864 protein-coding genes, 8 tRNA genes and 6 pseudogenes (1 of these 878 running past the window's edge) are annotated in these 913,032 nt (G+C 66.1%); 412 read left to right on the forward strand and 466 right to left on the reverse strand.

Going from position 1 to position 913,032, the window contains the following annotated elements; genetic code table 11:
* The 3 genes in view from G3T36_RS01725 to G3T36_RS01735 are tightly spaced (each overlapping or abutting the next) and all read left to right on the forward strand, a layout consistent with a single transcriptional unit that may run on beyond the window.
* Positions 1-651, forward strand: partial view of an NAD(P) transhydrogenase subunit alpha gene (locus tag G3T36_RS01725; RefSeq protein WP_205244985.1) — the 3' portion only. Its footprint begins 618 nt before the window's first position; the window shows 651 of its 1,269 coding nt (coding positions 619-1,269); its start codon lies beyond the left edge, outside the window; the stop codon is at positions 649-651.
* Positions 648-968 (forward strand): proton-translocating transhydrogenase family protein, encoded by a 321-nt coding sequence (locus G3T36_RS01730; RefSeq protein WP_163287686.1) that lies wholly within the window; start codon positions 648-650, stop codon positions 966-968. The genes G3T36_RS01725 and G3T36_RS01730 overlap by 4 nt, the downstream gene beginning before the upstream one ends.
* A complete protein-coding gene (locus tag G3T36_RS01735) occupies positions 965-2,380 on the forward strand; it encodes an NAD(P)(+) transhydrogenase (Re/Si-specific) subunit beta (RefSeq protein WP_163287687.1) in 1,416 nt (471 codons plus the stop codon). The genes G3T36_RS01730 and G3T36_RS01735 overlap by 4 nt, the downstream gene beginning before the upstream one ends.
* Before the next feature lie 67 nt (positions 2,381-2,447).
* On the opposite strand, the gene G3T36_RS01740 is transcribed toward G3T36_RS01735, so the two are convergent.
* The 12 genes from G3T36_RS01740 to G3T36_RS01795 all read right to left on the reverse strand — a co-directional run bounded on the left by G3T36_RS01740 (position 2,448) and on the right by G3T36_RS01795 (position 16,330).
* A complete protein-coding gene (locus tag G3T36_RS01740; protein ID WP_163287688.1) occupies positions 2,448-3,725 on the reverse strand; it encodes an MFS transporter in 1,278 nt (425 codons plus the stop codon).
* The gene (locus tag G3T36_RS01745; RefSeq protein WP_163287689.1) at positions 3,722-4,840 is read right to left on the reverse strand and encodes a JmjC domain-containing protein; all 1,119 of its coding nucleotides are present in this window, start codon (positions 4,838-4,840) and stop codon (positions 3,722-3,724) included. The genes G3T36_RS01740 and G3T36_RS01745 overlap by 4 nt, the downstream gene beginning before the upstream one ends.
* On the reverse strand, positions 4,837-6,099 hold the full coding sequence (locus G3T36_RS01750; RefSeq protein ID WP_163287690.1) for an ABC transporter substrate-binding protein: 1,263 nt from the start codon (positions 6,097-6,099) through the stop codon (positions 4,837-4,839). The genes G3T36_RS01745 and G3T36_RS01750 overlap by 4 nt, the downstream gene beginning before the upstream one ends.
* A complete protein-coding gene (locus tag G3T36_RS01755; protein WP_163287691.1) occupies positions 6,096-7,055 on the reverse strand; it encodes a ThiF family adenylyltransferase in 960 nt (319 codons plus the stop codon). The genes G3T36_RS01750 and G3T36_RS01755 overlap by 4 nt, the downstream gene beginning before the upstream one ends.
* 738 nt (positions 7,056-7,793) lie before the next feature.
* Entirely contained in the window at positions 7,794-8,048 is a 255-nt protein-coding gene (locus G3T36_RS01760) for a DUF6457 domain-containing protein (RefSeq protein ID WP_163287692.1), read from the reverse strand.
* A 35-nt stretch (positions 8,049-8,083) separates the two neighbouring features.
* Complete coding sequence (locus G3T36_RS01765) at positions 8,084-9,931, reverse strand: NTP transferase domain-containing protein (RefSeq protein WP_163287693.1); 1,848 nt, start codon at positions 9,929-9,931, stop codon at positions 8,084-8,086.
* A 6-nt stretch (positions 9,932-9,937) separates the two neighbouring features.
* A complete protein-coding gene (locus G3T36_RS01770; RefSeq protein ID WP_163287694.1) occupies positions 9,938-12,226 on the reverse strand; it encodes an FdhF/YdeP family oxidoreductase in 2,289 nt (762 codons plus the stop codon).
* On the reverse strand, positions 12,223-13,080 hold the full coding sequence (gene fdhD, locus G3T36_RS01775) for a formate dehydrogenase accessory sulfurtransferase FdhD (RefSeq protein ID WP_163287695.1): 858 nt from the start codon (positions 13,078-13,080) through the stop codon (positions 12,223-12,225). Before fdhD ends, G3T36_RS01770 begins: the two co-directional genes overlap by 4 nt.
* 33 nt (positions 13,081-13,113) lie before the next feature.
* On the reverse strand, positions 13,114-13,473 hold the full coding sequence (locus tag G3T36_RS01780) for a DUF488 domain-containing protein (RefSeq protein WP_163287696.1): 360 nt from the start codon (positions 13,471-13,473) through the stop codon (positions 13,114-13,116).
* A gap of 82 nt (positions 13,474-13,555) precedes the next feature.
* Positions 13,556-14,755 carry an ice-binding family protein gene (locus tag G3T36_RS01785; protein WP_240148295.1) on the reverse strand — a complete coding sequence of 400 codons (1,200 nt, stop codon included), beginning with the start codon at positions 14,753-14,755 and terminating at the stop codon, positions 13,556-13,558.
* 123 nt (positions 14,756-14,878) lie between these two features.
* Entirely contained in the window at positions 14,879-15,790 is a 912-nt protein-coding gene (locus G3T36_RS01790) for an alpha/beta hydrolase (RefSeq protein ID WP_163287698.1), read from the reverse strand.
* Between the two features lie 15 nt (positions 15,791-15,805).
* Positions 15,806-16,330 (reverse strand): beta-class carbonic anhydrase, encoded by a 525-nt coding sequence (locus tag G3T36_RS01795; protein ID WP_163287699.1) that lies wholly within the window; start codon positions 16,328-16,330, stop codon positions 15,806-15,808.
* Between the two features lie 297 nt (positions 16,331-16,627).
* Here G3T36_RS01795 and G3T36_RS01800 point away from each other — a divergent pair, with 297 nt between their 5' ends.
* The gene (locus G3T36_RS01800) at positions 16,628-19,501 is read left to right on the forward strand and encodes an alkaline phosphatase family protein (RefSeq protein WP_163287700.1); all 2,874 of its coding nucleotides are present in this window, start codon (positions 16,628-16,630) and stop codon (positions 19,499-19,501) included.
* Positions 19,502-19,575: 74 nt separating this feature from the next.
* Here the strand turns inward: G3T36_RS01800 and G3T36_RS01805 are convergent, their stop codons facing one another.
* The 7 genes from G3T36_RS01805 to G3T36_RS01835 all read right to left on the reverse strand — a co-directional run bounded on the left by G3T36_RS01805 (position 19,576) and on the right by G3T36_RS01835 (position 26,696).
* Entirely contained in the window at positions 19,576-21,363 is a 1,788-nt protein-coding gene (locus tag G3T36_RS01805; RefSeq protein WP_163287701.1) for an acyl-CoA dehydrogenase, read from the reverse strand.
* A 2-nt stretch (positions 21,364-21,365) separates the two neighbouring features.
* Complete coding sequence (locus tag G3T36_RS01810; protein ID WP_163287702.1) at positions 21,366-22,724, reverse strand: cytochrome b/b6 domain-containing protein; 1,359 nt, start codon at positions 22,722-22,724, stop codon at positions 21,366-21,368.
* 3 nt (positions 22,725-22,727) lie between these two features.
* A complete protein-coding gene (locus G3T36_RS01815; RefSeq protein ID WP_163287703.1) occupies positions 22,728-23,714 on the reverse strand; it encodes an electron transfer flavoprotein subunit alpha/FixB family protein in 987 nt (328 codons plus the stop codon).
* Between the two features lie 2 nt (positions 23,715-23,716).
* Positions 23,717-24,499 (reverse strand): electron transfer flavoprotein subunit beta/FixA family protein, encoded by a 783-nt coding sequence (locus G3T36_RS01820; RefSeq protein WP_163287704.1) that lies wholly within the window; start codon positions 24,497-24,499, stop codon positions 23,717-23,719.
* Between the two features lie 43 nt (positions 24,500-24,542).
* A complete protein-coding gene (locus tag G3T36_RS01825) occupies positions 24,543-25,694 on the reverse strand; it encodes an acyl-CoA dehydrogenase family protein (protein WP_163289019.1) in 1,152 nt (383 codons plus the stop codon).
* Between the two features lie 94 nt (positions 25,695-25,788).
* A complete protein-coding gene (locus G3T36_RS01830) occupies positions 25,789-26,319 on the reverse strand; it encodes a hypothetical protein (protein WP_163287705.1) in 531 nt (176 codons plus the stop codon).
* On the reverse strand, positions 26,319-26,696 hold the full coding sequence (locus G3T36_RS01835) for a glycosyltransferase 87 family protein (protein WP_163287706.1): 378 nt from the start codon (positions 26,694-26,696) through the stop codon (positions 26,319-26,321). Before G3T36_RS01835 ends, G3T36_RS01830 begins: the two co-directional genes overlap by 1 nt.
* Between G3T36_RS01835 and G3T36_RS20205 the strand changes: the two genes are divergently transcribed.
* Positions 26,685-27,131: a DUF6611 family protein gene (locus G3T36_RS20205; protein WP_420811027.1), complete on the forward strand. Its 447-nt coding sequence runs from the start codon at positions 26,685-26,687 to the stop codon at positions 27,129-27,131. The genes G3T36_RS01835 and G3T36_RS20205 overlap by 12 nt on opposite strands.
* A 149-nt stretch (positions 27,132-27,280) precedes the next feature.
* Positions 27,281-27,460, forward strand: a complete 180-nt coding sequence (locus tag G3T36_RS01845) for a hypothetical protein (RefSeq protein ID WP_163287708.1) — start codon at positions 27,281-27,283, stop codon at positions 27,458-27,460.
* 47 nt (positions 27,461-27,507) lie between these two features.
* On the opposite strand, the gene G3T36_RS01850 is transcribed toward G3T36_RS01845, so the two are convergent.
* A complete protein-coding gene (locus G3T36_RS01850) occupies positions 27,508-28,695 on the reverse strand; it encodes a metallophosphoesterase family protein (RefSeq protein WP_163287709.1) in 1,188 nt (395 codons plus the stop codon).
* Between the two features lie 189 nt (positions 28,696-28,884).
* On the opposite strand from G3T36_RS01850, the gene G3T36_RS01855 reads away from it, so the two are divergent.
* The 5 genes and pseudogenes from G3T36_RS01855 to G3T36_RS19650 all read left to right on the forward strand — a co-directional run bounded on the left by G3T36_RS01855 (position 28,885) and on the right by G3T36_RS19650 (position 31,414).
* Entirely contained in the window at positions 28,885-29,187 is a 303-nt protein-coding gene (locus G3T36_RS01855; protein WP_163287710.1) for a hypothetical protein, read from the forward strand.
* A 309-nt stretch (positions 29,188-29,496) separates the two neighbouring features.
* Positions 29,497-29,739 (forward strand): hypothetical protein, encoded by a 243-nt coding sequence (locus G3T36_RS01860; protein WP_163287711.1) that lies wholly within the window; start codon positions 29,497-29,499, stop codon positions 29,737-29,739.
* 208 nt (positions 29,740-29,947) lie between these two features.
* Positions 29,948-30,535, forward strand: a complete 588-nt coding sequence (locus tag G3T36_RS01865; RefSeq protein ID WP_163287712.1) for a type IV toxin-antitoxin system AbiEi family antitoxin domain-containing protein — start codon at positions 29,948-29,950, stop codon at positions 30,533-30,535.
* 68 nt (positions 30,536-30,603) lie between these two features.
* Positions 30,604-30,864, forward strand: a pseudogene (locus tag G3T36_RS20295) (nucleotidyl transferase AbiEii/AbiGii toxin family protein); the annotation flags it as partial.
* Positions 30,815-31,414, forward strand: a complete 600-nt coding sequence (locus tag G3T36_RS19650) for a nucleotidyl transferase AbiEii/AbiGii toxin family protein (RefSeq protein ID WP_163287714.1) — start codon at positions 30,815-30,817, stop codon at positions 31,412-31,414. The pseudogene G3T36_RS20295 and the gene G3T36_RS19650, both read left to right, overlap by 50 nt.
* Before the next feature lie 96 nt (positions 31,415-31,510).
* Here G3T36_RS19650 and G3T36_RS01880 read toward each other — a convergent pair.
* Positions 31,511-31,600: transfer RNA gene (locus G3T36_RS01880), tRNA-Ser, on the reverse strand.
* 105 nt (positions 31,601-31,705) lie between these two features.
* Between G3T36_RS01880 and G3T36_RS01885 the strand changes: the two genes are divergently transcribed.
* A complete protein-coding gene (locus G3T36_RS01885; protein ID WP_338031425.1) occupies positions 31,706-32,500 on the forward strand; it encodes an SGNH/GDSL hydrolase family protein in 795 nt (264 codons plus the stop codon).
* Here G3T36_RS01885 and G3T36_RS01890 read toward each other — a convergent pair.
* The gene (locus G3T36_RS01890) at positions 32,490-33,416 is read right to left on the reverse strand and encodes an alpha/beta fold hydrolase (protein WP_163287715.1); all 927 of its coding nucleotides are present in this window, start codon (positions 33,414-33,416) and stop codon (positions 32,490-32,492) included. The genes G3T36_RS01885 and G3T36_RS01890 overlap by 11 nt on opposite strands.
* Before the next feature lie 145 nt (positions 33,417-33,561).
* On the opposite strand from G3T36_RS01890, the gene radA reads away from it, so the two are divergent.
* The 4 genes from radA (at position 33,562) to G3T36_RS01910 (ending at position 39,932) form a co-directional block, all read left to right on the forward strand.
* Positions 33,562-34,923: a DNA repair protein RadA gene (gene radA, locus G3T36_RS01895; protein ID WP_163287716.1), complete on the forward strand. Its 1,362-nt coding sequence runs from the start codon at positions 33,562-33,564 to the stop codon at positions 34,921-34,923.
* Between the two features lie 526 nt (positions 34,924-35,449).
* Positions 35,450-37,171, forward strand: coding sequence for a glycosyltransferase family 2 protein (locus G3T36_RS01900; RefSeq protein ID WP_163287718.1), 1,722 nt, complete (start codon positions 35,450-35,452; stop codon positions 37,169-37,171).
* Positions 37,168-37,899 (forward strand): HlyD family secretion protein, encoded by a 732-nt coding sequence (locus G3T36_RS01905; protein WP_163287719.1) that lies wholly within the window; start codon positions 37,168-37,170, stop codon positions 37,897-37,899. The genes G3T36_RS01900 and G3T36_RS01905 overlap by 4 nt, the downstream gene beginning before the upstream one ends.
* Positions 37,899-39,932, forward strand: a complete 2,034-nt coding sequence (locus tag G3T36_RS01910) for a glycosyl hydrolase (protein ID WP_240148298.1) — start codon at positions 37,899-37,901, stop codon at positions 39,930-39,932. The genes G3T36_RS01905 and G3T36_RS01910 overlap by 1 nt, the downstream gene beginning before the upstream one ends.
* A gap of 17 nt (positions 39,933-39,949) precedes the next feature.
* On the opposite strand, the gene G3T36_RS01915 is transcribed toward G3T36_RS01910, so the two are convergent.
* The 4 genes from G3T36_RS01915 to G3T36_RS01930 form a co-directional block, all read right to left on the reverse strand.
* Positions 39,950-40,585, reverse strand: a complete 636-nt coding sequence (locus tag G3T36_RS01915; RefSeq protein WP_163287723.1) for a hypothetical protein — start codon at positions 40,583-40,585, stop codon at positions 39,950-39,952.
* A 60-nt stretch (positions 40,586-40,645) separates the two neighbouring features.
* Positions 40,646-41,161, reverse strand: a complete 516-nt coding sequence (locus tag G3T36_RS01920; RefSeq protein ID WP_163287724.1) for an amino-acid N-acetyltransferase — start codon at positions 41,159-41,161, stop codon at positions 40,646-40,648.
* A 189-nt stretch (positions 41,162-41,350) separates the two neighbouring features.
* The gene (locus G3T36_RS01925; protein WP_163287725.1) at positions 41,351-43,879 is read right to left on the reverse strand and encodes an ATP-dependent Clp protease ATP-binding subunit; all 2,529 of its coding nucleotides are present in this window, start codon (positions 43,877-43,879) and stop codon (positions 41,351-41,353) included.
* Between the two features lie 128 nt (positions 43,880-44,007).
* Positions 44,008-44,442, reverse strand: a complete 435-nt coding sequence (locus tag G3T36_RS01930) for a hypothetical protein (protein ID WP_163287727.1) — start codon at positions 44,440-44,442, stop codon at positions 44,008-44,010.
* A gap of 54 nt (positions 44,443-44,496) precedes the next feature.
* On the opposite strand from G3T36_RS01930, the gene G3T36_RS01935 reads away from it, so the two are divergent.
* The 3 genes from G3T36_RS01935 (at position 44,497) to G3T36_RS01945 (ending at position 46,485) form a co-directional block, all read left to right on the forward strand.
* On the forward strand, positions 44,497-45,516 hold the full coding sequence (locus G3T36_RS01935) for a pirin family protein (protein WP_163287729.1): 1,020 nt from the start codon (positions 44,497-44,499) through the stop codon (positions 45,514-45,516).
* A gap of 256 nt (positions 45,517-45,772) precedes the next feature.
* Positions 45,773-46,090, forward strand: a complete 318-nt coding sequence (locus G3T36_RS01940) for a FitA-like ribbon-helix-helix domain-containing protein (RefSeq protein ID WP_240148224.1) — start codon at positions 45,773-45,775, stop codon at positions 46,088-46,090.
* On the forward strand, positions 46,087-46,485 hold the full coding sequence (locus G3T36_RS01945; RefSeq protein WP_163287730.1) for a type II toxin-antitoxin system VapC family toxin: 399 nt from the start codon (positions 46,087-46,089) through the stop codon (positions 46,483-46,485). Before G3T36_RS01940 ends, G3T36_RS01945 begins: the two co-directional genes overlap by 4 nt.
* On the opposite strand, the gene cls is transcribed toward G3T36_RS01945, so the two are convergent.
* Both cls and G3T36_RS19490 read right to left on the reverse strand, forming a co-directional pair.
* Complete coding sequence (gene cls, locus G3T36_RS01950) at positions 46,486-47,949, reverse strand: cardiolipin synthase (protein WP_163287731.1); 1,464 nt, start codon at positions 47,947-47,949, stop codon at positions 46,486-46,488.
* A 64-nt stretch (positions 47,950-48,013) separates the two neighbouring features.
* Positions 48,014-48,187, reverse strand: a complete 174-nt coding sequence (locus tag G3T36_RS19490; protein ID WP_193570845.1) for a hypothetical protein — start codon at positions 48,185-48,187, stop codon at positions 48,014-48,016.
* Positions 48,188-48,293: 106 nt separating this feature from the next.
* On the opposite strand from G3T36_RS19490, the gene G3T36_RS01955 reads away from it, so the two are divergent.
* Positions 48,294-49,115: a cytochrome c oxidase assembly protein gene (locus tag G3T36_RS01955; RefSeq protein WP_163289022.1), complete on the forward strand. Its 822-nt coding sequence runs from the start codon at positions 48,294-48,296 to the stop codon at positions 49,113-49,115.
* Positions 49,116-49,166: 51 nt separating this feature from the next.
* On the opposite strand, the gene lysS is transcribed toward G3T36_RS01955, so the two are convergent.
* From lysS to G3T36_RS01970, 3 genes are all read right to left on the reverse strand, one after another.
* A complete protein-coding gene (gene lysS, locus G3T36_RS01960) occupies positions 49,167-50,687 on the reverse strand; it encodes a lysine--tRNA ligase (RefSeq protein ID WP_163287733.1) in 1,521 nt (506 codons plus the stop codon).
* Positions 50,688-50,730: 43 nt separating this feature from the next.
* Entirely contained in the window at positions 50,731-51,606 is an 876-nt protein-coding gene (gene panC / locus G3T36_RS01965; protein WP_163287734.1) for a pantoate--beta-alanine ligase, read from the reverse strand.
* 61 nt (positions 51,607-51,667) lie between these two features.
* On the reverse strand, positions 51,668-52,726 hold the full coding sequence (locus tag G3T36_RS01970) for an alpha/beta fold hydrolase (RefSeq protein ID WP_163287735.1): 1,059 nt from the start codon (positions 52,724-52,726) through the stop codon (positions 51,668-51,670).
* Between the two features lie 156 nt (positions 52,727-52,882).
* Here G3T36_RS01970 and G3T36_RS01975 point away from each other — a divergent pair, with 156 nt between their 5' ends.
* Positions 52,883-53,632, forward strand: coding sequence for a 3-hydroxybutyrate dehydrogenase (locus G3T36_RS01975; RefSeq protein ID WP_163287736.1), 750 nt, complete (start codon positions 52,883-52,885; stop codon positions 53,630-53,632).
* Positions 53,629-54,516, forward strand: a complete 888-nt coding sequence (locus tag G3T36_RS01980) for an alpha/beta fold hydrolase (RefSeq protein ID WP_240148225.1) — start codon at positions 53,629-53,631, stop codon at positions 54,514-54,516. The genes G3T36_RS01975 and G3T36_RS01980 overlap by 4 nt, the downstream gene beginning before the upstream one ends.
* A 35-nt stretch (positions 54,517-54,551) precedes the next feature.
* Here G3T36_RS01980 and G3T36_RS01985 read toward each other — a convergent pair whose 3' ends face one another.
* From G3T36_RS01985 to tilS, 11 genes are all read right to left on the reverse strand, one after another.
* Positions 54,552-55,298 (reverse strand): DUF2520 domain-containing protein, encoded by a 747-nt coding sequence (locus tag G3T36_RS01985; RefSeq protein WP_163289023.1) that lies wholly within the window; start codon positions 55,296-55,298, stop codon positions 54,552-54,554.
* Complete coding sequence (locus tag G3T36_RS01990; protein WP_163287739.1) at positions 55,298-56,863, reverse strand: PH domain-containing protein; 1,566 nt, start codon at positions 56,861-56,863, stop codon at positions 55,298-55,300. The genes G3T36_RS01985 and G3T36_RS01990 overlap by 1 nt, the downstream gene beginning before the upstream one ends.
* Positions 56,860-57,345 (reverse strand): PH domain-containing protein, encoded by a 486-nt coding sequence (locus tag G3T36_RS01995; protein ID WP_163287740.1) that lies wholly within the window; start codon positions 57,343-57,345, stop codon positions 56,860-56,862. Before G3T36_RS01995 ends, G3T36_RS01990 begins: the two co-directional genes overlap by 4 nt.
* A complete protein-coding gene (locus G3T36_RS02000) occupies positions 57,329-57,808 on the reverse strand; it encodes a DUF3180 family protein (RefSeq protein WP_163287741.1) in 480 nt (159 codons plus the stop codon). The genes G3T36_RS01995 and G3T36_RS02000 overlap by 17 nt, the downstream gene beginning before the upstream one ends.
* Positions 57,805-58,404: a 2-amino-4-hydroxy-6-hydroxymethyldihydropteridine diphosphokinase gene (gene folK, locus G3T36_RS02005; protein WP_163287742.1), complete on the reverse strand. Its 600-nt coding sequence runs from the start codon at positions 58,402-58,404 to the stop codon at positions 57,805-57,807. The genes G3T36_RS02000 and folK overlap by 4 nt, the downstream gene beginning before the upstream one ends.
* The gene (gene folB, locus G3T36_RS02010; RefSeq protein WP_163287744.1) at positions 58,401-58,787 is read right to left on the reverse strand and encodes a dihydroneopterin aldolase; all 387 of its coding nucleotides are present in this window, start codon (positions 58,785-58,787) and stop codon (positions 58,401-58,403) included. Before folB ends, folK begins: the two co-directional genes overlap by 4 nt.
* The gene (folP, locus tag G3T36_RS02015; protein ID WP_163289024.1) at positions 58,780-59,571 is read right to left on the reverse strand and encodes a dihydropteroate synthase; all 792 of its coding nucleotides are present in this window, start codon (positions 59,569-59,571) and stop codon (positions 58,780-58,782) included. The genes folB and folP overlap by 8 nt, the downstream gene beginning before the upstream one ends.
* A gap of 11 nt (positions 59,572-59,582) precedes the next feature.
* Positions 59,583-60,158, reverse strand: coding sequence for a GTP cyclohydrolase I FolE (gene folE / locus G3T36_RS02020; protein WP_163287745.1), 576 nt, complete (start codon positions 60,156-60,158; stop codon positions 59,583-59,585).
* 18 nt (positions 60,159-60,176) lie between these two features.
* Positions 60,177-62,180 (reverse strand): ATP-dependent zinc metalloprotease FtsH, encoded by a 2,004-nt coding sequence (gene ftsH / locus G3T36_RS02025; RefSeq protein ID WP_163287746.1) that lies wholly within the window; start codon positions 62,178-62,180, stop codon positions 60,177-60,179.
* An 82-nt stretch (positions 62,181-62,262) separates the two neighbouring features.
* Complete coding sequence (gene hpt / locus G3T36_RS02030) at positions 62,263-62,814, reverse strand: hypoxanthine phosphoribosyltransferase (RefSeq protein ID WP_163287748.1); 552 nt, start codon at positions 62,812-62,814, stop codon at positions 62,263-62,265.
* Positions 62,815-62,844: 30 nt separating this feature from the next.
* Positions 62,845-63,912, reverse strand: coding sequence for a tRNA lysidine(34) synthetase TilS (tilS, locus tag G3T36_RS02035; protein ID WP_163287750.1), 1,068 nt, complete (start codon positions 63,910-63,912; stop codon positions 62,845-62,847).
* 11 nt (positions 63,913-63,923) lie between these two features.
* Here tilS and ppa point away from each other — a divergent pair, with 11 nt between their 5' ends.
* Entirely contained in the window at positions 63,924-64,451 is a 528-nt protein-coding gene (ppa, locus tag G3T36_RS02040) for an inorganic diphosphatase (protein ID WP_338031507.1), read from the forward strand.
* A 375-nt stretch (positions 64,452-64,826) separates the two neighbouring features.
* Here ppa and G3T36_RS02045 read toward each other — a convergent pair whose 3' ends face one another.
* Together G3T36_RS02045 and G3T36_RS02050 are read right to left on the reverse strand one after the other, a co-directional pair.
* Positions 64,827-66,185: a C40 family peptidase gene (locus G3T36_RS02045; protein ID WP_240148226.1), complete on the reverse strand. Its 1,359-nt coding sequence runs from the start codon at positions 66,183-66,185 to the stop codon at positions 64,827-64,829.
* Positions 66,178-67,503 carry a peptidoglycan DD-metalloendopeptidase family protein gene (locus G3T36_RS02050; RefSeq protein ID WP_338031426.1) on the reverse strand — a complete coding sequence of 442 codons (1,326 nt, stop codon included), beginning with the start codon at positions 67,501-67,503 and terminating at the stop codon, positions 66,178-66,180. The genes G3T36_RS02045 and G3T36_RS02050 overlap by 8 nt, the downstream gene beginning before the upstream one ends.
* A gap of 248 nt (positions 67,504-67,751) precedes the next feature.
* Between G3T36_RS02050 and G3T36_RS02055 the strand changes: the two genes are divergently transcribed.
* The 3 genes from G3T36_RS02055 to G3T36_RS02065 all read left to right on the forward strand — a co-directional run bounded on the left by G3T36_RS02055 (position 67,752) and on the right by G3T36_RS02065 (position 68,074).
* A tRNA-Glu gene (locus G3T36_RS02055) sits at positions 67,752-67,827 on the forward strand.
* Positions 67,828-67,858: 31 nt separating this feature from the next.
* A tRNA-Asp gene (locus G3T36_RS02060) sits at positions 67,859-67,935 on the forward strand.
* 66 nt (positions 67,936-68,001) lie between these two features.
* A tRNA-Phe gene (locus tag G3T36_RS02065) sits at positions 68,002-68,074 on the forward strand.
* A gap of 136 nt (positions 68,075-68,210) precedes the next feature.
* On the opposite strand, the gene G3T36_RS02070 is transcribed toward G3T36_RS02065, so the two are convergent.
* Both G3T36_RS02070 and G3T36_RS02075 read right to left on the reverse strand, forming a co-directional pair.
* Entirely contained in the window at positions 68,211-69,362 is a 1,152-nt protein-coding gene (locus tag G3T36_RS02070) for a site-specific integrase (protein WP_163287753.1), read from the reverse strand.
* Complete coding sequence (locus tag G3T36_RS02075; protein ID WP_163287754.1) at positions 69,362-70,093, reverse strand: hypothetical protein; 732 nt, start codon at positions 70,091-70,093, stop codon at positions 69,362-69,364. Before G3T36_RS02075 ends, G3T36_RS02070 begins: the two co-directional genes overlap by 1 nt.
* A 91-nt stretch (positions 70,094-70,184) precedes the next feature.
* Here G3T36_RS02075 and G3T36_RS02080 point away from each other — a divergent pair, with 91 nt between their 5' ends.
* A complete protein-coding gene (locus G3T36_RS02080) occupies positions 70,185-70,394 on the forward strand; it encodes a helix-turn-helix transcriptional regulator (RefSeq protein ID WP_163287756.1) in 210 nt (69 codons plus the stop codon).
* 115 nt (positions 70,395-70,509) lie between these two features.
* The gene (locus tag G3T36_RS02085) at positions 70,510-72,312 is read left to right on the forward strand and encodes a DNA primase family protein (protein ID WP_163287757.1); all 1,803 of its coding nucleotides are present in this window, start codon (positions 70,510-70,512) and stop codon (positions 72,310-72,312) included.
* A 412-nt stretch (positions 72,313-72,724) separates the two neighbouring features.
* Here G3T36_RS02085 and G3T36_RS19655 read toward each other — a convergent pair whose 3' ends face one another.
* Positions 72,725-73,606 carry a hypothetical protein gene (locus G3T36_RS19655; protein WP_240148227.1) on the reverse strand — a complete coding sequence of 294 codons (882 nt, stop codon included), beginning with the start codon at positions 73,604-73,606 and terminating at the stop codon, positions 72,725-72,727.
* A 290-nt stretch (positions 73,607-73,896) separates the two neighbouring features.
* On the opposite strand from G3T36_RS19655, the gene G3T36_RS02095 reads away from it, so the two are divergent.
* The 3 genes from G3T36_RS02095 to G3T36_RS02105 all read left to right on the forward strand — a co-directional run bounded on the left by G3T36_RS02095 (position 73,897) and on the right by G3T36_RS02105 (position 77,181).
* Positions 73,897-74,259 carry a hypothetical protein gene (locus G3T36_RS02095; RefSeq protein WP_163287758.1) on the forward strand — a complete coding sequence of 121 codons (363 nt, stop codon included), beginning with the start codon at positions 73,897-73,899 and terminating at the stop codon, positions 74,257-74,259.
* Between the two features lie 883 nt (positions 74,260-75,142).
* Positions 75,143-75,661, forward strand: coding sequence for a plasmid mobilization relaxosome protein MobC (mobC, locus tag G3T36_RS02100; RefSeq protein WP_163287759.1), 519 nt, complete (start codon positions 75,143-75,145; stop codon positions 75,659-75,661).
* A 2-nt stretch (positions 75,662-75,663) separates the two neighbouring features.
* Entirely contained in the window at positions 75,664-77,181 is a 1,518-nt protein-coding gene (locus G3T36_RS02105) for a relaxase/mobilization nuclease domain-containing protein (RefSeq protein ID WP_163287760.1), read from the forward strand.
* Between the two features lie 311 nt (positions 77,182-77,492).
* On the opposite strand, the gene G3T36_RS02110 is transcribed toward G3T36_RS02105, so the two are convergent.
* The 3 genes from G3T36_RS02110 to G3T36_RS02120 form a co-directional block, all read right to left on the reverse strand.
* Positions 77,493-78,065, reverse strand: a complete 573-nt coding sequence (locus G3T36_RS02110) for a hypothetical protein (protein ID WP_163287761.1) — start codon at positions 78,063-78,065, stop codon at positions 77,493-77,495.
* 67 nt (positions 78,066-78,132) lie between these two features.
* Positions 78,133-79,338 carry an exonuclease domain-containing protein gene (locus G3T36_RS02115; RefSeq protein WP_163287762.1) on the reverse strand — a complete coding sequence of 402 codons (1,206 nt, stop codon included), beginning with the start codon at positions 79,336-79,338 and terminating at the stop codon, positions 78,133-78,135.
* 116 nt (positions 79,339-79,454) lie between these two features.
* Positions 79,455-79,838: a hypothetical protein gene (locus G3T36_RS02120; RefSeq protein ID WP_163287763.1), complete on the reverse strand. Its 384-nt coding sequence runs from the start codon at positions 79,836-79,838 to the stop codon at positions 79,455-79,457.
* 197 nt (positions 79,839-80,035) lie between these two features.
* On the opposite strand from G3T36_RS02120, the gene G3T36_RS02125 reads away from it, so the two are divergent.
* Positions 80,036-81,082: a PDDEXK family nuclease gene (locus tag G3T36_RS02125; protein ID WP_163287764.1), complete on the forward strand. Its 1,047-nt coding sequence runs from the start codon at positions 80,036-80,038 to the stop codon at positions 81,080-81,082.
* A 291-nt stretch (positions 81,083-81,373) separates the two neighbouring features.
* Here the strand turns inward: G3T36_RS02125 and G3T36_RS20210 are convergent, their stop codons facing one another.
* From G3T36_RS20210 to G3T36_RS02140, 3 genes are all read right to left on the reverse strand, one after another.
* Complete coding sequence (locus tag G3T36_RS20210; RefSeq protein WP_420811028.1) at positions 81,374-81,826, reverse strand: DNA translocase FtsK; 453 nt, start codon at positions 81,824-81,826, stop codon at positions 81,374-81,376.
* Positions 81,827-82,016: 190 nt separating this feature from the next.
* Positions 82,017-82,208 carry a hypothetical protein gene (locus G3T36_RS02135; RefSeq protein ID WP_163287766.1) on the reverse strand — a complete coding sequence of 64 codons (192 nt, stop codon included), beginning with the start codon at positions 82,206-82,208 and terminating at the stop codon, positions 82,017-82,019.
* A gap of 143 nt (positions 82,209-82,351) precedes the next feature.
* Positions 82,352-82,810, reverse strand: coding sequence for a hypothetical protein (locus tag G3T36_RS02140; RefSeq protein ID WP_338031427.1), 459 nt, complete (start codon positions 82,808-82,810; stop codon positions 82,352-82,354).
* A gap of 588 nt (positions 82,811-83,398) precedes the next feature.
* On the opposite strand from G3T36_RS02140, the gene G3T36_RS02145 reads away from it, so the two are divergent.
* Positions 83,399-83,845: a hypothetical protein gene (locus tag G3T36_RS02145; protein WP_338031428.1), complete on the forward strand. Its 447-nt coding sequence runs from the start codon at positions 83,399-83,401 to the stop codon at positions 83,843-83,845.
* Between the two features lie 342 nt (positions 83,846-84,187).
* Here G3T36_RS02145 and G3T36_RS02150 read toward each other — a convergent pair whose 3' ends face one another.
* The 6 genes from G3T36_RS02150 to G3T36_RS02170 form a co-directional block, all read right to left on the reverse strand.
* Positions 84,188-84,565 (reverse strand): hypothetical protein, encoded by a 378-nt coding sequence (locus G3T36_RS02150; protein WP_163287767.1) that lies wholly within the window; start codon positions 84,563-84,565, stop codon positions 84,188-84,190.
* A gap of 227 nt (positions 84,566-84,792) precedes the next feature.
* On the reverse strand, positions 84,793-87,960 hold the full coding sequence (locus tag G3T36_RS02155; protein ID WP_240148228.1) for a type ISP restriction/modification enzyme: 3,168 nt from the start codon (positions 87,958-87,960) through the stop codon (positions 84,793-84,795).
* Positions 87,957-89,522 carry a restriction endonuclease gene (locus G3T36_RS19665; protein ID WP_240148229.1) on the reverse strand — a complete coding sequence of 522 codons (1,566 nt, stop codon included), beginning with the start codon at positions 89,520-89,522 and terminating at the stop codon, positions 87,957-87,959. The genes G3T36_RS02155 and G3T36_RS19665 overlap by 4 nt, the downstream gene beginning before the upstream one ends.
* Positions 89,523-89,861: 339 nt before the next feature.
* A complete protein-coding gene (locus tag G3T36_RS02160) occupies positions 89,862-90,704 on the reverse strand; it encodes a hypothetical protein (protein ID WP_163287768.1) in 843 nt (280 codons plus the stop codon).
* 9 nt (positions 90,705-90,713) lie between these two features.
* The gene (locus G3T36_RS02165; RefSeq protein WP_163287769.1) at positions 90,714-91,637 is read right to left on the reverse strand and encodes a hypothetical protein; all 924 of its coding nucleotides are present in this window, start codon (positions 91,635-91,637) and stop codon (positions 90,714-90,716) included.
* The gene (locus tag G3T36_RS02170; RefSeq protein WP_163287770.1) at positions 91,634-92,206 is read right to left on the reverse strand and encodes a DUF6932 family protein; all 573 of its coding nucleotides are present in this window, start codon (positions 92,204-92,206) and stop codon (positions 91,634-91,636) included. Before G3T36_RS02170 ends, G3T36_RS02165 begins: the two co-directional genes overlap by 4 nt.
* Before the next feature lie 655 nt (positions 92,207-92,861).
* Between G3T36_RS02170 and G3T36_RS02175 the strand changes: the two genes are divergently transcribed.
* The 5 genes from G3T36_RS02175 (at position 92,862) to G3T36_RS02195 (ending at position 97,341) form a co-directional block, all read left to right on the forward strand.
* Complete coding sequence (locus tag G3T36_RS02175) at positions 92,862-93,518, forward strand: hypothetical protein (protein WP_163287771.1); 657 nt, start codon at positions 92,862-92,864, stop codon at positions 93,516-93,518.
* 3 nt (positions 93,519-93,521) lie between these two features.
* The gene (locus G3T36_RS02180; protein WP_163287772.1) at positions 93,522-94,022 is read left to right on the forward strand and encodes a hypothetical protein; all 501 of its coding nucleotides are present in this window, start codon (positions 93,522-93,524) and stop codon (positions 94,020-94,022) included.
* A gap of 7 nt (positions 94,023-94,029) precedes the next feature.
* Positions 94,030-94,866, forward strand: coding sequence for an HTTM domain-containing protein (locus G3T36_RS02185; protein ID WP_163287773.1), 837 nt, complete (start codon positions 94,030-94,032; stop codon positions 94,864-94,866).
* Positions 94,867-95,344: 478 nt separating this feature from the next.
* The gene (locus G3T36_RS02190) at positions 95,345-95,686 is read left to right on the forward strand and encodes a hypothetical protein (protein WP_163287774.1); all 342 of its coding nucleotides are present in this window, start codon (positions 95,345-95,347) and stop codon (positions 95,684-95,686) included.
* Between the two features lie 434 nt (positions 95,687-96,120).
* Positions 96,121-97,341 (forward strand): hypothetical protein, encoded by a 1,221-nt coding sequence (locus G3T36_RS02195; protein ID WP_163287775.1) that lies wholly within the window; start codon positions 96,121-96,123, stop codon positions 97,339-97,341.
* Here G3T36_RS02195 and G3T36_RS02200 read toward each other — a convergent pair.
* From G3T36_RS02200 to G3T36_RS02210, 3 genes are all read right to left on the reverse strand, one after another.
* Positions 97,240-98,667, reverse strand: coding sequence for an O-antigen polymerase (locus G3T36_RS02200; protein ID WP_163287776.1), 1,428 nt, complete (start codon positions 98,665-98,667; stop codon positions 97,240-97,242). The two genes, G3T36_RS02195 and G3T36_RS02200, sit on opposite strands and share 102 nt — an antisense overlap.
* 536 nt (positions 98,668-99,203) lie before the next feature.
* On the reverse strand, positions 99,204-99,779 hold the full coding sequence (locus G3T36_RS02205; RefSeq protein ID WP_163287777.1) for a hypothetical protein: 576 nt from the start codon (positions 99,777-99,779) through the stop codon (positions 99,204-99,206).
* A 799-nt stretch (positions 99,780-100,578) separates the two neighbouring features.
* Positions 100,579-101,244, reverse strand: coding sequence for a hypothetical protein (locus G3T36_RS02210; RefSeq protein ID WP_163287778.1), 666 nt, complete (start codon positions 101,242-101,244; stop codon positions 100,579-100,581).
* A 463-nt stretch (positions 101,245-101,707) separates the two neighbouring features.
* On the opposite strand from G3T36_RS02210, the gene G3T36_RS02215 reads away from it, so the two are divergent.
* Positions 101,708-102,466 (forward strand): hypothetical protein, encoded by a 759-nt coding sequence (locus tag G3T36_RS02215; protein ID WP_163287779.1) that lies wholly within the window; start codon positions 101,708-101,710, stop codon positions 102,464-102,466.
* A gap of 226 nt (positions 102,467-102,692) precedes the next feature.
* Here G3T36_RS02215 and G3T36_RS02220 read toward each other — a convergent pair whose 3' ends face one another.
* Positions 102,693-102,878, reverse strand: coding sequence for a hypothetical protein (locus G3T36_RS02220; protein WP_163287780.1), 186 nt, complete (start codon positions 102,876-102,878; stop codon positions 102,693-102,695).
* Between the two features lie 245 nt (positions 102,879-103,123).
* Between G3T36_RS02220 and G3T36_RS02225 the strand changes: the two genes are divergently transcribed.
* Positions 103,124-103,462, forward strand: a complete 339-nt coding sequence (locus tag G3T36_RS02225; protein WP_163287781.1) for a DUF1801 domain-containing protein — start codon at positions 103,124-103,126, stop codon at positions 103,460-103,462.
* Positions 103,463-103,560: 98 nt separating this feature from the next.
* Here the strand turns inward: G3T36_RS02225 and G3T36_RS02230 are convergent, their stop codons facing one another.
* Complete coding sequence (locus G3T36_RS02230) at positions 103,561-104,028, reverse strand: MarR family transcriptional regulator (RefSeq protein WP_338031429.1); 468 nt, start codon at positions 104,026-104,028, stop codon at positions 103,561-103,563.
* A gap of 58 nt (positions 104,029-104,086) precedes the next feature.
* Between G3T36_RS02230 and G3T36_RS02235 the strand changes: the two genes are divergently transcribed.
* A complete protein-coding gene (locus G3T36_RS02235; RefSeq protein WP_163287782.1) occupies positions 104,087-104,335 on the forward strand; it encodes a hypothetical protein in 249 nt (82 codons plus the stop codon).
* A 1,235-nt stretch (positions 104,336-105,570) separates the two neighbouring features.
* Here the strand turns inward: G3T36_RS02235 and G3T36_RS20070 are convergent.
* From G3T36_RS20070 to G3T36_RS20215, 3 genes are all read right to left on the reverse strand, one after another.
* Positions 105,571-106,215 (reverse strand): DUF1295 domain-containing protein, encoded by a 645-nt coding sequence (locus tag G3T36_RS20070; protein WP_163287783.1) that lies wholly within the window; start codon positions 106,213-106,215, stop codon positions 105,571-105,573.
* A gap of 4 nt (positions 106,216-106,219) precedes the next feature.
* Positions 106,220-106,687 (reverse strand): hypothetical protein, encoded by a 468-nt coding sequence (locus tag G3T36_RS02245; RefSeq protein WP_163287784.1) that lies wholly within the window; start codon positions 106,685-106,687, stop codon positions 106,220-106,222.
* Positions 106,688-106,899: 212 nt separating this feature from the next.
* Positions 106,900-107,088, reverse strand: coding sequence for a TetR-like C-terminal domain-containing protein (locus G3T36_RS20215; protein WP_163289031.1), 189 nt, complete (start codon positions 107,086-107,088; stop codon positions 106,900-106,902).
* Between the two features lie 486 nt (positions 107,089-107,574).
* Between G3T36_RS20215 and G3T36_RS02255 the strand changes: the two genes are divergently transcribed.
* The 4 genes from G3T36_RS02255 (at position 107,575) to G3T36_RS02270 (ending at position 110,068) form a co-directional block, all read left to right on the forward strand.
* A complete protein-coding gene (locus G3T36_RS02255; RefSeq protein WP_163287785.1) occupies positions 107,575-107,952 on the forward strand; it encodes a hypothetical protein in 378 nt (125 codons plus the stop codon).
* Positions 107,953-108,391: 439 nt separating this feature from the next.
* Positions 108,392-108,868 (forward strand): MarR family winged helix-turn-helix transcriptional regulator, encoded by a 477-nt coding sequence (locus G3T36_RS02260; protein ID WP_338031430.1) that lies wholly within the window; start codon positions 108,392-108,394, stop codon positions 108,866-108,868.
* 108 nt (positions 108,869-108,976) lie between these two features.
* Positions 108,977-109,609, forward strand: a complete 633-nt coding sequence (locus G3T36_RS02265; protein WP_163287786.1) for an NAD(P)H-binding protein — start codon at positions 108,977-108,979, stop codon at positions 109,607-109,609.
* A gap of 21 nt (positions 109,610-109,630) precedes the next feature.
* Positions 109,631-110,068: a hypothetical protein gene (locus G3T36_RS02270; protein ID WP_163287787.1), complete on the forward strand. Its 438-nt coding sequence runs from the start codon at positions 109,631-109,633 to the stop codon at positions 110,066-110,068.
* Positions 110,069-110,267: 199 nt separating this feature from the next.
* Here the strand turns inward: G3T36_RS02270 and G3T36_RS02275 are convergent, their stop codons facing one another.
* The 6 genes from G3T36_RS02275 to G3T36_RS02300 form a co-directional block, all read right to left on the reverse strand.
* Positions 110,268-110,597 (reverse strand): hypothetical protein, encoded by a 330-nt coding sequence (locus G3T36_RS02275; RefSeq protein ID WP_163287788.1) that lies wholly within the window; start codon positions 110,595-110,597, stop codon positions 110,268-110,270.
* A 692-nt stretch (positions 110,598-111,289) separates the two neighbouring features.
* A complete protein-coding gene (locus tag G3T36_RS02280) occupies positions 111,290-112,468 on the reverse strand; it encodes an FAD-binding domain (protein WP_163287789.1) in 1,179 nt (392 codons plus the stop codon).
* Positions 112,469-112,532: 64 nt separating this feature from the next.
* Positions 112,533-113,321, reverse strand: a complete 789-nt coding sequence (locus G3T36_RS02285) for an ABC transporter permease subunit (protein ID WP_163287790.1) — start codon at positions 113,319-113,321, stop codon at positions 112,533-112,535.
* A complete protein-coding gene (locus G3T36_RS02290) occupies positions 113,311-114,228 on the reverse strand; it encodes an ABC transporter ATP-binding protein (RefSeq protein ID WP_163287791.1) in 918 nt (305 codons plus the stop codon). The genes G3T36_RS02285 and G3T36_RS02290 overlap by 11 nt, the downstream gene beginning before the upstream one ends.
* A 15-nt stretch (positions 114,229-114,243) precedes the next feature.
* Complete coding sequence (locus G3T36_RS02295) at positions 114,244-114,462, reverse strand: hypothetical protein (protein ID WP_163287792.1); 219 nt, start codon at positions 114,460-114,462, stop codon at positions 114,244-114,246.
* 131 nt (positions 114,463-114,593) lie between these two features.
* Positions 114,594-115,097, reverse strand: a complete 504-nt coding sequence (locus G3T36_RS02300; RefSeq protein ID WP_163287793.1) for a MarR family winged helix-turn-helix transcriptional regulator — start codon at positions 115,095-115,097, stop codon at positions 114,594-114,596.
* 141 nt (positions 115,098-115,238) lie between these two features.
* On the opposite strand from G3T36_RS02300, the gene G3T36_RS02305 reads away from it, so the two are divergent.
* On the forward strand, positions 115,239-115,703 hold the full coding sequence (locus G3T36_RS02305; RefSeq protein WP_163287794.1) for a hypothetical protein: 465 nt from the start codon (positions 115,239-115,241) through the stop codon (positions 115,701-115,703).
* A 29-nt stretch (positions 115,704-115,732) separates the two neighbouring features.
* On the opposite strand, the gene G3T36_RS02310 is transcribed toward G3T36_RS02305, so the two are convergent.
* The 4 genes from G3T36_RS02310 to G3T36_RS02325 form a co-directional block, all read right to left on the reverse strand.
* The gene (locus tag G3T36_RS02310; protein WP_163287795.1) at positions 115,733-116,917 is read right to left on the reverse strand and encodes a redoxin domain-containing protein; all 1,185 of its coding nucleotides are present in this window, start codon (positions 116,915-116,917) and stop codon (positions 115,733-115,735) included.
* Positions 116,914-117,768 (reverse strand): cytochrome c biogenesis CcdA family protein, encoded by an 855-nt coding sequence (locus tag G3T36_RS02315; protein WP_163287796.1) that lies wholly within the window; start codon positions 117,766-117,768, stop codon positions 116,914-116,916. Before G3T36_RS02315 ends, G3T36_RS02310 begins: the two co-directional genes overlap by 4 nt.
* Positions 117,765-118,736: a cytochrome c oxidase assembly protein gene (locus tag G3T36_RS02320; protein ID WP_205244986.1), complete on the reverse strand. Its 972-nt coding sequence runs from the start codon at positions 118,734-118,736 to the stop codon at positions 117,765-117,767. The genes G3T36_RS02315 and G3T36_RS02320 overlap by 4 nt, the downstream gene beginning before the upstream one ends.
* A 374-nt stretch (positions 118,737-119,110) precedes the next feature.
* Complete coding sequence (locus tag G3T36_RS02325; RefSeq protein WP_163287798.1) at positions 119,111-120,889, reverse strand: chloride channel protein; 1,779 nt, start codon at positions 120,887-120,889, stop codon at positions 119,111-119,113.
* Positions 120,890-121,139: 250 nt separating this feature from the next.
* On the opposite strand from G3T36_RS02325, the gene G3T36_RS02330 reads away from it, so the two are divergent.
* A complete protein-coding gene (locus tag G3T36_RS02330) occupies positions 121,140-122,606 on the forward strand; it encodes a potassium/proton antiporter (protein ID WP_163287799.1) in 1,467 nt (488 codons plus the stop codon).
* A gap of 596 nt (positions 122,607-123,202) precedes the next feature.
* Here the strand turns inward: G3T36_RS02330 and G3T36_RS02335 are convergent.
* Both G3T36_RS02335 and G3T36_RS02340 read right to left on the reverse strand, forming a co-directional pair.
* Positions 123,203-123,862: a GntR family transcriptional regulator gene (locus G3T36_RS02335; RefSeq protein WP_163287800.1), complete on the reverse strand. Its 660-nt coding sequence runs from the start codon at positions 123,860-123,862 to the stop codon at positions 123,203-123,205.
* Positions 123,862-124,539: a GntR family transcriptional regulator gene (locus tag G3T36_RS02340; protein ID WP_163287801.1), complete on the reverse strand. Its 678-nt coding sequence runs from the start codon at positions 124,537-124,539 to the stop codon at positions 123,862-123,864. The genes G3T36_RS02335 and G3T36_RS02340 overlap by 1 nt, the downstream gene beginning before the upstream one ends.
* 1,248 nt (positions 124,540-125,787) lie before the next feature.
* On the opposite strand from G3T36_RS02340, the gene G3T36_RS02345 reads away from it, so the two are divergent.
* From G3T36_RS02345 to G3T36_RS02390, 10 genes are all read left to right on the forward strand, one after another.
* Positions 125,788-126,753, forward strand: coding sequence for a peptidoglycan glycosyltransferase FtsW (locus tag G3T36_RS02345; protein ID WP_240148230.1), 966 nt, complete (start codon positions 125,788-125,790; stop codon positions 126,751-126,753).
* A gap of 122 nt (positions 126,754-126,875) precedes the next feature.
* A complete protein-coding gene (locus tag G3T36_RS02350) occupies positions 126,876-127,649 on the forward strand; it encodes an IclR family transcriptional regulator (RefSeq protein ID WP_163287803.1) in 774 nt (257 codons plus the stop codon).
* A 122-nt stretch (positions 127,650-127,771) separates the two neighbouring features.
* Positions 127,772-128,650, forward strand: coding sequence for a branched-chain amino acid ABC transporter permease (locus G3T36_RS02355; protein ID WP_163287804.1), 879 nt, complete (start codon positions 127,772-127,774; stop codon positions 128,648-128,650).
* 3 nt (positions 128,651-128,653) lie between these two features.
* Complete coding sequence (locus G3T36_RS02360; RefSeq protein ID WP_163287805.1) at positions 128,654-129,679, forward strand: ABC transporter permease subunit; 1,026 nt, start codon at positions 128,654-128,656, stop codon at positions 129,677-129,679.
* On the forward strand, positions 129,676-130,500 hold the full coding sequence (locus tag G3T36_RS02365; protein ID WP_205244987.1) for an ATP-binding cassette domain-containing protein: 825 nt from the start codon (positions 129,676-129,678) through the stop codon (positions 130,498-130,500). Before G3T36_RS02360 ends, G3T36_RS02365 begins: the two co-directional genes overlap by 4 nt.
* Positions 130,481-131,236, forward strand: coding sequence for a branched-chain amino acid ABC transporter ATP-binding protein (locus G3T36_RS02370; protein ID WP_163287806.1), 756 nt, complete (start codon positions 130,481-130,483; stop codon positions 131,234-131,236). Before G3T36_RS02365 ends, G3T36_RS02370 begins: the two co-directional genes overlap by 20 nt.
* 17 nt (positions 131,237-131,253) lie before the next feature.
* Positions 131,254-132,519 (forward strand): ABC transporter substrate-binding protein, encoded by a 1,266-nt coding sequence (locus tag G3T36_RS02375; RefSeq protein ID WP_163287807.1) that lies wholly within the window; start codon positions 131,254-131,256, stop codon positions 132,517-132,519.
* A 108-nt stretch (positions 132,520-132,627) separates the two neighbouring features.
* Entirely contained in the window at positions 132,628-133,863 is a 1,236-nt protein-coding gene (locus G3T36_RS02380) for a CaiB/BaiF CoA transferase family protein (protein ID WP_163287808.1), read from the forward strand.
* Positions 133,853-135,040, forward strand: a complete 1,188-nt coding sequence (locus G3T36_RS02385; protein ID WP_163287809.1) for a hydroxymethylglutaryl-CoA lyase-like TIM-barrel protein — start codon at positions 133,853-133,855, stop codon at positions 135,038-135,040. The genes G3T36_RS02380 and G3T36_RS02385 overlap by 11 nt, the downstream gene beginning before the upstream one ends.
* Before the next feature lie 410 nt (positions 135,041-135,450).
* Complete coding sequence (locus G3T36_RS02390; RefSeq protein ID WP_163287810.1) at positions 135,451-135,675, forward strand: hypothetical protein; 225 nt, start codon at positions 135,451-135,453, stop codon at positions 135,673-135,675.
* Positions 135,676-135,871: 196 nt separating this feature from the next.
* Here G3T36_RS02390 and G3T36_RS02395 read toward each other — a convergent pair whose 3' ends face one another.
* From G3T36_RS02395 to G3T36_RS20075, 3 genes are all read right to left on the reverse strand, one after another.
* Positions 135,872-136,312: a hypothetical protein gene (locus tag G3T36_RS02395; RefSeq protein ID WP_163287811.1), complete on the reverse strand. Its 441-nt coding sequence runs from the start codon at positions 136,310-136,312 to the stop codon at positions 135,872-135,874.
* 185 nt (positions 136,313-136,497) lie between these two features.
* Positions 136,498-137,034 carry an NAD(P)-dependent oxidoreductase gene (locus G3T36_RS02400; protein WP_205244988.1) on the reverse strand — a complete coding sequence of 179 codons (537 nt, stop codon included), beginning with the start codon at positions 137,032-137,034 and terminating at the stop codon, positions 136,498-136,500.
* 75 nt (positions 137,035-137,109) lie between these two features.
* Positions 137,110-137,733 (reverse strand): LmrA/YxaF family transcription factor, encoded by a 624-nt coding sequence (locus G3T36_RS20075; RefSeq protein WP_163287812.1) that lies wholly within the window; start codon positions 137,731-137,733, stop codon positions 137,110-137,112.
* 256 nt (positions 137,734-137,989) lie between these two features.
* Here G3T36_RS20075 and G3T36_RS02410 point away from each other — a divergent pair, with 256 nt between their 5' ends.
* Positions 137,990-138,634 carry a hypothetical protein gene (locus G3T36_RS02410; RefSeq protein ID WP_163287813.1) on the forward strand — a complete coding sequence of 215 codons (645 nt, stop codon included), beginning with the start codon at positions 137,990-137,992 and terminating at the stop codon, positions 138,632-138,634.
* 69 nt (positions 138,635-138,703) lie between these two features.
* Here the strand turns inward: G3T36_RS02410 and G3T36_RS02415 are convergent, their stop codons facing one another.
* The 8 genes from G3T36_RS02415 to G3T36_RS02450 all read right to left on the reverse strand — a co-directional run bounded on the left by G3T36_RS02415 (position 138,704) and on the right by G3T36_RS02450 (position 144,305).
* Positions 138,704-139,372 (reverse strand): hypothetical protein, encoded by a 669-nt coding sequence (locus G3T36_RS02415; protein ID WP_163287814.1) that lies wholly within the window; start codon positions 139,370-139,372, stop codon positions 138,704-138,706.
* A gap of 8 nt (positions 139,373-139,380) precedes the next feature.
* Positions 139,381-140,094 carry a LysM peptidoglycan-binding domain-containing protein gene (locus tag G3T36_RS02420; protein ID WP_163287815.1) on the reverse strand — a complete coding sequence of 238 codons (714 nt, stop codon included), beginning with the start codon at positions 140,092-140,094 and terminating at the stop codon, positions 139,381-139,383.
* A 139-nt stretch (positions 140,095-140,233) separates the two neighbouring features.
* Positions 140,234-140,575 carry a hypothetical protein gene (locus G3T36_RS02425; RefSeq protein WP_163287816.1) on the reverse strand — a complete coding sequence of 114 codons (342 nt, stop codon included), beginning with the start codon at positions 140,573-140,575 and terminating at the stop codon, positions 140,234-140,236.
* Complete coding sequence (locus G3T36_RS02430; RefSeq protein ID WP_163287817.1) at positions 140,572-141,339, reverse strand: hypothetical protein; 768 nt, start codon at positions 141,337-141,339, stop codon at positions 140,572-140,574. Before G3T36_RS02430 ends, G3T36_RS02425 begins: the two co-directional genes overlap by 4 nt.
* Before the next feature lie 165 nt (positions 141,340-141,504).
* Positions 141,505-142,407 carry a DUF4190 domain-containing protein gene (locus G3T36_RS02435; RefSeq protein ID WP_163287818.1) on the reverse strand — a complete coding sequence of 301 codons (903 nt, stop codon included), beginning with the start codon at positions 142,405-142,407 and terminating at the stop codon, positions 141,505-141,507.
* A 448-nt stretch (positions 142,408-142,855) separates the two neighbouring features.
* Entirely contained in the window at positions 142,856-143,470 is a 615-nt protein-coding gene (locus G3T36_RS02440) for a hypothetical protein (protein WP_163287819.1), read from the reverse strand.
* Between the two features lie 285 nt (positions 143,471-143,755).
* Complete coding sequence (locus tag G3T36_RS02445; RefSeq protein WP_163287820.1) at positions 143,756-143,968, reverse strand: hypothetical protein; 213 nt, start codon at positions 143,966-143,968, stop codon at positions 143,756-143,758.
* A gap of 94 nt (positions 143,969-144,062) precedes the next feature.
* Positions 144,063-144,305, reverse strand: a complete 243-nt coding sequence (locus tag G3T36_RS02450; RefSeq protein WP_163287821.1) for a hypothetical protein — start codon at positions 144,303-144,305, stop codon at positions 144,063-144,065.
* Between the two features lie 25 nt (positions 144,306-144,330).
* Between G3T36_RS02450 and G3T36_RS02455 the strand changes: the two genes are divergently transcribed.
* Both G3T36_RS02455 and G3T36_RS02460 read left to right on the forward strand, forming a co-directional pair.
* Positions 144,331-144,816 carry a hypothetical protein gene (locus tag G3T36_RS02455; protein WP_163287822.1) on the forward strand — a complete coding sequence of 162 codons (486 nt, stop codon included), beginning with the start codon at positions 144,331-144,333 and terminating at the stop codon, positions 144,814-144,816.
* A gap of 317 nt (positions 144,817-145,133) precedes the next feature.
* Positions 145,134-145,700 carry a DUF2510 domain-containing protein gene (locus G3T36_RS02460; RefSeq protein WP_163287823.1) on the forward strand — a complete coding sequence of 189 codons (567 nt, stop codon included), beginning with the start codon at positions 145,134-145,136 and terminating at the stop codon, positions 145,698-145,700.
* A 773-nt stretch (positions 145,701-146,473) separates the two neighbouring features.
* Here G3T36_RS02460 and G3T36_RS02465 read toward each other — a convergent pair.
* From G3T36_RS02465 to G3T36_RS02475, 3 genes are read right to left on the reverse strand one after another with little or no spacing between them, the layout of a single operon-like run.
* Positions 146,474-147,388, reverse strand: a complete 915-nt coding sequence (locus G3T36_RS02465; protein ID WP_163287824.1) for a hypothetical protein — start codon at positions 147,386-147,388, stop codon at positions 146,474-146,476.
* The gene (locus tag G3T36_RS02470; RefSeq protein ID WP_163287825.1) at positions 147,385-148,074 is read right to left on the reverse strand and encodes a response regulator; all 690 of its coding nucleotides are present in this window, start codon (positions 148,072-148,074) and stop codon (positions 147,385-147,387) included. Before G3T36_RS02470 ends, G3T36_RS02465 begins: the two co-directional genes overlap by 4 nt.
* Entirely contained in the window at positions 148,074-149,351 is a 1,278-nt protein-coding gene (locus G3T36_RS02475; RefSeq protein ID WP_163287826.1) for a sensor histidine kinase, read from the reverse strand. The genes G3T36_RS02470 and G3T36_RS02475 overlap by 1 nt, the downstream gene beginning before the upstream one ends.
* A gap of 39 nt (positions 149,352-149,390) precedes the next feature.
* On the opposite strand from G3T36_RS02475, the gene G3T36_RS02480 reads away from it, so the two are divergent.
* Both G3T36_RS02480 and G3T36_RS02485 read left to right on the forward strand, forming a co-directional pair.
* Positions 149,391-149,858 (forward strand): hypothetical protein, encoded by a 468-nt coding sequence (locus G3T36_RS02480; RefSeq protein WP_205244989.1) that lies wholly within the window; start codon positions 149,391-149,393, stop codon positions 149,856-149,858.
* 366 nt (positions 149,859-150,224) lie between these two features.
* Positions 150,225-150,764 (forward strand): hypothetical protein, encoded by a 540-nt coding sequence (locus G3T36_RS02485; RefSeq protein ID WP_163287828.1) that lies wholly within the window; start codon positions 150,225-150,227, stop codon positions 150,762-150,764.
* Between the two features lie 28 nt (positions 150,765-150,792).
* On the opposite strand, the gene G3T36_RS02490 is transcribed toward G3T36_RS02485, so the two are convergent.
* A complete protein-coding gene (locus G3T36_RS02490) occupies positions 150,793-151,446 on the reverse strand; it encodes a hypothetical protein (protein ID WP_163287829.1) in 654 nt (217 codons plus the stop codon).
* Positions 151,447-151,531: 85 nt separating this feature from the next.
* Between G3T36_RS02490 and G3T36_RS02495 the strand changes: the two are divergent.
* Positions 151,532-152,226, forward strand: a pseudogene (locus G3T36_RS02495) (SOS response-associated peptidase).
* A 69-nt stretch (positions 152,227-152,295) separates the two neighbouring features.
* A complete protein-coding gene (locus tag G3T36_RS02500) occupies positions 152,296-152,589 on the forward strand; it encodes a hypothetical protein (RefSeq protein WP_163287830.1) in 294 nt (97 codons plus the stop codon).
* Between the two features lie 28 nt (positions 152,590-152,617).
* On the opposite strand, the gene G3T36_RS02505 is transcribed toward G3T36_RS02500, so the two are convergent.
* The 4 genes from G3T36_RS02505 to G3T36_RS02520 form a co-directional block, all read right to left on the reverse strand.
* Complete coding sequence (locus tag G3T36_RS02505; protein WP_163287831.1) at positions 152,618-153,103, reverse strand: hypothetical protein; 486 nt, start codon at positions 153,101-153,103, stop codon at positions 152,618-152,620.
* A 293-nt stretch (positions 153,104-153,396) separates the two neighbouring features.
* The gene (locus G3T36_RS02510; protein WP_163287832.1) at positions 153,397-153,780 is read right to left on the reverse strand and encodes a hypothetical protein; all 384 of its coding nucleotides are present in this window, start codon (positions 153,778-153,780) and stop codon (positions 153,397-153,399) included.
* 316 nt (positions 153,781-154,096) lie between these two features.
* Positions 154,097-154,456: a hypothetical protein gene (locus G3T36_RS02515; protein ID WP_163287833.1), complete on the reverse strand. Its 360-nt coding sequence runs from the start codon at positions 154,454-154,456 to the stop codon at positions 154,097-154,099.
* A gap of 353 nt (positions 154,457-154,809) precedes the next feature.
* Positions 154,810-155,025: a hypothetical protein gene (locus G3T36_RS02520; protein ID WP_163287834.1), complete on the reverse strand. Its 216-nt coding sequence runs from the start codon at positions 155,023-155,025 to the stop codon at positions 154,810-154,812.
* Between the two features lie 49 nt (positions 155,026-155,074).
* On the opposite strand from G3T36_RS02520, the gene G3T36_RS02525 reads away from it, so the two are divergent.
* Positions 155,075-155,551, forward strand: a complete 477-nt coding sequence (locus G3T36_RS02525; RefSeq protein WP_163287835.1) for a hypothetical protein — start codon at positions 155,075-155,077, stop codon at positions 155,549-155,551.
* A 43-nt stretch (positions 155,552-155,594) separates the two neighbouring features.
* On the opposite strand, the gene G3T36_RS02530 is transcribed toward G3T36_RS02525, so the two are convergent.
* Positions 155,595-155,816, reverse strand: a complete 222-nt coding sequence (locus tag G3T36_RS02530) for a hypothetical protein (RefSeq protein ID WP_163287836.1) — start codon at positions 155,814-155,816, stop codon at positions 155,595-155,597.
* Between the two features lie 207 nt (positions 155,817-156,023).
* On the opposite strand from G3T36_RS02530, the gene G3T36_RS02535 reads away from it, so the two are divergent.
* A complete protein-coding gene (locus G3T36_RS02535) occupies positions 156,024-157,499 on the forward strand; it encodes a recombinase family protein (protein ID WP_275689959.1) in 1,476 nt (491 codons plus the stop codon).
* 292 nt (positions 157,500-157,791) lie between these two features.
* Here the strand turns inward: G3T36_RS02535 and G3T36_RS02540 are convergent, their stop codons facing one another.
* The 12 genes from G3T36_RS02540 to G3T36_RS02595 all read right to left on the reverse strand — a co-directional run bounded on the left by G3T36_RS02540 (position 157,792) and on the right by G3T36_RS02595 (position 171,097).
* Complete coding sequence (locus G3T36_RS02540) at positions 157,792-158,349, reverse strand: hypothetical protein (RefSeq protein ID WP_163287838.1); 558 nt, start codon at positions 158,347-158,349, stop codon at positions 157,792-157,794.
* 140 nt (positions 158,350-158,489) lie between these two features.
* A complete protein-coding gene (locus tag G3T36_RS02545) occupies positions 158,490-159,326 on the reverse strand; it encodes a carbohydrate ABC transporter permease (protein WP_163287839.1) in 837 nt (278 codons plus the stop codon).
* Positions 159,327-159,338: 12 nt separating this feature from the next.
* Positions 159,339-160,253 carry an ABC transporter permease subunit gene (locus G3T36_RS02550; RefSeq protein ID WP_163287840.1) on the reverse strand — a complete coding sequence of 305 codons (915 nt, stop codon included), beginning with the start codon at positions 160,251-160,253 and terminating at the stop codon, positions 159,339-159,341.
* A 2-nt stretch (positions 160,254-160,255) separates the two neighbouring features.
* Positions 160,256-161,581 carry an ABC transporter substrate-binding protein gene (locus G3T36_RS02555; protein WP_163287841.1) on the reverse strand — a complete coding sequence of 442 codons (1,326 nt, stop codon included), beginning with the start codon at positions 161,579-161,581 and terminating at the stop codon, positions 160,256-160,258.
* A gap of 128 nt (positions 161,582-161,709) precedes the next feature.
* Positions 161,710-163,794, reverse strand: a complete 2,085-nt coding sequence (locus G3T36_RS02560) for an alpha-galactosidase (protein WP_163287842.1) — start codon at positions 163,792-163,794, stop codon at positions 161,710-161,712.
* Positions 163,791-164,687, reverse strand: coding sequence for an ABC transporter permease subunit (locus G3T36_RS02565; protein WP_163287843.1), 897 nt, complete (start codon positions 164,685-164,687; stop codon positions 163,791-163,793). The genes G3T36_RS02560 and G3T36_RS02565 overlap by 4 nt, the downstream gene beginning before the upstream one ends.
* Position 164,688: 1 nt before the next feature.
* The gene (locus G3T36_RS02570; protein ID WP_163287844.1) at positions 164,689-165,654 is read right to left on the reverse strand and encodes a carbohydrate ABC transporter permease; all 966 of its coding nucleotides are present in this window, start codon (positions 165,652-165,654) and stop codon (positions 164,689-164,691) included.
* Positions 165,654-166,967: an ABC transporter substrate-binding protein gene (locus G3T36_RS02575; RefSeq protein WP_163287845.1), complete on the reverse strand. Its 1,314-nt coding sequence runs from the start codon at positions 166,965-166,967 to the stop codon at positions 165,654-165,656. The genes G3T36_RS02570 and G3T36_RS02575 overlap by 1 nt, the downstream gene beginning before the upstream one ends.
* 194 nt (positions 166,968-167,161) lie before the next feature.
* Entirely contained in the window at positions 167,162-167,959 is a 798-nt protein-coding gene (locus tag G3T36_RS02580) for a FadR/GntR family transcriptional regulator (RefSeq protein ID WP_240148231.1), read from the reverse strand.
* Positions 167,956-169,155, reverse strand: a complete 1,200-nt coding sequence (locus G3T36_RS02585) for a mandelate racemase/muconate lactonizing enzyme family protein (RefSeq protein ID WP_163287846.1) — start codon at positions 169,153-169,155, stop codon at positions 167,956-167,958. The genes G3T36_RS02580 and G3T36_RS02585 overlap by 4 nt, the downstream gene beginning before the upstream one ends.
* 74 nt (positions 169,156-169,229) lie before the next feature.
* Entirely contained in the window at positions 169,230-170,009 is a 780-nt protein-coding gene (locus tag G3T36_RS02590; RefSeq protein WP_163287847.1) for a hypothetical protein, read from the reverse strand.
* 209 nt (positions 170,010-170,218) lie between these two features.
* The gene (locus G3T36_RS02595) at positions 170,219-171,097 is read right to left on the reverse strand and encodes an SMP-30/gluconolactonase/LRE family protein (RefSeq protein ID WP_163287848.1); all 879 of its coding nucleotides are present in this window, start codon (positions 171,095-171,097) and stop codon (positions 170,219-170,221) included.
* Positions 171,098-171,165: 68 nt separating this feature from the next.
* On the opposite strand from G3T36_RS02595, the gene G3T36_RS02600 reads away from it, so the two are divergent.
* Together G3T36_RS02600 and G3T36_RS02605 are read left to right on the forward strand one after the other, a co-directional pair.
* Entirely contained in the window at positions 171,166-171,939 is a 774-nt protein-coding gene (locus G3T36_RS02600) for an SDR family NAD(P)-dependent oxidoreductase (protein ID WP_205244990.1), read from the forward strand.
* A 65-nt stretch (positions 171,940-172,004) separates the two neighbouring features.
* Positions 172,005-172,787 (forward strand): IclR family transcriptional regulator, encoded by a 783-nt coding sequence (locus G3T36_RS02605; protein WP_240148232.1) that lies wholly within the window; start codon positions 172,005-172,007, stop codon positions 172,785-172,787.
* A gap of 15 nt (positions 172,788-172,802) precedes the next feature.
* Here the strand turns inward: G3T36_RS02605 and G3T36_RS02610 are convergent, their stop codons facing one another.
* Positions 172,803-175,610 (reverse strand): FAD-binding and (Fe-S)-binding domain-containing protein, encoded by a 2,808-nt coding sequence (locus tag G3T36_RS02610; RefSeq protein WP_163287851.1) that lies wholly within the window; start codon positions 175,608-175,610, stop codon positions 172,803-172,805.
* Positions 175,611-175,767: 157 nt separating this feature from the next.
* Here G3T36_RS02610 and G3T36_RS02615 point away from each other — a divergent pair, with 157 nt between their 5' ends.
* From G3T36_RS02615 to G3T36_RS20220, 3 genes are all read left to right on the forward strand, one after another.
* Positions 175,768-176,646 (forward strand): fumarylacetoacetate hydrolase family protein, encoded by an 879-nt coding sequence (locus tag G3T36_RS02615; RefSeq protein ID WP_163287852.1) that lies wholly within the window; start codon positions 175,768-175,770, stop codon positions 176,644-176,646.
* Positions 176,643-177,317, forward strand: a complete 675-nt coding sequence (locus G3T36_RS02620; RefSeq protein ID WP_163287853.1) for an SDR family NAD(P)-dependent oxidoreductase — start codon at positions 176,643-176,645, stop codon at positions 177,315-177,317. The genes G3T36_RS02615 and G3T36_RS02620 overlap by 4 nt, the downstream gene beginning before the upstream one ends.
* A gap of 533 nt (positions 177,318-177,850) precedes the next feature.
* The gene (locus tag G3T36_RS20220) at positions 177,851-178,072 is read left to right on the forward strand and encodes a topoisomerase DNA-binding C4 zinc finger domain-containing protein (RefSeq protein WP_420811029.1); all 222 of its coding nucleotides are present in this window, start codon (positions 177,851-177,853) and stop codon (positions 178,070-178,072) included.
* 156 nt (positions 178,073-178,228) lie between these two features.
* On the opposite strand, the gene G3T36_RS02630 is transcribed toward G3T36_RS20220, so the two are convergent.
* From G3T36_RS02630 to G3T36_RS02650, 5 genes are all read right to left on the reverse strand, one after another.
* Positions 178,229-179,260 (reverse strand): LacI family DNA-binding transcriptional regulator, encoded by a 1,032-nt coding sequence (locus G3T36_RS02630; protein ID WP_338031431.1) that lies wholly within the window; start codon positions 179,258-179,260, stop codon positions 178,229-178,231.
* A gap of 38 nt (positions 179,261-179,298) precedes the next feature.
* A complete protein-coding gene (locus tag G3T36_RS02635) occupies positions 179,299-181,629 on the reverse strand; it encodes a YyaL domain-containing protein (RefSeq protein WP_163287855.1) in 2,331 nt (776 codons plus the stop codon).
* Between the two features lie 50 nt (positions 181,630-181,679).
* Entirely contained in the window at positions 181,680-182,618 is a 939-nt protein-coding gene (locus G3T36_RS02640; RefSeq protein ID WP_163287856.1) for a carbohydrate ABC transporter permease, read from the reverse strand.
* Complete coding sequence (locus G3T36_RS02645) at positions 182,615-183,544, reverse strand: carbohydrate ABC transporter permease (RefSeq protein ID WP_163287857.1); 930 nt, start codon at positions 183,542-183,544, stop codon at positions 182,615-182,617. The genes G3T36_RS02640 and G3T36_RS02645 overlap by 4 nt, the downstream gene beginning before the upstream one ends.
* Before the next feature lie 79 nt (positions 183,545-183,623).
* Positions 183,624-184,946, reverse strand: coding sequence for an ABC transporter substrate-binding protein (locus G3T36_RS02650; RefSeq protein WP_163287858.1), 1,323 nt, complete (start codon positions 184,944-184,946; stop codon positions 183,624-183,626).
* 214 nt (positions 184,947-185,160) lie between these two features.
* On the opposite strand from G3T36_RS02650, the gene G3T36_RS02655 reads away from it, so the two are divergent.
* Positions 185,161-187,137, forward strand: a complete 1,977-nt coding sequence (locus G3T36_RS02655; protein WP_163287859.1) for a glycoside hydrolase family 127 protein — start codon at positions 185,161-185,163, stop codon at positions 187,135-187,137.
* A 660-nt stretch (positions 187,138-187,797) separates the two neighbouring features.
* Here the strand turns inward: G3T36_RS02655 and G3T36_RS02660 are convergent.
* A complete protein-coding gene (locus G3T36_RS02660; RefSeq protein ID WP_163287860.1) occupies positions 187,798-188,916 on the reverse strand; it encodes a hypothetical protein in 1,119 nt (372 codons plus the stop codon).
* A 175-nt stretch (positions 188,917-189,091) separates the two neighbouring features.
* Positions 189,092-189,478 (reverse strand): DUF898 family protein, encoded by a 387-nt coding sequence (locus G3T36_RS02665; protein WP_163287861.1) that lies wholly within the window; start codon positions 189,476-189,478, stop codon positions 189,092-189,094.
* Positions 189,479-189,752: 274 nt separating this feature from the next.
* On the opposite strand from G3T36_RS02665, the gene G3T36_RS02670 reads away from it, so the two are divergent.
* The gene (locus G3T36_RS02670; RefSeq protein ID WP_163287862.1) at positions 189,753-190,640 is read left to right on the forward strand and encodes a hypothetical protein; all 888 of its coding nucleotides are present in this window, start codon (positions 189,753-189,755) and stop codon (positions 190,638-190,640) included.
* A gap of 195 nt (positions 190,641-190,835) precedes the next feature.
* The gene (locus G3T36_RS02675; protein ID WP_163287863.1) at positions 190,836-191,141 is read left to right on the forward strand and encodes a hypothetical protein; all 306 of its coding nucleotides are present in this window, start codon (positions 190,836-190,838) and stop codon (positions 191,139-191,141) included.
* 347 nt (positions 191,142-191,488) lie between these two features.
* On the opposite strand, the gene G3T36_RS02680 is transcribed toward G3T36_RS02675, so the two are convergent.
* The 3 genes from G3T36_RS02680 to G3T36_RS02690 form a co-directional block, all read right to left on the reverse strand.
* Complete coding sequence (locus tag G3T36_RS02680; protein ID WP_205244991.1) at positions 191,489-192,103, reverse strand: hypothetical protein; 615 nt, start codon at positions 192,101-192,103, stop codon at positions 191,489-191,491.
* Between the two features lie 153 nt (positions 192,104-192,256).
* Positions 192,257-192,643: a DUF805 domain-containing protein gene (locus G3T36_RS19950; protein WP_163287865.1), complete on the reverse strand. Its 387-nt coding sequence runs from the start codon at positions 192,641-192,643 to the stop codon at positions 192,257-192,259.
* Positions 192,644-192,989: 346 nt separating this feature from the next.
* Complete coding sequence (locus G3T36_RS02690) at positions 192,990-193,946, reverse strand: YibE/F family protein (RefSeq protein WP_163287866.1); 957 nt, start codon at positions 193,944-193,946, stop codon at positions 192,990-192,992.
* 551 nt (positions 193,947-194,497) lie between these two features.
* On the opposite strand from G3T36_RS02690, the gene G3T36_RS02695 reads away from it, so the two are divergent.
* On the forward strand, positions 194,498-195,013 hold the full coding sequence (locus tag G3T36_RS02695; RefSeq protein WP_163287867.1) for a DUF6611 family protein: 516 nt from the start codon (positions 194,498-194,500) through the stop codon (positions 195,011-195,013).
* A 235-nt stretch (positions 195,014-195,248) separates the two neighbouring features.
* On the opposite strand, the gene G3T36_RS02700 is transcribed toward G3T36_RS02695, so the two are convergent.
* Complete coding sequence (locus tag G3T36_RS02700; protein ID WP_163287868.1) at positions 195,249-195,674, reverse strand: YybH family protein; 426 nt, start codon at positions 195,672-195,674, stop codon at positions 195,249-195,251.
* 120 nt (positions 195,675-195,794) lie between these two features.
* Here G3T36_RS02700 and G3T36_RS02705 point away from each other — a divergent pair, with 120 nt between their 5' ends.
* Both G3T36_RS02705 and G3T36_RS02710 read left to right on the forward strand, forming a co-directional pair.
* A complete protein-coding gene (locus tag G3T36_RS02705) occupies positions 195,795-196,673 on the forward strand; it encodes a MerR family transcriptional regulator (RefSeq protein ID WP_205244992.1) in 879 nt (292 codons plus the stop codon).
* A gap of 41 nt (positions 196,674-196,714) precedes the next feature.
* Positions 196,715-197,257, forward strand: a complete 543-nt coding sequence (locus tag G3T36_RS02710; protein ID WP_163287869.1) for a DUF2127 domain-containing protein — start codon at positions 196,715-196,717, stop codon at positions 197,255-197,257.
* 28 nt (positions 197,258-197,285) lie between these two features.
* Here G3T36_RS02710 and G3T36_RS02715 read toward each other — a convergent pair whose 3' ends face one another.
* Positions 197,286-197,663, reverse strand: coding sequence for a hypothetical protein (locus tag G3T36_RS02715; protein WP_163287870.1), 378 nt, complete (start codon positions 197,661-197,663; stop codon positions 197,286-197,288).
* A 224-nt stretch (positions 197,664-197,887) separates the two neighbouring features.
* Here G3T36_RS02715 and G3T36_RS02720 point away from each other — a divergent pair, with 224 nt between their 5' ends.
* On the forward strand, positions 197,888-199,003 hold the full coding sequence (locus G3T36_RS02720) for a glycerate kinase (RefSeq protein ID WP_163287871.1): 1,116 nt from the start codon (positions 197,888-197,890) through the stop codon (positions 199,001-199,003).
* Positions 199,004-199,128: 125 nt separating this feature from the next.
* Here G3T36_RS02720 and G3T36_RS02725 read toward each other — a convergent pair whose 3' ends face one another.
* Together G3T36_RS02725 and G3T36_RS02730 are read right to left on the reverse strand one after the other, a co-directional pair.
* On the reverse strand, positions 199,129-199,569 hold the full coding sequence (locus G3T36_RS02725; RefSeq protein WP_163287872.1) for an SRPBCC family protein: 441 nt from the start codon (positions 199,567-199,569) through the stop codon (positions 199,129-199,131).
* 47 nt (positions 199,570-199,616) lie between these two features.
* Entirely contained in the window at positions 199,617-200,597 is a 981-nt protein-coding gene (locus G3T36_RS02730) for a diacylglycerol/lipid kinase family protein (RefSeq protein WP_163287873.1), read from the reverse strand.
* Between the two features lie 286 nt (positions 200,598-200,883).
* On the opposite strand from G3T36_RS02730, the gene G3T36_RS02735 reads away from it, so the two are divergent.
* Entirely contained in the window at positions 200,884-201,552 is a 669-nt protein-coding gene (locus G3T36_RS02735; RefSeq protein WP_163287874.1) for an NlpC/P60 family protein, read from the forward strand.
* Between the two features lie 114 nt (positions 201,553-201,666).
* Positions 201,667-202,878, forward strand: a complete 1,212-nt coding sequence (locus tag G3T36_RS02740; protein WP_163287875.1) for a toxic anion resistance protein — start codon at positions 201,667-201,669, stop codon at positions 202,876-202,878.
* Positions 202,879-202,920: 42 nt separating this feature from the next.
* On the opposite strand, the gene G3T36_RS02745 is transcribed toward G3T36_RS02740, so the two are convergent.
* Positions 202,921-203,745 (reverse strand): hypothetical protein, encoded by an 825-nt coding sequence (locus G3T36_RS02745; RefSeq protein ID WP_163287876.1) that lies wholly within the window; start codon positions 203,743-203,745, stop codon positions 202,921-202,923.
* A gap of 267 nt (positions 203,746-204,012) precedes the next feature.
* Complete coding sequence (locus G3T36_RS02750; protein WP_193570847.1) at positions 204,013-235,878, reverse strand: beta strand repeat-containing protein; 31,866 nt, start codon at positions 235,876-235,878, stop codon at positions 204,013-204,015.
* Between the two features lie 61 nt (positions 235,879-235,939).
* Here G3T36_RS02750 and G3T36_RS19495 point away from each other — a divergent pair, with 61 nt between their 5' ends.
* The 4 genes from G3T36_RS19495 (at position 235,940) to mgrA (ending at position 239,631) form a co-directional block, all read left to right on the forward strand.
* On the forward strand, positions 235,940-236,491 hold the full coding sequence (locus G3T36_RS19495; protein WP_193570848.1) for a hypothetical protein: 552 nt from the start codon (positions 235,940-235,942) through the stop codon (positions 236,489-236,491).
* Between the two features lie 96 nt (positions 236,492-236,587).
* On the forward strand, positions 236,588-237,169 hold the full coding sequence (locus G3T36_RS02755) for a hypothetical protein (protein ID WP_163287391.1): 582 nt from the start codon (positions 236,588-236,590) through the stop codon (positions 237,167-237,169).
* Between the two features lie 625 nt (positions 237,170-237,794).
* Positions 237,795-238,388, forward strand: coding sequence for an SHOCT domain-containing protein (locus G3T36_RS19675; protein ID WP_163287878.1), 594 nt, complete (start codon positions 237,795-237,797; stop codon positions 238,386-238,388).
* A 199-nt stretch (positions 238,389-238,587) separates the two neighbouring features.
* Complete coding sequence (gene mgrA / locus G3T36_RS02765) at positions 238,588-239,631, forward strand: L-glyceraldehyde 3-phosphate reductase (RefSeq protein ID WP_163287879.1); 1,044 nt, start codon at positions 238,588-238,590, stop codon at positions 239,629-239,631.
* A gap of 194 nt (positions 239,632-239,825) precedes the next feature.
* Here mgrA and G3T36_RS02770 read toward each other — a convergent pair whose 3' ends face one another.
* Positions 239,826-240,542 carry an SOS response-associated peptidase gene (locus G3T36_RS02770; RefSeq protein WP_163287880.1) on the reverse strand — a complete coding sequence of 239 codons (717 nt, stop codon included), beginning with the start codon at positions 240,540-240,542 and terminating at the stop codon, positions 239,826-239,828.
* A 179-nt stretch (positions 240,543-240,721) separates the two neighbouring features.
* Positions 240,722-241,819 carry a fatty acid desaturase family protein gene (locus G3T36_RS02775; RefSeq protein WP_163287881.1) on the reverse strand — a complete coding sequence of 366 codons (1,098 nt, stop codon included), beginning with the start codon at positions 241,817-241,819 and terminating at the stop codon, positions 240,722-240,724.
* Between the two features lie 494 nt (positions 241,820-242,313).
* On the opposite strand from G3T36_RS02775, the gene G3T36_RS02780 reads away from it, so the two are divergent.
* The 5 genes from G3T36_RS02780 (at position 242,314) to G3T36_RS02800 (ending at position 247,017) form a co-directional block, all read left to right on the forward strand.
* Positions 242,314-243,852, forward strand: a complete 1,539-nt coding sequence (locus G3T36_RS02780) for a sugar transferase (RefSeq protein WP_163287882.1) — start codon at positions 242,314-242,316, stop codon at positions 243,850-243,852.
* 93 nt (positions 243,853-243,945) lie between these two features.
* Positions 243,946-244,251: a hypothetical protein gene (locus G3T36_RS02785; protein ID WP_163287883.1), complete on the forward strand. Its 306-nt coding sequence runs from the start codon at positions 243,946-243,948 to the stop codon at positions 244,249-244,251.
* Positions 244,248-244,604: a hypothetical protein gene (locus tag G3T36_RS02790; RefSeq protein ID WP_163287884.1), complete on the forward strand. Its 357-nt coding sequence runs from the start codon at positions 244,248-244,250 to the stop codon at positions 244,602-244,604. Before G3T36_RS02785 ends, G3T36_RS02790 begins: the two co-directional genes overlap by 4 nt.
* 11 nt (positions 244,605-244,615) lie before the next feature.
* Positions 244,616-246,007 (forward strand): MFS transporter, encoded by a 1,392-nt coding sequence (locus tag G3T36_RS02795; RefSeq protein WP_163287885.1) that lies wholly within the window; start codon positions 244,616-244,618, stop codon positions 246,005-246,007.
* Positions 246,004-247,017: a TolB-like translocation protein gene (locus tag G3T36_RS02800; protein WP_163287886.1), complete on the forward strand. Its 1,014-nt coding sequence runs from the start codon at positions 246,004-246,006 to the stop codon at positions 247,015-247,017. Before G3T36_RS02795 ends, G3T36_RS02800 begins: the two co-directional genes overlap by 4 nt.
* Positions 247,018-247,290: 273 nt before the next feature.
* Here the strand turns inward: G3T36_RS02800 and lhgO are convergent, their stop codons facing one another.
* Entirely contained in the window at positions 247,291-248,493 is a 1,203-nt protein-coding gene (gene lhgO / locus G3T36_RS02805) for an L-2-hydroxyglutarate oxidase (protein ID WP_163287887.1), read from the reverse strand.
* 252 nt (positions 248,494-248,745) lie between these two features.
* Between lhgO and G3T36_RS02810 the strand changes: the two genes are divergently transcribed.
* Entirely contained in the window at positions 248,746-249,948 is a 1,203-nt protein-coding gene (locus G3T36_RS02810; RefSeq protein ID WP_163287888.1) for a hypothetical protein, read from the forward strand.
* Between the two features lie 462 nt (positions 249,949-250,410).
* The gene (locus tag G3T36_RS02815) at positions 250,411-251,985 is read left to right on the forward strand and encodes a DUF4082 domain-containing protein (protein ID WP_163287889.1); all 1,575 of its coding nucleotides are present in this window, start codon (positions 250,411-250,413) and stop codon (positions 251,983-251,985) included.
* A 53-nt stretch (positions 251,986-252,038) separates the two neighbouring features.
* On the opposite strand, the gene G3T36_RS02820 is transcribed toward G3T36_RS02815, so the two are convergent.
* Positions 252,039-252,965: a GNAT family N-acetyltransferase gene (locus G3T36_RS02820; RefSeq protein WP_163287890.1), complete on the reverse strand. Its 927-nt coding sequence runs from the start codon at positions 252,963-252,965 to the stop codon at positions 252,039-252,041.
* Between the two features lie 62 nt (positions 252,966-253,027).
* Between G3T36_RS02820 and G3T36_RS02825 the strand changes: the two genes are divergently transcribed.
* Complete coding sequence (locus G3T36_RS02825) at positions 253,028-253,906, forward strand: glycosyltransferase family 2 protein (RefSeq protein ID WP_163287891.1); 879 nt, start codon at positions 253,028-253,030, stop codon at positions 253,904-253,906.
* Positions 253,903-254,556: a polysaccharide deacetylase family protein gene (locus G3T36_RS02830; RefSeq protein WP_205244993.1), complete on the forward strand. Its 654-nt coding sequence runs from the start codon at positions 253,903-253,905 to the stop codon at positions 254,554-254,556. The genes G3T36_RS02825 and G3T36_RS02830 overlap by 4 nt, the downstream gene beginning before the upstream one ends.
* Before the next feature lie 10 nt (positions 254,557-254,566).
* On the opposite strand, the gene G3T36_RS02835 is transcribed toward G3T36_RS02830, so the two are convergent.
* On the reverse strand, positions 254,567-255,169 hold the full coding sequence (locus G3T36_RS02835) for a hypothetical protein (RefSeq protein WP_205244994.1): 603 nt from the start codon (positions 255,167-255,169) through the stop codon (positions 254,567-254,569).
* A 128-nt stretch (positions 255,170-255,297) separates the two neighbouring features.
* Between G3T36_RS02835 and G3T36_RS02840 the strand changes: the two genes are divergently transcribed.
* Genes G3T36_RS02840 through G3T36_RS02850 form a run of 3 tightly spaced genes read left to right on the forward strand, consistent with a single transcriptional unit; the run spans position 255,298 to position 258,342 of the window.
* A complete protein-coding gene (locus tag G3T36_RS02840) occupies positions 255,298-256,125 on the forward strand; it encodes a hypothetical protein (RefSeq protein ID WP_163287893.1) in 828 nt (275 codons plus the stop codon).
* Positions 256,122-257,432, forward strand: coding sequence for an O-antigen ligase family protein (locus G3T36_RS02845; protein ID WP_240148235.1), 1,311 nt, complete (start codon positions 256,122-256,124; stop codon positions 257,430-257,432). Before G3T36_RS02840 ends, G3T36_RS02845 begins: the two co-directional genes overlap by 4 nt.
* A 10-nt stretch (positions 257,433-257,442) precedes the next feature.
* Positions 257,443-258,342 (forward strand): glycosyltransferase family 2 protein, encoded by a 900-nt coding sequence (locus G3T36_RS02850; RefSeq protein WP_163287894.1) that lies wholly within the window; start codon positions 257,443-257,445, stop codon positions 258,340-258,342.
* Positions 258,343-258,349: 7 nt separating this feature from the next.
* On the opposite strand, the gene G3T36_RS02855 is transcribed toward G3T36_RS02850, so the two are convergent.
* The 17 genes from G3T36_RS02855 to pip all read right to left on the reverse strand — a co-directional run bounded on the left by G3T36_RS02855 (position 258,350) and on the right by pip (position 281,902).
* Complete coding sequence (locus G3T36_RS02855) at positions 258,350-260,140, reverse strand: asparagine synthase-related protein (protein WP_163287895.1); 1,791 nt, start codon at positions 260,138-260,140, stop codon at positions 258,350-258,352.
* Between the two features lie 4 nt (positions 260,141-260,144).
* Positions 260,145-260,399 carry an acyl carrier protein gene (locus tag G3T36_RS02860; protein ID WP_163287896.1) on the reverse strand — a complete coding sequence of 85 codons (255 nt, stop codon included), beginning with the start codon at positions 260,397-260,399 and terminating at the stop codon, positions 260,145-260,147.
* 54 nt (positions 260,400-260,453) lie between these two features.
* Positions 260,454-261,680, reverse strand: coding sequence for a pyridoxal-dependent decarboxylase, exosortase A system-associated (locus G3T36_RS02865; protein ID WP_163287897.1), 1,227 nt, complete (start codon positions 261,678-261,680; stop codon positions 260,454-260,456).
* The gene (locus G3T36_RS02870) at positions 261,677-263,233 is read right to left on the reverse strand and encodes an acyl-CoA ligase (AMP-forming), exosortase A system-associated (RefSeq protein WP_163287898.1); all 1,557 of its coding nucleotides are present in this window, start codon (positions 263,231-263,233) and stop codon (positions 261,677-261,679) included. Before G3T36_RS02870 ends, G3T36_RS02865 begins: the two co-directional genes overlap by 4 nt.
* Complete coding sequence (locus G3T36_RS02875; RefSeq protein WP_163287899.1) at positions 263,230-264,576, reverse strand: glycosyltransferase family 4 protein; 1,347 nt, start codon at positions 264,574-264,576, stop codon at positions 263,230-263,232. The genes G3T36_RS02870 and G3T36_RS02875 overlap by 4 nt, the downstream gene beginning before the upstream one ends.
* Positions 264,573-265,841 (reverse strand): glycosyltransferase family 4 protein, encoded by a 1,269-nt coding sequence (locus G3T36_RS02880; protein ID WP_163287900.1) that lies wholly within the window; start codon positions 265,839-265,841, stop codon positions 264,573-264,575. The genes G3T36_RS02875 and G3T36_RS02880 overlap by 4 nt, the downstream gene beginning before the upstream one ends.
* The gene (locus G3T36_RS02885) at positions 265,841-267,286 is read right to left on the reverse strand and encodes a glycosyltransferase family 4 protein (RefSeq protein WP_163287901.1); all 1,446 of its coding nucleotides are present in this window, start codon (positions 267,284-267,286) and stop codon (positions 265,841-265,843) included. Before G3T36_RS02885 ends, G3T36_RS02880 begins: the two co-directional genes overlap by 1 nt.
* Positions 267,283-268,785: a lipopolysaccharide biosynthesis protein gene (locus G3T36_RS02890; RefSeq protein ID WP_163287902.1), complete on the reverse strand. Its 1,503-nt coding sequence runs from the start codon at positions 268,783-268,785 to the stop codon at positions 267,283-267,285. Before G3T36_RS02890 ends, G3T36_RS02885 begins: the two co-directional genes overlap by 4 nt.
* Positions 268,782-269,858, reverse strand: a complete 1,077-nt coding sequence (locus tag G3T36_RS02895; protein WP_163287903.1) for a glycosyltransferase — start codon at positions 269,856-269,858, stop codon at positions 268,782-268,784. The genes G3T36_RS02890 and G3T36_RS02895 overlap by 4 nt, the downstream gene beginning before the upstream one ends.
* 142 nt (positions 269,859-270,000) lie before the next feature.
* Positions 270,001-271,110, reverse strand: a complete 1,110-nt coding sequence (locus G3T36_RS02900) for a DegT/DnrJ/EryC1/StrS family aminotransferase (RefSeq protein WP_338031433.1) — start codon at positions 271,108-271,110, stop codon at positions 270,001-270,003.
* Positions 271,107-271,736 (reverse strand): NeuD/PglB/VioB family sugar acetyltransferase, encoded by a 630-nt coding sequence (locus G3T36_RS02905; protein WP_163287904.1) that lies wholly within the window; start codon positions 271,734-271,736, stop codon positions 271,107-271,109. Before G3T36_RS02905 ends, G3T36_RS02900 begins: the two co-directional genes overlap by 4 nt.
* Positions 271,733-272,866: a DegT/DnrJ/EryC1/StrS family aminotransferase gene (locus G3T36_RS02910; RefSeq protein WP_163289040.1), complete on the reverse strand. Its 1,134-nt coding sequence runs from the start codon at positions 272,864-272,866 to the stop codon at positions 271,733-271,735. The genes G3T36_RS02905 and G3T36_RS02910 overlap by 4 nt, the downstream gene beginning before the upstream one ends.
* 14 nt (positions 272,867-272,880) lie before the next feature.
* Positions 272,881-273,876, reverse strand: a complete 996-nt coding sequence (locus tag G3T36_RS02915; protein ID WP_163287905.1) for an NAD-dependent epimerase/dehydratase family protein — start codon at positions 273,874-273,876, stop codon at positions 272,881-272,883.
* On the reverse strand, positions 273,873-274,937 hold the full coding sequence (locus tag G3T36_RS02920; protein ID WP_338031434.1) for a Gfo/Idh/MocA family protein: 1,065 nt from the start codon (positions 274,935-274,937) through the stop codon (positions 273,873-273,875). Before G3T36_RS02920 ends, G3T36_RS02915 begins: the two co-directional genes overlap by 4 nt.
* A gap of 69 nt (positions 274,938-275,006) precedes the next feature.
* Complete coding sequence (locus G3T36_RS02925) at positions 275,007-279,521, reverse strand: DUF4082 domain-containing protein (protein WP_240148311.1); 4,515 nt, start codon at positions 279,519-279,521, stop codon at positions 275,007-275,009.
* 142 nt (positions 279,522-279,663) lie between these two features.
* On the reverse strand, positions 279,664-280,881 hold the full coding sequence (locus G3T36_RS02930; RefSeq protein WP_163287908.1) for an amidohydrolase: 1,218 nt from the start codon (positions 280,879-280,881) through the stop codon (positions 279,664-279,666).
* 61 nt (positions 280,882-280,942) lie between these two features.
* Positions 280,943-281,902: a prolyl aminopeptidase gene (gene pip / locus G3T36_RS02935; protein WP_163287909.1), complete on the reverse strand. Its 960-nt coding sequence runs from the start codon at positions 281,900-281,902 to the stop codon at positions 280,943-280,945.
* 34 nt (positions 281,903-281,936) lie between these two features.
* On the opposite strand from pip, the gene G3T36_RS02940 reads away from it, so the two are divergent.
* Entirely contained in the window at positions 281,937-282,920 is a 984-nt protein-coding gene (locus tag G3T36_RS02940) for a malate dehydrogenase (protein WP_163287910.1), read from the forward strand.
* A gap of 198 nt (positions 282,921-283,118) precedes the next feature.
* On the opposite strand, the gene G3T36_RS02945 is transcribed toward G3T36_RS02940, so the two are convergent.
* Together G3T36_RS02945 and G3T36_RS02950 are read right to left on the reverse strand one after the other, a co-directional pair.
* The gene (locus G3T36_RS02945) at positions 283,119-285,245 is read right to left on the reverse strand and encodes an acyl-CoA dehydrogenase family protein (RefSeq protein ID WP_163287911.1); all 2,127 of its coding nucleotides are present in this window, start codon (positions 285,243-285,245) and stop codon (positions 283,119-283,121) included.
* A gap of 251 nt (positions 285,246-285,496) precedes the next feature.
* Positions 285,497-285,952, reverse strand: coding sequence for a DapH/DapD/GlmU-related protein (locus tag G3T36_RS02950; RefSeq protein ID WP_240148236.1), 456 nt, complete (start codon positions 285,950-285,952; stop codon positions 285,497-285,499).
* Between the two features lie 194 nt (positions 285,953-286,146).
* Here G3T36_RS02950 and G3T36_RS02955 point away from each other — a divergent pair, with 194 nt between their 5' ends.
* Positions 286,147-286,740 (forward strand): YdeI/OmpD-associated family protein, encoded by a 594-nt coding sequence (locus G3T36_RS02955; RefSeq protein ID WP_163287912.1) that lies wholly within the window; start codon positions 286,147-286,149, stop codon positions 286,738-286,740.
* A gap of 39 nt (positions 286,741-286,779) precedes the next feature.
* On the opposite strand, the gene recQ is transcribed toward G3T36_RS02955, so the two are convergent.
* Positions 286,780-288,777 (reverse strand): DNA helicase RecQ, encoded by a 1,998-nt coding sequence (gene recQ / locus G3T36_RS02960; protein ID WP_163287913.1) that lies wholly within the window; start codon positions 288,775-288,777, stop codon positions 286,780-286,782.
* A gap of 210 nt (positions 288,778-288,987) precedes the next feature.
* Here recQ and G3T36_RS02965 point away from each other — a divergent pair, with 210 nt between their 5' ends.
* The 3 genes from G3T36_RS02965 to G3T36_RS02975 all read left to right on the forward strand — a co-directional run bounded on the left by G3T36_RS02965 (position 288,988) and on the right by G3T36_RS02975 (position 292,169).
* Entirely contained in the window at positions 288,988-289,866 is an 879-nt protein-coding gene (locus G3T36_RS02965; protein WP_163287914.1) for a DMT family transporter, read from the forward strand.
* A gap of 85 nt (positions 289,867-289,951) precedes the next feature.
* The gene (locus G3T36_RS02970) at positions 289,952-291,691 is read left to right on the forward strand and encodes an MFS transporter (RefSeq protein WP_163287915.1); all 1,740 of its coding nucleotides are present in this window, start codon (positions 289,952-289,954) and stop codon (positions 291,689-291,691) included.
* A gap of 19 nt (positions 291,692-291,710) precedes the next feature.
* Positions 291,711-292,169 (forward strand): MarR family winged helix-turn-helix transcriptional regulator, encoded by a 459-nt coding sequence (locus G3T36_RS02975; protein WP_163289042.1) that lies wholly within the window; start codon positions 291,711-291,713, stop codon positions 292,167-292,169.
* A 174-nt stretch (positions 292,170-292,343) separates the two neighbouring features.
* Here the strand turns inward: G3T36_RS02975 and G3T36_RS02980 are convergent, their stop codons facing one another.
* The 6 genes from G3T36_RS02980 to G3T36_RS03005 form a co-directional block, all read right to left on the reverse strand.
* Positions 292,344-294,638, reverse strand: a complete 2,295-nt coding sequence (locus tag G3T36_RS02980; protein ID WP_163287916.1) for an exo-beta-d-1,3/1,6-glucosidase — start codon at positions 294,636-294,638, stop codon at positions 292,344-292,346.
* Positions 294,635-295,708 carry an ABC transporter permease gene (locus G3T36_RS02985; RefSeq protein ID WP_163287917.1) on the reverse strand — a complete coding sequence of 358 codons (1,074 nt, stop codon included), beginning with the start codon at positions 295,706-295,708 and terminating at the stop codon, positions 294,635-294,637. The genes G3T36_RS02980 and G3T36_RS02985 overlap by 4 nt, the downstream gene beginning before the upstream one ends.
* 2 nt (positions 295,709-295,710) lie before the next feature.
* Entirely contained in the window at positions 295,711-296,784 is a 1,074-nt protein-coding gene (locus G3T36_RS02990) for an ABC transporter permease subunit (protein WP_163287918.1), read from the reverse strand.
* A complete protein-coding gene (locus tag G3T36_RS02995; RefSeq protein ID WP_163287919.1) occupies positions 296,781-297,593 on the reverse strand; it encodes an ABC transporter ATP-binding protein in 813 nt (270 codons plus the stop codon). Before G3T36_RS02995 ends, G3T36_RS02990 begins: the two co-directional genes overlap by 4 nt.
* On the reverse strand, positions 297,590-298,414 hold the full coding sequence (locus G3T36_RS03000; protein ID WP_163287920.1) for an ABC transporter ATP-binding protein: 825 nt from the start codon (positions 298,412-298,414) through the stop codon (positions 297,590-297,592). The genes G3T36_RS02995 and G3T36_RS03000 overlap by 4 nt, the downstream gene beginning before the upstream one ends.
* Before the next feature lie 86 nt (positions 298,415-298,500).
* Complete coding sequence (locus G3T36_RS03005) at positions 298,501-300,180, reverse strand: ABC transporter substrate-binding protein (RefSeq protein WP_163287921.1); 1,680 nt, start codon at positions 300,178-300,180, stop codon at positions 298,501-298,503.
* A 175-nt stretch (positions 300,181-300,355) separates the two neighbouring features.
* Here G3T36_RS03005 and G3T36_RS03010 point away from each other — a divergent pair, with 175 nt between their 5' ends.
* Positions 300,356-300,997: a TetR/AcrR family transcriptional regulator gene (locus G3T36_RS03010; RefSeq protein ID WP_163287922.1), complete on the forward strand. Its 642-nt coding sequence runs from the start codon at positions 300,356-300,358 to the stop codon at positions 300,995-300,997.
* Positions 300,998-301,162: 165 nt separating this feature from the next.
* On the opposite strand, the gene G3T36_RS03015 is transcribed toward G3T36_RS03010, so the two are convergent.
* Together G3T36_RS03015 and G3T36_RS03020 are read right to left on the reverse strand one after the other, a co-directional pair.
* Entirely contained in the window at positions 301,163-303,322 is a 2,160-nt protein-coding gene (locus tag G3T36_RS03015; protein WP_163287923.1) for a DEAD/DEAH box helicase, read from the reverse strand.
* Positions 303,323-303,543: 221 nt separating this feature from the next.
* Positions 303,544-304,659, reverse strand: coding sequence for a low temperature requirement protein A (locus G3T36_RS03020; protein ID WP_163287924.1), 1,116 nt, complete (start codon positions 304,657-304,659; stop codon positions 303,544-303,546).
* Positions 304,660-304,696: 37 nt separating this feature from the next.
* On the opposite strand from G3T36_RS03020, the gene G3T36_RS03025 reads away from it, so the two are divergent.
* The gene (locus tag G3T36_RS03025) at positions 304,697-305,176 is read left to right on the forward strand and encodes a GNAT family N-acetyltransferase (RefSeq protein ID WP_163287925.1); all 480 of its coding nucleotides are present in this window, start codon (positions 304,697-304,699) and stop codon (positions 305,174-305,176) included.
* Between the two features lie 103 nt (positions 305,177-305,279).
* Here G3T36_RS03025 and G3T36_RS03030 read toward each other — a convergent pair whose 3' ends face one another.
* Positions 305,280-306,077 carry an IclR family transcriptional regulator gene (locus tag G3T36_RS03030; RefSeq protein ID WP_240148237.1) on the reverse strand — a complete coding sequence of 266 codons (798 nt, stop codon included), beginning with the start codon at positions 306,075-306,077 and terminating at the stop codon, positions 305,280-305,282.
* A 58-nt stretch (positions 306,078-306,135) separates the two neighbouring features.
* Between G3T36_RS03030 and hutH the strand changes: the two genes are divergently transcribed.
* From hutH to hutI, 3 genes are read left to right on the forward strand one after another with little or no spacing between them, the layout of a single operon-like run.
* Entirely contained in the window at positions 306,136-307,689 is a 1,554-nt protein-coding gene (gene hutH / locus G3T36_RS03035) for a histidine ammonia-lyase (RefSeq protein WP_163287927.1), read from the forward strand.
* Positions 307,690-307,718: 29 nt separating this feature from the next.
* The gene (gene hutU / locus G3T36_RS03040) at positions 307,719-309,374 is read left to right on the forward strand and encodes a urocanate hydratase (protein WP_163287928.1); all 1,656 of its coding nucleotides are present in this window, start codon (positions 307,719-307,721) and stop codon (positions 309,372-309,374) included.
* 5 nt (positions 309,375-309,379) lie between these two features.
* Positions 309,380-310,573 (forward strand): imidazolonepropionase, encoded by a 1,194-nt coding sequence (hutI, locus tag G3T36_RS03045; RefSeq protein ID WP_163287929.1) that lies wholly within the window; start codon positions 309,380-309,382, stop codon positions 310,571-310,573.
* A gap of 158 nt (positions 310,574-310,731) precedes the next feature.
* Here the strand turns inward: hutI and G3T36_RS03050 are convergent, their stop codons facing one another.
* Complete coding sequence (locus G3T36_RS03050; RefSeq protein ID WP_163287930.1) at positions 310,732-311,712, reverse strand: arginase family protein; 981 nt, start codon at positions 311,710-311,712, stop codon at positions 310,732-310,734.
* Positions 311,713-312,301: 589 nt separating this feature from the next.
* Here G3T36_RS03050 and G3T36_RS03055 point away from each other — a divergent pair.
* Complete coding sequence (locus G3T36_RS03055; protein ID WP_163287931.1) at positions 312,302-312,823, forward strand: hypothetical protein; 522 nt, start codon at positions 312,302-312,304, stop codon at positions 312,821-312,823.
* A gap of 321 nt (positions 312,824-313,144) precedes the next feature.
* On the forward strand, positions 313,145-314,407 hold the full coding sequence (locus G3T36_RS03060; RefSeq protein ID WP_163287932.1) for an FG-GAP-like repeat-containing protein: 1,263 nt from the start codon (positions 313,145-313,147) through the stop codon (positions 314,405-314,407).
* Between the two features lie 15 nt (positions 314,408-314,422).
* Here G3T36_RS03060 and G3T36_RS03065 read toward each other — a convergent pair whose 3' ends face one another.
* The 4 genes from G3T36_RS03065 to G3T36_RS03080 all read right to left on the reverse strand — a co-directional run bounded on the left by G3T36_RS03065 (position 314,423) and on the right by G3T36_RS03080 (position 321,149).
* Positions 314,423-314,800: a VOC family protein gene (locus G3T36_RS03065; protein ID WP_163287933.1), complete on the reverse strand. Its 378-nt coding sequence runs from the start codon at positions 314,798-314,800 to the stop codon at positions 314,423-314,425.
* Between the two features lie 97 nt (positions 314,801-314,897).
* Positions 314,898-318,194, reverse strand: a complete 3,297-nt coding sequence (locus tag G3T36_RS03070; protein ID WP_163287934.1) for an efflux RND transporter permease subunit — start codon at positions 318,192-318,194, stop codon at positions 314,898-314,900.
* A gap of 256 nt (positions 318,195-318,450) precedes the next feature.
* The gene (locus G3T36_RS03075) at positions 318,451-318,750 is read right to left on the reverse strand and encodes a PDDEXK family nuclease (RefSeq protein ID WP_205244995.1); all 300 of its coding nucleotides are present in this window, start codon (positions 318,748-318,750) and stop codon (positions 318,451-318,453) included.
* A gap of 827 nt (positions 318,751-319,577) precedes the next feature.
* Positions 319,578-321,149, reverse strand: coding sequence for an aminotransferase-like domain-containing protein (locus G3T36_RS03080; protein ID WP_163287936.1), 1,572 nt, complete (start codon positions 321,147-321,149; stop codon positions 319,578-319,580).
* A 62-nt stretch (positions 321,150-321,211) separates the two neighbouring features.
* Between G3T36_RS03080 and yczE the strand changes: the two genes are divergently transcribed.
* Positions 321,212-322,084: a membrane protein YczE gene (gene yczE / locus G3T36_RS20080; RefSeq protein ID WP_163287937.1), complete on the forward strand. Its 873-nt coding sequence runs from the start codon at positions 321,212-321,214 to the stop codon at positions 322,082-322,084.
* Positions 322,085-322,139: 55 nt separating this feature from the next.
* On the opposite strand, the gene G3T36_RS03090 is transcribed toward yczE, so the two are convergent.
* The gene (locus G3T36_RS03090; protein ID WP_163287938.1) at positions 322,140-322,925 is read right to left on the reverse strand and encodes a MerR family transcriptional regulator; all 786 of its coding nucleotides are present in this window, start codon (positions 322,923-322,925) and stop codon (positions 322,140-322,142) included.
* A 99-nt stretch (positions 322,926-323,024) separates the two neighbouring features.
* Between G3T36_RS03090 and G3T36_RS03095 the strand changes: the two genes are divergently transcribed.
* The 3 genes from G3T36_RS03095 (at position 323,025) to G3T36_RS03105 (ending at position 325,237) form a co-directional block, all read left to right on the forward strand.
* Positions 323,025-323,630 (forward strand): antibiotic biosynthesis monooxygenase, encoded by a 606-nt coding sequence (locus tag G3T36_RS03095; protein ID WP_163287939.1) that lies wholly within the window; start codon positions 323,025-323,027, stop codon positions 323,628-323,630.
* A gap of 147 nt (positions 323,631-323,777) precedes the next feature.
* A complete protein-coding gene (locus G3T36_RS03100; RefSeq protein WP_163287940.1) occupies positions 323,778-324,629 on the forward strand; it encodes a DUF4097 family beta strand repeat-containing protein in 852 nt (283 codons plus the stop codon).
* Entirely contained in the window at positions 324,626-325,237 is a 612-nt protein-coding gene (locus tag G3T36_RS03105; RefSeq protein ID WP_163287941.1) for a PadR family transcriptional regulator, read from the forward strand. Before G3T36_RS03100 ends, G3T36_RS03105 begins: the two co-directional genes overlap by 4 nt.
* A gap of 181 nt (positions 325,238-325,418) precedes the next feature.
* Here G3T36_RS03105 and G3T36_RS03110 read toward each other — a convergent pair whose 3' ends face one another.
* Together G3T36_RS03110 and G3T36_RS03115 are read right to left on the reverse strand one after the other, a co-directional pair.
* Positions 325,419-325,679 (reverse strand): hypothetical protein, encoded by a 261-nt coding sequence (locus G3T36_RS03110; protein WP_163287942.1) that lies wholly within the window; start codon positions 325,677-325,679, stop codon positions 325,419-325,421.
* Positions 325,680-325,743: 64 nt separating this feature from the next.
* Positions 325,744-325,959 carry a hypothetical protein gene (locus G3T36_RS03115; protein WP_163287943.1) on the reverse strand — a complete coding sequence of 72 codons (216 nt, stop codon included), beginning with the start codon at positions 325,957-325,959 and terminating at the stop codon, positions 325,744-325,746.
* A 38-nt stretch (positions 325,960-325,997) separates the two neighbouring features.
* On the opposite strand from G3T36_RS03115, the gene G3T36_RS03120 reads away from it, so the two are divergent.
* Together G3T36_RS03120 and G3T36_RS03125 are read left to right on the forward strand one after the other, a co-directional pair.
* A complete protein-coding gene (locus tag G3T36_RS03120; protein WP_163287944.1) occupies positions 325,998-326,444 on the forward strand; it encodes a MarR family winged helix-turn-helix transcriptional regulator in 447 nt (148 codons plus the stop codon).
* 88 nt (positions 326,445-326,532) lie between these two features.
* Positions 326,533-328,698: an APC family permease gene (locus G3T36_RS03125; RefSeq protein WP_163289043.1), complete on the forward strand. Its 2,166-nt coding sequence runs from the start codon at positions 326,533-326,535 to the stop codon at positions 328,696-328,698.
* A 127-nt stretch (positions 328,699-328,825) separates the two neighbouring features.
* Here G3T36_RS03125 and G3T36_RS03130 read toward each other — a convergent pair whose 3' ends face one another.
* Entirely contained in the window at positions 328,826-329,890 is a 1,065-nt protein-coding gene (locus G3T36_RS03130) for a LacI family DNA-binding transcriptional regulator (protein WP_163287945.1), read from the reverse strand.
* A 415-nt stretch (positions 329,891-330,305) separates the two neighbouring features.
* Between G3T36_RS03130 and G3T36_RS03135 the strand changes: the two genes are divergently transcribed.
* Genes G3T36_RS03135 through G3T36_RS03150 form a run of 4 tightly spaced genes read left to right on the forward strand, consistent with a single transcriptional unit; the run spans position 330,306 to position 335,735 of the window.
* Complete coding sequence (locus G3T36_RS03135) at positions 330,306-331,559, forward strand: sugar ABC transporter substrate-binding protein (protein WP_163287946.1); 1,254 nt, start codon at positions 330,306-330,308, stop codon at positions 331,557-331,559.
* A 6-nt stretch (positions 331,560-331,565) separates the two neighbouring features.
* Positions 331,566-332,672: a carbohydrate ABC transporter permease gene (locus G3T36_RS03140; protein ID WP_163287947.1), complete on the forward strand. Its 1,107-nt coding sequence runs from the start codon at positions 331,566-331,568 to the stop codon at positions 332,670-332,672.
* A 2-nt stretch (positions 332,673-332,674) separates the two neighbouring features.
* Positions 332,675-333,580 carry a carbohydrate ABC transporter permease gene (locus tag G3T36_RS03145; RefSeq protein WP_163289044.1) on the forward strand — a complete coding sequence of 302 codons (906 nt, stop codon included), beginning with the start codon at positions 332,675-332,677 and terminating at the stop codon, positions 333,578-333,580.
* A 55-nt stretch (positions 333,581-333,635) separates the two neighbouring features.
* On the forward strand, positions 333,636-335,735 hold the full coding sequence (locus tag G3T36_RS03150) for a glycogen debranching N-terminal domain-containing protein (protein WP_338031435.1): 2,100 nt from the start codon (positions 333,636-333,638) through the stop codon (positions 335,733-335,735).
* A gap of 51 nt (positions 335,736-335,786) precedes the next feature.
* Here the strand turns inward: G3T36_RS03150 and G3T36_RS03155 are convergent, their stop codons facing one another.
* The gene (locus tag G3T36_RS03155) at positions 335,787-336,860 is read right to left on the reverse strand and encodes an NAD(P)-binding domain-containing protein (protein ID WP_163287948.1); all 1,074 of its coding nucleotides are present in this window, start codon (positions 336,858-336,860) and stop codon (positions 335,787-335,789) included.
* Positions 336,861-337,005: 145 nt separating this feature from the next.
* Here G3T36_RS03155 and G3T36_RS03160 point away from each other — a divergent pair, with 145 nt between their 5' ends.
* Positions 337,006-337,221 (forward strand): DUF3073 domain-containing protein, encoded by a 216-nt coding sequence (locus G3T36_RS03160; protein WP_163287949.1) that lies wholly within the window; start codon positions 337,006-337,008, stop codon positions 337,219-337,221.
* Positions 337,222-337,271: 50 nt separating this feature from the next.
* Here G3T36_RS03160 and G3T36_RS03165 read toward each other — a convergent pair whose 3' ends face one another.
* The 5 genes from G3T36_RS03165 to G3T36_RS19685 all read right to left on the reverse strand — a co-directional run bounded on the left by G3T36_RS03165 (position 337,272) and on the right by G3T36_RS19685 (position 342,316).
* Positions 337,272-337,886: a response regulator transcription factor gene (locus tag G3T36_RS03165; RefSeq protein WP_163287950.1), complete on the reverse strand. Its 615-nt coding sequence runs from the start codon at positions 337,884-337,886 to the stop codon at positions 337,272-337,274.
* Entirely contained in the window at positions 337,883-339,115 is a 1,233-nt protein-coding gene (locus G3T36_RS03170; RefSeq protein WP_163287951.1) for a sensor histidine kinase, read from the reverse strand. Before G3T36_RS03170 ends, G3T36_RS03165 begins: the two co-directional genes overlap by 4 nt.
* 64 nt (positions 339,116-339,179) lie before the next feature.
* Positions 339,180-339,923, reverse strand: a complete 744-nt coding sequence (locus G3T36_RS03175; RefSeq protein ID WP_163287952.1) for an ABC transporter permease — start codon at positions 339,921-339,923, stop codon at positions 339,180-339,182.
* Positions 339,920-340,960, reverse strand: a complete 1,041-nt coding sequence (locus tag G3T36_RS03180; RefSeq protein ID WP_163287953.1) for an ABC transporter ATP-binding protein — start codon at positions 340,958-340,960, stop codon at positions 339,920-339,922. The genes G3T36_RS03175 and G3T36_RS03180 overlap by 4 nt, the downstream gene beginning before the upstream one ends.
* A gap of 114 nt (positions 340,961-341,074) precedes the next feature.
* Positions 341,075-342,316: a Calx-beta domain-containing protein gene (locus tag G3T36_RS19685; protein ID WP_163287954.1), complete on the reverse strand. Its 1,242-nt coding sequence runs from the start codon at positions 342,314-342,316 to the stop codon at positions 341,075-341,077.
* Positions 342,317-342,561: 245 nt separating this feature from the next.
* Between G3T36_RS19685 and G3T36_RS03190 the strand changes: the two genes are divergently transcribed.
* Positions 342,562-344,472: a S53 family peptidase gene (locus G3T36_RS03190; protein WP_163287955.1), complete on the forward strand. Its 1,911-nt coding sequence runs from the start codon at positions 342,562-342,564 to the stop codon at positions 344,470-344,472.
* Between the two features lie 184 nt (positions 344,473-344,656).
* Here the strand turns inward: G3T36_RS03190 and purM are convergent, their stop codons facing one another.
* The 4 genes from purM to G3T36_RS03210 all read right to left on the reverse strand — a co-directional run bounded on the left by purM (position 344,657) and on the right by G3T36_RS03210 (position 348,369).
* The gene (gene purM, locus G3T36_RS03195) at positions 344,657-345,778 is read right to left on the reverse strand and encodes a phosphoribosylformylglycinamidine cyclo-ligase (protein ID WP_163287956.1); all 1,122 of its coding nucleotides are present in this window, start codon (positions 345,776-345,778) and stop codon (positions 344,657-344,659) included.
* 179 nt (positions 345,779-345,957) lie between these two features.
* On the reverse strand, positions 345,958-347,568 hold the full coding sequence (gene purF / locus G3T36_RS03200; protein WP_163287957.1) for an amidophosphoribosyltransferase: 1,611 nt from the start codon (positions 347,566-347,568) through the stop codon (positions 345,958-345,960).
* A gap of 31 nt (positions 347,569-347,599) precedes the next feature.
* Positions 347,600-347,935 carry a hypothetical protein gene (locus tag G3T36_RS03205; RefSeq protein ID WP_240148239.1) on the reverse strand — a complete coding sequence of 112 codons (336 nt, stop codon included), beginning with the start codon at positions 347,933-347,935 and terminating at the stop codon, positions 347,600-347,602.
* A gap of 65 nt (positions 347,936-348,000) precedes the next feature.
* Complete coding sequence (locus G3T36_RS03210; protein WP_163287959.1) at positions 348,001-348,369, reverse strand: sterol carrier family protein; 369 nt, start codon at positions 348,367-348,369, stop codon at positions 348,001-348,003.
* 54 nt (positions 348,370-348,423) lie between these two features.
* On the opposite strand from G3T36_RS03210, the gene purD reads away from it, so the two are divergent.
* Positions 348,424-349,680, forward strand: coding sequence for a phosphoribosylamine--glycine ligase (gene purD / locus G3T36_RS03215; RefSeq protein ID WP_163287960.1), 1,257 nt, complete (start codon positions 348,424-348,426; stop codon positions 349,678-349,680).
* 157 nt (positions 349,681-349,837) lie between these two features.
* On the opposite strand, the gene G3T36_RS03220 is transcribed toward purD, so the two are convergent.
* Entirely contained in the window at positions 349,838-351,079 is a 1,242-nt protein-coding gene (locus G3T36_RS03220) for an FAD-binding protein (protein ID WP_163287961.1), read from the reverse strand.
* A gap of 213 nt (positions 351,080-351,292) precedes the next feature.
* The gene (locus G3T36_RS03225; protein WP_338031436.1) at positions 351,293-351,814 is read right to left on the reverse strand and encodes a MarR family winged helix-turn-helix transcriptional regulator; all 522 of its coding nucleotides are present in this window, start codon (positions 351,812-351,814) and stop codon (positions 351,293-351,295) included.
* 74 nt (positions 351,815-351,888) lie between these two features.
* Between G3T36_RS03225 and G3T36_RS03230 the strand changes: the two genes are divergently transcribed.
* From G3T36_RS03230 to G3T36_RS03255, 6 genes are all read left to right on the forward strand, one after another.
* Positions 351,889-352,638 (forward strand): hypothetical protein, encoded by a 750-nt coding sequence (locus tag G3T36_RS03230; RefSeq protein ID WP_193570850.1) that lies wholly within the window; start codon positions 351,889-351,891, stop codon positions 352,636-352,638.
* A complete protein-coding gene (locus tag G3T36_RS03235) occupies positions 352,635-353,363 on the forward strand; it encodes an SDR family NAD(P)-dependent oxidoreductase (protein WP_163287962.1) in 729 nt (242 codons plus the stop codon). The genes G3T36_RS03230 and G3T36_RS03235 overlap by 4 nt, the downstream gene beginning before the upstream one ends.
* 175 nt (positions 353,364-353,538) lie before the next feature.
* The gene (locus G3T36_RS03240; protein WP_338031437.1) at positions 353,539-354,939 is read left to right on the forward strand and encodes an LCP family protein; all 1,401 of its coding nucleotides are present in this window, start codon (positions 353,539-353,541) and stop codon (positions 354,937-354,939) included.
* Positions 354,940-355,084: 145 nt separating this feature from the next.
* A complete protein-coding gene (locus tag G3T36_RS03245) occupies positions 355,085-355,999 on the forward strand; it encodes a phosphoribosylaminoimidazolesuccinocarboxamide synthase (protein ID WP_163287964.1) in 915 nt (304 codons plus the stop codon).
* A gap of 132 nt (positions 356,000-356,131) precedes the next feature.
* On the forward strand, positions 356,132-356,608 hold the full coding sequence (locus G3T36_RS03250; protein ID WP_163287965.1) for a hypothetical protein: 477 nt from the start codon (positions 356,132-356,134) through the stop codon (positions 356,606-356,608).
* Positions 356,609-356,680: 72 nt separating this feature from the next.
* The gene (locus G3T36_RS03255) at positions 356,681-357,508 is read left to right on the forward strand and encodes a VOC family protein (RefSeq protein WP_163289047.1); all 828 of its coding nucleotides are present in this window, start codon (positions 356,681-356,683) and stop codon (positions 357,506-357,508) included.
* Positions 357,509-357,534: 26 nt separating this feature from the next.
* Here G3T36_RS03255 and G3T36_RS03260 read toward each other — a convergent pair whose 3' ends face one another.
* Genes G3T36_RS03260 through G3T36_RS03270 form a run of 3 tightly spaced genes read right to left on the reverse strand, consistent with a single transcriptional unit; the run spans position 357,535 to position 360,762 of the window.
* Positions 357,535-358,647: a zinc-binding dehydrogenase gene (locus tag G3T36_RS03260; RefSeq protein WP_338031438.1), complete on the reverse strand. Its 1,113-nt coding sequence runs from the start codon at positions 358,645-358,647 to the stop codon at positions 357,535-357,537.
* A 55-nt stretch (positions 358,648-358,702) separates the two neighbouring features.
* Positions 358,703-359,566, reverse strand: a complete 864-nt coding sequence (locus G3T36_RS03265; protein ID WP_163287967.1) for a phosphonatase-like hydrolase — start codon at positions 359,564-359,566, stop codon at positions 358,703-358,705.
* Between the two features lie 20 nt (positions 359,567-359,586).
* The gene (locus G3T36_RS03270) at positions 359,587-360,762 is read right to left on the reverse strand and encodes a TIGR03364 family FAD-dependent oxidoreductase (RefSeq protein ID WP_163287968.1); all 1,176 of its coding nucleotides are present in this window, start codon (positions 360,760-360,762) and stop codon (positions 359,587-359,589) included.
* A 160-nt stretch (positions 360,763-360,922) separates the two neighbouring features.
* Between G3T36_RS03270 and kynA the strand changes: the two genes are divergently transcribed.
* The 7 genes from kynA (at position 360,923) to purL (ending at position 368,728) form a co-directional block, all read left to right on the forward strand.
* Positions 360,923-361,795 carry a tryptophan 2,3-dioxygenase gene (gene kynA, locus G3T36_RS03275; RefSeq protein WP_163287969.1) on the forward strand — a complete coding sequence of 291 codons (873 nt, stop codon included), beginning with the start codon at positions 360,923-360,925 and terminating at the stop codon, positions 361,793-361,795.
* Position 361,796: 1 nt separating this feature from the next.
* Positions 361,797-362,825: an amidohydrolase family protein gene (locus tag G3T36_RS03280; protein WP_163287970.1), complete on the forward strand. Its 1,029-nt coding sequence runs from the start codon at positions 361,797-361,799 to the stop codon at positions 362,823-362,825.
* 71 nt (positions 362,826-362,896) lie between these two features.
* On the forward strand, positions 362,897-364,270 hold the full coding sequence (locus tag G3T36_RS03285) for a kynureninase (RefSeq protein WP_163287971.1): 1,374 nt from the start codon (positions 362,897-362,899) through the stop codon (positions 364,268-364,270).
* A gap of 2 nt (positions 364,271-364,272) precedes the next feature.
* Positions 364,273-365,199 carry a PaaX family transcriptional regulator gene (locus tag G3T36_RS03290; protein ID WP_163289048.1) on the forward strand — a complete coding sequence of 309 codons (927 nt, stop codon included), beginning with the start codon at positions 364,273-364,275 and terminating at the stop codon, positions 365,197-365,199.
* A gap of 41 nt (positions 365,200-365,240) precedes the next feature.
* Positions 365,241-365,498, forward strand: coding sequence for a phosphoribosylformylglycinamidine synthase subunit PurS (gene purS / locus G3T36_RS03295; protein ID WP_163287972.1), 258 nt, complete (start codon positions 365,241-365,243; stop codon positions 365,496-365,498).
* A complete protein-coding gene (gene purQ, locus G3T36_RS03300; RefSeq protein WP_163287973.1) occupies positions 365,498-366,196 on the forward strand; it encodes a phosphoribosylformylglycinamidine synthase subunit PurQ in 699 nt (232 codons plus the stop codon). The genes purS and purQ overlap by 1 nt, the downstream gene beginning before the upstream one ends.
* Before the next feature lie 177 nt (positions 366,197-366,373).
* Entirely contained in the window at positions 366,374-368,728 is a 2,355-nt protein-coding gene (gene purL / locus G3T36_RS03305; RefSeq protein ID WP_163287974.1) for a phosphoribosylformylglycinamidine synthase subunit PurL, read from the forward strand.
* Here the strand turns inward: purL and G3T36_RS03310 are convergent.
* From G3T36_RS03310 to G3T36_RS03325, 4 genes are all read right to left on the reverse strand, one after another.
* Positions 368,707-369,615 carry an EamA family transporter gene (locus G3T36_RS03310; protein WP_163287975.1) on the reverse strand — a complete coding sequence of 303 codons (909 nt, stop codon included), beginning with the start codon at positions 369,613-369,615 and terminating at the stop codon, positions 368,707-368,709. The genes purL and G3T36_RS03310 overlap by 22 nt on opposite strands.
* Positions 369,616-369,721: 106 nt before the next feature.
* Positions 369,722-370,141, reverse strand: a complete 420-nt coding sequence (locus G3T36_RS03315; RefSeq protein ID WP_163287976.1) for an organic hydroperoxide resistance protein — start codon at positions 370,139-370,141, stop codon at positions 369,722-369,724.
* A 46-nt stretch (positions 370,142-370,187) separates the two neighbouring features.
* On the reverse strand, positions 370,188-371,135 hold the full coding sequence (locus G3T36_RS03320; RefSeq protein WP_163287977.1) for an SDR family NAD(P)-dependent oxidoreductase: 948 nt from the start codon (positions 371,133-371,135) through the stop codon (positions 370,188-370,190).
* Positions 371,132-371,485: a chorismate mutase gene (locus tag G3T36_RS03325; protein WP_163287978.1), complete on the reverse strand. Its 354-nt coding sequence runs from the start codon at positions 371,483-371,485 to the stop codon at positions 371,132-371,134. The genes G3T36_RS03320 and G3T36_RS03325 overlap by 4 nt, the downstream gene beginning before the upstream one ends.
* Positions 371,486-371,526: 41 nt before the next feature.
* On the opposite strand from G3T36_RS03325, the gene G3T36_RS03330 reads away from it, so the two are divergent.
* Positions 371,527-372,816, forward strand: a complete 1,290-nt coding sequence (locus tag G3T36_RS03330; protein ID WP_163287979.1) for a GNAT family N-acetyltransferase — start codon at positions 371,527-371,529, stop codon at positions 372,814-372,816.
* 83 nt (positions 372,817-372,899) lie between these two features.
* Here G3T36_RS03330 and G3T36_RS03335 read toward each other — a convergent pair whose 3' ends face one another.
* Positions 372,900-374,186, reverse strand: a complete 1,287-nt coding sequence (locus G3T36_RS03335) for an adenylosuccinate synthase (RefSeq protein ID WP_163287980.1) — start codon at positions 374,184-374,186, stop codon at positions 372,900-372,902.
* A gap of 133 nt (positions 374,187-374,319) precedes the next feature.
* On the opposite strand from G3T36_RS03335, the gene G3T36_RS03340 reads away from it, so the two are divergent.
* Both G3T36_RS03340 and G3T36_RS03345 read left to right on the forward strand, forming a co-directional pair.
* On the forward strand, positions 374,320-375,162 hold the full coding sequence (locus G3T36_RS03340) for a metallophosphoesterase (protein WP_338031439.1): 843 nt from the start codon (positions 374,320-374,322) through the stop codon (positions 375,160-375,162).
* Between the two features lie 90 nt (positions 375,163-375,252).
* Complete coding sequence (locus tag G3T36_RS03345; RefSeq protein ID WP_163287981.1) at positions 375,253-375,669, forward strand: dipeptidase; 417 nt, start codon at positions 375,253-375,255, stop codon at positions 375,667-375,669.
* A gap of 15 nt (positions 375,670-375,684) precedes the next feature.
* Here G3T36_RS03345 and G3T36_RS03350 read toward each other — a convergent pair whose 3' ends face one another.
* Positions 375,685-376,332 carry a TrmH family RNA methyltransferase gene (locus G3T36_RS03350; protein ID WP_193570971.1) on the reverse strand — a complete coding sequence of 216 codons (648 nt, stop codon included), beginning with the start codon at positions 376,330-376,332 and terminating at the stop codon, positions 375,685-375,687.
* A 96-nt stretch (positions 376,333-376,428) separates the two neighbouring features.
* Here G3T36_RS03350 and G3T36_RS03355 point away from each other — a divergent pair, with 96 nt between their 5' ends.
* Positions 376,429-377,226, forward strand: coding sequence for an HAD-IIA family hydrolase (locus tag G3T36_RS03355; protein WP_163287983.1), 798 nt, complete (start codon positions 376,429-376,431; stop codon positions 377,224-377,226).
* A gap of 91 nt (positions 377,227-377,317) precedes the next feature.
* Here G3T36_RS03355 and G3T36_RS03360 read toward each other — a convergent pair whose 3' ends face one another.
* Together G3T36_RS03360 and pyrE are read right to left on the reverse strand one after the other, a co-directional pair.
* A complete protein-coding gene (locus G3T36_RS03360; protein ID WP_163287984.1) occupies positions 377,318-379,495 on the reverse strand; it encodes a hypothetical protein in 2,178 nt (725 codons plus the stop codon).
* On the reverse strand, positions 379,495-380,043 hold the full coding sequence (gene pyrE, locus G3T36_RS03365; RefSeq protein ID WP_163287985.1) for an orotate phosphoribosyltransferase: 549 nt from the start codon (positions 380,041-380,043) through the stop codon (positions 379,495-379,497). The genes G3T36_RS03360 and pyrE overlap by 1 nt, the downstream gene beginning before the upstream one ends.
* A 43-nt stretch (positions 380,044-380,086) precedes the next feature.
* On the opposite strand from pyrE, the gene G3T36_RS03370 reads away from it, so the two are divergent.
* Positions 380,087-380,932 carry an exodeoxyribonuclease III gene (locus tag G3T36_RS03370; RefSeq protein WP_163287986.1) on the forward strand — a complete coding sequence of 282 codons (846 nt, stop codon included), beginning with the start codon at positions 380,087-380,089 and terminating at the stop codon, positions 380,930-380,932.
* A gap of 31 nt (positions 380,933-380,963) precedes the next feature.
* A complete protein-coding gene (locus G3T36_RS03375; RefSeq protein WP_163287987.1) occupies positions 380,964-381,779 on the forward strand; it encodes an alpha/beta fold hydrolase in 816 nt (271 codons plus the stop codon).
* A gap of 16 nt (positions 381,780-381,795) precedes the next feature.
* Here G3T36_RS03375 and G3T36_RS03380 read toward each other — a convergent pair whose 3' ends face one another.
* The 3 genes from G3T36_RS03380 to G3T36_RS03390 all read right to left on the reverse strand — a co-directional run bounded on the left by G3T36_RS03380 (position 381,796) and on the right by G3T36_RS03390 (position 384,130).
* A complete protein-coding gene (locus G3T36_RS03380; protein WP_163287988.1) occupies positions 381,796-382,353 on the reverse strand; it encodes a dihydrofolate reductase family protein in 558 nt (185 codons plus the stop codon).
* A gap of 29 nt (positions 382,354-382,382) precedes the next feature.
* Positions 382,383-383,279: an SDR family NAD(P)-dependent oxidoreductase gene (locus G3T36_RS03385; RefSeq protein WP_163287989.1), complete on the reverse strand. Its 897-nt coding sequence runs from the start codon at positions 383,277-383,279 to the stop codon at positions 382,383-382,385.
* Positions 383,280-383,398: 119 nt separating this feature from the next.
* Positions 383,399-384,130, reverse strand: a complete 732-nt coding sequence (locus tag G3T36_RS03390) for a DNA alkylation repair protein (RefSeq protein WP_163287990.1) — start codon at positions 384,128-384,130, stop codon at positions 383,399-383,401.
* Between the two features lie 185 nt (positions 384,131-384,315).
* Here G3T36_RS03390 and G3T36_RS03395 point away from each other — a divergent pair, with 185 nt between their 5' ends.
* The 7 genes from G3T36_RS03395 to G3T36_RS03425 all read left to right on the forward strand — a co-directional run bounded on the left by G3T36_RS03395 (position 384,316) and on the right by G3T36_RS03425 (position 390,219).
* Positions 384,316-385,752, forward strand: a complete 1,437-nt coding sequence (locus tag G3T36_RS03395; RefSeq protein WP_163287991.1) for a DUF6421 family protein — start codon at positions 384,316-384,318, stop codon at positions 385,750-385,752.
* Positions 385,753-385,762: 10 nt separating this feature from the next.
* Positions 385,763-386,437, forward strand: coding sequence for an SDR family NAD(P)-dependent oxidoreductase (locus G3T36_RS03400; protein WP_163287992.1), 675 nt, complete (start codon positions 385,763-385,765; stop codon positions 386,435-386,437).
* A gap of 27 nt (positions 386,438-386,464) precedes the next feature.
* Positions 386,465-387,535 carry a beta-eliminating lyase-related protein gene (locus tag G3T36_RS03405; RefSeq protein ID WP_163287993.1) on the forward strand — a complete coding sequence of 357 codons (1,071 nt, stop codon included), beginning with the start codon at positions 386,465-386,467 and terminating at the stop codon, positions 387,533-387,535.
* A 515-nt stretch (positions 387,536-388,050) separates the two neighbouring features.
* On the forward strand, positions 388,051-388,488 hold the full coding sequence (locus G3T36_RS03410) for a hypothetical protein (RefSeq protein WP_163287994.1): 438 nt from the start codon (positions 388,051-388,053) through the stop codon (positions 388,486-388,488).
* Positions 388,489-388,597: 109 nt separating this feature from the next.
* The gene (locus G3T36_RS03415; RefSeq protein ID WP_163287995.1) at positions 388,598-389,110 is read left to right on the forward strand and encodes a signal peptidase I; all 513 of its coding nucleotides are present in this window, start codon (positions 388,598-388,600) and stop codon (positions 389,108-389,110) included.
* Entirely contained in the window at positions 389,107-389,511 is a 405-nt protein-coding gene (locus G3T36_RS03420; protein WP_163287996.1) for a hypothetical protein, read from the forward strand. The genes G3T36_RS03415 and G3T36_RS03420 overlap by 4 nt, the downstream gene beginning before the upstream one ends.
* 117 nt (positions 389,512-389,628) lie before the next feature.
* On the forward strand, positions 389,629-390,219 hold the full coding sequence (locus tag G3T36_RS03425) for a nitroreductase family protein (RefSeq protein ID WP_163287997.1): 591 nt from the start codon (positions 389,629-389,631) through the stop codon (positions 390,217-390,219).
* 115 nt (positions 390,220-390,334) lie between these two features.
* Here G3T36_RS03425 and G3T36_RS03430 read toward each other — a convergent pair whose 3' ends face one another.
* The 3 genes from G3T36_RS03430 to G3T36_RS03440 all read right to left on the reverse strand — a co-directional run bounded on the left by G3T36_RS03430 (position 390,335) and on the right by G3T36_RS03440 (position 394,013).
* Positions 390,335-391,384: a zinc-dependent alcohol dehydrogenase family protein gene (locus tag G3T36_RS03430; protein ID WP_163287998.1), complete on the reverse strand. Its 1,050-nt coding sequence runs from the start codon at positions 391,382-391,384 to the stop codon at positions 390,335-390,337.
* 66 nt (positions 391,385-391,450) lie between these two features.
* Complete coding sequence (locus G3T36_RS03435; protein ID WP_163287999.1) at positions 391,451-393,664, reverse strand: ATP-dependent Clp protease ATP-binding subunit; 2,214 nt, start codon at positions 393,662-393,664, stop codon at positions 391,451-391,453.
* Positions 393,665-393,749: 85 nt separating this feature from the next.
* On the reverse strand, positions 393,750-394,013 hold the full coding sequence (locus tag G3T36_RS03440; protein ID WP_163288000.1) for a nuclear transport factor 2 family protein: 264 nt from the start codon (positions 394,011-394,013) through the stop codon (positions 393,750-393,752).
* 108 nt (positions 394,014-394,121) lie between these two features.
* Here G3T36_RS03440 and G3T36_RS03445 point away from each other — a divergent pair, with 108 nt between their 5' ends.
* Positions 394,122-395,606, forward strand: a complete 1,485-nt coding sequence (locus G3T36_RS03445; protein WP_163288001.1) for a carboxylesterase/lipase family protein — start codon at positions 394,122-394,124, stop codon at positions 395,604-395,606.
* A 105-nt stretch (positions 395,607-395,711) separates the two neighbouring features.
* Here the strand turns inward: G3T36_RS03445 and G3T36_RS03450 are convergent, their stop codons facing one another.
* From G3T36_RS03450 to G3T36_RS03495, 10 genes are all read right to left on the reverse strand, one after another.
* Positions 395,712-396,929, reverse strand: coding sequence for a class I SAM-dependent methyltransferase (locus tag G3T36_RS03450; RefSeq protein ID WP_338031441.1), 1,218 nt, complete (start codon positions 396,927-396,929; stop codon positions 395,712-395,714).
* 383 nt (positions 396,930-397,312) lie between these two features.
* Complete coding sequence (locus G3T36_RS03455; protein ID WP_163288003.1) at positions 397,313-398,518, reverse strand: glycine C-acetyltransferase; 1,206 nt, start codon at positions 398,516-398,518, stop codon at positions 397,313-397,315.
* On the reverse strand, positions 398,518-399,561 hold the full coding sequence (tdh, locus tag G3T36_RS03460) for an L-threonine 3-dehydrogenase (RefSeq protein ID WP_163288004.1): 1,044 nt from the start codon (positions 399,559-399,561) through the stop codon (positions 398,518-398,520). Before tdh ends, G3T36_RS03455 begins: the two co-directional genes overlap by 1 nt.
* Before the next feature lie 179 nt (positions 399,562-399,740).
* Entirely contained in the window at positions 399,741-400,157 is a 417-nt protein-coding gene (locus G3T36_RS03465) for a heat shock protein transcriptional repressor HspR (protein WP_163289050.1), read from the reverse strand.
* 10 nt (positions 400,158-400,167) lie between these two features.
* Positions 400,168-401,151: a DnaJ C-terminal domain-containing protein gene (locus G3T36_RS03470; protein WP_163288005.1), complete on the reverse strand. Its 984-nt coding sequence runs from the start codon at positions 401,149-401,151 to the stop codon at positions 400,168-400,170.
* A 148-nt stretch (positions 401,152-401,299) separates the two neighbouring features.
* Complete coding sequence (locus G3T36_RS03475; protein WP_163288006.1) at positions 401,300-401,980, reverse strand: nucleotide exchange factor GrpE; 681 nt, start codon at positions 401,978-401,980, stop codon at positions 401,300-401,302.
* 2 nt (positions 401,981-401,982) lie between these two features.
* Positions 401,983-403,833 (reverse strand): molecular chaperone DnaK, encoded by a 1,851-nt coding sequence (dnaK, locus tag G3T36_RS03480; RefSeq protein WP_163288007.1) that lies wholly within the window; start codon positions 403,831-403,833, stop codon positions 401,983-401,985.
* A gap of 552 nt (positions 403,834-404,385) precedes the next feature.
* Complete coding sequence (locus G3T36_RS03485; RefSeq protein WP_163288008.1) at positions 404,386-405,480, reverse strand: ABC transporter substrate-binding protein; 1,095 nt, start codon at positions 405,478-405,480, stop codon at positions 404,386-404,388.
* A 97-nt stretch (positions 405,481-405,577) separates the two neighbouring features.
* Positions 405,578-406,474: an ABC transporter permease gene (locus G3T36_RS03490; protein ID WP_163288009.1), complete on the reverse strand. Its 897-nt coding sequence runs from the start codon at positions 406,472-406,474 to the stop codon at positions 405,578-405,580.
* The gene (locus tag G3T36_RS03495) at positions 406,471-407,328 is read right to left on the reverse strand and encodes an ABC transporter ATP-binding protein (RefSeq protein WP_163288010.1); all 858 of its coding nucleotides are present in this window, start codon (positions 407,326-407,328) and stop codon (positions 406,471-406,473) included. The genes G3T36_RS03490 and G3T36_RS03495 overlap by 4 nt, the downstream gene beginning before the upstream one ends.
* A 164-nt stretch (positions 407,329-407,492) precedes the next feature.
* On the opposite strand from G3T36_RS03495, the gene G3T36_RS03500 reads away from it, so the two are divergent.
* The 3 genes from G3T36_RS03500 to G3T36_RS03510 all read left to right on the forward strand — a co-directional run bounded on the left by G3T36_RS03500 (position 407,493) and on the right by G3T36_RS03510 (position 411,377).
* A complete protein-coding gene (locus G3T36_RS03500) occupies positions 407,493-409,115 on the forward strand; it encodes an ATP-binding protein (protein WP_240148325.1) in 1,623 nt (540 codons plus the stop codon).
* Complete coding sequence (locus G3T36_RS03505) at positions 409,112-409,807, forward strand: response regulator (protein WP_163288012.1); 696 nt, start codon at positions 409,112-409,114, stop codon at positions 409,805-409,807. Before G3T36_RS03500 ends, G3T36_RS03505 begins: the two co-directional genes overlap by 4 nt.
* A gap of 67 nt (positions 409,808-409,874) precedes the next feature.
* Positions 409,875-411,377 (forward strand): MFS transporter, encoded by a 1,503-nt coding sequence (locus tag G3T36_RS03510; RefSeq protein WP_163288013.1) that lies wholly within the window; start codon positions 409,875-409,877, stop codon positions 411,375-411,377.
* Positions 411,378-411,544: 167 nt separating this feature from the next.
* Here the strand turns inward: G3T36_RS03510 and G3T36_RS03515 are convergent, their stop codons facing one another.
* Positions 411,545-412,099, reverse strand: a complete 555-nt coding sequence (locus G3T36_RS03515; RefSeq protein ID WP_163288014.1) for a dihydrofolate reductase family protein — start codon at positions 412,097-412,099, stop codon at positions 411,545-411,547.
* 45 nt (positions 412,100-412,144) lie between these two features.
* Positions 412,145-412,894, reverse strand: coding sequence for a MarR family winged helix-turn-helix transcriptional regulator (locus G3T36_RS03520; RefSeq protein WP_240148240.1), 750 nt, complete (start codon positions 412,892-412,894; stop codon positions 412,145-412,147).
* A 56-nt stretch (positions 412,895-412,950) separates the two neighbouring features.
* Between G3T36_RS03520 and G3T36_RS03525 the strand changes: the two genes are divergently transcribed.
* Both G3T36_RS03525 and idi read left to right on the forward strand, forming a co-directional pair.
* Positions 412,951-414,204: a MarR family winged helix-turn-helix transcriptional regulator gene (locus G3T36_RS03525; RefSeq protein WP_163288015.1), complete on the forward strand. Its 1,254-nt coding sequence runs from the start codon at positions 412,951-412,953 to the stop codon at positions 414,202-414,204.
* Between the two features lie 190 nt (positions 414,205-414,394).
* Entirely contained in the window at positions 414,395-414,940 is a 546-nt protein-coding gene (gene idi / locus G3T36_RS03530) for an isopentenyl-diphosphate Delta-isomerase (RefSeq protein WP_163288016.1), read from the forward strand.
* A gap of 106 nt (positions 414,941-415,046) precedes the next feature.
* Here the strand turns inward: idi and dcd are convergent, their stop codons facing one another.
* The gene (dcd, locus tag G3T36_RS03535; protein WP_163288017.1) at positions 415,047-415,652 is read right to left on the reverse strand and encodes a dCTP deaminase; all 606 of its coding nucleotides are present in this window, start codon (positions 415,650-415,652) and stop codon (positions 415,047-415,049) included.
* 141 nt (positions 415,653-415,793) lie between these two features.
* Between dcd and G3T36_RS03540 the strand changes: the two genes are divergently transcribed.
* A complete protein-coding gene (locus G3T36_RS03540; protein WP_163288018.1) occupies positions 415,794-416,660 on the forward strand; it encodes a slipin family protein in 867 nt (288 codons plus the stop codon).
* A gap of 62 nt (positions 416,661-416,722) precedes the next feature.
* On the opposite strand, the gene lepB is transcribed toward G3T36_RS03540, so the two are convergent.
* On the reverse strand, positions 416,723-417,451 hold the full coding sequence (lepB, locus tag G3T36_RS03545; RefSeq protein WP_163288019.1) for a signal peptidase I: 729 nt from the start codon (positions 417,449-417,451) through the stop codon (positions 416,723-416,725).
* A gap of 423 nt (positions 417,452-417,874) precedes the next feature.
* Here lepB and G3T36_RS03550 point away from each other — a divergent pair, with 423 nt between their 5' ends.
* From G3T36_RS03550 to G3T36_RS03560, 3 genes are all read left to right on the forward strand, one after another.
* Positions 417,875-420,601, forward strand: a complete 2,727-nt coding sequence (locus G3T36_RS03550; RefSeq protein WP_163288020.1) for a carboxypeptidase regulatory-like domain-containing protein — start codon at positions 417,875-417,877, stop codon at positions 420,599-420,601.
* 135 nt (positions 420,602-420,736) lie between these two features.
* Positions 420,737-420,810, forward strand: a tRNA-Gly gene (locus G3T36_RS03555).
* 302 nt (positions 420,811-421,112) lie between these two features.
* Entirely contained in the window at positions 421,113-423,488 is a 2,376-nt protein-coding gene (locus tag G3T36_RS03560; protein WP_338031442.1) for a glycoside hydrolase family 2 TIM barrel-domain containing protein, read from the forward strand.
* Here G3T36_RS03560 and G3T36_RS03565 read toward each other — a convergent pair.
* From G3T36_RS03565 to G3T36_RS03575, 3 genes are all read right to left on the reverse strand, one after another.
* Positions 423,485-424,732: a Bcr/CflA family efflux MFS transporter gene (locus G3T36_RS03565; RefSeq protein ID WP_163288022.1), complete on the reverse strand. Its 1,248-nt coding sequence runs from the start codon at positions 424,730-424,732 to the stop codon at positions 423,485-423,487. The genes G3T36_RS03560 and G3T36_RS03565 overlap by 4 nt on opposite strands.
* Positions 424,733-425,001: 269 nt before the next feature.
* The gene (locus G3T36_RS03570; protein WP_275689963.1) at positions 425,002-427,659 is read right to left on the reverse strand and encodes a GH116 family glycosyl-hydrolase; all 2,658 of its coding nucleotides are present in this window, start codon (positions 427,657-427,659) and stop codon (positions 425,002-425,004) included.
* Positions 427,660-427,712: 53 nt separating this feature from the next.
* On the reverse strand, positions 427,713-429,476 hold the full coding sequence (locus tag G3T36_RS03575) for a DUF5605 domain-containing protein (protein ID WP_240148327.1): 1,764 nt from the start codon (positions 429,474-429,476) through the stop codon (positions 427,713-427,715).
* Positions 429,477-429,597: 121 nt separating this feature from the next.
* Between G3T36_RS03575 and G3T36_RS20225 the strand changes: the two are divergent.
* Positions 429,598-429,693 (forward strand): annotated as a pseudogene (locus tag G3T36_RS20225) (LacI family DNA-binding transcriptional regulator); the annotation flags it as partial.
* Positions 429,694-429,732: 39 nt separating this feature from the next.
* Complete coding sequence (locus G3T36_RS03580) at positions 429,733-430,620, forward strand: substrate-binding domain-containing protein (protein WP_338031445.1); 888 nt, start codon at positions 429,733-429,735, stop codon at positions 430,618-430,620.
* On the opposite strand, the gene G3T36_RS03585 is transcribed toward G3T36_RS03580, so the two are convergent.
* From G3T36_RS03585 to G3T36_RS03605, 5 genes are all read right to left on the reverse strand, one after another.
* A complete protein-coding gene (locus G3T36_RS03585) occupies positions 430,601-432,109 on the reverse strand; it encodes a glycoside hydrolase family 43 protein (protein WP_163288026.1) in 1,509 nt (502 codons plus the stop codon). The two genes, G3T36_RS03580 and G3T36_RS03585, sit on opposite strands and share 20 nt — an antisense overlap.
* 179 nt (positions 432,110-432,288) lie before the next feature.
* Complete coding sequence (locus G3T36_RS03590; RefSeq protein WP_163288027.1) at positions 432,289-433,128, reverse strand: ABC transporter ATP-binding protein; 840 nt, start codon at positions 433,126-433,128, stop codon at positions 432,289-432,291.
* Positions 433,125-434,885 carry a dipeptide/oligopeptide/nickel ABC transporter permease/ATP-binding protein gene (locus tag G3T36_RS03595; protein ID WP_163288028.1) on the reverse strand — a complete coding sequence of 587 codons (1,761 nt, stop codon included), beginning with the start codon at positions 434,883-434,885 and terminating at the stop codon, positions 433,125-433,127. The genes G3T36_RS03590 and G3T36_RS03595 overlap by 4 nt, the downstream gene beginning before the upstream one ends.
* Positions 434,882-435,826 carry an ABC transporter permease gene (locus G3T36_RS03600; protein ID WP_193570854.1) on the reverse strand — a complete coding sequence of 315 codons (945 nt, stop codon included), beginning with the start codon at positions 435,824-435,826 and terminating at the stop codon, positions 434,882-434,884. Before G3T36_RS03600 ends, G3T36_RS03595 begins: the two co-directional genes overlap by 4 nt.
* Positions 435,827-435,847: 21 nt before the next feature.
* Positions 435,848-437,236 (reverse strand): ABC transporter substrate-binding protein, encoded by a 1,389-nt coding sequence (locus tag G3T36_RS03605; protein WP_205244996.1) that lies wholly within the window; start codon positions 437,234-437,236, stop codon positions 435,848-435,850.
* Between the two features lie 334 nt (positions 437,237-437,570).
* On the opposite strand from G3T36_RS03605, the pseudogene G3T36_RS20230 reads away from it, so the two are divergent.
* From G3T36_RS20230 to G3T36_RS03620, 4 genes and pseudogenes are all read left to right on the forward strand, one after another.
* A pseudogene (locus tag G3T36_RS20230) lies at positions 437,571-437,753 on the forward strand (LacI family DNA-binding transcriptional regulator); the annotation flags it as partial.
* 30 nt (positions 437,754-437,783) lie between these two features.
* On the forward strand, positions 437,784-438,626 hold the full coding sequence (locus G3T36_RS03610; protein ID WP_240148241.1) for a LacI family DNA-binding transcriptional regulator: 843 nt from the start codon (positions 437,784-437,786) through the stop codon (positions 438,624-438,626).
* A 63-nt stretch (positions 438,627-438,689) separates the two neighbouring features.
* On the forward strand, positions 438,690-440,312 hold the full coding sequence (locus G3T36_RS03615) for a glycoside hydrolase family 140 protein (RefSeq protein WP_163288031.1): 1,623 nt from the start codon (positions 438,690-438,692) through the stop codon (positions 440,310-440,312).
* Between the two features lie 188 nt (positions 440,313-440,500).
* On the forward strand, positions 440,501-441,481 hold the full coding sequence (locus tag G3T36_RS03620) for an alpha/beta hydrolase (protein ID WP_163288032.1): 981 nt from the start codon (positions 440,501-440,503) through the stop codon (positions 441,479-441,481).
* 414 nt (positions 441,482-441,895) lie between these two features.
* On the opposite strand, the gene G3T36_RS03625 is transcribed toward G3T36_RS03620, so the two are convergent.
* Complete coding sequence (locus G3T36_RS03625) at positions 441,896-444,010, reverse strand: beta-galactosidase (protein ID WP_163288033.1); 2,115 nt, start codon at positions 444,008-444,010, stop codon at positions 441,896-441,898.
* Between the two features lie 108 nt (positions 444,011-444,118).
* On the opposite strand from G3T36_RS03625, the gene G3T36_RS03630 reads away from it, so the two are divergent.
* Positions 444,119-445,207, forward strand: a complete 1,089-nt coding sequence (locus G3T36_RS03630; protein ID WP_163288034.1) for a Gfo/Idh/MocA family protein — start codon at positions 444,119-444,121, stop codon at positions 445,205-445,207.
* Positions 445,208-445,220: 13 nt separating this feature from the next.
* On the opposite strand, the gene G3T36_RS03635 is transcribed toward G3T36_RS03630, so the two are convergent.
* The 7 genes from G3T36_RS03635 to G3T36_RS03665 form a co-directional block, all read right to left on the reverse strand.
* Complete coding sequence (locus G3T36_RS03635; protein WP_163288035.1) at positions 445,221-446,429, reverse strand: SGNH/GDSL hydrolase family protein; 1,209 nt, start codon at positions 446,427-446,429, stop codon at positions 445,221-445,223.
* A gap of 2 nt (positions 446,430-446,431) precedes the next feature.
* The gene (locus G3T36_RS03640) at positions 446,432-448,462 is read right to left on the reverse strand and encodes a beta-galactosidase (RefSeq protein ID WP_163289053.1); all 2,031 of its coding nucleotides are present in this window, start codon (positions 448,460-448,462) and stop codon (positions 446,432-446,434) included.
* 76 nt (positions 448,463-448,538) lie between these two features.
* Positions 448,539-449,459 (reverse strand): carbohydrate ABC transporter permease, encoded by a 921-nt coding sequence (locus tag G3T36_RS03645; RefSeq protein WP_163288036.1) that lies wholly within the window; start codon positions 449,457-449,459, stop codon positions 448,539-448,541.
* Positions 449,459-450,400, reverse strand: coding sequence for a carbohydrate ABC transporter permease (locus tag G3T36_RS03650; RefSeq protein WP_420811037.1), 942 nt, complete (start codon positions 450,398-450,400; stop codon positions 449,459-449,461). Before G3T36_RS03650 ends, G3T36_RS03645 begins: the two co-directional genes overlap by 1 nt.
* A gap of 86 nt (positions 450,401-450,486) precedes the next feature.
* Positions 450,487-451,719, reverse strand: coding sequence for an ABC transporter substrate-binding protein (locus tag G3T36_RS03655; protein ID WP_338031448.1), 1,233 nt, complete (start codon positions 451,717-451,719; stop codon positions 450,487-450,489).
* A 291-nt stretch (positions 451,720-452,010) separates the two neighbouring features.
* Positions 452,011-453,048 (reverse strand): LacI family DNA-binding transcriptional regulator, encoded by a 1,038-nt coding sequence (locus tag G3T36_RS03660; RefSeq protein ID WP_163288039.1) that lies wholly within the window; start codon positions 453,046-453,048, stop codon positions 452,011-452,013.
* A gap of 108 nt (positions 453,049-453,156) precedes the next feature.
* Complete coding sequence (locus tag G3T36_RS03665; RefSeq protein ID WP_338031449.1) at positions 453,157-453,423, reverse strand: NAD(P)-dependent oxidoreductase; 267 nt, start codon at positions 453,421-453,423, stop codon at positions 453,157-453,159.
* Between G3T36_RS03665 and G3T36_RS20085 the strand changes: the two genes are divergently transcribed.
* The gene (locus tag G3T36_RS20085; RefSeq protein ID WP_338031450.1) at positions 453,416-453,940 is read left to right on the forward strand and encodes a Gfo/Idh/MocA family protein; all 525 of its coding nucleotides are present in this window, start codon (positions 453,416-453,418) and stop codon (positions 453,938-453,940) included. The two genes, G3T36_RS03665 and G3T36_RS20085, sit on opposite strands and share 8 nt — an antisense overlap.
* A 133-nt stretch (positions 453,941-454,073) precedes the next feature.
* Positions 454,074-454,307, forward strand: a complete 234-nt coding sequence (locus tag G3T36_RS20090; protein ID WP_338031451.1) for a hypothetical protein — start codon at positions 454,074-454,076, stop codon at positions 454,305-454,307.
* Here the strand turns inward: G3T36_RS20090 and G3T36_RS03675 are convergent.
* Genes G3T36_RS03675 through G3T36_RS19690 form a run of 8 tightly spaced genes read right to left on the reverse strand, consistent with a single transcriptional unit; the run spans position 454,281 to position 462,452 of the window.
* Positions 454,281-455,576, reverse strand: a complete 1,296-nt coding sequence (locus tag G3T36_RS03675; RefSeq protein WP_163288040.1) for an aspartate aminotransferase family protein — start codon at positions 455,574-455,576, stop codon at positions 454,281-454,283. The genes G3T36_RS20090 and G3T36_RS03675 overlap by 27 nt on opposite strands.
* Positions 455,576-457,216, reverse strand: a complete 1,641-nt coding sequence (locus G3T36_RS03680) for an N-acyl-D-amino-acid deacylase family protein (RefSeq protein ID WP_163288041.1) — start codon at positions 457,214-457,216, stop codon at positions 455,576-455,578. Before G3T36_RS03680 ends, G3T36_RS03675 begins: the two co-directional genes overlap by 1 nt.
* Positions 457,213-458,139, reverse strand: coding sequence for a dihydrodipicolinate synthase family protein (locus G3T36_RS03685; protein WP_163288042.1), 927 nt, complete (start codon positions 458,137-458,139; stop codon positions 457,213-457,215). The genes G3T36_RS03680 and G3T36_RS03685 overlap by 4 nt, the downstream gene beginning before the upstream one ends.
* Positions 458,136-458,534, reverse strand: coding sequence for a Rid family hydrolase (locus tag G3T36_RS03690; protein WP_163288043.1), 399 nt, complete (start codon positions 458,532-458,534; stop codon positions 458,136-458,138). Before G3T36_RS03690 ends, G3T36_RS03685 begins: the two co-directional genes overlap by 4 nt.
* A 53-nt stretch (positions 458,535-458,587) precedes the next feature.
* Positions 458,588-459,841, reverse strand: a complete 1,254-nt coding sequence (locus G3T36_RS03695) for an alanine racemase (protein ID WP_205244997.1) — start codon at positions 459,839-459,841, stop codon at positions 458,588-458,590.
* A 17-nt stretch (positions 459,842-459,858) separates the two neighbouring features.
* The gene (locus G3T36_RS03700) at positions 459,859-460,635 is read right to left on the reverse strand and encodes an amino acid ABC transporter ATP-binding protein (RefSeq protein WP_420811030.1); all 777 of its coding nucleotides are present in this window, start codon (positions 460,633-460,635) and stop codon (positions 459,859-459,861) included.
* Between the two features lie 20 nt (positions 460,636-460,655).
* Positions 460,656-461,348, reverse strand: a complete 693-nt coding sequence (locus G3T36_RS03705) for an amino acid ABC transporter permease (RefSeq protein ID WP_163288045.1) — start codon at positions 461,346-461,348, stop codon at positions 460,656-460,658.
* A gap of 51 nt (positions 461,349-461,399) precedes the next feature.
* Positions 461,400-462,452: a transporter substrate-binding domain-containing protein gene (locus tag G3T36_RS19690; RefSeq protein WP_163288046.1), complete on the reverse strand. Its 1,053-nt coding sequence runs from the start codon at positions 462,450-462,452 to the stop codon at positions 461,400-461,402.
* Between the two features lie 76 nt (positions 462,453-462,528).
* On the opposite strand from G3T36_RS19690, the gene G3T36_RS20095 reads away from it, so the two are divergent.
* A complete protein-coding gene (locus G3T36_RS20095) occupies positions 462,529-463,356 on the forward strand; it encodes an IclR family transcriptional regulator domain-containing protein (protein ID WP_163288047.1) in 828 nt (275 codons plus the stop codon).
* Here the strand turns inward: G3T36_RS20095 and G3T36_RS03720 are convergent.
* Positions 463,343-466,162, reverse strand: coding sequence for an FAD-binding and (Fe-S)-binding domain-containing protein (locus tag G3T36_RS03720; protein WP_163288048.1), 2,820 nt, complete (start codon positions 466,160-466,162; stop codon positions 463,343-463,345). The genes G3T36_RS20095 and G3T36_RS03720 overlap by 14 nt on opposite strands.
* Before the next feature lie 72 nt (positions 466,163-466,234).
* Here G3T36_RS03720 and G3T36_RS03725 point away from each other — a divergent pair, with 72 nt between their 5' ends.
* The 3 genes from G3T36_RS03725 to G3T36_RS03735 are packed head-to-tail and all read left to right on the forward strand — an operon-like array spanning position 466,235 to position 468,574.
* Complete coding sequence (locus G3T36_RS03725) at positions 466,235-467,014, forward strand: IclR family transcriptional regulator (RefSeq protein ID WP_163288049.1); 780 nt, start codon at positions 466,235-466,237, stop codon at positions 467,012-467,014.
* The gene (locus G3T36_RS03730; RefSeq protein ID WP_163288050.1) at positions 467,011-467,871 is read left to right on the forward strand and encodes a fumarylacetoacetate hydrolase family protein; all 861 of its coding nucleotides are present in this window, start codon (positions 467,011-467,013) and stop codon (positions 467,869-467,871) included. The genes G3T36_RS03725 and G3T36_RS03730 overlap by 4 nt, the downstream gene beginning before the upstream one ends.
* Before the next feature lie 28 nt (positions 467,872-467,899).
* Complete coding sequence (locus tag G3T36_RS03735; RefSeq protein ID WP_163288051.1) at positions 467,900-468,574, forward strand: SDR family NAD(P)-dependent oxidoreductase; 675 nt, start codon at positions 467,900-467,902, stop codon at positions 468,572-468,574.
* Positions 468,575-468,632: 58 nt separating this feature from the next.
* Here the strand turns inward: G3T36_RS03735 and nagB are convergent, their stop codons facing one another.
* The 4 genes from nagB to G3T36_RS03755 form a co-directional block, all read right to left on the reverse strand.
* On the reverse strand, positions 468,633-469,454 hold the full coding sequence (gene nagB / locus G3T36_RS03740) for a glucosamine-6-phosphate deaminase (RefSeq protein WP_163288052.1): 822 nt from the start codon (positions 469,452-469,454) through the stop codon (positions 468,633-468,635).
* Positions 469,455-469,480: 26 nt separating this feature from the next.
* On the reverse strand, positions 469,481-470,356 hold the full coding sequence (locus G3T36_RS03745) for a carbohydrate ABC transporter permease (protein ID WP_163288053.1): 876 nt from the start codon (positions 470,354-470,356) through the stop codon (positions 469,481-469,483).
* Positions 470,353-471,183: an ABC transporter permease subunit gene (locus tag G3T36_RS19960; RefSeq protein WP_163288054.1), complete on the reverse strand. Its 831-nt coding sequence runs from the start codon at positions 471,181-471,183 to the stop codon at positions 470,353-470,355. The genes G3T36_RS03745 and G3T36_RS19960 overlap by 4 nt, the downstream gene beginning before the upstream one ends.
* Positions 471,184-471,310: 127 nt before the next feature.
* Positions 471,311-472,597, reverse strand: a complete 1,287-nt coding sequence (locus G3T36_RS03755; RefSeq protein WP_163288055.1) for an ABC transporter substrate-binding protein — start codon at positions 472,595-472,597, stop codon at positions 471,311-471,313.
* Positions 472,598-472,885: 288 nt separating this feature from the next.
* Between G3T36_RS03755 and G3T36_RS03760 the strand changes: the two genes are divergently transcribed.
* From G3T36_RS03760 to G3T36_RS03770, 3 genes are all read left to right on the forward strand, one after another.
* Complete coding sequence (locus G3T36_RS03760) at positions 472,886-473,854, forward strand: BadF/BadG/BcrA/BcrD ATPase family protein (protein WP_163288056.1); 969 nt, start codon at positions 472,886-472,888, stop codon at positions 473,852-473,854.
* On the forward strand, positions 473,847-474,566 hold the full coding sequence (locus G3T36_RS03765; RefSeq protein ID WP_163288057.1) for an N-acetylmannosamine-6-phosphate 2-epimerase: 720 nt from the start codon (positions 473,847-473,849) through the stop codon (positions 474,564-474,566). Before G3T36_RS03760 ends, G3T36_RS03765 begins: the two co-directional genes overlap by 8 nt.
* A gap of 64 nt (positions 474,567-474,630) precedes the next feature.
* A complete protein-coding gene (locus G3T36_RS03770) occupies positions 474,631-475,332 on the forward strand; it encodes a UTRA domain-containing protein (RefSeq protein ID WP_163288058.1) in 702 nt (233 codons plus the stop codon).
* On the opposite strand, the gene G3T36_RS03775 is transcribed toward G3T36_RS03770, so the two are convergent.
* From G3T36_RS03775 to G3T36_RS03825, 11 genes are all read right to left on the reverse strand, one after another.
* On the reverse strand, positions 475,310-475,924 hold the full coding sequence (locus tag G3T36_RS03775; RefSeq protein ID WP_163288059.1) for a dihydrofolate reductase family protein: 615 nt from the start codon (positions 475,922-475,924) through the stop codon (positions 475,310-475,312). The two genes, G3T36_RS03770 and G3T36_RS03775, sit on opposite strands and share 23 nt — an antisense overlap.
* A 147-nt stretch (positions 475,925-476,071) precedes the next feature.
* Entirely contained in the window at positions 476,072-477,103 is a 1,032-nt protein-coding gene (locus G3T36_RS03780) for a zinc-binding dehydrogenase (protein WP_163288060.1), read from the reverse strand.
* Positions 477,104-477,164: 61 nt separating this feature from the next.
* The gene (locus G3T36_RS03785; protein WP_163288061.1) at positions 477,165-478,703 is read right to left on the reverse strand and encodes a PucR family transcriptional regulator; all 1,539 of its coding nucleotides are present in this window, start codon (positions 478,701-478,703) and stop codon (positions 477,165-477,167) included.
* Positions 478,700-479,737: an S-methyl thiohydantoin desulfurase domain-containing protein gene (locus G3T36_RS03790; protein ID WP_163288062.1), complete on the reverse strand. Its 1,038-nt coding sequence runs from the start codon at positions 479,735-479,737 to the stop codon at positions 478,700-478,702. The genes G3T36_RS03785 and G3T36_RS03790 overlap by 4 nt, the downstream gene beginning before the upstream one ends.
* A 3-nt stretch (positions 479,738-479,740) precedes the next feature.
* Positions 479,741-480,844 carry an S-methyl thiohydantoin desulfurase family protein gene (locus G3T36_RS03795; RefSeq protein ID WP_163288063.1) on the reverse strand — a complete coding sequence of 368 codons (1,104 nt, stop codon included), beginning with the start codon at positions 480,842-480,844 and terminating at the stop codon, positions 479,741-479,743.
* Positions 480,841-481,962, reverse strand: coding sequence for an S-methyl thiohydantoin desulfurase family protein (locus G3T36_RS03800; RefSeq protein ID WP_163288064.1), 1,122 nt, complete (start codon positions 481,960-481,962; stop codon positions 480,841-480,843). The genes G3T36_RS03795 and G3T36_RS03800 overlap by 4 nt, the downstream gene beginning before the upstream one ends.
* Positions 481,959-483,509: a hydantoinase/oxoprolinase N-terminal domain-containing protein gene (locus tag G3T36_RS03805; RefSeq protein WP_163288065.1), complete on the reverse strand. Its 1,551-nt coding sequence runs from the start codon at positions 483,507-483,509 to the stop codon at positions 481,959-481,961. Before G3T36_RS03805 ends, G3T36_RS03800 begins: the two co-directional genes overlap by 4 nt.
* A gap of 44 nt (positions 483,510-483,553) precedes the next feature.
* Positions 483,554-484,912, reverse strand: coding sequence for a purine-cytosine permease family protein (locus G3T36_RS03810; protein WP_163288066.1), 1,359 nt, complete (start codon positions 484,910-484,912; stop codon positions 483,554-483,556).
* A gap of 197 nt (positions 484,913-485,109) precedes the next feature.
* On the reverse strand, positions 485,110-485,790 hold the full coding sequence (locus G3T36_RS03815; protein WP_163288067.1) for a GntR family transcriptional regulator: 681 nt from the start codon (positions 485,788-485,790) through the stop codon (positions 485,110-485,112).
* Between the two features lie 590 nt (positions 485,791-486,380).
* Entirely contained in the window at positions 486,381-487,967 is a 1,587-nt protein-coding gene (locus G3T36_RS03820; RefSeq protein WP_338031452.1) for a phospholipase C, read from the reverse strand.
* Between the two features lie 167 nt (positions 487,968-488,134).
* Positions 488,135-488,950 (reverse strand): SGNH/GDSL hydrolase family protein, encoded by an 816-nt coding sequence (locus G3T36_RS03825; RefSeq protein ID WP_163288068.1) that lies wholly within the window; start codon positions 488,948-488,950, stop codon positions 488,135-488,137.
* Between the two features lie 255 nt (positions 488,951-489,205).
* Between G3T36_RS03825 and G3T36_RS03830 the strand changes: the two genes are divergently transcribed.
* On the forward strand, positions 489,206-489,637 hold the full coding sequence (locus tag G3T36_RS03830; protein WP_163288069.1) for a Dabb family protein: 432 nt from the start codon (positions 489,206-489,208) through the stop codon (positions 489,635-489,637).
* A 32-nt stretch (positions 489,638-489,669) separates the two neighbouring features.
* On the opposite strand, the gene G3T36_RS03835 is transcribed toward G3T36_RS03830, so the two are convergent.
* The 10 genes from G3T36_RS03835 to G3T36_RS20100 form a co-directional block, all read right to left on the reverse strand.
* Positions 489,670-490,410 (reverse strand): VIT1/CCC1 transporter family protein, encoded by a 741-nt coding sequence (locus G3T36_RS03835; protein ID WP_163288070.1) that lies wholly within the window; start codon positions 490,408-490,410, stop codon positions 489,670-489,672.
* Between the two features lie 125 nt (positions 490,411-490,535).
* Complete coding sequence (locus G3T36_RS03840) at positions 490,536-491,357, reverse strand: aldo/keto reductase (protein ID WP_163288071.1); 822 nt, start codon at positions 491,355-491,357, stop codon at positions 490,536-490,538.
* Positions 491,358-491,556: 199 nt separating this feature from the next.
* Positions 491,557-492,150, reverse strand: a complete 594-nt coding sequence (locus G3T36_RS03845) for a hypothetical protein (protein ID WP_163288072.1) — start codon at positions 492,148-492,150, stop codon at positions 491,557-491,559.
* A gap of 47 nt (positions 492,151-492,197) precedes the next feature.
* Positions 492,198-493,796 carry a bifunctional 3-(3-hydroxy-phenyl)propionate/3-hydroxycinnamic acid hydroxylase MhpA gene (mhpA, locus tag G3T36_RS03850; RefSeq protein ID WP_163288073.1) on the reverse strand — a complete coding sequence of 533 codons (1,599 nt, stop codon included), beginning with the start codon at positions 493,794-493,796 and terminating at the stop codon, positions 492,198-492,200.
* Entirely contained in the window at positions 493,793-494,170 is a 378-nt protein-coding gene (locus G3T36_RS03855; RefSeq protein ID WP_163288074.1) for a DoxX family protein, read from the reverse strand. The genes mhpA and G3T36_RS03855 overlap by 4 nt, the downstream gene beginning before the upstream one ends.
* Positions 494,167-496,035, reverse strand: coding sequence for an acyl-CoA synthetase (locus G3T36_RS03860; RefSeq protein WP_240148336.1), 1,869 nt, complete (start codon positions 496,033-496,035; stop codon positions 494,167-494,169). The genes G3T36_RS03855 and G3T36_RS03860 overlap by 4 nt, the downstream gene beginning before the upstream one ends.
* Positions 496,036-496,040: 5 nt before the next feature.
* On the reverse strand, positions 496,041-496,988 hold the full coding sequence (locus tag G3T36_RS03865) for a fumarylacetoacetate hydrolase family protein (protein WP_163288076.1): 948 nt from the start codon (positions 496,986-496,988) through the stop codon (positions 496,041-496,043).
* Positions 496,985-498,136, reverse strand: coding sequence for a VOC family protein (locus G3T36_RS03870; protein ID WP_163288077.1), 1,152 nt, complete (start codon positions 498,134-498,136; stop codon positions 496,985-496,987). Before G3T36_RS03870 ends, G3T36_RS03865 begins: the two co-directional genes overlap by 4 nt.
* 113 nt (positions 498,137-498,249) lie before the next feature.
* Positions 498,250-498,891 (reverse strand): TetR/AcrR family transcriptional regulator, encoded by a 642-nt coding sequence (locus G3T36_RS03875; protein ID WP_163288078.1) that lies wholly within the window; start codon positions 498,889-498,891, stop codon positions 498,250-498,252.
* A gap of 60 nt (positions 498,892-498,951) precedes the next feature.
* Positions 498,952-500,229, reverse strand: coding sequence for a helix-turn-helix domain-containing protein (locus G3T36_RS20100; protein ID WP_163288079.1), 1,278 nt, complete (start codon positions 500,227-500,229; stop codon positions 498,952-498,954).
* A 160-nt stretch (positions 500,230-500,389) separates the two neighbouring features.
* Here G3T36_RS20100 and G3T36_RS03885 point away from each other — a divergent pair, with 160 nt between their 5' ends.
* Positions 500,390-500,995, forward strand: coding sequence for a DUF1269 domain-containing protein (locus G3T36_RS03885; protein WP_163288080.1), 606 nt, complete (start codon positions 500,390-500,392; stop codon positions 500,993-500,995).
* A 122-nt stretch (positions 500,996-501,117) separates the two neighbouring features.
* On the forward strand, positions 501,118-502,200 hold the full coding sequence (locus tag G3T36_RS03890; protein ID WP_163288081.1) for an AI-2E family transporter: 1,083 nt from the start codon (positions 501,118-501,120) through the stop codon (positions 502,198-502,200).
* Positions 502,201-502,211: 11 nt separating this feature from the next.
* On the opposite strand, the gene G3T36_RS20105 is transcribed toward G3T36_RS03890, so the two are convergent.
* Complete coding sequence (locus G3T36_RS20105; protein ID WP_163288082.1) at positions 502,212-504,383, reverse strand: cell wall-binding repeat-containing protein; 2,172 nt, start codon at positions 504,381-504,383, stop codon at positions 502,212-502,214.
* 186 nt (positions 504,384-504,569) lie between these two features.
* Between G3T36_RS20105 and G3T36_RS03900 the strand changes: the two genes are divergently transcribed.
* Together G3T36_RS03900 and G3T36_RS03905 are read left to right on the forward strand one after the other, a co-directional pair.
* Positions 504,570-505,331 (forward strand): SDR family oxidoreductase, encoded by a 762-nt coding sequence (locus G3T36_RS03900; protein WP_163288083.1) that lies wholly within the window; start codon positions 504,570-504,572, stop codon positions 505,329-505,331.
* A gap of 3 nt (positions 505,332-505,334) precedes the next feature.
* On the forward strand, positions 505,335-507,077 hold the full coding sequence (locus G3T36_RS03905; protein ID WP_163288084.1) for an L-aspartate oxidase: 1,743 nt from the start codon (positions 505,335-505,337) through the stop codon (positions 507,075-507,077).
* Between the two features lie 178 nt (positions 507,078-507,255).
* Here G3T36_RS03905 and G3T36_RS03910 read toward each other — a convergent pair whose 3' ends face one another.
* The 6 genes from G3T36_RS03910 to G3T36_RS03935 all read right to left on the reverse strand — a co-directional run bounded on the left by G3T36_RS03910 (position 507,256) and on the right by G3T36_RS03935 (position 511,995).
* Positions 507,256-507,570, reverse strand: a complete 315-nt coding sequence (locus tag G3T36_RS03910; protein WP_163288085.1) for a carboxymuconolactone decarboxylase family protein — start codon at positions 507,568-507,570, stop codon at positions 507,256-507,258.
* 28 nt (positions 507,571-507,598) lie between these two features.
* Complete coding sequence (locus G3T36_RS03915; protein WP_163288086.1) at positions 507,599-508,033, reverse strand: (R)-mandelonitrile lyase; 435 nt, start codon at positions 508,031-508,033, stop codon at positions 507,599-507,601.
* Positions 508,034-508,035: 2 nt separating this feature from the next.
* On the reverse strand, positions 508,036-508,935 hold the full coding sequence (locus tag G3T36_RS03920) for an aldo/keto reductase (RefSeq protein ID WP_163288087.1): 900 nt from the start codon (positions 508,933-508,935) through the stop codon (positions 508,036-508,038).
* Positions 508,936-509,027: 92 nt separating this feature from the next.
* Positions 509,028-509,594, reverse strand: coding sequence for a flavodoxin family protein (locus G3T36_RS03925; protein ID WP_205244998.1), 567 nt, complete (start codon positions 509,592-509,594; stop codon positions 509,028-509,030).
* A gap of 26 nt (positions 509,595-509,620) precedes the next feature.
* A complete protein-coding gene (locus G3T36_RS03930; RefSeq protein ID WP_163288088.1) occupies positions 509,621-510,310 on the reverse strand; it encodes a response regulator in 690 nt (229 codons plus the stop codon).
* Positions 510,292-511,995 carry a GAF domain-containing sensor histidine kinase gene (locus G3T36_RS03935; RefSeq protein ID WP_163288089.1) on the reverse strand — a complete coding sequence of 568 codons (1,704 nt, stop codon included), beginning with the start codon at positions 511,993-511,995 and terminating at the stop codon, positions 510,292-510,294. The genes G3T36_RS03930 and G3T36_RS03935 overlap by 19 nt, the downstream gene beginning before the upstream one ends.
* 173 nt (positions 511,996-512,168) lie before the next feature.
* Here G3T36_RS03935 and G3T36_RS03940 point away from each other — a divergent pair, with 173 nt between their 5' ends.
* From G3T36_RS03940 to G3T36_RS03950, 3 genes are all read left to right on the forward strand, one after another.
* Positions 512,169-513,098, forward strand: coding sequence for a universal stress protein (locus G3T36_RS03940; protein ID WP_163288090.1), 930 nt, complete (start codon positions 512,169-512,171; stop codon positions 513,096-513,098).
* A complete protein-coding gene (locus tag G3T36_RS03945) occupies positions 513,082-513,501 on the forward strand; it encodes a pyridoxamine 5'-phosphate oxidase family protein (protein WP_163288091.1) in 420 nt (139 codons plus the stop codon). The genes G3T36_RS03940 and G3T36_RS03945 overlap by 17 nt, the downstream gene beginning before the upstream one ends.
* Positions 513,502-513,736: 235 nt before the next feature.
* Positions 513,737-514,585: a hypothetical protein gene (locus tag G3T36_RS03950; RefSeq protein WP_163288092.1), complete on the forward strand. Its 849-nt coding sequence runs from the start codon at positions 513,737-513,739 to the stop codon at positions 514,583-514,585.
* Here the strand turns inward: G3T36_RS03950 and G3T36_RS03955 are convergent.
* Genes G3T36_RS03955 through G3T36_RS03965 form a run of 3 tightly spaced genes read right to left on the reverse strand, consistent with a single transcriptional unit; the run spans position 514,548 to position 516,387 of the window.
* Positions 514,548-515,543 (reverse strand): hypothetical protein, encoded by a 996-nt coding sequence (locus G3T36_RS03955; protein WP_205244999.1) that lies wholly within the window; start codon positions 515,541-515,543, stop codon positions 514,548-514,550. The genes G3T36_RS03950 and G3T36_RS03955 overlap by 38 nt on opposite strands.
* Positions 515,540-516,238 carry a cytochrome b N-terminal domain-containing protein gene (locus G3T36_RS03960; RefSeq protein ID WP_163288093.1) on the reverse strand — a complete coding sequence of 233 codons (699 nt, stop codon included), beginning with the start codon at positions 516,236-516,238 and terminating at the stop codon, positions 515,540-515,542. Before G3T36_RS03960 ends, G3T36_RS03955 begins: the two co-directional genes overlap by 4 nt.
* A complete protein-coding gene (locus tag G3T36_RS03965; RefSeq protein ID WP_163288094.1) occupies positions 516,235-516,387 on the reverse strand; it encodes a hypothetical protein in 153 nt (50 codons plus the stop codon). Before G3T36_RS03965 ends, G3T36_RS03960 begins: the two co-directional genes overlap by 4 nt.
* A gap of 119 nt (positions 516,388-516,506) precedes the next feature.
* Between G3T36_RS03965 and G3T36_RS03970 the strand changes: the two genes are divergently transcribed.
* Together G3T36_RS03970 and G3T36_RS03975 are read left to right on the forward strand one after the other, a co-directional pair.
* Positions 516,507-516,980 (forward strand): pyridoxamine 5'-phosphate oxidase family protein, encoded by a 474-nt coding sequence (locus G3T36_RS03970; RefSeq protein ID WP_163288095.1) that lies wholly within the window; start codon positions 516,507-516,509, stop codon positions 516,978-516,980.
* A gap of 31 nt (positions 516,981-517,011) precedes the next feature.
* On the forward strand, positions 517,012-518,178 hold the full coding sequence (locus tag G3T36_RS03975) for a zinc-dependent alcohol dehydrogenase family protein (protein ID WP_163288096.1): 1,167 nt from the start codon (positions 517,012-517,014) through the stop codon (positions 518,176-518,178).
* Between the two features lie 24 nt (positions 518,179-518,202).
* Here the strand turns inward: G3T36_RS03975 and G3T36_RS03980 are convergent, their stop codons facing one another.
* From G3T36_RS03980 to G3T36_RS03990, 3 genes are all read right to left on the reverse strand, one after another.
* Positions 518,203-518,937 carry a YoaK family protein gene (locus tag G3T36_RS03980; RefSeq protein ID WP_193570855.1) on the reverse strand — a complete coding sequence of 245 codons (735 nt, stop codon included), beginning with the start codon at positions 518,935-518,937 and terminating at the stop codon, positions 518,203-518,205.
* The gene (locus G3T36_RS03985; RefSeq protein ID WP_163288097.1) at positions 518,934-519,446 is read right to left on the reverse strand and encodes a DoxX family protein; all 513 of its coding nucleotides are present in this window, start codon (positions 519,444-519,446) and stop codon (positions 518,934-518,936) included. Before G3T36_RS03985 ends, G3T36_RS03980 begins: the two co-directional genes overlap by 4 nt.
* A gap of 87 nt (positions 519,447-519,533) precedes the next feature.
* Positions 519,534-520,469 carry a LysR family transcriptional regulator gene (locus tag G3T36_RS03990; protein ID WP_163288098.1) on the reverse strand — a complete coding sequence of 312 codons (936 nt, stop codon included), beginning with the start codon at positions 520,467-520,469 and terminating at the stop codon, positions 519,534-519,536.
* Positions 520,470-520,589: 120 nt separating this feature from the next.
* Here G3T36_RS03990 and G3T36_RS03995 point away from each other — a divergent pair, with 120 nt between their 5' ends.
* The 10 genes from G3T36_RS03995 to cofC all read left to right on the forward strand — a co-directional run bounded on the left by G3T36_RS03995 (position 520,590) and on the right by cofC (position 527,556).
* Positions 520,590-522,470 carry an amidohydrolase gene (locus G3T36_RS03995; RefSeq protein ID WP_163288099.1) on the forward strand — a complete coding sequence of 627 codons (1,881 nt, stop codon included), beginning with the start codon at positions 520,590-520,592 and terminating at the stop codon, positions 522,468-522,470.
* 2 nt (positions 522,471-522,472) lie between these two features.
* Positions 522,473-522,622, forward strand: coding sequence for a DUF1427 family protein (locus G3T36_RS19965; protein WP_205245000.1), 150 nt, complete (start codon positions 522,473-522,475; stop codon positions 522,620-522,622).
* Positions 522,619-522,834, forward strand: a complete 216-nt coding sequence (locus tag G3T36_RS04005) for a DUF1427 family protein (protein ID WP_205245001.1) — start codon at positions 522,619-522,621, stop codon at positions 522,832-522,834. The genes G3T36_RS19965 and G3T36_RS04005 overlap by 4 nt, the downstream gene beginning before the upstream one ends.
* A gap of 182 nt (positions 522,835-523,016) precedes the next feature.
* Positions 523,017-523,682: a hydrolase gene (locus tag G3T36_RS04010; RefSeq protein ID WP_163288100.1), complete on the forward strand. Its 666-nt coding sequence runs from the start codon at positions 523,017-523,019 to the stop codon at positions 523,680-523,682.
* A 127-nt stretch (positions 523,683-523,809) separates the two neighbouring features.
* The gene (gene ppk2 / locus G3T36_RS04015; protein ID WP_240148244.1) at positions 523,810-524,655 is read left to right on the forward strand and encodes a polyphosphate kinase 2; all 846 of its coding nucleotides are present in this window, start codon (positions 523,810-523,812) and stop codon (positions 524,653-524,655) included.
* 23 nt (positions 524,656-524,678) lie between these two features.
* Positions 524,679-525,038: a DUF2171 domain-containing protein gene (locus G3T36_RS04020; RefSeq protein WP_163288101.1), complete on the forward strand. Its 360-nt coding sequence runs from the start codon at positions 524,679-524,681 to the stop codon at positions 525,036-525,038.
* Between the two features lie 38 nt (positions 525,039-525,076).
* Complete coding sequence (locus G3T36_RS19720; protein ID WP_163288102.1) at positions 525,077-525,505, forward strand: hypothetical protein; 429 nt, start codon at positions 525,077-525,079, stop codon at positions 525,503-525,505.
* Positions 525,506-525,507: 2 nt separating this feature from the next.
* A complete protein-coding gene (locus G3T36_RS20110; RefSeq protein ID WP_163288103.1) occupies positions 525,508-526,017 on the forward strand; it encodes a methyltransferase in 510 nt (169 codons plus the stop codon).
* Positions 526,018-526,030: 13 nt separating this feature from the next.
* Entirely contained in the window at positions 526,031-526,822 is a 792-nt protein-coding gene (gene cofE, locus G3T36_RS04035; RefSeq protein WP_163288104.1) for a coenzyme F420-0:L-glutamate ligase, read from the forward strand.
* The gene (cofC, locus tag G3T36_RS04040; RefSeq protein WP_163288105.1) at positions 526,819-527,556 is read left to right on the forward strand and encodes a 2-phospho-L-lactate guanylyltransferase; all 738 of its coding nucleotides are present in this window, start codon (positions 526,819-526,821) and stop codon (positions 527,554-527,556) included. Before cofE ends, cofC begins: the two co-directional genes overlap by 4 nt.
* Here cofC and G3T36_RS04045 read toward each other — a convergent pair.
* The 5 genes from G3T36_RS04045 to cofG are packed head-to-tail and all read right to left on the reverse strand — an operon-like array spanning position 527,483 to position 534,316.
* Positions 527,483-528,298 carry an LLM class F420-dependent oxidoreductase gene (locus G3T36_RS04045; RefSeq protein ID WP_163288106.1) on the reverse strand — a complete coding sequence of 272 codons (816 nt, stop codon included), beginning with the start codon at positions 528,296-528,298 and terminating at the stop codon, positions 527,483-527,485. The two genes, cofC and G3T36_RS04045, sit on opposite strands and share 74 nt — an antisense overlap.
* Complete coding sequence (cofD, locus tag G3T36_RS04050; RefSeq protein ID WP_163288107.1) at positions 528,295-529,362, reverse strand: 2-phospho-L-lactate transferase; 1,068 nt, start codon at positions 529,360-529,362, stop codon at positions 528,295-528,297. The genes G3T36_RS04045 and cofD overlap by 4 nt, the downstream gene beginning before the upstream one ends.
* Positions 529,359-530,384 (reverse strand): glucose-6-phosphate dehydrogenase (coenzyme-F420), encoded by a 1,026-nt coding sequence (gene fgd / locus G3T36_RS04055; protein WP_163288108.1) that lies wholly within the window; start codon positions 530,382-530,384, stop codon positions 529,359-529,361. Before fgd ends, cofD begins: the two co-directional genes overlap by 4 nt.
* 12 nt (positions 530,385-530,396) lie before the next feature.
* Complete coding sequence (locus G3T36_RS04060; protein ID WP_163288109.1) at positions 530,397-531,881, reverse strand: flavin-containing monooxygenase; 1,485 nt, start codon at positions 531,879-531,881, stop codon at positions 530,397-530,399.
* The gene (gene cofG / locus G3T36_RS04065) at positions 531,878-534,316 is read right to left on the reverse strand and encodes a 7,8-didemethyl-8-hydroxy-5-deazariboflavin synthase CofG (RefSeq protein WP_163288110.1); all 2,439 of its coding nucleotides are present in this window, start codon (positions 534,314-534,316) and stop codon (positions 531,878-531,880) included. Before cofG ends, G3T36_RS04060 begins: the two co-directional genes overlap by 4 nt.
* 229 nt (positions 534,317-534,545) lie before the next feature.
* Here cofG and G3T36_RS04070 point away from each other — a divergent pair, with 229 nt between their 5' ends.
* From G3T36_RS04070 to G3T36_RS04090, 5 genes are all read left to right on the forward strand, one after another.
* Positions 534,546-535,394 carry a nitrilase-related carbon-nitrogen hydrolase gene (locus tag G3T36_RS04070; protein ID WP_163288111.1) on the forward strand — a complete coding sequence of 283 codons (849 nt, stop codon included), beginning with the start codon at positions 534,546-534,548 and terminating at the stop codon, positions 535,392-535,394.
* A gap of 10 nt (positions 535,395-535,404) precedes the next feature.
* Complete coding sequence (gene hydA, locus G3T36_RS04075; RefSeq protein ID WP_163288112.1) at positions 535,405-536,841, forward strand: dihydropyrimidinase; 1,437 nt, start codon at positions 535,405-535,407, stop codon at positions 536,839-536,841.
* A gap of 62 nt (positions 536,842-536,903) precedes the next feature.
* On the forward strand, positions 536,904-537,920 hold the full coding sequence (locus G3T36_RS04080; RefSeq protein ID WP_163289063.1) for a TIGR03842 family LLM class F420-dependent oxidoreductase: 1,017 nt from the start codon (positions 536,904-536,906) through the stop codon (positions 537,918-537,920).
* Positions 537,921-537,922: 2 nt separating this feature from the next.
* The gene (locus tag G3T36_RS04085; protein ID WP_163288113.1) at positions 537,923-539,251 is read left to right on the forward strand and encodes an aspartate aminotransferase family protein; all 1,329 of its coding nucleotides are present in this window, start codon (positions 537,923-537,925) and stop codon (positions 539,249-539,251) included.
* Positions 539,248-540,741: a CoA-acylating methylmalonate-semialdehyde dehydrogenase gene (locus G3T36_RS04090; RefSeq protein WP_163288114.1), complete on the forward strand. Its 1,494-nt coding sequence runs from the start codon at positions 539,248-539,250 to the stop codon at positions 540,739-540,741. The genes G3T36_RS04085 and G3T36_RS04090 overlap by 4 nt, the downstream gene beginning before the upstream one ends.
* A gap of 39 nt (positions 540,742-540,780) precedes the next feature.
* Here G3T36_RS04090 and G3T36_RS04095 read toward each other — a convergent pair whose 3' ends face one another.
* Positions 540,781-541,443, reverse strand: a complete 663-nt coding sequence (locus tag G3T36_RS04095) for a transmembrane-type terpene cyclase (RefSeq protein WP_163288115.1) — start codon at positions 541,441-541,443, stop codon at positions 540,781-540,783.
* An 18-nt stretch (positions 541,444-541,461) separates the two neighbouring features.
* Positions 541,462-542,349 (reverse strand): helix-turn-helix transcriptional regulator, encoded by an 888-nt coding sequence (locus G3T36_RS04100; protein WP_163288116.1) that lies wholly within the window; start codon positions 542,347-542,349, stop codon positions 541,462-541,464.
* Positions 542,350-542,492: 143 nt separating this feature from the next.
* On the opposite strand from G3T36_RS04100, the gene G3T36_RS04105 reads away from it, so the two are divergent.
* Positions 542,493-543,512, forward strand: coding sequence for an aldo/keto reductase (locus tag G3T36_RS04105; protein WP_163288117.1), 1,020 nt, complete (start codon positions 542,493-542,495; stop codon positions 543,510-543,512).
* Between the two features lie 38 nt (positions 543,513-543,550).
* Here the strand turns inward: G3T36_RS04105 and G3T36_RS04110 are convergent, their stop codons facing one another.
* Positions 543,551-544,360, reverse strand: coding sequence for a thioesterase family protein (locus tag G3T36_RS04110; RefSeq protein WP_193570977.1), 810 nt, complete (start codon positions 544,358-544,360; stop codon positions 543,551-543,553).
* 17 nt (positions 544,361-544,377) lie between these two features.
* Entirely contained in the window at positions 544,378-544,995 is a 618-nt protein-coding gene (locus G3T36_RS04115) for an HD domain-containing protein (protein WP_163288119.1), read from the reverse strand.
* Between the two features lie 52 nt (positions 544,996-545,047).
* On the opposite strand from G3T36_RS04115, the gene G3T36_RS04120 reads away from it, so the two are divergent.
* Complete coding sequence (locus G3T36_RS04120; RefSeq protein ID WP_163288121.1) at positions 545,048-545,785, forward strand: SDR family NAD(P)-dependent oxidoreductase; 738 nt, start codon at positions 545,048-545,050, stop codon at positions 545,783-545,785.
* A 24-nt stretch (positions 545,786-545,809) separates the two neighbouring features.
* On the opposite strand, the gene G3T36_RS04125 is transcribed toward G3T36_RS04120, so the two are convergent.
* Positions 545,810-546,403 carry a TetR/AcrR family transcriptional regulator gene (locus G3T36_RS04125; RefSeq protein ID WP_338031456.1) on the reverse strand — a complete coding sequence of 198 codons (594 nt, stop codon included), beginning with the start codon at positions 546,401-546,403 and terminating at the stop codon, positions 545,810-545,812.
* A 75-nt stretch (positions 546,404-546,478) separates the two neighbouring features.
* Between G3T36_RS04125 and G3T36_RS04130 the strand changes: the two genes are divergently transcribed.
* Together G3T36_RS04130 and G3T36_RS04135 are read left to right on the forward strand one after the other, a co-directional pair.
* Positions 546,479-547,009: a tetratricopeptide repeat protein gene (locus tag G3T36_RS04130; RefSeq protein ID WP_163288125.1), complete on the forward strand. Its 531-nt coding sequence runs from the start codon at positions 546,479-546,481 to the stop codon at positions 547,007-547,009.
* A 77-nt stretch (positions 547,010-547,086) separates the two neighbouring features.
* Positions 547,087-547,842: an SDR family NAD(P)-dependent oxidoreductase gene (locus G3T36_RS04135; RefSeq protein ID WP_163288126.1), complete on the forward strand. Its 756-nt coding sequence runs from the start codon at positions 547,087-547,089 to the stop codon at positions 547,840-547,842.
* Positions 547,843-547,927: 85 nt separating this feature from the next.
* On the opposite strand, the gene G3T36_RS04140 is transcribed toward G3T36_RS04135, so the two are convergent.
* Positions 547,928-548,479 (reverse strand): dihydrofolate reductase family protein, encoded by a 552-nt coding sequence (locus G3T36_RS04140; RefSeq protein WP_163288128.1) that lies wholly within the window; start codon positions 548,477-548,479, stop codon positions 547,928-547,930.
* Between the two features lie 153 nt (positions 548,480-548,632).
* Here G3T36_RS04140 and G3T36_RS04145 point away from each other — a divergent pair, with 153 nt between their 5' ends.
* The gene (locus G3T36_RS04145; RefSeq protein WP_163288130.1) at positions 548,633-550,303 is read left to right on the forward strand and encodes an alpha-amylase family protein; all 1,671 of its coding nucleotides are present in this window, start codon (positions 548,633-548,635) and stop codon (positions 550,301-550,303) included.
* Between the two features lie 31 nt (positions 550,304-550,334).
* Here the strand turns inward: G3T36_RS04145 and G3T36_RS19730 are convergent, their stop codons facing one another.
* On the reverse strand, positions 550,335-551,114 hold the full coding sequence (locus G3T36_RS19730) for a phosphatase PAP2 family protein (protein WP_338031457.1): 780 nt from the start codon (positions 551,112-551,114) through the stop codon (positions 550,335-550,337).
* Between the two features lie 171 nt (positions 551,115-551,285).
* Here G3T36_RS19730 and G3T36_RS04155 point away from each other — a divergent pair, with 171 nt between their 5' ends.
* On the forward strand, positions 551,286-551,534 hold the full coding sequence (locus tag G3T36_RS04155; RefSeq protein ID WP_205245002.1) for a hypothetical protein: 249 nt from the start codon (positions 551,286-551,288) through the stop codon (positions 551,532-551,534).
* On the opposite strand, the gene G3T36_RS04160 is transcribed toward G3T36_RS04155, so the two are convergent.
* The 3 genes from G3T36_RS04160 to G3T36_RS04170 form a co-directional block, all read right to left on the reverse strand.
* A complete protein-coding gene (locus G3T36_RS04160) occupies positions 551,520-553,208 on the reverse strand; it encodes an HNH endonuclease signature motif containing protein (RefSeq protein ID WP_163288133.1) in 1,689 nt (562 codons plus the stop codon). The genes G3T36_RS04155 and G3T36_RS04160 overlap by 15 nt on opposite strands.
* Before the next feature lie 278 nt (positions 553,209-553,486).
* Entirely contained in the window at positions 553,487-555,040 is a 1,554-nt protein-coding gene (locus G3T36_RS04165; protein ID WP_163288135.1) for a dihydrolipoamide acetyltransferase family protein, read from the reverse strand.
* Positions 555,041-555,042: 2 nt separating this feature from the next.
* Positions 555,043-557,232: an alpha-ketoacid dehydrogenase subunit alpha/beta gene (locus G3T36_RS04170; RefSeq protein WP_163288137.1), complete on the reverse strand. Its 2,190-nt coding sequence runs from the start codon at positions 557,230-557,232 to the stop codon at positions 555,043-555,045.
* Positions 557,233-557,355: 123 nt separating this feature from the next.
* On the opposite strand from G3T36_RS04170, the gene G3T36_RS04175 reads away from it, so the two are divergent.
* The 4 genes from G3T36_RS04175 (at position 557,356) to G3T36_RS04190 (ending at position 559,312) form a co-directional block, all read left to right on the forward strand.
* Positions 557,356-557,889 carry a VOC family protein gene (locus tag G3T36_RS04175; protein WP_163288139.1) on the forward strand — a complete coding sequence of 178 codons (534 nt, stop codon included), beginning with the start codon at positions 557,356-557,358 and terminating at the stop codon, positions 557,887-557,889.
* Between the two features lie 33 nt (positions 557,890-557,922).
* The gene (locus G3T36_RS04180) at positions 557,923-558,588 is read left to right on the forward strand and encodes a GntR family transcriptional regulator (protein WP_163288141.1); all 666 of its coding nucleotides are present in this window, start codon (positions 557,923-557,925) and stop codon (positions 558,586-558,588) included.
* 63 nt (positions 558,589-558,651) lie between these two features.
* Positions 558,652-558,819, forward strand: coding sequence for a hypothetical protein (locus G3T36_RS04185; RefSeq protein WP_163288143.1), 168 nt, complete (start codon positions 558,652-558,654; stop codon positions 558,817-558,819).
* Positions 558,820-558,862: 43 nt separating this feature from the next.
* The gene (locus G3T36_RS04190; protein WP_163288145.1) at positions 558,863-559,312 is read left to right on the forward strand and encodes a YybH family protein; all 450 of its coding nucleotides are present in this window, start codon (positions 558,863-558,865) and stop codon (positions 559,310-559,312) included.
* Positions 559,313-559,422: 110 nt separating this feature from the next.
* Here the strand turns inward: G3T36_RS04190 and G3T36_RS04195 are convergent, their stop codons facing one another.
* The 6 genes from G3T36_RS04195 to G3T36_RS04220 form a co-directional block, all read right to left on the reverse strand.
* The gene (locus G3T36_RS04195) at positions 559,423-560,199 is read right to left on the reverse strand and encodes an ABC transporter ATP-binding protein (RefSeq protein WP_338031459.1); all 777 of its coding nucleotides are present in this window, start codon (positions 560,197-560,199) and stop codon (positions 559,423-559,425) included.
* Positions 560,192-560,926 (reverse strand): ABC transporter ATP-binding protein, encoded by a 735-nt coding sequence (locus G3T36_RS04200; RefSeq protein ID WP_163288147.1) that lies wholly within the window; start codon positions 560,924-560,926, stop codon positions 560,192-560,194. The genes G3T36_RS04195 and G3T36_RS04200 overlap by 8 nt, the downstream gene beginning before the upstream one ends.
* On the reverse strand, positions 560,923-562,005 hold the full coding sequence (locus tag G3T36_RS04205) for an ABC transporter permease subunit (RefSeq protein WP_163288149.1): 1,083 nt from the start codon (positions 562,003-562,005) through the stop codon (positions 560,923-560,925). Before G3T36_RS04205 ends, G3T36_RS04200 begins: the two co-directional genes overlap by 4 nt.
* The gene (locus G3T36_RS04210) at positions 562,002-562,880 is read right to left on the reverse strand and encodes a branched-chain amino acid ABC transporter permease (RefSeq protein WP_163288151.1); all 879 of its coding nucleotides are present in this window, start codon (positions 562,878-562,880) and stop codon (positions 562,002-562,004) included. The genes G3T36_RS04205 and G3T36_RS04210 overlap by 4 nt, the downstream gene beginning before the upstream one ends.
* Positions 562,881-562,894: 14 nt before the next feature.
* Positions 562,895-564,142 (reverse strand): amino acid ABC transporter substrate-binding protein, encoded by a 1,248-nt coding sequence (locus tag G3T36_RS04215; protein ID WP_163288153.1) that lies wholly within the window; start codon positions 564,140-564,142, stop codon positions 562,895-562,897.
* Positions 564,143-564,293: 151 nt separating this feature from the next.
* On the reverse strand, positions 564,294-565,304 hold the full coding sequence (locus tag G3T36_RS04220; protein ID WP_163288155.1) for a LacI family DNA-binding transcriptional regulator: 1,011 nt from the start codon (positions 565,302-565,304) through the stop codon (positions 564,294-564,296).
* A 140-nt stretch (positions 565,305-565,444) separates the two neighbouring features.
* On the opposite strand from G3T36_RS04220, the gene G3T36_RS04225 reads away from it, so the two are divergent.
* From G3T36_RS04225 to G3T36_RS04240, 4 genes are all read left to right on the forward strand, one after another.
* Positions 565,445-566,392 (forward strand): NAD(P)-dependent oxidoreductase, encoded by a 948-nt coding sequence (locus tag G3T36_RS04225; protein WP_163288156.1) that lies wholly within the window; start codon positions 565,445-565,447, stop codon positions 566,390-566,392.
* Positions 566,385-567,629: a M24 family metallopeptidase gene (locus G3T36_RS04230; protein WP_163288158.1), complete on the forward strand. Its 1,245-nt coding sequence runs from the start codon at positions 566,385-566,387 to the stop codon at positions 567,627-567,629. Before G3T36_RS04225 ends, G3T36_RS04230 begins: the two co-directional genes overlap by 8 nt.
* Before the next feature lie 18 nt (positions 567,630-567,647).
* On the forward strand, positions 567,648-569,129 hold the full coding sequence (locus G3T36_RS04235) for an NAD-dependent succinate-semialdehyde dehydrogenase (protein ID WP_163288160.1): 1,482 nt from the start codon (positions 567,648-567,650) through the stop codon (positions 569,127-569,129).
* Between the two features lie 94 nt (positions 569,130-569,223).
* Positions 569,224-571,002 (forward strand): glycoside hydrolase family 15 protein, encoded by a 1,779-nt coding sequence (locus G3T36_RS04240; protein ID WP_338031460.1) that lies wholly within the window; start codon positions 569,224-569,226, stop codon positions 571,000-571,002.
* A gap of 24 nt (positions 571,003-571,026) precedes the next feature.
* On the opposite strand, the gene G3T36_RS04245 is transcribed toward G3T36_RS04240, so the two are convergent.
* The 9 genes from G3T36_RS04245 to G3T36_RS04285 all read right to left on the reverse strand — a co-directional run bounded on the left by G3T36_RS04245 (position 571,027) and on the right by G3T36_RS04285 (position 579,006).
* Positions 571,027-571,323 carry a Dabb family protein gene (locus G3T36_RS04245; protein ID WP_163288163.1) on the reverse strand — a complete coding sequence of 99 codons (297 nt, stop codon included), beginning with the start codon at positions 571,321-571,323 and terminating at the stop codon, positions 571,027-571,029.
* Positions 571,324-571,334: 11 nt separating this feature from the next.
* Positions 571,335-572,357, reverse strand: a complete 1,023-nt coding sequence (locus G3T36_RS04250) for an SDR family oxidoreductase (protein ID WP_163288165.1) — start codon at positions 572,355-572,357, stop codon at positions 571,335-571,337.
* 22 nt (positions 572,358-572,379) lie between these two features.
* A complete protein-coding gene (locus tag G3T36_RS04255) occupies positions 572,380-572,724 on the reverse strand; it encodes a hypothetical protein (protein ID WP_163288167.1) in 345 nt (114 codons plus the stop codon).
* Positions 572,725-572,797: 73 nt separating this feature from the next.
* Positions 572,798-573,160 carry a DUF7882 family protein gene (locus G3T36_RS04260; protein WP_163288169.1) on the reverse strand — a complete coding sequence of 121 codons (363 nt, stop codon included), beginning with the start codon at positions 573,158-573,160 and terminating at the stop codon, positions 572,798-572,800.
* Between the two features lie 58 nt (positions 573,161-573,218).
* Positions 573,219-574,346: an enolase C-terminal domain-like protein gene (locus G3T36_RS04265; protein ID WP_163288171.1), complete on the reverse strand. Its 1,128-nt coding sequence runs from the start codon at positions 574,344-574,346 to the stop codon at positions 573,219-573,221.
* Positions 574,346-576,220 carry a thiamine pyrophosphate-requiring protein gene (locus tag G3T36_RS04270; RefSeq protein WP_240148245.1) on the reverse strand — a complete coding sequence of 625 codons (1,875 nt, stop codon included), beginning with the start codon at positions 576,218-576,220 and terminating at the stop codon, positions 574,346-574,348. Before G3T36_RS04270 ends, G3T36_RS04265 begins: the two co-directional genes overlap by 1 nt.
* A gap of 2 nt (positions 576,221-576,222) precedes the next feature.
* On the reverse strand, positions 576,223-577,896 hold the full coding sequence (locus tag G3T36_RS04275) for a GMC oxidoreductase (RefSeq protein ID WP_163288173.1): 1,674 nt from the start codon (positions 577,894-577,896) through the stop codon (positions 576,223-576,225).
* Positions 577,886-578,548 (reverse strand): gluconate 2-dehydrogenase subunit 3 family protein, encoded by a 663-nt coding sequence (locus G3T36_RS04280; RefSeq protein WP_163288175.1) that lies wholly within the window; start codon positions 578,546-578,548, stop codon positions 577,886-577,888. The genes G3T36_RS04275 and G3T36_RS04280 overlap by 11 nt, the downstream gene beginning before the upstream one ends.
* Positions 578,545-579,006, reverse strand: a complete 462-nt coding sequence (locus G3T36_RS04285) for a hypothetical protein (protein ID WP_338031462.1) — start codon at positions 579,004-579,006, stop codon at positions 578,545-578,547. Before G3T36_RS04285 ends, G3T36_RS04280 begins: the two co-directional genes overlap by 4 nt.
* Positions 579,007-579,414: 408 nt before the next feature.
* Here G3T36_RS04285 and G3T36_RS04290 point away from each other — a divergent pair, with 408 nt between their 5' ends.
* Together G3T36_RS04290 and G3T36_RS04295 are read left to right on the forward strand one after the other, a co-directional pair.
* Entirely contained in the window at positions 579,415-579,780 is a 366-nt protein-coding gene (locus G3T36_RS04290) for an ArsR/SmtB family transcription factor (protein WP_163288176.1), read from the forward strand.
* The gene (locus tag G3T36_RS04295; protein ID WP_163288178.1) at positions 579,777-580,850 is read left to right on the forward strand and encodes a cation diffusion facilitator family transporter; all 1,074 of its coding nucleotides are present in this window, start codon (positions 579,777-579,779) and stop codon (positions 580,848-580,850) included. Before G3T36_RS04290 ends, G3T36_RS04295 begins: the two co-directional genes overlap by 4 nt.
* A 16-nt stretch (positions 580,851-580,866) precedes the next feature.
* On the opposite strand, the gene G3T36_RS04300 is transcribed toward G3T36_RS04295, so the two are convergent.
* Together G3T36_RS04300 and G3T36_RS04305 are read right to left on the reverse strand one after the other, a co-directional pair.
* A complete protein-coding gene (locus G3T36_RS04300) occupies positions 580,867-581,625 on the reverse strand; it encodes an SDR family NAD(P)-dependent oxidoreductase (RefSeq protein ID WP_163288180.1) in 759 nt (252 codons plus the stop codon).
* Entirely contained in the window at positions 581,622-582,521 is a 900-nt protein-coding gene (locus tag G3T36_RS04305; protein WP_163288182.1) for a fumarylacetoacetate hydrolase family protein, read from the reverse strand. The genes G3T36_RS04300 and G3T36_RS04305 overlap by 4 nt, the downstream gene beginning before the upstream one ends.
* Before the next feature lie 140 nt (positions 582,522-582,661).
* Between G3T36_RS04305 and G3T36_RS04310 the strand changes: the two genes are divergently transcribed.
* Complete coding sequence (locus G3T36_RS04310; RefSeq protein WP_163288193.1) at positions 582,662-583,963, forward strand: enolase C-terminal domain-like protein; 1,302 nt, start codon at positions 582,662-582,664, stop codon at positions 583,961-583,963.
* A 13-nt stretch (positions 583,964-583,976) separates the two neighbouring features.
* Here the strand turns inward: G3T36_RS04310 and G3T36_RS04315 are convergent, their stop codons facing one another.
* Both G3T36_RS04315 and G3T36_RS04320 read right to left on the reverse strand, forming a co-directional pair.
* Positions 583,977-584,648: a FadR/GntR family transcriptional regulator gene (locus tag G3T36_RS04315; protein WP_163288195.1), complete on the reverse strand. Its 672-nt coding sequence runs from the start codon at positions 584,646-584,648 to the stop codon at positions 583,977-583,979.
* A 75-nt stretch (positions 584,649-584,723) separates the two neighbouring features.
* Entirely contained in the window at positions 584,724-585,734 is a 1,011-nt protein-coding gene (locus tag G3T36_RS04320; RefSeq protein ID WP_163288197.1) for an aldo/keto reductase family protein, read from the reverse strand.
* Between the two features lie 322 nt (positions 585,735-586,056).
* On the opposite strand from G3T36_RS04320, the gene G3T36_RS04325 reads away from it, so the two are divergent.
* A complete protein-coding gene (locus G3T36_RS04325; protein ID WP_163288199.1) occupies positions 586,057-586,428 on the forward strand; it encodes a VOC family protein in 372 nt (123 codons plus the stop codon).
* A gap of 84 nt (positions 586,429-586,512) precedes the next feature.
* On the opposite strand, the gene G3T36_RS04330 is transcribed toward G3T36_RS04325, so the two are convergent.
* On the reverse strand, positions 586,513-586,854 hold the full coding sequence (locus tag G3T36_RS04330; protein ID WP_163288201.1) for an L-rhamnose mutarotase: 342 nt from the start codon (positions 586,852-586,854) through the stop codon (positions 586,513-586,515).
* 139 nt (positions 586,855-586,993) lie between these two features.
* Here G3T36_RS04330 and G3T36_RS04335 point away from each other — a divergent pair, with 139 nt between their 5' ends.
* On the forward strand, positions 586,994-587,743 hold the full coding sequence (locus G3T36_RS04335) for a GntR family transcriptional regulator (protein ID WP_163288203.1): 750 nt from the start codon (positions 586,994-586,996) through the stop codon (positions 587,741-587,743).
* A gap of 63 nt (positions 587,744-587,806) precedes the next feature.
* Here the strand turns inward: G3T36_RS04335 and G3T36_RS04340 are convergent, their stop codons facing one another.
* The 5 genes from G3T36_RS04340 to G3T36_RS04360 form a co-directional block, all read right to left on the reverse strand.
* Entirely contained in the window at positions 587,807-590,893 is a 3,087-nt protein-coding gene (locus G3T36_RS04340) for a glycoside hydrolase family 38 N-terminal domain-containing protein (RefSeq protein ID WP_163288204.1), read from the reverse strand.
* A 40-nt stretch (positions 590,894-590,933) separates the two neighbouring features.
* The gene (locus G3T36_RS04345) at positions 590,934-591,761 is read right to left on the reverse strand and encodes a carbohydrate ABC transporter permease (RefSeq protein ID WP_163288206.1); all 828 of its coding nucleotides are present in this window, start codon (positions 591,759-591,761) and stop codon (positions 590,934-590,936) included.
* Positions 591,758-592,702, reverse strand: a complete 945-nt coding sequence (locus G3T36_RS04350; protein WP_163288208.1) for a carbohydrate ABC transporter permease — start codon at positions 592,700-592,702, stop codon at positions 591,758-591,760. Before G3T36_RS04350 ends, G3T36_RS04345 begins: the two co-directional genes overlap by 4 nt.
* 80 nt (positions 592,703-592,782) lie before the next feature.
* A complete protein-coding gene (locus tag G3T36_RS04355; RefSeq protein ID WP_163288210.1) occupies positions 592,783-594,096 on the reverse strand; it encodes an ABC transporter substrate-binding protein in 1,314 nt (437 codons plus the stop codon).
* A 279-nt stretch (positions 594,097-594,375) separates the two neighbouring features.
* Positions 594,376-594,783: a hypothetical protein gene (locus G3T36_RS04360; protein ID WP_163288212.1), complete on the reverse strand. Its 408-nt coding sequence runs from the start codon at positions 594,781-594,783 to the stop codon at positions 594,376-594,378.
* Between the two features lie 234 nt (positions 594,784-595,017).
* On the opposite strand from G3T36_RS04360, the gene G3T36_RS04365 reads away from it, so the two are divergent.
* Positions 595,018-596,541 carry an ATP-dependent DNA ligase gene (locus tag G3T36_RS04365; protein WP_163288214.1) on the forward strand — a complete coding sequence of 508 codons (1,524 nt, stop codon included), beginning with the start codon at positions 595,018-595,020 and terminating at the stop codon, positions 596,539-596,541.
* 3 nt (positions 596,542-596,544) lie between these two features.
* Here the strand turns inward: G3T36_RS04365 and G3T36_RS04370 are convergent, their stop codons facing one another.
* Complete coding sequence (locus G3T36_RS04370; protein ID WP_163288216.1) at positions 596,545-596,916, reverse strand: DUF5652 family protein; 372 nt, start codon at positions 596,914-596,916, stop codon at positions 596,545-596,547.
* A gap of 25 nt (positions 596,917-596,941) precedes the next feature.
* On the reverse strand, positions 596,942-597,205 hold the full coding sequence (locus tag G3T36_RS04375; RefSeq protein WP_163288217.1) for a hypothetical protein: 264 nt from the start codon (positions 597,203-597,205) through the stop codon (positions 596,942-596,944).
* Between the two features lie 202 nt (positions 597,206-597,407).
* Here G3T36_RS04375 and G3T36_RS04380 point away from each other — a divergent pair, with 202 nt between their 5' ends.
* Together G3T36_RS04380 and G3T36_RS04385 are read left to right on the forward strand one after the other, a co-directional pair.
* Positions 597,408-598,022 carry a hypothetical protein gene (locus G3T36_RS04380; RefSeq protein ID WP_163288219.1) on the forward strand — a complete coding sequence of 205 codons (615 nt, stop codon included), beginning with the start codon at positions 597,408-597,410 and terminating at the stop codon, positions 598,020-598,022.
* On the forward strand, positions 598,019-598,771 hold the full coding sequence (locus G3T36_RS04385; RefSeq protein ID WP_163288221.1) for a PspA/IM30 family protein: 753 nt from the start codon (positions 598,019-598,021) through the stop codon (positions 598,769-598,771). Before G3T36_RS04380 ends, G3T36_RS04385 begins: the two co-directional genes overlap by 4 nt.
* Positions 598,772-598,900: 129 nt before the next feature.
* Here G3T36_RS04385 and G3T36_RS04390 read toward each other — a convergent pair whose 3' ends face one another.
* Together G3T36_RS04390 and G3T36_RS04395 are read right to left on the reverse strand one after the other, a co-directional pair.
* Positions 598,901-599,398 carry a hypothetical protein gene (locus G3T36_RS04390; protein WP_240148246.1) on the reverse strand — a complete coding sequence of 166 codons (498 nt, stop codon included), beginning with the start codon at positions 599,396-599,398 and terminating at the stop codon, positions 598,901-598,903.
* Between the two features lie 164 nt (positions 599,399-599,562).
* Entirely contained in the window at positions 599,563-601,281 is a 1,719-nt protein-coding gene (locus G3T36_RS04395; RefSeq protein ID WP_163288223.1) for an IlvD/Edd family dehydratase, read from the reverse strand.
* A 62-nt stretch (positions 601,282-601,343) separates the two neighbouring features.
* Between G3T36_RS04395 and G3T36_RS04400 the strand changes: the two genes are divergently transcribed.
* Entirely contained in the window at positions 601,344-602,360 is a 1,017-nt protein-coding gene (locus G3T36_RS04400) for a zinc-dependent alcohol dehydrogenase (protein ID WP_163288225.1), read from the forward strand.
* 1 nt (position 602,361) lies between these two features.
* On the opposite strand, the gene G3T36_RS04405 is transcribed toward G3T36_RS04400, so the two are convergent.
* From G3T36_RS04405 to G3T36_RS04420, 4 genes are all read right to left on the reverse strand, one after another.
* On the reverse strand, positions 602,362-602,730 hold the full coding sequence (locus G3T36_RS04405) for an META domain-containing protein (protein WP_163288227.1): 369 nt from the start codon (positions 602,728-602,730) through the stop codon (positions 602,362-602,364).
* A 66-nt stretch (positions 602,731-602,796) separates the two neighbouring features.
* A complete protein-coding gene (locus G3T36_RS04410) occupies positions 602,797-603,999 on the reverse strand; it encodes a Fic family protein (RefSeq protein ID WP_163288229.1) in 1,203 nt (400 codons plus the stop codon).
* 95 nt (positions 604,000-604,094) lie between these two features.
* Positions 604,095-605,948 carry an alpha-amylase family protein gene (locus G3T36_RS04415; RefSeq protein WP_163288230.1) on the reverse strand — a complete coding sequence of 618 codons (1,854 nt, stop codon included), beginning with the start codon at positions 605,946-605,948 and terminating at the stop codon, positions 604,095-604,097.
* Positions 605,949-606,056: 108 nt separating this feature from the next.
* The gene (locus G3T36_RS04420; RefSeq protein WP_163288232.1) at positions 606,057-606,644 is read right to left on the reverse strand and encodes a class I SAM-dependent methyltransferase; all 588 of its coding nucleotides are present in this window, start codon (positions 606,642-606,644) and stop codon (positions 606,057-606,059) included.
* A gap of 134 nt (positions 606,645-606,778) precedes the next feature.
* Here G3T36_RS04420 and G3T36_RS04425 point away from each other — a divergent pair, with 134 nt between their 5' ends.
* Positions 606,779-607,960: an alkaline phosphatase family protein gene (locus tag G3T36_RS04425; protein WP_163288234.1), complete on the forward strand. Its 1,182-nt coding sequence runs from the start codon at positions 606,779-606,781 to the stop codon at positions 607,958-607,960.
* 27 nt (positions 607,961-607,987) lie between these two features.
* Here G3T36_RS04425 and G3T36_RS04430 read toward each other — a convergent pair whose 3' ends face one another.
* The 5 genes from G3T36_RS04430 to G3T36_RS04450 form a co-directional block, all read right to left on the reverse strand.
* Positions 607,988-609,346, reverse strand: coding sequence for a hypothetical protein (locus tag G3T36_RS04430; RefSeq protein WP_205245004.1), 1,359 nt, complete (start codon positions 609,344-609,346; stop codon positions 607,988-607,990).
* 300 nt (positions 609,347-609,646) lie between these two features.
* Positions 609,647-610,426 carry an FAD:protein FMN transferase gene (locus tag G3T36_RS04435; RefSeq protein WP_338031463.1) on the reverse strand — a complete coding sequence of 260 codons (780 nt, stop codon included), beginning with the start codon at positions 610,424-610,426 and terminating at the stop codon, positions 609,647-609,649.
* On the reverse strand, positions 610,423-610,926 hold the full coding sequence (locus G3T36_RS04440; protein ID WP_163288236.1) for an FMN-binding protein: 504 nt from the start codon (positions 610,924-610,926) through the stop codon (positions 610,423-610,425). The genes G3T36_RS04435 and G3T36_RS04440 overlap by 4 nt, the downstream gene beginning before the upstream one ends.
* Complete coding sequence (locus G3T36_RS04445; protein ID WP_163288238.1) at positions 610,923-612,344, reverse strand: ferredoxin reductase family protein; 1,422 nt, start codon at positions 612,342-612,344, stop codon at positions 610,923-610,925. The genes G3T36_RS04440 and G3T36_RS04445 overlap by 4 nt, the downstream gene beginning before the upstream one ends.
* A 66-nt stretch (positions 612,345-612,410) precedes the next feature.
* Entirely contained in the window at positions 612,411-613,310 is a 900-nt protein-coding gene (locus G3T36_RS04450) for an SDR family oxidoreductase (protein WP_240148247.1), read from the reverse strand.
* Positions 613,311-613,446: 136 nt separating this feature from the next.
* Between G3T36_RS04450 and G3T36_RS04455 the strand changes: the two genes are divergently transcribed.
* Positions 613,447-614,037 carry a cation efflux transmembrane domain-containing protein gene (locus tag G3T36_RS04455; protein ID WP_163288240.1) on the forward strand — a complete coding sequence of 197 codons (591 nt, stop codon included), beginning with the start codon at positions 613,447-613,449 and terminating at the stop codon, positions 614,035-614,037.
* Between the two features lie 100 nt (positions 614,038-614,137).
* Here G3T36_RS04455 and G3T36_RS04460 read toward each other — a convergent pair whose 3' ends face one another.
* Positions 614,138-614,383, reverse strand: a complete 246-nt coding sequence (locus G3T36_RS04460; protein ID WP_163288242.1) for a hypothetical protein — start codon at positions 614,381-614,383, stop codon at positions 614,138-614,140.
* A gap of 251 nt (positions 614,384-614,634) precedes the next feature.
* Between G3T36_RS04460 and G3T36_RS04465 the strand changes: the two genes are divergently transcribed.
* Positions 614,635-615,558, forward strand: coding sequence for a 5'-3' exonuclease (locus G3T36_RS04465; protein ID WP_163289070.1), 924 nt, complete (start codon positions 614,635-614,637; stop codon positions 615,556-615,558).
* A gap of 160 nt (positions 615,559-615,718) precedes the next feature.
* Here the strand turns inward: G3T36_RS04465 and G3T36_RS04470 are convergent, their stop codons facing one another.
* Complete coding sequence (locus tag G3T36_RS04470; protein WP_163288244.1) at positions 615,719-616,474, reverse strand: phosphatidylethanolamine N-methyltransferase family domain-containing protein; 756 nt, start codon at positions 616,472-616,474, stop codon at positions 615,719-615,721.
* Positions 616,475-616,555: 81 nt separating this feature from the next.
* Here G3T36_RS04470 and G3T36_RS04475 point away from each other — a divergent pair, with 81 nt between their 5' ends.
* Positions 616,556-616,849 (forward strand): antibiotic biosynthesis monooxygenase, encoded by a 294-nt coding sequence (locus G3T36_RS04475; protein WP_205245005.1) that lies wholly within the window; start codon positions 616,556-616,558, stop codon positions 616,847-616,849.
* 13 nt (positions 616,850-616,862) lie between these two features.
* On the opposite strand, the gene G3T36_RS04480 is transcribed toward G3T36_RS04475, so the two are convergent.
* Together G3T36_RS04480 and G3T36_RS04485 are read right to left on the reverse strand one after the other, a co-directional pair.
* On the reverse strand, positions 616,863-618,278 hold the full coding sequence (locus G3T36_RS04480; protein ID WP_163288246.1) for a pyridoxal phosphate-dependent decarboxylase family protein: 1,416 nt from the start codon (positions 618,276-618,278) through the stop codon (positions 616,863-616,865).
* A gap of 145 nt (positions 618,279-618,423) precedes the next feature.
* Positions 618,424-619,353 (reverse strand): aldo/keto reductase, encoded by a 930-nt coding sequence (locus tag G3T36_RS04485; protein ID WP_163288248.1) that lies wholly within the window; start codon positions 619,351-619,353, stop codon positions 618,424-618,426.
* Positions 619,354-619,465: 112 nt separating this feature from the next.
* Here G3T36_RS04485 and trxA (G3T36_RS04490) point away from each other — a divergent pair, with 112 nt between their 5' ends.
* A complete protein-coding gene (trxA, locus tag G3T36_RS04490) occupies positions 619,466-619,792 on the forward strand; it encodes a thioredoxin (protein WP_163288250.1) in 327 nt (108 codons plus the stop codon).
* Positions 619,793-619,900: 108 nt separating this feature from the next.
* Positions 619,901-620,158: a DUF6458 family protein gene (locus G3T36_RS04495; RefSeq protein WP_163288252.1), complete on the forward strand. Its 258-nt coding sequence runs from the start codon at positions 619,901-619,903 to the stop codon at positions 620,156-620,158.
* A 4-nt stretch (positions 620,159-620,162) separates the two neighbouring features.
* Here the strand turns inward: G3T36_RS04495 and G3T36_RS04500 are convergent, their stop codons facing one another.
* Positions 620,163-620,813, reverse strand: coding sequence for a TOPRIM nucleotidyl transferase/hydrolase domain-containing protein (locus G3T36_RS04500; protein WP_163288254.1), 651 nt, complete (start codon positions 620,811-620,813; stop codon positions 620,163-620,165).
* Positions 620,814-620,870: 57 nt separating this feature from the next.
* On the opposite strand from G3T36_RS04500, the gene G3T36_RS04505 reads away from it, so the two are divergent.
* Genes G3T36_RS04505 through G3T36_RS04515 form a run of 3 tightly spaced genes read left to right on the forward strand, consistent with a single transcriptional unit; the run spans position 620,871 to position 622,488 of the window.
* Positions 620,871-621,296 carry a hypothetical protein gene (locus tag G3T36_RS04505; RefSeq protein ID WP_163288256.1) on the forward strand — a complete coding sequence of 142 codons (426 nt, stop codon included), beginning with the start codon at positions 620,871-620,873 and terminating at the stop codon, positions 621,294-621,296.
* On the forward strand, positions 621,293-621,523 hold the full coding sequence (locus G3T36_RS04510; RefSeq protein WP_163288258.1) for a helix-turn-helix transcriptional regulator: 231 nt from the start codon (positions 621,293-621,295) through the stop codon (positions 621,521-621,523). The genes G3T36_RS04505 and G3T36_RS04510 overlap by 4 nt, the downstream gene beginning before the upstream one ends.
* Positions 621,520-622,488 carry an NAD(P)-dependent alcohol dehydrogenase gene (locus tag G3T36_RS04515; RefSeq protein ID WP_163288260.1) on the forward strand — a complete coding sequence of 323 codons (969 nt, stop codon included), beginning with the start codon at positions 621,520-621,522 and terminating at the stop codon, positions 622,486-622,488. Before G3T36_RS04510 ends, G3T36_RS04515 begins: the two co-directional genes overlap by 4 nt.
* A 10-nt stretch (positions 622,489-622,498) precedes the next feature.
* Here G3T36_RS04515 and G3T36_RS04520 read toward each other — a convergent pair whose 3' ends face one another.
* Positions 622,499-622,852, reverse strand: a complete 354-nt coding sequence (locus tag G3T36_RS04520; RefSeq protein WP_163288262.1) for an MmcQ/YjbR family DNA-binding protein — start codon at positions 622,850-622,852, stop codon at positions 622,499-622,501.
* Positions 622,849-623,256: a VOC family protein gene (locus G3T36_RS04525; protein WP_193570859.1), complete on the reverse strand. Its 408-nt coding sequence runs from the start codon at positions 623,254-623,256 to the stop codon at positions 622,849-622,851. Before G3T36_RS04525 ends, G3T36_RS04520 begins: the two co-directional genes overlap by 4 nt.
* On the opposite strand from G3T36_RS04525, the gene G3T36_RS04530 reads away from it, so the two are divergent.
* From G3T36_RS04530 to G3T36_RS04560, 7 genes are all read left to right on the forward strand, one after another.
* Positions 623,255-623,527 carry a DUF2277 domain-containing protein gene (locus G3T36_RS04530; RefSeq protein ID WP_163288264.1) on the forward strand — a complete coding sequence of 91 codons (273 nt, stop codon included), beginning with the start codon at positions 623,255-623,257 and terminating at the stop codon, positions 623,525-623,527. The genes G3T36_RS04525 and G3T36_RS04530 overlap by 2 nt on opposite strands.
* A gap of 19 nt (positions 623,528-623,546) precedes the next feature.
* Positions 623,547-624,293, forward strand: a complete 747-nt coding sequence (locus tag G3T36_RS19735) for a class I SAM-dependent methyltransferase (RefSeq protein WP_163288266.1) — start codon at positions 623,547-623,549, stop codon at positions 624,291-624,293.
* A gap of 171 nt (positions 624,294-624,464) precedes the next feature.
* Complete coding sequence (locus tag G3T36_RS04540) at positions 624,465-624,809, forward strand: ArsR/SmtB family transcription factor (protein ID WP_163288268.1); 345 nt, start codon at positions 624,465-624,467, stop codon at positions 624,807-624,809.
* 25 nt (positions 624,810-624,834) lie between these two features.
* Positions 624,835-625,299, forward strand: a complete 465-nt coding sequence (locus G3T36_RS04545) for an SRPBCC family protein (protein WP_163288270.1) — start codon at positions 624,835-624,837, stop codon at positions 625,297-625,299.
* Between the two features lie 20 nt (positions 625,300-625,319).
* Complete coding sequence (locus G3T36_RS04550) at positions 625,320-625,769, forward strand: VOC family protein (RefSeq protein WP_163288272.1); 450 nt, start codon at positions 625,320-625,322, stop codon at positions 625,767-625,769.
* A gap of 164 nt (positions 625,770-625,933) precedes the next feature.
* On the forward strand, positions 625,934-626,683 hold the full coding sequence (locus G3T36_RS04555) for a response regulator (RefSeq protein WP_163288274.1): 750 nt from the start codon (positions 625,934-625,936) through the stop codon (positions 626,681-626,683).
* The gene (locus tag G3T36_RS04560; protein ID WP_163288276.1) at positions 626,680-628,167 is read left to right on the forward strand and encodes a sensor histidine kinase; all 1,488 of its coding nucleotides are present in this window, start codon (positions 626,680-626,682) and stop codon (positions 628,165-628,167) included. The genes G3T36_RS04555 and G3T36_RS04560 overlap by 4 nt, the downstream gene beginning before the upstream one ends.
* Positions 628,168-628,207: 40 nt before the next feature.
* On the opposite strand, the gene G3T36_RS19970 is transcribed toward G3T36_RS04560, so the two are convergent.
* A complete protein-coding gene (locus G3T36_RS19970; RefSeq protein ID WP_275689965.1) occupies positions 628,208-628,330 on the reverse strand; it encodes a hypothetical protein in 123 nt (40 codons plus the stop codon).
* Positions 628,331-628,392: 62 nt separating this feature from the next.
* Positions 628,393-629,538, reverse strand: coding sequence for an AI-2E family transporter (locus G3T36_RS04565; RefSeq protein ID WP_163288277.1), 1,146 nt, complete (start codon positions 629,536-629,538; stop codon positions 628,393-628,395).
* A gap of 152 nt (positions 629,539-629,690) precedes the next feature.
* Between G3T36_RS04565 and G3T36_RS04570 the strand changes: the two genes are divergently transcribed.
* Positions 629,691-630,440, forward strand: a complete 750-nt coding sequence (locus tag G3T36_RS04570) for a putative protein N(5)-glutamine methyltransferase (protein WP_338031464.1) — start codon at positions 629,691-629,693, stop codon at positions 630,438-630,440.
* Positions 630,441-630,464: 24 nt separating this feature from the next.
* Here the strand turns inward: G3T36_RS04570 and G3T36_RS04575 are convergent, their stop codons facing one another.
* From G3T36_RS04575 to G3T36_RS04585, 4 genes are all read right to left on the reverse strand, one after another.
* Entirely contained in the window at positions 630,465-631,301 is an 837-nt protein-coding gene (locus G3T36_RS04575) for a hypothetical protein (protein WP_240148248.1), read from the reverse strand.
* Positions 631,291-633,915 (reverse strand): DUF4062 domain-containing protein, encoded by a 2,625-nt coding sequence (locus tag G3T36_RS04580; protein WP_163288279.1) that lies wholly within the window; start codon positions 633,913-633,915, stop codon positions 631,291-631,293. The genes G3T36_RS04575 and G3T36_RS04580 overlap by 11 nt, the downstream gene beginning before the upstream one ends.
* Before the next feature lie 77 nt (positions 633,916-633,992).
* Complete coding sequence (locus G3T36_RS20300) at positions 633,993-634,208, reverse strand: DUF8462 domain-containing protein (RefSeq protein ID WP_491047480.1); 216 nt, start codon at positions 634,206-634,208, stop codon at positions 633,993-633,995.
* Between the two features lie 10 nt (positions 634,209-634,218).
* Positions 634,219-635,007, reverse strand: a complete 789-nt coding sequence (locus G3T36_RS04585; protein ID WP_163288281.1) for an SDR family NAD(P)-dependent oxidoreductase — start codon at positions 635,005-635,007, stop codon at positions 634,219-634,221.
* Positions 635,008-635,094: 87 nt separating this feature from the next.
* On the opposite strand from G3T36_RS04585, the gene G3T36_RS04590 reads away from it, so the two are divergent.
* The 5 genes from G3T36_RS04590 to G3T36_RS04610 all read left to right on the forward strand — a co-directional run bounded on the left by G3T36_RS04590 (position 635,095) and on the right by G3T36_RS04610 (position 637,497).
* Positions 635,095-635,379, forward strand: a complete 285-nt coding sequence (locus G3T36_RS04590) for a hypothetical protein (protein WP_163288284.1) — start codon at positions 635,095-635,097, stop codon at positions 635,377-635,379.
* A gap of 172 nt (positions 635,380-635,551) precedes the next feature.
* Complete coding sequence (locus tag G3T36_RS04595) at positions 635,552-635,716, forward strand: cytochrome c-type biogenesis protein (RefSeq protein ID WP_163288286.1); 165 nt, start codon at positions 635,552-635,554, stop codon at positions 635,714-635,716.
* A gap of 117 nt (positions 635,717-635,833) precedes the next feature.
* Positions 635,834-636,100 (forward strand): DUF7218 family protein, encoded by a 267-nt coding sequence (locus G3T36_RS04600; protein WP_163288288.1) that lies wholly within the window; start codon positions 635,834-635,836, stop codon positions 636,098-636,100.
* 40 nt (positions 636,101-636,140) lie between these two features.
* Entirely contained in the window at positions 636,141-637,043 is a 903-nt protein-coding gene (locus G3T36_RS04605; RefSeq protein WP_163288290.1) for a hypothetical protein, read from the forward strand.
* A 118-nt stretch (positions 637,044-637,161) separates the two neighbouring features.
* On the forward strand, positions 637,162-637,497 hold the full coding sequence (locus tag G3T36_RS04610) for a hypothetical protein (RefSeq protein ID WP_163288292.1): 336 nt from the start codon (positions 637,162-637,164) through the stop codon (positions 637,495-637,497).
* Between the two features lie 53 nt (positions 637,498-637,550).
* Here the strand turns inward: G3T36_RS04610 and G3T36_RS04615 are convergent, their stop codons facing one another.
* Positions 637,551-638,264: a GAF and ANTAR domain-containing protein gene (locus G3T36_RS04615; RefSeq protein ID WP_163288294.1), complete on the reverse strand. Its 714-nt coding sequence runs from the start codon at positions 638,262-638,264 to the stop codon at positions 637,551-637,553.
* Positions 638,261-638,971 (reverse strand): GAF and ANTAR domain-containing protein, encoded by a 711-nt coding sequence (locus tag G3T36_RS04620; RefSeq protein ID WP_163288296.1) that lies wholly within the window; start codon positions 638,969-638,971, stop codon positions 638,261-638,263. Before G3T36_RS04620 ends, G3T36_RS04615 begins: the two co-directional genes overlap by 4 nt.
* 113 nt (positions 638,972-639,084) lie before the next feature.
* On the opposite strand from G3T36_RS04620, the gene G3T36_RS04625 reads away from it, so the two are divergent.
* Positions 639,085-639,810 (forward strand): DUF1345 domain-containing protein, encoded by a 726-nt coding sequence (locus tag G3T36_RS04625; RefSeq protein WP_163288298.1) that lies wholly within the window; start codon positions 639,085-639,087, stop codon positions 639,808-639,810.
* Positions 639,811-639,840: 30 nt separating this feature from the next.
* On the opposite strand, the gene G3T36_RS04630 is transcribed toward G3T36_RS04625, so the two are convergent.
* Together G3T36_RS04630 and G3T36_RS04635 are read right to left on the reverse strand one after the other, a co-directional pair.
* A complete protein-coding gene (locus G3T36_RS04630; protein WP_163288300.1) occupies positions 639,841-640,107 on the reverse strand; it encodes a type II toxin-antitoxin system RelE family toxin in 267 nt (88 codons plus the stop codon).
* Positions 640,104-640,382: a type II toxin-antitoxin system Phd/YefM family antitoxin gene (locus G3T36_RS04635; RefSeq protein WP_163288302.1), complete on the reverse strand. Its 279-nt coding sequence runs from the start codon at positions 640,380-640,382 to the stop codon at positions 640,104-640,106. Before G3T36_RS04635 ends, G3T36_RS04630 begins: the two co-directional genes overlap by 4 nt.
* Positions 640,383-640,548: 166 nt before the next feature.
* Between G3T36_RS04635 and G3T36_RS04640 the strand changes: the two genes are divergently transcribed.
* A complete protein-coding gene (locus G3T36_RS04640; protein WP_163288304.1) occupies positions 640,549-640,722 on the forward strand; it encodes a CsbD family protein in 174 nt (57 codons plus the stop codon).
* On the opposite strand, the gene G3T36_RS04645 is transcribed toward G3T36_RS04640, so the two are convergent.
* The 4 genes from G3T36_RS04645 to G3T36_RS04660 all read right to left on the reverse strand — a co-directional run bounded on the left by G3T36_RS04645 (position 640,712) and on the right by G3T36_RS04660 (position 646,094).
* The gene (locus tag G3T36_RS04645) at positions 640,712-641,872 is read right to left on the reverse strand and encodes a flavin-containing monooxygenase (protein ID WP_163288306.1); all 1,161 of its coding nucleotides are present in this window, start codon (positions 641,870-641,872) and stop codon (positions 640,712-640,714) included. The two genes, G3T36_RS04640 and G3T36_RS04645, sit on opposite strands and share 11 nt — an antisense overlap.
* Before the next feature lie 94 nt (positions 641,873-641,966).
* Positions 641,967-643,610 carry a LuxR C-terminal-related transcriptional regulator gene (locus G3T36_RS04650; RefSeq protein WP_163288308.1) on the reverse strand — a complete coding sequence of 548 codons (1,644 nt, stop codon included), beginning with the start codon at positions 643,608-643,610 and terminating at the stop codon, positions 641,967-641,969.
* A 119-nt stretch (positions 643,611-643,729) separates the two neighbouring features.
* Complete coding sequence (locus G3T36_RS04655; protein ID WP_163289074.1) at positions 643,730-644,611, reverse strand: S1C family serine protease; 882 nt, start codon at positions 644,609-644,611, stop codon at positions 643,730-643,732.
* A gap of 217 nt (positions 644,612-644,828) precedes the next feature.
* The gene (locus G3T36_RS04660) at positions 644,829-646,094 is read right to left on the reverse strand and encodes an amino acid permease (protein ID WP_163288310.1); all 1,266 of its coding nucleotides are present in this window, start codon (positions 646,092-646,094) and stop codon (positions 644,829-644,831) included.
* A gap of 248 nt (positions 646,095-646,342) precedes the next feature.
* Between G3T36_RS04660 and G3T36_RS04665 the strand changes: the two genes are divergently transcribed.
* The 3 genes from G3T36_RS04665 to G3T36_RS04675 all read left to right on the forward strand — a co-directional run bounded on the left by G3T36_RS04665 (position 646,343) and on the right by G3T36_RS04675 (position 647,430).
* Positions 646,343-646,642, forward strand: a complete 300-nt coding sequence (locus G3T36_RS04665) for a hypothetical protein (protein ID WP_163288312.1) — start codon at positions 646,343-646,345, stop codon at positions 646,640-646,642.
* Between the two features lie 45 nt (positions 646,643-646,687).
* Complete coding sequence (locus G3T36_RS04670) at positions 646,688-646,891, forward strand: hypothetical protein (protein WP_163288314.1); 204 nt, start codon at positions 646,688-646,690, stop codon at positions 646,889-646,891.
* 191 nt (positions 646,892-647,082) lie between these two features.
* Positions 647,083-647,430, forward strand: coding sequence for a hypothetical protein (locus G3T36_RS04675; RefSeq protein ID WP_163288316.1), 348 nt, complete (start codon positions 647,083-647,085; stop codon positions 647,428-647,430).
* Between the two features lie 79 nt (positions 647,431-647,509).
* Here G3T36_RS04675 and G3T36_RS04680 read toward each other — a convergent pair whose 3' ends face one another.
* The 5 genes from G3T36_RS04680 to G3T36_RS04700 all read right to left on the reverse strand — a co-directional run bounded on the left by G3T36_RS04680 (position 647,510) and on the right by G3T36_RS04700 (position 652,190).
* Complete coding sequence (locus G3T36_RS04680) at positions 647,510-647,683, reverse strand: hypothetical protein (protein ID WP_163288318.1); 174 nt, start codon at positions 647,681-647,683, stop codon at positions 647,510-647,512.
* Complete coding sequence (locus G3T36_RS04685; RefSeq protein WP_163288320.1) at positions 647,680-647,889, reverse strand: hypothetical protein; 210 nt, start codon at positions 647,887-647,889, stop codon at positions 647,680-647,682. Before G3T36_RS04685 ends, G3T36_RS04680 begins: the two co-directional genes overlap by 4 nt.
* Before the next feature lie 253 nt (positions 647,890-648,142).
* On the reverse strand, positions 648,143-650,401 hold the full coding sequence (locus tag G3T36_RS04690) for a glycoside hydrolase family 3 C-terminal domain-containing protein (RefSeq protein WP_163288322.1): 2,259 nt from the start codon (positions 650,399-650,401) through the stop codon (positions 648,143-648,145).
* 41 nt (positions 650,402-650,442) lie between these two features.
* Positions 650,443-650,766 carry a YciI family protein gene (locus G3T36_RS04695; RefSeq protein WP_163288324.1) on the reverse strand — a complete coding sequence of 108 codons (324 nt, stop codon included), beginning with the start codon at positions 650,764-650,766 and terminating at the stop codon, positions 650,443-650,445.
* Positions 650,763-652,190 (reverse strand): DHA2 family efflux MFS transporter permease subunit, encoded by a 1,428-nt coding sequence (locus G3T36_RS04700; protein ID WP_163289075.1) that lies wholly within the window; start codon positions 652,188-652,190, stop codon positions 650,763-650,765. Before G3T36_RS04700 ends, G3T36_RS04695 begins: the two co-directional genes overlap by 4 nt.
* A 141-nt stretch (positions 652,191-652,331) precedes the next feature.
* Here G3T36_RS04700 and G3T36_RS04705 point away from each other — a divergent pair, with 141 nt between their 5' ends.
* From G3T36_RS04705 to G3T36_RS04715, 3 genes are read left to right on the forward strand one after another with little or no spacing between them, the layout of a single operon-like run.
* On the forward strand, positions 652,332-652,925 hold the full coding sequence (locus G3T36_RS04705) for a dihydrofolate reductase family protein (protein ID WP_163288326.1): 594 nt from the start codon (positions 652,332-652,334) through the stop codon (positions 652,923-652,925).
* 52 nt (positions 652,926-652,977) lie between these two features.
* Positions 652,978-653,610: an ArsR/SmtB family transcription factor gene (locus G3T36_RS04710; RefSeq protein ID WP_163288328.1), complete on the forward strand. Its 633-nt coding sequence runs from the start codon at positions 652,978-652,980 to the stop codon at positions 653,608-653,610.
* Positions 653,610-654,350 carry an SRPBCC family protein gene (locus tag G3T36_RS04715; RefSeq protein WP_163288330.1) on the forward strand — a complete coding sequence of 247 codons (741 nt, stop codon included), beginning with the start codon at positions 653,610-653,612 and terminating at the stop codon, positions 654,348-654,350. The genes G3T36_RS04710 and G3T36_RS04715 overlap by 1 nt, the downstream gene beginning before the upstream one ends.
* Before the next feature lie 6 nt (positions 654,351-654,356).
* On the opposite strand, the gene G3T36_RS04720 is transcribed toward G3T36_RS04715, so the two are convergent.
* The 6 genes from G3T36_RS04720 to G3T36_RS04745 form a co-directional block, all read right to left on the reverse strand.
* A complete protein-coding gene (locus tag G3T36_RS04720; RefSeq protein WP_163287392.1) occupies positions 654,357-654,653 on the reverse strand; it encodes a hypothetical protein in 297 nt (98 codons plus the stop codon).
* A 219-nt stretch (positions 654,654-654,872) separates the two neighbouring features.
* Positions 654,873-655,055 carry a hypothetical protein gene (locus tag G3T36_RS04725; protein WP_163288332.1) on the reverse strand — a complete coding sequence of 61 codons (183 nt, stop codon included), beginning with the start codon at positions 655,053-655,055 and terminating at the stop codon, positions 654,873-654,875.
* Between the two features lie 67 nt (positions 655,056-655,122).
* The gene (locus G3T36_RS04730; protein ID WP_163288334.1) at positions 655,123-655,758 is read right to left on the reverse strand and encodes a TMEM175 family protein; all 636 of its coding nucleotides are present in this window, start codon (positions 655,756-655,758) and stop codon (positions 655,123-655,125) included.
* Positions 655,759-655,785: 27 nt separating this feature from the next.
* A complete protein-coding gene (locus G3T36_RS04735; RefSeq protein WP_205245006.1) occupies positions 655,786-656,367 on the reverse strand; it encodes an isochorismatase family protein in 582 nt (193 codons plus the stop codon).
* A gap of 81 nt (positions 656,368-656,448) precedes the next feature.
* Positions 656,449-656,682, reverse strand: a complete 234-nt coding sequence (locus tag G3T36_RS04740; RefSeq protein WP_163288338.1) for a carbon storage regulator — start codon at positions 656,680-656,682, stop codon at positions 656,449-656,451.
* A 9-nt stretch (positions 656,683-656,691) separates the two neighbouring features.
* Positions 656,692-656,946: a flagellar FlbD family protein gene (locus G3T36_RS04745; protein WP_163288340.1), complete on the reverse strand. Its 255-nt coding sequence runs from the start codon at positions 656,944-656,946 to the stop codon at positions 656,692-656,694.
* A gap of 201 nt (positions 656,947-657,147) precedes the next feature.
* On the opposite strand from G3T36_RS04745, the gene G3T36_RS04750 reads away from it, so the two are divergent.
* The 28 genes from G3T36_RS04750 (at position 657,148) to G3T36_RS04885 (ending at position 680,357) form a co-directional block, all read left to right on the forward strand.
* Positions 657,148-657,984, forward strand: a complete 837-nt coding sequence (locus G3T36_RS04750) for a flagellin N-terminal helical domain-containing protein (protein ID WP_193570861.1) — start codon at positions 657,148-657,150, stop codon at positions 657,982-657,984.
* A 141-nt stretch (positions 657,985-658,125) separates the two neighbouring features.
* Positions 658,126-659,535: a flagellar filament capping protein FliD gene (gene fliD, locus G3T36_RS20115; protein WP_163288342.1), complete on the forward strand. Its 1,410-nt coding sequence runs from the start codon at positions 658,126-658,128 to the stop codon at positions 659,533-659,535.
* Positions 659,536-659,543: 8 nt separating this feature from the next.
* The gene (gene fliS / locus G3T36_RS04760; RefSeq protein WP_163288344.1) at positions 659,544-659,963 is read left to right on the forward strand and encodes a flagellar export chaperone FliS; all 420 of its coding nucleotides are present in this window, start codon (positions 659,544-659,546) and stop codon (positions 659,961-659,963) included.
* Positions 659,953-660,264, forward strand: a complete 312-nt coding sequence (locus tag G3T36_RS04765) for a hypothetical protein (protein ID WP_163288346.1) — start codon at positions 659,953-659,955, stop codon at positions 660,262-660,264. Before fliS ends, G3T36_RS04765 begins: the two co-directional genes overlap by 11 nt.
* Before the next feature lie 146 nt (positions 660,265-660,410).
* Positions 660,411-660,752 (forward strand): flagellar basal body rod protein FlgB, encoded by a 342-nt coding sequence (locus G3T36_RS04770; protein WP_163288348.1) that lies wholly within the window; start codon positions 660,411-660,413, stop codon positions 660,750-660,752.
* Complete coding sequence (locus tag G3T36_RS04775) at positions 660,752-661,144, forward strand: flagellar basal body rod protein FlgC (protein ID WP_420811031.1); 393 nt, start codon at positions 660,752-660,754, stop codon at positions 661,142-661,144. Before G3T36_RS04770 ends, G3T36_RS04775 begins: the two co-directional genes overlap by 1 nt.
* Positions 661,141-661,452, forward strand: a complete 312-nt coding sequence (gene fliE / locus G3T36_RS04780; RefSeq protein ID WP_163288350.1) for a flagellar hook-basal body complex protein FliE — start codon at positions 661,141-661,143, stop codon at positions 661,450-661,452. Before G3T36_RS04775 ends, fliE begins: the two co-directional genes overlap by 4 nt.
* Entirely contained in the window at positions 661,452-663,029 is a 1,578-nt protein-coding gene (fliF, locus tag G3T36_RS04785) for a flagellar basal-body MS-ring/collar protein FliF (RefSeq protein ID WP_163288352.1), read from the forward strand. Before fliE ends, fliF begins: the two co-directional genes overlap by 1 nt.
* Positions 663,029-664,048: a flagellar motor switch protein FliG gene (gene fliG, locus G3T36_RS04790; protein ID WP_163288354.1), complete on the forward strand. Its 1,020-nt coding sequence runs from the start codon at positions 663,029-663,031 to the stop codon at positions 664,046-664,048. The genes fliF and fliG overlap by 1 nt, the downstream gene beginning before the upstream one ends.
* A complete protein-coding gene (locus G3T36_RS04795) occupies positions 664,041-664,646 on the forward strand; it encodes a FliH/SctL family protein (protein ID WP_163288356.1) in 606 nt (201 codons plus the stop codon). Before fliG ends, G3T36_RS04795 begins: the two co-directional genes overlap by 8 nt.
* Positions 664,643-665,971, forward strand: a complete 1,329-nt coding sequence (locus G3T36_RS04800; RefSeq protein ID WP_163288358.1) for a FliI/YscN family ATPase — start codon at positions 664,643-664,645, stop codon at positions 665,969-665,971. The genes G3T36_RS04795 and G3T36_RS04800 overlap by 4 nt, the downstream gene beginning before the upstream one ends.
* A complete protein-coding gene (locus G3T36_RS04805) occupies positions 665,968-666,399 on the forward strand; it encodes a flagellar FliJ family protein (protein ID WP_163288360.1) in 432 nt (143 codons plus the stop codon). The genes G3T36_RS04800 and G3T36_RS04805 overlap by 4 nt, the downstream gene beginning before the upstream one ends.
* The gene (locus G3T36_RS04810; protein WP_163288362.1) at positions 666,396-667,043 is read left to right on the forward strand and encodes a C40 family peptidase; all 648 of its coding nucleotides are present in this window, start codon (positions 666,396-666,398) and stop codon (positions 667,041-667,043) included. Before G3T36_RS04805 ends, G3T36_RS04810 begins: the two co-directional genes overlap by 4 nt.
* Entirely contained in the window at positions 667,040-668,566 is a 1,527-nt protein-coding gene (locus G3T36_RS20120) for a flagellar hook-length control protein FliK (RefSeq protein WP_163288364.1), read from the forward strand. Before G3T36_RS04810 ends, G3T36_RS20120 begins: the two co-directional genes overlap by 4 nt.
* A gap of 20 nt (positions 668,567-668,586) precedes the next feature.
* Complete coding sequence (locus tag G3T36_RS04820; RefSeq protein WP_163288366.1) at positions 668,587-669,015, forward strand: flagellar hook assembly protein FlgD; 429 nt, start codon at positions 668,587-668,589, stop codon at positions 669,013-669,015.
* A 9-nt stretch (positions 669,016-669,024) separates the two neighbouring features.
* Positions 669,025-670,200: a flagellar hook protein FlgE gene (locus tag G3T36_RS04825; RefSeq protein ID WP_163288368.1), complete on the forward strand. Its 1,176-nt coding sequence runs from the start codon at positions 669,025-669,027 to the stop codon at positions 670,198-670,200.
* Positions 670,201-670,322: 122 nt separating this feature from the next.
* Positions 670,323-670,616, forward strand: a complete 294-nt coding sequence (locus tag G3T36_RS04830) for a flagellar FlbD family protein (RefSeq protein ID WP_163288370.1) — start codon at positions 670,323-670,325, stop codon at positions 670,614-670,616.
* A complete protein-coding gene (locus tag G3T36_RS04835) occupies positions 670,616-671,380 on the forward strand; it encodes a motility protein A (RefSeq protein ID WP_163288372.1) in 765 nt (254 codons plus the stop codon). Before G3T36_RS04830 ends, G3T36_RS04835 begins: the two co-directional genes overlap by 1 nt.
* Before the next feature lie 62 nt (positions 671,381-671,442).
* Positions 671,443-672,174, forward strand: a complete 732-nt coding sequence (locus G3T36_RS04840) for an OmpA/MotB family protein (RefSeq protein ID WP_240148249.1) — start codon at positions 671,443-671,445, stop codon at positions 672,172-672,174.
* 120 nt (positions 672,175-672,294) lie between these two features.
* Positions 672,295-673,203, forward strand: coding sequence for a flagellar motor switch protein FliM (locus G3T36_RS04845; protein ID WP_338031466.1), 909 nt, complete (start codon positions 672,295-672,297; stop codon positions 673,201-673,203).
* The gene (fliN, locus tag G3T36_RS04850; protein ID WP_163288375.1) at positions 673,200-673,910 is read left to right on the forward strand and encodes a flagellar motor switch protein FliN; all 711 of its coding nucleotides are present in this window, start codon (positions 673,200-673,202) and stop codon (positions 673,908-673,910) included. The genes G3T36_RS04845 and fliN overlap by 4 nt, the downstream gene beginning before the upstream one ends.
* Entirely contained in the window at positions 673,910-674,374 is a 465-nt protein-coding gene (locus G3T36_RS04855; RefSeq protein ID WP_163288376.1) for a FliO/MopB family protein, read from the forward strand. The genes fliN and G3T36_RS04855 overlap by 1 nt, the downstream gene beginning before the upstream one ends.
* Complete coding sequence (fliP, locus tag G3T36_RS04860; RefSeq protein ID WP_163288377.1) at positions 674,371-675,204, forward strand: flagellar type III secretion system pore protein FliP; 834 nt, start codon at positions 674,371-674,373, stop codon at positions 675,202-675,204. The genes G3T36_RS04855 and fliP overlap by 4 nt, the downstream gene beginning before the upstream one ends.
* 2 nt (positions 675,205-675,206) lie before the next feature.
* Positions 675,207-675,479, forward strand: coding sequence for a flagellar biosynthetic protein FliQ (locus G3T36_RS04865; RefSeq protein WP_163288378.1), 273 nt, complete (start codon positions 675,207-675,209; stop codon positions 675,477-675,479).
* Complete coding sequence (locus G3T36_RS04870) at positions 675,480-676,235, forward strand: flagellar biosynthetic protein FliR (protein WP_163288379.1); 756 nt, start codon at positions 675,480-675,482, stop codon at positions 676,233-676,235.
* A 12-nt stretch (positions 676,236-676,247) separates the two neighbouring features.
* A complete protein-coding gene (locus tag G3T36_RS04875; protein WP_163288380.1) occupies positions 676,248-677,351 on the forward strand; it encodes an EscU/YscU/HrcU family type III secretion system export apparatus switch protein in 1,104 nt (367 codons plus the stop codon).
* Positions 677,348-679,399 carry a flagellar biosynthesis protein FlhA gene (locus G3T36_RS04880; RefSeq protein WP_163288382.1) on the forward strand — a complete coding sequence of 684 codons (2,052 nt, stop codon included), beginning with the start codon at positions 677,348-677,350 and terminating at the stop codon, positions 679,397-679,399. The genes G3T36_RS04875 and G3T36_RS04880 overlap by 4 nt, the downstream gene beginning before the upstream one ends.
* Positions 679,389-680,357 (forward strand): hypothetical protein, encoded by a 969-nt coding sequence (locus G3T36_RS04885; protein WP_163288384.1) that lies wholly within the window; start codon positions 679,389-679,391, stop codon positions 680,355-680,357. Before G3T36_RS04880 ends, G3T36_RS04885 begins: the two co-directional genes overlap by 11 nt.
* Before the next feature lie 136 nt (positions 680,358-680,493).
* Here G3T36_RS04885 and fliW read toward each other — a convergent pair whose 3' ends face one another.
* From fliW to G3T36_RS04915, 6 genes are read right to left on the reverse strand one after another with little or no spacing between them, the layout of a single operon-like run.
* Positions 680,494-680,871, reverse strand: a complete 378-nt coding sequence (gene fliW / locus G3T36_RS04890; RefSeq protein WP_163288386.1) for a flagellar assembly protein FliW — start codon at positions 680,869-680,871, stop codon at positions 680,494-680,496.
* Positions 680,868-681,752: a flagellar hook-associated protein FlgL gene (gene flgL, locus G3T36_RS04895; protein ID WP_163288388.1), complete on the reverse strand. Its 885-nt coding sequence runs from the start codon at positions 681,750-681,752 to the stop codon at positions 680,868-680,870. Before flgL ends, fliW begins: the two co-directional genes overlap by 4 nt.
* A complete protein-coding gene (flgK, locus tag G3T36_RS04900) occupies positions 681,752-683,182 on the reverse strand; it encodes a flagellar hook-associated protein FlgK (protein ID WP_163288390.1) in 1,431 nt (476 codons plus the stop codon). Before flgK ends, flgL begins: the two co-directional genes overlap by 1 nt.
* A 1-nt stretch (position 683,183) precedes the next feature.
* Complete coding sequence (locus G3T36_RS04905; protein ID WP_163288392.1) at positions 683,184-683,669, reverse strand: flagellar protein FlgN; 486 nt, start codon at positions 683,667-683,669, stop codon at positions 683,184-683,186.
* A gap of 52 nt (positions 683,670-683,721) precedes the next feature.
* Positions 683,722-684,090 (reverse strand): hypothetical protein, encoded by a 369-nt coding sequence (locus G3T36_RS04910; RefSeq protein ID WP_163288394.1) that lies wholly within the window; start codon positions 684,088-684,090, stop codon positions 683,722-683,724.
* Between the two features lie 57 nt (positions 684,091-684,147).
* Positions 684,148-684,963, reverse strand: a complete 816-nt coding sequence (locus G3T36_RS04915; protein WP_163288396.1) for a sigma-70 family RNA polymerase sigma factor — start codon at positions 684,961-684,963, stop codon at positions 684,148-684,150.
* 350 nt (positions 684,964-685,313) lie between these two features.
* On the opposite strand from G3T36_RS04915, the gene flgN reads away from it, so the two are divergent.
* Complete coding sequence (flgN, locus tag G3T36_RS04920) at positions 685,314-685,835, forward strand: flagellar export chaperone FlgN (protein ID WP_163288398.1); 522 nt, start codon at positions 685,314-685,316, stop codon at positions 685,833-685,835.
* Positions 685,836-686,239: 404 nt separating this feature from the next.
* Here flgN and G3T36_RS04925 read toward each other — a convergent pair.
* Positions 686,240-687,913, reverse strand: a pseudogene (locus G3T36_RS04925) (amidase); the annotation flags it as partial.
* A complete protein-coding gene (locus tag G3T36_RS04930; protein WP_163288402.1) occupies positions 687,910-688,947 on the reverse strand; it encodes an agmatine deiminase family protein in 1,038 nt (345 codons plus the stop codon). The gene G3T36_RS04930 and the pseudogene G3T36_RS04925, both read right to left, overlap by 4 nt.
* A gap of 68 nt (positions 688,948-689,015) precedes the next feature.
* Between G3T36_RS04930 and G3T36_RS04935 the strand changes: the two genes are divergently transcribed.
* A complete protein-coding gene (locus tag G3T36_RS04935) occupies positions 689,016-689,660 on the forward strand; it encodes a TetR/AcrR family transcriptional regulator (RefSeq protein WP_338031467.1) in 645 nt (214 codons plus the stop codon).
* A 129-nt stretch (positions 689,661-689,789) separates the two neighbouring features.
* On the opposite strand, the gene G3T36_RS04940 is transcribed toward G3T36_RS04935, so the two are convergent.
* Positions 689,790-691,082, reverse strand: coding sequence for a serine hydrolase domain-containing protein (locus G3T36_RS04940; RefSeq protein ID WP_240148250.1), 1,293 nt, complete (start codon positions 691,080-691,082; stop codon positions 689,790-689,792).
* A 178-nt stretch (positions 691,083-691,260) separates the two neighbouring features.
* Between G3T36_RS04940 and G3T36_RS04945 the strand changes: the two genes are divergently transcribed.
* Positions 691,261-691,674, forward strand: a complete 414-nt coding sequence (locus G3T36_RS04945; protein ID WP_163288406.1) for a DUF4383 domain-containing protein — start codon at positions 691,261-691,263, stop codon at positions 691,672-691,674.
* 32 nt (positions 691,675-691,706) lie between these two features.
* Positions 691,707-692,267, forward strand: coding sequence for a hypothetical protein (locus tag G3T36_RS04950; RefSeq protein WP_163288408.1), 561 nt, complete (start codon positions 691,707-691,709; stop codon positions 692,265-692,267).
* 20 nt (positions 692,268-692,287) lie between these two features.
* On the opposite strand, the gene G3T36_RS04955 is transcribed toward G3T36_RS04950, so the two are convergent.
* Entirely contained in the window at positions 692,288-693,562 is a 1,275-nt protein-coding gene (locus tag G3T36_RS04955) for an AAA family ATPase (RefSeq protein WP_163288410.1), read from the reverse strand.
* A gap of 104 nt (positions 693,563-693,666) precedes the next feature.
* Here G3T36_RS04955 and G3T36_RS04960 point away from each other — a divergent pair, with 104 nt between their 5' ends.
* Positions 693,667-694,743 (forward strand): hypothetical protein, encoded by a 1,077-nt coding sequence (locus G3T36_RS04960; RefSeq protein WP_193570863.1) that lies wholly within the window; start codon positions 693,667-693,669, stop codon positions 694,741-694,743.
* A 231-nt stretch (positions 694,744-694,974) separates the two neighbouring features.
* Here G3T36_RS04960 and G3T36_RS04965 read toward each other — a convergent pair whose 3' ends face one another.
* The 14 genes from G3T36_RS04965 to G3T36_RS05030 form a co-directional block, all read right to left on the reverse strand.
* Positions 694,975-696,945, reverse strand: coding sequence for a bifunctional copper resistance protein CopD/cytochrome c oxidase assembly protein (locus tag G3T36_RS04965; protein ID WP_338031468.1), 1,971 nt, complete (start codon positions 696,943-696,945; stop codon positions 694,975-694,977).
* Positions 696,946-697,054: 109 nt separating this feature from the next.
* Positions 697,055-697,342 (reverse strand): HU family DNA-binding protein, encoded by a 288-nt coding sequence (locus G3T36_RS04970; protein ID WP_163288412.1) that lies wholly within the window; start codon positions 697,340-697,342, stop codon positions 697,055-697,057.
* Between the two features lie 272 nt (positions 697,343-697,614).
* A complete protein-coding gene (gene rpsN / locus G3T36_RS04975; RefSeq protein WP_163288414.1) occupies positions 697,615-697,920 on the reverse strand; it encodes a 30S ribosomal protein S14 in 306 nt (101 codons plus the stop codon).
* A gap of 3 nt (positions 697,921-697,923) precedes the next feature.
* On the reverse strand, positions 697,924-698,091 hold the full coding sequence (rpmG, locus tag G3T36_RS04980) for a 50S ribosomal protein L33 (protein ID WP_146321261.1): 168 nt from the start codon (positions 698,089-698,091) through the stop codon (positions 697,924-697,926).
* A complete protein-coding gene (rpmB, locus tag G3T36_RS04985; protein WP_163288416.1) occupies positions 698,091-698,327 on the reverse strand; it encodes a 50S ribosomal protein L28 in 237 nt (78 codons plus the stop codon). Before rpmB ends, rpmG begins: the two co-directional genes overlap by 1 nt.
* A 170-nt stretch (positions 698,328-698,497) precedes the next feature.
* Complete coding sequence (locus tag G3T36_RS04990; RefSeq protein WP_163288418.1) at positions 698,498-698,881, reverse strand: hypothetical protein; 384 nt, start codon at positions 698,879-698,881, stop codon at positions 698,498-698,500.
* A 97-nt stretch (positions 698,882-698,978) separates the two neighbouring features.
* Entirely contained in the window at positions 698,979-699,374 is a 396-nt protein-coding gene (locus G3T36_RS04995) for a transcriptional repressor (protein ID WP_163289082.1), read from the reverse strand.
* A gap of 1 nt (position 699,375) precedes the next feature.
* Complete coding sequence (locus G3T36_RS05000; protein WP_163288420.1) at positions 699,376-700,299, reverse strand: metal ABC transporter permease; 924 nt, start codon at positions 700,297-700,299, stop codon at positions 699,376-699,378.
* Positions 700,296-701,180: a metal ABC transporter ATP-binding protein gene (locus G3T36_RS05005; RefSeq protein ID WP_163288422.1), complete on the reverse strand. Its 885-nt coding sequence runs from the start codon at positions 701,178-701,180 to the stop codon at positions 700,296-700,298. Before G3T36_RS05005 ends, G3T36_RS05000 begins: the two co-directional genes overlap by 4 nt.
* Before the next feature lie 23 nt (positions 701,181-701,203).
* Complete coding sequence (locus G3T36_RS05010; RefSeq protein WP_163288424.1) at positions 701,204-702,109, reverse strand: metal ABC transporter solute-binding protein, Zn/Mn family; 906 nt, start codon at positions 702,107-702,109, stop codon at positions 701,204-701,206.
* A gap of 56 nt (positions 702,110-702,165) precedes the next feature.
* The gene (locus G3T36_RS05015; RefSeq protein ID WP_163288426.1) at positions 702,166-703,569 is read right to left on the reverse strand and encodes a dihydrolipoamide acetyltransferase family protein; all 1,404 of its coding nucleotides are present in this window, start codon (positions 703,567-703,569) and stop codon (positions 702,166-702,168) included.
* Positions 703,570-703,615: 46 nt separating this feature from the next.
* Positions 703,616-704,767 carry an alpha-ketoacid dehydrogenase subunit beta gene (locus G3T36_RS05020; RefSeq protein ID WP_163288428.1) on the reverse strand — a complete coding sequence of 384 codons (1,152 nt, stop codon included), beginning with the start codon at positions 704,765-704,767 and terminating at the stop codon, positions 703,616-703,618.
* Complete coding sequence (locus G3T36_RS05025; RefSeq protein WP_163289083.1) at positions 704,764-705,888, reverse strand: thiamine pyrophosphate-dependent dehydrogenase E1 component subunit alpha; 1,125 nt, start codon at positions 705,886-705,888, stop codon at positions 704,764-704,766. The genes G3T36_RS05020 and G3T36_RS05025 overlap by 4 nt, the downstream gene beginning before the upstream one ends.
* Before the next feature lie 16 nt (positions 705,889-705,904).
* Positions 705,905-707,014, reverse strand: coding sequence for a histidinol-phosphate transaminase (locus G3T36_RS05030; protein WP_338031469.1), 1,110 nt, complete (start codon positions 707,012-707,014; stop codon positions 705,905-705,907).
* A gap of 81 nt (positions 707,015-707,095) precedes the next feature.
* Between G3T36_RS05030 and G3T36_RS05035 the strand changes: the two genes are divergently transcribed.
* The 4 genes from G3T36_RS05035 (at position 707,096) to G3T36_RS05050 (ending at position 711,868) form a co-directional block, all read left to right on the forward strand.
* A complete protein-coding gene (locus tag G3T36_RS05035) occupies positions 707,096-707,485 on the forward strand; it encodes a phage holin family protein (protein WP_163288430.1) in 390 nt (129 codons plus the stop codon).
* A gap of 76 nt (positions 707,486-707,561) precedes the next feature.
* Entirely contained in the window at positions 707,562-708,950 is a 1,389-nt protein-coding gene (gene purB / locus G3T36_RS05040) for an adenylosuccinate lyase (RefSeq protein ID WP_163288432.1), read from the forward strand.
* Between the two features lie 194 nt (positions 708,951-709,144).
* The gene (locus G3T36_RS05045; protein WP_163288434.1) at positions 709,145-710,434 is read left to right on the forward strand and encodes a glycosyltransferase family 4 protein; all 1,290 of its coding nucleotides are present in this window, start codon (positions 709,145-709,147) and stop codon (positions 710,432-710,434) included.
* Positions 710,435-710,545: 111 nt separating this feature from the next.
* Positions 710,546-711,868, forward strand: a complete 1,323-nt coding sequence (locus G3T36_RS05050) for an O-antigen ligase family protein (RefSeq protein WP_163288436.1) — start codon at positions 710,546-710,548, stop codon at positions 711,866-711,868.
* On the opposite strand, the gene G3T36_RS05055 is transcribed toward G3T36_RS05050, so the two are convergent.
* The 9 genes and pseudogenes from G3T36_RS05055 to G3T36_RS20305 form a co-directional block, all read right to left on the reverse strand.
* A complete protein-coding gene (locus G3T36_RS05055) occupies positions 711,822-712,130 on the reverse strand; it encodes a hypothetical protein (RefSeq protein WP_240148251.1) in 309 nt (102 codons plus the stop codon). The genes G3T36_RS05050 and G3T36_RS05055 overlap by 47 nt on opposite strands.
* On the reverse strand, positions 712,127-712,714 hold the full coding sequence (locus G3T36_RS20125; RefSeq protein ID WP_163288438.1) for a DUF308 domain-containing protein: 588 nt from the start codon (positions 712,712-712,714) through the stop codon (positions 712,127-712,129). The genes G3T36_RS05055 and G3T36_RS20125 overlap by 4 nt, the downstream gene beginning before the upstream one ends.
* A gap of 54 nt (positions 712,715-712,768) precedes the next feature.
* Entirely contained in the window at positions 712,769-713,122 is a 354-nt protein-coding gene (locus tag G3T36_RS05065; RefSeq protein ID WP_163288440.1) for a hypothetical protein, read from the reverse strand.
* A gap of 369 nt (positions 713,123-713,491) precedes the next feature.
* Complete coding sequence (locus G3T36_RS20235; RefSeq protein ID WP_420811038.1) at positions 713,492-713,659, reverse strand: hypothetical protein; 168 nt, start codon at positions 713,657-713,659, stop codon at positions 713,492-713,494.
* Positions 713,656-714,546: a carbohydrate ABC transporter permease gene (locus G3T36_RS05070; protein WP_163288442.1), complete on the reverse strand. Its 891-nt coding sequence runs from the start codon at positions 714,544-714,546 to the stop codon at positions 713,656-713,658. The genes G3T36_RS20235 and G3T36_RS05070 overlap by 4 nt, the downstream gene beginning before the upstream one ends.
* Positions 714,546-715,418 (reverse strand): ABC transporter permease subunit, encoded by an 873-nt coding sequence (locus G3T36_RS05075; protein ID WP_163288444.1) that lies wholly within the window; start codon positions 715,416-715,418, stop codon positions 714,546-714,548. The genes G3T36_RS05070 and G3T36_RS05075 overlap by 1 nt, the downstream gene beginning before the upstream one ends.
* 65 nt (positions 715,419-715,483) lie before the next feature.
* Positions 715,484-716,629, reverse strand: coding sequence for an extracellular solute-binding protein (locus G3T36_RS05080; protein WP_163288446.1), 1,146 nt, complete (start codon positions 716,627-716,629; stop codon positions 715,484-715,486).
* A 107-nt stretch (positions 716,630-716,736) separates the two neighbouring features.
* Complete coding sequence (locus tag G3T36_RS05085; protein WP_491047481.1) at positions 716,737-718,155, reverse strand: glycoside hydrolase family 2 protein; 1,419 nt, start codon at positions 718,153-718,155, stop codon at positions 716,737-716,739.
* 72 nt (positions 718,156-718,227) lie between these two features.
* A pseudogene (locus tag G3T36_RS20305) lies at positions 718,228-718,605 on the reverse strand (beta-galactosidase); the annotation flags it as partial.
* 92 nt (positions 718,606-718,697) lie between these two features.
* On the opposite strand from G3T36_RS20305, the gene G3T36_RS05090 reads away from it, so the two are divergent.
* The gene (locus G3T36_RS05090; RefSeq protein ID WP_163289087.1) at positions 718,698-719,693 is read left to right on the forward strand and encodes a substrate-binding domain-containing protein; all 996 of its coding nucleotides are present in this window, start codon (positions 718,698-718,700) and stop codon (positions 719,691-719,693) included.
* Between the two features lie 323 nt (positions 719,694-720,016).
* On the opposite strand, the gene G3T36_RS05095 is transcribed toward G3T36_RS05090, so the two are convergent.
* Complete coding sequence (locus G3T36_RS05095) at positions 720,017-720,391, reverse strand: VOC family protein (RefSeq protein ID WP_163288448.1); 375 nt, start codon at positions 720,389-720,391, stop codon at positions 720,017-720,019.
* A gap of 76 nt (positions 720,392-720,467) precedes the next feature.
* Positions 720,468-721,175, reverse strand: coding sequence for a WYL domain-containing protein (locus G3T36_RS05100; RefSeq protein WP_163288450.1), 708 nt, complete (start codon positions 721,173-721,175; stop codon positions 720,468-720,470).
* Between the two features lie 48 nt (positions 721,176-721,223).
* Here G3T36_RS05100 and G3T36_RS05105 point away from each other — a divergent pair, with 48 nt between their 5' ends.
* Positions 721,224-721,379: a hypothetical protein gene (locus G3T36_RS05105; RefSeq protein WP_163288452.1), complete on the forward strand. Its 156-nt coding sequence runs from the start codon at positions 721,224-721,226 to the stop codon at positions 721,377-721,379.
* Between the two features lie 245 nt (positions 721,380-721,624).
* Here the strand turns inward: G3T36_RS05105 and dnaB are convergent, their stop codons facing one another.
* The 7 genes from dnaB to G3T36_RS05140 form a co-directional block, all read right to left on the reverse strand.
* Positions 721,625-722,998: a replicative DNA helicase gene (gene dnaB, locus G3T36_RS05110; RefSeq protein ID WP_163288454.1), complete on the reverse strand. Its 1,374-nt coding sequence runs from the start codon at positions 722,996-722,998 to the stop codon at positions 721,625-721,627.
* Between the two features lie 506 nt (positions 722,999-723,504).
* A complete protein-coding gene (gene rplI, locus G3T36_RS05115; protein WP_163288456.1) occupies positions 723,505-723,957 on the reverse strand; it encodes a 50S ribosomal protein L9 in 453 nt (150 codons plus the stop codon).
* Between the two features lie 12 nt (positions 723,958-723,969).
* A complete protein-coding gene (gene rpsR, locus G3T36_RS05120; protein WP_055897232.1) occupies positions 723,970-724,233 on the reverse strand; it encodes a 30S ribosomal protein S18 in 264 nt (87 codons plus the stop codon).
* 85 nt (positions 724,234-724,318) lie between these two features.
* Complete coding sequence (locus G3T36_RS05125) at positions 724,319-724,813, reverse strand: single-stranded DNA-binding protein (RefSeq protein ID WP_163288458.1); 495 nt, start codon at positions 724,811-724,813, stop codon at positions 724,319-724,321.
* A 4-nt stretch (positions 724,814-724,817) separates the two neighbouring features.
* A complete protein-coding gene (rpsF, locus tag G3T36_RS05130) occupies positions 724,818-725,204 on the reverse strand; it encodes a 30S ribosomal protein S6 (protein WP_163288461.1) in 387 nt (128 codons plus the stop codon).
* Between the two features lie 216 nt (positions 725,205-725,420).
* Positions 725,421-726,389 (reverse strand): type IV toxin-antitoxin system AbiEi family antitoxin domain-containing protein, encoded by a 969-nt coding sequence (locus G3T36_RS05135; protein ID WP_163288463.1) that lies wholly within the window; start codon positions 726,387-726,389, stop codon positions 725,421-725,423.
* Positions 726,390-726,631: 242 nt separating this feature from the next.
* Positions 726,632-728,056 carry a CCA tRNA nucleotidyltransferase gene (locus G3T36_RS05140; RefSeq protein ID WP_163288465.1) on the reverse strand — a complete coding sequence of 475 codons (1,425 nt, stop codon included), beginning with the start codon at positions 728,054-728,056 and terminating at the stop codon, positions 726,632-726,634.
* 127 nt (positions 728,057-728,183) lie between these two features.
* Here G3T36_RS05140 and G3T36_RS05145 point away from each other — a divergent pair, with 127 nt between their 5' ends.
* The 6 genes from G3T36_RS05145 to G3T36_RS05170 all read left to right on the forward strand — a co-directional run bounded on the left by G3T36_RS05145 (position 728,184) and on the right by G3T36_RS05170 (position 735,967).
* Positions 728,184-730,508 (forward strand): DUF6049 family protein, encoded by a 2,325-nt coding sequence (locus tag G3T36_RS05145; RefSeq protein WP_163288467.1) that lies wholly within the window; start codon positions 728,184-728,186, stop codon positions 730,506-730,508.
* Positions 730,501-732,117 (forward strand): lipid II flippase MurJ, encoded by a 1,617-nt coding sequence (gene murJ / locus G3T36_RS05150; protein WP_163288469.1) that lies wholly within the window; start codon positions 730,501-730,503, stop codon positions 732,115-732,117. Before G3T36_RS05145 ends, murJ begins: the two co-directional genes overlap by 8 nt.
* Positions 732,118-732,190: 73 nt before the next feature.
* A complete protein-coding gene (gene trxB, locus G3T36_RS05155) occupies positions 732,191-733,162 on the forward strand; it encodes a thioredoxin-disulfide reductase (RefSeq protein ID WP_163288471.1) in 972 nt (323 codons plus the stop codon).
* 14 nt (positions 733,163-733,176) lie between these two features.
* Positions 733,177-733,503 carry a thioredoxin gene (gene trxA, locus G3T36_RS05160; protein ID WP_163288473.1) on the forward strand — a complete coding sequence of 109 codons (327 nt, stop codon included), beginning with the start codon at positions 733,177-733,179 and terminating at the stop codon, positions 733,501-733,503.
* 154 nt (positions 733,504-733,657) lie between these two features.
* Positions 733,658-734,980, forward strand: coding sequence for an aminotransferase-like domain-containing protein (locus tag G3T36_RS05165; RefSeq protein ID WP_163288475.1), 1,323 nt, complete (start codon positions 733,658-733,660; stop codon positions 734,978-734,980).
* Between the two features lie 21 nt (positions 734,981-735,001).
* The gene (locus G3T36_RS05170) at positions 735,002-735,967 is read left to right on the forward strand and encodes a D-alanine--D-alanine ligase family protein (RefSeq protein WP_163288477.1); all 966 of its coding nucleotides are present in this window, start codon (positions 735,002-735,004) and stop codon (positions 735,965-735,967) included.
* A gap of 7 nt (positions 735,968-735,974) precedes the next feature.
* Here G3T36_RS05170 and G3T36_RS05175 read toward each other — a convergent pair whose 3' ends face one another.
* The 8 genes from G3T36_RS05175 to rpmH all read right to left on the reverse strand — a co-directional run bounded on the left by G3T36_RS05175 (position 735,975) and on the right by rpmH (position 740,960).
* Positions 735,975-736,922, reverse strand: coding sequence for a ParB/RepB/Spo0J family partition protein (locus G3T36_RS05175; protein WP_163288479.1), 948 nt, complete (start codon positions 736,920-736,922; stop codon positions 735,975-735,977).
* On the reverse strand, positions 736,922-737,839 hold the full coding sequence (locus G3T36_RS05180) for an AAA family ATPase (protein WP_163288481.1): 918 nt from the start codon (positions 737,837-737,839) through the stop codon (positions 736,922-736,924). The genes G3T36_RS05175 and G3T36_RS05180 overlap by 1 nt, the downstream gene beginning before the upstream one ends.
* A 114-nt stretch (positions 737,840-737,953) precedes the next feature.
* The gene (rsmG, locus tag G3T36_RS05185) at positions 737,954-738,583 is read right to left on the reverse strand and encodes a 16S rRNA (guanine(527)-N(7))-methyltransferase RsmG (RefSeq protein ID WP_163288483.1); all 630 of its coding nucleotides are present in this window, start codon (positions 738,581-738,583) and stop codon (positions 737,954-737,956) included.
* 14 nt (positions 738,584-738,597) lie between these two features.
* Entirely contained in the window at positions 738,598-739,167 is a 570-nt protein-coding gene (locus G3T36_RS05190) for a Jag family protein (RefSeq protein ID WP_163288485.1), read from the reverse strand.
* Positions 739,168-739,178: 11 nt separating this feature from the next.
* Positions 739,179-740,162 carry a membrane protein insertase YidC gene (gene yidC / locus G3T36_RS05195; RefSeq protein ID WP_163288487.1) on the reverse strand — a complete coding sequence of 328 codons (984 nt, stop codon included), beginning with the start codon at positions 740,160-740,162 and terminating at the stop codon, positions 739,179-739,181.
* Between the two features lie 6 nt (positions 740,163-740,168).
* Positions 740,169-740,480 (reverse strand): membrane protein insertion efficiency factor YidD, encoded by a 312-nt coding sequence (yidD, locus tag G3T36_RS05200; protein WP_163288489.1) that lies wholly within the window; start codon positions 740,478-740,480, stop codon positions 740,169-740,171.
* Positions 740,477-740,818, reverse strand: coding sequence for a ribonuclease P protein component (gene rnpA, locus G3T36_RS05205; protein ID WP_163288490.1), 342 nt, complete (start codon positions 740,816-740,818; stop codon positions 740,477-740,479). Before rnpA ends, yidD begins: the two co-directional genes overlap by 4 nt.
* Before the next feature lie 4 nt (positions 740,819-740,822).
* Positions 740,823-740,960 (reverse strand): 50S ribosomal protein L34, encoded by a 138-nt coding sequence (gene rpmH, locus G3T36_RS05210; protein WP_163288492.1) that lies wholly within the window; start codon positions 740,958-740,960, stop codon positions 740,823-740,825.
* 434 nt (positions 740,961-741,394) lie between these two features.
* Here rpmH and dnaA point away from each other — a divergent pair, with 434 nt between their 5' ends.
* From dnaA to G3T36_RS05275, 13 genes are all read left to right on the forward strand, one after another.
* Entirely contained in the window at positions 741,395-742,819 is a 1,425-nt protein-coding gene (gene dnaA / locus G3T36_RS05215) for a chromosomal replication initiator protein DnaA (protein WP_163288494.1), read from the forward strand.
* Between the two features lie 383 nt (positions 742,820-743,202).
* On the forward strand, positions 743,203-744,348 hold the full coding sequence (gene dnaN, locus G3T36_RS05220; RefSeq protein WP_163288496.1) for a DNA polymerase III subunit beta: 1,146 nt from the start codon (positions 743,203-743,205) through the stop codon (positions 744,346-744,348).
* A gap of 96 nt (positions 744,349-744,444) precedes the next feature.
* Positions 744,445-745,332 carry a phosphogluconate dehydrogenase (NAD(+)-dependent, decarboxylating) gene (gene gnd / locus G3T36_RS05225; protein ID WP_163288498.1) on the forward strand — a complete coding sequence of 296 codons (888 nt, stop codon included), beginning with the start codon at positions 744,445-744,447 and terminating at the stop codon, positions 745,330-745,332.
* A 20-nt stretch (positions 745,333-745,352) separates the two neighbouring features.
* Positions 745,353-746,534 carry a DNA replication/repair protein RecF gene (gene recF / locus G3T36_RS05230; RefSeq protein WP_163288500.1) on the forward strand — a complete coding sequence of 394 codons (1,182 nt, stop codon included), beginning with the start codon at positions 745,353-745,355 and terminating at the stop codon, positions 746,532-746,534.
* Positions 746,527-747,045 carry a DciA family protein gene (locus G3T36_RS05235; RefSeq protein WP_163288502.1) on the forward strand — a complete coding sequence of 173 codons (519 nt, stop codon included), beginning with the start codon at positions 746,527-746,529 and terminating at the stop codon, positions 747,043-747,045. Before recF ends, G3T36_RS05235 begins: the two co-directional genes overlap by 8 nt.
* A 123-nt stretch (positions 747,046-747,168) precedes the next feature.
* Positions 747,169-749,145, forward strand: coding sequence for a DNA topoisomerase (ATP-hydrolyzing) subunit B (gene gyrB, locus G3T36_RS05240; RefSeq protein ID WP_163288504.1), 1,977 nt, complete (start codon positions 747,169-747,171; stop codon positions 749,143-749,145).
* Positions 749,146-749,149: 4 nt separating this feature from the next.
* Positions 749,150-751,699, forward strand: coding sequence for a DNA gyrase subunit A (gene gyrA / locus G3T36_RS05245; protein ID WP_163289088.1), 2,550 nt, complete (start codon positions 749,150-749,152; stop codon positions 751,697-751,699).
* Positions 751,692-752,105 (forward strand): DUF3566 domain-containing protein, encoded by a 414-nt coding sequence (locus G3T36_RS05250; protein ID WP_163288506.1) that lies wholly within the window; start codon positions 751,692-751,694, stop codon positions 752,103-752,105. The genes gyrA and G3T36_RS05250 overlap by 8 nt, the downstream gene beginning before the upstream one ends.
* A gap of 155 nt (positions 752,106-752,260) precedes the next feature.
* Positions 752,261-752,334: transfer RNA gene (locus G3T36_RS05255), tRNA-Ile, on the forward strand.
* A 74-nt stretch (positions 752,335-752,408) separates the two neighbouring features.
* A tRNA-Ala gene (locus tag G3T36_RS05260) sits at positions 752,409-752,481 on the forward strand.
* Positions 752,482-752,699: 218 nt separating this feature from the next.
* Positions 752,700-753,122, forward strand: coding sequence for a GntR family transcriptional regulator (locus tag G3T36_RS05265; RefSeq protein ID WP_205245009.1), 423 nt, complete (start codon positions 752,700-752,702; stop codon positions 753,120-753,122).
* Positions 753,119-754,090 (forward strand): hypothetical protein, encoded by a 972-nt coding sequence (locus G3T36_RS05270; RefSeq protein WP_163288508.1) that lies wholly within the window; start codon positions 753,119-753,121, stop codon positions 754,088-754,090. The genes G3T36_RS05265 and G3T36_RS05270 overlap by 4 nt, the downstream gene beginning before the upstream one ends.
* A gap of 34 nt (positions 754,091-754,124) precedes the next feature.
* Entirely contained in the window at positions 754,125-754,568 is a 444-nt protein-coding gene (locus G3T36_RS05275) for a rhodanese-like domain-containing protein (protein ID WP_163288510.1), read from the forward strand.
* A 20-nt stretch (positions 754,569-754,588) separates the two neighbouring features.
* Here the strand turns inward: G3T36_RS05275 and G3T36_RS05280 are convergent, their stop codons facing one another.
* Complete coding sequence (locus G3T36_RS05280) at positions 754,589-754,933, reverse strand: hypothetical protein (RefSeq protein ID WP_163288512.1); 345 nt, start codon at positions 754,931-754,933, stop codon at positions 754,589-754,591.
* 90 nt (positions 754,934-755,023) lie between these two features.
* On the opposite strand from G3T36_RS05280, the gene G3T36_RS05285 reads away from it, so the two are divergent.
* Positions 755,024-755,446, forward strand: coding sequence for an NUDIX hydrolase (locus tag G3T36_RS05285; protein WP_163288513.1), 423 nt, complete (start codon positions 755,024-755,026; stop codon positions 755,444-755,446).
* Here G3T36_RS05285 and G3T36_RS05290 read toward each other — a convergent pair.
* Positions 755,443-755,970 carry a hypothetical protein gene (locus tag G3T36_RS05290; RefSeq protein WP_163288514.1) on the reverse strand — a complete coding sequence of 176 codons (528 nt, stop codon included), beginning with the start codon at positions 755,968-755,970 and terminating at the stop codon, positions 755,443-755,445. The genes G3T36_RS05285 and G3T36_RS05290 overlap by 4 nt on opposite strands.
* 101 nt (positions 755,971-756,071) lie before the next feature.
* Here G3T36_RS05290 and G3T36_RS05295 point away from each other — a divergent pair, with 101 nt between their 5' ends.
* Complete coding sequence (locus tag G3T36_RS05295) at positions 756,072-756,611, forward strand: peptidylprolyl isomerase (protein ID WP_163288515.1); 540 nt, start codon at positions 756,072-756,074, stop codon at positions 756,609-756,611.
* A gap of 181 nt (positions 756,612-756,792) precedes the next feature.
* Entirely contained in the window at positions 756,793-757,458 is a 666-nt protein-coding gene (locus G3T36_RS05300; RefSeq protein ID WP_338031470.1) for a rhomboid family intramembrane serine protease, read from the forward strand.
* Positions 757,459-757,548: 90 nt separating this feature from the next.
* Here the strand turns inward: G3T36_RS05300 and G3T36_RS05305 are convergent, their stop codons facing one another.
* Positions 757,549-757,794, reverse strand: coding sequence for a cell division protein CrgA (locus G3T36_RS05305; RefSeq protein WP_163288517.1), 246 nt, complete (start codon positions 757,792-757,794; stop codon positions 757,549-757,551).
* Between the two features lie 119 nt (positions 757,795-757,913).
* Here G3T36_RS05305 and G3T36_RS05310 point away from each other — a divergent pair, with 119 nt between their 5' ends.
* The 3 genes from G3T36_RS05310 to G3T36_RS05315 are packed head-to-tail and all read left to right on the forward strand — an operon-like array spanning position 757,914 to position 759,475.
* Positions 757,914-758,678 carry a class E sortase gene (locus tag G3T36_RS05310; protein WP_163288518.1) on the forward strand — a complete coding sequence of 255 codons (765 nt, stop codon included), beginning with the start codon at positions 757,914-757,916 and terminating at the stop codon, positions 758,676-758,678.
* A 3-nt stretch (positions 758,679-758,681) separates the two neighbouring features.
* Positions 758,682-758,840: a hypothetical protein gene (locus G3T36_RS19500; protein WP_193570866.1), complete on the forward strand. Its 159-nt coding sequence runs from the start codon at positions 758,682-758,684 to the stop codon at positions 758,838-758,840.
* Positions 758,837-759,475 carry a glutamine amidotransferase-related protein gene (locus G3T36_RS05315; RefSeq protein ID WP_163288519.1) on the forward strand — a complete coding sequence of 213 codons (639 nt, stop codon included), beginning with the start codon at positions 758,837-758,839 and terminating at the stop codon, positions 759,473-759,475. Before G3T36_RS19500 ends, G3T36_RS05315 begins: the two co-directional genes overlap by 4 nt.
* Before the next feature lie 3 nt (positions 759,476-759,478).
* On the opposite strand, the gene pknB is transcribed toward G3T36_RS05315, so the two are convergent.
* The 7 genes from pknB to G3T36_RS05350 all read right to left on the reverse strand — a co-directional run bounded on the left by pknB (position 759,479) and on the right by G3T36_RS05350 (position 768,367).
* On the reverse strand, positions 759,479-761,170 hold the full coding sequence (gene pknB / locus G3T36_RS05320) for a Stk1 family PASTA domain-containing Ser/Thr kinase (protein ID WP_163288520.1): 1,692 nt from the start codon (positions 761,168-761,170) through the stop codon (positions 759,479-759,481).
* Positions 761,171-761,232: 62 nt separating this feature from the next.
* A complete protein-coding gene (locus G3T36_RS05325) occupies positions 761,233-762,942 on the reverse strand; it encodes a protein kinase domain-containing protein (protein ID WP_163288521.1) in 1,710 nt (569 codons plus the stop codon).
* The gene (locus G3T36_RS05330; RefSeq protein WP_163288522.1) at positions 762,939-764,393 is read right to left on the reverse strand and encodes a peptidoglycan D,D-transpeptidase FtsI family protein; all 1,455 of its coding nucleotides are present in this window, start codon (positions 764,391-764,393) and stop codon (positions 762,939-762,941) included. Before G3T36_RS05330 ends, G3T36_RS05325 begins: the two co-directional genes overlap by 4 nt.
* A complete protein-coding gene (locus G3T36_RS05335) occupies positions 764,393-765,718 on the reverse strand; it encodes an FtsW/RodA/SpoVE family cell cycle protein (protein WP_193571002.1) in 1,326 nt (441 codons plus the stop codon). The genes G3T36_RS05330 and G3T36_RS05335 overlap by 1 nt, the downstream gene beginning before the upstream one ends.
* A 64-nt stretch (positions 765,719-765,782) precedes the next feature.
* On the reverse strand, positions 765,783-767,033 hold the full coding sequence (locus G3T36_RS05340) for a protein phosphatase 2C domain-containing protein (protein ID WP_163288524.1): 1,251 nt from the start codon (positions 767,031-767,033) through the stop codon (positions 765,783-765,785).
* 3 nt (positions 767,034-767,036) lie between these two features.
* Entirely contained in the window at positions 767,037-767,624 is a 588-nt protein-coding gene (locus tag G3T36_RS05345; protein ID WP_163288525.1) for an FHA domain-containing protein FhaB/FipA, read from the reverse strand.
* Entirely contained in the window at positions 767,621-768,367 is a 747-nt protein-coding gene (locus tag G3T36_RS05350; protein WP_163288526.1) for an FhaA domain-containing protein, read from the reverse strand. The genes G3T36_RS05345 and G3T36_RS05350 overlap by 4 nt, the downstream gene beginning before the upstream one ends.
* 217 nt (positions 768,368-768,584) lie before the next feature.
* Here G3T36_RS05350 and G3T36_RS05355 point away from each other — a divergent pair.
* Positions 768,585-768,668, forward strand: a tRNA-Leu gene (locus G3T36_RS05355).
* Between the two features lie 624 nt (positions 768,669-769,292).
* Here the strand turns inward: G3T36_RS05355 and G3T36_RS05360 are convergent.
* The 3 genes from G3T36_RS05360 to G3T36_RS05370 all read right to left on the reverse strand — a co-directional run bounded on the left by G3T36_RS05360 (position 769,293) and on the right by G3T36_RS05370 (position 774,679).
* Positions 769,293-770,468, reverse strand: a complete 1,176-nt coding sequence (locus G3T36_RS05360) for an ROK family protein (RefSeq protein ID WP_338031471.1) — start codon at positions 770,466-770,468, stop codon at positions 769,293-769,295.
* 163 nt (positions 770,469-770,631) lie between these two features.
* Complete coding sequence (locus G3T36_RS05365; RefSeq protein WP_193570868.1) at positions 770,632-773,454, reverse strand: FAD-binding and (Fe-S)-binding domain-containing protein; 2,823 nt, start codon at positions 773,452-773,454, stop codon at positions 770,632-770,634.
* Between the two features lie 19 nt (positions 773,455-773,473).
* A complete protein-coding gene (locus tag G3T36_RS05370; protein ID WP_205245010.1) occupies positions 773,474-774,679 on the reverse strand; it encodes a mandelate racemase/muconate lactonizing enzyme family protein in 1,206 nt (401 codons plus the stop codon).
* Between the two features lie 164 nt (positions 774,680-774,843).
* On the opposite strand from G3T36_RS05370, the gene G3T36_RS05375 reads away from it, so the two are divergent.
* The 3 genes from G3T36_RS05375 (at position 774,844) to G3T36_RS05385 (ending at position 777,524) form a co-directional block, all read left to right on the forward strand.
* Positions 774,844-775,776 carry a LysR family transcriptional regulator gene (locus G3T36_RS05375; protein WP_163288528.1) on the forward strand — a complete coding sequence of 311 codons (933 nt, stop codon included), beginning with the start codon at positions 774,844-774,846 and terminating at the stop codon, positions 775,774-775,776.
* A 141-nt stretch (positions 775,777-775,917) separates the two neighbouring features.
* Entirely contained in the window at positions 775,918-776,778 is an 861-nt protein-coding gene (locus G3T36_RS05380) for a fumarylacetoacetate hydrolase family protein (protein WP_163288529.1), read from the forward strand.
* Positions 776,775-777,524 carry an SDR family NAD(P)-dependent oxidoreductase gene (locus G3T36_RS05385; protein ID WP_163288530.1) on the forward strand — a complete coding sequence of 250 codons (750 nt, stop codon included), beginning with the start codon at positions 776,775-776,777 and terminating at the stop codon, positions 777,522-777,524. Before G3T36_RS05380 ends, G3T36_RS05385 begins: the two co-directional genes overlap by 4 nt.
* On the opposite strand, the gene G3T36_RS05390 is transcribed toward G3T36_RS05385, so the two are convergent.
* Genes G3T36_RS05390 through G3T36_RS05405 form a run of 4 tightly spaced genes read right to left on the reverse strand, consistent with a single transcriptional unit; the run spans position 777,521 to position 781,759 of the window.
* Positions 777,521-778,318, reverse strand: coding sequence for an SDR family NAD(P)-dependent oxidoreductase (locus tag G3T36_RS05390; RefSeq protein ID WP_193570869.1), 798 nt, complete (start codon positions 778,316-778,318; stop codon positions 777,521-777,523). The genes G3T36_RS05385 and G3T36_RS05390 overlap by 4 nt on opposite strands.
* Positions 778,318-779,181, reverse strand: coding sequence for an amidohydrolase family protein (locus G3T36_RS05395; protein WP_163288532.1), 864 nt, complete (start codon positions 779,179-779,181; stop codon positions 778,318-778,320). Before G3T36_RS05395 ends, G3T36_RS05390 begins: the two co-directional genes overlap by 1 nt.
* Complete coding sequence (locus tag G3T36_RS05400) at positions 779,178-780,200, reverse strand: aldo/keto reductase (RefSeq protein ID WP_205245011.1); 1,023 nt, start codon at positions 780,198-780,200, stop codon at positions 779,178-779,180. Before G3T36_RS05400 ends, G3T36_RS05395 begins: the two co-directional genes overlap by 4 nt.
* A gap of 35 nt (positions 780,201-780,235) precedes the next feature.
* Positions 780,236-781,759: a UxaA family hydrolase gene (locus G3T36_RS05405; protein ID WP_163288534.1), complete on the reverse strand. Its 1,524-nt coding sequence runs from the start codon at positions 781,757-781,759 to the stop codon at positions 780,236-780,238.
* 289 nt (positions 781,760-782,048) lie between these two features.
* On the opposite strand from G3T36_RS05405, the gene G3T36_RS05410 reads away from it, so the two are divergent.
* The 12 genes from G3T36_RS05410 (at position 782,049) to G3T36_RS05465 (ending at position 795,081) form a co-directional block, all read left to right on the forward strand.
* Positions 782,049-782,981, forward strand: a complete 933-nt coding sequence (locus tag G3T36_RS05410; RefSeq protein ID WP_163289092.1) for a carbohydrate ABC transporter permease — start codon at positions 782,049-782,051, stop codon at positions 782,979-782,981.
* Positions 782,982-782,988: 7 nt separating this feature from the next.
* Entirely contained in the window at positions 782,989-783,930 is a 942-nt protein-coding gene (locus G3T36_RS05415; protein WP_163288535.1) for a carbohydrate ABC transporter permease, read from the forward strand.
* Between the two features lie 131 nt (positions 783,931-784,061).
* Positions 784,062-785,405, forward strand: coding sequence for an extracellular solute-binding protein (locus G3T36_RS05420; protein WP_205245012.1), 1,344 nt, complete (start codon positions 784,062-784,064; stop codon positions 785,403-785,405).
* A gap of 82 nt (positions 785,406-785,487) precedes the next feature.
* Positions 785,488-787,674: an alpha-galactosidase gene (locus G3T36_RS05425; RefSeq protein ID WP_163288536.1), complete on the forward strand. Its 2,187-nt coding sequence runs from the start codon at positions 785,488-785,490 to the stop codon at positions 787,672-787,674.
* Between the two features lie 14 nt (positions 787,675-787,688).
* On the forward strand, positions 787,689-790,034 hold the full coding sequence (locus G3T36_RS05430) for a glycoside hydrolase family 95 protein (protein ID WP_163288537.1): 2,346 nt from the start codon (positions 787,689-787,691) through the stop codon (positions 790,032-790,034).
* Positions 790,035-790,042: 8 nt separating this feature from the next.
* Positions 790,043-790,258 (forward strand): hypothetical protein, encoded by a 216-nt coding sequence (locus tag G3T36_RS05435; protein ID WP_163288538.1) that lies wholly within the window; start codon positions 790,043-790,045, stop codon positions 790,256-790,258.
* Positions 790,259-790,524: 266 nt separating this feature from the next.
* Positions 790,525-790,686 (forward strand): hypothetical protein, encoded by a 162-nt coding sequence (locus G3T36_RS05440; RefSeq protein WP_163288539.1) that lies wholly within the window; start codon positions 790,525-790,527, stop codon positions 790,684-790,686.
* Entirely contained in the window at positions 790,686-791,381 is a 696-nt protein-coding gene (locus tag G3T36_RS05445; RefSeq protein ID WP_193570870.1) for a DsbA family oxidoreductase, read from the forward strand. Before G3T36_RS05440 ends, G3T36_RS05445 begins: the two co-directional genes overlap by 1 nt.
* The gene (locus G3T36_RS05450) at positions 791,378-792,031 is read left to right on the forward strand and encodes a TetR/AcrR family transcriptional regulator (RefSeq protein ID WP_163288540.1); all 654 of its coding nucleotides are present in this window, start codon (positions 791,378-791,380) and stop codon (positions 792,029-792,031) included. Before G3T36_RS05445 ends, G3T36_RS05450 begins: the two co-directional genes overlap by 4 nt.
* Positions 792,028-793,020: an aldo/keto reductase gene (locus tag G3T36_RS05455; RefSeq protein WP_163288541.1), complete on the forward strand. Its 993-nt coding sequence runs from the start codon at positions 792,028-792,030 to the stop codon at positions 793,018-793,020. The genes G3T36_RS05450 and G3T36_RS05455 overlap by 4 nt, the downstream gene beginning before the upstream one ends.
* Positions 793,021-793,450: 430 nt before the next feature.
* Positions 793,451-793,906, forward strand: a complete 456-nt coding sequence (locus G3T36_RS05460) for a hypothetical protein (protein WP_163288542.1) — start codon at positions 793,451-793,453, stop codon at positions 793,904-793,906.
* Between the two features lie 92 nt (positions 793,907-793,998).
* Complete coding sequence (locus G3T36_RS05465) at positions 793,999-795,081, forward strand: DUF4238 domain-containing protein (protein WP_163288543.1); 1,083 nt, start codon at positions 793,999-794,001, stop codon at positions 795,079-795,081.
* A 65-nt stretch (positions 795,082-795,146) separates the two neighbouring features.
* Here G3T36_RS05465 and G3T36_RS05470 read toward each other — a convergent pair whose 3' ends face one another.
* Both G3T36_RS05470 and G3T36_RS05475 read right to left on the reverse strand, forming a co-directional pair.
* A complete protein-coding gene (locus G3T36_RS05470) occupies positions 795,147-795,494 on the reverse strand; it encodes a hypothetical protein (protein ID WP_163288544.1) in 348 nt (115 codons plus the stop codon).
* Positions 795,484-796,035 carry an AbiTii domain-containing protein gene (locus tag G3T36_RS05475; RefSeq protein ID WP_163288545.1) on the reverse strand — a complete coding sequence of 184 codons (552 nt, stop codon included), beginning with the start codon at positions 796,033-796,035 and terminating at the stop codon, positions 795,484-795,486. The genes G3T36_RS05470 and G3T36_RS05475 overlap by 11 nt, the downstream gene beginning before the upstream one ends.
* 1,121 nt (positions 796,036-797,156) lie before the next feature.
* On the opposite strand from G3T36_RS05475, the gene G3T36_RS05480 reads away from it, so the two are divergent.
* Both G3T36_RS05480 and G3T36_RS05485 read left to right on the forward strand, forming a co-directional pair.
* Positions 797,157-798,626: a hypothetical protein gene (locus G3T36_RS05480; RefSeq protein ID WP_163288546.1), complete on the forward strand. Its 1,470-nt coding sequence runs from the start codon at positions 797,157-797,159 to the stop codon at positions 798,624-798,626.
* Between the two features lie 72 nt (positions 798,627-798,698).
* Positions 798,699-799,178 carry a hypothetical protein gene (locus G3T36_RS05485; RefSeq protein WP_163288547.1) on the forward strand — a complete coding sequence of 160 codons (480 nt, stop codon included), beginning with the start codon at positions 798,699-798,701 and terminating at the stop codon, positions 799,176-799,178.
* Here the strand turns inward: G3T36_RS05485 and G3T36_RS05490 are convergent.
* Both G3T36_RS05490 and G3T36_RS05495 read right to left on the reverse strand, forming a co-directional pair.
* Positions 799,168-799,626, reverse strand: coding sequence for an HIT family protein (locus G3T36_RS05490; RefSeq protein WP_338031473.1), 459 nt, complete (start codon positions 799,624-799,626; stop codon positions 799,168-799,170). The two genes, G3T36_RS05485 and G3T36_RS05490, sit on opposite strands and share 11 nt — an antisense overlap.
* The gene (locus G3T36_RS05495) at positions 799,596-800,078 is read right to left on the reverse strand and encodes a TIR domain-containing protein (protein ID WP_163288548.1); all 483 of its coding nucleotides are present in this window, start codon (positions 800,076-800,078) and stop codon (positions 799,596-799,598) included. Before G3T36_RS05495 ends, G3T36_RS05490 begins: the two co-directional genes overlap by 31 nt.
* A gap of 829 nt (positions 800,079-800,907) precedes the next feature.
* Here G3T36_RS05495 and G3T36_RS05500 point away from each other — a divergent pair.
* From G3T36_RS05500 to G3T36_RS05530, 7 genes are all read left to right on the forward strand, one after another.
* A complete protein-coding gene (locus G3T36_RS05500; RefSeq protein ID WP_163288549.1) occupies positions 800,908-801,201 on the forward strand; it encodes a hypothetical protein in 294 nt (97 codons plus the stop codon).
* 792 nt (positions 801,202-801,993) lie between these two features.
* Positions 801,994-804,087 (forward strand): alpha-galactosidase, encoded by a 2,094-nt coding sequence (locus tag G3T36_RS05505; protein WP_163288550.1) that lies wholly within the window; start codon positions 801,994-801,996, stop codon positions 804,085-804,087.
* A gap of 72 nt (positions 804,088-804,159) precedes the next feature.
* A complete protein-coding gene (locus G3T36_RS05510; RefSeq protein ID WP_163288551.1) occupies positions 804,160-805,473 on the forward strand; it encodes an ABC transporter substrate-binding protein in 1,314 nt (437 codons plus the stop codon).
* A gap of 61 nt (positions 805,474-805,534) precedes the next feature.
* Positions 805,535-806,473, forward strand: coding sequence for a carbohydrate ABC transporter permease (locus G3T36_RS05515; RefSeq protein ID WP_163288552.1), 939 nt, complete (start codon positions 805,535-805,537; stop codon positions 806,471-806,473).
* Positions 806,470-807,321, forward strand: a complete 852-nt coding sequence (locus tag G3T36_RS05520) for an ABC transporter permease subunit (protein WP_163288553.1) — start codon at positions 806,470-806,472, stop codon at positions 807,319-807,321. The genes G3T36_RS05515 and G3T36_RS05520 overlap by 4 nt, the downstream gene beginning before the upstream one ends.
* Positions 807,322-807,349: 28 nt before the next feature.
* A complete protein-coding gene (locus G3T36_RS05525; RefSeq protein WP_163288554.1) occupies positions 807,350-808,360 on the forward strand; it encodes a LacI family DNA-binding transcriptional regulator in 1,011 nt (336 codons plus the stop codon).
* 566 nt (positions 808,361-808,926) lie between these two features.
* Positions 808,927-811,122 (forward strand): cell wall-binding repeat-containing protein, encoded by a 2,196-nt coding sequence (locus G3T36_RS05530; protein ID WP_163288555.1) that lies wholly within the window; start codon positions 808,927-808,929, stop codon positions 811,120-811,122.
* Positions 811,123-811,165: 43 nt separating this feature from the next.
* Here the strand turns inward: G3T36_RS05530 and G3T36_RS05535 are convergent, their stop codons facing one another.
* On the reverse strand, positions 811,166-811,960 hold the full coding sequence (locus G3T36_RS05535) for an alpha/beta fold hydrolase (protein WP_338031474.1): 795 nt from the start codon (positions 811,958-811,960) through the stop codon (positions 811,166-811,168).
* A 22-nt stretch (positions 811,961-811,982) separates the two neighbouring features.
* Positions 811,983-812,618, reverse strand: a complete 636-nt coding sequence (locus G3T36_RS05540; protein ID WP_205245013.1) for an FCD domain-containing protein — start codon at positions 812,616-812,618, stop codon at positions 811,983-811,985.
* A gap of 184 nt (positions 812,619-812,802) precedes the next feature.
* Between G3T36_RS05540 and G3T36_RS05545 the strand changes: the two genes are divergently transcribed.
* Genes G3T36_RS05545 through G3T36_RS05590 form a run of 10 tightly spaced genes read left to right on the forward strand, consistent with a single transcriptional unit; the run spans position 812,803 to position 821,969 of the window.
* Complete coding sequence (locus G3T36_RS05545; RefSeq protein WP_163288557.1) at positions 812,803-814,353, forward strand: APC family permease; 1,551 nt, start codon at positions 812,803-812,805, stop codon at positions 814,351-814,353.
* Entirely contained in the window at positions 814,350-815,048 is a 699-nt protein-coding gene (locus G3T36_RS05550; protein WP_163288558.1) for an isochorismatase family protein, read from the forward strand. Before G3T36_RS05545 ends, G3T36_RS05550 begins: the two co-directional genes overlap by 4 nt.
* Entirely contained in the window at positions 815,041-815,790 is a 750-nt protein-coding gene (locus tag G3T36_RS05555) for an SDR family NAD(P)-dependent oxidoreductase (RefSeq protein WP_163288559.1), read from the forward strand. Before G3T36_RS05550 ends, G3T36_RS05555 begins: the two co-directional genes overlap by 8 nt.
* A gap of 34 nt (positions 815,791-815,824) precedes the next feature.
* A complete protein-coding gene (locus G3T36_RS05560; protein ID WP_338031475.1) occupies positions 815,825-816,601 on the forward strand; it encodes an SDR family NAD(P)-dependent oxidoreductase in 777 nt (258 codons plus the stop codon).
* A gap of 31 nt (positions 816,602-816,632) precedes the next feature.
* On the forward strand, positions 816,633-817,616 hold the full coding sequence (locus G3T36_RS05565; RefSeq protein WP_163288560.1) for a polysaccharide deacetylase family protein: 984 nt from the start codon (positions 816,633-816,635) through the stop codon (positions 817,614-817,616).
* Positions 817,600-818,037: a GNAT family N-acetyltransferase gene (locus G3T36_RS20130; protein ID WP_193571047.1), complete on the forward strand. Its 438-nt coding sequence runs from the start codon at positions 817,600-817,602 to the stop codon at positions 818,035-818,037. The genes G3T36_RS05565 and G3T36_RS20130 overlap by 17 nt, the downstream gene beginning before the upstream one ends.
* 35 nt (positions 818,038-818,072) lie before the next feature.
* Complete coding sequence (locus G3T36_RS05575) at positions 818,073-819,350, forward strand: methylaspartate ammonia-lyase (protein WP_163288562.1); 1,278 nt, start codon at positions 818,073-818,075, stop codon at positions 819,348-819,350.
* Positions 819,347-820,564, forward strand: coding sequence for a CaiB/BaiF CoA transferase family protein (locus G3T36_RS05580; RefSeq protein ID WP_163288563.1), 1,218 nt, complete (start codon positions 819,347-819,349; stop codon positions 820,562-820,564). Before G3T36_RS05575 ends, G3T36_RS05580 begins: the two co-directional genes overlap by 4 nt.
* Positions 820,561-821,058 carry a MaoC family dehydratase gene (locus tag G3T36_RS05585; RefSeq protein ID WP_163288564.1) on the forward strand — a complete coding sequence of 166 codons (498 nt, stop codon included), beginning with the start codon at positions 820,561-820,563 and terminating at the stop codon, positions 821,056-821,058. The genes G3T36_RS05580 and G3T36_RS05585 overlap by 4 nt, the downstream gene beginning before the upstream one ends.
* A complete protein-coding gene (locus tag G3T36_RS05590; RefSeq protein WP_205245014.1) occupies positions 821,055-821,969 on the forward strand; it encodes an HpcH/HpaI aldolase/citrate lyase family protein in 915 nt (304 codons plus the stop codon). Before G3T36_RS05585 ends, G3T36_RS05590 begins: the two co-directional genes overlap by 4 nt.
* An 84-nt stretch (positions 821,970-822,053) precedes the next feature.
* On the opposite strand, the gene G3T36_RS05595 is transcribed toward G3T36_RS05590, so the two are convergent.
* Positions 822,054-822,881, reverse strand: a complete 828-nt coding sequence (locus tag G3T36_RS05595) for an alpha/beta fold hydrolase (protein WP_163288566.1) — start codon at positions 822,879-822,881, stop codon at positions 822,054-822,056.
* Positions 822,882-822,977: 96 nt separating this feature from the next.
* Here G3T36_RS05595 and G3T36_RS05600 point away from each other — a divergent pair, with 96 nt between their 5' ends.
* The 11 genes from G3T36_RS05600 to G3T36_RS05650 all read left to right on the forward strand — a co-directional run bounded on the left by G3T36_RS05600 (position 822,978) and on the right by G3T36_RS05650 (position 834,642).
* On the forward strand, positions 822,978-823,553 hold the full coding sequence (locus G3T36_RS05600) for a TetR/AcrR family transcriptional regulator (protein ID WP_163288567.1): 576 nt from the start codon (positions 822,978-822,980) through the stop codon (positions 823,551-823,553).
* A gap of 55 nt (positions 823,554-823,608) precedes the next feature.
* Positions 823,609-824,199 carry a TetR/AcrR family transcriptional regulator gene (locus G3T36_RS05605; RefSeq protein ID WP_163288568.1) on the forward strand — a complete coding sequence of 197 codons (591 nt, stop codon included), beginning with the start codon at positions 823,609-823,611 and terminating at the stop codon, positions 824,197-824,199.
* A 216-nt stretch (positions 824,200-824,415) separates the two neighbouring features.
* Positions 824,416-826,623, forward strand: a complete 2,208-nt coding sequence (locus G3T36_RS05610; protein WP_163288569.1) for a beta-glucosidase family protein — start codon at positions 824,416-824,418, stop codon at positions 826,621-826,623.
* On the forward strand, positions 826,620-827,276 hold the full coding sequence (locus G3T36_RS05615) for a GDSL-type esterase/lipase family protein (RefSeq protein WP_163288570.1): 657 nt from the start codon (positions 826,620-826,622) through the stop codon (positions 827,274-827,276). Before G3T36_RS05610 ends, G3T36_RS05615 begins: the two co-directional genes overlap by 4 nt.
* 33 nt (positions 827,277-827,309) lie before the next feature.
* Complete coding sequence (locus tag G3T36_RS05620; protein ID WP_163288571.1) at positions 827,310-828,995, forward strand: glycoside hydrolase family 3 protein; 1,686 nt, start codon at positions 827,310-827,312, stop codon at positions 828,993-828,995.
* The gene (locus tag G3T36_RS05625; RefSeq protein WP_205245015.1) at positions 828,971-829,564 is read left to right on the forward strand and encodes a fibronectin type III-like domain-contianing protein; all 594 of its coding nucleotides are present in this window, start codon (positions 828,971-828,973) and stop codon (positions 829,562-829,564) included. The genes G3T36_RS05620 and G3T36_RS05625 overlap by 25 nt, the downstream gene beginning before the upstream one ends.
* Before the next feature lie 55 nt (positions 829,565-829,619).
* Complete coding sequence (locus G3T36_RS05630) at positions 829,620-830,906, forward strand: MFS transporter (RefSeq protein ID WP_163288573.1); 1,287 nt, start codon at positions 829,620-829,622, stop codon at positions 830,904-830,906.
* A gap of 9 nt (positions 830,907-830,915) precedes the next feature.
* Positions 830,916-831,941: a Gfo/Idh/MocA family protein gene (locus G3T36_RS05635; protein ID WP_163288574.1), complete on the forward strand. Its 1,026-nt coding sequence runs from the start codon at positions 830,916-830,918 to the stop codon at positions 831,939-831,941.
* A gap of 55 nt (positions 831,942-831,996) precedes the next feature.
* Complete coding sequence (locus tag G3T36_RS05640) at positions 831,997-832,569, forward strand: TetR family transcriptional regulator C-terminal domain-containing protein (RefSeq protein WP_163288575.1); 573 nt, start codon at positions 831,997-831,999, stop codon at positions 832,567-832,569.
* Between the two features lie 97 nt (positions 832,570-832,666).
* On the forward strand, positions 832,667-833,524 hold the full coding sequence (locus tag G3T36_RS05645; RefSeq protein WP_163288576.1) for an alpha/beta fold hydrolase: 858 nt from the start codon (positions 832,667-832,669) through the stop codon (positions 833,522-833,524).
* 227 nt (positions 833,525-833,751) lie between these two features.
* The gene (locus G3T36_RS05650) at positions 833,752-834,642 is read left to right on the forward strand and encodes an aldo/keto reductase (RefSeq protein WP_205245016.1); all 891 of its coding nucleotides are present in this window, start codon (positions 833,752-833,754) and stop codon (positions 834,640-834,642) included.
* A 44-nt stretch (positions 834,643-834,686) separates the two neighbouring features.
* Here G3T36_RS05650 and G3T36_RS05655 read toward each other — a convergent pair whose 3' ends face one another.
* Positions 834,687-835,619, reverse strand: coding sequence for a LysR family transcriptional regulator (locus G3T36_RS05655; RefSeq protein ID WP_163288578.1), 933 nt, complete (start codon positions 835,617-835,619; stop codon positions 834,687-834,689).
* A 122-nt stretch (positions 835,620-835,741) separates the two neighbouring features.
* On the opposite strand from G3T36_RS05655, the gene G3T36_RS05660 reads away from it, so the two are divergent.
* A complete protein-coding gene (locus G3T36_RS05660) occupies positions 835,742-836,980 on the forward strand; it encodes an MFS transporter (RefSeq protein ID WP_163288579.1) in 1,239 nt (412 codons plus the stop codon).
* Between the two features lie 61 nt (positions 836,981-837,041).
* Entirely contained in the window at positions 837,042-837,464 is a 423-nt protein-coding gene (locus tag G3T36_RS05665) for a carboxymuconolactone decarboxylase family protein (protein WP_163288580.1), read from the forward strand.
* Here the strand turns inward: G3T36_RS05665 and G3T36_RS05670 are convergent.
* Entirely contained in the window at positions 837,461-837,829 is a 369-nt protein-coding gene (locus G3T36_RS05670; RefSeq protein WP_163288581.1) for a LysR family transcriptional regulator, read from the reverse strand. The two genes, G3T36_RS05665 and G3T36_RS05670, sit on opposite strands and share 4 nt — an antisense overlap.
* A 23-nt stretch (positions 837,830-837,852) precedes the next feature.
* Positions 837,853-838,080 carry an RNA-binding S4 domain-containing protein gene (locus G3T36_RS05675; protein ID WP_163288582.1) on the reverse strand — a complete coding sequence of 76 codons (228 nt, stop codon included), beginning with the start codon at positions 838,078-838,080 and terminating at the stop codon, positions 837,853-837,855.
* A gap of 131 nt (positions 838,081-838,211) precedes the next feature.
* Between G3T36_RS05675 and G3T36_RS05680 the strand changes: the two genes are divergently transcribed.
* A complete protein-coding gene (locus tag G3T36_RS05680) occupies positions 838,212-838,538 on the forward strand; it encodes a hypothetical protein (RefSeq protein WP_163288583.1) in 327 nt (108 codons plus the stop codon).
* A gap of 11 nt (positions 838,539-838,549) precedes the next feature.
* On the opposite strand, the gene G3T36_RS05685 is transcribed toward G3T36_RS05680, so the two are convergent.
* The 4 genes from G3T36_RS05685 to G3T36_RS05700 form a co-directional block, all read right to left on the reverse strand.
* A complete protein-coding gene (locus tag G3T36_RS05685; protein ID WP_163288584.1) occupies positions 838,550-840,016 on the reverse strand; it encodes a DHA2 family efflux MFS transporter permease subunit in 1,467 nt (488 codons plus the stop codon).
* A gap of 147 nt (positions 840,017-840,163) precedes the next feature.
* On the reverse strand, positions 840,164-841,093 hold the full coding sequence (locus tag G3T36_RS05690; protein WP_163288585.1) for an alpha/beta hydrolase: 930 nt from the start codon (positions 841,091-841,093) through the stop codon (positions 840,164-840,166).
* 12 nt (positions 841,094-841,105) lie between these two features.
* Positions 841,106-842,347: an AGE family epimerase/isomerase gene (locus G3T36_RS05695; protein ID WP_163288586.1), complete on the reverse strand. Its 1,242-nt coding sequence runs from the start codon at positions 842,345-842,347 to the stop codon at positions 841,106-841,108.
* Between the two features lie 8 nt (positions 842,348-842,355).
* On the reverse strand, positions 842,356-843,324 hold the full coding sequence (locus tag G3T36_RS05700; RefSeq protein ID WP_163288587.1) for an alpha/beta hydrolase fold domain-containing protein: 969 nt from the start codon (positions 843,322-843,324) through the stop codon (positions 842,356-842,358).
* A 217-nt stretch (positions 843,325-843,541) separates the two neighbouring features.
* Between G3T36_RS05700 and manD the strand changes: the two genes are divergently transcribed.
* The 5 genes from manD (at position 843,542) to G3T36_RS05725 (ending at position 849,193) form a co-directional block, all read left to right on the forward strand.
* Complete coding sequence (gene manD, locus G3T36_RS05705) at positions 843,542-844,792, forward strand: D-mannonate dehydratase ManD (RefSeq protein WP_163288588.1); 1,251 nt, start codon at positions 843,542-843,544, stop codon at positions 844,790-844,792.
* A gap of 54 nt (positions 844,793-844,846) precedes the next feature.
* On the forward strand, positions 844,847-846,259 hold the full coding sequence (locus tag G3T36_RS05710) for an MFS transporter (RefSeq protein WP_163288589.1): 1,413 nt from the start codon (positions 844,847-844,849) through the stop codon (positions 846,257-846,259).
* A gap of 4 nt (positions 846,260-846,263) precedes the next feature.
* Positions 846,264-847,862 (forward strand): class I adenylate-forming enzyme family protein, encoded by a 1,599-nt coding sequence (locus tag G3T36_RS05715; RefSeq protein ID WP_163288590.1) that lies wholly within the window; start codon positions 846,264-846,266, stop codon positions 847,860-847,862.
* Between the two features lie 11 nt (positions 847,863-847,873).
* Positions 847,874-848,260: a nuclear transport factor 2 family protein gene (locus G3T36_RS05720; RefSeq protein ID WP_163288591.1), complete on the forward strand. Its 387-nt coding sequence runs from the start codon at positions 847,874-847,876 to the stop codon at positions 848,258-848,260.
* A gap of 222 nt (positions 848,261-848,482) precedes the next feature.
* A complete protein-coding gene (locus G3T36_RS05725; protein ID WP_163288592.1) occupies positions 848,483-849,193 on the forward strand; it encodes a FadR/GntR family transcriptional regulator in 711 nt (236 codons plus the stop codon).
* Between the two features lie 34 nt (positions 849,194-849,227).
* Here the strand turns inward: G3T36_RS05725 and G3T36_RS05730 are convergent, their stop codons facing one another.
* A complete protein-coding gene (locus G3T36_RS05730) occupies positions 849,228-851,159 on the reverse strand; it encodes a BglG family transcription antiterminator (RefSeq protein ID WP_163289098.1) in 1,932 nt (643 codons plus the stop codon).
* A gap of 188 nt (positions 851,160-851,347) precedes the next feature.
* Between G3T36_RS05730 and G3T36_RS05735 the strand changes: the two genes are divergently transcribed.
* The 13 genes from G3T36_RS05735 to G3T36_RS05795 all read left to right on the forward strand — a co-directional run bounded on the left by G3T36_RS05735 (position 851,348) and on the right by G3T36_RS05795 (position 861,965).
* Positions 851,348-851,659 carry a PTS sugar transporter subunit IIB gene (locus tag G3T36_RS05735; protein ID WP_163288593.1) on the forward strand — a complete coding sequence of 104 codons (312 nt, stop codon included), beginning with the start codon at positions 851,348-851,350 and terminating at the stop codon, positions 851,657-851,659.
* A gap of 34 nt (positions 851,660-851,693) precedes the next feature.
* On the forward strand, positions 851,694-851,960 hold the full coding sequence (locus G3T36_RS05740; RefSeq protein ID WP_163288594.1) for an HPr family phosphocarrier protein: 267 nt from the start codon (positions 851,694-851,696) through the stop codon (positions 851,958-851,960).
* Positions 851,961-852,044: 84 nt separating this feature from the next.
* Positions 852,045-853,766, forward strand: coding sequence for a phosphoenolpyruvate--protein phosphotransferase (gene ptsP, locus G3T36_RS05745; protein WP_338031476.1), 1,722 nt, complete (start codon positions 852,045-852,047; stop codon positions 853,764-853,766).
* Positions 853,763-855,370, forward strand: a complete 1,608-nt coding sequence (locus G3T36_RS05750; RefSeq protein WP_420811032.1) for a PTS mannitol transporter subunit IIBC — start codon at positions 853,763-853,765, stop codon at positions 855,368-855,370. Before ptsP ends, G3T36_RS05750 begins: the two co-directional genes overlap by 4 nt.
* The gene (locus G3T36_RS05755; RefSeq protein WP_163288595.1) at positions 855,367-855,807 is read left to right on the forward strand and encodes a PTS mannitol transporter subunit IIA; all 441 of its coding nucleotides are present in this window, start codon (positions 855,367-855,369) and stop codon (positions 855,805-855,807) included. The genes G3T36_RS05750 and G3T36_RS05755 overlap by 4 nt, the downstream gene beginning before the upstream one ends.
* Positions 855,804-856,955, forward strand: a complete 1,152-nt coding sequence (locus G3T36_RS05760; RefSeq protein ID WP_163288596.1) for a mannitol-1-phosphate 5-dehydrogenase — start codon at positions 855,804-855,806, stop codon at positions 856,953-856,955. The genes G3T36_RS05755 and G3T36_RS05760 overlap by 4 nt, the downstream gene beginning before the upstream one ends.
* A gap of 451 nt (positions 856,956-857,406) precedes the next feature.
* Positions 857,407-857,763, forward strand: a complete 357-nt coding sequence (locus tag G3T36_RS05765) for a hypothetical protein (protein WP_163288597.1) — start codon at positions 857,407-857,409, stop codon at positions 857,761-857,763.
* A 161-nt stretch (positions 857,764-857,924) separates the two neighbouring features.
* The gene (locus G3T36_RS20135; protein ID WP_163288598.1) at positions 857,925-858,101 is read left to right on the forward strand and encodes a hypothetical protein; all 177 of its coding nucleotides are present in this window, start codon (positions 857,925-857,927) and stop codon (positions 858,099-858,101) included.
* 252 nt (positions 858,102-858,353) lie between these two features.
* Positions 858,354-858,650: a lactococcin 972 family bacteriocin gene (locus G3T36_RS05775; protein ID WP_163288599.1), complete on the forward strand. Its 297-nt coding sequence runs from the start codon at positions 858,354-858,356 to the stop codon at positions 858,648-858,650.
* Between the two features lie 16 nt (positions 858,651-858,666).
* Positions 858,667-859,287 carry a hypothetical protein gene (locus G3T36_RS05780; protein WP_163288600.1) on the forward strand — a complete coding sequence of 207 codons (621 nt, stop codon included), beginning with the start codon at positions 858,667-858,669 and terminating at the stop codon, positions 859,285-859,287.
* 286 nt (positions 859,288-859,573) lie between these two features.
* The gene (locus G3T36_RS19760; protein WP_163288601.1) at positions 859,574-860,305 is read left to right on the forward strand and encodes a peptidoglycan-binding domain-containing protein; all 732 of its coding nucleotides are present in this window, start codon (positions 859,574-859,576) and stop codon (positions 860,303-860,305) included.
* A gap of 59 nt (positions 860,306-860,364) precedes the next feature.
* On the forward strand, positions 860,365-860,907 hold the full coding sequence (locus G3T36_RS05790; protein WP_338031512.1) for an ATP-binding cassette domain-containing protein: 543 nt from the start codon (positions 860,365-860,367) through the stop codon (positions 860,905-860,907).
* Between the two features lie 65 nt (positions 860,908-860,972).
* Positions 860,973-861,965 (forward strand): hypothetical protein, encoded by a 993-nt coding sequence (locus G3T36_RS05795; RefSeq protein ID WP_163288603.1) that lies wholly within the window; start codon positions 860,973-860,975, stop codon positions 861,963-861,965.
* Between the two features lie 12 nt (positions 861,966-861,977).
* On the opposite strand, the gene G3T36_RS05800 is transcribed toward G3T36_RS05795, so the two are convergent.
* Positions 861,978-862,568 carry a TetR family transcriptional regulator gene (locus tag G3T36_RS05800; protein ID WP_163288604.1) on the reverse strand — a complete coding sequence of 197 codons (591 nt, stop codon included), beginning with the start codon at positions 862,566-862,568 and terminating at the stop codon, positions 861,978-861,980.
* Positions 862,569-862,628: 60 nt separating this feature from the next.
* Positions 862,629-864,713 (reverse strand): MDR family MFS transporter, encoded by a 2,085-nt coding sequence (locus G3T36_RS05805; RefSeq protein WP_420811033.1) that lies wholly within the window; start codon positions 864,711-864,713, stop codon positions 862,629-862,631.
* Between the two features lie 151 nt (positions 864,714-864,864).
* Here G3T36_RS05805 and G3T36_RS05810 point away from each other — a divergent pair, with 151 nt between their 5' ends.
* Complete coding sequence (locus tag G3T36_RS05810; RefSeq protein WP_163288605.1) at positions 864,865-866,112, forward strand: MFS transporter; 1,248 nt, start codon at positions 864,865-864,867, stop codon at positions 866,110-866,112.
* Here the strand turns inward: G3T36_RS05810 and G3T36_RS05815 are convergent.
* On the reverse strand, positions 866,100-866,783 hold the full coding sequence (locus tag G3T36_RS05815) for an SDR family NAD(P)-dependent oxidoreductase (protein WP_163288606.1): 684 nt from the start codon (positions 866,781-866,783) through the stop codon (positions 866,100-866,102). The two genes, G3T36_RS05810 and G3T36_RS05815, sit on opposite strands and share 13 nt — an antisense overlap.
* A 147-nt stretch (positions 866,784-866,930) precedes the next feature.
* Here G3T36_RS05815 and G3T36_RS05820 point away from each other — a divergent pair, with 147 nt between their 5' ends.
* Positions 866,931-867,896, forward strand: a complete 966-nt coding sequence (locus tag G3T36_RS05820) for an MBL fold metallo-hydrolase (protein ID WP_163288607.1) — start codon at positions 866,931-866,933, stop codon at positions 867,894-867,896.
* On the opposite strand, the gene G3T36_RS05825 is transcribed toward G3T36_RS05820, so the two are convergent.
* Positions 867,893-868,393 carry a MarR family winged helix-turn-helix transcriptional regulator gene (locus G3T36_RS05825; protein WP_163288608.1) on the reverse strand — a complete coding sequence of 167 codons (501 nt, stop codon included), beginning with the start codon at positions 868,391-868,393 and terminating at the stop codon, positions 867,893-867,895. The genes G3T36_RS05820 and G3T36_RS05825 overlap by 4 nt on opposite strands.
* Before the next feature lie 51 nt (positions 868,394-868,444).
* On the opposite strand from G3T36_RS05825, the gene G3T36_RS05830 reads away from it, so the two are divergent.
* Positions 868,445-869,329 carry an NmrA/HSCARG family protein gene (locus G3T36_RS05830; RefSeq protein WP_163288609.1) on the forward strand — a complete coding sequence of 295 codons (885 nt, stop codon included), beginning with the start codon at positions 868,445-868,447 and terminating at the stop codon, positions 869,327-869,329.
* 18 nt (positions 869,330-869,347) lie between these two features.
* Here the strand turns inward: G3T36_RS05830 and G3T36_RS05835 are convergent, their stop codons facing one another.
* The gene (locus tag G3T36_RS05835) at positions 869,348-870,721 is read right to left on the reverse strand and encodes an alpha-L-fucosidase (RefSeq protein WP_163288610.1); all 1,374 of its coding nucleotides are present in this window, start codon (positions 870,719-870,721) and stop codon (positions 869,348-869,350) included.
* A 112-nt stretch (positions 870,722-870,833) separates the two neighbouring features.
* On the opposite strand from G3T36_RS05835, the gene G3T36_RS05840 reads away from it, so the two are divergent.
* The 9 genes from G3T36_RS05840 to G3T36_RS05880 all read left to right on the forward strand — a co-directional run bounded on the left by G3T36_RS05840 (position 870,834) and on the right by G3T36_RS05880 (position 879,378).
* On the forward strand, positions 870,834-872,174 hold the full coding sequence (locus G3T36_RS05840) for an alpha-L-fucosidase (protein WP_193571008.1): 1,341 nt from the start codon (positions 870,834-870,836) through the stop codon (positions 872,172-872,174).
* Between the two features lie 119 nt (positions 872,175-872,293).
* Positions 872,294-873,541 (forward strand): ABC transporter substrate-binding protein, encoded by a 1,248-nt coding sequence (locus G3T36_RS05845; RefSeq protein WP_338031477.1) that lies wholly within the window; start codon positions 872,294-872,296, stop codon positions 873,539-873,541.
* A 4-nt stretch (positions 873,542-873,545) separates the two neighbouring features.
* Entirely contained in the window at positions 873,546-874,529 is a 984-nt protein-coding gene (locus tag G3T36_RS05850) for a carbohydrate ABC transporter permease (RefSeq protein WP_163288612.1), read from the forward strand.
* Positions 874,519-875,388: a carbohydrate ABC transporter permease gene (locus G3T36_RS05855; protein ID WP_163288613.1), complete on the forward strand. Its 870-nt coding sequence runs from the start codon at positions 874,519-874,521 to the stop codon at positions 875,386-875,388. Before G3T36_RS05850 ends, G3T36_RS05855 begins: the two co-directional genes overlap by 11 nt.
* A gap of 40 nt (positions 875,389-875,428) precedes the next feature.
* Positions 875,429-876,553 (forward strand): mandelate racemase/muconate lactonizing enzyme family protein, encoded by a 1,125-nt coding sequence (locus G3T36_RS05860; RefSeq protein WP_163288614.1) that lies wholly within the window; start codon positions 875,429-875,431, stop codon positions 876,551-876,553.
* A 56-nt stretch (positions 876,554-876,609) separates the two neighbouring features.
* Positions 876,610-877,320 carry a GntR family transcriptional regulator gene (locus G3T36_RS05865; RefSeq protein WP_163288615.1) on the forward strand — a complete coding sequence of 237 codons (711 nt, stop codon included), beginning with the start codon at positions 876,610-876,612 and terminating at the stop codon, positions 877,318-877,320.
* A 5-nt stretch (positions 877,321-877,325) separates the two neighbouring features.
* Entirely contained in the window at positions 877,326-877,661 is a 336-nt protein-coding gene (locus G3T36_RS05870) for an L-rhamnose mutarotase (protein ID WP_163288616.1), read from the forward strand.
* Entirely contained in the window at positions 877,658-878,863 is a 1,206-nt protein-coding gene (locus tag G3T36_RS05875) for an aminotransferase class V-fold PLP-dependent enzyme (protein ID WP_163288617.1), read from the forward strand. Before G3T36_RS05870 ends, G3T36_RS05875 begins: the two co-directional genes overlap by 4 nt.
* 86 nt (positions 878,864-878,949) lie before the next feature.
* The gene (locus G3T36_RS05880) at positions 878,950-879,378 is read left to right on the forward strand and encodes a nuclear transport factor 2 family protein (protein WP_163288618.1); all 429 of its coding nucleotides are present in this window, start codon (positions 878,950-878,952) and stop codon (positions 879,376-879,378) included.
* Here G3T36_RS05880 and G3T36_RS05885 read toward each other — a convergent pair.
* Complete coding sequence (locus G3T36_RS05885; RefSeq protein ID WP_163288619.1) at positions 879,359-880,789, reverse strand: sensor domain-containing protein; 1,431 nt, start codon at positions 880,787-880,789, stop codon at positions 879,359-879,361. The genes G3T36_RS05880 and G3T36_RS05885 overlap by 20 nt on opposite strands.
* Positions 880,786-881,598, reverse strand: a complete 813-nt coding sequence (locus G3T36_RS05890; protein ID WP_240148365.1) for an alpha/beta fold hydrolase — start codon at positions 881,596-881,598, stop codon at positions 880,786-880,788. Before G3T36_RS05890 ends, G3T36_RS05885 begins: the two co-directional genes overlap by 4 nt.
* Before the next feature lie 262 nt (positions 881,599-881,860).
* Between G3T36_RS05890 and G3T36_RS05895 the strand changes: the two genes are divergently transcribed.
* Positions 881,861-882,610, forward strand: coding sequence for an EAL domain-containing protein (locus tag G3T36_RS05895; RefSeq protein ID WP_163288620.1), 750 nt, complete (start codon positions 881,861-881,863; stop codon positions 882,608-882,610).
* A 2-nt stretch (positions 882,611-882,612) separates the two neighbouring features.
* On the opposite strand, the gene G3T36_RS05900 is transcribed toward G3T36_RS05895, so the two are convergent.
* From G3T36_RS05900 to G3T36_RS05925, 6 genes are all read right to left on the reverse strand, one after another.
* Positions 882,613-882,891 carry a hypothetical protein gene (locus G3T36_RS05900; RefSeq protein ID WP_193571048.1) on the reverse strand — a complete coding sequence of 93 codons (279 nt, stop codon included), beginning with the start codon at positions 882,889-882,891 and terminating at the stop codon, positions 882,613-882,615.
* Between the two features lie 19 nt (positions 882,892-882,910).
* A complete protein-coding gene (locus G3T36_RS05905) occupies positions 882,911-883,243 on the reverse strand; it encodes a DUF7882 family protein (protein WP_163288621.1) in 333 nt (110 codons plus the stop codon).
* On the reverse strand, positions 883,243-883,548 hold the full coding sequence (locus G3T36_RS05910) for a DUF7882 family protein (protein ID WP_193570871.1): 306 nt from the start codon (positions 883,546-883,548) through the stop codon (positions 883,243-883,245). Before G3T36_RS05910 ends, G3T36_RS05905 begins: the two co-directional genes overlap by 1 nt.
* An 88-nt stretch (positions 883,549-883,636) precedes the next feature.
* Complete coding sequence (locus G3T36_RS05915; protein ID WP_163288622.1) at positions 883,637-884,041, reverse strand: hypothetical protein; 405 nt, start codon at positions 884,039-884,041, stop codon at positions 883,637-883,639.
* A 128-nt stretch (positions 884,042-884,169) separates the two neighbouring features.
* On the reverse strand, positions 884,170-885,366 hold the full coding sequence (locus G3T36_RS19575) for a hypothetical protein (protein WP_205245036.1): 1,197 nt from the start codon (positions 885,364-885,366) through the stop codon (positions 884,170-884,172).
* Complete coding sequence (locus G3T36_RS05925) at positions 885,363-885,950, reverse strand: RNA polymerase sigma factor (RefSeq protein ID WP_163288623.1); 588 nt, start codon at positions 885,948-885,950, stop codon at positions 885,363-885,365. The genes G3T36_RS19575 and G3T36_RS05925 overlap by 4 nt, the downstream gene beginning before the upstream one ends.
* Before the next feature lie 137 nt (positions 885,951-886,087).
* Between G3T36_RS05925 and G3T36_RS05930 the strand changes: the two genes are divergently transcribed.
* From G3T36_RS05930 to G3T36_RS05975, 10 genes are all read left to right on the forward strand, one after another.
* Entirely contained in the window at positions 886,088-886,888 is an 801-nt protein-coding gene (locus tag G3T36_RS05930; RefSeq protein ID WP_163288624.1) for an SDR family NAD(P)-dependent oxidoreductase, read from the forward strand.
* Between the two features lie 114 nt (positions 886,889-887,002).
* Positions 887,003-887,974: an aldo/keto reductase gene (locus G3T36_RS05935; protein ID WP_163288625.1), complete on the forward strand. Its 972-nt coding sequence runs from the start codon at positions 887,003-887,005 to the stop codon at positions 887,972-887,974.
* On the forward strand, positions 887,967-888,824 hold the full coding sequence (locus G3T36_RS05940; protein WP_163288626.1) for an amidohydrolase family protein: 858 nt from the start codon (positions 887,967-887,969) through the stop codon (positions 888,822-888,824). The genes G3T36_RS05935 and G3T36_RS05940 overlap by 8 nt, the downstream gene beginning before the upstream one ends.
* Before the next feature lie 477 nt (positions 888,825-889,301).
* Entirely contained in the window at positions 889,302-890,321 is a 1,020-nt protein-coding gene (locus G3T36_RS05945; protein ID WP_163288627.1) for a LacI family DNA-binding transcriptional regulator, read from the forward strand.
* A gap of 183 nt (positions 890,322-890,504) precedes the next feature.
* Positions 890,505-891,752, forward strand: coding sequence for an ABC transporter substrate-binding protein (locus G3T36_RS05950; protein WP_163288628.1), 1,248 nt, complete (start codon positions 890,505-890,507; stop codon positions 891,750-891,752).
* A 4-nt stretch (positions 891,753-891,756) separates the two neighbouring features.
* Positions 891,757-892,710 carry a carbohydrate ABC transporter permease gene (locus G3T36_RS05955; RefSeq protein WP_338031478.1) on the forward strand — a complete coding sequence of 318 codons (954 nt, stop codon included), beginning with the start codon at positions 891,757-891,759 and terminating at the stop codon, positions 892,708-892,710.
* Between the two features lie 55 nt (positions 892,711-892,765).
* Positions 892,766-893,602: an ABC transporter permease subunit gene (locus G3T36_RS05960; RefSeq protein WP_163289106.1), complete on the forward strand. Its 837-nt coding sequence runs from the start codon at positions 892,766-892,768 to the stop codon at positions 893,600-893,602.
* A 6-nt stretch (positions 893,603-893,608) separates the two neighbouring features.
* The gene (locus tag G3T36_RS05965; RefSeq protein ID WP_163288629.1) at positions 893,609-894,766 is read left to right on the forward strand and encodes a Gfo/Idh/MocA family protein; all 1,158 of its coding nucleotides are present in this window, start codon (positions 893,609-893,611) and stop codon (positions 894,764-894,766) included.
* The gene (locus tag G3T36_RS05970; RefSeq protein ID WP_163288630.1) at positions 894,763-895,854 is read left to right on the forward strand and encodes an enolase C-terminal domain-like protein; all 1,092 of its coding nucleotides are present in this window, start codon (positions 894,763-894,765) and stop codon (positions 895,852-895,854) included. Before G3T36_RS05965 ends, G3T36_RS05970 begins: the two co-directional genes overlap by 4 nt.
* A 16-nt stretch (positions 895,855-895,870) precedes the next feature.
* Positions 895,871-897,019 (forward strand): cellulase-like family protein, encoded by a 1,149-nt coding sequence (locus G3T36_RS05975; protein ID WP_163288631.1) that lies wholly within the window; start codon positions 895,871-895,873, stop codon positions 897,017-897,019.
* On the opposite strand, the gene G3T36_RS05980 is transcribed toward G3T36_RS05975, so the two are convergent.
* On the reverse strand, positions 896,979-897,869 hold the full coding sequence (locus G3T36_RS05980; RefSeq protein WP_163288632.1) for an aldo/keto reductase: 891 nt from the start codon (positions 897,867-897,869) through the stop codon (positions 896,979-896,981). The genes G3T36_RS05975 and G3T36_RS05980 overlap by 41 nt on opposite strands.
* A 129-nt stretch (positions 897,870-897,998) precedes the next feature.
* Positions 897,999-899,009, reverse strand: a complete 1,011-nt coding sequence (locus G3T36_RS05985; RefSeq protein WP_193571010.1) for a LacI family DNA-binding transcriptional regulator — start codon at positions 899,007-899,009, stop codon at positions 897,999-898,001.
* A gap of 451 nt (positions 899,010-899,460) precedes the next feature.
* Between G3T36_RS05985 and G3T36_RS05990 the strand changes: the two genes are divergently transcribed.
* The 7 genes from G3T36_RS05990 (at position 899,461) to G3T36_RS06020 (ending at position 907,101) form a co-directional block, all read left to right on the forward strand.
* Positions 899,461-900,672, forward strand: a complete 1,212-nt coding sequence (locus G3T36_RS05990; RefSeq protein ID WP_163288634.1) for a sugar ABC transporter substrate-binding protein — start codon at positions 899,461-899,463, stop codon at positions 900,670-900,672.
* A gap of 50 nt (positions 900,673-900,722) precedes the next feature.
* Positions 900,723-901,685, forward strand: a complete 963-nt coding sequence (locus G3T36_RS05995) for a carbohydrate ABC transporter permease (protein WP_163288635.1) — start codon at positions 900,723-900,725, stop codon at positions 901,683-901,685.
* Positions 901,686-901,693: 8 nt separating this feature from the next.
* Positions 901,694-902,509: a carbohydrate ABC transporter permease gene (locus G3T36_RS06000; RefSeq protein WP_163288636.1), complete on the forward strand. Its 816-nt coding sequence runs from the start codon at positions 901,694-901,696 to the stop codon at positions 902,507-902,509.
* A gap of 49 nt (positions 902,510-902,558) precedes the next feature.
* Positions 902,559-903,347, forward strand: a complete 789-nt coding sequence (locus G3T36_RS06005; protein WP_163288637.1) for a ThuA domain-containing protein — start codon at positions 902,559-902,561, stop codon at positions 903,345-903,347.
* Positions 903,344-904,480 carry a Gfo/Idh/MocA family protein gene (locus G3T36_RS06010; protein ID WP_240148252.1) on the forward strand — a complete coding sequence of 379 codons (1,137 nt, stop codon included), beginning with the start codon at positions 903,344-903,346 and terminating at the stop codon, positions 904,478-904,480. The genes G3T36_RS06005 and G3T36_RS06010 overlap by 4 nt, the downstream gene beginning before the upstream one ends.
* Before the next feature lie 38 nt (positions 904,481-904,518).
* The gene (locus G3T36_RS06015; RefSeq protein ID WP_163288638.1) at positions 904,519-906,582 is read left to right on the forward strand and encodes a glycoside hydrolase family 31 protein; all 2,064 of its coding nucleotides are present in this window, start codon (positions 904,519-904,521) and stop codon (positions 906,580-906,582) included.
* Positions 906,583-906,765: 183 nt separating this feature from the next.
* Positions 906,766-907,101, forward strand: coding sequence for a hypothetical protein (locus tag G3T36_RS06020; protein ID WP_163288639.1), 336 nt, complete (start codon positions 906,766-906,768; stop codon positions 907,099-907,101).
* A 7-nt stretch (positions 907,102-907,108) separates the two neighbouring features.
* Here G3T36_RS06020 and G3T36_RS06025 read toward each other — a convergent pair whose 3' ends face one another.
* The 7 genes from G3T36_RS06025 to G3T36_RS06055 form a co-directional block, all read right to left on the reverse strand.
* Complete coding sequence (locus G3T36_RS06025) at positions 907,109-907,507, reverse strand: four-helix bundle copper-binding protein (RefSeq protein WP_163288640.1); 399 nt, start codon at positions 907,505-907,507, stop codon at positions 907,109-907,111.
* A 190-nt stretch (positions 907,508-907,697) separates the two neighbouring features.
* Positions 907,698-908,807 (reverse strand): fatty acid desaturase family protein, encoded by a 1,110-nt coding sequence (locus G3T36_RS06030; protein ID WP_420811034.1) that lies wholly within the window; start codon positions 908,805-908,807, stop codon positions 907,698-907,700.
* Between the two features lie 107 nt (positions 908,808-908,914).
* Positions 908,915-909,898 (reverse strand): diacylglycerol/lipid kinase family protein, encoded by a 984-nt coding sequence (locus G3T36_RS06035; RefSeq protein ID WP_163288641.1) that lies wholly within the window; start codon positions 909,896-909,898, stop codon positions 908,915-908,917.
* A gap of 14 nt (positions 909,899-909,912) precedes the next feature.
* A complete protein-coding gene (locus tag G3T36_RS06040; RefSeq protein ID WP_163288642.1) occupies positions 909,913-910,974 on the reverse strand; it encodes a YhjD/YihY/BrkB family envelope integrity protein in 1,062 nt (353 codons plus the stop codon).
* Positions 910,975-911,054: 80 nt separating this feature from the next.
* Positions 911,055-911,822 (reverse strand): ANTAR domain-containing protein, encoded by a 768-nt coding sequence (locus tag G3T36_RS06045; protein ID WP_163288643.1) that lies wholly within the window; start codon positions 911,820-911,822, stop codon positions 911,055-911,057.
* Positions 911,819-912,529, reverse strand: coding sequence for a GAF and ANTAR domain-containing protein (locus G3T36_RS06050; protein WP_163288644.1), 711 nt, complete (start codon positions 912,527-912,529; stop codon positions 911,819-911,821). Before G3T36_RS06050 ends, G3T36_RS06045 begins: the two co-directional genes overlap by 4 nt.
* Positions 912,516-912,836, reverse strand: a complete 321-nt coding sequence (locus G3T36_RS06055; RefSeq protein WP_163288645.1) for a DUF7882 family protein — start codon at positions 912,834-912,836, stop codon at positions 912,516-912,518. Before G3T36_RS06055 ends, G3T36_RS06050 begins: the two co-directional genes overlap by 14 nt.
* Between the last annotated feature and the right edge of the window lie 196 nt (positions 912,837-913,032).

Raw genomic sequence — 913,032 nt, forward strand, 5'->3', positions numbered from 1 at the left:
GTGGTGACCGGCTACGACGTCCGGCCGGCTTCGCGGGGGGAGGTCGAGTCGGTGGGCGCCTCCTTCGCGACTTCGTCGGTCGCGGAGGGCGCCGGTTCTGGCGGCTATGCGCGGGCCATGACCGCCGACGAGCTGGCCGCGCAACAGCAGGAGCTGACCCAGCTGGTCGCGAAGTTCGACGTGGTGATCACGACGGCGAAAGTGCCGGGTCGGCGCCCACCCGTGCTCGTTCCGCAGGAGGCGCTGGCGTCGCTCGCCCGCGGATCGGTCTGCGTCGACCTGGCGTGCGGCCCCCTGGGTGGGAACGTCCACGGTTCGGTCGACGGGCAGCGCATCGTCGATTCGAGCGGTGTGACCATCATCGGCAGCAGCGACCTCGCTGCGACGATCCCCACAGCGGCGTCGCGGATGTACGCGAAGAACGTCCACGCACTCGTGACGACGTTGACGCACGAAGGCCGCCTCGACCCCGACCTCGACGACGAACTCCAACGCAGCGTCGTCGTCTGCAGGAAGGGTGAGATCGTGAGCCCGTCGATGCGGCAGGCGATGGCGCAGTCCGGCCCTCCGATCTCGACGCCGGCCCCATCGCAGTCGCAGTCGCCAACGGAGTCCCCGTCGGAATCGCAGTCGGAAGGAGTGCGATCGTGAGCACAGAGCTCTTCACCGGAATCACGGTGTTCGTCCTGGCACTGCTCGTCGGATTCGAGGTGATCAGCAAGATCCCGTCGACGCTGCACACCCCGATGATGTCGGGCGCCAACGCCATCCACGGCGTCGTGATCGTCGGAGCGATCCTCACGGCGACCGCCGCCGACACCCCGGTCGGCTATCTGCTAGCCGGGATCGCGTCCGCGTTCGCCGCTGCCAACGTGGTCGGCGGTTACCTCGTGACCGACCGGATGCTGCGCATGTTCCGGGCACCGAAGGCGGGCCGCGCGGTCGAGGCGAAGGAGAACGCGAAGTGACGCCACTCGAGCTCGGGACGGGGCTGGCCTACCTGGCAGCGGCCGTCGGCTTCGTCGTCGGTCTGCACCTCATGCGGACACCGTCGACGGCCCGGCGCGGAAACCTGCTGTCGGCCACCGGTATGGCCGTCGCCATCGTCGCCACCCTGGTGCTCGCGATCAGCGGCTCGTCGACGCCCACCGGCTGGATCGTCCTGGCCGTCGGCATCGCGATCGGAAGCGTGGCCGGCGTGCTCGGGGCCACACGCGTGAAAATGACCGCGATCCCCCAACTGGTCAGCTTGTTCAACGCCGTCGGCGGCGGGGCGGCCGCGGCGATCGCGCTGGCCGAGATCCTGAGGGCTCCCGCGAGTTCGCCGCTGGCGCTGAGTGTGTCGATCCCCATCGTGCTCGACGTTCTGATCGGCTCCGTGACGTTCTCCGGCTCCCTGATCGCGGCGGGCAAGCTGCAGGGCGTCGTCTCCGGGAGGAGCATCCGTTTCTTCGGATCCCGCCTCCTCAACGTGGTCGCGATCGTCGTCGCGCTCGCGGCCTCGCTGGCGACCATCCTGCTTCCGGTCGGACCGGTCGCCGTGGTCGGCCTGCTCGTCGCCGCACTCGCGTTCGGGGTGCTGATGGTCCTCCCCATCGGCGGCGCGGATGCTCCCGTCGTCGTCTCCCTCCTCAACGCGTTCACCGGCCTCGCCGTCGCTATGGCCGGGTTCGTGATCGGAAACGAGGCGATGATCATCGCGGGCGCGCTCGTGGGGGCGGCGGGAACCATCCTGACCCTCCAGATGGCCGCGGCGATGAACCGGTCGGTGGCGAACATCATCGTCGGCGGCTTCGGAGCCGGCCCCGGCGGATCCGCGTCCGATTCCGACGATGCCGCCGCTGACGTACGCAGCCTGAGCGCGGACGACGTGGCCATCCAGCTCGCCTACGCACAGCACGTGATCATCGTTCCCGGATACGGCCTGGCGGCAAGCCAGGCACAGCATGAGGTCGCCGAACTCGCGGAGTTGCTGGAGCAACACGGAATCGACGTGAAGTACGCCATCCATCCCGTCGCCGGCCGGATGCCCGGGCACATGAACGTCCTCCTCGCCGAGGTCGCCGTTCCCTACGATGACCTTCTCCAGCTCGAGGAGGCCAACCGCGCGTTCGAGAACTGTGACGTGGCACTCGTGGTCGGAGCGAACGACGTCACCAACCCGGCCGCGCGACGTTCGGGCAACCCGGTCTCCGGGATGCCCATCCTCGACGTCGACCATGCGAGATCGGTGGTCGTGCTCAAGCGGTCGATGTCGCCGGGCTATGCGGGCATCCCGAACGAGCTCTTCGGCCTTCCGAAGACCGGCATGTACTTCGCCGAGGCCAAACAGGGGCTCACCCAGCTGATCGGCGCTGTGAAGCAGTACGTCACGTCGTGACCGGCTGGCTCCTCCCGTTTCAGGAACTTTGGGACTCGGGCGCGCCAACCGCCCTAGCTGTTGCTCATCAACCTTCCCTCGGCACCGCCACTTCGGGCAGGCGCGGTAGTTCCCTGACCGCACGTGCCGCAATAACCCATATAGCGGAAGTAAGAACTCCTAACGCGGAGATCGTTAGAACGGCGCCGGTGGGAAGGAAGAACGTCAGGACTCCGGCAAGCGCGGCTCCAACCGGGTCAATGCCCCACGTGAGAACCCGACTTGCCGCAGAGACCCTCCCGAGAGTCCGTTCCGGAACGAGCACTTGTTTGAGCGTCTCTGTGCCGGTGATGTTGATCATGACGCAGGATGCCCAGAACCCGAGCGAAAGGCCAAGGAGCGCGACATTCAAAAATGGTTGGCTGGGGGCAAGAAGAAGCATTCCGAGGCCGGCGAACGCCGGTAACGCGAACGTCACGGTTAGGACGGCGATCGGTCGGAACCGATTCCACATACGCGGCGCAATGCTCATGGTGGCGAGGCCCAATAGGCCCCCGAGTGCACCCGCTATTCCAATTTCTGCCGGGGACATAGTTCCGGACCGCAGCGCATGGGTGATGTAGATCGCTTGGATGGCCGTGGTGAAGAGGTTGAAGTGCGCGATCGACAGGTTCACCGGCCATATGACCGGGTTGAGGTAGAGCTGACAGAACCCCGAACTTAGAGAGCGGGCGTAGCTCCTGACCGTGAGCCGTGCGGCTCGCTCGGGGGCAGCCTCGCGGATGCGACTCAGGGTGATTGCGGATGCGAGGTAGCTGACGGCATCGGCAATGAAGAGTGCGAGTGGCGAGAATACGTGCAAAAGGATTCCCGCCGTTGCTCCGGCACCAATATCCCCGGCCGAGCGGATTCCCGAGACCCAGGTGTTTGCGCTGGGTAGTGTCGAGCGCGGGGTGATTCCGAGAAGCAGTGCCGAGAACGCACTGTCGTACAGACCGGTCAGCCCCGAGATGAGGCCGGCCGCGATTACGAGTGCGAGCAACGACAGGCTGTGCATGAGGAAAAGAGCTGCAACTGCCGCGAGTAAGACTGCGCGCAGCAAAGACATGAGTGACATGAATCGTGTTCGTCGGCTTCTGTCTGTCCACGGCCCGAGAAGTCCGAGGAAGACCAGAGTGCCGAGTCCGGCTGCCGTGTTGATCCACGCCACGTCCGCGGCAGACGCGTGCAGTGTCTGCAACGCGACGATGGGCATGGCGAACAGGGTCAACTGACTGCCGAAAAACGAGATCGCTTCACTCCACCACAACCGGGCGAAATCGCGGGTCCACAGCACTTCTGGCGGCCCGACGATCGGCTCCGTCATGCGGGAACCGCAGCCGAGACCCTGACCGCCCCCCGCCCAATGAGGTGGAACAGGATCTCCCTGAGTTCGTCGTCCGCCGAATCGATCAGAACAGAGTTGTAGACCGCGAGCCTTTCCGACAGATAGCCAGTTGCCGGCCCCACCTTCATTGTGAAGTCGGGGAACTCAAGGACGTATCCATCCTCGATCCTGCTGACCTTCAGTTCGGTTCGTAGGGATACGTTAAGTGACCGAGCAGCGAGGCTGTCCCACGAACCGAACGGCAGCTCGCATGTGATGTCATCGTGCGCGGAGCGTAACCTGTCAATCGGGCTCGATTCAAACGTACGAAGAATGTCCGCCGCGGACAGCTCCCCATCGGCGTTCCACGGCTGAAGTCGGTTGAGCGAGGGTGACGAGGCTGCGAGGGCAATCAGGGATTGGTTCAAAATGTCACGAACTCGGGGGCGTTCGACGGAAAACGTGATGTGGGTAGAAAGGTTGTGTTGGGCTGTCGCAACACGCGGGGTCCCGGCTGGCATGTAGAACATGTCGCCGGGCTGTAGTAGACGAGGAGCGATCTGCTGCATTTGATCGTTAAATGGAAACCCGCTGGCAGTCGCAACTTCCTGTCGTTGCGCCAAGTCGATGATCCAACTCTTGGTGCCAGACGTTTGGACGACGAAGACGTCTTCCTCGTCTGTGTGGGGGCTGAGACCTTGTCGTCCCGGCCCTGTTACGTAGGCGGTGGCGGTAGCAGGCAACCTCAGCGAGTCTGTCAACGTGTCACAGATTTCTCGGACAGGCGTCGAGAGGTATTCAAGTGAGTCGACCGTGATCGTTGCCCCTCGCGTGAGCCATTTCGCAACCTGTTCTGCATCGATTCCGTCTTGGACGTTCTGCGTACCAACTCGGCGAGGCGTTGTGAACTCTCTCTCTGGCACAGCCTTGCCCCCTAGAGCAACTCGTACTTGCGGGTGCCGGACCACCAATGGATTGCTCAGGAACGACCCCAGGCGGGCTGGGGAGATCAAACCGTGTGCGGCTGTCGCCGGGATGGAGCCTTCGGTGAACTGTTCGGAAGCTCGTTCCGCTGCCAGCGAGACGATCTTTTCGGCTATTTGTGATGGATTCATGTGCTGCAGTTTCCCTTTGTCAGTTGTTTGAAGTCGAACCAGCCGCTACGCGGCATGTTGATTGGACTTCTTGAACGAAAACGCGGACGCAGGCGCCCGATCACGCGTCTGCGGAGCGTCTGATCGAGCGAAATCTCCGCAGCACGAGCGCACTCTCGGCGGGCCGTGTCTGATTCCATTTCCCACAAACTCGAAGCGACTTCTTTGAGTGCGTCGGGCGCCGGGATGGACCCTCGCGCGATAAGCAGGCTCTCGACTTGGAGACCGAGTGTGTCCGGAAACTGCGTGGCGTGGATCTGCAATGAGAAGCCAGCCTTAGGTGGGCCGGCAAGCATCGTTGAATACGAAACTGGCGTAGGCACGAGACGTTTGTCTGAGGCTCTCGCCAGCTGAACGGCCGTCTCGCGATTCGGGGGAAACTCGGTGTAGAACAAGGGCCAGCGTCCAGCCGGCAAGGTTGACTTCTCGGCGTTCTTCCCCGGTGTGAATGGATATGAGGAGAATCGCGACACCGTTGGCTCGATTCCGGCGGGGGCGTTACGATCAAGCCCTATCGAGTCAAGGATGCGGTTGGCCGCCTCCTGCGGCACTCCTGGTCCCGCAGCCAGGATGACGAACATATCTAGCCCGGGCGTGGCCAGGAACGGGCCGGGGTCGTCCTGATCCCAAAACTTTGGTGGGACACCAATACCCCACCCGATGTCGAGCGTGCCGGATAAGAATCGGCGACGCCCTTCAGCTCGCGAGCTGGTCGTGACGAGCTCTATCACATCCGAGTTGCCATCACGGGGGACGAGAGTGGCTCGATTTTCCCTGACCCATGACAGTGCGTAAGCCCCAGATGAGTGTTTGCGCCGTCGTGGCGCAAGTGTTGGGTTCGCGAGCGCACGATCCAGAATTGCGATGCGCTGTCGCGTCGTCACCTTCAGTGTGCGACCGTCCAACACGTCGCACCTTTTGATGAGGGCCGCGATCCACGACCCTCGCGGCTGCTGCGCAATCCTAAACAACCTTTTAGCGACATCGTCTGCCGTTACAGGGTCCCCAGTGCCCCAGGTGGCGTCGTCCGCAAGCCGAAACACCCAAGCTCGATCATCAATCTTGTCGTGTACGGAGAGCAGGTCGGGCACCAGTGACAATGCATCCTCCCTGAAGAGTGGACGATGCAGTTGTCGATCGAGAAGATGACCGGTGAACTCTCGCGATGAAAGATAGGTTGAGGGCCGAGTGTCGATTTCGATTGCGATTGTTTGCGTCATAGTTGCACCTGATCGACCCGCGTTGAGGTCGGGGCGCCATCGGGCGAACGCAGAATTACGAGCGGCCTCTGAAAGTCCACCCGCCCGGTAATCCCAGCGATGTGGTGCAGAATTTGGTCCGCCGCGATCGTCGCGGGGATTGTGTTCGATGGACCGTGTGATGCAAGAAATGGTGCCCTGGGTATCGCAGGATTAACCCGGAGCGCCTCCCGAGGGCTGTTCGAGCTAACGCTCGGATCGAACACCTGGGAGACCAACGACCTGTCGAGACCCACCGTCGCCAGGACCGCAGGCACACCAGCGGCCCAAGCAGAATCGAGAATCTGCATGGATGAGTCAATGGAAGGTCTATCTACCGCCGCGAGGACAAAATCAACTCCACGGAACAAGAGCCTTCGTTGGTCGGACGATTCGGGGTTCCAGCTCTCTGCCAGTACGGAAACATCCCCGCAGCTCTCTCGTTTTGTCACATACAGTCGCGCTTCTTCAACCTTGAGAGCGCCCACGGCGCTAGCCGAGTAGATGAATTGACGATTCAGGTTTGACGCGTCGACAATGTCTGCATCGAGCAGCCGAAAGTTGCACACGCCCGCGCCAACTAGGTGCTGCAGCGCAACGCTGCCGACGCCCCCGACGCCGGCAATCGCCACCGTTGCCGCGCGGAGCCTTGAGACCGCCGATCCCGCATCGTCAGTGAAAGCCCGCCAATACTGCACCTGCCGGTCTTGGCCTGGCGAGGGAGAGATCGCAACAGGCCGAAGCGCGCCGCGACTGACCAGTTCATTTCGCAAATCTTCTAGATCTGGCTGTGCGCCGTGGCGCCATCCCTGAAGAAGTTCGAGCACCATTGCCAATTGGCCCGGAAGTAGCTTTATCGAAAGTGTCGACGTCTCTGAGCTCAGAACGAGCGGATTGTGGCCTCTTATGGACCATGCCGGATTGAGTGAAAGTTCCATGATTTCCTCAAGATGGGGTGCGCGGAGTACCGCGCACCCCATTGATTCGCGGCTAGCTACTAGCTGCGGTGGACAATGAGCGTGTCGATGTCGATCGACGCTTCTTCGATCTCAAACGAAGTGGTCTCCATGGTTCACCTCCCTTTCCGAAATGCGCTGTTGCCTGCTTGACCACAGCGGGGTCTATAGGTGAACTGGTTACAGGACTCGCGGAGACGATCTGAACCACCTAATGCCCAATCTCCTTGTCGAGGGGCCAGTTCTTGGTATCCCGGACTATGCGTCCATCTCCGTGCCGCTCATAACGAGAGACGCATATTGCAGCGATCCATTACGCCAAGTGGTCGTCGTTTATGTTCGCTACCAACGTTTGATGTGCGATCTCCACGGCCCCCACCTGAATAGGCAACTATGCGCAGAGTCGTGTCGAGGTGATTGTCGTTCGTCGTACAAGTGCCCGGTTAGCCGGTAATAGCCGACCTTGCTGAGACAGGTTCCCGCGGTCTTTTGCGAACCGATACTCACACTGCTGGACCGAATCTATTCGGCCTGCTCTTCGGGTGTCAGCCACGGTTCCGTATTTAGAGCTAGCGGGCTGATCACGATGGCTGGACCCTACAGGGGCGCCTGACCGACAATCGACCTAAGCGCCCAAGGTTAACGCTCAAGCAGTCGCATAGCGTCACGTCGTGACCGGCTGGCTCCCGCATCCGTTCTTAATTCAGGAACTTCGGCGCCCTACTCAGTACCCTCGTCCGGCCAGGCAGCCGCGAAGGCGCGCCCGCGCTCGAGGATCGCGGCCTGCTCGCCCGCATCCGCCTTCGCCAACCCGGCGGCGTAGCCCGCGACGTACGCCGAGAGGGGCGCCGCCGGTCGCTGGACCGCGTGTGCGGCGTCCCGCGCGAGGTCGAGGATCGCGGGGATCAGGTCGGGCGGGATGCGGCAGTCGAGCTCCTCAGCGAGCGCCGCCAGCCAGTCTTCCAGCGAGGTCATGGCAGATCCTTTCGGCGTTGGCGGGGGTTGCGGGGTCACGGCCGGCTCCAGGCGAGGGGAAGAGCCGGCAGCCGGTCCTCCTGCGATGCGCCCCCCTGCGGCAGGATGGCGACAGTGTCGGCCAGGGCGAGGCCCCGCACCATCCCGGAGTCCGCCCACCCTGTCGGCTTCGCGCGCCCATCGGGGCCGAAGGCGCATGGCACGAGGAGCGACCCTTGTCGCGGATTCGGGATGTCAGCAGCGAGCCGGATCAGCGGAAGCCGCGTGAGGGGACGACCCAGCATTCCCTCCACCATCGGGCCCAGCAGCACGAGGGCGGCCAGCATCGCTGCGAGCGGGTTCCCCGGCAGGCAGATCGCGACCGTCCCTCGCTGGAGCACCGCAACCAGCGCCGGTCTGCCGGGCCGCATGGCGATTCCATCGATCACGACGCGGACGCCCATCGACTCCAGAACGCCACGGGTGTGATCGGCGGTGCCTATGGAGGTCCCGCCGGTGACGATGATGAGGTCGCCCGCGCTCCGCTCGATGGCCGCGCGGATGTCCGCAGTCTGGTCGCGCACCTGCCCGACACTGCCGCTGCGAGCGCCCGCACCTTCGATCAGCGGGACGAGCTGCGGCGTGAGGGCATCCCGGATCCGCCCGGCGCCCGAAGCGCCCGAGGCTACCAGCTCATCGCCGACCACGACGAGGTCGACCGTCGGCGGCACCCGCACCGGCAGGTCGTCGCAGCCACAGGCTGCCGCGAACCCGAGCCTCGGTGGCGTGAGGACTTCGCCGCGATGCAACACGACCTCCCCCACCGCGGCTTCCTCTCCCGCGGGGCGGATGTGGTGCCCCTCACGCGGGTCGCCCAGCCCCGGTCGCAGGGAGAGCTCCCACTCGCCGGCGCCGGTCCCAACAGGCGCGACGACCCCATCCTCGGAGCGCACCACGGCCCACGTGCCCGCAGGCACTTCCGCGCCGGTCATGATCGGGGATGCGCATCCCGGCTCCAGAGACCGGTGCCGCACATCGTCACCCGCGTGGATCGGCTCGCCCAGGCGCCACGGCCAGTTACCGGCCACCGCCCATCCGTCCATCGCCGAGTTGGCGAACGCGGGAACCGGCGACGGCGAGGTCACGTCGTCGGCGAGGGTGAGCCCCGCGGCAGCTGCGAGCCCGGCGCGGTGTACGGACGCGGGACGGGCGGCGCCGAGTTCGTGGGCCAGGAGTCGCGCATCCGCGATCGACGGCGCCTGCGCCGGTGCCGTCACGGATGCGGTCGCGGGGGCCGTCGCCGGAAGCTCGATCCCCAGCGCCTGAGCCTGCTCAGGCGTATCAACGTCGGCTGACGCGTATCCGTCATCCGGGAGCTCCACAAGGCTCAACGGCTCGAGAAGCCGTTTCATCGAGATGTTCGCCACATCGCCGATGCCGTCGCGCGAAGCCCGCAGCGCGGACACCCGATAGAGGCCGACCAGCAATTGCCGCCGGGACTCCTGGTCGATCGGCACCACTCCGTCGGCGTCCGGATGCCGCTCAGCGCCCGCCAGGAGCGCCCCCGTCAGCTCGGCGGAACGCACGACGTCGCAGGCGAGCACGAACACCCACGTCGCCGTCGAACCCGCTTCGGCGAGCGCGTCGACCCCGGCCATCACCGCGCTGGCGGGACCGGAGAACATCGGCTCCTCCCTGACTACGCGGACACCTGAGGGCACGGCCGCGGTGGCCGGATCGCCCACGACGACGCGATGGGATGCAGATGCGGCCGCTGCGAGAGCGCGCTCGATCAACGTGCGTCCTTCGTACACGAGCGCACCCTTGTCGCGACCGCCCAGGCGCACTGCCCGGCCACCGGCGAGGATGATCGCATCCACATCGGCCGTTGTGAAGGTTGGCAACCCGCCCTACCCCACCGGCTCGAGACGTACGAGGATCGCCTTCGACACGGGCGTATTACTGCGGTCGGCGGCGCTGGCGAGCGGGACCAGGACGTTGGCTTCGGGATAGTACGCTGCCGCGCATCCCTTCGCCGTCGGATACGAGACCACCCGGTAGTTGCGGAGCACGCGGTCGGGTTCGCCCTCCCACTCGCTGAAGATGTCGACGCGCTGACCGTCCGCCAGGCCCAGTTCTGCGATGTCGTCAGGGTTGACGAAGATCACGTCGCGGCCCTTCCTGATGCCCCGGTAGCGGTCGTTGAGGCTGTAGATCGTCGTGTTGAACTGGTCGTGGGCGCGCACGGTCTGCAGGATCAGGCGACCTTCCGGGCGCACGACGGGTTCGAGCCGGTTGACGGTGATCATCGCCTTGCCGGTCGCGGTGTTGAAGGTGCGGGAGTCCCTCGGCCCGTTGGGCAGGACGAACCCGCCTTTGCGGCGCACATCGGTGTTGAAGTTCTCGAACCCGGGCACGACATGGCTGATGTGCTCGCGGATGATGTCGTAGTCGCCTTCGAAACCGGCCCAGTCGATGCCGTACCTGTCGCCGAGGGTGGCGCGCGCGAGCCGGCACACGATCGCGATCTCCGAGAGGATGTTCGGGGCGACCGGCGGGATGCGACCGTGCGACCCGTGCACGGCGCACACGCTGTCCTCGACCGAAACGAACTGCGCGCCCGTCTCCTGGATGTCCACCTCGGTCCGGCCCAGCGTCGGCAGGATCAGCGCCGCCTTGCCGGTGACCACGTGCGAACGGTTGAGCTTCGTCGACACCTGCACCGACAGGTCGGTGCCGCGCATGGCCGCTTCCGCCGCCGCCGTGTCCGAGATTGCGCTGACGAAATTGCCGCCCATCGCGATGAAGACGGAGATGTCGCCGCGCTGCATCCCCTCGATCGTGTGAAGCGAATCCGTGCCGTGTTTTCGTGGCGGGTTGAAGCCGAACTCGTGCTCGAGCGCATCCAGGAACCGCTCCGGCATCTGCTCCCAGATGCCCATCGTGCGATCGCCCTGCACGTTGCTGTGACCGCGGATCGGGGATGCTCCGGCCCCGGGCTTGCCGATGTTGCCGCGCAGCAGCAGCAGGTTGATCAGCTCCCGGAGGGTCTCGACCGCCTTCTTCTGCTGGGTCAGCCCCATCGCCCACGTGATGATCGTCCGATCCGCCCGGATGTAGCGGTCGGCGAGTTCGTCGATCTCCGCAGACGTCAGGCCGGTCGCCGTGAGGACGTCGGCCTCGTCCAACTCGGCCAGGTGCGCCTTCAACTCGTCCAGCCCCTGCGTGTATGTGTCGAGGAAGTCGTGGTCGAGCACCGTTCCCGGGTTGGCGTCTTCCGCCTCGAGCACCCGCTTCCCGACCGCCTGCAGGAGCGCCATGTCTCCGCCCGACCGAATCTGCAGGAACTGGTCCGCCAGCGCGGTCCCGTGACCGACCAGACCGCGCACCGTCTGCGGATTCTTGTAGCGGATGAGGCCGGCCTCCGGCAGCGGATTCACCGCGACGATCGACGCGCCCGACCGTTTCGCATCTTCGAGCGCCGTGAGCATCCGCGGATGGTTGGTTCCGGGGTTCTGGCCCATGATGATGATCAGGTCGGTGTGCTCGAAGTCGTCGTAGGCGATCGTGGACTTGCCGATGCCGATCGTCTCGGTGAGGGCGGTGCCCGTCGACTCGTGGCACATGTTCGAGCAGTCCGGCAGGTTGTTGGTGCCGAACGCGCGCACGAACAACTGGTAGAGGAAAGCGGTCTCGTTGGCAGTGCGGCCGCTGGTGTAGAACGCTGCACGATCCGGCGTGTCGAGGCCGTTGAGCGTCTCGGCGACGAGCCGGAACGCTTCATCCCAGGAAACCGGGTGGTAATGGTCTTCGCCGGCCGGCCTGTAGACCGGCTCGACGAGGCGCCCCTGCATGCCCAGCCAGTACTCGGACTTGTCGAGCAGGTCGGTGACGGAGTATTCGCCCCAGAAGCTCGTCGGCACGGTGACCGGGGTGGCCTCCCAGGTGACTGCCTTCGCCCCGTTCTCGCAGAACTCCAGCGTCTTGCGTTTGTCGGGATCCGGCCACGCACAGCTCATGCAGTCGAAGCCGTCCTTCTGGTTGATCGAGGTGAGCAGCTTCGCCGTGCGCGCCGGTCCGAGCTTGACGAATGCGGGCTCCAGCGAATGGAAGATCCCGGGGATGCCGACCGCGTCATCCGCTTTCGGACCGACCGTGAGGTCCGGGTAGGCCGAGCCGTCGTCGAGAGGCTTCGTCATGCGGTCACCTTCTCTGCAGCCTCGGTTGCGACGATGCGCTCCTCGGAGCTGTACACGACCATCGAATTGCCGCGAAGGAAGCCGACCACGGTCATCCCGATCTCCGCCGCGAGCTCGATCGCCAGCGATGACGGGGCGGACACCGCAGCCAGGAGCGGGATGCCCGCCATCGACGCCTTCTGGGCCAGCTCGAAACTCGCGCGGCCCGACACCATCAGCACCATGCCGCGCAACGGCAGGAGGTCGTTCGTGACCGCCCAGCCGATCACCTTGTCGACCGCGTTGTGGCGCCCGACATCCTCGCGCAGCACCAGGAGTTCACCGCTCGTCCCATCGAACAGTGCGGCAGCGTGAAGGCCGCCGGTCTTGTCGAACACGTCCTGGCCGGCCCGCAGTCGGTCGGGAAAGGTGACGAGCAGCTCGGCCGGTACGCGCAACGCGTCGTCTCGCACCGGATGCGCCGACAGGGTTCGCACCGCGTCGATGCTCGCCTTGCCGCACAGGCCGCACGAGCTGGTCGTGTAGAAGTTGCGTTCGAGGCTCGGGTCGGGGGCGGCCACCCCCGGGCCCAGGGTGACGTCGAGCACGTTGTAGGTGTTCTCACCGCCGGGGGTCGTACTCGCGCAATACCGTGCGGCACCGAAGTGCTCGCTGCGTGCGATCACTCCTTCAGACGCGAGGAATCCGGCGGCGAGTTCGAAATCGTGGCCGGGAGTGCGCATGGTGATGGCGAGCGGCGTGCCGCCCACCCGGATCTCGAGCGGCTCCTCGACCGCGAGGACGTCCTCGCGGCGTGAGGGAGCCGAGCCCACGGATATCCGGGTGACGCGGCGTCGCGACGTGATCCTGCCCATGATCCACCCTTCAGCTGAGGCAATCCTCCGTCGTCACACGGCCGGAGGCAACTCGCGCAGGTAATCGGCGAGGACGATGGCGTGGTTGTGCGCTTCGTCGTGCGCCGCGTACACCAGCGTGGTCTCCGGATGCTCGCCGATGACGGCGTGAAGGTCGTCGACAGCGCCGTTGTGTTCGAGCTCTGCCCGGTAGCGCACGCGGAACTCGGCGAAGCGCTCCGGCTCGTGGTTGAACCATTCGCGCAACGCCGGCGTCGGGGCCACATCCTTCGCCCACAGGTCGATCGCGGCGCGGGCTTTCGAGACTCCACGCGGCCACAGCCGGTCCACGAGCACCCGGTAGCCGTCGGCCGGTTCTGCGGGCTCGTAGACCCGCTTCAGGAGGATCGGCATGGCTCCACGTTAGCCGCCACGGCCCCAGTAGTACCGCGCACCTCGGGCGATAGCCGATACACGTTTGCCCGGAGCCGGACGTTCAGGCGCGGTGCAGTGCCCGACGGCGTGACCGGCCGAAGGCGAGAACCGCGCCGAGCGAGACGAGCGACAGTCCGACGATCCCCGGAAGCACGACGTTCGTGCCCGTATCCGCCAGCTGACCGGACGCTGCAGGGGCGGCAACGGCGGCCACCGGCACCGCACCTGCAGGTGCTGGAGCTGCCGGTGCTGCAGCGGTGTCGACGGTGTAGATCGCCGAGACGTTGGGCAGAGTGCCGTTCGAAGCGGTGATCGTGAAGTTCGCACTGCCCACGGCTGTGGGCGTACCTGAGATCAGGCCGGTCGACGTGTTCAGCTTGAGTCCGGCGGGAAGTGCACCGGCGGTGACCGCGAAGGTCGGCGCAGGCGTGCCGGTCGCGGTAACAGTGAACGAGTACGGCGTGCCGGCGGTTGCGCCTGTCGGTGCGCCGGAGGTGATCGCGGGCCCTCCGGTGGCGACGGTCGATCCCGGAGGCGCGCAGCCTGTCGGCACTGTGACGACGTTGTCGTCGAGAGTGACCGCGCCGTTGTCGGCCAGAAGGCGGCCGGCGATGGTCGCGCCATGGACGGCAGTAATCGACTGGCTGGCCATGATGGTGCCGACGAAGGCTGAGGAACTGGCCAGGGTGGCCGAACTGCCGACCTTCCAGAACACGTTGCAGGACGACGCCCCGCCGGTCATGGTGATCGTGCTGGCGGATGCGGTGATCAGCGTGCTCGCGGCCTGGAACACCCAGACCGAATTCGCGCTTCCGGCGAGGGTCAGATTGCCGGTCAATGACAGCGCGCCACCTGAATACACGCCGGGTGTCAGTGACTTCCCGCCCAGCTCCCCGAGACCGGAGGTTGTGGGTGTCAGACCTGCTGCAGTGTTGAACGCGGTGGTGAGATCTGTCTGAGCCTGCCCGGCGACCGTGTCCGTCGCATGGATCGTGCCGGTGAGGGTGCCTGCGGGCGGTCCGCCGAATCCGGTGATCGAGGTGCCAGGGCTGACGCCGACGTCGCCGTTGATCACGGATGGACCCGTGTTCGTCACAGCGCTTGCACCGAGGACGCCGAAAGTCGTGGCGTTGCCGAGACCGATAGGGCCGTTGATGACGGTGGCAGCCTGAGCGCCGCCGCTGCCGAGAAGAGCGATCGCGCCTCCGAGCGCGATCGTCACGATCAGGAGGCCAGGGCGAAATGAGTTGGACGTGTGCATCTTCAAGGAGCGATCCCTCAATCGGGAAAGGCTTCGGAACAGAATGCGATACAGCTCGGTCTACCTCTACTACCCGATGTCTACCATGACAATCACGAGTCGCCTAGCGAAACGCAAGAACTCTCAGTCTCGAGGCCCGAGTCGTTCTCTCAGAAACACTCCGATCCGTTCAGTCGCTTCGGCGGCCTCTGGGGTACCGAGCATCAACTGGTAGACGTGAGGGAGTCCCTCTCCGATCTCGAGCCTCACATCGACCCCCGCCTCGGTCGCAGCATGAGCCAGTCGTTCCGCGTCGCTGAGCAGCAGATCGGCGGTGCCCACTTGCACGAGCATGGGAGGAAGACCCGCGAGACCTGCGAAGAGCGGCGACGCGAGGGGCGTTCGGGGATCAGCCCCCGCCAGGTAGTCGTCCGCAAGACCGCGCAGCAGCGACGGGGTGGAGATCGGATCCTGATCGACACGCTCGGTCATTGACCGGCCCGAACTCGTGAGGTCCACGGTCGGTGACATCAGCACAGCGGCGGCGGGAAGCTCCTCTCCGGCGTCTCGTGTCGCGACGAGCAATGCTACGGCCAGGCCTCCCCCGGCAGAGTCTCCTGCAACGGCCAGGGAGCGCGAGCTCACCCGTTGGTCGCTGTACAGCCACCGCCAGACGACCAGCACGTCCTCGATGGCAGCGGGGAACGGATGCTCGGGAGACAGCCGATACTCCGGGAACAGCACGCGCATCCCGGCGGCCCGGCCAAGGCGCGCGGCCAGTTCACCGTCGCTGTGCAGCGACCCGAATTGATAGCCGCCGCCATGCAGGAAAAGCAGGACCCGATCGATGTCCACTCCGGGCGCATCGAGCCAGTGCGCGGGCACCCCGCCGGCGATCACCTCCTCGACGACCACGTCATCGGGAATCGGGTGGGTAGAGCCCGCCGGGGCGAAGGTGGCCCGGGTCTGCTCCACGGTCGCTGGCGGCTGTTCGGCACTCGCAATCTGCCGTTCCTTCAGCGCCTGCATCACGTCCCGCATGGCGTGACTGGGCATCTCGGTCGCCGCCGGCTAGTCCGGCTGTCCTGCGGCGGACTCCTCGTGCACCTCAGTCAGCCGACGCGTCGCCAGGTCGTAGACGAATCCCCTGACCGGCACCTCCGGCGAGATCCACGGATGTGACCGGACCTTCTGCACCTGCTCCCGGGTGTTCTGCTCCGGGTCGGTGAAGCTGTAGAACCTGGCGGGCGCGATCGGTGACATCCCGGTCTCGCGACGGAGCCTGTCCTCCAGTTCCCCGTCCGTGAAAGTGGTCAACCCGCAGCCATCGTGGTTGATGATCATAATCTCCGTGGTGCCCAGAACTCGTGTGGAGATGACGAGGGACCGAACCGAGTCGTCGTCGATGACGGTGCCGACATTCCTGATCATGTCGACGTCGGCGTCAGCCAGTCCGAGCATCCGCAGGATGCCGGAAAGCCGGGGATCCGCACACGTGACGATCGCGATCCGCGGTGCCGGTGGCTTGGCGCGGTCTGGATCGTTGTCGTCGGCGAGGCTTTCATTGGCGCTCAGCGCATCGTCGATGAGGCTCATGACCTTCTTGCTCCTGTCTGGTTCGATGACTTCGCGCAAGGAAAGTGGGAAATGTGCCGTGACCCACGAGCGACATTAGTCCTGCAATGGTGCGCCTGGAAGAGGCTGGTCGCGTTCGCAGACCCGGTCCACGGCGATGTCACCCGCCATTCATCGACTGTTTGGTTGACCCCCTCATAGGGGTACCGACAGGGTTCTACGTGGGCCTCCTCTCGAGGCAGCAACACCGGTCAGAGCACCCGCGGCGTCGTCGCGGGTTCGCGTTCTCAGCAACACGAAGTCCTGAAAGGTCTCTTCATGCACAACAAATCACCTCGGCCCAAGCCCTCCGGCCTGGACCGGATCAGCGCGCTGGTCAAGGGGCACCGCGTCCTCGCGATCACAGCCGGGGGCTGCGCCCTCGCCCTGCTGGGTGGCGGCATCGCCACCGCGTCGACCATCGCAGCAAGCAACCAGCAGGTCGGTGGACAGTACGCCGGCGGGGAACAGATCTCATCCAACCAGACGATCCAGCCCATCGGCGACCGTGTGATGACCCCGTTCGGCAAGCTCATGGGTTCGGTCGTGAGCCCCGACGGGCGCTACCTCGTCGGCACCAGCACCGACCGCTCGGTCGACCTGCAGGTGTTCGACCTCAACACGTACAAGCCGGTCGCGGCGGCGGGCACCCTCGCGGCCACCTCGTTCGCGACCGCGGCCACGAACGCCGGATACGGGAACATGGCCTATCTCAAGATCTCCGACGGCACGGTCGGCCAGGAGGGCCCGGTGTTCTCACCCGACGGGAAGTTCCTCTTCGTGCCGGTCGCGACCGGGATCGTTCGGTACCCGTTCAATGCGGACGGCTCGCTCGGCGCCGGCACCAAGATCAGCATCCCGACCACGGGCGGCCTCCAGGCGCTTACCGCCGGCATGACCTTCTCCCCCGACGGATCGACTCTGTACGCGGCTGTCAACGGCCAGAACACGGTTGCGGCGATCGACCCGGCGGCGGGCACGATCAAGCAGACGGTGGCCGTGGGCATCGCTCCGCGCCAGCTGAAGTTCGTCGGCAACACGCTCTACGTCTCGAACGAGGGCGGCCGTCAGGCCGTCGCCGGAGACACGACCATGGGTTCGTACGGCACGCAGGTGCCGGCCAACACCACCCTGGGCACGTCCACGACGGGCACGGTCAGCGTCATCGATACGGCCAGTCCGGCGACGCCGGTCTCGACGATCCCGGTCCAGCTGCACCCGACGGCGATGTACGTCGACGGCACCACCCTGTACGTCGCCAACACGAACAGCGACACCGTTTCGGTCATCGACACGAAGACCGGAAAGGTCGTGCAGACGTTCGCGACGCAGCCGTGGGCTTCGTCGACGACCGGATACCAGCCGACTGCGATCACGATGCAAGGCGATCACCTGCTGGTCTCCCTCGGCCGCGCCAACGCCATCGCGGTGTACAAGGTCGACAGGAAGGATCCGCGCGACCCGGCCAGCTACATCGGCCTCCTGCCGACGGACTACTTCCCCGAGAACGTCACCGCAGTGAACGGCCAGATCGTGGTCACGAACACCCGCGGTATCGACGCGCGCGGGCCCGCTCTGACCTTCAACAAGGGGCAGGGCACCACCGCGGCAACAGGTCACGGCACCCACGCGACCACCGCTTCGCTCACCCGGTTCACGCTTCCGAGCGACAAGCAGATCCAGAAGGACACCGCGGCGGTCTTCGTCCAGAACGGGTGGGACAAGGCCTCGGTCAAGCAGGCACAGGGCGAGGACCAGTCCGTCGTCGCACTCCCGAAGCGCATCGGGGACCCGTCGGCGATCAAGCACGTGTTCCTCCTCGTCAAGGAGAACCGCAGCTACGACCAGCTCTACGGCGACATGAAGCAGGGCAACGGCGACCCGTCGCTTGCGCAGTTCGGCCAGAAGGTCACCCCGAACCAGCATGCCCTGGCGAGCCAGTTCGGACTGTACGACAACACCTACGACATCGGGACCAACTCGGCGGAAGGCCACAACTGGCTCATGCAGGGCGACAACCCGGCGTACACGGAGACGAGCGCCGGCGAGTACACCCGCTCGTACGACACCGAGGAGGACGTGCTGGGTCACCAGCGTTCCGGCTTCCTCTGGACGGCGATCCAGTCTGCCGGCAAGACGGCGAAGAACTACGGCGAGTTCCAGTACGGCGAGGGCAAGCCGGCCGGTGCGACCTGGCAGCAGTACTACTGCACCGCGAAGGGCGTCATGGCGGGCGGCGACCCGGCCCAGTTGTTCACCCCGTCGCTCCAGCTGCACGCCAGCTCCGCCATCCCGTCGCTCAACGCCATCACGGACCCGAACGCAGCGCCGTTCGACCTCGCTGTACCGGACATCTATCGGTACGAGACCTGGAAACAGGACTTCGAGAAGAACGGACCGGCCAACTTCAACATGGTCTGGCTGTCGAGCGACCACACCGGCGGCACGGCCGATCCTGAAGCACAGGTCGCCGACAACGACCTCGCGGTCGGCAAGATCGTCGACGAGATCTCGCACTCCCGGTACTGGAAGGATTCGGCGATCTTCATCGCCGAGGACGACACCCAGGACGGCGCCGACCACGTCGACGGCCACCGCGCCCCGGTCCAGGTGATCAGCCCGTACGCGGTACACGGCAAGACGGTCAGCACCTTCTATTCGCAGATCAACATGGTCCGCACCATCGAGCAGATCCTCGGAGCACAGCCTCTGAACCAGAAGCTCGCCGCGGCCACGCCGATGACCGACGCCTTCACCAACAAGGCCGACCTGACGCCGTACAACACGGTGCTCAACCAGGTGCCCCTGACCGAAGGTGTGGTGACTGCGCCCGCGTGCGGCTACGACACTCTCGGCGCGACCGGTGCGGCTGCACAAGCCGTCAACGCGGCCGCGGCGAAGGCAGCTGCTGTGCCAGCGGCAGAGAAGACGGTCGCCGCTCAGTGGCAGAAGTGGGCGGAGAAGCAGCACTTCACCGGAACCGCGCACCACGATGCTGTGCCCGACTACGACAACCCGGAGCTGATGAACCGGTGGACGTGGTACCAGACCCAGCACTGGACGACCCCCTACCCGGGCGACGCGAAGATCTACGGACCTGACGACGTCCCCGGCATCCCGGCGGGCTCGAACAACCACAACGACGCCGGCTGATCACAGCCCACGTCGATCGCAGATCGCGTGAACGAACCGGGCCCGGCGGAACATTCCGTCGGGCCCGGTTCGTTCTAGATGAGCGACTCGTCGAGGTCGGCCAATATCCTGTCGCCCGAGGCGAGCAGATCCAGTTGCGCGTCAGCCCGCGGCAGCACGTGGAGGAAGAAGAACCGGGTCGTGAGTCGCTTGGCCTCCGCGAACGCATCGGTCCTGCCCTCAACGGCGAGCACCTGGTCGAGCAGGAGCCACGCGACGACCAGGTCGCCGGCCGCGTCGAGGTACTCGCTGGCGTTGACGAGCGCGCTCACGGCGTCGCCGTCGGCCCACAAGGCACGGGTGATGTCCACGAGCCGTTCGACGCGAACGGCGAGCAGGGGCGCGAGGTCGCTCCCCAGTGCATCCGCCCGACGAACCGTATCCGTCATGGCTCCCACCAGAAGCGCGAACCCGGCGCCGTCGGCGAGCCGCACCTTACGCCCAAGCAGATCGAGCGCGTGGATGCCGTGGGTTCCCTCGTGGATGTCATTCAGCCGGTTGTCGCGATAGAACTGCTCGACCGGGAAATCGCGCACGTATCCGCTTCCCCCGTGAATCTGGATGGCCAGGTCGTCGGCCTTCACGCCCCACTGCGACGGCCAGCTCTTGGCTATGGGGGTGAGCACATCCACCAGGAGTTCGGCGTTTGCGCGCGCCGAGCCGTCCTCGCTGGCCTGCACCAGATCGAGGAGCCGCGTCGTGTACAGCACGAGCGCGACCGAGCCTTCGGCGTAGGCCTTCGCCTCCAGCAGCATCCGCCGTACATCCGGATGCCGGATGATCGGGACCGGCGGAAGCGTCGGATCCTTCGCGGCGAGATCGCGACCCTGCACCCGGCTTCGCGCGTACTCACGAGCGTGCAGGAACCCGGTTTCGGCCAGCGCCGCGGCCGACGCACCGACCGCGAGCCGAGCCTCGTTCATCATGTGGAACATGTAGGCCAGACCGTGGCCTTCCTCCCCGATGAGGTAGCCGACGGCGCCCGCGCCGTCTCCCACCGGGTAGGCGCCCGACCCGTAGGACAGCGCTGTGTTGACCGTCCCGCGGAACCCCATCTTGTGATTCAGTCCCACGAGCGCGATGTCGTTGCGCTGCGTCAGCGCTCCCGGCTCGCCCAGCCATTTCGGCACGATCAGAAGCGAAAGACCCCGCGTTCCCGCCCCGCCGGTGCGGGCGAGCACGAGATGGACGATGTTCTCGCTGAGCTCGTGGTCTCCGCCCGAGATCCACATCTTCTCGCCGCGGAGACGATAGGTTCCATCCTCTTGGCGCTTCGCCACGGTGTCGAGGTCGCCGAGCGACGAGCCGACTCCGGGCTCCGACAGGTTCATGGTGCCGAACCACCGCCCGTCCGTCATCGGCGGAAGGTAGCGCTCGACCAGTTCGGGAGCCGCGTAGGCACGGATGAGGTTGGCTGCCGCTGTCGTCAGCAAGGGGTACGCGGACGTCCCGATGTTCGCCGCCTGCAGCCACATGGATGCGGCGCGGTACACCACCTGTGGCAGCTGGAAGCCGCCGGCCTCCTCGTCCAGCGGCGCACCGATCAGCCCGGCCTCGGCGAAGGCGTCGAGCGCGGTCTTGACCCCTTCGACGATCCGGACCGATCCGTCGACGAGGCGCGGCTCCTCGAGATCCGAGGCTCGGCTGTGCGGCTGGAAGTACTCCTCCGCGATCCTGCGCGTGAGATCGAGGACGTCGTCGAAGGTCGCGCGGCTGTGCTCGGCAAAGCGCGGGAGCGTTGTCAGCTCGTCCACCCGCAACCAGTCGTACAGGACGAAAGCGAGATCGTTCGGATCCATAATCGTCGACTCGTTACGGTTCATGGTTATCCGCTGACCTTTCCGAACAGCCTCGCGATGGGCGCGAGGACCAGGGGACGGGCGGCGACCCAGCCGGCGCCGATGACAGCCAGTGAGGCGACGAAGATCCAGAAGCCGACGGGGTTGTCGGCGTACGCGGCAGGGTCCGTCGACCCGAGGGCGGCGTACATATGGTTCAGGTTGCGGAGCGCTCCGGTGGCGAGCACAAGCGTCACGTGCACGACGATGAACACCACGAAGAAGATCATCACAGGGAAATGCACGCTGCGCGCCCACTCCACGGGGTAGAGCCGGTTGAGCGTCGCGGCTCGTTTCGGCCACACGCCGCTCATCCTCACTCCGGTGATGATCGCAAGCGGCGCGGCCAGGAATACCACCGCGAAGTACGTGAGCTGCTGAAGGGCGTTGTAGTTCACCCATCCGTTCTCGGTCGGCCAGTCCAGGGTGAGGTACTGCAGTGCGGCCGACAGCGCATTGGGGAAGACCGCCCATGAGGTCGGCACGACGCGCATCCACTGCCCCGTCGCGAACAGCAGGATCACGAACACGACCCCGTTGGCGATCCAGAGGATGTCCAGTGCCTGGTGGGACCACAGCGTCAGGCTGATCCGGCGCCGTGAGTTGCGACGCGACCAGAAGACGCTCGGCCGCTTCTCGCGCCTCACCTGCAGGCCCGAGCGGATGATGAGCACCATGAAGAACGTGTTGAGGAAGTGCTGCCAGCCCAGCCAGGCCGGAAGACCGACGGGCGCGTCAGCAGGGAGGGGGTTCGCTCCCGGGTAGGTCGCCATGAAATCCTGAACGGACGGCAGCGACGCCACGAACCGGGCCAGTGCGACAACGATCGCGACCACGAGTGCAAGCCCCACGACACCTACGGCGCTCGCTCCCACCCACTGCAGCCTCGTGAAAGGGCCGTACCGTTTCGGCTCGGCCGACGGCACGACCGGATGCGCGGGCAGGGCAGCGGGCTCGGCCGCCGGTTCCGCCGCTGATGCCGCTGGAGTGACCACGGCCGCGTCGGCGGTAGGCGGAGGTTCGGGGACCGTCGTACGGGGCAGGCCCCGGCGTATCGCAGGCGCAGAAACAGCCTCCTCGACGGGTGGCTGAGACTGCGGGGCCGTCGTACGCGGCAGGCCCCGGCGTATCGCGGGCGGAGCGACAGCCGTCTCGACGACAGCCGGCTCGGCGGTGGTCGGCTCGGCGGTGACCGGCTCGGCGGTGGCCGCCTCGACGACAGCCGTCTCGGCGACAGTAGTCTCGACGGTGGCCTGCTCGGCGACGGCCGTCTCGGCGGGCGGCCACGGGACACCGCCCGCCACCCGGGGAAGCCCGCGGCGCACGGCGCGCGAGTCGGTCGCCACCCGCTAGCCCTTCTTAGCCTTAAGCGCTGCGATCAGCTGGGGAACCACCGTGAACACGTCGCCCACCACGCCGAAATCCGCGATCGCGAAGATCGGCGCATCGGCATCCTTGTTCACGGCAACGATCGTCTTCGCCGTCTGCATCCCTGCCCTGTGCTGAATAGCCCCCGAAATCCCGAGGGCCACATACAGCTGCGGCGACACCTGCACGCCCGTCTGCCCCACCTGGTACGCGTACGGGACATAGCCCGCGTCCACCGCCGCTCGCGACGCGCCCACCGCGGCCCCCAGCACGTCGGCCAGCTGCTCCACCAGCGCGAACTTCTCCGCAGAGCCCAGACCGCGGCCACCCGCCACGATCTTCGCCGCGCCGCGGAGCTCCGGCCGGGTCGAGGAGCCTGACGCCGCCTCGAAGGACTCGATCGTCGCCGCGCGCGTTCCCGAGGGCGTGACCGACAGGCGCGACACGTCAGGTTCGGCGACTTCCTGGGCGCGCTCTTCGATAACGCCCTGTCGAACCGTGATGACGAGCGGCCCGAAAGTGGACGCCGAGGTGACGTTGTACGCGCCGCCATAGACCGAGTGGTGCGCGACCACGCCTTCTTCGTCGCTGCCTACGCCGACGGCGTCCACCGCCAACGGGAGCGAGCGCCTCGCCGCGAAGCCTCCCGCGATGTCGCGTCCGTCGGCCGAATGAGAGAGCAGGACAGCCGCGGGTCGCACGAGTTCGAAAGCCGCGGCGACCGCGTCGACGGCCGGCACGGTCAATTCGTTCGCCTCCCCTGCATGCCCCACGAGCACCGACGCCGCACCGAACTTCCCGGCAGCAGCCGCAAGAGCGTCGTGCCTCGACTCATCCGCGACCAACAGTGCGACCGGCGTGCCGATCGTGGAGGCTGCGCCCAACAGGCCGGCGCTCGACGAGGCCAGCTCTCCCGCCGGAGTGGTCTCCAGCACCACCAGGACAGCATCCGGAGCGAATTCCACCATGGTCACCCCTCCACCAGACGGTTCTCGATGAGGAACGCGGCCAGCCGCTCGCCGGCGTTCCCGTCGTCCTCGATCTTGACCCCGGCCCCGCGAGGAGGCCTCGCCTCCACCGCCGTCATGATGGACTGCGGAACCGTCGCCGGATCGATGCCGACATCGAGATCGGCGAGCGTCACCGTTTCGAACGGCTTCTTCTTGGCCGCCATGATGCCCTTGAAGTTGGGGAATCGGGCGTCCGGCAGCGCCTCGGTGATCGAGATCACCGCCGGCAGCTGCGCTGAGACCGTAGCGGAACCGTGATCTGTCGTCCGCGTTCCGGATACCGCGTCGTCCGTGAGGACGACCGTCGACAGACTCGTCACGGCCGGGACTCCCAGGTGCTCGCCGAGCATCGCAGGCAGCACGCCCCCATCTCCGTCGGTCGACATGTTGCCGGTGATGACGAGATCGAAGCCGACCCGCCGCGCGGCTGCGGCGAGAACGCGTGCGGTCACACCGAGATCCGCACCGGCCAGTTGCTCGTCGGCCACCTGCAGAACGCTCGCGGCGCCCATTGAAAGGGCTTTGCGGAGCGTGGCGGATGCCGCTTCGGACGCCATCGATACGACGACGACCTCGGTCTCCGGATGCGCGTCGACGTGCGACAACGCGACCTCGAGCGCGCGCTCGCCGATCTCGTCCAGCACCCGCTCCGATGCCTCGCGGTCGGCCAGGCCCGTCTGCAGATCCAGCCTGCGGTCACCGTAGGTGTCGGGGACCTCCTTGACCAGGACGACGATTCTCACTGGTGTGCTCCGTGCGAAGACGGGACTCTCGTCCAGCCGGCGCTCATGCGACGCCCAAGGCTCGCGCGATCACGAGAAGCTGGACTTCGCTGGTGCCCTCCCCGATCTCGAGGATCTTCGAATCCCGGAAGTGGCGCGCGACCGGGTACTCGTTCATGAATCCGTTTCCGCCGAAGATCTGCGTGGCATCCCTCGCATTGTCCATCGCTGCGTCGCTGGCGGCCAGCTTCGCGATCGCCGCCTCGGTCTTGAACGGCTGGCCCGCATCCCGAAGTCGTGCAGCGTGCAGCCACGCGAGCCGGGCCGAGTGCACCCTGGCCTGCATCCGTGCCAGAAGGAACTGGATGCCCTGCCTGCTTGCCAGGGGCTCACCGAAGACGTTCCGCTTCCTGGCGTAGTCGACGGCGGCTTCGAGGCATCCTTCGGCGGCCCCGGTCGACAGCGCCGCGATCGCGATGCGCCCCTCGTCGAGGATGTGCAGGAACGCGGCGAAGCCTCGGCCTCGCTCGCCGAGCAGGTTGGATGCGGGCACTCGCGCGTCCGCGAACGTCAGGGGATGCGTATCCGACGCATGCCAGCCCACCTTGTCGTACGCAGGCTCGACCGTGAAACCCGGTGTGCCGCTGGGCACGATGATCGTCGAGATCTCTTTGCGGTCGTCCCGCTGACCGGTCACGGCAGTGATGGTGACGAAACGCGTGATCGCGGTGCCCGAGTTCGTGATGAACTGCTTCGACCCGTTGATGACCCATTCGTCCCCGTCGAGGACGGCTGTGGTGCGGGTCGCACCCGCATCGGAACCGGCTTCGGGCTCCGTGAGACCGAAACCGCCGAGTGCCTTGCCGGACAGCAGCGAGGGCAGATATTCCTGCTTCTGCTCCTCCGAGCCGAACCGGTAGATCGGCATCGCGCCGAGGCTGACTCCGGCTTCGAGCGTGATGGCGATCGACTGATCGACGCGGCCGAGCGCCTCGATGGCCAGACCGAGAGCGAGATAGTCGCCGCCCTGACCGCCGTACTGCTCGTCGAAGGGAAGCCCGAACAGGCCGAGATCGCCCATTTGCGCGACGACGTCGAGCGGAAGCGTCTTCGTCCGGTCGGCCTCATAGGCGACCGGTGCGACCACCTCCTCGGCGAACTCGCGCACCATGTTCGCGAGTTCGACGTGTTCGTCGCTCAATCCATAGGTGGTCAGATCGATTGTCACCAAGTACTCCGCTTCATTGAGGACGTATCACCGTGCATGCGTTTCCATGCTAGATGGTTCGGGGGAACGCTGCGCCTCACCCCTAGCCGCCGTTGACACCCTCCATCCGCCATCCATCCCACGCGGTCGGGTTGATGATCGCAAGGGGTTCCTGGTCGGATTTGCCGTCGGCAAAGTGGATCGTGGCGAGTGCAAACGCGCTGTCGACGTCGCTCTGCTTCACGGTGACGCTTGCGACTCCGCCTCGCGCGTCGGCCGCATGACGGAATGCCTCCGGCGCCACCGTCGGGTCTCCGGTCCAATCGGGGGACGGGATAGCCTTCTTCATCTCACTCGGACTCTCATCCGAAAGCGCCTGCAGGTAGCAGCGGATCACTCCCGCCTGCGCAGGGTCGGCTCCGGTGATGGTCGCGGGATACGGGCACGACACGGGGCAACTGTCGTCCGTGTCACCGCTGAGGTTGCAGATCGGCGCCCAGAGCGCGTCCCCGCTCCACGCGTTGCCCCAGATGGCACCGACGAGCACCACCACGGCAAGCCATACCTGAACGGATCGCCTCTGCCACGGCTTCGTTCGTCGCAGTAGCAGTGCGTCTTCATTCGTGCGCGTCACTAGCCCTGCCCTTGCGTGCTCGCGATCAGCGCCATGACGATGAAGCCAGCTGGAATCAAGAAGACCACGATTCCCATCCCGATCGCGACGCCGGCCAACGCTCTGAACCGCGTGCGCATGAGCAGCGCGACGGTACCGGCGATGATGCTCAGGAGTGGGAGGACGACCAGCCCATACTGGAACGGGTCGAAAACGCCTTCGGTGGTGACCGAGATAAACGTCACGAAGCCACTGACGATGGCCAGGACCGCCAGAGCGAGCGCTGCGATGGCGAACCAGTCGGCCGTCACTCGACGGCGTGCACTGGAGTTCGTTCGGAGCGCTGGCGAGACATCGGGAATGTGCTCGGCGCGGACCGCTGTCTCATGGTTTGCCACGAAGACCAATCGTATGGGCGACCGGCTCCGTACCGCGGCCCCCCATCGAAGGTGCAGCAGCGCCAGCGAGCCGTTAGTGTTTGCCCCGCGCCCGTATGGAGTTCGCAAGGATCGCATCCGCCCCGTTCGCCCGAGCGCATCCTTTTCTCGTGGTTGAATTCGTACGCGAACTCACGGAAGGCGCCAAACTCTGGGGCACCACGGCTGACGCGCCCGCTTCGGAGTCGCATCCGATCGCTTTCGGTCGTACGCATGTACATCCGCGGTGAGCTCGAGGTGGACGGTAACGCGTCGCTCCTGCGAGAGACGGCTGCCGCTTTCGCGTCACTGGATGCACGGCGCCGGGCCGGCGACGTCGATCCCGTTCGGTACGAAGCGGAATGGGCCCGCATTTACGAGACGCTGCCGAGCTCGAACGTGTCCGTCATGTCGTGAACCAGCCCCTTCACGTGACCCCCCGCCGATAGACCGAACAGTCTTGACTTTCCTTCACGTTCCGCGCAGATTAGTCGGACCAGCGAGTCAAAACGTGACGCGTACGCACGATGTGTGGGCGCTGGTGCAACAACCCGGGGGGGATTGCGATGAACGACTGGAACAGTGCACTGGATGAGGTCGCGCGAAGCATGAAGGGGCAGCCGAGCGAGGTGATCCTGGAGTCGTTGCGTGCTGCTACGGGTCCCGACGACGCCTGGGACGAGGCCGTGATGGTGCAGGCCGCATCCGAAATCGCCAACGGCGTCAACCTCCACTTCAACCGATAGCGGCCCCGCCCCACGTCGGGGCAGGGCCGCTTCGACAGGGTCGCCGCTCAGCCTTTGCAGGCCCCCGATCCGGAGTCGGAGTAGTCGAGCGCCGACGCGCTGAGGCCGGCGCCCTGCAGTGCCGGAGCGTACGAGAACGCGTAGCTGTGCTGCTTGAGCGTGAGCTTCATCGTGCCGTAGCCCTGGTTGTAGGCGGTGACGACATTCGGGTTCGCGTAGCTTCCGTCGGCGTTCGTCGCGAGGGCGTCGAGGGCTTCACCGCCGGTTCCGATGATGATTTCCGGGATGCCGGACTTGGGGTCATACTGGCCGGCCGGGTCCATCGGCTTGAACCGCGCGTACGCATGCTCGTGACCGTTGAGGATGAGCGTCGCGTGGTTCGCGTAGAGGAGCTTCCACCAGTCATCGGTCACCTGGCCTTCCTGGCCGCCGGCGCCGGGCGCGGATGCTGCCACGGTCGCCGTGGAGGCCGTCGTCGCGCTGAAGGTCGGCTGGTGCCAGTAGGCGATCGTGCACTGCTGGTGGTTGTTCTGCAGGTCGCTCGCAAGCCACTCAGTCTCCTGCGCGAGCAGCCCGCTGTCGGAGGTCGAGCAGTCGTTGGCGAAAGCGGCGGAATTGCACTCGGCGTTGAGGGAGATGATGTGCCAGTTGCCGAGGTCGTACGAGTACCAGCCCTGGTTGGCGCTCGTGTCGTTCCCGGCCTGGCCGGAGGTGTTCGGCGTGCCGGCCTGGTCGTGGCCGTTGAAGTAGGCGAAGTAGCCGTTGCCGTTCTGGCCGGCCTCGTTGTCGCCCTTCTTCGTGTAGGAGTAGTACTCGTGGTTGCCGGGGGCGGGCCGTTCGAGGAACTTGAGACCACCCCAGGCCTGCTCGAAGGAGCCCTCGAAGTCGCTCAGCTTGCCGACCTGATACTGCTCGTCGCCCAGGAGAGCGACGGCGTCCGGCTTCATCGCGTCGGCCTGCTTTGCGGTCGCGAACTCTGCTGCATAGCCGCCGAGGCTCGGGCTGCCGCACTTGAGGGCAGCCGGATTGGCGGTGTTGGCGCTGTCATCCGGTTCGCAGGCGATGTCGCCGACAGCGGCGAGCGTATAGGTCTTGGCGTCGTCGCCCTTGGCGGCGGTGTTGTACGGCCAGCCGTTGCCGATGCCGGGTGCCGCGACAGCAGCCGCCGCGCCGAGCAGCGACGCCGCTACGATGCCAGCGGCGATCAGCGAGATCTTACGAGTTCGAGAGCGCATACCAGTCCTCCTGAAGGGCGGGGTCTGAGTGACGCCGCTGCCAGGCCAGAGGCTAGGGTCGCGAGGCGACGTCCCGGTGAACCCGGGGCGACGATCGGATGAATGGATCCGCGGCAGATGGACAGCAGCCTCAACGTGAATCCGAGTCGTGTCGCCCAGTACTCTGATCGCGCCCAGTACTCTGATCGCATGCAGGGACGAATCGTGTGGCTGTGGGTGCTGCTGACGACGGCCGCGCTCTTGATAGTCATTGGCGCGGCGGTGCTGCTGTTCGTGCCGGTCTCATTCGGATGGGTCGGGTACGCGCCGGAAGCCAACGCGGCGTCGTTCGAGTTCTCCGGGATGTATCCGCTCACCCCCGAGCGCGCAGCCGGTGCAGGATGCGTTCTCTTCGGCCTCCTGCTTGGTGCGGCGGTTCTGGGATGGGTGCTCGGTCGCCGATCAGCGCTGAGCGCGAGCATCCAGGGCAGCTCGTCTCAGTCGCGAGAATGAGACGGCCCCGGTTCGCAGAAGTTCAGGAACATCGGGCCGCAGAACGCGCTGGCCGAGCGTCCGACCCGGGGGTTTGTCGCGAGATTGTCCTGATCCGAGTACAGCGAACCTCTAGAGATACTCGTCGATGGGCTAGCTGAGAGTCGGAAGCGGAACGTAACCGAGTAAATGGGCGCAAAGAAATCCAAGCCGCGGAACGCGCCCCGCCGACGCGGTCGCTGCCCTGGAGACACGCTGGTGCAGCCGCGCCGACGCCCTCAAACTATTGAGCAAAGTCGGGCAGGCTATCGCTCTCATCCACCGTGAGGAGTGCGCCTCATCCCGGTGAAGAGCGACGGCCGAACGTCCATCGCAGAAGCGGCGATCACTCTCGCCGAGGCGGTGAGTCAGAACAACATCAGCCGGGCATACCGCGTGCTCGTGCAGGTCGCCGACGACCTGACGGCCCCGGACCCCGCGGCCGCAGAGATCCCAGTCGACATCAGGAACGTGCCTGGGCCGCTGCGCGAGCGTGGCGTACTCATCGATGTCGACGAGCTGACCAGCGCATGACTGGGTTCCAAAAGGGCTGGCGTCGAGCGGGCTATATGCGCCTGACGCATTCTGGCCCAGGTTCACGACTCTAACCGCTCGCATCAAATCGCATACAGAAGTGACTATCTGTGTGCAGTTCAATGCCTGGCCCGTAAGACCACTCGCACATCAAATCGCATACAGTTATGATTATGTGTATGCGGAACAATGCAGGAAGGAGACCCCGATGAAGACGAAGCTCGACGCGATCACGAAGGACACGTTTACGTTCACCGACGCTCGCAACGCTGGTCTGCAGGTCAGAGACTTGCAGAAACTCCTCGAACAGAATCAGATCGAACGGCTTAGCCGCGGACGCTACCGGCGCACCGACGCACCGAACAGTGACCTCAATCTTGTTGAGATCACCACCCGAGCCCCGCTCGCCACGATCTGCCTCACCAGCGCGCTTTCACGCTACGACTTGATCGACGCGATTCCCGACAAGCTCGACATCGCCCTTCCCCGCAACACTCGCCACCCGAAAACAACCGCGGCCGTCCACTGGCACTCTTTTGACAAACCGACTTTCACCCTCGAACGCCACGAGGAGCCTATAGACGGCAGCGACCTGACCATCGGCATCTACAGCCCCGAGCGATCCATCATCGACGCGTTTCGCCTCCGTGGCTATGTCGGCTACGAAATCGCGACAGAAGCGCTCCGCAACTGGCTCCGACTACGCGGATCACGTCCGGCAAAGCTCATCAATATCGCCCGCCAAATCCCCCGATCCGAAGCTCCGCTCCGCACCGCCTTGGAGTTCTTGACATGACCGGCGCAGCAAGCGTCAGCGCCCAACTGACCAACCTCGCACGCGAGCAAAGACGCAACTCCCATGAGATGCATATTCTCTACGCACTCGAACGGTTCCTCGACCGTCTCGGCCGAACCGAGTACGCGGGTGACTTCGTTCTCAAAGGGGGCCTGTTGCTGGCCGCATATCGGCTACGCCGGCCAACCCGCGACGCCGACCTGCAGGCGATGGACATTCAACTGGACGAAGAACACTTGCGTGCAGTCGTCGCCGCGGTTTCCGCAATCGACGACGAAGATGGACTCGCGATCGACGCTGACGCCACCCGAGTGGTTCAGATCCGCGACGACGCCGAATACACGGGCCTACCACACATCGGTGACGATCCAACTCGATGTCAGCACCGGCGACCCGATTTGGCCGAATCCGGAAACGGTCGAGTTTCCGCGGCTGCTCGGCGGCAGCCTCGCAATGCTCGGACACCCGATCCCCACAGTCATCGCCGAAAAGTCCGTGACGATCTTGCAGCGCGGCACTACGAGCACCCGGTGGCGTGATTACGTAGATATCCGTGGATTCCAGCTCACCCAGGAGTTCACAGCGGGTGATCTTCGCGCGGCCGCAACTGCTGTCGCCAAACATCGCGGTTTCACTTTGGAACCCCTCGCCGACTACGTCGACGGGTACGGGACTGCTGCAGGGATGCAGGCAAAATGGGACGCCTGGCGGCGCAGGGAAGGGCTACAGGACCGAACTGAAGCGGACCTCGACGACCAGTTGGCCGACATTGTCGCGTTCCTCGACCCGGTCTACTCCGGCAGGGTCACCGACTCCGCTCGCTGGGACCCGAATGCGCAGGCCTGGACCGAGTATCGCAGTATAGGTAGCTGCCGCTGATTTCTAGCGTGGGCAACTCGTGGGCAAATCGTCAAAATGACGAAAGTGAAAACCCCCGCATCCCCTGTAAACACAGGGATCGCGGGGGCTTGCACATGGCGGTACCGGTGGGATTTGAACCCACGGTGGGCTTTCACCCACACAACTTTTCGAGAGTTGCACCTTCGGCCGCTCGGACACGGTACCGCCGACTACTGTACGCGAACAGGGGTCCGTCGCGCCAATTCAGGCAGCCACAGAGCCTCTGAGGCAGACGGCGCGCCCTCAGGAAGTCGGGGGTAAAGTTTTCGGGTGGGGACGAAAACGACCTGGGCGATGATCGGTGCTGGAGCGACGACTGCGACCCTCGGTATCCTCGGCTGGCTCGGGCTGCGACAGGCGAACGAACGCCTCGATCGCAATCGGGAACTCGTTAGCGAGACCTTGCCTGTCCACTCCAAATGGTGGCGCGACCATGCGAAGACCGAAGGCGAACTGCTCTATGTCGCGCTCGGCGACAGCGCGGCGCAGGGTATCGGCGCCAGCCTGCCACGCAACAGCTACGTCGGACTGATCGCCGACCATGTGCGCAAGGTGACCGGCCGCACCGTCCGTGTTGTCAACCTGAGCGTCTCGGGGGCGACCGTCGCCACAGCGGCAGCTGAGCAGCTGCCCCGGTTCCGCACCTTCACGCCCGACCTGGTGACCGTGTCGATCGGGGCCAATGACATCGCGGATTTCGAACCCGATGCATTCGAGGTCGGCCTCCGCGAAGTGCTCGACGCGCTCCCGCCCGACGCCATCGTGGCAGACCTACCGTGCTTCTACCTCCCTCACAACGAGCGAAAGGTCGCGGTCGCGAACCGTATCCTTCGCGAGGCTGCGGCAGAACGCGAGCTCACCGTCGTCCCGCTGCACGACACCATGAAGCGGCAGGGCGTGAAGGGCATACTCACGCAATTCGCGAACGACCTGTTCCACCCGAACGACCACGGCTATCGCGTGTGGGCTTCGGCGTTCCTACCGACGGTCACTGCGCGGATGCTCGAGAAGTTCCCCGACGCCGCCGAAACCCCCGTCGAGGAGCCGAGCGCGCCTACCTCCTGAGCCTGGTGCCCGGCCCGACGTGCGACAGCACGCGATCCCACGCCGGAATGATCACCAGGTGCCCGCGTTTGGGGATCATCTCGACACGGGCGTCGGGCAGGGAGCGCTGATACCAGGTGGCGTGCGCGTTGCCGGCGATCGCATCCGCCTGCCCGTTCACGATCAGGGTCTTGGCCTTCACCGCAGCGACGTCGAAACCCCATGGGCGAGCGGTGTAGCTCAGGATGTCGGCCGCGAGACCGCGCGTGCCCTGGGCCAGCGCATCCCGCATCATCCGCTCCAGCCGGTCGCGTGCGCCGGGAAGCTCGAGCACAGCGCTGTCGGTCTCGGATGCACCCACCGCGTCGAGCGGCACCGGGGCGTCCGCGCGTGCGTTCAGCACGTCGCCGAGCTGCCCGTCGAGCTGCTCCCCGAGCTGGGAGATCGCAACATCGGGAGGGCGCTTGCCCAGCTCCTCGGACATGGATGCGAGCTCGGGCGGAATCCACGGCACCTGCTCGTTCGGTGCCGGGGTCGCGACGATCGCCACGCGATCGACGAGCTCGGGATGCCGTGCCGCGAGGGCGAGGGCGACCCGACCGCCGGCCGACCAGCCTGCAACCCCGACGGGGCCCGGCCGCACGCCGATGCTCCCTTCGTCGCGCCGGAGGAAGCGCAGATACTCGGCGATGTCGTCGGCGTACCGCCGAATGCTCGGCCACTCTCCCGCCGGAAGCGGATCGGACGAGCCGTAGCCCGGCCGATCGAGCGCGAGGATGTGCACATTGCGGGTGTTCGTGACGAGCGGATCGGGATCGAAGATCGACGAACCCGGCGCTGAATGGCAGAAGACGACGACTCGTTCGGCATCGGCGTCGCCGAGGGTCGACACTCCGACCTTGCGTCCTGACGCCAGCGTGAAACTGATATTGGCCATGCCGTTCATTGTCCGCCTGACCGGTGACAGCGGAAGGGTTATCCACAATGCGGGTCCGATGGCGACGACTATGCACAGGTGCGGCGTCGCGCCGCTCCGATGACAGTGGCCGCGCATACAGTGGGGAACGACCGAGGAGGCCTGCGTGGCGAAAGCTCAACTCAACTACCGCTGCACCGAATGCGGGTGGACGACGGCGAAATGGGCCGGCCGCTGCAGCGAATGCCAGGAGTGGGGCACGGTCATCGAGGCCGCCGCAGAGACGGGGATTCTCCGGGCGCTGAAGCCGGTCACGATCACCGAAGCGAAGGCCGCACGCTCGATCATGGCCATCCCGACCAGCATCGTCAGCCACTGGCCGACGGGCATCGCTGAGTTCGACCGGGTGCTCGGCGGGGGCATCGTGCCGGGCGCGGCGGTGCTCCTGAGCGGCGAGCCCGGTGTGGGCAAGTCGACCCTGCTCCTCGAGGTCGCATCGAAGGCAGCAGTCAAGCAATCGCGAGTGCTGTACGTCAGTGCAGAAGAGTCCGTCAACCAGGTCCGACTTCGCGCCGAACGCACGAACGCCCTCCACCAGAACCTCTTCCTCGCCTCCGAGACCGATCTCGCGACGATCGTCAGCCAGATCGATGCCGTCGATCCCCAACTGGTCATCGTCGACTCCGTCCAGACCGTCTCGAGCGCGAACGGTGAAGGGCTCGCCGGCGGCCCGAGCCAGGTGCGTGAAGTCGCAGCCACGCTCATCCGTGTCGCGAAAGACCGCAACCTGCCGGTGCTCCTCGTCGGCCATGTGACGAAGGACGGCTCGATCGCCGGCCCCCGCCTGCTCGAGCACCTGGTGGATGTCGTGTGCCAGTTCGAAGGCGACCGCCAGACGAGCCTCCGCTTCGTCCGCGCACTCAAGAACAGGTTCGGGCCGACCGACGAGGTCGGCTGCTTCGAGATGACGGCAGACGGCATCGCCGAAGTGAGCGACCCGAGCGGGCTTTTCCTCAGCCGGGCGGGCACACCCGTCTCCGGTACGTGCGTCACGGTTGCGATGGAGGGCCGCCGACCGCTGCCCGTCGAGATCCAGGCACTCGTCGTGCGCTCCAGCGCACCCAACCCGCGCCGGGTCACCAATGGCGTCGACTCCTCGCGGGTCGCAATGCTGCTCGCCATCCTCGAACGGAGGGCGGGCATCCGCCTGAGCGACCAGGATGTCTACATCTCCACGGTCGGAGGCGTGCGGCTCACCGAGCCTGCTGCCGACCTCGCGATCGCGATCGCCGTCGCCTCGGCGGTCAATGACCATCCCGTGGCTCACACTCTCGCGGCATTCGGCGAGATCAGCCTGGCGGGCGAGATCCGGCCGGTCTCCCACAGCAAACAGCGCAACGCCGAGGCCAAGAGGCTGGGGTTCACCCTTCGCCTCGACGACGAGACCCAGACGATCATGCAGGCGCTGCGGAGGGCCTTCCGCACGGGCGTGAGCCAGCGCGACCGCGAACTCGACGCCGCGTTCTGAGCGCGACGCCCGGCGCACCTAGTCCTCCCCCAGCGCACTATTTCGTTCCGAGCGCACTCGTACGTACTAGGGCGCTCGGGACTAACAAGTGCGACGGGGCCCCCAGCGGAAATACATGGTGCGGCGAGGCCCCCAGCCGGAAGTACCACGTGCGGCGAGGCCCCCAGCCGGAAGTACCACGTGCGGCGAGGCCCCCTAGCGGAGTTACCACGTGCGGCGAAGTCGCCAGCGGAAGTACCGCGCGCGGCGAGGCCCAGCAACCGAATCAAGCCAGGCAACCCGCACCGAGAACACACCGACCGCGGCCAGCGCGCACTCACTCCGATTTAACCCACCGGTAACGCGCTCGCCACACGGCGCGCCCCTCACTGACGCAGCATTAATGAAGAACCCTCGGTTCCGCGGATGCCCAGCTCGGAGCATCCCTCGCCAGAAGCGAACCAGCCATCCTCGCTTCCGCCAGCGTCGTCGACCCGCCCACCCAACCGGCACTCCCGACCACCCGAACGCCGCTGGAGGACCCGTCATGGCTCGAACACGCCACTCCGATCGCGAGACGAACACCGCCAACTCCCCTGTCATGGTGCTGCTCGTCCTCATCGCCACCCTGGGAATCCTGCTCTACGCGGGCTTCCTGCTGAACCCGGCCAACCGCGGGGACCTGCTCCCGTACCTCATGGTGATCGTCGCCGAGGTCATCCTCATCGTCCAGGCGCTGTTCTCGATGTGGACCATCCTCTCCGGCGGCCGAGACCCCCGGGATTTCGCGTTCCACCGCGCCCAGGCGATGCTCCTGCAGGCCGCATCCCGCGCGACGTCCACCACCACGCCTGGAACGCCACCGCCCCGGCCGGAGCAGGTACCGATGAAGCTCGACGGCCGCCGCATCCTGGTCGACGTCTTCATCACTGTCTACGGCGAAGACCCCGACAAGGTCCGTCGCACGGTCGCAGCGGCGGTCGCGCTCCGTGGCGAGCATCGCACGTGGTTGCTCGACGACGGCAGATCCGACGAGATCAGGCGACTCGCCGCCGAGGAAGGGGCCTGGTATGTCCGGCGTCTCAGCGGCAACGGGGCGAAGGCCGGCAACGTGAACCACGCCTTGTCGATCGCCAAGGGCGAGTTCTTCGCCATCTTCGACGCCGACTTCGTGCCGAACCGCGAGTTCCTCTTCGAGACGGTGCCGTTCTTCACCAACCCCCTCGTCGCGTTCGTGCAGACACCGCAGACGTACGGCAACCTGCACACCACGATCGCGATCGGTGCCGCATACATGCAGTCGGTGTTCTACCGGTTCATCCAGCCCGGGCGCAATCGCTTCAATGCGGCGTTCTGCGTCGGGACGAACGTGATCTTCCGCCGGAGCGCCATCGACGAGATCGGCGGCATGTATTCCGACTCGAAGTCGGAGGATGTCTGGACGTCGCTCATGTTGCACGAGCGGGGCTGGCAGTCCGTCTACATCCCGACCGTTCTCGCGGTCGGCGACGCGCCCGAGACGGTGGAGGCCTACAGCAAGCAGCAGCTGCGCTGGGCATCCGGAGGGTTCGAGATCCTGTTCACGCACAATCCGCTGAACCCGCGGCGACGCCTGACGATGGATCAGCGACTGCAGTACCTGGTCACGGGGTCGTTCTATCTCACCGGCATCTGCCCCCTGCTGCTCATCCTCGTGCCGCCGCTCGAGATCTACTTCGACCTGCGGCCGATGAACCTGTCGATCACGGTGTTCACCTGGCTGCTCTACTACTCGGGCTTCTATGTGATGCAGATCGTGCTCGCCTGGTACACGCAGGGGTCGTTCCGCTGGCAGACCCTGACGCTTGCGACCGTCTCGTTCCCAATCTACGGCCGCGCGCTTCTCAACGTGCTCACCGGCAGGGAGCAGAAATGGCACGTGACAGGCGCCGGCCGAGCGAGTTCGCCCTTCAATTTCATCATTCCGCAGGTGCTGTTCTTCGTCTTCCTGGCACTGACATCGGTGGTGGCCATCTGGCGCGACGCCGACAACGGCGTGCTCACCCTCGCCACGGCCTGGAACGTTACGAACACGCTCATCCTGGGCGCGTTCGTGCTGACGGCAGCGCGGGAGGCGCGCCGCCTTGCGCATCCACGCACCGCGCCCGCAATCGCGCCGGTCGTGCAGGAGACGCAGCGGATCACGGTGATCGCCCGGCCCGCTGGGTACGACCCAGGCGTCCCGGCCTCTGTCGGCGCCCCCCGACTTGCAACGGAGGCATCATCATGACGTGGGCGAACCGCTTCAAACTCCTGCTCGGACTGATCGTCGTCGTCGCCCTCGTCGCGACCTTCACCCTGGTGTTCAACCAGCGCCAGCAGCAGGCGACCAGTACCTCCGCCACGATCGGAGCGCAGTCGTACCCGGTCGGCACCGACTACGGCGGCATCGTCACCCGGCAGTACGTGCAGGACGGCGACACGGTGCAGAAGGGCCAGAAACTCTTCGACGTGCAGAGTCTCCGACTGCAGCAGGATGTGGCGGCCGGCACCATATCGGCGACCTCCGCCGCCTACCCCGTCTCGCGCGACGGCACGGCGACCCTCGTCGCGACGGTGTCCGGCCGCATCGCATCGATCGACGTCGAGCAGGGAGCGTTCGCCCAGGCCGGCGCCGTTCTCGCTCACATCGACCGTTCGGATTCGCTCTACGTGAAGGCGAATTTCACCTTGACGCCGAGGGACTACGCCCGCATCAGCGACGGCGCGTCCGTGCAGATCCTGCTTCCGAACCAGCGCACCGTCCAGGGGACGGTGGGAACGATCGAGGTGCAGACGGTGAACGGGTCGGCCCAGTCGACGATCCACGTCGTGAGCAGCCAGCTCGTCGAGGGTTCCGACAACGGCCTCGTCGCGCCCGGAACCCCGGTCGTCGCAACGCTTCACCTGCGCGACGACGGCATCCTCAGCGGACCGAGCGATGCGTTCGCGGAGCTTCTCCGGAAGATCGGACTGTGATGCGATTCCGGCGCAAGGCCGGCGCGCTGGCGGCGATCGTCGGACTGCTCGCTCTGACAGCGTGCCAGTCCGCCCACACGGAGCCACCTGCGGCGACGGTCGGCGCCTCGGCCGTCTTTCCCGACGCCCAGGTCAAGCCACTCGTGGGCGCGCTCCCCCAGCGAAGCGTCTCCCCGCCACCGGCGACGCGTCTCGCCTCGGGCCTGATCCCGCCCACGAACCGCTGGTATTCGGGCCTCGTCTTCGGCGCCAAGCCGCAACCGGTCTTTCCGCTCCCACTGTCGTTCGCGCTCACCGCCTCGGGGTTCGCGTTCGGCCTTCCCAGCGTCACGGCGAATCCAACGGTCATCGCAGGCGGCTACGCGCCGCAGGTCGCTCTGGATGCAGGCGCAGGCGGCGCCACCGTGACGGCCTACGACGACGTGTCCGTGACCCTCGAATTCCACACCGCATCCGGGGCGCGAATCGGTCACACCACCATCGCCGAGGGTTCCCCCCTCGTCGGTTTCACGGCCGACAGCCCCGTCACGCTCGCGTCGTCGGCCGCCTTCGCACCGGGCGCGGGCCTGACGGCCGACCGCTCTCTCGCCGTCGCGTCGATCGGCGGCCGGCAGTACGCCGCGCTCACCCCGACCGGCGCCTTCACGGAGTCCCGGAACCGCATGCGGCTGGCGCGCGGCCAGAGCATCGTCCTCTTCCCCGTTCCGACCGGATCGACCCCCGACAAGGTCGCCCAGGCGGTGAGCGGCCCACTCCTGTCCGTCTCGACCGGCTATTCGACCGGGCCCGCCACCGCGACGACCGCCCTGGACTACCGCGCCGGCGGCGGGAGCACGGTCTTCGCGGCCCTTCCCACCCAGTCGCCGCTCGCCGCGGGAACCACCTGCGACCTGGGCCACTATGAGAGCATCTACGGCACCATGCGGCTGTGCTCCGGGCAACGCCTGGCGTGGTCGGTCCCGCTCGCCGCCGAGAACGGCGCGCTCCCGCTCGGCCGGCTCAGTGCATCCGACCGCCCCGCCGTCATCGCGCAGCTGCGACGCGACGCAGCTGCGACGACCCCTCTCCCCGCTGACTCCTACTTCGGCGGCAAGGCGCTCTACCGGATCGCGAACCTGCTCACCATCGCGCGCGCAGTCGGGGTCGCAGACGTCGCAGCCGCTCTGAAGACGCGGCTGGCCACCGCACTCCACGCGTGGAGCGACCCCAACGGCTGCGCGACCAGGCCGGCGCAGTGCTTCGTCTACGACCCGGCCATGCACGGGATCGTCGGCCTCGCCGCGTCGTTCGGCTCCGACCAGTTCAACGACCACCACTTCCACTACGGCTATTTCCTCTACGCGGCCGGCGTGCTCGCCGAAGCCGACCCGTCGAGCACGCGCGTTCTCGCTCCCGTGATCGACCTCCTCGCCGCCGACCTGGCCACGAGCGGCCCGAGCACGCTCTTCCCGCAGCGCCGCACGTTCGACCCGTACACCGGGCACTCGTGGGCATCCGGTTTCTCGCCGTTCGCAGACGGCAACAACCAGGAGTCCAGTTCTGAGGCGGTGAACGCCTGGAACGGCCTCGCGCTGTGGGCGGATGCGTCAGGGAACGCTGCTCTGAAGACCGAAGCGCGATGGATGCTGTCCAGTGAGATCGCATCCGCCCGCTCCGACTGGGTCGCCGGGGATCTCGCGTCGTTCACGGGGTTCCAGCACGAGATCGTGTCCATCAACTGGGGCGGCAAGCGCGACTACGCAACCTGGTTCAGCCCCGACCCGAACGCGATGCTCGGCATCCAGCTCATCCCGATGAGCCCGGTTTCGACCTATCTCGCTGGCGACCCCGCCCGCATCAAGCGCAACGTCACCGAGGCGACACCGCACGGCTTCGACGTGCAGTTCGGCGACTACCTCACGATGTACAGCGCACTGGCCGGGGGCTCGGAGCTCACGAAGGCCCGTGCCATGGCGAAAACGCTCGCCGCTACGGCGATCGACGACGCGGACTCGCGCACCTACCTGCTCGCCTGGCTGGCGACCCGAGGATGAGGGGGCCCGGCGGTACGTCAGTTCAGGATGAACTGCTTGGTGGCCTGGGAGGCGATCCCGTCGACCGACGTGGCCAGGTGGTACGACGCTCCGCCGGCGGGAACGAGTGAGCGTTTCGCACTGCAGGTCGCCGGGTCGGAGCGGGTGCGGTCCCAGCCGATCGGGGCCTGCGACTTCACGGTCTTGCCCGGCTGAAGAAGGACCTCCGCGTCGATCGCGCCCGTCTGGCAGTCGGTGGACTTCCAGTACACCTCGGTGCCGCTCGTGATGGTGAATACCTGGGCCTTGGTGCCGGCGTCGAGTTTGCAGGCGTTCGGCCCGGTGTTCGTGATCGAGACCGACAGCTGCGGCATCTCTTCTGCGCCGTAGCTGGTCTTGTCGGTGATCGCCGCGACGGTGATGTTCGCAGGCTTGCAGGCGGCACCCGTCGCCGTCGTCGGATCGGTCGGGATGGTCGTGCTCTGCGGGTCGGCCGCGTGCCTCGACGCCGTGGTGGGCGGCGGGGTCGTAGGGGCACCGTTCGAGGCACCCGGGCGGACGACGATCAGGATGATGACGACGATGATGGCGAGCGCCGCGAGACCGACGACCAGGCGGCGGCGCCAGTACACCTTGCTCGGCTGGGGGCCGACCGGATGCTTGAACGTCGACATGGCATCAGGGTAACCGCGTGAGCGCGGAAATCCGCGGCAAAACGCGGGATCGCGGGGCTTCTAGAGGTGTTTGAGCATCCGCGTGTTGCCGAGGGTGTTCGGCTTGACCCTGGCCAGGTCGAGGAACTCTGCGACACCCTCGTCGTGCGACCGGACCAGCTCGGCATAGACCTCAGGGTCGACGGTCTCGTCGCCCATGTCGACGAACCCGTGCTTCGAGAAGAACTCCACCTCGAAGGTGAGGCAGAACAGGCGGCTGAGGCCGAGTTCGCGAGCGTCGTCCTCGAGCCGCGAAAGCAGGGCATGCCCGATTCCGGCGTGCAGCCACTCGTCGGCGACCGCGAGGGTGCGCACCTCGGCGAGGTCGCGCCACATGACATGCAGCGCACCGCATCCGACCAGCGTGCCGTCGTCGGTCTCGGCGACCCGGAACTCCTGCACCGACTCGTAGAACACCACCGCATCTTTGCCGAGCAGGATCCTTCGCTGGACCAGCGGGTCGACGAGGGCCTGGATAGCGGCTACGTCACTGGTGCGCGCCCGCCGCACGCGGATGCTCGTGGAAGTCAGGGTCACCCGTCAAGTCTAGGGCGGCGCTCGGGGCGCCTTGCAGGCCGCGGCTTGAGCCAAATCGGGGATTCAGCCGGGCTGAGACCACGATTCGCTGCAAGTCGGCTCCGTCGCCGGACGCGACAAGTCGGCTCCGTCGCAGGACGCGAAACGGGGCCGGCTCGTCAGAGCCGACCCCGTTCAGGGATTCGCGGACTACTCGCCGCTGGCTGCAAGGTGGTCGGGCGTGATCGCACCAGCGCCGATGGCGGCGGCGGCGTTGATCCCCGCACCGATCGGCTCTGCGTGCTGCGACGTCGTGAACACGAACTCGCCGTCCTTGAAGTCGACGTGAACGTGGTCGCCGGCGTTCAGCTCACCCTGCAGGATGCGCTCGCTGAGGCGGTCCTCGATCTCGTGCTGCACCGCGCGACGCAGGGGCCGCGCGCCGAGCGACGGGTCGAAGCCGACCTCGATCAGGCGCTCCTTGGCGGGCAGCGCGAGCTCGATGGTCATGTCGCGGTCCAGCAGGCGAACCGAGAGTCGCTTGATGAACAGGTCGACGATCTGCAGGAGCTCCGCCTTGTTGAGCTGCGGGAACACGATGACTTCGTCGACACGGTTCAGGAACTCGGGCTTGAAGTTCTTCCTCAGCTCGTCCTTCACCTTGCCGCTCATCCGGTCGTAGCCGGTCTGCGTGTCACCCTCGATCTGGAACCCGACGGGGCCGCCGGTGATGTCCTTGGTGCCGAGGTTGGTGGTCATGATGATCACGGTGTTCTTGAAGTCGACGACACGACCCTGGCCATCCGTCAGGCGTCCCTCCTCCAGGATCTGGAGCAGGGAGTTGAAGATGTCCGGGTGTGCCTTCTCGATCTCGTCGAACAGCACGACGCTGAAGGGCTTGCGGCGCACTTTCTCGGTGAGCTGGCCGCCCTCTTCGAACCCGACGAACCCGGGAGGAGCACCGAACAGTCGCGAAACCGTGTGCTTCTCGCCGTACTCGCTCATGTCGAGGGAGATCATGGCCGACTCGTCGTCGAACAGGAACTCGGCGAGCGCCTTGGCCAGCTCGGTCTTTCCGACACCGGTCGGGCCGGCGAAGATGAACGAACCGGAGGGGCGCTTCGGGTCCTTGAGGCCGGCGCGCGTGCGACGGATCGTCTTCGAGAGGGCCGCGATGGCCTCCTCCTGACCGATCACGCGCTCGTGCAGGGCCTTCTCCATGAACACGAGGCGAGCGGACTCCTCCTCGGTGAGCTTGAAGACGGGGATGCCTGTGGCCTGCGCCAGCACCTCGGCGATGAGACCCTCATCGACCTCGGCCGATGTCTTGACGTCGCCACTGCGCCACTGCTTCTCGAGACGCAGACGCTCGCCGAGGAGGTTCTTCTCCTCGTCACGGAGGCTGGCCGCCTTCTCGAAGTCCTGGTCTTCGATCGCTGCTTCCTTCTGCGAACGAACGGCCGAGATCTTGTCGTCGAACTCGCGCAGCTCCGGCGGCGCCGACAGGATCGACAGGCGCAGGCGCGCGCCGGCCTCGTCGATCAGGTCGATGGCCTTGTCCGGAAGGAACCGGTCGCTGATGTAGCGGTCGGCGAGGTTCGCGGCTGCGACGATCGCGCCATCCGTGATCGAGACCTTGTGGTGCGCCTCGTAGCGGTCACGCAGCCCCTTGAGGATGTTGATCGTGTGGGGCAGCGAGGGCTCAGCGACCTGGATGGGCTGGAAGCGGCGCTCGAGGGCCGCATCCTTCTCGAAGTGCTTACGGTACTCGTCGAGGGTGGTCGCCCCGATCGTCTGCAGCTCGCCGCGGGCGAGCAGCGGCTTCAGGATGCTGGCCGCATCGATCGCGCCCTCGGCTGCGCCCGCACCCACCAGGGTGTGGATCTCGTCGATGAACGTGATGATGTCGCCGCGTGTGCGGATCTCCTTGGTGACCTTCTTGAGGCGCTCCTCGAAGTCACCGCGGTAGCGGGAGCCTGCGATGAGCGAGCCGAGGTCGAGCGTGTAGAGCTGCTTGTCCTTCAGCGTCTCAGGAACGTCTCCGCGCACGATCGCCTGGGCGAGGCCCTCGACGACGGCGGTCTTGCCGACGCCGGGCTCACCGATCAGCACCGGGTTGTTCTTGGAACGACGCGAGAGGATCTGCATGACCCGCTCGATCTCCTTCTCACGGCCGATCACGGGGTCGAGCTTGTTGTCGCGCGCAGCCTGCGTCAGGTTGCGGCCGAACTGGTCGAGGATCTGGCTGCCGGCCTGGGCTGCGGCCTGGTCGTTGCCGCCGACCTGCACCTGCTCCTTGCCCTGGTAGCCGCTCAGGAGCTGGATGACCTGCTGGCGGACGCGGTTGAGGTCTGCGCCGAGCTTGACCAGGACCTGCGCTGCGACGCCCTCACCCTCGCGGATGAGGCCGAGCAGGATGTGCTCGGTGCCGATGTAGTTGTGGCCCAGCTGCAGTGCCTCGCGCAGCGAGAGCTCCAGCACCTTCTTGGCGCGCGGAGTGAACGGGATGTGCCCGGTCGGCTGCTGCTGGCCCTGGCCGATGATGTCCTGAACCTGCTCGCGCACGGCGTCCAGCGAGATACCGAGCGACTCGAGCGCCTTCGCCGCAACACCCTCACCCTCATGGATCAGCCCCAGCAGGATGTGCTCGGTGCCGATGTAGTTGTGGTTGAGCATCTTGGCCTCTTCCTGGGCCAGGACGACGACACGGCGTGCTCTGTCGGTGAATCTCTCGAACATGTTCTACTCCTCAAGCGCCATGGCAGGGTCGGCGCCGTTACAAAGAGAGTAACCAGCGGAAGAGCGCAATACTGCCCCTGTTCGCCGTGGGCGTTAAGGGAGTGCGCGGCTCTCAGGCGCCACGGAGGTCAGCCGCGCAGGCCGGGGAGCGTCAGCGTCGAGTCGGGCAGTTTGATGGTGACGTCCGACGTCGTGGTCACCGAGCTCGGCGTCGCGAAGACGGTCGTGTGGGGCACATAGTCCTGCGTGCACACGCTGCCGGTGATCGGTGCGGGAGTCGCCTTCAGCTGGTTGCTCGCGATGGTCTCCACCGACGCGACGGTGGGCGGGCAGGTCGAGCTGCCGTAGAGCACGATCGCGAACTGCGCCCCGCCCTTCAGCCAGACGGCGTAGGCGGCGCCGCCTGCGCTGCTCGCGGGCGGGACAACGCCCTTCGGCTCCCCCTTGTAGTCGGTGACGGGATGCGACATCGAGGTCGAGCATCCGGCCAGCGCAGCCAGCACGACGAGCGCGCCGGCGATGCCGAGAATGGGGCGACGCCGGGCCTGCAGGGTGTTGAGCATGGTCACATTCTAGGAAGCGGCACCATGGATCGGCTGCGAACGTATGATGCTTTCGTGAGCAACCTGGAGCGGGATCCCGCGGAGGTCATCGCGGGCGGAACAGTCGACATCGCTGACGCGCGTTCGATCGAGGTGCTGCTTCCGCGGGAGGTTCCCCTGGGCGGCCCGCGGGCGATGAATGTGCGCCGAACGCTGCCCCAGCGCAAGCGTTCCCTCATCGGCGGATGGTGCTTCGTCGACCACTACGGTCCGGAGGACGTGTCGGTGACCGGCGGGATGCAGGTGCCTCCGCATCCGCATACCGGGCTGCAAACGGTGAGCTGGCTCTTCGCCGGCGAGATCGAGCACCGCGACAGTGTGGGAAGTCACGCGATGATCCGGCCGGGCGAACTCAATCTGATGACCGCGGGTCACGGAATCAGCCACTCGGAGGTGTCGACAGCGGCCACGACCACGCTGCACGGGGTGCAGCTCTGGGTGGCGTTGCCGTCGGCTTCGCGCGATGTGGCGCCGTTCTTCGAGCATCACGTGCCTGCGCCTGTTCAGGTGGGGGATGCGGTGGCTCGGGTGTTCGTGGGGTCGCTCGCTGGGACAGCCCGGAGTGCGGTCGGCGGGGCCGGCGACGGCGCCGGCGCCGAGCCCACGGCGTTCAGCCCGCTGCTCGGTGCCCAGCTGGACATTCCGGCGGGTGCGTCGGTCACGCTGCCCCTCGACCCGTCGTTCGAGCACGGCGTCCTGGTGGATGCGGGCCCGGTCGACGTCGCGGGCGAGACGATCGCGGACTCCGAGCTCGCCTACCTTGGGCTGGGTACGGAGACTCTCGAGCTGCGAGCAGGCGAGGCGGATGCGCGCGTGCTGCTGCTCGGCGGCGAACCGCTCGGCGAGCAGATCGTCATGTGGTGGAACTTCATCGGGCGCTCGCACGAGGACGTGGTGCAGTTTCGCGCGGAATGGCAGCGCGACGTCATCGACGGCGAGGATCCGCACGGTCGTTTCGGTTCCATCCCGGACTTTCCCGGGTCGGCGCTGCCGGCCCCGGTTCTTCCCACGGTGCGCCTCAAGCCGCGCGGCTGACCGGTCGACGCCGTTCGTAATTCAGGAGTTCGTGGGGTGGATGCGACTCCCGAGCCGCCTGACGCGGAAAAATCCCTGATGGGATGTGCGACCGCGGCTCTCGCGCCCCCAAAACTCCTGAATTATGAACCTGCGCCGTCCCATTTCGATGGCGACGAGCCCTCCACAATTTGCCAGCGCCCATAGTTGTCCACAGATTCGACGAGACAGAACCGCGGAATTCCGCGGTCCGACAGTCTGGGGTAACAAGGGATGCATGCAGCTGACACCTGATTGCATGCATCCCGTCTACGATCGAACTATGGGAGTAACAGTGCAAGTCAGAGACCTCGATCCGGATGTCGATGAGCGGCTCAAGGCCGCAGCGGTGGCGAAGGGCATTTCGTACTCCGAGTACCTCCGACGCGAATTGACACGAATTGCGGAGGGTCTCCGAATCGACGATCGGTGGGCCGCGCTTCAGGCACGAAACCGCGTGCGCCGCGCCGCGGCGCCGCAGCAACCCTTCGAGCCCACCGATATCGATTCGGACACCATCGTGGCCTGGATCCGGGAAGACCGGGATCGTCGATGAGGGGCGCTGTCGTCGACAGCAGTGCGCTCTTCGACGTCCTGCTGCATGAAGGAGCGTCGGGGGTGAATGCGCACGATCAACTCAGGGATCGAAGACTGTGCGCTCCCGAGCTGATCGCACCCGAGCTTCTGAGCGTCGCCCGCCGCATCGTCAGGCTGGACCCAGCTCTCCTACCCAAGGCGGAACGGCTCATCAGTGAGTACAACGCACTGAATGTCAGTCGCTTCCCCCACGACGATCTCCTCGAGACCGCGTGGGAGATCCGCCACACGGTATCGGCCTACGACGCGATGTACGTCACGCTTGCACGCGAACTCGATCTGCCGCTCCTCACGAAGGATCGCAAACTCCTCAATGCGGCACGCCGGCTGTGCGAGGTCGAGCTTCTCGCGTGACTACTGGAGGGCTGAGGTCAGCCGGGCGAGGTTGTCGAGCACCGTCGAGCGCAGGGGCTGCCGACTCCATTCCTCGAGAGTGAGCTCGCGGCTGTTCGCCCGATAGCCGTCCTCGACCTTCCGCATCGACTCGACGAACGCGCGGCCGCGAACCATCAGCGACACCTCCATGTTGAGCAGGAAGGAGCGCATGTCCATGTTGCTCGAACCGATCACCGCTACATCGTCGTCGATCGAGAAGTGCTTGGCATGCAGGATGTACGGCTTCTTGTACATCCAGATCCGCACGCCCGCCTTGAGCAGCGCCTCGTAATACGAGCGCTGCGCGTGATACACAAGGGCCTGGTCGCCGATCTCCGAAACGAAGAGTTCGACCTTCAGGCCGCGCTGCGTAGCCGTGGTGATCGCCGTGAGCATGGCTTCGTCCGGTACGAAGTACGGGCTCGTGATGACGATGCGCTCCTGGGCGTAGTACAGCAGCGCGAGAAACAGCCGCAGGTTGTTCGCGCCTTCGAACCCGGGACCGCTCGGTACGACCTGGCAGTCGAGACTGTCCGGCGACGGCTCGATCGTGATCGGCTCGGTCTCACGCCGGAGAAGCTCGTCGGTCTCGCTGTACCAGTCGGTGATGAAGATCGCGTTGAGTCCGGCGACGATCGGCCCCTCGAGGCGCACCATCAGTTCCTGCCACTTGAGGCCCCGGCGGATGTTCGACCGTTTGTTGTAGCTGCGGTCGATCACGTTCTGCGAACCCATGAAGCCCACGGCACCGTCGAGGATCAGGAGCTTGCGGTGATTGCGCAGGTCGGGCCGCTGGTATTTGCCCTTGAGCGGCTGCACCGGGAGCATGAGCTGCCATTTCGCCCCCATCGCGGTGAGGCGTTTGATTGTGCGCTTGTAGTCCCGTGTCCGCAACGAGGCGATGTGGTCGAGCAGAACCCGAACGATCACGCCGCGTTCGACAGCCGCCTCGAGAGCGTCGAAGAACGGTGCGGTCGTCTGGTCGCACGTGAGGATGTAGAACTCGACGTGCACGTAGCGTCGTGCCTTGTTGATCTCCTCCGTCATCAGGTCGAGCGAGCTCTGGTAGTCGCCGTTCAGGGTCGCCGTGTTGCCGCCCACGAGCGGCATCGCCCCCAGGTTGCGATTGAGCTGGACGACCGACTCCAGCCACGGCGGCCAGGGATGCTCACGGCTGACCCGTTCCATCCCCTCGGTGCTCTCGATGATGAAGCTGTTGATCTCCGCCTGCTTCTCACGGCGCTTCTTCGGAAGCTTGTAGCTGCCGATGAGCAGGAAGAACAGCACGCCCAGGTACGGGATGAGGAAGATCGCGAGAAGCCAGGCTGTCGCGGAAGTCGGCTTGCGGTTGCGCGGGACCACGATGACCGCGATGACACGGATGACGAAGTCCACGAACAGTGCCACGCCGACGATGATCGCCGTGAGGGTAGCAGCGTCCATCGGCGCTCATCCCCTCGCTCGTACGATGCGCCGCGAACCGGCGCTAACGCAACCGTACCGAACGCTATGGCTTCTGAGGCAGCCCGCGGCGAGCGCGTTCCTCGGCCTCCATGCGAGCGTAGGCTTTACGTTCGGTGCGGTCTGCACGCACGATCGACCGCATCACGAGCCAGAAAAGCAGCCCCACGAGAATGGTCGGGGCAAGCGACCACACGATGCCGGTCCAGAGTTCGTTCATAACCCGATAATGGTAACGCGCACATCTGTGAACGGAGTTCCCGACGCCTCCCCTCTCCACCTTCCTCACCACCTGGCAGTTCGACCCGGTCGCCTTCGCAGCCATCATCGTCGCCGGCGGCCTCTACCTCGCCGGCGTCGTCTCCCTGCGCATCCGGGGTCATCGCTGGCCGCTCAGGCCAACCCTGGGATTCTTCCTGCTCGGCCTCGGCTCCTACGCCTGGGTGTGCTTCGGCTTCCTCGGTGCGTACAGCTCCGAGCTGCGGTGGGCGTTCACCACACGGATCGCTTTGCTGCTCTTCGCAGTCCCCGGCCTGATCAGCCTCGGAAAGCCGGTCGCTCTGACACGGATCGTCCTGAGCGGGCTACCGCGCCGCACCGTCGATCGCATGCTCCGCTCCTGGCCCGTGCGTCTCTTCGGCAATGCGATCTTCGCGCCCCTGTTCGCGTGCGCGGTCTTCCTCGTCTTCCTCACCCCGATCGCCGCGGTGCTCCGCGACAGCACGTGGTCGGAGTGGACCATCACGGTGCTCGTGCCCCTTGCCGGGATGCTCATGGTGCTTCCGATGGCCACGCACACGATCATCCGGACCAGCCTCTTCATCACGGCGGAATTCCTCTTCGCCTTCGTCGAACTCCTGCTGGATGCGGTGCCCGGCATCCTCCTGCGCCTGAACGACACCGTGCTCGACCACGCACCCGCCGTGCTCGGAAAGCTTCCGCTCTGGTTCCCGAACGCTCTGCACGACCAGCATCTCTCGGGCGACTTCCTGTGGTTCATCGCCGAGATCGCGGACGTGCCCGTGCTGATCATCCTCTTCATCCGCTGGACGCAGAGCGACCGGCGCGAGGCGAAAAGTCTCGACGAGCTGACCGACGAGCAGATGGAAGAGCTCACGCGCGAGCATTTGCGCGGCCCGCGCGCCTGATCGGGCCCTGCGCCTGATCAGCCCGCACCTGATCAGGCAGAGACCTGCGGCTCAGCCCTGCTTGACGAGCGGGAAGAGGATGGTCTCGCGGATGCCGAGACCCGTGAGCGCCATCAGCAGGCGGTCGATGCCCATTCCGAGACCGCCGGTGGGCGGCATGCCGAATTCGAGCGCACGCAGGAACTCCTCGTCGAGACGCATCGCCTCCAGGTCGCCGGCCGCAGCGAGCCGCGCCTGCTCGACGAAACGCTCGCGCTGCACCACGGGGTCGATCAGCTCGGAGTAGCCGGTTGCGAGCTCGAAGCCGCGCACGTAAAGGTCCCACTTCTCGACGACACCTTCGCGCGAGCGGTGGGCACGGACGAGCGGGCTGGTGTCCACCGGGAAGTCCATCACGAACGTCGGGCGGACGAGGTTGCCCTTGACGAAGTGCTCCCACAGCTCCTCGACGTACTTGCCGGGAAGCGGGTGCTCGATCTCGATCCCCTCACGGGCGGCGATGGCACGCAGGTCTTCCACAGGTGTCGCCGGAGTGATCTCTTCGCCGACTGCCTCTGAAAGGCTGTCGTACATGCGAATCCGATCCCATTCACCGCCGAGGTCGTACTCGGTGCCGTCGGCCCACGTCACCGTGTGCGAACCCGCGATGTCGAAGGCTGCGTTCTGCACCAGCGTCTGTGTGAGCTCGGCGATCACGTTGTAGTCGCCGTACGCCTCGTACGACTCGAGCATGGCGAACTCGGGGGAGTGCGTGGAGTCGGCGCCTTCATTGCGGAAGTTGCGGTTGATCTCGAAGACACGGTCGATGCCGCCGACCACGGCGCGCTTCAGGTAGAGCTCCGGTGCGATCCGCAGGAAGAGCTCCGTGTCGAAGGCGTTCGAGTGGGTCACGAAGGGGCGGGCGGATGCACCGCCGTGCATGACCTGCAGCATCGGGGTCTCGACCTCGATGTAACCGCGGTCGGCGAAGGTCTTGCGCAGGCTGGCGACGACCTTCGACCGGTTGACGACGTTGAGGCGCGCCTGGTCGCGGGCGATGAGGTCGAGGTAGCGGCTGCGGACGCGGCTCTCTTCGCTCAGTTCGTTGTGCAGGTTCGGCAGGGGAAGGATCGCCTTGGAGGCGATCGTCCACTCGCGCACCATGACCGACAATTCGCCGCGGCGGCTCGAGACGACTTCGCCGAAGACGAAGAGGTGGTCGCCGAGGTCGACGAGCTCCTTCCAGCGGGCGAGGGAGTCCTCACCCACTTCTGCGAGAGACACCATGACCTGGATGCGCGTCCCGTCGCCAGCCTGAAGGACGGCGAAGCACAGCTTGCCGGTGTTGCGGAGGTGCACGACACGACCGGCGATTCCCACGTCGACGCCCGAGGTCTCGTCGGCCTGCAGGTGGCCGAACTCTTCGCGCACAGCGGGGATGGTGTGCGTCACCGGAACCGCGACGGGATAGGCTCCGCCGGCCGGAGAAGCCGCCTCCTCGATGAGGCGGGCACGCTTGCCCAGCCGGACCGCCTTCTGCTCGCTGACCTCGTCGTCAGTGAGTTCGGGCTCGTTCTGCTGGGTATCGGTCATGGCTGTCTTTCGCTCGGCGGCAGCGCTCTTGCCATCGCTCGGTCTAGGGGAAACTGATTCGCTCGTTGTCGATCAACCGGGTCCAACCCACACGCGCTGCGATCAGTGCGATCGCCGGCCCGTGGTGCCCCTCCCCGACGGGAAGGAACGTTTCCGGGTCGACGACAACGAGATAGTCCAGCTTAACGGCAGGCTCGGCGGCGATCACGGCACGGGCGGCCTCGAGCACCGCCTCCGCGCCCCTGTCGGCAACCGCGGAACCGGCGGCGAGCGCACCCGACAGCGCGACGGCGGCGGCACGCCCCTCCGGGTCGAGGTACCGGTTGCGGCTGGAGAGCGCAAGGCCGTCGCTCTCGCGAACGGTGTCGACGACCGCGATCGTGATCGGCAGGTCGAGGTCGCGCACCATCCGGCCGACGAGGTGCACCTGCTGCGCATCCTTCTGCCCGAAGACGGCGACGTCAGGCGCAACGATGTGGAAGAGCTTCGCGACCACGGTGAGCATTCCGTCGAAGTGGCCCGGCCGCGATGCGCCCTCGTAAAGGCTCGCGATGGAGCCCGCCGTCACGCGCGTCTCGGCCGAACCCGTCGGGTACATCTCGTCCACCGACGGCGCGAACACGAAGTCCGCGAGCCCCTCGAGGCGCTGCACGTCGGCATCCAGGGTGCGCGGGTACCGGTCGAAGTCCTCGCCCGGCCCGAACTGCAGGGGGTTGACGAAGATCGAGACGACGACGATGCCACCGAGGTCACGCGCCTGCCGCACGAGCTGGAGGTGCCCTTCATGCAGGGCGCCCAGGGTCGGAACGAAGACGACGCGGGCGACCGGCGCATCCGAACTGCCTTCGCGACGAGCCCGCTCACGCGCTGACGCGACGACCCGGCGCAGCGCGGCGATGGTGGTGACGACTTCTGGCATCTGGTTCCCTCCAGCCGCCGCGCCCCGGCGGGTGCGCCGCGAAACGACCGGACTTTCGATGCTACTCGCCGCCGGCGGCCTCGACCGTCGCCACCAGCGCATCCCGGAACGCTTCCGGGTATTCGAGGTGCGGCGAGTGGCCGCAGTTCTCCAGCACGAGCTCCTGGAAGGTCCCGCCCGCCGCCGCATAGCTCTCGAAGACGGTGCGGGTCTGGGTGACCATGGGCTGGCGCGGTGCGACCTCGGAACCCGGCCAGCCGGGGATGACACCGATCTCACCCAGGTAGTTGATGTCGAAGAACGACGTGTCACTGACAATGACGTCATTCGCGCCGTGGATCCAGGTCAGCGGCGGCTTCGGTTCGAGGTCGACGATCGCCGAGAGGTTCAGGTATTTCGGCGCCATCGTGTTCAGCACTCCGCGCGATCCGGCGGCGAACCCCGGCCAGTTGTCGGACGCGACGCCGTCACCGGGGTAGTTGTCGATCCCGACCGTGGTCGTCAGCATCGACTCGACCCAGATGTCCTCATGGTCGGAGACGAACCCGGGCAGCACGTAGGAGCTCGCGTAGACCGAACGCGGGGATGCGTCGGACTCGGACGACGTGTCGCCGCTCTCCAGGCGCGCGACGAAATCCGGGTTCACTCCCCCGCCACCGCAGCCCGCGTCGTCGTCGGTCAACCGCGAGCCGTCCGCAGCCGTTCCACCGAAGCCGTACGGCGACACCGGCGACTGCAGCGTGAGGCTGCGTACAGGGTGGTCGAGCGCATACTGCATCGCCACCCCGGCTCCCATGCTCCAGCCGACGACATGCACGCGGCCGAGACCGAGTTCGGCGATGACGCCGGCGACATCGTCGCTGAAATCGCGGAGCCCGCGGGTGGGGTCGACGGGAAGCGTCTCCGAATCGCCGAACCCGCGCAGGTCGACCGCGAACACCCGCCAGTGCTCGGGCATGGAGAGCATCGCATCCTGCCAGAACAGGGCGGACGACACGTTTCCGTGGATGAAGACGACGTCTGGACCGCCGTGCGCCGGGTCCCCGGCCCTCTCCAGGACGTTCGCTCGCAGGCGCGGCGTCTGAACGCTTCGTGAGGTGATGCCGTCGATCAGTGTCATCGTGCTCTCCCAACGTCGGTGTCCGCCGGCACACAGTGCCCAGGACGTTCGGCCCTGGGCGTGGCCGGTCCACCTTGACGGCACCGGCGCTGGTGGTTAGCGTACCTGTTACCCGAGCCGTGGGCGAGGGGTGCGCACACATCGGACGGAGTGGTCGTGGGTGCTGGATTCGAAGGCCGTCGCGCCCTCGTGACGGGGGCGGCCAGCGGCATCGGTGAGGCGTGTGCGCGGGCACTGGCCGAACGTGGCGCGATCGTCGTGATCGCCGACCTGGACGGGGCAGCGGCCGAACGGGTCGCCGTTGACATCGGCGGCGAATCGTGGCACGTGGATCTCACGGACACCGGGGCTCTCGCCACCCTGGCGCTCGACGTGGACATCCTGGTGAACAATGCGGGAATCCAGGTGGTGAGTCCGATCGAGCAGTTCGACACTGCCGCGTTCCATCGCATCCTGACCCTCATGCTCGAGGCACCGTTCCTCCTGATCCGCGCGGCCCTGCCGCACATGTACGAGCAGGGTTTCGGACGCATCGTCAACATCTCGTCGGTGCACGGACTCCGCGCGTCCGAGTTCAAGTCGGCTTACGTCGCAGCGAAGCATGGTCTGGAGGGCCTGTCCAAGGTGGCAGCCCTCGAAGGGGCACCGCACGGCGTCACCAGTAACTGCGTGAATCCCGGCTACGTGCGCACGCCGCTCGTCGAGAAGCAGATCGCCGACCAGGCGCGCCTGCACGGCATCCCGGAGTCGCAGGTGGTCAGCGACGTGATGCTGGTGAACAGCGCGATCAAGCGGCTGGCCGAGCCGGCCGAGGTCGCCTCCCTCGTCTGCTGGCTTGCCGGCGAGGACGCGTCGCTGGTCACCGGCGCCTCGTACACGATGGACGGCGGATGGAGCGCACGATGACATACCGAACGCTGGATGTGCCGGTCAGGGGCGGGATGCTGCGGGTCGGCGAGTGGACTCCTGCGGACCCTGACGCCCCGGTCGTCGTCGCCGCGCATGGGATCACTGCTTCGCATCTCGCCTGGGCGACCATAGCGGATGCGCTTCCCGAGGTGCGTTTCGTCGCACCGGACCTGCGCGGCCGCGGCCGCAGCAATGGGCTGCCCGGGCCGTTCGGGATGGTGCAGCACGCCGAGGACCTTGCCGCAGTGAGCGAGCACCTCGGGCTCGACCGGGCCCTCGTCGTCGGCCATTCGATGGGCGGCTTCGTCGCGCTTGCGAGCGCGCACCTCTACCCGGAGCGCTTCACCGGGCCCCTGCTCGTCGACGGCGGACTTCCGCTGCGCATCCCCGACGGCGTCACCCTCGATGAGTTGATGGCGTCCACCCTCGGCCCCGCCATGGCACGCCTGTCGATGACGTTCCCGGATCGCGCGGCCTACCTCGAGTTCTGGGGGCGGCACCCTGCTTTCGCTGCGAACTGGACCCAAGACGTCGTCGACTACGCGAACTACGATCTCGAAGGCACCGAGCCGAACCTCCGGCCGTCGACGTCGTACGACGCCGTCGCAGCCGACTCCGGTGACCAGTTCGGCGGAGGAGTGGTGGCCGACTCGCTGGCCGCCCTTACGCATCCTGTGCAGCTGCTCGTGGCGCCGCGCGGTTTCCTCGACGATCCGCCCGGCCTGTACGACATCGCGGCACGGGAGCGTGCGCGCACCGATTACCCCTTCGTGCAGATCTCCGAGGTCGCCGATGTCAACCACTACACGATCGTCCTGAGCCCTCAGGGCGCCGATGCCGTCGTCGAAGCGTTGCGCGCCGAGCTGGCCGCGCTCAGCTGACGCCTGCGGGCCACTGCACCCGAGCGCAGGATGTATCAGCCGAGCGGGTCCAGCGGGTCGTCGCGGCCGTCGAGAAGCACGTCCGGTCCGGCGGCGGGGGCGGATGCGCGCGACAGGGCGTTGTCGACGGCCGACCGCACGAGCGAGCTCAGGTACGAGCCCGGGTTCTCGAACCCGATGCCGCTGAGGATGCCGGTCGCCTGCTCCACGATCGCGCGCGAGAACGTGCTCGCGGTCGCGATGGCCTCGGCGTACGCCGCCCGGTCCTCCTCGGCGACGACGACCGGCTCCCCGCCCATCTCGACGACGAGCGCCTGCCCGATGGGCAGCACGGGAGCGGGCGCAGTGACGGCGAAGTAGGTCTCCTGGAGGCGCGCGATGTCGAGGCTCGTGCCGGTGAAGGCGAGCGCCGGATGCACGGCGAGCGGTATCGCGCCGGCCGCAGTCGCCGGCGCAAGAACCTCGACACCGAACCCGGGCGCCGTGTGCAGCACGATCTGCCCCGGCTGCCAGCTCCCTGTCGCAGCCAGACCGGCAACGAGCGACGGGAGTTCCGCATCGGGTACGGCCAGGATGACGAGCTCGCTTCGCTCGACGATGACTGGAATCTCGAGCACCGGCGCCCCCGGCAGGATGGCGTCGGCCCGTTCCCGGCTGCGCTCCGACACCGCGGAGATGCCGACGATCGCATGCCCGGCGCCGGCGAGCGCCGCACCCAGGACGGGTCCGACGTGGCCGGCCCCGATGATGCCGACTCCGAGGCGTCCTGCACGGCGCTCGATCACGAGGTCTCCCCTTCCGCCGAGCCGGCTGACTCGTTCCAGCGGTGGCTGCGGTCCGACCGCGCCGACGAGATCGCTCCGGCCGCGACCGCGTCGAACAACTCCAGGCTGCGGTCGCGGTCGATCACCGCCAGCCTCGGATGCACAGGACCCGACACCGTGTGAAGGCGGGTCGACACGAGCCCGAGCATCCGGTCGAGGGGTCCCTGGTACAGCTCGAGGCTCTGCAGGCGCGCCAGCGGCACGATGGCGAGGCTCCGCCACAGGAAACCACGCCGGAGGAGCACCACTCCATCGGTGAGTGCGTAGCCGGTGCGCTGCCATGAGAACGGCCGCAACCATGCCGCGCGCCGGGGTGCGCCGACGAACCCGTCGCGGCCCCGCGAGGTCATGCCGGCGACGACGAGCTCCCGATGGGCCGGCGTGGCGAACTCCGGCAGGACGAGCGACAGCACCCGCGCCACGTCGTCGAGGTCGCCGACCGGAAGCATCGTCGTGTTGGGCTGGCCCGCCGCACCCTTCTCGGTCGAGTGACCCGCGGTGTCGATTCGGATCTGCCACCAGCCGAACGGCCGCCACAGCAGCGGCTGCGAGACGTCCACAGCGTGGATGCGCCCGGGCGGCAGGGTTTCGTTGCTCGTGCTGAACAGGCCGAACCCGACGCGAACCCCATCCGGAGTCCCGGCGATGCTGTACCGCAGCGACTTCGTGAACCGCCGGATGTAGAAGCTGATCGACCCGATCAGCCCGGGAAGCACGACCAGCAGGAGCCACAGCCGGCCCGTCGCCGCGCCCGTCACCAGCCCGGCACCCACGAGCAGAAGGAAGATGGTGAAGCCGCTGAGGACGATCGACCCGATGAGTCGCAGCGGCGGGATCTTCACGACGGATTCCGGCGGCGCGAGACTCGGGTTCAGCTCGGGGGCGAGGAACTCGTTCACGCGTTGGTTCAGGATGTCGGCCACCCCGGCGACCCCCGTCGCGCGAGCGCCCTGCTGGATGTTCTCGGCCGCTTTCGCCCCCGAGGCGAGGCGCAGGATGTCGCCGCGGAGCCCATCCGCCAGCTGCGACGACAGGTACGACAACTGCACGTTCGCGTCGTGCCCGGCCACACTGACCTCGAGCTTGGCGGCGCCGAAGACGCGCGCGATCACCGGCCGGACGACGTTGATGCCCTGGATGCGGTCGAGCCGCGCCTTGCGCTGCGTGCGGAACAGGATGCCGCTGCGGACCTCGACCGCGTCGTCACTGATGCGGAACGTGTGCATGCGCCACGAGAGGTAGAACCCGCCGATGCAGACGATGAGCACGATCGCGACACCGAGCAGCGCCCAGCCTTCGAGGCCACGGTTGTAGATCTCGTCGATGGGGTCGCCGCCGAAGTCGGGAGCGCCGATGAAGAAGCCGACCAGGCGCTCACGAAGGTTGGAGAGCACGACACCGAGCACGGCGATGAACACGATGCCGCCCTTGAGCAGGGGTGTCGCCGGATGGAGGCGGTGCCACTCGCCGTCGGTCAGGTGCTCGGCCGCCCGCTCCGCTGCGGACAGCCGCTCGCCGGTCACAGCCCCGCCCGGCGGCTCTCCGCCAGTTCCACCAGGCGGTCGCGCAGCTCGGCCGCGGTCTCTTCGGGAAGGCCCGGGATGGACACGTTCGTCGACGCCGCCGCCGTCACGAATTTGAGGTCGGCGAGGCCGAGCACGCGCCCCACCGGGCCGCGATTGATGTCGATCAGCTGCATCCGCCCGTATGGCACCGAGACGAAGCGCTGGAACATGATGCCGTGACGGAACAGGAGGTCGTCCTCGCGCAGCTGGTAGCCGATCGCCCGGGCGCGGCGCGGCGCGATGATCAGCTGGATGACCGTGATGGCCACGATCACGATGAGAGCCACCCACGCCCACGACCACCCGGCGACCAGCCACAGGAATGTCGCGATGGCACTGAGGACGAGGCCGCTCACGAGGGAGCCGACGATCACCACAACGACATAGCGCGGCGCGACGCGCTTCCACTCGCCGACCGCGAGGTCAAGTCGCCCGGGCATGGTCTCCCTCCGGTTTCGTGTCGTCGTCCTCGGGAGGGAGGGTGCACAGGTATTCGGCGACGAGCCCTGCGGCGAGCAGGATGGCGGCGCCGACCGTGGCCGCGACCGCCTGCCAGATGGCCCCGGATGCGGGAAGCACCGACCTGCTCAGCAGGTATGCGAGCACGCCGATGCCCGAGCCGGTCAGCAGTGCACCGCTGAGGCTGCAGGCCTTCGCGAGCACCGCGACGCGCATGGCCCGGAACGGATCGATCCTGGTGCGCGTCTTCGAATGCGTTGCCCGCCGGATCGGGATGGCGAAGGCGATGACGATGACAGCGATCGCGACGAGCGTGATCGGCAACGACAGTGGCGGGATGAACACCGCGAGACCGGCGCCCGCAGCGCCGAGCTCGACGAGGAAGCCGATGACGAGCCCTGCGACGCCGAGGCCGATGAGCGGTGTCGGTCGTGTGCGCTTCACCCGGCACCCCCGTCCTCGTCGGCTTCGAACTGTTCGGCGCGCGCGGCATGGTGCGTTGCGCCGCTGTCAGGATACGGCCGAACGTCGTCCGTGGTCGCAGCGAGGAGCACTGCGATCGGTCCGTGTCCGGCGAGTCGCGCATCCGGCCGGATGGAGTGCCACGGCGCGAGTACGAATCCACGCTCCCAGGCGCGCGGATGCGGGAGGGTCAGGCGATCGTCGTCCAGTTCGCGCCCGTCGTAGTCGATGATGTCGATGTCGAGGGTCCGGTCCCCCCAGCGCTCCTCTCTTACCCTCCCGTGACGCTGTTCGACGGCGTTCACGACGTCGAGCAGGTCGTGCGGGCCGAGCACGGTGTCGATCACCACGACGGCGTTCAGGTAGGCGGGCGCGTGATGGTCGACGCCCGTGAGCTTCAATGCGGGAGTCTCGACGAGCGGCGACAGCTGCTCGACGCGGATGCCGGCAGCCGCATCCAGGTCGGCAACGGCCGCGCGGATCGTCGCCTCGCGATCACCCAGGTTGCTGCCCAGTGCAAGAACGGCGGGCACCGACGTGCGCATGCGCTGGGGGCGCGGATGGGATGGTGCGGTCATGCCCGCTCCCGCTCGATCGTGACCGACACGTCGGCGAACGGCACCTCGATGGGCGCGTTCGGCTTGTGCACGGTCACCCGGACGGCGTCGACCGGCGGATGCGCGAGAACGACCCCCGCGATCCGCTCGGCCAGAGTCTCGATGAGGTCGACGGGGTCGCGCCGCACGGCGTCCGCGACCTCGACCGCCAGCTCGCCGTAGTGGACCGTCGCTGCAACGTCGTCGGCGATCGCGGCGCGCGCGAGGTCGAACCAGGCCGTCACGTCGACGACGAATTCCTGGCCCTGCTCGCGCTCGAACGCGTACACACCGTGGTTCGCGTGGATCCGCAGTCCGGTGAGCGTCATCGAGTCCGGTCCGCGCATCCGGTCGTCGCTAGTCATCTCGTCCAGCTTGCCACGCCTCGACGACGTCGAGCGCGAGGCGGGTGCCGGCGACATCATGAACGCGAACACCCCAGACCCCGGCCTGTGCGGCGAGGGCGCTGACGATGGCCGTGGGCTTGTCGCGATCCTGTGCGGGTGCGCCCTCGGGAAGGAGCGCGCCGAGGAATCTCTTGCGGGACGCCCCGATCAGCACCGGATAGCCGAGCCCGACGAACTTCTCGAGGTTTCCGAGGACCTGCCAGTTGTGGCTCGCCTTCTTCGAGAAGCCGAGTCCGGGGTCGATGATGAGCTTCGCCGGGTCCACTCCCCTGTCGGTGAGGTCGGCGATGCGGGTGCGGAGCTCGGCGATGACCTCGGCAACGGTGTCGTCGTAGGTTGCGAGCGCATCCATCGAATCGCTCTGACCGCGCCAGTGCATGACCACATAGGTCAACCCGGTGTCGAGGACCGCCGCGGGCATGTCGGGGTCGGCGAGACCACCGGACACGTCGTTGATGATGGCGGCGCCGGCATCCGCCGCCGCCCGCGCGGTCGACGCGTTCATCGTGTCGACGCTCACCCTGACCCCGAGGTCGGCGAGTTCGCGGATCACGGGGACGACCCGGGCCTGCTCCTCCACCGGGTCGACACGCACCGCACCCGGGCGGGTCGATTCGCCGCCCACATCGATCAGGTCGGCTCCCTCCTCGACGAGCGCGAGCGCGTGCTCGATCGCGGCGCCCGCCTCGAGGTAGAGACCGCCGTCGCTGAACGAGTCCGGCGTCACATTGAGGACGCCCATGACGAGGGTCTTCACGCCACTCCGCGTCCGATCAGGGCCATCAGGCCGGCCCGGGCGACAGGGTCGGCCAGCTCGCCTCTGCTTGCGACCGTGACCGTGGTGCTCTCGGTCTGGCGCACGCCGCGCGCGGAGACGCACTGGTGCTGCGCGTCGAGGACCACGAGAACCCCCCTTGCGCCCAGACCGTCCTGCAGGGCGTCGGCGATCTCCTCTGTCAGGCGCTCCTGCAGCTGCGGCCGGGAGGCCAGCGTCTCCACGACACGTGGGATGCGCCCCAGGCCGACGACGCGCTCGTTGGGCAGGTAGGCGACATGGGCGACGCCGATGAAGGGGAGCAGGTGGTGTTCGCAGACGGAACGGAAGGCGATGTCCCTCAGCAGCACGGTCTCCGCGTCGTGTCCTTCGAGCGGGACACCTTCGCCGAGCTCCTGCGCCGGATCCTGGCCGAGGCCGGAGAAGAACTCCTCATACGCATCCGCCACGCGCGACGGAGTCGACAGCAGGCCCGGACGCGAAGGATCCTCGCCGATGGCGGCGAGGATCTCAGCGACAGCGGCCTCGATGCGCGGACGATCGATTCCGGTCATGCGCCCACCAGCCCCGGCCTACGCCGTGGCCGGCCGCGGCTTGCGAACAGGGGAACGCTTCGGCTTCGACGGCGGCTCTGAGTCGACGCCACCATCGACGGCGCCCGCATCGATCGGAGCCTTCGCCGGGAAGGCGATGGGCGGAAGATCGGAGATCGGTCGCTTGTCGCTCGACAGCCACTGGGGACGCTCGGGGAGCTTGACCACGTCGGCGAAGATCTCGGCGATCTCGTTGTGGTCGAGGGTCTCATGCTCGAGCAGCTCCGCCGCGATGCGGTCGAGGATGGGGCGGTTGTTGTTCAGAACTTCCCACGCCTCGTCGTGCGCCTTCTCGAGAAGGGCACGAACCTCGGCGTCGACACGCTCGGCGATGCGCTCCGAGTAGTCGCGCTGGTGACCCATGTCGCGACCCAGGAACATCTCACCCGACGACTGGCCCAGCTTGACGGAGCCGACCTCGGCGCTCATGCCGTACTCGGTGACCATCTTGCGGGCGATGGAGGTCGCCTTCTCGATGTCGTTCGACGCACCCGTGGTGGGGTCGTGGAACACGATCTCTTCGGCGACACGGCCGCCCATCGCATACGTCAGCTGGTCGAGCAGCTCGTTGCGGGTGATCGAGTACTTGTCTTCGAGCGGAAGCACCATCGTGTACCCGAGGGCGCGGCCACGGGGGAGGATCGTGATCTTCGTGACCGGGTCGGTGTAGCGCATCGCTGCTGCGGCGAGAGCGTGGCCACCTTCGTGGTACGCCGTCATCAGCTTCTCCTGGTCCTTCATGACGCGCGTGCGCTTCTGAGGGCCGGCGATGACGCGGTCGACCGCCTCGTCGAGAGCACGGTTGTCGATGAGCTGGGCGTTGGAGCGTGCCGTCAGCAAAGCAGCCTCGTTCAGCACGTTCGCCAGGTCGGCGCCCGTGAAGCCGGGGGTCTTGCGTGCGAGGACTTCGAGGTCGACACCGGAAGCGAGCGGCTTGCCGCGGCCGTGCACCTCGAGGATCTTCTTGCGGCCGAGCAGGTCGGGAGCATCCACACCGATCTGGCGGTCGAAGCGACCCGGACGGAGGAGGGCGGGGTCGAGGATGTCGGGACGGTTGGTTGCAGCGATCATGATGACGTTCGTCTTCACGTCGAAGCCGTCCATCTCGACGAGCAACTGGTTCAGGGTCTGCTCACGCTCGTCGTGCCCGCCGCCGAGGCCGGCGCCACGGTGGCGGCCCACCGCGTCGATCTCGTCGACGAAGATGATGGCCGGGGAGTTCTCCTTGGCCTGCTGGAACAGGTCGCGGACGCGGCTCGCGCCGACACCGACGAACATCTCGACGAAGTCCGAACCGGAAATGGAATAGAAGGGGACGCCCGCCTCGCCGGCGACAGCGCGTGCGAGAAGCGTCTTGCCCGTTCCGGGAGGGCCGTACAGCAGCACGCCCTTCGGGATGCGGGCGCCGACCGCCTGGAACTTGGCCGGCTCCTTGAGGAAGTCCTTGATCTCCTGCAGCTCTTCGATCGCCTCGTCGCTGCCGGCCACGTCGTCGAAGGTGACCTTGGGGCTCTCCTTCGAGACGAGCTTCGCCTTCGACTTGCCGAACTGCATGACCTTGTTGCCGCCGCCCTGCATGCCGGAGAGCATGATCCAGAAGAACACGCCGATCAACAGCACGGGGAGGAGGAAGCCGAGCGCGGACAGCAGCCAGTTCGGCTGCGGAACCTCGTCGTTGAAGCCCTTCGACAGCTTGGCGTTGTCGACGGCCTGGACGACGTCGGCGCCGCGCGGCGTCACGTAGTAGAACTGCACCTGGCTGCCGAGCGTCGGGTCAGGGGTGGTGAGCGTCAGGTCGACGCGCTGTTCGCCGTCGACGATCTTGGCGCTGGCGACCTTGTCGTTCTGGAGGAGCTCGAGACCCTTCTGGGTCGAGATCTCCTTGAAGCCCGACATGGTGATGAGGCTCGAACCGATCCATACAGCGATGACGGCTAGCACGATGTAGAGGATCGGGCCCCGGAAGATCTTCTTGACGTTCATGGTGAGGCAAGAGTATCGCTTCGGCGCTGAATGCCTGCTGCGTGTTCGCTGTCGGCGGGATCGGTACGTTTGCTCGTCAGGGTTACGTGTACACGCCAGGCGAAAGGATGCCCACACCGCGCAGATTGCGGTACTTCTCGTCGTAGTCGAGTCCGTAGCCGACGACGAACCGGTTCGGGATCTCGAACCCGACGTACTTCACGTCGATGTCGACGCGCGCCGCCTCCGGCTTGCGCAGCAGCGTGCAGATCTCGACGGATGCCGGGCCGCGCGAGTTCAGGTTCGACAGCAGCCACGAGAGCGTCAGCCCCGAGTCGATGATGTCTTCGACGATCAGCACGGTGCGACCGCTGAGATCGGTGTCGAGGTCTTTCAGGATGCGGACCACACCGCTCGACTGCGTTCCCGAGCCGTACGAGCTCACCGCCATCCAGTCCATGGTGACGGGGATCTTCAGTTCGCGTGCGAGGTCGGCCATCACCATGACAGCGCCTTTCAGCACGCCGACCAGCAGAACATCCGTGCCCGCATAGTCGGCTTCGATCGCTCGCGCGAGTTCGGCGATCCGGCTACGGATCTGCTCCTCACTGATGAGAATCTCGGTCAGGTCGTCGGAAACGTCCGTGAGTTCCATGGAGCGGTGCGATCCTTCGGGGTCGAGGCCTTATGCGGGGGTGAAGACGAGCAGCCCGTTCTGCCTGACAACTCTAACGCCTGGCAGGGTGAGTGCTTTCTGTCCGTGCCAGTCGGTGATCAGCTCGGCCACCGCGAGTGTGTGGACGCGTTCGAGCGAGACGCCGAACTCGTTCTGGACGACCAGGCGGATGATGCGCTGGCGGAGTGCCGGCGGGTCGGCTGCCAGGCCGCGTACGTCGAGTGCGACCGCGCCTTCGGCGTCCTGGCTGGTCAGTTCGAGCGCCCACTCGAGCGCGAGACCGTCGAGGGCGTCGGAGTCCTCGCGGAGCTGCTCGGCCGTGCGTGCGAGCGCCTCGGCGACGCCGGGACCGAGTTCGGCCTCGAGCACGGGCAGCACCGTGCTGCGCACCCGCACACGCGTGAATGACGGGTCGGTGTTGTGCGGGTCCTCCCAGGCCACGAGCCCGCTGTCGGCGCAGAACTGACGTGTGGTCAGGCGGCGGATGCCGAGAAGCGGCCGCAGGTACGGCCCGGTCTCGCGCGCCATCCCTCGCAGACTCGTCGGCCCCGACCCGCGCGCAAGGCCGAGCAGCACGGTCTCCGCCTGGTCGTCGAGCGTGTGGGCGAGCAGCACATGAGAGGCGCCGGTGTCGTCCATGGCACGCTCGAAGGCGGCATAGCGCGCGGCGCGCGCGGCCCCCTCGGGTCCGTCAGCGGATGCGGCCACCTCGACACGCACGACGACCACCGGATCGAGATCGAGCGCCTTCGCCTGGGCGGCCGCGGCTTCCGCGACCTCAGCGGATCCGGCCTGGAGCCCGTGGTCGACGATGACCGCCCCCGCCCGAATACCCGCGCGCGGCGCCTCGAAGGCCGTCGCCCCAGCGAGCGCGAGCGAATCCGCTCCACCGCTGAGCCCCACGAGGACGAGGACGCCGAAGCGCGGGTCGTCGTCCGCCTCGGCCGCCGCATCCGGTCCCTCGCCGTCGAGACCGGCCCCGTCGAGGCCGGAGAGAGCGTCGCGCACCGCACGACGCACATCCGCGATCGGTGGGGTGAGCCGCGGTCGTCTTTCCGGTGAACCACTGGCGTGCATCCACTAACGTTATTGGAGTCTTTTCAAACGAGGGAGAAAATCTCATGGCCGAATACGACGTCGTCGTTGAAATCCCCAAGGGAAGCCGCAACAAGTACGAGGTCGACCACGAGACCGGGCGCGTCTACCTCGACCGCGTGCTCTTCACGAGCTTCGTCTATCCGACCGACTACGGCTTCTTCGAGAACACCCTCGGACTCGACGGCGACCCGGTCGACGTGCTCGTGCTCCTCGAGTACCCGGTCTTCCCCGGCGTGGGCGTCAAGGTGCGGCCGGTCGGCGTGCTGAACATGAGCGACGAGGCAGGCAGCGACGCCAAAGTCATCGCCGTGCCCTACAAGGACCCGCGCTGGCAGCACATCCAGGACATCGACGACGTTCCGCAGCAGACGCGTGACGAGATCCAGCACTTCTTCGAGCACTACAAGGACCTCGAGCCCGGCAAGTGGGTCAAGCTCGAGGCCTGGGGCAACGCGGCCGAGGCGGAGGCCATCGTCGAAGCCGGCATCGCGAAACTCGCGGAAGAGGGCGGCCACTAGCGCCAGCTCGGCTCGCCGCACACGTTTCGTCCCGTCGCACTAGGTCTACTTAGTGCCGTCGGTCGGAAGTAGTGCGGCGGCGCCGGCAGCGATAGAGGATGACGCGGCAGCGATAGGGGTGGCGCGCCCCGGCGCGACCGCACGTGCTGCGTCCGGCCGCACTCGTTTGTCGCGGGCGCACTCGTACAACGACGTGCGCTCGGAAAGAACACGTGCGGCTGGGATAGTCGGCTCAACAGACGACACGCGACGCGACGCGGTCCGACGCGGCGGCGAACGCACTCGCCGCATCCGGCCGCACTACTTTGCTCCGACCGCACTCGGTCTACATAGTGCGGTCGGTCGGAAGTAGTGCGGCGAGACGGGAGAACGCGGTCAGGCGCTGGGGCGGATCACCTGGTACCAGGGGCTGCCCCAGACCGACTGGATCTTGACGACGTCGCCCTCGGTCGGTGCGGCGATCATCATGTCGCCGCCGATCGACATGCCCACGTGATAGAAGTTGCCCGGCCCGTCGCCCCAGAAGATGAGGTCGCCGGCCTGCCGCTGGCTGAACGGGACGACCTGTCCGCGAGCCGCCCCCGTGTACCACTGGTTGTTCACCGAGTGCGAGCCGATGTAGAGACCGGCGTAGGCGTACGCCTTCATCGTCAGGCCTGAGCAGTCGTAGCCGCCCGGCCCCTCACCACCGAAGATGTACGGCTTGCCCAGCTGGGCGTAGGCGTAGTTGAGCGCTGTCTGGACGACGTTGCCGTTCGGGGGCGCGACATATCCGCCGCCACCGCCGCCTCCGCCACCGCCGCCTCCGCCACCGCCGCCGCCGCCCTGGTTCTGCTGCTGCGCCGCCTGCTGTGCCGCCTTCGCTGCCGCCGCGGCGGCCGCCGCGGCCGCTTCCTGCTGGCGCCGGATCGCCGCCTGGCGTGCCGCCTCCTCTGCAGCCTTGCGCTTCGCCTCGCCGACCAGGTACGCCTTCTCGACCTGGGTCGACGTGTTCTTCAGCGTGGCGAGCTGTGCGACCAGCTCGGTCGACTTCGTCTGCTGGGTCACCAGTGCCGCCTGCGCCCGCGTCTGGGCAGCCTGCGCCGCTGCGAGCGCTTCGCTCGCCTTCTTGGCGAGCTTCTGACGCTCGACCTTCGCGACATTCGCCTGGTCGGTCAGCGCCGACGCCGTGTTCTTGTCCTTGGTCGCCGCGGCGAAAACATCCTGCGACTGCTGGGTCAGCTTGCTCATCGCGCCCAGCTGATAGAGCAGCTTGTCTGCGCTCGAGCCGTTGCCACCGCCGTTCAGAAACAGGTCGACCGAGATGTCGCCGCCGCTTCCGCTCTTGGCCAGGTGCGAGGCCAGGAGGCCCGCGCGCATCTGCGACGTCTTCGCTTTCGCTGCCGCAGCATCCGCCTGCTTCTTGAGGTCCGCAGCCTTCGTCGTCGCCGCCTCCAGCGCATCCTTCGCCTGGAAGTAGGCTTCAGCCGCCTTCTCGGAGTCGATGCGCGCCTGGTCGACGGCCGTCTGCAGGTTGGCGATCAGCTTGGTGATGTTCTCGATCATCGCCTGCTGGTTCGCGACGTTCTGCTTCGCCTGCTGCACGTCGTTCCACGACGGGTAGTTGTCGGCGAACGCCGGGGGCGCGATGATGCCGACGGATGCGGTGACCACACCCATGACGCCCGCACTGATCGCCGTGACCGGCCGCACACGCGACCGGTTTCCGTTCTGGTTGCCGCTCTGACTAGCCAAGTGGTGCCTGCCTCTGTCTCATGAACGGGATGCCGTCGATCTTCACGCCGTTCACCCTCACCTCGTAATGGAGGTGGCATCCGGTGGATGCCCCCGTCGTGCCCACGCGAGCGATCGGCTGCCCTGCGCCGACGTGCTGGCCGACGCCGACGAGGATGCCGCCGTCGCGGATGTGCGCGTAGCCGGTGTCGATACCGCCGCCCACATCGATGCGGACGAAGTTGCCGTAACTGCCCAGCGGGCCCGCATAGATGACAGTTCCTTCGTGCGCAGCGTAGATGGGCGCGTTGCAGTATGCGCCGATGTCGATGCCCAGGTGGTACGTGCTGCCGATGCCGCCCGGAGAGGCGCGGGGCCCGAAGCCGTCGGTGATGGGGCCGGCCGCGGGAACCGCCCATCCCTGGGGTCCGACGTAGCCGCCGGGGAGACCGCCCGAACCTGCTGCAGCCGCTCGGCGCGCGGCCTCAGCGACCCCGGCCTGGTATCCGGCCACCGTCTTGGCGTACTTGTTGTTCAGCGCGGCGAGCTGCGCTCGCATGACGACCATCTGCGAGCGCTGCTCGGCGAGCTTGACCTGCGCCGCCTTCGCCGCCGCGGCCGCGAGCCTCTGCGCTTCAATGGCGGCGGCACGCAGTTTCTCGCGTACGCCCCGGGCCACGGCCGCGTCGTCGGCGAGCGCTTTGGCGGTGTTCTGGCTGGTCTTCGCCATCGCGTAGATGTCGCTCGACCGCTCGACCAGCTTCGTCATGCTGCCGAGGTCCGAGAGGAGCTGCTCCGGGCTGGTCGTCGTAGCGCCGTTGCCGCTGAGGAACAGGCTCGCCGTGAGGTCGCTGCCGCCGGTGCGGTACAGCTGGGCTGCCAGACGGCCGGCCTGGGTCGTCGCCGCTTCGGCCTTCGCCTTGCTCTCGTCGGCCTGCGCCTGGATCTGCTGCGCCTTGATGATGGCGTCGTCGAGCTTTGCCTCGGCGATCTCGAGCTCTTTGCCGCGCTTCACCAGGTCGGCCTGGGTCTGGGCGACCTGCGCCTTCAACTGGCCGATCAGGCTGTTGATACGCGCGACCTGCGCAGCAGTCGCGGACACGCTCGCCTTGGCGTTCTGCACGTCCTGCCAGCTGGGGTACGAGGTCGCGTAGGCGGGGGATACCGGGGATGCAATGGAGCCGACCGCGGCGATGGCCAGGATAGCGACGAACGCGGCCCGCATGCGCCAGGGTCCGCGCGCGCGGAACCGGTACGGGGTCGTCCCTGGGGCCGGCTCAGTGCGTCTCATCGTTCCCTCGAACCTGTCGCTCGTGTTCACATCCGTCACTCGTGCCACGTGATCAACTTTATTAACAGTAACAACGGACTCGTCCGATGCAATCGACCGCGCGACCCTCAAGGTGGGGTCCCACGGGAGCTGCCAAGCCAGAATGTAACCCGCTTGCAGGGCGATCCCGCGGAGATTTCGCGCCGGTCGCCGGATCGGCCTGGTCGGGCATCCGTTCGGTTTGGCATTTCGTCGCCGAGTCCGTATGCTTGTGCGTCGGTAGTAATGCGGTGCGTGTGAGCGGATTGCAGGTGCTCGGCCCCATCGTTTAGCGGCCTAGGACGCCGCCCTTTCACGGCGGTAGCACGGGTTCGAATCCCGTTGGGGTCACCACTACCGGTACAATTGAAAAGCTTCACATCGAGGCCCTGTAGCGCAGTTGGTTAGCGTGCCGCCCTGTCACGGCGGAGGTCGCGGGTTCAAGTCCCGTCAGGGTCGCCAAGGCGAGAAGCCCTTCCGCAAGGAAGGGCTTCTGCCTAGAAGGCCTCTTCTTCGAAGCTGGCTTTCGGCTCTGTAGCTCAGTTGGTAGAGCGTTCGACTGAAAATCGAAAGGTCACCGGATCGATGCCGGTCGGAGCCACTTGGCCATCTCCAGGCTTCTACTGGGGGTGGCCATTTTTTGTCCTCCTACCAGGGATTTTACCTGCCAGTTCGCGACGCGTCTCCGTCTTGACGGAGTTTCTAACAGTCGGCCACTCCGCACAAACCCCGCATATTCAAATCAGGCCGTCGAGCCGTTGTCCCAGGACTTCTGCCGCCCGTGTCGATCCCTTGAGCGTGTTCATGTAGACATCCTGCGTCATCGACGGGTTCTCGTGACCGAGGTAGTCAGCGATCTCCGTTGCCGACAGACCCGCCTTGTCAAGGATCGTTGCCACGGTCTTGCGGAACGAGTGCGTATACAGGTCTGGATAGCCAAGATGATCGCGTCGATCCCGAATTTCACGCTGGGTGTTAGACGGGTCACGGAGTCTCATCAGAGGCGTGGGGAACAGCAGTGTGGTGAACTCCCCCAGCCGCTCATGCCGCCGACGAAGCAGGTCCATCGTTCTCGACGGAAGTGGAGTGACTCGTTCGGACTTCTCCGTCTTTGGAAATTCCTGTCGCACGACGCCCTTGCCATTCACTCGGACGTTGACGGCCACGACAGCGGCGGTCCCATCCTCAAAGTCGACAGAGCTGACGTCGAGAGCGCACGCCTCGCCCACCCGCCAGCCGGAGGCGAGCATGAACTCGATCAGTTCGACGGTGTCCCACTTGTTCAAGTGAGCGTCAGCGCGCACTTTCGTCAAGAAGGAAGGGAGCTCGCCCAACGGGATGGCTTTTGCGGCACGCCGATTACCCTTGGGGCGGGAGATACGTTCGAGCTCACGGACAGGGTTTTTCTCGATGGCTCCGTTAATGACGGCCAACGACATCATGCCGCTCAGAGCCGAACGGCAATTCTTTGCCGCACCCGATCCGCTGTCCCTCTCGACGCCATTGATAAACCGCTGTAGCCGTGCGGGCTTGGCTTCTCCGAGGGCGAGGTCGCCGATCTTCGGCACAATGTGTGCAGTGACCGCATAGCCATAGGTCTCCACCGTTCCGTCTGCCTTGCCGGCGTCCCGTTTGTGATCGAGGAACATCTGGGCGAGTACCCGCAACGTCGTGGTTGGCTTCAGCTCACCCGCCCAATCCTTCTCCGCCGTCGTGAGTGCCACCTTCAAGGCCGAGATGGCCCTGGCCTTACTCGGGCCATACTTTTCAACCTGGCGGGACTTCCCGTCGGAGAATCGATACCGCGTGCGTGCACGCCATTTGCCTACCTGCACCTCGGTGGCGTTAATGGTGCCGTACGTCCCGATCTCGGTCCTTGGTCGAGCCATCAGCGCCACTCCTTCATCGATTCACGGAGCTCCTCAACAAGCACACGTGTGACTCGGCCGCGCGCTTGGGGCGAACTGTCGCGGCCAGCCCTTCTCAGGGATTCGTCTTCAAGTGAGCGCCCCCAGGCCTCCTTGGAGAGGCGCTGCAGTCTCGCAAGGGTGACGCCGAGCTTCTTTGCCGCGCGCTCCTCGGCCAGCGTGCCGGCACCGGCTCGTGCCGGCGAACCACTCCTCCGCTCCGGCGGCGTTTGAGACTGGTCGAGCAGCTGGGCCACTTGGTCGTTCTTCTCGGCATCTGTCATTTCTCGACCGCGCGCCTCCCGCATCCGATTCAGGACCTCCTCCTCGAGCTCTTCGTCCACCTCCGCGTCTTCGTCAGCGCGTGCGGGACTCAACGTCACCGGGGCTCCCGCAAGGACGGCGTCGATCCAGGAGCGGTTCAGCGGGCGCTGTGCGCCAGTAGCGAGTTCGATGACGCTCGCCTCTCCTAGGAGGCTCGACAGCGCGAGCGGTCGACCAAGTAGGTCACCCAGGGCAAGCGCTAGAAGAACGAGCGAAGGCAGCGTTAGGGACGCCTGGCCGCGTTCGATGTTGCTGACGCTACTTGCGCTCCAGCTCGCTCCATAGGAGCGGCCGGCGTGAGCGATCTGATCCAGGGTGATCCCATGCTCGCGGCGCACGTTCGAGACGAATGCGCCCACGGCGTCAGGGATGGTCACGGCAGTTTGCATGGTTACAGGTTACAGAACTTGTGAAAGATTCGCGATAGGGATTACTATCCATTTACAAGTTCCAGATTCTGTAAACCAAAGGAAACAAACAATGACAACACAGGCTACGACGCCGCCATGCACGCTACTGACCGTGAAGGATTTGTCCGCTCAGACGGGAATGTCGATGTCGACTATCTATCGCAAGAGATCGATCGGGGAATCTCTTCCCCGCGTCGTCAAGATTGGCAGCGTCCTGAGGTGGCGCCAGGCCGACATCGACGCATGGATAGAAGAGCAATTGGAGCCCGCGGCATCGTGACCGCACCACGCATTGCCGACAAGCAAAACGCCTCGGCAGCTGCCGAGGCGTTCTACACGATATCTACTTCCAACCGACGAGTTGCAGCTCGTCAAGCGGCCGAAAGGACCTACCCATGAATGTACTGGCAGATGCCGAGAGTGACAAGGACGGCGACACGGCGCCGCAGATCGCCGCTTCAGGCACCGTGACAATGGCGATGCCGCTGGGCAAGCGCTCCCGCGAGCAGATCTTCCGCGAGACTACTGAGACCTACCTAGCAACCCTCGGGGCGTTCGGCCATGCCTCCCTTCCCACGCCCGAGGAGCTGGAGCCCCAGCTCATGTCGAGGATCGAGGGAGAGTTCGCCATGGAAAATATGGCGTTCAGAGCGGACGGGGGTGCCGGCGGCCGCCTGATGAAACCGTCATCGCTGCCTCCCATTGCGATCGCGATGGCTATGCGGAAGCTGTTTCGAATTGTCGTCATCCGCCCTTCCGGCACCTCCGAGGGGGAGGCCCGAGCGCGGGGGATGCTTGCACGCTACGAGACGACCGGGCCCGACGAGGGACTGTACGTCGGCCGGCCCGAGTACATGCGCTCGATTGTCAGGCGGTTCAGCTCCGGCATGTCCAAGGAAGGCGCGAAACTTGTGTTCGACCTCGTGCGGAGTCACGCAGACGCCGTCGAGCCCAATGACAACCCTGACTTGATAGCGGTGAACAATGGCATCTTCGACTTCGTGAAAAAGGAACTGATGCCGTTCTCGTCAGAGCACGTCTTCCTCTCCAAGGTGCGCACTAACTACGACCGCAACGCGGTGACGTCTCCAATCATCACCAATCCAGATGGGACCGAATGGGAGATAGTGCAATGGACCGTCGATCTGTTCGACGACGCTGAGCGCACCCAGCTCCTCTGGGAGGTATTGAGCGCGTCGGTGCGACCGCTGGTGAGGTGGAATAAGGCTGTTTACCCGTTCGATGAGGATGGGGAGAACGGGAAAGGAACATTCCTCGTACTGGTTCGCTGTCTCGTCGGAGCTGGCTCCTGGGTGTCAATACCGATCGCAGACTTCGCGAATAAGTTCCAGCTCGCGCAGATTGTGAATAAGAGCCTGGTCGTCACCGATGAGAACGACGTGGGTTCCTTCAGCGACAAACTCGCAAACTACAAGGCAGTCATCACGGGCGACGTCATCACTATCGAGGAGAAGTTCGAGAATCCATATTCGTACGTACCGCACGTGTTCGTGATCGAGTGCCTGAACTCGTTTCCCAAGGCTAAGGACACGTCGCGATCGCACTATCGGCGGCAATTATTCTGGCCCTTCTCGAAGTCTTTCACTGGAAGCGCCAACTCGAGCATCAAGGAGGACTACCTGACGCGCCGGGAGGTTCTCGAATACGTCCTCCATCGTGTGCTGCACGCCGAGCCGTTCTACAAGCTCTCGGAGCCCAAAGCGAGCCGCAAGGTTCTGGGAGAGTTCAAGAACCTAAACGATCCGGTACGCGCGTGCTGGGAGGACATCGAGCACCAATTGATCTGGGACCTGGTTCCGACCGCCTTTCTTTACGAGCTCTACGTGGCATGGACTGAACGGTATGCACCGAACGGCAAGGCAGTCGGCATTGGCGAGTTCGGCCGGCGAATTGGGGCAATCGTTCGAGAGACCGGACATTGGGAGCAGGGCACCTACCGCCCCGGTACGCAGATGAACGAACCTGAACTGCTCATCGAGCGCTTCGACCTGCGGAACTGGATGAATCCCAGCTACACGGGCACCGATCCCTCGAAGCGGTGCCAGCCCAAGCTCTTGGAGCGTTATCGCGGCTTCAAACGGAGCGCTACCTGGGTCGCCAACGTTGACGACGATGACGATGACAGCGATCTCGATCGAGCGCTTGACGTCGATTGCGACCTGCCCGCGGCCGCATAAGTCTGCGACCTGGCGAGCCTGCGCGGCTCGAGTTCAAATGGCCGTCGGCCGGACACTAGTCCGGCCGACGGCCTTCTTGTTGTCTGCACAAGCGCTGGAACAGACGGTGGCATCTGGGAACGCCCCACGAGCCTGCTGTTCCGGTGAGTGTTCCACCGCTTTTCCACCTCTGACCAGGGAATATGGCACGAGTGGAACACTGGAACATCAAATTGCACCTGCAAGCTCGCCCTATGCACGCGCTGGCAGTAGTCGGGGGGATATTCAACTTAAGACTGCTTTTGGTGTTCCATGTGTTCCATTTATGAATATTTGCTGGTCAGAGGCATTTTTGCACGGAACAGACGCTGGAACCTACCTCGATTGAGTGTTCCAGGTGTGTTCCACCACCATCGACTCATCCAGGGCCGAACTACTCGTCAACATCACCGTCGATGAACGCCTCAACCGCCCGCCGCACCTCAGCGTGCCGATCCTCTCGGATCGCCAAAACGGGCGCTCGTTCGTCCAACAGCGGATTTGCACCGATGAACCAGCGACGTGCCACCTCGCGGCCCTCAGCCGCCTCGAGCGCAATCCAGACGTGATTCGCGAACTGCGCGCGAATCCAAACCTCGGGCGCCAGTGACGGCCACTCTGAGCCGACCCACTCGTTCGGCTGATCACGAGGCACACCCGTTAACGCCGCAACCAGCGTCACGCCCAAGGCATTGTTGAGTTGACGTACGACGTCTCGCTTCCGACGAGCCTCGTTAGTCAATCTCTGAATCCGTTCGGTCGAGCGCAGCAACTCAACCGCCAGGGCAACGGGCATGCCCTTCGGGATTGCTGGAGCGGCTCGCTCGAGTTCGTCAGGGTCCACCCAATAGCCAGGCCAGCCCGAGGGGTGGTTGGCCCGTTTGATCCAGGGTTGCTTGCCCTCCACAAGATTGTGTCGAACGAGGAGCTCAATCACGCTTACCCGGGCCCCACCCGTATCTGCCCACAGCCGCAGGTTCGCGATCACCGTCTCGTTGGGGTCCTTGACGATCGCCTTGAAAAGCTCCCGCTGGTGCTCGTCGAACTCGAACTCGTTCGGTACGACGTGGGTTGAACCCGTGTCGTCCGACGACTCCGGGTGCTTGTACTGCCGTTCCATCCAGTAACCAAAGGAACCCTGGCACTTAGCTCCGGCAGGGCCACCTGGGGCCTCGTGACGCGCAAGGTATCCGAGCTCGGGGACGGCTTCCGTCGCCTGCGTGAAGTCGATGATGGCAATACCCTGCCCGCAGACTGGACAAGTCCCCTGCTTCATGGGCCGAGCCTAGCGGCCACGGAGGACAAGCTACCGGTCCACCACCCCCGGAGGCGTCCTAGGAGGAAGCACGATCCACATCCGAGGTGCGATGCCAGACAAGGCGGATCCGCGCCACGCAGGACGTACCGCGGGGCAGTCGCGGCAGGATATTCCGGCTAAAGGGACGTCCGCGAGCCGTACGAAATCCGTGGTTTTCCCGCTGATACTGTGGGGCCTTCATCTCAGATTGGAGACCGATGGCACCGCGCCCCACCTCGCCCAGATTGATGCCGGCATGGGCGAATTTCATGCTCGCCGCTGCCGTCCCGTTGTTCTTCATCAGCTTCATCGGCGTGATGGTTTCCACTCAGGCCAGGGAGGACGAGTACGGGCACTATCTCGGTCCCGTGGCGCCGGGATGGGCCGGCTTCTTCGCCACGCTGCTCGTGCTGAGCCTCCTGAGCATCGTGATGGGGATCTTCGTCTTCTTCTTCCGGATGGCCTGGGTGGTCAACAAGGCGGCGAACATCGATCTGGAGCGACGCCTCGAGCGTCAGCGAATCGCGGCCGCGAAGTACCAGGAGTACAAGAACGCAAACGGCCCCGCCTACTGGCAGGGCCGTCTGGATCGGGCGAATGAGGAAGCCGCCCGCCGAGCGGCAGGCAACTAGATCCTCAGCGCGTCAGGGTGTTTTCCTCCTCCGCCTCCTGTGCGGCAGTGACCGTCGGCTCCTCGCTGAGCTCCGGGAACCGTTCGGCGTTCCCGGTCGGAACCCCCACCTCCCGCAGCTTCGGGGAAACGCTCCGTGCGGGGACAGCCCACGTTGCCGGCACGTAGTCGATGTTGGCAACGCTCTCTGCACGGAGCAGAAAGAGTCGTGTATTTAGAGCCCGGAGCCTGAGAAATGATTTCGGAAATGACTTTGGAAATCATTTCCGAAATGACATTCTTCCGTAGCGTGCGAACGGAAAGTTCCTGCCGATCTCGATGCGGCATCGTGCCTCACGAATTTGACCTCCCGCGGCAGAGATTCTCGAAACCTCTAGCCTCACTATTCGTCTGGGGATCAGATAGGCGAGTAGCGTCCGTGCGGGACTTCGATTCCGCATCGTTGTGAAGTCGACGAGCTGAGCTCCCCAGGCGCGCGAAGGCGCACCATGTGTGCACGCGAAAGCGATAACCAGACGGCTTCGGGATGCACCCGCCCGCGTCGTCCGCCCCGGTTACCTGACAAGCTCAGCGCACGTTGGTAACCGATGCGAAGCGGAGCCGGAAGGGTCCGCAACGCGCACGACGAGACTCGTCCGCACCCTCGGTGCAGCGGGGTCTTGTCGTCTCGGAGGGGTGACCCACCAACGGTGGGGGGAGGTGCCAACCCTCCCCCGGGTGTCGGGCTGGAGGCCTGACCAAGCTGTTATCCGAAGACACGAGCGAAGCGATATGTCTGACAGATAAACTGCTTGCCGTACTTCTTGTAGGCTGGTACCACCCTCGCGGAGCGCGGGTAACACAGGACCAGGCTGCAAGAAGGACCGAGCGGAGGGGGCGGGCGGATGACGCAGAACGATGAGGCGGGCGAAGCGACGCCGAAGCGTTCAAGGAAGAAGGCCGTCAACTTCGCGAAGCGCCGCACACTGCGATTCAGCGACGGCGAGGAACGAGTCGTCGACGACGTGCGGCGAGCCTTAGCCAAGTCCTCCGGACGCGACGTCGAAGACGTCTCCTTCAGCGAAGCTCTGCGGCTCATCATCACCAACAAGCCGGCCGTGGCCGATGTTGAAGCCAAGGCGCTCGCAATCGAGCGCAGCGGCACGGCATCAGCTGACTGGGGTCTCTACGCGATTTCCGATCGCCTCGCCTGGGAGCTGGGATATTTTCGGATCCATGTCGCTCGCATCGGTGGAAACCTGAACCAGATCGCCAAGCGTCTGAACATGGGCGACCCCGCGACCGCAGCCGAGATCTCCGAGGCGCTCGAGGGCGTCGCCGACATGCGAGTACTCCCCGACGAGATTGAACGGCGCATCGCGATCCTTGTCGGACATGGTCTCCCTCCTCGCGGAGCGGCGTAGTCATGGCCGTCGTTGTGGCGAGCTCAACCCGCATGGCGGATGCGCTCATCAACTACGCCCTCGACGACAAGCCCAACCAGCGCGGTGAGCGCTATGTGATGGCTTCCGGCGTCGGCGGGCTGCTCGTGTCCGTCGCCAAGGCCCAGATGCGTGATGTTCGCAAGAAGTGGGGCAAGGATCGACCGGGCGCCTTCGTTCAGGCCTATCACGTCATCCAGAGCTTCGGGAAGCATGAGCTCCTGCCTGAGGATCCAGACTCCTGGATGACAGCGCAGACGCTGGGACGTGCCCTCGCCGAGGACCGCTTCCCCGGCCGGCAAACACTCGTAGTGACACAACGCGACGGCAAGACCGGGTGCCTCCACAACCACATCGTCGTCAACAGCATCGAGACCAGGACCGGCAAGAGCCTCAACAGCAGCATCGTCATGCATTCACGTCTCGTAGAAGCGCATGAGCGCGTCTTGGAGGCTGAAGGCTTCGAGCAGCGGGCTGACCTGAGGCGGGCGTTCTCCGACGCGCAGGACCGCCAGGAGCGCGGTGTACCTAGCGGGTTGCGACGAGCAGGATCGGTTGATGCCAGCGAACTTCACGAGTTCCAGCGCTACTTGATCTGGGAAACGGAAAGCGCAGTTGCCGACGAGTATCGTCTCCCCCGCAATCCAGAGCCGTTCAGCGTTAACGTACTCAAAGGCTGCGCGCAACAGGCGATCGATGACCCAGCCTCGGTCGACTGGAAGTCCTTTGTAGACGCCGGCGTCAAGCATGGTGTCCGAATCGAGCAACGTGGCCAGAAGGGTCGAGGGATCTCTTACGGAATGATGCGTGAGCAGCCGGATGGCACTCGTGCGGAGCCGTCTGCCAGCGATAGGCGCCGATCCACAACGCTTGGCGTCGAATATGAGATGGACGCAGTCGAGCGCACCTGGGCGCAGAACATCGCGATGCAGCAAGCCCTAGTGGCGCCGGATCCGGTCGCCGCAGGGATCCATCTGAGTTCGGACGCAGCGACGCAGAAGCGCGGAACCGCCGAAGAACGGCTCCGCGCAGCGCTGGACGAGGTTGACCAGCTAACGAATGCAATGAGTCAGCGAATGATCGCGGACTATCTCGCAGCCAAAAACTCGCATTCTGAGCCAGTGATTCCAACCCAAGTCCCAGATGATTCGAATGAAGCGGCTTCCACCCTGGAGAACGAGCCACTCGCGCCGCCCGTCGCTGAGGCAGAGACAATCGATCTCGAGGAGCCCGCGCCCGCCATGGTGGTGGAGTCCAGCCCATCCGAGGCTGTCGCCGCGGATCCAAAGAGACAAGCGGCGGCGACGCTTGAAGAGGATCTGCGGAAGATCAACCAACGGAACCGGCGCCTCGGCCTGCCGCTGGTATCACCTGAGGAGTTCAGCGCTAACCGCGCAATGTCCCCTGCGCAACGCAAGCGGAGACTCGAGCACCCTGAGTGGTTTGAAGAAGCGCAAGTCGATGACCAGCCCGGACTCACGGACCGCTTTTCGCTCGACTGACAAGCGGCGACTTTTGTGGCCAGCAAACGGTCAGCCAGCGTCCAGCGGATGGCCAGAATATGGTCAGAATCTGGCCGCTGAAGCATCTCGGCCAATTCGGTCGACACGTTGTCCAGCAAATGACCAGCTAGTGACCATCAGACGGTCAGCTGATGGTCAGACGACGCCCACTGTTGATCAAGAGTCCCTCTGGGCCGCGAGTGGTCAAAGTTTGTCCAGCAAACGGTCACAATTTGGCCAGTAAACGGTCACTTAACGCCCAGATGACGGCCACAGCGGACCGGCTCGTGGTCACGGAATGGGGTCCGACACTAATGACGACGGACTGACCCGAGCACGGGCTCCAGAAGTGCAAGTCCTGCTCCGATGGTCGCTCCCTCGATGAACGATTCACCAAGGCGATGACTATATCGACGAAGCCGCGCGAGAAGCCGCTGAGGTTTGCTGGCTTGATGTGAGGGCAATCGCAACTGATCGCTGAACCAGGTGAGGGTCACTTCACCCTGATGCCATTCGGTCAGCTTGACCGCTGTTTGAATTCCGATGACCGCGGTGGCCTTGTCCGAGGACGCGGTCTGCATTTTCTGCGTCTGCTGGACCAACCATGCGCCGACTGCATGCTGATCCTTATCAAGTGCGAGGAGCAGTCTGGGGACCGCCAGGGAGAACTCGAAGTCAGGTCCGCGGGACCAGCGGAGTAGAGCCGGTCGCGCTAGGCCCCGCACCGAACGTTCCATGATCGAGAGCGCGTCCGCCACCATTGCCCGGCGTGAGTCAAGCCTTGCCGCGCGATCGCGACGTCGACTCTCGACGACGAAAAGGATGACGGTAACGAGAACGGTCAGGAAGGCAATCGAAATGCTGAGTGCCACGGGAATGTCCATGGTCGGAAGCTATCTGTAGGTGCAGACATCGCAAGGCAAGGGCATTGCCCCAGTGGGAGTGGCAATCTCAGCCGTGGATCAGTTTCTCGAGACCAGTCTCGTTCACGATGGTCACCCCATAGTCGCGCGCTTGCTTGGCCTTGCCTGACATCGAGTCGGGGTCTGCGGCTACCAGCAGTTTCGTCTTCTTGACGACGTTGTCCTTCACGACGAGTCCCATGCCCGTCAGAACCTGAGCCCACGCGTCCCGCGGCTTGCTCATTTCCCCGGTAAGCACAACGATGTCGCCTGGTGAAAGGTGGAAGCCGGAGCTGAGCACGAGCGCGTCAGTAGCTGGCGCGCGCGAAATCGCACCAGCGACTGAATCGGTGTCGATACCGAGGATTTCGCCAACCTCGCGGATGTCTATGGCTTCGTCCGCCGTCACGATGTGGTCGGCCCATGCAGCAGTTACAAGTCCGTCGAAGTACGCGCGATGCGCAAGCCTGACGTCATCCGGCGTCAGGCCGAGAGTTGCCGCCAGGTCCAGCAGGGCAGAGCCTTCCGATATAGACACAACGCGGTCCAGCATCACCCGGTCGAGAAGCGCAAGGTAGTCAACGTTGAGGTGGCTCCCTATGCTCGAGGTTGTCAACGACCCAACGAGTTGAGAAACGAAGGACGGCTCAGGCTCGAACGTATTCGACCTGGGAACCCACGGCACTGACGCGTCGACAGAATATGGTCCGTGGGGCGACGTCGACGCCAGCCAGGCCGCCCAGTACTGGCGGTCGGAAACGGCTCGCATGTATGCGTGAAGGAGTTCGGCGGTCGCGTACGCGTCTCCGCCGGCGCTGTGAGCATCGAGAAGTTCAACACCAGCGGCTAAACAACATTCAGCGAGTCGGCGATAGCCTGACCAGTGCTCGCTCATCCGCATCGTGCAGAACCACCGATCCGGTTCGGCAACGGACAGGCCCGCTTCGGCCATCTGGTAACCGAGGAACCGCGAATCGAAGGAGGCGTTGTGCGCGACCGGCACGCGGTCGTCGAGCAACTCCGCGATGCGTGGCGCTATGCGTTCGAAGATCGGCGCTCGAGCGGCGGCGGCAGCTGTGATCCCGTGGATGTGCTGAGGTCCCATGTCGCGCATCGGGTTCACGAGAGTCTCGTGGCGAGATTCGATCTCTCCGCCGGGTGACATGAGGACTATTCCCACTTCGACGATCCGGTCGTGCTTCGTCGGGAACAGCCCAGTTGTCTCCAAGTCGACAACAGCGAAACCTTTACTCATATTCAAATGCATCCTCTGATGGCGGTTGACCAGCGCATGGCGATCCGACATAGATTCGCACGATGTTCGCGAGGGAAGTAGCCCCCAATAGGGCCGCGAGCCAGAGCGATCCCCGATTAACTGATCATCGCGAATCGAGCAGCAACAAGTACATCGCTTGCCGCTTCGGGTGCTCGTTCTCTAAGGAAGCGCGAGGGCGATACGTCCCCAAGGAGCGGATTCATTCCTTTGAACCACGACTGGATCGTGACCGCGTCCCACCGTTCAAGAAGAATACCCAGCGCATGGAATGCCGTACGCAGACGAGCGTCGCTGTCTGCTGAGGGGACAGCGCGGCCTTCCACCCAGGCTCCGACGACACTCGTTGTGCCCTCTCCCCCGATGTACGCGACGAGGCGCACACCAAGCACCTCCCTGCGACGCGTCGCGATCTGAGCGATGGTGAGCTCTCGAGCTTCGTCGCCGGCACGACGCCACGACCCGTATTCGACAACGTCCATGTCGCTATGCTGCACCATCTGGAGTGGTCGTAGGCACGCTCTTCAACGGAATCAGGGCCGCGTCGCGACGCGAAAGAGGCTGCCGCACCAGCGCGACACGCCGGGGACTTTTCGTTCTTCCACGTATTCGAGAATTCGCGTTGAGGGGTCGCTCCCGTTACTCCGAGTTTGCCTGATTCGCGATTACGTTTCCGTGCATGGAAAAAACTGGATCCGCCCACGAGCTGGGCGAAAACGGCAACTTTGAAGCTCGAGGCGACGGCCGCCGGCGGTTGACGATGACTTCACGACACCGACGACTCATCCGGTTAGAGAGGGATCTCGAAGACGTCCTCGTGGCGAATCCGGAGCTTCTCGACGTGTTGATCATCGGCCGCCAGGTAAGGACGCCGAATGGCGCAATCGACCTGCTGGCCATCGATGCAACAGGGATCGTCCACATCATCGAGCTCAAGTTGGGCGACACCACGCCAAAGATCATCGCCCAGGTGCTGGACTACCACCACTGGTTGAAGGTTCAGAGCAGAGACGAAATCATTCGGGTTGCCGCTCGCGCTCCCCTATACATGGACTTGCCGGCTGCGTTCGAAAAGTACTTCGGTCATCCGCTACCCGCCCCGATCAACCATGCGCGAGTCATCACGATGGTCGCTGCATCTATCGATGCCAGAACGGGACGCAATATCCAGACCCTGAACGAAGAAAGATTCTCGATCCGAGCCTTCCGCTATTTCGAGCAACGCGGCTCCGTCGGGCTCATTCCGCACGGCCACCCCGAGCAAGACATCCAGATCTCTGAAGTCGAAACGAGGCCAGTAGTGCTACCGGAACGATCGACGCCGGCGGTTGCGGCGGTGTACCGGGCACGGGTCGACGCGGACATCCAACTGTTCTGGCAGATCTTCGCTGAGCGCTTCACCTGGACTTTCGTGCCATTCAGTTTCGTCTATGCGCTCTATGAACACTGGCACTATTCAGAATCAGCCCCAGTCAAACGCCTGCGCCCGTTTTCGATAGGGCAATTCGGCCGCCAGATGTCCGCACTGATCGCAGAATCCCACCAGTGGACGCGCCTTCGTCGCGCGCCCGAACAACTGATGGACTGCTACGAGCCGATGACAGCGGGATTGACGAATTGGACGCGCCCTGACGCTGAAAAGGTTGTGGTCGGGTATTTGAGGAACTCGATCCAAGAGCACGGCCATTCCGGTTGCTGCAAAGGCGATCTACGGGCATTTGCGTAACAAACGCGACAATGTTGTCGAAGCCCAACGACTCCTTCGCGAGGCGGCCGAGTATGTGCTCGCCCGGGCTTCGGATGGATCGAGGGAGCGGAGGGCCTCAGTTCTTCTTGAGCTTGATCGACGTGGTTGTGGGGAGGGCACTCAGGCTGACCCAGAGCGTCGAGACGCCGATGATCGGCGGCGACTGGGGTCGATCTGCGGCACCGAAGAGGTCGCGAAACTACCGAGCAGCAAGAAATCCCCCGTCATCGATTGACCGACGCCAGGGACGACGTACCGGCCTGAGGGACTTCACTCCCCCGCACCAACCTCGTCATTCTGGATCTGGCTCGGTTCAGATGCACGGAGAGTGATCAGCAGCGCTGGAAGTTCCTCCACCGAGTACAGCACCGAGCGGGCCTTTGAGCCCTCGGCTGGGCCCACGACTCCGCGCGTCTCAAGCAACCCCATGAGCTCGCCAGCCTTCGCGAAACCGACCCGAAGCTTCCGCTGCAGCATCGATGTCGATCCGAATTGAGTGGAGACCACCAGTTCAGCCGCCCTCGCCAGAAGTTCCTGGTCATCCGAGCTTCCGGTGCTAACGCGCTGATCTGCCGCTGGCCCCTCGACTCCGCGCAGGTTTGCCCTTGCACGATCGAGCTGGGCGTTCACGTCGGCAAGCTCCGCCTGAGCATGGCGTAGTCTCGCCTGCGACTCGATCTCAGCGGTGGAGATGGAGACCCGCGACGCGGTTGTCGGTGCCATGCGGCCGTTCCTGCACCGATCTGCGGCGCCCTGCGAGCGATGCTGAATCGAGCAACCCGGATGCGTCCATACCATCGCACGACGACGACTGGTCAGCGGAATGTAGAACCGCAGCGGACCAATCCCGAACCGAAACCCGACACCCATGAACACACGATATCGGCAGGGCGCTTCATCGAGGTCCCCAGCCTCAGTACGCGTGAGCCTGGCTGGCAACGATCGTCACGAGAACCGCGAATCCGACCAGCGCCCAGATGCCCACCCCGATGATCTTCGACCGCCGATCTTCCCGCTTCCGGTCGTAGCCGCCGACATCCTGTGCGCCTGGTCGCCGGGCCCTGCGCCACGACAGGAAATCCCGTGACCTGTGGGAGATCGACATCCTGGATCAGCGTATTCCGGACTCTGATTTCGTACACAGCGAACCGGAGGTTCAGTTGTCCGTAAGACGACTTCGCCACCCGGCATACGGGCGAAGTCGGACTCTCGACCAAGCGCAATCCGCTGGCCGGATCGGTCGATCCGTCACCCGCTGAAGCCGTCCTCGACCATCGCTGCTGCTGCAGCGGCGGCCTCCTTGAATCGGTTCTCGCGAATCGCGTCCACCGGGGTGTCGTAGTCCAGCAGCGGATTCGACCCGATGAACCACATGCGTGCGACGTTCTCGCCCTCGGACGCCGCTATCGCGAGCCATTGAGTGTGCGCGAACTGCAGACGACGCACGGCTTCGGCCTGCGGCTCCGGACCATCAAGTTGAGCCCATCTGTAGGTGATCTTCGGGTCTTCACTGCCAGCCAGAGAAGCGACGAGAGTCGCGCCGAGCGCGGAGTTCAAACGTCGCGTGATCTCGCGGATTCCGATGTTCGCGGATAACGCATGCGCGTCACGAGTTGTAGTAGCCATATTCACTCGCTTGACTGGTTTGCATCCGATTGCTCCCACGCCTTCAGCAATTGCTCTCGCCAGCCCTTCGGCGGCGGCCACAGGACACCCCAAGCTGCGAGCGTCGCACGCGTCCACCCTCCAGCAGGAGTCCGCGCGGCGCTGACCTCATCAGGACTAGGCAACGTCATGCCTACAGTTTGGCGCACTGCGCCGACACGCGTTTAGCCGCGCGCCGAGGTTCTCGTACGTACGGTGATGCAGATGCATCTCGGGCTTCCCCGGTGCGCCGCAGACGAAGCACTCCTGCGGCATGCCAGATGTGAAGTAGCGCTGGCGGAGCGCTCACCACTCAGGCGACTGGTTGTAGCTGCGATATCTCGCAGGCGACACCGTCCGCCCTGCTGGGTTCGCCATGTCTCGACCCTAACGGCGGCGGTCCGGGAGCGGTTCGAATTCGTCCTCCCAGAATGCGTCGAAGCCCACTAGTCCGAACTCTTCCACCGTGCCCATTGGAGGTCACCGCGTTCGACCTCGGTTTTATCCTCCGGTGGTTGCTGATCGAAAAACCCAGTGCGGCGCCGCCGTTCGCCCCAGGTAGCAACCTGAAATGATCGAGGCTTCAGGTCGACGACCAGGTAGCTGCCCGAACTATTGAGAGACCAGCGAGCTAGCCACTACGGTCAGCATGTGCTGATTCGTCGCGAGGGTTCTCTCGAGCGAAGCCCTGCCGCCACGATCGCCGCTGTTCTTGCGGCTCTCTACGCACTGGGGCTTCTCACACTTGCCGGTTCCCTGGTCGTCGATCGAATGTACGGGAACGACGTCATCGCTCACCTCAGGGGTTACGAGGTTCGCGGCTGGGCGTTCGTCGTGGTCGCCTGCATCGCGGGCGCACTGCTTCTGGCGTTCGGGACCATCGCTGTATGGCGCGGGCGCCGCGGATACACGGTGATCGCCCCGTTGGGCTTGATCGTCGTGATCGGCTGCATCGGAGAGCCGATCGACATCATCTCGGGAAACCCGTTAGGCGACAACCTCATCGGCCTGCTCATCATCGTTGCAGCAGCACTTCCCCTTGTGCTGCTTCTTCTGCCGAGAAGAGCAGCAGCCGCGACGGCACAACCCAGCGAATAGGAAGACCCCGAGGCGCGTAGGCGCTCGGGGTCATCAGGTCGTGCGTGGTTTCAGACGAAGACGCGGCGGCCGTCTGAGTAGGTGAGCATGTAGTGGCCGTCGACGGTGTTGGAGACGAGGACGTGCTCGCCGTCCTTGGTGACGTACATTCCTGGAGCCATGATCGAGTCCTTCCTCGTCGAGGGATCGCGCCGTTGGGCGCTGTGCGATTTCGTGCAGAGGAGAAGCCCTCTTCTTCGCAGTTGTCCCGGAGACGGCTCTGCCGGCTCTGCTCAGGAACGAAAAGACCCCCGCCGCCGGTGAGGGCGAACGGGGGTCTCGGTGGGTGTGGGACCAGCAATCTCAGCGGCCGAGATCCCTCCACGCGAGGTGCGAGTTCTCGATGACGAGTACGACCGACGGCTCGGATTTCGCATCGAGACGAACCCGGTAACGATTTAGGGCCACCCAGGAGATCGCCCCGACCTCGAACGCGCCGACGTCAGGGATCGTCATGACGTCACCACGCCTGATGTACAGGTTCCCCGGGATCAGAGTGTCCGGAATGCGAGACGGCTCGTACAACGACGGTGTCTCAAGATAGATGACGGTGTCGTCGAATTTGATCCGGTACCGGCCGGGACGTTCGTCTTTCCAGATCGATTCGATCGGTTTCGTCCACCTGTCGGGCACGGTGATGACGCCGCCCCTCAGCAGGTGCATGTTCGACTGTATCGGCATTCGTACCCCCCTGGATCAGACGCGCGTCTCGTCGACGCGCGGGATGAGCCTATCGCCGCGGTGGAGCTGGGGCGGGAAGGCGATGTCGGGTTAAGCGCAGACTTCTGCCTCGAGCAGGTACCCGATCGGCTTACCGACCACTCCTCTCATTGGGTCCGAGTGATTAACGACCCGATCATGCTTCTTGCTGGCGGTACTGCATAGGCGGCAGTGCCTTTACGACCCGATCATGCTTCTTGCTGGCGGTACTGCATAGGCGGCAGTGCCTTTACGATCCGAACCGTCTCAATGCTGACGGTGATGATTCGCTGGACGAGTTCGACGATGTAGACCGGGTTGCTGTGCTCGGCGCCCCAGTCGTTAGGGTCGTTCACTATCCCGGACGGTTTGTCGGTCTTCACCTGGTACCGTTCGAGGACCCAATCGAGGGCGGACCGGGAGCCGATCTTATACTCGTGGGCTTCCTCGGGGATCCCGGTGATCGTCAGGCTGTTTGTGACGCGGATAGTTGTGCGATCGAGGTTGCCCGGCTTGCCTCCGTACCGCATTTTCTCGACACGAAGGTCAGCTGGTACCGGGCTGCTGAAGTCCACAGGATAAAGCGCTGCAGTCTCGTATCCGAGGTGCAGCTCCGACAAGGCGCGGCCGGCGGCAGCGAACACGAAGAAATCGGCTGGGTCTGCCAATTCGGGAATGCGGGGCAGCATCTTCTTGAGATCAGCACCGAACTCGTTTCTGTACTGCTCAGAGTGCAGCAGTCCGTAGACGGCGAAGAACACGTCATCGGGGGTTACGCTCTGCCCGTAGAGCTCTCGGTACCGGCCTAGGGCAGTGCCCGAGATGTTGTCGGTCCGGGTGGGATCGTCCCCCTCGATGTCCAGCGTGGGTTGTCCTGTGGCTGCTGAGAAGGACGAACGCGGGAAGAATTGTCCGGCGCTCCCGGCACCCGTCACGTGGAGATCAGGGGTTTTGTCGACCATAAGCACGGAAAAGGGTACCACCGAGTTCATCCCGACGATGTACATCCCAAAGTTCTCATCCGTGGGAAAGACGCGACTAATCTGGCCAGAAACCTCATTGAACGTGTTGTCCCAGTAGAACCACTGGGAGTTAAACGGCCTGTAAGCAGCCTGCCGAACTGAAGAGGCCGAGAACTCAGCCTGACTCCCGCGCTCAGCGGCGCGGCGGAGCTTCCTCGACCAGCTAATTTTTCCTGAACTTCCGGCCAGATCATCCCCTAGACCGGATGCCGCGTCATTGAATGCTTTGATTGTCGACAACATGCTGGCACGAAGCCTGTTCTTCGAATAGTTGTAGACCCAAGCGTCTCGCGCAGAAGTAACCCCCTGGACGCGGATGCCGAACAGCTCGTCGATGGAAGTTAGCGACCCGAACAACTCAGACCGTTGGCTAATCCAGTCACCATGCTCATTCGGAGTGACATGTTCCCATGGAACTCCGTCGACGCCCTGGTACTGCTTGAGTAAGCCGAACTTCTGATCGCGGGTGAGGTAGTCGCCGATGTCGCGGTATTTGATGGTTCCGGTGGCAGGCCTGTCCGGGTTCTTCACCAGAAGCGATATGACGATGGTAGCCCTGCTCCCGGGACCGAACGTCTGCCCGCCTTCTTTGAGCGCTTGCTCGCCGGAGGTGCGCGTGTTGCCGCGGAGGTTGAGGATGTATAGCTCCGTAAACTCCTCCTCCAGCGTGAGCCGGAGGCCCGCGGCGGTGTTGCTGTCGAGGAAGCCGCCGTTAGTCACATAGGCCACGATGCCGCGGTCTTTGATTCGGTCAGACGCCCACCTGATGGCTCGAATATACGAGTCGTAGAGGTTGTTCTTGTTTTGGCCTGTCGACCGCGCTGCATATGTACTAGCGATCCGCAGATCCAGCGACGGGTACTTGAGGTTCTGGTTGTTGTCGTTCGCGGAATCTTGCCCGGATGAGTAGGGCGGGTTGCCTACGATGACGCGGATATCTAGAGCGTTCTGATCCTTGACTCGCTGGTTGTTGTCACCGAAGATGCCCTCGTCGTCGTACTTGTCGTCATCTTCCGAGGACTGAAACGTGTCCGTGAGTACGATGCCGGGGAACGCGACGTATTCGCCGCCCTGCATTGAGTTGTATGTCGCTTCGATATTAACGGCGGCGACGTAGTACGCCAGCAGCACGATCTCGTTGGCGTGCAGCTCGTACCGGAACTTCCGCGCCATGTCCTCGGGCTTGATTAGCCCCGACTGTAGGAGTCTGACGATGAAGGTGCCGGTTCCTGTGAAGGGATCCAGCACGTGCACGCCCTCATCCGTCAGGCCGACTCCGAAGTGATCACGGGACAGCTCATCGGCGGAGCGCAAGATAAAGTCCACGATCTCGTTCGGCGTGTATACGATGCCGAGCCGCTCCGAGGTGTTCCTGAACGCGCCGGTGAAGAATTTCTCGTACAGTCGCTTGATAGTGGTCTGCTTGCCCGCGGCGTCAGTGATGCCTGTGACAGCACGCTGAACGCCCGCATAAAAGTTGGTGAGGTCCGTTGTTTCGGTGTCGAGGTTCTGTTGCTCAAGCGCGTTCACCATGCCCTGCATGACCTGGGAGACAGGGTTGTGGTCGGAGAACGCATGCTCCGAGAAGAGGGCATCGAACACAGGCTGCGTGATTAGGTGCTGGGAGAGCATCTCGACCGCCTGCGCTTCGGTAATCGACGGATTCAGGTTGTCCTGGAGCCCTTTCACGAACCGAGTGAACGCGGTCCGAAGGTCCGGGTTGGAGCCGTCAACGAGCCCGGTAATCCGCGTCATCTGGCGGCCGGCGATCTCAGCGACGTCTTTTGCCCAGTTCTCCCAATAGTCGCGTTCGCCTACCTTGTCGACGATCTTGGCGTAGATAGCGCTCTGCCAGTCCGCGCCGAGGATCGACATGTCCAGGGGAACCTGGGTAGAGTCGGGGGTGCCGCTTTCCGCCGGGGTGCCAGGCAGGCCGCTGTCGGACTGCCAGGTTGCGATGACTGGTCCGTCACCGGTTCGAGCGTTGAGGTCGATCTGCTCGATCTTGGCCTCGAAGCGTTCGTCGTGAGCACGAAGCGCCCGTAACACGTCCCATACGACCTTGAACTTGCGGTTGTCGTTGAGGGCCTGCTCCGGTGTCTGGCCGGCCGGGATGGCGATTGGGAGAACGATGTAACCGTAATCCTTGTCCGGGGCCTTCCGCATGACACGGCCAACCGATTGCACAACGTCGACTTGGCTGTCGCGGGAGTTGAGGAAGATGACCGCGTCAAGCGACGGCACATCGACGCCCTCGGAAAGGCACCGAGCATTGGTCAAAATGCGCGCGACGTTGTCACCGCTAGTGTCGGCCTTCAGCCAGTCGAGATGTGCGTTCCGCTCCAGGACATTCATTGTCCCGTCAACGTGGCGTGCTTCCAGAGTGTACGCCTGTCGGTGTCGTCGATGCGGCGGCCGGCGAGGCTGTCGGGACGGACGCCGTCAACTCCGTCATACCCGTCGAGGAGCCTCTGGACGGCCTTGCTGTCCTTGATGGAACGCGAGAACGCGACCGCGCGACGAAGGGGCTGATGTGCGTTCGGCGCCGTGGTGTCGATTCCGTGGACGCCGCGCTTCGCGAGGCCGTTGTAGATGCCAACGATGCGGGCGGCGTCCGGAATGTTTAGCTCACCGTTCTGGGCGAACTCGTCCTGGAACGCGCTGCTGATCGAGTTCTCGTCGATGGTCAGGACAAGCACCCGGTAGTCGGCCAGGAGGTCGCGTTCAACGGCCTCGCCGAACCCCAGACGGTGGAATACCGGGCCGTACGTGGCCTGGTCGTCCATGGAAACCAGCACAGCTGCTTTGTCGTTGGCATCAGCTCGCACCGACTCGGCGTAGATCTTCGGCGTTGCTGTCATGTAGAGACGCCGCTTGGTCTTGATGGCCTCGTTAGAGTGAACTCGGAGGAACGAAGACTCGTCTTGTCCACTCAGCGTGAAGCCAGCAGTGCGGTGGGCTTCGTCGCAGATCACGAGATCGAACTCAGCAAGCCCTTCTGCCTGCGCCTTGGCGACCACGTCGATGGACTGGTACGTCGAGAAGAACACGGTCAGCCCGTCGGGCGTCTCGGCCTTTGGGACTTCCTGAAGCAGCTGAGCCGTCGACGTCGTTGCGGGATAGGCAAGGTCAGAAACCGTGAAGTCCTCGTTGGACTTGCGCACCTTGGTGTCAGAGCAGATAGCAAACGCTCGCAACTCCATGGTGCGTTCCTGAGACCACTCACGGAGTGTCTGCGAGAGCAGTGCGATGGACGGCACAAGGAACAGTACCTTCCCGCCCGGGCCTGCAATGTTCTCGGCGATCCGGAGGCTCGTGAACGTCTTGCCGGTTCCGCAGGCCATGATCAACTTCCCCCGGTCGTGATCAATGAAGCCGGCCTGCACGTCGGATATTGCTTGCGCTTGGTGCTTCCGGAGCGTCTTGACCTTCGGCGGAGCCACCTCGTCCGGCCTGGCGAACGAATAGGTCGACCAGTCAATGTCGGATTGATCAAAGTCGTCGACCCCAATCCGCGACGTAGTGATCTGCTGACCGTTCAACGCTTCCTCGGCGTGTTTGCCCCATTTGGCCGAAGTGGAAACGACGATCCGAGACGAGAAGGGATGTTTACCCGAGGCGGTGAAGAAGGAGTCGAGGTCGGACTTCTGCATCGTGTGCTCAGGCGCGTAGAACTTGCACTGGATGGCGCAGATTTCACCCGTGTGCCGTTCTCGAGCCACCAGGTCGATGCCTGTATCGACTTTCCCATCGCGACCGGGCCAGTCCTGCCACAGCCACACTTTGTCGAAAAGTGCCGTCCACTTCGGGTCCGTCGTCAGGAACGTCCGGGTTAGACGCTCAAGGAGAAGGCCTTTTGTGCGCTTATCGGGAGCGATGGCCGCATACTCGGCCAACAGGTCATGGATCGACGTCATTAGATTGGGCCCCTAGGAATGGATCGGCTTCAGGCGCAGGCGCGAAGATCAACAGAGCCGACTTTATCGGGTCCAGCAAGGCAGACCCGGACCCCACTCGACGCGTTCCCTCCCCATTGTCTGGCTCATCGTGGATTGGTGGCATCCTTGCCTAGCGCCGAGGGCCGGCCACAATCGGATCCTGATTCGAGGGTATGAATCCGCTGCCTGGGCAGGCGCGATTCATCCGGGAACGAGGCCGGACCCGGGCCAAGATGTCCTTGCGGCTGCACGATCCGCCACGACCAGCTGGTAAGTGGGGCCATCACAACTTGCCCGAGCAGTGAGCTCCCATTCGAGCTACTGGCGTCTCGCGGGTCGAACGACGGTACCGCATTCCGTGCACGCAAGGTCCTCAAACTTTCGCTGCCAGTTCCGGACGAAGCGTGAAGTAGCTCGTTCGTCCTCGTCGACAAGCCCGCCCGACGCCGCTTCAAGCACTTCTGTAACCTTGTCAACGAGGATCTGAATCATTCGCTGGGTCGCCAGCGGACTCGGTTCGATCGATAGTGAGTGCACCTCGTGACGACCCAGAAAACTCGGGTTCGCCCGCCGAGACCAGTAGCCGATGAAGTAGTTGGTGTCGACTAGACCCTTCGCAAGTTCATCAGAGGTGGGTGGGTGCCGCGGGATGGTGCGCATCAAGCTGCTGGCCAGACTGATCAGATCCTCTTCGGACCAAAAGCTGCCGTATCCGTGCGCATACTGATCCCTGAACTGGGTGAGCGCGCGCATAGCTGTCGACGCGACGTTTACCTTCGTGGCGAAAACGGTTGCGAAGAAGTCTCGTGCCTCGTCACGGCTCCATGCCTTGCCGTGAGTGTGGACAACGCCTTCAGAGTCGGTAAAAAACTCGCTGGCGATCTTTGCGAGAGTGAGCTCTGTGAGAGCGACCGCGCGAGAAACGGTCATCATACCGACGTGGCGTGCTGCTGCGGCCGGATCAAGCTGCAACTCTTTCTCCGCCTCGTAGTACACGTCGCCGTAGTCGTGAGTCGCCGGGTCGAGCACGCCTGCGACTTTCTCAACGGCCTCGCTGTAGCGAGTTTCGACATCGCGCACGACGAACAGGTGAAGCTGCTTCACATGCTCCATCTCTCGGGTGAAGTCCCATTGAATGAGGTCGAACTGTTCAGGTATCACCGGGGCAGGCTATTGGTCAGCGCTCGGGAACAATGGGATGTCTCCGCCGTCGAAAAAGCCGACAAACTCGTAACTCTCGCTCCCGGTTATCCCAACCTTGTCCGTCTGATAAGTCTTGGTAGCGTTGATCTGGACGAATTGACCGATCACGAACGAACCATCGGTAACCAGATCGACCGGAACGCGGATTCTAGGCTTGCGGTGTCCTGATTTGATCGTCACGTATCCGTCAGCGTCAAGCACAATTACATGTCCCGAAACGTACTCAGACTCAGACTCGGGTTCTTTCGCGAACAAGGTGTCCAGCGCGTACCGTCGCCCGGCGACTGTCACAGAAGCAGATGAGACCTCGCCGGTTGGACTGTACCAACGGGTTGAAATATCCAAGCTCTGCTTATCCAGGGTATCGAGAAAGCGTCTCGCCGCTATAAGCAACCCCGGCTGGCTGAACCTGCTTTGTATTTCTTGCGCCGAAAGCTTCGACTCGATGGCCTTGTGAAGGCTTAGCACCGTCTCTATTGCGTGATCAGCGGCAGACCACACGGAAATCGCGCCGTCAGCGCCCTGCTCAATTTCTGGCCGAGCCGGCTCGAAATGAAAGACGACCGACCCGGCACTGAATCCGACGAGTCGAAGCCTCGCGTCGGGCGCGCCATCTCCCGCAGCGGCCCTGACCTCGCGTCCGAATGCTCCGATGACCTGTTCCGCCGTCGAGTCGTCTAGGGATGCCCCGGCAGTTTCCTCCCCAATGAGACGAACGACGACTCTCGAAAGCCGTTCGCCGTTGGGGTCAAGTGCGGCGCTGCGCTCGTAGGCAGCTTGCTCAAAGAGGTCGTCAATGCTGCCCTCGGGTTCGTCCAACTCTTCGAACGCGCGCCGAGCCTCCTGGCGACGCTCTGAAGGGATGGAATTCAGGTAATCGCGTAGCTTCAAAACATCACCTCCAAGTAGCCTCTATCTGCCTTCACGGCCGGAGCTCTGGGAGCGCCTCTTACTGCCGGCGGCTTTCGCTGCCAAAAGTCATCTAACGCGCCAAGCTTGACGAGATACTGTGAGTCGTGCAGGTTCAACTTCTCAGTATGAAGAGTGGACGCTATAGACCTCCACGGCAATGGGAAGACCTGAACTCCATAGTGGGCTGACTGCTCGTCGCGGTGACGCAGTCCCGCCAGCTTGCGAAGCTCTCTCGAACCAGGCTTACCCTCCATGGCTGACATTGCGGCCGCGTCGTAGATGGCTGTCAGGTCGATATCGTTGGGCTCCTGCTCAGTGGTGATAAAGCTTCCGGAAAACCAGAGACCCATGAGAAGGTCAACTCCAGCCTTCTCTTGGGCCTCGTTCCAGCCTTCCAGATAGCGCTCCAGCCCATGCCAGAGGGTTTCCCGAACAGAACGGTGCGCAGCAACAAATGGGTCCACAAATGCACGCCGGATTTCGAAGAGGTCCGTCGCGTACCGTCCAGGGGGAATGCATCCTGACACAGGATCATGAGGAGGTATCACTCCCTGAGCCTATTGCCCACGGCCAAGGCCGGCTCAGCCACTTTCGGGGGGCTCCCACGCGTTAGGTTATTCCGCGCGCGCTCGAGCACGGGCGAAGAGGGTCTCACGCCGAATAGTCACGATAAGTGTGATTATCGGGGGTAAAAAACCAGACTCTTGAAGTGAGATGAGGCTGATGCTGCTAACTGATTGACGCCGCCCACTGGAGCGTGGCGGGCTCGTCCCTGTCCCAGGAACCGACGTGATGGCTCTGCCGCCCGGCGAGAAGCTCGGGTAGGTCCTCTCGCCGAGGGCGTGGCTGGTTCCGCTCCCAGCAGAACTAAGGACTAGGAACGTTGTGCAGGACCATGCGAAAACGTTGAGCGGGACGCTCACGTGCCTCACAGTGCTCTGTTGACATCGATCCCGGGTTGGAGGATCGTACCGGATAAGTGGGCTTCTGGAAGGAAGGAAGCGGGACATGCAGGGGGACATGCAGGGGGACACGCGTAGCCGACTCTCGCAAATCCATGCGGTATTCGACGAGCCTGGACTTGGTCGGCATATTGCTGCGATTAGAGCCGATGCGGGGCGCCGGGTCGCAAGCACACGGGCGCCAGACAGGGTTGTCACGGCGGCGAAGTTTAAGCACATTAGGGGATCTGACAATGCCCTGATGCCGATCGAAGGCTCCATCATGATGTTTTGGGCCCGTCCGGGCTCAGACATCATCTCTAGGCTTGAAAAGGCGTACGCCAACGGTGAGCAGGCCCCGCTCCATGAGGTCAACGACATCATCGCTCGGCAGCTAGCAGACGAACCGATCCCGACATTGGATGCAGCTTCGGACGCGGTGCTGGCCAGCCCCATGCACTTCGATGTTCGGTACGGGACCAAGGTGCTGTCCCGCACATTAACTCTCCCGGAAGGCGCCGAGATCTGTCTGCTCGTCTTCCCCTATAACGGCGGTGACCTGAATGAAGAGGACTTCGCGCTCGACCAGTTTCACCGGGCCGGGGAGACAGTCGAGTTCCCGACGTTGCTCGTGAAGGTGCCCCCGAAGCTCTCCGAGGTTGAGCTTGAGGCGATCCGGGCGGTTCCCGCTGATCAAGTCGGCATCAACATCGGTGAGGCGAGTTGCTGTCCGGCGGTTACCGCGTTGGTCCTGATCGCCGTGGCTCTCGCGACTCACGCAGGCATCTGGCAGGAGATCGGAGACCAGATGAATAACGTGCGTCTGACCGAATCTCAGATCGCACGGCTCGGACCGATGGCGTCAGCGCAGGAACTCGTCGCCGTGCGGCGGGAGATCTTCGAGGCCCACGGAGTCTGACGTTTGCCGACGCTCGACGTGGCCGTGGTGGCACTTCTCGCCGGGTTGCTAATCGCCACAGTGTTGTACGAGACAGGTCCGCGGTGGCGGGTCGTCCGGGCGCTCTTTCGGCTTGGGTTAGTGCCGCAATGGTCGTTCTTCGCACCGGCACCCGGCACCCAGAACCTCTATCTCCTCTATAGAGATCTCACCGCCAATGGAGATGTGACGGTGTGGCGCGTCGTGCACGGTATGGATGAAAACCGGCCTCCGTGGAGTTTCGTGTGGAATCCACGTCGACGTATTCGGAAGGCGTTGCTCGATCTCATCCTGGCACTAGAGCTCGGGCGGGAGGAGATGGGGCCCGATGTACTAAAGCTGTCTACGCCGTACCTGCTCATCCTCAACCACCTTTCGCGCCTCCCCCGCCCACCCGGAGCGCTGGCGACCGAGTTCCTAGTCATGGTGAGTAATCCCAACCAATCGCCGCGAGTCGCCTTCCAGTCCGAACGGCATCGGCTGTGAGCACAGTGTGATCGAGACGGTCGCGAGCGTGCCTGCGCAACTGGTCTCCATCGTGGCCTGCCTAGGGATCGCGCTGTCTGTGTCCGAGGAACTTGTGATGCGGCGGATCTACGCCGACGATGGGCTATTGAGTTGGCAGGTGCTGCGGGTGGCTCGACCGCGATCGGCTCTGCCGTTGGTGCAGGGGTGGATCGATCAGCTATTCCGGCCCCGTGCCTACGTCGGTCTTCTTGTGCTGAAGCTGGCGACGGCGCTCACGCTCCTCGCACTCAGCCTCTTTCATCCGGCTGCGCGACTCGCCGTCGGGCTGTTAGCAGGCGCCATGCTCGTGCATCTGCTGCTCATGAAACGACGGTCGGTATATGGTCTCGACGGCGCCGATCAGATGTTCGCCGTTGTGTTTCTCGGACTTGCCGTGCACGAGCTGATGCCTCTCGGATCGCTCGGGTCGGCCGCCGGGCTTGCCTACGTCGGGGCGCAGAGCGTGCTCTCCTACCTGATTTCCGGAACCGCGAAGCTGAAGGGTCCGTCGTGGCGGGACGGTTCGGCGATCGCCGGGATAATGAGTACGAAGATCTACGGGAACCCCTCCGTCGCCGCCCTGCTCCACGGTCGATCCGCGTTCGGTCGACTCATCTGCTGGTCAGTGATTACCTTCGAGACCACGTTCGTCGCTGTGCTCTTCGTAGATCGCCCCGCCATGTGGGTCATGCTCGGGGTGGGCGTGCTCTTCCATGCCGGGATAGCCGTCTTTATGGGGCTCAACAGCTTCTTTATCGCGTTCGTCGCCACCTACCCGGCGGTGGCGTACCTCAATGCGCTCGTGCATCAGTTCTTGCATTAGTCCTCTAACGTGATCGGACCGCGGAGACCCACGCGGACATCGCCGGGAGTCCGCGCCGAGATCTGTTTGCGTCTAGCCCGACCTGCGACGGACCGGCTCAGCGGGGATGACGTGGAAGTGCTCGTCCGTGAGCGCGCGGCCCGCGTTCGTGTTCCATGGGTCCGTGCGGCAACGACGGTGTTCACGATGCCGAGGATCGTCAGTACGGCAAGAACAGAGTCAAGCTGTGGTGAGCCCGTTCCGCGCTCAGGGGCGCGAAGTGTGGTGATGTCGGTGCCGAGCTCGGCGAGGAGTCTCGCACGCGCCGGCAACTGCCTGGTGACCATTCGAGTTCCTTCCGATACGAGGGTCTGCGCCCGTGACTTGTGGCACCGCGGTCTGCTCGTAAATGAGGAGTTCTGGGTGCCCAGATTGGGCCGAACGGATACTGCCGAACGCACCCCAGATCCACTATCTTTTGGACAAGGGGGTGGCTCTGATGAGCGCACTGATGAACGGGTTCGAGCAGCTCCAACGCCGACGGCGGCGAGTCGCATGGCTGGTGGTACTTGCATGCGTGGCCGGCGTCGGGACATGGCTCACCGGACCCATCGGCGCGATCATGGCCTCGACGGGGAATGCGGCCGGCTGGGCGCTCCTTGTCGCCGGTGTCGTGCTGCTTGCGGTGACAGTCTTCGCGATCGTCGCGGCCGTGCGTCTCCGAGTGGTGCCACAGAGCCAGCCGGGTGCGGCGAACCCGCACTTCGACGAGCCGCAACCATCACCGGATCCGCGCGGCGGCTTCTCCATGAACGGCTCCCAAATCGGGGGTCGAATCTGAACGGCTCCCAGATTGGGTGGCATTAAGCAGCCCGGTTTTCTGTTCGAGAGTTGCTACTAGCCGACCGCGAGCAGTCGGCGCCCAGAGCCACCAATGTGCGCGATCAGGCGGCCCCACAATCGGCTTCGCCGGCGCGATCACGGCTGTCGCCGGCGCACTCACCACGGTGACGGCGATCCCTAAGGTCAACAGCTGGCTGGCGCTCATCGGCCTCGGGTCGGTGAAGAAGTCCGAGGCGCAGAGCATCCGACGGCCGTCACCCCGGCCGACCTGGATCAGCCCGCCGCGAGCGTCCCGCCCTCGTCCGTGTAGCGACGTAGCATCACCCCTCGAGCCCCCGGTCCACCTACGGGTGGGACAGGGCTACTTCGTGCGTTCTGACGCACTCCGACCGCCCGTTAGGCTTCATTCGTCAACTTCTAAGGAGTCACACATTGTTCGCACTCGTCGTCTCGCTGGTCATCGGCGCCGTAATCGCGGGGCTGCTGTCCTGGCGGCTGCAGACCCTGTGGCCCACCGCTGTGTCGTACGTGCTGCACTCCATCGCTGCGATCGGCATCTACGCCCTACTCGGCCCGCTCGCCGTCCCTGACGCCGACCACTATCACAAGCAGGCAGTACAGCTCCTCAGCGGTGACTCGGAGCGCTCGGTCACGCCCGGCAAGGAACTCTTCACTTATCTACTGAGGTTGGTCTACTCGACGATCGGCATCCAGCCCGGCATCATCATCGCGCTGAACGTCCTCCTCGTCGCGGCAATCCCGACCATCGTCGGCCGGACCGCGGCGGCGCTGAACATGCCAGTGCAGTTGACCACGTGGGCTGGGGCGTTGGTCCCCCAGACGTTCTTCTGGGGCGTCCTGCTCTTGCGCGAGAGCATGGTCTGGTTCGCCCTGCTCCTGGTCATTCTCGCCCTCGCGATGCTGTATGACGGTGCGCGGTGGGTGATCTGGCTCCCCGTGCTCGTGGGCGCACTCGTGCTGTTCACGTACCTGCGCGGCACGCTCGCGATCGTGCTTGCCGCGGCCGCGCTGATCGTGCTGCTGCTCATCGTGAAGTCGTGGAAGCTGACCCTCGGCACGGCCGGCGCCCTCGGTGTCATCGCTCTGATCTTGCCCGGGTTCGCGTCGATCCTGGTCAAGTTTGGGAGCGACACCGACACGGCCGCTGCGCGCGTCAGCACCACTACGAGCGACGCCGTCGCCAAGGCGTCGTCGATGGGCGCAGAGCACACGTCGTCCACGATCTTCCACGCGCCGCACGTCGGCGACGGCATCGTCAACCTCGCAGTGACGAAGGCCGTCGGGCTGCTGAACTCGACGCTCGGCCCGCTGCCGTGGGACTTCGGCCGTGTCGGTCTGCCGTTCTTCGCGGACGGGCTGATCTGGGTCGTAGTGCTCGCTCTCGCGATCGTCGGGTGGGTATTCCTGAAGGACAAACGCTCGGCGTTCGTGCTGGTCATCCCCGCCGCGCTGATCCTGCTCGCGATGGGGTGGACGCTGTTCGAGTACGGCACCGTCATCCGCATGAGGCTGATGCCGCTGTTGATCCTGCTACCGCTCGCTGCGTCCGGCTTCCTGGTGTTCTGGCGCAAGATCCGCCGCCAGAACTCCGCGGTTGAGGGCTCGGCTAGCGAGCCAGCGCGTAGCGAGTGATAGCGCGGCCACATAGACGATCATCGTCACGACGAGGGCGCTGTTGAGGCGCGTCGCAAACGGAGCGAGGAAGACGGTCGCGAGCAAGGCTGCTTGAATCCAAAACATGGTCTGCGACTCGTTCCGGCGGATGAACAGCCATCCGGCTAGCATCGCGTAGAGCAGGCTCCCGATGAGGACGCCCCCGAGCCGCAGGTCCTGGTAGTACGGCGCGAGCCAGGTGTAGACGTTCGTCATGACGCCGGTGTCGATGAAGGGGCTGATGGGATCGACATGCGGGACGCCGGGCACGGCCTTCAGGACGAGACCGAACGTGCTCGCGCCCCAGGTCTGAGGTTCAGGGTCATAGTCCTTCCGCGGTTGAACCTCTGTCGCGTCGACCATCTGCAGGAAGGCGACGGTGCCGGCTGTGTAGTACTGGAAAGGCGCGGTGAGCCCGGTGCGCTCGAGCGGCTGCGACACGGCGCCACTCCAGATGGCCTGCTGGCCGCTCTTACCGAGCGCCCCGCCTACTCCTTGGAACGCCGCGAGTGCCACGATGCCGAGCAGCGCGACACTGGCAACGAGGCGGACAGGTCGCGGCGCCCGTGCCCAGAGCGCGGCGAGGTGGCCTCGTCGGGTGTTCTCCGGTGCGACTTGGCGCTCGGTGTACGGGCGGGAGATGTAGAGGGCACAGACGAGCAGTATCGCGATGAAGAGGTTGCTGCGCTGCAGCAAGGCAGCCATGGTCCCGGCGACGACCACGAGGCCCACAATGCGCGTCGGTAGCTTGAACGGTCTGTCGAGTGCGGGGCCGTAGGCGAGGATCGCGAAGAGGACCGGGCCAAGGTACAGGAGGAGACGGGCCGGGAGCGGCATCGACTCGAGGTAGGAGACTCCGCCGTGCTGACCAGCCCTCCGGATGATGGACGGGTGCTCGAGGATCGTCGCCAGACCGAAGCGGAGCTGGAGGCTCACGAGGTAGGTGAGGAACGCGGCCGCGTAAAGGCCGAGCGCAACGAAGAATAGCGGCCTCGTCGTCAGATAGGTGGGCCGCGTCCTAAGCCAGCCGCGCGCCCGGATCGGGCGGCCGCGCGCGAGCAGCATCGAGATGATCGCGGCGCCGGCGTTGAATGCGACGAGGCCGGTGGCGAGAGTGGCCCACGCGAGCGTAGATGACGTCTTGTAATCGATCAGGTTCGTCCCGATCAGGGCGAGCGCGCCGGCCCAGATCGCGTTGTGCACGACGGCGACGGTGAGCACGGGGCGTCCGATCGCGCGCACACCGAAGGTCAGGGCAACGAGGAGGGCGACCAGAGCAGCACACCAGATCAGATTGGGAAACATCGCTCACTGAGGTTACACGGTCTTGTCTGCCCGGGTTGCCCGTGACTGACCGCCCGAACGGGGGATATAGCCAGCGCAGCGGGCGCTCATCGTGACGCTGACGAGCTCTGCCGCCGGTAGCTTCCTCCGATTCATCTCGTCGGCGTCGACGCGCTTGGACGCGAGCTGGCCACGCCAGGACTAGTTGTAATTCCCCGTGAGGTTGTGAACGCGGGCTGATGGGGTTTGGCCGCCGATGCCGCTGTGGGGTCTGTGGTGACCCTTCTATGTCTTCGCGTCAAGTCATGATGCCGTTGAGGTGGCGGAAGAGTCGGCGGCCGATGTAGCGCTGAGGTACCTGTGGATCTCGCGCCGGCTCTTTTCTTCGGCGGTTGGGCGTTCGACGTAGGTTCGCGGTGTCGTATGCGATCCGGACCCGGGCAATCACGTCAAGTGCTCGGTCAAAGAGCGTCGACGGGAAGCACAAGGCCTACTGGGAACACCGATCGCGGTGAAGAAGGAAAAGGCTCCCAGCATGAAATAGGAGAGCGCCCCTGTCACTCGAACGCTGCGGCCGAGAGCACTACTATTGTGGGCGCGCCGAGCCGTTGTACCGCATCGGCGGGGGAAATCAAGTTCGTGTGACCCTGGGCAACGCGCGTGATTTCAAGCACGTTGCCCGTAGCGGTGTCTATGACCACTTGGACTTCCCCAATCACGGGAATGGGGACCCCTGGTGCACCCTTGAAACCTGCCTGCTGAACGTTCTCCGTGCACGTAACCAGGAGGAAGTCGTGCGACATCCCTTCGAGCGTGGTGTCCAAGGTTGTCACATCGGGCGACACCGCGTCCCAGACAGCTCTACCGGGCGCTCGAATCACGCTCACCGGCGTACCGGGCTTGGTTGCAAGTAATCTACCCACCGCATTCACCATGTTCGACGTCTGGGTCTCGCCCGCAGGGACCCTTGCGTCGATCGCCGCGTCAGGCGATCGGTTCAGAGCAGGATTGACGGTCGCCGAAAATGAGGGGGCGGGAGCAGCTGCGCCCGCCGCAAGAGGTGCGCCGGTGAGGATGACGGCGAGGACTATTCCTGCGAGAACAGACGTGGAAGCCTTGCGCGAAATGTACATGAGGCTGCCTTCTGCTCAGTTGCGCATGAGGCTAGCGGAGCATCCTCGCTCTGTCTACTGCCCCTGCAACGGCGCCGACGGCAGCCATCATTCACATGGGCTGAAACTAGAGCCATAGGAATGTAGTCAGGCGTTGGCGTCCGCAGGGATGTCCCCTCGCACTGGGGGCGAACCGGTTGTTCCCCGACAGATAGCCTCAGGTTCAAGGCGCCGCCCGCGTGTGTGCAACTGCGGGGGCGGCTTGCTCTTCACGGGAGACAGATGCGTCACTCGATCGCCATAGCTGCACGGGTAGGCGTACGGACGGCGACTTACGGCGGGGGGACGAGACGATGCGGGAGGTTTCGTTGCGGCGCTGGCACTGGCAGCCCTTCTCGGTTTGACCGGCTGCATCGACGAAGGCATTACGCTCCCGAAAGGGACTTTGCCGCCCTGCCCAACGAGCCCGGCCTCTGCTACGCACGTCGAAGACTTGAGTGGCGAAACGTGCGATCTGACGGGCACAACCCTTGTCTTTCCGGACGGTCATACTCTTGCTGCTCCACCAGCCGGCGCGCTCACATCACAGGAAGTCTGTCACGCGAAAGAAGCTCCGAACCCAACTGGCCAGACTGTCTGCACCGGCACCTACTACGCCGGAAATCTCGGTGCATGGGGTGCCGTCGCCTGGTTCAAGAGCGCCGATGGAAAGCACTTGACTTACTGGGGAACCTCGACGGCCGTGAAGAGGGAGAAGGCGCTCAAATAAGCCGCGGATGCTTCAGGTGAGCGTCCCCAGGTGCAGCAACCAGAAGTGTCTCTACGGGACGTCAGACGTGCGCCCGACTTGCCAGTCGACCTGCGACGGCGGCATGGCGATGAAAGGGGTACCGTCCGGAAGTACACCCGACCGAGCTGGCGACGAGGAGACCTTGCCCGGATCGGCCAACGACACTTCGATGGTGCCCGACTCGTCGACGAGTCCGCTTTCAGGCGCCGACCCGAAGAATGACGTCCACGCGTCGGGATGGGCGGTGATCTTTTGCAGGAGCGCACTGCGCGCACTGAGGCTCCAGCTCACGGGGAGCCACACCAGGTTGAGCGGCGACGGAGCGACGATTCGACCGGCGGCGGCCAAGAAAGCCGCCTCTTCGGTGGGATCTGCGCCGGTGTAGTAGTCCATTGTTGCGGTCCCTGAGGACTCATCCCAAAAGCTCTTGCCGGCGATGTCGGGGAACGCATTGATCAGGTCATTCAGGGGCCCATCGAGAACTGCAAACTTGGTCTGATTGGGAGGGAACAGCGCATCGATAGTGGGGTCGGGCGACTTGTTGGTCAGAGGAAGCTTTGCGTCGCTAGGGGATGGTGTGGCGGGGCCGGGCGGAGGTGTCGCCGCGCCCGCAGCGAGAGGTACGCCAGTAAGGATGAGGGCTGTGAGGGCTGCACCTGCGAGAACGGTCGTCGAAGCCTTGCGCGAGGTGGACATGAGGCTGCCTTCTGTTCAGATGCCGTTGAGGCTAGCGTTGCAACGCTGCCCTGTCTACTCTCCGTCCGACTTGCCCGGCCCACCAACCGGCCCAAGACGGCTGGGCGGCTTGTTTGATTGATCTATTCCTTCGCGGAAGGTCGTCCCCAGCCATGTTGGCTTTTTTGCGTGCCGATCGATCAGGGCACTGCGGTGACCGCCACTTATACACAAAAGTTGCTACAAAAAAAAGGGGTACCGAGGTTGACCGGCCAAAAGGCGATCGCGGAGACGCGATAGGTCCGAACTATGACTTCCGCGCCCGACCTGGCGTTGTGAAGTTGGATCGCCGCTCAGCTGACCATTGTGGCTTCAAGTCAAATCTGGGTGAGATGATCGGGAGGGGTGGATACCACTTGGTATTCATCAGAGCCGACCGGGTAGCGCGTCGCCCCGTGCCGGGCAATCGAGGAAAAGAACCGTCATGACGACCCGTCCTGAGCCGACCCAGCCCCCGAATTCGCGCTCGTCTGCGCGCCGCGAGCAGCCAACGCCGAGAACTGGCACTCCAGAGCAGGCGGCGGATTTCGGGGTGGTCGGTAATGAACGGCTGACCGCTCTCGCCGGTGCGGTCGTTCTGGTGTTGAGCGTGATCGAGCTGATCACCATCGCTGCCCTGACCAATTTGATCGCGATGCACATCATCGTCGGCGCACTGCTCGCCGGGCCGGTCGCGGTCAAGATGGCAAGCACCGGTTGGCGTTTCGTGCGCTACTACACACGCTCTCCCGCGTACCGACGCAAAGGCCCGCCGCGCCTAATCCTTCGAGTGCTCGCCCCACTGTTGGTCGTTTCCACAGTTGGGGTGATTGTCAGCGGCATTGCTCTGGCCATCACCGGGCCCGCCCCTCAGATCCTCATCGTGACCCACGTCATCAGCTTCCTGGTCTGGACGGTCACACTCGTCATCCACGTCACCGTCTACCTGCCAAAAGTGCCCCGGCTGATCACCGACGACTGGGGGCGCCGCCGCGCCGCCGCGCCCGAAGTAAAAGGACGGAACTGGCGACTGTCCGGGAACCTCCTGGGCCTAGCTATTGGAGCCCTTGCCGGCGTGCTCCTGCTGCCCACCATCCCCGCTTGGCGGGGCGCTGAGAACGGGACCAAATTCCTCATCGTCGCCGTAATCACTGCACTCATAGGAGCCGCGGTCACCCGATTGAACATACGAACGGGTAGCTGACTCCGATTCGGCCACGGGCCACGTGACTGTCGCGGCGAGCGACCAGAAGCCAGCATTCGATGAAGGTTCACTGCCGGAAGCAACCGTCGAGGGTTCTCGTCTCGGCCCCCGCCACGGCACTGAAGATCAGAATCGTGGTCAGGTGGCGAAGGTGAGACCGATAATCACTCCTTGGACGACACCGGAACCGGCGAGCCAGGCGACAAATCCGCCGCTGACATCCACCTCACAGCAACCCGGTGCTGAAGAGCACCACAACGACAACGAGTGCAGCAACGATGACCCCCAGTATGAGGATGCCTTGCCAAGAACTCGGGTGCCAGCCCGGCCCGTACCGGTTACGACGGAACCACGGTTTCTTCTTCTTGCGCGGGAGCGATTCGCTTGGGGATTCGTGCTCATTCTCCGTCATACATTTCCCTCTTCTGCCAGCACGATGCGTTGTTAATGAGGATCATGCCCTGAACGCCACCGTGGTGCCGATGATCAACCCTTGAGTGAGTCCTCAACCCGTATCCACGGGAGACACCCGCCACAACCATAGACTGGTAGTGATTTCACTTGCAGACCGCGTTCACATCGACCCACGACGTGGACGAAAGCGACCCCTGAACTCGATCAATTAACCAGAGAGTGAGAGATGGAGGCATCAATCCGATGTTTACAAAAAAGGGTGACGCGGCGGTCCTCGCCAAGCTCAATGAAGCCCCCGAACAGTACCGGGAAATCGGCGAACGGCTGCACAGCATCATCCGAGAAAGTGCGCCCTCGTTAGAGCCGATCGTCCGGTGGGGGCTCCCGTTCTACGTGAAGGACGGAGTGGACATCTGCTACATCAAACCGGGCAAAGACTTCATTGCCTTCGGGTTTGGCGAAGCGGTGAACCCGGCACGTGAGGGCGGCGCCAACATGCACCCGGTCGCGTGGAACATCACCGCGCTTGACGATGCGACGGAGGCCAACATTGGCGCGCTCGTCGAGAAGGCGGTTGCCTGACGCGGACCCGCGTCAGCGTCATAACGCGCGAATACCTCGGTCGACCCACATTCCTGTCCTGCAGTTCTCGGTGAGTAAGTGACGACTCGATCAGAAATCTAGGGCTGTACGGCGAAGGCAAAACGACCATCGTGGGTCGGCTCGCTCCCGGCTGCGATCGCGAACAGCTCGAATGCGTCGGTGACCTTCGCCTGCTCGTCCGGGGAGAGCTGCTCGAACACCTGGGCCATCGCCTGGCGGCGTTCACTAAGGACGTGGTCGACAAGGGCCGCACCGCGATCGGTGAGCTCGAGCTGCACGAAACGGCGGTCCGATCGGTCGGGAGAGCGCACGATCAGTCCGGCCTGAACGAGCTTTTCGCACGGTCGGGTCGCGTTCGACGGATGCACGTTCAGCTCGGCCGCCACAGACCCGATGCTCTGCGGCCCAGACCCCGAGATGAGCATCAGGATGCGCAACTGCGGCGTCGTGACCATATCTTCGACTGCGACTACTGAGCGTGCGGCGACACGCATCATCACATTCGCGGCAGCGAGGGCGGCAGCGATCGCATTGTTCTCCTTCACAATTACCCATCATGGTGCAATAATTGCGATAGCGCAATTGAAAAAGGAGGTGACGCTCATGTCCGCGTCATCCGAACAGAACCCCCTCACCGCTTCCGCCCGCGACGACCTGGAAGGCAAGTACACCCAGATCGAGCCGGAAGCGGCCGAGCCCAGAGCAGTGCCGGGCCAGTACACCGAATCCGGCGGTGAAGGACCTGATCCAAGCATCGTCGGAACGTACATCGGGGCGGAACGAGACGGCCACGCGCCGCTCGTGCGCAGCTCCCGAATGCGCCACGGCGACTTCGCCAAAGCAGAGCACTGAGCGCAGGCTGAGCACCTCGCCGCCACCAAGTCGTGGCCGAGGGCTTAGCTTGTGCATTTCTGCTGTGTTTGACCAAACGGTAGACCTGGACCGCGACGACGCGCCACCCGCGAGGCGTTGCCGCCCTGCGTCTCCGACATGGGCGTTTCATCGCGAAACGCTTCGACCTCGGAACCGCCTACCTGGACAGGGATCCACTCGGCCTGGCGTCAATACGCGACGATCGTCTTCGTAGGCGACACCGTGAACCTTGATCCAGCGACGAGCACGACCGTCGGTGATTAGAACGGTGTGGTGTACCACCTCTCAGACGCACCGCCCGATCCCAACGTTCCTCAGCACTAAAGCGTTTTCCGTCTGAGTTGGAAGGTTGGACCGTCGCGATGCCGTGTATCGAGCCCGCGAGGTGTGCCGGGAAGTCTGGTCGGCGATCAGGTTGGTGCGCTTGACCCTATTCCTAGACCGCTGGTCGAACCATCGGCCTCAAGGGCAGTTGCCATGAAGGCTCTTATCGTCGGAGCGGGGATCGACTTGATCTCGTTGACCTGAAGGCCAACTGGAAAACGCTCGACCCGAGGCGCAACGGCGAGACGCTTCTGCTTCTCGAACATCGGGCGCACAATTTACTTATGGATGCCCGAGTGGGTGCAACGCAGCACAAAAGGCTCTTTGCTCCGCCGGCCCGGTGTCACACAGTGATCTGCCGGGAGCGTGGCGAATTGGTCGTGCGCGAGGTTCGGATTCGGAACCGGATGCTTGCGCGATGTCGGGCAACCGCGCTTGATCGAGAGATCGCAAAAGGCATTACCGAAACCAACATAACCCTCGCCGTTCGCGCTCAGATGCTCGTCGAACCTAGAGCTCGCTACTCGCTTGCCAAGACTTGGGAGGGCATTCTTCAGGAAGTGGCAGTCGCAGTGGCGCCGGCTCCAGTGCCCGTGCTGTCGCCGAGGATACCGGTTCTTTGTGTGGCCGTCTCAGGCGCCGAAGCGCAAATCCGGCAGCTGGTTGCCTTGTTGAGGGCTCCGCGCCCAGTGTGTGCGGCCGGGGTCGCGCTCGCCCGGGACATCCTCACGGACGGCGCCGGACCGCTATACAGTACCCGCTCACGACAAACGCTTGATGAAAGTCTCGAAACCGTCCTGCATGATCTTGATGCACCGCTCTTTTGATCGAATGCCTATCTCCCATCTTGCCCGAGCAGCTGATCGTTCTTGACGAGCAGAGTCTTGGGTCTAGTAGACGAAGGGGATGTATCGCCGGGACCGTGCGGCCCATAGGTTGAATTCGTCGCCGTAGTTCTCAGCCAGACGCCGATCCCGAGCGGGTATTGCGGCGAACACGTATCCGGCGGCCATCGCTATTGGGAGGATGAGGGCCACTGGACTGCCTGCGATGAGGGCGAATCCGATGAACACAATGGTGTCGCCGAGATAGTCGGGGTGTCTGCACGTCCTGAAGAGACCGCGGGTATAGAGATGCCCGACGTTCCGCGGACGCTTCTTCCACCGCACGCGCTGCGTTTCTGACGCGGTATTCAACCACGAGCCCAGCCCATACAGGACGATTCCGGCGAGAGCCCACCATCCGACAGATGCGGCCGCGAGTGAGGCCACGAATCCTATCGCGACGTGGATGACCAGCATCCCCGACCCCACGAGCGTTCCTTTGACGAGTGTGAGCGGCGGTTGAACTGTGATGTACATGGTCAGAATCACCCGTGCAACGTAGACGAACGCGCAGGCTGCGACCAGCCAACCGCGCATTGGCGTTGCTGCGGACAGCGGGCCAAGAACCAGCGTTACAGCTATCCCGGCGCCGAGCGTGTTGGCTGCAGCGACCATGAAGCGAGGACCGCCGGAGGCTGCGGGGGCGGGCACCGCGTTAGAGTCCGGCTTCGTCAGCCGAAATCCACACCGCCTGGGGGAATGGTCCCGGCCGCGCATCCTCGAGCGGCCTGGACTCACGAAGAGCTCGAGTGAGAGCCCACAGGGTCGATGTGGTGCGGCTGAGCCGATCAGCCATCGGGTTGTTTGCCGGAGCTGCGCTCCAGAGGACGAGTTCGGCGCTGGTGTCCTGTGCGGCGACAGATGTCACGAACGCCTCCACCCAGGCGTCCCGCCGGGCTGTGTCGGCGGGCGCGCGGCCGGCGAGGAAGCGGGCGACGGTGTGGGCAAGAAGGAAGGCATTGCATCGCAGCCAGGCTTCCTCCGACGAGGTCCGGATCGAGGCGATCCACTCATCCCATTCGATTTCGTCTGCTTCTGCGTTGAGGAGCGTGGCAACCTCCTTGAAGAGAAATCGCTGGACTTGATCTTGGGTCCTTGCGAGAAGGACGTCCTCATCGTTCATCTGATTCCTCGCATTCGTGAGAGTTCTCTCAGCCTAGAGGGAGTGTTGCAGTGGTGCAACTATTGTGCACACGCACAAATGAGCGCGGGCTGAGGCTCGGGCTACGTGTGCCGCCGACGAAGAGAAGGCCGCGTCAGCCCGATGCCCCGGTTGCGCCTCGGCTGGCGACCCCGCGCCTGGCCACGTCGGTCGATCACTACGGGTTGATGTCGTCAGGACGTGAGCAAGAATGCCGGAAGGACGCAGTCGACGATTCGCTCCTCGAGTGATTCTTCTAGATCACCGCCGGTGAACAACAGACGGTGGTAAAGCGGTCCGAAAAGCAACTCGTGCAGCAGGTCGACGTCAGTTTCTGGCTTCAGTTCGCCGGATTTCGCTCCGTCTTGGACGATCTCGTGGATTCTTCAAAGCCGAAGGGTGATCACCTCGCGACGGAAGGCGCCGGCCAACTCGGGATCGGTGGCGATGTCGGAGACGAGACCCTGCATGACTCTACCCATCGCAGTTGTTGTCAGGATCGTGATTGCCGACCCGTCCGGTCGTTCCCTGTAGCATTCAGACGTCATCAGCTGTCAGCTGGTAGCTTGTCGAGTTCCACAGGTCGGGCCAGGTGCCCCCCGGTGCCCCGGGGTTGAATCCGAGGGTCGCACTCGATGGGTGAACAATTAGACAATTGGTGGCCGATGCGCGGCGACCCTGTAATGGGGGTCTCAGCTGTAGTGCGACCAACCGGATTGTCCAGTCCGGACCTTCGCGGTGGGGTCTCCGCCAGCAACATGTCCCAGTTGTCCGCCAAGTAGTTTGTCCCGGATAATCCCAAAGCCATTCCGAAACGCCCATGAGTGCGTGGAAGGTGCCAGCAACGGCCGCAGTGGCATGATGACCCTATGAATCGCATGCTCACGGCGGTAGCGTACCTTTTCGGAGCGGTGGTGTTCGGGGCGGCCCTAGCGGCGATTGCAGAGTTCGCGTTCTTCGTCGGACCACTCGCCTGGTTGAACCTTGTTTTTTGGGGACTCATCGCGATCGTCCTCGGTTTCGTTCTGCGCACATGGGCGATGGCGATCGCTGTGTGCGCCGTCCTTGGGTTCACGATTGTCGTCAGCTACTCGATCATGGGATACCACGGGAGCGCCCCCCTTTCGAATGCGTTATCCGCATTCGCGGTTCTCGGTGTTGCCGGCGCGATCGGAATGGCGGCGGCTGGGGCTGTCGCTCATCTCCTCCGCCAATTCCGGACGGCGCAGCGCGCCCCGCAGCGATGACCGGTCACGATCGCAGATGGCGCTCCGCCCACAGATCGCGTTCCAACAGCTGTCGGGCGAAAAACACTGCACGCGAACTCCGGCTCGAGCTCGAGACAGACTACGTATGACGGGCAACCCATGAGGCTATCCGCGTGAGAGGGCTGAGGGCTCGATCGTGGATTGTTCAGTTCGGGCGGTCGCAAGCGCCCGATTCTTCTGATCGTGAACGAGAGAGCATTCCTGCGAGGCATACCACTATCAGCTTCCTCGCCGTCGTACGTGATAGTAAGTCTTCATGACTATAATCATGAAGTGGCAGGGAAGCAAATGTCCCCGGTCTGAAGTCGCTGAGTGGAGCGGGCGCACCTAGGAGGCAGCGTTCGCAACGCCATGCTCGTGCCGCCGCGGTCGGGACCGTGAGAACCTGGCTCGACAGGTTGACGTAGGGTTTGACTTCGTGGAATCAGATGCGGATGGAGTCGAGGGCGGCATGGATGGCGCACTGGGTGTCAATTTAGGGGTGTCATTGTTCATCCCCTATCGGTATACCGAAGAGCGGATATTCCGGGCTGTCCGGAATGCCGGGTTCGATGACTGGACTCTCGCCCAATGCCGCGTATTTCAACGCGTCGACCAAGCTGGTTCGCGGCTCACGGATCTCGCCGACCAGGCGCAGATGAGCAAGCAGAGCGCCGGAGTCATGGTCGATCAATTGGAACGATTGGGATACGTCCGACGGGTCCCCGATCCCACGGATCGCCGTGCCCGACTAATCGTGATCGAGGGACGTGGCTTACAGGCGGCCGAAGTCGCCCAGGCGACACTCGACGCGATCCTCTCCGAGTGGGAGGCGTACCTCGGCACCCGCAACTACGCGTTGTTGCAGCAGATCCTGGACCAGCTCCGCGAGATAACCGACCCCTACGCGCGGTAGAGACATCAGTCCCCAACGAGCTTGACAGTAGTCAACATTATTGACTACTGTCGCCTTGGATCCATTGCGAATCTGTCGCGACGGCCGAATAGCAGAGAGTGAAATATCGTGAAGTTTCTTGTCCTTGGAGCAACCGGTCGCACCGGCGTCCCCTTCGTCAAAAAGGCACTCGACCAGGGGCACCAGGTCACCGCCCTCGTTCGCAGGGCGGGCGCCGCAGTTGACCCGCGCGCTCAAATCATCAGCGGCGATGTCACCGATGCCGCCGTGATCGCGACGGCGGCCCGGGGCCACGACGCGGTCATCAGCACCCTCGGAGCCAACAACGTTCGCGAAACCCCGACGTTGGTCACCGATACGGTCCGCGCCGTCGTCGCATCCGCCAAAACGTCAGGCGTGGACCGGTTCGTGCTCGTCTCCGCATTCGGAGTCGGCGACTCCCTGGCTAAGGCCTCCCTCCTGGCCGGCCTGATCTTCCGCACTGCGCTGCGCAAAAAGTATGCAGACAAAGCCGCGTCTGAAGTGCTGCTAAAGGCGAGTGACCTGAAATGGACGCTCAGCTACCCTGGCGCATTGAATGACCGGGACAGCTCAAGCTATTCCGCTGCCGCACTTGAAGATGTCAAGAAACTGCCGATCCTCCCGTCAACGTCTCGCGCGAACGTGGCCGACTTCCTCCTTCACTCCGCCTTGGAAGGTACCTTCATCCGCCAAACCGCCGTCGTCATCGACACCAAGTAACCCCGGAGAAGAAAGGCGACCATGAACACGCCAACGCGGAGAACTCTGAACATATTTATCGCCCTGGTCGCAGCGACGTCTCTCTCGATCTTCGCCCAGGCTGTCCTGGCGGGAGAATTCGTCTCGCAGACTCACCGCGACGGGTGGATCGACGCGCATGGGATCGTTGCCGACGTCGTTGCGGGCCTCGCATTGCTCACGATGATCTTCACGATTGTCGCCCTGCGCAAATCCCACCGACCGCTTATTGGGCGAACGATCACGCTATTTGTGCTGGTAGTCGCCCAGATCTTCCTCGGCCACTTCATCACGGACTTCAAACGAGATTGGCTCATCGCAATCCACGTTCCGCTCGCGTTCATCATCTTCGGGGGTGCCGTCCTTTTGCCCTTTCAAGCAATCGGAATGCGCCGGGCCGCCGTCGCGACAGTGGGCGTGGCCGCGCACACCGCGGCGTAGGCCGAAAACTGGTCACACCCACGCATTGAACGCTCGAGCCGTCCGGTCGCTTAGGCGACTGGGCGGCTCTCTTCGTGGGTGCCCGGAGGGCATCGGGCAGCATCTCGGTGTTGCTCCGGGCGGCTGTCATTCTGGGAATCGATGGCATGGGAAGTCCCGGTCAGCCGTGGGCGAACCCAGCTAGGTTACCAGCCGCGCCTCAGGGTCGGCCTTCCTCGCTGTAAGGGGTCTCCGCGTCTGTGGATTCGTCGGCGTCGCGGTCGTGGAAGTCGGTTGCGACGTCTCGGACCAGGTCGGTCAGGACCCCGTGCTCTTCCCGGTCGTCGCCGGTGAGTGCTCCGTCGTCGTCTCCTTCGAGACCTGGCGCCTCTCCGTTTGTCTGGTCGAACTCGCCAATCGGTTCATCGTCGCGTGAGTCATTCATAGTCGCTCCTCCGGTGACCTCTCGTGTGTCTGGATCCATCCCAAGCTCAATTCTGTGCAACACGGCCTCGTCTAGGGTCCGGAATTCAATCTCTCTGACTTTCACAGGCACATCTCGCGAAACGACTCTGTGAATCCGGCAGGTGAATTGCGACCGTGACAGTCGATCAAAAGAGTGGCGAATCGAGATACCGCACGACAGTCGCGAGACTTTCGTCGAGGACGCGTCGAGAGTGAGGGTTGTACAGCGGTCCGGAGCCGTCCGTGAGGATGTCCCAGGCAAGAGCGACCCCAGCCGCGCAAACGGGGCGTGGCGCCCTCAGCAAGGCAACCAACTGCTGGATTCGTCCTTCGGCGTCGGAGACCGCCACTCGACGTGGCGGTATCCTCGACGACAGCAGCGGTGCTGGCGCGTCTGAAGAATGTCCTCCCAACTCTTAGCCAGGCAGTACCGAGCGGAGGGCTCAACGAGCATCTCAGCACGAACAGCGAGGGTGATATCCCTGTCGGCTACACCTTTGGCGATCTCTCGATCAAGGGCGGTTGCTCGCAATCGCGCAAGCATCCGGTTCCGAAGCCGAACCTCGCGCACGACCAAATCGCCGCGCTCCCGGCAAATCACCGTGTGACACCGGGCCGGCGGAGCAAAGAGCCTTTTGTGCTGCGTTGCACCCACTCGGGCATCCATAAGTAAATTGTGCGCCCGATGTTCGAGAAGCAGAAGCGTCTCGCCGTTGCCGCTCGGCTCGAGCTCTTTCGGCGGTCCGGAGGAGGGCGCGGATGAGTAGTAGGGGATCTTTAAGCACTCGGCGCTGGTGGCAGCTCGATCGGATCGCGGAGGCTGCGTCCCATCGCAAGTCTCGCAACGACGGGGATGCCCATCAGGTTCACGACAGTGTTGCGCAGAAGCAGTTGCATGTGATTTCGGGGGGCGAATGCGGCACCGAGGCCGATGGCGGCATCCTGTTTCGTTCGCACCAGCGATGCCAGTTGCCCCTGGTAGGCGGCGAACGCGGCCCGGTGATCCCCACCCCACCGCTGCAGCTCGGCCGCGAGGACATAGCCCTCGACCATAGCCAGAGCTGACCCCTGACCCGCCAGCAGCGACGGGCACGCGGCCGCATCCCCGATCAGTGCCACCCGGCCGCGAGACCAGGCCGGCATTCGGATCTGACTGACCTTGTCCATGTAGAAGGTGCGGGCGTCCGGCATCAGCCTCAGAATCTCCGGAACCTCCCAGCCGACGCCACTCAAGCGTGTGCGGATCATCTCCTGCTGGGCTAGCACATCATCCTGAGCCACGTACCCGCTGTGACGGAAGATCAGGCAGAACATCGTTGCACCGTCATGCAGCGTCAGTCGCAGCGCTTGCGCACCGACCTCCGTGTGCGTCACCGCAACGAGTTCCTCGCGGGGAAGATAGCCCTCAACGTCGAACGCCGCCACCGCGATGCCGAGATCGCGCTCGAACTCGTCCTCCGGACCGAAGGACAGCGCCCGAACCCGGGAGTGCAGCCCGTCCGCGCCGACCACGAGGTCGAACTCCCGCGCGGCGCCCCGTTCGAACTCGACGATGACCCGGCGTCCGTCGTCGGCGAGGGCCGTCACACTGTCATCGAAGATCGTTTCGACCCCGTCGTCCAGCGCTTCGTATATCGCGGCCGCAAGATCGGATCGTCCGATCGAGACATAGGATCCCCCAGCGGTGTCGATGAAGCCCGGATCGAGGTGCGCGATCCGTCGGCCCTTGTTCGACACCTCGCGCATCTCCCGAATGCGATAGCCGGCCTCTTTCAACCGGGGAACGATTCCCATCCGGTTCGCCACTTCGAAACCGGACCCCCAGAAGTCGACCACGTAGCCGCCTTCGCGCAGTTGCGGAGCACGCTCGACGAGTGTCGGTTCATGTCCCGCGCGAAGCAGCCAATAGGCAAGGGTGGGGCCGGCGATCCCGGCCCCGACGATAAGGATCTTCATGGCAACCCGGCCGCCCTGGTCCGTACGTCGCTGCTCGCCGAAAGCGGCCAGGACCCGAGCCGACTCATCGGATGTCGAGACGCTTGATGAGGATGGTCGCCGCAAGGTATAGCGCAACGCCTGTCAGCACCAGGACGGCGAATCCTCCGGCCGAAGGCCCGGAACGGAGCTGATCGCCCCCGACAGCCCAGTAGAAGAGGGATGCGCCGCGGATCGACCGGATCCATCCGACCACCGGCGCCAGCGAACTGACGAGGTAGGAGGCGGCAGCCATCGCTGAGGTCAGGCCGAGCGCCAGGCCGCGACTGCCGCTGACGGCGCCGACCGCCAGCGCCAGGAGCCCGAAGTCGATCCCCATCAGCAGCACGGCAGCCGTCGTGCCGACGAGGGGCCAGCCGGGCAACGCGAGCTCGTATTGCCTGCCCAGCATCGTGAAAGCAAGTGCGGCGAGCGTAACCGGTATCGCAAGCGCGATCAGGACCAGGATCTTCTCACCCACGAGCCGGGCCCTGCTGATCGGGATGCTCGCGACGAGTCCCAGCTGCCCGGTCTCGGACTGGCCGGCGATCGACGATGCGCCATAGCCGATCGTCATCAACAGGATCATGAGGGGAAAGAAGTTGGCGTACAGGTTGCCATTGATCCAGCCGGCGGGCGACGTGAACGACCCTGACACGCCCAGGAGGGCAGCGACTGTGGGATTGTCGGCCGTCAGAGCGCCCAGCGAACTGTCGGATTTGATGGCCGGGTACATCGCGACGAGAAGGTACGTATACGCGGCGACCCCGACGGTGAACCACAGGATGGAGCGCCGCCTTTGGCGCAAGTCGATTCTGGCCACGTCAAACCGCATGGCGACTCTCCTCGCGGTCGCTGGAGCGGTAGTAGGTGAGGAACAGTTCGTCGAGATCGGCAGGTCGGGACAGGATGTCGACCGGATCGAGTGACGCGACGGCCCGCAAGACCGGGGCGAGTGGACCGGTGATCGTCAGCCGTAGCCGCCGGAGGCCTTCGGTCGCGATCTCCACACCGTCCAGGCGTTCGAGCGTCGACAAGTCGACCGCGCGATCGAAGACGAGTTCCATCGTGCGCGGTGCGTGGCGGCGTAATCCCTCGACGGTGTCGGTCACGACGATCCGGCCTTCCTTGATGATCGCCAGCCGGTGTGCGACTCGTTGAACTTCGTCGAGGTCGTGGGATGACAGGAAGACGGTCCGTCCATCCGCCGCCGTCTCCTCGAGCAGGTTCACGAATTCCCGACGGAGGAGAGGGTCCAGACCCGACGTCGGCTCATCGAGCACGAGCAGCTCCGGACGATGCATGAACGCGAGCACGATGCCGAGCTTCTGGCGGTTGCCCTTCGAGAGGAGCTGCATTGCACGGTCCAGTTCGACGTCGAAACGCGCCACGAGATCATCGCGATACCGGGTGTCGCCCATGCCACGGGCGGAGCTGAACCGGTCGAGCAGCTGCCGTCCCGACATGCGCGGATAGAGGGCCAGTTCGCCGGGAAGATAGCCGGTGCGTCGATGGATCTCGACCACGTCGCGCAGCGGGTCGAGCCCGAGCACGTTCGTCGTGCCCGATGAGGGGCGGTACAGACCCATCAAAATGCGGATGGTCGTCGACTTCCCGGCGCCGTTCGGCCCCAGGAAACCGAAGATCTCGCCCGGTTCGACCTGCAGGTCGAGGTCCGCGATCCCGCGCTGGGACCCGAACGTCTTCGTCAGTCCGTGAGTTTCGATCGTTGGGGTAGCCATATGATCACGCGTCAGTCAGGGTCGAAGGTGATGCTTCCGCGGTATGAGAGCGACATCCGTCGGCACGGGATGCGGCAGCCACGGGCTGGCTTGCTCGGGGCAGAGCAGCACATCGAGCGCGAGGTCACCGTCAACGCCGTGCGTGGCTGGCAGCGAGTTGGAGGCGGTGCGTTCATCGGGGAGTGGGAGCGCGCCGACTTTCGCGGTGAACTCACCTGTCTGATGTCCGCCCATGTCGCTCCTTCGCGCTGTGCTTACTCGACTCGCGACCGCTTGTCGTGCATAACCAATCATACCGCGATACGTGTAGAAGTGCATCTGTTGCAAGAAAGCAACTGATCTAATAATTCTCGGGCTCGTCGGGCTCACAGGCCGAGGGTGAGCAGATCCTCCGGCGCAGGCTCCCCGGCGGCCGTAGAAAAGAGCTCGAGGGCATGGATGATGGTGCGTTGCTGGTCTCCGTTGAGAGATGAGAGAATGGCCGCCATCTGGCGCCGGCGGCGTTCCGTGACGTCCGCCACCAATTGCGCGCCCAGCGCGGTCAGATCGATCAGGATCTCGCGCCGACTCTCCGGGCTTTCCTTACGCTGCACCCAGCCGCTATCCGCCATTCGATCGATAGTCCGGGAGAACGTCGAGGGCACAGCGCCTACCCGGGCCGCGAGGACACCCATTCGCAACGGTCCCGCGCCAGCGAGCACGACGAGGACTCGAAACTGTGGCAAGGTGACCACGTCGAGGGCGTCCGCTACGGAGCGAGCGACGATCCCGAGCAACGCCCGAGATGCCCTCAGTGTCGCCTCGGTCGCCTCGGTGGGGAACCCCGCTGCAGGCGCTGCGGTTACCTGTTCGTCAGTCGGCTTGGTCATGGTCTCCCACCCTCCTTCGATGCAGTGCCGCAAGTGTTGCAATCGTACACAGCGCCTGCGGCGGATCTGAGCCCTACCCGCTCAGAAATCTGGGTGAGTACAATTGTTGCATAACAGCAAATGTATGGATGGGAGACGCCGATGGCGACCGACGCGTTGCATGCGAGTCAGCGGTATGTTCAGACGTTCACGGAGGGTGTTATCGCAACGTTGATCGGCGAGCGAGCTGACGAGCGCGAGTGGAGGGATCGGATCGCGTCGATTCGTTTCGCCTCCGACGAGACCTGGGAACGCTGCAACGCCTTTCTCTTCGCATACACCGTTGCGCGCTATCTGGCCGGCTCCCCAAGATCTGAGGACGACTACTTCGCGGACGGCTTCGTCGAAGCGGTCGCGCGCGGAGCATCGCACGATGCTCTTGAGATCTGGGTGCGAAGGATCGAATTTGCCTCGACAATTACCGGCCGGACCACACAATCGGAGCTGATCGGCAATCTCGTGACCGCATTGCTGGCTGCTCCGCGAGATAGCCTGGGCAAGGAAGGGGCGCTCCCTCCGGCCTTCACCGAGGTCGTGTGGCTCGACCCCCCGTCATCAGCCGACTGAGTCTGATCCTGGCGGTCGGTCCGACCCAATTAGTGGTCGGAGGTCAGCGACTGAAGGATGTACTCGAGCTGTTCAGCCGTCAAAGCGCCCGGGTGCCGGATCACCACGGTGCCGTGCGAATCTAGGATGACAGTGAACGGGAGACCGGTGATCTGGAATCGACCCGCGACGGCTCCGTTGGCGTCGGATGCGATCGGGTAGCTGACGTGCTCTGCTTTCACTGCGGCGCGGCCGACTGCCGGTTTGTCTGAGACGTCGATGCCGAGGAAGCGCACGTGGTCGCCGAGCTGGGTGTAGACCTTTTGGAGGGCAGGCAATTCTGTGGCGCATGCCGAACAGCTGCTAGCCCAGAAGTTGAGGACGGTGTATCGGCCGGGCGCGGCGGGGTCGCCGAACCGGAGGCCGCCGGTGAGCGAGGGCAGCACGAACGATTTCGGGTGGCTGCCGATTCCTGCACTGCCACTGGGTGCGTCAGCGGCGGCGCGGCCGCCAACAGTTCCTTGCTGAGCCGCTGGTAGAAGGTCGACGGCCATCTGTGCCAGGGCGTTTCCGAAGGCGCCGGTACTGGCGGAATCGGTGCCGAACTGGCCGAGGGCCGACTCGTGACCGGACGGGTCGATGAAGAAGATCTCTGTTCCGTGGACCACCGACTTGGCTGCGGCATCCTGTTCGATCGGGACCCCGTAGCGCTCGGCGACGGCCGCCAGCTGCGAGGGTGCGGCGGTGCCGAAGTACCAGTTGGCTGCGCCACCGAGGTCGTGCTGGTTAGTCCAAGCTGCCACACTCGAGACCGTGGGGTAGTACGGGTTGGCGTTGATGGAGACGAATGCGACGTTCTTCGCCCCGGATCCGAGATCGCGGTTCGCGGTGACGACGTCCTGGGCGAGCAGTGTGCAGAGGTCTTGGCATTGGTCGTCGTTGAAGGTCAGCACGACGGAGCGCCCGGCGAAACTGGCCAGGTTGATGTGGTTGCCGTGCTGGTCGGTGAGGTCGAAGTCCGGCGCTCGTTGCGGTTTGCCTGAGAGCTTGTCTAGCTGGATGAGCTTTGCACTCCCGGGCGAGATCCCGGCCGCGGTGTCGGCGGCCCCAGCGCTGGACGCCCCCTGACTAGTCGCAGCGATGACGACCAGCGCGAAGGTAACCACGATGCCGATGCCCGTGGCAAGCCAGAAGATCCAGGTTCGTGCGCCCGGGGTGGCCGCAGTTTTCGTCATTTGTCGGCAGCTCCGTTCGATTGCTCTCGCCTGCGGGCGGCCAGGGCCACAGCGACAAAGGTCACCGCGACCGCGACCGCGAGAACGCCGCCGATGATGAGGGGGAATCCTCCGATGATCCCGGCGACCCAGGTCTGCACGGCGTCGGCGAGACGCGCGACCGGCGGCGTCGATCGCGGCGCGATCGCAATTGCCGACCAATAGATGACGAGGTAGATTCCCACCGCGAAAACGATGGTCGAGCCGATCGCGGGCACCAGCCGTGACAGGCGCCCGAAAACCCGAACCGACTCTGCGCCGAGGAGGGCGGCCAGGAGGCTCGCGAAGACGACGAAGAGCCCCATCCCGAATGCGTAAGCGAGAAGGGATGCGACGCCGACGCCGAGCCCCCTACCGAAGTTCCCTGCCACGCCGGCAAGGAAGAGCGGGAGAGCGCAGCTCAACGAGGCGACCGCGTAGGCCACCCCATATCCGGCCATCGCCAACACGCCCCGCCCGGAACTGAAACCGAGCGTCGGGATCGGCAGCCGTACCGAAATGCGCAGGATCCCGGCCACGCCGAACACGGCGAGCACCACTCCGACGGCAATCATCACGAATGGCGACCAGGCCGGCGCGAGCTGAGCCCCGGCTGCGAGCGGGAGCCCGGCGATCAGGAACACGACGAGGAAGCCCGTGGTCATCGCTACGCCGGCCAAAAGCCCACGACGCACCCGCATGAGCGTGCTCTCGGGACCATCAGGGTTGAGGAACAGGGCAAGGTAGGCGGGGAGCAACGGGAAGCCGCACGGGTTCACGGCGGCGACCATGCCGAGGGCGAACGCGTAGCCGACTGACGCCTGCCCGATCATCGAGGTTCTCCGGCATCACGGGCGGCCAGGCTGGCGAGGAACGCGTTGTAGGCCTCTCGCTCGCCTTCACGCCGCCGCTCCGCTCGATCCATTCTGCGGTTGAGCCGATCCTCGGACGACTGCCATTGCAGGAACAGCACACCCAAAACGACCAGAGTGGGAATCTCGGTGAAACCCCACGCGATACCGCCGCCGAGCTGCTGATCCTGAAGTGGGGAGATGCCCCAGCCGGGCACCGGTATCGCATAGAAGTGCACGATCAGGCTCACCGACATCATCACGACGACGCCGAAGAAGGCATGGAACGGCACGGTGGCGAACAGTTCGAAGATGCGCAGCACGGGCCCGTTGAACTGCCGGACACCCCGGGAAGCTCGTCGCGGCGACGGGTCGACCCCGAGCACACCCCAGAAGTAGAGGAACCCGATCGCCAGAAAATGCAGCAGCATCAGGTTGTGACCCCACATCGTGCCCATCAGATAGTCGAAGACGGGTGTGAAGTAGAGCCCGTACAGGCTCATCAGGAACAGGGCGATGCTGACAACCGGATGCGTGATGAACAGAGCGAACCGGCTGTGCAGCAGCCCGAGCACGACTGTTCGCGCCGAGGTGCGGCCGCCTGAGCGGGTCGGCAAGGTTCGCAGGAGCAGCGTGACCGGCGCTCCGAGCACCAGGAAGACCGGTGCGAGCATCGACAGCGTCATGTGCTGGACCATGTGAACGCTGAACAGTTCCATGCCGTAGCCGTCGATCCCGGTGGCCGTCATGACGAGGATGACCGCGATGCCAGCGGCCCACCAGATGAGTCGCCCGACCGGCCAGCGGTCGCCCCGGATCCGCAACCGGATAACGCCCGTGAGATAGAGAGCAAGCAGTCCCACGGTGATGAGCGGAAGAATCGGGAACGGCTGGAGATGAACCGCCAGAAGCCGCGCCAGGTCCGGTGGCTCCGTCGGCATCCACATCATGCCTGTCATTGTCATCGTCGGCGGCCCGACCGGTGGCGGCGTCGTCATCGCGGGCAACGGCATAGAGGTCGTGCGGCCAGACTTCGCATGATGCTCCTATCCGGGTGGAATCTCATGGCTGCTTGCAAGGGGCGTGTCTGCGTCACGGTTCGCGTGGCCCCGGTTGCCCCTCAAGCCAGGACTGCGTGCATCCGGGCGCCGTGCATTGCACCCACCGGGAACCGTCCTCGCGCAAGTCAGTGATTACAAGAACGGCGTCGTGACACGGCGACACAAACACAGCTGATCCCATCTCGGACCTAGATTCTATGCATAGCTGCAACTGTTGCAATGCTACACAAATATTGGTCCTCGCTGCCAGTGCCCCGACGCAGCTAACGTTCACCGGCCAGGGCGCGAAGCACCGCCGCCGTCCCCAGCCAGCCGCGAAGTTCTCCGGCGCTCCCGAGCACGGGTATACCGTCGGAGTCGCCTGTGTCCAGCACATCGTCGAGCGCAGAATCGAGGGTTGCTTCGGGGCTGGTCGTGGCGCATTCCTCGAGGATCTCGCGCACCGTCAGCTGCGCTGCCGAATCGTCGTTCTCGAGCACGTCGGCGACCTGTCTCGATGTGACGATCCCGCGATACGTTCCGCCATCGACGACAGGGAAGCTGCGCGCACTGGCCGCCGCCAGCGCTCGAGCCGTCGCTTCGACGGACATCGATGAGATGAGCGGTTCGGGCACTTCAGACATCACGTCGCGCACGTGAATGGCGTGTAGATGCGGATTCGGTTGCGTGGAGGTGATGTTCACCCCTCGACGTCGGAGCTTGAGCGTGTAGATCGTGTCCCGACTGATCAATCGGGACACACCGGTTGCGACGACGATCGCGAGCAGCAACGGCAGGATGATCGTGTACTCACCCGTGAGCTCGAACAAGATGATCCCTGCCGTGATCGGCGCACGGGTGGCGCCGGCGAAAACCGCGCCCATACCGACCAGCGCGAAGGCGCCTGCCTGGCCCGCCAGCGCGGGAAAGACGACCCCGACCACCTCGCCGAAGGCCGCGCCCAGCGCCGCCCCGATGAAGAGCGACGGGGCGAAGACACCCCCCGATCCGCCGATCGCGATCGTCAAGCTGGTCGCCACAATCTTTCCGACCACCAGCAGGAGCAGGAAGGCGAGGGTGTATCCGCCCAGGACGCTCTTCTCGAGGACCGGGTAGCCGACACCGTACATCTGCGGAAGCGCGAAGAGCACGAGCCCGAGAAGCAGACCACCCACGACCGGACGCAACCATTCAGGTCCGCGCCACAACCGGTCGCTGATGTCCTCGAACAAGTAGAGAATCTTGGTGAAGCCGATCCCGACGAGCCCGGCGACGAGGCCCAGAACGGCGAACAACGCGAATTCGGACGGGTTCGCCACGCTGAACGGTGGGAGCGCCAGGAACGGATGATCGCCCAGGATCGCCCGACCGACGATCGACGCGGTGATCGAGGAGAGCATCACCGCCGCGAACGACCGTGCGGCGAAATCTCGCAGCAGCAGCTCGAGGGCGAAGAAGACCCCCGCGATCGGCGCATTGAAGGTTGCCGCGATCCCGCCTGCCGCGCCACAAGCGACGAGGGTGCGAATCATCCCGTCCGGCATCCGGGCCAGGCGTCCGAGCGTCGATCCCAAGGCTGAGCCGATCTGGACGATCGGGCCTTCCCGGCCGACGGATCCGCCCGATCCGATCGTGATCGCCGATGCGACCGCCTTGACGATGGCGACCTTCCCCGCGATCCGGCCGCCCTTCTTCGCAACCGCGTACATCACCTCCGGCACGCCGTGACCGCGCGCTTCCCTGGCGAACCTGTCCACCAGCGGCCCGTAGATCAGGCCCCCCACCGCAGGTGCCAGAATCACGAACGCGCCGCCCAACCACGGCACCCAGGGGTTCGCCGGATGACCGGTCGTGCCCGAATAGTCAGTCGTACCGGTGAAGACCAGCGTCGCCATCGAGACAAGCCAGCGGAACCCGACCGCGGCGAATCCCGCTCCGGCCCCGATGATGATCGCAGCCCCGACCAGCTGCACCGAGCCCACCCCCGCCTTGTCCCCGGCACGACGCAGCGCAATCGACCAGCCGCTGACAAGCGCGGACGTCCCCGCACGGATTGACGACATCCCACAGCCTTCCATGTATTACTGCAACAATTGCAATTATGCATGGTATCAAGGTGCGATGTATCTGATCGCGATCAGACGTCTGAGCGTCTCAGACGCGTCAAGGCTCGAGCTGTAGGGTTGGGGAATCGGGAAGCCGCTTTTGTCGAGTCCACGAGGTGCGCCGGGAAGCCTGGTCGGCAATCAGGTTGACGCGCCTTGACGAGGAGGACGGCATGACGGGTTCCGATGGCGGCCAAAGGGCGACGCCGTGATCGACATCGAGCCGTTCAGCGTGGTGATCTTCCTGGTCGCCGCAACCGTGATCATCGCCGTGCTCTCGAACCGCTTGAGCGCGTGGATCCGGGTGCCGGCACCGGCTCTGTTCCTGGCGGCCGCGGCCGCGGCCGCGGCCGTGTTCCCCATCCTCGGCACCGTTCCCGCTGAGGTCGATGAACGAATTGTCACCGTCGCCCTAATCTTCATCCTCTTCGACGGCGGGATGCACATCGGCTGGCGCCGGTTCCGATCCGCGGCCGGCGCGATCACCGTGCTCGGAATCGCCGGCACCGCCGTCACCGCAGCAGGCGTCGCCACGGCAGCGCATTTCCTGTTCGCTCTCGCGTGGCCGACCGCGCTGCTGATCGGAACCGCACTGTCTCCCACCGATCCCGCAGTCGTCTTCTCGATCCTGGGCAAACGCGAGATCACCGGCCGAACAGGAACGATCCTCGAAGGCGAATCCGGAGCAAACGACCCCGTCGGCATCGCGCTCATGGTCAGCCTCCTGGCGGCGACCGGAACGGGGATGGATGCCGTACTCGGCGGCGTTGGCCAGTTCGCACTTCAAATGGTGGTCGGCGCGGTCGTCGGCATCGCAGGCGGGTGGGGGCTCATGAAGCTGACTCGGCGGGTGTCGCTGCCGAACGAGGCCCTCTACTCCGTGCGCGCAATCGCGTGCGCCGCGCTGATCTACGCCGCGGCGACGATCCTGCACGGCTCCGGCTTCCTCGCCGTGTTTCTTGCCGGAATCGTCAGCGGCGACGGCCGCGCGCCCTACAAACGTGAGATCGAGCGATTCAGTGGCGGGATCGCGAGCCTTGCCGAGATTATCGTCTTCGTCGTCCTCGGCCTGAGCGTTTCCCTCGACGACGTGCTCGATCCTGCCATCCTCTGGACTGGCCTCGGCATCGCGGCGCTTCTCATCTTCGTCATCCGGCCCGTCTTCGTCGGCGTGCTGCTGCTGCCGATTCGGCTCCGTTGGGGAGAACGAGCCTTCGTGCTTTGGGCCGGGCTCAAAGGGGCCGTCCCGATCCTCCTCGGTATCTTCATCCTCACCGCCGGTGTTGCCCACGCCAGGACCATCTACGCACTGATCTTCGTCGTCGTCGTTGTCTCGGTCGTCTTCCAAGGCGGGCTCATTCCGCTCATGGCCCGACTGTTCCGGGTTCCCATGCGCATCGTCGAGCCGGAACCCTGGGCGAGCGGCCTGCGATTCAACGAAGAACCTGAAGGGCTGCATCACCACACGGTCGCCCGAGGCTCACCCGCCGACGGATCCACAATCGAGGACCTCAACCTCGGCGAAGACGGCTGGGTGAGCATGATCAACCGCGAGGGCCGACTCCTTCAAGTCCGCGGCAGCACCCGACTTCAAGCCGGCGACATCGTCCTCACCCTCGCCGAGCCAGACGCGAAGCTCGACCGCATCTTCGAGCAAAGCGCTGACCACGACTAGATGTACTAGACGGCATCACGCAACTCTTTTTGCCTCTTGAATCGGGGATCATGAACTGCCCCCTTCGAATCGCTCGATCTTGCATAGTGAGGTTCTTCGCTGCGAACGCCAATCGGCCAAATGCAGTTTCGTTCACGCGCATTCATATCAGCGGCGACGAAAGAGAGGCGGTCGCCATCCGGAGGCAAGTCAATGCTAGGGACGAGGACAATTCGAGTTGAATGTGCGGGGTTTGTGAGGAGGAGCGCTGACAACACCGCCTCTGCTATACGTATGTGCATGGGCTCGGGTCGCTTGAGCTTGAGTGAACGCCGACCCAAGTCTGCACTTAGATCCGGCCAGCTCGCATCGGCGGGGGGACATCGTGTATTCGCAGGTTGCGGTGGCGACCTCGTTCATTTCGGTGGCGACCCCGTTCAGTTCGGTGGCCACTATCGTTCGCGTGGTGTCAGGCAACTTGGTCGGGTTCATATGAGCCCTTCGCGCGGCCGCCTGAAGCACATACGGTGATGAGCGGCGTTTCCTCACTCTGTGGAAGACACGTTCGTGGATCCCTACATCCAGATATGACTCGTGGCGATGATCTAGGAAAGAACTCAGGAAGTCGCGTGATCGACGCGGAAGACCCGTTTCGTGGCTGCGACTACGCCACGGTCGTCGTGGAGCTCGAGCGCTGTCCGCAGCGTTTCGTATCCGCGTGCCAGCTCGACAAGGTCGGCGTCGAGCCCCTGATGTGCCACGCTCACGTGATAGCTGAGTGACGGCCCTGATCGGGCGATGATCTCGACGAGCACGGGATTGGGGCAGGCGTGCAGGATCAAGGTGAAGAAGGCCTCCGCGGCGCTGGTGATCGCGGGCACATCGCCGACCCGGAGACTGTCGATCACGGCATCGGCCAGCCGTGCAAGCTCGGCTCGGGCGGAATCGTCGAGGCGCGGGAGAGTCATCAGCGTCGCACCGGCGAGCAGCACCCCGATGGTCTGCAGCGTCTCCAGCGCGTGCTCCGGTCTCGGGGTGATAACCGCCGAATACGATTGCGGCGCGGTGTGCACGAGACCTTCCATGCTCAGGGTCTGAAGCGCCTGCCTGATCGGGGTCCCTGACACCTGCAGCCATTTCCGCAGTTCGGCCTCGTCGAGCCTCTCACCGGGAAGCAGGACACCAGTGAGGATCGCGTTCCTCAGCTGCGCGTACACACGGTCGCGCACGAGTTCACGGGCGGATTCGGATCGGTGGGCCGGCTCTGGAATGGGCATCAGGAGCCAACCCCTCGCACCACAGCATCAGGCTGCTCGATCCGGAAGACCTGCTTGGTCGCATCGGCGACCGCCTGCGGGTCCCCCATCGCCAGGGCATCGCGCACTTGCCGATAGGCCGCCGCCGCCTCTTGCCACTGCACCCCCAGAGCGCGATAGGCCACGACGACGTAGTAGGCCCGGGCTACCAGGGTCCGTTGAGCCAGCTCGACGAGGACATGATTGGGGCACGACTCCATCAAATGCGTGTAGTAGGTCTGCGACGCAGCGAGCGAGCCGTCGATGTCCTCGTTCTCCAGCGCTACGAGAAGCTGCTCGACGTCGTGGACCAGTTCGTCCTGCCGCTCCTGGTCGAGCGTGCCCAGCGTGAGGTCGAGGATTCCGAGAAGGAAGATGCCGATCGTCTGCAGGTGCAGCACGGCATCGTCGACACGTGGCTCGATCACACGCGTGTAGGACTGGGCCGCGGTCTCGACGAACCCTTCCACGGTCAGAGCGTGCAACGCTTGCCGGATCGGAGTCTTCGACATCCCCAGCCAGGCTTGCAGCTTGTCGTCGTCCAGTCGCTCGCCGGGCAGGATCGTCCGCGCCAGGATCGCCTTCCTCAGGGCCTCATACGCGCGATCGCGCGCCAGCACACGCACTGGCGCGTTGCTCGATGCCCCGGGTACCGGCATCGGTGCCTCCTCACGGCTCGACCTATCCCCATGGTATCGAGGGGATACCCCAACTGGAACTTTAATCTGGATTAAAGTCTCAATTAGCCCATATACTGCACGGCACAGGAAGAAATTCGCGGAGGCCATCGTTCCCCCGACGGTGTTCTCCTGAGCGAGGGGCTCGGTTCGGGTCTCGGCATCCTGTACGGGGTCCTGCGTTTCGGGTACGCAGGACCCCAATCCTCAGCCTCGATCACCGGGAGAGGAAGCCACGATTCTCACCGACTGGTTCCTCCAACCGCTATATTGCATGAGCGAAATACTGACCTCGGTAAGGTCACGTCCGACTAGCGTTCCACGTTGGCACCACGCCACGCGCCCAACGCCTTTCGGAGCCGACCGCCCGGATCATTCCGCGCTACAGTCCGGCCCCATGTTGGTGTCGACGCTGAATCGCGAATCGTGATCACTCCCCGGCCGGTCGACCCTTCTACGGGTTGGTGTCAAATTGGTCTGCCGGGCCCACCTGACGAGGCGGGGCGGGTGTGCTGTCCTGCCCTGATCGTTTTTCTTGCCGTACCGGAACAAAGATCGAGAGCGGGCCGATGGCAACGTGGCTCCCCGGAGGGATCTGTTGCTAGGCGCAGTCTGCAAATAGCGATCGGAGGGAACCGCGCTGACGGAGATCGCTGTGATCGGCCGCCGGATCGGAAAGAAGACAACAAGGAGTACGAGTGATTCAACCACCGTTACTCCCTCAGTCCTGGCTGAGACGGGTTCCGCGTGATTCATAGACTCCGAGGCCAAGGCGGTCCGGGGGTTGCCACGCCGTATTCGTCGACAGATCTTCCGGCGATTTGGTTGTCGCGATTTTTTTCGCGCGCCGGCTGATTTCCGCTCCACTCCGGCAAGTCAACCTACTTTCCGACAGCGCCGCGAACATGGCCCCGCGTGTTCTGAGCAGCACGGCCAGAAGCACGCCCGACGAAACTGTTCGCGGCTTGGTCATGTCATGAAGGCCACGCTGCTTAGAGCCGTTGGGTCGGGGCCGCGACCGCCCGCGATGACCGTCAGGGTCCTACTGCGCCACGGTGTACGGCCCCCCTCCTCCGATTATGTGCTCTTGCTCGGCGTCGTTCTCTTTCTGGTCGGATTTGGCCTCCTGATGGTGTTGTCATCGTCTTCGGTTGATTCGCTCTGGCAAAGACGGGTTTTTATGGCAAGTTCGTAAGCCAAAGCGAATACGCCGGTCTCGGTTTGGCTTTCATGCTCGTGGCATCGAGACTTCCGGTGAAGTTCTGGAAACGCTGGGCATGGCAGTTGCTGCTGGCCACGGCGCTCCTGCAGATCTTGGTTGTCGCATCCCCGCTCGGAGTGCGCATCAACGGTAATCGCAACTGGCTTCAGATATCCGGGGTGCCTACGATTCAACCATCCGAGGCGATCAAAGTCGCGGTCGCGGTCTGGCTGGGAACCTTTGTCGCTACGAAGATCCAGAACGTTCAGCACTGGCGCAGATTTCTGTTGCCCGCCAGCATCGTGACCGGAAGTGCGATCGCACTCGTCACCGTCGGCGGCGACCTCGGGACAACGATGATCCTGGCTGCCATGGTTCTGGGTGCGCTCTATTTCGCCCGGACCCCTCTCAAACAATTGGCGTTGACCGCAGCGGTGGAAATCGGTATCGCTCTCCTGGTTGCCCTCTCGCGCGCGAACCGCGTCACCCGCATCCTTTCCTTTCTGCATCCTGCCGCCGCCGACCCGACCGGATCCGGTTGGCAGGTCTTGAACGGAGACTATGCGTTAGCGTCTGGAGGGGTATTCGGCGTCGGCCTCGGCAACTCGCATGCCAAATGGGACTGGCTACCGGCAGCCGACACCGACTTCATCTTCGCCATCATCGGCGAAGAGTTGGGGCTCATCGGTGCAGCAACAGTCCTGGCACTGTTCGTACTCTTGGCGCTTGTGTTCGTCCGAATCATCCGGCGCAGCACGGACGTCTTCGTCATCACCGTGACCGGCGCGATCATGGTTTGGATCATTGCGGAAGCGTTCGTGAACATCGCCGTTGTTCTCGGCATGCTTCCCGTCCTCGGCGTCCCTCTGCCGTTCATATCCTCGGGCGGCACCGCCCTCGTCAGCACTTTGATCGCCATAGGTATCGTGTTGTCCTTCGCACGCGACCAAAACCGTCCCGGGCAGCTTGGCGCAACGGCGACGCGGGCTCACTAGCCTGCCGACTGTCTCTCACCGTTGCGAGACCGGCCCGATCGCGACTACTCCGTCGGTCGCGATGGTTGCCATCTATTGTCATTCGGTGAGAATTAGTCTTAGCAAGCGATAAAGTTGGGGGGATGGTGGATACGCGCGAGACCAACGACGCACAATCGAGTTCGATGCGATCACTCGAGCGCTCCCTCGACGTTCTGCGCGTGCTCGAACAGAGCATGACGGCCAAGCGGTTGAGCGAGATCGCGCGCGAAGCGGGGCTCCATGTGGCAACAACCCAGCGCATCCTGAATGCGCTAGTCAAGCATGATTATGTGCGGCAGGATGGCGTAACGTACGGCATGGGGCCCGCCTCACTTCTGAACGCTCACGCATTCCTCGTCTCGTTCCCGTTGCTGCTCGTCGCAACACCGATCCTGCAAGAATTGGCAGCCTCAACCGAGTTCACCTCGTCGCTCGCGATCAGGGCCGGGTTCTGGCAGGTCATCCTGGTGCGGATCGAGGGCACGAGACCACTGCGCTACCAATTGCCCATCGGCGAGAAGCTTCCGTTGCAGCTCGGCGGCGCGCGTGCCCTCGCAGCAGCGATGGATGACGACGAGGTCACCGCGCTACTGGCCGCGGTCGGCGAGATCAAGACGGCCGCAGGTGACATCGTCGACCCTGACGAGTTCCGTGCCACCCTGCGCCAGATCGCCGCGGACGGGTACGTGCGCGGCAGCAGCCAGCGCGAGCGCGGGGCCGCATCAATCGCCGTCCCGATATTCGACCGCGACGGCTCGACCATTGCGTCGATTCAGCTCTCAGGCCTCGAAGAGGACTTCGCGACCTCGAACGTGCCGGCGCTGGTCGCCGAGATGCAGCGAGCGAGTGCGGCCATTACTCGCCGCATTCCGTAAAACAGAAGCTTGGCAATCCCCCTTGACAGCGGCATCCGCCGCCCCGTAAGTTTTGCCTAACGCCCCGTGATAGCTCTTATCGCACAATGATAATGGGGTGGGAACAGACAAGGGAGTCTCGCATGTCAGAGCTGTTGCTCGCCACCGGGTTCGGCCTTGTGGTCGCGTCGGTCCTCGCACTGTCAGCCGTCGGACTGAGCCTGCAGTTCGGCATCACCAACTACATCAATTTCGCGTACGGCGACTTCATGGCCGTCGGCGCGTACGTGGCCTGGACGCTGAACACAGGTCCGCTCCACGCGAACATCTGGGTCGCGATGCTTGCGGGGGGCCTGTCCGTCGGCATTCTCGCAGTCTTGCTGAACCGGTTCCTGCTGGCCCCGTTCGCAAGGCGGTTTCAGAAGCTCTTCTACATCCTGATCGTGACGTTCGGCTTGTCGCTGATCCTGCTGAACCTGGTGAGCTCGATCTGGGGCACAGAGGTCCTGCACTACGACGTCTCGAACCAGACGCCGTTCCACGTCGGGCCGTTCCTGTTCACCACCGATCAACTGGTGGTGATCTTCATCGCCCTGGTCGTCATGGTGCTGATTCACCTGATGCTGACCATGACGCGCCTCGGCAAGTCGATGCGGGCGATGTCGGACAACTCGACGCTGGCCATGACCAGCGGAGTGGACACAAAGAGAATCACAACGCTGACCTGGTTCATGTCGGGGGTGCTCGCAGGGATCGGTGGCACCATCCTGGGTCTCACCCAGGCGAGCATCACACCGGGCTCGGGCGAAACCTTCCTGTTCGTGATCTTCGCGGCCGTGATAGTAGGCGGGGTCGGCAGCATCTACGGCGCGATGGTGGGAGCTGTGATCGTGGGCCTCGCGACCGAGCTCTCCGCCTTGGTGATCGATCCCTCATACAAGCTCGACGTCGCGTTCGTCGTACTCATCCTCGCTCTGCTGTTCAGGCCGAACGGCCTGTTCGCCCGTCCCGGAAAGGCGTAGCCCGTGTCACCCCTCGTCTATTACCTCTTCACGCTCATATTCTTCGTCCTTGCGTATTGCATCCTCGGGTGGGGCCTCAACCTTCAGTTCGGTGAAGGCGGCATCCTCAACTTCGCTTACATCGGGTTCGTAGCCATCGGCGCCTACGTGACCGGGGTCACCAGCATGGGGCAGCCACAGCCAGGGTCCAGCCAGAAATGGATTCTCGGGTGGACACTGCCGTTCCCGGTCGGGCTGATACTCGGGGCCCTTGCGTCGTGCGCGTTCGCCGTCCTGGTCGGGGCGATAGCCTTCCGTCGGCTGCGCACGGACTACCTTGCCATGGTTCTGATTTCGATGTCGCTGGTGCTCTACGACATCATCAACAACTTCGTCCCGCTGTTCAATGGGGCGGACGGCCTCACGAACGTGCCCGAGCCGTTCGCCGATGTCATGGGCCTCGACACGAACACCTTCGTCCCCTTCTTCACCGCTGTTGCTGCTGTTATCGCACTCATCATGTGGTGGCTCATGAGCCGGATTACCCGATCGCCGCTGGGACGCACACTGCGCGCCATCCGCGACGATCCCGACTCGGCCCAGGCGCTGGGCAAGAACGTCTTCAAGTACCAGATGACCGCGATGCTGGTCGGGTCGTTCTACGCCGGAATCGGTGGCGGTCTGCTCATCGAGTTCTCTGGCGCATTCAACACCAGTGCCTGGCTTCCCGGCGAGACCTTCCTGATCTTCGCCGCCGTGATCGTCGGTGGAATCGGCAACAACAAGGGGATGATCCTCGGTGCTCTCATCGTGCCAGTGCTCTTCACTCAGTTGCCGAAGTTCATCCCGGATGTTCCTGGCCATCCAGGGCTGGTCCTGAACATTGCGGCCATTGCCATCGGTGTGCTCCTGATGGTCACGCTCTGGTTCCGTCCCCAGGGGGTCATCCCCGAGAAGAAGCGGCTCAGCGGACTGAACGCCGGTGAACAGGCCACGGGCCTGCGCGCCCTGCGCTCCGGCCAACGAGCATCAGCGAAGGAGTCACTGTGACATTGACAGCAGAAACGACCGCGGCCGACCGGTCGACCGAATCTGCCGCGCTGGCCTGCGTCGACCTTCACAAGTCGTTCGGTGGGGCCAAGGCCGTCAACGGTGCGACCTTTGCCGTACCCGAAGGCAGTGTGACAGCCCTCATCGGTCCGAACGGCGCAGGCAAGACCACCGTCGTCAACATCCTGTCCGGGGCGATGGCGAGCGACACGGGGTCGGTGACCATCGGCGATCAGGACGTCACTCGACTGCCCACACACAAGCGCGCCGACCTCGGGATGGTCCGCACGTTCCAGCTCTCGCGCGAGTTCGGCGGCCTGACGGTCTTCGAGAATCTCATGGTCGCGGCCCGCAGGCAACGCGGCGAGTCTCTCATCGATATCTACTTCCGCCCACGGCTCGTTGCCTCGCAGCAGAAGGAGATCACGGCCAGGGCGGCCGCCGTGCTCGCCCAGTACGGGCTGTACGAGGTGCGCGATGAATGGGCGCGCGCTCTCTCCGGCGGCCAGAAGCGATTACTCGAAATCTCTCGGGCTGTGATGGCGGAGCCGAAGATCCTGTTGCTCGACGAACCGATGGCCGGAGTGAACCCGGTGCTGATCGACAGGATCGGCGACCACATCCTCGACCTCCGGAAGACCGGTGTCACGGTGATGATGGTCGAGCACAACCTCGCGGTTGTGGAGAAGATCTGCGACCACGTCATCGTCCTGGCCGAAGGCCGCACCCTGGCCACCGGCCAGATGAGTGAACTGCGCGACAACACTGAGGTTGTTCGCGCGTACTTGGGAGGGGTGCTCGATGGACGCATTGACAGCTGAGAACATTTCGAGCGGCTACGGTCGCTCTCCGATCGTACGAGACGTGAGTCTGTCGGCGCCGTCAGGAAAGATCACGACCATCGTGGGCCCGAACGGGGCGGGAAAGTCGACGTTTGCGAAGACGCTCGCTGGCATCCTCCGTCCGAGTACAGGTCGGATCCTGGTGAACGGCGTGGACATCACGCGAGTACCCGGGCATCTGATCCCTCGCCACGGTCTGAGCTATGTGCCGCAGAACGACAACGTCTTCAGGACGTTGACGGTGAAAGAGAATCTCGAGGTGGGCGGATATCCGTCGAAGGGCGACCCCCGAGAGCGCATGCTGCAGGTCTTCCGCGTCTTTCCCGACCTGCAGAAAGCGCAGGACAAGAAGGCGGGCAACCTCTCTGGCGGCCAGCAGAACCTCCTCGCCATGGCGCGAGCGCTGATGGCCGAACCGTCCGTGATCGTCCTCGATGAGCCGACGGCGGGTCTGTCTCCCGCCTACACGGACATCGTCTGGACGCAGATCGGCAGAATCGCGGGTGAAGGCACCGCGGTTCTCGTGATCGAACAGAACGTCGAGCGTGCCCTCACGCATGCACAGTTCGTCCACGTGCTCGTTGCCGGCACAAATCACGCGCACGGGCCGGTAGAGGAGATCGCGAAGCTCGACCTCGCCGGCATCTTCCTCGGCCAAGACCGGACCAACAGTTCTGCCAGTACGACCAGCACCATCAGCTCCATCAATCACTGAGAGAAAGAGGTACAGCAATGAACCCACTCACAGCGCGCACGCGACGAAGCCGTCGCCTCGCGCTCGGTGCCAGCATTATCGTCACGTTCTCGCTCGCCGTCACCGGCTGCTCGAGCACGGGCGGATCCGACCCGCACGCCAAACTCACGATCGGCGAAATCTTCCCGTTCACCGGCGGGAAGTCGATTCTTTCCGACTGGGGGACCCACGGCGTCGGAGCGGGAATCTACGAGGTGAACCACAATGGCGGCGTGATGGGTCACCAGTTGAAGACGGCCAGCGCCGACGATGCCGCTGACTCCGTCGACACCCTTCCGGCATTCCGCAAGCTGATGCTCGACAGTCCCGTCGCGGTCATCGGCCCCTTCTCGCCGACGATCGAGGCCGTCATCGGCAACTTCGGCGCGAACCACGTACCGGACTTCATGATCGGCGGAACGACAGCCCTTGACAAGATGAAGTACCCCTACGTGTTCCGCGTCACCTCATCGGACTCGAACGAGTCCGTGGCCATGGCCTACTACGCGGCAAAGACGAAGGGGTTGAAGACGGCGTCGCTGATCTTCGACAATTCGGCGAACTCGCAAGGCTTCATCGCTCCGTTGACCGCGGCGTTCAAGAAGCTCGGCGGCACCGTGCAGAGCACCCAGACGATCGTTCCCGGCCAAGGCTCCTACCGGTCGGAACTGTCAAAAGCGTTCGCGGGCCATCCTGATGTGATCTTCTCGTCCTTCGACACTCAGACGGCGTCGACGCTGTGGGCCAACGCAGCGCAACTCGGCTATCTCGACACTCCCTGGATCGGCGACGACCTCCAATCGTCGAAGGCATACGCCACGGCGTTCGGGCCCAAGGCGCCGACCAACCTCTTCGCTGCGGTCGCAGCATCGCCGAGCGGCAACGGATACGCGCACTTCCTCGCCGACTACAAGTCCGTCTACGGGCCGGTGCAGCCATTGCCGACAACGTTCAACGAATACGACTCGATCGTTATCGCCGCGTTGGCCATGACAGAGGCGAAATCGACCGACCCGAAGGTCTGGGTCACTCACGTCAAAGATGTCGCGAGCCCTCCGGGCACCCAGTGCACCGATTACAAGGCATGCGTCGCGCTCCTGACTGCCGGGAAGCAGATCGACTACCAGGGTGCCGGTGGCGATGACAACTTCAACGCCTACCACAACGTGTTCAGCGGCTTCTCGGTCGTCGGCTTCAATTCCGACCTCACGAACACCGATGGCACATACGTTACGCCTGCCCAGATTTCGGCCAGCGCCGGCTGAGCGATGAGTTCGTGCGGCGGACGCCGGGATACAGGTGTCCGCCGCACGGCTCAGCTGAACTCTTGCTCCCCACCATCCGGTCCCTGACGTCCCCGACGAAGGAGAATCATGAACGACCTTCTCGACGGCGTGAGAGTACTCGATCTCACCACGATCCTCGCCGGCCCATTCGCCGCCTACCAGCTAAGCCTCATGGGCGCCGACGTGATCAAGCTCGAGATCCCCGATGGCGGCGACCCTGCTCGCGACCTCGGCAGCGAAAACCCGCAGCACATCCCCTCGATGGGCCCTTCCTTCGTCGCCCAGAACGCAGGCAAACGCTCCATCGCCGTCGATCTCAAAACCCCTGGCGGACGCGAGATCTTCACTCGCCTGATCCAAGAGTCGGACGTGCTGCTGGAGAACATGCGACCAGGAGTGCTCGGCCGCCTCGGATTCCCGCCCGAACGCATTCGCGAGATCAACCCGCACCTGGTCTACTGCGCTGTCTCAGGCTTCGGCCAGACCGGGCCGATCGCATCGCGCCCAGCATACGACCAGATCATCCAGGGCCTCGCCGGCATGATCGACGTGACAGGCTTTCCCGAAACCGACCCGGTACGCGCAGGCTTTCCCATCGCCGACACACTCGGCGGGTTCGCGGCGGCGATGGCGATCTGTGCTGCTCTCGCACGGCGCGGCGAAGAACGTGCCGGATGCTTCCTCGACGTCTCGATGCTCGAAACCGCACTCACAGCCATGGGCTGGGCCGTCTCCGACTATCTCGTCGGCGGCCGTCCGTCGCGCCGACGCGGCAATCACAACGTGACATCGTCCCCGTCGGGGACCTTCCGGACAGGCCGCGGACAACTGAACATCGCCGCCAACTCGCAGGCGCAATTCGAGGTCCTGTGTCGCGTCTGCGCGTGCGAACACCTGATCACCGACTCCCGGTTCAGCACCCGTGGCGATCGAAAAAAAAACCGCGAGGCGTTGACCCTCGAACTCGAGGAATCGTTGGCGGCTCGAACGGCCATCGAGTGGGAGCACCTCCTCTCGGAAGCAGGCGTTCCCGCCGGGCGCGTTCTGACCGTGGAAGAGTCTCTGGCGCAGCCCCAGGTCGTCGCGCGCGGTCTGGTCCACGAGATGGAACTGCCCGCATCCGGCGGCCGCATGGTGAGCCTCGTCGGCAGTGGCATCCACGTCGACGGGACGACGCTGTCCCCCTCCTCCCCGCCACCGCTGCTGGGCGAACATACCGATGAGATCCTCACAGAGCTGGGCTACTCGCCCGAGCAGGTTGCCGCCCTCCGCGCCGAACGGGTGCTGAGTCCCGCCATCCGAAAGGTCTCCCATGTCTTCTGACCGTTACCCCCGCGTGCGGATCGTTGAAGAGGGCATGCGCGAGGGCATGCAGATCGAGAGCGCATCTATCAGCAGCGCAGACAAGATCGCACTGCTGGATGCGCTCTCACGGACCGGCCTGGAGACGATCGTCGTCGGCTCTTTCGTCAGCCCGGCCTGGACCCCCCAGATGGCACACGTCGATGAGGTGGTCGCCGGTTTCACACCCGTCGACGGCGTCACCTACACAGCGCTCGCCCTCAACCAGCGCGGACGCGAGCGGATGCGGGACTTCATGCCCCCGCTCAGCCTGCCCTCGGACGCGCCACGCACACTCGTGCACCTCTGCGACGTCTTCGTCAGACGCAATTCCAATCGCTCGCAGGCCGACGAGATCGCGGAATGGCCGCGGATCGTCGAGCGCGCGGTCGCAGAAGGCGAAACGACGGCGGGCATCGGCATCAACGCTGCCTGGGGGTCGAACTGGCTCGGCCGCTTCGATGAGGACTACCGCATGGACATGCTCGAACGACAGATGCGCCTGTGGACGGACGCGGGCATCATCGTCGACCGCGTGTGGATAGGCGACCCGATGGCGTGGAACTTGCCCGATCGTGTCGAGTCGCAACTCCTGGCGATCAAGGAACGCTGGCCGCAGATCACGACGTTCCACCTGCACCTCCACGATGCCCGCGGCGTCGCACTGGCGTCGGCCTACCAGGCCATCCGTTGCCTCGGCCCCGATGACACCTTGGTCATAGACACCTCGGTCGGCGGAATGGGCGGCTGCCCGTACGGTGGCCACGGACGGATGACCCGCATGATCCCGACCGAAGATTTCGTGGACCTGCTGTGCGAGCTGGGCATCCCCTGCCCCGTCGACCAGGACGCGATCATCGAAGCCTCGCTGCTAGCCGAAAAAGTCGTCGGTCACGAACTGTGGGGCCACCTCTCGCGGGTCGGCGCGCGCCCCCGTGGCGACCGCCTGTACCCGGTCGACATGCCCTTCGTCGAAACCAAAGAGCAAGCCGAGCACTTCCGCCGGGGACCAGCGGCATACGAAGGCGCCCGCTCCCCCTGGAAGTCGCCTGTCACGTCGCCCGTGCGAGATGCGGTCGAAAACGGCCAGGACCCTAGCCAGGCTGCACACGACTTCGCGACGACCGTTGTGCAGACAGGCATCCGTTGCTTGACCTAGCTAACCCGCCGCTGGGCAGCTCTCCTCACTTTAAGAGGTCCCTCGGAGCAGACTGATTCTCAGCGACGCGCATCTCATCTTCGACGCAAGCGCCGACCCTGACTAGAATCGCAATCCAGAATACGACAGCGTCGCCATGCTCGACGGACACATCGAGTGCCCCCCGTCGCGAAGCTTGCGATGGGACGCAGCCTGCGCGATCCGATCCAGCTCCCGCCAGCGCCGAGCACATGAAGCCTCTGCATGACCGCTCCGCGCCACGTCAAACGCTACCGTGCCCACTGTCTTGTCTGAGCCGACGCCACATGCACAACGTCTGGGGTTGCGCCCCGCCGGCAAACGACTACCGTCGAGGCCGTCCGGCATTAAACCCATGAGCCGAACACAACTGCAACACCTAAGGAGCAACGATGACCAGCTCACGCGATAACGAACCGATTGGCGAGTTCGACCAGACAAACGGAAAGGCGCCAGGTCTCGAAGGCGACGACGACGGAGCACTCACCGGCGACAACCAAGAAAAGCACGGAGTCTTGACCGACCTAGTCAGAGACGAGGCAACCAACTTCCACGACCGCGACGCCGACGGAGATACAGACGCTGAGACCCCCTATAGCGAGGAGGGTCGCGCCTGAGGCGGCTGGCAACCTAGCAGGGTTCGCCCACGGCTGACGGGGACTTCCCATGCCATCGATTCCCAGAACGACGGCCGCCCGGAGCGACACCGAGATGCTGCCCGATGCCCTGCGGGCACCACGAAGAGAGCCGCCCAGTCGCCTATGTGACCGGACGGCTCGAGCGTTCAATGCGTGGGTGTGACTAATTTTCGGCCTACGCTGCGGTGTGCGTGGCCACGCCCACCGTCGCGACGGCGGCCGCGAGGCGCATTCCGACTACTTGGAAGGGGAGCAGAATGCCCCCGCCGAAGATGATGAACGCAAGCGGAACGTAGATTGCGATGAGCCAATCTTGGTTGAAGTCCGTGATGAAGGGACCGATGAAGATCTGGGCGACCACGAGCACAAAGAGCGTGATCGTCCGCCCAAGAAACGATCGGTGCGAGTTACGCAGGGCGACAATCGTGAAGATCATCGTGACCAATGCGAGACCCGCAACGACGTCGGCAACAGTCCCATTCGCGTCAATCCACCCGTCACGGTGAGTCTGCGAGACGAATTCTCCCGCCAGGACAGCTTGGGCGAAGATCGAGAGCGATGTCGCTGAAACGAGAGCGATAAATACGTTCAGGGTTCTCAGCGTGGGTGTGTTCATGATCGCCTCCCTTTCTCTGGCCTACTTGCTGTCGATGACGACGACGGTTTTGCGAATGAAAGTGTCTTCCACGGCCGAGTGAAGGAGAAAGTCGGCCACGTTGGCGCGAGACGTTGACGGGAGGATCGGCAGTTTCTTGACATCCTCGAGTGCGGCTGCGGAATAGCTCGAGCTGTCCCGGTCGTTCAATGCGCCAGGTAGCCAAGCGTCCATTTCAGCTCGCTGGCCTTCAATAGCAATTCCGACGCGGCTTTGTCTGCGTACGTCTTGCGCAGCGCAGTGCGGAATATCAGACCGGCCAGGAGCGAGGCCTTGGCGAGAGAATCTCCGACTCCGAATGCGGACACGATCACGAACCGGTCCACGCCTGACGTTTTCGCGGATGCGACGACGGCGCGGACTGTATCCGTGACCAAGGTCGGGGTTTCGCGGACGTTGTTGGCTCCGAGCGTGCTGATGACCGCATCGTGGCCGCGGGCCGCCGTCGCGATCACTGCGGCATCGGTGACATCGCCGCTGACGATCTGAGCGCGCGGGTCAACGTTCGCGTCGGCCCTCCGAACGAGGGCGGTGACCTCGTGCCCCTGGTCGAGTGCCTTTTTGACGAAGGGGACGCCGGTGCGATCGGTTGCTCCAAGGACTAGAAACTTCATATTGTTCTGCTTTCTATTGGGGATTTGGCGTGCGTGATTTGCGGCCGTCGGGCAGGGGTGCCCGTTCATGGTGCAGCCGTGGATAAGGGCGCTAGGAAAGCAGTTGCCCAGGCAGGGCAATTTCGTTCGGAGTCGAATCCACGATCACGCGCGCCCGGCGGCGAACGATCGGAGATAGGCGATGGCAGCGTCGAGGGAGGCCTCAAGGGGCGCTGTGTCCTTTTGTGTCTTGCACAGCAACAAGCCCCCTTGGACGCTAGAGAGAATCGCTGCTGCGACGATGTTCGGCTCGATCTCGGCCCGCAGAAGGCCCTCCGTCCGCATGGCAACAATTCCCTGCTCGAAAGCCTTCTCCCACCGATCAAAGCTGTCGACCAAAATCGACCGGGCCTCTTCGTCGAAGTCCGCCATTTCATTCGCGATCGATCCGATCGGGCAGCCGCCCGCGCACTGATTATCGAGCTGCATGGCGACCATGTGGATCCGCCACATCGACCACGCGTCCCAGCTATCGAGGCTGAAAGGAGTCAGTTCTGCCAGCACCGAGTCGGTCTGGCGTTCGATGACCGCGCTGATTAGAGAGGACTTATCGGCGAAGTAGTGATAGATCTGGGACTTTCCAACGCGCGCCGCAACCCCGACATCGTCCAGGCTCGTCCGAGCCACACCGCGCTCGAAGACGAGAGCCGCAGCCGCGTCCACGATTCGAGCACGCGTGGCCTGCCCCTTCGAGGTCTTCGGGCCCGCGCTCACTTCGGTAGTCGACACGCCTGAAGGCTAACCCGAATGTACTCAGTAGTACATTTTCTTGATCATTGGTCATCCGTCGACAGGCGCCGTCCATTACAGACGTCGTCCTACACCGCGATCAATACGCAATGGTTCGTCAGCGGCAAAGCAAGTCGCCGTAGGCGATTCCGGTGTGGATCGTCCTAGTCGTCGCAGTCGAGATGATCATCGGCGGCATCCTCCTGCTCAACAGCCATTGAGCGGAACCCATCTAACCTTCTGCCATGATTGCGCCATGACCGAGCCGGACAGCAGGAGCCCTCGCACTTTTCCCGTAGTCGTCTATGGTCTCGCGTTGGGGGTGGCCGTCCTCGGACTCGTGGCGCGCGTCGTCAGCGCGCATGACGAGGGCAACAGCTGGCTCGACGTGATGGGGATGCTACTTATCATCGGGGCGGGAATCGTCGTTCTGCTGTTCGCCCTGTCCGAGATGTTCGCGTGGCTGGATCGGGTCAGGACACGCGCACTTAGACGCCTCTATCCGACCGCGTTCATCGCGGAAGTCGCGACCGACTCGACGTTAGTCTCACAGGCCGACGCGTTCTCGATGCAGTCGACCGGCAAGCGCACGCGCCTTCGCCCCAGCGCCTACGTCAGTATCGTGGCCGACCGCGAGGCGGTCCGGTTCTTCCGCGGTTCTCACAACCCTCGGCAGGTCGCAGCGTTCAGGTCTGCCGCTGTCCGCCGTGTCGAACTCGGTTCCTCTCAATCGGGCGCCCGGATGGTCCCGTGCCTCGACATCGTCTTCGAGGATGGGACCGCCCATGGACGGCTCAGCGTCCATCTCATGCGCTTCGGGCGCGTGTTGCCGGGGTTCGTTCGGAACGATTCGTTGGCCGACGCAGTTCGTGGGTTCCGGACGGCCTCAGGCGTCGAGTGAAGGCGCAGCCGGCGCTTGTCGTCAGCTGGCCATGAACCTTTCGGTGGTGCTGCACCGAGTGACCGTTTTTCAGCGCGAGCCGGTGCCCGTCTTTCCGTTCGTGCGCCCGAAGTTGCGGGCGAGGGCGAGCATCATCGGGTACCCGATCGCGTAGCACGCCAGCGCCGAGGCGAAGAGCGCGGCCGGTGAGATCGCGACAGGCTCCGTGGCCGCGACAAATGCGATGACCCCTGCCGCGATGGAAAGAAGCACACCGAGAACCAGCAGGATCGCTCCGGTGACGCTCACAACCCAGGTGCGTCGAGGGACAGCGGCGCGCAGGTCGGCGATGCGCGGTCGCGCCGGGGCTGTCGCTGATTCCTCTTCTGCTTTTGCGTGGGCGACCACCTTCAATGTGGATGCTGGGCCGCGCTTCATCAACCATTTCGGGACGGCAGCGCGCTCTCCGTTCACGCGATAGTCGAGATGCTCACCAGCCAGGCGGGATGCCTTGCCGCGCAAGCGTTCAGAGGCAACGAGGGACACGACAAACGCAGGGACGAAGACGAACACCGTGATCGCCGACGTCACCACCCAGACGATCGGCGGAGCCTGCAACGTGGCGTTTACGATCGGCGTGCCAACGACCCACAGCACGAGCGACCAGGTGCCAGCACTCCACACCCGTTGCGCCGCCCGCAGCGCTCGCGCGGAATCCTCACCGAAGACGGAACCCGGCGATGGGTTCGTGGAATCCACGTCCATCGTTAGCGCTTCGCCGGATCGAGGTTCAGGTGCGTTCCCGAGATCGCACCCGGGTGCGCATAGTCGGCCTGCGTCCAGCCCGGGTTGAGGTACTCGAGGTCGTCGATCGAGATCCCGAAGCGGGCCGCGATGTCGGTATAGGTGTCGTCGACGGCGACCAGGTAGGACGCGGGCACCCCGCTATTTGAGGTGACGACGCCCCGCGCGCCAGATCGCGCGCCGAAATCGGTCGGACGCAGCGACGGTCGTGGGTTGGCAAGCGTCCAGGTGAGCGGTGCCGTGGCAATGCCCTTGAGGTCGCAACCCTCGGTCCCAGCAGGGTCGTTCTGCGCGATGGTGAGTGCAACGAAGTTGCTGGGGTCGGTCCAACCAGGTGGACCCGACGGCAACAGGGCGGTGAGGATGCTCTCAGGAGCTGCTCCGGGGCCGATCCACGCGTAGGCAGCCAGGTCGCATACCGAGGTTTCCTGTTCGTTGAGCAGGAGCAACACCTGGCCCTGATGCCTGGTTGCGAAGTTCGAGACGGTGATGCTGAAGAGCCCGTCGGTCTTCTCGATCTTCACTGACCCGGTGGTTGCGTGGTCCGGGGAGGTCAGCGTTCCGGTGGCGACGGTCACCGAGGTTGTCGCCACGGCCTTCGTCGCCGGCGCGGGATGCGCCGCAGAGGTGTGCTCGGCGGGAGTGAGGGCCGTGCACCCGGCCAAGGCGACCGTCACCAGCAACACAGTACCCGCCGCCGCGGTGGGAAGAGCCCTTCGGGCTGCGTCGCCAGAGAACCCGTTCACACTAAGGAATGTCCGGGGCGACGGGTTTGGTTCCCGTTCCCGTTCGCGATCTCCGGATCCGCCTCTGCCGTCAGCCTTCGAGGACATATCCTGCATCCTCCAACGCTCGCTTGATGCGACCGATGCGGAACCAGTTGCTGGCAGTGGCGGAGCAGGTGCCGCCGCCGAGCTCCCACTTGATCCTGACGTACCCGGGCCCACGTCGAATGGATTGGATCGCGCCTCGAGGAATCCACGCCGAGGTGCCGAGCGAGCGTACAAGTATCCCGTTCTCGTAGATGTCGAATGCCCGCGGGAAGGGCCAGCTGGTGTTCACCGGTGAGAAACCGACACGTACTCCGACGCCCGGCGGGGCGAACGATGCCAGGAGGGGTCCACGGACACTCTCATGGGCAGAACTCTGGTCGCTCACGGTTCCTTCCGCTGCCGGTCGATGACCCGGTTCGATCCCGGGTCGACACCGACGGCCATTCCGCTCGGGATGTCTTTCACGGTGAGCGTGAATCCGCCTGGTGCGACGGCGTACGAGAGCGCCATGTACGGTGCGAGCTTCGAGTAGGTGGCGCCGGGCGAGGTCACGGTGCCGTCTGGTGCGACGCTCAGGGCGGACGGCAACATCCCTTGGGTCTGCTCGTAACTCAACGGTCCGCCGAGCATGAAGACGACATGGACGAGGTTGGCGTGTAGCTGGTTACGAGGGTCGATGTTCGCGTCTTCGAACGGTGCGACTACCCGGACGTTCGGGGCAGGTGCTGGTAACGCCCCGGCTTGCACGGCAGGCGCGCCCGGTGGGATCGGTGCGACCGCAGCGGTTATTGGCTGAAGCGTCGGGAACGCCGGGACACTTGCCGGGCTGTAGAACGCAATCAGGGACCAGACGCACAGCACTGTCCCGAGAACGCCGAGGAGGCCGCCCGCGCTGGACAGGAACAGGCTCCCGCCTGCTTTGCGGTACCTGCCCGCGAGGACGACAGCGCTGATCCCGATGGTGGTGAAGAACCAGCCGGTGTAGCCGGGTCTGCTCGTCGTCGCCAACGGCAGGAACGCCGATATGAGGCCGAGCATCACGGCGACGAGACCGTTCAAGGGGCGAGGTCGTGACCGGGCCTGTCTCAACGCCTGCGCGGCGGGCTCAGTCCAGTATCCGGCCGGTGACCAGTCTCTCGGTCCGCTCACGTTTCCCCCAATGTCGACAGCCCCGTCGACATGTCTAGCGGGTGCGGTGCGGTGCGTTCGACCCCCAGAACGGCCAAGCCGCTCCCCTTGGACCTTCAAGTGGGTAGAAACAGAGAACGGGGCGCCTTCCGTGAAGAAGACGCCCCGCCCGGGGGTGCAGGTCTGTTAGTTCGTGAACGTGCTCTTGTTGTATCCGAAGCCCGGGTTGACGTCCATGACGAGGTGGGCCGGATCGGCGACCGAGTATGCCTCTTTCCAAGTGGTGGACTGGCCCGCCAGGATGGTCGTCGTCGGTGCATTCCCGATGTCGCCACCGACGTCGAAAATCGAGTCTGCTTCGGTGCCGCCGGATGACAGGGACGTGTAGACGAGCGGATCGTAGTTCTTGGCGGTGCCGTTCTTGACGGTGATAGTGAACACGATGTTCTTCGCTTGGGTTGCTCCGGCCGCGGAGTCGCTCGGCGTGAACGGGGTGGGGGTGCTCACCGTGATGGCGAGGCCGTCCTTGTAGGTGACGGTCTGCCCGAATTTGAAGTTCGTGTCGGCGGGTGCAGCCGACGGCGCGGCGGAGGCTCCGGCCGCGGCGCTGGCGACCGGCTTGCTCACTGTGTCGTCGACAGCGTTCACGAACGCAGCTGCGTAGGCCACGATCAAGATGATCGACAGGACCCCTGCGACGAACGAAAGGATTGTGCCAGTGATGGCGATCGGCTTCGAGGCGCGCTTCTGGAAGATCGCGACGATTCCCAGAGCAAGACCGACGAGTGCGACGAACGCGGCGAAGAAGTTGACGAACGGGATGAACGCGAGAACGAAGGCGATGATGCCGAGTACTAGCGATGTGACAGCGAGGCCGTTGGTCTTCTCTTTCACGAGGGTCACTGGGATGCCGGGAGTCGGCTCCCCGTAAGGCGGGTTCTGGTAGGTTGCGACTGGCGTCTGCGTGGGTGCTTGCTGCTGCACCGGGTAGGCGGGAGGTGCCGGTGGTGTGGGCGGCATCAGTGCGGCGGGCGGCTCGACAGGTATGGTTGGCGGCTGCTCTGATTCGGGCTGTGTGGGATCACTCATGGTGTTGAGCCTGTCAGTAACCTGTGACAACCCTTAGCCCCAGTTCGGGCTTGCGGATTGCGGAGCTCCGACCTCGAGGGCAGAGGCTATTCGTCGGCGATGGGCGTATTCGCGCGGGCTGCCATGTTCAGATCCATCGGGACCGGCTTGTCTACGCTAACGAGACAGGCGCAGGCCGAGGTGAGTGTTTGGTGCCCCAGTTCGGGGCGAGGTTGTGGTTGGTCTGTGAGTGGTTACGGGCAGCGAGCATCACCATCCCCGCCCGATCGACGCGGACAGTACGCTGAGGCGTTCCCGCCGCCAGTCGACCCCCGGACACAGGTCAGGTTCGGCAGGAAGCGCTGATGGTCGGGGGAACAATTCGTATCTTGTAGCGGCCGATACTGCCGGGGCTAATTTACGGAGTCTCTGCGGGTTCTCCGGCGAAGGTGCGCCGCGAATTAGGCGTTCAGCCGAACAAGGTCTGCAGGAGCCTCGGCGTGTAGGTCTCGGGTCCGGCGTTGTTCCAGTCCGAGGCGAGCCAGACGCCCCTCCCGAGGAACTGGGACTCGCCGATTGACACTCCAGTGTGAGAGTCGTCCGTCAGGCACCATTCGCCGTCGTACTCCGCGCTGCACCCCCAGCCGAGTTCTTTCAACCGCGTGAGCGCAGCTTGCCTCGTCGCGTCATCGACCTGACGCAGCTGAGTGGTGAGGAACGTGGTGCTCGGGCCGGTGGCAGGCGCCCAGTCGCAGATCACGCCCGGATCGGCGGACAACATGCCTGCCAGCGTCGGGTCGTAGGTGCCGAATCCATCAGCGATGGATCGCAGTGTGCCCGGCCCGGACTTCCAGGCCGGGTTCAGCTTCAACGAACCGTCCGGCGAGACGAACGTCTCCAGGCCGCGGAAGAGTCCGTTGCAGTCAGCCGGCAGCCCATCGACGATACCCGGCGTCGTGACTGGTGCGGCTGCGGCAGCCGCGGCCGAGCTCCGGGATGGGGTCGGCGCGCCTGCGGCTGGCGCACTGCAACCAGCAAGAGCAAGAACCACGATGCAGAGAACGGTGGCGGAGGAAAGCTTCACACCGCCGACAGTACCCGACATGCTTGCCGCCCGAAGAAGCCTTGGCGGGGCGCCCGCCGAGCATCCCACCGTCAGGGTCGAAGAGCCACTACCCGACAGTTCTACCCGAGACGAGTCGAAACGGACAAAGGGCCGCGCAACTTCCCCCAATATCAGCGCGAGCTGCCGAACCGGACACAGGTGGTGGGGATTTCCACACCAGCCTCGGCAGCCAGCTCCCCGCGCGGTCGGCGGCCGAGGTCTGATGAGCTCACCGTGACAACTGCGGCGCTCGTTGTACGTGCGTCAGGAGAGGAACACGTCGTCCGCGTCTGCGCTGATCACTTCGATCGGGTAGATGCGCGGGTGCTTCGTCATCACCCAGACGCGTGCGTCCTGCGGGTACTCGGCAAGAATCTCGATGAGATCTGCGACGGTCCAATGCTGGTAGTCGTCAGACCCGAGGATGCGGCGGTTGACGCTCCGGCGGAGCTTGTAGCCTTCGGGAACAGCAGACATGGAAATGTCCAATCAGTACAACGCCTCAGCGTTGGCACCGGAATCTGTTCATACGTCCAACCTAAGCGGTTTCACTTGACGGGCGTGCGTTGACTCAGCCTTTGGCGCGAATCGCGTCATCGAAGGCCCAAACCAGATCGCGGACCGCTGCCGGCAGGCCGTAGATCGCGTCCGTGTCGCGGAAGTGATAACGCGAGCCATCGCGTACCAGTCGATCCCGCGGACGTAGTTCAAGAAATCGGTCACAGTTGCGGGTTGACCCGCGCTTGCGAATTTTTAGTTTGTCTAAGACCGCATTCAAACATTGACTAAAGATTTCAAAAGTTTTAGAATCCATCTAAGACATTATCTAAAGGAGAATCATGGACGGCACGCTAAGTATTCACGGAGACCTCGCTGTCCTGAGCGGCCTCGCGGAAAAGATCAATGCATGGGTCGCCGATGCGGTCGCCACTGAGGTCGAGCCCGACGCGTGGGGCGGTTGGACCATCGACACCATGATCGTTCTACTCGAACGCCTCCACCCGTGGCAACTGCTGCTCACCAGTTTTATGGCGCGAGGGAATGGTCAGCGAAGTGATAACGAAGTGCGCGAGAAGTTCGCCATCGGAGACAGTGGGCTTCGTGGCCAGACGGGGCCGATCTCAAAGCACATATTGAAGATGAAGGCAGCCGGGATCATCCCGGGTGACGCCTCATACCTAGTGAGGGTCGACCGCACGACTCAGCCCGCCATGTTTGTCACGCCAGCTGATCTGGTACCCATCGTGCAAGTCGCCCTGTCGAGGCCCGCTATCGAGAGGGCGCTGGACGAAGCTCGCAAGTCTCAGGGGTTGGATGAACGGTAAGCGGGCGCGAGCAAGGGGGGCACCTTCGGTCAGTTCGACTCTCCTCGAGTCGGTGGGCTGGCAGCATGTGATAGTCCCCGTTCCCCGGGCCAGTCTGGGAGCAAATGAAGCGCGACGAACCGTTTGAACGCGTCGGGCGCCTCGCCCGCCGAGCCCGAAGAACGATCCATTTCGGACACCGCCACGGCGTAGAGCCGCCTCCAAGCGCTGATGCATCCGTCGCTGCGGGCACCGCGCAGCAGACTGGCCGCCACCTTTTTAAGGGTCTGGCTGCGGGTTCCGGGTGCCGCTAGCGTTGAACGATCGAGAGGACGTGTATGTCTGAAGTCGAAACTCCTTCACCAGCGCCCGGATGGTACGCCGATCCTGCGAGCGGCACGCAGTTGCGATGGTGGGCCGGTGCAGAGTGGACGTCGCACACGCAGCCCTTTGCGCCGCCAGTGGCGCTGAAGCCGGTGGGTGCGCCCACGCCTGAGGATCTCGAGGCGGAGGCCTACACCCCGTTCGCAGGACGGCAGCACGATCAAGCCCAGCCGGCTGCCGAGCAGGCGCCACCACGCAACCGGCAGGCCTACACCGGCAGGAACTTCGGGATTCTGGCCGTCATCGTCGTGATCGTGACTCTGATAGCCGTGGACCTCGCGGCACACATCCCCGGTTCCGACTGGGCGGTATACGCGCTCTATATCGGCGTGGTCCTCGCACCCGGGCTTGCGATCTCCGGGATCGTGTTCTCCTCGATCGGCCTAGCGAAGATCCGCACCCGTGGCGCCGCCGGTGTTGCCGCTGCTGGGCTCACCCTCGGCATCATCTTCACCTTCGCGCCATTCTGGATCGGCATCGGGCTAGGCATCATCCTGGGATTGTCACCGCACGCTGGCTGAGCCAACGAACTCCAGCTATCACCAGTATGTGTTCGCGTGTAGTTTGCGCTCCGCCGCCTATTTGATGAGCGAGGTTGAGGTCGGGTCGACGACTACGTTCAGGCCCATACGGATCGTGCCTGCAGGAGTCGCGCTGTTGGATGAGATCAATCGGGCGCTACCCGAGCCCGCCGCCGCAACGCCGAGCGGAAGCCGTTCAGCACATCCTTGCGCCCATGGCTTTGAAGTGTCAGAAGGCAGTATCAGCAGGCAAGCCTGGCCGTCCTTCGAAACCGAAAGGTAGTAGGAGGCTGCCGAAGTCTGTCCGGCCAATCGCGACGACCCTGCAACGATCAGGTTTGAGTCGAATCCTGGGAGGCCCGTGGGGATGGTGTCTGCGTGCCGCTGGGGTTGAGCGAGAGTGGGAATCGCTGCGGCAGCGCCAGACAGCGTGCTCTTCGGTTTCTGGGCGAGGGCCACCGCACCTAGGGTCGCTGCCGATCCAATGGCCGCGCCTACGAGAAGGCAGACGAGTGGGATGACGACGCCGCCGATGGAGGCGGCCTTTCCGGTGCGAGTTATCGGTTGGTCACTCGTGGCCGCCTCCGCTGGCGGATCAAGGTCCACGCTCATCTCGCCCCCAACAATGCAGCCTTCATGACTGCAAGTATTCTCGCGCTTGTTCGAGAAGCGCGATCATATCGATTGGCTGGGTCGGCGGTAATTCGAGAGCGGCTGGGTCGATCGTGGACATCTGTGTGCCTTTCGGTTGTGGACTCGGTGAAGCTGGAGTGTCAGTTGCCGGCCAGTTGAAGACGGGCGAGCGCCGCAAGGACAGTTTCGCGATAGGCCTCATTCGCGTTGCCGACCCGGTTGAACAGGTCTTCGTCCTTCTTCGGTACGGAAGCCTGCCGTTTCCATTCGGCCTCGTAGAGGGCGTTTCGGTAGCCGGATGTGGCCTGGCAGCCGACATCCTTCAGTGCGAGGTCGCGCTCGGCCTGGCTCACGGTCGAGCCCTCGACGTTCGTCGCAAAGCGATCCGCCACGGAGAGCGACGGCATATCGGCAGGCGAGGCAGGCAGCGGTTGATGGAGAAAGGTGCCGCCCATGCATACCTGCCACTGACGGGCCGCAGCCACGACTGGCCCATCGCTTTGTGCCGCGTCGTAGGCGGCGTTGCTGAGCGCGACGGCGTACTGACTCGCCTGATCCCGCTGCCACGAGGGCAGCGGGATCACCTTTTCCACCTTCTTCAGGCACGCGACGAAGGCCTCGTACTCCGCGTCACTGATCGGACGCGCGTTCAATTCTTGGGTGGCGAGCAGTCCCGGGTCGTGAGTCGGGGCCGGATGGTAGCCCCGATCTTGTACCACAGCTGCTGTCAACGGCCGCTGGACTGTCACGTCTCCAAGATGGTTACTGGCGGCTTCAATGTCCCGTTTCGGGACTTCCCACGTGTAGCCGGCGGCGGCCATGCACGGAATCGTCTGCAGACTCTCAACATAGGTCGCCGTGACTTCGCTGACCAAGATGTACCGATCGAGCGGCATCACCCAGGCATCCACATCCTTCTGCGGAAGGTCCGGCGTCGGCCCGGTCGCCCACGCCGGCAGCCCAGCCAGCGCCACACCGGCGACAGCCAGCACGACAACGCATCCCGTCACGATCTTGGCGATGCGTTGCCGACGCCCCGTTCGAGTTGTCGTCACAGTCCTCTCCTTGCTGACTGCTTCTGGCCGGCGACCAGACCGTACTCGTACGCGTAGATGACGATATGCACCCGGCTTCGGAGGTTGAGCTTGCTGAGCACGGATCGCACGTGCGTCTTCACCGTCGCCTCACTGAGCTGGGCCCGTGCAGCGATCTGCGAATTCGTGCACCCGTCAGCGACCGCGAGCATGACCTCGCACTCGCGCGGACTCAGCCGTTCGTGTAGCGACCCCGGTCGGCCCGGATGCGCCGCGCTGAATTCGCGAACCAGTCCCAACGCTGCGACCTCGGTCGCTGTGGGCTGCCCTCTATGCGTGCCGCGGATCGTGGCAAGCACATCCGCTGGCGTCGCATCCTTGGTGAGGAACGCGGAGGCGCCAGCCCGCAGCGCACTGTAGACAGCTTCGTCTCTCTGGATGGTTGTCAGCACGATCACCCGGGGCGAGTCCTCGGGCTTGCGGCCGTTGAGGATGAGCTTCGTCGCTTCGATGCCGTTGAGGACGGGCATCCGCAGATCCATCAGCACGATGTCCGGCCGGACCCGCTCGAACAGCGTGACGCTTTCTCGGCCGTCGGATGCAGTCCCGACGCATTCGAGGTCCGGCTGCGCCTCGATGAGCATCCGCATGCCCGAGGCGAACAGGGGCTGATCGTCGACGATGGCGACGCGGATGGGGTCGGCCATCACTGCTCGGACCCTGCGGTCGCAGCCGACGCGAGTGCCTGGGCGGGAATCGAAGCGGTCACCACGAATTCGTCGTCGGCCGATCGCTCGGTCGTCAGCCATCCCCCTGCCAGCCGTGCCCGTTCCTTCATTCCGTGGATGCCCACCCCGGCACCCATTGCGACAGCGGCGGGGTTGCCCAGCGTTCGACTCACAGATGACACGGTCACTTTCACGTCGTGGTCCTCCCAGGTCAGCGTCACTTTCACCGCCACACCGGGACCGCCGTACTTGAGCGCGTTCGTCAGCGATTCCTGCACGATCCGGTACACCGCGAGCTCATGGGATGGGGACAGCCGACCGCTCCCCTCAACCTCGAGGACCGCATCCATCCCGACCGTCCGCATGTGACTGACCAGCCCCGCGAGGTCAGCGATCGTCTCGCGCGGCTCGACCGCCTCGTCATCGTTCTGGATGCGCTCGACCAGCCCCCGCACGTCGAGAAGCGCTTCACGGCTGACGTCGGGGATGGCCTGGACCGATTCCGTGACAGCCGCCGGACGCACGCTCGCGAGCGCCACCGCACCTTGCGCCTGCGACACGATGATCGCGAGCGAATGGGCCAGGGCATCGTGGACGTCGCGGGCGATCCGTGCGCGATCCTGGGCGAGCCGCAACTCCAGGTCGGCCTGCTCGTAGCGGCTCTCCGACTCCCGCAGCTCGACGGAGAGCAGACGGCGACTGAAGAACCCGCGCAACGCTATCCCAACCGCCCACGCGGCCGCGAAGACTCCGAACGCGGCCAGGGCCACGAGGATCGCGAGACTTCCGAGGAATGCTCCGGCATCGTGTTCAAGTGGATGTGGTGAGAGCGGCGCGACGAGGGAGGCTCCCGCACCGCGATCAAGCGGATTCGGTGAGAGCGGCGCGACGAAAGCCAATGCCATCAGGACGGAGGCCGCAGCGCCGGCCGGAAGAGCGAGGTAGCGGGTGACTTTCTGCCCGCGCAGTCCGACGAAGAACGCGACGATCGCGGCGGCAACGTAGGTCGCCCACGTCGTATTGCTCGGCGCTACTGCAAGTCCGGCAGCCTGCAGAGCGGGGACCGCGACGATCAGGCCAAGCGAGAGTGTTGGCATCCACGTCGAAAGCCCGATGGCGAGTGCGAACAGAGCGAAGACTGTCGCATTCGCGCTCAGCCCCGATCGCGACCACTCCCCCACGACCCACAGAACGAAATACACAATGGCCACCGCGGGCGCGAGCCAGGTGCGGCCATGCCGCGCCAAGGTATTCATATCGTCACGCTAGGGGACGGATGGTGCTCGGCAGCGTTGATGCGCGTCGAATTCATCCAAAGTGATGAGACAGAATCCTCCGATTCGTTTCTAATGATCCGCGACTTGAGGCGCAAGTACGCTGTGCATATGTGGGACGAAGACGCGAGCGCAAATGAACCAGAGTCGGCGAAGGGTTGGCCGAAGGATTCAACCGAGGAAATGACGCGGCGATTGCGAGAAGTTCTTGGCCCCGCCTTGATCGCGGTCATCACTTACACGACAGCCGACCAGGTCGCGATGTGGGAAGCCGGGACAGTCGAGCCCCTACCCGAGCAGAGCGATGCTCTGCAGGTTGCATTCGGAATTGTTGAAGAGCTCCTTGAAGTCGACACGGCGAACATCGTTCGCGCTTGGTTTATGGGCATGAACCCACAACTCGATGACGCGACCCCTGCAGAAGGCATCGCCAACGGCCGGGCCAGCGAAGTTGCGGCAGCGGCGGGCGCATTCATTCAGAGTGGTTAGCCATGACAGCGACTCGTACGGATAACCCGTTGCGGCACTGACCACGGTCGACCACCGGCGTTGCCCGTAATAAGTCAGATGAACGCGAGGACATGAGTGTTCCAGGCACGGAGGCATCCCCGAACTCAGCCTGTATTTCGAACCTTGGAGATTCGGTGCTCCGAGTTGAGAATCTGACTCTCCAGAAGAGACGGGCCGCGGAGTTCCCGTTGGTCGTGCGCCGGGACGACCATCCCGCCTTGACGTGATGGGTTCCTCGTTCAACGGGCAGATTGACAGTGTTCGCGCGGAGATCGTGGCAGGAAAACAACTGCCGACTTCGACGACTTCATGCGGCCGGTGTCGGCGGATGGCAGCATGTTCGCAATGGGGGATCCAGGTGACTCGGCAGACGAGCTGTTCATGCCTGACGACGACCTCGCGCAGATCGAGAAGGAACTCTTCGCAGCGATTCGCGCTGCTCACACACAACGCGTCAAGGAAGGACCGGTAGTGGAACCGTACGAGTGGGGCGAGGCGTCTGTGACTAATCCAGACTGGAGCGGGACAGCTCAGCTGGATCAACGGATGACGGCGGCTGGCATCGAAGAAGTGGTCGGGCTCGACCCCGAGCGCTGGATGGTCGTAGGCATCGACATCGGCGGTGGCGAGCATTCACACGAGATCCACGTTCTCGCCGTCGACCATGCCATCTTCCCGAACGGCCAAGATGTCTTCCCGCGCATCGCTGAAGCGAACGGAGGAGCGATCCCCGTTACCGACTTCCTGGTTCATGACGCTGATCCATATGCCGTTCTGAAGGCCGTCACCCACGTGTTCGAGCTACGGATGAGAACGCGCGGGACCCGCGACATCCCCATCCAGGTGACTGCGCTCGGTGACGCACCCGAGGGCTGGACGAACTAGAACCGCACAGCGGGAGTCGAGGAAGCGGCTATTCCGCTCCCGCGACCGGAACCCCGTACAGGTCCTCGGTCTTGTCCAGGGGACGCATCGTGGGATGCCAGCGGAACGAGTAGCCGGCGTTTTGCAAGCACATCAGCCCCTCCATCGCGACGACCCCGATGTCAAGATCGAGGGTGCGGTCCTCGGCGTTCTCGCCCCGCGCCGGGTACGCTTGGCAGCCGCTGGCGGTGAGGAGCGCTTGCAACTTCTCGGCCTGCTCACGATCAGTCGCCCACACCCAGGTATCCCGAGGGCTCTTCGACAGCTCGAGTTCCATCGTGGGATCACCCCACGTCGCGGGCACGGTGTCGGAGATGTGGTCCGGGCTCGGCAGCGCGAGGATCGAAACACCATCGCGTTCGTCTAGTGAGAACGGATCGACCCAGCCGAGCACCATCGATACAGCCCTGAGCCGTTCGGCGAGTGGCAGGTCGGCCGTGGTCGGACCACCACGACGGGACGCGGTCGCTTCGAGCTCCTCTGTGTCCGCCTCGGCGAGAGTTGCCCCGCCGTGGCCGATGAGGGTGAAACTCTCCGCGTACCAAGGGAGACCGTCCTCGTCGAGCTTCCATCGAATGCGGATCTCGGCGACCTCGGGCAGCAAGTCCATGAGGTCCGAGTAGGTCTTCCCGTCGTCGGCCATGAGCACATCCTTCCGCATGTCGCCATGGTCGACCGGCATCCGCGCCGTCGCGGGTACTCTGGCCGGTATGTGTGGGAGATTCGCCATGGACGATTCGGTCAACGAGGGCATCACCGAGTTCGTCGTGACCACGGGCGGGAAGCCGGAGGACTGGCGGCCCAGCTGGCAGCCGTCCTGGAACATCGCGCCGACCCAGAACGTGCCACTGTTCCTCGAGTCCGAGCGCGACGGTGAACGCAAGCTGCAGTTCGAGACGGCGTTCTGGTCGATCGTGCCGCCCGGGGCATCCGAGATGAAACCGAAGTTCACCCTCAACGCTCGAGCCGACAAGCTGCTCACGAACGGGCTGTGGAAGGCGGCAGTCAAGTCGAGAAGAGGCATCATCCTCGCCAACGGCTACTACGAGTGGCAGGGGGCCACAAGATCCCACACTTCATCCGCTACCCGGACGACCAGCTGATGGGCTTCGCCGGGCTGTATTCCTGGTGGCGTGAACGCGAGCATCGCGGCAAGGATGATCGCGAAGGCTGGCACCTGACGTCGACGATCGTCACCTCGGACGCTGTGCAGACCCTGGCGGACATCCACGACCGGAACCCGGTCATCCTGCCGCAGGACATGTGGCTGCACTGGATCGACCCGACTGTCGTCGGTGACCAGGCCCTTGTGGATGACGCGGTCGCCACCGGCGTCGCCGAGGCATCCACGCTCGAGGCGTACGAGGTCGCCAAGCTCCCGTTCGGCGCCGACGGGCCCGAGCTCACGGAACCCGTCGGTTAGCAGTCGGTTGATCTATGGATTGCCGGTGTCGCCCAGGGGAGCGACGGTGGTCCGACCTAGCCTTGGAGTATGCTCATCCGAGGGTTGATCCAGTCCACCGTGATCGAGGAGATCACCGCAGAAGCTGACGACCTCTTGAGCGCTCGTGCGCAGATCGCGGAGCTCGCCCCGGCGGGTTACGAGCTGCTACAGGTCCACGACGAGATGCCGACTGGCGGCCGCGTCATCGCGACGGGGCACATCCGGCTGGCAGCAACGCGTGAGATCGAGGCGACCGGGCCCGACTACAAGAGCTCACACGACGCGCTGCTCGCTGAGGTTCCAGAGGGGCATCGGTTGCTGGAAGTGACCACGGTCGAGTAGACGAGGCGCACTGTTCGGTGGCAGCGTCTCAGCGCGACTGGATGTGGTGGAAGCTCAGGGCGTACTTGAACGCCGGGTTGTCCAGCTCGATCGGCACACCCGCGTCAACGATCACCGGCTCGTTGGAGAGCCCGGCGTCGATTGCTCGCATCCAGTACGCCCATGAGGTGCCCGTCTGCACGCCAGAGCGTCCGTACTTCGATGGGCACTGCACGCCAAGCGGTTGGCTGCCGTCGTCCAGCGTGACTTCTTCCCGAAGCCAGGTAGCGATCCGTGTCGTGAGCTTCCGGTCGTTGGAGGTCAGCTCTGACAGCGTCAGCGTGCCTGTGATTCCCCACTTGAGCAGCGCCTCTTCGAGCGCAGCAGAGACTGTCGACAGAGTGTCGGTGCTGTCAACATCGACCCACCACCCCTCGGGAAAGGTCATCTCGTACATGCGCCGGCCATCACGCCAGATGGTCGGAAGCCAGCCAGGCTGCATGTTGCCCGCCTTCAGCCAGTCGGCCTCGACCATCTCGCGTGCAACTTTGGCGGAGACGCCGAACAGATCAGCCGTCTTCCGGATCGCTCTGTCGTGCGATGCCGCCTCCTCGTGAGCCCAGGCCAGCGCTTCGATGTACGTGGTCTGCTCGCTATCTGAGGTGTAGACAGTCCGCCCAGGGGTGTCCCATCGGTTCCAGGCCCGTCGCTTGGAGTCATCGCGGACGGACGGATTCAGGGGCCCATAAGACGATCTGGCGATGCGGAAGACGGCCGAGCTGGGACTATCGACCACGCGGAGACCGCTGGTCGCATCAAGCCGAGTCGTCACCCGAGGAAGCCGTCTTCGACCATCGCCGCGGCCGCCGCGGCGGCCTCCTTGAATCGGTTTTCGCGGATCGCATCCACGGGGGTGTCGTAGTCCAACAGCGGGTTCGACCCGATGAACCACATGCGGGCGACGTGTTCGCCTTCAGACGCCGTGATGGCGAGCCACTGGGTGTGCGCGAACTGGAGGCGCCGCACCGCGTCATTCTTCGGCTCGGGTCCATCGGCGCGGGCCCACTTGTAGCTGATCTTCGGGTCCTTGCTGCCCGCCAGGGACGCCACAAGCGTCGCGCCCAGCGCAGAGTTCAAGCGACGCGTGATCTCCCGGATACCGATCTTCGCGGACGCCGCATGAGCATTGCGAGTCGTCGTAACCATGTTCATCGAAACCACCTCCGCACTCACTCTATCGCTCAGCTGCTTGGATTCCAATGAAATTCCACGAAATACCCACCCCGAAAGGCCACCAGAATTCTACTAACAGGCGACCGAGCCGCCGGCCGAGTCGCCGGAGGCATTCGGCCACCGTGTCTACAACGTCATGGAATGGCCACTGACCAGCTGCGTGCGATCGCCGAGAATCAGTCACCGGATACCGTTGCCACACGGGCCAGGAAGTATGAGCTCATCCAAGGGCCTTCAGCGGGTGCCAGCGACGCCCCGACGTCCTAAAGCGGTCAGGTCATGACCGTGTGGTCCCCTAGCCTCTGGCGAACAGGTTCGCGACGAACTGCTCGGGGCGTGCATGCGCGCCACTCATGTCGAAGATGACGTCATCCCGTCCGCAGTAGTAGGAGGAGCACAGGTGGTTCACCTTCCGCTGCCACACTCGCTTCGCCCCAGGTCGACGGTTGGCCAGTACCCAGAGCGGGAGGAACACGACGAAACCTACGACCGCGGCTGGCAAGAGCAGAAACGCCGACGTGATCACCGAGCCACCCCACTGGATATAGTCCATCGGCTCGTTGAGGTGGGCGCTGTGTTCCCAAACCGCTCCGGCGATGAAAGCTAGCGCGAGGGTGAACAAGACCGTGGGGCCGAATAATTTCAGCGCGGACATGGTCCCCGGCGCCGACGGCGGGAAAGCCGCTGCGCGAGCATCGTGTTGTTCTGGGTTGCCACCCCGAACGGCGCGAGGTGACCGCCGACGTAGCCGACACCGACAGAAGATCCTGTGCTCGTCCCACCGGATATGGCCGCAGATACGGACTGGACCGCGTCGATCTGCTCACACACCGGACATGCTGCTGCGGCCATCATTCTCCTCCGTTCCGCCAGCACCGTGATGGCGTCCGGCACAGCATAGTGGCGACCACAAAGGCGGGTTGGCAACTGGGCCGCGGCATGTGTGTGTGTTGCGTCCGACACTTCGTTCCGGGGCTACTTGTTGTTGAGCGCCTCAGCCTCGGACAGCTACGCCGTCAGCCTTTTCCACCTGATGGCGTTGAAGATCGCGTACAGCTGCTCAATCGTGAAGCCAGACTTGCCGGCCATCAGCCGCTGCACCCTAACGATCTTGATGCCTGTCCGTTCGGCAAGGTCAGACCGTGTGGCCGCGGGTCTGTACGCACCCTTGAGGATGGCGACGAGGTCGTGATCGATGCGGGACACGTGCTGCTGCTCCGCCATGGTGCGAGCCTGGGGCGTCGCACTCCCCCCACGTCGGTAGGCTCCTTCCATGGCCGACTCGCTCATCCTGGTTGTCGTGGGCGCACTCGTCACGTTCGCCGCCGGTCTCATTGGCGCCTGGATTCAGTCGCGCAGAGAGCATTCCAAGTGGTTGCGTGAGAGGCGTTACGAGGCCTTTGTCGCGATAGAGGCGGTGGTCTATCGACTTGACGAGCTCGGCCAGCGAGGCGTCGCACTGAAGACCCGGCTCGGTCAGCTCAACAGTTCGTCGACGCTCACGCCGCCCCAGCGAGAGCAACGTGAGCAACTAACTCGAGAGCTGGCCGCCTATGCCGATGAATACGATCAGGCCAGCCGGCAACGATACGACTCCGCTGCCCCGCTGCTGATATTGGGTCCACCACAGGTAGAGAAGTCGGTCTCGGCAGTTCTTCGACTGCCCCAGGACGCAAGCAACGAGGACCGGTATCGTGCCGACTCCGACATGATCGCGGCAATGCGGAAATCACTAGGGGTCGAGGAGTAGCTCAAAGCCTGAGCCCTTCACCCGGCTGGACGCGCGACGCCGGCTAGACCGAAGTATCGTTTTCTTTGTCGTCTCCGCGCAGCTCCCACGGGAGCTCGTCGGGGTCGAGCTCAGCAGACTCCGTGACGTTCCCACGGAACGGCTCGGGATCCGCGGGATGCCCGAGCAACCCGATCTGACCCACGCTGTGGATGGCGTCCGAGACGTTGGACGGATCCGCGTTGCCGTACACAACGCGTCGAACGCGCTGCATGAAAGTGGTCATAACGCATCGTAGGACCGATCAAACGGTCTGGCTTCACGTTGAGGAAGCCGCTACTCGATACTCGCAGGGTATTCGCCTTCAGCCCCTCGTCACAACGCACGATTACCGTCACTTTCCTTGAGCAGAGTGCGCCTCCGGACTACCTGCTTTTCGCGCATATGGCGCCATCGCACCCCCGATGCGCGAAGCGCCGTGACACGCTGAGGTATGAGGGCCGCCATCTATTGCCGTATGTCGTTCGATCCCGAGGGGACGGCGCTGGGTGTGCAGCGCCAAGAGGAACTGTGCCGAAGTCTTGTGGAGCAACGTGGCATGACGGTTGCTGCTGTCTTCGTGGACAACGACGTAAGCGCGTCATCCAAGTCCACCAAACCGCGACCGCAATACGCTGAGATGCTCGCGCGCGCCGGTAAGGGTGAATTCGCCGCGATCGTGGCGTACTCCAACAGCCGGCTCACCCGCAGGCCACAGGAGTACAACGATCTGATCGACATTGCCGCCCAACACAATGTTCGGATCAGTACCGTCGCGTCTGGCGAGTTCGACCTGAATACCGCTGATGGCCGCGCTGTTGCCCGAACAATCGCCGCGTGGGACGCAGCAGAGTCGGAAAGGCTCTCCGAGCGGATCAAAGCGGCTTTAGCCCAACGTCGGAAGGCTGGGGGTCGCCACGGCGGCCCATCACCGTGGGGTTTTGTCTCGGTCAACAAAACCCTGGTCGCTGATCCTGCCGAAGCGAAGCTGATCCGTTCGGCGGCGCGGCGGCTCCTGCGCGGCGACTCGATCTATGCCATCGCCCGGGAGTGGAATGCGAAAGGATTGCGCACGCGACACGGACACACATGGAAGGGCGGCGAACTCCGGGCGAAACTGAGCAGGCAGTCCCTCATGGGCCTCAACAGCGCCGGAGTGAAGGCATGGGAGCCCATCCTGGGTGCCCGCACGTTCAAAGAGATGCAAGTCGTCATTCAAGCGCGCCCGCACACCAACAAGCACGAAACATCAGCTCTGAGTCTGGGTCTCACGCGCTGCGCATTGTGTGGTTTGCGCATGCGAACGAGTAGGGGCGGCAACGGGTACCGGAGCCTCGCTTGCACTCGAGGCATCCACGCTGTTCCCAGCGACAGGGAAACCGGCGACCCTCAGTTCACCGGAAGCGAAGTCGGGTGTGGGCATTCCCGCATCCACCACGACCGTTTAGAGGCGTATGTCTTCGCCCAAGTCATCGCAGGAATCGAAGCCGGACACATCACCCCACACCCCCCAGCCGCCAACTACCGAGACGTGGGGCGACTGAACTCCCGTCTTGACGATCTAGTCGCCCGAAAACGCCGAAACGACAACGCCTTTCTTGAAGGTGCCCTCAGCGCACAAGACCACGCCCTGTATTCGCGCCAAATCCGAGTCGAGGAGACAGCAGCACGATTCGAACTCGACAGCGCTTTAGGACACGCACAATTCGACGCAATCGTTGCCGACGGACTGGACTGGCAGAACTGGACGGCGGTCCGACGCCGCAACTTCCTCAGCACGGTTATCACCCGCATCGAAATCCGACCCTATCCTCTGGGGCGCAAACGGTCGCCGCCACGACCGAAGAGTATGAGCATGGACGAATGGTTAAAGCGCGATATCGCATTCTGGAACATGATGGCGCCCATGCGGGTACACGTTGTCTATTAAGACCGTCACCGTTTCCGACCAAAGCCAAACCATTGGAATGAACGATGGAACCCCGCATGCTAGCCACGAGTTGCGAGAGCGTAGAACTGAACCTGTCGCACCAGGTGAAGTCTCTTGAGGAGGGTACGAATATTCGGCCATCTGAGAACGCGCGGGACCGGCGACATCCCGATCCAGGTGACTGCGCTCGGTGATTCACACGAGGCCTGGACGAACTAGGCCCAAGCAGTGGGAGTCGCGGTCGGCTATTCCGCACCTGCGACAGGAATCCCAAACTTGTCCGCGTCTCGATTCAGAGGATGCTGGCCAGGGGTGCCAAGTAGCCGGCCTTCACCAGGCACTCCATCCCCTCCCATGCGACAACCCCGATGTCGAGATCGAGGGTCCAGCTCTCGGCGTTGCCGCCTCGCGCGGCCGATACCTCGCAACTGCTAGCCGTGAGGAGTGCTTGCAGCGTCTCCGCCCGATCTCGATCAGTCGCCCACACCCAGGTAGCCCGTGGGCTCGTCGACAGCTCTAGCTCCATAGAGTTGTCCCAAGTGGTCGGAACGACGTCAGAAACGTAGTCTGGGCTCGGCAGCTCGAGCACCGAAACCCCATCCCGTTCGTCCAGCTCGAATGGGTCGACCCAGGCCAGCACCGTCGCCACGAGCGGGAGGCGCGCTACGAGCGGAAGATCGGCAGTGACCGGTCGATCGCTGCCGGACCCCTCGACTTCCTCGGTGTCCACGTCTGCGAGCATCGCGCCGCCATGGCCGATGAGAGTGAAGGATGCCGGGGAAGTAGGGAGTCCATCCTCGTCGAGCGCCCACCAGATAGGGATCTCAGCGACCTCTGGAAGGAGCTCCATGAGATCCGAATAGGTCTTCCCCGATCAGCTATGAGCACATCCTTTGGCATGTCGCCTTGGTCGGATTCAACTGAATTGCCGAGAGTCCTTATTTTCAAATTCGCAGAAGGGCTTGGCCAAAGGCTGGTCGTCGCGCAGCTCTACTCCCCTTTGATTGCGCCCGCGGTGAGTCCCTGGATGAACGAACGCTGTCCGAAGAGGTACACGACGAGCAGTGGCAGCGTCGCGATCGCCATGCCCGCCATCACCGTCGGGATGTCGAGGCTGTAGCGGCTCTGGAACCCTGTCAAGCCGATCATGAGGGTCTTCTTGTCGTTGCTCTGCATCAGAACAAGCGCGAGCAGGAGCTCATTCCACGCCCAAAGAACGTTGACGATCGCAAGTGTCGCCATGGGCGCCTTAGAGAGCGGCAGAACGATTCGTACGAAAGTCGTCCATGACGACGCACCGTCAACTTTCGCCGCCTCGAGCATGGAGCTCGGGACGGTCGAGAAGAAGTTGGTCAGCATGAAGATCGAGAACGGCAGCATGAGGCCGATGTAGATCACGATCAGGAGCTGGAATGTCGAGATCCAGCCCAGTTGAGCGCCCATCTGGAAGAGCGGGATCAGCAGCACGACGGGCGGAATGACCATCAGCGAGATGATTACAGCCAGCAGGGTCGACTTGCCGGGGAAGTTCCAGTTTGCGAAGCCCCAGGCCGCGAGTGCTGCGATTGCGATGGTGAGGATGACGGATGCACCGGTCACGATGACGCTGTTGCTGAACCAGGTCGGGAACTGCGCCGACCACACGCGGCCGAAGCCGGCGAGGGTCGGAGAGAGGGGCAAACCGAAGGGCGAGCGAAGGAAGTCCGCCTGCGTCTTGAACGCTCCCGTGAACATCACATAGGTCGGTAGGAGTGCGATGAACGCGACGACGGCGAGGAGCAGGTAGCGCACCGTGGGGCCGGTGCGCCTGCGGAGGAAAGTGTTCATTGGTGCTGATTCCTAGCTGTTCGCCCGCATGGCGCGGCGCTGCATCCGGACGAAGACGACGACGAACACCATCGTTCCCAGGAACAGGATGACGGCGGCGGCAGCCGCGAGTTCCGGCTGCTGGTACTGGAAAGCATTCCGGTAGATGTAGAGCTCGCTGACAACGGTCGAATCGCCCGGTCCGCCCTGGCCGTTCGTGAGGACGTACACGTAGTTGAACACCCAAGAGACCATGGTGATCGCTTCGGTCACGATATAGAAACCGAGGATCGGGCGGATCTCGGGGAGGGTGATCGACCAGTGCGTGCGCCAGAATCCGGCACCGTCGAGCTTTGCGGCCTCATAGGCCTCGGTCGAGATAGTGAGCATGCGCGCGAGGAGCAGAACGACACCGAAGCCGACCTCTTTCCACATAATGACGCCGGCCATCGTCCACAGGGCTACGTGGGGGTCTCCCAGCCAGTCGAGCGCGATGTTGCCGAGGCCAACCGAGCGGAGGACCTCATTGATGGGGCCGTTGCGCTGCAGCAGTTGACCGAAGACGACCGCGACGACGGGCACAGCAAGGATGTACGGCATGAAGACGACGGCACGGAAGAAGCCGAGGCCCTTCTTGGTTTCGAACAGGACCACGGCCACGAGCATCGCCAGGAACGCCATCACGGGGACCGCGAGCAGCAGGAGCGCGTTGTGCAGCAACCCCGTGGTGAACAGCGGGTCGCTGAAGATCAGCGCGAAGTTCTCCAGCCCGACCCAGTCACCCTGGAAGGACATCGACTGACCGAAAAGCGTGACGATCGAATACCCGAAGATCGCGACCAGCACCAGAAGGGCCGGCGCGATCCACAGGAGTGGCTGAAGGGTGGAACGGGAGGGCCGCTTTCCGGCGACCCTCCTCTCCCGTACTCCGGTTACTGCGATTGCCACCGTTATCGAGCCCAGACCGTGAAGTTCTTGACCAGCGTGCGGTCAGTGGTGCGCAGCCGCTTCGCAGTCGCCTCCATGTCTGCCGCGGCGGCCTTCGCGTTCTCCGAACCCTGCAGAACAAGCTGCACGTTCTTGAAGACCGCGTCGGAGTCGAGCTGCGGCGGGATGTAATTCTCGAGGTACGGCGAGCCCTTCACTGCCAGGTCGAACAGTGCCTTCTTCGACGGCGAGGTCACCTGGGAGGTGTCGAAACGGTCGTCGGCCGGCATCGCGCCAGTTGCCGCGTAGAACGCGTTCAGTTCCGGTGTGGTGTGGAGGAAACGAATGAAGTCGGCGCCCACCTGCGGATACTTGCTCCACGACGTGATGCCGAGGGTCTGCGAGGTGGAGCCGAGCTTGCCAGCGTACGGTCCCTTCGACCACGACGGCATCCCCATGACCTCGACCTTCGAGTCACCGCCGGCCTTCTGCACGAAGTTCGGTGCGTCGGTTCCAGCGGTGATGGTCATAGCGGCGGATCCGTCGACGAACCGCTGCTGCGCCTGGTACAGCTCGAGCGAGTTGATGTCGTTGTTCCAGCATCCGTGCTGCTTCGACTCCGCCAGTCGATTCCACCATTCAGCGTGCTTGGCGCTGGTGAACGATTGCTTGCCGACCGACGCAGCGATGACGTCCTTCTGCGAGCTGAGGTCCTGCGACCCGAGGATCGAGTAGAGCCATCCTCCGAACCAGCCGTCTTTGACACCGCCTGCGATCGTGGTGACCCCCTTGGAGGACAGCGCATCACAGACCGACATCAGCTGGTCCCACGTGGTGGGAATGGTCTGCCCGTACTTCGCCAGCACGTCCTTGCGCACGAGAAGGGGGAACGAGGGCTGGACGTACCAGGGGGCGGTCCAGACCTTTCCGTCGTAGGTCTCCTCGGTCGCGTTGAGGTAGTGGGCGAGCTCGCTCTTCGACAGGTAGTCGGAGACCGGGACGATCTGCTTATTCCAGGCCGGCGTGAGGGCGTTCGTGCCGCCCCAGAAGTACTCGAGGTCCGGGCCGGTCTTGGATGCTGCGGCAGTCTGGAACGAGGGAACGAGTCCGTCGGTCGTCTGAAGCACGGCATCGATCGTGATGTTGGGGTGCTTGGCCTCGTAGGCCGATACCGCCGCATCGACGAACTTCTGCGCGCCCGGGGCCTCCTGGTCTCCCCACCACCACATCGTGAGTGTGACCTTGCCGGTGGGGAACTTGGCCGCGGCCGGCGCGCTCCCGGCTGTGCCGCTGCACGCGGTCAGCGCGAGCGTTGTCGCGAGAGCGAGGGCTGTTACCGCTTTTTTCATTGATGTCACCTTTGACTTCACTTTCGCTAGTCCGTTATCGAAGCCTTGCGTGAGCACAATAATACGATGTAATGCCGGAAAATGGCGAATCCGCGTCTCGCGTCAGTCGCGTGTTGCAGCAATAGGTACTACTTAATGCGGGACAACGCCGAAGGCTCGACGAGGATGAGCCAGGATGACACACCATCGCCCTGCGCGGGCAGGGCCACCGAGGCGCCCGTCAGAGGAATGCCGGCGCCGGTCGCGAGATCCGTGGCCCGCGCCGGAAGCTCCGGATCGAAGGCTCCGGTGATGCTCCCCGGAGTAGATCCGCCGGGGAGCCGGATCGCACAGAGCAGGTGACGGTCCCCGAGGCTGAGCTGGAAAGCGGGGTTCCGCTCCCCCTGCCCGCCCCGCAACGGTTGTGGTGTAAGTCGCGTCAGCACACCGTCGCGAACGAACGGGGCGATGGTCGATCTGAAGAGGTCGACGTGGACGGCGAGCCGTTCGCACAGTTCCGCCCTCAGCTCGGGCAGTCGAAGTGAAACACCGAAACGCTGCAGCATGGCGGCGCGCAGTGTGGTGTCGAAGTCGTCGGCACTCAGGGCGGCGAAGTCGAGCTGCGAGGGAGCGTGGTCCCCGCGCCATTGCGACCAGGACCAGTGCAGCATCGCCGCCGGCGGCAGCATCAGGCTTGCCGCCCAGAACACCTGCAGGTGGTGTTCCGTGTAGTCGGGATCCGACAGGAACGAGCAGTGCACATGACGGGCAAGGCCGAGGTCGATACGCAGTCCGCCCGAGGCACAGGCTTCCAGAACGACACCGGGATGCCTCGCACGGAACGCATCGAGGACCGAGTAGAGGCCCTCGTAGTGGCGGAAGAGGCCGTCGGCTGCGCCGTGCCCGTGGTCGGTTCGCGTGCAACCGGCTCCGGGGTCGATGTTGAAGTCGAGCTTGAGCCAGACGGCATCCATGTCGTCGACCGCGCGATCGAGCGCGTCGGCGACGAAGGCACGGCCCGCTTCGGAGCCGAGACAGACGTAGCCGAGGAACGTCGGATCGTCCGCGTCGACCGATACGGTGTTGGGCTTGTAGGTCGGCGTTCCGGGTTCGCGGGTTCGCGTGTCGCCGAGCGCAACGATATCCGGACGCGTGCGCCGCACGACCGCGGCCGCACCGATCGCTTCGCCCTCGAGCCAGATGCCGGGCCTGGCGCCCACGTTCCGGATGGCGCTGCCGAGTTCGCGTAGGCCGCTCGGGAAGCGCTCGGTGTTGACCTCCGCCCAGTCGCCGCGCTGTTCCTGCCAGTCGCTCGCCGCATCCGGAGCGCCGAACCACCCGGCATCGACGGTGACCACCTCGATGCCGAGCCGGGCGGCGACGGAGGCGTTGTCGACTATCACTTGTTCGGTGACCTCGGCGTCCTCGTACGGCCACCAGTGGTTCCACTCGACGGGCATCGCCTCCGAGACGACGGAGCGGGGAATCCACCCGCGCCCGACCGCGCCGCTGAGGGCGACGGACGCGTGTTCGAGCGTGTCGGCTACGGCGACCACGACCGATGGGGCAGTGACCGCGGCACCCGACGGGACTACGGTCGAGAATTCCCACGGGTTGATACCCGCGGTGAGCTTCAGCGAGCCTGTCGAGGGAGCGACATCGATGTGCCAGTTTCCGCTCCACGCGGGCGAGACGACGACCGCCGCCGCATCCGAATGCAGACCCAGCCACGGGTGCCGACCGTGCGACGAACGGCCGGAGAAGGAGCCGATTGCAATCCCCTCCCCAAGCTTTCGCGCCTCCGGCACGAATTCCTCGCCCCACGACGAGGTGAAGGACAGGACGTTCCATTCCGCTGCTCCGAGTTCAGCGGCGAGCGGGTCCATCAGCGAGACCTCGCACGACTCCGAGCCGTCATTGGTGATGGTGAGCCTGAGCTCCCAGACACCCGAGGACGCGGGGCCGGTCGGCCCGACGGGCCTGGCGGACCAGACCGCGGTGAGTGCGCATCCGTCGATCCCGCCCGCCACAGTGAATGTGCCGTCGTCGGCCAGATTGACGACGGGTGGTGCGCTCGTCGACCAGGACCGCTCCACGCCCATGCACCGCACGGCGACGGTCGCCAGGTTCTCGAGGACCGCTCGGCCGGCGACGGTGATCGCAGCGAGGGCACCGGGCCGCAGGACGCCGAGCGTTCCGTAGCTCTCCTCGAGGCGGTCGTCCAAGGCCGTCATCGGCTGATCCCGGCCGCCATGCCCTGCATGACATAGCGTGACGCGAACACCAGCAGGATGATCGGTGGAAGCGACGTGATCAGAAGGCCGGCCGAGATGAGGGGCTGGTCGGTGACGAGGCGGGTGCCGATATTCGCGAGGGTCGGCGTGATCAGCGCCTTGGAGTTGTCCGACAACAGGATGTACGCGAACAGCAGTTCGTTCCACATGGCTAGGAACTGGAGCACGGCGACCGTCGCAACACTCGCACGCCCGATCGGCAGGACAACAGCGATTATCGTGCGGAAGAAGCCGGCGCCATCGAGCTTGGCCGCCTCGAGCACGCTGTCGGGAATCGCCTTGAAACTCAGCGTGAGGAAGAAGACGGTGAACGGCAGGCCGGTCGCGATGTAGACCAGGATGAGGCCAGCGAAGCCGTTGACCAGTCCTAGGTCCGAGAGCAGCAGGTAGACCGGGATGATGAGCACCTGGCTCGGGATCAACATCACGGAGACGAACGTCGCGTTGATGTACCGCGCCCCAGGGACGGGGAGCTTCGCGAGCGCGTATCCCGCGAGAGCGGCCACAACGATCGTGAACAGTAGGGCCGAGCCGACCACGAAGACGCTGTTTAGCAGCGCCTGGCCGACGCCGTAGTTGTTCCACAGGCTGATGAAATTGTCGAACGTGATGTGATCGGGCAGTCCGAACGGATTCCGAAGGTAGTCGGCGTTGGTACGAACGGATGCGATGGCCAGGAACACGACCGGATACACCACGGTCGCCGCGATGACGAGGAGCAGGATGAAGACGGGCAGCCGTGCGCGCTTGTTCAGGGTGGCGCTGGTCTCGGATGTGCGGGACCGCGAACGGACCTTGGTCGCGTACGGCTTGTCGGTGCGAATCGTCGTCACGTCAGTCCTCTTCCGAGACTTTGAAGACCTTGACCTGCAGGATTGTGAGCAGGCCGATGAGGAGGAACACGAGCACGGCCAGCGCCGCTCCGGAACCGAGGTCGGAGCCGGAGAACGCCTTTAGGTAGATCAGGTAGTCGAGCGTCGTGGTGTCGTATCCCGGGCCGCCCGCCGTCATCACGAAGATGAATCCGAACAGCGCAGAGAAGGTGTAGAGGATGTTGATGATGAAGACGAAGCCGAGCACGCGGCGGATGTTCGGAAGCGTAATGTGCCACAGCCGTTTCCACCAGCCGGCCCCGTCGACCGCGGCCGCTTCGAACACGGCGGGGTCGATCGCCGTGAGGCCGCTGAGCACGATGAGGGCCTGGTAGCCAAAGCCGCTCCAGACCAGTGCGAGCACTATGACGCTGATCGCGAGGTTGGCGTTGCTGAAGAAATTGATCGGATGGCCGCCGACGGCTGTGATCAGCGCGTTCACCGGCCCGTTATAGCCGAATGTCGACTTGAACATGATCCCGATGACGGCGGCGGAGAGCACGGACGGGATGAAGAAGACGACGCGGAAGAACTTCCAACCGCGCACCCGCTCGAACAGCAGCACCGAGACCAGGATCGCTGCGAAGACCACGAGTGGAACCGAGATGAGGAACTTCAGGTTGGTGAGGAAGACGCCCTGCACGATCGGGTCGGCGACCAGGTCGAGGTAGTTACCGAGTCCGCGCCAGACGTAGCTGACCCCGTTCGATTTGTTGAGCGAGATGTAGAGGTCGAAGACGACCGGGTAGACCATGACTCCGAGCACGATGATCAGCGCCGGGGCGACGGCGGCTAGGCCGATCAGCCTTTGCTTCCGCCCCCAGGACGGGCGCTTGCGACGCACGGCTCCCGCTCCGGGTTTCGGCGAAGGCGACACCTGGTCGCGTTCCACCTCCGGGGCGCCGGCGCTGACCATCGGAACACTCATTACTGCGCGCTTTCCTTCTTGAACGCCTGTTCGATCGTCGATACGGCCTGCTTCGGCGTCGTGGTACCGAGGAAGGTCGTCGCGTTGACCTTGTAGAACTGGTCGATGACCGGCTGCGCCATCACGTTGTCGAACGGATACACGCGGTTGTCGATCTTCTTGAGACCAGCCGCCTGCGCCTTGAGGAGCGGGTTGGTGATGACCGACGGATCAGCCTTGTTGCTGTTGGACGCCTCGGTCTGGGACAACTTAACGTATAGGTCGATGGTCGAGGGCTTGGCCAGGTACCTGAGGAAATCCTTCGCGGCTTCCGGGTTCTTGGAGTACGACGTGATCGACACCGCGACGTTCGGGCCGCCGGCGAGGGTGGCCGGGTACTTCGCGCCGTCGAGGACCGGGATCGGGAAGGCGCCGACGTTGTCGCCGAGCGACTGAGTGAGCCCCGCGTTGTCCCAGCCACCGCTGAAGTACATCGCGCCCTTGCCCTGGACGAACCCCGCCAGCGAGTCCGCGTTGCCGACGCTACCGGCGTCCGGGTTCGTCAGCCCGTCCTTGTACAGCTGCGCATAGGCGGTGTAGGCCTTGACCATCGTCGGGTCATCGATCGGGATCGCGCCGCGGTACATTTTGGTGAACGTGTCGGGCCCGAGCTCGCTCCCGGCCAGGGCCGCGATAACCCACGCGCCGACATAGCCTTCCTGGTTGGCGACGAAGAACGGCGTCTTGCCAGCCGCCTTGACCTTCTTGGCCAGGTCGAGCAGGCTGCTCCAGTCCGCAGGCGGCTTGGACATGTCGACTCCGGCGTCCGCCATCGTCTTCTTGTTGTAGTACACGTAGAAGTAAGAGCCGGCGCCGATCGGGAGGGCATCGAGCTTGCCGTTTGGCTTGTAGCCCTGACGAACGGTGTTCCAGCCAGAGAGGTCGCTCATCGTCCCCTTGTCGAAGACTCCGTTGAGGTCGAGAAGAAAATCGGAGAACGAGATCGTGTTGCCGCCCGCGAAGCTGACCCGGATGTCCGGACCGTTTTTAGCAATCGACGCGGCCTGGAACTGAGCGGACGACTTGCTGATGTCGCCAGAGGTCTCCACGACCTTGATCGAAACGTTCGGGTTCATCTTTTCGTAGGCCGCGACGGCCTGGGTGAGGAATGAGTGGTCCTTGTCGACGACTCCTTTGTCCGACACATGGTTGAGCAGGGCAGGATCCCAGATCACCAGGTCCGTCTTTCCGCTTGCGTTCGCGGCGCCACACCCTGCGAGTGCGGCGATGACTGCGCCGGCCAGCAGGAGTACGCCGAGGCGTCGTGCCTTCATAACATCCTCTTTTTCGTCTTTGATTGCGAGAGTCCTGAACGGCATTGGTACGCACCGTCGCGAACACGTGAAAGTAATAGTACTACATATGTTTTCGGCTTTACAGGACGGATGTGCTCAGCGCCGGGCGCGCAGCCCATCGTCGTCATATAAATACGACTAATCATCGAGTTAGAAGCTGGCGAAAGCCGCCGCTATCGGCGGTCGGCAGACGCGCGGTCGTCCACCTGCCCGAGGGCTTCGATCAGGGCTGTCTTGCCCTCCAGCACCACTGCCAGCATCGCATCCGTCGCCGCTGTGGGGTCACCGCTCGTGATGGCGGTGAGCACCTCCCGGTGTGAACGGGCGTCCGCGGCGAAGTCGAAGTGGTTGTGCTGGGCGTTCTGCTGCACCTCGAATGTGAGCCGCATGAAATCGGCGACCAGCTGGCCGAAGCGCTGCAGAAGGTCATTGTGGCAGGCCGCATAGACCGCCATGTGGAATTCGACGTCGCTCGCCGCGTATTGGTCGGGGAAGTCGACCTTGGCGGCCATCTCGGCGTGCGCGTGCTCGAGTCGCCGGAGATCGGGCATGGTCGCGCGGACAGCAGCGAGCTTGGCGGCCGCGGGCTCCAGGATCTGTCGCAGTTCGACCAGGTCGCGCATCGCGTCCCCCCCGAGCCCTTGTGCCAGGTGCCACGTGAGCAGGTCGCTGTCGAAGGCGCTCCACAGCTCGCGCGGGCGTACCCGGGTGCCGACGCGCTGGCGGGTCTCGACCAGTCCCTTGGCGGCAAGAACCTTCATCGCCTCTCGCACCGAGGTGCGGCTAACGCCGTACTCGTCGATCAGCTCGGCCTCGCGCGGCAGGATCGCACCCGGCTGGTACCGGCCGCCGACGATCGCCTGCCCGAGGCCGTCGATCACCCGTCCCTGCTGGCCGCGGATGTTGTATCCGGAGCTCTTCCCCCGGGAATTCGGAGCTGCTGGGCCCGGGCCGCCGTTGTTCATAGTCATTTGGCGACCGATACTATCGGTACCTCCGGCGATGAGTAGACGGAGACGCCGTCGATCTCGATGTCAACCGCGCGGAGATAGGGAGCCACCGCGTCCAGCTCCACGGTCATTCCCAACCCGGGAGCGTCGGGGATATGGATCTGACCGTTGCGGTCGGGCAGCAGGTGGTTGGCCGTGATCCGCGTCGCCAGCTCGCTCGGGCCCGCGGGATACTCACAGATGCGGTGCTCCGCGAGCCCGGCGAACGGCTGCAGCGACGCTGAGAGAGCCAGGTGCGACGTGAAGGTGTGGTTGACGAACGTCACCCCTCGGGCCGCCGCGTAGTCGGCGACGGCCTTCGCCGGTCCGATCCCGCCGATCCGCCCGGTGTCGATCTGAACGAACCTGACGCCGCCGTGGTCGATCAGGTTACGGGCCATGTGCACATTATGGGCGCCTTCACCGCCCGCGACGCCGACGGACCCGCTGCGGGCGCCCAGGGACGAATACGCGGAGTACGCCTCGGCGTGAAACGGTTCCTCCAGCCAGACGACGCCCGCTTCCTCGAGAGCCGGGATTCGCGCTGCCGCTTGGCCCACGTCCTCACCCCAGATCTGGCCGGCGTCGATGAGCAGGACTGTCTCCGCTCCGATGCCTTCCCGCGCCGCCTGCAGCTGGTCGCGGTCGCTCTCCACACTTACTTCGCCAAAGCCTGCCCAGCCGAGCTTGACGGCGCGGAAGCCCCGGGCAACCGCATCCCGTGTCCGCTCCAGCGTCTGCTGGGGCGTGTCCCCGAAGAGCATCGAAGCATACGGCGTCTTCGCGTGGACCCGCTCGTATCCCAGCAGGCTCCAGACCGGGACAGAACGTGCTTGGCCGAGCAGGTCCCACAGCGCCATCTCGATGCCGGAGAACGTGTGCGCGGCCTGGAGGAGGTCCATGCTTCTGCGCGAGACGCCGGCCGCGATCCGCGCGATGTCGGCCGGGCCGTCGATGCGCTCGCCGAGCACCGATGCTGCGACCGGCTGGCAGACGCCATGGGACCTCGGCGTGATGAACGCGGCGATGGAGGTGAGCGGTGACGCCTCGCACTCGCCCCAACCCTGCACTCCGTTGTCCGCGGTCACGCGCACGAGCAGCGCATCCTGGCTTCCATCCGCCTCGAGCGTGATCTCGGGCATGGCGAGATAGAAGAATTCGACGGCATCGATACGCATGGAGGGCCAATCGTCAGCAGGTGCCCGGACGTCCACGACTCCGGGGAAGGATCTCTACAGGGTAGCAATAAATACTACTTTTGTAAAAAGCCTTTCAACGAGTATCCGATCCGGAGCGGATCGCCGGGCCGGACGTCGACGGCGGTGGCATACCCCGCAGCGGAGATGGGATTGGATGCGGTCGACACTGCTTCGGCCAGGTCGAAGGCGGATGCGATCGGCTCGATACCCAGGCCGCGATAGCGCCCGCCCCACGGCTCGTCCTGCAGCGCGCGGTCGGAGAGCCAGAGCTGCACGGACGGGAGGATCGAGCGGTCCCAATCGATCTCGACACCCGCCGCCTCGTCGTCGAAGACGGCCCGCACGGGCCCCTGCATCCCCGCCAGCTGGACGACCTCCTCGGCGGGCTCCCCGAACGGCACGTGCGCGAAGTCCTCCACGCCAGCGAACGTCAGCACCTCGTGGAGGTGGGAGAACCGGCGAGCCGGCACCACCTGCGAGCGGCCGGGCGGCACCGGGGACGGGTACGTGAAGCCGGTGTCGAAGTCGGCCTGGAGACGGAGCGCCCGCGGGCGATCCGGCAACCTCACGATCGGGTGGAGTCCGACGGACGTGCGCGTCGGACGGCGGGCTGTGATGACCAACGATAACTCCAGCGCGGGTTGTCCTTGAACACCGTCGATCCGGCGCTCCAGGCGCTCGATGTCGTGACCTTCCGGAAAGTCGAAGCGCAGCGTCACTCCGTCGTCGCGGAGCTCGGCGACCTCCCAGTCGCCGTCCGCCGGCATACCGTGCGGGGGCCGGTTCGTCGCGCCGTCAATGAGGCCGGCCCACTCACCGACGACGTCGGGCAACAGACCACCTTCACCGAACGGTACGCACACGAACTCGGCTCCTAGCATCCGGAGATGACCTGGAAGGGAAGGCATGTCCGACGGCCCCCAGGGGGCGCGGGCGAACGGATCGAAGAGTCGGCCCTCAAGGTCGAAGACACAGCTCGTCAGCATCCCAGCAGTCAGCGATACCTCCGCCCTTCCGTGCGACCAGACGAACGCCGGATTCGTCATGAGGGCATCGCGAAGGCGGTGGTCTCGACGCCGGGCACGGCCGTATCCACCGCGAACAGCGCGCCCGAAAGGGGCGCCCTCTCCGCACCGTTATACGGGTCCTTCGCCGTGGTGACGTACAGGCGGGACAGGTCGGATCCGCCGAAGGCCACGCTCGTCACGTTCGCCGTGGGGATCTCGACGTCGTCGACCCGCTGACCGCCGTCGCTCCACCTCGACACCCGCCCGCCGCCCCAGTGGGCGACCCACAGGGCGCCGTCGGCGTCGACGGCCAAGCCGTCGGGCAAGCCGTCGTCGTCGGTGAAGTGGGCGAAGATCCGGCTCCCGGCGACGCGCCCGTCACCGTGGACGTCATAAGCCCTGACGACCCGCTCCACGGTGTCGCTCAGGTACATGACCGAACCATCGAGGGAGAACGCCGGCCCGTTGCAGATGACGAGGCTCTTCACCGCGCTCGTCCAGGAACCGTCCGCGTGTACGACGAACACCTCGGCGTGAGGCTCGGTCTCCGCCTCGTCGAGGGTCCCGACCCAGAGCCGACCCGCGCGATCCACTCCGGCGTCGTTGTAGGCCAGGCCCTGACGTCCCCGCAACGGATGCGCGATGTTGGTCTCGTCCCCTGTCCCGGGGTCGTAGAGCACAGCGCCCTCCCGCTTCACGAGGACGAGCTTGTCGTCGTCGACGCTCAACGCGAGACCCCCGAGCGGGGACTGGCCGGAAACGGGGCGCGCGATCGTCTCCCCTGTGGCGGAGTCGAAGCGGAAGATTGTCGGCACAGCGAGATCGAGCCAATAGAGCTGCTGGGCGCGAGAGTGCCAGACCGCCGACTCACCGAGAGTCGCGCCACAGTCGACGACGAGGTGCGCGGATGCCACGGAGGCTCCCTTCGAAAGGATTTATAAAGTATGACAAAATATTTCGTATCGGCCAAAGGAGCTCCAGCATGCAGAAACACGGACGAGTCGCACTCGTTACAGGAGCCGGAAGCGGGATCGGCGCATCCATCGCAATCGCACTCGCTCGGGAGGAACTCGCTGTCGCCTGTGCCGACCTCGATCTGGAGGCCGCCGAGCAAACAGCGAAGACGATCCTGTCCGCCGGCGGTGCCGCGGCCGCGTTCCAGGTGGACATCTCCGACGACCAAGCGGTCGCAGGGCTTCCGGCAGTCGTCGCCGGCACTCTAGGAGCGGTAGATGTGCTCGTCAATAACGCGGGAATCGGTGGCGAGTCTCCGACGAGCTCGGTGAGCATCGATGATGTCCGCTCGGTACTGCGGATCAATCTGGAAGGATCCGTAGCGGTGACCCTTGCGTTCCTTTCGCACCTGAAGGAGTCAGCGTCCGGCCGCATCCTGAACATCGCTTCTATCCAGGGATTCCGCGGCGCGCGGGACTCCCTCGCCTACGGAGCGTCGAAGGGCGCTCTGGTGAACCTCACTCGCGGCCTCGCCTGCGACCTCGCCGACGACGGGATCCTCGTCAACGCTCTCGCGCCCGGTTTCGTGGACACTCCGATGGCGCGACTGCCCGACGGAGCGACCGAGTATGAGACCGACTGGTTCCAGTCCATCTACGTCGAGAACGCGCGTATCCCCCTTCGTCGTCCCGCAGACCCCGACGAGATCGCCCAGGCCGCACTCTTCTTCTGCTCGCCGCAGAACACTTACGTGACCGGACAGGTCCTCGCCGTCGATGGAGGAATGACCGCCACCTTCTGATAGTCGCGCATGACTCCATCCCGCTCCGCGTTATGCTGTTCCGATAATTGACAAAGGCGGGAATGATGGCCACTGACGAGGAGACCAAGCTGGTCGGAGCCGACCGGGTACTCGCCGTACTCACCGAACTCGCCGAGCATCCCCAGGGCGCAAGCCTCGACGAACTCGCGCAGTCACTCCACAGCTCAAAGTCGACGGTGCACCGGGCGCTCACAGCACTGCGGCGCGCCGGCCTGGCCAGCCAGGTGTCGCGGGGGATATACATCCTCGGCGATGAGTTCCTGCGCCTGGCTTTCCGCAACTATGCTGCGCGGCCGGAGGCTGTCCGGGTCGAACCGGTCCTGCGCGAGCTCGCCCGAACCTACGGGGAGACCACGCACTACGCCGTGCTGGATGGCACCGATGTCGTGTATCGCGCCAAAGTGGACGCTCCGGGAGGTGGTGTGCGACTGACGAGTGAGATCGGCGGCCGCAACCCCGCACATCGCACGGCTGTCGGCAAGTTACTTCTCAGCTATGAGATCAGCAGCGAGCGCGAACTCGAGCGGTGGATTGGAGGTCGCGCGCTCGAGGCGCGGACGCCGAACTCCATCACGTCTGCGTCGGAGTTGTGGGCTCAACTGGAGGCGGCACGGAAGAACGGCTTCGCCGTCGACGACCAGGAGAACGAGCCCGGCGTCAACTGCGTCGCCCTTCCGCTCGGACCCGAGCTTGGTTCGAGCCCCGCCGGCGCCATCAGCATCAGCGCCCTGGCCTTCCGCACTCCGCTGGCCGAATTAGTCGCCGCTGTGCCGCAGATCCGTCAGACCATCGAGGCGAGTGCGAACTCCTGGGACTCAGTTCATTGACTACGCTCCCAGCGCTTAGCCTGCCGTCGCCCGATCCAGCACCTGCAGGACGTGTTCGTACTCGCGGCCGGTCGCGCGGGTCATCCCGAGCTCGCAGGTGCGATTGAGCGACGCATAGGTGGCCGTGTCGGCCGTGACGGCCTCTGCGGCTTCCCGCGCGGTCGCCGATGCGGTGAGTTCCGGGTGGAGCATTCCGCGATCGCCTGCGAACGCGCAGCACCCCCAGTCGTCGGGAACCACGACGCTCTCCGCCGCGGCGGCGGCGACGCGACGCAATGCGCCGTCCAGTCCCAGCTGCGCGGACGAGCAGGTCGGGTGCACGGTGACCGATGCGACTTTGTGAGGGCCCACCGGCAGTCTCGGCAGCACCTCGCCATCCACGAATGCGACGGCGTCGATGACTTCTATCGACTCGGCGCCCGCCGCTTCGAGCAGAATGCGGAGCCCTTCCGTGCAACTGGATGCGTCGCACACGACCGGCAGCGCTCCGTCTCGTGTGGCCCGTCGCAGTGACGCGCCGACCCGCGACTTCATCTCGGCATAGCCCTCGGTTAGGCCTTTCGACTTCCACGGCGTTCCGCAGCAGAGGGATGGGATGTCATCGGGCGTTGAGACTACGATGCCTGCGCGTTCGCAGAGGCGCAGGAACGATTCGCTCACCCCGGTCTTCCCGACAGGGCCGAACATCGTGTTCGTGCAGCTAGAGAAGTAGACGGCAACCGGGTCGGATGCCGCGATCACGCGACGCCGCTTGCCGCCGCGTGGCAGGTCGGCCGAGTACGCCGGAATCGTTTCCTTGCCGAGCAGATTTCGTCCGACGACGGTCGCGCCCTTCGACACCGAACGCGGGAGTGCGTCGGCCACGGTCATCGCGACGCCACCGACAGCACTCACCGCATCCCACTGTCGTGCGGCGGCCTTCCATCCGGCCTGGATGACGGACCCGTTGCCTTCAGCACGCAGCCGCCGCACCAGGTCCCCGGTGTTGATGAGCACCGGGCACGCGGTCTGGCACATGCCATCGACGGCACACGTCTGAACGCCCTCGTACTCGTATTCGGCGCGGAGCTCCTGCGCAAGCGCGTCGTCGCCGGCCGCCTCGGCGTCGACCAGCTCGCGGCGGAGCACGATGCGCTGACGCGGCGTCAGCGTGAGATCCTGGCTCGGGCAGACCGGCTCGCAATATCCGCACTCGACGCACCGGTCCACTTCCGCTTCGACGGTCGGCGCTGTCTTCAGGTCGCGGATGTACGCATCCGGGTCATCCGTGAGAATCACGCCAGGGTTGAGTAGGCCGGAGGGATCGAACAGCTTCTTGATTGCGCGCATGACCTCGTACAGCTCGTCGCCGTACTGACGACGTACGAACGGCGCCATAATCCGCCCGGTGCCGTGTTCGGCCTTGAGAGTTCCTCCCTGCTCGAGGACCAGGGCCACCATGTCCTCCGTGAAGGCGACGTAACGGTCGAGGAGCTCCGGATGATCGAACCGCTCATTGATCATAAAGTGGATGTTGCCGTCTTTCGCGTGACCGAAGATGACGGAGTCCTCGTACTCGTACTTCTCGAAGAGGCGGGTGAGCTCCCGGCACGTCTCGAACAGGCGCTCCACCGGAACGGCGATGTCTTCGAGCAGGGCGGTCGTTCCCGACGGACGATTGCCGGCGACAAGGGTGTACAGGCCTTTCCGGATGTGCCACAGCTGTGCGCGGCGGCTCGCGTCCTCGCTCAGTTCGGCCGGCGCGGCGAGGGTGAGGCCGGTGAAGACGCCAATCGCTTCATTGAGCCGGACAGCCAGGTCGTCCGCGGTCGCCTCCTGGTACTCGACGAGGAGCGCGGCGTGCTCGTGGACGACCAGTTGACGGAGCTCGTCGGTTGCCTCCGGGTCGCGCTGGGCTACGCGGAGGCTCGTCGCATCCATGAGTTCGATCGTCGCGAATCCGGCCTCGACTAGGGCCGGCAGTGCACTCGTCGCGCCCGCGAGGTCGGGGAACATCAGGAGACCGGTGGCGACGTGCGCCTTAACGGGCACCGTGTTGAAGGTCGCCTGTGCGACGAAGGCCAGCGTGCCCTCACTCCCGATGACCAGGTGCTCCAAGATGTCGACGGGCCGGTCGTGATCGGTGAACGAGTTGAGCCCGTAGCCCATTGTGTTCTTGATGGAAAACAGCGATCGGATACGCTCCACCGAGTCCGCATTGCCGCGCACGCGATCGCGCAGGCGCTCGAGCCCGGAGTAGAGCTCGGGCTCCAGCTCCTTCAATCGGTCGTCCGCATCGTGGGAAGCGGTGTCAAGGATCGTACCGCTCGGCAACACCAGGACGGCCGAGTCGAGCGTTCGGTAGGTGTTCGCAACAACTCCGCAGGCCATTCCGCTCGAGTTGTTGGCGACGACTCCCCCAATGGTGCAGGCGATCTCGCTCGCCGGGTCGGGCCCGAGCTTGCGACCTAATCTCGTCAGACGGGCGTTGACCGCCCGAACGGTGGCCCCCGGTCCGGTTCGTACTCGCCAGCCGTCCTCGAGGGCTTCGATCGAGCGGAAATGGCGACGTGTATCGACGAGTATCCCAGCTGTGCCGGCCTGGCCACTCAGGCTCGTTCCACCGGACCGGAAGGTCATCGGCACGCCACGCGTCCGGCTCGCTGCGAACAGCGCGGCCACCTCCTCAGCGGTCGCTGGGGTCGCGACAGCCTGCGGCGTCAACAAGTAGTGCGAGGCATCGTGCGCAGCGGCGAGACGATCGGTGGCGCGCGTAGCGACGGTGGCGCAGGCATCGCTGAGCGCAGCTGTCAGTCCAGCATCGAGTGGCACCAGTCGGTTCATATGTACGTCCTTCTTGCACAATTCTAACTATTCGAATTGCGCTCTAACTAATGGAACGGTTGCTAGCATAGGCGTTCGACCGGCTCAACACCTATGACCCACCCACGGTGACCGTGGCGAATTCGAGCCGCCACCGCACTGAGACAACGAGGTACACATGAAACTCCTGAGAATCGGCAGCTTCGGTGCCGAAAAACCCGCGGTGCTCGTCGGCGGGGACAGCTACGTCGACCTCTCCGATGTCGTCACCGACTTCGACGAAGGGTTCTTCGGCTCCGGTGGACTCGAACGCATCCGGCCGGTCGTCGCGGAGCGCGCCGCAGCCGGGGAGACGAGACCCATTGGAAACGAGCGCATCGGGGCGCCCATCGCTCGGCCGCACCAGATCCTCTGCGTCGGCCTGAACTTCAGCGACCACGCTGCCGAGACCGGCCAGGCCGTGCCGTCGGAGCCCATCCTGTTTACGAAATCGCCGAACACTCTTGTCGGGCCTTTCGACGACGTGCGCATCCCTCGTGGCGCTACGAAGCCCGACTGGGAGGTCGAGCTCGGGATCGTCATCGGCAAACGCACCAGTTACCTGGAGAGCGTCGATGACGCGCGCGATGCCATCGCCGGCTGGGTGCTGGTGAACGATGTGAGCGAGCGCGCGTTCCAGATGGAGCGCGGCGGACAGTGGCTCAAAGGCAAGTCCGCCGAGACGTTCAACCCGGCGGGTCCGTGGCTTGTCACCCGAGACGAGGTGCCGGATGTGCTCGCACTCGACATGTGGCTCGACGTCAACGGAACGCGCCGCCAGACCGGGTCCACCTCGACCATGGTCTTCGACCCGTATTTCATCGTCCACTACATCAGCCAGTTCCTCGTGCTCGAGCCCGGCGATCTGATCAACACAGGAACGCCCCCGGGGGTAGGTATGGGTTTCAACCCGCCGGTCTGGCTCAACGCCGGAGACGTGATGGAGCTCGGCATCGACGGCCTGGGAGTCCAGCGCCAGAACGTAATCGCCTCGCGAACCGAAGGAGAACCGAAATGAGAACAGCAGTAGTAACCGGTGGAGCAAGTGGACTGGGAGCCGCCACCGCACAGCGGCTCCGCGCCGATGGAGTCACTGTGATCACGCTCGATCTCGCGGGCGAGGCGGACTACGCGATCGACGTCACTGACGATTCAGCACTCAAGCTGGTCGCCGATGAGGTCGGTCCTGTGGATATCCTGGTCAACTCCGCCGGGATCGTCGGCCCCAACCTGCCGCTGCTGGAGACGACCTCCGATCAGTGGAATCGGGTGCTCAACGTCAACGTCGGCGGCACCGTGGCCACCATGCGTGCCTTCGTCCCCGGCATGGTCGAGCGCGGCTGGGGTCGCGTGGTCAATTTCGCCAGCATGGCGGGAAAGGACGGCAACCCGAACCTGTCAATCTACTCCGCCTCGAAGGCAGCCGTCATCGCGCTCACTAAATCCGCGGGCAAAGAGCTGGCAACGACTGGAGTGCTAGTCAACGCCATCGCGCCGGCCGTGTTCGCCACTCCGATGAACAAGGACACGGCGCCCGACGTCCTAGCGCATATCACGAACCTGATCCCAATGAAGCGGGTCGGGCGCCCGGAGGAGGTCGCGGAACTCGTGACGTGGCTCACCTCTGACTCGCTCAGCTTCTCGACCGGAGCCGTCTACGACATCAGCGGCGGACGGGCCACATATTGAGGTACTGAGAAAGGTTCCGTGTGCGGCTGCTCACGGCGTTTGCTCCGGCCGACCGCATGGAGTTTTCCGCGGCAGCACCGCAGCGGTCACGACGGTTCTGTGAGAGCCGGGCGGATGTCGGGGCCGTCAAGCGCGCCGGAACAAACCTGCACAAGCGACTGCCGAGGAACTCCGCATCTATTCCGCAAATTGGATAGCAGTCCATTGGTGCGAATGACTACGGAAAGTAGCCCTGACCAGGGAAGATCGAAGGTTCTGACATACCGCAGTAACTCCTGGAAGAGCAATACTCTTACTCGAAAGGTCACCGGATCGATGCCGGTCGGAGCCACTGCCCTACTCCCTAGCTTCTACATGGGAGTAGGGCTTTTTTCATCGGCTTGCGATGCCCCACCCCCGAAGCCTTCCCCTACGCAGAAGAACGCCGCCTCTTCTATGTAGCGCTCACGCGAGCTCGCCGGCAGGCGATGCTACTTACGATTACCGGTCGCGAATCCCGTTTCCTGCTAGAGCTCATCCGCGACTGCGGTCTCATGCGAACCAACGCGATTGGTGAGCCACTCGAGACAATCATCTGCCCCGAATGCGGCCGCGGAATCATGACGCAACGAACCGGGAAACGCGGGGACTTCCTTGGATACTCGAGGTACCCGTGGTGCAAGACGACGGCGCCTCTGCGAGAGGTTCCGGTCGCGCCCCGATCCCAAACATGGGTGATGGGGCGCGATGGGCATCGCATCGAGTCGAGTCCGTAGAGGAACGAGCCGGTCATGAGTCACGACTTGGTCACCTCGAGAAGCTCTGCCACTTTTGCCACTCAGGCGGGGAAGTTGAAATGTCATCCCTTCCCGAAAGACCTCAAACGACTTGCACATCCGGTAATCGGTCATAAGTCAGCTGGACAGCATTTCCTAATCGCTGACCGCGGTCGAGTCACGGGTGACGACCCGACATGTGATCTTGTGCACGCCAGGCTGGGCATCGCCGCCAATGGCGGCGAAGAGCAGCCGCGCTGCTACCCGCCCGACCTCCTGAAGGCGCATGTCGATCGTCGACAGGGCGGGGCGGGACTGAGACGCGATCTGCTCCCAATTGTCGTGACCCATTACGGAGATGTCTCGGGGCACGTCTTTGCCGACCTCGCGAAGGGAGTCGAGCACTCCTCGGGCAATCTGGTCGCTACCGCACAGGACGCCGTCGATTTCGGGGAACCGGGTGAGGAGCGTACGGACCGCTGCCCGGCCCCAACCTTCTGTCCATGCGCCGTACAGTGCTTCACCCCCGACGAGTTCGAGGCCGTGCTTCTGCAGAGCGGCCTTGGCCCCGGCAACGCGGTCGGTCGCCGCTGCATAAGTGGCGTCTCCGGAGATGTAGGCGATTCGTGACCTCCCGCAGTCGAGCAGGTGCTCGACTGCGAGACGTCCGGCATCGACGTTGTCGCTGATCACCGAGATGTCTGAGTCATCGTTCGATGGCGCATACGCGTAGACCACGGGCACTGGGATGTCATGGCCGAGCGAATTCCGCGGGTTGGTCGTATCCCCGAGGATGATCACCCCGTCCACTCGGCGGGACAGCAGCGCACGCAGGTGATGTTGTTCGCGGATAGCGTCGCCGCGGGCGTCGCAGAGGAAGACCGACGTACTGTCGGCGCCAAACGCATCCTCCGCGCCCATCATGACCGGAATGGAGAAGCGGCCCTCGAGGTCGCTTGTCAGGAGGCCGACGGTACCGGTGCGGCCGGCGAGCAGCCCTTGGGCCAGCTGATTCGGTGAGAAGCGCAGTTCTTCCGCCGCGCGACGGACGCGGTCGCGTGTCTCTGCCCGCACGTGCTCGCGCCCATTGAGGGCTTTCGATACAGTCGCGATCGACACGCCCGCCAGCTTGGCGACGTCTTTGAGCGTTGCTGGCCCCCGTGAAGCGGAGAGGTCATCGATAACCACGGATCTTCGTCCTTTCAGAACAAGCGGACGGTGGCCGCTCACGCCGACTTTATCCTGGCGGTATTTTCTTCGAAGTGCCCAATGAGGTCCGCTGTGCCGAAACGGTTCACACACTCGCTGTACGCGTCGATCCCTACTGCCGAAATCCAGGGCAGGCAGGTCTTGTTCCCCTCCCCCTTTCCACGCCCGCCGAAACCGGTGCCGGCGAACATCGGGTCATCGATCAGCCACCAGCTGACCAGCAGTCCCTCCTCCTGGAGGCCCGGTCGGGCGTACCCCCAGTCCTTGGTTTCAGTCGCGACGGTCTCGCTTGACCCAACCAAGACGAGGTGCGCAATCTCAGCCAGTCGCGGATCCTCTGCACCGATCGCGATCTGCAACAGATCGGGCGCGGCGTGGATCTCGTAAGGGTGGATATAGCCGGCTCCACAGGTGTCGCAGGCGCTCCAGCCGGTGCTCCGGAACCCGTAGCCTGCCAGAGTGCTCGTTGGCGGCAGCGGCACGTCCCAGAGGTAGATCCACGTGGCGAGGATGCGGGCGGCGTCGGTGGCCGACTGCAGCGCACGGCTCTCGCCCGTCAGCTGCCAGACCAACATCGACGCCCGCATCGCGAACAGGATGCTCTCACTGTCGACAAGCTGCGCCCGGGAGTAGATGCTGTCGTGGATGCCACCGTTGAACTTGAGATCGGCGACGAAGTGCTGCGCAGTGAAGGCCTCCGCCCTGCGAGCGGCGCCGAGCCAACGGTCCTCGCCGGTGACGCGGTAAAGTGCGGCGAGCACGGGAACGGCGGTGGCCGTCGACGACTTCTGGTTGAGTTCCGTCTCGCCGAACCAGGCGGCCGGTTCAGTCACCGGTGCCCCCGAGAAGTCGTACGCGCGACGCCAGCTGCCGTCCGGCTCCTGGGCCGTCAGGAGGAACTCTCCGAAGGCGACCGCGGTCGCGAGCCATTCGGGATGCGCGGCGCCGCGCTGGTTTTCCGCCTCGTACGCGCGCAACAGTGCGGCGTGCTCTTCCGCCATGCAACGCAAATAGGTGCCGTCGATGTGCCGGAGCGGCTCGATGGCGTACTCCATGTGCTCGTAGACCGGACCCATCAGCGCTCTCAGGTCTTCGCCGTCGTCCGCATAGGCCAGAGGCAGCACCAGTCCGCTCCACCAGTTCGCGGTCTTTCCGGTGTCAAGGTCGAACAGTGTGTGGGTCAGGCCGTGCGCGGACTCCGACGCTTGGGCGACGAAGAAATCGATGACCTTCAGCGCCTTGGCTCGGGCATCGGGATCGGACAATGTCCCGGCATATGAGAGGACGTGGTGCGCATTGAGGACGTTCTGGCCGGTGAAGCCGTACTGGATGATGTTCTCCAGCTGCACGCCGTTCTGCGGATGGTTGTTGGTGACGAAGCCCGCGGGCTTCGCTCCGGACGCCGTGGGGAGACCTTCGCCGTAGTACGGCAGCAAAGCTTCAACACGGAGGCGGGTGATCGTCTCGAGCGTGTCGGTGAGCTCGACGGCGCGCGGACTCAGGACCCTCATTCTGTCGCTCCAGAGGTTCCACAGGCAGTCCACGGCAGCGGCGCCCGCAACAATGGAGAGCGAGTACACCACATCGAAGGATGCGCCGACCGACGTGTCGACCACCCCCATGGGCCAGAACGCGCCCCACGGCTCGCGTCCCTCAGAGGTGAGCGCATGCGACCGCGATCGCTCGACGAACGGATACGCCGCCACGAGTGTGGTGGTGCCACTCGCCGCCGGCGTCAGACCAAGAGCGCCGACGTCGGTCCGCTGCACGATCTCCTGTTGCCCGCTGATTCGATCTGGGATGTCGTCGAAGGCGGGTACATCGTCTCGGGACAGGGCGTAGCCCAGGCTGGTCGCCGGGGAGAACGCGAGTACCGTCAGGCCGGTCAGCCGGTCGTCGCGGTAGATCAGGTCCCGGGTGTCCAGAAAGTCCTCGAGACCGTCACCGTTGATGTCGTTCAGGTCGTAGAGAGCGGGCGGCGCAAATAGCTGCATGTCATCGAACGCCGCCTCCTCGAGCTGCGCTTCGAGGAGGAGTCGCAGCGGCTCGCGTCCAGGCTCGATCGGCTCGCAGTGGCGGTGCACCGATACGGCCGCCGCATCCAGCGTCCACCTGTCGCGCACCCGGTATCGCCCACCGCCGAATCGGATCTCTGCTTCCGCCTCCACGACGGCGCCCACCCGTTCGACGGAGTCGTAGCCGCCTTCGACGCGCACGACCGCACCTGCCGTCGTGAGAAACTCCGCCGTCACCGGGGCTGTCACGACGACGGCGTTGGCGCCTGTGATGTGTTCGGCGGTCAGCCTGATTCCATGGCCGGACGCAGTGGGAAAGGATTCGAGCTTCACTTCATGACTCCAAAAGGGGTGGTGGGTTGCGACGGCGGCACTGCGACAGATCAGCCCTTGGTAGCGCCGCTCATCAGGCCGGAGATGATTCCGCGCTGCGCAATGAGCGTGACCACGAGGACTGGGAGCAAGTAGATGACGGACGCAGCAGTCATCTGGCCCCAGATGGTCTGAAACTGGGTGATGTACGAGGCGATCCCCACGGGCATCGTCTGCGCATCCGGAGTCTTTGTCAGCGAGAGGGCGATCACGAACTCGTTCCACGCGGCGAGGAATCCGAACAGGGCCGCCACACCGATCGCCGGTCGGGCCAAAGGGAGGACGATTTTCCAGAGCGAGGCGAGGGTGCCGAGTCCATCCAGTCGGGCTGCTTCGAGGATCTCGTCCGGGAAATCGCGGAAGAATCCTTCGAGCATCCAGATGATGAGCGGTAACACGATAGGGATATACGCGATGATCAGGCCCGCGGTGTTGTTGATGAGACCGAGCTGGCGGAACTCCAGGAAGAAGGGCAACGCCAGCGCTACCGGGGGGAACATGCGCGTGACCAGCGCACCGCCCAAGAGGATGCCGCTCATGCGGTAGCGGAACTTCGCGAACCCGAACGCCGCTGGAACGCCGAGCACCAGGCTGACGACCGTGGCGCCTAGTCCCACGAACAGGCTGTTGCCGAACATCTTGAGAATGACACCGTCGGTGAACACCGATTGGAAGTTCGCCGTCGTCGGTGATGATGGAAGCAGCGTCGGTGGAATTGCGAAGATCTCACTTGTCGGCTTGAACGCCGTGGTGAAGATCCAGATGATCGGCAGGAGGAACAGGAAGCTTGCCGCGATGGCAACGATGACGAAGGTCGTTCTGCGTGCTGTCGCCTTCACGGTCTTGTTCCGGCGTGCGGCGTTGTGCCCTGAGCTGCCGGCGTCATCGCGGCGGGCCCCGATCTCCCGGGACGGAGCCAGGCGGTCAACTGCGGGGGATGTGCTGGTCATGGCTTGTCCGTCCTGTCGCGGAGGATGAAGAAGATGGCTCCGGCGCACACGCCTACCACCAGAACGAACAGAACAGTCGCGGCGGAACTGCCAGCGAAGTCGGTGTTCGAGAACATGAGCCGGTAAAGGTAGGAGCTCATGACATCGGTCGAGTTGGCCGGTCCGCCTCCGGTGAGCACGTATACAGAGTCGAAGACCCGGAAAGCGTCGGCGAGGCGGATGACGAGCACGATGAGGATCGCGGGCTTCAGCAGCGGGAGGGTGACGCGGGTGAAGCGCTGCCAGGCGTTCGCGCCATCTGTCTTTGCTGCTTCGTTCAGCTCAGCGGGGACGTTCGAAAGTCCGGCCAGGAGCACGAGGATCACAAAGGGCAGAGCCAGCCACATATTCGTGACGAGCACTGTGCCTCGCGCAAGCCAGACGCTCGCGAACCAGGACGGCGGGTCGATCCCGACGGCCGAGAGCGCGGCGTTGATGAAGCCGTATCCGTTTGAAAAGAGGAACTTGAAAGCAAGGGACGCGACGATCGGGGCAATCATGATCGGGATCGCGATGATCAGGCGGAGTACCCGGCTGCCGCGGGTTGCGCGATTGAGCAGCAAGGCTATCGGCATGGCGACGATGAGTTCGACGATCAGGGTCGTGACCACGTAGCCGACCGTCTGTGTCAGCGCGGCGACGAAGCCTGGCGACGTAAGCACGCGAGCGTAGTTGTCGAAGCCGACGAAGGATGCCGCCGGCGCCCCGACTGCTAGGTCGAATTTCTGGAAGCTGAGCGAGATCGTCCAGAGGAGGGGATAGAGGACGGTGATAGCGATGGCGATCATCGCGGGTGCCGTCAAAGCGATCCCGGTCAGGCGCTTGCGCCTGAGCGTGACGCTCGCCCCTCTTCGCACCCGGGGGACGATTTCGCTGGTGGTGGCCATTATGGTTTCTCTCGCTTGGATGTGTTGGGCCGTCGGCGCGCCGGACTGGAGATCCGATCCGGCGCGCCGGCTGGGGCACCTACTGGGCGGAACTGTACGCGCTCTCGGCGGCCTTCTGGGCCTGGGCGAGTGCCGCGTCGATGCTCTGCGTACCCGACATCACACTTGAGACGGCCACGGACATCGCCGTCTGGTATTGCGGGAAGGCGGGAGTCATCGGCATCGTCCCGCTGTTGGCGACCGAGTCGTTGAACACGCCGAAGGCGTGCTTCTGGCCGTCGTTCAGGCTGCCCGACTTGGCGACCTCATCTGCCGCGGAGGTGCGCGGTACGGGGACGGACTGGGACAAGCTCAGCTGCTTCAGGATGTCGGTGCCTGTCGACCAGGTCACCCACTTCTTCGCTGCTGCTGAGTGCTTGCTCGCGGAGTTGACCCCGAACGCCCATGAGAAGGCGGTGGCCACCTGGTCCGGGTTTCCCGGGTTGCGCGCCACATCGACCTTGCCCACGACCTTGGACTGGCTCGGGTCCTGTGTCATTCCGTAGAGATATGGCCAGACAAAAGCCATCGCGACTTTGCCGGCGAGGAACTGGCCCTGGATGTCGGTTAGGTCGTGCAGGCCGGCTGGGCTTGACTTGTCCTCGTTCTGAACGGTCGTCATCATCGTGAGCGCCTTCTTCGCGGCGGGCGTGTCGAGAGTCGGCTTGCCCTTAGCGTCCACGATGTCTCCGCCGGCCTGCTGGATGTAGCTCTCCAGCCGGGTCGAGACCTCGACGTCCTGGGCGCCGGGGATGATCGTCCCGTAGACGCCATTCGCCGGATCTGTCAGCTTCTTGGCGTCGGCGCGGTACTCGTCCCAGGTCTTCGGCGGCTCGGCGATACCTGCCGCCTTGAACAGGTCGGTGCGGTAGTAGAGCACCAGGTTGTGCACCATGAACGGCACACTGTAGAGCTTGCCCTTGTACGTTGCCGTGTCGAGGGTGTGCCCGAGGAAGTCGCTGCGCTGAGACGCAGGAAGCGTGCTGTCCAGGTCGGCGAGGTACCCCTTCGAGGCGAACTGTGGCATCCAGGTCTGGTCCACGGTGAACACGTCGTATGCGCCGGAGCCCGATACCGCGTCGGAGAGGAACTGCTGCTGCATGCCGTCGTGCGGCACGGGGAGGAACTTGACCTTGACGCCGGTGGCCTTGGTGAAGGCGGGGGCTACCTTTGCGTAGAACGTCTGCCATGGCGATCCCGTCTCGACGCCGACGGTAATGGTCTGGCCGGAGATGTTGGAGGAAGATCCGCCTCCGGTTCCGCCCGCGGTCGGTGCACATCCGACCAGTGCGAAGGCCGTTGCCGTGATGACGGCAAGCGGTGCTACCCAACGCCTCGCTCTGGCGTTCTTTGGACGTTCCATTCTCGTGCTCCTTTGCTCGACGCTTCAGTGCTTCGGATTGTTCCGAAAGGCTTTTCGTAAAGCTACCTTCTCGTTTCGTGAGTTGTCAACCTTCTGGGCCGAATTCGGCTATTTGGCATTGAATATCCGGGCACTTGACGCGAATCGGTTTCCAATCGTAAGGTATGAAAAGCTTTTCTGATATTTCCCTAGCCCATCAAAGGAGAGTGCTGGAATGTCCGGTACCACCACATCCGCCCTGCACCCCCGAGACGACAGGACCACAGCTTCGCCCACCGGGTCGGTCCGACTCGAGACTCGCCCTGTAATTGCCCCGGTCTCTCCACGTTCGGGAGCTCTCCGCCCGCTCGGGCTCGACGAGGTGCGGATCGTTGGCGGGTTCTGGGCCGAAAGGCAGGAGAAGAACGGGCGAGCCACGTTGCAGCATTGCCTCGACTGGATGACCCGGCTCGGCTGGATCGCGAACTTTGACAGGGTGGCGTCCGGGGCTCAATTCGAGCATGCGGGCCGCGAGTTCTCCGACTCAGAGATTTACAAGCTGCTCGAGGCGCTGGCCTGGGAGTCGGCGCGATCGGGCGACGAGTGGGCGGAGCAGACCTTTGTCGACCTCTCCGCTCGCGTCGTCGCAGCGCAGCAGAGCGACGGCTACCTCAACACGAACTTTGGGAGCGCGGGTCAGCAGCCGCGATACGTGGACCTGGAGTGGGGTCATGAGCTCTACTGCGCCGGGCACCTCATCCAAGCTGCCGTGGCCCGCGCCAGAACCCACGGACGCGACTCCTTCGTCGATGCGGCCATCCGTCTCGCCGACCACATCTGTGACACGTTCGGCCAAGGCAAGATCGAGCGCGTGTGCGGGCATCCGGAGATCGAGCCGGCCCTGGTCGAGCTCTCGCGGGTGACCGGTGACGCCCGCTACCTCGACCAGGCACGCCTGTTCGTGTCGCGCCGCGGCCACGGCACCCTCGCCGACATCGAGCTCGGCGCAGCGTACTTCCAGGAGGACGAACCTGTGCGGGACGCGGAGGTGCTGCGCGGACACGCGGTCCGGGCGCTTTACCTCGCCGCCGGGGCCGTGGACCTCGCCGTGGAGGACGATGACGCCGGCCTGCTATCGGCGGTCCGCACCCAGTGGGGCAACACGGTCGCCAAGCGAACCTACCTCACCGGCGGAATGGGATCCCGGCACGAGGGCGAAGCGTTCGGCGACGACTTCGAGCTGCCGAGCGACCGGGCGTACTCCGAGACCTGCGCGGGAGTCGGCTCGCTCATGCTGAGCTGGAGGCTGCTCCTCGCTGACGGCGACCCCCGCTACGCGGACCTGATGGAACGGACGCTCTACAACGTCATCGCGACGAGTCCCGACCAGAACGGCACCGCGTTTTTCTACGTGAACCCGCTGCGGCGAAGCCTGCCTGGCCTTCCAGCGTCGCTCGACGCTCCCAGCGTACGGGCGGCGTCGAGCCTCCGCGCACCTTGGTTCGAGGTCTCGTGCTGCCCCAGCAACGTCGCGCGCACGATCGCCAGCGTCGCGGCATACGTCGCCACCGTCTCATCCGACGGCGTCCAGCTGCACCAGTTCATGCCCGCCGAGATCACGACCTCACTGCCCGACGGCGAGCCCGTCCGGCTGAGTGTGGCAACCGAGTACCCGGCCAACGGCCGTGTCGAGGTGACGGTCGACTCCGACGCCGGTCGGGAGTGGACACTCTCGTTGCGTGTGCCCCACTGGGCCGAGGGCCACGCGGTCCTGACGGTCGACGGCGCGCGTTCGGTCGTCGAGGGCCGGGTGGCCTCAGTGACGCGCCAGTTCGCGGCCGGCGACAGGGTTACCCTCGAGATCCCAGTAGAACCGCGCATCACCGTGCCCGATCCGCGGATCGACGCGCTGCGCGGCAGTGTGGCGGTCGAGCTCGGGCCCTTGGTCCTCTGCGCGGAGTCGACCGATCTCCGCGAAGCTGACAGTCTGGCCACCCTCGCCGTGCCGATCGACGCCACGCTCACTCGCATCGGCAACGACACGGTCGAGCTCGCAGGCTCCCTGTCGACGTATGACGAGAGCGAGTGGCCTTATGGTCCGGAGCACTTAGCCCGGACTACCGATAACGACACCGTCACTCTGATCCCGTATCACCGCTGGGCCGAAAGGGGTCCATCCACAATGCGCGTGTGGCTGCCCGTACGGCACTGACGCTCAGCCCCGCATCGCTGCCCCAGTAACGATGAAGGTCGCGCAGACAGACCACGCCCTGAACCGGGCGCGCGCGATTCAGAACTCGAAATACGTGGGATCTCAGAATTATGCAGTCGAAACGTAGTCAAACATGAGCAGGCGTATAGGTAAGCGGCGCAGCTCCCGGGGCAAGCCGTATGCGGGCCCGATCGATAACACGAAAGGGGCGCCGTGCCATCGGTGCAGAGCGGCGATCGCTCTCCAAGTAGCTGCATAGCCTCGATGACAGGGGGAAATCCCGCAGGGGCTGTAACCCTTACCCTTTTTCCTGCGGTCCTGGGGACTGCGTTGTGCAGGTACCGCGCGGACCCCGCGTTTGACAATTACGATCGCTCGGATTCGGAGGACCACGAGTAGCCGACACAGCAGTTGGAGGGGACATGGAACGAAGGCACACTCGAGCTCGATGGGGCCGACTCTTCTGGCCGCTTATAGCCCTCGCGGTGATCTCTAGCCTCTACAGCTTGGGGATCGCGATCGTGAGTCAATTCCTGCCCTGTCGACAGCCCCGTCGAAATGTCTAGCGGGGTGTGGGTGGTGAGTTCGACCCCCAGAACGGGCAGTCACGCTCATCGGGTACGGCAAGCGTGGCGGAAGCGATAACGACTCGCGTTCGTCCTATTTGTTGACGGTGAACGCTGAACAGAGGATGTGCTTTCCACCAGTCTGCACCGCGGGGTCGTTTTCCACTGGCGAGTCACCCGCGTCTGAAACCGACCAAGTTGCTCCCGAATCGACAATAGTCAGAGTCGTTTCGAGAGGGTAACCAGATGGGTCCAATGAAAATGATACGACCGCGTTACCGTTGCTCCATCGGCTGAACACGAAGTGAAGGGTCCCCGCGATGCTGTAAATGCAGTGTTGTGTGAAGTTGTCGGCGACAACGTTGGCTGCGACCAGCTCGGCTGGCGACTGACTCGCGACTGTGATGCCCGTGACGATTGATGCTTGCGCGGTGCTCTGGTCGCCACAGTCTCCGACGAACACGGGCCCGAGGTAGGTTCCGGTAGAGAATTGCCTCTCGAAGGTAACGTAGACATCGGTAGTGTCGCCAGGGTTCAATGCGGTGCTGACGGACTCGTTTGACTTGAACGTCGCCCCATGCGCGACCACACAGACGTCGCCGTTCAGCGTTTGGGGAGTGCTGGATGTGTTCGTGAAATGGACGTTCAGTTCGCAGAACGTTGCAGTGCATTTCTGATCATCAGTGATGTTGCCGGAGACCGGTGGGATTGCCGGCGTCGGTTTCAGCGCTGGACCGTTATTGGCTGCTGGGGCCTTCCCGGTTGCGCCAGCTGTGGCGGGTGCCCCGACAGGCGATCCGTTGACGGCCGGTACGGACAAAACCCCGACGATAGCCAGAACGAGTACCAAGGCGGCGACCCCCGTGGGGATCGCCCACCAAATGTGCCCACCTCTGTTGCCTTTCACCGCCGGGCGATGCATCGGCGATGCGACGACAGCTGACCCTCCGGACCCGGGCTCATGTCTGGGGGCCTCAATCTGCGGTGTAGAAACCTCACTCTGCTGTGCAGAAGGGACGTTGGGTGCCACGGTGACAGGAGACGGGGATTGAGATGCGGCCTGCGATAGGGAAAGCTGAACCCTCCGGTACCAGGATTCGATCAGCACGTCATCCGCCAGGATCGCTGCCGCCTGGTCGCCGGTGAGGTTCAGACCCATACGGGCCCGTCCGGCCGGGTCGGCGAACTGCTTGCGAAACTCATCAATTGTCATTGAGCCCAATCGGCCTTCCTGTTTGCGCGAGGGATGAACCGTCATTCGACGCTAGCGAGATACCGCTGGGCGCCCCGACCATGCCTTGTCCCCAAATCGCGGCACAAGGCGACAGGACTTCTACGTGAGAGAGCCGCCCGCTCGTCGTGACGGCGGACGGCTCGCTTGTTGGTCGTTACGCGGTTACCGCGACCGTCACCGTCGGGGCGGTGCCTGCACCAGTGGTGAGCGGCTGGAGCGGCGCGATCGGCGCGGCGAACTCGGTGTTCACGGTCACCCACTTCTGGATGCGCGGGCCGACCCAGAGCAGGTAGATGCCGAGCGTGATGACCGAGAGCAGGAACCACTTGATCCAGTGCCCGAAGAGACCGACCGCGGACCCGGTGAAGACCAGCTGCTGGCCGTCAATGAAGGTGTGCTTCGCGCGCCAGCGCTCCTTGAGAACGACCGCGAACGGGTAGCAGATCCCGAGGGTGCACACGGTGAGGATGGTCGCGAGGATCACAGTCCCCAGATAGGTGCCAGCTCCACCATCGAACGTGAATCGGGTCTCTTTTGCCATGCGGAAATGTCTCCTTTGTGAGTTGTGGCCGTGAAGCACCTGAACGATCTCAGTGAGGCCACTCACCATCAGACCATCGCACTCACGGGATCCGGGGTTTGCACACGCGCCCAAAACAGGGCACGGAAGATCCCTGGTCGTCAGCCCACGGAGGCCGCGCCAGATCCTTTCAAGGACGCGCCCTTCAACTACATAGAGCCCCGTTGCCGAGGTCGGATCCTCACCCTTGAATTGGGTGCAGATTGTGTATCTTCCTGCTCACTAAGCTCGATCCGTGCGCCCACAGAAACTAGCCCTGACCGCCTCTTCGATTGTCCTAGCGTTGGTGCTCGCGGGATGCGCAGGTAAAGCCGAGCCCACGCATTGGGTTGCGTCGAACGGCAATCACGTGGTCTTCATCTCCTGGACTGTTAAGGATCGAAAGATCTCCGGCTCCCTTCAGGGCGCGACAGGTCAGGACGCGAATGCATCCCAGCCGGTCACCACAGTCGACCAGGCAGTCACGGGCACGGACGACAACGGGCAGATCGTGCTCACCATTGGATCCGGTGCTACTAGCGAGTCTCTCTCCGGCACCGTGAAGGATCAACTCATGGTGCTCAACGGCACAGACTCGAGTGGCGCGGTCACGATGCGCTTCTCACCCGGCTCCGAGAAGAAATACTCGTCTGCGGTGACTTCACTCCGGGATCAGATTCAGAAGCGCCAGGCACAGGCTGCGTACGACGCAGCGGTCGCCACCCTGGCTACGCAGACGACGACCTTGCAAACCGCACTGGCGGCATTCGAGGCGGAATTTAGCGGGGAGCAAGCCGCGGTCACGAACTTCGAGGCCCTTGCCGGCGGTTTCACGTGTATGGACACTGCGGCCAGCAACGCATACAGCCAATCGTGGAACGCCTACAGCGTGGAATGGTCAAAGACGAACGCCGCTTACAACGCAGCAGACGCCGCGAATCGCGCATTGCAGCTCACAGAAGCGACGCTCAAAGCGACACAACCCGCAAGTGTCAAGTTGCATGGGCAAGCGCAGCTCATGACTGCAAGTAGCGTTTCCGACGATGCCGTCAAGAAGCTGGCAGCCGCCTCCACGACCGATGACAGCGACACGGCAGCGATCACCAAGATCCACTCACGGGATAACGACCTACCCTACTGTTAGGGCTCGCCGGACCGAGGCGATTCGTCGAGTCGGTCGACTCCGGCGACGACCGTCACGCCTCCGCGGTGACCATGTGAGCGGCTACAGCAGCAAGCGACCCTCGGATTCCACGGAGGACAAGCCGCGCTGGCGCTAGAGAGTGTAGCCAGCCGCAGGCTTGGACGCGCGCCGCCGACGGGCACTAGCGTGTGCCCTATGCCCACACCGCAGCTCCTTGTCGAGACTCCCGCCGACCGCACCTACATCCAGGCCGCGAAGCACAACGACTGCGGTATGACACGCGCCCTGACAACCTCAAACACGACGGCCTGGTGCGACAATCCAAGGCTGCTCTCGTACACGCTGCTCGGCCGCACCGGCGACGATGGCGAATGCATGGCGTACTCGATCACCACGGACACCGGCCTCGACGGCACCGACCAAGGCGGGACCGAAGGGTGGTCGTTCTGCTACCGCCTCACGAAGGCCGGCTGGCGGCTCTGGGATCAGGGCCAAGGCTGATACCCGCAGCGAACACAACCCAACGTGTCGCCGAACAGATTGTCCACTCCTCGAAAGCGGACAATCTTCGTGGCGGAATGACTATCTCGGGTGACCGTCGACAGTTCCGCAACGAGGAAATGAGCCTCACGCCGAATAGTCCGGATAACTGTTCTTGTCGGGGGTAAAAAACTAGACCCTTGAAGTGAGATGAGACTGATCTCCACGCATCTGCCGTGATTTCAGACCTCTGGGATGCGTTGCGCTGGAGCTGATACGTGCGAAGTTAGGCATGTGGAAAATCAGGCGCCTCATGCCGATCGGTCGCCAAAGATCTTGCGTCGGATCACGTGAACCGCGGCTTTCGGTCAGCCAAACAGGATCCTCAAGAGCTCCGGTGTGTAGGTCTCGGGACCGGCGTTGTTCCAATTCGACGCGAGCCAGTCGCCGTGACCCAGAAATTGGGATTCTCCGATGGCCCGACCCGTGTGGGAATCGTTTGTGAGGCACCACTCGCCGCCGTAGAACTCGCTGCAGAACCAGCCGAGTTGCTTCATCCTGACGATCGCGGCCTGCGCTGTCACTGCATCAACATGGCGCACCTGAGTGGTGAGAAACGTGTCGCTGGGGCCCGTCGGCGGCGCCCAGTCGCAGATCAGCCCCGGAGCCTTTGATAGCGAATTGGCAAGCGTCGGATCGTAGGTCCCGTAACCGCTGGTCTCCGCGCGTGGCACACCCGGGCCCGACTTCCACGTCGGATCGAGAACAAGAGAACCGTCAGGTGAGACGAACTTCTTCAGCCCGGAGAAGAACGCATCGCAGCTCGAGGGCAGCCCGTCGACGATCGTTGGCGTTGCCGTAGGGCTCGGTGTGCCGACCGAGCGCGAGGCTGTCGACCGGATTGGCAGGGTCGTCGCCGGCGAAGTGCAGCCTGTGAGCGTGAGAAGGACGAGGCAGAGGAGCGCTGGTTCGGCGAGCTTCACCCGGGCAACCCTAGCGGAGGCTCCAACGTGAGCTTCGATTCGGACATTCTGACTCGCCGACCGACAGCTGAGTTCGCCTCGATCTCTCAGCGGGGTGCTGATTCCTGATTGGGACGTGACCATTCGTGACCACGTCCCCAACCGCATCCGGATCTACTTGTCGAAACGCGCGCCTGCCGGGTTCGGGCGAGACAGAAGGAACACGAGAACAATAAACGAGCCGACGACTGGAATCAGTGCCATGAAGTAGAAGGCGCCGCTGCGGTTCGAGTCATGCAGGCGACGCCAGATCAGACCCAGGCCCGGGAGCAGGTTGGCGAGACCCCAGAGCCAAGACAGCCCGATGTAGAGTCCGTAGCCAGGCCCAAGCGTAGCCGCACCGTCAGGGTTAGGGGGACCGGAGATTCCACCGGCGAGCGAACCGATGATGAAGAAGACGGCGACAACGATGACGTTCACGAGCATGATCCACCAGTACTCACTCCGGCTAGCGCGTCCGCTGAAGTTCACGTAGTTGCGCCAGTACCGAACGAAAGCCACTGGAAGCGATGCTCCGTAGTAGGGCCGTGACAACGGCGCTTCGCTCGCTGAGGTGGGCGGCAATGATGGCGCGAAGGGAGGTTCGGTCCTGGTCATCGGAGTCCTTAATCGTCTTGTGCGTAGGAATGTCGACTGCGGGCACCGTTATCGGACCGCGCTTCAATATCCAAGTGGCCCGGGGGCGCGCGGTCGCGCAGGCGCGCCATAGGGTACCGTGCGTGTGCAAGGACTCCACCACCGCACCGCAGAGGCAGCTGACCACAACTCAGCGAGCTCAGGCCGCGACAATTGAACGGGTCGCGTCCTTGTCGGAGCTCTTTTGGGAGCATTCGCTCCCCAACTCGTTTCACCGGACCGCGAGTAGCGGAGTGCTCGCTGTCACCGTTTCCCGATGCCGTTCTGGCGGGAGTAAGGCGATCGCGATGGCGGTGGTGACGGGCATGGCCAGGACGAGTCCGATGGCGCTGCAAAGGGTGCGAACGATTTCGGTTGCAATGTCCTCGTGGGTGAGAAGTTCGAACGCGGGCCGGTTGTAGAGGGAGACGACGACAAGCACTGCCAGCCCGGTTCCCGCGTAGGCGAAGACGATCGTGTAGATGGATGAGGCGATGTGGTCGCGGCCGATGCGAAGCGAGCTGGTGAACATGGCCCTGCGGGACATGTGCGGGGATGCTGCGCGCAGTTCCCATGCTGCTGAGGCTTGGGTGACGGTGATGTCGTTGAGCACGCCGAGGCCGGAGATGATGATGGCGCAGGTGATCAGGCCGCGGTAGTCGATGGCTGTTGTCAGGGTGGAAATGGTTCCCGTGGCGTCGTCGCCGACGCCGCTGAGCCGGGTGCTGACAACCTCGAGTTGGGCGATGAGGGCGGTGATGGCGATCCCGCCTACTGTGCCCAGCAGGGCGGCACACGTGCGCATTGATATCCCATGCGTGAGGAACAGGACGATGAACATCATCCCGCAGCTGGCGAACAGTCCGACAAGGAAGCCGGGTTCGCCAGCGATCAGCGCGGGCACCACGAACAGAAAGAGCATCAGGCCACTGAGCCCGAGGGCGATGACGGCGAGGAGCCCACGCAACGCTCCGACAGCGACGACTATTGCCACGAATGCGATGGCCCACCACACGACCGGCTGGTTACGCTCGATGCCGAAAACCGAGAACGATCCGATCGTGGAGCCGACCGCACCGTTCTGAGCATCCGAAGACGTCACCTGACCTTTCGGCGGCGGTGTGACCGTGAGCCTGAGCTGGTCGCCGGGTTGCAACCCTGCCCGTGAGTACGGCCAGAGGATCGGCATCGTCAGCGTGCTGCCCGAACCTTTGCCGTTGAGCAGGCGAACTTTCGCCGACTGACAGAATTGCGTACCACCTGGGCCGGTTGATTTCGGTGGCGCGCCATTGCCGAAGAGTTGCGGGCAACTGTCGTGGATGGTCATGATCCGCGCGTCGGAGAACGTGACTCCCTTGCCGGCAAACGCTGTCTGCGACGTTGGTTGCGCGGCCGGCCGACCAGCCGGGGGCCATAAGGCGATCACTCCCGCGAATGTGATCGCTCCGAGAATCGCGAGAGCGGTCACAACGATCACTTGCGAGCGAAACGCGATCCGCACCTTCGAGGGCTGACCGCCATTCGAATGGATCAAGGAGTGCGACACCCGCCCAAGAATACGACGCCCACCCCGAAAGCTCGAACCTCGGTGCAGGTGGCGCCTGAGGGCATTCTCAACAACAGCGGGTGCCGTCCCTGTCGGCCAGCGATTCGTCAGCGAGTCGTTAGGATCCGCCCCGCGCCCGTAGGGAGATCGCAAGGATTTGATCCGCCGCGTCTGACTCGGCACATCCTGTTCTCGTGGGTGAGTTTCTGCGCGAGCTGACCGAGGGCACCAAGCTCTGGGGCACTGTCGATGTCTCGTCGGCGGGCCGGAGCATGTGGCATCGGGACCGGATAACCGTCTATCCCCCGGGGACGACGAGCGCCGAACGACGCGCGCTGCATTTTGCACGCAACTGGCCTATCGCAGGCGCGGTCATCGCACTTCTGCTGATGATCATGTTGGGCGGCGTCTGGCAGCCTGAGGTCGTCGCGCTCGGCGCGGTTTTGCTGTACCTGGCAGGGTTCTTGCTCGGAGCCCGGCTGACGCACGGTCTTCGGAATCGGGTCCGTTCGCTGTCGGTCATCAGCATGTACGTTCACGGTGTGCTCGAGGTGGACGGTAACGCGTCGCTCCTGCGAGAGACGTCCGCGGCTTTCGCGTCACTGGATGCACGGCGTCGGGCCGGCGAAGTCAGTCCTGTGCAGTACGAGGCGGAGTGGGCTCGGATCTACGAGACGCTGCCAAGCTCGAGGGTTGCCGTCAGGGCCTGAGAGGACCGGTCGGCTACTGCGAACCCAGAACCGAAGCGAGGGCTGTTCCAGCGCATACTCGATCACGTCCCCTGTATCGGTCCAAGTTCGGCAGGCCAGACTCGTCCTGTAGGCGAAACCCGTCGGTGAGCGGGTCAACGGTTGTCATTTGATGAGTGATCAACGCCGAGCGGTACCGCGTGTCCGAGTCGGCTGGACGCGCGCTCAGCTCAGCGCGTTTGTTTGGGCAGCAGAGCTAGGCGGTTGTGATCGTGCCGTCCCATGCTGCGCCTGCCGGAACGGAGGCGTGCTGATGGATCAACTGCCAACCGTTGTCCCGCTTCTCGAAACAGTCGGTCTGACGCGCCAGTACCTGCTTGTTGTCGCCGCTCTTGGTCACGATGTTCGACCGCTGCACCGTGCAGACGACGCCCATGTTGCCGTTCAGCATCACGTCCATCTCAAGGATCTCGACGTTGATGGATTCGAAGCCGCCGAACACCTTGTCGAACATCTCCTTCGCTGGCTGCACGCCCTTCGACGCGAAGGGCGGAATGTCAAACCAGAGCACATCGGGAGCCCAGTGCCGTGTGCTGTGCTCGCCGGTCATCGACTCGGCCATCTCGTTGACGATGGAAACGATGGCTTCCCTGTCTTGACTGCTCATTTGTGTCATCTCCATTGACGTTTAGGTCCGATTGGCGGCCTGGTTGGCCGCCTCGATAGAAGCTTCGGGTATGCCCTTGCGGGAGCTGCAAGACCCAAATCCACGCTCTTATCTCCCCTAGGAGGAGGTCTCATAATGGGGTCCATGCCCTCATCGCTAGCTATCGGGGACTTCGCCCGCGCGACGCACCTCAACATCAAGACGCTGCGCCACTACCACCGCATCGGGCTGCTCGTACCTGCCCACGTAGACCCCGACACCGGACACCGACGCTACGCCACGAGCCAGATTCAGACGGCGCAGGTCATCCGCCGTTTCCGGGCGCTCGACATGCCCCTGCAAGACATCCATGCAGTGATCGCCACCCCGGACCTGGCCGCCCGCAACGCGCTTATCGCCGGCCACCTCCAACGCCTCGAAGCGACCCTCGCCCGGACCCAGGAGGCAGTCGCATCACTACGCGATCTCCTCGAACCGCCCCTCGACGCGGCACCAGTCGCTATCGAGCATCGCCGGATGCCCGCCACGCCGGCCGCCGCAGTCAACGACGTGATCGACGTCAAGGACGCCACCGGCTGGTATCAAGGCGCGCTCGGCGAGCTGCACGCGCTACTCGTCGCCCAGAAGATCGCTCCCGGTGGTCCTGGGGGCGCGATCTACACCAACGACCTGTTCACGCACGGACGCGGCGAGGCGACCGTCTTCGTGCCCTGCGATCAGACGGTTCGGGCCACCGGACGGGTAAGCGCCCTCGTGATCCCCGAGGCTGACCTTGCTCTGACCACGCACACCGGGCCGCACGATGGCGAGATCGACCGGGCCTACGGATCACTCGCCACCTACGTCACCGACCATGCCCTCGCCATCGACGGGCCAATCCGCGAGTACTACGTGATCGGTGCCCACGAGACCAACGACGAAAACCAATGGCGCACCGAAATCGGCTGGCCAATCTTCCACACCGGCCAGCCCAACAACCAAGCCGCAAACCAACACAGAGACACCCGAAACTAGAGCGCTCAGTCGCAATCGTTCGACGATCGCTGCATGATGTGATGACCGGCAATCAGGAGGACTCGATGAAAGAGCGCGTGCTCGATCTGGTGTTCCTCGTCGGCGTCCTGCTCAAAGGCATCGACGGCCTGGTCGAGTTGATCGGCGGAGCACTTCTGCTGTTCACCAGCCCGGCCCAGCTCCAGGGGGCCGCCAACGCTGTCACTGCGGAAGAGTTGTCGGAGGACCCGCACGACCTCATCGCCAACCTGATCATCCACGGCGTATCCCAGGTCCACGCCGGCGGGGTGGTGTTCGTCGCCGCCTACCTGCTGCTGCATGGCGTCGTGAAGATCGCGATCGTGATCGCCCTGCTGATCGGCTCGCGTCGGGTCTACCCGTGGGCGATGGGCGCTCTAGGAGCGTTCCTGATCTTCCAGCTCTACGAACTGGTGACCAAGCCATCCATCGGCGTCGCCGTCCTGACCGTCTTCGATGCAGTCATCATCTGGCTCACCTGGCGGGAATGGCGGCGAGACCGCGAGTTGCGCGACACCTGGCGATCCACGGTGAACTGGGTCTTCCGTCGTCCCGTCGCAAGCTGAGACGACCCGCTGGCGTACGGCAGGTCACTCAACGGGTCGCGGAGTTCGGTCTCCTGGGAAAGAAGACCCGTAGGGGCAGCAATAGTCCGATCAATGACAGCGCGATGAACACAACCTGATGGATGTGGTCGTTGCCAGGCGGGAGCCGCCAGAGCAGGTGTGCCATCCAGAACAACGGGTAGAACCAGAGTGCCCACCACGCCCACCGTTCCAGCCGCCGGTACGGTACAAGCGCAATGAGTCCACCGAACAGACCCAGTCCGACAGACGCCAATCCGTCCGCACGATACAGCGGTTGGTCGCCGCCCATCGGGACGACCAAGACCACGAGGCCGAAGGCGAGGATGCCCGCACTGACGACCGCAAGACAAATCCAGCCGATCAGCACCGTGGGCCTTGCTCGCACGAGATGACTTTACGCTGTGCGACTGCGCGCGTCTGCCCGCCACGTCGGGACGTGACGGCCAGGTCGAGCGGGCGGGGTTGCCCCGAGGTGGCGGGCTGAGGGTCAATCGGAAGCGTCCATCCTGGATACAGCCCTTGCACAGCCGCTCACGCCAGACTCTTTCTGTACGAACTCGAAGATTCGCCCGGATCGACGCACTCGGCGATCCGTGCGGGGGTGAGATCGTGAGCGTCATCGTCGTTGCGCCTGACTCGTTCAAGGGCTCCGCCACTGCCGCTGTCGTCGCTTCGGCACTCGCCGAGGGGTGGGCGTCCGAGCGGCCACGGGACCACCTCGTTCTGGTACCGATGGCCGACGGCGGGGAGGGCACGCTCGACGCCTTCGCGACAGCGGTCCCGGGGGCGATCAGGCGACCGGTGCGCGTGCTTGGTCCCGCCGGCGTCGAGGTCGACACCGGCTGGCTGGAACTACCCGACGACACAGCCCTCGTCGAACTGGCCGACACCAGCGGCCTCGGTCGGATGCCGGAACTCGCGCCGTTCGCCGCCCACACTGTCGGCTTCGGCCAAGCGATCGCGGCCGCCCTCGACGGCGGTGCGAGCGCCCTGCTGCTGGGGATCGGCGGCAGCGCGTCCACCGACGGCGGAGCGGGCGCGCTGCTTGCGCTGGGGGCACGGTTGCTGGACGCGGCGGGCCGTGACATCCCGCTCGGCAACCGCGGTCTCGCTGTCCTCGACCGGGTCGACTTCTCGGAATTGCGGGCGTTGCCAGACAGTGGAGCGCGCATCCTGAGTGATGTCACGAGTCCTTTGGTCGGGCCAGCCGGGGCGGCAGCGGTGTTCGGACGGCAAAAGGGAGCGGCCGAGGCAGATCTTCGGGTTCTCGAGGCCGGACTTCGACGGCTCGCCGACGTTCTGCGGGACGCCGGCGTGACCGCCTCGCCCGACGCACCGGGCGCGGGTGCGGCCGGCGGTGCGGGCTTCGGGCTGCTCGCGTGGGGCGCTCACATGGCGCCGGGAGCGGCCGCTGTCGGAGAGGCGCTGAGCCTGCCGGCCGCCATCGGTCGGGCGGATGCGGTCATCACCGGCGAGGGCCGGTACGACGCACAGTCTGCCGCGGGAAAGGTGCCGGAGTACGTGGCTGGTCTGGCGCGGGGGGCCGGGGTGCCAATCCTGCTCGCGGCCGGCTCTATCCAGGCGCCGACGGAAGCGTTCGCCGGGGCCGTCGCCCTCGCCGATCTGGCCGGCGGGGCAGACGCCGCGATCGCCGATCCACAGCGCTGGGGGCGCTCCGCCGGTGCCGCGCTCGCCGCGCACTACAGCAGCCGCCAACGCCACTAATCGGCCGATCTCACCCGCGGATTGTCGGCGCCTCGTGCGCACGACCATTCTCCCGTCCCCGCCACGTCGGGATGTGCCGGCCAGGTCGAACGGGCGGGCTTGCCCCGAGGTGGCGGGCTGAGGGGTCAGCTGACGCCGCGGCCCTCGGCGATGTAGGCGAGGCGCTTGAGCGTCTCGATGTTCCGGAGATACAGCGGGATGTTCATCAGAGCGTCGGGGACACGAGCAGCCGGACCACTGACGGCCTTCTCGATGATCCGCACCCGGCAGCCGCGCAGGTGCGGTTCGATGTCGATCTGCACGCGGGACCCCCCGAGCGGCCAGCCCTTGGGTCGAACGACGATGTGGGTCGGCGCCCTGAGCTCGTCGACAGTGGTCTCCTCATTGATGAGAAGGGGCCAGACGCCGAACGAGTGGTGGAGGGACGACCCGACCTGCGGCCAGAGGTCGTCCACAGCGCGCATCCGGGACGCTCCCACCACCCAGCCGGGGAACAGCCAGCCGTCGCTGAGCACGGCGAAGACCGCTTCGGGTGTGCAGGACATCACTCGGGTGTTCGTTGACACGGGCTGCTCCTCGCGGTCGGATGAATCGTGGCGGGTCGGGCGCTTCGTCAGCTCGATGCGTCGGCCGGGACGCGGACGGTGAGGGCGCCGGGCTCGAGCCAGGCCTTGAACGCCGTCGCCTTGCCGAATTCGTCGCCGTCGAGTTCGATCTCTTCCGGGCGCGAGAGCCGAGCAGTGAAGCGCGTGCCTGTCTGGTAGCGCAGACCGCTGTTCCGGGGCTCGGGGTTGAGCGCTTTTCCGGCCTTGGTGCGACGGACGACGCCGTTGATCCAGGCGATTTCGAACCAGACACGGATCCAGCCGAGCGCAGTCTGGGGGCGCATCATCAACAGGTCGAACACGCCGTCGTCGACGACAGCATCGGGCATGAGGACGATCTTGCCCGGAAGGGAACCGCAATTGCCGATGATGATGGTGTCGAGGGTGGCGCGTCGCCGTTTGCCATCGTCGAGCTGGTAATCCAGATGAAGCTCATCGGGATCCCGCAGTGACTTCGCGATGGCGTCGACGTAGGCAGCCCAGCCGGCTTTGGCTTTGAGGTCTTCGTCGGTGTTCTGGATCATCTTCGCGTCGATGCCCATCCCGGCCATCACGACGAACGCGTGCCTGTCGCGAGACGAGTCGTCACGCTCGATGTCGATCATCCCGAGATCGATCTGTCGATCGGTTCCGGTGAACGCGGCATGAATCGACGCTTTCATGTCGTCCAGCACGAGTTTGAGGTTGCGGGCGAGAAGGTTGCCTGTGCCCGACGGCACGAGCGCGACGACCGCGTCACTTCCGCGGACGGCTTCGGCGACCGCTCGTACCGTGCCGTCACCACCGGCGACGATGATCAGGTCGGCTCCGTGGTCCAGGGCCTCCTGCGTAACGCCTTGACCCACATCCTCGACCGTCGTTTCCTTCCAGATCGTCTCGCCCCAGCCGGCCGCGACCGCTTCAGCCGCGACGACCTCACGAAGCGCGTCGAGGTCGACTTTGATCGGGTTGTAGATGACGGCAGCGACCTTCGGGTGATTGTTGCTCATTCGTTTGTCCTCCAACGCTTGAGTGTGCACTGAATCCACCCCAGGAGCGAGGGGTTGCTTTTCGCACGCCGAGTGTGCGAGGGGCATCCGTGACGCCGTTATCCGTCGCGGGATCCGTTGTCTTTAAAGGTGGCGGGTCGCGCCTGGCGCCAACGGCCGGCGACCCGCCGCTCCGCGGGGGCGGCCGCGATTTCCGGGAACGGAAGAGAGCCGGGTCAAGGTGAACGGTGCACACCGGCTGGGGGGTGGATCCCCGAGCAGGCACGGGAGACACCTCGCGCCTCGCGTGCCGACCCACGGTGCTCGCACGACGCTCGCAGCCGTCAGCGCACTTACCTTGGCGACGAGTGCGTTCGGAGGAATCGACCCCGCCCCGACCGCGGATGCGGCCACTCCCCCAGCGGGCATCCCCGCGGGGCCCGTCCAAACCTTCCGCGTTGGAACGGCCGTGCTCGCACCGACCGTGGCAAGGGACCCCGCGACAGCAACGACGCAAGCGAGCCTGGACGCCGTCCGAAATCGCGAAGCGGAGGCAGCTGCGCTGGCTGCGCACGAGCTGGCCGTCGCTGCCGTGGCCCACCGAGGCCCCACCCACTTCCATCCACCGGCACTCACGAGAACCGGAGAAGCGATCGTCGCCTACGCCCGGCAGTATGTCGGCCTCGTTCCATACTCCACCGGGGCGTCGCCGAGCGCGGGTTTCGAGTGCGACGGATTCACCCAATGGGTGTATGCCGCGTTCGGGGTCGCGCTGCCTCGGGGCGTGAACGAGCAGGCAGCTCTCGGGACGCCGGTCCCGCCTGCAAAGGCTCGCGCAGGCGATCTCGTCGTCTACCCGGGCGAACACATCGGCATCTACGACGGCCGTGGCGGAATCATCGACTCCCCCGACTGGGGTCGATACGTCTCGCACCGCAGCGTCTGGGGCCACCCCGTCTTCGTGCGGATCCCCTGACAGGCGGGCTGCGAGGGGGTGGAACTGCACAGGTCAGTACTCCCGATGTCCGCCGCCAGCACGATCGTTCTACTCTTAGCTGAAGTGCACTTCGCGCAGCCAGAGGAGATGCCGATGTCCGAGTTCGACACGAAACAGCCGGCGACGCCATCCGAGCGGGAATCGAACGCGGATCTCGTCCTCACACCACCGCGGGCCGTTTCCGAACTGAATGACGACCAGGCGGTCGGGATGGTCGCGCTCCCTCCCGAGAAACGTGCCGAGATCGTGAAGAAGGCCGAAGAGTTCGTCGCGGCCCTGTCGGCCGAAGAGCCGGGAAGCCCGGAGTTCACCCGCAAGGTCGACGACATCGCGCGGATGGGCGAGAAGGAGATCCGGTCGTCGGCCGACGTCTCGAACCGGATGCTCGAGCGACCGGCTTCGTCGCTGGCGTCGGCACGCGGGCGCGGGCGGCCGTCCGACCCGCAGACCGATGTGGCACGCACACTCCAGGACCTGCGCGCGACGATCACCGATCTGGACCCCGGGCACGCCGACCTGACCGGCGCGAAGGGCGTCTTCGGGCGCATCCCGGGCGGCCGCAGGCTGATGCACTATTTCGAGCGCTACCAGCCGGCGCAGAAGCACCTGGATGCGATCATCACGGCGCTCATCTCTGGTCAGGATGAGCTGCTGAAGGACAACGCCGCGATCGAGCTCGAACGGGCGAACCTCTGGAAGACGATGGGGAAGCTCGGTGAATATGCGACCCTCGCCGCCGCGCTCGACGATGCGACGGAGGCACGGATAGCAGTGCTTCGAACCACCGACCCGAAGATGGCCGACACCCTGACAGCGGACGCGCTGTTCCCGATCCGCCAGCGCCGGCAGGATCTCACCACGCAGATCGCCGTGTCGGTGCAGGGCTACCTCGCGCTCGACGTCGTCCGCAGGAACAACGTCGAGCTCATCAAGGGCGTCGAACGCGCCCGCACGACCACGGTTTCCGCGCTCCGCACGGCCGTGATCGTCTCGCAAGCGCTCGCGAACCAGCGGTTGGTGCTCGACCAGATCAGCGCACTCAACGATGCGACGAACGCGATGATCGAGCGCACCGGCGAACTCCTCAAGCAGCAGACAACGATGGTAAACGAGGGAGCCGCGTCGTCCGGGGTCAGCATCGAGACCCTTCAGCACGCGTTCGACAATGTGTTCGCGACGATGGATGCGATCGACGGTTACCGCGCACAGTCGGTCGAGACGATGGCGGTAACGGTGGATGCGCTCGAGAAGCAGGTGGCCCGGTCGCGGAGCTACCTGGACCGCTCGCACTCCGGCACGAACTGAGCGGAGCCAGCCGGCGCGACGACGGGAGGGCGGCCGCCCCGGTCAGGACAGGTCGAGCCTCGAGGTGGCGAAGCGGTCGGCGAGGAAGCGGCCGTTGACGAGCAGAGCGGATGCGTCGTGATCGACCGCGGCATCCCGCATCCGCTTCGCCGCGCTTTCGAGCGCGCCCAACTGCGCGACCAGCGCCCGGGCGGGTGTCGTCCCGTCGGGAAAGACATGCTCGACGGCCCAGTCGGCGGGCAGGGAGAGATAGGCGCGAAGCGTGTCGGGCAGGTAGACCATCGCGGTCCGCCGCACGATGAGCTCCGGCTCGCCCTGCCCGGCGACACGCGCGAGGGTGTCGACGAGGAGTTCGGCGATGCGCCCGACAGCTGCGACCGCCTCGGAGGGCACGCGACTGCCGAGCCGCGCAGGCAATGTCAGGAGGTCGCCTTCGAGGGTGGACTCACTGACGCGGATCTCCGACCCGGCCGGTTCGATCCCGAGCGTCTGCAGCGCGCGGGATGCGGATGCGGAGTCGCCTGCCGCATCCGCAGCGAGCGCCGCGACCTGCCCCGCGAAGGCCGTGAGCCATTCGCCGAGCGTCATCGCGTGAGTGGAGATCGTCGCTCCGCGGTAGACGCGTGCCCACTCGGCTTTCCAGTGCGGACCGGGGTCGTAGCTGAGTCTCAACGCTTCGTTGGTCCCGGTGAGGCGTACCTCTCTTATGAGTCCGGGGCGACGGGCGATCCTGTCCGCCAGCGTGCGCGGGCGATCGACGGTGAGGACGCGGTCGAGCACCTCGGCAGGAAGTGTGCGGGCGACGCTGGCGACGAGGTCGCCGAGGAAGGCTTGAGGGTCGGAGTCGGCCGTGGACGGTTCGGTCATCGCGCACGTCCCTCCGTCGATCGCCCCACCCGATCATCCAAGCACGTCGGGCCGCCCGGAAGAACACGACTTCGGGCGGGGGTTCCCGCCACTTCGCGACGTGCCCGCCACGTCGAGCGGGAGGGGATGCCCCGAGCTGGCGGGGACGCGGCTGGCCCTGCTGGCGAGGGCTGGCGGGGGCCGGCGGGGGCTGGCGGGGCTGACGGGGACACGGCTGGCGGGGCTGACGGGGGCCGGCGGGGACACGACGCCCGGCACCCCGGGTGCTCAGCGGGCGGCGCCGCGGCGGCGGGCGAGCAGCAGGCCGAGCCCGAGGAGGATCGTGAGCAGCGCGCCGGCCAGCCCGGCGAGGCCGAGAGTGGACGACCCGGTTGCCGCGAGTCCTCCTGTGCCGGTGGCCGCCCCCGTTGCGCCTGCGGTGCCCGTGCCCGCCCCGGCACCGGTCCCCGTCCCTCCAGCGTTACCGTGCGGCGGCGTCACCGGCGGCGTGGGCGGTGGCACGGGCTTCAACGGCGGCTGGTTGACGTAGACGTTGCGGATGGGCGCGTGCGCGTAGGCCGGGTCGTCGCTTTCAGCGGAGTGGCTGATCGTCTCGACCGCCGACCCCGGCGGCAACGTGGTCACTCCTGCGTTGAGCTGCACGATGACCTCCTTCGGGCCCATGTCGCCGGCCGCGAACTCGAGGACGACACTGTCGGCGAAGGTCACGCCGCCGTCGATCGAGAGCTGCGCGTACGGGGCGCCCCCGCCGAAGGCCGCGGAGATCGTGATCAGGACGGGCGCGGTCGGCGGAGTCGAGAGGCGGATGGTGTAGCTGTCTCTGGTCGGGCCGCCCGGCCTCACGACGGTGCCGCCGTTCGATTCAGTGATGATGACCTGGGCGGTGGGCGCAGCGGGCACAGCGAGGGGGACTTCTACGACCGGCGGCGGGTCCTCGCCCGGGAGGAGCAGCGGAGAGGGCGTGGGCACGGTTCCGGTGAAGAGCGCGAGCGTGGCCTTCGCAGCGAAGTTGTGCATCGTGACGTGCAAGCCTTCGCCGGTCACTCCGTTGATGTTCGAGACGAAGCCGCCGAGACTGTCGAACGCCGTGACATGCACCGTGCTCGCGCCGACACCGCCGTCAAGCGAGACCGCGCCGTTCGTGAGGTACGCCTTCGCCGACGGCTGGCGCGCAACCACGATGAGGAACGCGTCATTGCCGGTCCCGGCCTCGACACGGAGCTCCGCGAGGTTGTGGCGGATCGTGAAGGTGTCGTTGCCCGCGCCCCCGTAGATGGTGGTCGGGAAGCTGATTCCGTTGCTGAGCAGCCCGAGCCGGGTCGGTACCGTCGGGAACTGGTCTTCTGGATGCACGGCCGGCGGGATGCGCGGGGTGGCGTACAGCTGCCCGACGATGAACCGGTCGTTGCCGGCGCCCCCGTCGAGCGTGGTGATGGCGCTGTTGTCGTCGACTACGAAGAGGTCGTTTCCGCCGAGACCGTTGACGGTCAGGCGGCTGTTGATGTGGTCGTCGTAGGCGATGCGCTCCGCATCCAGGATGCCGTGGAGCAGGGCGACGAACGCGGGATCGACCGCGCCCGGCTGGTCGGGGATGATCGCGGCTCCGCGCAGCAGGAACACGTCGGGTCCGTCCGAACCGTTCACCGTCAGCGTGTTGAGGCCGCCCCGCGCCCCGGAGTTCAGGACGTTGATCAGGTAGTCGTGGTTGAGCGGGTCGACGCTCCCCCAGGTGGTCGCGATGTAGGTGTTGTTGCCGCCCTGACCGTCGAGCAGCAGCGAGTCGCGCACGGGCAGGCCGTTGTACACGTCGCCGGATGCGTCGATGTGCGTCGTCGACATCGTCTGGAGGTGATCGACGACGAACGTGTCGTTTCCGTCGGGGAGGCCGGTCGGGCTGGCGCCGGCGGTGGGCCCGCCGTAGACGTTCGTCTGGCCGCCCAGGAAGGTGTGGTCGAAGAAGAAGGTGTCGACGCCCGCGCCGCCGAAGATGTTGGTCGGGTGCCCGGTCACCATGCCGGCGAAGTGCATGGTCGAACCGAGCGGTGCTGCGGGATTCTGAAGGTATTCGCCGATGATCGTGACGGTGGCGCCCTGGATCAGGCTGGTCGTCGCCGATTGGAAGTCGTCGCCGATGCGCAGCAGCACCGATCCGAGTGCGACGATGCGACCCTCGGTCAGGGTGGTGGTGCCGTCGAGAGTGCTGCCGCCGGCGAGGAGGTTCAGGTTCGCATCCGTGCGCGTTGCGACGAACGGGATGGTCAGCCGCACGTCCCCGAAGACGGACTCGGCACGCAGCACGTTCAGCGCACCGCTCGCCTCGGTGAGGTAGATGTCGCCGTTCGGCGGCACCGTGCCGGGGAGCGCGGCGGAGGTACGGTCGGTCAGCGCGTAGAGGCGTCCGCCGGCCGCCGCGTTCGTGTCGATCGTGATGTCGCTGAGGCCGGTGGCCGACGCTGCGCCGATCGACCCGTTGTGGGCGATGAGGTCGATGTTGGCGCCGATCACTGTGGCGGTCGTGCCGTCGACATTGTTGAGGATCGAACCGTTCTGGTCGATGAGCTCGACATCGCCGAAGAGCGATTCGACCAGGTTCACGAAGAGGGCGCCCGTCGTCTGCACAAGATAGATGCCGAGCGCGGCGACTGCCAGCACGGAGCCGCGTGCCGCGTTCGAGGAGTGGATCTCCAGGTAGTTGACGGCGGGGACCAGGAACCCGATGCTGCCGAAGAAGGCGAGGAGAGTGATCGTGTTGCCGGTGACGCGCGCTGAACCGTCGGTGATGCCTCCGACGTCGAAGATGGAGGCGCCAGACGTGTCCGCGGCGATCAGCGTCACGTCGCTCGCTGTCGAGGTGATCGTGCCGACCCGCAGGTCGCTGACCGTCTCGGTGTCGATGATCGAACCGTTGGTGAAGAAGTCGATCTCCCCTGCGTGGTCGGAGGTCGAGAACGGTGTCGGCAGTTCGACGCCGGTGAGGGTGGCGTCGACGTTGGTGTGGGCGTCGATGTTGAGCACGGCCCGTGCTGCGGTGTGCCTGACGTTGATGTCGTTGCCGGCGCTGAGGTCTTGGAAGACGTAGGTGCTCGGATACGGGTTGTTCAACGTGCCGAACGCGACGATCACGTTGTCGTTGTACACGTACGGCCCCGCGGGATCCGGGTGGAAGAACACTCGGTACTGGCCGGTCGGCGGCACGGTGACAGTGAACTGCGGCGCCTGGAAGACGTCGACCTGGAAGAAGGTGGACGTGAAGGTCGGCACATCGTCGCCCTGCAGGCTGTCGCCGAGGACGATGTCGATGTTGCGTCCGGCGTGGATGAGCGGGATGGTCGGGGTGAAGGCGGTCGCGGGCCCGCGCAGGATCGACGTGATGTCGAGGACGACGTCGTCACGCGCATCCGCTATCAACGACACGAACCGGGTCGGGTCGACGTTGTCGACCGTGAAGTCGCTCTGCACCAGGATGACCGGAATCGGGATCCGCAGACTGAAGAGCCCGTTGAACAGGATTCCGATCGTGCCGTTGTCAGCGAGGATCACCAGGGTGTTCGTCACGACCAGCGTGCCGTCTGGTCCGGCGAGGATGTCACCGTGCTGGTTGTCGATGCGGGTCGAGCCGATCGGGTTGTAGATGCGGCCGTCGATGATCAGCTCGGCTGTTCCGTTGCCCGAGACGAGGAAATTCTCGACGTCCACCGCGGTCGGGGTGAAGATCGGCTGCCCGATCGTGAACAGGAAACCGGCACTGTTCTGCACCTTGACCGAGATGGTGGCGGCGACGCTCGTGAGGTTGACGACGTTGATCGCATGCACGACCATCGTGCGGCTCGACGAGTTGAAGAGCTTCACGAAGTCGAAGGTGTTCTGGGCGATGAACCTGCCGTCGGTCCCGGTGATGATCCCGGCGGGTGGTGAGCCCCCGGCGAGCGAGTCCGGGATGTTCGCGAAGAAGATCGCCTGCGCGCCGCCGGTGTTGTTGATGTCCTGCACCTCGATGATGCGGCCGGCCGGGATGGTGCTGCCGAGGCCGTAGGTGTTGCCGAGGTCGTCCTTCACCGTGACGGCGAACAGTTTCACGATCGTGCCGTTCGCATCGATCACGAGTTGTGGATCCGCGGCATGCAAGAACACCGTGGCATGCCAGTCGATCACGCGCCGGGCGTTCTCGGTGGTGCCGCCGTGCGAACCGCCGCCGTCGAACGCCGCGCCGTCCGAGTTGGTCGGGCGCGACCAGTTGGTGAGCAGCTGGAGCGCTTCGACGTCGAGGAGGGCGGTGCGGATGACCGACCCGGCGTCCGCCGTCACGTTCGACTCGCTGTTGTACCCGATGTTCGACGTCGAGTTGGTGTCGCCGCCGAGGCAGCCGCAGTGCGCATCCGACGACGCGATCAGGGTGATCGCATTGTGCACGGCTTTCAGCGTGACCGTCTCGTAGCCGACGATCTTGACGTCGTGCTCGAGGTGCACGGTCGTGTTGCTGGTGACGTTCGTGTTCGCTGTCGCATCGGATGCCGCCCCGACCGCCCTCGCGTGCGTGTGTGCGTTGTTGTGGGCGAAGACGCTGTCGACGCTCGCGGTGACGTTCACGTTGTCGGCGGTGAGGTGGGCGCCCGGCTGGAGGTCGACCGTCGTGGTGATGCCGATGTTGAGGTCGCAACCCGGGGAGCCGCATTCGCCGGCGTGCGCATCCACACCGAGTCCGCCGCCTTCGGCGCTGGTGCTGACGTTCCCGAATGCGCCCGTGTGCGCAGAGACACCCAGGTCGTTACCCGCGATGATGGTGCCGGCGACGTTGGTGACCGTGCTGATGGTCATCGTGCCGCCCGCCTCAGAGGTGACCCCGGCCCCGAGGCCGCCGGCACTGGACTGCGACAGCGCCTGGACCTGGCCGAAGGTGAGCGGGTTGATCGTCACGTCGGCTCCGGCGGTGATGGTGGTTCCGCCGCCGATGTCAACCGTGGTGCTCGTCGTCGTGGAAGCCGTGGCTGCCGCGCTGCCGATGGCCACGAGCCCGCCGCCGCCGTTCGCGGAGTCTGCGCTGACGCCGGCGTTCGAGTTGGTGGTGACGATGATCGAGCCGAGCGCGGTGATCGAGGTGTTGGCGCCGCCGATGTTCACGGTGACGACGGCGGTCTCGTTCGCGTTCGTGTTGGCGTGGCTGGAGCTGATGATGCCGCCGCCCGATCCGTTGACGGTCGCTGTCGACAGCTGGCCGCCGCCGGCCGTGCTGCCGCCGATGCCGACGGCGGAGAGGGTCTGCGTGCCGCTTCCCGGTGCGGTGAGGTCGACCACGAGGTCCTGCGGGCCGCTGCCGACGCCGAGATCGACGGGCGCCGGGGTGAAGTTTCCAACGCCGACCACGCCGGAACCGTTGAGGGCGATCGGGGCCCCGCCCGGCGTGGTGGCGAGCTGGAAACTGGTGCTGGTCGCACCGACGATGTAGTAGCGTCCACCGTCGTTGAGACCCAGGATGGGCTGCTGGCCGGGCGCCCAGAACCCGTGCACGACGGCGCGTCCGGCGTCGGAGCGGTCGGGTGTCAGGCCGATCGGGGTGACGGGGATCGGGTTGTTGCTGCCGTCGACGCAGGTCCCGGTGGCGTCGCAGAGGTTGGCGGCCAGGCGGATCTGGTTGTTGTTCAGCACGATCACGAAGTAGGTGTGCCCGTTGACCAGTCCGCCGACGGGGTCGGTCGCGCCTTCGTAGACGACGGCCTGGCCGGTGCTGAACCCATGGCTCTGGATCGTGATGGTGTTGTCGTTCACGAACTGCACGGCCGGCGGGTTCCCGGAGATGATCGGGTTGTGGCTGCCGTCGACGGCGATCTCGACCTGGTCGGTCGTGAAGGTGTGCAGCGCGGGCGGGGCCGTGTAGGTGACGGCGTTTCCGTTGCTGTAGCCGTTGGCGACGCTGATCGTGTTGCCACCGGTCACGTTGCCGCCGCTCGCTCCCACGGGCGTCGTCGGGGTGGTCGCATCGAAGAGCTGGATGCTCGACGCATCCACGACGTGCACGCGGTAGCGGTGGCCGGAGACGAGGCCGGGAACCGCCGAGCCGCCCTGCGGAACGATGTAGATGACGAAGTCGCCTTCGTGGAGGTTGTGGCTCAACGGCACGAAGGTGGACCCGACCTGGGCGCCGAACTGGATGATGTCGGTGACCGGGTCGATGTGGGTGCCGTCGAAGATCGAGCCCAGCTGCACGGCGTTGGGGTTGACGACGATGACGTTGTACTGGGCGTTGTTGATCAGGCCGCCGACCGTCCCTCCGCCGTTGTTCGTGTAGGTGACCGTGCCGCCGGTCGTGAAGGAGTGCGGCGCCGTCAGGGTGATGGTGTCGGTGCCCGTGTTCACGCCGCCGTTGCCGTCGAAGTCGCTGTGGTTGGGGCTCGGCGGGGCCGTGGTGTTCTGCTGGGCGCTGACGGTGATGGTGCCGCCCGCGAAGATCCGGGCTCCCGCAGCGATCGTGAGGTTGACGGTCGGGTTGGTCACGACCCGCGCGTTGTTGGAGCTGATGTTGAGCAGGATGCCCACCGAGGTGCTCAGCGCCGACGAGATGGACACCGGGTTGGACGCGACTCCGATGGTGATGTTGCCGACGGTGGCGATGGGCGCGCCTGCGGACGCGAAGTCGGTTTCGACGGTGGTCGCCGTGGTCGCGGTCGCGCCGGCGTTGGAGATCGCGACGCCCGCGCCGCTGGTGTCGCTGATCAGGGCGGTCGACGTGTCGCCGCTGCTCGCCTGGACCGTGATCGAGGCGGCGCCCGGGGTGGTGGGGGTGGCACCGTGCGCTGCTCCGAGCATCCGGGCGAAGGTGCGTGCGTTGTCGGTGGCCGCCGGGTTCGCGGTGGAGACGGTGCCGAGTCCTCCGTTGACGGAGCCGCCCTTGGCGGTGACGCCGTTGGTCGCGGTGGCGACGACGGCGACCGTCGCGCTCGGGGCGTTCAGGAGCGCGCCGGCGTCGACGTTCGCCTGGGTGACCGCGTTGGACGTGATGAGGGCGACCGGCGACGAAGAGCCGACCGTGACCAGCCCGTAGTTGCGGGCACCCGCTGTGGTGGTGGCCGAGTTGGTCGCGGTCGACTGAACGGTCAGGCCGGTCGCTCCGGTGAGTCCGCCGCCGAAGTCGGCCGCGGTGCCGGCGTCGATTCGCGCGGTCGGCAACGTCAGACCAAGCACGAGTGCTCCGACGGAGAGCGTGTCGGTGTTGGCGCTGACGGTCGCGGACGAGGAAGCGATGACGGATGCGAGGCCCGAAGTCGCGAGAGCACCTGCGCCGTAGTGCGCTGTCACACCCGCCGAGCTCAGCAGTTCGGCGTCGACCAGCGCTGCGTTGAAGCTCGCAACGCTGATGTTCAGGGCGTTCGCGACGGCGGTGACCGTGTTCGTCGCCGAGGCTCCCACTGCGGCTCCGGTGGATGCGAGCAGCGCGCCGTCCATCGAAGCCGTCACCGGAGAACCGATTCTGGCCCGTGCGAAGAAGACGCCGCCGCTGATCACGCCGCCGGTGTTGCTCGAGACTTCGGCATCGGCACTGGTGCCGCCTGGCGTCTGCGCAGACACGGTGAACTGACCGCGGGCGGTGATGCGGGCGCTCGACGCGACGACGGCGGCGATCGCCGCGCTCGAGGTGACGTCCGCGAGGGCGACGACCCCGGTGACACCGGCGATGCTGAAGTTGTCGACCTTGACGGTCGCGGTCGCGCTGTTGTGGCCGGTCGCCGTCACGGAGAAGGCACCGGATGCGGTGGTTCCGCCGTCGAACTCCGCGCGTGTCGGGGCGGCCACGGTCGCGGTCGGCGAGAGGCCGGCCATGGTGAACAGGCCGACGCTCACCTGTGACGGCCGCGCGAGGGCGGTGTTGACGCTCGTCGCGCGCAGGAACACGTCGCCGGTCCCCGCGTTGACTGTGGTGGCGCTGCTGTCGACGAGGGCGCGAACCCCGGCGGTGACCATGATCTGCGCGATGGTGTCGCCGAACGCGCCGCTGACGACGCCGATCGAGACGACCTGTGAGGTGGAGCTCGCCGAGTTGGTCGCATCCGAGGTGACCTGGAGGCCGTGGCTGACGATGATCGGGTCGGCGAGTTCGGCGCGGGTCTCCGCCGCGACCAGCGCTGTAGCCGCGTTGAGTGCGCCGGTGAACAGGCCGATGCTCGCCGCATCCGTCGAGACCGTCGCGTGGTTCGCGTTCGTCGCGGCGATCCGGACCGCGCCGGTGGAGCTGAGGGTTCCTCCGGAGACGATCGCCACGACGCCGGCGCTCTGCTGTATCTCGGCGTCGACGAGAGCGACCGTGACGCCGAACCCGCTGAGCCCGAAGCTCGTGGTGGAGGCGTTCACGGTGCTGTCCCCGGCCGCGACGACGGAGATTGAGCCGGAGGAGAAGACGGGTGCGCGGAGTTCCGCGGTGGTGGCGCCGGCGAGGATCGCGCTCGCGAGGAAGAACCCGGCGCTGATGAGTCCCCCGCCGCCACTGGTGATCGTCGCCGCAGCGTAGTTGCCGTGCGTGCCGTCTGACACGATCGTCGCCGTCACCTGCACGGCGCCGAAGCTGCGGAGGCTCGCCGTCGGGCCGACGCTGGCGAGTACGTCGGCACTCTGGGCCACGGTCGCGAGGGCGCTGGTGCCCTGGCCTCCGCCGACCAGGGTGATACCGACGACGAAAGCGGTCGCGGTGGCCTGGTTCTGTCCGCTGGCGGTGACGGCGATCGAACCGGATGCGGAGACGACGCCATCGAGGTGCGATTCGGTGGCCCCCGAGATCGTCGCGATCGGCAGCAGGAGACTGAACCCGATGAGGCTGAGGGTGACGCTCGGCGTGGTCGCGTTCGCGTGGTTCTGCGAGGTCGCTCCGACGACGACCGCTCCACCGGCCGCGACGCTCGCGGAGCTGGTGAAACGGGCAATGGCGGAGCGCGAAGTAGTCGCGCGGGCGAGGTTGATGCCGGCGGCGAACGCGCCGGTTGCGACACTGAGGGTCGAGGTGGTCGGGGTGGTGGTGCTGTTCGCCGTGATCGACGCGCCACCGGAGAGGATCGCGTGACCGTTGTAGAAGGCCGTCGTCGTGCCCGAGATGGCGGCGACCGCGACCGCGCCGGAGATGCCGCCGCCGACGCCGACCGAGACCGAGTAGGTCTGCACCGGGACGACGATCGTGGACTGCGCGACCTCCTTCACGCCGCCGGCCGGCGCCAGCAGCGATCCGATCGAGACGTTTCCGATGGTCGCCGTGGTGTCGCCGTCGACGAGTGCGACGGCGACCGACGCGCCGGCGGCCACGAGGCCGATGCTTCCCCCGATGGCGAGCGGCGAGATCGTGCGGGTTCCGATCGCTTCGACGTCGACCGTGCCGCCCGCGGTCGGAATGACCGCACCGTCGTCGATGTGGGCGTTCTGCGTTGCGTGGCTCGTGATGAGCACGACCTGGCCGGTGACCGCGACCGCGCCGCCCACACCGGCGAAGACCAGGCCGTTGTCGGTCTCGGTGAGCTGGGCCTTCACGTTCACGTTGCCGCCGGCGGTGACCGATGCGCCGGTCTGGATGAACGCTTCGACGTTGCTCGTGAGACCGAGGATGAGCACCGAGCCGCCGACCGCGACCGCGCCGCCCGCCGCTGTGCCGGCCAGGCCGTTGACCGCCAGGTTCTCCCCCGCTCCCACACTCACGCTGCCCCCGGCGACGATGACCGTGCCGGCGCCGATCGTGGCGACGGTGCCCTGCGGTACGGAGGCGTTCGAGAACTCGGCGCTGACGATGTTCGAGCTGGGCGCCGAACCGTGCACCGAGGTGTTGGCCGACCCGAGCGTGGGCTGCATCCGCCCGTTCGTGTTGTCCGACGTGTTGTGCAGGTTGGAGGTGCCGTCGAGGATACCCGTGTAGCCGCCTGTTCCGGAGCCGTTGGCGTGCCCGCCTGCCTCGGCCGCCGCATCCGGTTTGCCGGACGACGGGCTGAGCGCATCCGTCGAGCCCTCCCACTGCGTGCCGGCGGTGTCGGCTACCGGGTCGAGCGTCGGGTGGGCGACCTTGGCGCCGTAGCGCTTGCCGTCGGAGCCGGTGACGACGTCGCCCTGCGCGTACGTGGTGGTGGATGACCAGGCGCCCTTGTCCTGGCCGTACGACCCCTCGTTGTACGAGCCCGTCGGGGCCGTTCCGACGCTCCAGACGGAGACCGAGCCGGCGACGCCGACGAACCCGCCGCCGATGCTGACGGCGTAGGTCTGGATCTTCTTGATCGCAAGAGCGTAGAACGCGACGTCCTTGGCGGCGTGCAGGGTGGCGGAGCCGCCGATGTACGCCTGGCTCGTGATGTCGGCGATGCCGATGTCGATGCCTCCGGCGACACCGACGAAGCCGGCCCCGAGTCCGCCGCCGATCGTGAAGGTCGTCACCTGGTCGGCCGCCGCCACGTTCACGGACTGCTGGGAGCCCGCGCCCGCCTGCAGGTTGATCCTCGTGCGGTTGAGCGCGTTGCTGTCGATGAAGGCGAGGGTGGTCGCGTGGAGCAGCGTGACGTTCAGTCCGCCCGCGACCCCGACGAATCCGCCACCGGCCGCGACGGCCATGCCGAAGACGTTCTCGCTCGAGCGGGCCTGGACGGCGAGGCCGTTGAAGGCCGAGAGCGTGCCGAACCCGCTGCCGCTGACCGTGCCGTCGTCGATGCCGGCGAGGGCGACCCCGGGTTGGTGCGCGAGTGCGTCGACCGCGCTGCCCGCGCCGATGAACGCACGCGTGTCCTTGGTGAGCGAGGTGACGGCCACGCCGACACCGACGCCGACCGCGCCGACCGCGGCGCCGCCCGAGACGACCGTGATCTTCGTCGCGTCCGCCGCACTGAAGAGTGCGTTGTTGCCGGCGGTGATCGCGACGCCGAGCCCGGTGTCAGCGTACGTGTGCGTGTTCAGCACGATGACGCTCACGACGCCGGCGACACCGACTGCGCCGCCGGCCGCAGCGGCGGCGACGGCCGTGATCTGGTCGGATGCGTTCGCTGCGACGACCACATCGCGCGCCGCGTTGACGACCGCGCCGGTTCCGATCACGCTGTCCGTGTTCAGGGTGACGATGCCGACCGCTGCGTTCGCCCCAACACCGACGGCTCCGGCGGCGACCGAGGCAGCGACGATCAGGAGCTGGAAGGCGTTGCCGGCCCCGACGATCACGCTCTGCGCGCTCGACGCGCCGGCGTTGTTCACGTTGACCTGGGCGATGCGCCCGATGAACGCCGTCGTGTTCGCCGTGACGACGTTCACGCTGCCGCTGACCGAGACGCCGACCGTGCCGAAGCCGGCAGCCACCCCGAACCCGCCGATGTCGTCGCTGTTGTTCGCCGTGACCGAGACGCCGTGGAAGCCCGACGCCGCGTTGGGCACGATGACGTGCTGGCCGCTGACGGAGGCGGCGTCGCCCGGGGGCTGGTCGCCCTGCTTGAGGATGCTGTGGGCCCGGTCCGCGCCGGCCGTGGCCTTGTTCAGCGTGAGGGGGGTCTGGACGGCGCCGCCGCAGTTGCTGCCGCCGGGGTTGGCGTGGCAGGCGGAGTCGGCGAGTTCGATCGCGTGCGGGCCGACGACGATCGCGTAGTAGGTGTGGCCGTCTACGAGACCGCCGATCGCGGTGCCGCCGCCTGCGCGGTAGACGACCGGATCGCCGGTGTTCACGGTGAGGTCGTACGGAAGGTTGATCACGTTGCCCGAGACGTCCGACGACGGGGTGAAGTACTGCCCCGGGGCCTGCGGCGTGGCCGCGTGGTCGGTTGCCATCAGCCGCTGCGATTCGCCGCCGCGCACCGGAACGCTGAGCAGGATGCTCGGCCCGCCCTGCGTCGCCGAGAGCTGCACCTCGTGTGCGGAGACCACGTGCACGTAGTAGACGTTGCCCTGCACGAGGCCGCCGATCGGCGTGCCGCCTCCGTCGTCGTAGAGCACCTGCTGGCCTTCGGTGAACCCGTGCGTGTACCCGAGGTCGATGGTGCGCGAATCGCCTTCGATCGCCGCCGACGGGGTGAACCGCGTGTCGACCGGGGTGACCGAGTAGCCGCCGGTGTCGACGGTGAGACCCGCTCCGTTGCCGAGTGCACGCACGACCGAGTTGTCGCCGATGAACGAGGTGGTCGTCTTGTTCACGATCGGGACGGCGGCGGATGCCCCCACTCCGACTTCGCCGCCGATGGCGATGCTGCCCGCGATGACGTTGAGGGTGAGCTGCTCGTTGGCCGAGATCCGGGCGCTGCCACCCGCGAGGATGGTCGCGCGCGACGTCGCGCAGCTGGTCGCGTTGACGGCCTGGGCACTGCAGACCTCACCCACGAACGCCTTCGTGACGATGGTGAACACCGACACCGCCGCGTTCAGGGCCACGCCGACCGACCCGCCTGCCGAGACCCCTGCGGAGATCGAGATGACGTTCTCGTTGGAGGCGGCGTCGATCGTCACTGAACCGTTGGCCGTGATCGCGACCTGCGGTGCGACCCAGGCCTGGGTGTCCTTGTTGAGCAGTTCGACATCCGCCCCCGCACCGATGCCGGCGGAACCGCCGACGCTCAGCTGCCCGGCGACGCCCTTGATGGTGGTCGTGTCAGTCGCGCTGAGCGAGACACCCTCGGTGCTCGACGCCCCCGCGTTGTTCGAGTTGATCGTCGCGCCGCGGTCGATGTGGGCGTGCGTGGTGTTGTTCAGCACGTCGACGGTCGCGGAACCGGCGACGGCGGCCGAGCCGCCCACCGTTCCTCCGACGGCGATCAGCGTGACGTCCTCGTGCTGCGTCGCCCCGATCGTGAGGCCTGTCGGTCCCTTCGCCCAGATGTCGTCGCCCGCGCCGATCCAGGCGTCGACGATGCCGCTGCGCACCAGGACGGCCGACGAGATGCCGACCCCGGCACTGCCGCCGACGCTGACCTGCCCGGCATACAGTCCGATGTTGGATGCGTCGTCCGCCGCCTGGATGGTGACGTCGCCTCCGGCGTGCACGACCGTCGCCTGGCGCGGGCCGCCGTCGATGTACGCCCTCGTGCCCGGCGCACTGTCGCTCGGGTTGAGCACGAGGACGATGATCGAGCCGGTCACGCCGACGCTCTGCGATGCGGCTGCGCCGATCGCGATCTCGGTGAAGTTCTGCGGGTCGGTCGCGCGCAGGGTGACCGACCCGCCGGCCGATGCGACAACCGAGCGGCCGATGAACGCACGAACGTCCTTGTTGATGACGCCGACGATGACGCTGATGCCCACACCCACGCTCCCGAGCGACAGCCCGAGGGAGCCGGCGAGTTCGAGCACGCGGATGTCGTCGGAGGCGGTGATCGAGATCGACTGCCCCGGCGACCCGGCGACGCTCTGGTTCACCGACGCGTTGTTCGCGATGAACGCCTGGGTGGTGAGGTTGAACACGTCGACGATGAACGCACCACCGACGGCAACGCCGCTCGTCCCGGCTCCGCCTGCGACCGCCACCGAGGTCACGTCGGGCACTTTGACACTCGGGATGATGCTGATGCCGAGCGGGACGAGCGAGGCCGAGGCGCTGAGCGACATCGCGCCGCCCGCGTTGACCGTCGTGGGCTGCTGGATGTTCGAGTCGACGAAGGCGCGGGTGCTCACGTTCAGCACGCTGACGGCGATCGCGGCGCCGACCCCGGAGCCGTCGAGTGAGAGACCACCCGCCCCGGCGATGGTCTGGAGGCCCATGGGGTTGCTTGCGGCCAGGACCAGCGCGCCGGCGGCGGAAACCTTCGAACCGGCACCGATGACCGCCGTGTTCTCGAAACCGATGACCTGGACGGCCACGGAGCCGGCGACGCTGACATCGCCTGCACCTCCCGCGGCCGAGAGACCCCACGCCGTGAAGTCGTTCTCCGTCTGCGGCGGGGTGACCGCCTGGACGATGATGCTGCCGCCGGTGACGGTGGCGCCGACGCCGATCGAGCCGCGGTTGACGATGGTGGCGACGTTGAGCCCGATGCCGGCGCCGATGTTGTTGCTGTTGATCGCGGTCGACGTTCCCACCGACTTGGCTGTCGCATCCGTCGCGTTGGTCGCGCTGACCTGGATGGCGCCGGCCGCCGTGACGGTGAGGCCGTCGGCGACGCCCGCCGTGTTGGTGTCGGTGACGACGTTGACGCTGACCGCAGCCCCGACGCCGACCCCCTGGCCGGACGACTGGCCGGACTGGCCGCCGGATTCGCTGTTCGCGTTGCCGACCGCGCCGCCCGCGGACTGGTCGCCCGTCGGCAGCCGGCTCTCGTTGCCCGCCGTGCTCGGGGTGTTCTGAACGCTGTTCTTCGCCTGTCCGTCGGAGCTGCCTCCGGTGCCCGGCGTCGTGCCCTGCGCACTCGCCGTGACATCCGCGCTGCCGGCCGTCGTGGTGGTCGCGGCGAGCACGACCGACGTGCCGGAGATGTTCCGCGCCAGTGCCGCGGTGGTCGTCACCGTGAGCACGTTGACGGCGATGATGGCGCCGACCGCGACGCTGCTGCTGGCTGCCTTGGCGTCACCGGTGATCGACGCGGAACCGGTGTGGGTGGCGCGGAGCTGCACGGCGCCGGTCGCGGCGATCGTCCCGGCGCCGGGAGTGCCGATCCGCGCGATGGTCGTGTTGACGACGATGTTGATCCCGACGGCCGGGCTGACCGCGACGCTGGAGCCGGCAGAGCCCGCGGTCACCATGTTCACGACGGGTTCGGCGGAGGTGGCGGCCAGGGTCACGTTGCGGCCGCCGGTCAGCGAGGCGCCGTCCTGCACCTCCGCCCGGGTGACGTTCGTCGTGAGCACGTTGATCGCGACCGATGCGCCGACACCGACGGTCCCGCCTCCACCGATCGACGCATCCGCCAGCGCTTTCGCGGAGTCGGAGCGGAGGTTCTGCGCGATGAGCGTGATGTCGCCGGTGCCGGCCGCGACGATCGCGCTACCGGGGACGTACGCCTCGGTGTTGTCGGTGACGAGGTTGAGTGCGAGGGCGCCGGCGATGCCGACCTTCTTGGAGCCGGCCCCAGCGTCGGCTTCGACGGTGAAGGTGTGCGTCGTGTCGGTCCCGAGCGCGGTCATCGTGGCTTCGAGGTCGAACCCGTTGGAGGTGACGTGGGTGCGTTCGCCGATGAAGGACCGGTTGGTGATGGTCACCAGGTTGAGTGCGACGGCGGCGCCGACGCCGACGTTGGTCGCCTTGACCGCCTTCCCGTCGGCTTTGACGGTGCCGTCGACGTTCTCCGAGCTCTTCAGGCTGACCGCACCGCCTGCGATGAGGGTGAGACCGTCGGGCAGGATGGAGGTCGCCGAGACGTTCGCGATGTTGAGGGCGACACCGGCCGCCACCGAGACTTTGCCGTCCGAGGTCGACGCCGACGGGTTCGCGCTCGCACTCGATCCGGATCCGCCGTTAGCCGTGTCGGTGCTGATCGCGTTGGTGCGTTCCTTCTGGGCCTGGCCGTCGACGCCGCCGGCGGGGGCTCCGCTGTCGCCCTGCTGCGGTGCACCGCTGGCGGATGCGCTGGCCGAGGCTCCGTCGACCGATGAACCGAAGGCGCCGAACGCGATGGAGCCTGCGGAGGTGATGTTGCGGCCGGTCGTGCTCGAGACGGTGTGGGTCACCAGGTTCAGGGCGAGAGCGACACCGATGGAGGCGGTGGAGCCGCCGCTCGCGACCGAGCCGGCCGAAGTGACGGCACCGGCCGTCTGGGTGGCTGTGGCGGAGAAGGATCCGGTGAGCACGATCGTGCCGCTGCCAGGGAGCGTGCCGATCGCAGCCGTGGTGGTGACGTTGGAGATGGTGATCGCGACGGCGGGAGACACATCCACCTTGCCCCCGGATGCCCCCATTTTCGCGTCCGTCGTGGCGAGGTCCCCTGCCGTCGCGGCGAGGGTGAAGTTGCGTGCGCCGACGACCGTGATGCCGTCGTCGAGGACGGCCTTCGTGGTGTCGGTGATGAGGTTGAGGGCGACGGATGCTCCGACGCCGACGTTCGTCGCGGTCACTCCGCCGGGCGTCGGTTCTGCCGTCACGGTGCTGGTGGCCTTGCTTGCGGCCGTCACGGCGACGTCGCCGCCGGTCAGCGTGACGGTGCCGGCGAGTTCGGCCTGGGTCGCCTGGTTGATGATCGCGATCGCCACCGACCCTGCGACGGAGATCTTGCCCTGGCCGGCTCCGGCGACGGAAGCCGCGCCGTAGGTCGACGTCGTGTCCGTGCCGTTCGGAGTCACGGTCGCGGAGACGGTCAGCGCGTGCGCCTTGACGGTGTCGCCGGTCGGCAGGATCGCCTGGTTGGTCACGTTCGCCAGGGTGATCGCGACTCCGGCGCCGATCGTGGCGGTCGCGCCGTGCGATGCCGAGCCGTCGGCCGAGCTCGCGGCATCCGTGTTCGCACTCGAGGCGAGGGTCACGAGTCCACCTGCCGTCAGGGCGAGCCCGGCGTTCTCGATGGTGGCCTTGGACACGACGGTGGCGATGTCGATGCCGACGGCCGCGGCGACGTTCACCTTGCCGTCGGAGGTGGATGCACTCGGCGAGGCGGTCGAACCGGAGGCCTTGCCGCCGTTCGCCGTGCTCGTGGCGTCCGCGTTGCTGCGCTGGGTCTGCACCTGCTGGTCGACGCCGTTGCCGGCCGCGCCGCCACCGCCGGTCCCTGAGCCGTTCGCGCTGTTCTCCGGGGCTCCCGAGGCACTCGCGCTCGCGGCCGCTGCCGAGGCGCTGATTCCGGATGAGCGGAGGGCGATGTCGCCGCCGGCGGTGATGCTGCGGGCCGTCGTCGCAGTGACCGTGTGGTTGGCGATCGTGAGGGCGACGCCGACTCCGATGGCTGCAGTCGCGCCGCCGGCGACGACGGCGCCTGCAGTGGACGATGCGCTGGCGTTCTGCGTGGCGCTTCCGCTGAAGGAACCGCTGAGCGCCAGCGCGCCGCCGAGGGTGCCGACCCGTGCGGTCGTGGTCACATTCGACAGGGTCACCGCGACGGCCGGCGCGATGTCGACCTTGCCGCCGGTCGCCCCCATCTTGGCTTCGGTGATCGCCGCGTCCCCGGCCGTCGCGCTCATCGTGACGTTCGCAGCACCCATCAGGCTGATGCCGTTGTCGAGCGTTGCGGTCGTGGTGTCGGTGATCAGGTTCAGGGCGACGGATGCGCCGACACCCACGTTCGTCGCGGTCACGCCGCCTGCCGTGGGTTCGGCTTTGACCGTGCTGGCTGCTTTGCTCGCGGCGATGATGTTCGCGTCGCCGCCGGTGAGGACGACAGTGCCGGCAACCTCGGCAGTGGTCGTCTGGTTGATCACCGCGAGACCGAGCGATCCGGCGACCGAGATCTTGCCGCCGCCGGCACCGCTGGTCGCCTGCGCTCCGTATGTCGACGTGACATCGGCACCGTTGACCGTCTCGGTCGCCGACACGGTCAGCGCCTTGGCGTGGATCGTGTCGCCGGTCGGCAGGATCGCCTGGTTGGTCACGTTCGACAAGGTGATCGCGACTGCGGCGCCGATGGTCGCGGTGGCGCCGTGAGAAGCCGAACCGTCCGCGCTGGTCGCGGCATCCGTGTTCGCGCTCGAGGCGAGGGTGACCAGGCCGCCCGCGGTGAGGGCCAGTCCCGGGTGTTCGATGGTCGCCCGCGAGACGGTGGTCGCGAGATCGAGGGCGATCGCTGCCGCCACGTTGACCTTGCCGTCGGAGGTCGATGCGCTCGGCGCCGTACCGGAGCCGGAAGTCTTGCCTCCGTTCGCGGTGCTGGTCGCATCCGCGTTCGTTCGCTGCGTCTGCACCTGCTGGTCTACGCCGCTGCCGGCACCACCGCCGCCACCCGTGCCGGAACCGCTCGCGTTGTTCTCGGGGGCGCCCGACGCACTCGCGCTCGCTGCTGCCGCCGACGCGGAGATGCCGGATGCCTTCAGGGTGATCGCGCCGCCCGCGGTGATGCTGCGGGCTGTCGTCGCCGTGACGGTGTGGTTCGCGATCGTCAGGCCCAGACCGACACCGATCGCCGCAGTCGATCCACCCGAGACGACCGCGCCGGCCGTCGAAGACGCGCTCGCGTTCTGCGTCGCGGTGCCGCTGAACGATCCGGTGAGGCTCAGTGCCGTGCCGAGCGTTCCGACGCGCGCCGTGGTGGTCACATTCGAGAGCGTCACGGCTACCGCGGGGGCGATGTCGACCTTGCCGCCGCTCGCGCCCATCTTCGCTTCGGTGATCGCCGCGTCCCCGGCCGTCGCGCTCAGCGTGACGTTCGCCGCACCGGTGAGGCTCACCCCGTTGTCGATGGTCGCGCTGGTGCTGTCGGTGATCAGGTTCAGGGCGACGGATGCCCCCACACCGACGTTCGTTGAGGTGACGCCGCCGGCGGTCGGCTCCGCCTTCACCGTGCTGGCAGCGTTGCTCGCCGCCGTGATCGTCGCGTCGCCGCCGGTGAGGACGACAGTGCCGGCAACCTGCGCGGTGGTGTTCTGGTTGATCACGGCGAGGCCGAGCGATCCGGCGACCGAGATCTTGCCGCCGCCGGCACCGCTGGTCGCCTGCGCGCCGTAGGTCGACGTGACATCGGCACCGTTCACGGTCTCCGTCGCGGACACCGTCAGCGCCTTCGCGTGGACCGTGTCGCCGACCGGGAGGGCCGCCTGGTTGGTCACGTTCGCCAGCGTGATCGCGACGCCCGCGCCGATGGTCGCGGTCGCGCCGTGGGAGGCCGAACCGTCGGCGCTGGTGGCCGCATCCGTGTTCGCCGACGACGCCAGGGTGACGAGGCCACCCGAGGTGAGGGTGATGCCGGTTCCTTCGATCGTCGCCCTGGAGCTCGTGGTCGCGAGGTCGAGGGCGATCGCCGCAGCGACGTTCACCTTGCCGTCCGAGGTCGATGCGCTCGGCGCCGTGGTCGAGCCGGAGGCCTTGCCACCGTTCGCGGTGCTGGTCGCATCCGCGTTCGTGCGCTGGGTCTGCACCTGCTGGTCGACACCGCTCCCGGCTCCGCCGCCGCCACCCGTGCCGGACCCGTTCGTGCTGTTCTCGGGAGCGCCCGACGCACTCGCGCTCGCAGCGGCCGCCGACGCGGAGATGCCGGAGGCCTTGAGCGTGATCGCACCGCCCGCGGTGATGCTGCGTGCCGTCGTGGCGCTGACGGTGTGGTTGGCGATCGTCAGGCCCAGACCGACACCGATCGCCGCAGTCGATCCACCCGAGACGACCGCGCCGGCCGTCGAGGACGCGCTCGCGTTCTGCGTCGCGGTCGCGCTGAAGGCGCCGGTCAGGCTGAGGCCGCCGCCGAGCGTGCCGACCCGCGCGGTGGTGGTCACATTCGAGAGCGTCACGGCTACCGCGGGGGCGATGTCGACCTTGCCGCCGGATGCCCCCATCTTGGCTTCGGTGATCGCCGCGTCCCCGGCGGTCGCGCTCAGCGTGACGTTTGCAGCACCGGTCAGGCTGATGCCATTGTCCAGCGTGGCGCTGGTGGTGTCGGTGATCAGGTTCAGGGCGACGGATGCGCCCACACCCACGTTCGTCGAGGTGACACCGCCGGCGGTCGGCTCCGCCTTCACCGTGCTGGCAGCGTTGCTCGCGGCGATGATCATCGCGTCGCCGCCCGTGAGGACAACCGTTCCGGCAACCTGCGCGGTGGTGTTCTGGTTGATCACGGCGAGGCCGAGCGACCCCGCCACCGAGATCTTTCCGCCGCCAGCCCCGCTCGTTGCCTGCGCTCCATACGTCGACGTGACGTCTGCGCCATTCACCGTCTCGGTCGCCGACACGGTCAGCGCCTTGGCGTGCACGCTGTTGCCGGTCGGCAGCACCGCCTGATTGGCGACATTGGCAAGGGTGATCGCGACCGCGGCGCCGACGGTCGCGGTCGCGCCGTGGGAAGCTGAACCGTCGGCGCTGGTCGCCGCATCCGTGTTCGCCGACGACGCCAGCGTGACGAGCCCGCCGGAGGTCAGCGTGATCCCCGTTCCTTCAATGGTCGCCTTCGAGCTCGTGGTCGCGAGGTCGAGGGCGATCGCCGCGGCGACGTTCACCTTGCCGTCGGAGGTCGATGCGCTCGGCGCCGTGGTCGAGCCGGAGGCCTTGCCACCGTTCGCCGTGCTGGTCGCATCCGCGTTCGAGCGCTGCGTCTGCACCTGCTGGTCGACACCACCGCCGGCGCCTCCACCGCCGCCGGTACCGGATCCGTTCGCGCTGTTCTCCGGGGCGCCCGAGGCACTGGCGCTCGCGGACGCTGCCGAGGCGCTGATTCCAGATGCCTTGAGGGTGATCGCGCCCGTCGCCGTGATGCTGCGGGCCGTCGTCGCCGCGACCGTGTGGTTCGCGATCGTCAGAGCGAGTCCGACCCCGATCGCCGCCGTCGAGCCGCCGGCCACTACCGCACCCGCCGTCGAGGACGCACTTGCGTTCTGGGTCGCCGCGCCCGTGAACGCACCGGTCAGCGACATCGTGCCGTCGGTGCCGACGCGCGCGGTGGTGGTCACATTCGAGAGGGTCACCGCGATGGCAGGGGCGATGTCGACCTTGCCGCCGGACGCGCCCATCTTCGCCTCGGTGATCGCGGCATCCACGGCCGTCGCGCTGAGGCTGACATTGTGGGCACCGGTCAGGCTCACCGCGTTGTCGATGGTGGCGGTCGTCGTGTCGGTGATCAGGTTCAGGGCGACGGATGCACCTACACCCACGCTCGTCGTGGTGACACCCCCAGCCGTCGGCTCCGCCTTCACGGTGCTCGCAGCCTTACTCGCCGCCATGATCGTCGCGTCGCCGCCGGTCAAGACGACCGGGCCGGCCACCTGGGCGGTGGTCGTCTGGTTGATCACGGCGAGGCCGAGCGATCCGGCGACCGAGATCTTGCCGCCGCCAGCCCCGCTGGTCGCCTGCGCGCCATACGTTGAAACCGCATCCGCACCGTTCACCGTCTCGGTCGCGGAAACGGTCAGCGCCTTCGCGCGCACGCTGTCACCGGCCGGCAGCATCGCCTGGTTCGTCACGTTCGCGAGGGTGATCGCGACCGCGGCACCGATGGTCGCGGTCGCGCCGTGGGAGGCCGAACCGTCCGCGCTCGTGGCCGCGTCCGTGTTCGCACTCGACGCGAGCGTGACGAGACCACCCGAGGTGAGGGCGATGCCGGCTCCCTCGATCGTCGCCTTCGAGGTCGTGGTGGCGAGATCGAGTGCGACCGCCGCCGCGACGTTCACCTTGCCGTCGGAGGTCGACGCGCTGGGCGCTGCCGTCGAACCGGATGTCTTGCCGCCGTTCGCGGTGCTGGTCGCATCCGCGTTCGAGCGCTGGGTCTGCACCTGCTGGTCGACACCGCCACCGGCTCCCCCGCCACCACCGGTGCCGGACCCGCTCGCGCTGTTCTCCGGAGCCCCGGATGCCGACGCGCTGGCTGCGGAGGCCGATGCCGAGACGCCCGTGGCCTTCAGGGTGATCGCGCCGGTTGCCGTGATGCTCCGCGCCGTCGTCGCCGTCACCGTGTGGTTCGCGATCGTGAGCGCGAGTCCGACACCCACTGCCGCCGTCGATCCACCCGAGACGACCGCGCCCGCCGTGGACGAAGCGCTCGCGTTCTGGGTCGCCGTGCCCGTGAACGCACCGGTGAGGGTCATCGTCCCGTCGGTGCCGACGCGCGCTGTGGTGGTCACATTAGAGAGGGTGACCGCGATGGCGGGGGCGATGTCGACCTTGCCGCCGGACGCTCCCATCTTCGCTTCGGTGATCGCCGCATCCCCGGCCGTCGCGCTCAGCGTGACGTTCGCCGCGCCGGTGAGGCTCACACCGTTGTCGATCGCGGCGGTCGTTGTGTCGGTGATCAGGTTCAGGGCGACGGATGCACCGACTCCGACACTCGTCGAGGTGACGCCGCCGGCGGTCGGCTCCGCATTGACCGTGCTGGCAGCGTTACTGGCGGCGGTGGTGTTCGCGTCGCCGCCGGTCAGGACGACCGGGCCCCCCAACTCGGCCGTCGTCGTCTGGTTCACGATCGCGAGGCCAAGGGACCCGGCGACCGAGATCTTGCCGCCGCCCGCCCCGCTCGTCGCCTGCGCGCCATACGTTGAAACCGCATCCGCACCGTTCACCGTCTCAGTCGCGGAAACGGTCAGCGCCTTCGCGTGGATGCCGTCACCGGTCGGCAGGGCCGCCCGGTTGATCACGTTCGCCAGCGTGATTGCGACGGCCGCGCCGATCGTCGCCGTCGCGCCCTGCGAGGCCGAACCATCCGCGCTCGTGGCCGCATCCGTGTTCGCACTCGACGCGAGGGTGACGAGCCCTCCCGACGTGAGAGTGATCCCAGTTCCCTCGAGCGTCGCCTTCGAGGTCGTGGTGGCGAGATCGAGTGCGACCGCTGCCGCGACGTTCACCTTGCCATCCGAGGTCGACGCGCTCGGGGAACTCGTCGCGCCCGAGGTCTTGCCGCCGTTCGCGGAGCTGGTCGCATCCGCGTTGGTCCGCTGCGTCTGCACCTGCTGGTCGACGCCGCCGCCGGCGCCGCCGCCACCGCCGGTGCCGGAACCGCTCGTGCTGTTCTCAGGAGCACCCGACGCCGAAGCACTCGCCGCTGCAGCCGATGCCGAGACACCCGATGCCTTGAGGGTGATCGCGCCGGTCGCCGTAATGCTGCGGGCCGTCGTCGCCGTGACCGTGTGGTTCGCGATCGTCAGAGCGAGTCCGACCCCGATCGCCGCGGTCGAGCCGCCGGATACGACCGCGCCGGCGGTAGAAGAGGCACTCGCAATCTGTGTCGCGCTGCCCGTGAACGCGCCCGTCAGGGTCAATGTCCCGTCGGTGCCGACCCGCGCGGTCGTGGTCACGTTGGAGAGGGTGACCGCTATGGCGGGCGCGATGTCGACCTTGCCGCCCGACGCCCCCATCTTCGCCTCGGTGACCGCGCTGTCGCCTGTTGTCGACGAGAGGCTCACGGTGTGGGCGCCCGTCAGGGTGACCCCGTTGTCGATCGTGGCGGTCGTCGTGTCGGTGATCAGGTTCAGGGCGACGGATGCGCCCACACCGACACTCGTCGAGGTGACACCGCCCGCGGTCGGCTCCGCCTTCACCGTGCTCGCAGCCTTACTCGCCGCCGTGATCGTCGCGTCGCCGCCGGACAGGACGACCGGGCCGGCCACCTGGGCGGTGGTCGTCTGGTTGATCACGGCGAGGCCGAGGGACCCGGCGACCGAGATCTTGCCGCCGCCGGCGCCGCTCGTCGCCTGCGCGCCGTAGGTCGAGGTGACATCGGCGCCGTTCACCGTCTCGGTGGCCGACACCGTCAGCGCCTTCGCGTGCACCCTGTCACCGACCGGCAGCACGGCCTGGTTGATCACGTTCGCCAGGGTGATCGCGACCGCCGCGCCGATCGTCGCCGTCGCGCCGTGCGATGCCGAACCATCCGCACTCGTTGCCGCATCCGTGTTCGCCGACGACGCCAGCGTCACGAGGCCGCCCGAAGTCAGCGCGATGCCGGTTCCCTCGATCGTCGCCTTCGACGTCGTCGTTGCCAGGTCGAGTGCGACCGCCGCCGCCACGTTCACCTTGCCGTCGGAGGTCGACGCGCTGGGCGCTGCCGTCGAACCGGATGTCTTGCCACCGTTCGCGGTGCTGGTCGCATCCGCGTTCGAGCGCTGGGTCTGCACCTGCTGATCGACACCGCCACCGGCACCACCGCCACCACCGGTACCGGACCCGCTCGCGCTGTTCTCCGGCGCACCCGACGCCGACGCGCTAGCCGAAGCCGCCGAAGCGGAGATACCTGAGGCCTTGAGCGTGATCGCGCCGCCCGCGGTGATGCTCCGCGCCGTGGTCGCCGTCACCGCGTGGTTCGCGATCGTCAGCGCGAGTCCGACCCCGACGGCAGCCGTGGAGCCCCCCGCCACGACCGCCCCCGCCGTCGAGGACGCACTCGCATTCTGCGTCGCGCTGCCGGAGAACGCGCCCGTCAACGCCATCGTGCCGTCCGTGCCGACCCGCGCAGTCGTGGTCACATTCGAGAGCGTGACCGCTATGGCGGGGGCGATGTCGACCTTGCCGCCGGACGCTCCCATCTTCGCCTCGGTGATCGCCGCATCCGCCGACCTCGCGCTCAGCGTGACGTTCGCCGCACCCGTGAGGGTCGCGCCGTTGTCGATCGTGGCGGCCGTGGTGTCGGTGATCAAGTTCAGGGCGACGGATGCACCCACACCCACGCTCGTCGAGGTGACACCACCGGCGGTCGGCTCCGCCTTCACCGTGCTGGCAGCCTTGCTCGCTGCCGTGACCGTCACATCCCCGCCGGTCAGGACGACGGCGCCCCCCAGTTCCGCCGTCGTCATCTGGTTCACGATCGCGAGGCCGAGCGACCCCGCCACCGAGATCTTGCCGCCGCCCGCCCCGCTCGTCGCCTGCGCGCCATACGTTGAAACCGCATCCGCACCGTTGACCGTCTCGGTCGCCGACACCGTCAGCGCCTTGGCGTGCACCGAGTCACCGGCCGGCAGCACCGCCTGGTTGATGACCTTCGCCAGCGTGACCGCTACGGCCGCTCCGATCGTCGCCGTCGCACCCTGCGAAGCCGAGCCATCCGCACTCGTGGCCGCATCCGTGTTCGCCGACGACGCCAGCGTCACCAGGCCAACCGCTGTGAGCGTCACGCCCGTTCCGAGAACCGTCGCGCGCGAGACGGTGGTCGCGAGGTCGAGAGCGACGGCCGCCGCCGCGTTGATCTTGCCGTCCGAGGTCGACGCACTCGGCGACGCGGTCGAGCCGGATGATGCTCCGCCGTTCGCCGAGCTGGTCGCATCCGCGTTGGACCGCTGGGCCTGCACCTGCTGGTCGACGCCGTTGCCCGCGCCACCGCCACCGCCGGTGCCGGAGCCGCTCGCGCTGTTCTCTGGCGCGCCCGACGCCGAGGCGGAGGCCGACGCGGAAGACGCAGACACCCCGGACGCCTTCAGCGTGATCGCGCCACCCGCTGTGACGCTCCGCGCCGTCGTCGCCGTCACGGCATGGTTCGCGACCGTCAAGGCGAGCCCCACACCGACGGCCGCCGTCGAGCCGCCCGCGACGACCGCGCCAGCTGTCGAGCTTGCGCTGGCGTTCTGCGTCGCACTGCCGGCGAACGACCCTGTGAGCGTCATCGTGCCGTCGGTGCCGACCCGCATGCTCGTCGACACGTTCGAGAGGGTGACGGCCACGGCCGGCGCGATGTCGACCTTGCCGCCGCTCGCGCCCATCTTCGCTTCGGTGACCGCCGCATCCGTCGACGTCGCGCCCAGCGTGACGTTCGCAGCACCGGTCAACGTGGCCGCGTTCTCGAGTGCGGCCGTCGTCGAGTCGGTCACCAGGTTCAGGGCGACGGATGCCCCCACCCCGACATTCGTCGAGGTCACTCCGCCGGCCGTCGGCTCCGCCTTCACCGTGCTGGCCAGAATGCTCGCCGCAGTGATCGCCGCGTTGCCGCCGGTGAGTACCACCGCACCCGCGCTGTCGGCGGTCGTGCTCTGGTTCACGATGGCGAGGGCGAGCGACCCGGCGACCGAGATCTTGCCGCCGCCCGCACCGCTGGTCGCCTGGGCTCCGTAGGTCGAGGTGACGTCGGCGCCGTTGGGCGTCACCGTCGCCGCGATCGTGAGGGACTTCGCGTGGAGCGTGTCGCCGGTGGGCAGCAGCGCCTGGTTCTTCACGTTCGCCAACGTGATCGCGACGGCGGCGCCGATCGTGGCCGTCGCACCGTGCGAGGCCGAACCGTCCGCCGTGGTCGCCGCGTCCGTGTTCGCCGACGAGGCGAGGGTGAGCAGCCCGCCGGCCGTCAGCGTGATGCCGGTTCCGATCACGGTCGCGAGCGACGAAACGGTGGCGAGGTCGAGGGCGACAGCTGCTGCCGCATTGACCTTGCCATCCGAGGTCGAGGCACTCGGGCTTGCCGTCGACCCGGATGACGCACCACCGTTCGCCGTGCTCGTCGCGTCGGCGTTGTCACGCTGCGCCTTCACCTGCTGGTCCACGCCGTTGCCGGCGCCACCGCCACCTCCGGTTCCGGACCCGTTCGCGCTGTTCTCGGGCGCCCCGGATGCGCTGGCGCTCGACGTCGCGCCGCTTCCGCTGATACCGGATGCCGTCAGGCTGAGCGCTCCGCCCGCGGTGATCGACCGTGCTGTCGTCGCGCTCACCGCGTCGCCAGCGATGGTCAGCGCGAGGGCGATGCCGACGGCGGCGGTCGATCCCCCCGCCACGACCGCCCCGGCCGTCGACATCGCCGATGCGGTCTGCGTCGCGGTAGCCGTGAACGACCCGGTGACCGTCAGCAGTCCGCCCGCGCCCTGCGTGCCGATGGTCACGCCCGTCGTGACGTTCGCCAGCGTCACCGCGACGGCGGGTGCGATGTCGACCTTGCCGCCCGACGCCCCCATCTTCGCCTCGGTGGTCGCCGAGTCCGTCGCTGTTGCCGTGACCATGGCGTTCGCCGCTCCGGTCACAGCCGCACCGGCGCCGATGGAAGCGGTAGTGCGATCGGTCACGATGTCGAGGGCGACGGATGCGCCCACACCGAGGTTCGTCGTGCTTACGCCACCTGGCGACGGCTCCGCCGTGACGACGCTGCTCGCCTTCGAAGCCGCAGCGATCGTCAGATCGCCTCCTGTGAGGTGCGCGGTTCCCGCGAGCGCCGCGGAGGTCGTCTGGTTGACGATGGCCAGCGCGACGGAACCGGCGACCGAGATCTTGCCTCCGCCCGCACCGCTCGCCGCCTGAGCGCCGTAGGTCGAGGTGCTGTCTGCTCCGTTGACCGTCTCGGTGGCCGAGATGGTCAGGGCCTTCGCCGCTACCGTGTCGCCTGCGGGGAGGGCGGCCTGGTTGGTGACATCGGCGAGGGTGACCGCTACAGCTGCGCCGATGGTCGCGCCGGTGCCGTGGGAGGCCGTTCCGTCAGCGCTGGTCGTCGCATCCGTGTTCGCCGACGACGCCAGCGTGACGAGACCGCCCGACGTCAGCGTGATCCCCGGGCTCTCCAGGGTCGCCCGCGATGCGGTCGTCGCGACGACGACGGCGACGGCAGCCGCCGCGTTGACCTTGCCGTCGGAGGTCGAAGCGCTCGGCGTCGCCGTCGAACCGGATGCCGCTCCCCCATTGGCCGAGCTGGTCGCGTCCGCGTTGTCACGCTGGGTCTTGACCTGTTGGTCGACCCCGTCGCCGGACCCTCCGCCGCCGCCCGTGCCCGACCCGGTCGCTCCGTTCTCGGGCGCACCGCCGGCCGACGCGCTGGCGTTCGCGGCGCTCGAACTGGTTCCGGATGCCGACAGCGTGATCGCGCCCGTCGCCGTGATCGACCGGGCCGTCGTCGCGCTCACCGAGTGGTTCGCGACGACGAGTGCCAATCCCAGCCCCACACCCGCCGTGCCGGCGCCGACCACGATGGCCCCGGAGGTCGCGGATGCGCTCGCCGACTGCACCGCGGTCGCACTGAGCGCGCCGGTGAGGGTGAGCGCTGTGGCGGCTGTGCCGATCCGCGCCGTGGTCGTCACCGTCGAGAGGGTCACAGCGACCGCGGGCACGACGGCGACCTTGCCGCCGGCCGCTCCCATCTTCGCCTCGGTCGCTGCCGTGTCCGTCGCGGTCGCGTGGACGGTGATGCCTCCGGCGCCCGTGATGACGGAGCCGTCGGCGAGCATCGCCGTGGTCGTGTCGGTCACGAGGGCGAGCGCTACGGACGCGCCGACGCCCACAGTGCCGGCCGAGACGCCGGTGCCGTCGGCGGGGTCCGCCTTCGCGCTCGAGGCCAGGGCCGATGCCGCCGTCACCGCGAGGGTGCCGCCGGTGAGGTTCACCGCACCGGCGACCTGCGCGAGAGTGGTCTGGTCGACGATCACGAGGCCGAACGAACCGGCGACGGAGAGTTTCGCATCCGACGCGCCGGCACCGCTCGTCGCAGTGGCGGAGTCCGTCGAGACCTGGTCGCCTGCGTTGTTCGTGACCCCGGCCGAGAGGGTGAGCGACTTCGCCTTGACCATGTCGCCGGCGGGCAGTGTGGCCTGGTCGGTCGCGTGCACGAGGGTGACTGCCACGGCGGCGCCGATCGTGGCGGTTCCTCCGTGGGCGGCCGAGCCGTTGGCGCTGCTCGCGGCGTCGGTGTTCGCCGACGACGTCAGGCTGACCGCCCCGGTGGCCGTGAGCGTGACGCCGGTTCCGACGACCGTCGCCCGCGACGACGTGGTCGCGACGATCACCGCGACAGCGGCCGCGACGTTGATCTTGCCGTCGGCGGTCGAGGCGCTCGGGGCGGCGGTCGAACCGGAGCCGGAGGCGCCTGACCCGGCGGCCACGCCGTCGGCGTTCGTCCGGGCGGCGGCGACCTGGTCGTCGACTCCGGAACCCGCGGCTCCCCCGCCCTGCCCTTGGCCGGAGTCGGCGGGGTTCTGCGGCGCGCCGGATGCCGACGCCGTCGATGCGGCGGTCGAGGAGCTGGCGCCGGAAGCGGCCAGGGTGATGGCGGTCGCGGTGACAGATCGTGCGACCGACGCGCTGACCGAGGCGTTCGCGATGGTGAGCGCCAGTCCGAGACCCACCGCACCGGTGCCGCCCGCGACCGCGCCTTTCGCGGTGGAGGCCGCCGAGGCGACCTGCGTTGCGGATGCCCCGAATGCGCCCGTCAGGGTGAGGAGGGCTCCCGTGCCGACGCGCGCCGTGGTCCCGACGTTCGCGACCAGCACCGCCGCGTACGGTGCGACGGCGACGTTGCTGGCCGAGGCCGCGCCCGATGCTGTCACGGCTGCCGCGTCGGATGCGGTGGCCCCGAGGGTCACGTTGCGCGCCCCGGTGACGACCGAGCCGTCGCCCATCGACGCATCCGTCGTGTCGTTGACGATGGAGACCGCGGACGATGCGCCGATTCCGGTCGCCGGCGTTCCCGTGCCCGAGTCGGCCACCAGGGCCTGCGTCGTCACGCTGGACTTCGATGATGCCGTGGCCGTGAGGTCGGCCGTCGCACCGGTGAACGTCACGGTGGGTGCGTGGCCTGCGCCCGAGAGAAGGGCGGCGGATGTCGACAGTGCGACCGAAGAGACGGCCACCGAGCCTGCGACTCCGAGGCTTCCACCGCCTCCGGCTCCTGCCGTCGCGGTGGTGGTGAAGCGATCCGTGCTGTCTGCGACCCCTGCTGCGTTGGTGGGGTTCACTCCCGCGGAGAGCGTAAGAGCCTTCGCGTGGATGGTTGCCTGCGGCCCGACGTTCGCACGGATGGATGCGTCGGCCGCGGTGATGGCGATTGCTGCGGCGATCGTCGTGGAGCCCGGTGGTGCGCGGGTGGACGGTGCGCCGGTCGCGGTCGAGGTCGCCGAGTCGTTGAGGGTCGCCGTGATGCTCACGACACCTGCGGTGATGGTGACGCCGTCCACAGAGGCGTCGGCCGAGGCCGAGTGGACGGTCAGCGCGAGCGCAGCCGCTGCCGAGACCGTGCCTGCCGGCGTGCTCGGCTCGGGGGCGTTGCCCGGCCCGCTGCCGCCGTTGCCGCCCGGAAGCGCTCCGCCCGAGGTGGGCGCCGCGCCGTTCGCGAACGACCGGGCTTCGGTCACCTGGGAGGTCGGGGTCGGCTGGTCGCCGTTGCCGGGGGCCCCGGTGGCCGACGCGGATGCGGTCGTCGACGTCAAGGACGCCCCGGTTGCGGCGAAGGTTGCGTTGCCGGCCGCGGTCACATCCCGATGGGTCGTCGCCCGCACGGTGTGCGTAGCGAAGGTGAGAGCGATCGCGATGCCGACCGCCGCGCCGGCCGAGTTGACTTCGCCCGTGGCCGTCGTCGTCGCCGACGCCCGCTCGTCGGCGCTCGCCGTGAACGTTCCGGTCAGCACCAGCGGTGCACCCGTGCCGACGATGGCGGTCGTGGCGACGTTCGAGGTGGTGATCGCCACGACCGGAGCGATCGCGATGTTCGGCGACGAGACGCCGCCGTGCGCCACGGTGGTCGCGGGCGCGATCGCGGACGACGTGAGGGCAAGGTTGTGGGCGCCGGTCAGCGCCGATCCGTCCTGGAGTCCTGCGCTGGTCGTGTCGTTGAGGATGTTCAGTGCGACGGTCGCGCCGATCCCGGCGGTCTGGCCCGCGACGGAACCCGGTAGCGCCTTGACGTCGCTGGCGTTGTTCGTGTGCGCGGCGATGGCCACATCCGCACCCCCGACGGCGACCGGGCCTCCGGGCGCGACGCTCGCACTCGTGTTCAGCGTGACCACGTTGACGGCGAGCGACCCCGCGACGCCGACGTTCGACGCTCCGCCTGCACCCGACGTCGAGGTCGCACCGAAGGTGTTCGCGTTGCCTGTCGTGGGCTGCTGGGCCACCGCATCCACCGACACCTTCGGCGACGTGAAGGTGGCGTTGCCCACATAGGACGAGGTGGTCTGGTCGGCCGCCGTGACCGCTACGGCTGTGCCGACACCGGCCGAGCTGCCGCCGACCGTGCTGCCGTCCGCCGTACTGGTCGCGCTGCCGGACGAACCTGCGTGAACGGAGACGGGTGCCGAGCCCGTCGTCGGTCCGCTCGTGTTCGAGACGGCTATCACGAGTCCGCCGCCGACCGGCGCGATGTACGCGGTGGTCTTCTGGGTGACGCTGGTGAAGGCGAGCGCGCCGGCGATGCTGATGACACCCCCGGGAGCGTTCGCGTAGCCGCCGGGGTGCGACGCGGTCGAGGTGCTGTCGCTCGGCGTCGAGTTGTTCTGGGTCGAGCCGCCCGGGCTCGCCGTGGCGACGGTGACGACGGTGTTGTTCGAGTCGGCCGCGACCACGAGGCTGCCCGCATCGACTCCGTGACTGCTGTGGCTGTCGATGTATGCCGCCGTGTTCGTCGTCACCCGAGAGACCGCGATCCCGGCGCCTGCGGTGGCCACGGTTCCGTTGCCTGTCGTCGTCACGTTCGTCGCGTTCTTCGCGATGACGAACAGGACTCCGCGGGCCGAGACGGTCGAGTCGTCGGACACGTGGGTGATCGCGCTGCTGTCGATATTCGCGGTGGCGACCGCCGCATCCACGCTCGTCGACGCACCCGTGCCCGTCGACGTGACGATCGCCTGCATCGACGACGAACTGCGCAGCGTGACGTCGCCCGTCGCATCCAGCACCGATGCGCCGGTGACGGCGACCTGCGCCGACGACGATGCGCTCACCGTGTTCACGCCGGGAATGGATCCTGCGCCGGGTGTCTGCGATGCGGTCGCCTCGAGGTCGATGGACCGGGCGTGGATCGTCGCGCCGTTCACGGTGACGGAGGCGGATGCCCGGGAGCTGCCCGTCTGCGTGTCAGTCGCGTTGAGCAACACGGTGCCCGCTCCGCTCCCACCGCGGGTGTCGATCGTCACACCGGAGTTCACGATGATCGTCGGAGCGTCGATCTCGAGGTTCACACCGGCGAGGATCAGGTTGCCGATGATCACGACCGTGACACCTGTCGCGGTGTCGACGATCTTCAGCGACGTGGTCGGCACGGCGAAGTCGACCATTTCCATGGCGCCCGTGAGGCTCTTCACCCTGATCTGGCCTGGCGTCGGGCTCGGTCCGACCTGCAGCGTGTCGTTCGGTGTCGTGCCGGTGACCACCAGGTCGGAGGTGCCGGTCACCGTGATCGGCTCGAGGCCCGAATAGGCGATCGTCCTGCCCCCGAACGTGATGGTGCCCGACTGGCTTCCGCTCGGGATGCTCGTGACCTGGCCGCCCGATCCGCTCAGGACGAGCGTGTCGAACCCGCCCGCGCCACCGTCGAGGCGCCCACTGATGCTGCCGCCGTGCTGGAACGTGAAGGTGTCCTTGTTGCCGGCGGCGCCCTGCAGGTTCCCGAAACCGGTGAACCGCTGGCCGGCGACCGTGCCCGCGTCGTGGCCGTCGATCGACCAGGATGCGTCGCCGGACGGCCCGACGATCGTGTTGCCGCTGCCCGACGCCGAGATGGTGCGTGCTCCGGTGTAGTCGAGCGCGGTCAGACCCGCGCCGGTCACGGATCCCGACCCGGCACTCGCGACGCTCCAGCGGAGCTGGTCGCCGATCACCGAGAGGAGGTCGGAGCCGCTGCCGGCGAACGAGACCGGAACCGAGATCGGTCCGGTCGACGTGTCGAAGGTGAGGCTGACCACCTGGCCGCCGACTGTCGTCACGTGCAGCCCGAGCAACGAGGAGATGGGGCGCCGCGTCTCGACGCCGTTGTCGACGATCACCAGGTCGGTGCCGTCGATCCTCACGGTGATCGAATGGTTCGTGGAGGTGGCTCCCGGGGTGTAGGTCCACGGGGAGGGGGTCGTCGTGGTGGGCGTGGCCGGGGTGGTCGGAGTGGTGGTGGTCGGGGTGGTCGGGGTGGTCGGGGTCGCAGCGGGCGTGCTTGCGTCCGTCGGGGCTGCGGGGGCGGCTGCGGAGCCGGATGCGGGAGCGCTCGCCGGGCCTGCGGGCGCGGTTCCGGCATCCGGAGTCCCTGAAGGAGTGGGAGTCGGGGCGACGGTCGGGTCAGGGGCGGGCGTCGCGGGGGCCGGAGTCGGGGCTGGCGCAGGAGCCGGAGTGGGCGCTGGCGCAGGAGCCGGAGCGGGCGCTGGCGCGGGAGCAGGGGCTGGCGCGGGAGCCGCCGCTGGTGCGGGAGCCGGAACGGTTGCGGAGGTCGCGGCCGGCCCGGCCGCTGGGGCCGGGGTCGCCGGATCGGACGCCGCAGCCGGGTCGTCCGCCGGGAGGATCGTGAGCCTGACCACGTCGCGAGCCGCTCCGCGACCACCGGCGATGGTTGCGGTGTGCGGTGCCGCATCCGCCTGGTTCGAGGTCGACGGTGCGGGGGTGGGGGTCGGTGTTGGAGTTGGAGTCGGAGTCTGAGTCGGTGTCGGTGTCGATGTCGGTGTCGGAGTCGGAGTCGGAGTCGGAGTCGGAGTCGGCGTCGGGCTCGGGCTGGGAGTCGGTGTTGGCGTCGGGGTGGGTGTCGGAGTCGGGCTCGGCGTCGGCGTGCTTCCGACCTGCGACGGACCGGTCGTTCCGGGGCCGCAGGTCAGCGTGCTGCTCGACGTCGACGTGCTCGACGAGCTCGTCACGGTCCCGTTGCCGCTCGTGGTCGTCGGCGAGGGGCTCGGCGTGGAGCTGGGCGTGTTGGACGAGCTGACGCAGTTGGTGCCGTGGGGGGTCGACGGTCCGTGGGTCGCGGAGGCCTGCGCCGCGGCCCGAGCCGCGGCCGTCTGCGCGGCGGCCTGCTGGGCGAGCTGCGCCCGGCCGGCGGCGATGATCGCCGCGAGAACCCGTGGATCGATCGTGACCCGTCGAACGATGGTGGTCGTCCGGGTCGGTGTCTGCTGCGTGACGGGCGTGGTGACCTGCACCGTCCTGGGCACGACCGACGGCGGTCCCGCGACGGGAACGAGCGTCGGCGTCTGCAGTGCGGCAGGCGCGGCCGCAGCCGGTTTGGTCAGCGCGGAGGCATCCGCGATCGGGACGAACACGACGGCTTGTGCGATGCCGAGCGCCAGGGCCGATACGACCGCGAGCGTGCCCCACAATCCGTGATGACGTCGAAGCAACGGGGCTTCGTCACCCGTGGCGTCGGACGGAGTGGGACCGGATTTGCGGGCGCGCTGGGGGCTGGTCTGATGGACCCTGGGTCCGGGCTCGGGCCAAGCCATTGCGCACCCCCAATGCTGCTGAACAGCGCGGCTCCCCAACATTTTGCGGGCGCCCTACGTTCCTCATCCGAACGCCGACCGAAACCGTGTGCACGAAGTTGGTGTGGTGTCGGCGGAGCGCATTCGTGAGAATCCCCTCTCACTGACAACTAAGCACCATAGGCCTGTTCGGGGGCCACACGCAAGCAAATTGCGTATACACCACCAGACGCACGAAATCGCGTCAAAACGCCGAAATCTCAGGCATTTCGCGCATCCCATGCCGCCTCCTGACCCCTCTTTTGGGGGTAGGGACGGAGGTCTCTCCTGCGCATGCCCCGGCGGGCATGAACCATGCGGCCCGGAGCATGCGCCGAGTGTGGCCGGTGCGGCCGAGAGTGCCCGCAACACCTGTCACACTCGACCGGATCCTGCACCCTCGTGCCATCGCCGCCGTAGGGTTGCTGCATGACCGATGCACTTGGGCTCGCCCGCGGGCGGGTCGCCGGGATCGCCCGGGAGGGATGCACGTGACAGCGGACAAGAAGGCCCTCGCGAGCATCGACGAGATTCTCCACGACGGCGAGAAGGTGACCGCGACGCTGCGGGCGGTTCTCTCGCTGTCGAACTCGAGCTATGCGAACCCGACCGGGTTGCTCGCTCTCTCGAACGAACGCGTGATCTTCGCGGGACACGTGCGACACACGCTCACGCTGGTGACGCATCCGCTCACCGACATCCTCTCGGTGGACTTCGAGCGCAGCGTGCTCAACTCGTTCCTGCGCCTGCGGACCGGCGACGCGACTGCTCCGACCGTCACGACTTTCCGCCCGGACCCCGGGCATGCGCAGGCGTTCGTCGACGCCGTGACGGCAGCTGTCGAGCACGCGCGGACCGCGGGGCTGTCGACCCCATCCGCATCCCCCGCGCCCGCATCCGCCGCCCCCGCATCCGCGCCCGCATCCGCCGCGCCCGCATCCGCGCCGCCGCCATCCGCAACGCCGGCACCCTCGACGTCCTCTTCGACCGCCGACGAGCTGGCGAAGATCGCCGACCTCCACGACCGCGGCGCGCTCACCGACGAAGAGTTCGCCGCCGCCAAGGCGAAGATCCTCGGCACCTGACGCCCCACCCTCCGCGACTTGGCAGTTGTGGTCGTTATTCTCGCTCGCGGAACGACCACGACTGCCAACTCGCTGCCACGGACCGGGCACCGGGACCACTCATCGAAGGAGGCGCTGAATCGGATCGTGCGGCGCTGTTGGACAGATCGGCGGCGGCGCGGAAATGTAGAGGTACACGCCTGCACGAAAGAAGACACCCATGTCGTACGAACCTGCCCCGTCCCGCTATGACCGCATGCAGTATCGCCGCACCGGGCGGTCGGGACTCGACCTGCCCGCACTCTCCCTCGGGCTTTGGCACAACTTCGGTGACGACCGCCCCTACGAGACCCAGCGGGCGATCGTACGCCGCGCATTCGACCTCGGCATCACCCACTTCGACCTGGCGAACAACTACGGCCCGCCGTACGGTTCGGCAGAGATCAACTTCGGTCGCCTCGTTAAAGACGACCTGCGTCCGTTCCGCGACGAGATCGTTGTCTCGTCCAAAGCCGGCTGGGACATGTGGGCGGGCCCCTACGGGCAGGGCGGCGGCAGCCGGAAATACGTTCTCGCCAGCCTCGACCAGTCCCTCGGCCGGCTCGGCCTCGACTACGTCGACATCTTCTATTCGCACCGGCCGGACCCGACGACGCCGCTCGAAGAGACCATGGCCGCACTCGACACAGCGGTGCGTTCCGGCAAGGCGCTGTATGTCGGCATCTCGTCGTACAGCGCGGAAGACACACGGCGTGCGGCGGCGATCCTCGCCGACCTCGGGACTCCTCTGCTCATCCACCAGCCGTCGTATTCCATGCTGAACCGCTGGATCGAGAACGAAGGGCTCCTCGACGCGGCCGGCGAGCTCGGCATCGGCGTCATCGGCTTCACGGCGCTCGCGCAGGGGATGCTCACGGGAAAGTACCTCGACGGCATCCCTGCCGGCTCCCGGGCGTCCGAGAACTCGTCGCTCGACCAGTCGATGCTGTCCGAAGAGGCGCTCGACCACATCCGGGCACTCGACGCGATAGCGCGCGGGCGCGGGCAGACGCTCGCGCAGCTCGCGCTCGCCTGGGCGCTCCGGGATGCACGGGTCACGTCGCTCGTGACCGGCGCGAGCAGTGTCGCCCAGCTCGAACAGAACGTGGGCGCGCTCGACAGGCTTGACTTCACGGCCGATGAGCTTGCGGCGATCGACGTCCACGCCGTCGACACCGGGGTCGACCTGTGGGCGTCGGCTCGACGTGGCGAGCAGCTCGGGTAGTACCACGCGACTGCCGCGCTGTCATCCCCTAGATATCGGCCGAGGCCGCCTCTACTTTCGATACAGCACTCCGGATGCTGCACCGAGGGGGCCGTAGACGGACGGACAGACGGTGTATTCCCGGTGTGCGCGGGGCGAGTTCCCGGGGGCGTGGTCTGGTCGACCCGCCCCCGGAACTCGGCACAGACGGTCGGTCAGTCCGCTTCGCGGATCGGCCGGATGAGGTCGGGACTATCGCCGGTGACCGGTCCGACCTCGTCGAAGACGAGCTGGTCGGCGACGGTCACGGCCGCCCGCACGGCCTCGTCGAGGAGTGCCTGATCCCCTACGACGGTGGGGTCGATCCAGTGATCCCAGAGCTCGCGCGGCAGCGGAACCGGGTTGCGGTCGTGGATGTGCTCGAGGGTCTGCACCGCGTCCGAGGTGAGGATCGTCGCGGTCAGGTGCCAGCGATCCTCGTCGCCGCGCGCCTTCGCAGGGTCTGCCCACCAGGCGTACAGCCCGGCGAATCCCATCAGCTCGCCGTCGGCCGCGTGGATGAAATACGGCGTCTTCTTCTTCGTCTCGGGGTCGGTCTGCCATTCGTAATAGCCGATCGCCGGCACGATGGCTCGCTTCGAGACGACGGATGCTTTGAACATCGGCTTCTCAGCCGCCGACTCGGCGCGCGCGTTGAAGGTTGGCACCTTCGTTTTCAGCTCTTTGGACCACGACGGCACGAGCGACCACCGGGCCAGCTCGAGGCGACGGACCGGAGCCTCGTCGCCCTTCTTGCTCTCGAGCAGGATCGGCACCTTGTCGGTGGGGCTGATGTTGTAGCTCGGCCGCCAGTCGCGGAAGTCCCCGCCTTCGGCGACGAACTCCTGGATCAGGTCGTCAGTCTCTTTGTCCATTGCGAAACGCCCGCACATGCATACAGGCTACGGCCACCCACCGACGTGCTGGCGGGCCAAACTGCGCTGCCCGCATCCGCTCACGGCGTCTTGGCGCCGATTGATTGCCACAAGGTCTTGCCTTCGCGTGTCTGTTCGCCAATATTTTGGCGAGTAATCACACGAGGCGCAGGCGCGCGACGAGCACGCGCGGCGGCTCAGCGGCGGCGGAGTTCTCCGGCGGCGGGGCAGTCGAACGGGTCGCGGGCCGAGAGGCCGACGCGGTTGAGGTAGCGCACCACGATGCCGTACGACTTCGGGAGGGTCGTCTCGGTGTAGAGGATGTCCTCGTTCGCGCAGTGCTCTCTGACGATCGCAGCGGCTTTGCGCAAGTGCGGCCGCGGCATGTTCGGAAACAGGTGGTGCTCGATCTGGTAGTTGAGCCCGCCCATGAAGGTCGACATGCCGGTACCGCGGATGTTGCGCGAGGTCAGAACCTGCTTGCTCAGGAAGTCGACCTTGACGCCGGGCTCGATGATCGGCATGCCTTTGTGGTTGGGGGCGAAGGATGCTCCCATGTACACGCCGAACACGGCGAGCTGCACGCCGATGAACGCGAAGGCCATGCCCAGCGGAAGGAAGGTGAAGATCGCGCCGAAGTAGATCGCGAAGCGGAGTGCGATGAACACGATCTCGCGGGCCCGGCCATCGACCTTGTCTTTGCCGAACAGGGTGCGGAAGGAGAGCGCGTGGAGGTTGAAGCCTTCGAGCAGCAGGAGCGGGAAGAAGAGGTAGCCCTGGCGTTTGGTGATCGCGCGCACGATTCCGCGTGATCGCGCGGCGTCTTCTTCGAGGAACGACACCGTGTCGACGTTGATGTCGGGGTCTTTGCCGATGGTGTTCGGGTTGGCGTGGTGGCGGCTGTGCTTGGTCATCCACCACGCGTAGCTGATGCCGACGACGGCTGTCGCGAGCAGCCGCCCTGCGCGGTCGTTCGCCGGCCCGGAGGCCAGCACCTGACGGTGGGAGGCTTCGTGAGCCAGGAAGGCGAACTGCGTGAAGATCACACCGAGGGCAGCGGCGATGAGCAGCTGGAACCAGCTGTCGCCGAGCAGCACGAAACCGGTCGTGGCACCGCCGAGGGCGGCGACGAGGATGCCGAAGACGGTGATGTAGAACCACGGCGTGCGGCGGAGGAGACCGTGGTCGCGCACCGTGTTCAGCAGCGTCGAATACGTGTTCGTCACGCTCGGCGTCGAGTCGATGCGTTTGACCGTGCGACGCACCGGTCCCAGGGTTGAGGTCAGTGCCGTCATGAGCCAGCCCGTTCGTCGATCGACTTCCCAGCCGGCGGTCTCGGACAGACGTCCGCAGATGGCCCCAGCATAGGTCGGCGCGCTGATGAATGGCTGCGAAAGCCCGGGGGGCACGCCGAATTCAGAAATGACCCCCCTTCGGGGGAGACCGCTCGACCCAAAAAACGATGTAATCTCATTTTTATGAATAGGTGAGAAACAGTCACTTTTGTGTTGTCTCGCATCACGGCCTCGAAAAGTGGCTTCACCCGTTCGCAACCCGAAGTAACGCCTGTAACCCCGATAGCAGGGAAAGTCCTCGTGAATGCGTCTCACCTGCGTCGATCATCGTATCGACCGCCGTTCGCCCGATCGCAGTTCGTGCGGTCCGCCGAGCAGAGCGCCACGAACCTCCCCCCAGTCGGAGCCGGCGGCGGCGAAGCCGTTCGAGACCACGGCTTTCCCCCAGCCGCCGCCGGTTCTTCATTCGCGGGACGCGTCGGACGGAGCCGGCCATGACGGTCATCCGCCCCCGCCCGCTCGTCGACATCCCCCGCCGATCCCGCCGGCCGTATGTCGAACCGGAGCCCGGCACGAACTCGTCCCCGCGCGCTCCGCAGCTCCATTCGTCGGAACACGCCTGGGCCCGCTCGTACCGCGCCCGCCTCCGCGTGACCGACACGATCATCATCTTCGCCTCGATCGCAGCAGCGTTCGTCGCACGCTTCGGCATCGACGGGGTGGCGACGCAGGTGGCCGGGTTCCCCGTCGCCTACTTCACCATCTCCGTCATCATCGGAAGCTCCTGGGTCGTCGCGCTCTACGCGTACCACACACGCGATCCCCGGGTCGTGGGGATGGGGCTGTCCGAATACAAGCGCGTCGCCAACGCCAGCGCGCTGACCTTCGGGATCCTCGCCATCGCGTTCCTGGTGGCCAAGGTCGACATCGCCCGAGGCTATTTCGTGCTGGCGCTGCCCCTCGGCGCCACCGCACTCCTGGGCAGCCGCTGGATCTGGCGGCAGTGGCTGCTCAAACAACGCGCTTACGACCACTACCTCTCCCGCGCGCTCGTCGTGGGCGGCCGTGACGACGTCGAATACGTCGTGAAGCAGATCCAGCAGAAGTCGGGGGCGGCGTACAACGTCGTCGGTGCAGCACTCGAAGACCCCGGTGCCGGCAAGCTCGTCGTAGGCGACCGCGACGTCCCGATCGTCGCCAACCTCGACACGATCACCCAGGCGGCATCCAACCTGCATGTCGACAGCGTGATCGTCGCCGGCCAGCCGCAAGGCGGAGGCACGTTCATCCGCAACCTGGGCTGGGCGCTCGAAGGCACCGCGACCGACCTGGTACTGGCGTCGCGCCTCACCGACGTCGCCGGCCCGCGCATCCACTTCCGTCCCGTCGAGGGCCTCCCGCTCATCCACGTCGAGATCCCGCAGTTCGAGGGTGGCAAACACGTTCTCAAGCGCGCGCTCGACCTGGTGGTCAGCGGCATGGCCCTGCTCGTCCTGCTGCCGTTCATGGTCGCCGTTGGCATCGCCATCCGCCTCGACACCAAAGGCGACGCCCTGTTCCGCCAGGAGCGCGTCGGGCGCAACGGCTCGACGTTCCGGATGCTGAAGTTCCGTTCGATGGTTCAGGATGCGGAATCCGGCCTCGCCGCGCTCCAGGCGCGCAACCAGGGCGCCGGCGTGCTCTTCAAGATGAAGGACGACCCCCGCGTCACCCGCGTGGGGCGCTTCATCCGCAAGTTCTCGATCGACGAGCTCCCACAGCTGTGGAACGTGTTCGTCGGCGACATGAGCCTCGTCGGCCCGCGGCCTCCACTGCGCCGCGAAGTCGACGGGTACGAAACACACGTTCACCGCCGCCTGTACATCAAGCCAGGTCTCACCGGCATGTGGCAAGTGAACGGACGATCCGATCTCTCCTGGGACGAGAGCGTGCGCCTCGACCTGTACTACGTGGAGAACTGGTCGCTCACCGGAGACATCGTCATCCTCTGGCGCACGTTCCACGTGCTGGTCCATCCGACCGGGGCGTACTGAGACCCAACCGACCAACCACACAGACGACGACCTGGGGGCGACGCGAGTGAACGAGACAACAGAACCGACCACGCTGACGGCGCAGGTGCCGGCATGAGATCCCGCACGTGGATCATCGCCGGGCTTGCGGCCGCAGCGCTGATCATCGCCGGGGCAGTGACCGTCGACCACCTTCCTGGTCGTTCGGCGGCCGAGGGCCCGACCTCGGGCTCCTCCCCCTCGTCCACATCTTCGTCGCCCTCGTCCAACGCTCCCGGCGCGCCCACGACCGCGTCACCCGTCCCGACCCCTGACGGGGACGAGTCGGGGCCGCCGCAGAGCAAACGGTTCACGACCGAGGTGATCCCGGCGCCGCAGGCAAGGGGCTGCCGAAGTCGACCGCACTGCCCGAGCCCGTGAGCAATCCGCTGCCGAAGACGGCGAGCGCCGTCGGCTCGCTGGCAACCGGCTATCCGAGCGCACTGCTTCCGGCCGCGCCGCATTCGTCGATCACGACGAGCTCGGTCGCCTCGCAGGGCGCGCACCTCCAGGTCGCGCTGACCGCGAAGTCGTCGCTGGCCGTCCCCGACGTCCTCGCTTTCTACCGCACAGCGCTCGCGAAGTACGGGATGTACGACACCGCGTCGCCCGCGCTGAACGGCGCGACGGCGCTGACATTCAAGCGCGGCACGAACTCGGTCACGGTCAGCACCACGCCCGTGACCGGCGGCACGAAGTACGTCATCTACGGCGCCTTCACGGCGAAGAACTGACAGGGGCCACGATGTACCTCTCCTTCTCCGACCGCGGAAAGAATACGGCGACGGCCGAGCCCGAGTCCGAATCCGGATCCGAGACCGCATCCGCGACCGCGACCACGACCGAATCCGAGACCGGCACTGTACCCGAGAGCGCAGGGACCGCATCCGCCAGCGCCACCGGCACCACGCGCAAGACCGTCACCCGCGTCTCGTCGGTCGTGGTCAGCCTCGGCATCGTGAGCATGTTCACCGACATCTCCTCCGAGTCGGTCTCGGCGATCCTGCCGCTCTACATCACCGGCGTCCTCGGCCTGTCGACCGTGGCTTACGGTTTCATCGACGGCCTCTACCAGGGTGTCAGCGCGATCGTCCGGATCGCGGGCGGCTGGGCGGCGGACAAAGGCGACCAGCCCAAGTGGATCGCCTTCTTCGGGTACGGCGTCTCGGCGATCGCGCGCATCGGGCTGCTGTTCGCGACCGGGTTCGCCGCCATCACCGCCATCGTCACGATCGACCGGCTCGGCAAGGGCGTGCGCACCGCACCACGGGACGCCCTCATCTCGGCCTCGTCGACGCCGTCGAATCTCGGCCGCTCGTTCGGCGTGCACCGGATGCTCGACACGGTCGGCGCCGCGGTGGGCCCCCTTCTCGCGTTCCTGATCCTCTTCCTCATCCCCGACGGCTACAACACCGTGTTCGTGGTCTCGCTCGCCTGCGCGATCCTCGGTGTGGCCATCCTCGGGATCCTCGTTCCCAACAAGCGCCCGCGCGCCGACCGCGCAGCGGCCGACCACCGACCCCGCCACCCGTTCCGGTGGCGCCAGCTGAACGACCCCCGGCTGCGCCGCGTCCTGCTGGTCTCGGGCCTGTTCGGGCTGCTGACGATCGGCGACGGGTTCATCTACCTCGTGCTGCAGAGCCGCAGCTCGTTCGCCGCCGAGTGGTTCCCGCTCATGTACGTGGGCACCAACATCGCGTTCCTCGCCCTGGCGGTCCCGCTCGGCAGGCTGTCCGACCGGTTCGGGCGCGCCCGCGTCTTCGTCATCGGACACATCGCGCTGCTCGCGGCCTACATCTTCGCAGCGGTGCCCGTCGCCGGCATAGCCACGACCATCCTGTGCCTGGCCCTCCTCGGAACGTTCTACGCCGCCACCGACGGGATCCTCGCGGCCCTCGCCTCCGAGAGCACCCCCGCTGAGAGCCGCGGCACCGGGATCGCTGCAGCGCAGACCGTCGTCGCCCTCAGCCGCCTGGTCGCCTCCACCGGCTTCGGCCTGCTGTGGTTCGCGGTCGGGCGCGAGAGTGCAATGTTCATCGTCGCGATCGCGCTCGCTGCGGTCATCCCGATCGTCGCCTATCTGTTACGCGGGTTCTTCACGCAGCGCACCGCATCGTCGGGGAAGATGGCTGCATGACATCCCGTGCCCGCGTGTGGTTGCTCGCCGGGCTCACCGTCGTTCTCCTGGGCGGGGCGATCGTCTACGGGGTCATCGCCTTCGTCGACTACCAGGCCAGGGCGGGCGCACCCAGCCAGGTGCAGACCGTCGACTCGACGACGAAGGCGAGCGGGCCGCGGATCGTGTTCCGCAACACCGCATCGGGCGCCGGGTACGGGCTCGTCGCCTCCGTGCCGCTCGACGACCCGTCGGCCGCCCGCGCGGTCACGTCGCAGGCCTGCGACCGCGTGTACGCCACCGCCGACTACGAGATGTGCCTGCACGTCGATCGCGGCGTCGTCACGAAGTTCAACGCGACGCTCTTCGACCCGTCGTGGAAGGCGGTGAAGACGTGGCCGCTACCCGGCATCCCGAGTCGCACCCGCATCTCGCCCGACTCGAAGCTCGTCGCCCAGACCTCGTTCATCACCGGTTCGTCGTACGGCACCGTGGGCTTCTCGACCCAGACGACGATCTCGTCGACATCCGGTAAGGACTACGGCAACATCGAGGACTTCCGGTTCGTCGTCGACGGTGCGGCGGTGACGGCGTCCGACCGCAACTTCTGGGGGGTGACGTTCGCGCCGGACGACAACACGTTCTATGCGACAGGTGCGTCGGCCGGGCACACGTGGCTCGTTCGCGGGGATCTTGCGGCGCACACCCTGACGGCGATCCACGAGACGGCCGAGTGCCCCTCACTGTCGCCGGACGGCACCCGTGTCGCCTACAAGAAGAACGTGTCGACCACAGGGACTCCGTACTGGACGCTGGCGGTGTACGACCTGTCGACCGGCGCGGAGACGGTGCTCCCCGTCAAGGACAACGTCGACGACCAGGCCCTGTGGCTTGACGACTCGACCCTCTTGTACGGCCTGCCGAACCCGAAGGTCGTCGGCGACAGCAACGTGTGGTCGGTCGCAGCGGATGGGAAGAGTGCGCCGAAACTGTTCCTCGCACACGCCTGGTCCCCATCCGTCGTGCGCTGAGCGCGGCAGCAATTCGGGAACTTCGGCCACCGGAGCACGCCAGTCGGGCCGGATGGGTGCTTTCGGGCCGAATCCGTCACATCCGTCACACGGATTCCTGAATTCCTGACGTCGTCGGGCGCCGGACGCACCGCGTTCGTAAAACAGGAGTTCGTGTGACAGGAGTGAACTAAAGGGACGCGGATGCGCCGAATCGGGCCACATTCGTCCCTCCCGTCACACGAACTCCTGTTTTATGAACGCCAGGGGACGCGGGGCGGGGCGCGGCCCCGGCTAGAGCTCGAGCTCGGGCTCGAGGCCGGCGGCACGCGAGATGTACGCCGCGATCTCGAGCGCGCTCGTCGCGGCCGGTGAGGGCGCGTTCAGTACGTGGACCTGGCCGGGCGCGGTCTGGATGACGAAGTCGTCGGCGAGACTCCCGTCGCGCCGCACCGCTTGGGCCCGCACCCCGGAGCCCGCGCGCACGATGTCGGCGGTGCGCAGTTCCGGCACGAGGCGGGCGAGGCTGCGGGCGAAGAGCCGCCGCGACAGGGAGCGCAGCACCTCGTTCGCGCCCGTGCCGATGTTGCGGCTCGCCATGCGCAGGAATCCGGGGTAGCCGATCGCGTCGGCAGCGTCGCGGATGCTCACCGTGCGCCAGTCGTACCCTTCACGGGCCAGCGCCAGCACGGCGTTGGGGCCGGCATGCACCGTCCCGTCGATCATGCGCGTCAGGTGGACGCCGAGGAACGGGAGCTCGGGGTCGGGAACCGGGTAGATCAGTCCGTTGACCAGGTCTCGACGTTCGGGCACGAGCTCGTAGTATTCGCCGCGGAACGGCACGATGCGCACCTCGGGCTCGACCCCGGCCATCCGTGCAATGCGGTCGGCCTGCAGGCCGCCGCAGTTGATGAGCAGCTCGCTTTCGACTTCGCCCTTGCTGTGCACGACCCGGATTCCGGATGCAGTGGGCACGATCGCCTCGACCCGCGCGTCGGTGAGCATCTCGCCCCCGTGGAACGCGGCAAGCTCGGCGAGCTTCCGCGATACCGCCGCGTAGTCGATGATCCCTGTCGTCTCGACCCGGAGTGCCTGCACGGCCCGGACGTGCGGCTCGTATTCGCGGGCATCCTGGCCGGAGATGAGCCGAGACGGCACCCCGTTCGCCGCCGCACGTTCCGCGAGCACAGCCAGCCTGGGCAGTTCGGCTTCGTCGACGGCGACGATGAGTTTGCCGGGGATCCGGTACGGGATGCCGTTCGCGTGGGCGAATTCGACCATCGAGCGGTTGCCGGCCGCGCACATCCGGGCTTTCAGCGAGCCCGGCGCGTAGTAGGGGCCAGCGTGGATGACGCCGGAGTTGTGGCCGGTCTGGTGGGCCGCCCAGGTGTGCTCCTTCTCGAGCAGCGTCACAGCGCGTCCCTGGCGGGTGAGCCGTTCGGCGACGGCGAGACCCAGGATTCCGCCGCCGATGATCGTCACCGAGGTTGCGGGCATCTGGGTTCCTTGTTCGGGGCGGGCGATCTCGATCGTAGGGCGACGCGGCACAGGGAAGGAAAGACGTGAGGATTTTTCACCCTCGTTTTGGGGGGTCCGTGTTTTCGCGCGGCGAGTAGCGTGAGTACCACTATGATATGAGCAATTTTCACTTCTGTGAATTCGCAATAAACAGCCCGAGGGCGCCGGCCTCCGCCCCCCAACCCGCGTTCGTGTCAGATCCACAGCTACCCGCCGAAAGGGAGAGCAACTGTGAGCACCATCGCTTCGCGTGCACCGAGGAGACCGCGGGCCGGACGGGCCGCGGCAGCCACCCCGACGCGGCCGCTCCACATGACGAGGGTGCGCGACTACACCGATCTCGCCTTGCGCGGCCTCCCGGCGTCCTTCATCACGGACACTCTCGAATTCAGCCAGACGGTCCGCGAATCGCACACCTCGCCCTCCGGCGCCCTGAGTCGTGAAGGCAGGAACCTCCGGTATGCGGCCATCGTCGCCCTCGGCCTCGGGACGGTCGCCGTGGAGACCCAGCGCGCGGTCCTCCACGGATCCACCGCTCGTGACCTGGTCGCGGCTGCCGTGAACCGGGCCGCCGACTCCCGCGAACCCGGAGCCCTCGCGCTCGTCGCGTGGGCAGCCGCGGAGGTCGGCGGGTCACCCGACCCGGCCCTCCTCGAACGGCTGGCCGGCATTCTCGACGCAGGGCATCCGCTCTCCACCGTCGACACCGCCTGGATTCTCAGCGCGGCCGTCGCCGCCATCGCGGTCGACCCCTCGGCGCCGCACGCGGCCGGTATCGCCACGATCGGCCGGCAGCGGCTCCTGGCCACCCAGGGATCCGCGGGCATCTTCGCGCATGCGCTGCCACCCACGACGTTCGGCCGGCTGCGGGCACACGTCGGAAGCTTCGGCGACCAGGCCTACCCGATACAGGCGCTCGCACGGCTCGCCGCGCTGGGCGGAGACCTCGAAGCCCTGGCGGCGGCCGAGCGCTGCGCCGATCGCCTCTGCGCAGTGCAGGGCGACGCCGGTCAGTGGTGGTGGCATTACGACGCCCGCGACGGATCGGTCGTCGAACGCTATCCCGTCTACAGCGTGCACCAGCACGCCATGGCTCCCATGGCACTGTTCGACCTGGCTGCCGCGGGCGGTACGGATCATTCGGATGCGGTCTACCGCGGCCTCGACTGGCTGCGAACGCATCCCGAAGTGGATGATGAGCTCGTGTCGGAGGACAACGCCCTGATCTGGCGCAAGGCGGGTCGACGCGAGCCCGGCAAGACCGTTCGCCTGCTTGCTGCCGCCACCTCGCGCATCCACCGCGGATGGCGCCCGCCCGGAATCGACAGGCTCTTCCCCGTGAGCCGCATCGACTACGAGTGCCGGCCGTATGAGCTCGGCTGGCTCCTCTATGCGTGGAGGGCTGTCGACGGCGACACCCCGAGTCGGCGCTGAGCGAACCCCACCCCCATAATTCGGGGTATCCGCCCCGAGCGGTCATCGACTAGCGTCCCTATTAATGAAACTTCATCACTTCTAGGTTCCGTAGTCGATCGACGCCGCTTCAACCCGCGGTCGCCCCTCGCTCCGGCCCCTGGAACCGGGCCGGGAGGCGGGCTAGGGAGCCGCCTTCCTGAAGCTTTTTTCCGGATGCGACCTGCGAGAAATGAAAGCGCTTGCGGTCTCGTCACCAGGACTCCGTGAGCCGCTGGTTCACTGGCCTGAACCCACATCGGCGCCGCGATCGCCAGTTCGTCAGACCCGTCCAGCCGAGGGCCCTGCTCAGGACCCTCGTTTGCAACCCGACCAGACGCCACCCTACTATGGGGGGCATCCGGCGGGTTGAGACTCGCTGGGCATCCCCCTGAACGACGATCGCGACGAATCACTGCGGTTACAAACGAACGGAATACACGCATGCCCGTGAAGCCCCGGCACGCACAATCCCCCAATCCAAAGCGATGGATCAAGGCCGGCGCAGCCGCCCTTGCTGCGACTGCGCTCGCCGTCACGGCGCTCGTCGCCGGGTCCACCGCCGCTACAGCTGCTACGGTCGGGATCTTCCCGGACGACCTGAAGCCGGTCGTCGCAGCCGACCCCGATACCAACTCGGTGAATCTCGGGGTGAAATTCTCACCCTCGCTGCCGGGAACCGTGGTCGCCCTGCAGTACTACCAGGGTCCGCAGGACTCCGGGATCACGAAGGCGACCCTGTGGTCCTCGTCGGGGTCCGCTCTCGCGAGCGTCTCCGTCACGCCCAGCCGGACGGTCGGGTGGCACACCGTCTCCCTCCCCAAGCCGGTGCGGCTGACGGCACACGCCACGTACGTCGCGTCCTACCTGGCGACGAAGGGCCACTACTCCGTCACCGAGAACAGCCTCTACACCAGCCATGTCGTCGGGCCCTTCGCGCTCCCCGCGAATGCCGGGGTCTACCGCTACAGCACGTCGAACGCGATGCCGACGAGCACCTACAAGGGCTCGAACTACCTGGCTGACATCGTGTTCGCCGCCGATGCGGGCGCTCCGACGACTCCGACGGCTCCGACGACTCCAGTGACCAAGCCGACCGCGACCCCGACACCTACGGCCACTCCGAGGCCGGTCCCGACGCAGACGCCGACGCCGGTGCCTGTGCCCACCGCCACGCCGACTCCGACGCCGGCTCCTGCCCCCGCGCCTGCACCGGCCGGCGGAATCACGGCACTCGGCCGAAGCTTCCCGTCTCCTGCCACCACCGGCGTGCCGGCGGGGACGACACTGACGGCCTACACCGGACCGTGCACGATCCAGACGCCTAACGTGGTCATCGACGCGAAGACCATCAACTGCAACCTTGAGATTGCTGCGAAGGGCGTCGTCATCACACGTTCCAAGCTCGTCGGAGGCGTCTATGCGGATGCCACCGCCAACGTCGGCTCCTTCACGATCACCGACAGCTTCGTCGACGCTGGGAACAAGGCAGGGACCGGCATCGGCGACGCGAACTTCACTGCGACTCGAGTGCATGTGACGGGCGGCAACCGCTCGATCAACTGCTACGCGAACTGCACGGTGCAGGACTCCTACGTCAATGATCAGTTCACTGACAAGACGGGCGTCTATCACGAGTCGGGAATCCGCATCAACACGAACAGCCACCTGGTCCACAACACCATCGGGTGCAACGCTCCCGACGTGGCACCCGACGCCGGTTGCTCCGCAGCGATCACGGGATACCCCGACTTCGATCCCGTAACCGGGAACATCGTCAACGGAAACCTGATCCTGGCCGACTCGGGGGGCTATTGCTCCTACGGAGGAGCGACGCCCGGCAAGCCGTTCTCCGGTCAGACGAGCCACATCCAGTTCCTCAACAACGTCTACCAGAAGGGCTCCACAGGCAAGTGTGGCTGGTGGGGGCCGATCACCTCGTTCGACACCAGTGCACCTGGCGACCTATGGTCGAACAACCTCTACGACGACGGTTCGATCGCGGCAGCCGCGAACTAGTCGGTCATGCTGAAAAGCCTCCGGCGGTCACCTCGACCGCCGGAGGCTTTTCGCTACCACTCGACGAGGGTGAGCTCGCTGTAGAGGTAGTCGAGTGACGCACCATCGGTGCCCTTGTCGCGGAACATCTTGTACCTGTTGTGCTCGAACGTCCGCCCGGGGCCACTCGGCGTGAAGCCGATCAGGCGCCGCTCGGCCAGGGTGAACGGCAGCCCGCGGCGCAGGAGATGCGCCCCGACGCGCGGCCACGCCATCCGCAGGAGGTCGCGTTCGCCACCGACATACAGCGGAACGGCGAACAGCGGGAGTCCCTTCCGCCGCTCCCTGCGGTAGACGAGGTACGCGTAGGCTGCATCGGTCTCGACCAGTAAGTGGCGGGTCGCAGCCGCCTGACGATGATCACGGAACGCGTCGGCGTCCGGCCCTCGCAACCGTGCGGACAAGACAGCTGGATCATCAGTGACGCGAACGCGGGCCGGAACAGGCGAAGGAAGGTTCACCAACAGGCGCCCTGCCGTGTCGAGGTGCCGGAAGCCCAGGCGCTCATTCATCGCGACGACATTTCCGCTCGGCGAGAAGTCCGTGAAGACGTACCCGCGCTGACCCAGCAGCGCTCGGACGAGCCGCACACTGTGGGGCCGATAGTCCGGAAGGACGCAGAACGCCGCGAGGTTGCACACAGCGCGGCCCTCGCCCTCGATGTCGCGGTGTGAATAGACGGCGGCGCAGGCGCCCACGACAGTTCCGTCGGCTACGAGCTGGAACCCACGATTCGGCGCACTTCCGTCCTCCCACGGTGGCATCAGGAGCCTGGCCCACTGGTCTGCCGTGACGCGCTCGTTCAGCTGTGCGTGGAAGAAGTGGGCGATCTCCATCGCATCGTCGAGGGATATCGGCTTGACCTCGGGTGCCGCGCCAGGGTTCACGACGTTCACATTAGCCGGTGGGCACACATAATCCTCCAGCGTTGCGTTCCGCATTCCCGCTACGCTGAGGCGAGGCCGTCATGATGGACGCCGCCTGACGTACGCAGGGGGTACAGATGCCGAGCGTCGTGATCGCCGCTCACAACGAAGAGCACCTCATCGGAGCCTGCCTTCGCGCGATCGCCGAGCAGGATTTCGGGGAAGACGTCCAGGTGGTGGTCAGCGCGAACGGCTGCACCGACCGCACGGCTGAGGTGGCTCGTCGAGCCGGCGCCGAGGTCGTCGACCGACCGGAACCGGGTAAGACGGCCGCACTGAATGCCGGCGATGCCGTCGCGACGACGTTTCCGCGGATCTATCTCGATGCCGACATCATCCTGCCCCCTCATGCCCTCTCGTCCTTCACCACACGGCTGGGGTCTGGGGCAGGCTGCCTCGCCGTCGTCCCGCGACGGCGACTCGAGACAAGCGGGCGCCCCTGGCCGGTACGCGCGTATTTCGCGATCAACGAGCGACTGCCCGTCTTCCAGACGGGGTTGTTCGGCCGTGGAGTGATCGTCCTGTCCGAGGAAGGACGCGCACGGTTCCCGGCCTTTCCCTCCTTGATAGCCGACGACCTCTTCCTCGATTCCCTCTATACAGAGACGGAACGTGCGGTTGTGGACGATGTCGAAGTCACGGTCGAGGCCCCCCACACGACGCGGGATCTGCTTCGACGCCTCGAACGCGTGCGGAGAGGGAACGCGCAGATGCGTGCCGCGGGCGCCGACGGCACGCTCGCACTCACGGTGCGGAGGCCGCAGCGATGGGCGTGGCTCACTGAGGTGGTTCTCCCCCATCCACGACTCGCCCCCTCCGCGATCGCCTACGTCTCGATCACCCTCGCCGCTGCCATCCTGGCCCGGCGTCAGGTTCAGGACATATCGCGCACCTGGGGACGCGACGAGAGCACCCGGGGCGGGTCCGCCTCCGGCCGGGCGGAAGGACGCTCATGACGATCAACATCTGCTTCCATGGCATCGGCGACAGCAGCCGGGAACGCGAGGCTGGGGGTGAAAGGTACTGGATCGAGCGTGACGTATTCCTCGCGGTCCTCGACGAAGTCCGGGAACGACCCGACGTGCGCCTCAGCTTCGACGACGGCAACGTCTCAGACATCGAGACCGGCCTCCCGGCGCTTGTCGAACGAGGTCTGCACGCGACGTTCTTCCCAATTGCCGGACGGCTCGAGGAGTCGCACAGCCTGAATCCGAGCGACCTGCGCGCGCTTCGGGCCGCCGGAATGGAGATCGGCACGCACGGCTGGGCACACGTCCCCTGGCGCGGCTTGAACACACAGGAGCAGCAGCGCGAGCTGGTGGATGCGCGGGAGGCTCTGGCCGAAGCCAGCGGTGGCAGGATCGATGACGCCGCACTCCCGCTCGGGCGGTATGACCGGAGACTGCTGGCGCAGCTGCGCCATCGTGAGTATCGGACGGTCTTCTCGAGCGACCGTTATCCCGCGCGTTCGTCGGCGTGGTTGCAGCCGCGCTACAGTCTCACGGCCGCCGACACGGTCGCGACGGTGCGCCACCTCATCACGGATCGTGCGCGTCTCGCCGACCTGCGCAGCCGCACCCGCAGCGCCGTCAAGCGGCTCCGCTGAGCACGAGCACTCACCGACGGGAACGCGTAGGCCGTCGACGTCCGAAACGTTCGGCGAGGACGATCACCGCTGCCGTGAGACCGATGCCGAGAGCCGCGGTCATCCCCAGCATCCGGGGCTTACTGCCTCCGACGTGGTAGATCACCGTCGACCTCGGCGCGGTCGTGATCGTGATCTCATTGATCGGCGTGACATGCCTCGTGCTTTGAAGCTTGTCCAGATTCTCCTGAACACGTCGGAGAATCGTCGTCTGGCGCTGCAGCACAGTCGCGCGGTCCGGTGCCACGATATCGAGATTGAGGATCTGACTCGGGAAATTCGTGGCCCATTGACCACCCGTATCGGGGACGACCAGCGACCATCCGTCGCGGATACCGGTGCCGACCAGGGTCACGTCGGGTGACGCGTACTTGGTCACCGGATCGGGACCGGTGACGCTCTTCGCGACCGCGCCGGCAGCGTCGATGATGTCCTCGGACCGCGTTGCGAGGGCATTGGGGTAGGCGGTGCTGATCGGAGCCAGGAAGACGATCTGCGTGCGCGTGTAATACACGCCCTTGTCGCCGAGGCCTGCGAATGCCGCAAGGCCCGTGCAGAGGACTCCCACGAGCACAATCGGCCACCGTCGGAGGCAGGCGCTGAAAAATTGCCGCAAAGTCATGAGTGTCCCTCGTTTAGACTAACTCATGACTCGCTGCGCGTCAGTCGGGCGCTAGAGGTACGCTCCGAGGGAGGAACATCGTGACACGCGACGTGATCCGCGCGCTCGGCCGCCGATGGTACGTCCTTGTAGCGGGCCTCCTGATGACCGCCGGACTCGCCTATGGGGCGTATCGCATCGCTCCCCCCAGCTATACCGCAAGCGGACTTGTGCTCCTGCTGCCTTCCACGTCAACCGTCGGCCTCGGCGGGAACCCGCTGCTGGCGCTTTCCGACCTGGATCAGCCGGCCGAGATCCTCGTGGCATACTTCTCCGGCGCCTCGGCACAGGCAGACGTCAAAGCGAACGCGCCGACAGCTCAATACGTGGTGTCGATCAACAGCTCGACGCGCGGACCGATCATCGAGGTCGACGTGACCGACAAGACGCCGGCGAAGACCCTGGGCGCGCTCGATTACATCACCAACCAGATTCCAGTGGAGTTGCACGGTCTTCAGACCGCGGTGTCTGCGCCTCCCGACGCGGTCATAACGTCGATGCCCCTGACCATAGATGCAAAGGCCAAGGCGGACTACGCGGCCACCATCCGGACGATGATTGCGGCAGTCCTCGTCGGCCTGGTGGTCACGGGCGTCATCGCGTTCGCGCTCGACGGACTGCTGCTGGGTCGGCAGGCACGGAAGAGAGCGCGCGCCGAGGCGGTCGCCCACGTCCCAGCTGAGCCGATCGACCCCGAAGAGCCGACCGAGACGTCCCGCCCGTCACACACCCTCCACGACGGTGCAGCGATGGCGTCGAGTTCGGCCGACGAGAACGGAGACCTGGACCCTGACCCGGATCCGGATCCGGGCGACATGGTTGCGGAGTTCATAGGTCCCGTTCCGGCCGCAGCCAGGCAGGAGCCTTGACCACAGCGCTCGCCCCTGTGGAACGACGCCTGGCGACCGGCCAGGTCGACGCTGTCGGGTGGCTCACGTTCTACGTGATGCTGTTGCTGTTCATACCGACGCGTCTCATTGTCGGTCCCCTGGGGAGCGCAGGTGCCCCGTCGATGCTGTTCGGTGTGGCAAGCCTCATCCTCTGGCTGTTCATCAGGCTGGGCACCGTGCGGGCGGTGCCGGGGGGCACTCAGCCTGTCCGGCTCGCACTCGGGATCTTCTTCGTCACCGTCGGGATCTCCTATGTCCTGGCGATGTCGGGCCCGATGAGTCCCGCCGAGGTCAGTCCGGCGGATGTGGCCCTGTTGTCGCTTGCATCGTGGGGCGGGACCCTACTGCTCACGAACGACAACATCCCCAACCGAAGCCGGCTCGAGACGCTCATCTGGCGCATCTGCATCTGCGGCGGACTGATCGCACTCCTCGGGATCGTGCAGGTGCTCACCAAGCAACTCTGGGTCGACCAGCTCTCTATTCCTGGACTCACCGGCACACCGGGTTACGGCCTGAATGCCAGGGGCGGGCGCGTCCGACCCTCTGGGACCGCGACCCATCCGATCGAGTACGGAACGCTGATCACCATCATCCTCCCGCTCGCCCTGTACGTCGGCTTCAATCAGACCCATCGCCGTTTCCTTGTCCGTTGGCTGCCAGCCGCAGCGCTGGCGGCGGTCGTCCCGCTCACCTCGTCGCGTTCGGCCTATCTGGGCGTTGCGGTCGGTCTCGTCGTGTGCCTGATCGGATGGAACCGAACGCGCCGCCTGAGGGTTCTCGCGATCATCGTCGCCGGCGTCGCGGCACTGAGCGTGGTGACACCCGGCCTCCTCCAGTCGATCATCAACCTGTTCGCCGGGGCGTCCAACGATCCGAGCATCGCCTCCCGCACGGACAGCTACTCTCTCGCAGCGGAGTTCCTCCTGCGAAAACCGTTGTTCGGAAGAGGCCTCGGCACCTTCCTGCCCATTTACCGCATCTTCGACAACCAATACCTGCTGCTCCTCGTGACGGTCGGAGTCGTCGGTGCGGTCGCCTTCGTCGCGCTCCTCCTCAGCGGCTTCATTTCGATGGTTCGTCTGCGTGCTTCGGTCCGTGACGATGGTACGAGGGATCTGGCGCTGGCTCTGGCCGCTGCGATCGCGACAGGCGCTGTCTGCCTGTTCACTTTCGATGCGTTCGCTTTCCCGATGACCATGGGGACCCTGTTCCTCGTCCTCGGTCTGGCCGGTTCCCTGCGGCGGATCGAACGCACCGGGGCGAATTTCACTCGGCTACTGTAAAATCACCGCCATGACCGTTGATGTCGCCGCAGTGGTCGTGACATACAACAGCGAGAACCATATCGACGAACTGCTGGACACGATCCCGGCAGCGGCGGCAGGTCTCAGCTACTCGGTGGTCGTCGTGGACAACGGGTCCGTCGACGGCACGCTCGATCGGCTCGGGCAGCGCTCCGACTGCGTGGCGATCCCCTCGACGAACCGCGGTTACGCGGCCGGGATCAACACCGCCGTCGCCGCATCGCCGGACGCCGAGGCGATTCTGATCCTGAACCCGGACGCGACCCTCGACCCGGAGTGCATACCCCGGATGCTCGACGTGCTGAGAAAGCCGGGCAACGGCATCGTCGCGCCCCGCACCCGTGAGGCCGACGGCAGCCTGTCGCCCACGCTTCGCCGGGGGCCCACGATGGCGCGGGTGGGCGGCCTGAGCTTTACGGGACTGCCCTTCTTCCAGGAGCGCATCGAAGACCCTCGTGAGTATGAGACCGAGCACGAGGTGGAGTGGGCCGTGGGAGCCATCCTTCTCGTGCGTGCCGAGTGCTTCCAGGCGATGAACGGCCTCGACGAGAGCTACTTCCTCTACTCGGAGGAGACGGACCTGAGCCTCCGGGCCAAGGACGCGGGGTGGGCGACCGTCTATACACCGAACGCCGGAGCGGTCCACATCGGCGGCGGTTCAGGTGAGAGCGCGACGACGCACACCATGAAGATGCTCAACCGCATCCGCCTGTACCGGCGGCGCCGGGGTCCGATCCGAGCCGGCATCTATTTCGGGCTGACTGTGCTCGTCGAGTTCCGTCGGGCCGTTCTCGGGCATGACAAGTCCTGGCCGACGACGCGGGCTCTCCTCCAGCCGTCGCGGCGGCCGCCGGCCCTGGGCGCAAGTCGCAAGCTGATCCCGCGCTGAGCATGGGCTACGAGGAGCCGGCGCTGCGGTCCGGCTGGGGCCCTCCTGTTGCGACGATCAGATTCGTCAGGAATCCGACGGAACTCGGCCGCGGCTCGATCGTGCCGGCGAGCATGTCCTGCAGCCAGTTCGCGCTCACGAAATCCGTCGCACCCAGCGGGTCGAGGGTGTGAGGTTCCCGGCGCCACCACTGGACCACCTTCTGAGCCAGCACGTCTCCCCCAGCCGGAGGTCGATTCCCTCGGCGGGCGCGCTGGATCGCCTTGCGGGCGAGGCGTTGGCCGGTGTGCAGAGTCTGAGCCACCGGATCCCACAGCGACGGCTGCGCGTAAGCGGCGGGGCTCGGCCGGCCTTCCAGGGGAAGCCGCCCGAGTTCGGGATCCAACTCCAGCTGCAGGGTCGCAAGGAAACGCGCATGGGCTTTGTCCTGGGGAGTCAGGCGCGCGGAGAGTCCGAGGAAGTCCGGTTCCAGCATCGGATTCACCACGACCCGCCGGTAGCCGACGGCCGTGTCCGTCGCACCCGCCCATCGCTGCATGCGATCGCGGAGGTAGAGCGCATCCGTCGCACGGAACCACTCGTCACCCCCGCGACGGAGGGCGGCGTACACCTCGGCGTTCGCAGCCTCGCGACCCCAATCCGCGAAGTCAGCGGTGAGCAGACCAGGCTCGACCGCCTCGTTGACGAACATGCGCCAGGCGGCGAGCTTCTCGGCGTCGGCGCGGGTGTATGGGCGGTCCCGGACACGGCCGACATAATAGAAGCCGCGCGCCACCTCACCGCCGAGACCGGAGATACGCACTCCCTGGGTGAACCCGCGTTCGGCGACACCGAGGGCTGCGAGGGCGACCGGGTCGGACATCCCGTCCAGTCGGAACGCGGCGTCCCGGCACAGCTCCCAGCCCTCCTCCGGGTCGAGTCCACCGAGGTCGGTGAGGCCACGCACCTCGTGCTCGATGCCGAATCGCGAGGCGATCTCCCCGGCGATTGCGACGTCCCCGCTGCCCGGCACGCTGAGTGTCATCGCATGGAGCCCTCGTCGCCGGGAGACCGGTACAGCGCTCAGCAGGAGCCTCGAATCGAGGCCGCCGGTCAATTGCAGCACCGCGTCCGGCTGATCGTCGAGCAGAGCTTCGACTGAGGCGCGGAGAATCGCTGCAGCCTCGGAAACGGCGCGATCCAGAGAGATCGGCTCTGCGGGCGCGGGCGCCACCTCGGCCAGGCTGACTCCGTCGACGCCGAGACGCGCGATAGCCGCAGGCGCCAACTTCAGGATGCCGTCGAACAGGGTGCGTTGACCGAGCTGCCAGCCCAGCAGGGACTGCACCGCGACGGCGGTCCGGTCCAACTGAGCGCCACGGGCCCAGCCGGCCAGCAGCGCCGAGGTCGAGAGCGTTCCGGCACCCGGCGATTGCGGATCGCTGTGGAAGAGCTGCCGGAAGCCCATCGAGTCGGCGACCATGGTCACCGCGTCGTCGTGCAGGGTCGCTGCGGCGAACGGCGGAAGCAGGCGGGTGAGCGCACGCGAGTCGTCGCGCATCAGGCCCGCGATCTCGGAGCCGGCCACGGCCCTTCCCGATCGGCGCGCAACGCGCGAAAGGACGAGGGTGCACCCGTCCTCGGTCGGGCTGAGACCCCAGTACGCCATCCGGACCGCGCCGGCACCGAGCTCCGAGACTGTGCTGGTCTCCGAGACTGTGCAGATCTCCGAGAATGTGCCGACGACCGCGCCCACCTCGGCCGGGACGGCGCCGACGTTGGAGGCGAGCATCCCGGGAAGGACCGCCGCGCGGGTCATGGCGCTAGGCGGCGAGCTTCGCATCGACGAAGTCGGTAAGGGAACCGACGGTCTCGAAGAGGTCCTCGCCGAACTCGTCGTCGTCGATCACGATGTCGAAGCGCTCCTCGATCGCGACGACGAGGGTGACGACACCGAAGGAATCGAGTTCGGGAAGCGCACCGAACAGCGCCGTCTCGCGGGTGAGCTCATCCGGGCTCTGCGTGAGCTCCAGCGTGTCGATCAGCACCTCTCGGATGGTGTCAACGGTCTCGGGCATGCGGTCGTTCTCCCATTTCTTCAGATGAATACTGCTTCAGACGAATACTGTGCTTCAGACGAATACTTCTGCAGGCGCGGGGTGGCCGAGGAACGCGGTCGGACTCGCGGTGAGGCCGTACGCACCCTGCTGGAAGATCACGACGAGGTCGTCGATGCCCGCCGCCGGTACCGCGACGTTGTCGCCGAGGAGGTCGAGCGGCGTGCACAGGCAGCCGACGACGGTCACGTTCTCGTCCTCAGGCGCCTCGATCCTGTTTCCCACCGCGAGCGGGTAGTTGCGGCGGATCGCCTGCCCGAAATTGCCGGATGCAGCCAACTGGTGATGCATCCCGCCGTCCACGACGAGGTAGGTCTTGCCCCGGGAGACCTTGCGATCGAGGACGCGCGTGACGTACACGCCGCACTCCCCGACGATGTAGCGCCCGAGCTCGATGACCGGCGTCGCGTCGGGCAGCTCCCGGGAGAGCGGCCCGTCCACGAGTTCCTGGAGACCGGCGGCCAGGACATCGAGCTCCAGCGCCTGGTCTCTTTCCGAATACGGGATCCCGAACCCGCCGCCGAGGTTCACATACCGCACCGGCGTCGTCAGGTGCTGGGCCAGCTCGACGACGAGTTCGACGGTGCGCCGCTGCGCCTCGGCGATGATCGCCGCATCGAGGTTCTGGGAGCCGGCGAAGACATGGAAGCCCCGGATATCCACCCCGGCTCGTGCGTACTCCTTCACGAACTCCGGCACGCGCTCTGCGTCGATGCCGAACTGTTGGGGACCGCCGCCCATGCGCATCCCGGAACCCTTCACCGCGAAGTCCGGATTGACACGGATCGCGATGCTCGGAGTGAGACCGAGCTCGTCGCCGGCCGCGATCACCCGCTCGATCTCTGTCGGAGACTCCACCTCCACGATGATCCCCGAAGCCACGGCCTGCCCGATCTCGGCAGGACTCTTGCCGGGACCCGCGAAACTCACCTGCTCGGGGCGGATGCCGGTGTCCAGGGCCGTACGGAGTTCCAGCCCGGACGCCACATCGATCCGGTCCACCCGCCCCGCCAGGTGCTGCACCACGGCGGGCATCGGGTTCGCCTTCATGGCGTAGCTGAGCTCGACCTGTTCGGGGAGGGCAGTGCGCAGACGGTCGACCCGTTCGTCGAGCAGCCCGCGATCGTACGCGAAGAACGGGGTCGAGCCGACGCGGGCAGCCAGCCGGGTCAACGGCAGGCCGCCGACGCGGAGCTCGCCGTCGACCGTGCCGAACGCAGCGACGTGCTCGTGCGGCTTCATCCGGACACCTGCGCCTTGATGAGCGTGCGATCGAACTTCCCGTTCGGAGAGCGGGGCAATTCGTCGCGCAGGTCGATCGTCGTGGGCACCATGTACAGGGGAAGGGTCTGCCGCAGCGCCGACCCGAGAGCGGATACCTCGACATCGTCTGTCACCGCCGTGGCGACGAGCACGATCCGATGACCCAGGCCCGGCTCCTCGACCCCGAGGGCCACGGCGTCCCGCACCAACCCGGTGGCGTACGCAGCCTCCTCGATCTCCGACGGGCTGACACGGTATCCGGAGGTCTTGATCATGTCGTCGGTGCGGCCCACGAAGTAGAGGAACCCGTCCTTGTCTGCTACGACGGTGTCACCGGACCAGACGGCGAGCTCCGGCGCGCGCCACAGCTGACCGGGATGATGCACCGGCCGGAACCGCTCGGCCGTGCGCTCCGGGTCGTTCCAGTACCCGAGCGCGACCAGGGCGCCCCGATGCACGAGTTCGCCCTCCTCGCACGGTGCGCAGCGTGTGCCGTCGGGGCGCAGGACGAGCACCTCGGCGTCGGGGATGGCTTTGCCGATCGAGTCGGGACGACGATCCACCTCGCGCGGGTCCAGATAGGTCGAGCGGAACGCTTCGGTGAGGCCGTACATGAGATACGGATCGGCGGCGGTGAAGATGCCGCGCAGCCGGTCGAGGAGGGCACGTGGCATCCGGCCCCCCGTGTTCGCCCAGTAGCGCAGTCGCTGTGCCGCTTCCTCGGGCCACGGGACTTCCGCGACCTGCAGCCACAGCGGGGGCACGCCGGTGATGCCCGTGATGCCGTGCTTCGCACACAGCCGGGGCACGTCACGGGGAAGCAGATAGTTGGCCAGCACGCAGTGCGCCCCGACGGAGAAGGCCGTCGTGACCTGGCTGAGGCCGGCGTCGAAGCTGAGCGGCAGGATGCTGAGGATCACATCATCACTGGTGTTCTTCAGGTAGGTGCTGACGCTCTCCGCACCCACGATCAGGTTGCGGTGGCTCAGCACCACGCCCTTCGGCTTGCCGCTGCTTCCGGAGGTGTAGAGGATCGCCGCCGGATCGAGGTCGATCGTGCCCGGCACCGGCAGGCGGCCGGTCGTCCGCTCATCGTTCCACGGGTGGAGCGCGACTCCCTCCGGGGCTGCTGTCCCGGGCGAACCGAGGACGATGATGTCGGTCACCTCGGTGCCCTCGAGCGCTCCGGCGAGCTGGGCCAGCCTGTCGGATGAGGTCACCAGGAACCGGGCACCGCTGTCACGGAGGACGTGGGCGACCTGCGGAGGCTTGAGGACGTGATTGACGGGGACGAAGATGCCGCCCGCCACGGATGCTCCGAAGAAGGCGACCACCGTCTCGATCCGCTTCTCGAGGTAGATCGCGACGCGCTCCGCCGGCATCAGGCCGAGCTCGCTGAGCTGCACGGCGACGGCGCGGGTCCGATCCCAGAGCTCGGCGTACGAGACGGTGACCTCTTTGTAGGTGAGTGCGGGATGATCCGGCGTCGACGTAGCGGCCTGCCGCAGCAGGTCGTGCAGGTGCGTCCTCATCGCGGAGCCCTCCGTTCGAGGAGATAGCGAGCGAATTCTTCCTTGTCGTCGAGATCAACATAGCGCCGACCCTGCGCGTCGCTCGCTGTGACGCCGGTATCGTCCGGGACGGCGGGGCCGGGCTGCGAGAACCCGGAGACCGCGTCGAAGACCGCCACGTAGGACTCGGCCTGCGGGCGCCAGTCGAGGTCGGACGAGACGCGCTCGCGGCCTTTCGTTCCGAGCGCGATCCTGAGGTCGGAGTCCTCGATCAGCCGCTCCACCGCATCCGCGAACGCTGCGATGTCGCCAGACGGAACATAGAGCAGGCTGTCGCCGCCCGAGACGCGGGTCTCAGCCAGGTCGAACGAGACGGACGGCAGCGCATAGGCCATGTACTCCATGGTCTTGTTCATCGTCGAAAGGTCGTTGAGCGGCGTCTTCAGGTCAGGGCAGAGGCCGATGTCGGCACGGCTCAGGTATTCGGCGATCGCCACCCGATCGACGCGGCCCGTGAAGGTCACGTGGTCATCGAGACCGAGTCGCGTGGACTGCGCCTTCAGGTCCTCGAGGCAGTCGCCGAAACCCAGCAGGGTGGCAGTCACCGTGGTGCGCCCACGCTTGTGCACCAGTTCGTCCATGACGAGGAGCACCTGGTCCACACCGTCCTGCGGGCCCATGATTCCGAGGTAGGCGAGCTCGATGCCATCCGCGGGGCGCGGGTTCTGCGGGTAGATCGGACGCATCTGCCGCGTGTCGGGGCCACTGCGCACGACCGTGACATGGCCGGGGCGACGCCCTCCCCGGCGCACGGCGATCGCTTTGTACGACTCATTCGTCGAGATGATCCGGTCCGCCGTGCGGAACGTCCGCCGTTCGAGCCAGCGCAGACCGCGATACTCGAGGTTCTGCGAGAGCCCCTGCGGACGCCCGAAACGCGAAATGAAGAGCTCGGGATTCAGGTCGTGGTGGTCGAACACGAAGCGCACGCCGCGCGAACGCCACAGCAGTGCGAGCAGCCAGTACGTGTCCGGCGGGTTGCAGGCCTGGATGATGTCGAATCGCCGGTGGCGCCACGCTCTGAGGGAGAGCCGCGCGGTCTGCACCCAGCTGAACGCGAACTCCCAGGCGAAGCCGAGGAATCCCTCGGCCTCGGGAGCGGGCCGGTACTTGTAGATGTCGACGCCGTCGAGGTGCTGACGAGCTGGGTCCCCCGGACCCTTCGGGCAGATGACGCTGACCCGGTACCCGCGCGCCACCAGCGCCTGGCACTCCAGCCAGACCCGGCGGTCGAGGGGTACCGGCAGGTTCTGCACGATGATCAGCACGTGCGGCGCAGGCGGCCGCCCTGTCGTATCGGTCATCCTCGCTCCCCCTGGCGGGTCAGTTCGATAGGTGAAGAGGGCGAGGGGGCCGGCGACGACCCATACACCTCGTCTTCCACAATGTCGACGAGCGCCCGCGACGTCGGCTCCCACGAGCGGCCCACGACGGACGCCGCGGCCGCGGCCGACCGCTCGCGGAGATCCGGCGCGGTGACGGCTGCGCTGAGCTCTCCGGCGAGCGCCGCCGGAGTCGGCGGTGCCCAGCGCACGTGCTCGTTCGGCAGCACCAGGTGCGCGAGGGCCATGTCGTTGACGACAGGGATGTTACCGGCGGCGAGCATCTCCTCGGCGACGAGGGTGATGTTGGTGAACGACATCGCCAGCCCCGCGATGGTGCGGCCGTAGAGGTCGTTCAGCTGCGCAGTCGTCAGCCGTCCGTGGAAGGTCACGGGGATGCCGAGCCCGCGCGGCCGTGCGCCGTAGACGTGGATCTCCTGCTCGGGATGCATTCGGTGGAACTGCATCAGCGCGACGCACGCCAGCTCGTACCCGCGGCGCGGGAAATCCGGTCGACAGTAGAAGACGATCCCGCTCCGCACGATGTCACGCGAAGGAGGCCGGTAGACCTGCGAGTCGCAGCCGAACGGCACCACATCGTTGCGGAGCCCCGTCGCCTCGGTGATCATCGCGTCGAGCATCTCGCCCAATGCGATGCGACGGAACGGCAGCCTGTAGGTCATCGCCGCGAGTTCGTACTGCGAGCCGTGGCCGTAGAAATAGGGTTCATAGTCCTGGATGAAGTAGAGGCGGCGCATCGGGCCCTCCCCGTACGTGACGATCACGTGGGCGGACTCCCATCCCGAGGCGAGGATGGCGTCGACGTCCCGGATCCCCTTGGTCACGTCCCGCACGGTGGCGTGGAGGTGAGGCCAGTGCTCGCGGATGACCGCCGTGGCGGCCGCGACGTCGAGGCCGTTCTTGTCATACAGATACAACACGCATCGGTGTCCGCGTCTCTCCAGCGCCTCCATCATCCGGAACAGGGTGGTGTGGCCGCCCGAACCCGGCGCGGGCGGGGTGGCCACCCAGCCCACGGTCAGCGTTCCGTCTCGCGAGGGACGCGACTCGGGCAGCGGGAGGCCGAGCGGGACTTCGGTGAGGATGTCGTCGAACGCGAGGTTGAACAACAGCTCGGCCGCCCCGCTCCGCAGGTACGCGCGCTGAGCCAGCCGCTGCACGATCCCGTGCACACCAACGTCGCGGGCACGACGCGCTTTGGAGAGGAAGCCATCCACTCGACTCATCAGCTGCTCCCTTCGACTCGACCGACGCGTGCTTCGACAAGGCCGCGAGCGACGGCGCGCCGGAGCACGTCGGCGTGGCCCTCGACCATCGCGGTCAGCTGCTCCCCGGGCGCCCACGTCCGCACGGGCGCCCGCGAGTCGTCCCGCGCACGGAGGACGAGGGCGTCGACGGCGGCTCCGAGCTCGTGCGCATTCGGCTGACGCCTGCTCCGCCGCCGCGCTCGGGCGACTGCGGCGTCGGACACGCGCTCAGCGGGGCCGCAGGGGTTCGGAATGAGGAAGGAGCCGCCCCGGTCCCGATCGACGAGTTCGCGTGCTCCGCCGAAGTCGCCGAGCACGAGCCCCAGACCGGTCTCTGCGGCCTCCGTGGCGGCGACCGGCCAGCCCTCGAAGAACGAGTCGAGGATGAAGCCGTCCGCCGCCGCGAGCAGTGCACGGGCATCGGAGCGGCCCAGGAGCGTCACACGGTCGGCGCGGTCACTGCACCGTCGGAGGGCGTCCGCCCGGCGCAGCTCCGCCCAGTCCGAGGGCTCTCCCGCAACGACGAGGCGCACCTGGTCAGCCGTCACGGTCGCGAGGAACGAGGAGACGAGGCCGGCCACGTTCTTCTGCGCGTCGTAGCGGGTGAGGCTCACGAGGACGAAGTCGCCCGCGAGGTCCGTCCCCAGCGTGCGCGCGAGCGCGGCGCGGGCAGCCCTGCGCTCATCGGCGTCCGGGGCGCTCTCGGACGGCACAGCGTTGGCGACGACCCGGATCCGTTCCGCCAGCTCAGCGCCGACATGCCGCGCGTGGAACTCGCGCACCGATTCGCTGACCCCGATCGCCGCCGGGGAGCTCCCGAGCACTCGGGCGAAGCGACGCCAGCGCGCTCTCGAGAAGTGGATCTCCATGTTGTGAAGCACCGGCACGACCGGGATGCCCGAGGCGATGGCTGCGTCCTCCAGCGGCAACGGGGCGCTGTGCGACTCGATCACGTCCGGGTTCAGCTCGCGCAGCGCTCGCTCCGCTTCGGCCTCGTTCGCCGCGACGACGACATCCACCCCACGCGACCTCAAGCGAGCCGCGCGGGCGCCGTCCGCTGTGCAGATCACGACGGCACGGACGCCGGCCATCGGGAACGCCGCGGCGAGCACCTCGATGACGGAGCCGATGCCGCCCACCTCCATCGATCCGGTGAGCAGGGCGCAGCAGAGCGTCGCGGGGAAGGACGACGTCGCCGGGGGTAGGGCAATTGCGCCCGAACGTACCCCGATAGCCGCGAGGTGTCGCAGCGGACGCCGGAACATCCGCGCGGTCAATGGATGGACGTAGCCGTAGCGGATGCGCGGGGGCAGCAGGTCCGTCGCGGTGACCACCGCCCCGAAGAACGCGGTCTCCGCCCGCGCGGCGGCGCGACCTCGACGCCGTCGGCCTCCGGACGACGCTGATCCCTGCGACATCGTCATCCCTCCGTCCTCGACGGGTCGGCCGAGCCGCGCAGTTGCCGGAGCATTCTCCTGAGCCACGGCCAGATGAGCGCTGCATAGATGGCGAGAGCCGCGGCGCCACCGGCCATCAGGGCCGGCAGCGGGTCGTGGATGAGCAACGTCGCAGCGACAGCAGCCGCCACCGCGGGGATCGTCGCAACCGTCGGCACCCAGGCGATCCGGGCCAGCTCGCCGATCCGGACGCCGCAGAGCTTCAGAGCGATCAGGTACGCCGGCAGGATGACCGCGACCGCGACGATCACGTGCGCCCACCCCGCCCCCTTGATCCCGTAGGCCTGGGTCGCGGCCACCATCGCGCCGGCCAGGGCGACGAGCCACACGATCTGGATCCACAGCACGGGGCGCGATCTGCCCTGCGAGTACAAATACCCCGCGGAGATGTCGAACGCGACCCTCAAGCTTCCGTACAGGCCGAGGGCCGCGAGCACGGGAGCGCCCGGCAACCACCTCGCCCCGTACAGCACGTCGATCAGCGGGAAGCTCAGGGCGGCGAGCACGGTGCCGGCGGGCAGCGCTCCCGCCCAGGCGACGGAGGCGACGACGACGAATGCGTGGCTCCCGCCCTGCGATCGCGAGAAGAACGGGAGGGAGATCGACCGCACGACCTGAGATAGCGCACTCATCGGCCAGCTCGAGACGTTGAAGGCGAGCACGTAGTAGCCGAGCGCCGTCGCACCGGCGACCCTCGCGAGCACGATGTTGTCGACATTCAGGAGCGCCCACGACAGAAGGTTCGCGGCAGCGATCGGCAGACCGAACGCGAGCACGCCCTTGACGACGGTCCGATCGATCGAGAATCGCGGAACGACCCGCGCGAGGAGGTACTGCATCGTCGACGACACGCACTGCGCGGCGACGCGCCCGATAGCGAGTCCCATCACTCCGAAGCCGAGCGCCACGAGCAGAAGGGTCACTGTGGTCGAGACCACGAAGTCGGCCACCCCGACGAAAAACAGCTCGCGCTGCTGGAAGCGCCGCTGGAGCATGGCGAATGGCACGACAGTGCCTCCGGCCAGCAGGAGCGTGAGAGAGAGCACGGCGATCGCCGGCGCCGCCTGCGGGCTGGCCAGCAGAGAGGCGAGCCAGGTGCTCGAGGCCACGGTCGCCAGCATCGTGACCGCGCCCGCCGTGAGCCCGAGTGTCGCCACCGTGGGAGCGATCCGGTCGGGTTCGTCCGAGCGGATGAGGTCCGCCGACAGCCCCAGGTCGGCGACGGTGATCAGAATCCCCTGGACCGTCAGCGCGACCGCATAGACACCGAACTGCTCCGGAGCCAGCAGGCGAGCGAGCACGATCCCGACGACCAGGCCGCCCAGGCGCAGCACCACCGTGCTGACGCCGCTCCAGGCGGCGCCGTGCGCGGCGCGGGAGAGCAGCGAGCGTCCGACGGCCGGCTCGGACGCTCCGGCCTCCTGGGCAGGGAGGGCGGTGTCGCGACCGCTGGCGTCCCCGGTCATAGCCCCATCGCCGACTGTCGGCGCGATCGAATCTTCCAACGGATGCCCTCTACGAGGCGAACGAGTCGCCGAGAGCTGAAGAGACCAGCGCCGCGGGAAGCGAGCCCTGTCCATCTCCAGGCACCCGATCCAACGACCTGGGGGCATGTCTCCTGGGCGAACTCGCGGAGCGCAACGGCGGACGAGTGCGACGATCCTGTGGACTCGAGCAGAGCGGCACGCAGGAGTGCCTCCCGTGCGACGGAGCGTTTCGACCTCTCGAGCCAGCGACTCGCTGCCGGCAAGCGTGCCCCATCCCGCGCGAAGAAGCGCTCGTACACGTCCCGCACCTGGGTCATGTCGTCGGTAGCACCGGCGAACTCCGTGGAGTGCATGTTCTGCCCGTGGTCGCGGTAGTACGCCTGACGCGAGCCCCCGACGAAGCCGATGTCGGCGAAGGAGGCGGCCTGCAGCCACATATACATATCGGCAGCGTGCGGGAAGTCGGCGTCGTAGCCTCCTGTCTTCTCGTAGACGGAGCGGCGCATCACAACCTCCGGATTGGCGATGCTGTTCCTTCCGCAGCGTACGCTGCGCCGCAGCCATTCTTCGCCTGGCCAGATCTTCCACCAGACCGGAGCGGCTTTGACCGGGGGCAGATCGCCCTGGAACCATTCGACGGCGCCGTAAACGAGTCCGACCTCTGGGTGCGCCTCCATCAAGGCGACCGCCCTGGTCAGGGAATTGCTTGTCAGCGCGTCGTCCGCCGACAGCAGTACGACGTAATCGCCGGTCGCCCGCGAGAGACCGTCGTTGTATGTGCGGATGTGTCGCATGTTCTCCGGATGCTCGACAAGCGTGATCCGCTCGTCCTGCGCCGTGAGGCGGCGGGCGACCTCGATGCTTCCGTCGGTCGACCGGTCGTCGACAATGATGATCTCGATGTCGACGCCCTCCTGGTCGAGCGCGGAAGCGACCGCTACGGGCAAGTACTGACCGTAGTTGTAGTGGGGAATGACAACAGTGACCCTCGGTCGCCGCCGCAGCGGCTTCGGCTTGAGGATCCTCACCAGCCGGCTACCGAGCTTCTTCACTTCGTCTCCCCCAACTGAGTGAATCTCACCTTTGAACGATGCCACAGGCCTGCTGGCGCCGCCAACCCCTCGTTGGAGGGTCGGTCGGCGAGAATCGATTGGCAGCTGATGCCGAGGGGTCGACCCGGGGTGCTTGTGTTCATCACGACTGCCTGAGCGCTTCCGCCAACTCCTCGGCCACGAACTCTTGCTGATCCGCCGTGATGTGCGGATAGAGCGGAAGGGAGAGGATGCGCCCCGCAGCCGCCTCCGCAACCGGGAACGAGCCGGCACCGAGTCCGTGCCCGCCGTAGGCTGCCGTCAGGTGCAGTGGAGTCGGATAGTGGATGGACGCGCCGATCCCCGCCGCATTGAGCTGGGCCATCACGCGGTCGCGCTCATCCACGCGCACGACGTACAGGTGCCAGACATCGAGGTTCCCCGGCATGCTCTGCGGCAGTCGCACACCGTCGACGTCGTCGAGGAGGGCGGCGTAGCGGGCGGCTGCGACGCGTCGACGGCGATTCCAGTCGGCGAGATGGCGCAGCTTCACCCGCAGAACGGCCGCCTGCACCGAGTCCATCCGCGAATTGAAGCCGATCAGTTCGTGCACGTACTTCGTCTCGCTGCCGTGCGATGCGAGGAGGCGTACGGTGCGCGCGATCTCGGCGTCGCCGGTTGTCACCGCTCCCGCGTCTCCGGCAGCACCGAGATTCTTGCCCGGGTAGAAGGAGGTCGAGGAGACGAGCCCCAGGCCGCCCGCCCGACCGTCCTCGCTTTCCGCGCCCTGCGACTGCGCGCCGTCCTCCACGATCGGGATGCCGCTCGAGCCGAGCGCAGCGCGGATCGCGCCGACAGGTGCGACCTGGCCGAAGAGGTGGACCGGTACGACGGCCTGCGTGCGCGAGGTGACGGCCGCGGCGACCGCATCCGGGTCCAGCAGGAGGTGCTCCTCGTCGACGTCTGCGAACACGGGGACCGCCCCGATGCGGGACACGGCCTCCGCTGTCGCGATGAAGGTGTTGACAGGGAGGACGACCTCGCCGCCTGCAGTCACGCCTGCCGCTCGGAGCGCGAGCTCGAGCGCGTCGGTGCCGTTGCCTACGCCGATGCAGAGCCGCGCCCCGGTAGCCTCCGCGTACTCCTGTTCGAACGCGCCGACGTCGCTGCCGCCGATGTAGGAGGCGGTCTCGAAGACACGGTCGACTGCCGCCCTGACATCGGCCGCGGTCTCGGTGTTCTGAGCGACCAGGTCGACCAGTGGCACTCTCACAGCCGCACCCCCAGCTCTCGAGCAGGCACACCGGCCCACGTCTGTCCTTCCGGGACGTCGGTCAGCACCACGGCCCCCATCCCGATCGTCGCGCCCGCCCCGACGGAGACCTTCTGGCGAATGGACGCGTTCATTCCCAGGTAGGCCGCCTCGCCGATACGGGCGACCCCGCCGACCGTGACACCGGCCGCCAGCGTTGCGAAGTCGTCGACGATGTCATCGTGCGTGAGCGTGCAGTTCGGCATGACCACGACGTGACGGCCGACCACCACGTCCGACGTGAGCACCGAACACGCGAGGATGATCGTGCCGTGGCCGACGACGCTGTTGGCGGAGATCCGCGCGGACTCGTCGACCAGGGTGGCGAATCGGTCGCTGCCGACACCGAGTGCCGCGAGCCGAGACACGATCGACCGGCGCGCGGCCCCGGAGCCGACGCACACGACGATCGCGCCGGGAAGCTCGGAGGCCAGGTCGATCCCGCCGAGCACGTCTGCCCCGCCGATGGGATGGCCGTGCAGAGCCGGGTCGTCATCGAGGACGCCGATCACCCGGTGATGCGACTGCTCCATCGCCATCACCTCGCGGGCCAGGCCGCTCGCGCCGATCAGGACCAGGTCCTTCATGCCACACCCCGCAGTTCCGATGCTTCGCGCAGTGCGTCGACGACGCGCAGCTGCTCGGCGTCCGTCAGCTCGTGGAAGAGCGGCAGGATGAGCGTGTTGTCGGTGAGCCGCTCGGTGACCGGAAGAGGCACGGCGCCGGTGTCGCGGTCGCGGTACGCGGGCTGGCGATGGGCGGCCATGATGCCGCGACGAGCCGAGACACCGGCCTCGGCCAGAACCTCCAGCGTGCGCTCGCGCGTGGCGCCGAACGCCGCCTCGACCTCCACCCAGTACGACTGGAAGTTCCCGGTGCCCCATGCCGGGTCGGTGACCGGCCGGAGGCCGGGGATCGAGGCGATGAGTCCGGCGTAGCGGGCGGCGAGTTCCCGCCGGCGGGCGACGATCAGAGGAAGGCGGCCGAGCTGCACGATCCCGACCGCAGCCTGCAGGTCGGTCATCCGGTAGTTGAAGCCGATCTCGGTGTACTCCTCAGCCGGGGCGAGCACGCTCGCCTGGCGGTCGGCGGCCGAGATGCTCATGGCGTGCTCGCGAAGCCGGCGTGCGCGGTCCGCCCAGGCGCTGTCGGATGTGGTCAGCATCCCGCCCTCGCCGGTCGTGAGCAGCTTGCGCGGGTGGAACGACCAGGTCGTCACGTCGGCGCCTGCGCCCACCGGGCGCCCCCGGTACCGGGAGCCGGCGCCGCACGCGGCGTCCTCGATGACCGCGATGCCGCGCGGGTCGCAGACGGCGCGGATGGCGTCGAGGTCGACCGGCACCCCGCCCTGGTCGACCACGATGACCGCTCGGGTGCGGGGCGTGAGCGCCTCCGCGACGGTCGCCGCCGTGAGGTCGCCGGTGAGGGGGTCGACGTCCGCGAAGACCGGCCGGGCCCCCACGTAGGTCGGCGCGTTGGCGGTCGCTATGAACGAGAACGAAGGGACGACGACGTCGTCTCCGGCTCCGATTCCTGCGACGACGAGCGCGAGGTGGAGCGCGGTCGTGCAGTTCGAGGTGGCCACGGCGAACGGAGCGTCCACAGCCGCCGCGAACTCCTCTTCGAAGCGTGCGACCCGCGGGCCCTGCGCGACCCAGCCGGAGGCGATCACTTCGGTGACCGCGGCGATCTCCTCCTCGCCGAGCCACGGCTTCATGACATTGATGCGGTTCACGAGGTCACCAGCGGCCGTCCGGCTGCGATCTCCTCGCGCAGGGGGCGCCACCACTCGACCAGCTCGCGAAGGCCATCCGCGAGAGGCACCTCTGCCGTGAATCCGAGATCGCGCTGAGCCGCGCTGGTATCAGCGAGACGACGTGTGACGCCGTTCACCGCTCGCTCCGGGCCGTGCTCCACCTCCAGGTCGGAGTCCATGGCCTCGAGAAGAGCTTCCGCAAGACCGAGCAGGCTCGTCTCACTGCCGCTCGCGATGTTGTACACGCCATCGGTGACCTCGGACGTGGCGGCGAGGATGTTCGCCCGCGCGATGTCGCGTGTGAAGACGAAGTCCATGGTCTGCCGGCCGTCGCCGAAGATGAGCGGGGGCCGGCCGTCGGCGATCCGCTCCATCCAGCGGACCAGCACCTCGGTGTACAGGCCGTGGACGTCCATCCGCGGTCCATAGACATTGAAGTAGCGGAGGATGACGTAGTCGAGGCCGTTCATGGCCCGGAAGCTGCGCAGCATCCCTTCGTTGAACGACTTCGCTGCGCCGTAGAACGTGTCGTTGTTGTGGTGATGGTGGCGCTCGTTCGTCGGGAACTCCTCCGCCAGACCGTAGACGGAGGCGCTCGACGCGCTGATCAGCTTGTCGACGCGGTGACGGACCGCCGACTCGATGACGTTGAACGTGCCGTCGACGAGGACTTCGAGCGCCAGGCGCGGCTCCTCCGCGCACTGCGTGATCCTGATCGCCGCCTCGTGGTAGACCAGGTCCTTGCCGCGGGTCACGTCGTCCACGAGGTCGCGGTCGCGGAGGTCGCCCTCCACCAGTGTCACCTTTCCGGAGGCGATGGCATCGTCGAGGTTCGCGACACGGCCACGGACCAGGTTGTCGAGCACGTCGACATGGGCGACGCCCGCGTCGAGCAACTGGTCGACGATCTGCGAGCCGATCGTGCCGGCGCCTCCGGTTACCAGGACGTCGGCACCGGCCAGCGCGGTCATCGCGTCTCTCCGATCAGGACGCGGTCGGCTTCGACCGGGGTGACGGCTCCGAATCCGCCGAGGCTGCGCGTGGCCGCCTCGAGCACGGAGAGCACGCGGAGGCCTGCCCGGCCATCTGTGCGGGGAGGTCGCGATTCCCGGATGCTGGCGGCGAACTCACTTGCCATGCTTCCGAGGGCTTCCTTCTCGGGGAGCGCCGGCGACCAGGTGTCACCGAGGCGATATGAAACCGTCGCCGCCTTCCGCTCCGCTCCGTCGAGCGCCTGGAGTCCGAGGTCGACACCGCGATCGTAGACGCTGAGCCGCTGCTGCGGGTTGAGGTCGTCCCAGACGAGGGTCCGCTTCGTCCCGCCGATCACCATCTGGCGGATCTTCGTGGGGCTGAGCCAGTTCACGTGAACATGTGCGATCGCGCCGTTCGCAAGGGGGAGAACCAGGTAGCCGACGCAGGCCTTGCCCGCACCGAGCGGGTCGGCTCCGTGGGCGGATACCGTCGTCGGGTGCAGTCCGCCGGGGAGGATGAAGTCGATGATCGAGAGATCGTGCGGCGCGAGATCCCAGAACACGTCGACGTCCGGCTGGATGAGGCCGAGATTGATGCGCACCGAGTCGATGAACAGGATGTCGCCGAGCGCACCCTCCTCGATGAGCTCACGGATCTTGAGGACGGCCGGCGTGTAGCAGTAGGTGTGGTCGGCCATGAGCACGAGACCGCTCGCGGCCGCCGTCTCCACCATCGCACGCCCGCGCCCACCCGTGTCGGCGAGCGGCTTCTCCACCATGACGTGCTTGCCCGCGGCCAGCGCAGCGAGCGCGATCCCGTGGTGGGTTCGCGCGGGCGTCGCGACCGCGATGGCATCGATGTCGTCGCTGCGCAGGAGTTCGTCGAGGTCGGTGACGACGCGCACGCCGCCCACCTGGTCGGCGAGTCGCTGTGCGCGTTCACCGTCGAGATCGCAGATCGCGACGAGGTCCCAATCCGGGCTGCTACGGAAATTCCGGGCCAGGTTCGGACCCCAGTAACCGGCGCCGACGACGCCGATACGCAATTGTTCTGTCACTTCTGTGCCCCCAGACACGTTTCGTGTTCGGTGCCGCTCGGGCGGCGGCCCCGTCATGCATTCCCTACGTCACGGTGAGGCGACGAAGTGGATATCGACCCAGTAGTTGTGAGAGACCGTCTGATTCGGGAACCCTGTCGAGTACGAGTACGCCCCGCCGTTTGCGAGTGTGGAGAGCGCCCCGTTGGTGACAGGATTCGTCAGTGCTCCTGGATCCACCGCGTAGGCGGACCAGGTCGTGTGGTAGCTGGCCCGGTACTCCACGCCCGTCTGGATCGCCACGGGGGTTGTGAAGTACACGTCTTGCCAGCCGCTCGCCGTCTCCGCCGTGAAGGTGGCTGTTGCGAGCAGAGTTCCCGTCGCCGACCAGAGCGACGCGGTGTGCGTTCCGGTGTCGCCCGCTCCCTTGTAGAAGCGGATGCCGGTGACGGAGCCGGCCTGCGAGGTGGTGAACCTCACGCCGAGCTGGACGGGGGTGCCATCGGGCCAGGCCGTGTTGGCCGGCACGCTCGCGTCAGGGAAGATCGAGGCTCCCGCTGCGGGGTTGGGCGACGGCGACGGAGTCGGCGTCGGAGTCGGAGTCGGAGTCGGCGTCGGCGTCGGCGTGGGCGTCGGCGTGGGTGTCGGGGTCGGCGTCGGGGTCGGCGTCGACCCGCCACCGCCGCCGCCACCGGATGTGGCCGTCGGAGTGAAGACCACATCGACGAAGTAGTTCGTCGCGTTGTACGAGTAGGTCGGGAAGCCTCCGGTGGCGCTGTAGAGGTAGCGCCCGTTCGTGCTGGTTCCTGCCGTGAGCGGACCGCTCGTCTTCGCCGCACTGAAGTAGTTCTGCGTGTACGAGTAGTTGCCGGTCGGCGCGAAGTACGACACCAGGTAGACCTGGCCGGCCGACAAGGCCACGGGCGTGCTCAGCGACGCCGTCTGCCACCCGGATGCGGTCTCATTCGTAAAGGTGACGGTGGCCAGCCGCGTCCCTGCGGCATTCCACAGCGAACCGGTGTGGGTTCCCGTGTTCGTCGCCGACTTGAAGAACCGGATAGCACTGACTGTGCCGTCCTGGCTTGGCGTGAACGTCACCCCGAGCTCGACAGCAGACGCATCGTTCGTCGCCGTGGATGCGGGCAGGTCGCTTCCGAAGAGCGTGTAGCTCGTCTGTGTGGACGACTTCGTCGCGAACGACCAGGTCAGGGTGCCCAGAGTCGCGCCCTCGATCGAGACGATTCCCGACACGCTCACGGATACTGTGGCTCCCTCAGGCAGCGACTGCGACGGGGTGAACGTGAGTGTCGACCCATCGGTTGACAGCGCCGTCGTCCCGCCGATCGAGGCTCCGCCGCTGGTGACCGCGACGCTGTATCCCGAGGCGAGCGCCACCGAGAACGCCATGGAGATCGCCGAGGTGACGGGGATGTCGACGGCACCGTTGGCAGGCGATTGGCTGACGACCGCCTCCGGCGATGCGGCCTTGGTGTAGAGGACGTCGACCATGTAGTTACTGGTCGAGTTCGAACCAGGGAACGCGTCGGTGTAGTTGTAGGCGCCGGTGTTGTAGCCCGCGACCAGAACACCTCTCGTGATGCCGCTCCCACTGAAGGCTCCTGGCGTCACTGAGTAGTTCCCTGTTGGGCTGCGGTAGGAGACGACGTAGTCAGTGTTCGCCGTGATCGCCACCGGCGTGCTGAACGTCACCGTCTGCCAGCCCGCCGTCGACTCACCGGTGAAGGTCGCGCTCGCGAGCTTCGTACCGTTGGCGGCCCAGAGGGTTCCGACATGGGTTCCGGTGTTGGCGGCGTTCTTGTAGAACCGCATGCCGGTGACCGTTCCGTTCGCCGTAGCGGCGAAGCGGAGCCCGAGCGTGACGGGACTGTCCGCCACCTGCAGGACGGCCGGCACGGTCGAGTCGGTGAAGAGACCGCACGGGCACACACCGACAGGCGCATCCGGTTTGACGGAGGTGAAGCTCCAGGTATTTCCGGATGACAGCACAAGGCCGGTCGTGTCCGTCGCGGTCAGCGCGACCGAATAGACGACGAACCCGTTCAGTGCATTGGTGGGCGTGAACGTCGCCGTCCGCGTCGTTGCGGCGTAGGAGGTCGTTCCCGGGACCGCGTTGCCGAGCGAGTCCTTCACGGTGAAAACGATGGATGCGGGCGTGACCGGCTTGGAGAAGACGGCGCCGATCGTCGTCGTCAGCGGCACGCTGGAGGAACCCGGCAGCGGCCACTGTCCGGTCGCGGCGAGCGGCGAGGTGTCCGTGGTGACGAAGGTCGCGTCGACGAAGTAGTTCGCCTGGTTGTAGGAGCTCGTCGGGTACTGTCCGGGCGTGGTGTTGTACACGCCGGCCGGCGCGCTGCCGAATCCACCGGCCACCGACATCGGCGCACTCGACACGCCGCGGTACGACCAGTAGTTGGACGACGCGGTGTAGTGGCCTTTGGGCGCGCTGTACGAGATCGTGTAGTTGGCCCCTGTGCTCACGGGCACGAATGAGGGGAAGTTGGCCGACTGCCAGCCCGACGCCGTCTCGTTCGCGAAGGTCACGGTTGCGAGCCGGTTGCCGTTGGAATCCCAGAGCGAACCGGTGTGGGTGCCCGTGTTCGCGGTCGCCTTGTAGAACCGGACCCCCGAGATGTAACCGTCCTGGGTCGGCGTGAACCTGAGACCGACCTCGACAGGTGACGCGTCCCCGGAATCGGCGACGGCCGGCGCCTGCTTGCCGAAGATCGAGTACGGGGACGTGATCGTCACCGACCGGCCGGTCGGGGTTGCTGTGGTGTTGCCACTGTCGTCCGTCGCGCGAACCTGGATCGTCGCCGCTCCGACGCCGTGCTGCACGTAGGTGTATGACCAGCTGGTCGTGCCGGTCGCCGGGTGCCAGCTGCTTCCGCCGTCGGTCGAGACCTCGACGCCTGCCACGACTCCGCCGACATCCGCTGCGGTCCCGGTCGCGGTGACCGTGGCGCCATTGGCGATGCTCGCGCCGGAGGCCGGCGTTGTGATGGTGGCGGTCGGCGCCGTTTGGTCGGTGCTCGCCGTCGCGGCCACCAACCCGGACATCAGGGTGGACGGCTGGGCGCCCATGTCGGCGAGGATGTTGACCTGGGCCTGCTGCATCCTCACGTCAGCCGGGGCTCCGGCGCCGTCGTGTTCCTGGTCGAGTCCCCATGACCACTGGACAGTACCCGCTGAGAAGACGAGGGCTCCACTGGATGCGCGATAGAGGGTGACATGGTGGGTCGTCGTTCCCGCGCCGACAGTGTTGCCGAAGTCCAGAAGTTCCTGCGGGACCGCACCGGTCGTCGTGGAGAGGTCGACCAGGCCGGCAGGTCTGAACCCGTTGTCAAGATCTTCATCGGACTCGTAGCCGACGGTGTGCGGCGCCAGCGCCGCGCTGGTTCCTGAGGCGAGCGAGGACAGACTGGTATTACGCCACAGTCTCGTCTTGCCCTGGGCCGCGGTCACGGTTATCGGCATATCACTGATGGTCGACATGTACATCGTTCCGGTGACCGCGTTCTCCGGCAAGCCCGCTCCGTTCGCCTGCGACGCGAACCGCGGGTCACGCCAGGTGCCCGTCCACTCCGTTGTGGGGTCGACCTTCGCGTTGCTCCACGTCTCTTTGTACGAGACGAGGGTGCGGTAGTTGGTGGGCGTGCCTGCCACCGACGGCTCGTACCGCGTGTGCCAGTACATCTCGTTTCCGGAGAGGAACTGCGCGTTCACGCCCGCGTTGATCGCCGCCTGCACATTGGCGCGCTGCGCCGCAGACCAGTATTCGTCGTGTCCCACCGAGAGGAACACCTTGTGGTTCATGAGTTCCGACCCGTAGCGGTCGGTGTCGACGCCGCTGAAGTACGAGACGTCGTACCCGTTCTCCTCGAGGAACCTCACCTCGGGGTATTCGTTCGCGAAGTAGAAGTCGCGTCCGGAGTTGGTACCGCGGGTCGCGATCGGACGGTTGTAGCTGACCTTGTAGGCGCGACCGACGCCGGCGCCCTGGTAGAAGTCGGAGCCGCCGTAGCTGTTATAGGCCTGCCACGTCGGGTCCGACGTCTGGAACAGAACGTTGGAGTGACTCGCGTCATTGCGGACGATGAAGGTGATCAGGCTGTCGTCGTTGAGGTCTGGGCGGTGGAGGTGCGCGATATACACGCCTGACACAGCATCCGTCGGCACGGTCCACGATGCCGAGACGCCCCAGTTGCCGCAGTCGTAGAGCTGCGTGGTCGCATCCGTGACGCACGGGGGCTGGATCTGGGGAAGGGTCGCCGACGGCGTCACGTCCGCGATCTTGCGTGCTCCGAGTCCCTGGTAGTAGCCGGTGCGGTAGATCTGGATCGTGTACGCCTTCGCGTTCGTGTCGATCTTGAAGCTGATCGTCCCGCCGACGTTCACGCTGATGTCGGTGGAGAAGCCCTGGATGGTGCTGTCGCCGGCGCCCGTGACGTCCCAGATCGACGAGTCGGTGCCTGGCAGTGCGTTCTCGCAGACGATCGGGTTCGGGGCGGTCCCGCAGCCGGGCGCCGCATGAGCGGGCACCGAACCGAAGGCCATCAGGAGCCAGGTCACCAGCAGAACCACCATCGCGCCCGCGGTCGCGGTGAAGGGCGTGAATCGGTAACCTTGAGGCCACGCACGCAGATTCGGGTTCTGAGTTTTCCTCACAAACTGAGGTTCTCACAAACCCGTGCACGCCGCATACCCCCTAAAGGGGGACGAATCGCTGTTACTCCGTCGAATCCGCGCCCGACAGCCGATCCACGACGATCTCGCCGCCGCAGATCACGAGCCGACGCTCCGGGGCCTCGACGAGCGCTTCCTGCACGTTCTCCGCATCCACCAGCACCACATCCGCCGCCGCGCCGACGACGAGATCGTGCTTCGCGCGCCCCACGAAGCCCGCCGCCTCGCTGCTCGCGATCCGCACCGCCGCTTCGAGGTCCTCATCCTGACGCCACTCCGCGAGCTGCGCCATCCTCGCGGCCAGCGCGAGCAGGTCGCCGGTGCCGTACGGCCCCCACAGATCGCGGATGCCGTCCGTTCCGAGCCCGACGCGAACGCCCGCATCCCGCAACGCCGTCAGCGGCAGCCGCGGAGCGTTCACCGGCGCGACCGTCGTGATCGTGACCCCGGCATCCGCGACCGCCTCGACGAGCGCCCGCTGCCGCGCATCCGGGACATCCCCGATGGCGAACCCGTGGGCGACGTTCACGCGGCCCGCCATCGCGTGCGCCCGCGTGCGCTCGACGATCAGCTCGTACTCGAACGCACCCAGCTCGCCGAGCTCGTGCAGGTGGATGTCGAGGCCCACCCCACGCCGCTCGGCGATGTCGAAGAGCGCGTCGAGCTGCCCCACCGGGTCGCGGTCGATGGACGCCGGGTCGAGGCCGCCGACCTGGTCGGCTCCTTCCGCCGCAGCGCGGTCGAGGAGCTCGAGGACGCCGGGATGCCGCAGCACGCCGTCCTGCGGGAACGCCACGATCTCCAGCCCGACCGGCACGCCGATCGCGGCGACCGCTTCGCGGACATGGCGGATGCCCTCCACCCCGACCCCGAGATCGACGTCGACGTGCGAACGGAACGCCGTCGTGCCGCACGCGACCATCCGCTTCAGCAGAGTCGACGTCCGCTCCACGCTCGGGATGCCCAGCTCGTCACGGTGAGCCCGTTCGTGCCGGATCCGCCCCTCGGTCGTCGCCTCGCCGCCGTAGGACACCCACGGAAGCCCCAGCCAGCTCTTGTCGAGGTGGGCGTGAGCATTGACGAAGCCGGGCAGCGCCAGGAGGCCGCGCCCGTCGACGAACTCCGTGTACGGGGCTCCCGTCTGCGAACGCGGATCGTCGTCGTCATGCGCGAAGACCGCGGTGATGACGCCCTCGGCCATCCGCAGGTCGACCGCCGGGCCGCCCCACGGACGCACGTTCCTCAGCACGGTCTCGGGCATCCGCCACCTCCCCTATAAGAGGGACAGCCGCCCCCTTAAAGAAAATGGTACGGGTGCGACCCTACCGGTCGGCGAAACGATCCGTCGCCTTGATCAGCGCGTGCAGGATGCCCGGCTCGTCGAACGAATGCCCGGCGTCGTCGATCATCCTGAGGTCGGCTTCCGGCCACGCCTTGTGCAGGTCCCACGCAGTCATCGGCGGGGTGCACACGTCGTACCGCCCCTGCACGATCACGCCGGGGATGCCGTGGAGCAGGTTGGCGTTGCGGATGAGCTGCCCCTCCTCGAACCACCCCCCGTTCACGAAATAGTGATTCTCGATGCGGGCGAACGCGACCGCGTACTTCTCCTCCGTGAACTCTTCCACCAGGTCCGGCCGCGGCTTCAGGGTGATCGTCGACGACTCCCAGCGCGACCAGGCCACCGCTGCAGGGCCGTGGACCGCCGGATCCGGGTCGTTGAGGAGCCGGCTGTACGCGCGGATGAGGTGGCCGCGATCGACGACCGGCACCGGTTCGACGAAACCCTCCCACAGGTCGGGGAACAGGGCCGCAGCCCCGCCCTCGTAGAACCATTCCAGTTCGGCGGCGCGGAGCGTGAAAATGCCGCGCAGGATGAGCTCCGTCACGCGCTCGGGGTGCGTCTGGGCGTACGCGAGGGCCAGCGTGCTCCCCCAGGAGCCGCCGAAGACCTGCCACTTCTCCACCTCGAGCATCTCGCGCAACTGCTCCATGTCGGCGACGAGATGCCACGTGGTGTTCGTGCTGAGGTCCGCATCCGGATCGCTGGCATGCGGCAGGCTCTTGCCGCAGCCGCGCTGGTCGAAGAGGACGATGCGGTACTTCTCCGGGTCGAACACGCGCCGCTGGTTCGGGTTGGTTCCGCCGCCCGGGCCCCCGTGCAGGAACACGACCGGCTTTCCGTCGGGGTTGCCGCTCGTCTCCCAGTACACCTGCTGTCCGTCGCCGACGTCGAGAAAGCCGGAATCGTACGGCTCGATCTCGGGATAGAAGGTTCGCATGGCCAGAGCATAGGGCCAGTCATAGGCTGAACGGATGACCACCACACCAGTCACCGTGACCGTCACCGGAGCGGGCGGACAGATCGGATACGCCCTCCTGTTCCGCGCCGCTTCGGGCCAGCTGCTCGGCCGGGAGACACCGGTCCACCTGCGCCTGCTCGAGATCCCGCAAGGCCGGGCCGCCGCGGAGGGCACGGCCCTTGAGCTCGAGGACGGCGCGTTCCCGCTCGTCCGCAGCGTCACCGTGACCGAGGACGCGACGGCCGCCTTCGACGGAGTGAACATCGCTTTGCTCGTGGGTGCGCGGCCGCGAGGGCCGGGCATGGAGCGCGCAGACCTGCTGGAAGCGAACGGCCGCATCTTCGGACCGCAGGGCGAGGCGATCAACGCGGGTGCCGCATCCGACGTCCGCATCCTGGTCGTCGGCAACCCGGCCAACACCAACGCCCTCATCGCCAGCGCCCATGCGCCCGACATCCCCGCGTCGCGATTCACGGCGATGACCCGACTCGACCACAACCGGGCGATCGCGCAACTCGCCGCGAAGCTCAGCGTCCCGGTCGCCGCGATCGACCGCGTGATCGTGTGGGGCAACCATTCGGCCAGCCAGTACCCCGACATCAGCCACGCGACCGTCAACGGCCGACCCGTGACCGACCTCGTCGACGAAGACTGGCTGGCGTCGGAGTTCATCCCGCGCGTCGCCAGGCGGGGCGCCGAGATCATCGAGGTGCGCGGGTCGTCGAGCGCCGCATCCGCCGCGAGCGCTGCACTCGACCATGTGCACGACTGGGTCAACGGGACCGGCGAACGCTGGACATCGGCCGGCGTCGTGTCCGACGGATCCTACGGGGTGCCGGAAGGACTCATCTCGTCGTACCCGGTGCGATCGGTCGGCGGCGAATGGGAGATCGTGCCGGGGCTCGAGATCGACGCCTTCTCGCGCGCCCGCATCGACGCATCCGTCGCCGAGCTCGTCGAAGAGCGCGAGGCGGTGCGCGCGCTCGGCCTCGTCTGAGCGGGGCTGGGTCGCCCCGCGCAGGCGATCCGTCTCACCGCACTGTGCCAGCGCACGTGATCGGTCCCCGCGCACTCGTGCCAGCGCACGCGATCCGTCTGACTGCACTAGAAAAGTTCCAGCGCACTAGTACAAACGCGTGCGCTGGAACTTTACTAGTGCGGCGAGGCGCATTCCGGAGCGCGGAGCGCCGCCCGGCTACCGCTTCTTCGTCTTGAGCGACTTCTCCTCGACCGGAGCCTCACCCGACGCTCGCAGGTCGGCGTAGTACGCCCGCGCCTCCTCCTGGCGCTCGGCCTCCGCTCCCGTCGCGATCTTCGCGCGCACCAGCTCCGGTCCGTAGCCGAAAGCGTCGACGAGGTCGACGGCGTGCGGGCGGATGCGCGTGATCAGCCGGTCGATGTAGGCGCCGACCGCCTGGGCGCGCTGCGGCGACAGGCGCCCGTGGATGACGTACCAGGCCAGGTGCTTCTCGATGAGCCCGAAGCCGAACAGGTCGCGCAGCCAGGTGAGCACCTGCCGTGTTCCCGAATCCGGTGCCTTCTCGAGCGCATCCGTGAACGCCTCCCATTGGAGGAGTTCGGCATGGGCGCGGGCAGCCTCGATCAGCTCGTTCTGCTGTGAGTTGAAGAGATCGGCCGCGGCCTTCTTCGACAGGCGGTCCGCCGAACGCAGCCGGCCTGCGATCTCGGAGATCATCGTCGCGACGCGGTCGGTGAGGAGTTCGCGCTGCGTGCTCGGCTCCTGCAGCCAGTTCACCGAGCGGGCGGTCGAACCGAAGTCCTTGACCGTCTGGGCGACACTGCGCAACCCGGTGCCGTGGTAGGCGCGGCCGGCCGCCTGGGTCACGACGTACCGGGCGAGGGCGCCCGCGTCCGCTTTGGCGAACTTGCGGCTGAAGTCGGTGAGGAGCCGCTTGGCGACGAGCTGGAGCAGCACGTTGTTGTCGCCCTCGAACGTCACGTAGACGTCGAGGTCGGCGCGCAGCGAGGTCAGCCTGTTCTCGACGAGGAACCCGGCCCCTCCGCACGCTTCGCGACATTCCTGCAGCGTGTCGAGGGCGTGCCAGGTGGAGAGCGGCTTCAGGGCGGCCGCGATGGTCTCGAGGTCTTGGCGGTCGGCATCCGTGTCGGTTCGCCCGCTGAAGACGTCGTCGAACTTCTGGAGGAACACCTCGTGCGCGAAGCTCGCGGCGTAGGTGGTCGCCAGCAGCGGGAAGAGGCGGCGCTGGTGCCGCTGGTAGTCGAGGATCACCTCTTCGTCGGTGTCGCTGCCTGCTGTGAACTGGCGACGCTCGCTGCCGTAGGTGACCGCGATCTTGAGGCCGATCTTCGACGCGGCGACGGCCGAACCGTCGAGCGAGACGCGCCCCTGCACCAGCGTGCCGAGCATCGTGAAGAAGCGGCGTCCTGGGCTGTCGATGGGCGACGTGTAGGTGCCGTCCTCGGCGACGTCGCCGTACTTGTTGAGCAGGTCGGTGCGGGGGATGCGCACCCCGGTGAAATGCAGCCGGCCGTTGTCGATACCGTTCAGCCCGCCCTTGAGGCCATCGTCTTCGCCGCCGATCCCGGGGAGGAACGCGCCGTCGGCGTCGCGGATCGGAACATAGAAGGCGTGAACGCCGTGGCGCATACCTCGGGTGATGAGCTGGGCGAACACGACCGCCGCCCGACCGTCCTCGGCGGCGTTGCCGAGGTAGTCCTTCCACGCTGCGCGGAAGGGAGTGTCGATTACGAATTCCTGTGTCTCGGGATCGTAGGTCGCCGTGGTTGCGACGCTGGCGACATCCGATCCGTGTCCGGTCTCGGTCATCGCGAACGCGCCGGGGACCTCGAGGCTCATGATGCCGGGAAGGTACTTCTTGTGGTGGTGCTCAGTGCCGAGCTGCATGACGGCCGAGCCGAACAGGCCCCACTGCACGCCCGACTTGATCTGGAGCGACGGGTCGGCAGCGACGAGCTCTTCGAACCCGGCGATGTTGCCGCCGTTGTCTTCCTGACCGCCGACGCTCTTCGGGAATGCGCGGTGCACCTGCCCGTTCGCCACGAGGAGTTTCAGCTGCCCGAACGTACGAGCGCGCTGGTCTTTCAGGCTGAGACCTTCGACCTTCTGCATCTCAGGACGGCTCGACAGCGCCCGCGACGCAAGGCGGGCTTCGGCCCAGGTGCCGAGAAGCTGGCGGCCGAGCTTCTCGACGTCGATGCGTGGCGCCGCGGAATCGATCTGTTCGGGGGTCGTGCTGTCGGCGGGTTCGATCCCGGCGTCGGGCGTGGTGTCTGCCGTGGTGCCGGGCGTGGCGTTGGTTCGCGTGGCGGTGTCAACCATTGTTCCTCTTCAGTGTCGAGAGCAGTCTCCATCCACCGTATGACGGGGTCTCCCCAACGCGAAGTCGTCGGTGTACGGCCTACAAAAGCGGGGCGGATGCTCGCGAGCGGCACTGTGGAAAGCCACAGATGGAGCACCCGAAAGTCGGCGTGACCCCACAATCGGCCCGGACGTGACAAAAGGTGCGGGAAGCGGGTCTCCGGTCATCCGGAGCCTTCTTCCCGCACCTTTCGTGGGACGAGCGAGACGGGTCAGGCCGCGCGGCGCGCCTGCGGCCTCACCGGGCGCGACATCGCAGCGAGGGCCGCGCGACTCGTGGCGCCGCCCTTCGGTTCGATCACGGTTCCGGCCGCGATCTGCTGATCCCTGTCGACCCGCACGCCGTTGCCGACCATGACGTCAGCGCCCAGTTTGGTATTGCTGCCGATCCGTACGCCGCTTCCGACGACGCATCCTTCGCCGACGTGCACGTTCGATCCCACGAACGTGCGGTCACCGACGGTAGCTCCTTTGTCGATCCAGCTGCCTGCGCCGACCCAGCTGTCGAGCCCCACCCGTGCGTGGGCCTCCACGTACGCGGTCGCGTCGATGAACGCCGTCTCCGCAACGCGTGCGGACGGCGACACGAGGCCACGCCCGTTGGCGTGCCTCTTGTACTTGATGATGGCGCCGGTCTCATCCTCGAGCTCTTCGATCATTCGTGCCATCCCATCCTCCTTCGAGTTCGAGTCAATTCACGATCAACAAGGTAAACACCCGTTGACCCAAAAAGATTCCCTGATCCGACTACGGTTCGGCCTCGGATTCCTGACTTCGTTCCCGTCACGTCGGGGGTCGCTGCGATACTCGGAACGAAGACCCATTCAGTACGCGCAGATGCGATCGAGCACAAGGGGGCTGCATGGACGAGCGCGAGATCCTGTACATCGACAGCGTCGCGGAATGGGCGGAATGGCTGGATGCGCACCACGCCGACACCGACGGCGTGCGCCTCGCCATCGTCAAGAGGAGCGCGGGCGGCACGGCCTCATACGGCGAATACCTTGACGTCGCGCTCTGCTACGGCTGGATCGACGGGCGCCGCAATTCGCTCGACGACCAGCGCTTCCTTCAGCTGTTCACGCCGCGCACGAAGTCGAGCATCTGGTCGGAGCGCAATCGCGAACACGTCGCGCGGCTCAGCGCCGCCGGTGCGATGCGGCCAGCCGGGCTGGCCGAAGTGGAGCGGGCGAAGGCGGATGGGCGCTGGGAGTCGGCGTATGCACCCCAGTCGACCGCCGAGGTTCCCGGGGAACTTGCTGACGCACTCGCAGGCAACACGGAGGCTGCTGCATTCTTCGAGACGCTTTCGGCTCAGAACCGGTTCGCGATCCTCTTCCGCCTCGCCAACGTGAAACGCGCTGAGACACGCACACGAAAGATCACCGAGTACGTCGACATGCTCGCCCGCCACGAGACCATCTACCCCCAGGCCGACCGTCCGCCGAAGGCCTGACGCCGAGCGCCGGATATGCCTCAACTCGCGAGGCGCGCGTCAGGGTCGCGCGGCGACCACTTCGAGCAGCGCCTCGCCGTAGGCTTCGCGCTTCTTCGCGCCGATGCCCGTGATGCCGTCGAGGTCGGAGAGGGTCGCGGGTTTCGCGGTCGCAACGGCGCGGAGGGTGGCGTCCCCGAAGACGATGTACGCCGGCACCGACTGCACTCGGGCCTGCTCAGCGCGCCAGGCTCGCAGCGCTTCGAACAGCTCGACGTCGTTCACGGCAAGGTCGTCTGCGGCGGTCGCCTTGCGGGCGCTCCGTGATGCCCGCTCAGGTCGCTCGGGTTCGCGCCGGAGGATGACGGTGCGCCCTCCGCTCAACACGTCCGCTCCCCCCGCGGTGAGCGCCAGGGTGCCGTACTCGCCCTCGGTCTTGAGCAGCTCCTGGGCGAGCAGCTGGCGAACGACGCCGCGCCATTGGCTTTCGCTGAGGTCGGACCCGATGCCCCAGGTCGCGAGCGTGTCATGGGAGAACTGGGTGACCCGCGGGGTCTGCTTGCCCCGGACGATGTCGATGAGGTGCCCGGCCCCGTACCGCTGGTTGCGCTCCCGCTGCAGGCGAACGACGGTCGAGAGGAGTTTCTGCGCCGGAACCGTGCCGTCCCAGCTCTCGGGTGGCGTGAGGCAGGTGTCGCAGTTTCCGCAGGGTTCCGCGCGCTGCCCGAAGTACCCGAGCAGGTTGACCCGGCGACACTGGACGGTCTCGCAGAGGGCGAGCATCGCGTCGAGGTGCGCGCTGAGTTTGCGCCGGTGCGCGAGATCGCCGGGCGACTCGTCGATCATGCGGCGCTGCTGCACGACGTCGTTGAGACCGTACGCGAGCCAGGCCGTCGAGGGGAGCCCGTCGCGCCCTGCGCGACCCGTCTCCTGGTAGTAGCCTTCGACCGATTTGGGCAGGTCGACGTGTGCGACGAAGCGCACGTCGGGCTTGTCGATGCCCATGCCGAATGCGATGGTCGCGACGACGATGATGCCGTCTTCGCGGAGGAACCGCGACTGGGTGGCCGCTCTCGTCGCCGCGTCGAGGCCTGCGTGGTAGGGCAGCGCCTTGAGCCCGCGCGCGCTCAGGAACTCGGCCGTCCGCTCGACCGTGTTGCGGGAGAGCCCGTAGACGATTCCCGCGTCGGTCGGATACTCAGTGGTGATGAAGTCGAGGAGCTGGGTTCGCACCTCCGCCTTCGGCACGATGCGGTACTGGATGTTCGGCCGGTCGAAATCCGCCACGAACTGGGCCGCGCCCTCGAGGCGCAGCCGCGACGTGATCTCGCGGTGCGTCGCCTCGGTCGCGGTCGCCGTGAGTGCGATGCGCGGCACGTCTGGCCACCGCTCGGCGAGTTCGGAGAGGGCGAGGTAGTCGGGGCGGAAGTCGTGGCCCCACTGCGAAACACAGTGCGCTTCGTCGATGGCGAAGAGCGCGATCGTCCCCCGGTCGAGGAAGCGCTTGGTCGACTCGGACGACAGGCGCTCGGGCGCTACGTAGAGGATGTCGAGCTCGCCCGCGATGTACGCGCGCTCGACGCGCGAGCGCTCCGCCGCATCCTGCGTCGAGTTGAGGAATGCCGCGCGCACCCCGTTGGCAAGGAGTGCGTCGACCTGGTCTTGCATCAGGGCGATGAGCGGCGAGACCACAACCCCGGTGCCTTCGCGCACCAGCGAGGGAATCTGGTAGCAGAGGCTCTTGCCGCCGCCGGTCGGCATGAGCACGACCGCGTCGCCGCCGCCGACGAGCTGGTCGATGATCGCCGCCTGCTCACCGCGGAAACTCTCGTAGCCGAAGACCGTGTGGAGGGCCTCGCCCGCAGTGGCGAACCGCGGCGGTGTCGCGCGGATCGGATGCCCCTGTGTCGCCGCGCGCGACAACCCGGACGGCGCGCCGACACCCTCGTCGAACGACGGATCGAACGACGGCTCGTACGTCGGCTCGTAGGGGGGCTCGAACTCCGGTGGGGCGTCCCGGTCGTCGGGCTCCCAGGGAAGTTCAGCGTTCCAGCTCATCCGTCGATCGTATCCGCAGCAACCGACGCCCGAGCGCCGCTCCCGCCGATCTGTGGAGAACGACGCCGGCAGGGTGTCCCCGCCAGCTCGGTACATCCCCTCCTGCTCGACGTGGCGGGGACGACGCGACGTGGCGGGCACGACGCGAGATGGCGCACAGACCCCAGGATGCGCAGCCCCGGGCCCCGCGCCCACCGATAGGCTCGACGGATGCTCGCCCCGCTCCTCGGCTTCCTCGGCGCGCTGGCGTACGGCTCGGCCGACTTCCTCGGCGGGTTCGCCGCCAAGCGCATCAGTGCCGTGCGGGCGGCCGGCCTGTCGGCCCTCTCGGGTCTCGTCGTGCTGCTGGTCGCGCTCGCGTTCTCCGGCGGCCGCTGGAGCGCATCCGCCGTCGCATGGGGCGCCCTCTCCGGGGTGGCCGGCGCCGTCGCGCTCGCCTTGCTGTACGCGTGTCTCGCGATCGGTCCCATGAGCATCCTGTCGCCACTCACCGCGGTCATCTCGGCCGTGGTCCCGCTTGCCTGGGGTGTGCTGAACGGCGAGCGATTCGCGCCTCTCGGCTGGTTCGCTCTCGGCCTCGCACTGGTCGCGGTCGTGCTGGTCGGGTTCGTGCCCGAGCGCGGTGCCGTGCGGCCCCGGCCCCGCGGCCTGGTGATGGCGGTCGGCTCGGGAACCTTGATCGGCGTCTTCATCATCCTGATCGACCAGACGCCCTCCGACTCCGGTCTCGTGCCGCTGGTGGTGAACCGCGCGGTGAACGCGTCGATCATGTTCGCGACGGTCGGCGTGGTCTGGCTGGCGACACGCCGGTCGAGACGCGTTGGGGGAGCGGGCACCGCGACGACAGGTGGGTGGCGCCCCGGCCTGGTGTTCGCCGCGGCCGGTGGTGTCGTCGATGCCACGGCCAACGTCCTCCTGCTCGTCGGCCTCCGGCTCGGCGAGCTGAGCGTCATGTCGGTGCTCACGGCGCTGTACCCGGCCGGGACGATCATCCTTGCGGCGATCGTCCTGAAAGAGCGGATCGCGCCGGTCCAGTGGGCGGGCCTGGTCCTGGCCCTCGTGGCGACCGGGATGCTCGCCGCCGCCTGATTCCCGAGCGCGGATCGCTCCGAGCGAATATAGTTAGTTCACACACAACAACTATTTCGTGACGCATGTGAATTCGGAGCATTACGTGGCAACGGCAACCCGCACCGGCATCTTCAACAAAGACCACCCCCACTACCGCTGGGTGGCCCTCAGCAACACCACACTCGGGATGCTGATGGCGACGGTGAACGCCTCGATCGTCCTGATCTCCCTGCCGGCGATCTTCAAGGGCATCGGCCTCGACCCGCTCCAGCCCGGCAACGTGAGCTACCTGCTCTGGATGCTCATGGGCTACATGCTCGTGACAGCGGTGCTCGTCGTCACCTTCGGACGCCTCGGCGACCAGTACGGTCGCGTGCGCATCTACAACCTCGGCTTCGTCATCTTCACCATCGCCGCCGTCGCGCTTTCGCTCGTCCCGTTCACCGGGGGACCTGGGGCCATGTGGCTGATCGTCTGGCGGTTCATCCAGGGTGTCGGTGGCGCGATGCTGTTCGCGAACTCGACGGCGATCCTGACGGATGCATTCCCAGCCAACAAGCGCGGGTTCGCCCTCGGACTCAACCAGGTCGCCGCCATCGCCGGAAGCTTCATCGGCCTCATCGTCGGCGGCGTCCTCGCCGCCTGGGACTGGCGTGCCGTCTTCTTCGTCAGCGTGCCGATCGGCATCATCGGCACCATCTGGTCGTACAAATCGCTGCACGAGGTCGGCACCCGCAACCCCGGCCGCATCGACTGGCTCGGCAACGCGACCTTCGGCGTCGGTCTCGTCGCCCTCCTGACCGGCATCACCTACGGCATCCAGCCGTACGGCGACAGCTCGACCGGCTGGGGAAACCCGTGGGTGATCGGGTCGATCGTCGGCGGGATCATCCTGCTCGTCTTCTTCGTGTACATCGAGTTGCGCGTGCCGTCACCCATGTTCAACATGCGGTTGTTCCGCATCCGTTCGTTCTCCAGCGGAATCTTCGCCGGCCTTCTCGCCGCCATCGGTCGCGGCGGCCTGCAGTTCATGCTGATCATCTGGCTGCAGGGCATCTGGCTGCCGTTGCACGGCTTCTCCTACCAGGACACACCGCTCTGGGCCGGCATCTACCTGCTGCCCATCACCATCGGGTTCCTCATCGCAGGGCCCATCTCGGGCGCGCTCTCCGACCGGTACGGCGCCCGCGGCTTCGCGACGGTCGGCCTGCTCCTGGTGGCTGCGACCTTCATCATGCTCCTGCTCATCCCGGTGAACTTCGAGTACTGGCAATTCGCGGTCATCACCGGCCTCAACGGCATCGGGTCGGGCCTGTTCAGTTCGCCCAACCGCACGTCGATCATGAACAGCGTGCCGGCAGGCGAGCGCGGCTCGGCGTCCGGGATGGCCGGCGCCGCCCTCAACGCCGGAAGCTCGCTCTCGATCGGCATCTTCTTCTCGCTCATGATCGCGGGTCTCTCGGCGGCACTGCCCTCGGCGCTCACGAACGGCCTGACGGCGCACGGGGTGCCCGGCAATGTCGCGACGGCGGTCGGCCAGACGCCGCCGGTCGGCAGCCTGTTCGCTGCGTTCCTCGGCTACAACCCGATCCAGAGCATCCTGCAGCCGACCGGCGTGCTCGACAAACTCTCGCCCGCGAACGTGCAGGCGCTGACCGGTCACGAGTTCTTCCCGCAACTCATTTCGGGACCCTTCCACGACGGCCTCGTCGTCGTGTTCGTGGCGGCGGCGATCATGTCCGTCATCGCGGCGTTCGCGTCATTCCTCGGCGGGGCGAAGTATGTTCATGAAGAGAAGGTCGTCGAGCGGGAAGTGGAAGAGGCCAGTGCAAGCAGGGCGTAGTACGGGAGAGACGGTGACGATGACGAAGGGCACGAGCGCCGGGCAGGTGGACCCGGACGACGACCTCGCCGGTCGCCTCGCCCTCGCGATCGGCCGCCTGAACCGGCGGATGCGGTCGTCGGCCGGCGGCCTCAGCCATGGTCAGCTGTCGGCGCTGTCGAGCATCGCGCGCAAGGGCCCGCTGCGGCCGAGCGAGCTTGCGGCGATCGAGGTCGTCGCCGCACCGACGATCACCCGGGTCGTGGCCGACCTCGAGGCGCGCGGCCTCGTCGCGCGGCAGCCCGACACGGATGACCGGCGCTCGATTCTGGTCGCGGCGACGGATGCGGGGGTCGAGCTTCTCCTGCGTGCCCGCTCGGACCGCGCGCGAGCGGTCGTGGCGCTGCTCGCCGAGCGCACGCCCGAAGAGGTGGACGCCATCCGCGCCGCCCTCACCGCCCTCGAGGCCGCCGCGAACATCGACCGGACCGATCGCTGACCGGGCCCACCCTGACCGGCGTCGAGTCGTAACCAACAGAGGCGACCCGCCCGGGAATTCGGTGAGCCGGTAACGACTCGAGGCCGGGGTGGACTAGTAACTCACCGGGCGCAACGCGAGCTGCTCCGGCAGTGGTGACGGTGTCATCGCGGGGTCGTGAGTGCAAGGGTACGATCACCGCACCCTGAACCCCGCCGCGAGCAGGTCACACTCCCGCGACGACGCCCCAACGAGTAGCTCGAACTCCCCCGCCTCCACCCGGCGCTCTCCGGCAGCGTCGACGATCGTGCAGTCGGCGACCGGGAGCCGAAGGCTCACGCGGGCCGACTCGCCCGGCGCGAGATCGACCTGACGGTACACTTTCAGCTCCCTGTCTGCCCAGCTCACGCTCGTTACTTGGTCGCGCACGTACACCTGCACCGTCTCGCGGACCGGGCGGTCGCCCGTGTTGGTCAGGGTCACCTCGGCCTCGATCGTCTCACCGACGCAGAGCGAATCGTTCGCGAGCCTGAGGTCGGCGTACTCCACGGTCGTGTACGAGAGGCCTTGACCGAAAGCCCACGCGGGCGCCTGCGTGAGGTCGGCGTAGCGGTCGCCGTGCTGGCCGCGGATCTGGTTGTAATACGTCGGCTGCTGGCCGACGTGACGGGCGAACGAGATCGGCAGGCGACCGGAGGGCTCGACCCGGCCGGCGAGGATCTCGGCGATAGCCTGACCACCGAGCATCCCGGGGTTCGCGGCCCACAGCACGGCGGCTGCCCGAGCGACCGAGGGCGGCAGCACCAGCGGCTTAGAGGCGAGTAGCACCACGACCACGGGCTTGCCGGTCGCGATCAGCGCATCGAGGAGCGCGTTCTGACCGCCGATCAGCTCGAGCGTCGCGGTGGAGCGACCCTCCCCCACGAGCTCGATCTGGTCGCCCACGACCGCGATGACGACATCCGACGCCGAGGCGGCGGCGACGGCGTCTGCGATCAGCCGCTGGTCCGGCGGCGACGGCACGACCACAGGCGGCCGTGGTTGCCCGTCCGGGAACGTCGAACCTCGCGGGTCGTCCTCGAGGGTGAGTATGTCGGCCCCGGGGGCGTACTGCACTGTCCAGCCGTCGATCGACTGCAGACCGTCGAGCACCGTCGTTATCATCTCGCGTGGCTGGCCGTCGAGCCAGCCCGCCTGGCCCGAGCCGCCGGCCCAGTCGCCGAGCTGGGTCTGGGCATCGTCAGCGAGCGGTCCGACGAGGGCGACGCGCAGCGGCGCCGGCGCCGCACACTCCGCCAGCGGCAGCGTCCCGTCGTTCTCCAGCAGCACGATCGAGCGGCGCGCGATCTCAAGGTTGAGCTCCGCATGCGCCGCGCTTCCGACCACCTCGTCCAGCCGAGGCGACGGAAGGCGCGGGTCCTCGAACAGGCCGAGGTCGAACTTGAGCGTCAGGATGCGCGCGACGGCCGCGTCGAAGGCGTCCTCCCCCAGCATCCCCTGAGCCACAGCCTCCAGCGCGCCTTCGAAGAACATCGGGGTCGTCATGACCATGTCGTTCCCCGCCCGCACCGCGGCCGCCGCAGCGTGCGCGTAGTCGGGCTGGACCTTCTGCTCCCAGACCATGCGGCCGACGTTGTCCCAGTCGGTGATGAGCGTGCCGGTGTAGCCCCATTCGCCGCGGAGCACCTCGCTGAGCAGCCAATCATTCACGGTGATCGGCACGCCGTCGGTGCTCTGGTAGCCGAGCATGAACGTACGGCAGCCTTCGCGGGCCACGCGCTCGAAGGGCGGCAGGAACCAGCTGCGAAGCTTGCGTCGCGAGATGTCCGCCTCGCTCGCGTCACGGCCACCCTGCGTCTCCGAGTAGCCGGCGAAGTGTTTCGCCGTCGCGAGGATCGCGGTCGGGTCTCCGAGCCCCTCGCCCTGGTAGCCGCGCACCATGGCGCTGGCGAGCTCGCCGATGAGGAACGGGTCCTCGCCGAACGTCTCGCTGATGCGGCCCCAGCGAAGGTCGCGGGCAATGCACAGCACGGGCGAGAACGTCCAGTGCACACCGGTGACAGCGACCTCTTCTGCACTGGCCCGGGCGACGCGCTCGATGAGTTCGGCGTTCCACGATGCGGCCATGCCGAGCTGCGTGGGGTAGATCGTGGCGCCGGGCCAGAACGAGTGCCCGTGGATGCAGTCCTCACCGACGAGCAGCGGGATCCGCAGCCGGGTCTGCTGCGTCAGCCGGTTGGCCTCCAGGATGCGCTCCGGGGAGGTGTGCAGGATGGAGCCGACGTGGCGCCGCAGCACGTGATCGGGCAGATCGTCGCGCGCGTCGAGCTGCAGCATCTGCCCGACCTTCTCCTCGACCGTCATACGGCCGAGCAGGTCGTCGACACGCTCCGCGGTCGTCAGCGTCGGGTCCTGGTACGGCAGCGATTCTTTGGTGGACCGGGCCTCCTGTGCGAGATCAGCAGTGGTGGACGGGAGGATCGAGGTCATGCGGTGTTGCTTTCCGGTGAGGCTGCAGGAGGCGCGGCGAGATTCGTGCGCACCTGGGTGACGGCGGCGTTGGGGTTGATTCCCTGGCGCTTCATCGCCCGTGCGCGCTCACCGGCCGAGCGCAGGCGCGGGTTGACGTACTCGTCGATGCCGAAGTTGATCAGGGCCAGCGCCACGCCGAGCAGGGCGATGCACAGTCCGGCGGGCACGTACCACCACCAGTAGTCCGGGAAGGCGTTGTTCTGCTGCGCCCAGAACAGGATGGTCCCCCAGTTCAGGTTCGACACCGGGATGACGCCGATGAACGCGAGCGTGGTGAGGCCCAGCACGGCGGCCGTCATGGTGCCGACGAAGCTGGAGGCGATGATCGCCATCAGGTTCGGCAGCATCTCCACCAGGATGACGCGGTGCAGCGGCTCGCCGTTGGCCCGCGCGGCCTGGATGAAGTCGCGGTTGCGCAGCGACATCGTCTGCGCTCGCAGCACGCGCGCACCCCAGGCCCAGCCGGTCAGGCCGAGCACGGCGGCAATGAGGGCGAGCGGAGGGTCCTGGAATTGGGAGGCGACGATGATCATCAGCGGGAGGCCCGGGATGACCAGGAACACATTCGACAGCGCCGACAGCGACTCGCTCTTCCAGCCGCGCAGGTAGCCGGCGGTCACACCGACGAGGATCGCGACGATGGTGGCCATGATCGTCGCCAGGAACCCGACGATGAGCACACCGCGGGTTCCGTAGACGAGCTGGCTGAAGACGTCCTGGCCGATGTGGGTCGTGCCCAGGAGGTGCTCGAACGACGGCGGCTGCAGGGTCTCCTTGAGGTTCTGTGCTTCCGGGTCGTACGGCGCAATCAACGGCGCGAAGATCGCGACGAGTACGAAGACGCCCATGATGATCAGGCCTGCTGCGGACTTGCGGTTGCTGAACATGGCCAGCGAGGCCTTCAGCTGCGACCAGAAAGTGGCCTTCTGCGGCTTGTGCGCGCTCGCGGCCCGGACGGACGCCGTCTCGGGGCTGCCGACGCCCGCGGCAGCGGCGACGGTCTGAGGCTCGTTGTTCGTGGTTCTCATGATCAAGCCTCCGTCTGGCGGGTGCGGGGGTCGAGGATGGCATAGGCGATGTCCGCCACGATGTTCGCGATCAGCACGGCCAGGACCAGGACGAGGAAGATGCCCTGCATCAGCGCGTAGTCCTTGGCGCTGGTCGCCTGGAGCAGCAGCAGTCCGATGCCGGGGTAGGAGAACACCATCTCCATCACGATCGTTCCGCTGACGATGAAGCCGATCGCGAGCGCGAAGCTCTGGATCTGCGGCAGCACGGCGTTGCGGGCAGCGTAGCGCCACAGCACGCGCCGGTTCGGCATGCCCTTCGCCTGCGCGACCGTGATGTAGTCCTCGTCGAGGACGGTGAGCATCATGTTGCGCATGCCGAGCACCCAGCCGCCGAGCGAGACGACCACGATGGTGAACATCGGGAGGGCGCCGTGCGAGATCACCTGGCCGATGAAGTCGCCGTTGAAGCCCGGTTCGACGCCCAGCTCGTAGGCGTGCCCCGCAGGGAACCAGCCGAGCGTGCTCGAGAAGAACGCGATGAAGATCAGGCCGACCCAGAAGTACGGCACCGTGCCGAGGAACGTCGTCACCGGGACGAAGACGTCGAGCTTGCCGCCCCGCCTCCAGCCGATCACCGCGCCCAGGCTCGTCCCGATGACGAAGGAGACGACCGTGGCGAAGCCGACCAGCCCGAGCGTCCAGGGCAGAGCCGAGGCGATCGCGTCGCCCACCGGCGCCATGCCCGTGGAGATCGAGACGCCCAGGTTGCCGTGCAGCAGCATGTTCAAGTAGTCGACGTACTGCTGCCAGAGGGGCACGGACTTGTCGAGGCCGAACATAAGCCGAAGCGCCTTTTCGGCGTCCGGGGTCAGCTGACCCTGGCTGCGCGCCATGTAGGCATCCACCGCGTCGCCCTTCATCAGGCGGGGGAGGAAGAAGTTGATGGTGATCGCTGCCCACAGAGTGAACGCGTAGAAGGCTGCACGGCCTCCGATGAAGCGCCACGGGACGCGGACGCCGCCGCGCTCGGCCCGGGTGGCGGTTGTGCCGACGAGAGTCGGGTCGACGGACACGGTCGTGGTCTCGGCGCTCACAGGGCACCTCCTGCAATCTGTGCGGTCAGCGGACCGAAATGGTTCTCGGGGTCGGGGGAAGCGGCGCGGAGCTCGCGCGTATAGGGGTCGCTCGGGCGGAGGATCACGTCGTCGGCGGGGCCGTGCTCGACGATCCGGCCCTGGTTGAGCACGATGATCTCGTCACTGAAGTGGCGAGCGGTGGCAAGGTCGTGCGTGATGTAGAGCACCCCGAGGCCTTCCTCGCGCTGCAGGTCGGCGAGCAGGTTCAGCACGCCGAGGCGGATGGACACGTCGAGCATCGACACCGGCTCGTCGGCCACCAGCAGAGCCGGCCGCGACGCGAGCGCGCGGGCGATGGCCACGCGCTGCCGCTGGCCTCCGGAGAGCTCGTGCGGGCGGCGGTCGATCACGGCGTCCGCGTCCAGCCGCACACGCTGCAGAAGGCGTCGCACCTCGTCGTCGACGTCTTTGCGCGGCACGACGTGGTCGAGCCGGAGCGGACGTTCGATGTGGTGGCGGATCGAGTGCGACGGGTTCAGGGAGGCGAACGGATCCTGGAATACCATGCGCAGCTGCTGACGGTATTTGCGCAGCTGCTTGCCCGACTTCGGGATCGGGGCGCCGTCGAGCAGCACCTCGCCGCGCGTGGGGGTCTCCAGCTGGGTGAGGATCTTCGCGATCGTCGACTTGCCGCTGCCGGACTGGCCGACCAGACCGATCGTCTGCCGGGGGCCGAGCGTGAAGCTGACGTCGTCCAGCGCTTTGAGCTGTCCGGATCCGCGGACGTTGTAGATCTTGGTGACGTTCTTGAACTCGAGCGTGGTCATCGGACGACCACTCCTCTCTCGCCGGTGAGCCGCGGAAACGACTCGAGCAGCTTTCGCGTGTACTCGTGCTGGGGGTCGGTCCAGATCTGCTCGGCGGGGGCGAGTTCGACGATCTCGCCTTCGCGCATGATCGCGATCCGGTCGCTGATCTCCAGCAGCAGGGGGAGGTCGTGGGTGATGAAGACGACGGAGAAGCCGAAGTCGTGCCGGAGCTGGGAGATCTGCTTGAGGATCTCGCGCTGCACGAGCACATCCAGAGCGGTGGTCGGCTCGTCCATCACCATGAGTTGCGGGCGAAGCGCGAGGGCCATGGCGATCATGACCCGCTGGCGCATGCCGCCGGAGAGCTCGTGCGGGTAGGAGCGCACCCGCTGTGCGCCCACCTTCACGATCTCGAGGAGCTCGATCACGGCCGCCTTGCGCTCGGCGCGGCTCATGCCGGGGCGGTGCACCTGGAAGACATCGTCCAGCTGGGACCCGATGGTGGCCACCGGGTTGAGGGCGTTCATCGCTCCCTGGAAGACCATGGAGATCTTGTCCCAGCGGAATCGGCGCATCTGCTCGGGGTCGAGCGCGTTGATGTCGATGTCGACGCCGCTCTCGTCGTGGAAGACGACGCTGCCGCTGGTGATGACGGCCGGGGGCTTGAGCAGGCGCTGCACGCCATAGGCGAGGGTGGTCTTGCCGCAGCCGCTCTCGCCGGCGAGACCGACGATCTCGCCGCGCTTGATGTCGAGGGTGACGTTCTTGACCGCCGCAACGGGCGGATTCACGTCGTACACGACCGAGAAATCGCGTACGGAGAGAAGGGAGTCTGTCATGAGGGCGTCGCTTTCGTGCTGTCCGCAGGGATAGTCCGGGGTGGACGGGGGCACGAAGACCCCCGCCCACCCCGGACGTTCGATTGCTACTTGCCCGCGGGCTTCAGCTTCATGAGCACCTGGACAGCCGACGGCTGCGTCGGGTCGGCGGTCGCGTACTGGTCGCTCTCGCTCGGCCAGCCGACGAACTTCCGGGTGTCGTACTGGGCGAGCTGCGGGTGCGTTCCGATCGCGATGGCCGGCACGTCGTCGACGAAGATCTTCTGCAGCTTGTTCAGGGCGGCAGTGCGCGCGCCGTCGTCGGACGCCTGCGCGTACTCCTTCAGCAGGGCGGTCGCATCCGGGTTCTTGTAGCGCCCGAAGTTGTCCGACACTTTGCCGTCAGCGGCCTGGTCGAGGTAGCTGGAGTTCATGACGTCGTCGTAGATGTGCCACGGGTTCGATCCGGAGCCGGTCCAGTGCAGCGCGGCGTCGAAGTTGCCGGAGGCCATGTTCGCGAACCAGGTGTCGGCGTCGGGCGTGGCGACCTTGGCGTCGGCGCCGAGCGTGGTCTTGATCTGCGTCGCAGCCAGCTGGATGCCGGTCACGTAGTCGTTCCAGCCCTGCGGGTCCTGCAGGGTGAAGGAGACCGGCTTGCCCGACGGGTCGATCAGGGCGCCGCTCTTCCACGTGTAACCGGCGTCGGTCAGGACCTTCTTGGCACCGTCGACGTCGATCGAGAAGTTCTGGCCCTTGTAGTCGGGGGCGATGTACTGGTCACCGGTCGGCTGCGGGATGCCCGTGACGCTCTTCAGCTCGGGACCTGCGTTGCTGCGCGCCTGCTCGGCGTGCGCCTTGCGGTCGACGACCATGTTGACGGCCTTGCGGAACGCGACGTTGTTGAACGGGGCCTTGGTCGTGTTGACCACGATCATGTCCGGGCTCAGGACGTTGGCGCCCCAGAAGACGTTGTGCTTCGGGTCCTTGTCGACGTAGTTCTTCTGGTAGTCCGTGATGAAGATCTGCGCCCAGTCGGTCTCGCCGCTCTGGAGAGCGCGGAGGAGGCCGGTGTTGTCGTTGTACTCGAGGTAGTTCAGCGTGGCCACGGGAACGGTGCCGCCCCAGTAGTTGGTGCGGGACTTGAGCACGACGCCCTGCGACGAGAAGCTCTTGATCGTGTACGGGCCGGTGCCGACCGCATCCTTGACCGCGTCCTTCGTCGGGTCGGCGATGGTCTTCCACTGGTGCTCGGGAACGATCGAGACCTGCAGCACGTCGCCCTGCTTGACGAACTTCGACTCGCTGAAGTTCAGGACCACGTTGTCCCCGTCCTTCTTGACCTCGGTCAGCTTGAGGCCGCCCAGGTCGAGAGCGGGCGTGTTCTTGATCAGGTTGTACGTGAAGACGATGTCATCGGCGGTGAAGGGCTTGCCGTCGCTCCATTTGACCCCCTTGCGAGGAGTGACCGTGAGCTGCGTGTAGTCGGAGTTCCACTCGACCTTCGACGCCAGCCACGGAGTCGTCTCGTTCTTGCCGACCGGGTTGACGATCGCGAGGGGTTCGTAGATCATCCGGTCGTAGCCGAGCGACATGCCCGATCCGGTGGTGATGAACGGGTTGTTGATCTGGGTCGCCAGGATGGCCGCGCCATCCGGCTTCGCCACCGTGAGCGACCCGCTACTCGCGGTGCTCGTGCCCGACTTGTGGTCGGACGAACAGCCGGTGAGGGCCACCGCGCTGAGCGCGGCGATCGTCGTCGCTGTGATGAAGTACTTCCTAAGCCTCATTGCTTCTCCTTCGTGGCGGGCACATTCGTTGTGCCCTGGTGCTGCGGAATGTTGGCTGACCATAACTTGCTTACTGGTCAGAAAGCAAGTTGGCTGAGCCGAGGTTACTGTGTGGTAAGCTCGCTCGCAACTGGCACCCACAGGATGCTGGCGAGCAAGCGACACGGAGGCGCGAATGAGCGGCAGCAGTGCTAGCCCGCGCCCGGAAACCGAGCGTAAACGCAAGGATATCCTGCGCGCGGCCATCGAGACATTCGGCACCAAAGGGTCGACGAACGGCACGCTTTCCGACATCGCCGAGCAAGTCGGGATGACCCACGCCGGCGTCCTCCACCACTTCGGCTCCAAGCAGAACCTGCTGCTGGAGATGCTCGAGTTCCGCGACCGCAACGACGTCGCCCACCTGGCCGAGCGCCACATCCCCGGCGGTCCCGCGCTGTTCGCGCACCTGATCGCGACGGCGCAGCGCAACGCACTGCGCCCGGGAATCGTGCAGGTCTACACCGTGCTCTCAGCGGAGGCAGTCACCGACGACCACCCCACGACGCCGTTCTTCCAGAAGCGCTACAGCACACTCCGACGGGAGGTCGACGAGGCGTTCCGGGAGCTCTGCGCCCAGGAGGACGTCACGGAGCCCGCCACGATCGACAAGGCAGCGGCCTCCATCCTCGCCGTCATGGACGGCCTCCAGCTTCAATGGCTGCTCGATCCCACCGCGGTCGATCTCGCTGGGGCAAGCGAGTTCGCGATCGAGGCCATCGTGAACGGCGTCCTGAAGGCCGGGCCGAAAGTGGAGTCGTACGTGCGGGATGCGTGACGCCGCCGTGCGCAGCGTGATCGACGGCCTCATCCAGTGGCTGAACACCCCCGCCACCCCCGCCTCCTGAGCCTCCCCCGCCTCCTGAGCCACCGCAGGACTTGGTGCTCTGGCGACGAAAGGCCCCCCTCCCGGAGCGGGAAGGGGGCCTTCGGTGTCTCGTGACTAGACGTTCGCGAGGTCGGTGATCACCTGGTCGCCCGGGATCGCGTCGGCGAATTCCGCCTCGATCTCGGCGCGGCCGAGCAGCTCGTCCATACGGCGACGGCGCTGCTTCGGGATGAGCGTAACGACTGTACCCTGCTTGCCGGCGCGGCCCGTGCGGCCCGAGCGGTGCAGGTACGTCTTGTACTCATCCGGGGCGTCGGCCTGGATGACGAGGTCGATGTCGTCGACATGGATGCCGCGGGCTGCGACATCCGTCGCCACGAGCACGTTGACCCGGCCGCTGGTGAGCTGCGCGAGGTTGCGCGTGCGGCGCGACTGGTTCAGGTCGCCGTGGAGGCTGACAGCCGGGATGCCCGCGTCGTCGAGCTGGTCGGCGAGCTGCTCAGCGAATGCACGGGTGCGCGCGAAGACGAGGGTCTTGCCCTCGCGGTCGGCGAGCTGCTCGATGATCGCGCCCTTGTCGCGGTGCTCGATGACGAGCACGCGGTGGTCGATCGTGGACGACGCCTGGTCTTCACCGGCGACCTCGTGGACCGACGGCTCCGGGAGGAACTCGTTGACGAGCTGGGCGACGCCCTTGTCGAGCGTGGCCGAGAAGAGCAGCTTCTGGCCGCCGTCGGCGGTCTCGCGCAGGATGCGCTGAACCGGCTCGAGGAAGCCCAGGTCGCACATGTGGTCGGCCTCGTCGAGCACTGTGATGGTCACTTCGCTCAGGTCGAGTCGTCCCTGGTCGATGAGGTCTTCGATGCGACCAGGTGTGCCGATGACGATGTCGACGCCGCGCTGGAGTGCGCCGACCTGGCGACCCTGCGGGACGCCGCCGTAGATCTGCGTGGTGAAGAGACCGACGCTGCGGGCGATCGGCTGCACAGTACGGTCGATCTGCAGGGCGAGCTCGCGAGTCGGGGCGAGGATGAGCGCACGGGGCTTGCGGCCCATCTGACGCTTCTTGCCGCCGCCGTTCTCCATGAGCTTCTCGACCAGAGGAGCACCGAACGCGATCGTCTTGCCGGACCCCGTGCGGCCGCGGCCGAGCACATCCTTGCCGGCGATGACATCCGGGATGGTCGCAGCCTGGATCGGGAACGGCGACGAAGCTCCGAGCTCGATGAGCGCGTTGACGATGTTGCCGCCGAGGCCCAGATCAGCGAAGGTCACGCCTTCGACGTCGACGGCCTGGATGGCGTCGGCTTCGAGGCGCTCGAGCACGACGTCGTCTTGCGGCGTGAACTTGGCCTTGTCGTCGCGGCTGGGGTAGAACTTCGAGTCGCTGCCTTCGCGACGCGGAGCGCGATCGTTGTCGTAGTCGCGACGCGGGGCGCGGTCGGTGCCGAAGTCGCGACGCGGGGCGCGGTCGTTGTAAGCGGGACGCTCGCCGCGCTCTGCGCGCTGCGGACGATCTCCGTACGACGGACGCTCGGTGCGCGCCGGACGGTCGTTGTAGGCCGGGCGCTCGGAACGAGCCGGACGGTCGCCATACGACGGACGCTCGGTCCGAGCCGCACGATCGTTGTAAGCCGGGCGCTCGTTGCGCTGGGGGCGATCGCCGTACGGGCGCTCAGCGCGCTGCGGACGGTCACCGTAAGCGGGACGCTCGGAACGCTCAACACGCTGCGGTCGATCTCCGTAGGACGGACGCTCGCCACGAGGGGCGCGGTCACCGTACGCGGGACGCTCGCCACGAGGCGCGCGGTCACCGTAGGCGGGACGCTCGGAACGCTGCGGGCGGTCACCATAGGCGGGTCGCTCCGAACGCTCAGCGCGGTCCCCATACGCCGGACGCTCGCCACGAGGGGCGCGGTCACCATAAGCGGGACGCTCCGTCCGCTGCGGGCGGTCACCGTAAGCCGGACGCTCCGTACGCTGCGGGCGGTCACCATAAGCGGGACGCTCGGTGCGGGCACCGCGCGGTTCCCAGTTGGATCCCTTGGCGCGGGGCTCCCAGTTGGGGCGCTCACTGCGACCGGCCGAGGGGCGACCCTCAGCGCGCGCGGCACGCTCGTCGGCGTTCCAGCGCTGCTTCTTCGGGGCGGCACCTTCCTCAGCGGGACGGTACCCGCGATGTCCGGGACTGCGGCTGCCTGCCTTCGGGCCACCCTTGCGGGCGCCGTCGCGCGGCACGAAGTTCTTGTTCTGTGGTTTCTTGAAGTTGGCCATAGATGTTTTCCTGGGTTGTCTTGTGTGCATGACTGAACGCACGACGATTCGTCGTGGTCATAAGAAACCCGGGCAAGCCTTTGGCCGGGACCGTTCACATACAGTGATCATTCGCCCGCCGATTGGCGGTGAAACCGGCCCACCTGACTTACAAACCCATCCGCGAACAATCGCGGTGTCAAGAGCCGACCTTCCTACGTTACCGGATGGCGGCTGGGAAGTCACGGTGACTTCTGCGAATCGCGTTTCCATTCGAGGGCGATCACGGCAACCACGATCACGAGCAAGACGAGCAGTTGCCATGCCACCGGCACGGCAAGGCCGAGAAGGATGCTCGCTGCAGCGAGCGCCGCGCCCGCATACCGGAGTGCCGCCGGGCCGAGTTCCAGCTCCTGGCGGTAACGCGCATCCCCGACCAGATAGAGCGCGACGCCCGACCCCAGCAGGATCGCGGCGACCGGCGGAGCGACCGCGAAGACGTTCCCGATCGACAGTTTCACGCCGGCCGCGAGCAGGATCAGTCCGAAGATCATCACGAAATGGTCCAGGCCGAACGCGGTGAGGGCGAGATACGACCGTCTGCGGCTCGGTGTTTCGGTCATGCTGCGACCGGCACGCTCGTCGTCGCCGGTGAAATAGCACCACCAGAGGGCCGCGACGATTCCGACGCAGAGAACCGTTCCGACGAGGATGCCGAGGTCGAACGCGTGGCTTCCGGCCCCAACACCGACCGACACGATCGACTCGCCGAAGGCGATGATCATCAGCAGGCCGTGCCGCTCCACGAAGTGCGAGGCCCCGATGTCGAAACCCGCCGGCCCGACCGTGAACGACGTCAGGATCATCACCAGGATCGCGAGTGAGAAGAGGATCCAGTCGGCCGGCCCGGTCACGAACCCCGCCCACACCACCAGGAGCGCTCCGGCGACATTGAACGGAACAACGCGCAGCATCGAGCGCGCGGAGCCCGCCGCCCCGAACTTCGCGAAGAGCGTGAAATGGATGAGGACGATCGCGAGGTACGCGAATCCGAACAGGATCCCGGACGCACCGAACGCCTCCGGGATCGCCACCGCCAGCAACAGGAAGGCGATCATCGCCGAGACGAGCCCTATGCGGAGGCCCGCCCCTTCGCCCGACTGATTGGTCAGCCACGCGAACGCGTCGTACATCCACCACACCACAGCCATGGTCAGCGCCGCCTGCGCGACGCCGGTGACATTCGGATGCGCGACCACGATCTCCGTCACCTGAGTGATCGTGAACACGAACACCAGGTCGAAGAGGAGTTCCACCGACGACACTCGTTCGGCGGCGCGTTCGAGGCGTTGGGCCATGCAGCGAGCGTAGCCGCGCCGCCGTTATCGTGGTGGGGTGACTTTGACCATCGCGATCGAGCCGCCGCGCACCCCCGGAATCGAGGAGCTGCTGCGCCTCGGCGACGAGTTCACGTTCTCGCTCTATCCGCCGGAGAGCTGCTACCTGCTCGATGTCGGCGAACTCGAGCGGCCCGGCGTCACGGTCTTCGTCGGTCGCGACGCGGCGGGGAGCGCACTCGGCATGGCGGCGCTCATCGAAAGGCCCGACCGCACGGCAGAACTGAAGCGGATGTTCGTGCACGAGGATGCGCGCGGCCAGGGCCTCGCATCCGCACTCATGGACCGGCTCGAGGCCGCCGCTTCCGAAGCCGGCGTGCAGACGATCCAGCTGGAGACGGGCCCGCTGCAGCACGCGGCCATCGCGCTGTACGAGAAGCGCGGCTACACGCGCATCCCCAATTTCGGCCCGTATGTCGGCGACCAGTTCAGCGTCTGCTACGCGAAGCCGCTCGCCGCTGCCGCCGCTGCCCACTGATCCCGCGCCACCCGCACTACTTACTTCCCACCGCACTAGCTGTACTTAGTGCGCTCGGACGCAATTAGTGCGGCGACCTCACCGTGCGTCCGGCATACCAGACTCAGACGGGCAGCCCGCGGATGCGCCGCGACAGCTCCGCAGCCGCCGCCGTGACCTGCGCCGCCAGCTCCGCCCACTCGTCGTGCGAAATGTTCTCCCGCGGAAACGTGATCGCGATCCCGGCCGCCGGCCACCCGGCATGGTCGCGCACCGGCACGGCCACCGACGCGAAACCGGGCGTCACCTCGCCGTCCTCGGTCGCGTAGCCGTCGGCGCGCACCCGTTCGAGGATGCGCTTCAGCGCCCCATACGTGTGGGGCTCTCCCCCGTTCCGGTCGACGAACGCCGCCGCGTCCGGGTACAGCGCCCGCACCTGCCCGGCCGGCAAGGTCGCCAGGAGCGCCCGCCCGCTCGCCGTGAGGTGACTCGGCAGCCGCACCCCCACGTCCGTCACCAGCCGAGGGCGACGCGGAGCGCGCTCCTCGACGATGTAGACCACGTCGCGACCGTGAAGCACGGCGAGATGCCCGGACTCGCCGATGCGGTCGACGAGCCCGGCGAGGATGGGACGCCCCAGCCGGCTCAGCGGCTCCTGCCGCGAGAACGCCGAACTCAGTTCGTAGGAGCGGACTCCCAGCCCGTAGCGGCGCGCCTCGGGTAGGTGCAGCACGAAGCCGTGGTCGACGAGCACCGCGAGCAGGTGGTACACGGTCGAGCGGGGCAGGTCGAGGGACGAGGCGATCGTCGCCGCAGGCACCGGACCGCGCTGGGCCGCGAGGAAGCTGAGCACCTGGAGCGTGTTCTCCGCTGCGGGCACCTTCGAGCTCCCGGCCACGCGCACCTCCCGTCTGGAATTCAAGACACCGAGCAGTGTATCCGGATTGTGCGCGCCATCGCGCTGGTGTGGGATCGAGAGCATGACCACCATCACGTCCGTGGGCCGCGTCTCCGTCGGCGTCGGCCCCCTCACCATCGCGGACGTCGTCGCCGTCGCCCGCCACGACGCCCCCGTCGAACTCGACCTTGCCGCCCTGGACGCGGTCGAGGCATCCCGCGCCATCATCGAAGCCCTCGCCGACGACACCGAGCCGCACTACGGCATCTCGACCGGCTTCGGCGCGCTCGCCACCACGTTCATCCCCGCCGACCGCCGCGCCCAGCTCCAGGCCAGCCTCGTCCGGTCGCACGCCGCCGGCTCCGGTCCCGAGGTCGAACGCGAAGTCGTGCGCGCCCTCATGCTGCTCCGCCTCTCCACCCTGATGACCGGCCGCACCGGCGCGCGCCGCACCACGGTCGAGACGTACGCCGCCCTGCTCAACGCCGGCATCACCCCGATCGTGCGCGAGTACGGATCGCTCGGATGCTCCGGCGACCTCGCTCCTCTCGCGCACTGCGCCCTCGCGGCGATGGGCGAGGGCCAGGTTCGCGTGGCCGGCGAACTCGTCGACGCGGCCGACGCGCTCGCTGCTGCCGGCATCCAGCCCCTCCGCCTCGCCGAGAAGGAGGGCCTCGCCCTCATCAACGGCACCGACGGGATGCTCGGGATGCTCGCTCTCGCCGCCCACGACCTCGCAGCCCTCCTCACGACGGCCGACATCGCCGCCGCGATGAGCGTCGAAGCGCTCATGGGGACGGATGCCGTCTTCGCCGACGACCTGCAGCGCCTGCGTCCGCAGCACGGCCAGGCCCTCGCCGCCGCGAACTTCCGCGCGGTGCTCGCCGGCTCCCCCATCGTCGCCAGCCACAAGGGTCCCGAGTGCACCCGGGTGCAGGACGCCTACTCGTTGCGCTGCGCACCCCAGGTCCACGGGGCGGCTCGCGACACTCTGGGACACGCCGAACTCGTCGCTGAGCGCGAGCTCGCCTCCGCCGTGGACAATCCCGTGCTGACCCTCGACGGCCGCGTGGAGTCGAACGGCAACTTCCACGGTGCGCCTGTCGCCTACGTGCTCGACTTCCTGGCCATCGCGGCCGCTGATGTCGCCAGCATGTCGGAGCGCCGCACCGACCGCTTCCTCGACCCGGCGCGCAACCAGGGCCTCACGCCGTTCCTGGCGCACGAGGTGGGCGTCGACTCCGGCCTGATGATCGCCCAGTACACCGCCGCCGGCATCGTCTCCGAGCTGAAGCGCCTCGCCGCGCCCGCCTCGGTCGACTCGATCCCGTCGTCGGCGATGCAGGAGGACCACGTCTCGATGGGGTGGGCGGCCGCACGCAAACTGCGCCGCAGCCTCGACGGGCTCGGTCGCGTCCTCGCCATCGAGATCATGACGGCGGCCCGTGGAGCCGAGCTCCGTGCGCCCCTGCTTCCGGGTGCGGCGACCGGCGCCGTGCTCGCCGCCGTCCGCGAGGTCGCCGCCGGCCCCGGCCCCGACCGCTACCTCTCGCCCGAGATCGAAGCCGTCGTCGCGCTCGTGCAGGAGGGGCGCATCCTCGCCGCCGCCGAAGCCGTCACCGGCCCGCTGAACTGACCCACATCCCCCTTAAGAAGGAGCACACCATGTCGGGACCCCGTGAAGTCCGCGCGTCGCGCGGCACCACCCTGACCGCCAAGTCGTGGCAGACGGAGGGTCCCCTCCGCATGCTGATGAACAACCTCGACCCCGAGGTCGCCGAACGGCCCGACGATCTGGTCGTCTACGGCGGCACCGGCAAGGCGGCGCGCAACTGGGATGCGTACGACGCCATCGTGCGCACCCTCACGACGCTCGAAGCCGACGAGACCCTGCTCGTGCAGTCCGGCAAGCCGGTGGGCGTGTTCCGCACGCACGAGTGGGCGCCGCGGGTGCTCATCGCCAACTCGAACCTGGTGGGCGACTGGGCGACCTGGCCGGAGTTCCGCCGCCTCGAGGCGCTGGGGCTGACGATGTACGGGCAGATGACGGCCGGCTCGTGGATCTACATCGGCACCCAGGGCATCCTGCAGGGCACGTACGAGACGTTCGCCGCGATCGCCGCGAAGCGGTTCGGGGGCACGCTCGCCGGCACCCTCACCCTGACCGGCGGCGCCGGTGGGATGGGCGGGGCCCAGCCGCTCGCTGTGACCATGAACGAGGGCGTCGTGCTCATCGTCGACGTCGACGTCACGCGCCTGCAGCGCCGGGTCGACCACGGGTACCTGGATGAGCTCACCGACGACCTCGACGACGCGGTCGCCCGGGTGCTCGCTGCCAAGGAAGCGCGCCGCCCGCTCAGTGTCGGCTTCGTCGGCAACGCGGCGACCGTCTTCCCCGAGCTGCTCGCCCGCGGTGTCGCGATCGACATCGTCACCGACCAGACGAGCGCTCACGACCCGCTCAGTTACCTGCCCGAGGGGATCTCGGTCGCCGAATGGCACGACGTGGCCGCAGCCGACCCGGTGGACTTCACCCTGCGCGCCCGGGCCTCGATGGCGAAGCACGTGAAGGCCATGGTCGAGTTCCAGGATGCGGGGGCCGAGGTCTTCGACTACGGCAACTCGATCCGTGCCGAGGCGCAGCTCGGAGGGTACGAGCGGGCGTTCGAGTTCCCCGGGTTCGTGCCCGCCTACATCCGCCCGCTGTTCGCCGAAGGCAAGGGTCCGTTCCGGTGGGCCGCGCTCTCGGGCGACCCGGCCGACATCGCTGCGACGGACCGCGCGATCCTCGAACTGTTCCCCGAGGACGAGCACCTGCGCCGCTGGATCACCCAGGCCGGTGAGAAGGTGCACTTCGAAGGCCTGCCCGCTCGCATCTGCTGGCTCGGTTACAAGGAGCGTCACCTCGCCGGGCTCAAGTTCAATGAGATGGTCGCCAGCGGCGAGCTGAGCGCACCGGTCGTCATCGGGCGCGACCACCTCGACTCCGGCTCCGTCGCGTCGCCGTACCGCGAGACGGAGGCCATGGCGGACGGCTCGGATGCGATCGCCGACTGGCCGCTCCTCAATGCGCTGCTCAACACCGCATCCGGAGCGACCTGGGTGTCGATCCACCACGGCGGTGGCGTCGGCATCGGCCGGTCCATCCACGCCGGCCAGGTCGTCGTCGCCGACGGCACCCCGCTCGCCGCCGAGAAGATCGAACGCGTGCTCACCAACGACCCGGGTACAGGCGTCATGAGGCACGTCGACGCCGGCTACGAACGGGCGGCCGAGGTGGCGCGTGAGCGCGGTCTGCGCGTCCCCATGATGGAAGACTGAGCGGCGTGACCCGCGAACTCCTCACCGGCATCGGCCAGCTCGTCACGAACGATCCGGCAGACCCCGCTGCGACCGGCGTCGACCGGCTCGGTCTGGTGGCGGATGCCGCGGTGCTGATCGAGGAGGGCCGCGTCGCGTGGGTGGGGAACGCATCCGCCGCCCCCGCTGCCGCCCGTGCGGCCGAGGTCGTGACGGACCTCGGCGGGGCGACGGTCATCCCCGGGTTCGTGGACTCGCACAGCCACCTCGTGTTCGCGGGGGACCGGTCGGCCGAGTTCGAGGCGCGGATGTCCGGCACGCCGTACACCGCCGGCGGGATCCGCAGCACGGTGGCGGCGACCCGTGCGGCGAGCGATTCGGAGTTGCTGGCGAGGCTGCGGGGATTCATCCGCGAGCTGCACCGCCAGGGGACGACGACCGTCGAGATCAAGAGCGGGTACGGGCTGAGCGTGCACGACGAGGAGCGGCTGGTCGCTCTTGCTGCATCCGTGACCGACGAGGTGACCTTCCTCGGTGCGCACGTCGTCCCGACCGACTACGCCGCCGACCCCGACGCCTACGTCGACCTCGTCACCGGCCCCATGCTCGACGCGTGCGCACCGCACGCCCGCTGGATCGACGTTTTCTGCGAGACGGGCGCATTCACCGTGGAGCAATCGCGGCGCATCCTCGAGGCGGGCGCCGTGCGGGGACTCGGGCTGCGCGTGCACGCCAGCCAGCTCGGCCCCGGCGAAGGCGTGCAGCTCGCCGTGTCGCTCGGAGCGGCGAGCGTGGACCACTGCACCTACCTGACCGACGCCGACATCGCTGCGCTGGCCGGGTCATCCACGGTAACCACCCTGCTGCCGGGGGTCGAGTTCTCGACCCGCCAGCCGTACCCGGATGCGCGCCGCCTCATCGACGCGGGCGTCACCGTCGCGATCGCGTGCGACTGCAACCCCGGCTCGTCGTTCACCTCGTCGATGCCGTTCTGCATCGCCGTCGCCGTGCGCGACATGGGCATGACGCCTGCCGAAGCCCTCTGGTCGGCGACGGCCGGCGGGGCAGCGGCGCTGCGGCGGTCGGACATTGGCCGGGTCGCCGTCGGGGCGCGGGCGGACCTGGCCGCGCTGGCCGCGCCGTCGTATGTGCACCTCGCGTACCGGCCGGGCGTGCCGCTCGTCTCCGCGACCTGGAAGGACGGCGTGCGCGTCGCGTGACGCGCCTCCCTTCCCCCGCCGCCCCACCTTCCGCCGAGAGTCCCCGTTACCGCCGAGTGTCGGCGAGAGTCGCCCGTAGCGCCGAGTGTCACCGCTGTGCCGGGTCAACTCGGCTGGAGCGGCGACTCTCGACGAGTCGCAGCCGGGCGGCGCGGCGGTCAGCGGGCGCAGAGGCCGGCAGCGAACTCGAGCACGCAGAGGGCGGTGAGGCGCACAGTGCGGCCGTCCGGAGCATCCGCCGTGGCGTCGACCTCGGCCAGGTCGAGCGACCGCGCGGATGGATGCGCGCCCGCCGCGCGCGCCGCCTTGCGCAGCTCGTAAGCCGAGATTCCGCCGGGCACGGAGGCCGGGCATCCGGGAGCGACCGAGCGGTCGCAGACGTCGACGTCCAGGTCGACGTGGATGGGGCCGCCCGCGCTGCCGGCGAGCTCGAACGCCTCCGCCATCACGTCCTCGATCGGACGCCGGTGCAACTCGTCGCGGTGGATGACCGTGATGCCGAGGTCGCGGGCGCGCGCCGAGTACTCGGCAGAGTTCGCGAAATCGGCGATACCCACCTGGACGACCCGGTTCCCGTCCAGACCCGCCTCGATCAACCGGCGCACCGGTGACCCATTGCTGACACCGTCGCGCAGGTCGTGGTGCGCGTCGAGGGTGACGAGGCCGGCGGTGGAACGGTCGGCTCCCCACGCGCCGAGGGAGGCGGGGACCGTGAGGGCATTGTCGCCGCCGAGCGCGACGACCGCCGTCGAGCGGGCCGCTGCATCCGCCATCGCAGCGATCGCGCGGGCTTCGCCCTCGGGCCCGTCCGGCTCGGTGACGTCGCCCGCATCCACGATCGCGAGGTCTGCAAGGTTACGGGATGCCCCTTCAGTTCCGGGGCGGCCGCCCAGTCCACCGCGCTCTCGGCCGGTCCGATCGGCGCCACGGTCAGGCGTCACGTAGGCGCTGTAATAGCGGAGCGCGGCCCGGACCGCTGCAGGGGTCTCGCCTGCGCCCGTCTGCGAGAGCGAGGTACGCCAGGTCGGGATGCCGAGCAGCGCCAGGTCGAAACGCGCGTCTGCGGGGAATGCGCCCGGCGCCGGCCAGTCGCCGGTTCGCGGCCACAGCGGGTCGACGGAGAGCGCACGCGGAGTCACGCTGTCGAAGCTATCAAGGCCGATGCCCGACGGGAACACCCGCCGCGGCGCGCCTGTCTGGGATGACGGACGCGGACACCTTCTCCCTCAGCTCACGCCGCGCACTCCCGCGCGAACAGCCATCCAAACGCGCCCGCCCCAATCAGGCAGAGGGCGCACATCGTCCAGAGGAGCCTGCCCCCGTCCCGCGCGAGAGCGAGCCACGCACACACCGACGCCCCGGTGAGCGCCACAGCACCGCCGGAGACGAATTGCCTTGGGGTCCAGCCCGGTGATCCCGACTCGGGCAATCGCGGCCACACCCGAATCAGGACCGCGGCGTGCGGACCGACGAACAGTGAGATCACGAACCAGTTCATACCCGATCGGTTCATCCCTCGAGCCCATCGAGCGTTCAGCAAAGCCAGCACGAGCCAGTACCAACCGAAGTCTTCCATCGAACTCTTCCCTATAGTGCGTTTGTACCCCGGGTATTAATACCTGATACCGTATCGGAAGCTCATCGAAGCCCGAAGCCCGGACTGATCGCTCGGTGCGCTCGGACTCGCCTATCGCACCGAGCGTCGGGGATCAAAGAGAGGCCGAAAACATGACATTCACCGCGAAGTTTCACACGCAGATCGCCCTGACCGCAGCGCTTTGCAGCGCCGTCGCGGCGCTGCTGACTGGATGCACGCACGAACCGGAGAGCGCCCGGCAAACCTCAAGCGGATCCATACGACTCGAGTCGCCACCGCCAGGCACTCGGTCCACGCAGCCTCTGACGCCGTCGAGCAACGTTGATTCGAACGTTCTCGATGACGCCCGGGACCTCGCCGTCCAGGCGTGCGGAGTGCTCCAGCAATCCGGGATGGAGGACGGGAAGCTACCCGAGGCCTACGTGCGAGCCGGGGCGCTTGCCGATCAAGCAGGCGCTGGTGACCCGATGTGGCAATACCTGGCCACCCATGTCCGAACCTCGCAAGCGTCCTTCATCAAGGCAGGGTTGAGCGACTCGCAAGACGACTTCGAGCGGGATCAGCGGGACGCCGTGATACTGCACAAGGACTGCGTCGCGCTCGGCATTCCGCTTCTAGACGAGCATGGCGCCGGCTCGAACGAAGGGCGATGACGCCAGGTGCGAGCCGTCGCTCGTGCGCTCTGGACCGCGGTCGGGTCAACGCTTGTCGCCGGCCTTCTCTTTCAACTTTCAGAGCAGGTGCCCGCACACGCCGCAACAACGTGTGCGGATTCAGCCTGTGCCGACATTCCCGCCGGGAGAAGAGAAGTCGCGCAACTCCTGATGACCTACACGAATGGGACTCCCGGTCGGCCGAAACTCACCGGCGGCTATTCCGGAATCATTCCGACGATCAGTGGAATCGCAAGTGGCTCAATCGGACCGGGAGCCCGTTGTGATGTCGACGTACGCTCCCTCCAAGTTGTCGCAATCGTGGCGAAGAAGTACGGATCTGTCCAGCTCAACGATCTCAATCGCAATTGTGCCGGCGATCCGGGGGCAACGTGCGATGGAAGAACGATTGACATCAGTCCAGTCCACTGCGTCGAGCGACTGTCACCGCCGCAAGGCATCGACTTCGGCACAATTGGGGGCCTCGGCTCACCGTCACCCGCTTACTCGAAGGCCCTCCTCTCCTTTCTATCAGGCGTTATCCCGGCCGGCTCCCGCGCTGAAAAGAACTGTGAAGATGGCAGCTTCTCCAACTTTGAGCGGTTCTCTGCCACGGGTTGTCATCACCAGCACGTCGATTTCCTTCGCTCGGGCGGCGCGAAACTGAACATCCCCACCTCATCGTCGTCAGCCGGCACCGACTTGTGCCCGTCGACGCCGGGGTTCTCGCTCTTCTCGGGTTGTCCGCTGCCGCGCTCGGCGAACAGCACTGACTTCAATCACGACAGACGAGCGGATGTGTTCTTTGCCAACCCCAACGGGCAATGGTGGGTGTCCGACAGTGGCAACTCCAAATGGCGCATCTCTGCGAGCACCGGTGTGCCGATCGACTACTTGCAGTTCGCCGATTTCAACGGAGACGGCACGGACGACGTATTCTGGCCGAACCCGAACGGACAGTGGTGGGTCTCCTACGGCGGCAACACCAAATGGCAGATCCTCGCCAGCGCGGGAGTTCCCGGTGAGCAGCTTCAGCTCGGCGATTTCAATGGTGACGGGAAGGCAGACGTGTTCTACGCTCACCCGAACGGCCATTGGTGGGTGTCCTACGGCGGCAACAGCAAGTGGGCGATAACAGCGACCGCCGTCGTCCCAGCGGGGAAGCTCCGGATCGCGGACTTCAACGGCGACGGCAAGGACGACGTATTCTGGGCCAACCCGAACGGCCAATGGTGGGTGTCCTACGGCGGCAACAGTAAATGGCAGGTCATGGCCAGTGCAGGCGTCCCGGTCGAGCAGTTGAGGTTCGGCGATTTCAACGGTGACGGCAAGGCCGATGTGCTCTGGACCAACCCGAACGGACAGTGGTGGGTCTCCTACGGGGGCAACACCAAATGGATCATCACCGCAACAGCAGGCGTTCCGGGTGAGCAACTCCAGGTCGCGGATCTCAACGGCGACGGCAAGGCGGACGTGTTCTGGGCCAACCCCAACGGGCAATGGTGGGTCTCCTACGGCGGCAACAGCCAATGGGTCATCACCGCGGCAGCGGGCGTTCCCTCCAGCCAACTCGCCACACGATAGCCGGAATCGCGACCCTCACGGATCGTGCCGCGGCTCGTGACTCACCAGCCCGACGGTGTTGCCTTCGCTGTCGCGGATGAACCCCATCCACTCGTCCGTGCCGGCCGGCCCCAGGGTGTCATCGGTGTGGGTGAAGATGACGTGAGGTTCGCCGATAATCTCAACCGCATCCGCCCGCAACTCCTCGATTCGGGCGCGCACGTCGTCGACCTGCAGGTAGACAAGAGCCGAGGGCGCCGCCTCCTCGAGCAGCAAACGCCCGATCCCGATGTTGAAGAACAGCAGCCCGGGAGAATCGAACCGCGCCGCCGGCGGGCCACCGAGAAGGCGCTCGTAGAACTCAGCAGCGCGGTCGAGGTCATCCGCATGCTGTGCGACCTGGAGGATTTCCATCGGTGATCCGCCTTCCCGGGAGTCACCCCAGTATTCAGCGGAAAGGCCGCCCGCGCCAGAGCGGCGAGGCGGCCTTCGCGAGAACGCACGTGATCCGTTATGACTGTGCGGGCTCAGGCACTTCGTCGTCAGGCGTTCCCTGTTGCATCTGGGGTGCCTTCTCCCAATCGGGCTCGACATGCTCGCCCGCCGCTACCTTCGCAGCACGCCGCGCGACCCGCCGCTCCCGCGCGCCCTCCACCAGGTTGTACAAGGTGGGCAGCACGACCAGCGTGAGCAGCGTCGACGAGACGAGACCGCCGATCACGACGATCGCGAGCGGCTGCGAGATGAACCCGCCGTGACCGGTGAGGCCGATCGCCATCGGGAGCAGCGCGAAGATCGTCGCGAGCGCCGTCATCAGGATGGGGCGCAGACGACGCGACGCCCCGTGCAGCACGGCGTCGGGCACCGACCGACCCCGGCGCCGGTACTGGTTGACCAGGTCGACGAGCACGATCGCGTTGGTGACGACGATTCCGATGAGCATCAGCACACCGATGAGCGACGCGACACCGAGCGGGATGCCCGAGATGATCTGCAGGATGATCGCACCGGTGGCCGCGAACGGCACCGAGACGAGCAGCAGCAGCGGCTGGCGCAGCGAGCGGAAGGTCGCGACCATGACGATGTAGACGATCAGGATGGCCGCGAGCAGCGCGATCCCGAGCTGCGAGAAGGCGTCCGACTGGCTCGCCGTCACACCGCCGATCTTCGCGGTCGCGCCGGACGGCAGGTCGGTGTCCTTGAGTGCCTTCTGCACGTCGGCGTTGGCGGTCGACAGGTTGTCGGTCCCGGGCGTGGCGGTGATGGTCGCACTCCGGAGTCCGCGTTCCGTGGTGACGGTCGCGGGCCCGTTGGTCTGCGCGACGGAGGCGAGCGTGTCGAGCGCGACCGGACCCGCCGCTGTCGGGACCTTCAGTGCCGAAAGCGCGGCGACCGTCGTCGGCGGGTTGTCGCTCTGGATGTAGATCTTCAGCGTCGAGTTGTCGATCGCTACCGAACCGACCGTGGTCGGCTGCATGGCCTGCGAGACGACAGTGCCGACGGCGACCTCACTGAGCCCGGCCTGTGCGGCCTTGATGCGGTCCACCTTGACGGCGACGTACGGGAGCGACGCACTGAGGTTGTCGGACGTCTGCTTGATCGAGTCGAGCTTCTTCAGTGAGGCGACGATCGCATCCGTCGAGGTCTGGAGGTCCTCGTTCGTCGACGCGGTGATGTCGATCTCGATGTCGGTGGATGCGCCGAAACCACTCGACGACGAGACCGTGATGTCGCCCTGGCCGCTGATCTTCGACAGCTCGGACTCGACTGTGCTCTTCAGGGCTTCCTGGTCGGCGTTCGGGTCGGTGGTCACCGAGAACGTGATGCTGCCGCCGCCGCCGGAGAAGGCATCACGCAGGGCGCTTCCGGTCGAGCCGATGGACAGCTGCACCGTCTTGATGCCCTTGGTGTCGAGGAGTTTCTGCTCGACGACCTTCGCCGCAGCATCCTGCGCCTCCAGGCTCGTGCCCGGCGGGAGTGTCTGCGAGATCGTCAGCGTGTTCTGCCCGGTCGACCCGAGGAAGTTCGTCTTCATCAGCGGGGTGAGCAGGATGGTCCCGATGAGGATCACCAGCGCGATGGCGATGGTCGTCTTCGAGTACCTGAGGGTCCAGCGGATGATCGGCAGGTAGCCCTTCTGCAGGCGCGACGGATGCTCGAGCTCGTCTTCGCCGGGGGCACCGCCCTCATCCTCCGAGAGCACGACGATCTCATGCTTGCTCCCCTTCGGCGGACGCAGGAACCAGTACGCGAGCACGGGGACGATCGTCAGGGCAACCAGCAGCGACGACAGGAGAGCGATCGTCACCGTGAGGGCGAACGGCCTGAAGAGCTCGCCCGTGACATCGCCGACGAAGGCGATCGGCAGGAACACGGCGACGGTGGTGATCGTGGATGCGGTGATCGCGCCCGCGACCTCCCGCACGGCCCGCACGATGGTCGCCGCACGGTCGGCGCCGTGCACCATCTGCCGCTTGATGTTCTCGATGACGACGATCGAGTCGTCGACGACGCGCCCGATCGCGATGGTCAACGCGCCCAGCGTGATGATGTTGAGCGTGTAGCCGGTCGCCTGCAACCCGATGAACGTGATGAGCACGCTGGTGGGGATCGAGATGGCGGTGACGAGTGTCGCCCGCACGGAGAGCAGGAAGACGAGGATCACGAGCACCGCGAAGAAGAGGCCGAGCAGGCCCTCTTCGGTGAGCGAGTTGATCGACTGCTCGATGAACGGCGCCTGGTCGAACACGACGGTGATCTTCGCGTTGGAGCCCAGTTTCGCCTCGAGGTCGGAGACGATCGCGTTGACGCCTTTCGACACTTCTACGGTGTTCGCGGACGGCAGTTTCGTCACGGCGATCGTCAGCGCCGGCTTGCCGTCGACACGCGAGATGGATGTTGTGGGGTCGTCCGTGATGGCGACGGTCGAGACGTCGCCGATCGTTTTGGGCGCGGTCGGCGTCGCGGCCTGCTGCGCGGCGGCGGCCTGCGCGGCGGCGGCTCCGGCCGCGCCTGTCTGGCCGGTCGCCCCGGTCGCGCCGGCTGCCCCGGCTGCCCCCACTGCGCGCGACGGAATGAGGGGGAGCGAGGCGATGTCGTTCACAGAGCCGAGCTGGGTTCCGGTCTGCACGGAGAGCGTCTTGCCGTTCTCGGTGATCGCGCCGGCAGGGACGAGCACGCCGTTCTGCTGCAGCGCATCCTTGATCGCCTGTGACGTGAGCCCGGCCGAGGCGAGCTTCGCGCTGTCCGGAGTGATCGTGACACGCTGCCCGACCTCACCGATGAGCTGAGCGTCGTTGACGCCCGTGACGTCCTTGATGTCGGGGATGGCGAGCTTCGTGATGTTCGCGCCGAGAGTCTTCTGGTCTTCGTCGCTGGTGACGGCGAGCTGGATGACCGGGAGGTCGTCGAAACTCCCGGAGAGCACCTGCGGGTCGACGCCGTCCGGGAGGGTGGACTTGATCCGGTTGATGGCCTGGTCGATCTTCTGCTCGGCAGTGGCGAGGTTGGTGCCGTAGGTGAACTTCGCGGTGATCAGCGAGCGGTTGGTGCTGCTGACCGCCGAGGTGCTCTGCAGGTCGGGTACGCCCTGGATCGCTGTCTCGATCGGGGTGCTGACATCGTTGTTGACGACTTCGGGGGATGCGCCGGGGTAGCTGGTCACGATGGCCAGCTGCGGGAACTGGATGGACGGCGCCAGCTCCTGCTTGAGGCTCGTCAGCGCGAGCCCTCCGAAGATGGCGACGACGACCGTGACGAGTGCGATGAGCGCACGGTTCTTCATGCTCAGGACAGCGAGAAAATGCACGGGAGTTCCCTTGGCGGAATGTGGGTACAGGGGTGCCGCCTGCCCGGCGGCGGAGCCGCCTGCTGTGGCGCTCGGGGCCAGTATCTCATTGCACCCTGTGCAAAAACATCAGACCCTGGTCCCATCCCCGCCCATCCCCACCCATCCCCACCCCGCGCCCCCACCCGCCCCCATCCCGTCCGTCCCGCCAGCCGACCCACGACTTGGCAGTTGTGGTCGTTCCCCGCGATTCATAACCACCGCAAGTGCCAAGTCGTCATGTCCGGCTCCATCCCTGACGCGCCAGCAGAGCCCGCACCGTGGCGAGGAGTTGCGGCTCGTCCGCGAGATCGGCCGCGCCGACTCGAAGCACCTCCTCACCGAGCACTTGCAGTCGCGCAGTCCTCCCGAAGTCGCGACGCCATTGTTCGCGATCGGTTCGATGCCCATCGCCCTCATACTCGACAACCAGCCGGTACTCGGGAAATCTCAGGTCCGGCCGGGCGACGAATCGCCCCGAAGCATCGCGAAGCTCGACGTTCACGTCCAGGCCAGGGAGTCCAGCCTCGACGAACATCGTTCTCAGCAGCGATTCCTGAGGCGACTCCGACCTTTCGTTCAGGAGAGCCAACGCCGCCGAAAGTTTTGCGACTCCTCGGCCCCTTCGTCGTCGCGTGACGGACTCGCGTAGTTTCCCGCGAGAAGTCAGCGGTCTGGTTCGAGCGATCAGGAAGTCGCCGAGTGCGACGAGCTCGCGAACGGACAGCACTGGAGCGAGGTCGCACCACGTGCGTTCCGGCGTAGTGACTGGCAGACCACGAACCACCGTGATCTCGGACTCGCAAAGGTCGAGCTGGTGTCCGGTTATGCCATCGACTCGGGGTGCTCTCCGCGGTGGCGTGACAGCGACATGCAGCGCGCGTTCCCGCTCAACGCGAACGGGGGCCGGCATGCCCAGTAAGAGGGCGGCGGTGCCGTGACTGAATACCGATCCGGCCGGCATGATCCCGAGATAGGCCGCGCAGCGATTCAGGAGAGTCGGTTCGATGAGTCGGGGAGTTCGCACGCCTCGAAAGGGCGCCGTGAGATCGGAGCTTCGAAGGCGCGCACGTCCGACTCCGGCCCGGTTCGCTTCGGCGACCAGGAATGGAAGATCACGAAAGCGCGGGTGCAGGGGTCCAGGCAAGCGCATCCCTCGACCTTGCCCGATTTCCTCCTGGAGTGTCGCCGTCTCTCCACAGGATCGCCGCCCGGTCGTCCGCCGCTCGACTACGACTTGGCACTCGTGGCTGTTTTCAGGAGGCGAGAACAACCCCTACTGCCAAGTCAGCGCCAGGAAAGGAGGGAGGGGAGGGGGCGAGGGGGGCGAGGAAGGGGGGCGAGGCGGGCGGCAGCCCGCGGGGGTCAGACGACGTCGGCGAGGTAGCCGGTGTCGGGGATGGGGTGGCGGAGGACGGCGGCCCAGGCGGCGGCGAGCGCGTCGAACGCGCGAGCCGTCTCGCCGGCCGAATACGTGATCGGGATGCGCAGGAAGCGCTCGAACGCCCCGTCGAAGCCGAACCGCGGCCCTGCGGTGATGGACAGCCCGTTGTTGCGAGCGCCCAGCGCGAGCTGGGAGCTGATCGGCGCGCCGATACCCACCCAGGCGGCGAGGCCGCCGTCGACCGCGGGCATCGTCCATTCGGGGAAGCGCTCGGACACGAGCATCCGCACGTCTTCCCGGCCGGCGCGCAGCTGCCCGCGCCGCTCTTCCATGATCGAGCCCATGTCGGGCAGCATCCGCGCCACGACGAGCTGTTCGATGATGGGCGTGCCGAGGTCGTTGGCCGGCTTCGCGGCGATCAGCCGGCGGATCGTCGCGCGCTCGGCACGGATCCATCCGATCCGCAGGCCGCCCCACAGGCTTTTACTCGCCGATCCGATGTGGATGACCGGCGCATCCCCCGCCCGGCCCTGGCCGTACATCCCGAGCGGGCCGAAGGTCTCCGCCCGGTCGATGTCGAGGTCGGCGGTGGTCTCGTCGGCGACCACGATCATCCCGTGGCCGGCCGCGGCGGCCAGGAGCCGCTCACGCGTCGTCACCGACATGGATGCGCCGGTCGGGTTGTGGAAATCCGGGATCACGTACGCGAGGGTCGGATTGGAGCGCGCGATGGCCTGTTCGATGGCGTCGGGATCCCAGCCGTCGTCGCCGCTGCCGCGTGCGCCGACCGAGCCGCGGCCGCCTGCCGAACCACTCCCGCCGACCACGCCGGCCGAACCGCTCGCGTCATCCCCCCGCATCCCCCGCATCGCTCGCACGCCTCGAGCGGCGCCGTCGGCCGGCACGACGGTGACGGGCACCAGCCTCGCCCCCGCCGACCGCAGCGCTTCGTACGCGTGGGGATAGGTCGGCATCTCGATGAGCGCGCGATCACCGCGGCTGAGGAGGGTCCGCGCGATGAGCGCGATCGCCTGCTGCGCGCCGACGGTGACAAGGATCTGGTCAGCGTCGGTGGGGAGGCCGCGCATCCGGTAGCGTTCGGCGATCGTCTCGCGCAGGTGCGGCAGCCCGACCGGGTCGTAGCCCGAGTCGGCGAGGAAGTGGGGCAGCTCTTCGGCCGCCGCGCGCGCGGCCGCGGCCAGTGTCGTCGCGGCGGGCAGCGCCGCCTTGCTGAAGTCGAGGAGTCCTTCGGCTTGCGCGGGCGCCGGGACGAGCACGGGCCCCGGCAGCCGCGTGAGTGTCCCCGACCCGCGGAGGCTGGCCACGAATCCGGCGTCGCGGAGCTCACGGTATGCCGCGCTCACGGTCGTCCGACTGAGTTCGAGGCGTGCTGCGAGGTCGCGCTCGGCCGGCAGGCGCGTGTCGATCGGGATGCGTCCGTCGAGGACGAGCAGGCGGATGCGGTCGGCCAGCGCCTGGTAGTGCGCTCCGGTCCCCCGCCATTCGCCGAGGAGCGGTTCGAGGGCGCGTGCGCTGAGCTGAGCATCCGGCATAAAGGCCACCTTAAGCGAATTGGCCTCTTGATCAAAGTCCAATTGTGAAATTGGATGGAAGTGTGAATTCCCGACTCCTGCTGACGCGACGCCTCACCCAGCTGCTCATCGGCCTGTTCGCCTACGGAATCGCGATCAGCATGATGGTCCGCGCCGGCATCGGAGTATCCCCGTGGGACGTGCTCGCCCAGGGGCTCTCGCTCAAGACGGGCATCCCGTTCGGGCTCATCACCAACATCGTCGGCCTGGTGGTGCTGCTGTTCTGGATCCCGCTCAGGCAGCGCCCCGGCCTCGGCACCGTGCTGAACGTGCTCCTCATCGGGCCCGCAGCGCAGCTCGGGCTCTGGCTGATCCCGCAGCAGACCGAGCTGTGGGCGGAGGTCGCCCTCTTCACCGGCGGCCTCCTGCTGCTCGCCGTCGCGACCGGCCTGTACATCGGTCCGCGGATGGGCCCCGGCCCGCGCGACGGCCTGATGACCGGCCTGCACGCCCGCACGGGCTGGCCGATCTGGTCGGTGCGAACGGGCATCGAGGTCACCGTGCTGATCATCGGGTGGATCCTCGGCGGCAACCTGGGCGTCGGCACACTGGCATTCGCCCTGCTCATCGGCCCGCTGTGCAGTCTGACCCTCCCGCTGTTCGCCATCCGGCTTCCCGAGGCGGCGAAGGCGAGTTCCGAAGAACGTGAACTCGAGGGCTCAGCCGAGCAGGCGACCCAGTACGACCTGCGCGAGGGCATCTTCATCGAGTCCGACGCCGCATCGCACGACAGGGTCATGCGCCGGGCGACGAGTTCGACGATCGGTGCGAACGGCCCCGACCGCGCGCGGCCGGTCCGGCGGGCGGATGCGCGCACCATCGCCGCCTACTGGCTCGACGATCGCCTGTTCGGGTCGGCACGCAGAGGACGCCCGGCTCCCGCGCCGCACCACTAGCGACCGCCCCACTGAACGCCGACCGGCGGGAGGGTCTGCAGCCCCTCGCGCCGGCCTACAGGTTGCGGTCGGCGTACGCCTTCATCGCGTCGCGCACGAACTCCGCGCCCGCCTGGCCGCCGTAGTTCGCACTGAATCGCGGGTCGGCCACGTACATCTCGCCGAGCCCGGTGAAGTACGCCTTGCTCGGGCCTTCGGCTCCCCCACCCGGCGTGCCGGGGATGTCCCGGAGCCAGTCGAAGTGCCGCTGGGCGAGCGCCTGCGCCACCTCGCCGTCGGGTGCTTCGCCGCTTTGTGCGGCCGCCATCCAGTCGGCTGCGAGCTGTTTCTGCCGTTGCTGCCAGTCCGCGCGTTCGCTCGCCGACAACCCGCGCCACCAGGCGTCGCTCTTCGCGTACGCGTCCTTGCCCCAGCGTTCTTCGACCTCTTCCTTGTATTGGGTGTGGTCGAAACCGTCGAGCATCTCTTCTGCCATGATCTGTTCACCTCCTCTCATCGCCTCGATGGTCGCCTCGACCGACGCGATCTGCCGCGCCAGCCGTTTCTGTTCCTCACGCAGCCACTCGAGATGGCCGGTGAGCGCGTGCGCGGCGTCCGACTGGTTGCCGAGAACGTCCGCGATGGCGGGGAGTCCGAGACCGAGGTCGCGGAGCAGGAGGATGCGCTGCAGCCGCACGAGGGCGTGCTGGTCGTAGTAGCGGTATCCGTTGCCGCCGATCCGGCTCGGTTCGAGGAGCCCGATGTCGTCGTAGTGACGGAGGGTCCGACTCGTCGTCCCTGCGAGGCGCGCGATGTCCTGGATCGACCAGTCGCGTGTCGCCTCGGGCGCTGCGGTGCTCATCCGCCCTCCCTTCCGAGCTCTACGGTAGACGTTGACGTAACGTCAAGGTCAAGCGTCCACGGAAATCTTCCTGACACGTGGGCGCGTCACACTGGAGGCATGACTCCACAAGAGCCCCTCTCCGACGCGTCACGAGCGCAGCGCCCCGTTCCCGTCACCGTCTCCATCACCCGCCGGGTGGATCCCGCCCACATCGACGCGGTCACCCACTGGGTCCAGGCCGGCGTCAACCTCGCGAGTTCGTACGACGGCTTCCTCGGTTCCGGCTGGGTTCGCGCCTCGAGCGACTCGGACGAGTGGCACATGCTCTACCGTTTCGCCGACGCCCGCACCCTCGAGACCTGGGAAGCCTCGGAGGACCGGGCGGACTGGCTATTCGAGGGCCGGGAGCTGGTCGAGGTGGCGCGCGTCGAGAAGCGCACGGGCATCGAGGGATGGTTCGACCAGCCCCAGCCGGGAGAGCCGGCCGCACCTCCGCGGTGGAAGCAGGCCGTCGCGATCTGGCTCGGGTTCTTCCCGCTGAACCTGCTGTTCACGTCGCTTGTGAACGGGTTCGTCCCCGGGTGGCATCAGCTCTGGCCGCTCGCCACCGTGCTGGTGACGACGCTCATCCTGACGCCGATCATGACGTATGTGCTGCTGCCGTTCGTCACGCGAATGCTGCACCCGTGGCTCCAGGGATCGCAGCGCGCGAGCACGACCTAGCCGCACGAGTTCGGCCGAGCCGAGCATCCGCCGAATCTGCCGAAAAGGGGTTGCAATCGTCGCCAACGCGATATATCGTGATCCTCGTCAACAACGCGATATATCGTGACTCACCGACGGTAACGCAGGAACAAGGAGAGCAGAACAATGGCACAGGACAAATGGCTCATCCAGCCAGGCGAGACCAAGATCATCGACATCGACCTGGTGCGCAGCCTCAAGGTCAGCTTCGTCGGCGGCCAGATCGACATCATCGGCCATGACGAGCCCGGCGCCCGGGTCGAAGTCCACTCCGTCACGGGGCGTGACCTCAAGATCAGCGTCGACGGCGATCGTCTCGAGATCGACCACCCGCAGCTGCGCTGGGACAACTTCATCGAGGTCTTCAAGTCCCTCCGCAGCAACGCCAAAGCGGACGTGAGCGTGCTCGTCCCCCGCGACGTCGCACTCAAATTCGGAATCGTCTCGGCCAATGCGCTCGTGTCCGGTCTCGTGACGGATGCTCGGCTCAGCACCGTGACGGGCGACCTCGTGGTCGACGGCCTCAGCGGCAACCTCGAACTCAACGGGGTCAGCGGCGAGCTCTCGGTGCGCAACCACTCCGGCAAGATCTCGGCACACACCGTGTCCGGCGACGTCACCGCAACGGGCGCGATCGTGCGGTTCAGTTCCGACGGCGTGTCCGGCAACGTCCTCCTCGACATCACCGGCACCCCCGACGAGATCAACGCCAACACGGTCTCGGGCGACCTCACGGTGCGCATCCCCCAGGCGGTCGGCGCACGGTACCGGATCAACACGGTGTCCGGTCGGATGCAGCTCGACAGCGCGATGCTCCACGGCCCCGCGGGCAAAGGCTTCTCCGGGACGACCGGCACCCTCGACGGCAGCTGGGTCGACATCACCGTGAACTCGGTGTCGGGCGACGTCTCCGTCATCCGGAGTGTGACCGACGAGGACGCTTCGACCGCGGCCGGAACCAGCGGGGCGACGGCATGAGCCCCGTCTTCGCCCACGGCAACCTGCGCCTCTATCTGCTGAGCCTGCTCGCCGAATCACCCAAGCACGGCTACGAGCTCATCCAGGCGCTGAGCGAACGGTTCGGCGGCACCTACAGTCCCAGTGCGGGGACGATCTACCCGCGGCTGGCCAAACTCGAAGAAGAAGGCCTGGTCACGAAGACGACGGAAGGCCGCAAGACGGTCTATTCGATCACCGAAGCGGGCCGCGCCGAACTGGTGGCCCGCGAAGGCGAACTCGACGCGATCGAGGATGAGGTCACCGACTCGGTGCGCCGCCTGGCCGACGAGGTGCGCGCCGGCGTCAACGAGGCCATGAAGAGTCTGCGGGCCGACCTCGCATCCGCGGCACGCGACGCGAAACGCAGCATGCGGCCGGTGGACATCCAGTCGGATGCCCGCCAGGCCGCGAACGCGGCGACTCGCGAGGCCGAGGCCATCCTGAACGAGTTCCGGCAGCAGCTGCGGACGGACCTGCGCTCCCAGGCCGCACGCGGCGGCCTCCCGGAGTCGATCATCCCCCAGTTGCGGCTCGAGCTCGCCCGCGTCCGCACGGCCATCCTCGAGCAGCTCACGCAGCGGACCTGACGCCGCGCTCCCGCGCCCCGGCGCCCGTGGCGTCGAGAACGGGAAAAGGCACCTCACAATCGGGCTGTGGGGTGCCTTTTCCTGTGCTCGTGGTCGTCTGAGGGCGCGAGTGAGCGGATGCGGACACGAAAGCGATCGCGCGGCCGGCTCGAACACGTCGGTCGTGGATGCGGGCGGGAGCCTAGGCCGCCCTACCGGTTTCGAACACGCCGGACCCGTTGGGGCAGTGCAGGTAGGAGTGCTCTCCGTCGCGCTCGAGGCGGTGCTGTGCCAGCGGTTCGCCGCAGATGGGGCAGCTCGTGTGCGCCTCAGGCTGCGGGTCGTCCGCGCCGTAGGGACCGAGCGGCGGTGGTCCGAGAACGGGGACCAGCTTGTCGTCCAGCCACTCCGCAGCGCGCGCCGCGAGTTGTTGTTTGCCGGTATGGCCGGTGTTGCGTGCCATGCTCCGACGGTACGCTCGCGCTCTTCGATCTCGCTGTGAATGCGGGCGAGGATCTCAGCGCGCGTCAGGGACAGTAGAGCTGTGTTTTGATGCCGGACCGGTCGATCTCGTGGTCGGCCATCGGCTTGCCGCAGAGCGGGCACACGGCGGGCTTGGCCTCGACAGCCGGCTCATCGTACGGGCCGAGCGGCGGCGGACCGAGCCAGGGGAAGAGCACCCGGTTGAGCTTGTTGAAGAATCCTTCGTGAGCGTGCGGTTCGCCGAAATCATTTTGTGTCACAACCATTAGTGTACTAACTAATTCGGTACACTGGGAAGATGGCAACCCAGACCGAGCCCGTCGACCTGCTCAAGCTCGAAAACCAGGTGTGCTTCGCCCTCGCCGTCGCGTCGCGCAGCGTCAACGCCGTGTATCGGCCGCTGCTCGAGCCCCTCGGCCTGACGCATCCGCAGTATCTCGTGATGCTCGCCCTGTGGGACCGCAGCCCGCGATCGGTCAAAGACCTCGGCGCGGCCCTGCAACTGGAGCCCGCAACCCTGTCCCCGCTGCTCAAACGCTTGGAGGCGATCGGGTACGTCCGTCGTCGGCGGAGCGACGTGGATGAACGGATGCTCGAGATCACGCTGACCGATGCCGGAGCGGCCCTGCGCGCCCGGGCGGAGACCATTCCACCGCGCATCGTCGACCGCCTGGGCATGCCGCTCGAGGACCTTGAGCGGCTTCGCGAAGCACTGAATCACGTCATTGCAGCTGCACAACAGTAGGGTGCGGCGACGCTCCGACTTGACAGTGGATTAGCAGCGAGTATTCTCGACCCTCGTGACAAATGAGGGGAGATCCCCGAAGCGGTGGTTGATCGGCGACCCGCTTCCGAGCGAAAAACTCGAAGGACAGCTACTCCCGAAGCACCTCGCCCTACCCATTTTCGCCAGCGACGCACTCTCGTCTGTGGCGTATGCTCCGCAGGAACTCCTGATGATCCTGCTGCTCGGTGGACTCGCGTTCCTGAGCTTCGCGCCGTGGGTCGCGCTCGCCGTCATCGTGCTCCTCGTCACCGTCGTCGCGTCCTACCGGCAGCTGGTCAAGGCCTACCCTTCGGGCGGTGGCGACTACGAGGTCGCCCACAAGAACCTGGGTGAGAAGGCGGGGCTCGTCGTCGCATCCGCCCTGCTCGTCGACTACGTGCTCACGGTCGCCGTGTCGGTGGCCAGCGGCGTGGACAACATCATCTCCGCGCTGCCGTTCCTCAGCGAGTTCCGCGTCGAGATCGCTGTCGGCTTCGTCATCATCATCGCTGCCGTGAACCTGCGGGGTGTGCGCGAATCCAGCAAGGCGTTCGCGATCCCGACGTACATCTTCATCGGAAGCATCTTCCTGATGGTCGTGACCGGCCTGATCCAGACCTTCCTCGGGCATCCGCCGGTCGCGGAGTCGGCCGCCTACGGTGTGCAGGCCGCCAGCCTCACGCAGGCTGCCACAATCCTGTTGCTGCTGCGCGCATTCTCGAGCGGATGTAGCGCGCTGACCGGTGTCGAAGCCGTCGCCAACGGCGTCCCGGCCTTCCGCACCCCCAAGATCAAGAACGCCCGCCGCACCCTCGGCATGATGGGCGGCATCGCGATCGTCCTGTTCGCCGGCCTGACCGCGGTCGCGCTCATCAGCGGCGTGCACTACGCCGAGAACCCGTGCGACCTGCAGGGCTGGGCCCAGTGCGCGACGGAGCCGCAACGATCCCTGATCGCACAGATCGCATCCGCCACCTTCGGCAACAACTCCCTGCTCTTCTTCGTCGTGCAGGCCGCGACCGCCGTCGTGCTCCTCCTCGCCGCGAACACGGCGTTCAACGGATTCCCGCTTCTCGGGTCGGTGCTCGCGAAGGACTCCTACGCGCCCAAGTCGCTCAACACCCGTGGCGACCGCCTCGTCTACTCGAATGGCATGATCCTGCTGGCGCTCGCCGCCACCGTGCTGCTCGTCGTCTACCAGGCGAACCTGACCCAGCTCATCCAGCTGTACATCATCGGCGTGTTCGTCTCGTTCACCCTCGGCCAGACGGGCATGGTGAAGCACTGGATCACCCTGCTGCGCAACGGGACCACGGAGCGCGGAAGCGTCATCCGCAGCCTCTCGATCAACGCGTTCGGCGCGCTCCTCACGCTGGTCGTCCTCATCGTCGTGACCATCACGAAGTTCACCCACGGCGCGTACCTCGTGTTCATCTTCATGCCGATCCTGTTCACGCTCATGCTCGGCGTGAACCGGTACTACCGTGACGTCGAGAAAGAGGTCGAGGTCGACCCGGTCACGACGTTCGGCAGCAACGGCGACCACGCGATCGTGCTCATCGGCAAGATGCAGAAGCCGGGTCTCAAGGCGCTCGACTACGCGATCGCCGCCCGGCACGACTCGATCGAGGCAGTGCATGTGTCGATCGATGACGACGCCACAGCGAAACTGCAGCATCAGTGGATCGAGCAGAACATCCATGTGCCGCTGACGATCATCGAGTCGCCGTACCGCGATTTCGGCGTTCCGTTGATCAAATATCTCAAGCACCGGCGCGAGGAGCACGGCTCCGAAGTGGTGACGGTCTACCTCCCGCAGTACATCGTCGGGCACTGGTGGGAGAACATGCTCCACAACCACCGTGCGCGGCGCATCCGCCAGCAGCTCATGCTGTGCCACGGCGTCACCGTCGCCCTTGTGCCGTGGCTGCTCGACTCGTCGTCGCTCATCTACGGACGCCGCTCGCGGCCGCTGCCCGGCCAGGACCGCCGCGGCGAGCCGGTTCGCCCGATCGCGAGGCGGCCACTCGAACCGGCGTCGGCCGGCGCACGGCGTACGGGGATGACGGCCGCTGCTGCGGAGTCTGCAGCAGCGAAGTCGGCGGCGAACGCAGCGGCGAAGACGAGCGCCGCGGCGGCGAAGAAGAGTGCCGCTGCCGCGAAGTCGGGGGGCACGCCGACGGCCGCCGCGAAGCAGCAGAAGTCGAAGCAGCCGGCACGCGCGAAGCGCTGAGCGGGCGGTGCGGCGCCGCCGCACCCGTTCCTTCCGAGCGCACTCGCTCCGTCCCGGCGCACACCGTTGTACGAGTGCGCTCGCCGCGAAGAAGTGCGGTCGGCACGAAGTCGTGCGCGCGGCGCCCTTAAGCAGGCGCGACGGCCCCGAGCGGACGATACTCGCGCACCACGAGCCGCGGCTTGACCAGCCGGTGGCCCGGGTCGTCCACCGCTTCCGGCCCACTGTTCACACGGCCTCCGTGTGCGCCGGTGAGCAGTTCGAGCACTCCGGCTGCGACTTCGTCGAGCGGCTGCTCAACACTGGAGAAACCGATCGACGCGGCGACGGGCGTGTTGTCGTAGCCGACGACGGGGATGCGGCCGGCGGTGGCCATGAGCGCACCCAGCGCGAGGGAGTCGCTCGCGCAGGCCACGGCATCCACCCCGCCGAGTGCGTGAGCCGCGGCTTCAAGGCGCCGCATCGCATCCGCCCCGAACGCGACCCCGTCTTCGGTTGCGACCGCGAGCCGCTCGAGGTCGTCGTCGCCCAGGCCGCTCGACTCCTTCATCGTCTCCAGCCAGCCCCGCCGCCGGTCGTCGCCGGTGCCGGACGGGCTCGGCCATCCGATGTAGCCCACGCGTCGCGCACCGGTCGACAGCAGGTACGACGTCGCCTGCTGGAGGCCGTACCAGCCGTCGACGTCGACCCACAGGTGCTGGGGGTCGTTCATGTCGTCGATGCCCCAGGGCCGCCCGAACGTCACGAAGGACTGCCCGTGTTCGATGAGCCATTCCGTGCGCGGGTCGCCGTGGAAGGTCGACGTCAGCACGAACGCATCCACGTCCGCCCCGTCGCTGAGCCGCTGGAATTGCCGGATCTCCTCTTCGGGGTCCGCCGCGGTGAACAGCGTCACGCGTAGGTTCTTCGCATCGGCCTGCTCGGTGAGGGCGTGCAGGAACCGGTCGAGGATCGACCCGGAGATACCGTCGGTCGTGATCGGGTCGAGCCGGATCCCGATGGTGGAGCTCTTCTGCGTCCGCAATCGGCGGGCGGATGCGTGGGGCCGGTACCCGAGGCGGGCGATCGCAGCCTCCACCCGCTCCCGCGTCTCGGGCCGGACCATCGACGGGGAGTTGAGGACGTTGGAGACGGTCTGGCGGGAGACGCCTGCCGCTTCGGCGACGTCCAGGACGGTGGGCAGCAGTCCCACAGCAGGCCTCCTCTCGCTTGGATCGTTCAAAGCTGGCTCCGACCATACCGCTGCCGCGGCGCCGGATGCGCATCCGGAGCGGGTTGACACCCCGTGAGCTCCGTGGTTATGTAGGGGGCGCCGCATTTGATCGTTCAAAAATTAGCTTAGCGGGATGCGGTTTGAACGATCAAAATGAGCGCGTCGCGATGCGGCGCAGGCACAGAACCGCGTGTGGCGGGGGAACGGGCCCCCACCACAGACCTGAGAACACGGGAGGTCAGATGCACGCCAGGCCGGCGAAGCGTCCCTCCACCGATCCAGTTGACGCGGGACCTCTCCTCCCCATTCGCGGCGCGTCGAATCCCCTCCACACTTTCCCGACCTCGCCCCACAGAGTGCTCGAAACCCGGGCACACTACACCAAGGAGAAATAATGCAACCACGAAGCACACGTTGGCTCATCGGCGGCGCGGTAGCCGTCACCGCAGCCCTGACCCTCAGCGCCTGCGGGTCCGGTTTCGGCGGCAGCGGCAGCGACTCGACGAATGGCAAGCTCACGTCGAGCAACAAGCCCCTGACCGTGATGATCGGGTCGAGCGGCGACGCCGAGACCGCGGCGGTCAAGTCGGCCGTGTCCGACTGGTCGAGCAGTTCGGGCACCAAGGCCAGCGTGATCGCGGCGAGCGACCTCAACCAGCAGCTCTCGCAGGGCTTCGCGGCGAAGAAGCCGGCAGACGTCTTCTATCTGGGCACGGATGCCCTGGCCGGCTACGCCTCCAACGGCTCGCTCCTCGCATACGGCGACCAGCTTTCCAACAAGAGCGATTTCTATCCCAGCCTCGTCAAGTCGTTCACCTACAACAACAAGTTCTACTGCGCGCCGAAGGACTTCTCGACGCTTCAGCTGATCATCAACACCGACATGTGGAAGGCTGTGGGCCTCACCGACTCCGACCTGCCCACGACCTGGGACCAGCTCGAGGCGGTCAGCAAGAAGCTCACCACGCCCGCGCACGCCGGGCTCGGCATCGGTGGTGAGTACGCCCGCATCGGTGCCTTCATGACCCAGGCCGGCGGCAACCTCATGAACGACGACAGCACGAAGGCGACCGCGAACAGCGACGCCAACGTTCAGGCGCTCACCCAGGTCAAGAAGATGCTGAACGACGGCACGCTGAAGTATGCCAAAGACCTCGGCGCCGGCTGGGGCGGCGAGGCGTTCGGCAAAGGCCTCGCGGCGATGACGATCGAGGGCAACTGGATCACGGGCGCCATGACGGCCGACTTTCCGAAGATCGCGTACAAGGTGGTCGAACTCCCGAAGGGCCCGGCGGGCAAGGGCACGCTGCAGTTCAGCAACTGCTGGGGCATCGCCGCTGACAGCCCCAACCAGGCCGCAGCCCTCAAGCTGGTGGAGAAGCTGACCAGCAAGAGCGACCAGCTCGCCTTCTCGAAGGCTTTCGGTCCGATGCCGTCGATCAAGTCCGCCGCGTCGCAGTGGAAGTCCGACAACCCGGAGCTCGTGCCCTTCCTGACTGCGGCCGACTACGCCAAGGGTGTACCGACCGCAAAGGGGGCATCCGACGTCGTCACCGACCTCAACTCGAAGCTCGAGACGCTGAAGACGGGCGACCCGAAGGCGATCCTCGACGCCACGCAGACGAACCTCGAAGCTCTGCTGAAGTAGCCTGCCATGTCACAACCTTCGAGTCGGTCTCGCCGTTCCGGAATCCGGCGTGGCGAGACCGCCTCGGGGTGGCTGTTCACCGCCCCGATCATCGTTCTGCTCGGCGTCTTCCTGGTCGTTCCGGTGCTCATGGCGCTGTGGGTGAGCTTCTCCGACTGGGGCGGCCGCGGCAGCCCCTTCGCCGCCGACGTCAACTTCGTCGGGCTGAAGAACTACACGACGCTCCTGTCCGGCGGCGGCCTCGCCGAGCAGGACTTCGGGACCTCGCTCAGGAACAACGCCTGGTACGTCGTGCTCGTCGTGCCGACTCAGACGGCCGTCGCACTGTTCCTCGCGGTGCTCGTGAACCGCGCGATCCTCCGCGGTCGTGGCTTCTTCCGGACCGCCTTCTACTTCCCCTCCGTGACGAGCACCGTGGCGATCGTGGTCCTCTGGCTGTTCCTGTTCAATGCGACCGGCCCGGTCAATGCGGTCCTCTCGTGGTTCGGCATCAACGGCCCCAACTGGTTCAACGACCCAGACGGGATCATCCACAACTTTCTCGGCCTCTTCGGCGTGACGACCGGGCCGCCCGTTCTGACGAACAACGAGTTCCTCGGGGTGTCCTGGTGGGACTGGCTCGCCGGCCCGTCGGTTGCGATGTTCGCGCTCATCCTGATGGCGGTCTTCACGACGAGCGGAACCTTCATGCTCCTGTTCGTCGCCGCACTTCAGAGCCTCGGCGCGGACATCACCGAAGCCGCGATGATGGACGGCGCGAACGGCTGGCAACGGTTCTGGCGGATCACCCTCCCGCAGTTGCGCCCAACGCTCTTCACCGTGCTCACTCTCGGCCTCATCGGCTGCTGGCAGATCTTCGACCAGATCTACACCGGCACGCAGGGCGGCCCTGGAAAGACGACGCTGACCCCGGCATACCTGTCGTACACCTCGGCCTTCGCCAACCAGGAATGGGGCCAGGGCGCGGCGATCGCGTTCATCCTCTTCGTCATCATCGTCGTGTTCACGATCTTCCAAAGATGGGTGCTTCGCGATCGAAAAGTGTCGCGGCGCCGTCTGCGGCGCTATCAGGTCGTTGCGGCATCCGAGACCGCGAAAGGGGTCGCCTCGTGACGATCACAGCCAAACCGGTCGCATCGGACACCGCCCCGCCACGGCCGAGCGCAGCTCCCCGTCGACGCCCGGAGCGATCCACCGCAACCGTAGTGGCGACCTCGGTCACCTACGCGGTCCTCATCGCCATCGCGATCGTCTACATCATGCCGTTCCTCATTCAGGTGGCAACGTCGTTCAAGACCGATCCGGACGCCACGGCCAACCCGATCGCACTCATCCCTGCCACGTGGACCACCGCCGCCTACCAGAAGCTGTTCGGCTACTCCGATTTCCCGACCTGGTTCAAGAACTCCGCGATCGTCACGATCTTCGTCACCCTCGGCAGGGTGTTCTTCGACTCACTCGCCGGCTACGCCCTCGCCCGTCTGCATTTCCGTGGCCGCGGCGTCGTCTTCGCCGCGCTCATCGCGGTCATGGCTGTTCCGGCCGTCGTGCTGATGATCCCGAAGTTCCTCGTGCTCAACCAACTCGGCATGTACGACTCGTACGCCGGCATGATCGTCCCGCTGCTCACCGACGCCGCCGGGGTGTTCATCATGAAGGGCTTCTTCGAGTCGATCCCGCAGAGCGTCGAAGAGCAGGCCCGCATCGACGGCGCTGGCACCTTCCGCCTGTTCTGGTCGATCGTCCTGCCGATGGCGCGACCGGCACTCATCACGATCATCATCCTGTCGTTCCAGGGTTCGTGGAACGAGCTGAGCCATTTCATCATCTCGACCCAGGATCCGGCGCTCACCACCTTGACGAAGGGCGTGGCCGGGCTCGCGAGCGGGCAGCTGAGCAAAGGAAACCAGTACCCGATCAAGCTCGCCGCCGCCGCGATCATGACCATACCGGTCGCGGTGATGTTCTTCATCTTCCAGAAACGCATCATGAACACGAGCGAGGGCGCGGTGAAGGAATGACGCAGGTCACCGCCGACGCCCACATCGCATCAACCCGATCCACCGCCGAGGAGGCGTGAACTCCACCATGACCCAGCCCCACCAACCGCTCCTGCACGACAGTGTCGTACTGCTGGCCACGCCGAGCCAGGCCTGGTCGGCACAGAACGGCGACATCTGCGCCGAGGGCATCCAGGGCTTCTACCATTCCGACCTGCGGGTGCTCGACGAACTCCGCCTCACTGTCGCCGGTGCGGCTCCCGAGCACATCGCGACGTCGCCGGTGGATGCGGCCACCACCGTCTTCACGGCCCTCGCCCGCGGCGTCGACGACGAGACAGCAGACCCGCGGGTCCGCGTGGAACGGCGACGCACCGTGGGGACCGACTCGCTCGAGGAATCGATCACCCTCGTCAACGCGCTCGCCCACCCCGTGCAGACGACCGTGGCCGTCGTGCTGCGAGCCGACTTCACTCCCATGCAGGTGATCAAGTCCGGTCGCCGCGGCAGCGAGTTCGCCGTCGAGACCGAACAGGTCGGCTCGGTGGTGCGCTTCGGCTCGGGCGAGGTCGGTGCACGTCTCGAAACCTCGGATGCACGCGTGACCATCACGTATGGCACGAGTGGCGGAGCATCCGGGAACGTCCCCGACACCTCGAGCGGCACCCCCGTCGCGGGCGGCGTGGTGTCCGTCCGGCTTGAATGGCCCGTCGAGGTCGCCGAGCGCAGCAGCACGACCGTCTCGTGGCGGCTGACCGTGACAGACCCGACGACGGTCGTCGCCGGCGCCGAGAGCTCCGCCGAGTGGGATTCGGTCGTCGTGCAGGCGGGCGACTCGCGCCTCTCGTCGTGGGTGCGCAGCGCGATCGGCGATCTGCAGGCCCTCCGGATGGTCACCCGCCGCCGGCCCGACGAGGTGTTCCTCGCCGCTGGCGCGCCCTGGTTCTTCACGCTCTTCGGTCGCGACTCGATCTGGGCCGCGAGGATGCTGCTCCCGCTCGGCACCGAACTCGCCGCGTCCACGCTCCGGGTTCTCGCCGAACTGCAGGGCACGCACGACGTGGCCGAAACTGCCGAGCAGCCGGGCAAGATCATGCACGAACTGCGGCCGGGAACCCTGGCGATCCCCGGTCTCAACATCTCGCTCCCCCCGCTCTACTACGGAACGGTGGATGCGACCGCCCTCTGGATCTGCCTCCTCCATGACGCGTGGAAGTGGGGCATGCCCGACTCCGAGGTCGAGGCGCTGCTGCCGAACCTCGAAGCCGCGCTGGCCTGGATGCGCGACTACGGCGACAGCGACGGCGACGGCTTCCTCGAATACGTGGACACGACCGGGCACGGTCTCGCCAACCAGGGCTGGAAGGATTCCGGCGACTCGATCCAGTGGCGCGACGGCACCCTGGCCGAAGGGCCGATCGCGCTGTGCGAGGTGCAGGCCTACGCATACGAGGCAGCGCTCGGGGGCGCGGCCCTCCTGGACCATTTCGGGCGGACCGGCAAGCCGTGGCGCGAATGGGCCGCTGCGCTCAAGAACCGCTTCGCCGACTCGTTCTTGATCGACTCGCCCGACGGCGCCTACCCCGCCGTCGCACTCGACGCACAGAAACGACCGGTGGACACGGTCACCAGCAACATCGGTCACCTGCTCGGCACGGGCATCCTCGATGCGGATGGCGCGGCGCTCGTCGCTCGCCGCCTCGCGTCGCCCGAACTGAATTCCGGCTTCGGCCTGCGCACGATGTCGAGCGACTCGGTCGGGTTCTGGCCGCTCAGCTACCACGGCGGTTCGGTCTGGACCCACGACACGGCGATCGCGATCGCCGGGCTCGGGCGCGAGGGCTTCCACACCGAGGCCGCCTCGCTCATCGAAGGGCTGCTCCGGGCTGCAGACGGCTTCGGCTACCGCATGCCGGAGCTGCACTCGGGCGACTCGACGGCAGTGACGGCGACACCCGTCCCGTACCCGGCCGCCTGCCGCCCGCAGGCGTGGTCTGCTGCGGCGTCCATCGCGGTGCTCGGCACCCTGCTCGGACTCGAAGCGGATGCGCAGGCAGGAGAGCTGCGCGTGTCGCCGCTCGCCGCATCCGGCGCCATCGACGCCCGCGGGCTGCGCTTCGCAGGACAGGCGTTCTCCGTGAAGGTCGACGGCGAGGGCCGCGTCACCCGCTCGTAGGTCGCGGACTCGCAGGATGACCGCGGGGACTACGGCGCGCGCGAGCCGCGCTCAGAGCTGCGCCATGATCTGCCGGGCGATCACGCGGCCCGCGCGGTTCGCGCCGATCGTGCTCGCCTGCGGTCCATACCCTGCGAGGAATATGCGGGGATCCTGCCACGAGGCCCCGGATGCGACTGTCAGGCCGCCCTTCTTCTCGCGGAGTTTCAGCGGCGCGAGATGCCGCAGCTCGGGCCGGAAGCCGGTCGCCCAGATGATCGCATCCACCTCGCTGAACGTGCCGTCGGGCCAGCGCACCCCGTGCTCTTCGATCGCGCTGAACATCGGTCGTTCGACGAGGACGCCCCGCTCGATCCCCGCGGCCACCCGACGGGTTCGCGGCACCCCCGTGCCACTGACGATGCTGGGGAGCGCCTCGCCCGCGCGAGCCGCCGCATCCTGCGCTGCAACGGCGGCAACGCCGCCCTCGATGGTGAGCTCGGACTCATCCTTGAAGTCGACCGGGCGCCTGGTCGCCCAGAACAGCTCGCCGGCCACGTGCTCGAGCTCGAGGAGGAAACCGATCGCGGAGGTTCCGCCGCCGACGACCACAACCCGTTTTCCGGCGAACTCGTCGGCCGCCAGGTAGGAGCTCGTGTGCACGTGGCGCCCGCTGAACGACGTGACTCCGGGGTAGTAGGGCACGAACGGGGCACCCCACGTGCCGGTCGCGTTCACGAGCATCCGCGTCGTGGTCTCGCCGAGGGAATGCTCGACGACCAGGTCGGCGCCCCGGTTGAAGACGCTCTCGACCGTCACCGGGCGGCGGACCTGGAACCCGAAGTGCTCCTCGTAGCGGCGGTAGTAGCCGGCCACGATGTCCTTCGCCGGGAGCGACCGGTCGGCGGTGTCGAAGCTGATACCCAGCTCCGACATTCCTGGGAGATCGTTCACCTTGTGGGCGCTGCCGAGCTTGAGCGCATCCCACCGGAACTGCCATGCACCACCGGTGCCGGGGCCACGATCGAAGATGATGAAATCGACCCCGGGAGTCAGCTCGAAACGCCTCAGGTAATAGGCGACCGCGAGCCCGGCCTGGCCCGCGCCAACGATCACCACCTGGGTTTCGTCACTGCTCGTGGTCACGCCTCATCCCATCATGATTCCCTGTGCGGCACACAAGGGCGCACAGGGCCCTACATGCTAAACTAGCCGCTAGTTTTCACTGTTCCTGTTCGGTAGCCCGAGTGACTCATTGCCCACTCGGCCTGGCATCGTAAGGGGGTCACGCATGGGGCGCGGCCGTCAAAAAGCAAAGCACACCAAGATCGCGCGCGAGCTGAAGTCATTCAGCCCTGAGGTGAACTATGACGCGCTCGAGCGTGAGCTTACCGGGCACTCGCACAACGACGACCAGTATGCCAAATGGGCCGACTATGAGCCCGAGGGCTATGGGAGCAGCCCCACCGACACGTACGAAGAGGAAGACCAGCCCAAGCGGGCCTGAGTCACCTCGTCAGCACACGGCGTAAGCCGGCGATCCGCCGCGCGCCGGCGTCACAGCCAGCCTTTCTCCGCCGCGATCCCGACGGCCTCTGAGCGGTTGCGCGCGCCCGTCTTCCCGATCGCGCTCGACAGGTGGTTGCGTACGGTCCCCTCCGACAGGTGCAACTCGCCTGCGATGTCGGTGATCGACCCGCCCCTGCGCGCCACGACGAGCACCTCGGTCTCGCGCGGTGTCAGCGGGGAGTTGCCCGAGGCCAGCGACTCGGCGGCGAGGGCCGGGTCGACGACACGCAGGCCGGCCGCGACGCGACGCACGGCATCCGCCAGCTGACCCGACGGCGTGTCCTTCACCACGAATCCGGATGCTCCCGCCTCCATTGCGCGCCGCAGATATCCGGGGCGTCCGAAGGTTGTCACGATGAGCGACCGGCAATGGGGAAGCTCCCGCGACAGCACGGCTGCCGCAGCGATACCGTCGAGGCCGGGCATCTCGACGTCGAGCAAGGCGACGTCGGCCGAACTGTTCCGCGCCGCCTCGACGACGTCGTCGCCCCGGCCCACCTCCGCCACTACTTTCAGATCGGCCTCGAGGTCGAGCAGGGCCGCCAGGGCTCCCCGCACCAGGGCCTGGTCGTCGGCGAGCAGGAGCCTGATCGGTTCGGTCATGCGGTCGCCTTCCGTACGCTCAGCTGGAACCCGCCGTGGACGCTCGGGCCCGCCACCACGCGGGCCCCGGCCGACCGTGCGCGGGCGACGAGACCGTCCAGACCGTTGCCCCGGTGCGACGCGACCGACGCAGTGATCGCGTCGCCGTCCGGGCCGGCGACACCGACGACACCGACGACCCCGACGGCACCGACGACCCTGACCATCCCCGCCCCACGTCCGTCGTCCGACACCACGAGCGAGTCGTCGGTGAGCTCGACCCAGCAGTTCCTGGCTCCCGAATGACGGATGACGTTGGTCACGCCCTCGCGCAGCACCCACCCGAAGAGCTCGCGCAGCTCGGGCCGCACGATCTCTCCGTTGCGGGGAAGATGGGCTTCGATGTCAGCTGCGGCGAGCGCCGTCTGAGCCGCAGCGAGTTCGGTGGACAGGCTCATCTCGCGGTACCCGGCGACGGCCGCGCGCAGGTCGGTCAGGGCCGCGCGCGACAGGCGTTCGATGTCGGCGATCTCCTCTTCCGCCCGCGCGGGGTCGAGCGTGACGAGCCGGCGGGCGAGCTCCGATTTCACGGTCACCACGGTGAGGGAGTGACCGAGCACGTCGTGCATGTCGCGGGAGAACCTGGCGCGCTCTTCGACGACCGCGAGCCGGGCCACCTCGCCTTGCGCCTGGCGCAGCTCGCGCACGGTGCGCATCTGCCGGTTCAGGCCGAACATCATCGAGGTGACGGAGAAGGTGATGATGCCGCTCCACGCAGCGCTGTCGACGAAATCGGTGAGCACGCCGTAGATGAGGGGGATCAGGATGAGCACCGCGGTGAACACGGCGACGATCGCGAACTCCTCGAAGACAGCCGCCGAGACGACGGCGACGAGAACCCACAGCCAGAACGTGTTGCCGCCCAGCAACGGGAAGAACGCGAACGAGATGAGCCAGTAGCCGGCGACCGCGATGATCCGGTCGCGCAGCGGCGCCCACCACACCATCGGCGCCAGGAAGACGAAGATCCCGCAGTAGATCACCAGCAGCACGGTGGCGGCGACTTTCGCTGCGGTCGAGCCCGGCGACAGCCAGACGGCGATCACGGTGAGCACCTGGTAGAGCAGTCCGAAGCTGGCGCCGATGTACCAGCCGCGGGTCGAGCGGTCGGTCATGCTCTGGCGTGCCCGGCCCCACCATTCGTCCCAGCTCGCGGGACGTTCCGCCGGCGTGCGGGAGGCCAGGTCCATACCGATCACTGTAGACCGGGCCGGCCTGGCCCCGTTCGCGCCGGCGGCAGCGCGCGCACCGGCGTCAGCTGCGCGCCGCATCCCGCCGGTACCGCCAGATGATGAATCCCCCGAGCGCGATCGTCCAGGCGAGGAGCACCAGCGCCGGCGTCAGGATGTCGCCCGACTGGTGCGCCCCCATCTGCCCGATGCGGTTCAGCCAGTACGAGGGGACCGCCTGCGCCACGTTCGCGACCCACGCCGGGAAGATCTGCAACGGAATCCACAGGCCGCCCAGCACCGCCATTCCCATGAACACCGCCATGAAGAGCGGCTGCGCGAAGTCGGGCTTCGCGAACTGCCCGATGAGGATGCCGAGAAGGGAGAACGGGAGGATGCCGAACCAGAGCCCGAGGCCGGCGGTCATCCACCTCATCGGGGGAAGCGTCGAATGGTAGAGCAGCACCGAGACGCCGAAGATCACGAGGATCGAGACGAGACCCATCAGCATCGCGGTGATCATCTTCGACACGAGGTAGCCGGTCCCACTGAGCGGGGTGATGCGCAGCTGGCGGTTCCAGCCGATCGAGCGCTCGGTCACGATGTTGAACGCTTGCGAGAGCGCCGCCATCATCCCGCCGTAGCCGGCCACCTGGATGGTCGTCACGACGATCCACGGAAGCCCGGTGACCGCATCCACCTGACCGGCTCCGCCGAAGGTGCCGCCGAAAGCGACGAGCATGACCAGCGGAACCGCCAGGGTGAAGATCATCGCGCGGGCGTTCTTGAGCTGGCGGAATGATTCGAGTCCGACATAGGCGATGCTCATGATGCGACCTCTTCCAGGGTTGCGGGGGCTGCGTCGTGCGACGACTTGGCACTTGTTGCTGCTATCGCTCCGGGCACATCAGCAACAAGTGACAAGTCGACTCGGGCGCGGTTGTCGGCGTCGGCCTCAAAGTCGGAACGGCCTTCAGTGAGGGCGAGGAACGCGTCGTCCATCGTGTGCGACGTGACCTCGATGTCTCGGATGTCCTGGTACGCGCTCAGGAGGCTCCGCAGCGTCGCATCCGAGTCGTCGCTCACGAGGGTGAAGTGGGCTCCCCGGTGCTCGAGGCTCCGCACACCGGGCAGCGTCGCAAGTTCCTGCTCGACGTCGAGGTTCCACTCGAAGTCCGCGGTGGCGCGGATGCGGCGACCGGACACGACCGCCTTCACCTCGCTGGGACTGCCGTCGGCGACCACGCGGCCTGCGCTCAGCATGACGATGCGGTCGGCGTAGGTGTCGGCCTCATCCAGGTAGTGCGTGGCGAAGACGACCGTGCGGCCCTCGTCGGTGAATTCCCGCATCGACTGCCAGAAGGTGCGGCGCGCTTCCACATCCATTGCAGCGGTCGGCTCGTCGAGGAACAGCAGGTCGGGGTTCGAGACGACGGCGACCGCGAAGCGTGCGCGCTGCAGCTGGCCGCCCGAAAGCTTGCTGACCCGCTGTTTCGCGATCTCGGTGCAGCGGGCGCGGGCGAGCGCCTCCTCGACGGGCAGCGGATGCCGGTGCACGCTCGCGACGAGCGCCACGCTCTGCGCGACGGTGAGGGTCGGCAGTAGCGCGCCGCCCTGCAGCATCGCGCCGACGCGTCCGCTCTCGATCGCCGACCGCGGGGAGGCGCCGAAGAGTTCCGCCGCGCCCGACGTGGGATGCGCGAGTCCGAGAGCCAGGTCGATGGTCGTCGACTTGCCGGCGCCGTTCGGCCCGAGAAGCGCGACGACTTCGCCCGGTTCGATCGTGAGGCTGACTCCGGCGACCGCCCGGATGTGACCGAACGACTTCTTCAGGTCGGTGAGCTGGATGGCTGGTGTATTCACCATCCCAGCTTCGGGGCGCGCGGGTGCGCGTGCTCGGGCCGTCCGTCAGGATGTGCGGGTGACGTATGTCACGGGTGGGCGCCGCGGACAAACGTCAGGGCTGTCACCACGGTGCTTTCAGAGCTCGGATGCCTCGCCAGACGACCGCAGGCGCATCATCCCGATCACGCCCGAGGCCGCGCCCACCGTGAGCAGCAGTCCGCCGATCATCAGAGCGAGGTCGCCGGGGCCACCGGCGCGCCCCGACCCGACCGCCGGGGCGGCCACGGCGGCAGCCGGCGGAACCTGCGGCGGTCGCACGAAGCGGATCCCCGCTGACGCCTGGCCGGGCGGCCGGGTGGCAATCGCGGTCACCTGCGGGAGGACCGCCGTCGCCCCGGCGACCTCGACCGTCTCGGATGCGCGCTGCAGCAGCACGTAGAAGCTCGCGCCGGGCGAACCGAACGCCCGGTCGAGGAGCGGGATCGCGACGGTCGCGCTGCCCTGCCCGGCAGCGAACCGCACGGTGCCGCGGGATGACGCGTAGTCCAGTCCTGAGCGCGCAGAGCCGTCCGCCGTCACGTAGTCGACGTGCGCCGCCGCGTCGGTTGCCGTGCGCGACACGATGAAGCGCGCCGACCGGCTGTCGGCCGACAGCCCCGCGCTCGCGATGCTGATCGCGCTCGCGCGCGTCACGGCGAAGGATGCGGTGGCTACCGAGCCCAGCAGCTGCGGCGTCGCCGTCGGCGGAACGTACCGCGCGGTGATGGTGTGCGTGCCGGGGCCGGGTGCATCCACGCTCGCCCGCGCCACACCGTCGGCGTTGACCGTCGCTGCGACGGTCGTGTCCGAGGAGTCGAGCGAGAATTCGACGGTTCCTGCGCCGGGCGCCCCGAGGAGCATCCGCTGGACTGTCGCAGTGACGTCGACCGGGTCACCGGACGCGGCCGTCGGAGGCGCAGAGATCGTGACCGTCGTCGCTGTCTCGCACGCCGCTGCGCCCGGGTCGACGGCGACCGTGGACCCGCCGAGAGTCCACGCGAGGTCGCCGGCCGCACCGGCGAACGTCGTCGCGAAGACCGCGTGGTGCACACCGGGGTCGAAGGTCGACGGCTGGCCGCGATCGCGGCCGAGCGAGAAGGTGTTCTGGGCGGCGCCGGGGGTGAGCGCGACGGACTCCGCCGAAGAGTTGCGGTACCCGAAGACGACGGTGAACGCATCCGGTGCCGCCCCCGGCGCGGAGCTGACGCAATCCACCAACGGTGCGAGCGCTCCGGCATCCGGTGTCGCTACGGCAGCACCTGCCGTTGCGAGCGCGAACGCGCCAGCGAGAACGACCGCCGCGGCCACGCGGAAAGCGCGCAATCGCGAACGTTTCACACGCGCAATATTATCCGCCGGCACGACGCCCGGAGCGCGGTTCCGGCGGATGCGCCCCCACCAGTTCGGGGCGCGCCCGCCAGCTCGACCGGGCAGGAAAGCCCCACGATGGCGGGGACGCCCGAACGGGGGAAGACCGGATCGAATCTGAGTATTGCATGAATGCAGAATCGGTCATACGTTGACACCAACCGGTCGGCCGGCATCCGTCGGCCGCCACAATGCAAACGGTCAGGAGATCCTTGATGCGCAAGAAAGCACTCGGAGTGTCCCTGGTAGCGGTCGCGGCACTCGTCGCAGCGCTCACGGGCACAGGAGCGGCAACCGCCGCACCCGCCTCGAAACCCATACCGAACTCGACACCAGGTTGGCTGAACCACGGCAAGAACCTGGGTGCCGCTTCGCCGAACGGGCCCGTCGACGTGCGTGTCTACCTCGCACCGAACGGAGGACTCGACGCGCTGAAAGCCGCGGCGACCTCCGCGTCGAAAACCCACCACTACCTCACCCCGGCGCAGTATCACGCGAAGTTCGACGCGACAGCCTCGACCGTCAGCGCGGTGAGCGGATGGCTCACGGGAGCCGGACTGAAGGTCAGCGCGGAGGCCAACAACCGCTATCTGGATGTCTCAGGCAGCGTCGGCGCTGCGAACAAGGCGTTCGGCGTCACCCTCTCCAACTTCACCCACGACGGACTCTCGGTGCAGGCACCGACCGGCGCGGCGAGCGCGCCTGACGCCGTCGCCGCATCCATCATCGCCGTAGCGGGCCTCGACACGACGGTGAACACCGTCGAGCCGCAGACGCAGAAGCCGTCACCGCCCAGCGCTGGGTTCCGTAACGCGCAGGTGTGTTCGCACTGGTACGGGGACTCCACTCCGGCCAACACCCCCACGCCGGATGGCACGGTCCTGCCGCAGTTCAACGGGGCGACGCTGCCCTTTGCACCGTGCGGGTACACCGGTCCCCAGCTCCGCAACTCCTATGAGGCAGGCGCAGCAGCCGGCCTCAACGGCAGCGGAGTGACCGTGGCGATCACCGACGCGTACGCATCGCCGACGATCGAATCCGACGCCAACCGCTATGCCACCGACAACGGCGACAAGGCGTTCACCGCTGGCCAGTACTCGCAGAACCTTCCCGGTTCGTTCATCCAGGTCAACGCCACCAAGTCGGCGCACCAGTGTGACGCATCCGGATGGTACGGCGAGCAGACGCTCGACGTCGAGGCCGTCCATGCGATGGCGCCGGCTGCGAACATCCGCTACTACGCCGGAAAGAGCTGCGAGGACAAAGACCTCCTCGACACGTTCACCCGTATCAACGACGAGAACATCGCGAATATCGTGACGAACTCGTGGGGTGGCGCGGGCGACGCGGTTCCACCGACGCTGCTGCAGGCCTACGACGTGGCGTTCCTCCAGGGCGCTGTCCAGGGAATCAGCTACGTGTTCTCCACCGGCGACAACGGCGACGAGGTCACCCGGCTCGGAACACCGCAGACGGACTTCCCCGCATCCGACCCGTACGTGACGGGCGTCGGCGGAACCTCGACGGCGATCACCCAGGCGGGTGTCACCGGTGAGACCGGCTGGCAGACCACGAAGTACGGGCTCTCCGGTGGTGCATGGAAGGTGACCGTTCCGTTCCTTTACGGAGGCGGCGGCGGGTACTCGTCGAACGTTCCCGAACCCGACTACCAGGTCGCGGCCGGCATCCAGAGCCCGAACGGTGGCCGCGCGCTGCCCGACGTGTCGATGGACGGCGACCCGACGACCGGCATGCTGATCGGACAGACACAGTCCTTCCCGGGCGGCGCCGCGTACGGCACCTTCCGGATCGGCGGCACGAGCCTCTCGTCGCCACTGTTCGCCGGCATGACGGCGCTGAAGATCCAGGCCAGCGGTCACGGCCTCGGCCTCCTCAACCCGCTGATCTACTCCGACCACTCGGGATTCCACGATGTGACCGGTGCGGGGATCGATGCGGGCAACATCCGGGTCGACTTCGTGAACGGGCTGGATGCGACCAACGGGTACGTCTACACGGTGCGTTCGTTCAACACGGCGAACACCACCCTGAAGGTCGGAACCGGATGGGACAGCGAGACCGGCTGGGGCAGCGCCCGCGCCGGGTGGCTCACCGCAGTGCAGTAAGTTCCTGAAACGGGAGGGGTCCGGCGCGTTGCCGGGCCCCTTTCGTGTGGCCGCCAGCTCGGCGCGCGTGCCCGCCAGCTCGGCGCGCGTGCCCGCCAGCTCGGGACATCCCCGCCAGCTCGAGCGGGCGGGGATGTCGCGACGTGGCGGGCACGCGTCGGTTGAGCGTCAGGATGCGGATGCGCTACACGGCGTACGAGCCGACGAGCCGCACCGCGCCGCCGTCGACACCCTTCGCGCCCTGCTCGAACCTGTCAAGGTCGCGAACCGACGTGGAGATCGTCCCGACCGTCCACGACGGGATGCCGTCGGCCGTGAGGGCGGTGGCCACCGCATCCGCCGCATCCGGTGCGACGACCGCGAACATGCCGATACCCAGGTTCCACGTGCCCTCGCTCGACTCGAGGGTCGAACCGGCGAGATCGCTCAGCACGCGGAACACCGGAAGCGGCGACCAGGTGGAACGATCGACTTCGACCCAGGAACCGCGCGGCAGCACCCGGGCGAGGTTGGCGGCGATGCCGCCGCCGGTGACATGGCTCAGCGAGTGGACCGCGCCGGCCAGTGCGGGATCGCCGAGAACGCGCAGCAGCGGGCTCGTGTACAGCCTTGTCGGCTCGAGCAGCACTTCGCCGACGACGCCGCCGAACTCGTCGGACCGATCGGCGAAGCCGATTCCGCTCTTCGACAGGATGTGCCGGACCAGGGAGAAGCCGTTCGAATGGAGTCCGGAGGATGCCAGGGCGACCACCACATCGCCGTCGCGCACGCGGTCTGCGCCGAGGACCGCATCCGCTTCGACAGCGCCGACCGCGGCGCCGGCGACGTCGTAGTCGTCCGGGCCGAGGAGTCCAGGGTGCTCAGCCGTCTCGCCGCCGACCAGGGCGGTGCCGGTCTCGGCGCACGCGCGGGCGATGCCGGCGACGATGTCGGCGATACGTGAGGGGACGACCTTGCCGCACGCGATGTAGTCGGTCATGAACAGCGGTTTCGCCCCGACGACGACGATGTCGTCGACGACCATGCCGACCAGGTCCTGTCCGATGGTGTCGTGCTTGTCGATCGCCTGCGCGATGGCGACCTTCGTGCCGACCCCATCGGTGGAGGTTGCGAGAAGCGGATGCGCGAACTCCTTGAGCGCAGAAACGTCGAACAGGCCGGCGAACCCGCCCACGCCGCCCAGGACTTCGGGCCCGTGGGTGCGCGAAACGGCGGACTTCATCAGCTCGACGGCGAGGTCACCCGCGGCCGTGTCGACACCGGCTTCGGCGTAGGAGGAGGTGGCGGATGCGCGCTGTTCGGTCACCGTTCAAGAGTACCGGCCCGGAATGCGCACCCTTGCGCCGGGCGCCGGTGCTGGATTCACGCCGCCGCACTACTTCGGCCCGAGCGCACTCGTACGACTTAGTGCGCCGGGGACGAACACGTGCGGCGAGACGCAACGCGTGCGAGACGCAACGCGTACGAGACGCAACGCGCCTTGGGCTACTCCTGGCGGCCGGGGTCTCCGAACGGCAGCTGTCCGGACTGGGCGAGCGCACGCTCGCGCAGCTCCGACGCGTCGAGGATCACGTCGAACTCGGCATCCGGGCCCGGGTCGCGGCCGCCAGCCGCAACGCTCTCCGGGTCGACGGCTGCCGGCCGCTCGAGCAGGTTCTTGCCGAGATGGTGCGCGTCAGGCAGCGGGATCGGGTATTTGCCCGTGAAGCATGCGGTGCAGAGGCGGTCGCGCGGCTGCTCGGTCGCGGCGATCATCCCGTCTTCGGAGAGGTAGCCGAGCGAGTCGGCACCGATCGACTGGCGCACCTCGTCCACGCCGAGACCGGTCGCGATGAGTTCGGCGCGCGACGCGAAGTCGATCCCGTAGAAGCACGGCCAGGTGATGGGCGGGCTCGAGATCCGCACATGGACCTCGGCGGCCCCCGCTTCCCGCAGCATCGACACGAGTGCACGCTGGGTGTTGCCGCGGACGATCGAGTCGTCGACGACGACCAGGCGCTTGCCTTTGATGACCTCTTTCAGCGGGTTGAGCTTCAGTTTGATGCCGCGCTGGCGGATGGTCTGCGACGGCTGGATGAACGTGCGGCCGACATAGGAGTTCTTGACAAGGCCCTGACCGAACGGGATGCCGCTCGCCTGGGCGTAGCCGATCGCGGCGGGGGTGCCCGATTCGGGCGTCGGGATGACCAGGTCGGCTTCGATCGGGTGCTCCGCGGCCAGGCGGCGGCCCATCTCGACCCGCGCCTCGTGCACTCCGCGGCCGGCGATCGTCGTGTCCGGGCGCGCCAGGTAGACGTACTCGAACACGCAGCCCGCGCGCTTCTCTTCGGCGAACCGCTGGCTGCGCAGCCCGTTCTCGTCGATGGAGATCAGTTCGCCCGGCTCGACTTCACGCACGAAGCTCGCTCCGACGATGTCGAGCGCCGCCGTCTCGGAGGCGACGACCCAGCCCCGTTCGAGGCGGCCGAGCACCAGCGGGCGCACACCCTGGGGGTCGCGCGCCGCGTAGAGGGTCGTCTCGTCCATGAACACCAGGCAGTACGCACCGCGCAGGCGGGGAAGCACCTCGACCGCGGTCGCCTCGAGGGTGTGGTCGAGGTCGCCGGTGAGCAGCGCGGTGACGACCGCGGTGTCGGTCGTGTTGCCGCGGGAGAGTTCGCCGTCGGTCTGCGGGTAGCGCTCGTGGACGAGCTGCAGGAGTTCGGCGGTGTTGGTCAGGTTGCCGTTGTGGCCGAGCGCCACCGTGCCGCTGGCGGTGCGGCCCAGCGTCGGCTGTGCGTTCTGCCAGCTGGATGCGCCGGTCGTCGAGTAACGCGTGTGCCCGACGGCGATGTGGCCGGTGAGGGTGTTCAGCGCGTTCTCGTTGAAGACCTGCGACACGAGCCCCATGTCTTTGTAGATCAGGATCTTTTTGCCGTCGCTGGTCGCGATGCCCGCCGACTCCTGGCCGCGGTGCTGCAGCGCGTAGAGGCCGAAGTAGCTGAGCTTGGCGACTTCTTCGCCGGGGGCCCAGACCCCGAATACGCCGCAGGCGTCCTGCGGGCCTTTCTCGCCTGGCAGTAGATCGTGACTGAGAAGACCGTCGCCTCCGGACAAACCGGATACCCCTAACTCTCGATGGGATTGATTAGCTCTCGATGGGATTGTGGGTGTCGTCGCTCGTTACGCGCACGTCGAGTCTATCGGCCTGAACCGTCTTGGCCCGCTTGTTCGTAGCCCGATCGAGAGCGAGTGCGACCACCGAGCCGACCGCGACGCCGACGGCGATCGCCGCGACGAGCAGAAAGCCGAACACCTGCGCCCGGCTGTACGTCGGGTTCTCGGGAAACGCGAACGTGAGCACGAGCGCGACCAGTGCGAACACGACCACTCCGGCGAACATGAACCGGAAATACCGCGGCGAGCGCCGGACGGTCACCGTGTCTTCGGTGACAGTCGCCTGCTCGTCGGGGGTCTCGCTCATGGGTTCCATTCTCCCCCATCGAAGCTGGGAGCGGAGCGGATGGGCGGGGACGATGGGCGGGGGCGCTACGACACGCCCGCGACGCGCAACGGGATGAGGGCGGCGAGGTCCGCACGCTGCCCGGATGCGTGGACCGCGCCAGCAGCCACAGCGTCATCCCACGTGCCGCGCCCGGTGGCGAGCGCGAGCCAGGTCACCGCATCCATCTCGACGACGTTGGGCGGAGTTCCGCGCGTGTGGCGCGGACCCGGGATGCACTGCACGGCGCCATAGGGAGGCACCCGCACCTCGACCGTGTTGCCGGGTGCGCGCTCGGCGAGCAACTGCAGCAGGTACCGCACCGCTGTCGCGAGCGAACGGGTGTCGGATGCGTCGGCCAGCGCGGCCGTCACCGCCACCGACCCGACGTCGTCACCGATCCTCGCGCGTGCCATGGCACCATCCTGCCAAAATCCGCCTCCCCACCGCGCGGGCCCTAGTCTGGTGGCGTGAAGATTCTCGTTCTCGGATCCGGTGCCCGCGAGCACGCCATCATCACCGCACTCCTCAGCGAGGAAGCCGGGCATGAGATCATCGCCGCCCCCGGAAATGCGGGCATCGCGCGGGACGTCCCGGTGATCGCGCTCGATCCGCTGGACGCGCAGGTCGTCGCCAATTTCGCGATCGAGGAGAACATCGAACTCGTCGTCATCGGTCCGGAAGCCCCACTGGTCGCGGGCGTCGCCGACGGACTCCGAACCCGCGGCATCCCCGTGTTCGGGCCCGGCAAGGCCGCGGCACAGCTCGAGGGCTCGAAGACGTTCGCCAAGCGGATCATGGACGAGGCGGGTGTCCCGACGGGCCGGGCGGTCCGCGCGGCGACCCTGCTCGAGGTCGAAGAGGCGCTCGACGCGTTCGGCGCCCCGTATGTCGTGAAGGCGGACGGCCTCGCGGCGGGCAAGGGCGTGATGGTCACGGAGGACCGTGAAGCGGCTGTCGCACATTCGACCTACTGGCTGGAGCACGGGTCGGTGCTGGTCGAGGAGTTCCTCGACGGCCAGGAGGTCTCACTGTTCCTGATCAGCGACGGGCACAACGTGCTCCCGCTTTCGCCTGCCCAGGACTACAAACGGCTGCTCGACGGTGACGCGGGGCCGAACACCGGCGGGATGGGTGCGTACTCGCCGCTGCCGTGGCTCCCGGAGACATTCGTCGACGAGGTGATCCGCACGATCGCGGTGCCGACGGTGCGCCAGCTGGCGAAGGAGCAGACGCCGTTCATCGGACTGCTGTACTGCGGCCTCATCGTCACGAACCGCGGAATCCGGGTGATCGAGTTCAACGCCCGGTTCGGCGACCCGGAGACGCAGGTCGTGCTCCCGCGCCTGGTGACCCCGCTGTCCGAGCTGCTCTTCGGGGCCGCGACGGGCGCGCTGGCCGGGGTTGCGCATCCGGAGTTCGCGCTCGACGTCGCCGTCACCGTCGTCCTGGCGAGCGAGAACTACCCCGAGACGCCGATTACCGGCCGCGTCATCACCGGGCTGGATGCGGCCGCGGCGGTCCCCGAGGTCACGATCGCGCACGCCGCAACCGCTTTCGACCTCGCGACCGGGTCGTACATCGCGACCGGCGGCCGCGTGCTCAGCGTGGTCGCGCGCGGCACAACGTTCGCCGAGGCGCGCGCACGCGCGTATGAGGCTCTCGACCTCATCGGTCTCGAGGGCGGCCAGTACCGAACCGACATCGCCGCGCGCGTCGCCCGCTGAGCATCCGCCCCGCCTCCCCGCGTCCCCCGCGGGCGGGTCGATGACCTGGCACTTGTGGTCGTTTTCCGGCGCGTAGAACGACCACGAGTGCCAAGTCGCCGCTGGCTTTCGGGCCAGGCTGACGAGCGCGAAGTGCGAGGTGGGCGCCTTGCGCGCGCTAGAGGTAGCGGGCGACGAAGGCGTTCGTGAAGACGCCCTCGGGGTCGAAGGTGCGCGCCAGCGAGCGGAAAGCGTCGAGCCGCGGGTAGAGCGACGGCACGATCCCGTCGCGGTCGAGGTAGAGCTTGCCCCAGTGCGGTCGCGCGCCGAGCGGCAGCAGCACCGCCTCGAGGGCCGGCAGCACGGCTTCGACACCCGCCTGGTCGCGCACCCAGGTGAAATGCAGGCCGACAACGTCGGTCCCGTATGCGGAGCTCAGCCAGAGTTCGTCCGCGGCGACGGTGCGGATCTCGCTGACGAGCAGCAGCGGTGCCACCACCGCCGCGATCCTCCGGACGCCTTCGATCGCCTCGCCGATCCGTGCGCGCGGCACGAGGTACTCCGACTGGATCTCGGCTCCGTTGCTCGGCGTGAACTCGAAACGGAAGTGCGGCAACCGCTCGTTCCACGGGCCGGCCACACCGAGCTGCTCGGTGGTGTTGCGCACATCCATGGTCTCGATCATGTGGCGGGGCGTGGTGAGTGCGGATGCACCGAAGAAGTCGTCCTCGATGCCGCTCGGGGCATCCGCCCGCTCCTTCACCCAGGCCAGGGCGACAGTGGGCTCATCCCAGGTCGTGAACAGGCTGACCGAGTACGCGCTCGACGTGATCGAGTCGAACTGCGTCGCGACCGCCTCCCAGGGGAGGCCGGCGAACAGGCGCTGGGATGCGTCGAAGCTGGGCTCGATGTCGAGCGTCACCTCGACGACGACCCCGAGTGCGCCGAGCGACACGACCGCGCCGTCGAAGCCGGGTTCCCCGCGCCGCAGGTCCACGAGTTCACCGTCGGCGCGCAGGATGCGCAGCCCGCGCACAGCCGTGGCGAGGTTGCCGTTGCGGTCGCCCGAGCCATGCGTGGCGGTCGCGACAGCACCGGCGACGGAGATGTGCGGGAGGGATGCGAGGTTGTGGAGCGCCCAGCCCGCCTCCTGGAGGTGGCGCGCGACATCCCCGTAGCGCATCCCGCCGCCGACCGTGACCGTGCGCTGCTGTTCGTCGATGCGGACGGCCGGGGGAAGCGCGGCGGTGCTCACGAGCAACTCGGCCGAGTCGGCCAGCGCGTTGAACGAATGCCTGCTGCCGAGGGCGCGGACTTTCGTCGCACTCCCGATCGCCTCACGCAGGTCGTCAAGGGAGCCGGGCGCCGCGATCCGCGCAGCCCGGTACTCGTAGTTGCCTGCCCAGTTGAGCTCGCCCATCGTGGTCCTTCCGCTGCGCCGTCGTCGTGCGTCCAGTCTGTCATCCGTGAATGTGAACGTGCGCATCCGGAGCGGCTGACGCTGCCGCACGCGTTGTGATCCAGCGCACGCGTACGTACGAGTGCGGTCGAACGGAACGCGTGCGCTCGATCACAACGCGTGCGGTCGAACGGGTTCGGTCGAAGAGAACGCGTGCGCGACCGCGCAGCGGGGTCAGGCGCCCGACGACCCCGCAGCGCCCGCGTACCCGGGATGCGCATCCGGCGACAGACCTCCGCCCGCCGAGAGCTTCGCCAGAAGTCCGGCGAGTTGAACCTGCTCGTCGGCCGTGAGAGCCGCGAGCACCGCGCGCTGGTGCGATTCGGCGATGACACGGAGTGGGGCGAGCAGGGCCTGCCCGGTCTCGGTGAGCGACAGCTCGTAGTTGCGGCGGTCACGTTCGGAGCGCGAGCGCTCGACGAGTGCGCGCTGTTCGAGTGAGTCGAGCAGCGGCACGATGCGACTCGGCGTGGTCCCGAGCCTGGTCGCGAGCTCGCGCTGGCTGATCCCCGGGGTGTGGCCCAGCACCCGGATGGCGCCGGCGTCGCGGGGGGTGAGACCGAGTTCGGCGACGCGCTCGGCGAAGCGGTCGGCCGCATCCGCGCCCAGCTGCGCGAGCAGGAACGCTGTGCGGGGCGGCGCTGTTCGCGGGGGCGCGGTGCGCGGAGGCAAGGGTGCGGCGGCGGGTTCGGTCACGACACCAGAATACAGCCTTGCCGAAACAATTACAGTGTGTAATCATTTCTATGTCTAACTAATTCGGAGGAATCATGGACCCCGCACCCACCACCCCGCATCGATCGCGTTCGGGCGGTCCCCACCTCGGCGTCCTCGCCATCGTCTCCACGGCGCTCGTCGTCGTCGGCCTCATCGTCGCCGCACTCACCGGCGGCCAACCGTACATCTCGCCGTTCGCCGGGGCGGATGCGGTTTCCGCCTACGCGCAGCAGAACTGGCCGAGCATCCGCGTGACCTCGATGATCCAGTTCGGGTCCGCCGTGCCGCTCGGCATCTACGCAGCCACCGCCTACGCGCGCCTCCTCCGCCTCGGCGTCCGTGTCCCCGGACCGGGGATCGGCTTCTTCGGCGGCATCACCGCCTCGATCCTGCTCATGGTCTCAGCGCTCGGCTCGTACGTCGTCAGCCGGCCCGACGTGAGCAGCGACCCGACCGTCGCGCTCGCACTCACGTATTTCGCGTTCATCACCGGCGGCGTCGGCTTCGTCACCGGCATGGGCCTGCTCGTCGCCGGGATCGCGGTCCCGTCGCTCATCCTGCACTTCGTGCCGCGCTGGCTCGCCTGGACCGGACTCGTCATCGCAGCCCTCGCGGAGCTCTCATTCCTCTCCATGGCGATCGAGCCCCTGCAATTCATCTTGCCGATCGGCCGATTCGGCGGGCTGCTGTGGCTGATCGCGGTCGGCTTCCTGCTGCCGAACGACCGACGCGAGGTGCGACGTGAGGGCACGGTGCGCGAAGACGACGCCGCGACAGCACGCGCCGAGGCCGACCTCTCATGACGAAGACGGCTTTCGTGCTCGGCGCGAACGGGCTGATCGGCAACGCGATCTGCTTCGCGCTTGGTGAGGCGGGCATCCGCGTGGTGCCGGCTGCTCGCGACGCCGGCAACCTCGACGCACTGCGCGAACGGATGCTCGCGGCCGGCCTCGACTGTCCCGCAACCGAGACGGTGGATGCGACCGACGACGACGCACTCTCCGCCGCCATCGCGCGCACCGCGTCCGACTACGGGATGGACATCGCCGTCAACAACGTCGGCCGCGGCCATCGCCCGGCTCCCCTGACGGAACTCGACCCGCGCGAATTCGACGACGTGGTGGCGATCAATTTCAGGGCTGTCGCCGTCGCGATGCGCAACGAACTGCGGGAACTGCCCGACGGCGGTGCGCTGGTCAACGTGGTGTCGAGCGCCGGAACGGGCGGGGCTCCGGGCATGTCGGCGTACTCGGCAGCGAAGCATGCTGTGGTCGGGCTCACCCGCACGGCGGCGATCGACTATGCCGCGCGCGGAATCCGGGTGAACGCGGTCGCGCCCGGGCCGATCGAATCGGGCCCGGTCATGAGCCAGCCCGCCGAGGTTCGCGCCGGGATCGGGAAGTACGTGCCCCTGGGGCGGATGGGGCGCGCCGACGAGGTCGCGGCCGCCGTGCTGTGGCTGGCGACCGACGGCTCGAGCTTTACGACCGGGTTCGTGCTGCCCGTCGACGGCGGCAAGCGCGCCTGACGCGGTCGGCCGCCGCGCAAGCGCCGAGAGTGCCCGTTCCGGTCGGGCGTGCCCGGCGGAACGCGCACTCTCGGCCGCACCTGACCGTTTCGCGAGCATCCACGTTTACTGACGATCCCCTGAAGGCGGTCGCGTTTCCCGGCGGACATTCGGGTTGGACTGCCTACGGTTCGATGTGCGTATTTTCCGATGGATCGTCGTGGCGGTCGTCGTCCTGCTCGTGGCGACCGGCGGCTACGTCTGGTACAACTACCAGCACTTCGTCTCCGGGATCACCCATGTCGACGCGATCAGCCACTCGAACGCGCCCGCGAAAGACCTCGACGGGGCCGACCAGAACATCCTCCTCGTCGGCGACGACCACCGGCCGGCCGGCGCGACCGCGCAGCAGCTGGCCGAACTCGGCACGACGGCCGACGGCGGCGGTACGAACACCGACACGATGATGGTCCTCCACGTGCCGGCCGACGGCCGCAAAGCGACACTCATCTCGTTCCCGCGCGACTCGTGGGTGAACATCCCCGGGTTCGGCATGAACAAGCTGAATGCGGCTTTCGCGTTCGGCAGCGAGAACGGCGGCGGGGATGCCGGGGGGGCGCGCCTGCTGATCAGCACCATCCAGAACCTCACCGGCCTCACCATCGACCACTTCGTGCGCATCTCGATGCTCGGCTTCTACGACGTGGTCAAGGCGCTCGGCCCGGTGAACGTGTGCCTGAACAACGCGGTGAACGACCCGTATTCGACCGTGAACCTCCCGAAGGGCGTCTCGACGCTGAACGCGCAGCAGGCGCTCGCGTTCGTCCGGCAGCGACACGGTCTGCCGAACGGCGACCTCGACCGCATCGTGCGCCAGCAGTACTTCCTCTCGGTGGAAGCGCGGCAGGTCCTGTCGGCGGGAACGCTCCTGAACCCGGTCAAGCTGCAGAATGTGCTGGATGCGGTCAGCTCGTCGATCCAGACCGACCCCGGGCTCGACCTCATCGCGCTCGCAGCCCAGCTCCACGGCCTGAGTGCCGACAACCTCTCGACGGCGACGATCCCGGTCAGCGGCACCCCGACGATCACGGTCGACGGCAACGATGTGTCGATCGTCCAGGTCGACACCGCGGCAATGCCGTCATTCATCCACAGCGTCGTCGGCAACCCGAGCGCCTACGTCAACGCCAAGGCGGCAGCACCCTCGACAGTCACGGTCACCGTCCTGAACGGAAGCGGTGCGGATGGTCGTGCCGCGAGCAACACGGCGACGCTCGCTGCGCTCGGGTTCAAGACCGGAACACCCGGGACGACGGCCACCACTCCGACGACGACCATCGAGTACGCGTCGGGTATGGAGTCCGCCGCGAAGGCCGTCGCCGCGCACGTACCCGGTGCGACCGTGAGCGCGACATCGTCGGTCAGCGGCGTGACCCTCGTGCTCGGAGCCGACGGAGTGCAGGCGACCTCGGCGAGCGCATCCACCGGCGGCGCATCCGGAACGTCGGGCTCGTCGGGCTCGCCAGGCTCGCCGGCACCCGCGCCCACGCCGTCCACGCCCGCGAAGACGTACGCCCAGGGTGCCTGCATCAACTGAGCGCTGCGCGCCCGCCCGTTCGGGCACCTTCTCGGATGTGCCCGCACGTTCGGGCAATGCCCGCCACCTCGAGGTGGCTGGGATGCCCCGACGTGGCGGGCTCACTCGACCAGGCAACGCTGCGGCGAGCGCATAGCATTGTGGCGTGAATCCGACATCCTCCGCCCTTCCCGGCTGGTCGCACGTCTACTCCGGCAAAGTCCGCGACCTGTACGTACCCGAGCAGGCGAGCGGGCTGGATGACGCAGCCGCCGTGCTCGTCGTCGCGAGCGACCGGGTCAGCGCCTTCGATCACGTGCTCGAGCCCGGCATCCCGGGCAAAGGCGAACTGCTGACCACCCTGAGCCTCTGGTGGTTCGACCAGCTCGCCGACGTGCCCAACCATCTGCTCGCCGATCATCGTCTCGACGGCGAGCGCGTCGTGGACGACATTCCGGATGCCGTGGCCGGCCGCGCCATGCTCGTCAAGCCACTCGACATGTATCCGATCGAGTGCGTCGTTCGCGGGTACCTGACGGGCAGCGGCTGGAGCGAGTACCAGGCGACCGGGAGGGTATGCGGGATTCCCCTTCCGGCGGGTCTCGCCAACGGTGACAGGCTGCCTGAGCCGATCTACACTCCCGCCTGGAAGGCACCGCTCGGCCAGCACGACGAGAACATCAGCTTCGAGCGGACCGTCGAGCTGGTCGGTCAGGATGCGGCCACCCAGCTTCGCGCCCTCTCGCTCGCGATCTACACGGAGGCCGCCGCCATCGCCGAGAGGCGCGGCGTGATCATCGCCGACACCAAGTTCGAGTTCGGCCGCGATCGCGGCACCGAGACGATCACGCTCGCCGACGAGGTGCTGACGAGTGACTCGAGCCGCTACTGGGATGCTGCCGCCTGGGCCGCCGGTGCCACCCCCGAGGAGCGGATGGCGAGCTTCGACAAGCAGATCGTCCGCGACTGGCTCGCTGCGAACTGGGACAAGAACGGTGTCCCGCCGGAGCTGCCTGCGAACATCGTCGAACGCACGGCCGCCCGCTATCGCGAACTTCTGGAGCGCCTCACAGGGGAATGACCCCGGGGAATGACCCCCGGCTACTGCATTTCCCGCCGACCACTACTGCACTCTCCCGTAACCGCGGGGCTCGCGCTTCAGGCGTTCCTACGCTGGAAGGCACCAATGCACACGCAAACAGGGGAGAGAGCCGTGCCTGCAATCGCGAGGACCCACACACCACCGGATGACGCCGCCTGGCAGAACCTGCAGGATGCGATCCTGCAGGAACGCTTCGACGACCTGCCGGAGCTGATGTCGGCAATGGACTTCGCAGCGTTCGCGGGAGAGTCCATCGAACTCATCCGCGACGCCATCAGGAACGGCGACATCGTGGCGACGAAGAAGGCCGGACTCGTCACCATCCCGAAGGTGGCGAACGAACCGCTGGTCCGCTACCGACTTCGGGAGAACCCGTCCGCGCGGATCGTGCCGCAGAGCGCCGCTCCCGGTATGCGCCGACTCTCGACGCATCTCGATCAGAGGGTGTTCGACCTGATCGCCCACTTGGTTACGAACACGGGCGCATCCGTCCGCGAAGTCGTCGAGGAGGCACTCGTCGCTCGCTGGGCGCCAGCGGCACGCTCCACCGACGAGGCACGAGCCGGCCACCCGCCTCGGCCTGCCTAACGGGTGTGAAATACCCGCGGGTCCGGCGACGTTCACGTAGATGTGAGTGAACTTCTGGCAGCCGACACGTCCATGGGAGCGGTGACGCTGCGCGTCGGCGACCTCGACCGAATGATCGCCTACTACCGCGACGGCGTGACGTTGAGCCTGCTCAGCCAGGAGGGCGGCATCGCGGTGCTCGGTCGCGGCACGACGCCGATCGTGATCCTGCAGCACGCGCCTGAACTGAAGCATGCGTCGCCGCACGAGGCGGGCCTCTTCCACACGGCTGTCCTCTTCGACACGGAGGAGTCCCTCGCAGCGGCCGTCCACTCGGTGGCACGCCTGGCGCCCGGAACGTTCACCGGGAGCGCCGATCACCTGGTGAGCAAAGCGTTCTACTTCTCAGACCCCGAAGGCAACGGAGTCGAGCTCTACTGGGATCGCGACCGGACCCAGTGGAGCTGGATCCACGGCCAGGTCGAGATGGCGACGCTCTACCTCGACCCGAACCGATTCCTCGCAGAGAACCTGACCGAGCGTGCGCAGACCGAGCAGCTCGGCGACGCACAGGTGGGACATGTTCACCTCGCCGTCGGAGACGTCGCCGCCGCCCGTGCGTTCTATGTCGACAGGCTCGGGTTCGAGGCGACCGCGAGCCTCGGCAGCCAGGCGCTCTTCGTCAGCGCCGGCGGCTACCACCACCACATGGCGATGAACACCTGGAACAGCCGGGGAGCGGGGCCGCGCACTCTCGCACTCGGCCTCGGGCAGGTCGAGATCCTGGTGCCGGGCACGGACGACCTCGGGGAACTCGCGGAGCGGATGCGCCACTACGGCGTCGACGCACGCGACGACGGTCGCTCGGTCAGTTTCGACGACCCCTGGGCGAACGTCGTGCGCGCGGTCGCAGCCGCCTGACCGCCGCTGCGCAGCGCGGGCGCCCGCTACATGCGGGGCGAGACCGCCACGCGCGGTCCGACGCCGGACGCGGCGAGCGCGAGCGCCTCATCCACGTCGGCCAGCGGCAGGATGCGCGTGACCTGCTCGGCGAACGGATACCGCGACCGCGCCTCGACCAGGAATCGTGCCGCCTGCTCCAGGTGCCGTGGAGCATAATCATGGACCCCACGGACCGTGAGGAGTCGCCGCACCAGCACGTCGGGGTCGAGCGGAACATCCGCGCCCGATGTCAGTGACCGCACGAGCACGATGACACCGCCGACGTCCACCGTCGACAGCAGGGTCCGCACGGCGGCAGGCGATCCCGACATGTCGAGTCCGACCGTGCAGGCGACACCCCGCCCACCTGCCCGCGTGATCGCCGTTGCGAGTCCCCCGGGGGCGTCCGGAGCGACCCGCGGGTCGGCGACTGCCTCAGCGCCGAACTCGAACGCCGTCTCGCGCCGCTCATCGACGGGGTCGGTGACCACGACATGCGCGCCGGCCTCCGTCGCCATCGCCGTCGCCGTCAGGCCCAGCATCCCGGCGCCCGTCACGACGACGACCGCCCCATCGAGGACGGTGATCTCCGCTGCCGCTTCGATCGCGGCAGCCACGGTCGCCGTCGCACACGACGCCGGCGCGAGCACGGTCGCCGGCACGTCGTCCGGCACCGCAACCATGGGGGTGCCGGCGAGAACGTGGGCGTGGGTGGCGAATCCGCCGGAGAGTTCCCAGCCCCGGCGCATCCGCTCATGTCCGTACCGCTGGAGGTTGACGCACTTCTGGCCGAGGCCCCGGCGGCAGCGCACGCAGCGTCCGCACGGCACCGAGACGGACCACACGATCCGCTCGCCGAGGGAGACGCGGTGCCCGTCGGTGGTCTTCGCGCCGCCCTGGCCGAGGGCGATCACGCGCCCGACCTGCTCGTGGCCGAGGATCAGCGGGGTCGGCGCGCTCCGGTGGCCGAGCACGGTGTGCACGTCGGACCCGCAGACCGTGGCGAGTTCGATCTCGACGAGGACATCCCCCGGACTCAACCGCACGCCCGGCACGGCGACGGCCTCGTGCGCATGGCCCTCGCCCGTCCACACCATCGCGGTCGCGGACGGGAACACTCCCACCCCCTTGCCGGCACGCGCCGGGGCTTCCAGCACGCGGGGGGTGACCGCCCTACTCGTCAAAGCCGAGCAACGCGGGAAGTTCGGCGATGCTGCCGATGACCGCGTCCGCTCCGGCGTCGCTGAGCGTCGCCTCGTCGTGCGCTCCGGTGAGGACCCCGACCACAAGGCCGGCGCCCGCAGCGATGCCGCTCTGGATGTCCGACGCCGTGTCGCCGACGACGACCATGGATTCCACACTCGTCGCCCCGGTGCGCAGCAGCGCGGTGAGGGGAAGGTCCGGATACGGGCGTCCGCGGCCCGCGTCGGCCGGGCTGAGCACGACGTCGACGGACTCCTCCCAACCGAGCGAACGGATGATCGCCCGAGTGGTGGACGGCGAGAACCCGGTGGTGAGTGCGACTTTGACGCCGGCGTCACGGAGGAGGGCGATCACCGCCGCAGCTCCGGGGACGGCCGTGGCGCCGTCCTGCCCCACGAAGTCGGCATAGGCGTTCTCGAAGACGGCGTTCGCGTGCTGCGCCTGGTCTTCGTCGCCGGTGAGCGAACGGAACACGGCGATCTTCGACTGGCCCATGGTGTCGCGCACGTACTGCAGCGCGATCTCGCGCTCCTGAGGCGTCTCGCCGATCCCGGCCTCGTCGGCCGCCCGCACGAAAGCCTTCTCGACGAGCCCGTCGTCGACGACCGTCGTCCCGGCCATGTCCAGGACCACCAGTTCGAGGTCGACGTCGCCGTCGTCATCCGCCTCGTCGTCGTCCTCGCGGCGGGCCTCGTCGATGTCGGTCACGTCGAACTCGTCGAACTCGTCGTACTCGTCGTCGTCATCCCCCGCGCCGCCGGATGCGGCATCGACGGCTTCGTCGATCTTTCCGGCGTCGTCGAATTCCGACGTCAGGATTCCGTCGTTCGTCATGGTGGTGCCTTTCTATGCGGTCAGCGTGCGGAGAGCGATGTGGTCGGCTCGCTCAGGCGCTGGGCGCTGGTCGAGGAGTAGAGCTCGTCGACGACGCGCTCGGCCAGTCCGAGCCCGGTGGTCATCCCGATTCCGGTCGTCACGGAGACGACGCGCACATCCGGCAGCGGCGATGCGACGAGGAAGTCCTGCGGAGCCGACGCGTAGACGCCCTGCCAGCGTTCGCGCACCCGGAGGTCGCTCACACCGAAGAGGTCGCGCGCGAGAGCGAGCAGCGCGTCGAACGCCGGCTCCCCCTGGAACGGCTCGATACCGTCGCCGCGGTAGTGGGTGTCGCCGATGATCAGGCCGCCGTCGGGGCGCTGCGTGTACATCTGGTTCAGGTCGAGGGCAGCGAGGTCGGGATGCTCGGCGAGGAGTCGGGCGCGAAGGGCGGCGGCCGACGCGGTGCGGGTGAACCCCGCGTAGCGGACGAGTGACCAGCCGGTGAACAGGGGCGAGCTCAGCGGGCCGTCGAGTTCCGCATCCACCAGGAGCATGTCGAGGCCGCAGCGCTGGATCCCGTGGGTTTCCGCGATCACCGGGAACAGCTGGTCGACGTCGTGGTTGACGGCGACGATCACGGTGTCGGCGATGAAGGGCCCGCGTGCGGTGTGGACGCGGCCCCGCTCGACACCGAGCACCGTGGTCGTGAAGTGGAAGTCGACGCCTCCGGCGCGCAGCCGGCGGGCGATCGCCCCGGCGGCTTCGCGCGGGTCGACCTGGAGGTCGCGCGGGAGCCACGCGCCCGAGTGGATGCGGTCCGCAGCGACAGGGACGCGTTCGCGCACCTGGCCGGCGTCGAGGAGGACGATGTCGTCGGGCCCACGCAGGTCGCGGAACTCTTCGAGGACCGATGTCTCGTCCTCCGCCTGTGCCACGACGACCGTTCCGGTCTCGCGGAGCCAGAAGCCCGCCTCCGCCGCGAGCGCGAGCCACAGCTCGCGGGACTCTTCGCCGTATTCCCGGGCGAGGCCGTCCTGCCCGGTGAGGCAGAGATGTCCGAAGTTGCGGATGGAGGCGCCGAGGATTCCGGCTGCCCGGTCGAGCACGACGACGGACAGTCCGCGCCTGCTGGCGGCGACCGCGTGGGCAAGGCCGACGATTCCGGCACCGACGATGGCGACATCGTAGTGACGCCGGCTGTTGCCTCCCATCGCCCCGATCCCCTCTCGCCTCGCGTATGCAAAACGCTAAGCAGACCGGGCGAATCGCGCGCCAACCGATGGTTACCGTGAGGTGAACGGATGCGCACATCCGGCCTGCGCCCCGCCCGGGTGTTGCGTAAACGTGACGGTCGGCGAGATAATGCAACACGTGACCGTCGACGACAACACCAGGGAATTCGATCCGGACATCGTCACCGACTTCAGCAGGCGGATGAGCTACGGCTCCTACCTCGACCTCGACGTCCTGCTGAGCGCGCAACGTCCGGTCAGCACGCCGGAGCATCACGACGAACTGCTGTTCATCATCCAGCACCAGACCACCGAGCTGTGGCTGAAACTCGTGCTGCACGAGCTCCGTTCGGCGCGCGACCTGCTGCGCGCCGACCAGCTCCAGGTCGCCCTCAAGCGGATCGCGCGGGTGAAGCACATCCAGAAGACCCTTACCGAGCAGTGGTCGGTGCTGGCGACGCTCACGCCCACCGAGTACGCCGAGTTCCGCGGTTTCCTCGGCAACTCGTCCGGTTTCCAGTCGTACCAGTACCGCGCGGTCGAGTTCGTGCTCGGCAACAAGAACAGGCGGATGCTGAGCGTCTTCGAGAGCGACCCGGCGGCTCACGCGCTTCTCACCGAACTGCTCGAGCAGCCGAGCGTCTACGACGAATTCCTGCGCTACCTCCACCGCGCAGGCTTCGCCATCCCGGCGTCGGTGCTCGACCGCGACGTGACGCAGGCGCACACGTTCACGCCCGAACTCGTCGAGACGTTCCGCGGCATCTACGAGAACGCGACCGAGCACTGGGCCGAGTACGAGGCCTGCGAAGAACTGGTCGACCTCGAGGACAACTTCCAGCTCTGGCGGTTCCGCCACCTGAAGACGGTTCAACGCACGATCGGCATGAAGACCGGGACGGGCGGCTCGACCGGCGTGACGTTCCTGCAGAAAGCGCTTGAGCTGACGTTCTTCCCGGAGCTGTTCGCGGTGCGGACCGAGATCGGCGCCCCGGGACCGGCGGGAGACTGACGTGGTCGCCGACGGGTTCACGCTCGGCGTCGAACAATGGTGGTCGGGCGGCTGGCGGGACCGCACGGTCTTCGTCGCGGCCGGCGGCCGCCTCCATGCCGTCGGAGGACGAGACACGGACGCCGACGTCGAACTGCCGGGAACCCTCTTCCCGCGTCTCGTCGACCACCACGTCCACCTGGGACTCATCGACCCGTCCGCCCTGATGGCCGGCGGGATCACCGCGGTCACCGACCTCGGCTGGGTGCCGTCCGAGTCGGCACGCCTGCGCGACGAGAGCGGAGCGCCCAGCTCAGGCCTTCCTGAGGTGAGCATCGTGGGCGCGCTTCTCACGTGCCCGGGCGGCTATCCGACGCAAAGCGGGTGGGCTCCCCCCGGCGCGTGGGTGGAGGTCGGCGATGCAGCGGATGCGCGGGTCGCGGTCGACGCGCAGGTCGCGGTCGGCGCATCCGCCATCAAGTTCACGATGAACAGCGAAGCGGGCCCGGCGCCGTCGGATGAACTGGCGTTCGCGATCGTCGCCGCCGCGCACCAGGCGGGACTGCCTGCCGTCGTCCACGCGCAAGGTGCAGGACAAGCGCGGCGGGCATTCAGGGCAGGCGCCGACCGCTTCGCACACACCCCGTTCTCGGAACGTCTCGACGACGACCTCATCCGCAGCATGGCCGACGCCGGAACCGAATGGATCTCCACGCTCGACATCCACGGCTGGGGCACCCCGATCGGCGAATTCAAGCTGGCGACGGACAACCTGCGCCGCTTCGCCGACGCTGGGGGCCGCATCCTGTACGGAACCGACCTCGGGAACGGCCCGCTGCGCGTCGGCGTGAACGGCCGGGAACTGCTCGCACTGGCAGCCGCAGGACTCGATCGCGACACGCTCGTCGCATCCATCGCCGGCGACCGGCTGACGACCGCCATCGGCCCGCGCTTCGCCTGGGCGCCGGGCCGACCGCCTGCAGACCCGGCCGCCGCAGCGCACTGGCTCACCACATGCCGTGGGCTCACGGTCGACAGCCTCACCCACTGAACCCGCCAACCCGCCCGACCGCCGCATCCGCAACGCCTGACCCGTAGCCCCCGCACCACAGGAGGACCGCAATGACCGAACCGACACCCGACCGCCCCGGACAGCACGCCGTCTCGACGGGCAGCGTCGACCCCCATCTCGGCTACGCGAGGCGGATGGACCGCAGTGACGGGCTCGCGCACTTCAGGCGGCAGTTCCACGGTATCCCGCAGGCCTCGGATGCCGGCGACGGCGGAACGGGGGGCTCGAGCGCCTCCGACACGGGCGGCGTCGTCGCCTACCTCGACGGCAACTCGCTGGGGCGGCCGACCCGTGCCAGCCTCGAACGCATCCAGCGGTTCCTGGCCGAAGCGTGGGGTGGCCGGCTCATCCGCGGCTGGGACGAAGAGTGGATGGAGCTCCCGTACACGATCGGCGATGCGCTCGGACGCGCGGCGATCGGGGCCGCTCCCGGGCAGGCGTTCATCGGAGACTCGACCACGGTCATGCTCTACAAGCTGGCCCGTGCCGCCGTCGATTCGCAGATCGCCCGGCGTGGAGACGGCCCGTTCCGCACCGAGATCGTCGTCGACACCGACAACTTCCCGACCGACAGGTACGTGCTCGAAGGCATCGCGCAGGAGCGCCGGATGACACTGCGCTGGATCGAAGCGGACACGGCCGGCGGCGTCACGCCGGAGCAGGTGGCGGCCGTCGTCGGGCCGCAGACCGCGCTCGTCCTGCTGAGTCACGTCGCCTACCGGTCCGGCTTCATCGCCGACGTGCCTGCCATCACGAAGATCGCGCATGACGCCGGCGCGCTTGTTCTCTGGGACCTGTGCCATTCGGCCGGGTCCGTGCCCGTCGAACTCGACGCCTGGGGTGTCGACCTCGCCGTCGGCTGCACCTACAAATACCTCAACGGTGGACCGGGCTCACCCGCGTTCGGCTACGTCAGGGCCGGACTGCAGGATGCGCTCGCGCAGCCGATCCAGGGGTGGATGGGAACCCGCGACGTGTTCGCGATGGGGCCGCGCTACGTGGCCGGGGAAGGCATCCACCGCTTCGTCAGCGGCACGCCCGCCATCGTCGGGATGCTCGCCATGCAGGACACGATCGCGATGATCGAGCAGTGCGGTATCCAGGCGGTGCGCGACAAATCGGTGGCGCTCACCGAGTTCGCGATCGCGCTCGCCGACGACTGGCTCGCTCCGCTCGGAGTCACCGTGGCGAGCCCGCGAGACGCAGCCAGGCGCGGAGGCCATGTGACCCTCAACCACTCCGCCATGCGCGAGGTGACGGCCCGGCTCTGGGAGCAGGACGTGATCCCCGACTACCGCGACCCGTACGGGCTGCGCATCGGACTGTCGCCGCTCAGCACCAGTTTCGAGGAGACCTACCGAGGGCTGGCAGCCGTGCGGGACACGTTGCGCGCGGAACTGCTGCACCGGTCAGGGCTCGGGTGACGATGGTTGCGGGTGGTGCTGCGGGCGCTGGCGCTGGCGCGGCGGGCGCTGCGGACACGGTGCTCGACGACTTCGATTCGCGCCCCGGCGGCTCGATGTCGCTCCTGCGCACGATCGTGGGCAGCACCCTGCGTCGGCTCGGAGGGTGGATGCCGACGGCAGGCGCCATCACCATGCTCGACGCACTGGAGGTGCCCCCATCGACCGCCCGCTCCACACTCACTCGTCTCGCCGCGCGTGGCGTCCTCGCCCGCGAACCGCGCGGCGGCGTCGCCGGCTATGTGCTCCGTCCGGAGGCGGTGCCCATGCTCGAACGAGGCGACGCGCGGATCTTCCAGCCCGCCGCATCCGTCGACGCCGGATGGTGCCTCGTCTCGTTCTCGATCCCCGAACGGCATCGCGACCGCCGTCACCAGTTGCGGCGACGGCTCGACTGGATCGGCTGCGGCACGGTCAGCGACGCCTTGTGGATCGGGCCGGAACGCGTCGCGGACGACGTGCGCGACATCCTCGCCGACCTCAAGCTCGCCGGAGAAGTGACGGTGTTCACCGGCGCACGACCGCTCGCGGACCGCCCGCTGGCCGAGCTCGCGGGTCGCTGGTGGGACCTCGAACGCGTACGGATGCTCCACCAGGCGTTCATCGAGCGGTTCTCGCCGGCGGCGAGCGCGGCGGCCGCTCGCGATATCACGCCGGGCGGCGCTCGCGCGGCCTTCGCGACCTGGATCGGCGCTCTCGACGAGTGGCGCGTCATCCCGTACCTCGATCCCGGCCTGCCGGAGACGGCCCTCCCCGCGGGATGGCCGGGGCACGCCAGCCGGGAGCTGTTCGAGATCATCCGGGAACGATACTCGGATGCGGCGCTCGCCTTCGCGCGCGCCGTCACGACCTGTGGACAACCGGCAAACACGCCCGCGATCCCCCGATAGAATCGACTCATCCCCACCCAGCTGCCGAGCGGAGAGTGCCCGTGCCCACCATCGTTGTAGAAGTCATGCCGAAGGCTGAGCTGCTCGACCCGCAGGGCAAGGCCGTGGCCGGCGCCCTGGCGCGCATCGGCAAGGGCCAGTTCACCGCTGTCAGGCTCGGCAAGCGCTTCGAGCTCACCGTCGACGGGCCGATCGACGACGCGACGAAGGCGGCTGTCGAGGAGATCGCGGCAGACATCCTCTCCAACTCGGTGATCGAAGACGTCGTGGGCATCCACTACAGCGAGGCCGACGCCTGATGCGTATCGGCGTCGTCACGTTCCCGGGCTCGCTGGACGACCGCGATGCCCTGCGCGCCATCCGCCTCGCCGGCGCCGAGGCGGTCGCGCTCTGGCACGGCGACCACGACCTGCAGGGCGTCGACGCGCTGGTGCTGCCCGGCGGCTTCAGCTACGGCGACTACCTGCGCTGCGGTGCGATCGCGAGCCTCTCGCCGATCATGACCGAGGTCATCGACGCTGCAGGCAAGGGTCTGCCCGTGCTCGGCATCTGCAACGGGTTCCAGATGCTCGCCGAGGCGCACCTCGTCTCGGGCGGGCTCATCCGCAACGACCACGGCAACTTCATCCGGCGCGACCAGCACCTGCGCGTCGAGAACGTCTCGACTCCGTGGACCAGCGGGTTCGAGCAGGGGCAGGAGATCGTCATCCCGCTCAAGAACGGCGAGGGCGGCTTCATCGCGCCCGCCGACGAGCTCGCCCGCCTCGAGGGCGAGGGCCTCGTCGTCTTCCGCTACCAGGGCGTCAACCCCAACGGTTCGCTGAACGACATCGCCGGCGTGCGCAACGAGCGCGGCAACGTCGTCGGCCTCATGCCGCACCCGGAGCACGCCGTCGAGCCCGGCTTCGGCCCCGACACCCCGGCCGCTATGCGCTCCGGCGTCGACGGCCTGACCTTCTTCACCTCGGTCATCCGAAGCACCCTCGTCGAGGCGTAGTTTGCTCCGACCGCACTAGTTTCGCCCCAGCGCACTCGTACGTACGAGTGCGCTGCGAAAGAACGAGTGCGCTGGCAAGGAGCTAGCCGAGGCGCCAGCAGCGACGGGGAGGGAGCCCGCGCAGCGCCGGTAGACTGGGGATGCCCGGCACCCGCGACTTCTTGGAGACTGCCTCCCGTGACCGACCTTTCCACCGCATCCGTCGTCGACACCGTTGCGAACGCCCTCGAAACGCCCGAACGCGAGCAGCCGTACGCGGCACTCGGCCTGAAGGACGACGAGTACGCGCGCATCCGGGAGATCCTCGGGCGCCGCCCGACGAGCGGCGAGCTCGCGATGTACTCGGTGATGTGGAGCGAGCACTGCTCCTACAAGTCGTCGAAGATCTACCTCCGCCAGTTCGGCCAGAAGGTCACGCCCGCCATGAAGAAGAACCTCATGGTCGGCATGGGTGAGAACGCGGGCGTCGTCGACGTGGGCGAAGGCTGGGCAGTCACCTTCAAGGTCGAGTCGCACAACCACCCCAGCTACATCGAGCCCTTCCAGGGCGCGGCGACCGGCGTCGGCGGCATCGTGCGCGACATCATCTCGATGGGCGCTCGTCCTGTCGCCGTCATGGACCAGCTGCGGTTCGGCGCCATCGAAGAGCCCGACACCGCGCGCGTCGTCCACGGCGTCGTCTCCGGAATCTCGTTCTACGGCAACTGCCTCGGCCTGCCTAACATCGGCGGCGAGACCTACTTCGACGCGGTCTACCAGGGCAACCCGTTGGTCAACGCTCTGTCGGTCGGTGTGCTCCGCCACGAGGACCTCCACCTGGCGAACGCGTCCGGCCTCGGCAACAAGGTGGTGCTGTTCGGCGCCCGCACCGGCGGCGACGGGATCGGTGGGGCCTCGATCCTGGCTTCGGACACCTTCTCCGCCGGCGGTCCGACGAAGCGACCGGCCGTGCAGGTCGGCGACCCCTTCGCCGAGAAGGTGCTCATCGAGTGCTGCCTCGAACTGTTCCGCGACAAGCTCGTCGAAGGCATCCAGGATCTGGGCGCGGCCGGCATCTCGTGCGCGACCTCCGAGCTCGCGTCCAACGGTGACGGCGGAATGTTCATCGAGCTCGACAAGGTACTGCTGCGCGATCCGAGTCTCACGGCCGAAGAGATCCTGATGTCCGAAAGCCAGGAGCGCATGATGGCGGTCGTGAAGCCAGAGCTTCTCGACGCCTTCCTCGCGGTCACGGCCAAATGGGATGTGGAGACCAGCGTGCTCGGTGAAGTCACCGACACGGGCCGGCTCGTCATCAACTGGCATGGCGAAGAGATCGTCAACGTCGAGCCCCGCACCGTCGCTGTCGACGGTCCCGTGTACGAGCGCCCGGTCGCGTACCCGGCCTGGATCGACGCCCTGCAGGCCGACAGCGCATCGCGGCTGCCGCGGTCGAGCGACCGTGAGGTTCTGCGCGAACAGTTCCTCGCTCTGCTCGGCAGCGCCAACCTGGCCGACAAGGGCTGGATCACCGACCAGTACGACTATTTCGTCGGCGGCAATACGGCTCTCGCCTTCCCCGACGACGCTGGAATGATCCGCGTCGACGAGCAGAGCGGACTCGGCTTCGCCATCGCGACGGATGCGAACGGCCGCTACTGCCAGCTCGACCCGAAGCAGGGCGCCCGGCTCGCACTCGCCGAGGCGTACCGCAACGTGTCCGCATCCGGAGCCGTACCTGCGGCGGTAACGGACTGCCTCAACTTCGGCAGCCCCGAGAACCCCGAGGTGATGTGGCAGTTCTCGCAGACCGTCGAGGGTCTCTCCGATGCCTGCCTGGAGCTCGAGATCCCTGTCACCGGCGGCAACGTGTCGTTCTACAACCAGACCGGGTCCACCCCCATCTTCCCGACGCCGGTCGTCGGTGTGCTCGGCGTGATCGATGACGTCGCGCGGCGCATCCCGAGCGGATGGCAGGACGAAGGCGACAACATCTACCTGCTCGGCGTCACGCGTGAGGAGCTCGACGGTTCCGCATGGGCCGGCACGATCCACGGGCACCTGGGCGGCCTTCCGCCGACGGTCGACCTGGCGCGCGAACGTGAGCTGGGTGAGCTGCTGCGGGCGGGGTCCCTCGAGAGCCTGATCGGATCCGCCCACGACCTGGCTGACGGCGGGCTGGCACAGGCCCTCGCCGAGAGCGTTCTGCGCTTCGGTGTCGGCGCCCGCGTCTGGATCACCGAGATCATGGAACGTGACGGTGTGGATGCGACGACCGCGCTCTTCAGCGAATCGACCGGCCGCGTCATCGTCTCGGTGCCGCGCGAAGACGACGTGAAGTTCCGCGGACTCTGCGAGGGCCGAGGCTACCCGGTGCTACGCATCGGCGTGACCGATGCCGAAGTGGGCACGCAGCCTGTGCTCGAGATCCAGGACTATTTCACGGTCGGACTCGAAGAGCTGGGCAGCACCCACAAGGCGACACTGCCCGAATACTTCGGTCCGGTCGTCTCCGCCAAGCCGGGCGCCGGCTACCTCGCCAAGACCGACTGAGCCCGGTCGCGGGTCAGCACGCGCACGCGTTGCTGGGTCAACAGGATCCCGAGCAGCACGACGACGGCCCCCACCGGCTCGTTCCAGCTGAGCGACTCCTGCAGCACGAGGATCCCGAGCGCCACTCCGACGACCGGTGTGACATAGGTGACCCCGGACGTCGCGGTCGGCCCCCACGCCCGCAGCACGTTCATGTTCCAGATGTAGACCACCCCGGTGCCGAGCGCACCGAGGGCGAGGAGACTCAGCAGCACCGGCCAGCTGAAGGTGATCGGCCCCAGCGCGACCACGGGGGTCAGCGCGATCATGATGACCGCGGCCACACCGATGTTCATGAAGGCCACCGTCGTCGCCGGCATGTCCCGATGGCTGATGAAGCGGCGGATGTAGCCGAAACTGAAGCCGTAGCAGGTAACAGCCCCGAGGCAGGCCAGCTGCCCCCACAGGCTGCCGGTGAGGGCCGAGATCTGCCATGGCCCCACCACGACGACGACACCGACGATTCCCACCAGGACGCCCAGCACCTGGTCACGGTTGAGCTTCTCGACCCGAAAGGCGGCGGTCGCGAGAATCGCGGTCGTGATCGGCGTGACGGCGTTGTAGATGCTGGCGAGGCTCGACGAGACGTACTGCTCGGCCCAGGCGAACAGCAGGTACGGGATCACGCAGTAGGTGATCGCCACCACCACGAAATGCAGCCAGACGATCGGCTCCCGAGGCAGGCGGCTCCGTGTCGCCAGCGCGATGATGCCCAGCGTGATCGCGCCGAAGACAAGGCGCGCCCAGACCACCTGCCCGAAGCTCACGCCCTCGAGGCCCACCTTCATGAACAGGAAGCTGGCGCCCCAGACGAGACCCATGGCGATGAACTGGACGGCGACCTTCACCCTTCGACGTTACCGGCGTCCACCGACATCCGCTCGCGGAATTCGGACACCGCACGCCGACCCCGCCGCCGGCATCCCTCGCCGCCACCCACGGACACCGCACGCCTCAGTCGACGATGGTGATCCTCACGGGCACGTTCCCCCGGGTCGCGTTCGAGTACGGGCACACGAGGTGGGCCTTGTCTGCGAGCTCCTCAGCTTGCGCGCGCCCCACATTCGGCACGTACACGTCGAGCTCGACGGCCAGCCCGTAGCCGCCCGCACCGTTGTCGCCGATGCCGACGCTCGCCGACACCCCTGCGTCGCGCGTGTCGAGCTTCTCGCGCCGCCCGACCGCGTGCAGTGCACTCAGGAAGCAGGCGGCGAACCCGGCCGCGAACAGCTGCTCGGGGTTGGTGCCTTCGCCTGATCCCCCGAGTTCGCGCGGGGGACGGGTGTCGAAGTCGAGGAAGTCGTCCTCGCTGCGAACATGGCCGTCACGGCCTCCACCTGATGCGTGCGCGATGGCCGTGTAAGCGATCTCCATGACCGTCAGCCCACACCGGCCGGCTGAACGGGCGCTGAAGGCGGCGTCAGGAAGAGGGTGTATAGGGCGCCTGGTCCACGTCGAATCGGACTCCGGAGAACTCTTCGAGTCGTGACCAGAGCCGGGTGCCCACCTGGGGATCGCTGCTGGTCGCTGTGGGCCGCTGCCGCGTGGGCGCCCCTCGCGTCAGGTAGCGGGGGCCCCAGTAGTCGCCGCCCCGCGCATCCGGGTCGGTGACCGCCTGGACGACCGGCCAGGCTCCCCGATCCTTACCTTGCGTGCCGACGGCCTGCAGGTTGTCGACGAACCGGGTCATGCGCGTCGGCTCGTTGACGCCCCGGATGCCCGGCGTGCGGCCGCTGATCGAATAGCCCGGATGCGCGACCAGGCTGATCACTCCGCTCCGCGCCAGGCGCAGCCGGCGATCGAGTTCGAACCCGAAGGCCTGCACGGCGATCTTCGACTGCGCGTACGCACGCCATCCGCTGTAACGGCGTACGAGCTGCAGATCGTCGAGGCGGAAGGTCGAGAGGCGGCTCGCGAGGCTCCCGAGCACGACGACGCGGGCGCCGTGAGTCTGCGCGAGCGTCGGGTAGAGGAGGGCTGTGAGCGCGAAGTGGCCGAGCACGTTGGTGGAGAGCACGAGCTCGTTGCCGCGCGAATCGGTTTCGCGTCTCGCCGGCGGATGCACCATCCCGGCGTTCTCGACGAGCGCGTTGAGATGGCCGCGCGCCGCCAGCACGTCGGCAGCCGCGCGAATCGATTCGGGGTCGGTGACATCGAGGTCGAGCAGTTCGACACTGGCTCCGGGGACGCGCCCGCGGATGGCGGTGACCGCCGCATGGCCGCGCTCCCGGCTGCGGCAGGCGAGCACGACGTGGGCTCCCGCCGCGGCGAGCTGCTCGCTCGTGAAGTAGCCGATTCCGCTGTTCGCGCCGGTGACCACGACGACTTTGCCGGTCTGGTCGGGCAGCCCGGCCGCCGTTCCGGTCACGACGCCCGGTCTTCGGCGGTGGATCCCGCGATGCGTTCGTGGTGATGGATCACTTCGGCCACGATGAAGTTGAGGAACTTCTCCGCGAACGCAGGGTCCAGGTGGCTCTCCTCGGCGAGCGCCCGGAGGCGCTGGATCTGCTCGCGCTCGCGCTCCGGATCGGCCGGCGGCAGACCGTGAGCCGCTTTGAGCCTGCCGACCTGCTGCGTGAACTTGAAGCGCTCGGCGAGCATGTGCACGACCGCGGCGTCGATGTTGTCGATGCTTTGGCGGATGCTGTGCAGCTGTTCCAAGACCGCGGCGTCGGCGGACGTTTCCAGGTCGGCAGCGGGGATGTCGTTCGGGGCCATAGACCGACCCTAACGCCCTGACCGGCCGATACGGTGGTGAGGTGACCGAGACATATCTCACCCAGCCGATCGACGAACAGTCCGCCCGTGCCCTGGCCGAAGGCGGCTTGAGGTTGTCGCTGGTCGACACCTCCGACGACGCTGCATTCGACGAGTGGCTGCGTGCGGACCACCGCGGCTTCCTCGGCGGGCGCCCGAGCGATGAGACACTCCGTGAAACGCGTGACTACCAGCGCGATCTGCGGACGACCGGCGTCTACGACGACTCGATACCGGCGGCTGCCTCCCCGGTCGGCACGGCGAACTCGTGGATCGCCCCTCTCACCGTCCCCGGGGGCGCAGCTGTCGGGAGTTGGGCCATCAGCAATGTCACCGTGGCGCCGACCCATCGACGTCGGGGCATCGCCCGCGCACTGCTCGGGGCCGAACTGCGCACGGCGCACGCCCTCGGCGTGCCGATCGCGATCCTCACCGTGTCGGAGTCGGTGATCTACGGCCGGTGGGGTTTCGGGCCTGCGACCTTCGCGAGCGAATGGCGGGTCGACACGAAGCGGGTGCGATGGGCGGGCCCGGCGACGACCGGCACGCTCTCGTTCACCGAACCCGAGGCGTACCGGGAGACGGGCCGGGCGGTCCTCCACGCGGTGATGGCGTCCCGCGCCGGCGAGATCGAGCAGACGCCGTACCACGCCGATCGTGTGATCGGGCCGCTCAAGGGCAACTCCCTGGCGGACAAGTACCGCCTCGTGCGTTACGACTCCCCCACCGGCGAGCCCGAAGGATTCGTGAGCTACGTCGTCAAGGATGCGGACGACTTCGTGCGGCACACCGTCGACGTGACCTACCTCGCCGCCGCGACGGATGAGGCCCTCACCGCCCTGTGGCGGTACCTGCTCGAACTCGATCTCGTGGCCGAGGTGCACATCGACACCCGGGGTGTCGATGAGCCGCTGCACCACCTCGTCTCGGATGTCCGCGGCGCTCGCGTCGTCGGTGTTCAGGACCACCTGTGGGTGCGCATCCTCGACGTCCCCGCGGCGCTCGGCGCCCGACGGTACGAGCAGGACGGCGAACTCACGATCGAGGTCACCGACGACATGGGGTTCGCCGGCGGCCGGTACCGGATGCGCGTGAGCGGCGGCGAGGCGACCGTCGAGTCCACGACCGCGTCACCCGACGTGACCCTGCCGGTCGCTTCGCTCGGCTCGGTCTACCTGGGCCACGACGCGGCCCGGCACCTCGCGCTCGCGGGCAAGCTCACCGGCGATGCCGACGCCCTGGACCGCGTCTTCCGCACCGCCGTCCCTCCCCGTCTCTCGACCTGGTTCTAGCGCTCTTCCCGAGCCCGCCGAGTCGTCGCTATCTCCCCTCATCCGCGCCGGGAAAGGGGAGTTGGTGACGACTGGGCCGTGCTTCAGTCGACCAGGTCGTGCCGCACGACGATCGCGTCGCGACCCGGCCCGACGCCGATCGCCGAGATGCGGGCGCCGCTGATCGCTTCGAGCGCCAGCACGTAGTCCTGCGCGTTCTGCGGCAGATCCCCGAACTCCCGGACGCCCGAGATGTCTTCTGACCAGCCCGGGAACTCCTGGTAGATCGGCACTGCGTGGTGGAAGTCGGTCTGCGAGGCGGGAACCTCGTCGTGGCGCACGCCGTCGACGTCGTAGGCGACGCACACCGGGATGCGTTCGAGGCCGGTGAGGGTGTCGAGCTTCGTCAGCACGAAATCGGTCACCCCGTTGATGCGCGCCGAGTAGCGCGCGATGGGCGCGTCGTACCAACCGGTGCGCCGCGGGCGCCCCGTCGTCGTGCCGAACTCGAAGCCGCGCTCACGCAACCACTCACCGGACTCGTCGAACAGTTCGGTCGGGAAGGGGCCGGCGCCGACCCGCGTCGTGTACGCCTTGACGACGGCGATGACCCGGTCGATGCGGTTCGGGCCGATGCCGGAGCCCGTGGCTGCGCCGCCGGCGGTCGAGTTGGATGAGGTCACGAACGGATACGTTCCGTGGTCGACGTCGAGCATGGTCGCCTGGCCGCCCTCGAACAGCACGTACTTGCCGGCGTCGAGTGCCTGGTGCAGCAGCAGCCCCGTGTCGGCGACCATCGGCCGGAGTCGTTCCGCATAGCTGAGCAGGTCGGTGACGACCTCGTCGACGGTGATGGCCCGGCGGTTGTAGACCTTGACCAGCATGTGGTTCTTCTGGTCGAGGGCTCCCTCGACCTTCTGCCGCAGGATGTTCTCATCGAAGAGGTCCTGGATGCGGATGCCCACCCGGTTGATCTTGTCGGCGTACGTCGGGCCGATGCCCCGGCCGGTCGTGCCGATCTGGCGCTTGCCGAGGAAGCGCTCGGTCACCTTGTCGATCGTGCGGTGGTACTGGGTGATCACATGCGCGTTGGAGCTCACACGCAGGCGCGACACGTCGACGCCGCGGGCGATGAGCGCATCCAGCTCTTCGAAGAGCACTTCGATGTCGACGACGACACCGTTCGCGATGATCGGCGTGACGCCCTCGGTCAGGATTCCCGACGGCAGCAGGTGCAGCGCGTACTTCTCGTTGCCGACGACGACCGTGTGGCCGGCGTTGTTGCCACCGTTGAACTTGACCACATAGTCGATGCGGCTGCCGAGGAGGTCGGTCGCCTTGCCTTTGCCTTCGTCGCCCCATTGGGCGCCGATGATCACGATCGCGGGCACTGTTCAGTCCTCTCGTGGAAGCGCGCTGGGGCCGGTTCCCGTTGCACTCGATCCTATCGTGGCGGCCGAAAGCGCCTGCGATCGCGGTGGGGATGGCCCGTCGTGCGTCGGCGGCGCGCCGTAGGGTTGCAGGGTGAGCACGCCATCTGAGCGCATCCTGCGCATCCTGCACCTGTCCGACACGCACCTGTACGGCGACGGCACTCTGCACTACGGGCTCGTCGACACGCGGGCGGCGCTCGCCAGGACGCTGGAGCGGGCCGGCGAGCTCGACGCGGTGGACGTGGTCGTCGCATCCGGTGATCTCTCCGACGACGGCTCGCCCGAGTCGTACCGCATTCTTTCCGGGATGCTCGAACCGTGGGCCGCCGAACGCGGAGCCGTGGTCGTCTACGCGATGGGCAACCACGACCTTCAGGCTGGATTCGAGGAGGTGCTCGGGCAGCGGACGCGCACCCTCGACATCAGGGGGTTCCGCATCGCGACCGTCGACAGCGCCGTGCCCGGTGCGGGCTACGGGAACCTCGACGAGGCGCAGCTCGACGCCCTGCGGGTGGCACTCGAGACGCCGTCGAGGAACGGAACGATCGTCGTGCTGCACCATCCTCCGGTTCCCGCCCAGACGACGCTGCTGCAGGCACTCGAGCTGCAGAACCCCGCCGCCCTGCTCGACGTGTGCGCGACGGGTGACGTGCGTCTCATCCTGGCGGGCCACTACCACCATTCGCTCGCAACCGAGGCCGAGGGCATCCCCCTCGTCGTGGCACCCGCCGTTGCGAACACGGCAGATGTGCTCGCGGCCCCGGGTACCGAGCGGGCAGCGATCGGGTCCGGCTTCGCCTACGTCGAACTGGTCGGCGACGAAGCACCACGAGCGATGTTCATCACCGCGCCCGGCCCCGGCGACGGATCCCCGGTCTACGAGCTCGACCGGGCCGCCATCGATCGCATAGCCGCCTCGTACGGCCCCCGCTGAAATGCCGTCGAGAACAGGAAAACGGGGCGAATGCGGCCCGGATTCACCCCTTTTCCTGAGCTCGGCCACGTGACGAAATAGGCTTGGGCCATGGCCGGATACTCGGGAACGCCGCTGTGGAAGAAGCTCGGCGTGAAGCCCGGGTCGCGAGTACTCCTCGCGCACGCGGACCCCGGGTGGAGCATCCCGGATGCGCCCGACGGTGTCGTGTGGGTCGAGGACCACGGCACGGATGAGGGACCGCTCGACCTGGTGCTCGCCTTCTACCGGACGGTCGCCGACTATGTCGCCGAACTCGACGATCTCGCCGAGCGCATCTTCCCCGCCGGCGCCCTGTGGATCGCGTGGCCGCGCAAGGCCGCGGGCCACGTCAGCGATCTCGGCGACAACGTCATTCGGAATACGGCGCTCGAACGCGGCGGGATCGTGGACGTCAAAGTGGCCGCGGTCGACGAGGACTGGTCGGGACTGAAACTGGTGTGGCGGGTCGAGCAGCGGACACGCTGAGCCCGCGACCGCTCATCAGAAGGCGACGTGCTGGGTGATCCAGGTGTGCATGGCGACGGCGGCCGCCGCTGACGCGTTGATCGAGCGCGTGGAGCCGAACTGACTGATCTCGACCACCGCATCGGAGGCCGCGATCGCCGCATCCGACAGCCCTGGCCCCTCCTGCCCGAACAGCAGCACGCACTCCCGCGGGATGGCGAACGTCTCGATGATCACGGAACCGGGAACATTGTCGATCGCGATGATCGGGAGGGACGATTCGTGGGCCCACGCCACGAAGTCGGCCACGTCGTCGTGGTGCACGACGTGCTGGTAGCGGTCAGTGACCATCGCGCCGCGCTTGTTCCAGCGGCGCCGCCCGATGATGTGCACGGTGTCGGCGCCGAACGCGTTGGCGCTGCGCACGATCGAACCGATGTTCATGTCGTGCTGCCAGTTCTCGATCGCCACATGGAACGGATGCCGGTGCTCGTCGAGGTCGGCGACGATCGCCTCCATGCGCCAGTACCGGTAGCGGTCGATGACGTTGCGGGTGTCGCCGTGCGCCAGGAGGTCCGGATCGAAACGGGGATCGTCGGGGAGTTCGCCCTGCCACGGGCCGACCCCGTGCGTGGTGAGCTCCGCGGTCGGATTGGCTGCGTGCTCGGGGTCCACGGCACCCAGATTACTGGTACCGCATTGGAACCTCCGCGAAATGTGGCGTATCGCCGCGCAGCCTAAGCTGGGGGCGTCGAAACTGGTCCGTCGAAAGGGGTATGCGTGTCGCGACGCAACGAGATCGAATGCTGGCTCACCGACATGGACGGTGTGCTCGTCCACGAGAACAGCGCGCTGCCCGGCGCGCAGGAGCTGATCCAGCAGTGGCGCGACCAGGGCACGCCGTTTCTCGTTCTCACCAACAACTCGATCTTCACGCCGCGTGACCTGGCGGCCCGGCTGCGCGCATCCGGACTCGACGTCCCGGAGGAGGCGATCTGGACATCCGCGCTGGCCACGGCCGACTTCCTCAAATCGCAGATGCCCGGCGGCAGCGCGTTCGTCATCGGCGAAGCGGGAATCACGACCGCCCTCCACGAAGCCGGTTTCATCATGACTGACGTCGACCCCGACTATGTCGTCGTCGGGGAGACGCGCAACTACTCGTTCGAGGCGATCACCAAAGCGATCAGACTGATCGGCGCGGGCGCACGATTCATCTCGACGAACCCGGACCCGACCGGGCCGAGCTCGGAAGGTCCACTGCCCGCGACCGGTGCCGTCTCCGCCCTGATCACGAAGGCGACCGGGCGCGAACCGTACGTGGTGGGCAAGCCGAACCCGATGATGTTCCGGTCGGCGATGAATCGGATCGGCGCGCACTCCGAGAACACGGCCATGGTCGGCGACCGCATGGACACCGATATCGTCGCCGGCATCGAGGCCGGGTTGCACACGATCCTGGTGCTGACGGGCATCAGCGACCAGGAGGAGGTCGACCGCTATCCCTTCCGGCCCGACGAGATCGTCTCCGGCGTGAGCGAGCTCGTCACGCCAACCCCCGTCGAGTCGGACCTCTGAGCTCTGACTTCTTCGCGCGAGCACAGGGTTCTTCCCGAAAAGATCGGCTCATAGCCGGAAGAACCGTGTGCTCGGCGAACGCGGGCGCGGCTCAACCCTGGGGGCCGGGGCCGGCGACGGAGCCGGTGATCGGCTGGCCGGAGGAGCGGCTCGCGAAGCAGTAATAGGACCGCAGGCCGTCCGCCCACTGCTGGGGGGTCGCCGGGTAGGTGCCCTGGAGCTGCAGGTCGGGGTAGGCGCTCGCCGCCTGGAGGTTGATCACGCCCGGTTTGGTGCACAGCAGGTTGATCTGGTTGGCGAGAGCAGGCGCGCCGGGATAAGGAGCGGCCGGGTCTGCGGAGAACAGGTTCGAGTAGACCATCTGGGCGGTGTGCGGCGTGCCGCAGTCGACGATCGTGAAGGTCTCCGCCCACGGCGTGGTGTACGGCTGGATGCACTCGCCGCCGGCCAGCGTGGACCACTTCGAGACCCCGACGGGCGCCGGCGCGCCCGGCTTCGCGATCACCGTCGGCGTGGGAGTCGGCGTCGGCGTGGGTTTGGGCGTCGCCTTCGTCGTGTGCGCGGGAGTGGACACCGGGGTGCTCCCGGTGAACATGCTCGGCAGCCGGGTTCCGAAGACGAACAGACCGATGAGGATGAGCAGGGCCACAAGGCCTCCGGCGACCCAGAACAGGATGCGCCTGTTCCCCGGCGAACCCGGCGGCCTTCCGCCAGGTGGTGTCTCACCGTGCGGGTTCGTTCCACGGGAACGACGCGACGTGGTGAGCACGTCGTCCGGTCCCGCTGCGGCGGCGGCAGCGGCAGCGGATGCGGGCGCCATCGCCGCGGTCGGCGCGGATGCGGGCGCCATCGCCACGGTCGGCGCGGATGCGGGCGCCATCGCCACGGTCGGCGCGGATGCCTCGGCCAGGCTCTCGGCGTCGAGCGCCTGGGTGGCAGGCGACGGGATCGCGCCCATCAGGAGGGTGGTCTCCTCGGCCGGCTCGGGCGCATCCGCACGCACCGCTTCGATGGCCGCCGCATCCATGAGCACCGTCGCCGTGTTCGCCGAGGCTGCGCGCGCAGCCGCCTCGTCGTAGGGCGGTGGGGCGAGGTCGTCGATCCCTTCGTCGTCGGCATCCTCGTCGAATTCAGGAGCGGGTTCCGCGAGGTGGGAGGATTCGGCTGGTGTCGCCCCGACGGGAGGCGGCACCAGCCCAGGTATCGCCGGGAACCGGGGCGCCTCGACCGGCACGGTCGGCGGGGCGGGAGCGACGGCCGGAACCACGGGCACGGCGAAAGCCGGTGGCACGAGCGGCGCCGGCTCGAAGAAGGCCGGTGCCATCGGTGGGATCTCGGGGTGGACCTGGGCTGCACCGACGTCAGTCGTGTCGGTCGCGGGCCGACCATCCTCCCGTGCGGCGGGCTCGGGCTCTGCTTCGTCGAACATGCCGAGGAGGGCGGCGAGGCCGTGCCCGTCGCCGTCGGCCTCGTCGGCCTCGTCGTCCGCCGCCGTCGCGCCGGACCCTACGAGCGGGACGAGTGGCGCGGGCGACCACGGTGGAGGTGTCTGCGGGGCGGGTTCGGCCGGCGGCACGGCTGCGGGCGGCGGAACGGCCGGGGTCGGCGGGACGGCCGGGGTCGGCGGAACGGCCGGGGTCGGCGGGACGGCCGGCACGTCGTATGCGGGTGGCTGGAAGGCGCGGGTCGGAGGGGCGACCTCGTCTGTCGTCGGCGCTTCGGCAGGCGTGATCGATTCGGACGTGGCTTTGGCGGGCGTGGGCTCGGCAGGCTCTGGCGCAGCAGGTGTGGGGGCGGCGGGCGTAAGCCCCGCCGATGCGGCAGGGGGCGCGACGAGCGGGTCGGAGCCGACGCCGGGCTTGAGGTTCCAGACGAAGGGCGCACCAGGCTCGAAGATCGGGCCGGTCTGCGGCTTCGGTTCAGTGGGAGACACGGGCTCCGGGGGTTCTGCCGGAGTGACCGGGACGTCGAGGATGCTCCAGGTCGTCGTCGGCTCAACGGCCGGGGCGGGTTCCGGAGTGGTGAACGGACTGGTGACGTCCGGGAACTGCGGGTCGAAGGTGGGGGCGACAGGTTCCGTGATCGGCGGCTCGTCCGCATCCTTGCCAGACGCCGCAGCCGCAGCCTCGGCCGCGCGAGCGCGTCGTCGCCCACCGCTCAGCTGGTGGTAGAACCAGTCGGAGTTGCCGGTGTCCGGCTCGTCCGCGCCCTCGGCGCCGGCGCCCGTCTCGGGGTCGTCGGTACCGTCACGGTCGCGGGGATCGACCACTATTCCAGCCCCAGGTCAGCCAGACCGATGGCGGCGTAATACGGGTAGCCGGCATCCTCGATCTTCTCGCGGGCGCCCGTGTTGCGGTCGACGACGACGGCGACGCCGGCGATGACGGCTCCAACCTTCTCGAGTGCTTCGATCGCTTTGAGCGGCGACCCACCCGTGGTCGAGGTGTCTTCGAGGACGATCACGCGCTTGCCGGCGAGCTCGGGCCCTTCGACCTGCTTGCCGCGGCCGTGGTCCTTCGGCTCCTTGCGCACGACGAACGCGTCGTAGGAGAGCCCGCGCGCGGCGCCCTGGTGCAGGATCGCCGCTGCGACCGGGTCGGCGCCCATCGTCATCCCGCCGACCGCGGAGACGTCGGGGACGTCCGCGATGAGATCGATCATCACCTGGCCGATGAGAGGGGCCACCCGGTGGTCGAGGCTCACCTTGCGCAGGTCGACGTAGTAGCTCGCCTTTTTGCCGCTGGTCAGCGTGAAGTCGCCGTGGAAGACGGCGTCGGACGAGATGTAGTCGATGAGCTGCTGTCGTGCGTCGGTCACGTCCACGATTCTAGAGGTCGGGGGTAATCGATAGCATCGGGTCATGCGCGTCGCCACCTGGAATGTGAACTCGATCCGTGCTCGTTTCGTCCGCACCGTCGACTGGCTTGTGCGGGAGGACGTCGACGTCCTCGCGATGCAGGAGATCAAATGCAAGCCCGAGCAGTTCCCCGTCGAGGCCTTCGAGGAGGCCGGGTACGAACTCGTGATCGAAGGGCACAACCAGTGGAACGGGGTCGCTTTCGCGAGCCGCCTCCCGATGGAGGATGTCGAGATCGGCTTCCCCGAGATGCCCGGTTTCTCGAAGGGTGAAGAGGGCCCCGACCTGCCGCGCGAGGCACGCGCGCTGGGTGTGACGGTGGCGGGCATCCGCCTCTGGAGCCTGTACGTGCCGAACGGCCGCGCGCTCGGCGATCCGCACTTCGAGTACAAGCTGGACTGGCTGGCGACCCTCGCAGCCGACACCCAGCGCTGGCTGGCCGAGAAACCCGACCAGCCTCTCGCGCTGATGGGCGACTGGAACATCGCCCCCCTCGACTCCGACAACGGCGACCCGAGCGTCATCCCCGGCGTCTCGACCCACATCTCGCCGCCCGAACGCAGCGCGTTCAGCACGTTCGAGTCGATCGGCCTCACCGACGTGGTCCGTCCGCTCGTCCCCGAGGGCTTCACCTACTGGGACTACAAGCAGCTGCGCTTCCCGCGCAACGAGGGGATGCGCATCGACTTCATCCTGGGTTCGAAGCCGTTCGCCGACCTCGTCACGGGGGCGAGCATCCACCGCAACGAACGCAAGGGGCAGGCGCCGAGCGACCACGTGCCGGTTGTCGTCGACCTCGACCTCGAGCCGGAGGAAGACGACGACGATCGCCCGATGATCTTCGGCTGACGCCGCGACCCCTGCTCGCTAGGCTCGACGTATGCCGACACTCGAAGTCCCGGGCGCATCCCTGTACTACGAGACGGCCGGGCACATCTCGTCGCCGGCCGTGCTCCTCATCCACGCCGGGGTCGCGACACTGCGCATGTGGGACCCGCTCGTGGAGCGCCTGGCCGACGACCACTTCGTCGTGCGGTTCGACACGCGGGGCTTCGGCCGCACGACCACCGAGAACGTCGAATTCTCGGACCGCCAGGACGCACGCGACCTGCTCGACCACCTCGGAGTGACCCAGGCGGTCGTGGTCGGATGCTCGCGCGGAGGCCGCATTGCGATCGATCTCGCCCTCGAGAGCCCGGAACGCGTCATCGGGCTGGTGACGATCGGATCAGGCCCGAGCGGTTTCCCCGAAATCGAGCTCACCGACACCGAGGACGCCCTGTTCGATCGATGCGACGAGGCGTACAAGGCGGAGGACTGGCACCTGCTCAGTCGACTCACCGTGGAACTGTGGACGATCGGCCCGACGCGCAGCAACGACGACCTCGACCCGCGCTTCGTCGAGATCGCGTACGAACTGAACCGGCCCAACGCCGAGCATGCGGGCGAGGCGCCGATCGCCATCCCGCTCGATCCGCCGGCGTTCGATCGCATCGTCGACATCGAGATTCCGGCTCTGGTGACCGTGGGTGAGTTCGACCTGTCGGAGGCGCTCGCGCAGCAGGCCTACCTGCTCGACGCGATCCCCGGCGCCGACGGTTACATCTTCAGCGACACAGCGCACCTCCCGAGCGTCGAGCATCCCGACGAGTTCGCTGACGTCCTGCTCGGCTGGATGGAGCGCAACGGCCTGTGACGAGGCCCGGATGCGCTCAGCGGATGACCCGCGCCCACAGGTTCTCGATGTCGCCGGCGGTGCTGCGCTCCATCCATTCCAGGTGCACCGGCTGTCCGCCGTCCCGGTCGAGCATCCGCACCCCGTCACCCAGCAGGATGGGCGCGATGTGCAGCAGCACCTCGTCGAGCAGGCCGGCCTCGAGGCAGGCACGTGCCGTCGCCGCGCCGAGCACGACCACGTACCCGCCATTGGCTGCCGCCCTCGCGACCTCGACCGCATCCTGCAGCTCGCCGGAGAGAAAGGTGTAACCCTCGCGTGCCGGTTCGTCAGGATCGCGGGTGAGCACGAACATCGGGCCGGACCAGGCGCCACCGTAGGGCGCTCCCTCCGGGGAGCCGGCGGGATGCGCATCCGCCGCCGCGCCGCCACGGAACGTGTTCCCACCGATGAGCAGGGCACCGATGCGCGGCATCAGCTCGTCGACCGAAGGGTTCGGCGTTCCGGCGAACGGGCCGACCCAGTCCATGGCGCCGCGGGGGCCTGTGATGAAACCGTCGAGCGACATCGTCGCGTGGAACAGCACCTTCGCCATCGCCATCTCCTTCTTCGCACCGCTCGAACCTACGTGCGGCCGGTGAAACCCTCCATGGTCGTGTAGACGCCGAAGACCCGGTCTGCCACGGCATCCCACGCCTTCGTCGGCAGGATCCCCTTCATGGCCTTGGCCAGCCCGACCGTCCACGGAAGCAGCAGCATCGGCCTGCCGGCGAGCATCGCCCGCCAGACCCGGTCGACCACGTACGCGGGTTCCATCACCGGCGTCATGAGTGGCCCACGTGCGCCCTCGAACATCCCGGTCGAGATGTAGCTGGGCGCGACGGTCGTCACCTTGACGTGACCGAAGCCCTGCTGCCTCAGTTCGAGCCGCAACGAGTCGCTCCACCCGATCACGGCCCATTTCGACGCTGCGTAGACACTCATGCGCGGGTTCGCGACCGTACCTGCAGCGGATGCGATGTTGACGATGCGTGCTTCCCGGGTGCTCTCGATCATCCCGGGCAGGAACTCGCGGGTGATGTACATCGGGGCGAGGGCGTTGACCTGCATGGTCGGGCGGGTGTCGTCGCCGTTGTCGTGCTCCCAGAAGAACTTGCCACGAACGATGCCCGCGTTGTTGATGAGCACGTCGATCGTGCCGACCTCTTTGCGTACCACCTGCGCGGTCTGGGCGATCGCTCCGAGCTCGCCGACGTCGACGACGAACGGATGGACGGTGGTGGCCGGCCGGCCCGCAGCCGAACTCGGGGATCGACCGGGCGCACCCCACGGCGCCTCGTCACGGTCGGCGATGACGATGGCGCGCAACTCGATGGCGACGCGATCGAGGGCTTCGGCATCCTTGTCCCACAGCACGACGGCGCGTGCGCCCTCGCGCACGGCACGCTCGGCGTACAGCCTGCCCATGCCGGACGCCGCGCCGGTGATGAGGATTCGGGCGCCCCGCACGGTTCTGGTCATCCCTCCATTGTGGCCGCCCGCGGTCGACTCGGCGGAAACTCCCCTCATCCGGGGTTGGGAAGGGGAGTTGGCGCCGACTCGGAGGGGGCGGGTGCCGGGGAAGGCGCGTGAGGCACGCGTCAGCGCGCGGCGCGGTAGGCGGCGCGCTGGGCGGGTGCGAGGTGCTCCGTCGCATAGCTGAGCATGGTGCGCGGCATGGCCGGCGCGTGCGCGTCGAGGAATGAGAGCAGCTCGACCTGGTCGACGCGCTTGCCGACTTCGCGCAGCATCCAGCCGACTGCTTTCTGCATGAGGTCTTCCCGATCGTCGAGGAGGCGCTCTGCGAGCGCGAGGGTGGTGGATGCGTCACCGCGCTTGATGAACGCGAAGGTCGACAGCACGGCCACCCTCCGCTCCCACAGGACGTCGCTCCCAGCCAGCTCGAACAGCAGGTCGCGCGGCCGGTCGACGAGGTACTCGCCGAGCACGAACTCGGCCGAGCCGTCGACGAGGTCCCAGTTGTTGACCCGTCCGCGGCGCACCCCGGCGAGATAGAAGTCGGCGAGGCGCTCGCGCTGGGCGTCATCGCGCGCCTTCGGGCGGCTCGCGCGCTCGAAGAGCCTGTTCAGGATGACCAGGCCGGCCAGCCGATGCTCGTGGACGCCGCTGTCGAGCAGCACTCCGATCTCCTCGAGGGGCAGCTCGGCGAAACGCTTGGCGACGGCCCTGGTCGCCGGGACGCGCACACCGATGAAGACGTCGCCTTCGCCGTACTGGCCCGGCCCCGTCTTGAAGAACCGCTGCAGGAACACGGCGTCGTCGGGGTCGGCGACCTCGGCGAGCGCATCCATGACCTGAACGGCTGTTCCCATGCGGAGAGCCTACGCTGGCGGCGGAAACGTGCGTGCGAGCGTGTCCTGGCGCAACTTTTCGCCAAGGTCGTCAAGAAAACGCTCGACCTGCGCGGCTAGGCTCGAAGAGGGTGTGCATCGCGCGCCGCCAGAGAGACGAGCACAGTGCCGCGCCCGCGGCTCGACCACACGACGGGAGGTTCGCCATGTCACAGTCCGTATCCCAGTTCGACGCGGAAGCAATTGTCGGAGAGCCCGAGGTCGTCGAGGACGTCCGTGGCGCTCGCGGCCTGGTCGGGCATCCGGGCTGGCTCCGCCTGAAGGCGGCAGCGATCGCGCTCCAGCCGCTCCAGGTCAAGGACGGATCGGTTCCGGAGGACGGCGACAAGCACGCCGCGAAGGGCCACATCGCCGAGATCGTCGACGCCATCGCCGAGCTCGCCCCCTTCTTCCCGCACGACAGCGCGTACCTCGACGCACTCACCGCCGATTTCCGTCGCTGGTCGGATGAGGGCCTCGGAGTGCCCGACTTCCTGGACTCGCTGAACGCGTTCCAGCCGCAGCAGCACCGCATCGACGGCCTCGGACACCTCGTCGTGTTCCCCATGTACACGCAGAACGGAAGCACCGACCGCCTCGTCGAGGCTGTGCTCGTCGAGGTGATCTGGCCGGAGTTCGTCGCCGAGCTCGAGGCGGGCGACTACGGCAACAAGCTGTTCGTCCCCATCCGCTTCGTCGACTTCACCCCCGGCTACGACACGAACTCGGCGGTCCTGTTCCCGGAGACCGTCGCGATGCGCGAGATCCCGACGTTCACCTGGGGCGCGATCTTCCAGGACCGCGAGGCCGCCCGCTACCGGCGCGTGGTGCGAGCTGCCGCCGAGATCACGAAGCTCGACCTTCCGGCCGATGCGGCGCGGATGCTCGACGACCAGTCGCTCACGGAGGAGACCTTCGTGATGTGGGATCTCATCCACGATCGCAGCCACATGCGCGGCGACCTGCCGTTCGACCCGTTCATGATCAAGCAGCGCATGCCCTTCTTCCTGTACTCGCTCGAAGAGCTCCGCTGCGACCTGACGGCCTTCCGCGAGTCGGTGAAGCTGGAGCGCGAGCTCTCCGCCCTGCCGAATGGGGGGCTGACGGATGCGCAGCGCCAGGTGCGCGACCACGCTCACCTCGTGCAGTACGCGATCATCTTCGACCGCATCTTCCGGTTCGCCATCACCGGCAGCCGGGTGCGCAACTACGACGGCCTCGGCGGCCAGTTGCTGTTCGCGTGGATGCACCAGCACCATGTGCTGCACTGGACGGACACCCAGCTCACCATCGACTGGGAGGCTGTGCCTGAAGTCGTCGTGGCGCTCAGCGACCGGATCAACGAGTTGTACTGGCGTTCGATCGACCGCCCCAAGGTGGCGCACTGGCTCGCGGCATACGAGATGCTCACCGAGACGGTGACGCCGAACCCGGCATCGAACTGGGCCCGAGGGCTCCCGGACGAGGTGCTCGCCGGTCCTCCGAAGGGCTACACCGACCAGGTGCTGGACGACGAATTCCCGCTGTCGATGTTCTACGAGGCGCTCAGCAAGAAGATGATCGGCGTGATCGAGTCGACCGCCGGGATCCGCGGCGACGACTGACGTGGATCCTATGGCCGAGGGAGTGCGCGGACGCACGGTTCTCATCGCCGGGGCGACCAGCGCGAGCGGTGAAGCCGTCGCATCAGCGTTGGTCGCCGCCGGGGCGTTCGTCCTGGCTGTCGGTACGCGTGAGGATGCACTGGAGCGCCTGGCGCAGGCCGTCCCCGGCGTGGACACCCGTGTCTGCGATCTCGGCGACCGGTCGGCGGTGGCGGAGCTCGCCATGCGCATCCACGTGAAGTTCGGCCGGATCGACGGCCTCGTGCACCTGGTCGGCGGCTGGCGCGGAGGCGGCGGGATCGAGGGACAGACCGACGAGGACTGGGAATTCCTGGAACGCGCCTTCACGACGCTGCGGAACACGACCCGGGTGTTCTACGAGGACCTGGCGGCGTCGCCGGCCGGGAGGCTGGCGATCGTGTCCGCGACCGCTGTCGAGCATCCGCAGGCCGGCGGCGCCAACTATGCCGCGGCGAAGGCGGCGGGAGATGCGTGGACTCGAGCGGTCGCCCAGGGCTTCAGGAAGGAAGCCCCGAACGCTGCAGCGGTGATCTTCGTGGTGAAGGCGCTCGCCGGGCTCGAGGGGCTGCTTGCGGAGCGTGTGGTGGAGTTGTGGGATGCCGATCCCTCCACAATCAACGGCGAGCGGCAGTTGCTCACAGCCCTGGACTCCGCGACCGCGTGAGCGCCCAAGTTACGCAAGGATAGACGAGTGACTCTGCAACTCCATGACCTGAACCTGCGCGGGTTCGCATCCGACAACTATGCGGGCGTGCATCCTGAAATCCTCGACGCGATCGCCGCCGCCAACGAGGGCCACCAGATCGCCTACGGCGAAGACGTCTACACGGCGCGACTGCATGAGGTGTTCGCGGAGCACTTCGGCGCCGGCGTGGAGGTGTTCCCCGTCTTCAACGGCACAGGGTCGAACGTCGTCAGCCTGCAGTCGATGATTCCGCGCTGGGGTGCCGTCGTCTGTGCGAAGACCGCTCACATCAACACCGACGAGGCCGGCGCCCCTGAGCGCGTGGCCGGAATCAAGCTGCTCCCGGTCGAGACGCCCGACGGCAAGCTGACGCCCGAGCTGATCGACCGCGAGGCCTGGGGCTGGGGTGACGAGCACCGCGCCCAGCCGCTCGTCGTGTCGATCACGCAGACCACCGAGCTCGGCACGGCGTACTCGGTCGACGAGGTCAAGGCCATCGCCGATCACGTCCACGGTCTGGGCATGAAGCTGCACATGGACGGGGCGCGTATCTCGAACGCGGCGGCGACGCTCGGTGTGCCGCTGCGGGCGTTCACCCGCGACGCCGGTGTCGACGTGCTGGGCTTCGGCGGAACGAAGAACGGCATGCTCTACGGCGAGGCCGTCGTCGTGCTGAACCCGGAGGCGTCCGACGGGCTCATCTACCTGCGCAAACTGAACATGCAGCTGGCCTCGAAGATGCGCTTCATCTCCGCCCAGCTCATCGCGCTGCTGACCGACGAGCTGTGGCTGCGCTCGGCGTCGCACGCCAACGCCATGGCCGCTCGCCTCCGCACGGCTCTCGAAGAGGGTGTCGCCAGCGGCGAGATCAGCGGTGTGGGTTTCAGCCAGCTCACGCAGGCCAACGCGGTCTTCGCGACGCTGCCGGCGGGGGTCGCGGATCGTCTTCGAGGGCATTTCCGCTTCTACGACTGGGACGCCGCGCGCAACGAGGTCCGGTGGATGTGCTCGTTCGACACGACCGAGGCCGACATCGACGCCTTCGTCGCCGCGCTGAAGTTCGAGCTCCACGCCTAGGATCCTGCGCGGATCGGCTCGAATCCGGCCGAAAGAGCGGAAATGTGCCCCAGGCGAGGGTCAGACTGACACTCCAAGTGGGGTACAAAACATGTCCTCATTTTGGCCCACACGGGTCCTCTTTTTCGCTACACTTCAAGAGTCGCCGCGGAACCCGAATAATCCACGGTCGATACCCCGAAAACGCATGACGGGATGTGTGGGTCACCCTAGGACCCGCACACCCCGTCATCGTTGTTTAAGGCCAACGGCGGCGAGGCCGATGAAAAAGCCGGTCAGCGGCCAGAAATCGCGCGGATGGTACCCCCCGAAAAGGGGCGGCGATGCCACTCCAACTGGGGTACACATCGTGTCCTCATTTTGACCCACACGACGTATTTGCTGGCTAAGCTCGCACTGCTGCATCCGAGTTTCACACACGTTCAACCCGAATAGACGTGGACCGGGGACCCGAACCCCCGAGACTCACGTTCCAACCCGACCATTGCAGCCCAGAATGGAACAGGAACACCGTCATGCCCAAAATCCGCAAATCCACGACCCTGAAAGCCGCCGCAGTCGCCCTGGGGGTCGCCGGCATCGTCGGACTCACCGTCTCGAGCGCTGCAAGCCTCAACCTTTCAGGCGGAACGATCGGCGCAGGAACAACCGTCGTCGCCGCCTGCCAGCCGGCCGCCACACCCATCACGGTGAACTTCACGTCGGTCTACTCTGCGACCCCCACCGCCGGCTACACGGTGGCCAGCGTCAACCTCGGCGCCATTGCTGCCGCCTGCCAGGGCCAGTCGCTGAAGGTGACACTCGCCAACTCGTCGAACACACAGCTCATCGAGCTCACCGGCACCGTACCGACGACCGGATCGGGACCGTACACGGTCTCCCTCTCCGTTCCCGCCGGCACTCCCATCCCCGCGACCTCGGTCGTCGCCACCTCGGTGGTCGTCTACAACTAGGTGGTCGGCGGCGCGGCCCTGCGCCGCCGCCATCTGTGCGGTCATGGAACCCGAATCCACGACAGTACACACGAGGGCTTGGCGGGCAGTTCGGATCGGTCTCGGATCCGTGCTGGTCGTCATCCTCGCAATCCTCGTCTGGCCTACCAGCCTCGGCGGGTGCACCACCATGACCGTCGTCTCCGGTCACTCCATGGAGCCGACATTCCACACCGGCGACCTCGTCGTCGCGCGGTGCGGAACGCCTGCGGTCGGCGACATCGTCATCTACCAGCCCCCCGGTATCGCCGAGCGCGCGCAGATCATCCATCGCATCATTGCCGCCGGCAGCAACGGCGGCTGGGTGATGCAAGGTGACAACAACGACTTCAGAGACCCGTGGCAGCCGACCGACCACGACATCCTCGGCATCGCGCTTCTCAAGATCCCGTCAGTCGGCTCGCTGCTGCGGGCACCGCTCGTGTGGTCATCCCTGCTTCTCATGGCCGCCGCGCTGCTGGTGTGGCCGGCCCGCGAACGCGTCCTCGGGAGACGAACGGCAGCCCTCGCGTCGACCGCTGAAGCCTTCGACGACCACCAGGCGACAGAGGCCGAAGCAGACAGGAAGGTGGTCGTGTCATGAAAGCCGTCCGCCTGCTCGCTGTCGTGGCGGCCGTCTCCGGTATCGTCGCCGTCTCCCTGTCCAGCGCATCCGCCCTCGCCGTTCAGGCCGGCTCCCTCGGTTCGTACACGATCTCCTCTGCCTGCACCGCATCGACCTTGACGGTGTCATCGATCAACGTGACCGGCAACAACACCTCGACCGTGCTGATCTCGAATGTGCCGGCCGCCTGTCGCGGCCTGGCGCTCCAGCTCACGGTCTACGGCGCGGTCGGGGCGGTACGAGGCACCGCGACGACCACCACCACGGACCTGGGTACGACGACGACGGTCGCCCTCGACACGACGATCCACCTCAATCAGGTCAAGGGGGTCGCCCTGGCGATCGACGGAAGCGGCATCAACACCACCTGGGCCGGCTGACACCGCAGATCGGCGCTTCGCTCCGTGTATGTGTGTGCATGGAATAACCAGGACCCCACTGCGTTGAACGGTGATGGCAATGGCGCCATCCGACCGTCCAGACCATTTGGAGACACATTGTCCATCGCAGACCTTCCCACGCGTACCGCTGACACGAGCGCACCCCTCCTCGGTGTGCTGGCCGACCGCTGGAGCCCGCGCTCCTACGACGCCACCGCGCCTGTCGACGAGCTGAAGCTCACGGCTGCGCTCGAAGCTGCGCGCTGGTCGCCGTCCGCCAACAACTCGCAGCCGTGGCGTTTCATCGTCGCGCGCCGTGGGACCGAGGCGTTCGACGCTGTCGCCGCGAACCTCATGGGCTTCAACCAGGCATGGGCCGGGTCCGCCGGTGTGCTCATCGTCGCCCTCGCCGAGACGGTCGACGAGAACGGCCAAGAGCGTCCCTGGGCGAAGTACGACCTGGGCCAGGCTGTCGCGCACCTGACCGTGCAGGCCCACCACGACGGGCTGCATGCGCACCAGATGGGCGGCTTCGTCGCCGACGGCCTTCGCGAGGCGTTCGGTATCGACGGGCGCTTCACCCCGATCTCGGTGACTGCGCTCGGCGTCGTCGGTGAGCCGGAAGCGCTTCCTGAGGCTCTCCGCGAGCGCGAGATCGCACCGCGGAGCCGCGCCGCCCTCGACGACATCCTCCTCGTCAACGCCTAGCAGCACCCGACGCTTGCTCCCCGGACCCGAACCCTGGGGCGAGCACAGGAAAAGGTACCTCGTTCTTCACGAATGGGGTGCCTTTTCCTGTAGTGGGCGACTCGGGGGTGGCAGCTCAGGGGCGCAGCAGCACCTTGATGGCACGTCGTTCGTCCATGGCCGCGTAGGCCTCGGCGACGTCGGAGAGCGGAAGCTCCAGGTCGAAGACGCGACCCGGGTCGATCGCGCCGGCCAGTACATCCGCCAGCAGCTCCTCGACGTAACCGCGCACGGGAGCTACGCCGCCGTTGACGCCGACGTTCGTGTTGAACAGGCGGCGCACTGGAAGCTCCGGGCCGCCGTTGGGAGCGCCGACATAGCCGACCATGCCGCCCGGACGTGCTGAACGGATCGCCTGGTCCATCGACTCCTTCGTCCCGACGCACTCGAGCACGCAATCGGCCCCGATGTCGTCGAGCATCGCCTTGACCCGTGCCACACCGTCGTCGCCCCGTTCCTCGACGATGTCCGTCGCGCCGAACGCGCGCGCGAGCTCCTGCCGCGCTTCGTGGCGCGACATCGCGATGATCCGGGATGCACCGAGCCGCTTCGACGCGAGCACCGCGCACAGCCCGACCGCCCCGTCGCCGACGACCACGACCGTGCTGCCCTGGCTCACCCCGGCGGACACGGCGGCATGATGGCCTGTGCCCATGACGTCGGCGAGGGACAGGAGGCTCGGGATGAGCTCCTCGGCCGGGTATCCGGGCGTCGCGACGAGCGATCCGTCGGCGTGCGGAACCCTGACCTTCTCGCCCTGGCCGCCGTCGGCGAAGGCGCCGAACTCGTCCTCGCTGCCCCACCAACCGCCGTGCTGGCATGACGTGCTCACACCGTTGCGGCAGTTGATGCAGGTGTTGTCGCAATCGTAGAAGGGGGCGATGACGAAGTCGCCGACGGCGACCCTGGTCACCTTCGGCCCGACCTCCTCGACGACGCCGACGAACTCGTGGCCGATGCGATGCGGCTCGTGGGTCGGCGTGACCCCGCGGTAGGGCCACAGGTCAGACCCGCAGACGCAGGCTGCGACCACGCGGACGATGGCGTCACCCCCTGTGGACAGGACCGGATCGGGAACCTCTTCGTAGCGGATGTCCCGAGCGCCGTGAATCACCGTTGCATGCATGACTCGAGCCTACGCGCGCCGGCCGCCGGCCGCCGCCGCCGCCGGCGGCCGGCGGGCGACCCCGCGCTAGAGGTCGTCGCCCTCGAGGTCCTCGTCGCCGTAGCCGGCAGGGACGGTGGCGTCGGGCACCGTCGGCCCGACCGTCAGGCGGTCGCCCTCGGGAGCAACGTCGACGAGCACCGTGTCGCCGTCGCGCACCTCGCCCTTCAGGAGTTCGGTCGCGAGCCGGTCGTCGATCTCCTGCTGCATCAGCCTGCGCAACGGTCTCGCACCGTAGATCGGGTCGTAGCCGCGTTCGGCGAGCCAGCGGCGCGCATCCGGTGTGACAGCCAGTTCGAGGCGGCGATCCTGCAGGCGCCGCGTCAGGCGGTCGACGTTCAGCTCGACGATCTCGCCGAGCTCCTCCTGGTTGAGCGTCGAGAACACCACGATGTCGTCGAGGCGGTTCACGAACTCCGGCTTGAACGACTGCCGAACCATCTGCAGCACCGCCTCGCGCTTCTCCGTCTCGGTGAGGGTCGGGTCGACGAGGAACTGGCTGCCCAGGTTCGACGTCAGAATGAGGATGGCATTGCGGAAGTCCACCGTGCGCCCCTGACCGTCGGTGAGCCGGCCGTCGTCGAGCACCTGCAGCAGCACGTCGAAGACCTCGGGATGCGCCTTCTCCACCTCGTCGAGCAGGATCACCGAGTACGGGCGCCTGCGCACCGCCTCGGTGAGTTGGCCGCCTTGCTCGTAGCCGACATAGCCGGGGGGCGCTCCGACGAGGCGCGAGACGGAGAACTTCTCCCCGTACTCGCTCATGTCGATGCGCACCATCGCCTTCTCGTCATCGAAGAGGAAGGCGGCGAGCGCCTTCGCCAGCTCGGTCTTGCCGACGCCGGTCGGCCCCAGGAACAGGAAAGACCCGGTGGGCCGGTCGGGATCGGAGATGCCCGCGCGCGTGCGGCGCACCGCATCCGCCACCGCCTTGACCGCGGGCTTCTGCCCGATCAGCCGTTTGCCGAGCTCGGATTCGAGCTGCAGAAGCTTCTCGGTCTCACCCTGGGTGAGCCGGTCGACGGGGATGCCCGTCCACGCCGCGACGACGGCGGCGATGTCTTCGCTGGTCACCTGCTCGTTCACCATGCGGGGCCTGTCAGGATGCTCTTCCGCCTGCTCGGCCGCCGTGAGTTCACGCTCGATCGAGGGGATCGTCTCGTATTCGATCTTCGAGGCCTCCTGATAGCGACCGTCGCGCAGGGCGAGATCGCGCTTCGTCTTCGCCTCCTCGAGCTGAGAGCGGAGCTCGCCGACCCGGTTGAGGGATGCCTTCTCGAGTCGCCAGCGTTCCTGCAGCTCAGCGAGTTCGCTCTCGCTCTCGGCCAGGCGTTCGCGCAGCCGGGCGAGCCGCTCCTTGCTCGCGTCGTCCTTCTCCTTCTTCAGCGCGAACTCTTCGAGCTTCATGCGCTCGACCACGCGCTGGAGGGTGTCGATCTCGACCGGCGCCGAGTCGATCTCCATCTTGAGACGGCTGGCGGCTTCGTCGATGAGGTCGATCGCCTTGTCCGGCAGCTGGCGCGCGGTGATGTAGCGGTTGGAGAGGGACGCGGCCGCGACGAGCGCCGAGTCCTCGATCGTCACGCCGTGGTGCGCTTCGTACCGCCCTTTGAGCCCGCGGAGGATGGCGACCGTGTCTTCGACACTGGGCTCGCCGACGTACACCTGCTGGAAGCGTCGCTCGAGGGCCGCATCCTTCTCGATGAACTCGCGGTACTCGTTGAGCGTGGTCGCCCCGATCAGCCGCAGCTCGCCGCGGGCGAGCATGGGCTTGAGCATGTTGGATGCGGCGACCGACCCCTCGCCGCCGCCCGCGCCCATGAGGATGTGCAGCTCATCCACGAAGGTGATGATCTTGCCTTCGGCGTCGTTGATCTCTTTGAGGACGGCCTTGAGACGCTCCTCGAACTGGCCGCGGTACATGGCGCCGGCGACGAGGGCGGACAGGTCGAGCGCGACGAGCTGCTTGCCCTTGAGCGAGTCGGCCACGTCGCCGGCGACGATGCGCTGTGCGAGCCCTTCGACGACAGCGGTCTTTCCGACGCCGGGTTCGCCGATCAGCACCGGGTTGTTCTTCGTGCGCCGGGTGAGCACCTGGCTGACGCGGCGGATCTCGGCGTCGCGCCCGATGACCGGGTCGAGTTTGCCGCTCTTGGCGATCTCGGTGAGGTTGATCCCGTACTGCTGGAGTGCGGTCTTCTGCTCGTCGGTCGACGCAGGGGCGCCCTGCATGTTCGCCATCTGGGTCCTTTCAGCTGCTGTCCCGGCCGGGTTCGGGAGACGGGTAAAGTTGAGTCTAGTAGGCTCAACTTTAGCAATGGGTGCGCTATTCCGCCAGCGGTTCCTCTTCCCCCACCGATTCACAGACCCAGCGGTAGATCTGACCGTCGCGGAGTTCGACCGACCCCGGCAGAGCGGGAACCCCACCGGTCGACAACGCGGCCAGTACGTTCACCCTCCCACGGACCACCGACCCCGAGGGCTCGGTCCAGTGGAGATAGGGATGCAGCGCCAGGCGCACGGCCTCCGCGTCGCCTGCGGCCATCGCGTCGCGGAAGTGGTCGACGACGCGGCGCTCCACCTCATCCATCCCGTCAGACTGCCCCAGCCCGCGCGCCCGCACAACCCTCGCAGTTCCCTGCCGCGGGTGGGTCTGTCAGACTGGGAGGAGAACACCGAGTGATGGTAGGTTTTTGCGATGGCGAGCAGCGGAACATATGTCGAAGTCGAGACCACGGCCGGTCGTGTGCGGGGTGCGTGGCGCGGCACGCCGGGTGAAGGGGGTGGGTCGGCGGCCTTCCTCGGCATCCCGTTCGCTGAGGCGCCCGTCGGCGAACTCCGCTTCGCGGCGCCGGTGCCCAAACGTCCGTGGGAGGGCGTGCGCGACGCGCTCGACTACGCACCGACGGCGCAGCGGGGAGACCCCGGGGTCACCCTGATCCCCGAGCCGAGCATCCCCGGCGATTCGACGCTCAACGTCAACGTCTTCACTCCGGCCCCGGCGAGTTCTGCCGCCCTTCCGGTGCTGGTGTACATCCACGGCGGCGGTTACTTCGCCGGGTCCCCCGCCAGTCCCTGGTACGACGGCGCCGCGTTCAACCGCGACGGAATCGTCACCGTCTCGATCTCCTACCGGCTCGGCTTCGACGGTTTCGGATGGATCGAGGACGCCCCGATGAACCGCGGCGTGCTCGACTGGCTGCTCGCACTCGAATGGGTTCGCGACAACATCGCGGCCTTCGGGGGCGACCCGGCGCGCGTCACCATCGCGGGCCAGTCGGCCGGCGGGGGCGCGGTGCTCACGCTTCTCGGGATGCCCACCGCCCAGTCGCTCTTCAGCAGGGTCTACTGCATCTCGGGCGCAGCGGCCGACGTGTCCTCAGCCGAGGCGGAGACATTCGGGCGACGCCTTGCCGAAGCCGGCGGTGTGACACCCGATCGCGCCGGGCTCTCCTCGTTGAGCGAGGAACGGGTGCTCGAACTTCAGAAGCAGCTGACGGCGCCCGCTGCGGGCGGCAATCCCCTCGACGGCCTGCGCACGTTCATCGACGGCGGCCTGACGATCGGCCCTGTCATCGACGGCGAACTCGTACCGAAGCCGACGGTCGCCGCGATCCAGGCGGGCATCGGCGCCGACAAGCCGCTCGTCCTCGGGGCGACCGACGACGAATTCTCGATGATCCTCAGCGACTCGAAAGACAAGCTCCGCTGGGTGCCGGCGCGCTACCTGCTCGGGAAGGTCGGCCTGACGGGCGGGGCCCGATCCGCATATGTCAGCGCGAATCGTGCTGTCGCCCGACGCGGAACGGCTGCGATCGTCGGCCGGTATCTCACCGACCGGATGTTCCGTTCGCTGGCGCTCCGCATCGTCCGCGCCCGGGGCAGCGCTCCGACCTGGGCGTACCGGTTCTCCTGGCCCTCGCCGAAATTCGGCATCGCCGTCCACTGCGTCGACGTGCCCTTCTTCTTCGACTGCCTCGATGCCGTGGCCGTGGATGCGATCGCCGGCGACCACCCGCCGCAGTCCCTTGCCGACGCGGTACATAGGGGTGCCGTGAGTTTCGCGCGCGACGGCGACCCCGGCTGGCCGCGGTTCGCGCCGGACGGCGAGACCCAGGTCTACGACGCTGCCCCCACTGTCGTCCGCGACGGCTACGCCGAGGTCGCCGCACTCATCGCCTGAGGCGTGCGTCCGCACGGCTGCCCGCGGCCGCCCGCTGCCGGCCGCGCGCTGCCGGCTGCCCGCGAGTCGTCACCAACTCCCCCGAAAACCGTCCCGAAAGGGGAGTTACCGACCACTCGACTCGTTCCTGCGGACGGAGCGGGTCACGGTGAACTTCGCGTTGCGGGCGACCTGGGTCGTGGGGCCGACGATCCGTTCGAGCGGCGTGCGGTAGCCGAGATGCGAGTTCCACACGGCCCAGAGCTCGCCGCCCGGCTCGAGCACGCGCGCCGCATCGTCGAACAGCTTGAGGGCGGCGCCCGCGTGCACCGCCGCGCCGATGTGGAACGGCGGATTCACCACGATCAGCTCGGCGCTCGAAGCCGGCTGGGCCGACAGTGCATCGTCGCGCACGACGTCGACCCGGTCGGCGACGCCGTTCGCGAGCATGGTCTCGCGGGCGGATGCGACGGCGGCAGCGGACTGGTCGGTGGCGATCACGTGGATGCCCGGCCGAGCGCGGGCGAGCGAGGCGGCGATCACCCCGGTGCCGCAGCCGAGGTCGATGGCGGTCCGCGCATCCGGTCGCGCCGCGGCGAGCACGGTGAGGAGAAAGCGCGTGCCGATGTCGATGGAGGTGCCGGCGAATGCGGCGCCGTGCGCGCACACCCAGAGCCCGAGGTCTGCGTGGTACTCCCTACGCGGCCACTCGGACTGCCGCCCGAACCGCCCCTCCGGCGCAGCGGGATCGGCCGGGGCCTCGTCGCCGGGCAACCCGAGCCGCCCCTCCGGCGCAGCCCCCTCAACGGTGAGGACCCGCGCCTTCTGCCGGGCGAGCCCCGCGCGAACCGAGGCGAATGACGCGAGAAGCACGTCGTTCATCGCCCGTGTCAGGTGCTTCACCATGCCGCCTGCGTACACGGTCACGTCGGCGGATGCGTGGGCCGCGACGAGCTGGGCGACCTCGGCGAGCGCATCCAGGCTTCTCGGCAGCCGCAGGAGCACGACGTTCGCTCCGTCGACCAGCCCAGGGACGAGGTCGAACGACTCGAACGCATCCGCCAGCCCGGAGCCGGCCGCGTTGGCGGCCAGGGCGCGCTCGGCGGTCACCGGATCCTGGTGCACCCGCATGCCGCGCACCCCGTACAGGGCCGCAGCACCGAGAGTGAGCCCGCCGTAGTTGTCGCCGATGACGACGACCTCGCCGGGGGCGGCCGAGGTCAGCGCATCCGCCGCCGTGTCGAGGAGCAGGCGGTCGGCGGCATCCACGGCGAACAGGTTCGGGGCTTCGACGTCGGGGCGCCGGCGCAGCCGCTCGAACGAGAAGTCTCCGGGATCGGCCACGCCCTCTTTCCTACCACGTCCCGTAGGTCGCGGCACCTGACGCGGACACCGGTGCCCGCCCGTCCGGGACGTCCCCGCCACCTCGAGAGGGCGGGGACGTCCCGACGTGGCGGTCAGACTGCCGCCGCCCGCGTCAGATCTCGACGTCGACGGACGACACCAGCGCGGCGGCGGAGGACCCGACGTGCACACGATACGTTCCCGGCTCGGTGCGCCAGGCCATGACGCGTTCGCACAGATGCGGTCCGGAACGCGCGTCGACCGTGTGCGCGCGCCCGAACCGGCGGTCATCCGCCGGGAGTCGACCGCGCCGTCGGCCCTACGCCGGGATTAGGTACCGCGAATTCCGCTTCGTGCGGACTCGGATGCGTAATTCGTGGCACCTAATCGCGCGCGGCGACGCCGACCTCCGCGGCGACGGCCTCGCGCGCGCCGACGAACGCATCCACGCAGCGGCGGATCTCGTCCTCCGTGTGCGCCGCCGACAACTGCACGCGGATGCGCGCCAGCCCCCGCGGCACCACCGGGAACGAGAACGCCGTCACATACACGCCGCGCTTCTGCATCTCATCCGCGATGCGTGCGGTGAGCGCCGCATCCCCGAACATGACGGGAACGATCGGATGCTCGCCCGGCAGCAGCTCGAAACCCGCGTCAGACATCAGCGAGCGGAACAGGGCCGCGTTCGCGCGCAACGTCTCGCGCAGCCCGTCGGACTGCTCGAGCAGGTCGAGGGCCGCGAGCGTCCCGGCGACGATCGACGGCGCGAGCGTGTTCGAGAACAGGTAGGGCCGCGCCCGCTGCCGCAGCAGGTCCACGATCTCCTGGCGCGACGACACGTACCCGCCGGATGCGCCGCCGAGCGCCTTGCCGAACGTTCCCGTGTAGATGTCGACCCGGTCGGCGACCCCGGAGAACTCCGGGGTCCCGCGCCCGTGCGCACCAACGAACCCGACCGCGTGCGAGTCGTCGACGAAGACGAGCGCGCCGAACTCGTCGGCCAGGTCGCAGATCTCCGCGAGGGGGGCGATGTAGCCGTCCATGGAGAAGACGCCGTCGGTCACGATGACCGTGTGGCGTGCATCCGCCGCCGCTTCGAGCTGCGCACGCAGGTCGGCCATATCGCGGTTGCGGTAGCGCAGGCGCCGCGCCTTCGACAGGCGGATCCCGTCGATGATCGACGCGTGGTTGAGTTCGTCGCTGATGATCGCGTCCTCCGCCGAGAACAGCGTCTCGAACACACCGCCGTTGGCGTCGAAGCACGACGAGAACAGGATGGTCGCCTCCGTGCCGAGGAAGTGCGAGACCCGGCGCTCCAGCTGGAGGTGCTGTTCCTGGGTTCCGCAGATGAAGCGCACGCTCGCAAGCCCGTAACCCCAGTCGTCGAGGGCTTTCTTGGCGGCGTCGCGGAGCGCGGGATGGTCCGCGAGCCCGAGGTAGTTGTTGGCGCAGAAGTTGAGGACCTCCGCGCCGTCGGCCACGATCAGCGCCTGCTGCGGCCCGTGGATGCTGCGCTCACGTTTCGTGAGCCCCGCCGCCTCGATCTCGGCGAGCTGCCCCGCCACGTGCTCCCGAAACGTTCCGTACATCAGAGTTCCGTCCAATCCAGGATGACTTTGCCGCCGTGCGCCGACGCCGCGGCCGCGAATCCGTCCTCCCAGCGGCTCGCCGGGAACCGGTCGGAGACGATGGATGCGATGGCGTTGCGCAGCGTCTCGCTGGTCTGCAGCATGGCGCCCATCGCGTTCCACGTCTCGAACATCTCGCGACCGTAGATGCCTTTGAGGGTGAGCATGTGGGTGACGACGATCCCCCAGTCGACGGCGATCTGGGTGGACGGCAGGCCGAGCATGGCGATGCGTCCGCCATGGTTCATGTTTTCGATCATCTGCGGCAGTGCCGTCGGAGCACCACTCATCTCGAAGCCGACGTCGAAGCCTTCGCGCATGCCGAGCGCGATCTGCGCATCCCGGATCGACGCGGAGCGCACATCCACGGTGAAATCGGCGCCCATGCCTTCGGCGAGCGCGAGACGGTCAGGGCTGATGTCGGTGCCGACGATGAAGCGAGCGCCGACGTGGCGGGCGACGGCGATGGCCATCAGGCCGATCGGGCCGCAGCCGGCGACCAGCACATCCTCACCGACGACCGGGAACGCGAGGGCGGTGTGCACGGCGTTGCCGAGCGGGTCGAAGAGCGCGCCGACGTCGGGCTCGATCGCGCTGTGGTGCACCCAGGCGTTGGTGGCGGGCAGGGTCAGGTATTCGGCGAACGCACCGTTGCGCTGCACGCCGAGACCCTGGGTGCGGATGCACATCTGCCGGCGTCCTGCACGGCAGTTGCGGCAGGTGCCGCACACGATGTGGCCTTCGCCGGAGACCTTGTCGCCCACGGCGACGTCATGCACGAGGGGTCCGACTTCGACGACTTCGCCGAAGAATTCGTGGCCGGGGATGAGCGGGGCCGCGACAGCGGAGGCCGCCCAGTCGTCCCAGCGGAGGATGTGCAGGTCGGTTCCGCAGATGCCGGTGCGCAGCACCCGGATCTTGACGTCCTCCGGTCCCGTCTCGGGTTCGGGAACGTCGATCAGTTCGAGGCCTGCTGCAGCCTCAGCTTTGTAAAGGGCCTTCATCGCCACCTTCTTGCTTCGTCGTGTGAAGTGTCGTGCATCCGGGCTCTTGTGAAGCCCGCTTCACTCTACGACGAGTCGCTGATGGTCGCCGACCTGTTACGGGCCCCACTGTTTGTCGAAAGCGGCGGGTGTCGCGCCGAGCGACTAGGCATTTTTGACAAACCGCGCGTGCGCGCAGCTCAGTCGCGGTCGAGCGGACGCCAGACGACGATCTGGTTGCTGCGGCGCACACGCGTGCCGGCACGCAGCGAGATGACCTCGCCTGCCGAGCCGGCGGCGAACACGCGGCGACCCGGCCGGTTGAGCAGCTCATCCGACAGGGCGGACTCGAGCTCGCGGATGCGCCCCGTGAGCGCACCCACCTGGTCTTCGAGTTCGAGGATGCGCCGGATGCCCTCCAGGCTCACCCCTTCGGCTCCGAGTCGCGAGATCTCCTGCAGCTTCGCCACATCGCGCATCGAATACCGACGGGATTTGCCGGGCGTGCGCGACGGACTCACCAGCCCGAGACGGTCGTACTGCCGCAGCGTCTGGGGGTGCATCCCGGCGAGTTCGGCTGCGACCGAGATGACGAAGACCTGGGTGTGCTCGTCGATGTCGGCCATGTCAGCCTCGCGACCTCGCGAGCAGGTCGTCGCGCGGGTTCTCATCCGGCAGCTTCTCGACGAAACCGCGTAGCGCCTCCTCGGCGTCGGCCGACAGGTGCGACGGTACGGCGATCTGAACGACGGCCAGCAGGTCGCCGGTGCCCTTCGGGGTCTGCACGCCGCGACCCTTGACCCGCAGCACGCGACCGCTCGGGGTGCCGGGGGCCACACGCAGCTTGACCGGGTCGCCGCCGAGCGTCGGCACTTCGATGGTCGCGCCGAGCGCCGCCTCCGCGAACGTCACCGGCACGGTCACCCGCAGGTTGAGGCCTTCGCGCTCGAACACGGGGTGCTTGCGCACGGACACCGTGAGCACGATGTCGCCCGACTCGCCGCCGTCAGGGCTGGGCTGGCCTTTGCCGCGCAGCTTGATCTTCTGGCCGTCGGCCACGCCGGCCGGAATCTTCACCTTGATCGGCTTGCCGTCGGCGGCCTGCAAGGTGATCGTCTCACCGCGCGTGGCGGTGATGAATTCGATGGTCGTGGTGGCGGTCACATCGCGGCCGCGGGTCGGACCGCCGTAGCCGCGGAATCCCCCGCTCGTCGAGCCGAACCGGCCGTCGCCGAACATGCTCCCGAAGATGTCGTCGAACTGGCCGCCCTGCTGATAGGTGTAGCCGCGTTGGCCGCCCTGCCCGAACATCCCACCGAACACGTCGTCGAACCCGCCCTGCCCGGCCGAGCCCGGCGCGGTGAACCGGGCGCCGGAACCCATGGCGCGGATCTGGTCGTACTCCTTGCGCTGCTCCGGATCGCTCAGCACCGAGTTCGCTTCGCTGATCTCCTTGAACTTCGCTTCCGCGGCCGCGTCGCCAGGGTTCGAGTCCGGATGATATTTGCGAGCGAGCTTGCGATAGACCTTTTTGAGCTCTGCCGGGGTGACGTCCTTGGAGACACCGAGGACCTTGTAGAAGTCCTTGTCGAACCAGTCCTGGCTTGCCATGGCGCCTCCTCTCCCTCTATCTAACCGTGCGCAATTCGAAGAAAGTCTTTTCTGCGACGCGAATCGATCGCGTCACGTCTGCCCCATCCGCGTGCATACTCCCGAATTGCGAAAGGGAGCACGCTGCGGATGGGGCAGGCGGATGCTGCTAGTGCTGCGGAACCGACACGACGACCTTCGCCACCCGCACCAGGGTCGAGCCGACCACATAGCCGGTCTCCACCACGTCGGCGACGGTGTCCGTCTCGACGTCGGGGCTCGGCTGCTGGAAGATCGCCTCATGGATCTGCGGGTCGAACGGGTCGCCGACGGCACCGAAGGGCTTCAGACCGAGGCGCTCGACCGAGGTACGGAGTTTGGCCGCGATGGTCGTGAACGCACTGCCCTCCTCGAGGTCGCCGTGCTTCTCGGCCCGGTCGAGGTCGTCGAGCACCGGCAGCAGGCCTTTGACGGTCTCGCCGACGGCGCGCTCGCGCTCGATCTCGCGGTTGGCTTCGGTGCGCTTGCGGTAGTTCGCGTACTCGGCGGTCACCCGCTGGAGATCGGCGAGCCGCTCGGCTGCCAGTTGTTCGGCCGTGGACTGCCCGGACAGCAGGTCGAGGTCTTCATCCGACAGGAAGTTGCCGAGCTCGTCGGCGTCCGTGTCGGACGGACCGACGTCGACCAGCTCTTCATGGGCCAGGTCGGGGCCGGAGGACTCAGCCTCCGACCCTCCCTCCGGATGCCGAACCTTTCCGGTCTCGGGATCGATCCGCCGCTTGTCGCGGATGACCGGCTCCTCGTTTTCGTCGGGCTGGTCCCCTTCGGGACCTTTCGGCGTGTGAGGCATGACTACTTGGTCTCCTCGTCCTCGACGACCTCGGCGTCGACGACATCCTCATCGGACGGCGTCTCGGCTGCGGGCTCCTCGGCGGGTGCGGCCTGCTCGGCCTGGCTCGACGCGTAGATCGCTTCGCCGAGCTTCTGCTGGCTGGAGTTCAGCTTGTCGTACGCCGTCTTCACCGCATCCTCGTCGTCTCCGGCGAGCGCGGTCTTCAGCGCGTCGACGTCGCCCTGGACCTCGTTCTTGACGTCCTCGGGCAGCTTGTCGTCGTTGTCCTTGATCAGCTTCTCGATCGAGTAGGCGAGCTGCTCGGCCGTGTTACGGGTCTCGGCGGTCTCACGACGCTTCTTGTCCTCCGCGGCGTGCTCCTCGGCCTCGCGTACCATGCGCTCGATGTCGTCCTTCGGCAGCGACGAGCCGCCGGTGATCGTCATCGACTGCTCCTTGCCGGTGCCCTTGTCCTTGGCGGACACGTGCACGATGCCGTTGGCGTCGATGTCGAAGGTGACCTCGATCTGCGGGATGCCGCGGGGCGCCGGGGCGATGCCGGTCAGCTCGAAGGTTCCGAGCGGCTTGTTGTCGCGGGTGAACTCGCGCTCGCCCTGGAAGACCTGGATCGCGACGGACGGCTGGTTGTCGTCGGCCGTGGTGAAGGTCTCGCTGCGCTTGGTGGGGATGGCCGTGTTGCGCTCGATGAGCTTGGTCATGATGCCGCCCTTGGTCTCGATTCCGAGGCTCAGCGGGGTGACGTCGATGAGCAGCACGTCCTTGCGCTCACCCTTGAGGACACCGGCCTGGAGGGCTGCGCCGACGGCGACGACCTCATCCGGGTTGACGCCCTTGTTGGGCTCCTTGCCGCCGGTCTCCTGCTTCACCAGGTCGCTGACGGCGGGCATGCGGGTCGAACCACCGACGAGCACGACGTGCGCGATGTCGGACACCTTGATTCCGGCCTCACGGATGACGTCGGCGAACGGCTTCTTGGTGCGGTCGAGGAGGTCGCTGGTCATCTGCTCGAACTGGGCGCGGGTGAGCGTCTCGTCGAGGTTGGCCGGGCCGTTCTCGGTCAGCGACAGGTACGGGAGCTGGATGCTCGTCGACATGCTGCTCGACAGCTCCTTCTTGGCCTGCTCGGCAGCCTCCTTCAGGCGCTGGAGGGCGATCTTGTCCTTGGAGACGTCCACACCGGTGGTCTCCTTGAACTTCTTGATCAGGTGGTCGACGATGCGCTGGTCCCAGTCGTCGCCGCCGAGGCGGTTGTCACCGGCGGTCGCGCGGACCTGGATGGTCGAGAAGTCGTCGTCCTTGCCCACCTCGAGGAGGGAGACGTCGAAGGTTCCACCACCGAGGTCGAAGACGAGGATGAGCTCGTCCTCCTTGCCCTTGTCGAGTCCGTACGCGAGAGCGGCGGCGGTGGGCTCGTTGATGATGCGGAGCACGTTGAGGCCCGCGATCTCACCGGCCTCCTTGGTGGCCTGGCGCTCGGCGTCGTTGAAGTATGCCGGAACCGTGATGACCGCATCCGTCACAGTGTCGCCCAGGTACTGCTCCGCGTCGCGCTTCAGCTTGCCGAGGATGCGCGCCGAGATCTCCTGCGGCGTGTACTTCTTGCCGTCGATCTCGACCTTCCAGTCGGTGCCCATGTGGCGCTTGACGGATGCGATGGTGCGGTCGACGTTGGTGACGGCCTGGCGCTTCGCGGTCTCGCCGACGAGCACCTCGCCGTCCTTGGTGAAGGCGACCACGGATGGCGTGGTGCGGAATCCTTCTGCGTTGGCGATGACGGTGGGCTCGCCACCTTCGAGCACCGAGACCACGGAGTTCGTGGTTCCGAGGTCGATACCTACTGCACGTGACATATGTGTTTTTCTCCTTTGTTGCCGGCTTGTCGCCTGTGAAAGTCGTGGGGTCAAGAGTTGAGTCCTGACGACTCAAGCGTTGCATCCGGCCGAAGTGATGTCAAGTCGATCGGGAAAAACTTGAGTGTACTTGACTCAACTTCGCGCGGGCGTGAAGAATTCCCGGTGAGGGGGACAAAGGGGACGGCGCCGGGCGCCGTTCGTAAAACAGGAGATCGTGTGACGGATGGGGTGCGCGGGCGGCCTCCCGCGGAAAAACCCCTGATGGGATGCGCGGCCACAGCCCGCCCGGCCCCCAAACTCCTGTTTTACGAACATGGGTCACGACAGCGATGCAGGCATTCAGGAGATCGTGCGACGGATGCGGCGCGCGGGCGGCCTCCCGCGGAAAAACCCCTGATGGGACGCGCGGCCCCGGCGCGCCCAGCCCGGATCTTCCTGAATTACTGCCGGCCCCCGGGGAGGGGCGACTCGGGCCAGAGACACGAAAGACCGGCCCGCCTGGGGAGGTTCCAGGCGGGCCGGTCGTACGGTGCTTTCAGCCGATCCCGATCAGCCGTCAGCTCCGGCGGGGGTCGACGTCGTGGTGAACCCTTCCAGCTTGTTCGCCGCCTGGGCGTACTTGTTGGTGAAGGTGTCGCCGAGCGTCACGTTCGACGTGTCGACGCCGATCGCCTTCTCCATCGCGAGGATGGTCTTCGGGCCTCCGGCGGGCATGATGCCGTCGGGCAGGAACTGGCCCTTGTCGGTGTTCAGACCGTCGATGTACTGCTGCTTGGTGATCGTCGCGTTCTGCACGTACTCAGCGGGCAGCTTGTTGGCGATGTCCGCCGCGGAGTGCGAGTTGATCCAGTGCATCGTCGCCACCAGAGCGTTGACGACCTTCTGGACGGCATCCTTGTGCGAGTTCACCCAGCTCCTCGTCGCCAGCACACCCGCCGCCGGCCAGTCGCTGCCGAGCGCCTTGGTCGCGCCTTCCGCCGTAGCGAGGTCGACGGCGGTGTAGGCGAGGTTCTTGCTGGTCAGCGCGCCGACGGTCGGCTGCGTGGTCATGACGCAGTCAGCCGAACCGCGCTGGATGGCGGCGATCGCCGTCGACCCGGCACCCACGGCGAGCGTGTGGTACCCGCTCTTCGCGATTCCCTGGGTGTGTGCGAGGAACTGCGTCAGCGAGTCCGTACCCGAACCGAGGTCGGTCACACCGAGCGTCTTGCCCTTGAAGTCGGCCGCCGAGTGAACGCCGCTCTTGGTGCCGCACATCTCGCGCTCGCCCGGGGCTCCCGAGAGCTGTACGACGTCGATGACGTCCTTGCCCTTCGACTTGAAGTCGATCGTGTGGTTGTACCAGGCACCGGCCATGTCGACCTGACCCGATGCCATCGCATCCTCGGCGCCGACACCACCGTTCTGCTCGGTGGACAGCTGCATGTTCACGCCGTACTTCTTGTAGTAGCCGAGTCGCTCCGCGAGCTCATACGGCAGGTAGATCTGCTTGTCGATGCCGCCGACCATCATCTTGACGGTAGGGATCGTCGCGGCTGCATTGCCGGCGGCTGCATTGCCACCCGCTGCTCCGCTGCTGCAGGCCGCGAGGCTGAGCATCAGTGCTCCGGCCGCAGCGACAGCGCTGATAGTGCGCTTCTTCATGTGAGTGCGTTTCCTTTCGTTGACGCCGAGGGTTCGGCGATTTTCCTGGTGAGGACTGTGAGGACTGTGAGGACTGTTGCTGGTTGACACCGGGCGATCAGATCGCCTGGGCTTCCGAGCGGTTCGGCGGACGCCACTTGAGGAGGGCCCGCTCCAGGAGCGTGATCAGGTATTCCGCCCCGAGCGTGACCACGGCCATGATCACCATGCAGGCGAACACCGTGTTCGGGTCGAAGCTCCCCTGGGCCTGGCTGATGATCAGCCCGATGCCCTGCTGGGCGCCGAGCACTTCGGCGACGAGTGCGCCGATGATCGCGAATCCGAAAGCCGTGTGAAGGCTCGCGATGATCCAGGTCATCGCCGACGGGATGGTCACGTGCCGGGCGACCTGCAGCGGGGATGCTCCCAGGACCCTGACATTGGCGACCAGGTTCTGGTCGACTTCGCGCACACCCTGGAAGGCGTTGAAGAAGACGACGAAGAACACGAGCACCGAGGCGAGGAGCACCTTCGGGAACACACCGAGGCCGAACGCGACGATGAAGATCGACCCGAGCACGATGCGGGGGATCGAGTTCACGACCTTGATGTACGGGCCGAAGACCGACGCTAGGTACCGGTTCGAACCGAGCAGGATGCCGACGACGACACCCGCGATGGTGCCCAGGATGAAGCCGAAGAAGGCCTCCTGGACGGTGATCCACAGGTTGTCCCAGATGGATCCGAACGCCGACCCCTGGGTGAAGAGGTGGACCAGGCTGTCCCAGATCCCGGACGGCTGTCCGTAGAAGAACTTGTCGACCCACCCGGTTGCGGTGAACCACTGCCAGCCGCCGATCACGATGACCGCGACGAGAACGCGGCCGACCCAGATCCACGCGGTGCGACGCGATCGCGCCCTCCGCGCGTTCGCCCGGAGCTCGCTCTCCTGCGTCACGCCGAACGATCCCTTGGCGGCGACCGCCGACCCGTTGGTGTTCACTGCCGCGGTCATGCTGCTGCCCCCGCCGTCTGCTGGTATGCCCTGGTGACCTCGTCTTTGAGCGAGTCCCAGATCTGTCCCTGGATCTCGAGGAACCGCTTCTCGTGACGGATCTCCTGGACGTCGCCGCGCGGACGCGGCAGGTCTATGTCGAAGATGTCCTTGACCGTTCCGGGGCTGCTGGTCATGATGACCACCCGGTCGGAGAGTGCGACCGCCTCATCGAGGTCGTGGGTGATGAACAGCACGGATGGGCGCAATTCCTCCCACAACTGCAGCAACTCGGTCTGCATGATGGCTTTGGTCTGCACGTCGAGCGCCCCGAACGGCTCGTCCATCAGCAGGATGCGCGGCCGGTTGATCAGCGCGGCCGCCATGGCGACCCTCTTGCGCATCCCGCCGGAGAGCTGGTGCGGATAGCGGTCCTCGAAGCCCGCGAGTCCGACGCGGCGCAGCCAGTCCATGGCGAGCGCTGTCGCCTCCCGCTTCGGCGTGCCGAGAAGCACCGGCCCGATCATCACGTTGCCGAGCACGGTCTTCCAGGGGAAGAGCGAGTCGGCCTGGAACATGTAGCTGACGCCGTTGGTGACGCCGTCGACGATGTGACCGCCGACCTGCACGGAGCCCGAGCTCGGCGGCTCGAGGCCGGAGACCTGTGCGAGCGTCGTGGACTTGCCGCAGCCGGTCGGTCCGACGATCGCGCAGAACTGCCCGGGTTCGACCGTGAGCGTCACGTCGCGGATGGCCGTGAAGGTTTCGCCCTTCGGGGTGACGAAACGCTTGGTCAGCCCGACGATGTCGATCCGCGCCGCATCCTCTGCGCGGGCGGTGGCCGCTGGTGTGCGGCTGGGGTTGGGTTCACCCATAATGCCAAGACCTCTCTGTCTTTCGGTGTGAGTACTGATCGTGCGGCAGGCGGCATGGCGGTGTCTCGCTTGTGCGCTATTGGCCTTTTGTGCGCATTCACGTGGGTTCTGCGCATTGTGCTCGCGTGCAATACGCAGGCTGTCCTGAGAGAATCCCCCCTGTGATGCGACGACGGATCAAAAAGCTCTCGACCCAGATCTTTCTGGCTCAGCTGGTGATCCTCACTGCGTCCATGGCCGTCGGCTTCGCGCTTTTCGCCCAGACGGCACGCAGCAACCTCGACTCGGACTTCCAGTCGCGTGCCGCGGGCATCGCGCAGACCTTCGCCGCCATGCCGACCATCCAGGAGTGCATGACGCACCCGGGCATCGCCTGCGACGTGACCATCCAGGACCTCGCCTCGTCGACGGCCGCGAGGACCGGCGCAGGATATGTGGTCGTGATTGACATGAACAGGGTGCGGCATTCGCATCCGAATCCCTCACTGATCGGCAAGAAGGTCAGCGAGCCGATCATGGCCCGGGATGGAAAGGTGCACCTCGGGATCGACTCCGGAGCGACCGGAGTGAACGCCAACGCACGCGTCCCGTTGTACGGATCCACCGGAGCGATCGTCGGCGAGGTGTCCGTCGGCATCCAGGAGAGCTCCGTGTCGAGCGAACTCCTCAGCGAACTGCCGTCGTACGCGGCCTGGTTCGTGCTGGTCCTCGCGATCGGCACGCTCGCCTCGTTCGGGCTGGCGAGCATCCTGAAACGCCGGACCTTCGGCCTGGAACTCGACGAGATCGCCCGCCTGCTGCAAGAGCGCGAAGCGACCCTGCACGGCATCCGCGAAGGCGTCATCGCCGTCGACCCGGCAGGCCGGATCAGCGTGGTCAACGACGAGGCGCAACAGCTGCTGCGCCTGCCCGCCGAGGCGTCCGGGCGACGGCTCGAGGATGTGCTCGCCTCTGGGCCTGTACGCGACCTCCTCACCGGCACGACCGCCGTGACCGACGAGATCGTCGTCACCGACGACTACTGCCTGGTCATCAACCGGATGCCCGTGACACTGGGCGGGCGCGCGCACGGTGCGGTGGTCACCCTGCGCGACCGGACCGCGGTCGAGGGCCTGGCGAGCGAGCTCGCCGGCGAGCGGAGCCTCACCGAATCGATGCGCGCGCAGCAGCACGAGTTCACCAACCGCATCCACGCGATCGCCGGCCTCCTCGAACTCGGACGGCCCGGCGACGCACTGCAGTATGTGAACGAGATCCGTGGCACGACGGCAGATCTCGACCAGACGCTCCGCACGCACATCGGCGCGCCCCAGATCGTCGGACTGATGCTCGGCAAGGCGGCCGAGGCGAACGAGCGCGGGATCGAACTCGTCATCCTGCCCGAGACCGACCTCGGTGAAGCGCCCGACCGGGTGCAGGCGCTGACGACGATCCTCGGCAACCTGATCGACAACGCGTTCGATGCCCTCGCCGGCACCCCGGGGCCGCGTCGCGTCGAGGTCAGTGTGGTCGAGACGGATGCGTCGCTGACGGTCACCGTGACCGACAACGGTCCGGGGGTCGCAGCGGGCGAGATCCCCCAGATCTTCAGCAACGGCTACACGACGAAGCGCGGGACGCTGGAACGGCACAGCGGCCTGGGGCTCTCCCTGGTCAACAACACCGTCACCAAGCTGGGCGGCACTGTCACAGTGTCGGACGGGCCGGGTGCGTCGTTCACGGTGCGGCTGCCGCGGGCATCCGCCGGCTTCGCCGCATCCGCCCTCGTAGGCGACCGGGCGCGATGAACGGCGACGCCCTCGAGGTGCTGGTCGTCGACGACGACTACCGCGTCGCATCCGTTCATGTCGCCTTCGTCGAAGGGGTCCCTGGGTTCCGGGTCGTCGGGCAGGCGCACACAGCGGCGGACGCCCTCGAACTCGCCCAGAAGCTGCACCCCGACCTCGTGCTCCTCGACATCTACCTTCCCGACGGCGATGGGCTCGAGGTGGTGCGCGGGATGCTCAACACCCCGTCGCCGCCGGCTGTCATGGTGATCTCGGCAGCGACCGACATGGCGACCGTGCGCCGGGCGGTGCAGCTGGGAGCGGTGCACTACATCGTCAAGCCCTTCGGATTCGCGGCACTCGCCGAGCGCCTCACCGCTTTTCGCAACGCCCAGTTGCACATCACCGAATGGCCGGACGAACCGACACAGGACGACGTCAACAAGATCTTCGACCTCCTGCGGCCCTCAACACCCGCGCAGGTCAGCGCGGAGCTCCGCCACCTCGCGCCGACGCTGAAACTCGTCTACGACGCGCTCAGCAGCAGCGACGTCGCCCTGTCGGCGGCCGACATCGCGGCGAGCATCGGGATCAGCCGCGCGACGGCCCAGCGCTACCTGACGCAGCTCGAACAGGGCAACGCCGTGACCCTGGAACTGCGCTACGGCCAGACCGGACGCCCCGAGCACCGGTACACCGTCCGGCGACGCTGACGCGCTGACACGTGACGCGGGCGTTCGCATCCCCGCACCCTGCGCCGCCGGTCACTACTCTGTGACCATGACCGACGACACGAGGCCGGGCGACGATCGCGCGCCCGCTGTGCCTTCATCCGCCGACGCTCTCGTCACCACGGAGAGCCCCCTCTTCATCGACTCGTCCACGGACCGCGTGATCCCCCGCGGCCGCATCGTCGCGTGGGCGCTCTGGGACTGGGGCGGCGCCGCGTTCAACGCGGTCATCACCACTTTCGTCTTCACGGTGTACCTGACCGGGAGTCTCTTCATCGACCCGGCACTCCGCACCGCCCGGGACGCCGAAACGGATGTGCACGGCCCGGCACACGCGGCCGTCACCGCCGCCGAGGCGCCCCTCTCGAGCGGGCTCGGCTGGGGGCTCGCCATCGCCGGCCTCGTCGTCGCACTGCTGGCGCCGGTGCTCGGTCAGCGCACGGACGGCTCCGGCCGCCGCAAACTCTGGCTGGGCATCAACACCGGCGTCGTCGTACTCGTGACCGCACTCATGTTCTTCGTCAAAGGCGAGCCCGGGTATTTCCTGTTCGGCGTGGCCCTGGTGGCCATCGGGACGGTCTTCTACGAGATCGCGACCGTCAACTACAACGCCATGCTGGTGCAGGTGTCGACACCGAAGACGGTCGGCAAGGTCAGCGGGTTCGGCTGGGGCGCCGGCTACCTGGGCGGCATCGTGCTGCTGCTCATCGTGTACTTCGGTCTCGTCGTCGAAAGCTCGTCGGCCCCGGGTACCGGTGGGCTGCTGCACGTGACGGAGGCGGACGGGTTGAACATCCGCCTCATCGCACTGATCGCTGCGGCGTGGACGCTGGTGTTCTCGCTTCCGGTCCTGTTCGCCGTACCGGAGATCCCCGCCGCCCGGCGTGGAGTCACGGTGGGCTTCTTCGGGTCGTACGCGGTGCTCGTGCGCGACGTGGGCCGACTGTGGAAGGAGAGCCGCAACACGGTGCTGTTCCTCATCGCGAGCGCGTTCTTCCGCGACGGCCTCGTCGGGGTGTTCACGTTCGGCGGGATCCTGGCGGCCGGGACGTTCGGGTTCTCGAGCGGCCAGGTCATCATCTTCGCGATCGCCGCCAACGTGGTCGCGGGCGTCAGCACCATCGTGTCGGGGCGGTTCGACGACCGGTTCGGCGCCAAGCCGGTGATCGTCACCTCGCTGGTCGGCCTGATCATCGCCGGCCTCGGCGTCTTCTTCGCACACGACCTCGGCGCGACCGCCTTCTGGGTCGGCGGGCTCATCCTCTGCCTGTTCGTCGGGCCCGCCCAGTCGTGCAGCCGAACGTTCCTGGCACGCCTCACCCCGGCCGGCCGCGAAGGGGAGGTTTTCGGCCTGTACGCGACGACCGGGCGTGCCGTCAGCTTTCTCGCGCCGCTGCTGTTCGCGACGTTCGTGGCCGTGGGCGGGGCGCAGTTCTGGGGGATCCTCGGCATCGTGCTGGTGCTGGCGATCGGGCTGGGGCTGCTCATCCCGGTGAAGGCGCAGGGGGCGCGGCTGGCGCGGGCTGGCGCTCGTACTGAGGAAAACCCCTGATGGGATGCGCGACCACGGCGCGACTGCGTTCACAAAACAGGAACTCGTGGGGCGGATGTGGCGGGCGTGTTCTCGCGCCGAGCAAAACCCCTGATGGGATGGGCTGCCTCCGCTCGCCGACGCCCTGAACTCCTGTTTTGTGAACGCGCCGGACGGGCTGCGCGTGCTCAGCGGGCGCGGTAGCGGACGAACACGACGCCGCGGGCGAAGCGGCGTTCGTCGACGAGCTCCAGGTCCACGCGAACGTCGTCCGGAAGGTAACGCGTTCCCCCGCCGACGATGATCGGCGTGAGGAACTGCTGGTATTCGTCGACCAGCCCGGCACGGATCGCGGCTGCAGCGAGGTGAGGCCCGCCGATGCCGAGGTCGCTGGTGGCCGCATCCTTCATCCGCTTCACCGCGTCTGCGTCGAACGCGCGCTCCACGCGCGTACGCTCCGTCACGGGACCAGCGAGCGTCGAGGAGTACACCACCTTGTCCGCCGCTCGCCAGATGTCGGCGAAATCCCGGATGACGTCAGGTTCGTCATCCGTCTCGACGGTCTCCCACCAGCCCATGACCTCGTACATGCGGCGGCCGTACAGGTAGGTGCCGATCGGGCGCTCCAGGTCGTTGACGAAGCCGTGGACCTCCTCGGCGGGCGCCGCCCAGTCGAAGCTTCCCGACGCATCCACGGTGTACCCGTCAAGCGAGGTGATTCCGGAGTAGATCAGCTTGCCCATGCCGAGACATGGTACCCCTGCATCCGCCCCCGACTACCCGCCCGCCTACTCGCGCGGCCAGGCTCCGACGAACTTGATGAACAGCTGCGCGAAGGTGTGCGCCTCCTCGGGGGTGAAGCCGGCCAGGGCATCCTCGACGGCGGAACGGCGCGCGGAACGGACATCCGCGATCTGGGAGCGTCCGGCGGCGGTGAGCTCGATGATGCTGCGGCGCGCATCCGACGGGTCGACCGTGCGCCGCACGAGGCCGGCATCGGAGGCATCCTGCACGAGCCGGCTCGCCCGCGGCTGGTCGACGCCGATCGCCTCTCCGATCATGCTGATGGTGAGGGCGCGGCCGTCGCGTTCGGCCGCCTCGAGCGCGTCGAGCATACGGAAGCGTGCGGCCCGCCCGAGCGACCCGTCATGGCGACCGCGGTGCTCGTGACCGGCGCCGCCGAACCGGGGCCCCGGTCCGCGGGGGCCGCCGCCGTAGTGGTGTGCGATCGGCCACGGTCCGGGGCCCTGCCACTGGCCCTGTCCCGGCCATGCGCCCGGCGGCTGCCAGGGTCCGGATCCGGATGCGCCGTTCGCTCCGGGCTCGTCTGCGCCGTGCTGGTCTGCGCGGTGCTCGTCTGCGCGGTGCTCGGCCGCCCCGTGTTCTGCAGCCCCGTGTTCTGCAGCCCATTCGGCGCGCTGCTGCAGGTGCCGGCGAGCGTGGTCGCGGCGGATGACGATGAGCGCCTGCTCGATCAGCGCCACGTCTTCAGGGCGAAGCTGCGAATTCTCGTCGGATGCTTGACCACCGGATTCCATGTATGTAACTATACATTTGCTTGTAACAGTACATGCAATAGGAAGGGGCGTTCATCATGAACACCGACGACACGTCACTGAAACCGCCGGGCTACTGGTTCGGCGTCATCGAATACCGCCTGCGCGAGAAAATGCGCGACACATTCACGGACCTCGACCTTTCGCGCGGCGAATGGCGGATCCTCCACACGCTCGTCGACGGACCGAAATCGGTCGACGACATCGAGGCGGCCCTCCCACCCGGCGACCGCCACCGCCGCATGGGCGCCCGGGCGTCCGGCCGACCCGGACACTACGGCCCCTGGGGCTGGGGCGGCTTCGCTCCCGGATACGGCGGTGGCCGCGGATACGGACCCTGGGCCTGGGCAGGCCGCGGATACGGCCCCGGATCCTGGCCCGGATATGGGCCGGCCTTCGGACCCGGCTCCGGTCGCTGGTTCGGACGCGGGTTCGCGCCCGGGTTCACACCCGCCGAGGGCGAGGCCGGTGCGGGCGAGGCCGGTGCGGGCGAGGCCGGTGCGACAGCGAGTGCAGGCGCCGAGGCGGGGAGCGACACCCCAAGCAGTGCCGGCGCTGAAAGCAGCTCAGGTAGCGCGAGTAGCTCCGCCGCCGCAAGCGGTTCGGGCTCAGCGAGCAGCTCCGCCACAAGCTCTTCGGGCTCCGCGAGCAGTCCCGCCGCCGCAAGCAGCTCGGGCTCCGCCGAGGCCGGCCCGGATGCTCACGCCGAGCACACCGGCCACGACTGGCAGGGCCGCTACGGCTGGCACCCGGGCCACCACGGACCGGATGCTCACGCCGAGCACACAGGGCACGACTGGCAGGGCCGCTACGGCTGGCACCCGGGCCACCACGGACCGGATGCTCACCACGGGCACGAGGGGCATGACGGGCACGAGGGGCACGACACCGAGAGCGCCGACCGACCCGAGCACGGCAACCGCCGTGAACACCGCCGCCCGCGCAGCGTGGCCGAAGTCCTGGTGGACTTCGCCGAGCGCGGCTGGGTCGTCCTCGACGACACAGGAGCAACGCTCACGGATGCGGGCCGTGCGGTACACGACGAGGCTCAGTCACGGGTGAGGGAACTGCGCGCATCCGTCACCGAAGGAATCAGCGAAGACGACTACCGGACGATGATCGCGACACTCGAGAAGATGGCGCGCAACGTCGGCTGGAGCGAGGAGGCGAAGGAGTCGGCGGAAGAGGGGGAGGCAGGCGAGCCTGACCGGCCCGACACGAACGCATCCGCCGATGACGGCGACGCACCCGGACCGGGCGCGCCCGAGGCTGGCCCAGGACCCGCTGCCTGACCGGCCACTCTCGCCGCCCACCTGCTGAACACGCGCACACGGTGCAACCTGCGCGTGTTCACAAGGTGGGCGCGGGCTCTCGCACGAGTTTGCTCCGAGCGCACTAAGTGGTACTAGTGCGCTGGGAAGGAAGTAGTGCGGCGACGGCGGCTCGCACCCGCGTTTCAGGCGAATCCGCCAGAATGGGCGGATGGCGGAGACGATCGAAGAGGTAGTCCTGGTCGACGAGGACGGAACCGCGATCGGCGTCGCCGACAAGGCGGCCGTGCACGGCACGGACACTCCTCTTCACCTGGCGTTCTCGTGCCACGTGTTCGACGGTGAGGGGCGCATCCTGGTCACCCGCCGGGCGCTTGCCAAGCGCACCTGGCCCGGGGTGTGGACGAACTCGTTCTGTGGACACCCGGCGCCGGGCGAGTCGACCGACCACGCTATCGCGCGCCGCGCGGCCGACGAGCTCGGCATCACCCTGGACAACCTCACCGTCGTGCTTCCCGACTTCCGTTACCGGGCTGTGGATGCAGCCGGGGTTGTGGAGAACGAGATCTGTCCGGTGTTCACCGCGACCACGACAGACGCGATCTCCCCTTCGCCTGATGAAGTCATGGAATGGGAGTGGGTGGAGGCGCGCACGCTGATTTCGGCCGTAGAAGCCACCCCGTGGGCGTTCAGCCCGTGGTTGACCCTCCAATTGCCCCAGCTCTACGCGGGCGAAACAGAGTCGGCGCAGCTCTGAAAACGGTTCATCCACCTGTGGACAACGTCGGTGGATAAGATGCCGACATATTCCTTGCCCCGCATATGGGGGACAAAACCGCGACCCGCGAACCGGGCGATCACGATCAGTTGCCCGGGCGACCCGCCTCGGTCGACCCGACATCGGTGCGGTGGAAGTTCAGGTACGACCGCGACGCCGTCGGGCCGCGCTGGCCCTGGTACCGCGAGCTGTACTCGCTCGACCCGTACGGCTTCTCGGCCGCCGACGACAGCCGGAAGAAACACATCTGCCCGATCTTCATCCCCGGCCACAGCTTGATCGGCAGGGTGGCGACATTGCTCAGCTCCAGCGTCACATGGCCCGAGAAACCCGGATCGATGAAACCGGCCGTCGAATGCGTGAGAAGGCCGAGCCGCCCCAGCGAGCTCTTGCCTTCGAGGCGCGCTGCCACGTCATCCGGAAGCGAGACCAGCTCGAACGTCGAGCCGAGCACGAACTCGCCGGGGTGCAGGATGAACGGCTGTTCCGGTTCGACCTCGACCAGGTGCGTCAGCTCAGGCTGATCCTCTGCCGGGTCGATGAACGGGTACTTGTGGTTGTCGAACAGGCGGAAGAACCGGTCGAGCCGCACATCGATGCTCGACGGCTGGATCATCCCCTCTTCATACGGCTCGAGGGCGATGCGGCCTGCACCGAGCTCGGCCTTGATGTCGCGATCAGAGAGAAGCATTTTCGTAGCCTAGTGCGCGCGCGTCACGGCGCGGATGCGGTCGCTGTGAGGTTGCCAACTTTGCGCAGAACAGGTGCCGGTCAGGAGGAGAATATGGGTGAGAGACGTCGAGTTCCACCCGACGCCATGGAGTTGAGTCTCATGGTTGTGTTCTATATCGTCCTCGCGATCGTCGTCGTCATCGCGATCATCCTGTTCTTCATGTCCGTGCGCGTCGTCAAGCAGTACGAGCGCGGTGTCGTCCTCCGGTTCGGCCGCTACATCGGCACGCGGGAGCCCGGGCTGCGGTTCATCATCCCGATCGTGGACGTGATGACGAGGGTCTCCCTGCGCATCGTGACCCTGCCCATCCAGTCGCAGGAGATCATCACCCGCGACAACGTGAGCGTCGGGGTGTCCGCCGTGGCATACTTCCGCGTCGTCGACCCCGTGAAGTCGGTGATCGCGATCCAGACCGTGTATGCCGCGATCGAACAGATCGCGCAGACCACCCTGCGCAAAGTCGTCGGCCAGCACAGCCTCGACGAGACGCTCTCCGAGACGGACACGCTCAATGTGAACATCCGGCGCATCCTCGACGTGATGACGCTCGACTGGGGCGTCGAGGTGACGCTCGTCGAGCTGAAGGACATCCTGCTGCCGGAGACGATGAAGCGCGCGATGGCCAAACAGGCCGAAGCGGAGCGCGAGAAGCGGGCGAAGATCATCGCCGCAGAAGGCGAGTCGCTGGCTGCCGCCGCGCTGGGTGCCGCGTCGGACACGATGATGGAGCATCCGCTCGCCTTGCAGCTGCGCAACCTGCAGAGCCTCGTCGAAATCGGGGTCGACCGGAACACGACCGTCGTCTTCCCGGCGCCGCTGATGTCGACGATCGGCGAGCTCGGCAACTTCCTGGCGCGCGAGAACGCGGCCAGCGTGCTGCACGGCGGGAGTGGTGCCAACGACGCCGCCACCCCCGCTTCCTCGACTCGTCCGGAAGCGGCTCCGCCGCTGGACGACGCAGCCTGATGGGGGCGGGGGCCGCCGGGTCGGAGATCGGGCGCCGGCCCGGCGGTTGTGCGTCACAGGGGCTAGTTCACTCCGACGAACGTCTCAGGATGGCTGCTCAGCCACGACCAGCGATCGGCCGGCCACGTAATGGCGAAGGCCTTGCCGACGACGTTGTCGATGGGTACGAAACCACGGCCCGGGCCGGTCTGGTGAGTCCGCGAGTCGGCCGAGTGGTCGCGGTTGTCGCCCATCACCCACAGGCTGCCTTTCGGAACGGTGACAGAGAACGGTCGGAGCGACGCCTCGCCGTGCCCTGGTAGCGCAGTCCCTGCTGGCCCATTCAGGTAAGACTCCCTCAGCGGTGCGCCGTTCACCACCATCTGCCCCAAGGCGTTGCAGCACGACACATGATCGCCCGGGAGTCCGATCACACGCTTGATCAGATAGTCGTCGCTGTCGCCGGCCGACAGCCCGATGAAGGTGAGGACCGCATCGAGGGGGTTCCAGGCTGCGCTCGCCTTCTGCGGATCGAGCCAACCTCCCGGATCCCGGAAGACCACGATGTCGCCGCGTTGGATGCCCGAAACCTTCGGCGTGAACTGATCCACCAGGATCCGGTCACCGACCATCAGCGTTCGTTCCATAGACACCGACGGTATGTAGAACGATCGGCCCAGGAAGGTCTTGACGAGGAACGACACAAGAATCGCGACGACGAACATGACCATGACGTCGCGTACCACGCGCCACCTCGAGCGACGGTGGCGGTGACGCCGGTGGGCTGGCGCTCCGGCGGCCGATGCTTCCATGCAAACCTCATTCGTCGCGCGCTTGCGTTCCTAGCCCTCACCAGAGAGACGGCGAATCACGAGATTTGTCACGCGGAAATGGTGGTTGATTCGGCGAAGCCCGATCGCCGGGTCGAGTGGTCGCCAACTCACCGAAACGGGGCGACCCAAGGGGTAGTTGTCGACAACTCGACGGGGGCGCGGACGTCGTGGCCCGCGGGCTCGGCCTCGACTCGCTCCGGGTCATCGAGACTGCCGGCGATGTGTACACGTCGGCCCTGCGAAAACTCTCAGGAATGACGCGCGCACGAATCTTGCGGGTGCGCAAGATTCGTGAATACGATTCGGAGACGGCCAGCTCCGCCCGAAAATCGAACGCTCGTACGTGTCTCTGAGACCTGACCGTGGTCAATCAATCGCCTCTCCCGACAGCAGGTTCTCACGATGTCACGCCCACCGATCGTCGCTGCACGCCCGGCCCGGTTTTCCCCGGCCGCTCTCTTTCTCGCCGCCGCACTGTTGATAACGGCGATGGTCGCAGGTGGCCATGTCCCGTCGGCCGCAGCCGCCGGAACGGCATCCATCAGTGGCACGGTCCAGGCTGCAGGTGCACCGGGTGTCGGCGTCCAAGGTATCGCAGTGCTTGCGATCCTCCCCTCGGGCGGCCCGGGCGGGTCAGCGATGACCGACGCGAACGGCAAGTACACGATCACTGGCGTCGCGGCGGGTTCATACACCCTCGACTTCGAGGCCGGATCCGGATACGCCGAACAGTGGTGGAGCGGGCGGAACAGCCAGCAGACGGCCGACTTCTTCAGCGTCGCGGCCGGGCAGACAGTCACGGGAAAGAACGCGACGCTCGTGGCACCAGGCAGCATCAGCGGCGAAGTCATGGGGTCAGGAAACCCCGACGTCCCGCTCAGTAGCGAGCGTGTCTACCTGTACGGTTCGACCGGGGTCGTGGCGAACATCGCCATGACTTCGGGCGGCGCCTACAGTTTCACGGGGCTCGCCGCCGGTACCTACACGATCCTCTTCACGGCAATCGGCAACTACAGCGAACAGTGGTGGTTCGGCGCCCAGACGAAGGCGGCTGCGACGCCGATCACGGTGGGCTCCGGCCAGAACGTGACGGGAATCAGCGCTGTACTCTCGTCAGGGTCGACGATCAGCGGAACCGTCTCGGCGCAGGGCTCCCCCGGCGCGGGCCTTGCCGGTGCGACGGTCAATGCGTCGAGCACGGCCGGCGTGGTCGCGCAGGCTGTCACCGATGGCTCCGGCCGGTACACCCTCGAGGACCTTGCTGCCGGAACCTACACCGTCGAGTTCCTGCCAGGAGCAGGTCAGTCCTTCTCCGCGCAGTGGTGGAAGAACGCGTCGAGCCCGTCCGCAGCCACATCCATCACCGTCGGTTCGCAGCAGAATGTCCCCGGAATCAATGCCACGCTCGCCGCGCAATCCTCAGTCAGTGGGACCGTCGAGCAACAGGGTAACCCGAACACGCCCGTAGCGGGTGTCAACGTGAACGCCGTGCGGTCAGACGGGACATACGCAGGGTCGAACGGCGTATCCGACTCGGCCGGGAATTTCACCGTCGCGCAACTCCCTGCGGGCTCATACACTCTGATATTCACGCCCAACAGAACCCCTGGGTCAGAACAGAACTTCGCCGTCCAGTGGTGGAACGGTGAATCGAGCCAGGCCGCTGCAAACTATTTCACGGTGACAGGGGGCCAGTCAGCGACCGGCATGAACGCGGTCATGGTGCCCGGTGCCACGATCAGTGGCACGGTGCAGGGCGGCTCGCCTGCAGCAGCCCTGCAAGGTGTCGTCGTCGGGGTCTACAGCCTGGACGGTCGACTGCGGGGCAGCGTTCGCACCGACGCGCTCGGGCACTATTCGATCGATCAGCTCACCGCAGGTACGTACGCGGTGAAGTTCGCTGCGCCGAGCCCCTACGACACCGAGTGGTCAGGCGGCAAGCCGAGCCTCCAGGCTGCGACGCCGCTCACCGTGACATCCGGACAGACCGCGACCGAAGACGCGGTACTCGCACTCGGCGCCTCGGTGTCGGGAACACTCAGCTATGCCGGGGGTGCGCCCGCAGCCGGATACGTCGGGGTCTACGACGCAGTTGGACCGAGCGATTCCCTAGCGACACTCGTAGGTGAGGCGACGGTTGCGAACGGAAAGTACACGGTCAGCGGCCTCGCGCCCGGCGTCTACAAGGTCGGGTTCACGCACGACACGACCGGTGTGATCGCGCGTGGCCCCCTGCCGTCATCCGCCCCCTACGCGTCCCAGTGGTACCAGAACGCTGCGAGTTACGCGACAGGCAAAGCCCTGACCCTCGCGTCCGGCGATGCGGCGACCGGCGTCAACGGAAAGATCGCCGTGCTGTCCGGTTCGCCGGTACGCCTGCACGACTACTCGGGTGACGGACACCCGGATGTGCTGGCGAGGACTGCGGCGGGCGCCCTCCTGTCGTATCACGGCAACGGGGCAGGAGGGTGGTCGACTCCCGCATCCGGCCAGGTCGGCAGCGGCTGGGGCGGCCTGACAGCGATCGTCGCACCCGGAGATTTCAACAACGACGGAATCCCTGATGTCATCACACGAGACACCACAGGCGCGCTCCGGTTGTACCCGGGCAACGGTTCCGGCGGCTGGGGCGCATCACTGCGCATCGGCGCCGGCTGGAACGGCCTGAACACCATTGTCGGTGTGGGAGATTTCAACGCGGATGGCAACGCCGACCTCGTCGCACGGGATGCATCCGGTCGGCTCTGGTTGTACCCGGGGAACGGAAAGGGAGGCTTTCTGCCGAGCAAGGTGATCGGCTGGGGGTGGAGCGCGATGACCGCGATCATCGGGGCCGGCGATTTCAACGGCGACGGATATCCCGACCTCCTCGCGCGGGATAGCACGGGTGTCCTCTGGCTCTATGCACACACGCCCATCGGCTGGAAGACGCGGGTCCAGGTGGGATCCGGATGGAACGCGATGACCGGGATCATCTCGGTCGGCGACTTCAACGGTGACAGCCACACGGATGTCGTTGCGCGCGATTCTGCCGGCCTCCTCTGGCTTTACCCGGGCAACGGTCGATCCGGATGGCTCACCCGCACAAAGATCGGCGTCGGGTGGAACGCAATGAACTGGATCGGCTGACGCCGGCGGGCACGGCTTCAACGGGTCGAGGACTTACGGATGGCGAGATAAACGATGAGTTTGGCCAAAGACCGTTGACCGGGTAGTCTGGGCGGCAACCTCACTTCCCAGTGTTTTACTGGGATCGCGGGCCACGCGAGTGTAGTTCAATGGCAGAACTTCAGCTTCCCAAGCTGATAGCGCGGGTTCGATTCCCGTCACTCGCTCCATTGTCACGTCTCAAGCTACTTGGGCTTTTCTCAACCTACTTGGGCTTTGGCTGTCGTTTCTCACCGAGCCCTCCCGTCGAACTCTAGGCACGAGCCCATACCCGGTGCGCCCCACACCCCTAGCCACATCGGCGGGCAACTCCACAAGGTTTGCGCAAAAAGACCCGATGAGGCGAAATTCCCACCGTTGGATCATGGCTTGCTGAAATGCTTGACCTGCTCTGGTCGGCGCGGTCGAGCCACAAATCAAGGGAGATTCGTTGCGTACCTTATTCAACGGTGGGTGGACGGTTCAGCCGAACGTGAGCGTGTTCTCGCAGCTGGTCCCGAAGGGCGATCAGAAGAACGAGGTCACCCTCCCCCACGATGCAATGATCACGTTCGCTCGAACGGAGAGTTCAGGCGCGTCCAACGGCTACTTTCCGGGCGGTGCCGTCACCTACTCGAAAGTATTCGACGTTCCCGAAGAATGGCGACGGAAACGAGTGGCTGTTGAATTCGAAGGGGTTTACCGGGACGCCATGGTCTACGTGAACGGCGTCTTCGCTGGCCAGCATCCAAACGGATACACCGGCTTCCGCATTGCTTTGGACGACTTCCTCGATTACGGCAAGCCGAACGCGATTCGTGTTGACGCCCGCGCACACATGGACTCACGGTGGTACTCCGGGCTCGGGATCTACCGCGATGTCTACCTGACCGTCACAGCGCTCACACACATCACGGCATCCGGAATCCGAATCTCAACACCCGATGTCGATGACGAACGTGCGGTGATCGCGGTGGCCACCGAGCTCGTGAATGAAGACATCAGCACGCAGACCACACGACTCACAACAACGATCGTCGACGCAAATGGAGAGGATCTCGCGCGGGTTTCCTCTCCCGTCACACTCCGACCAGGAGACTCAGCTGTCGCGCGGCATCGCTTGTATCTTCCCAATCCGAAACGATGGAGCGTCGACACTCCAAACCGCTATTCGGTCCGGTCTGAGTTAGGAGAAGGCGAGCGATTGATCGAGACCCGCGACACCGCGTTCGGCGTTCGCACGCTGCAGATCGATCCACAGAACGGGTTAAGGATCAACGGCGAATCGATCAAATTGCGAGGCGCCTGTGTCCATCACGACAACGGGATCTTGGGCGGAGCAGCCTTCAGACGTGCAGAGGAACGCAAAGTTGAGTTGCTGAAATCGGCGGGATTCAACGCCATCCGCTCATCTCATAATCCGATGAGCCCTGCAATGCTTGACGCCTGCGACCGACTCGGAATGCTCGTCATGGACGAATCCTTCGACATGTGGACACGGGGAAAGAACCCGTTCGACTACTCACTGAACTTCCCAGAATGGTGGGAGCGCGACATCGAAGCTCTCGTGGAAAAGGACTTCAACCGGCCCAGTGTGATCGCGTACTCGATCGGGAACGAGATCCTTGAAGCCGGAAACGCGCTGTCCGCGAAATGGGGTCGCGCCATCGCCGAGAAGATCCGAAACCTTGACGGCTCTCGCTTCATAACCAACAGCATTAGCGGATTCGTGGCGACGATCTCCGACATACTCGAAGACTTTCAGGAGCAAGTCGGCGATCTTGAACGTGGAGGCGTCAATGACCTGATGACGGCGATGGGCGATCTCATGAACGAGATCAGCCTCTCTGACCAGGTCACAGCGATGACCGAAGAATCGCACTCAGTAGTCGACATCGTCGGTCACAACTATGCCGACGCCCGCTACCTCGCCGACCAGTCCGCATTTCCAGATCGCGTGGTTGTCGGAACCGAAACTCTGTCAAAACGGATCGACATCATTTGGGATCTGGTGACTCGCCTTCCTCATGTCATCGGCGACTTCACTTGGACTGGATACGACTACCTCGGTGAGGCGGGTCTCGGCCTCACCGTGTATGGCCCGGCAAACGAACCTTCGCCCGATCCGACCGCATACCCAGGGATCCTGGCCTGGTGCGGCGACATCGACATCACCGGATACCGTCGCCCCGCGTCTTTCTACCGCGAGATCGTCTACGGGTTGCGGAGTCAGCCCTTCATCGCGGTTGGCCAACCAGCGCCTGCGGGACGCCGGGCGGCGGCCCTCGACTGGGCGTGGAGTGACACAACCGACAGCTGGTCCTGGAACCTTGAGGAAGGCGCTCCGCTCAATGTCGAGGTGTACTCCGACGCACCGGAGGTTGAGCTCCTCGTGAACGGGAAATCCCTTGGCAGGGCGCCTGCCGGCCACGCCGCCCGCTTTCGCGCGAACTTCACCGTGCCATACCAACCCGGTGAACTCCTCGCCATCACTCGCAACGGCAACTCAGAATCGGGTCGCTCAGTTCTTCGTACGGCGGCGGCCCCAGCGGACCTTCGACTCGGAGTCGACCGCCCGGTGATACCTGCGCGCGACATTGCGTTCGTCACGATCGAAGTCGTGGATGCGAACGGGACGCTCGCGACCAACTGCGATCGCACCGTCTCCATCGACGTGGACGGACCGGCCGAGCTTCTTGCGCTTGGCAGCGCTCGACCGTCGACGAACGAGGTGTACAACTCGCACAGTCACACGACATTCGGCGGTCGCGCCCTCGCGGTCATTCGCAGCACCGATGTGGGAGAGGCAATCGTGACCGTTCGCGCGGATGGTCTTGCCGCCGCTACGGCCACGATCAACAGCGCCTAGGTGTCCATCGCTCCCGTGATCGTGGGAGACGGTAGGACGAGCCCTACCAACGCGAGCAGCGCAAGCGAGATGGCGCCGACGACAACAATCCCCAGTGAGTTGAACGTGATTGCGCCGAACGCGCTCGGCAGCATGGAAATCGAGCCGCCGACGACCGAATTCGTGAAGCCTGTGACTGCAATTGCGGTGCCGGCCTGGTTCTTGTGGTTCTGCAAAGCAATCACCTGCAGACACGGGAAACAGAATCCACATGTAGAGACGAGGACGAGACATACGGCAGCCAACGGAAAGAAGCCTGCTCCGATAACCGCAAGGACGATCATCACCGCTCCAGTCATGAACAGGATCGAGAGTCCGACTGCAACCAGCCTGCCTGGTTCAAACCACCGCATCAGTCGAGCCGCAGCCTGCGTCGAGAGCCACAAGGCGACTGCGATCGCGCCGAAGAGCATTCCGAATTGCTGGGCGTTCAGGCCTTCGGACACCTGGAACAGAAACGGCGAAGATGAAAGGTAAGTGACGAGCTCTGAAAAGACGAAGCCTCCGACGAGCGCAGCCCCGACAAAGACCCGGTCCGAGAGCACAGCGACGAAACGGCTAAAGCCGGCGCCAACTCCAACTCGTCCGCGCTGCAATCGGGGCAGCGTTTCTGGGATGAGCAAGACAGCAAGCAACACAACTGCCGAGCCGTATGCGGCGAGCATCCAGAAGATGCCGCGCCAATCGATCACCTGAAGGAGTTGCGATCCGACGATCGGAGCAACGACCGGCGCGAGTCCGGACAGGAGCGCGATTCGCGCAAGCATCCGCACGAGCGGATAGCCCTCGAATATGTCGCGGATCATCGCCACGGTGACAACCGCGCTGGCGGCAGCCCCGATCCCCTCGCCGAAGCGCATTGCTGAAACGAGATCGACCGTCGGCGCTAGGGCGATGCCGATACTTGAAGCGACGTGGAGGGTGGTCGCCACTATTAGCAGGACTTTTCTGCCGAACATGTCGCTCAGCGGACCAACGACGAGTTGGCCAAACCCCATCCCCACCGCTGTTGCAGTTAGAGTCAGCCGCACAGCCCCTTCCGTGGTGTGCAATTCGTGCATTACGGAGGGAAACGCCGGCAGATAGAGGTCCATCGTGAACGGTCCGAGTGCTGCGATCGCGCCGAGCACGAGCACGATGGCCCTGGTGCGTCGTGGCGAACCCAGTGTCGCTTCTGCAGCGCGTTCCGCCGCAACAAGCCTCACACCAGAAGTAGACAGTCGACGACCCGACAAGGTTCTACGGGGGCTTGGCAAGACAAAGGACCGGATGCGGCGCATGGACGTCACTGGACTCTCTCCAAAACAGGGTGTGCACGGCCATGAACCGCAAGGTCCCTACGAGAGTCGCATGGTTGGCGCGAGGAGAGCGAATCGTTGCGCAAAACGGAGGTGCAAGCCGCCGTCACGATGGAGGGCAGCAATGGGCGAGGGGCCGATGCAGTTCGCGCTGCACCGGCCCCTCGGGTTCCGAACTATCCCCTCCGAATCGTTACGGGTTTGATTGCGTTCAGGAGCTCCCACGAAGATAGGTTGCTCTCGAAGGCCGGGTAGATCCAGCGTCCCGCGTCGCTCTTGTTCCACTGCAGTGGCGTATTGAACTGATACCCGTTTTCGTTCACCTGCCAAACCTGGGTGGCCACAGCCGATCCAAGGTCGAGGCCCTCCGCCCTGAGTCCCGTATCCTTGAACCGCTTCGCCGCGTCGACGTATGTCGCACCGACGAAGTAGTCGACGGTGGGCCAGACTCCGTCCTCGTAGGTGGTGCCCGCAAATCCGAGGTAGGGGAAGCCTGTTGACCCGGGCGGCAGCCCCATGTTCGGCGAACCGATCTCGCGACCCTGACTGTCAAGTTTCGACTGGAAGAGCGCGATCTGACTTTTCAGCTGCAGGCGGTAACGGCTCGTGTCGACCAGGTCCGGGAGCCCGGCGCGTTCCGCGAGGTGCTGAGCGAAGAAGGTAGCCAAGAGAACGCTGTCGTTGTTGGCTGTAGGGCCCGGCGTGTATCGGTAATACTGATGGTCGGCGTTCCAGAAGGTCGCCTCATACTCGGTCTTGGCCGCTTTCAATTCGGCGTTCCACGTTGCCAGGGTCGCCTTGGATTCCCCGACGCTTTTGCCTGCTGCTGAGATCGACTCGAGCGCGAGCAGATACAGCTGCGAGTCATATGCGTCGACCTTGTTTACCGGGATGACGTCAAAAACGTTTGCGTATGGCAGCGGGCTTTTCAGGTTCGGACTGGGAGCGTTCATGTTTGGCGCCTCGGGCAGCGTCGACCCGGGAGGAATCGTCGCCTGGATGTACGCGAGAAGCTTGCGCATGGCGGGGTAGGCCTGACGCAGGAAGTTCCAGTCATGGTTACTCTGCGCGTAGTCATACAGCCTGAAGAGGTTCTCGCTTGGTTTGTCGATGAACCAGACGTTCCCCGGCGACGGCTGTTGGCCCTGAGTCCAGGTGATGAACGGGTCGCGGACCGAGTAGGCGGCAGGGTCGGTAGATGAGGTCAAGCCCGGGTCCCAGGGGTCGCCGTATGGATCTGCGTTGACGGCATCGATCTTGGCTCGAAGCCTGTCCCGCTCGATGGTTGGAAAGACCTGGCTGTATGCGAGGGAGCTGTAGGTGCCGACCTCTGTGCCCATCCCGCCGTTTGCGCCGCCGCCGGCATTGGAGTCGACACCGAGGTACAGGTGCGTGCCGGGCACAGTTGTTCCCTGACGTTTGACGCCTGTCGGTGCGACGGTATTGGAGACGAGGCCTCCTTCCCACAAAGCGGTCTTGAACGGCACTTGGGCCAGCTGATTCAACGCGCCTGTTCGAATCACCAGCGGGTAGGCGGGGTCGTTTGCGATCGGCTTCCACCACTGTTCCACTGCCCTAAGCGACTCGTCGTGTGCGGTGAGCGCGTCACGAGCGATGGCGAGGCTCTGGTTGAACGGGTAGCTTCCGGCCACGTAGTTGTTTTGCGTGTCCTCCTTTGCGCCGTAGAAGTTGGTGTAGTGACGCATCCAGACGGTGTTGTTGTTGGCGAAGGCGACTTGGGGGAAGTCCCACGTCAGCGCGAACGGGACTGTCGAGACTTCGCCCGGCTTCAGCGTGACGGCTACCGAGATCGCGCCAGCGGAGTGAGAATTGTCGATCGGCGCATTGGTCAGCGCGCCCGTGTCAGAGAACGGTGCGTACACGTCGGAGCCGTCGCCGTTCGCATTCCAAGAGGTTGTGTATGTGACCTTCTGCCCCGCCTGCGGTTTCGCGGCGATAGTCCATTCGGACCGGGACGCGTCGACGGTGTTTGACGGGTCGTTGGAAGTCATGGTGACGGCCTGGATGCCGGATTTTCGGTCGTTCGTGAACTGACTGTCGAGGCCGGTGCGAACCGTCGCGGGTTGCCTGCCTTCATGTGCGGGCGCGTTCGGCATGGTGAACATGACGGAGATGTTGCTGGTTTTGGTGGTGTGGTTTGCCAGCCGTACATCGAAGTAGGCGACGGGAAGCGACGTTCGTTTGTCCTCGCCCGCGACGATCGGAGAGAAGAACCTCATGGATACATCCGTTTTGAACGGGGTGTAGCTGGTCCACCCGAACGGGTAAAGGGCTGCATACGAACCTTCCCCGGGCTGGAGGAGGTTCCAGCCGGGGAGCGGCGATTGCCACGATCGTGCCGCCGACGTGGACTGAGGTCCGTTCGTAGCGAGCGTCTTGACGGTTGTTTGGTCCGTGCCGATCTGCTCTCTTACGTGGAACGCCGCTTGCGGGAGAGCACGCATCTCCCAGCTGTCATCTTGCGAGCCGCCGAAGAACCATGGTCCGAAGGTTCCGGACTGGTTGATCATGAAGGATCCGGCACCGACGCCGCCGAGAGGAATCCCGAGTCCCGGAACGCTTTCCGGCAGTCCGGGAAAGCCTGGTGTGGACGGGCCCGGCGGAATTTCTCCGAGCTGACGGACCGTCGCCGCGGCTGGAACCGCGAAAAAGTCTCTGGCGTGCGAATTCGGGTCGTTTGGGGACGCATTCGCAGCGTTTAGCGGAACGAACCCGCCGATCAGTGCTGCCGCGATTACGGCCGCAGTTCCGGTTCTACTGACTGCTCGTCGGCGTACTCTGAGTCGGCCAAAAGGTCGCGGCTGGATCAGCATTGGTCCTCCATCTTCTTCGTTGGATCGAGCGTGTTGTGGGGTATCGTCGCGGGCTACTGGTCTGCCTTGGTGAGCCTGATCGCCATATAGGGCCGAGCGGGAAGGTCTACGTGGACCGTGCCTTCGTGGACACCGGGAACGGTCTGGATGTTCATGTTCCAGGTGTCGATGACGTCTATGCGGGCGCGCATGCCCTCCGGGATGCTGACGTTCCGAAATAGTGGGCGGTTGGCGCCGAAGTAGATCAGGATGTACTCGTTCTTGACTCCCCCCCAGCGCGCATCCCAGTCCGACGGGAGCGGCTCAACACGACCGGTCGGTGATTCGGAGACGATTGTGCGGAGGAACGCGACTCGCGCGGGACTCTCGCCGGCGAGCTTCCCGCCCTTGGACCACCACAGAACCTCGTCTTCTGCGTGGAAAGTTTCACCGTGCGTGAGGTAACCGCCGCGCACGGTGCCGTCCCAGAACTTCTCGACGACTTCTTCTGCCGTCAAGTTTCCCCAGCCCTGGTCAAGGTTGCCTTCATAGCCGAACTCATCGACGACGACCGGCTTGCCCCACCGGTGGCGCCACTCATCGACGCGCTGGGACATCTTGCCTTCGTTGCGCTGAATGCTCGCATGGGTTGCCCAGTCCGCCGAGTAGTCGAAGAGTTCTGTCCAGTTGTGGATGGACATGAGGTGGTGGCTCGGGTCCTCGGCTTGGATCACCCGAGCTATCCTGTCCCAGTCATCTGGCCGTTTCGAGACGAGAAGTTCGTATTCATTTGCGAGCGACCACCAGACATTCGCAAAGCCACTGAGACGGCGGGTCACGTACTTGACGTAGCGGTCGTCTGCCGCCTTACCGAGAGCAGCGAATCCCCAGCGGTCGTAAGGGTGGAAGAGGATGAGATCGGCTTCGATACCGAGCTCCCCGAGCTGCTTGATTCGCCGCTCCAGACGCCGAAAGTAGTCGACGTCAAAACGTGTTGTATCCCACCCGCCGTCTTCACGGCGCGGAAAAACGTAGCGATCCGGATCGTTCGAGTTGTATAGGAAGTCTTTGGGGAAGAGTCCCATCCGCAATTTGTTGAAGGGCGAATCCTTGAGTGTTCGGATGGTTTCGTCCTGAAGGGCCTCCGGTTGGAGGGTCCAGACATACGCGGTCGTACCGAACGGTGTGTAGGGGGATCCATCAGCGTAGGCGAAGGCGAACTGGTCGACGACGCGGACTGGGCCCCGCCCGTCGCTGTCGGCAACAGAGATGGATCCAGTGATTCCGTCGAGAGAGCGAGCATTGGAAGTGGTGACGAATGACCATTCGCCATCGATCGGGAGGAGGAACCGGAGCACGTAGCTGCCGTCGTCGTCATAGAAGCCGCCCACTCGGAGCGTGAGATCACCGTGGGTAAGGATCGCCCCCAGTTCGACATCGACGAATGGGTTCCCGTGGCTCGGGCCGGCGAGGACGATCTCAGTCGTCTCGTGTAGTCGGGGTTTGTCGGGCAGCGTCACCGATGCGCTCGCATGCGCGACCGCGACTGATTCGTAGTCGGCGTCAGGCTGGATGGCAGGGGGCTCGACCGGAAGCGGCCGGGTGTCCTCGATCGTGGAAAGCTGTTGGAGCAAAGATCGTGCCTTGTCGGCGTCGGCCGCCAGTGCGAACTCAAGGAAGCCGCCGAGCGGGAAGCCGCGCAACTGTTCGGCGAGCGAGGAGCCCAAGAGGTCCGGAACCTCCGCCTCCAGCAGCCGCCGCGCTTCCTCGTTCTCCAGCGCTTCGCCGAACGTAGACCATCGGTCGAACGTGCGCATCGTTGCGTCTCCTGTCGTCATGCAGCCGGTCTGTTGACCTTCCGGATTCAAGGTCTCAGGTTTCGTCGAAGAAGCGGAACTCGTTGCGCAAAAATTGGCGCCGAACCGAGTGTTGCGCAAAAATGGTGGGAGGAGATGACATATGCCCGAACCCACTGCCGCTCTCGTTACCCTCGCCGATGTAGCACACAAGGCGGGAGTTTCCGTCTCAACCGCGTCGCGCGCATTGTCCGGGCGCGGCGACCTCAAGGCCGAAACGCGCAACACGGTCCTGCAGGTGGCGAGCGACCTCAACTACGACATGACGGGTACGAATCGCGGCCGTCCCGCAAACTTGGACTTGCGCCTCATCGAGCTAGTGCTCGGCACCTTTGACGACGCGTGGACTCAAGCTATTGTCAGTGGCGCGCGACGAGGCGCTTTTGCCAACGGGTTCGATCTCGTGCTCACCTTGGAGCGAGAGGATCCGGCGGACGACTGGCCCGCGAGGGTGGCGCGCCGGCGCCCGTCCGGCGTCATCCTTGGAATCATCAAGCCGACGAGGCACCAGATCGAGGACCTCGCCGCCGCTCGCATCCCCGTCGTCCTGATCGACCCGCGCTCTGATCCGCATGGGGAAGTGGCAAGTGTCGGCACTACGGATTGGCAGGGCGGCTACGACGCCGGCACTCATCTTGCGGCAACAGGGCTTGAGCGGTTTGCCGTGATCGCGGGGGTACCGCACTACCGATTCGGGAAGGCGCGAGAGGACGGATTCCGAACCGCAATCGCCGACGAGCTGGGCGACGTTCCCATCACTCGAATAGACGCCGACTGGACCGGAGCTGAGGTGACTCGGGAGTTTCGGGCCCTAGTCGCCAAGTCGGGTACGCCTTTGGGAGTGTTCGCATGTAACGACGAAATGGCATTCGCGGTGTACCAGGCCGCCTCGGTCCTGGGGCTGAGGATTCCCGAGGATGTCAGCGTGATCGGGTTCAACGACGAACCGCGCGCATCTGCAGCGGAACCCCCACTGACGTCTGTTCGACAGCCGCTGGAGGCGATGGCGGCGCGCGCCGTGCAGCTTGTGCGTGATCTTCGCACGCGGAATTCTGACCGGTTCGAACGTCTCGAGCTCCCGACGCGGTTGATGGTGCGCGAGTCGACTATCGCTTCTCGTACGTGACGCGCAGCAGGCGGGACTCCGCATCAGCTGCTCCGACGCAGAGCATCCGTCCAGTGAAACCGGATGCGACCTCGGTGGAGATGTAACGTCCGTCAAGGCGGCTCAACTCGTGGAAGCCGTCTCCGGCATCGAAGGAGAGAACGATGTCATCGGGACCGCCATGCCCGAGCGGGATGGGTAGGGACACGGGTGGGACGCTTTCGATGCGAACGGTGACCGCTCCGCCGGCGAACGGCGACGAACTCACCGTCGACCTGATGTCGCCGATTTGGGCTTCGACAGTCACGGAGCCATCCAGCACGTGCAGCCCGTACCAGTGTCGATCGTCGATTCGGACCCGGAATGTTCCCGAAGCCATCAGCACGGCATCTGCTCGCCAACTGAGGTCGCGGACGCGCACACACAGGCCACCTTGGCCGGGGATGCCCGCCAAAGCGACGCCACCCTCCGGGAGATGTTTCGCGATTCGATCAGGCTCGCCTGTCGGAGCTACCCAGCGGTGGTGGAGGGTCGGTGTCGCGAATGCATCGATGAAATCGGTGTCTACAGGTTCCGCCTGGAAGCGTCCCTCATCAAATACCGGCCACCCTTCGAGCCAGTCGACTCCGGCAAGGAACGTTTCACGGCCGAGCACGTGATACTGAGGGGTGGATCCGTGAGGCCTCGCACCCAGGTAGACGGCGGCCCAACCGCCGTCAAGATCGGGAACCAGATCTGCGTGCCCGACGTTCTGAACGGGATGGCCCGAACTGCGGTGGGTGAAGATCGGATTCCACGGGCACGACTCGAATGGGCCGCTTGGCGAGGTCCCTCGAGCGACCGTGACGCTGTGACCCCTTTCGGTTCCGCCTTCAGCGAGGAGCAGGTACCAGTAGTCGCCGATCCGGTAAAGATGTGGCCCTTCGGGTGCAACCATGCCAGTTCCCTGCCACACCTGGTATGCGGGTGACGTGAGCTTCCCGGTTGTGGTGTCCAACGTCGCTTGCAGGATTCCTCGACCTCCATCGGAAAAGTCGAGGGCGTTCCAGGTCAGATAGCAAATCCCGTCGTCATCCCAGACGATGTCGGGGTCTATGCCGATCGCGTCTGGGATCTGAATGGGATCGCTCCATTCGCCCGCCGGGTCGTCGGCGGTGAGGAGCAACTGGCCCGAGTCGAAGGTGCTGACATTCGTGGTGATGAACCAGAATCTTCCCGAGTGGAACCGCAGGGTGGACCCGTACACACCAGTCGACGGTCCGTCCGACCCGTATTGAAACTGAGAGCGCCGGCTCATGATGTGGCCGATCTGATCCCAGGTGACCAGATCGGTGCTGTGGAACAGGGGCGCCCCGGGAAAATACTCGAAGCTCGAGTTGGCCAGATAGTAGTCGGACCCGACTTTGCAGATTGTCGGGTCGGGGTAGAAGCCTGGGATCACCGGGTCGGTCGCCGCTGATCCCGATGGGCTCAGGACCGCGCCGCTGACAACTGGCGTGGGCGTGGGCATACCATCACGCATGGTCGATGACCGACTCGGAGAGAAAGGCGCGCTGCTCCGGTCGAAGGCTCGTATTGAGGTGCTCTTGCGTCAGCGTCATAGTTGTTTCCGTTCGGGGTACGAGGCGTGTTGTCTCAAATCGGCGAAACTCTGCCGCCGAGCCTGCGATGGTGAATCGATGTGAGACCTCACGAGGTGACAGAAGCCGCCGGCTCCTGCGCATACAGACGCAGCCGCTCGGTTCTGCGTTCCCGCTGGATTTTGGGATCCGCTACCGGCGCAGAGATCTGCAGGCGATGCGTGTAGTCGTGCCGCGGATGATGTGCGACCTGGGCCGCATCGCCGAGTTCAACTATCTGTCCCTGGTAAAGGACCGCGATACGGTCGCTGATCGCGTTGACAACTCCAAGGTCGTGGCTGATGAAGAGATAGGCGACCCCAGTACGCTCCTGCAGTTCTCTCAGCAGAGTGAGAACCCGGGCTTGGGTGGTGACATCGAGGGCGCTAGTCGGTTCGTCGCAGATGATGACTGACGGTTCGAGGGCAAGCGCACGGGCGATCGCGATCCGTTGCCGTTGACCGCCCGAGAACTCCTTCGGGTACCGCGCGCCGGAATCAGCTGGTAGACCCACAGCGTCCAGAAGCTCGCGAATCCGCTGACGCCCTCCAGCCACCCCCGCAGATTTCAACGGTTCGACAAGGATGTCCTCAACGGTCATCGACGGATTGAGCGACGAGTAAGGGTCCTGGAAGACAACCTGGATGGCTTTGGCGGTTCTCCGCCGCTGGTTGCGTGGAAGGTTACTGATCGTTTGACCGCGGAACTCGATGGTTCCCTCGCTGACTGGCGCAAGTCCGAGGATCGCCCGCCCGATAGTCGTCTTCCCGGATCCGGATTCGCCAACGAGACTCAACGTCTCACCCGGGAAGAGGTCCAGGGAAACGTCGTTGATGACAGTCTTGGTGTCGTGACGACCGGATCCGAATCGGACGACGAGATTCTTCACGCGCAGGATTGGATCGGTCATGATGCCTCTTCGATGATCTCGACGCTTCTGGACGAAGCCAGCAGCTCCTTGGTGTACTGCTCCTTCGGCGATTCGAAGAGATCATCCACCTTGGCTTCCTCCACGATTCGTCCGTCGCGCATCACGCTGACGACATCGCAGAGGTCGGCGACCACTCCCAGGTTGTGGGTGACCTGGATCATCGCCAGCCCGCGCTCCCGGCTGAGTTCCCGAAGGAGTTCCAGCACCTCGGCCTGCACGGTGACGTCCAGGGCGGTCGTGGCTTCATCGGCAACGATGATCTCCGGGTCGGCCGCGACGGCGCCGCAGATCAGAACGCGTTGGGCCATGCCGCCGGAGATCTCGTGGGGGAACATCTTGAATACCTGCTCGGGTTCCCTGATCCCGACGCGCGCCAGCAGTGCGAGCAGTTGTCTCCGCGCCTCCACTTTCGAGATCTTCTTCACCGCGCGCAGCCCGTAGGTCAACTGCGCCCCAATGGTGAATGACGGATCGAGGTTCGACATCGGCTCCTGGGGCACATACCCGATCCGGCGGCCGCGGGCTTGGACAAGCCGTTTGGGGTCAGCAAGAAGATCTTCGCCGTCCAGCCAGATGCTGCCGCCGAGCGTTACCGCTTCCTTCGGCAGAATCCCGAGGGTAGAGAAGGCGATCTGCGATTTCCCGGAACCGGATTCGCCGACGAGGCCATGTATCTCGCCCTTACGGACGACGAGGTCCACGCCGTGGACGACCTCCTGAATGTGTCCGTCGCTCTCCGGGTAGCCGACGCGGAGGCCGCGCACTGCGATCGCGTAGTCCCCCCTGGGGACAGCTCGGACGGATGGCTCTGACCTGTCTACGGCGTGCCGGCGTTGGCGAACCGTGAGGGGTTTCACGCCTGTGGACTGGAGTTCGTCGCGGAGCACGTTTCCTAGAAGCACCAGGCAGAGAATGGTGAGGCTGATCAGCAGCGCCGGCCACCATACCCCGATCGGGTTGTTGTAGATGTTGTTGAAGGCGTCCTGCATGACCGTTCCCCACGACGGCTGACTCGGGTTACCGAGCCCGAGGAAATCGACACCTGCCTGGATGCCGATGCCTGCCGCGATGATGAACGCGCTCTGGATGATGACCGGGCCGCGGACCGCCCAGAGTACATGTCGACCGATGATCCTGGTGTTCGAGAGACCGACTACCCTGGCAGCATCGACGTAAAGCTCTCCTCTCACGCCGACGACCACGGCGCGGACGAGTCTGAAATAGGTGGGCGCGACGAGGATGCCGAACACGGCCATCGCCGCCGGGATGTTCGGACCGGTGAGGGTGTAAAGGGCGATCAGCAGGACGATGCCGGGCAATGACATGATGACGTCGGTGAAGAAGTTGCCGACCGCCTCAAGTCGGCCGCGGAAGAAGCCTGCGAGCAGGCCGCCGGTGACTCCGATCGCGACGGAGACAATCAGGACGATCAGCGCGCCGATGATGGTGGGCTGTGTTCCCCAGACCAGACGCGAGAAGACGTCTCGTCCCGACTGGTCGGCGCCAAGGAGATGGCCGGGTGAGAACGGCGGCGCGTTCACGGCGTTCAGGTCGGTGACATTCGGCGGGGCCGGGGCGATCAACGGAGCGAAGACACCGAGGATCACGACGAAGAGAAGGAACAGCATCGTGATCGCGCCCAGCGGGTTCATGATCAGACGAACGACAAGTGGCTTACGTCGCCGGGGCTGCGGCCGCACGGCGCGGACGGAGGCCGTGGTGGGTCGAAGGCTCATCGTGTCCTCGCTTTCGGGTTGAGGGCAATGTTGGCGAGGTCGCCGAGAAGGTTGACGATGAGGACGAAGACGATGGTGACGAGCACGATGCCCATCACGATCGGTACATCTCCTTGCTGGGCAGATGTGTTGGCAAGCTGGCCGATACCGGGCAGAGCAAAGATCTGTTCGACGAAGACTGCGCCTCCGAGAAGAGCGATGGTCTGAAGGCTGAGGACCGTCAGTCCGGGGCCGGACGCGTTGCGGAGAACGTGCCGGAAGAGGAGGGGGCCTTCAGAAATCCCTCGAGCGCGCAGGGTTCGAACGAAGTCCTTTCCCTGCACATCGAGGACGGCGCCACGGATCTGCGTCGCCGCGCTGGCGACCGAGCCGATCAGGAGGGCTGCGACTGGAAGCGTGATGGAGTGGAGCCAACCTGCCGGATCATCCGCGAGTGAAATGTAGCCAGTGGCTGGGAAGAGCGGAATCGCTATGGCGAAGGAGAAGACGAGAACAACGCCGATGATGAACGCCGGGACCGCCGCACCCAGAACGGTCAGAAACTGCACGACCCGATCGATCCAGCCACCAAAGATTGCTGCTGCGACGCCGATCACGACGCTCAGTAGGAGGGTGAGGATCAGCGTTCCGAGGACGAGTGAGAGGGTCACCGGGACCCGGGTCGCAAGCGCATCGTTCACGGACTGTCCCGTGAAGTACGAATGACCCAGGTCACCGGTGACGACTCCGAGGAGCCACTTTCCGTACTGGACGAAGAGGGGCTGATCGAGACCCAGTTTGACAATCTCACGCTGAACGTCGGACTCCGTCGCACTGAGGCCCAGCACACCACGGGCAATGCCCTCGGCATTTCCGAACATCAGGCAGAAGGTGACGAACGTGACCACGAGCAGCACAGCCACTGCTCGTGCCAGCTTCTTGAGAATGGGGATTGTCAACATGGGACGCGAACTCTTCCGGTGTTACTTGAAGTCCCGCAGCAGCGGGTTGAGCGCAGCGTAGTCCGATGACGGCTGCACATTGATGTTCGAGCGGTAGGCGAAGAACAGGTCAGGGTAAGCCATCGGCACGAACCACGCCTGGTCGGAGATGTACTTGTTGATGTCCTGCTCAGCCTGCTTGCGCTGGTCACCCGAGGAGGTGTTGATCTTCGCCCAGAGCGAATCGATTGTTGCGTCCGGCTGGTGCGAGACGTTCCAGATGCCCGTGGTGAGAACGTAGTCGTTGATGTCCTCCAGCGATTCTCCGTAGTTGCCGAGAGGCCAAAGCGGCACGGGATACTTTCCGCTCAGCAGCTCCGCGTACATGTTCGGCCCAGACAGAGCCTGCTGTTCCACCTTGATGTTAATCAGCGAGAGTTGCTGTGTGACGTACGGCAGGAGCTTGTCCACACCAGAGCCCTGAATCACCGGGATGGTGAGCGTGAAGCCGCTCTCGTAGCCGGCGGACTTCATCAACGCCTTCGCCTTGTCGACATTGAAGGGATAGGGATCCGTCATTCCGTCGATGTACGCGTCGCTTCCCGGTCGAAAGATCTGAGTCGCGGGTTCGGCGTTGCCGAGGTAGAGCTTGTCGGCGACTGCCTTCTTGTCGAAGACCATGTTCATCGCACGTCGCACGTCAACGTTCCCCAGAGCCGGGATCGTCTTGCCGAGGTGGTCGGTGATCAGAAGGCGCGTCGTTTCGCCCTTCAGCGTCTGCAGCTTCAGCCCAGACGACTTGGCCTGGTTGACGGTGGAGGTTGTGATGAGTGAACCGTCGATCTGTCCGGTCTTGAGCGCACTCAGGACAGCGGTGTCGCTGCCGAGAACCTTCACGACCAGCTTCTTGTACGGGAAGGTCTTCGCGTCCCAGTATGCGTCGTTCTTCGTGAACGAATAGACGGAGCCCTGCGTTGTGTGGGACGTGTCGAGGACGTATGGGCCAGAGCCGACCGGCGTCTTGAAGTCCTTGCTCGCGAGCACCTTCGGCGTCGTGATGGGGACGTTGCAGGTGCTCAGGACGATGAGGGGATTCGCCTGCGGCCAGGTAATGCTGACGTCAGTCGCGTCGGGAGCATCGACCTTGATTCCGGCATAACGGGCTGCGCCGCCACCGTTCTTGGAAGCGAACTCGAATGTCGCCTTGACGGCTGCCGAATCCGCTGGGGTTCCATCGGAGAACTTCTGACCCGAACGCAGCTTCGCCGTAAGGGTCTTCTGGTCGTCGCTGATTTTCCAGCTTTCGGCCAAGCCCGGCAGCGGCTTACCGAACTTGTCACAACGAATCACGGTGTCCCAGACCGCCATCATCGGGTAGTTCTGATAGGGGGGCTGGTTCGATACATCCCAGCCGGTGATGTCCTGGGTCATACCCAGCGTGAGGGTGGCCTTCGACGCATTGGACGAAGAATTCGTCCCGGACGTGCAGCCGCTGAGTGCAACCGCTGTGATGAGGACCGGGACCGATAGGGCGAAAAGCGCTCGCCGTCGGGTGCTTCGCATTGCAACTCCTTTGTTGGTGGTGGGGCAGCCGGTGGTCAGTGCGGGTTTCACTTGCCGTGGGGGATTCCGGCGTGCATCGTTATCCACGTCGAACCTAGGTAGCCCATGTTAGGCGCGCAATCAAAGCGGGTATTTTTGCGCAAACATGTCTCGATTTGGTTACATTGTTCACGCGAGTAACCTCGGCTAGCGTCAGATGACCATGACCCCTTCAACTCCGAACAACGGCCCAACGGGTGACCGCGCGCAGCGTCGACGAACTACGATCCATGATGTCGCGCTATCGGCAGGGGTTTCAGCTTCTGCGGTCTCAAAGGTGATTCGCTCTGCGGCAGGAGTGAGTCCGCAGATGCGCGAGCGGGTGACTCAGACGATCGCGGACCTGAATTATCGGCCGCACGCAGGTGCACGCGGGATGCGTGGAACATCATTCACCGTCGGGGTGATGGTCACGGACTTCTCCTCGCCGTTTCATCCGGAAGTCGCGGAAGGGATCAGCAACCAGCTTGACCAGACTCCGTTCCAGGAGATCGTCGTCCGGGGCGGAGTAGATCCGAGTCGGCAGCGCAGGAGCATCGAGGCTCTCTTTGACCGACAGGTGGACGGGCTGATCGTCATCGCACCGTGGACGCCCCAGGAATGGCTCGAAGATCTGGGCCGCGAAATTCCCACTGTCGTCGTTGCACGCCACGGCGCTCCTCGGCACTTCGACACAGTTGTCAGCGACGACAATCTCGGAGCTCGGCTGATGGTCGACCATCTTGTAAGTCAGGGACACACCCGAATCGCACTCACGAGCCAACCGTCAGGGGGATTACGAGGGCAGTATGTGCTGTCCCACACCGAACGCGAGCGCGGGTACGAAGAGGCGATGCGGGCGCGATCCCTCCAGCCTCAGATCGTCCGGACTACCTATTCGGAGGAAGGCGGGTATCGCGCGGCTCGAGACCTGCTCGACCGATCCAACCGACCGACGGCCATCTTTGCGGGCGCCGACATTGCCGCGCTCGGCGTACTCCGCGCAGTGGAGGAGGCCGGACTGCGAGTTCCCGACGAGGTCGCTGTCGCGGGCTATGACGACATCGCGGTCGCCGGCATCTCGCGCGTTGGCCTGACGACCATAGATCAGTCGGCTCGCGAGACCGGCGAGACGAGCGCCCGACTGCTCCTTGAGCGTATTGAAGGCCGTGTCGACCCCGTGCGCTACGTCATGCGGCCACAGCTTCGAGAACGTGCCACGACGATCAAGCAGCGCTAGTCGAGGTTGCGCAAAAGACCACCGAACCATATGCGTTCGCGTACCGTTCCGTGACGATGGGTCATGGATCGCTTCGAGGCGGCCAACCAGTCCGAGGAGAGATCGTTGCGTAGCGTTGGGCCGTGGAGCACCGTCGAGTTCGAGTTCGAAAGTGATGTGGATTATGCACGCCCTTACGAGGAGGTCGACGTCATCGCTACTTTCGTCGGTCCACACGGCGAAACTTTCCGGCGATTTGCCTTTTGGAATGGCGGCCGAAGCTGGCGTTTGAGATTCGCCCCAACAGCGGCGGGCCTCTGGGCCTTCACCACGGCGGCCACGGATAGAACGAACGGCGGTCTCCACAGCGTGGCAGGCGAGCTCCTGTGCAAGGAAGGAAGTGCCGCTCCCCTCTACGAACACGGTTTCCTACGCGCTTCCGGTACTGGCACGCACCTCGAGCACGCGGATGGCACGCCATTCTTCTGGCTGGGAGACACGCACTGGCGTTTTGCATGGGAGAAATGGGACCGGGCGAACAAGGCTGGTTGGTCGTCGCAGTTCCGCGACACCGTCGACCGACGCGTCAGGCAAGGTTTCACCGTCTACCAAGCGAATCTGTTGTCCTGGAACCCACCGCCCTTCTGGGACAGGCTCCTCGCCGGAGGGGAATTCGATGTGGCGTTCTTCCGTGAGGTTCTCGACCCACGGATGGAGTACATCGCGGCGAGCGGTTTGGTGAACGCGATCGGGCTGGCCTGGTACGCGGCCGTCGACGGTCATCCATCGGCGATGGTTCGCTTAGCGCGCTATGTCGTTGCCCGCTATGGGTCGTACCCGCTTGTCTGGACTCTGGGTGGCGAGGTGGCCGGATATGAACCCGCGACGCGTGCGCAGCGTCTCGCGGCCTGGCGTGACGTCGCACTGGCAATCCAACGCGATGACGACTACCGGCACCCGATCACTGCTCACCTAACTTGCGAACGGCCGATGCCGGCCGAGTTTCAAAACGAAGAATGGTTGACCTTCACGCTCAGCCAGCTCGGTCATGGAGACCTCGACATGAGCTCCGAGCACTGGACAGATCACCTTGCCGCGCATCCGGGCAAGCCCCTCATCGAAGGGGAAAGCTTTTACGAAGGCCTGACCAGCGTCGAACCAAATGGGCGACGGCCGGTGACGGACACGATGGTCCGGCAGGTTGCGTACCGAGCATTCCAATCGGGATGCTCTGGATACACCTATGGCGCCCAAGGATCTTGGAACGGCGCCTGGGATTCCGAATCGGGAAAGAGCATGTGGGGAGACCTCCCCTGGCACGAGGGAGTCGATCTTCCTGGAGCCGAGCAGATGGGATTCCTCAGGCGGTTCTACGAATCGGTCGATTGGACCTCGCTCTCTCCCGCGCCGGAATTGTATTCGACGGAGAGTTGGATCAACTCGACGATGTATCGGCCGCACGTTGCCTCCAACGCTACGCGCGACATAATCAGTGTGTATTTCGGCGAAACGTATCGCCACGATGACGGCGATGCTGCAGTCGAGGTCAGCGACGAGGGCACCTATCGGGTCGAATGGTTTGATCCGCGAACGGGGACGTTTGAAAGTGTCTACGATGCCGAACGCGCCGAGAACCGAAGGCTTGGGCTTCCTTGCCCCCCGACCCCCGGCGATTGGGCTCTTCTTATCCGCCGCAACGTCGGCTGACACGACGTACTTGAGGAGTTCCAGTCGAACCCAGCAGTGCTGCGGGCATTCGCAGCACCGATCACTTCGCTCGGGGGTTGCGCAATTTCCATTGAGGACGTCGAGGGCCCGGTAGCCCCCGGATATGTTCAATAAAGAGACTGCAGCGAGCGCAGACAGTACGACACGAAGTCGCGAAGGAGCACACTATGCCCCCGTTCATACCACCAGAATTCGACCGGGAGCTTCACGCTGCGCTCGATTCAAGCCACATTGCTCCGACGATCACCGCGGAGATGATCCCTGCACTCCGACTGGAGTCCGCCGGAGGCCAGTCCACTGACGAGTTCTTGGCTGAGACCGGCTTGACCCGGCACGATGTAGTCATCGATGGACATCAGGGTGACCAGATCGTCGTGAGCGTGATCAAAGCGAAAGCTCATACTGGGTTCGGGCCAGGGATCCTCAACATTCATGGAGGAGGCATGATCACAGGTACCCGGTTCGACGGACTTGAACAGGTTGCACCCTGGATTGTCACGTACGGAGCGGTAGTCGTCACCGTTGAGTATCGCCTTGCGCCCGAATTTCCTGACCCGTATCCCGTTGAAGACTGCTACGCAGCATTGCATTGGACTGCCGATAACGCTGCGAACCTAGGCATAGATTCTAAGCGGTTGCTCATTATGGGCGGGAGCGCAGGTGGGGGACTCGCTGCCGGAACCACCCTTCTTGCCCGTGACCGCAGGGGTCCCGTTCTGACCGGACAAGTTCTACTGTGTCCGATGATCGACGACCGAGACCTCACGATTTCAGCACATCAGATCGACGGAATCGGAGTGTGGGACCGCGGGTCAAACCGAGTTGGTTGGGACGCCCTGCTGGGCAGCCGCTGTGGATCGGACGATGTATCGATCTATGCGGCACCTGCGCGCGCGTCGGACCTGTCGGGACTCCCTCCCACCTACATCGACGTGGGTAGTGCAGAAGTTTTTCGAGATGAGGTCATTTCCTACGCGTCCCGTATCTGGGAAGCCGGGGGGTCAGCTGAACTGCACGTATGGTCGGGCGGATTCCACGGATTCGAAGTGATCGCTCCCCAAGCCGCAGTTACCCGTGCCTCGGTCGCGGCGCGAAATAGTTGGGTTGATCGTCTGTTGCGAGGCAACGTCGCCGAATCGGCGGGGTAATCGACCCACGCCGTTCGCGCTACGGCGGGCCCTTACGCCCTGGCCGGCGCGGCCCCTGGGCCCAGGTGCAACCGCGCGTTCGCGGGTGCATTGTGATGTCTCAAGACATTGTGAACGGCTGAACCCCCGGTTTGTGGGGTTCAGCCGTTTTCACTTTGGGTTGGTAGCTTTGTTTCGGGTCGATTCGGTAGTCGCCGAGGACGGTGCCGTCGAGGCTGATGATGGTCGCCTCATGGCTGTGGATCAGGATGATGATCTCGGTTCTGGCGTGGTGTCGGCCGACCCGAGGTGGAGCATCCGGTTGCCGTAGCGGAGTGAGACTTTCCCGCCGGGGTCGATGGTGTCGTAGCGGAGCGTCCTGAAACCAGACACGCCGAGCTCTGGCTGGCTCGGTTCAGGATTTGAGCGAACGATTCACTCACCCAGAACCCTGCTGCCCCATGGCTCGAGCACGAGTTCAGTGCCGGCGCCCAGCTGTTCACCGGAGACGCGGTCCGTCACAGTCACCGGGACCGCCAGATTCGCAGGCTGGCCGCTCCAGTTGTGGATGAACCACGTGCGACGTGCATCCGGAGTCGTGCCGGACGCGAACGTCACCGCTTCGCTCGCGGTCGTCGTCCACGCGTGGGCGACAGTCTCGGGGACCGCGAAACGCACGATGTCCGCCGCCAGTGGCGGGTTGGGCACCGTTCCGACATAGGAGATGCGCCCCCGCCCGAAGACCGTGGAGGTGATCGCCGGAAAGCGACCGAATTCGGGGTGATCGTAGCCGGCCAGGATGTCGGCGCCGTCGGGCACGAGCCCGTCCGCCCATCCGGTCGCGGCGGCCCCCTCGCTGAGCGCCAGCCCGTGGCCTTCGCCCTCACCCTGCCGCACCCGAACGACGCTGTTGAGATTCGAGTACTCGTCGTACCAGACGCCGGCGGCCTGATCGAGGAAGGCGGGCGCAACCACATTGCGCGCACGGGCCTCATGGTCGCCATAGCCGGTCCGGGTGCCGATGATGAGGTGGCCTCCGGCGCTTGCGTAATCCTTCAGGAATTCGAGCTGGTCGTCGGATGCGATGTAGAGGGCGGGAGCGATGAGCACAGGATGCGCCTGCGCTGCGGCCTCTGCTCCGAGTGCGACGAACTGTTCAGTGTGGAAGATGCGCGCCTGTGCGCCGGCATCGATGACACCTCGGTAGAACGCATCGAAGATGTGCTGGTAAGACTGACGATCTGGCACGTTGTTCGCGTCGTGGAGCGGGGCCGAGAATTCGAGCGCCCATTTGCTGTCCACCGAGTGGAGCAGCGCGACGTCGGAGTCGGGCTCGTAGCCGTCCAGGCTGTTTCCGATGGCCTTGAGAGCGGCTCCGATTTGAGCGATCTCGCGATACACGCGCCCCGGTCGCTGACTGTGAGGGAGAACGCCGCCCCAGTAGGTCTCCGTTCCGAAGTGGAGGGTGTGCCAGTGCCAGTATTCGACCATCGCGGCCCCCCGCGAGATGAGCGCCATTGTCGCCTGCGTCAGCTGGCCGGGATACGGCGGAAGGTTCTGATCGTGGGCGCCGACCGATTGCGCGTTCGTCTCCGTGACCAGGAAGCGGGACTGCTTGCTCGAGTAGATCCGGTCGGCCTGGCGGAACAGTCCCCAGACACCTGTCGTGGTCCACGGCTGGATCGGCGCGAGTTCCGTGCCGCGGGCGAGGTGGTCTTGCGTTCCGTAGTACACGTTGCCGGCGGTGATATCGAGACCAGCAGCGAGCGTTCCATCGTCGAGCGCCGGGCGCGGGTAGGCGATGCAGGTGGTGACGAACTGGTCGGATCGGCTGTACTGGCGAACGATCGACGCCTGCCACTCGATGAACTCGGTGGTGAGCGATGCCTGGTAACGCCGCCAGGCCAGGTCGTACTGGGGAAGGGTGTTGCCGTCGGGGCGCCAGAGTTCGGACCAGTCTCCGATGCGGTGCGACCAGTAGGTGAGACCCCACTCTCGGTTGAGGGTCTCGACGTCGCCGTACGTGCCCTTGAGACGGGTGATGAAGCGGTCGAACGATCCGCGGTTGTGTATGAGGTGGAGACCGGGTTCGTTGTCGACCTGGTACCCGATCACAGCTGGATGGTCGGCGTAGCGGGACACCACGGCGCGAATGATCCGTTCCGCGTGGAACAGGAACGCCGGGTGTGAGAAGTCGACCTCCTGTCGCGCACCCCAGGGAACGCGCCTTCCGGTCGCGCTTTCCGCAGCGATTTCCGGGTAGCTCTTCTGGAGCCACGGCGGAACGGCGTAGGTCGGCGTGCCGAGGATCACACCGATTCCTCGCGCGTGCGCACCGTCGAGCACAGGCTGCAGCCAGTCGAGACTGAATTCACCGTCGGCCGGCTCCCAGGTGGACCAGACCGATTCGCCGACCCGGATGACCGTGAACCCGGCCTCGGCCATGAGGTCGAGGTCGACCTCTGTGCGATCGGACAACTGGTATTCGGCATAGTAGGCGGCTCCGAAGCGGATGCCGGCGGGTTCGAACGGGATCGGGGTTGCCTTCATCGCAGATGTGCTCCTTTTGTGGCAAAGTTAGCGGTAACTCGCTGCTCAGCGACTTTACGGGAGCTACGTTTTCGGCGCAACTATGGCGCGCCACGAAGGGAAGCACGCATGGATCGACCGGTACGAATCGGCATCATCGGCGGCGGCCAGCGCACGCGGGCGTACTTCACCGCCGCAGCCAGCTCATCGACCCTGGGCATCACGTCGGCGCTCGTGCGCAGCGACAAGAGCGCCGAGGACCTCACCCGGCGATGGGGAGTGGATGCGACCACGGATGCGGAGGAATTCTTCGCACGTGCGCTCGACTATGTCATCGTCTGCGTCAGCCGCGACGCAGCCCCCGAGTTCATCCAGCGCGCGGTATCCGCGGGGATCCCGGTGCTGAGCGAGACCCCGCCGGCTGCCGACCTTGCCGGGCTCGTGTCCCTCTACTCCTCACTCGGAACAGCCGCGGTCCAGGTCGCGGAACAGTACCGGTTCCAGCCGCACCACGCAGCCCGACTCGCCATCGCCCGCAGCGGCTTGATCGGCAAGCCACTCCACGCCCGCCTCTCGACGGCGCACGACTATCACGCCATGAGTCTCGGCAGGGCCATCCTCGATCTCGGGTTCAGGGAAGCCGAGATCACTGCCACGTCCCTCGTCGACGAGGTCGTGGCCACGCTGGGCTTCGATGGGTGGTCGGATGAGACAACACCGAAGACGACGGCTCGCGTGACCGCGCGGATGCGATTCGACGGCGGCGCCGTGATCGACTATGACTTCAGCGACGAGCAGTACTTCTCGCCGCTGCGCTCGCGCCACCTCTCCGTCCGCGGGGTCAGGGGTGAGATCATCGACGACACCGTGCGGCATCTGGCCGGTCCCGAGGAGCCCGTGATCGAGACGATCACGCGGAGTGAGACCGGCGTCGACGGAGACCTGGAGGGCCGGTTTCTTCGCGGATTGACCCTCGGCGGCGAATTCGTCTACCGCAATACGCTCGCACCGGGTCGGCTGTCCGACGACGAGATAGCAATCGGCACTGTCCTCCACAAGATGGCCGACTACGCTGCAGGCGGCGCGCCGTTCTACGGACTGGGCGACGCCTGCCACGACCACTATCTCGGCCTTCTGATGCATGAGGCCGTGAGGACCGGCAAGCCGGTCCTCACGACGCCGCAGCCCTGGCACCGCGAAGGAAGTGCCTTCTCCTGATCTCGTAAAGGCGCTACGCGAGCCTGCCCGCCTGCCTGGCGAACGACGCCTGTTCTTCGTCATAGGCCGGCGGTGCAGGATCCACCCACTCGACCAGCCGCCGTTTGATCATGAACGCGAAATGAGCGTTGCCGAGGGGGGTGTAGTGACCAGCCCAGAAGCGATCCGTATACGCATCCGGAGAAAGAGCGAAGTCGCGATAGTCGTCGGCGTGAAGCTGGAGCGCGTCGATGACCGGTATGCCCAACTGCGTGAGCGCTTCGACGAACGATTGATCCGTCCGAACACCCGTGGATATGTAGCGCGCGACCTCCTCGGCAGGATAGGTGAGAGCGACGAGAAGGCGCTTGCCGGCTGCTTGCAGCTCGCCCTTCAGCGAAGCCAGGATCAATTCCGTGGCCCTGAACGCCGCCCCCTCCCACAGGGCATGGGCGGTCTCCCTGGGCGCCGTATCAGGTCTGAAATCGATGCTGAGAGCGCGCGCGAGATCCTCATGCTCGGCGAGATAGCGGTAATCACCGGATTGGTCGGCGATCAGCTTCTGCGCCACGAAATCGTGTCCGAAGGCGTCGATCAGGAAATCCGTATCGCACAGGTTGTACAAAGAGTCCGGAGTCGGGCAGATGTTCTCCTGCGGGACGAGTGCCGCCGTCGCCGGATCGATCCGGACGTGTCGCCATGGATTCGCGTGAAACATGCTCGTCGTCAATGACCGGTCGTAGTCGCGCCACCAGCGGCCGAGTCTGAGCAACCGGTAGGCATCCACGTTGCGGTAGTGATCGTCAAGGTAGATGTTGAGGACGATATACGGTGCAGCCGCCGCGGATGCTTCAGCCCGCCTCATCCGCTCGACCGCTTGATAGACCCCGAATCCCCCCACACCGAAGTTGCGGATGGGTTCTCCGATGTGGGCGGCCAGGACCTCCTGCCAGGTTTCGCCGTCGCTGACCTGGTGGCATTGCGTGAAACTGTCGCCATAGGTATTGATTCGCGTCGGACGGTCAGCATGGTTGACCTGCAACCGTTCGCCGAACTCGCCATAGCGATACTCACTCAGGGCACCATCGATGTTGTCGGGTACCAGTGAATCGTGGGGAAGGTACCCGAGGGCGGAATCGAATTGCGCCCATGATGGCGCCTGCGGATCGAGAAACCGGTCTATCTCTGCCCGTTCAAGAGTGGCATCGGTGAAGAAGGCGACCTCTGCGGCTGTCGAACCCACGGTCAGTTCCTTCCTGTCAACGCAGGTTCGAGCTCATCCGCTTGGGCCGCCGGCGAATCGTCGGGCACAACGATCGAGACCCCGAACGGCGGCAATGCGACGCCCGCCACCGGTTCACCGGAAAGCAGGTCTGTGCCAGAGGATGACGTGTGAACGTCGCCTCCCCCGTGGTTGATTGAAATGACCACGTCGCCCCTCGTGACAACCTCAAGGCCCGGCACGGCTCGATTCGCTGGGATGCCGGCTTCCTCGAGCAGGTGCTCGAGGAGCGCTGCGCGCGCACTTCGCTCCGGAAGCGTAGCGGCGTACCAGGCGACACCCCGGCCGGTCTCGTTCCGTGTCAAGGCGGGCCATCCGGCGAGTGAACCTCCCGAAAAGCTTGCCTGCACTTCGGCTCCGTGCGTGTGGACGTACTCACTCCACAACTCCGCGTCGGCCGGCCCTGTAATCGGGCCCGTCAGTCCCAATCGTGGGCCATCCCCTTCGCCTCGCGTGCCGGACGGGACGAGCGGGGCGAATTCTTCGATGGAGACACCGAGAGTGTTCTGCAGCGCTCCCAAATATCCGCCCGGAGCTATCCGGGTCGATTCGTCGACGATCCCGGTCTGATAGGTGACGAAGAGATGTCCGCCGCCCTGGACATACGAATCGAAGGTCGCGGCAGCTGTTTCGGTTAGGACGAAAAGGCTGGGCACCACCACGAGCCGGTAGGCGGACAGATCCTGGTCCGACCGCACGAAGTCGACACTGACGTTGAGTTCGAACAGCTCTCGGTACCACGAGAAGATCCCATCGGAGTACGACAGTTGAGCGGGCAGGGCTTCCTGCTCGATGGCCCACCAGCTGTCCCAGTCGACGACGATGGCGACGTCTGCGTGGACCCGGGTGCCTTGCACTCGTTCCAGCGCTGCGAGCTCGCCGCCGAGCTGACTTACCTCGGCCCACACCCGCGACGTGTCGCCAGAGTGGGGAAGCATCCCGGTAAGGAACCTCTCGGCGCCGAAAACGGATTGCCTCCATTGGAAGTAGAGGATGCCGTCTGCTCCGTGGGCAAGGGCCTGATACGACCAGGCACGCATCTGTCCAGGCGATTTCGGCCGGTTGGGGTGGCCCCAGCTCACGGCGCTAGCCGCCTGCTCCATGAGCAGCCAGGGCTGCCCGCCTCCGAGCGACCGCATGAGGTCGTGGCTCATTGCTGCGCGCGCCGGGGAGTCAGGGCTGTCCGGCTCGGGATAGCTGTCGTAGGAGACGATGTCGACTTCGGAGGCCCAATCCCAGTAGCTCACCAGCTTGGTGAAGCCGAGGAAGTTGGTGGTCACGGGGACTCCTGGGCAGATTTCGCGAAGGATTGCGACTTCGACTCGGAAGCACTCGAGGAGTTCATTCGAACTGAACCGGTCGAAGTCCAGGAGCTGCGCGGGGTTACGGAAAGTCGGCGCGGAGCGCGGCGGATAGATCTCCTCGAAGCTGCCGTAGATCTGGGACCAGAAGGTGGTTCCCCACGCTTCATTGAGTCGTTCGATGGTGCCGTACTTCTTTGTCAGCCATTCCCTGAAGGCCTGAGCCGACACATCGCAATAGCACCGGCCCACATGGCAGCCGTATTCATTGTTGACGTGCCAGAGGCGAAGGCCCGGGTGGTCGCCGTAGCGTCGTGCGATGGCAGTCACCAGGCGCGCAGCATAGCGGCGATAGATCGGCGAACTGGGGCAATAGTGCTGGCGGCTGCCCGGATGCAAACGCACGCCATCCTCCGTCACCGGCAGCATTTCCGGATGCGCGTGCGTGAGCCAGGGCGGCGGTGAAGCTGTTGCCGTGGCGAGGTCGATCGCGATGCCGGCATCCGTGAGTGCGGCGATCACCTCATCCAGCCATTCGAAGTCGAATTCGCCGTCTCGCGGCTCGATTCGAGACCATGCGAAGACGCCCACAGTGGCCAGGTTGATGCCGCCCTCTTTCATGAGCCGGACATCGTCACCCCAGGTGGCGGGCTCCCATTGTTCGGGGTTGTAGTCCCCGCCGAACCAAATCACCAATGTGGCCTCTCAATCATGTGTCTGTCCGTTTCGTGATGTTCGTTTACGTGTTCGTGCGTGCGCTGCCGCAACGTCATCCTTTGACGCCGCCTGTGACCAGCCCTGTGCGCCAGTACCTCTGCAAGAAGAGGAAGGCGATGATCAGGGGGACCACCGAGACCAGAGATCCGGTGATCACCGTGGAGAACAGGACCTTCGCCCCTCCGCCGGCGGCGCTGGCGGCCTGGAGCTGGGCGAGCCCGACCGTCAAGGGATACAGGTCGGACGAGTTCAGCATGATCAACGGGAGGAAGTAGTTGTTCCAGGTTGCGACCAGTGAGAAGAGGAACACGGTGATGATCCCGGGTCCCAGAAGCCGAAACCCGATCTGCCAGAAGATCCGGAGTTCGCCTGCACCGTCGACTCGAGCAGCCTCGATGAGCGAATCGGGTATGGCGTCAGCGGCGTACACCCGCATGAGGAACACGCCGAACGGACTGACGAGCGATGGCAGGATCACGGCCCAGGGCGTATTGGTGATGCCTGCGCTGCTGAACAACAGGTAGGTGGGAATGGCGAGCGCGGTGAGCGGAATCATGACGGCTCCGAGCGTCACGCTGAACAGGAGCTTCTCGCCCGGAAAGTCGTATTTCGCGAACGCGTACCCGGCCATCGTCGCGAAGAGGGACGCCCCGATAGCGCTCACCCCTGCGTAGACGATCGTGTTGATCAGCCAGTGGATGTAGACGCCGTTCTGAGAAGTGAAGAGCGCCGCCAGATTGTCGATGAGGCTGAATCGGTGGCCGAACCAGAGTCCGAACGTAGCGAACAAGTCCGAGTTGTCCTTGGTTGAGGCGGCCACCAGCCACAGGAGCGGGACCACGAAATAGAGTCCGCAGATCCACATGACCACCGACAGCGGCGAGTTGCGCCGCTTCTCCGGGTCGAAGTGTTTCTGTGAGCGCTTCGGCCTGGCCTCGGCGCGGACTTCGGGCTCGTTGATGATGGTGGCCATCACAGTGCCTCCCTCTTCCGGGTCGACAGCTGAACGACATACGAGATCACCATGATCACGAAGCCGAGAACGAACGCGATCGCCGCCGCATAGTTGGTGTTCTGATTGACGAACGCGACGTTGTACGCGTAGTAGTTCGGCGTGTACGAGGAGTTGATGGCATCCGGTGCGATGTTGTGCAACAGGCTCGGCTCGTTGAAGAGCTGAAATGAACCGATGATCGAGAAGATGATGGTCAACAGCAGCGCCGGTCGGATCGCCGGGACCTTGATGCTCCAGGCGATTCGGACGGCGCCCGCTCCGTCGATCTCGGCCGCTTCGTAGAGTTCTGTAGGCACTGACCGGAGCGCTGCATACATGACGATCATGTTGTATCCGATGTACTCCCAGGTCACGATGTTCATGATCGAACCGAGCGCATTGTCCTGCGACAGCAGTTGGGGAGCGCTCAAGCCGAGCGCGTGGAAGACCTGGGCGATCGGGCCGAAGTCCGGCCCGTAAAGGTAGCCCCACATGAGAGTGGCAACCACGCTCGGTACGGCATATGGGATGAAGATCAGCAGTCGGAGCGCCTTGCTGCCTCGCACTCGCCCACTGTCGAGTGCAAGTGCGAAGAAGAGTGCGACGCCCAGCATGATCGGGACCTGGACGACCAGGAACCATGCCACCCTTCCGAGCCCCGCCAGGAAGTTCGGGTCGGCGAAGACGCTGACGAAATTGTCGACCCCGACGAAACTGGTTCCGCCCACGAGCCGCGTCTGGAAGAAGCTCAGGTAACCTGCGTACGCCAGCGGAACCACCAGCATGGTAATGAAGATCACGACGAAGGGTGCCACGAGCAGATAAGCAGCGATGTGCTGCTTGCGCTTGGTCGTACTGGGCTTCCGTGCCCGTTTACGCTGTGCCGGGCGACCTCTCCGAGGCGCGGCAATGGATGTCAAACTCATCCGATTCTCAATCCCTTCGTCGTCGACGGTGGGCGACGACACGTCGCCCACCGTCGACAGTGACTAGCTGAAGGTGGCTTCTACTTGACGGTGAAGCCCTGCTGCTTGCCGTAGTCCACGAGAGCCTTCTGCCAGGCGTCGAGACCTGCGGAGAGGTCTCCCTTGGCGGCTATCGCCTTGCCGAGCGTGTCATTGAAGCTGGAGTCGACGAAGTCCATGTACGGCAGGTGCTGGTCCACACCGATCGTCTGCGAGATCTGCCCGAAGAGCTTGTTCACCTGCTGTCCGCCGAAGAATGCGGACTTCTGCTCAACGAATTGCGGATCGGTGAGGACATTCTTCGCGGTGGGGAACAGGGACTCCTGCGTTGCGAACACGAGCGTCGACGACTTGTCGTTGTTGATCCATTTCGCGAACTCAGCAGCGGCGATCGGGTTCTTCGTCGTCTTCAGCACCGCGTTCGACGATCCGCCGGCGTCCACCGACGGTGTGGCATCCGACCACTTCGGCAGCTCGGCTGCGCGCCACTTGCCTGAGGTGTCTTTTGCCGTCCCCTGAAGGAAGAGCGGGCCCCACGCGGCGGCCATCCAGCTCGCGTACCTGCCACTGGCGAGTCCCTGATACCACTGGTCGGTGAAGTCGGGGTCGACCGAGACGAGGTTGGACTGGATGAGCTTCTGCCAGTACGACAGCGCCTGCTTGGCCTTGTCGCTGTTGACGTCGACCGTCACGGTCTTCTTTCCGTCATACGAGAACGGCTGGACTCCGGCCTGCTCGAGCACTGGGATCACCTGGATCTCAGGGTCCGGCGCAAAGTTGGTGATGTACGAGCCGGTCTTGGCTTTGACGGCTGCCGCGTCGGTAGCGTATTCGTCCCACGTCGTGGGGAATCCAGAGATTCCGGCCTTCGCCAGGATGTCGTTCCGGTACAGCGTCCCCACCGGGCCCCAGTCCTGCGGGATCGCGAAGATCTGCTGCCCGCTCACGATCTGGCTCCACATGCCGGGCAGATAGTCGCCCTTGAGCTTGTCCGCGCCATAGGGAGCCAGATCGAGGAGACTGTTCGTCGCGACGAACGACGAGACGAATGATGTCGACAATTGGACGACGTCAGGAGCGCCTTTGCCTGCCTTCAACGCGGTTCTGATCTTCGTGAACTCAGCCGGCCCGTTGCCGACGTTCTCGACGTTCACCTTGATCGCCGGATACTGCTTCTCGAACAGGTCGATGTTCTTCTGGATGTCAGGCAGCCAGCTCCAGAATGTGAGTGTCGTCGGCGTCTTAAGAGCCTTGTCGATCTCTGACTGAGACACAGAACCGGCGGTCGTGGCATTGGCTCCGACGGAGCAGCCTGACAGCAGCAATGCTGCTGCCAGCAAACCAGATCCCAGTGCAAATGCTCTTCTTCGTGCATTTTTTGGCATGTGTCGATTCCTTCTGTGTCGGTCACACGACGGATGCGGGAACGCTCGCTCGTCAACCGCTTCCGTCGAATTCGGAACTCGATCGAAAGCGGTGCGTGAGAGCGTGAAGTTGACTCTAGTAATTTGAGTTAGCGCTAACAAGAGAGCGACTACACAAGATTGATCTTCGTTATCTTTTTGTTATCTAACGCTTGGAGCGGGTCCGGATGACGCGCGGATCAGCAGTTCCGGCTCGAGGAGCGTATGGGTCACATCAATGTCGTTCCCCGTGATCATCTGGAGCAGATTGCCGATTGCGATGCGTCCTTGTGTTTCAAAATCCAGTCGCACCGTGGTGAGCGACGGACGAAAGAACCGAGACTCAGGGATGTCGTCGAAGCCGACCACGCTCACATCGTCGGGCACCCGGACTGAACGATCTGCCAGTGCGGCGAGAGCGCCAAGGGCGGTCTGGTCGTTCGAAGCCACGAGTGCCGTTATCCCGCGATCCAAAGGCATCGCCATCGCCGCGTCATACCCCGATTGCGACGTCCAGTCGCCCTCCGCCACGCCCACAAGGTCAAGCCCGCGAGCGCGCAGCGCGGCCTCTAACGCGTGTGCCCTGCCGCGCGCGACAACCCAATCGCTCGGCCCAGCGATCTGAAAGAAGCGACGGTGTCCGAGCGATATCAAATGCTCGACCAGCACGGTCATCGCCATCTCGTTGGGTGTCGGTCCCGGTGACCCCGAGGGCCTGCGTGCTTCAGACTCGACGAGCACCGGTACCGAGAACGCAACTTTTTCGATCGCTGCGACGACGCGATCCGTCGGGGCGAAGACCATCACGCCGGCCAGGTCATTCTGGTTGATCAATGAAATCGACTGTTCGATGGCGTGATCGTCGTTCGGATCGAGGTTCGCGATATCGAGGAGGTACCCGGCCTCCCGCGCACCGACGCTCGCACCCTGCATGATCTTGCTCGGTCCGACTTCCGCGATCTCGTAGACGAGGGCGCCGATTCGATGAGATCGGCTCGTCGCCAACGAGCGCGCCGCCATGTTGGGGCGGTAGTTGAGCTCGAGGATCGCGGACTCCACGCGCGCACGAATCTCAGGCCGGATGTTCGTCTGCCCCTTCACCAACCGAGAAACCGTCTGGTGCGAGACGTTCGCCAGCTTGGCGACATCGTAGAGAGTCGGGGGCCGCGTGATGGCGGGCTCCCCGTTCGGGACCGCCATGATCGCCTCCCCGGAGCTTAGGCACGGTGTACGAGGAGAGACTATCGCAGTCCAGATTCGCAGATCGCGCGCGACATCGGCGAGCGTTGTCGTTTGATCCGTCATTACCTATGAAGGATTTACCTGATTTATGAGCGCTTGCCCCAACCGAAGAGCTTCGATGTTGGACGCGACTAAGCGTTGTGCTCCTATTGGACGGTTACCAGCCACGTGTGGCGTAATGATGAGATTCGGAGCGTCCCACAGTGGCGAATCGCTCGAGAGCGGCTCCGTCTTCGTCACATCGATTGAGGCCGCCCGCAGTCGGCCATCGTCGAGCGCCTGTCGCAGAGCGGTTTCGTCCACGGTTGCCCCCCTGCCGACATTGATGAACACCGCCCCGGGGGTGAGGTTCGGTATCGTCGGGGTCGGCAAGATCAGCGCCCAGTACTTTGCATCGCTGGGCTCAGTTCCCGGTCTGGAGCTGGTGGCGGTCGCCGATCTGGACGAAAACCGGGCACCGGAAGCCGCCGCCCAGCATAAGGTCGAGGCCAAATCTGTGTCACAGCTACTCGACGACAAACGTGTCCAGGCCATTCTCAACCTCACCATCCCGGTGGCGCACGCGGAGATCGCCATCCGAGCCCTCCACGCGGGCAAGCACGTGTACACCGAGAAGCCACTGGCGGTGACCCCGGCCGAGGCGACGGAGATCATCGCCGCGTCAAAGCAGACCGGTCTGCGTGTCGGATCAGCGCCGGACACCGTGCTGGGCACCGGTATACAGACCGCACGACAGCAGATTGATGGCGGGAGTATCGGCCGGCCCGTGGGGGCAACGGCGTTGACGTCGACACACATGTCAACGCCATTCTGGAGCATGCGTCCGGTGTCGCATCGACCGTCACGATGAGCTTCGACGTCTGGGCGTCCCGGTCCCGAATATCGAGGTTTATGGCTCATCGGGCACGCTGACCGTTCCCGATCCAAATCACTTTTCGGACCCCGTGGAGATCTGGACGAAGGATGAGCCGGAGTGGCGAACCGTGGCACCCACGGCAGGTTACGCGAACGCGAGCCGTGGGTACGGGCTCGCTGACCTGGGTCGGGCCATCGAGACCAACCGCCCCCATCGCGCCTCGGCCGAACTCGCGTTCCACGTACTTGAGATCATGGACGCGATCCTGAATTCGGGCACACACCACCACGTGATCTCCCTCGCAAGTAGCGTCGAACGACCCGCGCCCGTACCTCTAGGAGCCCTCCCCAACACCTGGTGATGACACACTCACCACTTCGCCGAAGATTCGGATCGTCGTGTCGATGTCGTGCTCGGTGTGCTCGGTCGACAGATACCAGCGTCCACCCGGAAGCGCGAACACGCCGCGGCGCAGAAGCTCGACGAGCAGCAGGTCGTAAGCCTTCGTGTCGGCCCCCATGAATTCCGTGAACGTGCGGACTGCGGGCACCCCGAGAGCACACTGGACGACCGGACCGACCTGGTTGACCGCGCCCACGACGCCGTGCCGCGTGAGCTGGTCTCCGAGTCCGGATGCCAGCCGCCGCCCGAGGGCATCCAGCCGCTCATACGTACCTTCGCGTTTCAGAACGTCGAGTGTCGCAAGGGCGCCCGCCAGAACGACAGGATTCCCGTTGTACGTTCCTGCATGGACGACTCCGGCCTGGGTCAGGTCGAGCAACTCCGACTTGCCGACGACCGCGGACAACGGGAGGCCGCCGGCGATCGCCTTTCCGAGCACAGCGAGGTCGGGCACGACACCATATTTCTCAACCGCTCCGCCGAAGGCGAGGCGGAAGCCCGTGATCACCTCGTCGAAAATGAGGACGGTGCCTGTCTCGGTGCAGATCTCGCGCACACCTTCGAGATAGCCGTCAGGCGGCTCGATGACACCGGAGTTGCAGAGCACAGGCTCGAGGACGACCGCTGCGATGTCCCGCCCTGTGAGCGTTGCCCTCAGGTCGTCGAGATTGCCCCATTCCAGCACGACTGCATCCCGGCTGGCGTTCTCGGACTGCCCGAGCGACTCGGCCGCCGAGGAGCTTCCCGCGCGGCCGCCCCGGTAGCCGACCAGCACCGGATCTGTCCAGCCGTGGTAGTGACCGCTGAACTTGACGAAGTGCTGTCTTCCGGTTGCCCCGCGCGCGATTCGCAGGGCGACCTGGGCTGCTTCTGAACCAGAGTTGGACCAGACGAGCCTGTCGAAGGCGGGATACGCGTCGAGAACGGCCTCAGCAGCGAGGTATTCGAACTCGTGTCCGGAGCCGTAGGTCGCGCCGTGCTCGATCTGCCCCTGCACGGCCGCGACCAGTTGCGGATGGCCGTGACCGATGATGTTGGGTCCCCAGCCGAGCACGTAATCCAGGTAGGTGTTGCCATCGAGATCTGTCAGGCGCGCGCCCGCGCCTCCGCTGAAGAAGATCGGATGCGGTCGAGCCTGGGCCCTCAGTCCCGTCGACACCCCGCCGGCGAGGGACCGCTTCGTGCGGGTCCAGGCCTCCATCGACTTCGGCCACTCTGTCACCAACATCAGGCACCACTTTCTGTTCGGTCGCCGGCTGTTCGGTCGCCGGCTCCGGCGAGAACCGGCTGCACAGGCGCGGATCGTCGGAGCCCGCGCCCGGACTTCGCACCTGTGAGCTGACCGTCGCGCAGAACGACGACACCATTCACGAGGACGGTGTCGATGCCGACGGCGAGCGCCGTGGAATTGTCGTAGTCCGCCAGGTCCTGAACGGTGCCGGGATCCACGAGAGCGATGTCGGCCTTGGCGCCGGGCTGCAGCCGGCCCCGGTCGCCGAGCCCGTACCGGGCGGCAGCGTTGGCGGACACGTGCTGACTCGCGGCGGGCCAGGTCAGGTCGCGGCGCTCCCGCGTGAACGTGGCGAGAGTCTTGGCGAAGGCACCCCAGCCACGCGGATGCGGGCGCGACCCCATGTAGATTCCGTCGGAGCCCACCATGTGCGCATCGTGACGGATGACGGCGGCCAGCTGTTCGACGGGCCGCTCGTTCGGGAATTCGAAGATCGCGACCACCGCCAGCTCGGTCGTGGCCAGGAGTTCCAGGCAGAACTCCATCGGATCCTGGCCGACGCGAGTCGCGGCCTCGCGGACCGTCAGGCCCTCTGCCCATGCCCCTTCCGGGCTGCCGACGTACGAGAGCACGGTGTGCTCGGCCCAGAGCGGTCCCATGTCCGCCCTCGCAGCGATTGCTCCGCGCTGCACCTCCGCGACCTGCGTCCGGTTGACCGGGTCCGAGAGCACTGCGACGGCATGCGCCTTCCCCTGGCCCATCACCTCGGCCGGAAGTATCGGCATGGCCAGAAGCGAACTCCCCCTCAGGTAGGGATAGCTGTCGAAGCTCAGGTCGATCCCGTCCCGGAGCGCTGCGTCGACGAGCGACAGCACCACGTCCTGGGGGCCGTGGAAATGCGACACGTGCACGCTTGCCTTGCTCACGGCGATGATCTCGCGGATCTCGTCGAAGCCGACATGCGCATTCTTCTCATACCCGCCCCGCATGTGCGTCACGTAGAGGGCGTCGGCGGCTGCCACCGGAACGGTCAATCGGCCGAGTTCCACGGCATCCGCGAACAGTCCAGGAACGTAGTCGAGGCCGGTCGAGAACCCGAGCGCGCCGTCCTCCAGCCCTTCAGCCACCAGGTCGGCCATTCTCGCGAGCTCGGCCGGCGTAGCCCGACGATCCTCCATGCCCATGACCTCGTGCCGCACGGTTCCGTGCGGCACGAGGTAACCGACGTTGACGGGGGACGCGTCGTCGTAGGTAGCGAGCAAGTCGGATACCCGGGAACCTCGATAGCTGGGGTGCGGGCCGTTAAGCGCCCCGAAATAGTCGGAGGCATACCCGCCGTCGCCCGGTGCGTACGAGACGCCGTCCTGGCCGACGATCACCGTGGTCACGCCCTCGCGAAGCAATCCCAGCGCGACACGGTCGTCGAAGACTGCGCCATCGGCATGACTGTGGGCGTCGATGAATCCCGGCATGACAACCAGTCCACGGCAGTCGATCACGTGATCGTCCGGCTGCGCCTGATATCCGACCGCTTCGATCGATTCGATACTGTCGCCGCGGATAACGACATCACCGGCGAATTGCGGCCCCCCGCTCCCGTCGACGATAAGGCCGCCGCTGAGGACGATCGCGTTCATCGCTCCTGCAGAATTCTCGGACCGCCGGCGATTGCCGTGAGCCGATCGAAGAGCTCATCCGTCTCCGCGCGCGCGATTTCGTCGAAGTCGAAGTCGGTGGGCTGTCGACGGTATTCGCCGTCGATGACCCCCTGCTTCACCAAGAGGTACTTTTCGACAGCCACGTAGGAGTCGAGGCTGCTCAGCGACGACAGGAGAGGCACCAGCGCGGCGGTCACGTCGTATGCCCTCGCGAAATCTCCATCGCTGAGCGCACGCCACAACGCCGAGATCGCCCAGATCAGGTCGGCGCCGGGCATCGTGCCGACGATTCCGCGTCGAAAGCTCTCCAGGAGCGCGACTCCGCCGCTGCCTTCGAAGACTTTCGCCTCGCCTCCCGTGATCTCGAGGAGTTTCGACAGCCGGGGCCCGAGCGGCTGCGCCTCAGGCTTGAACATCACCCGCTCAGGTCCGTACTCATCGAAGAGCTGGGCGAGTAGGTCGAGGCCGATCGGGGTTCCGATGTAACCGCTCGCGTCCTGGATCACGACCGGCAAGTGCTCGGCCGCATCGATGATCGACCGGAAATAGGCCCTCAGTTGATCAGTTCCGACCGAGACCGTGAGCGGCGGATTGGCCATGACCGCACTCACGCCGCTCCGCACAGCGTGGCGGGTGTAGCGCACAGCCTGATCAGTCGATTCGGCGCCGACCGACAACACAGTGTGAGCGCGGCCTGCGATACGGTCGATGACCGCTTCGCCGAGCTCCTGGCGCTCCACGGGTGTCAACCGCGGCAGTTCGGAGACCATGGCCACCACGACGCCGTCTGCCCCGTTCAGAAGCAGCCAGTCGAGCTCCCGGTCGAGACCGTTCCTGTCGAGGTCGAGTGTCTCGGTGAAAGGTGTGGAGATAACGGGCAGTACGCCGGAGAGTCGACTCATCGATCAATTCCTTCAGAAGTGGCTTTCGGCACCCAGATGACCGCGTCGATCTCGATGTCGAAGCCGATCAGGTTGCATTCGATCGTGGTGCGGGCGGGAAAGGGCCGGGCGAAGGTTTGAGCGCAGACGGCGTCCCAGACAGGAAAGTCGCTCTGGTCGCGGAGGTAGGCCCCGATCTTCACAGCATCCTCGATCCGGCCACCGGCCGCCGTGGCGATCGCGCTGATGTTCGCCAGGGTGGCTTTGGCCTGCTCCTCGAAGGTGGCGCCGACGATCTCACCGTTCGCGTCGAACGGTCCCTGCCCTGATACATAGAGGAACTCACCTGCCAGGATTGCCTGGGAATAGGTTCCGCCCGGGGCTGCGGCGTCATTTGTTCGGACTTCGGTTCTCACTCGTTCTCCTTGTTTCTTGTTTCTGCGTGCGCATGGCTTCTGGGCCTGTCGGCTCAGAAGTACGTTTCGATGAATTCGGTCACCCGGGGGTCCGGGATGTCCGGGTCGTCGATCACCGGGATGGTCGACCACTTGTCGAATGTGGTGCAGGGGTGCGACAGCCCGAGCCTGACCACGTCGCCGACCTCAATCGGGCTGTTCGGGGCGAGCCGCAGATAGGTGTGCTGATCGTTCAGATCGATGACGGCCGCACCGTTTAGCGCGGTGTCCGGTCGCCAGGTCCCGTTCCGGTTCACCCGCTGAGGCACCGGCATGCCCTCGTCCGCCGAGATGTCTCGCCTGCCGACATCGAGCAAGGCCAGGTCGGGCTGCGGCCGGCTGAGCACCCGCCCCCAGACGTGCATCGCCGCTACCAGCTGCGGACCCGCCCCCCTGGCCTGCGGCGCTATCTGCGTGTAGATGCCGTCGTCATAGGTGACATACACCCCGGGCCGGAGCACCACCAACGTCGAAGAGCCAGCCTGCGTGCCTGCCTCCGGCCCGAGCTCAGCAGCCACCAGGTCGAAATAGGCGCTGCCGCCCGCCGAGATCAGCACCTCATCCGTCTCATAGAGGTCGGCCAGGCGGCGATGGATGCTCACCAGCCGCCGCAGATAACCACTGACCTCCGCGAGCCCGGCCGCGTCGGCCCCGTGGGTGACCACCCCCTCGTAGCCAGCCACCCCCACCAACCGGACCGCGGGCGTGGCTGCGACCGCCTCGGCGACCCGGCGAGCCTCGTCTTCAGACCGCACGCCCCCTCGGGCGTCGAGCGCTCCGACTTCGATACAGACGTCGATCGGCGGGGCCGTCCCGTCGTGCTGGGCAGCCATGGCTTCGACCCCCGCAACGGAGTCGACCCAGCAGATGACCCGCCAGTCCGGGTCCGCGGCGTGCTGCGCGTACACCCAGCGCAGAGCAGTCGGGTCCACGAACTCGTTCGCCACGATCACCCGGCGAATGCCGGCCCGCCGCGCAACACGCAACTGCGCAGGGTTCGCCACCGTGATCGCCCACGCCCCAGCAGCCAACTGCTGTTCCCAGATACTCGGCGCCATCGTCGTCTTCCCATGCGGCGACAACAACAACCCCCGGTCTCCGCACCACTGCGCCATCGCCCGGATGTTTCCCGCCATACGGTCCCCCGCAAGCGTTGCGATCGGGGTCGAGAATGCACTCAGACGCACCACCCCATCCGCGCCCACCGGTTCGAACGGGGAGCCCTTCGGGGCGAACTCGTTGCTTTCGCTCGTCATCGTCGTGTCCAATCTGCAGAGCCCTGGACTCAGTGGTCCAGCAGCCGGGCCAGGAACTCTCTGGTGCGAGGCTGACTCGGATTGTTGAAGATCACATCCGGCGTGCCCTCTTCCAGAATGCGGCCGCCGTCCATGAAGACCACACGGTCGGCGACTTCTCTGGCAAATCCCATTTCGTGCGTGACCACCAGCATGGTCATCCCCTCGTTCGCAAGAGATCGCATGACCGTCAGCACCTCGCCGACGAGTTCGGGGTCCAGCGCCGAGGTCGCCTCGTCGAAGAGCATGATGCGTGGATTCAGTGCAAGCGCACGTGCGATGGCCACTCGCTGCTGCTGTCCGCCCGACAGGTTCGCCGGAAACGCTCCCTCGTGGTCGCCGAGGCCCACTGTCTTGAGCAGTGCCCTGGCCTTCTCGGTGGCTTCTGCCTTGCTGAGCCCTTTTGTCTTGACCTGCGGGAAGACGACGTTCCGAAGGGCCGTCATGTGAGGAAAGAGGTTGAAGTGCTGGAACACCATCCCGACCTCCTGGCGAAGGTGGGCCGTCGAACGAGCGAGCTCACGTCTCTCCCGCTTCGCGCTGCCACCTCTCTGGGTGACCATCCCCTCAACGAGGATCTCTCCGTGCTGGATCTGCTCGAGTCCCGCGACGCACCGCAGCAGCGTGCTCTTGCCGCTTCCACTCGCGCCGATCAGGACCACGACGCTTCCCACGGCAACCTCGAGATCGGTTTCGTGGAGCACGGTCCGACTGCCGTAGGCCATCGTCACGTTACGCAGTTCGATCGCGTCGGTTTCCGTGATCACTGCTGTTGCCTCTTGCACGCTCATCGAACACTCGACTTTCTCAATCGCTTTTCCAGCCTGCCGATGCCGCGCGTCAACGGGAACGCGACGATGAAGTACGTCACGGCGAGCAGGGTGTAGACCTCCAGCGGACGAAACGTGGAGGTTGCCAATTGCTGTGCCTGGTAGGTGAGTTCGGGAACAGCGATCACCGACAGCAGCGACGAGTCTTTGACAAGACTCACGAACACGTTGCCCGTCGCGGGGAGCATCGTACGGACAGCTTGCGGAAAGACGACGCTCCAGAACATTGTGATGCGAGAGAGCCCGAGGACGAACGACGCGTCTCGTTGACCGATCGGCACCGCCTGAATTCCCCCGCGGAAGATCTCTGCGAGGAACGCACCCGCATTCATCGACAGCGCGACGACACCGGCGGTGATCGGGTCGAGCGAGATATTGAAGAGGATCGGCACGACGTAGAAGATCCAGATCAATTGCACGAGTGCAGGCGTGGTCCTGAAGAACTCGATGTACACGTACGCGACGCCGGACAGGATCTTCTGGTTCGACATCCGGATGGACGCGACGATCAGCCCGATGACATTGCCGAAGATGAGCGCAAGTACCGACACCAACAAGGTGTAGAGCAAGCCCCGCCCCATGATCTCGAGGGACTGAAGGCTCAGGACGGAGGACCAGTCCCAGGTGTAGCTGGCAGACGTCGCGATCATTGTCTTCACCATGTGCCGCCGGCTGTCCTGGCAGTCGGGTACATCATGCGATCAGCCCTTCAGTGAGTTGGCGACCGTCAGTGTCGAGTCCGCCAGCTTGGTAAGGTCACCGCTGGACTTCTCGGATGCGATGAATTTGTTGAGCGCGTTGAGGAGCGTCGAGTCGCCCTTGCGTACCGCGAAGGCGATCTGCACGGGGTCAATCCCATTCGGCGTGGTTGCGTAGTCGGGGATGGAGTTGAGCGCGAACTGGTTCTTGACAGCGGGCGCCAGGTAGCTGGAATCGACCATGACATCCGACCTGCCCGACGTCACCTCAGTCGCGAGAGTGGCGACCGAAGCGTTCGGCAATGACCGAAGGGTGGCGTTCGGCAGGAGCTGCTTGGTTGCTGCTTCCTCGGCGGAACCGGTAATCGTGGCGATGGTCACCGAGGACTTGTTCAGATCGGAGAGCTTCGTGAACTTGGAGCCGGCGGGCACGAAGAACATGGCCCCGGCAGCGCTCACCCCGTTGCTGAAGTCGACGGCTTGCTTGCGCTCGGCTGTGGCATTGATGGGCTGGATGATGTCGTACTTGTTCGACTGAAGACCGGCGACGATCGTTGTGAAGGACGTCGGCACGAACTCGATCTTGACGTGGGCGTAGGTACCGAACTTCTTAGCCAGCTCGGCCGAGAACGACGTCCACTGGCCGGTGCTGCTGTCGAGGATCATGAAAGGCGGTCCGGCCGCCGCACCGACTCGTACGACCGAGTTCGGTGTCAAGGCGCCCGTCGACGATTCAGCGGCGTTCCCCGCTGCGCTGCAGGCGGACATGGACAGAATGACGGCCACGGCGGCCACCACAGAGGAAATTCGCTTTGACGATTTCATAACTGCTCCAAAGGTTGGATGACGGTTGACGATATGCACCGTGGTTGTCCGAAACACCACCGCGTGCCGGATACTGCCTTCAGCATGTCGTTCTCTGTTCGGTATTACCGAACACGATTCCGTAGAATTGTGTTTGAGTATGAACATAGCTCCGGTCGATGTCAACCAGATTTCTGCATATTGCTGGAATGTTTCAGTCCGCTGGGTTTTCTCTGAAGCAGAATTGATCACCCGTGCCGTGGTATCGTTCCGTTAGACCGAACACGAGTTTGCGCATACATGCGCCGTTGATGCAAAGGATGCACCAGTGGATGATCTCGACCCCCGATACTCGGTACGCAGCGTCGGAAGAGCAATCGAACTTCTTCAGGAGATCGAGAAGGATCCGACCGGCGCGAACAGCACGGTGACGAAACTCGCACTGTCGGTCGGCATGTCGAAGGGGAGCGTCTATTCGACACTTCAGACCCTCCTCGCCTACGGCCTGATCACCGACCGCGGCGAGGGAGCCTCGCGCACGTATCGCCTCGGACTCGGCCTCTTTCGGCTGGGACAGAGCGCGACCAAGCAGTCGACTGTCGCCGACGTGAGCACCCCTGTCCTGTCGTCCCTCATGAGAGCGACGGGCCTGACCTCGCGCGCCGCTCTGCTCGACGGCGATTGGGCGCTCGTGGTGGCCTGCGTGTTCGCCCCCGGTGCCGTGCGTCTCGACCTGAGGCTCGGTGAGCGCGAGTGGCCCCACTGCTCGGCCGTGGGGAAGTCACTGATGTCTGCGCTCAGCGACCCGGAGGCCCGACAGATCGTCAGCCGGCTAGGCATGCCCAGACATACGAGACGAACAATCACCGACATCGACCAGTTCATCGAGGAACTCGCCATCACGCGCGAACGAGGCTATGCCGTGGATGACGAGGAAGACGCCGACGGCATCGTCTGCATATCTGCTCCCGTCCTCGATACTCTTGGAAGGCCGTACGCGGCGTTGAGCATCACGGGACTCAAGGCAGACCCGGCCCTGGAAGACACCCACGCCGTCGCCGCTGTGGTCCGCAGCCACGCTGATACCCTTTCGGCACTCGTGCGAGGCCGCGCCCAGGCGGTGTCCGCACCGGATCGCATCGCTATGGACGCGTAGCCCGGTCGAGCACCTGCAGGACGTGTTCGTATTCGCGACCGGTGGCGCGCGTCATTCCGAGTTCGCACGTCCGATTGAGCGAAGCGTAAGCCGAGCCGTCTGCGGCTCGGGCTTCGACCGCTTCCCGAGCGGTCGCCGACGCGGTGAGCTCCGGATGGAGCATCCCTCGGTCTCCTGCGAATGCGCAGCATCCCCAGTCGACGGGGATCACGACATTCTCGGCCGCAGCACTGGCCACGCGGCGAAGTGCCCCGTCGAGGCCGAGGTGGACCGACGAGCAGGTGGGATGGAGCACCACAGACTCGACCTTCGACCCTCCTCGCGGGAGTCTCGGCAGCACGACCGCATCCACGAAGGCAACCGAGTCGAGGACCTCGATTCCTGTTCCATCGACTGTTTCGAGCAGGACTCGCAACCCCTCCGTGCAGGAGGACGCGTCGCACACCACGGGGAGCTCCCCGCCGCGAGTCGCCCGCACCAGCGATTCCGCGACGCGTCGTCTCATGACGTCATATCCGTCGGTGAGCCCTTTCGATTTCCAGGGCGTTCCGCAGCAGAGGGACGGGATGTCGTCCGGCGTGGAGACGACGACCCCTGCCCGTTCGCACAGGCGGAGGAACGACTCGCTGACTCCGTCTTCGCCCACCGGGCCGAACATCGTGTTGGTGCAGCTCGCGAAATACACAGCGACGGCGTCTTCGGCCGTGATCGATCGGCGGCGTCTTCCCCCTCGGGGGAGCTCGGCCGAGTACTCCGGCACCGTATCCTTCGCGAGAACGGCACGACCGACCCCAGTGGTCGCCAGGGCCAACGCAGCCGGCATCGTATCGGCGACAGTCATCGCCACTCCCCCGATCGTGCTCACGGCATCCCAGTGCTTCGAGGCGGTCTTCCAGCCTGCCTGCGCGATCGGTCCAGCGTTCTCGGCCCGGAGCCGCCGCACGAGGTCGCCGGTATTGATCAGAACCGGACACGCGGTCTGGCACATCCCGTCGACGGCGCAGGTCTCGACACCGTCGTACTCGAACTCGTTCTGCAGCTCGTTCACCAGGGCGACATCGCCCGCTGCCGAGGCATCGGCGATCTCACGCCGAAGGACGATCCGCTGACGTGGCGTAAGAGTGATGTCGCGGCTTGGACATGCAGGCTCGCAGTACCCGCATTCAACGCAGCGATCCACCTCGAGTTCGACGGTTGGAGCGCTCTTCAGGTTGCGGATGTGCGCATCAGGGTCACTGTTGATCAGGACGCCAGGATTGAGGAGACCCGCCGGGTCGAGGAGGCGCTTGAGCTCACACATCACGCTGTAGAGCTCTTCGCCGTACTGGCGGCTCACGAACGGCGCCATGATCCGACCCGTGCCATGCTCGGCCTTGAGTGTGCCACCCTGGGCGAGGACGAGTACGACCATCTCCTCGGTGAAGGCTTCGTAGCGGGCGAGCGACTGAGGATCGTCGAAGCGCTCGTTGAGCATGAAATGGATGTTGCCATCCTTCGCATGGCCGAAGATGACCGAGTCCTCGTACTCGTACTCGTCGAACAGCCGGGTCAGCTGTGCGCAGGTCTCGTGCAGGCGTTCGACGGGAACGGCGATGTCTTCGAGCAGGGCGGTCGTCCCTGACGGGCGACTACCGGCCACCGACGTGTAGAGACCTTTGCGAAGGTGCCAGAGCTGGGCTCGCCGTGCATCATCGACGCTGAGTTCGACTGGTGCTGCGAGGCGGAGTGACCCGAAGAGCGCAGGTGCCTCGCGGAGACGCACTGACAGGTCGTCCTCAGTCGACTCCTGGTATTCGACGAGCAGCGCAGCGTGGTCGATTACGAGAAGTGTGCGCAGTTCCTCGGTCGCCTCCGGATCGCGCTGAGCCACCCGAAGACTCGTCGCGTCCAGCAACTCGACCGTCGCGAACCCCGCTGCGACGAGGGCCGGCAACGCGCCGGTGGCGGCCGCGAGATCGGGGAACACCAGCAATCCGGTCGCGACGTGATGCTTGATCGGAACGGTGTTGAATGTCGCCTCCGAGACGAACGCGAGTGTCCCTTCGCTCCCGATCACGAGATGCTCGAGGATGTCGACCGGCCGATCGAAGTCGACGAACGAGTTCAGGCCGTAGCCCATCGTGTTCTTGATGGAGTAGAGCGACCTGATCGTCTCGAGCGAGCCGGCGTTGCCACGCACGCGGTCCCGGAGTCGTTCGAGACCCGCGTAGAGCGCAGGCTCGGTCGACTTCAGCCGGTCATCCGCATCCACCGCCCCGGTGTCGACGACGGTGCCGCTCGGCAGGACGAGGACAGCCGAATCGAGTGTGCGATACGTGTTCGCGACGATCCCGCATGCCATCCCGGAACTGTTGTTCGCAACGACCCCGCCGATCGTGCAGGCGATCTCGCTGGCCGGGTCGGGTCCGAGCTTGCGTCCGTGGCGGGCGAGTCGCGCGTTCACCATTCTTACGGTGGCACCGGGGCCGGTGCGAACGCGACTACCACCATCGAGCACCTCGATGGATCGAAAGTTTCGCCGCGTATCCACCAGGACTCCGGCTGAACCGGCCTGACCGCTCAAGCTCGTGCCACCAGACCGGAACGTCATCGGAACCCCTCGTGCACGACTCACTGCGAACAGCGCCGCAACCTGGGCGCTCGTAGAGGGGGATGCGACGGCCTGGGGGGTGAGGAGATAGTGGGAGGCATCGTGTGCGAGCGCGAGGCGGTCCGTCGCCCGCGCGGCGACGGGCACTCCGCTCTCTTCGATCGCGGCGATCAGCGCCGGATCGGCCGGGCGCAGCCGGGGGTCAGCGATACTCATATTCCAACTTTCGGAATTGTGGTCAGACTGATGAAACTCTTGCTAGCATAGCGCCTGACGAGGAGGAGACCCATGCCAGACAGGCCATCGGCCACCGACGGGGAAGAGCGGCTGGTCGGAGCAGATCGCGTGCTGTCCGTCCTGGTCGAGCTCGCGGGCCTTTCCCATGGCGCCTCGCTCGATGAGATGGTGCAGCGCACGCGCAGCCCGAAGGCGACCGTGCATCGTGCGCTTGCGTCGCTTCGACGCGCCGGGCTGGCGAAACAGGATGCTCGCGGCCACTACATCCTGGGCGATGAGTTCCTGCGACTCGCCTTCGCCCATCATGAAGCGAGACCCGAGCACATCCGTGTGCGGCCGATTCTCGACCGACTCTCCGAACGGTTCAGCGAGACGATCCACTTCGCTGTCCTCGATGGCTACGACGTCGTCTATCGCGAGAAGGTCGACCCGACCTCGGGGGCTGTTCGACTGTCGTCCACGATCGGCGGGCGCAATCCCGCCCACTCCACCGGGGTGGGCAAGGCTTTGCTGGCGACGCGTCTTCATTCGCTCGCCGACGTCGAAGCATGGATCGGCGATCGCACACTCGAGCAGCGAACCCCCCGCACAGCAACCAGTGCTCCCGAGCTCCATCGGCGGCTTGCCGAAACCCGCGAGCGAGGGTTCGCGGTCGATGACCAGGAGAACGAGGCGGGGATCAACTGCGTCGCAGTCCCGCTGTATCTTGCATCGCCGAGCGAGCCGTCCGGTGCGGTCAGCGTCAGCGCTGTGGCCTATCGCACACCCCTCGCCGACCTCATCGGCGCAATCGATCAGATCCACGACATCATCCGCGAAGGGACATCATGAAACTCATTCGTATCGGTCAAGCCGGCGCCGAGAAGCCCGGCGCACTCATCGACCAGACCACGTACATCGACCTCTCCGATGTCGTCAGCGATTTCGATGAGACATTCTTCGGCTCCGGTGGCCTGGATCGCATCCGCCCAGTCGTCGCCGAACGGGCAGCATCGGGCCTCGCGACGCCCATCGGTTCGCAGCGCATCGGGGCACCCATTGCACGCCCGCACCAGATTCTCTGTGTCGGCCTGAACTACAGCGACCACGCGGCTGAGACCGGCCAGGCCGTACCGAGCGAGCCGATTCTTTTCACGAAATCGCCCAATACGCTCGTCGGGCCGTACGACGAGGTGCGAATCCCACGCGGAGCCACGAAGACCGACTGGGAGGTCGAACTCGGCATCGTCATCGGAAAGCGCACCAGCTACCTCGAGTCCGTCGATGACGCCAAAGACGCAATCGCCGGCTGGCTCCTCGTGAACGACGTCTCCGAGCGCGCCTTCCAGATGGAGCGCAACGGACAGTGGCTGAAGGGCAAATCCGCAGAGACGTTCAATCCAGCCGGGCCATGGCTGGCCACCCCCGACGAGATCGACGACGTGCGGTCGCTCGACATGTGGCTTGACGTCAACGGCACCCGCAGGCAGACCGGCTCGACCTCGACGATGATCTTCGATCCGTATTTCATCGTCCACTACATTTCGCAATTCCTGGTGCTCGAGCCCGGTGACCTCATCAACACGGGCACTCCGCCCGGTGTTGGTATGGGCTTCACCCCGCAGATCTGGCTGAACGCAGGCGACGTGATGGAACTCGGCATCGACGGTCTGGGCACTCAGCGACAGAACGTGATCGCACCACGATGAAGACATCCCCGACGGAAAGGAACCCACGATGAGGACAGCAGTTGTCACTGGTGGTGCAAGTGGTCTCGGTGCCGCTACCGCCGAACGCCTTCGTAGCGACGGTGTGACCGTCGTGACACTCGATCTGGCCGGCGATGCCGACATCCATCTCGATGTCACCGACACCGCCGCCCTCGCCGACGCGGCAGCAACGATCGGACCCGTCGACATCCTGGTGAACTCCGCCGGAATCGTCGGACCGAACAAGCCGCTGCTCGACAGTTCGGCCGACGAATGGCGCCGGGTATTCGACGTCAACGTACTGGGCACGGTCGCGACCATGCAGGCCTTCGTACCCGGGATGGTCGAACGCGGTTGGGGACGAGTCGTCAATTTCGCCAGCATGGCAGGCAAGGACGGCAACCCGAATCTCTCCGTCTATTCGGCTTCCAAGGCCGCCGTCATCGCGCTGACGAAGTCGGCCGGCAAAGAGCTCGCCACCAGTGGGGTGCTGGTGAACGCCATCGCTCCGGCCGTCTTCGCGACACCGATGAACGACTCGACCGCCCCTGACGTGCTGGCACACATCACGAGCCTCATCCCGATGAAGCGTGTCGGCCGACCCGAAGAGGTCGCATCGCTTGTCGCGTGGCTCACCTCAGACGGTGTCAGCTTCTCAACGGGCGCGGTCTACGACATCAGCGGCGGGCGCGCAACGTATTGATGAACTGGTCCCCGGTGGGGCAGGTTGGGGGGATTCACCGCCCCACCGGGGGATCTGGCTACCAGAGCTGTGCCGAAGCCGGCAGCGCTGGCGCGAATGTATGACGTGGACCACTCGGCTTGTGGGCCAAGGTGTAACGGTAGTAGTCCGCGAGGGTGAGGTTCGCGGCCGACTCCTCATCGACGACGACCGTGGCATGCGCGTGCAGCTGCAGGGCGGATGCTGGGACGAACGCGCTGAGCGGACCTTCGACTGCGGCAGCGATCGCGTCGGCCTTCGCTGGGCCCTGCGCGACCAGAACGACTTCGCGTGCGTCGAGGATCGTACCGAGGCCCTGCGTCATGCAGTGAGTCGGCACGTCGTCGAGCGAGTCGAAGAACCGGGCGTTGTCCTGCCGGGTGAGCTGCGCCAGGGTCTTGATGCGGGTGCGCGACGCGAATGAGGACGTGGGCTCGTTGAAGCCGAGGTGACCGTTCGCACCGATGCCGAGGATCTGAAGATCGACGCCCCCAGCCGCTGCTATAGCTGCCTCGAACTCCGCTGCTGCCACGTCGAGGTCGGCGGCCCGGCCGTCCGGGACGCGCACGTTGGCGGGATCGAAGCCCAACGGCTCGACGACCTCGCGCGCGATCACGCTCGCGTACGACTCCGGGTGGTCGAGGGGAATTCCAACGTACTCGTCGAGGGCGAAACCGCGTGCGCGCGAGAAGGAGATCTCCCGTGCATCCACACGCCGGCGAAGGTCAGCGTAGATGCCCCGCGGGCTCGAGCCGGTGGCCAGGCCGATGACGGCGGACGGCTTGCGGGCCACGATGGCCGCGACCTTCGCGGCCGCGAAGCGACCGACATCGACGGCGTCCGGCAGGATGATGACTTCCACGGAATCCTCTCAGAGACGACGTCTGCTCACTTGATGGCACCTGCGGAGAGTCCGCGAACCAGGTACCGCTGAGCGATGAAGGCGAAGCACAGGGGAATGATGACGGAGATCACGGTCACTGCCGCGAGGTTGCCCCACTGGATTCCTGCGCTGGTGACGAAGAATGCCGCACCTACAGTGACAGGCACCGCGCCGGATGCCGACAGGATGACCGCGAACAGGTAGTCGGACCATGCGAAGACGAAGACGATGATTCCGACTGCCACGAGTGCCGGTGCGAGGAGCGGCAGCACGACGGAGAACATGGTGCGATACGTTCCGGCGCCGTCGATCGAGGACGCCTCCTCGATCTCGATCGGAATGTCTCGCAGGCTGCCGCAGATGATGAGCAGCGCGAGTGGCAGCTGCACGAACGTGTCGGCCAGCACAAGGCCGAAGACCGTGTCGTAGATGCCCAGACCGGTGAAGATGAGGAAGAACGGGACGGCGAAGAACATGGCTGGGACGAGCCGCAAGCTCGTGATGGCTTCGAGCAGCCAGCGGCCGCCGAAACCTGTCCGTACGATCGCGTAGCTCGCTGGGATCGCAATGATCAGCACGAGGATCACGGTGCCGATGGACAGCTGGGCCGAGTTGAGCAGGTACGCGGGGAAGTTGTATCTCGACCCGCTCAGTACCGTCGCGTAGTGGTCGAGGTTGAATCCGCCCACGACGGAGAACGGCGAGATGCCGATCGCCGCGTCGGTCTTCAGCGACGTGTAGATCGCGTTCAGCAGCGGCAGGTTGATGACGAGGGCGATGAGCGCGATGGCTGCCGTGCGCCACCATCCCTTCGGCTGGCGGCGACGGACGCCGGCGATGGCTTGGGGGCGACGGATGCCGATGGCGGTCTGGGTTGTCATGATGTTGCTCCACTGGTAATGCGGCGGATGACGAACGGGATGATCGGCAGCATGATGAGCGCGATCAGCACCGCGGCGGCCGATGCGAGGCCGAAGTTGCCTCCCGAGAGGATCTTGTAGACGTAGATGCTCAGCGTGGTGGTCTCGGTGCCGGGGCCACCGGCGGTGAGCACGTTGATCGTGTCGAACGTCCTGAACCCGTCGATCGCCCGAAGGAATCCGGTGATGAAGATCGTCGACGCCATCAGCGGGATGAGGATGGAGAACACGTATCGCGATTTGCTGGCACGGTCGAGCTGTGCCGCTTCATGCAGCTCCGCCGGAACACCCTGGAGGGCGGCGTGGAAGAGCAGGAAGGTGAAAGACGTCCACTGGATGATGTCGAGGATCACGAGCATCGGGATGACCGTGCCGGCGCTCAACAGCGAGACGTTGATACCCATCGCATCCAGCACCGCGGGCACGATGCCGATGTTCGCGCTCAGCATGAGGCGGAACATGATGCCCATGAGTGCAGGCGCGATCATGATCGGCAGGATGAGGGCGCTCAGGAAGAACTTCTTGCCGGGAAACGCCTTGTCGAACAGCAATGCAAGCATGAACCCGAGGACGAGCTCGAACGCCGTGACGACGATCGTGTATCCGAGGGTGAACAGGAGCGCATGCCAGAAGTTGCCGTCACTGAGAACCGCACCGTAGTTCTTGAACCCCGCCCAGGTCGCCGTGGGATCGAGGAGCGTGTGGTTCTGCAGTGACGACGTGATGCCGTTCACGATGGGGAACGCTACGAGCAGTGCGAGGAAGAGGACGAGAGGCGTACTGAGCACCCATCGAGACCCGCCCCGCGCACGCAGGTTTGGATTCCGCCGGGATGACCGGGGCGGCCTTCTCGCCGCCCCAGTCGCCCGGCGTGTTGCTGTCGATTCCGACATCACACTCTCTCTTGTTTCCTGATCACTTGCCCGACAGGCTGGCCAGATCCGAGTTGGCCTTGTTCAGCGCATCGTCGACCGAGCCCTGACCGACCCACGCGCCGGAGAGGTCGCTGGCCAGGGCGGTGTAGATGTCGAAAGCCCGGGCCAGCTTCGGCTCGCTGTAGGTCCCGTCTTTCAGGATGCCCTGGAGGGCCGTGATGCTGGCGCTGCTCTGGCCTGCGAGCGCTCCGGGCATGGTGGCGAGGCCACCGGCGGCGACGTAGCTCTTCATGGCGTCGACGGTGTCGAGGTAGGCGATGAACTTCTGCGCCTGCGCGACGTGCTTGCCGTACTTGTTGACACCGACAGCCAATGTGTGGACGTGGCTGAGGTGGTCCGGACCAGGAACGCGTGCGATCCCGATCTTGCCGGCGATCTTCGGCGACTGCTTGGGATCGTTGAGCTGGTCGTAGGCAGCGTTCCACTGAAGGGCGAACGCCGCGTTGCCACTGCTCAGGGCCGCCTGGGTCTCAGGGAACTCGGCCTGGTCGGAGTCGGGAGCAGTGAGCCCCTTGGTGTAGATCGTCCGGTAGACGTTCACTGCCTGCTTGGCGGCATCGCTGGTGAGGTTCGGCTTGCCCGACGAGTCGAGCCAGTTGCCTCCGAGGTTCCAGAGCACGTCATCCCAGACCATCGTGTTGTAGACCAGGTTCTTGGCCTGCAGCGCCGTTCCGTACTTCGTCGGGGAAGCCGAGTTGTACTGCTGGGTGAAATATGCGGCCGATGCGATGTAGTCGTCCCAGGTCCACTGGTCGGGGCTCTTCGGGTCGAGCGTCTTTCCGAGGACTTGCTGGCTGATCTTCTCGTACGTCGCCTTGTCCTTCAGCATCGCGTTGATGAGGTCGGTGCGATAGAAGACCATGTGCACACTCGGGTCCAGCGGGATCGCATACTGCTTGCCGCTTACGTTGAGTGAATCCAGGGCACCCTTGTAGTACTGGCCGGCGTTGAGGTTGAGCGGCTCGAGGTACTGAGCGTGCTGCGCGATGTAGTAGCTCGCGGTCTGGTAGAAGTCGTAGTCCGACGACTTGGTCGACATCAGCGTCGCCTCTTTGGCGTACGTGTCGGTGCGGCTCAGCTGGTCCACGGCCACGTGGATCTTGTCTTTGGTGCCGGGCCCCTGGTTGTAACCGGCCATGACCTTGGACATGGCGTCGGCCTCGGGTCCCGGGTTCATGATCAGCTTCAGGTTGGTGACGCCGTTCGCCGAGGTGCCTCCGCCGCCCGCCGCGTTGCAGCCGGCCAACGTCATGACCACGGCAGTCACCCCCGCCGCCGCGATCAATACGCGTCTTGCAAGTCGTGCTTTTCTCATTGTGTTTTTTGCTCCCATCGTTGGGTTGAGAAGTCCCTACCAACATTTCGCAGGTCTAGTTGCCTCGCAGGTCTAGACCTGTGCGACAGCCAACCTCGCGCCAGTCCGAGCCTGCATTTATTGTTACCCTAGGGTTATTGAATCACCCTAGGATTGACGATACGCTAACACCGTGCTTGGCAAACTCGCAAGGACGAAACAAGACCGTTACAAAAGAATCGGAACTCAGGAGGATCAGCGGTGGCTGAACTAGCGTTCGACATCGGGCAGACCCAGTCCAGGCTGCGCCTGCTCTCTGGCGACGGCCCCGCGGCTGAACTCGAGCTTGATGGCTTCAGATACGGGGACGACGTCCTCAGCACCGTCTTCCTGCTGTGTCGTGAGGCGGCGGACCGCTTCCGCGTTCCATCGATCACGGCGGTCGCCGGTGGAATGACCGGGCTCTATGGCTCTGTCCCCGACCTCAGCGAACTCGCCACCAGGCTGGCCACGACACTGAGCGTCCAGCACCTGGTCGTCGGCGACGATGCCGTGAGCTCGCACCTGGGAGCGCTCGGCGGCGAACCTGGAGCGTTGGTAGCAGCCGGGACCGGCATCGTCGGTCTGGGCATCGGCCCGGCGGGCGCCGCCCGGGTGGACGGAACCGGGTCGATGATCGGTGATGACGGCTCAGGCTGGTGGATCGGTCGGCGCGGAGCGATCGCAGCCCTCAGCGCTCGCGACGGCAGATCCGGCGGATCGCCGCGACTGCTTGCATCCCTCGAAAGTCAGTTCGGGCCGGTCGCCGATTTCCCTGCCCTGGTGGCACAGTCGCAGTTCCCTGTCGGCACCGTCGCGTCTTTCGCGCCGGCAGTCGCTGCCGCGGCACGGGAAGGCGACCGGGAGGCACGAGTGATCTGGGCCGAAGCAGCCCGTTATATCGGCGATGCCGTCGTCGCCGCGGCGACCCGCGCCGGCTTTGCGCGCGACGCGAGGTTCCCGTGGGCGGTGGTCGGACGACTGACCGGTGCCGCCGATCTTCTCGACCCGGTGATCGAAAGCCTCGTTTCGGGGCGATTCCCAGCCGCCTTCCGGGTGAGTTCGGGTGGGTCGAGTCTGGACGGCGCAGTGCGCCTGCTGCACTACCCCAACGCAAAGACTCTCGCACCCCTCGTCGGTACGAGCACGAAAGAACCCGAAACAACCGAAGAAAAGGACACCGATGACTGACGACACCACCACCACGGGCAGGCTCCTGCTTCCTCGGGGAATCTTTATCTCCTGCCAGGCCCCGGAGGGAAGCCCTTTGCGCGACCCTTACGTGATGGTGAGCCTCGCTCGCGCCGCCGAGAAAGCTGGTGCGGCCGGTATCCGGGCGGAGGGGGTCAAGGACATCTCGCGGATCGTGGAGACGGTGCGGATTCCCGTGATCGGAATCCGCAAGAAGCACTACGAAGGCAGCGAGGTGTACATCACCCCGACCCGGTTCGAGGTGGATGAGATCGCCGGCGCCGGAGCGGGAATCATCGCTTTGGACGCGACGTCACGTCCGCGCCCTGGTGGTGAGACGTTGGAAGAAGTGGTCAGTCATGCGAAAGCGCTGGGTCTCACGGTCATGGCAGACCTTGCCGCCTCTGAGGACGCTGGCCAGGCCATCGCAGCCGGGGTGGATGTTCTCGGCACCACCCTGGTGGCCGCGAGTGACGAAGACGTCCGACCCGGTGGCCCGAATCTCGCCGTGATCGAACGCTTGTCGAACGCATTTCCGGAGCGTCAGGTCATTGCCGAGGGACGTTTCGCGACGCCATCGGACGTCCAGGCCGCTTTCCGTGCCGGAGCGGCCACCGTCGTTGTCGGCAAGGCCGTCACCGATGCATACGCGCTGACCCGCGACCTGGTCGCTGCGGCCGACACGTTCGCCTTGTCCGGCTCAGTTGGCTAAGCACGAAACAGTCGAGTAGACATACTGTTCAGAGCCGGATTGTTCCGGCGCGGAAGGGAAAGCGGTGGTCGCCAAATACGAAGAGGTGCTGAAGGACCTCTCGCTGACGATCGCGGACATGCAACCTGGAGAACGGCTTGCCGGGGAACAGGCGCTGGCCGCCCATTACGGTGTATCGGCGATGACGGTGCGGCGTGCGTTGCAGGTCCTCATCCAGGCCAAACGCATCATCGGCATCCGGGGCCGCGGAACCTTCGTCGCAGAGCCCACCGTCACAAAACGTATGGTGATGGCGTCGTTCACCGATTCGATGAAAGCGGCCGGCATGACCGCACACGCCAAAGTGCTTTCGGCCAGCATCGGGCCGGGCGGCGCCGACGCGGCCCGGGAGCTGGGCATCGCCAAGGCCGATCAGATCATCACCGTCGAACGTCTCCGCTTCGGCGACGACGTTCCGCTGAGCATCGACCACACGGTGCTGAATGCGACCACCGTTCCGGGGCTGCTCGGGGAAGATCTGACCGGCTCCCTTTATGAGTTGCTTCATCGAAAGTACGGGATGACGCTCTCTCGGGCCGAGTCGCGCGTGTCGGCCGTCCTCCCCACTGCCGAGGAGGCAGCTTTGCTCCAGATCACGCAGTCACAGCCGTGTTTGCGAGTGCACTCCCGAAGCATCACCGACACGGGTGGCATCGCAGAGCAGACCACGTCGCTTTATCGCGGTGACCGATACGAGCTGGCGATCAACCCGGACGCTGGCCTGTAGAGCGCGAGCGACGCACTGTGTATTGCGCGATGACAACGCCCGTCGTGGTCGGAATCGTATGGTCCAGAACAAGGTCGGTGCGGTCGGCGTCACCGAACAGGCGCGTGCCTGAGCCGAGGACGATGGGAAAGATCAGCAAGCTGTAGCTGTCGATGAGACCGGCCCGGTGCAGTGAGCGGATGAGCTCACCGCTGCCCATGATCGTCAACGGCGGAACGTCCGCCCGTTCGCGCAATGCGCTTACCGTCTCGACGGCGTCGCCGGCGAGCAATTCCGAATTGGGATAGGCCAACTCCGTTTGAGATGAGCGTGAGACTACATATTTTGGGGATCGCACCAGGACGTCAGCGAAGGGGTTCGGCGAGTCGAGGGATGTCCAGTACCCGAGCACGTCTTCATAGGTCCGCCGCCCGAACAACAACCCGCCCTGTTGCGACAGGCCCTCCGCCGCAAAGGCCATTGAGACGTCGTCCTGATAGCCGTTGCCCCAGCCGCCGTGGGCGAAGCCGCCGCGCGTGTCCTCATCAGGTCTGCCGGGGCCTTGCATCACGCCGTCGAGGGTGATGCTTTCAAAGACGCCGATGCTGCTCATGTTCATCTCCTTTTCAGGACCGACTGTTCGGCCCTCTCACCCTTAAACGATCGAGCGACCGGCCAATCGACAGTTTCGGTGAAAATGGTCCCGACGGCCGTCGATGAGCGCCCAGTGGGTGAAGTCGGGGCGCGACGTCGCCTGGTGTCAGTCCGGCCGAATGACGGTGATGCCTGCCGAGGTTGGCTGGTCCATCCGGGGAAGCAGTGCGGCGCCCTCCTCCAGGGTGACCACGGCGCCGAGCAGGTCGTGGGGGCGCACCGCGCCGCGGGCGACCAGGTCGAGCATCTCCGGGTAGTCGGCCGCCGACATGCCGTGGCTCCCGAGCACGTCGAGTTCCCACGCCAGGACGCGGTCGAGCGGGAGCACCGGCAACTGCTCGGGTGAGAGCAGGCCGACCTGCACGTGCCGCCCACGGCGTCGCAGGGAGCGCACCGCATCCGTGCTCGTCGTCGCCGAACCGACCGCGTCGATGCTGACGTGGGCGCCGCCTCCGGTGAGGTCGGCGATCTCAGCAGGAGTGAGGTCCGATGCCTCGACGCCGTGTTCGGCGCCGAGCCGGCGAGCGAACTCCAGTGCGGCCGGGTTGCGGTCGACCGCGATCACGCGAGCGCCGAGCGCCGTGGCGATCATCACCGCGCTGAGCCCGACACCGCCGGCACCGTAGACGACCACCCATTCGCCCGGCAAAACGTGAGCGCGAGCGTGGACCGCGCGGTAGGCCGTCGCAAAGCGGCAGCCCAGACTGGCAGCAGCGTCATCGGTGAGTCCGTCGGGCACGGCGACGAGGTTCAGGTCGGCCGCCCGGATGCTCACCCGTTCGGCGTGCGAGCCCCAATGGGTGAATCCGGGTTGAGTCTGGTCGGGACACACCTGCGACTGGCCGCTCTGGCACCACTCGCACACACCGCATCCGTTGACGAAGGGTGCCGTCACCCGGTCGCCGATGCGCCAGTCCTGCACGCCGGCGCCGAGCGTCTCGACGACACCGACGAACTCGTGCCCGGGAACGTGCGGCAGGTGCACGCTGTCGTCGTGCCCGGCCCAGGCGTGCCAGTCGCTGCGGCAGAGCCCGGATGCGGCGACGCGGATCACGACGCCGCCCTCAGGGGCGACAGGGTCCGCCACCTCGGCAACAGACACCGGCCCGCCGAACTGCTCGTAATACATCGCCTTCATTCAGCGTTCGCCTTCCTTGGGCGCGGGTGTGGTCGGCGGTGGCTCCGGATGCACGCGGCGGTCACGGTTTCACCGCACGGCACGCGAGGTGCACGGCCAGCCGCACCTCGGGATCCGACAAGTCGAGGCCGAGGAGCTCTTGCGCTCTGGCGATTCGAGTGGAGACCGTATTGCGGTGCAGTCCGAGCGCGTCGGCAGTAGCGGCGATTCCCGACTCGTGGTCCAGGTACGCGGTGAGCGTCTCGAGCAGGTCGGGGGCGCGCGTGATGAGCGGGGCGAGCAGCGATTCCGCGGCCGGGACGAACGTGTCGTTCTCGGTCCAAGACAGGAGGAGTTGTTCCAGGCCGAGCGTGTCGATGCGCACGAACCAGCCGGTTGCCGAGCGATTCGCCGCGATGCGTGCGGCGTCCGACGCTCCGTCGATCGTCGCGACCAGACCGGCCGATCCGCTCTCCAGCGATCCGATGCCGGCCGCGACGTTGAAGGCGCGACGGGCGGCCGCGTGGAGTCCGCGGAGGGCCGTGACGTAGTTCTCGACCTGACTGGGGGCGGGCGGTGCGCTGAAACTCAGCCAGCCAGTGACTCCGCGCCCACTGGTCGCCGCGTGTGAGTCGACGGGCAACGCCGCAAGTTCGCGGGTGACGAATCGCAGCAACTGGAACGTGTCCACACGGGTGCGACCAATGACGCGGAAGCCCAGGTGGTAGCCGGTGGTGCGCCAGCCGCGGTCGAGCATCCGTTGCTCGAGTTCGGCGTCTCGGCTGTCACGGCGCTCCAGGAACTCGCGCAGCAGTCCTGAGGCGACGGCGGCGTCGTTGACGTCGGCGACCTCGTCGATGAGGATGCGCGCGGCCACCACCGGCATTGCGACCTCGGCGGCCACAGCGAGGGCGCTCAGTTGCAATGTACTGAGCCCGGTTCCGAAGAATGTCAACCGCAGACCGACGCGACTCGGACTGTCGACGCGCGCGGATGCGGCGGCGCCGTCGGAGACGGTCACGGTATCGAGCCACCGGCCGAAGTCGATCGCCTTGTGCACCGCCTTGGGAAGCGTCCCGCCAGCCTCGAGCAGCACGCCCTGGGCATCGATGAGTGCGACGCCGTGCCCAACACTCGCGGACAGATGGCGCAAGAGGTCGGCCAAACCATTCGCGTGGTATTCGATCGACTGAGCGACCCGACGCACGTAGCCCAAGGTGAGGGTGTCCCTGCCTTCGAGCAGCTCCCAGCACGCCTTGGCGAGCATCATCGGATCGTCCGCGTGGAGAAGCGTCAGCCCGAGACGCTCGGCGAGGACGCGGCTCCCGGGCGTGAAGACATCGGCGTTCGGCACCGCGAGCGCCCGATACCCGCGGTCGCGCACCCGCCGGATGAGGGCATCCTGCTGCCAGGAGGTGAGCGGAGGGTCGACGGTCACGATCGCGAGGGAGTCGGTGCCGTCGAACGGGAGGCGCGACTCGCTGGAGTCGACCATCACATCGCGCCAAGGGACCACGGCCGTGCTACGGGCGGCGGCGGCGGCAGGCGTCGTGGCGATCGCTCTGAGACCACCGTTCGCGGGGTGGGCGAGAAGCGCCGGCAGGTCGAGCTGTTGGCTCATGCCGCCGGCTCCAGCCCGTCCACGCCGAACGCCGCGGGTGTGACGCGCCGCAAGCGCTCGGGTAACGACGTCCACCACTCAGGCGCCGGTAACGCGAACACGGCCACATGTCGGGCGTTGGTCAGCCCGTCGACCTGCAGGATGTCCCGGGAGATCGAGTCGATGGTGACGATGATCTCGGGGGAAGCCGCCTCAAGCCGACCGTCTCGCATGAAGGCGAGCACCTCCGACCGGGCGATCACCCGGAGGAGCCCGCCGTCGTCGCCCATGATCTCGATCGTCGACACGTATTCGTCGATCGGGGAGCTCTCGACGGCGACGATGCGCCCGATGCCGAGCATCCGGCCGCCGAGCCGCCCCGCGAGTTCGGTGAGGGGCGCTTCGGCTGCGGAGTCGAACGCTGTGCCGAGCTCGAGGGCTCGACGGAAGCTGCCTTCAACCGCATGCTCGGCCAGATCGCCGACCGTGAAGCCGGCCACGACGACGGCCGACGCACCGCCTGCCTGCACGATCGCGCCTCGGAGTACGCTTTCGACGTCGCCGGCACGGTCGGTGTCGATGAGCACGACACCTCCCCCGCCCGAGCCGCAGACGGTCACCGTGCCGGGAACCCGGTCGACGAACAGCGACAGCTGGTCGAGCCTGGGGAGAGCCCGGCCCATGAAGTCGGCGTCGACGACCGCGAACTCATCGGCCAGAAGGAATGGCGAGAGCCCGTTCAATCCGGCTCCCTCGAGAGCGCAGACCGCCCGCGCCCGCACGCCGGTCCAGCGCTCGGCTGCATCGACCAGTTCGGCGAATGGACTCTCGCCCGGAATGCGCTCTGTGAGCAGGTAGGTCGAGCCGGCGAACGCGGCGGCAAGGCACGGTGTCGCGGGGTCGAGCTCGCCGACGGCGTGCAACCCGATCGGCCAGGCCGGAGAATCCAACAGCATGAGCTCCAGCATGGTGGTCGTCCCACCGCCACCGGAGCCGAGGAGCGAGAACCCCCGGGCAAGCGCCGGCAACCGGTCGTGCTCGAGGGTTCTCGCCATGGATCAAGCGTAAACGCGCGCCTCTACCGGGATGAACGGCTCGGTGAGACCGAACGCCGAGGGCCCGAATGCTGCGAGGGCCTCCGGCGTGCGCATCATCGCCGGAGTCGAGATCCCGAGCACGCGCACGCGCTGACCGTAACGAAGACCTTCGGTGGTGATCGGCTCACCCGACTCGATGTCGACGACGCAGATCAGGTCGGGAACGATGGCCACGACGTCGTCGCCGCGGCGCGCGACGAGGTTCTCGTTCTGGAACGCGATCTCGAGCGCGTCGTCGCTCGTAGCATCGAGGGAGGAGATCATCGCCCGGCCCTTCGCGAAGCCTTCTGTCGTGCGTCGCTCGACGTCGGTGACCTTGCCGGTGAACAGCTCGCGCACCTCCGAGTAAAGGGTGGTCGACAAGGTCTGAGCGATCGCATCGAACGGCGAACGATGCTCCTCCCTGGCTTCGCGGATGGCACGACCCAAGGCGAGTGCCATTGAGATGGTGCGGGGAACGGCCGTGCGCTTCACGTCGGCGCCGCTCATCGCGTATTCCGCGATGTGACCGACTCCGCCGAGGCGGATGGTCACGCCGCGCGCGAGCCATTCCATCTGACGGTCGTCGTCTCCTGTGTCGATGACGACGGTCTCGCCGCGTTCGCCGGCGAGCGCCAGGGGAGAACCGTGCACACCGTAGACGGCGAACGTCTCCATCGAGAGCTCGGGGAACGCGCGGCCCATGCCGTCGGCGTCGACCACGGGGAGTCCGGTCTCCGCGGCGACGATCAACGGGATCATCGAGTTGATGCCACCGCACTCGATGGGCATGGTGGCATCGGCGGTGCGGCCCAGGTGCTTTTCGAGCGTGCGGAGGGCGAGCGTCGGCTCTGTTCCCGCCGGGATCTTCTCGATCATCACGGTCGGCGCGCCCATCTGAGCGGTCGGGATCACGAACAGGTCGTCGGCGAGCTCGTCGGGGTCGAGCACGGTGATGCTGCCGTCCCCGAGCACTCGCTGCACGAGCATCTGGCCGATATAGGGGTCGCCTCCGCCTCCGGTGCCGAGGAGAGTGGCGCCCCGGGCGAGGTCGGGAAGGTCCGCAGCGGTGAGGGTCCAGCTCATGCCACGACCTCCGCCGCACAGATCTGTATCGAGCCGTCCGCCGCGACGATCTCCGCGGTTCCGTCGAAACGATGTGACGGGATGTCGTAGCCGAAGTAGCCGGGCCCGACGATCGCGAGAGCCTCCGCGCTGTGCCACCGCGGGTCGCTGGGTGCGGCGATCACTCGCACGCGCTGGCCGTAGCGCAGCGCTTCGGTGGTGATCGGCTCACCCGAGTCGTGGTCGAGAACGATGATCAGGTCGGGTGTCGTCACGAGCACTTGCCCGTTCGCTTCGGCGATCAGGTGCTCGTTCTGGAACGAGAGGGTGAGGGTCGATAGCGCGTTCTCGATGCGCGCCCTGCCCCGGGCGAAGCCGGCCGTGGTCCCGCGTTCGACGTCGACGACTTTGCCGGCGAAGAATTCGCGGCCGCCGAGCAGGTCGACGGTGCGGCTGACCGGATCGCTCTTCGTGTCACGGGCGTCGGCGATGCCTGCACCGATGGAGAGCGAGTGTCGAAGGGATCCGGGTACGAGCGCCTCCCGGGCCTGCGACCCGCTCATCGGAAAGCCCGCGATCATGATCGAGCAGCCCATCTCGACGCAGGCGACGCGGGCGATCCGCTCCGTCCAGTTGTTGTCGACGGTCTGAAGCACGCCGATGTTGCCCTTCTCATCCGCGAACGCGAGCGGCGACGCCGTCACTCCATAGAGGGTCGGCAGCACCATCTGCAGTTCGGGAAAGGCGCGGCCCATGCCGTCTGCGTCGACGAGCGGCAGGCCGAGAGCGGCCGCTGCTGCCACGGGGATGGTGGAGTTGACGCCGCCGACTTCGGCACAGGCGACATGGGTGACGGGCCGTCCGAGGTAGGTTCCCAGGGCCTTCACCGGCGCGATGACCTCATCCAGGCTCGGGAGCTTCTCGATCATGACGGTCGGGGCGCCCATCATCGCGACAGTGAGCACCAGCCCGTCATCCGGTACCTCGTCGAGTGCGACCACGGTGACAGGGCCGTGCGCTGCGAGGGCCTGTTGCGCGAGGAGTGCGCCGATGTACGGGTCGCCTCCACCACCGGTTCCGAGTACGGCAGCACCGCGCGCGAGCTGGGGCACGGCGTCGGCGGTCAGCATCCAGCTCATACTCGCACCGCCATGTCGAGATCGCCGACGGCCTTGACGCGGATACGCGTGGCATTGCCGGGCAGGTAGGGAATCGGCACTTCGTCGAAGTCCACGATGGACACGGACTGCGGTGAGGCGCCGGCGGCGATCGCCTTGTCGATGGCTTCGGCCCGCACCTCGGCGATAGCTTCATCGCGGCGTCCCGGCTCGATCGCGTACACCTTGTCGATCTCGCCGCCGACCTGGGCGATGGATGCTCCGATGGCGTTGGCGACGGCGTAGTTCTCCGGCCGGAGCACCCTTCCGAACAGGGGGAGCTCGTCCGGAAGCAGGATGGAGCCGCCGCCCACGGCGACCACCGGGATGGGGTCCGGCGACGTACGCATCCGGTCCACCGCCTCCGCGATGCGTTCGGCTATCCGCTCGAGGACCCGCGCCACGAAGGCGGGCTCGAGGTGTTCGACCAGCCGGGGATCGCCGATGGCCGCACGTCCGGCGGCGACGGCGATATCCGTCGCCGTCAGCGTCGATCCGCCGAAGACGAGGGCCTCCGTGGTCAGACGGTATCCGACCGACTCCGGTCCGACCTCGGCCGTCTCGGTGTTCACGATCGAGCCGCCCCCGATTCCGATCGACAGCACGTCGGGCATCCGGAAGTTTGTGCGCACCCCCGCGACCTTCACCTCGTTGGCCGTCTCGCGGGGGAAGCCGTTGATCAGCAGGCCGATGTCGGCGGTGGTCCCGCCGATGTCGACGACGGCGCACGTCTCCAGACCGCTGGTGAGTGCTGCCCCGCGCATCGAGTTGGTGGGACCGGAGGCGAACGTGGCCACCGGGTAGCGGCGCACGTAGTCCTCATCCATCAGCGTGCCGTCGTTCTGACTGAGGAAGATCGGAGCGCCGATGCCCTGGGCGCGAACCGCTGCCGTGAGCCCGTCGACGATCTCGGATGCGAGTTCGCGCAGCGCGGCGTTGATGATCGTCGCGTTCTCGCGTTCGAGGAGGCCGATCCGTCCGATCTCGTGTGAGAGCGAGATGGCGACGTCGCCCAGCTCATCCGCGATGATCGCAGCCGCCTGCGTCTCGACATCGTGGTTGACCGGGCTGAACACCGACGAGATCGCGACCGAGCGGATTCCGTGCTCCGCCATGTCCGCCGCCAGGCCCTTGAGCTCGGCGTGGTCGAGCGGGGAGATCGGGCGACCATCGAACTCGTAGCCGCCGTGCGCCAGGTAGCTGCGGGCCCCGATTGCCTCTTTCAACGGCTCGGGCCAGTCGACCAGCGGGGGCAGCGCCTTGGTCGCGGGCAGTCCCAGCCGCAGTGCCGCCGTCGGGGCCAGCCGCTTGGCTTCGACGAGCGCGTTGATGAAATGGGTGGTCCCGATCATCACGGCGCTGATGTCGTCGCCTTCGAACCCGTGCGCGTTCCGCAGAGCCTCGATCGCCTGCACGATCCCGGCGGTGACGTCGGGGCTCGTCGCGTTCTTGACGCCGGCCAGCGTCAGCTTGCCGTCCATGAGCACTGCATCGGTGTTCGTTCCGCCGACGTCGATGCCGATATGCATTGGTTCTCGCTTTCGTAGTGGTGCTTGTGGTGCGTGGATCGGTGCTAGTTCGTGGGGACGGTGGTCGCCGATGCGGCGGGGGCGGAAGCGGTTTCGGCCTGTATCGTGGTGGCGCGTCCGACACCACGAACCCAGCCGAGCTTGCCGGCGATCACATAGAGCAGGATCGACAGCAGGAGGGACACCAGCGATGGAATCCCCCAGGTGACGAAGTAACCGACGACCGACGAGACCGCCCAGATGATGAGAGTGGCCGGCACCACGCGGGGCGCCGTCGACGGGAGCGTGCCTGAAGCGCGCGTCGCGTCGAGTTCTCCGCGCCAGCGCTTGACGATGAAGTACTCGGCCACCATGATGCCGGCGATCGGCGGGAAGGCGACGCCCAGGATGATGAGGAACCCCGTGAATTGCGACAGGATGCCGGCAGCGGCCAGGATCGAGCCGACCACACCGAGCACGACGGTCGTCGACACACGGTGGATGTTCTTTCCGAACGCGGTCGAAATGAAGTTCACCAGGCCGAGAGTCGAGGAGTAGAGGTTCCAGTCGTTGATCTTGAGGGTGCCCGTGATGACGATGATGAGGCCGACGAAGCCGATCGACGAGGTCACGATGGCTACGATGTCGCCGGTGGCGGCCGCGTGGGCGAGGAGCACTCCGGCGAGGCCGATGACGAACTCGCCAAACGTGACTCCCACGACCGTCTGCTTGACCACATCGGCCTTGGAACGGTTGTAGCGGGTCATGTCGGCGGTGATGATCGCACCGACGATGAGACCGCCCGCGACGATTGCGGTGCCCGACCACACGCTCATCGTCGGGCCGGGCGCCGGCGAGGTGAGGAGATCGCTGATCGAGTGCTTACTGAGCTCGCTGATCACGGACCAGCCCACCAGGATGAGGAACAGCGGCACGGTGATGTTCGCGAGCCACTGCATCCCGACGAATCCGAAGCTGACGATCGCGGTCACGGCCAGGCCGAAGATGAGGCTCCACGACCAGATCGGCATGACGCCCGGCATCAGCACGTTGAGGGATTGCGCGGAGATCGCGCTCTGGATTCCGAACCAGCCGATGAGGCTGATGCCGATGGCGAGACCGACGAGAGAGGCGCCGATCTCACCGAAGCCGGTCCAGCGGGCGAGCAGCGCCGTGTTCAGTCCTTCTTTCTGACCGATGATGCCGACGATGCACATGATGATCTCGAGGATGATCGAGCCGAGAAGCAGGGCGAGCGCGGCCTGCCCGAAGGTCATGCTGTAACCGAGAGTGGCTCCGAGCAGGAACTGCGAGAGAGCGGAGACCTGGCCGAATCGCTGCACTGCGATGCCGAACCAGGGCTTTCGAGCATCGGGCGTGACGCGACTGAGGGCGAAGTCTTCAGCAGGTGCGGTGCGAGCCATGAGGGTGTCCTTCGTGACGAGGAATGGGTGTGGACAGGCTAATTGCCACTTCGACCACGATCCATGTGCAATCAGCCCTGATTGCAGCGTGTTATGTGCGCCTTGCACACTCGGGGTGCAGACCGCTCGTGTCGGCCAAGAGGATTCGGTCGCACCCCGGCTTGCCTTACTAGACCAACAATCCGGCATCAACCCTGTTAAGCCGGCTCTGCATTCAGGGTGCTGACCAGCCGCGCTCCTCGTAAGCCGAAGATGCCCCTGGTTACGATGACGACAGCCTCAGTATCTGCCGCTCGCCATCCGGCGATCAGAAGCTCATACTGGGCGCCCACTTCACCCCAGTCGATGTCCGACGCATGGGCCACTACCGAAAGGTAATAGCCCAGCGCCACCATCGCTTGCCCGCTGAGTCGGGCAAGGATTGCGTTCGGGTTGATGTTGTTGATTGTCCGGAAGTAACTTCGTTGGCCACTGACGAACGCCGCCGTGTCCCGCATTCTCGTGGCACCGACCACATCATTCAGCACATCGATCAACTGCCCCCGCTGCGCCGGTGAGGCTACGCCAGCAGCCAATTCCGTCACTCCCCCGACCAGCACGCCCGTTGCCTGCAAGTAAGCCATGGCGTCCTCGCGGCGGGGCAGCACGACGCGGGTGTGCGCTTGCGGCGCCATGTCTATCAGCCCCTCAAGACTCAGCGCGTAGAGCGCTTGCCGGATCGGCGTCCTCGAGATGTGCAACCACTCCTGCAGCCTCGCATCGTCGAGAGCCTCGCCTGGCTGAAAGGTGCCATCGAGGATCGCGCCCTGGATGGATTGGTATGCGCGGTCACGAATCAGCTGCCGTCGCTGCTCTGGTACAGCAGATGCTTTCGCCACAGTTTGCCTCCGGTTCGGGTACGGAAATCGTGTGTCAATACAGTGTGCCAGTTGGTTTCCGACAATCGCCCGGATAGGTCGGCAAATTTCGAATTGTTGGTCCAATTCCTGTACATTGACACCTGTGCTTGCTGGCCCTAGCCCGGCAACACGCCGGCGTGGCCACGGTCAGTCGGCGAGGGCCCTGACATTCGGGTTGTCGGGGCCCTCACAACTACCCGATCGCAAATGGACAAAATCCAATTCGAAAGGGGCGCCCGAAATGCGCTGTCGCAACTGTGGCGCCAGAATGGATCTTCGCCAGAACCCGTACTACGGCTTTGGGCTTTCAGTCCATGACCGCATCGCGAGTTGTCAGGAATGCGATCACGTTGAATTCCTTGCTCCGGTTCACGTGGAAGAACCCGAACGCCACGATCCGCCCAAACGATCCTTGCTTCGATTCATTCAGAACGCTGTCGGGCGGCGATCGGCTAGATAACCTCTCTCGGGCCCTGGCTGAGACGAGGCTCTCAGGGCAAGACGCGGCCCCGGGACCGTAATCCCGGGGCCGCGAAAATGACGCGAGGCGAAGCTCTCCGTCTACCAGATCATCGCTTCACTGGCTGTCCGGTCTTCGGATCGAGGAACAGCGTCCGCGAACTCGAGTCACCGCGGTTCCCGTTGTCATCTCCCTGGCCGCGGGTCGAGAACGAGAACATGTTGTTCAGCGTTCCTGCCTTCTGATCGAAGGAGGCGTTGCCGATGCGGCCGGTATTCCAGTTGTCCTCGATGAATCGGAGGATGGAACTCTGGTCGGTGGTGGTGTGGTCCACGAAGTTGGCCTTCGCGTAGGGCGAGATCACTAGCAGCGGCAGGCGCGGGCCGTAGCCGCAACGATCCTGGTAGCCACCGAGCACCACAGCCGGATTCGTACCGCAGTTGGTGCCCCCGGCCAGGGCGTCGACCGCCGGGTCGTTCGACTGGTTCACGATCGGGCTCATCTGGTGGTCATACCAGCCGTCGCTGTCGTCGTACGCAATGATCACCGCCGTGCTCTTCCAGTCCTGCGTCTTCTGGAGCCTGTTGATCGTGTCGACCACGAAGGCCTGCTCGTCCAGCGGGTTCGAGTAGCCGGCGTGGCCGTCCTGCGCGGCCGGGGCCTTGAGGAAGCTGACGGCCGGCATGCTCTTCGCGTTCACGGCCGACCAGAAGTCCGTCAGGTCGTACTGGTGGTTGGCCTGACCGTTGTGGCCGATCTCGGCGACCGACGCGGGCGGTGTGTGCTGCAGGTTGGCCGTGCTGGCGAAGTACTGGAACGGCTCGTGGTGAGGGATATAGGACTTCGAGGTGACCGGAGTGCCGTACGTCGTGGTGCTGGTGGCTGCGCAGTCACGGAAGCCGCCCTGGAACCATCCCCAGCTCACGTTCTTGGCATTCAGCAGGTCGCCGACGTTCTTGTTCTTGACATCCGTCGAGGTCGTGGCGTCTCGCGTGTCGCACTTGTCACCGGCTGGCTGCGGATCGCCCACGACAGTGGAGTTCGCCGTCACGGCCGGAGAGGTGGTGGAGAATCCATGGGTCTGGCCGGCGATCAGATTGAGCGCGCCGGGGGTGGAGGGGCCGAAGGTGGTGTTGTACGAGTTGTCGCTCATCGCGAAATGCTGCGCGTAGTTCCACATCGCGGTGACGGTGTTCCCGTCGTAGTAGCCCATGACGAGGCCCGGGCCCTTGCCGTAGTCGACACAGGCACCGGCGCCACGGCCCACCGTTTCGACGAACTTGTCCATCAGGCCCGAGTCGAACGCTTTCTGCTCGTCCGTATAGGTGTGGTCCTGGTCACACGTCTGCGCCTGGCTCGGGTCGAGACGGAACGGCTGAACCGAGTTCGGGTTGTTGGGCGCCTGCAGCGGACCGTTCAACCCATTGACGGTCGGAGTATTCGCGGCCGCGGTGAAGCGGCTCTCGCCGGCCGGATTGGCGGCGTTCGGGTACGTTGCGAAGTAGTGGTCGAACGAGACGTTCTCCTGAAAGATGACAACGACGTGCTTGATCGGCGTCGCGGTCGAGCTGGCGGCCGTCTTGCTGCCGTCGTCGCTCGAGGGACCGGACGCGACAGCCGGAGCGACGGCTCCGGCTGCGACGATAGCGGCCGCCCCCACGGCTGCCGCTATGTGCTGGATCTTGAGTTTGAACACCAGGCGCTCTCCTTGCGAGGTCGTGCTCGCGGGCGCGTCCCGCGAGCACTCCCCACTCTGGCACTGCCCCTGTACGGGTGTCAGGCGTCTCGGGTGACGGAAATGTGGACGTCAGGTGAACCGTTCCCCAATTCTCGGGTCGATTCGGGAAGACCTGATGCGGTCGATCAGTGCAGGGCGGAGCTGAGCGCAGTCAGCACGTGAACAGCCAAGGACTCTTGCGCGCTCAGGCTCGGGTGCACTCCGTCGTCGAGGAACGGTTCCGCTACCGGCTCTGCATCGAATGCGTCGATGACGGCGCCACCCAGCGCGGACAGTTCGGCGGCGAGACCGCGAGCGTCTTCGTTGGTCCAGGTGATTCCGGCCAACTGGAAGTACCGGAACTGCGCAACCAGCTCCTCATCCACGGGGGTCGGCGACAGCCAGACCCAGTTCGCTTCATCGCGCTGAGCCAAGTCGCGGAGCGCTCGAAGGTTGCGTACCGTCTCGGCTGAACTCACCAGCCGCGTGCCTGTAGCGCCGCCGAACCGCTGGGAGTCGTTCCCGCCGAGCATGCAGAACACCCAGTCACCGGATGCGCGACGAAGCGCGGAAACCCCCGCCAACGCCTGCGTCGTGGTCGAGCCGGCGACGGCCAGGTTCTCGAATCTCAGTTCGAGGTTCGGTCGCTCCGCGTCAAAGAGTGCAGCGATGAGTTCGAACCAGGAGAGTCGATCAGCCGTCGTGCTCTCACCGGTCGCGACGACCGCCTGGCCGCGCTCGAATGGTGGATGCTGCAGCACCTCGCGCACATCCTGGCGCGCTGCGAGCCGGCGGACCGCCTCGGCTCGCTGCGCATCGAGCTGCGCAACAGCCTCACGGTACGTCCCAGTATCGGTGCCGAACAGGGAGGCCAGGGTTTCGTCGCTCAGCGCGCGGACATAGCCGAGCGAGCGTTCAGGATGCTGGAAACGGACGAGCTTCTCGAGCAGCGGGTCGACCATCGTGTACTCCTTAATTAATTACAGAGTACAATCATTACACAGTGTAACTATTAAATCCACGAAGAGCCGCGGTGGTGCGGCCGGCCTAGAGTGGAGGCAGAAGGGATTCATCCGTGGCTTCGCCCCGCTGATGGGGTACGACACGGAACATCGCGGACTCATCGAACTCTTTCTCACGATGAGCACGGAGGCGACGAACCCCGAGCATCCCGCACGCCCGTTCATCCTGCAGCGCCACCGAAAGAAGCTTCCTGAATGCCGCTAGCTGATCTGAAGGCTGAACTCGCGGATGTCGGCATCGACCGATTCACCGCATCCGACTACCGCCCTGGACGCACAACGCACATCGTCCTGTTCCGGTACCGACCAGACGTGACGGATGCGCAGCGTTCAAAAATCGCTCGACGGTTCCATGCGCTCGCACAGACGGAACGCAACGGTGAGCCATATATTGCATCAATTAGGAGCGGTGACCAGTGCAGCGGCGAGACCGCGCCCGGCGGCCACGACCGAGCGTTCATCGTGATGTTCAGGTCGCTCGGCGACCGCAACTTCTACGTCGGCGAACCCGTCTTCTCAGACCGGGAGCATCTCGACATCGCCCACGCGGAGTTCAAGGAGTTCGTCGGCCCCTTCCTCGCCGAGGACGGAGCGCTCGTCTTCGACTTCCACGAGCCGGACGCCTGAATCACCACGGAGCGCGGCCGAGGCCAGGCGGCTTAGACGACCCCGGTGGTACCCAAGAGCGTGCCGATCGCGAACGTCGCGATGAGCGCTAGCGCTCCGCCGACGACGACGCGGACGGTCGCCCTCCCGCGAGAGCTCCCGCCGATGTACGCGGCCAGCCACCCGGTGGCGGCCAAGGCGATGATGACGACAACGAAGGTCAGCGGGACTCGAACCGCCTCGGGAAGCAACAGCATCGGAATCAAAGGCAGGATGCCGCCGATCGTGAAGGAGACAGCCGACGCGAACGCCGCATGCCACGGGCTCACCACGTCGGCCTGGTCGATACCCAGTTCCGCCGAGAGATGGGCCTCGAGCGCGTCGTGCTCAGTCAATTCCACCGCGACCTGTCGTGCGGTCTCGGGGCTCAGCCCCTTCGCCCGGTAGAGCCCAGCCAGTTCCTGGAGCTCCTCGTCAGGCATCTCGGCCAGCTCGCGTCTTTCCTTCGCGATCAGCGCGTGCTCGCTGTCCCGCTGGCTACTCACCGACACATACTCACCGAGCGCCATCGAAATTGCACCCCCCACGAGAGCTGCAAGGCCCGCGGTGAGGAGGGGTGCGATCGCGCCCGTCGCACCGGCGACGCCCACGGCCACCGCTGCGACCGAGACGATTCCGTCATTCGCACCGAGCACCCCTGCTCGCAGCCAATTCAGCCGCTGGGCAAGCCGCTCACGGTGCGGCTCCGATTGGTGTGCGCCAGGAATCGTGTCCAGTTCATCCGAGTCGATCATGTAAAAACCTCAGCACTCTCGGCGACGTCCCGCCAGTAAGGGCAGCCTGCCCATAGGTGTCTTGATGGAAGGGATTCACCGCCATCCGAAAGACTGACAACTACGTAGCCAAGAGGCCTATTCCCTCAGATCCCCCCTGCGTCGAGCGCATCCAATGCGGCCACATCCTCCGCGCTGAGCTCGAAGTCCACGTCGGCGTTCTCCGCGATCCGGCTGGGGGTGGTGGACTTGGGGAGCGGCAGGATGTCCTTCTGGAGCAGGTATCGGATGCTCACCTGGGCCACCGACTTGCCGTACTTGCCGGCAATCGCAGCGATCTCGCGATTCTTCAGGAGCCGACCCGTCGCGAGAGGCGAATAGCCTTCGACCAGGATGCCCTTGTCGTGGCAGTACGCGGTGGTCTCGGGCTCGGTGTGGCCGACGAACCAGCGGATCTGGTTCACCTGCGGGAGGACGCTCGTGGCGGCGGTGAGCGACTCGAGATCGGCGACGGTGAAGTTGCTGACGCCGATCGAGCGGGTGCTTCCCGCCGCGTAGAGCTCCTCGAAGACCTTCCAGACCTCGATGTTGCCGGCGCGGTGGTCGCTGCCGATGGCGTTCCACGGCCAGGGCGCGTGGATCAGGTAGAGATCCACCGGGCCGAGATCGAGCGCTGCTGTGGATCGCTCGAACGCGTGCCGGGCACCCGCGGGGTCCTTGACTTCAGCGGGGCACTTGGTCGTGATGAAGATGTCTTCCCTCTGAATCCCGCTGTCGCGGACGGCGCGTCCCACGCTCGCCTCGTTGCCGTACGCGCGGGCCGTATCGATGTGGCGGTAGCCCGTGTCGATCGCCGTGCGCACCGAGTCGTACGTCTTGGGGCCATCCGGAATCTGCCAGGTTCCGAAACCGATCTTGGGGATGGTGACGCCGTTGGACAGAGCGAACGTATCGGTCAAAACAGGCATGGAATTCCTTTCAGGGGCGGGATGTCGGCCATGGTAGTCCTCCGGCGACAGCGATTTCCCGCCACGGTTCGTATTGGTTCCTGTTGACGGTAGACATCACTGCACGCCCTGGGTGGGCGGCGCTCGAACGGGAGGGGCGTCGTCGCCGGGAGCGAAACCGACCGGCCGGATCCGGCCATCGACTCCCCATGGCCGATCTTCAGGCCGCGGCGCTCACCTGGGCAAGAATCGTGGGGAGCGTCTTGCGCACATACCCGGACTCGAAGAAGTGCGTCTCGTCGGCGCCTCGCAGCAGCCACGTCTCGAACGATCGCTCGTACGTGTTGAGAATCACTCGAACAGCGAGCTCGGTCGGCCACGAAATCCGTCGGTGCAGTTTTTCGAACAGGTCCGCGAAGACTCCGGCCAGAGCCGTTATGAACATCCTCTCGCCTTCGGCGACTTCAACCATGCCCGCTGCCGATCGCAATGATGCGACGCGGCGCTGCGATCTGATGATCAGGCTCGTCCTGTCCAGCGGTGACGATCGCGCGATGGCGACCGCGGCCCGCGCGATGGCGGACTCATCGGAGGAGTCCGTCGCGTCCGTCGCGAACCGATCGACACCCGACCGCAGTCGTTGAACGCATTCGTCGACAAGCACCTCATGGACAGCATCCAACAGGGCTTGGTCCGAGGGAAAGAGTTGCCGGAAAGCGCCCGCATTCAGCCCTGCTTGAGCGCAGATGTCCGCGATCGACTGCGTCGTGAGGCTGCCATCGAGAGGGAGGGACGCCCGTGCGGCATTCACCACGAGTCGACGGGTACGCGCACGTTGCGTTTGGGCTTCCGCCGAGTCGCTCACTGCGATCTCGCCGTGGGAATCGCGTGAGTCGAGGTCAGCTCACCGGGTAGAAGCGGGCACACCCAGCGAACCTCTGACTGCTGAGCCAACTCTGCGAAGGTGTCCCCGATCCCGAGGACGACCCCGTCGGGTCGAATCAACGCGAAGCGCGCTCCCGCGGCTTCGAGCCACTCGGTCAGGATGCGCGACGCGGTGCTCGACGGGTCGGCGGCGGCGCACACGACCCTCGCGGCCGTCGTGGCCTGGACGAAGCGACGGTCGGACTCCGACAAGACGAGCAGGGTGAAGCCGGAGCCTACGGCCGGGTCGATCAGAACCTCGCCGGCAGCGGGGACGAGGCACACCAGGGGCAGCAACGCTCCCCTGACCCTGCGAGGAACCCGCCGACTGACCAGTGGGCCGGCGACGAGCGGCGGCGTGGCGCTGCTCAGGATGACGTCTCCCAAATGCGGGATGCGGTTGAGCACGGGCAGTATGACGCGGCGTGCGGCGACGGCTGCGCGCCCTCCACCTGTCATGACCTTGCCGATCATCACCGCTCGCCGCACCAACGCCTTCGCGTGTGGGGCCCGTTCGGCTTCGTACGAATCCAGCAGAGCGTCGAAGTCCGCCCTGCGGAGGGCGATGTCCAGCTTCCAGGCCAGGTTCATGGCGTCGCGCAGCCCCGATCCCATCCCCTGCCCGATGAATGGTGGGGTGAGGTGTGCGGCGTCGCCGGCGATCAGAAGGCGCCCGCGTCGCCATTGCCGGGCTACGCGAGCGCGGAAGGTGTACTCCATGCAGCGGACGATGCGGAGGTCGCCGTCATCGACATGGGCCACCCATGGGTCGATCAACCTTCGTACGTCATCGAGCCGGCGATAGTCGTCGGCGCTCTCCCCCTCGACGAGTTGGAACTCCCACCGGTGGTGATCGCCTGTGACGTGCATGTAGGTTGCGGCGCGGTTGGTGTCGCAGACCTGCTGGACGCCATTCCAGGCGTCCACGGGAACTCCGCACTGCACATCGACGACGAGCCACCGCTGCTCGAACCCGAGATCGAGGTTCGTCGAGCCGATGAGGCTGCGGACCACGCTGTTGGCTCCGTCGCATCCGATGACGAACTTCGCGTGCACCTGCTGCAACTCGCCCGTGTCGACGTTGCGAACGCGAACACTGGCGAGCGAGCCGGACTGCATGACGCCGACGAGTTCCTGGCCGCCGGCAAGGGTGACCGAGGCGAATCTGGTCAGGTTGCGTCGTAGCAGCTCCTCGAGGTCTGGCTGGTCGAACATGTTGGCCTGCGGCAGGAAGCCCGACTCCCTCCGCTCGAACTGCGCCAGGATGCGGTGGTCGCTGTCGACGAGGCGCAGACCGCTGGCCGGTTCGCTGATCGTCGCGAACTGCTCGCCGACACCGAGCTGGTGAAGAATCTGCAGAACCTCGTCATCCAGGTGCACGGCACGCGGAAGCGGATACGCCTCGTGATGCGGATCGATGACGAGAGTCCGGATACCACGTTGGCCGAGGAGACCGGCCAGCGTCAGCCCTGTCGGGCCGGCGCCGGCGATCAGGATGTCGACCTCAGTGGGCAGGACCGGATCGACGGTGCTCAACGCCATCCGATCGCGAGCGCTGCTGCTCCGGCGACCAGCGCAAGCAGGATGAGCAGGGCATCCAAAGGCAGCTTCTTCTTGTCGGCGAACCGCACGTTGGTGACGGCGGCGCCGAGCTGAAGGGCGACGAGCCCGATCGACGCCGCCACGGGAAGGATCGGCCCCCAGCCCAGCAGCATCGGCACGACCAAAGCGGCGACCGCGGCTAATTCCAGCCCGCCGATGCCCTTGACGACCACGGCGGGCACCGAGTCGGCCCAGTCGAAGCCGTTGTCGGCGACGAGCCGCGGCTTTGACCGGACGATCTTGAGCATCCCGACGGCGGTGTAGATCAGGACCTGGGGGACGACGGCGATCCAGTAGAGCCAGATCATGGGGTAACTCCTGTCACAACGAATTCGAAGTCGCGGAGCAACGAGGACGCCGACGCTATGTCGGCCCGCGAACCCGCCACTGTCACGGTCAGCTGTCCCTCGACATGGGTCGCTGCCACGTCGACTCCCGATTGCCCTGCAGCTTCCAGCTCCTCGCGGGCTGCCCGCGCTGCAGCGTCCTCGCGCAACGCCGGCTTGAACGGCTTGCCGATGGCCGTCAGGGGCAGTTCTGGCAACTCGATGAGCCTTACGGGTCGGGCGGCCGCCTCGTCGATGTGCGCCGCCGCCCAATCCATCAGTTCACGATGAGCCACCGCTGCACCGGGCTTCGGCACGACGTAGGCCACGGGGACTTCTCCCGACTTGCGGTCGGGCCATCCCACCGCGCCGACAGCCACGACCGAAGGATGGCTGAGCAGCGCCTCCTCGATGACCATCGGGTCGATGTTGTGACCTCCACGGATGATCACGTCCTTATTGCGACCTCGGAGGGAAACGATCTGGTTCTCGTCGATCGAACCCAGGTCCCCCGTTCGCAGCCAGCCATCGACGACGCCATCCCTGCTGAGAACCCGACCGGCCGGAGTCTGGCGCACGTAACCGGCGTAGACCGCGGGGCCGCTGATCACCAACTCGCCGACGCGCCCGGGAGGAAGATCGTGCCAGTCGCCATCGGTGTCGATGTCGACGGCCTTGATGTGCTGGTACGGAAGCCGTTGCCCCACGGACTCGGTTGCGCCGGCGCCCGGCGGTACGACCGAGCTTGCACAGGTCGCCTCGGTGAGCCCGTAGCCTTCACGGAGCTGGATCCCGGTCCGCGCGAAGAACGCCTCGCGCACGGCATGTGGCAGGGGCGCGGCGCCGACCACCGCCACGCTGAGGCTGTCGATTCGTGCATCGACCTCGATGGCCGCCAGTGCACCATAGACAGTCGGCACCGCCGACATGGCGGAGACGCTGTAGTGTTCGACGATCTTCCAGAAGGACCCGTACAGTCCCGGATCCCGATACCCTCGAGGACCGGGCCACACGCTGCAGGCGCCACTGACGAGTGGGGCGAGACCGGTGACCATCAGGGCGTTCACATGGAACAGCGGCAAGCCGGCGAGAATCGCCGCCCCTGACCGGAAGTCACCGGCGAGCGCCAGCGCCCACGCCGTGGTGGCTTCGTTCGAATGCGTATGGGCGGCGACTTTCGGGGCACCGGTGGTTCCCCCCGTGTGAAAGAACGACGCTACGTCATCGGGTCGCGGCGGCGGGACCATGAGGGACTCAGGATCGGCGGTCGCCGCCAGTGTCTCCAGGTACGCGACCGTCACGCCATCCCGGTGTCCCAGCCTCGGTGCAGCAGTGCCCGCGCCATCGGGACGTAACGCGAGAAGCGCGGTCAGGCCCAGCGTCCCTGCGGCATCCAGCAGTCGCTCCCACAACCCCGGATCGATCTCCGGGCCGGCGGCGACGACGACGCGCGAGCCCGTCGTACGCATCAGTTCGCCGATCCGTTCAACGTCGAAGACCGGGTTGATGGGGGCAGCGATGCCCACCGCTTCCGCCGCGAGTATCGTCGCGAACAACGAGCCCGTGTTCGGGGAGACAAGGGTGACCGCATCCTGCCGACCGACTCCCAGCCGCACCAGGGCGTTGCCGATCCGGTGCACCGCCGCGAGCAGTTCGGCGAACGTCCAGCTGTGCGCATCCGCGAATTTGCTTGGGTCCGGGATCCAGACGGTGGCGGTCGCGTCGGGCGACGACGCTGCCGCTCGCCGGACGATGTCGTACGTCGTGAAGGCGATGTCTCGATCAGCGAGGGGAACGCCCTCGATCGTGGCGAGGTCCTCCGGCCCGCGGAGGGTGAGCGTGTCCATTGCTGTCACCGCAATCCCCGGGAGCGCACCGTGTTGATCTGGGTTCCCAGGGCGACTGCGCCGTCCGGGCGGCCGATCGTGGCGGTCACAACGTCTCCATTGCGGAGGTAGCGGGGGTTCGAGGCCTGCCTCGAGAAGAAGGCGCGCCACTTGACGGCCGGCGGCAGGAGTCCGGCGATCTTCTCGACGACTTTCGGCGGCGCCTTCAGGGCGGTCCCGCCCGGCGTGCCGGTGAGCACCAGGTCTCCGGCATCCAGGACCTGGAACCGGGCCAGCAGGGTGAGTGCCTCCGCGGGACTGACGATCATCTCCGCAACGGTGCTGTTCTGGCGCACCTCACCGTTCACGGTCAGCGTCAGTCGCAGCGCGTGCAGATCGGCGAGCTCGTCCGCGCTCACGAGGGCGAGATACGGGCCGACCGGCGTGAAGGTCGGGTACGACTTCGACTCGTAGAACTGCGTTCGGGTGAGCTGGATGTCGCGCGCGCTCACGTCGTTCGTGATCACCAGCCCCGCAACGTAATCGCCCAGATTCTCCGACGTCACGACATCGCCGATCTCGAGCCGTCGCCCCAGCACCACACCGAGCTCGACCTCGTAGTCGAGGAAGCCGACGTGCGGCGGGCAGACGATGTCGCCGGTCGGTCCTGTCACCGAACCGGATGCCTTCCTGAAGAACGTCGGGAGCACGGCATCGGGGTCGAATCCCGAATCGATGGCGTGCGACCGGTAGTTCACCATCTGGGCCACGACGCGCGCCGGGGCGGTCACCGGGGACAGGAGGACGACGTCGTCCACACGAGGTCCCGCGGATCCGTTCTCGATCGCGCGCTCTATGGCCTCACGATCGGCCAGCAGCTCGCGCGTCGTGGAGGCGCGCGTGTCGATAGACACGAGGCGACCGCCTCGCTCGATCCACCATCCGTCCGCGGTTCGGGCGATGTTCACGCTCATGCGCTCATCGCCTTCATAAGGCTGCGCATCGCCGCCGGGTCGAACTCGTTGTCGTTGATCGAGAGCGCCTTGAGCACCGCACCGATCAAAGCCGGATTCGGATTGGTGCCGAGGAAGTCACGGGTGACCGGAGGACCCCACTGCGACAGCCCACTCGCACTCATGGCAGCCCACCCGGGCTCGACCGTGCAGTCGAACAGGTCACCGTCGGCGTAGTGCTCGAACATCAGGCGATCGGGATCGCGCCAGTAGTCGAAGATCTGGCTTCCCTGGATGTGCCTGCCGATGCCCCAGACCCGCTTGTAGCCCTCCTTCGACAGGTGCATGCCGCCCATCGCCACTGCATCGAGGTCGGTGACCTGGTATGCGGAGTGCACGTAGCCGTTGTGCATCCCGAGATGCATCGCGAGCGTGTGGTGATCCGAGGGAACCGATCCGAGATCGCAGCGGATGAAGGCCATCGTCGGGCCGCGGTCGCGCAGATCGTCGAGATAGAGGAAGTCGCTGACGATGAGCCCGAGCGAGTCCAGGTACCACTGCAGTGCGGCCCGGAATCGGGTGGTCTCGAGCACGACGTGGCCCAGGCGCTGCACCTGGGCTGGACCTCCGGGCGGGCGTTGGGTGTCGTTGAAGCGCTTCGGGTCGGCACCGTCGTTGAACGTCAGCGGAGGCCTCTCGGGGAGGGCTTCGAGGGTGGTGAGACCCGCAGCGACCCGCACCGGGATTCCGCTCGGGTCACGGAGAGTGACCGACTTGCCCCCTCGGAGGGCGGTCACATTCGACCCGGTGGCTCGGGCAAGGCGTTCGACATCCGTGGTGGACTCGGCGAGGAAGGTCGGCCCGACGAACCCCGCCTTCGTGCCCCGCCGGATCACCAGGCAGGGAACAGTCGACCACGTGCCGCGCAGGACGAGACGGTCCGGGGTGCGCGCCTGCACCTGGAAACCGAAGTCCACGGCGAATCGTTCCGCACGGTCGAGATCCGGCTTGACGAAATCGAGCCACCCCAACTCGACGACTTTGATGAGCGGATTCTTCGAGCGGCCGGGATGCTCGCTGCGCGTGCCCCCGAGTTCGCTGTGCAGGCCGCTGTGGACATCGACTGCCGCAGCGGCACCCGTCACTTCGATCTCTCTGCGCAAACTCATGATGTCCTCCTGACTTCGTTGTCATTTATCAACGCTGATGAAAGTATCAGTTAATGAACATGACAAGTCAAGCCGCCGTGGTCGGGCCGCGTGGAGATGGAACGGGCGGTTGACTACTCGCTGACGGATGCGGGAAGCGGGAGCGCGACGATGGCGGCGGCCTCCGACCCCGTCATGCCGAACATTCGCAGCACGTTGTACGTCATCGTGTCGGTCACGCGCGCGACGTCCAGCTCCGGTGAAGCGGCAAGCAGGTGGAGGACACCCACGAGCGCCCCGGCCGCGCAGGCCAAGGCGACCTGGGGGTCACTCACCTCGAAGCGTCCCGCGGCCGCGGCGTTGCGGATGTCCCGAAGGGCCCGCGGAGCCATACCGGCCTTCGAGTTCAGCAGGCGCCCCGTGGCATTCATCATCACCTGGGCCATCCGCGGATCGGTCGCGACCAGCCTGCCCGAGAGACGCAGGCTCATCGCGAACACCACCGCGGGATCCGCTTCGTCCTTGAGGAGTTCGTCGAGCCGCGCCGCGTGCTCCTCGAACGTCGCCTCGATCGCCACATCGAACAGTTCGGCTTTGCTGCTGAAATGGTTGTAGAACGACCCGAATCCGACATCCGCGGCATCCGTGATCTCCTGGATGCTGACGTCGGTGTTGCCTTCGGCCGCGAACAGAGTCTTGGCCGCTTCGATCAACGCCCCGCGCGTGCGCGCCTTCTGTCGGGCGGGCCGAGAGGTGCGAGGTGCGGGAGCGTCCATGATGCTGCGATCGTACCTGCTGATCGGGATGCGCCATTGCACGCGTTTCTCGTCACGCGCCTACAGCGGATCGTCGTGCCGCCCTGCGAAGAGAATGTCGAGCACGAGCGCCGCCTGGGTCTCCGCCGAGCGTTCGGAGACGCTGTGGCCGAGAACGGCCTGAATCCGCTCGAGCCTGTTGATGAGGGTGTTGCGGTGCAGAAAGAGACGTTCAGCCGCCGGCGCGATGCGCATCCGCGTGTCGAAGAATATCCGGAGGGTGTTGCGCATGTCCGCCATCTCGGGGCTGTCCGTCGCGAGCTCGCGGAGTTCATGTTCGATGAACCAGCGAGCGCGTTCTTCGTCCTGGCTGAGGACGATGGCCAGCGCGGCGTCGCCGTAGGAGACACCGCCCTTGTCCCCCAGGCTGGCGGCCAAGCGCAGTGCATCCGATGCCTCCAGGAAGGTCCTCCGAAAACCGGCCGTGCCCTGGTGCGGTTCGCCGATGCCAACGAGAACCGGCGCCGTCACGTGAAGATCCTCCACTCGGGGCGCCTGCGGCGGGCGATCGGTGGTCACCCAGACGTGAACGTTTCCCGCGCTCGACTCGTAGCGCAGCATCCGATCGCTGCCCACGACCCGGGTGAACAGGTACACGATGCCGTCCACGGCTCGCCGTTCGAGGGCAACTCCCGGAGGGGCTCCGATGGCACAACCCAGGTGCCAGCCGCTCAGCGGGATGCGCAGCAGACGTGTCGCCGCATCGACATCCACCGGCTCTGCCGCCACCAGCGATTCGATCGCACTGCGGATGCGGACCTGCTCGGCCAGGTAGACGCGCCGGCGTTCCTCGACGATCGCATCCGTTGCTGCGCCGATCCACGCATCCATCGTCTCGGTGACCGCCGTCGCCAGGTCCGGGATGACGCTCACGCCATCCGGATGCACGTCGAGGGCGGCAGCCAACAAGAGGGACAACCACTCGCGTTGCATCGTCCTCAACGCTCGGGTGATCACCGACAGCGGGATTTCGCGCGCGACGATGTCTTCGGCGAGGTCGCGATCGATCGCCGCCGTGTCGGCCGGGAGCGTGTCGTCACCGGCCAGACCGAGCACGGTCGAGGTGAGAACGTGCTCGGCGAACGCGCGAATGACCGGCCACGGTGCGAGCGAGTCGTCGATCTCTCCTCGCAGGGCGGCGAGTGCCTGTTCCACCGCTCCGGCCACCCACCGGATCGCTCCATCGCCCAGCCGGGAACGTAGTCGTTCGGCCTCGTGGTCCGGCAGCGAAGCGGGCCCGAGGTCGCCGTCCCAATCCAGCATGGAAACGACCCGCGCCATCGAGTCTCCGGTCGACACGCGCTCAGCCTAGCCCCAGGAGTGCAGAGTGCACATCGTTGCGTCGAGGGCTGCGACAGAGCGCACGATGACCCGGAAAGCGATCCACGGGATGGTTGATGAGTCGCGGAACATCCGCACGAATCCATACAACAAATCAAGTGATCTGGAGGTCACATCTATGTCAGAAAACACCGTCATCGCCGTCTCGTTCGTCGACCCGAGCAACGCATACCAGGCGCTCAGCGAGCTGAGGGGCGCAGGCCTCGAAGGGCGAGTCGAGGTGCTCGCCGCGAGCATCGTCACCCGCGACCTCGAGGGCCGGCTCTACACGCCCGAAGGAGACGACACCGTCGCCGGCGCACCCACGATCGGAGGCAGCCTGGTCGGTCTCATGATCGGCGTCATCGGCGGCCCGGTCGGGATGCTCTTCGGGTGGACCGGAGGCCTGCTGGTCGGTGGAGCCTACGACATCCACCGCGCCGACGACACCGACAGCGTGCTCGGTGAGATCAGCCGCTACATCCCCGCGGGCGGCACCGCCCTCGTCGCGGAGCTCGACGAGTACGCGACCGAGGTCGTCGACACGCTGATGGCAGAGCAGGGCGGGCTCGTGTACCGACGTTCCGCCGATGTGGTTCGCGAAGAACTCGAGGCGGCACAGGAGGCCTACCGCAAGGCGCAGAAGGAAGCCGCCAAGGCAGAGCGAGAGCTGCACAAGGCCGAGCGGCACGAGAAGGCCGAGGAGCGCAAGGCGGCCATCAAGGAGAAGCTCAACGTCCACTGAGTCGGCAGGCAGATCGGGGTACCGGGCCACGCTTCGGCGGGCACGGTGCCCCGATCGCCGCTACACCTCCGGGCGTCCTCGAGCCGTTCACGAAAGACGATGAGTCACGAAAGAAGATGAGCATGAAACTTTGGACCGACCGACTGGGTCGCACCGCGACCCGCGGGGCGCAGGTGCTGCTCGTGGGCGGGGTCGTCGTGGCACTCGTCTGGGTACTCACACGCCTGTCGATCGTCACGATCCCGCTGGCGCTGGCCCTGGTCTTCGCGGCAGCCTTCGCACCGTGGATGGAATGGACGCGACGGCACCGTTGGCCGGCCGGCGCGGGCGCTGCGCTCGCACTTGTGCTCCTCCTCACGGTGATCGCGGTAGCCCTCGTCTTCGTCTTCGGGTCCGTCAGCCACGAGTGGGGTGGGCTCGCTGTCCAGGCCCAGAACGGCTTCGAGCGGGTTACGGTATGGCTGCAGGGGCTGCCGTTTGCTCCGGATCAGCGCCAGCTGAATGACATCGAGCATCAGTTTCGCGGGTTCGTCACGAGCGCCGACTTCAGGTCGGGAACGCTGGGCGGAATCGGTGCGATCAGCGATGTGGGCGCAAGCCTGGGGTTGATGGTGATCATCCTCTTCTTCCTGCTCAAAGACGGCCCCGCGATGTGGGAGTTCATCGTCCGCCCGCTCGAGGGAGTCGCCTTCGACCGCGCAGAGCGCATCCGGCGCAAGACCGTCGACGTCTTCGGTGGCTACATGAGCAGCACCGCCGCTGCTGCCCTGTTCGACGGTGTAGGAATCTTCATCGGCCTGCTCATCCTGCAGGTCCCCCTCGCGGCCCCGCTCGCGATTCTCACCTTCCTGCTCGCCTTCATCCCGATCGTCGGCGCCGTGAGCGGGGGTGCGATCGCCGCCCTGGTAGCGCTCGTCAGCAACGGACCCCTCAGCGCGGCACTCGTCGTACTCGTCGTCATCATCGTCAATCACATCGAAGGGACCATCCTGAAACCGCTCATGATGGGCAAGACCGTCAGTCTCCCCGCATTCGTCGTGCTCGTCGTCATCGCCGCGGGCACGGCCGTCGGCGGCATTGTGGGGGCTCTGCTCGCCGTCCCGCTCACTGCGGCAGCCTGGGGGGTCGTTCAAGTGTGGGACGGCGAGAACGTCCCCGCGCGGTTCGCGCGACCTAAGGAGCGCGAGCCGTCGGCTACCCCGTAACGTATCCGTGCCTAGCACTGCCCGAGGGCGGCGACGTTGTAATTGAGCGCGCCAGGTCCGCCGAGGAGCGTGACCGAGGTCGGGGCACCCTGCACCAGACTGTTTAACACAGGGTTCGGCAGGCACGTGCGCTGGGACAGGTAGAGCGGTGCGTGAGTCGAGGCAGCCCAGGTGGCCCCACTGAGCGCGTCGGGGAACAGCAGGCCGGACGCAACGAATGCTTTCACTGAGTGCGGTACGGACTGGGCGATCGCTACGTTGGTTGCGTACCGATCGGCGCCACCGTACCGCGTCACAGGTGCGATGCTGCGAAGCTGCGTCTCGATGCCGGCGCTGACCGCTCCCGTGGCACCGGCAACGTTGATCGACGTCGGATGAAGCGCTGCGATGAGATCGAGCGTCTTGGCGTCGATGGTTGTCGCTGCACCATCTACGAGGACCACGGGACTCCCGGTCGAACCAGCAGCGGCAGCTGCGCTGAGGGAATCGGGGAACGTGGCTCCCGCGGCGACCCAGACAGTGCCGGCGGATGCGAAGGTCGACGAGACGACGGCCCGGGCGGTCGCGTAGCGGTCAGCGCCGGACGTGCGCACCACCGATGCGCGGGGAACGATCTGCTTGATTCGCGTTTCCACGGCCGCGCTCAACGCGCCGGTTCCGCCGACAAGCACGACCTTCGAGGGTGATAGCGCCTTCAGCTCGGTTGCGGTTGACGCGGGAAGTCCGTTCGCAGCGGTGAGAAGCAACGGGCCGCCCGCCTTGGCCGCGGCGGGCGCGGCCGAGAGCGCATCCGGGAAGTTGTCACCCGACGCGATGAATACGACGGGCGCGGTCGTCGGATACGACTGCGTGGCGATCGCGGCCGCGGTGGCGTATCGATCAGCGCCGTAGGTCTGTCCGACATCTACAGGCTCGGTGGGGGTGTAGCCGAGTCCACCGTGGGTCGAAACCGGGCCGACAGCCACGTACCACAGTCCGTCCGGAGTGACGATCGGGGTCGTGCCGTATGTCCCATAGCGCGTCTCGATTTTCGTGTCATCGGGACTGATCCGGATTGTGAAATAGCCCGACCACAGCGAGCCATCCGGGCCATCGAGGCACCCGCCGAATCCAGAGGCAATCGCATCCGACAGACGCGGCACCACGGACCCGGTATCGCTCACGCTGAATAGCGTTGTTTGCGTGCCGTCGCCGTAGCTCACCCAGAGCGTGTGCGTCGACGCCTGCCAGCAGTTCCCCGACATACCGAGGAAGTTCGACGGGATCGTTGCAGCGAACGTCGGATCGCTCAGCTTGTGGATGATGGTCGGCGACCCCGCCGAACCGGTGGCGTAGAACGTGTCCGTCGGAGTTCGTTCGATCCAGTGCGCCGTCGTCGGGACGGGCGATGTCTCGACCCCGTTCGCGTCGACCTCGATGAGCGTGGTTCCGCGGCCGTCGGGCTGGTTCGTGAGCGAGAGCTTGTCAGCCGGGCCGTTGGTGAGGTAGATGTTCTGGCCAGGGTCCGCTGCGGTAACGACGTGGCCGTCGGGGAACATTCCCTTGAGCACCCAGGGACTCTGGGCAGTAGGAACCGACCAGATACTGTTGCCAGGGCCCGGCCAGAGCCGGTTCGGCGTTATCGCATCCGCGGCCGACGCGGCGAAATGGACCTTCGTGATCGTCCCGTCCGGCGAGACCCAGGCCGCTCCCCAGCCGTTGGCTGCGAAGAACCAGCCGTTTCCGGCTGCCGTGCCATCAGCGGTCACCGTGAGGTTGATGACCTCGAAATCGCCCAGGTCGTAGACGTGCACGGTTCCATCAACTGTCACGTGGCCGAGCAGGTTTCCATAGTCATTGCTGAACCAGAGGGATCCATCGGGGGAGCGCTGCAGCTGGTGAATAGTGCTCGTGGCGTCACCCGCATACGGATGTTTGACGATCACGCCACCGAGGCCGATCGAATAGAGCCCGCGCCCAGGGGTGTACCACGGCCGACCATCCGGACCCTTCACAAACGCGCCGAGCGTCGTCGTCGACGGGTCGGTCAGAACGATCCGGGGATAAACGGGGACGACCGGCGCATTGGTCGCGGATGCGGGCGCTTGAGGCGGAAACGCTAAGGGTGCCAGCACCAAACCGACGACCATGGCTGCGGCCAGCAGGATCGAGACCGGACTGCGGCGCGTGGGTTCGGTTGGCACGGGTCCCCTTCGGCTTGCGGCGTGCTCCCCAACCTATCGTTCGGCGGAGAGCGAGTTCTCCCCCCACTGGAGGGTCAAAATTCTCTTGACCAGCCCTGATCTTTACTCGCCGTCGCTGACAACGGGAGACGCTGGACCTCGATTGCCACGAGCGGGAGACTGGAAGCCGAAGACAGAAGGCTGACCATGAAGATCGTCGTCATCGGGGGCACGGGCCTGATCGGGTCCAAGGTCGTCGCGAAACTCACCGCCGAGGGGCACGAAGCTCTTCCCGCTTCGCCGTCGCGGGGCGTCAACGCGCTCACCGGCGAGGGTCTCGCAGACGCGCTCGCCGGCGCGCAGGTCGTCGTGGACGTCTCGAATTCGCCGTCGTTCGGGGACGACGAGGTGATGGACTTCTTCACGACGTCGACGACCAACCTCCTCGCCGCCGACAAGGCAGCCGGTGTGGCGCACCACGTCGCTTTGTCCGTGGTCGGCACCGAGCGCCTCACCAGCAGCGGGTACTTCCGCGCGAAGATCGAGCAGGAACGGCTGATCGAAGAGTCCGGCGTGCCCTATTCGATCATCCATGCGACCCAGTTCTTCGAGTTCGTGAGGTCGATCGCCGACGCCGCGACCGCAGGCACAACGGTGCGGCTTGCGCCGGTCCAGATCGAACCGATGGCAGCGGATGATGTGGCCGCCGCGGTCGCGGATGTCGCGGTCGGGGAGCCGCTCAACGCCATCCGCGAGATCGCGGGCCCCGAAGAGTTCCAGCTGGACGAGCTCGTGCGCCAGGACTTTGCGGCCCGCCACGACCCGCGCGAGGTGATCACCGACCCGGAAGCACGGTACTTCGGCGCCCACCTGAGCACCAACGAACTGGTCGCGGGCAAGTTCGCCACGCGCTATCCGACCCGCTTCGAGGACTGGCTCGCGGATGCCGAGCTCGACAAGAGCGACTGAACGATGCCGACTCAGCCGAACTACCCCGAGAAGCGCATCGCGACGTCGGTGCTCGTGATCGGCTCCGGCGGCTCCGGACTCCGAGCCGCTATCGAAGTCGCTGAGCGCGGGGGTGACGTCACCGTCATCGCCAAACGGGCGAAATCGGATGCGCACACGTCGCTGGCGGCGGGCGGCATCAACGCTGCGCTGGCGACGATGGACCCGGACGACACGTGGCAGCAGCACGCCGCCGACACCCTCAAGGAGGGCTACTTCCTCTCGAATCCCCACACGGTCGAGATCGTCGCCCGCGGTGCCGAACGGGGCATCGAAGACCTCGTCAGCTACGGGATGCCGTTCGCACGCGAAGAGGACGGCCGCATCTCGCAACGCTTCTTCGGCGCGCACACCTACCGGCGCACGGCGTTCGCCGGTGACTACACGGGTCTCGAGATCCAGCGGACCCTGGTGAACCGGGCTGCCCAGCTGCGCATCCCGGTGCTCGACACCGTGTACATCACGCGCCTTCTCGTGAAGGACAACGTCGTCTTCGGCGCCTACGGGTTCGACCTCGACGACGGCACCCGCTATATCTTCAACGCCGACGCCGTAGTCCTTGCGGCCGGCGGGCACAACCGCATCTGGCGGCGCACCTCATCCCGGCGCGACGAGAACACCGGCGATTCGTGGCGGCTCGCCGTGGAGGCTGGGGGGCGCATCCGTGATCCTGAACTGGTCCAGTTCCATCCGTCAGGACTGATCGCCCCCGAGAATGCGGCCGGAACACTTGTCTCGGAGGCCGCGCGCGGCGAGGGCGGCATCCTGCGGAACGCCCTCGGCGAGCGCTTCATGGCCCGCTACGACCCGGAGCGGATGGAGCTGTCCACGCGCGACCGCGTCGCACTTGCCGCGTACACGGAGATCAAGGAGGGCCGCGGCACGCCGAACGGCGGCGTGTGGCTGGACGTGTCGCATCTGCCGCGCGTGACGATCATGGAGCGCCTGCCACGCGTCTACCAGACGCTGCTCGAGTTGCAGATGCTCGACATCACCAAGGACCCGATCGAGATCGCGCCGACCGCGCACTATTCGATGGGCGGCGTGTGGGTGCGGCCCGAAGACCACCGGACCGATGTCGACGGACTGTACGCGATCGGCGAGGCGTCGAGCGGACTGCACGGTGCCAACCGGCTGGGCGGCAATTCGCTGATCGAGTTGCTCGTGTACGGGCGCATCGTCGGTGAGACGGCCGCCGCCTATTCGGTGCACCTTGCCGGCCAGCAGCGGTCGGAGGAAGCACTTGCGCAGGCGCGCGCCGAGATCGACGACGTGCTCGGCAGCGATGGGCCGGAGAACGTGCGCGCCCTGCAGCGGGCGGTGCGCAACACGATGACCGAGTACGCCGGCGTCGTGCGCGACGAGGCCGGGCTCCGAACGGGCCTGGCCGAACTGGATGCGATCGAAGAGCGGATGCGCGACATCGGCGTCCACCCCGACATCGCCGGCTTCCAGGACCTCGCGCATGCGTTCGACCTCCGGTCCGCCGTCCTCGCGGCCCGCGCGACCATCGAGGGGGCGCTCGAGCGTCGCGAGACCCGCGGGGCCCACAACCGCTCGGACTTCCCCGACCTCGACGAGTCGCTCCAGGTCAACCTGGTCTGGTCGGGCCCCGGACGGATCAGCCGCGAGGCGGTCCCGCCCATCCCCGAGGAGATCGCCGCACTGATCCGCGACGTGTCGAGCGCCGGCAAGCTCGTCGAGTAGCCGCGACGGTCTCATTACTGCTTCGCCAAGGCTAAGCCGCGCCACCTCGTTCGGCGAGCACACTGTTGTTCCTGCTATGAGCCGGTCTTTTCGGGAAAAACACTGTGCTCGCTCGAAGGGGTCCGCGCGAAGAGATCCGAGCTCAGAGGCCACTTCACGGGCGCGGCGAGCACGCGGCCTACTCGGCGAAGACCTTCTTCGCGACCTGTATGGCCGACATGGCTTTCGGCCACCCGGCGTAGAACGCGAGGTGGATGATCGCCTCGATGATCTCGGCCTCCGTGAGGCCGTTCGTCCTCGCGAGTCGGAGATGACTGGGCAGCTGCTCGAAGCTGCTGGAGGTGATGAGGCTCGCGACGGTGATGAGGCTGCGGTCGCGCTTCGGGAGGGCGGGGCGCTCCCAGACGTCTCCGAAGAGCACGTCATCGGTCAGCTGGACCAGTTTGGAAGCGAAGTCGCCGATGGCGGCCTGGGCGGGTGTCTGTTCGGTCATCGGGACTCCTTATTTATTGTTCGCGGCCTTATCGTTCGCTGGTTGCGGCGCCGGCCCGCGCGGCGCGGTTCGCAGCCGCATAGTCGGCATCGCTGATGTGCTCGCCCCACGTCACGGTCGCTCCGTCCGCATCCGCGGGTGACGCCGAGAGCGCGAGGTGGGTCATGAATCCGGTGTCGGTGGCGCCGTGCCAGTGCCACTCACCGGGTGGCGTGTACACGGTGTCACCGGCATGTGCGACGAGGGGGTCGCCGCCACGTGCCTGGATGAGTGCGGTGCCCTCGGTGATGTGCAGGGTCTGCCCGTGCGCGTGCACGTGCCAGGCGGTGTGGGCGCCCGGGGCGAACCGCACGATCCCCGCGGTGAGCTGCGCAGCGGAGGGGGCGATGAGGTCCACCCACACCTGCCCGATGAATCGCTCCGCGGGCCCGGCGCTTGTCGGCTGCTGAGGTTCGATATTCACGGTCAGTCCTCGGGGATGACGCGGCCGAAGGTCTCCAGTGTGATGACTTCGGGCTCGGGGCCGCCGCGCACACCACGGTCGAGGGCGTCGAGCTGGTGGAGCTCGTCAGCGGTGAGCTCGAAGTCGAACACGTCGAAGTTCTCGCGGATGCGCTCCGGCTTCACCGACTTCGGGATGGCCGAGCGACCTTCCTGCAGGTGCCAGCGGAGCATCACCTGCGCCGCAGTCTTGCCGTGAACGGCGGCGATCGCGCGGATCACCGGGTCCTCGAACGTGCTCGTCGCACCTTCGCCGCGATACGACGTGATGCCACCGATCGGCGACCACGCCTGGGTCAGGATGCCGTGCTCCGCATCCACCGCCTGCAGCTCCGGCTGCGTGAAGTACGGATGCACTTCGATCTGGTTCACGGCCGGCACGACCTCCGTCTGTTCGAGCAGCGACGCGAGGTGGGCGGGCATGAAGTTGCTGACGCCGATCGCCCGCACCTTCCCGTCGGCGAGCAGCCGCTCGAGCGCGCGGTACGCGTCGACGGTCTTCTCGAAGGCGCTGGGGAGGGCCTGATGCAGGATGAACAGGTCGATGGTGTCGACGCCGAGCTTGCGGGCGCTCTTGTCGAACGCGTGCAGGGTCTCGTCGAAGCCGTAGTCGCTGATCCAGACCTTCGTCTCGAGGAAGATGTCGTCGCGGGCGAGTCCGGATGCGCGGATCGCGTCGCCGACGCCGCGCTCGTTGGCGTAGGCGGCAGCCGTGTCGATCAGCCGGTAGCCGGTGGACAGCGCAGTGGCGACCGCATCCGTGGTCTCGTCCGGCGGGGTCTGGAAGACACCGAAGCCGAGAGCCGGCATCTCGACGCCGTTGTTCAGGGTCAGGCCATTGTTCGGGATAGGGGAGGTGTTCATGCTCTCGACGCTAGGCCGGTTCCCGCCCGCGAGGGAGTGACTGTCAGTACCCGGAACACCCTGGCGGGGTCAGCAGAACGAGACCGGGCTGTTCAGCGGGCGTGCGCGAGTTGCTTCTCGGCCGCCTGCGCGACCCGCAGCCCCCATGCTGCGGCGCGATCCTGTTCGTCTCGTTCGAGGCGGTTGTCTTTGACGAGGAAGCTTTCGGCGTCGACCAGTCGTTTCGCTCCCAGCTTGAGAAGCTTGCGGTCGATCTTGGCCGATGCCGCACCGCTGAGGACGCGAGGCACGTCGGCGCGGGTGTCGAACGCGGCGAAGTATGCCGGCACATCCGGCTTACTTGCCAGCCACTCCCTGACGCCGGTCTCCGAGGCCTTCGGTTCGAGCGTCAGTCCCTGTTCCGGGTCTGACGCCTCTTTCGCCGCCTCCGCGCGCGTTTCCGGACGACTCAGACTGTGGGCGTGAGTCGGCGCACCGACGATGACCGCGTCCGCGTTGGCGAGAACCGCCGGGGTGATCTCGTTGACGTTCACGACGGAGACGAGGGCGAGATCCTTTTCGGCTTCGGCGATCGCCTCAGCGATCTGACGTGTATTGCCGAACATCGATTCGTAGACGATCACGATCTTCATGAGCTCCTCCAGACGGTTGGTGCTCATAGGGTCTCGTGAGAGTGACGGCGGCCCTAGGGTCGAAGGTCCCCCGACGGCTGCGGACCTGCGTTCCTGTGCTCGACCTGGAGTATCGCAGCCTGTGTCCGGTGTTCCAGACCGAGCTTGCTGAGCAGGGTGGACACGTAATTCTTGACCGTCTTCTCGGCCAGGGTCAGGCGTTCGCCGATCTGGCGGTTCGTCAGCCCGTCGGCTATCAGCGCGAGAATCTGCCGTTCGCGCAGGCTCAACCCGTCGAGCAGCGGATCGGTCGGGGCGGCACTCTTCAGCTGGCTCACCACGCGCTGCGAGATCGCCGGGTCGATCAGGTTCTTGCCCGCGTGCGCGAGGCGGACCGAGTCGATGAGTCTGCTGCCCCTGATGTCTTTGAGGACGTATCCGGATGCACCGGCGATGACGGCCGCGCGCAAAGCATCGTCGTCGTCGTACGCGGTGAGGATCAGACATCGGATGCCCGGCTGAGAGTTCCGGACCTCCCGGCACACGTCGATGCCGCTGCCGTCGGGCAGTCGCACGTCGAGCACGACCACATCCGGTTGTGTGGCGGCGATGCGGGCACGCGCCTGCGACGCGGTGCCGGCCTCACCCACCACTTCGAGGTCGGCTTCGGCGTCGAGGAGGTCGGCGATTCCCCGTCGTACGATCTCGTGGTCGTCGACCAGGAACACACGGATCGTGCCGCCCGTCACGACTGGCCCAGCCATTCCGAGATCGGCACGCACCACACCAGCCGCGTGCCCGGGTCTGCCGGCTCGATCGTCATCGTTCCTCCGCGCCTCGTCGCGCGCTCGAGACCGTTTCTGAGCCCGCTCCGTCGTGTGCTGCTGCCGAGCCCGACCCCGTCATCCTGGATGGTGAGCGTGACCGTCCGGTCTTCGACCTCGAGACGAACCGACACGTTCTCGGCGTGCGCATGGCGGGCGGCGTTCGTCAATCCTTCCCGTGCGACCGCGCTGACGTCATCGGCGAGATCGTCGATGACGACGAGGTCCACCGGCCCAGAGAACCCGACGGTCGCCGGGCGCGCCAGACCCGGTGCGATCTCGTCGGCCAGGTCGAGGATCCGGTTCCTCATGCTGGTTCCTCCGGCGCTCTGTCGTGAGAGGGCGAAGATGATGGTCCGGATCTGAGCGATCGCCGTATCGATGGATGTGACGCTGCGGTCGAGCCGTTCGGCGACGGCGTTCGAAGACGTGGCGGCTTCGATGCTCTGGAGTTCGAGGCCGGTGGCGAACAACTGCTGGATGACATGGTCGTGGAGATCCCGCGCGATCCGGGTGCGATCCTCGAGAAGGAGCATCCGCTGCTGGTCCGCACGGGCAGCCGCGAGTTCGATCGCGATGCCGGCCTGGCTCGCGAGGTCTGCAACCCGTTCGAGGTCGAACGGTGTGAACGCCGGATCGCCCGCCTTGCGGAGAACGAGCAGCAGTGACGACGAATCCCGGTCGACCCGGAACGGCGCGATCAAGGTGGGGCCTGTCCCGGCCTCGACGCCGAGCGTCTCACCGTCGAGCCCGTCGGAGATGCGTGGACCGCTGCTTTCGAAGGCGCCGGTGAGGATCTCGCCTGAGAGCGGCCTGCTCGTTCCGACCAGTTCGCTCGCCCCATCACCGTACGCCGTACGCACGACAACGGTGCTCGAATCGCTCGATTTCGTCAACACGCAGGTCAGGGCCGCTCGGGACAGGCGAGTCACCCCCGCCACGAGCTCGCTGAAAAGCGCATCATCGGGCTCGCCGCCGAGCAAGGTCGAACTGATCTCCGACCCGGCCGCGCTCCAGGCCCGGCGCGCCTCCGTCTCGGCGAAGAGGCGTGCGTTGTCGATGGCGAACCCAGCAGTCGCGGCAAGCGCGCCGACGAGTTGCTCGTCGTCCCTGCTGAATCCGCCACGGTCGCGATTCGTCAGGTAGAGGTTGCCGAAGACCGCGTCGCGGACGCGGATCGGAACGCCGAGAAAACCGTCCATCGGCGGATGCCCGGGTGGAAAGCCTGCGGATCGCGGATCGTCAGCGATCCGTTCGAGCCGGATGGGTCGCGGGTCGTCGATCAGGGCGCCGAGCAGGCCGTGGCCCTCGGGCAGGTGGCCGATCCGTTCGACCTGCTCCGGGGTCATCCCGACATGGATGAACTGCTCCAGACCGCCGCTCGGAGACAGGACTCCGAGCGCACCGTATTCAGCACCGACGAGGTCGACGGCCGCTTCCACGATGCTGCGGAGGACGACCGGCAGTTCAAGATGTGACACGACTGACCGGTTGGCCTTCACCAGGGCGCGCAGTCTCCCCTGAGTCTGCAGGACTTCGCGTGCCCGGTCGACGAGATCGGCGAGCGCCCGATCGAGCTCGGCACGGGGAGCGTCGGGGAAGGTGATGGCGTCGTCGTCAACCAAGCCGATTCACCTCGACCTCTCCTGGGCAGACAGACTGCCTGAGCGCGAGTGTAGTGGGGAGTCCGTCGCCCGTAAAGCGCCCCGAAGGTCCGGCCGGCCCGTGGGACCTTCGGCTCTATGGCGCGCGCCGTTGGGTGAGCATGCTCGCTACAAGACTGGCCCGGGAGGCGCTCATGAGCAATGACACGATCGTTGAACGAATCATTGTCGGAGTCGACGGCTCCGTACCGAGCCGAGCTGCGATCCGATGGAGCGTCGAACGTGCACGCTCACACGACACGGGGGTGGTTCTCGTGCACGTCATGGATGACGAATGGGGTGCCATCGGATCGCAGCTCATCGCAGAGGCCAACCGCGGGTCGGTCGATATGCTCGACGCCGGCGCACGCATGGTGCACGAACTGTCTCCCGGAATGCCCATCACTGTCGAGCTGCTCTACGGAAGCCCGATGTGGGAGCTCGCGCAACTCTCCAACGAGACCACGCTTGTGGTCGTGGGAACCCACAAGACGGGGTTCCATTACGGGCGCGCGTTCGGCTCCCGCAGCCTGCAGCTCGCCTCACTCGCCCGTGGCCCGATCGCCGTCGTCCCCGAGTCGGCGGTGCGCCTACGCCGCGGAGTGGTCGTCGGGATCGACGACACCACGGCCGGGCGCAACGCACTCGCCGTGGCCGCGAGCGAAGCCGACCGAGCCGGCTCGGAACTCACCCTGGTTCGGGCACTCGACACGCCGGCGCCGGACTATCTCGGAGAAGGCGGCAAGCGCAGCTGGCAGGAAGAGCGCGATACGCACGCGCGCCGCGAACTCACGGACGCCGTCAGCCGGGTGCAGGAACTCCACCCGCGCCTGGCCACACGCAGCCGCATCATCAGGCGCCCAGCCGGAATCGCTCTCAACGAGGTCTCCCGCAACGCAGAACTGCTCGTCGTCGGAAGCTCACGGCGTTCCGGATTCGAGCAGGCGAACGGTCTCGGCAGCGTCGCCTACGACGTGCTGCTGAACCTGGTCTGCCCCACGATGATCGTGCACTCGTACGTCGGTGAGTCGACACGACCTGAATCCCCACATCCGCAGGAGGAACACCATGAACACGCCCGCTAACGTCGCCGAACTCTCAGAAGAGGAATGCTGGGAGAGACTGACTGCGAACTCGCTCGGAAGGCTCGCGACCGCGGTCGCCGGCGACACCGACATCTTCCCGGTCAATTACTACGCCGACGGAAAGACGCTCCTGATCCGCACAGCGCCCGGAACGAAACTGCTCGAACTCACGATCCACCACGACGTCGCGTTCGAGATCGACGGCTACACCGACGACGAGGCGTGGAGCGTCATCGTGAAAGGTGTCGCCGCGCAGCTGGAGAGCCAGACCGAAATCGACGAAGCGGACCGCCAGCCGCTCGTGCCATGGATTCCGACCCTCAAGTACAGGTACGTGCGGATCACGCCGCTCTCGATCAGTGGGCGCCACTTCCGCCGGGATGCCGAGCCGGAAAGGTACTGATGTGACTCGGTGGGTGCGCAATGTCCTCGTCGCTCTGACGGGCGTGATCGCGGTGACCGCCATCGCCGGCGGGTCGGCGTTGAAGTAGGGCATCCGCATGGTGGCAATTGTCGATGAGCTTCTCGCGAGCGGCGAGCCGTCGATTCGCTGGCGAACGCGCACTCTCGTTCTGGGCGATGGCGATGCCGCGCCGGGTATGAAACAGCTTCGCGAAGAGGTTCGCAGGTCAACTCGAGTGCGTGACTTACTTGACGCCAATGCCCGTCTCCGCCCAGTCCCGTACGCGAAGTGGCGTGGCGCGCACTGGGTGCTGCTCGCTCTGAGTGAGCTCGGGTATCCGCCCGCCGACCCACTGCTCGGACCGCTCCGCGATGCCGTTCTCGATCAGTGGCTCGCCGAGCGCTACCGTCGTGAAAAGGACGTCGACGGCGTCCAGCCGGGTGAACACGAGACGGCGGTGCCGCGAATCCGTGGACGCGCGCGGCGCTGTGCCTCGCAGCAGGCAGGAGCGCTGCTGTCGATAACACGCCTGAAATTCGACGACGGGCGCGGCCCGCAGCTCGTCGAGCTTCTGCGACGGTGGCAATGGCCGGACGGCGGATGGAACTGCGACAGGACACCGACCACGGTCATGTCGTCCGTCAACGAGACGCTGCTGCCCATCCGTGCCCTGGCCGCCTACGGCACGGCGTCCGGAGATTCCGCGGCGACGGAGATGGCGCAGAGAGCGTGCGATGTGCTGCTGGACCGTCACGTGGCGTTCCGGCGCTCGAACGGTGCGCCGTTGACAAAGGATGTGATGCAACTCCACTACCCGCTCTACTGGCACTACGACGTCCTCGGTGGTCTCGTCGGACTGGCCGAAGCGGGGATGATCGGGGACGCGCGCTGCGCCCGGGCACTGGATGTGCTGGAGTCACGTCGACTCCCCGACCGCGGATGGCCCGCCGACGCAACATACGGCCCGAAGGCGGAGACCGGCTACAACGTCGACGCAGTCGATTGGGGGCCCATCGGCAATCGCACGGCCAACCCGTGGGTGACGATCAATGCGCTTTATGTTCTGCGGGCGGCGGGACGGTAGCGACGGGCCGCTGGTGCTTGTAGTAGTCGCGCCAGACCAGGCGGTGCAGCGGAATCCATTTCGGGATCGTGCGAAGCCCGGGGATGAACGGCAGCAGGGCCAGGAGGATGGTCAGGACTGCCATGATCAGCACGATCACAAGGTCGGCATTCGGGAGGGACGCGAACGGTTCGACCTGGTAAAAGAAGGAGAACAGCCACAGCCACGACTGGCCAGGATAGTTGCCGGTCTCGTTCATCATCCCCCACTGGTCGCCTGTCAGGTGCTGATCCGCTGCGAGGTTCTGGAAGTACGTTCCGTCTCCCAGGAAGAGGATGGCCGGCGTGTAGTTCAGGTTGTAGAAACCGCCTTCGTTCGCCAACGCCCCGTCGAGCGCTCCGCGGTTCGACATGGCACTGAGCGATGAGATGAGCTCCGGCACAGGGCCGTAGTCGCCGCTGTCGGCAGCCGGCAGGGTCGTGCCCTTTTCAGCGGCGAGCGCTTTGGAGTAGTTGGTCGTCCACTTCGTCTTGTCCGCCGCTGAGGCTGCCGACCAGGTCGCCACAGCCGTTGGGACGGCCGGCAACGTCTCCAAGGGACCGATGACGAATGCTTTCGCCGTATCGATCGGGATGCGCACACCGGACATACTCTGCAGGTCCAGTGACCCGAGGGTCTGAGTAGCGCCGGCCGTGCTGTTGTATGGCGGGCCGTAGCCTGCCGTGTCACTCGTGCCGGCCAGTTCGGCGGTCGCGGTGGTCGCGAAGTCGACGGGCTGGCTCGTCGACCAGTTCTGGAGTGTGATGCTCGGCTCGTCGGGCGATCCGAAGACGGCGACGAGACCGATCGTGATCAGGGCCACCACGATGAAGCCGATCGTCACCTCTTTGAAGAGGTCGTAGTCGCGGACGCGACCGCGCCACGGCCGGCTGGCGAGATCGTCGCCTGCCCGCCACGACATGTTCGGCGAGCGGTTCATTGCTGCTCCTCGGATTCGTTCCCTGCCCTGGCCACCTGGTCGTCGGTCTCCGTCGCGTCGATCGGTGGCACCACGCCGTGGATGCGGACCAGGAGCACGTGAAGCACGACGATCGCCGCGACGGCCAGTGGAAGAACGGCGATATGCCAGCCGAACATCTGGCCGAGGTTCGCAACATTGAACCACGCCCCGACGCCCACGGCATTCAGTGCGTCCTTGCCTTCGAAAGCGATCCACTGCGAGTCGAAGTTCGTCTGCAGGAGGTATCCGGTGAAACCGGCGACGATCGAGACAGCGAACGCGATGACGCCCGTGATCCAGGTCAGCACCCGCCCTCCGCGCCAGGCGGCCATCCAGTATTTGCCCCAGAGGTGCACGACCATGAACATGAAGAAGAGCTCGACGCTCCACAGGTGCACGCCGTTCGTGAAATGCCCGAGGCCCGAGACGTGGTCCCAGGCCGGACCGTTGAGGCTCAGCACGAGACCCGACGCGATGACGACGGCGAGGGCCGCAAGCGTGGCCATCCCGAACACGTAGATCCAGGATGCGACATAGCTGGGCTGCTCCTGCGGCAGGAGCTTGTCGGGTGGAAGGCGTCTGAGCAGCCACCTGCGCGCGCGACCCGTCCAGGTGAAGACCTCATCGGCGTCGTCCTGGGGTTCGACCCTGACCGGAGGCTTGAGGGCGCTCATTTCCGCCGCCGCGCTTTCGGGAAGGGCAGAAGCAGGGCCACGACGAACAGCACGATCATCACCGCGATAACGATGAGATTGCCGAGCTGTACGACAAAAGGCCCCCAGCCCAGGTAGATTCCCGGCGACACGCTCTCGATCATCTCCACGAGAGTCTCCTTTGTTCGTATGCACAGGGTGACTCAGCCCGACGACAGCGGATAGGGTCCAAGGTCCCGGAGGACTTTCGGCCCTGCCGGTCGCTGACGAAGCGCGATCGAATCAACGCATGAACTCCACCGCCGATCTACCCGAATGGTCCGCGCAAGGACCCGTCGTCGAGCTCTCCGAAGAAACATGCTGGAGCCTCATCGCGGGCGCAGGCATCGGCCGCCTCGGCGTCGTGATCGGCGAGCAGCCGGAGATCTTTCCCGTCAACTACTTCGCCGACGGCGAGACAGTCGTCTTCCGTTCGGCCGAAGGCACCAAGCTCCGCGGGATCGTCGCGGATCGGCTTGTCGTCTTCGAAGTCGACTCGGTCGGCGAATTCCACAACTGGAGCGTGTCTGTCAAAGGCGCCGCCGAGGTCATGGGACCCGCCTACGCGAACCGCGCTGCGGAAGACGCGCTGCCGCCCTGGCATCCGGTGACCGAGTACAACTTCGTCGAGATCCGCCCCTCCTCCATCACGGGCCGCCAATTCGAACATCACCTCAACGCCGTGCGCCGATCCGACGACGGCACCCTGTCACCCGAGCTCTGACCGAGCCGGGAAACCGAACAGAAAGAAGATCATGAAGGCTCTCGTCTATGCGGGTCCCGGAAACATGAGTTGGCGCGACGTACCACAGCCGGTCATCCAGCATCCGACCGACGTCATCGTCAAGATGGAAGCGACCACGATCTGCGGCACCGACCTGCACATCCTGAAGGGAGACGTTCCCGAGGTCGAGTCGGGCCGCATCCTCGGCCACGAAGGCGTCGGTGTCATCACCGAGGTCGGGTCGGGAGTCACCAGACTCTCCGTCGGCGACCGCGTGATCGTGTCGTGCATCAGTTCCTGTGGGCGGTGCGAGAACTGCCGGGCCGGCCTGTACAGCCACTGTCTCGACGCGGAAGGCGCTGCCGGAATCGGGTGGATTCTCGGTCACCTGATCGATGGCACCCAGGCCGAGTACGTTCGTATCCCGTTCGGTGAGAACTCCCTCTACACAGTGCCCTCCGGAGTCAGTGACGCGGAGGCGGTGCTCCTGTCGGACATCCTGCCCACCGGATTCGAGATCGGTGTGCAGTACGGGCAGGTGAAGCCGGGCGATGTGGTCGCGGTCATCGGGTCAGGGCCGGTCGGACTTGCCGCGGTCATGACTTCGCGTCTCTACGGCCCTTCGAAGGTCATCGCCGTCGACGTCGATCGCGCCCGGTTGCGCCGGGCGTCCGATTTCGGGGCGACCGACACCGTCGACTCGACCGCTGACGACTGGAAGGAGCAGGTGCTCGCGCTGACGGACGGGGCGGGAGTGGATGTCGCGATCGAAGCTGTCGGAATGCCCCGCACCTTCACGATGGCGACCGAGATCGTGCGGCCCGGCGGCCACGTCGCCAATGTCGGAGTCCACGGAAGACCCGTCGACCTCGCCCTGAACCAGCTGTGGATCGCCAACATCACGATCTCCATGGGTCTGGTGAACACGAACACGCTCGGGATGCTGCTGAAACTGGTCGCCCAGCGGGCGCTGCCGGCGCGCGCCTTCGTCACCCACGAGTTCACCTTCGACCAGGTCGAGGCGGCGTACGACGTGTTCGCAAACGCGGCGGAGCACGACGCGCTCAAAGTCCTCATCCACGACGGGCCGCGCCTCCTCGAGGCAGCCTCCAGCACCGCAAACGCGCAGGACGCGGCCGAGAAGATCTACATCGACGGCATCGACCGGTTCACACACCCCGGCGAAGTCTTCAACTGACGGTCAGTACCCGGAGAACCGGGGTCACTTCTTCTCGGTCCAGGGCGCCGACGAGCGGGCGGACACAGCCGTCACGATCACCACGACGGCAAGCAGCAAGAGCGCTGCGAAGATCGGCCAGGGCGCAAGGCCCACGCGAATGAGCACCACGCCGATGAGGGCGCCGACGAACATGCTCGAGATCGAGACGAACCGTCGGCCGATCTTGCTGCTGGTGCCACCCGCCGCTTTGCTGTCTGCAGAGATTCCGGTGATCGTCAGCGTGAGCACTGTCGTAGTCAGGTCGGGAACGGCCAGCGCCCGTGCTGTCGCATTCTGCAAGCCCATGCCGACGCCCAGAAGGGCGATCAGAACGGCGATCCAGACGTTGTCATACGGGCGGGGGGCGACCAGCGCGACGACGAACGACGCTGCGAACATGACCGCCTGAATTGTCGTCGAGCCCAGCAGATGACGCCCGCGGTGACCTCCGAAGGTCGACTGGACGCGGCCGCCGATGAACGCTCCGACGCTGAAGGTGATGATCGCGAGGATCGAGGCCCACCAGACGAACCCGGGCAATCCACCCAGAGCAAAGGCGAGGAACACCACGTTCCCGGTCATGTTGGCGACGAAGACGTGGCCGAGCTCGATGTAGCTGAACGCATCCACGAGTCCTGTGACGACGGTGAGGAGCACGAGAAGCAGCGGCAGCGGGCCGTGCGGGTTGCCTCGCGGGACCGCGATCGCGCGCCAGCTATCCATGAAACGCCCGCTCATCGCGCTGTTCCTTCCGTGATGCGGGTCCGTCGGTGCAGCACGAGGTACGTACCGGCCGCGCCCACGATGCCGGCGAGCGTGGCAGCGATCGAGACGCCGGTGACCCAGAATCCGGACAACCCGAAGGCGCCGTCCAGGGAGAGCAAGCCGGGTCCTGTCCACGCCACGGCGACACCGAGCGCGGTCAGGAACAGAGGGTATTCGTACCCCCCGTTCTGCGACCAGAAGCCGTGACCGAGTTTCACGATGGTTGCGATGCCCATCACGGCGATGACCCCGGCGGACGCCAGCGGCGTCAGCAGCCCCGCCACGAGGGCGACGCCCGCGGTGATCTGCGTGCTCGAAGCGATGAACGCGGTCACCTTTCCGCCGACGAACCCGTCCGCGCGGAATTCGGCGCTGGACGCTTCCAGTCCGCCGCCACCCCAGAGGTGCGTCGCCTTTTGGATGCCGTGCGTGGCGACGAACGCACCCAGCACGACACGAAGTATGAGAAGCCCAATGGCCATCCTGATCGACCCTTCCGTCTCCTCCATCATCGGGTCGTCACGGCTATGCGTCCAACAGCGAGATCAGCTAGTGATCATCTCTTTCGCTTATCGTTCGAGGCCGTCCAGCCGGTCCAGTCCGTCGAGCCCGTCAAGGAAGTCGAGGAAGCGGCGCCCCGCGGCAGAGATCCGTGCCGGATCGAAGACAACGGACACCGGATGCACGGCCAGGGGATCCCGCAGCTCGAAGACGCAATAGTCCCCTTCCACATCGGCGGCGTCGGCTGCAGCGTGAATGGTGAGGGCGTGCGGCACGATGGCGACGCCCAGGCCCATCGCGGCGAAACGCACCATGTCCGTCACCTGGGACATTTCGAAGACGGAGGAGGGCTCGATCCCCGCGCGCTTCAGCGCTTCGTCGACGTGTAGCCGGATGCCCGTACCCGGAGCGAAATTGATGAGCGGACCGAACTTGAGGGCCTGCCGCAACGTCAGTGGTCCGACGAGCTTGCGCGAGACGTCCGCGTCGATCACGGCGACCAGCGGATCGGTGGCGATCAGTCGCGCCTCAAGCCCTTCCGGCAGTTCGTCAGGGCTGACACCGACCACCGCCACATCGAGCAGCCCATGCTGGAGGCCGTCGACCATCTCCGTAGAGGGCTGGTTGACGATCGAGATCTCGATCTCGGGATGGGCTTCGTGGAACCGGCTGATCGGGCGCACGACGTCGATCGGGCTGGCCGAAGTCTGGATCAGGCCGAGGTTCAGATGTCCTTTCTCCAATCCGAGGTGTGAGCGCATCTCCGCCTGTGCACGAGCGGCATCGGCGACGATGCGGCGGGCGTGAGGCAACAGGAGCTCACCGGCCGGGGTCAGCTCCACGCTGTGACTGGTGCGCACGAACAAGCGGGTCCCGAGCTCCTTTTCGAGCCTGCTCACCTGCTGGCTCAGAGCGGACTGTGCGACGAAGCTCTGTTCGGCCGCTCGCGTGAAGTTCTTCTGGTCTGCGACGGCGAGAAAGTATCGAAGGTGGCGTAGTTCCATGATGTGTCTATCGTTGTTTGCGATTGGTATTAGACAGGTTACATCTTGGACTTATACCTGTCACGCGTTCTATCTTCCTCGTATACGCCTCTCCCGAGGCTCGAAACAAGAGGAATACAGATGGCAACACAATCAATGCCGGTCGGAGGAATGCGTCCGGTCGACAGCGCGGGAACCGGTGCAGACCTGGTCGTGCGCAACGCGAAGATCTACACGGGAGACCCCGCCCACCCTGCCGCGACCGCCGTGGCGATCAAGGACGGCGTCTTCGTCGCCGTCGGTGGAGACGCTCAGGTGGCCCGCCACATCCGCTCGAACACCCGCATCATCGACGCGCTCAACCGGCGGGCCATTCCCGGCCTGAACGACTCCCACACGCACGTGATCCGCGGTGGGAACAACTACTTGATGGAGCTGCGCTGGGACGGAGTCCGCTCGCTCCGCCGCGCCCTCCAGATGCTGCGCGAACAGGCCGGCCGCACCCCGAAGGGCCAGTGGGTCCGGGTGGTCGGCGGCTGGACCCCTGAGCAATTCGCGGAGAAGCGGCTCCCCACGCTGAAGGAGCTCAATGCCGCAGCCCCCGACACCCCGGTGTTCGTCATGCACCTGTACCAGTCGGCGCTGATGAACAAGGCGGCCCTCACAGCGGTCGGCTACACGCGCGAGTCTCCCAACCCTCCCGGCGGCGAGATCGTGCGCGACCGCTCCGGGGAACCGACGGGTCTCCTCCTGGCGGCTCCAGGCGCATCCCTTCTCTACTCGACGCTCTCCAAGGGCCCGATCCTCGGCGACGAGCAGAAGCTCGAATCCACGCGGCACTTCTTCCGCGAGCTGAACCGCTTCGGACTCACCAGCGCTATCGACGCTGCGGGTGGGTTCCAGGACTTCCCGGGCGATTACGGCACGGTCATGCAGCTGGCGCAGCGCGGCGAGTTGAGCATCCGAATCGCGTACCACCTCTTCCCGCAGACAGCCGGCCAGGAACTGGACGACCTTCGCCGCTGGATCGGGATGGTCAAGCCCGGCGACGGCGACCAGTGGCTCCGCGCGAACGGCGCTGGTGAGAACCTCGCTTGGAGTCCCGCCGACTTCGAGAACTTCGCGGAGCCTCGCCCGCAACTGCGCGAATCCGCCGCCGCGGACCTTGAGGCGGCAGCGCGCCTCCTCATCGAGAACGACTGGGGCTTCCGGCTTCACGCGACCTACGACGAGACGATCCGGCACGACCTGGACGTCTTCGAGAAGATCGCGAAGGACGCCGGCGGCACGCTGGGCGTTCCGTGGATGTTCGACCACGCGGAGACGATCAGCGACAACAGCATCGACCGCGTGAAGGCTCTCGGCGGAAACGTGGCCATCCAGAACCGGATGTACTTCCAGGGCGCCGCCTTCGAGAACCGCTACGGCAGGACAGCGACGGAATGGGCCCCTCCGGTGACCAAACTCCTCGCTGCCGGCCTGACCGTGGGTGCGGGGACGGATGCGACACGCGTTTCGTCCTACAACCCGTGGCTGTCGCTGCACTGGCTGACCACGGGAACGGATATCGGTGGGTCGCAGCTGTACAGCCGCGAGAACATCGTGGATCGGGCGACAGCGCTCGAGCTGTACACCGTCGCAGGTGCGAAGCTCTCCGGCGAGGCGGATCAGAAAGGCACGATCGAAGTCGGCAAGTACGCCGATCTGGCCATCCTCTCGGCCGACTACTTCACGGTGGCCGACTCCGCCATCCCGGACATCGAGGCTGAGCTCACGATCGCCGGCGGCCGGATCGTCTACGCCTCGGACGAGTACGAGGGACAGGACGATTTCCTCGAGGCTCCGTCGATCGAATGGAGCCCCGTCGCGCACTTCGGTGGATACCAGGGCACGCCGTCCGGCGTGCGACAGGCGAACGGATTCGTGGAGGCCTCAGCCGACGCCGCCGAGCAGCGCGCCTGGCGCGAACGGCGGGGAGAGCACGTGCACCTGCACTCGCACGACCCGCTCGAGGACCACTGACCGTGGACGTCCTTATCGCGTTCTCGGCGGGAGCGCTCGTCGGAGTGCTCTACGCGCTGCTGAAAGTCGCGGCCCCCGCTCCGCCGGTCATCGCGCTCTTCGGCCTGCTCGGCATGTGGGCGAGCCAGTCTCTCCTCGGAGGGCTGCTGTGAGCATCCGACGCGTGCTTCGCGCCAGCGCCGTTTCGCTCGGCGCCGGGATCGTGATGGGCGTCGTCTACTGGGCCATCCACGTCCAGTCGCCTGCCCCGGGGCCGATCGCCCTGGTCGGGCTTCTGGGAATGGTGGCCGGCCAATGGGTGGCGCGCCGGGTCCGTCAACGCCTCACGTCGAGGCGCGAGCGCCGCACGACGATCGCAAACTGATCGAACTCAGGTCTTCAATCGGTTTTGCCGATCGGCACAGGATGCGTTCGCTATCGCCCGCACCTTGTTCCGGACCTGAACGAGTGACACCATTTCTAACTGCAAATCAATGCAAACGCATGGATTTCTTTCATGCGAACCCAGCACACACAATGTGTCTCCAGCAACAAAGGAAACAGGGAATGACCGAGTTCAATCTTGACAACGTGAAGGCCGCCCCCAGCGAGGATCTCATCACCCCCGAGAACAGCGTCTTCCTCTTCGTCGACCACCAGCCGCAGATGTTCTTCGGCGTCGGCAGCGGCGACCGCCAGTCGATCATCAACGGCACGGTGGCCCTGGCCAAGGCGGCGAAGGCGTTCAACGTCCCCACCGTCCTCACGACCGTCGCCGCCCAGAGCTTCTCCGGAAACCTGCTCCCGGCACTCCGCGACGTCTTCCCCGACGACGAGATCATCGACCGCACGACCATGAACGCGTGGGAGGACCAGAACGTGGTCGACGCGATCAAGGCCACCGGACGCCGCAAGATCGTCATCTCCGGTCTCTGGACCGAGGTATGCCTTGTCCTTCCCGTCCTGTCCGCTCTCGCACAGGGCTACGAGATCTACGTCGTCGCCGATGCGTCGGGTGGCGTGACCGCTGAAGCGCACGAGCACGCCCTCCTGCGCATGGTCAACGCCGGCGCCGTTCCCGTCACCTGGCTCCAGATCCTTCTCGAGCTCCAGCGCGACTGGGCACGCGGGGAGACCTACGTCGCCGTGACGGACATCGTCAAGGCCCACGGTGGCGCCTATGGCCTCGGCCTGCACTACGCCGGCGACTTCCTCGGCGGCCACGCCGGCTAGCCGAAGGACAGCACATCACCGGAACGCCCGGCTGGGAATCTCCAGCCGGGCGTTCGGCGTAGGTGCACAAGACTGCGCCAACGGCAACCCCTAACCCTGACGCGCCGGGGTGTCGCAGACTCTCCCTATGTCACATTCGAAAAAATCCTCCGGGCCGCTGGTCAAGCGCATGCCGAAAAAGGTGTACGAGGCCGAGCTCGAGAAGCTGCAGATCGAACTGGTCGGGATGCAGCAGTGGGTCATCGAGACCGGCTCGCGGGTCGTCGTCATCTTCGAAGGCCGGGATGCCGCCGGCAAAGGCGGCGCGATCAAACGGATCATGCAGTACCTCAACCCTCGCTCCGCGAGAGTGGTCGCGCTTCCCACCCCGAACAAGCGCGAGAAAGGCCAGTGGTACTTCCAGCGGTACATCCAGCACCTGCCGACCAAGGGCGAGATCGTGCTGATGGATCGCTCCTGGTACAACCGCGCGGGTGTCGAACACGTCCTCGGTTACTGCACCCCCGAGCAGTACAAGCGGTTCCTGCACCAGGTCCCGACCTTCGAGCGGATGCTCGTAGAAGACGGCATCATCCTGGTCAAGTACTGGTTCTCGGTCTCCGACGAGGTGCAGGAGGAGCGGTTCCACTCCCGGCTGAACGATCCGATGCGCCGCTGGAAGCTCTCAGAGACCGACCTCTTCTCGATCACCAAGTGGGAGGACTACTCCGACGCGAAGGACGCGATGTTCGAGGCGACCGATCATGCGGACGCGCGCTGGTGGACGATCGAGAGCGACGACAAGCGGGCCGCACGTATCAACTCGATCCACCATCTGCTCAGCCAGATCCCCTACGAGCCGCGCGAGCCGGAGCCCGTGAAGATACCGAAACGGCCCGGCGCCGACAACGAGGACCGACCGCCGAAGGCCGAGTTCGAGTACGTCCCCGACCACGCCGCTGCCGTGACGAAGAAGGCTGACAAGAAGTCGTAGCCGATGAGGCTACAGTGACGCTCATGACCAATGAGACACCCATCGCCTATACCGCGCTCGAGAAGGGAGTCCCGGTGCTGAGCGCCGATGGCACCCGGATCGGTACCGTCGAGCACGTGCTTCAGGACAGCAGGATCGACCTGTTCGACGGCATCGCGATCACGACGGAAGCTGGGGTGCGCTTCGTCGACGCCGACCGCGTCGAACGCATCACGACTGCCGCCGTCCACACCACGCTGACCGATGCCGATGTCGCTGCCCTGCCTGAGCCGCAGGGTACCGAGGTGTTCGAGGCTGACCCCGCCGAGTTCCAGGGCAACGGGCTGAGCGCCTGGTGGGGTCGCATGTTCATGCGCGAGCACTGGATGCGCGACAAGGAATAGGTGCACGACCGATCCCGTCGATTGTCTACGCTGGCGGAATGAGCGAAACGCCGACACCCAGCCGCTTTCGCATCCGCTGGGGCTGGTTCATTGCATGCATTCTGCTGGGCCTCGCCGCCATCGTGATCGGGTGGCTGGTGATACCGGCCGCCGCGGGTCGGAGCTACCTCGCCGGCGTGCTGGCCAACGTCGGCACGACGTTGCTGCTGGTGGGAATCGTGGTGCTGCTGGAGCGACGGATCGTCGACAACGCGGCACGCTTGGTCCGCAGGGCGAACGAGCAGACGAATGAGGCGATCCGAGTCCAGATTCAGGATCTGGAGCGACGACTGGCCACGGAATGGGAGACTGCGACGCCCGAGAACATGGGCGAGAAGAAGGCCGAGACCACGCGGCTCACCGACGAATTCACGAAGCGGATCGTCGATCAGGCCAGAAACGTCGATCACGCACCGCACGAGGAGTGACCGTGGCCAAGGCAGCCTCGTCAGTACGAGCCTGGATCGGGACGATCGCCTTCCTCTTCCTCGCTCCCGGCATCGTCGCGGGCCTCATTCCGTGGCTCATCACCGGCTGGCGGTGGCACGACTGGGGTGAGGCGACCTGGATCGTCGTGTCGATCGCCTGGGTCGCGATCGTGGTGGGAGTGGCATTCCTCTTGTATGCCTTCGCGCTGTTCGCCCTGCACCAGGGAACACCCGCTCCGGTCGCCCCGACCGCGACACTCGTCGTGACCGGGGTCTACCGCTTCGTACGCAATCCGATGTACCTCGCAGTGCTGGCAATCATCCTCGGCCAGGCGCTCCTCTTCGGTTCGTGGGGGCTCGTGCTCTACGCCGCGATCGTCCTGGCCGCCGTTGTCACGTTCGTGAAGCTCTACGAGGAGCCGACCCTGACGGAAACGTACGGCGAGCAGTATCTCGAGTACCGGCGCAACGTCCCGGGGTGGTGGCCGCGAATCACACCATGGCGGCCGTGACTACAGTTGGCCCATGACGACAGCGCGACTCTCGGCGTGGGCGGTGGCGGGCATCCCCGAAGTCGCCGCGGGCGACGACCTGGCACTGCTCATCGGCGACGCACTTGCCGCCTGCGAACCCGACGACCAGCCACGGGCCGGCGACATCGTCGTCGTGACCAGCAAGATCGTATCGAAGGCCGAGGGCCGCTTCGTGCAGGCGGATGATCGCGAGCAGGCGATCACGGATGAGACGGTGCGCGTCGTGGCGACCCGGGTCACCGGCGACCACATCACCCGTATCGTCGAGAACCGTCTCGGCATCGTGGGCGCAGCAGCAGGGGTGGATGCGAGCAACACGCCCGAAGGCACGGTTCTGCTGCTGCCGCTGGATCCGGATGCGTCGGCCGCCGCCATCTGCGCGGCGCTTCGGGAGCGGTTCGGCGTCGAGCTCGGCGTGATCGTGTCCGACACGCTGGGTCGCGCGTGGCGCATCGGCCAGACCGATGTCGCGATCGGGGCGGCGGGTGTGCTGGTCACGGACGACCTGCGGGGGTCGACGGATGCGCACGGCCGGCCTCTCGGGGTGACCCAACCGGTCGTCGCCGACGAGATCGCCGCGCTCACCGACCTCGTGAAGGGAAAGTCGAGCGGGCTCCCGGTTGCGGTGGTGCGCGGGCTGGGCCGCTACGTCACCGGCCTGGACGCTCCGGGAGCCCGAACGCTGGTGCGCACCGGTCCGACAGACATGTTCCGCCTGGGCACTGATGAGGCGCTCGCCGAAGGGTACGCGCGCGGTTTCGAGGCGGGGCGGGCATCCGAGTGACCGAGTGGGTGGTGGTGGTGCCGTTCAAAGGCGCGGCGGATGCGAAAAGCAGGCTCTCCGGATCGTTCGACAACTCCTCGCGTGCGGCGCTCGCGCTCGCGTTCCTGGTCGACACCGTCAGCGCCGTGCGCGCCGTGCCCGACGTGTCGAGCGTGCTCGTCGTCTCGAACGAGCAGGGGCTCGCCGCGGACCTCGCGGCCGCGGGACAGACGCCCGGCCGCGCCGATGTGGAGCCGCTGGTGATCGCCGATCCGGGTGGCGGGATCAATGCCGCCATCGCCGCGGGTCTCGCTCTGGCCCGCGCATCCGCCCCCGGCACCTGGGCGGCTGCCCTCACCGGCGACCTCGCTGCCCTGCGTCCGTCCGACCTCGTGGAGGCTTTCGCACTCGCTGAAGCTGCAGCGTCGACCGGCGCACGCCGCACGTTCGTGCATGACCGCGAAGGTTCCGGAACCACGATGGTCGCCTTCGCTCCCGGCGCGGAATCCCCCACGCAGTTCGGTGTCGGATCGTCCGCCGCGCACACGAGCGCGGGCTACCGTCCGCTGGCGGTTCCGGCCGAGTCGTCGCTGCGGCTCGACATCGACGACGCCGACGACCTCGAGCGCGCCCGACTCCTCGGCCTCGGGGAAGCGACGCAAACCGCACTGGACGAACAGGTCACGCCGCGTTCATCCGATCCCGCCAGGCCACCAGTTCCCGCGCCTGGCGCAGGTCGAGGTCGAGCCCGCTGATCCCGAGCGTGAAGAGCCGCGCACCCAGCTCGTACTGCGCCTCGACAGGCTCGAGCGAGCCGATCGTACCGTCGTGGGTGCGTTTCACGCCGGTCGAGATCTCGATCTCGGACATGTCGCGACCGACGCGATCACACCACTCCTGAAGCACACCGAGCTTGCGCTCCAGGGTCTCGACATCACTGAAGCTGTGCCAGGTATCGGCGTACTGGGCCACAATCCGCAGCGTCTTCTTCTCGCCTCCGCCGCCGATGAGCACAGGGATCGACCGGGTCGGAGCCGGATTCAGCCTGTCCCACCGGGACTTGATTCGCGGGAGCGCTTCGGAGAGCGCGTCGAGGCGGAGGCCGGGTGTGCCGAACGTGTAGCCGTAAGCGTCGTAGTCGCGTTCGAACCAGCCGGAGCCGATGCCGAGGATGAGGCGCCCGGTGTCACCTCCGTGCGCACTGATGTGGTCGACCGTGCGGGCCATGTCGGCGAGCAGGTCCGGATTCCGGTACGAGTTGCAGGTGACGAGGGCGCCGATCTGGATGCGGCTGGTCTGCTCGGCCCAGGCGGCGAGCATCGTCCAGCATTCGAAGTGCAGGCCCTCCGAGTCGCCTGACAACGGGTAGAAGTGGTCCCAGTTGAAGGCGATGTCGACGCCGAGGTCTTCGATTGCGGCGACGGTGTCGCGCAGCTGCGCATACGTCGCGTGCTGCGGCGCGAGCTGGACGCCGATGCGTACGGGGCGGTCGGTCATGATGTTCCTCCAAGGTCGGCGATGGTTTGTCGGTCGAGTGATTCCGGATAGGCAGCCCGGAACCCAGCGGTCTGGAGCGCGGTGGCCGCGATCGCGGCAGTCGTCGGGACATCGTGCATCCAGAGCGGATGCGCCGAGGCGCGGATGCCGGCCGCCTGCAGGTCTGCGACGACTCCCGCATCCGTCTCGTCGACGAGCCAGCCGTCGAGGATGCCGCCCACCGACCGCGAACCGTACAGGAGGCCGACGCCGAGGGCGGTCGACTCGACCCCGACGATGTCGAGGCACCGGTCGGCCATACCGCGTACGACCCTCCCGCCGATGATCGGCGACACCCCGACCACGCGGGCGTCGGTGTCGCGCAGCGCATCGCGCACACCCGGGATGGCGAGGATCGTGCCGATCGAGACGACCGGATTCGACGGCGGGATGATGACGACCTCGGCGTCGCGGATCGCCTCCACCACACCGGGTGCCGCCTCTGCGTGCTCGAGGCCGACCTGCACGAACTCGGTGGCCGGAGCGGCCGCGCGGTAACGCACCCACCACTCCTCGAAGTGGATGAGGTCGCCTGCGCGGTGCTCGTCGATGTCGGCTGCGAGCCGCACGTTCGTCTCGACAGCGTTGTCGCTCATGGGGAGCAGCCGGACGCCCGGCTGCCAGCGCCGCGCGAGGATCTCCGTGGCCTCGCTCAGCGTTCGGCCGGAGCGGAGCAGGTCGGTGCGCACGATGTGGGTACCGAGGTCGAGGTCGCCGAGCGTGAACCAGTCCCAGCCGGCGCCGTAGGCCGCGATCTCGCCGGACGTACGGCGCGTCTCGTCGGCGCGACCCCAGCCCTGGTCTTCGGCGACGCCTCCGCCGAGCGTGTACATGATCGTGTCGAGGTCGGGGCAGATGCGCAGGCCGGTCAACCACATGTCGTCCCCGGTGTTCGCGATCACGGTGACCGGCACCGTGGAGCCTGGGCCGTCAGTGGAACGTTGTTCTTCGGCGAGGTACCCGAGCAGTCCGCGGATGAACCGGGCGCCTCCGACACCGCCGGCCAGGACGGTGATGCCCGTCATCGGGCGAGCGCCGTGCCGTGTCGTTCGCGGAGGCGCGGCAGGATCTCGGCGCCGTACAGCTCGATGAACCGCGCCTGGTCGGTGCCCGGGCCGTGGAACACGAGATGCCGGAAGCCGAGGTCGATGTACTCCTCGATGCGCCGGACGTGCTCATCCGGGTCGGCTCCGACGATCCAGCGTGAGGCCGCGCGTTCGATCGGTAACGCGTCGGCCAGGCGTTGCATCTCACGCGGGTCGTCGACACTCATCTTCTCTTCGGGGGTGAGCGCGAGAGCCGCCCAGTGGCGGGTGTCCTGCAGTGCGCGTTCGGGGTCGGGATCGAACGAGACCTTCATCTCGATGAGCGTGTCGACGTCGTCCCGGCTGCGGCCGGCCTTCTCGATGCCTTCTTCGAGTGCGGGCAGGAGCGTCTCGGTGTAGAGGGCGCGTTCCTTGCCCGAGGTGGTGATGTAGCCGGAGGCGATCCGGCCGGCGAGCCGGGTCGCGGCGGGTCCGGATGCTCCGATGTAGATCGGGACCTCGGCGTCCGGCTTGTCGTAGATGGTCGCGTTGGCGGTGCGGTAGAACTCGCCGTCGAACGTCACGTCGTCTTCCGACCACAGCTTCTGGATGAGTGTCACGGCTTCTTTGAGTCGCGCGAACCGTTCCTTGATCTCGGGCCATTCGATGCCGAGCACGACTTCGTTGATCGCCTCACCGGTGCCGACCCCGAGAACGACCCGGCCAGGAAACAGCGAGCCGAGCGTCGCGAAGTCCTGGGCGACGACGGCCGGGTGGTAGCGGAACGACGGGGTCAGCACGGAGGTGCCGATCAGGATGCGCTCCGTGCTCGCTCCGAGAGCACCCAGCCACGGGATCGCCGCGGGAGCGTGGCCGCCCTCGTGGTTGAACGGCTGGAAATGGTCGGAGACGAAGACCGAGTCGAAGCCCACCTTCTCGGCGAGCACGCCGAAGCTCAGAAGGTCGGTCGGGCCGAACTGTTCCGCGGAGGCCTTGTAGCCGAGGCGCAGGGGGATGGGCACGGTGGTTTCTCCTCAGGTGGTGGTCAGTCGTGACGGTGTGGATGGGCTCAACGAGAAGGGGTCCATCGAAAATGTGCCGTTGTGTTCACGGAAGGTGTGGGCGTAGCCGGGCCAGAGCAGGGTGAGTCGGCCGGTACGTCCGTCGCGGTACCAGCTCTCGCATCCGCCGGTCATCCACACGGTCGTCGCGGCCAGCTCGTCGATGAGTGCGGTGTACTCGTCTTCGGCCTGACGGGTCACGTCGAGCACGAGGTCCGGGTCGGCCTCGAGGTGGTCGAGTGCGCCGAGGATGTAGTCGAGCTGGGTCTCGATCATGTAGATCGCCGAGTTGTGTCCGAGCCCGGCGTTGGGGCCGTTGACGACGAACAGGTTCGGGAATCCGCTGACGACGGTCGACGCGTATGCGGTCATGCCTCCGGCCCAGTGCTGGGCCAGCAGTTCACCGCCGACGCCACGGACGATCCGGGCATACGGCTGCTGAGCCGCGTGGAACCCCGTGGCGAAGACCACGGCGTCGACGTCGTGCTCCGCGCCGTTGGCGGTGACCAGGGTGTTGCCCGTCACTGCGGCGAGCGCCGACGCTTCGACACTCACGGTCGGGCGGGTCAGTGCCGGGTAGTACTCGCTCGAGATGAGCACACGCTTGCAGCCGATCTCGTAGTGCGGGGTGAGCTTCGCGCGCAGCCCGAGGTCGGGCACCTGCGTCGCGAGGTGGTCGAGCGCACGGTGACGCGCCGCCTCGACCGCCTCCGGAACGCCCGCACGCTGGGCGAAGGCCTCCTCCGCGGTCCAGAACAGCGTCGACCGGAGACGCGCCATCCGCTCGGGGTCGTGCGCGAAGTGCTCCTGCTCGTCTTCGGTGTACTGGTGCTCGTCGCGCGGGATGACGTAGGGCGCGCTCCGCTGGAGGACCACCAGTTCGCGCGCGACCTCTGCGAGTCGCGGGACGAGCTGGATGGCCGAAGCTCCCGACCCGACCACCGCCACGCGTTTGCCGCTCAGCTCGGCGTCGTGATCCCACCGCGCCGCGTGGAACATCGGGCCATGGAACGTGTCGAGCCCCGGAACATCCGGGATGCGCGGTTCGGTCAGCCGACCGCAGGCGAGAACGAGCGTACGCGCCGTGAACGTACCGCGGCTCGTGCGAAGTTCCCAGCGCGAACGGGGGTCGTCCCAGGTCATCGCCTGAACATCCGTGCCGAGCCGCAGGTGGTCGCCGAGCCCCTCCTCGTTCGCACCGGCCTCGAGGTAGTCGCGGATCTCGGCGCCGCCCGAGAAGAACGACGACCAGCGCGGATTCGGCCGGAACGACCAGGAGTACAGGTGCGACGGCACGTCGCAGGCCACTCCGGGATAGGTATTGTCACGCCAGGTGCCGCCGACCGCGTTCGCGCGTTCGAAGATCAGGAACGAGCTCACCCCCTGGCGCTTCAGGCGGATGCCGAGGCCGAGGCCCGCGAAGCCCGCGCCCACGATCGCCACGTCGAGTTCGGTCATCGGCGCACCGCGCGCTTGCGCTCATCCGTCGGATCTCCGTAGGTCGTCGTGCGCTGGCGCACGGGCCGCGAGAGAGCGTGGGCGATGCGGTCGACATCGGCCGGAAGCAGTTCGTGCCCGTATTCGACCCCGGCTTCGGGCAGGACGCGTCCGTCGAAGAGGGTGCCACCCAGGTCGTCGGCTCCGCTCTGGAGCATCAGCGCGGCCTCCGCGAACCCGAGGCGCGTCCACGGCGCCTGGATGTGGTCGATGTGCCCGTGCAGCATGAGGCGGGCCACCGCGTGGACCCGGCGATGCTCGTCCGACTCTCGGCCGGCCGGTCCGGCCCGCAAGCCGATCGCAGGCATGGGCACGAACTCGGTGAAGCCGCCCGTCGAACGCTGCAGTTCGATCAGCCGGCGCAGGTGCCCGACCCGGTCGGCGGCGGATTCGCCGTTGCCGTAGACCATGACCGACGTCGAACGGAACCCCGCCCGGTGCGCCGCCGTGATGATGGCGATCCAGCGGTCGACGGGGAGGTCGCCCGGCGCGACCCGCAGTCGTACCGCGTCGTCGAGGATCTTGACGCCCGTTCCCGGCACGGTATCCACACCGGCCTCGCGAAGGGCCGCGAGGTAGTCGGTGTCGTCGAGCCCGAGTCGTGCGGCGCCGTCGGCGATGTCGGCCGGGCGGAACGCGTGCACGTGCAGCTGCGGCCGGGTGGCTTTCACGACACGGGCCAACTGCAGGTAAGAGTCGGCGGGCAGCGCCTCCGTGATCAGACCCTGGACGCAGAGCTCGGTTGCGCCGAGAACCCAGGCGTCGTCGACGAGTTCTGCCAGCGTCTCGAAGGTGAGGGCCGAGCGATCCGGAGCGTCGCCGCGGTCGGTCCAGGGCAGGTCGGTCGAGGTGAGGTTGGTCGAGGTGACATTGCGATTCACGACGAAGCTGATCGCCTCGCCCACCGTGTAGCGGCGCAGGTCGTTGGCGAGTCCCGCCAGCGCGTCGAGGTCGTCGCTTTCAGCGCCCATCAAGTCCGCATACTCGCGATCGGTGAGTGCCGCCGGCGACGATGCGGCGCGGGAGAGCGCCGCCCGCACCGGCGACGTGTGGACGGCCACCGTCCGGCCCCGCGCCGGCCAGTCGCTGCGTGTGCTCTGCAGCGCCGGCTGGGCGCCGTCGTCGGCGGGAGCGCTCAACAGATCGTCGGGGGCCCGTCGCGGAATCGCGCGAGCACCCTCGTCGGCGAGCATGGTCGAGAGGTCGACGAGGGCATCCACGCGCGGACGCACGGCGGCGTCGATCCACTGGTCGGCATCCCGGATGTACGGCGGATGCACCGTCAGCCGCTCCGTCAGGCGGAAGCCCTCGCGCCGGGTGAGTTCGGCCAGCTCGACGATCTGCGGCCATGGACGCTCCGGGTTCACGTGGTCGGCGGTCAGCGGGCTCACCCCGCCCCAGTCGTCGGCTCCCGCGCGCAGGAGCAGGCCGAGCTCGCTCGCATCGGAGAGGTTCGGTGGCACCTGGATGCGCGCATCCGCCCCCATGACCAGACGCGCGGCCGCCACCGTCGCCGCGTACTCGAGCACGCCGAGGTCGTCGTCGTTCTGCATGGCCGTCGCCGGCTTGGAGCGGAAGTTCTGGACGATGATCTCCTGCAGGTGGCCGAAGCGATCGTGGATGTCCCGCAAGGCAACAAGGGATTCCGCGCGTTCGCGAACCGTCTCGCCGATCCCGACCAGGAGGCCCGTGGTCAGGGGCACCCGCGCGCGCCCCGCATCCTCCAGCACCCGCAGCCGCACCGCCGGGTTCTTGTCGGGCGACCCGAAGTGCACCTCGCCCTTCTCGGCCCACAGCCGGTGCGAGGTCGTCTCGAGCATCATGCCCATCGACGGGGCCACCGGGCGGAGCCAGGCCAGCTCCTCGGCGGTCATCACGCCCGGGTTGAGGTGCGGGAGCAGTCCGGTCTCGTCGAGCACGAGCTGCGCCATCTCGCGCACGTAGTGCAGTGTCGACTCGTAGCCGTGCTCGTCGAGCCAGGCGCGTGCATCCGGCCAGCGGTCCTCCGGCCGGTCGCCGAGCGTGAACAGCGCCTCTTTGCAGCCCATCGAGGCCCCGAGCCGGGCGACGTCGAGGATCTGTTCGGGCGACATGTAGAGCGGCTTGCCCTTGGTCGCCAGCTTCCCCGGGGTGTCGACGAAGATGCAGTAGTGGCAGCGATCGCGGCAGAGTGTCGTGATCGGCAGGAACACCTTCTTCGAAAAGGTGATCACACCGGGGCGGCCCGCACGGGCCAGCCCCTCGTCGCGCAGGCGGGCGGATGCGTCGAGCAAGTGCTCGAGGTCGGCACCGGTCGCGCAAACCAGGGTTTCGGCCTCGTCGACCGTGAGCCGCTCGCCCCCGAGGGCGCGGTCGATCGCGGTCTGGAGATCCCCTGCGAGCGTCCCGCCATCCATTGCGTCAGGGTACCTCTCGAAGGTGTCGAATGTGTTGCTCGTTCGGGATGATCCCCTTGCTCGATTGCGCAAAAGATGCGGGTCTTGGGCGAGCCGGCCCGCATTTTTTGCATAGTCACGGATGCGTTCGCTGCTCGATTTCGCAGAGGGCGGCCATTGCGCGCACGAGTCCGAGGCAGTAGTCATAGAGGACATCAGCGAAGTGTTCCAACCCACCCGGAGGCAGCACATGGCAATCGTTCGAGCAGCAATCACCCAGACGACGTGGACGGGCGACAAAGAGTCCATGCTCGCCAAGCATGAGCGGTTCGCGCGGGATGCCGCTGCAGACGGCGCACAGGTGATCTGCTTCCAGGAACTGTTCTACGGGCCGTACTTCGGCATCACCGAGGATGCGAAGTACTACGACTACGCAGAACCGGCTGACGGCCCGATCGTCCAGCGGTTCGCTGCGCTCGCCAAAGAGCTGAACCTCGTCATGATCCTCCCCATCTATGAAGAGGACATGCCGGGGGTGTACTACAACACCGCGGTCGTAGTCGACGCCGACGGCACGATCCTCGGCAAGTACCGGAAACACCACCTGCCGAACCTCGACAAGTTCTGGGAGAAGTTCTACTTCCGCCCCGGCAATCTCGGCTACCCGGTGTTCAAGACGGCGGTCGGGCCCATCGGCGTCTACATCTGCTACGACCGGCACTTCCCCGAAGGCTGGCGGGAGCTCGGCCTGAACGGTGCCGAGATCGTGTTCAACCCGAACGCGACGAAACCCGGCCTGTCGAACCGTCTGTGGGAACTCGAGCAGCCCGCCGCCGCAGCCGCCAACGGCTACTTCGTCGCTGCCCCGAACCGGGTGGGCAGGGAGGACAACGAGTACGGCGACCTGGCCGTCACCTTCTACGGCATGAGCCAGTTCGTCGATCCGCAGGGAAACGTGGTCGGCGGATACGGCAGTGGCGAACACGAGGAGGTCGTCATCCGCGACCTCGACCTCGACATGGTGCGAGAGGTGCGCAACGCCTGGCAGTTCTACCGGGACCGCCGCCCCGAGTCGTACACCTCCATCCCGAAGCCCTGAGGAGCGCACAATGACCACCACCCTCATCACCGGCGGCACCGTGGTCTCGGCCACCGGTCGTGGCCTCGCCGACGTGCTCATCGACGGAGAGACGATCGCCGCCGTGCTGCAGCCGGGTTCCGTGCTGCTCGGGACGGACCTCGCGGCATCCGTCGACCGCGTGATCGACGCCACCGGCCGGTACGTGATCCCTGGCGGCATCGACGCGCACACCCACTTCGAACTGCCGTTCGGCGGGACGGAGGCGAGCGACACCTTCGAGACGGGAACCCGGGCTGCGGCGTGGGGCGGCACCACGTCGGTCATCGACTTCGCGGTGCAGACGTACGGTACGCGCATCCAGGACGGCCTCGCGAAGTGGCACGAGAAGGCCTCCGGCAACTGCGCGATCGACTACGGATTCCACCAGATCGTCGGCGACGTGACCGAGGACTCCCTCGCAGCCCTCCGCGCCCTGCCCGACGAAGGCGTCAGCAGTTTCAAGCTGTTCATGGCCTACCCCGGCGTCTTCTACTCGGACGACGCGCAGATCCTGAAGGCGATGCAGGTCTCGCGCGACACCGGGATGCTCACCATGATGCATGCGGAGAACGGCCCGGCCATCGACGTGCTCGCCGCCCAGCTCGTGGAGCAGGGCAAGACCGACCCGTATTACCACGGCATCGCGCGGGCCTGGCAAATGGAGGAGGAGGCGACCCACCGGGCGATCATGCTCGCCAACCTCACCGGCGCACCGCTCTACATCGTGCACGTCAGCGCGAAGCAGGCGGTCGAACAGGTCGCGTGGGCTCGGGACAAAGGACAGAACGTCTACGGCGAGACCTGCCCGCAGTACCTGTACCAGTCGCTCGAGGAGCAGCTCGGCGCATCCAGCCCGGAATGGGGTCGCTTCGAGGGCGCGAAGTGGGTCTGCTCGACGCCGCTGCGTTCACGGGCTGAGGGCCACCAGGACTCGATGTGGCAGGCGCTGCGCACCAACGACCTGCAGATGGTGTCGACCGACCACTGCCCGTTCTGCATGAAAGACCAGAAGGAGCTCGGCATCGGTGACTTCCGCAAGATCCCGAACGGCATCGGCTCGATCGAGCACCGCATGGACCTGATGTACCAGGGCGTTGTCACCGGTGAGCTGACGCTCGAACGCTGGGTGGAGCTCACGAGCACGACCCCGGCGCGTATGTTCGGGCTCTACGGCCGGAAAGGCGTCATCCAGCCGGGGGCGGACGCCGACATCGTGCTGTACGACCCGAACGGTCACACAAGCATCGGGCTCAACAAGACCCACCACATGAACATGGACTACTCGGCGTGGGAGGGCTTTGAGATCGACGGACATGTCGACACCGTGCTGAGCCGCGGCAAGGTCGTCGTCGACGACAACCAGTACCTCGGAACGAAAGGCGACGGGCGCTTCCTCAAGCGCGGCCTGTCGCAGTACCTGGCCTGATGAGCGACAGAAGCCTGATGAGCGACAGAAGCCTGATGAGCGAACAAGAACAGGGCCGCACGATGGACTTCGGCATCGTGCTCCAGCCCAACCCGCCCGCCTCGCGCACGATCCACCTGGCGAAGCTCGCCGAGCAGTACGGGTTCAGTCACGTGTGGACCTTCGATTCGCACCTGCTCTGGCAGGAGCCGTATGTGATCTACAGCCAGATCCTTGCGGAGACCCGGCGCGTCATGGTCGGGCCGATGGTGACCAACCCGGCCACCCGGGACTGGACGGTGACCGCATCCGTGTTCGCGACCCTGAACGAGATGTACGGCAACCGCACGATCGTCGGCATCGGGCGCGGCGATTCGGCGGTGCGCGTGATCAACGGCGCCCCAACGACGCTCGCCGAACTGCGGGAGGCGATCCACGTCATCCGCGAACTCGGCAACAGCCGGTCGGTCGACTACAAAGGGTCGACGCTGCAGTTCCCGTGGAGCAAGGGATCCGAACTCGACATCTGGGTCGCAGCCTACGGACCGCTCGCCCTCAAGCTGACCGGCGAGGTCGGCGACGGCTTCATCCTGCAGCTCGCGGATGTCGACATCGCCGAATGGATGATCGGAACGGTCCGGCAGGCGGCCGAGCGAGCCGGACGCGACCCGCAGTCGATCAAATTCTGCGTAGCGGCCCCGATGTACATCGGCGACGACTGGGAGCACATGCGCGAGCAGTGCCGCTGGTTCGGCGGGATGGTCGGCAACCATGTCGCCGACATCGTCGCCAAGTACGGCACGGATGGGGCGGTGCCGAAAGCGCTGACCGACTACATCGCGGGACGCCACGGTTACGACTACAACGAGCACGGCCGCGCGGGCAACACGCACGCCGACTTCGTGCCTGACGAGATCGTCGACCGGTTCTGCGTGCTCGGCACGGCGGACGACCACATCGCGAAGCTGAAACAGCTCGCCGAGCTCGGCGTCGACCAGTTCGCCGGCTACCTGCAGCACGACAACAAAGAGGAGACCCTCCGCGTCTACGGCGAGACGGTCATTCCTGCGCTCACCGAGCACATCCGCGCGAAAGGCTGACCATGAACGCACCCCTCGACGCAGCAGACGGAGATCTCGCCCAGCAGCTCGACCGTTCCCATGTCTTCCACTCGTGGTCGGCGCAGGGCACTTTCGCGGGGCTCGCGATCGCAGGAGGAAGCGGCACAACGGTCTGGGACTTCGACGGCCGCCGCTACCTGGACTTCGCCAGCCAGCTCGTCAACGTGAACATCGGCCACCAGCATCCGGCTGTCGTCGCCGCGATCCGCGAGCAGGCCGAGATCCTGACCACCATCGCCCCGGCCACGGTGAACCTGACCCGCGGCGAGGCGGCGAAACGCATCGTCTCGCGCGCACCCGATGGTTTCAACAAGGTCTTCTTCACCAACGGCGGGGCGGATGCGAACGAGAACGCCATCCGGATGGCCCGCCTCCACACCGGCCGCGACAAGGTGCTCTCGACCTATCGCTCGTACCACGGCAACACCGGCGCGGCCATCGTCGCGACCGGCGACTGGCGGCGCGTACCGAACGAGTTCGCCCGGGGGCACGTGCACTTCTTCGGGCCGTACCTCTACCGCAGCGAGTTCTGGGCAGAGACGCCCGAACAGGAATCCGAACGGGCGCTCACCCACCTGCGCCGCGTGATCGAGAGCGAGGGGCCCGCCTCGATCGCCGCGATCGTGCTCGAGACGGTCCCGGGCACTGCGGGCATCCTGGTGCCGCCGCCCGGCTACCTCGCGGGAGTGCGGGCGCTCGCCGACCAGCACGGCATCCTCGTCATCCTCGACGAGGTCATGGCCGGTTTCGGTCGCACCGGCCGATGGTTCGCCTTCGACGGGTACGACATCGTCCCCGACCTCATCACCTTCGCCAAAGGGGTGAACTCCGGGTACATCCCGGTCGGGGGTGTGGTGATCCCCGACGCGATCGCGAACGACTTCGACGAGCGGGTCTTCCCGGGCGGCCTCACCTACAGCGGGCATCCGCTGGCGATGGCCTCCATCGTCGCGGCGCTCGACGCGATGGAGTCCGAAGGGATCGTCACCCACGCGGCGGAGATCGGGGCGGATGTGATCGAACCGGCCCTCGCATCCCTTGCCTCCGCGCATCCCCTCGTCGGCGACGTGCGCGGCGAAGGAGTCTTCTGGGCGATCGAGCTCGTCGCCGATCGCGGGACCCGCGAACCGGTCTCGGCGGCGACGATGGGCCGCATCAAAGCCGGGTTGCTCGAACGCGGCGTCATCCCGTTCATCCAGGACAACCGCATCCACGTCGTGCCACCGTGCGTCGTCACCGCCGACGAGGTCGGCCAGGCGATGGCCGCCTACGACGAGGTGCTCACCACTGTCGAAAGGGCCGGACAATGACCGACATCATCAACCACTGGATCGGCGGCCGCGAGGTCGCCGGCGACTCCACACACACCCAGCCGGTCTACGACCCCGCGCTCGGCACCTCGACGAAGGAGGTGCGACTCGGCAGCGCATCCGATATCGACGCGGCCGTCGCGACCGCCCTCGCCGCCTTCGCCGAGTGGGGCGGCACGTCGTGGGCCCGGCGGCAGAGCGTCATCTTCGCCTTCCGCGAATTGCTGAACGCCCGCAAGGAGGAGCTCGCGCAGATCCTCACCTCCGAACACGGCAAAGTGCTGTCGGATGCGCTGGGTGAGATCGCGCGCGGCCTCGAAGTCGTCGAGTTCGCGGCCGGGATCGCGCAGCTCGCGAAAGGCGAATACTCGGAGAACGTGTCGACCGGGGTCGACGTCTACTCGTTGCGCCAGCCGCTCGGTGTCGTCGGCATCATCAGTCCGTTCAACTTTCCGGCCATGGTGCCGATGTGGTTCTTCCCGATCGCGATCGCGGCCGGGAACACGGTCGTGCTGAAGCCGAGCGAGAAGGACCCGTCGGCATCCGTCTGGCTGGCGAAGCTGATGCAGGAGGCCGGGCTTCCCGACGGTGTGCTCAATGTCGTGCACGGCGACAAGGAATCGGTGGATGCACTGCTCACCCACCCCGACGTGCAGTCGATCTCGTTCGTCGGGTCGACCCCGATCGCACGCTACGTGTACGAGACCGCGACCGCGGCGGGAAAGCGGGTGCAGGCGCTCGGCGGGGCGAAGAACCACATGCTGGTGCTGCCGGATGCGGACCTCGACCTGGTCGCCGACTCGGCCGTGAACGCCGGGTTCGGCTCAGCCGGCGAGCGGTGCATGGCGATCAGCGTCGTCCTGGCGGTCGACACCACCGCGGACGAACTCGTCTCGAAGATCACGACACGGATGGCCGGCCTGACCACCGGTGACGGGCGCCGCTCCAGCGATATGGGGCCCCTGATCACCGAGGCGCATCGCGACAAGGTCGCAGGCTACATCGACATCGCCGTCGAGGACGGCGCCACGGTCGTCGTCGACGGACGCGACGTCGAGCCCGACGGAGCACCCGAGGGGTTCTGGCTCGGCCCGACCCTGATCGACAACGTCTCGACCGGTTCACGGGTCTACATCGACGAGATCTTCGGGCCGGTGCTCTCGGTCGTACGGGTCTCGGGCTACGACGAGGGCCTCGGCATCATCAACGCCAGCCGCTACGGCAACGGCACGGCGATCTTCACCAACGACGGTGGCGCCGCTCGCCGGTTCCAGCGCGAAGTGCACGTCGGCATGATCGGCGTCAACGTACCCATCCCGGTGCCGGTCGCGTACCACTCGTTCGGCGGCTGGAAGGACTCCCTCTTCGGCGACGCCAAAGCGTACGGCCCGCACGGCGTCGACTTCTTCACCCGTGAGAAGGCGGTCACCTCCCGCTGGCTCGACCCCAGCCACGGCGGTATCAACCTCGGCTTCCCGCGCCACACGTAGGGTCGCCCCACCTGGGCCCGGCTGCATCACCGGCTGCGCTCAGTCGACTGAACGGCTCGCTGCAAAGGCGGGTCGGGCAAATGTCGCCGGGCTCCGGCGAGCCCACACGAGCAGCCCGATGTACGCCAGGTCGAAGACGCTGCAGAGCAGGCCGATACCGATCACGAACAGGGAGCCCGGCAGAAAGCCGAACAGGATGGTCGGGGCCAGCGTGCCCAGCCATTTTGCGACGGCGATCACCAGGCTCTGACCGCGCGGGCCCTGTCGGGCGGCGAACATGGCGATGAACAGACCGGACATGAGGAGGTTCTGCAGGAAGGCGCTGTACTGCGCGGATTTCATGCCGGCCAGTCCGAACTCGGCGATGAACAGCCACTGGACCAGGAACGACATCACGACGATCGCCACGCCCCACGCAATGAAGAGGGGGCGCGTCACGAACGTCGGGAATTCCCGCCGACCGAATCGGAAGAATGTGTAGAGGATGACGACATCGGCCAGCGCCCAGACCAGATTGATCCACGACTGCACCTGGGGATCGTTGGCGAGGCCCTGCACGGCATAGGTCCACTCCCACGCGATGTTCAAGCCGAGGGCGGCGATCGGAATCGCGTATGTCTTATCCCGGAAGCCGATCCGGATCGCCTCGATGTAGACGATCGTCCAGGCCAGACCGCTGGCCAGGGTGAGAAAGAGGTTCATGACCCGCTCCTCCTGCATTCAGACGTTCTGGTTCCGCTGAGGTGCCTCGGGGGCGGGCTGGCTCTGCGTGGCCGCCCAGCTGGCGAGGAGTTTGAGGGCGTCCTCCGACGGGGTCCCGGGGTCGGCGGTGTAGACGTTCAGTCGAAGACCAGGATCCCCGGGCAGGTCCATCGCTTCGAAGGCGAGGTCCAGCTCGCCGACGATCGGGTGGTGGACCTGCTTGCGGCCCGTCCGGTGGTAGCGGACGTCGTGTCGTGCCCAGCGGACTCGGAAGTCCTCGCTTCGGGTGCTGAGCTCGCCGATGAGGTCCGTGAGGTCTTTGTCGTACGGGTTGCGGCCGGCGGCCGAACGGAGAATCGCGACGATGTCGTCGGCGGCGCGCGACCAATTCGTGTAGAACTCGCGGGCCTTGGGGTTGAGAAAGGTGAACCGGGCATTGTTCGGCGGTTGCACGACTTCGCTCATGAGGTCGAGGTAGAGCGCGCGACCGAGTTCATTGGCCGCGAGCACATCGCCGCGATCGTTGCGGATCCAGGCGGGAGCCGTGGAAATGGCGTCGATGACGCGTTGCAGGCTGGGGCGGACGGCCGTCGGACTGCGCTTGCGCCGCGCGCGCGGAGCGACGTGCGCCGCCCGGGCGAGGTCGTACAGGTGCGCGGTCTCCGCGTCGTCGAGCTGCAGGGCGCGGGCCAGCGCTTCGAGGACGCCATCGGATGCTCCCGACAGGTTGCCCCGTTCGAGGCGGGTGTAGTAGTCGACGCTCATCCCCGCAAGCATGGCGACCTCCTCGCGGCGGAGACCTGCGACCCGGCGGTTGCCGCCGTACAGCGCGAGTCCGGCCTGCTCCGGAGTGATGCGCGCCCGGCGGCTCGTGAGGAACTCCCTGACCTCGTCGCTCTGTGTCATGTCCAACCCCGTGTCATGTCCAACCCCGTGTCATGTCCAAACGCTACGCGCCGCACGGCAGCCGAGGAAGGTACTGACGTGCCCTCCCACCACATCCGTGGCGCGCCTACCGTGAAACGCGAACAGTGAAGGAAGGAACCACGATGGATTATCGTCCCCTCGGCCGCACCGGTGTGCAGGTCAGTCCGCTGTGCCTCGGAGCCATGATGTTCGGCCCCTGGGGCAACGAGGATCGCGCCGACGCGACCCGGATCATCCACCGCGCACTGGATGCGGGCATCAACTTCATCGACACCGCCGACGTCTATTCGGCCGGTGTCTCCGAGGAGATCGTCGGCGAAGCGCTGCGGGACCGTCGCGACGAGGTCGTCCTCGCCACCAAGTTCTTCATGCCGATGAGCGACGACCCGAACCACCGCGGCGGGTCCCGCCGCTGGATCATGCGCGCGGTCGAGGATTCCCTGCGGCGGCTGAACACGGACCACATCGACCTCTACCAGGTCCACCGGCCGAGCCCGGACACCGATGTCGAGGAGACCCTGGGTGCGCTCACCGACCTCGTGCGGCAGGGCAAAGTGCGGTACATCGGCTCGTCGTCCTACTCCGGGTCGCAGATCGTGGAGGCGCAGTGGGTGTCGCGCGAGCGCAACCTCGAGCGTTTCGTGACCGAGCAGCCGCCGTACTCGATCCTCGTCCGCGGGATCGAAGAGGATGTGCTCCCGGCCATCCAGCGCCACGGCATGGGCTCGCTCACCTACAGCCCGCTCGGCGGCGGCTGGCTCTCGGGTCGCTGGCGGAAGGATGCCGCATCGGCACCGACCTCGGCCGCGCGCCCCCGCGCCCGGTTCGACATGAGCACCCCGGCCAACCAGCGCAAGCTCGACATCGTCGAGGAACTCGCGCTCCTCGCCGAGCAGGCGGGCATCAGCCTGATCGAACTGGCTATCGCGTTCGTGATCAACCACCCCGGTGTGACGTCCGCGATCGTCGGGCCCCGCACCATGGAGCAGCTCGAGTCCTACCTCCCCGCCGCCGAACTCAGGCTGCCGGCCGACGTGCTCGACCGCATCGACGAACTCGTCCCGCCGGGGGTCACCCTCAACCACGACGACAACAGCTACGGGGCCCACGAACTCACCGCGGCGGCACGCAGGCGAGGCTGAGGCGGGCGCCGCGTCGAGGCGACCCTCCCCATCCCCTGCTAGCGCGGTGGACGGATAGTCAGGATCTGCTCGGCTCGGCCGACGGGACCCGAGGTGTCGTGCAGCACGCTGCTGGTCAGGCCGTGGCCGGCGGGGCCGAATGTGACCGTGGTGTCGAGACCGACCCAGGAGCCTTCGGGCTGACGGTACAGGTGGATGGTCAGGTCGAGGTTCGGGTAGAGCCAGCTCGTGGGGGGCTGGCGCACAGCGATCCCGTTGGCCGTGTCGACGAGGGTGATGAACGACGCGTGGGGACTCGCGATCTCGCCGGCGACGAGCCGAGTGTCGGTGCCCAGCCACGCCGTCGCACGTCCGGGGACCGGGGGCCGCAGCGGCCGGACCTCCAGCGAATCGATGTAGCCGCCCGGCCAGGTGTCGTCCATGGGCCAGCGGGTCAGTGCATCCGGACCGGGGAGCGCTTCAGGTTCCCCGCCGGCGACCGACGTCGTGTCGACGACATCGATGAACCACGCCCGGGCGAGCACCGCGGTACGTCCGGCGATGGCCACGCTCGCCTCGACGAGTTCGATGGTGCGCCCCGGCCTGATCGTCTCGACACGGATCGTGCAATCCTCTGCGGCGAGGAAGCCGAGGATGTCGAAGCTGATGCGGCCGAGCTGCTTGCTGTCGGGCTGCTGGCCGTCGGGCTGCTGGCCGTCGGGCGCCTGCGCCGCGCGGTGCAGGTCGATCGCGTGGACGACGAGTCCGCCCAGCGGGCTGAAATGGATCTCAGCAGCGTTCCACGCGCCACCGGCGTGAATGGTGGGGCGGTACCGGTCGGAATCGAGTCGTTCGAAATAGGCGCTCATGGTCACGCTTCCCCACCTTATGGCCGATCGAGACTGTATGGCCGTTCGAGCGGATTCTCCTTCAGCTTGCGCTCGACCCCTCCGTCGACCAGCCGTCGCGCGGCCGTGTCAGGCTTCCGCACCGCCTGATCCTTCACGCACGCCGTGAACTCGGCGGCGAGCTCGAGCCGGGGATAGCGATCGAGGACCTCACGCCGGAAGGCGACCGGGAGCTCATCCGACCGCGCACTGGAGATGTCGAGTGCTGTGGCGATCTCGAGCAGGTGCCCTTCCGTGTCGAATTCCGGATCGACCTCCGGCCAGTTGTGCCGCACGATCACCTCGTGTGCGCGCACCCGCCGGTGGGCCGGCCAGCCGGCGCCCGCTGTCAGTGCGATCGCCACGTGGCCGCCCGCATCCTCGTAGGCGAGCGTGTGGTTGTCGAACTCGCGGACGATGCCGAGATCGTGGAGGAGAGCCGCCACATACAGGAGCTCATGGTCGGGCTCGAGCTCGCGGGTCTCGGCGAAGCCGATCGCCCACAGCCACGACCGCTCCACATGGTTCAGCAGAGAGGGCGTGTGGTAGGCGGATGCGATCTCGAGCGCCGCGCGGGACGCTGCGGTATCCGGGGCGATGATGTCGCTCATTCTCATGAGCTCATCCTTCCGGATGCGCGCGCACTCGCGGGAGGAGTATGAATGCACCATGGCTCGCATACTGGTCACCGGATCGACCGAAGGGCTCGGCTACGCCACCGCCGAGGCCCTCCTCGCCGAGGGGCACGACGTCGTCGTGCACGCCCGCAACGACAGGAGGGCGGATGCGCTCGGCCCGCTCCTCGACCGGGGCGCGGACCTGCTCGTCGCGGATTTCGCCGACCGCGACCAGACGGTGAACGCCGTCGCCGAGCTGAACGACGCTGCGCCGATCGACGTCGTGATCCACAACGCGGGCGCGGTCTCGGGAGCCGCGGTCATGCCCGTCAACGTCGTCGCGCCATTCCTGTTCACCGCGGGACTGCTCGGCCCGCGCCGGCACATCTACCTCAGCAGCGGCTTGCACCGGGGAGGCAGGCCATCACTGGACGGTGTCGACTGGACGGGCGCTCACGCTGCCGGGAGCTACTCGGACAGCAAATTGTTCGTCACCACCCTCTCGGCCGCCGTCGCCCGGCTCCGGCCGGACACCCTGAGCAACGCGGTCGACCCCGGCTGGGTGCCGACCCGGATGGGCGGCGCGGGTGCACCCGACGACCTCGAGCTCGGGCATCGGACACAGGAATGGCTCGCCGTGAGCGACGACGCCGAGGCGCTCACGTCCGGCGGCTACTGGTACCACAGCGGCCTGTATCAACCGCACCCCGCCGTGCACGATCGTGCGTTTCAGGACCGCCTCCTCGCCTCACTCGAAGCCGCGACGGGAGTGCAGCTCAGCCCGCATTGATCTCTCGCTGCGGTCGGCGCGTCGTCATGCCGCGATGCCCGGCCAGCACACGTCGATGATGTCCCTGGTCAACCGTTCGGTGAGCGGCTGGTGCTCGAACATCAGCCGGTAGTAGATCGGCGCGAAGAGCGTGTCGGCGACCACGTCGTACTCGAGTCCCTTGCGCACTTCGCCACGGCGGACCCCTTCGAAGAGGAGATTCACGACGGCTGCTCGCCGGGGCGCCACCCAGTCGTCGATGAGTGCCCGCGCGACGTCGGCATCGGTGACCGAGGCTGCAACGAGTCCCTTGAGCAGCGGCCCTGCCGGTGTGTCGCGGACGAGTGCGATGAGGCTCGCGAGGTAGTCGTAGAGCGCCTCCCGGGTCGTCGCCGAGGCGCGTGTCTCGAGCGACTCGTGCGTGCGTTCCAGGAGGCCTTCGAGCAGGACCGCCGGTGCGGACGGCCACCACTTGTAGATCGTCGTCCGGCTGACTCCGGCTCGAGCGGCTATCGCATCGATGCCGACACCTGCGGTGCCTTCGAGGGCGAGCTCCGCGGCCGCATCGAGCACGGCGCGCCGGGCGCTGTCGCTGCGGGGACGACCCCGCTGGATTGGTGGTTGCGAATTACTGGACACGCTGTACAGTATATAGTCAACGGCATCCGCCCACAACACCACGGAACAGCGGGCGGACCCGGCAGACTGGGCTTCATGACATCGACCGACCCTGCACTGGAACGACAGCTCCGAGAGATCTTCGATGCGCGCGACCGCGAGAACATGCAGCCCACCATCGAGGCCTTCCTCGCGGTGCTGGCCGAGCATCCGGACGATGCAGCCGTTCTCTACGAGGTCGGCGGGTCGTACGACACCGCGGGTGAAGAGGAGACCGCACTCGGATACTACGAGCGGGCGATGTCCGAGGGACTTGAAGGGGACATCCTGCGGCGGTGCCTGCTGCAGTACGGCAGCACGCTGCGTGCCCTCGGCCGGTACGACGAGTCGCTGGCCGCACTCGATCGGGCGCTCGCGCTGTTTCCGGCTTCGCCGTCCGTACGGATGTGGCACGCGCTCTCCCTTCACGCTGCCGGACGAAGCGATGCAGCGGTCGCCGAGCTCATGGAGCTCGCGATCGACGAGGTCCGTACGCCCGACCTGGTGAGGTACGAGGCGGCCGTGCGCGGGAACGCCGCGTACCTCCGCGACCTCGACAGCGCCAGCATCCGGTCGAGTGGTCGCTGACTCCCCTTTATCCGAGCTCGGAGGGGTGCCATCGACGACTCGAGTGACGAGAATTGACCCTGAAAGGGGTCAGGACAATGGCAGAGAATCGTGTCGCCCTGGTGACGGGGGCCAACCAGGGAGTCGGTCGTCAGGTCGCGAAAGAACTGGTGGCGGCAGGCCACACCGTGTTCGTCGGCTCGCGGAACCTCGAACGCGGTCGAGCCGCAGCGAAAGAGCTCGGGCCCGGCGCCATCGCCGTCCAGCTCGACGTGACCGATGCCGAGTCGATCGCCGCCGCAGCCGACCGCATCCGAACCGAGGTCGGCCGGCTCGACGTGCTCGTCAACAACGCAGGAATCTCGAACACGCAGAAGGGCGACCTGTCGCTCGCGGAATATCGGGAGCGGTCACGCGCGAGCGTCGCGTCGCTCGACGAAGTGCGGGCCGTCTGGGAGACGAACGTCTTCGGTGTCCTCGCCGTCTACCAGGCGATGCTTCCCCTGCTGCGCGAGTCGTCGGATGCCCGGATCGTGAACGTGTCCAGTGGGGTGGGCTCGCTGACACTCAACGCCGACCCTGCCTACCCCACGCATGCGAGCTTCGGCCCCATCTACTCGGCATCCAAGGCCGCCGAGAACGCGATCACGCTCGCCATCATGGTCGAGCTCGAAGGGACAGGCATCAAAGTCAATCTGGTGTCTCCCGCCTTCACCAAGACGAACCTCAACGGATACGAGGGGACCGCGTCCGTCGAAGACGGCTCGCGCGAGGTCGTGCGCGTCGCCTTGCTCGGACCGGACGGGCCGACGGGCACGTTCACGAGGTGGGAGAACGAGCCCATCCCGTGGTGACGAGCGCGGGCCTCACGCTCTGCGCCACTCCCCCGCGTCATCGCAGCTCCACGGCTGGGCATCCGGTGCCGGAACGGCCACGCCGTCAGCGGACGACGTCGTAGACGAGTTTGACGACCCCGTTGGAGTAGGTCTCCTGCTCGGCGACCGTGAGACTCGAGGTGGCCCCACCGGCGAAGAGCCGTTTGCCGTCACCGAGCAGCAGGGGGAAGACCAGCAGGTGATAGCGGTCGACCAGCCCGGCCGCGGCCAGGCCCTGCGCCAGCGTTGCACTGCCGTGCACGATGATGTTGCCACCATCGCTCTCTTTCAGCCGGGCGACCTCGTCCAGCGAACGCAGAACGGACGTGTTGTTCCATTCCGGGTTCGCGAGCGTGCTCGACACCACGTACTTGGGCATTGCGTTGTACTGGGCGAACTCTTCCATCGTCGGCCAGATGGGGGCGAATTCGTCGTAGCTGACGCGGCCCATGAGCATCGCATCCGCTTCGACCTGTTCACGACCCTTGATCTCGTAGGCCTCGGGCGCGAACGGCACGTCCTTGAACGTCCAGCCGGCGCGCGGATGCGAGCCCCCACCGGGTGAGTCGATGACTCCGTCGACGGTGATGAATTCGGTGACGATCAGCGTGCGCATTTCGGATGACCTCTCTTGACGGAAATTCTCTTCTCACCATGACGTCGAACGGGAGCGGACGTTTTCGACAGTACGCCGCGTTCGGGCATCCCTCGCGGTTCCACAACCGCCAAGATCGGCCTACCGTTGCGAACGCGACCAGATCGGGGATGTATGAAAGTCAGCGACACGAGCGACCTCTGGTGGAAGAGTGCGGTGATCTACTGTGTGGACGTCGAAACCTTCCGGGACGGCAACGGCGACGGAATCGGAGATCTCGGTGGTCTCGCGAGCCGGCTCGACTACCTCAACGAACTCGGGGTGACGTGCCTGTGGCTGATGCCGTTCTACCCGTCGCCCAATCGTGACGACGGCTACGACATCACCGACTTCTACGGCGTCGACTCTCGGCTCGGACATTTCGGCGACTTCGTCGAGGTCATCCGCATCGCCCGGGATCGCGGGATGCGCGTCATCGTCGATCTCGTCGTGAACCACACATCCGACAAGCACCCCTGGTTCAAGGCCGCCCGGTCGAGCCCGAACAACCCGTATCGCGACTTCTACGTCTGGCGCGACGAGCCACCGAAGGACCAGCCCGCGCCGGTCTTTCCCGATCAGGAGACCAGCGACTGGCAGTACGACGAGAAGGCGGGTCAGTACTACCAGCACGTCTTCTACCGCCAGCAGCCCGACCTCAACATCACCGATGAGCGGGTGCGCGACGAGATCGCCAAAGTGATGGGATTCTGGCTCCAGCTCGGCGTCTCCGGTTTCCGCATCGACGCCGTGCCGTTCCTGCTTCAGACCGCCGGGATCATCGACGGAGCCCGGAAGCTCCCCGACCCGCACGGCTACCTTCGGTCGCTCCGCGCATTCGCCCAGCGCCGCTCTGGCGAAGCGATGCTGCTCGGCGAAGTGAACTTGAGCCGGGCGGAGCAGAACACCTTCTTCGGCGGTGCCAAGGGCGACGAACTCACCATGCAGTTCGATTTCATCAGCATGCAGAACCTGTACCTCTCGCTGGCACGGGGTGACACGCGCCCGCTCGCGAAGGCATTGCGCAGCCGCCCTGACGGATCTCCCGACATCCAGTGGGCCAACTTCGTGCGCAACCATGACGAGCTCACCCTCGACAAGCTGACCGCCGCCGAGCGCGAGGAAGTGTTCGCTGCGTTCGGTCCGGAGAAGCGGATGCAGGTCTACGGTCGCGGACTCGTGCGCCGGCTTCCTCCCATGCTCGAGGGTGATCCGCGTCGCATCCGGATGGTCTACAGCCTGCTCTTCTCCCTGCCTGGCACGCCCGTCCTTTTCTACGGCGAGGAGATCGGGATGGGCGAGAACCTCGATGTCGGTGGGCGGGAGTCCGTGCGTACGCCGATGCAGTGGACGGATGGCCGGAACGGAGGCTTCTCGTCGGCGCCCCCTTCGAAATTGCGTCGGCCCGTGACCGAAGGCGGCTACGGTCCCGAGTTCGTGAACGTCGCGCAGCAGCGACGTGACCCCGATTCCCTCCTCGCCTTCATGCGAACCCTGGTGCGCCACTACCGGAACGCTCGCGAATTCGGTTGGGGGGCTTTCGAGATCCTCGATCAGCCCGACCATGCACTGCTCGCGCACACGCTCACCTCGGGTCACCGGATGACCGTGGCCATTCACAATTTCGACTCGCAGCCTCGGGAAGCGAACCTGAAACTGGGGACGAGTGGTGACAGCGATCGCCTGACCGACGTCTTCACCGGCGAAGAGTTCGCTCTCGACGGTGGTGTCGTCACCATCCCGCTCGGCGGCTACGGCTTCCGCTGGCTTCGGCGCACCATCCGCGACGACTTCGCGCTGTACTGAGGCGTTCGCTGGAGGTTCGGGTGCCGGGCGCTCAGGTTCCGTCTGTCTGCGCCTGGGAGTGCGCACCGTGCACGGGTTCGCCTGGGATCAGGACCGTCTTGCGGGTGTCGATCGCGATGATGACGCCGAGGATGATCATCGAGAGCGCGACCGAGGCGAGCGTGTCGCTCAGCCAGTGGTATCCCAGGTAGAGACGGCTGACGATCTGGGTGACGATGATGACGATGGAGACGGTGATCGCGGATCCGGTGAACCAGGGGCGCTGGATGCGGCTGGCAAGCAGGAACGTGAGGATCAGGACGAAGTCCGCCGTGCCGAGCACGTGTCCCGACGGGAACGAGTAGGTGTGGTCGGGTCCGAAGAGCATCTGGCCGATCGGCGGTCGCGGATGCTTGACCAGGGGCGCGAGCGTCAGCGCCGTGATCACCCCGACCGTCATTCCTGCCGCGAGCACCAGTGGGCGCCACAGGTGACGGGCGGCGATGATCCAGACGACAACCACTACCAGCACGATGATCGGCAGTGCGATCGGACCGAAGATGATGGCGTTCGCGATCATGAATCCCGTCGCCGGGCCGGACCGTTGTGTGTGGAACCAGTGCTCCACGGACAGATCGAGCTGCGCAACGCTGTGCGTAAGCACACCGACAAGAAGGATCGTGAAGCCGATCGCCCCGACCACGACGAGAACAGTAGCGAGAACGTAGAACCGTACTCGTACCCGTGGCTCGACGTACCGTTCCTCGACGATGAATTTGCGGTGCCAGTCCGTCCATCGACTGGTGGGTTGTTCGACTATTGCATTCACCACTCCCACAGTCCCCCTAGGGGAGGCGACTATCAAGGGGCTCCCTGCGCATACTCAGGGTTGCGAGCGGGGGTTTCCGTGGTCACGGCTCAAGGGGTGCCGCTCGGCGGCCGGTCATGGCGGCGCGTCTCCTGGTGGCGCCTCTCCCGTGGCTCGTCTCCCGTGGCGCGTCTCATGATGGTGCAACTCCCGGTGACGCCTCTCATGATGGCGCAGCTCCCGGTGGCGCATCTCCTGGTGTCGCGTCTCGTGACGGCGCAGCTCCCGGTGGCGCATCTCATGATGGCGCATCTCATGATGGCGCCTCTCATGATGGTGCAACTCCCGGTGGCGCCCCTCATGATGGCGCAACTCCCGGTGGCGCCTCTCATGGTGGCGCCTCTCACGTGGCGGTCAGGGTGTGGCGGCTCATGGTGGTGCTGAGTCGGGCAGCCGGATGCGTCCGCCTTTGCGGGGTGTGCGGGTCGGGTCGAGGTGCGCCGGTGGCGTGAACCACGGGATGTGTTCGCGGACCTGGATGTCCCAGCCGTCGTCGTGTACCCGATGGTGGTGGTGCGAGCAGAGCAGGATCCCGTTCTTCAGATCGGTCGGTCCGGTGTCTCTGTCCCACCAGCGGATGTGGTGCGCCTGCGTGTAGGAGGGTGGGTGTGGGCAGCCGGTCCAGGCGCAGCCGCCGTCCCGTTCGGCCAGGGCGTGCTTCTGCGCCGGGGAGAACAGTCGCTGCTTCCGGCCCAGGTCGAGCACTTCACTGTCACGCCCTAAGACCATGGGGATCAGGTTCGCGTCGGCGGCGAGCCGCCGTGCCGTGGCGGCGCTGATCGGGCTGGGTACTTCGTCGATCTCCGCCGCACCTTTCCCGGAGCGCAGGTCGGCCAACGCCACTCGGACGATCATGGTCACCGGCGGACTGCTGACACCGGACGTGCAGCCGGCTCGGTGCCGGAACACCTCGACCGCCCCATCAGACCGGAGTTGGGCCATACTCCGGGTCTCCTCCATCGCTGGCGTGTCCGGTGTGTCGGGTTCGGGGTCTTCGAACCGCACCCCCGTCGGCCGAGCCGACGCATTACGGGCGTCACCGGTGTGACCGGACTCGCCAATGTCGCCAGTGTCGCCAGGGTCGCGAGAGTCGCCAGTGTCCCGGGAGTCGCGTAAGTAGTGACCGTCGAAGGTGTCGCCAGTGTCGCGGGATTCGCCTACGTCGTGACCGTCACCGGTGTTGCGGCCATTGCGTTTGTCGTGGAAGTCGCGGGAGACGTAGGCGGTGATCTGCGGCACCACATGGCCGGCGGATTCGGCGTCGAGGCGCCAGTCGATGCGGGTCATCCCATCCCGGGTGGTGGTGATCGTCAACGACCGGCGCCTGCGCTGGATCTGCTCACGTGGTTCGGTGCCGTCCTCATCCAGCCGGTCCCGGAGCTGGATCGCCGCACGGCGCATCTGCTCGACGGTCAGGGCCGGCGCATGCTCGACCAACAACCGCTCACCCCTATGGCGTTGCTCCAGGCTGCAGCCGTCGCCGGTCTTACCCAGCTCCCGGATGATGACCCCCGCCTGCTCCACCGATACGTGACCGGTAGGCGCAGCGCCGGTCTTGGGGTCGCCCGAGGCTTCCGGTTCTCCCGGGTCACGGGCATCGGCGGGGTCACCGAGGAGCGCGGCAGCCAACTCGGGGAACTCGGGTGGCAGTTCTTCGCCGGTGAGCGTGTGTTTCGGTGCGGTCGCCCGGGCCACCGCACACAACTGTCGGGCGTTCGGCAGGCTGGTCCGCCACAGTTCCGCCAGAAACGACCCGATATCACCGTGCCCACCGGCCCGCACCGGATCCGTGGCTGGGTCCAGGCTGCCGGCCCGGTCCAGGGCGGCGATCCGCCGCAACGCCACCCGCTCCACCGCCGCCCGCACCACACCGATCGCCGCCAGCGACCGGGCGTGCAGTTGCGCTTCGCTCAGACCGGATGCACCCGCTTCCGCCCCCGCCCCCGCAGCCGCATCCGCCACTGCACTTGCACCCGCCCCCGCATCCGCTTCGAGCGCGCGTAACGCGTCGAGCGCAGCGGCGACCGCGGCGAGATCGTCGGCGGGTGGGAAGGTCATGGTTCCACCCAACCAGCAGCCACCGACATTCCAAGCCGCGAATAAACAACCTCTGATCAGCAATTTCCCTGTGGATAGATTCCGAGATCACCCAATTGTGGAGGACTCGACGAAACCCCCGATCACCTCACGGAACGCGTGACGACAGGCAGCAGCTCAGCAACTCACCGACGTCGTTTGAACCGATCGACAACCAGCGCTCCGGCCATCACCGCACTGGTGACGATGACGATCAGCCAGGCTGCGATGTCGGCGCCGACCATCTCCTCGACCGGCGCTCAGATCAGGATCGAGAGCGGACTCTCGATGCACGCGACGAATGCGGTGAGCCAGCGTGCAGCCAATGCCCCATCCACGGCGCGATGGTCGACGGACAGGATGCACCGCATCACGGTCGCGACGGATAGTTCCCCATCGACGACGACCGCGGCCGGCTTCGCGGCGCCGACAGCGAGAATGCCGGACTGCGGCGGATTCAGGATCGCGGCGAACTCCGTCACCCCGTACATGCCGAGGTTCGTGACGGAGAAGCTCCCTCCTTCGAGTTCATCCTGTCGAAGGCGTCCGCCCCGCGCTCGTTCCACCAGCTCGGTGATCCGGCCGCTGAGCGCACCGACACCGAGGGACTGGACATCGCGAACGACGGGCGTGAGGAGACCTCCATCGGTCGCCACCGCGACGGCGATGTCCACCGATTCCCACTGTCGGAGGTGCGTGTCGGTCCAGGTGACGTTCGCTTCGGGTACCGCGGCGAAAGCCCGCGCGACAGCTTTGACGACGAGATCGTTCAACGAGACCTTGACGCGCGAGGTGGCATTGATCGCTGCACGCAAGTCGAGGAGTTCATCCACTCGGCAGTCGGCCGTCAGATAAAAGTGTGGAACGGTCGTCTTGCTTTCGGTCAACCGACGGGCTATTGCGCGTCGCATGCCGGTGTGCGGAATGGCCAGATAGCCGCCGTGGCTGTCCGATGCCGTCGAGGACGCGCTCGAGCCGACGGTCGGTGCTCCGGATGCACGGCTCGGCTCGGTCGCGCTCGGCCCAGACGCGCTCGGCCCAGGCGCGCTCGGCCCAGACGCGCTCGGCCCAGGCGCGCTCAGCTCGGTCGCGCTCGGCCCAGGCGCGCTCAGCTCGGTCGCGCTCGCCTCAGGCGCGCTCGGCTCCGGCGCGCTCTGCCCAGGCACGCTCGGCACCAGGGCGACCAGTGCCGCTTCGACATCCGCCCGGACGATCCGTCCGCCTGGTCCACTCGGCCGCACGGTCGTGAGATCGATCCCGCTCTCCCTGGCCCGCCGCCGCGCCAGTGGGCTGGCGAACAGCCGGGTCTTCGCGGCGCTCTCCGGGGCCGCATCCGCGTCACCCGCGGCACCCACCGCGTCCGCCGGCACCGCAGCATCCGCGCCGCGCACCACGTCCGCCGGCACCGCAGCATCCGCGCCGCGCACCACGTCCGCCGGCACCGCAGCATCCGCGCCGCGCACCGCATCCGCCGGCACCGCAGCAATCCCGCCGCCTGCGGCATCCACCAGCACCGCAGCCACAGCCCCGGCGCCCGCCGCACCGAGGGCCGCGTCGATCTCCGCCTCGGACTCTCCCCGCGTGATGAGGACCGCGATCGGCGCACCGACCTGCGTCGCGTCCCCCGGCTGCGCAAGGATCCGTCCCAGGATCCCGTCCTGCTCGGCCGGCAGGTCGACCAGCGCCTTCTCCGTCTCGATCTCGGCAATGGTCTGTCCGACGGCGAACGAGGCCCCGGGTTCGATGGTCCAGGCCGCGACGACGGCTTCGGTCGCGTTGGCGAGCACTTCGGGCATTCTCAGGATGGTCGCCATGGCTACAGCGCGCCTCCGCGTCCGGCGAGCGCGAGCTCGAGTCCTGCGACGACCTCTTCGGTCCGCGCGATCGCGGCACGCTCGAGCACTCGGGAGATGCTCGGACTCGCTTCCGCTCCGGTGACGCGCTGGACCGGCTGGTCGAGCCAGTCGAAGTACCGGCGCTGGATCTCGTCTGCGAGCCAGCCGCCGTACGACGTTCCCGCGGCGCCCTGCTCCACGATGAGCACGTTGTTGGTCTTCCGGATGCTCGCACCGATGGTGTCCCAGTCGAGCGATGCCCGATCCAGCCACCGCAGGTCGATCAGTTCAGCGTCGGCCCCGACCCGTTCGATGGCTTCGAGGCTGTGGCCGACCATCGACAGGTAGCTGATGACCGTGAGGGAGTCGCCGTGGCGTCGCACGGCCGCCGATCCGACCGGGATGACGTAGTCGAGGTCACCGGCCGGCACCTCGCCGACCTGCCCGTAGAGGTCGACATGTTCGATGACCAGCACGGGATCCTGAAGCGCGAGGGCGCTGTTCATCAGTCCGATGTAGTCCGCGGGACTCGACGGGGCGACAATGCGCCAGCCCGGGCTCGTCGCGAAGATCCCCGCAGGATCCATCAGATGCTGGGAGCCGTACCCTGAGCCCATCGCGACTTTGGTGCGCAGCACGAGCGGTACAGGGTTCTCGCCGCCGAACATGTGCCTGGCCTTGCCGATCTGGTTGAAGAGCTGGTCGGCTGCGACCCACATGAAGTCGGGATACATGAATTCGACGACGGGACGGAATCGACCGTCGAGCGCGATTCCCCCGCCGAGTCCGGCGAAGGCGTTCTCGCTGATCGGGGTTCCGAGCACGCGCCCGGTGAACTTGCCGGCGAGGCCTTTGGTCGCGCCGTTGGTTCCTCCGTTGAGGCGGTGCACGTCTTCGCCCAGGATGACGATGCGCTCATCCTCGCTCATGCGGCGATCCATCACGGCGGCGACGGCGTCGATGAACTTCTTCGTCTCCTTCGCCCCGCCGAACGTCGTGGGCTCCAGGGTCCTCGCGGCGGCCAGTTCGCTGCCGTCACCACGCACCCCGACGTTCACGAAGTCGACGTCGGGCCAGAGCCCGGGGCGGATGCGCCGCTTGCCGGGATGGTCCGGATCCGGTTCGACCAGCTGGTCGACAGCTCGCGCCATCGCCGCCTCCGCCTGCTCACGCACGGCCGCCACACCCGCCGTGTCGATGAGGCCGAGTTTCGTCATCTCCGCCGCAACACGCTCGAGCGGATCCCGGGCACGCCAGGCCGCCTCCTCTTCTTTGGTGCGGTAGCCGAAGGCGCTTCCGGGGAAGGATCCGTTCTGGTGGAAGAAGCGGTACACCTCGGCTTCGATGACCGCAGGCCCCGCACCGGCGCGCATGACTGCTTCCGCCTCTTTCATCGCGAGATGCACGGCGAGGGGATCCATCCCGTCGACACGCCAGGACGGGATGTTGAACCCGAGCGCGCGGGCGGAGAGCCTCGGTTCACCGGTCGCCTCCGCGACACTCGTCGAGACCGCGTACAGGTTGTTCTCGATGAAGAAGGCGACGGGCAGCTTCCAGGCCGAGGCCAGGTTCATCGTCTCGAGGACCGAGCCGATGTTGACGGCGCCGTCGCCGAAGTACGAGACGGTGACATCGGAGGTACCGCTGTTCTTCTGTGCCCAGGCGTTTCCGGCGGCAAGCGGCACCCCGCCACCGACGATGGCGTTCGTCCCGAGTGCGCCTGCTTCGAACCACTGCAGGTGCATCGACCCGCCACGTCCGTGGCAGTACCCCTGTGCGAGTCCGAGGATCTCGGCGAGCGTCCGCTGCAGCACCGTCTGCACGCCATCATCGACGAGCGAGGTGAGCGACAGCGTGCCACCGGTCACGTGGTTGATCGCCTTGGCGAGGAACTGGTGGTGACCGCGATGCGACCCGTTGACCGCATCCGATGACGTCAGGCCCACGATCGATCCGACCGCACCGCCTTCCTGGCCGATGCTGGAGTGGGCGGGACCGTGGACCAGACCCTCACCGGCGAGTTCGAGTACCGCCTCTTCGAAGGCCCTGATCAGGTGGAGCTGTCCGAGCATGGTGGCGAGCAGGGCCGGATCCGCGTTCTTCCAGTCCTGCGGGGTGGTGGTGAGTTCGATCCAGGGGGACCCGGGTTCCAAACGTCGTCGTTTCGGCATGCTCCGATCATAAGCAAGGATTGCATCCAATCTCAACCAATTCACGATGAGGATCGTAGAAAAGTGCGATATTGGGGCATTATTGTATCCAATAACCAACGACGCAGTTCTGAGGAGCAGCCCATGCCCGGCGGAATCCCCGGCCTTCGCGGCACCGACCACATCGGCTTCACCGTGCCCGACCTCGACCAGGCCACGGCCTTCTTCGTCGACGTCATCGGCTGCGAGTACGCCTTCGCGCTCGGCCCGTTCGACCACCCCGACGACGACTGGATGCGCGACCACCTGGGCGTGCATCCGCGAACCGTGATGCGGCAGAACCGATTCTTCCGCTGCGAGAACGGCCCGACGTTCGAGGTGTTTCAATACGAGCCGGCCGACCCGCCGGCGCCTCAGCCGCTCAACAGCGATCTCGGAGGCCACCACCTGGCGTTCTACGTCGACGACTTCGACCGAGCGCTCGACTACCTGCGCGAACAGGGAGTCGAGATCATGGGCGAGCCGACCTCCAGCGCGAGCCACAACGAGGGCCAGCGCTGGGTGTACTTCCGCAGTCCGTGGGGGATGCAGTTCGAGTTGGTGAGCTACCCGGACGGCAAGGCCTACGAGCGGTACTCGGCTGTTAAACTGTGGCATCCTGCGTTCCCTGCCGAGTGAGTCGCCGAAGGGGACCTGAACGGAATGGGGACGATGCCATCCACGACGAGTCGTGACGGTGGTGCGGGCAGTCGCATCGCGGATTCGCTGCGCGACGCCATCCTGAGAGGGGTCTACGCTCCCGGGGCCCGCATCCGCCAGGAAGACCTCGCCGCGGAGTTCGGAGCGAGCAGACTCCCGGTGCGCGATGCGCTCCGCATCCTCGAATCCGACGGTCTCGTCACGCTCGTCGCCAACACCGGCGCCTGGGTCTCGCATCTGAGTCTCGACGAGTGCCAGGAGGTCTACCAGATCCGCGAGCGGATCGAGCCGCTCCTTCTCCGCTACAGCGCAGAGCACCTCGACGCCGAGACCGTCGACCGCCTCGCCGCGCTGGCCGACCGGATGCAGGCGGGTACCGACGTCGAAACGTTCCTCCGGCTCGACCGCGAATTCCACCTGCTCTCGTACAGTGCGGCACAGACGTCGATCCTCGGCGAGACGGTCCAGCGGCTGTGGAACTCGACCCAGCACTACCGCCGCGCGTTCACGCTGCTGATCGGACCGGACGCCAGCAGGGCGGTCCACTACGAGCACCAGCTCCTCGTGGCCGCCCTGCGACGGGGTGACATCGACGATGCCGAACGCGTGCTGTTCGGACACATCCGGCGCACGCGACTCGAACTGCTGCAGCATCCGGAGTTGTTCCAGCAGCCCTAGGCCGGTCTGATCTGCGGCCGAATTCGCCGCGCCGAGGGAGACCCGCGGGAGTAGGTTTCCAGTATGGCTGTGGTGTTGATCGCACGCTTCGACGGCGACGTCCGCCGGCTCGTGCAAGCGTATGACCGTGGGCACGCCGTGATCATGAGCCGCGGCGGCGCGACATTCTTCGGCGAGTTGCGCCACCACTGCGCGATCAGTGACGACGCGCTCTTCATCATCGGACTGTAGCGGGGACTGCGTGTGAAACCGTCTGTCTGCTTTGGAGGATGACATGACTACTGAGACAGAAGCCTTCCTGGCTGAGATATTGCCCAGGCAACGTGCCGCGGAGCGGTCGATCCATGACGGAGACCCGGAGCCCCGCCTGGCGCTCTGGTCGCACACCGACCCTGTGACCCTGTATGGCGCAAACCTGACGGGATCCGGCTGGAACGAGCTGGAGCCGATGTTCCGTGAGGTCGCCTCGTGGTTCTCCGATTCGGCCGAGTACGAATTCGAGGTCATCGCTGCGGCGGCAAGCGGGGACGTCGCATACACGGTCGGGTATGAGCGCAACCGCGTGACCGTGAACGGGGAGGAGCGGACTTACACCCTGCGGGCCACCCACGCTTACCGCCGCGAGGCCGGAGAGTGGCGAATCGTTCACCGGCACGCCGACTACCCGCCTGAAGGCCAAGAGCCCCCGCTCTCTGCTGCGCCGACGGATCCCGGCCAGGGCTGACCGGGATCCGAGGAGAGGCGGCCCTCGGCAGCATATCTACCTCGGCGCTGGCGTCCCTCGGCGCTGGCGTCGCGGGATCGCAGTGCGATCCTTTCGGCCCCAGCGCGCCGTCAGATCGCCGCGGCCAGCGTCTCCGACTGCTGGACACCGCTTCGGGCGCTCGCGCCGAGGTAGAGCCGCGCGACCTCGGGGTCGTTGAGCAACCCCTCGCCCGTTCCGGTCAGCGCCACCACCCCCGCTTCGAGGACCGCGGCACGGTGCGCGACCGCCAGGCCCGACCGCGCGTTCTGCTCGACGAGGAGCACCGTGCGGCCGCTTTCGGCGAGCGCGGCGATGCTCGCGAAGACCGACGTCCTCGACTTGGGGTCGAGACCGATCGACGGTTCGTCGAGAAGGATGAGCGCCGGGTCGAGCATCAGGGACCGCGCCAGCTCGACCTGCTTCTGCTCCCCTCCGGAGAGCGAACCGGCGGATGCGGACCTCCGGCGCGCGACGATGGGGAACATCTCCGCGACCTCCTCGACGCGCTGCCTGACGAGGTTCTGGTCCGAGAGGATGAAGGCTCCCATGACCACGTTCTCCCAGACGGACATCGCCGGGAACAGACTGCGGTCCTGCGGCACATGGACGATGCCGCGGGTGAGCCGCTCTTTCGGGCTCAGCCGGCCGATGCTCTCCCCTTTGAAGGTCACCGATCCGCCCTTGGGGCGCAGCAACCCGCTCACGGTCTTGAGCACCGTCGACTTGCCGGCCCCGTTCGGACCGATGAGACAGACGATCTCGCCGCTTGCGACCGAGAGGTCCACCCCTTTGAGGATGAGGCCTGCGCCATAGCCGGCCGTCACTCCGTTCAGCTCCAGCAGTGGAGCAACTGTTGTCTCAGGCACCGAGGTACGCCTCCAGGACTCGTGGGTCGGATTGGATCTGTTCGGGCGACCCGAAGGCGATCCGGGAGCCCTGGTCGAGCACGATGACCGGATCGCAGAGCCGCATGACCAGCTGCATGTCGTGTTCGACGATGAGGAACGTCACGCCCGCCCTGTTGCGTTCGCGGATGTGCCGCTCCATCGCGTCGATCATCACCGGGTTGACACCGGCGGTCGGCTCGTCGAGGAGCACCAGCCGGGGGTTGCTCATGAGCACCGCGGCGAACTCGAGCAGCTTGCGCTGCCCGTAGGAGAGGTCGGCGGCGACGAGATCGGAGAGCTGGTCGAGCCGGAACTCCGCGAGCATGGCCTTCGACCGCTGGGCGTCCTCGGCGGACACCCGGCGCCCGAAGAGCTGCCGCCACGTGTAGCCGGCCGCCACGACCAGGTTCTCCTGCACCGTGAGCTCGGGGAAGATCCTCGCCTGCTGGAAGGTGCGCGAGAGGCCGCGACGGTAGAGCCCGGCGGGCCGTGGGCGCTCGACCGTCTCGCCGTGGAACCGGATCGTGCCGGAGTCCGCTTTGAGGTAGCCGGTGATCATGTTGAACGCGGTCGTCTTGCCTGATCCGTTCGGGCCGATCAGCGCGGTGATCGTCCCTTCGTCGACGGTGAACGAGCAGGCGTCGACTGCGGTCACTCCACCGAACGACTTCTTCAGGTGCTCGACCTCGAGGAGCGCTTTGTTCATAGTGTCACCGTCGCGTTCTCTTCAGCAGGGGAAGGCTCTTCAGCAGTGGAGGGCTCTTCAGCGGTGGATGGGATCTGCTCCGTCAGCAGGGCCGCGTCACGTGCCGCTCCCGCCGCGGCCGCCCGCTTGCGATTGATGCGCTCGCGGACCGAGGGGATGATCCCCCGGGGCAGGAACAGCATGATCACGAGGAAGACCGCTGCGTACGCGAGCAGATACAGCTCGCTCGCGCCGAAGGATTGTGCGAAGAGCTCCTGGGCCGGTACCAGGATGAAGGCACCGAGCACCGGACCCCAGAGGGTCCCGCGACCGCCGAGGAACGCCATGAGGACCATGCCGATCGTGATCAGCGGGTCGACCGCGAACTGCGGGTAGATGAAGCCGACGTAGTAGGCCCACACTCCGCCGACCATCGCGACGAGTCCGCAGCTCACCGCGAATGCGATCAGCTTCACGGCGGTGACCCGGACGCCGACACCGTGCGCTTTGTCCTCATCCGCACGAACCGTCGCGAGGGACAGTCCGATCTTCGAACGGGTGATGTAGAAGGAGATCCCCATCGCCACGGCCAGTAGTGCGACCATCCCGAAATAGAACGGCCAGTCGTAGGTGGCCACGTCGAACGGCGGCGGGGCGACGCTCTTCCCCTGTGCGCCGCCGGTCACGCTGGTGAGGTTGAAGGCCAGCGTCTGCGCGATGAACAGGATGGTGATGGTCACGATCGCGAACACGTCCGTCCTGGTCCGCATCGAGATCCACCCGATCGGCAGGCTGAACAGTGCGACGGCGACGCCGATCACCGGAAGGACCACGAAGGGCAGGTACCCATTGCCGACACTGTTCGAGAACATGATGCCGATCGTGTACGCGCCGATCCCGAAGAAGGCGACGTGTCCGAGCGAGGGGTACCCGGCGTAGCCGCCGAGGATGTTCCACGAACTCGCCAGCGCCGCGTACATCACCGTGAAGATGAGCAGGTTGAGGAGCCAGACCGGACCGCCGACGAGCGGGATCAGGATCAGGACGGCGAAGAAGACGCTGGCGCGGATGACGCCGGCCCGGGTGATCGCGCGCTTCACAGTGCACCTCGCGTCTTCGCGCCGAACAGCCCGCGTGGCCTGAGCAGCAGCACGAGAAGCAGCACGATGAAGAAGGTGAAGTCCGACCAGATCGGTGAGGCCAGCGCCGAGACGACCGACGAGGCCACGCCCATGATCAGCGCGGCGACGACCGCGCCGCCGATGCTGCCGAGGCCACCGAGGACGACGATGGTGAGCAGACGGCTGATCAGGTCGTAGTGGCTTCCGGGGTTGAACGAGTTCAGCATCCCGAACACCGCGCCTCCCGCCGCCGCGGTCGCCGAGCCGATCCCGAAGCCGATCGCGGACACCCGCTTCGAGCTCACGCCCAGCAGCTGCGCCGACATCGGATTCTGCACGGTGGCCCGTACGGACCGGCCGAACTTCGTCCGCTGCAGGAGCAGGTAGAGGAGGCCCAGCATGACGAGGGACAGGATGAAGGCGACGAACCGGACGGAACTGACCTGGTAGGTCAGCACCGTCCAGCTCGTGTTCGCGTAGGTCGGCTGCACGTTGGTGAGGGTGGCGCCGTAGGAGAACGACAGCACCCCTTCGACGGCGAGTGCGACGGCGAACGTCACCAGCAGGGACAGCTGGGCGACGTCGTCGCCGTGCAGCGGGCGAAGGAGCGCCCACTGGATCCCGATGCCGACCAGGAAGAGGATCGGCGTCGTGACCAGGATCGACACGAACGGGTCCATTCCCAGCGTGGTGAACAGCGTGTAGGTGAGGTAGGCGCCGAGGACGACCAGCGCCCCCTGCGCGAGGTTGACCACCTTCATGATCCCGAAGATCAGCGTCTGGCCGCTGGCCATCAGGGCGTAGACACCGCCCGTCAGGATCCCGAGGATGATCGCCTGTATCAGTGCGTGCATGACGTGTCGAACTCCTAGCCGGCCCAGTTGGGCTTCGGTGCGACCGGCGAGTGCTGCGCACCCTTGGCCGGGTAGACGGTGGTGAGGGTTCCGTTGATCCACTGGATCAGCTGGTAGGCGCCTTGCGGGGCTCCGCTCGCGTCCCATTTCAGGTCGCCGACGAGAGTCGACCAAGTGCCGGAGTGGAGCGTCTTGATGATCGTCGCGTTGTCGACCTTGCCCGTCTTGGCGGCGACCGCCTGGACGAGCATCCCCGCGGAGTACGCCTCAGCCGAGGTCGGGTCGATCTTCTGGGCGGTTCCGCCGTACGTGGCGAGATAGTCCGAGATGAACTTCTTGCTCGACGGGTTGGGCGAGTCCGCGTACCAGTCCGCGCTCGAGAACACGCCTTCGGTGTTCGCGGCGCCCACGGCGGCCGGGAAGTCGCCCGGCGAGTTGGCGCCGTTGGCCTCGAACAGCCACTTCGGGCTGAACTTCAGCTGGATCATCGCCTTCATCTGTGCGAAGGCATCGGCCTCCTGCGTGCCGCCGACGACGACGTCGGGGTTCGCCGCGGCGATACCCGAGACGATCGGTGTCATGTCGGCGGTCTCAGCGGGGTAGGTCTGGTTGTAGACCGTCTTGATACCCGCAGCCTCGAACCGCTTCTTGATGTTGTCGGCGATGGGGGCGGAGAACGGGTCGTCCAGCTTCGCATAGGCCGCGGTCTTGGGGCGCTCGGCGGACGGCAGCGACAGGATGTAGTCGGCGAACACGTCGCCGCCCTGGGTCGTCGGCGCCGGCTGCACGAAGAAGAGGTTGTTCAGCTTCTGGGCGAAGACCGAGGGGCCGCCACCCGCCGACTCGATGAAAGCGTAGTGATACCGGCTGGCCACACGGGAGGCCGGCACGGTCAGCAGGCTGGAGTACGGCCCGAAGACGAGGTCGACGCGGTCCTGGGTGATCAGGTTGGTGTAGTTGCTGACGACCTGGTCCGGGCTGGATGCGTCGTCGTGGATGGTGAGCTGGACCTTGCGCCCCAGGATCCCACCGGCCTTGTTCGCCTGGGCCGCCCAGAGCTCGTAGCCGCGCTCGGCCGCTTTGCCGGAGTCGGAGAAGTCGCCGGTGAGTGACAGGGAGATGCCGATCTTCAGCGGCGCGGTCGACGACGACGCACCGGTGGCGCCGCTGCACCCGGCCAGGACGATCGTTGCGGCGGTCACACCCGCAATGGCGAGGAGGCGTTTCGGGCGACTCCCCTTCAAGCGATTTCGTAGTTGCATCGTTGCTCCTAACAGGAAATGGCAATTGCTCGAACAGTGCTGGCATCTCGCCAGCACAACTGGCGCCAGAGCCCGCAAACCGCAATCGTTTGCAATACATTTGCATGAGATCGAAAGGCTGTCAAGCGAATCCGCGAAACTGCGAAACGCTTCAGCGGACGGGCCCGGTCGATGCCCGGATGACGAGCTCGACGGGAAGAACCACCTTGATCGCGGTGATGACGGACGTCTCGATCTCTTCGCACAGGAGGCGCGCCGCCTCGACGCCCAGATCGAAGTGCGGGACCCGTACGGTCGTCATCGCCGGCTCGAAATCGCCGGCGAACGGCATGTCGTTGAACCCGACGACCGATACGTCCTCCGGGCAGCGGAGAGCGTTGCCGCGCAACGCGTGATACACCCCGAGCGCGAGGAGGTCGTTGCCCGCGACGACTGCGGTCGGCAGCTCTCCGCCCGAGATGACCCGCTCCATCGACCGCTGGCCCGCGTCGACCGTGTACGCGGCCGTCTCGACGACGGTTCCGTCGAGACCGAGAGCAGCGCATCCGGCGACGAACGCCTCCCGGCGCACCTGGCTCGTCGAGAACCCGGTCGGTCCGGCGAGGTGCACGATCCTCTGGTGACCGAGCTGGGCCAGGTGGGCGAGGGAGGCCCTGATGCCCTGCGCATCGTCCCCGACCGCCGCCGGGTAGGGGACGCTGCCGGACTCCCGGTTGACCATGACGGCCTTCACGTCGAGCTCGAACGCCTCGGTGGCTGTGGAGTGGCCCTGGTGTCCTGTCGCGAAGATCAGGCCGTCGACCTGGCGCTGGATCAGTGACTGGAAGACGAGGCGCTCCGTCTCGTCGCTTCCGTCGGTGTTGACGACGAGGGCCGAGTATCCGCGCGGGGTCAGGTAGCTCTCGATGCCCCGGACGATCGGCGGGAAGATCGGGTTGGTGAGGTCGGGGACGATGACACCGATGGTCATCGACGAACTGGTGCGGAGGCCGCGCGCGATCGAGTTCGGCGTGTAGCCGAGCTGGCGGGCGGCTGCGCGCACGCGCCGGATCGTCTCCGGGTTGACCTGGCCTTCGGTGCGCGAATTCAGCGCGCGGGACACCGTTCCGGGGTGGACGCCGGCGAGGCGGGCCACATCCGCGATCGTCGCACGCCTGGACATGGCTCAAACATAGCGCCACATCCGAGCGATCCGGCGGCGATTTCCGCAGGGTTGACACCCGGCGTCGCCGTGGCAATAATTGCGCAGAGACTGCAATCGATTGCAGCACCAATGCGAACTTATCTCACTGAGGAGACACGATGGACTCATCCACAAGACCGACGATCGGCTGGATCGGAACCGGGCGCATGGGACTCGAGATGGCGAGTCGGCTCATCGGTGCCGGCTACGACGTCACGGTCTACAACCGCACGCAGTCCAAGATCGTGCCGCTGCTCGAGAAGGGCGCGACCGCCGTCGCTCGCCCGGTCGACCTCGCCGACCGCGACATCGTCTTCACCATGGTCTCCGCACCGAAGGACCTCGAGGCCGTCACCGTCGGGGAAGGCGGACTCCTGACCTCCGAGACGGTCTCTCCGCGCATCCTGATCGACTCGTCGACCGTGTCGATGGCCGTGTCGGCGAAGATCCGTGCCCACGCGGCCGAGCGCCGCACGGAGTTCCTCGCATCGCCGGTGAGTGGGAACCCCGCCGTCATCGCAGCCGGAAAACTGACGATCGCCGCATCCGGGCCGCGCGAGACGTTCGACCGGGTCTACCCCGTGCTCACCGCGATCGGCCGGAGTGCGACCTACGTGGGAGACGGCGAAGTCGCCCGTCTCGTCAAGATCGCTCACAACGTGTTCCTCGGAGTGGTCACCCAGTCCCTGGTCGAGATCACCGCCCTCGCCGAACGCGGTGGTGTCTCCCGCCACGCGTTCCTCGAATTCCTCAACGACTCCGTCATGGGTTCGACGTTCACCCGCTACAAGACGCCCGCCATCGTGAACCTCGACTTCACCCCCACCTTCACCATGCCGCTGCTCGCGAAGGACTTCGACCTGGGCCTGTCGGCGGCGCACGACCTCCAGGTCCCGATGCCGATCGCAGCCGCGACCGCGCAGCTCGTCGCCTCCGCCATCGGCGCCGGCCACACCGAAGAGGACTTCGCCGTGCTGCTCCTCGAAGAAGCCCGCAGCGCCGGCATGAAACTGATCCCGGAGAATGTTCCCGTCAAGAGCGGACTGGAAGTGGGCCGCCATGAGTGAGCTCCGCCCGCTCCAGGCGCCTGGGCACACCAACGTCGACTACGAGCAGCGCGTCGACATGGATCGCCTCCGCACCTACCGGCTCGACCGGGCGAAGCGATCACTCGAGTCCAGCGAGTGCGGCGCGTTCCTGCTGTTCGACTTCTACAACATCCGGTACACCACGCAGACCTGGATCGGCGGTGCGCTGGGCGACAAGATGACCCGGTACGCTCTCCTGACCCGCGACGGCGACCCGATGCTCTGGGACTTCGGCTCCGCCGTGCGCCATCACCAGCTCTACTCGCCGTGGCTCAAGCCCGAGAACAACCACCCGGGGATGCTCGGGATGCGGGGCGCAGTCGCACCGTCGGCCGGGCTCATGGAGTCCGCGGTGCGCGAGATCAAGGCCCTGCTCGTCGAGGCCGGCGTCGCCGACCTGCCGGTGGGAGTCGACATCGTCGAGCCTCCGTTCCTGTTCGAGATGCAGCGGCAGGGGCTCACCGTCGTCGATGCGCAGCAACTCATGCTCGACGCACGCGAGATCAAGTCGATCGACGAGATCATGCTGCTCAACCAGGCCGCCGCGATGGTCGACGGGGTCTACCAGGACATCGTCGACGTGCTCAAGCCGGGCATCCGCGAGAACGAGATCGTGGCCCTCGCCAACAAGCGGCTGTACGAGCTCGGATCCGACCAGGTGGAGGCCGTCAACGCGATCTCCGGCGACCGGTGCAATCCGCATCCGCACAACTTCACCGACCGCATCATCAGGCCCGGCGACCAGGCGTTCTTCGACATCATCCATTCGTTCAACGGGTATCGGACCTGCTACTACCGCACGTTCGCGGTCGGCAGCGCGACGAACAGCCAGCGCGACGCCTATAAGAAGGCCCGCGAATGGATGGATGCTGCGATCAGCGTCGTCAAGGCCGGTGTCGGCACCGACGAGATCGCCCGGGTCTGGCCGAAGGCCACCGATTTCGGCTTCGCCAACGAGCTCGCGGCGTTCGGCCTCCAGTTCGGGCACGGGCTCGGTCTCGGGCTCCACGAACGGCCGATCATCTCCCGCCTCAACAGCCTCGACAATCCGATCGAGATCAAGGCGGGCATGGTCTTCGCCCTCGAGACCTACTGCCCGGCATCCGACGGATTCTCGGCCGCCCGCATCGAAGAGGAGATCGTGGTCGCCGAGGGCGGCGTGCACGTCCTCACCCGGTTCCCGGCGCAAGACCTCTTCATCGCCAACCAGTACTGACCCCAGGAAGTTGCATCCATGCTGATCCGACACGCTCACCGCAGCGAACGCACCGCCGAACTCACCACTTGGTTCCCCCACGACCTCGTCATCGGCGGTGAAGCACGGGCGGGCGCAGACGGTCACCGGTTCGACGTCGTCAATCCGGCGACCGGCCAGCGCATCGCGAGCGTCGCGAGCGCGAGCGTCAGTGACGGACTCGCCGCCGTCCGAGCGGCTGAATGCGCACTGCCCGGCTGGAGCGCGGTCGCGCCGCGCGCGAAGGCCGAGATCCTGCGCAAGGCGTTCGAGCTCATGTGCGAGCGGGCGGAGGATCTCGCCCAGCTGATCGTCCTCGAGAATGGGAAGTCGCTCATCGACGCGCGCGGCGAGGTCGCCTACGCGGCCGAGTTCTTCCGTTGGTACTCCGAAGAGGCGGTCCGCCTGATCGGGTCGGTCCAGACGTCGCCGAGCGGCCAGAACCGGATCGTCGTCAGCCATCACCCGATCGGCGTCAGCGTCCTCGTCACGCCGTGGAACTTCCCCGCAGCGATGGCGACGCGGAAGATCGGCCCCGCCCTGGCGGCCGGCTGCACCGTGATCCTGAAGCCGGCGAGCGATACCCCGCTCACGGCGCTGGCCATCGCCGAGATCCTCCGTCAGGCCGGTGTGCCCGCCGGTGTGGTCAACGTCATCCCCTCCCGGTCGTCGGGCGCGGTCGTCTCCGCCATGCTGGACGACCCGGCCGTGCGCAAGCTGTCTTTCACCGGCTCGACAGAGGTGGGCAGGACGCTGCTGGAGAACGCCTCACGCACGGTCGTCAACTGCAGCATGGAACTCGGGGGCAACGCCCCGTTCCTCGTCTTCGGCGACGCGGACCTCGACAGCGCCGTCGACGGCGCGATGATCGCGAAGATGCGCAACGGGGGCGAGGCCTGCACGGCCGCGAACCGCTTCTATGTGCATGCTTCGGTCGCCGAGGAGTTCGGACGCAGGCTCGCCGAGCGGATGCGGGCGCTGCGTGTCGGCGACGGACTCGGCGAGCGCGTGGAGCTCGGGCCGCTGATCAACGAGGGCGCCCGGCTCAAGGTCGACAGCCTGGTCGCGGCGGCTCGTGACGCCGGTGCGTCCGTGCTGACCGGCGGAGAGTCCCACTCCGGTGTCGGGTTCTTCTACCCTCCGACTGTGCTTGTCGACGTGGCCCCGTCGTCGCCCATCCTCGACGAGGAGATCTTCGGCCCGGTCGCACCGATCGTCACCTTCGACACCGACGACGAGGCCGTCGAGCTGGCGAACCGGACGGAGTACGGACTCGTCTCCTACGTCTACACCTCCGACCTCTCGCGCGGACTGAGCGTGAGCGAGCGGCTCGAGACCGGAATGGTCGGTCTCAACCGCGGCGTGGTCTCGGATCCGGCGGCGCCCTTCGGCGGTTTCAAGCAGAGCGGGCTCGGTCGCGAAGGAGGTCACGAAGGGATGCTCGAGTTCACGGAGTCGCAGTACATCGCGGTGAACTGGTGAGCCGTCTCGTCTGACCTGCAGGGGTGCGGCGTGACCTGCAGGGGCGCGACCGCCTCGACTTGTGATCCGCGAGGTTTTGGCGGATAGTCCGAGGGTGGATGAATCTCCGGCCTTGCGCGAGTATGCCGCGATCGGCGACGGACGGACCATCGCCCTCGTCGCCCGCAACGGAAGCATCGACTGGCTGCCCATCCCCGACCTCAACTCCGTTCCCGCCTTCGCCGCGATCCTCGACCGCGCGTCGGGCGGACGCATCGAGCTGGCGCCGGTCGGCGACTACACCGTCACGCGGCGCTACCTGCGGGGCACGAACGTCCTGAGCACCCTGTTCCGTACGGCGACGGGAACAGTCCGGGTGACGGATGCGCTCATCACCGGCAACGAGGGACGCCTGCCGTGGGCAGAGCTCGGCCGCCGCATCGAGGGGCTCGACGGCGAGGTGCGGATGCGTTGGACGGTGCGCCCCGGAACCATGCTGGGCACCGCATCCCCCTGGATCCAGCACATCGGCGCCCACTCGATCGTCCACGCCGGACCCGTCACCATCGGCGTGACCGGCAGCGAACATCACCCCCGCCGCAACCGGCAGCGGGCGAGTTCGGAGGATGCGCTCCGCGGGGCCTTCACCACGACCGCCGGTTCGCGCCACCTCCTCGCGATCGTCGCAACTGAGAACGAGCCGTTGCACCTGCCTGACGCCGCGACGGTGGATGCAGGAATCGACCGGACCATCTCCACCTGGCGGACCTGGTCGCGGACGTTCGGGTTCGACGGCCGCTGGGCCGGGGACGTCCAGCGCAGCGCGCTCCTGCTCAAACTCCTCATCTACGCACCCACCGGCGCCGTCGCGGCCGCAGCCACGACGTCGCTTCCGGAGAGCTCGCGCGGCGGGAAGAACTGGGACTACCGCTTCGCGTGGGTGCGGGATGCCGCCTACTCGGTGCGCGCCCTCGTGCGCTTCGGGCTGCGAGAAGAGACACACGCGGCCTTCTCGTGGCTGCTCGACACGATCGAGGCGAACGGCCCGGACCTGCACGTCTTCTACGGACTCGACGGTGGCGTTCCCCGCGGTGTCACGGCGTACGACGTACCCGGCTGGAACGGCATCGGCCCGGTCGTCGGCGGCAACCGGGCGCAAGGACAGCTGCAGCTCGGGGTCTTCGGCGACCTGCTCGGACTCGCGGGCGAATACGTCTCGGCAGGCAACATCTTCGACCCGGACACGGCGCGGATGCTCACCCGGGTCGCCGACCGCGTCTGCGACCTGTGGCGCAGGCCCGACTCCGGAATGTGGGAGCTCGAGGAAACGCAGCATTTCACCTCATCGAAGATGGGATGCTGGCAGGCGCTCGACGCCGCCATCCACCTCGCCGAGAAGGGGCAGGTCAGCGGCAACGCGGACCGCTGGCGCGCCGAGCGCGAACGCATCCGCGAATGGATCGACGCACACTGCTGGTCGGCTGAGCTCGGCGCCTACACGATGGTCGCGGGCCGCGCCGCACTCGACACGTCGGTTCTGCTGCACGCGGCGAGCGGCTTCGAGCGGGGGCCGCGGATGGCCTCCACTATCGACGCACTCGTCCGCGAACTCGGTCGCGGGCCGCTGCTGTACCGCTATTCGGGAATGGCCGAGGTCGAGCATCCGTTCGTCGCCTGCTCGTTCTGGCTGGCCGCCGCGCTCGCCTGCGTCGGCCGCGACGCGGAAGCCGCCGCGTTGATGGACAAGCTCGTGAAGCTGTCGAACGACGTGGGCGTCTTCGCCGAGATGATCGACGAAGACGAGGTGACGTTCTGGGGCAACCTGCCGCAGGGGCTCAGTCACCTCGGCCTGATCAACGCGGCGATCACCATCGAGGAGCAGGCCGCCGGCTGACGCCGCGTCGAGAGCGCCGGGCTGCTACGCGTCGACGAAGTCGTATTCCTGGAAGGCGCTCACTTCGGGATTCCAACGGTCCTCCACGAAGCCGACGTGCGCGGGGTGGGAGTTGTACGCGTCATAGGCGGCCTGGTCATCGAAGACCATGGAGAACTGGAACCGGAGCGGGCTGAACGCGCTGACCTGACGTCGGATCGTGAACTCGTGAACGCCCGGGATCGCAGAGAGGGTCTCGCCTGCAGCCTGCAGAAACGCTGCCTCCTCACGGGAGTCCGGCTGGTGCACGAGTGAGAAGACGACGGAGTGGATGATCGGCATGAACACCAAGCCTATGCGGATGCCCTCCTGAGCAACGCCAGCCCGCCGACGACCGCGGAGGCGGCGAGCGCCCCCACCGCGACCCCGGCACTCCGATGGTGTTTCGAGAACCACCACTGCCGGCTGCGCTCCACCGCACGGTCGTCGAACTTTCCGTGCGTGCCGAAGTCGCTCGACGCATCCGCGGGCTCCCACAGGTTCGCCGGCTGGTCGGGCCGCCGGGGCTCGTCCGTCTGCTGCGACGAGTACCCCGTCTTGCCGAGGTACCGGTCGAGCATCCCCGGCGCCACGGCGTTCACGAGCAGTGTGGCGACGGTGCTCGCGCCCACCCAGTACTCGCGGCGTTCCGGATGTGCGGCGGCCCACACGATCGCCCGCGCCGCGACCTCCGGCTGGTAGATCGGAGGTACGGGCTGCGCCTGGCGGGGCAGCCTCGAGAGCACCCAGCTGAACTGCGGCGTGTTGAGCGCCGGCAGCTGCACCATCGTCGTGTGGATCGGGCTCTTCTCGTGCAGCAGCTCGCACCGCAGCGACTCGTTGAATCCCTGGATGGCGTGCTTGGCGCCGCAGTACGCCGACTGCAGCGGGATGCCCCGGTAGGCGAGGGCGGAACCCACCTGCACGATGGTCCCGGATCCGCGCGGGCGCATCCGCTTCAATGCCGCCATGGTGCCGTAGACGTAGCCGAGGTACGTCACCTCGGTGGCCCGCTTGAACTCTGCCGCATCGATCTCATGGAACGGCGCGAACAGCGAGGAGAACGCCACGTTGACCCACACGTCGATCGGGCCGAGCTCGGCTTCCACCTGCTCGGCCGCGGCTTCGACCGCGTCGGGGTCGGCGACGTCGACACTGATCGCGACGACCTTTCCGCCCGCCTTCCCGACGTCGGCCACGGCGCCTTCCAGCCCCGCAGCGCCCCGCGCGAGGAGGGCTACGCGTACGCCGCACCGCGCGAACTCGATCGCCGTCGCACGTCCGACACCGCCGCTGGCACCGGTGATCACAACCGTCTTGTCCGCCAATTCGTGCATCGGTACTCCCATTCGATCCGGATCAGTACGGCGGTGTGTCGAAGTCGTCGACCGGCACCACCGATTCGCTTTCGGTCAGCGCAGATCCCGTGGCGGGCGCCAGCTGCCGCGTGGCGACCGCGAACCGCTCCACCAGTTCGGCGTCGACGATGTCGTCCGGGATGTCCGGCTCGTGGGTGGAGACGAGCTGGCTCGCCGGCCCGATGAGCACCTGGGCGATACCGCGCTCACCATCCGCTTCGCGAACAGGGATCTCCACCGTCGCCGAGGTCGCGTTGCGAGCGAGCGCGGCCGCGTATTCGAGAAGGGCTGTTGCGATCGCGTCCCCGGTCAGTACGGAGCCGCCGGCGTATTGCACTCGGTGCATTGGGTGTCCCACCTTCGTTGTTTTCCCCGAACGGTAGTCCCCGAACGGGTCGGGTCAATCCCTTGCGGAAGCGTTATTTTTCGCCAACGAGGGCGGGCGCGGCCGACCCGGGTGTCAGCCGGGTCATCAGCATCGCATCCGCCTCCCTCTCGTCGATCACCTGCATACCGCCCGTCCGCAGCGAGGTCAGCGCCAGGGCTTCGACCCAGCGCGAGTTGATCGTCGGCGGCCTGCCACCCACGAAACGGAAGCTCAGCAGGGTCTCCCTGCTGATCCAGAGGCTCATCCGACCCGATCCCTGCTCGACGGGGATCGTCCAGTTCAGCAGGAAACTCTCGTGGCGCAGGAGTTTGGCGATGATGGCGAGTTTCATGTGCGCAAGAAGGCGGTCTTCGAACTCGAACCGCTGCCCTTCGCCGTAAGTGAGTGTTCCCATGTGCTCAGTGTGGGGCCTCCGCCTGGCAAAAGCGTGCTGGGTGCTGTTATGTGAATCGTCAACTGCTCCGCCATTCTGCGGTGAGGTACGGATGCGCATCCGCACTTTTCAGCGTCAGCCCGTGCCCGGGCGCACCCCTGTCGGGAACCAGCTCACCGTTCACGAGCTCGGGGAGCCCGTCGAAGAACAGCTCTTCGATGACGACGTGGTCGTGGAAGTATTCGGCGTTCACGACGTTCGGAAGCGCAGCGCCGAGGGATGCGTGGAGGGCCGGCGCCGTGTGCGAGCTGGCGGGCACCTGGGCACCTGTCGCCTGGGCGGCCGCGAGCAGGAACCCTGTCGGACCTCCGCACCGCGTCGCGTCGGCCTGGATGACGTCGACCGCCCCGGCCGCCAGCATCTGGTGGAAGTAGGACGGGGTGTAGCCGTACTCACCCGCAGCGACGCGCAGGCCGGCGGGTGCCCGATCCCGGATCAGGCGCAGCCCGGCGAGGTCGTCGCTCGAGACCGGCTCCTCGAACCAGGTGACGCCGAGTTCCGCGAACTGTTCGGCGAACCGCATGGCCTGTTTGCGCTCGTAGGCGCCGTTCGCGTCGACGAAGAGCCCGACGTCGTCCCCGATCGCCGATCGGGCGGCCGTCACCCGCGCAAGGTCGGCGTCCGGGTCGGTGCCGATCTTCATCTTGACGGCGGACAACCCCGCGGCGGCCCATCCGGAGAGCTGTTCCTCCAGCTCCCCGATGGTGTAGTCGGTGAATCCGCCGCTCCCGTACGCGGTCACCGAGGTGCGAGCGCCACCGAGAAGCCGGGTGAGCGAGACACCGAGGAGCCGCGCCTTGAGGTCGTGCACAGCGCTGTCGAGGGCCGAGATGGCACCCGCGCACACGCCCGGCCAGCCGAGATTACGCACCGCGCCGGCCATCCGCCAGAACGTCCGCGTTGTGTCGAACGGATCGGAGCCGAGCACGCTGGGGAGGAGCACGTCGCGGATGACATCGAGCGCTGCCGGCGACCCGTACGCATAACCGAGGCCGGTCTGCGATCCGGCGGTCAGCTGCACGACGACAAGAGACGTCTTGTCCCAGCGGACCGTGCCGTCGGATTCGGGGCGCTCGACCCGGAATGAACGTGTCGGCACCGTGTACGCGCCGACCTCGCCGCCGGAGATCGGTACTTCCTCGGGCATCACGCGTCCTTGTCGTCGCGCGCGTCCTTGTCGTCGCGCTTGTCCTTGTCGTCGCGGCCGAGGTGCAGGGTGTCCTTGACCCGCTCGATCCCTTCGGTGAGCAGCGCCTGCGCCGAGTCGCGGATCGCTCCCCGCGCGTTCGGGTCGCCCTTGAAGAGCGCCTTGGCCGTGTTGCGCGCGAACTCGGCCGTGATGTGCGGCGGCAGGGGCGGGACGTTCTTGCTCGTGTGGGCGTCGATCAGGGTGACACCGCGATTGGCGAACGCGCGGTCCCATGCGTCGGCCACCTGGCCGTCCTCCGTGACCCGGATTCCCGTGAAGCCCAGCAATTCGGCCCACCCCGCGTAATCCACCGACTCCACGTCCTGCGAGGTCGACCACACCGGGTTGGCATCCTCCGTGCGCATCTCCCACGACACCTGGCTGAGGTCGTCGTTGTGCAGCACCAGGATGATCAGCTGCGGGTTCTCCCAGCGGCTCAGGTACTTCTTGACCGTGATGAGTTCGTTCATGCCGAGCATCTGGAAGGCGCCGTCGCCGATCGTGCAGATCACCGTGCGCTCCGGGTAGGCGAACTTCGCGGCGACGGCGTACGGCATGGCGGCCAGCATCGTGGCGAGCCGCCCGGAGAGGTCTCCCATCATGCCGCGGCGGAGCCGGATGTGGTGGCCGTACCAGTCGGCGGTGGTGCCCGCATCCGCCGTGACGATCGCCTGCGGCGGGAGCCGCTTGTTCAGCTCGTGGTAGACGCGGCGCGGATTCACACCATCGTCGTACTCGACATCTGCCTGGGCATCCATCTCCGACTCCCAGTCGACCATCTCCTCCGCGATGTGGTTCTGCCACGCGAGGTCGGTCTTCTGCTCGAGCAGCGGAACGAGCGCGGCGAGCGTCGCAGCGACGTCGCCCCACAGGTTCAGCTCGGTGGGGTAGCGCAGGCCCATCTGCTCGGGTTTCAGGTCCACCTGGATCGCCCGCGCCTGGCCCGTGGCGGGAAGGAACTGCCCGTACGGATAGTTGGTGCCGAGCAGCACGAGGGTGTCGCACTGCTTCATCTGGTGCAGGCTCGGCAGCGAGCCGAGCAGCCCCAGCTGCTGCGTGTGGTGCGGCACATCGGACGGCACGACCTGCTTGCCGCGCAGCGCGGTGATGATTCCCGCACCCGCCTTGCGCGCCGCCTCCAGCACGAGGTCGGTCGCCCCGTTCGCGCCGTGGCCGACGAGGAAGGTGACCTTCTCACCCGCATTGATGATCGCGGCCGCGCGGGCCAGTTCGTCGGCGGGCGGCACGACAGCAGTGGAGGGAGCGACGGCGCTCGAACGCGAAACCCAGTTCTCGGCTCCGACCTCCGGCATCGGCATCCCCTGCACATCGTGCGGAAGGATGATGACCGCCGGCTGGAGCCGCACCCGCGCCATCCGGAAGGCGGTGTCCACGACCGCCTGGGCCTGCGCGGGCGACACGATGGTCTGGACGTAGACCGCGACATCGGCGAACGTGCGCTCGAGGTTGCTCTGCTGCTGGCTGAACGTGCCGAGCGCGTCGAGACCCTGCTGACCGACGATGGCGACGACCGGCTGGTTGTCCATCGCCGCATCGTACAGTCCGTTCAGGAGGTGGAAGGCTCCGGGGCTCGAGGTGGCGATGCAGACCCCGATCTCGCCGGTGAACTTCGCGTGTGCGGTCGCCATGAGCGAGCAGATCTCCTCATGGGTGGGGCGGATGTACTCGACGCCCACGCCGTCCTTCTCGGCCTTGCCGAGGGCGCCGTCGAACTCGCCGATCCCGTCACCGGGAAAGCCGAATACCCGGCTGACGCCCCATTCCTTGATGCGCGCGATCACGAAATCGCTGACGGTTGTCGTCATGGTCATCCTCACTCTTCTTGGTCGGGTCGGGCCGGGTCGCGTCGTTCAGGCGGGTCGCGTCGGTCGGGTTGCTGCACGAGGCGGTCTGCCGCACGAGCCGCGATCGCCATGACGGTCAGCGCGGGATTCGCGCTGCCCTGGGTCGGCAGCACACTTCCATCGACGATGAGCAGGTTGGGTACGGCGAAGCTGCGGCAGTCCGCATCCACCACACCGTTGTGCTCGTCGGCCGCCATCCGGGCTCCCCCGACCAGGTGCGCGTAGCGCTGGATGGTGATGACCTCGTCGGCGCCCGCAGCTTTCAGGATGCGCTCCATGACCGCCTGGGCGGCCTTCGCGAGCATCCGGTCGTTGTCGCACTGCGTGTAGGAGAAGTGCGCGACCGGGAGTCCGTATCGGTCCTTCTCGTCGGCGAGCGTCACCCTGTTGCCGGGCTGGGGGAGGAACTCGCAGAGCGCGCCGAGGCACGCCCAATGCACGTAGTCCGTCATGTACCGGCGGAACTCGGCGCCCCAGCGCCCCTCCGCCATCACGTGTTCGGCCCACGTGATCGGCAGAGGGGACACTGTCTGGATGGAGAACCCACGCTTGTACGGTTTCGTCGCGTCGGTCTCGTAGAACTCTTCGCTGCTGACCTCGGGGGGCGGACCTTTCCACATGCGCACTTCGGCGTCGAACCGCCCGGCTGTCTGCGGTGCGCCCTGCACCATGAGATAGCGGCCGACCTGATCGAAGTCGTTGCAGAGTCCGTCGGGGAAGCGCTCAGAAGCGGAGTTCAGCAGGAGGCGCGGAGTCTCGATCGAGTACCCCGCGACCGCGACCATCCGTGCGCGCTGAAAATGGGGGCGCCCCTCGCGAAGGTAGTGGACCCCTGTCGCGGCCCCGGTCCGCTGGTCGATCTCGATCGAGGTGACCATGCATTCCGCGCGCACCTCGGCGCCGTGGGCGAGCGCATCCGGCAGGTGGGTGATCAGCGGAGACGCCTTCGCGTTGACTTTGCAGCCCTGGAGGCAGAACCCGCGATAGATGCAGTGGGGGCGGTGGCCGAACCGCCCGTTCGAGATCGCGACCGGACCGACCTTCGCGGTGATCCCGGCGGCGAGCGCACCCCGCTGGAAGAGCTCACCGTTTCCGGATACCGGATGCGGGCGCTGCGGGTAACCGTGCAGGTCACCCCACGGCCAGTCCTCACCCGCCACCGGAAGCTCGCCCTCGAGATCGGAGTAGTACGGCGCCAGGTCGCCGTACTCGAGTGGCCAGTCGGCGCCGACCCCGTCGAGGGTGCGGGTGGCGAAGTCGCTCGGATGGAAGCGCGGCGTGTAGCCGGCGTAATGCACCATCGACCCGCCCACGCCACGGCCCGAGTTGTTCGAGCCGAGCGGCACGGGGTCGCCGCCGCCGATCTGGCGCGGTTCGGTCCAGTAGAGGCCGTGCGAGCCGGCCTCGTCGCTCACCCAGTCCGACTCCGGATCCCAGAACGGCCCGGCCTCCAGGGCGACCGCCTTCCAGCCGGCGCGGGCGACACGCTGGAGCAGCGTCGAGCCGCCGGCGCCGCATCCCACGATCACGAGGTCGACCGTCTCCCTGTCGTCGAAACGACGCCCCCCGAGATCGCGGGGAAGCGCGCCGCTCGGGGTCAGGAGCCAGGCGGACTCATTGCGCTCGCGAACCCTATCGGCCACGCGACGCGCCCTTCAGCGTCCCATCCCGCAGCGGATCCTCGCCGGGCATCGCATCCGCTACCTCGAACGGTTCGCGCTTGTCGACGCCGATGTTCTTGTACCCGCGCGGGTAGGCGGGGCCGGCGAAGCCGATCTCGTTCCACGCCCAGGGATGCGAATAGAAGGCCGTGCAGGCATACCGGGTCCACAGGCTCCACACCTGGGCGGGTGGGAGTCCGTGCCACTCTGTTGCCTTCGAATCGTGGATGGCGGTGAGCAGCTCCGTCTGCGCCTCCCAGCGGCACTCGGAGAACGGCCGGCCGAACCGGTCGCGCGCGTCGTCGTCCAGCGCGGCGAGGGTCGTCCGCCAGGCGGCCGCGTCGGGCGGCATCGTGTCGTAATGCCAGCCGTCGGTCTCCTGCTCGGCGAGGCGCGAATCCACCATGCGCGTCACCGGAACCTTCGGCTCGGCGCGCTGGTAGAGGAGCTGGTCGAAGAGTGCGGTCGCGGCCGCCTCTTCAGCCGCATCGAAGAAGCGGATGGCCGGGAGCAGCGAGACGCGTGCCTCGACGACAGCGCGCGTGGCCGCATCCCAGTGCCCATCCTGTTCGAGCACGTCGAACCCGGGGAAGCGGCCTCCCCCGTCGTCGGGGGGGAGGTTCAGTCCGCTCACTTCTCCCGCCTCAGGATCGCGGCCAGCACGCCCATGCCGCCGACCATCGTCACCAGGAGTGGCGCGAGCAGCGGCGGACCCATCTCCAGGTTGTAGCGGAGGTTGCGCCAGCCGCCCGGCTTCTGGCCGATCCCGCGCGCGTGAAGGTAGGTGCCCTGCACGCCGTTGGCGATGATCGTGAGCGAGGCGATGGGCAGCAGCGTCTTGGCCGCCCGCTGGCTGAAGAATCCCGCGATTCCGGCGGCGGCGCCGACCGGGCCGAGCACGACGGGCACCCACATCCACTTGTTGCCGAAACTCGCCTTGTCGTGCTCGAAATAGATCTCGCCCGCGGTCACGACAGCGCCGACCGCGGTCAGTGCAGACAGCGAACGTTCGAAACGCCCCGTCTCGACGTTGCGCACCATCCGGTCGATGCCGCGTCGTGCGGGAACGGCGACGGGCCTGCGTCGATGCACCACCGGCTACCTCCCTGGCTGCGGCGCGGTCGCCGCTGCCGCCATCAGTACCCCCGTGCGACGCCGAGAGGAAGGTGGCTGAACGGATTCGAAGGTGGGCTCAGCCGGTCAGCTGTCTCGGAGGATTCAGAACGTCGAACGGTTCGCGGGACGCATTCGTGCCTTATGCCTGGGCCGGCGTGGCACCGACAACGCGCTCCACGTCGGCAGCTGTCATCACCGGCTGCTCGTAGAACGGAGGAAGGAGATCGGCGACGGCAGAGCCCCGGCGACCCTGCACGTCCGCCTTATTATGGTTTAACCGTCTTAAAGCAAAGTACTGCTCGCTCTATTCTCTCTTAGCGTGCAAATTTCATACTTCGCTCCGGCCCGCCGCCGACTCGCGCCGATTAATGTAAGAATCTGCGTATGGATGCAGATACGAAGGTTTGCGGCCGCGAGCCGGACAGCCAGTACGTCGAGCTCGCAGTCGAAGTGTTCGCGATGCTGGCGGACGCCACCCGGGTGCGAATCATCCTGGCGCTGCGCGATCAGGAACTCTCGGTGAACCAGCTGGCCGAGATCGTCGACAAGTCGTCGCCGGCTGTGTCGCAGCACCTGGCCAAGCTGCGGCTTGCACGCATCGTCACCACTCGTCAGGAGGGCACCCGCGTGTACTACCGCCTGGCGAACGAGCACGCCAGCCAGCTCGTCACCGACGCGATCTTCCAGGCCGAGCACGCGCTCGACCAGAACCCGCGGCACCATCACGCCCGCGCAGAGGCGTCGGCGTGAGCCGCACGCAGCACGAGCACGGCCAGGCCGCGCCTCACCACGACCGCGACCACCCGCACGACCACGCGCATCCGCACGACCACGCGCATCCGCACGACCACGCGCATCCGTCCGGCTTTCGCGGCTTCCTCCACGACCTCTTCGTCCCCCACTCGCACGACGCAGCCGATTCGATCGACGACGCACTCGAGGCCAGTCGCGAGGGCATCCGCGCGCTGAAGATCAGCCTGTTCGCGCTGCTCCTGACGACCCTGCTGCAGTTCGGCGTGGTCATGATCAGTGGCTCGGTCGCACTGCTCGCCGACACGGTGCACAACTTCGCGGATGCGCTGACCGCGGTTCCTCTCTGGGTCGCGTTCGTGCTGGGTCGACGCATCGCCAGCCGCCGCTACACGTTCGGCTACGGCCGGGCCGAAGATCTCGCGGGACTGTTCATCATCGCCGTCGTCGCGATCTCGGCGGTCGTCGCGGCCTGGCAGTCGATCTCGCGGTTCATCCACCCGCAGCCGCTTCACAACCTGTGGTGGGTCGTCGCAGCCGGGCTCATCGGGTTCGCCGGCAACGAGGCCGTCGCGATCTACCGCATCCGGGTGGGACAGAAGATCGGATCGGCAGCACTCGTTGCCGACGGCGTCCACGCCCGCATCGACGGATTCACGTCCCTTGCGGTCGTGGTCGGAGCGGCAGGCGCGATGCTCGGCTTTCCACTCGCCGACCCGATCGTCGGCCTGCTCATCTCGGCAACGATCATTGTGCTGCTCTGGGGAACGGTCCGGAGTATCGGGGCGCGGCTGATGGACGCGATCGAACCCGACCTCGTCCACCGGGTCGAACACGCCCTTCTCGAGACTCCCGGTGTCCTGGCCGTCTCAGAGGTGCAGTTGCGCTGGGTCGGCCATCGGCTTCAGGGCGCGGCGTCGATCACCCTTGCGGACGCGCCGCTGTCCGAGGCGGATGCGCGCGCCGCCGAAGCGGTCGCCCGGGTGCGTGGCGAACTGCCGAACGTCGACGCCTTCCGGGTGCGTCCAATCCCGATCCACCCGCCATCGCCGGATGAGGTCGGCGCCTGAAGCTCGCCGCTGGAGCTCACCCCTCCACGGGCCGCAGCCGCAGGTCGTGCATCCCGCCGTCGACGGCGATGCTCGTACCGGTCGTCGAACCGGAGAGCGGACTGGCGAGGTACGCGACCGCGCCGGCCACTTCATCCGGACTGACGAGCCGCCCGTGCGGCTGACGCGCGTTGAGCGCGGCCCGCTCGGCCTCGGGGTCGGGCGCGCTGTCGAGCAGTCGCGCGACCCAGGGTGTGTCGGCCGTGCCCGGGTTGACGCAGTTGACCCGCACGCCTTCGCGCAGGTGGTCGGCCGCCATCGCACGGGTCAGTGCGAGCACAGCGCCCTTGGTCGCGCTGTACAGGGCGCGTTGGGGCAGGCCGGCGGTCGCCGCGATCGAGCAGGTGTTCACGACGGATGCGGCGGGGGAGACCCGCAGATACGGCAGCGCCGCGCGGGTCACGCGCACCACGCCGACCACGTTGATGTCGTAGACGCCATGCCACTCCTCGTCCGAGTTGTCCTCGACGCTGCCCTGGGCGCCGATGCCCGCGTTGTTGACGACGATGTCGATCCGGCCGAAGCGGGTGGCGACCTGGGCGATCGCCGCCCTGACCGAGACGTCGTCCGCGACATCCACCATGACGGGGACGGCGCCATCCGGTGCGGTCTCAGGATGGAGGTCGAGGGCCGCGACCTGGGCTCCGGATGCGAGAAGCCGCCTGGCGATCGCTGCACCGATCCCGGATGCGCCGCCCGTCACGACCGCGACGAGCCCTTCGAATTCCGCCGTCATCGTGCGTCCTCTCCTTCGTGTTCGAGCAGTCGCTCGGATGTTCGGGGCTGGTAGGCCACGAAGCGCTGGCGCTGCCGGCCGAGCCCTTCGATCTCCAGTTCGACGACGTCTCCGTCGCGCAGATAGGGGAACCGGCCCGACAGGGCCACCCCTTCCGGCGTGCCCGTGAGCACCAGGTCGCCCGGCTCCAGGGTGAGGTACTGGCTGAGGTGCCAGATGAGGAAGTCGACGTCGAAGATGAGGTCGGCCGTCGTCGAGTCCTGCCGGGGCTCGCCGTTCACCCAGCTGCGCAGCCTCAGAGCGCCCGCGTCGACCTCGTCCGGCGTGACCAGCCACGGGCCGACGGGGCTGAAGCCCGGCGAGCTCTTGCCTTTGGACCATTGCCCGCCGGAGACGACGAGCTGGAAGTCGCGTTCCGAGACGTCGTCGGCGACCACGTACCCGGCGATGTGGGCGCGGCTGTCGGCAGGTGAGTCGAGGTAGGAGGCGCGCGACCCGATGACGACGCCGAGTTCGACCTCCCAGTCGGTGCGCGTGCTGCCGCGTGGAATGGTCACGTCGTCGTCGGGCCCGACGATCGTGTTCGGCGTCTTCAGGAACATGATCGGGACTTCTGGCGGCGCGGAGCCGGACTCGGCCGCATGCGCGACGTAGTTCATCCCGATGCAGATGATCGCGCTGGGGCGCGCGATCGGCGAGCCGATCCGGAGGGTGGATGCGTCGGGCAGCTCGGGGAGCCGCCCGGTTTCGAGAGCCGCGCGGGCCGCGTCGACTCCACCTCCCTCGAGGAACCGTCCGTCGATGTCTGCGGTGAGGCTCCGCAGATCGTAGGTGGCTTCCGGTGTGATGACGACGGGGATTTCGGCGCCGGCGGGGCCGAGGCGTGCGAGTTTCATGGAGTCGATTTCCTTGGGTGGCGAGTTCGGCGACAGCGGAGAACATCTGAACTATACGGCGAAAATGTGGTGATTTCACGAGATTCGGCCAAAATCAGCCGCAATTGACACCCAAGACATCGGATGTCTATGCTCGGGTTGTGAGCACTATCACCGCACTCCGCACCAGCGACATCCGTTTTCCGACCTCGACGATGCTCGACGGGTCGGACGCGATGAACCCCGACCCCGACTACTCGGCCGCCTACGTGCGCGTCATCACCGACAGCGACGACGGTCTCGAGGGCCACGGGTTCGTCTTCACGATCGGGCGCGGCAACGACGTGGAGGTCGCTGCGATCCGCGCGCTCGAAGGCCACCTGGCCGGCCGTGACGTCGAAGACCTTCTCGCCGACATGGGAGGCACCTGGCGCGAGTTGGTCTACGACTCGCAGCTGCGCTGGCTGGGACCCGAGAAGGGCGTCATGCACATGGCGATCGGGGCCGTCGTGAACGCACTCTGGGACCTCAAGGCGAAACGCGCCGGCCTGCCCCTGTGGGCGCTGCTGTCCGCGATGACGCCCGAAGAGATCGTCGCGCTGGTCGACTTCCGCTACCTGAGCGACGCCCTGACGCCCGACGATGCTCTCTCGATCCTGCGGTCCGCCCAGAACGGCCGCGACGGCCGCCGGGCCGAACTCCTCGCATCCGGCTTTCCCGCCTACACGACCACACCCGGCTGGCTCGGTTACGACGACGCGAAACTCGACCGGCTGTGCCGCGAAGCGGTCGCCGACGGATTCGAGCAGGTGAAACTGAAGGTCGGAGCGAATCGGGCCGACGATGTCCGACGTCTCGGCATCGCCCGGGCCGCGATCGGGCCGCGCATCAGTCTCGCCGTGGACGCCAACCAGCGCTGGGAGGTCGCCGAGGCGATCGACTGGATCGCCGACCTGGCACCCTTCGATCTCGCCTGGGTCGAGGAGCCGACGAACCCCGACGACATCCTGGCGCACGCCGCGATCGCCCGCGGAATCGCACCGATTCCCGTTGCGACCGGCGAGCACGGCGCCAACCGGGTGATGTTCAAGCAGTTCCTGCAGGCGGATGCGCTGCGGGTGCTCCAGATCGATGCGACCAGGGTCGCCGGAGTGAACGAGAACATCGCGATCCTCCTGCTTGCGGCGAAGTTCGGGGTGCGCGTCTGTCCGCATGCGGGCGGCGTCGGGCTCTGCGAAGTCGTGCAGCACCTGTCGATGTTCGACTTCGTCGCGGTCTCCGGTTCGATCGACGGCAGGATGATCGAATACGTCGACCACCTGCACGAGCATTTCGTCACACCGGTCGACGTCCACGACGGACGCTACTGGCCGCCGACCGCCCCGGGTTCAGGAGCCGAGATGCGCACGGAGTCGATCGCGTCGTACACCTGGCACGCCCGCACCGGGGACGCCGGCCGCTAGTTCGCCGTTCCGGTCAGAGCGCTTCGCGGAGCCACTGTTCGATCCCGCTGATGTGAACCGTCATCAGGGCTCGAGCCAGTTCTGCGTCGTTGCGTGCGAGGGCGTCCACGATCGTGCGGTGCTCGATCAGGGTCCGCTCGACGGCGTTCTCCTGGGTCAGGCCACGCCAGATCCTGGCCCGCACCGTCGGACCTGAAAGCCCGTCGATGAGGCTGGCGAGATACGCGTTACCGGCCGCCTCGGAGATCGCCCGATGAAACCGGAGGTCGTGCTCGACAAGGCCTCCGACATCCATGGACGGGTGCACCTGGTCCAGCTCGGCCCGCAGGGAGTCGACGAGAGCGTCGGTCGTGACGGCCGCCGCCATGCCTGCGGCGGCCGGCTCCAGGATGCGCCGAACCGCGAAGAGCTCGAGTACCGACGAATCGTCGTGCAGGTCGACGACGAAGGACATCGCTTCGAGCAGCAGCTGCGGTTCGAGGCTGGTCACGTAGGTGCCGTCGCCGCGCCGGACGTCGAGAACGCGAATGACCTCGAGCGCTTTGACTGCCTCACGCAGGGAACTGCGCGAGATGCCCAGTCGCTCGCTGAGCTGCTGCTCTGGCGGCAACCTGCCCCCAGGGGCGAGCTCGCCGGTCAGGATCATGTCCTTGATCTTCAAGATCGCTTCGTCGGTGACCGCCATGCCGCACAGTCTAATGGTCCGATGTCTGCGGCTGGGCGCGCCGCGGTCGGGCCTGCCGCGGCGCGCCTCGTGAGGTCAGGCCTCCCGGGTCGACGGCGAGCGCTCCGATGTACGCGATGCGTCGCGTTCGACCACATCGCCGAGGACCTCGTCGATCCTGACCATGAGCTCGGTGGGGATGGTCACGCCCGACGCCTTCACGTTCTCCACCACCTGCTCCGGACGGGAGGCGCCGATGATCGCGGTTGCGACGTTGTCGTTCTGCAGCACCCAGGCGACGGCGAGCTGGGCGGGCGTGAGGTCGAGCTCGCGCGCGATCGGCGCGAGATTCTGCACGCGGGTGAGCACGTCATCCGTCAAGAACCGCTTGACCGCGCCCGCGCCTCCACGCTCGTCCGTCGCACGGCTTCCCTCCGGGTGCGGTGCGCCGGGGAGGTACTTTCCGGTGAGCACGCCCTGAGCAACCGGCGACCAGACGATCTGCGAGATCCCGAGCTCCTTCGAGGTCGGAACGATCCGCTCTTCGATGACCCGCCACAGGGCCGAGTACTCGGGCTGGTTCGAGATGAGCTGGAACTTCAGCTCCCTGGCGAGGGCGGCGCCTGCGCGCAGCTGGTCCTCGGTCCACTCGCTCACACCGATGTAGAGCGCCTTCCCCTGGCGAACGATGTCGGCGAAGGCCTGCATCGTCTCTTCGAGCGGCGTCTCGAAGTCGTACCGGTGAGCCTGGTAGAGGTCGACGTAGTCGGTGCCGAGCCTCTCGAGGGAGCCGTCGATGGACTCCATGATGTGCTTGCGCGACAGCCCGACGTCGTTGTGCCCCTTGGGCCCGGTGGGGCCGAACACCTTGGTGAAGATCTCGAGCGACTGTCGACGCTCGCCCTTCAGTGCGGCGCCCAGCACGGACTCGGCGGCCGTGTTGGCGTACACGTCCGCGGTGTCGAAGGTGGTGATGCCGGCATCCAGTGCGGCCCGGACACACGCAGCGGCCGTCTCGTTCTCGATCTGGGAGCCGTGGGTCAGCCAGTTTCCGTACGTGATCTCGGAGATCTTGAAACCGGACTGACCCAGATACCTGAACTGCATGTCGTTCCTCTCAGTGGTGCACGTTGCTGTCTCGATCGTATGGAACTCGATTGATCGAATCCAACAGTAGATGGTTCTGGGATTCATCGGCGCGCTCGATGAATTGCTCGCGACGACCCTCGCGTCAGCCCTGACGGGCATGGGTCAAGGGTGTACTGTCATCACCACAGGCCCGGACCCTGCTTGTACTCTCTTCAGCCGGGCCTTTTTCGGGTAAACGGCCCGGCTGAAGCCCCCTCCGGCGACCTGAGAATTCTTCGGTTTCGCGCCCGTATCCGGCGTAGAGTTGCGGCATCAAACACGCCATGAGGAGGCGTTCACCATGCTCACCGAAGCGCATGCAGTGCTGCCCGCATCCGATCTCAAACGGGCACAGGAGTTCTACCACAACAGTCTCGAATTCGACCCGGCCGAAGAAGAGGAAGGCAACCTCATCTACCGCCTCTCATCCGGGACGGGCTTCGAAATCTACGAGACCAGCAACGCCGGGACGGCCCAGAACACCCAGATGTGTTTTCTGACCGACTCCTTCGAAACCGACATGGCGTGGATGCGCGACCATGGCATCACGTTCGAGGACTACGACTTCCCCGGCCTGAAGACCGAGAACGGCGTCGCCACGATCGGCGACACCCACGCGGCGTGGTTCCGCGACAGCGAGGGCAACTACATCTGCCTCACCGAGGCGGGGTAGCCGAGCCCGAACGGAGGGATTCACCGATCGGGGATGGCCGCTGCCACCTCGACCTCTACGAGTGCGCCCGGATGGGCGATGCGGTCAGCGGGTCGGCCACGAGAGGTCCCAGATGAGGGCCCCACGCTCGCCGGGCAACGCCGTCTCCGAGGCAGGCGCCGTCTCCGGTGACAGGTAGGGCGCCACTTGCCGCTGCCAGCGCTCGTTGACCGGATCGGCGTCGAGGAATTCCTGCATCCTGTCCCGATCCTCTGCGACGACCTCGTGGGTCAGAGTCGTCCGGTTGCGGTAGATCCGCCATTCGACGACACCGGCGGCTTGCAGCGCGCCGGCCACGTCGGCGGGGATGGCGCGATGGAACTGCTCATACGCCAGGCCCAGACCCGGACGCAGACGGGTGGAGAACTGGAAAGAGTCGTGAGGCATTGCGGCCCTCCCTGTGACGAACGACGGTGTACGACGGCGAAATCCGCACTGGTAACGTTACCAGATGGCAGCGTGAAATCACGTCGACGCACGCGCCCCCCTGTATACTTGTCGGCAAGTGCCAGGTGACGGAGACGACATGACGACCGCAGACTTTGCCTCATACGGCCTCAACGGCTCACGTGGCCCGAAAGAGGGCGTCGAACCAGTTCACCGTCCGCGCCCTACCGTGCAGCCCCACCGCATCTCCGACTGGGTATACGACCAGCTGTGCGACGCGATCCGCACGGTCGAGCTCGCCCCGGGAGCGCCCCTGTCCGAGCCGAGCCTCGCAACGCACCTCAATGTGAGCCGGGCACCCATCCGCGAAGCGCTCACGCGCCTGGCCGACCAGCGGCTCATCACGGTCGTGCCGCAGGTCGGCACCCGTGTCGCCCCGATCCTCATGCCCGAGGTTGAGGAAGCCTGCTTCATCCGTTCCGCACTCGAGTGCGGTGCTTTCCACACGGTGATCACCACCCCGGGGCTCGACACCCGGCCCCTCCGCCACGCCCTCGAGCGCAACATCGCAGCAGCGGAGGAACACGACGCTGAGGCCTTCTTCGAATCCGACGAAGAGCTCCACCAGACGATCTTCGCGCTGGCCGGGGTTCCTCACGTCTGGGATGTGCTACGCGGGATCAAGCTGCACCTCGACCGCCTGCGCCGCCTTCACCTGCCCGACGCTGTCGGCAACCCCGCGCTGGTCGCCGAGCACACCGCGATCGTCGAAGCGGTCGAAGCGCGTGACGAGAAGGCGGGGCTCGACGTCATCCGCCGGCACGCCAACCGCATCCTCGCCGACAGCGGCTCCCTCAGGACCCGCTACCCCGATTACTTCGAGGGGTGATCGGCCTGCGCCCGGGGCAGAACGGGGCGCGCCCGAAGCCGAACGGCGCGCCCGCTCCCCCGATCAGGTGAGCTTCAGCTCGACGGCCGCGGACCCGAACCGCGGCACCTGAATCGACACCCGACGTCCCTCGAAATCGACGGGACCGCGCCGCGCACCGACCAGGCTCGCACTCCAGGCTCCGCCGATGTCGGCGCCCGCAGTGATCCCGACGGTGACCTCCGCCTCGGCGAGCGACTGAAGCCGCACGAGGACGGTGCCCCGCGCGGTGCGGGTGACGCCCAGCAGACGGATGCGCCGATCGTCGAGCTCGAGCAGCGATGCCGCGTCGCCCCCGACGCCGGACGGATCGGCCGCGACAGCGAGGAGGGGCCGGACGAGGTCGAGGGCGAGGTCGGCGCTCTCGACGCCCGCGGTCTCGGCGTCCGCCGCGGCGAAGCCGCGCACGCGATACCGGAACACGGTGTCGAACGCCTGGCCCGATGGGAAGTTCGTGTCCCAGATGTTGTTGTGGATCCACGAGAAGACCGTCCCGGGCTCCGGCGTCCTGAGGGTGCCGGGGAATGGCGCGAACGGCAGCGCGATGTCCCCGACCTGGATGAGCGGAGCATCCTGCGTGACGAGGGTCGCCGCCCGCGCACCGGCGTGCAGCACGACCCAGTCCCGGACCGTGTGCAGGTAATCCGCCCCGCCCGGGACGACCGGGATGTCCGTCCCGGCGACGGAGCCGGAGACCTCGAAGCGCACGGTCGGCTGCTCGAGCGCGAACGGGAACGCGAAGAAGCCCGACTCCTTGTCGGCCGTGTACGTCTTGGCGACCCTGTTGGTGATGTCGACGAAGTCGGCCCCGGATGCGAGCCGAAGCGTCGTCACGATGGATTCCACCCCGACACCGAACGTGCGGTAGCGGAGCCATGAGCCGAGCACATCCGAACCGGCGTCCTCGAACGCGACATGGGTCGGGGTGGCGCGATCGGCGAGCAGCACGAGGTCGGGCCCGCTGTCGGCGACGAAGCCGGAGAGGTGATTGAACTCGCCCCGCGGCGCCAGCCGGTCGTGCACATACGCGTTGAACCCGAAGGCGGAACCCTGGTTGACGAGTTCGGCACCCGTCGTGAGGTTCCTGATGGATGCGATCGCCCCGGTCCACGGATCGACCGCGACATAGAGAACCCCGTTGCTGAGGTGCCACACGGGCTCGAGCGCACGCGGGTGCACGATGGTGCCTTCGGGCGACGCAGCCCGGCCACGCGCATCCGTGACCACGACGTCCACCCGCCGCGAACCGAACGCGGGCACGGGGTCGATGAGGACGTCGAGGAAGCGCCCCGCATCGCGGTGGACGGGGTTGGTCTGGTTGCGCTCGGCGAACGCCAGCTCGGCGCCTGTGACGGAGTCGATCAGGCGTACGGAGGCCGTGGTGTGCACGAGACTCTCGGGCAGGAAGGCCGACACCACTCCCCCGCGCGCGTAGCCCGCCGTGTTCACGACCCAGATGGATGCATCACCGGCGCCGCCGTTCCGCTCGGCATAGGCGCGGAGCACCTCCTGCGTCAGCAACCAGGACTCCTGCTCGGCCCGGATCGCCTTCTCGGCCTTCCAGTGCCATTGGTCCGAACCGGTCGAGAAGGCGATGTCACCACTCGTCCACGGGTTCGCGGCGCCCCAGGTGTGCTCGTCGAACAGTTCGACGCTCTCCCAGGCGGCGTCGATCCGTTCCGTGAATCCCGGTACGCCGTCGTCGCCGAGCATTGCGTCGACCGACGCGGCCTGTGACAGCGCAGCCTGCGCACCGCGGTTCATCTGAAGGTGACGTGCGGCGGACCCGATCCCGTCGGCCCACCAGTCGTTCCAGTCGCCGGTGAAGGTCTCGATCTCGTCTGCGTGCGCTGCCTCGACCTGCTCGAAGAAGTCCTGCGTCCGGGTGATCTCGAGCTTCGGGTACTCCCACCGCTCGTTCCAAGCCGCGACGATCTCCGAGAGACGCCGGTTCGGCGGGCAGTTGTCCCCCACGCGCCCCATGACCCGAAGGTGAAGCTCATTCCACGGGTACGGGTCGCGGTCGAAGTCGCGGTTGCCGAGCGCGAACCCGAAGACGTTCTCGTCATAGGGGAACGGGAGGGTCTCCTCGTTGAGCAGGTACAGCGGCAGCAGGTCGTCGACATGGTCGACGGAGTCGGCGAAACCGAGGTTCGCCGCCTCCTGGTACGCCATCCCCTCAGCAGTCGTGGTCATCCAGACCAGCACACTGTTCCCCGCGGGCGACGCCCAGCGGAAGAGCCGCGGCAGCTTCTCGCCGTCGCCGAGGTACGGGACGGACCGTCCTGCCCAGTTGTGGGCGACCGCGAGGTATTTCACGCCGGCGTCGGCAAGGGCATCCACGGTGCCGGCCACGCAGCCCGGAACATCCGTCTGGTAGGCGACGGGGAGGTTCAGCCCGTAGCGCTGCGAGATCTCGCACGCGTAACGCAGCAGCCCGTGGAGCTCCTCCGTCGAACAGGTCTCGGTGTGCATGTTGAACGGAAGCGCGGCGATCTCGATTGCGCCTGCCCGCACCTGGGTCATGAACCGCTCCACTGTCTCCGGACGCCTCCGGCCAATCCACTCGCGGAGCACCCAGATCGATTCGACGCTCCAGCGGAACGCACTCGGGCCGTCGCCGGCGTCGGCCTCGGCCAGCCGCAGGGCGTCGTCGAGATAGGCGAGCTGCTCGGTGATCACACGGCCCTGCAGGTCGGTGTACCCGATGTCGAAATGCGAATGGTGAACCAGCGAGATGTTCCAGGGGCGCACCGGACGCACCTCGAAGTCCACGGCGTCCTCGCCCAGGTCGGGGAACGCGACCAGGATGCTGACCGCCTGCTCCGTCGCGGGCAGGAAGAACCGCAGGTCTCCCGCCGCATCCTCGCCCGCGAGCTCGCGTGTCGTACCATCCGGGAGTTTGATCACGATACGCGAGACACGGACGGCCGACCGCACCCGGATCGGCTGCTCGAGGCCCCCGTCCGTCCGGCGCAGCAGCGGCTCTGCTGCGAGCTCGACCCGGTGACCTGCGATCTCGAACGTACGGAACGCGCGGTTCCGCAGCCCCCCGATCGCGCGGTCGTGGTCGAAGGGATAGGTACGACGAAGGGCAGGCTGGTCCGCCATCTGGTGCTCCTTGAAGTGTGGGGTCTGGTGGAGGCGCTGGTCAGAGGTTGCTGGTGAGTCCCGTGACGAAGAACCGCTGGAACACGAGAAAGACGATGATCGCCGGCGCCGAGACGACGACTGCCGTGGCAAGGATCGCCGGCTGCGAGAGTGCGCTCGTCTGCGTCTGGAGGGACGCGAGCGCGGCCATCACCGGCTGGTTCTCCGGCGAGATGGTGAGCGAGATCCCGAAGAAGAGCTCGTTCCAGATGTAGATGAACTGGAACACGAAAGCCGCCACAAGCGCAGGCCGCAGGAGCGGGAGAAACACGCTGATGAACATCCGCCACCATCCGGCCCCGTCGAGCTTCGCCGCCTGCCCGATCTCTGCGGGAATCGTGATCAGGAAGTTGCGGGTCACGAAGAACGCGAACGGGATGCACAGGGCGATGTAGATGATGATCAGGATGGTCCTGGTGTCGTACAACCCGAGCTGGACGCTCGCCTGGTACAGCGGGACGGCGAAGACCTGCAGCGGCAGCAGCGTGCCCGCGTAGATCAGCCAGAACCAGAGTTTCGTACGCCGAACCGGCATGATGACCAGCCCGAAAGCGGCCATCGAGGCGAGCAGGACGGCGGCTCCCGCACCCACGAGCGCATAGAGGAGGCTGTTGAGGAACGGCCACTGGAACTGCCCGGCGACCCAGCCCTGCACGACGTTGTCGAAGAACGCGAAGCCGGAAGGCCACCACACCGGGCTCCCGGTGTACGAGTGCACCGGCGTCATCGCATTGACGATCACCAGGTAGGTCGGGATGACCCAGATGAAAGTGAGCACGATGACGGCGGCGTTCCTCAGCAGAACCCCGGGCCGGAGCGACGTCTTCATAGTTCATGTCCAATCTGGCGGCGGAGGTAGATCCAGGAGCAGGCGACGACGATGATCGTGAGGACGACCGCGATCGCGCTGCCCACTGCGGGGTCGAGCAGGAGGAACGACTCCCGGTACATGGAGAGTGCGAGCGTCTCCGATGAGCGGTTCGGGCCACCCTGCGTGAGGACCCAGATCACATCGAAAGCCCGGAGGGCGTTGGTGATGGTGAGGCCGATGACCACGATGGTGGTCGGGCGAAGCTGCGGGAAGATCACGTCCTTGAAGCGGATCCAGCCGTCGGCGCCGTCGAGCGCGGCCGCCTCGGTCGTCTCACGCGGGATGGTCTGCAGCCCGACCATGAAGAGGACCACGTTGACACCCGTCGACTGCCACGACGCGATGAGGATGGCCGCGATGACGTTCAGGGGCCAGTGCAGCAGCCACTGGATCGGCGAGTCCGCCGACGTCAGACCGAAAGCGTTGAGCGCCTGGTTGAGCGAGCCCTGACTCGTGAAGATGATGTTGCCGATGATGGCGACGATCGTTCCGGCGAGGGCGTAGGGGAGGATGACTACGGCCCGGGCGACGGCGCCGAGTTTCATGGCGCTCGTCATGATGGCAATGCCGAGCCCGAAGAGGACGGGCAGGATGAGGGCGCCGATCGCCCAGATGAGCGTGTTGAGCAGGGACAGCTGGATGTTCGGGTCCTGGAACATCGTGACGTAGTTGTCGAGCCCGGCGAACCCTGCCCCGCCGTTGCCGAAGAACGAGCGGACGATCGTGTAGCCGAACGGCACCAGGAGGACGATTCCGACGAAGAGCGCCGCGGCCCCGAAGAACGGCGTGGCGGAGAGCCTGTCGCGAAGCTCGTGGTGTGGCCTGTTCCTGCGGCGGCGGGCGCGTGGCGCCGCCGGCGGCTCTAGTACCGTGCGTGGCGGGTCTGTGAGTGTCGTCATGCGAACGCTCCTGTCGCGTTGTGGAGAAGGTGAAGCGTGCCGGGGTGGGCCGGCAGTTCGTGCCGGCCCACCCCTGGCGATCAGCCGATGCTCGGGTTCTTGTCCCAGGCGGCCCATTCGGTCTTGGCCTGGTTCTTGAGGTCGGACATCGTCTTGTCAGGGTTGCTCGGGTCGACCATGAACCCGCCGAGAGTGCTGATGGTCGACTGGACGAGCTTCGGGGGAAGCGACTCGTAGTAGCGGTTGAGGATCGTCGGCTTCTCGGAGGCGACCTGCGAGGCGACGCTCTTGATGACGGCATCGGTCGCTACCACCTGGGGGTTCGGCGAGGAGTCGCCGATGTAGCCGCTCCAGATCGACTGCACCGGAGCCGTCAGCCAGGCGGCGATCGCCTTCAGGGCGCCCGCCTTGTGCGGAGCGTTCTTCGGAACCGCGATCGCTCCACCTTCGAGGAACACGCCCGGTGCCTGACCGTCGGTCATCGACGGTGTCAGGAAGGCGCCGTACTCCGAGTCCGTCAGGCCAGCGGTCTTGAAGAGGCCGTTCGCCCACGTGCCCATCGGAACCATGGCGACCTTGCCGGCCTTCATTGCTGCCGGGCAGTCGAAGGTCTTGGTGTCGGCCGAGGTCGTCCAGCCGTTCTTGATCCACTTCTGCCAGGTCGTCAGAGCCTGCTTGACCTCGGGGGCGTCGAAGCTCGCCTTGTTGTCGGTGAGGTTCGTGTAGAAGTCGGGGGAGACCGCGCCGACGAACATCTGGAACGGGACGAACGACGGCCAGCCCTCGCTCTGGCCGGTGCAGAACTGGTAGCCCGCGCCCTTGAGCTTTCCGAGGTCCGACTCGAGCTCCGACCAGGTCGTGGGGGGAGCCGAGATGCCTGCCTTCTGGAAGGCCGTCTTGCTGTAGAACGTCACCCAGTAGGACTGCACGAACGGTACGGCGTAGACCTTGCCTTTGTACGAGTAGTAGGGGCGGAGGTCGTTGCTGATCTGGCCGGCCTTGACGGCGTCGTCCCACTGCTTGGTGAGATCCTGCAGCTGGCCGGTGGCCGCCAGGCCCTGCAGCATCTTGCCGCTCCACCACTTGATGATGTCCCCGGACTTGTTGGTCGGCAGCGACGACAGGACGGTCTGCGTGTAGTTGGCGGTCGACGGGAGTGCGATCGGGTTGAGCGAGTAGCCGGTCGTCTTGGCAATCTCGTCGCCCGCCTTGACGAAGCCGTCTTTCCACTGCGGGTTGTCGTTGTACATCGTCAGCGGCTGGATGCCGCCTTTCGCAGTGGTGTCACTGGCCGACGCGCTACACCCCGTGAACGCGGTGCCGATCAGCGCTGCAGCCGTGACGGCGAGGAGCGCTCGGGTCGCTCGCCTCGGCTTGAAGACTTTCCGTTCCATTACTTCACCTCTCTGTGAGTTATGCAGGTGCGGAGCTTGGCGGCCCGACCGTGCCGATAGTCTTGCATACAAGTATCCAAGGATCCAGCCGAATATCGTCCGGGGATGATCAATGGCCGGGATTAATTGCTTTTGGTATCGTTACCAAAGCACAAACGAGGGGTAGCGCGTAAGACTCGGCGCATCTCAATTTGGTAACGATACCAGCCGATGCGCGATCACACAGCAGAAGCCGCGGTCCCTGGAAAGGGGACCGCGGCTTCTGAGGTCAGCGCGGGATCAGCCGCCGAAAGTGACGGGCACCACGGGCGCGACCGGCGCAACAGCGGGTGTGGGCGTCGGCAGCTGGACGACAGGCGCAACAGAGGGCGAAGACGCGACAGGCGCGGGCGCGGACGTGAGCGTCGGGGTCGGCGTCGAAGCGGCCGCGGCGCGGCGCCCGGCGACGGGCGCCGACTCGTCGGGCGAGTGCAGCCCGATCTCACGAAGTCGCTCGTCTGACCATCCGGCCTGCTTCGCGGCCTGCCACGCCAGCTCGTATTCGAGGATGGCCGCATCGAGTGCGTTCATCCGCTGGGCAAGCTCGCGGACCGCATCGATGCGTGCCTTGATTTCCGATTCGAGAAGTGCGTTCGCTCGCTGAGCAGCCATGTCGGGGTCCACTGAGATTCCGTAGGGGTTGTTCACGATACGTCCTTTCGTTCACATGGCGCCGGAGAACGCGATCGATCTGTCGACGCGGTCTTTCGGAGCAAAGGCTGTAACTCGGGTGTGTGCAGACTGAGCATAACCAGAAAGACCGTTCTGTGGGTTGTTTGGGGGACAAATCACTGTCCCCCAAATCGGGCGACACGCGCCAGGTCCCGGTCCCAGCCGTCCGCTGATCGGCCGGGCGTCGGCGGCCGGTGCCAGACTGGAGCCGTGCTGCTCGACGAGCTGGTGACCACCGCAGACACCGTCGCGTCCACCCGGTCGCGCCTGGCGAAGATCGACGCGCTCGCGACCCTTCTTGCCCGGCTCGAGCCGGACGAGATCGCTCCAGCGGTGGGGTTCCTCGTCGGAAGACCGCGACAGGGTCGGGTCGGCGTCGGCTGGCGCGGTGTCGCGGCCGCGATGGGAGAACCGGCGGATGTCGCGAGCCTGTCGATCGCCGACCTCGACGGGTTGCTCGATCGGCTGGGTGCGGCATCCGGGGCGGGTTCGGCCGGCGACCGGGGCCGCGAACTCCGCGAACTGACCGCACGGGCCACCGAACGGGAACAGGGTTTCATCGCCCGGGTCCTGCTCGGCGAGATGCGCACAGGCGCCCTGGAAGGCGTGCTCACCGACGCGATCGCCCGGGCCGCCGATCGCCCCGGCGCCACCGTTCGGCGGGCGGCGATGCTATCGGGTGATCTCGGCGAGACGGCTCGCCTCGCGCTCACCGGCACGGCTGACCAGCTCGACGCCGTCGGGCTCGTCGTGGGCCGGCCCGTGCTGCCGATGCTCGCCGCGTCGGCGTCGAGCCCGTCGGCCGCTCTCGAGATCACGGGCGAGGCATCCGTCGAATACAAGCTCGACGGCGCACGCATCCAGGTGCACCGCGCCGGGGACAGCATCCGCGTCTTCACCCGCAACCTGGCCGACATCACCCATCGGGTGCCCGAAGTGGTCGAGGTGGTGCGCCGCCTCCCGGTGCGCGACGTGATCCTCGACGGGGAGACGCTCTCGCTCGATGAAGACGGCGCACCGCGCCCGTTCCAGGAGACGATGTCGCGCTTCGGGGCGGATGCCGCGCGCGAGACGATCCTGCATCCGTGGTTCTTCGACGTGCTCCATGTGGACGGGCGCGACCTGCTCGACGAACCGTTGGCGACCCGGCTCGCCGAACTCGAACGCATCGCCGGCGAGCACCGCATTCCCGGAGAGGTGACCGACGACCCGGCGGTCGCCGAACGGGTCTCCCGCGACGCTCTTGCAGCCGGACAGGAAGGCGTGGTCGTCAAAGCGATCGGGTCGCCGTACGCAGCCGGTCGGCGGGGTTCGAGCTGGATCAAGGTGAAACCGGTGCTCACCTACGACCTCGTCGTGCTCGCCTGCGAATGGGGTTCCGGCCGGCGCCAGGGCTGGCTCTCCAACCTTCATCTCGGCGCGCTGGACCCCGCAGGCGAGTTCGGCGAACCGGGAGCGTTCGTGATGGTCGGCAAGACCTTCAAAGGCCTCACCGACGACGTGCTGCGGTGGCAGACGGAGTACTTCCCGCAGATCGAGGTGGGCCGCACGGCGAACACCGTATGGCTCGAGCCGACGACGGTCGTCGAGATCGCGATCGACGGCGTGCAGCGATCGAGCCGCTACCCGGGTGGCATCGCGCTGCGGTTCGCGCGCGTCAAGCGGTACCGCGACGACAAGTCGGCGGGCGACGCCGACACGATTCAGACCCTGCGTGCCCTCCTGAAGGTGTAGCCGTCAGGTCTCCTGGGTGTGCGTCTGGAGCGGATACTCGGCGCCGTCGATGATCTCGGCCTGACTCTTCTTGGCGCGCGGACTGATCACGAAGATGTACAGGGCGTCGAGGATCCCAGCCGAATTGACGGCGAACAGCGTTGCGAACCACGGCTTGCTGTCGTCTTTCGCGGCCCTCCAGAGCGATGCGGCCTTCCAGGCCAGCGACCACACGATGAGCGCGACCATGCCGAGCGGCATGGTGCGACCATGCTCCCCGTGATCCCAGCCTCCGTGTTTCCAGCCGCCGTGATCCCAGCCGCCCTGATCCCAGCCCGCGCGCCTCCAGTCCCCGTGATCCGGGGCTTCCCCGTATCCCCAGCGTGCTCCGTGCATCTCGTCCACCAATCTCGCTGTGGGGCTAAGGCCGGACAGCGCCCAGATTCCAGCGCGCATTCCCCGGAGAGACGATGTCGAAGGTGTGCGACTCGCCACCGGCTGTCGTCGCCTGGAAGCGCCACGCCGTGACCTCCCCATAGGCCGAATCCTTGCGTGCCTTCGACATGGCGTCAAGCGGGTGCGCCGTTCCCACGACGTAGAACCTCTGGCCGTTCCAGGTCATGCGGACGGGAACATCCTGTTCGAGAACGAGCGAGACCGGCGCCTCGTGCGACGTACAGTTCACGGCATCCCCTTTCGCTCCGGCCCGCATCGGCCACCGGGAATCAGCTTGCCGTGCCGACCGGGTCGTCGACAGGGCCAAAGGTCCCTCGGAGGTCAGAACTCGCAGGTCTACTTCGAATGAGCGGGTGCATTTCGGGCCCGACCGGCGTACCTTAGCGATATATCGCGTTGTGACTCGATTTGGTCACGACAAGGAGGCAGCAATGATGACACTGGCCTGGATCATGGGCGCCTTCGCTCTCATCGTCCTCACGTCGATCGTCACGGTCGTGCTGATCGTGCGGGCGCTGTATAAACGCATCCGGAGAAGCAGGACGCTCAACGGCGCGGTGCTCCGGGCGCGCGCCACCCTGAGCTGGGGCACGCAGCACGAGGTGCTGCAGCTGCGCATCCGCCTGAACGAGACCCTCGACAGTGGACAGGCCGCGCTCGACCTGGCGGCCCGCAGCGACGGACCGCGCGGCGAGCTCCCGCGCCTGTACCGGCGCATCCGCGCGGAGGCCGCGACGCTCGACGCCGAACTGCGGTTCCTGGAGAGCGAGACGGACCCGGCGGCGCTCGCACAATGGCTCCCCGTGCTGCGTCGTCGTGTCGACCAGGTGGTCGGGCTGGTGCGCCGGCTCCGCTCCGCTGTCGCCGCCGGCCTCAGCGGTCTCAGCGACGAATCCCTCGCCGTGCTCCGGGCAGATGTCGACCGCGAGGTCGACGCACTCCACGCCGGAATGCAGGAACTCCACACACTCAACTCGAACGACCTGTTGTTCGAACCACACCGGCAGCCGTACCCGGCTCGCCTCGACTCGAGGAACCCATCATGAGCGACAACACTGCGCGTATGCGCACCATCTTCCGGACCAAGACCTCTCGGGCGCTCGACCGGATGGAGGATCCGCGCGACATGCTCGACGACAGCTACGACCAGCAGGTGCGGATGCTGCAGCAGCTGCGCCAGGGCCTGGCCGAAGTGGCGACGGCGAAGAAGCGCATCGAACTGCAGGGACAGGAGATGGGCGCGCGATACCTGCGGCTCGCCGAACAGGCGCAGCAGGCTCTGGACCAGGGCCAGGAGGATCTGGCCCGCATGGCACTGCAGCGCCGTTCAGTGCTCGAACGACAGGTCGCGGCCCTGCGCGAGCAGTACGCGGCGCTCGAGAAGCAACAGGCGAACCTGCAGGAGAACGAGCGCCGCATCACCGAGCGGATCGCCGCGTTCCGCATCGAGAAGGAGACGATCAAGGCCACCTACACGGCGTCCCAGGCGCAGGTGCGGGTGAACGAGGCCGTCGCGGGGCTGGGCTCGCAGCTGAACGACGCCGGTGCAACGCTCGACCGCGCCAAGGACAAGGTCGCGCAGATGCAGGCGCGCGCCGCAGCGACGGACGATCTGCTTCGCAGCGGCGCCCTCCGCGATCTCACCGCTGCGCCCGACGAGGACCTCGACTGGCAGCTGGCCTCCGGTGCGTCACGCGCGGACATCGAGCGTCAACTGAAGGCGATGAAGGACAGCGCCGCGGCGTCCGGCGCGACCCCCAAGGGCCCCGACGCCTGGCTCTCGATCGGCTCCTGAGCGCGCCCCGCGCCGCTCGCTTCGCGCCCCGCGCCCCGCGCCCCGACCTTCGCCGAGCACAGGGTTTTTCCCGTTATGAGTCGCACATAACGGGAAGAACCCTGTGCTCGCGGGCTGAGCGGTGGGGGCTCAGGCGCCCGTGGGCGGCGTGGGCGGCGTGGGCGCGGCGGGGGCTGCGGGAGCAGCCGGGGCCGCGGGTGAGGCGCCGACGCGGTATGAGGCGAAGAAGGTCGCGCCGTAGAGGGCGGCGGCGGCGAGGAAGCCGACCGACATCAGGTAGGACGCCCACTCGCTCTGCGTGCTCACCGTGAGGACGCCCGCCAGGAACGTCACGATGATGACGATGAGACCCCAGAGCGCCGCACGCTCCCCGAGCGCCGCCTTCCTGGCTGCGAGCAGCGCCCGCACGCTGATCACGACGAGACCGATCGCGATCAGGATGTGCAGGATGATGATGATCGTGTCGACGACGATCGCGAACGTGCCTTCGGGCTCGCCGATGAGGTTGGCGGCCATCCCGAGTAGAAACATCACGGCCAGTGCGGAGAGCGCCTCGCGCGAACGGCGGCGCAGACTCTCTGCTGCGCCCGGCGCTGCGGTTGCGGATGCAGATGCGGATGCGGACATGCAGGCTCCTCTGGTTTCGTCCGGTTAGAGCGTTCGTCGCCATTCTGCACCCTCGGTGCGCGAAAGCGTCCGTTTCGGACGAGCGTGCCCGCATACGAGGCACACCGGACCGGAAGTGGCACCCTCGGGCTCAGCGGATGGGCGCCCTCAGCGGATGGGCGCCCTCAATGGGATTCGCGGCTCACCTTCGAACCGCTCGCCCCACGCAGGAAGTCGAGGTCGGCACCCTGGTCGGCCTGCAGCACGTGGTCGATGTAGAGGCGTTCCCAGCCGCGGCGCGGATTTGCGTACCCGTTCACCGTCGCGTCGTTCGGCACACGCGCGGCCAGTTCCGCATCCGGAACATCGATGTCGAGACGACGATTGCGCACGTCGAGCACGATCCAGTCGCCGGTCTGCACGACCTGGAGCGGCCCGCCCGCGGCGGACTCCGGCGTCACGTGCAGGATGACCGTCCCGTAGGCCGTCCCGCTCATCCGGCCGTCGCAGATGCGCACCATGTCGCGCACGCCCTTCTCCAGCAGCTTCTTCGGCAGCGGCATGTTCGAGACCTCGGGCATGCCCGGGTAGCCTTTCGGTCCGCAGCCGCGCAGGATCAGCACCGAATCCTCGTCGACGTCGAGTTCGGGGTCGTCGATGCGTGCGCGGAAGTCTTCGATGCTGTCGAACACCATCGCACGTCCGCGGTGCTTGAGGAGGTGAGCGGATGCGGCGGCCGGCTTGATGATCGCGCCACCGGGCGCGAGACTGCCGCGCAACACGGTGATCCCGGCAGCCGGCAGAAGGGGATTCGCCCTCGAGGCGATGACGTCCGGGTCCCAGATCCGCGCCTCGTCGAGGTAGTCGACCAGCGGCCGGCCGGTGATGGTGAGCGCTGTCGGGTCGAGCAGGTCGCGCACTTCGCGCAGCACGGCGAGGAAGCCGCCCGCCCGCTGCAGGTCGTCCATGAGGTAGTGGCCGGCGGGCTGCAGGTTGACGAGCAGGGGCACGTCTGCGCCGATCCGGTCGAAGTCGTCGATCGTCAGCTCGATGCCGAGCCGTCCCGCGATCGCCAGCAGGTGCACGACGGCGTTGGTGGAGCCGCCGATCGCGGCGAGCGCCACGATCGCGTTGTGGAAGCTCGCGGCCGTCAGGAGGGTGCTCGGGCGCCGGTCGGCCGCGACGAGCTCGACGGCCAGCCGCCCCGTCTCATGCGCCGCTTCGAGGAGCCGGCTGTCGGGTGCCGGCGTTCCGGCGAGCCCGGGGATGACCGTGCCGAGCGCCTCCGCGACCAGCGCCATGGTCGAGGCGGTCCCCATCGTGTTGCAGTGTCCGCGGCTGCGGATCATCGACGACTCCGACCTCAGGAACTGGTCTTCGCTGAGCGTTCCCGCGCGCACCTCTTCGCTGAGTCGCCAGACATCCGTTCCACAGCCGAGCGCTTCGCCGCGAAACGTCCCGGTCAGCATCGGACCGCCCGGCACGACGACGGCCGGCAGGTCGACGGATGCGGCCGCCATCAGGAGCGACGGGATCGTCTTGTCGCATCCGCCGAGGAGGACGACGCCGTCGATCGGGTTGGCCCGCAGCATCTCCTCCGTCGCCATGGCGGCCATGTTGCGCCACAGCATCGCCGTCGGCCGCACCTGGGTCTCGCCGAGGGACACCACCGGCAGTTCCAGTGGGATGCCGCCGGCCTCGTAGATCCCGTTCTTCACCGACTGGGCGACCTCGGTGAGGTGGGCGTTGCATGGTGTCAGGTCGGAGGCGGTGTTCGCGATCGCGATCTGCGGCCGCCCCTCGAAGGCGCTGGCCGGCGCCCCTCGGCGCATCCACGCGCGATGGATGTACGCGTTGCGCGCATCCCCGGAATACCATTCGGAGCTTCGGAGGTCAGACGCCATTGTGTTCCAGCTTTCGCCGATCGTGGTCCCTATGATGTCAGGATGGCGAACTCGGGCGCGCAATGAAAGCCTTCGTCGTCCGCGGCCCCGGTGATGCCGGCGTCGAGGACGTTCCGGAGCCGGCGCCGGCAGCAGGCGAAGTGCTGATCCAGGTGCGCCGCGCGGGCGTCTGCGGCACCGACGTCGAGTTCTTCACCGGCCACATGCAGTACCTGCACGACGGCCACGCGTCGTACCCCATCAGGCTGGGTCACGAGTGGATGGGCGTGGTCACTGCAGTCGGCGACGGCGTCGACCCGGTCTGGGTCGGCCGCCGCGTCACCGGCGACACCATGCTCGGATGCGGCCGCTGCTATCGCTGCCTCGACGGCCGCCATCATGTCTGCGAGTTCCGCACTGAGCTGGGTATCCGCAACGGACGCCCTGGCGCGCTCGCGGAACGGCTGGCCTACCCGGCCGCGTACCTGCATCCACTGCCCGACAGCGTCGATGACGCGGCCGGTGCGCTCGTCGAGCCTGCCGGCAACGCGCTCCGTTCCGTGCGGGCGGCCGGCCTTCGCCCCGGCGACCGTGCGCTCGTCCTCGGAGCGGGGACCATCGGGCTGCTCGCTGCGATGTTCGCGAGGGCCGCCGGCGCCGAAGTGCACGTGATGGGCCGCAGCGGCCGATCCCTCGGGTTCGCGCGATCTCTGGGTTTCGAGGACGCCTGGACCGACGAGACGCTTCCGGAGCTTCCGTGGGATGCGGTCATCGACGCGTCGAACGCACCACATCTGCCGGCGCTCGCACTCGACCTCGTCGAGCCTGGCCGCCGGGTCGTCTATGTCGGACTGGCCGGCAGCCCGAGCGCCATCGACACGCGGACGCTGGTTCTCAAAGACGTCACGGCCGTCGGGATCCTGGGCGGCAGTCAGGGCCTCGACGGTGCGATCGAAGCTTTCGCGAACGGGTCCGTGGACCCCCGCCCGCTCGTCGCGGCCGTGCTTCCGCTGGACGAGCTCGCCCCGGTGCTCGACGGCGTGCGACCTGAGGGGGCAGGACCCGGGCCGAAAGTGCACGTCGCCCTTCCCGGCGACTGACTCACTGCTTTTCGAGGGTGCCGATCTTGGCGCCGCCGTTCTTGTAGACCGTCAGTGTGTTGCCGTCGACCGTGGCCGTGTGGGCCAGGTTGAGCCACGGGTTGACCCCTTCGCAGTGGACCTGGGTCGATGCGAACGGGCCGAACGTGAAGGTGCCGCCGGAGATGGTGCCCTTGCCGCTGAGGGCGTTGCAGCCGTCGGTGCCGGAAAACGTTCCGTCATCTTTGATGGTGAGGTTGGGCTGGCCGGCGGCACTCGATCCCCAGGTGCCGGTGAACGACGATCCAGAAGATGAGCATCCGGCGAGAGCGGCGACCACCACGAGGGCGGCGACGACGAAGACGGTTCGAGCGAGCCTGACGGACTTCATGGCTCGAACCTAGCGGTCACCGCCTCCGAGCGAAATGTTTGCATTTCGCTGGAGCTCGAAGCGAGATCAGGCTCGCGCTCGGCGCGCGCGTGCAGCGAACGCGTCGAGTGCATCCAGGATCTCCGTGGCCTGCCAGAGCCGGTTGCGAGCATCGCCGGACGTCCGGGTGAGGATACCCGTCTCTTCCAGCCTCGTGATCGACCCGGCCGCCGCGATCTCGCTCACGGCGAGCGCAGCAGCGACCGTCTTCACGTTCACCACGGGTTGGCCGATGAGGTACTCCTTCAGCTTGTGAACCGATGAATCGGAGCGGGCGACGACAACCCCGTTCCACCGTTCCGAGGCGGACCGGATGTCGGCGACCAGTCGCCGTCCGTTGTTGATCGCAGCGAACGCCGCCTCGGCGACCGCCATGACGATGGCATCCGGGTTGCCCGCGCGGTAGGCGTCGAGTGACCGGAAATACCCATCGAGATCGTGAAGGAGACCGGCTGAAACGGGAACCGTCGCATTCCGAGTCACGCCTCCGCTTCGAAGCATGGCCTGGAGGAGGGCGCGCCCCGTGCGCCCGTTGCCGTCGGGAAAGGGGTGGATCGTCTCGAATTGCGCGTGGGTGATAGCCGCCAGCGCGAGCACGGGCACGTCGGCGCGCTCGGCGAATCCCACGAGGTCCGTCATCAGCTCCTGAACACGATCGTGGTGGGGCGGGACGAACGTCGCAGAGTGCGGGGACACACTGCCACCCCCGATCCACACCTGCTCGTCGCGCCAGCGTCCGATGATGTGCGGTGCCGAGTCGGACAGCAGCGCCTCGTGCATTTCGATGATCGCCGACTCGTCGATCCGGTCGGAGAGAATGAGCGCGGCTTTCATGGCCCGGACGTTCGCCAGCACGAGCCGCGCGTTTCCCGACCGGGATTCGCCGATCTCGGCGAGGGCGACCTGCTTCGCACTCGAAGTGAGATTCTCGACCTCTGAGCTCGACGCACTCTCCGTTCGGAGAAGGATGGATGCGAACGGTGCGGTCACAAGCCCCGCCTCACCATCGAACCGGGTCAGTTCACGGCTGGCGTCGTCGGCCGCAGCCAGAGCATCCGGTGACAGGATGACGGGCACGCGTGCGATCATCGGCGGAACGGCCGCCCGGTAGTCTCCGCGCGCAGCCCTCAGTGCGCGCCGGGACGCTACCACGTCACCACCCGACGTCCACGGGCGGGATTCGAAACCGATCGTCGGCCAGCTCACCTGAACACGCTCATCCTTTGCCACGGTCCGAGCTTACCAAAGGATAGGGCCATAGCCTTTGGTAAGGAGGGTTCTTACCAAAGGCTAGACACTTAGCCTTTGGCTAAGACCCCCGGGACTCACGCCTTCGTGGCTGTGCTGCGCAGCCAGACGAACTGGCCGGGCGCGAGGTCGAGGCCGTCGGCGAAGTCGAACTGGGCGCCGGTGACGAGGTCGAAGCATCCGGATTCGATCCCCGACAGCGTGAGCGCATCCACCTGCTCGCGACCGTCACCGAAGTTCGCGAGCACGATGATGGTGGCCGTCTCGCCCGGCCGCTGGTATCCGAGCACCCGGTCGTTGTGGGTGGTGAAGCCGACCAGCCGCGAACCCGCGAACTCCGGCGTCGCGGAGCGGATCTCGACGAGGCGGCTCAGACTCTGGTACAGCGCTCCCGCATTCGTGGCGAAAGACCGTCGCTGCTCATACAGCTCGGCCGGATACCGCGGCCGGCCGACCCAGCGGCTGTCATCGCGATGAGCGGGATCGTCGACATACGTGTAGTCGTTGAGCTGCCCGACCTCGTCGCCGAGGTAGAACTGCGGAAGACCCCCGGTGCTCAGGATGATCGAATGGGCCAGGAGGATGCGCCGCACGGCGAGCGGGTCCGCGGCCTCCAGCCCGGCCAGCGACGCCGTCGTGCCGGAGACCCGCGCATCGCCCGTCTTCGGATTCTCCTGAAACGGCACGCCACGGGCGAAACTCCCGGGAAACCGGCCGACGTAGAACTGGTTCAGGAACCGGCGGTGATCGAACCCGTCGATTCCCAGTTCGGCGGCGTCCTCGTCCGCGAACGTCCAGCCGATGTCGTCGTGGCTGCGCACATAGTTGATCCACGCGGTGCCCGGCGGTGTGGCGTGGCGCCGCTCGAGCGCCTGGGAGAGCATCCGCACATCCCGGGTTGCGAGGGTGTTCCAGATCAGGGCCATCTGCAGAGGGTTGTAGCTGAGCTGGCATTCGCCGGGGCTCATGTACTCGACGACCTGGTCGGGGTGCACGATCGCCTCCGACAGGAACAGCACCGAGGGCGCGGCGATGCGGCACACCGCGTTGAACGCCTGCAGCAGCAGGTGCGCCTCCGGCAGGTTCTCGCTCGACGTGCCGAGCTGCTTCCAGATGAACGCGACCGCGTCCATACGCAGGACGCTCACCCCCTGGTTCGCGAGGAAGAGCAGCTCGTTCGCCATGGCGCGGAACACGGCGGGGTTCGAATAGTTGAGGTCCCACTGGAACGAATGGAACGTCGTCCACACCCAGCGACCATCGTCGAGACGCACGAACGAGCCGGGATGGTCGTCGGGAAAGATCTCCCTCGTCGTCTGCTCGAACGCATCCGGCATCGTCCGGTCGGGGAAGATCCAGTAGTACTCCTCGAATTCGGGAACCCCGGCCCGCGCTCTCCGCGCCCACCCGTGCTCGTCGGAGGTGTGGTTGAACACGAAGTCGACAGCAAGCGCGATCCCGTTCGACCGCAACTCATCGGCCACCTGCCGCAGGTCCGACATCGTCCCGACCTCGGGCGACACCTGTCGGTAGCTCGAGACAGCATAGCCGCCGTCCGAGTTGTCGTCGGGCGCGAGAAACAGGGGCATCAGGTGCAGGTAGGTCAGCCCGAGTTCACGGAAGTACGGGATGCGGTCCCGCAGGCCCTGCAGCGTTCCGGCGTACCGGTCGACGTAGCAGACGCCACCGAGCATCCGGTTCGATTCGAACCATGCGGGGTCCGCGAGATGCTGGCGGTCCAGCTCCTTCAGCTCCGGCGAACGCGACTGCCAGGAGGCGTCGAGGTCGGCGAGGAGGCCGGCGAGTTGCGCATCCAGCCGGTCGTCACGGCCGTAGATCTCCCGCAGCAGCCGCTCGAGTCGCGCCACCTCGACGTCCCGTCGGTCTCGCGACGTCCGTTCCGCATCATCGGGGCCCGCTGCTGAGCTCATGTCACGCTCCCGGGGTCGAGCCTACGCTCCGGTGCGTCCGAAGAACTAGCTGGCCCGTGAGTGTCCGACGCGGGATGGGCTGTGGCGGGCGTCCGCAATCAAGGCCGTCTAGAAACGTGGCTTCACGCCCACGTAGACCACGCAGGGAGCGGGCAGGAACGGAACGCCCGTATCGAGCTCGAAGCTCTCGAGCCGCACGTCGTGGAATCCCGCCGCCCGCGCCGCGCTCACGGGGTCGCGGTTCCAGTGGCAGTTGCCGTCCCATCGGGCCGCGAGCGGCGTCGCCAGGTTCTGAACGAGCAGCCGCGCCGAACCCTCGGCCGCACGCACATGTTCGACGCAGGCCAGTGTTCCACCGGGTTTGAGCACGCGGAACACCTCGGCGAACGAGGCGTCGACGTCGGTCACTGAGCAGAACACCAGGGTCGCGATCACTGCGTCGAACGAGGCGTCAGAGAACGGCAGCGCCTCACACCGCGCGTCGAGCACCGCGTCCACGAAGGCGCGGCCTCGCGCTGCGACCTCCAATTCGCGCCGGGACCGGTCGTCGGGCTCGATCCCGGTCCACGACACCTCCCCCGCGAACGCGCCGAGGTTCTCCCCCTCGCCCGCACCGACTTCGAGAACCCGGCCCCGGATGCCCGCGAACACCCCGAAGGCGCGCCGCCGCAGTTCGTCGCGCGTCACACCGGTCATCCTGGCTCCCCGCTTCCCTTCGCATCGCATCGCATCGCATTCACATCGATTGTTCACCCTTACCCACTGTCTTTCGCGGCCGACGAGTGCTTGCATCGTGAACGTGACACCGTCGAGCGACTGAGGGGTGCGGGATGGCAGCGACGAAAAGGGTGATCGTCTTCCTCCAGGAGAACAAGACCCCCGACTTCTACTTTCCGACGATGGCCGCGTGGGGTGCCGCGGTCGCCAACAACGGAAAGCTGCTGCCGGCACCGCCGAACTTCGACCAGCCGCACGACCGGAGCGCCTGGGTCCACTACGCGATGGGCGACTACCCGGGCGAGGTCGCGCAACTCGACAACGACAAGCTCATCCCGTTCTACAGCTGGCTCGCCAAACAATTCGTCTTCGCCGACCACCAGTTCGGGCCCGGGTCCAATTCGACGCCGGGGCACATGCTCGCCGTGGGCGGTCAGATGCCGACGCTGAAGAACCCGCCCTTCGTGGGGCCCCACCCGGTGTGGAACCTGCCGTCGATCTTCTCGGTCGCCGAAGCGGCCGGCGTCTCGTGGGGGGCGTTCCCCGACCAGAGCGGCTACCCCGTCAAGTTCTACAAGACCCTGTCGGAGGCCCCGGGCAACGCAAACGTCCACCCCCCGACCCAGTTCATCCCCATGGCGGTCGGGGGAACGCTGCCGCAGGTCTGCTACGTCTGGTCGCCTACGGGCTACGACGAGCATCCGCCGGCCGTCAGCGCACCCGACTACATCACCAAAGGACACGACCTCGTCTGGCAGCGCGTGCAGGCGGTCATCGACGGGGGCGGCTGGGACGAGACGACCTTCATCCTCACGTGGGACGACTGGGGCGGGTACGCGGACTCGGTGCCGACCCCGTCGATCGAGACGGTTCCGGATGCGCTCCACCCCGACGGGTTCCAGATCATCGGCGGCTCGCGCATCCCGCTCATCATGTTCGGTGGCGCCGTCGAACAGGCCATCGATCCGGAATGGCATTCGCACGCCTCCATCCCGAAGACGATCATCGACCTGCTCGGGCTCGGGCCGATGGGCGTCGAGCGCGTCGACGGCGGGCCATCCCTCGCCCACCATGTGAAGGCGTCGCTGAGCCGCCCGGTTCCGCCGGCGCCCGGTACGGTCATCCAGCAGCCGGCACCGCCGACCCCGACGCCGAAACCGGTGGAGCCTCAGCCGTGGCCGGGCACCCTCAACACGCCACTGCCGCCACTCGTGGCCCTCGACGGGAGCACGATTCCGGCCCCGACCGACGGCAAGGTCAACCCGAAGCCACCGAAACCGCCGCCCGCGCCCTGAGCCACCCGGCTCGAACGCGAGGCTGGATCACCACTTGAGCGTGGCGCCCTGCGCGTTTCCGAAATCGATGTGCAGGTGATTGCAGGTGTCGTCGAACGACACGAAGTTGGTGAGGCTCAGCGACGAGCGGCACTCCGACTGGCCGACGTTCGTCAGCGGCGGCACGACCGGGTCGAGCGCCTGGATCAGTTTCACGGAATTGGCGTCGCCGCCGGACAGCGACTGCCCGTTGAGCAGGAAGAAGTCGACGGCGTGCCCGCCGCCGTTGGCGTAGTGCGAGGATGCGCTGCCGGCGCCCTCGATCTGGCCCGTGCAGCGGCGGTTGATGTCGCTGACGCCGACGGTGTTGAAGACGCTGAGCGCCACGTCGATGGTCTGCAGCACGCGATAGTCGATGCCGCAGTTCGGCACGACGCGCCCCTGGGCGAGGTACTCGATCTCGGGGATATGGTCGGGCACCGAACCGGTCAGGCGACCCTGTGCGACCGCACCCATCAGCTTCTGCGCGAGCGCCTGCACGGTGGGTGAGACCGTCACACCGGTCGTCGAGTCGAGCAGCAGCGGATTCTCCATGACGCTGAACTGGTCGCGTGTCGCCACCGGAGCGGCCGTGCCGCGACCGGTCATGGTCTGGACGCCAGCCGTTGCGGAGCCCTGCGCCGACACCGCGGGGGGTGCGGCGTAAGCGGGAAGCGCGGCGGTGCCGAGCAGCCCGCTTGCGGCCAGGACGACACCGATCTTGGCCCAGGTGCGCCGAACGCGCGAGCGCTGCGACAGCTGCTCGCGGCGGGCACGGTGGGCGCTCGGATTCTTCGTCGCGGCGAGCGGCGGGCGACGCACGGGGCGTGCGCGGCGCACCACGGCTTCGGCGGCCTCTGCACTCACGGTGGGGGCGTCAGGATGCTCGACAGCGACGACGGTCGCGATGGGGTCGGCGGACTCGGGGAGGCCGGCGGGCTGGGCGGGCCGGACGAGCTGGGCGGGCGCGACGGGCTGGGCGAGCTGCGCGGGCGCGACGGGCTGGGCGAGCTGCGCGGGCGCGACGGGCTGGGCGGGCCCGACGGGCTGGGCAGGCTGCGCGGGCGCGACGAGCTGGGCAGGCGCGACGGGCTGGGCAGGCTGGACGAGCTGGGCGGGCGCGACGGGCTGGGCAGGCTGGAACCGAAGCGGCTCGGCGGATGCGATCCGCTCGGCGGATGCGATCGGCTCGGCGGGCGCGATGGGACCAGGGAATTCGGGCGTCTGAATCTCGCCGGTGGTCGCGCGCTCGAACTCGCGCCGGGCGCGGCGCGAGGCGAAGACAGGTTCGGTGGACGGGTTCGACTCGGCAGGTGGGAGGGGTGCCGTCGGTTGCGGGTTCCCCCCAAACGTGCTCGAGCGTGTCACACAGAACCTTTCGCAATGACGCGAAACGGCCTGTTCACGTCTAACTGAGCATCTGTCGAAAACCAATCAGTCTTCGGGATACCCATCCGATGTTATGGGTTCGTTACGCAGAAGTCACATCGAAACGGCGATCCGGACACATATCTCCGGAAACTCGCAGCGGCATTGCAGCCTTCTGTGAGTTGTCAGTGAAACGTCTCCCAATCGGTATGAGTCGCCCCTCTCTTGCGGACGAGTCGTCGCTAACTCCCCGAATCCGCGCGGAATTCGGGGAGTTAGTGACGACTCGGCGGACGGGGATCAGCGGGCGAAGGGGACGTCGCCGGCGGCGAGCGCGGCGCCGGCCGGGGTGAGGGCGAGCACACCGGTCGCGCCCTGGCCGAGAGCCCACGGCACGCCGTCGGGGCCGAGCGCGAAGACCGCCGTGGCCAGCACATCGGCGGTGGTCAGGTCGTCGGAGAGCACGGTCACGCTGGCCAGCCCGGTGGCGGCCAGGCCGGTGCGGCCGTCCAGGATGTGCGACCCGCGCTCGTACGCACCCGAGGTGGCAACGCCGCAGTCGGTGACGGAGAGCACGGCCCACATCTGTGCAGGGTCTGCCGGCGAGCGGATGCCGACGTTCCACGCCGCGCCCTCGCCCGGCGATCCGCCGACGACCACGTCGCCCCCGGCATTCAGGCAGAAATCCGTCACGCCCCGTGACCGGAGAACGCCGGCGGCCCGTGCTGCAGCCCACCCTTTCACGACCCCGTCGGTGTCGAGGGCACCGTCAGGTCTGCGGACGGTGAACGCCCCGCCGGAGGCGATACGGAACCGCTCACCGATCTCGATCACCTCGCGGAGGTCGCCGCTGTAGGCGCTCTCGTGGATCAGCCCCCGGTTCACCCGCGAGAGTTCGCTGTCGTCGCGGTAGCTGCTGAAGCGCCCGTCAGCCTCGGTCATGACGGCGAACGCCGCAGCCGCCGCATCGGCCCAGCCCCGAGCATCCGCCGCCTCATCCGCCGCTCCCGATCCCGCCGCGTCGCCATCCCTGATGTCGATCGACATCGGGATGCCCATCACGGTCTGGACGAACCTCACGACTTGTCGATCGCCGACTGCACCGACTGCGCGTAGCCGTCCGACGTGTAGGTCGCACCCGAGACCGTGTCGATCTTCGCGGACTGCGACGAGAGGACTTCCTGTTCCAGGATCGGGCCGGCCTGGGCGTTGATCTCGACGCTGCGCCCGCGGTCGTTCGGCGCCTGGAGCTCGGTGACCGCCGTGATGCGCGTGCCGGTGTAGGTCAACTCCACCTGGATAGGCCCGTACGGCGTCTGCTCGACGGCCCCGTCGACCTTCTTCGCCGCGGCGACGGGGGCGGCAGACGGGGATGGCGTGGCCGCGGGCGCGGCGGATGCGGCCGGTGCGGATGCGCTCGGTGTCGCGCTCGCACTCGGGCTCGCACTGGGCGGCAGCGACACCGCATGCGACGAGGCCGTCGGCTGCCCGGCCCCGTACAGCCGCAGTCCGACGGTGAGTCCCATGACCGTGAGGATCACCACGAACAGGATCGTGCCCCTCCACTTGTTGCGCCTCATGACATGCTCAGTTCTTCTCGGTGGATGAATCGCTTCGGCACCTGCAGTTCCCGCAGCGACGCTTCGACGGTCAGCATCATTCCCTCAGGCCCGCAGACGAAGACCTCCCAGTTGTGCAGGTCCCGGATGATCGTCCCGAGCGCGCCGGGCGAGAGCGGGTCGTATCCCAGCTCGCTCCGCCGCCCGACAACAGGGATCACGGTGAGACCGGGAAGCGCCCGGAGCTCGTCAAGCAGTGCGAGGGTCCCGGCCGAGTGGGCGCGGTAGATCAGCACCGGCGTCAGCCCGCGCGCGGTCAGCTCTTCGGCGAGCGCGCGGATCGGGCCGATCCCGGCGCCGCCGGCGATGAGCAGGATGCGTTCACGGCTCGCCCGGTCGGCCGTGAAGTGGCCGAACGGTCCTTCGACGAAGACGAGTGTGCCCGGTTCGAGTTCGCGGACCAGCGCCGAATGGTTCCCGAGAGCCCCGACCGTGATCCGCAGCCGCCCGTCGTACGGCACCCGCGACACCGAATACGGATGCGCGGTGAGCAGGTGGCCCCACGAGAGGAACCGGAAGAGCAGGAAGTTCCCGGCACGCACGCCGAGTTCGTCGAGGTGCGGGCCCGTGAACCACACGCTGGTGGTGCCGGCGTTCTCGCGCACGACCGATTCGACGCGCATCCGGTGCCGCCAGGCGTTCGCCGTGGGCAGGATGAACCGCCAGGTGAGCACGGCGGATGCGGTTCCCAGGTACAGGAGGAGCCAGACGGCGCGGTTGATGGGGCTTGCGACGAAATGGGTCCCGGCACTCAGCTGGTGGAGGAAGGTGAGGAAGATCGCGACATAAGTGGTGAGGTGCAGCCAGTACCAGACCTCATAGGAGAGGCGCGCCCGCAGCAGGCGTGCGCTGCTGAGCCCGACGGCGATGAACGCGATGGTGCCGAGCAGCGCGACCAGCATGTCGGGGTAGTTCTGCAGGATCGAGATCAGTTCGGACCACGGCATCGAACGGTCGAGCAGCTCACCGCCGACGATCATCGCCACGACATGGGTGACGACGAGGAGCACCACGGTCGTGCCGAGCGTGCGGTGCCACAGCACGAGCTTGTCGAGACCGACGGCTCGCTCGAACCAGGGAATCCGCGCGATGAGCAGCACCTGCGCACACACGAGGTAGGCAGCGATCATCCCGCTCAGTTCGCCGAAGGTCGTGACGAGGGCGGAAGGGGTCGCGGCTGCCGTGGACGGCACGCCGGCCCACCACATCCAGAGGACCACCACCCCGCCGGCCACCAGGACGATCCGCACGACGCGGGAGTGGCGCCGCTGCGCACGCGCGCTCGGTCCGCGAACGCTGATGCGACGCGGGGTCGCGATCGCGCTCACGTTCGGGCTCCCATTCGTCGCGGCCTCCTCGAAGTTCGTCCCACCGATCATCCCAGCCGGTTTCTAGCAGGATTCTGGATCGACCCCCGTGCTGGCTGCACGTTTCCTTAGGAATCCTTAAGGATGTGTCAGCCCGACCAGCTGGGAGTTCGCCTTCCAGAGACGGGCGGCGGCCGACCGATCGTCGGCGATCGGGTTCACCTTCGCCGGCTTGCGCCCCGAGAAATAGACGCCGGAGACTCCCTCGACGTCGGGTGACGACGCCAGGAAGATCGACGTCTCGGCCCCGCGCGCCGGCGATTTCATGAACGGCCGCAGGAGCGGGATCATCACCTTCCAGGCCGGCGACGAGTCCTCCGCAGCGAACGAGGTGCGGACGAGCCCCGGATGCAGCGTGTTCGCGGTCACGCCGGTCCCGTCGAGCCGGCGCGCCAGCTCGAACGTGAACAGGATGTCCGCGAGCTTCGACTGGTTGTATGCGCGCTGCCCGGAGTAGTCGCGCTCGCCCTGCAGGTCGTCGAAGTCGATTCGGCCCATCCGCTGTGCACCCGACGAGACGGTTACGATGCGCGACGGGGCGCTCGCCTTCAGCCGGTCCAGCAGCAGCTCGGTCAGCAGGAACGGGGCGAGCACGTTGACGGCATAGGTGTGCTCGAGCCCGTCGGCCGTCGAGTGGCGGGTGGCCCAGAAGCCGCCCACATTGTTGACCAGCACATCCAGCCGCGGATACGCGTCCAGGACGGCGGCGGCGAGCCGGCGCACCTCGGTCTGCGACGACATGTCGGCGGGGAACGCGTCCACGGAGGGGCTGCCGGATGCGTTTCCCGCCTCGCCTGCGATCGCGGCGGCCGCCGAGGCGGTGCGCCCCGCATCCCGTCCTGTTATGCCCACGCGGGCGCCCAACCTCGCCAGGCCGACGGCAGTCGCACGGCCGATGCCACCCGTCCCGCCAGTCACGAGCACCGTCTTGCCGGTCATGGGTTTGCCGGCCGTAGGCCCGGGCGTGTTCTCAGCCATCGCGATCTCCCCATCCGAATCTGCGGGGCGTGCTGCTCACGAGGGGCGGCCGTCTCTGCTCTGCTTCCTGAGTTCAGGGTACGCCGAGTGTTGCCGTGCGGGTCCGCGGAGAACCACGCTGCCGGAGAATGGAGCGATGACGACCGAAGTGGCACATGAGCGGCGACTCCGCGCGACGGGTATCGGGCTGGAGGCGATCACGCTCGCCTGGAACGTGGTCGGGGTCGTGGTCATCCTCGTGCTCGTGCTCCGGAGCGCATCCGTCGCCCTTGCCGGTTTCGGGCTCGACAGCCTGATCGAGATCGGCGCGAGCACCGTCGTGATCTGGGAGCTCACCGGCACTGACGAGGCGCGCCAGCACAGAGCGCTCCGCCTGATCGGCTGGGCATTCGTCGCCCTCGCGGCCTACCTGCTCGTGCAGTCGATCGTCGCACTGGCGGTCGGACACCGCCCGGTCCCCGGCGCCGGAGGGATCTGGTGGACCGGCGCGACCGCGCTCGTGATGTTCGCCCTCGCCACCGGAAAGTGGCGAGTCGGCCGCGCGCTGCAGAATCCAGTGCTGCTCACCGAGGGCCGGGTGACCTTGATCGACGGCATCCTTGCGACGGCCGTGCTCGTCGGCCTCGTCCTCGACTTCGCATTCGGATGGTGGTGGGCCGACCCGCTGGCCGGCCTCGTCATCGTCTTCTACGCCGTCCGCGAGGCCGTGCACATCTTCCGCGACTGAGCGCGACGCGAGTGAGACAGTTCCGGGCGAGTGTGCTCGGCGCCGGTCGCGTTCGACCGTAAGTGTCACGCTCGGCGGGTGTGCTCAGAGCCCGAGCCGGCTACTCCTCGTGCTTGAGCGCGATGCCGATCGCGAAGAACGTCGGCGCCCAGTGCCCGATGAAGATCCCCCATCGGTCGGCCTGCGCACGTTCGTCGTGCTTGCCGCGTGAGACCAGCCACGCGAGTATCGAGAGGATGATCGACGCGAAGCCGGCCGCGTAGGCCTGCTCGCTGCGGAATCCCAGCTCGTGCAGAGTCGAAATCGGGTTGAACCCGGCTGCCTTCTCAATCGTTGTCTTCGCCATGACTTCACTGTCCCACCGCATGCGCCGGAACGTAAGTGAATTCTGCGTTATGTCCGGCCGAACCAAGAACGTCGGCCCGACGCTCAACGGTCAGGCGGAACATGCTCCGCGGCGCATATGTCCCGCCAACTGGGGTGATCCCGGGCCGGTGCCTACCTGCGGTCACCCTGGGAATCCTGCTGAACAGTTGGCTGAGCATCCGGAATCCGGCCAGCCGCCGTGCCATGATCGGACATGTGACCGGGCGACTGATGCTCCTCGATACTGCGGCCCTCTACTTTCGGGGCTTCTACGGCGTGCCCGACACCGTGCGCGCACCTGACGGAACCCCGGTGAACGCGGTCCGCGGGCTGCTCGACATCATCGCGCGACTCGTCACCGACTACAGGCCCGACCACCTCGTCGCCTGCTGGGACGACGACTGGCGCCCGGCCTGGAGGGTCGACCTCATCCCGAGCTACAAGGCGCATCGTGTCGCGCATGCCGTGCCGGGCGGCGTGGATGTCGAAGAAGTGCCCGAACTGCTGGTCAACCAGGTGCCGATCATCCGGCAGGTTCTCGACGCACTCGGGATCGCGATCGTCGGCGCCGCCGGGTACGAAGCGGATGACGTCATCGGCAGCCTGGCGACACAGGCGACCGTTCCCGTCGACATCGTCACCAGCGACCGCGACCTGCTGCAGCTCGTCGACGACGCGACCGACGTGCGCGTCATCTCCACGGCCAAAGGGATGAGCAACCTCGAGGTCGTCACCGATTCCGTGGTCGAGACGAAGTACGGCATCACGCCGCGGCAGTACGCGGACTTCGCCGTGATGCGCGGCGACCCATCAGACGGACTGCCCGGGGTGGCCGGGGTCGGGGAGAAGACCGCAGCCGGCCTGCTCCGCGAATTCGGCGACCTCGACGGGATCGTCGACGCCGCGAATGATGCCGGCACGCCCCTCTCGCCGGCGGTGCGCACCCGGCTTCTCGCGGCGGCCGACTACCTCGCGGTCGCGCCCCGTGTGGTCGAGGTCGCCCGCGACCTGGCGTTCGGAGCGTTCGATCCGCGCATCCGCCCGCTCGACGACAGCCGGCTGGCCGCCGCCCGCGTACTCTCCGAGCGCTGGGCACTGGGCGGCTCGCTCGAGCGCGCCCTTCGCGCCCTCGAGCTTGCTGCTTCCCCTTCCTGACGCCCCGGTCCGACTCCACCCTCCCTCCGGCGGGCGTCTGCTTGTCAAAAATGACTAGTGAGGCGCGCGGACACCCACCTTCTTTGCCGAATCGCGGCCGAAGGCAAGGCAGGCAGGCAGGCAGGGCAGGCAGGCAGGGCAGGCAGGCAGGCAGGGCAGGTCAGACCAGCCAGGGGATGAGGGCCTTGCGGGTGGGCGGGTAGTCGGGAAACGTCTCGTGGTACCAGCGGTGGTTCGACATCGCGCGCGGCGCAAGGTTCGCGAATGTGTAGAGGGCGAAGGCGAAGCCTGCCGGCGACCAGGTCGCGATCGCCCATCCCGTCCATTCGACGATCTCGCCGAGATAGTTGGGGCTGGAGACGAACCGGTAGCCGCCGCCGTACGGGATGCGGTACCCGGTCGCACCCCGGGCGCGGAGCCGGCGCAGGATGCGGTCCGACCCCACGTTGAGCGCGAAGCCGGCTGCGAAGACCACGACACCGACGAGGAACCGTGGATCGGCGAGCCAGGATGCCGGATACGAGCCGTATTCGGAGATCCAACGCGCGTTCACCCAGGTGTTGAGCACGTTGAAGGCGATCGCGAGCGCCATCACGGACACGGGCATCCGCCCGCCGGCCCGCATCAGCAACGGGTACACGAACGCGCGATAGACGTAGTGGACCTGCCAGAGTGCCAGAAAGACGAGCGGCACGAGTTGCGCGCGGTTCTCGCCGAACAGGTAGAACAGAAGGAACAGCAGGGAGGCGGGGCTCTCCATGATGATCCAGCCGACGCGAGCCGGCACGGTCGACCCCCACCCCGCCCGGCCGTGCCGCCCGTACGGTGCCACGACGAAGCAGAGTGCGATGAATGTGACGACGGCGAGCGCGATCTCGAGGTACACGAACCAGCGATACGGGCCTTCAGCGGGCATGCCCGCAGTCTATTGAGCGGATGCGCGAGGCCCCCGCCGGAAAGTAGATTGGATGCGCATCCGACGAGGAAAGGTCGCACCGTGACCGACGTGCAGGTGATCGCCCGCTACACGATCGCGCCAGGAAACGAGGAGGCCGTGCTCTCGCTCCTGCGTGAGCTGGCGGCTGCAGCGCGCACGGAACCCGGGAATCTCGGGTTCGAGGTGGCCGCGCTGGTCACCGATCCGCGCCAGGTGGTGCTGCTCGAGCGCTACGTCTCACGAGCGGCGTTCGAAGACCACCGGACGACGCCCCATTTCAAGCGGCTGGTGCTCGAGCAGATCGTTCCGCTCCTGGACTCCCGTGTGGTCGAACTGTTCGACGCGGGCGAGTAGGTGCCCTGGCCGCTCACATCGTGTCGAGGATGCCCACCAACTGGTCGAACGTCGTCATCGGGTTCACGATCGCGAAGCGCGTGTTCGGCCGCCCCTCGTGGGAGCTCGGCGTGACGAACGCCCGTTGCTCGTCGAGCAGACGAGCGGACCAGGCCGCGTAGTCTGCACGCGACCAGCCGTCGCGCTCGAAAACGACGACCGAGAGCTGAGGCTGCCGGACGAGACTGAAGCCGTCGCGGGAGTCGATCTCGTCGGCGATATCGCGCGCGAGTTGGATGGATGCACTGATCGCGTCGCGATACGCCGCCTCGCCGTACGTGGCGAGCGAGAACCACAGCGGGAGCCCCCGGGCACGCCGGGTGAGATGCGCTGCATAGTCCGACGGGCTCCACTCCGTGGTCTCGGTGAGCGTGTCGAGGTATTCGGCGTGCTGGGTGTGCGCGCGGCGACCCGTCTCGGGGTCCGCGTAGATGAGCGCGCACGCGTCGAACGGCGCGAACAGCCACTTGTGCGGGTCGACGATGACCGAATCGGCGCGTTCGACGCCGGCGAAATGGTGACGGGCCAGGGGCGAGAGCATCCCGGCGAGCCCGTAGGCGCCGTCGACGTGCAGCCAGAAATCGAAATCGTCCTTGAGCGCTGCGATCGACGCCAGGTCGTCGACGATCCCGAAGTTCGTCGACCCTGCCGTTGCGACGACGGCGAAGACGGCCGAGCCGTGTTCGTCCAGCGCCTCGCGCACGTTCGCACCGGCGAGCGCGCCGGTCGGGCCGGGCGCGACGGGAACGACTTCGACGTCCATCACGCGCGCCGCCGAGGCGATCGACGAATGCGCTTCGGCACTGCACACGACCTTCCACCGGTCGGGCCGGCCGAGGCCGTCTTCCTCCAGGCGCGAACGGGCATGCTCGCGGGCGGCGACGAGTGCCGACAGATTGCCGAGTGTGCCGCCCTGTACGAAAACACCCCCGGCGCCCGCCGGAAGCCCGAACTCGCCGGCCAGCCATGAGATGACCTCGTTCTCCGCGAAGACGGCGCCCGAGCCTTCGAGCCATGAACCGCCGTAGACGGCACTCGCCGAGACGACGAGGTCGAAAGCGGTGGCTGCCTTGGTGGGGGCCGTCGGGATGAACGACAGGTACTGCGGATGGTCGGTGGTGATGCAGGCCGGAGCGAGGACGTTCTCGAAGAGCTCCAGTGCACGCCTGGCGCCGATGCCCTCCTCGACGATCGTGTTGCCGGCCAGTCGCCGCAGCTCGTATTCCGAGCGCGGCTGGTCGAGCGGTGTGTCGCTGCTCAGGATGCGCCGCCGCGAATAGTCGAGCACCAGGTCGACGAGGCTTTCGGTCTCGCTGGAGACGGCATGCATGCGCTTCGGCCCGGGTGCCGCGGCCGTGGATTCGGTGCTGGCTTCGTCGTGTCGTCCCATGAGCATCCTTTCGCCCTGTTCCTCGCCCTGCCGCGAACGGGGCTACGACAGGCTCCCATATTCGACGATCGAGCGCATAATTCTGTCTTGAATCCTGCTTGCGGCGCAGGATACGAGCGCGATCGCACCCTGCTACGCAACAGAACTACGGCAGGATGTGACCCGCTGCCGTGAACAGCCGATACCATTCCTGACGGGTCAGCGGGAGCTCGGACCCGCCCACGGAGTCGCGCAGGTGCGAGACCTTCGTCGTGCCGAGAACCACCTGCATGTTCGCCGGGTGGCGCGTGATCCACGCCACCGCGATCGCCGCCGGGGCGACGTCATAGGCGTCGGCGAGTTCGTCGATCACCTCGTTGAGCTCCGGGTAAGCCTCCCGATCGCCGAGGAAGACGCCGTCGAAGAACGCCTTCTGGAACGGCGACCACGCCTGCAGCGTGATGTCGTTCAGCCGGCTGTAGTCGAGGATGCCGTTGTCGCGGTCGATCGACTGGTCGAGCCCGATCATGTTGCTGGCGATGCCCGAGGCGATGATCGGCGAGTGCGTGATGCTCAGCTGCACCTGGTTGATCGCCAGCGGCTGCCGCACCCAGCGCTTCAGGAGTTCGACCTGGCCCGGCGTCTGATTCGAGACGCCGAAATTGCGCACCTTGCCCGCACCATGCAGCGCATCGAACGCCTCGGCGACCTCTTCGGGCTCGACCAGCGTGTCCGGACGGTGCAGCAGGAGCACATCGAGGTAGTCGATGTTCAGGGCTTCGAGCGACTCGTCGACGGTGCGCAGGATGTGCTCCTTCGAGAAGTCGAAGTACCCGTCGCGGATGCCCACCTTCGACTGGATGATGACCGCCTCGCGCTCCGCGGGACTGAACGTCACCGCTTCACCGAACCGGCGCTCGCACTGGTGGCGCTCGGAGCCGTAGATGTCGGCATGGTCGAAGTAGTTGATTCCGGAGTCGCGTGCGGCGCCGACGAGTTCGCGGATCTCCTCGTCGCTGAGCTCTGAGATCCGCATCAGGCCGAGGATGATGTTCGATGCGTTCAGGTCGGTCTGCGGCAGCGTGAGTGTCTTCATCTGTCAATCATCGCGGATTTCGCGTCACGTGACCTTTCCTCTGTGGACAAGGTTTATCGTCGAAGGAGAAGGTGATCCGGTTGAGGATCTCCGACAAGAAAGAGGAACACTGATGTCCGCCATTCCTTCCGTCTCGACCGAGACCTTCGATGCCGAAGTACTCGGGTCGGAGGACACCACCCTTGTGGAATTCTGGGCGGAATGGTGCGGGCCGTGCCGCGCCGTCACACCCGTTCTGGAGCAGCTGGCCAAGGAGGAGCATCCGGGCTTCCGCATCGTGAAGATCAACTCCGACGACAACCCCGAGGTGGCGGCGCGCTACCGCGTCCTCTCGATTCCGACCATGAAGGTCTTCAAGGGCGGTGAGGTCGTGAAGACCCTCGTCGGCGCGAAGCCCTCGGCCGCGATCAAGGCCGAGCTCGCTCCGTACCTCGGATAGGCGCATCCGTCAAGGCCTAACCTTCCCCAGCCGCCAGGCGTACATTCGGGCCGTCGGTTGCGGCCGAACCGGCGCAACCCTGCGCCGGCGACTGGAAGGAGGCTCATCATGAGCCTGGGAACCGGAATTGTACTTTTCGTGATCGGTGCCATCCTCGCGTTCGCGTTGAAGGTGCAGGTCGGCTGGATCAACATCGAACTCGTCGGCTACATCCTGATGGCAGCAGGCGTGATCATGGTCATCCTCGGAATCATCTTCCTTGCGCGTCGTCGCAGCTCGGTCACGACCGCCCGTGCGGGCGTCGACCCGGTGACGGGCGACCGCGTCGAGCGCCAGGTGACCAGCACCGACGACCCGGTGGTCTGAGCCCTCAGACCCTCTCGAGCAGCTGGTCGAGCGGCCTCGGCACCCTCTGCAGGTCGAGGCCCTCGACCAGCACACGCGAGTACTGGGCCTTGCGCCCGCTCCGCACACCCATGAAACGTCGCAGCTGTTGCTGCCGCGTGCGTTCGCGCTGGAACGGCTGCCGCTGGAACGTCCGCAATGACGCGAGGTCGCCCTGTTCGGCGATCACCGCTTCGACGCGGTCGGCGCCCAGCGAGCGGATGAGTTCATCTTCCAGGTCGGCGACGCAGACGTAGAAGCCGAGGGACTCCATCCGCGCGCGATCGACATGGCCCGCTGCGCCGGCGCTCTCGAGTGCGTGCTCGAAGAACCGCTCCTCACCTTCGTCGCACAGCCCCGCGAGCCGAAGGCCCAGCCCCTGCGGGCCGAACTCCCTCAGGAAGCGCGCGAAGCTCATCGCGCCGCCCATCGGCACGATCGCGACGCCTTCGCGTGCGAGTTGGCGACCGCGCCGGGACGCGAGCGTTTCGACGGCGACCTGGTCGCTCACACCTTCGACGAGGACGACCGTGCTGATGCTCCCCGCGGCTTCCACGGAACGAGCCAGCTGAACCGCATCCGTCATGTCGTCAGCGTACTCCGGCGCGCGCATCCGGATGTCTGCTTTTCTTGACATGATGTCAAAAGACGCTTACTCTCAGAGATGTCAACATTCTTTTACATTGGAGCGGACATGTCATCGGAAGAGAGAAGCGCCTGGGTGATGGTGGTGGTCGCCACAGCGGTCTACGCGATCTACGTCTCCGTGGTGCTCGGCAACGCATCCGGCGCGCCGCTGACCAGCGTCGACTACGTGCCGACGATGCTCTGGGCGATCGGAGGCTCGATCGTCGCCTCCATCGTGCTGACCATCCTGTGGTCGTTCTTCACCCCGCGCGAGATCGGCAAGAAGGACACCCGAGACCGTGAGATCGGTCGCTACGGCGAATACGCCGGGCGCTGGGTCCTGATCGCCGGGGCCGCCGTCGCTCTCATCCTCGCGATGGTGAAAGCCGACTACTTCTGGATCGCCAACATCCTCTACCTGGGCTTCGTGCTGTCCGCGATCCTCGGCTCGATCGTCAAGATCGTCGCCTACCGGCGGGGACTGCCGTCATGAAGCCGACCCGGGTCACCAACGCCATCCGCGCGCTGCGATTCCGGCACGGCGAGATGACGCAGGCCGAACTCGCCGAACGCATCGGCGTCACCCGCCAGACGGTGATCGCCATCGAACAGGGACGGTACTCCCCGTCGCTCGAACTGGCCTTCCAGATCGCCCGCACGTTCGGAGTGCCCCTCGACGAGGTATTCCAGTATCCACAAGACGAAGGAACGAAGCCATGAAAGCGATCGTGCAGAGTCGCTACGGCTCGGAAGACGAGCTGCGCTACGACGACATCGAGACCCCCGGGATCGGTGACGGGGAGGTACTCGTTCGGGTGCACGCGGCAGGGGTCGACCCGAGCGTGTGGCACATCATGGAAGGCAAGCCCTACCTGGTGCGCTTGATGGGCTACGGGATGCGCGCGCCCAAGACGAAGACCAGGGGGTCCGACCTCGCCGGCGTTGTCGAAGCGGTCGGCGCCCGGGTCACCCGCTACAGGCCGGGCGACGAGGTCTTCGGAATGGCTTCCGGCTCGTTCGCCGAGTATGCCGTCGCGCGTCAGGACCGCCTCGCGCCGAAGCCGGCGCGGCTCACATTCGTCGAGGCCGCCGCACTCCCGACCTCCGGTGTCACGGCGTTGCAGGCGCTCCGCGACCGAGGGCGGCTGGAGCCCGGCCAGCGCGTGCTCGTCATCGGGGCGGGCGGGGTCGGCTCACTCGCGATCCAGCTCGCCGCCGATCTCGGGGCGCGTGTGACCGCCGTGTGCAGCACCGCGAAGACTGCACTCGTCCGCGAACTCGGCGCGGAAGAGGTCATCGACTACACGCGCGAAGAGGTCGACCGGCACGGGGTGATGTTCGACCTGATCGTCGACACCGCGGGCAACCGGCCCCTGAGCATCCTGCGCCGTGCACTCGCACCGAAGGGAACCCTCGTGCTCGTCGGCGGAGAGAACGGAACCGGCCCGGCCGGAATGGGCCGGCAACTCACCTCGCTCGTCGCGTCGCCGTTCACCGCACAGTCGCTGAAGGGGATGCTCGCCCGGCCCGATGCCGACGACCTGGCGTTTCTCGGCGAGCGCGCCGAAGCAGGCGCGCTGACCCCCCACATCGAGGAGACGTTCCCGCTCGAGCGCGCGGCCGACGCCGTGCGCCGCCTCGCCGAAGGGCACGTCGGCGGCAAGCTCGTCGTCACGGTTCCGTGAGCGGGCGCCCCTAGCCTTCGAGGCCCATCCGGATGCGTTTGGGCAGCGACGCGACGACGATCGCGTGGGACTCGGCGACCAGCTCGCAGACATGGGCGAACTCCACCGACCCGTCCAGCTGCACGGTCACCCAGTGCCTCTTGTTCATGTGGTAGCCGGGACCGATGCCGTCGACGCTGCGAATCAGGCGTGGCACGTTCTCGGGCAGGGCCTTCACGGTGATCGACTCCCCACCGACGGGGGTGCTGTCGACGGAGAACACCTTGCCTGCCACCTTGAACACCCGCGCCTCCGGGCCGAAGGGGTACGTCTCCTCTGCGCCGTTGAGGTCGAGGATGAACGCCGTGAGGTCGTCCAGCCTCACGCCTCGGCCTTCGGGCGCCAGATTCCGAAGCGGTTGCCGAGCGGGTCGATCAGGTGCGCGAACTCGATCTGGCCGTTGTCGACCACGGGCATGGCGACATCCGCGCCGAGGGCGACCGCGCGTGCGAGCGCCTCATGCACGTCGTCGACGTGGACGTAGAAGATCGCCCAGCTTTCCTTACCGATCGCGCTCGTGTCCCACAGACCGCCGGCGTCACCCTCGACCATGCTGTACGCAGCCGGCGAAGGCGGCCCGACCTCCCAGTCGAAGAGGCCAGCGTAGAACGCCTTCGACGCCTCGGGATCCGGTGAACCAATTTCGAAATAGTCGACACGATTCATGATCGAACTGTACGCCCGACCACCGTCGACGTGGTCGGTGGTCGCGAGTACCCTCGTTTCCATGTGCCGGAACATTCACACTCTCTACAACTTCGAGCCCGCCGCGACAGACGACGAGGTGCATGCTGCCGCCCTGCAGTTCGTGCGCAAGATCAGCGGGTCGACGAAACCGTCGAAGGCGAACGCCGAGGCCTTCGAACGCGCGGTCGAAGAGATCGCCCACATCTCACGCCACCTCCTCGCCGACCTGGTGACGACCGCGCCGCCGAAGAATCGCGAAGAAGAGGCCCAGAAGGCGCGGGAGCGCTCGCAGCGCCGGTTCGCTGCCGCCTGACGGCACGCATCCGCAGACGGTGGAGCGCCGACTGGAGCGGTACGAGTTCCTGACCGGGCTCCACGAGGTGCTGCGACCGCGCACCTATCTCGAGGTGGGCCTCGACGATGGTCACGGGCTCTCGCTGTCGCACGCGAAGAGCATCGGCGTCGACCCCGACTACCGCATCACCCGTGAGCTGCGCGGTGAATACCTGCTCGCACGGCGCACGAGCGATGAATTCTTCGCCGGTCCGGAGGCGGCGGAGTTCTTCGCGGGCATCCCGCTCGACCTCGCCTTCATCGACGGGATGCACCACGCCGAGTTCGCGTACCGGGACTTCATCAGCATCGAACGGCTGTGCGGGCCCGGTTCGGTGGTGGTCTTCGACGACATGCTCCCACGCGACCCCGAGGAGGCTGCGCGAGAACGCACGACCGACGACTGGACCGGAGACGTGTACAAGGTGGCGGGCATCCTGCGAGCGTTGCGGCCCGAACTCGCGGTGATCGCGGTCGACACGGACCCGACAGGCACCCTCGTCGTGGTCGGGCTCGACCCGGCGTCGACGACGCTGGCGGATGCGTACGAGGGGCTGCTCCCGCACCTGACGTCGGCCGACCCGCAGGTCGTATCGACGAGCATCCTCGAACGGACCCGCGCCGCGAACGCGCGCGAGCTGCTCACGTGGCCGGGCTGGCGCGACCTCGTCGCGCTGCGCACCGACCCCTTTGCTCCGGATGCCGCCGCCGGCGTCGCGCGCCGCCTCGCCGCCGCCTTCGGCTGAGTGGGCCATGCCGGCGCCCGTTCGCCGCTCCGAGCGGGCCGTGCCCGCCAGTCCGGGCCGTCCCCGCCAGGTCGAGGTGGCGGGGTTGCCTCAAAGTGGCGGGGACGCCGGCCGCCTCCGGCACGCAACCGGGGGTTGCAGAATGGTTAAGCAAGTGCTTTACTAAAGCACATGCTTAAGCAATCGGTAGAGCTCGACCTCATGTTCCAGGCGCTGGCGGACCCGACGCGGCGCGCGCTCGTCGATCGCATGACGCAGGGGCCCGCATCCGTCTCGGATCTCGCCCGGCCGTTCGCGATGACGCTCGCCGCCATCCTGCAGCACCTCCGCGTGCTCGAGGAGAGCGGACTCATCCACACCGAGAAGGAGGGCCGGGTGCGTGTCTGCAGAATCGAGCCCGAAGCACTTCGCACCGTCGAAGACTGGATCACCGAACGGCGCACCACCTGGGAGCGGCGCCTCGACCGGCTCGGCGCACTCCTCGAACAAGACGACCGACCAGAACGACAGAACTGACCACAGCCAGAGAAGGGACACATCCATGACCGAGCGCAAACTCACCCACAGCACCTTCACCCTCGAACGTGAATACAAGGCGTCGCCCGCCAGGGTTTTCCAGGCCTTCGCCGACCCGGTGGTCAAAGCCACCTGGTTCGACGCACCCAGCGAAGAGTGGCGGCACCTCGGCTCGTCGCTCGACTTCCGCGAGGGCGGCCGCGAACACAGCGAAGGCCAGTTCGGCGAAGGCGGCCCCGTGTCGCGTTTCGACGCCTACTACCACGAGGTCGTCGACGATCTCCGTCTCGTCTACGACTACGAGATGCGCGTGAACGGCCAGCGCCTCTCCGTCTCCCTCGCCTCGATCGAGCTCACCCCGACCGCCGCGGGCACCCGCCTCACGCTGACCGAGCAGGGCGTCTACTTCGACGACCTCGACAACACGGAGCAGCGCAAAGAAGGCACCATCGAACTCCTCGAGTCCCTCGCCAAAGCGGTCGAGGACTGACTTCGAAAGGAAGAACCGCCATGTCCACCATGATGTTCGTCAACCTCCCCGTCGAAGACCTCGCCGCCTCGCGGGCCTTCTACGCCGCCATCGGCTACACCTTCGACGAGAACTTCTCGGGCGAGCAGAACACCACGGTCCGGATCAGCGACAGCCTCTACATCGTTCTGCTGACCCGCCCCTATTTCGCCACTTACATCACGACCGAGGTGGCGGATGCGCACACGGCGACCGAGGCCATGATCGGCCTGACCGCCGAAACCCATGACGGCGTCGACGAACTCGTCGACCGGGCGCTCGCGGCCGGCGGCCGCGTCGCACGGGAGACCCACGACTACGGGTTCATGTACACGAGGAGTTTCCTCGACCCCGACGGCCACTTCTGGGAGGTCTTCTGGATGGACCCCGCGGCCGCCCAGGACGGACCGCCCGAGCGCTTCACCGCGGCCGGCGAGCCCATCCTCTCGTAGCGCAGTCGCGCTCGCACCTCCCTCGCGAGCACACGGTTCTTCCCGAAAAGAGCGCCGCATAACGGGAAGAACCGTGTGCTCGGCGGCGTGTGAGCGCCGTGCGTTCTTCGCGAACACATAGGAAACGCACAGCGAGCCTTGCGCGGGGTCGCGATACTTGACCCGTGAGCACTCCGAACGCGCGCGGCGCGACCTCGACCGCGAATCTGCGGCGCGTCGACGGCTCCCCGCTGCGTGTGCTCGTCGTCGACGACGAGGAACTGCTCGCCGAAGCCGTCGGCCTCGCCTTCGAGTCGGACGGCTGGGATGTCCGCACCCTGAACCGTGGACGCGAGGTCCTCTTCACCGCACGGGAATTCGCCCCCGACGTCATCGTCCTCGACATCATGATGCCCGACCTCGACGGCTTCGATGTGCTGTCCCGGGTGCGCAACGACCGGGAGGAGGCGCGGGTGCTGTTCCTGACCGCGATGGACTCCCAGCAGGACCGGCTCGCGGGCCTGGTCGCGGGCGGCGACGACTACGTCACCAAGCCGTTCAGCATCGCCGAGCTCATCGCCAGGGCACGAAGCCTCGCCCGGAGTTCGACCGGGGTCACGATGGACCCCGGTGAGGCCCGCTTGATCGTCGGTGACCTCCAGCTCGACGAGGAGAGCAGGCAGACCTTCCGCGGTGGTGACCTCATCGAGCTCACCGCGACCGAGTTCGATCTCCTGCGCTATTTCGCGCGCAATCCGCGCCGTGTGCTCAGCAAGGAGCAGATCCTCACGGACGTCTGGGGTTTCGACTTCGGTGCGACCTCGAACGTCGTCGAGATGTACGTCTCGTATCTGCGCCGCAAGATCGACGCAGGCCGCGAGCCGATGATCCACACCGTGCGCGGCGCCGGCTACATCCTGAAGCCGGCCCCATGAAGCGGCCCCGAACCCTCCGGTGGCGGCTCGTCGCCATCCTCGCCGCGCTTCTCACCGTCACCAGCGTCGTCATCGGCATCGTCACCGTGCTCTCCCTGCAGAGCTACCTTCTCGGCCAGGTCGACCAGAACCTCTCCGAGGCCTCGCAGCGTGCCGTCGGGGCGAAGAACGACCTTCCCCCGCACGGCCAGCCGCCGGGAACCACCCACGGAACCGGCAACGGCACCGGCACCGGCAACACCGACACCGACGGCGACCACCCGTTCGTCGGCGCCCCAGGGCAGTCGCCGAACACCGTGGTCGCGGTCATCGTCGACGGCACTTACGTCGTCCAGGGCTTCACGGACAGCCAGGGGAACCAGCACGAGCTGTCGACGGCGGTGAAGACGCAGCTGCGCGCCGTGCCCCGGGACGGCGAACCGCATACGGTCACTCTCGCCGGCCTCGGTTCGTACCGCGTCGAGAGCACGGCCACCGACGACGGGACGGTCTTCATCACAGGGCTCCCTCTCGCCAGTCTGCAGGCGACGATCGACCAGCTTGCCCTGGTGATCGGCATCGTGGCCATCGCCGGCCTCCTGCTGGCGGCCGGAGCGGGAACGGTGATCGTGAGACGGGCGCTGCGTCCGTTGCAGCACGTCGCTGCCACCGCATCCGCCGTCACCGAGCTCACGCTCGACCGCGGCGAGGTTCCCGAGACGATGCGGGTCAGCGAGAAGGACATCGAAGCGGGCAGCGAAGTCGGTCAGGTCGGCACGGCGCTCAACCGCCTGCTCGGCCACGTCTCGAATGCGCTCGTCGTCCGCGAGGCCGCGGAGACGAAGGTGCGGACGTTCGTAGCGGATGCGAGCCACGAGCTCCGCACGCCGCTCGCGACCATCCGTGCGTACGCCGAGCTCTCGCAGCGTACGTACGACGACGCATCCCCCGCCCTGAAGCGGAACGTCAACCGGATCGAGTCGGAGGCGGTCCGGATGACGTCGCTCGTCGAAGATCTGCTGCTGCTGGCGCGACTCGACTCGGAGCCGGAGTCCGACGTGCGCCAGGTGGACCTGTCGGCGATGGTGACGGAGGCTGTGATGGATGCGCACCTGGCCGGACCCGACCACACCTGGCACATGCAGATGAGCGAAGACCCGGTGGTGCTGGAGGCGGATGCGCGCCAGCTCCGCCAGGTCGTGGTCAACCTGCTCGCCAACGCGCGCGTGCACACCCCGCCGGGCACCACGGTCGTGACGGGATTGAAGCGCGTCGGCGACACCGTCGAGCTGGTCGTGGCGGATGACGGCCCCGGCATCCCCGCGGACCTCCAGCCGACCCTGTTCGAACGTTTCGTGCGTGGCGACGGGTCGCGCTCGCGCACCGCAGGCAGCACCGGCCTCGGCCTGGCGATCGTGCGGGCCGTCGCCGAGGCGCACGGCGGCACGGTCGCTGTGGAGAGCGCACCCGGCCGTACTGTGTTCCGCGTGACGCTCCCCGCCTGACCGGACCCCTTCGTAGCCCTCGAGTCGTCGCGAAGTCCCCTCAAAAGCCGAGGATGAGGGGAGTTTGTGACGACTCGAGACCCTGGAGCGAGCCGACGGTGAGCGGGTGCGAACAGGGCCCGCCGTCGAGGGAGACGGCGATGGTCTCGGATGTTGTCGTCACCTCGCTGAGGCTGTTGCGGAGCCGGTGCCGTGAGAGCCGCTGCCGTGAGAACCAGGCGACTTCTACTGCCGCTGCTTCGCCGGCATGACGACTTCAGTGACGATGAGGATGATCCCGGCGGAGATGGGGATCGCCACGAGAGCACCCGGCAGCCCGAAGAGCGTGCCGCCGGCGAGCGCGGAGATGAGGACGACAGAGCCGGGGATCTTCACGGCCTTGCTCATGACCTTCGGCGTCAGGATGTATGCCTCGACCTGCATGTAGATGAGCATGAAGATCAGCACCACCAGCCCGGAGGTCGGCGAGTGGATGAAGGCGAGCACCGTCATCACCGTCGTCGTGAGGATGGTCCCGATCAGGGGGATGAGCGTGATGAAGAACGCGAGCACACCGATGAGGAACGCCCCGGGCACCTGCGTGATCAGCAGGAGGACCACGCTGTACACGGCGTTGAAGAAGGCGAGGATGACCATCCCGCTCAGGTATTTGCCCACGTTCTGCAGGATTCGCTCGGAGTACGACTCGAAGGTCGCTCGGCGTGAGGCGGCGACGAGACGGTAGGCGGCCTGCTTGGTCGCGTCGTAGGTGCCGACGAAGTAGATGGTCAGCACCGCGATGAAGAATCCGAGCGAGATTCCGTTGATGATGCTGAACCCGAGCCCGACCGCACCGGAGCCGACGGCCGCGATGAACTTCGGGTCGGTGACCTCCTTCGCGACCCAGTTGACCACCTGCCCGATCACGCCGTTGGATGCCGCGTTCGACGGGTCGAACCAGCCCTGGGCTCGCAGGTTCGCGACCTCCTGCGGGATCACGCTGATGAGCGTCTGGATCTGATTGACGATCAGCGGGACGACGACCCAGATGATTCCGACGAGAACGGCGACGATGATCAGGATCACCGTCACGATCGCCCAGGTCCGTGTCATCCCGTGGCGTTCGAAGAACCGCACGAGAGGGTCGAGGCCGACGGTGATGAACATCGCCAGGAAGATCGAGAAGACGATCGTCCGGAGGTTGTAGACGGCGAGCCCGGCCGCGAGCGCGCCGAGGGCGCCGAGGGTGACGATGAAACCCCAGCGCAACGGGCGGCGCGTACTGACGGGTCCCTCGAAGGGCCGCGCTGCTGAGACGACAGTGGCCGGATCGCTCACCGGCGGTGCAGGCTCGACGCTGGTCGGTGCGGCGGAAACGTTCTCATCAGTCATGGTGCCCACCCTTCTCGGCCGAGAGTATTGCGCTCCGGGGGTGCTCGACAATACCGCGAGCGTCGAGGGGCCCGCGCGACTACCATGGGTGAGTCCAGCAGCAACCTCGTCGGGGAGTCGCGGCCATCTCTTCCGTATCCGAATCATCGATCGTGGCGCGGCTGCGCGCGGCGGGCTCCGTCTTCGCCGAAGACGAGGCGCGGATGCTCGTGGACGCGGCATCGTCGCCGGACGAGCTCGAATCCATGGTGGCGCGCCGCATCGAGGGCGAGCCCCTCGAGGTCATCGTCGGCTGGGCCTCGTTCTGTGGTCTGCGCATCGTCGTCGAGGCGGGCGTCTTCGTCCCGCGCAGGCGCACGGAGCTTCTCGTCGAGGAGGCCGACGCGCTCGCGACCCCCGGGATGCTGGTCGTCGACATGTGCTGCGGCTCCGGCGCGGTCGCAGCCGCCCTGATCTCCCGTCAGCCCGGACTCGAGGTGTACGCGGCCGATATCGAGCCGGCGGCGGTGCGGTGCGCCCGGGCCAATCTCGGCTCGCGGGGCCGTGTCTTCGAGGGCGACCTCTTCGACCCTCTTCCCGGCTCACTGCGCGGCCGCGTCGACATCATCGTCGCGAACGCGCCGTACGTCCCGACCGACGCGATCGGCCTGATGCCGCCCGAGGCACGCATCCACGAACCGCGGTCCGCGCTCGACGGCGGCAGCGACGGCCTCGACCTGCAGCGGAGGGTGGTGGATGCGGCGCCGGGCTGGCTGCGACCGCGCGGCCGGCTCCTGATCGAGACCAGCGAGCGCCAGGCTCCTGCGACCGTTCTCGCTTTCGAGCATGGGGGCTTCGCGGCCAGCATCCTCCGGTCGGAGGAGCTCGACGGCACCGTCGTCGTCGGCACGCTGCTCGGCTGACGGGGATCCGGACGTCCCGGACTGCTACAGCGGCTCGGCCCGAGGCGCGAGCGCCCGCGCGCGCCAGTCGCACCACGCGTAGAAGCCGGCGTATGCCACGAGCGAGAACACCATCCCCCCGACGAACAGAGCGGCGGACGGGCGTTCCCACAGCAGGTCGTCGTGCCGGATGCCCAGCGCGGCGACGATGAAGACGAGGCTCGCGAGCTGGGCCTGGAACACCCACCGGAAGGCGCTCCAGCGCGCATCCCACAGCATCCACAGATTGACCATGCCGGGCAGCGTTAGCACCGCACCCACCACCCGCGCGGTCAGCGGTGTCAGCGGCCATGCCCACACGGCGATGGTCTGCTGCGGGGAGAAGAAGAGGAAGAGTCCCGCGACCAGGGCGCACAGGCCGATGGCCGCGAGAACCACGCGGACGATGAGCGGCAACGCGTAGTCTCGTTCGTCGGGCACCCCCGGATCCTGTCCCCGGTTGACGATGAGCACCCCGAGCACCAGGAACGGGGTGACGATGTACAGGGTCACCCACACGATGAACGAGATATGCCCGTGATGGAATTTATCCCAGTGGAGGAAGGTCGCGATCGACAGCAACGTCGCGAAGACGAGCACCGCGGGAAAGCCGTGTCGTACGCGATGCCACGTGTTGGGGCGCAGGACGTTGACGAAGAAGACGATCCCGCCGAGGTAGGCGGAGCCGAGGAACATCGCGCTCAACGGAAGCTGGATGGTCCAGGCGAACAGTTGTTCCGTGTAGCCGGGAAGCAGATACAACAGGAACCACGCGACGACGAGGAACGGGATGATGATCAGTGCAACCCATTTCGTGTAGCGCAGGATGCGATCAGCTGCCATCGCCCGCCGCCATCCGTGCCAGCGCGAACTCGACAGCCTCATCCTGCGTCAGCTCTCGCCCTGCTGCGCGCCCCCGCTCGAACTCCTCAGCGTGGCCGCCCGCCTCGATCGCATCCACGAACGGCTGGTACATCGCCTGCGCCGCGGAGTTGCGGAGGCCGCTCTGCGCACGGAGGGTCTCGGCCGCCCCGAGCATCCGCCCCGCCCGTTCGACGGCACCGCTCGACGCGGCGATCGCCACCATGCCTTCGAGGCCATAGGCCACTCCCTCGTCGTGGCCGATCTCCACGGACTCTTCGAGGCCCGACCGGAACTCTTCGGCCGCCGCCTCGTCCCCAAGGGCAAGGTGCGCCCACGCCACATGGTGGATGGCGATGGTCTCGCCCAGCTCGTCATGGCGGTCGCGTGTCAGCGCGAGGCTCGCCCTGAAACGATCGAGGGCGTCCTGGGCGTGCCCCATGGCCAGCGAGAACCGGCCGAGGGTGATCAGGGCCAGCGACTCGCCCCAGGCGTCGCCGCTCTCCCGGAACAGCCGAACGGCCCTCTCGAACGCATCCGATGCCTGTTCGGGTTCCGGTTTCTCCCGCGCCAGCAGGGCGATCCCGAGCGAAAGCAGGGCCAGGCCCTCGCCTCCCGGGTTGCCGGTCCGGTGGAAGAGTTCGGCGGACTCCGTGAGGCGCTGCGCTGCCAGCCCATCCGGGTCCTGCCAGAACCCGATCGAGGCGGTGAAGTAGACCGAGATCGCGCGGGTCGGCTCGTCGAGCTCGGCCCCGGATGCGAGGATCTCGTCCACCCAGCCGCGGACCTCGCCGAGGTGCCCGCCCACCCACCAGTAGACGTAGAGCGCCCAGGCGAGGTGCGCGACCTCCTGGTACCGGCGCGCGTCGAGCAGATACCGCTGCACGGCGCGCAGGTTGTCGCGCGCGTCGGTGAGGCGCCCCACCAGTTCCCTTTGGCGGGGCCCCTCCAGCTCGAACTCGATGCGATCGCCGAGGTCGAGGTAGAACTGGGCGAGCCGTTCGCGCAGGGTCGCCAGCTCATCCGCGTCGAGCTGCTCGAGGGCGTACTCGCGCACGGTCGCCAGCATGACGAAACGAGTCCAGGTGCGACGGTCCTGTTGGCTGATCAGGCTGTTGTCGACCAGCTCACCGAGCACGGTCAGCGTATCGACGTCAGGGGAGTCGACGGCGACCGCCTCTGCGGCCTCGAGGGAGAACCCGCCGCGGAAGACGCCGAGCCTGGCCAGCATCCGCCGCTGCTGGTCGTCGAGGAGTTCGGCGCTCCACTCGATCGTGTTACGCAGGGTCTGCTGGCGCTCCGGGAGGTCACGGGCGCCCCCGACGAGCACGGCGAGCCGGCGGTCGAGACGTTCGAGCAGAGACGAGGGCGACAGGACCCGGATGCGCGCCGCGGCCAGTTCGAGCGCCAGCGGAACCCCGTCGAGCTTCGCACAGATGCGCGCGACCGCTTCCTCGTTACCCTGATCCACCTCGAAGTCGGGTTTCACCGCTCGGGCACGTTCGACGAACAGCGCGACGGCCGGACTCCTGACCACGTCGGCGAGCACCGGGCGCCGCGCCACGTCGGGGAGCCCGAGCGGCCCCACTTCGAAGCTGCGCTCACCGCTCACCCGGAGGAGCGCCCGGCTCGTGACGAGCAGTGTCAGCCTCGGCGCATCGACGAGCAACTGGACGATCGTGCGCGCCGCACCGATCACCTGCTCGAAGTTGTCGAGCACGAGCAGGACGCGGCGGTCCCGAAGCGCCGTCACCAGCTTGTCGAGGATCGGCGCGTCACCGGTGTCCCGTACCCCGATGGCCTGGGCGATCGCGTTCGGCACCAGAGCGGGATCGCGCACGGGCGACAGCGGCACGAAGGTCGCACCACCGGGGAAGTGATCCGCCAGGTCTTTGGCGACCTCGAGCGCGAGCCGGCTCTTGCCGATCCCGCCCGGCCCGGTGAGTGTGACGAGACGAATCGTGTCGTCGGTGAGCATCCGCTCGAGCTCCTCGACCTCGGCGTCGCGCCCGATCAGTTCGGTCAAGGGAACCGGCACGTCGGTGCGCGGGAGGGCAGGCGGGTTATCCGCCTGCTCGGCCGACCGGGCGGCCAGCGCCTCGGCCGCCGCCCTGCTCTCCTCGAAACGCTCTGCCAGAAGCGTGGCCAGGTCCGCTTCGACCAGCTTCCCCAGTTCGGTCGGGGTGGAGAAGTACTTGAACGAGGCCATGTCGTCGTTGCGGATGCGCCCCAGCAGTTCCACGAGCCGAGGCTCCCTCGCCTCAGCCGGCTCTTTGATGTACATCAGCCTCGGAAGGGTCGGCGGCGCCAGGTTGTACTCGTCTTCGAGACCGGACACCTGCTCTTCAGGCGCGACCCACCCGTACCGCTGCCAGTACAGCCCCACGAACATGTCGCTCTGCTCGAGGTAGGCGCGGTACAGCTCGCGGGGCGGATGCGGTCGGGCGCCCAGCTCGAACATGACCGGAGCCAGATGGAGGCGTTCGATGGCAGCACGGACCGCTCGGCGCTCAGCAGCCAGTTCTTTGAGTGTCGAGCTGACGAATACCCGCAGCCGCTGATCGGGTGTGCGGATGGTCCGAGCGGTAACGCTCATGCCGAAAGTCTGTTGCTCCGGGCGCGATCTGTCCAGACCCCCGCGTCGCCGGAGGCTGCATCGTACAGATTGTAAGGTCAGCCTGCGGCGCGTCGTCGGTTTCGTCGTTGAATTTCTGGGACGACGAGCTCAGGCACAGCGCGCAGCATGAACTTGTCAAAATCGGGAACTGTGAAAGCCGCGTATCCGTGTTCCGGCGTATACAGGAGTCCCATGTCGATGAGTTCAGCTCGCGTGGGCGCAACTTGTGTCGATTCACGCCCCATCACTCGCGCAACGTCTGAAGCGAACACTTTACTAGCTTCAGCGGGCCGTCCAGCCTCCGTCGATCGCGAGGGTCTGCCCGGTGACCAGCGAGGCGGCCGGGGATGCGAGGAACACCACGGCGCCAGACACCTCCCGAGGGACCCCGATCCGGTGCAGCGCCGCGATGCGCTCGACCGTGTCGGCGCGGAAGGCGGCATCGGAGAGCGCGGCGCTCGTGCCGTCCGTCTCGATGAAGGTCGGGGCGACGGCGTTGACGCGGATGCCGAACGCACCCCATTCGACCGCGAGACACCGGGTGAGATGGACGACTCCGGCCTTCGCCGTGCAATACGACACCTCCCCGGGCAGCGCGACCAGTCCCGCCTGCGACGCGACGTTCACGATCGATCCGCCACCCGACGCGATCATGTGCCGCGCCGCATGCTGCGAGAGAAAGAACGTGGACCGCGTGTTCAGCGCCCAGACGGCGTCGAAATCCGCTTCGGTCACCTCCAGCGCCGGGCCGTTGATGCCTCCGCCGGCATTGTTCACCAGGATGTCCAGCGAGCCGAACTCGTCGACGGCGCGATCGATCCCGGCACGGCTCTGGTCGAGGTCGGTGACATCCATGGCGACAGGCAGCACGCGGCGACCGAGAGCCGTGATCTCGGCGACCAGGCCGTGGTCGGTGCGGTGGTCGCGCATCCCGAGCACCACATCCGCTCCGGCGCGTGCCAGGTCGAGGGCGATCGCGTGCCCGAGGCCGCGTGCCGCGCCCGTCACGAGGGCGGTCGAACCCGTCAGGTCGAAGGGGCTGGTGTTCGTGGCGGTCTGGATGTCGGTCATACCTGGTTCTCCTCGTGCGCCTTCTCCTCGGGCGGCCGCGGCGACCGCGCACCACGAGCGTAGCCGCGGCACGCCGCCGGGAGTATCGTGCGGGACAGACGAAGGGCGGTCCGGGCGATGGTGCAGGAGTGGCGGACCGAAGTCGAGCGGCCCTGGGTCGGGATGACCGACGAAGAGATGACGGACGTCGAGCGGGCGCGGGCCGATCTCGCGATCGCGGTGGAGGTCATCCGGGAGCGCCTCAGCCTGCGCGCGCAGCTTGCCGCCGTGCAGCGGCACCTCGGTTCAGTGGTCGGCACGGCTTCTGCCCTTGTTGCGCTCGGCGTGGGCGTCTATCTCCTGGTGCGGGCCGTCGCACGACATCGCGCATAGTCCGCCCTGACCGGTCGCGCTCCGCCACGCGCGGGCGACCCAATCACGCCATGGAGGGCCTGTCAAGGGGTCGATCTTGTCCCCCGGAGAGGGCTAGCGTCTTTGCTGGGCCGAACGACTTCGACTCGAAGGACTTCGACTAGAACGGCCTCCAAACGAAAGCAGGTCCCAAATGAACATTCTGCTCATAATTGTCGCCATCGTGGCGATCGTGCTCCTCTTCACCGGCGGCTTCGTGCAGGCCCTCAACTGGCTGCTCTGGGTGGGAATCATCCTGCTCGTGCTGGCCATCATCGTGTGGCTCGTCCGCATGATCAGCGGTCGCCGCTCCGTCTAGCGCCGCTGCACCAGGACCACTGGACCCCCGTGACGTCGGCACCCTGACGGCCCGGGGGTCCAGTCTTTTTCTCGACAGAAGGCCCGATGGAACGAAGACAGGGATGAGGAGGCCGACATGGCACCCGGACGCCAGCCCGAACTGAAGGACCAGAAGCTCTACGAAGAACTGCGCAAGGAGGGCAACTCCAAGGAGAAGTCCGCTCGCATCTCGAATGCCGCCGCCCGCCGAGGGCGTTCCGCCGTCGGCCGCACAGGCGGCGAGTCGGGCTCCTACGATGACTGGACGGTCGCCGAGCTGCGCAAGCGCGCCAAAGAACTCGGCCTGACCGGCTATTCGTCGAAGAAGAAGTCGGAACTCGTCAGCGCGCTCCGCAACCACTGAGTTCCGCATCCTGACCTCCGGCGCGGAGTAGCGTGGCGTCGTGGGCCGACTGGACGACGTTGCGCGAACGCTCTATGCGCTCTCGGCTGCCGAGTTCACGGCGGAGCGCAACGCCGCCGCTAAGGACGAATCCGACGCTGAGTCTGCGAAGACGATCCGCGGGTTCCGCAAACCGTCGGCCGCGGCGAGCGCCGTCAACACTCTCGTGCGCTCCGAGCCGGATGTGGTCGCAGAGCTTCTCGACGTCGGCGCGGGCCTGCGCGAAGCCCAGGAGACACTCGATCGCGACGCTGTGCGGGAGTTCGCTCGCCGTCGGCAGCAGGTGATCGCCTCGGCCGAGAAGCGACTCACGAGCATCGTGCCGGGTCTCAGCCCGAGCACGCTGCGCGAGGTCGAGGAGACACTGCAGGCCGCGATGATCGATCGGGCTGCGGCCGCAGCCGTGCAGAGCGGATTCCTGGTCCGCTCGCTCGAATCGAGTGGCCTCGAGCCCGTCGACGTTTCGGATGCGGTAGCGCTTCCGGTCGACGTGGAGGACCTCCCGGCACCGGCCCGCCTGGGCTCGGGCGGTCGCCCGCGCTCGAAGTCCGGCGGAGCGTCCGGAACGTCAGGCACATCAGGCACGTCCGGGGCATCCGGCGCAGCCGCCTCGGCTCCACGTGAGACCCCCGCGGAGCGACGGGCGCGGGAACGACGCCATGCCGCGGCCGTTCAGCGCGCCGAGCGAACCCTCGAAGAGCTCACCGTACTCGCCGAATCGTTGTCGGCCGAGAGCGAGCGCCGGGCGCAACTCGAATCCGAACGCGACCGGTTGTCGCGCCAACTCGCATCCGCTGAGTCCGCACTCACCGCATCGCGCGAGGCGGAGCGGGAGCTCCGGCAGCGCCGCAAAGCCCTGGAACGCGACGCCCGCGACGCCCGCAGGGACCTCGCCGAGAGCTGACCACGGGGTTCACTTTCGCGGGCCGCGCGCGTATCGTCCTACTGGTCACCCCAGCCCCCGGCGACAATCAGCTTCCCGGCCAACCCGATCGGCTTTTCGAAAGGAAAGGGGTGAACCGATGAAGAAGATCTCCAACGCAGCCGGAACCTTCCTGACCGGCACCGCTCTCGCGGACGCGATCATGGAGTACGCGACGGCGTTGTGGAACCAGCGCCGCGTCGCGTTCGTGGACATCCCCTTCGTGAACGGTCAAGGCGTGATCGAGCGGGCGCAGTTCCTGATCGGCTGGGCGAACCAGATCGCGACGGTCAGCGCACGATCCGTCGGCGCCGAGTTACGCGAACCCGAGACCGAGAAGGTCCTCCGCACCGAAGCGAAGCGCACCATCGGTGTCATCAACGCCCAGCCCGTCGAGTCGCCCGACAACACGTTCTTCGCGCCGTACGAGCTTTGAGCATCGAACTCTGAGCATCGGCTACCGCGGCCCTGGGTCAGGGCGCGCCGGCGTCAGAGCGTGAGCCTGCGCTGAACGATGTCGGCAGCGACCTCGACGATGCCCCGCTGGTGGTCGCGGGCGTACTCGCGGATCACGCGGAATGCTTCGTCGACCGGCACATCGTTGACGTACGCGACGACGCCCTTGGCCTGCTCGATGATGACCCGGCTGTCGAGCGCGCGCTGAAGCTGCTGCGTGATGACATCGCTTTCGCGCACAGCTCGCTCCTGAAGGATGCCGATGGTCGCAACGTCGGCGAGCGCCTGGGCGGCGGCGAGGTCGAATTCGCCCAGCTCGCCTGCCTGGTCCCGGAACAGGTTGAGCGACCCGATCGTCTTCTCACGAAGCCGGAGCGGAACCGCGTGCAGAGCGTGGAACCCCTGGGCGAGAGCCGCATCGCAGAAATCCGCCCACCGGTCGCGTGCCGCACTGATGTCGGGGATGGCGACGGGGATCCCTGTGGTGAAGCATTCGACGCACGGCCCTCCTCCGGGCCCAAGCTGCATCAGCTCGACGAGCTGGCTCCGCTCGTCGGTCGAGGCGACCACTTCGAGACGTCCGGTTCCGTCGGCGAGCAGGATGCCCGCATCCGTCGCATCGAGAAGCTCGGCGGACCGCTCCACCAGCGTCTGCAGCAGGTCGACCGCGTCGAAGCCGGCGACCATGCTGTCGGCGAGTGTCGCGAAGGTGCGGATGATCTCCGCTTCGCGTTCGTTGACCGTCATCGTCCCGTCCCTGCCTCACCCAACCCGGTCGCGAAGTCGAGCCGGCGGGCGACCACATCGTCGGCGACAGCGCGCACGGAGCGACCGGATGCGAAGGCGTGCGCACGCAGGATCATGAGGGCGTCGTCCGGGGTCACGTTCAGTTGTGCGAGCACCATGCCCGTCGCCTGGTGCACGACACGGCGCGAGAACTCACCACCGGGCTCCTCCGCTTCGTCGTCTCCCGAGCGCATGACGAGTTCGCGCAGGATCTGCCGCGCCGCGATGTCGGCGAGCGCCTCCGCATCACGTTGGTGGCCGTCGTGCAGCTCTGTCGGCTCCTCGCTGTAGAGGTCGATGACCCCCACGTTCATGCGGCCGATGGTAAGCGGGAACGCGAACATCCCGCACACAGGGAGGTCGCGGATGGCCTCGGTGAACGCCGGCCAGGCACCGCGGGCGCTGGTGCGGATATCACGCTCAAGCACCGGCCGCCCGGTCGCGAGGGCCTCCCAGCACGGGCCCTCGCCGAGGTCGAACTGCACCTCGTCGAGTCGTGCGGCAGCGGCATCCGTCGCACACAGCGTCTCGGGTGCGACGAGCGAGCCGATCGTCGAGATCGCGGCGCCGGTCACGGGAATCACTGAGAGGAAGGGCGCGCAGTAGCTGCGTCGAGCGACGAACGCACTCGAGAGTTCACGCGCTGCGGCGTCGAAACCGTCGGCCATGACCCACCTCCACTGGAATCAACGGTAGTCGCTTCAGCAGGGAACGGACGGTGTACATGTTGACACGCCGCCCGGTCGGCGTACCGTTCCCCTCAGCCCGTAAGGATGGGACCATGGCTGACCGAACGAAGACCCAGGACGATGCCGGCGGTCCCAACGCCCGCGGACGCAATGTCGCGCCCGAGCACCGGTGGCACAGCGTGGTCGCAACGCTCATCGCGCTCACGCTCTACGCGCTGCTCCCGAGCCTGGTCACCCCTGGGCTCCGCTATGCCGTCGTCGCAGTGTGCGTCGCCCTCCTGATCCCGCTCATCATCTACAACCCACACCACGTCACGCGTGAGACGAAGTGGTCGCGAAGGGCCGAGCTGGGGCTTGCGACGCTCCTGCTGGTCGCGAATCTCGTGGCGTTCGCCGAGGTGATCGTGCTGCTGCTCCAGAAGTCGCAGAACGGCAGCACCCTGCTGCTCGCCGCGGTGCAGGTCTGGATGACGAACGTGATCGTCTTCGCGCTGCTGTATTGGGGGCTCGATCGCGGCGGGCCCGTCTCCCGCGTGACGGTGCCGAGGGCGAAGCTGCCGGCCGCCGACTTCCGGTTTCCGCAGGATGAGGATCACGACGCGATCATCGAGGTCGCCGCCGGCTCTTCGGCGAAGATCGACTGGGTGCCGAACTTCCTCGACTTCCTCTACTTCTCGCTGTCGAACTCGATGGCGTTCAGCCCCACCGACGCGATGCCGCTCTCGCACCGGGCGAAGATGCTGATGGCGCTCGAATCGTTTGCGGCCTTCGTTCTGCTGGCGCTGGTCATCGCGCGGGCGGTCTCACTGATCGGGTGAGCCGCCGGCGCCCGGGACGGTCTGCACGGGTCAGCGGGGCCGATAGGCATCGGCGCGATGGTCCACGCGGATGACGATGACACGGACCTCTTCCTCATAGATCTCGTAGAGAATCCGGTAGGGCCCGCGCCGCGCGCTGTAGAGTCCGGCCAGCTCGCGTTCGAGGCGCTTTCCGACCCTGTACGGGTTGCGGGCGAGGTCCCCGAATGCGAACTCGATCACCGCCGGCACGATGCGCGGCGGAATCCGATCGAGGTCACGGACGGCTGTGGACGCGAAGATGACCTCGAAGCTCATCGCTTGGGGACACCGAAGCGGGCGCGAATCTCGTCCTCGCCGGCTCCTTCGCCTGCGGCCGCCTCAGCGCGCGCCTTCGCGATGTCCTGTGCGAGGCCCTCCCCATTGGCCAGCCAATACAGCCGCTCCTGGATCTCCTCCCATTCGTCGATTCCCACCAGCATCGCGGCCGGTGAACCATTAACGGTGATCGCGACTTCATCCCGCGTCGAGGCGGCGGAGTCGACGAGCTCACTGAGTCGCGCCTTCACTGCTGAGATGGGCAAGGTTTGCATAGGGAACACTATAGTCCGAATTCCGGTCTAATGCGAACTATAATTCAGCCCGATTGACGGCTCGGTGCGACGAGACTGAGCCAATACACGCGAACCCACAAGCTTTCTACCCCCTTGTTCGCGCATCCATTGGGGCGTTGGCTCGAAGGGATCGAAAGGAGCTCCCATGAGCGCGGACGACAAGATCAAGAATGAAGCACAGGACCTCAAGGGCAAGGCCCAGGAGACTGTGGGACACGTCACGAACGATGACGAGAAGGTTGTCGAAGGCAAGGCGAATCAGTCTGCCGCCGACATCAAGAAGGCCGGCGAAAACGTGAAGGACGCCTTCAAGCGCTAGCCTTCAGGCCGGCCGACACGGCGGGCCCCTCCGACGGCTGGAGGGGTCCGTCGTCGTGTGCCGGCTCGGCGGCCCTGTCGCGGACGAGGGACGCGATTCGGGCAGCGTCGCGCCCGACCCCGTGCACCATCGCCGACGACATCGACGTGAGGAAGTGCAGCCCGACGAAATACAGGCCGGGAACGTCGGAGACCACGCCGCGTTCGTGACGCGGCTCGCCCCGCTCGTCGAGGATGGGCATCCGGAGCCAGTCGAGTCCGGGCGTGAAGCCCGTGCACCAGACGATGTTCTCGACCTCGGCCACGGTGCCGTCGTCGAGCACCGGCTTCCCGTCGACGACACCGGTCACGCGGCCCGCCCGCTGGACTCCCAGACGGGCGAGGTCTTTGGACTTCACACGGATCAGCGGCACGCCTGTGGACATGACCTTCGGCCGCGCTTTGCGCCCGACCGGGGTGTTCACCGACATGACGTGGGTGAAGACGATCCGGTTCAGCACGTGCACCACGACGTGCCGGCTGACGAAGCTCGTGAACGACCCGGGGACCTCGCCGGTGTTCGGCCCCGCCACCATGACCTGGTGGCCGGATGCGAGTTCCTTCGCGATCTCGGCCGCCGAGTTGCCGGCGCCGACGAGCAGCACGCGCCCCGGCAGCAGCTGGTCCGGACTGCGATACTCGCCGGCGTCCAGCTGGCGGATGGCCGGGCTCAGCTCTGCCGCGAACGCCGGGATGCGCGGCACCTGGTAGTTCGACATCGCGACCACCACCGTGCGAGCGGCGAAGGTCTCGTCACCGCAGCGGGCGATGAAGCCGGCGCCGTCCGGTCCACGGGTCAGTTCGTCGACCCGCATCCCGCTGCGCACCGGGAGTTCGAAGGTGCGCGCATAGGTTTCGAGGTAGTCGGCCATCGCGTCCTTGGACGGCCAGGCGCCGGGGTCGCCCGGGAAGCGCATCCCGTCGAGTCCGTCATATCGGGCGGGCGTGAACAGGTGGAGGCTGTCCCAGCGGTTGCGCCAGGCGTCGCCGATCCGTGGCGAGGCATCGAGTACGACGTGCTCCACGCCGAGTTCGCGCAGGTGGTAGGACACCGAGAGGCCGGCCTGGCCGCCTCCGATGACGATGGTGTCGACAGACGTTTCCGTGTTCATACCCGCAGGCTACGAGTGCGGGTACGCTGTCGACTTCGGCAATGTCCGCCATTCCGCCCGCGGGCGGGTGGGTACTTCTACCCAGTCGCGCCGCTCACCGCCGGATCAGGCCGTGCTCGTAGGCGTAGGAGGTCGCGGCCGCACGCGATGGCACGCCGAGCTTCGTCAGGATGTTGCTCACATGGCGGTCCACCGTTCGCGAGCTGAGGCCGAGGTTCGCGCCGATCTCTTTGTTCGTGCGACCCGTTGCGGCCGCTCGCAGCACCTCGAGTTCACGTGCGCTCAGGATCCCGCCTGCCGCGTGCATCCGTTCATCGCCGAGAGCGGCGAGGTCCGGTGCGGCGTCGAGTTCCCGGAAGACGCGCCTGGCCGCATCCCGCTGCATCCGCGCGCCCTCGGTGTCGCCGAGTCGGTCGCACGCGTCCGCGAACGCGATCCGGATGCGCGCAGCGGGGTACGGGGCGGCGAGTGCCAGCCACGCGTCCAGCGCTTCTGCGAGGAGGGGCGCTGCCGCTGCGGCGTCGCCCTGGCGCAACCGGACGAGGGCGGATGCGTTGAGCGCCAGCGCGCGCAGCAGCGGCGTGCCGAACGTGGTCGCGATCTCGCCCAGCTCGGCCGCGGCGTCCTGCGCCTCGGCGAGCTCGCTCCGGCCTGCCCGGTCGGGCTCGCTCCGGCCGGGGTCGGCCGCGAGCAGGATCTCCACGAGTGCCGGCAGGTACCGCGCCCGACCGAGGGGGCTGACCGTCGTCGCGGTCGCCCGGCGGATACCCCCGACTGCGCTCGCGAGGTCTCCCTGGGCGAGCCTCAGGAGGGAGAGCCCGGGCTGCGGGTCGAGGCCCCGGCGGCTCGCCGCCTCGTACAGTCGTTCCGCTTCGTCGGCCTCCCCGCGGAGCCGATGGAGCTCCGCCGCCTCGTAGTCGGCGAGCGCCAGCTCGCGCTGGTCCGGCTTGCCGTCGGTGACCCGGCGGGTCTCGGCGAGAGCATCAGACCACGCGCCACCGAGCTGCAGGATCTCCGCACGGTGCACGCGGCACGTGCCGTTGAACAGCCCGAGCTGCGTCTGCGAGGAGCACCAGTCGTCGAGCACGGTCGACCATTCCCGGGCCCGGTCGAGCGCGAACACTCTCTGGCAGCATCCGACGACCGCACAGTAGACGAGCCCGCGCCCGAGGTCGGTCAGCCCGTCGGCCGTCGCGATGAGCATGGCTTCGTCGAGCAGGCCCATGCCTTCGGCCACGTCGCCGCGTTCGATCAGCGCGCGTCCGGCGAGCTGCCTGCCGAGGGCGGCGAGGTCGGGCTCGGCGAAACGGTCGCCGACGGCCGCGGCTTCCAGCGCATCCCGGTACGCCGCCTCGTTCTCGCGGGCGAGAAGCAGACGGTGGATGCCGGGCACGAGCAGGTAGCCGCGTACGGCACAATCGCCGTGGCGTTCTGCGATCGCGGCCGAGCGCGCGAGCCAGGCCTGGGCCCGACCCATCTCACCCAATGACGACAGCCGGAACCCGAGCCAGAAGGCGGCGGTCGCGGCGCGCAGTTCGTCACCGGCCGCGAGGCAGGCCGTGTAGCCGCGCTCCAGCAGGGCGAGGCCAACCTCTTCGCGTGCGGTGAGCGCCGCGGATTTGGCGTACAGCTCGAGGTCGTCGAGGCCGAGCGGCTGCGCGCGGTCCTCCTCGGAGAAGAGCGCGAAGGCGTCCTCCCAACGCTTCTCGGCGAACGCGATTCGCCCGGAGTCCGGCATAGCGCTGATTATCCACCGCCCGCCCGCACGCCGCACCCGCCGAGTTGGCGCAAATGACCCATTCGAAGCGTGGCAGACGGGCCAAGCGCGTCAACTCGGTGGAGGCAAGAGGCAGCGCGTCAGCTCTCGGGCAGCTCGCGCGGGACGGTGATCGCGTCGACCAGGGCGCCATTGCGCCAGACCGTGATCTCGATCGGTTTGTCGATCGCGTTCTCGACCATCCGCTTCTGCACGGCCGTCGTCGTCACGACGCGCTCTCCACCGAGTTCGACCACGATGTCCCCACGGCGCAGCCCGGCCTGTTCGGCGGGGCTGCCCGGCGACACGCCAGCCACCTGCAGGCCGGTCGGCGACCCGATGCGTTTCGCGAGCTCCGGCGACAGCGGCACGACGGCACCTGCGATGCCGAGCCATGCCCTGCGCACCCGTCCTGTCGCCATCAGGGAGGTGATGATCTCGCGGGTGGTCGCGTTGATGGGCACTGCCAGCCCCACCCCGATGCCGGCGACGGCCGTGTTGACCCCGACCATCCGCCCGGAGCTGTCCGACAGCACGCCGCCGCTGTTCCCTGGGTTGAGTGCGGCGTCCGTCTGGATGACCTCGTCGACCACGCGCCCGGACTGCGTCGGCAGCGAGCGCCCGAGCGCCGACACGATACCCGCCGTGACACTTCCGGCCAGGCCGAGCGGGTTGCCGAGGGCGACCACCACCTGTCCGACCTTCAGCGCGGCCGCATCGCCCAGCTCGACCGGTATCGGCACATCGCCGCGCGCGTGAAGCACCGCGAGGTCCGAGAGGGTGTCGCGCCCGACCACATCCACGCCGATCGTCGTGCCGTCCGAGAAGGCCGCCTCCGCCGAGCGGGCGCCTGCGACCACATGAGCGCTCGTGAGCAGGAAGCCGTCAGCCGTGATCACGCTCGCGCTCCCGGCCCCCGCTCCGCGGGAGGTCCGCACCGACACGCTCGCCACACTCGGGAGCACCCGTTCGGCGACGGCCATGATCGTCCGCGAGTACGCGTCGAGGAGCGCGTCGTCTGTGAGCGCGCTGTCTCTGAGCGTGTCATCAGTGACCGCGTCTCTGACCGCGTCGTCTCTGACCGTGTCATCTCTGAGCGTGTCATCAGTGACCGCTTCGTCTGTCAGCCCGTCGTCCGGGCGCCCGTCATTTCTGAGCCCGTCATCGTTCATGAGTCCAGCATCGCCTCGTCGGCTCCGGTTATGACTGCCGTTCGCTGCGGGCGGAGAGGCGGCGGGCGAGCATCCTGTATCCAACTCCGACCAGCACGACCACGATGCCGGCGGCGATCCCCAGTGGCGGCAGCGTCACGACGAGAAGGGCGCACGCGAGCGCGCCGAATGCCTGCAGGATGCGCGGAAACCGACGGTGTTCGCGCCCCTGGGTGAACGCGGCGACATTGGCGACGAAGTAGTAGAGCAGCACGCCGAAGGACGAGAAGGCGATCGCCCCCCGCAGGTCCACGACGAGCACCAGGATGCTCACGACGACAGCGATCGCGATCTCAGCGTGGTGGGGCACCCGGAATCGCGGATGCACGGCTGCCAGCCAGCGCGGCAGATCGCCTTCGCGTGCCATGGCAAGGGAGGTGCGGCCGACGCCGGCGATCAGGGAGAGCAGGGCGCCGAGGGATGCGGCGGCCGCCCCGAACCCGACGACCGGAACGGCCCACGCCCATCCGCTCGCCGCGACGGCGTCGGCGACCGGAGCGCTCGACGCAGCGACACCGGATGCTCCCAGGCTGCCGAGCACCACGACGGCGACGACCGCGTAGAGCACGACGACGATGCTGAGCGCGATGGTGATCGCTCGCGGAATGGTGCGCTCCGGTGCGCGGACCTCCTCACCCATCGTCGCGATGCGCGCGTAGCCGGCGAACGCGAAGAACAGCAGGCCGGCGGACTGGAGGATGCCGTACCAGCCGCCCGCCGCATCCGCCGGCCGCAGGAAGCCGGGCTCGAGTCCGGCGCTCGTGCACGCGACGACGGCGAGCGCCAGCACCAGCAGCACGACGACGACAATGGCTTTCGTCAGTGTCGCCGTGCGCGTCACGCCGCGGTAGTTCGCCGCCGCGAGCGCCACCACGGCCACGACCGCCACCGGCTTCTCCCAGCCGGCCGGTGCGGCGTACGCGGCGAACGTCAGGGCCATCGCGGCGCAACTCGCCGTCTTGCCGACGACGAAACTCCAGCCGGCAGCGAAGCCCCACCAGTCGCCGAGCTGTTCGCGCCCGTAGACGTAGGTGCCGCCCGAGGTCGGGTACTGGGCGGCGAGCTGCGCCGACGCCGTGGCGTTGCAGAACGCCACGATCGCGGCGATGACGAGGCCGATCAGCAGTCCAGCGCCGGCCGCCTCGGCCGCGGGGGCGAAGGCCGAGAAGATCCCGGCGCCGATCATCGACCCGAGACCGATGAACACGGCGTCGACGGTGCCGAGACGGCGGGCCAATGGAGCGTGCGATGTCACAGCCGCACCTTACGGCACGCGGGTATCGCCCGGGTTGCGCATCCGGCCGAACCGCTCAGTCGAGTTCGCGGACCGGCGACGGGCGCTCACCCGGCGCATCCCCGGTGTTGACGCGGACATCCGATTCCATGACCCCACAGTACGTCGGCGGCCCGGTCTACGCTCGCAGGAAGACGACCGGCTCTTGCGCCCACAGCCCGCGAGGGGCTTGGATGCTGGCTAGGCACCGAAATGGAGAGGGGTTTGCGATGTCAGCGAGCGAGCTCGAGCAGTCCAGCATTCGATACACCTACCGGGATCGCATCTTCCACCTGGACAAGGTGTCGGCTGGACTCTGGACGGTCTATGACGAAGGCCGCGCCGATCTCGGCAAGCTGGTACGCGTCGCACCCGAAGGCGAAGAACACGAACCGGTGTTCGGGATCATCTTCCCGGGCCAGGTCGAGACCGCCCTCGAAGGCTCCGACTGGCGCGGACTCGTTGCCGCTCTGATCAACACCTCCATCGACCCGACGCCGTCGTGGGGCGGCGGCCAGGGCGCGGCCTGAGCACCTTCCGGTCCGGGTCACCGGAACGCGGCTACCATCAGGGGGATGAACCCGAAGACGAGGGTGTCGGTGCTCGGCTGGGTCGCGGCCGCCCTGCTCAACGTCGGGACGCTCCTCTTCATCGTCGGGCTCATCGTTCCCCACGGGGACGGCCCCGGCGCCACGCTGCTGGTAGCGATCGCCCTGCTCGTGACCGGCCTCGCGGCCGCCGCAGCGTGGCTCTACGCCTCCCGTTCCCCTCGAGACTGACCCATCCGCTCGCGCCCGCAGCGCGCCTGGCGCCGAGAATCACCCGAGCCGCCGAGAGTCACCGACCTGGCGGGTCAACTCGGCGGTAGCGGTGAGTCTCGACGCGCGCAACCCCCTTGCGGGGGCTGAGCGGCAGGCGTTCGATGCCTGCGTGCGCACCAATCCGGTGGATGCACGGAGGGAGACACATCGTGACCGTCAAACTGCATCGCACGGCGTACTCGCATGCACGCCGGCTCGTCGAACAGGGCAAGGTCGTGCGCGACGAACGCGACGACTGGAGCGAGCACGCCCCCAGTACCGACGAACAGAATCGCTACCTCGACAAGCACGGCTTCGACGAATACGGCGAGTGGTTCCTCGGGGTGGACGACGCGAAGACCGAAGGCACGAAGGGTGAGTTCAGCTTCCCTTTCGGCGACTTCTCGAAAGTGCACCGCTGCGCGGTCATCTCACTGGAGAGCCGTGCCGCCCAGAACGACCATGACGACATCGCGAAGGCGGCGAAGTCGTTGCTCGACCTCATCGACAAGCCGTAGCCTCCCGCCGAGAGTCACCCGAGCCGCCGAGAGTCACCGACCTGGTGAGCCAACTCGGCGGTAGCGGTGACTGTCGGCGCTAGCGCTCGTCGTCGGCGACGAGGTCGGGGTTCGACGGATGCTCTGCCGGGTCGAAATCGGCGGGCGGCGGCTCCGCCGCTTCCTCATTCCCGCCGGCGAGTCCGGCGGGGGGCTCCGGCTGGTCTGCCGCAGGTTCTTCCGGCTGGCCGGTGTCGCCGGGCCTGGAGGTCACCGCCGGCTCTCTTCGCTGTAGGGCGTCATGTTGTGCACCATCGGGGAATGGTCGAGGCTGATCATCGCATCCTCGAAGACGTTGTCGCGCTCGTCAGGCTCCAGCGCGTCGTCGTGGGTGCGGTCGGCCAGGCCGTTGGTCTGGTCGAACTCGCTCACGACGTCCGGCCGCCGGTCGCCGTCGCGCGTGCTCAGCTCGTCGCCCATGTGTCCTCCTCGGGTTCGGTTCTGAGCAAGAAAACGCTACCGAGCCCGGGCGCGCAAGGGGTTGACACGGCCGAGCGCAACACATACGGCCAGGCCGTCAGCTCCGCCGGGCACACTCGCCGCTCGACACGGCCCGCGGCCTCCGCCGCCTCGCGCCGCCGAGAGTCACTGCAGGCGCCGAGAATCACCTCCCTGCGAGGTCATCTCGGCGACACAGGCGATTCTCGGCGACACCCACACTGGCGTGCGCGCCTCAGGAGGCGGCGTGCACCTGCGCGTTGACGACAGCCACCAGCTGCTCGAGCTGCTCGAAGGTGATCGGGCTGCCCGGGAACGAGGCCACACGATTGAGCGGCATCGATTCGGCCATCCGCAGCATCGCCGGGTCGGCGAGCATCGCGCCCATCTCCGCTCCAGCGCCCTGCGCGAACGCCGCCCCGAGGATCTGGCCGCCGATCGGGTGTTTCAGCCATTCACCGAGGGTGGAGTCGATCTTCAGCTCCGCGAGTCCGGCATCCCCGGTCACCGGCACGACGACCGACGCGCGGAGGTCACGCAACGACGCCCCGACCGTCACCGTGTAGTCGCCGCTCTCGACCGTCCAGGCGGCGGATGCGCTGTCGAAATACGCGAGATCCTCTGACGGGATCACGATGGTCACCTCGCGACTGGCCCCGGCGCCCACCTCGACGCTGGCGAATCCCTTGAGCTCGCGCACCGGGCGGACGGCGACAGAGCCGGGAACGCCGACATACACCTGCGCCACCTCGCGGCCGACGCGGTCTCCCGTGTTCGTGATCGTCACCGTCACCTCGAGGCCGACCTCGCTCTGCACCGCGGTCAGGCCCGAGTAGTCGAACGTCGTGTAGGAGAGACCGTGCCCGAACGGGAAGTCGACGGCCGCGTCGCGGCTGTCGTAGTAGCGGTAGCCGACGAAGAGGCCTTCGCCGTAACGCACGTGGCCGGCCTCACCGGGGAAGTCGAGGAACGCCGGGGTGTCCTCGAGGCGCAGCGGGATGGTCTCCGCCAGCCGCCCCGACGGGTTGACCGCACCGAACAGCACGTCTGCGATCGCTCCGCCGCCTGCCTGGCCGAGGAGCCAGCCCTCGACGATGGCGGATGCGCGTCCAGCCCAGCCGGAGAGCCGCACGGCGCCGCCGTTGGAGAGCACGACCGCGACACGCGGGTTGGCCGCGAGGACCGCTTCCAGCAGCGCGGTCTGCGCTGCAGGGAGTTCCAGGTGTTCGCGATCGAACCCTTCCGATTCGTCTTCGCCGGGCAGCCCCAGGAACACCACGGCGACGTCAGCGGCCGCGGCGACGCCGACTGCCTCGTCGACGAGGCCGGCATCGTCGGCTCCACCGAGGGCATACCCCGGGGCGAAGCTGATCTCGGACGACCCGGCGAGCTCCCGCAGTTCATCCAGTGCATTGTCCAGACGGGTCGGGACGATCTGCGAGCTGCCGGCGCCCTGGTAGCGTGGGGTGCGGGCGAACTCGCCGATGACGGCGATCTTCACGCCGGCGGTCGGGTCGATCGGCAGGATCCCGTCGTTCTTCAGCAGCACGATGCTGCGACCGGCGACCTCCCGGGCGAGCGCGTGGTGCGCGTCGCGGTCGTAGTCGGCCGACGCATCCGCCCCATCCACCGCCTTCGCGATCAGGTCGATCACGCGGTTCGCCGCGGTGTCGAGGACCGACTCGTCGAGCTCACCCGATGCGACGGCTGCGACGAGTTGCGCATCCGTGACGCCGTTGCTCGACGGCATCTCGAGGTCGAGACCGGCGACGAGGGCGCGGACGCGATCGTTCACCGCACCCCAGTCGGAGACGACCAGGCCCTCGAAGCCCCACTCGTCGCGGAGCACAGTGGTCAGCAGCCACGGGTCCTCGCTCGCGTAGACGCCGTTGATGCGGTTGTACGAGCACATGACGGTCCACGGCCGGGAGTGCTCGACGATGTGCTGGAAGCCGCGCAGGTAGATCTCGCGCAGCGGTCGCTCGTCGATGTCTGCGCTGACGCGCATCCGGTCGGTCTCCTGGTTGTTCGCGGCGAAATGCTTCAGCGAAGCACCGACGCCGCGCGCCTGGAGCCCGTCGACGAGGGCGGCACCGAGGCGGCCGCTGAGGATCGGGTCCTCCGAGAGGTATTCGAAGTTGCGACCGCAGAGCGGCGAACGCTTGATGTTGATGCCGGGGCCGAGCAGGACGCCGACGCCTTCGGCTTTCGCCTCGTCGCCGAGCGCGTTGCCGACCCGTTCGAGGAGTTGCGGGTCCCAGGTGGAGCCGAGCGCGACCGCGGGCGGGAAGCAGGTCGCGGGAACACTGTCGCCGATGCCGAGGTGGTCGCCGCCCTCGCGCTGCTTGCGCACGCCGTGGGGTCCGTCGGTGAGGTAGATGGAGGGGATGCCGACGCGATCGACCCCAGTCGACTCCCAGAAGCTCTTTCCGCTCGTGAGCGACGCCTTCTCTTCAGCGGTCAGCGCGTCGGCGTGCGGAAGCGGGGTGGCCATGACTCTCCTTCGATACGGTCACGAATACCGAATACCTTACATCACTCGGTTTTTGAACGGACGCCATCGGCACGGCCGCGCAGGAGCGAGACACGGAACTCGCGCAGCTCACCGCGCGCGAAGCCCTCGGCAATGACCGGATCCTCGGCCATGAGCCGCTCGGCGGCAGCGCGATCCGGCGCCTCGAAGATGGTGATCCCCGTGTTCACCTGCCCGAGCGTGGGGCCGGCCAGCACGAGGGAGCCCTCAGCGAGCATCCGCTTGAGCCGTTCGAAGTGCCGCCCCCACGCCTCGTCCTCGGCCTCGGTCATCGCCTCGGCGAAGTTCTCGCGCGGCGGATGGATGAAGTAGACCCACTCGCTCATGACCGCGCCGTCCTGACGGGCGCGCCCGCCACCGGGCGATCCTGGCACTGCGCCGTCGTCTCCGTCGTCACCGGCGTCTTCACGTTCTGGTTGCGGATGCCCACGAACGAGACGATCCCGCCCGCGATGAACAGCAACGCGACCACGAACACGACCCGGTGGAACGCGTCGACGTCCAGCATGGCGCCGACGATCGCTCCGGCGCAGGCGACGGCGATGAGGCCGGCGACCCGCGAGACGGCGTTGTTGATCGCCGAGCCGATCCCGCTCTGCGCCGGGCTGATCGACCCGAGGATCGCAGCCGTCAACGGAGCGACGGTGATCGACAGCCCGAGGCCGAACAGCAGGATGCCCGGCAGCAGCTGCACCCAGAAATTCACCGGCGACGTCGTCGTGAGCATGAGCAGGAATCCCGCGCCGATGATGAGCGGGCCGACCGTCATGAAGAGTCGCGGCCCGTACTTTCCAGCGAGCGAGCCGAACAGGGTGGAGAGCGAGATGGAGAGGATGGCGAGCGGGATGGTCGCGAGCCCGGCCTGGAAGGCGGTGAAGCCGGCGACCTCCTGGAGGAAGATCGTGATGATGAACTGGCCGAGCGAGATGCCCGCGTAGATCGCGGCCGTCGCCAGGTTCCCGAAGCCGAAGTTGCGCACGCGGAACAGGCCGAGCGGCATCATCGGATGGTCGACACGCGACTCCCACCAGAGGAAGGTCGCAAAGCAGGCGATCCCGAGGATGAGCGGCAGGTACACGATCGGGCTGCCCCAGCCGAGCCTGCCCTGCTCGATGAGAGCGAAGACGGGACCGGCCAGGCCGAGGGAGGCGAGCACGGCGCCCGTCACGTCGATCCGCGTGCCGGTGCCGGCGTGGCCGGACGACGGGATGCGCGTCAGCAGCACTAGCGTGACCGCGATGGGCAGCACGTTGACGGCGAACACGTAGCGCCAGCTGAGCGCGTCGACGAAGAAGCCGCCGAGGAGCGGGCCGAGGATGAAGGCGAGACCGGTCCAGGCCGTCCAGGAGCCGATCGCTTTCGCGCGAGCCGCCCCTGCGTACGTCGCTGTGATCATCGCGAGCGAACTCGGCACGAGAAGGGCGGCGCCCGCTCCTTGCACCGCGCGCGCGATGATCAGCACGAGCGCGGTGGGCGCGATGGCGCAGACGATGGATGCGGCCCCGAAGATCACGAGGCCGGCCCGCAGCACGCCGACCCGGCCGAAGGTGTCGGAGATGGAACCGGCTACGAGGATGAGCGACCCCAGCGTCAGCAGGTAGGCGTCGACGACCCACTGCTGCGTCTCGATGCCTCCCCCGAGGTCGCGCGTGATGGCAGGGAGCGCGACGTTGACGATCGACCCGTCGAGGAAGGCGACGAAGGAGGCGAGGATCGCCACGATCAGCACCGTGCGGGGGTTCCCCTTCATCGTGCCGGCGGCCGGTTCGGCGGATGTGGTCACATCGACAACCTACATCCGGTCTGTGGGTTCGTGTTGACTAAACAAATCGTCTTGACAAACTAGTTTGTCGGTGAGAGAGTGAACGCAACAACTGAAGGAGTGATCGACATGACACAGGTCCAACTGGGGATGAGCGTCTCCATCGACGGATTCGTCGCGACGCCCGACGGGCGCAACGACTGGGTCTTCCCCAACTTCGACGACGAGTTCGTCACCGACACGATGCAGCTGCTCCGCAGCCTCGACACGATCCTGCTCGGGCGTGCCAACTACGAAGAGCAGTCCGCGAGCTGGGCGAACGCCGACGGCCCGCTGGCCGAGATCATGAACAACGTTCCCAAGATCGTCTTCTCCCACACCCTCGAATCCGTCGACTGGGTCAACGCGCGGCTCGCCACAGGGACGCCCGAAGAAGAGATCGCCCGCCTCCGGGCCGACGGGGTGCCCAACGTCGGCGTCGCCGGCGGCGCCCGCTTCGCGCAGTACCTGTCGGCCCGCGGCCTCATCGACGAGTACACGCTCAACGTGCATCCGATCGCCCTGGGAGCCGGGATGCCCATCTTCACGACGCCCGTTCCCCTGCGACTCGTGGGCTCCAAGGTCTACGCGACCGGGCTGATCTCGAACCGCTATGCCGCTGCATCCGCCCCCGACGACGAGACCGTCGACGCAGCACGCGATCGCATCCACGCAGGCGCTTGAGCCGGTCGGCTAGCCTGAACGCGTACGCGGTCGGCAACCACGCGAGGAACCCATGCTGGATGTAGCGGTCATCGAGGACACGGCCGCGGCCGAAGCCTCACTCAACCCGATGCGGGCCCGGATGCTCGCCGAACTCGTCGACCCGCAGTCGGCGACGACCCTGGCGGGCAAGCTGCAGCTTCCCCGCCAGAAGGTCAACTACCACCTCCGCGAACTGGAACGGTTCGGACTCGTCGAACTCGCCGAGGAGCGCCGCAAAGGCAACATGACCGAGCGGGTCATGCGGGCGACGGCGGCCTCGTATGTGATCTCGCCAACGGCACTCGCCGCCGTCCAGCCCGATCCCGCCCGCTCGCCCGACCGCCTGTCGGCGCGCTGGCTGCTCGCGGTCGCGGCGCGCCTGGTGAGGGATGTGGGCGAACTGATCACCGGCGCGACCCGCGCGAACAAGACGCTGGCGACCTTCGCCCTCGACGGAGAGCTCCGCTTCGCCAGCGCGGCCGATCGCGCAGCCTTCGCCGAGGAACTCACCGCCGGCGTCGCGGGCCTCGTCGCCAAATACCATTCCGAGGCCGCGCCCCGCGGCCGGGACTTCCGTTTCATCGTGGCCGTGCATCCGAGCACGAAGCCCGCACGACAGAACACATCGGCGCCCGAGCCGGCGCCGCAGCCCGAGGAGGACTGATGGGACACAACTGGAACGTCGACGACGAGTTCGAACTCGACGCGACGCCGGAGGAGGTCTGGCAGGCCATCGCCTCGGGGCCGGGGATCGACTCCTGGTTCATGGGGGTCAGCGACGTCGAGCCGGGCGTCGGCGGGAGCGTCACGACCGACTTCGGCGGCTTCGCGCAGCGGTCGGAGATCACCGCGTGGGAGCCGGCCCGGCACCTCGCGTACACGAGCGAGCCCAGCCCGGACGGCCGGTTCATCGCGTTCGAATACCTGCTCGAAGCGAAGGACGGCGGAACGACGGTGATGCGGCAGGTTGCAACAGGATTCCTGCCCGGCGACGACTGGGAGGCCGAATTCGAGGCCATGGTGACCGGCGGCCTGATGTACACGCGGACCCTCCGGTCGTACGTGGACCATTTCACCGGACGGTTCGGGGTGCCGGTGTCGGCCATGGTCCAGCATCCGGATTTCGACCGCGCGTGGGCGGGCATGCGCGCCGACCTGGGTCTTCCCTCGGAAACGGCCGAAGGCGACCGGGTCACGCTCACCCCGACCGGGCTCGCCCCGATCACCGGAGTGATCGACTACCTGGCCGACGGCTACCTCGGAGTGCGCGCGAATGACGCGCTCTACCGCTTCTACCGGGGGTTCTTCGGGCCCGGCCTCGGGCACCACGTGTTCACGGACGGCGCCGATCGCACAGGGCTCGAAGCCGAATGGCTGGCATGGCTGGACAGCGCGGTCGCCTGACCGCTCCTACTGGTCGCGCTCGGTGTAGTCGCCCTGCTCGGCCGACGACTCGACGACTTCGTCGTTCAGCTCGGTCTCGGTGTACTCGCCTTCGATGAGCGGGTCGGTTCCGGGGTTGTCCTCGGTCTCGGTGTACGAACCGTGGACGGTGCGCAGCTCACCGCCCTCGTCGTTGACCTCGGTGTAGAAGCCCTCCTCTTCCGAGCGCACGACTTCTTCCGCGCGACCGACCTCGTCCTCGCGCCCGACCTCGTTCTCGCGGTCGCGGTCGCCACCGTCGGTAGGACCTTCGAATGTGCCCATCACTGCTCCTTTCGCCGGTGACATCCGCGTCGGGCCTGGGCTCGATCGGCGGGCATCCGTGCTGCGACTCTACGCCCGACGCTGCCCACCGGCCAGCCCTGCGCCGCGCCCGCTCCCTGCCGCCGAGAGTCGCCGCTCGCCCCGAGAATCACCGGCGCGCGAGGCCATCTCGGCCGCAACGGCGACTCTCGGCGACCGGGGGCGGGAGGGGCGACGCAGTCAGCGGGTGCGCGCCTTGTAGGCGGCCTGTCTCGCGTCGTCCCTGGCCTTCGTGAAGCCCGGGTCGTTCCAGAACGACGTCACGGCGCCCATCATCTGGTCGTAGCGTTCCCGGCCGGCGCGAGCGCCCAGCACATAGGCGATGAGTGCGATCACGAGGATCACGAAGAATCGTGGACGCATGGCCCCTCCTGACTGTCTGCGCCGACCCTAGTACCGTCGCCGCGGGATGGGAAGGGGCGGAGGCGGTCTACGGCGACGACGGCCGGCGGCGGTCCGTCCACCGGTCCCAGAGCAGGCGGATGGGACCGCTCAGGGGCAGGAGCAGCAACGACAGGATCCCGATCGACGGGACGAGCACGGCCAGCACGAGCGCGACGGCGAAGAGCACGATCGCGATCACCGACGACGAGAGGTCGAGGCCCCCTTCGACGCCTTCGCGGAGCAGGCCCGGATTGCGGATGAGGACAACCTCCATCAGCAGCATGGATGTGCCGGTCACGATGAGGGTGCCGATGTACAGCGCGTAGACGCCCGGCTGATGCCCCGGGGCGAGCGACAGCACGTTCGTCACGAAAGGCAGGAACACGATGCTCGCGAGCCACAGGAAGTTCAGCCGGACGAGATTCCCGTTGTAGTCCCCGACGAACTCGAAGACCTGGTGATGCACGACCCAGAACCGCGCGATGACGGCGAACGAGATGGCGAACGCGAGGAAGGTGCCCCAGTGGTCGTTGAAGAGGGTGCCGACCGTCGTGCCCTGCTTGGTGATCTGCGTGGCGACGTCGACGAGGGGGAGCACCAGGAGCGTGATCGCGATGGCGACCGCGGCATCCGAGAAGTTGACGAGCCGATCGAGCCCGCGGCTGGTTCGGATGGATGCCATGCGCTCATTCTGCCGGTCCGCGTCGGCTCAGGCGAGCGAGGCGATGAAGTCGTCGATCGAGACGACCTCGCCCTGGCGCGGGAAGACCTTCTCGGTGAGCACGCGATGCACCTCGGGGTCGCGATCGAAGCATCCGTCTTCGAGCACGATGATGCTGAAGTCGTGGTCCGCAGCGTCGCGCACCGTGGAGAGGACGACCCCGCTGGTCGCGATTCCGCAGAGCACGAGCGTGTCGACGCCCCGCCCGGCCAGCTGTTCGCCGAGGTCGGTGGTGCTGAAGGCGCCGACGCGCGACTTGCGCACGACGATCTCGTCGTCACCGGGGGCGATACGCGGGTCGACCTCGGTGTCGGGCCCGTCCAGCAGCCGGCCCGTCACCGCCGCGGCATGGAAAGTCAGATTGCTCGCCGGAACCGTGGCGACGTCGTCGGCCGTCAGCGCCACCCGCACGTAGCCGACGGTGAGGCCGGCCGTTCGCGCCGCCTCGCGTGCCCGGAGCAGCCCTCCGATGAAGGCGTCGGCGTCGGGCAGCTGCGCGACGATGGACGGCTCCACGTCCATGATGAGCAAGGCGGTGGTTGCGGGATGGATCGTGCGGAGTTCAGTCACCCGCATACCCTAATCCCCGTTCCTCTGGTCGAACACAGGGTTCGGCACAGGGTTCTGCACAAGGTTCTGCGGCGAGGGGGCTCAGAGCCCGAGCGACTTCTTGATGAGCTCCTCGGCGTCGTCGGTGTGGGCGGCCGCCTCCGCCTCCTGGTTCGCCTCGGCGATGGCGCGCACCACCTCATCGCGCTGGATGCGAAGGCCGCGTGGCGCGTCGATCCCGATGCGGATGCCGTCGCCTCGCGCCTCGAGCACGGTGATGACGATGTCGTCACCGATGAGCACCCGCTCTCCCGGTTTGCGCGTCAGTACCAGCATTGGCTCAGCCTATCCCGCAGCCACCGGTGTCAGGTGGCGGCCGAACGGCCGGGCGGGAGCGCCGTTGGATGCTTCGTTGGCGATGGCGATGACGCGCGCCCGGTAGGCCGCGATCCGCTCGATCAGTTCGGACATCGTCTCGGTCACCGTGAAGATCGAGCCGTCGACCAGGACCAGCGTGGTCTCCGGGCCGGAGTGGATGCGCTCGATGAGATCGGGGTTGACGGCGAACGTGCTGTGGTTGGGCCGCGTGGCGACGATCATGGGCGTGTTCCTGGTCCCGGCCCTGGCTGGGCCGACACTCTCCACTCTCGGACGGCACGCGGCCCCGGTAAGGCGCCCGGACGTGCGCAAAAACTTCTGCGAATCGGCTAACCGATGTCTGCGGACCGCCGATAGCTCTAGGTGTACGACACCGGACCACGGACGGACCGGTGGACAAACCCACTCAAGGAAGAAGCCATCATGGGAATGACGATTGCGACCAACAACGCGGCACTGAACGCGTACCGCAACCTCAACAACACGCAGAACAAGCTCAACTCCTCCCTTCAGAAGCTGTCCAGCGGCCACCGCATCAACAGCGCAGCGGACGACGCGGCCGGCCTGTCGATCTCCGAGGGCCTTCAGTCGCAGATCTCCGGCATCGCCCAGGCGGGACGCAACGCCCAGGACGGCATCTCGGTCATCCAGACCGCTGACGGCGCACTGAGCGAGGTCACCTCGATCCTGCACCGTATGCGCGACCTCGCTGTCCAGGGCGCGAACGACTCGAACAGCACCACCTCGCGCGCTGCGATCAAGACGGAAGCCGACGACCTCGGCAAGGAGCTCGACCGCATCAGCACCAACACGAACTTCAACGGCATCAACCTGCTCCAGGGTGGGTCGCTGAACTTCCAGGTGGGCGCTGGTTCCACGGCCGACAACACCATCGGTGTCACCCTCGCGAACGTCAACACGGCGGTCGGCACCCTGGCCGGCGCCGCCGGCGCCACCGGGTTCGATGTGACCACGAACGCCACCGCCAACACGACGATCGCTTCGATCGACACCGCCATCGACGCCGTCTCCACCTCGCGCGCCGACCTGGGTGCCTCGATCAACCGCTTCCAGTCGGCCGCGAACAGCCTCAGCATCGCGGGCCAGAACCTGACCGCTGCGAACTCGCAGATCAAGGACACCGACATGGCGGCCGAGATGGTCAACTACACCCAGTCCAGCATCCTCGCCCAGGCCGGTACCGCCATGCTCGCGCAGGCGAACCAGTCGGGCCAGGGCATCCTCAAGCTGCTCCAGTAGTCGGAGCCGACGCGAGCGCCTGGCGGTGAACGGTAGACGAACTGGACCTCGTCTCCCGCGATCCGCCGGGCGCTTTCGCGTCTCACCCCGACGGTCCCACCGACACCTTCCACGCACCACCAGCACGAAAGCGGTCAGACAGTGACAGGAATCCAGCTCCCGGGCCTCGCCACCGGGCTCGACAGCGCCAGTCTCATCGCGTCGCTCATGCAGTTGTACACCGCGCCCGAGAACGTCATCAAGGCGAAGATCACCACCGACAACTCGAAGATCAGCGACCTGCAGTACCTGAACACCCAGATCGCGGCGCTGAAGACCGCGGCGGACGTCAACGCGAAGCCGGCGGCTCTCGCCGCTTTCACCGCATCCGCCTCGAATCCCGCGATCACCGCCAAGGCCGGCTCAGGGGCGACCCCGGGGAGCATCGACATCAGTGTCACCCAGCTCGCCCAGGCCCAGACGTCGGTGACCGGCACGTACACGAACTGGCCCGACAATCCGCCGACCCTCACGATCGTGAACTCGAGCGGCGTCCAGACCCAGGTGACGGCGGTCACCACCAGCCTCGACGACGTCGTCGTGGCCATCAACAACTCCGCGGCGGGCGTCACCGCCCAGAAGATCGCGACCGGCACCGACGGCTCGGGCAACCCCCTGTACCGTCTTCAGCTCACCTCGAAGCAGTCCGGAGCGGCCGGCGCCTTCCAGATCTACCGCGGCTCGACGGCCGACCTCGCCGCAGGCACGGCCACCGACCTGATGTCCGATCCGGGAGCTGCGACCATCAAGGTCGCACAGGATGCGTCGGCGACCCTCTGGGCCGGCACGGCCGCCCAGCAGACCGTCACCTCGTCGTCCAACACCTTCACGAACCTGCTGCCCGGCGTCGATGTCACCGCCACCGCCGTCACGTCGGCGCCGACGACACTCACCGTCTCCGCCGACGTCGCCACCTCGTCGAAGACCGCGGATACGTTCGTCACGTCGATCGGGACCATTCTCGCGAACATCCTGAACGGCCAGAAGACGGCGACCAGCACGGATGCGACCGGCGCGACGACGACGAAGCTCGGCACCTTCACGGGCGACTCGAACATCCGGGCCGTCAACGACAGCCTCATCAGCGCGGCCACCGACCCCGTGAACGGCGTCTCGCCCTCCTCGATCGGCATCAACATCTCGGTCGACGGCAACTTCAACGCGACCGTCACGTTCGACCCCGACAAGTTCGCCGCCGCGATGGCGTCGGACCCCGACGGCACCCAGTCCATGTTCAACGCGATCTCCGCGCGGGTCTCGAGCGCGGCGAACCTGGTGTCCGACCCGTTCCAGGGCACGCTCTCGTCGGAGATCAAGAACGCGCAGTCCGAGGTCTCGGACCTGAACGACCAGGTCGCCAGCTGGGACACCCGCCTCGCCGCCCGCCAGGCGGCCCTTCAGCAGACGTATGCCGCGCTCGAGGTGGCGGTGAACAAGCTCAACGCCCAGGGCTCGTACCTGACCCAGCAGCTGGCCGGCCTGACCAACTCGTCCTCATCCTCATCCAAGTAGGAGCGCACATGACCACCCAGACGGCGCAGCTCGCCCAATACAACCGAAACGCGATCCTCTCGGCGACGCCGACCCAGCTGGTCACGATGCTCTACGACCGCCTGGTACTGGACCTCAAGCGGGCTGAGGCCGCCCAGGACGACGAACGGTGGGCGGATGCCCACGAGCAGCTCCTCCATGCGCAGGACATCGTCGCAGAGCTCTCGTCGAGCCTGAGGATCGACGCCTGGGACGGCGCGGCCGGACTCTTCGCGATTTACGTCTACGTGCACCAGGCGCTGGTCGACGCGAACATCCACCGCAACATCGACCGCACCCGCGAGGCGATCGCACTCCTCGAACCCCTCTGCGCATCGTGGCACCAGGCCGCGCAGCTCATCCCCGCCCAGAATGCGGCAGCGGCCGGAGGGTCGCTCGGTGTCGCCTGAGGCGCCAGAATCCGGCCCCGTCGGCGCGTGGAGCGGGCTCCTCGATCGTTTCGAGGACGAGATCCGGCGCGTCAACCGCGGCGAGACCACCGAACTGCCGGACTGGAGCGAACCGGACGCCTTCCCGCCGCTCCCGGCCGAGCTCGCCGGGCGCGCCCGCAGCATCCTGGAGCGGCAACGTTCCACGGCCGAGCGCGCGTCGGCCGCCCGGCGTGAGATCGGCCGTGAGCTCGCCGCCGTGCGCGCGATTCCCGCGACGACCGGCTCGCAACTCCCCCGGTACATCGACCGCCTCGCCTGAACGCAGCGTGCATTCGGGCGGATGCAGGGGAATTGCTAACGGATTGCCCCGACCTGTCGATAGCTCAGAGAGAGCACGGACTGCTCCCTCACCAGGCCACGGATCGGCCGACCACAGACATGACACCGACCATGAAGTGAGTCAGCATGATCGAATCCGTGACCCAGGCCGCGCTCTCGAGCGCCCTGGCCGGCCTGTCCGCGAGGCAGGCCGCCATCGCGAACAACATCGCCAACGTCAACACCACGAACTACCGGGCTCAGCGGGTGTCCTTCGAGGATGCACTGGCCGCGTCGGTCGCGAACCATGACGGACATGTCGCCCCGGTCACCGCCCTCTCGCTCGAACCGACGCAGCTGAACGGCAACAACGTCAACCTCGACACCGAGACGACGTCCGATATCGAGACGGGCCTCCGCTACCGGTTCGCCGCCCAGGCGATGACGCAGCAGTTCTCCGGCATCCAGGCAGCGATGAGGACCAGCTGATGCCCGACGCCATCGGAATCGCCGCGACCGGCCTCGGGCTCCACCGCCACTGGCTGGATGCGATCGCCGACAACATCGCGAACGTCAACACGGCCGAGCCCACGAGCGGGGCCGCTTTCCAGGCCCGCTACGTGATCGCGCAGGCCGGCCCGGGAACGAGTGGCGTCTACGTCGCCGGCGCCGCATTCGGCAGCGCCATCGGCCGGGTCACGCACGACCCGGGCAACCCGCTCGCGGATGCGAACGGCAACGTCCGCCTGCCCGACATCGACCTCGGATCACAGATGGGCCAGCTCATCATGGCCCAGCGCGGCTACCAGGCGAACGCGGCCGTCATCGACCGCGCACAGACGACCTACGAAGCGGCTTTGCAGATCGGACACGGCGCATGAGCATCCTCCCCGTCTCCGCCCTCTCGGGCGTGACCGGCTCCTCTTCCGTCACAACAGCCGGCTCCGGTGCGGTGGCATCCACCGGCGGCTCCGGATTCGCGGCCAGCCTCGCCGGCGCGATCGACAACGTTCAGCAGCTGCAGTCCACCGCGAACGACCTTGCGGTCAAAGCGGTCACCGGCAACCTCGACGACATCGCGACGGCCACGGTCGCCGCCACCCGCGCCCAGGTCACCACCGAACTCGTCGCCGCCGTGCGCAACGACGGCATCAACGCGTTCACCAAGATCATGGAGATGCCGGCCTGATGCCGAAACAATTGGCCGCGTTCTTCCAGCGGCTCAGCGGGAGTGTGCGCGCCTTCTCGGCCGCGCAGAAGACGATCGCCATCCTCGCGATCGCCGTCCTCGCCCTGGGGGCGGTGTTCCTCGGAACCTGGCTCTCGACCCCGCAGTACACGCCACTGTTCACCGGGCTCGCCGCCGCCGACGCATCCGCCGTGGTCGACCAGCTGAACGCGGACGGCGTGAAGTACCAGCTCACCGACGGCGGCGCCACCGTACTGGTGCCGCAGGACAAGGTCTACGACGAACGCCTCAAGGCCGCCTCGGCGGGCCTCCCGTCCTCGAGCACGAGCGGATATGCGCTCCTCGACAAGATGGGCGTCACCAGCAGCGAGTTCCAGCAGGACGTCATGTACAAGCAGGCCATGGAAGAGGAGCTCGCGAAGACCATCCAGGCCATGAACGGCGTTCAAACCGCATCCGTGAAGCTCGCGATCCCGAAGGCGACCGTCTTCACAGCGCAGGCGGCCGACCCGACCGCATCCGTCTTCATCAAGACCGACGTCGGCGCCACCCTCAGCAGCGACCAGGTCGACGCGATCGTTCACCTGACCAGTGCATCCGTCGAGAACATGAAGCCCGCCGACGTCACCGTCGTCGACTCGAGCGGTCAGACGCTGTCTGCTCAGGGCGGCGGCGCCACCGGTTCGTCCGACAAGCTCACCTCCGCCTACGAGGCGAAGACCACCTCGGCGATCCAGGCCATGCTCGACCGCATCGTCGGGCCCGGCAACTCGACGGTCGCCGTCTCGGCCGCCCTGAGCGACGCGACCTCCCAGCGGGTGTCCGAGACGTTCAATACCCCGACGAACGCGCCCGTGCTGAGTGAGACGAGCCAGGTCCAGACGTACACCGGGAACGGCAGCAGCGCCGCAGGCGTGCTCGGCCCCGACAACATCGCGGTTCCCAACGGCGCCGGCGGCAACGGTTCGTACAAGGCGTCGAACGGCACGAAGAACAATGCCATCAACAAGGTGACGCAGACCGACGACATCCCCGCGGGCACCGTGCAGCGCCAGACGGTGTCGGTCGCGATCAGCAGCAAGGCGCTCGGCGCAGCCAGCACGGCGAGCATCCAATCGCTCGTGGAGTCGGCGGCCGGCTTCGACAAGACGCGCGGCGACGTGGTGACCGTGGCAGCGGTGAACTTCAACCAGGACCAGGCGAAAGCGGCCCAGGCGGCGCTCAACGCGAGCGCGAAGGCCCAGCAGGCCGAACAGGCGGCCAACCTCCTGCGCGACGCGGTGATCGCGGGCGCGATCGTCGTCGTCGCCGCCCTGGCGCTCATCTACTTCCTGCGACGCGGCCGGCAGCGGCGTGAGCCGGTCGACCTCGAGATCCTCGGAGGCGACGACGAGGCCGACGAGATGGATGCGATCCTCGCCGGCCACAACCTGGCCATCGAGCAGCCTGTTCCGATGCCCGTCCTGGAACCGACCAGCATCGAGGTCAAACGCGCCGAGATCGCGACGCTCGCCGGACGCGACCCCGGCAAGGCCGCCGAGATCCTGCGTGGACTGATGGATGAGAGGACCAGCTGATGGCCGAACAGGTCAAAGAGCTGACCGGCACCCAGAAGGTCGCCATCGTGCTCATGAACCTCGACCCGGCACGGGCATCCGCGGTCATGAAGCAGTTCTCCGACATCGAGGCCGAGGAGATCACGAGCGAGATCATCCGGCTGCGCCGCGTCGACCCCGACATCGCCGACAAGGCGCTCGGCGAGTTCCACGAACTGGCGACGACCGGGCGGCTCGGGTCGCGCGGCGGCCGGGACGTCGCCCAGGGTCTCCTCGAAGCATCGTTCGGAACCGAACGGGCGGCCGGTGTCCTCAGCCGGGTCGCAAGCTCCATGGCGGGCAGGGCGTTCGAGTTCCTCGACGAAGCGGAGCCCGCCCAGATCGTGACCCTTCTCGACGGCGAGATGCCCCAGACCTGCGCACTCGTGCTCGCCCACCTGCGGCCGGCCCACGCCTCCAAGGTGATGGCCGGATTCCCGGGCGACCTGCGCACCGAGGTCGCGCGCCGCATCGCGACCATGACGAGCGCCACACCCGAATCCATCGCACTGGTCGCGCAGTCGCTCAAGGAGCGGTCGGCCGCCGTCGTCGCGCCCAACGCCGCCGCCGAAGTCGTCGGTGGCGTCCAGCCGCTCGTCGACATCATCAACCGGTCCGACATCAACACCGAGCGAGCCGTGCTCGCGGGCCTCGACGAGATCGACCCGGAGCTCGCCGAGGAAGTCCGCTCCCGCATGCTCACCTTCGGCGACATCGTGAAGCTCGAGAAGCGCGACGTGCAGCAGGTGCTGCGAGGAATCGACAGCGTCGTGCTCGCCGTGGCGATGAAGGGCGCCGCCGAGCCGGTCATGGCGACCATCCGCGAGAACCTGTCCGAACGCAACCGCGAGCTTCTGGACGACGAGATCAGGACGATGGGCCCGACGCGCAAGTCGCAGGTCGAGGAGGCGCGTGCCGATGTGGTCCGCGCGATCCGCGAGCTCGAAGAGTCCGGTGGAATCACCGTCCACCGCAGTGATGAGGACGGCTTCGTTGACTAGTCCTGCCTTCACCGCGCTCGCGTTCCCCGCGGTCCGCATCCGCCCGGACGGCGAGGCGGAAGACCAGGCGCGGGCTCGCGGGTACGCCGCCGGCTACGCGCAGGGGGCCCGCGAGGCCGAGCGCGAACTCGCCGAGCGGCGGGAACGGCTCGAAACCGAGGCCGCAGAGGCGGCGGCGCGCGCCGAAATCGTCCTGCAACGCCGCATGAGCGCCGTCCAGGCGATGCTGCTGGCCCTCGAGGCGCGCCTCGAACCGGTACTCGAGAGCGCGCAACAGTCGCTCGCCGCCAGCGCCCTGGACCTGGCCGAGGCGGTCCTCGGGACCGAACTCGGCGACGGTGCGAGGTCGGCGAAGGCCATCGTCGCCCGCGTGCTGTCGGGAGTGGACGCCTCCCAGGCGACCACCGTCAGGGTCAACCCCGCAGAGCTGCCGCTGCTCACCAGCCAGTTCGGCGGACACGAGGCGATCACCCTCGTTGCCGACGATTCGCTCGGCCGCGGGGACGCCGTCGCCGAACTGCCGGCCGGCTTCCTCGACGCCCGAATCGGCTCCGCGCTCGCACGGGCACGCGCCGCACTCCTCGAGGAGCGCCCGTGACCACGACGCTGCTCCGCCCCTACGCCGACGACTTCGCCCGCGCGCTCGACGCCGCTCGGCCGGAACGCGTCGGACGTGTCACGCGCGTCGTCGGCCTGACGATCGAGATCGCGGGGCTCGACTGCGTCTCGGGCGACCTCGTGACCATCGGCGACGCCAACCCGGTGGACGCCGAAGTGGTCGCCACGTCGACCACGGGCGTGCATGTGATGCCCCTCGGGCGCACGGACGGGATCGGCACCGGCACACCGGCGCGATCGAAAGGCACCCGCGCCCTCGTCCCGACCGGTGCGGGGCTCTTCGGCCGCGTGGTCGACGGACTCGGCCGCCCGATCGACGGCAAGGGCCCACTCGTCTCCGACGGCGGGGTTCCGCTCGCGAACGAGAGCCCATCGGCGATGCAGCGCGCGCGGATCACGGATGCGCTGCAGACGGGCGTGCGCGTCCTCGACACCCTCACGACCGTGGGCCGCGGCCAGCGACTCGGTCTCTTCGCGGGGTCCGGCGTGGGCAAGTCGTCGCTGCTGTCCATGATCGCGCGCGGCACGGATGCCGAGGTGTCGGTCATCGCCCTGGTCGGCGAGCGCGGTCGCGAGGTCCGCGAGTTCCTCGAAGACGATCTCGGCCCAGCCGGTCTCGCACGGTCGATCGTGGTCGTCTCCACGTCGGACGAGCCGGCGCTCATGCGACTTCGCGCGGCGTTCCTCGCGACGCGCATCGCCGAGTCCTTCCGAGACGAGGGCAAGGACGTCGTGCTCATGATGGACTCGCTGACGCGGGTCGCGATGGCACAGCGCGAGATCGGGCTGTCGGTCGGTGAACCGCCGGCGACCCGGGGTTATCCCCCCTCGACGTTCTCGATCCTCGCGCAGCTCCTGGAGCGTGCGGGCACCGCCGACCGCGGTTCCGTGACCGGTCTCTACACCGTGCTCGTCGACGGCGACGACCACAACGAACCCATCGCCGACGCCGCGCGCTCGATTCTCGACGGACACGTCGTGCTCGATCGCAAATTGGCGATCATCGGGCATTTTCCTTCGGTCGACGCGCTCGCATCCGTCTCCCGCGTCGCCTCCAAGGTGAATTCGGCCGAACGCGAGGAGCTCGCCATGCAGCTGAGGAAGGTCATGGCAGCGCGGGCGCGCGCACAAGATCTCATCGACGTCGGCGCCTACCAGTCGGGCACCAATCCCCTCGTGGATGCGGCCGTCGCGTACGAAGACGACATCAACGCCTTCCTGCGGCAGCGGATGGACGATCACACCGAAGCCGAGCACGCGTGGTCCCAGCTCGCCCAGCTCGACCGACTCCTCGGAGGTGCATGATGCCGAAACCGTTCTCGCTCGCCGGCCTCCTGAGGCTGCGCCAGACCGAGCAGGACATCGCCGGAGCCGAACTGGCCCGCGCGAACGCCCGCATCCGCGACAACGCGACGACCGAGCGACGCGCCCGCCGTGCCCTCGCCGAGTACGGCGACACCGCCACCAGCACCGAGACCCTGCGGGCCATCGCGGCCGCTCGGCAGGCCTCGGCGACGATGCTCTCCGAACTGTCGACGATCCTCGAGGAGGATCTCGCCGCCCACGAGCGGGCGCGCTCCGACTACCTGGCCGCACGGATGCGATTCGCCGGCCTCGAGAAGACCGAACGGAAGCATCGCGAGGCCGCGATCGCCGAAGACCTGAAGACCGAGCAGCAGGCGCTGGATGAGCTGACCGGCTCCCGCACCGCACGCGAGAAGGGCGACGAATGAGCGCCATCGATGCCGTGACCCGCATCCAGGAGATCCAGCAGACGTTCGCCGTCCTGCAATCGGGTGGCTTCCCGCAGGCGGCGGCGACAGCATCCGGATCGTTCACCGGCGCACTCGCCAGTGCGCTCGCGAGCACGCAGCCCGACGCGATGACGGCGGGGGCGACGAGCGGCTCGATGACCGTATCCGGATCGGTCACCGGCCAGGCCATCGTCGCCGACGCGAAGAAGTACCTCGGCGTCCCCTACGTCTTCGGGGGGACGACGTCGGCGGGCATGGACTGCTCGGGCCTCGTGCAGACGGTGCTGAAAGACCTCGGGATCTCGTCTCCGCGTCTCGTCTCGGGCGAAGCGACCCTCGGAACAGCCGTCCCGTCGCTGGCCGACGCGCAGCCCGGCGACCTGATCGTCCTCAAGAACAACGAGCACATCGTCATCTACGCGGGCGACGGAAAGGTCATCCACGCCCCCGATGTCGGGCGCACGGTGTCGGAGGTGCCGAACTGGCTCACCGACGCCGACATCGAGACCATCCGCCGCATCGCGCCCACCCCCGGAACGGCGACAGCTGTCCACTCTCCGGCATCCGCGCTGTCCAGCAGCCAGGTGACGCAACTGCTCTCCGCGATTCAGGGGTCGCTGTGAGCATCGCGACCACCGCTCTTCCGCCCCAGGTGCGCACCTCGCGCGCGGAACCAGGGCAGCAGGCAGACGCGACCGACGGAACCGGCTTCGCCGATGTGCTGGCGGGTGTCAGCGCGAGCGCCCGCGATCTCGCGGCGGGCTCGGGGGCTTCACCGACAGCCCACACGGGCAAGCGCGTGCGGCCTGGAACCGGGGCAGCGGATGACGCCGTCCGGCCGGCTCCGGATGGCGCACAGCCGACGACAGTGACGCTTCCGGCCGCTCAGATCGCTGCTCCGGCCAGCCCGCCACCCTCCGTGGCGGCGACCTCGCTCAGCCTTCCCGCGGACCCCGGGTCGGCGATCGCCGCTGCGGGCGCGCCCGGGAGCGTCAGCGGGCAGGTGCCGATCGCGCAGTCCACCGTTCCACTGGACGCTCCGGTTCCGGATGCGGTGAGTCAGGCATCCGCGATTCCGGCATCCGCGATTCCCGCATCCGCCGCCCCGACCGCCGTCGCTCAGAAGGCAGTGGCCGTCTCGGCGGAATCCGGCGCCCTCTCCCCGTCGCTGCCTGGCGCCCCTGCGCCGCACGAGCCTGCTTCCGCGCCGCGTTCCGGAGCCGTCACGACGGCCGCGTCGGCCGCCACCGCGGCGCTGAGCATGGCGACGAACCCGGATGCCGTGACCGGCACCCCGACCGACGCCCGGCCGACCGGCGCGACGGCTGCCGCGCCCACCACTCCCGTAGCGCCGGCGCCCTTGGCCGACGCCACGCAGGAGCCGTCCATCGCGACCAGTGCGCCGATCCCCGCCGCACTCCAGCCGGCGCCCATTTCCGGCCGGACAGACACCGGCCGCGCCACCGCGCCGGCCGGACCGAGCGCCGCGGTTCCTGCAGCGGTCGTGCCCCTCCCGGCTTCCGCCGAATCGGGCGCCCCGGCTCCCGCGGCGAGCGCCGCACCCTCGAAGGCCACTCCCTCCACCCCGGCGCAGGACCTTTCGCTGACAGCGGTTGCCCAGGCCACCGCACAAGCCGCGCCGGCCGCGCCGCCCACCGTGACGGTCGCTCCCGCGCCACCCACCGCATCCGCCGCCCCCACGCCGCCGGCCTTCCACGTCTTCGCCGGCCAGGTCGCCCGTCCGGTGTTCACTCTCGCCGCCGCCGGCGACGGAAACCACACGATGACGATCAGCGTCACCCCCGACAACCTGGGCCCGGTGACCGTCCGCGCCCACATCAGCGGCGAGAACGTACGGATCGAGCTCTTCTCGCCGTCCGACAACGGGCGCGATGCCCTCCGCCAGCTGCTTCCCGACCTCCGACGCGACCTCTCGGCCACGGGTGCGAATGCGAACGTGGACCTCTCGTCGCAGGGGCGGCCGGATGCACAGCCGAACACCGGCACACCGCGGGACGACCCCCGGGGTCGTGATCACGGCGGCAACCGGCCCCGCAGCCCCGCCGCCGCATCCGCCGCCCTGTCCGTAACGCCCGCGAACCTGCCACCGGTGGGGTCGCCGACCGGCCTCGATGTACTGGCCTGACCACCGAAGGAGAACAGAAGATGACCGCAGTCGACCCCGTTTCCGCCTCGTCGGGAGGTGCCAGCATCCACTCCGTCGACAACACGCTCGGCACGCCGAAACAGACGATGGATGCCGACCTGTTCATGAAACTGCTCGTCACGCAGCTGCAGAATCAGGACCCCTCGTCGCCCATGGACACCAACCAGATGATCAGCCAGACCACCCAGCTCTCGATGATGCAGTCGCTGGCGACCCTCAACTCGACCAACACCGACAGTTTCGCCCTCTCCATGCGGACGAACGCCGCAACGCTCATCGGGCAGCAGGTGAGCTACATCGACAAGAACGGCGTCACCGCGACCGGCAAGGCGACTTCGGTCAGCTTCTCGGGCAGCATCCCGACCGTCACCGTCGGCGGCGTCGACGTCTCCCTCGATTCCATCTCCGCGATCAACCTCGCCAACTGAAAGGCAATCATGCTCCGCTCTCTCTACTCCGGGATCTCCGGGCTCCAGGCCCACCAGCAGATGCTCGACGTGACCGGCAACAACATCGCCAACGTCAACACCGCAGGGTTCAAGTCGTCGTCGGTCGAATTCGAGGACACACTCTCGCAGCTCGTCTCGGGCGCGACGGCCGCAGGCGCCGCCAACGGCGGTTCCAACCCGGCCCAGATCGGCCTGGGCGTCAAGGTCGCCGGCATCGCGACCAACTTCGCGCAGGGATCCTCGCAGGCCACAGGCAAGCCCACCGACCTGATGATCAGCGGTGACGGGTTCTTCAACGTCCGCGTCGGCGGCCAGAGCCTTTACACCCGTGCCGGGAACTTCGACTTCGATGCCACCGGCACCCTCGTCTCCGCCGAGGGCGGTTTCGTCCAGGGCTGGACGGCGGATGCGACCGGCAACATCAACACCAACAAGGCGCTCGGCAACATCAAGCTCCCGGTCGACTCGGTCGTGCCGGCTGCCGCCACCACCGCCGCGAGCTTCGCCGGCAACCTCCCGTCGGATGCGGCCGCAGCGACCGTGCTGACCCGCGACGTCCCCGTCTACGACGCCAAGGGTGACAAGTCGACCGTCTCGCTCACGTTCACGTCGGACGGCGCGGGCAACTGGGCGGTCAATGACGGAACCGGCACCATCGGCACCCTCTCGTTCGCGGCCGGTGTGCTGACCACGACACCGCCCACTCTCACCACCGCGGGCGCGCTGCCGATCGACTTCTCGAACGTCAGCGGGTTCGCCGGCCTCTCGACGATCGCCGTCTCCGGGCAGGACGGCCACAGCGCCGGAACACTCGAGTCGTACACCATCGGCAAAGACGGAACGATCTCCGGCTCGTACAGCAACGGGGTGATCCAGGCGATCGCCCGAATCGCCGTCTCCACCTTCGTCAACCCGGGCGGCCTCGAGAAGCAGGGCGGGTCGATGTACGGTGTCACGCCGAACTCGGGCGCGCAGACCACCGGAACCGCCGGCACACCCGGGCTCGGATCCATCACGACGGGGTACCTGGAGATGTCGAACGTCGACCTCTCGCAGGAGTTCACGAACCTCATCGTGGCTCAGCGCGGCTTCCAGGCGAACGCCCGCATCATCACCACGAGCGACTCGGTGCTCGACGAGCTCGTCAACCTCAAGCGCTCCTAGCAGGCGGTTCGTTCCGTTCGTCCTCCAAAAACACTGTCGGCCGCCTAACCGAAGCCACCCGGGCGGCCGACAGTGTCGTGTAGAACGACCCCTCGTATCCGGAACGAAGCGAAAGCAGACCCATGATCGTTGCCACCCGACTCAGCGGCAGCCAGTTCGCGATCAACCCTGATCTCATTGAACGCATCGTGGAGAACCCCGATACGACGATCTACCTCGTCGACGGCTCCAGCCATATCGTCACCGAACCGCTCACGCGCATCCTGGAGCTCATCGCGGATGCGCGCGCCGACGTCATCGCCCGCGCGAGCCTCCGACGCATCGAGCTCAGCCCCGGGCAGCGTCACCTCGAAGCGCTGCGCCCTGCGGCCGACCTCCATGACAGCCTCTTCGCCCCGCGGCAGACGGAGACGTAATGGACATCGCAACCATGGTCGGGCTCCTCGTCGCCTTCGGCTCGCTGTTCGGGATGCTCACAATCGAGGGCTCCAGCGTCACGTCGATCCTGCTGCCCGCCCCCATGCTCATCGTCTTCGGCGCCACGATCGCCGTCGGGTTCGCCTCCGGCACGACCGGGGATGCGCTGCGGGCCGTGAAAGCCGTCCCGAAAGCCTTCCGGGGAAAGATCGCGAAGCCGGCGACCGTCATCGAGCAGCTCGTCGGCATCGCCGAGAAGGCCCGGCGCGAGGGGCTCCTCTCGCTCGAGCAGAACGCGCACGAGACGAAGGACCCGTTCTTCAGGGATGCCCTGCAGAACATCGCCGACGGAACGGACGGCGAAGAGCTGCGCATCCTGCTCGAAGACCAGATCGCCACCCGGCAACGCGTCGACCGCGGCGCGGCCAAATGGTTCAAGATCCTCGGAGGCTACGCCCCCACGATCGGCATCATCGGAACGGTCGTGTCGCTCACGCACGTGCTCGAGAACCTGTCGTCGCCGGCGAAGCTCGGCCCGATGATCGCCGCGGCGTTCGTTGCGACCCTGTGGGGCCTGCTGTCCGCGAACTTCATCTGGCTTCCCATCGGCGACCGCCTGAACCGTCTCTGCGACCTCGAGTCGGAACGGATGACCCTGATCATGGAGGGCACGCTCGCCATCCAGTCCGGAGCGCAGCCCCGGCTGCTCGATGAGCGGCTGCGCGCCATGGTGCCGGCGAGTTCCCTGCCCAAAGCGGCATGAGCGCGCGCCGGAGGCGCCGGGGCGCTGCCGAGAGCGGCGAACACCACCAGGACGAACGGTGGATGGCCTCCTACATGGACATGGTGACCGTACTCATGTGCCTGTTCATCGTGCTGTACGCCATGTCGAGCACCGACGCCCACAAGTTCGCGCAGCTCAAGGATTCGCTTGCGACCGGCTTCGGCCTGGTCAAGTCGCAGAAGATCGACACCGCGTCGGGCATCATCGTGCCCCCGAAGGATGTCGGCAAGGACGGCGAGCTGTCGAACCTGCAGGCGGCGACGCTCGAGTACGACAAGCTGAAAGCCCTGCGCGACAGGATCAACGCCAACCTCGCCGCAGTTGGCCTCCAGGCCAAGGTCGACACCACCATCGATTCGCGCGGCCTCACGGTCGGCCTCGTCAGCGCCGACACCTTCTTCGCCTCCAACAGCACCGATCTCACGCCGATCGCCAGCCGCATCCTCGACCGCATCGCCGGCCCGCTGAACACCGTCACGTACCAGGTCAGCATCGAAGGCCATGCCGATCCCCGGCCGCCGGGCCAGCCGTTCCCGACCAACTGGGAGCTGTCGAGCGGGAGGGCGACCGCCGTGCTCCGCGACCTGGTCGAGCGGGGCGGGGTGAGGGACACGCGGGTCGGCGCCGTCGGCTACGGGTCGGCGCGGCCGATCGTCCCGGGCAGCTCCGACGCGGACTTCGCCAAGGACCGTCGCGTCGACATCGTCGTGCTCTCCGACAAGCCGGACGCCATCCGGGCGCTCATCCCCCAGCTGGTCGCCGCCGGCAAGTAGCTGCCCACCTCGACCGTCGAGTGGTCGCTATCTCCCCTCAAAAGCGAGCGGGAAGGGGACTTCGTGACGACTCGACGGCAACGGCTAACCGGATGCAGAGGCGAGCCGATAGTCACCAGTGTGACGGTCCAGCCAAAGCACGACGATTCCCCCCTGCCCGAACGCCATCGAAGCGTCGAGGTCTACGACTTCCGCCGGCCGACGACGCTCGCCCGTGAGCACTCCCGAACACTCGAGCTCGCCTTCGAGACGTTCTCGCGACAGTGGGGAACCCAGCTGACCGCGAAGGTCCGGGTCCGCTCCCAGGTCACGTTCGAGGGCCTGTCGATCCGCACCTACGACGAGTACGCATCCCAGCTCCCCTCGCAGACCGCGCTCGTGCTGCTCACCATCGGCGACGATCCGTCGAAGGCGGTCATCCAGTTCCCCGCGGCTGCCGCCCTCGGCTGGCTCACGCGGATGCTCGGCGGAACACCCGACCCCGACGCCGAAGAACGCAAATTCACCCAGGTGGAGCTCGCGATGCTGCGGCGCCTGATCGAAGACACGATCGACGACCTCCGGTACTCGTTCGGCCGCCTGCTGACGGCGCCTGTGGTCATGGACACCATCCACCACAACTCCCAGTTCGCCCAGGCCGCGGCGACGGCCGAGCTGATGATGGTGGCGAACTTCTCCGTGAGCGTCGGGGACCTCACGAACGCGGCGACGATCGCCATCCCGGCAGACATCCTGGTGCGCCAGCTCGGCGACGCGAACCCGGTGACCCGTGTCGCCGACGCTCGAGGGCTCGTCGAGGCGCAACTCGCATCCGTGCCTGTCGGGGTGTCACTGCAGCTGAACCCGCTGACCGTGACGCCCGCCCAGATCATCCGGCTGGCCGTCGGCGACATCGTCGGCCTTCCGCATGACAAGACCAAACCATTGAACGTCGCTGTCGAGGGTCGTCCCCTGGCCCGCGCATCCATCGGAACCACCGGATCCCGGATCGCCTGCGTCGTCGTCGAAACCCAGGAGAACCTCCGATGAGCATGACCATGAACCTCACGACCGCGAGCCTGGCCCTCCGCGCAGCCGAAGCGCTCGCCGAGAACCTTCCCACGATCAAGGCGCTGACACCGGTGACGCGCGAGCGCGCGGGAGCGGCTGGCGTCGACGTGAGCGCGGCCGTCGTCGCCACCTTCGTCGGAGCGTCGTCGTACGACATGGCGATGGCGATCGTCGACGGGAGCCTGCTCGCGCCGGCCGCCGGTGAGGCGACGGTCTCGCTGACCGACCTCGTCCACGGCGCCCTGGTCGGGGCGTCCGACGTGCTCGGCGACGGTGTGCTGGGCGACCAGCGCGTCGAGGACGCGGCCGCCCTGTTCGGCGACCCCGACACGGCGGTCGTGGAACTGTTCGACGGCACCGAGCTCGCCGGCCTGTTCGGCCTCCGCGCGCGACGCGGGTCGACTCGACCGGGATCCGCAGCCGCAGAGGACGTCTCCGGGCGCCTCGGCCGCATCAACGATGTCGAGATGGCCCTGACCGTCGAGATCGGGCGCACCCGCATGCCGGTCCGCGACGTGCTGAACCTCGAACCGGGCGCGGTCGTCGAACTCGACCGTTCGGCGGGTGCGCCGGCGGACATCCTCCTCAACGGACGCCTCATCGCGTACGGCGAAGTGGTCGTCGTCGACCAGGACTACGCCGTCAGGGTCACCCAGATCCTGGACACGCCCGACATCGTCGCCTGATGGACGCAGTCCTCACCATGCTGCGCGTGGTGGTGTCGCTCGCCGCCGTGCTCGGAGTGATCTGGTACCTGCACCGGCGGGTCAGCCGTCGCCAGCTCGGCACGAAGAAGAAGTCGAACCCGGTGACCGTGGTGGGCAAACAGGGCATCGCCGCGAAGGCCTCGGTCGTCGTCGTGGACGTCGACGGGCGACGGCTGGTGCTCGGCGTCACCGAGCATTCCGTGAACGTCCTCCACTCGGCCGAACCGGCGCCCGTCGCGGAGGCGAGCTTCGCGGCCGTCCTCGAGCAAGCCGACGCGGATGCGGATCGGGATGCGGATCCGAATGGGATTGCGGATGCGTTCGTCCCGGTCTCCGGCGAAGGGCTCGCGCCCGCACCCGCCGCCAGCCCCGTCGCAGGCTCCATCCTCGCCGCCTCGACGTGGAAGCTCGCACTCACCAGTGTGCGGAACGGCCTGAAGTGAACCCGGCCGTCGCCGCGAGAAGGCTCCGCCACTGGCGACTCGGGGTCGTCCTGGCGCTGGGGATCATCATCGCGTTCGCGGTCGTCGCCCTGCAGGCCGCCGGCGCGCACGCCGACCCGATCGCCCCGACTCCGCCGGTGACCCCCGCGCCGCCCACGACCGGCGGCACCAGCATCACCATCAACGGCATCGACGGCACGCCGTCGCAGACCGTGCTGACCCTGATCGGCATCACGCTTCTTTCGGTGGCGCCCGCACTCCTCATGATGACGACGTCGTTCGCGAAAGTGTTCGTCGTGCTGTCCATGACACGGAACGCCCTCGGCCTCACGGCGGTACCGCCCAACCAGGTCATCGCCGGCCTCGCGCTCTTCCTCTCGCTGTTCATCATGTGGCCGGTCCTGACCGACATCAACACGCACGCTGTGCAGCCCTACCTGCACGGGTCCGTCGATTTCACGCACGCGATCGACCTGGCATCCAAACCGCTCAAAGCGTGGATGCTGAAATTCACCCGCCAGGAGGACCTCGCCCTGATGAACCGCCTGGGCGGCCGCGCCAACCCGGCGACGCCGTCGGCCGTCGACCTCACCACGCTCATCCCGGCGTTCATGATCTCGGAGCTGCGTTCCGCCTTCATCATCGGGTTCGTCGTCTTCGTACCGTTCCTGGTCATCGACCTCGTCGTCTCGGCTGCGCTGATGTCGATGGGCATGATGATGCTGCCGCCCGTGATGATCTCCCTCCCGTTCAAGATCCTCCTGTTCGTCCTCGTCGACGGCTGGGGCCTCGTGATCACCGCACTCGTCAAAAGCTACGTGGGGGGCTGACCGTGAACACGAGTGCGATCCTCGACATCGGCGCGCAGGCGCTGATCATCTCCGCGAAGCTGGCCGCGCCCATCCTCATCACCTCGCTGGTGATCGGGTTCGCCATCTCGCTGTTCCAGTCGATCACGCAGATCCAGGAGGTGACGCTCTCGTTCGTGCCGAAGGCCGTGGGCGTCTCGATCGCCCTCCTCGTGTGCGGAAACTGGATGATCGCCGAGCTGGTGTCGTTCACCCACGACCTGTTCACCATGATCCCTTCGCTGCTGGGGGGTTGAGTGAACATCCCGATCGATGCGAGCTGGATCGAAGCCGTGATGCTGGCGAGCGTGCGGCTGGCGGCGTTCATCCTCGTCGCCCCGCCCTTCTCCTACCGGGCCATCCCCGGCACGGTGAAGGCGCTCCTCGCCGTCGGGCTCGGTCTCGCCGTGTCACCGGTCGTCACGAAGGGCTACTCCCAGCTCGACATCGGCCCTCTCCTGCTCGCCATCGTCATGCAGCTGCTGATCGGATTCGCCCTCGGCTTCCTGGTCATGGTCGTCTTCGCTGCGGTCCAGTCGGCGGGCAGCCTGCTCGACCTCTTCGGAGGCTTCCAGCTCGCGCAGGGTTATGACCCGCAGCTGAGCCTCAGCGGCGCCCAGCTGACGCGGCTCTTCCAGATGTCGGCCCTCGCCCTGATGTTCTCCTCGGGGGCCTACCAGCTGCTCCTCGGTGGGCTGGCGCGGAGTTTCACGGCCATCCCGCTCGGCTCCGGGCTCAACGTGAGTGCGACGATCCACGTCATGATCACTGCCACGACCAGTATGTTCGTGTCGTCGCTCCAGATCGCCGGCCCGCTGATCGTCGTCCTCTTCCTCGCCGATCTCGGTCTCGGACTGCTGACACGGATCGCGCCGGCCCTGAACGCCTTCTCGATGGGATATCCGGTGAAGATCCTGATCACGCTGAGCCTGGGCGGCATCCTGTTCGTCGCACTGCCCGGGGTCGTGACCGCGCTGACCGGCGATGCCGTGAACGCGCTGGTGGCGGGATGACGGGGGTGAGTCATGTCTGATTCGCAGGAGAGGACCGAGGACGCCACCGACAAGCGGATGAAGGAGGTCCGCGGCAAAGGAAAGCTGTCGAAGTCGCAGGACCTGACGACCTGGCTGGGCCTGGGGGCTGCGGCGCTCCTCCTCCCGACCACGATCATGCTGGGCACGAATGCGACGGTGAGCGAGCTCTTCGCCGTCGGGTCCGCGGCAGGCGCGCCGACGGATGCGACCGCGCTCCAGGCGCTCGGCGCCGGCCTGTCGTCCATCCTTCCGACCATCGCGCTGCTGCTCGTCGCCGTGGTCGTCGCCGTCATCGCCGGATCGGTCGTGCAGGGCGGAATCCACGTCAGGAAGCTCCAGGGCAAGTTCGAGCAGTTCAACCTGGTCAACGGGTTCAAGCACACCTTCGGCGGGCAGGCTCTCTGGAACGGCGCGAAAGCCCTGCTGAAGACCGGCGTGGTCGGTCTCGCCCTGTATCTCGTCATCCAGGGCCTGCTGCCCCTGCTCATGATCCCCGGCGCCAACACGCTCACCGAGCTCGTGGACCGCGCCGTCGGCGGCATCGTCGCCCTGCTGCAGACGGCGATCATCGCGGGGCTCCTCCTCGCGGCAGCAGACGTCTTCGTCGTCATGCGCCGCAACCGCAAGCAGACCCGGATGACCAAACGCGAGGTCCGCGACGAGAACAAGACGACCGACGGCGACCCCATCATCAAGGCGCAGCGCCGCAGCCGGCAGCTGGCGATGAGCCGGAACCGGATGATGGCGGCCATCGCCGACGCCGACGTGGTCCTGATCAACCCGACCCATTTCGCGGTCGCGTTGCGCTATGAGCCCGGCAAGTCCGCTCCCCGCGTGGTCGCGAAAGGCGCCGGCGTCATCGCGGCGAGGATCCGGGAGGAAGCGGAGGCGAAGAAGGTGCCGATGGTCAAGGACATCCCGCTCACCCGCACCCTCCACGCGGCGTGCGATGTCGGCCACGAGATCCCGATCGAGTTCTACAACGCGATCGCCCACGTCCTGACCTTCGTGATGGCACTGAGACGCCGTGGCGCCGCATCCGGAGTCCACACCCTGCCGTACACCACACCCCGCCCGGGAGGCGCAACGAGATGAAGAACCGCAATCTGTCGAAGGTGGCCGTCCCGGTCGGCGTGGTCGGCATCCTTCTGCTCCTGATCGTCCCGGTGCCGGCGTTCCTGCTCGATGTGCTGATCATCGTGAACATCCTGCTCGCGCTCGTCATCCTGCTGACCACGATGTTCGTGCGCAAACCGCTCGACTTCTCGGTGTTCCCGTCGCTGCTGCTCGTGGCGACCCTGTTCCGGCTCGGCCTCAACGTCGCATCCACCCGGCTCGTTCTCGGGCAGGGCTACGCCGGGCAGGTCATCCAGTCGTTCGGTCATGTCGCCGTCGGCGGTTCCATCATCATCGGCGCCGTGATCTTCCTCATCCTCGTCGTCATCCAGTTCATCGTCGTGACCAAGGGCGCCGAGCGTGTCGCCGAGGTCGGCGCGCGCTTCACGCTCGACGCGATGCCGGGCAAGCAGATGGCCATCGACGCCGACCTGAACGCCGGCCTGATCACGGATGCGCAGGCGCGGCAGCGGCGTGCCGAGGTGTCCGCTGAGGCCGACTTCTACGGGGCGATGGACGGTGCATCCAAGTTCGTCAAGGGCGATGCGATCGCCGGGATCATCATCATCCTGATCAACATCATCGGCGGCATCGCGATCGGGATGATCCAGAACGGGCTCGACATCGGCTCGGCCGTCGGCAAGTACACGCTGCTCACGATCGGCGACGGCCTCGTCTCGCAGATCCCGGCCCTCCTCATGGCGGTTTCGACCGGCATGATCGTCACGCGGTCGAACGCGGAAGAGGACATGGGCTCGACCGCGTCGAGGCAGCTCGGCCAGTCGCGGGTCGCGCTGACGATCGCCGGATGCGCAGCCCTGGTCATGGCCCTCATCCCGGGTATGCCGATCTTCGCGTTCCTCGTCGTCGGCGTCGGACTGATCGTCGTGTCGCGCCGGATCAAGGCCACCGAGACCCGGACGGCCAGAGACCTGAAGGCAACAGAAGATGCGAAGGCCACGCCGTCGCCGGAGACGACCGAGGCGATCATCGAGCAGATGCGCGTGCATGCGCTCGAGATCCTTCTCGCCCCTGACCTGGTCGACATCGTCTCCGGAGCATCCGACGACCTCCTCGCCCGCGTGAAAGCGCTGCGGCGCAAGATCGCCATGGACCTCGGTTTCGTGGTGCCTCCGGTTCGCACCCGCGACAGCATCGAGTTGCCGGCGGCGACGTACTCGATCCGGATCGCGGGGGTCGAGATGGGGCGCGGTCTCGCGCCTGCGGGCAAGCTCCTGGCGCTCGGCGGCAGCCTGGGTTCGCTGCCGGGCGATGCCACCGTCGAACCGGTGTTCGGCCTCACCGGAAAGTGGGTCCCAGCGGAACTGCGTCACGCCGCCGAGCTGACCGGGGCGACGGTCATCGACCGCGTCGCCGTCGTCGTGACGCACCTGTCGTCGATCATCACCGACAACGCGGCGCGGCTGCTCACACGAGAGGATGTCCGCGTACTGACCGAGGGCGTGCGCGAACTCAACCCCGCGGCCGTCGACGAGCTCACGCCGAACCCGCTCAGCCTGGCCGAAGTCCAGCGCGTGCTCCAGGGGCTGCTCGCGGAGCAGGTCCCCATCAACGACCTGGCCCGCATCTACGAGGCCCTCTCGCTGCAGGCGAAGGTCTCCACCGACCCCGAGGGTCTGATCGAGGCGGCTCGGCATGCGCTGGGGGCCGCGGTGGCGAGCCGCTACCTGGAGGACGGCACCCTCCGCGTGATCACGATCGACCCGACCCTCGAGCAGGCCATGCTGGAGGCCGCAAGGCCCACTGCGCAGGGAACCCAGATCCTGCTCGACCCCGAGACGAACGACCGGGTCGTGCGGTCGCTGTCGAACGCGGTGAGGGCGGCGGCCGACGAAGGCTATTCGCCCACGGTCGTGTGCGCCCCGGCTCTGCGGCCGGCGGTCAGGCGGCTCGTCTCGGCGCCGACGGGCGGGATTCCGGTGCTCTCCTACTCGGAGGCGACCGCCGCGGATGTCCGCATCGACACCGTGGGGGTGATTCGCCTTGCCGAACCTGTTGCAGCTTAGCGCCCCCACGATCGACGACCTCCGCCAGAAGGTCCGCGACGAGCACGGCCCTTCGGCCCGGATCGTCTCGGCCGAGAAGGTCATCCCTCGCGGCATCGGGAGGATTCGGAAGCCGACCTACTTCGAGGCGGTCGTCGAGCTTCCGGATGCTCCACCCTCGCCGCCGGACGTACAGGTGGACCCGGCTGCGCGCCACGGCATCGCGTCGCTCCTCGCGGACGCGGAGGACGCCGAGGATGCGGACGGAATGCTGCGCCGGACGGCCCTCCCCTCACCCACGGGAGCGCCGCACACCGGCCCGTCGCACACCGGCTCACCGCACTCGGGCTCACCGCACTCGGGCTCACAGCGCACCGGCTCACCGCACACCGGCTTCGATGAACTCATGGCGAGCCTCGCCGGCTTCGCGGCGCCGCCCCCTCCCGCGGCATCCGCTCTCCCCGCCCTTTTGGAACTCGAGGCCGCACGGCCGTCCGTAGCGGTCCCAGTTCTACCGAACGTGCCCGGCGATCTCGTGGCGGTTGTGAGCGCTGGTCAGGATGCCCTTGCCGTCGCCCAGGCCATGTGCAGGGTCTCGGGTGCCGGTGAACTCCGCGCGGCCGGCGGCATCAAGGTAAGGGGTCGGGCGTCTCTGACCGACCGCCGGTCGGCGCTGCTGGCCCGAGCCGATGGTGTCGAGGCCGGCATGGTCGTGTTCTGCGCATTCGGAGCCGAGTCCAGCGACGACGCTCTCGCTGCGTTGGGCGCGATCGACCCCGACCAGGTCTGGGTCGTGGTCGACGCCGGCCGCAAGCCGGACGACACCCAGCGCTGGGTGGACCGGGTCGCGACCGCGGTGGACATCGCAGCGCTTGCCGTCGTGGGCGCCGCATCCACCGCGACCCCGCAGACCGTCAACTCGCTCGGCATCCCCGTCGGCTGGGTCGACGGCGCTCCCGCCGCCGCCGCGCGCCTCTGAGTTCAGCGCGACCTCATCGCGCAAGCCCGCCAGTTAGGTGCAACCCCGCCCGCTCGACGTGGCGGGCACGTATCGACGTGGCGGGGAGACACGGGAGGCGAGAGGCGGCAGGCGCGACAAACACCCGCCGCGGCCCTCAGGCGACGTCGGCCAGCGGAACGCTGATCCCCCAGCGGTTGTCGTCGAGGATGAACTGCGCCGCCTTCCTCGTCTTCACGTTGACCACGATCGGAGCGAGCAGGTTCACCGTCATCGCCGCGGGCGCCGGGTTGATCACGACGTACACGGCCGCGTCCTCGGGCGACGACAGCTCGAGCCGGGCGGCCTGGTCGTCGCTGAGTTCTGGCGCGTAGTCGTGCAGCGTCGCACCATCGAGCAGGTAGAGCCGCAGGTCCGGCGACTCGGCCGACCGCAGCGCGTACAGCCGCTCTGCGCCGACGACCTCGCTCAGACCGAAGTCGACCAGCCCGGTCATCCCCAGGATCGGGTCCACGAATTCCAGCAGCGCGGTCATCGCAGGAAGTCCATCAGGCTGGTCTGCAGCGACTTGGCTGTCACCATCAGCGACGCGGTGTACACATTGTTCATCATCGTGAGATTCAGGATAGATTGCCCGGTGTCCACATCCTCGATGTCGCTCTTCTTCCCCTGCAGGAGCGACATCTGGCTGGCGTTGGCATCCTGTGCATTCTGCACGGCCGACAGCTGCGATCCCACCTGCGACTGCGCCGTCGAGACCGCATTCATGCGCGCATCCACCAGACCGATGTCGGCGGTGAGGTTCCCGCTCGTTCGCAGGTCGTTGATGATGGTGTCGAGGTCGCTGAACATCGATGTCGCACCGTTTCCGTAGACCGCCGACCCGTCCACATCCACCCGGACCGACTGCCCGTCCCCGACGCGGCGGTCGACGCTGCTGCCCGGGACGCCGTTGAAGGCGTACCCGGCGGTGCTGAACGCCTGGGGTGCGTCGGAGCTCCCCGCGAAGATCGAACGGCCGAGGAAGGTGGTGTTCGCCTGGCCGAGCAAAGCATCGCGGATCGATTCGAGCTGAGTCGCGATGTCGTTGCGGGCGGATTGCGACATCGAGCCGTTCGCGCCCTGGATGACGCTGTCGCGCACGGTCTTGAGCATGCTGTAGGTCTGCGAGAGGGCGTTGTCGGCGCTCGTGAGCCAGCCGTTCGCGTCGCTGATGTTGCGCCCGTACTGGTCGACGGCTTTCAGTGCTCCGCGAACCTGCAGTGCGCTGGCGACCGCCGACGGGTCATCCGAGGGAAGGTTCAGTTTCGACTGGGTCGTCGCCGTGTTCTGTGCGGCCGACAGGTTCGCGATCGCGGTCTGCAGGTTGCGCGCATTGTCATGGAAGATCGTCTGCGTCGTGACCCGGCCGATCATCAGGACCTCCCCACGAGGCCGGTCTTGTTGATGAGCGTGTCGAGCATGTCGTCGACCGCGGTCATCACCCGGGCGGCAGCCTGGTAGGACTTCTGCTGGCTCAGCATGTTCATGTTCTCCTCGTCGAGGTCGACCGATTCGACGGAGGCCTGGTTGCTCGTCGCGGTCTTGAGGGCGCCGTCGGCGAGTGTCGACTGCTGGATCGCCGTCTTCGCCTGGGCGCCGATGGTGGTCACCACGTTCATCCAGATGCTGTCCGGGGAGCCGGCGGCGGTGCCGATCTGCGACAGCGCGTCGGCCGCCGAGCCGTCGAGGGCGCCCGCGCCGGGTTTTCCGACGGCGATGTCTGCAGCCGAGGTGGGCACGACACTCAGGCTGAGCGCTGCAGGTCCCCCCGCGGCGAGCGCGAAGAAGTCGAGTCCGGTCCGTCCGTCGGTGGTGGCGGCAGCGCTGTGGATGGCGTTCACCTGGGTCGCGAGGCTCGTCGCGAGCTGGTTGTAGCTGGCCGCCGTCTCTGCGAGCGGTCCTCCGGTTCCCGTGGCGTTCGCCGAAGCCACCAGCGCAAGGCCGCCGGCGAGCTCGCCGCTGTCGAGCCCGACACTCTGGCCGGGACGTTGCGCCCATTCGAGCTGGACGGGCGACGCCGCCGCTCCCACCAGGGTCGTCGCGCCCGTGACCTGCACGTGGTTGGCATCCGTGCCGGTGACGAGCAGATTCCCGCCGACGGTGACGTCGACGGTTCCGTCTCCCCGGTCGACGACCTTTCCCCCGGCGATCTGCGCGATCGTCGCCGTGAGCTGCGCACGCTGGTCGATCAGGTCGTTGGCGTTCCCCCCGGCCGCGACGGTGGAGCGGATCGTCCGGTTCAGCACCGCCACCTGGTCGGCCGTCGAATTGAGTTCGGTGGCCAGCCCGTTGATCTGCGAGCGTGTGTTCGTCCAGGCGGCGTCCGCAGCCTTGTACCCGGTCGCGATGGTCGACGCGAGCACGCCGGCGTTCTGGATGACGACCGAACCGGTCGCGGGATCCCCCGGCCGGTTCGCCAGGTCTTGCCACGACGCCCAGAACGTGTGCAGCTGGGAGGAGATCCCGTTGTCGCCCGGCTCGTTGAACGACTGTTCGAGCGAGGTGAGCGCGCCGGCCTGTACTCCCGCATACCCGGACTGCGAGGCCGCGTTGCGGACCGCACCGTCGAGGAAGAGGTCGCCGATCCGGCCGACGCCGGTGATGGTGACGCCCTGCCCTCCCGAGGTGGCGGGAACCGTGAAGAGCGTCGCGTGCGCCGGCGCTCCGGCGGCGATCGTCGTCAGGTTCTGCCGCGTGTACCCGCTCGTGCCGGCGTTGGTGATGTTCTGGCCGGTCACGTCGAGGGCCGCGCGTGCCGCCTGGAGTCCCGAGTACGCGATGCCGAGTCCGCCGAAGGTGCTCATCTCAGATGTCCTTGTCTATGAGCTGCGCTCCGGCCGGCTGGAACCCGCTGTGACCGCGCGAATCGTAGGTGCTGAGGGTCGCGTCGAGCGACGAGATCGTCTCCTGCGTCGAACGGATGGCCGACCGGAGCATCAGCGAATTCGCATCTCTCAGCGTCCGGACGCGCCCCGCGAGTTCGAGTAGGGCACCGAGGTGGGCTCCGAAGATGTCGGCCCAGACCGCATCCGGCGCCGCCGCAACGATCTCGCGAAGCGAGGCGCGGCCGCTGATGTCCCACTCGTCGGCGAGCCGCTCGATTTCGAGGTCGCGGATCAGGTTGAGCTTGCGCAGGGCCGCGACGACGTCGTCGATCTCATCGGTGACGCGTCCGATCCATTTCGAGTTCCCGGCTGCGAGCAGCAGGTGCTCGACTTCGAGTTTGTATTCGAGGATCTCGAAGAGGTTGCGTTCTCGCCACAGCGACGCAGAAAGTTCGTTCGCGCCCATGCGCCGCCTCCAAGCTGTTCGAAGACGACTCTCGGCCGCGGCACCGGAAATGTTAGCTGTCGGAGCCGAGAAGGTCGAAGTACACCGGGTGCGGCGCGGATTCGACGTGGACCGTGTCGACGGGCGCCGCATGGCGTGCTTCCGTCTGGCGCACGTCTTCGAGGTAGCGGATGGCGTGCAGCTGCGCCTCGAGGATGCGCGCTGCTCGTCCCACCAGCTCGGGCGGGATCGGGCCCAGCGCGATGGGGGGCCGCCACGGCACCGGATGCGTGGCACGTTCGACGGCGACCTGCAGCTCGACCTCGAAGCGGGCGAACGCGTCTTCCCAGCTTCGGACGGGGACGAACGGGTCGATCACCTCGTCGAGGCGTGCGGCCTCGTCTCCGGGGTCGTGGCCGGCGGCTTCGGTGGGTTCCTGCATGATCGTTCTCCTTGCTGTGGGGGAGTCGGGCTGTCGAGGTCGTGGTGGGGCTGCTGTTCAGGATGCGCTGCGCGCGTGGACGTGATCGAGGCTGAGTCGGCCGACGCTGACGACCGCTGCGTGCTGCGCCAGTCGTGCCAGGTAGGCGCTGCGCCGCGCCTGCGTCGTCTTCGCTTCGACCGCAGCGGTCTCGCCGTCGCTCGCGTAGTGGGTGGTCATTCCTTCACGGATCAGGCGGATCGCCTCCGAGCGCTGCTGCGACACGGCAGAGTGGGTGATCCCCAGCTCTTCCGCGACCTCTTTCACCGAGCGGTCGTCGAAATAGATCGCCTCGACGACGTAGCGCATCCTCTCGGGCAGCGCGGCGACGGCGGCGCGGAGGTAGGCGGTCTGTTCGCGCTCCATCGCCGACTCCTCGGGGGAGGCGAGCTGGGAGACCAGCAGGTCTGCCGTGCTGTCGTCGATCGTCGTGACCGTTCGCGATGCGTCGGAGAGCGCCGCCGAGGCCGTCTCGCGGTCGACGCCGAGTGCGTTGGCGATCTCGAGCAGATCGGGGGTGCGGCCCAGGGCGGCCGTCAGGCTCTCCTGGACGGCGAGCGTCTCCTTGATGCGCTTGCGTGCCGACCGGGTCGCCCAGTCGCTGGAGCGCATCTCGTCGGCGAAGGCGCCCACGATGCGGTTGCGGGCGTACGCGCCGAACGGGATGCCGAGCGTCGGGTCGAACGCATCCGCCGCGGTGACGAGTGCGAGCGCACCGGCTGACGCGAGGTCGTCGCGTGACAGGTGCGATGCCCGCGCACACAGGTCTGAGACCAGGTACCCGACGAGCGGCAGGTTCTCGGTGACAAGCTTGTTGCGGTCGGTTCGGTTCACGCGCGGGACCCCTTGAGCGTCTTTTCCGAGTCATGGGCGGACTCGAGCAGTACATCGGACGGTGGATGCTCGGTCAGGGTCGGGTACCGAACATGAGCGCCGGGTGTTCGCTCAGATTTCACGCTAACAACGGTCCGGCCGATTCCGGCTGGTCTGTTCTCCCCCACTACAGGGCGCAATGTACCCCCAGATCGGGCGATACCGGATTACGTGCCGGCATGTGACCATCCCCGCCCGTTCCGGCATGTCCGGGGGCGAATATCCCGTTCGCCGGAGCGGAGATCGTAGAGTCTGACTACCGCGATGTGTCGCACTCGACTGATGTTCTACGCGAGAGGACGGGAAGCGACGTGGGGGCCACCGAACTTTCGGCGCAACTCTGGAAGGAGCGCGCCCTCGTCGAACTGCTGGTTTTCAAGCTCGACGAGCTCGAGCTCCTCCTCGTCGCCGGACGATCGCGGTGGGTTCCCCAGGCCACCAAGGAGATCGAGCAGGTGCTCGACCGGATGCGCGCAGCAGGCCTCGGCCGCGCAGTGGACTTCTCCGACGTCGCGGAGGAATGGGGATGCTCCCCCGATGCCGCGCTGCGCGAGCTGGTCGCCGCGGCACCGCCCGGGGTCTGGGCGGATATCTTCGACGCCCACCTTCAGGCGCTGATCGCCCTCGCCGACGAGGTCAGGTCGGCGGGCGCCACTTGTCAGCGCCTTCTCCGGGCCGCACTCCAGGCGACTCCATCGGACGGGGGTGCCGGTCGCGACAGCGCCGACGCCGAACAGTCGCTCGACAAGGCCACCCGGGACGCCAACTACCGGCTGGCCCTCGCGGTCACCGCGCGACTGCCGCAGCCGGCGCTGGCAGACTTCCTCCGCTAGGCGATTCCGCCCGCGACGACCCAGGCAGCGCCGGCCGCGCCCTCCGAGTCGTAGGCGACGGCGACGATCAGGCTTCCGTACGGCGCTCGCCATTCGCTGTGTCGTGCTTCGTGCTCGGAGGCGTGTACGACGGCGGATGCGTGGAAAGCGTCGCCGTCCCGGGTCACCTCGACCGCCGCCCCGTTCACGAACACCGCGATGTCCTCCACGGCCGCCGCATCCGCGACCGACCCCTCGATCGCGATCGCGACGGTCCCACCGGCCTGCGTCGGGCCGGCGACGGCCGTGAGCCGCACCTCCGGACCTCGGGCCTCCCCGCGCGCGTCCCCGCCACCTCGAGCTGTGCCCGCCACCTCGAGCGGGCGGTCTTGTCCCGAACGGGCGGGCACATCGCCGAACCCGTACAGCGGTGGCGTGCGAGGAGGCGCGATCCGTCGCGCCCCGGTGGCCTCGAAGGCGGACGCGTAACGCAGCAGCGCGCTGTCGTCGTACGCCTTGCCTGCGAACGTGAGCCCGACGGGCATCCCGATGTCGGCCATCACGCCCATCGGAACGGTCACCGTCGGAACGCCGAGGTGCCGCGGCACCAGATTCCCGTTCGCCACCCACGTGCCGTTGCGCCAGCCGAGGTCGGCGGAAGCCGGGTTCACGTCCATGTCGGCGGGCGCCACGTCGGCGACAGCGGGGAAGACGACGACGTCGAGGCCGTTCGCATCCATCCACTCTTCGAGGTCCACCCGCCGTGTCTCCTCGAGTCCGCGGATCCCCTCGTCGATCGTCGGGATGCGCTCCAGCGGCGTGATGCCCTCGGCGCGCGCCCGTGTGACATAGTCGGCGACGTCGAAGTCGTAGGCGCCGTAGCGGTCCGGCAGCGCTCCCGTCGGGTGCGGGAAGATCATCGGCCCGTCGACGTCCGCGAGCGCATGGAGAGCCGGGTCGCCGTTCGCGTCGAGGAAGTCGTGCCATGCCAGCATCGACAGCTCCCAGAGCTCGCGGTCGGCGAAGCCCTCCGGTACGATCCCCCGGTCGACCATGGACTGCGCCCCGTCGCGGTCCTTCTCGTAGTTGGAGACCACCGGGAAGTCGACCTCGACGACCTCGGCGCCCTCGGCCTCCAGGTCGCGGCGCGCCCGCTCCCACAGGTCGATGACGGATGCACGGGTCACGATCGGCTCGCGCGCCCCGGCGTCCGCATTGATGTACATGCGCGGGATGCCCACCCGGCGCCCTCGGAGAGCGTCGACGTCGCGCAGCGCGGCGTACGATTCCGGCCGCACGTCCGTCGCTGCGGGAAGCTCCACCCACGGCTGCGTCCGCCAGAAGTCGCCGCGGGTTTCGGCGTCATCCGCCACGATCACATCGAGCACCGCGAGGAGGTCGTCGACGGTGCGCGTGTGCGGCACCACGACGTCCATCGTCGGAACGAGCGGCCAGTTTCCGCGCACCGAGATCACCCCGCGCGACGGCGTGTAGGCGACCAGGCCGTTGTTCGATGCAGGTGCACGGCCCGACGACCAGGTCTCCTCCCCCAGCCCGAACGCACCGAAACTCGCGGCCGTCGCTGTCCCCGAACCGTTCGACGACCCCGAGCCGAAGGCGGCGGTCAGGTAGTCGCCGTTGTACGGGCTCTCCGCCCGGCCGTACACGCCCCGTTGCATCCCCCCGTTCGCCATCGGCGGCATGTTCGTGAGACCGATGAGCACCGCGCCCGCCTCGCGCAGCCGCGCGATCGTGAACGCGTCATCCGATGCGACGAGGTCGCGGAACGCCGGTGACCCCGCGGCCACGGTCAGTCCGCGCACCTTGTAGCTGTCCTTCGCGGTATACGGGATGCCGTCGAGGGGGCCGAGCGCCTTGCCACGTGCGCGTCGCGCATCCGATGCGCGCGCCTCGGCGAACATGTCCGGATTCAGCACCGGCACCGCGTTCAACCGGATGCCGTGCCGGTCGTATGCGGCGATGCGGTTCAGGTAGCGCGCGACCAGGTCGACACTTGTCACCCGCCCGGCGTCGAGTGCCGCGCGCAGGTCGGCGATGGTCGCCTCGACGACGGTGAACCCGGTGTCCGTCCCGCTCACGCCCGCGCCTCCGACCAGACCGGCTGCTGCTGGGTGATGCAGTGGATGCCACCCCCGCGCGCCAGGATCTCGCGGGCGTCCACCGTCACGACCGTGCGGCCGGGGTACACCTCGGCCAGCAGGTCGCGGGCTCGCGCATCCGCCTTCTCCTCGCCGTAGCCGCAGGCGATGACGCCGTCGTTGACGACCAGGTGGTTGACGTAGTTCCAGTCGACGTAGCCCTCGTCATCGGTGAGGGTCTCCGGCGCCGGGAGGTCGACGATGGTCCATTCGCGTGCGGCGGCGTCGCGCGTGCCCTCGAGGAAGGAGCGCAGGCCGCGGCAGACCTCGAAATCGGGATGCTCCGGATTCTGCTGCTGGTGCAGCACGAGGGTGCCGGGCGACGGGATCGCAGCGATCATGTCGACGTGACCCCGCGTGCCGAACTCCTCGTAGTCGCGGGTCAGGCCACGAGGCAGCCAGATGACCTGCGTCGCGCCGATCGTGCGCTCCAGCTCGAGCTCGACCCGCAGCTTGTCGGCGTACGGATTGCGGCCGGGGTCCAGCTGCACCGTCTCGGTCACGATCACCGTGCCTTCCCCGTCGACGTGGATTGCGCCGCCCTCGTTCACCAGCGTCGAGGAGACGAGTTCTGCATCCGCCAGCCCCGCGACGAAGCGGCCGATCTCGCGGTCGTTCTCCCACGACGCCCACTTCTGGGCGCCCCAGCCGTTGAAGGTCCAGTCGACGGCGCCGAGCGTGCCCGACTCGTCGAACACGAACGTCGGACCGAAGTCGCGCATCCAGAAGTCGTCGAGCGGAGCCTCGACCAGCTCGATCTGCGACGAGAGCATCCGGCGTGCACGATCGCGTTCGACCGGGTCGACCACCATCGTGACCGGCTCGAACTCCATGATCGCGTGCGCGACCGCGGTCCACGCCGCGTAGCCGCCCTCGGCCTCCTCCCCCGGTGCGCCCAGCGTCACGCCGGGGCGCGGGAAGGCCATCCAGATCCGCTCGTGCGGAGCGGTCTCGGCTGGCATCTTCCAGGTCATTCGGTTACCCCTTTTCTATTGATCGTTTGATCAATAAGATGGGAGAACGCTACCTACGATGGAGAACCGTGTCAAGAGCAAACCGCACCAGGGCGGAGCGCAAGTCGCCGGAGGAGCGCTCTGCCGAGATCCAGGATGCGGCGCGCTCGATCGCCCTGTCCGGTGGCCTGACCGCGATCACCCTGCGGAGCGTCGCCGCACAGGCCGGGGTGACCCCGGCACTGGTCGCGCATTACCAACCCAGCATGGAATCCCTGGTCGCGAGCACATTCACGGCCGTCGTTCGCACCGAACTGGCGGACGTCGCCTCCCTCCTCGGGCCGTTCCCGACCGCGACCGAACGCCTCGCGCACCTCATCGACACGCTGCAGGACGGCAGCCGCGACGACCTGACGCTCGTCTGGGTCGACGCCTGGAGCCTGGGACGCCGCAGCGACCTGCTCGCATCGGCGGTGCGAACCCAGATGGACGCCTGGGAGGCGCTCATCACCGACGTGCTCGTGGAGGGCTGCGACGCCGGTGAGTTCAGCACCGGTGATCCGGACACCGTCGCGTGGCAGCTCCTCGGCATGATCGACGGCCTCAACGCCCAATCGCTCGTGCACTACCGGGATGCGCCTTCGCGAGGACGCCTCATCGCGCGCGCGATCGAGCACGAACTGGGCCTCTCCCCCGGCGCGCTCACCGCCGCCGCCGCCGCACCCCGGCGCTGACGCACCACGGCGCCGCCGCACCCCGGCGCTGACGCACCACGGCGCTGACGCGCCCACTTCGCCGAGCACACGGTTCTTCCCGTTATGAGCCACTCTTTTCGGGAAGAACCCTGTGCTCGCGCGAGCAGGTTACTTCTTGGGTGCCGGCGGCTGGCAGACGGCGGCGGCCTTCATGGCCGTGACCGCCTGCGCTTCCGACCACGGGAGCGCCACGGGCGCCGGCTTCCCCGACTTGGACGGCGCTTTCGACGCGATCGATGCCAGCTGCTGGGCGAGCTCCTGGGCGAACCCCGCACGAGCGGATGAATTGTTGAGTGCCACGACGACCGTCAGCCCGCTCTCGGGGTCGGCGAACATCGCCGAGATGAAACCCGGGATCTCACCCGTGTTGCCGCGCAGAGGGCCGAGTTTCAGCATCCCGAGACCGTAGCTCTGCCACGACGGGGCGGTGCCGCCGAGCGGAACGCCCGTGTCCTGTGCCCTGGCCGCGGCCGCTGACAGGAGTGACCCGGTTGCGAGCGCCTGCACGAACGTCTTCAGGTCCGTGATCGTGGAGATCGCACCGGATGCCGTCCATCCCATCGACGGGGACAGGGACGTCTCGTCGAGCGTCGTCCCACATTGCAGAGCGCCCGCCGCGTCGAGGGAGGTCGCGTATCCGAGCGGATGCGGTGACGGGATCGAAAGCTGGCCCGCATCCGGGAAACTCGAATGCGCCATCCCCAGCCGGTCGAAGATGTAGTGCCGGTACAGGTCGGACCAGCTCATGCCGGTCGCGGACTGCAATGCCATCCCGAGCATCACCATCCCGGCCTGCGAGGCGTTGTACAGCTGGCCGGGCGAGCCGGCTGGTTTGGTGGCGATGCCGTCGCTGAGAAGCTCCATCGCCGGCCACTGCCGCGTCGGGTTCGCGACGAAGACCGGCCGCAGCTGCCGCGCATAGTCTCCGATGCCCGAGGTGTTCTGGCACAGCTCACGCAGCGTGATTCCGTCGACACCGATCATGCGCGGCAGGTAGAGCGACACCGGATCGTCCAGTTTCACCTTGCCTTCGTCGACGAGCGACAGCAGGACGGAGCACGTCATCGAGGTCGTGTTGGTCGCGATCCGGAAATGCATGTCGGCCGTCATCGGGTTGGACCCTTTGGTCGCCGTGGTCCCGAGTCCGTCGACGTAACTGCCCGCCCAGGGCGCCCAGACGCCGACGAGCGCTCCGGATGCACCGGCCAGCTTCATCGCATCCGTCACCGCGGTCTCGAGCCGGCCTTCGATCGTCGCCGGGAATGCGCCCTGGACCTGCTGGGGAAGTCGCGCTGTCGCGTCGGCGTGGGGGGTGCACGCTCCGAGTACCACGGCCACAAGGCTCGCCAGTGCGACAGCGGTCGCCCGCTTCGCCCCACGAAAGCCTCGAACCATTCCCATCCCCCGATGGTTGTTGCACCAACTTGCCTGAATTCTAACCGAGATGGCCAGTATGCGATCAGTGCCGGAGCGCGGGGCCGATCGCGGTCATAACGTTTCGGCTCCAATCCGATCGAGGACGACCTCCGAATAGTTCGTATACGGCGTACGCCGTTGTCACACAATGAGGAGTCGTGAAATGCGCACATCACCAAATCGCCTGGTCGGAACCATATTCGGAGCGGTCTACCTACTTGTAGGGGCACTCGGATTCGCCTACACCGGCGGTGTCGGATTCGTTGCCACGCAGGGTGGCCTGATCCTCGGAATCTTCGAAGTCAACCCCCTCCACAACATTGCCCATCTGCTCATCGGAGCCGCCCTTCTGATCGCCGGCCTGTCCAGTGTCGTCGCCGCGAAGACCGTCAACATCGTCGTCGGCGCGGCCTACCTGCTGCTCGGAATCGTCGGCTTCTTCCTCGCGGGCACGGGTGCGAACATCCTCGCCCTGAACACACCCGACCACTTCCTGCACCTCGCATCCGCGATCGTGCTCCTGGGTGTGGGACTCGGGGCGGAGCGTGCCTCCCGCCGTTCGGCCGCGGTCGCGTGATGACCGCCACGGCGAGCCGAGGGGGTGATTCCGTGCCGCAGACGTCCGGCGGCATTGCTCCGAGCGCTACGTCGACAGCCCCGGCGACACGGGCCTGGCTCGCCGTGGCTGCACTCGGCGCGGGGCTGCTCCATCTCGCGACGGGGGCGGGCGCGACGCTGCCGGCCCTCGTCGCGCTGGTGTTCTTCGGCGGGGCCGAAGTGGTGTGGTCACTTGCCTGTCTGGCGCGTGATCGAGCGCCAGCAGCACGTCTCGTGGTCTACGCCGCACTTCTCCCGGTCGGATGCTGGGCCGCGATCGCCACGGTGGGCGCCGGTTCCGGGGTCTCCCCCGCTTTCGCCGCCCTCCCGGCCTTCCCGCTGCTCGTTGCCAGCGCCCTCGACGTCGCGATCGCGATGACTCTGGCCGTGAGCATCCGTCGTGCCGCACGGGGGAGAGGTTCGGCGCGGGCTTCGGCCGGGCGATTCGTGGCCGGACTGCTCGTGAGCGCTGCGGCCGTCACGCTCGTTACGGTGCCGGCACTCGCCATGACCGGACCCGGCGCGCAAGCGGTCAATGTGCACCTGCTGCACGAGGGCGGCCACCACCACTGACCCACCGACCTCGGGGCTGGTCAGCGCTCGCGCATGAACCGTTCGACGTCGGCGTCCACCATGATGTCGCTCGGGCGGAGCGGACGGGTCAGATAGAGGCCCTCGAGCGAGGTGATCCTGCTTAGTGCAACATACGTCTGCCCCGGGCTGAACGCCCGCGCCCCCAGGTCGACGATGGCGCTGTCGTATGTCTTGCCCTGCGACTTGTGGATGGTGACCGCCCACGCGAGTCGCAGCGGGAACTGCGTGAACTCGGCGACCACATCCTTCGTCAGCTTCTTGGTCGCGGGGGAGTAGGAGTACTTGAACTTCTCCCAGATCGCCGGTTCGACCTCGTGGATGTGGCCGTCCACATCGACGTACACCGTCGAGTCGATGCGCGTCACCGTGCCGATCGTGCCGTTCACCCAGCGCGGCCCGTCACCCGTGCCGACGTCGTTGCGCAGGAACATGACCTGCGCACCGACCTTGAGCTCCAGCACCTCGTCGGCGGGAAACGCACGCCCACCGAAATCACCGCTGACCTCGGCTTTGGCCGTGAGTGCCCGGCCGGGTAGCTGCCGGAGCGCCGTCGAGTTGATGCGATTCACCGCATCGTTGCGCGTGGCGAGAGTGATGGTTCCGTCATCGGGTGCGGGGCGCGCCCCTGTCTCGTTGAGGCGGTCGGCGATCTCCTTCGTGACCCGCCCGTGGCGGACCGCGTTCAGCATCGCCTTGAAGTCGGCCTCGTGCTGACGATGGATCTCGGTGAGTTCGACGATCTTGAGATCGGCTTCGCGCCACACCTTCGCGTCGAAGAACCACATCGAACGGTACGTGTCGCCGAAGTAGGCGCGCTCATCGGAGTCGCCCGGCACCGGCGCGAGCTGGTATGGGTCGCCGAACAGCACCACCTGCACACCGCCGAACGCTTCGCGCGGTCGCTGTCTCGCCTGGCGCAGGCTCCGGTCGATCGCATCCATCAGGTCGGCGTTGACCATCGAGATCTCGTCGATCACCAGGGTGTCGATCGTGTTCAGGAGCTTCCGCAGTTCGGCACTCTGGTCGATGTCGTGGTCTGCGATGACACCGATCGGGAGGCGGAACAGCGAGTGGATCGTCTGGCCGCCCACATTGAGAGCGGCGACCCCGGTCGGCGCGCTGATGACCAGCTGTTTCTCGGTGTTCCACGACAGGTGGTTGAGCAGTGTCGACTTTCCCGTGCCCGCGCGCCCGGTCACGAAAACGTGCTCGCGCGTATGCTCGATGAGCTCGTACACGGCCGTCTGCTCGGCCGAGAGGGGGAGCTGACCCACCTGCGTCCCCTTTCCTGCGATGCGAAGCCCGTTCAGCCTATCCCGCCGACGAGGCGCGGGAGGCCGTCCACGCCCGCCCTGTGAGCGCATCCTAGGATTGCCTCATGCCCGAGGTTGCCGATGACAGTGCGCCCGCGCATCCGGTCGCTGCACTCAAACCGCGCACCCGCGTCATCGTGCTCTGGTCCGGCATCGGAGCGCTGCTCCTGATCGCCTTCGCAGCGGCGATCGGCGCGCTTCAGCGCGACGTGTACAGTCCTTCCGGTTTCGTCTCCGGCTACCTGCACGCGCTCGCCCGCCAGGATGCCCGCGCGGCACTCGCAATGCCCGGCGTCGACGCGTCCGACAGCGCTCTCGCCGCAGCCGGGCTGCCGACCGCGCCGTCACGGGAACTCCTGCGGTCGGATGTGCTGGCAGAGGTGTCGGGTATCCGTATCGTTCACGACGACTCGCTCGCCGACGGCGTCCACCAGGTGGCGTTCGACGCGGTCGTCGACGGCACTCCGGTTTCGTCGACGTTCCGGGTGAAGCAGACCGGGAGCGTTCTCGGCCTTCTGCCCACCTGGCGCTTCTCGACGACACCGCTCGCCGTCGCGGGCGTCACCGTCGAGCATGCCGAGACCTTCACTGTGGCCGGTCACACTCTCGACACCCGAGCCGCCGACCCGACGCAGCCGGCCGATGCGTTCAACACGAAGGCCGACTACGTCGTCTTCGCGCCCGGCGTCTACCGGCTGGGGCACGTCTCCACGTACCTGAATGCGGATCCGGTCTCGCTCCTCGCTCGCAAGCCCGGCGCTGTGGTGTCCGCCTCGGTGGTCGCACAACCGAACTCGGAGTTCGTGTCGCAGGTGGAGACGCAGCTCGACGGCTACCTCAACGCGTGCGCGAAGCAGCCCGTTCTGCAGCCGAGCGGATGCCCTTTCGGTGTCGTCATCGACGACCGGGTCGTCGGTGCGCCCGCCTGGTCCATCGTGCGGTACCCGCCGGTGACCCTTGTGGCGGGAGCGAACGGCTGGCAGATGGCCTCCGCGGAAGGCATCGCCCACCTGCACGTGACCGTCCAGTCGCTGTTCGACGGAACGATCTCGACGCGCAGCACGGACGAACCCTTCTCCGTCGCCCTGTCGAGCATTGTGATCCGCCCGGATGGTGCACTCGACATCGTCGTCGCAGGCTGACACTGCGGCGTCGGCCGCCGCACGTCGTGCCCCTCGCCGCACTCGTTGTCGCCCGCCGCACTCGTTGTCGCCCGCCGCACTCGTTGTTGTCCGCCGCACGTCGTGCCCCTCGCCGCACTCGTTGTCGCCCGCCGCACTCGTTGTCGCTCGCCGCACTCGTACAACGACGTGCGCTGGGACGAAACGAGTGCGCGAGCCAACCGCACTCGCGACGCCGGCCGACGACTGCGGTCAGCGCGAGCTGTGGTCGTGCTCGGCCAGTCGGGCCAGTCGCTCGTTGTACGCGTTGAGCTCGGCTTCGCCCGTGCGATCGGCGTTCCGATCGCTACGTTTGGTCTCTTTCGCGTCGCTCCGGCTCCACTGGATGGCGACGACGATGGCGAGGATGACGGTCGGGATCTCGCCGATGCTCCACGCGATCCCCCCGCCGGTCTGCTGGTCGGCGAGCGGGGTCTGCCCCCAGGTTCGGCCCATCGCGCCGAACCAGTCGGCGAGGAGGAGGCCCGACGAGGTGATGAGGCTCAGCCCGAAGAACGCGTGGAAGGCCATGGTGCCGAGCAGCAGCACGAGCCGGAACGGGTAGGGCAGTCGGTAGGGGACAGGGTCGATTCCGATGAGGGACTGGACGAACAGGTATCCGGTGATCAGGAAGTGGATGATCATCCACTCGTGACCGATGTGGTCGGTCGTCGCCCACCGGAAGAGCGGCGTGTAGTAGAACGCCCAGAGCGACCCGGCGAACAGGACCGCCGCGACGATCGGGTTGGTCAGGAAGGCGGCGACGCGCGAGTGCACGGCCAGCATGATCCACTCACGCGGGCCCCGCGAGCCGTCCGCGCGTTTGCGTATCGTCCTGAGCGCGAGCGTGATGGGGGCGCCCGGCACGAGAAGCAGCGGCACCATCATCGTGAGCACCATGTGGGCGAGCATGTGCGACGAGAACAAGTACTTCTCGTACACGTTCACTCCGCCGGACGTGATGTAGAACAGCAGGACGATCCCGGCGATCCACAGGATCGTCCGGTGAATGGGCCAGCGGTCGCCGCGTTTCGCGAGCCTGCGCACGCCGGCGAGGTAGAAGAAGACGGCGAAGGCGCACCCGATCACCCACACCAGGTCGACGTTCCAGCTCGTGACGTAGCTGGCCGCGGTAAGGGCCGGAGGCAGCTTCTCGCCGGTGAGGATCTCGGCGGGCGTCGGCGCCGCTCCCAGCTTCTCGGCGACCGGCGTCGCCGTACGGGCCAGTGCCGCAGCGACTCCGGATGCGATTCCCATGAACGCCAGTTCGGCCGTCACCAGCCACCAGAAAGCGCCTCGCTTCGAGCCCGATCGCAGCCGCCCGATCAGGTAGCGCCGCTGGGCGACACCGAACACGCCCAGGGCGACGAGCGCGGCCACCTTGACCAGCACCAGGATGCCGTAGGGCGTGGCGAGCTTGTCGAGCGTGCCGATGCGGAGTTCTGCGCTCACGTAGCCTGACGCCGCCACCACCACGAAGCAGACGATGGCGAGAGTCGAGTACCGCTCGATGACCGGCACCAGTCGACCGCCGTCGAGTGTCGTGCGGATGAGGACGACGGTGAGCAGGCCGCCCAGCCAGATCGCCGCGAAGGCGATGTGCAGGCCGAGTGCCGTGATGGCCGCGTCGTGTCCGGCGGTACCGGCCGCGTGGCCCTGCTGTGCCATCGGCAGGAGGGACAGCAGGGCGAGCGCAGTGACGAACGCGAGCGCCGTCTGGTTGCGGACGGCGAAGCAGAGCACGGTCACGGCCGCCGCTATGAGCGTCGTTCCGAGCCACGCCTGGCCGAGCGAAACGCTCGTCACGAAAGAGCTCAGGCCGTCGGTGAACGTCTGGTCGAGGGAGAACGGGATGCCCGTCACACTCACGAAGGTCAGGAGCCCCGTGATCGCGCTGGCCACCGTCATCACCGCCGCCGATGCGGCAGCGACGTCAAGGGAGCGATTGAACTCGGGCTGGCGGGGGGACAGCGCGAAGCACACGAGAAGGAGCGCACCGATCATACCCGCAGCGCTCAGGTTGACGATGAGCTTCGCGGCCGGGAGCCCATAGCGAACGAGCGCGCCCGGGTCGGCGAGCAGGGGCGCGGCCGCCCCGCCACCGAAGGCGAGGGCCGCGAACAGAGCGAGAAATGCCACCACCACGAGCACGACGGGACCGGCTACGCGGAGAACTCTGGGCACTGATCAAGACTATGTCGTGCGCGCTGTGAGCAGGCACACAAGGAGCCTGCTGTGAATATGCGAGGAGGGGGACGCCGACCTGCGGCGCCCCCCTCGTCGAAAGCGGAGACTACTTGACTGCGGCCTTGAGCTTCGAGCCGGCGGTCAGCTTGACGCGGTGGCCGGCCGGGATGGCGATCTCGGCACCGGTCTGGGGGTTGCGGCCCGTGCGTGCGGCGGTCTCGGTGCGCTCGGCGGCGAGCCAGCCCGGGATGGTCACCTTGCCACCGTTTGCCACGGTGTCCGCGACAGTGGCGAAGAATGCGTCGAGCACGCCACCGACGGCGGCCTGGCTCTGACCGGATGCAGCGGCGACTGCGGCAACGAGCTCGGTCTTGTTCAGCGACTTGTCAGCCATTGAGTGTCCTCCTCGGACCTTTTTGCTGTATTACAGCTTTCTAGTGGAACGGTTGAGGCCACGAAGGGCCATTACGTCTGGTCGGTTTGACCGCCTTGAATGTATCAGAAACCCGCGTGTTTTCGCGGATTTGCGGGCTTTTTCAGCAATCTCTACGCGTGTTGCGAACACGCGGCCACGGGTTCATCCGCCGGCGCGAACGACAAAGGGGGCGTCCGACCGAAGTCGGACGCCCCCTTTGAGTGAACTGGTGCGTCTACCAGTCGTGCTGACTACCAGCTCGACTTGGTGATGCCGGGCAGCTCGCCACGGTGGGCCATGTCGCGGAAACGAACCCGCGAAATGCCGAACTTGCTGAGGTTTCCGCGGGGACGACCGTCGACGGCGTCGCGGTTGCGCACACGCACCGGGGACGCGTTGCGGGGGAGCTTCTGCAGGCCGACACGGGCGGCTTCGCGGGACTCGTCGGTTCCGTTGGGGTCGACGAGCGCCTTCTTCAGCTCCAGTCGCTTGGCGGCGTAGCGGTCGACGACCACCTTGCGCTGCTCATTGCGGGCGATCTTGCTCTTCTTGGCCATGGTCTAGCGCTCCTCTCGGAACTCGACGTGCTTACGCACGATGGGGTCGTACTTCTTGAGCACGAGACGGTCGGGGTCGTTGCGGCGGTTCTTCTTGGTCACGTACGTGTAGCCCGTGCCAGCCGTCGAACGAAGCTTGATGATCGGACGGATGTCCTGCTGCTTTGCCATTAGATCTTCTCCCCACGGGCCAGGATGTCCTTGACGACGGACTCGATGCCACGGACGTCGATGACCTTGATGCCCTTGGCGCTGACGGTGAGCGTGACGTTACGGCGAAGCGACGGAACGTAGTACGTCTTCTTCTGAACGTTCGGGTCGAAACGACGCTTGGTGCGCCGGTGCGAGTGCGAAATGTTGTGACCGAAGCCGGGAACCGCTCCAGTCACCTGGCAGGTTGCTGCCATGGTTTTCCTCCAATACCGCGGAGCAGGAGTGCTCCGCCCAAGATCCCTTGTCGGCACGCACAACACACCTGCTCGCGAAAGTAAGTGGATTGACGCACGATCCGAGTGGGAGAGGCCCACTCAGCCAAACATCAATACTACGTTGAAGAGCTGCGCACCTGCAAACCGAGTCAGGATCCCGCGGCGGATGCACCACCGAACGCCCGGTTCGCGATCGCCTGCACGTCCCGGTCGAGTACATCGATGCGCGAGTCGAGAGCGTCGATGCGGACTCCGATCCGGGCATCCAGTGCGTCGATTCGCTCCGTGAGCCGCACCTCGAGCGCCTCGAACCGATGGTCGATCATCTCGAATCGACGGTCGATCAACTCGAACCGGTAGTCGAGCCCCGTGAACCGCGCTTCGATCCGCTGGTCGAGCGCGTCTATCTGGTCGAGCACCCGGCCGATCGACTGCTGCAACAGGTTTGTTGCAAAGCGGGCCATCAGGCCGCACGTCCCGATCAGAGTTGCCGCCAGCACTCCGATTACCGTCCATGTCTGAGCTTCCGTCACTGTCATCACCTTTCCACCGTGCCACATCGACGTTTCGACGGTAGGGCGGTCAGGACGATCGACCCCGGCGAAGGTGGATATCTGTGGACAGATCGGCTCAGGCCGGAATTGTGGAGGAGCAGTTGGCGCACAGTCCGAACACGTCGACCACGTGCTGCGCCTCGGTGAAGCCGTGCGAGGCGGCGGCGGCCTTGGCCCACTGCTCCACCGCATCCGCTTCGATCTCCACCGTGAGCCCGCAGTTGCGGCAGATCAGGTGATGGTGGTGACCGGTCGTGCACGCGCGGTACAGGCTCTCCCCGTCCGGGGACTGCAGCGAGTCCGCGTCTCCCTCCGACGCGAGGTCGGCGAGAGCCCGGTAGACGGTGGCGAGGCCGATCGGCGAACCCGCCTCGTGCAGGTTCATGTGGAGGCCCTGCGCGCTGATGAAGCCTTCCGTCGAGGTCAGCGCCTCGCGGACGGCTTCGCGTTGCCAGGTGTTGCGCTTCACGATCTCAGGCTAGCTCTTTCTGGAGGTCCCGAGCCGGACGCCCGGCCTCCGTCAGGGCCCCGGAACGCTGAGGGCGTGCGCGGCGTGTGGAACGCCGCCCGCCGACGATCCGGCACACGACGTAGATGACGAACGAGATGGTCGTCACGTACGGACTGATCGGCAGCGATCCGCCCAGGGCGAGCATGATCCCGCCCACCACGGAGACCAGGGCGAACACCACGCTCAGCACGGGCACCGCGAGCGGTGACGACGAGATCCGCATCGCCGCCGCGGCGGGCGTCACGAGCAGGGACAACACGAGGAGCGCACCGACGATCTGGATCGAGACCGCGACGGCGAGCCCGAGCAGCACCATGAACGCCAGCGAGACGAACCGCACCGGAACCCCGCGCGACGCCGCCACGTCCGCATCCAGGCTGTCGAAGCTCAGCGGCCGCCACATCACGAGGAGCCCCACCAGCACGAGCGCGCTGATGGCGATCAGCCAACCGAGCTGCGGGTCGTCAACGGACACGATCTGGCCGGTCAGCAGACCGAACTTGTTCGCGCTTCTGCCCGGGTACAGCGCGAGGAAGAGGATGCCGAGACCCAGCCCGAAGGGCATGAGGACCGCGATGATCGAGTTGCGGTCGCGCGCTCTCGCCCCGAGGATCCCGATCAGCACGGCAGCGATCAGGGATCCGGCGAGCGAGCCGATGACGACGTTCACCCCGAACAGGAGGGCGGCGGATGCTCCCGCGAACGACAGCTCGCTGATCCCGTGTACCGCGAACGCCATGTCGCGCTGCATCACGAACACACCGATCAGGCCCCCGATGACCCCGAGGACGGCGCCGGCGAGGATCGAGTTGTGCACGAGCGCGAGCAGTTCGCCGTAGTTGGCGAAGTCGAACAGCTGCGACCAGAGGTCGGGTGTGGCGGTCATGCGACGGGCTCCCGGTATTCGGACGGTTCGGGATGCCCACCACGCACATGATCATGGTGATCGTGTGTCTCCGCATCCGGGATCCCGACGACCACGATCCTGCCGCGGCTTCGGATCACATCGACTGGCGTGCCGTACAGGTCGGTGAGCACATCGCTGCGGAGCACCTCATCGGGGGTGCCCTCGCGGAATCGGCCGCCGGCCAGGTAGAGCACCTTGTCGACCATCCCGAGCACCGGGTTCACATCGTGTGTGACGAACACGACCGCGCTGCCGTGCTCCCGCCGCCTGCGGTCGATCAGCTCACTGACTCCGCGTTGGTGCTGCAGGTCGAGCGAGAGCAGCGGCTCGTCGCAGAGCAGCAGGGCGGGGTCGCCGGCGAGCGCCTGGCCCACGCGGAGCCTCTGCTGCTCACCGCCCGACAGGTTGCCGACGGGGACGTCCGCGTAGCGCCGTGCACCGACCGCGTCGATCAGGAGCTCGGTCTGCCGGCGGTCGTCCTTCGTCGGGAACGGCAGTCCCCAGCGGTGCCCGTTGACGCCGAGGGCGACCAGGTCGCGGGCGCGCATCGGCGTGCCGGCGGCGATCAGCTTCTGCTGCGGGATGTAGCCGATGCGCCGATCGCCCGCACGAACCTCGTGCCCGTCGAACTCGATCGTGCCGGCGTCCAGTCTCTGCTGCCCGAGGATCGCCTTGAGCAGACTGGTCTTGCCCGACCCGTTCGGCCCGAGGACGGCGACGAATTCGCCTGCGTGCACGTCGAGCGAGAGGCCACTCCAGAGGGTGCGATCGCCGAAACCGAGGTCCGCGTCGCGCAAGCGGAGCACGACGGGTCTCTCCGACGGCGCAGGGACGAGGTCGAGTGGTTCGGAGTCCGTCATGATTCGTGCCTCACTGTCCGTGCTCATTTGCCAAGGGCTGCGGCGATGGCGTCGAGGTTGCCGCTCATCCAGCCGATGAAGTCCTTGCCCGGCGGGAGTGTCTCGGTCACCGGCACGACCGGCACATTGGCGCTCTTCGCTGCCGTGATGACCTTGTCGGTCTCGGGACCACTCGTCTGCGCGTTGTAGGCGAGCAGCTTCACCGCGCCGCCACGGAAAAGGTCGACCGTGCTCTTGAGCACGGCGGGGGAGACGTCCGTGCCCTGTTCGATCGCGTGGCTGAACGCCGGGGGCGTCTTGTCGACGAGTCCGATCGCGTCGAGCATGTACAGCGGTACGGGCTCTGTGATGGCAACCCCTTCGCCCGCGTATTTCGTCTTGAGCGCGGCCTCCCGCGACTGCAATGCCGTGAGTTTCGCCGTGAACGCGGCGGCGTTCGCCGTGAACGTGGCCGCCTTCGACGGGTCGGCTTTACCGAGTTGCGTTGCGTACGTGTCCGCGAACTTCGCGACAGTGGGCAGGTCGTACCAGACGTGCTCGTTGAGGTCACCGTTCGCGTCGGGCTTCTTGCCCGAGATGTCGACCACGTTGAGGACCGTTGCCTTCGTATGAGCGGCCTTCATCATCGTGCCCATGAAGTCGTCGTAGCCACCGCCGTTCTCGATGATGATCGCGGCTTTGGAGAGGGCCAGCTGATTCTGCGCGCTGGCCTCGAACGAGTGGGGATCCTGCGCCGGGTTGGTGATCAAGGCGGTCACAGCGACCGCGTCACCGCCGATGGTCGCGGCGATGTCGCCGTAGACGTTGGTGCTTGCGACGACCGGGATGGTTCCGGATGCGGTCGCCCCGGTTCCGGATGCGCCCGCTGAGCATCCCGCCAGCAGGAGCGTTGAGACGGTGGCGACGACGAAGACGAGTGATCTGGGCACTCCATGAATTTAGCCCTAATTGATAATGATTGTCAAAACCATCATCAACACCGTGCCTAATCGAGCAGGAGCGCAGGCTCCTCGATGATCGCCGCGACGTCCGCGAGGAAGCGGCTCGCCACATCCCCGTCCACGATCCGGTGGTCGAACGAGGCGCCGAGCGTCGTGACCATGCGCGGCCGCACCTCGCCGTCGACGACCCACGGCTTCTGCTTGATCGTGCCGAGCGCGACGATGCCCACTTCGCCCGGGTTCAGGATCGGCGTACCCGTGTCCATGCCGAACACTCCGACGTTCGTGATCGTGATCGTGCCGCCGGCCATGTCCGCCGGCTGGGTGCGTCCGTCGCGGGCAGTGAGCGTCAGCCGTTCGAGCGCCCCCGCAAGCTCGAGCAGCGACATCGCCTGCGCTTCCTTCACGTTCGGCACGATCAGCCCGCGCGGGGTCGCCGCCGCGATACCCAGGTTCACATAGTGGTGGACGATGATCTCCTCATCGGTCCACGTGGAGTTCACCGTTGGGTTGCGGCGCACCGCCCAGATCATCGCCTTCGCCATGATGAGCAGTGGCGACACTTTGACTCCGGCGAAGTCGGGCGAGTTCTTGAGGCGCTTGACGAACTCCATCGTGCGGGTCGCATCCACATCCACGAACAGGCTGACGTGCGGTGCCGTGAACGCGCTCGAGACCATCGCCTGCGCGATCGCCTTGCGGACACCCTTCACGGGGATGCGCTCCTCGCGTGCATCCGGCCACTCCGGTGTCTGGATGTTGCGGAACACGCTCGCCTGGGTGGCTTCGCGCAGCACGTCGTCGCGGGTGATGTCGCCGATCGGACCGGTCGCCGTGACCACCGCGAGGTCGACGCCCAGGTCTTTGGCCAGCTTCCGGATGGGCGGCTTGGCGATCACGGGAACCGACGAGGCGGGCGCCGTGGCGGCTTCCGGCCGCGCCGGGACGTGCTGGGTCGGCTGAGCGGCGTGGGTGCCGTGCTGCGTGGTCGCTCCCGGCGCCTCGACGACCGGGATGGCGGCGGTCCCCGGATGCGTCACCCGGCGGCGCCTGCTCGTCACGTGTCCCGTGCTGCCGTAGCCGACGAGCGGCGCAGGTTTGTCGTCCGTCTCGTGCGAGACGCTCGCGGCGGTGTCGGCCGCGGCCTCGTCGACCTCAGGGGTCGAGCCGTGCGCCGGCGCGCCGAGCGAGACGCCCGCATCCGCCGAACTCGACGAGACGGTGATGATCGGAGTCCCCACGTCGACCGTCTGCCCTTCGGACACCAGCAGTTCGCCGACCGTCCCTGCGAACGGCGACGGCAGCTCGACCAGCGACTTCGCCGTCTCGATCTCCACGAGAACCTGATTGACCGATACCGTGTCGCCAGGCGCCACCTTCCATTCGACGATCTCCGCCTCGGTCAGGCCTTCGCCGACGTCGGGGAGGAGGAACTTCGATTCGCTCATGCTGCAGCTTCTTTCGGTCGGTTCGCCCGGGATGCCCGTGTGCGGGTCAGTATGCGAGGCTTCGGTCCACGGCCTCGAGCACCCGGTCGGCGTCGGGGAGGAACATGCTCTCGACCTTCGACGGCGGGTACGGGGTGTCCCAGCCGGAGACGCGGATCACCGGGGCCTCGAGGAAATAGAAGGCCTTCTCGGCCACCGTCGCGGCGATCTCGGATCCGACACTCACGTTTCCGTACGCCTCCTGCACCACGACGAGCCGGCCGGTCTTGCGCACCGAGTCGAGCACGGGCCCGTAGTCGATCGGCGCGAGCGACCGAAGGTCGATGACCTCGAGGCTCGTCCCCTCCTCGGCAGCGAGTTCGGCCGCATGCAGGAGGGTCGACAGGATGGCGCCGTGCCCGACGACGGTCACATCGGTGCCGACCCGGGCGACGCGGCTGGCGTGCAGCGGGGCGACGCTGTCGGTGAGGTCGATCTCGCCCTTGATGAAGTAGCGGCTCTTCGGCTCGAAGAAGAGCACAGGGTCGTCGGATGCGATCGCTTCCTGGATCATCCAGTAGGCGTCGTGCGAGTTGCTCGGGCTGACGACCCGCAGGCCGGGCGTGTGCGCGAAGTACGCCTCGGGGCTCTCGGAGTGGTGCTCGATCGAGCCGATGTGGCCGCCGTATGGCACCCGGATCACGATCGGCATCGTGATCGTGCCTTCGTGCCGGTTGCGCATCCGCGAGAGCTGCGTGGTGATCTGGTCGAACGCCGGGAAGATGAACCCGTCGAACTGGATCTCGCACACGGGGCGGTAGCCGCGCATGGCCAGACCGATGGCGGCTCCGAGGATGCCCGACTCGGCAAGCGGTGTGTCGAGCACACGGTTCGGGCCGAACTCGGCGTGGAGCCCTTCGGTGACGCGGTAGACGCCGCCGAGCGGGCCGATGTCCTCACCCATGAGCAGGACCTTGGGGTCGTTCGCGAGGGCGTCGTGGAGGCCTTTGTTGATGGCCTTGCCGAGAGGGAGCGTCACGACGGGGCTGGACGGGGCGACCGATGCGGGCTCGGGCTGGGGCTCGGGCTCGGGGGATGCGGCGGCCGGCTCGGCGGATGCGGGCTCGGGCTCGGGCTCATCCGCGTCCTCCACGACTTCGGCGTCCTCGACGATCTCGGCCTCCTCGATCACCGGGTAGCTCGGGTTCAGGTCGCTCATGCGCGCTCCTCATCGAAGGACGCCTCGTAGCGCTGCGCCCATTCCTTCTGTTCGGCGATCAGCGGATGCGGCTCCGAGTACACGTGGTCGAAGATCACGTCCATCGGCGGGGGAGTGACCTCGAGAAGCCGGCGGCGCGCATCCGCCGCAATGTCGGCCGCTTCCTCGTCGACCGAAGCGAAGAACGCGTCACCGACACCCAGGTCCGAGAGGTAGGTGCGGTAGCGGGCGATCGGATCGCGCGCGATCCACGACTGCAGCTCCTCCTCCGTCCGGTATTTCGTCGGGTCGTCCGCCGTCGTGTGGGCGCCGACACGATAGGTGAGCGCCTCGATGAGCGCGGGTCCGTAACCGGCGCGGGCGTCATCCATCCATTTCGACGTGACGGCGAAGCTGGCCAACACGTCGTTTCCGTCGACGCGGGTGCCGGGGATGCCGAAGCCGCTGCCGCGCAGATAGAGAGGGGTGCGCGACTGGCGTTCGACCGGCACGGAGATCGCCCACTGGTTGTTCTGGAGGAAGAAGACCTGCGGGGTCCGGTAGCTCGCAGCGAAGACGAGCGCCTCGCTGACGTCGCCCTGCGAGGACGCACCGTCGCCGAAGTAGACGATGACGGCTTCGTCGGTCTCGGGGTCGCCCGTCCCGGTCTTGCCGTCGAACTGGATGCCCATCGCGTAGCCGGTGGAGTGAAGGCTCTGCGTGCCGAGCACCAGGGAGTACAGGTGGAAGTTGCCGTTCTCGGCGGGATTCCACCCGCCGAGGGTGACACCGCGCAGCATGCGGAGGATGTTGACCGGGTCGAGGCCACGGATCATTCCGACGACGTGCTCGCGGTACGACGGGAAGATGTGGTCCTGGGGGCGGGTGGCGTAGGCCGATCCCACCTGCGCGGCCTCCTGGCCGTGGCTGGGAACCCAGAGCGCGAGCTGCCCCTGTCGCTGCAGGTTCGCCGACTCGTGGTCGAACCTGCGGACCACGGCCATGTCGCGGTAAAACCGGCGGTAGTCGTCCTCGGTCAGCCGTTCGAGGTACGGCACGTACTCCGCTGCGGATTCGCTCGGCTGGAACCGCCCCTCCGGGGTCAGGAGTTGTACGAACGGCGCTGGGCGCGGGGATTCCATCGAGGCAGCCACCGTACTAACCTAACCGCTTGGCCGGATGCCCATTTGGTAGGTTCTGCACAATATCTCCCGCAACTTGAAGGAGTTTGTCGACAGACGCGGCTTCGCCGACGCTGATCCGGATGCCCTCAGGCGGGAAGGCGCGCACGGTCAGGCCCGCGTCGAAGAAGGCATCGTTCGCGGACTCGGTCTCTTCTCCGGTCGCGAGCCAGACGAAGTTGCCCTGCGCCTCCGGCACGACCCAGCCCTGCTCGATGAGACGGGCACGCAGGTCATCGCGCACCATCGCGATCCTCGCCACTCGCTCCATCAGCTCGTCCTCGAGGTCGATCGAAGCGAGGGCGGCGACCTGGGCGGCATCGGTCACCGACAGCGGGATGGCGGCGGAGCGTGCCGCATCCAGGATGCGCTCCGGCCCCACGGCGTAGCCGATCCGGAGCGCCGCCAGCCCGTATGCCTTCGAGAACGTGCGGAGCACGACCAGGTTGGGGTAGAGGGAGAGGAGAGGGATGCCGTCCACGCTCGACGTGTTCGTCACGAATTCGTAGTAGGCCTCGTCGAGCAGCACGAGGAGGTCGCGGGGGACCTTCTCCATGAACGCCTCGAAGTCGCCCGCAGTGACGATCGTGCCGGTGGGGTTGTTCGGGGTGCACACGATGACGACGCGCGTGCGGTCGGTGATGGCGGCCGCCATCGCGTCCAGGTCGTGGCTGCCGTCGGCGCGGTTCGGCACGCGGATGCTCGTCGCGCCCGCGACCGTCACCAGCCCCGGGTAGGCCTCGAACGAGCGCCAGGAGTAGACGACCTTGTCGCCAGGTCCTGCGGCCGCGGAGATGAGCTGGGAGAGCAAGGAGACGGAGCCGCTGCCGAGGTGGACCTGCCCGACCTCGACACCGTGGCGCTCGGCCAGTCGGCCCCGGAGGGCGAGGCCACCCGCGTTCGGGTACCGGTTGAGGTCGGCGAGAACCGCTGCGACGGCATCCACCACGCCGGGAAGCGGCGCGTAGGGATTCTCGTTGCTCGACAGCTTGAAGCCGTCCGCGGGAGCGGGACGCCCCTGCTTGTAGGCGGCCACGGACACGATCTCCGGGCGCAGCTTCACGCCCGGCAGCTCAGAGTTACTCACAGGTCCAACTTAGCGGCGTCCACATTCCACAGCGGGAATTACTTCCTCGACCACCGCGACCCGCACTGCCATAGTGGTCCCATGAGATTCCTCCTCAAGCTCATCATCAATGCGCTGGCTCTCTGGTTCACCACGTTCATCGTGCATGGTGTCACGGTCAAGCCGTACGCGCCCGGCCAGCTGCCGACCCTCCTCACCTACCTGCTGATCGCGCTGATCTTCGGGGTGGTCAACGGCATCCTGGGCACGTTCATCCGTATTGTCGCGTTCCCGCTCTACGTGCTGACGCTCGGGCTGCTCGCACTCGTGGTGAACGCTCTGCTACTTCTCCTCGTCGCGTGGATCAGCAGCCTGCTGGGCTTCGGGCTCTACATCGACGGGTTCTGGGCGGGGTTCTGGGGTGCGCTGGTGCTCTCGATCATCTCCTGGCTCATCGGGCTGATCTTCCGCCCGGTCACGCGCTCTCGCTGACGCTGGGTCGAGCGCGGAAAGGCTTCAGGCATTCTGCGGAAGAATGGGTACTGTCGTCCCGTTCGCAAGGAGCCCCATGACCGCCCTGCCTCCCCAGCCGCTCAGCCCTCTCGACGGCCGCTACCGTTCCGCGGTGGTCGGCCTCGGCGACTACCTCTCCGAGGCGGGGCTCAACCGCGCACGCGTGCAGGTCGAAGTGGAATGGCTGATCTATCTCACGGGGCACCGGATGTTCGGCTCGTCCCCCCTCACCGCCGAGCAGATCGCCTCCCTGCGCGCCCTTGCAGACGACTTCGGCCAGCCCGAGATCGATCGGCTCGCCGAACTCGAGGCGAGCACGAAGCATGACGTGAAGGCCGTCGAGTACCTGGTGCGGGAACGGCTTCACGCACTCGGGCTCGACGACATCGCCGAACTCACGCATTTCGCCGCGACGAGCGAAGACATCAACAACCTGGCGTACGCGCTCACGGTGAGCGCGGCCATCCACCAGGTCTGGCTGCCCAAGTTCCGCGCCGTCATTGCCGAACTGCGGGCGCAGGCCCACCAGTATCGCGACGACGCGATGCTCGCGCGCACCCACGGGCAGCCGGCGACACCCACGACCATGGGCAAAGAGCTCGCGGTCTTCGCCTACCGGCTCGAGCGTGTGCAGCTCCAGATCGCCGGCACGGAATTCCTCGGCAAGTTCAGCGGCGCGACCGGCACGTTCGCCGCGCACCTCGTCGCCGATCCCGAGGCCGACTGGCAGCAGATCTCACAGGAGTTCGTCACGAGCCTCGGCCTCGACTGGAACCCGCTCACCACCCAGATCGAATCCCACGACTGGCAGGCCGAGCTCTACAACCGGATCGCGCACGCCAACCGCATCCTTCACAACCTGGCCACCGACATCTGGACCTACATCTCGCTCGGCTACTTCCGCCAGATTCCCGAACCGGGAGCGACCGGCTCGTCGACGATGCCACACAAGGTGAACCCGATCCGGTTCGAGAACGCCGAGGCCAACCTCGAACTCAGCTCCGCCCTGCTCGACTCGCTCGCCGCCACACTCGTCACCAGCCGCTTGCAGCGCGATCTGACCGACTCCACGACGCAGCGCAACATCGGCGTTGCACTGGGGCATTCGCTGCTCGCGCTCGACAACATCCAGCGCGGTCTCGGCCAGATCGACCTCGACCGCGACCTGCTGGCCGCCGACCTCGACGCGAACTGGGAGATCCTCGGCGAGGCCATCCAGACGGTCATCCGCGCTGAGGTTTCGGCCGGACGCTCGTCGATCGCCGACCCGTACGCGCTGCTCAAGGAGCTCACCCGCGGCAAACGCATCGGCCGCGACGACCTCGTCGAGTTCGTTCAGCGGCTCGATATCGGCGCGGCGGCGAAGGAGCGGCTGCTGGAGCTCACGCCGGGCACCTACATCGGCGTCGCTCCGCGACTCGTCGACCACCTCGGCCGCGCGTAACTGCGCGCTGGAGCTATAAGGATCGCATGCGATCCCGCGACGCCAGCGCGTAGCGGCCCCGAATCGTCTCGGAAAATCGCGTTATCGATTCTCGCGTTGAGCGTCCTTTCTCGGTGAAGAGAAGGGGAATCCCATCGCGCCCTGTGAGAACGCATAGCCATGAATCCATTCGTGCCGACGGTCAAGACCGTTGTATGAGCGGCGAACGCGATCCGGGCGCATTGCCCTTCACCGTGGCTGCTCCCCGAAGTCGCGGCGAGGTGGTCGCCGTGGTCTGCGACTACGGCCTTGACTTCGTGGGCGGGGCGCAGACGGCGATGCTCTCGGAGTGTCGCAGCCTCGTCGCCGCCGGCGCCCGCGTCGTGCTCGTCGTGCCCAACCATGCTCCTCCGGCCATGACCGCGGGCCTGCACGTTCATGCACTACCCGCATTCCGGATTCCGTTCACCGGGCTGCCCCTGTTCGCGAACGGTCGACGCCTCAGGTCCCGCCTGTCTTCGCTGTTCCGGCGCGAAGGCGTGACCTCCGTTCACGCCCATTCCGAGTTCGGACTCGCTGTTGCAGGGCTCGAGGTCGCGCGCGAGCTCGGCCTCCCCTCAGTGATGACTGTGCACACGTTCTTCTGGCGGGGCCCGTTCCGCTGGTTCGCTCGACCCATCGCCACGCTGGCCCGCTGGTTTCTAGGTGCGCTCACCCGGCAGCGAGTCGGAGTGCCGACGGCGACCGGCGACCCGATCGGGGATGTCCTGCGCGGCGTCACAACGAACGCGACTGTCCTCGCCGACATCGTGATCTCGCCGTCACAACACCAGGCGGAGGCCCTGCGCGCCGCCGGTACGAGCAACGTCAGGGTCCTCCCGAACACAGTTCTTCATCCCCCTGCCTCTCTCCCGAGGCCGGCACGCGCGACCATCCCCGTCACCGGCCCGCTCCGGCTGCTCTGGATCGGGCGGTGCGCGCCCGAGAAGCGTCTCATTCCGTTCGTAGAGGCGAGCGTCCTCGCTTTCGACACGCTTTCTGAAGGCGCACTGACCGTCGACATCGTCGGGGATGGCCCTGACCTCCCCCGGGCCCGAGCACTTGCCGCGAGGGCGAGAGCGATCCGCTTCCATGGCTCCGTTCCGAACGCAGACGTGCACGACCTCATCCGCGAATCGCACGTCGTAGCACTGACGTCCGACGGGTTCGACAACCAGCCGATGGTTGTCGTTGAAGCACTGAGAGAGGGCCGCGGCATACTCTACGTCGACCGACGCCTCACGGAAGGCCTGGACGTCGCAGGCATTCTCGCCCCGGCAGGCCCGGCCGGAATGGCCGAAACCATTGAGCGACTCTGTCTGGAACGCGACATCGTCGTGACTGCCGGTGCCGCGGCGCGGAAGGCTTTCGCCGCGTTCGAGCCCGATTACCACGCCACTGCTGTTCTCAGCATGTACGAGGCCGCCCGCTCACACCTGCTCACGCGGAGACGGGCCGGGGGGTGATGTCATGATCCGGATCTTCCTCGCTGCCATCCAGGGGTTCCTGCTTCTGCCGATTCTTTTGTCGGCGGTTCTCCTCCAGCGTGCGTTGGAGCGTAGCCGGCGTCGCCCGTGATGGCCGACCACCGGCCACGCCTGCTGCGTGCGTTCGCTGCGTTCACGTTCTTCACAGGGTGGGCAGGCGACTTCTGGCGCGGTCTCGGCGGATGGATCCTGTTCGGAGTCATCGCGGCGATCGTCGTCGGCGTCGGGGTCTGGATTGCGTGGCAAGCGCCCAGGCGACTGCCCGTACCGTGGACCCTCATCGTCTATTCATGCGTGCTCGCGCTGTCGATCGTCTGGTCCTCATATCCGGTCGTGACTGCGGCTGCGGCTGCCATCCAGGTGGCCATCGTCGTCGTCGCCGTCGGGCTCGCGTCGACCCTGACCATAGCCGAGCTCGTCAACGCAGCAACCAGCGCCTTGCGCTGGATCGTCGGACTGTCGATTGTTTTCGAACTGATCGTCGCTGTGATCATCCGTCGCCCCATCCTTCCGGCCTATCTCGCAGGAACGATCGATCCACCGACAGTGCTCTACTGGTCCCGGGACGAGCTGTTCGGCTCGGGCAAGATTCAGGGCATCACCGGAAACTCAAGCCTGCTGGCAATGGTTGCCCTCCTGCTCGCGATTGTGAGCGTCCTGCGCATCGTGCATTCACGTGTCCGACGTGTACAAGCCATCGCGTGGTTCGGAGTTGCCCTTGCCACGATGCTGCTCACCCGGGCCGCAACCGTCCTGATCGCATCAGTCGTCGTCGCCGTGGTCGCCGGAGTCCTCGTGCTCTGGTCCACGCACCGAGGATGGGCGGTGACCTCGCTCGCGGCCGGCGTCCTCGGCAGCGCGGCTGTCAGTTGCACAGAACCACTCCGATCTGCGCTCCTGGACGTGTTCGGTAAATCATCGGACTTGACCGGCCGCGCTGAGATCTGGGCGGCTGTCTGGCGGTATGTCGAACAGCGCCCCATCACCGGCTGGGGATGGTCGGGGTACTGGGCGCCGTGGGCTGAACCCCTCGGAACGATCGCTCGACGCAACGGCGTTCAGGTTCTGCATGCTCACAACGCATGGCTCGACGTCTGGTTGCAGGTCGGGATATTCGGGCTCCTCGCCTTCGCCATGATGATCAGCGCGAACATCACGGCGACGATCAAGCATGCGGAACACGTTCCCTGCAGCCCGCTCGTCCGGCTGACTCCGATACTCTTCCTGGTCGCTGCCCTCGTCCAAAGCCTCACCGAGAGCCGCCTGCTGATCGAAGGGGGTGCCTTCACCGCTATCGTGTTCTGGCTCGCAGCGAAGCGCACGCTGGTCGCGCATCCCGAGGTGTCCGAAGGAAACCCCCGTGGTGTCAGTGCGTGGAGTCGTCGCCCCGGTTCTGCTCCTCGAGGTCGCTGACCTCTTCGGCGTTCGGCTTGAACGCGAGCGAGAACATCGCGAGGCCCACGAGAGCCACGATGAAGGCGATGCCGAGGAAGATCGAGGCGAGCAGCAGCTGCCGCGTCGACATGAGCACGACCAGCCCCACGAAGACGGCGAGGATCGCCGAGATGACGAGCAACTCGACCGGCCGGAAGCGGTCTTTGCGGGTGGGCTGGTGCACGTTGCCGGGGGCAGCGGGCGCATTTGCGGGCACGTTCGAATCCTTCTTGCGGCTCATGATCCGCTCTCCATGGGGTGCTCGGTGGCCGACGCATGCTGTGCCGCCCACTTGAGCGAGAATCCCCCGATACCGAGGTAGACGCCGACGATCACGGCATAAGCACCGAACAGTCCGACCGCGAGAACGGAATCCGAGGGGATGAGTAGGAACACGATAGCGAGCACTGCTGTGAAGCCGCCGACGATCATCCAGTCGCGTGCCGATGGGTCTTTCGACCGGCTGCGTACCCCGCAGTAGAGCTCGATGAATCCGGTGAGAGCCGCCCACACGCTGACAAGGTAGAGGAAGAGCCCCAGGCCGCTGCCTGAGAGCGTAAGCGCCAGCACCCCGGCGATCACGCCGACGATGCCGTGAAGGACGAAAAGACGTCGCAGCGTGCGGTCGGCGACCGTGCGCAGACTCAGGATGCCCACCAGCAGCCCTTCCACGACTGCGTAGGCGCCGAACACGAGGAGCCCGAACGTGGCGGAGTGGTTCGCGCTGAACGTGACGACAGCGGCTGCGACCAGCGCTACCACCGCCCGCGCCACGGGAACGGTCCAATACCCTGAAGACTTCTGGGTGATGGGGGCGGCTGCCACTCGGCGACCTCTTTCGTTGGGCGGTGGAACCTCCCCAGTTTAGTCGGCCCCCGATCAGTCGGCGCTGCCTGCGCGTTCCCCGCTTGCCTCATCCCGCACGATCGCGGCCGGCACCGTCGCAGCCGGCACGGTCGCAGCCGGTACCCTCGCCGACGGGAGAAGATTCTTCGCCAGGTAGAACATCACGACGCTGGCGCCGATCAGTGCCGCTCCGATGAACGGCGCCGTCCGGTTCACGGCGTTGAGCAGGTCCATCCAGATGCCGAGCATCGCCTGATCGAGCGGATTGGAGCCTTGCCCGTTCGTCGTCGCGAACATGATGCCTTGCACCGCGTAGTCCAGGACCAGGCCGCCGGCGATGAGGCCGATGCCCCACCACAGAACCACTTTCGGGCGTAGTCGTGACATGGGCGCTCAATCTCCTTCATCGGAGTGACGTGGACAGTTCTGTCCCACCCTAGGGGTGTTTGTGTGAACGACCGCGTAAATCGTCGCTGCGAGCCGTGCGATTTTGCGGGGTGCCAGATATCTTGTCGCCTCCATGGTCCAAACTCTTTGTCGCTCCGAACAGATCACGGCCGCCGTGGTTCCGGCGTCAATCTCGTGCTGATCGGAAAGATCGCGGTCGCGAGGAGCATCGGCCGAGGGGACGGTAAGGACACCAAACCTGGGACCTCGTCCTTCTTGCGGGTTGCTCATGGTCACAGTGTGCGGCGACGATCGGAGGACGCGCCGGCACTAAACGGGTGAGCGAGACCCTCCTGCGACCCTTCCGGACTAGTGCTCACACGCGTGCAAGCCCTCCCGGGGAACGAAGATCCGCATGACCGATGGCCCTCGGTTCGCCCAGAGAGCGTAGGGGATGGCGACCAGCCGCACCTCATCGCTACCCCAGCGCCGACGTTCGCGGGGGCGGAGGGTAAAGAAGCCCTGAGCGTGCTCTATTTTCCGGAACCGACAGCGATGCCCGCGACCACATACTTCTGCAGGACGAGGAACACCACGAAGAGGGGAATGACCCCGAGCACAAGGGTGGGGAGGAGTTCTGAGGTGCTGAACGAGTGAGTTCCGATCGTCGCGTAGACGGCGAGCGTCACGGTCTGCTTGTCGTTCGACGACAGCAGGATCAGGGGCAGGATCAGGTCGTTCCACACCTGGAGGACGATGAAGATCGAGAGCGTGGCGGTGGCAGGACGCAGCAGCGGGAAGACCACTCTGAGATAGGTCCGGATGATTCCGCATCCGTCAACCGCTGCGGCTTCCTCGAGTTCTGGCGGAACGGTGCGGAGGAAGCCTGCATAGAAGAACACGGCGAACGGCAGGGTCAGGGCACTGTAGGCGAGGATGACGCCGAGGTAGCTGTCCAGCAGGTGCAGTTGCTGCATGATCTGGTACAGCGGGGTGATGACGACGAAGATCGGGATCGTCAAGCCTGCGACGAAGATCTGGTATGCCGTCCGTGTCCATTTGCGGGTGTAGCGGACGATTCCCCACGCTGCCAGTGACGCAGTGAAGATCGTCAGGACAGCTGTACCCCCGGTGATGATGAGGGTGTTCATGACGCTGCGCGGGTAGTTCATGTTGACGAAGGCGTCGACGTAGTTCTGCCACTGGGGGTGGAGTGGAAGTGCGAATGGATTGACCTGGGAGTCGGCGCCTGTCTTCAGCGAGACAGCGACCATGATGTAGATGGGCAGCAGCGTCAACAGGGTGAAGGCCACCAAGAGCGCCGACGCGGTCACTGTCGAAATGCGGCGGCGGATACGCCCGGATCGAACGCCCTGCCGCGGCAGGGCACGCACCGATGGTTCGGATGCCTGGGTGATTGCCATTAGACGTTGACCTCCCGCCGACGGAGCAATGTGGCCTGGGTCACGCCCACGATCACCGTCAAGAGTAGAAGCGCGACGGCCAGCGTCGTGCCGTATGCGAATTGGAAGCTCGAGAAGCTGGCCTGGTAGATGGAAAGGCTCAGGGTCTGGGTGGCACCGTCCGGGCCGCCCTGGGTCATGATGAACGGAAGGTCGAAGACGCGCAGGGATCCGATGACCGACAAGGTGATATTGATCGTCAGTGATGGCGCCAGAAGCGCCCAGTCGATATTCCAGAAGCGTTTCCAGCCCCGTGCCCCATCAAGCTGCGCGGCTTCCATCAGGCTGGGATCGATGGCCAGGTAGTTCGCGAGGAAGATCGTCGCCGCGTAACCCGTGTACATCCAGATGTACACGAAGGCGATCGACATCAACGCAGTGTTCGGGTCGCCCAGCCAGACCTGCTCGAGGGAATGGAGCCCGAGCGCATCCATGACCAGGTCGAGTGGGCCGCCGAGCGGGGAGTAGATGAAGGACCAGAGGTAGCCGACGGCGACGAACGCCATCATCGAGGGAAGAAGCAGGCCCGCCCTGACGAAGTTCCGGACCAGCTGCAGCTTGTGAAGCCAGTAGGCGACGAACAGGGCGATGGTGTTCTGCACGACGACGACAACGATCGTGTACACGAATGTATTGATCAATGCGCGCGCGATCGTGGGGTCCTTGAACATCTGAATGTAATTGGCCAGACCCACGAAGTTGCCACCAGAAGGGCCCACGGCATCGGTGAAACTCAACTCAACGCCCCGGATCAGCGGGTAGAGAACGAACGCGGCGAACAGCAGCGCGGCGGGCAGGATGAGCAACGCGGCGTTGCGTCCTCTGATGAGCACGGTGTCTCTTTCCGTTTGGTACCGGTGGGGCGTCAGCGATAGTGCGTGACGCCCCACCGCGCTAACTAGTGGGTCTTCGGAATCGTCTGGTCGAGCTTGGAGAGCAGGCTCGAGTTCGACTGGCTGGGATCGTTGAAGAGGGACGTTCCAACATCCCAGAACTTCGCCTCCGAGTTCGGGAACTGGATGAACTCGATCGGTGACGGAGTCGTGCGGTTGTCGTTGAAGGCCTCGACGAAGGCTGTCGCCTTCGGCATCGTCGGGCTCGGAACGTTCGAGAGGGTCGAGAACGAGTTCTCCGCCGCCAGGTAAGCCCCGTCGTTCGCCGGCTCGGTCATGAACGCCACGTACTCCTCAGCAGCCTTCTTGTTCTGTGAAGCGGCGTTGACGCCCCAGCCCGATCCGACGAAGGTGAAGCTCTTCGGCTTGGTGCCAGCGTCACCGCCGGGCACGGGGTTCAGCGAGAAGTCGAACTTCGCCTGCTTCTGGATCGTGCTGAGCTCCCACGCACCCATGATGGTGTAGGCCCACTTGCCGTCTATGAACTGGCCGTTGCCGACATTGAACGGCTCGATGCCGTTCATGAGCTTGCCGTTGACCGAACCGTCGGTCAGAAGTGTCCTCATCCGGTCGAAGACGGGCCCGAAGGCAGGGTTCCAGGTCGAGTCGCCCTTGTCATACTTTGAACCCCAGCTGTTGTCGACGAGACTTGCTGCCAGCGTCATCGAAAGCTGTTCGCTCGTCCAGCCACCCTGGTTGGCGAGGAGCAGGCCCGGCTGTCCGGCACCCTTGAGCTTCTTGAGCGAGTCGACGAACTCCGGCCACGTCTGCGGAACCTGATCGATTCCAGCCTTCTTCAGGATGTCGAGGTTGGCATACATGCCGATCGGGATGTTCTGCTGGGTGAAGGCGTAGGTCTTGCCGTTCACCTGACCGAACGGCGCAACGTTGGGAAGGAGGTTGCCGACCCACGGCTGGCTGCTGAGGTCTTCCAGGTAGCCCTGCTTGACCCACTGCTGCACGCGGGTCGGATTCGTCATCAGCACATCGGCTGCCGTGCCCGAGGCCAGACGCGTGTTGTTGTACTGGTCGTACTCTGTGTTCGAAACGTACTTGTAGTCGAGCTTGACGTTCGGGTACTTCTTCTCGAACGCTTTGTTCAGCTGTGCGAGGTCCGCCGGCTCCGTACTCGAGCCTTCGAATCCGACCACGGTCAGCGTGCCTTTGCCGGAATCTCCAATTTCGTGAACTTCATTTCACTCCTTTGTGCGTTGGCTGCGGACACCACAGGTTATGTGCTGTCCGCGAGGGTTTCTGCCTAGTCGCTAGGCTCCGTCGAGCTGAGGTGCAGGACGGGCGATCCGAGCTCGATTGCAGCCGGACGATTTTGGATGGCGCGAATCCGAGCAAGGTCGAATTTGGGCCGCCGGTCGAAGGTGAAGACGCCGTTCTTCTCTTGGAAGACATCGGTTAGTTGTGTGAAGCAGTAGCCGAACATTCCCGGGTCGGACAGGAGCGCGGAAAAGAGCCCATCCGCCCGCTGGTACCACTCCTCGGTCGTTCGGGGCGCGTCGCCATATCCCCAGGACTCGGTGCCCGGGCCGTCGGTGGTCGACCACCAGATCCCACCGAACTCGCTACAGAAGTACGGCTGGCCCCGATAGGGCACCGACCATACTGTTCCATCCGGGGCTGTGTTCACATAGGGTTTCCCGTCGGCGAGTCCGTCCATCTCCTGGGCGAACGTCACGGGATCTTGTTCGTAGTTGTGCGAGTCGTAGACATCCGCGCCGTCGACGCGATGCGAATAGCCAGATGCATCGACAACGGGCCGATAGGTGTCGATGGCCTTGGTCACCCGGTACATCGCGTGAGTGACATCGTCGAGAACCGTGATCTCGTCTGTCAGCGGTTCGAACGTCTCGTTGAGCGGGCACCAGCCGACAATCGCAGGATGCGAGTAGTCGCGCTCGAGCACTTCGACCCACTGGGCGACGAAGGAAGGCGTCGGCGTCTGCTTGCCCGAAACCCGGGCTCCCCAGTCGGCGAATTCGCCCCACACGAGGTAGCCGAGCCTATCCGCGTGATACAGGAATCGTTCTTCGAACACCTTCTGGTGCAGCCTTGCGCCGTTGAAGCCGGCATCCTGCGCGAGCTCGATGTCTCGGATCAGGTCGGCTTCAGTCGGCGCCGTCATGAGACCGTCCGGATACCAGCCCTGGTCGAGGACCAGTCGCTGGAAGAGCGGCTCGCCGTTCAAGAGCATCCGTTTGCCATCGATCGCGATCGATCGCAGTCCGGCGTAACTGGATGCCCGGTCAATCACGCGGCCCTGGGCTCGCAGGACGAAATCGATGTCATACAGGTGAGGTTCGGCCGGCGACCAGCTTCGCCGGCGATCGGCGGGGATCGGGAGAATGAGGTCGGCAACAGACCCCGAACCGGGTCGAATCGTTCTCCTGGCGATCTCAGCGCCGCTATCGCGGAGCACGACCTCGAGTTCGACCCCTTCGGTCGGGCCGATGAGAGGAACTTCGACGCGGAACTCCCCTTCGTACAGGTTGGGGGTGATTCGTGGCCTCGAGAGACGCGTCGCCTCCACCGGTTCAAGCCAGACGGTCTGCCAGATCCCTGTCGTCCGCGTGTAATACGCCTCGTAGTTCTCCGAGCGGTCCGACTGCTTCCCGCGAGCCTGAGGGACGCCGTGCTCGTCCTGAGCGCGAACGAGGATGATCACGGGTCCGTCATCGTTGATTGCATCTGTGATGTCGAACTCGAACGGCGTGAAGCCACCCCGATGCCGGCCGACCTCCCTTCCGTTCGCCCAGACCGTCGTGTCGTGGTCACAGGCCTGAAAATGAAGGAGAACCCGCATTCCCTCCCAAGCGACCGGAATATCTACAGCCCGGCGATACCAAACCGTCTCGAGGAAGTCCTGGATGCCGACACCCGACAACTCGGACTCTGGCGCGAACGGGACCATGATCGCCGAATCGAGGCTCCGGCCTTCGAAGTGGGCAGGTTTGCGGAGACCCTTGCGATCGATCTCGAATTCCCACTCGCCATTGAGACACAGCCAATCGGCCCTAGCGAATTGAGGCCGGGGGTATTCGGCGCGCGGCACCCAAGGAGCGACGACCTCAGTCTCGACATCTGAATTTGTCGTTTGCCTCGATGCAATGTCCATGATGGAGGAGCATATAAGTATGATTGCATCAATGCAAGCCGGACCATTCTGAACGCCGGTCACACCTGAACAGCAAAACCAAAGGGGATGCCGTGGCAACTCGTCGCGAGGTCGCAGAAGCTGCGAATGTCTCCGTCCGCACCGTATCCAACGTGGTCAACGGGTTCCCCACCATCGCCCCGGAGACACGCGCCCGCGTCTTGCGCGCGATCGAGGAAATGGACTATCGCCCCAGCAAGATCGCGCGCATCCTCAAACGCGGCCGATCGGGATTGGTTGCTCTGGTGCTCCCGGAACTGGACACACCCTACTTTGCCGAATTGACCCGAGCGTTCGTCGAGCTCGGAGGCGAACGCGGATTCACCGTCATCATCGACCAGACCGACGGCGACCCTCAGCGAGAGCTCGAACTCATCAATCAATCCGACCACGGAACGCTCTTCGACGGTGTCATCGTCAGCCCACTCGGTCTTGCTGACACCGACGCAGACGCGATCTCGTCAGAGCGGCCAGTGGTATTTCTCGGTGAGGAGACACACCCCGGCTTCGACCACGTACGGATTGATAACTTCGCCGCAGCGCGCGAAGCCACCGCCCATCTACTCGACTCCGGGCGACGCAAAGTTGCCGCACTCGGCGCCCAAAGAACGCTGGTCCGATCGAGCAGTATTCGACTGCTGGGCTATCGGCAAGCCCTTGAGGACGCCGGCGTCGCTTTCGATCCTGACCTGATCGGATACGTCGAGGAATTCCGCCGGCCTGATGGTGCCGCGGCAATGGCACGGCTTCTCGATGGGCCGACAGTCCCCGACGCCGTGTTCTGCTTCTCCGACCCGCTTGCGCTGGGCGCGATGAGAACTCTGCACGAGCGAGGATTGCGCATCCCTGAAGACGTCGCACTCGTCGGCTTCGACGATATCGAGGACGGCCACTTCAGCTTCCCGACCCTCTCAAGCATTAGCCCGGACAAATCATTCATCGCCTCCCGCGCACTGGAACTGCTTTCGGCACACATCGACGGCACGGCGGTCAAGCCAGGGGAATACCTCGCCCCACACCGTCTTGTCGTTCGCGAAAGCTCTGTGTAACGCCCCAAACGGATGGCGAAGGGAATGGCCCTGCGTTTTGGATGAGGTCTAGGAGCATCTCATCGACACACCCCAGCTCTCGGCGAGAGAGACCTCGATCGGGTGAGGCGGCGGCGGATGCTCGGCGCGAACGAAGGTGCGGGCCATTCGCGTTCCCGATCACCGGCGATTGCCAATCGGTCCGGCCCGGCTCGTTTCTGTGCCGACAGGTCGGGGTGTCTTACGCGCAACCCGCCCTCACCTTCGGCGCGATCGAAGTCAGCATTGGCGCGATTCTGGTGGCCGGCTCATGGTTCAGGTCGAGTCCACAACGCAGATCGGTCTCAGGGGGTCGGGCGTGAGAAGAGATTCACGAGGTTGCCATCAGGATCGCGGAACAGGGTGGACCTGTTCCCCCAGGGCATCGTGGTCGGCTCGAGCACGATGTCCTCGAGCACGTCCTGCAGTCGAGCAAACTCCGCGTCGACGTCCGTGACGAGGAATTCGACGATGATCGTGTCGTTGCTGCCCGGTTTCGGGGCGTCGTCGCCGAGCATCGCGACGGTTACTGTGCTCGCGATCGCGATGGTGCCGGTGGCCGTTCGGAACTCCGCGAAGACAGGAGCCGGCCGCGCGGCGAGAGTGCCCGTGACGGCTTCGTAGAAACGAACGAGCCTGTCGACGTCGTGAGTGATGATGCGGATCGATGCGAGGTCCATGGTCTTCCTTTCAGCCGGGCCGTTTGGCTCGACGTGTCCAGGATCGGCCAGACGCGCGACAACGTCCTGTCGGTGTTTAGGGCGAATTCTCGCTCAAGCCGACCATCCGGAGCTCTCCCTCGACGATGCCGAGATCCTCCACGCGCAGCGGGCGCCGCGGTGGTCGCTCGCCCGTAGGCTTCGCCTCGGTGATGCGGTCGCCTCGGAATGCGCGAACGCCGTCGCGCAGCCGGCACCAGGCGATCAAGTACCAGTCGCTGCCCTTTCCGACGAATCCCATGGGTTCGACGTTTCGCGAGGTCGCGATGCCGTTGCGATCGGTATAGATGATCTGTAGAACGTGCCCGGTTCGCAATGCGTTGGCCAGTTCGCGCGGCGCGTCATTCGACCTATGCTCGCCGAGCAGGTGGATGCGGGTCGCTAGGTCCGCTGTCTCTCTGAGGCTGCGATCGTCTGTGACGGCGACAACCTTGCGGAGCGCCGACGTCGCCGCATCGCGGAATGGACTGGTGGCCAGCGTACCCAGAGCGACTATTACGGCGAGTGCCTCGTCGACAGTGAACCCCAGGGGTGCCAGGGTGTGCCCCGAATCAAGGCAGTAGCCTCCGGTGCGGCCAGGTTCTGCCCAAATGGGAACTCCGCTTTGTTGCAACGCCGACAAGTCCCGCTCGATCGTCCGGGAGCTGACAGCGAACTTCTCGGCAAGCCACCGGGCACTCCTCGGGCGCGGCGCCACCGCCCGCAGCTCCTCGACGAGTGCGTAGAGACGGTCGGTGCGATTCACACCTCGACCCTAGTTTCCAAATTTCGAGTCGCTGAGCACGACACCTGAATGGCGCAACCCAAAGCAGCGGTCAACTGCCACCTCACCGCCCGCAAGACGGACGCCATCCGCAACGTCGGCCAGATAGGGCTGCTCGGGCACTCCGCTGATCCGATCCGTTCCGAGGGAACGTCACTGAGTCGGCTGAGCTCAATACCCCACTGAGCTTCCGTGGGAGCTGGGCGAAGCCGACACACGCTTGCTGCGGTTCGGCCACAGGACGGGCTCCCTGGCCCGCACGCGTGATCTCTCGGTCGGCCGGTGGAGTTGTCGCGAGCACTTCTCATCTGTTGCGGCGCCGCGGTTTTTGGGTGTTGTTAGATAGAACCCGCCAATTTGATTGTCTACACCTCTCAGAAAGACAATCTTCGTGGCGGAAAGACAATCTATGGTGACGGTCCACAAGTTTGCTAGATCGGCGCCATATCCGTGAAACGCGAGTAGTGCCCCTGGAACGCGACGGTCACTGTACGGGTCGGACCGTTGCGGTGCTTGGCCACGATGAGGTCGGCTTCGCCCGCACGCGGATTGTCTTTCTCGTAAGCGCTCTCGCGGTGGAGGAGGATCACCATGTCGGCATCCTGCTCGATCGACCCGGACTCACGGAGGTCGCTCAGAGCGGGAAGCTTGTCCGCGCGCTGCTCGGGACCACGGTTGAGCTGGGACAGCGCGATCACGGGCACCTGGAGTTCCTTCGCGAGAAGCTTGAGAGCACGGGAGAACTCGCTGACCTCCTGCTGCCGGCTCTCTACGCGCTTGCCGCTCGTCATGAGCTGCAGGTAGTCGATGATGACCATCTTGAGGCCCACCCGCTGCTTGAGCCGGCGGCATTTCGCGCGGATCTCGACAAGGGTCATGTTGGGGCTGTCGTCGATGTAGAGCGGTGCGTCGTTGATGCGGCCGCGGGTGGATGCGATGGTCGTCCAGTCTCGGTTGTCGACGGTTCCCTTGCGCATGCTCTGCAGGGGCACGGATGCTTCAGCCGAGAGCAGACGCATCGCGATCTCGCTGCGCCCCATCTCGAGGGAGAAGAAGATGGTCGGCATGTCGTGCTTGATCGCTGCGGCGCGGGCGAAGTCGAGCGCGAGGGTCGACTTACCGAGAGCCGGGCGAGCCGCGACGATGATCATCTGCCCGGGGTGGAGGCCGTTCGTGAGTTCGTCGAGCTCGGCGAAGCCGGTGGGAACGCCGGTCATTGACCCGTCTTTGTGCTTTGCCGCCTCGATCTCGTCGATCGCGACGGTCACGGCCTCGGTGAGGGGGACGTAGTCCTCGCTGTCCGTCGAGCCGGTGACAGCGTAGATCTCCGCCTGCGCGTTGTTGACGAGGTCGAGCACCTCACCCTCGGCGGCGTAGCCCATCTGCGTGATGCGTGTGCCCGCCTCCACGAGCCGGCGCAGCAGTGCCCGCTCCGCGACGATGGAGGCGTAGTAGCCGGCGTTGGCGGCCGTCGGGACGAGCCCTGTCAGGGTGTGGAGGTAGTCGGCGCCACCGGCGCGCGAGAGCTCGCCCGCCTTCGTCAGTTCGTCGGTGACGGCGATGACGTCTGTGGGCTCTCCGTGGGAGTAGAGCGACAGGATGGCGTCGTAGATGATCTCGTGCTTCGGGATGTAGAAGTCGGTGCCGCGCACGACTTCGACGACGTCGGCCACCGCATCCTTGCTGAGGAGCATGCCGCCCAGGGCGCTCTGTTCGGCCAGAAGGTCGTGGGGAGGGGTGCGTTCCGTCTGCCTGCTCTCGCCTGGCTGTCGCTGCTCGGCCAGACCCAGATGGGCAATGGACACCCCGGCCTCCTTTTCGTTTTCGTCGGTGCCCTGATGGGCGCGAGCGTGTCGTGCTTTCCTTCAGTGAACCGCGATCGATCTGTCGTATCCGGCGGCTCGCCGGACACGTCGATACTCCCAGGAGCCGGCGACATTCCGGGGCTCCTCGAATCGCATTGTCCTCGCCGTCATCCGGCGTCGCCCCACACTAGGAGGCACGCTCGGCGCGCCACAACTCGCCCTGTGGATAACGATGTGGAGAATCTGCGCGAAACGCCGCCCGCTATGTGCACAACCTGTGGGCAATCCTGTGGACTACGAAAGAATTTCAGGGGTTATATACCCGCTGACCAGGATTTTAGTTTCCCCCACCCTGTGTGTAGAAACTTGTTTAAACGTCGCGTCGAAGCTTGCCCCCATTGTGGGTGACCCTGTGTACAAAGTTGTGACAAAGGCTTGCGCTGGGCCGTTAAACAGGTGTAGCGGCGGACTCGCGTCCGCCGCTACATCTGCGTTGCTTTTCGCGCCTACTTGGCGGCGACCACCTGCAGGGTGATCGTCGCGGAGAGGTCGTCGCGCAGGCGAATCGTCGCCTCGTGCTCGCCGACCACCTTGATGGGGTTGGGGAGTTCGATCTTGCGCTTGTCGAGGGTGCCGATTCCGGCTGCTTCGACGGCTGCTGCGACGTCCGAGGTCTTGACCGAGCCGAAGAGGCGGCCTTCGCTGCCGGCCTTGACCGTCAGCTTGACCTTGGTCGCCTCGAGCTTGGCTTTGAGGTCCTGGGCTTCTTCGATGGTGGCCAGTTCGCGAGCGGTGCGTGCCGCCTTGATCTGGTCGACCTGCTTCTCGCCACCACGGGACCACGCCACAGCGAAGCCCTGGGGGATGAGGTAGTTGCGGGCGTAGCCGTTCTTGACGTCGACGACGTCGCCGGCGGCTCCGAGGCCGGAGACCTCGTGGGTCAGAATGAGTTTCGACATGTCTTCCGGCTCCTAACGGCCCGAGCCGGCGTAGGGCAGGAGCGCCATCTCGCGCGCGTTCTTGACGGCGCGGGCGATGAGGCGCTGCTCCTGCACGGAGACACCGGTGATGCGGCGAGCGCGGATCTTGCCACGCTCGGAGATGAACTTACGCAGGGTTGCAACGTCCTTGTAGTCGATGACTCCGACTCGGATCGACTTCGCGGGGGCGGCGTTCTTGCCGTCCTTGCCCTTGCGGATCGGCTTGCGGCGGTCGCCGCTCGACTTTCCAGCCATGATTTCCTTTACTTTCGTTTAAGTGTGTGTTTCGCGACGGCTTCCGCGACCGGGGAGCTGGGCTCCGTGGCGCGGGATCGCATACCTAGAAGGGGGTCTCGTCGTTGAAGTTGCCGGGGGCGCTCCACACATCCGCTCCCGAGGAGGAGTCGGAGGAGGGTGCCGCGGCAGCCCACGGTTCGTCGACGGCGCCGGCAGGCGAGCCGCCGCGCGACGACTGTGCGCGCGTGATCGAGGCGGTGGCGTAACGGAGCGACGGCCCGATCTCGTCGATTTCCAGCTCGATGGACGTGCGCTTCTCACCTTCCTTCGTCTCGTACGAACGCTGCTTGAGACGCCCCGTTGCGATGACTCGGGATCCCTTGGTCAGCGAACCCGCGACGTGTTCGGCGAATTCACGCCAGACGCTCGCGCGCAGGAACAGGGCCTCGCCATCTTTCCAGTCGTTGGTCGCGCGGTCGAAGCTGCGCGGAGTGGATGCGATGGTGAAGTTGGCAACCGCCAGCCCGTTCTGCGTGTAGCGCAGCTCCGGGTCGCTGGTGAGGTTGCCCACCACGGTGATTACGGTCTCGCCGGCCATCGGACTAGGCGGTCTTCTCGGCGGGAGCGGCCTTGGCGGGAGCGGCAGCCTTGCGGGCGGCCTTCTCGTCGGCGAGCTTGGCGGCAGCGGCGACCTGTGCGATCGCCTCTTCGGCACGGAGCACCTTGGTGCGCATGACGGCCTCGCTGAGCTTCAGCTGGCGGTCGAGCTCCTTGGTGGTCTCACCGGTCGCGGTCAACTGCACGACGGCGTAGATGCCTTCGGTCTTCTTGTTGATCTCGTAGGCGAGACGGCGGCGGCCCCAGATGTCGACGCTGTCGACCGTTCCACCGTCGTTACGAACGACGTTGAGGAACTTGTCAAGGCTGGGAGCTACGGTGCGCTCGTCGATCTCTGGATCGAGGATGACCATCAACTCGTACTGATGCATGACTAACCCACCTCCTTTGGACTTAGCGGTTACAGACGGTCTGTAACAGGAGGGTTCTACATCTGTCATCCGGGCACTCTGCGCCCAGACAACCTACCCAGCGTACCTGACGCGTCCTCGCCCCGCCACTCCGCCCCCTCCCCACACTTACTCCGCCGAGAATCACTCACCGGGCCGACAGTCAGTGCCCCATTGGTGACAGCCGGCTGGATCGAGTCATCTCGGCCGAGCACGGCTTGGCCGAAGGCCGGCGCCGATCAGGCGCCGGCGGAGTGAGTCCGGCGCAAGCGCGACCTCCCACGTCCACCTGCAGACGCCCTTTCCCGTCGATCGGAGCCTGTCTTCGCGGATCTTCTCGCTCCACACAATCTCGGCCATGTCTCTTCCTCGTGTGTATTCCTCGCGTGTGTATTTCGCGTAGCCGTCGAACTCTCCGAACAGTTCATCCCACTCGAAGTCGGGGTAGTCTGCGCCGTCGGCGTGCGGAACCCTGGTCTGCAACTCCGGGGGTGGGAAGCCGAGTCGGTGTATGACCGCCCGACTGAGCGACTCGCCTGGGGATCCGGAACGATCGTCACTGAATTCCATAGCCAGGCGAGCCCGACGACACCCGCGCCGCGGTCCTTCACTCTTCAGTCGTTCGAGTAGCAATTCCGCCGGCACGCCTGCCGCCGGATGGCCGTTCGGAAGCCGGATCGTTGCCTTCGTCCCATGGTCCAGCGTCGCAACCGCCGATTCGAACGGTGAAGACTTCGCGAGGTCGAGCAGAGTGCGTTCGATCGAGGTCACCAGGAAGTCGTCGAGTTGCACGACATCGTCGGCGTCGATTCGGTCGTGGTGCCAGACGATGCCGTTTCCCGAATGGGCCGGGCGGTCCCCGAACGCAACGAGATGTGTCTGAGCGGGCCAGCGGCCGATGATCGGAATGCCCCAGAGGAGAGCGGCGGACTGGTGCGAGAACACGATTTCACGACGACGCGTTTCGCGCACGGCGACGAGGACTGCCCCGTAACGAGCGTCGTCGGTGGCCTGCTGCCAGAACGGTGTCGGAATGTATGCACCCCTCCTCAGGCGAACGAGCTCGCCCCGGGCGGCCCGCTTGCTGAGTTGCGGCCCATCGCGCAACTCATCGGGCTCATTCCTAGTCAGGGTCAGGTGGTCTCGTGCGTGCTGGACGGTGTTCATCCGACCATCGTCTCGGGCCCAGTCGGGCCCGCGAGCGGAAATCGGGCAACCTGTGCATACCCGGTTCGGGAGTTCCCTTGGGGAGGGAGCATCCCGCGTTGGCGCCCCATCCACCCAGGATCACCGTTCACGCCCAGATGACCCGCTGTGCCGGTGACTTTCGGCTGAAGCAGTGACACTCGGCGCCGGGTTGGACGTTGGGGAGTGGTGGGCGGGGGAGTGGTGGGCGGGGGAGGGGCGCGTCAGCGCGCCGACCACCAGGCGAGGAGGCGGCGCGCCGCCTCCTCCTCCCCGAGCGGACCCTCGTCGAGCCGCAGCTCGAGCAGGAACCGCAGCGCCTCGCCGACTTCCCGTCCCGGCTTCAGGCCGAGCAGCCCCATGACCTGCTCGCCGTCGAGGTCGGGGCGCACCGCATCCAGTTCCTCTTTCTCCTGCAGGTGACGGATGCGCTCCTCGAGGTCGTCGTACGCGAAGCCAAGCCGGTCCGCCTTGCGGCGGTTCCGGGTCGTCACGTCGGCACGCGTCAGCATGTGGAGGCGTTCGAGCTGGTCGCCGGCGTCGCGGACATAACGTCGCACGGCCGAATCCGTCCACGCCCCGTCGGTGTATCCGAAGAACCGCAGGTGCAATTCGATCAGGCGGTCCACCGCGTCGATCGTGTCGTTGTCGAACCGGAGCGCTTTCAGCCGCTTCCGTGCGAGTTTCGCACCGACGAGATCGTGGTGGTAGAAGCTGACCGCTCCGCCCGGCTCCAGCCGTCTGGTCGCCGGCTTGCCGATGTCGTGCAGCAGCGCGGCGAGGCGGAGCACGAGATCCGGCTCATCCCCCGGGTGTCGTTCCCGCTCGTAGCCGATCGCCTGGTCGAGCACCGTCAGGCTGTGCTGGTAGACGTCTTTGTGGTGGTGGTGTTCGTCGATCTCCAGCCGTAGCGCCGGGATCTCGGGGAGGACCTCCTGCGCCAGGCCCGTCTCGACGAGCAGTTCGATGCCCGCGCGCGGCGCAGCGCTCAGGAGGAGCTTGGAGAGCTCGTCGCGGATGCGTTCGGCACTGACGATCTCGATGCGCTCCGCGAGCCGCGCCATGGCCTCTCGCGTCTCGTCGTCGACGGTGAAACCGAGCTGTGACGTGAATCGCGCCGCCCGGAGCATCCGCAACGGGTCGTCCCCGAACGAGATCGCGGGCGTGCTTGGCGTGCGCAGGGTCCCGCTGATCAGGTCGTCCACGCCACTCGACGGGTCGACGAGGATCGTCTCGGGAACCCGCAGTGCAAGAGCGTTGACGGTGAAGTCGCGCCGGACCAGGTCACCCTCCAGGGTGTCGCCGAAGACGACGTCCGGCTTGCGGGTCTCCCCGTCGTAGCTGTCGGCGCGGTACGTCGTGATCTCGACGGTCTCGCCCGCGATGCGCGCTCCGATGGTCCCGAATTCGCGGCCGATGTCCCAGTGCGCGTCGGCGATGGGCGTGACGACCTTCAGGATGTCGTCGGGTCGCGCGTTCGTGGTGAAGTCGAGGTCGTTCACGGGTCGGCCCAGGAGAGCATCCCTGACCGGTCCTCCGACGAGGGCCAGCTCGTAGCCGGCGTCCGCGAAGGCCGCGGCGAGCCTGGCGACGGTCGGGGAGGTCGCGAGGTCGCCGAGGCGTTCGAGTGATTCGGCGACGCTCTGCATGGTGCCCCAGTTTAACCGGGACCGGCCGGTGCCGGCTCTCCACAGACCCGTTCCTCGCCGGAGTCTCACAGGGCCCACCCCCTAGAATTGGCGACATGGAGGCCGAGCTGGAGTCGTGCGTCGACGCATGAAATGGTCCAGCCGACCCCGTAGCTCGGGCGTGCGCCGGCTGGCCGTGATCGTCACCGCGGCCGTCCTTGGCGTCTCCGCGGTGACCGCATCCGTGGCCGTCGACCACACGCAGGCGATCGCCCAGCAGCAGGTCGCGACCGCGCGCACGGCGAAGTCGGCGGCGGATGCGGCCCAGCTGACCGTCACCGTGTCGCCGGACAACGGCGGCATCCTCGCTCCCGGCCAGGACCTCACCGTCCAGGTCGCTGTGACGAACGACACGGCGACACCGTTCGTCGCGGGGACGATCGACCTGTGGATGGACAAGACGCCGATCGATTCCCGCAAGAGCCTGGCGACCTGGCTCGGCTCGACCGACGCGGTCCCTGGCGCGCAGACCATCGGCCGCGCGCCGCTCGGCGGCCTCGAACCGGGCTCGACCTCGGTGGTGCGGGTGACCGTACCCGCCGCGTCCGTTCCGATCACGGCGCGCACGACCCAGGGAGTGTTCGGGATCGGCACGACCGTCTCCATCGGCTCCGCCACGAAAGTCAGTGGACGTTCGACGATCTCCTGGAACGCCGGGGCGGAGATCACCCGGTCGAACGTGACTGTCGTGATGCCGATCACGGCTCCTGCCACGGCGGCGGGTCTGATCCCCGCTGCCGATCTCGCCGCGTTCACCGCGCCGAACGGAGTCCTCACCCGCCAGGTCGACGGACTGATCGGGCATCCGTCGGTCGCGATCGGCATCGATCCGATGATCCTCGCGTCGATCCGGGTCCTCGGCACAGCCGCTCCTGCGAGCGCGACGCAGTGGATGCTCTCCCTCTCCCAGCTCCCGAACGACGTCTTCTCGCTGGGGTACGGAGACGCAGACCTTTCCGGGCAGTTCCAGAGCGGTCTCAACGCGCCCCTGGCGCCGACGGCTCTCGGCTACGCGATGGACCCCGCGAACTTCCAGACGGAGCCGGCCCCTGTCGGCGAACCGACAGGAACAGCGACGACCGAGCCCGGGGACGCCACCCCCACCCCCACGCCGACGCCGACGACGCCGACCGGCCCCGTGCTCCCCACTCTCGACCAGCTGACCGCCTGGCCGTATTCCCTTCACGGCATCGCCTGGCCCGCCGAGAACGCCGTTCGCTCATCCGACCTGGGCTCGCTGGTGGCCAACGGTTTCCACACACCGATCCTGTCGGGCGACAACACGAATGCTGCAGACCTCGCCACGACGCCGGATTCCGTGCTTCCGATCAGCGGCGGCAAGGCGCTCGTCGCCGACTCCGGCATCTCCACCGCACTCCGCGCCGCGGCGACAGCCACCGACGACACTGGATGGAACGCCGCAATGTCCCAGGTCAATGCCCAGCTGGGGCTGGTGAGCGAAGACGGCGGAGGCCAGCGCAGCCTCACCGTGACGCTGGGGCGCTCCTGGCCGTCGAGCGGCACCCAGCTGGAGCGCACGCTCCGGGCTATCCAGACCTCTCCGTGGACCAACGCGGTCTCGCTTCCCCGGGTCCTTGCGAGCGCGCCGACTCCCGGGCTCACGTTCACGAGCAGGTCGGAGAGCCAGGCGCGCCTGACCGGCATCAAGGGACTTCTCGACACCGAGACCCGGATCAACGACTTCGCCACGATCCTCGACGATCCGGCCACGATGACCGGCCAGAACCGCGCGCAGCTGCTCACCCTGCTTGCCGTGTCCTGGACGGAGCCGCGCAACGACTGGTCCAACGCCGTGTCGAACAACCTCCAATCGTCGTTCAAGATCCTCAATTCGGTGAGGATTCTCCCCACCGAGAACGTCAACCTGGTAAGCGCGCAGGGATCGATCCCGTTCTCGGTCAACAATGGTCTGCCGAACGAAGCGGTGACCGTCGTGCTCAGCGCCTCGCCGTCGAACAGCAGGCTCGAGATCGACGAAGACGCGACGAAGCGCATCCAGCCGAACTCACGCGCCACGGTGCTGGTTCCGGTGAAGGCCAAACTGGGCAACGGCCAGGTCATCCTGACCCTGCAGCTGCTGAGCCCGACGGGCGTGAAGATCGGGACGCCGACGGCGGTGACAGTGGATGTCCACGCAGACTGGGAGGGGATCGGTGCGCTGATCGTCGGCATCCTCCTCGTGCTGCTGTTCGGATTCGGCATCGTGCGGAACATCCTTCGGCGGCGGCGCGAGAACAGCGCCGCCGGGCGCGAAGGTGATGCGGGCGCGACGGAGAGTGCGCCCGACGGCAACTCTCCGGATGGGGCGGCACGAACCGGAGACCCGCTGGCGGGCGACGCGACCGCCGGCGCCGAGCAGCACTCGGACGATACGAAGGAGCCGAGTGTCTAGCATCGGCCGCTCCAGCGCGGTGCTCGCCTCGGGCACGCTCGTCTCCCGTATCCTCGGCTTCGCCAAGGCGTGGCTCCTTCTTCAGGCCATCGGTGCACTCGGCTTCGCCTCGAACGCCTATGCCACGTCGACGATCGTCCCGAACAGCATCTACGCGATCATCGCCCAGGGCATCCTCAATGCGGTGCTCGTTCCGCAGATCGTGCGCGCTTCGGTGCATGCCGACGGGGGCAAGGCGTACATAAATAAGCTGGTCACACTCGGTATCCTGATTTTTGCGGCCGTCGCGCTCGTCGCGACATTGCTGTCCCCGTTGCTGATGCCGCTCTTCGGCCTCCGCGGTTCCCAGGCCGAACTGGCGACGGCGTTCGCCTACTGGTCACTGCCCCAGATCTTCTTCCTCGGCCTCTACACGCTCCTCGGCGAAGTACTCAACGCTCGAAAGTCCTTCGGCCCCTTCACCTGGGCTCCGGTGGTGAACAACGTGATCGCCATCGCGATGCTGATCGTGTTCATCGTCGCGTTCGGGGCAGACCCGAACGGTACTCGCTCGCCGATCTGGACCCCGACGATGGTGGCGGTCCTGGCCGGCGGCGCCACGCTCGGAGTCGCGGTCCAGGCGCTCATCCTCTTCTTCTTCTGGAGGCGGATCGACCTGCGCTTCCGCTTCGACTTCCGGTGGCGCGGCGTGAACCTGGGCCATGCGGGCAAGGCGGCCGGCTGGACCTTCGCCATGCTCCTTGCCACGCAGGCCGCCGGTCTGGTCGAGACGAATGTGGCCAACTCGGCGGGCGTAGGCTTCGCGGGCCCCCTTGTGATGAACAACGCGTGGCTGATCTTCATGCTCCCGCACGGCATCATCGCGGTCTCGATCGTGACCGCCTTCTACACCCGGATGGCCGAGCATGCGCACACCGAGGACATTCCGTCGTTCCGCATGGACTTCTCGAACGCCGCCCGATCGATCCTCCTGCTGATCACCTTCTGCGCGGCCGCCCTTATCGTCGTGGCATTCCCGCTGTCGAAGATCTTCACGCCCGCTTACACCCAGATGGGCTTCGTCCTGATCGGCTACCTGATCGGGCTCGTGCCGTTCTCCCTCGTCTTCATGTCGCAACGCGCCTTCTATTCGCTCGGCGACACACGCACACCCTTCTTCTTCACCCTCGCGCAGGTAGCCGTGATCATCGTCGGCGTTCTCCTCTGCTTCATGGTCGCTCCCGATTTCCGGGCAGCGGCGATCGCGGTCGTCGTCTCGGTGGCCGGCGGAATCCAGGCCATCATCGCGATCGGCCTGCTGAGGCGCCGGATCGGGGGAGTGGATGGCCGGCGCATCCTGAGCGGGCTATGGCGGTTCCTCGTGGCCGCAGCCGTCGCCATGCTCGCCGGAGCGGGGGTTCTCCTCCTCTTGGGCGGCGTCTCGAAGGGCGCCTTCCCCGTCTCGGGATTCTTCGCCGCCCTCGTGTCGATCGCACTGGCCGGTGTGGTCATGCTCGCGGTCTATGTCGGGGCTCTCGTGCTGCTCCGCTCAACCGACCTGAAGACGGGGCTGGCACCTCTGACGAACCGGCTGAGCCGACGCTCCGAACACACAGACGACACGGAATAGCATCCGCCTAGGATGTGTTGTATGGGTCAGCGAGTCTTATCGGCCCGCGATTGACAGTGCAAGGAGCTCTTGAGTGCGGCAGATCATCATCATCGGTTCCGGCCCGGCCGGATACACGGCAGCCGTGTACGCGGCCCGCGCCAACCTGAAGCCCCTGCTGATCGCCTCGTCCGTCGAGGCCGGCGGTGAGCTGATGAACACGACCGAGGTGGAGAACTTCCCCGGTTTCCCCGACGGGATCCAAGGCCCCGACCTGATGTTCAAGATGCAGGCGCAGGCAGAGAAGTTCGGCACAGAGGTCGTCTACGACGACGTCGTGAGCGTCGAGCTCTCGGGTGACGTGAAGACGGTGACACTCGGCTCCGGCGCCGTTCACCAGGCGCTGGCCGTCATCTTCGCGACCGGCTCTGCGTACCGCAAGCTCGGGCTCGACGACGAAGAGCGCCTCGCCGGGCACGGTGTGTCCTGGTGTGCGACGTGTGACGGGTTCTTCTTCAAGGAGCGCGTGATCGCTGTCGTCGGCGGGGGTGACTCGGCGATGGAGGAGGCAAGCTTCCTCACCCGGTTCGCCGACAAGGTCTACGTGATCCACCGCAAGGACAACCTGCGCGCGTCGAAGATCATGCAGGATCGCGCGTTCGCGAACGACAAGATCGAGTTCATCTGGAACTCCGAGGTCGTCGGCATCCAGGGCACGGAGACCGTGACCGGTGTCACATTGCGCGACACCCTCACCGGTGCGGAGCGCCCACTCGAACTCCAAGGCCTCTTCATCGCGATCGGCAACGACCCGCGCGTGCACCTCGTCCACGGGCAGCTCGACCTCACTCCGGATGGCACGATCGCCGTCGCCGGCCGGAGTTCGAAGACCGCTCTCGCCGGTGTCTTCGCTGCCGGTGACGTCGTCGACCCGACGTATCGCCAGGCTGTCACGGCCGCCGCATCCGGCACCGTTGCGGCGCTCGACGCCGAGCACTACCTTGCAAGCCTTCCCGAAGACCTGCTGGCCCAAGCCGGCGATCTCGAACTCACCACAACCGCATAAAGGAGAACCACCACATGTCTGCAGCACGTTCGGTCACGGACGCCACCTTCCAGGAAGACGTCCTGAACAGCGAGAAGACGATCCTCGTCGACTTCTGGGCTGAGTGGTGCGGCCCGTGTCGCGCCGTCGGTCCGATCCTCGACCAGATCGCGGTCGAGCACGCCGACAAGATCGAGGTCGTCAAGCTGAACGTCGACGAGAACCCGCAGACCGCTGCGAAGTACCAGATCACGTCGATTCCTGCGATGAAGGTCTACCAGGGTGGCGAGGTCGTCAAGACCGTCATCGGCGCCAAGCCGAAGCCCGCCCTCGAAGCCGACCTCGCCGCCTATATCTCGTAATAGTCAGCACAGAGCTCGTCCAGGACCCGCCCGCTAACCCGGGCGGGTCCTTTTTTAACTCCACCACCGTTCCACGTGAAACATCCCCGATTCTCCGCAACCGGCATTCCACAAATAGGCTTGGCAGCAGTGTTCAGAACGGATGACTGGTGATATGACGACTCAGGGCAGCCCGACTTCGCAGGGCAACAACCTCGACCGGTGGTACGGCAGCTACGCGCAGCGGACCAGCGGCCTCGCCGCCAGCGAGGTCCGGGCCCTGTTCGCCGTTGCCTCCCGCCCCGAGGTCGTTTCCCTCGCCGGCGGGATGCCCTTCGTCTCCGCCCTCCCGCAAGACCTGGTGGTCGGCGCGATGGACCGGGTCATGCGCGAGCAGGGTGCGGTCGCGCTCCAGTACGGGTCGGGGCAGGGTGTACCGGCACTTCGGGAACAGATCCTCGACGTGATGGCCCTCGAAGGCATCAGTGGCAGCGCCGACGATGTCGTCGTCACGACCGGATCGCAGCACGCCCTCGAACTCTTCAGCAAACTGTTCATCGACCCGGGCGACGTCGTGCTCGCCGAAGGGCCCAGCTACGTCACCGCCCTGGTGATCTTCCGTTCGTACCAGGCCGAGGTCGACCACGTTCCGATGGACGAGCACGGCCTGATTCCTGAAGCTCTCCGCGAGCACATCGCGAGACTCAAAAGCGCTGGTCGCAAGGTGAAATTCCTCTACACCGTCCCGACTTTCCACAATCCGGCCGGCGTCACACTGAGCTGGGAGCGTCGTCTGGAGATCCTCGAGATCGCACGTGCCAACGACATCCTCGTTCTCGAGGACAACCCGTACGGACTGCTCTACTTCGGCGAGAAGCCGCCCGCGGCGATGCGTTCCGTCGAGCGCGAAGGTGTCGTCTATCTGGGGACGTTCTCGAAGACCCTCGCCCCGGGTTTCCGCGTCGGCTGGGCTCTCGCGCCGCATGCGATTCGCGAGAAGCTGATTCTCGCGAACGAGGCCGCCGTGCTCAGTCCCAGTTCGTTCACGCAACTCGTGGTCTCGGAGTACCTGCGCGACGCGGACTGGAGGGCGCAGATCGACACTTTCCGGGGCGTGTACCGCGAACGCAAGGAGACGATGATCGGCGCCTTGAACGAGTACCTCCCGGAACTCACCTGGACCAACCCCAACGGTGGGTTCTACGTCTGGCTCACCCTGCCGTCGCATCTCGATTCGAAGGCGATGCTTCCGCGCGCCGTCACCGAGCTCGTCGCCTACACGCCGGGCACGGCGTTCTATGCGGATGGCAATGGGCGCCAGAACATCCGGCTCTCGTTCTGTTACCCCACGCCAGAGCGCATCCGTGTCGGCATCCGCCGCCTTGCCGCCGTCATCAACGGTGAACTGGATCTGCTCGACACGTTCGCCGGAACCGGTTCGCTGAGCGCTGTCCGTCGGGACCGTTCGAGCGCGAGCCTCCCGACCGACCTGCAGTAGTCAACCGAGAAAGGCCTGATCATGGCTGATTTTTCCGCACTCGATATCGTTGTTCTGGCTGGCGGGATCTCTCACGAGCGCGACATCTCCCTCCGGTCGGGGCGCCGGGTGGCCGACGGCCTGACCGCACTCGGTCACCGGGTCACCGTACTCGAACCTGACGCGTCCCTTCTCGCCTACCTGACGAGCAACCGACCGGATGTGGTCTGGCCGGCGCTGCACGGAGCCAGCGGAGAAGACGGCGCTCTTCGCGCGCTGCTCGAGCAGACCGGCATCCCCTTCGTCGGTTCGCGCGGCGAGTCCGCGCGGCTGGCCTGGTCGAAGCCGACCGCGAAGACGCTGGTCGCACGCGCGGGCGTCGCGACTCCCGCATCCGTCACCCTCCCCAAAGAGACGTTCCGTGAACTGGGCGCCAACAGCGTGCTCGACGCGGTGATCGCCGGACTCGGCTCATCGCTGGTCGTGAAGCCTGCGCAGGGCGGCTCCGCCCAGGGCGTGACCATCGTCGACGACGCCGCCGACCTGCCCCGTGCGATGGTCGATGCGTACACATACTCCGACGTCGCCCTCATCGAGCAGAAGGTCGTCGGTTCCGAGGTGTCGGTTGCGGTACTGGAGGTCGGCGACGGTCCGACCGCCCTGCCTGCGGTCGAGATCGTCCCCGTCGGGGGTGCCTACACGTTCGACGCCCGGTACAACGCGGGGGAGACCCGCTTCTATGTGCCGGCCCGGGTGACCGACGAGGTGGCCGGGCGGGTTGCGCGCGCAGCAGAGGTCGCCCACTCGGCATTGGGCCTCCGTCACCTGTCCCGGATCGACCTCATCGTCGATGCCGACGGCATACCGTGGTTCCTCGAAGCAAATGTCCTGCCGGGGCTGACGGAGACGTCGATCGCACCGCAGGCCATCGAAGCAGCAGGGCGCAGCCTCGGCGAGGTCTACGCCGCGCTCGCTGTCGCGGCGATCAACGACGCGGTGAGCGTGTGACGGGCGCTCAGTTGTAGCTCGGCTCCCCGAGCTCCCCCAGGATGCGGTTGAGATCCTGGATGGTCGCGAAATCAACGACGATCTGGCCTTTTCTCGCTCCCAGCATGACCTTGACGCGTGTATTCAAACGGTCGCCCAGACGCTCAGCGATTTCGTCGAGGTGACCCTGGCGACGGCCCGGGTTCGCCTTGGGTCGAACGGGCTTCGGCGTCGCACTCGCTGCTGCCTCGGCAGCGCGCACCGAGAGGTCCTCGTTGACGATCTTGTCGGCGAGGCGCTGCATGGCGTCGGGGTCGCCGGTCGAGAGGATGGCGCGCGCGTGACCCGCACTCAAGACTCCCGCCGCGACCCGGCTCTGGACAGCTGCCGGCAGCTTCAGCAGGCGCAGCGTGTTGGTGATCTGCGGACGAGATCGTCCGATACGGCCGGCGAGCTCCTCCTGCGTTATCCCGAAGTCGGCGAGGAGCTGCTGGTACGCCGACGCTTCTTCGAGGGGGTTGAGGTTCGACCGGTGGAGGTTCTCGAGAAGGGCATCCCGGAGCATGTCCTCGTCGGCCGTGTCCTTGATGACCGCGGGGATCGTCTCGAGACCGAGTTCCTTGGTGGCGCGCAGGCGACGCTCGCCCATGATGAGTTCGTACTTGTCGGACTGCCCTGCGATCGGGCGCACGACGATCGGCTGCAGCACGCCGACTTCGCGGATGCTCGCCACCAGCTCGTCGAGCGCTTCGCGGTCGAACTCGGTGCGGGGCTGGGCCGCGTTCGGCACGATGTCGGCAGGGGAGAGGTTCGCAAGCTGCGCACCGGGCACCGCCACCAGTTCGATCGTGGCAGTCGCTGTCGACCCCATGCTTCCCTGGTTCGGGAAGAAGATGTCGACCGGTCGCGCCGACGAGTCGGACGTCGGGATGAGCGCGCCGATTCCACGGCCGAGTCCTGTGCGTTTCGCAGCCATTAGCGGGGTACTCCTCTTCGTGCGATCTCGGCGGCCGCTTCAAGGTACGAGAGCGAGCCGGACGAGTTGGTGTCGTAGGTGATGACGCTCTGCCCGTAGCTCGGTGCCTCCGAGATGCGGACGGATCGGGGGATGATCGTGTCGAGGACTTCCTTCGGGAAGTGCGCACGCACATCCTCGGCCACCTGGTGCGCGAGATTGGTGCGCGAGTCGTACATGGTGAGCAGGATGGTCGAGACCTGCAGCTTCGGATTGAGGTGCTTCTCGATCAGTTTGATGTTTTTGAGGAGCTGGCTCAGGCCCTCGAGCGCGTAGTACTCGCACTGGATCGGGATGAGAACCTCGGTCGCGGCCACGAAGGCATTGATGGTCAGCAGGCCGAGCGACGGTGGGCAGTCGATGAGCACGTAGTCGAAGTCGTATTCGTCGAGGAACTCGCCCAGCGCACGCGCTAGCCGCTGCTCGCGGGCGACCATGGATACCAGTTCGATCTCCGCGCCGGCAAGGTCGATTGTCGCCGGAACACAGAAGAGACCGTCGAATTCCGGGCTCTTCTGGATCACTTCATCCATATTCCGGTCGTTCACGATCACGTCGTACACGCTCGGAGTGCCTTCACGGTGCTCCACACTGAGGGCGGTGGATGCGTTGCCTTGGGGATCCAGGTCGATCACCAGGACGCGAGCGCCTGATTTCGCGAGCGCCGCCGAGAGGTTGACCACGGTCGTGGTCTTACCGACGCCACCCTTCTGGTTGGAGATCGTGAAGATCCGCGTCCGCGAGGGGAGGGGAAGGGTCTGGGATGCGATCGCCTGACGACGCCGCGTCAGTTCGGCGATCTCGTGAGCGAGTGGGGTCGATCCATCAAAGACGGTCGTGGTCGCTTCGACCTGGCTGTCCTGTTCAGGATGTTTCACGTGAAACCTTGTCGCTCTGTTCTCGGTGAAATTCACCGTGTCCGTGGATCTTCCGCGATCGATCCGGAAGATGTCCTTCTGCGAATGGCCGGGCCCGGGGGAGGACCCGGCCGGTCAATCAACTGTAGCTCGGATGACCCGTGTGACCTCGTTCAGCACGCCCTCACCGAGAGTAATCACTTCGACATTGCTGAGCCGGTAGCGCTTGATCTCTTTGGACGCCGCCTCGATCTCTGCCGCAGCACCGGCGCCCTTCATCAGGACGAGCTCACCCCCGGATCGCACGAGTGGCGCGGTCAAGGGAATGAGCTTCCGGAACGCCGACACCGCGCGTGCGGTGACCTGGTCGAGTGGCGACGTGAGCTTCGTGTCTTCGGCACGAGCCCGCACAACCTCCACGTTGCTCAAGCCGAGCTCGTCGACCTGTTCGTTGAGCCAGGCTATCCGCCGTTCCATCGGCTCGATGAGCACGAAAGAGACATCCGGTCGGGCTATTGCGAGCACGAGTCCCGGAAGACCGGCCCCGCTTCCGACATCCCCGACCCGACCCGGATGGAGCAGGGGAGCGACAATGGCACAGTTCAGGATGTGCCTGGACCACAGCCGGGGGAGCTCGAGCGGCCCGATCAGGCCGCGCTCTTCACCCTGCTCGGCAAGGTTCTTCGTGAACTGACGTGCGACATCCACGTTGGGCCCGAAGAGCGCGGCTGCTTCAGGCGGTTCGATCTCGAACGTCGACGTCAATGTTTCACGTGAAACTACGACGCGGTGATCACAGTGTGACGGTCGCGGCCTTCTCCGTGCGAGTTCGAGACGAATCCACGGTCGGAGACGATGTCGTGAACGAGTTTGCGCTCGTAGGACGACATCGGGGGGAGTGCAGCCTGGGCTGCGCCCTCTTCGATGCGAGCGATGGCCCGGTCTACCAGCAGCGCCAGCTCGGCCTGGCGGGCCTCACGTGATCCGCCGATGTCGAGAATGAGGCGCGAGAACGACCCGGTCTTGTTCTGGACGGCCAGGCGGGCGAGCTCCTGCAGCGCGTTCACCGTGTCGGGCTTCGAAAGCAGACGAAGGTTCGCGTCCTCCGAGGCATTCACCGAGACGTAGGCGCGCCCGTTGCGCGCGTCGATGTCGATGTCACCGTCGATGTCGCAGATGTCGAGAAGCTCTTCGATGTAGTCCGCGGCGATGTCACCCTCGGCGTCGAGCTGGGCCGAGGTCGGAACGGTGTGCTCGCCTTCCTCGGGTGTCTCGTTCACGCCCTGCGCGCCCTCGGCCGCAACGGCCTCGGCACCCAGTTCGGGCTCGGTCTGCTGTACGTCGGTCATCTGCTTCTTTCCTACTTCTTTCCGCCGGCTTGCTTCTTGGCGCGGTTCTTGCCGACCGGCTGGACGCGCTGCGTCGTGACCGGCTTCTGGGGCTGTTCGTCGATCGAGAGCACGACGACACCTTCGTCGTTGACCAGCTTGCCCTTCTTGGCAAGGCGGGCCTCGCGGGCCTTGGCCGCCTCGCTGCCCGGGGTCGGCATGTTGCGGATGACCACGAACTGCTGCACCATCGTCCAGATGTTGGAGGTGAGCCAGTAGAACATGACGCCGAGCGGGAACGCGAAGCCGGAGAACAGGAAGACGAAGGGGAGCAGGTAGAGCAGGATGCGCTGCTGCTTGAACTGCGGGCTCGCCTTGGTCTCGGGGGACATGTTCTTCGAGACGATCTGGAGCTGGGTGATGAACTGCGACGCCGTCATCAGCACGACCATCACTGCTGCGATCACCATGACCGCGACCTGGGGCGGGTGCGCATTGAGTGCGCCGGAGAAGCTCTGGTGCAGGGGCGCGATACCGAAGAGCTCTGCGTTGCCGAACTGGACGGCAAGGGTCTCGTTCAACGGACCGACGCCGGCGTGGCCGCTCTGCGCGCCGTTGAGCACCTGGAAGAGGCTGAAGAACACCGGCATCTGCAGCAGGAGCGGGAGACATGAGCTCAGCGGGTTGGTGCCCGTCTTCTTGTAGAGCTCCATCGTCTCGCGGGACATGGCCTCACGGGAGAACTGGTCCTTCTTGCCCTTGTATTTGTCCTGGATCTTCTTCAGCTGGGGCGCGACCTCGAGCATCCGCCGCTGGTTCTTGATCTGCCGGACGAAGACGGGGATGAGCGCCGCGCGCACGACCACGGTCAGGCCCACGATGGAGAGTACCCAGGTGATGCCGGCCGCGGGGTCGAGCCCCATGACCGTGAACAACTGGTGGAACGCCACGAGAATGAGTTCCACGACCCATTTGATGGGCCACAGAATTGTTCCGAAGATGGCTCCGATGTCCATGTGGTGCTAAGCCTTTCCGTGGCTGCTGGCTACGACGAACCCGAATGGAGTCACGTTGTACCGACGCTTCTTCTTGAGGGGGACGTCGTCGATCCCGCCTTCCGCCCAGGGGTGACAGCGGGCGATCCTGCGAATTCCGAGTGCCGAGCCGATCACGACACCGTGTTCCTGGATGGCCTGCAATGCGTAGGCCGAACAGGAGGGGTAGTACCGGCAGACGTCACCGTAAAGCGGCGAGATCACAGCCCGATACGCACGCAGTAGGAGCACGGCAGCGTTCCGCGGCAAGAGGAGCACAGCTGTGAGGGCGGTGTTCATCGACGGAGGTTGCCTTTACTGACGGCGCGGGATATCTCTTCATGCAGGGTAGCCCACTCCGCATTGGCGGAGGCTGGCAATGCCCTGACGACCACATCGGCACCCGGCTGGAGTTGGGGGAGCAATTCGTATGAGGCTGCTTTGAGCCGGCGCCTCACCCGATTGCGCCGAACCGCGGTGCCGACGGTCTTGCCCACGATAAAACCGAATCGCACCACTGCGGAGTCAGGATCGGTGCGGATGTACGTGACGGTGTTGGCTGCGGTGATTCGTGTACCGCGCCGGACCGTCGCCTTGTAATCCGCCCCCCGCGTGATGCGATTGGCTTTTGCGAGCAACGGGTTAGGCGGAGAGCTTGGTGCGGCCCTTGGTGCGGCGGGCTGCCAGGATGGCGCGACCGGCGCGGGTGCGCATACGCAGGCGGAAGCCGTGGGTCTTCGCACGCTTGCGGTTGTTCGGCTGGAACGTTCTCTTGCTCATGATCTGTCTCCGGAGGTCTCTTCTGTGCAGGCCTGTGCCGATCGAATGGCCAGCACGGGAGGCCGAAGAAGTTTTTGGGCAGCCACGTCTGCGGCTGAAGTCAACTGATTAAAACTACGGCCTAGACCGGACGAGGTCAAACCAATCGCGCCGAATCATTGATTATCCACAGTATTCGGCCGAAAGTAGGACAGGACGCGCCGAGCGATTCGCCTTGTCAAATTTGATCGAGCACAGTGCGTTCGTTACCGTGAGGACGAAAGTTATCCCCAGCCATACCCATTTAAGGCCGGAGATCGCTACGGTAATGGACACACAGCGGTGGATAACTCTGTGAATACCTTTCCGGCGGTGGAATACTCCGGGCCGACGAGCATTCACGATGGGGTGGATCGCGTCAACGGAAGCGATCCAGGACACGAATACGGGGAACAATGGCCAACGGCGAAGAACTGATTTCTGCGGCATGGCAGACGGTGCTCGTCTCTCTCGAGACCGACGAGCGCATCACGCCTCAGCTGTATGGATTCCTCAGCCTGGTCGAGCCGAAAGGCATCATGGCCGGCACCCTCTACCTGGAGGTGCCGAACGAGTTCACGCGCGGAATGATCGAGCAGCGCAGCCGTGTCCCTCTCCTCAATGCGATCGGCGGCCTCGATGAATCGCTGGCCGTCAGCAACTTCGCCATCGTCGTGAACCCGGAGATCCAGCAGGAGACGCTCGAAGCTCCGTCCGAACAGCCCGACCCCGGGTATATCGACATTCCCTCCGCCCCGGCGCCGGTGACCGAGATCACCGCTCCTCCACGGAACGCTGATACCCGGCTCAACCCGAAGTACAGCTTCGACAACTTCGTCATCGGACAATCGAACCGGTTCGCCCACGCTGCGGCCGTCGCGGTCGCCGAAGCGCCGGCGAAGGCGTACAACCCTCTCTTCATCTATGGCGAGTCGGGCCTCGGCAAGACCCACCTCCTCCACGCCATCGGTCACTACGCGATGAGCCTGTACCCGGGCATCCGGGTTCGCTACGTCAGCTCCGAAGAGTTCACGAACGACTTCATCAACTCGATCGCGAACAACAGGGGTTCCCTTTTCCAGTCGCGCTATCGCAACATCGACATCCTCCTGATCGACGACATCCAGTTCCTCCAGGGCAAGGCCGAGACGCAGGAAGCGTTCTTCCACACCTTCAACACCCTGCACGACCACAACAAGCAGGTCGTGATCACCAGCGACCTGCCGCCCAAGCACTTGACGGGATTCGAAGACCGGATGCGGTCCCGCTTCGAATGGGGACTGATCACGGACGTGCAGGCTCCCGACCTCGAGACCCGCATCGCGATTCTCCGTAAGAAGGCGCAGAGCGAGAAACTCCAGGTTCCGGACGACATCCTGGAATTCATGGCCTCGAAAGTCTCCAGCAACATCCGGGAACTCGAGGGGACGCTCATCCGCGTGACCGCGTTCGCCAGCCTCAACCGCACGCCGGTCGACATGAACCTCGTTCAGACGGTCCTGAAGGACCTGATCACCCTCGACGACGACAATGTCATCGCGCCGGTCGACATCATCACGAACACGGCCGACTACTTCAAGCTCACCGTCGACGACCTGTACGGCTCCAGCCGATCGCAGGCCGTCGCAACCGCCAGGCAGATCGCGATGTACCTGTGCCGTGAACTCACGAATCTCTCCCTCCCGAAGATCGGCCAGCTGTTCGGCAACCGCGACCACACCACGGTGATGTACGCGAACAAGAAGATCAGCGAGCTCATGAAGGAGCGCCGCTCCATCTACAACCAGGTCACCGAGCTCACCAGCCGCATCAAGCAGAACCACCGCTACAGCAAGGGTTAACCTGCGCATCCCCCTTTTCAGGGGACGAGTGTGAATACTCACACTGTGGATAACTTGTGGACAACGGTGGAACAACCCGCCCCGAGATGTTGACTAATGACAGGTTCTTGTGAGTTACGACGATTCGGCCGGCGCCCTCCACCCCCGCATGTTTACGGGCATCCACACTTCCTCAACATCTCACACGCGTGTAGTTCCCAGTGGTTGACCGGGACTCGACGGGTTATCCACAGTTTCCACAACGGTTAAGACCATTAAGGGTTAATTAATCTCTACTGGGGCTCGACAACCTTGACCACGGACCAACGAAGGCGCATGGCCTCACGAGACGCAAGCGCTAGCATTGTCACGATCCATCCGCTCCCTACGACAGAGGTGACTTCGTGAAGTTCCAGGCCAATCGGGATGTATTCAGCGAAGCTGTTTCGTTTGCCGTGAAACTTCTGCCGCAGCGAACGACTCTGCCGATCCTGAGCGGTGTGCTGATCGAGACCACCGACACCGGCCTGATCCTGTCGTCGTTCGACTACGAGGTCTCTGCGCAGACCGAGATCGCCGCAGAAGTGGAGGAGCCGGGAAGGATCCTGGTGTCCGGCCGCCTGCTCGCCGAGATCGCGAGCAAGCTCCCCAACGCGCCGGTGCAGCTCTCCACCGAGGAATCGCGGATCATCGTGCGTTCCGGGTCTGCGAGCTTCACTCTGCTGTCCATGCCGGTCGAGGAATATCCCAGCATCCCGCAGGTCAGCGGCCAGTCCGGGCTCGTGCCTGCGGAGGAATTCGCGACGGCCGTCGCCCAGGTCGGCGTCGCGGCTTCGCGGGACGACGTGACCCCGGTCATCACGGGTGTGCAGCTCGAAGTCGGCGACAACACGCTCGGCCTCGTGGCCACCGACCGCTACCGTGTCGCCGTCCGCGAGATCGACTGGGACGGCGGCAGCGGATCGAGCGAACCTGTCACCGCGCTCGTCCCGGCGCGCACCCTGCAGGAGATCGGAAAGACGCTCGGCCACAGCGGAACGATCGCCGTCTCGATCACCAATCGCGACGACCGCGAACTCATCGCGTTCACCGCCGACAAGAAGACGGTGACGTCTTTGCTGATCAAAGGCAATTTCCCGCCGGTTCGTCGTCTGTTCCCCGAAACGGTCGACAACTACGCCGTGATCAACACAGCCGACCTGATCGAGGCGACCCGGCGTGTGTCACTCGTCCTCGAGCGCGAAGCTGCGCTCCGCTTCACATTCTCACTCGACGGCCTGACCCTCGAAGCGATCGGGTCCGAGCAGGCCCAGGCTTCCGAGACCATCGACGCTCTCCTCACCGGCCAGGACACGGTTGTCTCCCTGAAACCGCAGTTCCTGCTCGATGGTCTCGGTGCGGTGCATTCGGAATTCGTTCGCATCTCTTTCACCAAGACCGAGAATCCCAACAAGCCGGGACCGGTGCTGATCACGAGCCAGTCGAGCAAGGACCAGGCCGGCGCGGACAACTACAAATACCTGCTGCAGCCGAACCTGTTGCTGCGCTGACGCGCGGCGCGCTGGAGCTAAAAGGATCGCGCCAGCGATCCCGCGACGCCAGCGCCTGAGGAGCCTGCGACTCAGGGAGAAGGAAGAGAGAACGCTATGCACATCGGCCTCATCGGTCTCGGAAAAATGGGTAACAACATGCGTGCCCGACTCGAGAGCAAGGGAATCGAGGTGACCGGTTACGACACGAACCCCGATGTCTCCGACGTGGCGACCGTCGCCGACCTGGTCGCAGCGCTTCCCACACCGCGCGTCGTCTGGATGATGGTGCCGGCCGGTGCGGTGACGGATGCGGTCGTGAACGACCTCGAACCCCACCTCGAGAAGGGCGATCTCGTCGTCGATGGCGGCAATTCGCGGTTCACGGAAGACTTCAAGCACTCGGCGCAGCTCGCTCCCAAGGGCGTCGACTTCATGGACGTCGGCGTGTCCGGCGGTGTGTGGGGACTCCAGAACGGCTACGGCCTGATGGTGGGTGGCAGCGCGGCCCAGGTCGAGCGGGTCATGCCGGTCTTCGACGCCCTTCGCCCGGACGGTCCTCGGGACGAAGGCTTCGTCCACGTGGGCGAAGTCGGCGCCGGACACTACGCGAAGATGGTGCACAACGGCATCGAATATGCGCTGATGGAGGCCTACGCCGAGGGCTACGAACTCCTGGATACGCGCAAAGACATCATCAAGGACGTCACCGGCACATTCAAGGCATGGCAGCGTGGGACGGTCGTGCGGTCCTGGCTGCTGGAGCTGCTGGTCCGCGCGCTGGAACAGGACCCGGAATTCGAGCACATCGAGGGCTACGTGCAGGATTCCGGCGAAGGCCGCTGGACGGTCGAGGAAGCGCTCGAGAACGCGGTTCCCGTCCCGACGATCAGCGCCTCGATCTTCGCCCGGTTCGTATCGCGGCAGAAGGATTCGCCGGCGATGAAGGCTGTTGCGGCATTGCGCAACCAGTTCGGCGGCCACGCCGTCAAAGCGGTCGACTGACCGGTCGACACAAACGAAGAGTGCGCGTCACCCATCTCTCCCTGACGGACTTCCGCAACTACTCGACCGCGGAGGTCCCGCTCGCCGCCGGTCCGAACCTGTTCGTCGGGCGCAACGGTCAGGGAAAGACCAACCTGGTCGAGTCGCTCGGTTACCTCAGCACACTCGGATCGCATCGCGTCTCGAGCGACCAGGCGATGATCCGGCAGGGCGCGGATGCGGCCATCGTTCGGGCGCGCATCCAGCACGACGGCCGTGAACTGCTCGTGGAAGTGCAGCTCAACAGGTCGTCGGCGAACCGTGCACAGGTCAACCGCTCGCCGATCAAGCCGCGGGAGCTGCCGCGCTACTTCTCGAGCGTGTTGTTCGCGCCGGAAGACCTCGCCCTGGTGCGGGGTGAGCCGGGCATCCGCCGCCGTTATGTCGACCAGCTGCTCGTGCAGCGCAATCCGCGCATGTCGGGTGTTCTCGCCGACTACGACCGCGTGCTGCGGCAGCGCAACTCCCTGCTCAAGTCGGCTCGGGCGTCCGGGTTGCGCGAAGCCCAGCTCACAACGCTCGAGATCTGGGATGAGCGGCTCGTCGCCCTCGGGTCGGAGATCGTGGATGCGCGGCTCGAGCTGCTAGCGCGCCTCGGCGACCCGATCACAGCCGCCTACCGCTCTGTGGCCGGCGACGACCACCATCCGAAGCTGGTCCCGCTGCTGACGATCCGGGGAGCGGAGGTCGACGATCCGCAGGACGGCGTGGGCCGCCCGGACGCCGGGGTGGCAGACGCGCGCGTTGACGCAGACGACGCGACGGACACGCCATCCGCCTTCCGTGCTTCACTGGCCGCGGTGCGACGCAAAGAGCTGGATCGCGGGATCACACTCGTCGGGCCCCACCGCGACGACATCCTGTTCGAACTGAACGGCCTTCCCGCAAAGGGGTACGCGAGCCACGGCGAATCCTGGTCGTTCGCGCTCGCCCTCAAGCTCGCATCCGCCGAACTGCTGCGTCGCGAGTCGACGACTGGCGACCCCGTGCTCATCCTCGACGACGTCTTCGCCGAGCTCGACCAGGCGAGGCGCCGGATGCTCGCGGCCGCGGTCCACGATTTCGAGCAGGTGCTCATCACAGCAGCCGTGTTCGACGATGTCCCGGACGAGCTCACTGCCCACACGGTGCGCATCGAAGCAGGGGCGGTTGTCGATGACTGAGGGACGGGTGCCACCTGACCAGGCGGAGCAGCACAGCGAGGCGTCGGCGGTTTACCTGCGCTTCCGTGAGCTGTTCGGCGGCGTACCCCAGCGGTCGCGCCGGTCGCGGCCGGCGAAGGATCAGGTTGCGGGCGCGAGCGTGCCCTACGGAGTCGGACGCGATCCACGTGGCCTCGGGAACATCGTGGATGCGCTCACGACGGAGCTCGGCTGGAGTTCGCCGCTCGCGCAGTCGGAACTCATGGAGGGATGGGTCGACCTCGCCGGCGAGGAGACCGCGAAGCACTCGTCACCGGTGGGCATCAGCGAGGGGGTCCTGACCGTCTCGTGCGAGTCGACGGCCTGGGCGACGCAGCTGCGGATCATGCGCGCGGAACTCATGACGCGCATCGCCGTGCGGTTCCCCGACGCGGGCATCCAATCGATCCGTTTCCAGGGGCCAGAGGCTCCCTCCTGGAAAAGGGGTCCCAGATCAATTCCAGGGCGCGGCCCGCGCGATACCTACGGCTGAGAACGCAAAAGAGGTCACCGACACAAAATAAACGCCTCAGACGGGCGATTTTGGCCTTTCTGACACCCCACCATTGGTAGAATGGAGAGGTCACACTGAGTGCGGTCAGGAGCCTAATTTCATATGACGATGGAACCCACGAAAGCCGAGGCGGAACACGATTACGGTGCCAACGAAATCCAGGTCCTCGAAGGTCTTGAAGCCGTTCGCAAACGTCCCGGAATGTACATCGGTTCCACTGGTCCCCGGGGTCTCCACCATCTAGTCTATGAAATCGTCGACAACTCGGTCGATGAGGCGCTAGCCGGTCACGCCGACAACATCGAGGTGACGATCCTCGCAGACGGCGCGGTGCGTGTCGTCGACAACGGCCGTGGGATCCCGGTGGACATCCATCCGGTCGAGAAGAAGTCGACCGTCGAGGTCGTGCTGACGATCCTGCATGCCGGTGGCAAGTTCGGCGGCGGGGGATACGCGGTGTCCGGCGGACTCCACGGTGTCGGAAGCTCCGTGGTGAACGCACTGTCGAGCCGGCTCGACGTCGAAGTCCGGCGCCAGGGCCATGTGTGGACGCAGAGCTACCGCAACGGTGTCCCGGTCGCCCCGCTCGCCGAGGGCGAGGAATCCGACGAGAGCGGTACGACGATCACGTTCTGGCCGAGCCCCGAGACGTTCGAGACGACCGAGTTCGACTACGAGACGCTACGCACCCGCTTCCAGCAGATGGCGTTTCTGAACAAGGGCCTGCGCATCGCGCTGACTGACGAGCGCCCGACGGACGACCCCGAAGAAGAGCAGCAGACCGACGTCTTCCTCTATGAGCAGGGCCTCACCGACTACGTCCACTACCTCAACACGGCGAAGAAGGCCGAACTCGTCAACGACGAGATCATCTCCTTCGAATCCGAGGACACCGAGCGCAAGATCGCGCTCGAAGTGGCGATGCAGTGGACCACCGGCTACAACGAGAGCGTCTTCACCTACGCGAACACCATCAACACGCACGAAGGCGGGACCCACGAAGAGGGTTTCCGCGCGGCTCTCACCACTCTCGTGAACAAGTACGCGCGCGAGAAGGGCATCCTCAAGGAGAAGGACGACAACCTCTCCGGCGACGATGTGCGCGAGGGTCTGACGGCCGTCATCTCGGTGAAGCTGTCCGAACCGCAGTTCGAAGGCCAGACGAAGACCAAGCTCGGGAACACCGAGGCGAAGGCCTTCGTGCAGAAGGTGGTCGGCGATCAGCTCGGCGACTGGTTCGACCGCAACCCGAACCAGGCCAGGGAGATCATCCGCAAGGCGCTCCAGGCAGCGACCGCACGCCTCGCCGCCCGCAAGGCACGCGAGACCGCGCGCCGGAAGGGCCTCCTCGAGGGTGGCGGAATGCCCGGCAAGCTCAAGGACTGCCAGTCGAAGGACCCGTCGATCTCCGAGATCTTCATCGTCGAGGGCGACTCGGCCGGCGGCTCGGCCGTGCAGGGCCGTAACCCCGAGACCCAGGCGATCCTTCCACTGCGCGGAAAGATCCTCAACGTCGAGAAGGCCCGGCTCGACCGTGCCCTCGCGAACAACGAGGTGCAGGCGATGATCACGGCGTTCGGCGCCGGCATCGGCGAAGACTTCAACCCGGAGAAGGCGCGCTACCACAAGATCGTGCTGATGGCGGATGCCGACGTCGACGGCCAGCACATCACGACCCTGCTGCTCACCCTTCTCTTCCGCTACATGAAGCCGCTGATCGAACTCGGCTACGTGTATCTCGCGCAGCCGCCGCTCTACCGCCTCAAGTGGTCGAACGCGGAGCACCAGTACGTCTACAGCGACCGTGAGCGGGATGCACTGCTCGCCGACGGCGTCGCCGCAGGCAAGCGCATCCCGAAAGACAACGGAGTGCAGCGCTACAAGGGTCTCGGTGAGATGGACTACAAGGAGCTGTGGGAGACCACGATGAGCCCGGAGTCCCGGACCCTGCTCCAGGTGACTCTCGACGACGCTGCCGCGGCCGATGAGATCTTCGCCACCCTGATGGGCGAAGACGTCGAGTCGCGACGCAATTTCATCCAGAAGAACGCGAAGGACGTGCGTTTCCTTGACATCTGACAACATCATCCCCGACGACGCAGCCGCCGAGGGCGAACCGATCGACTACGGCATCCACGGGCGCATCGACCAGGTCGACCTGCAGTTCGAGATGCAGCGCTCCTACCTCGACTACGCGATGAGCGTGATCGTCGGCCGCGCGCTGCCGGAGGTCCGCGACGGGCTGAAGCCGGTCCACCGTCGCGTGATCTACGCGATGTACGACGGCGGGTACCGCCCCGACAAGGCGTTCTCCAAGTGCGCCCGCGTCGTCGGCGACGTGATGGGCCAGTTCCACCCGCACGGTGACACGGCGATCTACGACGCACTCGTGCGGCTGGTGCAGCCGTGGAGCCTGCGCTACCCGCTCGCCCTCGGGCAGGGCAACTTCGGCTCGCCCGGCAACGACGGCGCAGCGGCCCCGCGGTACACCGAGACGAAGATGGCGCCGCTGGCGCTCGAGATGGTGCGGGACATCGACGAGGACACCGTCGATTTCCAGGACAACTACGACGGTCGCACGCAGGAGCCGGCCGTCCTCCCGAGCCGTTTCCCGAACCTCCTGGTCAACGGATCGGTCGGAATCGCGGTCGGAATGGCCACGAACATCCCGCCGCACAACCTGCGCGAAGTGGCCGACGGCGCACTCTGGCACCTCGCCCACCCCGACGCGACGCGTGAAGAGCTGCTCGAGGCGCTCATCCAGCGCATCAAGGGGCCCGACTTCCCGACCGGCGCGCAGATCCTCGGCATCAAAGGCATCCAGGACACATACCGCACGGGTCGTGGCTCGATCACGATGCGCGCGGTGGTCAACATCGACGAGATCCAGGGCCGCACCTGCCTCGTCGTGACCGAGCTCCCGTATCAGGTCAACCCCGACAACCTCGCGATCAAGATCGCCGACCTCGTCAAGGACGGCAAGATCAGCGGGATCGCGGACATCCGCGACGAGACCAGCGGCCGCACCGGCCAGCGCCTCGTGATCGTGCTGAAGCGCGACGCTGTCGCCAAGGTCGTGCTGAACAACCTGTACAAGCACACGCAGCTTCAGGAGAACTTCGGCGCGAACATGCTCGCGATCGTCGACAATGTGCCTCGTACGCTGGCGCTCGACGGATTCATCACGGCGTGGGTCGACCACCAGATCGAGGTGATCGTCCGGCGCACCGAATACCGTCTGCGCAAAGCGGAGGAGCGCGCCCACATCCTGCGCGGCTACCTCAAAGCGCTCGACGCCCTCGACGAGGTGATCGCGCTCATCCGCCGCTCCCCGACCGTCGATGACGCCCGCGAGGGCCTGATGGGCCTGCTCGAGGTCGACCAGGTGCAGGCGGATGCGATCCTCGCGATGCAGCTCCGCCGGCTCGCCGCCCTCGAACGACAGAAGATCATCGACGAGCACGACGCGATCGAGCTCGAGATCACCGACTACAAGGCGATCCTCGCCGACCCTGTGCGTCAGCGCACCATCGTCAGCGACGAGCTCACCGAGATCGTCGACCGGTACGGCGACGATCGTCGCACGGAGATCATGTTCGGCTTCGACGGCGACATGAGCGTCGAGGACCTGATCCCCGAAGAGGAGATGGTCGTCACCGTCACGCGCGGCGGCTACATCAAGCGCACCCGAAGCGACAACTACCGCAGCCAGCATCGCGGCGGCAAGGGAGTCAAGGGCGCCCAGCTTCGCGGCGAAGACGTGGTCGACCACTTCTTCGTCACCACGACGCACCACTGGCTGCTGTTCTTCAGCACGAAGGGCCGCGTCTACCGCGCCAAGGCCTACGAGGTGCAGGAGGCAGGCCGTGACGCGAAGGGCCAGCACGTCGCGAACCTGCTGGCGATGCAGCCGGATGAGGAGATCGCCGAGATCCTCGACATCCGCGACTACACCGCGGCCAAGTACCTGGTGCTCGCCACCCGCGACGGCCTGATCAAGAAGACCGCCCTCAGCGAATACGACACGAACCGTTCGGGCGGAATCATCGCGATCAAGCTGCGTGAAGAAGACGAGCTCGTCTCGGCGCTTCTCGTCGAAGAGGACTCCGACCTGCTCCTCGTCTCCCGCAAGGGAATGTCGATCCGCTTCACGGCGAGCGACGAGGCCCTGCGACCGATGGGCCGGTCGACCTCCGGTGTCATCGGAATGCACTTCCGTGGTGAGGACAAACTGCTCGACGCTTCGGTCGTATCCGATGAGGGCTACGTCTTCGTCGTGACCGAAGGCGGCTACGCGAAACGCACCGCCGCCGACCAGTACCGGCTGCAGAACCGTGGTGGGCTCGGTATCAAGGTCGCGAAGCTGAACGACGACAGGGGTGACCTCGTCGGTGCGCTCATCGTCGACGAGGAAGACGAGGTCCTTGTGGTTCTTGCCAGCGGCAAGGTGGTACGCTCTGCCGTGGCCGAGGTACCCGCCAAGGGCCGAGACACCATGGGTGTCGTATTCGCACGATTCGCCGAGACCGACAAGATCATCGCTCTGGCAAAGAACACCGAACGAAACCTTGATTCCCACGAGGATGAAGAAGAATCTGAGGACGTCGGGAAGGAAGAGACCGTAGATGAGTAGTAGCGTCGCTGAGAAGCTCGCCCGAAAATCGTCGCGCCGTCCGGCGTCGGCCAAGCAGGTCCGGCTCAAGCTGGTCTACATCGACTTCTGGTCGAGCGTGAAGTTGTCGTTCCTGGTGGGACTGTGCCTGGCGATCATCGCGATCGTCGGCACCTTCCTGGTGTGGACCGTGCTCAACCAGACAGGGATCTTCGATCAGGTCAACAGCCTCTTCAAAGACATCTCCGGCGCCGGCGGGGCAGACTTGAAGTCGATCCTGGGGCTCGGACAGGTGATGGGCTTCTCGCTCATCGTCGCGATCCTCGACATCGTCGTGATCACCGCGCTCGGTGCGATCTTCGCGCTGCTCTACAACCTGAGCGTGAAGATCACCGGCGGACTACTCGTCGGTTTCACGAACAACTGAGCCGTGCCGTTTCGGCGAGAATCACCGCTGCAGCCGACAGTCACCCGCAGGGCGGGTCATCTCGGTGCGGACGGTGACTCTCGGCCGGCGGGGGCTGCCCGATTCGGAGAATCGAGCCGAATCAGGTAGTCTCTAATTCGCCCAATCGGGCACTCGGGGATATAGCTCAGGCGGTTAGAGCGCTTCGCTGATAACGAAGAGGTCCGAGGTTCAAGTCCTCGTATCCCCACGTGTTTATGGCTTCGCCGGTCGTCGCCCGGCGAACGCGGCCACCGGCAGCACACCACAAGTAAATACCCACCCGGGGCCTTAGCTCAGTTGGTAGAGCGCCTGCTTTGCAAGCAGGATGTCAGGAGTTCGAATCTCCTAGGCTCCACAATCTCAACACCCGACCGGAGCCCGGTCGGGTGTTTCTCTATTTGCGAGTGTTGGCCGCGAACAAAGTGTGCGGGTTCATTCAGGCATCGAGCCCGCCAGGCGGTTCCATTCTTATAGAGGAATTTCGTTCTTCAACGAGCTGTCGATAGGTTGAATTCGTGCCAGGCAGGGGGCTTCCGGCGGTCCACGACGGACCGAATTGATTGGAGATACCCCATGGGCAGCCTTGCTACTGCTGCTCTGGCCGAACGGAAATGTGATCCGGGCTGGGGTAAAACGGCTCCGAAAATGTTGATCCGTCTCGACTACGCGTCGTCGATCGGATTGGCGGAGCAAATCGCCGGTGCCGTTAGGCAAAGCATCCGGGATGGCGTCCTTTCGGCCGGGGAGGGGCTGCCCGCTGCGCGCGCGCTGGCAAGTGTGCTTGGGGTGAATGTTCACACCGTGTTCCGGGCGTATTCGCTTCTTCGGGTCGCCGGTGTTGTGGAGGTTCGCCAAGGTCGCGGCGCCCGGGTGCTGCCACCGCCGGAAGAGTTGCCGAAAGACGTTGTCGACGCCATCGAGGCGCTCGTTCGTGGTGCAGCGAGTCGAGGAGTAGTGCGCCAACAGCTGATCAGATATCTGGAGGAGATGTCATGAACGACGACACACCCGCTGCCCGCACTGGTCTCGTGAGGATGTGGGCAGCGGCAGCATTGGTAACTCTGCCCCTGATCATCATCGGGTGGTCCCTGTTGGTGTCGTGGAACAGCTTGCCTGACGATCTTCCCACTCAATGGTCCGGGAAGGTCGTGGTGTCCTGGGTTCCCACTCTCTGGTTCGCGGTGGTCGTTGTTCTGATTGCAGGGGTGGCCGCGGCGTTCGCCTGGCAAGCTGCAGTCAGCCGGCACAGCTACCAACGCCACGATCGGGTGTTCCTCATCTCGGGATCAATCGCAGCCGTCGCCGCCACAGCCTGGCTGATCAGCGCGACTGTCGTACACGACCACGATCATGAGATCGGAATCGCCATACTGTTTGCATTTGCTGCAATGTTGTACGGACTGATTCCATTCGCGATCGGGCGGACAGATTTCCCGATGACGGGAGAACCGCAGCCGACGGGACTGGACGCGGAACCCACGGGGACCGTTGCCTGGTCCCAAACGCAGGTCGCCCCGATCTTTGTTTGGGCCACGGTGGCATCCGGGGTCGTCGCGATCGCCTTTGGATTCGTGCCGATGATTCTGATCGGCATTCAGGTGACCAATTCGAGCATTGCGATAGTGGCGCCGATTCTCACAGTTATCTTCTTCGCGACAATGCGGGTTCACGTAACAGTCGATCAGCGGGGCCTTCGAGCGCGGTCTGCGACCGTCGGAGTTCGACTGGTGTCGGTGCGACTGGAGGCGATATCGTCGGCGAGCGTGACCATTTTGGAGCCCCTGCGCTGGGGTGGGTGGGGCTACCGAGTGGGGCCGCGGGGAAAGGCCCTCGTACTCAGGAGCGGCCCCGCGATCGTCGTCACGCTACCCAACGGGGCGGACGTTGCGGTCACGACCCCCGATGCGGAGCAAGCGGTGAGCGTGCTGCAGGCCTTGAAGCACCGTCAGGGAGACTCGAACTGAACCGGCGAGCATCGGACCCTCTAGTCTGTTGCTCATGACCTCGACATCGACCTCCGACGCGGTGCGGCACTTCGCCGCGAAACTGCAGTTCGAAACCGATCCGTCCGACGTGCACGCCGCGATCGAGAGCGGGGAGCGGTTCGTGCTCGTCGACACCCGCGGAGATGCCGCCTGGCGTCAGGGGCGCGTGCCCCAGGCGATCCACCTGCCGACGGCGGACATCGCTGAACGTGCATCCGGACTCATCGATCCGGCGACGCCGGTGGTGGTCTACTGCTGGGGGCCCGGATGCAACGGCTCGACGAAAGCCGCCCTCCAATTCAGTCTTCTGGGCTACGAGGTCCGCGAGATGATCGGCGGATTCGAGTACTGGGCTCGCGAAGGCCTTCCCGTCGTTAACGACAACGGCCCGGTCGTACGCGACATCGACGACCTGACAAGCCCGGTCGGGGCCGACGCGATCGACTGCGCCTGCTGAGCTGCTGAGCGGTTTGAGCGTCAGCCGTTGAAGCGGAGCCCGAAGCCTTCGAAATAGGACGCGAGGCGGTCGAGTTCCCTGTCATGCTTCCGCGGCGATGTGTCCAGGACAGCAGCGACCCGGACGACCGCCCCCGTCTCCGACTCATCGTCGGCGACCCAGAGGGTGACACTCGCATCCGGAACCTGGCTGAACGGGCGAGTCCACTTCGACGGGCGGGCACACCGCGTCGCGACGACGTGATCGGAGCGGCGCGACATGACAGCCCAGCGACCGTCGGCCTCGAGGAGGGACTCGACCCGGTCCAGGGCGTCGTGCGGGGGCAGGGGAGTGCGGAACGCGTGCTGTACCTCGACGACGGACACAATCCCGAACGTACCCCGGGAAGTACCGGTGTGCGGAGCCCCCGTTCGGGTGCAGCGGCGGATGCGCTCCGACGGCAGTAGGGTGACGGAATGGACATCCGAGTGGCTGCGTACGGAGTGATCGTCGATGGTGAGCGCATCCTGCTCGCCCACTGGAACGAAAGCGGCCGCTCCGGCTGGACTCTCCCCGGAGGGGGAATCGACCCGGGGGAAGACCCTGCGGACGCGGCCCGGCGTGAGATCCTCGAAGAGACCGGCTATACGGCAGAACTCGATGCGCTCATCGGAATCGACTCACGGATCGTGCCCGCCGACCAGCGGCTCGACGGCTCCGGCCGGCCACTCCACGCGCTGCGCATCATCTACCGGGCGCACATCCTCTCCGGCAAGCTGACCAACGAGCTCGAAGGCACGACCGACGAGGCGGCCTGGTTCCGCCTGGGTGAGGTGCCGGCCCGACGCGTCGAGCTGGTGAATGTGGCGCTCGGGCTGATCGCGCCGGGTAACCGTTAGCCTTCGGCCGCGGGCGACGCAGGCTCTTCGTCTGCGACCCACAGCTCATCGTCGGCCCGGAACGTCTGCCAGACCGCGTAGAGCACGCCGCACGCAGCGATGACGCCCAGGATGACCGCGATGGCGCTCCCGGCTCCGTGGCCCGACTTCTCGACGACCACCTTGCGGGACGTTGCGGCGCGCGCACCGGCATAGGCCCTGTCCCGAGCATCCCGCGCATAGTCCGCAACCGACATGGCGGTGCCGATCGCCGACCCCACGGCCGGGAGAACATCGCCGACGAAGCGCTCCTTCGCCGAGCCCGCCAAGCGACCGGTCGCTTCCATTCCGGGCCGGACATACTGGTGATAGCCCTCACGCACGCGCGGAGCAACTTCCTCTCGATGGAGGTGACCCACCTGCTTGCTGGCCTCCTTGGCCACCGCGTTGGCGCGAGCGAGGAGATCCTGCTGCTGCTCCCACAGGTCCTCCGCGGCGCTGCGCAGTCGATCGAGTTCCTTCTTACGCTTGCGTGTCAGGCTCATGTGGACCTCCATTGCGTGGTGTAGCGAACAGTCTCCATCTTGCCACCGAATGCGCTGAGGGTAACCCGAGAGGTTCGAACGCCTGTGCAAGAATTGACTTCATGTCAAAGCACACCGCAGTCGCCACTCTCCACACGAACTACGGGGACATCAAGGTCAACCTGTACGGAAACCACGCCCCCAAGACGGTGAAGAACTTCGTTGGACTCGCGACGGGCGAGATCGAGTGGAAGAATCCGGCCACGGGTGCGACCACTACGGACAAGCTCTATGACGGTGTCGTCTTCCACCGCATCATCCCCGGCTTCATGATCCAGGGCGGCGACCCGCTCGGCACGGGCACAGGCGGCCCCGGCTACCAGTTCGACGACGAGATCAACCCGGAGCTCGACTTCACCGAGCCGTACGTTCTCGCGATGGCGAACGCCGGCATCCAGGGCGGCCGCGGCACGAACGGCTCGCAGTTCTTCATCACCGTCGCTCCGACGACCTGGCTCCAGGGCAAGCACACCATCTTCGGCTCGGTCGACGACGAGGCATCGCGCAAGGTCATCGACAAGCTCGCCGACCTGCCGACCGACGCGCGGGACCGTCCGCTGGACGACGTCGTGATCGAGTCGGTCACGGTCGAGGAGGCCTAGGGCTCGTATGACACAGCCCGCGGATACCCGGGCTACCTACTGCTACCGGCATCCGGATCGCCAAAGTTACGTTCTCTGCCAGCGGTGCGGCCGCACGATCTGCCCTGAGTGCCAGACGCCGGCGCCCGTCGGGGTGATCTGCCCGGAATGCATGAAGCAGCAACGCGCTGAGGCGCCGAGGGTGAAGCCTGCAGTGATCACGCGTATGACCGGTCGCGGAGCCCCGGTGGTCACGTATTCGATCATCGCCATCTGCGTCTTCGTATTCATCCTGCAGTCTCTTCCCGGAATCGGGAACACGGTCACGAGCGCGATCTGGTACGCGGGTGCGTACTCCTACCCGCAGCAGTTTGAACCGTGGCGGATGCTCACCTCGGTGTTCGCACACGGGAGCATCCTGCACATCGCCCTGAACATGTACACGTTCTGGATCTTCGGAACGCTCCTGGAACCGCTGCTCGGCCGCGTGCGCTTCCTCCTGCTCTTCCTGCTCAGCGGTTTCGCCGGCTCGGTCGGCGTGCTGCTGCTCGCGCCTCCCGGGACCCCGGTGCTCGGCGCATCCGGAGCGATCTTCGGGCTGCTGGGGGCCTTCCTGGTCATCCAGCGCCGGCTCGGCGGTAACGCGACGCAGTTGCTGATCCTTGTCGGGATCAACCTGGTGATCGGATTCATCCCCGGCTTCAACGTCGCGTGGCAGGCGCACGTGGGCGGACTGATCGCCGGTGCGCTGATCGGGCTGATCTACGTCGAGACGCGCTCGCCCGAGCGACGCAACCTGCAGATCGGTTTGATGAGCCTCCTGACGCTCATCCTGCTCGGATTGAGCACTATCCACCTGTTCGCCTGAGCGGTGGAGAAGTTATCCACAGGCTTATTAACACTGGGGATAGTTACAGCCGTGTAATTGTCCCCACTGTTGCGGACCCTCGAGAAGGGGTCAGCGCCACCGAGTAGTCATCAGGAAGCCGATGAAGGCGATGCCGAAACCGACCAGGATGTTCCACGCGCCGAGCGCAGGAATGGGGTACTGGCTCTGGCTCACGTAGAAGACGATGATCCAGATGAGGCCGAGGAGCATGAAGCCGAACATCACCGGCTTGAACCACACCGGGTTGGGTGCGTCTTCGCTGGAGGATTGCGCGCCGTTGCGCTCGGGTTTGCTCGGGGACTTGGTGCGTGCCATAGGTCAATAGTGTACGGGACAACGCAGGGCACCCGCTGCGATCGCGCGTCTGCGCAGCGAGCGCTCAGCCTGTGGATAACTCAGCCGGGTTCTCGGATGCCGCCGGTAGAATCGTCGCCATGTCCGATCGCCGTCGACCCTCCGTACTGGGCGTCATCGGCGAGCTTCTGATCACAGCGGGCGTGCTGGTACTCCTCTTTCTCGGCTGGCAGGTCTGGTGGAACAGTCTCGTGCTCGCCGGCGAGCAGACGAACGCGGCCGCCGCCCAGAGCAGGCAGTGGCTCGACCAGGCCTCCGCGAGTCCGAGCCCTGTACCGACCCCGGCGAAAACCCCGGGCGCGACGAAGCCCGATTACGGGCCGCCACCGGTGATGACCGCTCCGGCGGCGTACCAGCCGTTCGCGGTCATCTACGTCCCGCGGCTCGGGCCGGAGTGGAAACGCATTATCAGGCAGACCGTCGACGTCCAGCAGGTGCTCAACAGCTACACGGCAGGAGTCGGTCACTACCCCGACACCCAGATGCCGGGAGCGGTGGGCAACTTCGCGGTGGCCGGGCACGACAGTGGATGGGGAAACGCCTTCATCGACTTGTCGAAGCTCCGCCTCAACGACGCGGTCTACGTTCAGACCAAAGACGGCTGGTACACCTACCGCTTCCGCAACTTCGAGTACGTCCAGCCGAACGCGGTCTCGGTGCTCTACCCCGTTCCGCGTCAGCAGGGAGCGACCGCTGTGGACCGCATCATGACCATCACCACGTGCAACCCGCCGTTCCACGCGGGCGAGCGTCTCATCGCCTACAACCTGTTCGACGGCTGGCAGCCCCTGAGCGCCGGTCCGCCGGCAGAAATCGCCGCGCAGGTCGCGGCCCAGGGAGGGTAGAGAATGTATGCAGCGCTGTGGCGCGTGCTCCCCGGGCCGGTGTGGGTGCGCATCCTGATCCTGGTCGTCCTCGTCGCGATCATTTTGTTCGTTCTCGTCACATGGGTCTTTCCGTGGGTCGATTCACTACTGGGCGACCAGGAAGGAACCGTGGGCACGTGACCCGTGTACTCGTCATCGACAACTACGACAGCTTCGTCTATACGCTGAACGGCTACCTCCGGGAGCTCGGCGCCCAGACGACGGTCGTCCGCAACGACGATTTCGCCGCGACGGACGTTCCCGCCCGCCTGGCCGAATACGACGCCGTCTTGATCTCACCCGGTCCGGGCAAGCCCGCTGACGCCGGCGTGTCCATCGCGACCGTCCGTGAGGCGCTGCGCACCGACAAGCCGCTGCTGGGCGTTTGCCTCGGGCACCAGGCCATCGCGGAGGCGTTCGGAGCGGTCGTCACCAACGCCGAAGAACTGATGCACGGAAAAACCTCGCTCGTCACCCACGACGGCAGCGACTTCTACGACGGGGTCAGCCAGCCGTTCACGGCGACCCGCTACCACTCTCTCGCCGTCGTCGACGGCACCGTTCCGGACGACCTGGTGGTGACCGCACGAACGGCGGGTGGCGTGATCATGGGCCTGCGACACAAGGAAGCCCCGATCTACGGGGTGCAGTTCCACCCCGAGTCGGTCCTGACGGAGGGCGGGTACCGGATGCTCGGCAACTGGCTCGAGTCGGCGGGCCTCTCCGGCGCGAAGGAGACCTCGCTGCACTTGAACCCACTGGTCAAACTGGCGTAGGCGTCAGCCCGTGCAGTAGGTGAGGGTGACCGTCGACCCCTGTGGCACATCCCCGGGAGCCAGCGATTGGCTGTGGACGAGCGTGCCCTGCTCTGTCGGGCAGGTCGAGTCGGGCTGAGGATTCGCAGTCAGCTGAAGCTGCGAGAGGATGCCCGTGGCCGCCTGGATCGACTGGCCGACGAGGTCGGTCAGCGTCACCTTCCCGCTCGAGATCGTCAGGCCGATCGGATCGCCTTCGTGCGCGGTCGCATTGGCTGCGGGATCGGTCGAGATCACGATGTTGGCCGCGACATTCGGAGAATTCTGGGTGGTGACCGGGCCGAGGGTGAAGCCGGCCGCTGTCAGTGCCGACTTCGCATTGACCACCGTCATGTTGTGGACATCGGGAACGGCCACTGTCTTCTTGCCCGTCGAGACATAGACGGTGACGGTGTCACCCGTCGAGACGATGATCCCCGCCGCCGGGTCGGTCCTGACCACCTGCCCCTGGGGGTAGGTGGCGCTCGACTCCTGCGCCTGCGTCCACTTGAGCTTGTCCTTCTCGAGCTCCGCCGTCGCCGCGTCGATCGTCTGGCCGGAGAGGTTCGGGACGGCGCGGGAGGTAGCAGGCAGCTGATCGCTCGGGGCGAGACGCAGCACCCAGGCGAGTACGGCGACCACGACGACGGCCATGACGGCGATGCCCGCCCAGATCCAGATCACCGGTGGGCGCCGCTGCGTGCGGACCATCGACTGGTCTTCGGCGAGCTGACGGAACGCAGCCTCCGGGCCGGAGACCACGCTGGGCGGGGCGCCGAACAGCGTCTCGGAGAGCGGGTCGACCTCTTTGTGGATCGGGACGTGGCCCGCTCCAGCAGTCTCCACATCCGCCCGGAACTCCGCAGCCGTCTGATAGCGCTCGAAGCGGTCCTTCGACAGTGCGTGAAGCACAACGACGTCGAGCGCGGGCGAGACCTTGTGGTTGATGGAGCTCGGCGCGACCGGCGTCTCGCTGACGTGCTGGTAGGCGACGGCGACGGGGGTGTCGCCGCGGAAGGGCGGCCGCCCGGTGAGCATCTCGAAGAACACGACGCCCGTCGAATACAGGTCGGTCCGCGCATCCACCGACTCGCCCTTCGCCTGCTCCGGCGAGAAGTAGCTCGCCGTGCCGAGGATGGCGGTGGTCTGCGCGACCGTGGCCGACGAGTCGCTGATCGCGCGCGCGATGCCGAAGTCCATCACCTTGACCTGGCCGGCCTTGGTGATCATGATGTTGCCCGGCTTGATGTCGCGGTGGACAACCCCTGCGCGGTGCGAATACTCGAGCGCGGTGAGGATGCCCTCGACGATGCGCACGGCTTCGTCGGCGTCGATCGGGCCGGACTTTATAAGGTCTTTCAGGAGAACGCCGTCGACGTACTCCATGACGATGAACGGAAGCTGCGCTTCGTGGCCGTTCGGCTCCCTGACGGTCTCTTCGCCGGCGTCGAAGACGCGGACGATCGTCGGGTGCGCCATGCGTGCAGCCGCCTGCGCCTCCTGGCGGAAGCGTGTGCGGAAAGCGGGGTCTGTTGCGAGCGAAGGCTTGAGCAGCTTGATGGCGACCGTGCGGCCCAGGCGGGTGTCGGTTCCCCGATGCACGTCGGACATCCCGCCGCGCCCGATCAGCTCGCCCACCTGATATCTGCCCGCGAGCAGGCGGCTATCTGGGCTCAATGCGAACTCCTCGTCAGGGGCAGGGTCTCCGTTAGTGTACCGGTCGTTTTCTGGACAGAACCCTAAGGGGTCGTCGTCGCGACCGTGATCGAAAGCGGCTGCGACGGATCGGACGCCACCGATTCTCCACAGAAGATCTTGTAGGTGGCCTTCGCTTCGGGGCCGTCGGTGTTCGCAACCGTCCAGGTGACCGTGGGCTGGGTCGCGGGAACCGGCTGTCCCAACGCGTTGCCGTTCACGAACATCTGGCGTCCCGTCAGGTTCTGGCCGGCCGGGCAGCCCGCGCCGCCGAACTTGAGGACCACGTTCTCGCCGGGTGCGGCCGTCGTCTGGCCGGGCGGAACCGTGGTCGGCGTGTCCGCGGGTGGAGTGATCGGCGCGACCGGCCCGTAGACCTTCACGGTGATCGTGGTGCCCTTGGGCACCGGCCCGGTCGGGTTCACCGAGTACACCTTGTCGACCTGGCCCTGCGAGGTCGCGGCCTGGCCGGTCTGCACGTCGGCGACCATCCCGACCGCCTGCAGCATGTTGCGGGCATCGGCGCTCGTCTTGCCGAGGAAGTCGGACTCGTTGATCTGCACCGTTGTGCTCGTCGGGCTCGGCGACGGCGACGGCGTCTGCGAGGGCGGGGCCGTCGTCGTGTGGACCACAGGCGGCGTCGTCGGCGGCGCGCTCGCGCCCTTCGGCTGTGCGAGCAGGGCGATGATCGTGCCGATGAGGACGACAGCGAGCAGTGCGATGAGCGCGATCAGCGGCCAGGTCCACGGGCTGCGCTTCTTCGTCGTCGTGGAGGGCACGGTGTCGACCGGCCCTACGCCACCGATCGGCGCGGGAGTCGAAAGGAGCGTCGTCGCCTGGGTGTCGCCGGCCGTCGGCATCATCACCGTGGTCGCAGCGGTCAGCGCTGCGGCGCCGCCCAGGATCGCAGGTACCGATCCGGCCGCGGCCTGGACATCACCGCGGCGGAGGGCCTGGGCTGCCCGGGCGAGGTGGGCGGCCGACGCGGGCCGGTCGGCAGGGTTCTTCGCGATGCACGCGAATACGAGGTTCCGCACCGGCTCCGAGACGGTGAGGGGGAGTTCGGGCGGCGCTTCGTTGATCTGCGCCATCGCGATCGCGACCTGCGACTCGCCGGTGAACGGCCGGCGGCCCGCCAGGCACTCGTAGGCCACGATGCCGAGCGAGTAGATGTCGGTCGTGGGGGATGCAGGATGCCCGCTCGCCTGCTCCGGCGACAGGTACTGGACTGTTCCCATGACCTGACCGGTCGCGGTGAGCGGAACCTGGTCGGCGATGCGAGCGATGCCGAAGTCGGTGATCTTGACGCGGCCATCCGGCGTGATGAGCAGGTTGCCCGGCTTGATGTCGCGGTGCACGAGGCCCGCGGCGTGGGCGGCGTGCAGGGCGGCCGCCGTCTGCGCGACGATGTCGAGGACCTTGTCGGTGCTGAGGACATGCTCACGCTCGAGGACGGTCGAGAGCGCCTCGCCGGGGACGAGCTCCATGACGAGGTAGGCGCTGCCCTCCTCCTCGCCGTAGTCGAAGACGTTCGCGATGCCCTCGTGGTTGACGAGCGCGGCGTGGCGGGCCTCGGCGCGGAAACGCTCGAGGAACCCCGGGTCACCCAGGTACTCGTCCTTCAGGATCTTGATCGCGACGGTACGACCGATCACGAGGTCGGTGGCTTGCCAGACCTCTCCCATGCCGCCGATCGCGATGCGCGACTGCAGCTCGTATCGTCCCCCGAAGGTGAGCCCTGCTGTGGGTCTCATTTATTCAGCACCGCCTCTAGTACTTTCTTCGCAATTGGAGCAGCGATGGAGTTTCCGGTGCCGTTCTGGCCCTGCCCACCACCATTTTCAACAACAACAGCCACAGCGAATCGAGGATTGTCCGCCGGTGCAAAGCCCGTGAACCACAGCGTGTACGGCTCACCCTCGCCGTTCTGCGCTGTTCCGGTCTTACCGCCCACACTGACCCCGTCTATTCTTGCATTAGTGGCAACACCGTGATTTACGCCGTCCACCATCATCTGACGGATGGTCGCAGCGTTCTCGGGCGAGGTCGCGGTGTCCAGCGCCTGGGGCGTGAAGGTCTGGATCGGCTGCAGGTTCGCCGACCGGATCGAGTCGACCATGTTCGGGTACATCACCACTCCGCCGTTGGCGATTCCGGCCGACACCATGGCCATCTGCAGCGGAGTCGCACGGTCGTCGAGCTGCCCGAACGCGCTCTGTGCGACCTGCGCCGGATCGGTGTAGGTGGGGTAGACGCTCGGCTCGACCTTGACCGGGATCGACAGCTGCTTGTTGAACCCGAACTTCTCGGCCTGGTCTTTGATGACGCGGCCGCCGAGCTGCATACCCAGTTCGGCGAAGGGGATGTTGCACGAGAGGATCTGCGCGTTCGCGATCGAGACCGTGGCGCCGGGGCCGCAGGTGCTGAAGGTGTCGTTGTGCACGACGGTGCTGGTGCCGGGCAACGTCAGGGCCTGGGGGTTGGGCAGCTGGCTGTCCTTCGTGTACTTGCCTGTGCCGAACGCCGCCGAGCTCATCACCGGCTTGAACGTCGAGCCGGGCGGGTTCAGGTTGCCGCCGATGGTCCGGTTGATCAGCGGGTCGCCGGGTGCGTTCAGCAGCGCCTTGTACGTCGCGTCGACTTTCGCGGTGTCGTGGCCGGCGAGGGCGTTCGGGTCGTAGTCGGGCTTCGACACCATGGCGAGGACCCTGCCGGTCTTCGGCTCCAGCAGCACGACAGCGCCCTGCAGGTTGCCGAGAGCGTCGTATGCGGCCTTCTGGGCGACGGGGTCGATCGTGGTCTCGACGGATGCGCCCTGCGGGTTCTTGCCGGTGAGGATGGAATTCACCCGGTCGAAGAACTGGGAATTGGATGAGCCGCTGAGCTGGGCGTTGAGGGCGCCTTCGAGGCCGGTCGGGGCGCCATCCAGCGGGAAGAAGCCGGTGACCGACGAATAGAGGGGACCGTTGCTGTAGACGCGCTGGAACTTGTAGACGTCCTTGGTCGGGATGGACTGGGCGACCGGCTGGTTCGCGACCAGAATCGCCCCGCGCTGGGCGGAGTAGCTGTCGTAGATGGTGCGGCTGTTGCGTGCATCCGCACTCAGCGAATCCGCCTGGAACACCTGCAGGATCGACGTCGACACCATGAGGGCCACGAACATGGCGAGCACGACCATGCTGATGCGTTTGATCTCGCGATTCATCAGCTCACCACCAGCCTCGGTTGGTTTCGGACGGCATCCGACACACGGAGCAGTAGCGCGACGATGATCCAGTTGGCCACGAGTGAGGAACCTCCGGCTGCGAGGAAAGGAGTGGTGAGGCCGGTCAGCGGGATGACCCGGGTGACGCCGCCGATGACGACGAAGCACTGCAGGGCGACCGTGAACGACAGGCCGACGGCGAGCAGCTTGCCGAAGTCGTCCTGTCCCGCGAAGCCGATACGGAAGCCGCGTGCGACGAAGAGGAGGTAGAGGGCGAAGATCGCGAACAGGCCGGCGAGACCGAGCTCTTCGCCGAGGCTCGCGATGATGTAGTCGCTCTGCGAGACCGGGGTCACGTAGGGCTGGCCCTGCCCGAGCCCCGTGCCGATCAGTCCGCCGTGCGCGAGCCCGAACAGGCCCTGCACCAGCTGATAGCTGCCGCCGTTCGCGGTGTAGACCTTCTGCGCGAACGGGTTGAGCCAGTTCTCGAAACGACCGTGCACGTAGCTGAGCACCTGGCTGGCGATGAGCGCGCCGCCGACGATGAGCCCCAGGCCGATGATCACCCAGCTGATCCGCGCCGTCGCCACGTACAGCATGACGAGGAACAATCCGAAGTAGAGGAGCCCCGTACCGAGGTCGCGCTGGAAGACGATGACCGCCATCGACATCAGCCAGACGATGAGGATCGGACCGAGGTCGCGGAGGCGGGGGAAACGCATCCCCAGGAATTTCTTGCCGACGAGGGAGAGCGAATCCCGGCGCTGCACGAGGTAGCCCGCGAAGAAGATCGCCAGCGCGATCTTCGCGATCTCGCCCGGCTGGAAGCTGAACGGGCCGATGCCGATCCACACCCGCGCGCCGGAGATCTCACGGCCGATGCCGGGCAGCATCGGCAACAGCAGAAGCGCCAGCGCGACGAACCCGGCGATATAGGTGTAGCGCTGCAGGATGCGGTAGTTGCGGATGATCAGCACGACAGCGATGGCGCAGACGATCGCCATCGCACTCCACACGATCTGGCGCACGCCGGCGCTGTTCCACCCGCTGTCCCCGAAATGGATGTCGATCCGGTAGATCATCGCGATGCCCAGCCCGTTGAGCACGGTCGCGATCGGCAGCAGGAACGGGTCGGCCTGCGGTGCGACGAACCGCATCGCGATGTGCATCGCGAACACGAGGATAGACAGGCCCGCACCGAGATACAGGAGCGTCACGTCGACGTGGCCGAGCGCGCCCAGCTGCACGAGGACGACGGCCGATGCGTTGATGACGCAAGCGACGATGAGCAGCAGCAGTTCGAGGTTGCGCAGTTTGGCGGGCATCCGCAATCGCTTGATCGACAGCGGGCTCGTCGCAGGGCGCGGCGAGTCGATGATGCCGGTCGGGTTACTGTTTGCTGGCATCGGTCAACTGTTCCACGATCTGCCTGGCAGACGTCAGAGTATCGGCGTTGATGGTCTGTTCGACGAGCTGTTTGTCGTATGCGGGCAGGCTTGATACGTCGGTGGTCGACTCCTCGTAGACGTGGGAGAGCGCGATCGGGCCGAGGCTTTGCTGAACCCCCTGGTAGACAGCGACTTTTCCGCTGGGCGACGCGCCGACGTAGTAGTGCGACTGCGTCCACTGGTAGCCGAAAAGTGCTGCCAGCACGATGGCGACGACGAGCACGATCACGCCGATAAGCCACGTGAGCCTGCGACGCCTGGCCCGTCGCTCATCCTCTTCGATGAGCTCGTCGAGGTAGTCCTCGGACTGCGGCTCGAAGTGCGTCGGGCCGGTTGCGGGGCGGACCGGGTGCAGGCGCAGGGTGGGCAGCCGGTTGGCGCGTACCGGCTTCACGTCGGTCGTGAAGGCGAGCGGGGCGGATGCGGAACCCACCGTGACGGGGTCTTTGAGCGTGTCAACGCGGCCGGTGTCGGCGATGTCGAGGATGACGATGGTCACGTTGTCGGGCGCACCCGCATCCAGGCTCTGCTTCAGCAGCCGGTCGGCGACCGCTTTCGGGCTTTCGTGCGAGGCGAGGGCGGATTGCATGTCGTCGTGCTTGACGACACCGCTCAGACCGTCGGAGCAGATCAGCCACCGGTCGCCCGGTTGGGTGTCGAGGATCCAGGTGTCGATCTCGGGCGAGGCGTCGACGTCGCCGAGAACCCGCATCAGCACCGAGCGGCGAGGGTGGACCATCGCCTCCTCCTCGGTGATGCGTCCGCTGTCGACCAGGCGCTGCACGAACGTGTGGTCGATCGACACCTGTTTGAGCTCGCCGTCGCGGAACCGGTAGATGCGGGAGTCGCCGATGTGGGCGAGAGCGATCTGGTCGCCGACCCGCACCATCGCGCTCACCGTGGTGCCCATCCCGGTCAGTTCCGGATGCTCGAACACCGTCTCGGTTAGGAGCGAGTTCGCCGCGATCAACGCCGCCTGCAGTGCGAACTCGGCCTCAGCAGCCGTCGCGTACTCCTTGTCCGCCTCGCGGATGCGGTTCACCGCGATCGCCGAGGCGACGTCACCGCCCGCGTGCCCGCCCATCCCGTCGGCGACGACGAACAGGTCGTGCCCGGCATACGCGGAGTCCTGGTTGTTGGAGCGGATCTTGCCGACGTGCGAAACAGCGACGGCTCGGTTAGCGGGTGCCACGTACTACCGCCGCAGCTCGAACGTCGTTGTGCCGATCTTGACCGGGGTGTTCAGGGGGACCTGGGTCGGGACGGACACGCGTTTGCCGTCGAGGAAGGTGCCGTTGGTGGAATCGAGGTCCTGGATCATCCACTCGTCGTTCCACAGCAGGAGACGCGCGTGGTGGGTGGAGGTGTAGTCGTCGCGGATGACGAGGCCCGACTCGCTCGAGCGCCCGATGGTGAGCGGTTCGCGGCCGAGCGGGAGCTCCGTGCCCTGCTTCGGACCGGACGTGATCGTGAGACGGCCGGCACTGAGCACGGTCGCCTTCGGCTTGCCCGTGACCGTGTTCGCGCCCGTCGGCAGGGAGGACGCCGGCGGCGGCTGCATGGTGGGCGCGGTGGCGCCGGGAGCGGTGGCGCCGGAGGTGGGGGTGGCGAGGAACGGGGAAGGCGCCGGTGCGGGGGCGACGGCCTGCGCATCCGGAAGCTTGCGCACACGCTGGCCGAACAGGTCGCTGCGCAGCGCGTAGACGATGCCGAACACGAACAGCCACAGCAGCAGGAGGAAGCCGAACCTCAGCACCAGGAGTGTCAGCTCGCTCGGGTTCACGGTTTGCTCCAGAACCCGCCGATGTCGTGCCGGCGGGTCGCGTCGTCGACACGGTTGTCGGCGGGACGCTCGACATGGGCCGCCTGGGGGAGCACCCGGAACACGATGCGCGTGCGCCCGATGGTGATCACCGAATCCGGCTCGAGAAGGGCCTTCGTGACCGGCTGGCCGTTGAGCTGCGAGCCGTTCGTCGAACCCAGGTCCTGCACCTGGGCGCGCGAGCCGTCCCACGTGATCTGGACGTGCTTGCGGGAGATGCCCGTGTCATCCACGGTGATGTCCGCATCGCTGCCCCGGCCGATGACCGTGTGCGCCTTCTCGATCGGGTAGCGCTTGCCGCCGATGTCGAGGATGGGAGTCCAGGCGACGTCGCTCTTCACGTTCTCGGACTCGACCTGCAGGATGCCCTCGGTGAGGCTCGGATCCTCGACGAGGTCGACCGAGATGCCGCCGGCGAACTGGTAGTGCTGGCCGGCCGCGTACTGCTGGACATAGGAGACGAGCTCGTCGATGAGGGTCGGGCCCATGGAGCGCATCCGGGCGTAATCGGACGACGACATGCGCAGAACGAAGCGATTGGGCGCGAGAACGCGGTCGCGTGTGACGATCGCGGCCTTCGTGTCGAGTTCGCGGCGGAGTGCGCTCGTGAGCTCGACCGGTTGCAGCCCCGACCGGAAGGTCTTCGCAAAAGCGCCGTTGACGGCGCGCTCGAGACCCTTCTCGAAGTTGTCCAGTATGCCCACAGGTCTCCCGATCCGGCTCGTGTGACTATGAGAATGTTAGTCGGGTCTGTTGTGAGAGTGCTTCTGTGCCTCTCTTACTTGGCTGAAGATCATCCGTGGGTTGTAGCGGTCGCGTGGTGCGGAGGACGCGCGTTGGACCACTTTTCGCACTCGTGGCAGAGCAAAGGCGGCCCCAACTTCTGGTAGCGCGGTCCTACGTGCTAATCTCTCTAAGTTCGCGCGAGTGGCGGAATTGGCAGACGCGCTGGCTTCAGGTGCCAGTGCTCGAAAGGGCGTGGGGGTTCAAGTCCCCCCTCGCGCACGCGGGCTGGATCATGAAATACCGGAAACGGCTTCATGAAATAGGTCGAGCGAACGAAGAAAGGCCGGTCTGAGGGAAACCTCGGGCCGGCCTTTCGTGTTCGTCGATCGAATCGTGTCATTTTCGCATCGAAAATGGCGCGGGAATGCGGAAAAGCCTGCCCGAGGGCGGGCTGGCGCCGTCTGTGGGCGATTTGTTTATGAAATGAGAGCCGCGGCTACTGGGCTGGTGGAAGCGGGAGCGTGTTTGAGCAGGCAGATTGTCTCGAGGTCGGAGCGTTGAAATCGTGGCGACCGGGGACCGTATAGAAGCGCCCACGTGGCGTCGCATCCGTCTGGGGTCGTGAACACTCGGTGATCGCATCCTCGGTTCCGCTGGCGAAGTGAACCCCGCCGGGACCCCTCGAACCGACCCGTTGCGGACATCCGGTCGATGGACCCGGGACTGATGACGCGGAACGCCATCAGCCTCGGCGCAGATCGCGAAGGCATTCGACATGCCGGTCGTGCTCTCGACGGTCAACGTCGCGAACGGGCTGTCGACAACGGTTCCGGAGCTCAAGGCGGTGCTCGCCGACGAGGTCAGGGACGGATGAGAACCGGCGCGGTTCGACGAAGCGTTGCGCTAGGTGCGGGTGACGCTGGCTCGAAGAAGGGATGCCGCGGCGCCGCGTGCCCAGTCTTCGAAGGTGTGAGACCGCGTGACGATCTGGCACTGGCCGGCAGCCCCGAACGTGTGCTCGTCGAAGCTCTCGCGGATCCTCTGCTCGTAGAGGTCGAAGTCCGTCACCGATTCACCCGCGACGAGAATCACGCTCGGCCCGACCAGATTCGCCATCGTCGCAAGGGCCATTCCGATGATGACTGCCGCGCGCTCGAAGGCTGCGACCGCATCCGGGTCGGCAGCGCGGGCCAGCTGGACCGCCTCCCGCATCGTGAGCAGCGGATCGTGCTTCGCGGAACGGACCGCCTCGAGGATGGCGCTCGACGAGGCGACGGTCTCGACGCATCCGTGCCGACCGCACGAGCAGACGAGGTCCGACGGTCCGAGGGGGAGGTGACCCAGTTCGCCGGCCACGCCGTACGCGCCCTCGATCACATCGCCGTTGACGTAAAGACCGCAGCCGATGCCCGCGCCGATGGTCACGATCGCGAACGATTCTGCGTCGACGCCGATTCCGAACCACTCCTCGGCGATCGACAGGGCGCGCACGTCGTTGTCGATGATGACGGCGAGGCCGAGGCGGTCGCGCAGCATCTTCTCGAATGGAACGGTCGACCAGTTCAGGCGAGGGGATGCGCGCACGAAGCCGTGCTGCTTGTCGACATCGCCCGACACTGCGACACCGACGCCGAGAACCTTCTCCGCGTCATCGCCGAGTCGCCGCTGCAACGCCTCGACAGTCGCAGCGACCGCCTCGACAACGGCCTCGACAGAGGTGCTCGCGAGTCGCCGGGTGACGGAGTGGAGCACATTGGCGCGCATCGTGGTTGCGACTCCGAAGACCTCGTCTACGCGAACGGTGACACCGATGGCGAGCTGTGCGCCCTCATTGACGCTTATCGGCTGAACCGGCCTGCCCGGCTGGGTGGGCCGCATGTTGTCATGCGCTGACAGCAGTCCGCGCAGAAGGAGCGGTGCGACGGCCTTGGTGACCGCCGCCTGGGAGAGGCCGGTTCGGCGGGCGATGTCGATCCGCGCGATCGGGCCACGTTTCAACACCTCGGTGAACACGTCGACGACTGCCGGTGTCTCCAGCGAGAAACCCGACAACTCGTCAGAAGCCCTTGAACTCGTCACCGGAACTCGATTCTGCTTTCATACGTTCGTCATACGTCGTGAGCGTGCACCAGTGCACGTTCGAGTTCACAATAGTTTCCGCGGTCAAGCGCCGTCAACTGCCACACTGCACTCTTGCCGACAGAATGTCGCTGAATTCGTTTATCAAGGAATGTAATTATGGCTACGGTCGTGTCGCCCGTTCCAGGACCTCGAGGATGTGCACGTACGCCGCGCCCGTCGCTCGCGTCATTCCGACCTCGCACGTGCGGTTGGACGATACATGCACGTCATACGAGCGGGACGTGACCTCTAGAGCTTCCGCGCGGGTCGCCGAGGCAGTGAGCTCGGGATGAAGCATCCCCCGGTCTCCGGCGAACCCGCAGCAGTTCCAGTCGTCGGGCACGATCACTTCGTCGGCCACCGCCTGTGCGATCCGTGTCATCGCAGCCGTCGTGCCGAGTGCCGTCGACGAGCAGGTCGGGTGGACGATGGCGGACCCCAGCGGCGAGCTGATCGTGAGGCCGGCCAGGAGCACCTGTTCCGCGAACGCGACCGAGTCGACGAACCGGAGCCCGGCGTACGCGCCACCCTTGGCGACCGCAATCTCTCGCATCGTCTCGAGCCCCTCGGTGCACGATGAGGCGTCGCACACGATGGGCAGTCTGCCATTGTCACTGGCGCTGAGAAGAAGAGGGAGCGTGACGCCGCGCATCCGGGAGTAGCCGTCGAGGAAGCCCTTCGATTTCCACGGCGTCCCGCAACATGCGGCGTCGATACCGTCGGGCACTAGCAACTCGACGCCGGCTCGGGCGGCCAGGGCCGCGAAGGAATGCTGGATGCCATTCGACTCGCTCTCCGGGCCGAACATAGTGCCGACACAAGCCGGAAAGTAAACCGCCTGTGGGTGTGAGGGTGAACTCGCGAGGCGTGCCCTGGGTGCGCCACCGCGGGGGAGATCGGCGTCGTAGAGGGGAACGACGTCGGCGCCGAGGAGGGCCCTTCCCATTCGGGTCGCGCCCGTGACGATCTGGGCCGGCAGCCGATCGGCGATGGACAGCGCCCGTGCCCCGCCGCGGCTGATCGGCGACCACGCACCGGCGGCGGCATGTGCAATAGCCGACGGGATTCTCGCTTGGCCCTCTGCGCGTAGTCGGCGCACGAGATCACCGGTGTTGATGCCAACCGGGCAGGCGACTGCGCACATCCCGTCGACTGCGCAGGTCTCCACGCCCTCGTACTCGTAGTCGCGTTCGAGCTCTTCAAGCAGTTCGGCATCGCCGCTGTTGCGCGCCGCCTCCATCTCGCGCCGGAGGACGATGCGCTGGCGCGGTGTGAGCGTGAGGTTACGACTCGGGCAGGCTGGCTCGCAGTAGCCGCACTCGACGCAGCGGTCGACTTCCTGCTCGACCGTCGGCGTGATCTTCAAGTGCCGAAGATAGGAGTCAGGGTCGTCGTTGATCAGGACGCCGGGATTGAGCAGGCCCAGTGGATCGAAGAGGTGCTTGATTCGCACCATCGTGACGTAGATCGAGTCCCCGTACTGGCGTCGCACGAAAGGAGCCATGATGCGGCCGGTGCCGTGGTCGGCTTTGAGGGTGCCTCCGTTCTCGAGGACCAGCGCGACCATGTCCTCCGTGAAACGTCGGTACCGTCCGAGCGCCCCGTCCTCGTCGAAGCGCTCGTTTACCATGAAATGGACGTTGCCGTCTTTTGCGTGCCCGAAGATGACGCATCCCTGATAGCCATAGACATCGAAGAGCCGGATCAGTTCGTGACAAGTCGCGAGCAGCCGCTCGACCGGCACCGCGATGTCCTCGAGCAGTGCCGTCGTCCCGCTGGGGCGCGCGCCCGCGACAGCGGTGTAGAGCCCTTTGCGAACATGCCAGAGCGCGGCTCGCGCGGCGGCATCGGTCAACAGGGTGGCGGGCTGGGAGAGCGGGAGCTCTGCGAGTTGCAGCGAGACCTTGTCCGTCGCCGATTGCAGCGTCCGGGCATCGGGGGACTGGAGTTCGACGAGCAGAGCTGCGTGTTCGACGACCGTCAGGCGACTGATCTCCGCCGGGCAGTCTGACTGCTGTTGTGCGACTACGAGGGAGCGCGAATCCATCAGCTCTATCGTCGCGAATCCCGCGCCCAGAAGCAGTGGAAGCGCTGCGGTTGCAGCATCGAGGTCGTCGAAGATCAGGAGTCCGGTCGCCGCTGCAGGCAGGAGAGGGATGGTGTGGAAGACGGCCTCGGCAACGAAGCCGAGCGTGCCTTCGCTTCCCACGAGGAGGTGCAAGAGGATGTCGACGGGACGTTCGAAGTCGAGGAGTGCGTTGACCGAGTAGCCCATTGTGTTCTTGATGCGGAATTGCTCGAGAACGCGACAAGCCGACTCTCTGTCTGCGAGGAGGTTCCGTCGAAGCTCGCTCAAGCCCTCGTATAACTCGGGCTCGGCGGCACGCAGCTGCTCGTCGGCGTTCGCTGCCGCGGTGTCGATGATTGTTCCGCTGGCGAGAACCACGACCACCGATTCCAGGGTGTTGTAGGTGTTGTGCTCCGTTCCGCAGGCCATGCCACTCGAGTTGTTCGCAACGACTCCGCCGATCGTGCAGGCGATCTCGCTGGCCGGATCGGGGCCCAGCTTGCGCCCGAAGCGGGCAAGTCTCGCGTTGACCTGGCGGACGGTTGCCCCTGGCTGGACGCGAACGCGCGCGCCGTCGTCTAGAACCTCGATCCGGCGAAAATGCCGCCGCGTATCGACGAGGACTCCTTCGGTGCTCGCCTGACCGGACAGGCTGGTGCCGCCGGATCGGAAGGTGAGCGGCGCGCCCGCGCCGCGGGCGATCGCCATCGCCTGGGCGACCTCGTCTGCTGTCGTCGGGGTGAGGATCGCGTTCGGTACGAGGAGATAGTGGGATGCGTCATGCGCGAGCGCGCGACGCAGGCTCGCGCGCTCGCTGAAGTCGAGATCCGACCCCGCGAAAGCCTCATCGAGCGTACGGGCGGCCGGCAGAGTCATTCGTCGCGCCAGGAGGCGATCACGAACTGAAGACGCCGCCGACGCCGGTGATTTGCCACCGCGAGCGGGCGACAGGGTCGATGGTCGTCGACGCGCCTGGCAGCTGTGGGCGTTTCAGATAGCCTTCGCTGACCGTGCTGCGTTCGACGAATGCGTCTTGGGTCCACGGGATGAACTCGATCAGCGGCGGAACCTCGGAGACGACAGTGCCCACCAGGTGCTGGTGCAGCTGCATCATGTCGCCCGCGTGTGGGGCGATGCGCAGCCCTCGTGCCGCCGCGTGAGCGGCCACCTGGAGCCACTCGGTCACTCCGCCGACGCGTGTGGCATCGACCTGAACGACTCGGAAGGCGTCCGCCTCGATGAAGCTGGAGAACTGCTGGTACGAATAGATGCTCTCGCCGGCGGCGATATCGAGAATCGTCCCACGCTGCAGCCGAACATGGCCCCCGAGGTCGTCCGCGTGCAGCGGCTCCTCGACCCAGTCCATGCGGGCTTCCTCGAGCACGGGCATGATGCGGCTCGCGGTCGCGAGGTCCCAGCGCTGGTTCGCGTCGCACATCAGCGTGACGTCGTCGCCGATCGCCGCGCGCACGGCTCGCACCCGTCGCGCGTCCTCGCGGAAGTCGCCTTTTCCGACCTTGATCTTCACGCGGTTCCATCCGTCGTCGATCAGGGAGAGCAAGTCGCGTGTGAGCTCCGTCTCGCTCAGGTTGAGCCACCCGCCATCGGTGTTGTAGGCCTCGATGTCGGCGGCGGTTCCGCCGAGAAGTCGCCAGAGCGGCGTCTCCGCGCGCTGGGCTGAGAGGTCCCAGAGGGCGATGTCGACCATCGCCAAAGCCATGTGCACTACGCCGGCGCGACCCATCCAGTGCGTCGGCAACCAGTAGAGGCGTTTCCAAGTTCCCAGGACGTCCTCCGATGATGCGCCTAGCAGCGACGGGCTGTAGTACTTTCCGATGACATCGGCGAGGAGCTCTGGAGCGCAATGCACTCCCGAAATGCCGGTACCGACGCGACCGTCGGCCGTGCGAATCTCAACGACCGGCACGGTCCAGTGCGACATCGCGGCCGTCGCATCGGCAATCGGCCGGGCCAGCGGTACCGCGAGCGCGTACGTCTCGATGGACACGATCACCGCGCCGTCGTCGCCCCGAACGCTGTCACCGGCATCGGGCGAGAGGACTCCTCTGGCACTCCCGAGTACGCTCTCGATCGTCATCATGGCTCTCCTTCTTACCTAGGCTCCCATTCGCTCACGGCACTCGACGGCGGTCAATCACGACTTGCGAATAGGAGCAATCCGTTTCGCTGATGGTTCGGCACGACCTCGAAAAGGAGCCCCGCTAGTATCAAACCTCAGATCGACCGACCGACGGAGTGTTCACGATGACCCTCGACCTCACCTGGCTCAGAACCTGGGTCGAAGTCGTCGACGCTGGCGGCTTCGCACGCGCAGCCGAGCTCGTGCACCTGTCGCAGCCGCGGGTCTCGGCGCACATCTCCAATCTGGAGAAAGAACTCGGCTGCTCCCTCATCGAACGACGAGTCCGTCCACTGACCCTGACCGAGGAAGGCAAAGCGCTCCTTCCCAGGGCGCGCGCGGTGCTGGCCGCCGCAGATGAGCTGACTTCAGGCGTGCTCGCTGATCGCGGCATAATCTCAGGAACGGTCAAAGTGGCGAGTTTCGTCAGCGCGAGCTCCGAATTCCTTCCCGGCGTATTGACCCAACTCGAACACGAGCATCCGCAGATCGAGCTCTCCATCCTCGACGGCGATGTCGGCACGATCGAGACGGCCCTTTCGGAGCGGCGGGTCGCCGTGGCACTTCGACCCATGCGACCCGAACCGCGAGACCGCGCATTCACCGTGCGTCCGCTGTGGCGGGAGCCCTTCGTCGTCGTAGCTCCGGTCGGGCATCCGCTGCTCGATGACGACGTCGTCGACCCGAGTCGGCTGACAGGCGAGCGCGTCATCACGATCGGGAACCCGCTCTCCGAGGAAGTCCTCGGCTCCGAAGCCGAGTCGGCATTTAGCTCGATCCACCGTCAGCTGCCGGGCGGCAGTGTCTCGCATCAGCCGTCCACGCTGGGCGCTATGGTCCGCGCCGGTCATGGCATCGGAGTGATGAACTACCTCGGGTTCGCGATGATCCGACAGGACGGCCTGGATTTCCGCGAACTCGGAATCGACCACTATCGGGACGTCGGTGTGTGGTGGCATTCGGAGCGGCCACTGAGCGCCGCTGCCCGTGCATTCATCTCGACGGTGATCGCTGCCCCACGACCCCCAGGAACCTGGGAGATCCCGGCTCCTCGCTGATCGGGTTCGCCGAAATGGCCTGGCGCGCGGCGCTGACGCGACAGATATTCGCGCTGCGGATACGCGGCATCCGCAAGACGTCGTTGACGCCGGGACAACCCGACACCGACGCTGGGGAGGCAACCAACAGAAGGCCTCTCAATGAAACTCATGCGCATCGGCCCCGTCGGCACGGAACGACGGGTCGTCCGTCTGAACGACCGTGAATACGTCGACGTCTCCGATATCGCGACTGACTTCGACGAAGAATTCTTCCGGTCGAACGGTCTCGATCGTGTCCGTTCCGAGGTCGCGGCGCGCACGGATCGAGGCCTCATCGAGACGTTCGCAGGTGAGAGGATCGGCGCGCCGATCGCGCGGCCCCACCAAGTGCTCTGCATCGGGCTGAACTTCCGCGACCACGCCGAGGAGACGGGCCAGGCCGTTCCGTCCGAACCGATCGTGTTCAACAAGGCGCCGAACACCGTGGTCGGTCCGGATGACGACGTGCGAATTCCGCGCGGTGCCACCAAGACCGATTGGGAGGTCGAACTCGGGGTGGTCATCGGGCGGCGAACCAGCTACCTGGCAACCCCGGAGCACGCTCGCTCAGCCATCGCCGGATTCGTACTCGTCAACGATGTCAGCGAACGCGCCTTCCAGATGGAACGCGGCGGCCAATGGATGAAAGGCAAGTCGGCCGAGACATTCAACCCGACCGGTCCGTGGCTCGCCACCCCGGACGAGATCTCTGATGTCAACGCTCTCGGCATGTGGCTCGACGTCAACGGAAGCAGGGCACAGACCGGTTCGACGGCGACGATGATCTTCAATCCGTATTTCATCGTCTGGTACCTCAGCCAGTTCCTGGTTCTCGAGCCTGGCGACCTGATCGATACGGGAACACCGCCCGGGGTGGGCATGGGCTCGAACCCTCCTCGCTTCCTCCAGCCGGGCGATGTCATGACCCTCGGAATCGACCGGCTGGGCGAGCAACGCCAGCGCGTGGTGGCTCCCCGATGAGTGAATTCGAGAACCTCGTCGCGCTCGTGACCGGCGGTTCCAGTGGCATCGGCGCGGCAACAGCACGAGAGTTGCTTTCGCGCGGGGCATCCGTCGCCGTCCTCGACCGCAACCCGAGCAGCGAGCCGGGGGTGCTGTTCTGCGAGGCCGACATCACCGATGTCGAGTCCGTGACTGCTGCGATCACTCGGGTCGTTGAGCACTTCGGCCGGCTGGACATCGTGGTCAACAACGCCGGCATAGGTGCAGTGGGTGACGTAGGAGCGAACGACGATGACGAGTGGCGACGGGTGCTCGACCTCAACGTCGTCGGCACGGTGAGAGTGACGCGCGCGGCGCTGCCACACCTGCTTCGATCCCCAGCGGCGGCGATCGTGAACACCTGCTCGATCGTCGCCCGGGTCGGTGTGCCGCAACGCGCTCTGTACTCCGCTTCGAAAGGCGCCATCGAGGCGCTCACGCTCGCGACAGCCGCCGATTTCGTCGGACGGGTGCGGGTCAACGCCGTCCTCCCTGGAACGGCGGACACCCCCTGGGTCTCACGCCTGCTCGACGGGGCCGAAGATGCAGCCCTCGCGCGCGATCAACTCACGAGACGCCAGCCGATGGGTCGCCTCGTGACCGCCGACGAGGCCGCCTACGCGATCGCCTATCTCGCTAGCCCGCGGGCGGCGTCGACTACAGGCACGCTGCTTGCCGTCGACGGCGGGATGGGCGGGCTGCGGGTTCCCGAGGCGGCGCGCTAGCGGCCGAGCGGTCGGCCGAGCGGCAGCCGCAATCCGGTGAGCCGCTCCATTCCGGCGAGCGCCCGATCCTGGAAGCCGGGGTCGTGCGCAAGGGCGAGTGCATTCAGCGGCTGCATATGATGGAGATAGCGCCCGCTCTTGATGGCTTCCGGCGCATAACTGGTCGCCAGCCAGACCTGGGTGACATGTGCCAGGGCGAGGTCGTCGGTAGCGTTCTGCCCTTTCGCCATCTTCGTGGGGACCCAGCCGGGATCGATCGCGTTCGACGACACGCGCGGCCACCGCCGTGCGACGGCGAACGCGAGCGCGATCATCAGCAGCTTGCTGTCGGCGTACGCCTGCAGGGGATCCCATTCGCGGTCGCGCCACTGGAGGTCGCTCAGGCTGGTGTCGCCCTGGGCGTGCATGCCGCTCGTCACGTATATGAGCCTGTCGGGCGGCTCGATCAGGGCGGTCAGGATAAACGGAGCGAGCGCATTGATGGCCAGAACGTGCGCGTGGCCCTCCGTCGTTGCGTGGCGCACGGGCTCAGTGGCGCCGATTCCCGCGTTATGGATGATGGCATCGAACCGGCCGGATGCGTTCGCCTCTGAGGCCAAGGCAATGACGTCATCCCGAGAGGACAGGTCTCCGATCAGCACCGTCTCGACGCCGTGCAGTTCGCCGCGGACCTCCTCCGCCCGCCTTTGACTACGGGCATGGGCGACGACCCTGTGCCCTTTGCCGACGAGAGCGCGGACGGTCGCAAGGCCGATACCGTCTGTCGAGCCGGTGACCAGGATCCGGGACACCATCACTCCACCGGGACCAGGTCGTACCAGGTGGCGGCATTCCCGCCGAACACAGCGGCCGTCTCGGCCGCGCTCAGGCCGACGAGCACGTCTGCCAGCGCGTCGACGACCTCGGAGTAGTTCCGGGCGGCCAGCAGGCAGACCGGCCAATCGGAACCGAACATGATCCGGTCGGTGCCGAACAGCTCGACAACCCATACGACATACGCGCTCAGGGTCTCGGGCGTCCACGAGTCCCACTTCGCCTCGGTGACCATCCCGGAGAGCTTCACGCTCACATTAGGCAGGGCTGCCAGCAGCGCCAGCTCCGTCGCCCAGCTGTCGCTCCAGCCTTCGGCGATCGGCGGCTTCGCGATGTGGTCGAGGACGAACCGCTGGTCGGGCAACGCAGCCACGACGGAGACGGCGGAGGGGAGCTCGCGGGTGCGCACCAGCAGGTCGTAGGCGAGCTGGTGGTCGGCGAGAGTACGGATACCCGCCACGACATCGTCACGCTCGAGCCATCGCGGGTCGCCCTCGTCGTGCACCTGGTGCCTGATACCGACAAGGGTGCGACCGTACTCGCCCGCCAGCTCCGAGAGGGTTTCGCCCAGCTGGGCGCTGGTGAGATCGGCCCACCCGACCACCCCGTAGACGAACGGTGTGTCGCGCGCGAGATCCAGGAACCCTCGGGTCTCGGAAAGGTCGGACACGGTCTGCACGAGCACCGTGCCGTCGATGTCGTTTCGGGCCAGTTCCGGGGCCAGGTCGTCAGGGGTGAACGGGCGGCGCACCGGGTCCAGCGCGGCGCCCTCCATCCACGGATAGTGGAACTGCGCGGGGTCCCAGAAGTGGTGATGCGCATCGATTCGAAGAGCCCGGGTCATCGGACCGCGCCTTCCAGACTGGGCACGGGCACATCCGGATCAAGGAGACCGGCCGAGCGGATGTCGTGCCACAGCGCATCCGGAATCGGCACCGCCAACAGCGCGAGGTCGTCATGGAGCTCATCAACGGAGCGGGCTCCGATGAGCACCGTCGTGATCTGCGGATGCGCAAGCGGGAATTGGATGGCGGCAGCGGCCAGGGGGACACCGTACCGATCGCAGATCGTTCGGATCCGTCTCGCCTTCTCGAGCATCGTCCCCGACGCGGGCACGTAGTCGAAGCGGGCGTCGTCGGAGGGGTCGATGAGAATTCCGCTGTTGAAGACCCCGCCCACGATGACAGCGGTTCCGTTGGCGCGACAGGCGGGGAGGAGATCGGAGACCGAAGACTGGTCGAGCAGTGTGTACCTGCCGGCGAGAAGAACCACATCCAGATCGCAGCTCTCGACCAGGCGCGTGAGGATCGGTGTGGTGTTCATCCCCGCGCCGATCCCCGTGACCGTGCCCTGCTCCCGAAGGTCGCGAAGGGCGGCGTACGCGGTGTCACGCGCTTCGGTGTAGTGGTCGTCCGGGTCGTGCATGTTCAGGATGTCGACCCGGTCGAGCTGCAGCCGCTCAAGGCTCTCGTGCAGCGAGGTGATCACTCCCTCGTAGCTGAAATCCCAGACCGGGCCGACCGGCGGCACGTCAACGTAGAACGGATCATCTCCGTCGTACTGGCTCTCGTCCCTCGGCGCGTCCGGCCTCAGCAGACGGCCGATCTTCGTCGAGAGGACGTAGTTGTCGCGCGGTTCGCCGGCGATGGAGTTCGCGATGCGCTGCTCGGAGAGCCCGTGCCCGTACAGCGGCGCTGTGTCGAAGTAGCGGATACCCGACTCGTAGGCATGCTGCAACGTCTCGACGGCTTGCCGTTCAGGGACAACGCTGAGGAAATTGCCCAGAGCTGCGGTGCCGAATCCGATGGACGGAAGGGTGAGGCCATGGTTTCCGACCTCGGTGACAGTGGGCTCGATCATCATTCTCTTTCGTTAGGGAGTCGGCCTGCGCAATCGGCCTACAGCACGGCTCCGATTCGCCACGGCACGATCTCCTCCGTGCCGAAGCCGAGTTGTTCGGATTTGCTCGGACGCCCGGATGCCATCTCGATAATCGACTCGAAGAGCTCGGCGCCGAGCTCGAGTTGGCGATCATGGCCGAACGCGGATCCGGCGTCGAAGTCCATGTCGCCCTCCATGCGCCGATAGAGGCCGGACGTCGTGGTGACCTTGAGGCATGGCACGGGGCGCGAGCCGAAAACCGAACCACGGCCGGTCGTGAACGCCAACACCGTGGCACCGCCTGCGACCATTCCGGTCGCCGACACGGGGTCGTAGCCCGGCGTGTCCATGAAAGTGAGGCCGGGCGCGGTGACCGGTGCGGCGTAGTCGACGACATCGTTCAGCGGGCTCGTGCCGCCTTTCAGCACCGCGCCGAGCGACTTCTCCCAGATCGTTGTGATGCCACCCGCGCGGTTGCCCTTTGACGGGTTGTTGTCGAGCACCGCGCCGTTGGCCTCGGTGTACTCGAGCCACCAGGCGATCCTCTCGTCGAGGCGTTCGGCGATGGCGGCAGACGCCGCGCGAGATCGGAGAAGATGCTCGGCACCGAAGATCTCAGGAGTCTCACCGAGGATCACACGTCCGCCCGCGGCGACGAGCATGTCCGCTGCCACTCCGAGAGTGGGGTTCGCGGTGAGGCCGGAGTAGGCGTCGCTGCCGCCGCACTGCAGACCGAGGGTGAGTTCCGCGATCGGAATGGGTTCACGGCTGAGCTCTGCGAGTTGCTCGACCATCGCACCGATCTGCCTTACACCCTCGGCGACGGTCGCTGCGGTTCCGCCCAGCTGCTGGATCGTCAGGCGCGTGACGCCGGGTAGCTCGGTCGGCAGGAAGTTCTCCGGCTGGTTCACTTCGCAGCCCAGGCTCACCACAAGCACGCCGGCGAAGTTGGGGTGGGTCGCATAACCGTGGAGGGTGCGGCGCAGGACGTCGTCCCCCTGGGTGTGCTCGGCGAGTGCGCACCCTTGGTCGTGCGGAAGGGGCACGATTCCGTCGAGCCCGGGGGCGCCCGCGTACGCAGCGCTCGCCGCCTGCGCGATCAGCTTGCTGACCGTCGACGAGCAGTTCACAGTCGGGACGATGCCGAGGTAGTTGCGGGTCGCCGCCCGGCCGTCGCTGCGTCGGTAGCCGTCGAAGGAGCGCATGCTCAGATCCGTCGCGCTTTCGAATCGGGCGCCGGACCCGGTCGTCGATCCGCCGCGAGTCGAGAGGTCGAGGAGGCCAACGTTGTGCACATGCACATGGGCGCCGGACTCGATCGGCTCAGTCGCCTCGCCGATGACCTGACCGTACTTCACGACGACGTCGCCGGCTGCGATGGGTCGAAGCGAGACCTTGTGGGCGGAGGGGATGTCCGTGGTCGCGACGACGGCGGAGTCCCCGGCGTCGAGGACGTCGCCTATCGCGACGTCTGCCATGACGATGCCGACATTGTCGGTGGCCGGGCGGGCGACGATCAGAGGAACAGTCTGTGAGGACATGGTGATCTCGGATTCCGGTTCGGGGCTGCTTCGACTCAGGCTAAGAGAGGTGGCAGCAGAGCGTAACGACGAATATCGAATAGCGATGATTCGTCTTTCGACTACAAATCGCTCAGGTTACTTAATACAGTGAATCACGAGGGCGATCCGTTTGGGCGCACTACGGGGTCTATTACTTGACACGAAAATATAAGTCGGGTTACTCTCTGGTCACCGCCTCGGGTAGATCCCGAGTGGTCAGCCGCATCCACACCCGGCGCGCACGTTCGAAGGAGAGCACATCGTGGTTATGACAGCTGCGAAACCGTTAGCGCCACCGCGTCGGAGCAGCCGCCAGATCAGGCGGAACCCCTCGCATCGCGGGGACTGGCGGCTCGCGCTGATCCTGATCCTTCCCGCGTCGCTAGGCTTCCTCGTGTTCGCCCTCTACCCGCTCATCCGGGGCATCTATCTCAGCTTCACCGACTTCCACATCCTGACCCCTCCGGTCTGGTCCGGCATCGCGAACTACCAGCAGCTCCTCTCCGATGGAGTCTTCTGGAATTCACTGGGAGTGACCGTCTACTTCGTCGCGCTCTCCGTGATCTTCGGGCTGGCGATCTCGCTGGTCACCGCGGTCATCCTGCATCGCCTCACGAAGTCGAACCTGATCCGCGGGCTGGTCCTTCTTCCCTTCCTCATCTCAGGAGTGGTCGCCGCCCTGGTCTGGCAGTGGATGCTCGACCCCGGCCTCGGCATCGTCAACGCCGTCATCAAAGCGCTGACCGGTCACACCATCCTGTTCCTCGGATCGTCGGAGTGGGTCATCCCGAGCCTGGCGTTCATCGGAATCTGGAAGGCCATGGGCTACAACGCGATCCTGATCTTCGCGGGGTTGCAGACCATCCCTGGCGAGATCTATGAGGCGGGCCGCATCGATGGTGCCGGCGAGATCCGGATGTTCACGCGGCTCACCCTGCCACTCCTGCGGCCGATCATGGCGATGGTGATCATCCTCACCGTGATCAGCTCCTTCCAGGTGTTCGACTTGGTTGCCGTGACGAGCAAGGGAGGACCGGCGAACTCCTCGAACGTGCTGCCCCTCTACATCTATGAGAAGGGATTCTCCGAATTCGACTTCGGATACGCGTTGACCATGTCGATGGCTCTCTTCGTGATGCTTCTGCTAATCACCTTCTTCCAGATGCGCCTGCTTCGGGCCAATGAGACCGACACGAACTGAGACATCGATGACAAGCACACTTCTTTCCAAATCGCAGCCAGCGGTGAGTACTCAGAGCCGGGTGCGCACTCGTCGCCGGTTCCCGATCGGCAAGACGATCGCGTGGATATATCTGGGTGGGTTCCTGGCGCTCACCCTGTTTCCGTTCTACTGGATCCTGCGCACAGCGCTCTCTAACAACTACGCGCTGATCTCGAACCCGACCTCGCTCCTTCCCGTGGGCTTCACGTTCGGCCCGTTCCTGCGGGTTCTCGGCCTCGCGACGCCCGCGCAGGCGATCGCGGAGGGCGGCTCCGGCGCATCCATCGATCTCGGACTGTTCGTCAGGAACTCGCTGATCTACGCGACCACCCTCACCGTTCTCGTTGTGTTCTGTTCTCTGCTCGCGGCGTACGCGTTCGCCCGACTTCAGTGGCGAGGAAGGAACGTGGTCTTCTCAATCTTCCTCGCGGCGCTGATGATCCCCGGAATCATGACGCTTTTGCCCAACTTCGTCTTGGTTCACGATCTTGGACTGACGAACACCTTTGCCGGCCTGATCCTTCCAGGTGCCCTGTTCTCGGCGTTCTGCATCTTCTTCCTGCGACAGTTCATGCTCGGGCTGAGCAGTGAGATCGAAGAAGCAGCGCTGATCGACGGGCTCGGACCGTTCAAGATGCTGTTCCGTATCACGGTACCGATGAGCACAGGCCCCATCATGACCCTCTCCCTCCTGACTTTCATCAGCGCCTGGAACGAATACTTCTGGCCTCTGCTCATCGCGAACGATCCGAGCGTGCGACCCTTGACCGTCGCGCTAGGTGTGTTCCAGCAGGCGTCACCGCAGACTCAGCCCGACTACGCCGGACTGATGGCCGCCGCGCTGGTGGCCGCACTGCCGATGCTCGTGCTCTTCATGATCTTCGGCAAACGAATCGTCAACTCGATTGGCTTCACCGGAATCAAATAAACCCTCCGCGCTCCCCGCATCCGCTCGCTGACCGGTGGGTGGGGTGGTCGAGTGCGCCCGAAAGCCGGGTGGCGCGAAAGCCACCGGGAGCACCGCAATCCGAATCCCTAGAATCTAGAAAGAGGCACATTGTGAGACTCAAGAAACTTGCCCCCATCGCTGTGGGCGCCGCAATGCTCATGGCGCTGGCCGGCTGCACCGCCGGCGGGGGCTCCGGCGACAAAGTCACCGTCAACTGGTGGACCTGGGATCCCAACCAGGGCGCGGCGTACGCGACCTGCATCCCCGCGTTCGAGAAGGCCAACCCGAACATCACTGTCAAGATCTCGCAGTACCAGGTCAGCGACTACTTCACGAAGCTGACCGCCGGATTCGTCTCCGGTGACGCTCCGGACGCGTTCATGAACAGCGTGACCTTCCTGCAGTCCTACGCCAGCCAGGGACAGCTGCTCGCTCTCGATGACAAGATCAAGCAGGACAACATCGACATGAGCCAGTACGCCATCGGCGCGAGCGCATGGAAGTACACCGACGGCAAGCAGTACGCCCTTCCGATGGACTGGGCGACCGGTGTCCTCTACTTCAACACCGACGTCCTCGAAAAGGCCGGCTATACCGCTGACGATGTGCAGAAGCTGACCTACAACCCCGAAGACGGCGGCACGTTCGTCAAGATGATCAAGCACCTCACCGTCGACACGAAGGGCGTGCGCGGCGACCAGCCGGGCTTCGATTCGAAGAACATCGCAACCTACGGCATGAGCAACCTCGAGTCCACCGGAGATCCCTTCGGCCAGAACGCGTGGGGCTGGATACTGCCGAACGACGGCATCAACATCCCCGACAAGAACCAGTGGGCGACCGTATTCAACTACGCCGATCCCAAGGTCGTGCAGGGCGTCAAAGGCATTCGCCAGCTCGCGAATGACGGATACACCCCGCAGCTGAACCAGTTCACCACCGCGAACAACGAACAGCTCGCGGCGGGCAAGGTTGCGATCACGCTCGGCGGCACCTGGGAGGCCAGCACCTACGCAGCCCTGAAGGACGCGAAGATCGGGATCGCTCCGATGCCCGCCGGTACCGACGGCAAGCACCACGCGATGTCGAACTCAAACGGCAATAACATCTGGGCCGGTGGCAAGCACATTGACCAGACCTGGAAGTGGGTCTCCTACCAGGAGAGCGAAGCCTGCCAGACGAAGGCAGCGCTCTACAACGCGTCGTTCTTCCCGTCGATTGGCAAGTCGATGGATGCTCTCACCGCGCAGCAGAGGGCGAAGCAGCCTGACTTCCACGTGTTCTCCGACTACGTGAAGAACGATGAGCTCTTCCCGAGCCCGGTCTACAACAACGGTGCAGCCCTCACCAACGCGATGGTGCCGCAGTTCGAGTCGTACTTCACGAACAAGAGCGACGAGAGCATCTTCCCGAAGATGCAGGAGCAGAGCAAAGCACTGCTCGCCAAGAAGTAGTCGTCACACATCTGCGACCGCGCGACACAGAGGCGTCGCGCGGTCGCAGGCCGTCGCACATCCACCACGTCTGTAGAGGACAATGAACACCCAAACCCTCACCTCCGAGATCGTCGCCCTCCGTGGCGGTGCCGTCAGCCTGCTCGTGGAGCTGTGCCGACCGGTGCCGCACGTGCTTCACTGGGGCGCCGACCTCGGAGTACTCACGGCGCGCGACATCGAAGCGCTCCGTGCGAGCTCGACCGCTTCGTCGACGCACAATTCGACCGAGGACCCGAGAACGCTCACCGTCCTTCCCACCGAGGCGGACGCCTGGTCGGGCACTCCCGGGATCGAGGGAGCTGTTCGCGACGGCTCCCCGTACGCGCGGTTCGCGCTCACCGGCCATCACATGGACGTCGAGACGAACACCCTGGCGATAGAGCTGGCAGATGAGCGAACCGGGCTGGCGGCGACCGTCGCGTACAAGCTCGACGCGTACGGAATCCTTGCTGTGGACATCGCGCTGGGACTCGAGGACGGCGTCGACCGGCCGATCGTCTACGACCTGGCAGCGGTCACCGCACTAATGCCTCTTCCGGAGCGGGCAACGGAGTATCTCGATTTCACCGGCAAGTGGTCGCGTGAACGCAGCCCGCAACGCGGGCCGATCACAGCCGGCACCCACCTGCGGGAGAGCAGGCGCGGCCGACCGTCCCTTGATTCCCCGTACATCCTGATGGCGGGATCGGCAGGCTTCACGTTCAGGACAGGCGAGGTGTGGGCGGTACACGCCGGCTGGAGCGGCAATCAGCGGTACCTGGTCGAGCAGCTTCCCGAAGGTGCCGGCGCGAATCGTTCCGTGCTCGGTGCCGGAGAGTTGTTGCTCCCGGGCGAGATCTCACTCCGGCCGGGCGGCACCTACCAGGCGCCGACCGTCTACTTCACCTGGTCCGGCACCGGCATGGATGGCGTCTCCGACGCGTTCCACGGGCACCTCCGAAGCCGCCCTAGCCACCCGCGCAGCCCACGTCCGCTCACCCTCAACACTTGGGAGGCGGTGTACTTCGACCACGACATCGACGCTTTGAAACGGTTGGTCGCCTCCGCGGCGCGCGTCGGCGTGGAACGGCTCGTGCTCGATGACGGCTGGTTCACTGGCCGGCGCGACGCCACCAACGGGCTCGGCGACTGGTCCGTCGACGACAAGGTGTGGCCGGCCGGCCTCTGGCCACTGGTGAACACGGTACGCGAGGCCGGAATGCAATTCGGCCTCTGGTTCGAGCCGGAGATGGTGAACCTCGGCTCCCAGCTGGCGGAGCAGCATCCCGACTGGATCCTCGCCCCGAGCGAGGGGACGGGTCCGTCGATCCGTCACCAGTTCGTTCTCAACCTCGCCAATGAGGAAGCCTGGCTGCACGTCCTCGACCGCATCGACGCGATCGTCACCGAATATCGGATCGACTACATCAAGTGGGACCACAACCGGGAACTGCACGAGGCTGCGCTTCGCGGGTTGAACGACCGCGCGGGAGTGCACGCACAAACCGAGGCCCTGTATCGGATGATCGATGAGCTCAAGCTCCGGCATCCCGGACTCGAGATCGAGTCCTGCGCCAGCGGTGGCGGACGCATCGACCTCGGAATCCTCCAGCGAACCGACCGGGTGTGGGTATCCGACTGCAACGATCCGGTCGAACGCCAGAACATCCAGCGCTGGACGTCGCAGCTCATCCCACCCGAACTCATGGGCAACCACGTCGGGGCGGGCGAGGCCCACACGACCCATCGGGTCACGTCCCTCTCGTTCCGGCTGGCGACGGCGCTCTTCGGCCATGCCGGCATCGAGCTCGATATGACGCGGATCCCCGACTCCGAGGTGCAGACGATCGCGCGGTGGGCGGACCTCTACAAGGAACTTCGCGGCCTGCTGCACAACGGCCGCACTGTCCGCGCCGACGTGGCAGACGAAGCCGTCATCTTCAACGGGGTCGTCGCGCACGACCAGTCCGAGGCCCTCTACGCGTGGACCCGGCTCGCGACGTCGGCGCCGATCCAGTCGGGACGAGTCCGGTTCCCCGGGCTCTCGACCGACCGGCACTATCGGATCCAGGTGCGAACGGAGATCGGTGCCACGTCCATCCACGAGACGCCACCGGCGTGGCTGGAGACGGCCAAGACCGAGGGATTCTGCGTGAGCGGGGCCATCCTCGCAGGAGCCGGCCTGCCCATGCCGACCCTCGATCCGCAGCAGTCGCTCCTCTTCCACCTCACGAGCACCAGCGAATAGCAAGGACCCCAGCAATGCTCATCAGCTCCAGCTCCCGAGACTTCGACGATCGGGTCGAGCCCGCCGGCGTGCTCCGGTACACCAGTCCTGCCACGCGGTGGTTCGAAGCGCTTCCGATCGGCAACGGACGACTCAGTGGGATGGTCTACGGAGGCACCGACGCCGAGACGATCGGGCTCTCCGAGTCCACCGCATGGTCGGGAGCGCCGTCGGAGAACGACGTGAACCCGGCGGCTCGCGAGAATCTCGCACGCATCAGGGAGTTGCTGTTCGCAGGCGACTACGCCGCCGCCCAGGAACTGTCGCGCGAAAGCTTGCTGGGCCGCCCACGCTCCTTCGGCACGAACCTCCCGCTGCCCGAGGTCGTCCTCCGGTTCGAGAATCACGGCTCCGAGACCGGCTACGAACGGACGCTCGACCTCGACACTGCCACCGTCAAGACCGACTACGTGCGCGACGGGATCCGGTTTCAGCGTGAAGCGATCGCATCCAACCCTCACGGACTCATCGCCGTTCGGCTGACCGCCTCCGCCCCCGCTTGCCTGTCGTTCGATCTCGCCGTCCGGTCCGGGGTCATCCCCGGTCGGATCTCCGCCGCCGACGCCACGGTCACCTTCGACGGGCACGCCTACGAGACGATGCACAGCAACGGGCGGGAAGGCGTGGCCGTGTTGATCCGGGCCCGCGTGATCGCAGAAGGCGGCAAAGTCGAGACAGTCGGCGACGGCGTTCGCGTGAAGGGCGCAGACGCGGCGACGATCTTCATCGCGGTCGGAACCGACTGGATGGGCGCCGATCCTTCGTCGACGGTGTCGCAACTGCTCGACCGCGCGATCGGTGACGGGTATGACGCCGTGCGATCCGCTCACGTGGACGACCACAGGGAGCTGATGCGACGTTCCTCACTGCGGCTCGGACTGGAGGCCCCAGCGGCCGCTGCCACCCTACCGACGGACGAGCGACACCGGCTCCTCGCTGACGGGGGGATCGACGACGAGCTCGTCGCGCTCTACTACCAGTACGGCCGCTACCTCACCATCGCGGGTTCCCGAAAGAATTCCCCGCTGCCGCTCGCTCTGCAGGGCCAGTGGAACGACGGTCTGGCCAGCAGCGCATCGTGGACGAACGACTTCCACCTCGACATGAACACCCAGCAGAACTACTGGGCCGCGGAACCCACGGGGCTCGGCGAATGTCAGGAACCCTTGTTCAGCCTCATCGAACTGATCGCTCGCACGGGACGCGGGACCGCATCCGAGATGTACAGGGCTCAGGGATGGGTCGCCCACACTGTCACGAACGCGTGGGGGTACACGGCCCCGGGATCCGGCGAGGGATGGGGGCTCAACGTCACCGGCGGCGCCTGGATTGCCCTGCAATTGTGGGAGCACTTCGAGTACAACCGCGACCTCGACTTCCTCCGCCACCGCGCCTACCCCGTCTTCCGCGAGGCAGCCCTGTTCTTTCTGACCTATCTCGTGGCCGAGCCACAGCACGGGTGGCTGGTCGCCGGCCCGTCGGACAGCCCGGAGAACTGGTACACGGCACCGGACGGCACGCGCAGTTCCGTGGCGATGGGCAATACCGTCGACCGCGTCTTCGCCGAGGCCATCCTCAGGATCTGCCGCGAAGCATCGGAACTCCTCGACGTCGACCGCGACCTGAGGGCGCAAATCGATGCGGTACGGGATCTTCTTCCCCCCTTTCAAATCGGTCGCCACGGTCAGCTTCAGGAATGGCTCCATGACTACGAGGAGGCCGACCCGGCCCATCGGCACACGTCGCACCTCTGCGCCCTGTATCCGGAGCGGCAGATCGGGCCACGGACCACGCCTGAACTCGCCCGGGCCGCGGCGGTCACGATCGAACGTCGACGCGCCGCACCGGGCTGGGAGCAGACCGAGTGGGTCGAGGCAAACTTCACGGTCTACTACGCGCGGCTCCTCGACGGCGATCGAGCGCTCGAGCACCTGACGAGCCTCATCACCGACGCCAGCGAGACGAACCTCATGTCGTTCTCGGCCGGTGGAGTCGCGGGTGCGGCGCAGAACATCTATTCGTTCGACGGCAACGCCGGGGGAACGGCCGGCATCGCCGAGATGCTCGTTCAGTCCGACGGAAAAACGATCGAACTGCTTCCCGCACTACCGACGGCATGGCCCGATGGCGAGGTTAGCGGCCTTCGAGCGAAGGGCGGCTACGAGCTCGCGATCCGGTGGCGGCGCGGACGGCTCGAGAGTGCCCACATCCGGACCATCTCGGCTGCTGCGAGGCCGCGTGTGACGGTCCGTTTGGCCGACGAGTTCATCGAGCTGGACCTCGGAACCGTGGGTGAAGCAACGATCGGAGTCGAGGCGTAGCGACCGAGATGGTCGCCACACGATTCGTGCGCGCCGACGCCCGGACGGGAACGAGCGCCGAGATCTCGTCGCGGGCGGCCTCGCTGCGGAGGCTGGTCGCCCGAGGACGCGACCTAGTGGAGCCGACCAGCTCGCCTGCGGACCCACCCGGCGTGGCCGGCGCGTACCGTCGAGCCGGTCTCGATGAAGACGTGGCCGACGTGCTCGAGTCGCCGACCCACTGACTCGATTTGGGCCAAGGCGTCGGTGGGGCCGCCGGAACGACGAACGACGTTCACCGATTGAGCCGAAACCCGAAGCTTGGCCGGGCAGCTTCGAAATGTCGCTTTCGAACTGGAAGAACCCGAGCAGTTCCGGTCGTGCGAAGTGTTCTCGCGCAGCCGTGATGAGCCCCTCTTGGAGCCCCCTCGATTTGCGAGCGAATTCAGGGCGGTGATCGTTCGGGCCGGCCAATTTGACCAAGGCGTCAACTTGGCTTATCATTTTGACTATGGAGTCAACTTATGGTGAAAGCCAACCCGGTGAGGTGGTCGCCGAGCAGCCGACGGTCGCACTGCTGCCTAGTAGCGGCGAAGCGACCCGTAGCTCATTTGCGTTCGAGGATGTCGTGCTCGGCGAGTCGGTCTGTGACGTGAACGGGTACTGCCACTGATGGCCGGCGAATCGTTCGGCCGCGGGCGCCGGATCTCCATCGACATCTGGAGCGATGTGATGTGCCCGTTCTGCTACATGAGCGACGCTCAGCTTGACCACGCATTGGAGCAGTTCCCTCACAGAGATGCTGTCGACCTCCGGTTCCACAGCTTTCTGCTGATGCCGCAACTGTCGAAGGATGCGGTGATCAACGTGGTTGATCTCCTCGTCAGAGAGCGAGGTATATCGCGTCAGCAAGCAGTGTCGACGAACGCGCAGATCCGGGAACACGCAAATGCTGTGGGGCTGGAGTATCACTTCGACCGGGCGGTGGCCACAAATATGCGAACCGCGCACGAGCTCTCCCACTTCGCGCTCGGACAAAGGCGACAGCACCACATGATCCAGCGCCTTTTCAAGGCCCATTTCGTCGACGGTCTGAACGTTGGAGACCACGACGTGCTCGTGGGGTTGGCCGAGGAAATCGGACTGGACTCGGCTGCCGCGAGGAAAGCGCTGCAGAGCGGTGAGTTCGCGGACGCCGTCGAGGCAGATATTCGGCAGGCGCGGCAGCTCGGGATCACGGGCGTGCCATTCTTCGTGCTCGACAACAAATACGCGATGTCCGGCGTCCAACCGGTCGAAGGGTTCCTCGATGCTCTGAACAAGGTGTGGGCCGAATCCGCCCCACGACCGGCCTTGGCAGACCGATGAGCGAGCTAAGCGAGAAGCCGCTCCGCGCGGACGCGGCCCGCAATGTCGAAGGTATCCGTCAGGCCGCATTGAGCGTGTTCCGCCGTGGGCTGGATGCACCACTGGATGAAGTGGCCGAAGCGGCCGGCGTGAGCAAGGGAACGATCTACAACCGGTTCGGCGGTCGCAGCGGGTTGATCGACTCGATCATCCGGGACCTGGTCTCCGAACGCTTCACCGGCATCCTCGAGCGCGTCGACAAGCTGACCGATCCGCTGGAGAGATTTGAGAGCTTCCTGACCGAGGTGTGGCTCTTGCAATACGACGAGCCCGCCGCGAACGATGTCCTCTTGCGGACAATGCCCGACTCCCCGACCGCCCTGGGTCTGGGTGTAAGGATGAGCAACTTCGGTGAACGGTTGCTTCACGACGCGCAGACCGCCGGCGTTGTCCGGAACGACCTGCTACCCGAAGATCTCTACCTCCTCATCTGGGAACGAGGCCTGATCGCCCGAGCCTGTGACCCACGGAGCGAGGAGCGGCACCGTCGCCGGCCGAGCTACCAGCGTCGGCTCGAATTCGTCCTAGCTGGGCTCCGGCAGAACGCTTACACGTCGAATTCGCCCGAGGTGGCGACACATCGGCGTGCATCAGGAAAGGAAACACAATGAGAAAGATCACATTAGGAACTGAGGGGCTGCGCGTCTCGCGTCTGGGCCTCGGAGCGATGGGCATGTCGGGCGGCTACACAGGCGCCGGCACGGACGAGGCCGGGTCGATCGCTACGATCCACCGGGCCATGGAGCTCGGGGTCACGTACTTCGACACTGCCGAGATCTACGGCCCCTACACGAACGAGCTTCTACTCGCCAAGGCATTTGCCGGCCACCGCGACGAGGTGGTCATCGGCACCAAATTCGGCCAGCTCAACCACCTCGTGCCCGAGGAGAACGGGCTCCCGGTTCCAGGGCTGAACGGCACCCCGGAGAATGTGCGCCTCGCCGTCGAGGGTTCGTTGCGAAGGCTGAACACCGATTACATCGACCTCTACTACCAGCACCGAATCGACCCGGCGACACCGATCGAAGACACTGTCGGCGCACTCTCCGAGCTGATCGAGGAGGGAAAGATCCGCCACTACGGACTGTCGGAGGCGGCGCCCGCCACGATCCGGCGCGCGCACGCCGTGCATCCGGTGACCGCCATCCAGACCGAGTACTCGCTCTGGACACGCGACCCCGAAGCCCAGGTTCTCCCGACGGTGCGGGAACTCGGGATCGGCTTCGTGCCGTACGCGCCGCTCGGCCGCGGCTTCCTCACCGGCACGATCCGGTCGCTCGACCAGTTCGACGCCGACGACTTCCGCCGGTCCAACCCGCGCTTCGCGGGAGACAACCTGGAGGCGAACATCCGGATCGTGGAGCAAGTCGACGATGTGGCCAAGCAGCTCGACGCGACGCCGGCGCAGGTCGCGCTCGCATGGCTGCTCGCACAGGGCGACGACATAGCACCCATCCCGGGCACCCGCCGGGTCGCCAACCTGGAGCAGAACGTTGCCGCCGACAAGCTCGTGCTCTCTGACGAGCAACTGCAACAGCTCTCTGCGGTGGCTGCCCCGGTCGGCGACCGGTACGCCGACATGAGCCGGATCAACCGGTAGTTCATCGAACACGCGGAGGGTCCCAGCTCAAGGGCACGGACCCTCTGCGCATGTTTGTAAGAAGAATCGATAGTCTCGCTGTCTCGATAGGCGGAGAGCACCGTCCATGATTCCAGCGGTGCTCTACTGCGCTCAGCCTCATCAGCAGAAAGAGGCGTAGCCGTAAGCGTCGTCGCGGGGGCCAGCCTTTCTGGCCCTGCATCAGCGTTATCTTTCCGCACCGACGCAACCCGAGATAGGCGCGGTCAGCGATCCGGCTACCTCTTCAGCCGCACACCATCCGGCTTACCAGCGACGGCCGCTTCCTCGCCGCCCACGACGACTCCCGGCGCTCGCCGCATCCGATCCGACCGCACCGTACTCGGCGGACGAGGTCACTGCGCTGGTTGAATGGGCACGCAAGGAGACGAGGGATCGTCGCGCTGACGCGATGCTGCTCCTCGCTCTCGGGTTGGGCGCCGGGCTGTCGGCTCAGGAGGTGGCGATCATCCGCGCTGAGGATGTGACGCCGACCGAAGGCGCCGTCCTGGTCCGGGTTCGTGAGGGACGCGTTCGCACCGTGCCAGTTCTTCGCCGGTGGGAGAAGACGATCACTCGACGTGCAGCCGCGCTGGAGGCCACCGAGCACCTGCTCCGACCGGGACGCGACGGTACCGGCAAGAACCTGATCTCCAACTTCGTCGCGCGGAGTGCGAACGCCGCCGTGCATGCGCAGACGCAGCGGATGCGGTCCACCTGGCTCGTCGCACAGATGAGCGCCTGCACGCCGCTGCCGGAACTCGTCGAAGCTGCCGGCGTTGACTCGCTCGAGGCCCTCACTCGCTACCTGAGGTTCGTCGCGCGAGCGCCCATCGATGTGTCAACTTCGCGACTCCGGGCAGCCTGAATGGCTGCATACAAGACCGATCGGTGACCCGTGGCACTCGACTCGCTATTTCGTCTCGGTTGAATGTCGCTAGCCCGCGGGATCATAGAGGGATGGAGGACCTCTACGCGTTAGCGATCTCGGAAAAGGATGCGAATCAGCGCGCCGAGAACTGGCTTTCGTCGATCGACCCACATGCGATGGTCGGGTCGCGACACCACATTGTCCCGCGGTTTCATCTGGAGCGGTTTGCGGATTCCCGAGGTCAACTTGCTGTACGCAACCGCACGACTGGAGTTACTACTAGGCGGGCGATTCGCGATCTTGCGGTAAAGGACTTTTACACGACGGCGAGCGAGGACGGAGAGCTCAACAGCTCGTTCGAGTCCCTTCTGAACGTGATTGAAGGCGCGGCGGCAGAAGCAATTCGATCTCACTTGGACCTTGAGGCTTTTGCACACCCGCGTGAATTCCGTGACGACGAGAGGCTGAAGCTCGACACCTACGCTGCGGCCCAAGCGGTGCGTGGGATGCGGGTACGACGCCAACATGAGCTGGTCACCGACTACGGCGTCAAGCTGATGAATCAGGGGATTCTAAGCCAACGGGACCTTCGTGATCTGCGATTCATTCCGCACCAGAACGACCATATCAAGATGTTCAAGGACCTGTCCGAGGGCGCCTTTGTGCGCCTCGCCGACCGCGAAGCTCGTGTTGTCCGATTGGATGCCCCACTCTTCCTGATCTGCGATGAGCCGGTTGTACTCCTTGGACCTGATTCAGCTCCGGCACAAGGCCTTGATCCTCAAGCGCATGCGAAGGGCACAAGTTCCGAATTTGTCCATCTCTCCAGACCGGGAGCGCGTCGCGGAATGGACGATTGCGAGGAAGTGGTGTTGCCGCTATCGCCCCGCGCTGCGCTTGTGTATGGACCTCGAGGCAGCCGAGGGAGACGCCCTGCGATGCCCATGCGGTTCCACGGGTCGGACGCCCTGGACGTAGCCGAGGAGATTAACGGTCTTCTGATCAACAGTGCAGTCGAATGGGTCGCCTCACACCCCGAACACCCCACTTTTGTAGACATGCCGTTCCCGAGACCCGTGCCCATCATTCATATCGAGGACGGGGGGTCTCCTATTTCTGATCAGACGAACGCTGACAGCCGTAGACGCCCTCACCGGCTCTCGCGCAGCTAAGCTTCAGCATCCGCAGTCTCGGCCACGCGATGCCTGACGTGAGCCAAACCCGACAAGCGCAGGTCTTAGGACAGTCCGAGGAACTGCTTTGCTGCCTCGATAAGCGCCCCCGCCACGACGTCAACAGCGATGCCCGTGCCGAGATGGATCGATCCAGTACGGACGCGATCAAGGAAGTTTGAGAGACGCGAACCATGTAGGTCTGACTCTGACTTGACGATCTCAACGTATTCATCACTGTCGACCGATTGCAGACCCAACCGAGTTGCCTCGGCGCGCAGGCTCTCAAGATCACCTCGTTGGACAACACTTCTCTGCCCTATGTGTGTTCCAGCCGCGATATTCGTACCGTCGCCAAAGATGTTGTTCGTAATGTTGAATATCATTTGCGCGAGCGCAGGCTCAGTTGACACCGTCGGGCCGCCTACGGATCCCGCATCGGGTGAGGCAGTTTGCAGCTCGAGCGCGAAATCGAGAGCACGGTTCCTGACCGTATCGATGATCCCGCGAAGACTTTGACCGGGTTAGAACATTCGATGCGCTAAAAAGGCCATAGAACTCGATCTGGTATTGGCCAGTCTTCTCATATCGCTGCACTTGATACGGAGTCCACGGCCGCGTGGCATCCTCCTCGGCTTCTGCGAACGACTGAAGTTCAATGATCGGCTGTCTGAGCTCCACCTTGAAGAGGTCGGCAAAACCTGGCGCCTCTGGGATCTGCTGTGAAATACGGCTCTGCATTGGGCCAGCGAATATACCCAGAACGTTGGTCTGAAGATTTCGGTACCCCGGCAGGTTGGCATCATCGGCGTATCCATCCAACTCCCGTTTTGCCCACGCTGAGATGTCGGAGGCACCAAGTCGGTATGTTGCGATTCGTACCATTCTGAGCAGGTCTGCGGTCGCCACCGAACTCTGAGTGCTTCCGGTGATGATGTCGTCGAGCAAGGTCATAGGCCAACGGTATCGAGACTATGGGAACGTGTTGCCAATTCGGCCGATCTTTGATGAGCAGACCGCCCACGTTGGCAATCGGCTTGAGTCGGTGGGTTTGGTGGTTGCTAAACGAGCGGATGCTTGGGTTGGTTGACGTGGAGCGTCATCCTGGCTCAATTCGAGTACCAAACTAGGTGGGACGCTCACGAAGGGACGCTCCGGTTTAGCCAATGGCTACTACGCCATCGCGAGCATCGCGCGAAGAATCAGTACGACAAGAAATGCGCCTGAAATACCTGTCCAAAAAAGGAGTGGAACACCACGCCGAAGGGTCCATGCGGTCGCACTCCGAGCTCTTCCCTCGGTCAACCAACGCCCGCCACTTCGCTGTGAGTGGTCACGCGCACGGAAGATCGCACGTCCAGTTTCATTCGTCCGATTCAGAATGCGAAGGGTAAGCGTCAGTCGTACCCCGACCAGGACGATTGCGACACCGAGAATTGCGATGACGATCGGGACAAATGTCCCTCTTTCAAGTTGAGTGACATAGAGGTTTGAAATCCCTCCCGCTTTTCGAACCGCTGTGGTGATTGAGGTGCAATTAGCGAATGATGCCGGGTTCGCGAGGCAGCTGTCGTATTGCTGACCAAGGTTCGAGATGGAGGATGCTGTCACGCCGACGGTTGCACCGAAGACCGCGGCAAACGCAAACAGGACACCTGACCACGCCGCGCGTCCAAGCCATCGGAGGCTCGCGGCCAAGGGGTTGTCGGGTGCAAAGAGCGGTGTCGGGGGACTGAACCGGAGAGCAAATAGCGCCGGGCTCGACAAGAGCAAGAGTGCTATCGAAGCCACGCCGACTCCAACCAAGATGCCTGGGATCCGGATCGCAGCATCGCTCGCGCCGAGACCAATCGCGGGCAGAACACTCAGACAGATCACGAAAGCGCTGACGTAGCCAATTCTGGCCACGATTACGCTGAGCGAAGGAGGCCCAGCTGCTAGGCGCGAAGCGTTGAATCGAGGCACAATTCGAAGCTATCCGAGGCGCTCCTCGCGAGGTAGCGCTCCAACAGGGGACACAGGGAGTGCATGTCCGTCGCGGGTGGCCTGTCGGTGGCAACCCGCACTATTAGTTTGTGGCAACCGTGAAATATGAGAACTGGGAGGCTGGAAGGCGCGTTTTTTACTCGGAATTCGAGTCGTGGGTGAAAAGGTACGACACCCGGCAAGTGCTGATCGCGCTCGCGGGCTACTCCGCCTCTCAGGCCGAATTCGAGGGCTTCCAGGATGCATGGCGAATGATTGCACCCTGGACGGTTTCTGGAATAGCCCGGCAGGCGATTATCAGCTCCACTCGCAGTGGAGATCGACCATTCGACGAGCGGGGCTTCCATAGAGCAGTCAATCTCTTCAAGCAGGTCGATGTCACGCCGCCCAAAGGGTTCGAGTTGTATCCGTTTCTCGCCGGTGTCGCCCACGAGCAGTTCTCGTATCAGCTGTCAGCGAAGGAGGACTTGAGTCGCACCCTAGCCGTCCTCCTTGATACCCCTACTTGCGACCCGCGCCAGAAATCTGAAGCAGAGCTTGACGAACTTCTGGGTTCACCAATACGAGACTTAGCGACGTCGACATTCGTGCTGTACGGAATCGCGAAGGCCTCACATGGAATCGTCACGCGTGAGGCAATTACCAATATCGTTCACGAATCCCCGGAACTGCTGCCGTCACTTGAATCTTTGCTCGGCACGCTTACTCGGCTTTCGGCCACAGTAGACGAGGCACGAAAGGACGCGGTGTCAGTTCGGCAACTCAAAGGTGGGCTACAGAAGTATGGCTACAACCCGCTGACTCGCACTCCGTTCATCAGACTCAGCGACGATGTCTTCGCGGCACCTCAAACACACTTCATTCTTCAGTCCTGTTCGCTCGAGACCGTCTATTACCTGGGGCAGCGCTTCTGGCCAGCTACGTTCGGCTCGGATCTCGGTCTGAGGATCGAAGCTTACACAGGAAGACAGCTACGCCAAACCGGTGATCTCGAGGTCCGATCTGAGATCAAGTGGAAGGGCAAAAAGTCAATCGACTGGTTCATTTTCACGCCCAGTGCGACCATTCTTATCGAATGCAAGTCGGCGCACACTACGCTCGACGCGCGCGCGGGAGCAGCAACTGGTGCGCAGGATGTGGCGTCGAAGGTCGGGCCTGCTATCACGCAAATTAACAAAACCGTCGGCGAAATCAGGAACCACAATCCCGCCTTTGTAGGAATTCCGGCGGACCGCCCGTTTGTCGGCCTCGTCGTCACAGCAGAACCCATCTATGCATCAAACTCAGCCGAGGTCCGACAGCTCATGCCCAGCCCAGATGTCCCGGTTTTCATCATGAGTATGAGGGACTTGGAGAGTTTCGCAACGCTTGCCCCGGACCTACTCGGTTCGACGGTTCTGCAGATAGCCTCCGACCCTTACCTCTCGACGATCGACGCATTCAGCGCGATAAAGGAAGTGCTCGGTCCCTACCGCGTTGGCGAACCAAACAAGCTCATCGACGAGGCCTTCAAGAAGCACGTACTACCTTCAAGTTGGCGGTCTCCCAATAAGCGCTAGTCGGAAGATGCTTACTGGCTGATTGGCCGATATAGCCCTAGCTGCAGAGGAAACGCGTGAAATGATTCGCTGGTGACCCGTTCCCAGAATGAATCGCCAGGAAACGAAGTGTCGGCCGAGGACCGTCGGAAGCATCTGGACTTCGTGCAGGCGGCAATCGCCCGCATGGCGTCGGCCTCTTCGACCGCAAAGACTTGGCTGCTTCCGGTCGTGGCCGCGACCTACGGCTATTCGCTTGCGCAACGCAGCGGTCCGGTCGCGCTTCTTGGCGTAAGTGCGGTCGTTCTATTTGCGTTCCTCGACGCGAGTTATCTTAGGCAAGAGCGTGCCTTCCGTGCCCTTTACAGAAGCGTCGTGGCGGGCAGGGCAACCCCCTACAACATGGATAACTCCGTCTTTTACGGAAAGCAGAACGGCGACGAAGACGATCAACGTGAGGAGAACTGTCAGTGGTACAACGTCATTTGGTCGTGGTCGCTGGCGGGTTTCTATCTACCATTTACAGCCGTCGGTGTGCTGATCTTTGTTCTGGGTGGGAGTCTTACTCGCTGATATGCGCCGCTGCATTTCGAACACGCTCCCAGGCGCGGTCCTTCTCGCCCTCCGTGTAGCTCGTCTCCGGTGGCCAGATTTGACCAATAGCGTCCCCGTCCCACCGTGGAACCAGATGAACGTGCAGGTGGGGAACGGTCTGCGAGGCGGCTTCGCCGTTCGACTGAATTACGTTCAGGCCGGCGAGGTTAGTTGCGTCGCGGATCGCTGTAGCCAGCCGTAGTGTCGCCCAGCCGATGTGGTGGGCCAACTCATCATCGAGCTCCCAGATGTCGCGAACATGCCTGCGAGGAATTACCAAGGTGTGCCCGAGTACTGCTGGTTCCGTCGGGAAGAAGGCAACAACCCACCGGTCCCTATATACCTCGCGCGTGTCTGGAGTCTCTCGCTCGGCGATCTCGCAGAACGGGCAACCGGTCACCATCGAACCTTGCCTTGCGACGACCACGTTTCCAGATTGGCGGCAAGGTTTGCATAAGTAGCCTTGGTGTCGATTGCCCCGCGCCAATCGGTGCGGGTTGGGTCGAACACGGGGATTCCGGATCCGACGCTCGCTTTTTCGAATGGGTTCGCGCCAGGAGAGTCGGCTGCGCCGAACGACGATAGTCCGTGGATCCTGACGCCTAGGAGTGGTTTCTTGTCGGCCCAGGCCTTTTGAATCTCGTAGATGACCCAGGGCCGGGAAGAAGTTTGCTGCCCGATGAGAACAATCACGGCTCTCTTGTATGCCATGTTGTCGTTGATCCATGTTTGGATGGCGGCGCTTCCCTTGCGTTGGACCTCCTCCCAACTTTGTGCGTTCAGCACTGGCTGTCCCTCGAGCGCATTGATGTTCCTGACCAACTGGACACGGTTGACATCGCGCTCGTAGTGGAAGCTATAGAAGACGGTCTTTGCCATTTCAACGTCCTTGTCTTTGCAGACGAACGTCGTTACGCCCGTCGTCGGTATGCGCAGACTATCGCCGAACTCCGGTCGTGGGTATGCGGGATCGTTGAACCACACCCTGGCTTAGCGGATCGTAGTCTGCGCTCCGCTGCGACAGCCACGGAGCCGGCCCGGGAGCTTCACGGCTCGATTAGCACTCCTCGCATACGCGGGTGGCGTTGCCTCGACCAATTCGACGCTTCCATGGTGAAATTCGTTTACCTTCCGGGCATGCATCCTTGTTGTGCCAGACATCCGAACGGGTGGGCGGGATTCCTTCTGGAGCGATCGTGCGCACGCGCGCTGGTATGTGCGATCCACCATCAGTCATGCGACGACGGAACCCGACGGAGGCGCATTTAACGACGACCGCCCGGTCGCAGATGCCGCAGCTCGATTGAATAGGCTGCCACACTCATTCTCATCTGGTCTTCTGTGACTTGCCTATCCGGGCTTGTTACCGGTGGGCCCCAGAGTGAGGAGTCACGGATGGAGCCATTCGATGCCCTCGAGACCTTGGCCAGACATCACATCGTCCCGTTCTCGAGTTCAGACGTACTGGCGGCCGCGGTGAGGTACAAGGATCGGACCTCGAGATTATCTCCGGTCGAGCAATTGGACGGCGATCAGATCCTTCAGCCCTTTATCGTGGGTGCTGCCGCCGCCGCGCTGTGCTCAGTGCCCGACTCGAACGATGCGGCGTTCAAGTCGATTGTCGGGTCTGGATTGTCCGCGAACAAGCAGCACCAGCTGAGTTACCGGGGCCACCTCGCTCGTGAGCGGCTGGCTGAAGAACGTTTAGATGGTTGCCGCGGAGATGCCTACGGTGCGCCGGTCGCCCGAATGGTGGCTGCTTGCGGCGGCTGTTGCTGTCGCCGTCGTCATGCCAGTGGCACCCCTCGCGATACCGGCAGGAGTTGGCCTGATGGTTTTTGCGGCAATTCTGCTCGGCGGCAAGCGCCCTCGCGGGGCGGGTCCTCTCACCGGAGCGATAGTCGTCCTCAGTGTCTCGTTGGTCGTCATCGCGGCGTTGGGTCTCGCGACCTCGATTGCGGCATCCACGAACGATCACGGTGTGACTCTCATCAAGGGATGATGCGCACTACCCAAAATGTATCAATCATCGAGGCCCGGACTGGTCGCAGGCGGTCCGGGCTTCCACTATTGGTCGTCATTTCGAACGGAGCAATCATGGGGAGTGCCTAGCCCTCTCATCGCTGCTTGCGACCGACGCCGATGCGCAAGCGAACGCGACACAACGCGAAACGACTCCCGAGTAGTCTCACTCGATCGATTGCCCTAAAGCTTCGGCAGCATTTGGGACATTTACTTGAGGTCTCGGATCCCTTTTGTTTACTGGGATCGGTCGCTATCGTTGGAATGAAATCGCCCTTAGCCTGGAACGCCTAGCGCAACCACCGAAAAGTGCCCAGCAAACTCAAGGCGCACAGAAAAGCTGAAAGACCCACGACGGCTGATTCATGAAATGTTGGAAACGGCTTCATGAAATAGGCCGAGCGAACGAAGAAAGGCCGGTCTGACGGAAACGTCGGGCCGGCCTTTCGTATTCTTCGAGTGAATAGCGCCTGAATCGCTTCGAAATTGCCTCGAGAACGCAGAAACGCCTGCCCGAGGGCAGGCTGGCGCCTTCTGTACACGATGAGTGTTGTTGGAATTGAGAGCCGCGGTTATTGGGGCGGGGTGAGCGGAAGTGTCTCTGAAACCCGCTCGAGCGATTGCCCCCGATGCGTCTTTGCGTCTACGCGTTCGAGGCAAGGGGCCGATCAACGCGAAGTGATAGCGGTTTCACGAGGAATTTGCCATCGAGTTTGAAACCGTTATCATGATTCGAGTCACGCCGACACAGCACCACCGACGATGAGGACTAATGAGCGATCGCCTGTACTGGGGCAATGGAACGTTGACCATCGAACTCGAATGGTCCCCGGACGCTGCACCGTCTATCGCCGCAATACACGGAGCGGGTGCCACGGTGGAAATGCCCGCCGGACTTCCGCTGATCGACATCCTCACGGTGAGCCACGGCCACAGACTCGCGAACGATCGGCTTGTGCACACTGCGATTGGGCACGCTTCACGATATGTCGAGCACGAGGAACTGGTCGAGGACGGCCTCCGCACGCTTCGCGTCACCGTGGCTCACCCCGCGACCGGCATTATCGCCACGATGAATCTCACCCTGTATGACCGGCTCGCTGTCATCCGATCGACGGTGACAGTGACCAACTCTGGCGGTGAGCCCGTCGCTTTGCGGTCCGTCCCCTCATTCAGCGCGTACCTCGGAGGCGACGGGTCCAGCGACATCCGCGACTGGACGATACAGCACGCGCTGAGCGACTGGCTGGGGGAGGGTCGGTGGATCAGCGAGGCGCTGGACGGCGTCCAGTTCCCTCGGCTCGAACAGCACTTGACCAACCACAATCCTCGCGGTGAATTCTCCGTCACATCCAGCGGAACATGGTCCACGGGAAAGCACCTGCCGGTGGCCTCCGTCACATCCGAGCGGCTGGGCGCGGCCTGGGCGTGGCAGATCGAGCATAACGGCGCGTGGCGTTGGGAGATCGGGGAGGACACCGCGAGCGGTTATCTCGCACTCTCAGGGCCGACTGACACCGACCATCACTGGATGAAGATGCTCGATCCGGGCGACACATTCACCACCGTTCCGGTCTCCCTCGCGTTCGCCCGCGACTTCGCGAGTGCGATGTCCGAGCTCACCGGCTATCGTCGCGCTGCCCGCCGCTCGCATCCGGACAACCGCGCGATGCCAGTCGTGTTCAACGACTACATGAACACGTTGAACGGCGACCCGACCACCGAGAAGCTGCTGCCCCTGATCGCCTCGGCAGCTGAGGCCGGGGCGGAGATCTTCTGCATCGACGCCGGCTGGTACGACGACAGCGGCGACTGGTGGGACACCGTGGGCGAGTGGCGGCCCTCGACGACACGGTTCCCGGGCGGCCTCGGTGAAGTCATCGACCGCATCAGCGCTGCAGGAATGATTCCGGGCCTGTGGCTGGAACCGGAGGTTATCGGAGTCAACAGTCCCGCGGCGTGGACGCTCCCCGATGAAGCCTTCCTCCAGCGAAACGGCAAGCGGGTCGTCGAACACGACCGCTATCACCTCGATCTGCGTCACCCCATCGCGCGCGCACATCTCGACGAGGTGATCGACCGTCTTGTGAATGACTACAGGGTCGGGTTCTTCAAGCTCGATTACAACATCAACCCAGGGCCCGGCACGGACCGGGATGCGGACAGCGTCGGTGACGGACTCCTCCAGCACAACCGCGCTCATCTCGACTGGATCGATGGGGTGCTCGAGCGGCACCCGGAGCTTGTGTTGGAGAACTGCGGATCCGGCGCGATGCGGTCGGACTTCGCCATGCTGTCGCGGATGCAACTGCAGTCGACGTCAGATCAGCAGGACTATCTGAAGTACCCGCCGATCGCAGCAGCCGCCCCCGCTGCGATGCTGCCGGAGCAGGCCGCGAGCTGGGCCTATCCGCAGCCAGAGATGACGCGCGAGGAGATGAGCTTCTGCCTCGCCACCGGACTGCTGGGACGCTTCTACTTGTCTGGCTACCTCAACAGGATGGACGAGGATCAGCGTGGGCTCGTTCGCGAAGCGGTGACTGCCGCGAAGCACCTTGCCCCCGAACTGACGCAGTCGCGCCCGTTCTGGCCTCTAGGACTCCCTACGTGGGAAGGCGCGTGGACCGCGCTCGGCCTCGCGACAGACGGTTCACGCCTGATCACCCTGTGGAATCGATCGCCCGAGGACGATGTTGTCACCCTCGATCTCCCCGAGTTGGCGTCGTCGCAGTTCACACTTCACACCATCTTCCCGAGGTCCCAACCCGAGTGGAACAGCGATTGGGACTCGGAAGCCGGGAAGCTCCGCGTGCAGAACCCTACCGGCACCGTCGGAGCGCGTGTTTTCCGTATCGATGTCGTCTAGCCAGACGGCAGTGACACTCCTCAAATCAACCAACCAGCGTCGGAGAACGCTAATCACACAAGGAGCAATTCAATGAAGATCGCGTGGAAACGTGCTGCCGTCGTGGCGGCCGCCACGGCACTCATTCTCAGCGGATGCAGCGACCCCAGCGCAGGCGGAGGTACCAGCGGCGTGGCCTCCTGGCCGGCCCAGGACACGAAGCTCAACGGCGTGACCCTCACCCTCTGGGCGGCACAGAGCTCGAACAAAACGGCCGACAGCGTCATCGCAGGTTTCGAGAAGCTGACCGGCGCGAAGGTGAACGTCGTCACCATACCCGACCCCTACGAGCAGGGAGTGCAGACCAAGGTCGCCACCGGGGACAAGCCGGATCTCGCCTTCTGGCAGCCGACGTCGTCGCAGCTCACGGCGCTAAACGCCACGCAGAACCTCCAGCCGCTCGACGGTGCGCCCTGGGTGAAGAACTACACGGGCAACCTCGCCAACCTGACCGGCACGCTCGACAAGACCCGCTATGCCGCACTGGTAACGACCCCTACCGTCATCGGCGTGTATTACAACAAAGAGGTCTTCGCAGCCAACGGAATCACCTCAGCGCCGAAGAACTGGGACGAATTCATCAACCTTGCGAAGCAACTGAAGGCGAAGGGCGTTGACCCGTTCTACGACATCGGGGGTGACAAGTGGGGCACGCAGTGGTGGGTGCAGGCACAGCTCGCGGACGCAGCCAAGAACGGTCTGTGGACGAAGGTGAACGCTAACAAGGAGAAGTTCACCGATCCGACGATCCAAGGGGCCATTGACACCTACCAGAAGCTGATCGCGGAGGGATTGTTCAACTCCAATATCAAGACCGCCACCTTCGTCGACCAGGGCAATGCATTGCTCAGCGGGAAGGCCGCAATGGCGATGCAGATCAACGCACTTCTGACCGAGTTGCAGGCGAGTGCTTCGAGCGCGGAGCTCGACAAGAAGATCGGCTTCTTCCCGATCTCGCCCACAGGGAACGTCGCGACGTATATTCCGGACCAGTCCAACGCTGTCGTAGCCTTCAAGACCGGCGACAGCACGAAGGAAGCGGCCGCCCGCCAGTTCCTCTCCTACTGGCTGGGCGACGGCTACAAGGACTTCGTCACGTCGCAGTCGACCATCTCGCTGATCAAGGGAGTTCCTTCGCCGTCCGGCGTGCCCCAGGTGCTGAAGGACGTTGCCGCCGCGGTCGACACGTCGGTCGGATCGATGCAGGCACTCGCCGTCGCGAACCCTGACCTGTACCTGAACCTCGCCGACTTGGTGCAGGGAACCAAAACCCCGTTCCAGGTCGCCCAGGCGACTCAGGCGCAGTTCGCCGAACTCGCCAAGGCGCAGGGAGTGAAGGGCTTCTAGCCCTCCTCGGCGGGCGGCAGAGCACACGCTGCCGCCCGCCACCTGGCAGAAAGGCAACCCGATGACAACAGACCTCACGCGCCGCTTCCCGCTGGCGTCGTCCAGAGTGAAGGCGCAGCGTACCAACGGGCGACGTCGGCGACAGGATCACCCGGCGTGGTTCCTCGTCCCCGCACTGGTCGTCCTCGTCGTCTTCTTTTTCGTGCCGACGATTTTCAATTTCGTGTACGCATTTACGAACTGGTCGAGCTTCCACAACTCGATCGGCTTCGTCGGATTCGACAACTTCGCGTCTCTGTTCACGAACGGAAGCCTGCTCGCCGATCTCCGAATCACCCTGATCTACGCCGTGCTTGTCGCCGTCTTCCAAAACCTTTTCGGGCTTGCATTGGCTCTCATCCTGGAACGCGACACCCGCATAAACCGGTTCACCCGGGTCGCCTTTTTCGTACCCGTCGTCATGAGCGCGCTCGCGGTCGGCTACATCTTCCAGGCGCTCCTGAAACCGGACGGCGGGCTCAACCAGATCCTGAGCGTCGTCACCGGCCAGCACGTGTCGATCGCCTGGCTCGGAAACACAACCTGGACGATTCTCGTCGTCGCCCTCATCCACTCCTGGAAATGGATGGGACTGTCGATGCTCATCTATCTGGCCGGACTCAAGACGATCGATGGAGACATCCTCGAGGCGGCGCGTCTCGACGGGTCAGGGTGGTGGACGACGTTCCGGTCGATCCGATTCCCGCTCCTGGCCCCGGCGGTGACCTTCAACGTCGCCACAGCACTGCTCGGTTCGATGAACGGGTTCGATATCGTTCAGGCCACCACCGGCGGCGGTCCAGGCGGAACTACGGAACTCCTGAACATTTACATCTTCCGCACATTCGGCCAGGGGCTGTTCGCGCAAGCGACCACCATGAGCCTCGCCCTCTTCCTGATGGTCACCATCCTCGCCTTTCCCGTCATCCGCATCCTGCGCAAGAGAGAAGAAGTCCTGTGACCGCGGTCAGCAGCAAAGAGCGCCGACGGCGCAAGCCCGCCCGCATCGTTCAGCCGATCATCGCAATCCTGCTCGTCGTCGCACTGCTGGGAGTGCCGTTCTGGCTTGTGGTCGTGACCGCAGGCAAGAACCAGGCACAAGCCTTCAACCCGAGCCTCTCTTTGCCGACCCACTGGCAACTGTTCCAAAATTTCGCAACCGTCCTTGACCAGGGGCGGATGATCCCGGCATTCCTGGGCAGCCTGCTGATCATGGTCCCCTCCGTGGCAGGTGTGCTGCTACTCGGCGCAATGGCCTCGTGGATTCTGGGCCGGAGGCGCAGCAAGCCGATCGCATTCGTGTACGCGCTTGCCATCAGCGGAATCGTTCTGCCGCCCGCCGTGGTCACCATCGTGCTGCTCCTGCGTCAGCTGGGCCTCGCGGGCACGGCCGGCGGGATGATCGGCGTCTATATGGGCATGTACCTCTCGACGGTCATCTTCTTCGTCACCGGTTTCGTCCGAACCATCCCCGTCGAACTCGAAGAGGCGGCCCGCGTAGACGGCGCCTCACCGTTCACGATCTTCTTCCGCATCATTTTGCCCCTGCTCGGACCCACGCTGGCGACCGCGACCATCCTGATCTGCCTGTACATCTGGAACGACGTCTTCTACGCGCTGTTCGTGATCGGCGGACGCATCGACACCTTGCCCCTCAACCTCTTCCAGGTCGCGAGCTCGGGCCTGTACCTGCAGAACTGGAACCTCATCTTCGCTTACATCATCCTGATGAGTGTTCCGCTTCTGATCACGTTCGCGGTCATGCAGCGCAAGATCATCTCGGGCATCACGAGCGGCGGAGTCAAGTGATGCCATTCCCATCGATATGCTGAAGCCGATGTCCACGACTTCACATAAGCCGCCTGTCATCGGGGATGTCGCGCGGGAGGCGGGAGTCTCAGTCCCGACCGTCTCGCGAGTGCTCACCGGGGCCGCACGCGTCTCGGAGGAGAAGCGGCAACGCGTGCTCAAGGCAATCGAGAGACTCGATTTCCGGCCGTCCGTCACAGCGCGCGCACTGGTCGCCCGACGGCCGCGCCTCATAGCCGTTCTCGCAGGCAACACCTCCAGGTACGGCTATGCCGAGACCATCCGCGGGATCGAGGAGAGCGCCAGAGCGGCCGGGTACACAGTCAGCATCACGGTCGTGGAAACCGCGGACGAAGAGGTCGTCGACAGCGCGGTCGCGCTGGTGCTCAACCAGCCGATCGCCGGAATCGTGGTGCTGAAATTCGACCGTCCCGGCGTCGCCGCCCTGCACCGACTTCCCAAGTCCATACCGACCGTTTCGATCTCGGGTGTCCGGGAGACCGGAGTTCCGCAGGCCGTCCTGAATGAATCGGATGCCGCACACGAGCTCGTCGAGTATCTGCTCGATCTCGGGCACCGGACCGTCCACCACGTACGGGTGCCGCCTTCCCGAAAAGAGGACGGCCGCACGACGGGCTGGCGTCGCGCGCTCATCGCCCGTGGAGCGGAAGTACCGACGCCTTTCGACGCAAGCTGGGATCCTGAGTCAGGGAGAATCATCGGAATGGAGCTCGCAGACCGCCCAGAGGTGACGGCGGTCTTCTGCGGGAACGACGAGATCGCAATGGGCGTGATCCGCGGACTCTACGAACGTGGCAGGTCAGTCCCGCGCGATGTCAGCGTTGTGGGCTTCGACGATCACCCTCTCGCACGGATGTGGACGCCGCCGTTGACGACCGTCGACCAAGATTTCGCCGGGCTGGGTTCGCGCGCTTACGGCCTCCTCGACGGGTTGATCGAAGGACGAAAGGTACGCATGTTCTCCGTCGAACGCCCTCCGATAGTGGTACGGGAGAGCGCCTCGCCTCCTCGCGGCTAGAGTTCGCGCGCGTGGCTGCCGCCTACAACGCAAAATATGAGCGCTAAGAAACTTGCCGTTTCGAATAATGGACTAACCTCGCACGCCAGGCCGGTTGCGCAAGGTGATCACTGCCCAAGATCAAGCACAGGTCCGCGAAATCACGCGCTTCGCCGTCAGGGCTAGTGGCACCGGCATGAAATTGCGAAAACAGGTTCATGAAATTGGCTGATCGAACGAAGAGAGGCCGGTCTGAGGGAAACCTCGGGCTGGCCTTTCGTGTTTGTCGATCGAAACGTGTCTGAATCGCGTTGAGAGTGCGTCCAGAACACAGAAAAGCCTGCCCGAGGGCAGGCTGGCGCCTTCTGTACGCGATGAGTGTTGTGGATTTGAGAGCTGCGCTACCGAGGTGGTGCCCGAGACCGGGACGACGGATGTAGGGCAGCGGGCGCACGGGTAGCGCCCCGCCAACCCGCGCGCGATTGCCCGGGTTACCTTCCATCGGTTACGATTCGTCGCCGGCCTGTGGTTTCGTTCAGTCGAGAAGACGGCGACCTTTTACTGTTGCGCCCACCCGAAGGCCTGCCATGAAGTCTGCTCTCTCCCTGCTCGTCACAACGCTGCTCCTTGCGAGCGTACTTGCGGTCGCTGTCCCCGAAGCCGCTCACGCGTCTCCTCCTCCTCAGCTCGTGCAGACCGACAGCATCCCTTCGCCCGGGCCGGGCACTGATGGTCTTGCCGTCAACTCTGGCAACGGCGTCATCTACGCGGAGTCGCAGTCGCTTGACGCAATCATCGAAATCAACGGCTACACCGCACAGACGATCCGGACTATTCACACCTCGTTCAGCATCACAGGATTGAACGACCTGAAGGTCGACACGACAACCAATGATGTCTATGTCACCGGGAACGACCACACGATGGAGGTCTTCAACGGCGCGTCGGGTGCAAAGATCGCGTCAGTGTCACTCCCGACCAACGGGACCGCGCAGGACATTGCGGTCGATTCGTCGGCGAACAGGATCTACGTGCTGGTCGCGGGCACGGTGGTGGTGGTCGACGGCGCCACCGACCTGGTTGTGGCGAGTATTCCGGTCGCGGGCGCGACCGCCGGTATCGCCGTCGACGAGACGACCGGGCATGTGTACGCCCTCAGCACTGTCGCAACGTCCTGGCCGAGCTCGATTCCTCTGGTCGTCAGCGTCATCGATCCGGTGTCCGACTCCGTTACCACGACCTACAACGTGCCATACAACGCCACGCGCATCGCAGTGGACTCGGGCGCCGGCGACATCTACGTGGGCACCACCACCCAGCTCGAGGCGTTGAACCTCTCAACCGGTGCGGTGGTGTGGACAGCGCCGTTATCCACCTACACCTTCGTGCTCGACCGTGCGTCGCACACCCTCTACGTAGCGCAGAGCGGCCCGGTCATCAAGGAGATCGACGGATCGACAGGGGCCGTTGTCGCATCCATCCCGGTGAAATCGGTCGCAGCTCCTGCCGCGGTCGACGAGCACACGGGCAACGTCTATGCGCTCGGAGACTCGATGGCGAGCTACCCAATCACAGTGCTGTCCTCGCCGATCTCGATCACGTCAGCGGCGCCCGCGGCATCCATCATGTCGAGTACCACGTTCTCGACCACGGTCACGGCCACGGCGACGACGTCAGTGGCCTTCACCGTGACGAGCGGGGCGCTTCCTCCTGGGCTGACCCTCGATCCGTCGACGGGGATCCTGTCAGGCATCCCGTACCTCGGCGGCAAATTCACCTACTCGGTGACGGCACGGGATGCGATCGGCGGCGCGACGACCGCGTCCTACACCCAGTCGGTCACGGCCGACGTCGCCGTGGACAGGGTCGCAGGCGGAGATCGATTCGCGACAGGCGTGGCGATCTCGAAGAACGCCTTCCCCAACGGCGCCAAAGTCGTCTTCATCGCGAACGGACTGAACTTCCCCGACGCGCTGTCTGCGGGACCCGCCGCCGCGTCGCTCGGTGGCCCGGTGCTGCTGACCGGCCCGGATTCGCTGCCGGGCGTGGTTGCGAAGGAGATCACGCGACTCAGTCCGGCCAGGATCGTCGTGGTCGGCGGCACGGGAGTCGTTTCGGATGCCCTCTTCGCGAAGTTGCGGACGATGGCCGCGACAGTGGAACGATGGGCCGGGGCCTCCCGTTACGCGACGAGCGCCGCCATTGTGAGGAACGCCTTCAAGTCTGGAGCGAGCACAATCTTCCTGGCAAGCGGAAACGGCTATCCCGATGCGCTGTCCGCCGCCTCGGTGGCGTCGGCACTCGGAATTCCGGTCCTCCTCGTCAACGGCTCGAGCGCCCACGTCGACGCGGCCACCTTGTCGACACTGCGCAGCCTCTCCACATCCACCGTCTACCTCGCAGGGGGGACGGCGTCGATCTCCGACGGCGTCGCCCAGGACCTCGCGAACGTGATGGGCGGCAACGTATACCGCTTCTCTGGCGGGGACCGTTTCCGCACCTCCCAAGTGCTCAACGAGGCTGCGTACGACACGGATGGAACCAACACCTCGAATCCGAGGTCGCCGACCGTCTTCCTGGTGTCGGGACTCGGATTTCCGGATGGTCTGTCTGCCGGCCCGTGGGCGGGCGGCGTCGTCGACGCGCCCCTCTACCTTGTGCCCGGCACCTGCGTGCCGAATCAGGTCCTTGCCGATATCCACGGTCTCGGCGCCACAGAGGTGGTTCTGATCGGTGGAACCGGTGCGCTCAGCGAGGCGGTGGCAACACTCACCCCGTGCTAGCCGAATCGGTTCAGTTCTATAAAGACCTGATCCCGGAGGGAATTCAGTCGACGGCCGGCTTCGGTTCGCCGAGGTACTCCACGGCGGCGTCCCGAAACTGTCGTGAGGTCGGGGCGTTGAAATGGTGGCGACCGGGGATCGTACAGAAGCGCCCACGTGGCGTCGCATCCGCCAGGAGTCGTGAGCGCGCGATGATCGCATCCTCGCTTCCGGTGGCGAAGAGTACCGGCACGGTCGGCGGGTTGTCGGGCGACGGCTCGATGCCACCGCGCATCCCCCGGACCAGCGCGACCAGGGCGGCCAGATCGTTGTTGGGCATCGCCGACGCCATCGTGAGATATGCGGCGGTGATCCCATCGGTGACCGGCTCGCCCTTCTCGAGGAAATCGAGGGCCTGGTCGGTTCGGAACCGGGTCAATGGCTGCCCGTCGGGGATCCCACCGAGCACGGCACGGGTGATCCTGTCGGGCATCTCGAGGGCAACCTGCCAGCCGACGCGCGCGCCGAGCGAATAGCCCACGTAGTGGGCCTCGTCTATGAGGTAGGTATCCAGGACGTTCAGCACGTCGTCCACGAGTCTGTCGAGGCTGTAGAACGACGGGTCATGCGGTTTGTCGCTTGAGCCATGGCCACGCTGGTCGAGACCGATCACGCGGAAGCCGGCGCGCGTCAGGTCGCGCGTCCACCCTGTTCGGAAGAAGTTGAGGGTCGCGCTGGACGCGAAACCGTGAACGACCAGTACCACGGGCGCATCCTCGTCACCCCACTCGTACGTCGCAAGTTTCAGGCCGTCGGATGACATGACGATGCGCGCGGGCGGGGGTTCAGGAAGTTTCACCTGGCGTTTAGCCCAGTTCAGCTCAGAACAGGAGCTGCACGAGCTGGCGGGACGATTGTAGGTGCTCCCGCATTGCCTTCTCCGCTCTGACCGAGTCGTGTGCTTCAACGGCCTCAAAAAGCTCGGCATGCGAGAGCATGGCTTCCTGGCGCGGGGGCCTGTCTCGCCAGTACGAACGCCAAAAACGCAGGCTGTGAAGCAGGAGGCGGTCGGCGGCGTCCTGCAGAAGGGGGTTCCTTATCATGTGGATCAGGAATGAATGCACCGCATGGTCGTCTTTGAGGAACTGCTCGGAATCCGTGATTACGCGTGCATCGTCCACCGTCTTCACTAATTTCCGCAGTGCTTCCAGGTCGTCGTCGGTCGCTCGGGAGGCTGCAATGTAGGCGATCCCGCACTCAACGGCTTCGCGGGCCTCGAACATGCCGAGAATGTCATCGAGGGCGAGTGGGGTCACGACGGTGCCTCGCCTCGGCATGATCGTGACGAAGCGGTCTTTCGCGAGTTGGGCGAGTGCTTCGCGAACCGGCATCCGCCCGAGCCCGAGTTGGTCGGCAAGCGATTGCTCGTTCAAGAAGGACCCTGGCGGGAGCCGAAGGTCAACGATCATGTCCGTGAGAATGCCGTACGCCGTGTCGCTGGCTCGCTCGTTTTCCACAGACCGCCCTTCCCTCTCATCATTCGTTTGATCAACCATCTCACGCCGCGCTTACGAAATCGGGTAGCGAAACAGTCATCTAATATCCGCTAAATATATTAGTAAGCGACTCTTGATAGATCAATGCAATTGTAGTTTGATAGCACAATCCCTGCGTACCCGGTTAGAACGAAGGAGTTCCGCTATGACAACGTCACAAGAGAAACCTGCTTCAGCACCAACATCCCGACGCCTGCAAGGTGGGGTGCTGACGATCCCGAATGCGATCGCGCTCTCTGCCGCGGCGATGGCTCCCGTGCTTGCCGTGGTTCTCAATGCGCCAGCCGCCGCCTCCGCCGCCGGAGGTGCGCTACCACTGTCGTTCCTCATTGCGTTCATCGCAGCCGCACTTGTCGGCAACACGGTCGTGCAGTTCTCTCGCCGATTGCCGTCTGCCGGGTCGTTCTACACGTTCAATTCCCAGGGCCTTGGGCCAGCTGCCGGCTTCTTCACGGGCTGGCTATTCTGGATCGGCTACGCGGTCCTGGCCCCAGGACTGTTCACGGCGTTCGGAGCGTTCGTCCAGGATTACGTGTCCAGCACATTCGGAGTGCAGATCCAATGGTGGATCTTCAGTCTCGCCGCGATGGCGATCATCCTCGGGCTCTCGCTACGCAGTATCAAGGCATCGGTGAACCTCGACCTCGCTCTGCTGTCGATTGAGGTTGTCATCTTCCTTATCCTGGGCGTTGTCGCCGTCTCGACGGCAGGAACGGGAAACACGGGCAGTGTCTTCCTGCCGTCCTTCGCTCCGACGGGCTTCACCGGGGTTGGGCTTGGCGTGGTATTCGGCTTGCTGTCGTTCATCGGCTTCGACGCGGCCGCGACCCTGGGTGAAGAGACACGCAATCCGAAACGCAACATCCCCCTCGCGATCATCGGGGCGCTCGGAGCTGTCGGGACGTTCTACGTGTTCATGATGTACGCACTTACCGCTGGATACCGGGTGAATGACTCTGCCCACATGGCCGCCTTTCTCAAGGACACCAGCCCATTCGTCACGCTGGCCCAGCACGTCGCCCCCTGGATCGTGCAGCCGATCGAAATTGCCGCCATCTTCGGTATCTTCAGTTGCTTCCTGGCGATCCACAACACAACGGTTCGCGTGATGTTCTCCATGGGTCGCGACAAGGTCCTGCCCTCTTCCCTCGGCGGTGTGCACCCTCGATGGTTCTCCCCGGATCGTGCAATCTACGCCCAGACAGCATTCACGGTCATCATCGGCCTTGCTGTCGGGGTGTGGCTCGGGCCCGGGGCGACAGGCGCGTACGGGTTCACGGGTGCAATCGGCACCGTAGCGATCGTCATTGTGTACATCCTGAGCAACATCGCGCTCATCCGATACTTCTGGCGCAGGGCCGATCGCAAGGTGTTCACGCACGTCATCGTCCCCATCCTCGGCGTCATCGCACTGGCGTATCCGCTCTACTCCGTCAGCACGCCGGGTCAGGCGTGGCCTTACAACCTGGTACCGTTCGTGGTCCTGATCTGGGTCGTCGCCGGGGTCATCCTGTTTCTGCGTTACCGGGCGAAGTCGCCCGAGAAGATCGCCGCCCTCGGCTCGTTCATCGCCGAAGACGACCTGCCTCTCGACGAGCAGCCCGAAAGCCTGCTCGCGGCGCGCGCGCCGTCGCTTCAGCACCCGACCGTGAAAGAAGAAGTCGAAAACACCCCCGAGGTCGAGGAGCGCCGGTGATCGCGATCGGACGGAAGACTGTCTTCACCGAGCTGTCCGAACTGGTTGATCCAAGGCACACCGCTCTCGTGCTGGTCGACATGCAGCGTGACTTCATCGATCCTGACGGAGCATTCGGACAACTCGGTATCGATCTGTCGATGTACGACGTTTCTCGCCCGAGGACCGCCGAACTCCTCACGGCCGCACGGGAGAGCGAGGTCCTTGTGGTGCACATCCAGAACACGGCGCTCCCGGAACGCATGAGCGATTCGCCGGCGCAGCTGCGATTCAACATGCGGATGCATGAGGGCGCCACGGCCGATGGATCGCCGTTGCTCTACACGGTGCCCGGAACCCGAGGGCACGAGTTCGCGTACGAATTCCTGCCGAAGCCTGGCGAGCTGGTCGTACGCAAATACCGGTCGAGCGGCTTCTGGGGCACGAATCTCGACCTCGTTCTGCGGAGCAACGGTATCGAGACTGTGGTGGTCGCCGGATGCACAACCGAGGGTTGCATCGAATCCACCGCTCGCGACGCGATGTTCAACGACTACTACGTGGTCATTGCCGAGGACTGTGTCGGCAGTGATGACAGTGCACAGCATGACGCGTCGATGCTTCTCATGCGGCATCGATTCGACCTGGCGACCGGCAGCGAAATCGACAATGTGTGGAAGACCAGTGAGAAAGAGCGGGTCGGAGAGCATGAGTAGATTGGCCGACCGGGTAGCTGTGGTGACCGGGGCCGCGTCCGGAATCGGTGAAGCGATTGCAATCGCATTCGCGCGCGAAGGCGCTGACATCGTCGTTGCTGATCAGGTCGATGAGGCAGGCGCGGCCAGCGTGCTGGCGGGGATTGCCGAATGTGGCCGGAGGAGTCTGTTCGTCAGAACGGATGTCGCGGAGGAGGCCAGTGTGAATGCGATGGCGCAGACCGCTCTCGAACACTTCGGCAGAGTGGACATCCTCGTGAACAATGCGGGGATCTTCACCGAGTCCCTGCTCGAGAACATGTCGGTGGCCGAGTGGGACCGCGTCGTCGACACCAACCTGCGTGGCACGTTCCTCTGCACGCGCGCGCTGCTCGGCCAGATGCTCGAGCGCGGCGACGGCCGGATCATCAACATCGCCTCGCAGCTCGGGCAGATCGGAGGCGCAGCCGTCGCCCACTACTCGGCGAGCAAGGCGGGCGTCATCGGCCTCACAAAGGCGCTGGCGCGCGAGGTGTCACGGCGCGGTGTCCTCGTGAATGCGATCGCGCCCGGTCCGATCGAGACGCCGCTGCTCGACAGCGAAACCGAGGAATGGCGCAACGCCAAGCTGGCCGAATTGCCGATAGGTCGCTTCGGCACAGTCGACGAGGTCACTCCCACTGCGGTGCTCCTGGCTTCCGCCGAAGGGTCCTATTACGTGGGCCAGACGCTGGGTCCCAACGGCGGGGACGTGATGTTGTGAAAACCGAACGTATGAAACCGAAGAGGAGACCCTTGTGTTCGATTTGACAGGCCGCGTGGCCCTCATCACAGGAGCCGCGTCCGGTATCGGGGCCGCGACGGCCCGGATCTACGCCGAAGCGGGTGCGGACGTCGCGCTGGCATGGTATCCGCCGGACGGCCATGACATCCGACCGGTTGTCGAGGCCGTCGAAAAGGCGGGCCGGAGGGCTGTCGTCGAGCCAGTGGACGTCTCGCTGACGTCGGACGTGAACCGCCTGGTGGCGCGTGCAGTGGGTGAACTCGGCGGCGTCGACATCGTCGTCGCCAACGCAGGCATCGCGCGCAAGGTTGCTCTCGAGGACCTGGACGACGACGCATGGAGCAAAGTCGTCGATGTGGACCTCAATGGCGCGTGGCGTTGTTTCCGCGCGGCCCTCCCGCACATGCAGAAGGCCGGCTTTGGGCGCCTGATCGCCACGTCGTCCGTAGCGGGGACAGTCTCGGGTTGGCCAGAGCACTCCCACTACGCGGCCGCCAAAGGTGGCCTCGTCGGACTCGTCAAGTCGCTCGCGGTCGAGTTCGGGCCCGACGGGATCACGGCCAACGCAGTGGCACCCGGCGTCATCCGCACACCGCAGGCACTCGACCCGGTGAACTCCCTCGGCCCGGCCGGCGTGGACGCAACCGTCAGGAAGGTTCCTGCCGGACGGGTGGGTGATCCGGAAGACATCGCGTACATGTACCAGTTCCTCGCGAGCGCTGAAGCCTCGTATGTCACCGGTCAGCTCATCGTCGTCGACGGTGGCCGGAGCCTTGCCGGGCTCGACTGACAAATCGTCCCTGAGATTGGAGCACCCAGACATGGCATTGAATCCGCAGTTCTTTCGACAGGCCGACGTCGACGGCATCCCCGGACCGGCCCGTGACCTCGTCGGATACGGGGAGCACCCACCAGTGGTCCGATGGCACAATGACGCAAAGGTCGCCATCCAGGTCGTCGTGAACTACGAAGAGGGATCAGAGAAGACCTTCGCGATGGGAGATGGCGTTAACGACGGCATGTACGAGCTGCCGTTCGCCGTTGACGATCAGCGGGACCTCGCTGTCGAGTCCATGTACGAGTACGGCTCACGCGCAGGTATCTGGCGTCTCTTCCGGATCTTCGATCACGCTGCAATCCCGGTCACGTTCTTCGCAGCAGCAGTCGCGCTCGAACGCAACCCGGATGTGGCGACAAAGCTGGCCCGTCGCGGCGACGAGGCAGCGGGGCACGGCTACCGGTGGAGCAACCACTACGAGATGACGAAGGATGAGGAGCGGGAGGCGATCAAGCGCGCGATCGCATCGATCGAACACACAACCGGAAATCGTCCATCCGGCTGGTACTGCCGCGAGATGAGCGTCAATACTCGAGATCTGGTCGTCGAGGAAGGCGGATTCCTCTACGACTCGGACACCTACAACGAAGACCTGCCGTACTGGACTCGTGTCGCGGACCGCAATCATCTGGTCGTCCCGTACTCGCTCGTCGTCAACGACGCCCGCTACATCCTGGGCACCGGCTACGGCAGTCCAGAGCAGTTCTTCGAAACGGCGAAGGCGACGCTCGACCGGTTACGCAACGATGGCGACGACGTCGGACGGATGATGTCAATCGGTCTGCACCCGCGCATCTCGGGCAACCCGGCACGCGCGGACGCCCTGGCTCGCTTCATCGCCTATGCCCAGGAGTTCGACGACGTCGCGTTCATGCGCCGCGTCGACATCGCCACGTGTTTCGCCGCGCAGGTGCCCGCCCCGAACGACGCGTCTCTGGACGAGGTCGAGCGTGGGCTACGAAGCTGACGACGATCCCGCACGCCTCGACCTTGGCGTCATTTGGACCTTCCTTTCCACAGAGGCCTACTGGCACCGTTGGCGGACTCGAGCCGACGTTGAAAAGCAAGTGGGCAACGCCTGGCGGGTGGTCGGAGTCTACGAGGAGGAGTCCGGCGATCAGGTGGGATTCGCGCGCGCGATCTCCGATGGCGTGAGCGATGCCTACCTGGCCGATGTATTCGTCCTGGCCGCCCATCGTGGACGCGGGCTCGGAAAACTCCTTGTCTCCACGATGATCGACGAAGGTCCGGGGAGGAATTTCCGCTGGGTTCTTTTCACCGCGGACGCCCACGGGTTGTACCGCAAGTACGGCTTTCGCGCGGCCGATGACAAGGCGCTCGTCAGGATGGAACCCCCGTCGCCCGGACTTCATCCGTCGACTTCGTGAACTGACCACTGCACGACACATTTGAGGAGTTCGAATTGAAACGGATCGCTGACGTGATCACGGTCCCTGTGCGCACCGGCTTCTACGCTGACGACCAGTCGGCGATTCGCGCGGGAGCCAAGCGCGACGGTTTCCGCTACATCGGAGAGCCACTGACCCCGGGGTTCATCTCGATTCGCCAGCCGGGTGAGGCGCTCTCCGTGCTGATGGTGCTCGACGACGGACAAGTGGTCCACGGTGACTGCGCGTCGGTGCAGTACAGCGGTGCCGGCGGCCGCGATCCCGTGTTCTCCGCCGAACGCGCGGCGGCCGACATCGCGGAGTTCGTCACGCCGCTGCTGCTCGGGCGTGCCCTCGACAGCTTCCGGGAGCTGACGGCTGAGATCGACGCCGTGCGCACCGAGCGGGGGATCCTCCACACCGCCATCCGCTACGGCGTCAGCCAAGCAATCCTCGGCGCGGTCGCGGCAGCCCGCGGGGTCACGATGGCAGAAGTGGTGCAACAGGAGTACGCCACGGACGCCCCACTGCTTCCCGTGCCGATTTACGCGCAGACCGGCGACGACCGGTACCTCAACGCAGACAAGATGATCCTGAAGGGTGTGGATGTGCTTCCGCACGCCCTGATCAATACTGTCGAGGAAAAGCTCGGCGCACGCGGGGAGGTCCTGGAAGGGTACCTGCGCTGGCTGGTGGCTCGTATCGATGAGTTGCGTCCGTCGGCCGACTACCGCCCGCGCATCCACATCGACACGTACGGCACGATCGGGTTGGCCTTTGGCGGTGAAGTCGGGGCTGTCGCAGACTACTTGGCCGGTCTCGCGCGGATCTGCGCGCCCTACGAGCTCGCTGTCGAGCATCCGATCGACGCGGGCAGCCGCACGGCTCAGATCGAGCGTTATGTCGAGCTCCGAAAGCAACTGCGTAGTCGCGGAGCGTCGGTGCGGATCGCCGTCGACGAATGGTGCAACACGATCGACGACATCCGGCTCTTCGTGGAGGCGGGTGCCGCAGACATCATCCACGTCAAAACACCTGATCTGGGTGGCGTGAATGACACGATCGAGGCCTTGCTTCTGGTCAGGTCGGCCGGGCTGGAGGCGTACTGCGGAGGGACCTGCAACGAGACCGAGCGATCCGCCCAGGTCTCTGCGCACATCGCGATGGCGTGTGGTGCGAGCCAGGTTCTCGCGAAGCCCGGGATGGGTGTCGATGAAGGGCTGATGATTGTCGGCAACGAGATGGCGCGCACTGCCGCGCTCGTCAATGCGCGGTCCCTTTCGGCGGAAACGACAAGGAACACCTCCCGATGAAACCTCTTGCAGATCTTCGCATCCTCGCCGTTGAGCAGTACGGCGCTGGACCGTTCGGCAGTGTGCACCTTGCCGACCTCGGTGCTGAGGTCATCAAGATCGAAGACCCGGGCAGCGGGGGAGACGTCGGTCGTTATGTTCCGCCGTACCAGAGTGGTGAGGACAGCCTGTTCTTCGAGGTGTTCAATCGCAACAAGCGGAGCATCGGGCTCGACCTTTCGCAGCCGGCCGACCGGCAGGTGTTCGAGGACCTCGTGCGGGTCAGCGATGTGGTCTACTCGAACCTCCGCGGCGACGTGCCGGCGAAGATCGGCATCACCTACGACGACCTGAAACACCTGAACCCGGCGATCGTGTGCTGCGCGCTGACCGGGTTCGGGATGACGGGACCTCGCGCTTCCGAGCCCGGGTATGACTACATCCTGCAGGGCGCGGCAGGCTGGATGGACATCACCGGAGAGCCCGGCGGGCCGCCCACGAAATCCGGGCTCTCGCTCGTCGACTATTCGGGAGGCCTCGTCGCCGCGATCTCGATCCTCGCCGGGGTGCACGCCGCCCGCAGGGACGGGGTCGGGATGGACTGCGACGTCAGCCTGTTCGATACGGCGATCTCGATGCTCACCTATCCGGCGATCTGGAGTCTCAACGGCGACTTCACGCCGCGGCGCACCCACCACTCCGCGCATCCGTCGCTGGTGCCGTTCCAGGCGTTCCAGGTCGCGGACGGCTGGATCGTCGTGGCGAGCCCGAAAGAGAAGTTCTGGCAGCGACTCGCCGAGGTGCTCGGTCGCCCGGATCTCGCCGAGGACGAACGGTTCCGGGACTTCGCCGGCCGCCGTCGGAACGCTGAAGAGCTTCTGCCGATCCTCGACGGGATCTTCCTGACCAAGACGGAGAAGGAGTGGCTCGCTGTGCTCCGGGCGGCCGGTGTGCCCTGCGGGCCGGTCAATTCCGTCGCCCAGGCGCTCGCCGATGAGCAGACGGTCGCGCGCGGGATGGTCGTCGAGTCCGAGCATCCGGAGTTCGGTACGGTGCGGCAGGTGCGCAGCCCGGTGCGCGTCGGCACGGAACCGGTCGAATACCGGCGCGCTCCGCAACGGAACGAAGACGCCGACTATGTGTACACCGAGGTCCTCGGTTACGACGACGGGCAGATCCAGCGGCTGAGGAACGACGAACGCGAACTTGCCGTCAATGGAGGTCGGAGCGAATGACGATACGCGAAGGCTGGCAGGGCCGCTTCTACGAAGACTTCGAGGTGGGCGACGTGTACCGGCACGGTCTCGGACGCACCATCACCCAGGCCGACAACATCTGGTTCACCCTCCTCACCCAGAACACGGCGCGTGTCCACTTCGACGCGCACTATGCCGAGCAGACCGAGTTCGGGCGTCCGCTGGTGAACTCGACGTTCACGATCGCTCTGGTTACGGGGCAGTCGGTCAGCGATGTCTCGTACAACGTGATGGCGAACCTCGGCTGGGATAGTGTGCGTTTGCCTCATCCACTGTTCGAAGGCGATACGGTCTACTCGTCGTCGGAAGTGGTCAGCCTGCGCGAATCCCGGTCCCGACCGGAGGTGGGCATCGTGACGGTCCACACCACCGGAACGAACCAACTCGGGGTCCCTGTCATCACCTTCGACCGCACCGTGATGGTCTACCGCCGCGGGTTCGGCCCGACGCAGGGCCCCGTCGCCGCACCATGACCTCGACGCGTGAGGTGACAGAAGCCCTTCGCGCCGCCCGGTCCTTCCTGTTCGTCCCCGGCGACCGGCCGGAACGGGTCGGCCGGGCTCTCACCTCGGAGGCCGACGCGGTCATCATCGACCTCGAGGACGCAGTGCGCGCCGATCGGAAGCAGGCCGCCCGTTCGGTGGTGCGCACTCTTCGCACCGGTCCTGGTGGTCGTCCACCGTTGGTGCTTGTACGGGTGAACGCGTTCGGCTCGCCCGAGTTCGCCGACGACGTTGCAGCTTCGTTGGAGGGCGGCGCCGCGGCCCTGATGATCCCCAAGTTCGTTCCCGGAAGACAAGCCGACCAAGTCGACGAGGCGTTGTCGGCGATCGAGCAGGCTCACGGTGAATCAACAGCGCCGGTGGTGGGGCTGATTGAATCGGCCGCCGGAGTGCTCGGCCTGTCGAGTCAGGTCACTCTCCCCGCGCGCTTCTCGCGTCTCGCCTTCGGGGCGGCTGACTACTATGCAGACCTCAGGCTGTCGTATCAGCCGTCGGGAACGCATACCGAACTCGCCATGACGACCCTCGTCGTCGCGAGCGCAGCACAAGGCCTGGCCGCGCCCCTCGCTTCTCCCCATTTCGCGCTCGACGACGCAGCAGGACTGGTCGCCGCTTCGCGGCACGCCCGAGATCTCGGCTTCGGCGGCGCGCTGTGCATCCACCCCGCACAGCTGCACACGGTCAACGAGCAATTCGGACCCCATGAAGCGCAGCGGTTGTGGGCCCAGCACGTAGCCGACGCCTGGGACGACCCTGCAAACCGTGGGCGAGGGGCGATCCGGGTGGACGACCAACTCGTCGACGAAGCAATTGTCCGCCGCGCGAGGCAGATCCTCCGTGAGCTCGAGATAGCCGAAGCGAACGAAGAAGGGCAGGCCTGACGGAAACGTCGGGCCGGCCTTTCCTGTTCTTCGAGCGCTCCTCGTTACATCATCCGACATTCACAAGGCGTCGCGGACCCGCGCCTAGCGGGTGATGAAGGGGAGAAGGACGGCATTGACCTCGTCGGCGTGGGTCCAGAGCATTCCGTGCGGGGCGCCCTCGATCTCGTGGTATTCGGCTTCCGGGAAGGCCTGGTAGAACGGCCGGCCCGTGGCGTCGATCGGGAGGATGTTGTCGGCGGTGCCGTGAGCGATCAGCGCAGGCTTGCCGGTGGCGCGAACCGCGTCGACATCGGCGGTGAAGTCCTCGATCCAGCTTGAGACGACGGCGTATGCCGCGACGGGGGCGCTGTTGGATGCGGTGTTCCAACTGGCTGTGACAGCCTGCTCGGAGATGCGGGAGCCGAGGGTGTCGTCGAGGTTGTAAAAGTTCGTGTAGAACTCGGTGAACCACGCGAAGCGGTCGGCTTTCGCTGAGGCTTCGATGCCGTCGAAGACCGACTGCGGCACACCGTGGCTGAGCATGCCCGGTTCGAGTGAGGCGAGGAAGGCGTACTTCGCGATCCGCTCGGATCCGAAGAGCTTCGTGTAGCGAGCGAGTTCGCCGGTGCCCATCGAGAAGCCGACGAGGATCACGTCGTTCAGGTCAAGGGTGGTCAGCAGCGCATTCAGGTCGCTGGCGAAGGTGTCGTAGTCGTACCCGGTGTCGACCTTGGACGAACGTCCGAAGCCGCGACGGTCGTATGTGATGACGCGGTAGCCCGCTGCGCGGATCTCGCGAGCCTGGCGTTCCCAGGATGAACCGTCCAACGGATAGCCGTGGATCAGGACGACCGGCTGACCGGATCCCTGATCTTCGTAGTGCAGCTCGATCGGTGTGGTGTTTTCTTGACCGACAGTGATGTAACCCATGATGCCCTTCTTGCTATTGGATGAGAACGGTCGTTCTCGGCTCGTGATGACTACACTAGAGAACGATGGTTCTCAACGCAAGGGGACAAACGACAAATGACCAACGACACGATCGAGCACGAGCACATCGTCCGGGTGGCCGACCAGCTCTTCTACGAACGCGGCATTCACGCGGTCGGCATGGACGCCATTCGCACGGCTGCCAGCGTTCCTCTGAAGCGCCTCTACGCCGAGTTCGCCTCGAAGGATGCGCTACTGGCGGAGGTCTTGCATTACCGGTCGGGGATCTGGGATGCGGGGATAGCGACCGCCGCGGCCGCCGCGACGACTCCGCGCGACAAGCTGTTGGCGATCTACGACTTCCTCGACGAGTGGTTCCGAGCCGAAGACTTCCGCGGATGCGGCTTCATCAACGCCTTCGGCGAAATGAGCGCGGTCTCGCCGGCCGTGGTCGAGATCGCGCGCGGTCAGAAGGAACGGTTCCAGCGATACGTTTCCGCTCTCGTCGATGAGCTCGGTGCCCCGCCAGCCCTCGCCGACCAGCTCGCCATCCTCGCCGAAGGGGCACAGACCACGGCGGCGATCAGCGGGAGCCCTAATGCGGCCGCGCATGCCCGCGCGGCTGCCTCAACGCTCATCGATGCAGCACTGTCCTCACGGGCGGCCTCGTAAGAACCGCTCCCAGGATCCGGGTCGGCTGATGCCGATTCCCCGTTACGCTGGATCGATGCAGGCTCAGACAGCGCGACCGCGCCCTCGGCGGCTCGAGGCGAGTGAGAGACGCCGGGAGATCATCGAGGTGAGCACGCAGCTCATCGCTGAGCGCGGCTACCGCGGAGTATCGCTCGACAATATCGCCGAGGCCTGCGGGATTACGAAGCAGGGACTGCTGCATCATTTCCGTTCCAAAGCCGAACTCCTCGTCGCGGTGCTCGAGTATCGCGACGAAGTCGATCTTGCGGAGTCGACCCGGCGTGCGCCGAGGTCGCTTACCAGGGCGGGATTCCGCGAGGAGATCAGGGAATCCGCCAGGCGCAGCATTGCGCGCCCTGGAATCGTTCAGCTCTATGCCGTGCTGAGCGCCGAGGCGCTGGACCCCGAGCATCCGGCCCACGCGTACTTCATCCGGCGCCTGAACTGGACTCGCGAACTCCTGCGCCAGGGGGCCGTGTCCTGGCATCCCGATCCTGAGGGATTCGCGATCGAGCTCCTTTCGTTCATCGATGGCCTCCAGCTGAACTGGCTACGTGACCCCTCGATAGATCTCGAGGCCCGAGCGCTCCAGTACGTCGACCGGATCCTGGCCGAGTACTCGTAACGGGGCGGCACGCGCCGTTTCGCAAGCGTTCGAGGTCCAATTTCCGGGGCGTCGCGAGCCCGCGCGCGACGCCGTGGCACCCGTTTGCTTCGCGGGTGTCGCGTTGACCAATGCGTGATCGGCGCCAACTTGCGTTTGCCTCCATGTCGTCGTAAAGTCGCTAACTACCAATTGGTAAGTTAGCGACTTTCCTACGGACGTCGACACAGGAGTCACATGTCATCCCCTGCAACCCCGGCCGCGCTCAGCGCACGCGAGTTCGCTGCATCCGTTGGTCGCATTCGTGGGGGAGGCTCAGCGCCCACTGAAGCGAGCCGCCTGTTCGACCAGCTCACTGACGACGAAAGACTGGGACTGCTCGACGGTGACTTGACCTTCGCGCAGGGCCTGAGGAGCATGGCGAAGGGCGGTTACAACCACACGCCCTATATCGCTGGCGCGGTCGAGCGTCTCGGGATCCCAGGGATCCGGTTCACAGACGGCCCGCGTGGAATCGTCATGGGCGACTCGACCGCATTCCCAGTCGCGATCGCACGCGCCGCGACGTTCGACTGCGATCTCGAAGAGGAGATCGGGCAAGCGATCGGAATGGAAGGCCGGGCCCAGGGAGCAAACCTCTTCGGCGGTGTCTGCGTCAATCTGCTGCGCCACCCCGGCTGGGGGCGGGCGCAAGAGTCCTACGGCGAAGACCCCATCGTGCTGGGCGAGATGGGTGCCGCCCTCACACGGGGCGTCCGCACAGAGCTCATGGCATGCGTCAAGCACTTCGCGCTCAACTCCATGGAGAATGCGCGGTTCCGGGTCGACGTAACGGCGACCGACCGGGATCTGCACGAGGTGTACCTGCAACACTTCAAGCGCGTCGTGGAAGAAGGCGCGGAATGCGTCATGAGCGCATACAACTCGGTTAACGGTCAGTGGGCCGGCGACAGCTCCGTACTCCTCACGGACATCCTGCGCGACGAATGGAAATTCGACGGGTTCGTCATGTCCGACTTCATCTGGGGGCACCGCGACCCGATCGGTTCGGTTGGCGCCGGCCTTGACCTCGAGATGCCGTTTCGGCAGCAACGAGCCAAAGCGCTGCCGTCCGCGCTCGCCGATGGAAGGCTTCGTCGCTCCGACCTCCGGCGGGCAGGAGAACGACTGCTCCGAGCCCAACTCGTGTGGGCATCCGCCCACGCGGAGGCTGCACCGCCGATGTCGGTGGTCGCATCGGCGAACCATGCCGCGCTTGCGCGCCGCGCCGCGGCGCAGAGCGCCGTCCTGCTGCGCAACATTCCTTACGGCGCGAACTCCGGAAACGCCCTCCCATTCGACCGATCGGTGAAGTCGATCGCGGTCCTCGGTCAGCTCGCGTCGGAGCCGAACCTGGGCGATGCGGGCAGCTCGAAGGTGCGGGCGCCGTACGCCGTCTCCATCCTCGAAGGCTTGCGAAATCGCGCCGGCGTCGAGGTCCGGTACGAGTCCAAGCGTCGCGAAGACATGCTTCGCGTTGCCCGCGAAAGCGATGCTGCCGTGGTCGTCGTCGGTATGGGGGCAAAGGACGAAGGCGAATCGATGCTGGCCACCGACAAAGCCGCGGCCAGACTGATCCCCGGGCTGACAGGCAAGGTATTCACGCTGCTGGGCACGCTCACCGCGCGAACCGGAACCGCAATGGGAGGCGACCGGCACGACCTCGGCCTCAAGCCGAACGACATCGAGCTCGTCAGGTCCGTGGCTGCCGTGAACCCCCGCACGGTGGTCGTGATCATCGCGGGCAGCGCCATCACCCTCGAAGAGATTCGCGGTGAGGTGTCCGCAATCCTCTACGCCTGGTACCCCGGAATGGAGGGCGGGAACGCCATCGCAGACGTGCTCTTCGGCGACGCCGAGCCGGAAGGCCGACTGCCCTTCGCCATCCCCGCCTCGACGGAACACCTGCCCCACTGGGACCCGGACGCGAACAGCGCGACCTACGACCGGTGGTGGGGGTACCGGATGCTCGACCGCGACCACCATCAGCCCGCCTACCCGTTCGGGTTCGGCCTGGGGTATAGCAGCCACTCCCTCGACAGCATTGCGGTGCGCCACCTTCACGGCGCGATCGTGGCGACCGTCACGATAACCAACACGGGGGATTCGAACTCGAGTTCAGTCGTTCAGGTCTACGCGACACACGTTCATCGCACACCGGACGAGTACGCGAAGCAACTCATCGGGTTCGCCAAAGTGCGCACGGTTGCCGGTCGGACCACCACAGTGGACGTCGCCTGTTCGCTGGCACCAATCAGCCGACGAGACGGCGAATCCCACGAATGGCGAGTGCTCGCAGGCGACTACGAGATCTCCGCAACCCAGTTCGCGGGGGATCCCGACGCGGTCAAGGCCACGCTTACGATCCGCTCCGCCCACGCCGATGAAGGAGTACAAACCCCATGAGCACGCGCACCACAAGGAGCGCTTTCGGACGTCGTGTCGGCCGAATACTCTCGCGGACCGTCATCAGCCGCTTGCTTCGCACGGCACAGGATGCGCGGAGAGCACAGTTCAAGGCGCTCGGCCCGCAGCGAGCGCACATCGTGATGCTCGGAGACAGCATCACGGAGTTCGGTATCTGGGAGGAATGGTTTGCGGACTCACCGATGTCGAATCGAGGAATCGGGGGCGAGATCAGCGGTCAGGTTCTCACTCGCCTGAACTCGGCCATCGACCGGCCACGCGCGGTTTTCCTTCTTATCGGTACGAACGACCTGGCGTTCGGCATCCCACGGGACGAGATCGTGCACAACGTCGCGACCATCGTCACGACGATCGAACAGCTGGCGCCCGGTACTCCCGTTGTGCTGCAGAGCGTCATGCCGCGGGCACTCGCCTTCCGGGACGAAATCCTCGCGCTCAACCAGCTCTATCGGGAGCTCGTGGAGGCGGCTCCCGCGCACGTACGCTACCTCGACCTCTGGCCGGCGCTCGCCACCCCCGAAGGCGCACTCCGCCCCGAATTCACCGAAGACAAGCTCCATCTGAACGGCAATGGATACGCCGCGTGGGTCAAGCAGCTCCAACCGATCGTGACCGAACCCGCTCGGGCCTAGATGCGAAACCTTTCAGAAGATATGGAACAGAAGATGACCTCTGGCGAAAACGTCGGTACTCCTCCGTCGACCGACGAGAAGATCTCTTTGCTGAGCGGGGAGAGCTTCTGGCAGACCGCGAAGGCGCCGGGAGTGCCGCACCTCGTGCTCTCGGACGGTCCTCACGGCGTCGGGAGTGCGGCGGTGGCCGACGTCCTCGGCCGGGACGGGGTTCCAGCGTCGATCGCCTTTCCTACCTCATCGACGCTTGCATCCAGCTGGGACCGTGAGCTGGCTCGAAGACAGGGCGCCGGCATCGCGCAGGAGGCTCGCCGGCTCGGTGTGAACGTCCTGCTCGGCCCGGGTATCAACATCAAACGCACGCCCCTCTGCGGCCGCAACTTCGAATACCTTTCGGAGGATCCCGTTCTGAGTGGGGAACTCGGAGCGGCGCTGATCTCTGGCATCGAGTCAGGCGGGGTCGGTGCGACGGTCAAGCACTTCGCCGCCAACAACCAGGAGTTCGACCGGATGGTGGTGAATGCAGTCGTCGACGACCGGGCGCTCCGGGAGATCTACCTCAAGGGTTTCGAGATCGCGATCCGAAAGGGCAGGCCGACAGCAGTCATGTCCGCCTACAACTCGGTCAACGGCACTCCCGCCGTCGCAAACCACTTCCTGCTCACGAACGTGCTTCGAGCCGAATGGGGGTTCGAGGGAATCGTGATGTCGGACTGGGGCTCGGTCGATGACCGATTGGCTTCCCTTCGTGCCGGTCTCGACCTCGAGATGCCCGGATCGAACGGTGTCGGCTTCAGCGCAGTAAGGGCCGCCCTGGAGAGCGGCGAGATCGACGAGTCGCTGATCGATGAGTCGTTCACCCGCATTGTGGATGCCGCCCTTCGGCTTGCCCAGAACAAACCGGTCGATCCGACCCAGGACAACGGTCAACTTCGGCAACTCGCCCGCCAGATCGCCGGCGAGTGCATCATCCTGTTGCGCAACGAGGGGAATCTACTGCCGCTCGATACAGGCTCGCCGAATGTGACCTTGGCCGTCGTCGGGGCCTTCGCCGCCCATCCACGTATTCAAGGCGGCGGGAGTTCAGGAGTCGTCACCGGCGCGCTGACATCCGCCCTCGACGAGATCACGGACCAGGTTGGAGGTGCCTCAGTCGTCTATGCACCTGGGTACGACTCCGACGTGACGAACGATAGCCTGCTCGCGAATGCAAGGAACGCAGCCGAAAGGGCAGACGTCGTCCTGCTCTTCGTCGGACTCAGCGAGCTCATCGAAGCCGAAGCGTACGACCGCAAAGACCTCGACCTTCCCGAGTCCCACACCCGCCTCATCCATGAACTGGCCGCTGCGAATGACAACGTCGTCGTCATTCTGCACAAGGGGTCCGTCGTCGACATGTCCGGGTGGAACGACAAGGTCCGGGCGATCATCGACGTCGGCCTCGGCGGAGAGGGCGTCGGGGGCGCCACCGCGGACGTCCTGTTCGGAAAGGTGAACCCGTCCGGTCACCTCGCGGAAACAGTGCCGCTTCGACTGCAGGACACCCCCGCGTATCTGAACTATCCGGGATCGCAGAACAGGGTCGTCTACCACGAGAGCATCTGGGTCGGGTCCGCTACTACGACAAACGCGAGCTCGACGTGCTGTATCCCTTCGGGTACGGGCTCAGCTACACCGAGTTCGAATTCGGAAAGTTGTATCTCGAAACCACGGATGTGATGGCTGGCGACAGCGTGACGGGGAGCGTGCTCGTCACGAATGTCGGAAAACGTGCAGGGAAGACCGTCGTCCAGATATACGTTCACGACGTCGATTCGAGCGCGCCGCGCCCCGAGAACGAACTCAAGGCGTTCGAGAAGGTCGCACTCGAACCCGGAGAGTCCAAGCTGGTGCGGTTCACCCTGCCGGCCGATGCCTTCTCGTTCTGGGACGAGGCGAGGTCCAGGTGGACGACCGAGAACGGCGCGTTCGACATTCGGGCGGGAGCCTCGTCGCGCGACATCCGCTCCTCCGCAACGCTGACCGTTCGGGGAGGCGTCCAAACCGCCGAAGTGCTCACACCGAAGTCGCCGCTTCGTCAGTTCCTGGGCCTCGAGGGCGCCCGAGAGGTCATACAGCAAGCGACCGACAGCATCCCACTCTTCGCGGGCGTCTCCCAGGCAGATGTCCTGACCCAGAAGATCGTCGATGAAGTGATCAAAGGGATGCCACTGGGCCGCCTCGTGACGGCCACCGAAGGCCACTTCTCCGAGCAGGAGATGGACAACCTCCTTGCCTCGATCGACTGAGCGATCCGTCCCCAACCAGTTCCGCCTCACCGCCTCTACAAGGAAGTAGAAAGACATGACAATTCCACCGATTTCGCTTGAAGCTGCCGACTCGCCTTCCAACCCGGTTGCGTTCGACCACGAGCTGAGCGCCCTGCCCAAGCAGCGCGCCCTGCTCTGGACGATGTTCGTTGCCAACCTGGGAATGGCGACACTGTGGGGAGCGATCGGCTCGATCTTCCTCGCGGTGCAGTTGCAGACGCTCAATCCGGACAACAAGGTCGGCTCGCTGTCACTGGCCATCGGTCTTGGAGCAATCGGCGCCATGGTCGCGTCGCCGATCGCGGGAACCCTGTCCGATCGCACGCGCACGCGAATCGGTGGCCGAGCCCCGTGGATGATCGGTGGCCTCGGTGTGGCTGTCGCCGCGACCGTCTACATGGGCTTCGCGACCAGCACTATCGAACTGATCATCGCCTTCGTGGTCGTGCAGGTCGGCACCAGTTTCGTCGCCTCTCCGCTCATCGCCCATATCCCGGATCGCGTCCCTTCCGGGCGACGTGGGGTGTTCTCGTCGATCAACGGTCTGGGTACGCTCATCGGGTCCGTCGTTGGTCAGGCTGTGGGTGCCGCCTTCTCCGGATCCATCCCGTTGGGCTACATCGCAGTGGCTGTGACCTTCGGCGTCGCGATCGGGGTGTTCCTGATTGTCAATGCCGGGCAGTCGAACGTCGGTGTGCCCCGGGAACCCTTCGCCGTCACCGATCTGCTCCGCACGTTCTGGGTAAATCCCATCAAATACCCCGACTTCTTCTGGGCATTCACTGGCCGGTTGCTGATCATCACCGGCTACTACCTGGTCGGCTCCTTCGGCCTCTACATCCTGCAGGACTACATCGGGCTGGGCGCGGGAGCCGTGAGCGTGGTACCGATCGTCGGAGTGTGCGTGCTGGTCGGCATCATCTCGTCCACGATCATCGCCGGCCCACTGTCCGACAGAATCGGGAGACGGAAGATCTTCATTTTCATCGCCTCAGCGGTTCTCGCGGTGTCGATTCTGATCCCCTTCGTCTGGCCCTCAGTCGCCGGGATGCTCACCTTCGCATTTCTGAGTGGATTCGGCTTCGGCGCCTACCAAGCCGTCGACTACGCACTCGTCACTCAGGTCCTGCCATCGAAGGAGAACGCCGGGAGGGATCTCGGCATCATCAACATCACCGCGACCCTGCCCCAGACCTTCGGCGTTGCTGTCGCCGGGCTCATCGTCGTCCTTTTCGGCGGTTATGCCGCGCTCTTTCCGATCGCGGCAGCGATCACGATAGTTGGTGCGGTCGCGATCATTCCCATTCGCTCCGTCAGATAGGTGTCTGCGATGAATTCTGTTCGTATCGGCGTGCTGGGAGCAGCGCAAATCGTCAACCTGGCCATGATCAAGCCCGCAAGCGCCACATCGGGGGTGGACGTGGTGGCACTCGCTGCTCGCGAACTCCCGCGCGCACGGAAGGTCACGAATCGCCATGGGATTCCCAAGGCATATGGCAGCTACTCTGAGCTGCTCGCAGACTCAGAGATCGACGCCGTCTACATTCCGCTTCCGCCGTCGCTCCATGGAGAGTGGACGGCGGCGGCGCTGGACGCAGGCAAACATGTGTTGATCGAGAAGCCCTTCACTGCCAATGGGGACGAGGCCGCGCGCGTGGTTTCCAAGGCGACACAATCGGGGTTGGTCGTAATGGAAGCGTTTCATTCTGCGTTTCATCCGCTCGTCGATGATCTGCGCGGGATACTCGCCTCGGGGACCATCGGTACTCCCATCGGCGCGTCCGGGGTGTTCTCCGTCCCCATCCCACCGGGAAAGAGCACCCGCTGGAACGAGTCGCTCGGTGGCGGAGCCCTGATGGATGTCGGGTGCTACCCGATTCGAATGATGCAGAGCGTGTTCGGATCGACACCCCACGTGCTCAGCGCGAATGCGCTGAAGTCCGAAGGTATCGATCGGGCAATGGTGGCGACGCTTCAGTTTCCCAACGGCCCGCGCGCAATCATCCACGCGAGCATCTGGTCACCTCTCTTCAAACTGCCCCGACTCACGATCACGGGCACCGAGGGGCAGCTGAGCGTGAGTAGCCCGTACCACCCGCAGTTCGGGAGCACGATTCGGATCCGTTCCAGTGCGGGAAGGATGAAGAGGCGCGTTTCGAAAGCATCCACCTACGATCTGCAACTCGCGGCGTTCCGGGACGCAATACGACTCGGCAAGCCTCTGAAGTCCGGGCTCAATGATTCCCTGGCGATGATGCGGGTCATCGACGAGATCTACCTGAAAGCAGGAATGAATCGGCGAGAACCGTTCGAGATCGACTATCAGCAGAAGTTGCGGGGAGGTCAGAACACGTGAGAGTGGAATTTGACACTCTCGCCTTCCAAGATGACTGGTCATATAAGATGGATGGATGGCACGTGCAAGCCTGAAGGAGCAACTGGTAACCCGGTCCGCGCCGGTATTCCTCGAACGCGGTTTCAACGCTGCGAGCGTCAATGACATCGTTCAGGCAGCGGGCGTGCCGAAGGGGTCGTTCTACAACCATTTCGTAAGCAAGGAAGAATTGGCGATCGAGGTCTTGCGGCGCTACGTCGACGATCTTGGGCTCGACGAACTCGCCGACCCCGCGGGCTCCGCCATCCAGCAGCTCCGCGAGCATCTGATGGCGAACATCACGGCCCGTGAGGCCGCCGGCATCGAATTCGGATGCCTGCTGGGCAATTTCAGTACAGACACCGTCGCACTCAATGAAGGTCTCCGGGAAGCGGTTGCGCTGGGCTTTGCGCGCTGGACGGAGGCGGTCGCGAGCGCGATCGGTCGCGCCCAGGCTGCGGGGGAGATCCGGAACGCCACTGATGCCGACACTCTGGCCAGGTATATTGTCGCCAGCTTCGAGGGGGCCATCGCCCAGGCCAAGACGTTGAGGGCTGACGGCCCCATCGCCGACTTCCTGTCGGTCACGTTCAACAGGGTTCTGACCTAGTCGCGCCCAGGCCTTGTCTTGGCGGGATAGCTGCGTCTAGAATTCAAGACGACCGGTCATATTGAACCGAGATCGGATCAGGAAGGGATAGAACGAAATGACGAACACACTCGAGCTGGTCGAGACGGAACTCAGGCATGTGCAGGGCCCGAACGGCGTGAGCTACGCCTATCGGCGATTCGGCCAGGTCGGCGAGGGGGTACCCCTGGTCTTCCTGCAACATTTCCGTGGTGATATCGACAATTGGGATCCGGCGCTCATCAATCCGATTGCAATGCACCGTGACGTGATCCTCTTCGACAACGTCGGCATCGGATCGACCTCGGGAAAGGTCCCGAACACTGTCGAGGAGATGGCCCGGGACGCCGCTGCATTCATTGCCGCGCTGGGCCTCGATCGGGTGGACCTGTTCGGCTTCTCGCTTGGCGGCTTCGTCGCGCAGGCCATCGCCCTGGGCGGGCACGCCATCGTGCGCCGCCTGGTCCTGGCTGGAACCGGTCCGCAGGGGGCGCCCGGCATGGGTGCATGGGCACCTGACGTTGTAGAGCGCCTAGTGGTGCGGGAACAGCCGGGTGGCGAGGACGTGCTGTACGTGTTCTACGCTCACACGCCGTCCAGCCAGGGTGCGGGCGCAGCATCGCTGGGCCGGATCTTCGAGCGCCAGGAAGGACGTGACTCGGGGGTGTCGCTCGAGGCGAAGGACGCCCAGTACCGGGCGATCGTGGCCTGGGGTGAACCCGACGGACGCGTGTCCGAGCGGCTGGCCGCCATCGTGCCGCCGACGCTGATCCTTCAAGGCGACAACGACATCATGATTCCCACCGAGGCCAGCCGCATCCTCGCCCAGCACATCCCGAACTCGAGGATCACGATCTTCCCGGATGCCTCGCACGGCTCGATCTTCCAGTATGCGAGCGAAGCAGCGGCAGAGACGGTCGACTTCCTGGCCGAGTGATCGTCCGCACCGTCACCAGACGGAATCACCCCGGAGGGACGCGTCGCTGCCGCCGTCCAGCATGCTCGCAGCGGGATCTTCGGCGAGCCGGCTTGCGCGCGCGACGGCTCCGGGCTCGTCCGCTGCGCGGAAGGCCGTCAGGAGCGCCTCGTCGCCCGGCGTGATCGCGGCCTACTTTTAAAGTAAGCCGACTACGTCATCCGCAGACACCGGAAGGAATGCAACCCATGACAGAAAAGTCCAACGCGAGGCGCCGGACCGTGACGATCGGCGGCGACCTGACCGTCGGCGACGTCGGTTTCGGGGCCATGCAGCTCACCGGCGCGAAGGTCTGGGGCGATTACCCCGACCATGACAAGGGTGTCGCACTGCTACGCGAGGTCGTCGCCGAAGGCGTGACCTTCATCGACACCGCCGACGTCTACGGGCCGCATTCCAACGAAGAGCTGATCCGAGAAGCGTTGCACCCCTATCCGGACGAACTGGTGATCGCAACGAAGGGTGGCTTCATCCGTGGTGGGCCCGAGTACAGCGACATGGGCGCGAGCGGCAGCAAGTTGTACCTGCGCCAAGCCGCCTACATGAGCATCCGTCGCCTCGCCCTCGACCGGATCGATCTCTACTACCTGCACACACCGACGTTCACCGACGCGCCGTTCGAGCAAGCGGTCGAGACGTTGGCGGGGATGAAGCAGGATGGCTTGATCCGGCACATCGGGCTATCCAATGTCAGCGCTGACCAGCTCCGAGCCGCACTGGCCATCACGGACATCGCCGCGGTCACCGTGCACTACAACGTCGCGGTCCGGGTCGGCGCAGCCGTGCGCGCGGTCGCCGAGGAACAGGGCATCGTGTTCTCGCCCTGGCATCCTGGCGCCGTCCCGGGTGGGAAAGACGGGAATTCGTTCCACGCGGTCATCGACCCGATCGCGGCGAGGTATCACGCAACACCTCAGCAGATCGCGCTTGCGTGGCAGCTCCACCGCACGAAGAATGCCCTGCCGATCCCCGGAACCACAAGCATCGAGCATCTGAAAGAGAATCTCGCCGCCGCGGGCATTCAGCTCGACCCCGGCGAGGTTGAAGCGATCACCGCGCTGGCACCCGAGGACGCGTGAGGATAGGGCGTACCAGTAGAAGCCGGGATGCGCGCCAGAGTGGCTCAGAGCGCATTCGCCGATCTTGGAACGGCCGGAGGGTCGTTGCGGATGTGCCAGACCTCGTCGATGAACCGCGTCACCGCTGGCTCGAGCTCGCCGACCGACGGAATCGCCAAATGGAGGTGGCGCTCGAGTTGAACGTCGGCGATCGGTATGAGGAGAACGGACGGCGTGGGTTCGGCGATGGCGGGGTGGCTGAGACCGCCGGGGACGATCCCGATTCCGACGCCGGCGCCGACGAGTTGCAGTACGAGGTCCCAGGAGTTGGTTTCGCAGACGACGCTTCGCCCGATGCCGCGTCCGGCGAACGCTGCGTCGTTGAGAAGGCGCGACGTCCAGGTCGGGGGGACTTCGACGAACCTCTCGTGTTCGAGCTGCGACAAGCGCACGCTCTTCTCGCCGGCCAACGGATGCGTTGTCGCGACCGCGAGTTTCATGGGCTCGCGCCCCAGCTTCACGAGGCGCAGTCGGTGTCCCGCGCTCGGCGGCGCCGGAACGATCGCGCAGTCCAGTTCGCCCGTTTCGACCATTGCCAACATATCCAATGCAGCTAGTTGCAGGATCTCGACGGTGATCCCCGGGTAGTCGCGGGCGAACCGGGCGACGTACTCGGTCAACGGCACGACGTGCTCTGCCGACTGCATTGCACCGATGCGCAGGGTGCCGGTGATCGCCTCGCGCGTATCGAGTACGGCTTGTCGGGCATACCCGGCACTGCTGATCGTGCGACGGGCCGGACCTTCGAGTGCGAATCCCGCTGTGGTCAGGCGAATCGGTCGACTGCCGCGCACGTAGAGAGGGGTCTCCAGTTCGCGTTCCAGCGCGTGGATCGAGTTGGAGAGCCCCGACTGAACGATGTGTTCACGCTGGGCCGCACGGGTGAAATTCTGTTCTTCTGCTAGTGCCAGAAAGTGGCGGAGTTGTCTCAATTCCATCGGTCGCCTTCCATCTGTTCTACAGATTGTAATTCGTTGGGCGTACTCCACGAGGGATGAAATCAGCCGGCCTCATCCTTACTCTCTCGGAGGCAGATTGCCTTCTGATTGGAGAACTCACCATGGCTATCGCAACCGCGGACGACGCAGGGCTGCCACACGCCCGGTCGCAAGCACGGCACCTCACCGGGTTCTGGCTGGTGACTGGTGCAGTCGTCATCCTGCAGGCGTTCGCTACGCTTCCTACTCCGCTCTGGCCGCTCTACGCACAGCAGGACGGACTGAACTCGACCCTGGTGACCGTGGCATTCGGAATCACGGTCGTCGGCACGGTCGCCGGGCTCGTCTTCTTCGGGCACCTGTCGGATCGCTTCGGTCGACGTCGCATCATCGTGCCGGCCCTGGTCGTCGGCCTCGTCGCCGCAGTCGTGATGATGGTGTGGCCCGCGTATCCGGGACTCCTGGTCGGGCGCTTCCTCACGGGGCTCGCGGTGGGGCTGGTCGCATCCACCGCCACGACCTACCTGTCGGATCTTTACCGGGCCGCACGACCATCCAACGCGCTGTCTCGTTTCCCCGCTACCGTCGCATCCATCGCGGTCCTCGGCGGCCTGTCGCTCGGCCCGCTCGTCTCGGGAGTGATCGCACAGTGGTTCACCGCCCCGTTGACGACGTCGTATGTCATCTTCATCGTGGCGATGAGCGTCGGAACAGTAGCGGTCCTGCTGAGCCCGGAGACCGTTGACCGGCGGGCGCTCCGCAAGGAGGAGACGCGGCGATTCCGACTCCGGGATGGTCAGCGCCTGGCCTTCATCGGAGCGTCCGCGGTGGCGTTCTGCTCGTTCGGTGGGTTCGGAGTGCTTCTGTCCCTCGGCTCGTTGATCGTGCAGAACGAGCTGCATGTCGCAGCACCGGTCGTCTGGGGATTCGCGGCATTCGTGGCGCTCGGGGTATCCGCCGTTTCGCAGATCGCCCTTGGAGGGCTCTCGCCTCGTTGGATGCTGGGCCTGGGCACCGGCGCCGCAGCGGTCGGGTTCCTGGTCATCATCGTCGGACTGTTCAACCCGTCGCTGACCCTCTTCCTGATCGGCGCGGGTATCGCCGGCGCGGGGCTGGGCCTGCTGTTCAAGTCTGCTCTGGCCGTCGCGGTGACGACCGCCGATCCGGCCTCGACGGCGGGCGTGATCGCCATCTTCTTCACGATCACCTACCTGGGACAGGGCCTGCCGCCGGTACTGCTGGCGATTGCTACCTCGTTCGTGAGCCCTCAGGTCGGTCTCAGCGCGTTCGCTGTGGTCATCGTCGCTGTGACTCTAGTCGCCGCGCGGCTGCAGGTTTCGGCGCTGCGCAAGAGCAGCTGATTGCCGGTGATTCCCGGCCCTGAGAGGATCGGGGGCGTAACGCCGGGAGGAAGGAAACACCATGGCACAGGACAATTCGGATGAGCGCCGGTACGAGGATGCCCTCGATACGGCGGAGCAGCTCCTCGGGTTCCGACTTGAGCGATTCCTCGGCAGGGGTCAAGGCGAACCAGAGAACAGCGGTGATTTCAAACGCTTGGCAACCATCCACACCTTCGGCGATTCATGGCCGCGAACCCAGCATCTCGACACCCGTACCCGTGCCCTCGTTTCGGTCACCATCGCCGCATCGCTCGGCATCCTGGAGCCGCTTCGCGGGCAGCTGCGAATCGCGCTGAACAGTGGGGTCACACCCGAGGAGATCGTCGAAGCCTTCATTCACATCGAGGCGTACGCCGGAGCGGCGCGCGCTTTCGACAGCTACGCGATAGCGCAGCAGGTCTTCGCTGAACGGGCGCACGAAGCCGGCGGTGATTCGCGCTAGCGGCCCTGACGCTTCTTGAATGGCTTCGGCTGTCCCTTCACGGCGGGGGCACGGCCCTTGCCCTTCGAGGCCTTGGCTTTGCCGCCGGCCGGAACGACGGGCTTCTCGACCGCGGCCGGGGCTGCCGCGATCTCGTCTCGTGCCGTCGCAAGAAACAGGGTTCCGGCCTTGGTCAGTCGGGTTCCTGTGGGGTCACGGATGAAGAGTGGAGATCCCACTTCGTCTTCAAGCTTCGAGATCGACGAGTAGAGAGCAGCGAGTGGGATGTTGAGTGCGCTTGCTGCACGCGGAAAATGCAACTCCTCGGCCACGGCGACAAACCGAATGAGCAGGGTGATATTCACAAAAAGACCTTCTTGGATCATGGATCGGCACGACCACGACGTTGTTACGGGCGGACGCGAACGCTGCGTCCCTCGAAGGTGACGATGTCGCCGAATTGAAGCTGCCGTCCGCGGCGGCGATCAACCTCACCGTTCACGGTCACGAAGCCGTCGACGATGGCCTCCTTCACGTTTCCACCGGAGTCCAGGAGCCCAGCGAACTTCAGAAACTGCCCGAGGCGGATGCCCTCACCACCGATCGGGACGTCTTCGATCGGAGCCGCGTTCGTCATTCCCGAATGCTAACCCACGAGGCGCGGACACTGAGCTGATCGGTCGACGGATGGGGCGGGTTCTGCGGTGTCGTCGTGCGGTGTAGCGTGCGGGGGAGGCGAGGCATCTGGCCGGCGCGGAGGGGACAATCATGGACGACCGCATCCCGGAGGACGGCATCTTCGACGACGACGAGATCGGCGAGGCCGACGCCGGCGAGACCCCCGGCTGGGTCGACCCCACTGAGGGGGAAGTCGACTACGCGCTCAACGACCCGATCGCGGAAAAGGAGTTCGCCGACGAGCTCGTCACCAATGACGCCGTGGCGGGTGAGACCGTCTGGCCCGGCGCCGGCGGGCCGTTCGGCGGTGAGCCACCTGAGCCGGAGCCCATACTCGACGAACACGAGCATGTGCTCGAGCGCGACCCGGAGGAAGCCGTCCTGACGCGGGAAGAGGCGGAGGAAGAGGGCATCTGACCTGCGACGGACTACTCCACCACCTGGTCGACGACCGTGTCGGGCTTTGCTCGACGTGCGGGCCTGATGTTCTCGCCTGCCGATCGCGACATCATCAGCGCCTCGACCACGGGAACGAGGGTCAACAGGGCGATGATCGCGAATGCCACCTGGAACTCGGCAACCGATCCTGATGCGTTGAACCAGCCGGCGATCGGCTGGCCGACGGTGAGGGCGACGGCGCCGATCGCGACACCGTAGCTGGCGGCCAGCTGCTGCACCGTTGAGGCGAGCGTGTTCGCATCCGTCATGTCCGCATCCGGGATGTCCGCGAAAGCGATCGTGTTGTATGCGGTGAACCCGATCGACCTGACCACGCCGCTGAAGAACAGCAGTGCGATGATCGCGGCGATCGGGGTCGATTGAGTCAGGAGGGCTTCGAGGGCCATGCTGAGCGCGGCGCCGATCGTCGCCCAGATGAGCACGTTCCGGAATCCGAAGCGGGTGAGGAGCGGGGTGGTCGCGGGTTTGATCACGAGGTTGCCGAGAAACAGGAACAGTACGAGAGCACCGGCCTGGACGGGAGTCCAGCCGAACGCATCCTGAAAGAAGAGAGGGAGCAGGAACGGGACTGCCGAGATGGTCAGGCGGAAGAACGATCCGCCGGCGTGGGTCACCCGGAAGGTCTCGATGCGGAAGGCACGGAGGTTCAGCAGCGGGTTCCTTGCCCGGAGCAGGTGGAACACGGCCCAGGCCGTGACGATGACGCCCACCGCGGCGGCGATGACGACGGCGATCCACGATGGCGAGGGCGAGACCAACAGCGCACCGAGGTAGACGAGCGCGCCCGGGCCGACGCAGACGAGCACGAATCCCAGGCGGTCGAGCCTTCTGGGCGTCCCGCGTTGCTCGTGGGGGACGACCTTCACCGCGACGATGAACGCCGCGATTCCGAGTGGCACGTTGATCAGGAAGATCCACGGCCAGGTCGCATAAGTGGTGATCAGTCCGCCGAGCAGAGGGGCGATCACGGGTGCGAGAAGGGCCGGCCAGGTGATCAGGGCGATCACCCGGATCAGGTCCTGCTTGCCGGTGGCCCGAAGGACCGCGAGCCGGCCGACAGGCACCATCGTCGCCGCGCCGATTCCCTGGAAGACCCGCAGCACGGTGAACTCGGTGAGGCTCGTGCTCGTCGCGCATAGCGCGGACGCCACGGTGAAGATGACGATCGCGACGAGGAAGACGCGACGGGCACCGAAGCGGTCAGCCAGCCATCCGCTCAGCGGAATCAGCACGGCCAGGGTGAGGAGGTAGGCGGTGATCGCGATGCTCACCGACGCGGAATCGACTCCGAACGAACGAGCGATACTGGGCGCCGCCGTCGCGATGATCGTGCCGTCGAGGATCTCCATGAAGAAGACCCCGGCGACAAGCAGCGTCAGCGCGGTCTGGCCGTGGTGATCGTTGCTTCGTGGTCTCGCTCGCCTGTTTGGTTTCATAGCCCTTCAAACCTAGAGCCAGCGGCTGAGTCGCGATTTGACGCTCAATCTGTCATCTGTAAGATATGGCGATATCTTGCACCTGTTAGAGAAGCCTTCGATGACGAGGAGCGGCCGAGCGTCCCGTAGGGCCGGCCTTCGCGCAGCTCACCGACTGACGAGCTGCTCGCCCCGATGGAACGCGCCGAGCGCTGCATTCGCGTACGCGCGCCACTCGGCGGTAATCCCCCCGTGGGTGACTCCAGCGAACGTCGCGGTGACGACAGGGACCCCTGCGTCGCTGAGGCGAGCGGCGTAGGCCTCGCATTCGTCGCGGCGCGGGTCCAGCTCACCGTTCATGAACAGGGCAGGTGCCGCCCCCGACAGCTCGGGAGAGAAGAGCGGTGAAGCCAGCGGATCGGCTCGCTGGGCGACAGAAGACAGATACAGGTCGATGAGCGCGAGGTCCGCCTCGCGGGTGGTGTCGTGGTCCGGGGCCGGATTTCTCCAGGCGTTGGAGGACTTGGTCAGATCGGTGCCGGCCATCTCGAGTAGCTGGAAGCCGATTACGGGCGACCGTCGTGACTGTGCGAGAAGTGCGACGGCCGCGGCGAAATTGCCGCCGGCGGATGCGCCGCCCACCGATGTCCTCGTCGGGTCGATGCCCAGCTCGTCGGCTTCTTCGACGAGCGCGCCGAGGGCCGCATAGGAGTCCTCGATCCCTGTCGGGAACCGGTACTCAGGAGCGAGCCGGTACTCGACCGATGCAACCAGGCAGTGGGATTCGATGGCGCGATCTGCAAGATCCGCATCCAGGCTTCCGTCGAACGCCGAACCGAAGATGAACGCGCCGCCATGGAGGTACAGGTGAAGAGGGAGGGGATTGTTCGTGCCGATCGGACGATAGAGACGCACCGGTACGCCGCCGGCTGCGGTGTCGTCGATGTCGATATCGGGTCGGCATGGCCGTGACGAAGCCACGAGGAACGCACTGATCGCGGTTCTCGCCTCAGCGATGTTGTCGGCCGTGAGTGGCCCGATCGACTCGAGTTGCGAGTAATCCGGTTGAGCTTCGTCCGTGCTCGGGCGGTGGGACATCTGTGTTGCCTTTCAAGAGGGAGGTTGCAGCGCGGCTACCGCGCGGGAGGAACGGATCGCGGATGCGAGCGAGGCTGTCAGGGGAAGCCGAGGCAGCAGCGTCGCTTGGAAGGCGTGGTAGACATCGGCCTTTCCCTTCTTGACCGTCGATGCCGGGTGGCCCGTCGCATCGAGCTCGTGGTGCCAGCTACCCGCGCCTCGGTCGATGAAATGGTCCTCCGCCCAGTGCCACCATTCGTCGTAGCGGAGTCGGTACGCTTCGTTGCCGGTGACCTGGTGCATCGCCGCGGTCGCCCCGAGAGCCTCGGCGAGCACCCAGTGGAGGCGCTCGGTGACGACCGGTCGGCCCTCCCAATCCACGGTGTAGAGGAAACCTTCGTGGCCGTCGGCATTCCATCCGTCCCGTTGAGCGCGCGCGAACAGCTGACGTGCGGCGGGAAGAAGCCAGTCGGCGTCGGGTCGGGCGGCGCGCATGTGGAGGAGCAGCCGGGACCACTCGATCCCGTGACCGACCGTCGACCCGAAGGGCCGGAAGGGGTCGGCGGGGTGTTGCTCGTTGTAGCGCAACGCAGGTGACCAGTTCGAGTCGAAGTGCTCGACGATCCGCCAGTCGGTGTTCCGCGCAACGGAGTTGACGAGAAATGCGGCGATCTCGAGGGCCCGATCGGCCAGCGCCGGGTCGCCCGTTGCATCGCTTGCGGCCAGCAATGCCTCGACGGCGTGCATGTTGCTGTTGCCTCCACGGTAGGTGTCCAACGAGCTCCAGCTGCGATCCCACCGTTCGCGCAAGAGCCCGGACTCTGGTTCGCGGAACCGTCGCTCGATGACTCCCAAGGCTTGCGCGAGCAACTCTGCCGCGCCCGGTCGGCCCGCGCTGGTCGCGCTCGCCGCGGCCAGCAACACGAAGGTATGGGGGTAGGCCGCCTTCTCGTCCGTCAGCGGACGCCCTGCCCGATCCGTCGCCGTATACCAGCCACCGTGTCGGTCGTCGTGCAACGGGCCGGTGAGTGCGGCGATGCCGTGGTCTGCGTACTCGGCCGCCCATTCGTGGCCGAGAAGAACCGCGAGGGAGAACACATGGGTCATCCGGGCGGTGAGGTAGGTGTGGACGGTGTCGTCCGCCATCGGTGAGCCGTCGGAGTCCAGCCAGCCGTAGCCCCACTCCGGAAGTCGGGCGTTGCGCGCAAAGGCGAGCAGCCGCTCTCCTTCAGCTCGCAAATACTGCGGGCTGCCCGGTCGGGTGCTGTGCATCATGGCGTTGTCTACTCCGGCAGTTCAATGGGGCGTCCGGCCAGCGCAGCCCGGTTGGCCGCCGCCAGGACGGCGTTGACCTCGGCCCGCCAGTCACGCGCCGGCTGCCAGTCCGGCAGTGCCACGGATCCGTGGACGTGACCCGCCATCGTGCGGCTGACCGCCGGGACACCGGCATCCTGCAACCGGGCAACGTAGGCCTCGCACTCATCCCGGCGTGGATCGAACTCTGCGTTCATGACGTACGCCGGCGCGACCCCTTCCAGGTCGGCGGCGAAGTAGGGGGAGACATAAGGGTGGACACGTTCCGCGGGTGACGAGAGGTGCCGGTCATTCCACGCCACATCCGCTTCGCGGGTCGAGTCGTGCCCAGGGCCGGGGTTGCGCCACGCATGCGACGAGCTCGTGAGGTCGAGGCCCGCGATCTCGAGCAGCTGCAGGGCGATCCGTGGACCGTTCTTGTCGCGCGCCATCAGTGCCACGACGGCGGCGAGATTGCCGCCTGCGGATCCGCCTCCCACGGTCACGACGTCGACGTCGACCCCGTATTCGTTTGCCTGCGCGATGAGGCCGGCGAAGGCCGAGTAGCAGTCATCGACCCCCGCCGGGAATGGATGCTCCGGCGCCAGTCGATACTCCACGGATGCGACCAGGCATCCGGCATCGAGGGCGCGGCGGGCGAGGAGGCCGTCCAGTTCTCCCGACAGTGCGGACCCGAGGATGAAGCCACCCCCGTGGTAGTAGACGTGCAGCGGAAGTGTGCGCTCCGAGGGCGGTCGATAGAGGCGCACGGGCACGTCACCGATGACGACATCCCTGATCTCCACCCCGTCCACAGGGCCATCCGACAAGTCGTTGTCGGTCTGGATCGCGGTCGCCCGGATCATCGCCAGAACCGCTGGGTCGTCGAGGTCGAGGCCTGCCCCGCCCATCGAGTGGTAGCGATCAAGCAATTCGCGTACTGGGGCGTCGAGTTCCACGTCCGCCTCCTTGGGGATAGATGGGATGAATATGGGAAGATTCCCTATTGATGGGATAGTAGATTCGCCGAGATCGATAGTCAAGTTCCGCTATGACGGCAACATTGAGTAGATTTTGACCCATTGCTTGACAAATTGTGTCCCACAATGTGCAATATACGCATGAAACATCCCATCTTTACGGATGTCTTCACAACCTCAGGAAAGTAGTTCATCCATGCTGATCGAGTCCGCTGAGGTACTCGTCTCGAGTCCCGGTCGCAATTTCGTGACCCTTCGCATCACCACCGACGACGGTGTGACCGGTCTCGGTGACGCGACACTGAACGGCCGTGAGCTCTCGGTCGCGGCCTATCTCTCCGAGCACGTCGTCCCGCTGCTGATCGGGCGGGACCCTGCGAACATCGAAGACACCTGGCAATACCTCTATCGGGGCGCCTATTGGCGCCGCGGCCCGGTGACGATGGCGGCGATCGCCGGAGTGGACACCGCTCTCTGGGACATCGCGGCCAAAGTCGCGAAGCTGCCGCTCTACCGGCTGCTGGGTGGCCGCTCCCGCACCGGTCTCCTGACGTACGGGCACGCATCCGGCGTCGACCTGCCGGAACTATTCGACTCCATCCGCGAACATCTCGATGAGGGATACCGCGCCATCCGTGTTCAGACCGGCATTCCGGGTCTCCCGTCCGTCTATGGCGTAGCGCACAGCCGCAACGCAGCCGAGGGCGCGGGCAGTGGTTCGGATGCGCGCTACGACTACGAGCCGGCGCGGCGCAGCGCGCTCCCGGTGGAGGAGACCTGGGACACCCGGGCATACCTTCGGCACATCCCCGGGGTCTTCGAGGCCGTCCGCAACGAGTTCGGCCCGGAGCTGATCCTGCTGCATGACGCTCACCACCGGCTGACGCCGATCCAGGCGGCGAAGCTCGGCAAGTCGCTGGAACCGTACGACCTGTTCTGGCTCGAAGACGTGACCCCGGCCGAGAACCAGGCGGCGCTGCGGCGGGTGCGCGAGCACACCACGACCCCGCTGGCGATCGGCGAGGTGTTCAACACGATCTGGGACTACCGGGAGCTCTTCGAGGAGCAGCTCATCGACTACGTGCGCAGTCCTGTGACCCACGCCGGCGGAATCACGGGCTTGCGCCGGATCTTCGACTTCGCTTCGGTCTACCAGATCAAATCGGGCGCCCATGGGCCCACCGATGTGTCGCCGGTCGGGCTCTCGGCGGCGATCCATCTGGGAATCGCGATCCCGAACTTCGGCATCCAGGAGTACATGCAGCACTCGCCGACGACCCACGAGGTCTTCCGCACGACGTACACCTTCGAGAACGGTTCGCTTGCGCCATCCGACGCGCCCGGGCTGGGTGTCGACTACGACGACGATGTCGCTGCGGCGCATCCGTACGAACGTGCCTACCTGCCCGTCAACCGGCTTCTCGACGGGACCGTCCACGACTGGTAGTCGACCGTCGAAGCCCTTTCATCCACTAAACCCAACCACACATAGGAGTGTGAAATGTCCGAGCAAACTACAGGGGTGACCGACTCCTCCATCTCTTCGCGATATCAGCCGCGAACGCCGGCTCTGCGGCGGTACCTGACCGCTTACACGTTCGCGGCACTCGGGTACGGACTGATCGGAGGAGCATCGAACCTGCTGCTGTCGCTTCAGGTCCAGGCTCTCGAGTTCGCGCGCATCTTCACGGGGTCGGATGCCTCGGTCGACATCCAGAAACTGACCACGCTCCAGGCCCAGGTCAACGCGAACACCGCAACGCCCACTGCATCGCAGGAGCACCTGCTCAAGCTGCTCACCGAGTTCAACACCGCCAAGGCGAGTGGCCTGTCGACGGTGTTCTCGGTGGCGGTCGTCGTCACGATGATCTGCCTTCCGATCGTCGGCACACTCTCGGACCGCACGCGCTCGCGTTGGGGTAGGCGCGTGCCGTGGATGCTCGGCGGAGCGCTCTCGGGCGCCGTACTTCTGGTCGTGTTGCCGCTGGCACCCAACCTCGCCGTCCTGGTCGTGCTCTACTCGCTCGTCTCGCTCACCATCAACTCCTCGCAGGCATCAGGCGCAACGACAGTCGCCGACCGCGTCCCGCAGGAGCGCATCGGACTCGCATCCGCCCTGACCGGAGGTCTCGCGTACCTGGGGGCCGTGGTCGGAGCGCTCGCCGCAGGGATCCTGTTCAACCTGATCGGTCTGGGGGCGTACGTCCCGTTCGCGATCATCGTGGTGGTCGCCGTCGTCATGTTCGCGCTGCTGGCTCCCGACAAGTCATCGAAGGGAATCGTCAGTTCCCGCCTGCACCTGAAGACATTCCTCCTCGCCTTCGTCGCCGCACTGCGTGACGCGGACTACCGATGGGCCTGGATCGCCAAAGTGCTCCTCTACTCGGGGTATGCGATGGCCACCGGTTATGCCGTGTACATGCTCGAGAGCTACATCACCCCTGCCATGAGTGCTTCGCAGGCCGCGGTCACCGCGCCACTGATCACGTTCATCGGCGTACCGTTCGCGCTGATCGGGATCGCCATCGTCGGGAGGTGGTCCGACAAGATCCGCCGGCGCAAGCCGTTCGTCATCGCCGCGTCGGCCATCATGGCCGTCTCGTTCCTGGTGCCGTTCGTGTGGCCGACGCTGCCGGCCATGTTCATCCAGTCCATCGTCATGAGCATCGGGTTCGGCGCCTTCATCGTGGTGGATCAGGCGCTCTTCATCGAAGTGCTGCCGAACCCGGATGCGGCCGGCCGCGACCTCGGTCTCTCCGGTCTCGGGCTCAACCTGGGCCAGGCCCTTGGGCCCGCATTGGCCGGTGTCATCGTGACGATCTTCGCCGGAGCGTACGGACCGATCTGGCTGGTCGCCTGCGTGATGGTGCTCGTCGCCACGGTGCTGATCATCCCCATCAAGCGGGTTCGCTAGCAACATGGTCATCTCTGGAACACCTGGTGCGCAGCGCTATGACCTCAACGGCCTCGGCGAGCTTTTCCCGCGGCTGCGGGCGCTCCATCCCGATAAGGTCGCGCTCATCACGAGCACACGCGAAGTGACTTTTGCCGAACTCGATCGGGAATCCTCCAATCTGGCCGCGGCTCTGGTGAGGAGGGGTGTGGTCGCGGGAGACACGGTTTCGCTTTTCGCCTCGAACCGGTGGGAGTGGATCGTCTCCTACCACGCGGCCCTGAAGGCCGGGGCCGTCGTCAACCCGCTCAACGTCATGCTCACGGCGGAGGAGGCGCGCTTCGTGATGAACGACGCCGAGAGCTCCGTGCTGATCGCCTCTGCTGAGCGCCTGTCGGCGATCCAGGGTGTCCTCGACGAGATCGCGAGCCTGGAGCTCTGCATCTGTCTTGACGCGACGGTCGGGGAAGCCCTGTCGTTCACGGAGCTGATCGCGGAGGAGGCGCCCGATTTCGCCCCCGTGCAGGTGGAGCCGGCCTCCCTCGCATGTATTGCCTACACCTCTGGAACGACAGGGCATCCGAAGGGCGCGATGCAGTCGCACCGCTCGCTCGTGCTCAACTGCGCGTACACAGCGATCATGCACGCTCGGTCGGACGACGACCTGATCGTCACCGCTCTGCCGTGCACGCACGTCTACGGCAACGTGGCAATCAACGGCACGCTGATGGTCGGTGGGACTGTCGCCCTCATGGAGCGCTTCGACATCGTCGAGACACTGTCGCTGATCAGCGAACGCAAGGCGACGCTCTTCGAGGGCGTGCCGACGATGTACGCGATGCTCCTGAACTCTCCGGAGCTGGCACATGCCGACCTTCGTTCCCTGACGCGGTGCACGGTAGGGGGACAGACGATCGCCGAGACGGTCATCGAGGCGTGGGAGCGCATCAGTGGTGCGCCCCTCATCGAGTTGTGGGGGATGACGGAGCTCTCAGGCCTGGGAACGACCCACGCCGCGTATGCGCCGAATGTGCATGGGTCGATCGGGGTCGCTCTTCCTGGGACGCAGCTCAAGGTCGCCGACATCGACGACCCGGCGATCGAGCTCCCGGCCGGCCGCCCGGGCGAACTCATGGTCCGGGGACCCCTCGTGACCATGGGCTACTACAACAACCATCAGGCCACGGCAGAAGCGATCAGGCCCGATGGCTGGCTTCACACCGGAGACGTTGCAATGCATGATGGCCTCGGTCACTTCTTCGTCGTCGATCGACTGAAAGACATGATCCTGACCGGTGGTTACAACGTCTACCCTGCCGAGATCGAGCGGGTGATGATCGGACACGATGCCGTCGCGCTCGTCGCCGTCGGACGCGAACCGGACGACATCAAAGGTGAAGTCGCTCACGCCTACGTCGTTCTCGCCACAGGGCGATCGGCGACAGAAAGCCAGCTGATCGAGTACTGCCGAACGCAGCTCGCTGCATACAAAGTGCCGCGCGCCGTGCACTTCGTCGACTCTCTTCCGACCACGTCGAGCGGGAAATTGATGCGCCGCAAACTGCGAGAACTTCGGCCTGAGGCGGACCGGCGGCTTGCCGATGCCGCGACTGACAAACAATAGGGAGAACAAGCATGTCAACGACGACAACCCAGGAACGGCTCGACCCGCAGGGGATGGTACGCACGGTCGAGGAACGCGTCGCCCGCGAGACCGACCCCAGGAAGGTCCAGATGCTGCTGACGCTTCTCGCCCATATGCGGGCTGAGAGTGCTAAGGACATCGATGCCCTCCTCGCCACCGTATCCGACTCTGTCCAGTACCACACCTGGGCGCCCGGCGGCGAGAGCCAAAGCCCGGACGGCCCCGCCGAGGTGCGTGCCTTCTACACGAAGAAGGCGGAAGAGGGCTTCCTCGATTTCCAGTACGACATCGAACGGCTCCTCGTCGACGAGGACGTGATCGTCACTGAGGGCGTCATGGTCAGCCACGTCCCGGCCCGATCGCTCGGTGCCTTCTGATTCCCCGACACCGGCGGCCTGGTGGCCTTGACCATGCGAATGACCATCTTCTGGCCGTTCGACGGCGACGGGCTCCTTTTGGGCGAAGACAGCTACAGCCACGTTCTCGGGCTTGCGCCCATCGAACCGGAGTGAAGCACGCCCGGGGGTCCCAAAGATGGGATGCTTGAGCGGTGCAGTGCACAATGGTGGGGCACCACAGGCCGAACAGTAGGAGCGTGCATGCCTAATCAGACGCGAGCCCAGGAAGTCCTGGAGCGGCTACGCGGCGACCTGGATGGCGGCGAGTTCAAGCCGGGGGAGCGCATCCCGACCGAGCGTGAACTGATGGTGCGGTACTCGGCGGGGCGAAACACGGTCCGCGGTGCGGTGCAGGGTCTTGTCGCTCTCGGCCGGCTCGAGGTGAAGGCCGGCTACGGAACAACAGTCACCGGCTCGGACGGGCGAACGGCGATCGCCCACAGTCTCGGCGATGTCGACATGGACGAGGCCGCTCTCCAGGACATCCTCGATTTCCGGTTGCTGTTCGAGGGAGAGACGGCGTCCCTCGCGTCACAAATGGCGACGGATGCGGAACTCACCGAGATACGCAACAGCCTCGCCGCATACCAGGACGCGGTCCGACGCTCCGAGGAGGTCTACGAGCACGACATCGCGTTCCATCGGGCGATCGCCGCCGCATCCCACAATTCGATCTATACGCAGGCGATCGACCTGGGCTACCCGACGATGCGACGGTTGATGAGCGAGTCCGATCGCGGACCAGCCGATCTCGCGGAGGCGGCGGCCGAGCACGCCCTCGTCGCCCACTACATCGCCTTAGGTGACGCCGAAGCCGCGCGCGACGCGATGCGCCAGCATATCCGGAAGAGCATCGACCGCCGGATCCAGCATCTCGAAGGAACAGAAGCGGAGGGCTCACCACGCGATTGAGGACGTCTGCTCCTCCGTCCGAACGGAGGGAAGCTCACGAGTCGATGATGCGCACCAACTCGTCGATGAACGCGCTGAACGAGTCCGACCGCCGAATGAGCTGCAGTACCACCTCGCGATCGGAGAAGACGTCGACGAACTGGTCGAACACCGTCTGAAAGCTGCCCCGCCCGGTTTCGTCGAACGCGATGAACGCGATCACGTTGACGCGGGCATCCCCCCAGTCCATCGCGGTGTCGTTGACGACGATCGCGATCGCCGTGCGGTTCGCCGTCATCGCCATCGCGTGCGGGACGGCCAGCGAGTCGGTGAAGGCAGTCGATGACATGTGTTCGCGTTCGATGGTGTGGTCGACGTATTCCTGGTCGATCGCACCGGTGGCGATCATTCGCGCGCCGAGGGCCCGGATCATCGCGATCGGGTCGCGAGCGTAGAAATTGCGCAGAAAGAGGGTCTCGTCGAAATACTCGAGCAGGTCGCCTTTGATGCGGGCGCGCCGTTCGATGCGTCGGATGCGCGCAATCGCCTGGCGGATGCGATCGACGTCGTTCTCGGTGAGGAACGGCTGCACGATCAGTGCGTTCTCCCGGCGCCCGCGCGGGTCGATGGTGGTGAGAACGAGGTCGGTATCGATAGCCTCCCAGTCGACATCCGTCGACGTGATGACACTGGTGATGTCGAGTTCGTCACCGAGTGCTCGATCGAGCCGTTCGCGCAGCAGGATGTGCATGTCGTAGTAGTTGGGGCAGATGACGGCGCAGGTCACCGCATCCCGACGTCGGGACTGCTGCTCGAGGTACCCACCGACGTGCATCGCGATGTAGGCGATCTCGTCGTCGTTGACGATGATGTCTTCGGCGAGCTGCAGTCGGCTCGCGATGTAGACGGCCAGTTCGTAGATCATCGGGTATGAGCTCTTGATCGAGCGGGTCAACGGGTTGTGGGAGAACGAGTTCTCGTGGGCGCGGTCCACGAGGTTCTGCACGTGCAAGGTGAGGCGCACGATGAAGTCTTCGTCGCGCAGGTCGACAAGGTATTCGCTCGAGGCCCGGGCGATGATGCTGCGCACGATCTCGAGGTCGTCGTGTCGCACGAAGTCGGCCACTGCATCCGTGCCCGCGCCGGGCGCGATCACGCGGGTCCGCAGCAGGATGGCGAGGTAGTGCAACTCCGTGGGGTCCAGTCGCACGCCGAAATGCTGCTCGATGAGGGTGCCGAGGTCGTCGGCGAGCCGGCGGATGTTGTCGCTCGTATCCGGGTCGGCGATCGCGGGCAGAACGCGCTCTTTGCGCACCCTGTCGAGGGCGACCGCCATGTGGAGGAGCACATCGTTGATGCCGTATTCGTTGACGAAGAAGCCGCGCGCGTCCAACATTTCGACGAGGTCGGTCTTGAAGTCGCCGAGCCCGGACGAAGCGAACGCGGCCTGGATGCGGGCGAGGTCGAGTACGCCCTGCCTGGTTTCGTCGCGGAACAGCCGGCTGAGCAGCCGGCGGCGAGCGAGTTCGGGACCGGTCAGCAGGACTCGGCTGCCGTGGCGTGTGAGGGTGAGTTCGGTGTCGGCGAGGAGGCCGCGCAGCCGCGTGAGGTCCGATTCGATCGTCGAGTCGCTGACGAAGAGGCTTTCGGCGGTTTCGTAGACATCGAAGCCTTCCGGTTCGTCGATGAGACGACGGGCGAGCTGAACAAGACGCTCCTGTGGTGAGCCGGCATTGGTGCCGGATGCGGGGACATCCACGTTCTCGCGGGCGACGAACGACGCATAGGCGTCGGCGTTCAGGCGGTAGCCCCGCGGCCCCGACTCGATGACACCGAGCGGTTCGGCGGCCTCTTTGATCTCGCCGACATAGGTGCGAATGCTGCGCGGGGTGACGCCGACATGGTCGGCGAGTTCGGCAGCAGTGACCCACGTCCCCGCGCGGGAGAGGAACTCAAGCACCTTCGCTTGCCTGCCCTGCAGCACCATCACCTCCTCGCGCCAGGTCGAGCGCCGTGCACCTGCGCTCGAATTCCCCGAGTCAAGCACTTCCGGGCCCTCGTGCGCTGGCTTTTCGGCCACGTTTCCGGGGATGCGGAAGCAACCCTGCTGGAGTGTCCGGCTGGGCGGGGCCAGCATGGCAATGAATTCACCGGCGGTACTCGAAAGGCAGATCGATGAAGATCCTGGTCGTTTGCGGTGCGGGCGCGTCGAGTACGTTCGTCGCCAGCAAAGTGCGCAAGGTGGCAGGCGACCGCGGGCTTCCGGTGCGGGTCGAGGCGGGGAGCGCGTCGCAGCTCGAAAGTCAGCTGACGGATGTGGATGTCGTACTGGTCGGGGCACACCTGGCCGACCATGAACTCGACCTGCGCACCCGTGTGGCGGCCTCGGGAGCACGGATGGCTTTTCTGCCGGCTCTCGCGCCCGCTCATTTGTCTGGGGATGTGGCTCTCGATCTGGCCCTCGATGCAATGGGAGCGGCACTATGAGAAATAACGGATTCACGGCAATAAGGAGAACACCATGGCCGAGCGGACCATCCGGATCGGGTCGAGTCACGGGCTTCATGCCCGTCCCGCGAAGCTTTTCGTGCAGGCCGTCGCCGATTCGGGAGCGGCCATCACGATCGCCAAGGGATCCGGAAAGGCCGTCAATGCGGCGAGCATTCTCGGCGTCATCTCGTTGGGCATCGACCATGGCGATTACGTCACCCTCGCAACCGAGGACGCGAATGGCGACGTCGTGCTCGACTCGCTCGTGGAGGTGCTGGTCACCGACCACGACGCCTAGCGGCGTACCGGGTGGCACGACGCCTAGCGGCGTACCGGATGGCGCGACGCCTAGCGGCGTACGTGGTGGCGCGGGGGGCATGCGGTGAGCGCCGGGCTCGGCATCGCGACGACTCTCGCCGGCGCCGGCATCGGCCAGGGAGTCGCGTATGGCCGCGTACTCCGGATGTCCGATCCGCTTCCCGAACCGCCGGACGAACCGAGCACACTCAGTCCGGATGACGAGCGCGCCCGGGTCGTCGTGGCCGTCACCGCTGTCGCTGCAGACTTGCGTTCTCGCGCGGAACGCGTCGGTGGGACCGCGGCGGAGGTGCTCGAAGCTCAATCGATGATGGCGGAGGACTCGACGCTCGCCGACGATATCGGCGAGCGTCTCGCCAGCGGCAAGACCGCCGAGCGCGCGGTATTCGAGGGTTTCGCCGTCTTCCGCGACCTGCTCGCCGAGCTCGGCGGGTACATGGGGGAACGGGCGAGTGATCTCGACGATGTCGCCCAGCGTGTGATCGCGTCCCTGTCGGGGCGGCAGGCGCCGGGCATTCCCGACTCCGAGGCGCCGTTCGTGCTCGTCGCTCACGACCTTGCGCCGGCGGACACCGCCTTTCTCGATCTCGGGAAGGTGCTTGCGCTGGTCACCTCTGAGGGTGGCCCCACCTCGCACACGGCGATCCTCGCCCGTGAGAAGTCGATCGTCGCCGTCGTCGGCGTTGCCGGAGCGGATGCACTGGCCGACGGAACCGAGGTGATCGTGGATGCGGCGAACGGCCGGGTCACGGTCGGCCCGGATGTCGCCGAGAAGGCCGAGGCCGAGCGGCGGATCGCGGAGCGCGCTGCTGCGCTGCAGGGCGGCACGGGGCCTGGGACTCTCGCCGATGGGACGCGGGTTCCCCTGCTCGCAAACCTCGGGTCGGCCGAGGGTGCCACCGCGGCACTCGCGGCGGGGGCGGAAGGTGTCGGCCTGTTTCGCACGGAATTCCTTTTCCTCGATCAGCGGATGGCGCCCACCGTCGAGCAGCAGAAGGCGCACTACGTCGCGCTGCTCACAGCCTTTGCGGGCCGCAAAGTGGTCGTGCGTGTGCTGGATGCCGGCGCCGACAAACCACTCGAGTTCTTGAACGATGCGCACGAGGAGAACCCGGCTCTCGGGCTCCGTGGCTTGCGCGCGCTCAGGGCGAGCGAAGACATCCTGCGCGAGCAGCTGACGGCTCTCGCCGAGGCGGACTCGGAGACGGATGCCGACCTGTGGGTCATGGCCCCGATGGTGTCCACGGTCGAGGAGACGGAATACTTCGTGCGAACCGCCGCGGAGTTCGGCGTCAAGACCGCGGGAGTCATGGTCGAGGTACCGTCCGCCGCCCTTCTGGCCGACCGCATCCTGAAGCACGCCGCCTTCGCCTCGATCGGCACCAACGACCTCACGCAATACACACTCGCTGCCGACCGTCTGCTCGGTTCGGTCGCCGGCTTCCAGGACCCGTGGCATCCGGCCGTGCTCCGCCTGATCGGCGACGTCGGTTCTGCGGGGGCCGCGGCCGGCAAGCCGGTCGGCGTGTGCGGCGAGGCCGCGGCAGATCCTCTGCTCGCTGTGGTCCTCATCGGCCTCGGCGCCACCACGCTCTCGATGTCGCCGGCCGCCATAGCCGACGTGCGGGTGTCCATCGCCCGGTTCACCCTCGATCAGGCCAGGAGTCTGGCCGAGCTCGCTCTCGCCGCGGATGGCGCGGCAGAAGCCCGGGATGCGGTGCGAGCCGCCATCTCCGAGGCACTCAACCACAATCACGACCAGTCAAGAAATGAGGCAGACCAGTGACAACGACGTCAGCAGCAGCACCAGCAGCTGCGAAGAAACCGGGTCGGGCACGCGTAGGCGTGCAGCGATTCGGAACATTCCTCTCGGGCATGGTGATGCCCAACATCCCGGCGTTCATCGCCTGGGGGTTCATCACCGCCCTGTTCATCGCGACGGGTTGGGCGCCCAACAGCATCCTCGGTGGCGGCGGAAACGTCAACGACATCGGCTGGACGGGGGCGATGACGCAGTTGTCTCTGGATCCGAACGGGCACACCATAACGACCTATGTCGGCCTGGTCGGTCCGATGATCACCTACCTGCTGCCACTCCTCATCGCGAACACGGGAGGCCGAATGGTCTACGGCGTGCGAGGTGGAGTCGTCGGCACGATCGCGACCATGGGTGTGATCGTCGGAAGCAACATCCCGATGTTCCTCGGCGCAATGCTGATGGGCCCGCTCGGCGGCTGGGTGATGAAAAAGATCGACAGCATCTGGGACGGCAAGATCAAAGCGGGCTTCGAGATGCTGGTCAACAACTTCTCGGCCGGTATCGTCGGCGCGGCTCTGTCGATCGGCGCATTCTTCGGAATCGCGCCGCTCGTGGAGGCGCTCAGCAACGCGCTCCAGGTCGCGGTCAACTGGCTGATCACCGCTCACCTGCTGCCGCTCTCGAGCCTCCTGATCGAACCGGGCAAGGTGCTGTTCCTCAACAACGCGATCAACCACGGTGTCTTCACACCGCTCGGGGCGCAACAGGTGCAGCAGTCCGGCAAGTCGATCCTGTTCCTGCTCGAAGCGAACCCCGGTCCGGGTCTCGGCGTCCTTCTCGCCTACACCTTCTTCGGTCTCGGTATCGCGAGGGCCAGCGCACCGGGCGCGATCATCATCCAGTTCCTCGGCGGAATCCACGAGATCTACTTCCCGTACGTGCTGATGAAGCCGATCCTGATCATCGGCGCGATCGCCGGTGGCATGACCGGTGTCGCCATCAACGTCGCGTTCGCCACGGGTCTTCGTGGGCCGGCGGCGCCAGGGTCGATCTTCGCGGTGATCGCGCAATCGCCATTGCCGGACCTGCCATGGGTTCTGCTCTCGGTGATCGGCGCTGCGACGGTTTCGTTCCTGATCTGCTCGGTGATCCTCCGTGCCAGCCGCAAGCGTGACCTCGCGACGGGAAACGCCGGTGACCTCCGCGCCGCCGTCGCACAGACCGAAGCGAACAAGGGCAAGGAGTCGAGCGTTCTCGGCAGCCTGGTCAAGGAAGGCGAGACCGATACCGGTGACGCCCAGGGCGACGCCACCGATCGTCTCGTGAAGAACATCGTGTTCGCGTGCGACGCCGGAATGGGGTCGAGCGCGATGGGTGCCACTGTGCTGCGCAACAAGATGAAGAAGGCGGGCGTCGAGGGAGTCACGGTCACCAACCAGGCGATCGCGAACCTCGACGGCACCGCCGACCTCGTGATCACCCAGAGGGAACTGACCGAGCGGGCGAAAGGCCAGTCGCCGAACTCGCAGCACGTCTCGGTCGACAACTTCATGAACAGCCCTGTCTATGACGAGGTCGTCGACCAGGTCAAGAGGCAGAACGCGAACCAGACGGAGGACGCGAACACATGACCGAGAGCGTGCTCGACCGTACGAACGTGGTGGAGGCGGGCACCGCCTCCACCCGGGAGGACGCGATCAGGGAGGCAGGTCGCCTCCTCGTCCAGACCGGCGCCGTGCTCCCGGCCTACGTCGATTCCATGCTGGCGCGGGAGGCGACCGTCTCCACCTACATGGGCAACGGCCTCGCCATCCCGCACGGCACCAACGATGCGAAAGGCGAGATCGTGCGGTCTGCGCTCTCGTTCATCCGGTATCAGACACCGATCGACTGGGACGGCGACGAGGTGCGCTTCGTCGTCGGCATCGCCGGTCTCAACAACGAGCACATCGAGATCCTGTCGAAGATCGCCATCCTCTTCTCGGAAGACGACGACGTGGAGTCTCTGGTCGAGGCCGTGGATGCGGATGAGTTGTTCGCAATCCTGCAGGCGGTGAACGACGAATGAAGGCCGTCCACTTCGGCGCCGGCAACATCGGCCGCGGGTTCGTCGGTCTCCTTCTGCACGAGGCGGGGTACGAGATCGTCTTCGCCGACGTGAACGCAGAGCTGATCGATGCACTCGCGGCCGCGACGGAGTACAAGGTGCACGAGGTGGGCGAGGTCTCCGGTACGCGGGTCGTCGACAACTTCCGGGCCATCAACAGCGCGACGGATGTGGACCGCCTGGTCGCCGAGATCGCGACGGCCGACATCGTGACCACCGCGGTGGGGCCGCGCATCCTGAAATTCGTCGCACCTGCGATCGCCGCCGGACTGCAGCTTCGCGACGGTGATTTGGCGCCCCTGGCGGTGATGGCATGCGAGAACGCGATCGGCGCGACCGACCTCCTCGCTGAAGAGGTTCGTTCCGTGCTGGAAAGCTCCGGAGTGCCGAGCGCGGGTGCGAAGGCAGTGTTCGCAAACACGGCGGTGGACCGCATCGTTCCGGCTCAGGACCCCCGTGCCGGAATCGACGTGACGGTGGAGACCTTCTACGAGTGGGTGGTGGAGAGCAGGCCGTTCGGCGAGAAGGCTCCGGTGATTCCCGGCGTGACGTTCGTCGACGACCTCGGGCCGTACATCGAACGGAAGCTGTTCACCGTGAATACCGGCCACGCGACGATCGCCTACCTCGGCTTTACGCAGGGCGCCACGACCATCGCCGACGCGATCGCGATCGAGAGCGTGCGGGCTGGTGCTGAGAAGGCACTCGCGGAGACGTCGACCGCTCTCATCTCGAAACACGGTCTGGACCCTGAGATGATGCGCGCGTATCGGGCGAAGATCCTCGAGCGGTTCGCGAACCCGCACCTCCGCGACGAGGTCCGCCGGGTAGGGCGCGAACCGTTACGCAAGCTGGGCCGTCACGAACGCTTCATCGGTCCGGCGGCGGAACTCGCGGAGAGCGGAACGACACCGGCGGCCCTGCTGGCCGCCGTGGCAGCGGTTCTGCGGTTCGACGTACCCGACGACTCGCAGAGCGTCGAGTTGCAGGCGATGTTGCAGGAGCGTTCAGCGGATGAGCTGGTCGCCGACATCACCGGCATCGAGTCCGCGCATCCCCTGTTCACGCCGCTCGTGGAGACGTTCCGTTCCGTCCAGGCCGCAGAGTAGCTGCCCCGGCCGCCGCTCGTAGGAGTCGAACTCGGCGACCCAGACTACGTACTTGAGGCACAAACACTACTTAAGAATCCCGCGGGCACTACTTAAGAACCCCGCAGGCACTACTGAAGAACACCCAAATCGGCTGAAATTCGGGTCGGCGGGTCTGCGGTAGCTGGTTGTCTAAGGCCGATGCGTAGTTATGTCGCGGCCTTCGGTCGCTTCAACTAATCGAAAGCGACGGCAATTGCATAAACACAGAGTTCTCGTACCCGCCCTCGTGATGTTGGCGACATTTGGCCTAAGCGGGTGTGCGAACTCGAATGGACAGCTGGCAGGCGAGCGGGGCCAGGCGTCAGGGTCCTGGGCGGCCGAAGTTCGCCAGCAGTTTGAAAGGGCGTCGTCGCCCGAGATCAAAGAAGCACTTCGGGACGGTGTGATCTCCGACCAAGAGTATGCAGAGATGAAGCAGCGATACGCCGCTTGTCTCTCGGCGGCCGGAATAGCGTTGACGAAGTACGACTTCGGCGGAGCCGTTCTCAATCAACCTCCTTCGATGACGGCGGATGAGACGCACAACATGGAAAGCAGATGCTCGGATGATTCCGGGGAGTGGCCCATCGCCATGTTTTACGTGCAGATGCGAGTGAACCCGTCGAACAAAGACCTGCGACAGGCCATGATCGATTGTTTCAAGAGCAAGGGGCTGGTGGGGCCGGGCTACGGGCTCAAGGATTATGAGGCGGGAGACATTCCGTCGTCGGACGACAATTCGGTCACGTCGTGCACGATCGATCCTGAGGGACGCCTTGGTGGGTAGTCGGTCGCACGCGAATCTGGTTGGCTGGTTGGCCGTACTCGTCGCTGTGGCTGCCTCTGCCGGCGCAGCACTCGCAGGGGCCACGCTAGCCAGTCCCCTTCATCGGTCCGGCGGCGGAACTCGCGGAGAGCGGAACGACACCGGCGGCCCTGCTGGCCGCCGTGGCAGCGGTTCTGCGGTTCGACGTACCCGACGACTCGCAGAGCGTCGAGTTGCAGGCGATGTTGCAGGAGCGTTCAGCGGATGAGCTGGTCGCCGACATCACCGGCATCGAGTCCGCGCATCCCCTGTTCACGCCGCTCGTGGAGACGTTCCGTTCCGTCCAGGCCGCAGAGTAGCTGCCCCGGCCGCCGCTCGTAGGAGTCGAACTCGGCGACCCAGACTACGTACTTGAGGCACAAACACTACTTAATAATTCCGCGGGCACTACTTAAGAACCCCGCAGGCACTACTGAAGAACACCCAGATCAGCTGAAATTTGGGTCTGTTGGCCTGCGGCAACTGGTTATCTAAGGCCGACGCGTAGTTATGTCGCGGCCTTCGGTCGCTTCAACTAGGGGTCACAGGAAAACCTTCACAAGGAGACACACATGAAATCACTCACCAAGGTGCTCGCTCTCGCTGCCGCGACGGCCGCGCTGCTCACCGTCGGCGTAACGGGCGCCCAAGCCGCCATCACGACCGCGTACCCCGAGGGTGGCACCTGGAAATACGGTGTGTCCGGGAAATACACCACCTCGGACTACCTCCACAACTCGCGCGTGCACAGATCTACAGCGGTTGGCGTGAACACTGTGTCTTCTTACTGGATCAAGCCAGGGTCTTGGTCGTATACACAGGCAATCTCGGCACTCGGTGGCAACAAGGCCTACTACGACGTGCAGTAATAACGAATGGTGTCGCGTGACAAGCGCGACACCATTCGTTTCCTTCGAATCGAGAGCGACCAAATTGAGCAAGCACAGAGTTCTGGTACCTGCCCTGTTAGCGTTGGCGGCCTTAGTCCTGACCGGGTGCGCCAGCCCGAATCGGCAACCCGAAGGCGAACGGGCGCAGCAATCCGGGTCCTGGTCGGACGAAGTTCGCCAGGAGTACGAGAAGGCGTCGTCGCCCGAGATCAAAGAAGCACTTCGGGACGGTGTGATCTCCGACCAAGAGTATGCAGAGATGAAGCAGCGATACGCCGCTTGTCTCTCGGCGGCCGGAATAGCGTTGACGAAGTACGACTTCGGCGGAGCCGTTCTCAATCAACCTCCTTCGATGACGGCTGATGAGACGCACAACAACCTAACGAGATGCTCTGATGATTCCGGAGAGTGGCCCATCGCCTACTTCTACCTACAGATGCGAGTGAACCCGTCGAACAAAGACCTGCGACAGGCCATGATCGACTGTTTCAAGCGCAAGGGGCTGGTGGGGCCGGGCTACGGGGTCAAGGACTATGAGGCGGGAGACATTCCGTCGTCGGACGACAATTCGGTCACGTCGTGCACCACCGATCCCGAGGGACGCCTTGGTGGGTAGTCGGTCGCACGCGAATCTGGTTGGCTGGTTGGCCGTACTCGTCGCTGTGGCTGCCTCTGCCGGCGCAGCACTTGCAGGGGCCACGCTAGCCAGTCCCCCCGAAGACCTCAGGGCAGCCCCTGGAACGAGCGAGATCGCCGTCGGACACGACCATTTCGACGACGCGCGCGACGTGCAACTGTCCCTTGCGGGTGCGGCGCCCGCTCAGCTCTTCGCGCCCGGCGCGGGCACAGTAACCGCGTTCACCTGCGCGCAAGGGGCGACCGTCAGCTCGGGCGATACACCGTTGTCTCTGGACGGCATCCCGAAACTGGCGTTGGCGACGGCGGCCCCTCTCTGGCGGGATCTGACTCCGGAGACACGGGGTGAGGACGTTCGGGCGCTCCAGGACGAACTGAACCGGCTCGGTTTCCAGCTCACGTCTGACGGGGTGATGGGAAAACGGACCTTTGCAGCAGCGAAGTCGGCACTCGCGCGAATTGGCGTGACCCTTCAGCCGGGCGGTGTGCCTGCCGCGTCTTTCATCTGGATTCCGGCAGCCACAGTAGCGATATCGAGCTGCGATGCTTCCATCGGAGCGGAGGTGCAGAAGGGGGCGGCGCTGGCGGCCTTTACCAGCATGTCTCCAAAGGTCACGATCACCGACCTACCAACAGATCTACTCCGAGGCTCACGGATCGTGAAGGCCGGGAATGCTCATTTTCCGGCGGATCCGAACGGTGACGTTCACGTCTCCGATGTCGCTGCATTGGGTGTCCACGCAACCTCCGATTCTTCCGACGCGAATGCGCCGATTCCCGCTCAGCTTGTGCTTGCAGACCCGATTGCCGTGTCCGTCGTCCCTCCGAGCGCGGTTTACGACCTGCAGGGGACGGACGGCTGCGTCGCATCCAAGGGCGTTCCCTACCGAGTCCACATCCTGGGTTCTCAGCTGGGCGAGACCCTGGTCGAGTTCGTCAAGGCACTGGCGCCCGCGCGCGTGGACGTGTCACCGGAGCGCCACCCATCGTGCAGATAGTTCTCTCGGACGTCGGCCACCGCTTTGACGGTGGTCCCTGGCTCTTCCGGGGTCTCAATGTGGAGCTGAGATCTGGACGCGTCTATTCGCTCACCGGTCCATCCGGTACAGGAAAAAGCACGCTCCTCGCCCTCCTGGCGCAATGGCTCAAGCCTGCGGAAGGCATCATCGTCGTCCCGAAGTTTTCACGCGCTGGCTGGGTCTTTCAGAACCCGCATGGAAGCCCCCATCGGTCAGCACGAGACCATGTCGCGCTCCCGTACCTGGCACAGGGACTGTCTCCGCGCGAGGCGGATCGCCGTGCAGACAGCATGCTTGACACGTTCGGTTTGCTTCCCTCGGCGGACAGACCGTTTCGCGAGTTGTCCGGAGGTGAGGCTCAGCGACTGATGCTCGCTCGAGGGCTCGCATCCAGCCCCGATCTGTTCCTGGTCGACGAACCTACAGCGCAGCTGGATCGAAAAACGGCGACGGCGGTCAACGCAGCGATCAGTGCGATTGTAGCCACCGAGACGATTGTCGTGGTCGCGACACATGACCTCGACACCCGCGACGCTTGCACGGATCACCTGCGACTTCAGGCTCCTGAGAGCGACGCATGAGGTCTCGCGCGATTGTTCGCGAGGCGTGGCGAAATGTTGTCTCGGGAACGGCACGCACCCGTGGCTTGGCAGCGTCGGCAGTCATCGTCGCCATCCTTGTCGGGGGCGCGGACATCACGTCGATCCAACAGCTGCTCGAGCAGGCCCAGGACTACCACCGGAGCGGAGCCTCGATTTCGATCCTGACTGCTGAAGGCCGGATCGATGGCGACCGTTGCGACCGCCTGACCGGGATGCCAGGCGTTCGCGCCTCCGGCGCTTTGCGGACAACGACGAAGCAGCTCAAACCGGTCGTCCTGCCGCGCTCACCGATACCCGTCAGTGATGCTTCGCCGGGATTCGTCGCGGTAATTGGTGCTGAAGTTCGGACCCCGGGCGTTCTGCTTGGCCCGGAAGCGTCTAAAGCGCTCGGACTCTCCGGCCAGGGTTCGATTCCAACCTCTGAGACCCGCGTGCGTGTCGCGGCTACCTATGCCTATCCCGACGACGGAAGAAGGCCGGGCTTCTCGTACGCGGCCATCGCTCCCACAAACTCTGCGGGCACCTTTGATGAGTGTTGGGTGGACACGTGGCCTGCGAAGGACATGACCACCGCATTGCTGTCGACGATGCACGTGTCGAGTGACAAATCGAAGCAGCCCGCCATCGCGCAGCTGAATCCGACCCGAGGAAAATCGTTCGACGGGAACGTCCTGTTCCAACAGAGAATCACGAGATGTGCCGGTGCCTGCACAGCCCTTGGTGGATTCGTTCTGGGGCTAGTCGGCGTGCGCACCAGGAGACTCTCCCTCGCGTCTGCACTCCATGCGGGGGTGTCACGACGAGCGTTGCTGGCAATCGTTACCCTCGAGGCGCTCGCATTGGTCCTGCTGTCGGCAGCTCTCATCGTCCCGATCGCAGTCTTGGCTGCTTCCACTCTCAATGGAGGGGTCTCGGCCACGCTTGTCCCAGGTCTCTCCGCGGCAGTACCGCTTTGGCTCGGTGCTTTTGCTGGCGCTTCGCTCGGCGTAACCACCATCAAAGAGAAACACCTGTTTCGCTACTTCAAGACGCGGTGACTCAGAGTACGACTACGTCAGCTCGGCGTCACCGACCGCAAGGAGCCGGTGCACCGTGGCCTTCAACTGTTCGGCGATGGGCGCATCCGAATTGCTGCCGTCGCGCAGCGTCATGTTGAAGGCGGCCAGCACCAGGCCCACGGCGAGTTCGGCCTGCTCCCGGTCCTTCGCGCGCTGAACCGCGAGGTCGATGAACATCTCGCGTGCCTCGACCATCATCTGCGTCGCGGTCGTCAGGAGTTCGGGGCGGTGGGCGAGAAGCTGCTTCACGCGCGTGACGTTGGGGCCACGCTCAGCACTGCCGCCGATCACGTCGCAGAGGGCCAGGACGAGGCTGCCGCGGGCGGAGAGGAACGCCTCCTCGACGTCAGGATCGATGGATGCGCCCTGGAAGCGGAGCGCTGCGGCGGCCTTCGACGGGAAGTAGTTGAAGAAGGTGCGCGACGACACATCCGCCTCGTGGCAGATCTGGTCGACCGTGGTTGCGTCGAGGCCCTGTTCGTCGATCAGACGGAACGCGGTCTCGTGGATGGTGCTTCTGGTCTGCTGCTTCTTACGCTCACGGAGGCCGACGGCCTCGGGGCTGGTCTCAAGAATCGTCATGATCTCAATCCGTTACTGCCGAAGGCGGGCGGCGTCGCTGGGACGCCGCCCGCTCCCGGGTCAGGAGACCGGCACCGCCCGGATGCTCCCGGTCGCGGTGGAACCCGCTTCGTCTGCGCGCTGCTGCAGAGCCGACGTCTTCCGCAGCGGCGGCACCTTGAAGAAGATGCTCAGGACGAACGCGAGCAGGATGACCCCGAGACCGATCGTGTAGACCGTGATCACGGAGCTGTTGAAGCCCACCATGAACGGCTTGCTGAGGCGCTTGTCGGCGCCGTCGAGGAAGGACGTGTCGCTCGTCGAACTGTTGCTCGAACTGTTCGCCTTCGAGTCGCCCTTCTTCAGCTCGGTCGCCAGGGTCGGCGTGAGCTTGTCGACGTAGTAACCGCGCTGGCTGTCGTTGGCCCAGTTCACCTCGACGGTGCCGTTGACGACGCTCGCGTGTGCGGCCTTCGCGACCGCGGCGAGTGCCGCTGTCTCTGCAGTCGGCGTCGCGGCAGCGACCTGCTGGCTGATGATCGTCGGCACGGCTTCGGCCGGGATAACACCGGCGGCCACCTGGGCGTTGACGGCGTCGGTGACCTTCTGCGTCACGGCGGCGTCCGCAGCAGCCTTCGCCTTGGTGGTCGCCGAGGTCAGCTCACCCTGGATCTGCGTTTCGATCGGCGTGACGATCGGCGTCCAGAGCTGCTTCACGATCGCCTTGTTGTTCGGCGCATCCGCTACGGCCGGCGTGAGCGCGGCGTCGAGCGCCGAGCTCAGCGTCGCCTTGTCGGCTGTCGCATTGACGATGTTGGTCGGCAGGGCGGCGAACAGCACGGAGAGCAACACGGCGACACCGAGCGTTCCGCCGATCTGGCGGAAGAACGTCGAGGCACCCGTGGCCACGCCCATCTGGTTCGGGGCCACCGCGTTCTGGCTGGCCAGCGTGAGGGTCTGCATCATCTGGCCGAGGCCGAGACCGATGAGGAACATCGCGATCATCAGGTACCAGAGCGGCTTGTCGATCGTGAGGAACGTGAGCACGAAGAACCCGCCTGCGGTGAACAGCGTTCCCGTGATCGGGAAGATGCGGTACTTGCCGGTGCGCGAGATGATCTGGCCCGAGACGATGGATGCGAGCATCAGGCCGGCCATCATCGGCAGCGTGGCGAAACCGGATGCGGTCGGGCTCAGCCCGAAGACGATTTGCAGGTAGAGCGGGAGGGTCAGCATCGCGCCGAACATCCCGAAGCCCACGAGAACACCGAGGACTGTCGCCATCGAGAACACCCGCGAGCGGAACAGGCGGAGCGGAATGATCGCGTCGTCGCCCATGTGGCGCTCGACGAGGATGAACGTGAGCAGGCCGACGGCGGCGATCACGTAGCAGGCGATCGAGCCGGCTGAGCTCCAGCCCCAGTCGCGCCCCTGCTCTGCGACGAGCAGCACCGGAACGAGTGTCACGATGACCGCGGTCGCACCCCACCAGTCGATGCGCGGTTTCGCGGACTTGTGGAACTTCGGAAGATGCAGGAACGCCAGCACCATGAGGAGGGCGATGATCCCGATGGGGACGTTGATGAGGAAGACCCAGCGCCACCCGGTGACGAAGAGGATCTGGTTGGCGCCGGCGAACAGGCCGCCGATCAGCGGGCCGATCACCGAGGAGATGCCGAAGACGGCCAGGAAGTAGCCCTGGTACTTGGCGCGCTCACGCGGTGCCAGGATGTCTCCCATGATCGCCAGCGGGAGCGACATGAGTGCGCCGGCACCGATTCCCTGGAAGGCGCGGAACGCGGCGAGCATGAGCATCGACGTCGAAAGCGACGACAACAGTGAGCCAAGCAGGAACACGACGATTCCGAAGATGTACAGCGGGCGGCGGCCGAAGATGTCGGACAGCTTGCCGTAGATGGGAACGGCGATCGTCGAGGTGATCAGGTAGGCCGTGGTGACCCACGCCTGGTCGTTGAGGCCGTGGAGGTCGTCACCGATCGTCCGGATCGCCGTACCGACGATCGTCTGGTCGAGCGAGGAGAGGAACATGCCCGCCATGAGGCCGTAGATGACGAGGAGAATCTGCCGGTGGGACATGATCGGCTTCGATTCCTGCGGCGGAAGTGCCACGGGATGCGCCTTCGCGGGCGCGGTTGCTGTAGACAAGACAATCCTTCAATGGGTTAGTGCAATTTTTGCAGACTACGCAATAATACACGAATGCATACCTGCGTAACTGCAAGTCTGCTTAGAGGAGTACCATCGCATAAAACCGATCATTGAACGGTTTTTCACGCCTTTCGCTCGATGGAGACCGATGACAATCCAGCTCACCCGCACACCGTCGGCCGTGCGAGTCGTGCTCCAGAACCGGCTCTACCGCGGTTCGACCATCGCTCTGTTCCTCTCCGGGCTCGGGACGTCGGCGGCCGCGCCGCAGATCGCGCAGTTCCTGGTCCGCGATCTCGGCAGCTCGCTCACGGTTGCAGGCCTGTACTACCTCACCAACCTCACGGCGCCGATCGCCGGCTACCTGATCGGACGCCGCTCCGACCGCACCGGTCGCAGGCTCGGTCTCTTCAGGCTGAGCGCGGTAGCAGGTGCACTCGGCTGGCTCGCCATCGCCTTCTCCGGTCAGCTCTGGATGCCGTTCGTCATCAGCGCCGTCATCCTGGGTTTCGCCGGGTCAGCGGCGTCTCAGCTCTTCGCCGCGATCCACGACGAGCTGGCGGCGCACCCGACTCCGAACGGCGACGGCGTCGTCTCGATCGTTCGAATGGCCCTGACCTTCGGGTGGGTGATCGGCCCTGTCGCCGGGTCCTACCTCGCAGCGCAGTCGAGCCTCCGAGTCATGCTGGTCGCGACCGCGGCCTGCACCCTCGCCCAGATCGTTCCCCTGGGAAGGCTGCGCGAGGACGCGGGCCCAGCGCGCGCTGTGGGCATCCCCGATACCGACTCGGGCACCGACAGTGCGCGCCCCCACGTGCCCCTGCGGGCGATGGCTCCGCTTCTCGCGTTCACCGGGCTGTTCATCCTCGTCTACGCCGGCGAGCCCATCAAGTACGCCTATCTGCCGATCTACATGAACGAGCAGCTGCACTTTCCGGCAGCGCTGAGCGGCGCCATCATCGGCATCCAGCCGCTCGTCGAACTCGCCCTCATGCCGGTGGCCGTGGTCGTCGCCCGACGGATGGGCATGATCCCGCTCATGGCGATCGGAGCGCTCTTCGGCGTCGGGGCGAACCTTCTCTTCGCGACAACCGGGACAGCGGTCGGCCTCTTCGCTGGTCAGGTCCTGATGGGCGGCGTCTGGGGGGTGTTCGCGGGGCTCGGCATCATCGTGGCCCAGCGGCTCCTGCCGACCGCCATCGCGACCGCGTCGGCGATCTTCATCACCGCGCCGGCACTGAGCTCAGCGCTCGGCGGCCTCGTCGGCGGTATCGGGGCCGGCACGATCGGGCTCCCGCTCGTGTTCGTGATCCCTGCTGTGTTCGCCCTCATCGCGTCGATCGGCCTCGTCGCGCTCCACAGGCGGGTGGGGAGTCCTGATCCTCAGCTGCCGTAGGCGGGCACGATCGCACCGCTCACCGGCGCCGTGCTGTCCCCGGAGAGGGCGACGATGATCTCGGCGATGGCTTCGGGAGCTACGGCGTGCTGCACGACCTCGGGAGGGAGGGATGCTCTCGCGTACGGACTGTCGAGCAGTTGCGGCGCAACGGCGTTGACGCGGATGCCCGCGGGACGCAGCTCTATGTCGAGGATGCGCACCAGGTGTGCGAGGGCCACCTTGCTCAGGCTGTAGGTCAGCGTGCCCGTGGACGCTTCCAGCGCGTTGCGCGCCGCGACGTGGACGATGGAGCCGGAGCCGAGCTCGCGCATGTGCGGCGCAACGGCCTGGCTCAGCCAGAGAGCGGCGCCGAGGTTGACGTCCATCATCCGCGTGAGAGCGTCGGGGGTCGCACTGCCGAGGTCGTCCAGGGCGAACGCGCCGACCGTGTTCACGAGCACCCTCGGCGGACCGACCTCGCTCGCGATCTTCTCGACGACCGCCGCAGCGGCAGCGGGATCGGTGGCGTCGGCGACTTCGCGACGGATGCCGTCGGGAAGCTGTTCGAGGCCCGCCTCGTTTCGGTCCACGGCAACGACCGAATGGCCTTTGGCCGCGAGGCCGATCGCTACCGCTCTGCCGAGCGCGCCGCCCGCGCCGACGACAATCGCGACCGATTCTTCATCCATCATGTCCTCCGTATTCATCGATGGCTGCAGTTCATCCAACGAGAGCCATAATAATGCTTGCGCACGCAAATAAAAAGGTCTAATGTTGCCCGCGAATGACAGACCCCGTGCGGGCGCGGCCCGCACCAACCGCGAAGGAAGTACACGATGTCCGATTCAGTCGACACTCTGGCTCTCCCGGATTACGCGCCGTTGCCCGAATCCGCCCTCGGCCCCGCCGTCAATGAGCAGGGCTACTACGTCGGAAGAGTGGAGCGGAACCTGTTCTGGGTGACCGACAGCGTCTACGTGGCGGCGTTCCTCGCCACCCCCGATGGCGTCGTCCTGTTCGACGCACCCCCGACCCTCGGCCACAACCTGCAACGCGCGATCGACGAGATCGCCGAGACCGAAGGCACCCCGAACACGGTGACGCACCTGGTGTATTCGCATCATCACGCAGACCATGCCGGCGCCGCGAGCCTCTTCCCCGGCGCGACCCTGATCGGGCACGCCGAGACCAGGCGGCTGCTGCTCCGCGATGACGACCCGACGCGGCCCGCACCGGAGGTGACCTTCACCGACGGTTACACGCTGGAGGTCGGCGGCGAGCGGGTTGAACTGGTGTTCCGTGGCCCGAATCACACCCAGGACAACATCTTCATCCACTTCCCCGATCACGACGCGCTCATGCTCATCGACATCGTCAACCCGGGATGGGTGCCGATCTTCAACTCGAACCTCAGCGAGGACATGCCGGGATACATCGCCGCAGCCGGCCAGGCGCTCGAGTTCTCCTGGACGCACCTCATCGCCGGCCATCTGGGACGACTCGGCACCCGCGCCGACGTGGAACTGCACCAGGCCTATATCGCCGACGTGGTCGCCGCATCGCAGGCGGCCCTGGCATCCGTCGACCCCACGAAGTACTTCGGGAAGTACGGCCAGAACGCGTGGGGATGGGTGAACGGCTATCTGACGGAGATCACCACCACCGCCACTCGGCCGGTCGTGGAGAAGTACACCGGGGTGCTCGCCGCGGCGGACATCGAGCCGCTCACCTACACGACGACCTTCATGCTCATGCAGTCGCTACGCCTGGACAAAGGCCTCGGCTCGCAGGTGCACCCTTAGGAGGGAACGTCTGGTGACCCCTGGTCGTCCAGGAGGTTGGAGATCAGTCGACGCAGGAGGCTTTCCAGCTGCTGAACCTCGGAGTCGGAGAGGCCGGCTGTCGTCACGTTTTCGAGGTCGTCCCAGACGCTCGAGACGCGCTCGTGCAGTGCGCGCCCGGCCGGTGTGAGACTGACGAGGGTCAGGCGACGATCCTTCTCCGACCGCACACGCTCCACGACTCCCGCCTTCTCCATGCGGGCGAGCATCTTTGCGGTCGTCGGCGGCTCCACCCCCAGCCAGCGGGTGAGCTCGGCCTGCGATTGCGGAGGGCCGTCGAAGAGCCGCATGATCAGCAGCTCTTGACCGGCGCTGAGCCCGGTGCCCCGAAGCAGTTCCTGCGACATCGCGCGATGTGCACGCGCGAGCGTCGGGATCAGCGGACTGATGACGCCGTCGATCTCCGCAGTGAAATCCGCGGGCCTCGTTGTCGTCGGGGGCGCCTTCGGAATATTCATTAGCCGGCTATCGTTTTCTCTCGGTGTCCGACAATCGAAGAGGAGAACATCATGTCTACCAGTCTCACACCATCCACCGGCTCGCCTTTGATCGCCGTAGTGGGGGCGACAGGAAAGCAGGGCGGCTCAGTCGTCGACGCGCTGCTCGCGCGCGGTGCTCGGGTGCGTGCCCTGGTGCGTGATCCCGACAAGCCCGCGGCGCAGAGTCTGGCCGATCGAGGGGTCCAACTGTCGATCGGTGACCTGGGTGACGCCGCGTCTCTCGATGCGCTGTTCGACGGGGTGGATGCCGCGTTCGCAATGACGACGCCGCTCGAGGGCGGTACGGAACGGGAGACCGAGGTCGGCATTGCGATCGCCGATGCCGCGGCACGCGTCGGTGTTCCGCACCTTGTATTGAGCACGGTCGGTGGTGCTGAGCGCGAATCAGGTGTGCCGCACTTCGAGAGCAAACGCCGGGTCGAGGAGCACATCGAGGCCCTCGGGATCCATCACACCTTCCTTCGGCCCGTCCTGTTCATGGACAACCTGTCCGGATTCGCGACGAGCGTCGAGGGTGGGGAGGTTGTCGTCCGGTTGGCGCTGCCCGATGGCATCCCGCTGCAGATGGTCGCAGTGCGCGACATCGGCCGCGCCGCCGCCGCGATCCTGCTCGGTGGGACGGCAGTCGAAGGCGAGAGCATCGAGATCGCTGGCGACACCCTCACCGGATCTCAGATTGCGAAGACCATCGGGGCATACGCAGGATTGCCGGCACGGTACGAAGCTCTCCCGCTCGAGGCCATCGCCGCTTTCGGTGACACTGCGGACATGTTCCGTTGGTTCGCTGAGACGCCCGCGTATCAGGCCGATTTCGAAGCCACCCGCGCACTCGTCCCGGACGCCCTCGATCTGCCGGCCTGGCTGGCCGCGTCGGGCTGGCACCTCGCCGCCTGACCGCTTCAGCCCCGCGCTCTACCCGATGTGTGCGAAGTCGATGGCGACGACATCGATCGGCGCTCCAGACGGGACAGGCGCGGGGATATGCAGTTCGCCGAGCGCCTCACCCACCTGTTCCGCCGCTTCGTGAACCTCGACGTTGACCGTGTACGGGAGCTCCTCGCCGGTCGCCAACAGTCGCACCGAACGGACGCGATCGACCGGGATGCCGCGCACGACGAGTTGCTCGATGGGACGCATGACGAGGTGCAGGTAGAGCGTGCCTGGCCGCGCCGTGGAGGGACCGTAGAAGTCGATGCCCTGTGTGGGTGAAACGCCGATGACGCTTTCGGCGTGCGCGTCCATCCAGCCGCCGATCTCCGTCAGAGTGCGCACCTGTGACTCATTGAGGCTCCCGTCGCCCTTCGGGCCGATGTTCAGCAGGAGGTTGCCACCGCGGCTCGCGACCTCGATCATCGTGGTGATCAGCGAAACCGTGCTTTTGCTCTTCGTGTCGTCCGGACGCCAGGCCCACATCTCGCCGATCGTCAGGCAGAGCTCCCACGGGCCGGCCGGTGGGGTGACCGGGAAGCCCTGCTCCGGCGTCTTGTAGTCTCCCTGGCCGAGCAGGCGGTCGTTGATGACCACATCCGGCTGCAGCGATTTGATGTGTGCCCGGAGCCCGGCGCTGTCCCATTCCTCTTCGGAGCGCTCCCATTCCCCGTCGAACCACAGGAGGTCGATGGTTCCGTAGTCCGTCAGCAGCTCGGTCAGCTGGCCGCGCAGGTAGTCCTGATAGCGAGCCCACTGCTCGGGGGTCGGGCGGCGGTGCCGATCCTCGGCGACCGGAGTGCCCGCATTGGCGGGTTCGCCGGCCGCCGGCCAATGCTCAGCAGGGTAGGGCCGGTCGCTCATCTGGAATGCCGGATAGTCGGGGTGGTGCCAGTCGGAGAGGCTGTAGTAGATCCCGACACGGATGCCCTCCGCGCGGATCGCCTCTACGAGCTCGCGGGTGATGTCGCGTCCGAACGGCGAATTCTGGATGCCGAAATCGGAGTATGCGGTGTGAAACATGGAATAGCCCGCGTGGTGCCGTGCAGTGAAGACGACGTAGCGCGCTCCGGCCTGCTTCGCGAGTCGGGCAAGCGCAACGGGATCCCACTCGACAGGGTTGAACGTTGCCGCAGTCGACTGGTACTGCTCGACGGACACGTCGTCCTCGACGTTTTCGGAACCGGGGATGATGGAACGGCCGACGAGAGGCCACGAGATCTCGATGCCCTGCTGACTGGCCTGGTCCCAGTGCACGAACAGACCGAAGCCGGCCCCGGTGAACCACTCGCCACCCTGCAACTGGACATCAGCGGGGCGGATAAAGGAATCGGGTATCGAAGCTTGCGTGGAAGACACGGGGCGAGACTCTCCTTCGAGTGGACCTTGTAGAAATACCTATTGCCTATAGGATATTGAGACAGACCGCAATCTGCAATCCGCCCAGCGAAAAGGAGAACCTCGCGTGGCCATGTTCACTGACGACCCCGTCCGCCCCGAGAACTATCGCAGGTTCGAGCGCGAGGTTCCGCGATGGTTCGGTGACGCGAAGCTCGGCGTCTTCGTGCACTGGGGTCCGTACTCGGTTCCCGCCTGGGCGGAGCCGCTGGGCGAGCTCGGGACCATCGAGAAGGGTCACTGGTTCAAGCACAATCCTTATGCGGAGTGGTATTTCAATACCATCCGCATCGAGGGCAGTCCGGCCGCCGAGCACCAGAAGCAGGTCCATGGTGGCGCGCCGTACGACGACTTCCTCGACCAGTGGGACCCAGCCGACTTCGCCCCCGACGAACTCCTCGCACTCGTGAAGAGCACCGGCGCCGGCTACTTCGTGCCGACCACAAAACATCACGACGGAGTGACTCTCTGGGATGCGCCGGGCACCGGTGGGCGGAACACCGTCACCCGAGGTCCTCAGCGCGACCTCATCGGCGCCTTTGAAAAGGCGACGCGCGACGCCGGCCTGAGGTTCGGTGTCTACTATTCCGGCGGTCTCGACTGGCACTTCTCGCAACTGCCGCCGATCACGGACGAGGGCGCTCAGTTCGCGCGGCCTCTCGACGCGGCCTACGCGGAGTACGCATACAAGCACGTCGACGACCTCCTCGACCGCTACTCTCCCGACATCCTGTGGGGTGACATCGAGTGGCCGGATGCGGGCAAGCCCTCCGGCCCGTTCAGCATGGAGAATCTCTTCGAGAAGTTCTATGCGATTCGACCGGATGGGGTCTCCAACGATCGCTGGGGCGAGACGCACTGGGACTTCCGCACCAGCGAGTACCAGCAAGGCACCTCCGTTGAAGGTTCCGGCGCGTGGGAGAACTGCCGCGGCATCGGCTTCTCGTTCGGGTACAACCAGGTCGAAGACGAGTCCCACATGCTCAGTGGCCCGGATGCGGTGAAGTCCTTCGTGGACATCGTCTCGCGTGGCGGAAACCTCCTCCTCAATATCGGCCTGACTGCCCGCGGTACCGTGCCGGACCTCCAGCGCCGCACCCTGGAACATCTCGCCGCCTGGAATGCGATCAACGGGGAGGCCGTTTTCGGCTCTCAGCCGCTCGATGCTTCGACCAACACCGCCGCCGACGCGCCATGGGTGCGTTGGACGCGAACCGGAGACGTCGTCAACGCCTTCGTCGACGCGGTCGGCGAGGTTCGCATCCCAGCCCCACTCGAGGTGTCGACGTCGAGCGCCCAGCTCGCCGATGGCACCCGGATCGGGGTCTCGTTCGACCGTGGCGCGCTCGTCACGACGTTGCCGGAGCCGACGGTTGCCGGGCCCACCCTCATTCGCTTCAAGGACGCTCGATAGCCTCGGAAATCAAGAATTCGTGAGTCGGCTAATCTTCTCTTGCATTCTATAGCCAACACCCTATAGGATCACGGATACACGGCGATCACATGATGAATCCAATGGAGGAGGCACAGCAAGTGACACTACGAGACAAACGGGGCGCAACCCGGATCGGAACCGCAATTCTGCTCGCAGGAGCGCTCACGGCGCTCGCGGGATGTGCGAGCGGGGGAGGCGGCACTTCAGCTGCCGGCCCGATCGCCCTGTACACCTGGGTTGGAAGCCAGAGCGACCACGACCAGTGGCAGGACTTCATCACCCTCGGCAAGAAGGTCGATCCGAAACTCGATGTGACCATCGAGGGTCCGAGCTTCGCCGACTACTGGACCAAGGTGAAGACGCGACTGAGCGGCCCTAACCCGCCGTGCCTGCTCACCACCCAGGCGGCTCGGGCGCAGGAGCTCTCCGGCCTCCTGCTCCCGCTGAACGACCTGATCAAGAAGAACAAGCTCGACACCTCGGGGTTCGACAAGTCCATGCTCAAGGGCATGACGGTGGACGGCACCATCCGCGCCATCCCCTACGACGCCGAGCCGATCGTCCTCTACTACAACGCGGACGCGTTCACGAAGGCCGGCCTGACGCTCCCGGGCGCGACGTACACGCGTGATCAGTTCCTCTCCGACGCGAAGAAGCTGACCAGGGGCGACCACAAGGCGCTGGCGATCGAGGGAGGCTTCTTCTTCCCGAATGCATGGGCCATCGCTGATGGCGCGCAGGCGGTCAAGGGCGGCAAGCTCAACCTGACCAACTCCAAGCTCGTCGACCAGGTTCAGTCGTACTTCGACCTGTCGGCTAAGGAAGGCATCGCAAAGCCTCCGGCGAACGCAGACGGTTCGGATGTCGGTCAGGCAGCCTTCACCTCGGGCAATGCCGACATGCTGATCGAGGGACCCTGGATGTACGGATCCTTCGCCTCCGCAGCCAAGTTCAAGCTGGGCGTGACGATCGTTCCGAGCACCTCGGGCGACGCGCACGGCATGACCGCCGGCTCCGGATTCGGTATCGCGAAGAACTGCAAGAACCCCGACGCTGCTTTCAAGGCGATCGTGGCCATGACGGACACCAGCGTTCTCAAGGCCCAGGCCGCGAAGCGCGGCATCGTCCCGGCACGCGTCGACGCACAGGATGCATGGGCCGTGGGCAAGACGCCCGAGGCATATGCGGCCGTGAAGGCGCTGCTGGGAAACGCGACCGCGCAGCTCACCACCCCGACCTGGAACCAGGTCGAAACCCTCTTCACCCAATACGGCGTCGAGGGCTACAGGGGTGACAAGACGGCCAAGGATGTGCTGACCACCATTCAGAACTCGGTGGAGCAGTAGGCGCATGTCCTCGCCACTGATCACGGGTGCCGTCGTCTCGGAAGAGACGGCGGCATCCGCCGGGGTTCCGACTCGGCCGTTCAACGTTCCGCATCCCACGCCGCCGCGCGGCAAGCGCAAGCGCAAGGGCGAAGGCCTCGTCGCACTCGCCTACCTCGGCCCGGGGCTCGCCGGCTTCACCTTCTTCATCCTGGTGCCCTTGCTGGGTTCGCTGGTGATCAGCCTCTTCGTGTGGCCGCTCTTCGGCACTCCGACCTTCGTCGGGTTCGCGAACTATCAGAAGCTGTTCAGTGACCCGACCTTCTACACGGTGCTGATGAACACCGTCGTCTTCGCGTTCGTCTACACCGCCCTGAATCTGGCGCTGGCGCTGGCGGTGTCGTTGTGGCTGAACACGCGGGTCAAAGCCGCCGGTTTCTGGCGTGTGATCTTCTTCCTGCCGGCGATCACGCCGATGGTCGCAAACGCGCTGGTCTGGCGCCTGATGCTCAGCGACGACGGAATCGTGAACAGCGCTCTCGCATCCATCGGGATCACCGGGCCGAGCTGGCTCTCCGACTCGCGGTTCGCGCTCGCTTCGGTCATCGTGATGTCGGTTTGGCAGTCGTTCGGCTACAACGTGATCGTGCTCTCGGCAGGCATCGCGGGCATCCCGAGGGAACTGCTCGAGGCGTCCCGGATGGATGGAACGAACGCGTGGCAGAGAACCCGCTCGATCATCCTGCCGATGATCTCGCCCGCGCTGTTCTTCACCATGACCATGACGATGATCGGGGCCTTCCAGGTCTTCGTGCAGCCGCAGATCCTGACCCAGGGCGGACCAGGCGAGTCCACGAACACATTCGTGCTCTACCTCTACCGCAACGGATTCGTGTTCGACCGGCTCGGCTACGCATCCGCGCTGGCCTGGATGTTGTTCATCATCGTGATGCTCATCACAGCGCTGCAGTTCGCGGGACAGAAGAGGTGGGTCAACTATGAGAAGTAATACGCGCACCCGCCGCCGACTTCGGCCCGCTCAGCGGGTGGTCACGGCCAAGACGTGGCTCAACACATTCGCCGTGGCGATCGTGGCGTTGGTTTTCACGTTCCCCTTCATCTGGATGTTCTTCACGGCGCTGAAGCCCGAGTCCGAGGTGTTCGCACCGAAGCCCACGCTCATCGGTTCTGAGGTGAAGTGGTCCAACTTCGTCGACGCCTGGACTCTCGTGCCGTTCGGCCGGTTCATCTTCAACGGGTTCTTCGTCGCAACCTGCGGGGCGCTGTTGTCGATCATCGTCGCGGTGCTTTCCGCGTACGCCTTCTCGCGACTCCGATTCAAGTATCGCGACCGCATCTTCCTGCTCTACGTGTTGACGCTCGTGCTTCCCCAGGAGGTGCTGGTCGTCCCGCTGTTCATCATGATGAACCAGCTCGGGCTGGTCGACTCCTATGTGGCCCTGATCGTGCCCTTCGCGTTCACGGCGTTCGGCACGTTCCTGCTGCGGCAGTTCTTCCTGACCATCCCGATCGAGTTCGAAGAAGCGGCCATCATCGACGGGGCCTCCCGGTTCCGCACGCTGTGGTCCGTACTGCTCCCTCAGCTCACAGCCCCGATCTCGGTGCTCGGCGTCTTCGCATTCGTCGGCTACTACAACTCGTATCTGTGGCCGCTCATCATCATCAACACCCAGGAGCTCGCGACGGTTCCGCTGGGCCTCGCCATGTTCACGGGTGAGCACGGGACCCAGTGGAGCCTCATGATGGCCGCCTCGACCATCGCCGTCATCCCGTCTCTCATCATCGTCGCGGTCCTCCAGCGCCAGCTCATCAAGGGCGTGGCACTCGGTGGCTTCGGCGGCCGCTGAACACCAACGACCACCACCACCACTGGAAGGCACAAGAAACATGACCCTGGCCCCGCCCATCGCCCGCACGTCCGTGGACGGAACGATCGTCAGCGCCGAGGCGTGGCTCAGCGACCTCGAGGTCGAGACTGTCCGCACCGACGCTGTGCAGTCATTCCTCAAGCAGGAGACGATCTTCGTGCGCATCCGGACCGCGGGCGGCGTCGAGGGGCTCGGTTACAGCTACACCATCGGGACCGGCGGAGCGGCCGTGCTCAGCATGCTTCGCAGCTGCCTGTTGGACGTGCTGGTCGGGATGGATTCCAATCGTCCGGAGGCCGTGTGGCGCGCACTGTTCTCGGCAACTCGAGCGACAACAGTCGGCGCAATCACGTCGCTTGCGCTCGCTGCCGCGGACACCGCCGTGTGGGACGCGCGCTGCAAGGCCTCCGGGCTCCCGTTGTGGGTCGCTGCCGGCGGCTCGCGGCAGAGCATTCCGCTTTACGACACCGAAGGCGGCTGGCTGCATTTCGAGACCGACGAACTTGTCGCCCAGGCGCTGGAGTCGCAGCGCCACGGGCTGAACGGTGTGAAGATCAAGGTCGGAAAGCCACGTGGACACGAAGACCTGGAGCGTCTTGCCGCTGTGCGCGCGGCCGTCGGTGACAGCATGGACATCATGATCGATGCCAACCAGTCGATGACGGCTGCGGAGGCGATCCGCCGCGCTGCACTGCTCGAGCCGCTCGACATCTTCTGGTTCGAGGAGCCGTTGCCCGCCGAAGACATGGCAGGGCACCGCCGCCTCGCTGAATCGACGACACTCCCCATCGCCGTGGGTGAGTCGATGTACTCGATCGGGCACTTCCGCGAGTACCTGCAGGCCGGGGCCGCCTCCATCGTCCAGGTGGACGCCGCCAGAGTCGGAGGCATCACTCCCTGGCTCAAGGTCGCGCACCTCGCAGAGTCGTTCAATGTCGCAGTGGCGCCGCATTTCCTGATGGAGCTGCACGTCTCACTCTGCTGCGCCGTCCCGAACGCGCTCTACCTGGAACACATCCCGCAACTCCGCTCGGTGACCCGCAGCGAAATGACGATCAGCGGCGGCCACGCTGTCGCGTCGGACGCGCCCGGCCTGGGCATCGAGTGGGATATGGATGCGGTCGACGACCTGCGGGTAGCCTGACACGATCCTGCATCCTGTATCCTCTTTTATACGACCCGGACAACTAGGATGGCCTTATGAGCAACGGCTTGAGCGGAGAGCACTTCCTGCCGGCTCGTCGCGCGCTGGCTGACGACGTCTATGACGCCGTGCTCGGCCTGCTGATGGACCAGGTGATCGAGCCGGGCAGCCGCGCCAGCATCGACGGGATCGCGCGCGAACTCAATGTCTCGCCGACACCGGTACGTGAGGCACTCGTGCGGCTGGAGTCGGAAGGCCTGGTGGTCAAGAAGGCGCTCAAGGGTTACACAGCGAGCTCGTTGCTCGACAGCGAGGGCCTCCGGCAGCTGTTTGAAATGCGCCGCCTGCTCGAACCGTACGCCGCACGCAACGCATCCGGTGAACTGGATGCGGAGACGCTGCACGAGCTCGAGGAGCTCGTCGAGGCAATGCACCGCAGCGGTCAGGCGGCGCACACCGGCGAGGATCGGTTCAAGGATTACAAGGACTTCGCGAACCAGGACGCCGACTTCCACCGGATCATCGCCGAGCACTCGGGCAACATCCTGCTTGCCGACGCGATAAGCCGGCTGCGCGCTCACATGCACCAGTACCGCATCTACTTCAAGCACGGCATGGTGGAGGAGACCAGCGGCGAGCACGAGGCCGTGCTGGAGGCGCTGCGCTCGGGCAAGCCTGCGGCGGCCGAGAAGGCGATGCTCGACCACATCACCAAGTCGTACCTTCGGACTGCTGCGAGCCTGGAGTCCGAAGAGAAAGTGGGCTGACCGGGATGCGCATCGCCCTGCACTCCGTCCTGCGCGAAGGCCGCGAAGTCGAATACCTCCAGGCCCACGCCACGATCCCGGATGACCTCGCTGCGTCCTTCGACCGGTTCGGCATCCACGACTGGACCATCTGGCGGAGCGGCAGGAACCTGTTCCACCTCGTCGAATGCGACGATTTCGATGCAGCGATGGCGGCGCTTCAGGACGACCCCGCGAACCAGCGGTGGCAGGGCTTCATCAACGATCACGTTGACCACTTCGAGCAGTTGGGCGACGGCTGGGATGGCATGGTGCTACCTGAGGTGTGGCAACTCGAACGGCAGCGCGAGAACCAGCGGTGACGGCTCCAGCTGACCTCCTGACGCGGGAGGGGCGTCCGGCGCGGACCGAGTGGACCCTCGACCCCGCTGTCACACATCTCAATCACGGATCGTTCGGCGCGGTTCCGATCGCGGCTCAGGAGGTGCAGCGCGCGTTCATCGAGGCGATGGAGGCGAATCCGAGCACCTGGTTCAAGGGACTTCCCGCGAGGGTGGCGGCGGCGCGGCGCGAGGTCGAGGAGTTCCTCGGCGCGGAGCAGGACAGTCTGGGGCTCGTTCCCAATGCGAGTGCGGGCGCGACGGTCGTCTTCTCGAGCATCCACGGATTCCCGGGGATGGAGGTCGTGACGACCGATCATGCGTACGGTGCCGTCGCCATGGGTGCCGAGAGGCTCGCACGGCGGTGGGATGGTGCTGTCATCGACGTGCACGTTCCTTTGGCGGCCGGCGCGAAGGAGGTCGAGGAGGCGGTCATGGCTCACGTCGGCCCCAGAACCGCCCTCATCGTGATCGACGCTGTGACGTCGGCCACGGCCCGCAGGTTCCCCATCGCGAATATCACGACAGCGGCCCGCCGCATCGGGGTGCCCGTACTCGTTGATGCAGCGCATGCGCCGGGGGTCTTCGCGGAGCCGCTGGGGAAGATGGACGGCGACTTCTGGGTCGGCAATCTCCACAAGTTCGCCTGCGCGCCGCGCGGCACCGCGGCGTTGGTGGTCGCAGAAGGCCATCGTGCCGACGTGAGCCCCCTCATCGACTCCTGGGGCGCTCCGTATCCGTTCCCGGCGTCGTTCGACCACCAGGGGACCTTGGACAACACCGGCCATCTCGCCGCAGGCAGCGCTTTCGGAACGATCGAGGAGCGCTTCGGGTGGGGATCCGTCTTGGGCCATATGGACACCCTCGGCGATTATGCCGAAGACATCGTCGGTCGGTCGGTGTCGGACCTGTTCGGCTTCGACGCGCGGGTCGATGTGGGAATGCCCGTCGGAGCGATGCGCCTCATCCGACTTCCGAAGGGGCTGGTCACCACCCCGGAAGAAGCCGAAGAGTTCCGCGCCTACCTGTCCGATGTGGCGCGCGTCGAAACGGCGATCACCTGCTGGAACGGTTCAGGGTTCTTGCGGCTGTCCGTTCACGCCTACAACACTGCCGGCGACTATGAGGACTTCGCGGAGCGCGTTGTTCCGCTGTTTGCCGACTTCCTCGCGGTGCGCCGGTAACGATCGGCGCTACTCCGCGACAAGAGAGTTCCTCCGGAGACGCGTGATCGGGTCCAAGATGGAAGAGGCCGGCACGAGGGGGAGCAATGAGCGACGTCATCGAGAAACTCATGGCGGCAGCGAACGCGCACGATCTGGATGCCATGGTCGCGCTCTTCGACGCCGACTATCGCAGTGAGCAACCCGCGCATCCGGCGCGCACCTTCGTGGGGAGCGCCCAGGTGCGGGCCAACTGGCAGGCGATGTTCGAGGGGATCCCGGACATCCGGATGGAGCTGCGACACGTCGCGCGGGAGGGCGACACGGCCTGGTGCGAATGGGCCTGGTCGGGCACGCGGACCGACGGTCTGCCGTTCGAGTCTCGAGGCGTCGCCCTGTTCCAGATCCGGGACGACCTGATCGTCGCGGGCACGCTGTACATGGAGGACGTCGAAACCGAAGCGATCGGAATCGAGGACACGGTTGAGGGCCTCTCCGGCAAACGCCCCCGACCGGCTACGCCTCGACCACGGTGATGCGGTCCTTGCCGGCCTGTTTGGATGCGTACATGGCCTGGTCTGCAAGCTCGATCATCGTCGCCACGGTGACCGAGCTCTCGCGGTCCGCCGCCTTCACCGCGATGCCGACACTGGCTGTGATCGGATAGGTCTGCGCGTCGTCGAGCGGCTGCCGGATCGCGTTGCACACCCGCTCGGCGATGGCGCGGGCGTCGTCGCCGTCAGTGTCCTCGCACACGATGAGGAATTCGTCCCCGCCGAGCCGACCGACCCTGTCCTCGTGACGCACCGCTTCGCTCATCCGGCGCGTGACCTCTTTGAGCACGTCGTCTCCGACCCCGTGTCCGAGCTCATCGTTGATGACCTTGAACCCGTCCAGGTCGATGAAGATCAGCGCGACGGGCCGGCGGATCTCGGCGGCGCCGTGCAGAGCCTGCTGGATGGCGCCCTCGATCATCACGCGGTTGCCGAGGCCGGTGAGCTGGTCGCTCAGAGCGAGCGCTTCGAGCTGCTGTTGCAGTCGAAGGCGCACCAGAACCTGGGCCGCCTGACGCGCGAGAGCGGACTGGAGTTCGACGGCGGCCTCATCGAACTCGCGCTCTCGACGGAACAGACACGAGATGACGCCGAGCACAGAACCGTCGTGGATCATCGGGACGGCGGTGAGGGCGCCGTACCGGGCCGTGCGCATCGCTGCCGCTGACCCGGGGAACCTGGTCTCCGCATCCGCCGGACTGGAGACGGTCACGATCTCACCCAGCAACGCCGCATTCGCGATCGGACGTTCGGGAGTGTCGCCGAGATAGCGGTCGAGCGGCGTCGGCCCGGACTTGAGCTGGAGCGAACCGCGGCGGTCGACACTGAGGATCACGACATCCGACGCGTCGAAGGCTGCACCGAAGATCGAGACGATCGCCGCATCCACCTGCGCCTCGCTGTCGAGACCGCTGAACGACGCCGCGGCATCCTGAAGCACCCGGACGCGGGCTTCCGATTCTTCCGCGGCACGACGGGCGGCCAGCAGCTGACGCTCATAGTCCTGGCGTGCCGAGGCGTCGAAGACCGCAAAACGGAGGAAGCGGATGTCGCTGTCGTCGCCGCGGACGACGACAGCGTTGACGAGCACGGGGGATGCGGACCCATCGGCGCGCAGGATCGCCAGCGACACCTCACGGGCCTCGCCATTGAGCCGGAGGATAGGCAGCAGGCGGGTCTCGTAGAAGAGCCGGCCTCCGGAATCGAGCAGGTCGGCGAGCGGGCGACCCACGACGCGCTCGCGTGTGCGGCCCGTCAGGCGCAGGAACGTCTCGTTCGCTCTGATGACCACGCCCTCTGCTGTCGTCGAGAGGTAGCCGCAGGGTGCCTCCTCGTAGAGATCGACGAAGGACGAGTCGTCCGACGCCTCGTCCGAAACGCTCTCGTCGGTCATCTCAGGTAGGCCCGAATCGCCTCCGTGAGGAGCTCGGGGTCCGAGAGGTTCGGGCAGTGACCGGTCGCCGTCATCACGACGAACTCACTACCGGCGATCTGCTCGTGCACGTAGGTTCCGACCGGCAGCGGTGCGATCGGGTCGTCGGTGCACTGGAGCACCAGGGTCGGTGTGGTGACGGCGGCGAGGTCGCGGCGGTTGTCGGAGAGGAACGTCACGCGGGCGAAATGGCGGGCGATCGCCGGATCGACCCTGCAGAAGCTCTCTGTGAGCTCCTGGCCGAGCTCCGGCCGGTCGGCGTTGCCGGCTATGACGGGAGCCATCGCCTCCGACCAGCCCAGGTAGTTGAGGTCGAGAGTGTCGAGCATGGAGTCGATGTCGGGTTTGGAGAAGCCGCCGACGTAGGGGGCATCGTCGATGTACCGCGGGGAGGGACCGACCAGCACGAGCGCACCGAAGCGCGCGGGCGCCTTGATCGCGGCGAGGACACCGATCATCGCGCTGACCGAGTGACCGACGAACACCACATCGTGCAGGTCGAGTTCTTCGACGATCTCGACCACATCGTCCGCGTAGCCGTTCAGTGAATCGTATTTCGCGCGATCGTAGGCGGCACGATCGGAGCCGCCCGCTCCGACGAGGTCGAACAGAACGACTTCGTGATCCTTTTCGAAGTCCTTCGCGACCGCACGCCACATTTCCTGGCTGCAGCCGAATCCGTGCGCGAAGAGCATCGGGCGACCGCCTGCCGTCCCTGAGACGACGACGTTATTGCGACGACGGACGTCGCTCTGGCGATTCGCCACCATTGTCATGCTGGTGCTCCCGGGTCTGCGCTCGGGTACGCGTCGACCACATGTTCGACGCCCGGCTTGCACAGGATAGTTGCACGCGAGAGCCCGCACAACACGATTGAGGGGGGCTTGACTGGCGGGCAGTATATGGCTACGAGCGGGCTGATGTTGAGCATTGACATTGCACGGCAGGGGACTAACAGTGGGCCACGAACCGACAGCCGTAAGCGCGTCACCGCGACGCGATTCTGCGGACTGTACAGACAGGGTGTGACCGATGAGCCTCGACGAGGATCTCCAGGGTGCGGTCGCGCGCGGTGAGCTGACGGCCTACTACCAACCGCAGATCGATCTCGGCACCGACCGGATCGTCGCCGTCGAGGCGCTGGCCCGGTGGGAGCATCCGACGCGGGGCCTGCTTCCGCCGCGCGACTTCATAACCCGGGCGGAAGAGAACGGTCTCATCCACGAAATCGGGGACTTCATGATGGAGACCGGCTGCGAGAGCGGCGCCGGATGGCACGGCCACGGGCTCGATCTCGAGGTCGCCGTCAACGTGTCAGCGGTTCAGTTGACCGACCCGGCGTTCCTCGGCGGCCTCTCGGAACTGCTCGAGACGCATGCGATGCCGCCCGAGCTGCTGACCATCGAGATAACGGAGTCGCAGCTCATCGAGGACATCCCCATGGTCGCGACCCGCCTGGGCGAGCTCGCGGACCTCGGGGTCGGCATCTCCATCGACGACTTCGGCACCGGGCACTCGTCGCTGTCGAGGCTGCAGGAGCTGCCGTTCACTGAACTCAAGATCGACCAGCATTTCGTCCAGGACGACGACGAGACGAGGCTGGCGCTCGTTGCGATCATGGTGGGACTGATTCGCGACCGGGGCGTTCGCGTCGTCGCCGAGGGCGTCGAGACGCTCGACCAGCTTCGTCGCGTGCGTGACTTCGGCTGCGAGCGGGCGCAAGGGTTCTACGTGTCGCGGCCCATCTCCAAGTCAGGAATCGATTCCCTGATCGGCGCGTGAGATCACAGACCGCCGAAGCTGTCGTCGTCGATGCTCGAGTCCGATGCGGCGACATCCGCGCCATCCGCTTCGGCCGGGTCGCCGCCTACGTCGATCTGGCTCCACACCACCGGCATGCCGGGGGAGAACAGGATGTCGATGCCGGGACCGGAGCGCAGCGGCGGGATGTTGACATAGTCGCCGCCCGCCTGGATCGCGGCCTTGATCTTTTCGCGCAGCTCGGTCACGGGCTCGGGCAGGAAGTAGTCTCTGCCGTCGACGGTAAGCCTGTTGACAATCACTGTTCGTCCGTTCGGTCGTTCACTCTGGGGCCTGCGCTGGCGACTCTACGCTCGCCGCGGGTTCATCGACAACGCGGAGCCCGGCGACACTGTTCGCAGTGTGCAGCAGCGCCTCCACCCAGGCACGGTTGATGGGTCCCCGCTTGCCGGCGGGATAGGTGAAGCGGATGGGGACGGTCGGCGACATCCAGACCGAGTTGTAGCCGCTTCCGCTCCCGCGACCGACATCCCAGGAGAAGACGAAGCTCTCGCTCCGCCTCAGCTTCGTGACGATCGCCAACTGCAGGTGGGCGAGAAGGCGGTCGTCGAACTCGATGGCCGACGTGGCGTCGCCGTAGTGGAGCGTGCCCATCAGTGCTCGGCAGGTTCGGGAACGACGCGTAAGCCGCCGGCGCTGTTGGCCGCATCCATCAGCGCCTCCGTCCACGCCCGATTGAGAGCCGGCCTTCGGCTACCGACGTACTGGAAGTGCAAGGGGATGGACGGATTGATCCACAGGGCGGTGTGGCCGCGCGCGTACGCCTCATCGTGGTCCCAGGCGAACAGGAACTGCTCGTTGCGTCTGAGCTTCGTCATGATGACCAGCTGAAGGTGCGCAAGCAGGCGGTCGTCGATCTCGATCTTCGCGCCTTGTGAACCGTAAATCAGATTGCCCAACCGGCCTTCTCCCTCCGCAGGCGCCGTGTGCGGATCGCAGCAGGCGTGTCGATATTATGCCGTCCGGCCTGATCCTGCGACGCGCGGCTCAGTCCGCCTCGTTTTCCCTGTCCGCCCGGAGCGCTCCGCGGGCTGCGGTCGCGACGTCTGCCGCCGATGGCCGGTCGGATGCTCCGGGCTGGGTCATCCAGCCGATGAGCTCGCGCCACCGCTCGGGGATCGCATCGGGTATCTCCGGGTCGCGCTCGAGTCGTGACAGAGCCGATTGAACCGGCGTCCCCGGAAAGGAGACGGTGCCGGTGAAGCATTCGAGCAGGACCAGGCCGAGGGAGCAGACCGCGACCGTGCATCCCGATCCGCGGCCGGTCCCGTTCCCCATCCGCCCGGCCATTCCGTACCCGCGCAGGGATGTACCGCAGGCTCCCGCTCCCGTTGCACCGATTCTGGAGTCGACGACCGGGCCGGCGCCTGCCCCCGCTTCGTCGTCGGGCACGTCGCCTTCGCCCAGCGACAGCCCCGCCTCCGCGCCCGGAAAGAGCGCGACGGCACCCGGTCACGTCAAGAAGCCGCCGAAGCCGTAATCGACTCAGCTCGTCTGCACGGGCCGTCGGCAGCGAGCCGCTACCGGGAGTGCTGGGCGATCAAGGCGGCGGCGAACGCCTCCATTTTGTCGAGAAGGTCGGGAGTCGACTCGTTGAAAGTCAGCTGCATGAGAGTGTTGTCCGTCACCAGGTACAAAATGCATAGCGCCTCGGGATTTCCGCACACGAATGAGGCCTCCTGGGCACCCGCCACGGTGACCGGCATGCCACCGGCGGCCCAGGTCGGATAAGCCCACACGGCGCCGGGGGTGATGCTCAGACTGACGCTACGGACGCTTCCTGCTGGTATCGCGACACCGGATGGAGGACCCCAGGCGCAGCTGACGCTCTGATTCTCGTGAAAGCTGATCGAATCCATCGTGCCCTGGACGACGGGCTGCGGTCCCGTCAGCAACGGAGAACCGAGGAATTGCGGCACCGGCGGCTCGGTCGTCACCTGCGAGCAATCGGTGACTGTCGACCAGGACGTTGGAAGCGAAGTCCACGGCGCCCGAGGCTGCGGTGTCTGCGCCAGGGCTTCTGTGAAGCCGCGGGCTGAACGGGTCGCTCTGTCGATCGACGTTGCGTCGGATGCACTTGTCGCGCGGACATTGAGCCAGTACGAGCCGCTGATCACCGAGACCGTGCAGTCGTGGATCTCGATGCACCGGAGCGCCGACAGGTCGCCGATGTCCGGATTGGATGCGTCGACCTTGCGCTGATCGGCGATGTCCGCCGATCCGGTGCTCGTGTCGGTTGAGACGAGCAGTTGGAGTCCCGAACTCAACCAGTTGCAGTCGAGAACACCGGACTGGATGACGCCGGGGTCGTCGAATTTCGTGACATCCGAAAGCTTCGGGTTGGACACGATGCTGTCGAGTCCGGCTCGTGCGGCCAACGTGGCGCAGTCGACCGGCACGGTCGAATACGGCGGCCCCGGATCCGCGATCGGGCTCGGTGCGGGAGCCGGCTTCGGAGTCGGAGTGCGCGTCGGAGTGACGGAGGGGGACGGCGACACCACGACAGGTGCTGGTGCCGGCGCCTGGAACAACGGCATCCCGGTGATGGCCCAGGCGGCGCCGCCACCCGCCAGCAAGAGGGCCCCCACCGTGAGCGAGACGATCAGTGCGATCCGTTTCGTGCGCGGAGGGGTCGTGTGCTCTCCCGCCACTTTCATCAGCATGGTCTTCATCGCTGCGCTGCGTGCAGCGTCGAATGTCGGCTGGCCGTCCATCATGCACCTCCCAGCGCGTTCTCGGAGGCCGCAGTCTCCGGCAGAAATTCGGCGAGTCTTCGTTTGGCCCGGGACAACCGCGATTTGACGGTGCCGGACGGCACTCCGAGGGCGGCCGCCGCCTGAGCCGTCGTGAGGCCTTCGATCACGCAAAGGGTCACTACGGCCTGGTCGCTTGCGGAAAGCCGGGCGAACCCGGCGCGCGCGGCCACCTCACGCTCTGAGCGATCGAGCCGATCGTCGACGTCCGGGGCGAAGTCGGGTGTCGGCGATGGCGCCGGTATCGACGCCATCGCCAGGTGGTGACGCCGCATAGCGCGTGCCGCGTTCTTGGCCACGTAGTTCGTCGTGACCAGCAACCAGGGCAGGATCGAACCGTCTACCTCATGCACCGACTCCCTGCGCCGCCATGCTTCGAGAAAGACGAGTGCCGTGACGTCCTCGGCGTCGTGCCGCGACCGCATGAGCCGCAACGCCTGGCCGAAGACACGGTCACGGTGTGTTTCAAAGAGCGCGCCGAACGCCTCCGTATCGCCGCCGATGGCTCTCTGCCACAGCGACGCCCCCTCATCCAACGGGATCCCCATGTCCACTTATGTCCGCAGCCTCCGAAACGGTTCCATCGATCCGCCACAATGCTTATACCCGACCAGGTTCGACCGCCTTCGCCGGTGAGGGGGAGCGCTGCAGCACGTCCTGCCGACCGGACTCTAGCATTGGGGCCATGAGCACACGCCCGCGGCACGTTCCTGCAACCTTCGACCTCGAGGGGCGGCTGGCCCTCATCAGCGGCGCGGGCAGCGCGACAGGAATCGGATTCGCCGCGGCCCGGGCGCTGGGCGAGCTGGGTGCACGCGTGGCGATCACGTCGACCACCGAGCGCATCCATGAGCGGGTCGCCGAGTTGCAGCACGCCGGGATCGACGCCGTCGGATTCATCGCGACCCTCGACTCTGAGGACGGCGTCGATCGGCTGGCGGCCGAACTCGAGGCGGCATCGCTCGAGCCGACGATCGTCGTCAACAATGCGGGAATGGTGAACGTCTCGCAGGCGCAGATGTTGTCCGGTGATGTGACCGGCGACGTCGCGGACTGGAGGCGGAGCCTCGAGATGAACCTGACGAGCGCATTCCTGCTCACCCGCATGGTCGTGCCGGGGATGCGGGCCGCTCGGTGGGGCCGGATCGTGAATGTCTCCAGCGTGAGCGGACCGGTGATGGCTTCGCGAGCCGACGTCGCCTACGCCGCGGCGAAGGCAGGCATGGTGGGTCTCACGCGAGCGCTGGCCGTCGACGAGGCGGCATTCGGGATCACCGCCAACGCGGTCGCCCCTGGGTGGATCGCGACCGGCTCCCAACTCGCGAGCGAAGAGGAGGAAGGGCACCGGGTGCCGCTGCGACGAAGCGGGACCGCAGAAGAGGTGGCGTCGGTGATCGCGTGGCTGGCGACACCCGGAGCCTCGTACGTCACCGGTCAGGTGGTCGTGGTGGATGGCGGCAACAGCATCGGTGAGGAACGCACCTAGCGGCCTTTGGTCCGACCAATCGGGTCGGATGTGCCATATATGCCGCGAAAAATGGCTCCAACGGACGTTTTGGTCTAACCTTTAGTATTCCTTGTCCCCGATGGAGGTTCCTCGATGCTGAGTCGCTCCCTGCGCTCGTCCGTCCCCCTGACCGAGGTCGGGATGGGTGCCGCCCAACTCGGCAACCTGTTCCACGAGACCACCGACGAGGACGCGTCTGCGGCCGTCGACGCGGCGTGGGATGCGGGCATCCGGTATTTCGACACCGCACCGCACTACGGCCTCGGGCTCTCCGAACGCCGCCTCGGCGCGGCGCTCGCCGCACGGCCGCGCGACGAATTCGTGCTGTCCACGAAGGTGGGCCGGCTGCTCGTCCCGAGCGGCTATCCGGAAGGTGTCATGGACGACGAGGGGTTCGCCGTCCCGGCGACCCTGCGACGCGAGTGGGATCTCAGCCGTGACGGCATCCGCCGCTCCATCGCCGAAAGCCTCGAACGACTCGGGCTCGATCGCATCGACATCGCCTACCTGCACGACCCGGACGAGTTCGGTGAACAGGCGCACGCCGAGGCGATCCCGGCTCTGATCGAACTGCGCGACGAGGGTGTCGTGCGGGCCGTCGGCGCGGGCATGAACCAATCCGCGATGCCGGCGGAATTCGTGCGCCGCCACGACGTCGACGTGATCATGCTGGCCGGGCGGTACACACTGCTCGAGCAGGGAGCGCTCGACGATCTGCTTCCCCTCGCCGAGGAGCGGGGTGTCGGCATCGTGGCCGCCGCCGTCTACAACTCCGGGTTGCTCGCGCAGCCTCGGCCGCCCGCTGATGCGAGTTACAACTACGCGCAGGCGCCGGCCGAGGTCATCTCACGGGCGAACGCGCTTGCCGACGTCTGCGAGGAGTTCGGCATCACCCTGCCGGAGGCTGCCATCGCCTACCCGCTTCGCCACCCGGCGGTCGTGTCGGTCGTCGTCGGAGTGCGCACGGCTGCGCAGGTCACGGAGACGGTCCGGCGCTACGGTGCGAGCATCCCCGACGAATTCTGGACCGCACTCCGTGAACGAGGCCTGGTGCGCGATGTCTGACGGATCGTCCCACGGGATCATCGACGCCCACCAGCACGTCTGGGATCTGGATCGAGCCGAGTATTCCTGGCTGACGCCCGCGGCCGGCCCGCTGTACCGCTCGTTCGGCATGGATGAGGTCCTGCCGGAGTTGGAGGCGGCCGGCGTCACCGGGACCGTGCTCGTCCAGGCCGCGGACAACGACGACGACACCGATTTCATGTTCGAGGTGGCGCGGGCGAACCCGGTCGTGGTGGGCGTCGTCGGGTACCTCCCGCTCGACGACCCCGAGCGTGCCGCAGCCCGTCTCGCCGAGCTGCAGCGCGATCCGCTGTTCTGCGGCATTCGCAGCCTCATCCACGATCGCCCCGACCCGGGCTGGATCCTGCGAGCCGACGTGGATGCGACACTCGGCCTCCTCGAAGACGCCGACGTTCCGTTCGATGTCGTCGGTGTTCTCCCGGAGCACCTGCGCGCCGTCCTCGCGATCTCCGAACGCCATCCGCGACTGAGGATGGTGCTCGACCATCTCAACAAACCGCCGATCGGATCGGATCAGCGGGAGCCCTGGTCGTCGCTGCTCGGCGAGGTGGCCTCGAATCCGCTCGTCTTCGGCAAGGTCTCTGGACTGTATTCGGCGGTCGGTGAGCCGGGGGACTGGACGGTCGAGTCCATACGCCCCGTCTTCGATCGAGCGCTCGACGTGTTCGGTGCGGACCGCCTCATGTACGGCGGGGACTGGCCGGTGTCGCTCATCGCGGGCGGGTACACGCGGGTGTGGAACGGCACTGCGGAGCTGGTCGCCGGCCTGGCGGAGGACGACCGGGCCGCGATCCTCGCGGGCACGGCGCGTTCCTTCTACCGTCTCTAGGCGGTCGATCGGATGCGAACAGTCAGTAGCGCGCATCCGTTGCGCACCGGAACGTCCAGTTCGATGGCTCCGTCGCTTCGTTCGGGCGAGATCGGGATCGTTTCGTCGATTCCCGGGTGCATGACCTCCCAGATGGCCGACTGATCGGCGATGGCGAACCAGGAAGCCGAAGTGCGACACGAACCGTCTCGGCTTCCGCGAAGACGATCGGGACAGCGTAGCCGTCGGCGACCTCGAACACGTTGGCGATCGCGAGGTCATCTGTCACGGAGACGGGGCGCGGCGACAGGACCCACTGCTTGCCCCGAAGCCGCGCGAGCAGCGGGCCGTAGTCGAGGAACGCCTGATCTGTTCGAGGCGCTTCGTGTGGTCTGAGGCTACATTTACTAAATCGATAAAGCAAGCGTGGCTCCTTGTGTTTCCGGGGTGAAATACTTATCGCTGGTATAGCGTTGCGAAGCGGTGGGAGGTGGAACGATGGCAGACGGATCGCGGCCGAGAGCGGCTCGCCCGACCCTTAAGACGGTCGCGCGAGAAGCCGGCGTCTCCACGACGACCGTGTCGTTCGTCCTCTCCGGTCGCCCCGACGCCGGGATCAGCGAGGCCACCGCCCAGCGAGTCCATGAGGCCGTAAGGCGCCTGGGCTATTACCCGAACAGTTCGGCTCGAGCCGTGCGGACCGGCCGCACTGGTCTCGTGCTGCTGTCGCTGAACATGCTGAGCGACCCGTGGTCGCTCGCCCTGGCGGATGCCGTCAACTCCGCGGCCAAATCGGCCGGCCTGACGACGATGATCCTCGCCGACGGAGACTGGTTCTCCGCCCTCGAGCTCCAGGGCGCAGACGTCGCCTACATCGGGCTCGGGCCGGATCGTGCGGATGATGAACGCAGGCTGGCCACAATGGTCGAACGCGGCCAGAAGGTGGTCGTCTTCGACGAGCTTCTCGAACCTGCAGGCTTCGACGTCATCCGCTCGAAGTCCCTACCGGGGTGCCGCATCGCCGTCGAATCCCTGATCGAACGTCACACCGACATCGCGTGTCTCACCTCGCGCAACAACTTCAGGGAGACGCCTTCACGTCTGACCGTTTACCGCGAAGTCATGGCCGAAGCGGGCCTCGAGGTTCGCGAGGACCGCATTGGGGTTTACGAAGAGACCCAGGCGGAGGCGTACGCGGTGGCGCTGGATCTCCTCTCGGCGTCAGACCGGCCTACGGCGATCTACGCGACGACCGACTTCGCCGCCATCGCGGCGATCAACGCGGCACATCGGCTCGGCATACGTGTGCCCGAGGACGTCGCCGTCATCGGCGTCGGCAATACCCCCGATGCGGGCCTGACCGAACCTTCCCTTTCGACCGTCGGCCCGATCGACCAGTTCGCCCTGGTCGCGGACATCATCGTCAAGCGGGCCCTGGAGGGGCCGGGCGAGGTCGGCGACGGCACGCTCCACGAGCTCGACTGGGTGCTCATCGAGCGGGAGTCGACCCGCGCCTGAGCCAGGACGTTCCGCGTTCTTGCCGTGAGGCTGCGGTACCGTGTCGCGATTGTGCGGCAAATGTTCAGCCGATTTCCACTTAGCCAACTCCGTTGATCACAATTTGCGCGAACTTGTATTCATGTGCTACTTAATCGTTTTAGTAGTTCCGCAGTCACACGCAAACCAATCAAAGGAGATTCAATGCAGCGACGTACCATCCGTGCAATCGGGGCGGGAGTGGCCATCGCCGCACTCGGGCTCATGGGCCTCACCGCCTGCTCGAGCGCGCCGGCCTCGAACGAGAAGGTCACCCTCACCTACGGCATCTGGGACAAGAACCAGGAGCCCGCGATGCAGCAGATCGTCTCGGCCTTCGAGAAGCAGAACCCCAACATCACAGTCGACATCCAGCTGACGGCGAACGCCGACTACTGGACGAAGCTGCAGACCGCAGCCTCGGCGGGAACCGCTCCGGACGTGTTCTGGATGAACGGCCCGAGCTTCCAGCTCTACGCATCGAACGGCCAGCTTGCGCCGCTCGACAACGTGAAGAAGAGCGACTACCCCGACGCCCTGATCAACCTGTACACCTACCAGGGCAAGCTCTACGGGGCGCCGAAGGACTTCGACACGGTCGGCGTCTGGTACAACAAGAAGCTGTTCGACGCTGCGGGTGTGGCGTACCCCAAGGCCGGCTGGACCTGGGATGACTTCACCGCCGACGCGAAGGCACTCACGGGCAAGACGCCGGGCACCTTCGGTGTCGCAGCTCCCCCGTACGGCCAGGAGAACTTCTACGACACGGTGGCACAGGCCGGCGGATACATCATCAGCCCGGACGGCAAGAAGTCCGGCTATGACGACCCGAAGACGATCGAGGGTGTCAAGTTCTGGGTCGACCTGGTGAAGGCGAAGGCCTCCCCGACACTCCAGCAGATGACCGACACCTACTCGGCCGATCTCTTCACCTCGGGCAAGATCGCCATGTACTGGGCCGGATCGTGGAACCCGGGTGCATTCGCCAAGTCGTCGATCGCGGGCAACATCGATGTCGCGCCGCTGCCCCAGGGCCCGGTCAGCAACCAGTCCATCATGCACGGCCTGGCGAACGTCGTCTCTGCGAAGAGCGCTCACCTCGATGCAGCGAAGAAGTTCGCTACCTTCGCCAGCGGCAAGACCGCTGCTGATTACATGGCCAAAGCCGGCGCAGTGATCCCAGCGTTCAACGGCACGCAGGACCTGTGGGTCAAGTCCCTGCCGAACTACAACCTGCAGGCCTACATCGACGAGGTCAAGACGGCTGTCGCCTACCCCGTGTCCAAGAACTCCGCCGCATGGGGACAGGACGAGACAGCGGAGATGACGAAGATCTGGACCGGCGCGGTCGACGTCGAGACGGGTCTGAAAGACCTGGCGGCGAAGATGAACGCAGATCTCGCCAAGGAATAACGACGTGTCCCAGTCATCGACGATGACACGGACGCAGGTGCCGGGCACAACCCCGGCACCTGCGGTTCGTCGTCGCAAGCCGCTGCGCGACTCCGCCTGGTGGGCGCTCCTGTTCGTGGGCCCGACGGCCCTCGGGCTCGCCGCGTTCTACTTCTGGCCGCTCCTGCGTACCGGATATATGTCCCTCACCACCACCGGCGCTTTCGGCGGCGAAACGTGGGTCGGCCTCGCGAACTTCGCGCAGCTCTTCAACAGCCCCGATCTGCTCAGGGCTGCAGGGAACTCCGCCCTGTACACCGCAGTCGCACTCCTCGGGATCCCGCTCGCGATCGTCCTCGCCAGCCTGCTCAACACTCCGGGACTCAAGGGCCGCAGTTTCTACCGCGTGCTCTACTTCATACCCGTCGTCACCATGCCGGCGGCGATCGCCCTGGTCTGGACGTTCATCTACAACGGTGACTACGGCGTACTGAACCAGGCCCTCCACCTGGTCGGGATCCAGGGGACGAGCTGGCTGGCCAACCCGTCGACCGCGCTCATGGCGGTCGCAGTGGTCGGCATCTGGGCGACGCTCGGTACGAACATCGTGATCTTCGTGGCCGGACTGCAGGGCATCCCGGCATCCCTCTACGAGGCGGCCAGCCTCGACGGCGCCGGCCCGATCCGCCGGTTCTTCTCCGTCACGCTGCCCTTGCTCAGCCCCAGCGTGTTCTTCGTGAGTGTCATCACCGTGATCGGAGCGCTCCAGGTCTTCGACCTGCTCTATGTCATGATCCCCACGGGGAGTCCGGCACGCGAGGCGACGATGACGATCGTCTCGCTCTTCTACCAGGTCGGATTCATCCGCAATCAGCGCGGCCTCGCGGCAGCGATCGCCCTCGTACTGATGGTGATCATCCTGATTCTCACCGCCGTACAGTTCCGGCTCCAGCGGAAGTGGGTTCACTATGAGTACTGAGTCGACCGTTACGCGAACCGCGCCGAGGGCCGGCGAATCATCGGCGGCCGTCGCTGTGTCAGTCCGCAGGCGTCGCCGCGCCCGTCAGCCGTGGCTCGTCCATACTCTTCTCATCGCCGGCGCCGTCGTCATGATCTTCCCGTTCGTGTGGGAAGCGCTCACCGCATTCAAGACCTTCGACGGGGCGCACGCCGTGCCACCGCAGATCATCCCGAGTCCGTGGGACTTTGGGAATTTCGCGAAGGTGTTCGCCACTCTCCCGTTCGGTTCGATGCTGACCAACTCGGTGCTTCTCACGATCGGACGGGTCGCCGGCCAGGTCGTGTTGTGCACGATGGCGGGCTATGCATTCGCCCGGCTGAGGTTCCCTGGACGCAACGTGATCTTCCTGGCGTTCCTCTCGGTGCTGATGGTGCCCTCGCAGCTCTTCCTGCTCCCACAGTTCGAACTCATCCTCCACCTCGGCTGGATGAACAGCCTCGCAGCGCTGATCGTGCCCGGCATGTTCAGCGCGTTCGGATGCTTCCTCATGCGCCAGTTCTTCATGGCGCTCCCCAACGAGCTCGAGGAGGCGGCACGGGTCGACGGCGCGAACGCCTGGCAGGTCTTCTACAAGGTGATGCTTCCACTCGCCAAGCCGGGGATCATCGCGCTCGCCGTCTTCACCGCGCTGTGGTCGTGGAACGACCTGCTGTGGCCGCTTGTCGTGACGTCGGATCCCGCCAAGGAGCCCCTCACCGTCGGGATGGCCCAGCTCATCGGCCTCCACTTCACGGACTTCCCGGTATTGATGGCGGCCGCACTGCTGGCGTGCCTCCCCATGCTCATCACATTCGCCTTCCTCCAGCGCCAGTTCATCCAGGGCATCGCGCTGACAGGCACGAAGGGATAGAACCACTTGTCACTACGAATCGGAATCGTCGGCTTCGGCGCCCGCTCGGCACTCTGGCGCGACGTCGTGGTTCCCGGCAACGACGCGGTGATCGCGGCGGTCTGGGACCCGGCCGAGCGCGCACAGCGCAGTGTCGCCGAAGAACTTCCGGATGCGAGAATCGCGACGTCGCTCGACGACCTGTTGAGCTCGGGTATCGATGCGGTCATGGTGCTCTCACCGGACTTCACGCACGCCGAGGTCGCAATCGCGGCCCTGCGCGCCGGTGTTCCGGTGTTCTGCGAGAAGCCGCTTGCGATCACGGCTGAGGATGCGGACCGCGTTCTCGAGACGGCGCGCGTGACCGGCACCCGGCTGTATGTCGGTCACAACATGCGACACCTTCCGCTGGTGCGCACGATGCGCGACATCGTCCGCTCGGGCCGGATCGGCGAGGTCAAAGCGATCTGGTGTCGCCATTTCGTCGGCAACGGCGGTGACTTCTATTTCAAGGACTGGCACGCCGACCGCACCAAGTCGACCGGGCTGCTCCTGCAGAAGGGCGCCCACGACCTGGATGTGATCCACTGGCTGGCCGACTCGCGCAGCGAGACCGTCGTCGGCATGGGCGGACTCACCGTCTACGGCGACATCAAGGACCGGCGCGACCGCTCCGAGGAGCGCATGGGCGAGTGGATCAGTCACGACAACTGGCCTCCCCGCACTTTGACCGGGCTGAACCCCGTGGTGGATGTCGAGGATGTCTCGATGATGCTGATGCAGCTGGAGAACGGCGTCTACGCCAGCTACCAGCAATGCCATTTCACGCCGGACTACTGGCGCAATTACACCGTCATTGGAACCGAGGGGCGCATCGAGAACTTCGGCGACGGCGACGGCGGTGTCATCAAGGTCTGGACGACGCGCGGAGATTACGCCGAACCCGATGAGATCATCCCGATCCCGGCCGCCGAGGGCGGACATGGGGGCGCGGACAGCGCGCTTGTCGCTGAGTTCCTGCGCTTCGTGCGCGAGGGCGGGCCCACGGAGACCTCTCCGGTGGCAGCGCGGGATGCTGTCGCCGCCGGCGAGGCCGCGACGATCTCGTTGCGGACCGACGGGTGTTCCATCAGCATCCCGGCCGTCGCGCCTGACATCCGGCAGTACTTCGAGTTGCAGTCATGAGCGGCGCGGGCGGCGACACGATCGTCGATGTCGACGTCGTCCTGGTGGCCCAGCCTCCTGCCTCACCGCCTTTCGTGTGGAGGCAGGGTCTGCCCGGGTCGGATCGGGGTGAGTCGATCGGCGGCTGGCTGGTCATCACGACCGAGTCCGGGCTGCGAGGCTATGCCCACTGCACCCGGGGAGTCATTCTCAAGGACCTTGTCGAACGCCGTCTTCGTGCCGAGCTCGTCGGTGCGGACGCACTGGCCCGCGAATGGCTGTGGCACAGGATGTGGGAGCTCGACCGGATCGAGGAGTTCCCGATCTACGTTCTCGGACTCGCGGACATCGCCCTCTGGGACATCGCGGCGAAGCGAGCCGAGCTCCCGCTTCACCGGCTCCTCGGTTCGTATCGGGATGCGCTGCCCGCGTACGCTTCGACGACGACTTTCAGGGACATCCCGGAATATCTCGACGTCGCCGATCAGTGCCTGGAACTCGGGTATCACGCGATCAAGCTGCACGCGTGGGGTGACGCGAAGCGTGATGCCGAGCTCTCGCAGGCCCTGCGCGACCACGTCGGCCCGGATGTCGACCTGATGTACGACGGGTCCGCCGGGTTCGACCTGCACGACTCCGTCTATCTCGGCAGGGCGCTCTCCGAGGCGGGATACCGCTGGTATGAGGAGCCGATGCGGGAGTTCAGTATCACGGCTTACAAGCGTCTGGCCGAGCAGGTCGACATTCCCCTCCTCGTCGCCGAGACGAGCGACGGTGTCCACATGAACACGGCCGACTTCATCGCGTCCGGGTGCGCTGGCGCCGTGCGCACGGGAGCTCATCTGAAGGGCGGCGTGACAGGGGCTCTGCGCATCGCGCACCTTGCAGAGGCGTTCAACCTGCGTGCCGAGATCCATGCCGGGGGTCCCGTGAACGTCCAGCTCGCGATGAGCATCCCGAATACGACGTATTTCGAGTCGCTCGTCACCCAGAACCCGGTCGTCCGGGAAGCATCCGTCGACGTTGACGGGTTCGTCCGGGCCGGGGATGCGATCGGTGTCGGGTGGGAAGCGACCTGGGGTGGAGCCGGCGCGCCGGACCAGAACTGACGGATGGGATGCACGAATGACTGAGCTGGTCACAGGCTCGAAGAATGCGCTCGCGATTGCGATGTGGGATTTCTCGTGGCTCGAGCGACGGTGGCCGGGAGGAGGGTACGAGGACTGGGGTCGCGCGCTCGACGAGCTGGTCGAGCGCGGCTACGACGTGGTCCGGATCGACGCGTATCCGCACCTCGTGGCCGAGGACCCCGGCGGGAGCTTCACCCTGGTCCCGGCTTGGGTCATGCACGACTGGGGCGCTCCCTTCGAGGTGACGGTCTCGCCGATGCCTGCGCTCGTCGACTTCATCCGCCTGGCAGACGCCCGAGGTCTGAAGGTCGCCCTGTCGACCTGGTTCCGCCGGGACGTCGCCGACACCCGCATGAAGATCACAGGCCCCGAGGTCCTGGCTGACATCTGGGTCGCGACGCTCGACCATATCCGGGATGCTGGGCTCCTGGATGCGCTCTGGTACGTGGACCTGTGCAACGAATGGCCGCAGCTGATGTGGGCACCGTTCACCTCGGCCGATGGTGACGACCCGCCGGCGGAGATGCTCCGAACATCCACGGAGGGCCAGCAGTGGACGAACACGGCGCTGGACCGCGTGCGACGCGCGTATCCTCACATCCCGTTGTGTTTCTCGATCTCGGCGCAGTTCGATACGGTCCTCGCGGAGGATGTCTCGCACTACGACCTGCTCGAACCCCACGTCTGGATGGTGCTCGCCGGGCCTCGGAACTTCTATGAAGAATTCGGCTACGACGGGAGCGATCCCGGTCAGTACGAACTGCTCGCCGCAGAAGCCCGGCGACTCTATGAATCGAGTGCGGATGAGTGGCGAATCCAGTTGTCGAACATGATCACGGACATGGCGGACTGGTCCCGGTGGAGGAACCTTCCCCTCGTGACCACCGAGTCGTGGGCGATCGTGTGCTGGAAGGACGGGCCGGGACTCGAATGGGGTTGGGTCAAGGATCTCTGCGAATTCGGCGTCGACGAGGCCATCAAGCACGAGCGCTGGCGCGGGATCGCGACGAGCAACTTCTGCGGCCCTCAATACGTGGGCATGTGGGAGGACGTCGCGTGGCACGTCGAACTGACGACGCGCATCCACGACGGGGCGTTGTCGCTCAGCTCAGTTGGTGAACGGGGCTCAGTCGAAGGTTCGTGAGCTCCTCGAGGTCGGAATCGTTCAGGTTCACGCCGGTGGCGCCGAGGTTCTCCTCGAGGTGCTGCAGCGACCGCGTGCCCGGGATCAACAGGATGTGAGGACCGAGGCCCAGGAGCCACGCGAGCGCGACCTGTGCAGGGGTGGCGTCGTGGTTCCGCGCGATCCGCTGGACGGTCGGATGCGCGAAGATGCGGTCACGGTCGGAGCGGGGCCATCCCAGCGGACAGTACGGCGCGAAGGCGATTCCGTGGTCGGCCGTGATCGTCAGGACGTCGAGGGAGTCGCGGTTGGCGAGGCTGAAGTAGTTCTGCACACAGACGATCGGCGTGAGTTCGAGCGCGCGCTCGAGCTGGGCGGCACTCACGTTGCTCAGGCCGACGCCGTCGATCAGCCCGTCGTCACGCGCCTGCACCATCGCCGCCAGCTGATCGTCGAACCGTGCATCCGGCCGGGCGGTCGGGTCGGGCATCCGGAGGTTCACCGCTGCGAGACGCTCCACGCCGAGCGTGCGCAGGTTGTCCTCGATCCCCGCGCGGAGCTCCCTGGGTGCGTCGTACGCTAGGATCTCGCCCGCGGGTCCACGCCGAACGGCCACCTTGCTGACGATCGCGATCTCGTCGCTGATCGGTGCGAGCGCATCCCGGATCAGCTCGTTGACCACGACGGGCCCGTAGTACTGGGCGGTATCGATGTGGTCGACGCCGAGTTCGACCGCCCGGCGCAGGACCCGGATGGCCTCGCCGCGGTCCGAGGGTGGGCCGAACACTCCGGGGCCGGCGAGCTGCATGGCGCCGTAGCCGGCGCGCGCGACGTCATGGGAACCGATGTGGAACCGTGTGGGATCAGTCATGTATCCACGCTATCCAGCTTTGTTTGCGCGCGCAAGCAAACAAATGAGCTGAGGCTGTTCCGCACTAATTCGTTCCCAGCGCACTAGTACAACCAAGTGCGCTCGGGCCAAACAAGTGCGGCGATGGGCCTACAGCGCGGGAGCCGGCCCCGTCGTCCCTTCGATCTGCAGCGTGCACGGGATGAGCACCTGCGGAAGCTCCTTCATCGTTCCTTCGAGCTGGTCGATGAGAGCCGCCACGCCGTGCTCTCCAAGCTCGACCTCAGGGACGTTCATCGTGCTCAGCACAGGGTGCGACATGGCGCCCAGCGCAGGCGTCGTCGCGATCGACAGCACGGATGCGGAGAGCGGCACGGGCCGGCCCACTTCGGCCAGCCGGCTCACGATACCGGGGGCCGCATCCTCGTTGAGGACCATGATCGCGGTGAGGCCGGGCGTCTCTTCGAGCAGCGTGTCGACGATGGACATGCCGCCCCTCTGGCTCGGCTCCGTCGATGTGACGATGGGGTCGAGTCCGCGAGCCGCCATGCCCTCTCGAAATGCCGCCTCGGTGCGGACGTACGGACCGTAGCCGGCGAGGCTCGTGCCTTCCTGCTGGCCCAGGACTAGCGCGATCTGCCGGTGCCCGAGGCCGACGAGATAGTCGAGACCCTCGGCGACCGTCCGGTCGAAGTCGATGTCGGCGTAGGCGAGCTGGGACGGATCCTTTGTCCGGCCGATCAGGGCGAACGTCCCTCCCAGTTCGGTGAGCTTCTGGACGCGCTGGTCGTCCATCTGCACCTCCATCAGCAGGACCCCGTCGAGGAGTCCGTCGGTCAGGAGTTCCTTCATCTCGCGACCGTCATTGCTCACCGGCGAGAGCACGAGGCGATAGCCGCGGTCGCTCGCGGCGACGGCCGCGCTGGTGACGATGGACATGCCGGTCCGGCCGATGCGGTGATCGAGCACGGGGGAGAGCAGCGCGATGATGCGCGTACGGCGGCTCGCCAGTGCGCGTGCCAGAACGTTCCGGCGGAACCCGAGCTCATCCATCGCCTGCACGATTCGCGCGTGGGTGTCGGGTGCGACCCGTTTCGTCCCGTTGATGACGAATGAGACGGTGGCGGTCGACACCCCGGCGCGCTCTGCTACGTCACGCATGGTCGTCACGAGGTGCTCCTTCCCCAGAGTGCAAGAGTCCCGCCCGCTTCGGCGTCGACCTCATTCTGCCCCAAAAGAATCGATTTGGTAAAGCGCATAACTTTTCTGTTGACACCGAAGATGAACCGAAGTAATAATTCCACTCAAGCGGTAAAGCGCTTTACTGTTCGATGATGCGCAGGTAGGAGGCGGCGGTGTCCCGCAACACGATCAACGCCTCCGCGCACCCGAACGAAGACTTCGTCGCCGGGATCGCACACGGCACGGCCCCCAGCCCATCGTTTCGGGATGGGCCGGGGGTTCAACGTGTGCTGGAAGCCGTCGAACGAAGCGCAGCAGCCAGCTCCCGCTGGACGCGCGTGAACACCCTCAAGTGGCACACCACCCGCGTACGCAACATCCTAGGCGTGCGTGGCACCCCCCAAGAAGTATCAGCAAAGGAGCTAATCACATGAGAATGATGAGGATGGCGGCGGCCGTAGCGGTCGCAGCGCTTGTTCCCCTCGGCCTCGCAGCCTGCTCGTCCAGTGGTTCCGGCACGTCGTCCGGCACCGTCAAGTTGACAGTCCAGGACTACTTCACCGCACCCAAGCCGGCAATCGACCCGATCTACCAGTCGTGCGCGGCCGACGGCAAGGTGAGCATCACGATCAGTCACGTTCCCGGAGCCAGCTACATCACGAAGGTCCTCCAGCAGAGCTCGTCGCACACCCTGCCCGAGGTGCTGATGCTCGACAACCCGGATGTTCAGCAGTTCGCCTCGACCGGCGTCCTCGCTCCGCTCGAGGACTACGGCATGACCGGAAGCGGCGAAGCCGACGGTGTACTCGCCGCCAGCACGTACAAGGGCAAGCTGTACGGTCTGCAGCCGGTCGCCAATTCGCTCGCGCTGTTCTACAACACCGACCTGTTCAAGGCGGCGAACCTCAACCCGCCCACCACGTGGGCTGAGCTGGCCGCCGACGCGAAGGCACTGACAGCTCCCGGACGTTATGGATTCGCGTTCAGCGGCATCAACACCTACGAAGGAACCTGGCAGTTCATGCCGTACATGTGGACCAACGGGGGCAGCGAGAAGGACCTCAACTCTTCGGAGAACACGCAGGCACTGCAGTTCCTCACCGACCTCGTGAAGAGTGGCTCCGCATCGAAGAGCGTCGTCGGGTGGAACCAGGGTGACGTCAACAACCAGTTCATCGCCGGCAAAGCGGCCATGATGGAGAACGGTCCGTGGAACATCCCGGCCCTCAAGGCGGCCACCAAGCTCCACTGGGCGTCCGTGCCGATCCCGCCGCGGGACGCGAGCCAGACCTCGCAGGCGCCGCTCGGCGGCGAGGCCTACACCGTGCCCCTCAACAAGGACAAGGCGAAGATGGCAGCGGCCGCGAAGTTCGTCGCGTGCCTCAACAGCGACAAGAACCAGAAGGCCAACGCCGTCGCGAACATGGAGGTGCCTTCGAACAAGGCTCTCGCATCCGAGTTCGCCGCAGCCAATCCCGACCTCGCCTCGATCGTGACGATCGTCGGAAACGGCCGGGCGCGCACTGCGCTGCTGGGGCCGGACTGGCCGGCCGCCGCGACGAAGATCTACACGGCCGAACAGCTCGCGCTGACCGGCAAGGCGACTCCGGCAGACGCCTTCACGCAGGCTGCCAGCCAGTAGTGAACGCACAGAGCACCCCGGCATCGACGTCAGAGAGAGGAAACGAGGCCATGACGGCAACGAACGTTATCGGCACCGAGACGCAGGATCTGACGTCGAGCCGGGGTGCTCAACCACCCCGGCGCCGCAGGCTCACGTGGCAGCGGGCGGCACAATGGCTCTTCATCGTTCCCGCGCTGGCGTACGTCGTGCTGTTCTTCGCGTACCCCATCGTCCAGAACGTCATCATGGCGTTCCAGGACTACACGACGAAGACGTTCTACACCGGCGAAGCACCCTGGGTCGGCTTCGCGAACTACGTGAGTGTCCTCACCAGCAGCCTGTTTCCCACCGCGCTCGTGAATACCGCCCTCTTCACAATCGGTTCCATCGCCGGACAGTTCGTGATCGGACTGGCGCTGGCGATCTTCTTCCAACGCAACTTCCCGTTGAGCGGCGTCCTGCGTTCCCTGCTCCTGCTTCCGTGGCTGCTCCCGCTCATCGCGTCGAGCGCGATCTGGAAGTGGATCCTCGACCAGGACAGCGGTGTCCTGAACCAGACGCTCCTCGCCCTCCATCTCACGCCCTCGGCCATTCCGTGGCTGAGCAGCCCGAATGTCGCTCTCGTCTCGGTCATCCTCGTCAACATCTGGCTCGGCATCCCGTTCAACGTCGCGATCCTGTACGGCGGGCTTCAGGGCATCCCGGCCGAGCTCTATGAAGCGGCCGCACTCGACGGTGCGACGGGCTGGAAGGCGTTCCGCTTCATCACGCTGCCGAGTCTGCGCCCGGTGGTCAGCGTGGTGCTGGTGCTGGGTGTCGTCTACACCCTGAAAGTGCTGGACATCATCCTCGGCCTCACCGGCGGTGGACCCGCCAATGCGACGGACACCCTCGCGACGAGTTCGTACCACCAGTCGTTCGCGCTGTTCGAGTTCGGCAAAGGCGCGGCTCTCAGCAACATCCTGATCATCATCTCGCTCGCATTCACCGCGATCTACCTCCGCGCGAACCGGCGCGCGATCGACGAATAGGCCATCAGATGAAGACCTCCATCACCCGCAGCCTCCCGAAGACGATCCTCGGGGTCGTGTTCGTCGCGATCATGCTCTTCCCCGTCTACTGGATGATCAACACCTCTCTGCAGTCCGGCTCGGCGGCGACCAACGCGACGTTCTTCCCCTGGAACCCCGACTTCAGCGCCTACGCGATCGCGCTCCGCGACCAGCTCGGAAACCTCGGCACGAGCCTCGTCATCGCCATCGGCAGCGTGGTGCTCACGCTCGTGATCGCGACTCCGGCCGCCTACGCCCTCGCCAAGTTCAGGCTTCCCTGGATCAACGTCGTGCTTCTCGCACTCGTGATCACCCAGATGGTCCCCGGCATCGTGATCGCCAACGCGATGTACACCGTCTACAACGATCTCGGTCTGCTCAACAGCATTCCCGGTCTGATCCTCGCCGATGCGTCGACCTCGATCCCGTTCGCCATCCTCATCCTCCGGGCGTTCATGGTGTCGATCCCGGTGACGCTGATCGAAGCCGCTCGCGTCGACGGGGCGAGCCAGTTCAGGGCGTTCCGCTCGATCGTGGTCCCGATCAGCCGCAACTCGATCATCACCGCGGGGCTGTTCAGTTTCCTCTTCGCCTGGAGCGACTTCCTCTTCGCACTCACCTTGACCACCGGAACGACCGTCCGGCCGATCACTCTCGGCATCTATACCTACCTGACAGCGAACGTGCAGGGCTGGGCTCCCGTCATGGCGACCTCAGTGCTCGCATCCGTTCCCGCGATCCTTCTCCTGCTCTTCGCCCAACGCTTCATCGCTGAGGGCGCCCTGGGCGGCGCCCTCAAGTAGCCGCGCCCGCCCAGCCGACCATCCGCCCATCCATCCGAACGGACCCGACATGCCAGTTGAAGCACCGACCGACCGCCCGATCCGCGTTCTGGTCTGGGGCGAGAACCGCCACGAGAAGCTTCAGCCGAACGTGGCCGCGATCTACCCCGACGGAATGCACGCGACGATCGCCGAAGGCATCCGCGAGAACCTCGGCGACGGCGCGAACGTGGAGACGGCGACGCTCGACGACCCCGAGCACGGACTGACGGAGAAGGTTCTCGCCAACCTCGACGTCCTCGTCTGGTGGGGTCACGCAGCCCACGACGAGGTGGCGGATGCGGTGGTCGAGCGGGTGCATCGCCACGTTCTCGAGGGGCTCGGGCTGGTGGTGCTGCATTCGGGTCACTGGTCGAAGATCTTCGGCAAGCTCATGGGGACGACCTGCACGTTGCGCTGGCGGAGCGATCGCGATCGCGAGCTGGTCTGGACGATCGATCCGACCCACCCGATCGCGCAGGGCATCCCGAATCCGATCGTCATCCCCGAACAGGAGATGTACGGCGAATTCTTCGACGTGCCGAAGCCCGACGAGATCATCTTCGTCAGCGGGTTCACCGGTGGCGAGGTGTTCAGGAGCGGGATCACCTACCGTCGCGGATTCGGCAGGATCTTCTACTTCAGCCCGGGCGATCAGGACTACCCGGTCTACCACCACAAGGACGTGCGCAAGGTCATCGCGAACGGTGTCGAGTGGGTGAGGACGGTGCGTGCCGATCGGGCCACGCCCACCCTTCTCCGGTACGACCGCGACGACTTTTACACCGGTCACGGCTATGAGGGGGCGATGCACAATTGACGTACTTCAACACGCTCGCTGACATCGATCGCCCTGTGCGGATGGTCCAGATCGGGGCCGGAGGGATGGGGCGAGCCTGGCTCGAAACGCTCGTCCGATCCGCCGACGCTGACATCGTCGGCCTCGTCGACCTCGATCTCGGCTCCGCACGGGAGGCCGCTGCATCGATCGGCCGACCCGACCTGCCGATCGCACGCAGCCTGACGGACCTCGCCATCGACCCGGGCGCGGATGCAGTGCTCAACGTCACCGTCCCGGCCGCTCATCACGCCGTCACCACCCAGGCACTTCTGCTCGGGCTGGCGGTGCTCTCGGAGAAGCCGGCTGCGCCGACCGTCGCCGAAGCGCTCTCGCTCGCAGCGACTGCGGAGGTGACCGGACAGCTCCTGATGGTCAGCCAGTCCCGGCGCTACTTCCGTCAACTCGCCGCGTTCAGGAGGGAGGTTCGCAATACCGGACCGGTGGGCCTCCTGTCCAACCAGTTCTTCAGAGCAGCGCATTTCGGGGGCTTCCGCGAGGAGATGGCGTACCCCCTGCTCGTGGACATGGCCATCCACCCGTTCGACGTCGCCCGCTATCTGCTGGGCTGCGAGCCGGTGGCGGTCTATTGCGACTCGTTCAATCCCAGCTGGAGCTGGTATGCGGGCGACGCATCCGCTGTCGCGCTCTTCGAGTTCGAAGGGGATGCACGGTTCGAGTACACCGGAAGCTGGTGCAGCCCCGGGGCGGAGACATCCTGGAACGGATCCTGGCGCGCAAGCACTGCAGGAGCCACTGTTCTCTGGGACGGCGAAGGCGCACCCGTGATCGAAGGGACTGGTGCTGCGGACATCGCTGCGGACGACGCCCCCGAGGAGATCGCCGGGGCCCTCGCCGAATTCGTCACCGCACTGCGCTCGGGAGCCGTTCCGTGGGGGGAGATCCACGACAACGTCGGCAGCCTCGCGATGGTCGAGGCCGCGGTCCGCTCGGCGTCCACCAGGACGCGCATCCTGATCGCCGACGTCGTCGAGCTCGCCTACTCCCAGGCGCTCGCCGCCGACGAGCGGGCCGCCGTTCACGACCAGCTTCGCGGGTGGGGATCCGGTTCTGCCGGGCTGGATCCGGCCGCACGACTCGAACGTCTCGCATAGCGACGATCCCTCCACGACGACAGCGAAGGACATCATCCATGCCCCTGTTTCAGCGTCTCGACGACGGCCTCGAAATCCGTCACCGCCATGAGGTCATCCGTATCCAGTCCTGGGGTCGCGACAGCCTCCGAGTGCGTGCCGCGCTCCACACCATCTCGCCGGACGACCACGGTGCACTGGATCATCCGCCGCTCGCCGACGGGCCGACGGTCGAGGTGGGCGTCGATCGGGCCGAGATCACGCAGGGCCGGATCAGGGTCGTCGCGACGCTGGACCGCTCGGAGGCCAACCCCGAGGTGCTGCTCGCGTTCGTCGACGCCGTGACCGGTCGCGAGCTGCTCCGTGAGCAGCGGGAGCACTTCTGGTCACCGGGAGCGCGCGTCTACCTCGGCAATCGCGCCGGAGCCTACGAACTCCATCAGCAGTTCGCGTCCTACGACGACGAGCTGCTCTTCGGCATGGGCCAGCGGACGCACGGGCGGCTGAACCTCAAAGGCCTCGCGCTCGACCTGGTGCAGCGCAACGGTGAGGTCAACATTCCGTTCGTGCTGTCCAATCGCGGGTACGGCCTGCTGTGGAATCTTCCCGCAGTGGGCCGGGTGGAGTTCGCCGTGAACGGAACACGGTGGCAGGCGGAGCAGGGTCGTCAGATCGACTACTGGATCACGGCCGGCGCGACGCCGGCGGACATCCTCGCGTCCTACGCGGATGCGACCGGGCATGTTCCCGAGCTGCCGTCGTGGGCTAGCGGTTTCTGGCAGTCGAAGCTGCGCTACCGCACGCAGGCGGAGCTGCTCGACGTCGCGCGCGAATTCGCACGACGCGAGCTGCCTCTCTCGGTGATCGTCTCCGACTACTTCCACTGGACGGCAATGGGTGACTATCGGTTCGACCCTGAGGAATGGCCGGACCCCACGGCGATGGTCGACGAGTTGCGCGAACTCGGCGTGGAGCTCATGGTCTCGGTGTGGCCCACCGTGTCGCCGCTCTCCGAGAACTACGCGGACTACCGGGATCGCGGTCTGCTCGTCGCCAGCGACCAGGGCATCGAGGCGCACCAGTCGGTCCGCGACAAGGGTATGGCGGAGCCGATGGCCGTCAGCTTCTACGACCCCACCAACCCGGAGACCCGCGAATACGTCTGGGACCTCATCCGGCGCAACTACGTGTCGCATGGCATCGGGATCTGGTGGCTGGACGCCTCCGAGCCCGAGCTGAACCCGTCGCATCCGTCGAATCTGTCGCTCTTTGCCGGCCCCGGCGCGCAGGTCGTCAACATCTATCCGCGCGACAACGCCCGGCTCTTCGCCGAGGGGATGGCGGCAGACGGTCTCGCCCCGACTGTGCTGTTCTCCCGTTCGGCGTGGGCCGGCTCGCAGAAATACGGCACGGCCGTCTGGTCGGGCGACATCCCGGCGACCTGGGAGTCCCTGGCGATCCAGGTCCGGGCCGGTCTGAACATCGCGCTCTCCGGCATCCCGTGGTGGACCACCGACATCGGCGGCTTCCACGGTGGTGACGCATCCGACCCGCGCTACCGCGAACTGGTGATCCGGTGGTTCCAGTTCGGCGTGTTCTGTCCGATCTTCCGGCTGCACGGAGACCGCGAACCGCGCAACTCCAACGGCTACGCGGCGAGTGGTGGGCCAAACGAGCCCTGGTCGTTCGGCGATGAGGCGTACGAGATCATCGCGGGCATCATCCGGCTTCGCGAGCGGTTGCGGCCGTACGTCCACGAGCAGATGGAGCTCGCGGCGCGTACCGGGCTCCCGCCGATGAGACCGCTGTTCGTCGACTTCCCCTCCGATGAGGCCGCGTGGTCGATCGAGGACCAGTTCATGTTCGGGCCTGACATTCTCGTCGCACCGGTCCTCGCCCCCGGCCAGACCTCACGAGCGGTCTACCTGCCCGCCGGCGGGACGTGGACGGATGCGTGGACCGGCGAGACCCTGACCGGCGGGCAGATCGTGATGGTCGACGCGCCGCTCGAGCGCATCCCGGTGTTCACGTTCGAAGGCGCGGTGCTGCCGCTGCTGCCGGCCGAGCGGCCCGAGCCCGCTGTCAGTGCGACGACGGACGAGTTCGACCAGGCACTGCGCTAAGAGCTGGCCGTGCCCGGCCTGCCGGGCACCTCGCCCTGACGGACGGAAGCGTCGCACTACCTTCGTCCCGTCGCCCTAGGTCTACGTAGTGCGCTCGGAAGGAAGTAGTGCGGCAGGCGTGAATGTTGCGCTGTGTGACCGGCGGGTGGCGTGCATCCGCCGGCCTTACGTACTCTGGCGTGCATGACGCAACCGCTGGACCACAGCCTTCAGGACACTCTGCTCGAGTGCCATGACGGCTGCGCAGCGACCGCTCCGGGGCACGGGCTGTCGCTGATCCAGGAGCGGCTGGCCTCGGCCACGCCCGGCAAATGGGCGGATGCGGTGGTCGTCGCCGTGTCGGCGGCGGGCTGGATCGAGGTGGCTGTGCTCGCAGACGACAGCACGCACGTGCTGTGGAACCACGCCGACCGCACCGGTTCGGTGAGCGTCGGCGACCCTGTGGCCGTGCACTCGGTCTACGACGTACTGGCCGTCGGCGGCGCGAACTTCAACGTCCTCCGCGCCGGCGCTCTGTAAGAAGCGGCTACTTCATCGCTTTCATCGAGGTCATCATGGCCTCGCACGCTGCAGCCATCTCCTGACACGCTTTCGCGCACATCCGGCACTGCTCGTTCATGTCGACGTGCATCGTGCACTCTGCGGCGCACGCGGTCCCCATGACCATGCACGCCTGCATCATCGCCATCATGCTGTCCATGTCCATCGCGGCGGGGCGCATCATCATCCGCATCATGGTGTTGCTCATGTCGGCGCAGTTCATGCACATCGAAGCGCACTTCTCCATGCCCGCCATGCCCAGCGAACCGTCAGCGCACATCGTGCAGGCCTGCTCGCAGGCCGAGCACGCCTCCACGAGATTCTGCGCGGCCACCATGTCCATGCCCTCCATCATCGAGGTGCTCATCATCATGCTCATGTCCATGCGAATCTCCCTGGGTCGACTGCAGCCTTTGTGCGCGATTTTACGCGCGGCCCCGAACGAGGGATAGGGGTCGCGCAGACGCGGCGGACGCTGTCTCGCCGCACGTGTTGTTTCCCAGCGCACTTGGTCTACTTAGTGCGCTGGGACTTTGCTAGTGCGCCGACGTGATTTGCGCAGCGGCGGGCGGCCGTCAGCGCCCGAAGCGCTGCGCAGCAGGGCAGTCGAACGGATCCGCGCCGGCGGCGAGGCCGACCCGGTTCAGGTAGCGGATGACGATCCCGTACGACTGCGTGAGGGTGGTCTCGGTGTAGGCGATGCCCTTGTCTGCGCAGTACTCCATGGTGATCTCACGGGCGCGCTTGAGGTGGGGCCGGGCCATGTTCGGGAACAGGTGGTGCTCGACCTGGTGGTTGAGCCCGCCCATGAACGTGTCCATCACGACGCCGCCGGCGACGTTGCGCGAGGTCAGCACCTGGCGACGCAGGAAGTCGACCCGGGCGTCGTGCGGCAGGATGGGCATCCCTTTATGGTTCGGGGCGAAGGACGCTCCCATGTAGATGCCGAAGACCGCGAGCTGCACACCCAGGAACGCGAATGCCAGGCCGGGCGGAAGAAGGAGGAACAGCACCGCAAGATAGGCGCCGATACGCGACACGAGCATGATCGTTTCCAGCCAGCGCTTGTCGACCTTGCCGCGACCGAAGACGGTGCGGAAGCCGTGCAGGTGAAGGTTCAGCCCTTCGAGAGCGAGCAGCGGGAAGAACAGGTAACCCTGCCGCCTCGTGATCCAGGCGTACAGGCCGCGCGCTTTCGACGCATCCGTCTCGGTGAACGAGACGAAGTCACGCGCGATGTCGGGATCTTTTCCGACGATGTTCGGGTTCGCGTGGTGGCGGCTGTGTTTGGACATCCACCACGAATAGCTGATGCCGACGATCAGGTTGGCGATGGTCCGGCCGGCCACGTCGTTGGCTTTGCCCGACGTGAACACCTGGCGATGCGACGCCTCGTGCCCCAGGAAGGCGAACTGCGTCAGGATGATCCCCAGCACTCCGGCGAGGATGAGCTGGTACCACGAGTCACCGAGGAGCACGAAGCCGACCCCGACGGCACCGAGGGCGGCCACGAGTGCGGCGAACATCCCGATGTAGAAGCCGCGACGGCGCTCCAGCAGACCGGCATCCCGCACCGTGCTCAGAAGAGCCGAATACTCCGTCGTCGGATTGGTCTTGTCGCCACCGCGTTTCGGGCGGGTGAAGATGACCGTCGAAGACGACGTCGGAACTGTTGCAGTAGACACTGGGCCCCCAATCGTGCGAGCGAAAGCTCGGGCAACCGGGTCTAGGGCAACCGAGTAAAGACTATCGGGGCCACCTGCGCGTTGCGTGGGAGGTTCCAGAGAGTCCGTCACGTCGCCGGCACCCGGAGTGTCAGCCCTCTGTGCAATACCGTCAGCGTGACAGCGGAGGCGAGGCCGATGCTGTCGCCGTCGAGTTCGATCTCCTGCGGAATGCTGAAATGCACGTCGAAGCGGCGGGACTGGACGTAGCTGAGTCCCTTGAGGTCGGGCGAATTGCGCATCATCCACCGGCCCGGCCTGGTTTTGGAGAACAGTCCGTTCGTCGCCAGGCGGGAGCCGATCCCGGCCCATCCGATCGCCCCGCGCGGCCGGAAGACGACGACGTCGAGAAGACCGTCGTCGACGATCGCGTCAGGCAGGAGCAGGATGTTGGCGGTGAGGGTGCCGCAGTTGCCGACGATCACCGTGTGGGCGCGCAGGGAGAGAGAGCGTCCCCCGTCGATGCGATACCGCAACTGGACCTGCTTGTTGCCGATGACCGACCGGGCGATGGGGTCGACGTAGGCGAGCCATCCGATCCGGCTCTTCAACGCAACATCGGTGTTCGCGGCCATGTGGGCGTCGAGGCCGATCCCGGCCATCACGACGAACGCGCGCTTGACGGTCGCTCCGCCCGGTTCACGCGTGGTGGCGAACGCGATGTCGACGTCGCGCTCGACGCCGGTGAACGCCGTGCGGACGGCATGCGGGAGGTCGCCGAGGGTGAGACGCAGGTTGCGGGCGAGGAGGTTGCCGGTGCCGGCCGGAAGGAGGGCGAGCGGCACCCCCGCCTCGTAGATCTCCTCTGCGACGGCGCGGACCGTGCCGTCCCCACCGGCGACGAGCACGACGTCGGGCGCCGAAGCGATGGCCTCGCGGGCCGCGGAGGTGCCGTTGTCGTGTTCGCCGGTCTCGAACCAGAGCGTCGGCTCCCAGGCGTGGTCGGCTTCGGCGGTGGCGACCTCATCGCGCAGCGCCGTCACGGGCACCTTCGAGGGGTTGAAGACGACCGCGGCCAGGCGCCCGCGCTCGCTGTCCTTTCGTGTATCCATGGGTCGACGGAGCCTCACGAGTCGTCGGAGGCGCTCGCGTCTTCGCGGACGCGACGCCCCTCAGCGATCAGGGCGTTCTCTTTGGCGACCGACTTCTCGCTCAGTCTCGTGTCGCGGGGAGGCAACTGGATGGTCTCCTCGGCCGCGATTCCGGCCTGGAGTTCGCGGCCCCGCTCCAGCTCCGAGTCGAACTCGGCCCCGAACAGCAGCGCGAGGTTGGCGATCCAGACCCAGAGGAGGAACACGATCACTCCCGCCAGCGATCCGTAGGTCTTGGCGTAGTTCGAGAACACGGCGACATAGAGGCCGAAGAGGAGGGTCGCGACACCGAGCACGATCATCGCAAGAAGTGCTCCCATGCTGATCCAGCGGAATTTCGGCTGCCTGGCATTGGGGGTCGCGTAATAGAGCAGGGCGACGATGGCGACGACCACGACGAGCAGCACCGGCCACTTCGCGATCTCCCAGATGAGACGGGGCAACGTTCCGAGTCCCAGCGTGTCGCCGATAGCGCGCGTCACCGGTCCGGAGACGACGAGGATCAGAGCGACGATGGCGACGAGTACCAGGGTGATCACCGTGACGAGCAGCTGTTGCGGCTTCAGTTTCCAGAAGGGGCGGCCTTCGTCGATCTCGTAGATGCGGTTCATGGCGCGCGAGAACGCCCCGACATAGCCGGAGGCCGACCAGATCGCCAGGACGATGCCGAAGACCAGGGCGAATCCGGATGCCGGCGAGTTGACGGCGTTCTCGATGGGTCCGCGCAGCAGCTGCGCCGTCGAGCCCGGTGCCACGCTGCCGAGGATGCCGAGCAGGGCATCCGTCGCCTTTCGCCCCTGCCCGATGACCCCGAGCAGCGACACGAGGGCGAGGATCGCGGGAAAGATGGAGAGGATGCCGAAGTAGGTGAGCGCAGCGGCCATATCGGTGCACTTGTCCACGCTGAATTCGCGGAAGGTCCGCTTGGCGACGACTTTCCAGGACGGCCGCTCGACCTGCGCGGGCGTGTGCGGCTTGCGGGGGTCGTCAGGGGAGGGGGCATCGACCAGTCGTTCGCTGGCACCGACATCGGACACGGGCTTCTCCTTCCAGGGGCGTGCACGCTACACAACCCGCAGACGGAACGCAGGGTAAGTGCTTGACTTCCGCGGACGTGTCAGGTAGCCCGTTCGGAGAACGACTCCACGATCGCGCGGGCCATGTCGGACAATCGCCTCCCGCTGTTGCGCGCGCGAGTCCGGATCAGCTGGAACGCGGTGTCCATGTCGACATTCTCGGTGTGGGCGATGACGCCTTTGGCCTGCTCGATGACGACCCGGCTGTTCAGGGCGTACTGGAGCTGGCTGCGTGCCGCATCCGCCTCGCGGATCCATCTCTCATGCAGGATCCCGATCGTCGCCACGTCGGCGAGTGCACGCGCGGTGACCTCATCGTCGTCGGAGAAGCCCCCGGTGCGGTCGCGGAAGAGGTTCAGCGACCCGATCGTCTCCTTGCGGAGCCGGAGCGGGATGGCGTGCATGGATGCGTAGCCGACGTCGGCGGATGCGATCGCGAACGCAGGCCATCGCGCGTAGGTTGCGGCGATGTTCTCGACGTCGACGGTGCGACCCGTCAGGTAGGCGTCGACACAAGGCCCCTCGCCTTCGCCGAGCTGCAGCAGACCGATGAGTTCGCTGCGCTCGCTGGTGGACGCGACGACTTCGAGCCTTCCGTCGGCGTCCGGGATCAGGATGCCCGCGTCGGTGGCCTCGAGCAACTGGGAACAGCGTTCGACGAGGACGTGGAGCAGGTCGACGATGTCGTAGTCGTCGACCAGCGTGTCGGCGAGAGTGACGAACGCCTCGGCGAGCTGACGTTCCCGGGTCGGAGCCGTCGGGTCGGACTGCTTGGTGTTCGCGTTGCCGCCTGGAGTCCGGGTTTTCACACTCCATCGCCTCCTTCATCGGTGAAATTCATCCGCCTGCCCACCAGGTCGGCGGCTGTCTCCCGCACGGTGCGTCCGGAGGCGAAAGCATGCGCGCGCAGCAGTGCCAGGGCGTTGTCGGCGCTGAGCTGCATCTGGGCGATGATCATCCCGGTCGCCTGGTGAACCTCACGACGGGAGAAGTCGGCCTTCTCCCAGTTGTCGTCGTCGGTGACGGGAAGCCGGTGCATCGCCAGCCGCACGACCTGGGTGGCGACCACGTCGGCAAGAACCAGCGCCTGGGAGATCAGAGCGGGCGTCATCGGCGCCGGGGTCGTCGCATACAGGTCGACGGCACCGACGTTCAGGGGGCCGAAGGTGAGAGGGAAGGCGTAGACCGCGTGGATGCCGGCCCGGCCGATCGCTTCCTGAAGCAGCGGCCACCGCGACGTCGATTCATCGTGCTGGTCGAAATCGATCGAAGGCGCCTTGGTTGCCAGCGCATCCCAGCCCGGCCCGATCCCGAAGTCGATCTGGAGTTCATCCAGACGCGCCGCCTCGTCGTCGGAGGCGCACACGGTCTCCGACCCGAAGGGTGGGCCGAGCGTGGAGACGGCAGCGTGGCTCACGGGCAGCGCATCCAGGAACGGCGTGCAGAAGCTGGTCCCGTTCTCGAAAGCTTGCGACAGACTCTGGACGGCATCCGAAAAGGTCTCAGGCGAATTCAAGAGCGCGCTCGGCTGCTCCGACGGGCTCCGGTGCAAGAAGGAGGACACCGGACTGATTCGCTGAGATGGTCAGCTGCTCCAGCCATTTCCGGTTCAGGCTCGGATAGACCGGGCACGAGTAGATGAACTCGAGCGCCACCGCAGGGCTGAGCCACAGCACGTGCAGAACGTCATCCTGCCCCCGGAAGGTCAGGAGGAAATTCTCGGAACGCCGCAGCTTGCCGGCTATGACGAATTGCAGGTGTGCGAGGTCGCGATCGTCGAATTCGATCGAGCGTCCGTTCGCTCCGTAGATCAGGGTTCCCATGACTTCTCCATCCCTGGGGGGCGAGGTCTGGGCCCGTAGTACACCAAGTGTAGCTGCGTCCGGGCCGGCCGAACAGGACTCGGACGAAGGACTCAGCGACCCCTTGTCGACCCCTTGTCCGCACCCGCGGGTACCCCCACACGCGCCCGAGGGCAACCCCTTGATGTATGAGTCTGCTGCACGAACACTGAGTGCA

Source organism: Leifsonia tongyongensis (genome assembly GCF_010686705.1).
Lineage (GTDB): Bacteria > Actinomycetota > Actinomycetes > Actinomycetales > Microbacteriaceae > Diaminobutyricibacter > Diaminobutyricibacter tongyongensis.

What these genes read in the sequence shown, in the direction of transcription:
- G3T36_RS02875 (WP_163287899.1), bottom strand. Translation starts at nt 264,576, where the DNA reads ATGACCGATACGACAGGGCGGCCGCCTGCGCCGCACGTGCTGATCATC.
- G3T36_RS05905 (WP_163288621.1), bottom strand. Translation starts at nt 883,243, where the DNA reads ATGGGCACGCTCCACTACGGCGACGCCACGTCGGCCATCGAGTTCGAC.
- G3T36_RS04835 (WP_163288372.1), top strand. Translation starts at nt 670,616, where the DNA reads ATGGACATCGCAACCATGGTCGGGCTCCTCGTCGCCTTCGGCTCGCTG.
- G3T36_RS03140 (WP_163287947.1), top strand. Translation starts at nt 331,566, where the DNA reads ATGTCACAACCTTCGAGTCGGTCTCGCCGTTCCGGAATCCGGCGTGGC.
- G3T36_RS05065 (WP_163288440.1), bottom strand. Translation starts at nt 713,122, where the DNA reads ATGTCACGACTACGCCCGAAAGTGGTTCTGTGGTGGGGCATCGGCCTC.
- G3T36_RS02890 (WP_163287902.1), bottom strand. Translation starts at nt 268,785, where the DNA reads ATGACCGGGGACGCCAGCGGTCGCGACACCGCCCTCCCTGCCCAGGAG.
- G3T36_RS01900 (WP_163287718.1), top strand. Translation starts at nt 35,450, where the DNA reads ATGGCTCGAACACGCCACTCCGATCGCGAGACGAACACCGCCAACTCC.
- G3T36_RS03870 (WP_163288077.1), bottom strand. Translation starts at nt 498,136, where the DNA reads ATGAGTTTGCGCAGAGAGATCGAAGTGACGGGTGCCGCTGCGGCAGTC.
- G3T36_RS04380 (WP_163288219.1), top strand. Translation starts at nt 597,408, where the DNA reads ATGATGACACTGGCCTGGATCATGGGCGCCTTCGCTCTCATCGTCCTC.
- G3T36_RS02745 (WP_163287876.1), bottom strand. Translation starts at nt 203,745, where the DNA reads ATGACCGAACCGTCCACGGCCGACTCCGACCCTCAAGCCTTCCTCGGC.
- G3T36_RS03825 (WP_163288068.1), bottom strand. Translation starts at nt 488,950, where the DNA reads ATGGTCGACCCGCTGCTCGAGAAGCTCGTCCGTTTCCAGCATCCTGAA.
- folP (WP_163289024.1), bottom strand. Translation starts at nt 59,571, where the DNA reads ATGGGCGTCCTCAATGTGACGCCGGACTCGTTCAGCGACGGCGGTCTC.
- G3T36_RS03995 (WP_163288099.1), top strand. Translation starts at nt 520,590, where the DNA reads ATGGCAACACAATCAATGCCGGTCGGAGGAATGCGTCCGGTCGACAGC.
- G3T36_RS02705 (WP_205244992.1), top strand. Translation starts at nt 195,795, where the DNA reads ATGGGGTCCATGCCCTCATCGCTAGCTATCGGGGACTTCGCCCGCGCG.
- G3T36_RS02290 (WP_163287791.1), bottom strand. Translation starts at nt 114,228, where the DNA reads ATGGCTACCCCAACGATCGAAACTCACGGACTGACGAAGACGTTCGGG.
- G3T36_RS02215 (WP_163287779.1), top strand. Translation starts at nt 101,708, where the DNA reads ATGACGACCCGTCCTGAGCCGACCCAGCCCCCGAATTCGCGCTCGTCT.
- G3T36_RS04470 (WP_163288244.1), bottom strand. Translation starts at nt 616,474, where the DNA reads ATGCCCGCTGAAGGCCCGTATCGCTGGTTCGTGTACCTCGAGATCGCG.
- G3T36_RS04250 (WP_163288165.1), bottom strand. Translation starts at nt 572,357, where the DNA reads ATGCACGAATTGGCGGACAAGACGGTTGTGATCACCGGTGCCAGCGGC.
- G3T36_RS03785 (WP_163288061.1), bottom strand. Translation starts at nt 478,703, where the DNA reads ATGAGCCAACAGCTCGACCTGCCGGCGCTTCTCGCCCACCCCGCGAAC.
- G3T36_RS03595 (WP_163288028.1), bottom strand. Translation starts at nt 434,885, where the DNA reads ATGAGCCTTCGACCCACCACGGCCTCCGTCCGCGCCGTGCGGCCGCAG.
- G3T36_RS05295 (WP_163288515.1), top strand. Translation starts at nt 756,072, where the DNA reads ATGTCAAAGCACACCGCAGTCGCCACTCTCCACACGAACTACGGGGAC.
- G3T36_RS04725 (WP_163288332.1), bottom strand. Translation starts at nt 655,055, where the DNA reads ATGCGTCCACGATTCTTCGTGATCCTCGTGATCGCACTCATCGCCTAT.
- G3T36_RS05715 (WP_163288590.1), top strand. Translation starts at nt 846,264, where the DNA reads ATGGTCATCTCTGGAACACCTGGTGCGCAGCGCTATGACCTCAACGGC.
- G3T36_RS02390 (WP_163287810.1), top strand. Translation starts at nt 135,451, where the DNA reads ATGACCAGCTCACGCGATAACGAACCGATTGGCGAGTTCGACCAGACA.
- G3T36_RS05710 (WP_163288589.1), top strand. Translation starts at nt 844,847, where the DNA reads ATGTCCGAGCAAACTACAGGGGTGACCGACTCCTCCATCTCTTCGCGA.
- G3T36_RS02665 (WP_163287861.1), bottom strand. Translation starts at nt 189,478, where the DNA reads ATGGCAAAAGAGACCCGATTCACGTTCGATGGTGGAGCTGGCACCTAT.
- G3T36_RS05285 (WP_163288513.1), top strand. Translation starts at nt 755,024, where the DNA reads ATGGACATCCGAGTGGCTGCGTACGGAGTGATCGTCGATGGTGAGCGC.
- dcd (WP_163288017.1), bottom strand. Translation starts at nt 415,652, where the DNA reads ATGCTTCTCTCTGATCGCGACATCAAGGCCGAGCTCGGTGCAGGCCGC.
- G3T36_RS02555 (WP_163287841.1), bottom strand. Translation starts at nt 161,581, where the DNA reads ATGAAAAAAGCGGTAACAGCCCTCGCTCTCGCGACAACGCTCGCGCTG.
- G3T36_RS03065 (WP_163287933.1), bottom strand. Translation starts at nt 314,800, where the DNA reads ATGGAAATCCTCCAGGTCGCACAGCATGCGGATGACCTCGACCGCGCT.
- G3T36_RS05170 (WP_163288477.1), top strand. Translation starts at nt 735,002, where the DNA reads ATGGCTGATTTTTCCGCACTCGATATCGTTGTTCTGGCTGGCGGGATC.
- G3T36_RS02395 (WP_163287811.1), bottom strand. Translation starts at nt 136,312, where the DNA reads ATGAACACACCCACGCTGAGAACCCTGAACGTATTTATCGCTCTCGTT.
- G3T36_RS01910 (WP_240148298.1), top strand. Translation starts at nt 37,899, where the DNA reads ATGCGATTCCGGCGCAAGGCCGGCGCGCTGGCGGCGATCGTCGGACTG.
- G3T36_RS03960 (WP_163288093.1), bottom strand. Translation starts at nt 516,238, where the DNA reads ATGAGCGCCCTCAAGCCTCCGGTCAGGGTCGAACCCCAGGACGACGCC.
- G3T36_RS03410 (WP_163287994.1), top strand. Translation starts at nt 388,051, where the DNA reads ATGCCCAAAATCCGCAAATCCACGACCCTGAAAGCCGCCGCAGTCGCC.
- G3T36_RS04060 (WP_163288109.1), bottom strand. Translation starts at nt 531,881, where the DNA reads ATGACCGAACTCGACGTGGCGATCGTGGGCGCGGGCTTCGCGGGCCTC.
- fliW (WP_163288386.1), bottom strand. Translation starts at nt 680,871, where the DNA reads ATGACCGCGCTGCTGGAATTCGTGGACCCGATCCTGGGGATGACCGGG.
- G3T36_RS04690 (WP_163288322.1), bottom strand. Translation starts at nt 650,401, where the DNA reads ATGGCCACCCCGCTTCCGCACGCCGACGCGCTGACCGCTGAAGAGAAG.
- G3T36_RS02925 (WP_240148311.1), bottom strand. Translation starts at nt 279,521, where the DNA reads ATGGTGGTTCTGCTGGTGACCTGGCTCCTGATGGCCTTCGGTTCGGTG.
- G3T36_RS02115 (WP_163287762.1), bottom strand. Translation starts at nt 79,338, where the DNA reads ATGAGTAAAGGTTTCGCTGTTGTCGACTTGGAGACAACTGGGCTGTTC.
- G3T36_RS05050 (WP_163288436.1), top strand. Translation starts at nt 710,546, where the DNA reads ATGGCCGACCACCGGCCACGCCTGCTGCGTGCGTTCGCTGCGTTCACG.
- G3T36_RS05045 (WP_163288434.1), top strand. Translation starts at nt 709,145, where the DNA reads ATGAGCGGCGAACGCGATCCGGGCGCATTGCCCTTCACCGTGGCTGCT.
- G3T36_RS05695 (WP_163288586.1), bottom strand. Translation starts at nt 842,347, where the DNA reads ATGATGCACAGCACCCGACCGGGCAGCCCGCAGTATTTGCGAGCTGAA.
- G3T36_RS05680 (WP_163288583.1), top strand. Translation starts at nt 838,212, where the DNA reads ATGGACGACCGCATCCCGGAGGACGGCATCTTCGACGACGACGAGATC.
- G3T36_RS02600 (WP_205244990.1), top strand. Translation starts at nt 171,166, where the DNA reads ATGCAGAAACACGGACGAGTCGCACTCGTTACAGGAGCCGGAAGCGGG.
- G3T36_RS05775 (WP_163288599.1), top strand. Translation starts at nt 858,354, where the DNA reads ATGAAATCACTCACCAAGGTGCTCGCTCTCGCTGCCGCGACGGCCGCG.
- mobC (WP_163287759.1), top strand. Translation starts at nt 75,143, where the DNA reads ATGACGCAGAACGATGAGGCGGGCGAAGCGACGCCGAAGCGTTCAAGG.
- G3T36_RS04685 (WP_163288320.1), bottom strand. Translation starts at nt 647,889, where the DNA reads ATGGGCGACGAGCTGAGCACGCGCGACGGCGACCGGCGGCCGGACGTC.
- G3T36_RS02270 (WP_163287787.1), top strand. Translation starts at nt 109,631, where the DNA reads ATGAACACGCCAACGCGGAGAACTCTGAACATATTTATCGCCCTGGTC.
- G3T36_RS03550 (WP_163288020.1), top strand. Translation starts at nt 417,875, where the DNA reads ATGTCACGCCCACCGATCGTCGCTGCACGCCCGGCCCGGTTTTCCCCG.
- G3T36_RS01915 (WP_163287723.1), bottom strand. Translation starts at nt 40,585, where the DNA reads ATGTCGACGTTCAAGCATCCGGTCGGCCCCCAGCCGAGCAAGGTGTAC.
- G3T36_RS04740 (WP_163288338.1), bottom strand. Translation starts at nt 656,682, where the DNA reads ATGCTGGTACTGACGCGCAAACCGGGAGAGCGGGTGCTCATCGGTGAC.
- G3T36_RS02780 (WP_163287882.1), top strand. Translation starts at nt 242,314, where the DNA reads ATGACGGTCATCCGCCCCCGCCCGCTCGTCGACATCCCCCGCCGATCC.
- tdh (WP_163288004.1), bottom strand. Translation starts at nt 399,561, where the DNA reads ATGAAGGCCCTTTACAAAGCTGAGGCTGCAGCAGGCCTCGAACTGATC.
- G3T36_RS05405 (WP_163288534.1), bottom strand. Translation starts at nt 781,759, where the DNA reads ATGTCCTCACAGACTGTTCCTCTGATCGTCGCCCGCCCGGCCACCGAC.
- G3T36_RS03830 (WP_163288069.1), top strand. Translation starts at nt 489,206, where the DNA reads ATGCCGCTAGCTGATCTGAAGGCTGAACTCGCGGATGTCGGCATCGAC.
- G3T36_RS01790 (WP_163287698.1), bottom strand. Translation starts at nt 15,790, where the DNA reads ATGCCCAGTCACGCCATGCGGGACGTGATGCAGGCGCTGAAGGAACGG.
- G3T36_RS03525 (WP_163288015.1), top strand. Translation starts at nt 412,951, where the DNA reads ATGAACACCGACGACACGTCACTGAAACCGCCGGGCTACTGGTTCGGC.
- G3T36_RS04530 (WP_163288264.1), top strand. Translation starts at nt 623,255, where the DNA reads ATGTGCCGGAACATTCACACTCTCTACAACTTCGAGCCCGCCGCGACA.
- G3T36_RS05815 (WP_163288606.1), bottom strand. Translation starts at nt 866,783, where the DNA reads ATGGATGAAGAATCGGTCGCGATTGTCGTCGGCGCGGGCGGCGCGCTC.
- G3T36_RS05145 (WP_163288467.1), top strand. Translation starts at nt 728,184, where the DNA reads ATGAAATGGTCCAGCCGACCCCGTAGCTCGGGCGTGCGCCGGCTGGCC.
- G3T36_RS02450 (WP_163287821.1), bottom strand. Translation starts at nt 144,305, where the DNA reads ATGGATTCTAAAACTTTTGAAATCTTTAGTCAATGTTTGAATGCGGTC.
- rpmG (WP_146321261.1), bottom strand. Translation starts at nt 698,091, where the DNA reads ATGGCAAAGCAGCAGGACATCCGTCCGATCATCAAGCTTCGTTCGACG.
- G3T36_RS02475 (WP_163287826.1), bottom strand. Translation starts at nt 149,351, where the DNA reads ATGAATACCTTGGCGCGGCATGGCCGCACCTGGCTCGCGCCCGCGGTG.
- G3T36_RS04465 (WP_163289070.1), top strand. Translation starts at nt 614,635, where the DNA reads ATGCTCCTCGATACTGCGGCCCTCTACTTTCGGGGCTTCTACGGCGTG.
- G3T36_RS01750 (WP_163287690.1), bottom strand. Translation starts at nt 6,099, where the DNA reads ATGACGCAAACAATCGCAATCGAAATCGACACTCGGCCCTCAACCTAT.
- G3T36_RS01795 (WP_163287699.1), bottom strand. Translation starts at nt 16,330, where the DNA reads ATGAGCCTCATCGACGATGCGCTGAGCGCCAATGAAAGCCTCGCCGAC.
- G3T36_RS01800 (WP_163287700.1), top strand. Translation starts at nt 16,628, where the DNA reads ATGCACAACAAATCACCTCGGCCCAAGCCCTCCGGCCTGGACCGGATC.
- G3T36_RS02110 (WP_163287761.1), bottom strand. Translation starts at nt 78,065, where the DNA reads ATGGACATTCCCGTGGCACTCAGCATTTCGATTGCCTTCCTGACCGTT.
- G3T36_RS20220 (WP_420811029.1), top strand. Translation starts at nt 177,851, where the DNA reads ATGCGAACCAACGCGATTGGTGAGCCACTCGAGACAATCATCTGCCCC.
- G3T36_RS04910 (WP_163288394.1), bottom strand. Translation starts at nt 684,090, where the DNA reads ATGCAGGAACCCACCGAAGCCGCCGGCCACGACCCCGGAGACGAGGCC.
- G3T36_RS04320 (WP_163288197.1), bottom strand. Translation starts at nt 585,734, where the DNA reads ATGCAGTTCAGGTATCTGGGTCAGTCCGGTTTCAAGATCTCCGAGATC.
- G3T36_RS05990 (WP_163288634.1), top strand. Translation starts at nt 899,461, where the DNA reads ATGAGAATGATGAGGATGGCGGCGGCCGTAGCGGTCGCAGCGCTTGTT.
- G3T36_RS02950 (WP_240148236.1), bottom strand. Translation starts at nt 285,952, where the DNA reads ATGGCACGAATGATCGAAGAGCTCGAGGATGAGACCGGCGCCATCATC.
- G3T36_RS02775 (WP_163287881.1), bottom strand. Translation starts at nt 241,819, where the DNA reads ATGACGGCACTGACCTCAACCCTGGGACCGGTGCGTCGCACGGTCAAA.
- gnd (WP_163288498.1), top strand. Translation starts at nt 744,445, where the DNA reads ATGCACATCGGCCTCATCGGTCTCGGAAAAATGGGTAACAACATGCGT.
- folB (WP_163287744.1), bottom strand. Translation starts at nt 58,787, where the DNA reads ATGACTAGCGACGACCGGATGCGCGGACCGGACTCGATGACGCTCACC.
- G3T36_RS01945 (WP_163287730.1), top strand. Translation starts at nt 46,087, where the DNA reads ATGAGGGGCGCTGTCGTCGACAGCAGTGCGCTCTTCGACGTCCTGCTG.
- fliE (WP_163288350.1), top strand. Translation starts at nt 661,141, where the DNA reads ATGAGCATCCTCCCCGTCTCCGCCCTCTCGGGCGTGACCGGCTCCTCT.
- G3T36_RS03090 (WP_163287938.1), bottom strand. Translation starts at nt 322,925, where the DNA reads ATGAGCACCGCAGCGCCCGAGGCGACACGCGACTGGTCGATCCAGGAC.
- G3T36_RS04110 (WP_193570977.1), bottom strand. Translation starts at nt 544,360, where the DNA reads ATGAGCGCCTATTTCGAACGACTCGATTCCGACCGGTACCGCCCCACC.
- G3T36_RS19650 (WP_163287714.1), top strand. Translation starts at nt 30,815, where the DNA reads ATGGACTCGCGATCGACGCTGACGCCACCCGAGTGGTTCAGATCCGCG.
- G3T36_RS05365 (WP_193570868.1), bottom strand. Translation starts at nt 773,454, where the DNA reads ATGACTCTGCCGGCCGCCCGTACGCTCGATGAGGCTTTCGCGGGGTCG.
- G3T36_RS03885 (WP_163288080.1), top strand. Translation starts at nt 500,390, where the DNA reads ATGTCAGAAAACACCGTCATCGCCGTCTCGTTCGTCGACCCGAGCAAC.
- G3T36_RS02905 (WP_163287904.1), bottom strand. Translation starts at nt 271,736, where the DNA reads ATGAAGGACCTGGTCCTGATCGGCGCGAGCGGCCTGGCCCGCGAGGTG.
- G3T36_RS04010 (WP_163288100.1), top strand. Translation starts at nt 523,017, where the DNA reads ATGACCGAGTTCAATCTTGACAACGTGAAGGCCGCCCCCAGCGAGGAT.
- G3T36_RS05430 (WP_163288537.1), top strand. Translation starts at nt 787,689, where the DNA reads ATGCTCATCAGCTCCAGCTCCCGAGACTTCGACGATCGGGTCGAGCCC.
- G3T36_RS05325 (WP_163288521.1), bottom strand. Translation starts at nt 762,942, where the DNA reads ATGAGACCCACAGCAGGGCTCACCTTCGGGGGACGATACGAGCTGCAG.
- G3T36_RS05665 (WP_163288580.1), top strand. Translation starts at nt 837,042, where the DNA reads ATGGCACAGGACAATTCGGATGAGCGCCGGTACGAGGATGCCCTCGAT.
- G3T36_RS01805 (WP_163287701.1), bottom strand. Translation starts at nt 21,363, where the DNA reads ATGAACCGTAACGAGTCGACGATTATGGATCCGAACGATCTCGCTTTC.
- G3T36_RS02210 (WP_163287778.1), bottom strand. Translation starts at nt 101,244, where the DNA reads ATGTCCACCTCGCGCAAGGCTTCGACGACCGTTCTCGCAGGTGCAGCC.
- rpsN (WP_163288414.1), bottom strand. Translation starts at nt 697,920, where the DNA reads ATGGCCAAGAAGAGCAAGATCGCCCGCAATGAGCAGCGCAAGGTGGTC.
- G3T36_RS01905 (WP_163287719.1), top strand. Translation starts at nt 37,168, where the DNA reads ATGACGTGGGCGAACCGCTTCAAACTCCTGCTCGGACTGATCGTCGTC.
- G3T36_RS02120 (WP_163287763.1), bottom strand. Translation starts at nt 79,838, where the DNA reads ATGGACGTTGTCGAATACGGGTCGTGGCGTCGTGCCGGCGACGAAGCT.
- G3T36_RS01995 (WP_163287740.1), bottom strand. Translation starts at nt 57,345, where the DNA reads ATGCCCGGGCGACTTGACCTCGCGGTCGGCGAGTGGAAGCGCGTCGCG.
- ftsH (WP_163287746.1), bottom strand. Translation starts at nt 62,180, where the DNA reads ATGAACGTCAAGAAGATCTTCCGGGGCCCGATCCTCTACATCGTGCTA.
- G3T36_RS04495 (WP_163288252.1), top strand. Translation starts at nt 619,901, where the DNA reads ATGAGCCTGGGAACCGGAATTGTACTTTTCGTGATCGGTGCCATCCTC.
- G3T36_RS04730 (WP_163288334.1), bottom strand. Translation starts at nt 655,758, where the DNA reads ATGGCATCCATCCGAACCAGCCGCGGGCTCGATCGGCTCGTCAACTTC.
- G3T36_RS04160 (WP_163288133.1), bottom strand. Translation starts at nt 553,208, where the DNA reads ATGACCTTCCCACCCGCCGACGATCTCGCCGCGGTCGCCGCTGCGCTC.
- G3T36_RS03325 (WP_163287978.1), bottom strand. Translation starts at nt 371,485, where the DNA reads ATGGCCCCGAACGACATCCCCGCTGCCGACCTGGAAACGTCCGCCGAC.
- G3T36_RS05890 (WP_240148365.1), bottom strand. Translation starts at nt 881,598, where the DNA reads ATGGTGGCGAATCGCCAGAGCGACGTCCGTCGTCGCAATAACGTCGTC.
- G3T36_RS03790 (WP_163288062.1), bottom strand. Translation starts at nt 479,737, where the DNA reads ATGGCGAGAACCCTCGAGCACGACCGGTTGCCGGCGCTTGCCCGGGGG.
- G3T36_RS02615 (WP_163287852.1), top strand. Translation starts at nt 175,768, where the DNA reads ATGAAACTCCTGAGAATCGGCAGCTTCGGTGCCGAAAAACCCGCGGTG.
- G3T36_RS05415 (WP_163288535.1), top strand. Translation starts at nt 782,989, where the DNA reads ATGACAAGCACACTTCTTTCCAAATCGCAGCCAGCGGTGAGTACTCAG.
- G3T36_RS04855 (WP_163288376.1), top strand. Translation starts at nt 673,910, where the DNA reads ATGGACGCAGTCCTCACCATGCTGCGCGTGGTGGTGTCGCTCGCCGCC.
- G3T36_RS04655 (WP_163289074.1), bottom strand. Translation starts at nt 644,611, where the DNA reads ATGGCCGTCGCCGAACGGGTGCTCCCGAGTGTGGCGAGCGTGTCGGTG.
- G3T36_RS03510 (WP_163288013.1), top strand. Translation starts at nt 409,875, where the DNA reads ATGACCGACGACACGAGGCCGGGCGACGATCGCGCGCCCGCTGTGCCT.
- G3T36_RS03810 (WP_163288066.1), bottom strand. Translation starts at nt 484,912, where the DNA reads ATGGCTCGCACCGCACCTGCTGAAGACTTCGCCCTCAGTCGCGTCACG.
- G3T36_RS03685 (WP_163288042.1), bottom strand. Translation starts at nt 458,139, where the DNA reads ATGAGTCGACTCTCCGGCGTACTGCCCGTTATCTCCACACCTTTCACC.
- G3T36_RS02915 (WP_163287905.1), bottom strand. Translation starts at nt 273,876, where the DNA reads ATGACCGCGCTGGCCGGTGCCGACGTCCTGGTAACCGGAGGCGCCGGC.
- G3T36_RS04875 (WP_163288380.1), top strand. Translation starts at nt 676,248, where the DNA reads ATGTCTGATTCGCAGGAGAGGACCGAGGACGCCACCGACAAGCGGATG.
- G3T36_RS05385 (WP_163288530.1), top strand. Translation starts at nt 776,775, where the DNA reads ATGAGTGAATTCGAGAACCTCGTCGCGCTCGTGACCGGCGGTTCCAGT.
- G3T36_RS02520 (WP_163287834.1), bottom strand. Translation starts at nt 155,025, where the DNA reads ATGGCGGAGCAGCAGCACGTGTCCCGCATCGATCACGACCTCGTCGCC.
- G3T36_RS04970 (WP_163288412.1), bottom strand. Translation starts at nt 697,342, where the DNA reads ATGGCTGACAAGTCGCTGAACAAGACCGAGCTCGTTGCCGCAGTCGCC.
- G3T36_RS02655 (WP_163287859.1), top strand. Translation starts at nt 185,161, where the DNA reads ATGTCCGGTACCACCACATCCGCCCTGCACCCCCGAGACGACAGGACC.
- G3T36_RS05275 (WP_163288510.1), top strand. Translation starts at nt 754,125, where the DNA reads ATGACCTCGACATCGACCTCCGACGCGGTGCGGCACTTCGCCGCGAAA.
- G3T36_RS04830 (WP_163288370.1), top strand. Translation starts at nt 670,323, where the DNA reads ATGATCGTTGCCACCCGACTCAGCGGCAGCCAGTTCGCGATCAACCCT.
- G3T36_RS03775 (WP_163288059.1), bottom strand. Translation starts at nt 475,924, where the DNA reads ATGAGCAGCATCGGCGTCTTTGAAAGCATCACCCTCGACGGCGTGATG.
- G3T36_RS02850 (WP_163287894.1), top strand. Translation starts at nt 257,443, where the DNA reads ATGACCGTTGATGTCGCCGCAGTGGTCGTGACATACAACAGCGAGAAC.
- G3T36_RS03210 (WP_163287959.1), bottom strand. Translation starts at nt 348,369, where the DNA reads ATGGCACGCGCGAGGATCGGTGACGACGTCGGGTCGGTGGCGGTGACG.
- G3T36_RS04225 (WP_163288156.1), top strand. Translation starts at nt 565,445, where the DNA reads ATGGACTCATCCACAAGACCGACGATCGGCTGGATCGGAACCGGGCGC.
- G3T36_RS06000 (WP_163288636.1), top strand. Translation starts at nt 901,694, where the DNA reads ATGAAGACCTCCATCACCCGCAGCCTCCCGAAGACGATCCTCGGGGTC.
- G3T36_RS05250 (WP_163288506.1), top strand. Translation starts at nt 751,692, where the DNA reads ATGAGTAGTAGCGTCGCTGAGAAGCTCGCCCGAAAATCGTCGCGCCGT.
- G3T36_RS03500 (WP_240148325.1), top strand. Translation starts at nt 407,493, where the DNA reads ATGCGACGACGGATCAAAAAGCTCTCGACCCAGATCTTTCTGGCTCAG.
- G3T36_RS02280 (WP_163287789.1), bottom strand. Translation starts at nt 112,468, where the DNA reads ATGAAGATCCTTATCGTCGGGGCCGGGATCGCCGGCCCCACCCTTGCC.
- G3T36_RS04500 (WP_163288254.1), bottom strand. Translation starts at nt 620,813, where the DNA reads ATGTCAAGAAAAGCAGACATCCGGATGCGCGCGCCGGAGTACGCTGAC.
- G3T36_RS04450 (WP_240148247.1), bottom strand. Translation starts at nt 613,310, where the DNA reads ATGGCTGAGAACACGCCCGGGCCTACGGCCGGCAAACCCATGACCGGC.
- G3T36_RS05105 (WP_163288452.1), top strand. Translation starts at nt 721,224, where the DNA reads ATGGCGCAACCCAAAGCAGCGGTCAACTGCCACCTCACCGCCCGCAAG.
- G3T36_RS03780 (WP_163288060.1), bottom strand. Translation starts at nt 477,103, where the DNA reads ATGAAGGCGATGTATTACGAGCAGTTCGGCGGGCCGGTGTCTGTTGCC.
- manD (WP_163288588.1), top strand. Translation starts at nt 843,542, where the DNA reads ATGCTGATCGAGTCCGCTGAGGTACTCGTCTCGAGTCCCGGTCGCAAT.
- G3T36_RS05465 (WP_163288543.1), top strand. Translation starts at nt 793,999, where the DNA reads ATGGAGGACCTCTACGCGTTAGCGATCTCGGAAAAGGATGCGAATCAG.
- rplI (WP_163288456.1), bottom strand. Translation starts at nt 723,957, where the DNA reads ATGTCGAAACTCATTCTGACCCACGAGGTCTCCGGCCTCGGAGCCGCC.
- G3T36_RS05165 (WP_163288475.1), top strand. Translation starts at nt 733,658, where the DNA reads ATGACGACTCAGGGCAGCCCGACTTCGCAGGGCAACAACCTCGACCGG.
- G3T36_RS03765 (WP_163288057.1), top strand. Translation starts at nt 473,847, where the DNA reads ATGACTGACGACACCACCACCACGGGCAGGCTCCTGCTTCCTCGGGGA.
- G3T36_RS03615 (WP_163288031.1), top strand. Translation starts at nt 438,690, where the DNA reads ATGGATCGCTTCGAGGCGGCCAACCAGTCCGAGGAGAGATCGTTGCGT.
- G3T36_RS04255 (WP_163288167.1), bottom strand. Translation starts at nt 572,724, where the DNA reads ATGCACCGAGTGCAATACGCCGGCGGCTCCGTACTGACCGGGGACGCG.
- G3T36_RS05830 (WP_163288609.1), top strand. Translation starts at nt 868,445, where the DNA reads ATGTCTACCAGTCTCACACCATCCACCGGCTCGCCTTTGATCGCCGTA.
- G3T36_RS03455 (WP_163288003.1), bottom strand. Translation starts at nt 398,518, where the DNA reads ATGTACGGAACGTTTCGGGAGCACGTGGCGGGGCAGCTCGCCGAGATC.
- G3T36_RS03900 (WP_163288083.1), top strand. Translation starts at nt 504,570, where the DNA reads ATGAAGATCGTCGTCATCGGGGGCACGGGCCTGATCGGGTCCAAGGTC.
- G3T36_RS05055 (WP_240148251.1), bottom strand. Translation starts at nt 712,130, where the DNA reads ATGAGCCGCAAGAAGGATTCGAACGTGCCCGCAAATGCGCCCGCTGCC.
- G3T36_RS02385 (WP_163287809.1), top strand. Translation starts at nt 133,853, where the DNA reads ATGTCTTCTGACCGTTACCCCCGCGTGCGGATCGTTGAAGAGGGCATG.
- G3T36_RS04455 (WP_163288240.1), top strand. Translation starts at nt 613,447, where the DNA reads ATGACGACCGAAGTGGCACATGAGCGGCGACTCCGCGCGACGGGTATC.
- G3T36_RS02800 (WP_163287886.1), top strand. Translation starts at nt 246,004, where the DNA reads ATGACATCCCGTGCCCGCGTGTGGTTGCTCGCCGGGCTCACCGTCGTT.
- G3T36_RS04810 (WP_163288362.1), top strand. Translation starts at nt 666,396, where the DNA reads ATGAGCGCCATCGATGCCGTGACCCGCATCCAGGAGATCCAGCAGACG.
- G3T36_RS05730 (WP_163289098.1), bottom strand. Translation starts at nt 851,159, where the DNA reads ATGGTGCTGCAGGGCAGGCAAGCGAAGGTGCTTGAGTTCCTCTCCCGC.
- G3T36_RS03920 (WP_163288087.1), bottom strand. Translation starts at nt 508,935, where the DNA reads ATGAACACCTCCCCTATCCCGAACAATGGCCTGACCCTGAACAACGGC.
- hydA (WP_163288112.1), top strand. Translation starts at nt 535,405, where the DNA reads ATGACCACCACCCTCATCACCGGCGGCACCGTGGTCTCGGCCACCGGT.
- lysS (WP_163287733.1), bottom strand. Translation starts at nt 50,687, where the DNA reads ATGACCGATACCCAGCAGAACGAGCCCGAACTCACTGACGACGAGGTC.
- G3T36_RS03175 (WP_163287952.1), bottom strand. Translation starts at nt 339,923, where the DNA reads ATGAGCATCGCCTATGTCGGACTCGAATCATTCCGCCAGCTCAAGAAC.
- G3T36_RS03080 (WP_163287936.1), bottom strand. Translation starts at nt 321,149, where the DNA reads ATGCCGGATGCTCAGCTCAGCGCACGCGCCCTCGAACCGCTCCTCGGC.
- G3T36_RS03890 (WP_163288081.1), top strand. Translation starts at nt 501,118, where the DNA reads ATGAAACTTTGGACCGACCGACTGGGTCGCACCGCGACCCGCGGGGCG.
- G3T36_RS05620 (WP_163288571.1), top strand. Translation starts at nt 827,310, where the DNA reads ATGACCTCTGGCGAAAACGTCGGTACTCCTCCGTCGACCGACGAGAAG.
- G3T36_RS04505 (WP_163288256.1), top strand. Translation starts at nt 620,871, where the DNA reads ATGTCATCGGAAGAGAGAAGCGCCTGGGTGATGGTGGTGGTCGCCACA.
- G3T36_RS04560 (WP_163288276.1), top strand. Translation starts at nt 626,680, where the DNA reads ATGAAGCGGCCCCGAACCCTCCGGTGGCGGCTCGTCGCCATCCTCGCC.
- G3T36_RS04260 (WP_163288169.1), bottom strand. Translation starts at nt 573,160, where the DNA reads ATGGGAACACTCACTTACGGCGAAGGGCAGCGGTTCGAGTTCGAAGAC.
- G3T36_RS04595 (WP_163288286.1), top strand. Translation starts at nt 635,552, where the DNA reads ATGAACATTCTGCTCATAATTGTCGCCATCGTGGCGATCGTGCTCCTC.
- G3T36_RS02335 (WP_163287800.1), bottom strand. Translation starts at nt 123,862, where the DNA reads ATGCCCATTCCAGAGCCGGCCCACCGATCCGAATCCGCCCGTGAACTC.
- G3T36_RS03440 (WP_163288000.1), bottom strand. Translation starts at nt 394,013, where the DNA reads ATGGATGAGGTGGAGCGCCGCGTCGTCGACCACTTCCGCGACGCGATG.
- G3T36_RS05640 (WP_163288575.1), top strand. Translation starts at nt 831,997, where the DNA reads ATGGCACGTGCAAGCCTGAAGGAGCAACTGGTAACCCGGTCCGCGCCG.
- G3T36_RS03630 (WP_163288034.1), top strand. Translation starts at nt 444,119, where the DNA reads ATGGATCGACCGGTACGAATCGGCATCATCGGCGGCGGCCAGCGCACG.
- G3T36_RS05935 (WP_163288625.1), top strand. Translation starts at nt 887,003, where the DNA reads ATGCTGAGTCGCTCCCTGCGCTCGTCCGTCCCCCTGACCGAGGTCGGG.
- G3T36_RS02190 (WP_163287774.1), top strand. Translation starts at nt 95,345, where the DNA reads ATGAGCGCACTGATGAACGGGTTCGAGCAGCTCCAACGCCGACGGCGG.
- G3T36_RS03980 (WP_193570855.1), bottom strand. Translation starts at nt 518,937, where the DNA reads ATGAGCGGGCGTTTCATGGATAGCTGGCGCGCGATCGCGGTCCCGCGA.
- G3T36_RS05975 (WP_163288631.1), top strand. Translation starts at nt 895,871, where the DNA reads ATGACTGAGCTGGTCACAGGCTCGAAGAATGCGCTCGCGATTGCGATG.
- G3T36_RS04020 (WP_163288101.1), top strand. Translation starts at nt 524,679, where the DNA reads ATGACCAATGAGACACCCATCGCCTATACCGCGCTCGAGAAGGGAGTC.
- G3T36_RS05330 (WP_163288522.1), bottom strand. Translation starts at nt 764,393, where the DNA reads ATGAATCGCGAGATCAAACGCATCAGCATGGTCGTGCTCGCCATGTTC.
- G3T36_RS06055 (WP_163288645.1), bottom strand. Translation starts at nt 912,836, where the DNA reads ATGGGAACCCTGATCTACGGAGCGAACGGACGCTCGATCGAATTCGAC.
- G3T36_RS03010 (WP_163287922.1), top strand. Translation starts at nt 300,356, where the DNA reads ATGAGCGGCAGCAGTGCTAGCCCGCGCCCGGAAACCGAGCGTAAACGC.
- G3T36_RS01770 (WP_163287694.1), bottom strand. Translation starts at nt 12,226, where the DNA reads ATGACGAAGCCTCTCGACGACGGCTCGGCCTACCCGGACCTCACGGTC.
- G3T36_RS05125 (WP_163288458.1), bottom strand. Translation starts at nt 724,813, where the DNA reads ATGGCCGGCGAGACCGTAATCACCGTGGTGGGCAACCTCACCAGCGAC.
- G3T36_RS03705 (WP_163288045.1), bottom strand. Translation starts at nt 461,348, where the DNA reads ATGATCGCGACGTCTGCCAGCTACACCTGGGACTGGTCCTCCGTCCTG.
- G3T36_RS19575 (WP_205245036.1), bottom strand. Translation starts at nt 885,366, where the DNA reads ATGATGGACGGCCAGCCGACATTCGACGCTGCACGCAGCGCAGCGATG.
- G3T36_RS04615 (WP_163288294.1), bottom strand. Translation starts at nt 638,264, where the DNA reads ATGACGGTCAACGAACGCGAAGCGGAGATCATCCGCACCTTCGCGACA.
- G3T36_RS01970 (WP_163287735.1), bottom strand. Translation starts at nt 52,726, where the DNA reads ATGACACTGATCGACGGCATCACCTCACGAAGCGTTCAGACGCCGCGC.
- G3T36_RS01865 (WP_163287712.1), top strand. Translation starts at nt 29,948, where the DNA reads ATGAAGACGAAGCTCGACGCGATCACGAAGGACACGTTTACGTTCACC.
- G3T36_RS04145 (WP_163288130.1), top strand. Translation starts at nt 548,633, where the DNA reads ATGAAAGTCAGCGACACGAGCGACCTCTGGTGGAAGAGTGCGGTGATC.
- G3T36_RS04180 (WP_163288141.1), top strand. Translation starts at nt 557,923, where the DNA reads ATGCCATCCACGACGAGTCGTGACGGTGGTGCGGGCAGTCGCATCGCG.
- G3T36_RS05135 (WP_163288463.1), bottom strand. Translation starts at nt 726,389, where the DNA reads ATGAACACCGTCCAGCACGCACGAGACCACCTGACCCTGACTAGGAAT.
- lepB (WP_163288019.1), bottom strand. Translation starts at nt 417,451, where the DNA reads ATGGAAGCATCGGCCGCCGGAGCGCCAGCCCACCGGCGTCACCGCCAC.
- G3T36_RS05645 (WP_163288576.1), top strand. Translation starts at nt 832,667, where the DNA reads ATGACGAACACACTCGAGCTGGTCGAGACGGAACTCAGGCATGTGCAG.
- G3T36_RS02320 (WP_205244986.1), bottom strand. Translation starts at nt 118,736, where the DNA reads ATGATGTGGATGCCGACGGAGCCACCGGACCTGGCGCGGCTTCTGGCG.
- G3T36_RS05565 (WP_163288560.1), top strand. Translation starts at nt 816,633, where the DNA reads ATGGCATTGAATCCGCAGTTCTTTCGACAGGCCGACGTCGACGGCATC.
- G3T36_RS03835 (WP_163288070.1), bottom strand. Translation starts at nt 490,410, where the DNA reads ATGATCGACTCGGATGAACTGGACACGATTCCTGGCGCACACCAATCG.
- cofE (WP_163288104.1), top strand. Translation starts at nt 526,031, where the DNA reads ATGACGACAGCGCGACTCTCGGCGTGGGCGGTGGCGGGCATCCCCGAA.
- G3T36_RS02530 (WP_163287836.1), bottom strand. Translation starts at nt 155,816, where the DNA reads ATGACCACTTTCATGCAGCGCGTTCGACGCGTTGTGTACGGCAACGCG.
- G3T36_RS03860 (WP_240148336.1), bottom strand. Translation starts at nt 496,035, where the DNA reads ATGGACACGCTCACCCTCCGCGGGCCGGAGGACCTCGCCACGATCGAG.
- G3T36_RS03075 (WP_205244995.1), bottom strand. Translation starts at nt 318,750, where the DNA reads ATGTTCGTCGAGGCTGGACTCCCTGGCCTGGACGTGAACGTCGAGCTT.
- G3T36_RS05880 (WP_163288618.1), top strand. Translation starts at nt 878,950, where the DNA reads ATGAGCGACGTCATCGAGAAACTCATGGCGGCAGCGAACGCGCACGAT.
- G3T36_RS02660 (WP_163287860.1), bottom strand. Translation starts at nt 188,916, where the DNA reads ATGACAATTGATGAGTTTCGCAAGCAGTTCGCCGACCCGGCCGGACGG.
- G3T36_RS04715 (WP_163288330.1), top strand. Translation starts at nt 653,610, where the DNA reads ATGGGACACAACTGGAACGTCGACGACGAGTTCGAACTCGACGCGACG.
- G3T36_RS02510 (WP_163287832.1), bottom strand. Translation starts at nt 153,780, where the DNA reads ATGAACATGGTTACGACGACTCGCAATGCTCATGCGGCGTCCGCGAAG.
- ppk2 (WP_240148244.1), top strand. Translation starts at nt 523,810, where the DNA reads ATGTCACATTCGAAAAAATCCTCCGGGCCGCTGGTCAAGCGCATGCCG.
- G3T36_RS04090 (WP_163288114.1), top strand. Translation starts at nt 539,248, where the DNA reads ATGACCGACATCATCAACCACTGGATCGGCGGCCGCGAGGTCGCCGGC.
- folK (WP_163287742.1), bottom strand. Translation starts at nt 58,404, where the DNA reads ATGACCGCACCATCCCATCCGCGCCCCCAGCGCATGCGCACGTCGGTG.
- G3T36_RS05860 (WP_163288614.1), top strand. Translation starts at nt 875,429, where the DNA reads ATGACCCTGGCCCCGCCCATCGCCCGCACGTCCGTGGACGGAACGATC.
- G3T36_RS03495 (WP_163288010.1), bottom strand. Translation starts at nt 407,328, where the DNA reads ATGGGTGAACCCAACCCCAGCCGCACACCAGCGGCCACCGCCCGCGCA.
- mgrA (WP_163287879.1), top strand. Translation starts at nt 238,588, where the DNA reads ATGTCGTACGAACCTGCCCCGTCCCGCTATGACCGCATGCAGTATCGC.
- G3T36_RS02825 (WP_163287891.1), top strand. Translation starts at nt 253,028, where the DNA reads ATGCCGAGCGTCGTGATCGCCGCTCACAACGAAGAGCACCTCATCGGA.
- G3T36_RS03910 (WP_163288085.1), bottom strand. Translation starts at nt 507,570, where the DNA reads ATGACCGAACAGACACCCGCCCAGGCCGCCATCGGCGACTTCGCTTCC.
- G3T36_RS03590 (WP_163288027.1), bottom strand. Translation starts at nt 433,128, where the DNA reads ATGACCGATCCAATCCTGCGCGTGAAGAATCTCGTCGTCCGATTCGGA.
- G3T36_RS05940 (WP_163288626.1), top strand. Translation starts at nt 887,967, where the DNA reads ATGTCTGACGGATCGTCCCACGGGATCATCGACGCCCACCAGCACGTC.
- G3T36_RS02585 (WP_163287846.1), bottom strand. Translation starts at nt 169,155, where the DNA reads ATGCGTATCGATGCCGTCGAATTCTTCTATCTCGCCATGCCCGAGATC.
- gyrB (WP_163288504.1), top strand. Translation starts at nt 747,169, where the DNA reads ATGACGATGGAACCCACGAAAGCCGAGGCGGAACACGATTACGGTGCC.
- G3T36_RS03390 (WP_163287990.1), bottom strand. Translation starts at nt 384,130, where the DNA reads ATGGGAACAGCCGTTCAGGTCATGGATGCGCTCGCCGAGGTCGCCGAC.
- G3T36_RS05985 (WP_193571010.1), bottom strand. Translation starts at nt 899,009, where the DNA reads ATGCGTGACGTAGCAGAGCGCGCCGGGGTGTCGACCGCCACCGTCTCA.
- cls (WP_163287731.1), bottom strand. Translation starts at nt 47,949, where the DNA reads ATGGACGCTGCTACCCTCACGGCGATCATCGTCGGCGTGGCACTGTTC.
- G3T36_RS05400 (WP_205245011.1), bottom strand. Translation starts at nt 780,200, where the DNA reads ATGATGATCGAGCCCACTGTCACCGAGGTCGGAAACCATGGCCTCACC.
- G3T36_RS02245 (WP_163287784.1), bottom strand. Translation starts at nt 106,687, where the DNA reads ATGAACGATGAGGACGTCCTTCTCGCAAGGACCCAAGATCAAGTCCAG.
- cofG (WP_163288110.1), bottom strand. Translation starts at nt 534,316, where the DNA reads ATGGATGGCGGGACGCTCGCAGGGGATCTCCAGACCGCGATCGACCGC.
- trxA (WP_163288250.1), top strand. Translation starts at nt 619,466, where the DNA reads ATGTCCGCCATTCCTTCCGTCTCGACCGAGACCTTCGATGCCGAAGTA.
- G3T36_RS04930 (WP_163288402.1), bottom strand. Translation starts at nt 688,947, where the DNA reads ATGACCTGGAAGATGCCAGCCGAGACCGCTCCGCACGAGCGGATCTGG.
- G3T36_RS03520 (WP_240148240.1), bottom strand. Translation starts at nt 412,894, where the DNA reads ATGGAATCCGGTGGTCAAGCATCCGACGAGAATTCGCAGCTTCGCCCT.
- G3T36_RS04130 (WP_163288125.1), top strand. Translation starts at nt 546,479, where the DNA reads ATGACATCGACCGACCCTGCACTGGAACGACAGCTCCGAGAGATCTTC.
- G3T36_RS01780 (WP_163287696.1), bottom strand. Translation starts at nt 13,473, where the DNA reads ATGCCGATCCTCCTGAAGCGGGTCTACGAGCCCGCAGAACCGGCCGAC.
- G3T36_RS02885 (WP_163287901.1), bottom strand. Translation starts at nt 267,286, where the DNA reads ATGACGATGTCGCAGGGATCAGCGTCGTCCGGAGGCCGACGGCGTCGA.
- G3T36_RS04350 (WP_163288208.1), bottom strand. Translation starts at nt 592,702, where the DNA reads ATGACGACACTCACAGACCCGCCACGCACGGTACTAGAGCCGCCGGCG.
- G3T36_RS03020 (WP_163287924.1), bottom strand. Translation starts at nt 304,659, where the DNA reads ATGGCCCAACGCCTCGAACGCGCCGCCGAACGAGTGTCGTCGGTGGAA.
- G3T36_RS03430 (WP_163287998.1), bottom strand. Translation starts at nt 391,384, where the DNA reads ATGCATGCAACGGTGATTCACGGCGCTCGGGACATCCGCTACGAAGAG.
- G3T36_RS04700 (WP_163289075.1), bottom strand. Translation starts at nt 652,190, where the DNA reads ATGAAGGGGAACCCCCGCACGGTGCTGATCGTGGCGATCCTCGCCTCC.
- G3T36_RS03485 (WP_163288008.1), bottom strand. Translation starts at nt 405,480, where the DNA reads ATGAAGAAGCGCACTATCAGCGCTGTCGCTGCGGCCGGAGCACTGATG.
- G3T36_RS01925 (WP_163287725.1), bottom strand. Translation starts at nt 43,879, where the DNA reads ATGTTCGAGAGATTCACCGACAGAGCACGCCGTGTCGTCGTCCTGGCC.
- G3T36_RS05580 (WP_163288563.1), top strand. Translation starts at nt 819,347, where the DNA reads ATGAAACCTCTTGCAGATCTTCGCATCCTCGCCGTTGAGCAGTACGGC.
- G3T36_RS05235 (WP_163288502.1), top strand. Translation starts at nt 746,527, where the DNA reads ATGACTGAGGGACGGGTGCCACCTGACCAGGCGGAGCAGCACAGCGAG.
- G3T36_RS04720 (WP_163287392.1), bottom strand. Translation starts at nt 654,653, where the DNA reads ATGGGCACATTCGAAGGTCCTACCGACGGTGGCGACCGCGACCGCGAG.
- G3T36_RS04095 (WP_163288115.1), bottom strand. Translation starts at nt 541,443, where the DNA reads ATGAACCTCTTTCTCACCCTGGCCAGCGGTCTGGCCTGGACGATCGTC.
- G3T36_RS02315 (WP_163287796.1), bottom strand. Translation starts at nt 117,768, where the DNA reads ATGATCGGGCAGGCGTCAGTCGGCTACGCGTTCGCCCTCGGCATGGTC.
- G3T36_RS03800 (WP_163288064.1), bottom strand. Translation starts at nt 481,962, where the DNA reads ATGAGCTGGATGCTGACCGCCGACGCCGTGCCCCAGCTCGCGCGCGGT.
- G3T36_RS05555 (WP_163288559.1), top strand. Translation starts at nt 815,041, where the DNA reads ATGAGTAGATTGGCCGACCGGGTAGCTGTGGTGACCGGGGCCGCGTCC.
- fliG (WP_163288354.1), top strand. Translation starts at nt 663,029, where the DNA reads ATGGCCGAACAGGTCAAAGAGCTGACCGGCACCCAGAAGGTCGCCATC.
- G3T36_RS03100 (WP_163287940.1), top strand. Translation starts at nt 323,778, where the DNA reads ATGGCACAGGACAAATGGCTCATCCAGCCAGGCGAGACCAAGATCATC.
- G3T36_RS03290 (WP_163289048.1), top strand. Translation starts at nt 364,273, where the DNA reads ATGGTTGCGGGTGGTGCTGCGGGCGCTGGCGCTGGCGCGGCGGGCGCT.
- G3T36_RS19665 (WP_240148229.1), bottom strand. Translation starts at nt 89,522, where the DNA reads ATGACGTCGATCCATGACCTGTTGGCCGAGTATGCGGCCATCGCTCCC.
- G3T36_RS05020 (WP_163288428.1), bottom strand. Translation starts at nt 704,767, where the DNA reads ATGAGCGACCTGAACCCGAGCTACCCGGTGATCGAGGAGGCCGAGATC.
- G3T36_RS02570 (WP_163287844.1), bottom strand. Translation starts at nt 165,654, where the DNA reads ATGAGTGTTCCGATGGTCAGCGCCGGCGCCCCGGAGGTGGAACGCGAC.
- G3T36_RS05445 (WP_193570870.1), top strand. Translation starts at nt 790,686, where the DNA reads ATGGCCGGCGAATCGTTCGGCCGCGGGCGCCGGATCTCCATCGACATC.
- G3T36_RS01745 (WP_163287689.1), bottom strand. Translation starts at nt 4,840, where the DNA reads ATGAATCCATCACAAATAGCCGAAAAGATCGTCTCGCTGGCAGCGGAA.
- G3T36_RS02910 (WP_163289040.1), bottom strand. Translation starts at nt 272,866, where the DNA reads ATGAAGCCGTGGCTCGGCGAGGAGGAGATCGCCGCGGTCACCGAAGTG.
- idi (WP_163288016.1), top strand. Translation starts at nt 414,395, where the DNA reads ATGGCGGAGACGATCGAAGAGGTAGTCCTGGTCGACGAGGACGGAACC.
- G3T36_RS03605 (WP_205244996.1), bottom strand. Translation starts at nt 437,236, where the DNA reads ATGACCCAGGACATCACCGGCTGGGATGTATCGAACCAGCCCCCCTAT.
- G3T36_RS05435 (WP_163288538.1), top strand. Translation starts at nt 790,043, where the DNA reads ATGGTCGCCACACGATTCGTGCGCGCCGACGCCCGGACGGGAACGAGC.
- G3T36_RS05440 (WP_163288539.1), top strand. Translation starts at nt 790,525, where the DNA reads ATGGAGTCAACTTATGGTGAAAGCCAACCCGGTGAGGTGGTCGCCGAG.
- G3T36_RS05735 (WP_163288593.1), top strand. Translation starts at nt 851,348, where the DNA reads ATGAAGATCCTGGTCGTTTGCGGTGCGGGCGCGTCGAGTACGTTCGTC.
- G3T36_RS02075 (WP_163287754.1), bottom strand. Translation starts at nt 70,093, where the DNA reads ATGCAAACTGCCGTGACCATCCCTGACGCCGTGGGCGCATTCGTCTCG.
- G3T36_RS05800 (WP_163288604.1), bottom strand. Translation starts at nt 862,568, where the DNA reads ATGACGATTCTTGAGACCAGCCCCGAGGCCGTCGGCCTCCGTGAGCGT.
- G3T36_RS19500 (WP_193570866.1), top strand. Translation starts at nt 758,682, where the DNA reads ATGTATGCAGCGCTGTGGCGCGTGCTCCCCGGGCCGGTGTGGGTGCGC.
- G3T36_RS03570 (WP_275689963.1), bottom strand. Translation starts at nt 427,659, where the DNA reads ATGCTGATCCAGCCGCGACCTTTTGGCCGACTCAGAGTACGCCGACGA.
- G3T36_RS03135 (WP_163287946.1), top strand. Translation starts at nt 330,306, where the DNA reads ATGCAACCACGAAGCACACGTTGGCTCATCGGCGGCGCGGTAGCCGTC.
- rpsF (WP_163288461.1), bottom strand. Translation starts at nt 725,204, where the DNA reads ATGCATCAGTACGAGTTGATGGTCATCCTCGATCCAGAGATCGACGAG.
- G3T36_RS03160 (WP_163287949.1), top strand. Translation starts at nt 337,006, where the DNA reads ATGGGGCGCGGCCGTCAAAAAGCAAAGCACACCAAGATCGCGCGCGAG.
- G3T36_RS05675 (WP_163288582.1), bottom strand. Translation starts at nt 838,080, where the DNA reads ATGACGAACGCGGCTCCGATCGAAGACGTCCCGATCGGTGGTGAGGGC.
- G3T36_RS03680 (WP_163288041.1), bottom strand. Translation starts at nt 457,216, where the DNA reads ATGAACGCGATCGTCCTCAGCGGCGGCCTTATCGTCGACGGGAGCGGG.
- flgL (WP_163288388.1), bottom strand. Translation starts at nt 681,752, where the DNA reads ATGATCGGCCGGGTCACGACGCAGACGATCTTCCATGACAATGCGCGC.
- G3T36_RS02460 (WP_163287823.1), top strand. Translation starts at nt 145,134, where the DNA reads ATGTCTGAAGTCGAAACTCCTTCACCAGCGCCCGGATGGTACGCCGAT.
- G3T36_RS05690 (WP_163288585.1), bottom strand. Translation starts at nt 841,093, where the DNA reads ATGTCCCACCGCCCGAGCACGGACGAAGCTCAACCGGATTACTCGCAA.
- G3T36_RS02125 (WP_163287764.1), top strand. Translation starts at nt 80,036, where the DNA reads ATGGAAAAAACTGGATCCGCCCACGAGCTGGGCGAAAACGGCAACTTT.
- G3T36_RS03540 (WP_163288018.1), top strand. Translation starts at nt 415,794, where the DNA reads ATGGTTGTGTTCTATATCGTCCTCGCGATCGTCGTCGTCATCGCGATC.
- G3T36_RS05475 (WP_163288545.1), bottom strand. Translation starts at nt 796,035, where the DNA reads ATGACCTTGCTCGACGACATCATCACCGGAAGCACTCAGAGTTCGGTG.
- G3T36_RS02340 (WP_163287801.1), bottom strand. Translation starts at nt 124,539, where the DNA reads ATGCCGGTACCCGGGGCATCGAGCAACGCGCCAGTGCGTGTGCTGGCG.
- G3T36_RS02785 (WP_163287883.1), top strand. Translation starts at nt 243,946, where the DNA reads ATGAGATCCCGCACGTGGATCATCGCCGGGCTTGCGGCCGCAGCGCTG.
- G3T36_RS04400 (WP_163288225.1), top strand. Translation starts at nt 601,344, where the DNA reads ATGAAAGCCTTCGTCGTCCGCGGCCCCGGTGATGCCGGCGTCGAGGAC.
- G3T36_RS04635 (WP_163288302.1), bottom strand. Translation starts at nt 640,382, where the DNA reads ATGCAAACCTTGCCCATCTCAGCAGTGAAGGCGCGACTCAGTGAGCTC.
- recQ (WP_163287913.1), bottom strand. Translation starts at nt 288,777, where the DNA reads ATGAGCTGGAACGCTGAACTTCCCTGGGAGCCCGACGACCGGGACGCC.
- G3T36_RS05930 (WP_163288624.1), top strand. Translation starts at nt 886,088, where the DNA reads ATGAGCACACGCCCGCGGCACGTTCCTGCAACCTTCGACCTCGAGGGG.
- G3T36_RS04270 (WP_240148245.1), bottom strand. Translation starts at nt 576,220, where the DNA reads ATGACCATGACGACAACCGTCAGCGATTTCGTGATCGCGCGCATCAAG.
- G3T36_RS03985 (WP_163288097.1), bottom strand. Translation starts at nt 519,446, where the DNA reads ATGGCCATTGGGCTTCTCATACTTCGTGTCGTGCTGGGTGCGTTCGTC.
- G3T36_RS02940 (WP_163287910.1), top strand. Translation starts at nt 281,937, where the DNA reads ATGACCACCACACCAGTCACCGTGACCGTCACCGGAGCGGGCGGACAG.
- G3T36_RS04545 (WP_163288270.1), top strand. Translation starts at nt 624,835, where the DNA reads ATGACCGAGCGCAAACTCACCCACAGCACCTTCACCCTCGAACGTGAA.
- G3T36_RS01760 (WP_163287692.1), bottom strand. Translation starts at nt 8,048, where the DNA reads ATGACCTCGCTGGAAGACTGGCTGGCGGCGCTCGCTGAGGAGCTCGAC.
- G3T36_RS02225 (WP_163287781.1), top strand. Translation starts at nt 103,124, where the DNA reads ATGTTTACAAAAAAGGGTGACGCGGCGGTCCTCGCCAAGCTCAATGAA.
- G3T36_RS05585 (WP_163288564.1), top strand. Translation starts at nt 820,561, where the DNA reads ATGACGATACGCGAAGGCTGGCAGGGCCGCTTCTACGAAGACTTCGAG.
- G3T36_RS05005 (WP_163288422.1), bottom strand. Translation starts at nt 701,180, where the DNA reads ATGACGGACTCCGAACCACTCGACCTCGTCCCTGCGCCGTCGGAGAGA.
- G3T36_RS04080 (WP_163289063.1), top strand. Translation starts at nt 536,904, where the DNA reads ATGGACTTCGGCATCGTGCTCCAGCCCAACCCGCCCGCCTCGCGCACG.
- G3T36_RS04745 (WP_163288340.1), bottom strand. Translation starts at nt 656,946, where the DNA reads ATGATCGTCGCCACGCGGCCCAACCACAGCACGTTCGCCGTCAACCCC.
- G3T36_RS01850 (WP_163287709.1), bottom strand. Translation starts at nt 28,695, where the DNA reads ATGCGCTCTCGAACTCGTAAGATCTCGCTGATCGCCGCTGGCATCGTA.
- G3T36_RS04670 (WP_163288314.1), top strand. Translation starts at nt 646,688, where the DNA reads ATGAACCCGAAGACGAGGGTGTCGGTGCTCGGCTGGGTCGCGGCCGCC.
- G3T36_RS04625 (WP_163288298.1), top strand. Translation starts at nt 639,085, where the DNA reads ATGGCTGACCGAACGAAGACCCAGGACGATGCCGGCGGTCCCAACGCC.
- G3T36_RS04330 (WP_163288201.1), bottom strand. Translation starts at nt 586,854, where the DNA reads ATGCCTCACGACTCTTTCCAGTTCTCCACCCGTCTGCGTCCGGGTCTG.
- G3T36_RS03865 (WP_163288076.1), bottom strand. Translation starts at nt 496,988, where the DNA reads ATGAGCGTGAACATCGCCCGAACCGCGGACGGATGGTGGATCGAGCGA.
- G3T36_RS05375 (WP_163288528.1), top strand. Translation starts at nt 774,844, where the DNA reads ATGACCCTCGACCTCACCTGGCTCAGAACCTGGGTCGAAGTCGTCGAC.
- G3T36_RS03725 (WP_163288049.1), top strand. Translation starts at nt 466,235, where the DNA reads ATGCCAGACAGGCCATCGGCCACCGACGGGGAAGAGCGGCTGGTCGGA.
- G3T36_RS02880 (WP_163287900.1), bottom strand. Translation starts at nt 265,841, where the DNA reads ATGAGTCGAGTGGATGGCTTCCTCTCCAAAGCGCGTCGTGCCCGCGAC.
- G3T36_RS03795 (WP_163288063.1), bottom strand. Translation starts at nt 480,844, where the DNA reads ATGAGCTGGACCCTCACCGCTGCGGACCTTCCCGACCTCGCCCGGGGC.
- lhgO (WP_163287887.1), bottom strand. Translation starts at nt 248,493, where the DNA reads ATGCCCGCAACCTCGGTGACGATCATCGGCGGCGGAATCCTGGGTCTC.
- G3T36_RS05410 (WP_163289092.1), top strand. Translation starts at nt 782,049, where the DNA reads ATGACAGCTGCGAAACCGTTAGCGCCACCGCGTCGGAGCAGCCGCCAG.
- G3T36_RS02205 (WP_163287777.1), bottom strand. Translation starts at nt 99,779, where the DNA reads ATGTACATTTCGCGCAAGGCTTCCACGTCTGTTCTCGCAGGAATAGTC.
- G3T36_RS01845 (WP_163287708.1), top strand. Translation starts at nt 27,281, where the DNA reads ATGAACGACTGGAACAGTGCACTGGATGAGGTCGCGCGAAGCATGAAG.
- G3T36_RS02620 (WP_163287853.1), top strand. Translation starts at nt 176,643, where the DNA reads ATGAGAACAGCAGTAGTAACCGGTGGAGCAAGTGGACTGGGAGCCGCC.
- G3T36_RS03255 (WP_163289047.1), top strand. Translation starts at nt 356,681, where the DNA reads ATGGGAGCGGTGACGCTGCGCGTCGGCGACCTCGACCGAATGATCGCC.
- G3T36_RS01940 (WP_240148224.1), top strand. Translation starts at nt 45,773, where the DNA reads ATGCAGCTGACACCTGATTGCATGCATCCCGTCTACGATCGAACTATG.
- G3T36_RS04085 (WP_163288113.1), top strand. Translation starts at nt 537,923, where the DNA reads ATGAACGCACCCCTCGACGCAGCAGACGGAGATCTCGCCCAGCAGCTC.
- G3T36_RS04485 (WP_163288248.1), bottom strand. Translation starts at nt 619,353, where the DNA reads ATGAAGACACTCACGCTGCCGCAGACCGACCTGAACGCATCGAACATC.
- G3T36_RS03095 (WP_163287939.1), top strand. Translation starts at nt 323,025, where the DNA reads ATGACTCCACAAGAGCCCCTCTCCGACGCGTCACGAGCGCAGCGCCCC.
- G3T36_RS03625 (WP_163288033.1), bottom strand. Translation starts at nt 444,010, where the DNA reads ATGAAGGCAACCCCGATCCCGTTCGAACCCGCCGGCATCCGCTTCGGA.
- G3T36_RS02155 (WP_240148228.1), bottom strand. Translation starts at nt 87,960, where the DNA reads ATGAATGTCCTGGAGCGGAACGCACATCTCGACTGGCTGAAGGCCGAC.
- G3T36_RS04440 (WP_163288236.1), bottom strand. Translation starts at nt 610,926, where the DNA reads ATGAGGCGCAACAAGTGGAGGGGCACGATCCTGTTCGTGGTGATCCTC.
- G3T36_RS04825 (WP_163288368.1), top strand. Translation starts at nt 669,025, where the DNA reads ATGCTCCGCTCTCTCTACTCCGGGATCTCCGGGCTCCAGGCCCACCAG.
- G3T36_RS03575 (WP_240148327.1), bottom strand. Translation starts at nt 429,476, where the DNA reads ATGACGACAGGAGACGCAACGATGCGCACGTTCGACCGATGGTCTACG.
- G3T36_RS05685 (WP_163288584.1), bottom strand. Translation starts at nt 840,016, where the DNA reads ATGAAACCAAACAGGCGAGCGAGACCACGAAGCAACGATCACCACGGC.
- G3T36_RS03930 (WP_163288088.1), bottom strand. Translation starts at nt 510,310, where the DNA reads ATGGCTGGGCCAGTCGTGACGGGCGGCACGATCCGTGTGTTCCTGGTC.
- G3T36_RS02355 (WP_163287804.1), top strand. Translation starts at nt 127,772, where the DNA reads ATGTCAGAGCTGTTGCTCGCCACCGGGTTCGGCCTTGTGGTCGCGTCG.
- rpmH (WP_163288492.1), bottom strand. Translation starts at nt 740,960, where the DNA reads ATGAGCAAGAGAACGTTCCAGCCGAACAACCGCAAGCGTGCGAAGACC.
- G3T36_RS04645 (WP_163288306.1), bottom strand. Translation starts at nt 641,872, where the DNA reads ATGAACACGGAAACGTCTGTCGACACCATCGTCATCGGAGGCGGCCAG.
- G3T36_RS05035 (WP_163288430.1), top strand. Translation starts at nt 707,096, where the DNA reads ATGAGATTCCTCCTCAAGCTCATCATCAATGCGCTGGCTCTCTGGTTC.
- G3T36_RS02710 (WP_163287869.1), top strand. Translation starts at nt 196,715, where the DNA reads ATGACCGGCAATCAGGAGGACTCGATGAAAGAGCGCGTGCTCGATCTG.
- flgK (WP_163288390.1), bottom strand. Translation starts at nt 683,182, where the DNA reads ATGAGCACCTTCGGCGGACTCGGCATCGCGTACTCGGGACTCCAGGCG.
- G3T36_RS05865 (WP_163288615.1), top strand. Translation starts at nt 876,610, where the DNA reads ATGAGCAACGGCTTGAGCGGAGAGCACTTCCTGCCGGCTCGTCGCGCG.
- G3T36_RS04305 (WP_163288182.1), bottom strand. Translation starts at nt 582,521, where the DNA reads ATGAAACTCGCACGCCTCGGCCCCGCCGGCGCCGAAATCCCCGTCGTC.
- G3T36_RS04945 (WP_163288406.1), top strand. Translation starts at nt 691,261, where the DNA reads ATGCGCACATCACCAAATCGCCTGGTCGGAACCATATTCGGAGCGGTC.
- G3T36_RS03720 (WP_163288048.1), bottom strand. Translation starts at nt 466,162, where the DNA reads ATGAGTATCGCTGACCCCCGGCTGCGCCCGGCCGATCCGGCGCTGATC.
- G3T36_RS02445 (WP_163287820.1), bottom strand. Translation starts at nt 143,968, where the DNA reads ATGTCTGCTGTTCCCGAAGGCTACAAGCTCCGCCGGAGCGTCAACCGC.
- G3T36_RS04325 (WP_163288199.1), top strand. Translation starts at nt 586,057, where the DNA reads ATGCTCACCGAAGCGCATGCAGTGCTGCCCGCATCCGATCTCAAACGG.
- G3T36_RS03805 (WP_163288065.1), bottom strand. Translation starts at nt 483,509, where the DNA reads ATGCATATCGGCATCGACGTCGGCGGAACGAACACCGATGCAGTGCTC.
- G3T36_RS04165 (WP_163288135.1), bottom strand. Translation starts at nt 555,040, where the DNA reads ATGGCGACCATCCTGAGAATGCCCGAAGTGCTCGCCAACGCGACCGAA.
- G3T36_RS05970 (WP_163288630.1), top strand. Translation starts at nt 894,763, where the DNA reads ATGAGCGGCGCGGGCGGCGACACGATCGTCGATGTCGACGTCGTCCTG.
- G3T36_RS01755 (WP_163287691.1), bottom strand. Translation starts at nt 7,055, where the DNA reads ATGGAACTTTCACTCAATCCGGCATGGTCCATAAGAGGCCACAATCCG.
- G3T36_RS05720 (WP_163288591.1), top strand. Translation starts at nt 847,874, where the DNA reads ATGTCAACGACGACAACCCAGGAACGGCTCGACCCGCAGGGGATGGTA.
- hutH (WP_163287927.1), top strand. Translation starts at nt 306,136, where the DNA reads ATGACCACCATCACGTCCGTGGGCCGCGTCTCCGTCGGCGTCGGCCCC.
- G3T36_RS02375 (WP_163287807.1), top strand. Translation starts at nt 131,254, where the DNA reads ATGAACCCACTCACAGCGCGCACGCGACGAAGCCGTCGCCTCGCGCTC.
- G3T36_RS02975 (WP_163289042.1), top strand. Translation starts at nt 291,711, where the DNA reads ATGACGAAGGGCACGAGCGCCGGGCAGGTGGACCCGGACGACGACCTC.
- G3T36_RS04385 (WP_163288221.1), top strand. Translation starts at nt 598,019, where the DNA reads ATGAGCGACAACACTGCGCGTATGCGCACCATCTTCCGGACCAAGACC.
- G3T36_RS05425 (WP_163288536.1), top strand. Translation starts at nt 785,488, where the DNA reads ATGAACACCCAAACCCTCACCTCCGAGATCGTCGCCCTCCGTGGCGGT.
- yidD (WP_163288489.1), bottom strand. Translation starts at nt 740,480, where the DNA reads ATGAACACCGCCCTCACAGCTGTGCTCCTCTTGCCGCGGAACGCTGCC.
- G3T36_RS04175 (WP_163288139.1), top strand. Translation starts at nt 557,356, where the DNA reads ATGCCCGGCGGAATCCCCGGCCTTCGCGGCACCGACCACATCGGCTTC.
- fliN (WP_163288375.1), top strand. Translation starts at nt 673,200, where the DNA reads ATGAGCATGACCATGAACCTCACGACCGCGAGCCTGGCCCTCCGCGCA.
- G3T36_RS03925 (WP_205244998.1), bottom strand. Translation starts at nt 509,594, where the DNA reads ATGAGCACCAACCGTCTGGAGGAGCTCATGAAGATCGTGATCGTCTAC.
- G3T36_RS05850 (WP_163288612.1), top strand. Translation starts at nt 873,546, where the DNA reads ATGTCCTCGCCACTGATCACGGGTGCCGTCGTCTCGGAAGAGACGGCG.
- G3T36_RS04420 (WP_163288232.1), bottom strand. Translation starts at nt 606,644, where the DNA reads ATGACCGGTGTGACGCGCGACGAACTGCGGCGGCGCGCCTTCGGGGTG.
- G3T36_RS03840 (WP_163288071.1), bottom strand. Translation starts at nt 491,357, where the DNA reads ATGCCTGTTTTGACCGATACGTTCGCTCTGTCCAACGGCGTCACCATC.
- G3T36_RS03505 (WP_163288012.1), top strand. Translation starts at nt 409,112, where the DNA reads ATGAACGGCGACGCCCTCGAGGTGCTGGTCGTCGACGACGACTACCGC.
- G3T36_RS01890 (WP_163287715.1), bottom strand. Translation starts at nt 33,416, where the DNA reads ATGGCCAATATCAGTTTCACGCTGGCGTCAGGACGCAAGGTCGGAGTG.
- G3T36_RS02605 (WP_240148232.1), top strand. Translation starts at nt 172,005, where the DNA reads ATGGCCACTGACGAGGAGACCAAGCTGGTCGGAGCCGACCGGGTACTC.
- yidC (WP_163288487.1), bottom strand. Translation starts at nt 740,162, where the DNA reads ATGGACATCGGAGCCATCTTCGGAACAATTCTGTGGCCCATCAAATGG.
- G3T36_RS04100 (WP_163288116.1), bottom strand. Translation starts at nt 542,349, where the DNA reads ATGACACAGAGCGACGAGGTCAGGGAGTTCCTCACGAGCCGCCGGGCG.
- G3T36_RS02995 (WP_163287919.1), bottom strand. Translation starts at nt 297,593, where the DNA reads ATGACCACGCTCGAGTTCAAGAACGTCACCAAGATCTACAACGTCCGC.
- G3T36_RS04345 (WP_163288206.1), bottom strand. Translation starts at nt 591,761, where the DNA reads ATGAAGACGTCGCTCCGGCCCGGGGTTCTGCTGAGGAACGCCGCCGTC.
- folE (WP_163287745.1), bottom strand. Translation starts at nt 60,158, where the DNA reads ATGACCGGAATCGATCGTCCGCGCATCGAGGCCGCTGTCGCTGAGATC.
- G3T36_RS04610 (WP_163288292.1), top strand. Translation starts at nt 637,162, where the DNA reads ATGAAGAAGATCTCCAACGCAGCCGGAACCTTCCTGACCGGCACCGCT.
- G3T36_RS05530 (WP_163288555.1), top strand. Translation starts at nt 808,927, where the DNA reads ATGAAGTCTGCTCTCTCCCTGCTCGTCACAACGCTGCTCCTTGCGAGC.
- G3T36_RS02380 (WP_163287808.1), top strand. Translation starts at nt 132,628, where the DNA reads ATGAACGACCTTCTCGACGGCGTGAGAGTACTCGATCTCACCACGATC.
- G3T36_RS06020 (WP_163288639.1), top strand. Translation starts at nt 906,766, where the DNA reads ATGACGCAACCGCTGGACCACAGCCTTCAGGACACTCTGCTCGAGTGC.
- G3T36_RS04880 (WP_163288382.1), top strand. Translation starts at nt 677,348, where the DNA reads ATGAAGAACCGCAATCTGTCGAAGGTGGCCGTCCCGGTCGGCGTGGTC.
- G3T36_RS02515 (WP_163287833.1), bottom strand. Translation starts at nt 154,456, where the DNA reads ATGTCCGCGCTGAAATTATTCGGCCCCACGGTCTTGTTCACCCTCGCG.
- G3T36_RS02645 (WP_163287857.1), bottom strand. Translation starts at nt 183,544, where the DNA reads ATGGCCACCACCAGCGAAATCGTCCCCCGGGTGCGAAGAGGGGCGAGC.
- G3T36_RS05660 (WP_163288579.1), top strand. Translation starts at nt 835,742, where the DNA reads ATGGCTATCGCAACCGCGGACGACGCAGGGCTGCCACACGCCCGGTCG.
- G3T36_RS05095 (WP_163288448.1), bottom strand. Translation starts at nt 720,391, where the DNA reads ATGGACCTCGCATCGATCCGCATCATCACTCACGACGTCGACAGGCTC.
- G3T36_RS05825 (WP_163288608.1), bottom strand. Translation starts at nt 868,393, where the DNA reads ATGAATATTCCGAAGGCGCCCCCGACGACAACGAGGCCCGCGGATTTC.
- G3T36_RS04630 (WP_163288300.1), bottom strand. Translation starts at nt 640,107, where the DNA reads ATGAGCTTCGAGGTCATCTTCGCGTCCACAGCCGTCCGTGACCTCGAT.
- G3T36_RS05370 (WP_205245010.1), bottom strand. Translation starts at nt 774,679, where the DNA reads ATGATGACGATCGAGAGCGTACTCGGGAGTGCCAGAGGAGTCCTCTCG.
- G3T36_RS06005 (WP_163288637.1), top strand. Translation starts at nt 902,559, where the DNA reads ATGCCAGTTGAAGCACCGACCGACCGCCCGATCCGCGTTCTGGTCTGG.
- G3T36_RS05760 (WP_163288596.1), top strand. Translation starts at nt 855,804, where the DNA reads ATGAAGGCCGTCCACTTCGGCGCCGGCAACATCGGCCGCGGGTTCGTC.
- G3T36_RS03435 (WP_163287999.1), bottom strand. Translation starts at nt 393,664, where the DNA reads ATGGCGAACATGCAGGGCGCCCCTGCGTCGACCGACGAGCAGAAGACC.
- G3T36_RS03165 (WP_163287950.1), bottom strand. Translation starts at nt 337,886, where the DNA reads ATGACCGAACCGATCAGGCTCCTGCTCGCCGACGACCAGGCCCTGGTG.
- G3T36_RS02965 (WP_163287914.1), top strand. Translation starts at nt 288,988, where the DNA reads ATGCTCGCCCCGCTCCTCGGCTTCCTCGGCGCGCTGGCGTACGGCTCG.
- G3T36_RS05655 (WP_163288578.1), bottom strand. Translation starts at nt 835,619, where the DNA reads ATGGAATTGAGACAACTCCGCCACTTTCTGGCACTAGCAGAAGAACAG.
- G3T36_RS02325 (WP_163287798.1), bottom strand. Translation starts at nt 120,889, where the DNA reads ATGTCGTCAATCCGTGCGGGGACGTCCGCGCTTGTCAGCGGCTGGTCG.
- G3T36_RS03005 (WP_163287921.1), bottom strand. Translation starts at nt 300,180, where the DNA reads ATGAGGCTTAGGAAGTACTTCATCACAGCGACGACGATCGCCGCGCTC.
- G3T36_RS05740 (WP_163288594.1), top strand. Translation starts at nt 851,694, where the DNA reads ATGGCCGAGCGGACCATCCGGATCGGGTCGAGTCACGGGCTTCATGCC.
- G3T36_RS02610 (WP_163287851.1), bottom strand. Translation starts at nt 175,610, where the DNA reads ATGAACCGACTGGTGCCACTCGATGCTGGACTGACAGCTGCGCTCAGC.
- G3T36_RS03120 (WP_163287944.1), top strand. Translation starts at nt 325,998, where the DNA reads ATGGCAACCCAGACCGAGCCCGTCGACCTGCTCAAGCTCGAAAACCAG.
- G3T36_RS03585 (WP_163288026.1), bottom strand. Translation starts at nt 432,109, where the DNA reads ATGCCCACGCCCACGCCAGTTGTCAGCGGCGCGGTCCTGAGCCCATCG.
- G3T36_RS03055 (WP_163287931.1), top strand. Translation starts at nt 312,302, where the DNA reads ATGACATTCACCGCGAAGTTTCACACGCAGATCGCCCTGACCGCAGCG.
- G3T36_RS05025 (WP_163289083.1), bottom strand. Translation starts at nt 705,888, where the DNA reads ATGGAATCCCCGCGCCCAGCGCCGTTCGTACAACTCCTGACCCCGGAG.
- G3T36_RS02505 (WP_163287831.1), bottom strand. Translation starts at nt 153,103, where the DNA reads ATGGTCGAGGCCGACTGGCTGAAGGCGGGCAACATGCAGCCTGGCTGG.
- G3T36_RS04750 (WP_193570861.1), top strand. Translation starts at nt 657,148, where the DNA reads ATGGGAATGACGATTGCGACCAACAACGCGGCACTGAACGCGTACCGC.
- G3T36_RS02070 (WP_163287753.1), bottom strand. Translation starts at nt 69,362, where the DNA reads ATGGCTCGACCAAGGACCGAGATCGGGACGTACGGCACCATTAACGCC.
- G3T36_RS03660 (WP_163288039.1), bottom strand. Translation starts at nt 453,048, where the DNA reads ATGGCGGTCCCGAACGGGGAGCCCGCCATCACGCGGCCCCCGACTCTC.
- G3T36_RS03490 (WP_163288009.1), bottom strand. Translation starts at nt 406,474, where the DNA reads ATGACCGCGGCAGTGAACACCAACGGGTCGGCGGTCGCCGCCAAGGGA.
- G3T36_RS05310 (WP_163288518.1), top strand. Translation starts at nt 757,914, where the DNA reads ATGTCCGATCGCCGTCGACCCTCCGTACTGGGCGTCATCGGCGAGCTT.
- G3T36_RS03730 (WP_163288050.1), top strand. Translation starts at nt 467,011, where the DNA reads ATGAAACTCATTCGTATCGGTCAAGCCGGCGCCGAGAAGCCCGGCGCA.
- G3T36_RS05505 (WP_163288550.1), top strand. Translation starts at nt 801,994, where the DNA reads ATGAGCGATCGCCTGTACTGGGGCAATGGAACGTTGACCATCGAACTC.
- G3T36_RS02740 (WP_163287875.1), top strand. Translation starts at nt 201,667, where the DNA reads ATGTCCGAGTTCGACACGAAACAGCCGGCGACGCCATCCGAGCGGGAA.
- G3T36_RS04600 (WP_163288288.1), top strand. Translation starts at nt 635,834, where the DNA reads ATGGCACCCGGACGCCAGCCCGAACTGAAGGACCAGAAGCTCTACGAA.
- G3T36_RS03105 (WP_163287941.1), top strand. Translation starts at nt 324,626, where the DNA reads ATGAGCCCCGTCTTCGCCCACGGCAACCTGCGCCTCTATCTGCTGAGC.
- G3T36_RS02815 (WP_163287889.1), top strand. Translation starts at nt 250,411, where the DNA reads ATGCCCGTGAAGCCCCGGCACGCACAATCCCCCAATCCAAAGCGATGG.
- cofD (WP_163288107.1), bottom strand. Translation starts at nt 529,362, where the DNA reads ATGACGGGCATCACCGTCCTGGCCGGCGGTGTCGGAGGCGCCCGGTTC.
- G3T36_RS05600 (WP_163288567.1), top strand. Translation starts at nt 822,978, where the DNA reads ATGACCAACGACACGATCGAGCACGAGCACATCGTCCGGGTGGCCGAC.
- G3T36_RS02455 (WP_163287822.1), top strand. Translation starts at nt 144,331, where the DNA reads ATGGACGGCACGCTAAGTATTCACGGAGACCTCGCTGTCCTGAGCGGC.
- G3T36_RS02150 (WP_163287767.1), bottom strand. Translation starts at nt 84,565, where the DNA reads ATGCCGATACAGTCGAACATGCACCTGCTGAGGGGCGGCGTCATCACC.
- G3T36_RS05305 (WP_163288517.1), bottom strand. Translation starts at nt 757,794, where the DNA reads ATGGCACGCACCAAGTCCCCGAGCAAACCCGAGCGCAACGGCGCGCAA.
- G3T36_RS04550 (WP_163288272.1), top strand. Translation starts at nt 625,320, where the DNA reads ATGTCCACCATGATGTTCGTCAACCTCCCCGTCGAAGACCTCGCCGCC.
- G3T36_RS05190 (WP_163288485.1), bottom strand. Translation starts at nt 739,167, where the DNA reads ATGACCGACGTACAGCAGACCGAGCCCGAACTGGGTGCCGAGGCCGTT.
- G3T36_RS05070 (WP_163288442.1), bottom strand. Translation starts at nt 714,546, where the DNA reads ATGGCAATCACCCAGGCATCCGAACCATCGGTGCGTGCCCTGCCGCGG.
- G3T36_RS02700 (WP_163287868.1), bottom strand. Translation starts at nt 195,674, where the DNA reads ATGGAGATGACACAAATGAGCAGTCAAGACAGGGAAGCCATCGTTTCC.
- G3T36_RS04525 (WP_193570859.1), bottom strand. Translation starts at nt 623,256, where the DNA reads ATGGAAACGAGGGTACTCGCGACCACCGACCACGTCGACGGTGGTCGG.
- G3T36_RS01855 (WP_163287710.1), top strand. Translation starts at nt 28,885, where the DNA reads ATGCAGGGACGAATCGTGTGGCTGTGGGTGCTGCTGACGACGGCCGCG.
- G3T36_RS04415 (WP_163288230.1), bottom strand. Translation starts at nt 605,948, where the DNA reads ATGAGCTCAGCAGCGGGCCCCGATGATGCGGAACGGACGTCGCGAGAC.
- G3T36_RS03015 (WP_163287923.1), bottom strand. Translation starts at nt 303,322, where the DNA reads ATGGCCAACTTCAAGAAACCACAGAACAAGAACTTCGTGCCGCGCGAC.
- G3T36_RS05630 (WP_163288573.1), top strand. Translation starts at nt 829,620, where the DNA reads ATGACAATTCCACCGATTTCGCTTGAAGCTGCCGACTCGCCTTCCAAC.
- G3T36_RS05945 (WP_163288627.1), top strand. Translation starts at nt 889,302, where the DNA reads ATGGCAGACGGATCGCGGCCGAGAGCGGCTCGCCCGACCCTTAAGACG.
- G3T36_RS04200 (WP_163288147.1), bottom strand. Translation starts at nt 560,926, where the DNA reads ATGAACAAAGCGCTCCTCGAGGTCGAGCACCTGAAGAAGTCGTTCGGT.
- G3T36_RS19655 (WP_240148227.1), bottom strand. Translation starts at nt 73,606, where the DNA reads ATGAAGCAGGGGACTTGTCCAGTCTGCGGGCAGGGTATTGCCATCATC.
- G3T36_RS02830 (WP_205244993.1), top strand. Translation starts at nt 253,903, where the DNA reads ATGACGATCAACATCTGCTTCCATGGCATCGGCGACAGCAGCCGGGAA.
- G3T36_RS03645 (WP_163288036.1), bottom strand. Translation starts at nt 449,459, where the DNA reads ATGGCCACCATCATCAACGAGCCCGAAGTCCGCGCCGAGGCCAGGCCG.
- G3T36_RS03875 (WP_163288078.1), bottom strand. Translation starts at nt 498,891, where the DNA reads ATGGACGCTCCCGCACCTCGCACCTCTCGGCCCGCCCGACAGAAGGCG.
- G3T36_RS03600 (WP_193570854.1), bottom strand. Translation starts at nt 435,826, where the DNA reads ATGTTGACAATCCCCATTCTCAAGAAGCTGGCACGAGCAGTGGCTGTG.
- G3T36_RS05290 (WP_163288514.1), bottom strand. Translation starts at nt 755,970, where the DNA reads ATGAGCCTGACACGCAAGCGTAAGAAGGAACTCGATCGACTGCGCAGC.
- G3T36_RS02480 (WP_205244989.1), top strand. Translation starts at nt 149,391, where the DNA reads ATGCGCGTCGAATTCATCCAAAGTGATGAGACAGAATCCTCCGATTCG.
- G3T36_RS02175 (WP_163287771.1), top strand. Translation starts at nt 92,862, where the DNA reads ATGCCGATCGAAGGCTCCATCATGATGTTTTGGGCCCGTCCGGGCTCA.
- G3T36_RS04140 (WP_163288128.1), bottom strand. Translation starts at nt 548,479, where the DNA reads ATGCGCACGCTGATCGTCACCGAATTCATCACCGTCGACGGAGTCATC.
- G3T36_RS03420 (WP_163287996.1), top strand. Translation starts at nt 389,107, where the DNA reads ATGAAAGCCGTCCGCCTGCTCGCTGTCGTGGCGGCCGTCTCCGGTATC.
- G3T36_RS04620 (WP_163288296.1), bottom strand. Translation starts at nt 638,971, where the DNA reads ATGGCCGACGGTTTCGACGCCGCAGCGCGTGAACTCTCGAGTGCGTTC.
- fliS (WP_163288344.1), top strand. Translation starts at nt 659,544, where the DNA reads ATGACCACCCAGACGGCGCAGCTCGCCCAATACAACCGAAACGCGATC.
- G3T36_RS04480 (WP_163288246.1), bottom strand. Translation starts at nt 618,278, where the DNA reads ATGGGACGACACGACGAAGCCAGCACCGAATCCACGGCCGCGGCACCC.
- G3T36_RS04515 (WP_163288260.1), top strand. Translation starts at nt 621,520, where the DNA reads ATGAAAGCGATCGTGCAGAGTCGCTACGGCTCGGAAGACGAGCTGCGC.
- G3T36_RS05765 (WP_163288597.1), top strand. Translation starts at nt 857,407, where the DNA reads ATGAAGCAGCGATACGCCGCTTGTCTCTCGGCGGCCGGAATAGCGTTG.
- G3T36_RS03610 (WP_240148241.1), top strand. Translation starts at nt 437,784, where the DNA reads ATGCGTGGAACATCATTCACCGTCGGGGTGATGGTCACGGACTTCTCC.
- G3T36_RS04425 (WP_163288234.1), top strand. Translation starts at nt 606,779, where the DNA reads ATGGCAGCGACGAAAAGGGTGATCGTCTTCCTCCAGGAGAACAAGACC.
- tilS (WP_163287750.1), bottom strand. Translation starts at nt 63,912, where the DNA reads ATGCACGCCAGTGGTTCACCGGAAAGACGACCGCGGCTCACCCCACCG.
- G3T36_RS02675 (WP_163287863.1), top strand. Translation starts at nt 190,836, where the DNA reads ATGCCCACACCGCAGCTCCTTGTCGAGACTCCCGCCGACCGCACCTAC.
- G3T36_RS02540 (WP_163287838.1), bottom strand. Translation starts at nt 158,349, where the DNA reads ATGGAGCTCCTTCCAGAGGTCGCTGAGATCCCTATCTGGTGGGCGCTC.
- G3T36_RS02855 (WP_163287895.1), bottom strand. Translation starts at nt 260,140, where the DNA reads ATGACCCGCGCGGCGGTCCTTCCCGGGATGCTCGCCTCCAACGTCGGC.
- rpmB (WP_163288416.1), bottom strand. Translation starts at nt 698,327, where the DNA reads ATGGCAGCAACCTGCCAGGTGACTGGAGCGGTTCCCGGCTTCGGTCAC.
- G3T36_RS06035 (WP_163288641.1), bottom strand. Translation starts at nt 909,898, where the DNA reads ATGGATACACGAAAGGACAGCGAGCGCGGGCGCCTGGCCGCGGTCGTC.
- G3T36_RS05885 (WP_163288619.1), bottom strand. Translation starts at nt 880,789, where the DNA reads ATGACCGACGAGAGCGTTTCGGACGAGGCGTCGGACGACTCGTCCTTC.
- G3T36_RS02640 (WP_163287856.1), bottom strand. Translation starts at nt 182,618, where the DNA reads ATGACCAGCACATCCCCCGCAGTTGACCGCCTGGCTCCGTCCCGGGAG.
- G3T36_RS03475 (WP_163288006.1), bottom strand. Translation starts at nt 401,980, where the DNA reads ATGCCTCACACGCCGAAAGGTCCCGAAGGGGACCAGCCCGACGAAAAC.
- G3T36_RS04265 (WP_163288171.1), bottom strand. Translation starts at nt 574,346, where the DNA reads ATGCCCGAGGAAGTACCGATCTCCGGCGGCGAGGTCGGCGCGTACACG.
- G3T36_RS04335 (WP_163288203.1), top strand. Translation starts at nt 586,994, where the DNA reads ATGACGACCGCAGACTTTGCCTCATACGGCCTCAACGGCTCACGTGGC.
- G3T36_RS01815 (WP_163287703.1), bottom strand. Translation starts at nt 23,714, where the DNA reads ATGGTGGAATTCGCTCCGGATGCTGTCCTGGTGGTGCTGGAGACCACT.
- G3T36_RS05000 (WP_163288420.1), bottom strand. Translation starts at nt 700,299, where the DNA reads ATGACCGCCACACCCGACCTCTGGTCGCAGCTGTTCGACTTCGCCAAC.
- G3T36_RS02945 (WP_163287911.1), bottom strand. Translation starts at nt 285,245, where the DNA reads ATGGTTGACACCGCCACGCGAACCAACGCCACGCCCGGCACCACGGCA.
- G3T36_RS05525 (WP_163288554.1), top strand. Translation starts at nt 807,350, where the DNA reads ATGTCCACGACTTCACATAAGCCGCCTGTCATCGGGGATGTCGCGCGG.
- G3T36_RS04640 (WP_163288304.1), top strand. Translation starts at nt 640,549, where the DNA reads ATGAGCGCGGACGACAAGATCAAGAATGAAGCACAGGACCTCAAGGGC.
- G3T36_RS05460 (WP_163288542.1), top strand. Translation starts at nt 793,451, where the DNA reads ATGCTGCTCCTCGCTCTCGGGTTGGGCGCCGGGCTGTCGGCTCAGGAG.
- G3T36_RS05995 (WP_163288635.1), top strand. Translation starts at nt 900,723, where the DNA reads ATGACGGCAACGAACGTTATCGGCACCGAGACGCAGGATCTGACGTCG.
- G3T36_RS03110 (WP_163287942.1), bottom strand. Translation starts at nt 325,679, where the DNA reads ATGGCACGCAACACCGGCCATACCGGCAAACAACAACTCGCGGCGCGC.
- G3T36_RS04960 (WP_193570863.1), top strand. Translation starts at nt 693,667, where the DNA reads ATGCCCGAGGTTGCCGATGACAGTGCGCCCGCGCATCCGGTCGCTGCA.
- G3T36_RS04775 (WP_420811031.1), top strand. Translation starts at nt 660,752, where the DNA reads ATGCCCGACGCCATCGGAATCGCCGCGACCGGCCTCGGGCTCCACCGC.
- G3T36_RS04820 (WP_163288366.1), top strand. Translation starts at nt 668,587, where the DNA reads ATGACCGCAGTCGACCCCGTTTCCGCCTCGTCGGGAGGTGCCAGCATC.
- G3T36_RS04575 (WP_240148248.1), bottom strand. Translation starts at nt 631,301, where the DNA reads ATGGCAGCTGATCGCATCCTGCGCTACACGAAATGGGTTGCACTGATC.
- G3T36_RS03745 (WP_163288053.1), bottom strand. Translation starts at nt 470,356, where the DNA reads ATGACAACCCAGACCGCCATCGGCATCCGTCGCCCCCAAGCCATCGCC.
- G3T36_RS05140 (WP_163288465.1), bottom strand. Translation starts at nt 728,056, where the DNA reads ATGCAGAGCGTCGCCGAATCACTCGAACGCCTCGGCGACCTCGCGACC.
- G3T36_RS03470 (WP_163288005.1), bottom strand. Translation starts at nt 401,151, where the DNA reads ATGGCAAGCCAGGACTGGTTCGACAAGGACTTCTACAAGGTCCTCGGT.
- G3T36_RS06015 (WP_163288638.1), top strand. Translation starts at nt 904,519, where the DNA reads ATGCCCCTGTTTCAGCGTCTCGACGACGGCCTCGAAATCCGTCACCGC.
- G3T36_RS03270 (WP_163287968.1), bottom strand. Translation starts at nt 360,762, where the DNA reads ATGGGAGGCAACAGCCGGCGTCACTACGATGTCGCCATCGTCGGTGCC.
- G3T36_RS04395 (WP_163288223.1), bottom strand. Translation starts at nt 601,281, where the DNA reads ATGGCGTCTGACCTCCGAAGCTCCGAATGGTATTCCGGGGATGCGCGC.
- G3T36_RS04905 (WP_163288392.1), bottom strand. Translation starts at nt 683,669, where the DNA reads ATGGGCGCGAACGAACTTTCTGCGTCGCTGTGGCGAGAACGCAACCTC.
- G3T36_RS02865 (WP_163287897.1), bottom strand. Translation starts at nt 261,680, where the DNA reads ATGAAGCCGCACGAGCACGTCGCTGCGTTCGGCACGGTCGACGGCGAG.
- G3T36_RS03000 (WP_163287920.1), bottom strand. Translation starts at nt 298,414, where the DNA reads ATGACAGACTCCCTTCTCTCCGTACGCGATTTCTCGGTCGTGTACGAC.
- G3T36_RS05650 (WP_205245016.1), top strand. Translation starts at nt 833,752, where the DNA reads ATGACAGAAAAGTCCAACGCGAGGCGCCGGACCGTGACGATCGGCGGC.
- G3T36_RS02285 (WP_163287790.1), bottom strand. Translation starts at nt 113,321, where the DNA reads ATGCGGTTTGACGTGGCCAGAATCGACTTGCGCCAAAGGCGGCGCTCC.
- fliF (WP_163288352.1), top strand. Translation starts at nt 661,452, where the DNA reads ATGCCGAAACAATTGGCCGCGTTCTTCCAGCGGCTCAGCGGGAGTGTG.
- G3T36_RS04585 (WP_163288281.1), bottom strand. Translation starts at nt 635,007, where the DNA reads ATGACCGACATCCAGACCGCCACGAACACCAGCCCCTTCGACCTGACG.
- G3T36_RS03205 (WP_240148239.1), bottom strand. Translation starts at nt 347,935, where the DNA reads ATGAGCGAGACCCCCGACGAGCAGGCGACTGTCACCGAAGACACGGTG.
- G3T36_RS05455 (WP_163288541.1), top strand. Translation starts at nt 792,028, where the DNA reads ATGAGAAAGATCACATTAGGAACTGAGGGGCTGCGCGTCTCGCGTCTG.
- G3T36_RS04300 (WP_163288180.1), bottom strand. Translation starts at nt 581,625, where the DNA reads ATGACGGCGGAATTCGAAGGGCTCGTCGCGGTCGTGACGGGCGGCGCA.
- G3T36_RS02305 (WP_163287794.1), top strand. Translation starts at nt 115,239, where the DNA reads ATGGCGACCGACGCGTTGCATGCGAGTCAGCGGTATGTTCAGACGTTC.
- G3T36_RS05500 (WP_163288549.1), top strand. Translation starts at nt 800,908, where the DNA reads ATGGTTGCCGCGGAGATGCCTACGGTGCGCCGGTCGCCCGAATGGTGG.
- G3T36_RS02690 (WP_163287866.1), bottom strand. Translation starts at nt 193,946, where the DNA reads ATGCCGATCCTCTGGCCGTACTCACGGGCAGGGTTGCAACCCGGCGAC.
- G3T36_RS03955 (WP_205244999.1), bottom strand. Translation starts at nt 515,543, where the DNA reads ATGAACCGCTCGCCGAACATGTCGTGGCGGGCAGGCGACGATCTCGCC.
- G3T36_RS02525 (WP_163287835.1), top strand. Translation starts at nt 155,075, where the DNA reads ATGGCCGACTCGCTCATCCTGGTTGTCGTGGGCGCACTCGTCACGTTC.
- G3T36_RS03180 (WP_163287953.1), bottom strand. Translation starts at nt 340,960, where the DNA reads ATGGTGAATACACCAGCCATCCAGCTCACCGACCTGAAGAAGTCGTTC.
- G3T36_RS04230 (WP_163288158.1), top strand. Translation starts at nt 566,385, where the DNA reads ATGAGTGAGCTCCGCCCGCTCCAGGCGCCTGGGCACACCAACGTCGAC.
- G3T36_RS03220 (WP_163287961.1), bottom strand. Translation starts at nt 351,079, where the DNA reads ATGGGCGAGCTCAACTGGGCAGGCAACTACGAGTACCGGGCTGCGCGG.
- G3T36_RS02105 (WP_163287760.1), top strand. Translation starts at nt 75,664, where the DNA reads ATGGCCGTCGTTGTGGCGAGCTCAACCCGCATGGCGGATGCGCTCATC.
- G3T36_RS03445 (WP_163288001.1), top strand. Translation starts at nt 394,122, where the DNA reads ATGGCGAGCAGCGGAACATATGTCGAAGTCGAGACCACGGCCGGTCGT.
- G3T36_RS03375 (WP_163287987.1), top strand. Translation starts at nt 380,964, where the DNA reads ATGCCGACACTCGAAGTCCCGGGCGCATCCCTGTACTACGAGACGGCC.
- G3T36_RS02795 (WP_163287885.1), top strand. Translation starts at nt 244,616, where the DNA reads ATGTACCTCTCCTTCTCCGACCGCGGAAAGAATACGGCGACGGCCGAG.
- G3T36_RS19720 (WP_163288102.1), top strand. Translation starts at nt 525,077, where the DNA reads ATGAGCGAAACGCCGACACCCAGCCGCTTTCGCATCCGCTGGGGCTGG.
- G3T36_RS03975 (WP_163288096.1), top strand. Translation starts at nt 517,012, where the DNA reads ATGAAGGCTCTCGTCTATGCGGGTCCCGGAAACATGAGTTGGCGCGAC.
- G3T36_RS02135 (WP_163287766.1), bottom strand. Translation starts at nt 82,208, where the DNA reads ATGTCGATCTCCCACAGGTCACGGGATTTCCTGTCGTGGCGCAGGGCC.
- G3T36_RS05270 (WP_163288508.1), top strand. Translation starts at nt 753,119, where the DNA reads ATGAACGACGACACACCCGCTGCCCGCACTGGTCTCGTGAGGATGTGG.
- G3T36_RS02770 (WP_163287880.1), bottom strand. Translation starts at nt 240,542, where the DNA reads ATGTGCGGGCGTTTCGCAATGGACAAAGAGACTGACGACCTGATCCAG.
- G3T36_RS03400 (WP_163287992.1), top strand. Translation starts at nt 385,763, where the DNA reads ATGGCCGAGGGAGTGCGCGGACGCACGGTTCTCATCGCCGGGGCGACC.
- G3T36_RS04665 (WP_163288312.1), top strand. Translation starts at nt 646,343, where the DNA reads ATGTCAGCGAGCGAGCTCGAGCAGTCCAGCATTCGATACACCTACCGG.
- G3T36_RS03285 (WP_163287971.1), top strand. Translation starts at nt 362,897, where the DNA reads ATGACCGAACCGACACCCGACCGCCCCGGACAGCACGCCGTCTCGACG.
- G3T36_RS04115 (WP_163288119.1), bottom strand. Translation starts at nt 544,995, where the DNA reads ATGAGAATGAGCGACATCATCGCCCCGGATACCGCAGCGTCCCGCGCG.
- G3T36_RS02490 (WP_163287829.1), bottom strand. Translation starts at nt 151,446, where the DNA reads ATGGCCGACGACGGGAAGACCTACTCGGACCTCATGGACTTGCTGCCC.
- G3T36_RS03395 (WP_163287991.1), top strand. Translation starts at nt 384,316, where the DNA reads ATGTCACAGTCCGTATCCCAGTTCGACGCGGAAGCAATTGTCGGAGAG.
- G3T36_RS01930 (WP_163287727.1), bottom strand. Translation starts at nt 44,442, where the DNA reads ATGCTCAACACCCTGCAGGCCCGGCGTCGCCCCATTCTCGGCATCGCC.
- G3T36_RS02870 (WP_163287898.1), bottom strand. Translation starts at nt 263,233, where the DNA reads ATGAGGACGCACCTGCACGACCTGCTGCGGCAGGCCGCTACGTCGACG.
- G3T36_RS03235 (WP_163287962.1), top strand. Translation starts at nt 352,635, where the DNA reads ATGACGAAGACGGCTTTCGTGCTCGGCGCGAACGGGCTGATCGGCAAC.
- G3T36_RS04840 (WP_240148249.1), top strand. Translation starts at nt 671,443, where the DNA reads ATGGCCTCCTACATGGACATGGTGACCGTACTCATGTGCCTGTTCATC.
- G3T36_RS04315 (WP_163288195.1), bottom strand. Translation starts at nt 584,648, where the DNA reads ATGGCGGTCACCGACGAAGCGATCTTGAAGATCAAGGACATGATCCTG.
- G3T36_RS05605 (WP_163288568.1), top strand. Translation starts at nt 823,609, where the DNA reads ATGCAGGCTCAGACAGCGCGACCGCGCCCTCGGCGGCTCGAGGCGAGT.
- G3T36_RS02650 (WP_163287858.1), bottom strand. Translation starts at nt 184,946, where the DNA reads ATGGAACGTCCAAAGAACGCCAGAGCGAGGCGTTGGGTAGCACCGCTT.
- G3T36_RS04045 (WP_163288106.1), bottom strand. Translation starts at nt 528,298, where the DNA reads ATGACCGACCGCCCCGTACGCATCGGCGTCCAGCTCGCGCCGCAGCAC.
- G3T36_RS03515 (WP_163288014.1), bottom strand. Translation starts at nt 412,099, where the DNA reads ATGGGCAAGCTGATCTACTCCGGAATCACCTCGCTTGACGGGTACACC.
- G3T36_RS05820 (WP_163288607.1), top strand. Translation starts at nt 866,931, where the DNA reads ATGTCCGATTCAGTCGACACTCTGGCTCTCCCGGATTACGCGCCGTTG.
- fdhD (WP_163287695.1), bottom strand. Translation starts at nt 13,080, where the DNA reads ATGGGCAGGATCACGTCGCGACGCCGCGTCACCCGGATATCCGTGGGC.
- G3T36_RS05950 (WP_163288628.1), top strand. Translation starts at nt 890,505, where the DNA reads ATGCAGCGACGTACCATCCGTGCAATCGGGGCGGGAGTGGCCATCGCC.
- G3T36_RS04185 (WP_163288143.1), top strand. Translation starts at nt 558,652, where the DNA reads ATGGCTGTGGTGTTGATCGCACGCTTCGACGGCGACGTCCGCCGGCTC.
- panC (WP_163287734.1), bottom strand. Translation starts at nt 51,606, where the DNA reads ATGCCAGAAGTCGTCACCACCATCGCCGCGCTGCGCCGGGTCGTCGCG.
- G3T36_RS04070 (WP_163288111.1), top strand. Translation starts at nt 534,546, where the DNA reads ATGGCAATCGTTCGAGCAGCAATCACCCAGACGACGTGGACGGGCGAC.
- G3T36_RS02980 (WP_163287916.1), bottom strand. Translation starts at nt 294,638, where the DNA reads ATGACCTCGATCCTCCCGTCCACCACTGCTGATCTCGCACAGGAGGCC.
- G3T36_RS03315 (WP_163287976.1), bottom strand. Translation starts at nt 370,141, where the DNA reads ATGGAGATCGCTTACACGGCCATCGCGCACGCATCAGGTGGAGGCCGT.
- G3T36_RS05015 (WP_163288426.1), bottom strand. Translation starts at nt 703,569, where the DNA reads ATGAGCGAATCGAAGTTCCTCCTCCCCGACGTCGGCGAAGGCCTGACC.
- G3T36_RS05810 (WP_163288605.1), top strand. Translation starts at nt 864,865, where the DNA reads ATGACAATCCAGCTCACCCGCACACCGTCGGCCGTGCGAGTCGTGCTC.
- G3T36_RS02545 (WP_163287839.1), bottom strand. Translation starts at nt 159,326, where the DNA reads ATGAACACTTTCCTCCGCAGGCGCACCGGCCCCACGGTGCGCTACCTG.
- G3T36_RS02400 (WP_205244988.1), bottom strand. Translation starts at nt 137,034, where the DNA reads ATGAACGGGCACCCCTGCCCGACGGCCGCAAATCACGCACGCCAAATC.
- G3T36_RS02860 (WP_163287896.1), bottom strand. Translation starts at nt 260,399, where the DNA reads ATGCCCGAGACCGTTGACACCATCCGAGAGGTGCTGATCGACACGCTG.
- G3T36_RS04405 (WP_163288227.1), bottom strand. Translation starts at nt 602,730, where the DNA reads ATGAAGTCCGTCAGGCTCGCTCGAACCGTCTTCGTCGTCGCCGCCCTC.
- G3T36_RS04355 (WP_163288210.1), bottom strand. Translation starts at nt 594,096, where the DNA reads ATGGAACGGAAAGTCTTCAAGCCGAGGCGAGCGACCCGAGCGCTCCTC.
- G3T36_RS04540 (WP_163288268.1), top strand. Translation starts at nt 624,465, where the DNA reads ATGCTTAAGCAATCGGTAGAGCTCGACCTCATGTTCCAGGCGCTGGCG.
- G3T36_RS03385 (WP_163287989.1), bottom strand. Translation starts at nt 383,279, where the DNA reads ATGACCAGAACCGTGCGGGGCGCCCGAATCCTCATCACCGGCGCGGCG.
- G3T36_RS02295 (WP_163287792.1), bottom strand. Translation starts at nt 114,462, where the DNA reads ATGGGCGGACATCAGACAGGTGAGTTCACCGCGAAAGTCGGCGCGCTC.
- G3T36_RS02985 (WP_163287917.1), bottom strand. Translation starts at nt 295,708, where the DNA reads ATGAGAACCACGAACAACGAGCCTCAGACCGTCGCCGCTGCCGCGGGC.
- G3T36_RS04770 (WP_163288348.1), top strand. Translation starts at nt 660,411, where the DNA reads ATGATCGAATCCGTGACCCAGGCCGCGCTCTCGAGCGCCCTGGCCGGC.
- G3T36_RS05895 (WP_163288620.1), top strand. Translation starts at nt 881,861, where the DNA reads ATGAGCCTCGACGAGGATCTCCAGGGTGCGGTCGCGCGCGGTGAGCTG.
- G3T36_RS03970 (WP_163288095.1), top strand. Translation starts at nt 516,507, where the DNA reads ATGAACTCCACCGCCGATCTACCCGAATGGTCCGCGCAAGGACCCGTC.
- dnaK (WP_163288007.1), bottom strand. Translation starts at nt 403,833, where the DNA reads ATGTCACGTGCAGTAGGTATCGACCTCGGAACCACGAACTCCGTGGTC.
- G3T36_RS03370 (WP_163287986.1), top strand. Translation starts at nt 380,087, where the DNA reads ATGCGCGTCGCCACCTGGAATGTGAACTCGATCCGTGCTCGTTTCGTC.
- G3T36_RS04705 (WP_163288326.1), top strand. Translation starts at nt 652,332, where the DNA reads ATGACACAGGTCCAACTGGGGATGAGCGTCTCCATCGACGGATTCGTC.
- G3T36_RS03190 (WP_163287955.1), top strand. Translation starts at nt 342,562, where the DNA reads ATGCGCAAGAAAGCACTCGGAGTGTCCCTGGTAGCGGTCGCGGCACTC.
- G3T36_RS02410 (WP_163287813.1), top strand. Translation starts at nt 137,990, where the DNA reads ATGACCGAGCCGGACAGCAGGAGCCCTCGCACTTTTCCCGTAGTCGTC.
- G3T36_RS04805 (WP_163288360.1), top strand. Translation starts at nt 665,968, where the DNA reads ATGATGCCGAAACCGTTCTCGCTCGCCGGCCTCCTGAGGCTGCGCCAG.
- G3T36_RS05175 (WP_163288479.1), bottom strand. Translation starts at nt 736,922, where the DNA reads ATGGCTGCGAAACGCACAGGACTCGGCCGTGGAATCGGCGCGCTCATC.
- G3T36_RS03345 (WP_163287981.1), top strand. Translation starts at nt 375,253, where the DNA reads ATGGCCGGATACTCGGGAACGCCGCTGTGGAAGAAGCTCGGCGTGAAG.
- G3T36_RS02730 (WP_163287873.1), bottom strand. Translation starts at nt 200,597, where the DNA reads ATGAGCAACAATCACCCGAAGGTCGCTGCCGTCATCTACAACCCGATC.
- G3T36_RS04510 (WP_163288258.1), top strand. Translation starts at nt 621,293, where the DNA reads ATGAAGCCGACCCGGGTCACCAACGCCATCCGCGCGCTGCGATTCCGG.
- G3T36_RS05380 (WP_163288529.1), top strand. Translation starts at nt 775,918, where the DNA reads ATGAAACTCATGCGCATCGGCCCCGTCGGCACGGAACGACGGGTCGTC.
- G3T36_RS02470 (WP_163287825.1), bottom strand. Translation starts at nt 148,074, where the DNA reads ATGGCCGACCCCATCCGCGTCGCCATCGTCGACGATCAGCCCCTGTTC.
- G3T36_RS05595 (WP_163288566.1), bottom strand. Translation starts at nt 822,881, where the DNA reads ATGGGTTACATCACTGTCGGTCAAGAAAACACCACACCGATCGAGCTG.
- G3T36_RS04695 (WP_163288324.1), bottom strand. Translation starts at nt 650,766, where the DNA reads ATGAGCGAGTGGGTCTACTTCATCCATCCGCCGCGCGAGAACTTCGCC.
- G3T36_RS04710 (WP_163288328.1), top strand. Translation starts at nt 652,978, where the DNA reads ATGCTGGATGTAGCGGTCATCGAGGACACGGCCGCGGCCGAAGCCTCA.
- G3T36_RS04235 (WP_163288160.1), top strand. Translation starts at nt 567,648, where the DNA reads ATGCTGATCCGACACGCTCACCGCAGCGAACGCACCGCCGAACTCACC.
- G3T36_RS04290 (WP_163288176.1), top strand. Translation starts at nt 579,415, where the DNA reads ATGGATGCAGATACGAAGGTTTGCGGCCGCGAGCCGGACAGCCAGTAC.
- purB (WP_163288432.1), top strand. Translation starts at nt 707,562, where the DNA reads ATGACCGCCCTGCCTCCCCAGCCGCTCAGCCCTCTCGACGGCCGCTAC.
- G3T36_RS03170 (WP_163287951.1), bottom strand. Translation starts at nt 339,115, where the DNA reads ATGGACCTGGCCTCCCGCACGCCGGCGGAACGTCCCGCGAGCTGGGAC.
- hutU (WP_163287928.1), top strand. Translation starts at nt 307,719, where the DNA reads ATGTCGGGACCCCGTGAAGTCCGCGCGTCGCGCGGCACCACCCTGACC.
- G3T36_RS04940 (WP_240148250.1), bottom strand. Translation starts at nt 691,082, where the DNA reads ATGGGAATGGTTCGAGGCTTTCGTGGGGCGAAGCGGGCGACCGCTGTC.
- G3T36_RS05610 (WP_163288569.1), top strand. Translation starts at nt 824,416, where the DNA reads ATGTCATCCCCTGCAACCCCGGCCGCGCTCAGCGCACGCGAGTTCGCT.
- G3T36_RS05515 (WP_163288552.1), top strand. Translation starts at nt 805,535, where the DNA reads ATGACAACAGACCTCACGCGCCGCTTCCCGCTGGCGTCGTCCAGAGTG.
- G3T36_RS05390 (WP_193570869.1), bottom strand. Translation starts at nt 778,318, where the DNA reads ATGGTGTCCCGGATCCTGGTCACCGGCTCGACAGACGGTATCGGCCTT.
- G3T36_RS04105 (WP_163288117.1), top strand. Translation starts at nt 542,493, where the DNA reads ATGGATTATCGTCCCCTCGGCCGCACCGGTGTGCAGGTCAGTCCGCTG.
- G3T36_RS19490 (WP_193570845.1), bottom strand. Translation starts at nt 48,187, where the DNA reads ATGAACGAACTCTGGACCGGCATCGTGTGGTCGCTTGCCCCGACCATT.
- G3T36_RS04650 (WP_163288308.1), bottom strand. Translation starts at nt 643,610, where the DNA reads ATGCCGGACTCCGGGCGAATCGCGTTCGCCGAGAAGCGTTGGGAGGAC.
- G3T36_RS05670 (WP_163288581.1), bottom strand. Translation starts at nt 837,829, where the DNA reads ATGATCCAAGAAGGTCTTTTTGTGAATATCACCCTGCTCATTCGGTTT.
- G3T36_RS20085 (WP_338031450.1), top strand. Translation starts at nt 453,416, where the DNA reads ATGAACACCGCCCCGGGGGTGAGGTTCGGTATCGTCGGGGTCGGCAAG.
- G3T36_RS02095 (WP_163287758.1), top strand. Translation starts at nt 73,897, where the DNA reads ATGCTCGCCGCTGCCGTCCCGTTGTTCTTCATCAGCTTCATCGGCGTG.
- G3T36_RS02200 (WP_163287776.1), bottom strand. Translation starts at nt 98,667, where the DNA reads ATGTTTCCCAATCTGATCTGGTGTGCTGCTCTGGTCGCCCTCCTCGTT.
- G3T36_RS02580 (WP_240148231.1), bottom strand. Translation starts at nt 167,959, where the DNA reads ATGACTATGAACAACGGCGGCCCGGGCCCAGCAGCTCCGAATTCCCGG.
- G3T36_RS02485 (WP_163287828.1), top strand. Translation starts at nt 150,225, where the DNA reads ATGGGGGATCCAGGTGACTCGGCAGACGAGCTGTTCATGCCTGACGAC.
- G3T36_RS04135 (WP_163288126.1), top strand. Translation starts at nt 547,087, where the DNA reads ATGGCAGAGAATCGTGTCGCCCTGGTGACGGGGGCCAACCAGGGAGTC.
- G3T36_RS05755 (WP_163288595.1), top strand. Translation starts at nt 855,367, where the DNA reads ATGACCGAGAGCGTGCTCGACCGTACGAACGTGGTGGAGGCGGGCACC.
- G3T36_RS04370 (WP_163288216.1), bottom strand. Translation starts at nt 596,916, where the DNA reads ATGCACGGAGCACGCTGGGGATACGGGGAAGCCCCGGATCACGGGGAC.
- G3T36_RS02500 (WP_163287830.1), top strand. Translation starts at nt 152,296, where the DNA reads ATGCTCATCCGAGGGTTGATCCAGTCCACCGTGATCGAGGAGATCACC.
- G3T36_RS04390 (WP_240148246.1), bottom strand. Translation starts at nt 599,398, where the DNA reads ATGTCCGCATCCGCATCTGCATCCGCAACCGCAGCGCCGGGCGCAGCA.
- pip (WP_163287909.1), bottom strand. Translation starts at nt 281,902, where the DNA reads ATGCGAACCTTCTATCCCGAGATCGAGCCGTACGATTCCGGCTTTCTC.
- G3T36_RS05510 (WP_163288551.1), top strand. Translation starts at nt 804,160, where the DNA reads ATGAAGATCGCGTGGAAACGTGCTGCCGTCGTGGCGGCCGCCACGGCA.
- G3T36_RS02370 (WP_163287806.1), top strand. Translation starts at nt 130,481, where the DNA reads ATGGACGCATTGACAGCTGAGAACATTTCGAGCGGCTACGGTCGCTCT.
- G3T36_RS05925 (WP_163288623.1), bottom strand. Translation starts at nt 885,950, where the DNA reads ATGGGGATCCCGTTGGATGAGGGGGCGTCGCTGTGGCAGAGAGCCATC.
- G3T36_RS04120 (WP_163288121.1), top strand. Translation starts at nt 545,048, where the DNA reads ATGGCTCGCATACTGGTCACCGGATCGACCGAAGGGCTCGGCTACGCC.
- purQ (WP_163287973.1), top strand. Translation starts at nt 365,498, where the DNA reads ATGCGTATCGGCGTCGTCACGTTCCCGGGCTCGCTGGACGACCGCGAT.
- rpsR (WP_055897232.1), bottom strand. Translation starts at nt 724,233, where the DNA reads ATGGCTGGAAAGTCGAGCGGCGACCGCCGCAAGCCGATCCGCAAGGGC.
- G3T36_RS06025 (WP_163288640.1), bottom strand. Translation starts at nt 907,507, where the DNA reads ATGGACATGAGCATGATGATGAGCACCTCGATGATGGAGGGCATGGAC.
- G3T36_RS04445 (WP_163288238.1), bottom strand. Translation starts at nt 612,344, where the DNA reads ATGATCGGTGGGACGAACTTCGAGGAGGCCGCGACGAATGGGAGCCCG.
- G3T36_RS03265 (WP_163287967.1), bottom strand. Translation starts at nt 359,566, where the DNA reads ATGACGAACGACGGAATCCTGACGTCGGAATTCGACGACGCCGGAAAG.
- G3T36_RS03380 (WP_163287988.1), bottom strand. Translation starts at nt 382,353, where the DNA reads ATGGCGAAGGTGCTGTTCCACGCGACGATGTCGCTCGACGGTTTCATC.
- G3T36_RS05450 (WP_163288540.1), top strand. Translation starts at nt 791,378, where the DNA reads ATGAGCGAGCTAAGCGAGAAGCCGCTCCGCGCGGACGCGGCCCGCAAT.
- G3T36_RS05615 (WP_163288570.1), top strand. Translation starts at nt 826,620, where the DNA reads ATGAGCACGCGCACCACAAGGAGCGCTTTCGGACGTCGTGTCGGCCGA.
- G3T36_RS03905 (WP_163288084.1), top strand. Translation starts at nt 505,335, where the DNA reads ATGCCGACTCAGCCGAACTACCCCGAGAAGCGCATCGCGACGTCGGTG.
- G3T36_RS04340 (WP_163288204.1), bottom strand. Translation starts at nt 590,893, where the DNA reads ATGGCGGACCAGCCTGCCCTTCGTCGTACCTATCCCTTCGACCACGAC.
- G3T36_RS05840 (WP_193571008.1), top strand. Translation starts at nt 870,834, where the DNA reads ATGTTCACTGACGACCCCGTCCGCCCCGAGAACTATCGCAGGTTCGAG.
- G3T36_RS01785 (WP_240148295.1), bottom strand. Translation starts at nt 14,755, where the DNA reads ATGCACACGTCCAACTCATTTCGCCCTGGCCTCCTGATCGTGACGATC.
- G3T36_RS03855 (WP_163288074.1), bottom strand. Translation starts at nt 494,170, where the DNA reads ATGATCTGGCTCTACTGGATCGCCGTCGTCCCCCAGGTCCTGATCTAC.
- G3T36_RS02220 (WP_163287780.1), bottom strand. Translation starts at nt 102,878, where the DNA reads ATGACGGAGAATGAGCACGAATCCCCAAGCGAATCGCTCCCGCGCAAG.
- G3T36_RS05265 (WP_205245009.1), top strand. Translation starts at nt 752,700, where the DNA reads ATGGGCAGCCTTGCTACTGCTGCTCTGGCCGAACGGAAATGTGATCCG.
- dnaA (WP_163288494.1), top strand. Translation starts at nt 741,395, where the DNA reads ATGGCCAACGGCGAAGAACTGATTTCTGCGGCATGGCAGACGGTGCTC.
- G3T36_RS05495 (WP_163288548.1), bottom strand. Translation starts at nt 800,078, where the DNA reads ATGGCAAAGACCGTCTTCTATAGCTTCCACTACGAGCGCGATGTCAAC.
- G3T36_RS02560 (WP_163287842.1), bottom strand. Translation starts at nt 163,794, where the DNA reads ATGACGGCCTTGGACGACCGCCTCGAGGAGAGCTACGGAACGCTCGGC.
- G3T36_RS05590 (WP_205245014.1), top strand. Translation starts at nt 821,055, where the DNA reads ATGACCTCGACGCGTGAGGTGACAGAAGCCCTTCGCGCCGCCCGGTCC.
- G3T36_RS02930 (WP_163287908.1), bottom strand. Translation starts at nt 280,881, where the DNA reads ATGCCCGAGACCGTGCTGAGGAACGTGCGTCCGTGGGGCGGCCCGGCG.
- G3T36_RS03940 (WP_163288090.1), top strand. Translation starts at nt 512,169, where the DNA reads ATGAGCAATGACACGATCGTTGAACGAATCATTGTCGGAGTCGACGGC.
- G3T36_RS03620 (WP_163288032.1), top strand. Translation starts at nt 440,501, where the DNA reads ATGCCCCCGTTCATACCACCAGAATTCGACCGGGAGCTTCACGCTGCG.
- G3T36_RS20205 (WP_420811027.1), top strand. Translation starts at nt 26,685, where the DNA reads ATGGTTTGCCACGAAGACCAATCGTATGGGCGACCGGCTCCGTACCGC.
- G3T36_RS02085 (WP_163287757.1), top strand. Translation starts at nt 70,510, where the DNA reads ATGAATGTACTGGCAGATGCCGAGAGTGACAAGGACGGCGACACGGCG.
- G3T36_RS05545 (WP_163288557.1), top strand. Translation starts at nt 812,803, where the DNA reads ATGACAACGTCACAAGAGAAACCTGCTTCAGCACCAACATCCCGACGC.
- G3T36_RS02575 (WP_163287845.1), bottom strand. Translation starts at nt 166,967, where the DNA reads ATGAAGGCACGACGCCTCGGCGTACTCCTGCTGGCCGGCGCAGTCATC.
- G3T36_RS02955 (WP_163287912.1), top strand. Translation starts at nt 286,147, where the DNA reads ATGGACGAGCGCGAGATCCTGTACATCGACAGCGTCGCGGAATGGGCG.
- G3T36_RS01740 (WP_163287688.1), bottom strand. Translation starts at nt 3,725, where the DNA reads ATGACGGAGCCGATCGTCGGGCCGCCAGAAGTGCTGTGGACCCGCGAT.
- G3T36_RS01980 (WP_240148225.1), top strand. Translation starts at nt 53,629, where the DNA reads ATGACATACCGAACGCTGGATGTGCCGGTCAGGGGCGGGATGCTGCGG.
- G3T36_RS04190 (WP_163288145.1), top strand. Translation starts at nt 558,863, where the DNA reads ATGACTACTGAGACAGAAGCCTTCCTGGCTGAGATATTGCCCAGGCAA.
- G3T36_RS02535 (WP_275689959.1), top strand. Translation starts at nt 156,024, where the DNA reads ATGAGGGCCGCCATCTATTGCCGTATGTCGTTCGATCCCGAGGGGACG.
- G3T36_RS05335 (WP_193571002.1), bottom strand. Translation starts at nt 765,718, where the DNA reads ATGCCCGCCAAACTGCGCAACCTCGAACTGCTGCTGCTCATCGTCGCT.
- G3T36_RS02080 (WP_163287756.1), top strand. Translation starts at nt 70,185, where the DNA reads ATGACAACACAGGCTACGACGCCGCCATGCACGCTACTGACCGTGAAG.
- G3T36_RS02235 (WP_163287782.1), top strand. Translation starts at nt 104,087, where the DNA reads ATGTCCGCGTCATCCGAACAGAACCCCCTCACCGCTTCCGCCCGCGAC.
- G3T36_RS05855 (WP_163288613.1), top strand. Translation starts at nt 874,519, where the DNA reads ATGAGAAGTAATACGCGCACCCGCCGCCGACTTCGGCCCGCTCAGCGG.
- G3T36_RS02820 (WP_163287890.1), bottom strand. Translation starts at nt 252,965, where the DNA reads ATGCGGAACGCAACGCTGGAGGATTATGTGTGCCCACCGGCTAATGTG.
- G3T36_RS04210 (WP_163288151.1), bottom strand. Translation starts at nt 562,880, where the DNA reads ATGCACGCACTGATACAGGCGATCATCCTCGGGATCCTGACGGGCGGT.
- G3T36_RS04170 (WP_163288137.1), bottom strand. Translation starts at nt 557,232, where the DNA reads ATGCCGAAACGACGACGTTTGGAACCCGGGTCCCCCTGGATCGAACTC.
- G3T36_RS02310 (WP_163287795.1), bottom strand. Translation starts at nt 116,917, where the DNA reads ATGACGAAAACTGCGGCCACCCCGGGCGCACGAACCTGGATCTTCTGG.
- G3T36_RS05870 (WP_163288616.1), top strand. Translation starts at nt 877,326, where the DNA reads ATGCGCATCGCCCTGCACTCCGTCCTGCGCGAAGGCCGCGAAGTCGAA.
- G3T36_RS04460 (WP_163288242.1), bottom strand. Translation starts at nt 614,383, where the DNA reads ATGGCGAAGACAACGATTGAGAAGGCAGCCGGGTTCAACCCGATTTCG.
- G3T36_RS04245 (WP_163288163.1), bottom strand. Translation starts at nt 571,323, where the DNA reads ATGCCGATCATCCACTCCGTCGTCTTCTCACTCGTGCACCAGCCGGAC.
- G3T36_RS04215 (WP_163288153.1), bottom strand. Translation starts at nt 564,142, where the DNA reads ATGCAACTACGAAATCGCTTGAAGGGGAGTCGCCCGAAACGCCTCCTC.
- G3T36_RS02345 (WP_240148230.1), top strand. Translation starts at nt 125,788, where the DNA reads ATGCTCGTGGCATCGAGACTTCCGGTGAAGTTCTGGAAACGCTGGGCA.
- G3T36_RS03945 (WP_163288091.1), top strand. Translation starts at nt 513,082, where the DNA reads ATGAACACGCCCGCTAACGTCGCCGAACTCTCAGAAGAGGAATGCTGG.
- G3T36_RS03735 (WP_163288051.1), top strand. Translation starts at nt 467,900, where the DNA reads ATGAGGACAGCAGTTGTCACTGGTGGTGCAAGTGGTCTCGGTGCCGCT.
- G3T36_RS03230 (WP_193570850.1), top strand. Translation starts at nt 351,889, where the DNA reads ATGGACCCCGCACCCACCACCCCGCATCGATCGCGTTCGGGCGGTCCC.
- G3T36_RS05395 (WP_163288532.1), bottom strand. Translation starts at nt 779,181, where the DNA reads ATGACCCGGGCTCTTCGAATCGATGCGCATCACCACTTCTGGGACCCC.
- G3T36_RS20210 (WP_420811028.1), bottom strand. Translation starts at nt 81,826, where the DNA reads ATGGCACCGACAACCGCGTCGCGGGTCTCCATCTCCACCGCTGAGATC.
- G3T36_RS03675 (WP_163288040.1), bottom strand. Translation starts at nt 455,576, where the DNA reads ATGTTGGTGACAGAGTGGCCGAAGTCGATGGAGGCCTGGACCCGCACG.
- G3T36_RS03990 (WP_163288098.1), bottom strand. Translation starts at nt 520,469, where the DNA reads ATGGAACTACGCCACCTTCGATACTTTCTCGCCGTCGCAGACCAGAAG.
- G3T36_RS02435 (WP_163287818.1), bottom strand. Translation starts at nt 142,407, where the DNA reads ATGAGTGATCCCACACAGCCCGAATCAGAGCAGCCGCCAACCATACCT.
- G3T36_RS05980 (WP_163288632.1), bottom strand. Translation starts at nt 897,869, where the DNA reads ATGACTGATCCCACACGGTTCCACATCGGTTCCCATGACGTCGCGCGC.
- G3T36_RS05725 (WP_163288592.1), top strand. Translation starts at nt 848,483, where the DNA reads ATGCCTAATCAGACGCGAGCCCAGGAAGTCCTGGAGCGGCTACGCGGC.
- G3T36_RS02350 (WP_163287803.1), top strand. Translation starts at nt 126,876, where the DNA reads ATGGTGGATACGCGCGAGACCAACGACGCACAATCGAGTTCGATGCGA.
- trxA (WP_163288473.1), top strand. Translation starts at nt 733,177, where the DNA reads ATGTCTGCAGCACGTTCGGTCACGGACGCCACCTTCCAGGAAGACGTC.
- G3T36_RS04565 (WP_163288277.1), bottom strand. Translation starts at nt 629,538, where the DNA reads ATGACTGATGAGAACGTTTCCGCCGCACCGACCAGCGTCGAGCCTGCA.
- G3T36_RS04155 (WP_205245002.1), top strand. Translation starts at nt 551,286, where the DNA reads ATGATGGTGCAACTCCCGGTGACGCCTCTCATGATGGCGCAGCTCCCG.
- G3T36_RS04580 (WP_163288279.1), bottom strand. Translation starts at nt 633,915, where the DNA reads ATGAGCGTTACCGCTCGGACCATCCGCACACCCGATCAGCGGCTGCGG.
- G3T36_RS05635 (WP_163288574.1), top strand. Translation starts at nt 830,916, where the DNA reads ATGAATTCTGTTCGTATCGGCGTGCTGGGAGCAGCGCAAATCGTCAAC.
- hpt (WP_163287748.1), bottom strand. Translation starts at nt 62,814, where the DNA reads ATGGAACTCACGGACGTTTCCGACGACCTGACCGAGATTCTCATCAGT.
- G3T36_RS04220 (WP_163288155.1), bottom strand. Translation starts at nt 565,304, where the DNA reads ATGTCCAGGCGTGCGACGATCGCGGATGTGGCCCGCCTCGCCGGCGTC.
- G3T36_RS02300 (WP_163287793.1), bottom strand. Translation starts at nt 115,097, where the DNA reads ATGACCAAGCCGACTGACGAACAGGTAACCGCAGCGCCTGCAGCGGGG.
- G3T36_RS02255 (WP_163287785.1), top strand. Translation starts at nt 107,575, where the DNA reads ATGAATCGCATGCTCACGGCGGTAGCGTACCTTTTCGGAGCGGTGGTG.